Here is a 922,746-nt window from a genome sequence, read left to right as displayed (position 1 = left end):
CCCAATAATACTGGAAGGCTTTAATGACTTGATGTCAGATTTGCTGTTTTGTGCAAGCTGTCTTTTGGTGAGGCCCGTTCCTTCATAAGCGGGGGATGTCTGTGTTGTTTGTACAGGCTGATTCTGATGTGCGTCAAACTCCTCACCGCTGTTTGATACAGATGTCTGCGGGCTGCCCGCTGCTTCAGCTGAAACAGCAAATAATGAAACTGACAGTAAGAATGCGGTAAGGCTCAGCAATCGTTTTGAAACTGTCTTCATTTTATAAAACCCCTCCTTTTTTGTCTACCGGCTTTCGGTTTAACATTTAACATATTATGGAATTTATTTAGCGTTATGACCGCAAAAGGATGTTTTTTTCCGCAAAAAAAAGACCGGGTCATTCCCGGTCTCTTACGGTGTGTGTGTTATCGTCTGCCTGAAGCTCTCATGCGTTCTTGCGGGTGCGAATTAATTGAACCGTCCGCCCGTTTAGAAGCGTAGTCATCCTTTGCCCGCGGTTCGCCTTCAAACTTATTATTGTTCTGATTAGGAAATCCTTTTGCCTTGTTCCGGACCATTTGTTTTCCCCCTCGGCCAATATCAAAAGGTTGCGCCTTCTGGACTGAAGACGTAAAGTTAGTATATGCCTGTGACAAGCTGCGTAAAAGCAGCAGGTTTTCCCAAGGAAAGGAGACAGAGACATGAATACATATATCGACAAACTGACGAATTTGCTGCTTGAGAAAAATGACATGCTCAGCTATTTGCAAGCGCGAACTTGGGTTGAGCTTTTATGGGGAGATTTCGAAGCGACTTACGCAAAAGCCGGCCGCCCGTATCAAGGAGAGCAAATGACGGAACGCGTCGTCAAGGAATGGATCGAATCATACGGCAGTAAGCTCCATATGTTCCAGAGCGTTCGGGAAGACGTTTCTCATTATTTGGATCAAAGCAGGGGTCTCCTGCATTAACATAGCAGTGCACCCGCCGGATATCGTCCGGCGGTTTTTTCTTTTTATAAAAGAAATAGGAAAAATCATGTTTGGCGACCGGCGGAATGTGGAAATGTGTAATAACTTATAAAATAGCGGGGAGGAACCACAATGAACATGAAAAAGGGGTTAACCGCATTTATTCCGGCCGCAGGACTTTGCTTATTTTTAGCCGCAGGCACCGTTTTTTTCGATCCGGCAGCGAATGCCGCAGCAGTTCACCAGACAAAAATAGACACCGCAGCAGATACATATATCGTGAAAGCAGGAGAACTTAACGTCCGCAAAGAACCAAATAAACAAGGGTCGATTATCGGCACGCTTCGTTCAGAGGATTCCGTAAAGGTTAAACGGCTTCAAGGAGCAGATTGGGCTGAGATTGACTACAAAGGTCACAAAGCCTATATCTCCACACATTTTCTGATGAAGCAGCCGGTGAAGGCGGTGACGGCGAAACAAACCGCTTTTTATACGCCGACTTTGGAAACCGGCAAAAAAGGGTCCGTTAAAGCGGGTGAAACCGTCAATGTGCTCGGCTGGGGGTTCAGCCATGACGGAGGATTTGACCGTAAATGGGCGTACGTCACATACGGCGGGAAAGCAGGTTATGTGAAAACGGCCGACTTAACTCAAAAATAAAGATTCGGGCAGGCGAATGAGCCTGCTTTTTTTCTGAAACTTTTCGCCTTTCCTTTCGTAAAAGATGAAAAGGAGAGTGACAGATATGATAATGGTAATCGGCGGCCTTCTGATGGCTGCGGCCGGCATTTTAGTCACATTTTTTCCGCCGAAGTCGATCAACAGCCTGTACGGATATCGGACGAAGCGCTCTATGGCGGATGAGTCGCAGTGGAAAGAAGGCAATCGATTCAGTGCGCTTCTCATGATTTTGTTCGGCCTTATATCGGCGGCAGCTGGATTTGCGGGCAGCCTGCTTATCCGGCTGACTCAGCCGTTCGCCTTGATCGTTCAGGCCGTATTATTGATTGCGATCAGCGTACTGATCATCGTCTTAACAGAAAGAAGATTGAAACAAACGGGGAGGAGAATCGATGAATGACATTACGTTTCACATGATCGAAACAAACGGAGTGACGCTGCACACGGCTTCAGCCGGTCCGAAAGACGGTCCTTTGGCGGTGCTGCTGCACGGGTTTCCGGAATTCTGGTACGGCTGGAAGAGCCAGATCAAACCGCTGGCGGATGCCGGATACCATGTTGTCGTGCCTGATCAGCGCGGCTATAATCTCAGTGACAAACCGGAGGGCATTGAAAACTATACCATTGATACGCTCAGAGACGACATTATCGGGCTGATCACGCATTTTACAGATGACAAAGCCGTCGTCATCGGCCACGATTGGGGAGGAGCCGTGGCCTGGCATTTGGCATCCACGCGGCCGCAATACGTTGAAAAATTAATCACGGTCAATATCCCGCACCCGGCGGTTATGCGGAAGGTCACACCGTTCTACCCGCCGCAGTGGAAGAAAAGCTCTTATATCGCGTTCTTTCAGCTGCCGGAAAAGCCGGAACGGAGATTGTCTGAAGACAATTACCGCGTATTGGATCACGCGATCGGCTTATCCGAACGACCGGCGCTTTTTTCACGGGAAGATGTCGACAGCTACAAAGAAGCTTGGGGCAGAAAAGGAGCGCTCTCGGCGATGCTGAACTGGTACCGGGCGATCAGAGCCGGCGGTTTAGGCCCTGCCGTTCCGCTTAAAATGCCCGTTCCGTACCGATTAATATGGGGCGTCAATGACCAAGCGCTGAGCAAAAAGCTCGCCAAGGAAACAAAACGGATGATTCCAAACGGCGACTTAATCTTCATAGATGATGCCTCACATTGGGTCATTCACGAAAAACCGCGCATCGTCAGCCATTTGATTCATGAATACCTTCAGCAATAAAGTCTGTCCCGCGTACAGACTTTTTCTTTTTTTTCTCATATCTGCCGAAAAACATGACAAAATATAAACCATATGCAGAAAAGATTTTCTTTCCCTGTAACAAAAAAATGGTTTAAACGTCATTAAAAAAAGGAAAAGCCTTACTGAAGTTTTGCGGACAATTCCTTTAAGGCCGTCCTAAAAAAAGAATAATACAAAGAAGGTGCCTTCATGAAACAAAGGTTAATCTCAATTATTATTCCGTCTTACAATGAAGGGAACAACGTCAAGCTCATTCATGAATCTTTAAAAAAAGAGTTTCAGACGATTCATTATGACTATGAAATTTTCTACATCAATGACGGAAGCGCGGATGACACCCTTCAGCAGATTAAAGAACTGGCCGCCAGAAACCATCGCGTCAAATACATATCTTTTTCCCGCAACTTCGGGAAAGAAGCGGCCATTTTGGCAGGATTTGAACACGTGCAGGGCGAAGCGGTAATCGTGATGGACGCTGATCTGCAGCATCCGACCCATCTGCTGAAAGACTTCATTCAAGGTTATGAAGAAGGGTATGACCAAGTCATCGCGCAGCGCAACCGAAAAGGGGACAGCCCCGTGCGTTCCGTGCTTTCTTCCCTGTATTATAAATTTATCAACAAAGCCGTCGAAGTGGACCTGCGTGACGGGGTCGGAGATTTCCGCCTGCTGAGCCGGCAGGCCGTTGATGCCCTTTTGAAGCTGAGTGAAGGAAACCGTTTCTCGAAAGGGCTGTTCTGCTGGATCGGGTTTGACCAGAAAATCGTATTTTATGAAAATGTCGAAAGGAAGAACGGCACGTCCAAATGGTCATTGAGCAATCTGTTCAACTACGGAATGGACGGTGTCGTCTCCTTCAACAACAAGCCCCTTAGGGTATGCTTTTTCACCGGTATTCTGATATTGCTTCTGTCGATGGTTTATATTGTAACGACCTTTGTTCATATTCTGACACACGGCGTGTCCGTACCCGGATACTTCACCATTATTTCCGCCGTGCTGTTTTTAGGGGGCATCCAGCTTTTGAGTCTCGGCATCATCGGAGAATACATCGGCCGGATTTACTATGAAACAAAAAAACGCCCGCACTATTTAATTAAAGAAGCGAATATAACGTACGGAGAACAAAATGAAACGAATTATACAAAAAAGCGCAAGTGGAACCATTAAACAGCCGCCGCTGTGCGCAGGGTCTGGGGACGTTGTATGAAAAAAAATAAATGGATCTTGCCGGCAGCCTGTGTGCTGGCTGCGGCAGCCGCTCATATTTTTTTCTTAAAAGAGTGGTCGCAAGGCCGCTATATGACGGGGTCTGGAGACGGGATCGCGCAAATGGCGGTCTTCAAAAAGCTGCTGTTTGATCAATTTATGAACGGCAGGCTGTTTTACAGCTATTCGTTCGGACTGGGCGGGGGCGTGTACAGTCAGCTCGGCTATTATTTCTCTACTTCTTTTCTATTCCTGTTTATCTCCGCCGCTGTCCGCTTTTTGCAGCTTATTCAGCTGACGGGCGAGGCTGATGCGCTGTTTTGGGCGCAGGCTTCCGTTTTTATCAGCATCGCCAAGCAGAGTTTGATCATATTCACGGCGGCGTGTGTGTTCCGTTATTTCGTCAAACGGACGGTGCCTGCTTTTACGGGCGCCGTGTTGTACGGGGTCTCGATTATCTACTTCCGGCATGAGGTATATTGGGACTTTTTCACTGACAGTATGGTGTGGCTGCCGTTGCTTGTGTTGGGCGCGGAAAAAATCATCCGGGAAAAAAAGCCGGCGTGGTTTATCTTCGCCTGTGCGCTGACATTGATCAACAACTTTTATTTTGCGTATATTAATCTGATTTTCATCGGCATTTATATCTTATTCAGGTGGGTGATCCTCCTTGAAGGCAATGAGGCGAAAAAGCTCACTCAATGCAGGATATTTATTCTGTCGGGTCTTCTCGGGTTCGGCATAAGCGCAGTTTCCTTTATTCCTGTCGTATACGGATACCTTCATAATCTGCGGCCGCCGTATTCAGAGCATATTGCATGGCTTGATTTTTCCGACAACATTTTATTTTCTAGCCGGATTATCATCCTGCCGGCGGCTTTTTTGCTTTTTCTATTTACATTTTCTTTATACAAAAACCGCTTGTTCCGTCTGTTTGCGGGAATCAGTCTGCTGTATATTCTGTTTCACTTCAGTCCGTTTGCGGCAAGTGCCTTTAACGGTTTTTCAGCTCCGCAGAACAGGTTTGAATACGTCCTGTGCTTCACGATTGCCGGAACGGTTTCAGCCGGGCTTTCTAAGCTTTCAGACATCAGCATGAAGAGTATGCTGATGTCCGCCGTACTCGTCGTTCTGCTCTATTGGAGCCAGGTGAGGCGGTACAGTCTGGATATTTCTGATCACGCCAACCTGCCCGTCATCCTTCTTCTGGTGCTGAGCATAGCCGCTTTCTTTGCAGCAAAGACAAGACTGAAAGGCGCGGTGCCCGCCGTCTATGCCGTCATTTTGCTTACGGCTGTGCTTACGGCTAATACATATGAAAAATATGCTTTATCAGAAAGCGGGAAGATTTATACGGTATCGCATACCTTTATGACGGGTGCTGACTATAAAGGCAAAGAGCAATCAGAGCTCATTCAGCGTCTGAAAGAAAAAGACCCTGATCCGTTTGCCCGTTTAGATTGGATGAACGGTGTTTTCAATAACACCCCGATCATATACGGATTCAACGGATTCAGCGTATACTCAAGCATACTGAACCGCAATCTGCTGTCCTTTTACTGGAACGACCTCCAGATTGACATGGGCAGAGAAAGCGTCAGCCGCTATGCGACATTAGGAAACAGGGCTAATTTATACAGCCTGCTTTACGGAAAATATTATATGACGGAAAAAACAAACGAGGCCGGCGTGCCGTACGGGTTCAAAAAAATCATGGAATCAACCCATTATGCGGTTTATCAAAATCAATATATGCTTCCGTTCGTCCGGACAGCCGATCGCGTATATAACGAGGGCGGCCTGAAAAAAGCGCCCGCCCTTGCCAGGGAACGGGCAATGCTTGACGGGATCGTCACGGAATCAAGCACAACCAACACGAAAAAAGCGCCTGAGGCGAAAAATATGATCCGCCATGCAGAGGTAGCGGCCGAACATGGCGATTATCATAACGGCATCCTGACGGTAAACGAAGACGGCGGCGGCCTGATCATTACGCCGCAAGCCGCTAAGATGGACGGCGGCGATTATTACGTCAGCTTTTATTTGAAGAATAAAGCGAAGGACCAGGGCTTTACATTAAAAGTGAACGATTACACGACAACGAGAAAATCGAATCAATCCATTTACAAAACAGGTGTCAACGATCTTACTGTCAGAGTGCCGAAAACAAAAAACATCCAAATCCGTCTGCCGAAAGGATCGTATCAGCTTGACAGACTGGCGCTTTATGAAGAACGGTACGATACGCTGAAAAGCGCATACCGAAAAGCGGAAAAAGAACCGCGGGCCGATCTCAGCTGGCGCGGAAATACGCTTCATATCTCGTATGATAACAAAACCCGCGCGCCGTATATCATGCTTCCGATTCCTTATGAAAAAGGCTGGGAGCTGAAGATAAACGGCAGAAAAGAGCAGATTGAAAAAGCGGATTATTCCTTTATCGGATTTAAAGCGCAAAAAGGAAAAAACGATATTCAATTAACGTATTTCCCGCCGTTTTTTAAACCCGCGGCCGCTCTATCGGTGATCAGCCTCGTGTTTGCGGCTATATATGTGAGAAGACAAAAGAAGCCCGGCTCTTAAACAGAGCCGAGCTTTAATTTTTTCTGCAATTTTTCCTCGCTGAAAATCCAGCCCGTGTAAGAAGAGAGAAACTCTAAATCATGACTGAGGTGGACGATGGCGACAAAAGGATAGTGGCCTTTGCTCCGGTAGCGCAAATCAATAAAACGCACCTCATAATGATCTTTAAAGGTATCGACCTCCCACCTGTAAACGGGGGAAAATGAAAGAAAGGCTGCAATATTTTCGTCCTGTTTCGCGGCCTTCATCACATCGGTTTCCGGAACGGGCACGCGGTTGAATGTATCCAATATCACGACATGGCCGTCAAGGCTTCTGCCGACATAAAAGGCATGCGCCGTCGTCACGGCGATACGCCACTGCCTGAATTTCATCGTCGGCGAAATAATAATGGTTTCAATCTCCTCTTCAATCATTTCGCGCAGCCTTCGCTTTATCCGCAGCTGCATCAAAAACCGGACGGCGTAATATCCTGCGAGGATGATATAAAGCATCAGAAATGTCACGCCCGGATGACCTCCGATATACCACACGGCAATCGCGGCCAAATGGCTGACGAAAATAAACGGATCAAAGGTATTGATTAAACCGAGAGCGATCCATTTTCGCGAAAACGGGCGGATGGCCTGCGTGCCGTATGCGTTAAAAATGTCAACAAACACATGCAAAACGACAGCGAGAAGCGTCCACAGCCACAGGTGCAAAAAGTTCGCTTCCGGATAAAACATAAACAAAATACCCGGAATCAGAACGGACCAAAATAAAACGGCGGGAATGGAGTGCGTGAACCCTCTATGATTTCGAATATAAACGGCATTATTTTTCAGCTTTAATATGGTATCAATATCAGGTGCCTGAGAGCCGGCAAGAGCGGCGATCATAACTGCCTGAGACATGGGGGTGTGCATGCCGACGGCAGGATCAAGAGTTGCGATTCCGCCAAGCGCGATACCCATGACAACGTGAGTGCCAGTATCCATTGTTGACCTCCTAGCAGGCGTTAACAATCAGTCGCCCGCATATTTCGCATTATAAGATATTCCCCATTTTCTGTTTGCCCAATCATGGCGTTTATCCGCCGTTCTCATATGTTTCCGCTTTTTCTTTATCACTATTTAATGTAACATATTATCGTAACGTGCCCTAAGTTTACACCAAAATACGGTGTCAAGAAAAGCGGAACCCGAAACATCTGAGGAGAAGATATGAACGCACTTGAAGAAAAAATGAAACAAAAAGATATAGACAAATTTCGCGAGGACTTAATTACATGGTTCGAAAGAGAACAGAGAATTCTGCCGTGGAGAGAAAATCAGGACCCGTATCGGGTGTGGGTGTCAGAGGTGATGCTGCAGCAGACGCGCGTAGAAACCGTTATCCCTTATTTCCGGCGGTTTGTTGAGCAATTTCCGACCGTTTCGGCGCTCGCTGAAGCCGATGAGGAAAAAGTGCTCAAAGCCTGGGAAGGGCTGGGTTATTACTCCCGTGTAAGAAATCTGCAAAGTGCCGTAAAAGAAGTGCATGAGCGGTACGGGGGAGTCGTCCCTGCCGAGGAAAAGGAATTTGGCGGACTGAAAGGCGTCGGCCCTTATACAAAAGGCGCCGTGCTCAGCATCGCATACAACAAACCGATTCCCGCCGTAGACGGCAATGTGATGCGTGTCATGTCGAGAATTCTTTCCATATGGGACGATATCGCAAAACCTAAAACCAGAACCATTTTCGAACAGGCGGTATCCGCTTTCATTTCTCATGAAAAACCATCTGAATTCAATCAGGGTTTAATGGAGCTCGGCGCGATCATCTGCACCCCGAAATCGCCGTCCTGCCTGCTTTGCCCCGTACAAAAGCACTGTTCGGCATTTGCGGAAGGGACAGAGCGGGAGCTGCCCGTTAAAAGCAAAAAGAAAAAGCCCGGAATAAAAACAATGGCAGCCGTTGTGCTGACAGACGATCAAGGCGATGTCTATATTCATAAACGGCCGCCAAAAGGCTTGCTCGCCAACTTGTGGGAGTTTCCGAATACCGAAACTCAGAAAGGAATCAAAACCGAAAGAGAGCAGCTTGAAGCCTATTTAGAAAAAGAGATGGGAACAACCGCTGAAATCGGGGAGCTGGAAGGCATCGTAGAACATGTTTTCACCCATCTCGTCTGGAATATTTCGGTCTTTTTCGGTAAAGTAAAACAAGTGTCGGATACAACGGAATTTATACGGGTCACAAAAGAGGAGCTTGAGGAATACGCATTTCCCGTTTCCCATCAAAAGATATGGAAAATGGCGGAAGAAAGCGGCCGCCTGTAAAAAGCGTCAGTCATAGCTGACGCGAGTGCCGTGGCCATAATCCGCTTCATTCCGTTTCAGTCCGCCGCGGGCTTCGATTTCCTGAATCAGTTCCCGGTATTTGGACTGGCCTTCTTCGTTTAAATACGGCATAATTTGCTGGAAGGCATGATGGAAATAGGCGAGCTCTGAATCTCTCCAATCTTTTTTGGGCATCATGGCCAATTCGCCCATATCACGTCCGACATACATATAAAAGACCCCTTTCAACACATATTGCTTTTATTGTTTGTTGAATGAAAAGAACTATACACAGCAAGGAGCTGAGGAAAAATGGAACAAAATAAATGCGCACTGATCACGGGAAGCAGCCGCGGCGTCGGGAAAGCAGCCGCCATCAGACTCGCGGAAAAAGGATACAACATCGTCATCAATTACGCCCGCAGTAAGAAAGCGGCATTAGAAACCGCCGAAGAAATTGAAAAACTCGGCGTTAAAACGCTCGTCATTAAAGCCAATGTCGGCCAGCCGGCAAAAATCAAAGACATGTTCCGCCAGATTGACGAAACATTCGGCAGACTGGACGTGTTCGTCAATAATGCAGCTTCAGGCGTGCTGAGACCGGTCATGGAACTCGAAGAAACACACTGGGACTGGACGATGAATATCAATGCGAAAGCATTGCTTTTCTGCGCCCAGGAAGCGGCAAAGATGATGGAGAAAAACGGAGGCGGCCACATCGTCAGCATCAGCTCGCTCGGCAGCATCCGCTATCTTGAAAACTATACGACGGTCGGTGTCTCAAAAGCCGCTTTAGAATCGTTAACCCGTTATCTCGCGGTTGAGCTGTCTCCGAAAAATATCATCGTAAACGCGGTGTCAGGCGGAGCGATTGATACGGACGCGCTGAAGCATTTCCCTAACAGAGATGAACTGCTGGAAGATGCCCGCCAAAATACGCCGGCCGGCAGAATGGTCGAAATTAAAGATATGATCGATACGGTGGAGTTTTTAGTTTCTTCAAAAGCGGACATGATCCGCGGCCAGACCATCATTATTGACGGCGGACGCTCTCTGCTCGTATAAGTTTTAAAAAAAGATGAATAGCCTTATCATCTCCTGCGCATTCTAAAGTGCGTGGAGGTGATAACAATGGCAAACTCAAAATACAGCAAAACAGACGTTCAGCAGGTGAAAAGACAAAACCAGCAATCAGCTTCCGGTCAGGGTCAATACGGCACTGAATTCGGCAGTGAAACTGATGTGCAGCAGGTAAGAAAGCAAAACCAATCTGCTGAACAAAACAAACAGCAAAACAGCTAATCACTGAAACGAAAAAGCACTTCATCTTCGGATGGAAGTGCTTTTTTCTGTTATTAAAACGACAAAACTTGTGATTCCTCTACAGAATGAGTCAAAGGGTTTTCCGGCGTAAAATCGAAATGGTAAGGAGTATCAACCTAAAAGCCTAAGGAGGAACCCGATGTCAGAGTTTGAAAAGCTTGTAAGTGAACAGATGAAAATCATGGATCAGCTTCTCGAGCTGCAGTCAGAACTTGACCGCTGCCGGCAGGTGGAAGCGGAACTCATCAGTCTGGAAAGAGATGCAAAGCTGGACAATGTACAGGACGAAATTGCGACAAAGCGAAAAGACCTGGCCGGCATACAGGAGTTATTCCAAAGGCAGACAGAGCAAGTCATCCAGTCTTATCGCAGCACGGAAAAGCCGTCTTCCTATGTGCAGAAATGAATGTGCCATTCCGGAAGCGGAGTGGTTCTTTTATTTTCATTTTTTAATTCGTAACGTTATAATAGTGAAAAGACTTGTCGGAAAGCAATTGCGGCTGCATTGACTGCAGGGCTTTACAGAAAGTAGGGGAGAAATATGGGATATCCCAAGGAAGGAGAAACCATTCAAATTCACAGCTATAAGCATAACGGGCTGCTTCATCGAATTTGGAATGAAACGACGATTTTAAAAAGTACGGAATTGTGTATCATCGGAGCCAACGACCGGACAATGGTGACGGAATCCGACGGACGGACGTGGGTGACGAGAGAACCGGCGATCTGCTACTTTCATGCCCGTCAGTGGTTTAACGTCATCGGAATGCTGAGAGATGACGGGGTACACTATTATTGCAACATCAGCTCGCCGTTCGCTTATGACGGAGAGGCCATCAAATATATTGATTACGATTTGGATGTCAAGGTGTTTCCGGATATGACGTATAACATTCTTGACGAGGATGAATACGATGACCACCGCAAATCAATGAATTACCCTAAAGAGATCGACAGCATTCTGAAGGAGTATCTGAATACGCTGCTGCACTGGATTCATCAGCGGAAAGGACCGTTTGCTCCGGAATTTGTTGATATGTGGTATGAACGGTATCTGCGCTATACAAAATAAAGAATACAATAAAAAAACCTGTTGGGGTGTCAACAGGTTTTTCACATGGGCTCACACGCCTTAAAGAGAGAGGGGGATAAAGTGTGGGCGTAATCAGACGCTATATGCAATTTGTAAAACCTTATAAAAAACAAATTTTTATCACAGTGTTAATCGGCATCATAAAATTCTCCATCCCGCTGGCTCTCCCGCTGCTGTTAAAATACGTGGTCGATGACATTATTCAAGGGAGCGGAACGGCAAGCGCTAAAACATCATCGCTATTCACGATCATGGGTATCATGTTTGTGCTGTTTTTAATTCTGCGTCCCCCGGTAGAGTACTATCGGCAATACTTCGCGCAATGGACGGGCAGCCGGGTGCTCTATGATATCAGGGGAGTATTGTTTGATCATATTCAAAAATTGAGCCTGAGGTTTTATGCCAACACGAGAACGGGCGAAGTCATTTCCCGGGTGATAAATGATGTCGAACAGACAAAAGACTTTGTCATAACGGGACTGATGAATATCTGGCTTGATATGATGACGGTGCTGATCGTCATCTGCATTATGTTTACACTCGATGTCAAGCTGACATTGATATCTGTCATTTTGTTTCCGTTATACGGAATTTCAGTGAAATACTTTTACGGCCGCCTCCGAAAACTGACACGTGAGCGTTCTCAGGCACTCGCCCAAGTTCAGGGACATTTGCACGAACGAGTTCAGGGGATGCCCGTCATCAGAAGTTTTGCCATTGAAGATTATGAACAAGCCAATTTTGATGAAAAAAACGGACATTTTCTGGACAGAGCGATCCGTCATACGAATTGGAACGCAAAAACGTTTGCAGTCGTGAATACCATTACGGATTTGGCGCCGCTGCTCGTTATCGCGTTTGCGGGTTATTTTGTCATAAACGGTCCGCTGACGGTAGGGACGATGGTTGCGTTCGTCGGCTATATTGACAGAATGTACAATCCGGTCAGAAGATTGATCAACTCATCGACGACGCTGACCCAGTCGATCGCTTCAATGGACCGCATATTTGAATTTATCGACGAGCCGTATGAACTGACTGATAAACCGAATGCAGTAAAAGCTGACGGCATTAAGGGCGAAGTTGAATTCCGAAATGTCTCGTTCCGTTATGAGGAAGGAAAAGAAACGATTTTGCAGGACGTTTCCTTAAAGGTGACAAAAGGGGAAACCGTCGCGCTCGTCGGGATGAGCGGCGGCGGTAAATCGACGCTTGTCAGCCTCATACCGCGTTTTTATGATGTATCCGGCGGCAGCCTGCTGATTGACGGCACAGATATTCGCGATTATGAAGCGAGAAGCCTCCGCAATCAAGTCGGAATGGTGCTTCAGGATACGTTTCTGTTCAGTGAGACGATTCGTGAAAATATCGCCATCGGTAAACCGGGAGCGTCTCTGGATGAGGTGGTTGCGGCTGCGAAAGCGGCAAATGCCCATGAATTTATTATGAATTTCCCCGAAGGCTATGAAACCAAAGTCGGCGAACGGGGCGTCAAATTGTCAGGCGGGCAGAAACAGCGGATTTCCATCGCGCGTGTATTCTTAAAAAATCCGCCGCTGTTAATCTTGGATGAAGCGACATCGGCTCTTGATCTGGAAAGTGAACACTACATTCAGGAAGCGATGGAAAAGCTTGCGAAAAACAGGACGACATTTATCGTCGCCCACAGGCTGTCCACGATTACGCACGCGGATAAAATTGTCGTCATGGAAAACGGCGCCGTCGTCGAAACCGGCACGCACGAGGAATTAATGGCCCAAGGCGGCCAGTACAGACACTTATTTACGATTCAGAATTTGAACTGATACAAAAACGTATGCCGTCCGAATGGGCGGCATACGTTTTTTTAAATGCAAAAAAACCCGGTTATCTAGAGCACCGGGTTACTCATCTTCGTCTGTTTCTAATTCGCTGTCTTTCGGGTGGTATGTCTGGAAACTCGTAATCAGTGTATCAAGATGTTCCAGCTGCTCACGGTATTCCGCAACCGCAGCCATAATGCTGAGCATATTGTAATCAAGCAGTTCATCCTCGCAGTTCTGCTGATTTTTCAAGAAAGACTTCGTCAAAAGCTGTTTATATCTTATGCTTTCTTCAGCATCGTCATCATGCGGTTTGATCTTGCCGACCGTCCGCATCAGAATCCTTTCGTGCCAATGAAGCAGATAATCAATTTCTTCTGTCAGCGTCTCCTGAAATTCCTCCGGCATATGATAAATCTCGTTTTCATAGCGGTGCAGCTTTTTCAGCGTATCAAGCGCCCGATTCGCCGTAATAATCGCCTGTCTGAACAATACAAGCTTGCGCGACTTTACATACGTCGTTTTCTTAAAGTAGCTTCTCTCCTCTTTATAAAGAAGGTACGTATGATCAAGCTTCATCATCTTTTCCTTCAGCTTCTCAATATCCTCTTTCAATATCGAGTGTTCCGTGGACTGACGCATCGTCAGCCTGATCCATTTCATGATCTCATCGGTATATTCAACCGTATGATGAGTCAGCTTCGTTTCGTATTTCGGCGGAAGAAACACAAGGTTCACAATAAAAGAAGACAGCACGCCTAAAATAACGGTGCTTGTTCGTATCAGAGCGAACGTCAGGAAGCTGTTTCCCGGTGTTTCTAAAATTGCGATAACCGTCACGAGCGCAATCGAAATGGTGTGTTCAATTTTCAGTTTTAACATGATCGTGATGACAATCACTGCGGTCAATCCGATCATAATCGGACTCGGTCCGAAAATCAGTCCGAATGCCGTAGCGATGACAGCGCCGATGATATTTGCCTGAACCTGATCAATAATGATAAGAAAAGACCTGTAAATAGAGGGCTGTATGGCAAATATAGCTGCAATCCCGGCAAAGATCGGCGACGGAAGTCCGATCCATGATGCTAAGTAGAGCGCGAGCGTAATCGCAATCCCTGTTTTAAAAATGCGGGCACCAAGTTTCATTGGTTTGTGCGTGCATTCCTTTCTCTAATAAATTATGTGCCGAACGAACGGCTGACACTTACATTTCCCTGTCGGCTGATTTGCTAAACAATAAAGTAATATACAGGGATCATACCAATTATTCAAGGTCTTTTTTTGAAAAAACCATTATCTCACAAATCGGACAAAAAGAAAAAGCGGAAGCCCCGGGCTCCCGCTTGTTTCAGCAGTTATTTTTTCATATGTCTGAACGCATCTTCAACGGCTTGTAAAGTGGCGTCGATATCCTCTTCAGTATGTGCGGTTGTGATAAACCAAGCTTCATACTTCGATGGAGCGAGATTGATGCCGCGCTCAAGCATCAGCTTGAAGAACTTGGCGAATGCTTCTCCGTCCGTATTTTCCGCCTGCTCGTAATTGACGATCTTTTCATCAGTGAAGTAAACCGTGAGCGCGCCTTTTAAACGGTTGACGGTGATGGTAATGCCGTGTGTCTCCGCATGGGCGAGAATGCCTCGCTCAAGTCTGGCGCCGAGCTCATCAAGCCGCTCATAAACGCCTTCTTCCTTCAGCACTTCCAGGCAGGCGATGCCTGATAGGATAGATGCCGGGTTTCCGGCCATTGTGCCGGCTTGATATGCCGGGCCGAGCGGAGCAACCTGCTCCATGATCTCTTTTTTGCCTCCGTAAGCGCCGATCGGCAAGCCGCCCCCGATAATTTTACCGAGCGCCGTTAAATCAGGCTTCACTTGAAGAAGATCCTGCGCGCCTCCGTACATAAAACGGAACGCCGTGATCACTTCATCATAAATGACGAGCGCGCCCGCTTTATGGGTCAATTCATTTACCTGTTCTAAAAATCCTTCTTCAGGTTCAACGATGCCGAAGTTGCCGACGATCGGCTCGACGAGAACCGCTGCAATTTCCGAACCCCATTTATCCAGCGCGGCTTTGTAGCTTTCAATATCATTGAAAGGAACGGTAATCACCTCATTGGCGATGCTTTTCGGCACGCCGGCGGAATCAGGGGTGCCGAGCGTAGACGGGCCGGAACCCGCAGCGACAAGTACGAGATCAGAATGGCCGTGATAGCAGCCGGCGAATTTAATGATTTTTGTCCGGCCTGTATAAGCGCGTGCAACCCGGATCGTTGTCATTACCGCTTCAGTGCCTGAGTTTACGAATCGTACTTTATCAAGTGAAGGAATGGCCTCCTTCAGCATTTTGGCGAAAGTGACCTCATGTTTGGTCGGCGTCCCGTACAGCACGCCGTTTTCAGCCGCTGTTTTAATCGCTTCAGTTATATGCGGATGGGCATGTCCGGTAATAATCGGGCCGTAAGCCGCTAAATAATCGATATACTGATTCCCGTCTACATCCCAGAAATAAGCGCCGTTCGCTTTTTCCATCGCAACGGGTGAACCGCCGCCTACCGCTTTATAGGATCTGGACGGGCTGTTCACGCCTCCGACGATATGCTCTAACGCTTCCTTATGAAGTTCAACTGATTTTGTATACAAAAAATGACCCTCCTAATATCTCCTTACATCATGTTCTATTGTAGCATGCTTCATTGCGAGCACAACGGTTCATGCTTCCAGAAAAGAGCGGGGGGATAACGGTTGTAATCTTAACGTGAATTGGATACGCTTAATAAAAAACCCGGAGGTATAAGAAATGACGATTGAAATCGGACAAACAGCACCGGATATGAAATTAGTGAATGACAGCGGTGAAGAAGTAGCATTGACGGATTTTAAAGGGAAGTACGTCGTTCTCTATTTTTATCCGAAAGACATGACACCCGGATGCACGACGGAAGCATGTGATTTCCGTGATCAGCACGAAAGTTTCGCGGGACTTGATGCGGTTATCATCGGAGTAAGCCCTGACAGCCGTGATAAACATGAAAAATTTAAGCAAAAACACGATCTTCCTTTCCAGCTCCTCGTTGACGATGAGCACAAACTGGCGGAAGCTTTTGATGTGTGGAAGCTGAAGAAGAATTTTGGGAAAGAATATATGGGTATCGAGCGATCCACTTTTTTGTTAGATAAAGAAGGCCGTCTTGTGAAGGAGTGGAGAAAGGTAAAAGTGAAAGATCACGTTGCCGAGGCGCTTCGCGAATTGGAACAAATTGCGTCTAATTAATGGACAAATGCTGAACTCACGGGGTTTTCTTCAGATTACATTTGACAGGAGACCGGAAAAAGATGTACACTAATTATAAACATTATAAAGTAAGAATCTTTTTTAGAAGAGAGGTGCATGACGGATGGCTGCACATGAATTAAAAGAAGCCTTAGACACGTTGAAGGATACGGGAGTCCGGATTACTCCTCAACGTCATGCCATTCTGGAATATCTCGTGGATTCTATGGCACATCCGACAGCGGACGATATATATAAAGCCTTGGAAGGGAAATTCCCTAATATGAGTGTTGCGACAGTGTATAACAATTTGCGTGTATTCCGGGAAGCGGGGCTTGTAAAGGAACTGACGTACGGAGATGCGTCCAGCAGATTTGACTTTGTCACCTCTGACCATTATCACGCCATTTGTGAAAGCTGCGGAAAAATCGTAGACTTCCATTATCCCGGGCTTGACGAAGTGGAACAGCTTGCGGCTCACGTCACGGGGTTTAAGGTAAGCCACCACCGTTTGGAGATTTACGGCGTCTGCCAAGAATGTTCCAAAAAAGAAAACCACTAAACGAAGCTGACCGCTTTGATACGGTCAGCTTCGTTTATTTTACACTGTTTTTTCTGTTATAAGACTCATCGAACGCTTTGCCTTCCAATCCTTTATCCAATGTAAGCGGCTCTCTGCAATGCATGCACATATCCACTCTGCCCAGTATCTTCGTTTCTTTCTCGCAAGCGGGGCACATCACCCGGACCGCTTTTGTGGACAGCATGCCGATCCAAAAATAAACGGCGGTGCTGAGCCCGATCGACAGCAGGCCGAGAATCATAAACAAGCTGGCAAGCAAAACAGACTGCTTAAAGAACAGCCCGATGTACATAATGATAAACCCAACGAAAACCAAACTTAACGCAAACGTTCTGATCTTATTAATTTTGCTTGAGTATTTCGCCATGTCCATCCCCCTCCCGTTTAACTATAGCACAAAACAGATGGCATATTCTTCATGTTTTCGTAAGAAAAGGGAAGAATAAATATGGCACCTGAAAGGAAATTTGTTATAATAGTGCAATGTGTTTAGAAAAAAGGACTTTCATGTTTTATCATAGAAATGTAGAAACAATAGCTAGTGAAACAATCGCATTGGAGGAATCGTAATGGACAATCTTCTCCGTCCAATTTACCAAGAAAGAGCAAGTCATCCCGATACGCTGGCCGTCCTTATGATTGAGAGAAGGAGTAAAGCATCATCCATCACGGATAACTTTGATGCGGTCATGCTTGTCATTGTCAAACAGGCTGATGAACCTCTTTTTATAAAGCATTATGAATTCGAACACAAAACCGCTTCTTTACATATTGTAACGGATGCTCTGCTTCAGGAATGGATTCTGCTTGGGACCAATAGAAGAGTCATAGATTGGATCATCAACGGCAAAGTACTGTTTGACCGCAATGAATATATATCTGAACTCAATGACCGGCTCAGCACTTTTCCTTTCGCCGAGCGGAAATTAAAGATCGGAATGGAATACGGCAAGCTGATCAGAAGATTTGTAGAAGGAAAAGCGTTTTTTGAAGCTGATCATTTTCTGGATGCATATTATGCGGTAGTGCATGCTCTTCACCACTTGGCCCGCATTGAAGTGATTGACCGGGGATTTTATCCCGAAACGACAGTCTGGAACCAGGTCCGTCACATTGAGCCGCAGGTATATAAGCTATATTCCGAACTTGTCGAGAGTCACGAAAGTTTGGAGAAAAGGCTCGAATTATTATTCTTAGCAAATGATTTTCTCATCCATTCAAAAGCTGAAATCGGTTCTGCGCACCTTTTTCAAGTGATGAAAGAAAAAGGAATGTGGCAGTTTGGAGAATTGCTTCAGCACCCTGAACTGGTGCACTTCACCCAAGATCTCGGTGTCATGCTTGATTATCTGACGGAAAAAGGCTTTGTTGAAGTATCTCAAATAGAGACCAAAGGGCAGGAAGTATATCATCGAGGATATTCTTTCAAAAAAAGTGTTGACGCTGAATCATAGGCATGGTATATTATTAAACGTCGCTGATGCGCTTCAACAAAAAGCTCACAGCGGCGGAGAAATAAAAACAAAAAACATTTGACAGCAACTCGCTGAAATGTTATACTTAAAAAGTCGCCTCGAGATGAGGTTGAAATGATCTTTGAAAACTAAACAAGACAAAACGTACCTGTTAATTCAAAGTTTTAAATAAATCGCACAGTGATGTGCGTAGTCAGTCAAACTACTTTATCGGAGAGTTTGATCCTGGCTCAGGACGAACGCTGGCGGCGTGCCTAATACATGCAAGTCGAGCGGACAGATGGGAGCTTGCTCCCTGATGTTAGCGGCGGACGGGTGAGTAACACGTGGGTAACCTGCCTGTAAGACTGGGATAACTCCGGGAAACCGGGGCTAATACCGGATGGTTGTCTGAACCGCATGGTTCAGACATAAAAGGTGGCTTCGGCTACCACTTACAGATGGACCCGCGGCGCATTAGCTAGTTGGTGAGGTAACGGCTCACCAAGGCAACGATGCGTAGCCGACCTGAGAGGGTGATCGGCCACACTGGGACTGAGACACGGCCCAGACTCCTACGGGAGGCAGCAGTAGGGAATCTTCCGCAATGGACGAAAGTCTGACGGAGCAACGCCGCGTGAGTGATGAAGGTTTTCGGATCGTAAAGCTCTGTTGTTAGGGAAGAACAAGTGCCGTTCAAATAGGGCGGCACCTTGACGGTACCTAACCAGAAAGCCACGGCTAACTACGTGCCAGCAGCCGCGGTAATACGTAGGTGGCAAGCGTTGTCCGGAATTATTGGGCGTAAAGGGCTCGCAGGCGGTTTCTTAAGTCTGATGTGAAAGCCCCCGGCTCAACCGGGGAGGGTCATTGGAAACTGGGGAACTTGAGTGCAGAAGAGGAGAGTGGAATTCCACGTGTAGCGGTGAAATGCGTAGAGATGTGGAGGAACACCAGTGGCGAAGGCGACTCTCTGGTCTGTAACTGACGCTGAGGAGCGAAAGCGTGGGGAGCGAACAGGATTAGATACCCTGGTAGTCCACGCCGTAAACGATGAGTGCTAAGTGTTAGGGGGTTTCCGCCCCTTAGTGCTGCAGCTAACGCATTAAGCACTCCGCCTGGGGAGTACGGTCGCAAGACTGAAACTCAAAGGAATTGACGGGGGCCCGCACAAGCGGTGGAGCATGTGGTTTAATTCGAAGCAACGCGAAGAACCTTACCAGGTCTTGACATCCTCTGACAATCCTAGAGATAGGACGTCCCCTTCGGGGGCAGAGTGACAGGTGGTGCATGGTTGTCGTCAGCTCGTGTCGTGAGATGTTGGGTTAAGTCCCGCAACGAGCGCAACCCTTGATCTTAGTTGCCAGCATTCAGTTGGGCACTCTAAGGTGACTGCCGGTGACAAACCGGAGGAAGGTGGGGATGACGTCAAATCATCATGCCCCTTATGACCTGGGCTACACACGTGCTACAATGGACAGAACAAAGGGCAGCGAAACCGCGAGGTTAAGCCAATCCCACAAATCTGTTCTCAGTTCGGATCGCAGTCTGCAACTCGACTGCGTGAAGCTGGAATCGCTAGTAATCGCGGATCAGCATGCCGCGGTGAATACGTTCCCGGGCCTTGTACACACCGCCCGTCACACCACGAGAGTTTGTAACACCCGAAGTCGGTGAGGTAACCTTTATGGAGCCAGCCGCCGAAGGTGGGACAGATGATTGGGGTGAAGTCGTAACAAGGTAGCCGTATCGGAAGGTGCGGCTGGATCACCTCCTTTCTAAGGATTTTAACGGAGTATAAGACCATGGGTCTTATAAACAGAACGTTCCCTGTCTTGTTTAGTTTTGAAGGATCATTCCTTCAAAACATAGGAACACCTGCTAAATGCGCCACTTCCTGTGGCAACGCATGTGTTAGCATGTCCTATGCGTTGTTCTTTGAAAACTAGATAACAGAAGTAATTCACATTCAATTAGTAATGCAAGATATCACGTAGTGATTCTTTTTAACGGTTAAGTTAGAAAGGGCGCACGGTGGATGCCTTGGCACTAGGAGCCGATGAAGGACGGGACGAACACCGATATGCTTCGGGGAGCTGTAAGCAAGCTTTGATCCGGAGATTTCCGAATGGGGAAACCCACCACTCGTAATGGAGTGGTATCCATATCTGAATACATAGGATATGAGAAGGCAGACCCGGGGAACTGAAACATCTAAGTACCCGGAGGAAGAGAAAGCAAATGCGATTCCCTGAGTAGCGGCGAGCGAAACGGGACCAGCCCAAACCAAGAGGCTTGCCTCTTGGGGTTGTAGGACACTCTGTACGGAGTTACAAAGGAACGAGATAGATGAAGAGGTCTGGAAAGGCCCGCCATAGGAGGTAACAGCCCTGTAGTCAAAACTTCGTTCTCTCCTGAGTGGATCCTGAGTACGGCGGAACACGTGAAATTCCGTCGGAATCCGGGAGGACCATCTCCCAAGGCTAAATACTCCCTAGTGACCGATAGTGAACCAGTACCGTGAGGGAAAGGTGAAAAGCACCCCGGAAGGGGAGTGAAAGAGATCCTGAAACCGTGTGCCTACAAGTAGTCAGAGCCCGTTAACGGGTGATGGCGTGCCTTTTGTAGAATGAACCGGCGAGTTACGATCCCGTGCAAGGTTAAGCAGAAGATGCGGAGCCGCAGCGAAAGCGAGTCTGAATAGGGCGAATTGAGTACGTGGTCGTAGACCCGAAACCAGGTGATCTACCCATGTCCAGGGTGAAGTTCAGGTAACACTGAATGGAGGCCCGAACCCACGCACGTTGAAAAGTGCGGGGATGAGGTGTGGGTAGGGGTGAAATGCCAATCGAACCTGGAGATAGCTGGTTCTCTCCGAAATAGCTTTAGGGCTAGCCTCAAGGTAAGAGTCTCGGAGGTAGAGCACTGATTGGACTAGGGGCCCCTACCGGGTTACCGAATTCAGTCAAACTCCGAATGCCGATGACTTATCCTTGGGAGTCAGACTGCGAGTGATAAGATCCGTAGTCGAAAGGGAAACAGCCCAGACCGCCAGCTAAGGTCCCAAAGTATACGTTAAGTGGAAAAGGATGTGGAGTTGCTTAGACAACCAGGATGTTGGCTTAGAAGCAGCCACCATTTAAAGAGTGCGTAATAGCTCACTGGTCGAGTGACTCTGCGCCGAAAATGTACCGGGGCTAAACGTATCACCGAAGCTGCGGACTGTTCTTCGAACAGTGGTAGGAGAGCGTTCTAAGGGCTGTGAAGCAAGACCGGAAGGACTTGTGGAGCGCTTAGAAGTGAGAATGCCGGTATGAGTAGCGAAAGAGGGGTGAGAATCCCCTCCACCGAATGCCTAAGGTTTCCTGAGGAAGGCTCGTCCGCTCAGGGTTAGTCGGGACCTAAGCCGAGGCCGAAAGGCGTAGGCGATGGATAACAGGTTGATATTCCTGTACCACCTCCTCACCATTTGAGCAATGGGGGGACGCAGGAGGATAGGGTAAGCGCGGTATTGGATATCCGCGTCCAAGCAGTTAGGCTGGGAAATAGGCAAATCCGTTTCCCGTGAAGGCTGAGCTGTGATGGCGAGCGAATTATAGTAGCGAAGTTCCTGATTCCACACTGCCAAGAAAAGCCTCTAGCGAGGTGAGAGGTGCCCGTACCGCAAACCGACACAGGTAGGCGAGGAGAGAATCCTAAGGTGATCGAGAGAACTCTCGTTAAGGAACTCGGCAAAATGACCCCGTAACTTCGGGAGAAGGGGTGCTCTGTTAGGGTGCAAGCCCGAGAGAGCCGCAGTGAATAGGCCCAGGCGACTGTTTAGCAAAAACACAGGTCTCTGCGAAGCCGTAAGGCGAAGTATAGGGGCTGACGCCTGCCCGGTGCTGGAAGGTTAAGAGGAGCGCTTAGCGTAAGCGAAGGTGCGAATTGAAGCCCCAGTAAACGGCGGCCGTAACTATAACGGTCCTAAGGTAGCGAAATTCCTTGTCGGGTAAGTTCCGACCCGCACGAAAGGCGCAACGATCTGGGCACTGTCTCAACGAGAGACTCGGTGAAATTATAGTACCTGTGAAGATGCAGGTTACCCGCGACAGGACGGAAAGACCCCGTGGAGCTTTACTGCAGCCTGATATTGAATGTTGGTACAGCTTGTACAGGATAGGTAGGAGCCTTGGAAACCGGAGCGCCAGCTTCGGTGGAGGCATCGGTGGGATACTACCCTGGCTGTATTGACCTTCTAACCCGCCGCCCTTATCGGGCGGGGAGACAGTGTCAGGTGGGCAGTTTGACTGGGGCGGTCGCCTCCTAAAAGGTAACGGAGGCGCCCAAAGGTTCCCTCAGAATGGTTGGAAATCATTCGCAGAGTGTAAAGGCACAAGGGAGCTTGACTGCGAGACCTACAAGTCGAGCAGGGACGAAAGTCGGGCTTAGTGATCCGGTGGTTCCGCATGGAAGGGCCATCGCTCAACGGATAAAAGCTACCCCGGGGATAACAGGCTTATCTCCCCCAAGAGTCCACATCGACGGGGAGGTTTGGCACCTCGATGTCGGCTCATCGCATCCTGGGGCTGTAGTCGGTCCCAAGGGTTGGGCTGTTCGCCCATTAAAGCGGTACGCGAGCTGGGTTCAGAACGTCGTGAGACAGTTCGGTCCCTATCCGTCGCGGGCGCAGGAAATTTGAGAGGAGCTGTCCTTAGTACGAGAGGACCGGGATGGACGCACCGCTGGTGTACCAGTTGTTCTGCCAAGGGCATCGCTGGGTAGCTATGTGCGGACGGGATAAGTGCTGAAAGCATCTAAGCATGAAGCCCCCCTCAAGATGAGATTTCCCATTCCGCAAGGAAGTAAGATCCCTGAAAGATGATCAGGTTGATAGGTCTGAGGTGGAAGTGTGGCGACACATGGAGCTGACAGATACTAATCGATCGAGGACTTAACCAATTTGAATGTATGCTTACTGTTATCTAGTTTTGAGAGAATTTTTTAAAAAAACTCTTGCTTTTTCTGAAATACATAGTATAATAATACATGTCACTAAAACGTCTGGTGATGATGGCGAAGAGGTCACACCCGTTCCCATGCCGAACACGGAAGTTAAGCTCTTCAGCGCCGATGGTAGTCGGGGGTTTCCCCCTGTGAGAGTAGGACATCGCCAGGCAGACTTCATTCCGCAGTAGCTCAGTGGTAGAGCTATCGGCTGTTAACCGATCGGTCGTAGGTTCGAATCCTACCTGCGGAGCCATTTATGGAGAGCTGTCCGAGTGGCCGAAGGAGCACGATTGGAAATCGTGTAGGCGGTAACCCCGTCTCAAGGGTTCGAATCCCTTGCTCTCCGCCACTAATTATCAATACATAACAAACGAAAAAATACCAGGGCCCGTTGGTCAAGCGGTTAAGACACCGCCCTTTCACGGCGGTAACACGGGTTCGAATCCCGTACGGGTCACTTATATGATGGAGGATTAGCTCAGCTGGGAGAGCATCTGCCTTACAAGCAGAGGGTCGGCGGTTCGAGCCCGTCATCCTCCACCATTATCATCGCGGGGTGGAGCAGTTCGGTAGCTCGTCGGGCTCATAACCCGAAGGTCGCAGGTTCAAATCCTGCCCCCGCAACCAAAAAATGGTCCGGTAGTTCAGTTGGTTAGAATGCCTGCCTGTCACGCAGGAGGTCGCGGGTTCGAGTCCCGTCCGGACCGCCATTTATAAAAAGGCTCGGTAGCTCAGTTGGTAGAGCAACGGACTGAAAATCCGTGTGTCGGCGGTTCGATTCCGTCCCGAGCCACCATTTGCCGGTCTAGCTCAATTGGTAGAGCAACTGACTTGTAATCAGTAGGTTGGGGGTTCAAGTCCTCTGGCCGGCACTCTAAATGATGGAGGGGTAGCGAAGTGGCTAAACGCGGCGGACTGTAAATCCGCTCCCTCAGGGTTCGGCAGTTCGAATCTGCCCCCCTCCACCATTTTATAAATAGGGGCATAGTTTAACGGTAGAACAGAGGTCTCCAAAACCTCCGGTGTGGGTTCGATTCCTACTGCCCCTGCCACTATTTTATTTATTCATCTTCAGATTATGGCGGTTGTGGCGAAGTGGTTAACGCACCAGATTGTGGCTCTGGCACTCGTGGGTTCGATTCCCATCAATCGCCCCATTTTATCATTGGGCTATAGCCAAGCGGTAAGGCAACGGACTTTGACTCCGTCATGCGTTGGTTCGAATCCAGCTAGCCCAGTTGCATTTTTTTAAAAACAACAGCATAAGATGTATTAGGTTCTTTTACATGTTGCGGAAGTAGTTCAGTGGTAGAACATCACCTTGCCAAGGTGGGGGTCGCGGGTTCGAATCCCGTCTTCCGCTCCAAATTACGGCGGCATAGCCAAGTGGTAAGGCAGAGGTCTGCAAAACCTTTATCCCCGGTTCGAATCCGGGTGTCGCCTTTCTATTGCCGGGGTGGTGGAATTGGCAGACACACAGGACTTAAAATCCTGCGGTAGGTGACTACCGTGCCGGTTCAAGTCCGGCCCTCGGCACCAATTTAACTTTGAACGAACTATGTTAAATTGGTCATCAGTTTTCACATTATAAAACATATATGAGAGTGATTTGCATATTGCAGATCACTTTTTTTATATAATAAAAACGTAATGACTATCAATATAAGTTTCTTGCTTGTATCGTATATACTGCATTACCATTTAAAAAACTTTGCTAAAACCGTTGACGTTTTATGAAATACATGTTATATTTATATACGTCGGTTGAACACGACGAATTACATGCCGGTGTGGCGGAATTGGCAGACGCGCACGACTCAAAATCGTGTTCCTTCTGGAGTGCCGGTTCGACCCCGGCCACCGGTATAAAAAGGCTTCTACAATATGTAGAAGCCTTTTTTGTTGTGTGAAAATATCCTCCAAGGCTTGTGAAAACATGATACCTGCTGATTGTATAAATCCGCTTTTTTCAAAGATACTAACAAGAAGTTCTTTGAAAGAGGTGTTTTTTATGGAAGGGACTTGGGCTTGTCTTATCCCATTTATTCTGGTCATTCCCATTTCAATCATTACAAAGCAAGTGCAGTCCGGTCTGTTTGTCGGTTTGCTGGTCGGAAGCTATCTTTTGCATCCCAGCTTGCTTGGCGGGATTGAACATATGGTTCAATATGTCATCAGTAACATTGTCGTCACCAATAATATTAGAATCATTGTGTTTCTATATTCATTTGCCGGCCTTGTAGGGATTATAAAGCTGACCGGCGGGATAAAAGGATTCGTCCATTTGATCAGTAAAAAAGTTAAAACCAAAAAAGGTGCGATGCTGCTTGCATGGCTGTCGACATTTGGCACGTTCAGTGAACCGGACTTTCGCATCGTCACAATTGCACCGATCATGAAAGCTTTAAGCAAGCGTCTGAACCTGTCGAAACAGAAAATTGCGTATGCCATTGAGTTTACGGCAAACCCTGTCATTGCTTTGATTCCGATAGCAACGGCATTTGTCGGCTACATGGTTTCCATTATCGGACAGGCCCTTAAAACGTCAGGAATAGATCAGCCGGCTTACACGGTGTATGTGAAAAGTATTCCCTTCAATTTTTTCTCCATTGTGATTATAGTAGTCGGAATTTATTATTGCTTTTTTAAGAAACAAAAAGCGGACGAAAGCTTGGAAAAAACAGAAAAGAGCGGACAAACTTCTGCTCGCAAACATAACAAAAATACGGAACCGATTCCGCGGAACAGCGGTGTGTTGCTTTCAAAAGGCTCAGGTTCATTCAACATGGAAACAGGGACGATCTCAGATATTCACGATGGACATACGGGAATGTTCGAAAGTGATGATCATGCTGACCAGCAGGAGGAGCTGGATTCGGCGCACCGTGCTTATATTAAGGAAACACCGATTCGGCCGTGGAATTTAATCATTCCGATCGGGCTGTTTTTGCTATTAACACTCTTTCTCAGTTGGTGGGACGGCCATTCAAAAGCACAAGGGTTTTTGAATGCTTTTATCAAAAGCGATATGCTTGGCGTCATGTTAACCGCATTATTGGCAGCGGTTATTGCAGCATTTGCTCTTTTTATGTTTCAGAGTTTTCATGCAGGCGAGCTTGTTACCCATTTTATTAAGGGCGGAAACGAATTGGTCAACGTTATTATTATGTTATCGCTGATTTGGGCCGTAACAGCAGTATCTGAAGATCTGGGATTCTCGAAATATGTTACTTCTCATTTAACGTCATGGATCCCTCATATGTTTATTGCGCCGTCTCTTTTTATACTGGGGGCTGTTATATCCTATTTTATCGGGTCATTCTGGGGGGCTTGGGGGCTTTTAATGCCGCTCGGCGTAACGCTGGCGGTTCAGTCACATACCAGTTTATTATTAGCGATCGGGGCCGTGTTTGCGAGCGGAACATTTGGAGCATTTGCTTCTCCTCTCAGTGATAATACGGTGACAACCTGTACGGTGTTGGGGATCGATGTTGTGAAGTATGCCCGTTCGAAGCTTGTTCCGGCGCTTATCGCCGCGGGAATCTCCGTTGTGTTATACGGTGCGTTTTCATTTTTCAGATAACAAATACTTTTTAAAGGCGGTATCCGAAATGGGGATAACGCCTTTTTATGAGCTGTTATACTAGAGGAAAAAAGAGGTGATGACATTGAAGCAGATTATTGCAATGGGCGGCGGGGGCTTTTCCATGGAGCCGGATCATCTTGTGCTGGATCAGTATATTTTAGAGCAGTCGGCGCGGTCAAAGCCGAAAATTTGTTTTTTGCCGACGGCAAGCGGAGATTCGGAGAATTATATCGGCAGGTTTTATCAGGCCTTTCAAAAGCTGCGGTGTGAGCCGGATCACTTGTCGCTGTTTAAACCGCCGGGTTCTGATCTCAGATCCTTTCTCATGAAGAAAGATATTATATATGTCGGCGGCGGAAATACGCGCAATATGCTTGTCTTATGGAAAGAGTGGGGGCTTGACCTTATTCTTCGTGAGGCTTGGGAAAACGGCATCATGTTGGCGGGTCTCAGCGCCGGGGCGATTTGCTGGTATGAAGAAGGAGTGACGGATTCAGCTGGAGATTTGAGAGAGTTAAGAGCTTTAGGATTTTTGCGGGGAAGCTTTTGTCCGCACTATGACGGAGAAGCGGAGCGCCGGCCGGTGTATCACCGTCTGATTTCAGAAAAGAAACTCAGGGAGGGCTATGCCGCTGATGACGGCGCTGCGCTTCATTATAAAGACGGTCAGCTGTTCCGGGCTGTCTCCTCCCGGGAAACCGCAAAGGGTTATCGGGTTTTTAATACCGAAGAAGGCGTTCGGGAAACAGAGCTTATGACCTTACCGTTATCTGAATTTTGATAATATGCTTTTTTTTGTACACAACTTATGTTACGATGAGAGCGAAATCAATAGTTACTGGGGGTGCCCGTCTAAGCGGGCTGAGAGAGAAGCGGCGGCTTCTTAACCCTTTGGACCTGATCTGGTTCGTACCAGCGTGGGGAAGTAAAGGTTTTATTATTGTTGATGAAAACAATAATAGTTTCTTTCTGACTGCAAAACCGGGTTCTTCTTTGAACCCGGTTTTTTTGTGCTGGTGCTGAGCTTGGTTCTGTTATTCAAATGATAAAGGAGAGATTTGTATGCAAAATCAATCAGTACAGCAAGCGAACATTTCCATTATGTCGAGTTTTTCCGGCAGTAAAAAGGTTTATGCAGAAGGTTCTTCGCCCGATATACGAGTGCCGATGCGGGAAATCAGCCTGAGTGCGACTACGGGGGCATTCGGGGAAGAGGAGAATGCGCCGGTCCGTGTTTATGATACGAGCGGGCCGTATACAGACCCAGATGTACAGATTGATATTCATGAAGGGCTGGGGGCGCTCCGCACAAAGTGGATTACCGGGCGCGGAGATGTAGAAGAATATAACGGCCGGACCGTGAGACCTGAAGACAACGGCTATAAAAAAGAGGGCCGTGCCGCCGAATACCCCGGCCTACAGCGGAAACCGCTTCGGGCCAAGCCGGGGAAAAATGTAACACAATTGCATTATGCGAGAAAAGGCATCATTACGCCGGAAATGGAGTTTATCGCAATACGTGAGCATGTGTCTCCCGAATTTGTCAGGGAAGAGGTGGCGAGCGGCCGGGCGATTATTCCTTCTAACGTCAACCACCCGGAAAGCGAGCCGATGATTATCGGCCGGAATTTTCATGTGAAAATTAATGCAAATATCGGCAACTCGGCTGTTACATCTTCTATCGAAGAAGAAGTCGAAAAAATGACGTGGGCGATTCGCTGGGGCGCCGATACGATGATGGACTTATCCACGGGAAAAGACATTCATACGACGCGTGAATGGATTATCCGCAACTGCCCCGTGCCTGTGGGGACGGTGCCGATTTATCAGGCGCTTGAAAAAGTAAATGGCATTGCCGAGGATTTAACGTGGGACATTTATCGTGACACATTGATTGAGCAGGCGGAGCAGGGCGTGGATTATTTCACCATCCATGCCGGCGTACTGCTTCGTTACGTCCCGTTAACGGCTAAACGCACGACGGGAATCGTATCCCGCGGCGGGGCGATTATGGCGCAATGGTGCCTGGCCCATCATCAGGAAAGCTTTCTGTACACGCATTTTGAAGACATTTGTGAAATTATGAAGACCTATGATATCGCTTTTTCTCTTGGTGACGGGCTTCGCCCCGGTTCGATTGCGGATGCCAATGATGAAGCGCAGTTTGCGGAATTGGAAACTCTCGGAGAATTGACGGAGATTGCGTGGAAGCACGATGTGCAAGTGATGATCGAAGGACCGGGTCATGTGCCGATGCATAAAATTAAGGAAAACATGGACAAGCAGCTGGAAATTTGTAAAGAGGCGCCTTTTTACACGCTCGGACCATTAACGACGGATATCGCTCCGGGTTATGACCACATTACTTCAGCAATCGGCGCGGCGATGATCGGCTGGTACGGGACGGCGATGCTTTGCTATGTCACGCCGAAGGAGCATTTGGGGCTGCCGAATCGTGATGATGTAAGAGAAGGTGTCATCACGTACAAAATCGCGGCACATGCCGCAGACCTTGCTAAAGGGCATCCGGGTGCACAGATCCGTGACGATGCTCTGTCTAAGGCGCGGTTTGAATTCCGGTGGCGTGATCAATTTCATTTGTCGCTTGATCCTGAAAGAGCAATGGAATATCATGATGAAACGCTGCCGGCTGAAGGCGCAAAAACGGCTCACTTCTGTTCGATGTGCGGTCCGAAGTTCTGCAGTATGAGAATTTCTCAGGATATTCGTGATTATGCGAAGGAAAACGGACTTACTGAAGACGAGGCCGTCAACGAAGGGCTGAAAGAAAAAGCAAAAGAGTTTGCAGACAAGGGAAGCCGCTTATATCAATAAAAGAAAAGATGAAGATGGAGTTTGCCCATCTTCATCTTTTTTAGAAAAACGGTGAACGGCGAAGCGGCGGAATGCTCTGTTCAAAGCGGAATATATTTTCCGGATCGTATTTCGTTTTGACTTGACGGAGGCGGTGAACATTTTCTCCGTAATACGTTTGCAGCCAGTTTCTGATTTCTCTATCAGGCCAATTCACGTAATCTCCCATCGTTTCTCTTGATAGGGACGTTCTCAGTCCTTCGATCCAGCGGACATTTTGTCTTTCTTCTTCAGCAGATGTCCAAGTTGTAATATATTCTTGGGCAATGATTGCGTTGCGATAGTAGAATGCCGTTTGGTCAGGAGCGATCCGTCCGGCCGCCCCGCCGAGAGATTGCTGCCAGACACTGGCGTTTTCGTTCGGAGCATGCTCTAAATAGCGCTTTAAAGTGGAAATCGCGCGTGTTGATAATGGTTTTTCAATAAAGGATCCTGACCGCTTCATCTTTTGCGGCTGATTGCCTCCCGGGCTGTTAAAAAAGGCTGCCGCTTTAATAAATGGCACTGTCTTGACCATGCCGCTTGCCGGTTTTCCCGCTTTCATTAACGGAGCCAGCAGTTCTTTCAGCTCATCCTTTGTCCCGGTAAATTGACCGAGCGCTTCTATGCGGTTTACTTCCTTAGGCCAAAACTGAATTGATGAGGTAAGCCGGTTGTCTGTAAATGGAGCCCAGCGCTGCCATGTGTTAAATACTTCCTCAAAATCATCCCAGCCCCAAGTGACAGAAAAAACAGACACGCACGAGATCGGCACGGCTTTAAACATCATGGATGTGACAATGCCGAAGTTGCCTCCCCCTCCGCCCTGAGATGCCCAAAATAGATCAGAGTGCTTTGAGCGGTTGACTGTGATCAAGTCAGCACCCGCTTTTTCGTCCGCTATGATCATTTCGAGCTGGAGGAGACGATCGCAAGTAAGTCCGGCTGTCCTTGTTAAATATCCGATTCCTCCCCCGAGCGTCAGCCCTGTGATTCCCACATTCGCAATGGTTCCCGCAGGAAGGGTCAAGCCGTACCGCCAGAGTGTCCGGTAGACTTCCCCCAATTCGGCTCCCGCTTCAATCGAGACCAGCCGCTTATCCTCATTTACTCTTATTTTCTTCATTTCACTGAGATCAATGACTAGTCCGTCATTTAACAGGGAAAAATTTTCGTAGCTGTGTCTTCCGCCTCTGATACGGAAAGGCACATTGTTCTCACGTGCCCATCTCACCGCATTGAGGGCGTCATGTTTGTTTTGACAAAACACAATGATGTCTGGATATCTTTGCAGGCTTAAATTGATATTGGTTCTTGCAGCATTATAGTCCGGGTCATCTTTTTTGACGATGCGACCGGTCAATGTTGTCTTTTCCACACTCTCACTCACTTTCACTTGTACTCTGCTATGTTTTCTAGCATATGCGGAAAAATGAGAGAGTGTATGAGGAAAACCCCCGGAAGGAAACGATATTTTAAATTATAGTTGACAGGTAGGGATTGTATGAATTAACATAATCATTACATATTTCCAAACGATGGCTGATCGGATCACCGAAGGCTCTTATCTTTTAAACAGATAAGGGCCTTTTTTGCGTGAAAGTCATGAATGAAATGAAAAGCGGAGGGATAAAAGTGGCGTTAAAAAAGGTATCACATGTACGCAAAAAGAGCAAAAAACGAAAAAAGTACAGAAAATACACATTGAATTTCGAACTGCTTGTAGAGAAAAACAAACGGGAGATTATGAGAAATGAGGAACAGATGGAGCAGATTTATATAAAGATAGATGAAAAGCATGCGGGGGTTCGATAAAGATGAAGGAGAGAAAATGGAGGATAAAAACAACGGTACTCGCGCTGTCGGTATCCATCATGTTATCAGGGTGCGCGTTAGGGAGCGCCGGGGAAGAACCGTCATCTGCGGCGGATAAAAAGGAAGAAACACGTATTGCCCATGTCAAGACAAAGGAATTTAAAGCTTCTCATCCGGCGGCCATTCCCGCTAAATCGAAAGCCAGAACTGACACTTTTGTTGCTGGGATTTCCGCGCCGGGCGGTGTGTTTCTGCCGTACTTTTACGAAAACGGCTGGGATGGAAATGCGACAGATCCTATTTTTGAACCGTTAGTCAAACTGGATAAAACGGGGAAGCCTGCCCCGGCTCTTGCGGAAAGCTGGAAAATTTCCAAGGATCAGCTTACCTACACGTTCCGTTTAAGAAAAAATCTTGTTTTCAGCGACGGTTCACCGCTGACCGCAAAGGATGCCGCATTCACTTTAACACTGCTGCATGATCCTGCGTACGCGGGCTATGAAGATATCACCACGGCCTATATTAAAGGCGGCAAGGCTTACAAAGAAGGAAAGGCAAAGACGATAGAGGGCATTCGCGTCCTTGATGACAGAACCATTCAAATCACGACTGAGAAAGTCAGTGCGAAGTCGCTGCTTCTTTTAGGCGGGCAGGTGCTGTCAGAATCCTACTACGGAAAGAATTATCAATTCGGCAAACTGGACTATTTAAAAGAGCTTTATGCCAAACCGCTCGGAGCGGGACCTTATCAATTTACAGAATATCTTCCGGGACAGGAAATACGCTATCAGGCTAATGAACACTATTATGCAGGAAAACCAAAAACCGAAAAGCTGATTTATAAAATTATCGATCCGTCAACTTCCCTTCAGCTGTTTGAAACGGGTGACCTTGATTACGCTTCTTTTTCACCTGATGATGATACGGTTCAGCATTTAAAAAGTCTCGGTTTTGCCAATATAAGCGTATCTGTCGTGAATGATTACGGGCTTGTGTACGTCAATCACAAGCGTCCGCCTTTTCGAGATAAGAAAGTGTGCCAGGCGCTTATTTACGGACTTGACCGTCAAAAAATCGTCGATGTCCGCTTTAAACGCTACGGAGAAGTCGCGAATGTGCCGGTGTCTCCGGTTTCGTGGGCTTATGATGACAAAGATGTCAATCGGTACGCGTTTAACCCTGAAAAAGCCAAAAAGCTTCTCGATGAAGCAGGCTGGAAAACGGGCAAAGACGGTGTACGTGAAAAAAACGGCAAAAAGCTTGAAATCAGCTATTACACGTCTAAAGCGGATGATGATTTCATCCCGATCGCGAAAGAAAATTACGCGGACATCGGAATCTCATTAAAACCGGAAGTGATGGATTTTAATACAGAAGTAGCGAAAATAAATGACAAACAATATGACCTTGCCGCCGTTTCCACCTCGCAGATTCTTGATCCGAATGACACGGTGGAAAAGCTGGCTTCCGGCCATCCCAATAATGTAACGGGGTATTCCAATCCGAAAGCGGACCGGCTGATAGAGAAAGGAGCCGGCACGCTTGATATCAGCAAAAGAAAAGAGATTTATCACCAGCTGTACCGGGAGCTCGGGGAAAACCCGCCTTACATTCTGATTCATTACCGTCAGAGCGCAAGGGCGGTCAGCGGAAAAATAAAAGGGCTTGTGCCTGACAATTATTCTGGAATCAGTTCAAGTCTCTCAAATGTCTCAATTCAATAGAACGGTTGGGCAAAATACCCGGTGCATCCCGGGGATTTTGCCCTTTCAGCGGAAAGGAGGGGCTTTTTATGAAACGGTATGCCGCAGAACGATTCATTCAAATGCTTGTGATCTTATTCGGTACGTCCTTTATTATTTTTTTCTTATCCGCCATGCTGCCGGGCGACTATATTGATTCCAATGTAAACCTGACTCCTGAAAGAGCGAAGGAGTTAAAAGCGCTTTACGGGCTGGATCAGCCGATTTGGCAGCGCTATGTGACATGGCTCGGAAATGTGCTCAGCGGAGATTTTGGGTTTTCTTTGAAATATCAGGAGAACGTCCTGTCACTGCTTCGGAAATATGTCTGGAATTCGTTTTTTGTCGCGTTTTTGGCGTTGCTTGTCACATGGTCAGCCGCGATGATAACGGGTGTCATATCCGCTGTTAGGAAATACTCATGGTTTGACGGGATCGTGACGTTTCTTGTTTTTGCTTCCATGGCGTTCCCGTCTTTTTTTATCAGCCTTCTGTTTATTAAGTGGTTTGGGGTGGATTTGAAAATATTGCCCGTCGGCGGGATGATTGATACCGGAAGCACGAGTACAGGTTTTTCGTACGTGCTTGAAGCCGTCAGACATATGATTCTTCCGGTCGTGATTTTATCTATGCTCGGCATCGGCTCGCTGACAAGGTATTTCCGCTCCGGCATGCTGGACGTGATCAGACAGGATTATATCAGAACGGCGAGAGCGAAGGGATTGAAAGAGCGCACCGTCATCTGGAAACATGCGTTGAAAAACGCGCTCATTCCGGCCATCACCCTGCTTGCTTTTGAACTGCCGGGACTGTTTTCCGGAGCCATCATTATTGAACAGATTTTCGGGTGGCCGGGTGTCGGACGTATTCAGCTGGAATCTGTGCATTATCGTGATTATCCGGTTTTGATGGCGTTTACCTTGTTTTTGTCTTGTTTAACGATTGTGGGGAACTTCTTGGCGGATATCGCTTATGCCGCGGTTGATCCGCGGGTCAGGCTGAAATAGGGGGTGTTCGGAATGAAAAAACAAAAAGGGGCGCCGCCTTCTCTTTGGAAGCAGACGTACCGCCGCCTGCTGCAGCATAAGCTGACGGTCATCAGTCTTCTTTTCTTATGTTTTATGTTTTTATTGTGCTTTATCGGGCCGTCTTTTTCTCCGTACATAACAGATCGGACGGATATTTCAAATGCCAATCAGCAGCCGGGAATCCATCATTGGCTGGGAACTGACCAGTACGGGAGAGATGTGCTGACGAGGCTGATGCTGGCGGGGCAGATTTCTCTGACCGTGGGGCTTGCTTCAATGGTGCTGTCGCTTGTCATCGGTTCTTTACTCGGGGCTGCGGCCGGATTTTATCGGGGAGCCGCTGATATGATCATTATGCGCATCGCTGATATGCTCATGTCCATCCCGGGACTGCCGCTGCTTTTGATTTTGGCTGCGGTGATGTCGGAGTGGAAAGTGCCTTCTGAATACAGAATGTACCTGATTATGATGATGTTAAGCCTGATCGGATGGCCCGGTCTGGCGCGGCTTGTACGCGGACAGATTTTGTCGCTCAAGGAGCAGCCGTTTATGATGGCCGCGGAAGTTCTGGGGCTTAGTGATAAACGGAAAATCCTCTATCATTTGCTTCCCAATACATTGCCGTTATTACTGGTAGCGGCGACTTTGCATGTGGCGGGAGCGATGCTGAGTGAATCGGCGCTGAGTTTTCTCGGGCTTGGCGTTGCTCCGCCGACACCTTCTTGGGGAAACATGATGGAAGCGGCGAATCATTTTATGGATTTTACACTCCGTCCGTGGCTGTGGATTCCGCCGGGAACGGCCATTTTTCTGACCGTTGTGGCGATTCATCTGCTTGGAGACGGTTTAAGAGACGCTTTTGATCCTAAGGTAAAACGGCAGGTGAAAATGAAATGAAAAAACCGCTTTTAGAAGTGAGGCATTTGGAAACGGCTTTTTATACAGAGGAGGGGGCGGTAAAGGCCGTGGACGATGTCAGCTTTACGATACATGAGGAGGAAACGGTTTGTATTGTAGGGGAGTCCGGCTGCGGGAAAAGCATGGCGTCATTGTCCATTATGCAGCTTATTCCCGAGACGGGGAGAATCGAACGGGGAGCGGTGCATTTTTCCGGACGGAACCTGTTGGAATTGAAACCAAAAGACATGCAGAAAATCCGCGGCAGCGAAATCGGGATGATATTTCAGGAACCGATGACATCTTTGAATCCGGTGTTTACAATCGGTGAGCAGCTGGCTGAACCGATTCGCGAACATTTATTGCTGAGTAAGAAAGAAGCATGGCGGAGGGCCGTTGATCTGATCACGTTAGTGGAGATCCCGAATGCCGAGCAGGTTATGCACCAATATCCTCATGAACTGAGCGGCGGCATGCTGCAGCGCATCATGACGGCTGTCGCGCTAAGCTGCGAGCCGAAACTGATCATTGCCGACGAGCCGACGACAGCGCTTGACGTAACCATTCAGGCGCAGATATTGGATTTATTGCGGGATATGAAAAAGCAATTCCGCACGTCTATTTTATTCATTACACATGACCTTGGCGTGGTTGCTGAAATGGCTGATTATGTGATTGTCATGTATGCGGGAAAAATTGTGGAGGAAGGACCGGTTGCAAAGCTTTTTTCTGATCCGAAGCATCCGTATACGAAAGGACTGCTCGCGGCCAAGCCGGTTATCGGTCAAAGAAGGGAGATGTTGTACACCATTACGGGGCAGGTCCCCGAGCTTGCGGACCTGTCGGGATCGTCTTGTTATTTTGCGGAGCGATGTGAACACAGCATGGAAATATGCCGGAAATCGAGCCCGCATTTTACTGAATTCGGGAAGGGGCATCAGGCGGCGTGCTGGCTTTACAGAGAGGAGAAAGCAGATGAGTGATGTGTTGCTGGAGGTCAAGGGGCTGAAAAAATATTACGAGGAGCATGGGGGGATGAGAAAGACCCGCAAAAATCCCGTAAAAGCGGTCGACGGTGTCAGTTTTACGATAGGAAAGGGAGAAGTGTTCGGCTTAGCGGGAGAATCGGGCAGCGGAAAGTCATCAATCGGCAAGACCATTTTGAGGCTTCATGAAAAAACAGAGGGAGAGGTGTTTTTTCAGGGGCGTGATGTGTTTCGAATGAGCCGGCGCGAGCTCAAAACTTTCAGATCAGAAGCGCAGCTCATCTTTCAAGATCCGTTCAGTTCTTTAAATCCCCGGCGCCGGATCGGAGAAGCCATCGGTGAAGCGATGATCGAGCATCAATTGGCGGTGAAACGGAACGCGCGTGATAAAGCGGCGGAGGTTCTTGAAGCCTGCGGACTTTCTGCAAACTTTATCGACCGTTATCCGCATGAATTTTCCGGAGGGCAGCGGCAGCGGATTGTGATTGCAAGAGCGATGGCGCTCAAGCCGCAATTTATCATTATGGATGAACCCGTGGCGGCGTTAGATGTCTCCATCCAGGCGCAGATGATCAATTTGTTCAGCAGCCTTCAAAAACAGCACGGGCTGTCATATTTATTCATTTCTCATGATTTAAGCGTGGTGGAGCACTTATGTACGAAGGTCGCCATTATGTATTTAGGGACGATTGTGGAATACGCGTCAAAGGAGGAGCTCTTTTCACGGCCGCTTCACCCTTATACGAAAGCGCTGTTATCAGCCGTGCCTGTTCCTGATCCCGGAGCGAAAAGGGAGCGGATAATTTTAAAGGGTGATATACCGAGCCCCTCTGATCCGCCTTCAGGCTGTAAATTCCGAACGAGATGCCCGGCAGCCAAGAAGATATGTGCTGAGAAAAGTCCGGCGCTGTCAGAAAAAGGGCTTCATCATTTTGCGGCATGCCACTTCGTATAATTGAGAAAAAAACGGTTTTATTGATAATAAACAGGAAAAACCTGCCGGGCAGACCGGCAGGTTTTTTAATGTTATTTTGGTGATGGCAGTCCGAGTCCTTCGGCAACGCGTCTGCCGTATTCAGGATCAGCTTTATAGAAGTGGCCGATCTGGCGCAGCTTAATTTCTTCTTTGTCCACAGGTTTCATCGCACTGACGATATTGGCGACAAGGCGCGCGCGCTCTTCTTCGCTCATCAGGCGGTACAGGTCGCCGGCTTGTGTGTAATGATCATGATGATTATAGCTTACACTGTCTGCGAAACCTGATACAGGATATGCCGCCTGTTTATCTTCAGGTGACTCTTTCGGGCCTCCGAAGCTGTTAGGCTCGTAATAGACGGAGCGGCCGCCGTTATCATCAAAACGCATTTGTCCGTCACGCTGATAGTTTTTCACTTCATTGCGGGAACGGTTGATCGGCAGCGCCTGATGGTTCGCGCCGACACGGTAGCGATGCGCGTCATGGTATGCGAACAACCGGCCTTGAAGCATTTTGTCAGGTGAGACGTCGACGCCGGGGACTAATGTGCCGGGAGAGAACGTCGCCTGTTCTACTTCCGCAAAGTAATTTTCCGGATTGCGGTTCAGAACCATGCGGCCGACTTCAATGAGCGGATAGTCTTTTTGAGACCATACTTTTGTGACGTCAAACGGATCAAAGCGATATGTGTTTGCGTCTTCTAACGGCATGATTTGAACATATAATTTCCATGCGGGGAAATCGCCGTTTTCAATCGCATTGAACAAATCTTCCGTATGGTAATCGGGATTTTCGCCCGCGATTTTTGCGGCTGTATTAACATCAAGGTTTTTCACGCCTTGCTCTGTTTTAAAGTGATATTTGATCCAGACGCCTTCGCCTTTATCATTTGTCCATTTAAATGTATGGCTTCCGAATCCGTGCATATGGCGAAGAGTCGCCGGAATGCCCCGGTCTGACATCAGAATGGTGACCTGGTGCAGGGATTCCGGTGACAGAGACCAGAAATCCCAAACGGCCGTCGGGTTTTTCAGATGTGTTCTCGGATCTCTTTTTTGTGTATGGATAAAGTCAGGGAACTTGATGGCATCGCGGATGAAGAACACGGGTGTATTGTTTCCGACGATGTCGTAGTTTCCTTCTTCTGTATAAAACTTAACGGCAAATCCGCGCGGGTCGCGCACTGTGTCACTAGAGCCCAGTTCGCCCGCAACGGTTGAGAAACGGATGAAGAGCGGCGTGCGTTTACCGACTTCTGACAGAAATGCGGCTTTCGTATATTTTGTAACGTCATTTGTGACTTCAAAATAACCGTGTGCGCCCGCGCCTTTTGCGTGAACGACACGCTCGGGAACACGTTCTCTGTTAAAGTGCGCCAATTTCTCAAGCAGATGGACGTCTTGTATTAAAGCAGGACCGCGATCGCCGGCCGTCATTGAGTTTTGGTTATCTCCGACAGGAGCGCCCCAGCTGGTTGTCAATTTATTTGAACTCATGTGATCACCTCTTTAGATTTATAAAAACATAATATCACCTATCATTAAAAAGTCAATATTATTTTATAATGATTATAAAATAATTATTTTTATTATCGAAAAAAGGGTTTGGATTTGAAAGCCTACTTGACTGACAGGAATAATTGGTTTAAGGTGAGAAAAAATAGAAACCGCTGACTTGGACACAAGAGGCTCTTATTCTTCACTGGATAAGGGCCTTTTTTTATTGTCAGGCGGTAAGGGAGGCGGCGATTGTATGCTTTTCCGGCAGCATTTTAAACCTGTCGATATTCACGGTCATCTGCCGTACAGCCTTTATTTCGGCAAAAACGATAAGACATTTTCCGATTATAACCGGGAGCGGTCAGAAAGAATGAATCTGACTTGGGATTTTCCTGATCCGCATGATGTTGAGGGCGATGACGGCGAAATCGCTTTGATGACAAGATGGGAGAATGAATTAGATAAGTATGGCATTGACGTGCTGAATTTTTTAACAGCAGAGAGCAATGACCGGATGGCGGCGTTTATTCAAGCCAATCCCGCGAGATTTACCGGATTTGCATATCATCCTTTGGAGCGGGAGGATGCGTATGGAGAGCTGAAAAGAGCGGTAGAAGAGCTCGGTCTGAAAGGATATAAACTGTTCGGGCCGCTGACAGACATCGATTTTCATGATCCGTCGCTGAAAAAGCTGTGGACGTATTTAGCTGACAAAAGGCTGCCTGTATTAATTCACTTCGGGCTTTTAGGAAGAGCGGGGGGCATTGTCAGCCATCGCAACATCAACCCGCTCTCCATGTTCATCATTCCGCATTTCGGCGCCGGATATTATCAGGAACTGCTGCAGCTGTGCTGGAGCTGCCCGAATGTGTATATTGACACGTCCGGCTCAAATCAGTGGATGAGGTGGATGCCGTACCCGCTTGATTTGGAAATTCTGTTTCGGAAGACATCTGAATTAATCGGTGCTGAACGGATCATCTTCGGGACGGATTCGAACGGATTTCCGAGAGGATATGTATACAGATATCTTCAGGAGCAGGTGAGGACCTGCCGGGAAATCAATATGCGGGAAGAAGATATAGAGAACATTTTCGGCAACAACGCGCGGACATTATTGAAAATCGCCCGCCAAGAAAAGGAAGTAAATGCGTGATACAGCCGATGCGCTCTCTGGCAGGGTTATGCCGGAGGGCGTATTTTAATCCTTATAAAAAACAGTTGACAAGTCGGAATAATTTGAATTAACATGATATTCAAATTTAAAAACAAACGGGTTGCCGATCGGACCGCCGAAGGCTCCCATCTCTGCAAGCAATCGGAGATGGGGGCCTTTTTGTTTTTCGATCGCACGCGGCAGAAAGAGAGGGGAAGACAGATGGCTGTAACCATCAGCATACAAGAAAAAGCTTTTGAGCATGAAGGCCGGAAAACGCCGGTGCTGAATGATATTGAGCTGTCAATTGCATCGGGAGAATTTTTGACTGTCATCGGGCCGAGCGGATGCGGCAAAAGCACGCTTTTAAAATTGATTGCCGGTCTTGATACCGATTATAAAGGCTCTGTCAAAATAAACGGCCGCAATGTATCAGGACCGGGCATCCGGCAGGGATTTATCTTTCAGGAGCACCGGCTGTTTCCCTGGCTGACGGTAAAACAAAACATCGCTGCCGATCTCAATATGAACGACCCGGCCGTTCGGAAAAAAGTGGATGATCTGATTGAGGTTGTCAGGCTGCAGGGAGCGGAGAACGCTTATCCGCGCGAATTATCCGGCGGCATGTCGCAGCGGGTTGCCATCGCCAGAGCCCTTTTGCGCGAGCCGGAGGTGCTGCTTTTAGATGAACCGTTCGGGGCGCTTGACGCTTTTACGAGAAAACATTTGCAGGATGTGCTGCTTGATATATGGCGCGAGAAAAAAACGACGATGATTCTGGTCACGCATGATATTGATGAATCCGTCTATTTAGGCGATAAGCTGGCGATCCTCAGGGCAAAGCCCGGCCGGCTGCACAGCCTGATGCCGATTCAGCTTCCGCATCCGCGCAATCGGACCTCAGCGGATTTTCAGGCCGTCCGGCAGAAGGTGCTTTCTGAGTTTGAGAAAACGGAAGACCTCCGGTTTGCGGATGGGTCCGGGATATAGAAGGGACGAAGTGAAGTGAAAAAAATCATCATTCTTTTAGCCGCAGCAGTCATGATGTCAGCCGGATGCAGTGCAGACAGGACAGGGGGGAGCGGGAAAACGGTGAAAGAAATCCGGATCGGCATCCAGCAGAGTTTAAGCCCGCTTCTCATTGCCAAGGAAAAAGGCTGGTTTGAAGAGGCCTTCAAAAAAGACGGAATAAAAGTAAAATGGGTCGAATTCCAAAGCGGTCCTCCGCAATTTGAAGGTCTTGCCGCCGATAAGCTTGATTTTTCCCAGGTCGGCAATTCACCGGTCATTTCCGGTCAGGCGGCTGGAATTGATTTTAAAGAGATCGGGCTGTCTCAGGACGGGTTAAAGGCAAACGGCATTCTCGTAAACAAGGGCAGCGGGATTCAGAGCCTGAAAGAATTGAAAGGCAAAAAAATCGCTGTAGCCAAAGGCAGCAGCGGCTTTGATTTTCTCTATAAAGCTTTAGAGAAAGCGGGGCTTTCCGCCGATGACGTCACCATCATCCAGCTTCAGCCGGATGAGGCGGTTTCCGCTTTTGAAAACAAATCAGTTGACGCATGGTCCGTTTGGGAGCCGTATTTGTCGATTGAAACGCTGCAGCACGGGGCGGAAATATTGGCGAACGGAGAAAGCACAGATTTATATTCTCCCGGTTTCACGTTAGTCAGAACGGGATTTTCCAAAGAACACCCGGATGAGGTGGTCCGTTTTCTGAAAGTGTTCAATAAAGCAGTTACATGGCAAAAGGAACACAAAGATGAAGCTGTCTCCTTATATGCGAAAATCAAACATCTTGATCCGAAAGTCGTCAGAAACGTGCTTAACAATACTGAGCCTCTCAATGAACCGATCAATGATAATATTGTCAAAGCCCAGCAGGAAACCGCTGATTTTCAATATCAAACAAAAGCGATTCATAAGAAAATTCATGTAAAAGACGTTGTCGACAATTCATTTATTAAAAAAGCGCTTGAAACGGGGGGTGGCAAGTAATGAAAGCAGAAGCATCAACGGCTGCCGGCGCAATATGCCAATCAGAAAAGAAAGCTCTGGCAAGATCCCGGAAGTATTCATACCAATGGATGAAAGGGGTTGTACTCCCGGCTGCGGTTATCGCAGTATGGCAGGTTATCGCAAGTCTGGGCATCGTCTCGGCCACGGTGCTCCCGTCACCTGTCGTCATCTTGCAGACGTTTCAGGAACTTCTTCTTTCAGGTGAACTTTGGGGTCATTTAGAGATCAGCTTATACCGGGCGGCTGCCGGATTTCTGCTTGGCGCGGGCCTCGGACTTGTTTTCGGGCTGCTGGTCGGTTTCTCAAAGCGGACGGAAGCATATCTTGATCCGTCTCTGCAAATGCTCAGAACGGTTCCGCACTTGGCCGTGACTCCTCTGTTCATTTTGTGGTTCGGGTTTGATGAGACATCAAAAATTCTGCTGATCGCATTAGGGGCATTTTTCCCCGTGTACATTAATACGTTTCTCGGAATCCGCAGTGTGGACGCGAAGCTGTTTGACGTCGCGCGGGTGCTGGAATTTAACTGGTATCAGCAGATGACGAAATTAATTCTTCCGGCATCTCTGCCGAATATCCTGCTCGGCATCAGGCTCTCTCTAGGCATTGCGTGGCTCGGTCTCGTGGTGGCGGAACTGATGGGATCGAGCGAGGGCGTCGGTTATATGATTATGGATGCCAGACAATTTTCACAGACAAATAAGGTGTTTGTCGGCATTATCATTTTTGCGGCTGTCGGCAAGCTGACAGATGCATTGGTCAGAATGCTCGAACGGAAACTATTAAAATGGCGGAACAGTTATGAAGGGTAACCTATTAAAAAAGGAGAGATTCATATGGAGATTCTTTGGTTTATTCCGACGCATGGTGACGGCCGGTATTTAGGGACGCAAACGGGAGGGAGAACGGCGGATCATCTTTATTTTAAGCAAGTGGCACAGGCGGCGGACAGACTCGGTTATACGGGGGTTCTGCTGCCGACGGGGAGATCATGTGAAGACCCGTGGCTGACGGCTGCCGCTTTAGCGGGGGAAACGAGTGACTTGAAATTTTTAGTGGCGGTCCGTCCGGGACTGATGCAGCCGTCTGTCGCCGCGAGAATGGCGTCGACAATGGACCGGCTGTCAGACGGCCGTTTGCTCGTAAATGTCGTAGCGGGCGGAGATCCTTATGAACTGGCGGGAGACGGCATGTTTATCAGCCACGATGAACGTTATAAGGCGACTGAAGAATTTTTAACCGTCTGGCGCGGACTCATGCGGGGCGAAACGGTGACATATGAAGGGGACCATATCAAAGTGGAAAACAGCAATCTGCTGTTTCCGCCAAAGCAGTCTCCGCATCCGCCATTATATTTCGGCGGTTCATCACAGGCGGGAATTGAGGCTGCGGCGAAACATACAGATGTCTATTTAACATGGGGAGAGCCGCCGGAGCAGGTAAAAGAAAAGATTGAAACTGTTAAAAAACAGGCTGCCAAGGAAGGAAGGACGATGCGTTTTGGCATCAGACTTCACGTGATTGTCCGGGAGACTGAGGAAGAGGCATGGGAAGCGGCTGAACGATTAATCAGCCATTTAGACGAAGAGACGATTGCGAAAGCGCAGGCTTCGCTCCGGCGGGCTGATTCTTCGGGACAAAAACGGATGGCCGATCTCCATAACGGTGACCGCTCGAAGCTTGAGATCAGCCCGAATCTCTGGGCCGGCATCGGACTGGTCAGAGGCGGAGCGGGCACGGCGCTTGTCGGTGATCCGCAGACTGTCGCTGCTCGAATTTTAGAGTATCAGGCACTCGGCATTGAGACGTTTATCTTTTCAGGCTACCCGCATCTGGAAGAAGCTTATTATCTGGCTGAACTCGTGTTTCCGCTTCTGCCGTTTCAGAATGAACGGACTAAAAAGCTTGAGCGCAGACTGGGTGAAGCAATGGGCAACGACCATTTTGCAAGAGGAAATAAAGCGACAGTCTGATGACGTCGCAAGGCGGATAATTGACGGCGGGCGCTTTCTGCGGATTCATTTCCGGGGAAATGCCGGCAGTGAAGGCGGGTATTCACCCGCCTTTTTAAGCGCTTAGCTTGCACGATGCTCATATGGATGATATGATACAAAACGTAATTATTACGATTTGTTAGGAGTGCTGAAATGGCAAAAAAATCAAAAGTGATCAAAGAGCTCAAGCGGCAGAAGCTTGTTGAACAATATGCGGACATCCGAAGAGAATTAAAGACAAAAGGAGACTGGGAAGCGCTGGGCAAACTGCCGCGTGATTCTGCTCCGGCCAGGCTTCATAACCGCTGTACGTTGACGGGGCGGCCCCGCGGATATATGAGAAAATTTAAACTGTCCAGAATCGCATTCAGGGAGCTGGCCCATAAAGGCCGGATTCCCGGGGTGAAAAAAGCGAGCTGGTAACGTAAAAAACTCCGGATCTGTCATGAACCGGAGTTTTTGCCGTGCTTATGAAAAGTGAAAACATAAGCCAAATGCTGAATCATCATCAGAATGAAAATCAAAAGAATCGGAAAAAAGGGAAGATGCGGCTGAATAAGCGGATAAAACAAAAGCAGAACGGCTGCGGCCGGCAATGAGAAGTAAACGGCGATATACGAGGAACGGCAAGCTTTAGCCGTCATCATCCGTTCTCTTTCATCCTGTTCCTCAAATTCATCGGGCACAAGCCTGTGCTTTTTGCCGTTCCGTTTTTTCTTTTCAGTATAGATATATAATGCAGTACAAACGGTAAACAGCAGAAACGGCGTGATATTCAGCTCAAATGAACCGCTCCCCTCCGTTTGGAAAAACTGAGCGATCCGCGGCGCCGCTTCCATAAAGGAAATAAGCGTCCAGCAGGCCAATCCGTAGAGTGCAAGGTGAAAACACGCTTTTCTTTTCAAACTCATTTTTTCTCCTCCTCCAGCCAGAAAACTTCCTCCATCGGCAGGGAGAAAGCCCGGCAGATGTTAAGCGCCAATAAAAGTGAAGGCACATAATCTCCTTTTTCAATCGCTGCAATCGTCTGTCTGGTGGCTCCGGCTTCTTTTCCGAGCGTTTCCTGAGAATAGCCGAATCTGGCTCTCAGCTCTTTTACTTTATTTTTCATCATCAGGCGTACCTCAAGTTTTTTCTTTTTTATATTGTATGAGACTCTTAACAAAATGTAAACCCAACTTAACATGTGGACAAAAAAAGAATTTTTTTCGACAAATTTTTTAACATTCCCTTGACGAAAAAAAAATAAACATGTAATATTAGAAACATCAAATCGGTACTGACAAAAAATAATTTTGATGCGGGTGTAGTTTAGTGGTAAAACCTCAGCCTTCCAAGCTGATGTCGTGAGTTCGATTCTCATCACCCGCTCCATACATACGTTATTAACGCAGTGTTTCGTTTCTCTGATAAACGAAGTATTGCGTTTTTTTATGTGAAAAAAGACACGAAAGGCGTGTCTTTTTATGAAAGCCAAGAGACGGTATGCGTGCCTCCGTGAATTTGTTCAAACATTTTTGTTAAGGATGATAGCAGCTCATCCGCCGCGTCGGCATGAAATGAAGGCGGGAAAAAGATCAGCTGCAGCATTTTCTTTGTGCCGGGCGTGACAGGGCGTGTATTGATATGTCCGGTGAAGTCGCCGAAAACGCCGTCCGGGCCGGAGAAAGACAGTACGCTTTCTTTTTCTCCGATCGTAATTGAAATCGGTTCATCTATTTCTGCGGCATCATACGCCATGATAGGCAATGAATATTTCAAGGAGAAAAAAAGTATGGTATCATGGGCTGAATTCACACTTTCAATGAATCGTTCCCGGGAAATATCGCCGAGCATAAGCTCCATCGGCGTTTTTTGTCCTGAAAAGGCGGGACTGAGCTGTTCCATTATACGCGCCCACTCTTTTACAAAAGGCTGCTCATCTATACCGCCATCAGCATAATCAAAGTAAAGAGATTCTTGAAATAAACGGAGGCGGCCTTTCAGCATTTGCGGAGCAGGCCCGACTTCGATCTGTTCATATAAGACGGCTGCCGCTTTGATCCCCGGCACCCGTTCAGCAATAAGTCGATCTAAACTGATGTTCAAGTGTGTTCACTCCATTTCGGGATGATAAAACTCTATTATACCTGTGCGGGAGCCTGATCACAAAGAAAGGAGGCTGTGCAAAAAATGAATATTCATAAACTGAAAGAGGAATTAATCGAATACGCCAAAAGCATAGGAGTCGACAAAATCGGGTTTACGACGGCTGATACGTTCGACAGTCTGCGGGACCGGCTGATTCTTCAGGAATCACTCGGCTATTTATCCGGGTTTGAAGAGCCGGATATTGAAAAACGGGTTACTCCGTCTTTGCTTCTCCCGAAAGCCAAATCAATCGTCGCCATCGCCCTTGCTTATCCTTCCAAAATGAAAGATGCGCCGAGGAGCACGAGGGACGGGCGGCGCGGCATTTTTTGCAGAGCTTCCTGGGGGAAGGATTATCATGACGTGCTGAGGGAAAAGCTTGATCTGCTGGAGAATTTTCTCCAAAGCAAACATGAGGATATCCGCACAAAGTCAATGGTGGATACAGGGGAATTGTCCGACAGGGCCGTGGCTGAACGGGCGGGAATCGGCTTCAGCGCCAAAAACTGCATGATCACCACGCCTGAATACGGCTCTTACGTCTATCTGGCTGAAATGATCACCAATCTGCCCTTTGAACCGGATGTGCCGATTGAATATATGTGCGGTACGTGCACAAAATGTTTAGACGCGTGTCCGACCGGCGCGCTCGTCAATCCCGGACAGCTTAACGCCCAGCGCTGTATTTCGTTCCTGACCCAGACAAAGGGATTTCTGCCGGATGAGTTCCGCACGAAAATCGGAAACCGTCTGTATGGCTGTGACACGTGCCAGACGGTCTGTCCGATTAATAAGGGGAAAGATTTTCATCTTCATCCGCAGATGGAGCCTGATCCGGAAATCGCAAAGCCGCTGTTAAAGCCGCTTTTGACCATAAGCAACCGCGAATTCAAAGAAAAATTCGGACATGTATCGGGATCATGGCGCGGCAAGAAGCCGATACAGCGGAATGCGATTTTAGCTTTGGCTCATTTTAAAGATGCCTCGTCTCTTCCGGAATTAACGGCCTTGATGCACCAAGATCCGCGCCCCGTCATCAGGGGGACGGCCGCCTGGGCCATCGGGAAAATCGGTGATCCTGATTATGCGGGGGAATTAGAAAAAGCGCTTCAAAAGGAGCAGGATGAGGACGCCATACGGGAAATTGAAAAGGGACTGGAGCTGTTATCGGTTTCTGATAAGACTAAAACCGGCCGGTCCTGACATATGTATAGAGAAAAAGCACTTGGCGTGAGTTCAAGTGTTTTTTTCTTTATAAAACAGTATGGTGGGTGGAGCGCTTGAAGCATATTATTGAAGATTTAGCGGAGGCCCGGCTTCATTATTTAATCAACGGAACCGAGATGAGGCACAATGGGCAGCCCGGCGATCTTGAGGTCCTGACGAGAAAAAAAGAGCTGTTTGAAAAACGGAAAGTTGACATCGTGAAAGCGAAGGCAAAAGCCGTCATTGTCAAAAGCAGCCTTGAGGACGACGGCACGTTATGCGTCATGTACACGATTCATTTCGAATATTTGTGCAAGGAGCATGACGGACACCTTTACTTAGAAGAGCAGATTGAGGAACGGACTGCATTTCTCTATGATCAGCTTTTGATTAAAGACCGGGAAGTAAAGAAAAAACCGGCGGGATTTTCTGACGGAAACAGCGTAATTGAATATGAGCGGAGTGAACGGGAAGATTTCGGGCGGGCGTTTCAATACGACCGTCTGGCTGCCGTGCAGTACGCGGAGAAGTTTTGGAATAAACGAAATCCCGCTTATAAAAATTTCAGCGACAACTGCACCAATTTTATTTCCCAATGTTTACATGCCGGAAAAGCACCGATGCGGGGGCATCCGAACAGAGGCTCAGGCTGGTGGATGAAGGCAAGCTCGTGGAGCTACAGCTGGACGGTCGCGCATTCGATGAAGATGTATCTGGCCCAATCCAAGGCAGGGCTTCGCGCGGTGCAAGTATCAAGAGCCGAAGAACTGATGCCCGGAGATATCATTTGCTATGATTTTGAAGGGGACGGCCGTTTTAATCATACGGCGATCGTGGTCGCGAAAGATAAAAGCAATATGCCGCTTGTCAATGCCCAAACGTATGACAGCAGGATGAGATATTGGTCATATGAGGATTCAACGGCGTATACTCCTTCCATCAGATATGCGTTTTTTCATATTACGGATGATACGACAAAAGAGTAATTAATGATATAATGGTGGGCGGAATAAAAAACAGAGGTGAACATCGTGGCATTACATGTCGTTTTATATCAACCCGAAATCCCGGCTAATACGGGAAATATCGCACGTACTTGTGCGGCAACAGACACAACGCTTCATTTGATCCGCCCGCTCGGATTCTCGACCGATGATAAAATGCTGAAGCGCGCCGGACTCGATTATTGGGAGTTCGTCAACGTCGTATATCATGATTCATTGGAAGAGTTATTTGAGGCATATGAGAACGGAAAGTTTTTCTTCATTACAAAATTCGGCCAAAAGCCGCACACATCATTTGATTACTCAAATACGGAGGAAGACTTTTTCTTCGTATTCGGCAGAGAAACGAGCGGACTTCCGAAAGAATTGATCGAAAACAATATGGACCGCTGCCTGCGTCTGCCGATGACCGAGCATGTGAGATCATTAAACCTGTCCAATACGGCCGCGATTCTTGTATATGAAGCGCTGCGCCAGCAAAATTACAGAGATTTGACGTGAGAAAAAACGCCCGCATCCGGGCGTTTTTTTATTGAATAAAAAAGACGGACAGCAGCTGTTCACGGCATTTTTATAATTCCAGGCTTAACAACGTAACAGTGTTATGTTACAATACATTCATCGAAGGAGCTGGATTCATGGAGGAACAACTGATTTCTAAAAAAGAATTGCTGGAAGAAACATCAATTTCATACGGGCAGCTGTACCGCTGGAAACGGAAAAATTTAATTCCTGAAGAATGGTTTATCCGAAAATCAACATTTACAGGCCAGGAAACATTTTTTCCGAGAGCGGAAATATTAAAACGTATCTCAAAAATACAGAAAATGAAAGAAAATTTGTCTTTGGATGAAATGAGAGAAATGCTGTCTCCGCAAATGACTGATGTCAATATAACGTCTGCGGAACTGCTTCAAAAGGGACTGATTTCAAAAGCCGCGCTGCAAGTTTATGGCGAAGACGGTGTGACATTCACGTCCCGCGCGCTGCTGTCTTTATATGTGCTTGAAGGACTTTTGCAATCAGGCAATATCAGCCTTGAGGAAGGAAAATTGGCGGCAGGGGTGCTGAAAACGTATGAGGCTTCCGAACTGAAAGCGAATACGGAGCTTGTCATGCTCCGAAAGCTAGGCGTAACGACGTGCTTCATCGCAGACGCGGAACATATTTTATTTGAACCGACTGTCAAAGTGGTTGAACGGGTGGCGCTTGCTGCGGCATCGGAAGAATTAAAAACGAAATGGATGCAGGAGGACCATCAATGGAAGTAACAGATAAGTTAATCATCAACGGTTCAGGAAGTTCAAAAGGAGGCCGTTTTCATACAGTGGAGATCAACGGAAGCGGCACGGTGTCAGGTGATGTGGAGTGCGTGAGCCTTTTGTTTAACGGCAGCGGAAAAACAGACGGACATGTCAAGACGCAAACGCTGACGATCAGCGGTTCGGGGAAAATTTCCGGCAGTGCCGAAGCTGAATCCATCCGTATCAACGGAACGGGTGTCATTAAAGGTGATGTCAAAACGGAGCGGCTGAACGTAGCGGGATTTTCATCTTTCGGCGGCGGTGTGAAAGCTGATGATATTTTCGTATCCGGGAAAGCCGGGATTGAAGGCGATTGCGAGACAGAGACGTTCCGTTCGGAAGGTAAATGTAAGATCGGCGGCCTGCTGAATGCCGATGAAGTCAGTATTCAGCTGGCGGCGGGAGAAAGCCATGTGAAAGAAATCGGATGCCGCCATTTGAAAGTGATGAGCAGAAAGAGCGTGCTAACGCGTTTTAAGCTGATGCCGGCCCCGGTGCTGACAGCGGAGCTGATTGAAGGTGACATCATTGAATTGGCGGACACGAACGCGAAGACAGTCCGCGGAAATCATGTGCGGATCGGCGCAGGCTGCACCATTGGGACTGTGGAATACAGCGGCGATTTTACATGTGATCCTTCCGCTTTGGTTAACAAAGTCGTGAAACGATAGGAGGAACTGCGATGGAAACGACAAAAAAATTGAGTCATTTAAAAATGTACGGAGCCGGACACGCCTCCGGCGGCTCCTACCAAAATGTAAGCATTAAAGGGGAAGGAACTGTCGGCGAAGGACTTCAAAGCGAACGCTGCCGGATATTCGGTACGGGACTTTTTCTAGGAGATGCCGAGATCAACAGGCTGAAAATTTTCGGAGAGCATGAAGTTGCAGGAGATTTATCAGCACGTTCAGCAAATGTGATGGGCACATTGAAAGTCGGCGGCTCCATGCGTTTCGCCACGATGAGGCTGAAAGGACTTGCTGAAATTGGCGGCGGGGCCGCGGGAGAGCAGTGTCATATAAAAGGCAGTCTCACCGTCGGCGGCGATTGCGAGACGGAGCTGCTTCATGTAACAGGATGTATCAATGTGGCGGGATTGTTAAACGCGGGGGACGTAAACATCCATTTGCGTTATGACCGAAGCCGCGTGAAAGAAATCGGCGGCACATCGATCACCGTCAGACGGAAACCCGGTTTTCTTAAACGGAAAGCCGGCACGCTTTCTGCTGAATTGATCGAAGGAGATGCAATTTATCTCGAATACACGGAAGCGGACATCGTCAGAGGGAAACATGTGGAAATCGGCCCGGGCTGCAAAATCGGAAAAATCGAGTATCAAACAAGCTGCAAATCTCATGAAAAATCAACTGTCCAAGAACATATTCAAATATGAAACATTGTTATGTTGTACAGGAAAGGGTGCTCTTCATAAAGAGCACCCTTTTGCCGTTATTTGTTTTCAGGTTTGCTGTCGTAACCCGCCGTAAAAATGGATACTAAAAAAGTGAGAATGACCCCAAGTAAAATGATCGTTTTCATCATTTCTCCTCCTCTTTGCTTTTCCATTTGATGTCCGAGTCTGGATGAAACTGTATTTCTTTCATTATGAACGGTGCACCGGACCCTTGTCAATGACGGCCTTGTAACGTCTTTATTTTTAAGAAACGAAAAGCATGTATTATCACGTCACCGCATAGATTGTAACAAAGTACCTTATTTCTAGTGCATTAACCATGATAGAGGAGGTTCTTATGGATATATTAAAGAAAATTGAAAAGTACAGAGAGGAAGAGCAGCGTCTCAAATGGGAAGGGACGTTCGCTGATTATTTGGAGATCATAAAAGAAAATCCATTGGTCGCGCAGTCTGCTCATTCTCGCGTTTTTAATATGATAAAAGACAGCGGAATCGAGGAGGATGACGGTAAAAAGACATACAGCTTTTTCTCGCGGGAGCTGTTCGGCCTTGAGGAATCTCTGGAACGGCTCGTGGAGGAATACTTTCACCCGGCTGCCAAGCGGCTCGATGTAAGAAAACGGATTTTACTATTGATGGGACCCGTCAGCGGCGGAAAGTCAACTCTTGTCACCATGCTGAAAAAAGGGCTTGAAGCCTACTCATTGACAGACAACGGCGCTGTTTACGCCATTAAAGGCTGCCCGATGCATGAAGATCCTCTCCATCTCATTCCCCATCATCTGCGCGACGACTTCTACAGAGAATACGGCATCAGAATTGAGGGCAGCCTTTCTCCGCTTAATGTCATGCGGCTTGAAGAAGAATACGGCGGCAGAATTGAGGATGTAAAGGTTGAACGTATATTCTTCTCGGAGGATAAACGTACCGGAATCGGAACCTTCAGCCCGTCTGACCCGAAATCACAGGATATCGCCGACTTGACGGGGAGTATTGATTTTTCAACGATTGCCGAATACGGCTCAGAATCAGATCCGCGCGCTTATCGGTTTGACGGTGAATTAAATAAAGCGAACCGCGGAATGATGGAGTTTCAGGAAATGCTGAAATGCGATGAAAAATTTCTGTGGCACCTTCTGTCACTCACGCAGGAAGGGAATTTCAAAGCCGGACGGTTTGCGCTCATCTCAGCCGACGAATTGGTTGTTGCGCATACGAACGAAACGGAGTACCGCTCGTTTATTGCCAATAAGAAAAATGAAGCCCTTCACTCCAGGATCATCGTGATGCCTGTTCCTTATAATTTAAAGGTGTCAGAGGAAGAACGGATTTATGAAAAAATGATTTCTGAAAGTGATGTTTCTGACGTACACATCGCCCCCCATACATTAAAAGTGGCCGCGATGTTTTCTATTTTGACCCGGCTGAAGGAACCGAACCGCTCTGATATTGATCTCGTCAAAAAAATGAGGCTCTATGACGGAGAAAGCGTTGAAGGTTACAATTCCGTTGATCTTGAGGATATGAAGAAGGAATTCCATGATGAAGGAATGAGCGGAATTGACCCGCGCTATGTCATCAACCGCATTTCCTCAACAATTATCAGAAAAAATATGGAATCGATCAATTCGCTTGATGTGCTGCGTTCCTTAAAAGAAGGACTCGACCAGCATCCGTCCATCTCCGCCGAGGACAAAGAGCGGTATATGAATTTTATTTCCGCCGCCAGGAAAGAGTACGATGACATCGCTAAAAAAGAAGTGCAGAAGGCGTTCGTCTATTCATATGAAGAATCCGCGAAAACTCTCATGGACAATTATTTAGATAATGTGGAAGCGTACTGCAATAAAAATAAGCTCCGCGATCCGCTGACGGGTGAAGAAATGAATCCTGACGAAAAACTGATGAGATCCATTGAAGAGCAGATCGGCATTTCAGAAAACGCGAAAAAAGCGTTCCGCGAAGAAATCTTAATCCGCATATCCGCCTATGCAAGAAAAGGAAAACGCTTTGACTATAATTCGCACGAAAGACTCCGCGAAGCGATTCAGAAAAAGCTGTTCGCAGACTTAAAAGATGTGGTGAAAATTACGACCTCAACCAAAACGCCGGATGAGCAGCAGCTTAAAAAGGTCAATGAGGTAGTGGCAAGGTTAATAGATGAACACGGCTATAACTCGACTAGCGCTAATGAACTGCTGAAGTATGTCGGAAGCTTGTTAAACCGCTGATGTTTGATTTCATTGAGAGGCCCGTCTGTAAAAGGACGGGTTCTTTTGTCTGTTTTTCACAATTGTTTGTCAATTGGAGAGTCCGGCCGGCATAAGATAAAAATAAATCTTTTCGCCGGACTTGTTTCATAAACAGGACCAAGCCGGAATACACATGTAAAACGACCATAACGGTTAAGGAGGGGAATTCATGTCCCGTAATGACAGCGGAAATTTTTTGATTTCAGAGGAAGACTGGTCCCTCCATCGCAAAGGCTTTGACGACCAGCAGCGCCACCAAAAGAAAGTACAGGAAGCGATAAAAAACAACCTTCCGGACCTTGTTACTGAGGAAAGCATTATTATGTCCAACGGAAAAGATGTCGTGAAAATCCCGATTCGTTCGCTTGATGAATATAAAATCCGTTATAACTATGATAAAAATAAACATGTCGGCCAAGGCGACGGCGACAGCGAAGTCGGCGATGTCGTCGCAAGAGACGGCGCAGATAAAAAGCAGGGGGCCGGAAAAGGCCAGGGAGCCGGCGATCAGGCAGGCGAGGATTATTATGAAGCGGAAGTTTCATTGATGGATCTGGAAGAAGCGCTGTTTCAGGAATTAGAACTGCCGAATCTGCAGCAAAAGGAAAGGGACAATATCGTCCATACCGATATCGAGTTCAATGATATCCGGAAAACCGGGCTGACAGGGAATATCGATAAGAAAAGGACGATGCTGTCGGCCTATAAACGAAACGCCATGACAGGCAAGCCGTCGTTTTACCCTATTTATCCGGAAGATCTGAAATACAAAACATGGAATGATGTGACGAAGCCGGAATCGAAAGCTGTCGTTTTAGCGATGATGGATACAAGCGGTTCGATGGGCGTATGGGAAAAGTATATGGCGAGGAGCTTCTTTTTTTGGATGACACGATTTTTACGGACAAAGTATGAAACGGTTGATATCGAATTTATCGCCCACCATACGGAAGCGAAGGTTGTGTCAGAAGAAGATTTTTTCTCGAAAGGCGAGAGCGGGGGCACCATCTGTTCCTCCGTTTACCGGAAGTCTCTTGAATTAATTGATGAAAAATATGACCCCGCCCGCTACAACATCTATCCGTTTCATTTTTCAGACGGAGATAACCTGACTTCGGATAACGCCCGGTGCGTAAAGCTCGTCAATGACATCATGAAAAAATCGAACCTGTTCTGTTACGGTGAGGTCAATCAATATAACAGGCATTCCACCCTCATGTCCGCCTATAAAAATGTCAAAGATGATAAATTTAAATACTACATCCTGAAACAGAAATCAGACGTATTTCAAGCGCTGAAAAGCTTTTTTAAAAATGAGGAAGCCGGTGTAAGCAAAGCATCGTATGAAATATAAAGCCGAGTGAAGAATCGTGCGGCCGCGGTTCTTCACCCGGCTTTTTTAAATTAAAAATAAAGAGAAAAAACGGCATAAAAAAAATCCTTAAAAAATGAAACTTTTCTCTTTACAAACCTTCTTTCATTTATTAATATTTTATCTTGTGAACTATTATTAAGGGAATGAGGTGAAAATACGGTGATTGAATCAGAGCTCGCTTTGCTCAGTTTTGAACAACTGTTTGATACTTCCAGATCGATTTACAAAAAGCAGAAAATGATTCTGGAGACAGTTCTTGAACCTTTTGATATTACAGTGCTGCAGTATCTGCTGATGTTCAAAATACATAAGAGCAAAAGCACGCAGCTTTCAAGGCTGGCTTTGTCGCTTGATCTGAAACCGGCGTCTGTCACGAGAATGACCGATATTCTGTATAAGCGCCGCCTAATGGTTCGGAGCGACTATCACGACGACCGGCGTGTTGTTATGATTCAGTTAACCGAAGAGGGGGAAGAACTTCTAAAGAAAGCTGCTGTTCAATATGCCGAAAAAGCGGCGGTCTTATACCGGCAGCTCAATACCGCTGAACTGCAGTACCTGCGCAAGCTTGCGGAAAGTTTAACGAAGCTTGCAAACGGCTGTGCAGTGAAAAACGGAAAATAAAAAAATCCCCACATATTTTTATCATCATTCCACAAAATGATAGAGGAAGAAACGAAAGGAGAAAACAAAATGAACAGAGGACGTTTAATTCTGACCAACATTATCGGTTTGATTGTTGTTCTTGCAATTATAGGCGGAGGTGCTTACTACTATTATCAAAGCACACACTATGTAAAAACCGATGAAGCAAAAGTTGCCGGCGACATGGCTGCTATCACAGCTCCTGCTGCGGGTAAAGTAACTGACTGGAACCTTGATGAGGGGAAAGAAGTAAGCAAAAACGACGTTGTTGCAAAAATCAAAGGACAGCAAAATGCTGACGTAAAAGCCATCATGGATGGAACAATCGTGAAAAACGAAGTGAAAAACGGCCAAATGGTGCAAGCCGGTACGACAATTGCCCAGGAAATTGACATGAAACACCTTTACATCACTGCAAACATTAAAGAAACAGACATTAGAGACATTGAAGTAGGAAACAAAGTAGACGTAATTGTTGACGGCGACCCTAATACAACATTTGACGGAACAGTAGAAGAAATCGGTTATGCGACAAATTCAACATTTGATATGCTGCCTTCTTCAAACTCAAGCGGCAACTACACAAAAGTAACGCAAAAAGTTCCTGTTAAAATTTCACTCAGCAACCCATCTGACAAGGTGCTTCCTGGTATGAACGCATCTGTAAAAATCTCTGAATAATACAGATCAGTCATCAAACCATGAAGGGAGGTTGTCTTAGGTGGCTAAATCAGATAATCAAGTAAAAAGTCCTAAAACATTGCTTATTGTGCTTATGGCCGGGTTATTCCTGGCGATCTTGAACCAAACGCTTCTTAACGTGGCGATGCCGCACTTAATGACCGAGTTCGGTGTGAGTGCGACGACGATTCAGTGGCTTACGACCGGATACATGCTGGTCAACGGTGTTTTGATTCCGTTATCTGCGTTCTTAATTACCCGGTTCGGACAGAGAAGCCTCTTTCTCGTAGCCATGTTCTGTTTTACAGCGGGAACGTTAGTCTGCGGAATCGCGCCTAACTTCTCAACCATGCTGATCGGCCGGTTAATTCAGGCGGTCGGCGGCGGTATCCTGCAGCCGCTGGTCATGACAACCATTCTGCTTATCTTCCCGCCTGAAAGCAGGGGGAAAGGAATGGGGATTTTCGGTCTTGCGATGATGTTTGCTCCGGCGGTCGGACCGACTCTTTCCGGCTGGATCATCGAGCATTACACATGGCGCATTATGTTCTACGGCCTTGTTCCGATCGGGGCAATCGTTATTATCATAGCGTTCTTCCTCTTTAAGAACTTGGTGGAACCGCAAAAAATCAAACTCGACAGCTTGGGTGCGATTCTATCCATTGTCGGATTTGCCTCATTGCTTTACGGAGTCAGTGAAGCGGGCAGCGACGGCTGGGGAGATCCGATCGTGCTGTCTACCGTCATTGTCGGTGTCATCGCAATTGCCGCGTTTGTCATTCAGCAATTGCGCTCTGAAAAACCGATGCTCGACTTCCGGGTATTTAAATATGATATTTTCTCACTTTCCAGTGTGATTAACATCATTATTACCGTTGCGCTTTACACAGGAATGTTCCTGCTTCCGATTTATTTGCAGAACTTAGTCGGCTTTACAGCGCTGCAATCGGGCCTCTTGCTATTGCCGGGCGCGATTGTCATGCTGATCATGTCGCCGATTTCCGGTATTCTGTTTGACAAAATCGGTCCGAGACCGCTTGCGATTATCGGGCTGGTCATCACGGTCGCAACGACATTCCAGTACACAAAATTGACAATTGACACACCTTACACGCACATTATGCTTGTCTATGCCATCCGCGCATTCGGTATGTCACTGTTAATGATGCCTGTTATGACAGCCGGAATGAACCAGCTTCCGGCACGATTGAACAGCCACGGCACGGCGATGAGCAACACGCTCCGCCAGATCAGCGGTTCAATCGGAACAAGTTTGATCACAACGATTTATACGAACCGTACGACAATGCACTATTCGCAGATTGCGGATAAAACGAGCACGGCTGATCCAAGCTTCATGCAGTCGTTCCAAAGCGCGGTTTCGAATTTAATGGTCAACATGAACATGTCGCTTGATGCGGCGAAACAAACCGTTTATTCATATCTCTACAAAACAGCTTCACTTAATTCCAACGTTATGGGGATTAATGACGCGTTTATGTGGGCGACGATCTTTGCGGTTATCGGCGTAGTCCTGAGCCTGTTCTTGCGTGACGTACGGAAAGACAAACAGCGGGCGAAGAAAAAAGAGGAGCTGTCATTGCTTCCGGCCCCTAAAGAAGTGAAGGAATCTTAATCATCTGAATGGGAGGTTTCCTGAATGAAAATTTACGTAGTGTACGATAGTGAAGGCGAACATACAAAACACCTTGCTGAAGCCATTGCCGAAGGAGCACGAGAAAACGCTGAGGCTGAAGTCCTGATCGACCATGTCGATCAAGCAGACATCCGCAAGCTGAAAGACATGGATGCCATTATCTGGGGATGCCCAGGACACTTTGGCACCATCAGTTCAGGCTTAAAAGCGTGGATCGACAGACTCGGCTATCTGTGGGCTGAAGGCGAGCTGATTGATAAAGTCGGCGCCGTATTCTGTACGACGGCGACAACACATGGCGGATTAGAAATGACAATGCACAATCTGATCACTCCTATGTTTCACCAAGGCATGATTGTTGTCGGACTTCCCGGCAACGTTCCTGAAAACGCGCTGTACGGCTCTTACTACGGTGCGGGCGTCACATGCCCGGTTGACAGCGATGTGCTGATGACGGAAGAAGGCCTTCAATTAGGCCGTGCGCTTGGCAGACGTGTCAGCCAAGTCACAGGTAATCTAACTGCCGGACGACAGTAAGGAGAGGGTTATATGGCCATTATTATAGCGGTTATTGCTGCTGTCATTGTGATTGCACTTCTTATCACATTCAATGTCCGCAGCACTTCTGCAGGACAGGATGTCAAAGAAGAAAAGAGAGAAGCGATCGGCACTACAGCCGAACAGCCGGAAAAGCATGATCCGGCCGAGGAGCGCTCAGCCGAGCATGCTCCCGTCGTTGTAAAATCTGAATCTCCCCGTGAGAAAAAGAATACAATGGGCGATGATGTGTACCGTCAGGCGCTTCAGAAGTTTAAGACTTCTGAGACGGATCAGGAGCCAAACGATCCTGATAGCGGCGGCAAAATGCAGGATAGCAGCTATCGTGATGCGCTGCTCTCCTTAAAAAACAAAAAGAAGTAATTGGAAAGGCAAATCTGCGTAAGAGCGGATTTGTCTTTTTTTATTGAAGATATTGTAATACGTGATGATCTAGTGTACTATGTTACTCATACACTTGATCCGAATGGAGAGAGAAAGAATGACATCGTTTTTAGGTTTGCTGAAAAAAGATGCGAAAGTTTCATGGATTTGGCTCGCGGTGTGGCTTTGCGGCATGATTTGCTGGGCGTTTGCAGCCCACGTCATCGCTGCCCGTCAGAAAGAACCGCTCGTCATTTTCGGCTTTTTTACGGCAATGGGGTTTTTTCAATTTCTTGTAGCGCCGCTTTTTATGTACTATCACCTTCATAAAGAAGGAAAAAATCAGCTGTGGCTTTACAATCCGAATGGAGGATTTTATCTGCTGGCTTCCAAGCTGACGGCCTCACTGCTGTATCAGTTGATCGGGCAGCTGGCGCTGACCGGTTACGGCATTTGGATGTACCGGATGCTTTCTGCAAAAGGAGCGCTGGAACACACCATTCCCCTGGCCGGCACATTAACCGGACTGAATGCTTACCTGCTGATCAGTTCAGCGTATGTATCTGTGATCGTGGCCGTATTTTGGACTGTTTTTCACTCATTAAAACATGTTCCCGTCCTCCGGTGGGTGATCTGCATCGTGCTTGCGTTTGTCTGGACCTATATTGACGATAAAATCATTACGCCATTCACTTCATCTCAACATGATTTATGGCCGGTAAAAGTGTATGCGGATTTTGATTTTCATTATACAAAATTGACCGGCTGGACGGTGGAGCTGACGGCCGTCCACATCTCGCTTTTCAGCTTTCTGGCAGTGATCGTGCTTGCGGCGCTCTGTCTCGCGCTGGCCTCTATGCTGCTGAATCGAAAGGTTGAGGTGTAATGATGGAGAATGAATTTCAGTCATCCAAGCCGATTTATCTGCAGATTGCCGATCGTGTATATTACCGGCTGATCCGAAGTGAGCTTTCACCGGGGGACAAACTGCCGTCCGTAAGGGAGATGGCCGTACAGATGAAAGTGAATCCGAATACGATACAAAGAACGTACAGTGAAATGGAAAGGCTGGGGATCGTGGAGACGAGAAGAGGACAGGGAACCTTTATAGCGGAAAGGTCCGATCTGATAGCGGAGCTGAAAGACAGGCTGACTAAAGACGTTTTCAAACGCTTTATTCAGGAAATGGCGGAGCTGGGGTTATCTCCTGAGGAAATGATCGACGGGATCAAACAATATGCGGAGGAAGCAAACGATCGATGAATCTTGATTTTGAACGCGTAACAAAAAAATACGGCCGCAGGCTCGCGGTCAGCGATGTATCATTTTCATTGTCTCCGGGTAAAATCTACGGAATTTTAGGGCCGAACGGAAGCGGTAAATCAACAACGCTTAAAATGCTTGCCGGGCTTGCGTTCCCGACCTCGGGCGCCGTCCGGATCGGAGACTGCGCAGTAAGCAGGAACATGCTGTTTCGTACGGCTTATTTAACCGAACATGATATGTTTTTCGCCCGGACGACCGTCGGTGATATGCTCACATTTTATCATTCGCAATTCCCGGATTTTCAGCTGGAAAAAGCACATAACCTATTAACGGAAATGAATCTTTCAGCGAAGCAGAAGATAAAAGAGCTGTCCAAAGGCAGCCGGGGCAGGCTGAAAATCGTTTTGGCCCTGTCGAGAAAAGCATCCGTCATTCTGCTGGATGAGCCGTTTTCAGGTCTTGATCCGGCGGTCAGAGAGTCGATTGTCAACAGTCTCGTATCTTATATTGATTTTGACAGCCAGATCGTCGTCATCGCCACGCATGAGATCGGCGAGATTGAGACGCTGTTAGACGAAGTGATGGTTTTCATAAAAGGGAAAATCGCTGAACGGCGCGAGGTCGAAGAAATTCGGGAACAGGAAGGAATGTCCGTGCTTCAATGGTACAGAAGCGTCATGCAGGCGCACGAAATAGAAGGGGGATTCTAATTGGAAACGGTATTAGAACTGCAACAGGTAAAGAAAACGATAAAAGGACGAACGATTATTCATGATCTGAGCTTCTCCGTCCGGGCGGGCGAAGTGTTTGGATTTTTAGGGCCGAATGGAGCGGGGAAAACCACTACGATCAGAATGATGGTCGGATTAATGAAACTGTCTCAGGGAGACATCGTAATCTGCGGGGAATCCATTACGAAAAACTATGCAAAAGCGGTCAGGCACGTCGGAGCCATCGTGGAAAACCCGGAGCTGTACAAATTCCTGAGCGGTTATAAAAATTTACAGCAGTACGCAAGGATGGTAAAAGGCGTTACGAAAGAAAAAATAGATGAGGTCATCGAGCTCGTCGGGTTGCAGGACAGAATACATGACAAAGTAAAAACCTACTCTCTCGGAATGAGACAGCGTCTCGGCCTCGCCCAAAGCCTGCTGCATAATCCTAAGGTGCTGATTCTGGATGAACCGACAAACGGCCTTGATCCCGCGGGCATCAGGGAAATCAGGGACCATCTGAAAAAGCTGACACGTGAAAAAGGAATGGCTGTCATCGTCTCAAGCCATCTGCTGTCAGAAATGGAGTTAATGTGCGACCGAATCGGCATTCTGCAAAAAGGGGAGCTTGTCGATATTCAAAAAGTAAGGGATGAAGGAAAAGAGGATAAAGATACATACTTCTTCCATATTGAACAAAGAGAAGAGGCTCTGGCCGTTCTGAGTCAGTTTGACTGTATGAAGAAGACAAACGGCATTGAGATCAGGCTGTCAAAACAGGAAGTGCCTGATGTGATATCACTGCTCGTCCGTGAAAACATCCGCTTATATGAAGTGAAAATCATGACAAAATCTTTGGAAGACCGTTTCTTGGAGATTACCGGCGGGACGAAAGAGGAGGTTCAATATGTTTAAGCTGATCTATAATGAATGGATAAAAATTTTCAGCCGCGTCGGCACGTGGGCTATGATTGTAATTTTAGGCGTTTCGATGATCGGTTTTGCGCTTCTGTCAAACCATTTCACCTCGAGCGAAGCCAATCCGAATTGGAAACAGGAGCTCCAGGCCGAAAACAAAGAAATGAAACAGCAGATGAAGGAAACCGGAAATCAGACTGTCATTGATAGTCTGAAACAGAATATCGCGATAAATGAATACCGTATGGATCATAATATTCCTGAGGATACAGGGTACACAGTGTGGTCATACGTAGCTGATTCTTCGATGATGACGGTTTTGACCGGGCTGTTTACGATTATCATTGCCGCAGGCATCGTGGCGAATGAGTTCAACTGGGGCACGATCAAGCTGCTTGCCATCCGTCCGCTCAGCCGTTTTCAGATTTTGCTATCTAAATATATGACGGTGCTGCTGTTCGGACTGCTGATGCTTGTGATTTTATTTGCCGGCTCCGCTCTGCTGGGATTGGTCTTTTTCGGTACAGGGGGAGATACTGCGGCTGATGTTCATCTCGTATACAAAGACGGCCGTGTTTTTGAGCAAAATATCATCGCTTTCCTCGCTAAAACATATGTCTATGAATCTGTCTCCGCTTTTATGCTTGCGACGATGGCGTTTATGCTGTCTGCGGTATTCCGGAACAGCTCATTAGCGGTCGGATTTTCTATTTTTCTATTGGTTATGGGGAACACGGCGACTGTATTTCTTGCCACGAAATTTGAATGGACCAAATATATTTTATTCGCCAATACGGATTTATCGCAATATATGAACGGGACTCCTTTAGTAGAGGGGATGACGATGACATTTTCGGTTGTGATGCTTGTGATTTACTTCGTTATTTTTCTGGCGCTCGCATTCGGCGTCTTCTTAAAACGCGATATTGCCACCTGATATAAAAAAGCTGTTTTGCCTTTGCAAAACAGCTTTTCGTTTTAGATGAAAAAAACCCTGCCGGCGTACACCGGCAGGGTTTTTAAACAATTTATGCTTTTGTTACGTTAGCAGCTTGTGGTCCGCGGTTTCCTTCAACGATTTCGAAAGAAACAGATTGGCCTTCTTCTAAAGTTTTGAAGCCTTCGCCTTGAATAGCAGAGAAGTGAACGAATACATCGTCTTGACCTTCTACTTCGATGAATCCGAATCCTTTTTCAGAGTTGAACCATTTTACTTTACCTTCTAACATGAAATTTCCTCCTAAAGCGACATAACGCTTAAATTCACTATTCTTGCTCTAAAACAAACTTCCAAGACGAAAACTCTTACAAAACTTTCTTCTTAAAGATAGTTCGAACAAAAATAATTACCTTTACTCTACCAGTAATTCGAAGAAAAAACAACTGCTAAATGTAACTTTTTTCGAAATAACATGTTTTAAGAGGGGAACGCTCTGATACGGAAATCTGATTTGAGACTAGAACAGCCCATTTTCAGCTGATAAAAACCGCTTTACGGTCTCTTAAGGAAGCAATTGACAACCTTTTTTTTAATCGGTATTGTATGTAATCATGAGCCCGAATACCATGGTGCAGCCTCTGTACATAAAAATAGATAGGGAGTAGGTCAACTTGAACCTGCGGCTTATAAACAGTCTGTTTCTTTTCATTTTGATCATGTCACTTACTTCATGTCATTATCCTGACGGGAACCGGACAATTACTATCGGAATCAATGAATCTGATCAATCGATCTGGGAGTTTGTCGCGAAAAAAGCCGGTGAGGAAGGATTGCAGCTTTCTTTGGTAACGTTTTCGGATTATGCCGAGGCCGATTTGGCGCTTGCCGGTGGGGATCTCGACGCCAATGCGTTTCAATCCGTTTCTTATTTTCAATCTTTGCCGCCTCATATGAAAAAGAAGCTGGCTCCTTTAGGAACGACATATGCGGCATCGCTGGGGGTGTATTCCAAGCAACATAAACGGCTGAAGGATATACCGGACGGAGCGGTCATTGCCGTGCCTGGTGAAGCGGCGGCCTTCGGCAGGGCGCTTTTTCTCATGCAGGAGGCCGGACTGATGACATTGAAAAAGGGATTCACCGGTACGGGTTCAACTGATATGATCAAGGACAACCCGAAGCATCTGACCTTAAAAACGGAAACAAAAAAGAACGCCTATCAGGCGGCGGAACATGCTGACGCAGCAGTTCTCAGTCAAAGCGAGGCGAAAAGAGCAGGATTTCATGCGGAGAAGGACGCGCTGATCCGATCGGCGCAAATGAAGGAAGCATATATTCATCTGATCGCCGTCAGAGCTGAGAATAAAGATGATGAACGGATGCAAAAACTCCTGTCTTTGTATCAATCAGATGATACCGCGGCGTTTATTGAAAAAGAATATGAGGGCAGCCTGATTCCTTTTTCCTGAGGGGCGGTTTTCTCACTGAAAAGAAAGAATGATTTCCTCTTCGGGCGATCATTCTTTTTTTTCAGTGCTGCACACTTGATTGCGCCCTGATGTTTTCGCTTTGTACAGCATCCGGTCCGCGATCAGGGGCAATGTCTGAGGATCCGATGTATTTGTCGGATAATGCGCGATGCCGAGGGAAACGGTCACGGGAATTGTATCTCCGCTCGTCAGCAGAATCGGGTTCGCGTCAATCGTGTGCCTGATTTCTTCTGCGAGGTGAAGCCCTTTTGTATACGTGCAATTGGGCATAAGCACGGCAAATTCTTCCCCGCCGATGCGGGCTGACGGATCAGAACTGCTGAGTAAGAACCTCAGGCGCGCCCCCAGTTCCTTCAGCACTTGGTCCCCTTCATAATGGCCGTATTGGTCATTGATCTGCTTAAAGTGATCAATATCCAAATAAATAAGAGCGAGCTGAGACGAGGGGGATTGAGACGCCCGATCGTACAGAACGCGCGAGACTTCCTCGAATTTTCTCTTATTAAAAATCCCCGTCAGAAAATCATAATTCGCTTGAAACTTGTATTGCTTGAACAAAAGGCGGGCATCGGCTTCGTGTTTAATGATATACAGCGACAGCATTCCGCCCAAGGTAGAAATGAGCCAAAAATAAACGAGGGCCCCGGCAGGCTGTTCAGGCATAAGTAACAGCAGCGTCAGGGTGATAATAACATTTGAAAAGAGCAGCATAACGAACGCATTTTTGTGATTCGGCTTTTTTCCTCTGAATACGGCCACAGAAAGTATCGCAATCATGCCGACTGCGGCGATAGAATAAATGGCGCTGGCATTGAAATTGATCAGGATACGGCCTGCCACGATAATGATAAAGGCAGCTGCTGTAGACACCCAGCCTCCGTAAAGAGCGGCGATGATAATGGGGATATTTCTGAGATCAATGATGGAATCGGAGTAAGAAAAGCCGAAAGCAATCAGAAAAACCCCTAAAAGCCCGCAGACCGTCCCCTTCAGTAATTGAAACATCGGACGGTCTTCTTTATGTGAAAGCGACTCTTTAAAAAGAACGGTGAAGAGATAATTAAATGTGATTAAAATCGTCAAATTAAGAAACAGTTCCTTCAGCATAACAATCACCCTTATATAAGTTACTAAAGAAAGGATGGAAAGAAAAGAGAAAAATCAATAAAAATACATATATTGTCAATTCTTACTTGACCGATCGGAATTGATGTAATATAGTGTTTAAGGATAATGAGCAAGGGAGTGTTTACCTGTTTTGGAGAATTTATTTGTAATCTTACATGTTTTTATTTTGTTTTTGTTTATAGCAGGTCTGTTTGTGATGCAAAAAAAACACGTTTCCTTTTCTAAACGTGTCTTTACCGCACTCGGATTAGGCATTGTATTCGGTTTTGCACTGCAATTGATTTACGGGCCGGCCTCACATGTCGTGACACAAACGGCCGATTGGTTTAATATTGCCGGCGGCGGTTATGTCAAATTGCTTCAGATGATCGTCATGCCGCTAGTCTTTATTTCTATTCTCGGCGCATTTACGAAGCTTAAACTGACCCATAACATTGGGAAAATCAGCGGACTGATCATCGGAATTTTGATTGCTACGACAGCAATTGCCGCGGCAGTCGGAATTGTTTCGGCGCTTTCCTTTGATCTGAAAGCCGTTCATATCGACCAGGGGAGCACCGAGTTATCAAGGGGTCAGGAGCTGCAGCAAAAATCTGAGGATATGACGGCCAAAACGCTGCCTCAGCAAATCGTTGAGCTTCTGCCGGGGAATCCGTTTCTTGATTTCACGGGAGCCAGACCGACTTCCACCATCGGAGTCGTTATTTTCGCCGCTTTCCTCGGCATCGCTTTTCTGGGCGTGAAACGGAAACAGCCGGAGCACGCAGCGACATTCAGCGGAATTGTCGATGCGGTTTACGCGATTATTATGCGCGTCGTGACATTAATTTTAAGACTGACGCCTTACGGAGTATTGGCGATTATGACCAAAACGATCGCGACAAGCGACATCGACAGCATTGCGAAACTGGGGATGTTTGTGATCGCTTCATACGCCGCGCTTATCGCCATGTTTATCATTCACTTGCTGCTGATCACGTTCAGCGGTTTAAATCCGATCACATACGTGAAAAAAGCTTTTCCGGTTATGGTGTTTGCGTTTACGTCCCGTTCAAGCGCAGGGGCTTTGCCGCTTAATATTAAAACACAAAAAAGCATGGGCGTACCGGAAGGCATTGCGAACTTCGCCGGTTCATTCGGCTTATCAATCGGTCAAAACGGCTGTGCCGGCATTTATCCGGCGATGCTCGCGATGATGATTGCGCCGACAGTGGGGCAAAACCCGTTTGAACCGGGATTTATCATTTCCGTCATCGCCATCGTGGCAATCAGTTCATTCGGTGTAGCAGGCGTGGGAGGCGGCGCGACATTTGCGGCTCTGCTCGTCCTATCCGCTTTGAACATGCCTGTGGCGCTTGCCGGACTGCTCATTTCAATTGAGCCGTTAATTGACATGGGGCGCACCGCCTTAAATGTCAGCGGCAGTATGACCGCAGGGCTGTTAACAAGTAAAATGACGAAGGAAACCGATACCGCGGTGTACAATGATTCCACAATCGTCATTGAAACTGAAGAAGCTTAATAAAAAAGCAGATAGCACTAAAACGAAAAATCCTTCATCGTTGAACGAATGAAGGATTTTTTTCGTTTCTAATGATTTCCGGGTTCAATTTCTTCCAGCATATTCATCACGGTGCTGTCATTTAAAACATTTACCGCGCTTTCTTCGAAGTGAATCGGCTCGGTATAGTGAGGCTTCGGCGAAGTTTCTTTACTGCGGCTGCGGTCTGCCTGTCCGTCCGTATGGGATGAGCCGGAGTGATTGCGGGAAGTCTGCTCATGCTGCTGTCCGCCGGATTCGCCGCCGAAAGCCTGTTTAATCAGGTCGGCAGGCTGCAATGAGCCGGTTTGTGAATGCCGGGCTTTGTCCGTGTGCTGCTGTCCGCCGGATTCCCCGCTGAAAGCCTGTTGAATCAGGTCAGCAGGCTGCATGGAGTGTGTGCCATCTTTATGCTGCATTCTGCCTGAAACCATTCCGGAGATTTTCCGGCGGATTTCGGGTGATAAAGCTGCAATCAGAATCGATGATCCGATCAGCAGCGCTGTCGGGCTGATACCGCTTTTTTTTCTGAACAAGTTAAATCCCTCCTCATTCAATTGATTACGCTTACCTTTCCCTTTCCTTCTGATATTTATCCAAACCGCTCAGGATGCAAACGGCGTGCATAAATCCCGCCGAATAGAAAAACCTATACGTAAAGTGAGAAAGGAGGAATTCACATGATAAAAAAGCAAGCAGTTATCTCTGCCCTTCTTCTGCCGATGCTGATTACCGCAGGGTGCAGTATGGGGAACCAAGGAGAAGGAAAACGAAATGACAACCGCACCCAGAATGTAAATTACCGCAACACGCCTAACGACGGTGCGACAAATATGAATACAGTGAACCGTCATAACCAAAACACCGATCACAATGACAATCGTAACCTGAGAGTGGCTGATAAGGCCGCCGACAAGGTGACTGATTTAAAAGAGGTTAAAAATGCGACTGTGATCGTTGCCGGAAACAGCGCATATGTTGCCGTTGTTTTGACAAACGGGCAAAAAGGCGCCATCGCCAACCATTTGAAAAATAAGATTACCGATAAGGTAAAATCAGCCGATAAACATGTCCGGACTGTATATGTATCAGCGAACCCGGACTTCGTTGAACGCATGCAAGGCTACGGAAAACGAATCCAAAACGGACATCCTGTATCCGGTCTGTTTGATGAATTCGGTCAAATGGTGCAGCGTGTATTCCCAAACCCCAATAAATAAATGAATGGAAAAGCCGCATTTGCTGCGGCTTTTTTATTTTATCTGCCGTCACGACCCAGCGCTCCTGAGCATAAAGTAAAGAATGAGATGAAAATGAAAGGATCGGGGAGGGGAGCTTGTTTGCGTGACGGCATGGGGAAACGGGCGGCATTCACTCTGATCCTGTGCGGAGTCCTTGTCATATTGGCTGTCAGTTCAGCCGTTTCAGTAAGTATGATGTACGTCCTGTCAGGCCAAAACAGCCGCTCTGTTCCGACGAAGGAACAAGTGACTGAACACATGAATAAAGAAATTTACAAACATACAGCGATTTACTATACGGCGGATGAAAAGCCGCTCTTGGATCTGACCAAGCTTACGCTGGACCACGCAAAGCGTATCAATCAAATCATTGTCGGTTATAAAGGTGCAGCGCCGCTTGAACTCATTTTCTTTTCGGATGAAGATGAAATGGAGCAATATTCAGGATTGAAAAATGTAGTCGGTTTTTATTCAGAACAGGAGCAGATGATGGGGCTTTTGCCTGAAGAGAAAAAACAGCTTTTGAAAAAAGATGAGCTGGCCGTTTTCATGTATAAGCAATTGATTATACATGAATATACACACTATGCGTTTCATCAAAAAACGCGGCAATTGGGGACGGATACGTCTGTATTTCCGCTTTGGTTTCATGAGGGGCTGAGCGAGTGGGTCGCGCATTATGATGTAGTCATTGATCCGATTGCATTTTCCGTCGTGCCGTTTGATCAATTAACGACCGACCGAAAATGGCAGAAATCGCGTATGGAATATGAAACGGATGTCTATTTGCAAAGCTTCTATATGATAAAGGACTTAACCGACACATTCGGAGAAGGCATTATCTTAACCATTATCAACAAAACCGCCGAAACACAGGATTTTGAAAAAGGCTTTGAAGCGGCTACGAAAGAAAGCCTGAAACAATTTGAACATGATTTCATAAAAGCATATGAAAAAAAGAAAACGGCGTTGGAGAGTCAGGTTTCCAACGCCGTTTTTTAATCAATGGAGGTTTTGCTGCTGCTGTCCCATTTGTCCTTTAATCGGAGGCATTTGCGGCTGTCCCTGGGCCGGTGCAAATGAATTCAGCATGGTCTGCATATCTTGTGCATTGAGCTGAGGAACCTGATAATAACCGTGTTTGTTTTGGTATAAGAAGATTTCATACGCCATTTCGACATATTGCTGAATTTGGGCGGAGAGCACTCTTCTAGTGACGGGATTGGTCATTTCAAGCGAGCTCATCGTCAAGAGAGAAGCTTGAGCTTTAATCAGGCCGAGCATATGGCCGCTGATCCCGAGATCTTTGACATCATTTAATGATTGATTCGGTTTTTTCGGCTGTGTCGGTTTTATGCCGTACACGGCTTGGTTCTGTTCCTTCATCATATATGTCGAAGTTTCCTGAGAAGGCTTTTGGCCGGTCTTAAAGCATTCTGCCGTCAGATTATAAAGTCCGAGAATGAATTGGTATTGGCGGTCAAGAATATCCGCCAGCTGCTGATCCTGTATAAATTGTCTGAGCATCATAAATTGATCCAAAACGCCGACTGTTCCGGCCAGCACTTCATGCATATCGAAAAGCTCATGTCCTCCGTGATTCACTTGCGGTGAACCCGGCATCCCCTGATTTACTGACGGCTGCTGCTGATTCTGCTGCTGTTCCACTGATTGTTTTCCTCCTTCATGTCAAATCATCATTAAGATGTGAAAAAAGCCGATCCGTTATACATCAAGTCCTGTTTCGTTACGTGGGGATTATTTACTATTTTGCGCCGGCGAAGACAATCTTTACAAAAAAGTGATGTGATTGTTAAGAAAATAAGCTAACGTATTTCTTAGAAGACAGGGGGGAAATGAATGAAGAAAAAAAGGGGTATGCGTCTTTCGTGCTGTTTGCTGACGGTTTGTTTTTTGATGTTCAGCGTGAAAGATGCGGAAGCAATCGGACAAGCCGGATCACTGAATGAAGCCGGCACGGATAAAGCGTATAAAGAACAGCAGACAGAAGACTCCGGCCGTGTCCCGCTCAGAATCATCAGCATGAATGATCTGCACGGAAAAATTGATCAGCAATATGAGCTTGACCTTAACGGAGACGGTAAACCGGATGGCACGTTCGGGCGGATGGACTACGCCGCAGCGTACATTAAAAAGGCGAAAGCCGAGAAAGAACACGCCTTTGTCGTGCATGCGGGCGATATGATCGGGGGCAGCTCTCCCGTGTCAGCCCTTTTTCAGGATGAACCGACAGTAGAATTGATGGAAGACATCGGTTTTGATGTCGGAACTGTCGGCAATCACGAATTCGATGAAGGAACGAATGAGCTTAAACGGATCATCAATGGAGGAGATCATCCGGACGGTAAGGGGACAAGCGGTTATGACGGCCAAAATTTCCCGCTCGTCTGCGCCAACTGTAAATTGAAGTCAGGGGAGTCCTTTCTGCCGCCGTATGAAATTAAATACGTTTCCGGAATTCCGGTCGCATTTATCGGGGTTGTAACCAGATCGGCGGCAGGCATGGTCATCCCGGACGGAATTAAAAATATTACGTTTACGGATGAGGTAAAGGCCGTCAATGAAGCCGCCGCTGACCTGAAGAAAAAAGGAATTAAAGCAATCGCCGTGCTCGCCCATATGTCTGCTGAACAAAATGGCTCAGCCATCACGGGAGAATCCGCAAAGCTTGCAAGCGGAACAGACTCAGAGATTGATGTGATTTTCGCCGCGCACAATCATAAAGTCGTAAACGGAGAAATCGACGGCAAGCTGATCGTGCAGGCATTTGAATACGGAAAAGCAATCGGAATCGCGGATCTTGAACTTGATAAAGAGTCGAAGGATATCGTGAAAAAATCAGCGGAAATCCAATATATCGATCAAAGCAAAATCAAGCCTGACCCGGTTGCGGCAGGCATATTAAGCAAATACGAAGAGAAAGTGAAACCGATTATCAGCGAAGCGGTCGGGGAAGCGGCCCATGATATAACGGGCGGGTATTCAAATGACGGCGACACGGCGCTCGGAAATCTGATTGCCGACGGTATGAAAGCGAAGATGAAATCCGATTTTGCGCTTATGAATGGGGGAGGCATCCGGGACGGCATAAAAAAAGGGACGATTACATGGGGAGACCTTTATAATGTACAGCCGTTCGGCAATGTGCTGACGAAGCTTGAAATCAAAGGAAAAGATTTGCGGGAGATCATTAACGCGCAAATTTCTCCGGTGTACGGACCGGATTACAGCATCAGCGGATTTTCCTATACATGGAACCCGGAAACCGGACAAGCGGTTGATATGAAGATGGCGGACGGGACAGACATACAGCCCGAAAAAGGATATACAGTAACAGTCAATCAATTTATGGCGACGGCAGCGGGGGCAAAATACGGTCCGATCGGGAAACTCGGCAAGAATCCGGTGACGGGGCCTGAGGATTTGGAAGCGACAGTAGACTATGTCAAAAGCTTTTCCGCACCGATTTCTTATCAAACCGACGGCCGCATCCGCACGGCATCAGCCGCCGAAACACCTGATGACACCGGCAATCAGCCGGGAAGCGGGGAAACACCGGGCGGCACCAGGCCTGATAAAGGAGAAAAACCGCAAGCGGAAAAACCCGCTAAAAAACCGGATGCGGCAGAACAGCCTGATCAAACCAAAAAACCTGAACGTCCTGTCGTAAAAGAAACAGCATCTGATACAGTGCAGTCAATTCCCGAATCCCGTCCGGCGTCTGCCGCAAATTCGGAACAAAGCACAAAACAGACTGAAAGCGGCACACAAAAAGGCCGCCCATTGCCTGATACTTCAGCGGGCAGCCATCAGACGGCATTGGCCGGTCTGGTGATCACGAGTGCCGGCGTATATTGGCTTTTCAGAAAGAAAAGGGGAATCCGCACACGATGAACAAACTGAAACTTATTCCGCTTTTCGTCATCATCGCCGGTATCATCATCACATGTTACGGAAGCTGGAAGATCATTGATTCACATATGAAAACGAACCATTCGCTTGAAGAAGCAAAAAAAGCAACAGAACCTGTCTTGGAAAAGAACGAAACAAAAAGCGCTGTGCTGACACAGCGCAAAAAAGAATTTCACCCCGAAACGGGTGAGGCAAGCGGCATTTTAGAAATCCCTGAAATCGACGCTGAGCTCCCGATCGTGGAAGGGACTGACGCAGATGATTTAGCAAAAGGCGTCGGACATTATAAGGACAGCTATTATCCGGGCGATCACGGCCAAATTGTGTTATCCGGCCACAGGGACACGGTGTTCCGCCGGACCGGCGAATTGAAAAAAGGAGACAGACTGAACGTGATTTTGTCTTACGGCACGTTTTCTTATAAAATCAGCCGTACAAAAATTGTCAGCCGGGATGATACATCTGTCATCACCCTTCAGCACAAGCGGGAGGAACTGATTCTGACCACTTGCTATCCGTTTTCTTACATTGGAAATGCGCCGAAACGATATATTATATATGCCGACCCGGTTTAAGAAAAATACGTTTCGGTAAAATGAGCCAGATCAGCCGGCATCGGCGCCTCGGCAACGATTTCTTCTCCTGAGATCGGATGGACGACACTGACTTTTTTTGCGTGAAGCGCCTGCCTGTGAAACAGCGTCCTGCTTCCGCCGTACAGGTCATCGCCCGCCAACGGATGGCCGATGCTTGCCATATGCACCCTGATTTGATGTGTTCTCCCGGTTTCCAGTTCAAGCTCTGCCAATGTAAGCTGCGCACCGGGATGATAGCCTTTCACTTTGTAATGGGTGACGGCGGCTTGTCCGCCGGGTGAGACGCGCCGTCTGACGGAATGTGACCTGTCGCGGCCGATCGGCGAGTCAACCGTGCCTTTTTTCGGCGTGACTTTTCCTTCCGCCGCGGCGATATAGGTGCGTTTTAATGTTTTGGTTTCGAGCTGACGGTCAAGGATTGCATGGGCCAGGCGGTGTTTCGCGAAAACGACCGCGCCTGACGTGTCACGGTCAAGACGGTGAACGTGGCGCACTTTCGCCTGCTCGCCGTTGATTTGAAAATGGTAAGCGATCAGGTTGCTGAGGGTGCCGGTCTGACCCTCTTCATTTGGATGAGTCGGCATTCCCGCCGGCTTATTTGCAATCAGCATATGATTGTCCTCAAATAAAATGTCCGGCTCTCCGTATTCCGGAGTCACCGAAGAACCCGTTTTTTCTTGAAGATCAATGAATAAGCGATCTCCGCTTTTCAGTATGATGTTGTTTTTCGGGGATGTTCGATTCACCTGAATGCTTTCTTGGTTCATCCATTCCGTAATTACGGGTTTTGACGCCTGGAATTCAGATTTCAGGACTGAAAACAGCCATTGTCCGGCGTGCTTTTCCGTAATCAGGAGTTCCAGACCGCGGTCATTTTGTTTCATATCATAAAGCTCCTTTTCAAGCGGAAAGCGGCTGTTTCAATAGGAAACACTTACCTTAGCTTTCGCGTTTTTTTCTGTGCTATTCTTGATAAAGATTAAGGATATTCACATGGCAAGAAAGGTGATTGATGTGAGAATTGTGAACGCAGCGACTGACGGACAAGAAAGCGCGATACAAGAGCTTTCCTCTGAATTGTTGCAAAATGTCTTTCCTCTTTATTTCTCCGAACTGGAAATTCAGCGCTTTAAAAAAAGGGGCGTATTATCATTACAAAACCAACGTTACCAAGGAACTTTAAAAGAAGCGTTTCAAATTATGGCTTGTCTGCAAACGGTACATATCATGCTGTCAAAGCCGCACCCGGTATATGACGTCAAAGAGCGGGCGCTGTTTGATAAAAATTGCGCTTTGCTGAATGAATGCGGAATGAATTTTCCCTTTACCTATGATGATTTCGAGACAGGGGCCGGATCAGAAGCCTGCAGTCACAGAAGGCTGATCTGACGGGTATAAAGAGCCTTTTGACAGGCTCTTTTTTGCTTCCTTGACATGATACCACAATTTCTTTCCTCTAACTCCCTTTATAATGAGACAAATCCCCGAGCATAATAAATGTCGAAAGGGGTGCTTTACAATGAGTTCAATCAAACAATCAATGACTACCCACGTGGCTACCGTTTCTCCCAATCAAACGATTCAGGAAGCGGCTGCGCTGATGCACCAGCATAATGTCGGAGCAATTCCCGTCGTTGACGGAGGGGAATTAAAAGGAATGCTGACAGACCGTGATATCGCATTGAGAACAACGGCTCAAGGCCGCGACGGCCAAACACCTGTTTCACACGTGATGTCTTCTGCAGTTGTATCCGGAAACCCGGAAATGAGTCTTGAAGAGGCGTCACATCTGATGGCCCAACACCAAATCCGCCGCCTTCCCATTGTCGATCAAAATCATCTGGTCGGGATCGTTGCGCTTGGAGACTTAGCGGTCGATCAGCGTTCAAATGAGTCTGCGGGAGCAGCTCTTTCCAATATTTCCAGTCAAAACACACAGTAACGGATGAAGAGAGCTTGCACTCATGCAGGCTCTTCTTTCCGTGAGAATGTTACATTTTGAACGCGAAAGAAATTCACGGTATAGTGTATACATAGGTCAGTACGTTTAGCTAAAGGAGCTGTAACCATTGATAAAAGCATTAATCTTTGATTTTGACGGGTTAATTTTAGATACAGAAACCCATGAATATGAAGTGCTGCAGGAAATGTTTGAGGAACACGGTTCAACATTGCCTTTATCCGTCTGGGGAAAGGTGATCGGAACGGCCGCGGGGTTTAAGCCGTTCGCATATTTAGAGGAGCAGCTGGGAAGAAAGCTCGATCATGATGAACTGACGGCGATCAGGCGCGGGCGCTTCGAACAGCGGATGAAGACGGAAACGGCGCGTCCCGGGGTGGAGGCTTATTTAGCCGCGGCAAAAGAATTAGGATTGAAAGTGGGGCTCGCGTCCAGCTCAGATTTCAAATGGGTATCGGGCCATCTGAAGGAATTAGGCCTGTTTGATGAATTTGAAGTGATTCAGACGGCTGACGACGTAGAAGAAGTGAAGCCGAATCCGGAGCTCTATCTGAAAGCTGCGGAACATTTAGGCGTTGAACCATCTGAATGTCTGGCCTTTGAGGATTCGGTCAACGGCTCTATCGCAGCCAAACGGGCTGGCATGAAATGTGTCATCGTGCCGAATAAGGTAACAAGCGCCCTGTTATTTGAAGAATACGATCACAGACTGGAATCGATGGCGGAAATGGAACTTGAATTACTCTTACAGCGATTGAACGATCAAAACGAACCGGCAGGGGGAAGCAGCATTGTCTGAGAAACTTGATCTGACCCGTTTTGAAAAGAAAATGGTCATCCGAAATATGGAAGAGAAAGATATCAACAAAATTATTGAGCTGCAAAAGGATTGTTTTCCGGGGATGGAGCCGTGGGAGCCTGAGCATTTAATCAGCCATCTCGCGCACTTTCCGGAAGGTCAGTTTTGCGCCGAGTATGAAGGGGAAATTATCGGTTCATGCTCAAGCCTGATCATCAATTTCGATGAATATGATGACCGCCACACGTGGCAGGACATTACAGACGACGGTTATATCACGAACCACAACCCGGACGGATTGAATCTGTACGGGATTGAGGTAATGGTTCACCCGGAATACAGACGGATGAAGATCGGACACCGGCTGTATGAGGCGAGAAAAGACTTGGCGAGACGATTGAATCTGAAAAGCATCATTATCGGCGGGCGGATTCCGAATTATCATAAGTATGCGGAAGAAATGACGGCGAGAGCCTATGTCGAACAGGTGACGCGCCATCAGATTTATGATCCGGTGCTTTCTTTCCAGCTGATGAACGGATTTACGCTCATGCGGATCAATCCGAATTATCTCCCGGATGACACCGCGTCCATTAAATATGCGACATTAATGGAATGGAACAATGTCGATTACCTGCCGCAGTCGAAGCGCTATTACAAATCGGCATTTCCGGTGCGCATCTGCGTCATTCAATATGAAATGAAAAAGATTTACTCCTTCGAGGAATTTGCCAATCAGGTTGAATATTATGTCGATGTGGCTTCCGATGCGAGATCTGATTTCGCGGTGTTCCCGGAGATTTTCACGACGCAGCTGATGTCTTTCCTCGAGGAGCGTTCTCCGAGTCTGGCCATTCAGAGGATTACCGAATATACCGAGGACTATATCAGCCTCTTTACAGATCTCGCGGTGAAATATAATGTCAACATCATCGGCGGCTCCCACTTCGTTGAAGAAGAGGGGAAAATTTATAACATCGCGTACTTATTCAGACGTGACGGCACGATTGAAAAACAATATAAGCTTCACATTACGCCGAATGAGCGGAAATGGTGGGGCATCAGCGCCGGAGACAGGGTGCGCGTATTTGATACGGACTGCGGAAAGATCGCCATTCAGATCTGTTACGATATCGAATTTCCGGAGCTTGCGAGAATTGCCGCGGATCAAGGGGCGAAAATTATCTTTACGCCGTTCTGCACTGAAGACCGCCAAGGCTACTTGCGCGTAAGGTACTGCTCTCAGGCGAGAGCGGTTGAAAACCAAATTTACACCGTCATCTCAGGTACGGTCGGAAACCTGCCGCAAACAGAAAATATGGATATTCAATACGCGCAGTCAGCCATTTTTGCTCCGTCTGATTTTGAATTTGCCAGAGACGGAATCGTCGGTGAAACGAATCCGAATATCGAAATGGTCGTGATCGGGGACGTGGACCTTGAAATCTTAAGAAGGCAGCGTGAAAACGGAACCGTGCGCCAGCTGAAAGACCGGCGCAAAGATATTTACCGGATTACGCATCTGAAATAAAAAAACGCCCGCTCCGCTTAAGGGGACTGACCCCATAATATGAGACAAACAAAAAACACCTTCAAGTTTGAAAACGGATCGTTGTTATCCGAAATTAGACTTGGAGGTGTTTTTCTATGAGGGCAAGAGTGAGTTATCCGGTTGAAGTCAAACAGAAGGCTGTAGAAATGAGATTGGCGGGCGTGCCTGTGAAGGAGATCATGCAGGAATTGAATATAAAGAATAAGACGCAGGTGCAGACATGGGTCAGGTGGTATAAAGCTGGGGACACACATCGATTCGAACAACCTGTCGGAAAGCAATATTCTTATGGAAAAGGTCCAGAGTATTCTTCCGAATTAGAGAAACTGCAGGCAGAAAATCGTTATCTGAGACAACAGAATGAAGTGTTAAAAAAGTACAACGAATTGGAAAGGAAGCTGATAGCGAAACGCCAGTCGAGCTTGTAGAAGCATTGCGCGGCACAATGACCATACAGGATATCTGTATTCATTTAGGTATCTCACGAGCATCTTATTATCGTTGGAAGAAGAATCTGATGAAAGATAACCCTAAATACCATTTAGAAAAACAAATCGGCACGTTGTGCCGAGAACATAAGTATCGATATGGCTATCGGAAAATCACAGCCATATTAAAAAAGGGAATGCGTATTAATCATAAAACGGTTCAGCGCATTATGCAGAAAAACCAGTGGCAATGCCGGGTTAAGGTGAAAAAGCGCAAGAAGAATGGGCAGCCATATGCCGTGGCCGAGAATATATTAGATCGGAACTTTCAGTCTGATCGCCCTCTGGAAAAGCTAGTAACGGATATCACATATTTGCCTTATGGGCAGAAACAATTGTATCTTTCCAGTATATTGGATTTATACAATGGAGAAGTGATTGCTTTTACGATTGGCGATAGACAGGACACAGATTTTGTCTTACACACACTTGATCAGCTGCCCGTACTCCCAGAGAACTGCGTGTTACATAGTGACCAAGGTTCTGTTTATACATCTTATGAGTATCAGAAAGCTGTTAAAACAAAAGGCATTACCATGAGCATGTCCCGTAAAGGGACACCCGCTGATAATGCCTCCATCGAATCGTTTCATTCCTCACTAAAGTCTGAAACGTTCTACCTCGACAGGTTGGAAAGCACTACGACGACCATCGTAGAGCAAACTGTCGAAACCTATATATACTATTATAACAACATTCGTATTCAAACGAAACTAAACAACCAGCCGCCGGTCACATACCGACAGCTGGCTGCTTAAAGGTGTTTTGATCCCTGTCTCAAAAACGGGGGTCAGTCCCTAAGGGGCGGGTTTTTTTATAAAAACACTTGCACCGGCCCCGGTTTCGGGATATGCTCTTGTAGCCCTTTCGCTTTCTGGGAGAAAGCGTTTTTTTAATTGCCGCCGCTTTATTGACTCGCCCATGCCGCGCCTTTATATTCTTATTAAGAGGAAAACTTCACCAAGAGAATCGGCGTCAGAAGCCGGGCAGCTTTCGATACAGTGCAATGATATTGAAAGGGAGATGAGCGGTGTGGAACATGTACAAAAAAATCAGTCACTCAAACAAAAGGATAAAGAGCTGATTTGGCACGCGATGAAAGGGGCGGAGCCGGATGACAGCATAATCGTCCAAAAAGGGGAAGGCGCCTGGGTTACGGACATTGACGGCAGACGGTATTTGGACGGCATGTCAGGCCTGTGGTGCGTCAATATCGGATACGGGAGAAAGGAACTTGCCGATGCGGCTTACAGCCAATTGAAGGAGCTTCCTTATTATCCGCTGACCCAAAGCCATCAACCCGCGATTGAGCTTGCGGAAAAACTGAATGAATGGCTCGGCGGCGATTATGTAATCTTCTTTTCCAACAGCGGATCGGAAGCAAATGAAACCGCGTTCAAAATTGCCCGCCAATACCACATTGAAAACGGCGATCACAGCCGCTTCAAATTCATCTCCCGGTACAGAGGCTATCACGGCAATACGATGGGGGCGCTCGCCGCTACCGGCCAGGCGCAGAGAAAATATAAATATGAGCCGCTCTCACAAGGTTTTTTGCACGCGGCGCCGCCTGATCTCTATCGGAATCCCGGCGATGCCGTCACATTGGAAAGCGCGCATGACATCGACCGGATCATGACGTGGGAGTTAAGCGAAACGATTGCCGGCGTTATTATGGAACCGATTATTACAGGCGGAGGGATACTGATGCCCCCGGACGGGTATATGGCAAAGGTAGAGGACATTTGCCGCCGCCACGGCGCGCTTCTGATCAGTGATGAAGTTATTTGCGGTTTCGGCCGCACGGGAGAGCCGTTCGGATTTCAGCATTACGGCGTTTCACCGGACATCGTCACAATGGCAAAAGGCATTACGAGCGCTTATCTGCCGCTGTCGGCAACGGCAGTAAAACGGGAGATTTTTGAGGCGTATTCGGGCGGTGAGCCGTACGGCCGCTTCCGGCACGTGAATACATTCGGAGGCAATCCGGCAGCCTGCGCCCTGGCCTTGAAAAACCTGCAATTGATGGAGGACGAAAATTTGATCGCCCGCTCCCGGGAGCTTGGAGAAAGGCTGCTCCGTGAGCTTGAGCCGCTCAGAGAACATCCGGCGGTCGGAGATGTACGGGGCAAGGGCCTTCTTGCCGGCATTGAGCTCGTCAAGGACAAAGTCACGAAGGAACCCGCTGATGCCGCCCTTGTGCAGCACGTCATCACCGCGTGCAGAGAAAAAGGCCTGCTTGTCGGGAAAAATGGCGATACTGTAGCGGGATATAATAATGTCATTCAGCTGTCTCCGCCTTTTTGCCTGTCGGACGAGGAGCTCTCTTTCATCATTTCGACCGTCAAGGAAAGCGTGCTGAGCATTGATTTTTAATGTAAAGGAGTAAAACATGAGTTTTCACAACCAGCAGATTCTACCGGCAATCCGGAACATGAAGCAATTCGATGCATTTTTAGAAAGTCCGTTCTTATACGGCGTCATTTTAGATATCCACCTCGGTCAATTAAAAGGTGTCGTGAATGAAGCGAAAAAACACGGAAAACTTCTGATGGTTCACGTCGATTTAATCCACGGCATTAAGCATGATGAATACGGTGCGGAGTTCATTTGCCAGGATATCCGGCCCGCAGGCATCATTTCGACGAGATCATCAGTCATCGTCAAAGCGAAACAAAAGAAAATATACGCGATCCAGCGTCTGTTTCTCTTGGATACAAGCGCCATGGAGAAAAGCATGGAATTCGTCGGAAAGCATAAGCCTGACTTTATCGAGGTTCTCCCGGGCATCGTTCCGACTTTAATCAGAGAAATTAAAGAAATGACGGGGATTCCGATTTTTGCCGGAGGCTTCATCCGCACGGAGCAGGACGTTGAAAACGCCTTGCAGGCAGGAGCCACGGCCGTGACGACTTCAGACACCGAACTATGGGCTAAATATGAACATTCTATGACAAAAAAAGATTGACACCGCTTACACCCATTGTTACAATAGACCTAGGTTAATACTATGTGATGGAGACCCGGAGACCCACAACAGCTCTTTACGGAAGCAATAAAGCGTAAAGCGGTTTGTTGTGGGTTTTTTATTCTCTATAACTCTGTCAAACCTGCTATTATGTCATTTAGGAGGAATGATGATGACAGCATTTTGGGGAGAAGTAATCGGTACAATGCTGCTTGTTATTTTCGGCGGCGGCGTTTGTGCGGGAGTCAATTTAAAGAAATCGCTTTCATACCAATCCGGATGGATTGTTATTGTATTCGGCTGGGGATTGGGAGTAGCCATGGCGGCATATGCCGTCGGCAGCATCAGCGGCGCCCACTTGAATCCGGCTTTAACGATAGGCCTTGCGCTTGAAGGCAGCTTTCCTTGGAAAGAGGTACCTGTTTATATTGCGGGACAGATGATCGGAGCAATGATCGGTGCGGTTGTTGTGTACCTTCATTATCTGCCGCATTGGAAGGCGACGGATGATCCGGCCGCTAAACTGGGCGTTTTCTCGACCGGCCCGAGTATTCCTCATACATTTGGGAATATGATAAGTGAAGTCATTGGTACGTTTGTGCTTGTGCTCGGCATTTTGGCAATCGGAGCGAATGAATTTACAAAAGGGCTGAACCCGCTGATTGTCGGATTCCTCATCGTTGCCATCGGGATTTCTCTTGGAGGGACGACCGGATATGCGATCAACCCTGCGCGGGATTTGGGGCCGAGAATCGCTCACGCCTTTCTGCCGATCCCGAAAAAAGGGCCTTCAAATTGGAAATATGCCTGGATTCCCGTAATCGGTCCGATCATGGGCGGTGCGTTCGGCGGCGTATTTTACAATGCCGCGTTTAAAGGAAATGTGACACCTAGCTTTTGGTTTGTAAGCGTTATAATGGTTGTAGTGCTTTTCATACTCTATATTTATACCAAGAAATCTCAATCACGGAAAACATTATCAAATTCTGAATATATTTAAAAAGGAGAGCGGCATCATGGAGACCTATATTTTATCAATTGACCAAGGCACAACAAGTTCAAGAGCGATTCTTTTTAATAAAGAAGGAAAAATCGTGCATTCCGCTCAAAAGGAATTCACACAGCATTTCCCTCAGCCGGGCTGGGTGGAGCACAATGCGAACGAAATCTGGGGATCGGTGCTCGCCGTTATCGCGACTGTGATTTCCGAGTCCGGAATCAGCGCTGATCAAATTGCCGGCATCGGCATCACGAACCAAAGGGAAACGACGGTCGTATGGGATAAAGATACCGGAAAGCCGGTATACAATGCGATTGTCTGGCAATCGAGACAAACATCCGGCATTTGCGAAGAGCTTCGTGAAAAAGGATATAATGATACATTCAGAGAAAAAACGGGACTTTTGATCGACCCTTATTTCTCAGGAACGAAAGTCAAATGGATTCTTGACAATGTAGAAGGCGCGCGGGAAAAAGCGGAAAACGGAAGTCTTCTGTTCGGAACGATTGATTCATGGCTCATCTGGAAAATGTCCGGAGGGGCGGCGCACGTAACGGATTATTCCAACGCTTCAAGAACGCTGATGTTTAATATACATGAATTAAAATGGGATGACGAGCTGCTTGATATTTTAGGCGTGCCGAAATCAATGCTGCCGGAAGTGAAACCGTCTTCTCATGTGTACGCGAAAACGGTTGATTATCATTTCTTCGGTAAAAACATTCCGATTGCGGGAGCGGCCGGAGACCAGCAGTCTGCGCTGTTCGGTCAGGCGTGCTTTGAAGAAGGCATGGGGAAAAACACATACGGCACAGGCTGCTTTATGCTGATGAATACCGGAGAAAAAGCCATCACTTCTGATCACGGCCTTCTGACGACAATCGCCTGGGGATTAGACGGAAAAGTCGAGTATGCACTGGAAGGAAGCATCTTTGTCGCAGGTTCTGCCATCCAATGGCTGAGAGACGGCATGCGGATGTTCCAAGATTCAAAAGAAAGCGAGACATACGCAGAGCGTGTGGATTCCGCTGACGGTGTTTATGTCGTGCCCGCTTTCGTCGGATTAGGCACACCGTACTGGGACAGTGACGTGCGCGGCTCAGTTTTCGGCCTGACACGCGGAACGACGAAGGAGCATTTCATCCGGGCTACGCTTGAATCTCTCGCTTATCAGGCGAAAGATGTGCTTGATGCCATGGAGGCTGATTCAGGCATCTCTTTAAAAACATTGCGTGTAGACGGCGGAGCGGTAAAAAATAACTTCCTCATGCAATTCCAGAGCGACTTGCTTGATGTGCCGGTCGAACGTCCGGAAATTAATGAAACGACGGCGCTCGGTGCCGCGTATTTGGCCGGAATCGCTGTCGGCTACTGGAAGGACAGCACTGAAATCGCTGATCAATGGAACCTTGATAAGCAATTCAAACCGGAAATGGAAGATGAAAAACGCGATGAATTGTACGGCGGATGGAAAAAAGCAGTAAATGCAGCTATGGCTTTTAAATAAGATAAAAATGTGGTATACTGAAAACAAGTTAATAGGAACGGTCCTGAGATGAGGAGAGACCACAGCACCAAAGTGATAACTGCGCTTTGGCTGTTGTGGTCTCTTTTTCTATACCGTGACAACAAGGAGGAAACGTAATGATGAATCACCAATTTTCAAGTTTGGAACGGGATCATATGCTGGAAGACATGACTAAAAAGACATACGATCTGTTTATTATAGGGGGAGGTATTACGGGTGCCGGTACGGCGCTTGACGCTGCTTCAAGGGGAATGAAAGTCGCTTTGAGCGAAATGCAGGATTTCGCGGCCGGCACATCAAGCAGATCCACAAAGCTTGTCCACGGCGGTTTGCGTTATCTGAAGCAATTTGAAGTCAAAATGGTTGCAGAAGTCGGTAAGGAACGTGCCATCGTGTACGAAAACGGCCCGCACGTCACGACGCCGGAATGGATGCTGCTGCCGTTTCATAAAGGCGGCACGTTCGGTTCATTCTCTACTTCCATCGGCCTGCGTGTGTATGACTATTTAGCGGGAGTAAAAAAATCAGAGCGCAGAAGCATGCTGTCTGCTAAAGAAACGCTGCAAAAAGAGCCGCTCGTCAAAAAAGACGGCTTAAAAGGCGGAGGCTATTATGTAGAGTACCGGACGGACGATGCGAGACTGACGATTGAAGTCATGAAAGAAGCCGTTAAATTCGGTGCGGAGCCTGTCAACTATTCTAAAGTGAAAGAACTGCTTTATGAAAAAGGAAAAGTTGTCGGCGTTTTAATTGAAGATCTGCTGTCAGGCAAGGAATACAAAGTTTACGCCAAAAAAATCGTCAATGCGACAGGTCCGTGGGTCGACGAGCTGAGAGAAAAAGACCACAGCAAAAGCGGAAAACATCTTCAGCACACAAAAGGGGTCCATCTCGTATTCGACCAATCCGTATTCCCGCTTAAACAGGCGGTGTACTTTGATACGCCGGACGGCCGGATGGTGTTCGCCATTCCGCGTGAAGGAAAAACATACGTGGGTACGACCGATACGGTTTACAAACAAAAACTTGAGCACCCGCGCATGACGGTGCAGGATCGCGATTATGTCGTCAGCTCCATCAATTATATGTTCCCGGAACTGAACATTACGGCGGACGATATTGAATCAAGCTGGGCCGGCCTCAGACCGCTTATTCACGAAGAAGGGAAAGACCCGTCTGAGATCTCCCGTAAAGATGAAATCTGGACATCTCAATCAGGCCTGATTACGATCGCCGGAGGAAAACTGACGGGCTACCGTAAAATGGCTGAGCACATTGTCGATCTTGTCCGCGACCGCTTGAAAGAAGAGGGCGGCCAGGACTTCGGCGGCTGCAAGACGAAGACGATGCCGATTTCCGGCGGACATGTCGGCGGCTCTAAAAACTTCGAGTCATTTGTGGAAGCAAAGACAAAAGACGGCTTGAAAATCGGATTATCACAGGAAACCGCTAAGCAGTTAGCCATCAGATACGGCTCTAACGTTGAAAATGTATTCAGCCGGATTGAAGGTCTGAAAGACGAAGCGGAAAAACGCCAGATTCCGGTTCACATTTTGGCTGAAGCAGCTTACAGCATCGAAGAAGAAATGGCTGCGACACCTGCCGATTTCTTCGTCCGCAGAACGGGAAGACTGTTCTTCGACATCAAATGGGTGCAAACGTATAAAACAGCCGTGATTGATTACATGAGCGACCGATTCCAATGGAATGACGAAACGAAAGAAAAACACACTGAGTGGTTAAATACGCTGCTGCACGACGCGGTTGTTCCGCTCGAACAATAATAACCGGAGGGCTGTGCCGAAAAGGCATGAGCCCTTCTTTTATCTTTTTACATAAAGCATTTGGTTAAGTTATCAAGTGACACGGGCAGCCGCTTCATATTAAAATATGGTCATAAGCTGAAATTATAGGAGGACGAACATGAGTTGGAGTAAGAGTTACGAACGCTGGAATCAGGCCGAACAATTAGATTCAGAATTGAAAAAATTATTGGCGGACGCAGAAGGAAACGAGCAGCTGCTGGAAGATTTTTTCTACAAAAATCTTGAGTTCGGAACAGGAGGCATGAGGGGAGAAATCGGGCCGGGTACGAACAGGATGAATATTTACACGGTCCGCAAAGCATCCGCCGGACTTGCGGCGTATATCGCGAAACAGGGGGAAGACGCGAAAAAAAGAGGGGTTGCGATCGCATACGACTCCCGTCATAAATCTCCTGAGTTTGCGATGGAAGCTGCAAAAACCCTTGCTTCCCAAGGCATTCAAACATACGTATTTGATGAGCTCCGCCCGACGCCTGAGCTGTCTTTTGCGGTGAGAAAGCTGAACGCTTATGCCGGTATCGTCGTGACGGCCAGCCATAACCCGCCTGAATATAACGGATATAAAGTGTATGGCGATGACGGCGCACAGCTGCCGCCGAAAGAAGCGGACATCGTCATTGCGGAAGTGAATGCCATAGAAAATGAATTAACGATTCAAGTTGAAGATGAACAGTCGCTGAAAGAAAAAGGTTTGATTAAAATAATCGGTGAAGAAATTGATAAACCATATACTGAAGAACTGACTTCCATCTCCGTACATCCCGAACTTTCGGCTGAAGTGGATGTCAGCGTCGTGTTCACTCCGCTGCACGGCACGGCAAATAAACCGGTGCGCCGCGGTCTTGAAGCACTCGGTTACAAAAACGTCACCGTCGTAAAGGAGCAAGAGCTGCCGGACCCGGATTTTTCAACCGTCAAATCGCCGAATCCGGAAGAGCACGCGGCATTCGAATATGCCATTAAACTCGGAGAAGAACAAAACGCTGATATTCTCGTCGCTACGGACCCGGATGCCGACCGTCTCGGCATTGCCGTAAAAAACAGCGAAGGCAAGTACACAGTGCTGACGGGAAACCAGACAGGCGCGCTTTTATTGCATTACCTGCTTTCCGAGAAGAAAAAACAGGGCGCCCTTCCTGAAAACGGTGTCGTCATGAAAACGATTGTCACGAGCGAATTGGGCCGCGCCGTCGCTTCATCGTTCGGATTAGATACGGTTGACACGCTGACAGGCTTCAAATTTATCGGTGAAAAGATCAAAGAATATGAAAAATCAGGCCAATACACGTTCCAGTTCGGGTATGAAGAAAGCTACGGCTACTTAATCGGCGATTTCGCGCGTGACAAAGACGCGATCCAGGCTGCGCTGTTAGCCGTCGAGGTATGCGCCTTTTATAAAAAGCAGGGCATGTCGCTTTATGACGCGCTGCTGTCCATTTTTAAAGAATACGGATATTACCGTGAAGGCTTGAAGTCATTGACGTTAAAAGGAAAACAGGGAGCAGAGCAGATTTCCGCTATCCTGACTTCCTTCCGAAACGATCCGCCGAAGCAGATGGCCGGAAAACAAATCACGCAGGCTGAAGACTATTCAACGGGAAAACGGACTGTATTTGCCGATCATCATGAAGAAGATATTGATCTGCCGAAGTCAAATGTCCTGAAATATTTCCTTGAAGACGGCTCTTGGTTCTGCCTTCGTCCATCGGGAACGGAGCCGAAAGTGAAGTTCTATTTCGCCGTGAAGGGAACTTCTTTACAAGACAGCGAACAGCGTCTTGCCGCATTATCTGAAGCCGTCATGAAAACGGTGGATGGCATAGTGGAAAAAACGAAATAAACAACAAACCGCCGGAAGCGACTTCCGGCGGTTTTTTTATACGCCTCATCCGAAAGTATGAGGAAAATTCATGCTGAAAACAAAGGAATATACAGAAAAGAATTGATATAATATGGATAATTCTGATTGGCCGGAGTGAGGGAAATTGACGAAAACGACGGTAGAAACGTTAAAAACGTTAAAAGCGATTGCGGAAACCTTAAACCAAAGCCACGATTTAAAGGAAGCGCTTGATAAAGTGCTTCGCGAACTGCTCAGCCTGACCGGGCTGCAGACAGGGTGGATTTTTCTGATTGAGCCGGACGGGTCTTATACGCTCGCCGCATCCGCTTATTTACCGCCGGCTCTCGGTCAGCGGGAAAATGCACTGATGTGCAGCGGGGAATGCTATTGTCTGACCAAATTCAGCAATGGCGGATTGACAAAGGCCGTAAACATAATGAATTGTAAACGGATTGAATTTGCGGAACAGACGACGAACTGCCGCGATACGGAGGGCATTACCCATCATGCGACCGTACCGCTTGAGGACGGCGGCCGGAAGTTCGGTTTATTAAACGTCGCCGCAAGCGAAAAGACATTTTTCAACGAAGAAGAACTGCATCTGCTTGAAGCGGTTGCATTTCAAATCGGGACGGCGATTCAGCGGATGAAATTGGCCGAATTTGAGCAGCAGAACGCCCTGTTGATGGAACGAAGCAGACTTGCGCAAGAGCTGCATGATTCCGTCAATCAGATGCTGTTTTCTGTCAGCTTAACGGCAAAGCCGCAAAGAGCTTTACAGATGATGATCGGCTCCGGCAGATGATTACGTTTATTCAAGAGCTGTCTCATGATGCGCTAACAGAAATGAGGGCGCTTATTTGGCAGCTGAAGCCGGAAAGTTTGACGAAAGGGCTGTATGCGTCGATCAAAAGCTATGCCGCTCTTATCGGCCTGGAAGCCGTTTGTGAAATGGAGGATGAGCTGGAGCTTACGGATGAACAGGAACACGCGCTTTGGCGGATCGCCCAGGAAGCCTTGAATAACTGTAAAAAGCATGCGGGAACGGGCCGGGTTATCATTTCCGCCGTTAAAAAGCCGGATTGCGCAGAGCTTCACATTAGCGACCGTGGAGCGGGCTTCAGCGCTGATGCGCATACTGTGCTCCCATCGCTCGGCGTGGCCGGCATGAAAGCGCGGGCTGAAGCAATCGGCGGCCGCTTTACACTGCAATCCGAGCTTGGCGCCGGAACGATTGTCTCCGTTCGGCTTCCGTTTCAGGACAGGAGGTCTGATTGATGAAAATTGTGATTGCTGATGATCATCACGTTGTCCGCAAAGGACTGCGCTATTTCTTCGCCACTCAGGAAGACATTGAAGTTGTCGGTGAGGCGTCCACCGGTGCTGAAGCGCTTCAGCAAGCTGAAAAGACGGAGCCGGACATGATTTTGATGGATTTATCAATGCCTGATATGGACGGCATAGAAGCGGCAAAAATTGCGGCTGAACGATTTCCGGACATCAGTATCGTCGTTTTGACGAGCTATTCTGATCAGGAGCATGTCATTCCCGCCCTTAAAGCCGGCGCAAAAGCGTATCAGCTGAAAGACGCCCAGCCCGATGATTTAGTGAAAACGCTCTGGGAAGTGTATTCCGGACGTTACCGGCTGTCGGCGGATATTGTGCCTCACGTGCTGACCCATATGGTTCAGGACGATCAGGATAAGGAAAAATATGATCAGCTCACCCCCCGTGAAAAAGATGTTCTTCAAGAAATAGCCAAAGGGAAAAGCAATAAGGAAATTGCGGCGGCACTGTTTATTTCAGAAAAAACAGTGAAGACCCACGTGTCCAACCTGCTGTCAAAGCTGAATCTTTCCGATCGGACGCAGGCGGCATTGTATGCGGTAAAATATAATGTTTTTGGAAAGGCGGTAAAATGATGAGCATATTAGTGATCAGCGGCACACCGAGAAAAAACGGGCGGACTAGAATTGCCGCTTCTTATATAAGAGATCGGTTTCATACCGATTTTATTGATTTGAGCGAAAGTGAACTGCCGCTTTATAACGGTGAAGAAGAACAGAACGAGCTGCCTGCAGTGCAAGAGTTAAGGCGGCAGGTGAAAAAGTCGGCGGCCGTCGTCTTATTATCTCCCGAGTATCACAGCGGCATGAGCGGCGCTTTAAAAAACGCCATCGATTTTTTAAGCAGCGATCACTGGGCATACAAACCGGTGGCAATCATTGCCGCGGCGGGCGGAGGAAAAGGAGGCATGAACGCGCTGGCGAATATGCGGACGGTCATGCGGGGCGTTTATGCAAATGTCATCCCGAAACAGCTGGTCTTAGACCCGATTCACATTGACATGGAGCGCCGGACCGTATCTGAGGATATGGCGATCAGCCTGAAAGAGATGATCGAAGAGCTGAATATGTTCACAAATACAAGAAATCCCGGCGTCTGACGCCGGGATTGTTTTATGTCAGCATGGCTAATTGATCTTCATAAGCGAGCTCTGTCGCATGATCAATATACCCGAGAAGGGAATACAGCTCTTTTTCAAGCACCGCATGATCATATTCGAAATGATACGCGTGCAGAAAGTGCTCAATACGCTTTGATAATAAATCATCTTTTGTACGAACCATCAAAATTAACAAATTGTCCCATTGAGACCGGTGTGTGTAATATAAGGCTTTATCATAATCCGCATGATCCATCTTACGCTTCTCCTTTCAATGAGAAGTTCTCCGTTAGTTTATGCCGTCGAAGACCGATGCAACGGGGGAAAAGTTGGTGGCCTTATCACAGCGGCATAGCAATATGAGGGAGACATAAAATAAAACCGCATAACCGTCTCTTCTTTGGACACGCTAAGATTGACAAAAAACGACTCAGGAGAACATAAAGATGAAATCCCTTCCATTTGTGCTTGCCCTCTTGTTTTGCGGCATTCTCATTGCCTCGATCGCTGAAAAAGGGCATACAGAACACCTTGATCCGTCAGTTGAAAAATGGGAACAGCTCGCATGGAACCAGCTTGAACGTGAATACAAGGGGGCCGAGCTTACCGATTATTCGTACATGGGCCGTACAAAAGTGAACCGGGAACAGACGAAAGATGTGTTTCGCGTAACGGTGCAAACAGCAAAAGAAACGTTTTCATCCCGTGCTGAAGTGTATTTCCATCCCGTAACAAAACACGTGATCAGCATTAATATTTTCAGACTGTAAAAAAAGCTGCACAGCCTTATTGAGGCCGTACAGCTTGTCAGATATCAGAAGAAACGTTTTGCGCCGAGGTAACGCTGTTTCCAATAGGAATTGTTCATGCTGGAAATAACGACACCCGAATCGTTGGCATTAATAAACTGGCCGTTCCCGAGATAAATACCGACGTGGGAAGGTCCGGCTTTATAAGTTGAGAAAAAGACAAAGTCACCGACCGCCGGCTGGCTGACTGATGTCATCGTATTCCAGTAGCCTGCGGCTGAAAGTCTGGATACAGAAGTGACCTTATTGAGAACGTAATAAATGAAACCGCTGCAGTCAAAGCCTCTCGGCGTCGTCCCGCCCCATACATACGGTACGCCCAGCTGAGCTTTTGCGGCATCGATCATTACATTAATCTTCGCGCTTGTTGAACCTGTGCCGCCTGTGTTGCCGGACTGATTCGGAGTCGTGTTTGTCTGCTGCCCGGTAATCGTCAGCTTTTGTCCGATTTGAAGAACGTCTGTTTTCAGATTGTTTTTCTCGCGGATCTGCTGGGCGGTCACATTGAACTTTTGGGCGATCACCCATAAAGAATCCCCGCTTTTCACGGTATATGTAGTGGTTTTCCCTGTATTTCCGGACTGGTTCGGAGTTGACGGTGAAGTCGAAGAGCCGGAAGATGACGTTTTGGTCAGCTTAAGCACTTGTCCGACCCGCAGCATGTCTGACGTCAGTTTGTTGATGCTTCTGATTTGCTGAACCGTCATGTTGTATGCGTTTGCGATTTTCCAGAGTGAGTCTCCGCTTTTTACTGTATAGGAGGACGTTTGCGTCTGGTTTTTATTTTGGTTTGAATTGTCCTTTGACGGCGTGTTTCCCGAAGAAGACGTTCCTTTTGTTTTCAGGACTTGGTTTACGTAGATCGTATCCGTTTTTAAGTTGTTTAATACTTTGAGTTCCGCAATGGTCATATTGACGCTGTTTGCGATCTTCCATAGTGAATCGCCGAGTTTGACTTTATACGTCCCGGAAGATGATGACTGCTTTTTGCTGCTGTTTGAGCTGCTGCCAGGAGCGGTTTTTTTCTGATCGGTGCTTGAGGAAACTTTCCCCGTCACTTGCAGCTTCTGTCCCGCGCGGATTAAGTCGCTTGTCAGACCGTTCAATTTTTTCAGTTCCTGTACGGACATTTTAAAATCAGATGCGATCAGCCACAGCGAGTCGCCGCTTTTCACTGTATAAACGCTTTTAGTCGTGCCGCTGTTCTTTGAAGATGGCTTTTTGCTGCCGGAATCTGATTTGCCGTTAGGAATGTTGAGCGTCTGCCCGATAGAAAGAACGGTGGATTTTAGATGATTGGCTGATGTAATGGCATCCACGCTTGTATTGTAGTTTTGGGCAAGCTTCCATAATGAATCTCCGCTTTTAACCTTAATCGTTTGTGCTTCTGCCGGTGTTACAGCTAACGCAGACCCGACGATCGCAGATGCAGTCAAACCGACCGCTACCTTTTTTTTCATAATGAATCTCCCTTTTCCTGCGATGATTTTACTATCCCCATTCGTTGCAGCCGCAAGGTGAGGATATCAGTAATGATAATCTTTATATCGGCACTTGTCTGCAATCGTTTATCATATTAATAGAAATAGTCCTTTTTTCTTATGCCGGCATAAAAAAAGAAGGAATGCGGGCATTCCTTCAGCTTCTGAGCAGTCTCATAATCTCCTCTTTATTTTTGACCAGATCCCTTAACGTATATTTGTCTAAAACGGCCAGGTAAGCTTGCAGGGCTTCATTCAGAAGGTTCTTTAAGTTGCAGGCGGGAGATATGATACAGAGATTTTTTTTGGAGTCAAAGCATTCTACGATGTTAAAGTCGTCTTCTGTATTTCGAACGACTTCTCCAATGTTTATGTCTTCCGGTGTCATTCCTAAACGGATTCCGCCTCCCCGGCCCCGGATCGTTTCGACATATCCGAGCTGGCCGAGGCGGTAAATGACTTTCATAAGGTGGTTTTTAGAGATGGAATAAGTATCTGCGATTTCTTTTATGTTGGAAAGTTCATCGGAATGTCTGGAAGCCAAAAAAATCAAAACGCGTAAAGAATAATCGGTATAGTTCGTTAATTTCATAGAATGACCTCGAAAAAAGAGATTTTGCTTCTGTTACAGTCTATCATATATGAATCTAAAATGAAAAAAAAGGAATTTGCCCCCTTAACTCAAAAAAAAACGTGCGCTCCTTCTGAGCACACGTTTTTTTCGTTAAGACATCGGCGGCTTCCGATCGTCAGCCGATTGATGTTTTTCAATTTTGCGATCCAATTTTGCGAGATAACGAGAGGCGAAATCTTTTCCGCCAAGACCGAATGAAAGTCCGAAGGCAAGCGCGAAACCGCCCAGAATCAGAATAAACGCGGCATTTACGATCGTGTCGGCGACACCGAGCTGATCCAGCGCCATAAAGATTGAAAGAGTGATAATGGTATATTTCGCAAGCGGCGCCAGGAATCTGAATTCCTTTCCGCTCAGCATGCCGGCAAGCAGCCTGCTGACGAGCTGTCCGGCCAAAAGTCCGATTCCGAGAATAAATACAGCGGCCAGAACATTAGGCAGGTAAGCGATAATACCTGTTGCGATAACGACGAGAAATTCGAGATGAACAAGCTGCAGCGCCTCTGCCGTAAACAGCAGGACGATGATAATCTGAACAATCATGCCGACCGTCTGAGAAAGCGTCAGCTTCGGGGTACCCGTCTGTTCAAAACCCATTTTACCGAGAAGAGAGTCGAAACCGGCCCGGTGCAAGAGCCCGGATACAATGCTGTTGACCCATTTTCCGATCCAGATGCCGGCGATGATCAGCACGATACCGATGATGATATTAGGGAGCATTGTGAAGACCGTGTGCAGCATGGCTGACGCCGGTTCAGAAATACCCGCCACATCAAGCCGGTCAAGCGCAGAAATGATCACCGGAATGAAAATCATCACGTAGACAATCGTTCCGATGATTGCCGACAGGCTTGTATCCTTCAGGTATATAGAAAGCCCCATACGTGCGGCGAGCCTTTCCGTGCCGATACTCGCCAGAAAGTTTGTGACGATATCACGGACGAGGCGGGCAACAAGCCAGCCGATTAAAACAATCAGCGCCGCGGCGAATAATTTCGGTATAAAGGACAAAACGCTTTGGATCATATTTGTAAACGGCCCTGATACTCCGCTGATTTGGAGAGCGGCCAAGACGCCGGGCAGGAACAAGAGCAAGACGAAGTAAAAAACGATTCGTGAAGCGGCCGTAACGGATTTGCTCATCTCCGCTTCTTCAGACACCATTGTCCATTTTCTGAGCCGGCCGTTTTCAGCGAGTTTCATGCCCGCTTTTTTGACGAGATAGCTGAAAAGCGAAGCGGCCGCCCAGCCCAACAGCAGAATCAGGCCGGCTTTTAAAATGCTCGGCACAGCCGCCGTTATCGCTGACAGCATGCTGACAAAAGGCGAAGCCACGGTTGTCAGATGCAGAATGTTAAAGAATAGAATAAAAACGATGATTAATGCGATAAAATAAATGACTTTACTGATGACTTTTTCTGAGGAATAGCGCGCCGGCTTTGTTTCGGCGAACAGTCTGTCGTCGATTTTTGTTTTTTGCAGGCCTTTGTATACAGCTTTTTCAATGATTTTGGCAATGCCCCAGCCGATAAGCAGGACGAGCAGTGCAATGACCAGATTCGGGAGTTTGCTGAGATACGTCGTTAGCATGTCTGCTGTATTCAAGTAGAATCGCTCCTTTTCTTTTTGGGGTATGGTGTGTGTTTTACCCACTTACATATAAAGCAAACGGGGCAGGTGTGCCGAAAGTTTTCAGACGGAAACCGATCTGTTATTTCATCTTTTGAGAGGAGGGGTCATACATTATAAATAAGTCCAAGTAGGGGGGATTCGGTTGAACGCGGAGGAGACAAAAGGTTTACAGCGGGCAATTGAGGAAATAACCGACATTGCGAAGGGTTTCGGCCTTGATTTCTACCCGATGAGATATGAAATTTGTCCGGCTGAGATTATTTATACATTCGGCGCGTACGGCATGCCGACGAGATTCAGCCATTGGAGTTTCGGCAAACAATTTCACAAGATGAAACTCCATTATGATCTCGGTTTGAGCAAAATTTATGAACTTGTCATTAATTCCAACCCTTGCTACGCTTTTTTGCTGGACAGCAATTCGCTGATCCAAAATAAATTAATTGTAGCCCATGTTCTTGCCCATTGTGATTTTTTCAAACATAACTGCCGCTTTCAAAATACGAACCGGGACATGGTTGAGAGTATGGCGGCTGCGGCGGAGCGGATTAAGCATTATGAAAGAATTCACGGGATCAAAGAGGTGGAGTCCTTTTTAGATGCCATTCTGGCGGTTCAGGAGCATATCGATCCGTCGCTCGTCAGGCCGAAGCTGCTGTGGAGCGTCGATGACGAAGAGGAGGACGAAGAAGAAACCGCGCCATCGCCTTACGATGATTTATGGGGAATGGATAAGCCGAAGCAGCTGAAAAAGAAAAAAGGGAAAAAACCGTTTCCGCCCCGGCCGGAAAAAGATATTCTGCTGTTTATCGAGGAACATTCGCGGGAGCTTGAACCGTGGCAGCGTGACATTTTAACCATGATGAGAGAAGAAATGCTGTATTTCTGGCCTCAGCTGGAAACGAAAATCATGAACGAAGGCTGGGCATCCTATTGGCATCAGCGGATTATCCGCGAGCTTGACCTGACTTCAGATGAAGCCATCGAATTTGCGAAGCTGAACGCAGGCGTCGTTCAGCCGTCAAAAACGGGAATCAACCCGTATTATTTAGGGCTGAAAATTTTTGAAGACATCGAAGAGCGTTATGATAACCCGACAGATGAAATGAAAAAAACAGGGGTAAAGCCCGGTTCCGGACGCGAAAAAATGTTTGAGGTCAGGGAAATTGAATCGGATATATCATTTATCCGCAATTATTTGACGAAAGATCTCGTAATGCGTGAGGATTTGTATTTATTCCAAAAGCAGGGCAGGGACTATAAAGTGATCGACAAAGAATGGAAGGCCGTGCGCGACCAGCTCGTGAACATGAGGGTCAACGGGGGATTTCCTTATCTGACCGTCAATGACGGGGATTACCTGAAGAATAATGAGCTTTATATTAAACATTGGTATGAGGGAATTGAGCTTGATCTGAAATATTTGGAGAAAGTGCTGCCGTATCTGTACCAGCTGTGGGGCAGGAGCGTGCACATCGAATCTGTTCTTGAAGACAGAGAAGTGATGTTTTCGTATGACGGCAAAGGAGTGCACCGGAGATATCTGTAAAAGAAGAAAGGATGCGGGGAAACCCCCGCATCCTTTTTTATTTTCCGTGTTTCAGGATGTGAAAGATCTTTTTGGCCTGGTCCGTGTTGTTTAAAAGCCCCGTAAATGACTCTCTTCCCGGACCGTATGCGTAAACGGGAACTTCTTCGCCTGTATGATCGCCGGTTGTCCAGCCGCTGTTGGTTTTCGCATTAAAGAGCTTAATGATCGCTTTGTAGATGCTCTTGTCAGCATCCTGTTTTGCGGCCGTTTCGATCTGTTTGATTTCAGCTTTTGACCATTTCAGGTCTGTATAACGCGCAAGCACGGAAGATACGGATTTGCCCGCTTTGATTTGGTCAGCCATAAATGCCGGGGTTTTTTTTGCGGCAAGAATCGGTTCAACATGCCAGTTTTTATCGTCATTCGCGCCGATCGTCAATCCGCCGGTGGTATGATCTGCCGTGGCAACGACAAGCGTATGTTTGTCCTTTTTGGCAAATGCGATCGCTGCTTTATACGCTTTTTCAAAATCCTTCATTTCACTCATTGCGCCGACTATATCATTGTCATGTCCCGCCCAGTCAATTTGGCTGCCTTCGACCATTAAGAAAAACCCTTTTTTATTCTTGTTCAGCCTGTCGATCGCTGCCGTTGTCATGTCTTCTAATGAAGGGACGGCGTTTGATCGGTCGATTGCTTTGTCGAGTCCGCCATCGGCAAACAGGCCGAGAATCTTCTTGTTACGATCCTTTTTGAGCTCCTGTTTTGATGTCACGTAGCTGTATCCCGCTTTTTTGAAATCCTTTGTTACATTGCGGTCTTTACGGATAAAGTTTGACTTGCCGCCTCCGAGGAGCACATCGACTTTCTGTTTTCCGTTGATGCGGTCATCAAAGTAGCTGCTTGCGATGTCATCCATGTTCTTTCGGGATTTGTTATGGGCTCCGAATGCCGCAGGGGTGGCGTGGGCAATCTCCGAAGTTGCGACAAGTCCGGTGGATTTCCCTCTTTGTTTCGCTTCTTCGAGGACGGATTTTACCCGCTTTCCTTTTTTATTGACTCCGATCGCCGCGTTATACGTTTTCACGCCTGTGGCCATTGCCGTGCCAGCCGCCGCGGAATCGGTAATATTGGAATCAGGATCGTCAGGATAAGTCATCATCATACCGGCGAGATTGGGGTCGAATGCCGTCAGTTTCATACCATCCGAAGGCTTTCCTTTGTTAATGACCGAACGGTAGGCGTTCATATAGGGAGCGCCCATTCCGTCGCCGACCATGAAGATGACGTTTCTGATTTCGTTTTTGTCAGGCTGTTTTTTTGCCGCAGCCTGTTCGGAGTGCTGAAGCCCCGCGCCCGCAATCAGACCGGCTGTCAGCACGGATACGGCTGCCGCCGGCAGAAGTTTTGATCGAACCTGTTTAAATAGACTCATTCTCACTCGTCCTCCTTTAATCGTGTCTGCATGTCTAATGGTAGGGGGTGTTTGTAAAGAGCGCCTGTTCCTCCTGTAAATTTCAGGTGAAACATTGTTAGAAATGTAAATTCCGGTGTAACTTATGTTTTCAAGAAAGGATGAAAACCATTCACTTTTTTGAAAAAGTCGAGGATTTTTTTAACAAGGGGTTATTTGGAAAATAAACTGCTTTGTTTTTCCAAAATACGAGGATCACAGGAAAAAAACATGACAAATTGACTCGTTTTTCGTCACGTTTGAAATCAAATTGAAATATTTAATACCCTTAAAAACTTTTTTCTAAAACGAATTAGTAAGAAATTTGTCACGGGAAGTCAAGTCTATTTCTAGTGGAAATTGAACCTTATAATAGGAAACAGATAAAAACTTTAAAAAAGAGACACATAAAATAGATAGAATCATTCAGGGAGGAAAATATGAAAAAGCAACTTGTTACAGCAACAACGGCAGTGGTTTTGGGGACGACTTTGTTTGCGGGCGCGGCATCTGCGCAAACGATTAAGGTAAAAAAAGGCGATACATTATGGGGACTTTCAAATCGGTACGGAACGTCAATTAATTCCATTAAATCTGAGAACAAATTAAAATCGGATATCATTTACATCGGTCAGACGCTTTCGATCAACGGTAAATCATCCTCAGGTTCAAGCTCAAGCAGCAAGTCATCATCGTCTACATATAAAGTCGTAAAAGGCGACAGCCTTTGGAAAATTGCGAATAAATATAAAATGACGGTAAACCAATTAAAAAGTTTAAACGGTTTAAAAACGGACCTGATCCGCATCGGACAAGTTCTTAAAGTAAAGGGATCAACTTCCGGTTCAACGTCTTCGGGATCTTCGTCATCAAAGCAGCCTTCATCCAGCCATAATGTTGCACAGACGAGCCTGAATGTAAACAAGCTGATTTCTGATGCGCAATCTTTAACCGGGACGCCGTATGTATGGGGCGGAACAACGACTTCCGGCTTTGACTGCAGCGGATTTATCTGGTACCTGTTAAACAAACAGACGAGTGTCGGCAGAACGAGCACTGCGGGATACTGGAGCTCAATGAAGAGCGTGTCCAGCCCGTCAAGAGGAGACTTCGTCTTCTTTACAACATATCAGGCCGGCCCTTCACACATGGGTGTGTACATCGGAAACAACAAGTTCATCCATGCCGGTTCTGACGGCGTCACAACAAGTGATCTGAATAACAGCTACTGGAAACCGCGCTACCTGGGCGCGAAAAGATTCTAGCAGAGATAGAAACCCGTTCATCAGAACGGGTTTTTTATTTAGACGGGACAGAGCTCCATTTGTTTCACCTAAAAATGAAAATGTGATAAAAAATCTAAAAAGGTTTTCTTTTTTTCATTTTCATAGAGGGCGATGGCGTATGCGCCCGCGCTCGGCATCTGGGCGAATTCGCACGGAATTTCAATCATGCTGCCTGCGGCGAGTTCGGCCCGTACCGCTGACAGCGGCAGAAATGAGACACCCAGCCCCTCTTTAATAAATCGTTTCGTAATATGCGTCTGTGTCACCTTCATTGTCCTGACGAAAGGGAACTGTATTCTGACCTGGCGGAGCAAATCATCCCAATAGTCAGGATGGTTATGGGTCAAAAGCAGATATTGTCCGAACAGGTCTTTCACTTCATCCGCCTTCCCTGTTCCGGGTTTTCGGCCGGGCGGCGCGACGAGGACAACGGGGTCATTGTACAGGGGGCGGCAAGTGAGGGAAGATGATTGCACCTTTAAGCAGCTCAGTCCGATATCGGCTGAGCCGTTTCTGATTTGAGAGGCGATTTCTTCCGATTCGAAAATGGTGACCGTCATTTCGGTTTCTTTATTGTCCTCTGTATAACGCTTCATGACAGACGGGAGAACGGTGTCGGCGATAAGCGGCGAAACAGCGAGTGTCAGCGTGTGCGAGTAGCCCTGGCGCACCCTGTGCAGCTCCGCCATGCTGTTTTCATAGTCTTCCAAAAGCCTCATGGCAAACGGCACGTATGCTTTTCCTTCTTCCGTCAATTGTATTTTCCGGCCGCTCCGCTGAAACAGCTTGCAGCTGATTTCTTTCTCTAATAATTTTATATGAACGGTGACGGTCGGCTGAGATAAAAAAAGCGTTTCCGCCGTTTTTCTGAAATTCTCATATTTTGCTGCGGTGACGAAGGTGTGAAGCCATTTAAAATCCATAGATGCACTCCTCTGATTAAAAGTTTTAATTAATTCCCTTAAAAATATTCATTATTTTTTAAATATTATATTTACTATAATAACAGAAAGAGGATAAGGGGGAATGAAATTGATTTATCGTGGATTGAAAGGGATTACTTGTGCAGAAACGGCGATCAGCCACATTGACGGAGAAAAGGGGCATTTAATATATCGCGGCTATGACGCGAAGGATATCGCGCTGCAATCCAGTTTTGAAGAAGCGGCGTATCTCATTTTGAACGGGGCGCTTCCTGATGAGCGGCAATTGCTTGCGTTTCAGGAAGAACTTGCAGCCGAGCGCGGGCTTCCGAAACATTTGATCGACTTACTGGAAACGCTTCCGGATGAAATGGATGACATGGCGGTGCTGAGAACGGCTGTTTCAGGTTTGGGCACAGATTCATTTACATATCCGCCCAAGCCGGAAGAAGCGATTAAACTGATTGCCGTCACACCGACGATTATTGCGTACAGATATCGCCGTAAACAAGGGCAGGAAGCGTTGTCACCTGAGGCGCGATACGGACACGTTGAAAACTATTTGTATATGCTGACAGGCAGGCAGCCGTCCGCAGCCCAAAAGAAAGCGCTTGAGACGTATATGATCCTGGCGATGGAGCACGGGATGAATGCATCGACTTTTTCGGCGAGAGTCACCGTTTCGACTGAATCGGACTTAGTGTCTGCCGTCACTGCCGCACTGGGTACGATGAAAGGGCCGCTGCACGGAGGCGCGCCTTCAGGCGTCACGAAAATGCTTGAAGACATCGGGACAAAAGAAAATGCAGAAGCGTATTTGGCAGCGAAGCTTATGAGGGGAGAACGCCTGATGGGCTTCGGGCACAGGGTGTACAAAACAAAAGACCCGCGGGCGGAAGCGCTGCGCATAAAGGCTGAAGAAGTGGCGGGAAATGATCCGGCGCTTGACTTGGCGCTTTATGTGGAGAAGGAAGCCATCCGCCTGTTAGAGCAATATAAGCCCGGACGGAAGCTGTATACGAATGTGGAGTTTTACGCAGCGGCTGTGATGCAGGCCATTGATGTCGACAATGATTTGTTTACGCCGACCTTTTCAGCAAGCAGAATGGCAGGCTGGTGCGCACACGTGCTTGAACAGTCCGTTGACAACATGATTTACAGGCCGTCTGCGAAATACACCGGCGCTTTTCCCGAAACGGCTCAGCAGCTTTAATTACCGGCATATTTGTCCGTTTAACTCCCCGCACTGCGTGGTATCGTCTCAGTAATACCAATTGCAGGAGTGTGAGAATATGAATCCGATGGACAGACAGACGGAAGGACAAAAGCCGCAGGTGCAAAACCGCCAGCCCGGCATTGAGTCAGACATGGAGCCGAAACCGCTCTTGGAGGACCCGGATGTAAAAGGGTCGGGCAGATTAAAAGGAAAAGTCGCCGTCATCACGGGCGGAGACAGCGGCATCGGCGCAGCGGCTGCGATCGCTTATGCGAAGGAAGGGGCGGACCTTGCCATCCTGTACCTAGACGAACATGCCGATGCTGAGAGAACGAAAAAGCGTGCGGAAGAATACCAGGCCGAATGCCTGTTAATTCCGGGAGACGTCGGTGATGAGGCGCATTGTCAGAAGGCGGTCCGGCAAGTCTTAGATCGCTACGGAAAAATAGATATTCTCGTTAATAATGCGGCTGAGCAGCATCCGCAAAACGGGATTCTTGATATTACAGCTGAACAGCTGGAGAAGACATTCCGTACAAACATGTTTTCTATGTTTCATATGACAAAAGCCGTGCTGCCCCACCTGCAAAGAGGGAGCGCCATCATTAATACAACGTCTATTACCGCTTATCAGGGAGACACATCATTGATTGACTATTCGTGCACGAAAGGCGGCATCGTTTCCTTTACGCGTTCAATGGCGATGTCATTGGCCGATCAGGGGATCAGAGTTAATGCGGTGGCCCCTGGCCCGATCTGGACCGCCCTGATTCCGGCAACGTTTACTGAAGAAAAGGTGGAAAAGCACGGTCTGGACACTCCGATGGGAAGACCGGGACAGCCTGCGGAACACGCCGGAGCTTACGTGCTTCTGGCTTCAGACGAATCTTCCTATATGACGGGGCAAACCATTCACGTAAATGGCGGAAGATTTATTTCAACATAATACGCAAGTCTTATCCCGCGCTTTTAAAGAGTGCGGGATTTTTATTTGAACGTACATATGAATACGATTTTCAAAAAATGGACGTCGCCAGCTGAATCACTAATGTTAATATTTCACAGTGGAGAATCCGCTGAGTTCTGTTTTATGAAAACTAAAAATAATATATAGAATTTTCAAAAAAAGTTATTTTCATTTTTATATTTTTCGCTATAATATGACATAGGAGAAAGGGATGATGTGCTGAAACATTTCATGCGAAAAATAAGAATTTAGTCATTATCGCTATTGTTATCTGAATATTCTAACATATATTGATTTACAAGGAGTGAAGCAGATGAAGGGGAGCGTATTCAGAAAGAAAAGCATTCAGGACCTGCTTGCCGCAACGGGCGGGGAAAAGTCGCTGAAAAGAGAGTTAGGGGCCTTTGATCTGACCCTTCTGGGGATAGGGGCCATCATCGGAACGGGGATTTTTGTATTAACCGGAACAGGCGCTGTCACGGCGGGGCCGGGGCTGACCGTTTCATTTGTCATCGCCGCTCTTGCGTGTTTATTTGCGGCTCTGTCATATGCCGAATTTGCTTCAAGCGTCCCGGTTTCAGGTTCCGTCTACACGTTTACTTATGCGACACTGGGTGAACTTCTCGCGTTTATCATCGGATGGGATTTAATCTTGGAATATATGCTCGCCGTCAGCGCGGTTTCGGTCGGCTGGTCCGGCTATTTTCAATCATTCTTGGCGGGCTTCGGCATTCATCTTCCGACTGCATTAACGGCCGCGCCGGGATCCATTAAAGGCACGGTCACATTCTTTAATCTCCCCGCATTTGTTATCGTGCTTGCGATTACATTCCTCCTCTATTTAGGCATTAAGGAATCGAAGCGGGTCAATAATATTATGGTCATTTTGAAGGTTCTGGTTGTTCTATTGTTTATCGCCGTTGCGGCCGTATATGTCAAACCTCACAACTGGCAGCCGTTTATACCGATGGGGTTCGGCGGTGTTTTCAGTGCCGCGGCGCTCGTTTTCTTCTCTTTTATTGGTTTTGACGCCGTCTCTTCCGCCGCTGAAGAAACGAAAAATCCGGCGAAGGATCTGCCGAAAGGAATTATCTTTTCATTAATCGTCTGCACCGTGCTGTATGTGACCGTATCGGCGATTATGACGGGCGTCGTTCCGTTTGCCCGCTTTGAAGGCGTTGACCATCCCGTGTCTCTCGTCCTGCAGATGGCCGGACAGAATTGGGTGGCCGGGATTATTGATATCGGCGCAGTGTTGGGGATGACAACGGTGATGCTCGTCATGCTGTACGGCCAGACGAGGGTGATGTTTGCCATGTCCCGTGACGGTTTGGTGCCGGGGGCGCTTTCAAAAGTCCATCCGAAGCATAAAACGCCGCACGTGGTGACATGGGTGTTCGGCATCCTGTCGGCATTACTCGGCTCGCTTGTCCCGCTTGATGAACTGGCGAAGCTGGTGAACATCGGCACGCTTGCCGCATTTGTCCTGATTTCAGTGGCGGTTATCGTATTGAGAAAGAAACAGCCTGATCTGCCAAGGGCTTTTAAATGTCCGGGGGTTCCCTTTATTCCGATATTGTCCATTCTGTTCTGCGTGTTTTTGATTATTAACCTCGGCGCCACCACCATATTCCGTTTCTTTATCTGGCTGATCATCGGTCTGGTGATTTATTTCTTATATTCGAGAAAGCATTCGAAATTAAACGGGGATTTGTAAGGAGCGGCACCCGCCGCTCCTTTTTATTTTTCGGAATAATGAAACATATTGAAATGGGCTTAAGTTATCGCAGCGAATAAGGGATAATATAGGGCGGAAGGGAAGTGGAAAGTCGTGTCTGACCAAAAAAGGGTTCAATGGGCCTCAAAAATAGGATTTATTATGGCCGCTGCCGGTTCGGCGATCGGCCTGGGAGCCATTTGGAAGTTCCCTTACGTAGCGGGTACGAACGGGGGAGGCGCTTTTTTTCTTGTATTCGTCCTCTTTACCGTGCTTTTAGGCTATCCGCTTTTGCTCGGTGAATTTATTTTCGGAAGACGGAGCCAGACAAATGCGATTGATGCCTACAAACAAGCCGCGCCGAAGTCGGTATGGCACCTTACGGGTTATGTGGGTGTGGCGGCCTGTTTTTTAGTTTTGTCTTTTTACAGTGTTGTCGGCGGGTGGATTTTGCTTTATGTGTTAAAAGCCGTTACCGGTTCTTTATCCGGGCTCACTCAGGAGCAGTACGGCACGGTGTTCGGGACGGTCATTGAAAATCCGATCCAGACTCTCATTGCGCAGCTTGTATTTATGATCATGACGGTGGCGGTCGTCGCAAAAGGCGTGCAGAAAGGGATTGAACGGGTCAGTGCGGTGCTGATGCCGATTTTATTCGTGCTGTTTCTATTGCTTGTGCTGCGATCAGTCACGCTCGATCATGCCGTTGAGGGGATTAGATTTTTATTGGTTCCGCACTTTGAAGATTTGACGCCGGAATCCATCCTATATGCTTTAGGACAGGCGTTTTTTACATTAACGCTCGGTGTTTCGGTCATGGTGACATACAGTTCGTATCTGCCGAAAAGCCAAAATCTTCCGGGTTCGGCGGGTTCTATTGTTATGATGAATGTGCTCGTCACGCTGTTTGCGGGACTGGCCATTTTCCCGGCGGTTTTTTCGTTCGGCTTTAAACCGGATGAAGGGCCTACACTGCTGTTTACCGTGCTGCCGGCTGTTTTTGACCGGCTGCCGTTCGGCTCGCTGTTTTTTATCAGCTTTTTGGCGGTCTTTTTCTTCGCCGCGCTGACTTCGGCCTTTTCGATGGTGGAAATTATCGTGGCGACTGTCGGGAAAGGTGATGAAACGAAAAGAAAGAAGCTGTCGTGGACAAGCGGTCTGCTCATTTTCTTAGTCGGAATTCCGTCCTGTTTATCATACGGTGTTCTCGGTGATGTTCATTTGTTCGGAAAAACGTTTTTTGATCTTGCGGATTTCACCGTCAGCAATGTGCTGATTCCGCTCGGCGCTTTATTAATATCAATCTTCGTCCCGCTGAAAATACCGAAGCAGGAGCTGTTTGCCGAGATGAAAAGCGGTTCCGCCATCGGCTATCGTTTCTTTCAGCTGTGGTATTTCCTTCTGAAATATCTCGTGCCGCTGGCTATCATCGTCGTATTGCTGCATTTAATCGGCGTTCTTTCATTTTAAAAAAACAGGCCCCCGTAAAAGGGCCTGTTTTTACGTTTAAAAACCGAATTGCAGATTCGTATCAACCGCAACGATCGTATATACACAGACAATGACGAACAGATTGAGAATGACACCGAGCAGTCCCGGGCCCGTCCGTCCTTTTTTAATAAACAGCTCAATGATGCCGAACGGCACGGCGGCCATCGCAAACGGCAGCATCTGATAAGAATAGAAAGTCACATTGCTGATGATTGCCACGTTCAAAAGCAGCAGCGACAAAATCGCGGTACCGACTGATATCCAGCCGAAAACATTATGCTCTTTAAAAATTCTTACCAATTCCATAATTCCACCTCACCGATGTTTGCTGCTTTTACTGTTTTGTTTTTCAGCAGACGTTCGATTTCTTTTGTCGGCCCCGTCACGACAGAGCCGTATACGTTCATTCCGTGATGTTCAACATAGTCGATTCGGCTGCCCAGATTCATGTCTTTGCGTTTCGATATCGCATGCGCCCATTTTTTATGGCGGGACATAAATTCAAGGGCATTGATAAATTGTTCACGGTCTGTCTGTCCTTGCGTTTCGAAAGAGGACACCATCTTGGAATCTTTCCCGGGAAATCCTAACGGCTCGGCATAAGGACTGTCTTTCAGATTTTTCTCCGTTTCGACCGCGTTCCATAAAAACTTCACATCGTATTTTTTAAAAGTCGAATATACTTGAGAAGAAGGGTAGGCCCTGTCATAAGAAAGATAGACCTCCGCCACGCTTCCTTCAGGCAATTTTTTTAATGTCTGTCCGGCTTTTTCAATCGTGCGTTCCTTTAAGCCGGAAGGATGGGCGAAATAATGCTTTGCCTGTGCCGCGTCTAGATCATAGTAGTTAACGGCAGGCGATTTGACCGTATCTAAAAACATTTCAATCCGTTCTCCGCCGACGGATTTCGTTTTTGTGCCGATCTGCTTTTGCAGCGGAAATTCCGTATTCATTCCAAACAGCTTCACCTGGCTTTTCAGTCCGGAGGTATCGACGAGGACGTTCGGCATTGTGGTCGCCACCGTCACTGCCGCGGTCTCCATTAATTGATTGCCGGTGCTTTCTTTTCCTCCCAGACCGTAATAGAGGTAGCTTCCTAATGTGCAAAGCGGCAAAATCATCAAAGTGGAGATGACGGCGAGAACTGAAATCCGCAAATACGATTTGCGTTTTCCGTATGATAAAATGGCCTTCTGTTTTTCCGGGCTGATGCCGACGTCCCATTCCCGGTCGTCCTGCATTTCGCTTTCAATCAACTCCTGATAGACTTCCAGCTTTTCCAGCTCTTCTTCAAAGGCGGCCATTTCCCGGTCGCTCATTTCTCCATTTTTGTATTGGTAAAAACGCTTTTTAAATTCTTCATTCATCATTAACACCTCTATTATAAAGTGCTTTCAGCCGCTGTCTGGCACGAAATAAAACACTTTTAAAATTAGCCTCTGAAATATTCATAATATGGGATGCTTCTTTGTAATTCAGTTCTTTTAAATAATACAGTGTTAAGGCCTCCCGATAATTGTCGGGAAGTTCGGACATATACCCTGTCAGCACTTCCTTGATTTCAATCTGATGAGCCGGGCTTTGAACAGCCGTCTGAAAAAGGCTCCCAATTAAGTCATCGGAAATGGTCACTTCCTTTTTATGTTTTCTGACATAATCTATAAACGCATTTCTCGCCACTTGAAAAAGCCATGGCTTTACTTTGCTGTGGTCGTAGGAGTGAATGTGTATGTATGCCCTCATAAAGGTTTCCTGCAGCAAATCTTCAGCGAGATGCTTGTCTTTTGTCATGGAGAGCAGGAACCGGTAAACATCATTCATATACATTTGGTAAATTTCATCGATCGTCACTGCCTTTTCTCCCCTCTATGTTATACACGCATAAGAAAGGTTTAAAGTTGCACGTTCCATGCAAACGGCTTAAATTCATTTTCACCTCATCAAACACCATTTCTCTATAGTACCCAAAATCCGTCATAAAAGATAGAGATCGGCGGAGGAAAAATATAATTATTAGTACCAGGTAATAAAAAATATTGTTATAATAGAGAGAGAGAACACTTTTGATCATTACAACAAAGGAAGTGCGTTATGTATAAGTTTTGTGCAAATGCCATCAAATGCATTCTATCCCTGCGCGGAGGAGTGAAAGTGTACAATAAAGAGAATCTTCCGTCTGATAAAGGATTCGTTATCGCGTGCACGCATGCGGGCTGGGTGGATGTCCTCACGCTCGGTGTCGGGATATTGCCCCTTCAGATTCATTATATGGCGAAAAAAGAGCTGTTTCAGAAAAAGTGGATCGGACGTTTTTTGAAGAAGATTCACGCATTCCCGGTTGACCGTGAAAATCCGGGCCCAAGCAGCATTAAAACGCCGATTAAGCTTCTGAAGGAAGGAAAGATTGTCGGGATTTTTCCGAGCGGTACGAGAACATCAGAAGACGTCCCGCTGAAAAGAGGGGCCGTGACCATCGCCCAAATGGGAAAAGCGCCGCTCGTTCCGGCCGCATATAAAGGGCCGTCTACGGGAAAAGCGCTGTTTAAAAAGGGAAAAATGCGGCTTATCATCGGCGAGCCGATTTTTTTGGAGGACTTTTCCGATCTTGCGCCGAAGGAGAGGCTTGCGGCCATGACAGAAGAGCTGAATGCCAGAATTAAAGAGCTTGAGAAAAAACTTGAACAACTGTAAATGAAAAAAAGCTTGCCGTCTGTATCAGACGCGCAAGCTTTTTTGTTATGCTTCTTTTTGTTCGGCGGTTTCCAGCAGTTCATCAAACGCCAGTTTTTTCACTTCGATATATGCGACGTGGTGGCCGTCAATTTCATTAATGATAAATTCACAGCCTTCTTCGATAATCGAGTCGTATTGTTCGACGTCGTATTTCTGGGTAAGGAACCAGCCGCCGATAGTGTCGACCTCGTCATTTTCCAAATGGATGCCGAGGAGTTCGTTCACTTGATCAATCAGGACCTTGCCGTCAAGCATGTAATGGCCGTCGCCGAGTTTACGGATTTCGTTGATTTCATCGATATCAAATTCATCACGGATTTCCCCGACGATTTCTTCAATAATGTCTTCAACGGTGACAAGCCCCGCGGTTCCGCCGTATTCATCCGACAGAATCGCCATATGAACCCGTTCCTTCTGCATTTTTACAAGCAGATCGTGAATCGGTGCCGACTCAATCACATGGATGATCGGATTGACAAAATCGGTAATCGGCGAGTCGACTGATACTTCGCCGCTGATGCAGGCAGTCAGCACTTCTTTAATGTTAATAACGCCGATAATATTATCTTTGTCACCCTCTTCGACAGGGTACCGGGTATATTTTTCAATCTGAATGATGTCCATCATTTCAGAAATTTTGATATCATGCGGCAGACTGACGATTTCCGTACGCGGAATCATGATTTCTTTTGCAAGTCTGTCGTCAAATTCAAAGATTTTGTTCACGTATTTAAATTCAGACTGGTTGATTTCACCGCTTTTATAGCTTTCCGATAAAATGATGCGCAGCTCTTCTTCAGAGTGGGCAAGCTCATTTTCAGACACCGTCTCCAGACCGAACGTCTTCGTTAAAAGACGGGCGGAGTTGTTCAGAAGCCAGATAAACGGGAACATGATGCGGTAAAACCAAATGAGCGGTTTCGAAAACAGCATTGAAACGGCTTCCGCTTTCTGGATGGCGACTGTTTTCGGCGCCAACTCTCCCACGACCACGTGTAAGAATGTAATGATCGCATAGGCGAGAATAAATGAAATAATATGCGATAATGAGCTTGGTACGTTTATCTTTGTGAAAAGCGGATGAAGCAAGCGTTCAATCGTTGATTCGCCTAAGACACCAAGACCGATGGAAGTCAATGTTATGCCGAGCTGGCACGCCGATAAATACTCATCTAAATGCGTGGTCACTTTTTTGACACCGATTGCGGCTTTATTTCCTTCTGCTATAAGCTGGTCAACCCGTGAGCCTCTGATTCTGATTATCGCAAACTCAGATGCTACGAAAAATGCCGTCAGCGCGATTAAAACCGCGACTAAAATCAAATTCACAATGTCCAATTAGAACCTTCACTTCTTTTGGGAAGATGAAGGTAACACCTCCTGTTAGTAAGATAATGGTTTAACTTAACAGCAGCATAAATGATTGAAGCACTGCAAGCTTTTCAGGAGCCAGCCTTTTTTTCAGCTGGGCACGCTCCTCTGGTTCAAGCTTTTCAAACCGATTCAAGATCACGGAGATGTTTTGATTCATGTGATCAATTTCCGATGCCAGATTTCCAATATCGTCAGGCAGGGCTGAAGAGGGAAACTGGTTCTCCAGTCGATCTTTTATATCAGACAGGGCCAATCGCTGCTTTTTACAAGCGACTATAAACTTTAACCGATTAAGTGCAAGTGTATCGTAGTAACGATAGTTCGAACAAGACCTGTCAGGCTTTAAAAGCCCGAGGTTTGTGTAGTAATCCACCGTGCGTTTCGTTACACCGGCAAGCTCTGCTAATTCACTGATGCGATAAGTCTCAGCCCCATCTAAATCCCTCCCCAACCATCACGTTATAGTTATGAGAATAGTTTAATATATGAAGGGGAGTTTGCACAAGTTTATTGTTTTCCGTCTTTCTCCTGAAACGGCGCGGCGGGCTGTCTGAAAAAGCGTTGACTGCGCCATGTAAATCTTTCATAATCATTGTAAATAGAAACGGAAGAAAAAGACAGAAGGGACAGATGACAGTGGCCGGTTTATCACGGGAAGTGACACAGAATCTGGAGAAAGGGTCATGGATACGCAAACTATTTGATGAAGGCGCTCGGCTGAAAAAAGAGTTCGGCGCCGATAAGGTGTTTGACTTTTCAATAGGAAATCCGGTTGCGGAGCCGCCTGAAACATTTAAAAAGGCGCTTTGCGAAGCGGCTGAAACAGGGCGGCACGGATACATACAAAACCAGGGGCTTCCGGAGGCGAGAGAAAAGGTTGCGCGCTTTTTGTCAGAGCGGTTTCAGACAGAAATTTCCGCCAGGCATACAGTCATGACGGTCGGAGCCGGCGGGGCGCTGAATGTCGCGCTGAAAAGCATTTTAAACCCCGAGGAAGAAGTCATCCTTCTTTCGCCTTATTTTGCGGAATATAAAGCGTATGTTGAAAATTACCGCGGCAGACCCGTCATCTGCCCGCTGACTGACTCATTTGAGATTGATATTGAAGCGGTTAAAGGTGCGATCACCCCCCGTACGAAAGGACTGATCGTTAATACGCCGCATAATCCGACGGGGACTGTGCTCAGCCAGAAAAACCTTAACGAATTGGGCGCTTTATTAAAAGAAGCCGAAGAGCGGAACGGCCAAAGCATATTTATTTTATTTGATGAACCGTACAGCCAGCTGATCTACGGAGAAGAGCAGGCGAATCCGTTTCAGGCGTATCACCGCGTGATTTTAGTCAGTTCGTTCAGTAAAGATCTCGGCATTGCGGGGGAAAGGCTCGGGTATATCGCGGCAGACGCCCAAATGCCTGAGGGCGATCTTCTGACGGATGCGTTCGTTTTCTGCAACCGGACGCTCGGCTTTGTGAACGCTCCGGTCATGATGCAGCGCGCCGTGGCGAAAATGGATGATCTTTCGATTGACGCTGAACCTTACAGAAAGCGGAGAGACCTTATGGTGGACATCCTCACAGAAGCCGGTTTCGAATTTGAAATGCCGAAAGGAGGCTTTTTCGTCTTTCCGAAATCACCGATTGAAGACGAGGTGGCATTCTGCATGCATGCCGCACAGAAATACAAACTATTGATCGTACCCGGCAGCGGATTTGGAAAGAGCGGCTATTTCCGATTATCTTTCAGCGTGCCTTCAGAACAGATCAGACAGTCGCGCGATATTTTCAAAGCACTGTATCAAGATTTTTCTTCATAGCTTCCAATACATAAAGATGGGAGAACGGACAAATGTCGAGGAGAAATAATGGCACGTCAGACATCAGCATTACAGGAATCGGAGTCTTAACCGCGGTCGGACAAGGCAAGGAGGCGTTTCTCGATGCGCTCATGGAGGGGCGGCACGCCTTTGATGTGATGAAACGGCCCGGCCGGCAGAAAGGCAGTTCGTTTATCGGCGCGGAGCTTAGCGAATTAACGCCGCCTGACGTGCTGTCGAAGCGCTTGTACCGAAGGGCCGCGTTATCAGGAAAGACGGCGCTTATCGCTTTATATGAAGCGTGGCATGACGCTCAATTAGACGGCGCTGATCACAGCCGCACCGGTCTGATCATCGGCGGCTCGAATATGACGCAGCGCGAATTGCTGCAGGCCTTTGAGAAAAACGGTGAAACGCCGCAATTTGTAAATCCGACATACGGGCTTTCTTTTATGGATAGTGATTTGTCGGGGCTTTGTACGGAACAATTCGGGATAAAAGGGCCGGCCTTTACGGTCGGCGGCGCGTCGGCCAGCGGCCAGGCGGCGGTTATTCAGGCTGCTCAAGGAATCAAAGGCGGCCTGTTTGACCGGTGCATCGTGATCGGGGCGCTGGCCGATCTGTCGTACATGGAGTGTCATGCTCTCCGTTCTTTGGGAGCGATGGGCACTGATACATACGCTGAACGGCCTGAAGCCGCCTGCCGCCCGTTTGACCGGCATACGGACGGGTTTATATTCGGAGAGGCGTGCGGGGCGATTGTGCTGGAACGCGCTGAATCTGCCGAACAGAGGGGCGCACGATCGTGGGCCGGCTTAAAGGGCTGGGGGATGGCTTCTGATGCGAACCGCAACCCGAATCCTTCAGCAGAGGGCGAAATGACGGTGATCCGCCAGGCGCTGGAGCGGGCCGGTCTTTCAGCAAAAGAGATCGATTACATCAACCCGCACGGCACCGGTTCGCCGATCGGTGATAAGACTGAATGCCGGGCGCTTTCTGAAAGCGGCCTGTCGCACGCGCGGATTAATGCGACAAAATCGATTACCGGACACGGTCTGAGTGCGGCCGGAACGGTGGAAATCATTGCTGCTCTCTTGCAAATGCGGGAAAACAAACTTCATCCGATCCGAAACTTAACGGAGCCGATTGACGATTCATTTCAGTGGGTGACCGACGGGCCGAGCGCCCATACCGTACACCATGCGTTAAGCTTAAGCATGGGATTCGGGGGGATTAATACGGCGCTTTGTTTAGAAAATCATTTCCGGAGCAGATAACGGCAGCCTTCTTTTTGAAGGCTGTTTTTTATATGATAAAAATCTGAAAATGATGAAAGAATGGAGTTGTGATACAATAAACTATACAAATGACAATCATGCTTTGACTTAGGAGGTGGCAGGATGGGGCCCTCTGTGTAGTCAATCACCCATTTCGTTCCTCTCGCTTAAGAAAAAACGATGAAATCAGGAGGTGACGTCCTTATCCTTTAATTCGGGATAAGGTGAAATGGACGATATTGACAGTTTGATTTTAATCGGTGTGCTCATTGCGTTAACGGCATTTTTCGTGGCGAGTGAATTTGCGATCGTCAGAGTGAGAAGATCCAGAATCGATCAGCTCATTTCAGAAGGGAACAGACGGGCGGTGCTCGCAAAGCGTATCATTACGGATCTTGATGAGTATTTATCCGCGTCGCAGCTTGGCATTACACTCACATCCATCGGGCTCGGCGTACTGGGAGAGCCTGCATTTGAGCGGATGCTTCATCCTGTGTTTCAGGGTATGGGGCTGCCGGATTCTGCTGAGCATGTGATTTCTTTTGCTGCGGCGTACGGGCTGATTACGTTTCTGCATGTCGTCGTCGGTGAGCTTGCGCCTAAAACGGTTGCGATTCAAAAAGCTGAAAAGCTGACGTTATGGATTGCCGGACCGCTTCGGTTATTTTACGTGTTCATGTTCCCGTTTATTTGGGTGCTGAACGGCTCCGCGAGAATTCTGACCGGTTTGGCCGGATTAAAGCCGGCATCTGAGCATGAAGGCTCCCACTCTGAAGAAGAGCTGCGGATCCTGCTGTCAGAAAGTTTAAAAAACGGAGAAATCAATCCGTCTGAATATACATTTGTGAATAAAATTTTTGATTTTGATAATCGGATCGCCAAGGAAATCATGATCCCGAGAAAAGAAATCGCGGCTGTTTCCACTGATATGGACGTGCCGGAAATGCTTGATATGATGCTGAAAGACAAATATACGCGCTGGCCCGTAACGGACGGGGACAAAGACAATGTCATCGGCATGATCAATACGAAGCATCTCTTTTCAGATCTGCTGTTTATGACAGAAGATGAAAAAGCGGAAGTATCCATCACGTCTTACGTCCGCCCGGTGATTGAAGTCATCGAGACGATCCCGATACACGACCTGCTGATAAAAATGCAGAGAGAACGGATTCATTTGGCGATATTGTCTGATGAATACGGCGGAACGTCCGGTCTTGTGACGACCGAAGACATCCTTGAAGAAATCGTCGGCGATATCAGGGACGAATTTGATGAGGACGAACAGCCGCAGATTCAAAAGCTGTCCGAACGCCATTATGTGCTGGACGGAAAGGTTCGGATTGATCAGGTGAATCATCTTCTCGGCGCAGGGATTGAAGAGGAAGTCGACACGATCGGCGGACTTGTGCTGAAACGGAATATTGACATCTGTGCGGGTGAGTCGATACAAATCGGGGGATACACTGCCCTCATATTAGAAATGGACGGCCGGTTTATTAAACAGCTTGAACTCAAAGAAGAACAGGTCCGCCCGGGCGGTCAGGGAACAATAAACCGCCAGCTTCCCGTGCCTGAAACGGTCATGCTTCATAACGCAACCTTGAGCGAAAAATAAGCTCAAGGTTTTTTTAAATGGATATCATAACAAAGCCGCACCAGAACGCCAAAAGGCTTCCGGCTGCTGAAACAGCGATGTAGAGCAGGCTTTCCTTAATGCGGTTGTTCATCATCAGCTGCACGGCTTCAATACTGAACGTGGAAAAGGTCGTAAACGCACCGAAAAAGCCCGTCGCGATGATGATGCCGGCAGAAGGATTATCCAGGCCCAGGCCGGTGAACATGCCGAGGCCGAAGGAGCCGAGCAGGTTGACCGCAGCCATTCCAAGCGGCATCGGAAAACCTTTTGTTCTTTCTGAAATTGTTTTACCCAAAAGAGAACGTAATACCGCTCCGATACCCGCTGCGATAAGCATCAGGACAATCGTCATGGTGTATCATGCCCTCTTCCCGCTGCGTGAAGGGCAATCCGCCGTCCCAAAAAAATGCCGGCGTATGCAAGGGCAAGACCAGCGAATAAAGTCGCGGCAGCATAACAAAAAGCCGCTGCGGGAGACGATTGCAGCAGAAAAATGGTTTCTTTTGCGAAGGTTGACATCGTCGTGAAACCTCCGCAAAAACCGGTTCCTAAAAAGGCGGTCAAAAGAGGGCGTTTAGCCCGAATGATGAAATAACCCGTAATAAGACCGAGTAAAAGGCTTCCCGCCGCGTTTTCGAGGAAAGTGGCCGCCGGGAAAGAACCGCTGTGAATGTGCGCGCTCATTTCAAAGCGGAGCAATGCGCCAAGCGCGCCTCCGATAAAAATTGCGATATATTGTTTCATATCAGCCATCCTTAGAAATAAAATCCGGAAAATCAGTTACAATGCCGTCAACTGCCATCATTTGCAGTTTTTCGGCCGTCTTTTGATTTCTGACCGTCCAGGCAAATACTTTCAGGCCGTGTCTGTGAGCGGTGGAAATCAAGAACCGATTCAGGCGGGTATATTTAATATTGACATAATTTACGGCTGATTTGTAGGCGGCCAGCTGGCTTTTGGAAAACACCCCGAAGCTGGGTCTTGCAATTATTGCAGTCGGAACGGACGGATACATGTCGTGAAAGGTCTGAATTGACTTGAGGCTGAATGATTGAACGATAGGGCGGATGGAAAAGGAAAACCTGCTTAACAGCTGGCCGACTGCTTTTTCAAGACCGACTTGAGAAACGTGCCCTTTCAGTTCAATTAAAAAACCGATTTCAGAATGATAACGCTTCAAGACCTCTTCGAGCAGGGGAATCCGCTCCCCTTTAAACTCAGCCCCATACCAGCTGCCGGCGTCCAGAGACTGCAGCTTCTTCAGCGTAAAATCTTTTACAAAACCGGAGCCGTCCGTCGTCCGGTCGACTTTGTCATCATGGATGACGACAATCTGGCCGTCTTTTGTGAGCTGGACGTCAAGCTCAATGAAATCAGCGTTCATTTCGGCAGCGATATCAAATGCCGCAAATGTATTTTCGGGCGCGTAACCGGATGCGCCGCGATGAGCGATGGTATACAAGCTTGTCAGCTCCCCTCATGGGCATTTCTGTTATTATATCAGATTCGTATATGCACAGCGATTCAAACTGGTGAATGTGCGAAACAGTATTTTTTTGGAATAAAGATAGTGCTTTTTTCGGTTTACAATCCGCAGTGATGATTTATAATGGCAAAAAGGAGGCGAGATCATGGGAAAAGGGAGATTGAAAGTGGAAGAAAGAATTAAGGCCGAAACCGATGCTGAAATCCAAAAAGCGACTCTCCTGAAACAGACACAATCAAAGAAGAAATAGTGCCTGACCCTGTTGTATCTGGCTGAAAGATGAACGAATGTGTGAAAAACCCCGGCTGTGCTCTGATGCCGGGGTTTTTCAGGCTGCCTAAAGACATTAAAAGAAGCTGATGTCCGAATGTTTTAGTATAATAGATTTTCGACAAGACAAAGGAGCATATGCCATGATGACACAATTTCAGAGCTTTTTTACGCTTGACCATATTTTGCAGATCAGTATCAGCATCGGAATTTTAGCGGCTTTTCTCGTTTTGAGAAAACTGTTTGCCAAATACTTTTTTCAGCTCATTTACAAATTGGCAAACAAGCCGAAAACCGACATATTCAAACAGATTGCCGTAGCGTTTGACAAGCCGGCCAGGTGGTTTTTCGTGGCGCTGGGTCTGTTTTTGGCGATTGAGTATTCGCCGTTTTTAGACGGGCAGATGGACATTGTCAAAAAATTGTACCGCTCTCTGATCGTTGCGCTGATCGCCTGGGGGCTTTGCAATCTGACATCGGCGTCTTCGTTTTTATTTCATAAAGTCAATCAGCGCTTTGAGCTTGATATGGATGACATTTTGGCGCCGTTTTTATCCAAGGTGCTGCGCTTTGTCATTCTCGCGCTCAGCGTCAGTGTGATCGCGCAGGAATTCAATTATGATGTAAACGGGTTCGTGGCCGGACTCGGACTTGGCGGATTGGCCTTCGCGCTTGCGGCTAAAGATACGATCAGCAATTTTTTCGGCGGCATTATCATCATTACGGAAAAGCCGTTTACGATCGGCGACTGGGTCGAGACGTCATCTGTGACGGGGGGCGTTGAAGATATCACATTCCGAAGCACAAGGTTCCGCACGGCGCAGGGGGCGCTTGTTACCGTACCCAATTCAACGCTGTCCATGGAAGCCATCACAAACTGGACGAGGATGACGAAGCGCCAGGTCACGTTTTCCGTTCGTGTTTCTTATGCGACGCCGATTGATCGTTTAGAGCGGTGCATCACAAGGCTCAGAGAAATGCTTCGTGAACATGAAGGCGTGCATGATGATACGATTATGGTTAACTTTGACGTGTTTGCGGACAGCTATTATAATCTGTTTTTCAACTTTTACACAAAGACCATCGTCTGGGCGGAAAGCTTGGACGTGCGGCAGGATATCAACCGCCGGATTATTGATATTTTTGCTGAGGAAGGCGTGGAATTCGCCTATCCGGGCCAGAATGTATTCGTAAAACAGAAAAGCCACGATGATCCGGTTCATGTGAAGGATCATTCCGGAGAAAAAGAACGGGCATAACAGGCGCCGTTCTTTTTTCATGATATGATAAAAAGAAAAGGCGGTGGAAGAGTGGAAGCGTTTATAACATTGATCAATCAGGCGGAACGTATCGTGGTGCTGACGGGAGCGGGAATGAGCACGGAATCCGGCATTCCCGATTTTCGTTCGGCGGGCGGTATATGGACCGAAGACACCTCCAGAATGGAAGCGATGAGCAGGGAATCCTTTGAACGCCGTCCGCGTGAATTCTGGCCTAAATTCAAACAGCTCTTTCAGATGAAAATGAGCGGAAGCTATGAGCCGAATGCCGGCCATACGTATTTGGCGGATCTTGAAAGGCGGGGAAAGCAGGTAGACATTTTCACGCAGAATATTGACGGGCTGCATAAGAAAGCGGGAAGCAGCAGTGTCTATGAGCTTCACGGTTCAATTCAGACCGCCGCATGCCCCCGCTGCGGAGCGCGCTACGGGCTTTCTCATCTGCTGAAGGACGAAGTGCCGGAATGTACGGCGGAAATCGGTGATCATGCGGTATGCGGCACCGTATTAAAAACGGATGTCGTGCTGTTCGGCGATCTCGTTCAGCATTTTGAAACCCTTTATGAAAAGCTTGATAAAGCTGATCTTCTTCTTGTGATCGGCACTTCGCTTGAAGTGGCGCCGGCAAGGTTTGTCCCTGAGGATGCGGGACGGATTCCCGGTTTGAAGCAGGTGATCATTAACCTTGAGCCGACATATTGCGACCATTTATTTGATCTTGTCATCCATGAGAAGATCGGTGAATTTGCAAAACGGATCAGCGCCGCGACATAAAAAAAGCCGGATCATATACAGATCCGGCTTTTCTTATTCATGGACGGGAATCATTTGATCCGTCAGAACATCAAAGGAGTAGCCCTGGGCTTTCAGTTTTTGGATCAGGCTCGGCAAAGCGTGCACCGTCGCAGGCAGATCGTGCATTAAAATGACATGCGGCCTGCTCGTATGAACGCTTTCCAAATATGCGAGCTGATTCAATACTTCCGGCACGTACCGTGCGTTTTTGTACTTCCAGTCTTCACTGTCTATCGTCCAGTCCCAGTACACGAATCCGCCTTTTTCGAGATTCTTAATCTGGGCATCCGTCAATGACGGTTTACTGCCGTAAGGCGTGCGGACAAGATCCGTTTTTACTCCGGTGATTGCCTCGAGTGTATCGCGTCCCTGCTGCATTTCGTTCAGCGGAGATGTCGGTGTTTGATAAAACAGGTGATTATCGTGCGTCACGCCGTGCAGGCCGAGCGCGATTCCTTCCTGCTTCGCTCTTTGCACGGAATGCTTATAGGCCTTCATCCGCGGTTCAAGCATAAAAAAAGTGGCCTTTGCGCCATTTGCCTTCAATACATTCAACAGCTGTTCAGTATATGGAGACGGCCCGTCGTCGAAGGTTAAATATACCGTTTTTTTCCCTGGGTCACGCTCTCTCTGCAAATGTTTCATTAAGACGTCGGGAGAATCATTTTTCAGCCGCAGGCTTTCTGCTTCATCCCGAAGCTGCCCGTTTGCGGTCACGGTGACCTGTTTGTTTTTTGCGGCGGAAGCGGAATATCCCATTATGACGATTACCAGAAGCAGTCCGCACAAAACTGCTAAACTCGTAAGTTTAAAAGCCAATGAAAACAGAGAAGGGGAAGCACCTTCTTTTGTGTTGCGCATAACAATCTCTCCAGTAGCATAAGTTTCTGCATAATGCCGATAACAGCGGAGGCTTGCGAAGTGCCATAAGTTAACAGCATATGTATGTCGAATCAAGTATACAGGAACAAAACTGGAAAAGACATAGAAAAGATGTCGAATAATAAGATTTTAAGAAAAAAATAAACTCCGCAGCCTGCTCGTTCAGTATGATAGAATAGTTGACAATAACAGCTGAGAATGCACATCACGGCAGATAACGATGAGGAGGGTTTACATGAAGACATTAGTAAACGGCCAGTTGATTGATCGTGAAGAAGCGGCAGTTGATATTGAGGATCGCGGATATCAATTCGGTGACGGTGTGTATGAGGTCATCAGAGTGTATAACGGTGCCTTATTCGGTCTGCGTGAGCATATTGTCCGTCTTTTCAGAAGCGCCGCAGAAATCGGCATCACCCTGCCGTTCTCCGCAGAGGACATAGAATGGGATCTGCAAAAGCTCGTACAGGAAAACAAACTCATTGACGGCGGGGTCTATATACAGACGACGAGAGGGAAGGCGCCGCGGAAGCACCAGTATGACGAAGGATTGGAACCGCAGACGACGGCATACACCTTTTCAGTGAAAAAACCGGAAAATGAACAAAAAGCCGGAGCGCAGGCCATAACGGCGGAGGACAAACGCTGGCTGAGGTGTGACATTAAGAGTCTGAATTTACTGTATAATGTGATGATTAAACAAAAAGCCTATGAAGCAGGCGCTTATGAAGCGGTGCTGATAAGGGACGGAGCGGTCACGGAAGGAACCTCTTCCAATGTATACGCCGTCATAAACGGCACTGTCCGGACGCATCCTGCAAATGAGCTGATTTTAAACGGCATTACGCGGATGAAACTGTTAGAGCTGATGAAAGAAAACGGGATTGAGGTGCGGGAGAAGGCTCTTACCGAAGACGAACTCAGGGATGCGGATGAAATTTTCATCTCGTCAACGACGGCTGAATTAATCCCGATCGTAACCCTTGACGGAAAACCGGTCGGAAGCGGAGCGCCGGGACCTGTAGCCAAAACGATTCAGGAGGCATTTCAGTCGCACATTCAGCAGGAGCTCGGCGTTCAGTCATAAGCTGAAAAAAAGGCCGGAACACATCCGGCCTTTTTGCTTCAGTCAGATAAAAAGAGATTCGATATGCTGAACGAGCACACGGGAGATCTTCTCTTTTGAAAGACGATCAGGTTCAAGCATGGCATGCAGCGCCAACCCGTCGGCGATAGCGTACATTTTCTCCGCTTCGGTTTCTTTATCAAGATTCGGTTTCAGAAGCTTATTTTCATCCAGCCAGTCAATCAGGCCGCGGATATATGCCAAGATCCCGTCCTGCTGGGGTTGAAACTCTTCTCCCTTATGTCTGGCATAAGCTGTGAAAGCGAACCATACCTCCATTTCAGCCATCGTTTCTTCGTCTGTCGGGATAATTTCAAGCATCAGACGCACCGCTTTTTCTTTCGGCGGCAGATCTTTCATGGCAACTTCGTTAATTCTGGCGGCCGCTTTTTCTTTTACGAGTGTCATCGCATACCCTAAAAGCTCATCCTGGGTGGTGAAATAGTGCCTCAGCGCGCCTAAAGAAAGACCCGCTTCTTGGGCGATGTTTCTCACTGTCGCTCCTTCCATTCCCCGCTCCAAAATCGTCCGCCAAGTGGCTTCGGCTATTTGTTTTCTTCTTTTTTCATGATCGATTATTTTAGGCATGGTTCCAGTGTAACAGGAAATATTTTTTCTTGCAATTTTGTAATACAGTTGTATTAAATAAAAAGCAGTGATACAATGCATTTTAGAAAACGATAAGGGGGAACCGGATTGAACGCGATTGCTTGGTTGATTGTCATTTGTGAGGCTGCTTTTTGGGCGGCTGTCATCTTCGGATTGGCGGCGCGCTATATATTCAGGCGGCAAAAGCTCGGAATGTTTTTTTTCGCTCTCATTCCTATATTGGATGCCGTACTGTTTCTGGCGGCCGCAGCTGATTTATACAGAGGGGCGGCGGCGACTATGGCGCATGCAGTGGCGGCCGTTTATATCGGAGTGTCTGTCGCCTTCGGAAAAAGCATGATTCAATGGGCGGATGAGCGGTTCCGCTATTATGTGGTAAAGGAAGGGGCAAAACCGGTCAAGCGGTACGGACTGGATTATGCCAAACATTATGCAAAAGGATGGGGAAGACATGTTTTAGCATTTGTCATCGGCGGCGTTCTTTTAGCCGGAACGGTATTTCTCATTCAGGACGCTTCCCGCACCGAAGCGCTCAGCGGACTGTTAAAGGGCTGGTCTGTCGTATTGTGCATCGATTTTTTGATCATGGCGAGTTTTTTTGTGATGCCGAAAAAAAGAAAAAACAGACGGGAGCTGTAAAAAAAGCAGCTTTTGATTAAGCTGCTTTACAGAAAGAATTATTTTACGATCAGCACGGGAATATCGGATTTCGATGACAGTTTTTCACTGACGCTTCCGAATAAAAGTTTTTTCAGCCTGTTCTGGTCCCGGCTCCCCATGACGATCAAATCCGCCGATATACGGTCGGCATGCTCGATAATGGCATCAGCGGGATCACCTTCTAAAATGTCGATATCCCCGTCAATCTGGCTGTCGTTCATCAGCATTCTCGCTTCCGCAACGATTTCTTCCGTACGGTCTTCATAAATCATCGGATCAGGGGAGATTCTTTCCGCCTGGAGCGGGTCAGGAACGCTTGCAATCCCGCCGCCGATATACGTTGCCCCGGCTCCCGGCCTCGGGGGATCAACAATCGTCTGGGTATCTTTTGCATTGTGGGAATGTACGACCGTTAAATCCGCGTGAAACGTTTTTGAAAGGTCTATGGCTTTTTGGAGCGCTTTTTTACTATCATCACTTCCGTCAAAAGCTGCTATCAACCGGTCTGCGTGAAACATCAGCCTCATCCTTTCAGTAAAAAAGGTTTGTTTTACAATACCCGTGCAGCAGAAATGTAAAACCTGCATTGACAAAAAAAGGATTTGTTTATATGATGAAGGAACAATATAGGGAAAAAGGAGGTATGGATCATGTCAAAACTAAAGCTTGTCAACTCATCTTCAGCTGAATACCGGCGTGACTCCCATACAGCTTCCGTTTTCTGAACATTTGCTTAAAAACGGGGCAGTCGCGCATAAACGGCGGGTCTGTACCTTATTTATAATAATAAGAGGCATGGAGCTGAGGCTTCATGTCTTTTTTTATACAAAAAAATGAAAGAAAGACAGGTGTGATGCATGTGGCGGCATTAGCGAAAACAATGAAAAACAATCCGGAAAAGCTTGAGGGCGGCTGATTGATGAAAGGGGATGACGGTATTTGTTTACTGTATTAAAAAAGCTCGCGTGGTTTTTTAAAGCCTATTGGCTGCGCTATACGACAGCGATTGTTCTGTTATTGATTGTGAATGTCATTGAGATGTTTCCGCCTAAACTTCTCGGTAACGCGATAGACGATATGAAGGCGGGCGTGTTTACGAAAAGCGGGATGCTGTTTTACATATGTGTTTTTCTCGCATTAACGGCAGCCGTCTATTTACTGTCTTATTTTTGGATGTATCAGCTTTTCGGCGGGGCGAATGTCATGGAGAAGATTCTCCGGTCAAAACTGATGGGGAGGCTTCTTCAAATGTCACCGCCGTTTTACGAGAAATACAGAACGGGCGATTTAATGGCGCGGGGGACAAATGACCTGCAGGCCGTCAGTATGACGACGGGCTTCGGGGTCTTAACGCTCGTTGATTCGACGATGTATATGCTGACGATATTTTTGACAATGGGGCTTCTCATCAGCTGGAAGCTGACATTTGCTGCGATTATTCCGCTGCCGATAATGGCGGCTGCGGTCAGCCTGTACGGAAAAAAGATCCATGAGCGGTTTACGGAAGCGCAGGATGCTTTCGGATCATTAAATGACAAGGTGCTGGAGTCGGTATCCGGCGTCCGGGTCATCCGGGCTTTCGTACAGGAAAAAAATGATGTCAGCCGGTTCGGTGATATGACGGCGGATGTATATGAGAAAAATATGAAGGTGGCGTTTATCGATTCACTTTTTGAACCGACTGTGAAACTTCTCGTCGGCCTCAGCTATCTCATCGGTCTCGGCTACGGCGCTTATCTCGTTTTTCAAAACCGGCTGACGCTGGGAGAGCTGGTATCGTTTAACGTGTACCTCGGAATGATGATCTGGCCGATGTTTGCGATCGGAGAATTAATCAATATCATGCAGCGCGGAAATGCCTCCTTGGATCGTGTCAATGAGACGCTTTCCTATGAGCCTGACGTGATCGGGCCCAAGCGCCCCGCCGGCATCAAGGAGCCCGGGCGTCTTGTTTTTGAACAAGTGACTTTCACGTATCCGAGCGGAGCGGGACCGGCGGTTTCTGATGTATCTTTTTCCGTAGAAAAAGGGCAGACACTCGGCATTGTCGGGAAGACGGGAAGCGGAAAGACGACGATCATTAAGCAGCTGTTGCGTGAATATCCGCCCGGGGCGGGAGCAATCACGTTTACAGGCGTTCCGATTCAGGAGATCCCGCTTGAGGAGCTCCGCGGGTGGATCGGCTATGTGCCGCAGGATCATATTTTATTTTCTAAGACTGTAAAGGAGAATCTGCTTTACGGACGGCAGGATGCAAACGAAGAGGAAATCGGCGGCGCGCTGAAAGATGCGCATTTTGAAAACGATATCGGCATGCTTTCCGACGGGCTTGAGACGCTTGTCGGCGAGAAGGGCGTGGCGCTCTCGGGCGGACAAAAGCAGCGCATTTCAATTGCGAGAGCGCTTTTGACCGATCCTGACATTCTCATATTAGATGATTCGCTTTCTGCCGTAGACGCGAAAACGGAAGCCGCCATCATTGACAGCATCCGTAAAAAACGGCGGCATAAAACAACGATTATTACCACCCACCGGCTCTCGGCAGTTGAACACGCAGATCTCATTCTCGTCATGGATGAAGGCCGGGTGTCTGAAAGAGGCACGCACCGGGAGCTATTGGAGCAGAACGGCTGGTATCGAAAACAATATGAGAGGCAGCAGCTGTTCTCTCTTGAAGAAGGGGGGACGGGCGCATGAAGACCGGGAGAAGATTATGGAATTACGCGCTTCAATATAAGAAGCTGCTGATATGGGCGGTCGTCCTGCTCATTATTGCGGTCGGCACTGAGCTGACCGGCCCGTTTATCGGAAAAAAAATGATTGACGACCACATTCTCGGCATTGAAAAAACATGGGTTAAAGCCTCTGCGGACGATCCGGGCGCCGTCAGGTTCCGGGGGCATGATTATGTCAGGGAGGACCGGCTCAAACCGGGGGCGGATAAAACCGGAGAGGCGCACATTTATCAAGTCGGTGCGGGCTACTATTTTGTTGACCGTCCCGTCAGTTTTGACGGAAACCGTTCGGTGGCTGACGGCCGGCTGACAATATCAAACGGTAAAGAAAGCAGGTCATATCCCGCCATTACGTTATCAAGACAGGAGATTTTTGAATTTTACCGTCCGGAAATAAAAGGATTGCTGACGTTGACCGCCATTTACGCCGGACTGCTCATGTTTTCCGTATGTTTTCATTACGGTCAGCATTATCTGCTGCAGATGGGAGCGAACCGGATCATACAGCGCATGAGGCAGGATGTATTTTCACACATTCAGAAAATGCCGATCCGCTACTTTGATAATCTGCCTGCAGGAAAAGTCGTGGCTCGTATTACGAATGACACAGAAGCGGTCAGGGATTTATATGTAACGGTGCTGTCGACATTTATCACAAGCGGCGTTTATATGCTCGGTATCTTTACGGCGCTGTTTATGCTTGATGTCAGGCTGGCCGCCGTTTGTCTTCTGATTATTCCGATTTTAATGATCTGGTCGGTTGTGTACCGCAAATACGCATCCGTCTTCAACCAAAAAATCCGTTCCATTAACAGTGACATCAATGCGAAAATGAACGAGTCCATTCAAGGAATGCCGATTATTCAGGCGTTCCGCCGCGAGAAGGAAACGATGAAGGAATTTGAAGAATTGAATGAAGCTCATTTCCGATACAAAAACAAAATGCTGTCCTTAAATTCCCTCATGTCCCACAGTCTTGTCAATGTGTTGCGCAATCTGGCGTTTGTCGGGCTGATCTGGTATTTCGGAGGCGCGAGTCTGAGTGCGGCCGGAATTGTTTCGATCGGTGTTTTATATGCATTTGTTGATTATTTAAACCGTTTGTTCCAGCCGGTTACGGGGATTGTCAACCAATTTTCGAAGCTTGAATTGGCCCGTGTCTCTGCCGCCAGAGTATTCGAGCTTTTACAGGAGGAGGAAACGGAAGAAGAAGGCGCTCCCGCAGACAGAAAGGCGGAAGGGACAGTGGAATTCCGCGATGTTTCTTTTGGATATCGAAAGGGAGAAGAGGTGCTGAAACACATCAGCTTTACAGCTGAAAAAGGGGAGACGGTCGCCCTCGTCGGCCATACGGGGTCCGGCAAAAGCTCCATCCTGAATCTTCTGTTCCGTTTTTATGATGCCCAAAAAGGGGATATCCTGCTGGACGGAAAAAGCATATACGGCATGTCAAGACAGGAGCTGAGATCCCATATGGGGATCGTGCTTCAAGATCCGTATCTTTTCTCTGGAACGATCGGCTCCAATGTGACCCTCGATGATCAGCGTATTTCTTTGGAGCAGGCGGAAGAAGCGCTTCGCCAAGTCGGCGCCGCAAGTCTTCTGCAATCTTTGCCGAAGGGCATCAGAGAGCCCGTCACTGAAAAAGGCGGCACACTATCCTCAGGCCAGCGTCAGCTGATTTCTTTTGCAAGAGCGCTTGTGTTCGATCCGGCCATTTTAATTTTGGATGAGGCGACGGCGCACATTGACACCGAAACAGAAGCAGTCATTCAAAAAGCGCTGCAAGTCGTTCAAGAAGGGCGCACGACATTTATTATCGCCCATCGGCTTTCCACGATCAGACACGCAGACCAGATTCTCGTGCTGGAAAAGGGCCGCATCATTGAAAAGGGAAGCCATGACGAATTAATGGCGCAAAAGGGGCAGTACCATCAAATGTATGAATTACAGAAAGGAACGGCGAAATCCGCGGTGTAATCGGAAAGGGTGAATCAAAAAGATTCGCCCTTTTTTTCATTCAGTAAGCCAGTCCTACCCGTTTTCTGACAAACTGCGGGCTGATCAGCTCGCGGTACAGAAAATGCGCCGTGTCTCCGACTGTGATTTCGGCGCCGTCTTCAGGAAGGCGATCCTGTTCGAACCGGTAAACTCCGGCAGCGTCTCCGTCAGGAAGGTAGGTAGGGCAGATGATCGTCCAGTCAAGATCCTCTGCCAGCAGCATCTCGTATACGCGGGCGTGTTCCTTTGCGGCTCTTGTTGATTTTCGTTTTGATTCTGCCGATTCAAAACGGTATTGATCAGGCATAAGCCGTGATTGAAGGATACCCGCGGTGCCGATCGTAATCAGACGCTGAACATGATGCCGTTTCATGCCGTCTATTATATGAGTCATAGCGGCTGAAAGGGTATCGTCACCGTCCGTGCCGAGACAGCTCACGACTGTGTCCGCTTTGGAAATCAATCGGCTTACATCTTCCCGCCGCCTCGCATTCCCTGTTATGATCTGTTTTTCAGGAATGGGAAGGACTGTTCCGGCTGATCTGACAAGAGCGAATATCTCCATGTGTCCATGTTTCTGCGCTTCTTTTATAAAAGCCTGTCCGACTCTTCCCGTTGCTCCGAGTAAAGCGATGTTCATGTAAAAAACCTCCTCGCCGCTCATTATATCATTCAAAGCAGCGGGGAAAAGAATGCCTGTGAATAAACGGGAAATGGTGGGCAACATATTCATTGACCAAAGAAACACTTACGAACTGAAACAGCTCCCAATTGACTGAGGCAATGAATGACATGTTTTCCCTCCTTTTTTCCTAGGGTATGTGAAATAGGAAAAAAGGGTGACGGCATAAAAGAAGACGCGGTATCCCGCGCCTTCTGTAAGCCATTTATTGAGTTATTGTACGCCTTGGCCGCCCATGTTCTGCTGTGCGAAAGATACTAAACGTTTCGTGATTTCTCCTCCGACAGAACCGTTTGCACGAGAAGTTGTTTCTCCGCCAAGGTTTACGCCGAACTCAGAAGCAATTTCGTATTTCATTTGGTCGATTGCTTGAGCAGCGCCGGGTACTAATAGTTGGTTTGAAGAGTTGTTGTTTGCCATTTGTATGATCTCCTTTATTAAGTAGTATGGTTGGGTTTGCTGGATTTGCACCAGCCGATGATTTTCGGAATGAAAACCATTGCCAGCTCGGCTTCACCCAATGCTGTTTGCCGCTTTGTACTACGTATTATGGTGAATCAAACGGCATCTCATTCGGAAAACCGGGTGGTAAATAGCGGAAGGAAAAAGAAAAGCCCAGCCTGATGCGGCTGAGCTTTTAGCTTTCAGTCATATATGTGATAAAGCATTAATTCATGCAGCTCTTTTACGAGAGCCGGCTCTTCTTTTCCCGGATGTGTGTGTCCCCATTCAATGTCACCGGACTTATGGTAAATCCCTTCGTAATGCGTACCCTGCCAGTAAAATGAAATTCGCCATCCGGGCAGTTTCTCTTTTTTGAATAACGGTTTCCAGCTGAAGTGCGAAATCATGACGTTCACGCTCCTTGTGGGAAATGTTGATCTTGTTCATTGTAGCTCATCATTCTGTGCCTGTCCCGGGTAAACCAAAAAAAAGACAGCCTCACCGCCAAAGTTTTTCCGGGGCGGTGATGGACCGTTCTGATAAATAGGACGCGTATTCAAAATTTCTCCGTTTTGTCAGGTAATCGACCGATCTCAGCTTCGGATGGGAAAAAATGCTGCGCCCGGGGCGGGAATTGGCTTCAAACATCCAAACTTTCCCTGAATGATCGACGCCGAGGTCAAAACCGATTTCGCCGATAAAACCTTCAATGTGCTCATTTAACACGCGGCTGACCGCCAAGGCGGCTTTTGAAAGTTTCCGCATCATGCCGACTCTCTCTCGCGGATCGCCGTATAATTCAGCTAACGTCCTGACTTCTCCGCCGGTTGCCAGATGCGTCGTGATGCTGTTTTCACCGGAAATTTTTGCCGCGATGGCCGTCACTGTCCATTTTCCCTCGGCGTTTTTATTCGTGTGCACCCTGAAATCGACGGGGCGTCCATCCAGCCGGATCAGGTCAATGCCTTGCTGAATTAAAAATGCGGACGGGTCATTGTTTTCTTTAAATGATTTCATGAAGGATGCCGCATCTGAATACTCTGCCGTCACCACCGTTTTTTCCTCATTCGTGTGTTTGACAGATAAGCCGGCATCTATTTTTTCCACCTTGTAAATCCCCGTTCCGAGTGCGCCGTCTGCAGGTTTGATATAGACGGTGTCAAATGTGTTGCATAACGTCTCTAACGCTTCTGCATTCGGGTGCAGGACAGATTTTGGCAGAAGTGAAGCGGTGAGGCTGTTTTTTTCCAGAAGCTTATGAATGTCCCATTTATTAAAGAATTGCGGATTAAACCACGGAATCTGATAGTCATTCATCAGCCTCTGTTTTGTCTGCTGTAAAAGCGGAACTCCTTCCGTTTTTCGGCTCGGGAGCCTGTCATATACGACATTCGGAAGCGGGACGGCCGTCCGTTTCCAGCTGTTTTCTTTATAAATCAGCGCTTGGACGGTGCCTTCTTCCCAGTTGATCTGATGAGCCCCGAAAACGAAACAATATCCGTTTGCCTGTTCATGAAGTGAGAGCATCTTGGAAAAGAAGGCTGTACGGTCTCTTAACGGGCGGGACGGCGATGATGTGAACCCGGCTGTGAAAACGCCGATCAGCGGTCCGATGTGCACCGTCTGGCCGTGTATGAGAAAGTCAGCCCGGCTTTTATACGGTATCAACAGCTCCTCAAACAAATCTTCAGAAAGGAGCGCGCTTTTTTCAAGTGATTGAGAAAAGGCTACACGGCATTTAACAACCTTGGTCCCGAAGGCAGCGGATAAAAGCCCTTCCCGTTTCATGGAGGAGGGGAGAAACAGCGTATTTTTGCTTTTTTTATCGATGCCGACAATCATCCCTTTATGATTCACGCGGTAATACTCCTTTCCTGCTTTCCTGTGACTGAAGTTCGCGGAAGCGTCTCAGCGGACCCGTATACAAATCTTCTTTCGCCTCCGGAGCCACGCTTAAAATAGCTTTCCGTCCCGGCTTTGAATTGACATCCAAAAGCCAGATGCGTCCGTCTTTGGCATAACAAATATCGAGCCCCAGCTCAAACAGCGGTCCGAACCGTTCATCAAGGAAATAAGGGACGGATTGGGTGATCGAAAAGACATCATCCAATAAAACGGCCTGCTGCTTTCTCGGAATTTCCTCAAACCATGTGTCAAACTTAATCGGTTCTGATCCTCCGGGCAAATGAGATAAAAGACCGTTCTGATAACCCCTTCTGACCGCTTTTCCGACCGTTTCCCAAACGCCTGACTCCGTTTTGCGCATAAAAATGCGGATGTCGCACGGATGCCGTTCTTTATCCTGGATATTTAAGTAGGATTGAAGCAAATAGCGGTGCTGCAGCACTTTTTTGCACCAAGACTTAAAAGACACGTGATTGGAAAATGATTTTGTTTGTTTGTTTTTTCCGATATAGTAAGTGGCCGTAATTGATTTTTTGCCTGTTTCAAGCAGGATGATGCCTCTGCCTCCCGCGCCGAAAGCGGGCTTAAGTATACATGCTTTTTCCTTGGCTAAGTATGATTGCACCTGTTCATAGCGGCTGACTTCGGCCGTTTCAGGAATATAGGGACTGATCAGGTGATGCTTTTGGAGCGCATCCGTGACCGTCCATTTATCAGGAAGCCCCCGCCCGATAAATTCCGTTTTCGGATATTTTTTCAGCCATTCGACGATCGGTTTGGCTTTTTGCGCTTCAGCGGATTTTCCGTAAAAACAGCGGTCGTAAATATATTCGGGAATATCGATTTCCGTTTCGTTCCACTTTCTGCTTTGCGGGTGATAGACGAGCGCTTTCACGCGCAAAGAATCCGGAAATATATCAAACGGTGTAAAGCGGGCTAAGCGCACATTATATTGAGGCGCTCTTTCAGCCAATTCCCCGGCGTAATCTTCTTCGTGCCGGCGGGATACAGACATAAAACCGAGTGTTGTCATATTATTACTCCCCCTTTATTCAAAAAGCCGCTGATGGAACGGCCCTTCCATCCAATAAATATGCTAAGCGCATCATAAAAGATGATCTACTGTAAAGAGTACGAAACAGCATCTTGCCTTATTCCTCACAAACAACAATTCAGGTTCTTCATTTGCCCGCATGCCCGCCAGCCTCTATAATACGAATAGATATATCATCAAGAAAATAGAACATAAGATGGAGGCAGAAGAAAAGGAATGGGCATAGCAGGAACGTTTCTATTTATGATTGTGATCGGAGCCGCGATCGGCGCGGTGACGAATCATCTTGCCATTCAGATGTTATTTCGTCCGTACCGGCCGTATTACCTGTTCGGAAAACGGGTTCCGTTTACGCCGGGGCTGATCCCGAAAAGACGGGATGAATTGGCAAAACAAATGGGGCTCATGGTGACGAACCACCTTTTAACCCCGGAAGGAATAAAAAAGCGGCTTTTATCAGATACCGTTAAAAACCAGGCGCTTCTTTTCGCCGAACAATTCACGCAAAAAATGGCCGCTTCCGAGATGACGGTGCACGAAGCTTTGGCCGCCGCGGGCATCCGGAATCCGCAGGAAAAGACGGATGCCTGGATTGACCGTTTTACCGATGAAAAGCTTTCGGACCTGTACCGGAAATATGAGCACCGCGCCATAAAAGACTGGCTTCCTGATGAGCTGCAGGAAAAGCTGGATGAAAAAATCCCGCTGGCCGCAGATTATATCCTGAAGCGGAGCATTGATTATTTTGAGAGCGAAGAAGGGAAAGACAGGCTCGGAAATATGATTGACGACTTTTTGAATTCCCGGGGGATGCTCGGCGGCATGGTGCAGATGTTCCTCGGCAATTCAAGCTTGGCAGACCGTGTGCTGCCTGAGCTGTTAAAGTTTTTGCGCAATGAGGAAACGAAAAAGCTTCTGGCTGATCTGCTTTCTCAAGAATGGGGCAAGCTCAAATCTTATACACTTTATGAGGCCGATGAAAAGTGGAATGCGAAAGATCTGCTGTTCAGCATGAAAAAGCGGGCTTTGGCCGCACTTCAAACCGCGCCCTTTTTCGAATGCCGGATCGGTGACATCATCTCCCGTTATGAAGGGGAGATTACGGGGACGTACGCGCCGAAGCTGCTTGATGCGGCACTCGGCAGTATTGCCGCTCATTTGGAGGATGTGCTGAAACGGCTGCGTCTTGAGGAAGTGGTCAAAGAGCAGGTTGATCAGTTTCCCGTTGAACGGCTGGAAGAAATGGTGCTGTCGATTTCCAAGAGAGAATTTAAGATGATAACGTATTTAGGCGGTCTGCTCGGCGGGATAATCGGAGCAATTCAGGCTTTGTTTGTCATTCTTTTCTAAGGAAAACATACGCCGATGATGAAAGTCGCTCCGCAGTCTGTTATAGTGGAGTGGTATGTCCGAAAGGAAGAAAGGAGCGGTTACTATGGCAGTTCATTTTTATGATGCAGCATATGATCTTGAAAAAGCTTTGCGAAACAGTGATGAATACAGCCGTCTGAGAGGGCTTTATGATCAAGTAAACGCAGATGAATCCGCAAAACGCATGTTTGATAACTTCCGCAATGTACAGCTTCAGCTGCAGCAGAAACAGATGTCAGGTGAAGAAATCACTCAGGAAGAGGTAGAGCAGGCACAAAAAACCGTTGCTCTCGTACAGCAGCATGAATTGATTTCTCAGCTGATGGAAGCGGAACAGCGCATGAGCATGCTGATCGGCGAGTTAAACAAAATCATTATGAAACCTCTTGAAGAGCTTTACGGCAGCCCGCAATAAGCTTCACACCCCTCCATCTATGAAATGGAGGGGTTTTTTTATTCAACAGAAAAATCAAGAGAACCTTTTACTGTTCCGTTAATGATGACAGACAGAGTGTGAATTCCCCGATAATGCTTGCGGGTGGTTAAGTCTTTAAGGGAATGGTGTTTGCTGAAGGCTTTTACGTCTCCGTTATCCATGGCGGACTCCGACATCTTAAACACCTTGCGGCTGCGGTGCCCCCTTTTCTTTACAAAATCAATCGCGTATTCAACCCTGACTTTTTGCCGGGCGGATGAGCGGATCTGAAAAGAAAAATGTATGCTTGTTCCGATGGCGGCCGTTTCCGGATTCAGTGTAAAACGTTCCAATGAAATCCGGGAGGCGTCTTCAAACCCGAAAATCGCAAGCGCCTGTTTGTCTCCTCTTTTTAACAGTGTCCTGCAGGCGTGCTTCAAAATCCAATCCGTGTGCGGACAGCTTCCGAACCGCTCGGCTGCGATCTGTGCCAGAACATCCGGATGTGTTTTGGAGATGTCATTCAGGTTATTCGCCACGCTTTTTCTGACATATAACGAGTCATCCTGCATCAAGCGGTCCAGAACAGGGAGAATCGGAGAAGGATCTTCAAGAAGAGCCGGAATGGAGCTTCCCCACGGCAGTCGCGGTCTTGAGCCTTCGCTGGCAAGCCTTCAGACATGTTCGTCCGGATGCTCTGTCCAGGAAAGGAACTCTTTGAACATCCGCTCCCGGTCAAGCCTGATATACGGGCGGACCGCAAATTCGGAAGTGGAAAAACGAGTGAAAAACTGAAGCGCCTTCATTGATGCTTCCCAGTGATCCGTTCCGTACTGTTGGACATAATCGGGAAAAATAATCCCGGCGAGCCCTGTGAAATGGGGAGCTGTCTCATATAAGACGTCAAGGGCCCGTATGTAATCCTTCGGCAGTGTTTCATATAAAGAGTCTGTGATCCGTCGCATCCGCTGTTTTAACGTCAGTCCGGGCCAATCTTCCTGAAACATCAGCGCCCGGCACTTGTCCCGCTCAAAAGCCGGGTACGCCGATTTGATTCTGTTCAGAAGTGCTTCTGCAAATTCTTCGTTATAAATATCTTTTAATAGAGACATAACAGTCACCGCTTTTTTTCTCTTATTATATGCGAATATACGTTCCCTTTCAACTTTATCATACATTCAGCACAGATATTTCCCCTGATTTTTTTAGTTAAAAAAACCCTTGTTTTTTAACAATATTATTGAGATAATAACTCTGAAAGCGCCTACACTTACAGATGATCTAAGGATACGGTCGCCTATACTGCCTGGTATGTTAAGGGGTAGCAACAGAGAGTAAGTGAAACGAGCGCATCAACGGTCAAATAAGGGGTTCCTGATATATTTCGTAAATAGAAATGCACATTGGGGAGAAGGCAGCAAATCGATCGTATCCCAACAAAACGACAGTTCAAAGTCTGCTTGAGGCAGGCTTTTTTGCTGCGGAGAAAAGGTTGTTCTAAACAAAGAGACAGGGTCATATCCTAATGACAAGTACAGTCATCAAGGAGGGGGACTTCTCTGTGTCAAAACAAATGCTGGCGTTAAATATAGACGGAGCGCTTCTTCGCTCCAACGGCAAACTTCATCAGACGACAAAGGATGCCATCGAATACGTCAAGAAAAAAGGAATTTACGTCACACTGGTCACAAACCGCCATTTTCGCTCCGCTCAAAAAGTGGCGAAAATATTAAAGCTTGATGCAAAATTGATTACCCACAGCGGCGCATACATTTCTGAAAAAATAGATGAGCCGTTTTTTGAAAAGAAAATATCAGAAGATCACACGTTTAATATCGTTCAGGTGCTGGAAAGCTATCAATGCAATATCCGGCTTCTTCACGAAAAATATTCGATCGGAAACAAGAAGAAAGTGAACTCCAATCTGGTCGGGAAAACGATGATTCATCCGTCTGATCCGATTTTTTATCCGGTGCAGTTTGTCGAATCATTAAGTGACCTGCTCCTTGATGAGCCGGTTTCAGCGCCCGTCATTGAAGTGCATGCTGAAGATGGCCTGCAGGCTGATATAACGGATACGATAATGAAAGCATTCCCGGCCGTCGATGTGATCCGCGTCAACGGAGAAAAACTGAACATCGTGCCTAAAGGGGTTTCAAAAGAAAGCGGACTTTCGATGGTCGCCGCTGATCTCGGGCTTTCAATGGAAGAGGTTGTAGCTATCGGCCATCAGGAAGATGATCTGCCGATGATCGAGCTGGCCGGTCTCGGCGTCGCGATGGGGAATGCCTCAAATGAATTAAAAAGAAAAGCGGACTGGGTGACAAGGTCAAATGATGAACAGGGAGTCGCCTATATGATTAAGGAATATTTCCGCATGCAGCACCGCAAAGGCTTTCTCGATAAGTTCCATATGAAACGGCCGTAATCAAGAGCCGCAGACGCGAAACGCCGGTCTGCGGCTTTTTCGCGGATTGATTTTAGCCTGTTCTTTCTGTACACTAAAGAAAGTTTTGAATCTGAAAAATAAGGTGATCACATTGCAAATAAAAATAGACGGCATAACGGATGACAGGCTGCATCGTCCGCTGCAAAACATCGCGAATTTATTTTTTGAAGAGTGTGTTCTTGCGTACGGCGAAACGGAGGCATCCTCTGATCTCGTCATCTCACTTGCCATTTCTCAAGATGCAGACAGCGTGTCGGTATCCGGAGAAATCAAAGGAACCGGCGAAAAGGAACATCACACGAAACCGCTTCTTGCCGGATGGAGCGAAAAAGAAGTATTTAAACAGGTGAAAAACACGCTGTCATATGTCTACTTAAATCTTCTTCAATCACATACGGGCATGACACAAAAATGGGGAATCTTAACCGGCATCAGGCCTACTAAACTTCTTCATAAAAAGCTGCAGAGCGGCCTGACAAAAGAAGAGGCGCATGCCGATCTGAAAAAAGACTATCTGATCCATGATGAAAAAATCAATCTGATGCAGGAGATTGTCGACCGTCAGCTCGCTGCGGTTCCCGATCTGTACCGGGTCAAAGATGAAGTCAGCATATATATCGGCATCCCGTTCTGCCCGACAAAATGCGCCTACTGCACGTTTCCGGCTTATGCCATTCAAGGACAGGCGGGAAGAGTCGGCTCCTTTTTATGGGGGCTTCACTATGAAATGCAGAAAATCGGAGAATGGCTGAAGCGGCATGATATCAAAGTGACGACCATTTATTTCGGCGGCGGCACGCCGACAAGCATTACCGCTGAAGAAATGGATCTTTTATATGAAGAAATGGTCCGCTCTTTCCCGGATGTCGCAAATATCAGGGAGATTACCGTTGAAGCGGGCCGTCCCGACACGATTACGGAGGAAAAGCTGGCCGTTTTAAATAAGTATAAGATTGACAGAATCAGCATCAACCCGCAATCTTATGAAAACGAAACGCTAAAGGCAATCGGCAGACACCATACAGTTGAAGAAACCATCGAAAAATACCATCTTTCCCGCAAACACGGCATGAATAATATCAACATGGACCTGATCATCGGCCTGCCGGGAGAAGGGACGGCTGAGTTCAGGCACAGTCTTGAAGAAACGGAAAAGCTGATGCCTGAATCTTTGACCGTTCATACGCTTTCTTTTAAACGGGCGTCAGAAATGACGAGAAACAAGCATAAGTATAAAGTTGCCGACAGGCAGGAAGTATCCCGCATGATGGATGACGCCGTCCGCTGGACAAAAGAGCACGGCTATACGCCGTACTACTTGTACCGGCAGAAAAACATTCTCGGAAACCTAGAAAATGTCGGCTACTCCTTCCCGGGTCAGGAGAGCATCTACAACATTATGATTATGGAAGAAGTGCAGACGATTATCGGTATCGGCTGCGGCGCGGCAAGCAAATTCATTCATCCGGAAACCGGAAAAATCACGCACTTCGCCAATCCGAAAGACCCGAAATCATATAATGACCGATTCGAGCATTATACAGAAGAGAAAATCAAATACTTAGGTGAGATGTTCGTCAAATCTGCATTATAATATCAAAAACGGCACGGAATCAGCGTGCCGTTTTTTTATGTTTAACCGTCTGTAAAAACGGGAAAAGATCATCAGACTGTTATTCGCAAGAGGTGCATAATATGTATGATGTCATAGGAGCGGGAATCGGGCCGTTTAATTTAGGGCTTGCCGCATTGTTAGAGGATATACCCGGAACAGACGTTCTTTTTTTCGATAAAAAGAAAGAATTTGCGTGGCATCCCGGTCTTTTAATTAAAGGGACGGATTTACAGGTGGCGTTTCTGGCGGACCTGGTCACGCTCGCCGATCCGAAAAGCCGCTACACGTTTTTAAACTTTCTCCATGAACATGACCGGCTGTACCGGTTTTATACGTTTAATGAATTTGATATTCCGAGACGGGAATTTAACGACTATTTAAGCTGGGCGGCTTCAGAAATCAAATCATGCCGTTTCGGCTCAGAGGTAATCGGCGTGAAAAATGCCGGCGGACATTATGAAGTCAGCGTCAAAAACATTGAGGACGGAAGCATCAGTGTCTATCAGACGAAGCATTTCGTCATGGGGACGGGGTCTGAACCGCTTATTCCCGCAGAGATTGATGACGGAGCGCGTCAGGACACGATGGTCAGCACGGAATATTTGTTTCGGAAAGACGAGCTCGCCGGCGCCGAATCAATTACAGTGGTCGGCTCCGGACAGAGCGCCGCGGAGATCTTTTCTGACTTATTGCATGATGAACAATACCGCCGCAGCCGGCTGCAATGGGTGACACGCTCCGCCGGATTTCGAGAATTGGAAACCGCCAAGCTCGGGCAGGAAATGTTTACACCTGATTATGTGGAATATTTTAACCGCCTGCCTTTTAAAGAACGGCTGAACACACTCCCTGAGCTGGACGGACTGCGCCACGGCATTGATTCTGACACACTTGCCGCCATTTACGATGCCCTGTATCACAGATCGATCAGCGGAGGTTCGCCTGACGTGTATATTCAGCCGATGGCGGAGCTTGAAAAAATTGAAAAGCAAAACGGGGGCTGCGTACTGAGCTTTCATCAATGGCAGATGGATGAAACTTTTACGGCCGATTCAGAAAAAGTGATATTGGCGACCGGCTTTAAACCTCATATTCCGGAATGGTTTACGGCAATCGCCCCCGATATTGAATGGGAGGATGAGAAACGGTTTAAAGTGACGGCCGATTCCCGTCTTGTCTTTAAGGACGACAGGCGGCATCACTTTTTCACATTAACGAATCTTGATCATGCTCACGGAACGGGCGCTACGAATTTGAAGCTGTCTGTTTACAGAAACCAAAAAATCATCAATACCATTCTGGGAAAAGAGCATTTCTCCATTAATAAAAAAACGGCTTTTCAGCAATTTCTTCCCGCTCAAAAAAACTGACCTCTTATGAAGAGGTCAGCTTTTTTTTATGATTTCTGCGGCTTCTTTTCAGGCGTCTTCCATTTGAATACGCTGTTCAGCAGGAGATATATCCGCTTCGATTCTTTCGTGAGCAAAGGGCCGAAGATGGCCAGTATCAAAACATATAAGGCGGCGAAAGGTTTAAGTGAAGCGGACAGGCCGCCGGCGATGCCGAGATTTGCGACGATAATGGAGAATTCGCCGCGGGACACAATGGTCAGCCCGATATTGGACGATGCTTTATGAGAAAGCCCCGCCCGGCGCCCGGCGATCATGCCGGCGATAAAGTTTCCGGCAATCGTCAGCAGAACGGCGCCGAGGGCGAGCCATACCGCATCTCCGAGTGAAAACGGATCAATGCTGAGACCGAAGCTGAAGAAAAACATGGCCCCGAAAAAGTCACGGAACGGCACGACAAGATGCTCAATCCTGTCAGAATGGGCCGTCTCCGAAAACACGAGTCCGAGCAAGAGCGCGCCGATCGCTTCAGCGACATGAATCGTTTCGGAAAAGCCGGCAATGAAAAAGAGCGCGGCGAAAATGACGATGACAAATACCTCGTTTGAACGGATATCAAGCAGCTTGTTCAGCAGAGGCGGCAATTTTCGGGCGGCAATGAAAAACAGCAGCATATATCCGAAAGCGATCACGATTGACATCAGCGCGCCTCCGACAGACGTCGCGTCTCCCAGAACAAGCCCGGAAACGACGGATAGGTAAACCGCCAGAAAGATATCCTCAAACATAATGATGCCGAGAATCAGCTCCGTTTCCGGATTAGCCGTGCGCTTTAAGTCAACAAGCACCTTTGCGACAATGGCGCTTGATGATATCGTGATGACGCCCGCCAATACAAGCACTTCCAAAAAGGAAAAGCCCGTGATAAAGCCGTATATCAGCCCTAAACTGAAATTAATCAGAATATAGATCGTTCCGCCGGCGGCGATTGAACGTCCGGATTTGACTAATTTTCCGACCGAGAATTCAAGCCCGAGGTAAAAGAGGAGGAACAGGACGCCCATCCGTCCGAAAAATTCAATCACTTCCCGGCTTTCGATAAACGTCAGGTCAATGATGCCCGCTTGGGGTGCGTGCGGCCCGACAAGCATTCCTAAAATGATCAGGAAGGGGATGATCGAGAATTTAATTTTATTGGCGATGACACTCGCAATGGCTACAAGAACTAACGCCGTACCGACTTCAAATACGAGATGGTCCATAAACAGATCACACTCCGTCTCTGGAGAGGAAGTCTTGGATCAGCTTTTTCAGATGCTTTCTTTCACCTGAGAGGACGAGTGTATCGTTTGCTTCAAGGAGCGAATCAGCGCCCGGGTTTAAAAGCTTTTTCTGGTTATGCTTAATGATGGCGATGACCGTCACGTCATAGTTCTGCCGCACATCCAGTTCGCCGAGCGTCCGCCCTGCCGCTTTTGCCCCTTTTTCAACTTTAAACCATTCGATAATCAGATCGCTGAACGCCATTTCAATCGATTCAAGCGCCTGCGGTTTGTACACCATCCCGCCGATAATCGCGGCAATCTGTCTTGCTTCCGCATCATCAAGTGAAATGCTTGCCAGAAGCTCATCAGGGTCGCGGTCATCAAATCTGTAAATTTCCCGCCTGCCGTCATCATGAATGATGATCGTCATTTTTTCATGATTTCTCGTTTCGATTTCGAATTTTTTCCCGATGCCGGGCAGATCGTTTTCTTTAATATTCATAAAAAATCCCTCCGGAATATACTGTTTTTACATCGTAAATACAGATTGGCAATGAGAAATGGTCTGATGCCGGAGGTAATTTGACTGGTATTGTATCGGAATGGCGCATGTCCTTTCCATTGTGGAATCAATGAATTGATCAAGAGGTTTGACAGATAACAGGGAGATCATCCGGAATAACGCACCGTATCCTTTTGACAGGCCTTGCGGAGCGGTTTTGGTTTGAACCGGCGTCTTTGCCGACTCCGTTTCCTGCGGGTAAACCGAAATTTGTACATGGCTGTCTGTTTCTGTCACCAATTGGGAAGGAAGAGCGACATCCGAAGGGGGGAACAGCACCATAAAAAAGCTCAGTAACAAGCTGAGTATCACATATTTCATTATCGGTGTTTTCCCCCCTTTTGTTTTGTATATCAATTTCACTATATAAAAATGTATGTTCAGTTTCAAATGATATGCATTTTTCGGTATCTGTTGACCTTGAAAAATAAAGGAGTTTCGCTTCGGCGGAAGGAATATATCATTTGAACAAAATATGTAAGCGGATACAAGGAGGGTGTAAACATGCAGTATATTCGTTATGAAGAAAAGGGAAAGATCGCAGAGATTGTGCTGAACCGGCCTGACAGTTACAACGCGCTGAATGAACAAATGCTCCGGGAATTGGAAAATGCATGCGTTATGGCAGCCGACAGCGAAGCGCTTATCGTCCTCTTGCGGGGGGAAGGCAAGGGATTTTCCGCCGGCGGTGATATCCAGATGATGACGTCTGATCATGATTCGGGAGAATATGAACGGCTCATGAAAATGATTGAATCCATTACGCTGACGCTCTATGATATGAAAAAAATTGTGATAGCCGCCATCCACGGAGCCGCGGCGGGGCTCGGGCTGAGTTTCGCGCTGTGCGCCGATGTGGTGCTCGCTGAAGAAAACGCCCGCCTCGCGATGAATTTCATCGGCATCGGATTGGTTCCCGACGGTGGAGGCCATTATTTATTAATGAGACGCGTCGGTGAGATCGAAGCGAAAAAACTGATTTGGAGCGGTGAAAAATTGCCGGCTGAAAAAGCGGTGCGGCTCAAGCTTGCCGACGGGCTGTTCAGCGGCGGCCCTGCGGAGGGGGCACAACCGTATATCGACCGATTGCTGCATGCGCCGCTGTCAGCGATGATTGAAACGAAGGCTATTTATCAGAGCCTTCATATCAGCCGGTTAAAAGACGTTTTGTCTCTTGAACGAAAGGCCCAGGAAAATATGAGAAAAACGGATGATCATAAAGAGGGCATCCGCGCCTTTTTAGAAAAACGGACGCCTCAATTTAACCGGTAAAATACAGAAGCCGGAAAGCTTCTGTTATCTGTGGAATAAAATCAGCTTTCCGGCTTCATTTACCAAGCGGTGAGTACTGTTCTCAAGCTTTCTTTCCTTTAACAAAGCCTCTCCGGCGGCCTTCGCCTCCGCCTCATTATCTGCTTCGATCCGTTCATCCAGCATCGTTTCTCCCGACGCATGGAATGCGGTCAATACATATTGTCCCATCATGTCACCCCCTTTATAGAATGATATTCTGATAAAGAATTTAAAATCCTCCATTAATTTTTACCCATTATTAGTATATAATGGGTCAAGGAAGGAGTTGGATTCGTGCTTACAATTGAAAACGTAACGAAAACATTCGGCAGCTTTACCGCTGTTGACAATTTGAACCTGCAAATACCTGAAAGGGAAATGTTCGGGCTTCTCGGCGCAAACGGCGCGGGAAAAACGACGACCTTTCGGATGATTTTAGGTCTTTTAAGCCTGACTGACGGGCATATCACCTGGAAAGGGCAGCCGGTCAATTATTCCATCAGTGAAAAAATCGGCTATCTCCCGGAAGAGCGGGGGCTGTATCCGAAAGTGAAGGTGAGTGACCAGCTTGTCTATTTGGCGAGATTAAAAGGAATGGGCAAAAAAGAGGCGGAAAAAGAGCTCATGACATGGCTCGAGCGGTTCGGCATTACAGATTACAAGAATAAGAAAGTCGAAGAGCTGTCTAAAGGAAACCAGCAGAAAATCCAGTTCATTTCGGCCGTCCTGCATAAGCCTGAACTGCTGATTCTCGATGAACCTTTCAGCGGTCTTGATCCGGTGAATGTCGAGCTGCTGAAAGAAGCGGTTATTTCTTTGAAAAACAGCGGCGTTTCCATCGTTTTTTCAAGCCACCGAATGGAGCATGTGGAAGAACTTTGTGAGAATTTGTGCATTCTCCAGAAGGGAAAACCCGTCGTTCAAGGCAATCTGAAAGACATTAAGCGGTCTTTCGGCAAAAAAAATGTCACCGTTCATTCAGATGATGACCTCAGCTTTTTAAAAACGCATGAAGGTGTCGTGAAATGGAAGGAAACAAATGACGGGATCAGACTGCAGGTCGCGAATGAACCGGTTTCTCAGGATATTTTCCGGGCGCTGCAAGGGAAAGGTTTTATACGGAAGTTCGAATTGGAAGAGCCGTCACTGCATGATATTTTTATAGAAAAGGTGGGGGCCGTATATGAATAAATTTTGGATTATGCTGTTTCATACATATAAAAACAAAATCGCGACAAAGTCATTCATTATTTCGACCGCCATTACCGTTTTATTAGTATTAGCGGTGACCAACCTGCAATCGATTATATCCGTGTTTCAATCGGATGACGGCAAGCAGCAAATCGCGGTGATTGATGAAACGGGCGGGCTGTACCCGGCGTTTGCAAAACAGCTTAAAGCGGCGGATACAGACAATGATCTGCAGGCAATGGAGACGAAGGAGTCCGAAAAAGATGCCGTAAAGCGTGTCAAAGACGGTGAATGGGACGGACTGTTTATCATCAGACAAGATCAAAAAGGAACGATAACAGGAGCATACAAGGCGCTGACCATTTCCGATGAATCAGCGTATAAACTGCTCAAGCAGGCTTTAACCCAGACAAAAACCGCTGTCGAAACCGCCAAGCTCGGCATTTCGGCAGAAAAAGTCAGCAGCCTCTACACTCCGCCGGAAGTCAGCAAAAGCGCGCTGGAAAAAGGGGCGAAATCTGAGGAAGAGCTCGGTCAGGTAATGGGGCTTGTATACATCATGCTGTTTGTCATCTACTTCTCAGTTATCATGTACGCAAGCATGATTGCGATGGAAGTGGCGACGGAAAAATCGTCCCGCGTCATGGAAATTTTAATTTCAAGCATGCCGCCGATTCAGCAGATGTTTGCCAAACTGTTCGGTATCGCGCTCGTGGGGATCACACAGTTTGCGTTGCTGATTGCGGCGGGTTATCTCTCACTGAAGCTGAACCCTCAAAATGATGCGTCGTCGCCGATCAGTGCATTTCTCAATTTTACGGATGTTCCCGTCTCGACGATAGTCTATGCCGTCATTTTCTATTTGCTCGGCTATTTTCTTTACGCGACGCTTGCCGCGTTTCTCGGCAGTGTTGTCAGCCGGATAGAGGACGTACAGCAGACGATTCAGCCGATGGTTTTTTTAGTCGCGGCAGGTTTTTTTATCGCCATGTTCGGACTTGGCAATCCTGACGCGGGTTTTATTACCGTTACATCTTACATTCCGTTTTTCACGCCGATGATTATGTTTTTACGCGTCGGGATGCTCGATATCCCGTTTTGGCAGGCTGCGGCCGGAATCGCCCTGACACTGGTCACTATCGTGATCTTTGCGGCGGTCGGCGCGAAAATTTACAAAGGCGGCGTTTTGATTTACGGAAACGCCAGCGGATTCAAAGCGATCAAACAAGCGCTGCGCATCTCCAAAAAATAAGTGAAACAGCCCGGAACAGCCGGGCTGTTTTTTTATTTTGCAGAACGTGCATTCGTATAAAAACGGTGCTAAAATAAGGGTAATTCAATCTGCAGAAAGGGGAGGGCGAGATGGCTGATCTGACGTTTATTCATGCCGCTGACCTGCATCTGGACAGCCCGTTTTACGGTATTTCGAATCTGCCTGAACCGGTATATGCGCGTATTAAAGAAAGCACATTTCACAGCGTCCGCCGACTGACGGACGGGGCACTCCGGGAGCAGGCAGATTTCGTGCTGCTTTCGGGGGATCTGTTTGACGAAGCCAACAGAAGTTTAAAAGCCCAGCTGTTTTTGAGAAAACAGTTTACGAAATTACAGGAAGCGGATATCCAAGTGTTCGTCATATTCGGCAACCATGATCATTTGGGCGGTAAGTGGACGCCGATTGAATGGCCGGAAAATGTACATATCTTCACCTCGGATACACCGGAGGAAAAGTCTTTCTTTAAAAACGGAGAGCTTGCGGCAAGCATATACGGATGCAGCTATCAGGAAAGAAGCGTAACGGTCAATCAGGCGGCCCGTTACCGGAAAATGACCGGCGCGCCTTATCATATCGGCATGCTCCACGGCATGTTATCAGGAGCGGAAGGGCATGACCCGTACTGCCCGTTTACGAAAGAAGACCTTGAAAAAAGCGGCATGGATTACTGGGCGCTCGGACACATTCATAAACGGCAGGTTCTGTCCGCCCGGCATCCCGCCGCCATTTACCCCGGGAATATTCAAGCCCGGCATTTAAAAGAAACCGGGCCTAAGGGATATTATCTCGTCCGGGCGGCAAACGGTGAGATGTCTTGGGAATTCAAAGAAGCGCATGATGTGTTATGGGAGGAAATTGATCTTGATATCTCCGGAGCTGAACATATGACTTCACTTCTGAAAGCCGCATCGGATACATTCTCCGGCTTGCGCGCGGCGGGCCGCCCGGCATGTGTCAGGCTGGTGCTTCGCGGCGCGGCGCCCCGCTTTTGGACGGAGGCGCCCGCAGGCATCGCGGAGGAGCTTCTTTCCGCTTTACAGGAGGAAGAGGCCGAAGAGGAATGTTTCGTCTGGCCGCTTGCGCTTGAGGATCGGACGGATGAAACAGACACCGTGCCGCCCGATCCGTTTTTTAAAGGGCTGCTTCAGGACATAGAACAATGCGCGGACATGAGCGGTGTATTTGAAGCCCTTGAGCGTCATCCCGTATATCGGCGTCAGGTGGCTTCATTTACAGATGAAGAGATACTGGATATTAAGCGGCAGGCTCAAGCCGTTTTAAGACGCCAAATGAAGGAGCTTCAGCGATGAAAATAACGGCGATGCATATTTACCAATACGGAAAATTTTCCGACCGAAGTTTTCAGTTGTCAGATTCTCCCGTGCAAGTGATCTACGGGTTAAATGAAGCGGGTAAAACGACATTGATGTCCTTTATCAAAAGCGTGCTGTTCGGTTTTCCGAAATCAAAAAAATACGAACCGAAAAACGGCGGGGTTTACGGCGGCACTGTGGAATTGAAGCATGGCGATCACGGCGCTGTCAAAATCGAACGGACAAAAGGCGCTGCCGAAAAAGTCAGAGTGTATACGGCTTCAGGCGAAATCAAGGACGGAGAATGGCTCAAACAGCTTCTCTCCGATACAGACCGGGCGCTGTACGAAGCGATCTATTCGTTCGATGTATTCGGACTGCAGGAGATTCAAGCTTTTAACCGGGACAAAATCGGCGAGTTTCTCCTGTATTCGAGCTTATTCGGGTCAGAAGCGGCGGCAAAGCTTGACGGGCGGCTGGCAAAAGAACTTGACAGGATGTATAAGCCGAACGGGCGGAACCCCCGCTTAAATCAGGAGTTGGATACATTAAAGCGGCTCAGCGCCCAGCTGAAACAGGCGGAAGCTGCGGAAGCGGGCTATCACAGCCTTCTGGAAGAGAAAAAAAGCGCCGGCGGCCGTTTGCAGGATGCCGAAGCACGATTGAAAGACATAACTGAAGAAATCAAAACAGTAAAATCTGCGATAGAAGCAAAGCCGCTCGCAGACAAAAAAACAGCCTTGGAAAGCGAACTTTCTTCTTATCCGGAAGCATTGAAGCAATTCCCGAAGGATGGAATGCATCAGCTTGAAAAATACGAATCGCATCTCCATCCGAAAGCGGCCCGTCTTGAGGGGCTTCGGGCAAAAGCGGCTGAACTCAGGCGGCAGGCTGAGCTGCTCGCTCCAAATGAGGACTTGTTGCAAACAGAGCGGCAGCTGCAGGAGCTTTCCGGCGAGCAGCATATGTACGAATCGCGCGGCGAACAGCTTGCCGCCATCCAATCACAGATCCGGCAGACATCTGCCCGCGTTTCGTCAGGATTGCAGCAGCTCGGAAGACATGAGGAAGACGGCATTCTTTCACTGAACACCGATTATGAATATGAATGGCGGCTGCAGGAAGCCGTGCAGAGCGCCGGACAGGCAAGAGAAAGAAAGACACAGCTTGATGCGATTTTCGAACAAGCGCGGCTGGAGCTGGAAGAAGCCGAACGAAAACATGCCTTGACGGCGGAAAACATTTTGGACCCCGCTGTCAGGAAAGAAAAAGAAGCCGCTTTACAATCATATAAGCAAACAGCTGATACAGAAGGAAACGAATGGCAGGCACATATACAGCAGCTGGAAAAACAGCGCGCCAAACAAAAAAAGCTCTTTCTCGGTGCGGGCATTCTGTTCATTGCGATTTTCGCTATGTTAAAGGAATGGCTGCCCGCCGCCCTTTTTACCGGCGCTCTGCTGCTGTATATGCTGTCCGGCATGCAAAAACCGCTGCCGTCAGAAAGAGGAGGGGCCGATCACAAGAAAAAGAAGCCGACGATCTCCAAAGAAGCGGCTGATCTTCTGCAGGAAGAGCTTTGGCGTGACGGCCGGCACCGGCAGCAGCTGATTGCGGATCAAGCCGTGCTTGAACAGAAAGAAGCGGCATATGAAAGAGTCATCCGCCAATATGAAGAATGGGAGGCGGAAATGGCGCCGTCTGAAAAACAGGCGGAACTTTTTATGAAGGAACTGGGGTTTTCAGGAAGTCCTTCCCATCTTCTTGACGCATATCATGTGATGAAAGATGTCAAAAAAGAAATCCTTAACAAGCATGAGCTGACCATTGAAGCGGGCCGGCTGCAAAAGCTGCAAAGAGCATTTGAGGACCGGGTCAAAAAGCTGAGTCCTTCAGACGGAAGGGAGCTGTCCGTAAAAGAAAGACTGCGCGATTTGCTGGCGCAGGCGGAACGGGCCCGTGAGGAAGCAAAACGAAAGCAGGCGCTCGAAACGGATCTGCTGCATGCACAAGAGCAAATGCGTGAATTAAATGAAGAAGTTCATTACTACGAACAGCAGGTCAAACAGCTTTTCATGGCGGCAGGCGCAAAAAACCGCGAACACTTTTGTGAACTCGCCAGGCTGAATGAAAGCCGCCGGGAAACAGAGCGGCAGCTGCGCGAAATCAAAACGCACTTGTCCGGCATAGGCGGAAAACAGCTTGAGCCGTACATGAGCCGCACAGTGTCCGAACTTGAACATACAGTCGTTCAGAAGGAAACAGAGAAAAAAACGCTTGAGGAAAAAAGCGCGCAGCTTCGTGAGCAAACCGCTTTATTAACGGTGAAACAAGAGCAGCTGGAGTCCTCGGGGCTTGTATCCGATTTAAAACAGCAGACAGAAATGCAGAAGGAGCGCGTGAAAAAAACCGCTAAAGAGTGGGCCGCATTACAGACGGTCAGACACATCATCAGGGAAAAAATGGAGCGGCATAAAAAAGTGACGCTTCCCCGTCTGTTAGAAACCGCCGGTGCATTATACGAGCCGCTTACGGACGGACGCTACCACAAATTGTATTTCTCCGAGGCGGATGATTCCATTATGGTCATGCGGAAAGACGGAACGGTGTTTTCTGCTGGCGAACTCTCACAGGCGGCATGCGAGCAGCTTTATGCGACGATCCGTTTTGCCCTTGCGTCAGAGAGAGAATCTGCGGTATCATTGCCGTTTTTACTTGATGACAGTTTTGTCCATTTTGACAGGCAGCGGCTGCAGCGGCTGTTTGATGTGCTGAATCAGCTCTCAGAAGGCGGGCGGCAGATACTTTATTTCACCTGCCATGAGCATGTCAGCCGGTCTTTTCACAGCGGACAAGTCATGCGGCTCCTGTCATAAAAGAGTTTATTTTCAAAAAAGAGGTATGTGCTATACTGGTATTATGTAAGATATGGAGGGAGCTTTTAATAGAATGGCAAAAGGTATTATGCTGCACGAGGTCGGCGAGCAGGTCGATCAATACTTTCTGATTAAATCTTCGACTAAGGGAATCGCAAGCAACGGAAAACCATTCCTGACGTTAATGCTGCAGGACCAATCGGGAGATATCGAAGCGAAGCTGTGGGATGCCAAACCGACTGATGAAGTAACGTACGCGGCGCAGACGATCGTGAAGGTGATCGGAGATGTCCATCACTATCGCGGACGAAACCAGCTTAAGCTGAGAAACATCCGGCCGGCCGGCGAGAACGAAAATGTCAGTATTGATGATTTTCTGGAAACGGCGCCGATTCCGAAAAATGAAATGATGGAAACCGTCACTCAATACATTTTTGAAATGAAAAATCCAAACATCCAGCGGATCACAAGACATCTGGTCAAAAAATATGCGGCTGAGTTTATGGATTACCCGGCGGCGGCTAAAAACCACCATGAGTTCGTCTCCGGGCTCGCGTATCATGTAGTGTCCATGCTGAACCTGGCAAAAGCGATTGCCGATCTGTATCCGTCTCTTGACCGGGATTTACTGTATGCGGGAGTCATCCTGCATGACCTCGGCAAAGTAAAAGAGCTTTCAGGCCCTGTTTCCACAACATACACCGTGGAAGGGAATCTGCTCGGGCACATTTCGATCATGGTGACAGAGCTTTCAAAAGCGGCCGAAGAGCTTCAGATTGACGCTGAAGAAGTGCTGATTCTGAAGCATTTGATTTTAAGCCATCACGGAAAAGCGGAATGGGGAAGCCCGAAACCGCCGATGGTGAAAGAAGCGGAAATTCTGCACTACATTGACAATCTGGATGCAAAAATGATCATGATGGACAGAGCGCTGGAACGGGTGAAGCCGGGCGAATACACAGAGCGTGTATTTGCGCTTGAAAACCGTTCTTTCTACAAACCGACGTTCCATCAATAAGATAAAAAGGCCGATTCTCTATGATCGGTCTTTTTTACGTTCAGCTCTCATAACTTGTCTTTATCAAGCATAGCTTAGAATAAAGACTCTTGGTGAAAAAGGGAGGAAACCGACGTGCTATTTTTTCCTTGGTGGGTATACCTTTGCATTATCGGAATTATTTTCAGCGCCTATAAGCTTTTCACAACAGCTAAAGAAGAGGAAAAGCTTGACCAGTCGTTTATTGAAAAAGAAGGAAGGGTGTATATTGAACGGATGGAACAGGAACGCGAGCGCCGTATGGCGGCGCCCGTAAGTGAAAACGCGGATGCGGAAGAAAACTCCAATCATTCCATCGCATAAAAAAACTGTGCGGCTCGCCGAGAGCCCGCACAGTTTTTTTATTTAGATTCAGAAGAAGTTGAAGTGTTAAACGTGTCTTTTAAGTCTTTGTCTTCCACTTTTACGTCAGCTTTTTTCATGACTTTTTGAATTGCCGCCTGTACAGCTGAGTTGTCGTTTAATTTCTGTTTAAGAACTTCTTCTTTCAGTTCTTTTTTCATGTCATCATATTTGCCGCGTTCTTCTGTCTTTTTGATGATATGATAACCGAATTTTGTTTTGACCGGATCGCTGACTTGTCCGACTTTCAGACCGAATGCAGCTTTGCTGAATGTTTCATCCATTGACTTTTTATCGAACCAGCCAAGGTCGCCGCCGTTGTCTTTTGAGTTGTCAGTTGAATATTCTTTCGCAAGCGTTTCAAACTTCTCGCCTTTTTTCAGCTTTTTCTCCACTTCGTCAGCTGTCTTTTTGTCAGCGACAAGGATGTGGCTCGCACGGATTTTACCTTTTAAGCCGTCGTAATATTCTTTCGTATCAGCGTCAGTCACTTTGATGTTGTCTTTCGCCGCTTTTTGTGCAAGCAGTTCGTACTTCACCTGATCTTTCAGGTAATCTTCGCCGTACTGCTGTTTAAGGGCGCTGTACTGATCGCCGAGCTGCGTTTTGTACTCTTTCAGCTTGTTATCGATTTCTTTATCCGATACTTTGTATTTTTTTGCTAATACTTTTTCTTGTACGAGCTGTGTCAGCACACTTGCGCCCGCGGTTTTTTTCATATTCGTGTAGAGCTCGCCTTTTGTTACATTTCCGGCATCCGTCTTGGCAATCACGTCGTTGTCGCCGCTGCTGCAAGCGCTGAGAGCCAGGACGCTCGTTGCCGTAATAGCTGCTATCGCGATTTTCTTCATTCCTTTAAACACTCCTAATCATCCAAATTAAATTGCATATGCGTATCATAACATATTGTGGCTTTCTGTAAAAAGATTTTAAATAAAGGGCATTCGTCTAGTCAAACTTTTTCCTGATACATACAAATATATTGATCATGAAAAGGAGGTAATGAACCATGGGCGGAGGATATTCAAACGGTTTCGCACTGCTCGTAGTACTGTTCATATTGCTTATCATCGTAGGTGCAGCTTACATTTGTTAAGCGAAACGGATCGCTTTTTCTAAAAGCGGTCCGTTTTCTTACCCGGGCGCCTAATCGTTTCAGAAGTAAATTGCATATGATGTAATTGGAAAAATAAAACGTTTTGTAGGAGGTGCTTTTGGAGATGGGTGAAGTATTTGCAGGCGGTTTTGCATTATTGGTTGTTCTGTTCATCTTATTGATCATCATCGGCGCTTCTTGGCTTTATTAAGAAAAAAATATGGCTGTCGGGGGTCAGACCTCCGTCAGCCATATTTTTTTGCCTGTTTACACAGTAAAGGAGATCTCGACGAATGAAGAGATCAGTAAAATTAAAATAGATACATTAATAAAACGGAATACCTTATCCTGCCGGTCTTCAGGAATCTCTCTGACAAGGCATAATGTATTTGTGAGCCTGTTTATGAAATAAAGAATAAACAGGGCAGCCACGATAAAATAGAATAAAATGATGGGAGATTCCCCCTCTCTCTGAACTGCTCCCATATTACATTACCAAATATTTATTAAAAAAGATAGAATGTAACCTGAAAAATCAGCGGGATATCAAGACTCCGGCACTTTTTTTACTAATATATCAAAACCGTCGGATTCCTGGTCAATCAGACATGATTTGGGCGCTTTGACCAGGTGCAGCGCAAATAGAAGATCAGGCAGGCAATACCCCGCATGAATGCTCGAAATCATATAAAAGTAATGAGCGTGTCTCGGAAATGCCAGTCCGGCATAAAACAATAACGGCGTAATGAATAAAAACGGGCTGATCGTAGAAATCAGCATCGTCGTTTTCGGTATGCCTTTCCATGTCGGCATCCGCAAGAAGTACATTTTCATTTCCTTTTTTCTTTTTTTACAGATCATCGGCAGGACATGTATGACTTTATGTACAAATAAAGTAACAACGAGCAGAACACAAAAAGCAAACACGTGCCCGTCACTTAAACTGATATTCGGACGCAGCAGCCCGAATGCCAAGAAGTTGCATATAAAAAACAGGATCATAAAACCTACAGCAGTCAATAATAAACGAACCGCACCATAATCTTTGATCAGATTAATGGTTTTCCAGCAATTCATCTGAGTCATCCTTCCGTACAAAGATGGAATACAATCTCAAAATAATTTACTCTCTTCAGGAGAAAAAATCAATCCTTTTTTAAAGAAAAAAATAACCCCGGAAAGGGAAGAACAGAAGAGCTCGATGAAACATGGAAATGTACGGTTTAACCTTTCTTCTCTATTCATTATCAGCTAAAATAAGATTAAAGATAGAAAGAAGTGAAACGGATGGATTCAATGGATCAGCGTATCGGGCGTTTAGAATATTACATACAATTGCTGGTGAAAACGGTGGATATGGATAAGTACCCTTTTTATGCGATGATGATTGAAAAAGGGCTGACCGAAGAAGAAGGAGAAGAGGTCGGGCGGATCTGCCGCGAATTGGAGGACGAGCTGAAGTCGCAAAAAGCGCAAGGCTTTGTGACGTTTGACAAGCTCCTTGCGCTTTTTGCGGGACAGCTGAACGAAAAATTAGATGTTCATGAAACGATTTTTGCTCTGTATGAGCAGGGGCTTTATACAGCGCTGATGGAAGAATTTATTGAGATTATGAAGCACTTTGATTAACTGTTGATCGGTTCCAGCTCTTCAGCCGTTTCATGGACAGCCGATTCGTCCGTTTTTTTCTTCAGCCTTCCGTCTTCACTATCAAAATCATTGTTTATGTTTGTCAATGATTTCTCGAATATCTCCATAAAATCTTCGCCGTAAATGTGGCGGATGACACAGGTTAATTCTTCAACTTCCGGAAACTTCCCGAATAAGTGGTAGATCGGCTGTGAGCCTTTAAACACCGCGTTTCTCGACGGGTCAAACTCCTCAAGCAGGCTTTCGAATACATTTTCCCCTTCTTCTGTTAACTGAATGTACGTGTTCCGTTTATCATTCAGCCGCTTGGAAAATTTCAGATATCCCCGTTCTTCAAGCTTTTTTGAAAAGTTAAATGCAGTTGATACGTGCATAACGCCGAATTTGGCGATTTCTGAAATAGAAGCTCCTTTAAGCTGATAGGCAATCCATAATATATGATGCTCATTAATATTAAGGTCGTACGGCTTCAGCCAATTCTGCCAGTCTTTCTCGATAGATTTCCAGAGCGCTTTGGACAGCTGCGCCATTTTTTGGGTATAGATTAAAGCTTCTTTTAGATCGTAAGGCGGTTCAACACGATTCAATACAGATCACCTGCTTCACATTTTCTTTTCCTCTATTATGCCAATAAAATAAAGATTAATAAAGATGAAAATTTAAGAATTTTATAATAAATTCTTCATCCGTTGCTGGGAAAGGCTTTAAACCGCAAAAAAAAGTGCGGAACGCAATATGTCCGCACTTTTTTTGGTTGTATAGGATATTAGTTTTGTAAGGTTTTCTCCAGCTGTCTGATTTTCTCTTCAATATCAGCGATTTCCTTTTGGAGATCCTGCTGGTGCGGCTTGATTTCCTCCTGCCACCTTTTAATGCTGGTCTGAAGCTCTCCGCCTACGTCTTTAATGACTTCTGCGCTTTCTTTCGCCGTTTGGACAAGCTGGTCCTTAAGCGCCATTCCGTCTTTTTTTAACCGTTTGATTGTGTCCTCAATTGAATTGCAATTCGCTTTGATTTTGCCCCGCAGCTCTTTTCCGGATGAAGGAGCCGAAAGTAACACCGCTGCGCCTCCGATCAATCCGCCTACGAAAAGGCCTGTTAAAAGGGAACGTCCGTCAGCCATTTGAAATCACCCCGTTTTTTTTCTCATAACTTTTATCATTTTTGTTCAGAAGAATAAACTTCTATACATAGCTTGCTTTATTTTAGCATATTTTTTAAGGGAAAAGGAGGGAGAAGGTTGTCTGTCTTTATGATTGTTTTATCTTGTATGGCTCTTGTCTTTGCGGCGGGTGCCGTTTATTACCTGAAACTGCTCGGCCAGGCCGCTTCTTATCCGCCGAAGCGGGTCGTCCGCCAAAAGGCCATCGTCTGCTCAGCAGGAACCGCCCTCGCATTGTTCCTTATCTTTTTCACAAAACTTCTCGTATAAAACATGCTGAAACACATTAAAAAACCTCTTCCGGCCGGAAGAGGTTTCGGTATGCGGTTATTTCACCGTTTCAATCATATTGGACCGTTTTAAGATCGTCTGCACAATCGGATGCATAATGATAATGGCGATCGCATTCAGCGCAGCCGCCGGAAGGACGACCGCGAGCACCAAGGCGGTGAATCCGCCCGGCAGGCCGACAATCAGAAGGGCCAGCGCCAGAAAGAGCAAACCAGAGATGAAGGTGCCGGCTATTGTAATGACGGCGGCGGCCGCTGTTTTCACGCTCTTTTTCACCAAAAGCGCCAGCGCGAGAAACAGAAACGCCGTTACCGGTTTTTCAATGATATTCGGAAGCTGTCCGCCCGGAAAAGATGTCGTGAGTGCGGAAATGATTCCCGTTACAATCCCGATCATCAGCACGTTCTGCACACGGGGGAATAACAGAATACCCATAAACATCATCACAAGCATCATATCGGGTTTCATTCCGAATAATACCGGCGGCATAATGGAATGAAGCACCGCTCCGATTGCCGCAAACAGGGCCATAATGACTAATTCTTTTGTTTTCATACTAAGCTCTCCTCTGCTAAGCTTTTTCGCCATCCAATAATATGCTCGTCATTTATTGCGATGGCCGGAAAAATTGATATGCAAACAGTATATCAAAGGAACCGTTATGTTAGAAGAAATTTATTCGTTTTCCTGCTGGAACTTTTTCATAAACTGAGCCAGTTTTTCACAATCAGCCAGGCTGACGGCGTTGTAGATAGACGCCCTGCATCCTCCGACTGAGCGGTGGCCTCCGAGTCCGGTCATTTTAGCCGCTTTCGCTTCTTCAACGAATTTTTTCGTGAGGCTGCTGTCGCGGAGGGTGAACGTGACGTTCATATGAGAACGGCTGTCTTTTGCGGCATGCCCAGCGTAAAACCCGCCGCTTGCGTCGATTGTGCCGTACAGGACGTCGGCTTTTTCCTGATTGCGCCGTTCAGCCGCTTCGACACCGCCGTTTTCAGCCAGCCATTCAAGGACGAGGCTCAGCATATAAATCGCAAATGTAGGCGGCGTATTATACAGTGAATCGGCTTTTGTGTGAGTGGAGTATTTCAAAATTTTAGGGACGTTGGCGTTTTCGTTTTCAAGCCATGATTTTTTCATGATGACGACCGTGACGCCGGACGGACCGAGGTTTTTCTGGGCGCCGCCATAGATGACATCAAACGTTTTGACATCAATTTTTCTGCTCAGGATGTCGCTTGACATGTCGGCTACGAGCGGGATCGGTGAATTCGGGAACTCTTTCCACTGCGTTCCGAAAATCGTGTTGTTGGACGTAATATGCAGGTAGGCGCCGTCTTTGATTCCTGTGAGGTCCGCTTCCGGTATGTGGTTATGGTTTGAATCTGCGCTTGTTGCCGTGACGGATGTGTTTCCGAACAGTTTCGCCTCGGCGAGCGCTTTTTCAGACCATGCGCCCGTTACGATGAAGTGCGCCGTTTGCTCCGGCGTTAAAAAGTTCATCGGCAGCATGGAGAATTGAAGGCTTGCGCCGCCTTGAAGAAATAAAATATCATAATCGTCGGGAATATCCATCAGTTCTTTCAGAAGGCTTTTTGCTTTTTGATGCACCGCATCATATTCTTTGCTCCGGTGGGACAGCTCCATGACGGACATGCCGGTGTCATTGAAGTTGACAAATTCTTTTTGTGCTTTTTGCAGCACATCCAGTGGAAGGGCTGCGGGTCCTGCATTGAAATTCGTTGTACGTTCCATGTTTACGATCTCTCCCTGTTTTCCGCTTTAGTGTAAGAAATAATACAATTATCCTATCACAATTTTTTGATTTTTTTGATATGAAAAAATATAATTTTATGTTTTTTGTGTTTCCGGACGCAAAAAAACCTCATCTTTAAGATGAGGCAAGCCGTTTTCTGACGGTTGAAGCGATCTCCTGAAGATCGTCAGGCGTATAGTCTTCGGCGTGGGTCTTCCAGACAGCCCCGAAACCGTCGCCTTTTCCGTAACGCGGAATGATATGCATGTGAAAATGGAACACCGATTGGCCCGCTTTTTCACCGTTGTTATTGAGAATATTCAGCCCGATCGGCTCGAATTCATCGCGGATGGCGCGTGCGATTTTCGGCACCGCTTCAAAATATTCTTTAGAAAGCTCAGGCGTAAACTCGTACACGTTTTCGATATGTGTTTTCGGGATCACGAGCGTATGGCCTTTTGTGACCTGGCTGATATCAAGAAACGCCACAACATGTTCATTTTCGTATACTTTTGAAGACGGAATGTCACCGGCAATGATTTTGCAGAAAATACAATCGTCCGCTTTGTGCATAGATGGGTTTCCTCCCTGAAAAGAAATATATGTATATTCTCATCGTACCACAAAAACGGCCAAAACAAAAAACAGGATGAACGGCTGCGCGTTCACCCTGATGCAGAAGTACGAGCTTTATCACAGAAAATTAAATATGCCTTTTGTAAGCACCTCATTTGTTTTTAAAATGAAGACTTATGGGTCTGCTTAATCATTCCTGGGACAAACACCTCATTTGATTATTTCATCATGAATGAAGAACATCATCAAAGCAGTGTGTGAAGAAATTGTAAGCACAGGACATGTTGATTTTCATCCAACTGTTCTAAGACGTCTTTTATAAACACCTCATTTTCAGTTGATTAAAGCTGTTTCCTTCTACATACATTATGATGTCCGCCAAAACGATAACTATGCACGCTTTTCACGTGAGAAAAAAAGGGAATCGTTTCAAATCAGACTTTATTTTTGGTACTATGAAGAAAAACGAATCAGAAGGGGAGAAATTATGTCTCTGCTATCGGTAAAAGACTTAACCGGCGGTTATACGAGAAACCCGGTCTTAAAAAATGTTTCATTCACCCTTGAGCCGAACCAGATTGTCGGACTCATCGGATTAAACGGCGCGGGCAAAAGCACGACGATCCGGCATATTATCGGATTAATGGACCCGCATAAAGGCTCGATCGAGCTGAACGGCAAGACGTTTTCGGAGGATAAGGAAAGCTACCGCTCGCAATTTACGTACATCCCCGAAACGCCGGTGCTGTATGAAGAACTGACGCTCAAAGAGCATCTGGAGCTGACGGCCATGGCGTACGGCCTTTCCAAAGAAACGCTTGAAAAAAGGCTTCCTCCGCTTCTGAAAGAATTCAGAATGGAAAAAAGGCTGAAATGGTTTCCCGCTCACTTTTCCAAAGGGATGAAGCAGAAGGTCATGATCATGTGCGCGTTTCTCGCGGAGCCTTCGCTTTATATCATTGACGAGCCGTTCCTCGGCCTTGACCCGCTGGCGATCAATGCATTGCTGGAGCGGATGGACGCCGCGAAAAAAGCCGGATCAAGCGTGCTGATGTCAACCCATATCCTGGCTACGGCAGAGCGCTACTGTGATGCTTTCATTATTTTACATAACGGCGAAGTGCGGGCAAGCGGCACACTGGAAGAACTGAGAGAGCAGTTCGGCATGAAAGACGCAGCTCTTGATGACTTGTATATTGAACTGACGAAGGAAGACGCCGGCCATGAATAATATGTCTACTATTTGGCAGTCCCGGCTTGAAGAGCATATAAAGGAAACCAGAATGTATATGAAATATATGCTCAATGATCATCTCGTCATTGTGCTGATCTTTTTTATTGCCGGCGCGGCGAGCTGGTACAGCAAGTGGGTCAAAGACATTCCCGTTCATTTTCCCTCATTTTGGGTGATGGCGGTGCTCTTTTCATTTGTGCTGACCGGTTCATACGTCCGGACGCTGTTAAAGGAAGCGGACCTCGTGTTTCTGCTGCCGCTTGAACCGAAAATGGGGACATACTTTAAGCATTCATTTAAGTACAGCTATCTGTCACAGCTGTTTCCGCTTATTGCTCTGTCGCTTGTATGCATGCCTCTGTTTTTCGCTGTAAGTCCGGGGGCGTCGCTTGCGTCGTATGCCGCAGTATTTATTCAGATGCTGGCGGTAAAAGCGTGGAATCAGGCCATGGAGTGGCGGATGACGTTTATGAATGACAGAAGCATGAAAATGATGGATGCGGTCATACGCTTTATCTGCAATATGCTGCTTTTATACTTCGTCTTACAGTCGTTTTATGTGTACGCTGCCGCCGTCTACATTGTGATGGCCGGCCTTTATGTGTATTTCACATCGGCCGCAAAACATAAATCATTAAAATGGGAAGCTCATATTGAATATGAATTAAGAAGGAAGCAGCGGTTTTACAGAATCGCCAATCTGTTTACCGATGTGCCTCACCTGAAAAAACAGGCAAAACGCCGGGCGTATCTCGACTTTTTGCTCAGAATGATTCCGTTCGAACAGCGGAAAACGTTCTCCTATATGTATGCGCGGGCCTTTCTGCGTTCAAATGATTACCTCGGCATTCAGGTCAGGCTCACGATTATTTTTATCCTGATTATTATGCTCGTTTCCGCCAATCCGTGGATAACGGCGGCGTTAACCGTATTTACCGTCTTTATTACGGGAATACAGCTTCTGCCGCTGTTCGGGCATTTTCATCATCTGTCGTTACAGGAGCTTTACCCGGTCAATCAGAAAGTGAAGCTGCAAAGTTTCTTTTCGCTGATGAAATCGGCATTAACCGTGCAGGCGCTGCTGTTCTGTGCAGCGTCAGCCTATGCCGCGGGAGTCAGCGGGGCGCTGTATGCGGCTGTTGCTTCAGCCGTTCTGATTTTTGTGATCATGCCTTCGTATATGGGCGGAAGATTGAAAAAGTACGGCAAGCTGTAATCAATCGGGTTTTTGAAACCTCAATGAAAGAAGGAGACACAGATGACCGACGATCAGCAGCTGATACAGGAAGCACTGCAATGGAAAGTGCGTTTTTTGCGCAAAGATTCTATGCTTGAACGTTTTTCTAAAGGAATGCAGGCGAAAATAAATGAGCGGATTCCTGATAAAATTCATGCCGTCATCACAGAAAGCATTAAAAAAATGACCGAAGCAACAATGGCGGGTTCAAATCTGGTGAAAGGCAAGCGGGATACAAACGGTATGACGCTTGCTGAAAAAGATGCCCTCGCCAGACAAACCATCGCATCGTACCAAAAGGTCGCGGCAGCCGAAGGGATCGGTACGGGGGCCGGCGGAATTTTTTTAGGGATGGCTGATTTTCCTTTGCTGTTATCCATTAAAATGAAATGTCTGTTCGATCTTGCCTCTACTTACGGCTATGATGTGAAAGACAGGGATGAGCGATTGTTTTTGCTGTTTATTTTTCAGCTGGCTTTCTCAAGCGGTGAACAGCGGAAACGCATATACTCAATGATTGAACAGTGGGATTCGAAAAAGCATGATGTCGATTGGAGAGTTTTTCAGCAGGAATACCGCGATTATCTGGACGTGGTGAAATTGTTTCAGCTTTTGCCGGTCGTCGGAGCCGCCGTGGGCGGAGCGGCCAATTATAAACTGCTGTCACAGCTCGGTGAGACGGCAAGGCACGTTTTTCATTTAAGAATCACAGCAGCCGGTACGTAATGTACCGGCTGTTTTTTACGCCCTATCGGGGGTAGCTCACCGCGGCGCCGATAAGCACTTTGGCGGCCGTCAGCATCGCTTTTTCATTAAAATCAAATTTCGGATGATGATGAGGATAAATGGTTTCCGCGTTTTCTAAAGCGGCGCCCGTAAAGAAAAATGCGCCTTTTGTATGCTGCAGATAATAGGAAAAATCCTCTCCGGCCATCTGCGGCTCTCCTTCAATGACTTTCGTAACGCCGTCTGTTTCCGCTGCGGCGGCCGCCGCGTGCGCCGCTTCCTCGGGATGATTGACGACGGCGGGATAACCGCGCTTGAAACGATATTCATAGGAAGCGGAGTGCATGGAACAGATTCCTTTTACGACGGCTTCTATTTCTGCTTCGAGCAGGCTGCGCACACTTTCGTCAAACGAGCGGACGGTGCCTGATATGACTGCCTGATCGGCAATCGCATTAAACGGATTTTCAGCGGTGAACGAGCCGGCTGAGATGACGGCCGGCTGCACCGGATTTACCCGCCGGCTGACGATATGCTGAAGAGCCGTGACGATTTGTGAGCCGATTAAAACGGCGTCCTTCGTATCGTGAGGAATCGCGCCGTGGCCGCCTTTGCCGATGACTTTAATCGTAAAGCCGTCAGCGGCGGCCATTACTGCGCCCGGGCGGCATAAGACCGTCCCGACGGGTTCAGTCGCCCAAAGGTGAGTGCCGAAAATGGCATCGACATGCTCGAGGCAGCCATCCTCAATCATTGCTTTTGCTCCGCCGGGAGATAATTCCTCGGCGTGCTGGTGGATCATCACAAATGACCCTTTCAGTTTTTCACGGTTGCAGTACAGTACTTTTCCGACCGCGAGCAGAGCCGCCGTATGGCCGTCATGCCCGCAGGCGTGCATGACGCCGGGAATTTGTGAAGCATAGGGCACATCTTTTTCATCCTGTATCGGCAAAGCATCAAAATCAGCTCTGAGTGCCACGACCGGTCCCGGTTCACTCCCTTCAATATAGGCTGTGACACCGTTGCCCCCGACATTCGTCCGGATGGGAACGCCGAGCTTTTCATAAAATGAGGCGATGAACGCCGGTGTTTTTTTCTCCTTAAAGGATGGCTCGGGATTCATGTGAAGGTGACGCCTGATTTCAACCATTTCCTCATACAGCCCGTCAAGCTGAGCGTTTAAGCTTTTTTGAAGTGTCGTTAACGTCAAAAGCGATGCCCCCTCGTCTGCTTTTCCCATGATTGTATAGAAAATGTCAGAAGATTTCAATCCTTTTGCTACGGGAGAATGATGATGGCGGCGATCGTTGTGACGACTAGCCCGGCCGCAACCGGGATAAAGTTTTTTCTGGCAAGCTCAAACGGGTCAACTTTACAAATAGCCGCAGCGGGGATCAGTGCCCAAGGGACCAATGTTCCGCCTCCGACCCAGATCGCTGAAATCTGGCCCAGCGCCGTTAAAACGGCCGGGTCCGTATGAAGCGCGGCGGAAAACAGCTTTGCCATCGAGCCTGCAAGAGATATACCGGAAAACCCTGACCCGTCGAGTCCGGTAATCGCACCGACTGCGGTCAGGGCGATGCCGGCGAATTCTCCGGACATCGGAAAAGAATGGGACAGGGCCAATCCGAGGTCATTGACGATCCCCGCAGATCCTTTCGGCAGCGGGGTGTTCAAAATACTTTTAAACCCCGCGTCACCGAGATAAAAGAAGGCCGCGATCGGAATGACGGGGCCGAATACTTTAAAGCCGAATTGAAAACCGCCGATAAAATACTCGGTGATCTTTTCTAAATGCCGCTCTTTATATACAATGAAATGAATGATCAGGAGAATGCCGATCGCTGTTCCTCCGACGAGTGCCGTCGCATCGTTTCCTTGCAGACGGTATACGATCATGCAGATAATATCGGCGAGAAAAACAAGCGGAATGAAAACCGCCAGGATCACCCTGAGTTTTTTCGGCAGATACATACTTGTGTCCAATGAACCGGAGCTGTCCAAGGAGAGGGGGGCCTTCGTTTTTTTTCGATCCCGCATGATGAGGAAGAAAGCGGTGATTGTCGTCGTTAACCCCATGATCAAAACGAGCGGAATACTTGCCTGCATGACATCGCTCACGGGAATGCCCGCGGCATCGGCCGTTAATTTCGGGGCCGCCTGAATGACGTAATCCCCCGATAAAGCGAATCCGTGGCCGAACAGGTTCATCGCCATAGCCGCGGCGATCGGAGAAAGGCCCGCCCGGATCGCTGCGGGAAGCAGCACAGCGCCGATCAGCGCCACCCCTGGTGACGGCCAGAAAAAAAGAGAGATGGCAAACATCAGGCAGCCGATAACCCAATACGCGACAGCCGGCCCTTTCATCACCTTTGCAAACGGAGAAATCATCGCTTCATTAATACCGGTTTCGGTCAAGAGGCCGCTCATCGCCACGATAAAACAAATAATAAAAATCGTCGGCAGCAATTCTCCGGCGGCATACGTGAAGCTGTGAAACAGGCTGCTGACCGAAGCGGAGAATGAATGCGTCGTCCATAGCGCAATCACAAAAATGCCGGCGAGTGAAATAAAGGTTGTATCTTTCCTGAGGAGCATAAAAACGATAATGGCCGCGATAAAAGCAACATAAAGCAGATGTACCGAGTAGACGCCGATCCCCAATTGAACCACTCCGTTTATAAATAGGATTGCTACAGGTTATTCATAGGCGGGCGGAAGGTGCAAAGAAGGATGCGTAAAATCGGGACATTAAAAAAGCCGGAGAATCTCCGGCGGTTTTCAGTCTATTGCGTAATAAGCGGTTACATAAGACGGGCGGGAGAAAATAGACGTCGTGTCGATGCCGGCAGATGTTCCGCGTTTTTTATGGGCTTCCTGATAAGAGTTTGACTGCTGCCAGTCCTGAAAGGCTTTTTCCTCTTCCCACAGGGTCAAAATGACATACGTATCGCCTTCAAGCGGCCTTAATACGCGGATGGCTTGAAAACCGGGTTCATTTTCCACCTTGCCGGCGCGGTTTTTAAACCGGTTTTCAAACAGCGGACGGCCTTCCTGGGTAACGGCAATGTTGTTGAGGACGGCGTAGCCCGGCTTTTTGATTTCCCCGACGCTGTCGATGCTCTCATATGAATGGGGCGCCTGAAAAACGGTTTCTCCATTTGTTTCATGAATTAAGACCGCATTTTCCGCCCCTTGCATCAGCACCATATTCTCACTCGGGTGTTTCTTTACAATCGTCTTTAAAAAATCGGCTGTCCCGTATGTAATATAAACCTTCATATCAGCCACCTCCTGCTTGCTAGTATATCAAAAGAGTGGTATAAGTTTCTATTGGCGACTCATTCTGACATAATTCGAAACAATATTTCCCATACTACAAGTTAAGAAAGGCGAGGTGACTTATGCTGAAAAAGAAAAAAAGATTCTTTATTCCGGCTGTAATTGCGGCGGCAACCGCTTTTCTCGCGTTAATCGGATACATTATCATTATATTTCTCGGCCATTATGTCATCGACGAAAAGAAATTAATACTGCACGCATCTTCAAAAATCGTCGATCAAAACGGTGATGAAATCGCGAGCCTCTATACGGAAAATCGCGAGCCGGTATCCATTCAGCAGGTTCCGGAAGATGTGAGAGATGCCTTTATCGCCGTTGAAGATAAACGGTTTTACGAACATCACGGCATTGATGTGAAGTCTGTCGGCCGGGCGGTGTTCCGGGATGTTTTAGCAGGCGGCAAGGTGGAGGGCGGCAGCACGATCACCCAGCAGCTGGCGAAAAACATTTTTCTGACTCATGATAAAACATTTTTGCGCAAGACGAAGGAAGTCATTATCGCCATCAATCTTGAGCGTGATTACAGCAAGGACAAGCTGCTTGAAATGTACCTGAACCAGCTTTATTTCGGCCATGGCGTTTACGGCATTCAAGCCGCGTCCCACTACTACTTTAATAAAGAAGTAAAAGATTTAACCGTTGCAGAAGGCGCCGTTCTGGCAGCGATTCCGAAGGCGCCATCTCTTTATTCGCCGATTCAGCATCCGGATAAAAATAAAGAACGCCGCGATACGATTCTTGCAATGATGAACGACCAAGGCTATATCAGCGCCAAGGAAGCGGTCAGAGCCCAGGGCCGGACATTGGGGCTTCATGTCAAGAAAACATCAGAAACGCCTTGGTTTGACAGTTATATCGATCTTGTCATCAAGGAGGCGGAATCCCGTTATTCGATGTCGGGTGAACAGCTGCTTCAAGGCGGTTATACGATCCGGACGTCACTTGATTCCAAGCTGCAGAAAACGGCATACACCCTCATGAAGGAAAGCGGCTATTTTCCGGGGACGGATCAGGCGGCAGAGGGAAGCGCCGTCTTTATTGATAATAAAACCGGAGGCGTGCGCGCGGCGGTCGGCGGACGCGACTACGTGACAAAAGGATACAACAGGGTTACGGCGAAGCGGCAGCCGGGCTCAACGTTTAAGCCGATTGCCGTATACGGGCCCGCCATGCAGGAAGACAAGTTCAAACCGTATTCGCTTCTCCAAGACAAACTGACGTCCTACGACGGGTATGAACCGAAAAATTATGACGGACAGTACAAGGGGGAAGTGACGATGCAGGATGCGATCACTTACAGCATAAATGCGCCCGCTGTCTGGACATTGAAGCAGATCGGCGTGGATACGGGAAAATCGTATCTTGAGAAAAACGGCATGAACATTTCTGACAACGGACTCGCGATTGCGCTGGGCGGTCTGTCTGAAGGCGTCACTCCGCTTCAGCTTGCCGGAGCTTATCATACCTTTGCGGCAAACGGAATGTATACGAAGCCATTTTTTATAGAGAACATCACGGACGAAGACGGAGAAACGTTATCCGGGCCAAAAAACGGCAAAACGCGCGTCTTCAGCGGACAGACGGCATGGAATATGACGAGAATGCTACAGCAGGTCGTAAAAGAAGGAACCGCTTCACAAGGCAGCTATCAAGGCGACCTGGCGGGGAAAACCGGCACGACCACATTTACCGGCATCCCCGGCGCGACAAAGGACGCCTGGTTTGCGGGATACACTCCCGGACTGACGGGAGCCGTCTGGATGGGCTATGACAAAACGGATAAAACCCATTATCTGAAAGGCGGCAGCCAATACCCGGTCAGACTCTTTAAAGATATCGTCACAAAAGCGGGTGAAAACGGCCGGACATTCAAAAAGCCTGAAAATGTGAAGGAACTGGGCAGCCCGATTGAGCTGGAGGCGGTAAAATCCCTGTCGGCCCGTTATACATTTAAGGCGATGGGACTGATTACGGTTCAATTAAAATGGGATATTCAAAAGGATGATCGGGTTGTTTACCGAATATATGAGAAGAAAGACGGAAAAGACAAGCTTCTGGATTCGGTGAAAGGAAAAGGCAGCTTTGACATACCGTACGCCAATCTGTTTTCAGGGGCTTCATACAAAGTCGTTCCATATAATTCACAGACGAATCAAGAAGGAGAGGGAACGGAATACGTTCAGCCGAAGCTTTTTTCTTCTTAATCATGAATTCGGCGATTTTTTGAACATTAAGCCTCAATTCTATACCATTCAGAAAAAACAAGGTATAGTGTAATGGGCGAAGAACACGAACGTATGGTTGCAGGAGGAAAGGTGGAAATTCAGATGAGTAAACGAGAAGCGTTTAATGATACGTTTTTAAAAGCGGCACGGGGAGAAAAAACAAATCACGTCCCTGTCTGGTACATGAGACAGGCGGGGAGGTCTCAGCCGGAATACCGCAAGCTGAAAGAAAAATACGGCTTAGTCGAAATTACGCATCAGCCCGAGCTGTGCGCGTATGTGACGAGACTCCCGGTCGAGCAGTACGGAGTGGACGCTGCCATTTTATATAAAGATATTATGACGCCTCTTCCTTATATCGGAGTGGATGTTGAAATAAAAAACGGAATCGGCCCGGTGATCGATCAGCCGGTGCGCTCTGCTGCGGATATTGAAAAGCTCGGCGAACTGAATCCCGAACAGGATGTTCCTTACGTGCTGGAAACGATCCGATTACTCGTAAACGAACAGCTGAATGTTCCGCTCATCGGTTTTTCGGGAGCGCCTTTTACGCTGGCCAGTTATATGATTGAAGGCGGACCTTCTAAAAATTACAACAAAACAAAAGCGTTTATGCACAGTATGCCGCAAGCGTGGCAAATGCTGATGGACAAGCTGGCGGACATGATTATCGTTTATGTAAAAGCGCAGATTAATGCCGGCGCAAAAGCCATTCAGATTTTTGATTCATGGGTCGGCGCGCTGAACCGCGAAGATTACCGGCAGTTTATAAAACCGGTGATGGACAGAATATTCCGGGAGCTTTCAGCAGAGCAAGTTCCGCTGATCATGTTCGGTGTAGGCGCAAGCCACCTGGCCGGGGATTGGCATGACCTTCCTCTTGATGTCGTCGGTCTTGATTGGAGACTCGGCATAGATGACGCCAGAAAACAAGGCATTACAAAAACGGTTCAGGGCAATCTTGATCCGTCGCTTCTTCTTGCGCCTTGGGAAGTCATCGAGAAAAAAGCGAAAGCGATACTTGATCAAGGCATGAAAACGGACGGGTTTATTTTCAATTTAGGGCACGGCGTATTCCCTGATGTCAATCCGGCAACGCTGAAAAAGCTGACGGCGTTTGTACATGAATACTCCGCGGCCCAAAAAACGGAACAATCTTCCTGAGCAGATCGTTGGTTATAAGAAGATTTTCCTGTCAAAATCAAGGTAGACAGACCATCAAAAGAGGTGTTTAACTAAATGAGCAGCAAAAAGAAAATGGGACTTCTCGTCATGGCTTACGGAACGCCTTACAAAGAAGAAGACATAGAACGTTATTATACACATATCAGACGCGGAAGAAAGCCTGAGCCGCACATGCTTCAAGACTTAAAAGACAGATATGAAGCGATCGGAGGCATTTCGCCGCTGGCAAAAATCACGCAGGAGCAGGCGGAGAAGCTCGCACAGCGTTTAAATGAAATCCAGGACGACGTAACATTCAAAGTGTACATCGGATTAAAACATATTGAACCGTTTATTGAAGACGCGGTGGCGGACATGCATAAAGACGGCATTACAGAAGCTGTCAGCCTTGTGCTCGCTCCTCATTTTTCAACATTCAGCGTCCAGTCATACAACAAACGCGCGAAAGAAGAAGCAGAGAAGCTCGGCGGCTTGACCATCAAGTCTGTTGAAAGCTGGTATGATGAACCGAAATTCGTTGATTATTGGGTCGGCCAGGTGAAAAAAACGTATGAGTCAATGCCGAAAGAAGAACGGGATGACGCGATGCTGATCGTCTCAGCGCACAGCCTTCCTGAAAAAATTAAAGAATACGGCGATCCGTATCCTGACCAGCTGGAGGAATCCGCAAAACTGATTGCCGAAGGCGCCGGAATTACCGATTACGCAGTCGGCTGGCAAAGCGAAGGGAACACCCCTGATCCGTGGCTGGGGCCGGATGTGCAGGATCTCACGCGCGAGCTGTATCAAAAGCATCCTTATAAAGCATTTGTATACGTGCCCGCAGGCTTCGTTGCCGATCATTTAGAGGTGCTTTACGATAATGATTATGAATGCAAAGCTGTGACCGAAGAAGTCGGCGCAAGCTACTATCGTCCGGCCATGCCGAACGCACAGCCTGAATTTATCGACGCGCTTGCAGCGGTCGTGCTGAAAGAGCTGGACAAATAGAATTAAACGGTAAAGAAGGCGATAAAAATGAGTGGCGATAAAAAACATCTGGTCATCATCGGCGGCGGCATAACGGGATTAGCCGCCGCCTTCTACATGGAAAAAGAAATCAAGGAAAAACAGCTGCCGCTTGAGGTCACCCTGATCGAAGCGGGCCCGAGAGCGGGCGGCAAAATTCAGACGGCACATAAAGACGGCTACATCATTGAGCGGGGGCCGGATTCTTTTTTGGAAAGGAAAAAAAGCGCGCCGCAGCTCGTTAAGGATTTGGGGCTTGAGCATCTGCTCGTCAACAATGCGACCGGCCAGTCTTACGTGCTCGTCAATGAGACGCTTCATCCGATGCCGAAGGGCGCGGTGATGGGCATTCCGACCAAAATCGCTCCGTTCATCTCCACCGGTTTATTTTCTGTTCCCGGAAAAGCGCGGGCGGCACTTGACTTTGTCCTGCCTGCGAGCAAACCGAAGGAAGATCAGTCTCTCGGTGAATTTTTCCGCAGACGCGTCGGTGACGAAGTCGTTGAGAATTTAATAGAACCGCTATTATCAGGGATTTATGCCGGAGATATTGATAAGCTGAGCCTCATGTCCACGTTTCCGCAATTCTATCAGACTGAGCAAAAGCACAGAAGCCTGATTCTCGGTATGAAAAAATCACGTCCGCAGCCTTCGGGACAGCAGCTGACGGCCAAAAAGCAGGGCCAGTTTTTAACACTGACGACAGGGCTTCAAACGTTGGTGGAGGAGCTGGAAAAGCAGCTTACGCTGACAAAGGTGATGAAAGGAACGAAAGTCACCCATATCGGCCACGAGGAGAAAGGATATTCCGTGACGCTTGATAACGGCAAAGTGCTCTATGCGGAAGGATGCATAGTGACAGCACCGCATAAAGCCGCGGCGAAAATGCTTTCTGATCTGCCGGCGGTTTCATGTCTCAAAGACATGCATTCTACGTCCGTTGCCAACGTCGCCTTAGGTTTTCCTGAGGGAGCCGTCAAGATGGAGCATGAAGGTACGGGATTCGTTATCTCAAGAAACAGCGATTTCTCCATCACGGCCTGCACATGGACGAATAAAAAATGGCCGCACGCGGCGCCGGAGGGCAAAACGCTTCTCAGGGCGTACGTCGGAAAGGCCGGAGATGAATCCATCGTAGATCTTTCAGATAACGAGATCATTAAAATCGTAATGGAAGATTTGAAAAAAGTAATGAAAATAAATGGCGAACCGGAAATGACCTGTGTGACCCGCTGGAACGAAAGCATGCCGCAATACCATGTCGGCCATAAGGAGCGCATCAAAGAGTTCAGAGATGCGCTGAAAGCTTCCTATCCGGGCGTATACGCGACGGGCGCGTCTTTCGAAGGGGTGGGCATCCCCGACTGTATCGACCAGGGAAAAGCCGCCGTATATGATTCACTGGCATATTTATTTGAAACGTACCAGCCTCCGTTATCGTAAAACGGAGGTTTTTTTGCATGTTCCCGTTCTGTAAAGGGAACACCAATAAAGAGAAAAAACATTTGAATCTTCTCTGCGACTGTGATAAGTTATCTTATGTACAAAATGACTAAAACGTTCAAACGGTCAATTTAACGAGGTGGGAAACATGTCCGTCGATCGGAAAAAGCTCATTCTGGAAGCGGCAACGAAGTCTTTTACACAATTCGGCTACAAAGCAACGACAATGGATCTGGTGGCAAAGCTTGCAAATGTGGGGAAGGGAACCATCTACACGTTTTTCAAAAACAAAGAAGAACTGTTTGATGATATTTTCACCACTATTTTAAGAGAAATGAAGGAACACGCAGACGAAGCGATGAAACCGGAGCTTTCATTTCACGAAAATGTTCACCGGGCGCTTATCGCGATTTTGGAATTCAGAAAAACACACCAGCTGACTATTAAAATTTTTCAGGAGAACGCCGAGATTGGTACAATAGCCGTTCAGGATGTCATTGCGAAAATGGAGCGGGCCATTCTGTCATACATTAAAGAAAAGATAGAAACAGCCATTGAAAACGGAAGCATTAAACCGTGTGATCCGGAACTGACCGCTTTTGTGATGCTCAAGCTCTACATCGCGCTGATATTTGACTGGGAAAAAAACCATCCGCCTCTTGAAAAAGAGACGATCGCCGAATTGCTGGAAATGTATGTTGGTCAAGGATTATCTAAATAATAGATGATCCTTCACTTTTTAAGTGCCGTGACCGTTTTGTCAAATGAGTCAGTTTGCGGAAGGAGGCAACAGGGTTGAATACAATAAAAAGCCAGTGGAAAGACATTGTAACGAACAAGAAACTGTTAATCCCCATCATTGCCATATTATTCGTTCCGCTGATCTACAGCGGAGTGTTTTTGAAGGCGTACTGGGACCCGTACGGCACGGTGGATCAGCTGCCGGTTGTCGTTGTCAACCAGGATAAAGGGGCGGACTACGAAGGGAAACATCTTCAGATCGGTGACGATCTTGTGAAAGAGTTAAAGAAAAATGATAATTTTGATTGGCATTTTTCAAGCGATCTTGATCAATCGTTAAAGGACTTATTAAATGCTAAATATTATTTATTGGTCGAGATTCCTGAAGATTTTTCTAAAAACGCCAGCACGGTAATGGATAAAAATCCGAAGAAGCTGGATCTGAAATATCATACGAATGCCGGATCAAACTATGTCGGCGCGACAATCGGAGAAAAGGCGATCGACAAGCTGAAAGCCTCCGTGTCGAAAGAAGTGACGGAGCAATACGCAAAAGTCATTTTTGACAATTTTAAAGATATTGCCAAAGGACTCGGCAAAGCCAGCAGCGGCGCCAAGAAAATAGACGACGGCACGAAAAACGCGAAAGACGGCAGCGCCAAGCTGAAGGAAAATTTAGCGAAGCTTACTGAAAGCACCGCCACCATCGGCGATAAAACACAGCAGCTTGCAGACGGAGCGGCGAAAGTGACAAGCGGAATTCAAACGCTTGACAGCTCTATCGCAAAACTTCAGAGCGCAAGCGCCGAAATTCAAGATAAATCAGGACAGATTGCTTCAGGAGGAGGCCAAGTGGCCAGCGGGCTGAAAACGAGCCTTGACGCACAAAAGCAGCTCCAGCAAAAGCTTCCGGATTTAACGAATGGATTAAGCGCGTTAAACAGCAAGGCGCAGGAAGTGTCGCAAAAAGCGGCGGCATTTGAAGATGCGATCAATTCAGTCAACCTCTCAGATATTGAAAAAGCGGTTGGGGAGCTTGAGCAGACTGAAAAGGAATTGCAGCAGTTTAAGAAAAAGCTTTCTGATCTGAAAAACAGCCTGGATGCCCGGGATGACGCGGTCAAAAAGGTGATTAAGGACAGTGATTTCTTAACGGATGAGCAAAAAGCGAAACTTGTTCAGCTTCTGAATGAGAAGCTTCCGAAGGCCGACCTTCCGGATTTAGACAATATCGTCAGCCAGCTTCCGTCCGGCGGAGATATCCAGCTTCCGGATATGTCAGTCATAAAAAGCGCGCTGGCAGATGTAAAAGCGAAGGCTGATCAGCTGAAAGCACTGCCTCAGTCCACATCGAAACTGTATAACGGCGCGGCGGCGGTACAAGACGCGATTAACCAGCTGACGGCTGGAACTGATAAATTGTACAGCGGAGCGCAGACCGTCTTTGAAAGCCAAAACAAATTGACGGCCGGTATCGGCGAATACAACAGCAAGTTCGGACAGCTCAAATCAGGATCAGAAGCGTTAGTGTCAGGGAGCGGCCAAGTGTCAGGCGGCTTAACGAAACTGCTGGACGCGCAAAACAAAATCCATGACGGCTCGTCCAAAATTGAGCAGGGTCAAGCGTCTCTCGGCACCGGTTTAAGCAAACTTTTAGACGGCACCGGACAATTGTCCAGCCAGCTGAAAGATGCGGCTGATCAAACCGGGGACATTAAGACAGATGACAAAACGTACAGCATGTTTGCCGATCCGGTAAAAACGGACGATAACGCGATTCATTCCGTGCCTAACTATGGTACCGGACTGACGCCTTATATTCTCTCTATGGGCTTGTATGTCGGCGGATTGATGCTGACGGTCGTATTCCCTCTGAGTGAAGCTTCAGGGCGTCCGAGAAACGGTTTTGAATGGTTCCTCAGCAAATTCAGTGTTATTCTGCTTGTCGGACTGATTCAATCCGTTATTGTCGCCACGGTTCTGTTGAAAGGAATCGGGCTTGATGTGGAAAGCACGTGGAGATTCTATCTCTTTACGATGATTACCAGCATCGCGTTCCTGTCCATGATTCAATTATTGGCGACAACGATGGGGAATCCGGGACGCTTTATCGCTGTCATCATTCTGGTGCTCCAGCTCGGGGCAAGCGGAGGAACCTTCCCGCTTGAACTCCTGCCGGGATTCTATCAAGTGATTCACGGGGCACTGCCGATGACTTACAGCATCAACGGGTTCCGTGCCGTCATTTCAAATGGCGATTACGGCTATATGTGGCAGCAGGCATCCATTCTGTTGGGCATCGCCGTTGTCATGATCGCGCTGACCATCGTGTATTTTACGGTGCAAAGCAAAAAAGAACACAAAACGGAAGAAGAAATAACAGCATAAGAAAAAGAGGCTCTGAGCAGATGCTCGGGGCCTCTTTTTTTAGATTTCGATCGTCGTACTATTAAAATCCCCATCTCACCAACAGTCCGGTATACGTCAATCCGCCGCCGAATCCGAATAATACCAGCGTCTGGCCTTCCGACAGTTTTTTTGCTTTCACAGCTTCATCCAATGCGAGAATAATAGAAACCGATGAAGTGTTGCCGTAATATTCAACGCTTGTCAACGTCCGTTCAAGCGGGAAGGGCAGCTTTTCGCAGATGGATTCGATCATCCGCATGTTGGCGCTGTGAGGAACGAACCAATCCAGATCGTCTTTTGAAAAGCCGGCTTTTTCTAAAAGGGCATTGCATTCCTCAGGCACGGTTCTGGCCGCCCATTTATATACTTCGCGCCCGTTTTGCACCATGTTTCCTTCGCCTTTAAGCGGCTCGCCGTTTAATTCTGCGCTCAGTCCCGTGCGATACAGCACGTCCGCGCTTCCTCCCGCTGTTCCTTGCACGGCTGCCAAAAAGCCCGGCGCTGATTCATCGCGTTCCACCAATAGGGCGCCTGCAGCGTCTCCGAAAAGAACGCAGGTCGTCCGGTCAGTATAATCCGTTACCTTTGATAATGTTTCACCGGCAATGACAATCACTTTTTGATGGGAACCGGCGGTAATTAATGCGTCTGCGAGCTGAAGGCCGTAAGTGAGTCCGGCGCATGTGGCGTTAATATCAAGCGCCCCCGTGTGCGGCCAGCCGAAGTAAGCCTGCACGCGTGCCGCGGTGCTTGGAAACGCATAGTCCGCCGTCGTTGTGGCGACAAGGATCATATCGACATCATCAAGAGTTCCGCTGTATCGTTCTGCAAGGTTTTTCACCGCTTCCACACACAAATCCGATGTGAATTCACGTTCGCCGGCAATGCGTCTTTCCTTCATACCGGTGCGCTGGACGATCCATTCATCAGATGTATCGACGATGCGCTCCAAATCCGCGTTTGTTAATCGGCGTGCCGGAGCATATGTACCGATTGCTGTAATTTTAGATTTTGACATGAAAAAATCACTCCTTTATATCAGATTATAACACCTGATATTATTACTTGGTACTAATTTTAATAAAAAAACCCAAGCAGCATCCGCTGTTTGGGGAGCATGAGAAATCTATTTGTAAAACGGGCTTGTGTGAACGATTACCAATGACGGCAGCAGCGGCGGCATGAATGATGATGCTTCTTTTTTTCTTTCTTCTTTTTACAAGGGTCTTCTTTTTTCTTTTTACAGTGATCTTCTTCTTTTTTACAGCCCCAGAAGGCTGCACCAGACCAATCATCCTCAAACCAATCCTCAAACCAATCATTATGAAACCTTTTCCGCTTGTGCGGTTTACGGCTGATCATACATTTCCCTCCTATGCTCATGCTCCCTTCATTCTATGAAAAAAGAGAAGGAAAAGATTGGACGGGTTATGGATCAAAAGAGTATATTTTAAGAAGAATAAAATTGATAGGAGGAATGACCTGTGGAAAATATGAAACATACGATGGAACTGATTAAAGAATTGGTGTCGATTCCGAGTCCGACGGGCAATACATACGAGGTTATCGCCTATACAGAAAGTCTTTTAAAAGAATGGGGCGTCTCCTCTTACAGAAACCGCAAAGGCGGTCTTTTTGTCACAATTCCCGGCCGTGATGATAAGAAACACAGATTGCTGACGGCGCATGTCGATACGCTCGGCGCGATGGTAAAGGAGATAAAGGCGGACGGCCGGCTGAAGATTGACTTGATCGGCGGCTTCCGATATAACTCAATTGAAGGAGAATATTGCGAGATCCAAACTTCTTCCGGCAAAACCTATACAGGCACCATCTTAATGCATCAGACTTCAGTGCACGTCTACAAGGACGCCGGCAAGGCAGAGCGGAATCAGGAGAATATGGAAGTCCGCCTTGATGAGCTTGTCCGGACGAAGGAAGAGACGTCCGATCTCGGCATCAGGGTCGGCGATTTCATCTCATTTGACCCGCGCGTGCAGATTACGCCGAGCGGCTTTATTAAGTCCCGGCATCTTGATGACAAAGCGAGCGTGGCTCTGCTCTTGAATTTAATCCGCCGCATCACGGAAGAGAAAATCGAACTTCCGTATACGACGCATTTTCTGATTTCTAATAATGAAGAAATCGGCTACGGAGGCAATTCCAACATTCCTCCTGAGACCGTCGAATACTTGGCTGTTGATATGGGGGCGATCGGCGACGGCCAGTCTACGGATGAATATACCGTCTCCATTTGCGTGAAGGATGCGAGCGGCCCGTACCATTATCAGCTCAGAAAACATCTGGCCGGGCTTGCGGAGCGCTATGGCATTGATTATCAGCTTGATATTTATCCGTATTACGGTTCTGATGCCTCAGCAGCCATCCGTTCGGGCCATGACATCGTCCACGGGCTGATCGGCCCGGGAATTGACGCTTCACACGCTTTTGAACGCACGCATGAATTATCGCTTCTTAATACGGCGAAGCTTTTGCACCGGTACGTTCTATCGCCGATGGCATAAAAAACCCTGCGCGGAAATCATTCCGTGCAGGGTTTTCATTTTAACCTGAGATGGTTGTGTTTTGTTCTGTTTTGGCGAGGCTCATGACCTTCGCGCCTTTAACGGGATCATACTGGCCTTCCCATTTTGACATCACAACGGATGCCAGCGCGTTTCCGGTCAGATTGACGACCGTACGGGCCATGTCCATAATCCGGTCAACACCGGCGATGAATGCAAGGCCTTCTGCAGGAATGTTGAATGCGCCTAATGTCGCAAGCAGGACGACGAAAGAAGTCCCGGGCACGGCAGCCATTCCTTTGGAAGTGACCATCAAGACAAGCACAAGGGTAATCTGCTGCCAAATGGACAAGTCAATGTGGTATACCTGAGCGAGGAATAAAGCGGCGATAGATTGGTACAGCACAGATCCGTCTAAGTTAAAGGTATATCCGATCGGCACAACAAAGGAAACAATACCTTTCGGACAGCCGATTTTCTCCATTTTTTCCATAACGCGGGGGAGTACGGTTTCGGAGCTTGACGTACTGAACGCTAATAAAATTTCATCCTTCATATAGGCGAGGAATTTGAAAATGTTTACTCCGGCAAGCTTTCCGACGATTCCGAATACAACAATGAGAAAGAAAGCCAAAGCTACATATACTAAACCGACCAGTTTACCGAGTGAAAGCAGGGAACTGAGCCCAAATTTGGAAACGGTAACACCAATCAACGCAAAAACACCAAACGGCGCAACTTTCATGACGAGGTTCACAACATGGAACATCGCATGAGAAACACCTTCAAAGAAGGCCAATACGGGCTTTCCTTTTTCACCGATTGCCGAGATGCCGAGTGCAAACAGCACGGTAAAGCAGATGATGGCAAGCAGATCTCCTTCGGCTAATGATTGGAAGAAGTTTGTCGGTACGATATGCAGGAATGTGTCTGCGATAGATTTGTTATTTTGTTCTTTTTCTGTTTCAACATATTGACTGATATCTGTCTTTTGAGCTTCATGTATATTAACGCCTGTTCCCGGATGAAACAGATTCGCCAAAGCCAGCCCGAGAATAATGGCAAAAGTAGTAATGATCTCAAAATACAAAATCGTTTTGAAGCCTAATTTTCCGACTTGTTTTCCGCTTCCCGCGCCGGCAACGCCGATGATTAAGCTGGAGACGACAATTGGAATCACTATCATTTTGATTAAGCGTAAAAACAAATCGCCGATAGGCTGTAAATATGTTGGAATGGCGGGATTGCCGTACCAGATGACACCGACTACAACCCCTAGTATGAGTCCGACGAAAATTTGCGTCGCTAGTCCAAAGCGTAATTTTTTCATAGATTACCTCCCGAAGAAAAAAGTGCAATAAGTATCTAAAAAGATAGCTATTAGAACAAATTATAATAGAAAAGAAAACAATCCGTCTATAGAAAAATATAGATTGAATATACTGAATTTTTTAAAACGTACAGATAATTGCTAATAATGGTGAATAACGCCCTATTCAGAAAGTATGATGACGGCCGAAAAAACGGGCGCCGCACAACTTAGAATTGTGCGGCGCCCTATTGTCACATATCCTTAATTTTCAAGCAGTCATTGCACAGATTAATGTGACACTCATACTGCTCAACAATCTCATTTCCGCATTCTTCGCATTTCTTACCGGGTAAATTTCTGAAAAAATCCGACATCTTTTCCAACATACCCATCCCTCTTTCATTGTTTTGTCTCTACATTGTATTATAACAGTTTAAGAAAATCAACGGCTGTTTTGGCACAATGTTTAAAACATGCAATTTGTACGAAAAATAGGTATATTGGAGGAAAGGATCTTTTTATCATAAACATTCGGAGGATTATATGAAAGTTACAGTTATTGGATGCTGCGGCGGGTTTCCGGCCGCAAACGAAGCAACTTCAGGCTATCTGTTTCAGTCCGGCGGTTATTCTCTGCTCGTCGATTGCGGAAGCGCCGTATTATCAAAGCTGTTTGCCTATGTTCCGGCAGAAGAGCTTGATGCCGTCATTTTGTCCCATTATCACCATGATCATATCGCTGATATCGGGCCGCTTCAATTTGCCAAACAGGTCGGCTCCTTTCTCGGAAAAGGGACGCATGCACTGCCGATTTACGGGCATGATGCTGATATAGAACAGTTTGAGCGCCTTACATATAAAACGCATACAAAGGGAGTGGCCTATCAGCCGGACCGCCCGCTTTCTCTAGGTCCGTTCACCATTACCTTTCTGAAAACGGTGCATCCGGTCACTTGTTATGCGATGCGGATTACTGACGGTTCAGCTTCTGTTGTGTATACGGCTGATTCAAGCTACCAGGACGCGTTTATCCCGTTTGCGGAAAATGCCGATCTGCTGATCTGCGAGTGCAATTTTTACGCAGACCAGGACGGCACGTCAGCCGGCCATATGAACAGTTTGGAAGCCGGACGTATCGCGGAGGAGGCCGGAGCGGGGGAGCTGATTCTCACGCATCTGCCTCATTTCGGCGAGCACCGGAAGCTGAAAGAAGAAGCGGAATCCGTGTTCGGGGGCGAAGTGACAATCGCCGCTTCCGGATTGAAGTGGGAGAAATAAAGGAGGAGCACCATGTTATTTATCGACAACCAAAACATAACCGACCCGAGGATCAACCTCGCGATCGAGGAATATTGCGTGAAGCATCTCGACCCTGAACAGACATACCTGCTGTTTTATGTCAATCAGCCGTCGATTATCATTGGTAAGAACCAAAACACAATAGAAGAAATCAATACGAAATACGTAGAAGATAACGGAATCATCGTCGTCCGCAGGCTGTCAGGAGGCGGTGCGGTTTACCATGACCTCGGGAATCTGAATTTCAGTTTTATCACTAAGGATGACGGCGACAGCTTTCACAATTTTAAAAAATTCACCGAACCCGTTATTCAGGCGCTGCGCCAGCTCGGTGTGGAAGCTGAATTAAGCGGCCGAAACGACATCGTCGCGGACGGCAGAAAAATTTCCGGCAACGCTCAATTTTCGACGAAAGGGCGTATTTTCAGCCACGGAACATTAATGCTCGATTCCGCCATTGATCATGTTGTGTCAGCCTTGAAAGTGAAAAAAGACAAAATCGAATCAAAAGGCATTAAGTCGATCAGAAGCCGTGTCGCCAACATCAGCGAGTTTCTTGATGACAAAATGACGGCGGATGAATTCAAAAAGCACCTGCTTCACCATATTTTTAATACAAATGATCTTTCCGAAGTGCCGGAATATAAACTGACCGATGAAGACTGGAAAGCGATCCGGAAGATTTCCGAAGAGCGCTATCAAAACTGGGACTGGAATTTCGGAAGGTCGCCCGCATTTAATCTTCAGCATTCGAAACGTTATCCGGTCGGATCGATTGATCTGCGTCTTGAAGTGAAAAAAGGAATCATTCAGGACTGCAAAATTTTCGGTGATTTCTTCGGTGCGAAAGATGTGAGTGAAGTCGAACAGGCGCTGACCGGAAAACAGTATGACCGAACCGCTATCAAGGAGGCGCTGGCCGGAATCGATCTGAAACAGTATTTCGGCAAAATAGAGCTGGAAGATTTCCTCGAGCTGATTTATTAGAACATTTGCCGAACGCATGATTTGAATCAGCGCCCGTTTTTGTGAAATGATAGAACCATAATGAATGGGGAGGGATCATGATGAAAGTATTTCTCATCGGAGCAAACGGACAGATCGGACAGCGGCTGACCGGGCTGTTTCAAAAAGACGGCACGCATACGCTGCGGGCGATGGTCCGGAAACAAGAGCAGAAAGAAGCGCTTCAAGCCGCGGGAACAGAAGCCGTTCTTGCAGATTTGGAAGGAAGCCCGGAAGACATCGCGAAAGCCGCCGAAGGCTGTGACGCGATTGTGTTTACCGCCGGATCAGGAGGAAGCACCGGATACGATAAGACGCTTTTGATTGATCTTGACGGAGCCGCGAAAGCGATAGAAGCGGCAAAGATAGCAGGCATCAAGCGGTTCATTATGGTAAGCGCCCTTCAGGCTCATAACCGCGGCAATTGGAATGAAGCGCTGAAGCCGTATTACGCCGCAAAGCATTATGCGGATAAAATTCTTGAAGCGAGCGGTCTGACGTATACGATTATCCGGCCGGGCGGGTTATTAAATGATCCCGGCACAGGAAATATCAAAGCCGCGGCCGATTTGGAAAGAGGTTCCATTTCAAGAGACGATGTCGCCAAGACCGTTATCGCATCCCTTGATGAACCGAATACGTATGAAAAAGCGTTCGATCTGACAGCGGGCGGCACGCCGGTCAGTGAAGCGCTGAAACAATTATAGTTTCCGGTTTTACGGCACTCGGGGCTTTTTGCCCTTGAGTGTTTTTCTATATTTTTCTATAATAAAAGTGAACGTTTATTCCGGATAAATGAATGACTATTCATTCATTACAATTTTTAAAGGGGTGGGAAAATGAATCTGGTTTCCAAATTGGAAGAAACGGCATCGCAGAAACCGGAAAAACCAGCTTGTCTGTTTCAAGATCAGTACATGACGTATGAGGAGCTGGCAGGTAAAATCAAAGCATTTGCAAACGGCTTGGAGGACAGGGGACTGAAAAAAGGGGATCATCTCGCGCTGCTGCTCGGAAATACGCCTGATTTTGTCATTGCGTTTTTCGGCGCGTTAAAAGCGGGAATTGTCGTCATACCTGTTAATCCGGCATATACACCTTCAGAAATCGCATACATGCTGAAAAACGGCGATGTCAAAGCGATCGCCGGCATCGACCTTTTAATTCCCGTATTTGAAAGCCTGCACGGCTCGCTGCCGCTGCTGGAGCATATCATTATCAGCCAGACAGCAGAGAACGCTCCATCGACAGAAGACCCTCAATTGCGCTTAAAAATGACAACGTTTACAAAAATGCTTCGCCCGGCGGAGCGCAGCAGAACTTATCCGACATTGTCCAAAGATGATACTGCCGTCATTTTATACACCTCAGGGACGACCGGAAAACCGAAAGGCGCCATGCTCACCCATCAGAATCTTTTCTCCAATGCAAATGATGTCGCCGGATACTTAGGAATGAATGAGAAAGACAAAATTGTGGCGGCATTGCCGATGTTTCACGTTTTTTGTTTAACCGTTTGTATGAATGCGCCTCTGATGAGCGGAGCGTGTGTCTTAATCGAGCCGCAATTCAGCCCGGCTTCTGTGTTTAAACTGATTAAAAGCCGTCAGGCAACCATTTTTGCCGGCGTTCCGACGATGTATAACTATCTGTATCAATACGAGCACGGCAAGGCGGAGGATTTTGCGTCCGTCAGACTGTGCATTTCAGGCGGGGCCTCCATGCCTGTTGCTCTGTTGCAGACGTTTGAACAAACCTTTGACGTCACCATTCTGGAGGGGTACGGACTTTCTGAAGCGTCTCCGGTTACTTGTTTTAATCCGTTTGACCGGGGGAGAAAGCCCGGCTCAATCGGGACGAATATTTTACATGTCGAAAATAAAGTCGTCGATACGCTAGGACGCGAATTGCCCGACCATCAAGTGGGAGAATTGATCGTGAAAGGGCCGAATGTGATGAAAGGCTATTACAAGATGCCCGAGGAGACGGAGCACGCGCTGAAAGACGGCTGGCTGTACACGGGTGATTTGGCGAAGCGCGATGAAGACGGTTATTTTTATATCGTCGACAGAAAAAAAGATATGATTCTCGTCGGCGGATACAACGTCTATCCGCGCGAAGTAGAAGAAGTGCTCTACAGCCATGAGGGCATTAAAGAAGCCGTGGTCATCGGCGTTCCTGACGCCAAAACGGGGGAAGCGGTGCATGCTTATATAGTGCCGGGGGACGGTGAGCTGACAGAGCAGGCGGTTTTTGATTACTGTGAAACACATTTGGCAAAATATAAACGGCCGGCGGAAGTGGTTTTTCTTGATGAGATTCCGAAGAACGCGACCGGGAAGCTGCTGAGGCGGGCGGTCCGGGACATGCTTCCGAAATGACGGACGAAAAGCGAAGCCGGGGGGCTTCGCTTTTACATGCTGATCCGGTCAGCTCTGCGATTCTTCCTTAATGATGCTTTGCACAAGCTTCGTATCATGCCGGGTCAGTTTGTAATACGTGTTTTTATACTTGTACAGCATATAATTGCCGCCTTCGAGCCACATGCTGAATGAATCGAAACGGTCTTCATGGTATTTGACCGTTCCGTCGTAATCGGGAGATACACTTTTGGTCAGTTTGACTTGTTTTCCTTGGTTCAAGATATCGAGCATATCTTTTACATTCTGCCTGTCTTTAATTTTGATTTCTTTTTTTCCGTGCTCAGACAGAATAATCAGATCTGCGTTGCTTGATGGAAACACATCGCCGGTCCGGCTGTATACATAGAAGAAAGCAATAACCAAAAGGGCGATTACTACAATAAACGCGATTATTTTTTTCATATTCATCACTCCGTTTTTTAGTCTTTCCCGCTTCCTGTTGTTCCATTCTTTTCTGTTGTGAAAAGATTAACATCCGTTTCGGAGGCTTGGTTCTATTTATTTGCATTTATGCTTACAATAGGAGTAAGTCATAAGGCTAAGGAGGGAGACTTCCATGCGCAAATGGATAGCGGCAGCGGGACTTGCCTATGTGCTGTACGGCCTTTTTTTCTATTGGTATTTCTTTATGACAGGCGACTCCGCCGTCCCGGAGGCCGTAAAGGGAACGAAAGCCGATCCGTCCTCGTTTATGGACCCGGGCCGCCTGGAAGCCGCTGAAAACTTTTCAAATGTAAAGGATTTTTTATTTTTCATCGGTGCGCCGTTAGATTGGTTTTTATTTTTTCTGCTGCTCATTACGGGGCTTGCCAAAAAAATAAAGCATTGGCTGGAAGCAGCGGTGCGCTTTCGGGTGCTGCAAATCGGAAGCTTCGTATTTGTGATTTCACTCATCGTTACGGCGGCTTCGCTTCCGCTTGAATGGATCGGATATCGGGTTTCGCTTGCGTATCATATTTCGACGCAGACAACAGCAAGCTGGATAAGAGACCATGTCATTGATTTCTGGATCAGTTTTCCGCTGTTTGCCGTGTGTGTTCTTGTGTTTTACTGGCTGATCACGAAGCATACAAAAAAATGGTGGTTTTACGCTTGGTGTCTTACTGTGCCGTTTACCCTGTTTTTGTTTTTCCTGCAGCCGGTCGTGATTGATCCTTTATACAATGATTTCTATCCGCTGAAAGACAAGGAGCTGGAAAGCAAAATCTTGTCGCTTGCCGACAAGGCCGATATTCCGGCCAGCCATGTTTATGAAGTAAATATGTCGGAGAAAACGAATGCGCTGAATGCGTATGTGACGGGCATCGGTTCGAATAAGCGAATCGTTTTGTGGGATACGACGCTTAACAAACTGAAGGATCGGGAAATTTTGTTCATTATGGGGCATGAGATGGGGCACTATGTGATGAAGCACGTGTACATCGGACTGGCCGGGTATCTCCTGCTGTCATTAGCCGGGTTCTATATCATTGACAAGCTTTATAAGCGGCTGTCCAAATTCTTCGGCCGAATGCTTCATATAAAAGGGCCTGAAGATCTGGCCGCCCTCCCGCTGTTATTGCTGCTCATATCCGTTCTCAGTTTTGCTTCTGATCCGATTACGAATGCCGTCTCCCGGTATCAGGAAAACGCCGCCGACCGCTACGGCATTGAGCTGACCGGAAACCGGGAAGCGGCGATTGAGACGTTTCAGGACTTGGCCGATACGGGACTGAGCCGAGTCAACCCGCCGTTTCTCGTCAAAATTTTCAGAGGGAGCCACCCGTCGATCATGGAGCGTATTGAACATGCGGAGGAAGAAAAATAATAAAAAAACCGGCGGGGCCATGGCCGACGCCGGTTTTTTTATGTTTTACTGAGCTGCCGCCTGTACGTTGATCAGCCCTTTTCCGTAGTAGAAAGCATCACCAAGTTTTGTAGTGGTGTTTTCTAAACTGCTGCGGACTTGAGTGTTTGTCCAGTTCGGGTGCTTAGAAAGAATCAAAGCAGCCGCTCCGGCAACGTGCGGAGATGCCATTGACGTACCATTGTACGCGCCGTATTTGTTTCCAGGAAGCGTGCTTTGGATAGAGACGCCTGGTGCCATGACATCAAGCTCTGAACCTACGCTTGAGAAAGATGCTCTTTGGTTGCTGCTGTTAACAGCGCCTACCGCAATGACAGAAGGGTATTTACCAGGGTAGCCCACTGTGCTTGAGCCGCCGGAAGTGCCTTCGTTACCGGCTGCCGCTACGACTACGACGCCGGAAGCAACGGCTTTGTCAACTGCCGCTTTTAACGCCGCAGAACCAGAAGGTCCGCCGAGGCTCATGTTAATAACGTCCATATTGTTTGCGATCGCCCACTCAATTCCGTTAATGATCCAGCTGTACTGGCCGGAACCGTCAGCGCCGAGAACTTTAACAGCGTAAAGAGATGCGCTTGGCGCAACGCCTAATACACCGACTGAGTTATTAAGAGCCGCAACTGTACCGGCAACGTGAGTTCCGTGAGAGTTGTAGTCTTGGAAAGGATTTGTTTCAGAAGGAACCATGCTGGCTCCGCCTGCTACTTTTAAATCAGGATGAGAAGAATCGATACCGCTGTCGATAACCGCTACTTTCACATTTGATCCAGTGAAGCCTTGAGAGTGCAGAGCAGGGGCTTTAATTTGTGATACGCCGTAAGGCACGGACTGCGCGTACGCTTTTGCAACGTGATCTTCTTCAACGTAAGCGACGCTTGGGTCTTTTTTCAGCTCTTTTACAGCTTTTTCATTTAATGTAGCTGAAGCTGCGTCTACATATTTGAATTGCTTTTGCACTTTCCCGCCTTTTTCAGAAATGACATCTTTTTTCTTAGCGGCGCTCATCGTGCTCATTGTCTGTTTAAATCCGACAATGTATTTCTTTTCCCCGTTTGATTTCCCTGCCGCCTGGGCAGGAGACGTGCTGCCGAACGCCATCGTAAAGATTAACGCTAAAGCAAACAGCAAACTGATCCATACCTTTTTGCCTCTCACTCTTTATCCTCTCCTTTTTTTCATTTGCAGAACAACCAATAGACAGATTATTCTGTGGATTAATTGTATAGCATGGAATAATATTTTAGTAGACCCAATTTTTTTCAATTTGTTTTATTTCTATTTAGGTATATCATCTCTCTTTCGTTTAATAGGAACCCGAAATATTTAAATTTTAATGGAAAAAACCGATGGAAGGACATGAGTATTTGTACACAGCCGCAATCGCTCTCTTGTTTGCTGGGTCGAACGGTTTGATTCCATTTTCGGAAGCTGCGGCAAAAACAGGATAAATGTCACCTTTTGTTGAATGCAGAAGTCTGATGGAAACGAAAGCGGAATGAAATAAAGCGGCCGGCATGAATCAGTCTTCGGCTTTCTTGACGGAGAAAAGCTGTGAAACCATTTTATAAAAATAATGATAATGAATATCATTGATACTTATATTGTCAATGATATAATTGCGGAAAAACGAAAGAGGGGGAACAGATGAAACAAATTTTCAGTATGCTGATGATCTTATCCGTTCTCTTCATAACGGCATGCTCAGAACAGGAACATGAAACCGCCGTCAGGCACGATCTGGGGACGGCGCATGTGGCTGCGCACCCGCAGCGCGTTGCCGTGTTGAATCCGGGCTTTAATGATATTCTCCATGATCTCGGCATAAAGCCTGTGGCTGCGGCGGATAATCGGACAGAGCGAAACGACGGCAGTCCGTCCGGCGGGCCCCCGTCACATCCCGATTTGAAAAAGATCACTTCGTTAAAGCCCGATCTCATCATTGCAGACTCAAGCCTTCACAGGGGGATATACCGAAAACTGACAAAGATCGCTCCGACAATCGCTTTAAAAAATGAAGCTGCGGATTATCAGGATGCGGTTGACGCTGCCCTTACTATTGAAAAGGCGGTCGGTAAAGATGGCATCATAGAGAAACAATTGTCGGCTCAGGAAGAAAAGCTGAATGACATCAAAAGAAAGCTGGATGCAGAAGGCGGCACGATTTTATTAATTGACGCTGCAAATGACAGCATTTCCGTAAAGGATGATCAGTTTTTTACGTCCCGGCTTTTGACGCTCGCAGGGTTTACCTATGCGGTCCAGACGGATTCCGGCGGGAAATCAGACTCTATCAAGATGACGCCCGGGCAGCTTTTGCATATCGATCCTGATTACATCGTACTGTTGGACGGTGAGAAAGAACTCGAAAAAAATCGCCTCTGGAAACAGCTGACAGCTGTAAAAAACGGACACGTTTACCGCGCGGACAGGGCGGTATGGACGGAGCGCCGGAGCATTGACGGGGCGGACGCCATATTACATGATCTTCAGAAAAAAATGCTCGCCAAAAAGGCCCAAAACTGAATTCGGGCCTTTTTGTTATGATTCTGATAGGTGGCTGCTTACATTGTAATCTTTGACGCGCCATTTATTTTCAATTCGTTCGATATTGCTTAGGCACGCATTGACAAGCTTTGCGTTTTGGATGTCGGTATCACCGTCAGAAATGGCCGACAAGAGGGCGTGAATGGCTGCGCCGTGAGCGACGATCAGTACTTTTTGCTCAGGAAACCGCTCCTGAACTTTCACTAAACCGGCAAGCATTCTGTCTGTCAGCTCTTCTGCTGTCTCCATGTTCGGGTAGTTTTTATCCGGGTAGCGCTTCGACCGTTCCGGTAAAGACATTCCTTCCGCATCACCGTAGCTCCGTTCTCTGAAATCTTCCATGACCACAATGGGAAGATTCAAAAACCCGTTAATAATGTCAGCTGTTTTTCTGGCCCGTTTCATCGGGCTTGAGACGATGACATCCCATTCGGACCCCTTTAAGTACTCTCCTGTTTCTTTCGCCTGACGCTCTCCCGTCGCATTTAACGGAATATCCGATTTGCCTTGAAGCTTCTTTTGGGCATTCCAATCAGTCTCTCCATGTCTTACTAAACAAACGGCAGTCATAAAGTCTCCACTCCGATCATTTTTTATCGATATCATCTATTATACTGCCGTTACGTTAACACTTCAAAGAGAAGCGCCAGTCCGACTCCGCCTCCGCTGCCGATCGCTGCTGCTGCGTAGCGGGCATCCGGGCGTCTTTTTGCTTCATAAAAAAGCCGGGTGACAAGCGCAGCCCCGGAAGCCCCGTACGGATGCCCGACCGCCAGAGCGCCGCCCCGGACATTTATTTTAGAATACGGCACTCGAAGCTGCTGTGAAAAAACGCATATTTTGACGGCAAACGCCTCGTTGATTTCGTATATATCAATATCATCCGGTGACAGGTCCCGTTCCTTCAAAAGCTTTTTGACGGCATAAACCGGAGCTGCTGACGGATAATGCGGATGGACGCCGCTTACCGCGCTTCCGATAAAACGCAATCCCGGCTTTAAACCGAGAGACCGCGCTTTTTGTTCTTCCATCACACAAACTGCCGCCGCCCCGTCAGAAATTCCGCAGCTGTTGGCGGCGGTGACAGACCCTCCGGACTGAAAAACGGGCTTGGCGCGGGAAATGAGAGGCTCCATGTTCCGCTTTTTCAGCATGTTTTCGTCGGCGGCGAATCCGTGACAGGGAAGAATTTCCGGGCGGTACAAGCCGTCTTCGTGCGCTTTGACGCTCCGTTCATAGCTGAGAAGGGCATATTCGTCCTGCATCTTTCTCGTTACGCCGTAAGCCTGTGCCGTATACTCGGCCGCTATGCCCATATCAGGATCGCCGATGTGTTCAGGAGAAAAGCGCGCCCGGGATGAGAAAGGGGAACGGCTGCTGCTCTCCGCTCCTCCCGCGATGTATGTGCTCCCCGCGCCGGCTTTAACAAAGTGGCACGCGACCCTCACGGCGTCCAGTCCGGAGCCGCACTGCCTGTCGATGGTCGTACCGGACACACTCAAAGGAAGCCCGGCGGCCAAGGCTGACAGCCGGGCGAGATTCCCGCCGCGGCCCGTCGCGTTTCCGATCAGGACTTCATCAATGTCTTCGGGCATGTTCCGGCTCAAATGGCGGATCAGCGGAGCTGCCAAATCTTCTGGGAGACAGCCTTTTAACAGGCCGTTTTCCCGGGCGAAAATTGTCCGTTTCGCATCCGTAATTACAGCTTCCATTCCATCATGTCCTTTGCCTGCTTTTGTACGGCGGCACGGGCGATCTTTCCGCCGGCTGTCTCCGGTATTTCTGAAAACAGCCATTTTTTCGGGATTTTATATGCCGCCAGCTGCTCGCGGCACTGTTTCTTCAGTTCCTTTACATGTGCATCTCCGTCGATCACCGCAACGGCGATGCTGCCCCAATAATCATCAGGAATGCCGATGACGGCCGCTTTTCTGACGCCCGGACAGCGGTTGAGCACACGTTCTATCTCTTCCGGGAATACATTCAGGCCGCCTGATACGATCATCCCGTTTTCACGTCCTTCGATATAAAGATAGCCTTCACGATCGATATATCCCATATCATCAACCGTCATCCAGCCGGAATCATCAGGTTTTGCGCCGTTGATGTATCCGGAAAATTTCATCGGGCTGTTCACAAAAATCTTCCCCGTTTCGCCCGGCATGCAGCGTTCTCCGCCGGGCCGGCGGATTTCGATTGTAACATTTTCAAACGGGCGGCCCGCCGCGTCAGGCTTTCGGGCGCTGTCTTCAGGCGATAAGAACGCCACGAAACTCAGCTCAGACGTTCCGTAAAAATCGTACAACCGCAAATGGGGATAGCGCTCTGACAACGCTTGTTTAGACGAAGCGGGCCAGTCTGCACCGGAAGAAATCACCTTGAGCGGTGTATCCGGAAACGCCTCTAGTGAGAGCAGGGCGTCCGTCATTGTCGGAACGGTATATAGAACGTCAGCTTGTCTGAGCCGGTCTTTCATTCCGGCCGGATTGAATTTTCTTTGAAGGATGACGGTTCCGCCGATAAACAAAGTGCTGACGGCGCCGTATAAAAAGTGTGACGAGCGAAGCGTGCCCGGTACCAGCACTTTGTCATCAGGGGAAATGCCGAATTCACGTTTCGTACAAGAAAAGCTCTCCAGCCACGAACGGTGAGAGCGGGTGAAGGCTTTCGGCTTACCGGTCGATCCCGAGGTGAATCCGGTATAAAAGGGCAGGCCGTCGTTTTTGATAAAAGCGCCTTCCGTTTTTTCCGCCTCGATCAAAGGCCTGCATTCATCCCACAGAATGACAGGCGTTTTGACGCCGTCCAGTCTGCCCCTCAGCCGGCGGTCACAGATGACGAGGCCGGTTTTGCTGATGTGCAGCTGGTCCGCGAGTTCCGCCGCTGCCGAGCGGGGATCTAACGGAACCGCCGTGCAGCCGGCATGCGCCGCCCCTGCGAAAAGTTGTAAAAAAGGGATGCCGTTCGGCAGTAATATTGCAATGTTTTCCGGCTTACCTGAAAGGCTGCCAAGCCAGTTTGCGGTTTGGTTAACCAGCCTGTTCCAAGTTTGATAGGTGATCTGTTCTGTTTCTGTCTGAATTGCGATCTGTTCCGGCGCTTGTCCGGCTGTATCTGAATATGATGATGTAATCATGATGACTAAAATCAGCTTCCTTTCGTCGGCAAAAGCCGGCTTGCTTGAAGAGTTTTTCTGATTCTTACGGCTGCGAATGAGGCTGCGGCCGCTTTAAGCAGATCTCCGGGCACATAGATGAGGCTGAGCTTTACGGCAGTTAAGATATCAATGTGCATCATAAAAGCCTGAACGGGAATGCCGATGACATACAAAAACAGCACGCCGAACAAGAACTGTCTGATAAACAAATGGGGGACAGCAGCTGAGCGAAGGCCTTGGATGCTGAGGCTCAGCAGTAATGCCGCCAGCGGATATGCGATAAGATATCCGGCGCTCGGCCCGAAAAAAACCCCGAACCCGCCTCTGCCGCCTGAAAGGAGAGGCGCTCCGCATGCCACAATCAGCAAAAACAGCAATTGGCTTAAAAACGCCGCTTTCGGTTTTAGGATGCTGCCCGATAAGAGCACACCGATCGTTTGGAGTGTAATCGGAACCGGCGTAAAGGATAAGAAAAGCGGCGGGAGCAGCCCCAAAAGTCCCATAATGGCGGTAAACACGGCAATATGCATCATTTCTGTCAATTTCATTATGTATTCCTCCAGCTTATCAAAATATGTTTATACAATAAAGCGAGTCTTTATATATGTCAACTCTATTATATTTTAAGTTAACATTAAAAAGACCGGCCCTTTATGAAAAAGGCCGGTCGGTTTATCTTTATTCTTCTGTAAGGATAACAAGTGAATCAACGGATGATGCAACGTGGGAAACGGCACGGCTGACTTCTTGAAGGCCGCCGAGAAAGGCCTGCAAATCAACGTCGATTTTGCCTGTCTGGTCTTTGCTCGTTTTCATGCTTTGGACGATGTCATCAAACAAACGGTTGATCTGCGCCATTTTTTCTTTCGTTTCACTTACAAGTCCGTTTACATCTTTGATATGTTTGGACACGATGTTGATTTGTGTATTGGTATTGTTCACGAGCTCTGATACGGTGGAAACGGTTTTTTTCGTATCCTCTGAAAGCTTTCTTACCTCCGTCGCCACAACGGCGAACCCTTTGCCGTGCTCCCCGGCTCTCGCGGATTCTATTGAAGCGTTGAGTGACAGGAGATTCGTTTGCTCGGCGATCCCCGTCACGATGCCGAAGATTTTTTCGATCTGCTGTGCGATGTCATTCAGCTTGTCCATTTCTTCTTCAATCTGCAGAAGACTGGCGTCGATTTTATTCATCTGCTGCTGCTGGCTTTCAAGCTCTTTTTTCCCGCCGATTGATTTTTCTTCGACATGTACGGAAGTGACGGTGCCGGCTTTTGACGCCTCGGAAATGCCCTCAGATTTATCGACCAGCTCTTGCACGGCTCTGCTCGTTTCTGAAAACAAATCAGCGAGTGATCCGGATGTTTCCTGGATTTTTTGATGAAGACGGGCTTTCTTTTCCTCTTGTTCGTCACGCTGACAGTTATATTCAGTCTGGAATGCTTCAAGGACGAGCTGCTGTTCAAGATTCAATATTTTCGTCGTCGCTTTGATCGCTTTTAAAAGCTCATGCAAATCCGGAATGGTTGCTTCATATATGTTCATCATCGACAGAAGCAGATCCTGAAACGCTCCCATATACCATTTCGGTTCAAGGCCGATCCGCAAATGGATGGAAGCGATGCGCTGTCTTTTTTCAATGAATTCATCATCAATCGTGCCGGCAAACATCTCATGGATATGACGCCGTAATGTTTTTTTCAGGCGCTCGACCGTGCTGTGGTCGTTAATGATCGTCATTAATGATTTTTCGTGATCCAGGTTTCGGTAAAAGGAATCGACGATTGTTGAGATATGTTCTTTAATTAACGGCTGCAGCTCTTCAAGCACATGAAGTTCTTCGTTTCCGAGCCTGACCATTTTCAGCTGTTTTTGGACATCTGCATATTGATTTGAAAGCGCGATGCGTTTTTTTCCATCGGCTTCCGAAAAATAAGCTGTTTCTTTTTTGCGGTCTTTTTTAAATAACAATATAAGTTCCCCCAGATATTCTCTTTTTCTTTTTATCGGTATGGAAGGAACTTGAATGAAGGAATCTGATAAAAATATTTTAATGCGAAAAAAATAAAACCATTCGTACAGAATGGTTTAGTCAATCTTGGCTGAGACGTTTCAGCGGCTTGATGGCGGGACCTTCGGCAACCCCGCCGTCAGGTGTGAACCGGGACCCGTGACAAGGACAGTCCCACGTCCGTTCGCCGTCATTCCATTCGACCTCACAGCCCAAATGGGTGCATGTCGTATCGACAAGGTGCAGACACCCTTTTTCATCTTTATAGGCGCCGGCCCGTTTGCCGTTTACCGTTACGATTTTTCCCTCCCCGGGCCGAAGAGTCTTAGGTGAAGCGTCCGGCCTCTCAAGTTTGCCCGAGATAAGGTGTTTGGCCACGTCGGCATTATAGGAAATCAGTTTTTTCAGTCCCGGATCTGCGTGGAAGCGTGACGGAATAAACAGGCCGGAAAACGGGTTCTTTTTGTTTTGAATATGATCAGCCAAAAGCTTCGCCGCGAGCGCTGAGCTTGTCATGCCCCATTTTTTAAAGCCTGTCGCCGCCAAAATATGTTCTTCATCGCCCGAGATGGGACCGATGAACGGAATTTTGTCAATGGTGACAAGGTCTTGTGCAGACCAATGATATGGGATGCTTTCAACTCCGATTGTGTCTTCCGCAAATTGTTTCAGCGCTTCGTAATGCTCGGACATTTCTTTTCCCTGGCCTGTTTTGTGGCTTTCGCCGCCGACAAGCACCAGTTTTTCACCGTTCAAATCGGTGTATCGCAGTGATCTGGACGGCTTGTCTATGCTGAGATACATCCCGTCCGGATACGCTTGTTTCGGTTTTACCGCGAGTACGTAGGATCTGCTGGCATACATTCTGGCGGCGTAAAGCCCGCCCCCGTCATAAAAAGGAAAGTGGGAAGAGCAGACAATGTAGCTGCACTTGATGCCGTGTCTGTTTTTCGTGACCACTTCCGGCTGCGGTTCTTTTTTTATGTCGATCGCAGCCGTCTGTTCAAAAATCCGCGCCCCGTTTTTAACGATCTCTTTAACGAGCGCCGCACCATATAAAAGCGGATGGAATTGCGCCTGATTCTTCATGGCGAGACCGAGCCTGCAATCAACGGGGACGGGAAGTTCTTTCACAAGCTCGTGTTCAATACCGAGCTTGGTATAAGCTTCCTGCTCACTGCGGATTTTTTTGACGCCTGATTCTGTATTGGTGTAAAGATATGCGTCTTGTTCAATCAGTCTGCAGTCAATCGAAAGGTCCTTGATGATCTGCTTCATGTCTTCCATGGCGCGGAGATGGGCTTCGAAATACAGCCTTGCGCTGGTCAGGCCGATCTGCTGAATAAGATCGGCATAGATGAAATCATGCTGGGCGGTGATTTTTGCGGTCGTGCCCGCAGTCGTCCCGTTTAAAATCCGGTCTGCTTCAATGACAGCGACACGGAAACCTCTTTTCGTCAGTTCGTATGCCGTTGTCAGGCCCGTAATTCCTCCGCCGATAACCGCAACGTCACATTCCGTATCTTCAGTGAGGGCGGGAAAGGAAGGAATGTCAGCTGTTGCTTTCCAATAGGAAGCCGGTTCTTCGTTTGAAAAAGTAGTCAATTCAGATTTACCTCCTCTGTTGTATATTCTTAATTTTTCCAATAAGACTCTGTTCATACATGAAATTCGTATAAGATGCTCAAATTACTCATAATATAGAAATTAATGTAAAGGAGTGATCAAAATGGCTAATCAGAAGAAGAAAACCTTGCCGCCGCAGCATCAAAACCGGCAGCCGGGCTTTGAATATGTAATGGACCCGCGCCCCGTTTTTGACAAACCGAAAGCGGCGAAAAAACTTGAAGGGAAAACGGCGATCATCACGGGCGGAGACAGCGGAATCGGCCGCGCCGTATCCGTTTTATTCGCGAAGGAAGGCGCTAATGTGGTCATCGTTTACTTTGATGAGCATCAGGATGCCGAAGAGACGAAGCAATATGTAGAAAAAGAGGGGGCGAAGTGTCTGCTGATCGCAGGGGATGTCGGCGACGAAGCCTTTTGCAACGATGTCATCCGCCAGGCGGGCCAAGCCTTTCCTTCCATTGACATCCTGGTCAACAACGCGGGTGAGCAGCACGTGCAGCCGGGGATTGAGAAAATCACGAGCCACCAGCTCATCAGAACGTTTCAGACGAATATTTTTTCAATGTTTTACTTAACGAAAGCCGCGCTCCCTCACCTGAAAAAAGGAAGTTCAATCATTAATACGGCCTCCATTACCGCCTATAAAGGCCACAAAACATTGATTGACTATTCAGCGACAAAAGGGGCGATCGTCACGTTTACAAGATCTCTTTCCCAATCTCTTGTCACTCAGGGCATCAGGGTAAACGCAGTGGCGCCGGGGCCGATCTGGACGCCGCTGATCCCGGCGAGCTTCTCGGCGAAGGAAGTGGAAGTCTTCGGCTCAGACGTGCCGATGCAGCGTCCGGGAGAGCCTGTTGAAGTGGCGCCGAGCTATTTGTACTTAGCAAGCGATGATTCTTCCTATGTCACGGGACAGACGATTCATGTGAACGGCGGCACCATCGTAAACGGATAATGTAAAAAAAGCCAATCCATATGGATTGGCTTATTCACTCTGTTTGAGTGCGGCATATTCTTTTGAAAGCGTGAGGAACGCTTCTTTATTTTTATCATCAAGCGCCTTATTAATCTGCATGGTCAGCATGGCGATCCGGCGTTTATACAAGGATTCATCAAGCACCATTTGAATGTAAATATCGGCCATTGTCACATCGAATTCGTTTGCTTTTTGCGTGTTGCGGGACTTCATGAGCTCAGTGTACGACTTTTTCTCTTTCATAAAGAATCCCCCCAATGCCTTTTTTATAGTATATGGATAACGACCGGAAAAATCAATTAATTTTTATAATCTTTAGACAACTAATACTTGGAAATATATCGACATATCCTGCAAATTGACGAAAAAACGAAAATTAGCATTGTATAAATGAGGTGAAATGAAAAAGAAAAATAATATTTAAATAGTAATTTAAGACTAAATTACATCTTTAAAAGGTGATTTTTAGCTATATTCAAAAAAAACCTGTCGTTTTCCAATGACAGATGATAGATTATTAGTATAAATTTTCAAGAAAAGGATTGGAGGCTGCACATTATGTGCCAGAAAACACATGCACCCTTAGAAAGCTACGAAGTAAATCGTTCAACCATCGCTGTTTTGCCTGAGGAAATAGACGGTAAAATGGGGTCGAAGGTCATTGAAAAAGACTGCATTCTGTATGTCAGTATGAAGCCGATTCACATCATCGACAGAAGCTGCCGCTACTTTGGCTCCAGCTATGCCGGGAGAAAAGCGGGAACATATGAAGCGATTAAAATTTCTCACAAGCCGCCGATTATGGTGGACCCTTCAAATCACATCTTTTTATTCCCTACACTTTCTTCTGCAAGGCCTCAATGCGGCTGGATATCTCATGTGCACGTTAAAGATTTTCAACCGACGGCATTTGATGACACAGCGGTCACATTCTCAAACGGCAAAACGATGGAACTGGAAGTATCCTATCATTCTTTTGAAAATCAGGTTTACAGAACCGCCTATCTCAGAACCACTTTTCAGGACAGGATGGGCAGTCATGTCCCGAAGCGGCAGGAATTCATGCTGTATCCGAAAGAAGAGCGGACAAGAATGATCTACGACTTTATTTTGCGGGAGCTGGGGGAGAGATATTAGAGAAAGCTGTGATGTGAAGGGACGGGTCCTCTCCTTTGGGGAGGGCTTTTTTTGATTTACATGCCCGGGCAGAGTTGTATCGTGTCCGTCTGTTGGCTATGATGATGTAAAGAGTAATGATATTTCATTTTAGGAGAGATGGGCATGGATGTGTTTGCAAAATATGTATCAGGAATCGACAACCCGGATCACCGTCTCAAAGCAGAGGAAATTTTGTCGTGGACGGCTGGCCAATTTCCGAACTTAGAAGCGCAGATCAAGTGGAACAAACCGACATTTACCGATCACGGCACCTATATCATTATGTTTGCCGCGGCAAAAAATCATTTAAGCATTTTACCTGAAAAAGAGACGATGGAGCATTTTGCCGATGACATCGCTCAAGCCGGGTACAGCGCTTCTTCGCGCCTGTTCCGAATTCGATGGACTGATCCGGTGCACTATGATCTGCTTAAGAAGATCATCGAATTTAACATCAAGGAAAAAGCTGAAAATCCGGGGTTTTGGCGCTAGCGGACGTGATGTTGAAGGAGGAAGACATGGACGTTTTCAAAGACTATTTATCAAGTATCGACAGCCCTGATCATCGTCTGCGAATGGAGGAAATCCTCTCGTGGACGGCTGACCAATTTCCGAACTTAGAAGCGCAGATCAAGTGGAACACGCCAATGTTTACCGATCACGGCACCTTTATTATCGGCTTTGCGGCGGCAAAGCATCATGTAAGTGTTTCCCCCGAAGAAGCGGGAATTGCGCATTTTGCCGACGACATTGCCTGTGCCGGCTACAGCGCCACTTCCCGTTTGTTCAGAATTCAATGGACTGAACCGGTGCATTATGAGCTGCTTGAACGCATGATTCAATTCAATATTCAGGATAAGGCGGACTGCTCAGCATTTTGGCGGAAATAATGAAAGAAATGTTAAAAAAACAACCCTGAGGAGGGCTGTTTTTTTATTGGAAACACATGATCAGCCCATTTTAATCAAGAAGCAATGGATGACGTACTATAAAAAATAAGGAGTACGAAGCAGTGAATGAATTTTATAAGGCGTTAACACATGTAAATAAAATTTTTTATGAACCAAATCACTTAACGATACATGATATTCAAGAAGAAGCTCAAAACTCAGAGTATGGGGCCGGTAGGTTTCAACTGCATTCAAAATCAGTTCGATTCAGAGTCGCAAAAATAACGCCTAACAAGATAGGACAGTTTGTTGCTTTTTGGGAAAAAGATGGAGATGGTAAAAACCAAGCCTTTTCATATGAAAAAGCTGCTGATTTATTGGTTATCAATACTTTTGCCAGTAATCATCATTTTGGACAATTTGTTTTTCCAAAAGAAGTTCTTGTAAAGCAAAATATCCTTAAAACAGCCGCTACAAAAGGAAAAATGGCAATTAGAGTTTACCCTGAATGGGAAAATCCCACTAGCAAACAAGCTATCGAAACACAAAAATGGCAGTTGGCATATTTTGTTGAGGCGAACGATGCAGATCGTTTTCCAGCACAAGACCTGTTAAAGCTATATTCTAACTAAAATTGGACAGCCCTGAGCCGGCTGACAGTATGTGAAGTTAACCGGTGCGTGAGTTGGAGAATAACGGGGAACCTCAACAAATGAGGTTCCTCTAATTGTTATATAGAAATCGACATTTTGAATGTAACAGAGTTTGTTTATTAAACGTAATCCGAAAAATAAGGGATTTGCGTATCCGGCAGACCCTCACGAAACGCACGATGCAAGAAATCGTGCGTTCGGAATTCTTTATTTGACGACAGACATGCTGACGCTGCTGCCTGACACTGTCAATTTGGCAAAATCCTGTGTATCAATCACAGGTGTGACTGCTTTATTGTCAATCGTGATGTTCGTAAAGGCTGTTGAGAAGTTTGATTTGATGTAAGGGCGCTGATCCTCTGATGTGACCGCGACGGTGGCGAGCGCTTTCCATTTTGAGACAGAGCCTACATTTGTTTGGGCGAGTTCTGAGATGATGCGGCCGGTGTATCCGTCATTATTCGTGCCCCAGTATGTGGCGCGGGTATTGCCGTTCAGATTTTTGTAGATGGTCAGCTGTACGGTGCTGCCGGGCCGGAAGCCTTTCGTATAGGTGAATTGGCTTTCTCCTTCCAGATACCGGACCTGGCCTTGTCCCTTTGAACCGACTTTCATGATCGGTTTCCATACATGATAGGTGTCACTGTACTGAAGTCCGATATCAGCCTCTGTGCCTCCGGTAAATCCTGAGTAAATATAGGCTGTCCCATTTGACACCTGAATTGAGCTTGGAAGCTGAATTTTCGTGACGAGTACAGAACCCGTGCTATTCAGGTAGGCCCTTCCGCCGATTCCTTTGCTGAGCTGGGACGCCGCTTCCGCCGTATTGGGGCTGATCACCCCCGGAATTTCCGCCGTACATGTGCCGAATAGAACGGCTGTAGTGAGCACACCCGCAACAAGCCCTTTTTTCATCATCATTTCTCCTCCTATCATCATAGTCAGATAGCGCTATCAATTCATATTATAAAAGGTTTTGGGAAAAATTCCATAAAAGATATACGGGCGGACGTAAATTAAAACTATCTTCCTATTTCTCTTGTAAATGGAGATTATTTGAACTATGATATGTTCAGCAATACCGCATAACTTAGGAGAGGGGATAGGATAGAAATGAAAAAGACGGCAGCTGTGCTTTTGTCTTTCGGTCTGGTGTTCGGATGTTCATACGGAGCGGGGCAGACGGCAGAAGCGAAAACAAAGGTGAAAACGTATCAAAACTGCAAGGCGCTGAATAAGGTGTATAAGGGCGGCGTGGCCAAATCGTCGAAAGTGAAAAACAAGGGCGGCAGAACAAAGTACAAGCCGTATGTATCAAAAGCGCTTTACAATGCAAATAAAAGACTTGACCGAGATAAAGACTATATCGCATGTGAGAAATAAAAAAACAAGCCTCTTTAAAGAGGCTTGTTTTTTTAAATGGATTCGGCGGTGACGGCGGTTCCGTATCCGATTAATTCGGATGTGTTCTGTCCTGCGGTCAGTTCGAACCTCAGGCCGACGATGGCGTTCGCTCCGAGCTGCTCCGCCTCTCTGATCAGCCGCTCTTTCACCGCTTTTTTGGAGTCTTCCAGCATTTCAGTATAGCTTTTCAATTCACCGCCGACGACAGATTTTAAGCCTGCAAGCAAGTCTTTGCCGATGTGACGGGACTGGACGATACTGCTTGTCACCAAGCCTTTCACTTCCGTAATCTGTTTTCCGGCGACAGTTTCGGTCGTTGTCATGATCATGCGTTTTTCCCCTTTCGTGTATCTTACCGCTATCTTACCATTTAAGCCGCCTTTTCGGCTGCGCTGATTTGTTTTTTTCTGACTGCGGCGCTGACTGCAAACATGACGGCAATGTTCAGAACCAGTGCGATGATGCCTGTATTCATATCCTTAACGATCTGCGGAAGAAACGGAAAGAGGGTTCCGATGGTTGATTCGGTCAGCGTAATGAAGGCCACCGTTCCGACCCCGGCCGTTATGCCGGCAAAAGCGCCGTGGCTTGTGATAAAACGCCGCTTCGGCAGGCTGAATAAGAGGGCGGGGAAAAGCTGGGTGACAAGGCTGTAGCCCATTAAAAGCAAGGTGACGATGGTATTTCCGCCTTTCAGCGTAAAATATATGGATATCAGCGCGATGACGGGTACGGTGTATTTCGCGAGCCGTGAGACTTTTTCGTCAGTCGTGCCGGGCAGAATGGCTTTGTACACATTTTTGGCGAACAGCGTGCTTGAGGCCATTAATATCATTGAACCGGGTACAAGCGCCGTCAGAATGCCCGCCGATCCGATCAGTCCGACAAACCAGGGATCAAAGGTTTTCACAGACAGCTTTAATAAGGCGAGATCCGTGTCCGCCCCTTTTAAACCGGGCACCTGCAGAATCGCCGCAAATCCGGTAAAGATGACAAACAGCAGGACGAGCTGATAAAGAGGCATGATGATCGCGTTTTTCCGAAACACCCGCGGATGCTCCGCCGAATAGGAAGCGGCAAATGTATGGGGCCACATATAAAAGCCGAGGGCGGTCAGCAAAACCGTTGAGCTGAACCAGGAAACGCTCTGTCCGGTTTCCGGCAGCGTGAGAAAACCGGGTTTTGCGGCGTCAATTTGTTTGAACATCTCCGTAAATCCGCCATAGTAATGAATGGGCAGATAAATGCCTAAATACAGGACGATGCCTAAAATCATGATATCTTTAACGACTGATATCCACGCTGAACCGTGGATTCCTGATATCATCACATAAATCGTGATGGAGACAGCGCCGATCCAGACAGCGGCTGAGGGCGGAATCTGTCCGTATGACGTTGCTGAAACAATTAATCCGAGCCCTTTCAGCTGCAGGACGAGATAGGGGATGAGGGATGCGATGCCGACGAGCGATACGAGAATGCCGAGGAGCGGGCTGTTGTATTTTGAAATAAAAAAATCTGATTGCGACATCAGTTTGTGTTGTTTGGCGTAAGTCCACACGGCTGGCAGAAGCCAATATGACAAAATGTAGGCAAGGCAGCCGTACGCGATAATATAAAAGGCGGGGCCTCCTTTTCCGTAAGCCCATCCGCTTCCGCCGAGGAATGTAAAGGTCGTGTATATTTCTCCCGCCATTAATAAAAAGACAAACATCGTGCCGAAGCCGCGTCCGCCAACCGTCCATTGTTCAAGGTCCATATGTTTTCCTTTTCGGGCCCGGATTCCGAGATACACACAAAACAGGAGCACGGCGGCCATTACGGGAAATGCTGCGTTCATTCCGCCTCACCCGCCTTGTTTTCTTTGTCCAATTTGTAAACGGCGGCCATCAGAACGGAAGTCAGCACCGCCCAGATGACGACATACGCGAGAATGAAAGGCATTCCGAAAACATAGGGCGTCACCCGGTTGGCAAATGGAATGCCGGCGAGAATTCCGAAAAAGGGCAGGGCGGCGAGAACATGAATCAGTTTCATAACATTCCTCCTTTTCATTGAAAACAGCGTGTCCCGATTATAAAGAAAATCATGTCGAATGTATAGTGTGAATAGTCTGAAATTTATCAACTGAAAAGGAAAAGCAGTCCCGGCTGCTTTTTAAATGGTCGCAAGAGACAGGTAATATTCTAATAAGGCGGTTACCTGTTCCCGTATTCTCGGGTTGAAATAACGGTGTTTTTCTTCATAGCCGTTAATGGTGCATATATAAAGCGTAAATGCTTCGTCTCTTTCCGCTTCGTATATTTTAATTTTACGCTTTCTTAACTCTTTTCGAACATCACTCAAATCCTTTTGTGCTAATTTTAAAGAGCAGCTGATAAGCTGTTTATAGGGTTGTTTTAATTTGAACGGGCACGAATCAAGCGCTTCGAGGTCCCGGTTCAGGATGGCAGCCGCCATGGGCAGAAACAGCCCTTTTTCGATGAGATCGCGGGTGCCGCTCCGGATGTCAGGCATAAATACTCCTTCTTTCTTAAAAAAGAGAACGTTTGTTCTTATTTTATACTCGCTTACACGATATTTCAAGTCGGAAAATCTCGTAAACATTTTCGTTTTTTGGAGATAATGTGTAGAATAAGGATAGACAAACTCGTTAAGGAGTATAAACGTTGGAGCAATTTTTATCATATTTGACTGAGGAACAGCTGACGGAATGGTTCCAAAGCTATAGAGCTTTCGGCCCGGCGGCTGCGGTTGCACTGCCTTTTATTGAAGCGTTTCTTCCGTTTTTGCCGCTTGTTGTATTTGTGGTGGCGAATACGAATGCATTTGGGTTATGGGAAGGTTTTTTTCTGTCGTGGCTCGGATCTGCGGCAGGATCGATGCTGATGTTTTATGCCGTCCGCCGTTTCGGACAGAAAAGAGCTTTCGGTTTCATCCGCAGGCATCAGACCATAAGGCGGATGATGCTCTGGGTTGAGCGGCACGGTTTCGGTCCGCTGTTTATTTTACTTTGCTTCCCCTTTACGCCGTCCGCTGCGGTTCATATCGTTGCCGGCCTGTCACGGGTCGGGGCGCTGCAGTTTATATCAGCAGCCGCTATGGGGAAAATGGTCATGATTTTTATGATCAGCTTTATCGGATATGATCTACATGCACTCATGACACAGCCTTTCAGGATGGCGGGCGCCATAATGGTGATCGCGGTGCTGTGGTATGCCGGGAAGCATATCGAACGGCGTTTACAGATGAGAATCAGTCAGCATGAGAAAGACGGAGGGAGACAGGAATCTTGAAAAAACGATTTTGGTTTATAGCCGGCGTGCTTATCGTTGTTTTGGCCATACAATTAAAGAATGCCATTTTTATTGATTATAAAGTCGAAGGAATCAGCATGAATCCGACCTTTAAACAAGGAAATGAGCTGATGGTCAACAAGTTTTCCCATCGTTACAAAACGATCCGCCGTTTCGATATTGTCCTGTTCAAAGGCCCGCACCGCAAAGTGCTGATCAAACGTGTCATCGGGCTCCCCGGCGAGTCAATCGCATACAGGGAGGATCAGCTGTATGTGAATGGAAAACGGGTGGCGGAACCGTTTTTAAAACCGTTAAAGTCATCATTGTCCGCCGGGAGCCATGTGACCGGTGATTATACGCTGAAGGAAACGACCGGGCGCAAAAGCATACCGAAGGGACAATACTTTGTTATTGGCGACAACCGCATATACAGCCTCGACAGCCGTCATTTCGGTCCGATTAAGGATAAAGACATTGTCGGAGTCATCAGTGAATCAGACGCCAGGTAAACGGCGTCTTTTTTTTCGGAAATGATTGTAAAAAAGCAGAGGAAAGACTATAATGAAAATTGTTACGTGCGAAACAAAAAGGAGTCGTTTTATTTTTTTGGTGATTTTGTTACGTGTGTAACAAAAAATATGAAAGAGGGCTGATGAGATGAAAACACAGGCTGCCATTATCGGGGGAGGTCCGGTCGGGCTTATGCTTGCATCAGAACTGGCGCTGGCCGGAGTGAAAACGACTGTTATTGAACGATTGAAGAAGACGGTGCCATATTCCAAAGCGCTTATCATGCATCCGCGCACACTTGAGCTTTTTGCCATGAGAGGCATATTGGAACGCTTTTTGGAAAAAGGGACGAAGGTGTCTTCCGGCCATTTTTCCATGCTGGATACACGGCTGGATTTTTCTCGGCTGGATACGAAGCAGAATTATTCGTTAATGCTGCCTCAGGCAGAAACGGAGCGGATTTTGGAGGAGTATGCATCAAGTCTCGGCGCAGACATCATCCGCGGGGCGGAAGCGGTGGCTGTCACCCAGACGGATGACGGAGTGGAGACGGTGTTCCGGGACGAAAGCGGGATCCGCACTCTTCACAGTTTATATGCCGCGGGTACAGACGGAGCGGGGAGCATTGTCAGGAAACAGGCGGGCATCGCTTTTTCGGGCACTGATGCCGACTTAACAGGAACCCTCTGTGATGCCGCTTTGAAACATCCGCCCGAATCTTCCTTTTTGTCAACGTGCCGCCTGGAGGGATCGGTTGTGATTGTCCCTCTTACGGACGGACTTTTCCGCATCCTCATCGTTTCTCCGCACGCTCCGCAAAAGCGGAAGGAAGAGCCGGTCACTGAAAATGAGCTGAAAGAAGACCTGCGGCGGATATGCGGCACTGATTTCGGATTGAGTGATCCGGTATGGATGTCGCGGTTCGGCAATGCCGAGCGTCAGGCTGAGCAGTACCGCTCCGGCCGGGTTTTTGTGGCCGGGGATGCGGCGCACATTCATTTTCCCGCAGGCGGCCAAGGGCTGAACACGGGGCTTCAGGATGCCTTCAACCTCGGCTGGAAGCTGGCGGCGCAAATGAAGGGGAAAGCGGCGCCTTATCTTCTGGACAGCTATCATCAGGAAAGGCACAGCACAGGAAAAGAAGTGTTGCACAATATAAGAACCCAGATAAAGCTCATGGATTTTACCGAGTCGGGGATGGCATTAAGAGAAACGATGGCCGCTTTGCTGGATTTTCAGGAGTCCAACCGTTTATTGGCGGGAAAAGTATCCGCGCTTGATCTGCATTATGAACCGGATGCGGAGCTGCCGCCGCATATCCTGAACGGAAAACGCCTGCCGGATATCGAATTGACCCTTCATGACGGGCGGCCGGCCCGGCTGTATGATTTTCTTCATAAGGGCGCCTTTGTGCTTTTGTCATTAAGAGGGAGCCTTCCCGCCGGTATTGATACGGACAGCGTGGCAGCTGTCAGGGCGGAGCTTGCTGAAACACGTGCCGATTGGGATGACGTCCACACCGTTTTCATCCGGCCGGACGGCCACGCGGCATGGGCAGCCGGCGGCTCGGGACGTGAAGCGGAAGAAGCTGTTCTGGCCGGTTTGGAGAGATGGGGATTCATCTGATACCCTTTTATGCGCCTGTTTGATTGTTTCTTGTGTAACAAAACGTTATAGTAAAAGAAACAATCAATACGGAAGGGTGATTCAGCAGTTGGACAGAAGACAGCCAGACCATGCAAAACACATGATTCTTGAAGGGCTGACAGATATTTTTCACGAGCAGGAGAGGTGTCAGGAGGACATCAGGGCGTCGTTGGCCGGACGGATGGACGAACTCCGTGAAGAAAACGGAAAAAAATTACAGTTGACTTTGACGGAAATTCACATTTTGTCGTGTATCGGAGATCATGAACCGATCAATGTCACGTCAATAGCGGAAAAAATGAAGACGACAAAGCCGACCGTGTCGAGAAGCTGCGCGAAGTTTTTGGAAGCCGGCTTTCTGCGCAGGACCCGGCTGAGCGACAATAAAAAAGAAGTCTATTTCCGGCTGACTCCTGCCGGGAAAGAGCTGCATTCTCTTCATCATGAATATCATGAATTGATAAAAAAGCGGCTCTTGGCGTTTTTAGACCGCTATACAGATGAAGAACTGTTATTTGCTGAACGGCTGTTCCGTGATCTTTCAGCAAACTGGCGGTCTGTAAATGGCGGCGGAGAGCTGTTCAAATAAAAAACACGCATATGGATGCGTGTTTTTTTATTCGGATCATGTTCCTCTTTCTGCCCGGCCTCTTTCACCGTGTGCCCGTTTCAGCTGAGAAAGGTGGTGCAGCAGCCGATAGAAGGGCGGAAGCATGGCGATGACGAGAACGATCCGGATGACCTGAACCGCGACGACGAAAGTCGAGTCTTCGTGCAGGGTGATCGAAGTCGCCGCCATCTCGGCGATCCCGCCGGGAGAAAAGGCGAGAACAGATGTAATCATGGAGATGCCCGTTAATTTAGAAACCGCAATCGCGCTCAGAATCATGGCGGCGATTAATCCGACGGAAGAAATAAATCCGACGGTCAGCACTCTCGTCACGCCGGTGAACATGCTTTTGTACATTTTTGATCCGATTGTGGCGCCGAGAAAAATTTGTGACAGCTGGTTCGCTTCCGGCGGCCACCAGGCCAGCATGTCTTTGCCCGCTAAGGCGGACACGCCGATTTCCGCAGCAGCAACGCCGATCATGCTGCCGAGCAGCCAAGGGGCGGGAAATTTCAGCCGTTTTGCGCCTTTGCTTGCAAGCCAGGCAGCCAAAATAAATCCGGCCGTTAACAAGACGGGAGTAAGACCCGGATGTGAAGCTCCTGCTGAAACGGCTCCGGCTGATGTCTGAGCTGCACCGTTTTGTTTGGTAAATAAGAAAATGACAAGAAACGGTATTGTCATGACGACCAAAAGGACGCGCGTCAGCTGAATAAGGCTTACAATCGCGGTGTTTGCGCCGACTTCCTGGGCGATACCCGGCATGGCAGATAAACCGCCCGGCGCCGTGCCTACAAAGCTTGTCATCATGTCCGTCCGGCTGAACCGAAAGAGCACATATCCGGAAACAAGCGCCATCACGATAGAAAAAATCAGCATGAAGCCTACCGGAAGCCAATGCTCCCGTAAAACCGACAGAACGGACAGGTTCAGTTTCTGGCCGAGTTCGATGCCGAGGATCATTTGTCCCGCGGCAAGCCATCTGCGGTGAATCCCTCTTCTGTCAGGCGCCATGAACAGCCAGCGGGGCCTCGTCATGGAGAGGATGCAGCCGGCGGCCAGCGTTCCGAGCATCCAGGCGATCGACATCCCTGTAAGCGAAAGAAGAAACCCCCCTGCCGCACTGATGAGAATAAACCAGATATCCGTAAGGAGATGTTTGTCTTTCTTCAATGAAAACCCTTCTTCCTGAAACATTCATATTAAATTGTTAAGCTCGTTAACCTTACTATTACTATAGTATAGATTTTGAGATAAATAAATAATGAATTATTTCTCATAATCCATTCATTTTTCTTATCGTAAACGCAAAAAAAGCTCCGGAGATGGGGGAGTGCACCCTACTCCGAAACCTCGCCCGCTTTTCCTTTCCACACAAAGGTCAATCCCAGACCGAGAAATAAAACCACACCTGCGAACAGAAACGGGAAGTGAATATTCATATCAAATAAAATACCGCCCAGAGCCGGGCCGAAAATGGTGCCCAAACTCGTGTATGTTGAGTTCATACCGGCAACAAACCCCTGCTGATTTCCTGCGATTTTCGATAAATAAGTAGTCAGTGCCGGGCGCAGTAAATCAAACGCAAGGAAAATGATGCAGGTGACAGCGAGCACGGGCAAAAATCCTGACATCACCGTAGAAACGAAAGCCAGCACAGCGCCGATGATCAGACAAAGCTGAATGACTTTTTTCTCCCCGAGGAAGTTGACAAGTCTGCCGAACGCGAGTACTTGAATGAGGACCGCCACGATGGAGCTGAACGTAATAATAATGGCGATATCCTTTGGCGTGAAGCCGAATTTATGGTTTGTAAATAAGCTGAATACCGTTTCGTACGCCGACAGTCCGAATGCCAAAACAAAAACGATGATAAAGGCAATCAAGTAGTTTGGATGAATCGACTTTTTCAAATCTTTTAAGAAAGTTGATTCTTTGACGCTTTCCATCTGCTTTGCGCGTTCTTCTTTAGTTAACGGCTCTTTCAGCATAAAGACAGAGGAAATCACTGCGATAAATGCAATTCCCGCCGCAAAGAAAAACGGCATACGAACGCCGTGATCGGCAATAAATCCTCCTATGCCGGGCCCGATGATAAACCCTGTGCTGATGGCGGCAGATACATAGCCCATCGCCTTCGATCTTTCCTGCACCGTCGTAATATCTGCGACATACGCTGTAACAGCGGGCATGATAAAAGCGGCACTGATGCCCCCCAGCACCCTTGCGAAATATAAAATGGAGACATGTGTGCCCAATCCGAAGGTCAGTTCGGATAATGCGAACAAAAACAGTCCGGCGAGAATCATGATTTTTCTGCCGAAGCGGTCAACCCATCTCCCCGCAATGGGGGATGCAATTAATTGCGCAACGGCGAAGGCAGCGACAAGGTATCCCATTGTGCTGCCCGTCAAGTGCATCACATTCATAAACAGCGGCATAACGGGAATGATCAATCCGATGCCTAAAAACGCAATAAATATATTGCTTAATAAGATGATGAGTACAGCCTTTTGTTCTCTGATCGGTTTTTGCATGTTGTTTCTCCTTTGTCAGCTGTCATTCTGTTTATCAGCGCTGATCGACCCGTGAATAAACACGGAGATGGCTTCTTTTTGCAATTCGATTCTTTGCTGAATGGTATCGTTTTTATATAACACATCTAAACCGTAGAAGACGGATAGCAGGATTTTTACTTTTGATTCGACATGATGAATGGACCAGCTGCCGTCTTGATTTCCCTCTTCTAAGATCTCCCTCATCACATCGTCATATTCAATATCAATTTTGTTGAGCCGCTTTACGACCTCCTCTGACGTAAACGCACTCGCATAAAACTCTTCACTTGCTCTCATAAGCGGGTAATTGATGCTCATCCGGCTGAGCAGCTCCGCAAAGCCCGCCAGCTTTTCGGCAGCATCTTTCAGATCAGCTTCCATTTCCCTCCACGTCTCGATCATCACGCGGTGATCCTCTTCCATAATATGAAGAAACAGAAACTCTTTTCCTTTAAAATGGTGATATAGATTGCCTTTACTGATTTCGGCAGCCTCTAAAATATCCCGAATCGATGTTTCTGAATATCCTTTTTTTGCAAATAAGTCACGCGAAGCGGATACGAGCCTGTTCTTCGTCTTTTCGCTCTTTCCGGCACCGCCTTTTGTATTTGTCACTTCACACAGATCCTTTCCGCCAAATGAGGTTCGGCCCCTTAAAAACCGACCAGTTGGTTTATTTTATTATAAAGGGTTTTTTCTGATTATACAATGAAGAAGGTATCCATTGTTTAGAGGGAGTATAAAACGGCTCGAAAAGTAAACCCCATTCTCTCATGTTGAAAGAACGGGGTTTGTCAGCGGTCTGAAGACTCCCGGCGGGGGAGCGTGATCTGCCTGAACCGTTATTTGCCGTTATTTACCTCGGTGTAGCTTGTGTTCGGCGCGTTTGATACCGTTCCCCCTGTATGGTGGAAAGGAGAGTGGGCCATATCGTATAAAAACCAGACGGCATGACGCTGCTCGTCAAATGCCGTGCGGGCAAATAACCGCTTCGCTTCCGGATGCACCGCTCTATCGGATGCCTGCAAATAAAAATCATTCGTTTTCTGCTCATCATAAAACGCCGCCCTCAGTCCTTCTCTGTATGTGTGCGGACAATGCTCCGTCTGTTTCGGCGTCAACTGTTTTCCGGTAATTGACGTATACAGTGAAGAGAAAGCGTGCAGGTGGCGCACTTCTTCCTCTCTGATATGTTCGATTCGTCTTCTGATTTCTGCGGTCGGCGCTTTTTCGGCTAATATTGAGTAGCAAATCACAGCGCTGTATTCACCGTTTATGGATTTTACCAGATCCTTTATAAGCACAGAATCGTCACTGCAGATGGCTGTATAATGAAAAAAATTCTCGTGCATTGGACTCACCCCCGAATGTTTATAGGGTATTATACGGCGGCAGCCCGTGACATGTGCGGATGTCATTTTTATTCTTGATCCAGCGGCGATGTAATATGGTCGTCGTATGTGTCGACAAAAAGCCGGCCGTTGCTTCCGCGCACAGCGTATACGACGTCTTCCGGTTTGAGGTTTCTCTTGTCCAATTCTTCTCTCAGCCATTTTTCCGATACGTGGTTTTCTTCCAGATTATTCATCACCAGCCGGCCGTCCATAATCAGCTCAACGGCAAAGTTCTTTTCATGTCCGGCAAAGATGCCGAGATCCTTTCTTATAACGGGCGCAAATTCCGGTTTGACCTCCACTGACATGCTGCCGTTTGTTTCAATGATGGCAGTCTGAACCTGAGAAATGTCAAATACGTCATTTACACGCAGCTGCTGGTTCAAGTAGTCGATGGTATAACGCATCGTTTTCATATTATGCTCAAGTATTTTACCGTTTTGAATGATAATGGTCGGTTTTGCCTGCAAAGAAACCCCTAAGGGCCCTGTTTTTCATAGAAAGATATGCGACAAGGTAAATGATTGCCACGAAAATAATGTAGGCAATGACATGATAATGAATCGGCAGCTTTGTATTAAACGACAGATTTGCCGTGATGGCGCCGAGCGAGATGGCCGCAATGAAATCAAAAAGCGTCATCTGTGAAATGGTTTGTTTACCGAGTATCCGGGCGCCGATAAACAGAATGCTGAACGACAGAGCCGTCCGTACAATTACTTCGGGATATTCTGACATCATCATTAGTCCTTTTTTCTTTATTTTGGTCAAAAACGATATGTTTTAAAACAGTCATCCCGTTTTTACCAGCAGATGAGATTGGTCATTTTCGTCAACTTTCGATAAAATGTAGAAAGATAAAAAGAGAGGGGTCTTCTAATTGGGTGTTGAGTTTTTAGTAGGCAGATCGGGGAGTGGGAAAACGAGGCTGATTATCGACAGCATTCAAGATGAACTGCGCCGGGAGCCGTTCGGGAAACCGATCATTTTTCTAGTCCCGGATCAAATGACGTTTTTAATGGAATATGAGCTTGCTAAAACGCCGGATATCGGCGGCATGATACGCGCTCAAGTGTTCAGTTTTTCGCGTTTGGCGTGGCGCGTGCTTCAGCATACCGGGGGCATGAACCGCCCGTTTGTGACGACGACGGGTGTGCAGATGCTTTTAAGGAAACTGATTGAAGAACATAAGCACGAGTTTAAAGTGTATCAAAAAGCGAGTGACAAAACCGGGTTCACTGAGCAGGTGGAACGGATGCTGACAGAGTTTAAGCGGTACTGTATTGAGCCTGAAGACGTCCGCCGCATGGCGGAAAGCGGAACGGCGTCAGAATATCGCGGAGAGCGGATGCTGTCTGAAAAACTTCATGATTTAGGCATTTTATATCAGCAGATGGAAAGAAGCCTCGCCGGACACTATTTGCATTCAGAGGATTATTTGACGCTGCTCGCTCAGCAGATTCCTTTGGCGGACGTTGTAAAAGGCGCCCGTGTTTACGTCGACGGATTCTATCAATTTACGCCGCAGGAATTAAGGGTGCTGGAGCAGCTGATCATGCATGCTGAACATGTCACATTCTCGCTGACGGCGGACAGCCCTTCGGCGGAACAGGCACCGGATGAGCTCGATCTGTTCAGAATGACGGGAAGCACATACTATAAGCTTTATCAGACGGCAAAGGAATTGAATGCCGATATTTCCTGCAAGGAACTGCATGGCACGAAGCGGCATCAGCATGCGCCGGAGCTTGCCTGTATAGAGTCGCAGTACGATGTGCGTCCCGCCGCGGCGTATACCGGCGGACAGGAAGCTTTTACCGTCATGCAGGCGCAAAACAGAAGAGCTGAGCTTGAAGGTATTGCCCGGGAAATTCAATCACTTGTCCGGGACGGAGGATACCGGTACAAAGATATGGCGATTCTCATCCGTCAGCCGGAAGATTATAAAGATTTGCTGAAGGAAGTGTTTGCCGATTACGGGCTTCCTTATTTTATTGACGGAAAAGCTTCTATGCAGCATCACCCGCTTATTGAATTCATCCGTTCAAGCCTGGATGTCGTGAAGGGGAACTGGAGATATGAAGCGGTGTTCCGCTGTGCGAAAACCGAACTGTTATTCCCGCTTGATCAGCCGGAGCAGAAAATAAGAGAGCAGGTCGATCAGCTTGAAAATTACTGTATCGCCTACGGCATTAAAGGGGAGCGCTGGACGAGCGGCGAGCGGTTTGTATACAGGCGCTTCGTATCGCTCGATGAGGATTTCGCGCAGACGGATCAGGAAATAGAGATGGAACACATGCTGAATGAGACGAGAGAGTGGATAGCCGCGCCCCTTGTCCGGCTTCAAAACCGGATGAAAAAAGCGAAAACGGTTCAAAGCATGGCGGAGGCTCTTTATCTCTTTTTGGAAGATACCGATGTTCCCCTGAAGCTGGACCGGAAAAGGCAGCGGGCCGAAGAGACCGGAAACATGATCGAAGCGCAGCAGCACGGCCAGGCGTGGGATGCCGTTATCCAGCTTCTCGAGGAGTTTGCCGGCATGATGGGTGAAGATGAAATATCTTTGGCACTGTTCCAGCAAATGCTTGAAACGGGAACGGAATCGCTTCATTTTTCTTTAATTCCGCCTGCGCTTGACCAAGTATTTGTAGGGAATATGGATCTCTCAAGAATGTACGGCACGTCCTGCACATTCGTCATCGGGGTCAATGACGGCGTTCTTCCGGCGCGCCCGGATGAAAACGGCGTGCTGTCTGATGATGACCGGGAGTGGCTGAAAGCAGTCGGAGTGGAGCTGTCTTCCGCGGGGCGTGAGCGGCTGCTTGATGAGCATTTTCTCATCTATATGGCGCTGTCGAGTCCGTCTGACCGTCTTTATGTGTCATACCCGATTGCTGATGCGGAAGGAAAAACGCTCCTGCCGTCAATCGTTGTAAACCGGCTTGGCGAGCTGTTTCCCGATCATCAGGAAAAGCTGTCAGCGGCTGATCCCGAGCAGGTAAGCGAAGAAGAGCAGCTTCAGTATCTCGTCAATAAACAGGTGGCTCAGACATATACGGCAAGTCAGCTCAGGCTGTGGACAAGAGAGTACGAGATCAGTGACGTATGGTGGAGCGCATACAATGTGCTGATGAAAGAGCCTGATCACCGGCGTGCGAAAAAGCTGTTTTCAAGCTTGTTTTTCCGCAATGAGGCGAAGCGTCTTGAACGCCCTGTTTCGCGCCAGCTTTACGGCGAGCATATTAAAGGAAGCGTCTCCCGGATGGAGGCGTTTAATGCCTGCCAGTTCTCTCATTTTGCATCTCACGGGCTTCAATTAAAAGAGCGGCAGTTTTTCAAGCTGGACGCGCCGGATATCGGCCAGCTGTTTCACTCCAGCCTGAAGCTGATTTCAGACCGGCTTCGTGAGCAGAAGCTGGAATGGCGCGATCTGACGAAAGATCAGTGCCGGAATTTCTCCTATGAAGCGGTGGAACGGCTTGCGCCAAAGCTGCAAAAAGAGATTCTGCTCAGCTCAAACAGACACTTTTATGTGAAGGAAAAACTGCAGAAGATCGTCACGCGTGTTTCTGGCATATTAAGCGAGCATGCGAAGGCTAGCGGTTTCGTCCCGGTCGGTCTTGAACTCGGTTTCGGCGGAAGCGGGCCGCTGCCTCCGCTCACTTTCACGCTGAAAAACGGCTGTACGATGGAACTCGTCGGACGGATCGACCGCGTGGATAAAGCGGAAAGTTCAAAAGGCCTGCTGCTGAGAATCGTTGATTATAAATCAAGCGACAGGGGGCTTGATCTGGCTGAGGTGTATTACGGGCTCGCTCTGCAAATGCTCACATATCTTGACTTATCGATTACACATTCCGAAGATTGGCTCGGTATGAAAGCGACCCCGGCAGGCGTTTTGTATTTCCATATTCATGATCCGATGATTCAGGCCAGTCTGCCGATGGGGCTTGATGAAATCGAGCAGGAAATTTTTAAGAAATTTAAAATGAAAGGCCTTCTCCTCGGTGACCGGGAGGCGATCAGCCTGATGGACACGACTTTGGAGGAAGGGCGTTCAAATATCGTCAATGCCGGTTTGAAAAAGGACGGTTCTTTAAGATCCGACTCAGCCGCGGTCAGCGAACGGGACTTTCATCTGCTGACAGACCATGTGCGGCGGACATTTGAACAGGCGGGCGAAGCAATAACGGACGGACTTGTGTCCATTACCCCGTATAAGCTGAAAGATAAGACGCCTTGTACGTACTGTGCGTTTCAATCGGTGTGCCAGTTTGATGAGTCGCTTAAGGAAAATGAATACCGCAGCCTGAAAGCGGAAAAAGACGGCACCATACTGGATTGGCTGAAGAAGGAGGCGGATGATGATGCAAATTCCTAAACCGAAAGACAGCATATGGACGGATGACCAATGGAGCGCCATCGTTTCTTCCGGCCGCGATATTCTGGTCGCTGCCGCAGCCGGATCAGGTAAAACGGCCGTGCTCGTGGAACGGATGATCAGAAAGATAACCGCGGAGGAAGATCCGGTTGATGTTGACCGGCTCCTTGTGGTGACCTTTACAAACGCCTCAGCAGCGGAGATGAAGCATCGGATCGCGGAAGCATTAGAAAAAGAGCTCGCCAAAAATCCGGGATCTCTGCATATCAGACGGCAACTCTCTCTATTAAATCGGGCGAGCATTTCGACCCTTCACTCTTTCTGTCTGCAAGTGCTTAAAAAATATTATTATATGATTGATCTTGACCCCGGTTTTCGGATGGCTGACCAGACGGAAGGCGAATTGCTCGGAGACGAAGTGCTTGATGAGCTGTTTGAAGATGAATACGCAAAAGGGAATCAGGCGTTTTTTGAGCTTGCAGACAGATACACGACAGACAGGCATGATCTGGATCTTCAAGACCTTGTCAAACGGGTGTACGAGTATTCCCGGTCGCATCCTGACCCGGAAGCGTGGCTGCAAAGCTTTGTCCGCCTGTATGACGTGACGGAAGAAAGCAAAATGGAAGAGCTTCCGTTTTACCAATATGTGAGAGAAGATGCTGAAATGGCGCTCTTCGGGGCAAAACAAAAGCTTGAGAAGGCGCTTGAACTGACAAAAGCGCCCGGCGGGCCGGCCCCGCGCGCTGATAATTTTCTGGATGACCTTCAGCAGATAGAAGAGCTGATCAGCTGCCGGCATGACTTCGATGCGCTGTATGAACGGGTTCCCGCAGTCTCCTTTAAGCGGGCGAAGGCGGTAAAGGGCGATGAATTTGACAAAGCGCTTTTGGACGAAGCGACCGATTTGCGAAACGGCGCGAAGAAACTGATCGAAAAGGTAAAGACCGATTACTTTACAAGAAGTCCGCAAGATCACTTAAAGAGTTTAACAGATATGAAGCCTGTCATCGAAACGCTCGTTCAGCTCGTGATATCGTACGGAAAACGATTTGAAGCGGCGAAACAAGAAAAATCAATTATTGATTTCTCAGATTTGGAACATTACTGCCTGGCGATTTTAACTGCGGTTGATGAAGAAGGCCGGCGGGTGCCGAGCGAAGCGGCCGTTTATTATCAAGACCAGTTCCATGAAGTTCTGGTTGATGAATATCAAGATACGAATCTTGTGCAAGAGTCTATCCTGCAGCTTGTTAAAAGCGGGAATGAAGAGACGGGAAATCTGTTTATGGTAGGCGACGTTAAACAATCGATCTACCGTTTCAGACTTGCTGAGCCGCTGCTGTTTCTCGGGAAATATAAAAGGTTTACAGAAAGCGGGGAAGGCGCGGGGCAGAAAATTGACCTGAACCAAAATTTCCGCAGCCGCTCCGATATTTTGGACAGTACGAATTTCTTGTTTAAGCAGCTGATGGGCGGAAAAGTCGGCGAAGTGGATTACGATGAACAGGCGGCATTGAAGCTCGGCGCATCATATCCGGCGAATGACGCGGCAAAAACGGAACTGCTGCTCATTGACAGCGCTGATGGCGCAGACAGCTCCGAGGATGCCGAAGACTTTGAAACTGTGCATTGGGAAGCGAAAGCGATAGCCGGGGAGATCCGAAAGCTTGTCTCATCTCCGTTTAAGGTATATGACGGCAAAACAAAAACACACCGGAATATTCAGTACCGGGATATCGTGATTTTGCTGCGCTCCATGCCGTGGGCGCCGCAATTAATGGAAGAGCTGAAAAACCAGGGCATTCCGGTGTACGCCAATTTGACGTCGGGTTACTTTGAAGCCGTGGAGGTAGCTGCGGCGCTTTCAGTCTTGAAGGTGATTGATAATCCGTATCAGGATATTCCGCTTGCTTCCGTGCTGCGATCGCCCATCGTCGGCTGTGACGAAAATGAACTTGCGCTGATACGCCTTGAAAAGAAAAAAGCGCCGTTTTATGAAGCGCTGAAAGCATATATAGCGAACGCTGACAGGCATGATGACCTGTATCAAAAACTGAGAACCTTTTATGACAGTCTGCAAAAGTGGCGGTCATTTTCGACGAATCATTCGGTGTCTGAGCTGATTTGGGAAGTATACCGCGATACCGGATATTTTGACTATGCAGGCGGCATGCCTGGCGGAAAGCAGCGCCAGGCCAATCTGCGCGTCTTGTATGACCGGGCGCGCTCGTACGAAGCGACGGCGTTCCGCGGGTTATTCCGCTTTTTGCGGTTCATTGAACGGATGCAGGAGCGCGGCGATGATTTGGGGACGGCCCGGGCGCTCAGCGAGCAGGAGGATGTCGTTCGGCTGATGACGATCCACAGCAGCAAAGGACTTGAATTCCCCGTCGTTTTCACCGCCGGACTCGGCAGAAGTTTTAATATGATGGATCTCAACAAATCATACCTGCTTGATAAAGAGCTCGGTTTCGGCACGAAGTATATTCATCCGGAACTCAGAATCAGCTATCCGACTCTTCCGCTTGTGGCGATGAAGAAAAAGATGCGCAGAGAGCTCTTATCCGAAGAATTGCGCGTATTGTATGTGGCGCTGACCAGAGCGAAGGAAAAGCTGTTTCTCGTCGGTTCCTGCAAAAACCGGGAAAAACAGCTGGCCAAATGGCAGGCGCAAGCAGACCGGGCCGATTGGCTTCTTTCTGAATTCGACCGCTATCAGGCGTCATCTTATTTGGACTTTATCGGGCCGGCGCTCATCCGCCACCGTGACATGGAGGCGCACAGGACGCCGGGACTTTCCTCATCTGAGGATATCGCGCGCGACCCGTCGCGTTTTCACATCCGGATGCTGCAGCAAAGTGAATTGCTGGAAGAGAATCCGAAAGAACGTGCTGAAGAAAAGAGCAAACGTCTCAAAGCGATTCAGCAGGGCGAGCCGATTCCTGATTCGTTTTCATTTGATGATCAGGCGCGCCGTCTGCTTGAATGGGAATATCCGTACCGAGAGCTGACGGCTATCAGAACGAAGCAGTCAGTTTCTGAGCTGAAGAGAAAGCAAGAATACGAGGATGAATACAGCGGCCGCTCTCTCATCAAACCGTCAGGAGACACGCTTTTATACAGGCGTCCCGGTTTTATGATGAAAAAAGGGCTGACAGCCGCCGAAAAAGGGACGGCGATGCATACGGTGATGCAGCACATACCGCTGACGCACGTTCCGACTGCCGAAGAAGCGGAGCGGACGGTCCGGATGCTTTACGAAAAAGAGCTGCTGACAGAAGAACAGCAGGAAGCTATTGATATAGAAGAAATTGTCCAGTTTTTCGGAACTGAAATCGGGAAAGACCTTCTCGGGGCGCTGCGTATTGACCGGGAAGTGCCGTTCAGTATGGCGCTTCCGGCCGGCGAGGTGTACAAGGATGCCGAAACAGCCGGTGAACCGCTGCTCGTGCAGGGGATTATTGACTGCCTCTACGAAACTGCGGACGGTCTCTATTTGCTGGACTATAAAACAGATCGGATAGAGGGGAAATTCCGGAACGGATTTGAAGGCGCGGCTCCGATTCTGCAAAAAAGGTATGAGACACAAATCGAATTGTATACAAAAGCGGTTGAACAAATTACAAAAACGAAAGTGAAAGGGCGTGCGCTCTATTTCTTCGATGGAGGTCACGTTCTTACACTGTAACAAGATCCGAAGCTCCTTTTTGGAGCGGATCTTTTTTTCTATCAAAAAGTGAGGTGAATGCGGTATGCGCATTTTACATACAGCTGACTGGCACCTCGGCAAAACGCTGGAAGGCAGAAGCAGGCTGAGCGAGCAGGCCGAGGTATTGGAAGAGCTGAATACCATTGTCAAGGAAGAAAATATTGATGCGGTCATTATGGCGGGGGATGTATTTGATACGGTCAACCCGCCTGCGCTCGCTGAACAATTGTATTACGAAAGTCTTTCCGCGCTTTCTGACGGCGGAAAGCGCCCGGTTGTCGTCATTGCCGGAAACCATGACAATCCCGACAGGCTGGCGGCGGCTTCTCCGTTAACAAATGAGCGCGGCATTCATTTAATCGGCTATCCGCGGACAGAGCCCGTCCATATTGAGGTGCCGTCGGCGGACGAGCTGTTAGCCGTAGCCGCGCTGGCATATCCGTCAGAGGCGAGATTAAACGAAGTGCTTTCTGATACGTTTGAGGAAAAGCTTCTTCGCGATCATTACGATGTCAAAATCAGAGAGGCGTTTGCTCACATGTGCGGACTGTGCCGGGGCGATGCCGTGAAAATCGCGGCGAGCCACATTTATGTCGCGGGAGGAAATCAGACTGATTCAGAGCGTCCGATTGAAGTCGGGGGCGCTTACACAGTTGCCGCTGACAGCCTGCCGGCTGATGCGGCTTACGTGGCTCTCGGCCATCTCCACCGTCCGCAAACGATCAAGCGCGCCAAGACGGCTGCCCGTTATTCAGGCTCTCCGCTGGCATACAGCTTTTCGGAAGCCGGTTATGCCAAATCGGTGACGGTGGTAGAAGCGAAGCCCGGCGGAGAAGCGAAGTGGAAAGAGATTTTCCTGTCTTCCGGTAAACCGCTCGTCAAATGGAAAGCGCAGGGGCTGAGCGAGGTTCACGGCTGGCTCGATGAAGGGCGTGACCGGAATGCCTGGATCGATCTTGATATCCATCTGACGGATCAGCTTTCTCTCGAGGAAATTCATCGGCTGAGAAAGGCGCATCCCGGCTTTATCCATATCAGGCCGGTTTTTGAAGAAAAAGAGACCGAAAATGACCGGATTGAAGTGAAACACACATCAATTGAAGATCGATTTAAGAAGTTTTATGAAAAACAAACGGGCGGCGGCGTGCCGGATGAGGAGATGGTCAAGCTGTTTTTAGAGCTTGCGTCAGCAGATGATGAGGAGGATGCGACATGAAGCCGATTCTGTTAACGATAAAAGGGCTCCACAGCTTCAGGGAGGAACAGACCATTGATTTTGCCGGACTGTCAGGAGCCGGGGTGTTCGGGATTTTCGGGCCGACCGGAAGCGGAAAATCATCAATCCTTGATGCCATGACACTCGCTTTATACGGAAAAGTGGAGCGCGCCGCAAATAATACGCACGGCATCCTGAATCATGCCGAAGATCAGCTCGCCGTCTCATTTACATTCGCGCTTCAATCCGGCCACCGGGTTTCCTACAAGGTCGAGCGCGTTTTTAAGAGAACGGATGAAACGAAAGTAAAAACCGCCCTCTGCCGCTTGATTGAAATCAAAGACGAACAAACGGTGATGGCCGATAAAGCGAATGAAGTGAACAAAAAGGTGGAAGAGCTTCTTGGCCTGACCATTGACGACTTTACAAGAGCCGTCGTGCTGCCGCAAGGAAAGTTTGCCGAGTTTCTGTCACTTAAAGGCGCGGAAAGAAGACATATGCTCCAGCGCCTGTTTAATCTGGAACAGTACGGGGACAGGCTTGTCAAAAAATTGCGGCGGCGGGCACAGGAAGCGGCAGCGAAAAAAAATGAAATGCTGGCCGAACAATCCGGCCTCGGAGACGCAGGAGAAGATGCGCTGAAGCAGGCTGAACAGCAGTTTCACGAAGCGAACGAACGGCTTGAAGAAGCTGAGAAGAAACGGGTCCGGGCAAAAGAGCGCTTTGAGAATCACCAGGAAATTTGGAACCTGCAGACAGAAAGAGATGAATATGAGCGCCGGGAGAAAAAGCTTGAGGAAAGACGCCCGTACATCACGGATTTGACTGAGCGTCTTAAAGAGGCGGAAACAGCTCTCGCCCTTGAGCCGTACGCAGACCGTTACACAGAAGCCGTCCGCCGGAAGCAGCGCGCCGAACAGGAACACGAACTGGCCAAACGGAAATCAGAGGCGGAAACTGTTTCATTTACCCGGCAAAATGAAGCCTATGAAGCATGGCGGGCCCATAAGGCCGAACAGGAGCCGAAGCTTGTCAAGGAAGAAGAGTTGTATCAAAGACTTTCAGCCATTGAACAAAAACTGCTTGAAGCGAAAAAAGAAGCGGAAAAAACAAATGCGGAACACAGCAAAAAAGAGGAAGAATACGAAGCCGCCTCGAAACAGCTGGCCGGAGTGAAAGACCGCCTGACCCGCGGCCAAAACAGGCAGAATGAGCTGAAAGAAGAGCTGAAAGCAGTTCAAGTGACCGCCGATGAACGGAAAAAATGCCAGACCGCCGCACAGCTGGCGGCAGGCTTTCAGCAGACACAGGAACAAATCACGAAAGAACGGGCCAATCTGACAACGCAGCTGAAAAACGTGGAGAAGCTGAACGGAGAAAGCGAGTCGCTCACAGCGAAAGCGAAAACGGAAGAGGAAGATATTACGCACGCTTATCAAACGCTTCAAACCGTTTACCATATGGTCTGTGAAACGGAACGTTCACTGAAAGCCGCAGCCGAACGGGCTGACAAAACGCAAGCCGATCTCCGCAGGCGCTCAGAGGAAGCGAGAACGGCTGCATTAACAAAAGAATTATCGGAAAAACTAATCGAAGGAAAGCCTTGTCCTGTATGCGGCTCGACGCAGCATGACCGCCCGCGTTCCGCTCATGAAACATTCTCGCCTGATACGGCTGTACAGGAACAGCTGCAGCAGGTTGAAGCGCTGCTTTCTGAGGCGGCGGCTCTTTCTCAGGAAGTGCTGACAGCCAAGGTTGCATTAGAAGAACAGTCGGGGCGTTTTACCGAAGAATGTCCGTTTCTGCAAAGCGTCCGGGTTCCGGAGCTGGAAGCCGCTTCCTCCATCAGCGGACGCCCGCTTGATGAAGCGTTCAGCGCCGTCCGCTTGGAATGGAAACAAATGAAACAGGATATGCTGTCGGTAAAAGAGAAGGTCACAAGACTGATCAGCGCGCATCAGCAGACGGTGAAACAAGCTGAGCAGCTGGCCGAACGAATCCGCTACGAGGAAAAAGAAGCCGGCCGTCTCAGACATTCATTAGAAGAGCTTGAATCGCTGTCAGAAAGCCGATTGAATCAGTACAACGAAGTCTGCGGTGATATTCCGCCAAACCGGATTGACGCTTGGCAGGCTTCGATAGATGAGAAGGACAGGCAGGCAGAAGAATGTGAGAAGCGCATTGAAACAAGCATCGCATTCCTCAAGGAACATGAAGAGGAGAAAGAACGCCTGCAGGAGATGAAGCATCGGCTTGAACGGGAACGGCTCGAGCTTCACTATGCGTCTGAGCGCCTGCAGCAGGTGATTGACGGATATGAACAAGAGCTCGGAACAGCAGCTGAAGAAACATCAATTTCCGCAAAGCTTGAAGCGGTGCGGCAGGAATTACAGCTGTTAAAATCGAAAGAACAGTCCCTATTCGACGCGCTGAAGCAGGCGCAGCAATCACTGAATGACGCAAAAGGCCGGGAATCCGGGAGTCTCATGTCACTCAGGGATGCTGAGACCTCCCTTGAGAAAGCGCAAAACGACTGGCGCGTGAGGTCAAAAGACACCGGGTTTGCCGAGCCGGACCAAGTCAAAAAAAGTCTGCTTCCGCAAGGGCGTGCAGAGGAAATGAAAAAAGAAATAGATGAGTTCATGGACACCTCAAAACAGCTATCGGCAAATATCAGCCGTGTTACTGATAAATTAGCCGAGCGCCGGATATCGGAGGAAGAATGGACAGCATCCGTTTCTCTGCTGAAGCAGGCAGAGGCTGAGTCAGGCGCCGCCATGGAGGAAAAAGGAGCACAGGCAAAAGCCTTCGCGGTTATGCAAAAACAGCATAAGCGCTTTAAAGAGATTGAAGCCGAACTGAAAAGCTGGCAGACACAGATTGACAAGCTTGATAAGCTCCAGTCTGTATGTAAAGGCAATACATTCGTCGAATTTTTAGCGGAAGAACAGCTGGAAAGTGTGGCTCGGGACGCCTCTGCCCGTCTCGGAGCTTTGACAAGGCAGCGGTATGCCATATTAGTCGATTCAGAAGGCGGTTTCGTCATGCGTGATGACGCGAACGGAGGCGTCAAACGGCCCGTATCAAGCCTTTCTGGCGGAGAGACGTTTCTGACATCGCTGTCGCTTGCGCTTGCCTTGTCCGCCCAGATTCAGCTGCGGGGGCAATACCCGCTGCAATTCTTTTTCTTAGATGAAGGATTTGGAACTCTTGACCAAGGGCTCTTAGACACCGTTGTCACAGCGCTCGAAAAGCTGCAATCGGACAACTTATCCGTCGGAGTGATCAGCCATGTGCAGGAGCTGAGAGCGCGTCTGCCGAAAAAATTAATCGTTCATCCGTCCGAACCGGGCGGGAAAGGCACCCGGGTCACATTGGAGATCATGTAGAAAGGAGAAGGAATCATGGCCGATTCTGCCGAGGGCACATGTGAATTATGCGGCCGCCATCATGTGCGGCTGACGGAGCACCACTTAACGCCTAAGGAAGAAGGCGGGACATTCCTTCCGACCGCAATGCTCTGCATCCCTTGTCATAAACAGGTTCACGCGCTCTATACGAATCAGGAGCTTGCGGCAAGGCTCGCGGGAATAGATGAGCTGCGGCGTGACCCGAAACTCGCGCGGTTTGTGAAATGGATCAGAAAACAGCCGCCGGAAAAGCTTGTAAAAACAAAAAAAGCAAATGAACGAAAATAACGCTGAAACAAAAGCAGCCCTCTTCTGAAAGAGCGGCTGCTTTTTAGGCGTTTCCGACCACATTTTGATCGCTGACATCGGGGTCTATATAGTTTGTCGCATTGACAACGTTGTTTAATAACAGGAAATCTCCGGTATTGCCTGCTCCCGAACCGAGCGCAGATTTAGAAGAGCTTTTTGGAGAAAGGTAAAAGGAATCACCAAAGTTTACGACTCCGCCCGATATGGAATTGATAGCTATAGGTCCGGTAATTGCTGGCATAAACGACACCCTTTATAGAAGTCTCACCGTCATTATATGTCAGGGCTGCTGTGATTGTGAGCTTGGCGTGAAGATCTGCCTAATATGTTTCAGCCGCGAATCTCCCAGAACGATCGACGTCGATCCGATTTGAACCACGGACGCTGACGATACCCCTTGAACTTTCACATTCCTTACCCGAATTGAAGGGTTTTCATGGCAGAATGCGCTTTGGACTCCCGTTTCCGGTAACGGCATGACGGCCGGCTGCCGAAAAATCTGGTATTCTTTTTTGTTAAATGAGCCTTCATCATCTCTGTATACAGCAAGACTACGCTGATCGGCCAATACTTTGATCCGCATATTGATTTCATTCGTATCGCCTGCTTGAAAGACACTCGCAATCCCGACTGAATTGATTTTGGCGTTCCGGAGGCGTGAAATGCGCTTTAACATTATTCCGGCGCCAGCGGCACATAAGGCCCGATAATAAGAGATTCCGGAGGCGTGTCAAAGATGGAAGACAGATAGACGGAATCGGTGTCGCCGATTAATAATAAGGAAGAACTGGACACACCGGTAGACCGGATGTCGCCGACTTCAATATTCCGGTTAATCACTGTAAAAATCATGACGGATCATCACCTTTCATTTCACCAGGTATGTGCTTAATAAAGTGCTCGACGGCCCTGACAATATCACGCTTCACATGTTCGGCAATCTGCTCGGCATATTGCGCGGGCGCCGTATTTTCTTCTTTCGGGACATGGGACAGATAATAATGAATCCGGCTGTCCATCTGCTTTCTGATATCTTCAATAATATGATATTTGTTCGCTTCGTCCAGCCTGCTCTCATACTGAGTTTCGAGCTGTTCTAAAAGCGCGGGGATTTCTTCATTCAGGTACATATCGACGTTTTGGCGGATTTGCTGCATTTGCTGGCCCGCCTGTTCCTGCTGCATCATTCCGACCTGCGGAGATGTCTGGCCGACTTCGAAGTTTTGCACGGCATTCGGATCAGTCGGATTCAATCCGATATTCAGCGTTCCTTCCAGCCGTTCAATTTTCAGCTGATCAAATTTATACTCGAGCCGATCGATTCTTGTAGAAGGCTGCTGCTTCAGCGTTGAAATTTCATTTTGGAATTCTTTCAGCTGCCGTTCGAGCTCCTGAATCTGCTGCGCCTGCTGCTGGACGAAAGAATTTAAATTCTGCAGGTAGGATGAAACGGATTGATCATACATGACATTCACCTCGCGTCTCGTTTCCTTCATTAAAACTACCGGCTTGGCGGCTGGAGCGGTACAAATGATGAGGTGCCGGGACCTCCCCCTGTTGTTACAGTCTGCTGCCCCGCGGTGACAGGCGGCGCCGGCTCAACATAACTCCCTGTGTTGTACAGATTGGAAAGAGATTTAATTGAACCGGCGCTTCCGATTTGCAGTATGGAGGAATTGCTGACAGATTCTACACGCATGTAATTGATATGGATCGACTGATTGACGTAAAAATTCATACGGCGCCTCCTTTATGCGTTTCCTGCCATCGGCTGATCGATTACATCATTATCGTACACATTCGTTGAATTCCTGTAATTCGTCAGTGTGAGATTGTCTCCGGTATTGAAGCTGCCCGCTCCGGCAAATGTCTTAACCTCTGCTTTTGGAGAAATGGTGATGCAGTCGCCTATATGAACGACTCCGCTCGTACCGACGGCATTAATTTTAAACGCTCCGACAATTGCGGGCATACGAGCACATCCTTTTCGTGAAGATTTTCATGACTGCACTCCAGGAGCTTATCTGGGCTGCCTGCCTAAAATAGCTTATGACAAATGCACATTTTTGTGAGCGGAAAAAACTTTAGACGTAAAAACACCGGCGCTTTACGCATGCCGGGTCTTATACATAAATGATACAGATTTATATACATATCACGTTTATGAGAAAGCCTCTTTTTTTCCTGCGGTGCGGCCGTGCTCAATCTGTGCGGCCGGGTTCAGCCCGCTGTCTTTCGTTTGTTGGATGAGCCCGCCCCGGCACCCGTTTAAAAGGCTGTCCAGCTCCTGGCTGCACCTGATGGTCTCCGTTGCATTGATTCCGAATTTTTGCGCTGTCTCGAATAAAGTTAATCTTTTTTCTTCAATTTTGTTCATCGTGTGATCTCCAATTCTCGATTATTTTGGAAAACATAGGATGATAATAGTATAACCCATTTTGGCCAAGAAGGTTTTATTTCGTCAATATGACTAAAAAAGTGACAATTTTTGATACTCTTTTACACTTATTTTCAGCCTGTTTAAAAGAGGAATTTCCCGCCAGGAGGAAGAATACATAAAGGAATGCCAGATTTAAAAATGATGGGGGATTAACATGAAATTTGCGACAGGGGAACTGAACAGCCGAACATTTGTCGGTCTGATCATTGATGATGACAAAATCTTAGATCTGCAAAAGGCTGAAAAAAAATTGTTTGAACTTGAGACGATTCCGGGTTCGCTGATCGAGTGCATTCAAAAAGGAGATAAGTTTGTCGCGCATGCCGGACAGCTTGCGGAATGGGCGAAAAAACCGAATGATGAGTCGGGTTCATTTATGTATGCGCTGTCTGACGTAAAGCTTTGCGCGCCTATTCCGAGACCTTCAAAGAACGTGATCTGCATCGGGAAAAATTATCGTGATCATGCTGTTGAAATGGGGAGTGAGGCTGATATACCGGAGCATCCCATGGTTTTTACGAAAGCTCCCGCTGCCGTTACAGGACACGGAGAAACAGTGGACAGCCACTTGGACGTAACGGAGCAGCTTGATTATGAAGGGGAGCTTGCGGTCATCATATCAAAAAGCGGATCGCACATCTCCAAAGAACATGCGCTTGATCATATATTCGGCTATACAATTGTAAATGATATAACAGCGCGCGATCTGCAGAAGAAACATAAACAGTTTTTTATCGGCAAAAGCCTCGATACGACATGCCCGATGGGCCCGGTCATTGTACATAAGTCGGCCGTCAGTGATCCGCAAAGCCTGAAAGTTGAAACGCGGGTGAACGGAGAACTGCGCCAATCAGGATCAACGGGTGACATGATTTTTCCGATAGCTGAATTAATCGAAACGCTGTCAAAAGGAATGACGCTTGAAGCCGGTGACATTATAGCGACGGGGACGCCGTCCGGTGTCGGAAAAGGGTTTAAGCCGCCGAAATTTTTAAAGCCGGGGGACCGCATTGACATTACAATTGAACCGATCGGCACGCTGTGGAACCAAATCGGATAATTGTGTGTCTTTCGCACGATTGATAATGCTCCGAGCGGCTTGTTGTGGTACCATAAGTGAGGCAGATTGATCTGATAGGGGGAATTGAACATAATGACACATTGGCATATTACTTCATGGGTCGTTGCGCTTATCCTGGTATTTGTCAGCTACGGGCTGTACGGTTCCGGAAAAGCGAAGGGCGCAAAAGTTACACATATGATTCTGCGCTTATTCTACATTATTATTATTCTGACCGGAGCTGAGCTTTTTGTCCGTTTTGCGAATTGGAACGGAGAGTACGCCGGAAAAATGCTTCTCGGCATCATTACCATCGGACTGATGGAAATGCTCGTCATCCGTAAGAAAAAAGGCAAATCAACCGGCGGATTGTGGATCGGTTTTATTATCGTGCTCGTCCTGACGGTGCTGCTCGGCCTACACTTGCCGATCGGCTTTCACGTATTTTAATCAATCGCTTGAAAAACCCGGATGCATCCGGGTTTTTTTTAGTCGCGCAACTGTGCCGCTGAATGAGAAATGCCGTGGCAGGGGGATGTTGATGAGGCGAAGAAGATTTGCAGGATGCCAAAAGCGTCAATCACTCTCGTTACCGCAAAAGCTGCGGCTGTGAAGGGTAATAGCAAACGCCGGGCGTCAATCAGCGTGAAAAACAAAGCTAAATACATCAGGCGGCACCTATTTAAAAGGTGCCGCCTGTTTGTTACGCGGTGCCGTCTTGTTTTGCCGCTGAATACATAATGGAGCGCCGCCCGTCAGATGCCGTCCATTCAAATCTGTCGTGTTTACCCGAGCTGCCGCGGTGATGCTGCAGGGCGCATTGTGCGTCATCCGCCGAGAAGTGATAAAACGAAACGCCTTCACCGGAAAACAGCGCCTGATTGTAGGAAAATACGCAATCATATACAGACAGGCCGAACCCGTGAAGATGGCTGAGAAACAGCAGAAACGTTTCATCGTCCAGCGAATCGAGCAAGGTTAACAGCGGCCGTTTGACCGCCTTTTCATAACGGATTTCTTCCCCGCCGAGCAGGGGGATGGTGTCTGCGCCGATTTCGGCCGCACCGCCGCAAATCCGTGCCGGCTGCCATCTGCCCTCGCGTTTCATCAATACGTCTGCGTTACCTAGACTGTCTGCCAGCAGGATATCGCCTTCATCGTTTTCGACGAGGCAGATGCCGTCCTCTATCATCAGGGTGCCGCGCCCCCATTTGTTTTTTTCTGAGAAAAGCTGTTTTCGTTTCATAACCGTGCCGGTCTCCTTTGTTTGTTTCTTCTCTTCCGTTCTTTCCAAATCGGGCTTGTCTCATACAACTCTTAGTGGGACAAATCAACTATCTGCGTTTCTTTGCATAAACTGGGTAAAGTGCTGATAGAAACGAATTTGATACCGACAGAAACGGGATTGGAGCTGATATCACATGTGTGGAATTGCGGGTTGGGTCGATTTTCAAAAGCAGCTCGTCCAAGAGAAACATATTATGAACAATATGATAGACACTCTTTCAAAACGAGGGCCTGATGATTCAAACGTCTGGGGAGAACCCCATGTTTTATTCGGACATAAAAGACTTTCGGTCGTTGACATTGAAGGCGGCCGCCAGCCGATGGCCTGCACGCATCAAGAGGAAACGTACACCATCATTTATAATGGCGAGCTGTATAACACGGAGGAATTGCGGAAGGAGCTTCAGGCGAGGGGCCACCGTTTTGAGAGGACCTCTGATACAGAAGTGCTGCTGCACAGCTATATTGAGTGGCGGGAGGAGTGCGTGGACCGCTTGAACGGTATTTTCGCTTTTGCCATCTGGGATGAGAAGCGCAAGCGGCTGTTCGGGGCAAGAGACCGGCTCGGCGTCAAACCGTTTTTTTATAAAGAACACGGCTCTTCCTTTCTGTTTGGGTCGGAATTGAAAGCCATCCTTGCTCATCCTGATGTGAAAGCCCGCACAGACAGCGGCGGACTTGCGGAAGTATTCGGACTCGGACCATCCAGAACTCCGGGCTGCGGGGTGTTTAAAGGAATTCACGAGGTGCGTCCCGCCCATGCGTTCACTTTCTCAAAGGACGGTTTGTCCATATGGCGTTATTGGAATGTAAAGAGCGAAAAGCATACAGACAGCTTCGATGAAACCGCGGCTCACATTCGGTACTTATTTCAGGATGCAGTGACACGCCAGCTCGTATCTGACGTGCCGGTTTGCACGTTTTTATCAGGGGGGCTTGATTCGAGCGCGATAACCGCGATAGCCGCCGCTCATTTTGAGAAACAAGGCAGAGATCCCCTTCATACTTATTCCATTGATTATGAGGAGAACAGCAAATTTTTTAAAGCGAGCGCCTTTCAGCCGAATGATGACGGCCCGTGGATCGATAAAATGACAAATGCATTCGGCACACAGCATCATAAGTGCGTGATTACGCAGGATCAGCTGGTTGAACACCTGGAGGAATCCGTTCTCGTCAGAGATCTGCCGGGCATGGCTGATGTTGATTCCTCGCTATTATGGTTCTGCCGGGAAATTAAAAAAGATTTTGTCGTGAGCCTTTCCGGAGAATGCGCGGACGAAATTTTCGGCGGATATCCGTGGTTTCACACCGCGGCAGAAGAAGACGGATTTCCTTGGATGAGGTCGACTGAGGAGAGGATCACGCTCTTGGATGAAAAGTGGCAAAAACGGCTGAATCTTAGAGAATACGTGAATGCGAGATATGAAGAAACCATTGCGGAAACGCCGCTGTTAGACGGTGAGACGGGAACAGATAAAGCGAGACGGCAGCTGTTCTACTTAAATATGCTTTGGTTTATGACAAATCTGCTCGACCGCAAAGACCGAATGAGCATGGGCGCAAGTCTTGAAGTACGGGTGCCGTTCGCCGACCACAGACTTGTGGAATACGTTTGGAATATTCCTTGGGAAATGAAAATGCATGGCAGCCGGGAAAAAGGCATCTTGCGGAAAGCGCTTGAAGGACTGCTTCCTGAAGATATTTTGTACCGCAAAAAAAGCCCTTATCCGAAAACGCATCACCCGAAATACACGCAGGGGGTTACAGAATGGCTGAAAACGATTTTACAACAGAAAGATTCCGTGCTTCACATCCTGCTTGACAGAAAGAAGCTGGAAATGCTGCTGGAGACAGAAGGTTCATCTTTTCAGGTTCCGTGGTTCGGCCAGCTGATGAAAGGCCCGCAGCTGATCGCCCATCTTGCCCAGATCCATACATGGTTTGAGGCGTATCGTATCGATATAGAAGAATAACAGTGCCGCGACCGGTTTCCGCTGAAGGATATCGGTCTTTTTATTGTGAAACATATGGTACACTAAAAAACAGAGGAGTGATACCATGACCGAATACGAAACATGCGCCCAGCTTGCCGAGGCGCACTTTCCTTTATATAAACGGACTTTCTCATCCCTGCCGCCAAAAAACAGGCGGGCCGCATGGGCGGTGCTTGCTTTGTTTCACGAAGCTGACCGGCTTGATGTGCAGGAACTTGGAGGATTTGAACAGGCGGCACAAGACTTTCTGAACGGGTCCCGCGCCGACGGCTTTTTGTGGGAGGCGCTCACCGATGCGCGGCAGCAATTTGCGCTTGAAGAAGAGCCGTTACGTGAGTTTATCGCCGGCCAAATCTCTGACAGAGAAAAAGTAACGTATCAAGAGTTTGATGACCTGCTGATGTACGCGGGCCAAACAGGCGGAGCCCTCGGCCTGCTTCTGCTGCCGGTTTGCGCGCGCCGGAACCAAGAGAAACTCCGCCATGCAGCCGTTTCATTAGGAGCAGCCATTCAGCTGACCCGGGTGCTTCTGGAGGTCCATACGGACGAGCGGGCGAAAAAGCGTCTCCCGCGCCAGGTGATGAAGCAATTCGGCTATACGGAAGAAGAGCTGGAGAGCCATACCGTCAACAAAGCTTTTATGAATGTATGGGAGTACATCGCATTCGAGGCCGAGGCGTATTTCGAGGAGGCGTCTGAAGAGCTGGAGCTGTTTCCGTTATACTCAAGGCCCGCCGTTACCGGTTTAGCGGCACATTACCGGTCAGAGCTCGGTGACATGAGACAACGGCTTTCACAAGCATAAAAAAACGCCCGGCTTCATAACGAAGCTTCGGGCGTTTATGCAATCCCTTTTTGAATCCAAATCCGCGACCGCCATCTTCTGTACATAAGAATGCCTCTGACCCATTCATCCGCGATAAATGAAATCCAGATGCCCATAAGCCCCAATCCGAAATGGATGCCGAACAGATAAGCGAGCGGCAGTCCGATACCCCACATGGAAATCATTGCCATGTAGACGGGGAATTTTGCATCTCCGGCAGCCCGCAGCGAGTTGATGATAATGACATTGAATGAACGGCCGGGCTCAAGAATGATCGTCATGGCGATCAGCATGCTCGCCGTCGCAATAATGTCAGGGCTGCTTGTGAAAATTCCGATCAGCTGCTTTGAAAACAAGGTCATGATCACGGATGTCAAAGCGGCAATGCCAAGCGCCCAGTACAGACTTTTCATGCAGCGGTCATAAGCGTCGTCAAACCGTTTGGCGCCGATATATCTGCCGATCAAAATCTGTGTGCCCTGGCTGATCGCCGTTCCGAACAGCAGGATAAACATGGTGATGTTTTGTGTATAAACCTTTGTCGTAAGCGCCTGAGCGCCCATAATGGCGATAAAATAAGTGACAACCATTTGCGAAATGTTGTAAGACAGCTGTTCGCCGGCAGACGGAATCCCGATTTTCAGGAGTTTCCGCAAGTGCTCTTTATGGACGTGAAAAATCTTTTGCCATGTCAGACCGAGTCCGATGCGTTTTTTGACGATCACAATCATCGCGACCAGTCCGATGATCCGCGCGAAGGACGTTGACATCGCAACACCGGCGACGCCTAACACCGGAAGGCCGAGCGGCCCGAAAATGACAAGAAAGTTTCCGGCAATATTTAAAATATTCATCCCGATCGTAACGAACATCGTATCCTTCGTATGACCGTAGCTTTTTAAAATGGCGCTGAACGTCATAATCAAAGCCTGAATGAAGGACAGCCCGCCGACCACCTGCAAAAAGACTTTGGCATCCGGCATCAATTCATTGGAAAGACCCATCACATGAAGCAGCGGAACGGCCGCAAAAAATATGGCGGCGCTGATGGCGAGACTGATGACAAAGTTCGCTCCTATTGATACATAAGCCACTTCCTGCGCCTCTTTTTTCTGTTTAGAGCCTAAAAACTGTGAAATCACAATTGTCGTGCCCGTTGCGATAAAGCTGAACATCACGATAATTAAATTTAAAATCTGATTGCTGACACCCACGGCCGCCACACTGTTGTCAGAGTATTGGCTAAGCATAAGAGTGTCGGCGTTTCCCATAAACATATATAATGAAACCTCAATAAATATCGGCCAAGTCAGCGCGTATAATGAGAGTCTGTGATCAGAGGATTGTTTGAACGCAGCCCGTTTTAAAATCGCTTGTTTCATTTCTTTTAACCCCTTTCCTGACAAAATCAACGTTTAAAAGTGTACCTCCATTTTCTTATAATAAAAAGGGAGAGAAACGAAACTTCTTGCAAAAATCCGACTTAAAAAGGAGGGCCGAAAATATGTCCTTTCTCGAGTTCACAGTTCCTCCGTTCCCGGTCTTTATCGCTGCGGGAGAAGGAGTGTTCAAAAAAGGCGAAACCCATGTGAGACGGGTCTTCCCGGTGTTTGATCTGCTGTATGTGAAAGAAGGCGTCCTCTACATTACAGAAGACGAAAACGCCTTTTCCGTTGAAGCGGGAGAATATATTCTGCTTTCTCCCGGGCTTGAACATTACGGGACAAAAGGCAGTGAAGAAACGACATCCTATTCGTGGCTTCATTTTGAGGGAGCGGCTTATGAGGTGACGGAAACAACCGGGAACAACTGGTCGGAGCTGAGGCGAAAAAAAGGGAGCTTTGAAGAGCCGTCCCGCTACCGGCTGTCCCTGCCGCAAAAAGGGAAAGTGAGACGCCCGCAGTTTATGGCCGGGCAATTCAGTGTGCTGACAGATGACAGCGCCGAGAACTCCGATCTGCCGCTCAGAAAGCAGATTCTGTTTGAAGAGCTGCTGCTCCATCTTCAGAAAGAAGCGTTCCAAATCCCGTCCGCAAAGGAAAGAGTCGCATGGGAGGCCGCCCGGTACCTGCAGGAGCACTATCAGGAGAAAACAACCATCAAAGCGCTCTCTTCGGCTCTTCATTACAACCAAGACTACGTGACCCGCTGCATGCAGCAGGTGCTCGGCGTCACGCCCGGCCAGTATACGAACAAAGTCAGAATGACGGAGGCGAAACGTCTTTTGTCCGCAACCAATGACAAAATGGGGGCGATCGCGGACGCCATCGGTATGGAGGACCCAACCTATTTTTCCAAACTGTTTAAACAGATTGAAGGCATTTCGCCGCTTGAATACCGCAAATTCGTAAGCCGGAAAACGGACTGACCTAAAACCAGAGAACAAAAGAGGGATCAGTAAGCATGAAAATGACAATTTACGATGTGGCCGAAAAAGCGGGCGTCTCCAGCTATATCGGATTATGATAGATTCGAAGTAAAAAAGCAAAGGCCCGGGAGGCCTTTGCTTTTTTATGATTCGTATGAGAAAAAAATGTAGTCAGTCGGCACGCCTTTATAGCCCATTTGGTGAAGCATCGCGGTGATATTGCCGCGATGGTATGTGCCGTGATTCACAACATGCCGGATCACATCGGCATATGTCGTCTGAAGCGTCCCCAGGCGCGGATGAGAAATAGAGATCGGACCTTCCGGGTTCTCCATTTCTTTTAAAAATTCGCTGAATTCTTTGTCCAGTTCAGTCATTCTATGTTCAATCGCCTCAAAATCTCCGTCAAGCTTTTCAAATTGATCAAACTGCGAGACGATTTGTTCGAAAGTTTCTCCGTAAAGCACGTGAAGCCAAATGTAATCAGCCCGGTATATATGCACAAGCACGGCGTTCACAGTCGGAAAAACACTTTTCAGTTTCTGCTGTAAGCTGACCGCGGGCAGCGTCTTCAGATGCTGAATAACTTGCTCATTTGCCCATCTGTGGTAGTGATACAGCTTTAAAATGTCTGACATTCCAATTCCCCCTCTTCCTTCCGGTACATTCAACATGGCCTGGCCGAATTCCTTTTATCGAAACAAAAGCGCCGCAAAATAAAAAGCAGCACCCCACATCACCAATGCCGAGCATTTATTCAGGATGCCGAGGAGCCGGCCTCCTGTATCCGCCGTTTGAACGAGCCGTCCCGCGAATGCCAGTCCGGCGAACCATACCCAGGAGACCGCGATACAAGCACCGGCAAACAGCCATTTATCAATTCCCGGATAGGCGGCGGAGCTTGTGCCGATGACACTGACGGTATCCAAAATCGCATGCGGGTTCAAAAGGGATACCATGACGGCCGTGACCGCCTGTTTTTTTGCCGTGAAAACCGTTTTTCTCGCCTGTTCGGCCTGCGGTTTGCTTCTCCAAGTCTGCCAGCCTAAAAAACTGAGAAACAAAAAGCCGCCTATAAGCATGACGGTCTGAAAAACGGGAATCTCTGCAATAATCATTGACACGCCTGCGACCGCCGCGCTGATGAGAATCGTATCGCATACCGCGGCGGCAATCACTGCGGGAAACGCCTGCCACACATGTTTTTGCCAGGCTCCCTGCTGAAAAATAAACACGTTTTGCGCACCCAATGGCAAAATAAGGCCGAAAGCGAGCATCACTCCGTGAAGAATCGCATTCATTTCGTAAAACCCTCCAATCGTCAACTAAATCTCATTGTAGCCGCACTGTGTGCTGATGTCTCCGGCCATTTGGCTGGTACTTGAACCAGCCAAATGTATAATAAATAAAGAAGGAGGGATGACGTATGAACAGCTGGCGTCCGGATCGGGAGTCGCACATACCGCTTTATCTCCAGATCGAACAGCATATAAAAGAAAAAATACTTCATGGCGAATGGACCATCGGCACGAAAATTCCCTCACAAAGAAAGCTCGCCGAGGAGCTTCAGGTCAACCGAAGCACAGTGACGGCAGCAGTTGATGAGTTAATCGCCCAAGGTCTTCTGGAAGGAAAAAGAGGGGGAGGCACAAAGGTCGTCAACAATACGTGGAGCATCATGGCAGCGGCTAAGCCCCTTGATTGGAGCACATACGTTACATCGGGAAGTCATCAGCCGAATTCAGCCTTGGTTCAGGCCATTAATCAAAACGAGCCGCGTCCGGATCTGATCAGGCTGGGGACGGGTGAACTGAGTCAAGAGCTGCTGCCTGAGCAGGAGATGGCCGAACTGTTCCGTGAAGCGGGAACTAACATTTTTGCGCTCGGCTATGAAGAACCGAAGGGCAGCCTTCAGCTTCGGCAAAGCGTCGCGGAACATTTGAAAACAAAGGGGATTCACGCGTCCCCGGCATCCATCGTAATCGTCTCAGGCGCGCTGCAGGCGCTTCAGCTCATTTCAATCGGGCTGCTAAAACCAAACTCTGTCATGCTGACTGAAAACCCGTCGTATCTCCATTCCCTGCGTGTGTTTCAATCAGCGGGCGTCAGGCTTAAGGGAGTGCCGATGGATGGGAGCGGAATGAAAACGGATCATCTTCCCGCTTACCGGCGGCAATACGAAGCAGGGCTGCTGTACACCATTCCGTCATTCCATAATCCGACCGGAACGGTAATGTCACTTAAGCGGCGGAAGGAACTCATCGCGCTCGCAAGAAATCACCGTCTGCCTGTCATTGAAGATGACGCATACGGTGATTTATGGATCGATAAAGAACCGCCGCCTCCGTTAAAATCGATGGACAGTGAGGGGAATGTACTGTATATCGGCACGCTGTCAAAAACCGTAAGCCCGGGTCTGCGCATCGGATGGGTCGTCGCCCCTGAGCCGGTTGCAGACAGGCTCGCCGATATTAAAATGCAGACGGATTACGGCTCCAGTGCTTTATCTCAATGGGCGGCATGTCAATGGCTGTCAAGCGGCCGCTATGAAGCGCGCCTTTTGCGTCTCAGAAAGGAACTCAAAATCAGAAGAGATGCGGCATTGCGTTCTCTTGAAAGATACGCGGGAGATATTGCGGAGTGGCGTGTGCCGGAGGGGGGCTTTTATATTTGGGTCACTTTTCATCAAGCAATCGCCGTTCAGACGCTTTTCACCCGTGCCTTGGATGCCGGCGTGCTGATCAATCCGGGAGCTCTCTATCTTCCCGAAGACCGGCAAAGCCTGCGTCTTTCCTATTCATACGCATCCTTACCGGACTTGGAAAAAGGCATTCAAACGATAGCGGACATCGCCCGCCGTTTCGTTTAATAAAAGATCACGTCACAATGGCTCCGAGCGCTTCTGCGAATGTAACGGCATGCGCCGGAGAGATGCGGCATCCTTTCAGCTTCTCAAGTGAGACGTGCAGATGATCAAATGTGCACGTGCTGATATCCATATTAAAAAGAGACGTGCCGATAAAATTTGAGCCGTTCAAATCACAGGCGTCAAGATCTGTGTATTCAAGAACGGCATCATTCCACTCGCTTTCTGTAAGAGCGCACGTGTCAAACCGGACATGCTTCATATTGGAATAGCTGAAGGAGCTGTAATTTGCGAGGCAGTCTTCAAACCGTACATGACGCATGGCGGAATCCGCCAGATTCAAGCCGAGAAGTTTTGAATGCTGAAACGCCGTTCTATGGATGATGCTTCCGCTGAAATCAGCGTTTGAGACATCACATTTGTCAAACAGGACATCGGTACATTCCATATGTCTGAAAGAGACATCCGTAAAAACGGTGTTTCTGAAAATGACTTTTTCGGCGCGCAGGCCGTCCAGTTTGCTGTTTACGACGGCGTTTTCTATGACGACTTCTTTTATGAGGTCGTCCTGAAGCGCTTCTGTGAAAGAAAGCACCGGCAATTCTTTCGGGATTTTCGGTTTTTGGATCGTATTCATCTCATACTTCCTTTTCTGAATTAATAGCTGAAAACGGCAATTGACAGATATCGTTTTCTGCCTGCCATCCTTGCTGTTGCGTAATGTACAAAGGGTATTAAAAAAGCGGGAGGGCGTCAATAGTACCGCATATAAAAGCAGGCGTGACATTCAAGGTAATGCCCTTAGAGACATGTCCCCAAGGGCATTTGTCTGTTTCAGGCGAGTTCTTTATACATGATCACATGCGGGCCGATGCCGGGTATGTCAAAGGGGCTGCCCGTGCTTTTCCAGCCGAGCTTTTCGTAATATCCCTTTACGTGACATCTGGCGTTGCACCAGACAAGCGCCGCCCCCATATCTGCCAGTTTCCGTTCTGCATAGGCGATTAACGTGCTTCCCGCTTTTTGCGTCCGGTATTCCTCAAGCGTCGCCATGCCGCGCAGCTGATAGGCGGGCGCTGCCTGTAACGCCTGCTGGTTCTGCGGGTAGAAAGAAGCGATGCTGATCAATGTCCCGTCGTAAAAACCTCCGAGATGAAAGGCTCCTTTGACGCTGTCCTGATCATATTTACAATCCTCAATCGTCTGATGGGGGCGCAGCACGCTGTGTCTGATCGCGTATGTGTCTTCTGCGGTGATGGGTTTTACTTCAACCATGAAAAAATCCTCCTTTGCTTGATTCTTTTTCTGTATCGTACCATGAAAAAGCCGCCTGTCATATCAGGCGGCCTCTTCCGCGTCAATGCAAATATACATCAGCCCGCTTTTCATCCTTTTGCTTAATATAAGCTGCAAGCTCTGACGTCAAATCAGAACGGAGAAACGGGGTGATTAAATAAATTCCGTTAAACAGTTCGCACGCCGTGTCGAGAAGCGACTTGGCGATGGCGAGGCCTTCGGCTTTCTGCTTCCGCTTGTCTTCGCCGGCGAGCGCCATTTTTTCGCGGATGCTGTCTGACAGCTTAATGCCCGGGATTTCATGATGGATGAACTCTGCGTTGCGGCTGCTCGTTAACGGCATGATTCCGATATACACCGGTGTTTTGAGATGCTTCGTTTCATGATGAATGTCAATGAGCTGCTGCTCCGAGTAGACAGGCTGGGACACGAAGTAGTCAGCTCCGCACTCTATTTTTTTCTCCAGCCGTTTTACTGCTTTATCGAGATGGCGGACATTCGGATTAAATGCTCCGGCTACGGAAAAGTTCGTTTTCTTGCCGAGCGGTTTCCCTGATAAAGAAATGCCCTCGTTGAATTGTTTAATCAGCCTGATCAAGTCAAAGGACGTTAAATCATAGACGGAGGTAGCCCCCGGAAAGTCGCCGATTTTTGAAGGATCACCCGTGATGGCTAAAATGTCGGTGAGCCCGAGCGTATCCAGCCCCATTAAATGTGACTGAAGGCCGATGATGTTGCGGTCTCTGCATGTAATGTGAACGAGAGAACGGATATCAAGACGCTCTTTCAGCAATGAACCGCAGGCTGCATTGCTGATCCGCGGTGTCGCCAATGAATTGTCGGCGAGCGTCAGCGCTTCTATGCCGGTTTCTTTTAATTCAGCCGCCGCTTGCAGAAATTTGTCAAAATTCAATTTTTTCGGCGGATCAAGCTCTACGATAATTGACCGTTTTTGAGCGGCGATTTCGTTTAAACCCGGCTCGGTCCGTTCGTTGCGGACTGAGATGACTTCTTCTTCCCGTCTGATTTTCACTTCTTTCTCAGTGACAGGAGAAAGTCCTTGGACCGCTTCGGCCATGGCTCTGATATGGTTTGGCGTCGTACCGCAGCAGCCGCCGATAATGCGCGCGCCCTGAGTGCGGAACTGTACGGCGCTCTCCCGGAAATAGGCATCGTCCGTATCATAAACAAGCCGGCCTTCTTCTAAAGACGGAAGGCTGCTGTTCGGATAGACCGATAAATAAGCGTCACTGAAAATCGGCACTTCGGTGAGCGCTTCAATCATGTGGTACGGGCCGAGCCGGCAATTGATTCCCGTTATGTCAGCGCCGAGATCGGCAATTGACCTGAGGGCTTCCCGAAGCGGCGTTCCGTCCTGCAGCACGCCCTGTTCGTGCATGGATACGTTCAGCATAATCGGAAGTTCCGTTTCTTTTCTCGCGATCTTCAGCACTTCGCGCGCCTCTTCTAAATCATAGTATGTTTCCAGAAGCAGACCGTCCGGCTCTTCGTGCAGCAATAAATAAAGCTGCTCCCGAAAGCTGCGTTTAATCTCCTCCAGGCTGTAGGCGTTTTTGTTAAAGGTGCGGATGCCGCCCATCGTTCCCAATACATAAGCGCCGTCTGAGGAAGCGCGCGCGATTCTGACCGCCTCCTGATTGATTTTTTTCGTTTCATCCTCAAGTCCGTATCTTGAGAGCTTAATAAAATTCGCGCCGTACGTATTTGTCTGGATGATGTCTGCCCCGGCTTCCACGTAAGCCTTATGTATCCGCTTGATTTCTTCGGGCTTTGATACGTTCAGTTCCTCAAAACATCTGTCAATGCCGTAGGAATAGAGGAGAGTGCCCATCGCGCCGTCTCCGATTAAAATCCGTTCTTTTAAGTCTTGTAATAGTCCCATTGTTTGCCTCCTTCGTCACATTCAGCAAGGAAAAAAGAGAAATAAAAAAAGTCTTCTTAAGAAGAAGACTTTGTAATCATTTGTCTCTCTTCTTATCTTCCAAGCTGTTTTTAGCTTGCTGGATTTAGCACCTTGGTCATGGTTTGGGTAAACCACTACACCGGTTGCTGAAGCGTCGTCGGGCCAGTCCCTCGGCTTCTCTTGATAAGAACGTTCATGTAATTGTCATGGGTTTCCAAAACTTAACTGTGGAAATCCCTTTCTCCAAATTTACCGAAAATAGAGACAATAATCAATAGGAATCACATAATTTATCTAAAATTAATAAATTGAACGTCAATCGGCAGGTCTGCTCCGCGGACGGCTGCAATAATCTGCTGCAGATCATCTTTATTTTTTCCGGTGACGCGCACTTGGTCGTCCTGAATCTGCGACTTGACCTTCAAGCCGGAGTTTTTAATCACCGCGTTGATTTTTTTGGCGTTGTCTTTATCAATGCCCTGTACAAGCTTCGCGCGCTGGCGCACCGTGCCTCCCGAAGCATTTTCGATTTTGCCGTATTCAATGTTTTTCGTCGGCACGTCCCGTTTGATCAGCTTGCCGCTCAGCACATCTTTGAGCTGATTCAGTTTAAACTCGTCATCAGAAATCAGGACAAGCTCTTCCTTTTCTAAAGTTACATCGCTTTTCGATCCTTTAAAGTCATAGCGCGTGCCGATTTCTTTCAGCGTCATCTGAATCGCATTCTGCACTTCGGGAAATTCAACTTTGGATACAATATCAAAAGAACTTTCTTTTGCCATGAGAAAACCTCCTATAACATTTCACTTATGAGTTGATTATAGTAGAATAAAGAGAAATGTCCAACAGCATAAAGCATGAATTTATGCATGTTGGAAAAAATGAGAAAAACATCAGCCTCATACGGGCGAATCAGGAAGGACGATAACATGAGACCAGGGCAGCAGCTCACGCTTAGTATAGATCACCAAACCGATTTCGGTTATTTTTTAACCGACGGCGAGGATACGGTTCTTTTACATAACAGTGAAATCACAGAGGATATCGAAGACAGAGATGAAGTGGACGTATTTATTTACGTCGATCATCAGGAAAGACTCGCGGCGACGATGAAAAAGCCGCTCATCAGCTTTTATGACTACGGATGGGTGGAAGTGACGGACGCTGTGGAGGATATGGGCGTATTCGTCGACGTCGGTCTGTCAAAAGACGCGCTCGTCGCAACGGAGCACCTGCCTCCGTACAAATCCGTCTGGCCGCAAAAAGGCGACAGACTGTATTGCATGCTGAAGGTGACAAGCCGCGGACGCATGTTTGCCAAGCCGGCGCCTGAAGATATCATCAGTGAATTATTTACGGATGCAGAGGAAGACGTCATGAATAAAGACCTGACGGGCACGGTGTACAGACTGATTGCATCAGGCTCTTTTCTGATTACCGATGAAGGCATCCGCGCGTTTATTCACCCTTCAGAAAGAAAAGAAGAGCCGAGACTCGGCAGCCGCGTGACAGGGCGTGTCATCGAGGTGAAGGAAGACGGCTCCGTCAACATGTCACTGCTGCCGAGAAAGCAGGATGCGCTTTCGGTTGACGCGGAAGAAATTCTGACCTATCTGAGATCAAGAAACGGCGCGATGCCTTACGGAGACAAAAGCCATCCTGACGATATCCGCGAACGGTTTCATTTAAGCAAAGCCGCCTTTAAGCGGGCGCTCGGGCATCTGATGAAAAACGGCAAGGTCTATCAGGAAGACGGCTGGACATACGAAAAACAATAAATTTTCTGCAAAAACATCGGTGAACCAAAACCGATGTTTTTTATTTTCTCAAAAGCTCCTATGCCCTCATTTGTTTAACATCCTGCCGAACATACATATTTTATTGAAATAAAATATTCTGACATCCGAACCGATATATAACTATAGAAAAAAATAAAAGGAGAGTTTCAATGAGAAAAATGGCGATATTTGCGGCTGTACTGCTGATTGCGCTCAGCACGGCGGGATGTGCCGGCAAATCTGAGGAAACGGCGGCCGAAAAAACGAAAACAATCGGCATCATGCTGACAGACAACGGCCTCGGCGACCAATCATTTAATGATTCAGGCTTTCAAGGTTTGATGAAAGCGAGAGACGAGCTCGGCATCACATTTGATTATCGGGAAATAAAAGATACCGGTACATACGAAAAAGGACTGACCCAGCTTGTCCGGGAAGGCAATGATCTTGTTGTGGGGCTCGGTTACAGCATGCAGGCGGATTTAGAAAAGGTCGCCAAAAAATATCCGAAGCAGCGGTTTGTGCTGATTGATTCCGTATCAGACCTGGATAATGTCACTTCCGTCACGTTTAAAGAGGATGAAGGAAGCTTCTTAGCCGGAGCGCTGGCGGCCATGACGAGCAAAACCGGCACAATCGGATTTATCGGCGGTTCAGATGCCGACGTCATTAAACGGTTTAAAAAAGGCTATCTGAAAGGCGCGGAATCAGTCAAACCGAATATCCGCGTGCTGTCGGACATCAGCGGTACGTTTGACGATGATAAGCTCGGGAAGGGCATCGCCCAAAACATGATCCGAAAAAAAGCCGATGTCCTGTTTACGGCAGCCGGCTTCACGGGTGTCGGCGCACTGAAAGAAGCGGAGGCGCAAAAAGTATACGCCATCGGTGTTGACAGCGATCAATATTACACCGCCGAGCACGCCGTTATCTCTTCTATAGTGAAAAACGTCGACCATGTCATCTATGAATTGGCGAAAGATTTAAAAGACAACAAGGAGATCAAAAGCGGTGAGATCGTTTACGGACTGAAGGAAAACGGCATGGACTTAGCCAAGATCAGAGTTGTCAAAAACGCAGGCGGGCTGACGAAAAAGATCAAGGATATGAAAAACAGCCTGATTGAAAAAGGAGGCGATCTGAAGTGACATTACGGACAAGGCTGCTCGTTAACGCAGCCGTTACGATGATTTGCTTCGCCGCCGTCATCGGCTTTACCATCGTAAACATGATGAAGATTCAGGCTTCAAATGAAGATGAAGTGGACGCGCTGTTAAACGTCCAGGAAGCAAAAGCTGACCTTAATACGTTAAAAGAAAGCATCACCGGCTATTCCTATACGCTCGCAGACGCCCAGAAAGAAGATGTGCGAAGCTATATGAAAAGCAGCTCAGACAAACTGGCGGCGCTCAAAAAAACGATGACGGACGGTGCGGACAAAGCCGCTTATGACAAACTCGCCAAAAAATACGAATCATGGCAGGCGGAGGCGGACGCTGCTCTTGATTCGAAAAGCCCGGCTGAAGCGACAAGGACGGCGGCCCGCATCAACGGTCTTCTGAATGATATTTATATGCTGAATCTGAAAAGCCGGGATCACTATGAAGACATGCAGAAGCAGACGGCTGACCAGATTCAGTTTATCGTTTACAGCGCAGCCGTGCTGACCATCGTGATACTTGCCGTCACCGTCATATCTTCCATCAGGCTGACGAAGAGAATTGCAGGGCCGATCCGCCGCATGGCTGAAAATGCCCGTCGTATTGCAGGAGGGAACCTTGCTGTTGAAATGCTTGATTATAAAGGGAAGGACGAACTGAAAGAGCTGAATGACTCATTCGGAATGATGGCTGAACAGCTCCGCACCTTAATTCAGGCGATCGGAGAGGTCGGCCGTGAAGTCGAGACTTTCGCGGAAGGTTTGACGAAGGAAAACCAGACGCTGAAGGACATGACCGAGCAGGTGTCCGTGTCGACGGAAGAAATGGCGCAAGGCTCCCAAACCATTTCAGAAGATCTGCAGCATGCGGTGCAATTCATTGAACAAATGGATGAACATTCAAAGGAGAACGCCGAACGTTCAAAACAAACGACGAGAAGCAGCGAAGAGACGATTGCGGCGGTGGCTGCGGGGCGCGGTGCTTTAGCCGAGACCAAGCAAGCCATTGATAAAAGCAATGAGACATCAAAAGAGATTTCCGAATCCGCCGATCTCTTCATAGAGCATGCGGCAGGCATCAGTATGATGGCGCAGACCGTTTCTGACATTGCAGGCCAGACCAATCTGCTGTCATTAAACGCCGCAATCGAGGCGGCCAGAGCAGGCGAGGCCGGAAAAGGATTTGCCGTCGTTGCCGAGGAGATACGGAAGCTCGCAGACGGATCAGCCAAAGCGACCGCGCAGATTTTCGATATGGTAAAGCAAATTGAAGACGGCATCACATCTATTACCGGAGCTGTCACGACCGGCGTCGCTTTAGCGGACAGACAGCAGGAGCTGATGGAGAAAACGTCAGAATCATTCGTCCATATTGAACAAAAAGCCGCCCATATTAAAGCGGAGCTTACTCAATTGGACGGACGGATCATCGAATCGAAACAGCTTGGTGAGCAAGTGCTGCATCATGCCGAAAGCATCAGCGCCGTCGTTCAGGAAACGGCTGCGGGAAGCGAAGAGATTTCTGCCTCCGCGCTTGAGCAGCTGTCTTCTTTTCATAAAATGGCGGAAAGCGTCAATAATCTGGTGGGCCTGACAGAGCGGTTAAACGATCAGGTCCGCCGGTTTACTTTGTAACGGGCTATGCCCGCCCCCTGATTTTTGCAGCCTGACATGAGTAACTTCTGAATGAAACACAAATACTGAATATACTTGTGTTTATATTTATTCTTTTTCGTGAAAGGTGAAAAAAGATGGGAGGAATCGGGATGAATGAACAAATTCCGCATGATAAGGGTCTTGATAATAGTCTGGCTTTATTACGCGATGGATATGTATTTGTGAAAAACCGAGCGGAGAATTATCGCTCGGATGTGTTTCGCGCCCGTTTATTAGGGAAGACATTCATTTGTATGAGCGGAGCGGAAGCCGCAAAGCTTTTTTATGACACAGAACGATTTCAGCGGGAGCATGCCCTCCCCAAACGGGTGCAGAAAACGTTATTCGGAACAGGGGCAATCCAGTCAATGGACGGTGAACGGCATAAGCACAGGAAGCTTCTATTTATGTCGCTGTTGACGCCGCCCCGGCAAAAACGGCTTGCGGAAGCGGTGGCAAAACAGTGGAAAGCATCTGCGGAAATGTGGGAGGGTTCAAACCGAATTGTCCTTTTTGATGAAGCGAAGAAAGTGCTGTGCCGGGCTGCCTGTGAGTGGGCCGGCGTCCCGCTGAAAGACTCAGAAGTGAAAGAGCGGGCGCAGGATTTCACCGATATGGTAGACGCATTCGGCGCTGTCGGACCGCGTCATTGGAAAGGCAGAAGGGCGAGGCTGAAAACGGAGAAATGGATAGAGGAGGTCATTGAGGATGTGCGGTCCGGCAAGCTGCAACCGCCGGAGTGCTCAGCCTTGTATGAAATGGCTTTTCATACAGAACTTGACGGGAACAGACTTGATTCTCACATGGCTGCTGTTGAGCTTATTAATGTTCTGCGCCCGATTGCCGCCATTTCTTACTTCATTACGTTTTCAGCTCTTGCATTGCATGATTACCCTGAATATCGGTGCAAACTGAGATCGAGAAATGATCAGGAGGCCGAAAGATTTGCACATGAAGTTCGGCGGTATTACCCGTTTGCCCCGTTTTTAGGAGCCGTTGTGAAAAAAGATTTCGTATGGAAGAACTGTGAGTTTAAAAAGGGTGCATCCGTCATGCTTGACCTATATGGGACAAACCATGATTCCCGGCTTTGGGAGAATCCCAATGAATTTCGCCCGGAACGTTTTCAGGGGCGGGAGGAAAATAAATTTGATTTCATTCCCCAGGGCGGAGGTGATCCGGCTAACGGCCACCGCTGTCCGGGTGAGGGAATGACCGTGGAAGTCATGAAAACTTCCCTTGCGTTTCTTGCCAATGAAATAGAGTACGGTGTTCCGTCCCAAGATTTGAGTTTCAGCCTGTCCAGAATGCCGGCATTGCCTGAAAGCGGATTCGTGATAAGTGATGTTAGACGCATATAGAACAAAAAACAGCCCTCTATCTTCATACACAAGAGGGCTGTTTTGCTTTTACAGATGGTCCGGTTTTTTGGAATTCTGGTTTTTTCCCGCCTGCCGGTTTTTTTCGGCAAGCCGGTTCTTTTTCTGATTTACGGCGTTATTGTCCAACGGTTTTTTGTCATCATCTTTCATGCGGCAAAGCCTCCCTTCTGTCCGTTAGGATGCCCGCCCGCATTGAAATTATGGCTTCAGGAAAAAAATCGCGAGCGTGCCCGGCCCGGAGTGCGCGCCGATCGCAGAGCCGATTGAATGAAGAATGATCTCTTTCGGATGGAACGCTTCTTCAATCATTTCCTTCATCCGAAGCGCCGTCTCCTCGTTATCTGCATAGCTGATCCCCACGGTTTGATCCGCCCAATCGCCGCCTTCTTCCTTCATCATGTCTATAATCCGTTTAAACAGTTTCTTTTGTCCGCGTAATTTTTCGAGCGGCACGAGCCTGCCGTCATCCACATGCAGAATCGGTTTAATGTTCAAAAGCCCCCCGACAAAAGCGGACGTTTTTGAAATTCTGCCGCCCCGCGCGAGATAAGCGACATCATCGACCGTAAATATATGTTTCATCCGTGCGCAAAAGCTCTTTACAGACGTTTCGATTTCTTGTATTGTATTCCCGTTAACACAGAGTGTTTGCGCGTGCATCACAGCAAGGCCGCAGCCCAATGAAGCGCATTTGGAATCTACAATCCGTAAATCAAAATCGGGAAATTCCTCTTTTACTTCATTGGCGATCATTACGGCCGTCTGATAGGTGCCGGAAAGACCTGAGGAAAAGGCGATGTATATCGCCGGTTCTCCGAGTTCCGCGTATTGTAAAAATACTTTTTTTATCGTATCCGGTGATGCCTGGGATGTTTTCGGAACTTTCCCGTCCCGCATCGCTTGAAATATATGATCCGCCTGAATGGTGACCGCGTCCTCATATTCGTTTCCGTCAAGTGTTACGTGCAGCGGAATGAACCCGATCCGGTTTTCTTCAATATAAGATTTCGGCAGGTCAGAGGCGCTGTCAGCAATAAGGTGAACTGTCATCATAATTCCCTTCTTTCCGATTGGTGAGAGTGATGCCAACTATATCATATAAATGTGGCAAAATAGTGTTCAAAACTTTATTTTAAGGGAAAAGCTAATAATGAAAATGAGCGGAGGAGCAAGCCATGGTACTAGAACAAGCAAAAAAATTAGCAATCGTCGTCATCGGCGCGTTTCTGTATGCGGCGGGACTGAATTTATTCCTGATACCGGCGAATGTATATGCCAGCGGTTTTACCGGTGTCGCCCAGCTGCTGTCAAGCGTCGTTGATCAATACGCCCCCTTTTATATTTCGACAGGAGTTCTCATGTTCCTCTTAAACATTCCCATCGGTGTGTTAGGGTGGCTGAAAGTCGGCAGATCATTCACTGTATACAGCATATTAAGCGTAGCGCTGACGTCCGTCTTTATGGGAATTCTCCCGGAAATGAGACTGTCGCACGATATTCTTCTGAATACCGTATTCGGAGGAGTCATCTCAGCTATCGGCATCGGTTTAACGCTGAAATTCGGCGCTTCGACAGGCGGTCTTGATATCGTGTCGATGGTGCTGGCCAAATGGAAGGATAAGCCGGTCGGCACATATTTCTTCATTTTGAACGGGATTATCATTTTGACGGCAGGATTATTGCAAGGATGGGAGAAAGCATTATATACCCTTGTCGCTCTGTATGTCACAACAAGGGTGATTGACGCCATTCACACCCGCCACATGAAACTGACCGCCATGATCGTTACAAAAAAAGCCGATGAAATCAAAGAAGCGATTTACGGGAAAATGGTCCGCGGCATTACGACGGTGCCGGCAAAAGGCGCTTACACAAATGAACAGAAAGAAATGATGATCATCGTCATCACGCGGTACGAATTGTATGACCTTGAGAAAATCGTGAAAGAAGTCGACCCGAAAGCCTTCACAAACATCGTGCAAACGACGGGGATCTTTGGTTTCTTCAGAAAAGACTGATAGGAGCGGATAGAATGAAGTGGCTGTTTGGCCTGTTATTACCGGTCATTTTACTGATCGGATGCAGCAGTCAATCCGGGCAGAAGGAGCCCGCTGAGGAGGTATCCGGAGAGATGAATGAACAGCAAGCGGAATTAGCCGTAAACCCTGTGCAGACGGATCAGCAGATCGAATTTCAAATGTCTTTAAAAAACAAGAGCGGCAGCCCGATCGATTTCACATTCAGCTCAGGGCAGAAATTCGAATTGACCGTACATGACCAACATCACAAAGAACTGTACCGCTATTCAAAAGACAAAATGTTTACTCAGGCGTTTCAGACCGTGACCTTAATGCCGAATGAAACGTATGACTTTTCAGATGTGTGGAAGAACGTGCCCGGTCCGGGAACATACACGGTGACGGTGACGTTTTTAGGGAAGTCCGATCAGATCGGAAAAAGACTGAAAACGGTAAAAACATTTGAAGTGAAATAAAAAAGCGGCGCCCTCGTCTAAACGGGGCGCCTTTTTTTATTGCAATTTCTCCAGCTGATCCTGAAATTGGTGCAGCTGCTGACGTTCTGCATCCGTCGAATTGGCGTACGCGGAAGACACGGCGTTTTTGGCGCGTGAGACAGCTTTTTCCTGATCGCCGTCCTCGAAACCGTTAGCAATCATGACGGCCTGCTGGACAAATGACTTGGCTTGAGAAAACAGTTCGTTTCTCATTAAAAGTCAACCTGCCTTTCAGCCGAATCTTTTGCTGCGTCATGCTGTGCTTCCTCTAATGTAGACCGATATGGAAATCTTGCGTCATGAAGACTGACAGAGTCCTTGCCTTGCTGAATAAACCGTTTTGATTTGTTTCGTTTACCCATTGCAATGTCCCCCTTCCATATTTAGACGAGATGAGTCGTCTGTTTTAGTATGGGCGGAAGGCTTTGTGTTATGAGCGGCAAAACCTCACAGGGAGAAATAGGATTTTAAAAATTCGGCGATTCCGTCCGCTTCATTTGATCCCGTGACGCGGTCGGCGGCCTGTTTGACTTCATCCGTGCCGTTTCCCATCGCTACGCCGCACCCGGCAAACCGGAGCATTTCAAGATCGTTGTCTTCGTCGCCGAACGCGATGATCCGTTCTCTCGGCACTTGGTAATAGTCGCTGATTTTCTTCAGGCCGACCGCTTTATTCATCCCGTGTTTAATGATTTCAATCACATGCCACGGAGCCGCCCATCTTCTGTGGTCAATGACCTCGGCGTGCACATCGGATAAATGCGCGCGTATATCCGCGACGTCCTCTTCCTTTGCATGAATCAATACGGACGTTACATCCTCCTTGACCGTTTCACGCAGATCGCCGAATGTGACATTCGCCGTATTCATATGAAACGCCTCAATTAAATGCTCATCATGATAATGGAAGTACACATCATCAATGACCTCAGCGAGCACATTATGTATTTGATAGGTCTCTGTAAGTTCGGCAAGCTGTCTGACCACATCGACCGATAAAGACGTGTGGTAGCGTCCCCATGATTCGTCTTTCGGGTGGTGGACAAACGCCCCGTTAAAATTGACAATTGGCGTTGTCAGCCCAAGCTCGTCATAATACATCGAACTGGAACGGAACGGGCGCCCGGTTGAGATGCAGACATGATGGCCCGCTTCTTTCAGCTTCTGAATCGTCCGTGCCGTTTCAGGGGAAATGGTTTTATCGTCTTTTAATAAAGTTCCATCCAGATCTAAGGCGATGAGATAAGGTTTTGTCTCCATAAATAACTCCTTTTGTCATATAATTTGCTGTTTTTCACTTATGTACAGTGTAGCTTTTTACCATCTTTATTGTCTACATGTTACACTTATGATTATGGTTATCCTAAGGAGGGAGTCAACGTGATTCTTATTGATCATCAAACCGTATCAGGCATTCCGTTTTTACATATTGTAAAAGAAGAAAATCGGGACCGTCCCGCTCCCCTTGTTTTCTTTATTCACGGTTTTACAAGCGCGAAGGAGCATAATCTTCATTTCGCTTACCTGCTTGCTGAAAAGGGCTTCAGGGCGGTGCTGCCGGAAGCTCTTTACCACGGTGAACGCGCTGAACAGCTGTCAGCAGAAGAGCTCGCCGTCCATTTTTGGGACATTGTATTAAATGAAATCGAGGAGCTTGACGTGCTGAAAAAGGATTTTGAAGCGCGCGGTCTGATTGAAGACGGGCGGATCGGTCTTGCGGGCACGTCAATGGGCGGAATTACGACATTCGGCGCGATGGCCGCGTATGATTGGGTCAAAGCCGGCGTCAGTCTGATGGGAAGCCCGAACTATACGGCGTTTTTTCAGCAGCAGATTGACCACATTCAAAAGCAGGACATCGACATTGACGTCACAAAAGAACAGGTCGATGAACTGTTTGCGCGGCTCAAACCGTTCGATCTCAGTCTGGAACCGGAAAAACTCCGCAGCCGCCCGCTGCTGTTCTGGCACGGCGTTCAAGACAAAGTCGTTCCGTATGCACCGACCCGCGGCTTTTATGAAACGATTAAACCTCATTACAGCAGCCGGCCTGACCATCTTCAGTTTCTGAAAGACGAACGGGCTGATCATAAAGTCCCGAGATACGCCGTTTTAGAAACCGTCGCCTGGTTCGATAAGCATTTATAAAGCACAAAGGTGTTAACAAAACCCGCTTTTACGTTATACTGAGGAAAAAGGAGTGATGGAACGTGGAAGAAGCATTAAAAGAAAACATCATGGGCGCCTTGGAGCAGGTTGTTGACCCTGAGCTCGGCGTCGATATCGTCAATCTCGGCCTTGTATACGACGTTGATATGGATGACGACGGCCTGACGCACGTTACGATGACACTGACATCAATGGGGTGCCCGCTCGCTCCGATCATCGTCGACGAGGTGAAAAAAGCGCTCGCCGACATTCCGGATGTAAAAGAGACGGAGGTCCACATCGTCTGGAATCCGCCTTGGACAAGAGACAAAATGTCACGCTACGCAAAAATCGCATTAGGGATTCAGTAATAAGAAAATGCACCTCGGATTTTAGGTACATCCTAAAGTTTGGAGGTGCTTTTCTTTTGTCTGCATTTACAAGGAAAAAATCAACGCGGATAAGCGACAGTGAGGGTTTGTTTTGGATCGCAAACAAACCTTTAAATATAAAATTTCATATGAGGTTTATCTTTTTTGTAATAGGACAGTCTGTCTTGGAGTGTACCTGTGTGGAATTCAAATTTATGTCCATCGGGATCAGTAAAATAAATTGACTTATGATCTTGCTTATCCCTAGGACGCCCATTTAATATACTTACATTTAGATTTTTTAACCTTTGATGTATTGCATCAAAATCTTTTGGGTCAATTGTAAAGGCCATATGCGTATAAGATTTATGTATTTCATTTCTTGGTATATCCGCCTCTAAGTTAAGTGCAAGCCAAAGCCCGTTCAGATCAAAATATGCTGTTTTTTGCCCTTTAACCAGGAGTTGTGCATGAAATACTTTTTCATAAAATTCTATAGATTTTTCCAAATTTGAAACAGAAAAAAGAAGATGATTGATTCCTTTTATGTTTATTTTCCCCACCTCGTTTAACATGTTTGTTTGAAACAATCCCTCTGGTAATACATCTGCATATATATCGATTATATACTGACTAAAAAATCATTTTAAGGATTTCTGTGTAATTTTTATGCCCGGTGTTTTCCGGCTGACCGTTTCGAGCTGTACTAAACATGATTCTGTCGGGCGCCGTTCTGTCTGCTTTGCCGCTAGAGACCGGCGTGCGGAAAGAAGGGCAAGTCACTAAAAAAACCCGATTTTCCCACCATTCGGGATTTTTTGCGGTATCGGGTTAAAAAGGAAAAAAACGGACGTGAGGCATGATATAATAGACCGGCTGCATGCGAGGGAGGAACCCATGAAGAAAAAATTACTTCTCATTATCCTTAGCATTCTTGTTTATACGGCGCTTTTCGCTGTTTCCGCCTTTCACAAAGAGCCGGAGCGGCAGGCAGGGACAATGACGGATGTCAGCCGTCTCATGCCCGTGAAAATTAAGCAGACGGTCAAAGGAAAAGAGAAAGAAACATTGGTCGAAACGATTAAGGAAGCAAAGAGAAAGCATTTGAAGATCTCAATCGCAGGCGCCCAGCACTCAATGGGCGGCCAGACGTATTATGAAGACGGTATCGTTCTCGACATGACGGGCTACAACAAAATACTCGGTCTCGACCGAAAGAAAAAAATCATCAGAGTGCAGGCGGGAGCGACGTGGAATGATATTCAGCGCTATGTCAATCCGTACGGGCTCGCGGTAAAAGTCATGCAATCGCAAAACATTTTTACGATCGGCGGCTCACTGAGCGCCAACGCCCACGGCCGGGATATCCGGTACGGTTCGCTGATTGATACGGTCAAATCGTTTCATCTTTTAAAGGCGGACGGCAAAGTCATCACCGTTACTCCGAAAGATGACCTGTTTTCAGCCGTCATCGGCGGCTACGGCCTGTTCGGCGTCATCCTTGACGCGGATATTGAGCTGACGGATGATGAGCTTTATGAAATGAAAACGAAACGCATGAACGCTGATACATACAGTCAATATTTTACGCAGCATGTTCAGCGCAACCCCGCCGTGCGCATGCATCTCGCGCGGATCGCAACAGGGGATAAAGGCTTTTTGCACGATATGTATGTGACTGATTACACACTCTCAGACAACCAGAAAGAATTGAAACGGCACAATGAACTGAAAGAAGATGAGCATCCGGCGCTGACGAAATTCGCGCTCGGCCTCTCCCGCCGGTATGACTGGGGAAGAAATTGGTTCTGGTCAACCCAGCAGTCTTATTTTCTCAGCCAAAACGGCGTGAAAGTCTCCAGGAACAATGTCATGCGGTCAGAATCGAAATTTTTGGAATATGAAAACACGGACAACACCGATGTGCTGCAAGAATACTTCGTGCCCGTGGGCGAATTTGCGCCGTACATTCATGATTTACGCAAGACGCTGTCACATGAAGATCTCAATCTCGTAAATATTACGATCCGTTACGTGCAAAAAAATGAAAAAGCCGATCTGTCATACGCAAAGGAAGACATGTTTTCACTCGTTCTTTTAATCAATGAAGGGTTTTCAACAGACAGCCAGGCGAGTGCTGCGCGGATTGTCAGAAAAATGACGGATACGGCATTGCGCCACCGCGGCAGTTATTATCTCCCGTATATGCTGTATCAAACGAAAGAGCAGATGCGCGAGGCATATCCGAAAAGCGATATGTTCTTTCAGAAAAAATACAAATATGATCCGGATGACTTGTTTATGAATTATTTTTATCAGAGGTACAAATCATGAAACACAACCATTTAAAATGGCTGATCCTGTCTCAGAGCAGTGTCTTTTTTGCCGGCAGCCTGATCTTTCCGTTTTATATTTTATTTATTAAAAACATCGGTTCCAGCTACACGCAATTCGGTCTTTCATACGGCTTGTTCGGCCTGAGCGGCGCATTGATTCATCCGCTGCTCGGCCGGCTGTCGGCAAGACTGGATTCCCGCTGGTTCCTTATGGCAAATTCGTGGGGGATGGCGGTGCTTCTTCTGACGCTCCCGCACATTACCGGCGTGCACCAGGTTTATGTTGTGCAGGTGCTTTTGGGCCTGTTCGGCGCCATGCAAAAACACGGCGAGAAAATCATGATCGCCGATTACACCGACGGCGGGGAAAAAAAGTCGGCAGCTATCATTTCTGGACGGCCGTATTTTCAGCTGCCGCCATTATTCTCGGCGGGTTTCTCGCTGATTTCTTTACGGTTTATATTATTTTTTACGCCAGCTCCGTGCTGTTTTTTATAAGCGGGCTGATGATGCTGAAAAAAACAGGCTGATCGGAGCAGCCTGTTTTTCTTATGCCCCCCTCGATCGAGAGGGGGTTTTTTGTCAGCGAAAACAGATGGAAAATGAATGAAAAAATATTAAATATACAATTGAATTAATTTTTATTCATGTTATAATGTTAAATAATTTCACAAAAACCAAGAAGGTGAACCCGTTGAAAATAGGTATTATAGGCGCGACTGGTTATGGAGGCGCCGAACTTGTCAGGATTCTTAACCATCACCCTTATGCAGAAGATTGTATATTATATTCATCGAGCGACGAAGGAAAAGAATATGCCGCTTCATATCCGCATTTGAGGAATATAGCGTCACAATCACTTCAGCCGCTTCATATAGAAACGATCCGAAACGAAATTGATGTCATGTTCATAGCCGCGCCGCCCGGCGTTTCCGGAGAGTGGTCGCCCAAGCTGGCGGAGGCGGGCATCCCGGTCATTGATCTATCCGGCGATCTGCGGATTCAAAACCCGGCCGTGTATGAAAAGTGGTATAAGCGGAAGGCCGCTCCGAAAGGAACGATTCAAAGCGCGGTTTACGGTTTAGCTGAACTGCAAAAAGAAGAGATTCAGACTGCAAAGCTGATTGCCAATCCGGGATGTTTTCCGACGGCTGTGCTGCTCGGGCTCGCCCCGCTGGCGAAGAATAAGCTTTTACAAGATTCATTTCTGATTGTTGATGCGAAAACGGGCGTATCCGGCGCCGGCCGAAAAGCATCCATGGGCACTCATTATTCTGAGCTGAATGATAATTTCAAAATTTATAAGGTTAATGAGCATCAGCATACTCCGGAAATTGAACAGCAATTAGCGGCTTGGCAGCCCGGCACAGGCCCGATCACGTTTTCCGCTCATTTGGCGCCGATGACAAGGGGCATTATGGCGACGATGTATACCGACGCCCCTCCGGGAATGTCTGCTGCACAGGTAAGAGGATTGTATTCCGAATTCTACAAAGATTCATATTTTGTCAGAATCAGGCCGGAAGGTGAATTTCCGGCGACGAAAGAGGTATACGGCAGCAATTTTTGTGATATCAGTGTCACCGTGGATGAAAGAACAAACCGTGCCACCATCGTTTCTGTCATAGATAATCTGATGAAAGGCGCCGCAGGGCAGGCGGTTCAAAATTTAAATATCATGAATGGCTGGCAGGAAGAAACGGGACTTACGATGACGCCAGTCTATCCATAGAACGAAAGAGGGATTCAAAAATATGATTCAGCTGAGTGAGGAAATCACGAAAATAAAAGGCGGCGTATCCTCGCCGAAAGGGTTTGAGGCAAAGGGCGTGCATTGCGGTCTGCGCTATTCAAAAAAAGATCTCGGAGCGATTATCAGCGAAGCGCCTGCAGTCAGTGCAGCGGTATATACGCAGAGCCATTTTCAGGCAGCGCCGCTGAAAGTGACGCAAGCCAGCCTGAAAAAAGAGGGTGTGCTTCAGGCGGTTATCGTCAACAGCGCGATTGCCAACGCCTGTACGGGAGACCAAGGATTAAAGGACGCCTATGAAATGCGGGACGGCTTCGCGAGCCAGCTCGGCATTGAGCCGGAGCTTGTTGCGGTTTCGTCAACCGGGGTGATCGGTGAGCTTTTAGACATGAAAAAAATTCAAGCGGGCATTGAACAGCTCGGTCAAGCCCCGTCCGTGTCCGGAGCATTTGAAGAAGCCATTTTGACGACGGATACAGTGACGAAACAGACGTGTTATGAACTGGTGATCGGCGGAGACATCATCACGATCGGCGGAGCGGCGAAAGGCTCCGGCATGATCCACCCCAACATGGCGACAATGCTCGGCTTTGTCACAACGGACGCGGCCGTGGAAGAACAGGCGCTCAAAAACGCGCTCAGAGAGATTACGGATGTTTCATTTAACCAAATCACCGTTGACGGAGAAACATCGACGAATGACATGGTGCTTGTGATGGCAAACGGCTGCGCGGGGAATGATTGCCTGACGGAGCAGCACCCTGACTGGCCGGCTTTTAAAAAGGGATTAAAGCTTGTATGCGAAGACCTTGCCAAAGATATAGCCAGAGACGGTGAAGGAGCGACGAAATTAATTGAAGCCAGAGTCGAAGGCGCGAAAAACAACCTTGAGGCGAATATTATCGCCAAAAAAATCGTCGGCTCAAGCCTTGTGAAGACCGCCGTTTACGGCACAGACGCCAACTGGGGGCGCATCATCGGCGCAATCGGGCACAGTGCGGCAAGCGTAACGGCCGAACAAGTGGAAGTTTTCCTCGGCGGCCAGTGTCTGTTTAAACACAACGAACCTCAGCCGTTTTCGGAAACTGATGCCAAGGAGTACTTATCAGGTGATGAAATTACGATTGCAGTCCGCCTGCAGGAAGGCTCCGGCAGCGGCCGGGCATGGGGCTGTGACTTAACCTATGATTATATCAAAATCAATGCGAGCTATCGCACATAACAAAGGGGAGCGGCATGAAGAAAACGATCGTTTTTAAGTGCGGCGGAAGCGTAATCCGCGAGTTATCCGCCGATTTTTTTCAAAATGTAAAAGAGCTTATGCAATCGGGCTGGAACATTGCCGTCGTGCATGGAGGCGGTCCGGACATTTCAAGAATGCTGAAAACATTGCAGATTGAAACGGAATTTGTCGATGGACAGCGGAAAACGACCAAACCGGTGCTGGAAACAGCGGAAATGGTCTTGTCAGGGACGATCAATAAATTTTTCGTAACCGAACTCGCGAAAAACGGGCTGAAAGCCGCGGGAATATCAGGAAAGGACGGCGGTCTCCTTCAAGCATCCTATCTTAATCAAGACAAATACGGAGAAGTCGGCGAAATACAAAAAACCGATCCGTCAATCATTCACGCATTAATGAAAGAAGGCATCATTCCCGTTATCGCTCCGCTTTCCATGACAAGTGATTTCGAAACGCTGAACGTCAACGCAGACGCCGCGGCATCGGCCGTCGCTTCAGCCTTACACGCCGATAAACTTTTATTTGTCACGGATGTCGAAGGAATTATGGACGGAGAGAACAGGCTGAATACTTTGACGCCGCAAGAGATTCAGGCCCTCATAGATGACGGCGTGATTTCAGGAGGGATGATTCCGAAGGTAAACTCGGCATTATCGGCACTGAGTGAAGATGTCGAGGAAGTGATGATCGTAAACGGAAAAGGAGCGTTTTTTACCGATCAAGCCTTCCAAGGAACAAAAATCATCAAAGAAAAGGAGAGCGTGTCATGAGCAGTCTATTTCAAACCTACAGCCGCTGGCCCATTGATATCAAAAAAGCGAAAGGGACAATTGCAGAGGATGAAAACGGAAAAACGTATCTCGATTTTATTCAGGGCATCGCCGTTTCCAATCTCGGCCATTGTCATGATGAGGTCACAGAAGCGGTGAAAGAACAGCTTGACAGCGTATGGCACGTTTCCAATCTGTTTGAAAATGATCTTCAGGAAAAAGCCGCGGCAAAGCTTGCCGAACATAGCGCGGGGGAACTCGTTTTCTTCTGCAACAGCGGGGCCGAAGCGAATGAAGGCGCCATTAAGCTTGCCCGTAAAGCAACGGGAAAGACAAAAATCGTAACATTTCATCAATCCTTTCACGGACGGACCTATGCGGGGATGGCCGCCACCGGACAAGACAAAATCAAGACCGGTTTCGGACCGATGCTTCAAGGCTTTCACTATCTTCCGTTCAATGATCCGTCGGTATTCAGCACGCTTTCAAAAGAGGATGATATCGCCGCCGTCATGCTTGAGACGGTGCAGGGAGAAGGGGGAGTCAATCCCGCCGATCCGGAATTCATCGAAGCCTTACAGACATTTTGCAAAGACAAACAGGCGCTGCTTATCACAGACGAGATTCAAACCGGAATCGGCCGGACGGGCAAGGCATTCGGCTATGAGCATTTCGGCATCTCGCCGGACATCATCACTGCTGCGAAAGGGCTTGGAAACGGTTTTCCCGTCGGAGCCGTGATCGGCAAAAAGAAGCTTGGCGACGCCTTTACGCCGGGTACGCATGGTACGACTTTCGGCGGCAATAAGCTTGCCATGGCAGCTGTGAAAGCAACCTTGGATATTGTGTTTCAGCCGGACTTTCTCCAGGCGGCGGCAGACAAAGGATCATTTTTAAAAGCGCAGCTGAACCGTGAACTGACAGGGCCTTTTGTAAAAGAAATCCGCGGAAAAGGGTTATTAATCGGCATTGAATGCGCAGGTCCCGTGTCCGGCATCATCGGATATCTGCAGGAACGCGGGCTTCTCGTGCTTCCGGCCGGACCGAATGTCATCAGGCTGCTCCCGCCGCTTACGGTTTCTGAAGAAGAAATGCTGTCGGCCGTCAGTATGCTGAAAGCAGCGATCGAAGCGCATTCGGCAGTGAAACGGTAATTTTTTTTCGATATAAAAGTATAAAAATTCATATTTTTAATTAATTATTCATCAAGAGGTGGGCTTTAGATGAAAGGCTATTTAGTATTGGAAGACGGAACATCATTCGGCGGTGAACTTGAAAAAGAGGCCCGCTGTGTTGGCGAAGCTGTTTTTTTCACCGGAATGACGGGCTATCAGGAAGTGCTTACAGACCCGTCATATAAGGGCCAGATCGTCGTCTTTACGTATCCGCTGATCGGAAACTACGGAATTAATGAAAAAGACCTTGAAAGTAAGATTCCTCAAGTCAAGGCTGTTGCCGTCTATGAAGCGTGTGAACATTTTTCTCACCATGAAGCAGTCTCAAGCTTGAGAGAGTATTTAAATAAATGGAACATCCCGCTCTTAACCGAAGTGGACACACGGGCCGTCGTCAAAACCATCCGCTCCGGCGGCACGATGAACGCTGCCGTGTCAACAACAGGAGAAATTCCGGCAGCATCCGGAACGGAAAACCCGGCGGAGCTGGCGCAGTCTGAAGACATCACGTCAATGGGGAACGGAGACCGGCATATTGCGCTGATTGATTTCGGTTATAAAAAATCAATCGCCTCGTCACTTGTAAAGCGCGGCTGTAAAGTAACGGTCATTCCGTATCAGCAGATGAACGCTGTTTACGACATTCAGCCTGACGGAATCGTGCTCTCAAACGGCCCGGGCGACCCGAAAGCGATTGCGCCGTATATGAACCGGATTACATCATTACTCAGTGATTTCCCCGCACTCGGTATTTGCCTCGGGCATCAGCTGATTGCCCTGGCTTTCGGAGGAAATACGTATAAGCTGCCGTTCGGCCACAGGGGTGCCAACCATCCCGTCATTGACCGGAAAACGAAACGGGTGTTTATGACAAGCCAGAACCACAGCTATGTCGTTGATGAAGCATCAATTGACGAAAACGAGCTGTCGATCAGATTTCATCATGTCAATGACACATCGGTGGAAGGGCTCATTCATAAGCGCCTTCCCGTATTAAGCGTCCAGTTCCACCCTGAAGCTCATCCCGGACCGGCTGAGAGCGAGTGGATATTTGATGAATTTCTAGAGAAAGTGATACCAGCAAGGAGAGAAATCGCTCATGCCTAAAGATACAACCATTTCCAGCATATTAGTCATCGGCTCCGGCCCGATCATCATCGGCCAGGCGGCAGAATTTGATTATTCAGGAACGCAGGGCTGCATGGCTCTGAAAGAAGAAGGATACCGCGTTATTCTAGTTAACAACAACCCGGCAACGATTATGACGGATGAGGCGTTTGCCGATGAAATATATTTTGAACCGCTCACAACCGACAGCATCGAGGCCATTATTGAAAAAGAAAAACCGGACGGTCTGCTTGCCAATTTGGGCGGCCAGACGGCATTGAATTTAGCCGTTAAGCTTGAAGAAGCAGGCGTGCTGAAGAAGCATCACGTCAAGCTTTTGGGAACATCGGTGGAAACCATTCAAAAAGGCGAAGACCGGGAGCAGTTCCGCGCCCTGATGAAAGAGCTCGATCAGCCCGTTCCGGAAAGCGAAATCGTCGACAACGAAGAAGACGCCCTCCGTTTCGCCGAGTCTATCGGATTTCCGGTTATTCTGAGACCGGCGTATACGTTAGGCGGAAAGGGAGGCGGAATCGCGAAAACGAAAGAAGCGTTTCAGACGCTGATTAAACAGGCGCTGTTAGCAAGCCCGATCAGCCAATGCCTCGTCGAAAAAAGCATCGCCGGATTTAAAGAAATCGAATATGAGGTCATGCGTGACAGCAATCATACATGCATCACCGTCTGCAACATGGAAAACATCGATCCCGTCGGCGTGCATACAGGAGACTCCATCGTCGTCGCACCGTCCCAGACGTTAACGGATGAAGAATATCAGATGCTGCGTTCAGCAAGCCTGGCGATTATTTCGGCGCTGGATGTGGTCGGCGGCTGCAACATTCAATTTGCGCTGGATCCGTTCAGCAAACAGTACTATGTCATTGAAGTGAACCCGCGTGTCAGCCGCTCTTCAGCTCTCGCGTCAAAAGCGACCGGCTATCCGATTGCCAAAATGGCGGCGAAACTTGCCGTCGGCTATACGCTTGATGAACTGAAAAATCCGCTGACGGGCTCTACTTATGCAAGCTTTGAACCGGCGCTTGATTATGTCATCGTCAAATTCCCGCGCTGGCCGTTTGATAAATTTAAACATGCCGACCGCACGCTCGGAACGAAGATGAAAGCGACGGGAGAGGTCATGGCGATTGAAAGAAATATGGAAGCGGCCATTCAAAAAGCGGCGGCCTCCCTTGAGCTGAAAACGATCGGCACCCGCCTGCCTGAACTCGGCGGCTGTACGATCAATCAGCTGTGGGAATTAGCGGTAACGCCGGATGACCGGAGATTTTTCGTCGTCATGGAGCTGTTAAGCCGCGGTGAAACGATAGAAGACATCCATGCCAAAACGAAAATTGACCCGTTTTTTCTCCATGTATTCCGAAATATCATCACATTGGAAAACAAGCTGATGGAAGAAGGGGATCATCTGTCAATGCTGCTTTTAAAGCAGGCGAAGGTAAAAGGCTTCACGGATGTCATGATCGCATCTCTCACGGGAAAAACGGAAGAAGACATCCGTGCTCTCAGAAAGAAATCAGGCATCGTCCCGTCGTTTAAAATCGTAGATACATGCGCCGCTGAATTTGATGCCAAGACGAATTATTTCTACTCCACCTACCTCGGGGAAAGCGACGGAGATATCAGTCGGAAAGAGAAAAAACGCGCCCTCATCATCGGCTCAGGCCCGATCCGCATCGGTCAGGGAGTGGAATTTGATTACAGTGCCGTCCACGGCGTTCTGACCCTGCAAAAGCTGGGGTATGAAACGATTATGATCAATAACAATCCGGAAACAGTAAGCACGGATTATGAAATCGCTGACCGGCTTTATTTTGAACCGCTGACGACAGAACATATTTTGAACGTGGCGGAACATGAAAACATTGATTTTGCCATCGTCCAGTTTGGAGGGCAGACCGCGATCAATGCCGCTGAACCGCTGGAAAAAGCGGGCATTCCGCTGCTCGGAACATCCTTTGAAACCCTTGATGCGCTGGAGGATCGGGATCTGTTTTATCAGCTGCTTGATGACCTTGACCTGAAACATGCCAAAGGCGAAACCGCTTATTCAAAAGAAGAAGCAACGGAAAAAGCAAGCCGAATCGGCTACCCCGTGCTGATCCGTCCGTCTTATGTCATCGGTGGGATGGGCATGATCATCGTTGATTCAGAAGCGCAAATGTCAGAGCTGCTGGCAAATGAAGCGGGCATGCCGTATCCGATTTTGATCGATCAGTACATTACAGGAAAAGAATTGGAGATCGATCTGATTTCCGACGGACATGAAGTATTCGTGCCGACTTACACAGAGCACATTGAACGCGCCGGCGTCCATTCGGGCGACAGTTTTGCGATTCTTCCGGGTCCGTCTGTCACACCTGATATGCAGCGAAATATAAAAGAGGCCGCCGAAAAAATCGCGGTAAAACTGGCTTTTAAAGGCATCATGAACATTCAGTTTGTCATTGATGACAAAGGGAATATTCTCGTTCTTGAAGTGAATCCGCGGGCAAGCCGCACGGTTCCTGTCGTGTCTAAGGTGATGGGGGTGCCGATGATCCCGCTTGCCGCCAGATTGCTGGCCGGCGCTTCCCTTAAAGACATCAAGCCCGAGGTTCAAAATCAGCACGGAACGGCAGTGAAATTCCCGGTTTTTTCTTCGCACGCCATTCAGGATGTGGACGTAAAGCCCGGGCCGGAAATGAAGTCGACCGGAGAAGGCATGTGTGTCGCGTTTGACGCAGAAAGCGCCCTGAAAAAAATCTACGCGCACGTCTGGGAGAAAAAAGGCAGCATCTATCTGGAAGGCTGTGATGCGGAATTGGAACGTCAGGCTCAAGAGGCGGGATTTACGGTATGCAAAGATGCGTTCCCGGCATGGGCAGAGCGAAAGGATAAAGCGGTCCATATCAATTTCAATCACTCTGAAGAAGCGCGTAAACAACGGATTGAAGCCATGACGCACGGTGTGACGGTCTTTACTGAACCGGAAACCGTAAAGGCATTTTTAGCAAGCGGCTCCGGCAAACCTCAGCCTGTATCGCTCAAAGATCTTTATCAAAAGGAAGTGGCATCATGCACACAATAAAAGCGGAACACACATTAACCCATTTGTACGGCAAAGATTTTCTTTCCTTAAAAGATGTCAGCCCGTCAGACATCAATGCGCTTCTGACAGAAGCTTCATTATTAAAACAACATCCGATACAGCCGATTTTCCAAGGGAAAACATTGGCGATGATTTTTGAAAAATCTTCAACCCGCACACGTGTGTCTTTTGAAGCGGGAATGGCCCAGCTCGGGGGAACGGGACTATTTCTTTCAAGCAACGACCTGCAGCTTGGGCGGGGGGAGACAGTCGCGGATACGGCGAAGGTGCTGTCCGGCTTCGTTGATGCCATTATGATCCGCACCTTTGAGCATGAAAAAGTCGAAGAGCTTGCCGAGCATGCTGATATTCCCGTCATAAACGGGCTGACCGACCGGTATCACCCGTGTCAGGCACTCGCGGATCTGTTAACGATACAAGAAATAAAAGGAAAACTGAAAGGAGTAAAAGCCGCCTATATCGGTGACGGAAATAATGTGGCGCATTCACTTATGATCGGCTGCGCAAAAATGGGCTGTGACATTGCGATTGCTTCGCCCAAAGGCTATGAAGTAGAGGAAGAGGCGGTAAATGCCGCAAAAGAAGCGGCGGCTGTTTCCGGAGCGAAAATCACCCTTACCGAAAATCCGCAGGAAGCGGTGCGGGATGCAGACGTGATTTACTCCGACGTCTTCACGAGTATGGGCCAGGAGGAAGAGACGCAGCAGCGGCTGAATGTGTTTGCCCCGTATCAAGTCAACGCCTCACTCGTCAGTCTCGCCAAACCTGACTATACATTTTTGCATTGCCTGCCCGCGCATCGGGAAGAAGAGGTCACGTCCGAGATCATCGACGGTTCGAACTCTGCGGTATTTCAGCAGGCGGAAAACCGGCTTCACGCGCAAAAAGCGCTCCTGAAAGCTCTTCTTTACAAACAGGATGAACAAAAAAACCGCTGAATCTCATTCAGCGGTTTTTAATATTTCTCCGCATACAAGCGCATACTACATAAAAAAGAAAAAGGAGGAAATGACGTGGGACAGCAGCATCAATTCCGCCCGGGACAAAAAGCGCCGAATAACGGTGTGTACGTTGAAATCGGCGAAACGGGAAGCATGGTCAAAAACCCGCAAAAAATCAAGCTTACGGTGGGGGAAATGTTCCCTGAAACTTCAAACCACAACAGATTGTGGACGTATCAACGAAAACCGTGAACACAAAAAAAACCTGCTGAATAGCAGGTTTTTTTATTTAATGCTGGCTTGCATCCTGTTTGACAGGCATGATCTCCGCAAGAACAAAGACTAGCACCGCAATAACCACGGCAATAACGGATGATTGCTTGAAATTGTACGCCGCGCTGTTCATGGAGGCGACCAAATAACAGGCCATATGTGTTAAAAGGAACGTCCAAATAAAACCGATAATAAACCGCACGTTTCCACCTCGTCCTTCATTTTATTCTACGTTGTATCATACCATACATAAAGCGCGGGCGGAAGGTCATTTTCTCATCAAAAAGCGCGCCTGAAACTGACATGTGCCCGTCTGTCCGGCCGTCTGACGGAAAATTCGGTTCCTGTGCTCGGGATAATAGCCAAAACATAGCAGCAAATAGGAGTTTATCCGATCCGTTTTCATTCTTCTTACATATGATAGCCAATAGAGAGATTAGGAGTAAAAGGAGGCGGGCAGGCATGGGGATTACGGAAAGATTTTTCCAATTCGGATCTGAGCTGAACGTCATCCATCTGCCGTATCGGCCGAATGGCTTCTGTATCTTTATTCTGGGGGACAGAACCCACTTTGTCAGCCGGGACTCAAGCTTTTGGCTCGAACATGAAGGGAGAAACCAGCTGTTACATGTGCTGCTTGACAGAGGGTACACCATTATTAACAGCAATTTATACGGGCGGCATTGGGGTTCGGAAAAAGCCGTCCTTTACGCCAGACAGCTGATGCATTATGTGCTGAAACAAGAAACCCTCAATCCGAAAATACACTTGCTCGCAGAAGGCATGGGCGCCCTTATCGCCGATCAATTGCTGCAGTCTTCAGCGGAGCATATCCGTTCAGCCGCAATGTTAGATCCTTGTCTTGACCTTCAAGCCCATTTTGAATCAGAGAAAGAAAATAAGTTCTTTTATAAGCAGTTTCTGAGGGAAACGGCACAGAGCTTCGGTGTTTCTGAAAAAGAGGCAAGCTCACTGAGCTATCAGACCATTACCGGCTGCCGCACCCGGGCGCCGGTACATATATGGCAAAGAACGACCGGAGCGCCGTACCCGTACACCCTGCATGCGAACGCGTATAAAGAAGCCCGGGAAAAGACCGGAAGCAAGACTGATATCACGTATCACCTGCTTGAGAACCCTGCGCGTATTTACAGAGCCATCTGCCGGTTTTTCCGCAGTCATGAAAAAGACCTGTAATGAATAGAATACAACAGCCATCTCTTTTCAGAGGGCTGTTTGGCTTGTGTGTGAATGAAAAACCGGAAAGGCGGCAGATGTGATGAAAACAGCGCTGATCATTGGAGCAGATGAATTTCTCGGCCTTTCATTGTGCGAACGGTTGATGGATGAGGGTGTGCACGTTGATGTCATTTTGGCAGAACCGGAGGACAAAACGAGGCAGCTGTATTTAGAAGAACGTTTAATGTGGCTCGCGAGAAACGGGCTTTTTCAAATAATAGATGAAATCGGTGAAAAGGAATACGATCGTATCTGCGTTCAATACGGGAGCGGGTGTCTGCCTGAAGAAAGGGCTGAGCCCTTATATTGGATTGTTTACAGTGAGGATCACGGAGACTGGGAGAAAAACGCTCAGCGGGATACAGCCAAAGCGATTATCCTTCCTCCCCTTTACGGTCCGTGGACGGAAGAAAAAGAAGATGGCGAAAGCAGGATCTTTTTAGAAGACGCGGTCTGCGGGCTGATGAATCAGCTTGAAGCTGACGGCACAGAAGACGAAAATCAGATTATTACCCTGGAAATAAAAGAAAAAACGCAAAAAACGGAAGCGGAAGAAAAAATTAAAGAATGGAAAAGACAATTTTCATCAATATTCGACATTTTTTAAGAAATACCTTCCATGTTATGTGCATTACCGCTACAATAAACGTATATCAATTATACATGTTATGAGTTTGAAAAGGGGTTGAACATGGCTTGATCACCAGGCTTGTCATGATCTTTTCTGTCCTCCTTTTATTGAGCGGATGCGCACAAACTCCGTTTAAAGGAAAAATTGAGAAGGTCGGAATGCTTTTTCCCGATACCATCAGTGACTTGGTATGGGGCACAAAAGGTTACAAAGGTTTATTAGCGATACAATCTGAATTTAACGTTGACGTTTATTATAAAGAAAATATCAGATCCGATGAAGATATTTTAAAAGCGATAGATGATTTTCATAAAAAAGGAGTCAATCTTTTATACGGGCACGGAAATGAATACGAGGAAATCTTCAATATGATCAGCAAGGATTATCCCGACATGGAATTCGTCGTCGCAAACGGAACGGCGAAAAGCGATAATGTCACAAGCGTTCATCTTATGGGAGAAGCAATGGGTTTTTTCGGGGGAATGACAGCCGCCCATATGTCAAAAACCAATGAGGTCGGCGTCATCGCCTCCTTTTTGTGGCAGCCTGAAGTAGACGGCTTTATCAAAGGGGCGAAATATGAAAAGCCTGATATCACCGTCAATACTGAATTTACGGACCACTGGGATAACGGCAATGAAGCGCTGCATCTTTACGAGAAGTTAAAAGCGGAAGGCACGGATGTTGTATATCCGGCCGGAGACGGGTATAATGTTCCTGTCATTCAGCAAATCAAAAAAGACGGGCTTTACGCCATCGGCTATGTCGCCGAACAATCGAATCTCGGCAAAAACACGGTGCTGACAAGCACGGTGCAAAACGTAGATAAAGCCTATACATTAATTGCCGAGCAATATAATAAAGGTTCGCTCAAGAGCGGAGATCACAACTTTGATTTCAGGGAAGGAGTCGTTGAAATGGGGACGTTCAGCCCTCTGGTGGACAAAGCATTTCAAGACAAAATCTCAGACCTTGTCAAAACGTATAACCGAACAAATGAACTGCCGTCAAATGAATAGAGGTGGATACACATGCAGCATGAAAAGTCTCTTGAATTTATGCAGATCGCGATGAAATACCTGCCGGAAGCAAAGGCGGAGCTTGAGAAATCCGGCATAGATCTGTCTATGGAAATGATTCAGCCGTTTATGGACCTGTTTACATCGGTCATGGTGGAAGCGTATGAGCTTGGCAGATCTGATGCCGGGGAGCTGAATAAATAAAGAGAGCCACTTTTCATGAAGTGGCTTTTCACATGATTTTTTTCTTTATAGCGGACACCATCGGCGCAAAGTCTTTAAATACGGGCTTTAATTGATCCAGAGAGTTCATGATGGACCCCAGCTGATTCATCACGTGGTTGTAATCGATCTCTTCTTCGTTTTCAGCCTGAGGCTGCTCCGGGTTTTCTTCCGGTTCTTTATCCCGGTCTCTGGAATCGCCGAACATCATTTTGGAGAAAATATCCATAGTGAAGCCTCCTTTCGTCTTCCTTTTATTCTATGAGGAGCAGCGTCTGATAGTTTAGACGAATATATTGCCAACAGAAAAAAAATAGGGTAGAATTAGTACCTGATACTAATAATTGATCATAACTAATTAGTTTTAAATTCATTATAAAAAAGGAGTCTTTTCCAATGAAAGCTGGAATTCTTGGCGTCGGCCGTTACATCCCGGAAAAAGTGCTGACAAATCATGATCTTGAACAAATGGTAGATACATCGGACGAGTGGATTCGTACGAGAACAGGTATAGAAGAAAGAAGAATCGCCGCGGAAGATATGTATTCATCCGGCATGGCCGCTGAGGCTGCGCAAAAAGCGCTTGATCAGGCCGGCATTTCCGCTGAGGAGCTTGATATGATCCTAGTGGCGACGGTTACTCCTGACCAGTCTTTCCCCACCGTTTCCTGTATGATACAAGAGAAGCTCGGGGCCAAAAAAGCGTGCGCGATGGATATCAGCGCCGCATGTGCGGGTTTTATGTACGGTATCGTAACCGCCAAACAATTCATTGAATCGCAAACATACAAACATGTCCTCGTGGTCGGCGTGGAAAAGCTCTCAAGCATTACCGACTGGGACGACCGCAATACGGCTGTGCTGTTCGGAGACGGAGCCGGAGCGGCGGTCATCGGACCGGTCAGCGACGACAGAGGCATACTGTCATTTGAGCTCGGAGCAGACGGTACAGGCGGTCAGCACTTGTACTTAGATGAAAAAGGGCATACAATCATGCATGGAAGAGAAGTATTCAAATTCGCCGTCCGGCAAATGGGTGAATCGAGTGTAAATGTCATTGAAAAAGCCGGCCTCTCCAAAGAGGACGTAGACTTTTTGATTCCGCATCAGGCAAACATCCGCATCATGGAAGCGGCACGGGAACGTTTGGAGCTTCCGGTTGAAAAGATGTCTAAAACAGTCCATAAATATGGAAACACATCCGCAGCATCCATTCCGATTTCATTAGTAGAGGAACTGGAAGCAGGCAAAATTAAAGACGGCGACGTCATCGTCATGGTCGGTTTCGGCGGAGGATTGACATGGGGCGCCATAGCAATACGCTGGGGACGATAAAAAAAGGTGAGGTGCACACAAGATGAGTAAAAAAAGAGTAGTCGTTACAGGGCTTGGAGCCCTGTCTCCGCTTGGAAACGACGCCGAAACAAGCTGGAAAAATGCAATCGGCGGCGTATCCGGAATCGGACCGATCACACGTGTGGAATCGGACGAGTATCCGGCGAAAGTAGCTGCTGAACTGAAAGATTTCAATATTGAAAATCACATGGATAAAAAAGAAGCGCGAAAAATGGACCGCTTCACGCAATATGCTGTCGTAGCCGCGAAAATGGCCGTTCAAGATGCCGGTCTGAATATCACAGACGAGATCGCGCCGAGAGTCGGCGTTTGGGTCGGGTCCGGAATCGGCGGTCTTGAAACGCTTGAATCCCAATTCGAAATCTTCCTGACTAAAGGGCCGAGAAGGGTCAGCCCGTTCTTTGTTCCGATGATGATTCCGGATATGGCGACAGGCCAAATCTCAATCGCTCTCGGAGCAAAAGGAGTCAACTCCTGTACGGTGACGGCATGTGCGACGGGAACGAACTCTATCGGTGACGCGTTTAAAGTCATTCAGCGCGGCGATGCCGATGCGATGATTACGGGCGGAACGGAAGCGCCGCTGACAAGAATGTCATTTGCGGGCTTCAGCGCAAACAAAGCCCTTTCTACAAATCCTGATCCGAAAACGGCAAGCCGCCCGTTTGATAAAAACCGTGACGGCTTTGTCATGGGAGAAGGCGCGGGGATCATCGTGCTTGAAGAGCTTGAGCATGCCCTTGCCCGCGGTGCGAAAATCTACGGGGAAATTGTCGGCTACGGCTCAACGGGTGACGCCTACCACATTACCGCGCCTGCCCAAGACGGGGAAGGCGGTGCAAGAGCGATGCAGGAAGCAATCAAAGATGCGGGCATCAAGCCTGAAGAAATTGATTACATCAACGCTCACGGCACAAGCACGTACTACAATGATAAATACGAGACAAAAGCCATTAAGACCGTTTTCGGTGATCATGCGTACAAGCTTGCCGTCAGTTCGACAAAATCAATGACGGGTCATTTGTTAGGCGCTGCCGGAGGAATTGAAGCAATCTTCTCCGTCATGGCCATTAAAGACGGCATTATCCCGCCGACGATTAACATCGAAACACCTGATGAAGAGTGTGATTTAGATTATGTACCGGACAAAGCGCGCGAGCAGGATGTCAACATCGTTCTCAGCAACTCGCTCGGCTTCGGCGGACATAATGCCACTTTGATCTTTAAAAAATATCAATAATACAGTTTCTGACCGGCTGCCTGAAAAAGGTGGCCGGTTTTTTTGTGTGTGCATATGATAACAACAAGAGGAGGCGAACCGTATGAGCGTCAAGCAGACATATCAATGGATGGAAAAGGCGGCATCCGTAAATGATCTGGCTCCGCATCTTTTGCCGCTTTTTTCAGGGGCCGATAAGAAAGAGTGGAAGCCGATACTCGGGATGCTGCAAAACCACGGCATGTTCCGCCATTTGAAGGACGGCGTTAGGACCAGTAAACGGCTGAAAGAAAAAGGATGCTACAGCCATATTCAAAAGGAGGAAGCCTATTTAAAGGAGAAGTGGAACGGGCCGGACGTGCCGATCGTAGTTTTGCCCGTCGATGAACGAAACCGGAAAATCCGTCAGGAATTCGGATCAAAATCCGGTCTGGCCTTTCGGGACAAAATGTTCCTCTTTCTATCGTCGGATAGTTCCAATTCAGCTGTATCCGCCCTTATGACACATGAATATAATCACGTCTGCCGGTTAGAACATGTGACAAAGGACGAAAAAGACGAGACATTTCTTGATACAATCATGATGGAGGGGCTGGCAGAATATGCTGTATATGAGCGGTTCGGCTCAAGTCTTACGGCGGAATGGACGTCCTACTATACGCCTGAGCAGCTTGATTCTCTGTTTGAAAAAAGAGTCAAGCCGAACCTCCGCTTAACGAGAGACAGCAGAATGTTTTCCCAGCTGTTATACGGAAAAGGATACTTCCCCTCAATGCTCGGCTATGCCGTCGGATTCAATATAGTAAAAAAATATTTAACCGGCCATCAAAAAACAGTAAAAGAAGCATTGGCCATCCCCTCAAAAACCTTTCTGGAGGCAACGCTTTAATAGATTAAAAGAATGGAAATTATTTAAGGATATTACATTTATCCTAAAAAATTCTTGCTTTTGTAATAATGATGTAATAATATACAACTATAAAATTTTTCGACTATTCTATATTTTGTGATAGCGAAACGTATGTTTCCCTCTGCTTCAGCGGAATGAGAAAGGGGCGTATCATGAGCACACTATTAGAAGTGAATAATTTAAAGACCTATTTTTTCAGAAAGAAACAGCCGATCCCCGCAGTCGACGGGGTTGATTTTCACATTAACAAAGGCGAAACCGTCGCTCTTGTAGGAGAATCCGGCTCGGGCAAAAGCATCACCTCGCTTTCTATTATGGGACTTGTCCAAAGCTCGGGCGGAAAAATTATGGACGGCTCGATTAAGCTTGAAGGCAGGGACCTGGCCTCCTTCACCGAAAACGAATATTGCAAAATCCGCGGAAATGACGTCTCTATGATCTTTCAGGAGCCCATGACTTCCCTGAATCCGGTGCTGACCATCGGCGAACAAATTACCGAAGTGCTTGAATACCATAAAAAAATGAATAAAAGAGAAGCGTCCAAAAAAGCCGTTGAGCTTCTGGAACTCGTCGGATTCTCCAGAGCGGAACAAGTAATGAAAGAATATCCGCACCGTCTTTCCGGAGGGATGAGACAGAGGGTAATGATCGCCATTGCGCTCAGCTGCAATCCGAAGCTTCTGATCGCTGATGAGCCGACGACGGCGCTTGATGTGACGATACAAGCCCAAGTATTGGAGCTGATGAAAGACCTCTGCAAAAAATTTGATACTTCCATTCTGCTGATCACTCACGATTTAGGTGTGGTTTCCGAAGCCGCCGACAGGGTGATCGTGATGTACTGCGGACAAGTCGTAGAGAGCGCGAGTGTGGAGGACTTATTTTTAAACCCTCTTCATCCGTATACCGAAGGGCTGTTAAACTCCATACCGGTGATAGATGGAGAGATTGATACATTAAAAGCGATCAAAGGCAGTGTCCCGACACCGGATAATCTTCCGGAAGGCTGCCGATTTGCCCCGAGGTGTTCAAAAGCGATGGACAAATGCAAAACAGGGCAGCCGGAGCTGATAACGCATGAAAGCGGCCGTTCTGTAAGATGTTTTTTATATGAGGAAGAGGGTGCCCAATCAAAATGACAGCTGCAGGCCAAGAAACGATTTTAGAGCTGAAAGACGTAAAAAAATATTTCCCGATCCGCTCCGGTTTTTTTCAAAGGAAAGTCGGTGATATAAAGGCTGTTGACGGCGTTTCTTTTTCACTGAAGCGCGGGGAGACGCTCGGCATCGTCGGTGAATCAGGATGCGGCAAATCAACGGCGGGAAGGACGATGATCCGTTTATACAAGCCGACAGACGGCCGTATTCTTTTTAAGGGTCAGGATATCTCCGGCTTATCTGAAGAAAAGCTGAGAAAAAGCGTCCGCAAAAACATCCAGATGGTCTTCCAAGATCCCTTCGCATCCCTTAACCCGAGGAAAACGCTGCGTTCCATTATTAAAGAGCCGTTCCAGACTCACCATATGTACAGCATGAGCGAGCGGAACGAGCGAGTGGAGGAGCTGCTGGCGAAAGTCGGCCTTCACCCGAGCTTTGCAAACCGCTATCCGCACGAATTTTCCGGGGGACAGCGCCAGCGGATCGGGATTGCGCGGGCTCTGACGTTGAATCCCGAGCTGATTATTGCGGATGAACCCGTTTCCGCACTCGATGTCTCCATTCAGGCCCAGGTCATCAATCTGATGGAAGAACTGCAGGAAGAATTCAACCTGACCTATTTGTTTATTTCTCATGATTTGAGTGTTGTCCGCCATATCAGCGACAGAGTCGGCGTCATGTATCTGGGAAAAATGATGGAGCTGACCGATAAACACGAGCTGTACGGCAATCCGCTTCACCCTTATACGCAAGCGCTTTTGTCTTCAGTGCCCGTCACGAGAAAAAAAGACGCCGTCAAGCGGGACCGAATCATCCTGAAAGGAGAACTGCCAAGCCCGGCAAACCCGCCGAAAGGCTGCGTGTTCCACACGCGGTGCCCGATGGCCAAACCGATCTGCAAGGAACAAATCCCGGCATTTGAAGAAGCCGCTCCCGGCCATTACGTCGCCTGCCATTTATATGCCTGAAATGACAAGCATCGAGAGGGGGTATGCCGGATTACATAACCAGTTTGCTGCATATATATCACAAAGGGGGAATTGATATGAAATTACGTAAAAGCGCACTGATGATGCTAAGTGTTTTTATGGCGCTCGCCATCTTCCTGTCAGCCTGCTCCGGCTCAAAATCCACAAGCACCGAATCCAAACCGGCAGGAAAACCGCAAAAAGGCGGAGATTTGGTTGTCGGGTCAACCGGGGAACCCACACTTTTTAATCCACTTTATTCTACCGATGTTGCAAGTTCTGATATTGAAGGAATGCTTTACAGCACATTACTGGAAACTGATGAGAAATTAAACGTCAAGCCGTCGCTGGCTGAAAAAGTAACAGAAGCTGACGGGGGATTAACGTATGATGTAAAACTGAAAAAAGGCGTTAAATTCCATGATGGAAAAGAGCTGACGGCCGATGATGTTGTTTTCACCTACAGCATCCCTCTTAACAAAGATTACAACGGTGAGCGTGGCTCGGGTTTTGAGTCCCTTAAATCCGTAACGAAAAAAGGAAAATATGAAATTCAGTTTAAAATGAAGAAAAAAGATGCCTATTTCTATAATGTCGTTCTCGACAGTTACGGCATTTTGCCAAAACATATATTGGGTAAGGTCCCGGTTGCAGATCTGGGAGAGAATGAATTTAACCGTAAAAATCCAATCGGTTCCGGTCCGTTTAAGTTTGTTGAGTGGAAAAAGGGCGAGTATGTCAAACTGGAAGCAAATGATGATTACTTTGGCGGCAGACCTTACCTTGATACAGTGACAGTAAAAACAATACCTGATTCTAACGCGGCCGTGGCTCAGTTAAAAGCGGGGGATATTGATTTCTTCGTTGTGCCGGGCACAGATTTTGATACGGTTAAAACGTTTGGAAATGTGAAGGTCAAATCTGACCTTGGTTTAAACTACAGCTATATCGGCTGGAATGAGAAAAAAGAGATCTTTAAAGACAAAAAAGTGCGTCAGGCATTGACTTACGCTCTTGACAGGCAGGCAATGGTGGATCAAGTGCTGAACGGAGACGGTAAGGTAGCGGATGTTCCTGAGAGTCCGCTGTCATGGAATTATCCGAAGTCTAAAGTGCCGACATTTGATTATAATCCGAAAAAAGCAAAGCAGCTGCTAAAAGAAGCCGGATGGGAAGACCATGACGGTGACGGCTACCTTGATAAAGACGGAAAAAAATTCTCGTTTGAAATTAAAACGAATCAAGGCAATAAAATTCGTGAAGATTTAGCTGTTGTCGTTCAGCAGCAATTAAAAGAAGTGGGAATCGAGGCTAAACCGCGAATTGTTGAATTCAGTGCGTTAATCGAACAGACAAGTGCCCCTAATTGGGATTATGACGCTCTTCTTCTCGGATGGAGTCTTGCAACGTTCCCGGATCAGTTCTCTATCTTCCATTCAAGCCAATCGAAAAACGGGCTGAATAATATCTGGTATAAAAACCCGAAAGTCGATAAGCTGCTTGAAGAAGCGAAGACAATTACAGACAGAAAAGAATACCAAAAGAAGTATGAAGAGATATACAAATTGATTGCTGAAGATCAGCCGTACAGCTTCTTATTCTATTACAATTACCACAGAGCGATGCCGAATAATTTACAAGGCTATGTATTCCACCCTAAAAATGACTTGTACAATATTGAAAAATGGTGGCTGGATCAAAAATAGCAAAAGCCCTGGAGAGGGAAGGAGGTTCCTTTCCTCTCTTATCCTATTTAAAAAGGGGACAAGAACATGGTTACATATATTTTACGGCGAACATTAATGTCCTTGCCGATTCTCTTAGGCATTACAATTTTGTCGTTTGCCATCATGAAAGCAGCGCCGGGAGACCCGATGTCACTTATGATGGACCCTACAATCAGTCAAGCGGACAGGGCAAAATTCATTGAAAAATACGGGCTGAATGATCCGGAACCTGTTCAATATGTGAAATGGCTGGGGAATATGCTGCAAGGGGATTTCGGGACTTCTATCGTCAAGAAAGGCACTCCGGTTTCTGAACTTATCTTATCCCGCTTACCGAATACGATTGTGCTTATGCTTTTCTCAACCCTTGTCGCTCTTCTGATTTCTATTCCATTTGGTGTTCTGTCAGCGAAACGTCCTTATTCAAAATTGGATTACGGGATAACTGTTACTTCATTTTTAGGGCTTGCCATTCCGAATTTTTGGTTCGGTTTGATTTTAATCATGGTTTTATCTGTAAATCTGGGGTGGTTTCCCACTGGCGGAGTAAGCACTTTGAATGCTGACTTTAACATATTTGACCGATTGCATCACTTGATTCTGCCTGCTTTTGTGCTCGCCACGGCAGACATGGCAGGGATAACGAGATACACAAGATCCAGTATGCTTGATGTGTTAAAACAGGATTATATACGAACGGCGCGTGCGAAAGGATTCCGAGATAATAAAGTGATTTTTAAACACGGTTTGAGAAACGGACTTCTTCCTGTCATCACTATTTTTGGTCTGATGATACCGTCATTTATCGGGGGAGCGGTAGTGGTAGAACAGATTTTTACTTGGCCGGGTCTCGGCAAATTGTTTATTGATTCAGCCTTTTCGCGGGATTATCCGGTTATCATGGCCATGACGGTCATTTCAGCTGTTTTGGTTGTGGTGGGGAATTTAATTGCGGACATCTTATATGCCCTGGTTGATCCCCGCATTGAATATTAACAAAGAGAGGTGAGAGGTCAAATGTTACAGCCAAATACCGGCACACCCCCCAGCGAAGTAAAATTAAAGGAAAATATTCAATCCAAACCGGAAACAATGACGAAGATTTTTTTCGAAAAGTTCTTTCAAAATAAACTAGCTGTAATCGGAGCCGTTATATTAACCATCATCATCTTGTCAGCCTTATTCGCTTCGGTAATCGCTCCTTACTCTCCGGAGAGTCAATCTCTTATCAATCGTTTGAAGCCGCCGAGCTTAAAACATCTAATGGGAACTGATAAATTCGGAAGAGACATCTTTACGAGGGTTCTGTACGGGGCGCGCGTCTCCTTGCTTGTCGGATTCGCTTCTGTGATCGGCGCGATTACAATCGGGACAGTTGTCGGAGCCGTTGCCGGATATTTTAAAGGGATTGTCGATGCCGTTCTCATGAGAACCGTTGATATCGTATTATCCATACCTGATATATTTTTGCTTATTACACTTGTTACGATTTTTCAGCCCGGAATGGATAAATTAATTTTAATTTTCTCCCTTACAGGCTGGACAACAACGGCACGTCTTGTCCGAGGGGAGTTTTTATCGCTTCGTTCCAGGGAGTTTGTATTAGCTGCAAAGACGATCGGTACAAAAAATCATCACATCATCTTTTCTCATATATTGCCGAATGCGCTCGGACCGATTATTGTTTCAGCCACATTAAAGGTGGGAACGGTTATTTTGGCAGAATCTACATTAAGTTATCTCGGTTTCGGGATCCAGCCGCCGATCGCAAGCTGGGGCAATATGCTTCAGGATGCACAGAACTTTACGCTTATGATTCAGGCTTGGTGGTACCCGTTATTCCCGGGTTTGTTGATCCTTCTTACCGTATTGTGCTTTAACTTTGTCGGAGACGGGCTGCGTGATGCGCTTGATCCGAAAAATGTGAAATGATCTCCCGGACGGAACGGGAGATTTTTTTGTTGCGATGCAGTCGGAAATCCAGTTCCGTATTGCGGAAATCTCATATTGAAATGGAATAATTTATCTATCCCTTGCCTATACTGTGGACAACAGTTTTTATAAAGTGAGGGGTCGAATATGTTATTTCTTCATGATGTATGGGTCAATTGGTTTGAAGGGGAAGAAAACGGCTACAATGTATGCCATTTTCATGAATGGCGGAAGGAAGACACGGTTGAACTTTTGGATCAGACGCCGCTGCTCAGAGTGCCGTCGGTATTATTTCATTACATAGAAAACGACTTATCAGAGCTTCCGAAAGAACTGCTTGACCAAGTCCACCAAAAGTCATACGTGCGAAAAAATCATGAGCGGACAAAGCTGGAGTACTGTTTTGTCGTGACAGACGGGATCGGCATCATTGCCGTGGATACGATCGGGTATACCATTCCGGTCAGAAAGAGCCGCCTGATTCCGAGACAGGAGCAGCTTGTTTATGAAATGGTAAAGGATGTAGAACCGGAATCGTTTCAATTTGAGCCGGCGCAATTGGAGTCTTCAAAGGAATATCACATTTTGTCATTGGCGCCGGAGCACGTCAGAGGGCTGACGAGAAAAGAGCGGCAGATCAAGCAGCTGATGTTTATGGCGCTCGACCAGCTGAAAGGGTTGAAAAACCGTGCGGAAATTGTGTATTGGTACACTGAATGGAATCCGCATATGTACGAGCAGATCAAACGGATGAGCTTTGAAGAGATCTGGGACATGCTTTACAATGAAACAATTGAAGGCTGGTCAGATAAACATCTTGCGTTCTGTGAAAATTTGATTAAAGGGCAGCCATTTTTCGAAAAGCTTTGGGAAATGGAGCAGGAATCAAAAGTGAACTAAAAAAGAGGCGGGGATTCTCCCGCCTCTTTTCTTTATCTTCTTTTCCGTCCGAGACCCATGGCGTTTTCCATTTTCTTCACCATTTTGCCGGCCGTTTTGTTTGCGCGCGCCGCTCCTTCGTCGAGAATGCGGTCAAGTTCGTCGCTCTCAATTAATTCACGGTAGCGCTCTTGGATCGGTGTCAATGCGCCGATAACGACTTCGGCTAAATCGCTTTTGAATTCACCGTACCCTTTGCCTTCATATTTAGCTTCTAATTCTTCAATTGATGTGTTTCCTAAAATAGAATAGATCGTCAAAAGATTAGAAACGCCCGGTTTGTTTTCTTTATCATACTTTACAATGCCTTCAGAATCAGTCACGGCGCTCTTGATTTTCTTTTCGAGCTGCTTCGGCTCATCAAGCAGCGTGATGTATGCCTTTTGGTTCGGATCTGATTTGCTCATTTTTTTGAGCGGATCAGCCAGTGACATGATGCGCGCGCCTGATTCAGGAATTTTCACCTCAGGAATCGTGAAGATGTCATTGTATTTTTTATTGAAGCGTTCCGCCAGGTTGCGGGTCAGTTCAAGATGCTGTTTTTGATCTTCTCCGACCGGAACAAGATCCGTTCCGTACAGTAAAATATCGCCGGCCATCAGCGGCGGATAGGTTAACAGTCCTGACACGACGGCTTCTTTGCCCTTTGACTTATCTTTAAATTGCGTCATCCGCTCAAGCTCGCCGATATATGCGACGCATTGGAGCATCCACCCCGCCTGGGCATGAGCGGGAACCTCCGACTGGATAAAGAGGGTCGCTTTCTCGGGATCAAGTCCGACGGCCAGGTAAAGAGCCGCGAGGTTGCGGATGTTCTTCCGCAGCTCAAGCCGATTCTGCGGAACCGTAATCGCATGCTGATCGACAATACAGAAGTAGCCGTTGTAGTCATGCTGCAAATCGACAAATTGCTTCATTGCGCCGATGTAGTTGCCGAGGGTAACGGAACCGCTCGGCTGAATGCCTGAAAAAATCGTTTTCTTCATATTTTTTACCTCATTTCTTAAAACATAATAAAAAAAGCCCATTCTTCCCGTAGAAAAAAGGGACGAATGAACCGTGGTGCCACCCTGATTATTCCATTACAATGGAATCGCTCGAGACGTTGGTAACGGAGGCTGCTCCGGCTGGGCCTACTAACGTTCGGTCAGCTGCTCAGAAGTCCATTCCACATCGCCCGTTACCTGCTCCCAGCACCGCAGACTCTCTTCAAACGGATGAAAATGTGTACTACTCTTCATCATCGCAATCACAACAAATGTATTTGATTGATCTATTATAAATCAATTATAGCCAAATGTCATCAGAGGAATACAAGCTTATTTCCAGTTTGCTTAAGGGCTGGAAATCCTCAAAAAGAACTGAAAATGCTTAAATGATAACGTATATCAACATTTCGTATAACGAATATTATATGTAAAAAGCAATATGAACTGGAAATTGCAATAAAAAAATTTAGTTAGGTCATGCTTTAAACTATAGAAGTGTATCACCTTTTTGACAGAAAAACTGACCAAATTTAAATATTTTAAATTGAGAAAATAGTATTGCAATAAATTATTCATTTCATTATAATGAACTTGTTCACTCTATTGTTACAGCTTCTTTACATAAAATAATCAGAAAAGACGGAACACAATTAAAGTTTAGAAAAATATTAAGTTATTTTGTCTGATATTTCTGAGTATTTAGTAGTAAAGGCTGAAAAATTTGATTAGGGGGTTAGTGCATGAAAAAGCGTTGGTCTATTGTAGGTTTGATGCTTATCTTCTCGCTTGTATTAAGTGCGTGCGGCGGATTCAGCGGCGGATCAGGCGGCGGTAAAAAAGACACAAAAGGACAGACTTCACTTAATATCAATATTAAAACCGAGCCGTTCTCACTGCATCCTGGTTTAGCGAATGATTCCGTTTCAGGAGGCGTAATCCGCCAGACTTTTGAAGGATTGACACGCGTAAACTCCAAAGGTGAGCCTGAAGAAGGAATGGCATCTAAAATTGAAACAAGCAAAGACGGAAAGACCTATACATTTACGATTCGTGACGGTGCGAAATGGTCTAACGGCGACCCTGTGACGGCGCAGGATTTTGAATATGCGTGGAAATGGGCGCTTGACCCGAACAACGAATCACAATACGCTTATCAGCTCTACTACATCAAAGGCGCTGAAGCTGCCAATACAGGAAAAGGCAAGATTGATGATGTAGGCGTAAAAGCCGTAAATGACAAAACATTAAAGGTTGAACTGAATAACCCGACACCTTATTTCACGCAATTAACTTCATTCTATACGTATATGCCGATCAACAAGAAAATCGCCGAAAAACATAAAAACTGGAACACAAACGCGGGCGAAAATTATGTGTCAAACGGCCCGTTCAAAATGACGGCCTGGAAACACAGCGGTTCCATCGCGCTCGAAAAGAACGATCAATATTGGGATAAAGACGCTGTGAAATTGAAGAAAATCAACATGGTGATGATTAACAATAACAACACCGAACTGAAAAAATTCCAGGCCGGTGAGCTTGACTGGGCAGGAATGCCGCTCGGCCAGCTTCCGACTGAATCTCTGCCGACATTGAAAAAAGACGGATCTCTTCACGTTGAACCGATCGCAGGCGTGTATTGGTACAAATTCAACACAGAAGCGAAACCGCTGAACAATGTCAACATCCGTAAAGCCCTTGCTTATGCGATCGACCGCTCGTCCATCGTGAAAAATGTAACGCAGGGCGAACAGATCCCGGCCATGGCTGCGGTGCCGCCGTCAATGAAGGGATTCAAGGATAACACAAAAGGTTATTTCAAAGACAATGACGTCAAATCAGCTAAAGAATTCTTAAATAAAGGACTGAAGGAATTAGGCGTCAAGAATGCCTCTGACCTTCCGGCGATCAAACTGTCCTACAATACGGATGACGCGCATGCGAAAATTGCGCAGGCCGTACAGGAAATGTGGAAAAAGAACTTGGGCGTCAAAGTTGAGCTTGATAACTCCGAATGGAATGTTTACATCGACAAGCTGCACAGCCAGAACTACCAAATCGGGCGTATGGGCTGGCTCGGCGATTTCAACGATCCGATCAACTTCCTAGAATTGTTCCGTGATAAAGAAGGCGGAAACAATGATACCGGATGGGAAGATCCTGAGTTTAAAAAGCTGCTGAACCAATCTCAGCTTGAAACGGATCCGGATAAACGTATCGAAGAGCTGAAAAAAGCAGAAAAGATCTTTATTGACGCAATGCCGGTCGCGCCAGTTTATTTCTATACGGATCCTTGGGTGCAGGATAAAAACCTCAAAAATGTGATCTTGACAGGAACAGGCGAAGTTTACTTCAGAAATGCTTCTTTTGAATAAAAGACGGTTCTGAAAACAAAAGACCCAAGGTATATGGGGAGGATGTCCCCATATACCTTTCTTACTGATTACGTATAAAATTGTAAAAAACATGGAGGTGTTCACCTTGCTGAAATATATCGGTAAACGATTCATTTACATGATCATCACGCTGTTTGTGATTGTGACCGCCACATTCTTCTTAATGCAGGCAGCGCCGGGCGGACCATTTTCCGGCGAAAGAAAGCTGCCGCCTGAAATTGAGGCAAACTTAAACGAACACTATGGCTTGGACAAGCCTCTTTTCGTTCAATATGTCAGCTACTTAAAATCTGTGGCGATGTGGGACTTCGGACCTTCTTTTAAATATAAAGGCCAAAGTGTTAATGATTTAATCAATTCAGGCTTCCCCGTCTCATTCACTCTCGGTGCAGAAGCTATTCTCCTCGCTTTAGCGTTCGGTGTGCTTTTCGGGGTGCTTGCTGCCCTGTACCATAATAAATGGCAGGATTATACCATTGCGATTTTAACGATCTTTGGGATCTCAGTTCCGAGCTTTATATTGGCGACGATTTTGCAATATATTTTCTCAATTAAATTAGAACTGTTCCCGGTCGCAGGGTGGGAATCCTGGGCATACACCTTTCTGCCCTCTATTGCGCTCGCTTCCATGCCGATGGCGTTCATTGCCAGACTCTCCCGTTCAAGCATGATTGAAGTGTTAAACAGCGATTACATACGGACTGCAAAAGCTAAAGGACTTTCCCGTCCGTCAGTCACCGTGCGCCATGCGCTGCGAAACGCGCTTTTGCCGGTCGTGACATATATGGGGCCGATGGCGGCATCCATTTTAACGGGGAGTTTCATCATTGAATCCATTTTCGGAATTCCCGGTTTAGGCGCGCATTTTGTAAACAGCATTACAAACCGTGATTATACGGTCATTATGGGAGTTACCGTGTTCTTCAGCGTGCTCCTGCTTTTATGCGTATTAATTGTTGACGTGCTGTACGGATTAATCGATCCGAGAATCAAGCTTTCCAAAGCAAAGAAAGGAGCCTAGACCATGCAGAACATTCCTGAAAATATGTTTGAACCAGCTTCAGCTAATGCCGGCGATGCCGAAAAAATAAATAAAAAAAGCCTTTCCCTCTGGAAAGACGCCATGCTCCGCTTCCGCAGCAATAAGCTTGCGATGGTCGGATTCGTACTGATCGTTCTTATTATTCTGATGGCGATTTTTGCGCCTGTCTTTTCAAGGTATGATTATGCCACTACCAATCTATTAAATGCGGATAAAGCGCCGTCGAAAGATCATTGGTTCGGCACGGATGACCTTGGAAGGGATATATTCGTCCGGACATGGGTGGGCGCGCGGATTTCTATCTTTATCGGTGTCGCAGCTGCCGTGCTTGATTTATTAATCGGCGTAATCTGGGGCAGCATTTCCGGATTCCGCGGCGGACGCACAGATGAAGTGATGATGCGCATCGCCGACATTCTGTGGGCTGTTCCTTCATTATTAATGGTTATTTTGCTGATGGTTGTCCTGCCGAAAGGATTGCTGACCATTATCGTCGCCATGACGATCACGGGCTGGATCAATATGGCGAGGATCGTCCGCGGACAGGTGCTGCAATTAAAGAATCAGGAGTATGTGCTTGCTTCACAGACACTCGGCGCCAAAACCGGCCGGCTTTTGTTTAAGCATATCGTTCCGAACGCGATGGGCTCTATCCTCGTAACAATGACACTGACGGTTCCGACGGCGATTTTTACAGAAGCGTTTTTAAGTTATTTGGGCCTCGGCGTACCTGCGCCGCTTGCGAGCTGGGGAACGATGGCCTCAGACGGATTGCCTGCATTAACCTATTACCCTTGGCGTCTGTTCTTCCCTGCCGGCTTTATCTGCCTGGCGATGTTCGGCTTTAACGTTGTCGGCGACGGGTTAAGAGACGCGCTGGATCCTAAGTTACGCAAATAAGGAGTGATATGAGTGACACGTTTGCTAGAAGTAAAAGACTTAGCCATTTCATTTAAAACATACGGCGGAGAGGTACAGGCAATCCGCGGCGTGAATTTCCATTTGAATAAAGGAGAGACGCTGGCGATCGTGGGAGAGTCGGGTTCCGGAAAAAGTGTGACCTCCCAAGCGATTATGAAGCTGATCCCGATGCCGCCGGGCTACTTTAAAAGAGGACAGATTCTTTTTGACGGACGCGATATCGTGCCGATGTCTGAAAAAGAAATGCAGGCCATCAGAGGAAAGGACATCGGAATGATTTTCCAAGATCCGATGACCTCTCTGAACCCGACGATGAGAGTCGGCAAACAAATTACGGAAGTGCTTTTCAAACATGAAAAAATCTCAAGTGAAGCCGCGAAAAAGCGCGCCATAGAGCTGCTTGATCTCGTCGGGATTCCGATGCCCGAAAAACGGATCGGCCAATTCCCCCATGAATTTTCAGGCGGGATGAGACAGCGTGTCGTCATCGCGATGGCGCTTGCGGCAAATCCGAAACTGTTAATTGCCGATGAACCGACAACAGCTCTTGATGTGACGATTCAGGCACAAATCCTTGAGCTGATGAAAGATCTGCAAAAGAAAATTGATACGTCTATCATTTTTATCACGCATGATCTCGGCGTTGTCGCCAATGTCGCCGACCGGGTCGCTGTCATGTACGCGGGTCAGGTCGTCGAATCGGGCACGGTGGATGAAATCTTTTATGATCCGCGCCATCCGTATACGTGGGGGCTGCTTGCCTCAATGCCTAGCCTGGACAGCACCGATCAGGAAAAACTGACGGCTATCCCGGGCACGCCGCCTGATCTGACGAACCCTCCGAAAGGGGATGCATTTGCGCTCCGCAGCTCATATGCGATGAAAATTGACTTTGAACAGGAACCGCCGATGTATAAAGTGTCTGATACGCATTTTGTGAAATCGTGGCTTCTGCATCCTGATGCGCCTAAGGTCGAGCCGCCTGAAGCGGTGAAGGCTAAACTCCGTCAGCTTCCGAATACGTATCAGCATCCTGTTTTAATGAAGGAAGGTGAAAAAAATGACTGAGAAGCTTCTCGAAATCAAACACTTAAAACAGCATTTTTTCACGCAAAAAGGAACGGTAAAAGCCGTAGATGATTTGTCATTTGATATTTATAAAGGCGAAACGCTCGGCCTTGTCGGAGAATCGGGCTGCGGTAAATCAACGACGGGCCGCAGTATTATCCGGCTGTATGAGGCAACCGGCGGGGAAGTTCTCTTTAACGGGGAAAATGTCCACGGGAAAAAATCCCGAAAGAAACTGCTGGAGTTTAACCGGAAAATGCAGATGATTTTCCAGGATCCGTACGCATCTTTAAATCCGAGAATGACAGTCGCCGACATTATTGCCGAGGGAATAGATATTCACCGCCTGGCAAAAACGAAAAAAGAGCGGATGCAGCGGGTTCACGAACTGCTGGAAACGGTCGGTTTAAATAAAGAGCACGCCAACCGCTACCCGCATGAATTTTCGGGCGGACAGCGCCAGCGTATCGGAATCGCCAGAGCGCTGGCGGTTGATCCGGAGTTTATCATCGCGGACGAACCGATTTCGGCGCTTGATGTCTCGATTCAGGCGCAAGTCGTCAATTTAATGAAAGAATTGCAGAAAGAAAAAGGGCTCACTTACCTGTTTATCGCCCATGATTTATCAATGGTCAAATACATCAGCGACCGCATCGGCGTCATGTATTTCGGAAAATTGGTGGAGCTTGCGCCGGCGGATGAGCTTTACGAAAACCCGCTTCACCCATACACGAAATCATTGCTGTCCGCTATCCCGCTCCCTGATCCGGACTATGAAAGAAATCGCACGCGAAAGAAATACGATCCGTCCATTCATCAGCTGCAAGACGGAGAAAAGATGGAATTCAGAGAAGTGAAACCGGGACACTTTGTTATGTGCACTGAAGATGAATTTAAAACCTACCTATAAACGTATCATCCTCCAAGACTCAGTCTTGGAGGATTTTTTTTCGCACATTCAAGTTTATTAAGCCTGCTCCCGTTTTTCTATAATGGAAAAAAAGGGGGAGATCAGTATGAAAACCATTTTGTGCGCCATTTGTGCGGGACTGTTTATCAGTGCAGGTGCTTATCCGGCCCACGCCGCTGCGAAAGAGGAGCAGCCGCTTGTAAAAATAGCGCTGGCCGAAAAAGAACTGCCGAAATCAAATGCACGGTTCGCTTATCCGTCAGGGCTGCATTTTTCACATCCTGATAAGGTGCGGGGCATTTACGTCACAGGGCATTCAGCGGGAGGAAGCAAATTCGGGGAGCTGACAGACTTTGTGGACAAAACGGAGCTCAATACAATGGTGATTGATGTCAAGGATGACAACGGAAACCTCACCTTTAAGCCGGACGGCCATTCTGAGTATGCCAAAATCGCCAAGCCGTACATCAAAGACCCAAAAAAGATGATGAAAAAGCTGGAGGAAAAAAAGATCTATCCGATCGCGCGTATTGTCGTATTTAAAGACAGCGAACTCGCGAACAAAAAGCCGGAGTGGTCCTTTAAAGAAAAAAACGGAAGTGTCTGGAAAAACGGCCGCGGCGAATCGTTCGTCAATCCGTTTATGAAAGAAGTATGGGATTACAATGTAAAGATTGCAAAACAAGCCGTAAAGATGGGTTTTCAAGAAATTCAATTTGATTATGTCCGTTTTCCTGAAGGATTTGAAAAACGTGATGACGAACTGACATACGGACACGGCGATTACGGAAAAACAGCAGACAGCAATGTGCAAAAACGCGTTCACGCCGTCACCGATTTTGTCGGTTATGCGAAGAAAAAACTCAAGCCGTACGGCGCGGATGTGTCGGTTGATATTTTCGGCTATTCAGCCACGCTGCCGGAAGCGCCTGGGATCGGCCAGAATTTCAGCAAAATTTCAGAACAGGTCGATGTCATTTCATCCATGATTTATCCGAGCCATTGGACAAGCTATTTCGGCATTGATAAACCGGATCTTGAGCCTTACAAAGTCGTCAAAGAATACGCGAAGGTGGAACATAAAAAACTGTCTAAGCTGAAACACCCGCCTGTATCGCGTCCGTGGCTTCAGGACTTCACGGCATCATATCTCGGCAGCGGAAATTATCAAAAGTACGGAAAACGCCAGGTGGAAGACCAGGTTAAAGCGCTGCATGATGAAGGAATTGACGAATTTTTATTGTGGGACGCGGCAAACCGCTATACCAAAAACGTCGATTACACACCATTTTAAAAAAATTGAAACCATGTTAAAGGATCACACGTCTTAATAGATGTAAGATTGTTTAAACAATCGGAAATGGGGTATATCTAAAAGTGTGAAGACAACGAACCCATAAGGAGCAAATGAATGAACTGGTACGAAAAGCTGAGTGAATATTTTCCGATTGAAGAAATGAAATCAAAAGCGCATATGGAAGCTCTGTTAAAGGAGCAAAGCGATGTTTATCATAAAGAAGAGGGGCAGTACCACGTGCTGATGTATGCGGAATTTGACTCTTTCATCTTTATTGATTACCTGTTTGTGTCAAAGAAATCCAGAGGACAAGGCCTCGGAAGCAAGCTGATCGGCAGGCTGAAAAAGAAAAACAAGCCGATTCTGCTTGAGGTGGAGCCTGTTGACGAGGATGACACGGATACACAGAAACGCTTGCGTTTTTATCAAAGAGAGCATTTCAAGCACGCGCAGTCAATCGGGTATCGGCGCCGGTCATTGGCTACGAATGAAGTGAACAAAATGGAGATTCTGTACTGGTCACCTAAGACGGAATCAGAAGAAGAAATGTTCGAAGCGATGAAACAGACATATGAAAACATTCACACTTATAAAGATGAAAAATGGTACGGAGAATCATACGAAAAAACGGATGAAGTTCTCAAAGTCATTGATGAGAAAAAACGAAAAAACATTTTCGATCAGCTGAGCTAATTGAGAATGAGGAAACATCCGCCAGCCGTAAATTTGCCGGATTGACACATTTTTTTCTCAGGAGACTGTTCATACTTACTTTTTTATAGTATAATACCTATAAAGATTCCTTTTTTAAAGTTATTCCAATTTGAGAATACAACATGTTCATCCTACTAATTAGAGGAGTGAAGATTAATGGTTACATTATACACATCACCTAGCTGTACGTCATGCAGAAAAGCAAGAGCTTGGCTTGAAGAGCACGAGATTCCGTTTGTAGAGAGAAACATTTTCTCCGAGCCGTTATCAATTGATGAGATCAAGCAGATTCTGCGTATGACTGAAGACGGTACGGATGAAATTATCTCTACCCGTTCTAAAGTATTCCAGAAACTGAACGTAAATGTTGAATCTATGCCGCTTCAAGACTTATATACTTTGATCAATGAGCATCCGGGACTGCTCCGCCGTCCGATCATCATTGATGAAAAACGTCTGCAAGTCGGCTATAACGAAGATGAAATCAGACGATTCCTGCCAAGAAAAGTGCGTTCTTTCCAATTAAGAGAAGCACAGCGTCTTGCCAACTGATACAAGCTTACGATAAGCATGGAAAAAGCCCAAAACCATCGCGGTTTGGGCTTTTTGTTATTTTTCAGTCTGTTGGTAAATCATACTGGCGAGGATAACAAATACGACGGTCAAAATCGGCAGCGTCATTTGTATAATGCCGTGTTCTGCCATGAAAAATGACAGCTTGCTGTCTCCGGCAATCATTTCACCGCCGGTAAATGCGAGAAGACCGCTTCCGGCGTACATCAATAAAGGCATTTTGTCCATGGCGGCATGAACGAGCTTGCTGCCCCAAATGATAATCGGCACCGAGATGAAGAGACCGATCACTACAAGTGTCAGCTCACCGTGAGAAGCGCCGGCTACTGCGATGACATTGTCAAGCGACATAAAGATATCAGCCATAACGATTGTGCGGATGGCTTTCCAAAGAGAAGAACTGCTTTTCACATGCTGCGCATCTTTCTTCTCAATCAGAAGCTGATAGCCGAGATACAATAAAAATACCCCGCCTGCGCATTGTAAAAAAGGAACATTCAATAAATAGACCGCAGCGCTCGTCAGAACGATTCTCAAGACGACTGCGATAAACGTTCCGAAGATGATCGCTTGCTGTCTTTGTTTATGAGCCAGATTCCGGCTGGCCATCGCGATGACGACGGCATTGTCACCGCCGAGAATAAGGTCAATCCCGATAATAAGCAGAAGGGACAGCAGGTAATCGTGCGGCATGGTAACACCTCGCTTATAGATCGATTGCTTGTACAGCTAATATATGAGGCAGTGCGCTATTTATGATGGGAACCGGGAGAAAGCCTGTTTTTCGGTGTGAAAATGCTTTTTTATTTCTTTTATAACTGTTTTATCATAAAATAGAAATATAAAGAATTTGCGCTGTCCTCTATAAGGTTAAGATGTGGACGGAATGGGTAAAGTGTAGTAAAGTACTATTCATCGGGAGCTTAGATGTCCCTTCAACATCTTATAAAGAAGGGAAGGTTGGCAAAATGGAAATAGAAAGAATTAATGAGCATACTGTAAAATTTTATATGTCTTATGGTGATATTGAAGATCGCGGTTTTGACAGAGAAGAAATCTGGTACAATCGCGAGCGCAGTGAAGAACTGTTCTGGGAAGTCATGGATGAAGTGCATGATGAAGAGGAATTCGCTGTCGAGGGTCCTCTTTGGATTCAGGTTCAGGCATTGGACAAAGGACTGGAAATAATCGTAACAAAAGCCCAGCTTTCCAAGGACGGACAAAAACTCGAACTGCCGATCCCGGAAGATAAAAAACAAGAGCCGGCAGATGAAAATCTCGATGCTTTACTTGATGATTTCCAGAAAGAAGAGCAGGCCGAGAGCCGGGAAGATAAGGAGCAAAAGCTTCAGTTCACTTTGCGGTTCGATGATTTTGAGGATCTCATCTCGCTATCAAAATTGAATCTTAACGGAATCAAAACGACCCTGTATTCGTTTGAAGACCGATATTATTTATATGCAGATTTTTATGAGCAAACTGATGAAGAGGTTGAAAATCAGCTAAGCATCCTGTTGGAGTACGCGCACGAATCATCAGTCAGCATTCACCGTCTTGAAGAATACGGCAAATTGGTGATCGCTGATCATGCGTTATATACAATAAAAAAACACTTTGCATCATAACAAACCGATTTCTCTCAGCAGAAATCGGTTTTTTTTGTTCTGAATGACAGGATGAACGGCTGAAAACCGTATAACGGCTCTCATCCGCAAACAGGATTATATCTTCTTCCTGCTGAATACAACAAGATTCAGGAAAGGAGAAGATGCAACATGTTCAGTGCTGTGACTGCCGATGGACGGCTCATTCAGCTGACCGGAAGCTATTCAAAGGAAAAAGCGGCGGAGCTGAGAAAGAAACGCTGGTTCTGCCCCGTTTGCAAAAGTGAGCTTGATATCAAACTGGGGCGGGAGAAACTGCCGCACTTCGCTCATAAAAAAAGCAGGCTGTGTCCCGGGGAATCCGAACCTGAAAGCGAATACCATCTGGAGGGAAAAAGACAGCTTTTTCTCTGGCTGAAGACACAAGGGTGCAGCGTCAGCCTGGAACCGTATCTGACTTCCGCTGGACAGCGGCCTGACTTGACGGCGGAAAGCGGAGAAGAGAGGCTGGCTTTTGAATTTCAATGTGCGAACCTTTCGGCGGACTCTTTAAAGAGCCGGACGGCAGGCCTGAAAAACGCCGGGTACCGGCCGGTCTGGATCATCGGGGCAAAACGGTTAAAACGGATGGCCGCGCAATTTTTCCGGCTTTCTGCTTTTCACTGGCAGTTCTTTGAAGTCCATTCATTTTCCTCCTTACTGTTTTACTGCCCCGACGCCCGCTCCTTTTACAGGCTGCATTCCATCACTCCGTTTTACACCGGCTATTCTTATGCCGGCTTAACCACAATCCCTCTTCACAAAGCAAACCTGAAAGACATTTGTCATCCGGAAGGGCGGCACAGCGTCAGACTTCCCTCGTGGGGACGTGCCGTAGCCGGCTTCCGCAGCAAAAGCGGGCGGTTTTTATCTGAAGATGCCGGTCTTATCCGGCGTCTTTTTTACGAAAGACATCAGGTTGCATTTCCATTTCTCCCATCTGAAGTGTTTATTCCCGTTTCAGCGGGCTTTGTGTTTGCCAGTCCCGTTTTTGTGTGGCAGAGCCATTTATACTTGCGGCTTGCGGAACTTTCTAAAAAAGGCGCGCCGATCCGATTATCCGGCATGGTTCATGATTTGCGGCAAAAAATCAGGCGTAAGGAGATTCGGATGCGGTATGGTTCACAAGATAGCCTTATCAGAATGGCGGTAAAACAATATGCTGATTTCTTATGCTTGCAGGATTTTTTGAGGGAAATTGAGAATGAAGTATATATGCCCTCATCTCAACGGAAGCTCCCTCAAACGGCAGAAGAGCTGCGCCGGCGGGATCTGCTCTTTTTTTTGGGGAATGAGAATGCTTCATTTCGTTCACCCTAACGTCAAGGTGGTGGCGAATGTGAGGGGCGTACAAGCATTTTGTTTTCGTTTTTTCACTGTATTATTGGTATGCTCGGTCTTATATGCCGCATATGATTTGACAAAAGGCAGTGAAAAGCCGGAAGATAATCACAACACAAGTTTTTGGAGAAACAATCGTTTTTTCAATTGGCTTGAAGTAAAGAAAACGAGGGGGATCACCATGACTGAGGAAAATAAAGCAGCACAGCTGCCTGACAGAAGTGAAGTAAAGGCAGAGCATACATGGAGACTAGAGGATATTTTTCCTAGTGATGAGGCCTGGAATAAAGAATTTCAAGCAGTTAAAGAATTAATCCCGAATTTATCTTCTTTTAAAGGCACGCTTGCTCATTCGGCTGATAATTTATACGCGGCGCTTACGGCACAGGATGAAGTGACGAACCGTCTTGGCAAACTTTATGCATACGCGCATATGCGCTCAGACCAGGATACGGGAAATTCTTTCTACCAAGGGCTGAACGACAAAGCCGCAAGCCTGTATTCTCAGGCTGCCAGCGCGACTGCTTACATTGAACCGGAAATTCTGGCGATTCAGGAGGACAAGCTGCACCAGTTTATTCTGGAAAAAGAGGAGCTTAAACTTTACTCCCATGCAATTGAAGAAATTACAAAACAGCGTCCGCACGTGCTGAGCGAACAAGAAGAGGCCCTGCTTGCGGAAGCCTCAGAAGCGCTGTCGTCGCCTTCCAATACATTCAGTGTTTTAAATAACGCCGATATTACATTTCCGTCGATTAAAGATGAAAACGGCAAGGAAACTCAAATCACACACGGCAACTTTATTAATTTCCTGGAAAGCAGCAATCGTGAAGTCCGCAAAAACGCATTTGAAGCCGTATATAAAACATACGGACAGTATAAAAACACGATGGCGACTACACTCAGCGGCACTGTGAAAAAAGATAATTTTTACGCCCGTGTGAAAAAGTATAAATCAGCACGGGAAGCGGCTTTATCCAATAACAGCATCCCTGAAGAAGTTTACGATAACCTTATTAAAACGATCAATAAACATCTTCCGTTATTACACCGTTACATTGACCTGCGGAAAAAGGTTCTCGGCCTTGATGAAGTCCATATTTATGACCTTTACACACCGCTCGTAAAAGATTCGGGAATGAAGGTCACATATGAGGAAGCGAAAGATTATATGCTCAAAGGACTTGCTCCGCTGGGCGAGGAATACGCGTCTATTTTAAAAGAAGGACTTGAAAACCGCTGGGTCGATATATACGAAAATAAAGGAAAACGCAGCGGTGCTTATTCGTCCGGTACATACGGCACGAATCCGTACATCTTGATGAACTGGCATGACAATGTCAATAATCTGTTTACGCTCGTTCACGAGTTCGGCCATTCCGTGCACAGTTACTATACGAGAAAATATCAGCCGTATCCGTACGGTAACTACAGCATTTTTGTCGCTGAAGTCGCTTCAACGACTAATGAAGCGCTGCTCGGTGAATATATGCTGAACAGCTTAAAGGATGAAAAACAGCGTCTGTACCTGCTCAACCATATGCTTGAAGGATTCAGAGGCACAGTGTTCAGACAGACGATGTTCGCTGAATTTGAGCATCTGATTCATACGAAAGCACAGGAAGGCGAGCCGCTAACGCCTGAACTGCTGAACGAACTTTATTATGATCTGAATAAAAAGTATTTCGGTGACAACATGGTGATTGATAAAGAAATCAGTCTGGAATGGTCAAGAATTCCGCATTTCTATTACAATTATTATGTGTATCAATATGCGACAGGCTACAGTGCGGCCCAAGCGCTGAGCAGCCAGATCTTAAAAGAAGGCAAGCCTGCGGTGGAGCGCTATACCGAATTCTTAAAAGCGGGAAGCTCGGAATATCCGATCGACATACTGAAAAAAGCGGGAGTTGATATGACATCGCCTGAACCGATCGAGGCGGCCTGCAAAATGTTTGAAGAGAAACTGAACGAAATGGAAGAGCTTCTTTCGAAAGTGAACCCTTCGTAATTCAAAAAAGCCTGTGCATTAGATGCGCAGGCTTTTTCTAAAATCCCTTAAACGTTTTTCGGTGATTCAGCCGGTACAAGGCAAACAATATGGAAAGAAACAGCAGGGGAGATGTAATGTAAATCGGCAGCATGTGCATCATGGCCAGCAGATTTAAAAAGAAGAAAAACACAATCATTCCGATGATCAATACGGTGCGGAGCATTGATTTCCCTCCTTGTTTTTCATTGATATATTCTATGAAAACAAGCAGTCAGTTATGTTTTGTGACAAAAATATGAACATTAATCTTATGGCTTGTCAAAACTCGACAAGATTTGATATGATAAGGATGTGAAATTGATCACAAACAAACATTACCCCTTTGTTTGACCGTGAAAAATTTCTCCCATCCCCTTTGTTGTCGTTAAGACATATGAAACCGCGCTTATCCCGGCGCGGTTTCTTTATTTGCACAAAAAAAGCCGGCTCCGTAAGGAATCAGCTTTTTTTAATGATCACAACAGGTGACATCCTCCTGGGTGCCGGTCAGAGACTTCCAAAACAGACCGTGCTTTGCTTCCACTCTGGCGACCTTTTTGGCGAATGCCAGTTTTTTCATTTCTTTTTCAACTTCTTCTAGACTCAAATCATAAACGAGTGCGATTTCTTTCGATGCGACAAACCGGAAATATTCAATGAAACATTCCAAAGGCGGCGTTTCAGAAGGCTTCGGTTCATCCCCGAGCATTTCGAATAAGATCTCTTCGTATACGTCATAAGAATAGTTGCCGGGAACCTTCAGCCCTTCATCATCATGCAGGCTGTTAAAGAACGTCAATGTCGGGTTGACGGTGACGTCCATTTCCGCCGCGATTTTCATATCGCACTGAAGCGCTTTTACCGCGCTTTGCGAATGGAGGTCGCGCTTGAATTCTTCAACATCCAATTTCGTCTTTTCGGCAATTTCTAAAAGAACGTCTTCATCCGTAATATTCTGCTTGGAGACAAACAGGCTTTCCTGCATGCTGCGGAGAAACAGAATGCCCGCTTTTCTTCCCTGCAGTTCGGCCGCTTTTAAAGCGAGTGCGGCAAGGTAGGGCGATGAAAGAGGCTGATCCTGCTCAAGCCAAAGGCTTCCGTCACAGGGCATCCCGGAACGGTTCGCAATTTTTTCCCAAGCTTCGGCAAGAAGGTGTTTTTTCCGCTTTTGCTTATTCAGCGATGTAATGCTCGCGGAAACAATGATCCGCAGCGTAAAAAAACGTCCGTATTTGATTTTTAATTTTTTTATGGCGGGCTCCAGCGACCAGCATTCAGGACATAAAGGGTCGACAAACATGTAAATTTCGAGCGGTTTTTTTGGATGTCCGTGGCAATGGGCGAAGTATTGCTCATGCTGATAATTCGTCAATATGATCGATCCTCCGCTTCTGACTGGTTTACCATATGCCTGGCCGTCAGTTCCAGACGCCCGTACAGAAATTCACGAATATCGCCCTCCAGCCCGACCTGATCCATCGCTTTGCTCATACAGCTTAGCCACGCATCAGCCCTCTCGTCCGTAATCGGAAAGGGGAGATGCCTTGCCCTGAGCATGGGGTGTCCGTGCTCTTCAGTATAAAGAGGAGGTCCGCCCAAATACTGGGTTAAAAATTGCTTTTGTTTTCTGGCCGTTTCAGTCAAATCACTTGGAAATATCGGCTTCAGCAAGGGATGAGACGAGACACGCTCATAAAAAGTATCAACAAGTTGCGATAGAAGTTCCTCTCCAATCGCTTCATATGGTGCGTTAAACGATTGTCCCATGTTGACTACTCCTTTATATGGCTAATAGGAATCATAATTCCCATTGCGAATTTATCTTTCAGTTTTACTATCTTCAGTTACTGTATATTTTAGCAATAACATTTTATTTCTACAAACAAAGTGCCTTTCTGTCAGGCGCTTGTATTTCATATCATATCACATCGCCTTCATTCATGTGTAAGATTTCACTCCGCAAAAAAACCAGAGGGCGAAGGAAGCCTCTCTGGTTTACGCGTAATACTGTTTGGTTATGTTTTTGACATATTGCTGTGTTTCCTTAAACGGCGGAATGCCTCCGTACCGATCTACGTTGCCGGGGCCTGCGTTGTAGGCGGCTAACGCCAGAGATACATTTCCGTCGTATTTCGTGAGCATCTGCTTTAAGTACTTTGTGCCGCCCTCAGCGTTCTGGACGGGATCAAGCGGGTTTGACACCCCGAGTGATTCTGCCGTGGAAGGCATGAGCTGCATCAGTCCCATTGCCCCCGCACCGCTGACCGCTTTCGGATTAAAGCCTGATTCCTGTTTAATAACCGCGCGGATCAGCTTTTCGTCCACTCCGTATTTTTCGGCTGCTTTCTGAATGGCGCTGTCTATTGAAAAGTTTCCGGTGCTGATATCAGAAGCCGCATCCGCAGACTTTATGCCCGGGGAAGCGGTCTGTGAAGCAGCCGCGGAGCCGGATGAAACGGGAATTCTCGGTGAATATGAAGCGTGAGCGGTCCGCACACCGTTTAAAATTCCTGATTCCGGCTGCTGCCGGACGGCTGTGTCCGTATACTGGCTGAGAAGCGCGCTGAAATTGGCAAGCGGGCTTTCTGAAGATTGTCCGCCTGAAGCCGTGCTTGTATGAGAGATTGATTGCAGCGCCATTGATTGCAGCTGGAGAAGGGCCGCCCAATTCGTGATATTCACTGTGTCATTCCACCTTTTTTTGTTTCTGTTCATAAAAACGCTGGATTTTATTTTTCGTGATCCGCTCTGGGATGCCGAATTGCTTGAGCAATTGTTCAAACGCCCGTTTTCCTTCATCCCAGTCAGCAGCTTCGAATTCCAATTCAAAGTCTTCTTTCTCTAAATATCGGCTGTGATCTAAAATGATTAAGCCTTTTTCTGATTCTTTTTCCGCGCGTGCGGTCGACAGCGTTCCGAAATAGCAAATGTGTTCTGAGTTGATTCCGAGACCTTCCAGCTGACGTTTGACGGGGCCATCCGGAATCTTGAAGACGTCAAGATCAAATGCCGCAAGCTCTTGGTGCGTTTCCAGCAGACCGACCGCGGCAGGCTCTTTTAAAGTCAGAACGAACGCGCCGTCTTTTTCTCGGATGCGGAGTGCTGATTTTTTTTGTTTCAGGGAAAAATCTTTCGTGTCGAAATAATGATTGACCTGCTGTTTAAAATCATGTTCTTTCATGCAGAGTGCTTCACTCAGCTTCAGAAATTCTGATTTTGTCAGCAGGTTTTTGAATTCAATTTCTATTTCTTGGGTCATGACAGTCTTCCTTTCAGGACGAAAAATTGTATAATTCCCATTATCTCTTTAGAGGTTACGTTTATCAATATCGACCTTGATATGATAAAATAAATGCTGTACTTTGTTAAAAAAGGAGAACATTATGCAAAAGAGAATTGAAATCCAAAATGCATCATTAACAGAAGACGCGCTCCGCTTGAAGTGCGGAGAGGACTTAAGCGGAGCGGAACGCAAAGCCTCAGGTCAAATGCTTGTTGATTCCGATCACTTTGCTTTTGTATACATACTTGAATCAGCTGACTCTTTTGAATATGTCATTATAAAAGAACATATCTGGCCGGATCTGAAAGAAGCCTTAGACCAAAGAAAACCGGCGGTCCTTGAGGCCGGCGGAAAAACGGTTGAACTTTCAGGGCTGCATGAAGAACTCGATTATCTTCTTGAAAATATTAAAGATAATGCAAACTACGGAGATATGGAAGAAAAAGTGAAAAACGTATTTCTTTAGAACAGGTTCGGAATTGGGGGATGTACGATGGATGACAAACAATGGGAGCAATTTCTAGCGCCATACCGCCAGGCTGTTGAAGAATTAAAGGTGAAGCTGAAAGGCGTCAGAACCCTTTATGAGTATGAAGATGACCACTCACCGATTGAGTTTGTGACAGGCCGCGTGAAGCCGGTGGCGAGCATACTTGAAAAAGCGAGACGAAAAAGCATACCGCTTCATCAGATTGAAACGATGCAGGATATCGCGGGGCTGCGTATTATGTGCCAATTTGTAGATGATATCCAGATCGTCAAAAATATGCTGTTTGCCAGAAAAGATTTTACCGTTGTGGATAAGCGGGATTACATAGCAGAGCATAAGGAAAGCGGATATCGGTCTTACCACCTTGTCGTTTTATATCCTTTACAAACAACGTCCGGAGAAAAGCACGTTCTTGTGGAAATACAGATTCGGACGCTTGCCATGAACTTTTGGGCAACCATTGAGCATTCACTGAATTACAAATACAGCGGGAACATTCCCGAAAAAGTAAAGCTGAGGCTGCAGCGGGCCTCAGAAGCCGCATCCCGGCTCGATGAAGAAATGTCAGAAATCCGCGGAGAAATCCAGGAAGCCCAAGCGGCGTTCTCGCGAAAGAAAAAAGCGGGAGACCGCCAGTAGGAAAGGAGGGGAATGGCATGAAATTTGCCGTTTCTTCAAAAGGAGACGAGGTTTCAGATACACTGAAAAGCAAAATACAGGCGTATTTACTCGATTTTGATATGACCTTGGATGAAAAAGAGCCGGAAATCGTTATTTCCGTCGGCGGTGACGGAACGCTTCTTTACGCATTTCACAGGTACAGCGACCGTCTTGATAAAACGGCTTTTGTCGGAGTTCACACGGGGCATTTGGGTTTTTATGCCGATTGGGTTCCGCAGGAGATAGAAAAGCTCGTTCTGGCCATTGCCAAAACGCCGTATCATACCGTGGAGTATCCCCTTCTTGAGGTGATTGTCACTTATCATGATGAAGAGCGTGAGGAGCGGTATCTGGCTTTGAACGAATGTACGATCAAAAGCATAGAAGGCAGTCTCGTCGCTGACGTGGAAATTAAAGGCCAGCTGTTTGAAACGTTCAGGGGAGACGGTTTATGTCTGTCCACGCCTTCCGGAAGCACGGCTTATAATAAGGCGTTAGGCGGCGCGATCATCCACCCTTCCATCAGGGCGATTCAGCTTGCTGAAATGGCATCCATCAACAACAGAGTGTTCAGGACTGTCGGCTCGCCGCTTTTGCTTCCCGATCATCATAACTGTGTCATCAAACCGAGAAACGACGTCGACTTTCAAGTCACAATTGATCATTTAACCTTGCTGCATAAGGATGTCAAGTCCATTCTATGCCGTGTGGCAAATGAAAAAGTCAGATTTGCAAGATTCCGTCCTTTTCCGTTTTGGAAAAGGGTGCAGGACTCCTTTATCGGAAAAGGCGAATAGAAAGAGGAAACGGATTGGACAACTTTTTTATTCAAATGAACATGACTGCCCGGGAAGCCGGCATGACGGTAAAAGAATATACGGCGCAGCTCGGCATTTCAAAGCGGCTTCTCGCTGACATTAAATTCGGCGGGGGAGACCTGCTTGTGAACGGAGAGCATGTAACCGTCCGCGCCGTGTTAGCGGAAGGAGACGTGCTTAAGATTGAATTTCCGAAGGAGCATGTGAGTGAAACGCTTTTGCCTGAGCCGGTTCCTCTTGATATTCTTTATGAAGATGACCATGTGCTTGTGATCAATAAACAGCCGTATGTCTCCTCAATTCCATCAAGAGAACACCCGTCGGAGAGCATCGCTAACGGAGTGATCAGCCACTACCGAAAAAGCGGCGTGCAATCAACGGTTCATCTTGTCACCCGCCTTGACAGGGATACATCGGGGGCGATGCTGATCGCCAAACATCGGCTTTCCCATTCTCTTTTGTCGGCAGCGCAGAAAAAGGGGCTTGTCAGCAGGCGGTATCTCGCTGTCGTACACGGGATTATGCTGCAGAAGGAAGGAACGGTGGACGCGCCCATCGGAAGAAAACACGACAGTATTATTGAGCGGATGGTAACGCCGGAGGGACAACGAGCGGTGACGCATTTTCAAACGGAAAAAGCGGGACATGCGTTTACGCTTGCAGCCCTGCGGCTGGAAACGGGGCGGACGCATCAAATCCGGGTGCACATGAGCTACCTCGGCCACCCGTTAGTCGGTGATACACTGTACGGCGGAAAAAATGAGGGAATTGCGCGGCAGGCTCTTCACAGTGAGCGGCTTTCATTCGTACACCCCATGACCGGAAAAACGCTCGTTTTTCACGCTCCGGTGCCTGACGATATGAAAACATTAATTGAACACATGTAAAGCCCGAACCGTTTGCCGGTTTCGGGCTTTTTTTCATGCCTGCCTTCCGTGATCCTCGCGAAATCGTGAAGCATCATAGGGCATTGAGCTTTCCACAGAGACGGTTTCATGCTCCGGAAAGCGAAAGCCTGTCAGTTGATTGCCGAAGACGCATCCTGTATCAATGTTGATTGTACGGTTGACGATCCGGGGGCGTTTTACAGGGGTATGGCCGTAAACAATCCATGCCTTGCCTTCATAAGCGGCGGCCCAGTCTCTTCTGACGGGTCTGCCGTCGGGATACGTTTCACCCGTGATATCGCCGTACAGAACAAATTCTTTTACCTTACGCGAGTATTTACCGATATCGTCAGCTTTTATGCCGGCGTGAGCGACGACGAGATCGCCATTATGTAAAATGTCATAAAGCGGCGCTGACTCATATAAGCGGATAAATTGTCTGGAGACTTCCGTTCTGTCGGCGGGAGACAGCTCTTTCAGTTCGGCTGCCGTCGTTTCCAGTCCGTGCATCACTTTTACGGGGTTTCCTTTTAAGTAACGATACAGTTTGTTGCAATGATTTCCCGGGACATAACGGACGGCTCCTTTTTCATATGCTTTTGCCACAAAACGCATCACTTCTACGGATTTTGGGCCTCTGTCCGTTAAATCCCCCGCAAAGACAAGCGTCCTGCCTTCAGAATGGACGGGCGTTCCGTCTTTCACTTCATATCCGAGCTTTTGCATTAACGCGATCATTTCGTCATAACATCCGTGTATATCGCTGATGATGTCGTAAGCCATTCGTGTCAGCCTCCTTATTAACGGTTTTTTATTTATTATGGGGCTAATTCCTATACCTAATTACGCTGTTTTTGCACAAATTAAAAAAAGAATTGAAGAAATAAAGCCTTATCACTTTTTTTTCGCGTTCAGCCTTGTTAGAATATGCGTTATGTTTTTAAAAAAAAGTAAGGTTTCGCCCGCTTTAAGCGGGCTTTTATAACCCTTGTTTTAAGGAGGTATTTACGAATGGAACACACATCAGTCGCATCTTTAGTCGTCGTTCTGATCGTCGCTTTTTTGACGCCGCTCCTTTTACATCGGTTTAAGCTTAGCATCCCCGTCGTCGTCGCGGAGATCATCATGGGGCTTATTATCGGAAAAAGCGGCCTGAATCTTGTCGTTCAGGGAGACACGTGGCTGGAGACGCTGTCTGTTCTCGGCTTTATCTTTTTAATGTTTTTAAGCGGTTTGGAAATTGATTTTTCTTCATTTGAGAAAGGGAAGAAAAAACAATTCCTTCCGAACGGCAAGGAAGCGCCCAACACGTTTTCTGCCGCACTGATTATCTTTTTCGGCATCTTTATTTTATCATTGCTGCTGTCCTATGCCTTTGTATTAGCCGGTTTTATTCAAAACGCATTTTTAATGACGCTTATTATTTCGACGATATCACTCGGTGTGGTGGTCCCGACTTTAAAGGAAGAACGGATCATGAACTCCAATATCGGCCAGATCATCCTGCTTGTCGCCGTTATCGCGGACTTGGCTACGATGATTCTGCTCGCTTTCTTCTCTTCTCTTTACGGAGAAGACAGCGGAAATATGTGGCTTCTGTTGATTCTCTTTGCCGCGGGGGTCGTGCTGTATTTCTTCGGCAGGATCTTTAAACACCGTTCATTTGTGCAGTCGATGTCTAAAGGCACCGTGCAGATCGGCACGAGAGCCATTTTCACACTGATTATCGTGCTTGTCGCTTTATCGGAATCTCTCGGGGCGGAAAATATTCTCGGCGCGTTTTTGGCAGGCGTTCTGGTATCGCTTCTGTCTCCGAATAAAGAAATGGTGGAACAGCTGGATTCCTTCGGCTACGGGTTTTTAATTCCGATCTTTTTCGTCATGGTCGGGGTGAAATTGGACATTTGGACGCTCTTCCAAGATCCGAAAACATTAACGATGATTCCGCTGCTTCTGCTTGCGCTGTTTATCAGCAAAATGTTCCCGGTGTTTTATTTAAAGAAATGGTATGACAAAAGAACCGTGTTTGCTTCGGGCTTTTTGCTGACGTCCACGCTGTCGCTTGTTATCGCGGCGGCTACGATCGGAGAAAGGCTCCACATTATCAGCGCCAATATGTCCGGCGCGCTGACTTTAGTTGCGGTTATTGCCAGCATCATCACGCCGATCGGCTTTAAGAAATTATACAAACGGCAAAGTGCGCCGCAGGAAAAAAAGCGCATTACATTTATCGGTGCCAACCAAATGACGCTTCCGGTTACGCTGGAATTGCCTGAGGAGGAATATGAAGTACGGGTCGTCCATGTGTATCAGGAAAATGCCGGGGAAACGCTTGCGGAATCCGTTTTTTCGGTTGACACGATTTCTGATTACGAGCCCGGAACGCTTGAGTCGCACGGTATTTTCAAAACGGATATTCTTGTCGTGGCGACGGGAAATGAAGATGTGAACGCCGAAATCGCCTTAATAGCGAAAGAGAAAGGGACTGAGCGTATCATCGCAAGCGTCGGCTCGGTTGAGCATGAAACAAAACTGAAAGAAGAGGGCATCAGTATTTTTTCTATCCTTCTGTCTACAAAGACGCTCTTGCGCGCATTAATTGAGGCGCCGGGCGTGATGAGCCTCCTGACGAATGAGGAGTCTTCGTTATATCAGATCAATCTGGAAAACCCGGCGTATAACGGCATCATTCTGCGGGAATTTCCGCTGATGGGCGATGTGATTTTCGTCCGGATTTTCAGAGGTGTGGACAGCATCGTTCCGCACGGAGACACGCGGCTGAAAACAGGAGACCGTCTCATCGTCACGGGCTCGCGCAACTACGTGTCGGAACTGAGAAAAATCCTTGAAGCTTGACCAAATTGCAATTCGTGATAATATAGAAGGCATAACAAATAAATCATTAATCGTATGACCACTAGGGGTGTCCTTCATAAGGGCTGAGATAAAAGTGAGACTTTTAGACCCTCATAACTTGAACAGGTTCAGACCTGCGTAGGGAAGTGGAGCGGTATTTTTTTGGGGTTCCTTTTATCCATTTAAATTCCAAACCACTTTTCCGATGCGGGAAAGTGGTTTTTTTATTTTATCAGGGGGGAAGACATGATGACATTTTCTGAAGAATGCAGACAGGCGGCTGCCGAATGGTGGGACGGAAGTTTTGTTCATCCGTTTGTAACGGGAATCGGTGACGGAAGCCTGCCGATAGACCGTTTCAGCTATTACGTGCTGCAAGATTCCTACTATTTGACGCATTTTGCAAAAGTTCAGGCGTTCGGCGCCGCATATGCCGAAGACTTGTTTACGACGGGCAGGATGGCGGGCCACGCTCAAGGGACATATGAAGCGGAAATGGCGCTGCACCGCGAGTTTACGGAGCTTTTAGGGATTACGGAAGAAGAGCGTGCGGCATTTAAACCGGCACCGACCGCCTATTCTTATACGTCTCATATGTACAGATCGGTGATGAGCGGCAATTTTGGAGAAATATTAGCTGCGCTTCTGCCCTGTTATTGGCTTTATTATGAAGTCGGCGAACACTTAAAGGAGTGCAAACCGGAGCATCCGATTTATGAAAAATGGATCGGTACATACGGCGGAGACTGGTTCAGACAGCAGGTCGAAGAACAGATCAGCCGTTTTGACGAGATTGCTGAAAACAGCACAGAGGACATCCGCGCGAAAATGAAAGAGAATTTTGTGATTTCAAGCTATTATGAATATCAATTTTGGGGAATGGCCTATCAAAAAGAAGGCTGGTCCGAGAAGGGCGGAAAAGAGGTGGAATCTTTTGGAGCTGCACGCGGTAACTGATAATCGCAAACCCGTTGCCGAGCTGGCCGAGGATATTCTTTCGATTCAGCGCGAAGTAAGCTTTATCCATATCCGTGAGCGGGATAAAACAGCGGGAGAGATCATGCAGCTTTTGTCCCTTTTGAAAAAGGGCGGTGCGGATAAGGACAAATTGATCATCAATGACAGGGCGGATATCGCGCTTTTTGCCAATATACACCGTGTTCAGCTTCCGTCCCGCAGCTTTTCCGTAAAGCAGGTGCGAAGCAGATTTCCCCATCTTCATATCGGACGTTCGGTTCATTCGCTGGAAGAAGCCATCCAAGCTGAAAAGGAAGATGCGGATTATGTGGTGTTCGGCCATATATTTGAAACCGAATGTAAACAAGGACTTGAAGCAAGAGGCATCAGCCTGCTTTCAGAGATCAAACGCACGCTTTCCATCCCCGTTATCGCAATCGGCGGAATGACACTGCAGACGATCGGACACACAAAGCAGGCGAAGCCGGACGGAATTGCCGTCATGTCAGGCATTTTCTCAGCTGAAAATCCTGAGGAGGCGGCAAAACGGTATGCACGCGCGGTAAGGGAGGCCGATTATGAAGAAGCACTATGATACGGCGGTGATCGGCGGCGGAATTATCGGGTGCGCCATTTCTTATGAGCTGGCGAAGACGCAGCAGAACGTTGTCTTGTTTGAAGCCGGGGAAGTCGGCCGAAAAACGACAAGCGCTGCCGCGGGAATGCTGGGCGCTCATGCGGAATGTGAAAACCGGGATGCGTTTTTTGATTTTGCCATGCACAGTCAAAGGCTGTATGAAGCGGCGGGGCAAGAGCTTGAGGAAGCTTGCGGCATTGACATCAGGCGCCATAACGGCGGAATGCTTAAACTGGCGTATACCGAAGAAGATATCGCCCGTCTGCGGAAGATGGATGATCTGCCTTCCGTCACTTGGCTTTCAGCGGAAGATGCCCTTGAAAAAGAGCCTTACGCTTCAAAAGACATTCTCGGCGCAAGTTTTATAAAAGACGATGTCCATGTCGAGCCGTACTATGTCTGCAAAGCGTATGCAAAAGGAGCGCGGCGCTATGGCGCTGATATATATGAGCATACACAAGTCACCTCCGTAAAACGGGTGAACGGAGAATATTGCATCACAACATACGGCGGGGATGTTTATGCTGACAAAGTTGCAGTTGCAAGCGGTGTATGGAGCGGCCGGTTTTTCAGCCAGCTCGGCTTGGGACAGCCTTTTTTTCCTGTGAAAGGAGAATGCCTTTCCGTGTGGAATGACGATATCCCGCTGATCAAAACCCTTTATCATGATCATTGTTATGTCGTCCCGAGAAAAAGCGGCCGGCTTGTCATCGGCGCCACGATGAAACAGGGCGACTGGAGCGATACGCCTGACATCGGAGGAATTGAGGCCGTCATTGCAAAAGCGAAAACCATGCTTCCCGCCATCGAACATATGAAAATAGACCGGTTTTGGGCGGGGCTCAGGCCGGGAACAAGAGACGGAAAGCCGTTTATCGGGCGGCATCCTGAAGACAGCGGCATCATCTTCGCCGCCGGCCATTTTCGGAACGGCATCCTGTTGGCGCCGGCAACGGCTGAAATGGTGCGGGATATGATCCTGGAAAGACAGATTAAACAGGAATGGGAAGAAGCGTTTCGAATTGATCGCAAGGAGGCTGTTCATATATGATCCTTCAGCTGAACGGAAAACAAATTGATTGGAATCGAAATGAGGGGACGGTTCAGGATTTGCTTGAATCATACCAGCTTGATCAAAGAATCGTAGTTGTGGAGAGAAATAAAGAAATCATTGAAAAAAAGAATTATGAAAATACGAGTTTGTGTGACCGCGATGTCATAGAAATTGTCCATTTTGTAGGAGGCGGATGAGGATGTTAACAATAGGCGGAAAACAGTTTCAGTCAAGATTGCTGTTAGGAACGGGAAAATATCCGAGTTTTGAGATTCAGAAAGAGGCGGTGGCCGTCTCGGAATCAGATATTTTAACCTTTGCGGTGCGGAGGATGAACATCTTTGAAGAGTCTCAGCCTAACTTTCTCGAACAGCTTGATTTGTCTAAATACACGCTTCTGCCGAATACGGCCGGCGCCGCAACGGCTGAAGAGGCGGTCAGAATCGCAAGGCTTGCCAAAGCTTCAGGGCTTTGTGACATGATAAAAGTAGAAGTCATCGGATGCAGCCGGTCACTTTTGCCAGATCCGGTTGAAACGCTGAAAGCATCAGAACAGCTGCTCGAAGAGGGATTTATCGTGCTTCCGTATACGTCAGATGATGTCGTGCTCGCAAGACGTCTTGAGGAGCTCGGGGTGCATGCCATTATGCCGGGTGCTTCGCCGATCGGTTCCGGTCAGGGAATTTTAAATCCGCTGAATCTATCCTTTATCATTGAACAGGCGAAGGTGCCGGTCATTGTCGATGCCGGCGTCGGATCTTCAAAAGACGCCGCCTACGCGATGGAGCTCGGGGCTGACGGTGTGCTGTTAAATACCGCTGTGTCAGGCGCTGATGATCCGGTCAAGATGGCCCGGGCGATGAAGCTTGCCGTAGAAGCGGGCCGCCTTTCTTATGAAGCCGGGAGAATTCCGGTGAAAGATTACGGAACTGCAAGCAGTCCGCGAGACGGTCTTCCGGTATGACGGACAGATATTCCAGACAGGAGCTGTTTCAGCCGATCGGTCCCTCCGGCCAAGAGAAGCTCCGGTCGTCTCATGCCGTGATTATCGGCGCGGGTGCGCTTGGGACGGCAAGTGCGGAGATGCTTGTCAGAGCAGGGGTCGGGAAGGTAACGATCGCTGACAGAGATTATGTGGAGTGGAGTAATCTCCAGCGCCAGCAGCTTTATACCGAAGACGATGTCAGACAGGAAATGCCGAAAGCCGCGGCGGCTGAAAAACGGCTTCGATCCATAAATAGTGATGTAGAGGTCGAGGGATTTGTCATGGATGTCACTGCGGAAAACGCACCCGGATTGATTCGTGGCGCCTCCCTCATCGTGGATGCCGCCGACAACTTTGAAACAAGACTGATTGTGAATGATGCGGCTGTGCAGAAAGGGATTCCCTTTCTGTACGGCGCCTGTGTCGGCAGCTACGGGCTCTCTTTTACCGTCATTCCCGGTGTAACGCCGTGCCTTCATTGTCTGCTTGAGACATTGCCTTTAGGCGGTATGACATGCGATACGGCGGGAATCATCAGCCCGGCTGTATTGCAGACGGCCGTTTTTCAGGCAGCAGATGCGCTGAAGCTGTTAACGGGCGGATCTATCGAGCATGTTCTCCGTTCCTTTGATTTATGGAAAAATGAACGGTCAGAAATAAACGTCGCCCGTCTTAAGTCGGCTGATTGCCCAAGCTGCGGCACAAACGATTATCCGTTTTTATCCTATGAAAATCAGACAAAAGCGGCGGTTCTGTGCGGGCGGAACACGGTGCAGATCAGAGCGGGGATCTCTGAACAGTTTGATCTGCAAAAACTTGCGGGACAGCTCAGACGGACAGGGATTGATGTTTCAGCCAACCCGTATTTAATTTCGTTTTGCAAAGACAATTTCAAGATGGTACTGTTTCGTGACGGCAGAGCATTAATACACGGCACAAGTGATATCAGCAGAGCGAAATCCTTTTATCATAAATGGATCGGATAATGCGAAAGGAGAGAAAAACATCATGAGCATATGCAAAGCATTGACGATTGCCGGATCAGATTCAGGAGGCGGCGCCGGTATACAGGCGGATCTCAAAACCTTTCAGGAGCTCGGCGTTTTCGGGATGTCAGCCATTACAGCGGTCACCGCCCAGAACACTTTGGGCGTTCACGGCATTTATCCGCTCACCCGGGAAGCGCTGGGCAGCCAGATTGACGCGGTGGCGGAAGATTTGCGGCCTGACGCTGTAAAAACGGGAATGCTGTGGAGCGCGGAAATGATTGCGGAAATTGCGGAAAAAACGGATCAGTACGGGCTTGATCATGTCATCACCGACCCCGTCATGATTGCCAAAGGAGGCGCTTCCCTGCTGCGTGAGGAATCTCAGGCCGCGTTAAAAGAGCTGTTAATTCCGCGCAGCTATGCGGTGACGCCGAATGTTCCGGAAGCTGAGGTATTGACGGGAATGGAAATCCGCACGTTTGAGGACCGGAAAAAAGCGGCCGAACGCCTTTGCAAGCTTGGTGCAAAGCATGCCATCATAAAAGGCGGACACCAGCCTGAACAGGGGAGGATCGTTGATTTATTATTTGACGGTTCGTCTTTTACCCAAATCAGCCACGCTTATATTGACACCAAACACACCCACGGAACAGGCTGCACGTTCGCAGCCGCGCTGACGGCGGAAACGGCAAAGGGGAAAAACATTCAGACCGCGTTTGAGACAGCCGTCAATTTTGTGCGGGAAGCCGTGGAACATACGCTCGGCATTGGAGAGGGACACGGCCCGACCAATCATTTTGCCTTTAAAAAGAACAGTCTGCAGACGAGATAAAAAAGAGACCGCTTCAACATCCGCGGTCTTTTTCCCATGCTTTCAATCTGGACAAGGTTATGATATGATAAAAATTAAGATCAGGTACTAAAACTATGTCTTTAAGACGATTACAGGAGGCTTTATACATATGAATTTCTCACTTGAAGGCCGCAACATCGTTGTGATGGGCGTTGCCAATAAACGCAGTATCGCATGGGGAATCGCCCGTTCGCTGCATGAAGCCGGAGCGCGCCTCATTTTCACTTACGCGGGAGAGCGCTTGGAAAAATCAGTTCATGACCTTGCGGCTACATTAGAAAGAAATGATTCCATCATCCTTCCGTGTGATGTGACAAATGACGCTGAGATCGAAACTTGCTTTGCGAGCATTAAAGAGCAGGTCGGCGTGATTCACGGCATCGCGCACTGCATCGCGTTCGCAAACAAAGAAGAGCTTGTCGGCGAATATTTAAATACGAACCGCGAAGGATTCCTGCTTGCGCATAACATCAGTTCTTACTCTCTGACAGCGGTCGCAAAAGCGGCGCGTCCGATTATGACTGAAGGCGGAAGCATCGTTACACTCACTTACCTCGGCGGAGAGCGCGTCGTTTCAAACTATAACGTAATGGGTGTGGCAAAAGCGTCTCTTGATGCGAGCGTCAGATATTTAGCCGCTGACTTAGGAAAAGAAAACATCCGCGTCAACAGCATTTCAGCAGGACCGATCCGTACGCTGTCTGCAAAAGGAATCAGTGATTTCAACTCCATCCTGAAAGAAATTGAAGAGCGCGCGCCGCTGCGCCGCACGACAACACCTGAAGAAGTGGGCGACACGGCTGCATTCTTGTTCAGTGACCTGTCAAGAGGCATCACGGGCGAAAATCTTCACGTTGATTCAGGATTCCATATTACCGCACGTTAAATAACAAGCAGTCCCTTTCAGGGATTGCTTTTTTCTTTCTTCTGATTTTAATCATTCCGTCATATAAATAAAACATGACAGAATCGGAGGGATGAAGATGTCAAAACAAAACAGAAACGCGGAAAAAAAACCGCTCATGTATATTGTTCAGGCGGATTATTCAGACACGCAATCATCAATGCAGGACATATTAATCAAAAAAAGGAAAGCGCCTCAGCCGCCGGAAGAAGAGCCGATGCATGGAAAGCGGGAGGAAGAATGTCCAACTCAGCCTGAAGGAGCAGTGGCTGTCGAGCCAGAAAAGCAAGTACCTGAACAGCACAGCCGCGCAGAAGAAGCCGTTCAAGAAGTTCCGGCGCAAGCGGAGCAGGACACTGCCAAGCCCGACGCCGCTAAAAAAGAGCCTGATGCCGCTAAAAAAGAGCCTGAAGCGGTTCACAATGCCGCCCCAGAGGAAAAGGTTCCGCCAAAGCGCGTGAAAAAGCCGATGAGCAGAATGTCCATTCTTGAAAAAATTGATTTCTTAACGAAGCTGCCGCATAATATGCCGCGGACCCTTTGTCTGATAGAAGCCAACGGGAAAACCTACAGAGGCGTAATCGTCGGCAGAAAAAATAATGCGATCTTCCTGCGGACGACAAGCAACGGAGCGCCGGCAGAACTCGCAATAGACGATATTACCTCGCTGCATCCGCTTGGATTTTAACCATACAAAAAGCTGCCTGAATTCTTTCATCCGGCAGCTTATTTTTATGCTTTTTGATTTAAGAATGTGTGCGGTTGATCAGTCTCGGGTTCAGGCAATTGATGGCGCAGAAGCTATGGAGATCGACTTCAACGCAATAGTTCGTTTTTTCTAAACGGAATACATCGCAGAGAGAGTCTTTATCTGTAAAATCAAGAATGTGCTTATGCTCGTCAAAAGCAATAAGCAGGCTTAATGTGGCACAGCCGTCACAGACCCTTTCAACTCTGAAAAAAACGGTATTAAAGCACGGACCGTTATCCAGCTCGCCGACGTTTCCGAATGCGGTGAACGGTTTCGATTTTGAGGTGAAGATGGCGAACGGCACTGTATCGCCTAATGTATAAGCCGGAGATAAAAGTTTAGAATAACAGCCTGTCGGGCAATCTTCTTCAACCGCATTTTGCAGGTCTTCAATATTTTCTACCGCTTCACGCACACAGTATGTTGTATGCTTGCTCATAATATCCCTCCTGACTTCACGTTTTAAATGGTACCGGTTTAAACGATATCGGAGAGTCAGCCGCCCGGAAGTCCGGGCGGGCTGATGATTGCATCTGTAATAGAAGGTTGGAAGGGGATTCTTCTTTAGGAAAGATGCGAATCAATGACTATCCGTGATGCTTTTTCTCTTTGTGCGGCGCAGGCCGGTTAACAAGCTCGGGTGAAAGGCACTGAATGGCGCTGAAGCAGCTCAGATCAACTTCAATGCAAAATTCTGTTTTTTCTAAACCGAAGAAATCAGGATCACAAGGATGGCAGACGCTGAGGGTGTCGCCGTGCACATCTACGGGGCGCAATACTGAAAGCGTCGCGCAGCAATCGCATAGTCTTTCTACACGAAAGAAAATGGACTCAAAGCACTGGCTGTCATCCGCAAATCCTCCGACGTTCCCGAATGTGGAGAACAATCCGCCTTTTTTATCAAATACGAGAAACGGAATGGTGTCTTTACCTGCAATCGTCGGGCTCAAGAGATTCGTATAGCATCCAGTCGGGCATTGTTCTTCAACAGCCTCTTGTTCTGCTAAAATCTTCTCGACTGCATCGCATACACAACTTTCATCTCGGCCATGGTGTTTTCCGCAGCTCATGGATTTCAGCTCCTTCTTTTAGGGTATTTGACTTTTGTCTTTAACAACATATGTACGCGAGCCTCACTTGGTGTGGGTGAACGTCTATATATTCATCATATGCGGAGAAAATAAGAAAAAGCAGAGCATTTTTAGCTCTGCTTTTTCTTTTTAGAGGACAAGGGTGATGACTAAGACAGCAATCAGTAAATTTGTCGCTGTTGAGATCAAAACTGCGATATCGGCATCTACTGTTGTCACGTTTACGCCGCGGGAGTTTTCGATGAGCAGTTTTTGACGGTTGATTTGTTTGTTAGCTGTTAGCTGCAATAAGTCTTGTGCGACCAATTCAGCGATGACTCCGTCAGCGATTGAAGTGAGAGTGGCCGTTACGACTGCTGCATTAATCGCTGTCATGACTGAAGCGACTGCTTGAACGTCTGTTGACGTTACGTTGATATCACAAGAGTCTCTGATAATAATCGCTTCTTCAGAAACTTGTTTGTTGAGATTCGCTTGAGCAAGGTCTTGGTCAAGGAAGGCATTATCTTCGCCGAATCCGTTTCCGTTACAGCAAACACTGCATCTTCTGCCTTCTTTTTCTTCTTTTTCTTCTCGCGGATGTTCGCATTCAGGATCAAGTGCAACCCAAGAGTATGGTCTGCTTTCCATATCTATTCCTCCTTTTCTTTTACTAATATTAAATGAGCCGGCCCCTTACTTTGACTCAGGCATCTATCCTGATAAAAATCACTATTTTTTAGTTATTGACCGGGATTTTGGCGTCTTTGCCGGAGCTGTTCGATTAATTGTTCTCTGCGGGTTTGCGGATTGGTCTGCTGATCTTGCGCTTTTTCCTGCTCTTTTTTCTGTTTCTGGCTTTCAAGAAAAGCTTCTGTTTTTGCCTGCATGTCTTTGACTAATGCGATCAGCATTTCTTTTTCTTCATCAGGTATTTCCCGCATTTTATCTTTTGTCACGCCGTGTTTTTTGAAGACATTGCTGACAAGCACCTTTAAAAGCGGATCCACTTCTGGTAGATTTTCGAGTTCTTTTTTTAATTTTTCGTTATCTGCCATTTGTTCTCACCTCTGTTTAAATATTTGAAAAGAAAGGTTAAAGGATGTCTAGTTCAGCAAAAAGTATATTTAATAATTGAAACAAAATTTGTACAAAGGCCATAATATCGTCTGCAGTCAGTGTGATTTTAATATTGCGGCTGTTCAGGACTTGAATGACGGTCCTCTTTTTTATTTGGCAATCATCCAGGATCAGCAGTTCGGTTGCTATTTGGTCGGCTGTGTCTTCATCTGCGATCGCGAGCTGTGTCGCGAGGATAATCGCCGTAGTAACTGAGGCTTGTATAGAAAGAGCGGCCGTTATATGTGTTGTATCTATTGTGACATTTTCGCAATCAATCACTTCGATCGTCTGCTCGAATTCGTTGGATAATTGTTCGTATATTTGCGGTTGCAGTGTTTCGACTTTTTCTTCAAACGACATAACCTTCACTCCTTTCTCATTCATACTTTATATAATGCAAATGAAACGCCGAGCGGAATAAGAAAAACAACTAAACCGCACCTATTTTTTTACCGGACAAGGTGCGATTCATGAAGATCAGGGTTTTCGCATATGTATAAAGAGGTCAAGTTTTGAAAAGGAGTGAACAGGTGGTTATCAATTGGCTTTCATTTATTCTGTTATCGTTTGCCGTTTTCCGGCTGGCCAGGCTTTTCGTATTTGACACCATTATGGCGCCGCTTCGGAGCCTTTTTCACGAGGAAAAAACAGAAACCGCACCAGACGGCACGACAGAAACCTACATTGTCATAAAAGGAAAAGGCATCAGGGCATTTATCGGTGAACTTCTCAGCTGCTACTGGTGTACGGGCGTGTGGTGTGCCGCCTTTTTAATTGCGGCGCAGATTGTGGTACCCGGGGCCGCGCAATGGCTGATTTTGCTGTTAGCCATAGCCGGCGCGGCCGGAATCATTGAAGCTGCGGTTTCTCGTCTTCTGCAGGAATAAGGCGGTTCCACCAGCAACTTACCGTCACTTTCGGCATAAACTGGCATATATGACATAAGGAAAGGAAGGATCACCATGAGTCAATCAAGCAAACCTTCCCAACATTCTCCATACAAATCAACTGTGCATCAGCCTTACGAAAAAAAAATTAAGAAAAAAGGCTGCGGCTGCGGCCAAAAGAAAAAACCGAAATAGCCGTTTTCTAAAAAACCGGAGCTTCCGGTTTTTTTGTTTTTTGCCGAACGCCGGCCTCTGTTCGGCATAGATCATAGGAGGAGGGGATGTTATGAATATATTTGAATCATTCATAAACGGTAAATGCCGCCGGCACAATCAAAACCAGCGGGAGCATGACAAATATATCTTATCTATTGAAAAGCAGCTGTCTGAGTTTGATGAAGCGGGATCGCGCTTTGAGGAATGGATAGATGTGTTTGCCGCCGAAACAGAAGCAAAACTGAAGAAAAATGAGCATTCTCACTAAAATGAACGAAATCCGCACCGGCCCTATGCATTTATCCAAGCCAAACAAGTCGGCTCACATAGAGTATAGAGAGTAAAGGAGGTGCTTAGATATGGGATTCGGATATGGCGGATTCGGCGGCGGCTACGGCGGTTATGGCGGCTGCGGCGGATACGGAGGCGGCTATGTCGGAGGCGGATACGGCTCAACATTTGTTCTTGTTGTCGTATTGTTCATCCTTCTGATCATTGTCGGTGCATCCTTTTTTGGCTAAACCTTAGCAAGACCTTGGATAAGCGCGGGACCGTTCAGTCCCGTGCTTCCCTGATGTATGAAGGAGTATAGAGACGGGGCACTCAGAATTTTTTCCTTGTCTTACGGGCACATGTTCCGCTCTTTATTCATACAATATCGTATTACTCCACAAAAGGAGGCACACCATGGATAATCAATTTTTCAAAAATATTGAGAAGAAAACAGGCGTCAGCATGAAGGATGTCATGAACCTTGCAGGATCATTGCAAAATGCCAATTTCAAAGATGAAAACACGGTGAGAGGCGTCATTCAGAAGGTGTCCCAGCTGGCTAACAAGCGTGTTCCGAAAGAATTGGAAGACAAAATCGTTCAATCTATTACAAGCGGTAAAGAGAAACTTGATTTTGGCACCATTTCTAAAATGCTGAACAATAAATAGGCGTCAGCCGGCCTTGCTAAAAAGGCCTTTTTATGTGAGAAGAACCCGGCAGTGATCTGCCGGGTTCTTTATATCCTGAGTGCGCTCCGTCTGTCCGTCCGAAGAAGGGGCTCGAGAAATCTTGAGCTGCGCGCTGTTTTTCCCCGCCTGTACGCGGGACAAGATACATATAAATGCTGCATGGCCCTTGTCATTGCGACATACAGAAGCCGTCTTTCTTCTTCGAGCGGAGCGGGATCGCCCTGTCTCGCCGTCTCAAGCGCGAAGTCATGGGGGATCGAGCCGTCAGCCGCGCCTAAAATATAGACCGTATTGAATTCAAGACCTTTAGAGCGGTGAATGGTCAGCAGTTCGACGCCGTTTTCATCGGTTTTCAGATTCTCAGCGGCGCGCATATGATCGACATGCGCAAGAAAATCGGGAATGGTTTTGAATTTTTTGGCGGCCACTTTGACATCCCTGAGATCATCAGAGCCTTTTTCCAGTTTGTTTCCCTCATTGCCCCGTTTTTTTAAATACTCGGAAAAACCCATTTTGCTTTCTGCAAAGGTGATGGCTTCAACCGGCTTCATTGTCCGGATGCTTGCGAAAAACGGAACGATCTGCTTGATCTTCTCTATTTGAAAAGGCTTCAGGTCAGGCAGTTTCGTCAGTGCCTTAATCATCGTGCAATCTTCCGTAATTGACAGCGCCTTTAACGTTTGCAGGGCGGATTGCTTTAAAAATAAGGCGGGCAGCAGGTCTTTCACCGCATCCGGATCATCTTCATTCTGACTCGCATATAAGTAGGCGAGGATCTGGCGTACGATTCTGCGGCTGTAGAACGTCTGCACGCCCCGGTCGGCATGATAAGGAATCGATGATTGGTGCAGTCTTTCATAAATGGCCCGTCCGGCGCTGTTTGTCCGGTAAAGCACGGCAAAATCGTCAGGACTCGCCCCGTTTTGAATTTTCTCTTTCATATCCGAAACGATCATGGTCGCTTCTTCTTCTTCATCGTAAGGAAAAAACATCACGGGATTGTGAACGCCGTCTTTGACGGCAGAAAGTGTTTTTTCATACCGTTTTTTATTTTTCTTTACGACGGCATGAGCGCTTGAGACGATCGGATGCGGCGAGCGGTAATTTGCCGTTAAGTAAATGGTCTTTGCTGCCGGATAATCCTTTTGAAAGTCAAGAATGAAAGACGGGCTGCTGCCGCGGAACGCATAAATGGATTGGTCGTCATCACCCACGCAGCACAGGTTATTCTCTGGGCTTGCGATCATTTGCATAATGTTGTACTGGACAGGATTGATATCTTGAAATTCATCAATCAAAATATGAGAAAATCTGTTTTGGTACTGCGCGAGAATATCAGGCCGGCTTTGAAACAGTTCATAACAGCCTTGGGCCATGTCATCAAAATCAAATTGCCGTTTTTCCCGCTTCTGCCTTTCGTAATGTTCGTAGAGCCTGTACACTTTTTTCTCCCAGTCGTCCGCAAGCGGAATGGTCTCATGGGGGAGATACGTGTTTTTCCAGCAGCCGATAAGCTGAAGCGCCTGGTCGACGGGAAACTCTTTTTCATCCAAATGTTCTTCATAGAGCGCCTTTTTCACATATTGCTCTTTTTGCCACTCCATTTTTAAAAGCTGGCTGCCGTTCCATTTTGAAGAATCATAATGATAGAGTATTTTATAGAAAAAGCTGTGGAATGTTCCTGTCACGAGACGGGAGACTTTTCCGGCTGCCAGACCGTACTCATTTGCCATCCGCTCTTTCATTTCGGCGACGGCTTTTGTCGTAAAGGTCACAAGCAGCATATTCTCAGGTGAAATGCCGAGGTGTTCAATCATATGGGCGGCGCGTGCTGTCAGCACCCTTGTTTTTCCGCTTCCCGCTCCGGCAAGCACTAATAAAGGCCCGTCCGTTTCAGTAACTGCCTTCATCTGTTCACGGTTCAGGCCGATGCCGGGGAACAAAGATGTATCAGCCGCCTCGGATGTTGGTGAAAACGGTTCGGCCGCAGGCACTTTTTTCGGGCTTTTCCATTCTGAGACGATCGGTTTCGGATTCTCTGAAATCGCTTTTCCTTTCGGCAGGCGGAACATGCCGGCTTCCTTATACTCTTCTTTTTCTTTCTCCGCTAGTGGTTCCTCGGCCGCGCATGCTTTTTCACAGGCGGTGAAGTCTCCCTTTTGCCGGTGATAAAATGCCGGCTGCTCTAAAATCGAAAGCCGCATCAAGACGGGCTGCTCACAATGTGCGCAAAAAATATTTCCTTTCTGAGCTTCTTCAAAAAGGAATTGGTAATGTTCTCTAGAATATGTATGTAAATGTATCGTTCGGTTATTCAGTCGGGCGCATTTCAAAAAGGGGTCCTCCCATTAAAAGGTGTTCATCCATTTGATAGACAAAGAATATCATAACAAAAGAACAGCGTTTCAAAAAGTAAGATTAAGGGAAATGAAAAGCGGAGGGGAGGGGTACATATGATTTATGCAGGACGGATTCAAAACCAGCAGTATTCTCAATACGCAAACCGGGCAGCGGGTTATAAGCCTGATTATGCCGGCATTACGAAAGCGGCCGCCCTCGCCAATGACAGGGTGTACAGAGAGGTGGAGCGCCGCCAGGAAAACACCGCAGCCGCAGAAAAGAAAGTACATGAGGAAAAACGTAAGCGCTCTCTTTCCCGTCTGCCGCAAATCATGGGAAAAGGCCGGTTAATAAATCAATACGTGTGAAAAAGCCCGGATATATCCGGGTTTTTTTGAGTCGTATATATGAAAGATGCGGAAAGGAATGATTCAATTTGAGAAGGCTTTCATTATGAATTGCGGGGTTATTTCTATTCGGCCTCTTTACTGCCGGAATGAAACCGGCAGACGCTGCGGAGGGCTCCGCAGCAAAAGGTGTCACTCTCACACAGCTGGCGCCGCATGTCTGGATGCATACAAGCACCGGTACGGCAGACGGAAATCCCGTCCCTGCGAACGGATTGCTTCTTGAGACTTCCAAAGGAATCGTACTGATTGATACTCCGTGGAATGACAGTCTCACAGAGCAATTAATGACACAAATAAAAAAGCGGTTTCCCGGCAAAAGGATGACCGATGCCATTGTGACACACGCCCATGATGATCGTATCGGCGGTCTGAACACCCTGTACAAATACGGGGTAAAGGTGCACAGCACGAAACTGACCGCCGACTTCGCCCGACAGCAGGGATATGACCGGCCGCTCGGAGATTTGAAAAACGTGACAAAGCTGAAGTTTGGCGATATGAAAATTGAAACGTTTTATCCGGGAAAAGGGCATACGGAAGACAATATGACCGTCTGGCTGCCTGAGGATAAGCTCTTATTCGGCGGTTGCTTAATCAAAGCTTTAGAAACAAAGGAAATCGTACCAACTCCGGGCTTTTATCCGGATAAGTGGCCGCGCGCCGTCCGCAAAGTCATGAAAAGATATCAGGACATCAGCATTGTCGTTCCGGGCCATGGCAGTCCGGGGGATGATCGTCTGCTGCCGCATACGATAAGCCTTCTGAAAGAAACGTAAAAAAGAAGACCGGCGCTCCCATTACGGAGTGCCGGCTTTTTTTATCTCTTCCTGATTTTCATAAAACTGAGGAAAGCAAGTGCAAGCGCCAACACGGTATATCCCGCTATCGGCCAAATATGCTGATGAAAGGAAGAATAATCTCCGGTTATGACTTCCTGGGCCAGCTCGATCGAGTGAATAAACGGTAAGGCATAAGCGATATGTTTGAATGTGTCACCGAGCAGGCTCACCTCCATCCAAGCCCCGCCCAGAAATTGCACGAGTGTAATATAAATCGTTCCGATACCTGAAATTTGTTTGTCCGTAAACACAGCCCCTAAACATAAACCGAAGAAAACGGACATCATCGCAATCGGCAGCAAGACAGCGATACCTGAGAGAAGATTCATCCACTCGGCGGATAAACCGGCAGCAGCAGCTGCGATAAAACAAATGACGATTTGTAAAATGGCTAACGGCATCATCGGCATTGCATAACCGATGACATAATCGGCTGTTTTTAAAGGGGAAGCAAACAAACGGGTCAAAAGGGCGGTCTGTTTGTCTTTTGCGATCAGCAATGCAGAGAACATCGTAAGGAAAGCGAAACCGAAAACAATGAGTCCGGGTGCTAAGTGCTGAATTTTAAAGGTATCAAGCGGCGCATTTTTTTCAATCGCCGTAAACAGAAACAATAGAATAACAGGCAGTGCGATTCCAAGGATAATAGACAGGGGGTCACGAAAAATTTCTTTGCGGTTGCGAATGGCGAAATCAAGCATAAAGACCCGCCTCCCCGTCACAAATCGCTAAAAAGGCATCTTCAAATGTAGCTGAATGAGTTTGCTTTTTCAGAGTCTCCGCCGTACCCAGTGCTTTTAAAGTCCCATTTTCTAAAATGCAAATACGATCTGCCAGGGCTTCAGCCTCTTCTAAATAGTGTGTCGTTAAAATAATCGTCATGTCACCCTTTAATGCCTCAAGATTTTTCCACAACTCGCGGCGCGAACGGACGTCCAGCCCTAATGTCGGCTCATCTAAGAAATAAATATCCGGCTTGGTGATCATTCCCATTGCGATGCTGAGCCGGCGCTGCATTCCTCCTGATAATGTTTTGGTTTTTGCTCTTTCTTTCTCTTTTAATTGAAACAATTCGAGCATCTCATCTGTTCTTTTTTTTGCTTCTTTTTTCGGAATTCCGTAGACACCGGCTATAAACTCTAAGTTTTCCCGTACGGTTAGATGAGGAGCGATAGCTGTTTCCTGCGGGGACATATTCAATTTCGGTTTTATTTTATCTAAATCAGTCAAAATACTGTGTCCAAGCACTGATGCATCACCGTCATCCGGAGAAAGGAGTCCGCAAAGCATACTGATTAATGTCGTTTTTCCGGCTCCGTTCTCACCGAGTAAAGCGAAAAATTCCCCTTTCTCAACTGAGAACTCAAGACGGTCAACGGCGGCGGTTTCTTTATAATGTTTCGTTAATTGCTTCAGCTCAATCGCGTGCATTTACTCATCCTCGCTATCTTCATCGATTTGCTTAGCGTTTAAAATATCTTTTGCAAACTCGAAAAAGAGTTCTTGTTTAACAAGTGCGATACCTTGCTGGTCATCTCCGAGCATAAGCAGTGAATCCCCCGGATTTATATCGAAAACATCTCTTGCTTCTTTAGGAATGACAATCTGTCCTTTTGTACCCACTTTAACAGTCCCGAATATGTGTTTTCCTTTTGGTGCCGTCATGTTTATCCCTCCGAAATATGAATTGTACTTTTTGTATGAATTGTAATACTTCGCATACTAAACATACATTAACCTTCCATAAAATGCAATAAAATTCATGAAATAGTATTATTTTCATAAAAAAAGCACTCCTGCCATATCAACAGGAGTGCTTTTGATTTTATCGTTTGTGTTCCTTTATCATTTCCAGATGGGGGATGCCCGCATCGAGAAATTCTTCGCCGGATGTGACGCGGTATCCTTGTTTTTCGTAAAACGGAACCGCCTGCGTCTGCGCATGTAAGATAAAGCTGTCGGCGCCCTTGGCTGCCGCCGCTTTTTCAAGCGCCTGCATAATGATGGCTCCGACGCCTAAAGAACGATGGCTTTTCATCACGCAGATGCGCTCTAATTTTCCATGCCCGTCTTTCAAGCGCCATCTGCCGGCTCCGACCGGCCGGCCGCCGTCATATATGACTATATGCTCTGACGTGTCCTCGAATTGATCAATCTCTTCTTCTTCCGGAACGTGCTGTTCTTTAACGAAGACCTCTTTTCTGACGAAAAAAGCGTCGTTCAGCTGTTTTTCAGTTTTTGCGATGATGGATTCCAAGCAGTTATTCTCCTCCGCCTAATAAAAATGTTTCGTACACAGTCCATGAGCCGTTATCCAGCTGATAGAGCAAGTGAAAACGGTCGATGACTTCTTCGTGGGAAATGTCCAGCATTTTCAGCTGTCCGAGTACGTCGGAATGTTCATCTGACGACAGCTTCTGGCCGACCGTGACATGCGGAACGAAGCTGTATTCCGGCTCGCCGGATAATGCTCCTGAGTAGCATTTCTCACTCAGAGATTTTAATTCCTCCGTCGGCTCTGCTTTCATATATATCACATTATTCACAGGAGAAAACGAGCTGTATTTTGTGATTTTCAGAACGAGCGGATGCGACTCTTTCGCCGTCTGTCTCAGCTGTGATACGACCTGCTCGATTTCCTGTTCTGTCGCTTCAAACGGATCTCTTAGCGTCAGGTGCGGAGGAATGAGCGCGTAGCTCGGGTCGTAGCGTTTCCGGTACGAATTTGCGAGATCCTGTAATTTTTTTGATGGAAATAAAACAATACCGTATTTCATGAAAGTTCCCTCCTTAAATGAATGGTTACAGCATTTTTTTCAGCGCCGGCGTGATGAGCGGCTGCCAGTAGGTCCATTTATGATCCCCGTCGAAGGTTTCATACGTGTATTCAGACTGTTTGCTTTCCAGCAGCTGTTTGAGCTCTTCGTTCGGCGCGGTGAAATCAAGAACCTGGCCGTCTGTCGTGTGAACGCCGGTTTCTTTTTCTCCGATTTGATGATAAACGGAAATCTGTTTGAGATCCTCCGACTGCCGGACGGCATCCAGCACGTGCCCGTCAACATACGGAGACTGCATGATGACGTTTCCAAACATGTTCGGATAGTCAATCGCCGTCATAAGCGAAACGGTTCCGCCGAGGGAATCCCCGATCATGGTGCGGCCGTATCCGACTTGATATGTCGGGTATTCTTTGTCGATAAAAGGAACGAGCTCATTTGCGATAAACCGCTTATATGAGGCGAATTTAGAGCCTTCTGGATGGTATGTGTTTCTTCGCTCCCGCACATTTTTATAAGGGACGCCGATAATGATGCAGCGGTCAATTTCCCCTTTTGACATAAGCTCTTCCGCCTGCCGCCCGATTCTCCCTAATCTGAAATAATCATGGCCGTCCTGAGCGATGACCGTATGATATTTATACAGGGGGGAGAAGGTGGCGGGCAGGTAGACCAAAACGGTCATTTCCTCTTCAAGCTCATGGGAGAAAAGTTTTTTCTCATGAATGATTCCGTTTTTTGATGCCACTTTGCATTCCTCCAGGCCCTTCTTGTCTTGATGGTTTTTTCCTATTGTACCATGAATTATTAGAAATTTCTTTCTTCAGATGCACTTCTTGCGAGAGTTCAGATAAATAAAAAGTTATTGAAATTCATTTTATAGTGCGTTAATATAGAACAATCAGAAAATACAAAACAATATTCTTATCACGAGAGGTGGAGGGACTGGCCCTTTGAAACCTCAGCAACCGGTTTGCTTTGCCGCGGGAAGGCAAAGTGCCAAGGTGCTAAATCCAGCAAGCGATTCACATGCTTGGAAGATAAGAGGAAGAGAAAAGCTCCTTCTTCTTATGAAGAGGGGGCTTTTTTATTTTTGAAAAAGGATGGTGCTTACTGATGACGCAGCATGTTGATACAAAATTAGCCCAAATCGGAAATAGAAGCGAAGAAGCAACGGGAACGGTCAGTCCGCCGATTTATCTGTCCACCGCTTACCGACATAGAGGAATTGGAGAATCTACAGGTTTTGATTACGTGCGTACGAAAAACCCGACACGCCAGCTCGTTGAAGACGCTATCGCCGTGTTGGAAAACGGTGCGAGAGGCTTTGCTTTCAGCTCGGGAATGGCAGCCATTCAAACGATTATGGCTTTATTTAAAAGCGGGGATGAATTGATTGTATCCTCCGATTTATACGGAGGCACGTACCGTTTGTTTGAAAACGAATGGAGAAAATACGGCTTAAGCTTTATTTACGATGATTTCAGCGATGAAGACTGTTTACGCTCCAAAATAACGGAAAACACGAAAGCGGTATTTGTTGAAACACCGACAAACCCGTTAATGCAGGAGGCGGACATTGAAAAAATCGCCCGGATTACGAAAGAAGCCGGCCTGCTTTTGATTGTGGATAATACGTTTTATACCCCGGTGCTCCAGCGCCCGCTTGAACTGGGAGCGGACATCGTCATTCACAGCGCCACAAAATATTTAGGCGGGCACAATGATCTCCTTGCCGGTCTTGCTGTCGTAAAGGATGAAGAGCTCGGCGAGATCATGTTTAATCACCAAAATGCGATCGGTGCGGTTCTCCCGCCGTTTGATTCGTGGCTTTTAATGAGAGGGATGAAAACACTCGGACTCAGAATGCGCCGTCATGAAGAAAACGCCCGTGAACTTGCGGAATTTTTAGAACAGGAAGAAGAAATCGCCGACGTGTTATATCCCGGAAAAGGCGGGATGCTGTCTTTCCGGCTGCAAAAAGAGGAATGGGTCAATCCGTTTTTAAAGGCGCTGAAAACGATCTGTTTCGCCGAAAGTCTCGGCGGGGTGGAAAGCTTTATTACATACCCCGCGACACAGACGCACATGGATATTCCGGAAGACATCCGTATCGCAAACGGCGTCTGCAACCGTCTGCTGAGATTTTCAGTGGGCATTGAACATGCAGAAGATTTGAAGCGGGATGTAAAGCAGGCATTACAGCAAGTAAAAGAGGGGGCCGTGTCATATGAGTAATCACAATTGGACGCTGGAAACCCAGCTCGTGCACAATCCATTTAAAACAGACGGAGCCACCGGAGCCGTCAGCGTCCCGATCCAGCATGCTTCCACATTCCATCAGTCTTCATTTGAAGAATTCGGGACATATGACTACAGCCGCTCAGGCACACCGACAAGAACAGCGCTTGAAGAAACGATCGCAGGTCTTGAAGGCGGAACGAGAGGCTTTGCTTTCAGCTCGGGAATGGCGGCGATTTCGACGGCGTTTCTGCTCTTATCCCAAGGCGACCATGTCCTCGTCACGGAGGATGTGTACGGCGGAACATTCCGCATGGTGACTGAGGTTCTGTCCCGTTTCGGGATCGAACATACCTTTGTCGATATGACGGACACAGAAGCGGTCGCCCGCGCCATCCGCCCGAACACGAAAGCCATCTATATGGAAACACCGTCAAATCCGACGCTCGGCATCACGGATATTAAGGGCGTCGTCAAACTGGCAAAGGATCACGGCTGTCTGACATACCTTGACAATACTTTTATGACGCCTGCTCTGCAGCGTCCGCTTGATCTCGGCGTAGATATCGTGCTTCACAGCGCGACGAAATTTTTAAGCGGCCACAGTGACGTGCTGTCAGGCCTTGCCGCCGTAAAAGATGAAGAGCTCGGCAATCAGCTGTATAAGCTGCAAAACTCATTTGGAGCGGTGCTCGGCGTTCAGGACTGCTGGCTCGTATTGAGAGGCTTAAAAACATTGCAGGTCAGACTGGAAAAAGCGAGCCGGACGGCTGAGCGGCTGGCTGCCTATTTTGACGGGCATCCCGCCGTCAAAAACGTTTACTATCCCGGCCTTGCCGGGCACCCGGGAGCCGATACCCATAAACGTCAAGCGAGCGGAGCGGGCGCCGTCCTGTCCTTTGAATTGGAAAGCAAAGAAGCCGTCAAAAAGCTGGTCGAAAACGTATCGCTTCCGGTATTTGCCGTCAGCCTCGGCGCCGTCGAATCCATTCTCTCATACCCTGCAGCCATGTCGCATGCCGCCATGCCGAAAGCAGAGAGGGAGAAACGCGGCATCACAGACGGCCTTCTGCGCCTGAGCGTCGGAGTCGAAAACGCCGAAGATTTAGAGCGGGACTTCGAACAGGCATTGAAAAAAATAACCCCTGCCCAAGTGAGATCATAAACGAAAAGGGCGCCGTCAATTTTGTGACGCGCCCTTTTTTTATTTTAGATAAAAAAAGTGTTGACGAATGAGAAATCAGGATATATAATTGTAAATGTCAGAGAGACAACAACATACCCAGCAACACATACATATCATGATTCCGTAGCTCAGCTGGGAGAGCGCTACCTTGACAGGGTAGAGGTCGCTGGTTCGAGCCCAGTCGGAATCATAGACAAAACCCTTGCGTAGCAAGGGTTTTTTACTTTTATTGAAACGGCTCTAGAGGCTTACATTATTCCAGTAAGAAGGGCAAGGAAATGGCATTGATAGCTATTATGCACTGAAAACCAAAAATTCGTCAGACCGTTCCTTATGAGTTCTCCAGATAGTAACTGCGGATCGAAAACAAAGTGAAACTTGAAGCGGGATTAAGGTAATAAAAAGGTCCCTTGAATTTCAAGGGACCTAAAGTTTTAATCATCACTCTTATACCTTTGGGGGATCTTGTCTCTCCAGTCGAGTATAAGTTTTTTGAATTTTTCTGTCTCCATGGAGCTTCTATCGTTTTCATTTTCTGTATAAAGGTGTTCTATGACTGTTTGATCTTCTTTTATATATGCAATGGTTGTATTTAGTTGAATCAAATATTCTTCAGAAGAACCATCCAATACGTCTTGAATCATTTTCAAGTATTCATCAGCTTCATCTACCGAAACAATGTCTTCAATGAAATCAGAAAAGTATTCTAACTCTGCGGGGAGAACTACTCGTAAGTATCCTAAATGGTCTCTTTTACATTCAAATGAATATACCATAATAAAATCAATCATTCCCTTGGTTTTTTATATAAAGGATGTGCAGCAGCTATTGAGCCATCTTTATTAATATACATCTCTACATCTAATACAGCCGATATGGTTTAACGACTTTTTGTTCATCAGAGAGATGGCAAAAATCCCATAAAATAGGATTAGAAGAATATAAACTAAGAACCTTTATATAAACCTCTTGGATGAGAAGATATTAGTAGCATGTTAGCATAATTAAGTCCATTATTTGGGTTTTTTATATTACCCTCTTTTTCTGCAGTTTATACCACTTGAAATTACCTTTCATCAATAAATGCGGTCGAACGATTCAGTCCATGTATGGTTTGAAGACATACGGCATTTACGACCAAACATGAAAGCGAAGCTGGAAGTGAAATTGAAATTAATAAAAGAAGCCCTTCTTAAAAGAGGGCTCAGGCTGTCGAGAAAATCTCGACAGCCTTTGTTTTTTCTTAAAATATCCATTCTCCTGTAATAAAATAAAAGAAAGATTTCAAAAGGACGGTGTCTTTCTCATGTTCCACACAAGAAATTCTTCTCAAAACACAGCCGAATTTGTTCTGCTTGACCAACTCGTCGAAAAGGATCACCTGCTTCGAAAAATTGATCAGTACATAAACTTTTCTTTCATCATTGAAAAGGTCAAACCTTACTACAGCGAAAATAAAGGCCGCCCCTCACTTGATCCGCTGATTTTATTCAAAATGATGTTTATCGGATACCTCTACGGTATCCGTTCAGAAAGACAGCTGGAAAAAGAAATTTACTACAATATGGGGTACAGATGGTTTCTGGGATTAAACATCAATGATCCGGTTCCGCATCACTCCACCATCAGCTGGAACAGACGCACTCGCTTCAAAAATACAACCATCTTCCAAGACATTTTTGATGAGATCGTTCTTCAGGCCATCAATCATGATATGGTGGGCGGGCGTGTCTTATTCACTGATTCCACTCACCTAAAAGCCAATGCCAACAAGCACAAATACACAAGAAAAACGATTGAACAAGATACACAAAACTATATCAGGGATTTAAATGAAGCCATTCAAGAGGATCGGGAGGAACACGGAAAAAAGCCGTTAAAAGTCAAAGAGGAGGTGAAAGCTGAAAAAGAAATCCGACACAGCACAACCGACCCGGAAAGTGGATATCTGTATCGTGAAAATAAACCGGAGGGTTTCTTTTACTTAGATCACAGAACAACGGATATGAAATATAACATTATTACCGATGCCTATGTAACTCCGGGCAATGTCCATGATTCTATGCCTTATCTTGATCGATTAGATCACCAAATCGCCCGATTTGATTTTCAAGTAGAAGCCGTCGCTCTTGATTCCGGTTATTTAACAACTCCCATCTGTAAAGGCCTATTTGATCGCCGTATCTTTGGTGTCATCGCACATAGACGTTATCACCCTGTCAGGGGCTTGTTTCCAAAATGGAAATTTCATTATGACAGTGAACAAGACAGGTACATTTGTCCGAATCAGCAAACACTTACGTACTCAACAACTGACCGCAAAGGCTACCGGTCATATAAGTCAAATTCTGAAACATGTTCCTTATGCCCGCTGCTTGAGAAATGCACAAAATCAAAGAATCGTCAGAAAGTCATCACCCGGCATGTATGGGAAGACCACAAAGAAAAGGTCAGACAAAATCGCTTGTCTGTTTCAGGGAAAACCCTCTACAAAAAAAGAAAAGAAAAAATAGAGCGAAGCTTTGCAGATTCAAAACAGCTGCATGGGCTTCGCTATTGCAGGTTGAGGGGAAAACAAAATGTGAGCGAACAAGTTCTCCTCACAGCCGCATGTCAAAACATGAAGAAGATTGCCACATACCTAGCCAAGCAGGGCTAGGTATGCGGGAGCTCTTTTTCGGTTTCTAGAAACAGGTGAATTGGGTATGAAAATGCATAAAAAACAAAAAAGCTTGTAGAAAAAACATGGTTTTCTCTACAAGCTGAGCCCTTCTTAAAAGAGGGCTTTTTTTCTAACTATGTTGTTTAAGGTGCTTTTTAATTTGTTCAGTGACTTGCTTAAGCCATTCTAATGGAGTTATATCATCTTCAGGAAAGCATATGCCATCCGCTGCTTCCTCTATAAATTCATTCTTGTCTTCTTCTGAATAATCACTATTTACAAACTCAGTTAGTGCTATTAAATCTCTTTCTTTTAGTTTTTTTGATGCTTCATTTAAATATTCATCAAGTGCATTTTCCGGAGACTCTATATCTTGGTGGAAATGTCCACCGAGAAATCTAAATACAGGATCAGAAACTTTAATTTCAATCATTGCTAACCACCATCAAGAATCATTATCGTCAAATATAAGAGATGGTACGTATATTATTCTATATAACTTTCTGCTATATCAATATCATTTGTCATTTCTAGGTCAGGGTATTTTTCATCTAATTTTCTTAAACAATCAATAAGTTCTTTACTTTGCAAACTTTCAGCTAAATCTTTAAATACCTCACTGCCCCAATATAAATCTTCTTTATTACAATTTTCTAGATAGCTGATTGTATTTTCTTCGTTTTCTGAGAGTACTTCAATTATTTCATCCCAACTAGATTAAGTTTTTTTCTTTTAATTAATATATCTTTCATTTTTTTCTCTAAATTCATATTGATTCTCTTAACTAAGAAGGGCTAATATTTTCATATTGCTTTTCCTATTGTTACATCTCCATCATGGAAAAATTCAATAACATAACCAGATTCGCTGAACATGAAGGTATCTGAACCTACAGCAGTTACATCATCAATTACGTTTAAGGCGTTGTCTAAGCTGGTTTTTACACCTGGATAATCACCGTAAGCCCAAAGGAGAATAACAGTTTTATCATCTATTTTATTCTCAACTAACCATTCATCAATATCTTCAGCATAATCAATAGATCTGTGATAAGTTACTTCATCCCATTTAATTCTTCCCCATGATGTGAAGGGGAAACTTTCGCCAAGTTGTTCATGATATTTACGTGTCTCAGAAATAGTGAGGACTTCTTTGTTATCTCCAAGAGCTTCTAGACATTCTTCGTATAAGGTCATATTAACACTTCCTATTTATTTAAATGTTTTAAAAGGGATTTATAAGTATCTTCGTTTCCGTTAAAAGGTATATAATATTTCTTTGCCTTATCTCCTTTTCCATTTCTATAATCCTCAACATTTATATGGGGTCCCTTTTCGGGGTCATAATCTAATCTCCAAAGGACTTTATTATCTCCAGACATTCGGCCAGTAACTTTACCAAAGCCTGCGCTTTTAGATAAAGTACCTATAAAAGGTTTTGAATCTATTCCTAAATCACCAATTAGATTTAGCGCCTCATTTCTAGCTTGTTCATATGTGTCTACCTTTGGAAGCGCAACTTCTCTTGATTTTTTGGAAAGGCCTTTTTTAACTGTCTTGTTTTTTGATGACTTACCATTGATTGATTTAAAGAGTACACTATCTTTAGTGGAATCGGCTATTCTTTTTAGGAGTGGTGTATTCTTCACATTAATAGTATTCTCAGCATCTTGAAGGATTCCTTCTAATGCAGGAGTATACCGATTGACAGGAGATTTGTAAAACTGTTTTACAGACTTTCCGCCTTTCTTAATTGTGCCACCAGCTTTAGCAAGATCTTTAGAACCTGTTGAGACAGAGGACTTTCCGCCTTTCAATAACAGAAGACTTCCGCCCAAGTAAGTAACATAGTGCATTCGTGTATATGCATCCCCGTGAATCATCTTTTTATCCCAATCATCCTTCAATGTGTCAACCATACTTTGAAAGACACCTAGATAGTCGTATTCCAGAACAGTATCCAGAACTTTTTGAGGATCTTTGTTTAAGTTGTCAATTGTCCAACCGATATTCTGTCCGAGTTGAAGTGCTCCTTCACCGGTATCCTTGGCAAGATCGTATACACCAACAAGCAGACCTTTGGCGCCATCACCTATGATTTGCAATGCTTCTTTTCCGTTATCCATGAAAGCTTTACGCTGTTCCAGAAATGAAACAAATTCAAGCTGTTCAGGGGTGAGATTCTCATAGCCAACCTTCTTGGCGATTTCTAAGTATTCATCCGGGTCAGTTACACCATCAGCCAGCTTTTTCTTCAGATCCTTGATTTCACGCTCTTTCGCTTCTTCCTTTTTAATCGTCAAATAAGCATACGAATGTCTTGCGATCTCGCCTTTTTCTTTATGAATATCACTTTCACGGTACGCCTTGGCGTTATAGTGAAGCGGTGTTGCGTTTTTCCCCTTACCCGTGGCATTTTGAAGCTGCTGAAAGTCGGCTTGGATGAACTGTTCGTTTGCTTCGGTTTCTGCGTATTCTTTCGTTAGATCGTGATCAAGCTTGCCGAGCTTATGTATCGTTTCGCTTCTTTTTTTGTCAGCTGAAGAAAGCTTCTGATCCGTGCTTTCGGTTGAAAACAATTCGAGCGAGATGATGTCTTCGATCTCACCGAGGATGGAGCGCATGTCCTTTTTCTGCTCTTCCATAATCGCCTTTGATTTACTGAGAGCGTGGGTGAGCTCGTGCTCCAGAAATGATTCCTCCACATGCGAATTGGAAAGTCCGGCATCTTCGACCTTACCGGGAAGGCTTGTGAGAAATGCGATTTTCATATCGATCAGATCAAGCCAGCTGTCTGTGACGCCGGCGTGATCCTGGAAAAAGGCTTTGATGTTGTCAGCGCCCCGGCCTGAGAAATCATTGTCACCAAGATCAGCCATGCCTTGAAAGGCTTTTTTCAGGTTGACCATCTGACCGCGCAGTTTTTTATATTCACCCGCGCGCTGTTTGGCAGCGGCCAGCAGGCTGTTTGCTTCGAAAACTTTCATGACAATATCCTTTCATACGAAATACTTCAACAAGATTTTACCATGGGAAAATGAAGAAAAAGATCGCTGTACGATTCAAAAAGGGAAAATGAATAGTTTGGCCTGAGTCTTTTTGCTTATTTCTGAGCAGTTAAATATTTAAGTAATGAGGGTTATCAGCTGGTAGCTTGCTTGGAATCACCCGGCAGCGTTTAAGGCCCCCTTGTCACTCTTGGAATGCTCAAGCCGGTTAAAAAGGTTGGGACAGTCGCATTGTTTTTGCTCGGACATGTTCAAGCCCTTAAAAAAGAATGAGAAGCCGGCCGGAAGAAGTATCGTCCGTATAATGAATGAATCCCTTCTTATGACTAGAAGGGTTTTTTGTTTTTAAGTCAATATATGGCCTAACTGCTGACGGAGTATATGAACCTAAAACAAAAGCTGAACTGGAAGCACTATTAAAGTGAAAATAGAGTTCTGTCTTTATTTAATAGGGCGAACCTTTTTGATAAACAATTGATTTCCAAACGAATAAGGGAAGCGATTTTCTTATAATTCACTTATTTTCACCTAGAACCAACGTTGCGGACTCAAAATAAATGCTACAGGTTGTTGTATTAGCATTATAATAACTCTATAAAATTAAAGAGAACATTTACTTATTTTTACTAGGGTAATGCAGTGACAAAAATACCATTTAATGTATTTTATGAAAAATATGTATTTTAAGTAAAATTTTAATGTTATAATTTGTTTGGGCCAAATAACACTTGTAGATGCATCTACTAATAGGAGAAAATGATGCTAAAGAAAAAAGTTCTTGCTGGTTGCTTAGCCTTTACAATAATGCTTTCGGCTTCCCCACTAACCTCTTTTGCGGCAGAAAGAAGTTCTAATAAAGGTAATGAATTAACGTATGCCCAAGTTCAAAAAACTGAGTTGCAGACTATTGCTGAGTCTAAAAGCAAATCAGTTGGAAATACAAGCGGTGAATTTTCTACACAGGGATGGAAGAAAGATGCGCTTGTTCTTGCTCTTAGATACGGTGGTGATTTAGCAGGGGATTTACTAAGTCTGTTAAGCAAGAAAAATGCAAGTTATGTTAAAAAGTATTCCAAAGAGCTGGCTGATTTCCTTGACGAAGTTTCCAGTGACATTGAGAAAAAGTTGGTTGATTTTATGATTTTTGATTTGGAGCTGCCGCAATCAGCTGCTCGTACTATTGCATGGGCGATTATGCAAGTTATTGGATGACGATAAAGGAGTGACTCCATGAGTTTAGAAAAAGAAGTAGAGCTTCTCAAGTACCAAAATTATTTATTAAAAACAATTATAAATGGTGATGATTATCCATTTTTTATGTTTGCTTTAGATCACAACTTAAATGAGAAGCAAGTCGAAGCAACTGTAGAGATTTTAAGCATCTTTTCTAATCGTCTTAATGGCGAAAAAGAGTCTCTCAATTTAAGAAAAAACTCTGCGGGTAAGAAGTTTGATGCGTTTGGCATTGCGGTTGAAGAAGTCTTTAAAAACGACAAACCAACAAGAAAAGAATTTGAGAGTTATAAGGATAAAATCTTTTCTTCTGAAATTGAAACCAAATATTTATTAATGAGTCTTCAAAGACAGCATATTAAGCCAAATGTTTGTGAATTTTTACTGCAAGATAATTAATGAGAATTTTTGTCCCTCCGCAAATGCGGGGGGATTTTGCATTTGAAAAAGGATTGTCCCAATGATGAATGAAGCCCTTCTTATGACGAGAAGGGTTTTTTGTTTTTAAGTCCATGTATGGCCTGACTGCTGATGGTATTACGGGCCGAAGACAAAAGCGAAGATCGAAGCGCTTTTGAAATAATGAAAAATCCCCCTCTGATCATGAGGGGGATTTTTTAATTGCTACGCGAACTAATAACGGCCTTTCCCACCAATTCAATTAATACGTAAACCACGAAGAAAATGACGAGCCAGCCTAAAAAAATCAGCCCACACATTTTTTAAGTTCAAGACTCCGACATGTCTAATCCCGTTTGTATAAATATAGAAATCACAGTTGCAATCAATACATAAAGAAACCACAGTTTCATTTAATCACTCCCAGATGTCATCCTATGAATTTGCAAACATATTTCGTGACACTGTTATAGTTTTTCCATCTCTTACAGAACTCATATCTGCCCATATCCAATAACTTTTTAGCCGCCCATCCAAGGCCGGCCATTGCCAATACTCTTGCGGCCCATGCAATAATCGGTAAAATTTGCGGTTGGTTCTTCCCATCCTTTACTGCAGCCATCTACTGATCATGAATGTCTTTCGCTTGAGCTGGCGAAAGGGATTCAAGGTAATTCTTCATTTGGACAGCGTCACTTAAAGTAACCCCCGCTGCGATAGCTTTATCAACATCAAATGAATATCTGGCATTCTCGATGTCATAATTTGATGCTTCATAAAGGGCGATAGCAAGACGCTCAGCTTCTCTTTTGTCTTGGTACTTATCCTGCTGCGCAGCTTGAGCAGGCGGCGTTCCGAAAACAGACGCAAAACCTATAGCCAAAACTAATGCAAAGACAATAGACAACCTTTTTTCGAAGCTCCCTAATACGCTATTCATTTAGTTTCTTTGATTTCTATAAAATTACCATAAATAGTCAATAGGTGTGTGGAAGGCTTTTGAAAGGAGAGTCTTTAGTTTCAGGAATGCCAATAGGATTGTTATATCTGTCACAGAAAGCGGAAATGAAACACATAAAAAGCCTGTGTAATCAGTAGGGCTTTTTGAGCGCTGTGAAAAGGGTAAGCCCTTAAAAAAATTAAAAGCTGGCCGGAAACAATACCGACCGTATGGTGAATGAAGCCCTTCTCGAGATGAGGAGGGTTTTTAATTGTCATATGTTTGCCACTTATGGTGATAGGGTATTTCTATCGCAAGAAGAATATTGAGTGAGAGGGAAAATTTTGCTTTATTTAACACATTTGTTTATCTATAATAGGAGTACATATTCTAAGAGGTGATCGGACTATTATGGATCAAAGTGCATATAAGGCTTGTTTGCAAGATACAATAAATGAAGCGTCTACAAAGACATATTGCAGTAACATGCTAAAATCATTGGAACAATCTGGTCTTATTCATTATGAGGATCATTTGTTGGCAGAACAAGAGCAATCAGTTGATTTGACTGAATTTAAGACAGAATCAGAAGTTGTTCAACTTTGTAAGGCAATAGATAGGAGTGATAAAGTTATAAGAGCAATTGAAGAGAACGAGTTTACCTCAGCTTATAAATATTCAGCTCTCTTTGAAATCGACAGGTCACCAGAGGACTTAATTGAAAGTATGTATAAAAAGGGTGAAATACAAGACTTTCATTCAGAATCATTTACTTTCGATTTATTATTTGATGAAGCTTCAAATATAATAGTACCAACTAGATATAAAGTTGATGATAAAGTCACTATATATAAGTTCAACAGGCATTTAACCGGTTTTTTACCCATTGAAGGTAATAACAAAAGGGAAATAAAATATCCTATCCTTGCTGTATTTTTTAATGATCTAAATGTCGTGGAGATAAGAATAGGGAAAATTAAAAGCTTCTTAAGAGGAGACGAATACTTTTACGTTAGGCAATTTGACTTTGTAGTTGATTGGTTACAAACTAATTTGGCTTGTCAACTAAATCCTATTGATTTAACAAATGCTATTGACCATATTTCAAAGCTAGAGGAAACAAATGTGATTGTAAGTGGTCAGTTAATGAATCTTAGAAGTGGAGCTAAAGCTAAATTAGAAGTAGGAAACAATGATGATTATCTCCCATTACTAGGAGAACTAAAAGAATTAATTAAAACAAATGCAGAGTTATTTAACAATAGTCCAGAAATAAAAGAGATACTTGATACTTTTATTTTAGAGACCGAAGAAACGTCAGATTTACCATGGATTTCACTCACATGGACAAATGAAACAAAATCAAAAGCAACTAAAGTTAAATTCAGTTTTAATTATATGAACAGGCAATACAGTCTTCTCCAGTATTATTATAGCAGTAGCACAGAAATGGAGAGAATGAATAATGTCACCAGATATATTATTGAAAGTAAAAAACAAGTTGGCCAACAACTTCAAACTAACGGATAAACAAATTGCAGATTTTTTAGATCTATTCTCGAAATATAAAAAAGGACAATTGATTTATCCAGGAGCATTTATTAGAAAAACATACATGCAGATGAGTATAGTTTATAAAATTCTTGAAGACATATCATCCAGCGGGATTTTAGAGCGGAATTATGAAGTATATTGTCCATCTTGTTCTTGGTATACGGGCGTTTTATATAGTACTTTAAAAGATATTCCGGAAGAATTAGAATGTGATGAATGTGAGACAACATTGAATTTTTTGGATAACTCATTAGTTGTTTATAAAGTGGTGCTCGATTGATGAATAAAGGATTTTCGGCAAAAGACTATTTATTAAACGTATTAGAGAGTAAGGAAAAAATATTTAAGGCAATCACAGAATTTAAGGAAGAAGAAAAGCTTGCTTATCAGGAGAAGCTTAGTCAATTTAAAAATCTGCATCAACCCAAAGTCAAAGCTGATAAACGTGAAAAAGGAAAAGCATTGGAAGAACTTGTGACTTTTTTGTTTAACACTACATCTATTTTTAAGGTTTTAGAGAATATTCATACATCAACTAATGAAATAGATGTAATAATGACATTAAATAGTAAAGGACGATGCTTTTTATTAGAGGGTTTTTTAGACAACAAATTTGATATATTTTTAGCTGAATGCAAAAATTATAATAAGACTATTGGTGTTACTTGGGTAGGGAAATTCTGGTCCCTGCTAAATTCTTCGCCTACTAAATTAGGAATAATTTTTTCTTATTACGGGTTAAGTGGAAGAAAATGGGCGGACGGAATAGGTTTAACCAAAAAAATCTATATGTCTAAAGAGAGAATAGAAGATAAAATATATATTATAGATTTTAATATTAAAGACTTTGAACAAATTGCAGAGGGTCATAGTATATTAGATATAATTTCTTCAAAAATACAAGCATTAATGTTGGATGTTGATGACTATAAGAAATTTTTAACTAAGCATCCTTCACAAGAATAAAAAAGCTCGCTACATATTATTAATGTAGACGAGCTTTTTGCGGTGTAAATATCTATATACAATAACCAAATCTGCTTTTCTTTATCAAAAGGCATTTGATCATCTCACAGATTCATCATATCCAATGGATAAAAGAGAATCAAATGTAATTAACCATGTATCTCCTTTTAATTCCTTCACGTGTAGCTTCTGTTTACTTCATCTATGTAATGAACATGTCCTGTTACTTCTTCAATAAATCTGTCTCTGTATATACTGATGACCAGAACCGAGTTGAATTCCATCGCTTCGCAAATAGTGCGTGCCATCTCCTCCAGCTGGTATTCATCAAGAATGGGTTTTTCGATCTTCTGGACTTCTCTCTTCCTGTTTAACAGTGCAGCCCTTTGCTCGGACAAAATGAATTTTTCCCCATCTCTTGTCGTAAATTCCTTGACTCATTCCGATCATCTCCTAGAATAAGTCATATACGAATGAATGTTCTTTTGTTGATGGAGAAAATAACGGTAATCCTGTTTATTTAATACATTGATTTTAAATGGGAAATTGTTGACGAGTTGTTGCCCAAACCTGCCAACAATTAATATTTTTATTCAGAAGGGATCAGACATCTATTTTGAAATCCCTTGAAGGATAAGTATTTGTCAGGAATAAAAATAACAGTTCAGAATATAATCTCTACCTTGACAGGGTAGAGGTCGCTGGTTCGAGCCCAGTCGGAATCATAGCCAAAACCCTTGCGTAGCAAGGGTTTTTTACTTTTTATATTTATTGTTTTCTCCTCACTAATCCATTTTGGGACGAAACTTTTTTGAGCTGATTTTGAAGTGCATTCGCTGTATACTGCAAGGTTCTTTGTCGCCAGCCTGATACTGATGGGATCTACGGACTGAAGATAGTCTATCCTATTGAAAACATAAAGCGGGTCTCTGGGAAATTTGAATACCGGCTCAATAAAGGTTAAGAACCAAATTTCACCACGTAGAATATTAACCTTTAAATATCTCAGGAATTTTATTTCTCCATATTAATAACAGCTCTTTAAATTGGTCTGTTTCTATTGAGTTTTTATAAGGGTCGTCGATCAAAAAAGGGTTTTCAACATCGGTAACATCTTTTTTTATCAATACAATTATCCCATTTAAATCAATTTCAAAATCCTCATGTATCCCATTTAAAACATTTTGAATGTATTCTATATACTCATCAGTTTGTTCTATTGTTGTAATATTTTCAATGAAGTCAGAGAAAAGACTGATTTCTTCTGGTAAAATTATTTTTATATCACCAAATGGATCTTTATCAAACCTGTATGAATATTTCATGTGTCACGGTCACCTTTAAGATTATTTTTTATATAACGGATATGCAGTTGCTATTGTTCCGTCACTATTTAAATACATTTCAATTTTAATTCCTGTTGAAGTGATTCCCCTATACTTATTTGAACGTACTTGTTTTCTAGTATGATAAGCTTCGTCAATTGCTTTTAATACATCAGTGCGGTTCCATTCTCTTGGAAAGAAACTTGAGTCCGCTATCTTTTTTACAGACCCGACTTCAACTTTCGCCATATACACTCCATTTTTGTCAGGTTTCTTTTCTGTATCTGGTATAATCTTCCTTCCTATCATGCTTTTTGTTGTCGGCGCCCCGGCCTGAGAAATCATTGTCACCAAGATCAGCCATGCCTTGAAAGGCTTTTTTCAGGTTGACCATCTGACCGCGCAGTTTTTTATATTCACCCGCGCGCTGTTTGGCAGCGGCCAGCAGGCTGTTTGCTTCGAAAACTTTCATGACCATATCCAAACAAAATACTTCAACAAGATATTACCATGGAAGAATGAAGAAAAAGATCGCTGTACGATTCAAAAGGAGAAAATGAATAATTTGACCTGTGTCATCGTGCTTATTCTTGTGTAGTTAAGCATTTGAGAAGTGAGTTTGAAGATGATAAACCGGTAGAACTGGGAATTACTCGGCAGCGTTTAAATGAATTGAATTGGAAAGATTAAGCGGGTTAAAATGGTTGGAACAGTCACATTAAAGGTAAGATTAATTTGATAAGGAGAAATAATTATGAAACAATTTCATTGAAAAGTACAGTATTATTAGATAATGAATTGTAGTGTGTAAAAGATGAAAATGGTGTAATTCAGGATAAAGGTGAGTTATTAACCGGAATTGATATGTTAACGGAAAATAATGTATAATGTACCGGGCGGCTTTGAACTCATTGAAGGTGATGAAATTGAGTGTCATTGTTAAAAGAAAATAAATTTTCATTTTAGTCAAATAAAACACGTATTTTAAAGAAAGGTTATTAACATGAAGATAGTATAAATAATCCTGACTGAAGAGATCAAATTGCCTCAAAATTTGCATAAGTCTTTTTGTTCTGTTCTTTATTACTGATGCCCCTTTGACTTTGCTATAATACAACTCTAAGGCTGCAGATCACAAATGATCAAGCGCGGTGTATTAACGGGGGGAATGATTATGGTATACAAAATATTACGCAATATAAATAGAGCAACAATCTTCTTTGTCTTGGTTTTAGCATTTGATTTAACTGTTTTCTTAATGTCTCATGATGGTTATTACTTAAGCTTTGTAGTGGAAACAAATTATATTTTCCCTGTACTGCTTAATTTAGTCGCTTTTTTTGTGTTAGCTCGTAGGTATAAAATACGGAAATTATATGTAATTTATATAACAATTCCAGCAGTACTTATAGTTGCATTGTTGGCGGCAACTGGTGATTCATACGGTACCATTTCTTCGCCAGCTAAAAATGTAACAGTAACAATAGAACATAGAAACGCCACCTTAGGTGAAACGAATTACTTTTACAATTTTTATGTGCATGTTCCTAGTTTATACCCTGGTTTAATGAGAAAAACGAATAAGGACACCGTACGTATTATGATTCGAAATGCCGGGGGTGAAGATGACCTTGATGTGTTAGGAGTAAGTAATGCCGAATGGAAAGATAACAAAATCATTTTCCATCCAGCATATGAAAAGGCGATTGAGGTTGATTTATAGTTTTTATGATATCCATAAGTCATAATGAGTAAAGCGATACTCTCAAAACAGCCGGCTATACAAAGTTCTTAATCCAAGATACATATATGAGATATGAAGAAAGCAACTCAATTTATTGTCATTATTATTTTGAAGAAACTAAGTAAAATTCATCATAAGGAACTCTATCCTATATTTGGTTCTTGTTTAGGAGGAAGGTATGTCAATTTTAACAATAATTGAAATCGCGTTAGTGGCAACTGTATTAGGGTTATTTGCATGGACTTTTAAAAAAGAGAAAAATACTGATGAAAGTGTATTTAATTATGCTAGATATGTGATTTATTTGCTTATCGCTGAAGTTGCATTGTATGTCGTATTTCAAATTGTTTAAGTTTACTCTAGGCAAAGAGAGATGTGAATCATGATAGATGTCTTAACTAATATCTTAAAAAATGACAAACTGGATGAATACCCATTATTTAAAAAGTTTTGCTCTCTCAAAGAAAAAGGGTTACGTAAAGAATCCTTTAAAGCATTATCTTCGTTTATCGATGAAGCCAAGACGTGGGATAATCATGCACAACGGAATTTTGCTTGTTGGCTATTTGCTTTATTAGAAACATCAGATGATATTCACCATATACTTGTTCACCCTTTAGAAATGGATCTTTTAAAGCCTTTGCTTGAATCATGGATGAAGACTAACCCCGAAGATCCAAAACCATACAGGTGGTATGGTGTGTTTTTAAATACTGAAAACCGTATTGATTACTTAAATAATGCACTTAGACTGGGCGGCAGTAATGAACAATTATCTTTATTAACGTTAATCGATATTCATTTGAACGCCTTGTGGTATTCATTTCATCACATATCCGAAGATTTATATCTAGGCGATATTAAAGAAGATAAAGCACTTCTTACCAAGTCCCGGCAGTTGAACAACAAGATAGAATGTCAACAAACAAGAAAAAGCAATAACGAACAGCTTAACTATTATCAAGATTTGTTGAATGACTGGTTGTTGTTTAAAGAAGAACAATCAAAGGGATTTGTTGAATGGTGTGAAAATAAGGGCAGAAGCTATCCTTGGGTCAAATCTTATTATTACGAAAAATAGCAATTGCAAGCATGTTTGATTTTTAATCGTAAGGGGAGATAGATTTGATGGCAGTAAGATACGTAGCTGTCCTTATTTTGTCGGCCATATGCTCTACACTGGTATATGTGATCACCCTGCATCAAGCTGAATATGTTCCTTATCTTATAATTAGCGGGATCATGTTGACATGTTATTCAATTTTTTTATTGCCATTGCAGTTTATCTTAAACCGAAAACCTAGAATGTTCAATTTTAAATATCTCTTACTATACACAGTGTTTTCATTTATTGCATGGCTAATCATGTCGGTTCTCTTTGAACTTTATAACCCATTAGGGTCTATACTAGCGAGTTATGAGATATATTTATTCAGCGTATTATTTTCTCTGATCTTTTGGCTTTGGGACTCTATTCTTGTACAAAAAGTTGTGGTTAAGTAGCTGAGCTCTAAGTAAAAACACTTTCGGAAGGGTGAGTAACTTTGAAGTGAACGGATTTAGGATGGAGAGAAAAAAGCATTGTTGTGGAAGGCTGAGGTAAATGGGCATCAATCCTGGAAGACCTTTATCAGCAGCGGTTTAAGTATGTTGAATGGAAGCGGCTTGTTTAAATTCTAAACATTTATATGTTAGTACATAAATTGTGAGATTTACCTATATCAACACGGCATGATAAAGAAAAGGGTTGTTTATGTTGAATTGGAAAAGAAATGAAAAATTTATGTTTGCAGGAACTTTAATTGCAATTTTTTTGATTTTAATATTTAGCGTCATATTTATTAAAGGAGCGAGCCATACTCCCGGTAAGGATGATGTTGCTGTTTTTGGGAAATTTGCAATCAGCAGACCGCCGGTCAACTTTGATCTATATAATAAAGACAATTCCAAGACGGTTTTAGAAAACGTTACGGGTTACTATGAATCATCTGACTCCCGAGTTTATGTGCAAAATAATTCAGATTTTGTTGTGATTAATAAAGGAACATCATATGAGAAAAGATCGCTGAAGAGAGCTTCGAAAAATGATAGGAGAATGTTAAGCAGAATAAATAAATTTGAGGAAGAATAAAGAATTTAATCAAAAAAACATAAAATGTGATGTATTGAAATTATTTCTTAGAGGAGAAAATGGATTTACTTAATTGGATTTACATTATATCTACAATTATAGGAGCCGCTGGGTTCATAAGTTTATTGTGGTTCTCTCATCTTAATAACAAAAGTGAAAAATAAAGCAGAGCATTGGGTTAATTTGTATATTGATTATGATGATCAAAGTTAAAGAGTAAGGGGGATTAATGATGACAGAAGACTTTTATTGCGATGAAGTATTAAGTGGAAAAACAAAAGTAAATAAAGTTTTAGAAACCGAGAATGTATTGGCGTATCATCATACAAGACCTTTTTGGCCGGTGCATTTTGTAGTTATTCCTAAAAAACACATCTCTTCTTTAATCACTTTGGAAGAAGACGACAATGAACTTTTACTCGAGTTGCTGGGTGTGATTAAAAAGGTTGCGGCGAAGGTGACAAAAGAAAGTGGTTCTTGCAGGGTGCTTACAAACTTAGGAGATTATCAAGATTCAAAGCATCTGCATTGGCATATAGCTTCAGGAGATCCATTGAGATAAAGAATCCTTTTAAAAGTGAAAATTATAAAATTGACCTACAGGATTTATGAAATTCCAAAGAAACTCCAAGTAGCAGTTGATTCTAAATGGCCAAAAATTGGGGATATAAAGATGAAATTGTATAATGAATTTATAAATATAGCTAAAACTCTTAATAAAGAGTTAGACATTATTCCATTATTATATGGATCTTTAGGTCTTGAGAAGGTAACTGGGTTGAACTTTTCACCAGAAGATATTGATATCCTTATTCCTGTAATATTTTTAGAGGAAAAGTGGGAAAAGCTAAAAAAAAGTATGGAACTGCAAGGATATAAATTGGTTGATTTACATGAGCATGAATTTAGGAAAACGAATACTAAAATAGGCATTGCTTGCATTGAGGATTTAAAACCATTTGCAGACGTAGACTATAATAACCTAGGGGTTTTTGAAGATGACGGAGCCAAATATCATTTGCTGACTATTGATGATTACCTCAAGGTTTATAATAAGTCTTTATTAGATGGATATAGAAGAACAAAGAAGAGTAATAAAGATCAAAGTAAAATTAACATATTGAATAAACTAATACAGTATTAATTAAATATTTGTACATTAACATGGCGGCAAAATCATAAAACACTTTACTGCTCAACACCTCATCAATCCATTTTTGCACAATCTTCGTTTATTTCAGTTGTTATCCTTATACATGCTTAAAATATTCCAATCTAGAGAAAGTATATCTGCAGACGGTATTGGAATGCAGACATTTGAGTTCAATAAAGAAATATCGGCCGCATACTCAATAACCCCCTTACCATTAACTGTGAGGGGGTCTATTTTTATTTATCTTATTAATTTGGAAAATGCGTTGACTAACAATCCATATTCATAAAGATCAATTGCTTTTAAATTCACCGTTCTTTTTGTCGACAAAATCACTTTGTTTAAGTTGAACTGGTTGTTAGAACATCATGTGATGCACCTCCTTTAAAAAGCATACACACATATTAGAGGGCTGAAATTTACCCGTATGAATTGGGATATGGCTGCCTAAACGGCTTTTCGCATGGAGCCAACATGCGGCAACTGGTCAACAGCTTTAGAAACTTCATCATAACAGGGAAATCCGGCGAGCATTGGGAATATAAAGAAATATAGGCTTACAGCTATGCAGGATGTATGAATATCCGTCGGCGAAGGAAAGGCAATCTCCATGTGTCGTGACGGTTCGTATGCGGTTGGACCTTCCCATTCATCCGCTGTATGTCAGAGGGACGAAAAGACATGTTTTGAGGAGGAAGCGGAATGATTAAATTCACACGGCCATCGCCTATGAAGAAAACATGCTCGATGCACCCGGAAAAGAAATCTGTCAGAGCGGTTTCGTTTACTGATTTTAACGGCAATTCTGTAACAATAACACTTTGTGAAAAGTGTCTGGCTGATTTAAAAAAGAAAGCCGCAACTGAATACAGGAGCATGATCGAGGAGCGGGCCAAACAGAATCGTTTCAAGATTGGTGATCATGTGTTTTTAAAGCATTTGGGAGTAGTCGGCGAGGTGAAAAACATGGAAGGCGTTCAAGCGGCAAACAGGACAGACACAGACGAAATCCGAATGGCCACCCCTAAGGAAATCGCAGAATACAAAAAGCAGGAGAAGCAATAACAAGGAAATTCTATCAGCGGTATTACTAACGGGAGCGGCGGCCGTTGATCCGTCTGCTTCCGCGGCTTGGTCCGGCTGGCAAAATCAATCCGAATACAGCGGCCGCGACTTATACAAGAAGCACAGCAGGGCAGCTTTAAAACGGCAACGCCTCTGAAATTATTCAACGTGAAAACAATCCAGAATAAGACCGGAAAGGGAACCTATGCCATCCAGCTGGACTCCGGCAAGGGGAACTACATCGGAACATTTGAATCAGTCAATTGTCAAATCAAATAAAGGAGATTCGATGGCGCTAAGAATAGTTTTTCTGCTGATGGGGTTAGGATTCTGGTTTTATTTCCATTAGAGGGCGGCGCATTTTATCGGGCTCAGTAAATGAGTGCGGGCCTTGACCGCCTTCGAGGGGGCAGTAAACATTTCTGCTCGATTAATTGACTCTGGCTGTTTACGGTCAGAAGGTGTTTTTCAGCTGATTCCCTAACTGTCACGGAAAACATTTCACAGGAAAAATATTGACTGTTTTCCTGTTTGTGATGTTTATTAGAAGGAGTATACAAAATCATTATAATGAGGAGGTCTGGATGTGAAAAATAAAGCGGGAATCCAAGTTGGACTATGCATTGGACTTTTATGTTTAAGCTTTACCGGTTTCAACCCTTTATTCGGCTCAGCGCATGCTGAAGAGAAATCTATAGAGGACGCAAAAATGACAAGCTGTATAACGAATCAGAAATTTGTTCAGCTTGAGAAAAAATTTGATGCCAGGCTCGGCGTTTATGCGATTGATACAGGTTCAAACAAGACAATCGCCTATCGGCCGAATGAACGGTTTGCTTACGCATCAACCTATAAAGTTCTGGCTGCAGCTGCTGTTCTGAAGAAAAGCTCAAATGAAAAACTTAATGCTATCATCCGCTACAGCAAAGACGATTTGGTTACATATTCCCCAATCACAGAAAAACACCTGGATACAGGCATGAGCCTGAAAGAAATCTCAGAAGCCGCTGTCCGTTACAGCGATAATACCGCCGGGAACCTATTGCTGCAGCAGCTTGGCGGTCCCAAAGGTTTTGAAAAATCATTGAAACAGATCGGGGATCATGTAACGAAAGCTGATCGATTCGAGACGGATCTAAACTCTGCGATTCCCGGGGATCGTCGTGACACAAGCACCGCAAAAGCACTGGCAACTGACCTTAAGACTTTCGCTTTGGGTAACACTCTCACGGCTGACAAGCGCACGATTTTAACAGATTGGATGCGGGGCAACGCTACCGGCGACGAACTGATTCGGGCAGGCGCTCCTGCAGGATGGGAAGTCGGCGATAAATCCGGAGCCGGAAGCTACGGCACACGAAACGACATTGCGATCGTTTGGCCGCCTGACAGAGCCCCAATTGTTTTGGCAATCCTGTCAAACCGGTTTACGGAAGATGCCAATTATAATAATGCTCTTATCGCTGAGGCTGCAAAAGTCGCTCTTAATGCTCTTAAATAAACATTGCCGTTCATTTTTATGGACGGTTTTTTATATGTTGAGAATGCGGTAGGCGGTTTCGTTTTTCGATAAATGTTATAATGTAAAGCCATAAAAAGATGGGAAGAGGGGGAATTTCGATGCATTACATAACGGCATGCTTAAAAATCATCAGTGATAAAGACCTTAATGAAATAATGAAAGAGTTCAAAAAACTTGAGGAAGAAACGAACAAAGAAGAAGGCTGTATTCAGTTCCATGCTTATCCGCTCGAACCATCAGAACGCAAAATTATGCTTTGGGAGATTTGGGAAAACGAAGAAGCTGTTAAAGTCCATTTTACGAAAAAACATACAAAAGACGTTCAAAAACAAGAATTAACGGAAGTAGAATGGTTAATGAAAAGCAATGTGAATGAGTAAAAGGCTTTGTCTGTTGTTGGCTGCCTTTGCCGGCAACCATCATCAGTTTCATTCACTAAAACCCTTGCTGCGCAAGGGTTTTTTACTTTGAAAAGTTCTTTATATCGCAGTCTTTTTATGGGTAAGGAACAGACTTGGAATGAAGATGGCCGCAAGGATGATGACGGATACTAAGAATCCGGCATGGTAGCCTTTTAAACTGTTCGGAATCGTCGGCTGCAATTCTTGTATGACAGTTGCGGTAACGGTTGCGATCACAGCTGACCCAAAGCTGGAACCGAGGTTTTCAATCATATGAATACCGACACCCGCTTCCGGAAGCTGTTTGCTGTCAAGACCTGTATAAGCGTCACTCATCAATGGGAGCATAATTCCTCCAAAACTGGTGCCGCGGATAAATAATACGACGGAAATCCAAATCATACTTGTGTTATCGGTGATAAAAATAAGCGGGATAGATCCGATCAGCGAAAGAACAAGACTGACCGTAACCACGTATTTCGCACCGATCTTATCAATCATTTTTCCGATCAGCGGACGAGTCACGAGCATTCCGACTCCTTGAGGGATTAAAGCGAGTGCTGCTCCGGCTGCCGTGAACTGACGAATGTTTTGAAAAAACAGCGGAAGTATTAACATCGGCCCCATGATGGCAACATTCGCTAAGAACAACCCGATCGAAGATGCCAAGAAGCTCTTGTTTGCAAACAAATTCATAGGCAGCACGGTTTGGTTTTTCTTGATCTGATTATATACAAGATAAATAGCTGCTGAAACAAGACCGATGCCTGTCCATAAAATGGTGTCGCTATTGTTAAATGATGCATGATCCGCCGCTTTTGTAATACCGTACATCAATGCCGCGCTCATTAATGACAAATTGATAATCCCGAAAATATCGAGTTTACGATCTTTGTTGAATGGTTCAAAGTCTGGAATGGTTTTCATCATAAGCGGTGCAGCAATCAAAACGATGAACACGTTGATGTAAAAAATCCAATGCCATGAAGCGCCTTGGACGATGAAACCCCCAATGACAGGTCCTAAGATCGGGCCGAAGATCATAGGGGTGCTGACGATTGCCATCACTTTTCCCAGGTTTTCCGGACCTGCCGTTTTAACCAAGAGTGTTGACATAAGCGGAGTGATAATGCCGGCGCTGAATCCTTGAAGCAAACGGAAGAAGATGAAGCTGGAAACGTCACGGCTCATTCCCGTAAAAACAGAAATGACACCAAAGGCGATGACTGAGCCGATGAAGATTTTCTTACCGTTATATTTATTCATAAGCCAGCCGGATACGGGTACTGCAATCGCAAGTGCTAACATATAGCCTGTAACGGACCACTGAATGATATCCAATGTTGTGTTGAAGTCTTTGGTCAGTTTGCCGATGGCGATGTTTACCATCGTAGAGTCAAGCATTGGAGCGATTGCTCCCAGTGCAATAGCCCAGGCGGCTGTGAGAACTTCTTTTGGCACCCGAAGTTCCTTTCTTTTATGTGTTGACATATTACTCTCCTCTCAAAATTGCTGTCTTTGTTTCCTTGTCAACAAAATAATAGAGTGATTTTGTTTCTTTGTCAACAATAAGAGGGATATAAAAAGGCAGCCCGTTTTCATGGAGCAGGGCTGCCTCTGGTTTTATTCATATTTATTCCGATTTCACGTCTGCACCAAGTTTCTTTATTTCTGAATCCAAATGCCTGCTGTATGTTTCCACGAAGTTCAGCATCGTGTCAAATTGTTCATCAGTTACTTGTTCAAACACGATTTTGTCCCGTTCTTGAAACTCTTTGTGCAATTCCTCGTGAATTTTATAAATGACTTTTCCTTGCTCAGTAAGCCTGAAATAGATTTCTTTCTTGTTAAGCGGCTTCTGATAGCTTTCAATAAGGCCTTTATTGATAAGCTTCTTCGTTAATTTACTTATGGCGCCTCTTGTCATATAAAGGGACTCCGCAAGTTTAGTCACATTGGCGTCTTCAATTTTTTCGATGAATTCGATGCAATGCACTTCAGAAGGTTTATGCCCCTTAAGGCTTTCTTCCATCTTCAGCCTATTCAGCCACACCATCTTGTTAAAAAAGTCCCTGAAATCCGTGAGGAGCTGTTCTTTTTTGTCCATGTCCCGTCCTCCTGCTCGGTGGTGCTTACACAATATTATAAAATGTTTGTTTCTTTTTCAACAATCGTAAAGTTATGATTTAGGAACTGAGAGATAGTGCGCAGAAATAAGAAGGAGGGGGAAGAGAAGAAGTATTCTATTTAAAAAGCGGCTTTTTAACCGAAACGTGGGTCTTTGAGTATTTTTCTTTCCGTATTCGTTACTTGCTCTTTTTCATAACAGGCCAACACTACAGCCGTATAAAAAAGCAGGCTGCACAATGAGCCTGCTTGAGATTCGCATCAATCATTTTCCTGTTGCGGCATCATGAAAAGCGTCGATTGCGGTTGTGTATTTCAAGACGTTTTTAGACACTTTGGCGGTTGCGCCTAATGGATACGCGTCTGACAGAACGCTGGAGTGAGCTTCGGGTTCCCAGTAAAATACGCCGATTCCTTTGCCGTTCGGAACGGCTTTCACCAGTTTTATGGTGTCTTTTATGGTCCAGTAGGAATCTTTCGGGTTATTTTCATCTCCGCCCAGTTCAACCACCATGACTTCCTTGTTGTAGCGTGAGGCGATGTCATTCAAATTAGTTGATAAATGGCTGGTGAGCTCCCAGTACGGCTTGCCTTCCCAATAGGGATAGAATGAAACGCCGATGATGTCGGTTTTTCCTCCGTTTTTAAAGAATTGATCAAACCACCATCTGAATAGGCTGTTGTCCGTGCCGTGTGCCAAATGGCTGATGACCTTGGTGGCCGGGCTGACGGATTTCACGGCGTCATAGCCTTTGTTCAGTAAGCCGGTCAATTTGCTGAAATCGTTCGTGCTGCCGTCGGGCAGTAAAATTCCTGAATTCATTTCATTTCCTACTTGCACCCAATCAGGGGAGATGCCGTGATTTTTAAGTTCTTTCATGACATCGTACGTATGGTTATACACGGCTGCCTGCAGCTGGCTGTTTGAATAGCCGTTCCATTGGTTCGGCTTGATCTGGTGGCCTGGATCAGCGAACACATCACTGTAATGGAAGTCAACCATTACCTTCATTCCTAACGCTTTTGCCCTTTTTGCCGCCGCAAGTACGCCCGCTTTGTCACTATAGCCGAGCATGGTCCATGTTGTCCCGTCTTTCAGCCAATAATAGCTGCTTGGCGGATTCACAAACACTCTCAGTCTCACGGCATTTATTCCGTGATCTTTAAGAATCTGCAAGGCATCTTTCTGTTTTCCGCCGTCATCCAGCCAGCGCACACCTTCGTCCTCCATTTGTTTCAGCCAACCTATATCAGCGCCATAGGCAAACGGGGCATCCGCTTTTGCTTTAGGAAACTTCTCAAAGAATGTAAAAGCAGTGAAAATGAGAGAAAGACAGATTGCGTTTATAAATACACGTTTCAATCGGTTTTTGAACATCACAATACCTCCTGATAAAAAAGATTGTTGATTGATTTCACTCTGAATGTTTCAGCTGCCATTCTCCAATAACGTCGTGAAACGCTGAAACGCCTGAATTCCTTCGGGTGTCATTTTAAAAACGCCTGCATCGGTCAGCGCGCGTAAAAATACATTCGCGGTTTCTTTTTGTAAAACAGCGGCTGCATTCTCCGGTGTCACGTCTTTATCCGCTTTGATGTTTTCAGCCCACGGAAGATGAATGTCTTTGATGTCATGAGGTTCATTCAGTAAATACTTTTTCACTTCTGCCAGCTCATCTTTCAGGCGGGGAGGTAAAACGGCGAGTCCCATCACTTCAATCAGACCGATATTTTCTTTTTTGATGTGATGGACGTCTTGGTGCGGGTGAAAAATGCCATCCGGATAATCTTCGGAGGTGCGGTTGTTTCTGAGAGCGAGATCGATTTCAAAATCCGTTCCCCTGCGTCTGGCAATTGGAGTGACGGTATTATGGGGTTCATTCGTTTTTGCGATGATGCTGACGGTTTCGTCTGAATATTCCCGCCACTTTTCAAAAACATACGCAGCGGCATCTGTCAGCAAATCCGGATCTTTTGCGCGAAGGCGGATCACTGATACCGGCCACTTCACGGCATCGGCCTGAACGTCTGGAAAATGACGCATATGAAAAGGATAGAGGGAACCCGCTTTTGCCATCGGAAACTCATGGGCGCCGCCTTGATAATGATCGTGTGATAGAATGGAACCGCCTACGATCGGCAAGTCTGCGTTTGATCCCGCGAAATAATGCGGGAAGATTTCCGTAATGGCCAGAAGCCTTCTGAAGCTGTCGCGGCTGATGTTCATCGGCTTGTGCTCGCTTGATAGAAAGATGGCATGCTCGCTGTAATACGCATAAGGAGAGTATTGAAAACCCCATTGTTCTCCCGCTAAGTCAAGCCTGATGATGCGGTGATTTGAACGGGCGGGGTGGTGCGGTGTTCCGGCATACCCCTCGTTTTCCATACAGAGCAGACATGTCGGATACCGGTTTTCCGGACTGTTTTTTACCGCGGCGATGTCTTTAGGGTCTTTTTCGGGCTTTGATAAATTAATGGTGATGTCCAATTCTCCAAAAGGTGTTGATGAGCGGTACACGATATTTTTTCGAATGGCCCGCGTCTTAATATAGTCGTTGTTTTGACTCAGTCTATAAAAATAATCTGTTGCTTTTTTCGGGCAATCTGATAACAATTCGCTGAACGCGGCATTGATCAGAGAAGGGGCCGGTGTGATCACGTCCATGATTCTGCTTCCCAGCATGTGTCTTTCAGCCGGCGTATCGTTAATGATTGACCGTTTTACCGCGTCTTTCACCATTTCGTCCAAATAGTGAAGCCTGTTTTGTTTCTTGATATGTTTCGGTTCTGCATAATCCGGCAGTCCGAGCAGATCGAGAAGTCTGTTTCTTGTATAAATCACATCTGTTTCATTTATGTCGCCTAAGACAGTGCTTTCTTTCAGAAACCCTGCCACTGATTCAAAAACTTCAATGACCGCCGCCTCCATTTCATTTGTCCTTGTATCCGTTTGGATGTTGCCGATGCCAATTCCATGCTGACGCAATGATTTCCGATATGTCCGTTTGTTTCGGATTCCAGCCCAGAATGTTCCGCGCTTTATCGCTGGAAGCAATGAGGGTGCTTGGATCACCGGGTCTTCTTGCGGCCGCTCTTACTTTTATGTCTCTTTCGGTCACTTGCCGGGCCGCTTCCGCCATTTCTGATACGGAAAACCCGCTGCTTGATCCTAAATTGAAAATGCCGCTGTCTCCGCCGTTTTGCAAATATTCCAGAGCGAGAATATGGGCATCGATTAAATCGGAAACATGGACATAATCGCGGATGCACGTGCCGTCTTTTGTATCATAGTCAGTGCCGAATATCAAAACCTCCTCGCGCTGACCGAGCGCGGTTTGTAAAAGGATAGGGATAAGGTGGGTTTCCGGATGATGATCTTCTCCGATGGAACCGTCCGTTTTCGCGCCGGCAACGTTAAAATACCGAAGCGAGACATATTTTATGCCGCAGGCGGTTTCACACCACTTCAGCATTTTTTCTGCCATGAGTTTTGATTCGCCGTATGCGCTTTCCGGCTTTTCCGGCATGTCTTCTGTGATGGGCACTTTTTCAGGTTCGCCGTATACAGCGGCGGATGAAGAAAACACAATGTGTTTCACCCCGAATTCCTGCATGACCTCCAGCGTAATTTGCGTACCGTACACATTATTATTGAAATATGAAAGAGGGTCTTTCATTGATTCGCCGACAAGGGATTGAGCGGCAAAATGGAGAACGCCTGTTACGTTCTCCTTCGCAAACACAGAGCGAAGAAACGGTTTGTCACGGATATCTCCATGGTAAAAAACTGCTTTTTCATGAACAGCTTTCCGGTGGCCTGTCTGCAGATGATCCACAGCTATCGTTTTAAATCCTTTGTTTAATAATTGATCAACCGCATGAGAACCGATATAGCCGGCTCCGCCGAGAACGAGAATCGCCATGATTTATTTTTCCCTCCATTCAGCCGCGCCATCGCTTATATCCGCGATGTAGAAAGAAGCTTCAAGACCTGTCCTGCTGCGGTAGTGAGATGAAACGGCCCGGATAAAGCCGGCGGTTTCTTCACTTTCCACAATGGCTATGGCGCAGCCGCCGAACCCCGCGCCCGTCATCCGCGCTCCGAGTGCTCCTTCTTTCCAGGCTGCTTCAGCGAGTGCGTCTAATTCGTCACCGGTCACTTCATAATCATCGCGTAACGAACGGTGGGACGCATTCATCAGCTCGCCGAACGTTTTCAAATCATTCGATTTTAGAGCCTCCGCGGCTGAGAGGGTCCGCTCGTTTTCATTGACCGCGTGCCGGGCTCTTTTACGCAAAGTTTCACAGGAGAGAAGGGATTCGAGTTCGTTGAATTCTTCTGCCGTCAATTCCGCAAGTGATGCGATATTCCGATATTGCCGCAGTTCCGAGAGAGCTGCGTCGCATTCGCTGCGGCGTTCATTATATTTTGAAGCGGCCAGCTCCCGGCGCTTGTTCGTATTCATAATGACGATTTTATATCCGTTAAAAGCAGCCGGAATCATTTCGTGCTCAAGCTTATCGCAGTTTAACAGAATGGCCATGTTCTTTTTGCCTTTTTGCACTGCGAATTGATCCATAATGCCTGAATTCACGCCGATAAATTCATTTTCGACTCTTTTTCCGATAAGCGCCAGTTCAGTATCGGAAACATCCAGGCTGAATAACTTTCTTAAAATGGAACCGGTTAACATTTCAATAGAAGCGGAGGAGCTTAAACCGGCTCCGTTTGGAATCGTACCGTGAAAAAGAATATCCATTCCGCTGTCTATTTGGCCGCCGGCTTTAAGAAGGTAATGGATCATCCCCTTCGGATAATTGGCCCAGCCGTCTTCTTTTTTGTATGCTGTGGCGGAAAGATCAAGGCAGACAATGCCGCTGTCAGGAAAGTTTTCTGAGTATAACCAGATCTGGTGATCTCCGCGTTTTGCGCATACGGCATAAGTTCCGATCGTGATCGCGCAGGGAAGAACGTGGCCGCCTATATAATCCGTATGTTCCCCGATCAGGTTGATTCGGCCGGGTGCGAAAAACAGTTCTCCGTTACTTCTCTTGAAAATGTCTTCGAATCTTGATTTTAAAAGTTTGGCATCCATGATAAACCCCCGATTCTATTTTGAGGTATGCTCCAGTATGAACTGAATGGCTTTTTGTGAATTTCTGGTGAGGCTGATATATTCCGCTCCTTTCGTTGCGATGAGTTTCACATGCAGGCGGTCCGCATCTTCTTTAATGTCATCGTAATAAGAGCCGACCTGCGGAGCTAAAATGATCATATCGAAGTCTTTCATGATGTCGTAATGGGATCCGTAGGCGCCTGCTGAGGCGGTAATCGGCACGTTATATTCTTCGGCTCCTTCTGTCAGTGCGTTCGCAAGCATGGCGCTCGTTCCCGCTCCGGCGCACAGCACTAACACATTGGTGCCGTGTTCCAAGGCGGATGAGGATTCCTGAAGATTTGTGCTGATGACGGAGGCCGCGTCTTCTGAGGCGCCGGCCATGGCGGGCTGTAATGTTTGCGGCGCGGTTTCAGGCTCGGTGTGTTGGGCTTCTTTCGCCGCTAATACTTTGTCATAAGCTTTGCAGAATGGCAGGTATATCAGGAAATCGACAATGATTAATACAGCCGTCAGCACAAAAGCCGAGAGCCCCATGCCGGTTCCGAGAATCAAGCCGGCGGGCGCCGGGGTGGCCCACGGAAGAACATACATAAAACTGTTCATTCCGATGACATCCACGAAAAATTTAAACAGACAGACATTCACCATCGGCGTTACAACAAACGGAATGAAAAAATAAGGATTTAAAATGATCGGCGCAGCAAAGAGCAGAGGTTCGTTTACTGCGAAAGACACCGGAACCGCGGATGCTTTTCCGACTGCTTTCAATTGCTTGGATTTCGCGAAAAGAAGAAAGATGAACGGAACCACAAGGGTTGCGCCGGTTCCTCCCATTGTGCCGACGAAGTTCCCGAGTCCGACGGTCAGCACGTTGGACGCCTGCTCACCTGCATTATGAAGCTGAAGGTTCGCCTCCACATTTGCGTAAATAATAGCTGCGATGGCCGGTTCCACAATAGAAGGACCGTGAACGCCGACAAACCAGAACAGCGCCATCATTCCCCAAATGACACAAATCCCGAAATAACCGTCTGCGGCGGTAAAAAACGGCGATAAGAGAGAGGAGAGAGCCTCTGCAAAAGATACATTCAGCGTATTCCTGATCAATAAATCAACGATCACCATGGCCAAAACGGAAAAAGCGAACGGAAAAACATCTTTAAATGTTTGTGAAATGGTACCCGGTACTTCTTTAGGCATTTTAATCGTAATATTTTTCAGCACGCAGAATCTGTAAACGTTCACTGTTATGAAAGCGGATACAAAAGCAGCTAAAAGACCTTTTGTGCCGAGGTATTCCGTGGAGAATCCGCCGTCGATTTGAGTGACGCTTAAAATGAGAAACCCGACGACTGAAGCAAGCATCACTGAAACGGGGTTGATCCCTTTGTTTTTCGGCATTTTTCGGTTCATTGATTCACTCAGGCATTTCGCACTTGTTGCCGCAACGATCAGACCGAGGGCGCCCATTGAATAGTTATAAACTTTCCAAAGCCATTCAGAAACACTTTTAGGCCAAGTGAAACCCAACACTTCCGGCACAGCGGCGGTGAGGATGAAAATGCTGGCGAATAAAATAACAGGCATGGCCGTTAAGAAGCCGTCGCGGATCGCGCCTAAATAAATGTTTCTTGAGATTTTTTCAAAAAACGGTTTTCCCTTTTCGATTTGCTTGATGATACCGTTCATTTTTCCACTCCTTATCGGCGGCTTCGGTAGAGTTCTATAAAATCCTGAATAAGATCACGGAGCAAAAGGGTTGTCATCAAGTGGTCCTGACCGTGAACGAAAATAAATCCTAATTCCATGTCCTTGCCGTCAGCTTCTTCAGCTAACATTTTCGTTTGCGCATTGTGGGCGAGGGTTAAATTTTCATCGGCGCTTTTCAATGCTGCTTCCGTGTTTTCGAAGTTTCCGGCACGGACTTCTTTCAGGACTTTCAATAAAGTGCTTCTGGCGTCGCCGGCATAGGCGACGATTTCAAAACCGAGCATCTGCAATTCTTCCTTTGTCATGAAAAAAACCTCCTAAAGACGGCACACATGATGAAAAGAGACTCTTTTCACCATGTATGATCATTAAATGATTGTTTTTGTTTCACTTACAAGTTTGTACCAGTAGGCCGATTCTTTCGGGTACCGTTTTTGGGTGTCAAAGTCGACGTAAAAAAGACCGTAACGTTTGTTGTAGCCGTTGGTCCATGAAAATAAATCCATTAAGGACCATAAGAAGTACCCCTTTACATTGACTCCGTCGGTAATCGCTTTACTGACGGCTTCTAAATAGACTTTTAAATAGTCGATTCTTGCCTTATCCATAATGATGCCGTCTTCAAACTCATCTTTATAGCCCATGCCGTTTTCGGTAATGTACATTTTGTTATATTGCGGATAGTCCCGTTTGATGCGCATCAGCATGTCATACATGCCTTCAGGATAAATGAGCCAGTCCCAATCAGTCCGCTTCAGGCCTTCTTTGTAAATTCGTTCGCCGATTCCTTTTACTTTATAGACCGAAGTGCCCTTATCGCCCGTTCCGTTATGGTGAATAACGGTTTCTCCGTCGTACGCTTTGACGAAATGGCATTGATAATGATTGATGCCGAGATAATCATTGCGCGTTGAGGCTTTTTTCATCACGTCAAAGTCACTGTCTGAAAACTCGTATGAAGCGCCGTTTGCCTCACAGATTTCATCCAGAGCCCGCATGGTTTCCTCAGAATAATAGCCGAGGTAGGTGGCGTCGAGGAGGAATCTCACTGATAATGCGTCATCCAGAAAACAGGCGCGGCGGTCTTCTTCTGAGTCGCTGGCGGGATATTTTGTTTCCAATGAGTGGACGACACCGATTTCTCCCGGATAGCCGCCGTCTTTAAAAAGATTGACGGTCATCGCATGCGCTACCATCATGTGATGGAGGCATTGAATGACTTTTGTGATATCACTTTTAACAGATGGCGGGAAAACCCCGAGTAAATACTGGTTGGTGGCTGTGGGATAAATTTCGTTAAACGTGCTCCAATATCTGATTTCGCTGAATTCTTTAAAGCAAAACTCCGCATAGCTGACGAACGCTTCTATTGCAGCGCGGTTGAGGAAATCTCCCTGATCAAATAATCTTTTCGGTGTATCGAAATGATGCAGCGTGACAAAAGGGGTGACGTTGCGTTTATGGCATTCTGAGAAAATACGATGATAGTAATCAACACCTTCCTGATTGATTTTGCCCGTGCCGTCAGGGAAAATTCTCGTCCAGGCTATAGAAAGGCGGATGCCGTTTATTCCGAATTTTTCACATAGTTTAATATCTTCGGGAAACTGGCGGTAAAAATCACTTGCCGGATCAGGGCTGAATCTTCCCTGTTTTTCAAGAAATTCATCCCAGGCCACAGGCCCTTTGCCGCCTTCTTTTGTGGCGCCTTCCGCTTGATATGCCGCAGTCGCCCCGCCGAAAATAAAGTCATGAGGTAATTTGAGCATTACTGAATCCTCCTTCGCCAATGTGTGAATTGAAGTTTGTTAATGTTTATAATTGTTGTCTTTTGTTTAATAGTAAACGCATACATTTTTGTTGTCAATAGCTTCATAAAGAAATAACATCTGTATTCATAGGGATTATATAAGTTTTTCGTTGTTTTATATGTTGATTATGTTGTTTGTTAGTGTTTGTTTTTGTTGACCGGAGTGCCGCGGTGTGTTAGATTGTGTGTAAAGTTGAGGGGATGATTGAACATGTTAAAAAAAGAGCGTCTTTTAAAAATCATCGATATCGTAAACTCGCGGGGGTTTATTACGGTGAGTGATATTATCGATGAATTGGAAGTTTCTGATATGACAGTGAGAAGAGATCTGGACGAGCTGGATAAGGCCGGAAAAATCGTACGTATTCACGGAGGCGCACAGAGCATATCTTATTCCATTGATCACGAATTATCGCATAATGAAAAACTGGGTGTTCAAATGGAGGAGAAGGGGAGGATCGCGGAACTCGCAGCTTCATATGTAAATGACGGCGATACCGTTTTTTTAGGGCCCGGCACGACGATTGAACTTTTAGCCAAACACCTGCTGCATAAGCGAATCAGGATTATCACAAACAACTATCCCGTATTTGATATTTTAAAACATGGTGACACTGCGGATACCATCCTGATTGGCGGCGATTTCCGAAAAAATACCGGTGCCTTCGTCGGGCCCATCGTGAACGGCAATCTGCAGAAATTCAATTTTACGAAAGCCTTCATCAGCGCCAACGGCATACATAATGATGAGATTTCTTCTTACAGCATTGAAGAAGGGGAAGCTCATCAAATCGCGCTGAATAATTCGCGGACGAAATTTTTGCTGGCGGATAATAAAAAATTCAACCGGGAAGATTTTTACGTGTTCTATAACTTGCACGATATGGACTATCTGATTACGGATGATAAAGTGATGAAAGATGTTCAAATTCATTACGAGCAATATGTAGATGTCAAAATCGCAAAAAAATAAAAAAGGCGGGCGGTTCGATGAAAGGGGTTATTTTTGATTTCAACGGCACGATGTTTCAAGATTCGCATCTGCACGAAAAAGCATGGTTTTTCATGGTGAAAAAATACGCGCCGAAAACCATTTCTGATGAAGACATTTTCGTTAACATTCACGGGAGAACAAACAGTGAAATCCTGACGTATTTTATTTCCGGCGATTTAACAAATGAAGAAATCAAGAAGCTGTCTTTTGAAAAAGAAGCCTACTACAGAGAATTATGCCTTGAAAACAAAGATGAGTTAAAGCTGACGAAGGGACTGACCGGCGTATTGAACCATCTGAAAAAATCAGAAACGCCGATGACCATTGCCACGGCTACGGTAAAGGAAAATGTCGAGTTTTACTTTGACGTCTTTCAGTTGGATCGGTGGTTTGATTTTGACAAAGTCACGTTTGATGACGGGAGCTTCCCCGGAAAACCGGCGCCGGATATTTTTCTCATCGCATCGGAAAAGTTAGGCCTCAGACCTGAAGATTGCTTAGTCATTGAAGATGCCTTTTCGGGGCTCACAGCGGCGAAAAAAGCAGGTGCAGGCAAGATTATGGCCATTGATCCGCTCGGAAAAAACCGCGCGTTATTTGAAGAAAAACAGCTGGCGGGTGACGGGATACTGACAGACTTCACCTCGTTTTTTGAGGTGATTGCCGGACATTCTGTTTGAGAGATGCAGTTGGGAGGAACCACCAAATAAACAGCCCGCCAGTAATCGGGCAATTCTTCTTGTTACAATGACCACAGGTCTTGAGAAAGAATTTGATCTTTCAATGGAAGAGATTAAAGATTTTATCAGATGGTATGATCAAAAAAGTTCTGGAATAGGCTTATCTAGATATGTTATCGAGAAGCACTATAATAATATAGGGCCTTTTCAAAATAGAAGGGACCATATTGTTTTTGGGAACATTCTTACTTTTAATGTGAATGAATACACTTTAGATAAATAAATAATTACCTGTTTCCTTCTGCAGCCCTCTTTTTAAAAAGAGGGCTTTTTTTATGAGGTGCTTATTCTTTTTCAGTTGCGCTTTTGTTTTTGTATAATGATTTTCTCATTGAAGGCGGCATTTTTTGGATCAGAAAGGTGTTCGCCTTAATTGAGATATTGGCTGAATTTATAGATTCGCAGAGATAAAGGAAGTCGTAAAAGATATGCCGTTTGCGGATTTCAGCCTGTCTTTTGAGAAGGATCATTCTTCAATGACGCTTATTTCCCCCGTACCGAAAAAAAGTGAAACACGTTCTCCTCGCTTTTCATAGGTTTTGATAAGTCCTTCCTGCCCTATAAGTTTCCAGCCTTTTTCGGCTATTTCCAATTGGTATAAACCGCTCGGACCTTCTTCTTCTTTTGCGAAACGGTATGTATAGTTTGAAACGTATTTTCCTTTTTCATATTCCTTTGTTTTAGTGTGCATAGCGAATAATGGCACCGGGAAATCAGGGTGAGAAACAGATGCTTTATATCCTCCCAAAATAAATAAGCTAAATAACAATAATATAAAAAACCACAGAATATATTTCATAAAACCTCCTTATGTCAATTAGTCGGTGCATTTTAAAAAAAGATACACCGCATGATTGGGGTGAAAAAGCGGGTAAGAAGATAAGGAAAGGAGAGAGACGGATGGAACTTGATTTTGTGATTCGTCTGGCGGTTGCGGGTCTGCTTGGGGCTCTTATTGGATTGGAGAGAGAATTCAGGGCGAAGGAAGCCGGTTTGAGGACGCATTTTTTAGTGGCCGTCGGCAGCGCTTTGATGATGATCGTTTCCAAATACGGCTTTTTTGATTTGTTATCCAACAGCCATACGTCCTTTGATCCGAGCCGGGTGGCGGCGCAGGTCGTCAGCGGCGTCGGATTTTTAGGAGCCGGCACGATTATTTTGCAGCGGCATGTCGTGCGGGGGCTTACGACGGCCGCGGGGATTTGGGCTACGTCGGGCATCGGGCTGACGATCGGGGCAGGTATGTATGTCATCGGCATCAGCGGCACGATTTTGGCGTTAATCGGGCTTGAACTGTTAAATTTTCTGTTTAAACCGGCGGCGCATTCTTTGTCTGTCAGTTTCAGGATTGAGGAGAAAGCCGTCATGCATGATATTTTAACTTCTCTTGAGGAAAAAGGAATTCTTATTACGTCCTATGAATTGAATAAGGCGGTGCTTGAAGTGAAGGGAAGGGTGAAAAGCAAAAGCGGGAAAGCGGCGGTAATGGAAAAAGTTCAAGCCCTCCCGTATATCCTGTCGGTCAAAGTTGAATAGCAGACAGGGGAAGCCTCCTGTCTGCGGTCATTTCTTTTCAAACATTAATACCAAGGATAGAACGGGATATACGGCCGCGGATAGTATGGATATGGTCTGGGATAATAATAAGGCGGCCGCGGATAGTATGGATATGGTCTGGGGAAATAATAAGGCGGCCGCGGATAATGATATGGCACCCGTTCGTGGCTCTCGGCTGTGTATTCATGATAGAAAGGATCGTACAAGAGGAAAACCTCCTTTTCAAATGTTTGGTTCCGTTTACCTTATTCCTGTATGCCCGGTATGGTGTACGTACAACGGGCAAAAAAAAGACGCCGGTTATCATCCGGCATCTTTTTTTACACTTTCACATCAATTGAATGTCCGGCAGTCGGGTGCTGGGACGGCAGCATTTTCACTGTTTCTTCTGCCGCAGCCTGTGCATGCTGCATGACCGTTTTTGTTAAAGCGATATTTACATTCTGCGCCAGAGATGCCTGATGCATTGCGATTGATAACGCAGGGATATCCATAGCTTCCACCTCCTTATCCCTTCATATCGGCGGCATGCTCCGATTATGAAGGGGACTGGCGGTTTCTTTTTACGGCCCATTCTAAAAATGCGGCGGCGCATACCCCGAGGGTATAGGCGAAAATGTCACTCCAGACAAATTGCCAGCCGAGGATCAGCCCGCCGAGCGTGCTGCTTCTGATTGCGTCAATCCAAGGCGCGTGATACAGCTGGCTGCATTCAATCAGACAGCAAAACGAGAGGCTCAAAAATGCGGCTGTTTCCGTCCGGATGTTCCGAAACAGAAGCCCGAATCCTGTAAAAATCATTGCCGCCCACAAGGCATCTCCTAAATAAGCGTTTATGATGCCGGGCAATAGGGCGGTGATGTATGCGGTTCTGGACAGCAAACCGAGGGCGATGATAAAAACGGTACATATTCCGTATGTCAATGGATGTCTATTCACTTCACACTGTTCCCCTTTTTTTGTACTCCCATGTATTGTAAGGAACGACGGAAAAGCTGTCTATGAAAAAACGGCCCGGCAGGCCGCTTTTTTTGCGTTATCTGGCTTTTAGGTTGACGTGGTCTGCTTTTTGGTCACTGCCGATGACGAAGCGGAGCTCATACTGCCCCGTATGGTAGACGTAATCTGTTTCGCCCGTTTTTGGCACTGTCAGGATTTTGTCAGCGCTGCCGATTTGTTTGCTTAAGACGTCAGGTGTGACGCTGCCGAGGTTTAAGCGCCGCTCGACCCCTGTTCCGAAATAGCGTATTTCCGAGATTTTTCCGTTTTTATGATAGGAAAATCCATAACCGGGGTTTCCCATATTCCAGCTGTATAAATCAAATGGATTGCGGCTGTCTGCTTTTTGTTCCGGCTCGCCGATTTTATCGTAAACGTCCTGTCTTGTGCTTTGGTTGATTTTCAGGCCTTTCACATTTTGCGGCATTTCCCCTTTAAACGCCGATTGGTAAAGGCTGTTCACCAGTTCTTGTGCACGTTGGTTTTCCGTTTTTGAAGCGGCTGCGGCGTGGACGGGCTGTGTAACCGAAAATGCTTCTGCGCCGAATGCGCATCCCGTGAGCATCACTGCCGATAATCCCGTGGCGAGTGTTTTTTTCTTCAACATATGTGAACGCCTCCTTTTTACCGCTCATACCCGTATGTTTCCTGAGATAAACGAGATGTTTTAGTGAAAGGCCGGCTGGGAATCATAGAGGATGTATAGAGGGGTACAGAAAGGGGAAGAGAAAATGGCTGATACAAAGAAGGTTACAATCAATGGGGTTGAAATGGAAGCGCCGAACGGCCAAACCGTTTTGCAGCTTTTGAACAATAGTTCAATTGACGTGCCGCACGTGTGTTATCACCCGAGTCTCGGGCCGATTGAAACGTGCGATACCTGTATCGTCAATGTTAACGGGGAACTGGTGCGTTCGTGTTCCGCGCAAATAAAGGACGGAGATGTCATCGATACGCTTTCGTCCGATGTAAAAAAAGCGCAGATTATCGGCATGGACAACATTTTGCACAACCATGAATTGTACTGCACGGTCTGTGATTACAACAATGGGAGCTGCGAAGTACATAATACCGTAAAGGAAATGAAAATCAATCATCAAAGCATTCCGTTCGATCAAAAACCGTATCCTAAAGATGAATCAAATCCGTTTTACCGATATGATCCCGACCAGTGCATTTTGTGCGGACGCTGCGTCGAGGCCTGTCAGGACGTACAGGTAACTGAAACGTTAAGCATTGATTGGGAGCGGAAACGCCCGCGGGTCATTTGGGATCAGGATGTGCCGATCAATGAATCATCATGTGTTTCCTGCGGACATTGTTCGACGGTATGTCCGTGTAATGCCATGATGGAAAAAGGCATGGAAGGCGAAGCGGGGTATTTAACAGGCATTAACCAAGAGACGCTTCGGCCGATGATTGACATCACAAAAGGCGTCGAAACCGGATACGGATCGATTTTGGCCATATCGGACATGGAATCGGCCATGCGGGATGAAAGAATCAAAAAAACGAAAACCGTATGCACATACTGCGGTGTCGGCTGCAGTTTTGATATATGGACGAAAGGAAGAGACATTTTAAAGGTCGAGCCTCAGGCCGAGGCCCCAGCAAATGGCATTTCGACGTGTGTGAAAGGGAAATTCGGCTGGGATTTCGTCAATAGTGAAAAGCGCCTTACCAAACCGCTTATCCGGGAAGGAGACTCGTTTCGGGAGGCGGAATGGGATGAAGCGCTGCAGCTGATCGCTGATAAATTTACCGATATAAAAGAACATTTCGGCCCTGACGCACTTGCCTTTATCACATCTTCCAAATGCACGAATGAAGAATCATACGTGATGCAGAAGCTTGCAAGAGCCGTCATCGGCACAAATAATGTCGACAACTGCTCACGCTACTGCCAGTCTCCCGCCACGGCCGGATTGTTCAGAACGGTCGGATACGGCGGTGATTCAGGGTCGATTACAGATATAGAAAAAGCTGAGCTCGTGCTGATAATCGGTTCAAATACGTCTGAGTCTCACCCCGTTCTGTCCACACGCATTAAACGTTCTCATAAACTGCACGGACAGAAGCTCGTCGTCGCTGACTTGCGAAAACATGAAATGGCCGAGCGCTCCGATGTGTTTTTCCAGCCGCGTGCCGGATCAGATATTGTCTGGCTGAATGCCGTATCGAAATATCTGCTTGATCACGATTTGGCGGATACTGCATTTCTGAAGGAGAGAGTGAACGGATTAGATGAATTCGTGAAAAGCCTTGAACCTTATACAATGGAATATGCGGAAAAACATACCGGTGTGGACAAGGATACCTTAATCAAAGTGGCCCGGATGATTCATGAAGCCGGCAGCGTGTGCGCACTGTGGGCGATGGGTGTCACCCAGCATATCGGAGGAAGTGATACGAGCACGGCCATTTCCAATATGCTTCTTGTGACCGGAAATTACGGCAAGCCCGGCGCAGGCTCATATCCGCTTCGGGGCCATAATAACGTGCAGGGAGCCAGTGATTTCGGCAGTATGCCTGACAGCTTCCCCGGCTATGAAAAAGTAACGGATGAAAAAGCCCGTAAAAAGTATGAACAGGGGTGGGGAACAGACCTGCCGAAAGAAATCGGAATGACAAATCATGAAATGATCGAAGGCATCCACTCAGGAAAACTGAAGTCCATGTATGTAAAAGGAGAAGAAATGGGGCTTGTCGACTCCAATATTAACCATGTTCATGCCGCATTTGAAAAGCTTGATTTCTTCGTTGTGCAGGATATCTTTCTTTCGCGTACGGCCGAGTTCGCCGATGTCGTGCTTCCGGCAAGCCCGAGCCTTGAAAAAGAAGGGACGTTTACGAATACGGAACGGAGGGTGCAGCGCCTTTACAAAGTGTTTGAACCGCTGGGCGATTCAAAGCCTGATTGGCAGATCATTACGGACATCGCCAACCGTCTGGGCGCTGATTGGCACTATGAACATCCGGCAGACATTATGGAAGAAGCGGCAATGCTTTCGCCGCTCTACGCAGGCGTCACTTACGAACGTCTCGAAGGCTACAATTCACTGCAATGGCCGGTTGCAGCGGACGGAACCGATTCACCGCTTTTATTTACGGATAAGTTCCCGTTTTCAGACGGCAAAGCGATTCTATATCCCGTTCAGTGGACCGAGCCGAAAGAATTTGGTGAAGAATATGATATCCATGTGAATAACGGGCGGCTGCTCGAGCATTTTCACGAAGGGAATCTGACTTACCGGTCAAAAGGAATATCCGAAAAAACACCGAGTGTGTTCCTTGAGGTCTCGCCCGAACTCGCCGAAGAAAGAGGGCTGGAAGACGGAACGCTTGTCCGTCTGACATCACCGTACGGAAATGTGAAAGTCAAATGCGTCATCACAGACAGGGTAAAAGGCAAACAAGTCTATCTTCCGATGAACGATTCAAAAGACGCCGCCATTAACCTTTTGACAAGCAGCTATGCGGATAAGGATACCGATACACCGGCTTATAAAGAAACATCAGCGAAGATGGAGATTTTGAAAAAAGAAGGCGTTAATCCGCTTCCGAAAATCAATTTCCGTTACGGAAACCCGCAGCCGCAGATCGGTGTCCGGGTTGATCGGAAATGGGCGCGTAAAGATTATGTATTTCCGGGAGACGCCGTAAAAAGGGGGAAACAGCAAAATGGCTAAAGCAATCAGCGGCATCCGAAAACAGACCGTCACAGAAGAAGACAAACGAAAAAAGGACTTAGAAGAGATCGAGACGGCTCTTTTACGAAATAAAGACGCGATTTTGGAATCTCTGCACATTCTTCAGCACATGAACGAGCGCGGCGTTTTGGCGCTTCTGCGCGGGCTCTTCGGCCAGGGAGACAAAGTGATGGATATCCTCGTGAAGAAGGCGAATACTCCGGAAACGGCCAATATGCTGAAAAATCTCCTGCTGTTAAGCGGCGTTCTCGGCATGCTCGATGTAAAACAGCTTGAGCCGTTTATCGTTAAAATCAATGCGGGGGTCACAAAGGCCGTCGAGGAAAAAGACAGCGGCAGGAAGACCGGGTATTTTGATATCGTCCGCGCTTTAAAAGACCCGGAAATCAACAAGGCCGTCACTCTGCTGTTTTCTTTCCTGAAAGGCATGGGCGCTGATACGGACGATATGGAAAGGAATACGCAGCCTCCTGAAGACCAAAAGCAGCACCAGAAACCGCAGACGAATGAGTGAACATATCTCCCGAGCCTGGCCGAAGGCTCGGGTTTTTTGTGCGCCTCTGCTGTTTTCTTGGGAGAAATTTCACCTCCGGATTCATGACTTTTGTTGTGTTATGTTAATAGTTAAGGTTATGAATAGAAAAAAATTGAAAATATGTGCTAGGATAAAATTCAAGGTACGTCAACTATTCAAATATGAAACAATCAGGAGTGATGAAACATGAGTAAGCTGAGGAGCACGAGACAAGCCATCCAAAGAACCCTGATGAAAGGAAAAAACGGCCTGGACGTATACAACCCTTTTCCTTGGTACGAAAAAATGAGACGGGAAAGCCCTATACACTTTGATGAAGAAACGAAGGTTTGGAGTGTGTTTTTATACGATGATGTCAAAAAAGTCATCAGTGATAAAGAGACGTTCTCAAGCCTCATGACTGATGTGAAAAGCTCGATTGCAAAGTCCATGCTGAATATGGACCCGCCGAAGCATACCCAAATCAGATCCGCCGTCAATCGCGCTTTCACTCCCCGCGTCTTGAAGGAATGGGAGCCGAGAATTAAAGACATTACCGATCATCTCCTGAAACAGGCAAAGAACAAAGGGCGGATTGATATCGTTAAAGATCTCTCTTACCCTTTGCCGGTCATGGTGATTTCAGAATTATTAGGCGTTCCGTCCGAACGTATGGATCAGTTTAAAAAATGGTCGGACATTCTCGTCAGCATGCCGAAAGATGCGAGCCCTGAAGCGGCGGAGAAAAATCAGCAGGAACGTGACCAATGTGAGGCGGAGCTGGCGGCGTTTTTTGCGGAAATAATAGAAAGCAAACGAAAACAGCCCGGCCAAGACATTATTTCTATTTTGATAAAAGAGGAAGAAGAGGGAGAGAAGCTCACGGCAGAAGATCTGATCCCGTTTTGCAACCTGCTTTTAGTGGCGGGAAATGAAACAACGACTAATCTCATTTCAAATGCGGTTTACAGCATATTAGAGACGCCCGGCCTTTATGAAGAGCTGAGACAGGACCCTTCTCTCATCGCGCAAACGATGGAAGAAACGCTGCGTTTTCGCGCTCCCGCTCCGTTTGTCAGAAGGACGGTCCGGCACGACACTGAACTGCGCGGACGCCGCTTGAAGAGCGGGGAGATCGTTCTCTGCTACGTTGCATCTGCCAACCGTGATGAAAACAAATTTGAGAAGGCGGGCGTATTTGATATTCATCGCCAATCGAATCCGCACCTTTCCTTCGGATTCGGCGTACACTTCTGCTTAGGCGCTCCGCTTGCCAGACTTGAAGCGGAAGTCGCGCTGAAAGGAATTGTAAAAGCCTTTTCACACCTTGAGCCTGTTCGGATTGAGCCGATCCGAAACAGTGTCATGTACGGGCTGGAGTCTTTAGAAGCGGAGATAAACGAAAATAAGGGAGAAGAAAAAAGATGAGAAAAACACATATCGCCATTATTAATGTGGCCGCTCACGGTCATGTCAATCCCACGCTGCCCGTAGCCGAGGAACTTGTCAATCGCGGGTATAAAGTGACATTCGCTACGACTGAGGAATTCGAAGCTTCCGTTGCCAAAACGGGCGCCATTCCCGTTTTATACCGCACAAGCATAAAGGCGGACCCGGAGACGATAAAAGAACGGGTAAATAAAAATGACGCGTTTGTGATGTTTCTGGAAGAAGCGGTTGAAGTGCTTCCGCAGCTGGAAGAGCTGTACAAAGACGACCTTCCTGACATCGTCCTGTTTGATTTTTTAGCTCTTGCCGGAAGATTGTTTGCGGATAATGGCGGCATCCCGGCCGTGAAGTTCTGCCCGAGCTATGCAATGAATGAGTATTTTCAATTAGGAAGAGACGAAGAAACACTGGAAGCGGCCAAACAGGCGATAGAAGAATACCAGGAGCAGATTGAAAATGAACAATTGAAACGGATGACAATGGAAGAATTTTTTATGCCTGAAAAATTGAATATTGTCTTTATGCCAAGGGCCTTTCAGCCGAAACAGGAAACCTTTGATGAACGATTCTGTTTTGTGGGTCCGTCTCTTGGAGAACGCACAAATACGGGAAGTCTGGAAATTGATGCAGCCGATGACCGTCCGCTTATGCTCATCTCACTGGGAACGGCGTTTAACGCCTGGCCTGAATTTTACCGGATGTGTATTGACGCGTTTCGGGACTCGGACTGGCGGGTTATTATGTCAGTCGGCACAACAATTGATCCGGAAAGTTTTTCGGATGTCCCCGATCACTTTATCATCCGCCAGCACGTTCCTCAGCTTGATGTGCTGGAGAAAGCAAAGCTGTTCGTATCTCACGGCGGGATGAACAGTACAATGGAGGCGATGAATGCGGGTGTCCCGCTCGTTGTCGTTCCGCAAATGCACGAACAAGAGGTTACCGCAAAGCGTGTGGATGAATTGGGGCTTGGCGTGCATCTGCCGCCGAAAGAAGTCACTGTGGCCCGTTTGCAAAAAGACGTTCAAAACGTATACGGCGATAAAAACATCCTCAGCCGCGTGAAAAGCATGCAGCAGAAAATAGAAGAAACCGGCGGCCCCAAACAGGCTGTTTGCGCCATTGAAGAATTTTTGAAAACGGCGGCCGTCGAAAATTGATTGAGAAACAGGCAGCGCACCGGAAGACGGCTGCCTGTTTTGTTATATGTTTTTCTTCATGCCGCATCTCCGGCATTCCCTCAAAAATTTTCCGCCCTTCACTGAGCTTTTAAACAGCGTGTAGTCGCAATTGTCACATCGGCCGCTGTGAGCATCAGGATATTCATTGAACTCATAAATGACCGAAGTATCGTATCCTTTTGTCTCGAACTCTTTTTTTGTTTCCATGATTGAAAATCCCTCCGCGAATCAAATCGTTCTGCCCGGTTAATGATACAGCAACTGCACGGGGGATTCAACGGGAGCATAGCTTGATTTTCCCGGCTGATTGCGTAACAATAATAGAAATAAATGACGGCCTGCCATAGGGCGCCCGGCATCTGAAGGGAAGAAGAAAACAGCGATGGGAAAAGGATTGAACGGGAAACGGATTGCCATCGGCGGTTCGCGGAAAACAGAAGAGATCACAAGATTAATAGAAAAGCAGGGCGGAACGGCGGTCGTCCGTTCCCTCCAAGGAACCGTATACCTGGCGGAGGATCAAATTGAACCCGACGTAAGAACATTTGCCGGGCAAAAAGCCGACTGGGTGATATTCACCACAGGCATCGGTACGGAAACGTTATTGTCGGTATCGGAAAAAATCGGTCTGAAAGAAGAATTTTTAGCGGCCGTTCATGAAGCGAAAATCGGCTGCAGAGGCTATAAAACATATGCGGCCTTAAAAAAGCTCGGCATCACGCCGCATGCCTCAGATGAAGACGGTACAACAAGAGGGCTGATCCGCTCCTTGGAACGATTTGACTTTAAAGATAAAAAAGTCATGATACAGCTTCATGGCGAAAAAGCGCCGGTCTTAACGGAGTTCCTTGAGAAAAACGGAGCGGAGGTATTCCCTGTTCTGCCGTATCAGCATATTCCGCCTGAAAGGGAGACGGTCGATAAACTGCTGGGAGAGCTGTTAAACGGAGAGGTCGATGCCGTATGTTTTACGACAGCCATTCAAGTGCGTTCTCTCTTTGATTATGCAAAAGAAAAAGGGTTCACAAAAGAATTGCAGCAGGCATTCGAAAAACAAGTGCTTGCCGCCGCAGTCGGCAAAGTGACGGCTGAAGCGATCCGGGATGAAGGGGTAAAGAGGGTCCTTGCTCCGGACATTGAGCGGATGGGAGCGATGATTATTGAATTATCCCGTTACTATGAATCTCTGACCTTGTCATAAACCATCATTCAGCAGGGAAAAAAGCCTACGCTTCCCTGCTGAATTTTTTTAATTGCCAATGTTCCGTGAAAAGGGAAGGATATGTCAAGGCGCTGAGTATGATACATGTAAGAAGAGCGGAGGCCATCGTTGTAAAAACGATCAGCAGCTGAAAGCGCACCGCCTGTATCGGATCAGCCCCCGCTAAAATCTGCCCCGTCATCATGCCGGGAAGCTGAACGAGACCCAATGTTTTCTGGCTTTCAAGCGTCGGGATCATACTGAGCTTCATACTGGACGTCAATATCTGCCGGACGGCCTGCTTAGGCGTTCCTCCGAGAGAGAGAATCAGTTGGATCTCTTCTTTCCGCAGATCCGCTTCCGAACTGAGCTTGTTTAAAAACAGGCTTGAGAGCACCATGGAGTTTCCGATGACCATGCCGCTTATCGGAATGACATATCTTGAAGTGAACGGAATGATATGCAGGGTCAGTAAAAGTCCCTGCGTCACGGTTTCCGCGATCGCCAGTGTCAGAAAAACGCGCCAAAATGAGCCGATCCGCATTTTTTTCCGTTTGGAGACATTGTGCGAAGCGGCCGTGAGCATGAGAAGCACCATTAATATGATAAATATCGGGTGATCACCGCGAAAAATCAGCGACAGCACATAGCCGATGATGAGAAGCTGAATGACGGCCCTGACGGTTGCGACGATCATATCCTTTTCGACGCCGGCTTTAAAAGATTTAGACAGGAATAAAGCGATAATGACAAATATACTTGTCAATAACAGTGAAAGATCATCCATATCAGCACCCGCTCCCTTGTAAAAGCGCCCGGGCCTTTTCATGTTTCGGTTCCTTAAAGAACGTTTTCGTTTCCGCGGTCTCTAAAAGCCGTCCCTCAGCCATAAACCATACCGTATCGGATAACCGTTCGGCTTGTTCAAGGTTATGGGTGATCCACAGGACCGTCAGCTGTTTTTGCCGATGGAGTTTCGTAATCAGTTTCTCAATGATGAGAACAGATGACGGGTCCAGCGCCGATGTGATTTCATCCAGCAGCAGGATGGACGGCAGTCCGGCGAGAGTTCGCGCTAACGAGAGCTTCTGCCGCTGACCTCCGGATAATTCTTTTGCATTTCGATCCAGAAGCCCGCGCGGAAGGTCTGTAAAATCTGCGAGCTCTTCAGGCGTATAGTGCTGTGCTCCGTGGAGTTTTTCTGCGAGCAGAAGGTTGTCCCGCACCGTTCCCTTGAGGACGGGAGCTGATTGAAATGCAAGGCCCGCGGTTTTTCTGAGCTCTCTGATGTCCCAGCGCCTTATTTCTTTTCCGAATACAAGCACTTCCCCTTCATCAGGTGTATTCATCAGATTGCACAGCGACAGCAATGTGCTTTTTCCCGCGCCGGAAGGGCCTATCAACGCCGTGATAGAACCTTTTTGAATATGTCCGGTTACACGGCTTAGGACATCAAAGGACGTATTGTTTTGTTCAAAGCGTTTGCCAGCTGACAGAAAAGATATTGCCGGAATTTCTTCTTTCATACAGGAGGACACCTTTCGTAAAAAAATCAGGAACCGGTGAGATTGGCTGACGTTTGCTCAGCCGTTTTCTGGTCTGTCTGCCGGGAAGCGAATGTATGCATGACCATTCCCGCAATAATAATGAACAGTCCGGCAAATGAAAGAAGTGACGGAAACGCCGCGGATAAAAAGACGATTTCGCCGATCAGTGCAAAAAGAACCTCTCCGGACTGCGTCGCTTCAACAGCAGCGAGCTTCTGCGGCTCATTCCTCACCATATCGGTGGCGCGGAAAAATAATACTGTTGCGATAACGCCAGAGCTGAGTGCGACGATAAAGGATTGGAATGTCTGTCCCATTGACGGAAGCCCGTCTCTATGCCAGCCGAAAGCGGCGATCAAAAGCCAAAACGGAAGACTTGCGAGCGTCATGCCGAGCACCCGCTGAAACGTATCGAGTTTTCCGCCGTATTGTTCCAGCATTTTGCGGTTGCCGAGCGGATAGGCAAATGCGGCGATGACGACCGGCACCACGCTGAATAGTATCGTGCGGCCGGACAGAGAACCCGCATGCTGAAGCTGAATCAGACCGGCTCCGATCAGGATGATGGCGGAAGTAACCAGCGAAATGAGCGGGATCTTTTGTCTGGCGGAAACCGGGCCCGCCGGTGAATTTTTTGTTTCGTAGAAAAACGGCGACAGAAGCACACCCGCGACAATTGTAATCTGCCACGTGCCGGCGATCAGCCAGCCCGGCCCATATGCCGCCGCAAACGTAATCGGGGCATAAAAAAGCACGAACCCGGTAAAACTCCACTTCAGCCAAAAAAACGGTTTTTTTCGGATTTCATGCCAGAGCGGCGCCCATTTTCCTTTCACATAAACGATCAAAAATAAAAACGGAACCATAAAAAGAAAACGCAGGGAAGAGCTCCACATCCAGCTTCCGCCGGAAAGCTCCATCGCCCTGTTTAAAATAAATGTGACTGCAAAAAACAGAGATGCCAATATTCCGATCACGATGGCTTTCATTAAATCCCTCATTTTGACACATATTTTTTTATACTATACTATTCACCGACAGGCTTCGCAATGGAATATGAGAAAATAGCGTTTTAACAAATGATGAATGGGAAACAGACATATACGGAGGTGAAAACAATGCAGAAAGAGGATATTCAAGTGCTTTATTTTGAAGATGACGGCCGCATTCCGAATAACCCGAATCTTCCGCTTGTTATTTATAAAGCGGTATTTAATGAAGAAACGGTGCAGAAAGCAGAGTCCGTCCTCCGCCGGCACGATTGGTCGAACAGCTGGACGGGCGGAGTATTTCCGTATCACCATTTTCACAGCACCACGCACGAAGTTCTTGTCGCGGTAAAAGGAAACGCGGTTTTGAGGTTCGGCGGGGAACAAGGAGCGGATGCCGTTCTTCAAACGGGGGACGCAGCGGTCATTCCGGCCGGCACCGGACATAAAAAACTGTCGGGCAGTTCTGATTTTACCGTGATCGGGGCTTATCCGGGCGGCCGGCAGTACGATACAAAAACGGAGAAAAATGATAGAACTTCAGAAGAAATCAGCCGTGTCCCGCTCCCGGAATGCGACCCCTTTACGGGAAAAACGGGCCCGCTATTAAAATTGTGGGAAAAATGACAGGGGAAAAGCGGATGGTCTGTAAAAAAATAGCCTAAAAGAAACGTTATTACACCCCCACCATATAAATAATTTCATAAACGAAACAATTCACGTTCAAATTTTGTTCAAAAAGTGTTATTATATAAGAGTAAATCAAATTGGGGTTTTTTATGTTTGCTATTTTCAGAGAGGAAAAAGAAATTTTGACTTATTCAATTGTTTTTGTTGATATAAAAATAATACTGGATATGGCAAAGTGAAAAACTGGGTAGTAAACATTTATTTTTGTAAATGATTGTGCATGAATTCACAATCTTGCTTTTTCATGCTTTTCTGCATGAAGGGGGAAAGGCTACCCTTTCCAAAAAAATCAGCATACTGCTTATAGTAAAGGAGAATCGGATATGCCAGAAACAATCGATCAAACAAATGCATCTGTCAGCCAAGGCCAACGCGATCTTATTGATCAGCTGCTAAAACCTGAAGTTCAAGAATCACTGACTGTTTTAGTGGATCAGCTTCCAAAACTGACTGAGTTAGTAAATATTTTAACGAAGTCTTATGATTTTGCACAGTCTGTAGCGACAGACGAAGTATTGAAGAGCGATACAGTGGGTGCGCTTACAGAAATTCTTGAGCCGGTGAAAGAAACAGCGAAAGAAGTTGCGGCTACTGCGATCGAAGCAAAAGACCGCGCGGATGCAAGCAATGAAACGATCGGACTTTTCGGCCTGCTGCGCATGCTGAAAGATCCTCAAGCTCAAAAGCTGTTCCGTTTTGCTAACAGCTATCTTGAAATCATGAACGAAAAACAAAAATAATCTCAGATTCAAATTGATATAAAGGACGGAGGATATACGATGTCAAAACATATTGTCATTTTAGGCGCTGGTTACGGCGGAGTTCTTTCTGCTTTAACCGTTCGCAAACATTACAGTAAAGATGAAGCACGCGTAACCGTTGTGAACAAATACCCGACTCACCAAATCATCACGGAACTGCACCGCCTTGCAGCCGGCAACGTGTCTGAACAGGCTGTTGCTATGCCGCTTGAAAAACTTCTGAAAGGAAAAGACGTCGACATTAAAATCGCAGAAGTCAATTCTTTCTCAGTTGATAAGAAAGAAGTTGCCCTTTCTGACGGTTCTAAGCTGACTTATGACGCGCTTGTTGTCGGACTTGGTTCTGTTACGGCTTATTTCGGCATTCCTGGACTCGAAGAAAACAGCATGGTGCTGAAATCTGCTGCTGATGCCAACAAAGTATACAAACACGTGGAAGACCGTGTGCGTGAATACGCTAAAACGAAAAACGAAGCTGATGCAACAATCCTTATCGGCGGCGGCGGCTTAACAGGCGTCGAGCTTGTCGGTGAGCTTGCTGACATCATGCCGAACCTTACGAAAAAATACGGCGTAGATCCGAAAGAAATCAAACTGAAATTAGTAGAAGCAGGTCCGAAAATTCTTCCTGTTCTTCCTGATGATCTTATCGAACGCGCGACAAAAAGTCTTGAAAAACGCGGCGTTGAGTTCTTAACAGGTCTTCCTGTTACAAATGTTGAAGGTAACGTTATTGATCTGAAAGACGGTTCAAAAGTTGTTGCCAACACATTTGTATGGACAGGCGGCGTACAAGGCAACCCGTTAGTCGGCGAATCCGGCCTTGAAGTGAACCGCGGCCGTGCGACGGTTAACGATTTCTTACAATCTACTTCTCATGAAGATGTATTCGTTGTCGGAGACAGCGCAGTATACTTTGCGCCGGACGGCCGTCCGTACCCGCCGACAGCGCAAATCGCTTGGCAGATGGGTGAACTTGTCGGTTACAACCTGTTCGCTTACTTAGAAGGAAAAACGCTTGAAACATTCAAGCCTGTAAACTCTGGTACGCTTGCAAGCCTCGGACGTAAAGACGCGGTTGCCATCATCGGAGCGAACTCTACTCCGCTGAAAGGTCTTCCGGCATCTTTAATGAAAGAAGCAAGTAACGTACGTTATTTAACACATATCAAAGGATTATTCAGCCTCGCTTACTAATTCTTAAGATCACACAGAAGACATTGCCGGACTTTCTCGGCAGTGTCTTTTTTTAACGGATACAATTTTCTGAAAAATAAAATAAAATGATTGATATGTGAGAAAGAGGAAGCTAAAATAAAAAAGAACCATTTTGTTAACGTTAACATTTTTTAAGAGGGAGGATGAAAGTGTGAAAGCTTTTATGGGTGATGATTTTTTACTGGATAGTAAAACGGCCGTAAAGCTGTACAGGGAATACGCCGAAAACATGCCGATCATTGATTATCACTGTCACTTAAGCCCAAAGGAAATCTATGAAAATAAAACCTTCGCAACGATTACGGAGGCATGGCTTTACGGTGACCACTACAAGTGGCGGATCATGAGGGCCAACGGCATTGAAGAGCGCTGCATTACCGGAAACGCTTCAGATGAAGAGAAGTTTTTCGCCTGGGCAAAAACGGTGCCGATGGCGATAGGCAATCCGCTGTACAGCTGGACGCATTTAGAGCTGCAGCGCTGGTTCGGCATTTATGACGTATTGAATGAAAAAACGGCCGCGGCAATTTGGAAAAAAACGAATGAGCTCCTGCAGGGAGACGGGTTTGGCGCAAGGGATCTCATTCTGAAATCAAATGTCAAAGTCATTTGCACAACCGACGATCCTGCCGATGCGCTGACATACCACGAACTGTTGAAAGAAAGTGATTTTCCGGTTCAAGTGCTGCCCGGATTTCGGCCTGACAAAGGACTGGACATCAGCAGCCCGGGTTTTGCCGATTGGGTCCGTTCGCTGGAGAGCGCTTCCGGAATGGCTGTCACCACCTACCAATCGTATTTAGATGCGTTAGAATCCCGCGTCCGCTTTTTTCACAATGCCGGGGGAAGAGTGTCGGATCATGCGTTAGATCAAATGGTTTATGCCGAGACGACCGAAGAGGAAGCGGCCCGGATTTTTGCAGCCGGATTAAGCGGAGAGCATGTGTCTTTTGAAGATGAAAAGAAATTCAGAACACGGACGCTGCAATATCTTTGCGGTCTTTACGCCGAACTGGACTGGGCGATGCAGTTCCATATAAACGCGTTAAGAAATACCAATACAAATAAGTTCAGCAGCCTCGGTCCTGATACGGGATATGACTCAATTAATGATGAACGTATCGCAAAACCGCTTGCCCGGCTGTTAGATTCCGCCGAAAAAAAGCGGCAATTGCCTAAAACGATTTTGTATTCTTTAAATCCGAATGACAACTATATTATCGCCAGCATGATCAACAGCTTTCAGGATGGGAAAACACCGGGGAAAATTCAATTCGGCACAGCCTGGTGGTTCAATGACACGAAAGATGGAATGCTCCAACAAATGAAAGCGTTATCAAACATGGGCCTGTTCAGCCGTTTTATCGGGATGCTGACGGATTCAAGAAGTTTCCTGTCCTATCCCCGCCATGAATACTTCAGGCGGCTTGTCTGCACGCTGATCGGCGGCTGGGCGGAACAAGGCGAAGCGCCTTACGATATGGAGCTTTTAGGAAAGATTGTCGAGGGGATTTGTTACCGGAATGCTGAGGAATATTTCCGCTTTTAAAAAATGGAATGAAAGAGGTGGCCTATGAGTAATGTGCCTGTCGTGACAGCACCTGCCGCAAAAGTGAAGGAGCATAAGCTGAGTCTGAAAGAAAAAGTATCCTATGGTTTTGGAGATTTTGGGAACGGATTTATGTTTGATCTCGGGCAGATCTATTTGCTGAAGTTTTTCACAGATGTCGCAGGCATTCCGGCAGCGTTCGCCGGCAGTATTTTTTTGGTCAGCAAGCTGTTTGCGGCTGTGACTGATCCGATTGTCGGCTCGGCCATTGACTACAGAAAAAAGATCGGACCCCGGGGGAAATTCAGGCCGTACTTATTATTCGGAAGTATTATTCTTGCGGTCATGACCGTATTGATTTTTGTGTCACCGGACGTGAGCGTCACCTGGAAGCTTGTGTACGCCTATGCTTCTTACATGCTGTGGGGGATCGCTTATTCTTTCGTCAATATTCCGTACGGCTCCCTCGGCGCGGCCATTACACAGGATGCGGAGGACAGAACGGCGCTTTCCGCATTCCGCCAGATAGGCTCCCTCGGCGCGCTGCTCATTACAAGTGTCATCGTCATCCCGATTCTTGTTCATTTTGATAACGTTCACATCGGCTACCCGGCAGTCATGGGAATGATGGCCGTAATCGGAATCGCGGGATTTATGATCTGCTACCGAAACTGCAAAGAAAGAATTATCGTCCGTGAAGCGCCGAAAGAAAAGCTGTCCGTCATGTCGGTTTTCAAATGCTTTATCGGCAACAAACCGCTTCTGACCGTCGTTTTCATGACGATTTTCTCAATATCGGCATACAACATTAAATCCGCTATGCTTGTTTACTTCGCCCAGTACAATCTCAACAATGCGGAGCTGATGTCCTACATGAGTTTTATCATCATCGGTTCTTCATTTTTAGGTGTGTTGTTTATGCCGAAACTCGTCAAACGCTTCGGAAAAAAGCAAACGGTGATGATCGGTTTCGCCGTCAGCGCCGCGGCTGATGCGCTGAATTTCTGTCTGCCGTCAAACGTATTTATCTTTACGGCGTTAGCGAGCATTGCTTTTATCGGGATCAGCATACCAAACGGCATTACGTGGGCGCTTGTGTCGGACATTATTGATTACGGGGAATGGAAGACGGGTGAACGGAAGGAGGCGACGACATATTCGCTTTTCAACTTCTCCAGAAAACTCGCCCAATCTTTATCAGGTTTTCTTTCAGGCATCGGGCTGAGCGTTATCGGCTATATCCCGAATGCATCTCAGACAAAAGGCACGCTGATCGGGATTAAAGGGCTTCTGCTGCTGTACCCGGCTTTCGCTTTAGCGTGCGCCATGCTGATTATCGGTTTAATGTATAAACTGACGGACCGGCAGCATGCCGAGCTCGTTCAGGACTTACATCATGCAAAACCTTAACTTTAGTGATTTTATGGACTGTCCGTTAATGGTACAATAGAAATAAATGACAGCATACAGAAAGAAAGGAAAAACGATGGTAACCATAAAAGATATCGCAAAACTCGCCAACGTATCCCACACAACCGTATCCCGGGCACTTAACGGCAGCCCCTACATTAAAGAGCATACAAAACAGAAAATATTAGAGCTCGCTTCACAGCTGAATTACACACCGAATGTAAATGCAAAAAGCCTTGCCATGCAAAAGTCCCATACGATCGGGCTGTTTTTTACAAGCATCACAAACGGAACCTCACACAGCTTTTTTTCCGATACCATCAAAGGTGTAAACCGCACAATCAGTGAGGAATACAATTTGTTCGTCCGCGCGATTGACGACCTGAAAAGCTTTGAAACCATCACGCCCATGAGATATGACGGAATCATTTTAATGAGCCAAAGCGACAGTGATAATTCATTTATTTATCATATCCGCGAGAAAAACATCCCGCTTGTCGTGCTGAACAGGGACATTGATGACCGGAACATCACGAATATCCTGTCAAACGATAAAGAAGGCTCCAGACAGGCGGTCGACTGCCTGATCGCAAACGGACACAGAGATATCGCGATCATTGAGGGAAAGGAAGGATTCAGGTCAACTTCTCAGCGGAAAGAAGGCTATTTGACATCTTTAATTGATCATTCTATTCCGATTAAGCATGAATACAGTGTAAAAGGCCGCTATGATATGGAAAGCGGCAGTCAGGCGATGGAAAAACTCTTGGCGCTTCAATCACCGCCTACGGCTGTTTTTTGTTCAAACGATGATATGGCGATCGGGGCGATGAACGCCATTTTCGCCAAGGGCCTGAACGTTCCGGAAGATATATCCGTTATCGGGTTTGATGACATCGGCATTTCCCAATACATGACGCCGAGGCTTTCGACAGTAAAACGCCCGGTTGAAAACATCAGCATACTTGGCGCAGAGAAGATTTTGGCGCTAATCGCCGACCCGGATACGGCGGCGGAAAAAATATACGAAAACACCGAGGTGATGATAAGAGATTCCATTAAAAAACTCACATAACGGCCCGTCTGATTATCCGGGTTTTCACACGGAGAAATGTTAACGTGTGCATAAATACAGAAGGAGGCGGACAGCTTGCAGCAGCTGAATAAAAAGATGTGCGGCGAATACATTCAATATCCTGAAAAAGTCCTTCAGTTCGGTGAAGGCAACTTTTTGCGGGCTTTCGCTGACTGGCAGATCGATCAATTGAATCAATTGACGGATTTTAACGGAAGCGTTGTCGCCGTACAGCCGAGAGGCTCTGAGAAAATCAAACGTTTAAACGAGCAGGACGGTTTATTTACGCTTTTTTTGCAGGGGATAAAGGACGGAAAACCGGCTGAAGAACACATGATCGTCAAATCCATCAGCCGCGGCATTGATCTTTTTTCTGACTATGATTCCTTTAAACGGCTGGCAGCACAAGAGGATCTTCGTTTTATCATTTCCAATACGACGGAAGCGGGAATTACGTTTGAGAAAGGCGACCGGCTCGAGGATAGACCTCAAAAAACATTCCCCGGGAAATTAGCGGCGTTCCTTTATTTCCGCTATAAGGCATTTGCGGGTGACGCCGAGAAAGGGTGTATAGTGCTTCCATGTGAACTGGTCGAAGAAAACGGCCGGAAACTGAAGGCGGCCGTGCTTCAATATGCCGGGCTGTGGGAGCTGGAACCTGATTTTACTCAATGGATTCATGACGCGAACATCTTCTGCAATACCCTCGTGGATCGGATTGTTCCCGGATTTCCTGTTGATACCGCGGAAGAACTTACCGATTTTCTCGGATACGAAGACCGTCTGCTTGTGGTTGGTGAGCATTATTATTTGTGGGTGATAGAAGGGCCGGAACAGCTTCAGAATGAGCTTCCCTTTGCTGAGGCCGGGCTGAACGCAATGATCACATCTGACCTTACGTCTTACAGGACAAAAAAGGTGAGAATCTTAAACGGCGCTCACACGGCATTGGCGCCAGTGGCTTTACTATACGGACTGCAAACCGTCCGGGAAGCGGCTGAGCACGAGGTGACGGGCAGATTCATTGAAGAGCTGATCAATGAAGAAATCCTCCCTGTGCTGCAAATAGAGGGTGTCACCCAATACGCGGCAGACGTGTTACAGCGGTTTAAAAACCCTTATATCCACCATTATCTGCAAAGCATTACCCTTAACGCCGCCGCGAAATTCAAAACAAGAAACCTGCCGACGCTGAGGGCTTATATCGAACAGGAGGGCCGGCTGCCTGAGAAGCTGGTATTTTCGTTCAGCGCCATGATCTATTCATACTGGAACGGACCGAACAAACCGGCAGACGGCGAGCAGGTTCTTAACCGTTTTCAAATGGCGCGGTCCCGTTGCAAAGATGATATGTTTCAAGCGGCATCTGCCATATTAGGAGAAGAGCGATTGTGGGGGAAGAATCTGAATCATCTTCCGGGGCTGACTGAACGAACGGCTTTTTTTCTGTCTGTCATTCATAAGCGGGGTATGAAGCATGCGTTACATGAATGCTGCGGAAAAAAGGGGGAAGTGAAATGAAAGAGGTCATAAAAATCCATAAAAACGATAACGTGCTTCTCGCCATGCGCCATTTTAACAAAGGAGAGCGGCTGCATACAGACGGACTGACGATTGAAGTGAAGGACCCTGTCAAGCGGGGGCATAAAATCGCGCTGCAAACCATTGAAGAAAACGGCAGCATCATTAAATACGGTTTTTCGATTGGGCGTGCGACAAGGCGGATTTCGGCCGGCGAGCATATTCATACCCATAATCTGCAAACGAATTTATCCGATGTGCAAGAATACACGTATTCACCGCGCTTCGAGGACAATCCTTTTACAAATGAGAACCGGACATTTAAAGGCTACAGAAGAGAAAACGGTACATCCGGCGTCCGGAATGAACTGTGGATCGTGCCTACAGTCGGCTGCGTAAACGGCGTCGCTGAGAAAATCCTGCAGCGCTTCGTAAAAGAGACGAAAGACATCGCTCCCTTTGATAATGTGCTGGTTTTAAAGCATCAATACGGGTGCTCCCAGCTTGGCGATGATCATGAGAATACGAAACAAATGCTGATAAACGCCATCGGCCATCCAAATGCGGGCGGTGTGCTGGTTTTAGGGCTCGGCTGTGAAAATAATGAGCTGGCGGCGATTAGGGAAACCCTTTCTGAAGTGAACGGAGATCGTGTGAAATTTCTCGAATCACAAGCTGTTACAGATGAAATTGAAGCGGGGACTGCGCTTCTTAAAGAAATACACCTTGCGGCAAAGGGAGATAAACGTGAGGAGATTCCGCTGTCAGAATTGAGCATCGGATTGAAATGCGGCGGGTCGGACGGTTTTTCCGGCATCACCGCAAACCCTTTATTAGGGAGATTTTCAGATTACTTGATTGCACAGGGAGGGAGCACGGTCTTAACGGAGGTGCCTGAGATGTTCGGCGCTGAGACGATTCTCATGCAGCGTGCGGCGAGTGAAGAAGTGTTTCATAAAACAGTCCGATTGATCAATGATTTCAAGCAATATTTTATGAAGCACGAGCAGCCGATTTATGAAAACCCGTCACCAGGGAATAAGGAAGGCGGCATTTCAACGCTCGAAGACAAGTCGCTCGGCTGCACCCAAAAAGCCGGTCTTGCACCGGTTTCTGATGTGCTGACATACGGTGAAACACTGAAAACAAAGGGATTGACACTGCTCAGTGCGCCCGGCAATGATTTAATCGCTTCTTCAGCGCTCGCCGCGGCGGGCTGTCACATCGTTTTGTTTACAACCGGAAGAGGCACGCCGTTCGGCACATTTGTCCCGACTGTGAAAGTATCAACAAATACCGATTTATTTCAATCAAAGCCTCATTGGATTGATTACAACGCGGGGAGATTGGCGGAAGACCAAACAACAGAAGATCACATTATAAGAGATTTTATTCAATACATCATCAAAGTTGCAAGCGGAGAATTCGTCAATAACGAAAAAAACGATTTTCGGGAGCTTGCAATCTTTAAGTCCGGTGTGACATTATAAGGGAAAAGGCGATCTGACAACAGACCGCCTTTTCGCCGTTGACTTATCGTTTTGCCTCTTGATGAATTGTGAATATCTATAGTTATAATAAATGGAATGGTGCCTTACATAAAGGAGATTTTTATAATATATATCATTATTATGGAAGATTGATTTTCAGTCACATATTTCAGAGGGGGTCCTAATGAATAACATTTTATACATTGAAGATGATCAAGAAATTGGACAATTTGTAAAGGATGACTTAGAAGATCGGGGCTATATGATGATCTGGCTCACTTCTTCGTATAATTACGAAACATATATAGAAAAGGCAGATCTGATCGTGCTTGATATTATGATGCCCGGTTTAGATGGATTTACAATCGGTCAAAGGATGAAAAAAACACATCCGCAGATCCCGCTCTTGCTTTTAACAGCCAGAACGGGTCTGGAAGATAAGCTGAAAGGCTTAGGATTTGCGGATGATTACGTGACAAAGCCCTTTCATCCCGATGAACTGGCTGCTCGAATCGAAGTATTATTAAGAAGATTTGACAAGACTGCCATTCATGAATTGAAGCTAAAACACTTAAGTGTTCACTTGAAAGAAAAAAGAATTTTAAATCATCAAAGTCATGAGGAAATATTTTTAACTGATAAGCAGTTAAGGATTTTTTTGCTTTTGCTTAGACATCCCAATCAAATATTAACAAAGGAACAAATTTATGAAAATATTTGGGAACAGCCTTATATCGAAGGGGATAAGACGTTGATGGTACATATCCGGCATTTACGGCAAAAAATCGAGATCAATCCAAATGAGCCGGAAATTCTTGAAACAATCAGGGGGATTGGATACAGGATCAAACAATGAAATTATCAACCAAATACCTTATTAATATCGTTGCCTCAACTTTGTTTTTTCCGATAGCCTTTTTAGGCGTGAATTTTCTATACTATGTCACATTAACATACTTGATTGATCACCAAGGGCAAGTACACTATGAACCAAACAAGTTGGAAAGTGATTGGAAGTCTGATGTGGAAGATTTTTCAGGGAAATCCAATCGGGAAATTACGTCTGCTTTCCCGCACATGAAGCAATATAAACACTCTGATATTGTATGGATAAATGATAAGGGAAAGGTGATGTTTTCGAACTCAGAACGGTTGGCCAAAAAAGGTGAGGTCATTCACGTTAGCGAATTGATTAAAATGATAGAACAAAACCAAAAGAAATATTTATTGCTGAGTGCTTATGTAAATGGGAGTGAAGATAGCGGATATGCATTTTTAGAAACTCCGCGCTCAATTATAGGATCTCAATGGGAGGTTATGAGGGCTAAGTATTCCTATATATGGTTTATCGCCTTGATTTTTGTCTGTTCACTTTTTGTCATTAATTCATGGATGTTTTTTGCGAAAATACAGAAAAGGTTAATTTCTTTGGGGAATCATATGAAAAAACAAGATAATGACGGCATACCGGAATTTGTAACAGTTAAACAGAAGGATGAACTGGGCCAAGTGGAATATTCATTCAACCAGATGGTTGAGGAACTAAGGAACAGCAGACAAAAAGAGCGCGAAGAAGGTGAAATCCGCAAAAACTTGATTGCTGATTTATCTCATGATTTAAGGACCCCTCTTACGGTTATAAGAGGGCATACATTTACGTTAAAGAATGAAGTAAACAGTGAAAATGGAAAGCATTCTTTAGGCATCATAAACGATAAAATAACATTTATGGGGGAGTTGATTGACAATTTGTCATCATTTTCTCTTCTTGCCGCAGGTAAATTGCCGCTTCATAAAAAGAGTTGTGACATATTAAAGATTATACGTTCTTCGTTAACAGCTTGGTATCCGATTTTTGAGAAAGAGCACTTTACAATAGATATTGATCTGAAGGAAAACATCGTATGGGAAATAGACGAAACTTGGCTGAAAAGAATTTTGGATAACATTTTTCAAAATATTTTGCGCCATGCTCATTCAGGAAAATACGTTTTAGTACAAACAAAGCTAATTGAAAACAAACCCGTAATCATCATTGAGGATAGGGGCCCGGGAATGAATAATAAATCTGAAAGAAAAGGCGCCGGGATTGGCTTATCGATCATTAATATGATGCTTAAACAAATGGGGCTTGAACATAAAATAAAGAGCAATCAAAACGGAACGGTTTTTATAATTTATCCAAACAGCAGTGAATACGTGAAGCCGTAGAGGCTTCACGTATTTTTTATGTTGAGAAATTTAAACGCAAATTAACCTTGATTATATCTTCTTTTTAACCTCGTAAGTTTATATTATAAACAGAACAAGACGGAAAGGGATGATGAAAAGTGGGAAAGGCTGATCCAGCTTTAATATCCAAAGGTATCAATGTTTCTATAAAAAAGAAAGACATTTTACATGATATAAATTTAACATTGGAAAAAGGAAAAATATATGGTTTATTAGGTCCCAACGGTGCAGGAAAAACCACATTGCTTAAAGTTCTTTTAGGGATATTTCCTCCAACTTCAGTCCCGGCAAGCGATTAATAGCGACATTTTTTCTGCTGCTATGAACTTAGTAACGTTTCAATTCTAGTAATGAAAATGTTAGGTCGCAATAGTCTTATCTTTTTCCCAGACTAATAGGCATATTTGAAAAAATAAAATGTAAATAGAGGATGATTTGACATGGAACAGGTTATTTTTGTGATTTCAATGCTCGCTTTAGGAGTGACACTGATGACATTTTTCGGAATGATTTTGAATGACGGATTAAGAGGAGTATTAAACTTCTCAAGAAAACCCGTAAAATTTATGGCTGGATCATTTCTGGTATACATTGTTATGTTTGCTGTTTATATTTTAATAAGTGTAGGGTAATATTGAACTTTTATATAGGTGCTCATTGGGGGGATTTCCCAAATAAAAAAGCGATCCTGTAGGGACTGACCCCCGTTTTTGAGACAGGGATCAAAACACCTTCATACAGCCAATTGCCGATATTGTATCGGCGATTGGCTGTTTAGTTTTGTTTGAATACGAATATTGTTATAATAATGAATGTATTCTATGGCAGTGCGTTCTACGATGGCGGTCGTAGTTCGATCAATGCTGTTAAGATAGAACGTTTCAGACTTTAGTGAGGAATGAAACGATTCGATGGAGGCATTATCAGCGGGCGTCCCTTTGCGGGACATGCTCATGGTAATGCCTTTTGTTTTAACAGCTTTCTGATACTCATAAGATGTATAAACAGAACCTTGGTCACTATGTAACACGCAGTTTTCAGGAAGTGTTGGCAGCTGATCAAGTGTGTCTAAGACAAAGTCTGTGTCCTGCTTATCTCCAATCGTAAAAGCAATCACTTCTCCATTGTATAAATCCAATATACTGGAAATGTACAATTGTTTCTGTCCATAAGGCAAATATGTGATGTCCGTTACCAGTTTTTCAAGAGGGCGATCAGACTGAAAGTTCCGATCCAATATATTATCGACCACAGAATATGGCTGCCCACTTTTTTTACGCTTTTTCATCTTAACCCGACACTGCCATTGATTTTTCTGCATAATACGTTGAACAGATTTATGATTAATACTTATTCTCTTTTTTAGTATGGCTGTGATTTTTCGATATCCATATCGATACTTGTTTTCTCGGCACAACGTGCCGATTTGTTTCTCCAGTCGTATCTTAGGATTACTCTTAGTCAGATTCTTTCTCCATCTATAATATGAAGTGCGTGAAATATCTAAATGGACACAGATGTCCTGTACCGTCATCGTCTTGCGCAATTCTTCTACCAGTTTGATTGTCGTTTCCCTATCAGCTTCCTTTCCAATTCGTTGTACTTTTTTAACACTTCATTCTGTTGTCTCAGATAACGATTCTCTGCCTGGAGTTTCTCTAATTCAGAAGAATACTCCGGACCCTTTCCATAAGTATATTGCTTTCCAACAGGCTGTTCGAATCGGTGGGTATCCCCAACCTTATGCCATCTAACCCATGTCTGAACCTGAGTCTTATTTTTGATATTCAATTCCTGCATGATCTCTTTCATAGGCACGCCCGCCAATCTCATTCCTACAGCCTTCTGTTTGACTTCAACCGGATAACTCACTCTTGTCCCCATAGAAAAACACCTCCAAGTTTTATTTCGGATAACAACGGTCCGTTTTCAAACTTGAAGGTGTTTTTTGTTTGTCTCATATTATGGGGTCAGTTCCGTAAAGGACGCTTTTTTATATTAATTTGATTCCGCTGATTAAAATAATCGCCGCCATCACAAACTGCAGGGGGCGCGGTGAGAATTTCGGCGAAAAGAAGCTGCCGAGAAGCACACCCGGCACAGAGCCGATCAACAGATTCAATACAAGCAGGTAATCGACGCTTCCGAAGCTTGCGTTTAACAGACCGGCAGCAGTTACGAGCAGAAAGGCATGTGCGATATCCGTTCCCACCACTTCTGCCGTTTTCATTCTGAACAGGTATAACATGGCGATCGCAAATAATGAGCCGGATCCAATAGATGTCAGGCCGACGATGAAGCCGAAAATGACGCCGATCAGTATCATGAGTGTCCGCTTTTCTTCAAGCGTTTTTTGCTGCCAGCGGTTCGGCCGCAGTTTTTTATCGAAAAAAAGGCGGGCGATAATGGAAATGGCGACAAGGGTCAGTACGTAGCCGAGCGCCTGTTTGATAATCTGCTCCTGATGCTGGTGAAAAGCGGGAAACAAGTGAAGAACACCGATGGCGGCTGTTGCGCTGGGAATGCTTCCGAGCGCCAAGTAACCGACAAGTTTAAATTGAACGGTGCGCTGCTTCCAATGAGAAACGACACCGAACAGTTTGGTGATGGAGTTATATAAAAGGTCAGTGCCGACGGCGATTGAGGGGTTGATCCCCAAAACGATCAGTAAAGGAGTCAAGAGCGCTGCTCCTCCCACACCCGTCAATCCGACAAGCGTTCCGACAAAGAAACCCATAAACACAATGCTTACAGTCATCTGTGTGCCTCCTGAATAATCCTACTATTTTTATCAGATTATATATGATTAAGAGGCGGTAATCAATTAAATTTTCGGAAAATTTTATGCAGAACAAAAAATCCGCCAGCCTGCTGTTATGTCGCAGACCGGCGGATGGCCGGATTATGATTTTTGCTGATAAAACGGAAGTTCCGTGTGGCCCATTTCTCTGACATACACGAAAAGATTGCCTTTATGATGAATTTCATGCTCCATGGCAAGCTGAAGGAGAGCCGCGCCGGTCACTTTTCTGCCGAAAGAGGCGGTCAGGTCAATTTCGCGGTTCAGCTGCTCTTCTGTCAGCTGTGACAGGATGTTTGTCGTTTTTTCAGTACACGTTTCAGCCAGTTTGACGAGGTCTGTTTCTGCTTCTTCTTTCGGTTTGTTCTGGATGGCTGATGCGTTTCCGTCGTTAATGACGTTTGCAAACATAAGAAAAGAATAAACCATGTGTTTTACAAGTTCCTGAGCGGACATTGATGTCTCTGCCGGCTTGTAATCGTAATGTTCGCGACTGATTTTTTCCGCCAGCTCAATCGTTACGTTTCGATGTGACAGAAAGTGGCTGACCAACTGATTTTGTGCTGTCATGTGAAAACCCCCATTTGATACAGAATAAAAAGCTGCAAGGATATGCTATATCAACGGCACGGAAGAAACAAGCAATAAGCTTGTGACGGAGATAAATCGTTGCGGATATCCGAAATTCGACAATTGCGGTCTTTTTGCGTTCTTCTTTTTCTAGCAAATATGATAAAATATGACATATCTCGGTCATTCCAAAAGGGGGGATTTATTGAGGATGAAGCAGACTATTCCGTCCTCTTTTGTCGGGCTCAAAATTAATGAATGGTATACCCATATCCGGCAGTTTCACGTTCTTGAGGCGGAGCGCGTCAAACGTGAAGTAGAGAGAGAGATCGAGGATATGGAAGAAGATCAGGATCTGCTGCTGTATTATTCATTAATGGAATTCAGACACCGTGTCATGCTGGATTACATCAAGCCCTTAAAGGAGGACCCTTCTCAGCCTGAGTTTTCAGAATTATTGGAAGACATTGAAGGCAACCAGTATAAACTGACAGGACTGCTTGATTACTACTTTAATTTTTTTCGAGGAATGTACGAATTTAAACAGAAAATGTTCCTAAACGCCATGATGTATTACAAACGGGCTGAAAAAAACCTTGCACTCGTTTCTGATGACATCGAGAAAGCTGAGTTTGCTTTTAAAATGGCCGAGATATTTTACAACCTGAAACAAACCTACGTCTCCATGAGTTATGCCGTTCAAGCCCTTGAAACGTACCAATCGTATGAGACGTACAACGTCCGCAGAATCCAATGTGAATTCGTTATTGCAGGGAATTATGATGACATGCAGTATCCAGAAAGAGCATTGCCCCACTTAGAACTTGCTTTAGATCTTGCAAAACAAGAAGGCAATCCCCGTCTTATCAGTTCAGCCTTATATAATCTCGGAAACTGTTACGAAAAAATGGGAGACCTCTCTAAAGCAGCCGAATATTTTGAGACATCCGTTTCCATTTGCAGGTCAGAAAAGTTCGATAATCTTCCGCATTCTATTTACTCATTAACACAGGTTCTTTATAAACAGAACACTACAGCCGAAGCAGAGAAGCAATACCGCCTCGGGCTCAGTATCGCCCGCGAATACAATGATGAATTGTTTGTGAATCTGTTCCAATTTTTACATGCGTTATACGGCAAGGAAATGGATAACGCATCCGTCAGGCACACGTTTGATTTTCTGGAAGAACACATGCTGTATCCGTATGTAGAAGAATTGGCGCATGATGCTGCCAAATTTTACATGAAACACGGACAGCCTGAAAAAGCGCTCACGTTTTATGAAAAAATGGTGCACGCCCAAAAACAAATCCAGAGAGGAGATTGTCTATATGAAATCTAAACTGTTGTCAGGATTGCTGCTTGTTGCTGTCGGATTCAGCTTTACACAGGTGATCGGCCATGAAAGCCATTTGGAAAACCAAGCGGACGGCACATTCCATATTGCCGCGCGCAACCAAACATAACATAAAGACCCTTCTTTGGAAGGGTCTTATTTTTTGCATGCGTATCCATTCCATTTTTATCCGAATGCAGGGTCTATATGCTCAAGTTATCTGTCCTACGAATGCCACCTATTGATGAAAAAGGCATAAGGAGAGATGAAGAGTGGGGATTGAAGTGAAAAAACGGCTCGTATCGGCTGATAAATATGCGTTAAAATGTCCGAATCCGATGACGCCGGAGTATATTACCATTCATAACACGGCAAACGACGCATCCGCCGCTAATGAAATCAGCTATATGACGGGAAACAGTGAATCAACGAGCTATCATTTTGCGGTTGATGACAAAGAAGTGATCCAGGGAATTCCGTTGGACCGGAATGCCTGGCATTCGGGAGACGGCACGAACGGTACCGGAAACCGAAAGTCGATTGCTATAGAAATCTGTTACAGCAAGTCAGGCGGCGAACGGTACAGAGCCGCAGAAGAACTGGCGATTGCGTTCGCGGCGCAGCTTTTGAAAGAACGGGGCTGGGGGATTGACAGAATCAGAAAGCATCAGGACTGGAACGGAAAGTACTGCCCGCACCGCATTTTGTCTGAAGGCCGCTGGGATGAAGTGAAGGCGAAGATTGAAAAGAAATTAAGCGGGAGTATGCCGGCGAAAAAAGCCTCTATTGCTTCTTCCGCGTCTGAATACCATGTGAAAAAAGGCGACACCTTATCGGAAATCGCCGCATCGCACGGTGTCAGCGTAAAATCGCTGCAAAGCATCAACCATATCACCGATCCGAATCACATTACAGTCGGACAAGTGATCAAGCTCGCTCAGACGGGTTCTTCTTCAAAAAGTCAGGCTGTGTCTTCCTATCCGCTTCCATCCGGTGTGATCAAAGTGACGAAACCGCTGACGAAAGGGACAAACGTAAAACAAGTGCAAAACGCTTTATCCGCTCTTTATTTTTATCCCGATAAAGGAGCAAAAAATCATGGGGCGGACGGCGTTTACGGTCCGAAGACGGCAAATGCCGTAAAACGTTTTCAATCCGTCAGCGGATTAACGGCAGACGGAATTTACGGCCCGAAAACGAAGGCGAAAATTGAAGAAAAACTGTAATCAATAAAACGGAAGCTCTCCGGGCTTCCGTTTCTTCTTACATACAAACTGCTGCAAGGGCCTTTTGAATATCATAAATGCTTTCATCTTTTTTAAACTGCTTTGAGACAGCGGGAAGTTCCGCGCCTGAAATCCAAATTTTCAGCTCTGAATCAAGGTCAAAGCGGCCGGCGGTTTCTACGCTGAATCTGGAAATGCTCTTGTACGGAATGGATTGAATCTCCGTTTTCTTCCCTGTGAGTCCCTGTTTATCAACAAGAATAAGACGCTTATCCGTAAAGACAATGATATCCCGGACGAGCTTAAATGCGGCATTGACATTCTCACCTTCCAGCAGAATACGAGCCAGTTCTGCTTTTGCTTCAGCCGTCGATATTGTCGACGCATTGCCCAGCAATCCATTGATGAATCCCATGATATATCCCCCCCTGATACGTATTCTATCAAATCATACTATAAAAAGGTTTCCATTCCCAGATGAGTAGAGTAAACTGGTGCTGACTGGAAAAGGAGAGCATGCTACACATGAAAGATAGATATGACAATTTCGCAGCCCTTTCTGCTGCTGAATCGGAATACAGAATTATTTATGAAGAAAAAGAGGGAAGTAATTGTATCGTCCTCGCTCCCCACGGCGGCAGGATTGAGCCGGGAGTCAGTGAGCTGGTGCGGGCATTTTCTGACCAAAGCTCAATTTATTTATTTGAAGGAACGAAGCGGTGCGATAACCGTTCTCTCCATTTGACAAGCACACGCTTTGACGAACCCCTGGCTTTAGAAAAAGTGACCGCCCATCATTACGGATTGGCTTTTCATGGGTATCATGATCTGAAAAAGGCAAATACACTCGTCGGGGGCGCGGATCTGGAAAAAGCAAGACTGATTTGTGATCTGCTGCGTGAAGCGGGATTTGATGCCGAGCTGACAGAGAAGAATGATCGGCTGGCAGGTGTAAATCCCGGCAACATTGTCAATCGGACAAAAAGGAAAATGGGGCTGCAATTGGAAGTGAGCACGGCGCAGAGACACGCGCTGTTCAGCAATTTTGGGTGCCGGGGAGAAAAATATACGCCAACCGATCTGTTTTTTCGGTATGTAGAAGCCGTGAAGGCCGGTTTTTATGAGTGAAGAAACGGACTCGCACCGCCTGCCCATTCTTTCATACACTAAGATTGTTTGAAAGAATGGGGGAATGAGTATGTTTTATCATATTAAAGAGCTTCAATACCGCGCAAAGCCGTCTTGTCCTGATCCGGCTTACGCGAAAAAGCTTCAAGAAGTGCTTGGAGGGCAGTACGGTGAGATCAGCGTCATGATGCAATATTTGTTTCAAGGCTTTAACTGCCGTGCCGATGAAAAATATAGAGATTTGCTGCATGATGTCGGAACGGAAGAGATCGGGCATGTGGAAATGCTTGCGACGATGATTTCAAGGCTCTTGGACGATGCGCCGGCTGATGTGCAGGAAAACGCCTATAAAAGTGACCCGGCCGTCGCGGCTGTTATGGGGGGAATGAATCCGCAGCACGCCATTGTTGCAGGTTTAGGCGCAATGGCGGCTGACGCTGAAGGATACCCTTGGAATGCGAAATACATTATTTCCAGCGGGAATTTACTTGCAGATTTTCGGGCAAATTTAAATGCGGAATCCCAGGGACGTCTTCAGGTGACCCGGCTGTATGCGATGACTGACGATCCGGGTGTCAGGGATATGCTGTCCTTTTTAATTGCAAGAGATACGTATCATCAAAATATGTGGTATGCGGCGATAAAAGAGCTGGAAGAAAGAGAACGGGACATTGTTGTACCTGTGACGTTTCCGCGTGAACTCGAAAAGCAGGAAGTGTCGTATGACCTGTTTAACTTTTCCAGAGGAGATGAGAGTTCACAAGGAAGATGGGCCCGCGGTGAAGCCTTTGACGGACGGGGCGAGTTCAGATATATTTCGGCCCCGGTCGCGTTCGCATCTGCGCCTCATCTTAAACCAGCGCCAATGTGGCTTCACAATACTCTTCCTCCGATGTCAAAATGCTGACACTCTGCCGGCGGAGAATCGCTAATTTTCAATAAAATACGGCGTTTTTTCTTCAGCGGCATGCAAGTGTGTCTGTCCGCTTTCATAATACACATTCGGCCGCTTGTCGGATAACAGACAAGCGAGCCGCTTCTGAAATTGAATACCTGCTTTACGCCGTTCAAACAGCTCGAGTCTTTTTTCCGCAAATGATGCCGTCACCCGGAAAGCGGCTGCGATTAAAATAACGGCATGGCTTCTCCGTTGGGGAAGCTCCATGTTTAACAGCATAAAGGTCGGCACACAGAAGTGGTACATAAAATGGTTGGCCTGAAATTCCTGCAGTTCCCTGAACAGCTTGTTCATATGAAAATGGTTGCCGGTATGCTTCAGCACATGGCACAGTTCGTGCGCAAAATCCTGCCATTGCTCTTCGGGTGACTTTCTTTGATTCAGGACGATGCTGTACATGCCGTCCCGCTTCAGCATCATACTGTGCGTATCTTCAAAATGAATCCAAATGTCAAGCTCCTTGGCAATCATCTGCATATCAATATGGAGAGGGGCGGTCATTCCCATGCGGCAATATAAGTTTTTGACGTATTCCTCAAGATGTGTTAAAAAATCGCCCAATTGAATACACCCTTTCGAACTTATGTTCTTTTTCAAGCGAGAAAGAAAAGCCCTGATCGGACTTTGAATCAATTCCCTTTTCTTTTAAAAATAAACATTCAGCTTTTATATCGGCTGAACGTTAAGCAATTTAAAGGAAAAGAGCGGATTATTTATGTTTCGGCCTGCGGTTTTTCTCTTTTTCTTTTAAATAATTAATGAATTCAATGGCCTGCTGCTTGCTTTCCGGGGAAAAGTCCTGCATGTCCCGATATGCGATCTGCAGGTCGGGATCGGCAAACATGTCTTCATCTGAAGGTTCTTTTCCGGTTAACAAATAATCAGTCGACACTTTGAAATAATCCGCAAGCTTTTGCAGCGTGTCGTAATCGGGTTCAGATCGGCCGTTTTCATAATGAGAATATCTGGCGCGCGAGACACCGATATGATTTGCGACTTCTTCCTGTGTTTTCTTTCCTCTGAGACTCTTTAATCTTCCGCCTATCATCCGAATGACCTCTCTTTTTTCAACACCCTAAGTTACTTATGATTATAGATACAAAATGTATCAAAATAAAGAGATGATAAAAAAAGTATCAAAAAGGTCTTGATGATACGAAAAGTATCGTATATAATCAACATCATAAGGATACGAAATGTATCAAAATACGATAAGAAATTGATCAGGAGGGTGAGAGATGAAGCCGATAATCATCCGTTTCAGCAGCAATCCGGCTGACCAGAGATGTTTAGGAAAAGCAGGCGGTTCGATATCTTTTACCGCTTGCGGACTTCCGGTATTCCGATTTGATAACCGATTGCAGTATGAACGCTATATAGGTCTGAAGAAAAACGGAGACGTCCCTTATGAGTCGTAAAAGCTACCCGTTTTTCATCTATTCCGGATTATTGAATTCAGAACATTACGACAAAATAGGATCCGCCATTTGGCTGTTTTTATGGTTCATCAGCTCAACGACAAAGGAACACGTAAAAGACGGTGTAAAGTGGGGGATCGTCCTTGGTCATAAGCCCGTAAAAGCAAGAGAGATGGCCGATGTATTTGCCGTCAGCGAAAAAACCGTCAGACGGTGGCTTGAGGTTTTGGAACAGCATGAATATATCAAAACCGTACGCGCCCCTTACGGACTCATCGTCTCCGTAAAGCACTCGAAAAGATTCACGCCGAAAAAGACATTGACCCGCCCAGAAGCAACTGACCGGACAATATCGGCGGATCACCGGGACAAAAATGTCCGGAGAGAAATAGATATAACAAAAAATCATACTGCTGAAGAAGCGATTAACGACATTGCCGCCCATTTTATCAGATTAAGGTCTGTACAGGAGGGGCGGAGCGTATACCCGTCGCCCCGGGATTATCAGGCCATCGCCCGTATTGTTTCCCTCGGTGCGTCAGCACAAGAAGCAATCAAATGGCTCGGCGAATGCTTTACCGCTTTTGAACAGCGGCGTACATCTTCAGCTGAAACGATCAAGGCTTTCAGCTATTGCGCCAAGTATATGGAAGACCGCTTGAATGCACGAATTGCGGGAAGGACAATCACAACAAAAAAAGAGAGGAATACGATACATGACAAAACGAACGATCGAGCAGATACTGGCCGACCTGAAAAACGGAAAACGTCCATTACTGGCGGACAGACCGGAAGAATCAGACGAAAGCCGCTTTGACTGTCCGCTCTGTAAAGATCAGGGCGGTTATCTCAAAAACCAGCTGGGAATGGATGTGTGGGTTAAGTGCCGCTGCGCCGCCGAACGAAAAGCAGAGCGCATCCTCAGCGCAAGTGAGATTACAGGCGCCTTTCGGAAGCTGGACTTCAAAGGATTTATCACGCGGGGCAAGCCTCAGGCAGTCGTCGACGCATATGAGTGCGCCCTTGAATATGTTGAAAACTTCGACAAGATTAAAAACTGCCGGAAAAACAGCATTGCCCTTTTAGGGCGTCCGGGGTCGGGAAAAACCCATCTTTTGACCGCTCTCAGCAATTATGTCATGAGACAGATGCAGACACCCGTGCTGTATTTTCCTTTTGTGGAGGGCTTTACGGATTTAAAAAATGATTTTGATCTGCTTGATGAAAAGCTTGGCCGTATGAAACAGGCGGATGTGCTTTTTATTGACGATCTGTTCAAACCGCTGAACGGAAAACCCCGGGCGACCGATTGGCAGATTGAACAAATGTACGCCGTCGTAAATTACCGCTATTTAAATCATAAGCCGGTTCTTATCTCGAGCGAGCTGGCCTGTGACGGACTGGTGCAGGTTGATGAAGCCTTGGGCACAAGAATTTATGAGATGTGCAGCGATTATTTAGTCATCATTAATGGCAATTCATTTGACGTAAACCACAGATTAGAGGGGGCGAGATAATGTGTAAGCTGTGCGGGCCGAAGAAGGTCATTGTGACGGAAACGGGTTTCGGCGCTGTCTTTCACCCTTGCCCGAACTGCAAAACAGGCACTGATTTAACGCCGGTCATTAAACGTCTTGAGCGAATGGTTCAAGACGCAAAAGCGAGGCTTGATGCACGTGTATAAATATATTAAATGGCTTTTTTGCCTGCTGTTCAGGGCGAAACGGATAGAAAAGCAAATTGAAGCATGGCATGAGGCTGATGGAAAGTGAGGATAACCATTGCAAGAAAAACACAGCCCCGCTCCATGGCGGGCCGTACACAGCGGAAAAGAAAAACCCATTTACATTTATTCCGCTTACAGCGAAGCGGATAAAGAGAAGTTCCCTTATTCAAACGGAAGGCTCATCGCGGCCGTTTTCAACTTAAGTTCATACTCTCAGCAGATCAACGCGGCATTGATGGCAAAAGCCCCGGAACTTTTTGAGGCGGCCGAAACGGCTCTCCGCCTGCTCCGGGGAGAAAGTTCTGAAGAAAAAGAAGCGTTCATAAATGAGCTCGGAAGCCTCATACATGAAGTAAACATCCTGAAAAAAACGGAGGACGTAAAACATGAATCCTAAAAAACTGACTGACATTGAACATACAACATTACAAAGCCAGCTGGAAGAAGGCAAGGTTCGGGTGATTATTGTAGACGGACTGAAGAAGGAAGCATGGCTCGCCGAAGCGCCGGAGCACGGCAAAACGCTTGTCGAAACGAGAAAAGGAGATCTGGCCCGGGTCGAATATGAAATCGGCTTTAAATTGAATTAATCGAAAAAAACAGAATACGTCCAAGACGGAAAGCCTGCGGACACTGATCAATCGCGTATATGCTGCGCATTGGTTGGTGTCCTTTTTTTGTTCCGAAAAAGAGGAGGATCTGCATGGAAGACTTACTATTTGAATATAAACGCACGCTGAAAGAGACGAAAAAGTGGTACAAGCAGCTGGAGGAAGCCGATGAAACGGTGCTTACTTCAGAAGAACTGAAAGATAAAAAAATCATCAGAACGATCATTACAGATGTGGAATATGTCATCGAATGGCTTGAAAAAGGCCGGCAGCCCGGCATAAGAAGAGCGATAGACCGAAGAGACGCTTATCAGAGAATGCTGATTAAAGATCCGAGAATCATAGAAACCTATTCGCAGGCGCTGATGTTTGAACCGTCCGCAAATGTGACTGAAGAAGACAGAATCAGACTGCGGGACGCATTAGCCGTTTTAACGGATAGAGAAAAAGAAATGCTGCTGCTCCACAAAGCGGAATGCTTTTCATATGAACGGATCGCCGCCTTGCTGAACGTAAAGAAATCAACCGTACAGACGACGGTCAAACGGGCGCTTCTGAAAATTCAAAAACAGCAGGAACAAAGAAAAAGAAATCAATCGCCTGCTTCATAAGTTGTCATACGTTTGCCACCTAGAAGTGAACAGACGATCACAAAAAGCGGCCCGATTAGAAGCCGCTTTTTATTATAGACAATCATGTCGGAGGTGGCGGTGATGCCGTAGCATGAAAAACGCAAAAAGAAAACAGGCATTTACAATCTATCAGTCTCATAAAGGCCGCATCACAAATCGCGCCCTTGCCGGCAAATCAGGCGTATCCGCAAGAACGATCGGCAGATGGAAAAAAGAAGGGCGCTGGGACGAGGCGCTTCATAAGAATGCGGAAAGCGGCGAAAAAAACAACCCGGGCGAAGGTGATGAGTTAAACGAACGCCAGCGGCTGTTTTGTCTTTATTATGTGAAAAGCTTTAACGCCACCCAATCTGCGATAAAAGCCGGGTATTCACCGGAAAGCGCGCATGTGACGGGAAGCAGGCTGTTAAAAAACGAAAAAGTCGCCAAAGAAATCAGCCGCATGAAAAAGGAAATGGTCAATAAAGTGTTTGTCGAAGCGATGGACGTTCTTCAAGTCTATGTGAAAATCGCTTTCGCCGACATTACCGATTATGTAACCTTCGGAAAAAAAGAGGTTCAGGCCTTCGGAAAATCAGGGCCGCTCTTTGACGAAAATGATAAGCCGATTATGCAGGAAATCAGCTACGTTGACGTTAAAGATTCGCACCTTCTGGACGGAACCATCGTCACAGAAGCAAAACTCGGAAAAGAGGGCATTGCAATCAAGCTTGCCGACAAGATGAAAGCTCTTGAAAAGCTGTCCTTGTACTTTGACCTTTTCCCTGATCAATTTAAACAAAAAATCGAAAATGAAAAATTAAAGCTGGCACAGCAGAAGATGGAAAAAACAGAAGACAGCCAAAAGCCGATTGACATTGTCATTACGCGGAAAGAGGAACGGTCATGATTGAAAAAGCGGTGAACCCGCGCTTTGAAGATTATTTGTTCAATTGGAATGAAACGTACCAATTTCTCGTCGGAGGCTACGGCTCGTCAAAAAGCTATCATACCGCGCTGAAAATCATCCTGAAGCTGCTTCGTGAAAAGCGGACGGCGCTTGTCGTGCGGGAAGTTTTCGATACGCACAGAGATTCTACTTTTGCCTTGTTTGAAGATATTATCGGGGAGCTTGAGCTGGGACATGCCGTAAAGGCCGTGTCTTCACCGATGCAGCTGAGATTTTCAAACGGAAGCCGGATTATGTTTAAAGGGATGGACAACCCGGCCAAATTGAAATCCATTCATCATATTTCACTGATTTGGATTGAAGAATGCTCTGAAGTGAAGTATGAAGGCTTTAAGGAGCTGATCGGGCGTCTGCGCCATCCCGAGCTTTCGCTTCATATGATATGCACCACAAATCCCGTCGGCACCTCCAATTGGACGTACCGGCATTTTTTTCGTGATGAGCAAAAAAAACGCTTCGTATTGGATGATCAGACGCTGTATGAAAAAGGCACCGTCGTTAAGGGAGATACGTATTACCACCATTCCACAGCGTGCGATAATCTGTTTTTGCCGAAAAGCTATATTAAGCAGCTGGACAGTTTACGGCATTACGATCCCGATTTATACCGGATCGCCCGCAAAGGACAGTTCGGCGTCAATGGCATCCGCGTGTTTCCGCAGTTTCAGGTCATGGAGCACAACGAAGTAACGGAGCGGATTGCTTCCATCAGACGCCCCCTGTTTCGGACCGGCATGGATTTCGGATTTGAAGAGTCATACAATGCGGTCATCCGGCTTGCCGTCGATCCGGATCAAAAAGAGCTTTATATTTTCTGGGAGTATTACAAAAACAAAATGACCGATGATCAGACAGCTGAGGAGCTTCAGGAATTGGCGGAACAAAAAGAGCTGATCAAAGCGGATTCGGCTGAGCCGAAAAGCATCCAATATTTTCGCAGGCAGGGCTTTTGCATGGTTGCGGCCAAAAAGTTTCCGGGCTCAAGACTTCAGTATACAAAAAAACTGAAACGGTTCAAACACATCTATTGCTCAGACAGCTGTCAACATACGATCCGCGAATTGCAGAACTTAACGTACGCAAAAAACAAAAACGGCGTTCTGTCGGAAGATGAGTTTTCAATTGATCCCCACACACTTTCAGCCATTTGGTATGCGCTGGATGACTATGACGCGGCGGATTTGAAAGATGCATCACAAAAACGGAGACGTCCGAATCGGGAAAGGAGGAGGTAGGCGTTGCCGAACTATCAAAACGTTAGAGCCACCGTCTTTAAATCAAAAATGGCCGCGCCGCAGGCAAGGCAGATGAACGAAGATCAATTTGCCGATCTGTACGGCGAAGACATCATTTCACCGCCCTATAATCTCATTGAACTGAAAACAATCGCCGAATACTCGACGATTCTTCAGCAGTGCATTGACGCGTATCGGGTCAATATTACGGGTTTTGGGTTTGATGTGGAATATACCTTTGATGTAAATAGCCCGGATTGCTCCCCGTCAAAAAAGGCCCGGGCCGAAAAAAACTGGATGAAGCTGGAGAGCTTTTACAAATGTCTTCATTTTGATGAATCGGCCGAGACGATCCTCGGATATGCGATAGAAGACCGTGAAAAAACGGGCAACGGTTTTCTCGAAGTGCTTCGGGACGGGGCGGGAAAACCGGCGGGGATTGAATATCTGGATGTGAAACATATGCGCGTGTGCGGTGTGACTGATCCTGTTGAAGTCACATTTTCATATGAAGAAAACGGCGCATCCAAAACGATTAAAAGGCAAAAACGGTTCCGTAAATATGTTCAGATGCTGAACGGTCGGAAAGTGTTTTTTAAGGAATACGGCGACCCCCGCATGATGGACATGAGAACCGGCGAATACGTAAAGACCCTGTCTGAAGAATACCGGGCAAATGAAGCCATTCACTTAAAAATCGGCAGCGGCACTTACGGAATTCCGCGCTGGGTCGGCAATATCGTCAATCTGTACGGCGCCCGGAAAGCGGAAGAACTGAATTTTATGTATTTCAAGCAGGGCCGTCACGTGCCGGCCGCCATTACGGTTGAAAACGGCATGCTGTCAGAAGCATCGTACAAAGAGCTCCAGGATTATATGAATGACCTGGAAGGGGTGGAAAACGCCCACAAGTTTCTGCTGATTGAGGCGGAAGGCATTGCGAAGGAAAAAGACCTTCACGGAGGCGAAGATATTACGCCCGTGTCTGTGGAAATTAAATCACTTGCGGAAATTCTGCAGGATGATGCGCTGTTTCTTGAATATGACGACAAAAGCAGAAATAAACTCCGTTCCGCTTTCCGTCTCCCGCCGCTTTATACGGGCGAGGCGCAGGAATACAACAAAGCCACCGCCGATACGGCACGGAAAATAACGGAGGAGCAGGTGTTTCAGCCGGAGCGGAAAACGCTGATTAATAAGCTCAACACGTTATTTTTGCCTGAACTGGGTCTCCACGATGTACAGCTCACATTAAAAGGGCCTGATTTTCGCGATCCGCTTGAAATTGCGAAGGTGCTTACGCCATTTATTTCCGCCGGCGCGGTCTCTCCTAATGACCTCCGTGATCTGGCCGGAAGAGTGCTCGGCAAGACGCTTGAGGAATGGCCTGAAGAGTACTACAGCCGGCCGGTGCTGAAAGGGAAAAAGGAGCAATCCTGAAAGGGGGTGAAAACATCTCGTGCCGAGAGAATTGAGAAATGCCGTCATCAGTTTTGTGAGCTATGTCGATAAGGCGGCGAACCAAACGGAATTCTTTTTTACAAAATCAGCCGGAGGCCTTCCGTCATTTGAAAAAAAGGTGCAGGTGTTTACAAAAAACGAATCGGATGAGCAGAAGCTTGTTTACGGCATCGTTTACGAGCCGGATGTCCCGGATGCCCATGGTGATTATATGACGGCTGAAGAGATTGAAAAGGCCGCCCACGGTTTTTTGGCGGACGCCCGCAACATCGATACAAATCATAATTTTGAAGGCGGGACCGGCGAGGTGGTAGAGTCGTACGTCGCTCCGGATGACTTTGAAATCGGGAATGCTGTGATCCGGAAAGGATCTTGGGTGCTTGTCACCAAAGCTTCCGATGAAGTATGGGATCAGATTAAAGCCGGTATCATTACGGGCTACAGCATGGCGGGAACCGCTGACGTTTACGAAGAGCCGGCAGAAAAGCAAGCCGGCTTATTCGGCGCGGTCAAGCAATTTCTCGACCGTGACCGCAAATCAAGAAACCGCAAGGGAGAGGACTTGAACAAGATGAGAAAAGAAGACGTAAGAGAATCGATTGAACACGCGCTGCACCCGCTTTTAAAGCGGCTTGACAGCTTGGACCAAAACACGGAAGACAAAGACGGGGCGGCTGCGCCGTCTGATGAAGAAAAGCTGAAAACGCTTGTTGAGGACATGCTCGCCCCGATTATTAAACGCATTGAAGCGCTTGAAAAAGTAAGAGGCGCATCAAAGCAGCCGGAAGAAGAGACGGGCGGCCAAGAGCCTGTTAAAAAATCCATTTGGAGCGGACTGCTTTAAGCCCAGTCAGAAGGAGGAACTGTAGAGTGAGAAATCAAGATATCATCAGAAAGGCGGAAATGTCACTTTCCGCTTTAAAAAGCGGCGGTTTAATGAACCCCGCACAAGCTTCAGCATTTATCCGCATGGTGCAGAACACGCCGACTATTTTCAGCGAATCGCGTGTGATTCAAATGGAAAATGACTCGCAGAAATTTGAAAAAATCGGTTTCGGCCAGCGGATTCTGCGTGCCGCTGAGGAAGGAAAAGCCTTAACTGACGATCAGCTGACCGTCCCGGCAACAAGTACAGTGCAGCTGAATACGAAAGAAGTCATTGCGGAAATTAATATCACCTATGACACGCTTGAAAACAATATAGAAAAAGACGGCCTGCAGCAGACGATCATGCAGATTTTGGCGGAGCGGGCGGCAGTCGATATTGAGGAGCTTGTCGTAAACGGCGATACATCTTCTTCTGATCCGTACTTGGCACAGCTTGACGGAATCCGTAAGCAGACTGTATCTCATGTCATTGACGGAAACGGGGAAGAGCTGTCCAGAGCCACATTTAAAAAAGGCTTAAAAGCCATTCCGGCAAAATATTTGCGCCTGCCTCAGGAATTCAGATTTTACACATCTCAAGGCATGGAGATTGAATGGAAAGACCGTGTGGCTGACCGTCAGACCAACCTGGGGGATCTTGCGGTGCAGGGCGGTTTGTCTTCAGCATTCGGCGTTCCGGTCAAAGGAGTGTCCAATCTGCAGCCGTACTCGGTCGGAGAAGGTGACTCCCAATACGATGCGTCTGACATTATTTTGACTCACCCAAAAAATATCATTCTCGGTTTTTCACGGAATATCCGAATCGAAGTAGATAAAGATATTCGCAGCCGCAAATTTATTATCGTACTGACGGCTAAACTTGACAGCAAATTTGAAGAAGAAGATGCAAGCGCCAAAATCGTAAACGTTAAAGAATAAGACGGGGGTGGCAGTTATGTTAATTCAGCCGTCTGACGTTGTTTCATATTCAGTTTATGATCAAGTCAAAAACAGGCCGGAGCCGCTTCTTATACAGGACATTCTGGAGGCGGAGGCGGAAGCGGCAAGAATGGCGGGGCATTCGTTCACTGACCCTATTTACTCACCGCTTCCCGAAAAGATTAAGCTTGCGTTATTAAAGCTTTCTCAATATTTTGCGCTGATCAACCAGAATGAAGCAGCCGCTTCCGCCTATCAATCTGAAAAGATAGGCGACTACTCGTATACGGTGGCAGGTGAAGGCGGAATCCGAAAACCGGCGGTGCGCCATCTTCTCTGTGAATATATCACGCCGGGTTATTCCCCGGTTTCTGCAAACGCAAAGGTGAGACCTTTATGAGCTACGAACGGCTGCTCACTGACAGATGCGATATTTATCATGAGACGGTGTCAGTTCCGAAGGCCGGACGCTTCGGGATTCCCGCCGAAAAGCTCCAGCCTGTCTTTTCTTATCCGGAAGTGCCCGACGCTGAAGACGTGCCGTGTCTGTTTGTTGAAAAACAGAAGCAGCTTATTCAGCTTGCGCCTGATCATAAGGTATATCAGCGGTTTCTCGTTCATTTTCCGAAAGAGGCCGCTGTGCGTGTCAATGACAAAATCATTTGGGAAGGACAGGCGTATATTCTGCAAATGCCGAAGAAAGCAAGACAGCACCATTGGGAGGTTATCGCTGTGAGAGATGACAGACTATGAGCATAAAAAACCTTGAACAATGGAATCGGTCGCTGCAAAAGGCATCATCCGGAGAATTTGCCCGTCAGGCAGGCGGATGGCTGGAACAGTCAGGAGAGGATTTTCTCGACATGGTAAGGGAGGAGCTTATTCATTCGGGAGGAATTGAAACAGAAAACCTGCTGTCTTCTTTCCGAAAAGGAGCGCAGGATCATGTATGGATCATTGAAAACGGGGGACTGACCCTTGAAATCGGCACCAATGTAGAGTATGCCTCATTCATAAATGACGGACATTGGACTGTCTCAGATGAAAATGTCAGATGGGTGCCCGGATATTTTCAAGGCTCCCGGTTCATCTATGATCCGTCAGCTTCAACGGGAATGGCGCTCAAAAAACAGTGGATCAGCGGGAATGGGTATTGGGACAAAGCCCTTCTTTTGTATGAGACACTCTTCGCCGAATCGCTGGACAAGCGTTTCAATCAGTGGCTTAACACGTTGGGGGGAGATATCGGATGAATCGCGAAACCGGTTCAATCGCCGCTTTTTTGTATCAGCAGTGCGGCGTGCCCGTATATGAAAATGAACTGCCTGAACAATTTCAGGTGCCGTCACTATACATTCCGCCCCCATTTGTTTTTGACGAAAATGACACAGTCTCCACTTATAAGAAAACGTACAGTCTGAATGTGAAGCTGTTCCATGCCGACTCGGTGCAGGCGCTCTATGCAGCCGACCGGATCGCCGATGCGGTGAGAGAATCAAGACAGCTGATTCCGCTGCTTACGGAATCAGGGGAGGATACCGGTGATTTCGTCCGCATCAGCCGTATCGAAACAAGAGTCGGAGACAAAGGCGAGGCAGTGATCACAATCCGCTGGACGAGCCGCTACTACTATCAGAAACAAACATCTCCCGCACTGCGGGATGTGGACATTAACAGCGGGGTGAAAGAAAAGTGAAACAACATAAAAAGAAAAACGCCGCAGCGGCGGAACGAGCGGTTCTTTATGACACGGCGGATTTAACAAAGCACGCGAAGGAGCTTTTCGGCGTAAAACCTGAGATTCTCCAGGGGGCTTTATTCGGCGTGAAGCAAAAACAAATGACAAAAGCGCAAGCCAAGTCTTACATTGAAGCATTTTTAACCAAGGAGGTCATGCAATAATGAACGGCGGAACATTTACGCAAGGAAAAGAAAAAGAACGTGCCGGAATCTATTTTAACTTTAAAACAACCGCCCAGGAGCGGGTATCGATCGGTGAACGCGGGATTGTCGCCCTTCCCGTCGCATCCGGCTGGGGGGAAGCGAAAACATTCGTTTCCATTTCAAGCATTGAAGATTTGAATAAAAAAGTGGGGCTCAGTATTGAAGATCCGTCACTGATTCTGCTTCGTGAGGCGAAAAAGAAAGCAAAAACCGTTTTGATGTACCGTCTGACAGAGGGAATCAGAGCGAGTGCCGATCTTTCGCAAGGTGTTAAAGCAACCGCTTTGTACGGCGGTTCAAAAGGAAATGACATCATCATCCGCATCAGTGAAAACGTCCTTGATCAGACCGCTTTCGATGTGACCACTTACATGGATGAAGCGGAAGTTGACAAACAAACGGTGAAAAAAGCCGAAGAATTAAAAGCAAACGGCTATGTCACATTTACGGGAACGGGCGAACTGTCGGCTTCCATCCCGCTGACAGGCACTGAGGAAGAATCCGGGGAAACGTTAAACCCGCAGGCAGGCATCCGTCTCGCGGGCGGAACTGATAAAGCACCGGTCAACTCAGACTATACGGATTTTTTAGCTGCGGCTGAAACGGAGAATTTCGATGTCATCGCTCTTCCTGTCGCGGAAAACGATCAGCTGAAAGCGACATTTGCCGCATTCATTAAACGCCTTCGCGATGCGCAGGGACAGAAAGTGCAAGGGGTGACCGCCCATTACAGCGGCGATTATGAAGGCATTATCAATGTGACTGAAGGTGTGCTGCTGGAAGACGGAACCGAGATTAAAGCTGAAGATGCGACCGCCTGGGTGGCAGGCGCAAGTGCCAGCGCCGCATTTAATCAATCCTTAACATTCGTTGAATACGAAGGCGCCGTCGATGTGCTACACCGCCTGACTCATGATGAAGTGATCGAACGTCTTTCCAAAGGTGAATTCCTTTTCTCTTATGATGCCCGTGATAAGTCAGTCAGCGTTGAAAAAGATATCAACTCATTGGTGACATTTACGGCAGAGAAAAACAAAAAGTTCGCGAAAAACAAAATCGTCCGTGTGCTTGATGCGGTGAATAACGATTTGACACGTGAACTGAAAGCCTTAATTAAATCGAAAAAAGGCACGGGCAGCGATCTTCCTGCGACAAATGACGGCCTTCAATTCGTCAAAACGATGATCATTCAATATTTGACTACGCTTCAGGATGCGGGCGGCATCGCCAACTTTGATTCAGACAAAGACATTACAATCGGGCTGAATGAAGACCGCGACGGCTTTTTAATCGATCTCGCCGTACAGCCTGTGGATGCGGCAGAAAAATTCTACTTTAACGTGGAGGTAAACTAAGATGGCATTAAAAGCGCAAAACACGATTTCAGGAAAAGAAGGCCGTTTATTTCTCGACGGAGAAGAGATGGCGCATATTAAAACGTTTGAAGCAAACGTGGAAAAAAACAAATCAGAAGTAAACATCATGGGCCGCCGCATGACGGGACATAAAACAACAGGCGCCAACGGAACGGGCACGGCAACATTCTATAAGGTCACATCCAAATTCGCCGTCCTTATGATGGATTATGTCAAAAAAGGCAGCGACCCGTATTTTACGCTGCAAGCCGTTCTTGATGACAAATCATCGGGCCGCGGAACAGAACGCGTCACTCTGTATGACGTCAACTTTGATTCTGCAAAAATCGCCGGACTGGACGTAGACTCAGAAGCACTCGAAGAAGAAGTGCCGTTTACTTTTGAAGATTTCGATGTGCCGGAAAAGCTTTCTGAAACGTTTTAATTAAGATCGGTATGAGTGAAACAGGCCTTTTTACAGGTCTGTTTTTTATAAAAAAAAGAGTAAGGGAGTTTTCATCATGAGCGAAAAAAACGAACAAGTATATGATCTGTCATTCTTTATGCCGGGTAAAACAGTCGAGGCTGAGGAGATTCGGGTTCCGCTTTCAAAGCGTTTTGTCGATAAAAAAGGAAACATCGTGCCTTTTATTTTTAAAGCCATTACGACTGAGCGCATTGATGAACTGGAGAAGGAAAGCACGACATATAAAAATGTGAAGGGCAGAGGCCGAGTAAAAGACTTAGACAGCCAGCGCTTTTATGCGCGGATCGCGGTTGAATCTACGATTTACCCTGATTTCCGGTCTAAGGAGCTCCGCGACGCTTACAAAACGGCAGATCCGGTCGAGGTGGCAAAACGCGTGCTTTCAGTCGGCGGTGAGTATGCAAATTGGCTGAATAAAGCGATTGAGATCAACGGTTTTGAAGATGAATTAGAAGATCTGGAGCAAGAAGCAAAAAACTGATAAAAGATGGGAATAAGGAAGCCGTGTATCTCTATTACGCGATGCATGAGCTTCATTATTCTCCATCAGAACTGAAAGAGTTATATGAAGCACCGAGACATTTTAAGGCGCTGTTGTACGGTTTAATCGGTTACAAGCTGGACATTCTTGAAAAACAAGCGAAGAAAGGGGGAGCGACATCATGGCAAAGCTGACCGCCCGTTTTGAATTGGAAGATCGGGTTTCAAAGAAAATAAGGAAAATCCAAAATGGCTTCAGAGCGCTTGAGAAATACAGGAAAATGACAAAACGCCAAAGTGAAATTGATATACGCAAAGAGAGTAAATCTGTTTTAAGAACAATTGACCGCATCCAGCGCTCTATGAAAAGAAAGCTGGGCGCACAAATGATCTCTATTTCAGCTGAAGACGGAGCCAGTGCCGTCATTCAAAAGGTGCAAGCCCAATTAGCGGGTCTGCCTGCGTCTTTAACCATTAAAATAGGAGCAAAAGACAGCGCGACAGCGGCATTTGAGAGATTGCGGGATCTGACTGCCGGTTTTAAAGGATTTACCGTTTCACTGTATGCGTCAGACGAAGTGACCCCTGCCATGGAACGTATCAAACGCTATATGCAATCTGCGTTAAAGAACGGGTACTCTGTCACTATACGCGTCATAGATCACGTCATGAAAACAGTCGGCCGAATTTCAGCGGGCATTGATTCGCTGACGGGAAAAAACAATGTTATTCAATTATCGTTAAACGAAAAGGTGACAGCACAGCTGGCTGCAATGCAAAAGAATATGCCGGACGGCGGAAAAGCTTCTGCATCTGCTGCTCCTGCTTCGCCGAAAAACGATTTTTCAATGCTTGACTCCATTGCAGACACCTTCATGAAAAAAGTCAATGACATCGCATCCAAATTTTATCCGGAAACAATCATAGCGGAACTGGATAAATTCGCTGCAAGCTTTATGAAGAAAGCGGACGAAATCGCAAGCAAATTCAGCCCGGCAACGATTTTGGCAGAGCTGGACAAGTTCACAACATCATTCATGGGAAAAGTAGACGAAATCGCGAGCAAATTCAGCCCGGCAACGATTTTGGCAGAGCTGGATAAGTTCACAACGTCATTCATGGGAAAAGTGGACGAGATCGCGAGCAAATTCAGTCCGGCAACGATTTTAACCGAACTGGATAAGTTCACAACGTCATTTATGGGAAAAGTGGACGAGATCGCAAGCAAATTCAGCCCGGAGACGATTTTGGCAGAGCTGGATAAGTTCACAACGTCATTCATGGGAAAAGTGGACGAGATCGCAAGCAAATTCAGCCCGGAGACGATTTTAGCAGAGCTGGATAAGTTCACAACATCATTCATGGGAAAAGTAGACGAAATCGCGAGCAAATTCAGCCCGGCAACGATATTAACCGAACTGGATAAGTTCACAACGTCATTCATGGGAAAAGTGGACGAGATCGCAAGCAAATTCAGCCCGGAGACGATTTTAGCAGAGCTGGACAAGTTCACGACCTCATTCATGGGAAAAGTAGACGAAATCGCGAGCAAATTCAGTCCGGCAACGATATTAACCGAACTGGATAAGTTCACAACCTCATTCATGGGAAAAGTGGATGAGATCGCAAGCAAATTCAGCCCGGAGACCATATTGAAAGAGCTGGATCATTTTACTGATTCGTTTATGAAGAAAGTCGACGACGTTGTCGGCAAATTCAGTCCTGATAAGCTAATCGACCGCGCCGAACAATTTGTAAATGACACGATTGACCGAATTTCTGAGAAATTCGATTTTCTCAATCCGGATAAGATTTTGGAAAAAGTGGAGCAGTTTACATCCTCACTGTTCGGAGGCATTGATAAAAAGTTCGGCAAATTCAGTCCTGATGCGATCATCGAAAAAGCTGAGGCATTTGTTGATAAAATTGTCAGCAAGATTGCCAAGAAATTTGAGAAATTCAGCCCGGACAAAATCATCGAAAAAGCCGGGGAATTAATAGAAAAAATATTTTCAGGAATCGCTGAAAAATTAGGCAAACTCAATATCGGCGGATTATTAGGAGGCGGCACGAAAAAAGAAAAGAGTAAGGGCGGCCTTACTGCCGGCGGCTCCAACGGCCCAAAGCGTCCAGATCTGACAAAGGGTTCACAGCGCACGGTAACAGCGCCAAAATCTTCAGGAAAGTCAGCCAAAAAAACCGGCGGGGCTTTGGGGGGCTGCTGCTGTACCGGAGTGACGAGGGGCAAAAGCAGTAAAGTCGAAGGGCGAAATAAATCTTCAAAACGAGGTTCATCCGTAAAGGAAAGCAAACAGGCATCCGTAAACACGCCGAAAACAAAAGGGGCAGGTAAAGGCATCGGCGCGCTTTTGAAAGGCTTAGGAGATTCAAAGGCGCTAAAAGGCGGTATGAAAGGGTTAAAAGGTGCCGCTAAAGGAATTCCCGGCATAGGTGAATTGTTATCACTTACTGATTTAGCCGGCATCAATAAAGATAATGCAGGAGAGAAGGTCGGCTCAGCAGGCGGCGGTCTTGCCGGAGCCGCGGCCGGAGCGGCAATCGGCAGCGTTGTTCCCGGAGTGGGCACATTAATCGGCGGCGCGGTAGGCGGCATCGCCGGCAGTTTAGGCGGTTCCAGCTTGGGAGAGGCCTTTGATTCAGGAGCTTTGAAAGACACGTGGAATGATATTTCCAAAGCGGCGCAAAGTGCTTGGACAACAATACAAGATACTTGGGGAAGCGTTTCATCCTGGTTCATGGAAAATGTATGGACGCCGGTTTCATCGGCTGTCGTCGGAGTGGCGACAAGCATCTGGTCAAATATCGTGAATGCGTGGACGACGATTCAAGGGATTTTCAGCACGGTGTCATCCTGGTTCATGGAAAATGTATGGACGCCGGTTTCATCGGCTGTCGTCGGAGTGGCAACCAGCATCTGGTCAAATATCGTGAATGCGTGGACGACGATTCAAGGTGTCTTCAGCACAGTATCCGGCTGGTTTATGAGCACGGTATGGGGGCCCGTAAAATCGGCTGTCGTCGGAGTGGCGACGTCCATTTGGAGTAAAATCACAGGAGCTTGGGATAAAATTAAATCCGTTTTCAGTACGGTTTCCGGCTGGTTCATGGATACTGTCTGGAATCCGGTGAAAGACATGGTGAAAAATGTCGGTAAAGGAATATCAGATGCTTTCAAGACTGCTTTAGATACTGTAAAGAATATATGGAAAGGGTTAAGCGGCTGGTTTGAGAAACATATAAAAGAACCTCTTGTAAAAGTGGGAACGGCCATATCAGATGCTTTTTCTGCAGCATTCGACTGGGTGAAAAAGATTTGGGATAAAACCGGCGGCAAAATGATTTCAGGCATAATGAACTTTGTCACAGGAGGCGGCGGAGATAAAAAGAAGAAAACGGACAAAAACGCCACGGGCGGCTACATTACAAAGCCGACCATTTCCTGGATCGGTGAAGCCGGTAAAGAATTTGTCATTCCCGTTGACAACAATCGCGGACGCGGAAAGATGCTGCTTTCACAAGCTGCGTCTAAGCTCGGCATGCGTGTTGTCGATGATATGGGCGCGGCTTCGGCTCAGTCTTCTGCTGTTCCGGCGGGAGCGGGCGGTGTTTCTTCTTCTGCATCTGTATCGGCAGCAGCGTCTGTAGAGGCATCCGGACTTGGCGGGACGGCTTCATCACTCGGCAAACAGTTTACTGAAGGCTTTGACAGCGGAATCAGCAAAAAAGCGGTGGATATGGACGGCTGGAAGGAAAAAAACATCGGAACGCCGTTCAATGCCCTCATTTCGTCTTCATCCGGTTACGGAAAGCAAGTCGTTGCGGGCTATGCGAAAGGTCAGAATACTTCGCCGACGGGCACCGATTCATTTTTAAAAACAAAGGTGAAAACACCTTATCAATCGGCGGTTAATCAATCGTCATCATGGGGCGCCGCAACGGTGAAAGGATATTCGGCCGGACAGAATGCAAAAGATACGGGAACGTCGCAATACGTAAGCACACATATCAATAAACCGTTTGTGCAATCAAGAGATTCCGCGAACGGCTGGGGGTCAGGCCTGATCGGACACTTCGTATCAGGGATGACTGCAAAAGGAAGCGAAGTCAAACAGGCGGCCAAAGATATGGCGAAAAAAGTCGAGGACGCATTCAGAGAAGAGCTTGATATTCATTCTCCTTCCCGTGTCATGATGAGCCTCGGGCGCTTTGCTTCAGTCGGCGTCGTCAAAGGTCTCGGCTCAGTTGACGTAAAAAAATACGCCGAAAAACAGGCAGGCTCGCTTGCAGCAGCCTTTTCCGGCATGGGTGCAGCGGGAGGAAGCGTCAAAGAGTGGCTTTTGGCCGCAATGAAAGCAACCAATACGCCGATCAGCTGGCTTCCGGGATTAATGACGATCGCACAGCATGAGTCAGGCGGCAACCCTAATTCCATTAATCTATGGGACAGCAACGCCAAAGCCGGACACCCGTCACAGGGGCTTATGCAGACGATTCCGAGCACCTTTGAAGATCACAAAGCGCCGGGCATGAATGATATCAGAAATCCAATTCACAACGCCGCTGCCGCTATCGGCTATATTAAAAGCCGATACGGCTCGATCAGCAATGTCCCCGGGATTAAAAGTATGGCTCACGGAGGCCCTTACGTCGGTTATGCCAATGGGGGTCTGATTACCAAGGAGCAGATCGCCCGTGTCGGCGAAGGGAACAAACGGGAGTGGATCATCCCTGAAGAGCGGGGCATCCGCGGCCGTTATCTGCTGCAAAAAGCCGCTCAGGCGCTCGGCATGGAAGTGTCCGATCCGTCCCAGACGGAACCGGCGGCGCTTTCAGCCGGCACGGTTTCCGCAGCCGTTAAAGGCGGCGGACAAACCGTTCAAAAAACGGGAACAAAAGAAATTAAAATCGAATTCAGCGGCGATCAGCATTTCCATAACGGACAGGACGCCGACAGCCTCGCCTCCAAAATCAAACAGGCGCTGATTGATGAACTGCAAAAAGACATTTATACCGGAGCAAAGGGGGCCGTTGCTTTTGACTAAATCTGTTTACGAATTTTGGCTGTCTCAGGGGAAGGACAAGCTCCGGCTTCCCGTTCTCCCTGAAGCGATTGATATCGCAAACAGCGTGCAGAATGATTCCGTGAAAGTCACCGGACTTGGAGAGGTGACGTTTATCGAAGAACCGGGAGCGAAAGAAATTTCGTTCTCTTCTTTTTTTCCGAAACGGTACAGCCCGATTGCCGAATATCAAAGCATCCCTTCGCCGGAAAAAGCCATTTCAGCCATTGAAGCATGGATGAAAGCGAAAAAACCCGTTCAGTTTTTGATTACAGGAACAAAAATCAATGTCACATGCAGCATTGAAAGCTTTAATTACAGCGAAGGTGACAATGAAATCGGCGACCGGAATTTTGATATCGTACTAAAAGAATATAAAACCGCTTCGCCAAGAAAAATCAAACAAAAGAAAAAAACGAAAGCGAAGCGCCCGTCCAAAGCTTCACCCAAAACATATACCGTCAAAAAAGGGGATACGCTTTGGGACATCGCCGGCAAGTTTTACGGAAAACACACGGAGTGGCGGAAAATCTGGAACGCGAATAAAACCTCCATGATTAAGCGCAGCAAACGGAATATCCGGCAGCCGGGGCATTGGATCTTCCCGGGGCAGAAGCTGAAGATACCGCAATGAAACGGGTGAAAAGATGATTGAACTATTTGTCATAAAAGAAACGGAGTGGCTCGAGCTTGTCACAGAAAGCGTAACGCTGGAAGGACACAGATATCAGGCGCCCCGCTCCATCGAAGCGACGATTGTCGTAAAGCAGGGCAGCCAGACGTATTACGGCGTATCAGAAGGGGATACGGTTTTGTTCAAATGGAACGGAAAAGAGCTGTTCCGCGGCGTTGTTTTTGCAAGAACGCCCGATGAGCATACCGTCGCCTTCACCGCATACGATATGCTTCAATACCTTGTGAAAAACCAGGACGTTTACGTGTTTTCCAACAAGCGCGCCGATCAAATATTGAAAAGGATCGCCAGCGATTTTCAAATTCCCGTCACATCCATTGCCAACACAGGCCATACCATTAAATCACTCGTTTTTAAAAATGATACAAGCCTTTACGATATGATGCTAAAAGCGTTAAAGCAGACAAAAAGCCAGACGGGGCGCAATTATCAGCTCTATTCAGAAAAAGGCAGGCTCGGCTTGCGTGAATGGCCGGAGCCGTCTGACATATGGGTGCTGGAAACAGGAGTTAATATCACAGGGTATCAATACAGCACCTCAATTGATGACACCGCAACCCGTGTCGTCATGCGGCTGCAAAAAGACAATAAAACCGTGAAGGCTTCCGCGTCAGACAGCGCGGGCATGAAAACATTCGGCGTTTTGCAGTATACCGAAACGGTTTCTGACGACATTAACGAAGCCCAGCTGAAACAGCGCGCAAAAGTGAAGCAGGCTGAGAAAAAAGGCGTTAAGAAAGAGCTGAAAAATATACAGGCCATCGGTATCCCGGGGTTGGAAAGCGGATTGCCGGTCTATATCTCAATTCCGGAAATCGGGCTGAAGAAAACCTATTATGTAGATACGGACCGCCATGAATTCCAAGGAACAAAACATACCATGACGATTGACGTCACGGAGAAAAATTCACTTCCGGAGGGGACATCCTGATGAGATTAAGTGATGCCATTAAACATTTAGCCGTCGGAGCGGTTGACGCCGAAGCACCGGTAGAGCTGATGCCGGCCGAAGTGACCTCCGTTTCGCCGCTTGAGCTGAAACTGAAAGATCACGACAAACTGTTAATTCCGTCTGATGCACTCATTGTGCCGAAGCGGCTGAGATCCGGAGAAGATGATCAGCTCCAGGCGGGAGATCGGGTGATGACCGCCGCTTTAACAGGAGGGCAGTCTTTCTTTGTACTGGACAAAATTTAACCGGCGTTCGGACGGAAATGTAAGAGAATATCAGCCTATTAAAGCCGCTTCATCATCCGAAGAGGGCTTTTTTACATGATCAAATCTAAAAGGAGCGGGTGCAATGGCCCTGACACCGGAAATCGAATTTGAAGATTTGGAGGATGCGAGTGAGGCCATTGAAACTTCACAAACCTACCGAATTGATTTTGAAAACAACCGGATTACCAATGAACTGATAAACGGACTGGACGCAATCAGACAATTCGTCTATATCGCTCTTCACACAGAACGGTATTCATATTCGGTTTTCAGCCATGATATCGGAAACGAACTCCAGGAAGTGCTTTCAGATCAGAACACGACGGATGCTTATAAAAAAATGGAGATTCCAAGACTGATAGAAGAAGCCTTGCTGTATGATGACCGAATTTTGGCTGTTACCAATTTTGAGATTGAGAAAAAAGATGATGCCTTCACCGTCTCTTTTACCGTTGAAACTGATGAGGGCATGCTTGAGATAGAGGAGGTGCTGGGTGAGGATGTTTGAAGCTCAGACGTTTGACGACATTATGGACAGAATGCTGGCGCGCATTACGGCAGATATTGATACGAGAGAAGGCAGCGTCATTTACAATGCGCTCGCGCCTGCGGCCGCTGAGCTCGCAAAGTCTTATATTTGGCTTGATACCGTGCTGGAGCTCGTGTTTTCCGATACGGCTCAGGGAGAATTTCTGGACAGGCGGGCTGCTGAAGCGGGAATTGAACGAACACCTGCCACAAAAGCGGTCAGAGCCGGAGAATTCACAGCGGGCATCACCATTCCGCCAGGCTCTCGTTTCTTCGTTGATAACCTGTATTTTCAATATACGGGGGATGGAACGCTTGAATGTGAAACAGCCGGTGAAGCGGGCAATGCCGGCATTTCAGGGCAGAACCTGCTGCCGCTTGATACGATACCCGGGCTTGAGAAAGCAGTCGTGCGCGATATATTAATTCCCGGCCGTGAGGAAGAAGATGACAACAGCTTAAGGGCGCGCTATTTTACCCGTGTCCGCCGGGAAGCAGTCAGCGCAAATAAACAGCACTATAAACAATGGGCCGAAGAGGTTGACGGCGTCGGCAGGGCGAAAATCTTCCCGCTTTGGAACGGAGCCGGAACGGTGAAGGTTGTCATCACAAATGCGAATTTGGAACCGGCATCAGATATTCTGATCAAGAAAGTAAAGGATTATATTGATCCGGACGAAGGGCAGGGAGAAGGACAGGCGCCGATCGGAGCGGCAGTAACGGTGGAAAGCGCCGTATGGAAGGAAATCGAAATCTCCGCTTCCGTGCTGCCTGAGCTGAACAGCTCGATCGATGACGTGAAAGCGGAGATTGAAAAAGGCGTCCTGAATTTATTTAAGAAAATGGCCTTCGAAGAAAACACCGTCCGTTTATCACAAATTAACAACATCGTTTATAACTCGGCATCCGTCAGTGACTATGCCGATATCAAAATGAACGGTGCGGCGGAAAACCTCGTGCTCAGTGACGTGGAAATTCCTAAACTCAAAGAGGTGACAATCCTTGAGCAGACTCGATGAGATGACGGCGTACCTCCCGCCGTTTTTAACCCGATTAAAGGAGATGGCACAACTGCTTGAGGCGGAAGCTCCCGAGTTTGAGCGGCAGAATAACGATATTTTCGATTTGACAGATCAGCTCTTTATCACGACGGCGACGTGGGGGCTTGAACGCTGGGAAAAAATATTAAAAATACCGCGGGAATCAGGTGACACGGAGGATATGAGACGGCTCAGGCTGATTTCAAAGATGTCGAATATTCCGCCCATCACACATCAAGCGATCGAGCAGGCGCTAAACCGTTTTTTAAAACATCCGTCAGCTTACGTTCGGATGTTTCCGGGGCAGTATCGTTTTTATGCCGATATCGGGCTTGATGACCTGCAGCACATGAACGAGCTGATTGAAACGCTTGAAAAAATCAAACCCGCTCATTTGGCGTATACACTGAGAGCCGCATTAAACGAAACACTGGAAATCAAAGACCGTGTCATTCTCAACAATCGGAGATACCGAAAAGTCAGTGAACTGAAGGTCGGTTATTCCGTCACACTCAACAATAACGAGGTGGTCTTACCATGATATCAGCCGCTTACAGACAGCGTGCCGCAGCCGATCTGAAAAACAGGATCACAAAAGTGCTGTTAAACGGAAAAGAAACTCCGATTGCGGACATTTCCGTAAAAGAAGCCGCAGTCACCGTTCTCACACGCAGGGAAGAAGACGTCAAACACATTGAAACCGTGCAGATGCTTGACGAAACAGGAAGCGTCATTACAGAACGAAAAACAAATTTAGATCTCAGCAATAACAGAACGCTTGATTTAAGATTTACCTTTGAGGTGGTGTAACGATGGCTTACGAAGAAAAAACAGACTGGCTTCCGGACGATCCGATTAACGAAGATGACGTCAACCGCTGGGAAAAAGGCATAAATGACGCACACACGGATCTGGCGGCCCATAAAAACGACATGAACAACCCGCACAAAACGACAAAGGCGCAAATCGGCCTCGGAAACGTAGACAATGTCCAGCAGGCAGCAAAGAAAGATTTTGACCGGCACAATCAAGATCTGGACCGGCATGTGACGAAGGAAGAGCGCCAGAAGTGGAATAACGGGCAGTTAACAAAGCTGACGGATGATTCAGGGAAATATTTAATAAGTATACAAGATGGCTTGGATTTTCATCAAATTGTAGACCAGCTTAATCAATCTTTTTTCTTTTACACAAATAACACGGGAGTTCATACTCCTCCGCTTTCCACCAGAGGCTTATATATCGGATTCAAGTCTTATGGTGAGGCTCTGGCAATGGATTATGAAGGAGGCACATGGAGAAAAACCCTTAAAGCTTCCGGCTGGTCTGATTGGGTTCAGTTAGAAACTTCGGAAGGCGCCCAAAAAAAAGTCGATGCCCACACAAATCAGACTGATATCCATGTAACGAAAGCTGAAAAGGATACATGGAATGCAGGGCAGCTGTTTAAAATCACAGCTGATAACGGCACGCAAAAAATCAATTTAACTTCCGGCTCGTTTTATGACTCGTTAAAAGATGTTGGTTCTGTAACTTTTTACGGAACCAATGCAGTAACAGACAACCCGTCAAATACGAGTCTCCGAGGTATGCAGTTAGTGGGGCAGCCGGGAATAGGTAATGGTTATGCTGTAGACGTGAAGGGTAATGCATGGTGGTTTTATTATAACACTAATCAAACAGCAATCAATTGGTATCCAATTGAATCCATAGCTGGAGCGCAGTCAAAGGTCGATGCACATGCGATAGATTCATCAATTCATATAAGTCCTATCGAAAGAGACAAATGGAACGGCGGCCAGTTGGCGAAATTGACAAAGGATGATGGGAAACGGACACGCTTAGAAAGCGGATCAGACATACTGGCACTGAGCTCGGGGTTTTATTATGGAATGGGTGCTCAGCTGAAAAACAATCCGGTTGAAAATGATAATTCCTTGTTTAACTATGATGTGATTGAGAGTGAGTCAGGTAGAAAGTCGATTTTGGCTTGGAGAAGTTACGATAATAATGTATGGATCGCGACTGTTCATACAGACGGTGTTTTTAAGGGGTGGAAACGTCTATTTACTGAAGAAGAATTTAATAAAATGACCTGGTATGATTTAACACTAATTAATGGGCATAAGGCTGGCGCAAGAAATCCTCAGTATGCAGTGTGGGGCAACCAAGTATTCACACGTGGTGAAGTGGTTCCCCCAGATTTCGACAGCGTTTTTGCTGTACTTCCTTCTGAAGCTCATCCTTCAACACAGAAATCAATGGCTGCCCCACTCTTTGGAACAACCGGGATAACAAAATATTATGCCGAACCAACGGGAGAACTGAGAATTAACGGGAAATATGCCAAAATAGAGGGGAATATTACAGGGATTTCAATAGATAATAATTTCACTTTGTAATGGGGGATGAATATGCAAGTCTTTTTGTATGATGAGAATTTTTATTTTCAAAGGCCTGAAATCTTAGACAGTACATCAAGTATAATGCCGCAAAACTCAACAACCATAAAACCTCCGGACGGCTTATGGAGGCCGCAGTTTGATGAAGTAAATAAAATTTGGAACGAATCTGCTGATCAAGAATATAAGGAAAATCAAAAAAACAAGTATCAGGATGTGGGGGAGCCGGATCCCATTGTGGAACAGTTGAAAGAAATCGGACAGCAACTGGCAGATGAAAAACTAGCGAGAAAACAAGCAGAACAAGCTCAAAATGCTTTAGGTGTACAATTGTCTGCCGAAGTGGTAGCAAGGGAGAAAACAGAGATGTTGAATAAAACTTTAGGTGAACAAATAGCGTCTTTAAAACTGGAACTCTTAAACGTAAAAGGAGAATGAAAAAATGAAGAGACTTAACTTTTGGGTTTACGCTTTGTTTTATAAGTGGGCCACAATAGAAATGGTAAAACAGGCTATGGGCTATGATGACTGCTCTGCCGAAGATCTGGCTGAAGGTGTGGCCGCGAAGTATATCACGCCTGAGGAATTTCAAGAAATAACGGGTGAAACATACGAAAATTATAAAAATGCTGTGTCATAAGCCAAACGGCTTTTTTTATTTGTCGTTTTTAATAAATGAGAAAAGGAGGACGGCCAATGAAAAAGCATTCATTTGAATTTCCCGCCGATCAACTTGGCAGGCCCGGCGCCGTAAAAGCTTATCGCGGTAACAAAAACGATTATGTCACACCGGTTGCTGATTTGTCCGGAATGGCAGAGCTTCTTACCAATACGCCGCTAGAAGCGATTGAAGTTTACAGCCAATTCGGACAAGACCGTTTAGGAGCCGTCTTAATAGACAGAGCACATGGGTGGGCTTATTCGGACCGCAGCGGAACTCTTTTTATCGAAGAGAGCGAGGATAACAATTCGTGGACAGCTTCACATTCTGTCGCAGTAAAAGGCGGAGTGCTGACCGCTTCGGGTTGGGTCAGCCTGACAAAAAGATATTATCGGTTCCGTTTTGAAAATGGAAATCAAAAACAGTCCGAATTTGTTTTATACCAATCTGTCGGTTCGGGCGGTGATATGGCGTTTTCATATACAGATGTGATTTTTCATGAAAATGCAGCAGAGGCGGGCGAGGGAAGCATCTTCTCGGCGGGCGCTTGGAAAAAACTTCTCGTCGAAATCACCGGCACCGCTGAGTCGGGCCATGTCGCGTTTTGGGGGAGATCCATCTCGGGAAAAAACGTGCCGATCAGAGGAATCAGGTCTGATGACGGGACATCAGCCGCCGGTACGTCAGGCACAGAAGAAGTGTGGTCATTTGATATTGCCGGCTTTAAGGAAATCGTCATGGAAATCAAAAGCATTTCCGGCGGGAGCCTTTCTATCAAAGGCACGGCATTTTCGTAAGAATGAAGCTTCCGAAGGGAGGTGAGAACAATGTAAGAGGGGGGAGCTGAAGTGCTTCTGGATGAACAAGCGGTGCAAAAAGAATTCGCAGGCATCAAAGGTGAACAAAAGGTGCTTGAACAGCGGGTGGCCGTATTAGAGCGGGTATCCGACCGGCAGGATCAGCAAATCATGACGCTGAACGAAAAACTGAACAAAATTGACGAAAACACAACATGGATTAAGCGGACCATTACAGGAGCGATCGTGACAGCAATCTGCACGGGCGTCATTGGCGGAGCCATCGCCATCATGTACAATCTGCTGCAAAAGTAAGGGGGAAACCGATATGAAATTCGCGGACAAAGGCACGGTCGTCAGGACGGTGCTTCTTTTGCTTGCTTTATTGAATCAAACTTTGCTGATGTTCGGCAAATCGCCGCTGAATATTCAGGAGGACCAGGTCAGCCAGCTTGCAGATACGCTGTATGCCGCCGGGTCGGCCGTTTTTACAATCATAACGACTGCCGCCGCCTGGTTTAAAAACAATTACGTTACAGCAAAAGGGAAAAAACAGCAGGCTTTATTAAAAATAAACAATTTATCGAAATAGGAGAGATGAGAATATGGTAAAAATCACACAGGATTTTATCCCGGCAGGAAACAATAACCGCCCAGGCTATGCACTGACACCGATTTACATTACGGTGCACAATACCGCCAATACCGCAGTCGGAGCTAACGCCAAAAGTCACGCAAGCTATGTGAAAAATCCCGATACACCGACAAGCTGGCATTTCACAGTCGATGATACGGAAATTTATCAGCATCTTCCGCTGAACGAAAACGGCTGGCATGCCGGTGACGGAAACGGGGACGGCAACCGTAAATCCATCGGTATTGAAATTTGTGAAAACGTAGACGGCAACTTTTCACAGGCCGTGGCAAACGCCCAATGGCTCATCCGCACATTAATGACCTCGCACGGCATCCCGCTTGCAAATGTCGTTGCGCACAAGCATTGGTCAGGAAAGCTTTGTCCGAGAAGACTGTTGGATACATGGGATGAGTTTAAAGCGGGAATCGGTTCTGGGGAAAGACAGACGTATACCGTCCAAAAAGGAGATACGCTGTCGGCGATCGCGCGGAAATTCGGCGTCAGCGTGGCCGATCTGCAGAAATGGAATAACATCGCTGACCCGAACCTGATTAAAGTCGGACAAGTACTGATCGTCAGCCCGCCGGTTGAAGCACTGTATTCTCTTCCGGACGAGGTGATTCAGCTGACAGAGCCGTACACGTCCGGCGAGAAGGTATACCAGGTGCAAAACGCGCTCGCCGCGCTTTATTTCTATCCTGAAAAAGGAGCTGTCAATAACGGAATTGACGGTATCTACGGTCCGAAAACCGCAGATGCCGTGGCCCGCTTCCAATCTGTAAACGGACTGACGTCTGACGGCGTCTACGGCCCCGCTGTAAAAGCGAAAATTCTGATGCAGCTTTAACAAAAAAGGCTGAGTCCCGTTCACATTGCGGGATTCAGCCTTTTTTCTTTTTTAACCGGTTCAATAACCCGAGATTCCTCGCCCGCATCCTCAGCGAATAAGCGGAAAGCCCGAAGCGTCCGTAATCCACAAACTTTACGCGCCTGACAATTTTCTTCACATCATCACCTGTCGCATCTCTTTGTTGGTTTTATTATATGAAAGATATGGAAAAAAGGAATAAGGACAAGAGCCGTGTCTCCTGTCCTTAGTGTAATCAAGCTTTTTTTTGTTTATACTTGTCAATCAGCCGCTCGTTTTCTTTGAAAATTCTGGCGGTATGAGGGCTGACCTGGTAACTTGCGATACTTGTCATTGAACGTTTTTTAAACATTTTGAACGGTTTCGCTCTTTGTTCCGGCTGCCCGTTTTGAAATGCCTGCTCCATTTAACCGTCACCTTCCTCTTCTATTGGCAGCATTAAATCATAAATGCTCGTTAGCGATGTGAAAAGCAAATAATCGAATTCCGTCAACAGGTTTTCCGACGTGAGTTTGATCACGTAATGGCGGTTCTGGACTGTAAACGGAATAAGCACAAGCCTGCCTTTTTGATCATAGTAGACGTCTTTACGGTTAAGACGGGACTGAACGTCCGCCGCATCAGACATATGCTCCGTCAAGCGGTCCTTATCCGATTGTGCGGAATAGTCGCACAAGGAAGCCGTGACATTCATTTTTTCGGCATAAGCGGCCAGCAGTCTGGTGATGCCTTCCGCATAAGCTTCTGTACTTCCATAATATACATGGATCGGTTCATTTTTCAACAGATATTGATAGGTTTTCAGTTTTTCAAGATAGGAGTGAAGCATTTCGTTATTTTCTTCTAAAATTTCCCGCGTATCCGTCTCTAATTCATTGCCGGCGAGCTTTTTGATATACGCGCTCAAAAAGATAAACGCATCAATAAGGGCAAAGCAGACGGCAACAATCAAATATTGTCTCCATGCGGCAAAGAGCGATTCGGGATCATATGTCCAATAGACCATGGAGCCCAGTACAAATAGTAAATACCACGTTTTACGGATGGCAAACATTTTTTCTTTTACCTTTGCCTCATACCGCCAGGATGCGTACACATATAAAATGAGTGCGGCCGCCATCGTCCACACCATGATCTGAAAAAACAAAAGCATGAGCATCCCTCACAATTTGAAAAATGGTCTGCTATGTTCATTCTATGTCATGACATCATTTTCCTGTCACAAAAAAAACCGCTTCTGTAAAGAAGCGGATGTCATCAGAAAAAGAGATCTAGGATGAAAAAGGCGATGGCGCCGAGTGTACCTGCAATCGGCAGGGTGATGACCCATGTAATGAGCATCCGTTTAGCCGTTCCCCAGTTTACGCCTTTTACGCGGTGGGAAGCGCCCACACCGAGAATGGAAGACGAAATGACGTGCGTCGTGCTGACAGGGAGATGAATAAACGTGGCCCCGAAAATAATGGCTGCGCCGGTTAAGTCGGCAGATACGCCGTTTACCGGACGGATTTTCATAATTTTTCCGCCGACGGTTTTAATGATTTTCCAGCCGCCGATGGATGTGCCGAGACCCATTGCCAGGGCACAAGAGAGCTGCACCCAAAAAGGAATGGCATCACTTTTATGTAAATTGGCCGTCATAAGCGCCATCGTAATAATACCCATCGCTTTTTGCGCGTCGTTCGTTCCGTGTGTATAGGACTGAATGGCAGCCGTCAAAATCTGCACTCTGCGGAAGCGTTTATTTGTTTTCGCCAAATTGCTGTCTTTAAAAATCAGCTTCACGATCGAATATACGATAAAGCCGAGAACAAAGGCGATGATCGGTGATAAAATAAGTGCTTCGATAATTTTAATGAACCCTTTATAATTAAGCGTCGCAAAACCTGACGCTGCAATGGCCGCTCCGGCGATCGCTCCGATAATCGCATGTGAAGAGCTGCTCGGAATGCCGAAATACCATGTGATCAAGTTCCAGGCGATTGCGGCGAGTAGAGCCGCAAGAATGACAACTGACCCATTGTCTAATGTATAAGGATTCACAATGTCCTTTGTAATGGTTTTCGCCACACCGGTAAATGTCATTGCTCCGAGAAAGTTCATGATGGCGGCCATGACGATTGCGTGCCGCGGCTTCAGCGCTTTTGTCGAAACTGAGGTGGCGATTGCGTTTGCGGTATCGTGAAATCCGTTAATGAAGTCAAATACCAAAGCGCATATGACAATTAATATCGTTAAAAGTAATAGAGTATCCATTATAACCCCTCGTTACGCGTTTTTCATAATAATGGTTTCAAGGTTATTGGCAACGCTTTGGCAAGAGTCGGCAATTTCCTCAAGCGTTTCGTAAATTTCGCGGTACTGAATCACTTTAATCGGATCGGTTTCTGTGCCGAACAGATTTTTTAATGATTTACGGTGCAGGTTATCACAGCTGTGCTCGTATTCCTTAATTTTAATGGCGTGAGGGTGAATGTCCTTCAATCGGTTTTCTGCAAGCAGTTCAATCGTGATTAAAATTTCCTTCGCGCACTCTCTGATGTATCCGCTGAACTTATCGATATGCTCATCGGAAGAAGTGATCGAGAAAATCTCCATCATTGCTGAAAAATGTTCGATTCCGTCAAGCACGTCATCGAGGCTGTTTGTCAGCTCAAGGATGTCTTCACGTTCAATGGGAGTGATAAAAGCTTTGTTCAGCTCTTTAATCATGACATGAACATGATTATCTCCTTTTGTTTCAAACTCTTTTAACGTATCGGCAAATTCCTTTAAAGTCGTCTGGTTCGTCACTTTAAAGTTGACAAAATATTCTGCGGTTTCGTCTATGTTTTTTGCGATTTCTGTTAAAAGGAGTGAGAACTTATCTTTTTTTCTTTTTATCATTAAAAACCCTCCATTGTTTGAATGAGACAATGCACACATCAAATTATTATATAGCCTTTTGTCGAAAAAAAACAGATAAAGTCGAAAAAAACGCCTCTTGATTTTTTCGTAAAAACGTGTCTCATCCTGTTTTTCTTATGTTACCCACTTCGCCAAAAAAACGTAACATACTTCGAATTCAGACATCTTGCTTAAAAAGTATAACAAAAGATGTGAATTTGCTGTCAACTTTTGCACGTGATTTTGCCAGAAAAAAAACGGCTCCCGTAAAAGGAACCGTTTTTGTCAGTTTTTTCTGCCGTTTTTCAGCCAAAAATAGAGCGGCAGCCCGGCGAGGCCGATCAAGAGGGACAGCGCGCAGCTCAGTGTATCTGTAATGATCGTGCTGATCAGCACAAACAGTGAACCCGCGATGGCCAAAACAGGAATGATCGGATACAAAGGCACGCTGTAGGCGCGCGGTTTTCCGCCGCTTTTTTTTCTGAGGATAAACACGGCGAAAAAGGCCATGACGTAAAAAATATAAATCATGAAAATAGAGATTTCAGACAGCTTATCGGGATTGCTGGCGATCATAAAAATAATGGCCAGCGCGATCTGAAATGACACGGCAATCCACGGGGTGCGGAACGTCGGATGCACCCGCGAAATCTGCCCGGCAAACGGCAGCTGTTTCCGTTCCGCCATCGCAAACGAGACACGCGGAAAAGCGAGAATCTTTCCGTTTAAACAGCCGAAGATGCTGACGATGATTCCGACGCTGATCAATTTTCCTCCGATGTCGCCAAACAGCATTCCGGCAGCGGTGCCGGTCGCATTTTCACCGAGTTTGACGATGTCGGTCGCAGGAAGAATGTGCAGCAGCGCAAAGTTAATGAAAAGATAAATGGCGGTGACGACCAGCAGTCCGCCCGTCATCGCTCTCGGGAGCAGCTTTTCCGGATTTTTCATTTCGCCGCCGAGTGCCGCAAGCAGAATCCATCCGTCATAAGCAAACAAGGTGGCCAGTATGGCAGCGCCGAAATTCATGTCCGACATGCTGCTTGTGACGGCTGTGAAAATATGCTGATCGCCTTTCCAAAGGCCGAACACGATCATGCAGATAATCGGAATCAATTTGCCGACCGTCGTAATTCCCTGGACGATGCCGCCATATTTCGTTCCGATAATGTTAATGATGCTTAAAAACAAAACGGCTGAAATCCCGATCAATTTAGACCAGCCGGAATCCCAATTGAACAAGTGCGCCATCAAAGAGCCGAAATACAAGCCGATTGCTCCGATAATGGCGGGGCCGTAAATGATAATTTGAACCCATCCGCACAAAAAGCCCCAAAATTCGCCGTACACTTCTTCGAGATATGTATAAAGTCCGCCCGTTTTCGGAATCTGAGTGCCGATTTCCGCAACGGTCAAGCCGCCGGCAAGCGTCAAAATGCCTCCTAACAGCCACGCGATAAGCGCGGTTTTCGCATCACCGGAGTAGGCAAGCACGGCGCCTGGTTTCATAAATACGCCGGAACCGATGATGGTGCCGATAACAAGTGAGAGGGCGATGGTAAGGCCGATCTCTTTTTTAAGTCCGTTCTCTTCAATCTGCATATCCTATCCCTCCAGATGTAAAATCGTCATGCTGAAAAAACTATTTTCCATATTGTAAACCCTAATTGCTGAAACACGAATAAAATAAATTTTCTGATTTTGTTGTTTTCCCTAAAAGATAAAGGTTTCTGCTTTTGAGAAGGAAAAAATACCGTTTTAAAAGCGAACATTAATGGTTTTTTAATATTGAAGGTTCGTTATTTGGGGAGCGGCAGTCTGCAGACCGTCTGTGAAGCAGATGGGTTGACTTTGCGATCCGGATAACATAAATTGTATATATAAAATATCTCGAAATCGAGATAATTGACTGGAGGATAACATAATGAAAGTTAATGGAATACACCATGTATCAGCATTGACGGCTGATGCGCAGAAAAATTTAGATTTTTATCGGAACATCCTGGGACTGAAGCTTGTGAAAAAGTCCGTAAACCAGGATGAACCGACCATGTATCACTTATTTTACGGTGATGAAGCAGCCAATCCGGGATCGGAATTGACGTTTTTCGAAATTCCGCGGATTGCGCCGTTCCATGCGGGAACAAACAGTATTTCTTCAATCGGCCTGCGTGTCCCGGATGCACAAGCGCTGCAATATTGGAAAAAACGATTCGAAGAGCATCAGGTCGCTCATGGCGGCATCATGACAATAGCGGGCAGAGAGACACTCGCTTTTTGGGATCATGAAGGACAGCGGCTTGTGCTGACAGCTGACGAAAAAGGAAAAGACATCGGTGAAGCGGTGAAGCAAAGCGGCATACCGGAAGAATATTCTTTCCGCGGTCTTGGTCCCGTTGAATTGACCGTCCCGTATGCAGAACCGACGCTGCGTGTGTTAACCGATGTGCTGGGCTTCACTGAAATCGGGAAAGAAACGCATGAAGACCGGGGCACGGTTACGGTGCTCGAATCCGGAAACGGAGGCGCGCGTACAGAAGTCCATCTCATTGAAAGAAACGATCTTCCGCGCGAGCGTCCGGGAAAAGGCAGCGTGCACCATGTGGCCTTCCGCGTCCAGAATGAAGAGGAGCTTGCTTTATGGCACCGCATCATTACGAAAGAAGGTTTCAGCAACTCAGGCATTGTAGAGCGTTATTATTTCAAAGCGCTGTACTTCCGGGAGCCGAACGGAATTCTGTTTGAATTGTCAACGGACGGTCCGGGATTTATGGTTGATGAAAAACCTGAAGAGCTAGGCAAAACGGTTGCGCTCCCGCCTTATCTCGAACACCGTCGTTCTGAAATAGAAGCACGGCTGAAACCGATACAGTAAATCAGAAATCATGACAGATGCCTCCCGGCTTGACGGGGGCATCTTTTTTTGCTTTTTTACCCGTTTTGTCATTCTTTTTACCTATTTGTAAACGGCAAAATAATTGTCTTTGTTTATTAATAAATTTTTCACATTTGGTTGTTACACTTGTTCAAAGTTAAACAAAAGGAGTGAAAACACAGGTGAAAATGAAAAAACGCGAGATAGACGCAGTCTTCATTCTCATTTTACTCGCTTCCGCATTCTTGAATATGTACAACATCTGGAATGACGATACGGTGAATCCTTATTACACCGCAGCGGTAACGAGTATGCTTCAAAGCTTTCATAATTTCTTTTACGCTTCATTTGACGCAGCCGGGTTTATCACGGTAGATAAACCGCCTGTTACATACCAGATTCAAACGATCAGCGCGCTGATATTCGGTATGCACGGGTGGAGCGTTATCCTGCCTCAGGCATTGGCGGGTGTAGGTTCAGTTCTATTCATGTACTTATTAATAAAGCCGACGTTCGGAAAAACGGCGGCGCGCATCGCCTCATTTGTCATGGCGTGTACACCGATCGCAGTAGCGGTCGCGCGGACGAACAATGTCGATGCTTTACTGGTCTTTTTCCTCTTGTTCGCCACATGGCTTCTCTTTAAAGCGATCAGAAAAGGCAGACTGATCTGGCTTTTGGCGGCATTTTTTGTCGTCGGAGCAGGCTTTAACACAAAAATGCTTCAGGCTTATATGATTTTGCCGGCCTTCTTGCTGTTCTATATGATTGCGGCAAACACCACGATTAAGAAAAAAATCATTTCATTGGTAAGCGCGTTAGCCGTTTTAGCAGCCGTTTCATTGTCATGGCCGCTCATTGTTGACAATATTCCTGCCGGCAAACGGCCATATGTCGGAAGCAGCCAGACAAACTCCGTATTGGAATTGGCTTTCGGATATAACGGGATTCAGCGGCTGACAGGGCAAAGTTCCGGCGGCGGTCAGGGCGGACCGGACGGAAACGCATCGAAAGAGATGTCTTCTTCCGGCGGTTCTTCACAAATGCAAAAACCGCTTGGCCAGTCTTCAAGCAGCAGTTCAGCAAGCGGAGACAAACCACAAAACGGCAGTATGACGGCACCTCCATCTAACGGGAAAATGCCAAGCGGCGGTCAAGGAGGTCCTCCAAGCGGCGGAGGCGGTCCCGGCGGCGGAGGAAAAAGCGGTACAGGCACCGGCTCGAAAATGCAATCAGGTTCAGGAATGTTCGGAACGGGAACTCCTGGTCCGCTGCGCCTTTTCCAATCGGAATTATCTGATCAGATCAGCTGGCTCCTGCCGTTTGCGATTTTTGGAATGGCCGGTTTATTGATCGCCGGGGCGAGAGAAAGAAGACGATTATCAGCAGAACAGAAGGAAACGATCTTTTGGGCAGCGTGGCTTGTGCCGATTGCCGGATTCTTCAGTGTGGCGGAATTTTTCCACCATTATTATCTCATTATGCTGGCGCCTCCGATCGCGGCACTTGTCGGTGCGGGATGGGTCGCACTCGTTCATCTGTACCGCAAGCAGGCGGGATGGAAAACTTGGCTATTGCCGGCCGCTATTCTTGTGACAACCGGATTTGAGCTGTTTATCCTCAGAAACTACAATGATCAAATCGGCGTAGGCTGGAGCATCGGAGCAGGCGTTCTCGGCGCAGTGGCAGCAATCGCCCTGTTCGTATTCAAACAGCGCCAAAAACCGCTAAGTTATTATGTTTCACTTGCAGCCCTTCTCGTCTTGATGGTCATGCCGATTTATTGGGCGAGCACACCGCTTCTGTACGGAGGCAACAGCTCATTGCCTGAAACAGGCCCTCAGCTCGCTTCAACAAGCGGAAAAGGCATGGGAATGGATAACGCATCTGTCAATACAAAACTGATCAACTATTTAGAGAAACACAACGCCGGAGCGGACTATCTATTTGCTGCAACCGATTCCAACACGGCGGCGCCTTACATTATTAAAACGAAAAAAGCGGTCATGGCGATCGGCGGATTCAGCGGGTCTGACCCGGCCATTACGCTGACTCAATTTAAAAAGCTCGTAAAAGAAGGGAAAGTAAAATACTTCTTAACATCCGGAATGGGCAAAGGCGGAAATAACGATATTGTGCAGTGGGTTGAGAAAAACGGAAAGAAAGTATCTTCAGATAAATGGCAATCAAGCACAGATCAGAAAACGAAAAATAGTGATCCGGCTGATACAAAAAGCAGCAAGGCCGCGGGTAAAAACAGCCGAATGAGCGGCGGGCCGGGCGGAATGAATCAATCAGCTTCACTATACGAACTTCAATCTGATGAATAGGAGGAAAAAACATGAGCAGACATATTCAATATTCAATAGTCGTCCCGGTTTATAACGAGGAACCCGTCATTCAGACAACCTATCAGCGCCTGAAAGAAGTCATGGATCAAACAAAAGAGCATTATGAATTGATCTTTGTCAATGATGGAAGCAAAGACCGCAGTATTGAGATTTTAAGAGAGCAAAGTCTGATTGATCCGAGAGTGAAAATTATTGACTTTTCCAGAAACTTCGGACATCAGATCGCGATCACGGCGGGTATGGATTATGCAGAGGGGAATGCAATCGCCGTCATTGACGCCGATTTGCAGGACCCTCCTGAATTAATCCTTGATATGATTGAGCAGTGGAAAGAAGGCTACGATGTGGTGTACGCCGTCAGAACGAAACGAAAGGGAGAAACCTTTTTCAAGAAACAGACGGCCTCTATGTTTTACCGGCTGCTGCGGAGCGTGACTGATATTGATATTCCGCTCGACACCGGAGATTTCCGCCTGCTGGACAGAAAAGTCTGTGATGAGATGAAAAGATTAAAAGAAAAAAATCCTTTTGTCAGAGGACTCGTCAGCTGGGTCGGCTTTAAGCAGACTGCTGTAGAATATGAACGTGATGAGCGGCTTGCGGGGGAAACGAAATACCCGCTTAAAAAAATGCTGAAGCTTTCCATGGACGGGATCACAACGTTCTCTCATAAACCGCTCAAGGCGGCAAGCTATGCGGGAATGATCATGTCCGGAGCGGGTTTTCTCTATATGTTTATCGTTTTATACATGAAGCTGTTTACGAACAGCACCATTACGGGCTGGTCCTCTCTGATTGTGATACAGCTGTTATTCAGCGGCATCGTTCTATTAATGCTCGGAATGATCGGCGAATATATCGGAAGGATTTATGACGAAGCAAAAGACCGTCCGCTCTATATCGTGCAAAAAGCGTACGGCATGAAAAACGAAAAGATTTATCGGGACCAGCATATGTCTTAACCGAAACACCCTGTCCGGCCAGCGGACAGGGTGCTTTTATGTGAAATAAAAGCCGCGGGATGACAGAATGTCCCGCGGCTTTTTTCATTCATCTGCGGCCGGTCTGCGTGTGCAGAGAGCGCATGATCAGTCCGGTTCCCGAAAGTTCAGTAAAATGCTTGCACCCAGCGTCATACCTCAAGCAGCGTTTTGCTGAGGAAGCTGAATGCTCAGCTGCAGCAAGATCAGGCCTGTAACGACCAGCAAAAGTCCTGTTTGTTTCATGTGTAAGTATCCTCCTTTGTACACTAAGTCATACGGTTGATCCAGGCCTAAAGTTTCCGCTGTACATAAAAAATCCAAGGCGGCTGCCTTGGATTTTTGTTAAGAAGATGTTTCTTCTTTTTGAGTCAGTTTCATTTTTTTCGTCATTTCCTTGCCGTTTCTGATAATCTTCACGTCAACGGTGCTGCCGACTTTCGTATTTTTGTAGAGAATATTGCGGAGTTCGCTGCCCGTGCCGGTTTCTTTCCCTTTTAAGCTGATAATGATGTCTTCTGCTTTTAATCCGGCTTTGGCTGCAGGTGAGCCCTGCGCCACTTCGCGAATATAAACGCCTTTATTCAGCTGTTTGCCGAAAAGCCCGAGTGTGCCTTCCTGATAGTTTTGCGGCACTTGTTCCAAGTCGATCATGCTCACGCCGATATAAGGGCGCTCCACCTGTCCTTTCGTGAGAAGCTCTTCGGCGATCGGTTTTACATCGTTGCTCGGGATGGCAAAGCCGATGCCTTCTACATCACTTTCGCTTATTTTCATGCTGTTGATGCCGATGATTTTGCCGTCTGTATTCAAGAGCGGTCCGCCGCTGTTTCCGGGATTGATGGCGGCATCGGTTTGGATGACGTTGATGCTTGACTCACCGGCTGACGTAGAGATCGAGACGGTTCTGTTTAAGCCGCTCACGATGCCTTGTGTGACGGTGCGGGAAAGGTCTTTTCCGAGCGGATCACCGATGGCGATGACGGATTCACCCGTTCTGAGAGCGGATGAGCTGCCGAAACTTGCCGTTTTTGTCACGTGTTTATCACTGATTTCTAAAACGGCCAAGTCTGTCAGAGAGTCGCTGCCGACGAGTTTAGCTGTTACATCGGTGCCGTCATATAATGACACTTTAAGGGAAGAGGCGCCTTCGACCACGTGGTTATTCGTAATGATATACGCTTTGCCGTTTGCTTTCTTAAAAATAACGCCTGAACCCGATCCCGTTTCCGCATCTTCACCCGATGAATTTGAGTTTGAATCTGAGCTTGATCCGAATCCGAATAAATCGGAACTGCTTTGCTGCTTCTGCAGATTGGTGATCCCGACGATCGCCGGTGAAATGTCTTCCACCATATTCGAAATGCTGCTTGAATTTGCCGATGAGCTGTTTGCCGATTTGCCGCTGTCTGATTCAGAAGATGTCTGCTTGGCGGTTACCGATGACGTTTCCTGAGCGGGAGCCGGATTGGAAGTATCTTGAGTCTGATGGTCTCCAAGCGGCGTAAATGTATAGATGCCGAGGGCGAGCCCTCCGCCGATCACTCCGCCGAGAAGCGGTCTGAACCAGCCGAAGCTTCGTTTTTTCTTGTCCTCGTCCGGCGCGGAATATCCGGCCGTCTGCGGGTTTTCTTTTACTAAAAGGACTTCCTGTTCTTTTTGGTCTGTCCGATTTTCATCACGATAGTTATCCATCATGTTCACTCCGTTTCTCTATTTCATCATAGCATGATTTGCCTATTATTACTGACTCCATCTTAAACAAAAAGTGTGGGATAATAATGAAAAGATTGTGGGAAATTGTGAAAAAGATGAAATCGGACGGCGGCGCTTTATATTGACAATTTCCATCGGATTTGAAATAATAAATGAGATATTATGTTCAATCCTTCACATGAAAAGATATGAAAATTCTGTCAAGCTAATGGGGGAAATCTGTTAGCTTTTTCACTTTGTCAAATAGTCAGAAAGGAGCTGTCACATGAAAGAAAAACATCACTGGATCATTTCTCTGCTTGCTGTATTGGCGGTCGGGCCGGGGCTGATGTCGAATACCGCTCTTTCGGCTGTCCAAAGCCTTGTCCGGCAGACGGTCGGCGGGGAAAACTTTGACTCTTTTCATCCGATTATTATCGGTAATATGGCATTTGCCTTATTCGTGCCGGCGGGGCCGTATTTAAGAAAAAGATTCGGCTCCCGGCCTGTCTATATGATTTCGATGGCCGCGGGTGTCATCGGAGCGCTCCTTGCTGCTGTGACAAATGATATTTATCCGCTCGCCGCGGGCCGTTTTTTACAGGGAGCTGCGGCGGGCACTATGCTGATGATTATGATCCCGATGCTGGTGCTTTCGTTTCCGATTGAGCGCCGGAATTACGCATTATTTGTGTTGATCGGCGGATTTTACGGGTCCGTCATTATGGGAACCGTTTTAGGCACGGCGGCGGCAAGCGCCGGCCATTGGCATTGGCTGTTCGGCATTTTTGGCCTGCTGTCTTTTTTCGGCCTCATTTTCAGTTATATGTGGCTGCGGGATGACGCTCATAAAAATGCTGAAAAATCTCCATTTGACGGCATCGGTTTTCTGTTAGCGGGTGTATCAGCCGTGCTGACCGCCTATACATTTATTCATCTGCCGAAATGGGGCTTTTCATCATGGCAGACATTGGCGGGATTTGGAGGAAGCATCGTCATTCTTCTGATCTTGCTGATCATGCAGTACAGAAACGAACATGCGCTGATTTCGATTAAACTTATGCTGATTCCAAAGCCGATTCTGGGTGTTTTCATGATCGCTGCGGGCAGTATTTCCATAGCGGTCAGTCTTTCTGCATTTCACGGGGAGCTTCAGACCGCATATCATATGTCACAAACTCAACTGATATTCCTTTATGCGAGCCTTTTGGGAGGCGTGGCCATCGCCGCTGTCATCAGTGCATTAGCATATGATAAAGTCGGTCCGGGCATGCTCGGCATAACAGGCTCTGTTATACTGGTGTTCGTGAATTTCCAATGGATGACGGCGGATCATCATATACCGCTTATTCTATTTGCGGGGCTTTTCGTGATGCTGGCGGCCGGGACAGGGCTTATTGTGGCAGCCGGACTGATGGGAGCCGCGTTGGGCGGACCGCTTCCGGAACTGGTGAAACGCATGACGGCAGTTCAGTTTTTGAGGCTTTTCATTTATATGGGCGCACCTGTTTTAATAGGGTATTTTACGAAAAGAGATGCTTCCGGCACGCTTCGGGGCGCGCGCGGCACACAATCGCCGCATGACCTGCTGATGGGGACATACAGCGATTTGTTTCTTATTGCTTTCATCTTAAGCTTGCTTTTAGTGTGTTTATCATTTGTCATGAATGCGACCGGCATGGGACATAAGCTGGCGCATAAACCGCATGCCGTCCGTAAGCAGGCGGCTGAACAGCCTTCGCCGCAGGCTCCTGAACCGATCAGGCATCAGGTCATTCCCGATCATGAATACAGAAGTGCGGTCAGACAGTTTCAGCGTCATCATATAAGCAAAAACAGTATGTAACTATTTCTATCAGCAAACCCTTTTCCCGGTGAAAAGGGTTTGTTTTTTCCCATAATGGCAGAATGGTATATTGCATGTTTCATCCTTTTTTAATATAATTTGTTAGAATATTCATAATTTAATATCGAAATTTTAAGTAAAAAAGGAGGCATTACATGAAACTGTATCTATCTGTGGATATGGAAGGGATTTCCGGACTGCCTGATGAAACATTTGTCAATTCCCGCATGCACAATTATGAGCGCGGCAGGGTTCTGATGACCGAAGAAGCAAACTGGTGCATCGCAGAAGCGTTTAATAACGGATGCACGGAAGTGACCGTGAATGACAGCCACTCAAAGATGAATAATCTGCTCGCTGAAAAACTTCACCCTGAGGCAGAGCTGATTACGGGGGATGTCAAGCCGTTTTCCATGATGCAGGGGCTTGATGAATCGTATTCGGGCGTGATGTTTATCGGCTATCATGCGAGAGCGTCGATGCCGGGCGTTATGTCGCACAGCATGATATTCGGCGTCCGCCACTTTTACATAAATGATAAGCCGGTCGGTGAACTGGGGTTAAATGCCTATCTCGCGGGATTTTACGATGTCCCTGTCATTATGGCTGCCGGAGATGATTGCGCCGCAAAAGAGGCGGAGGAGCTGATCCCGAATGTGACGACTGCCGCCGTCAAACAAACCATTTCAAGAACCGCGGTCAAATGCCTGTCCCCTCAAAAAGCTGGACGGCTCCTGACGGAAAAAACAGCCTATGCGCTCAAAAATAAAGATAAGGTCAAACCGCTGACTCCGCCTGAAAGACCTGTATTAGGCATTGAATTTGCCAACTACGGACAGGCTGAATGGGCCCATTTAATGCCGGGCACAGAAATCATCCCGGGAACGACAATCGTTCAATTTCAGGCAAAAGACATGCCGGAAGCCTATCAGGCCATGCTCGTCATGACAGAACTCGCCATGAGAACAACATTCTGTTAAAGGGGTGAACGGCATTGCTGCGGTATTTTATCAAACGTTTTATCGCCATGATTATGACCGTCCTCGTCATCACCGCTCTGACATTTGTCATGATGAAAGTGATACCCGGCTCGCCTTTTAACGAAGAGCGGGGCACAAACGAAGCGGTCCAGCGAAATCTCGAATCCTACTACCATCTGAACGAACCTCTTATCACTCAATACGCCATCTATCTAAAATCCATTCTTACCTTTGATTTCGGTCCTTCAATTAAAAAACCGTCAGACAGTGTAAACGCTATGCTCGAACGCGGGTTTCCGGTCTCATTTGAGCTTGGGATAACGGCGATCATCATCGCTGTGATTTCCGGACTCGCGCTCGGCATAATGGCCGCTCTCAGGCGCGGCGGCTTTCTCGATTATGCGGCCATGAGCCTTGCGGTGCTCGGGATTTCCATTCCGAATTTTATTATGGCTACGCTGCTGATTCAGCAATTTGCGGTTCATCTGAAATGGTTTCCGGCAGCTACCTGGACGAGTCCCGTTCACATGGTCCTGCCGACTGTTGCGCTTGCCGTCGGTCCCATGGCCATTATCGCGAGGCTGACAAGATCAAGCATGGCCGAAGTGCTGACTCAGGATTACATCCGCACGGCAAAAGCAAAGGGGCTTTCTCCCGTCAAAATTGTGATCAAACACGCATTGAAAAATGCTCTTATGCCTGTTGTGACAGTACTCGGGACGCTTGCCGCAAGTATTTTAACGGGCAGTTTCGTCATCGAGAAAATTTTTGCCATACCGGGAATGGGCAAATATTTCGTAGAAAGCATCAATCAGCGAGATTACCCGGTCATCATGGGAACGACCGTATTTTACAGTGTGATTCTGATCGTCCTGCTGTTTCTGGTTGATTTGGCATACGGCCTGTTAGACCCGCGCATAAAACTTCATAAGAAAGGGTGATCCTGATGAATCTCCCGCAAGAAACGGTAAAACACACAGAAGTGCCTGATGACTGGTTTCAGCCGGGTGCGGAAAGAAAGGGTGAAACCGAGTCGGTCAAGCGTCCGAGCCTGTCTTACAGTCAGGATGCGTGGCGGCGGCTTAAAAAGAACAAATTGGCGATGGCCGGCCTTGTGATATTATGCTGCCTGTTTCTATCGGCTGTGTTCGGTCCGCTGATATCACCGCACAGCGTGACAAGGCAGACGCTCGCCGAGCAGAATCTTCCGCCGTCTTTTTCACACTGGTTCGGAACCGATGAACTTGGCCGGGACGTGTTTACAAGAACGTGGTACGGAGCGAGGATCTCTTTATTTGTCGGTGTGATGGCGGCGCTGATCGACTTTTTGATCGGTGTCATCTACGGAGGCGTCGCCGGTTACAAAGGGGGCCGGACAGACAGCGCCATGATGAGAATCATCGAGGTTCTCTACGGATTGCCGTATCTGCTCGTTGTCATTTTGTTAATGGTGCTGATGGGGCCAGGGCTCAGTTCCATTATCGTCGCTTTGACCGTGACGGGATGGGTCGGCATGGCGCGGATTGTCAGAGGGCAGGTGCTGAGGATGAAGCATGATGAACACGTATTGGCTTCGAAAACGTTTGGAGCGAAAACATTTCGGATCATTAAGAAAAATCTGCTGCCGAATACGATGGGAGCCATTATTGTCCAAATGACGCTTACGGTGCCGGCGGCGATTTTTGCGGAATCATTTTTAAGTTTTCTCGGACTCGGCATTCAGGCGCCGTTTGCAAGCTGGGGAGTCATGGCAAACGACGGGCTGCCGGCGATTTTATCAGGCCATTGGTGGCGGCTGTTTTTCCCCGCTTTTTTCATTTCCTTGACGATGTACGCGTTTAACGTACTTGGAGACGGCTTGCAGGATGCGTTAGACCCGAAACTGAGGAGGTAGGAAAAATGGCGCAGCAAGTTCTTTCCGTTCAAAATCTGCATGTTACTTTTTCAACATACGGAGGCACTGTAAAAGCCGTCAGAGGCGTCAGCTTCGATTTATATAAAGGTGAAACGTTTGCGATCGTCGGTGAATCGGGCTGCGGAAAAAGCGTGACGTCACAAGCCGTGATGGGTCTTCTTCCGAAACATTCGGCAAAGATTGAATCCGGAAGCATACAATTTAAACAGAAAGACCTTTGCCAAATGTCGGATCGGGAAATGCGGGGAATCCGGGGGCGCGATATTTCTATGATCTTTCAGGACCCGATGACGGCGCTCAATCCGACTTTGACCATAGGGGATCAGCTCTCAGAAGCGCTGTTGGAACACCGCGCCATGACAAGAAAACAAGCTGAATCCGAAGTTCTCGCCATGCTGGATCTGGTCGGTATCCCGGACTCGAAATCCCGCCTGAAGCAGTACCCCCACCAATTAAGCGGGGGCATGCGGCAGCGGATCGTGATCGCGATGGCTCTGATCTGCGAGCCGGAAATTATGATCGCCGATGAACCGACAACGGCTCTTGATGTGACGATTCAAGCACAAATCCTTGAATTATTTAAGAAGATTCAAAGAAAAACAGGCGTGTCTATTATTCTGATCACGCACGATCTCGGCGTCGTCGCTCAGACCGCCGACAGAGTCGCCGTCATGTATGCGGGGAAAATCGCCGAAATCGGCACGAGGCATGATATTTTTTACCGTCCGGCTCATCCATACACAAAGGGGCTGCTTCGTTCAGTGCCGCGGCTGGATATGGAGGATAGTGAGCTGTCGCCGATTGACGGGACGCCGCCTGATTTATTCGATCCGCCGCCGGGCTGCCCGTTTGCCGCCCGCTGCCCGGACAGGATGATCGTCTGTGAAAAGGTATACCCGGCAACAACCGTGAAATCCAAAAGCCATATCGTCAACTGCTGGCTTCAGGATCACCGTGCAGAGCGGCTGAAGCAGCAGCTGACGGCAGCAGAGGAAAAAGGGGGATTGAAATGAAAAAGAGATGGGCGATCGGTGTGATTGCTGTTGTTTCGTTTGCTCTGATGGGCTGTACAGCCAATGAACAGGCGGGGACAGAACCCGGCAAAGCAAAAGAACAGGGGGGTGAAACGGTGCTGCGGCTCAATAACGAAAATGAGCCGACCTCACTTGATCCGCCGATCGGATTTAATAATGTTTCCTGGCAGCCGCTGAATAACATCATGGAAGGATTGACGAGGCTCGGAAAAGATAATAAGCCCGAACCGGCCATGGCGGAAAGCTGGAAGGTGTCCGCTGATAAGCTGACATATACCTTCAATATCCGGGATAACGCCGAATGGACAAATGGCGATCCCGTTACGGCGGAAGATTTCGTGTACGCCTGGAAACGGATGCTCGATCCGAAAACGGGCGCATCTTCCGCTTTTCTCGGCTATATGATCAAAGGCGGGGAAGAATTTAACAGCGGAAAAGGCAAACAAGAAGACGTGAAAGTCACGGCAAAAGATAAAAAAACGCTTGTCGTCACATTGGCGGCACCGCAGGATTATTTTCTGAGCGTCGTGTCCAATCCGGCGTATTTCCCGATTAATGAGAAGGTCGCCAAGGCTGATCCGAAATGGTTTACTGAAGCAAAAACCTTTGTCGGCAACGGGCCGTTCAAACTGACGGAATGGAAGCATGACGATAGCATGACGATGGTCAAAAACGAGACGTATTGGGATAAAAAGACGGTGAAACTGGATAAAGTCACATGGGCGATGGTCAGTGACCGGAATACCGATTATCAGATGTTCCAGTCGGGGGATTTGGATACCGCCTTTGTGCCGGCAGAGCTGAGCGAGCAGCTGATGGGAGGAAAAAATGTCCGCACGTGGGATCAGGCCGGACTCTATTTCTATCGTTTTAACGTGAAAATGGAGCCGTTTCAAAATGAAAAGATCAGAAAAGCGTTCGCGGCAGCGATTGATCAGAAAGAAATCACGGATTATGTGACCAAAAACAGTGAAAAGCCGGCACATGCCTTTGTATCCCCGGGATTTACTCAGCCTGACGGGAAAGATTTCCGCGAAGCGGGCGGCAGTTTATTAAATCCGGATGATTCAGAAGCCAAAAAACTGCTGGAAAAAGGCATGGCAGAAGAGCATTATGACAAGCTGCCCGCCGTTACATTGACATACAGCACAAAACCGGAGCATAAGAAAATAGCGGAAGCGATTCAGCAGAAGCTCAAAAGTGTGCTCGGTATAGACGTTAAGCTCGCCAATATGGAATGGAACGTCTTTTTAGAAGAGCAGAAAGGACTGAAGTTCCAGTTCTCTCAAAGCTCATTTTTACCGGATTACGCAGATCCGATCAGTTTTCTAGAGGCTTTCCAGACGGATAATTCCATGAACCGCACCGGCTGGGGCAGCGCGGCATACGACGGCTACATCAAGCAGGCAAAACAGGAAGCCGATGCCAAAAAACGTTTTGCGCTCATGCATAAAGCGGAAAAACTGCTCATGAACGAGGCTCCGATCATTCCGATTTACTTTTACAATCAGGTGCATCTGCAGAACAGCGGCGTGAAGGGCATTGTCCGGCACCCCGTCGGTTACATTGATCTGAAGTGGGCGGAAAAGTCCTGATCTTACAGCGGAAACATACGCCGTTCTTTTGCCGTTAAAGGAGCGGCGTGTTTCACTTTTCAATCCGGAAAGGAGATTGAAAAAGTCATGAACCATAAACCGAAAGCACTGCAAAAAGGCGACACGGTCGGTGTGATTGCGCCCGCAAGCCCGCCTGAGAGCGGGACGCTGCAAACCGCGCTGCTGTTTTTAGAGAATGAGCTTGGCCTTCAAGTGAAACTCGGCCGGGCGCTGAAGACCCGTCACGGCTATTTGGCGGGAGAAGACCGGGCGCGTCTCGATGATCTCCATGACATGTTTAGTGATCAGAATGTCAAAGCGGTGATATGCGCGTGCGGAGGATTCGGCACTGGCCGTATTGCCGCCGACATCGATTTCGGATTAATCCGCCGCAATCCGAAAATTTTCTGGGGATACAGTGATATCACGTTTTTACATACCGCCATTCATCAAAATACGGGGCTCGTCACATTTCACGGTCCGATGCTGAGCACAGATGTCGGGCTTGAAAATGCTGATCCCCTGACAAAAGCGTCGTATCATCAGCTTTTTACAGAAACGGAATTTACCTATACGGAGGACATTTCTCCCTTAGAGGTGCTGACAGGCGGAAGGGCCGAGGGAGAGCTTGCAGGCGGCAACTTGTCGCTCATTACGTCCACACTCGGCACGCCGTTTGAAATTGATACAAAAGACAAATTGCTGTTTATCGAGGATATTGATGAGGAGCCGTATCAAATCGACAGAATGCTGAATCAATTAAAGATGGCCGGAAAACTGTCAGACGCAGCCGGAATCCTGGTCTGTGATTTTCACCAATGCGAACCGAAGCATAAAGAAAAGTCGCTTACTTTAGAGCAAGTGCTGAACGATTACATTGTCAAATCAGGGAAGCCCGCGCTCAAAGGCTTTAAAATCGGCCATTGTTCACCGAGCTTCGCCGTTCCGATCGGAGCCCGCGCGGTTATGGATACGGCGGCCAAAGCGGTAACGATTGAATCGGGGGTTTCCGGAAGGGAGTGATCAGGCGTGAGGATTACAGATATTCAAACGGGACGGATGTCCGTGCCGCTGAAAAAGCCGTTTAAGACCGCTTTGCGCACGGTTTACAATGCTGAATCGGTCATTGTGAAGCTCACTTTTGACAACGGTCTGACCGGCTGGGGCGAGGCGCCGCCGACGGTTGTCATTACAGGCGACAGCGCGGCCGGTATTGAAAGCGCCGTCCACGATGTGCTGAAGCCCGCTCTCTTGGGGCGGGGCCTTTCCGGCATGGAAGCCGTTTTGTTTGATATCAGCCGGCTGTTGGAAAGAAATCAAAGCGCAAAAGCCGCGGTGGATATGGCTGTATATGACGGATGGGCGCAAATGCACGGACAGCCGCTTTACCGGCTTCTCGGCGGCTATCGGAATACACTGGAAACAGATTTTACCGTCAGCGTCAATTCTCCTGAGGAGATGGCGGGGGATGCAGACCGTTATGTGAACAAAGGATTTCATATTTTAAAGGTAAAAGTCGGCATAGGTGACATATCGGACGATGTTGCGCGGATTCAGGCGATCAGATCACGTGTCGGCGGAAACGTCAAACTGAGATTGGACGCGAATCAAGGCTGGATGCCGAAAGAAGCCGTGACTGCGATCCGAAAGATGGAAGACGCAGGCCTCGGCATTGAGCTGGTCGAGCAGCCTGTTCACAAAGACGATATCGCCGGGCTGAAGCAGGTCACAGATGCCGTAGACACGCCGATTATGGCGGATGAGAGCGTCTTTACCCCCCGTCAGGCATTTCACGTGCTGCAGACGAGAAGCGCCGATTTAATTAATATTAAGCTGATGAAAGCGGGCGGCATAAAGCAGGCGGAAACAATCAATGCGATGGCGGAAACGTGCGGCGTGGAATGCATGGTCGGCAGCATGATTGAGACCAAGCTCGGCATCACCGCCGCGGCCCATTTTGCCGCGGGCAAACGGAATGTGACGAAGTTTGATTTTGATGCGCCGCTTATGCTGAAAGATGATTTGATTCAAGGCGGCATCACATACAGCGGCAGTCAGATTACGATTCCCGACGAACCGGGTCTCGGCATTACCGGTGTGTCGATACAAGAGGAGGCGAAAAGATGAGAGCAGCCGTTACAGCGGCGGCAGCCAACGTATGGACGCTGCCGTCATCTCCCCGTTCGGATGATGCGCCGATGCTCGAAAACCCGCCGCAGATCAGAAAATGGTTAGCGTCTATGGGATATGAAGAGCGGCTGCAATTATGCACAGACAACCTTGTCCAAACGCAAGCGCTTTTCGGGGAAGAAGTGATCATTCTCAAAGAGGAAGGGGAATGGGCTTTTGTCGCCGTTCCCGGCCAGCCTTCAAACAAGGATGTGCGCGGATATCCGGGGTGGATGAAAAAAAGCCAGCTTTCAAAAGACGGCTTCCATACATCTTCCCCCGCCGTATGGATTACCAAACCGACAGCTATTTTATATCACACAAACGGCGAACCGGACTTGGAAGTAAGTTTCTTAACGCGTCTTCCGGCATCAGGACGTGAGAAAGGCTTTTTCCGGGTGGTGACGCCGCTCGGAGAAAGGTTCGTAAATGAAGCTGACGCAGACGAGTGCCGGCATACGGAAGGACGGGCGGCCGATGTCATCGAAACGGGCATGATGTTTCTCGGGCTTCCGTATTTATGGGGAGGACTGAGCGGTTTCGGGTTTGACTGTTCCGGGTTTATGTATTCGATATTTAAAGCAAACGGCTATACCCTTCCCCGTGATGCAAAGGACCAAGCAAAAGCCGGATGCGGCGCGGCGGTAAACGATATCCTGCCGGCTGACCTTTTGTTTTTCGCCTATGAAGAAGGAAAAGGCGCGATCCACCATGTCGGTTTGGCGCTGGGAGACGGCCGAATGCTGCACTCCCCGAAAACGGGAAAAACAATCGAAGTGCTGTCTTTGGAAGGAACCGTCTATGAAAAAGAATTATGCACCGTACGCCGCTGTATAAGCGAAAAGGGGGAATAGAAAATGACGGCATCTCCGCTCCTTGAAGTCAGCGGGCTGAAAATGCATTTTGACGCAGGAAGAAAGAAAGCCGTAAAAGCAGTCGACGGTGTCAGCTTTCACATTAAAAGAGGGGAAACATTCGGACTTGTCGGAGAATCGGGATGCGGTAAATCGACGCTCGGAAGGGTTATTCTCCGTCTGTATGACCCGACGGCCGGTTCGGTATCATATGAAGGGACGGATATACACCGTGCCGCGGCAGAACAGCGGTCGGTCTTCTTCCGCAAGCTGCAGATGATTTTCCAAGACCCTTACGCCTCGTTAAATCCGCGCCTGACCGTAAGGGAAATTATTATGGAGCCGATGGAAATCCACAATCTTTACAATACAAGAAAAGCCCGTCTGATGATGGCGGATGAACTGCTTGAAGCTGTCGGGCTCCATCCGGATTTCGGCAGCCGGTATCCCCACGAATTCAGCGGCGGACAGAGGCAGAGAATCGGGATTGCCAGAGCGCTCTCTCTGCATCCCGAATTTATCGTGGCGGATGAGCCGATTTCCGCGCTGGATGTGTCGGTACAGGCTCAGGTCGTCAACCTTTTAAAAAGGCTTCAGAAAGAGAAAGGGCTGACATTTTTATTTATCGCTCACGATTTATCAATGGTCAAGCATATCAGCGACCGGATCGGCGTGATGTATTTGGGCCGCATGATGGAAATTACAGAAAGCGCTGCGCTTTACCGGGAACCGCTTCACCCTTATACGAAGGCGCTTTTATCCTCAATCCCGATTCCTGATCCGCTTCTTGAGGACAAGCGTGAACGGATTATTCTGAAAGGGGAGCTGCCGAGCCCCCTTAACCCGCCGAGCGGCTGTGTATTCAGGACGCGGTGTCCTGAAGCGATGGAGCTCTGCGGTAAGATAACGCCTGAGCTTGAAGAAGTGAAGGCGGGGCGTTTTGTCGCCTGCCATTTATACAAAAAAGAAAGCTGACAATATAAAGTCAGCTTTCTTTTTTAATTAAACCTGATGCAGAAATGACACGCAGACCGGATACGGAACCGGAATGTCAGATTGAAGCAGAGTCAATTTGCCCGTTTCCGGGTCGCGTTCAAATAAAACCAGATTTCCCGTTTCTTCGTTTGACGCGACAAGGAATGTCTCGGAAGGGTCAAACGCGAAATCACGCGGCCAGTTGCCTTCTGTCGGCACCCATTCAATAAGAGACAATTCGCCGGAATATTGGTTGATCTTATAGATGGCGATGCTGTCATGTCCGCGGTTGGCGGCATAAAGAAATCTGCCGTCTTTAGATATGCGGATCGCGCTGCCTTGCGATTTGTCCGTAAAGCCTTCAGGCAAAGCGGAAATGACCTGCAGCTCTCTGAATTCACCTAAGGTCGGGTTGTATTCAAGCGCGATGACTTCATTACTGATTTCCGTCATGACATAGGCGTATTTTTCCGCCGGATGGAAAACGATGTGGCGCGGCCCTGAACCCGGTGCGAAAGAGTGAGTTTTCACCTCTGTGAGCGAACCGTTTTTCATTTGGTAAGTATAAAGCGTATCCGTCCCTAAGTCGACGGCTGCAATGTAGTTATGCTCAGGTGTATAGCCTGCGAAATGGGTATGCGGTTTCTCTTGTCTTTCATGAGGACCTGTTCCCGTATGAGCGGCTTCGGCAGCCGGCTCCCGCAGACTTCCGTCTTCATTGACGGGAAAGGCGTGTACTTTTCCGCTGTGGTAATTAGCGGTTAACACATATTCATGTTTATCATCAATGCTGACGTGGCATGGAGACGGGCCTTCAATCAGCTGGTGATTCACAAAAGTTAATTCCCCGCTGTTCTGATGAATCTGATAGGCTGCGACGCCGCCTTTTCCGTCTGCCTTTTCAATGGAATACAGCATGCTGTTATCAGAATTCGGAGTGACGTATGTCGGGTTGCCGAGCTTTGCTGCCAGCTTCGGACGGCTGAGCCGTTTCGCTTCTGTATCAAGTTCAAAACAATAAATGCCTTCGCTTCCGCCTTTTGTATATGTTCCCGCGTATCCTATGTACTTAGCCATTCGGTTTCCCCCTTTAGAGTCTTGTCTTCTCTATATTAACGTATCTTGAAGGAAACTGCCTTGTAAATGTTTAAGATGTTCTGACAAGCGGCAAGGTGCAGCAGCGGAAGGAACCGCCTGATTTAATAATTTCGGAAAACTCGGTTTCAATGACTGTATAACCTCTTTTTCTGAGCTCGCGGTTCGTATGACGGTGCTGCGGCAGGCTGATAATTGTCTGATTGCCGAGTGACAGGATATTCGGACCGAGCGTGAATTGCTCTTCTTCAGGCACTTCTATCATCTCAAAACGTTCGGCGAGAAGATCAATTTCTTTCTGCCGCAAGCCATTTTTGCAGTATAGCGCCTCCGTTTCGGAGATCATATTAAATACACAGTCCAAATGTAAGAAATCCTCCTTGAGAGGAATCGGCACAACCGTCATCTCCGGCAGCGCCTCCCGCAGCTCCCGGACAGCCGCTTTATCCGTGCGCTCGCTCAGTCCGGCGTAAACGGTGCCGTCTGCGATCAAGATGTCGCCGCCTTCAATATTCGCTTTTTTCAGTCGCGTATAAGGGATTTTCTTATTGTCAAGCAAGTCTTGAAACACTTTTTCTTCTCCCTGCCGGACTGAAGCCGCCATGTTTGAAATAAACGCCGTCTCGCCTAATACAAATCCGATATCCCGGGTGAATACCTGCTCAGGCAATGCGGGATCGGCAGGCAGCAGGACGACTTCAATCTGATGAGATCTTAAAATGTCAATAAACTCACTATGCTGTTTGAGGGCAACGGATATGTTAATATTTTCTTGTTTGAAATGTTTCTGCGTTCCGTTAATAATATCCTTGATGGCCATGTGTTCCGGCCGGCATAAGATGACTGTCTGCAAAGCATCAAACTCACTGCGGCAAGCCGGTTTCCGCGTGGATTTGGGAATGGATACGTCCATGTGATATCCTCCTATCGGTATTCAATGTGCGTTTATTATTCCCGGATGTGATGAATAATAAAACATTTATGAGAGAATATCTAACCAACTTAATATTTAAAATTTTAGACAAAACGGTCAAAGTATTGTTTAATAGGGTACAGATGAATGAGTCAAAACGACCAGACACCAAAGGGGAGTTTAAATAATATGAAGTTGCCAGAATCAAGATTTTGCAAAGAAACAAGGGTTGTTAAAACAAGCAGGGTTTTTCCGCTTGATACGAATAATCACAATACGCTGTTTGGCGGAAAGCTGATGAGCTACATTGATGATATCGCTTCAATTTCCGCGGCACGCCACTGCCGGTGTGAAACAGTCACGGCCTCAATGGATTCTGTAGATTTTTTGCGCCCCATCGGCCAACAGGATTCCGTATGCCTTGAATCTTACGTCACATGGGTCGGCACATCGTCTATGGAGGTGTTTGTCAAAGTCATTAAAGAACATCTGATGACGGGCGAACGCGAGCTTGCGGCAACGTCGTTTCTGACCTTTGTCGCGCTTGATTCAAACGGGAAATCGGTACCCGTTCCGCGGATCGTGCCGGAAACTGAGGAAGAAATCATGCTTCACAATACGGCCGTTCAGCGCGCCGGAGAACGAAAAAACCGCTTAAAACACAGCAAGGCCCTGGCCGAGGCGCTCGGAACAAATAAACCTTGGTAATCGTCAAACCGCTTTTTTAAAAAGCGGTTTTTTTATGCTGAGAAAGGACTTTTCCTGCCGGATCCATAATCTATTACAGGGAAAGGAGACGTGGCGTGCATGATGAAACATAAGTCTTCCGGCACCATCCTGACAACCGGGCGTATCCGTCTGCGGACTATGCGGGATGACGATGAAGAAAATTTGTACGGGCTGTTTACCGACAGAGAGGTCATGAAATATTATCCTTCTCTTAAAAGCAGACGGGAAACGAAGGAATGGATTGCCTGGAACAAACGATTGGCCGCAGGATACGGCGTCAGTCTTTGGATCGCAGAGGATAAAGAGACGGGCGCATTTCTCGGTCAATGCGGAATCGTTCCGCAGACGGTAAACGGAAACACTTTGATGGAAATCGGCTATATGTTTGCCCGCCGCCGCTGGGGCTGCGGCTATGCGACAGAGGCGGCGAACGCCTGTCTGGACTACGGTTTTCATACGCAGCAATACGGACGCATAGCGGCGCTGATTGATCCGGAAAACGCTGCCTCCGTCCGTGTCGCGGAAAAAATCGGTATGGTGCCCGGTGAGACCGTTACCAAATGGGAGAGGCAGCTGACGGTTTTTGACATCACATCTGACGTTGAACGTTTCGGCGAAATGTAGTATGATACGAGCAGACATGTTTTCTAGGGTTCCGCATGTTCATACATGGCCTGGTCCGAGAGAAAACACATATGCGGACATATCCCGCATATGCACACGGAGGGAAAAAAGCCCGGGAGAGTCAATCTCATGTGAGACGACTATCCGGGCTTTTTTGTATTGTCCGGATACAGAAAGGGTGAAGAACATGAAATGGGGTTTAGTGGTCATAGCGGCCGTATTTGAAGTGGTATGGGTCACCGGCCTGAAACATGCTGATTCGGCACTGGCGTGGAGCGGCACGATTGTGGGAATCATCATCAGTTTTTATCTATTAATCAAGGCGACAGACAGCCTGCCCGTAGGAACGGTATATGCGGTCTTTACCGGACTCGGGACAGCGGGCACCGTGCTCAGTGAAATCCTGCTTTTCAAAGAGCAGGCCGATCCGGTGAAAATCGTGCTGATCGGCGTTTTGCTGATCGGTGTCATCGGATTAAAGCTGGTCACACAGGATAAGCCTGAGACGAAGGAGGAGAAGGCGTAATGCATTGGATCAGCCTGATAGCCGCGGGTCTTTGTGAAATGCTCGGGGTCATTTTAATGAATCAATTTCAAAAAGAAAAGAAAGTCAAATGGATTCTTTTCATTATCGCCGGATTTGCGGCTTCTTTTTCCCTGCTTTCTTATGCGATGGAGACGATCGCGATGGGCACGGCCTATGCGATCTGGACCGGTATCGGCACGGCGGGCGGCGCATTAGCCGGCATTCTTTTCTACGGCGAGCAGAAGGATGCGAAGCGCATCTTTTTCATTGCGCTTATTTTATGCGCTGCCGTAGGGCTGAAAATTCTTTCGTAAATTGATTTTTATCAAATTTTCAGTATAATCTATAATAAGTTACGAATTATGAAGATACGAGGGATTAAAACAGATGAATTCATATATGACACAGCGGCTGAAAGAATACCGCCGCGGGAATGAGGAAAAAGGGCGCCTGCTTGTCAGCTGCCCCGATCAGCCGGGAATTGTATCGGCTGTGTCCGCGTTTTTGTTTGAACATGGCGCAAACATTATTGAATCAAATCAATACACGACTGACCCTGAAGGCGGACGGTTTTTTCTTAGGATCGAATTCGACTGCAAGGGCATTCGTGAGAAAAAAGAGGACTTACAGCAGGCGTTCGCCTCAATCGCCCAGACATTCGGCATGACATGGAGCCTGTCTCTGGCAAGTGAGCTGAAGCGGGTGGCGATCTTTGTATCGAAGGAGCTGCACTGCCTTCATGAACTGATTTGGGAATGGCAAAGCGGCAATATGATGGCCGAAATTGCGGTCGTCATCAGCAACCACGAAGAGGCCAAAGAAGTGGTCGAACCGCTGAATATTCCGTTCCATTACATGAAAGCTAACAAAGACATCCGCGCCGAAGTGGAGCGGCGCCAGCTTGAGCTGCTGGAGCGGTATAAGATTGATGTGATCGTTCTTGCCCGCTACATGCAGATTTTGACGTCTGATTTTGTATCTGCCCATCCGAATCGGATTATTAACATCCACCATTCATTTCTGCCGGCCTTTATCGGCGCTAATCCGTATAAACGGGCTTATGAGCGCGGAGTGAAATTAATCGGCGCGACCTCTCACTATGTGACGGACGATCTTGACGAAGGGCCTATTATTGAACAGGATATTGAACGCGTCGATCACAGAGATCACGCAGAGGATCTGAAGAATATCGGCAGAACGATTGAGCGGAGCGTGTTGGCAAGAGCCGTAAAATGGCATCTGGAAGACCGCGTCATCGTTCACGGAAACAAAACGATCGTATTTAATTAATGACGGTCCGCCGGGGAGGCGGACTGTTTTTTATGGATGAAAATGTCTTGACAAGAACCTGTTTTCTTTGCATAATATAAAAAAATCATTGAGCGTTGAAGAGGATCAGTACGCAGAACTTTCTGTGACAGAGAGCAAAATGGCCCGCTGAAACATTTTGCCGCATGAAACCTGCCGAACCTGCCTTGGAGTCCTGAGGGGAAAACTCAGGCGCGATAACCTGGCGTTACAGGAAAGCGGGACGCGTGAAAAACGCGTTCAAACAAGGTGGTACCACGGAAAGCCCATTTCGTCCTTATTTTTCAGGACGGAATGGGCTTTTTTTATTGACGGGAGCCGGTTTGGATTGATTGCCACGGAGGAGAAACGATGAAAAAACAAAGAATTGTTGTGAAAATCGGGAGCAGCTCGCTCACCAACAGTAACGGAAGTATTGATGAAGCAAAAATCAAGGAACATACGGAAGCCATTTCTTTATTAAAAGAAAACGGGCATGAAGTGATCCTCATTACCTCAGGCGCGGTGGCAGCGGGTTTTTCCGCTCTCGGCTATCCGTCGCGACCTGTTACGATAAAAGGAAAGCAGGCAGCTGCCGCAGTCGGCCAGACGCTTTTAATGCAGCAATATATGGACCATTTAAAAAGATACGGTCTGACGCCGGCACAAATTTTATTAACAAGAAATGATTTCTCAAAAAGAGAGCGGTACAGAAACGCCTATGCCACTGTAATGGAACTGTTGGAGCGTGGAGTCGTGCCGATTATTAATGAGAATGATTCCACATCAGTCGAAGAGCTGACGTTCGGTGATAACGACATGCTGTCGGCGCTTGTAAGCGGTTTGATTCATGCAGACCAATTAATGATTCTCACAGACATTAACGGGCTGTACGATGCCAATCCGAATGAAAACCCGGACGCAAAGCGGTTCGACTATCTGAATGACATCACACCAGAATTGCTCGGATATGCCGGATCAGCAGGCTCAAAGGTCGGCACCGGAGGTATGAAGTCAAAACTTCTCGCCGCCCAGACCGCATTGTCGCTCGGGGTGAAGGTATTTATCGGAACCGGCTCCGGACGGGAAAAACTGATGGTGATTTTAGACGGAAAAGGCGACGGCACTTATATCGGCGATAAAGACCTGTCCTCAGTGAATAATACACGGCAATGGATCATGTTTCATTCTCCGATATCAGGGGAAATCATCATTGATGGGGGAGCGGAGCAGGCGATGATCCATAACGGGTCAAGTCTCCTCCCGGCCGGTGTCGCCGATGTCTGCGGCAGTTTTCCGAAAGGGGCCGTAGTGGAAGTCAAAGGGCCCGGCGGCATGATCGGCAAAGGGCAGACGCAGTACTCATCCGATGAAATTTTAGAAGCCAAAGGGAAGCGGAGCGACCAGCTTTCAGGAACGAAGCAGGTGGAAGTGATTCACAGAGATGATTGGGTGAATTTATTTGACGAGGGGGAACACAAATGAGTGAAGTATTGCAAAAAGCAGCCTTGGCAAAAGAAGCGGCTGCCGAAATGGTCATGAAAACGACGGCTGAAAAAAACGAAGCGCTCCAATGTATTGCAGACGGACTCAGAAATGAACGCCGGCTGATTTTAACAGAGAATCAGAAAGATATTGAAGCGGGACGGAACAGAGGACTGACACCTGACATTATTGACAGGCTGACTCTTGATGAAAAACGCCTGCTCGATATCGCGGACGCCGTGGAACTGCTGATCGGTCTTGAAGATCCCGTCGGTGAATCGCTGGAGACCATTCAAAAAGAGAATGGATTATCCATTGAAAAAATCCGCGTGCCCCTTGGAGTAGTGGGCATGATCTATGAGGCCAGACCGAACGTTACCGTAGACGCGGCCACACTCTGCCTGAAAACCGGAAACGCGGTTGTGCTCAGAGGAAGTTCTTCCGCCATCCACAGCAACATAGCGCTTGTCAGTGTGATGAAACGCGCTCTGGGGCTGTCAAAGCTTCCGATTGATGCCGTTCAGCTCATAGAAGATACAAGCAAAGAAACCGCCAAACAGCTCTTTACATTAAATGACGGGCTGGATGTATTGATCCCGCGCGGCGGTAAAAATTTAATTGATCTTGTGGTCAGGGAATCAACCGTACCCGTTTTAGAAACCGGAGCGGGCAATTGCCACGTGTACATAGATGAGTCAGCAGATCCTCAAATGGCAAGCGAGGTCGTCATCAATGCCAAAACACAGCGTCCTTCGGTCTGCAACGCGATTGAATCTCTTTTGATTCATGAAAAATGGGCCGAAGAACACGGACGAAAGCTGCTGAATCAGCTGACAGAAAAAGGGGTGGAGCTCCGAGGAGACCAGGTGATTTGCGGACTGGAGCCTCAAGCGAAACAAGCAGAAGAAGCCGATTGGGGAGCGGAGTACCTGGCGCCGATTCTCAGTGTGAAAACGGTGCAGGACGTACAGGAGGCGGTCCGCCACATTCAGCAGTACGGCACAAACCATTCAGAAGCCATTCTGACGGAGAACGCCGAGCATGCGGCTTACTTCCAGACCGCCGTTGACGCCGCCGCCGTGTATCATAATGCTTCAACCCGGTTTACGGACGGTTTTGAATTCGGATACGGAGCCGAAATCGGCATCAGCACGCAAAAGCTTCACGCGAGAGGGCCGATGGGGCTTCCGGCGTTAACATCTACAAAAATCATCATCAAAGGAAACGGACAAATCCGCGTATAATCTTTTAAGCTTATCCTTCAAAAAGGGTAGGCTTTTTTTATGCGGAAAGATTGACGGTCTCTATTATATTGTGTAAAATTAAATTGTACGCAATATAATAGAGGTGAATTCACATGACAAAACCATTATTTACTGCAACCGTATCAGCCGCCGGCGGACGTGAAGGGAAAGTCACGTCTTCTGACGGAGTGCTGAATCTTGATGTTGCCATGCCGGGAACGCCAAGAGCAAAAAAGCTCGAACATGCTACAAACCCTGAACAGCTGTTTGCCGCAGGATATTCAGCCTGCTTTGACAGCGCTCTTCAGCTCGTAGCGAGAAAAGAGCGTCTGAGTATTGAAACAGAGGTCACTGCGCATGTCAGTCTGCTGAAAGATGAAGCAGACCAAGGATATAAACTAGGCGTTACGCTTGAGGTCAAAGCATCCGGCATTGATAAACAGGAGCTTGAAGCCCTTATCCAAAAAGCGCACGGTGTCTGTCCGTATTCAAAAGCGACAGCGGGAAATATTGAAGTGAAGCTTCTGGCAGCAGAATAAAAATAAGGATGCCCATTCGGGGCATCCTTATTTTTTGCCGTGCAGCGTATTCAAAACCTCATAAAGCGACTGCTTTAACTGCTTTAATTCCTCTTTTGACCGTCCCGTCTGTTCCAGCATGGCAATGGGGATATCCGCCGCTGTTTTCTGCAAGGCCCGTCCTTCATCTGTGAGCCTGATCGTCACGGATCGCTCGTCTTCAGCCGACCGCTTTCTCATGATGATTCCGTGCTGCTCCATCCGTTTCAGCATCGGTGTCAGCGTTCCGGAATCCAGGTACAAAAGCTCACCCATCCGTTTCACATTCAGTTCTTCGTGCTCCCATAATAAAAGCAGCGCCAAATATTGGGGATAAGTTACGTTGAGCTTATCAAGCAGCGGTTTGTACCGTTTCGTCATTTCCCTTGAGCTTGCGTACAGCAAAAAACAAAGCTGATTCTCCAGTTTCATATGTTCAAAATCTTTTTCTGCCATTACTTCTTTCACCAACTCTTTGTTTGTTAACGTTACCCCTATTGTAGCCGAAAAACGGCCCATTTCCTATTCCAATCATGTTTAAAAATATGAGCAGGGGCAATATATACAGTAAGTACAATGAGGAGGCTGATAATAATGGCATTATTTACTGCAAAAGCGACCGCAGTCGGCGGACGAGCAGGACATATTAAATCCGAAGACGGGGTGCTGGATTTTGACATCATCATGCCGAATGCAAAAAAAGACGGAGAAACCGGCACAAACCCTGAACAGCTCTTTGCGGCAGGATATGCTGCCTGCTTCGGGGGAGCGCTTGAGCTCGCCGCCCAAAAACAAAAAATCGACATGACCTCTGAAATTGAAGGACAGGTCAGCCTTTTAAAAGATGAGAGTGACGGAGGTTACAAAATCGGCGTAACGCTCGTCATTGATACAAAAGATCTTGACAAAGAAACGGCGGAGAAGCTAGTGCACGCCGCTCACGAGTTCTGTCCGTATTCAAAAGCAACAAGAGGAAATGTAGACGTCAAACTTGAATTAAAATAATTCAACGAACGAATATCCCGGATTTTATATCCGGGATATTTTATTAACGAAAACATCAGTAATGATCTCTTCTCTCCCGGAATATGAATACGATATAGCACTTTTGCATAATGACACCAAGAGAAAAGAGGGAGAAATCGATGTCTCTTCCAAACATACCGAACATCACCCCCGACATTACACTCTCCAGATGTGAGACCCTGAACCTCCTTCTTTCATCCGTGGCTATGGAAGAAATCGGACTATCCCATATTCTGCAGGCGGAAGCGGAAAGGATTCAAATGTTTCTCGGCGCTTCCGGCGATCCCTCCTTGGAGGAATTGTCATCAATCAATAGAAGCACTGAACGGCTCCTGCGCACCGTCATGAAATCACAACTCCTTTTGCAGACGAAGCTTGAGGACATTATCTTCTTACAGGATTCTGAAGTCTGTATGGATCCGGACGACCCGAGCAATCCGAGTGATCCGGGCGATCCTGATGACCCGTGGAATCCGGACGACCCAAGTAATCCGAGTGATCCAGACGATCCTGATGACCCGTGGAATCCGGACGACCCAAGTAATCCGAGTGATCCGGGCGATCCTGATGACCCGTGGAATCCAGACGATCCCAGTGATCCGGAAGATCCGTGTGACGGCCTGTTTTACGGGCGCATTGGCTGCTGTGAGTGCGGGGATTGTGAGGACTGCGGTTGGAAGAAAAAAGGCGGGGATCGTTCATAAAAAAAGAGACGGGTGAAGCACATGCCGTATTCAAGCATCTCAAAAGCGAAACAGGCATCTTTTGAAGCCATGCATTGTCTCACGATTGCGCTGTTACATATATTATCTGTGACCGTGGATAAAAGAAGGGGTTCAAATTACAAAGAAGAAATCAGGCTGTTCTCCGCATTGTGCCGCTGGCAGATGGAAACAGGCGGCCGTCTGTTTTTAATGATCAGCCTGGAAGAAGAGCAGAAGCAGATGTATGAGCGGCACTTTCATGAGATGAAGACAGTGACGGAACGAACGAAAAAATTCATTTTTGAAAGCCCGCGCGAATTCCGGGCGCATCCCATTACGAAGCGGGCTGTCAGGCAGCTTCAGGAATGGAATACGGAAACTGCCGAACCTGCCGTCAGATGGGTGCGGCCTGTCATCATCACGATGAACGGCACTCCTGAACGGCCTTGGTTCAATCAACAACTCCAAAATCGGGAAAGGTGAGAAAATGAGCGGAAATGCTGAATGTAAACTGACTCTTTGCATGATTGTGAAAAACGAGGAGAGATACATCTCCCGTTGTTTATCAAGTGTACAAGACATCGTTGATGAGATCGTCATCGCAGACACCGGATCACAAGATAATACAAAAGATATATGCAAAAGCTTTCAGGCAAGAGTGTTTGATTTCGAATGGGAGAATGATTTCGCAAAGGCCAGAAATTACGCCCTGCAGCATGCCGAAGGAGATTGGATTTTAGTGCTTGACGCGGATGAAGAGCTCGATCAGGAGACGGGCCGTTTTTTAACTTCGCTGCTTCATGACGGATTACCGAGCCGGGGCCTTTTGAAAATCATCAATTATACGGGGAAGCAGCTCGATGAAAACGAAGCGTTTGAAAGCATGCAGCCGAGACTGTTCCGCAATCATAAAGGCCTTCTGTATCAAGGCAGAATTCACGAGAATATCTCGGCTTCCAATGAGGAAGAAAACAATGCTTTTTTCACGCTCCCATGTGTGATTCATCACTACGGCTACTTGGAGCAGGAAGAAAAGATCAAGCAAAAACATAAACGGAATATCAGCATTTTAAATGAAGAGCTTTCAGAGGAAAATCCTGATCCGTGGCTTGTCTATCATTTGGCAAGTGAATGCTACAGAATCAAAGACTATGAAAAAGCATTACATCTTGTCAACGGCTCAATTTTCCAATTTTTAAGCGAAAAACGAATGCCTCCGTCTCTCCTGTATTATTTGAAATATACAATATTGCTTGAGCTCAAACGGTATGAAGAAGCCGAACAAGGGATTGAAAAAGTGCTCAAGCTATATCCTGATTACAGCAATCTTCATTATTATAAAGGCCTTGTATTATATCATTTGGAAAAGTACAGAGCGGCAATCAAAGCATTTGATAACGGAACGCAGGTTGAAGGAGAAAACGCTGATCACTTCATTTTAAAAGGTGCCGCCGATTTCAGAGCCTTTTATTATATGGCGAAATGCCATGCTGCATTAAACCATGATATGACGGCCATCGCTTACGCCAAAAAATCGGTGAAGTTCAATCCTCAATTTAAACCCGCGAAAGAACTTCTGTCTCAATTAAAAAAGGATCAGCGGACAAACGCCTGATCCTTTTTTGCATGTTCCATTAAGATAATCGAATAATGTTTAAAGCTGCACCGACGCTTCCTCCAAGCAATGTGGCCGTACTCAATAATCCGAACAGCTGAAGCTGGATGGTGCTGCCTGCTGGCAAAGTCACAATAAAGGAGTTATTAAAGTTTGCCAAAGACGCGACCGGGGCGATAATCGAACTTGCAGGAGGAGTGCCGTTGATTAAAATACGCGAACTTACAAGCAAGCCGGCCGTTAAATTAATATGGTAGGAAATATAGTACCGTCCCGCCGGAGCAACGGTAAATATGGTATTTGCGGCATTAGCCGTAATATCTGCCGAAAGGTTTTGTTCATTCGGTAAGGAAATGGTCGTGCCGCCGACAATAACTGCGACAACACCGCCGCCCGTATTGCTCGCATAGCCGGAAGTTGCTGTCAGACTTGTTCCGGTGCTTCCGGTCGGTCCGGTGCCGCCAGTAGCGCCGGTACTCCCGGTCGGTCCGGTGCCGCCAGTAACGCCGGTGCTTCCGGTCGGCCCGGTACCGCCAGTAGCGCCGGTGCTTCCCGCCGCAGCTAAAAGTGTATAGTCAGCTGAGGCTCCAGGGGTTCCCGCCGGGCTGTTTACGTTTGCGACGTAAGAGCTTCCGTTATACAAGACAACCTGTCCGGTTGTGTAAGTGGGGGCAATCAGCGGATTAAAAGCAACAATCCCTTGAAGGCCCACACCGGTGACCCCCGTAGGTCCGATTGCTCCCGTCGGTCCCGTCGGCCCCGCCAGTGTAGGGATATTTGAGATACTGTCCAATTTTGAACCGAGAAGAAGCTCCTGTTTCATTAAGCTGTCAAGCGTATCCCGGACGCTCTCATTCAGGTTAAGAATATCCGCAAGACTTGACGGGGGCCCTGTTAATCCGGGAATCGCTCCGAGCGCGTATTGGATTTTTTCACCTTCCGCATTCAGAATATGTGCCATTCCCAGCTCTTCCATAGCAATTGACGAAAGAAGAAGGTTAATGGTATCGTCTCTGGAAAGTGTAACGACAGGGGTGATATTGGGCAAATTAGGCTGTGACACAATGTCCCTCCTTATGAGTTGGCTGAAAATCATTTTATTACGAACAAAGTTCCCCGAAATGAGCGTAAGCAGTACTGTATCAGTATATTCACGGATTCTGTCCAAGTTTCTGAATGGATTCCCTTTATAAACCAATTGAGCGGGTTATACCGCTGTTTTTGATTTCATGATATATGAAGGAAATACTTTAAATATAGAGAAAATACATCGCACAGCATTCGCAAATCGGTCAAAATGACAGCGGGACATGTGATCGTCTATAAAGCGATGGCTATATATCTTGTGCGTTTCCTGCAAAAACTCTCTTTTTCATTTCAAGTTTTCTGTATAAAAGGGCGAGAAGCATGGATGGGATCGTACAAACAATCATTCCGATAAAGGCATACCGGGGTTCAATTTCATATAAAAAACCTCCGAAAATAGTAAATACCGCAGTGCTCCAGCTGAGAGCAAGCGCTGAATATATGCCTTGGGCTTTCGGGATTTGCGCGGGTGAAATATTTTTAATTAAGTATTTCATAAATGCATAGTGTCCCATCGCGAATGAACAGGCATGCAGCGTCTGCGCAATACAGAAAATGATGACATGCGGAAAGGCAAATACGAGTATCCAGCGTACGGTAGCACCAAGCGCCGCCAACGCGAGCAAAGAGCCTGCCGTAAATTGATGAAAGTATCGGTCAGCGATTGCAAAGAAGATAATCTCCGCGATAACGGCGATGTTGATGATGATTCCGATGGCATATGCGGGGGCATCGATTTCCTGCAAAAAGAGATAACCGTAATTGTAATAAGACGCATGTGCCGCCTGCAGTAAGATAACGATTGCGAGCACCAGACCGAAATATTTGATGCGGAATAAGGCAAACATGCCCTCTTTTCTTGCGCTGTCTGTTTCCGGCCGTTTTGAAAGAACAGCTGGCGCATGCATAAAGCTGAGGCATGCGAATATCAGGGTGCCTAAAAGCAGTGCCCATAAAATCGCTTGATCTCCGAATATACCTGTAAAGACGGACAGGATGACGCCGGCTGAAACAAAACCCGCGGACCCCCACTGCCGGCTTGTCCCATAGGCCTTTAATTCGTTATGCTGTACAAGGACGCCGCAAGCGCTGTCTAAAGCAGGCATTAAAGCAGGATAAAACACATGCAGCACTAATGTGACAAGAAGCAGGCTTTGAAAAGAATCAGCGGGAATATAACATAAAAGTGCGAGAAACGTCCCGATTCTGGCGCCGTTTAATAAGGCTTTGCTGCTGAATTTTCCTGATAAATAAGGAAAGAAAAATAATGTGGAAATCCCTCTTGCCGCCAAGCCCAAGCTCATAATGAAACTGGCTTCGGATACGGAAACCCCTTTTATATGCACCATCCATCCCGTCCAATAGGGCAGAAAAACACCCCATGTCATAAAAAAACTAAAAAAATGCAGACTCATCCAGCGATATGCTTTCATTCCCGTTCCTCCTTTAATTGGCATGTTATCATGTAAAGACATAAAGACAATATGAGATATCTCATATTTTTGGGGTGGACGATGGAAATTTATAAAGGCGAGAAAAAGCGGCATCAGTTAAAAAAACACTCAATCGCGCATTTATTCTCTTTCCCCGCTGGAGAGTTTATGGAAGTGCGCGAATATGAGCGGGACGAATGGATTATTCAAGAGGGCAGGAGGCCTGACTTCCTGTTTTACGTGATTGAAGGAAAAGCGAAAATATATGTAACCCATCAAAACGGGAAAGTTTCTTTAATTAATTTTATCAACAAAAATGATTACATCGGAGAGATGGAACTATTACATGAAGTGTATTACACAAAAGGAATTCAAGCCTCAGCGAAGACTGTTTGTTTTGCTCTGCCTATTTACCGCTGCCGCGCGCAATTGCTGCAGGATGCGAAATTCCTGCGTGAGTTGGCTAAGTTTCTAAGTGCTAAGGCGACGCTTATGGCTTCGAAATATTCACAAAGTCTGGCGTTCCCGCTTGAATACCGGCTGGCTGATTTTATTTTGCAGACGGCTTATGAAGGGGTTTATAAAGAGAAGCACGTAACGGTCTGTGATTATTTGGGTGTATCTTACCGTCATCTCTTGCATGTGCTGACGCAATTCTGCCAAAAAGGGTATTTGCAAAAAGAAGGGCGGGGCTATCAAATTAAGTAGCATGATTCACTAAGTGAACTTGCGGAGGCGCTGAAGAATAAATAGCACGCCCAGAAAAAACAGCCACCCGCGATTTGCGGATGGCTGTTTTCATTATACAAGCTGAGCTTGTTTTTTTCGTGCCTGTTTCGCGGCGTCGACCATATTTTTTAAGGCCGCAACGGTTTCTTCCTGCTGTCTTGTTTTCAGTCCGCAGTCCGGGTTTACCCAGAAGCGGTCAGTCGGACACACTTCAAGCGCGTCATCAATAATTTGATAGATTTCTTCAGTTGCCGGCACACGCGGGCTGTGAATGTCGTAAACACCGAGTCCGAGGCCTTTCACGTAAGGATGTTCTTTCAAGTATTCTAAAAATCCTCCGTGGCTTCTGCTGTGTTCGATTGTAATGACATCCGCGTCAAGATCATTGATCGTATCTACGATATCTTCAAAGTTGCTGTAACACATATGCGTATGAATCTGCGTCTCATTTTGCACAGAAGACGTCGTTAACCGGAATGCTTCTGCGGCCCAAGTTAAATATTCATCCCAATCCTGCGTTTTTAACGGCAGTCCTTCGCGGAGCGCGGGTTCATCTACTTGGATAATCTGAATACCGGCATCTTCAAGCGCTTTTACTTCTTTTCTGAGGGCAAGCCCGATCTGGAAGGCGATTTCTTTTCTTGAAATATCCACACGCGGGAATGACCAGTTTAAGATGGTGACAGGTCCCGTCAGCATGCCTTTCATGTGTTTTTCCGTCAGCGATTGGGCGTAGACCGTATCTTTTACCGTCATCGGTTCGATAAATTCGACATCTCCGAAAATGACAGGCGGACGTACGCAGCGTGAACCGTAAGACTGCACCCATGCATATTTCGTAAAGGCGAATCCGGCCAGTTTTTCACCGAAGTATTCGACCATGTCCGTCCGCTCAAATTCTCCGTGAACGAGCACGTCTAAGCCGATTTCTTCCTGAATGTCAACCCAGCGCTTCGTTTCCGCATTAATAAAGGCTTGGTACTGTTCATCCGTCCAATCTTTTTTGCGCCATTTTTGCCGTGCGCTCCGCACCTCTGCAGATTGAGGGAAGCTTCCGATTGTCGTCGTCGGCAGAAGGGGAAGACCGAGTGATTCATTCTGCAGCGCCAATCGTTCTTCAAAGCTTGCCGGACGGGAGAAATCTTTTTCCGTCAGCTGATTCAGCTCTTCTTTTTGAGCTGAGTTCGCTCCTGTTGCGAATGCTTTTAAAGCCTTAAGTGCCGCTTTTGATTCTTCGATCTGCTCACTGACGGCCGCTTTGCCGGACAGAAGCCCTTCTTTTAAGACGCCGAGTTCCGCCAGTTTTTCTTTAGCGTATGACAGGCCGTTCAGCAAATCCTTTTCAAGATGCTCGTCAGGGTGTTTCGCCACCGGCACGTGCAGAAGGCTGCTTGAAGGCTGAATCCATAACTCCTCAACATCAGCGTGGCTGAGGATATCCAGAGCCGCGTCCAGGCGTTCTTCAACATCGATTTTCCAAATGTTGCGGCCGTCGACCACACCGGCTGCCAGCACTTTATCTTTCGGGAAGCCGTGCTTTTTCAGCTGCTCAAGGTTTCTGCCTTTATCATGCACGAAGTCAAGCCCGATTCCCTGTACGGGATAAGAAACGAGTTCTTCATATGCATCAACAGAATCGAAGTATGTCTGCAGGAGGACATTCAGTCCTGAAAGCTCTTTTGTGATCGCTTCATAGAGTTCTTTTGCGGCACGGACGTCTTCAGAAGAAGCTGTCACAAGGGCCGGCTCATCGATCTGAACCCATTTTACGCCTTCAGCTTCAAGTTCTTTCAGCAGCTGCACATAAAGAGGAACAAGGCGTTTTTGAATCGCTTTCGCTTCTGATTCTTCGTATCCTTTCGCAAGTGTGACGAATGTGTACGGACCGACGATGACAGGTTTTGTTTCCGCTCCGAATTCTTCTTTGATCCGGCGGTAGTCGTCAAGCTGTTTGTTTCTCGTCAGACGGAATTCAATGCTTTCGTCATATTCAGGGACGATGTAATGGTAGTTGGTATTAAACCATTTCGTCATTTCACTGGAAACGGCGTCTTTTACACCGCGGGCAATCGCAAAGTATGTATCAACGGGATCCGTGATGCTGCGGAATCTTTCCGGAATCCAGTTAAAGCTGACGGCGGTATCAAGCACATGGTCATAATGGGTGAAATCAGAGACCGGCACGATATCGACATGTTGGTCAAGCTGTGTTTTGACAGCTGATAAGAATAAACCGTCAAGCTCTTTAAGAAACGTTTCTTTATCAGTTTTACCTTTCCAATAAGCCTCAAGCGCTTTTTTCCATTCTCTGTTCAAGCCGATTCTCGGAAAACCGAGGTTCGAAGTTTTGATTGTTGTCATTAAGTTTCCTCCTTTAAGTGAGATGTAACAAAAAAGCCTCTTTCTCATGAGAGAAAGAGGCTTTAACTTCAAAATGCAAGCCTCTCTTATCTCTCAGATCACGTCTGATGGAATTAGCACCGTGCCTTATGAGACATTCGTCTCGGCGCAAAAATCACGCGCCCCATTTCACAATGGAATTACGGTCGGTTGCTGTTGGGGTCAAAAGGCCAATCCCTCGCCCAACTCTCGATAAGAGAAAATATTTCAATTTTTTTGAAAAGTTACATCATTTGTTGGTTATCTTATCAGCTTATTCAGATCACTGTCAATAGAAAATCTCACATTTTAAAAATTAGTGATGTGACAAGCTGATCAATCATTATATGAGAAAAATATCAGAAAGACAGCAGCTGTGCCTGTTCGGCTCTTTCCATCAGCACTTCAGGCGCGTCTAAATACAGGAATCCGTTCCCGGCCAATGTTTTGGCGATGTCCAAAGGAAGGGTCCGCCGCACGAGCTGGGCGTAGACTTCAGTCTCAGAAAGCGTCCGCTGAAACGCGTCCTGTTCAAGCCCTTTTATTAAGGCAAGCGCTCCGCTCACATGCGGGGCGGCCATTGAAGTGCCCGTCAGCTTCCCGTATTTATGGTTGGGAAGGGTGGAGAGAATATTTTCTCCCGGAGCCACCAGGTCAATCTCTTTGTTGGCGTTTGAAAATTCAGACGATTTACGGGCGATTGAGACTGATCCGACTGCGATCACTTCGTTGTAAGCGGCCGGATACGACAGTTCCTCTGTACGCTCGTCTCCGTCGCCTTCGTTTCCTGCCGCGCAAACGACCAGAACACCGCTTTTTACCGCATTTGCGACGGCTTCTTTCAATTCTGGCACATCGCTTGGCCCGCCGAGTGACATGGAAATGATATCGGCCTTTTGTTCAACGGCGTAGTTGATGCCGTTAATGATCCATTCGTATTTGCCGCTGCCGTTTTGACCGCCGAGAACTTTAACGATTAAAAGGCTTGCTTCCGGCGCGACACCCGAAATTCCGCCGTTTGAATCATTGGCGGCAATCGTTCCGGAAACGTGTGTCCCGTGTCCGTTATAATCGGAAATCGCGTCTTCTTTGCCTTCGTCATCATCGGTGAAGTTTTTCCCGCCGACAATCCGGTCTTTCAAATCAGGATGATTGATGTCGCAGCCTGTGTCAAGCACCGCGATTTTAATATCCTTGCCTTTAAACCCTTTTGCCCACAACTCTGGCGCCTTAATCACTTTAATACCCTCTGGAAGCTCGTTCACCTCCATGATCTGTTCATCCGTGACATAAGGAATCAAATGCATTTCACCATTCATAAAAAAGCCCTCCTTTTTTATGCTTGCGAGTGGATACAAGGGTGTTGCTACTATTTTATGGCAGAGCATGCCGGCCGGAAAGAGTCATTTGAAGCATTTTCATAAAAAAGGCGTAATCTATCGCACTAAAAAATTTCAAATAAATGGATAGTTTAACAGCTTTTATTTTCATTCATGATCCGCTGACGCTATAATTGGAAATGGGAAAGGAGAAGAGATATGAAGATAAGTGAAGCATTATACAGCTATTTTTCAGAACAAGTGGATCAAATTGCGAAAGAGTGGATCGAAACGATGGAAGATTCGGATCCGAATTCGATTTATTCTTTGACAAACCCCGTCATCACAGAAGAACTGACGGAGCAGGATAAAGAATTTTACCGGCATATTAATAAAATGTATATCATGCCGGAAAAAGAATTTTTAGAAGAGTTCGAGCGGTGGGTGATTGAGCTTGCGAAAGACCAGAAGCATCTGGATACTCCCGTCCAGTATGTGGTCCGTGAATTCATGAGAAACCGGAGACTATACGTCAGTTATTATAATGCGTTTGCCGATAAACATGAATCTTCGTTTGCACAGGGAGAAAGGAAGAAATGGGAGAATTTAATTGTACAAGTATTTGATTTTACGATTTATACGTTTGTCGATCATGCCGAGTATAACTCAAAAATGCAGCTGAATGCGCAAAGAGAAATGATTTTGGAGTTAAGCTCGCCGGTTATCACGCTGAGCAAACGGACGGCGCTGCTGCCGCTTGTCGGCGATATTGACACGGAGCGCGCCAAATTCATTCTTGAAAATACGCTGAGCACATGTGCAAAACGGCTGATTGAACATCTGCTAATTGACCTGTCGGGTGTAGTGGTTGTCGATACGATGGTGGCGCATCAGATTTTTAAATTAATTGAGGCGCTGAAATTGATCGGCGTCACGTCCACTTTATCCGGAATCAGACCGGAAATCGCTCAAACCGCCGTACAGCTCGGCATTAATTTCTCAGATATTACGGTCAAGTCCAATCTCGCTCAGGCTCTCAATTATCATCAATAACATACATAACAAAACAGGCTGCCGAATCACTCCGGCGGCCTGTTTTTATACAAACAACAATGAAATGAGCCAGCTTGCGCCGAATAACAGAAGCACGAGCAGGAAAAAGCACCAGTCGGCGCGGCGCACGGTAACAGTTCTGTAAAACGTGCGGTTTCGGCTCCCCGTAAAGCCTTTAGATTCCATCGCGATCGCCGTGCGTTCCGCCTTTCTGATTGCGCCTGCCAATAGCGGAATGGTGAAGCGCCTGAAGGCGGAGAGCTTTCCTTTCAGCCCGGAATCAGACCCCGCGCCCCTGATTCTGTGCGCCTGCCGGATGATCAGGATTTCATCTTTCAGAAGAGGGAGAAACCGGAACCCCGCGATAACGCCGTATGCAAGCTTGGGCGGCAGCTTACACTGCTGAATCAGACTGAGCATGAACAGAATCGGATCGGTTGTGAAAAGAAACATCATCGACAAAGCGGAAAAACATAAAATACGAAACGCGATAGAAATCCCGAGCGCCGCGTTATCACTGTTGACGGCAATCGGCCCGAGCTTAAACAGCAGATTGCTTCCGGTTGTCGGGACGTTTCCGAATACGGCGGCTGTCCATAAAGAACCGAAGGCCAGAATGACAAACGGAATCGTGAACAGCAGCCATTTTTTCAGCGGCACACGCCCCGCCGAGAGGACGCCTCCCGCAATGATGATATAAAACAAAGCAGGGGTGTACGGATTATAAATAAACGACAGCATAATGACGCATAACAATACAGCCGCCGCCTTTATTGACGGGTTAACAGCCTCCAGCCGCAAGTTCATTTCTCCGCCTCCTGTCGTGTTTCATCCATTCATACCGCAGCGGCAAAGCCAAATGCGCCTGCTCGGCGATCCCGGTGTTATCAGAAAATAAAGCGTCGGGAGTTCCCCGGAATACCAGTTTCGTGCCGCAGAGCACAAGGATCGTGTCGGCATAATCTGAGACGAGTTCCATATCGTGTGTCACCATCAAAACAGCCGTTCCTTCCTTTTGAATCTCACGGAGCATTTGCATACACTCCCGCGCCGTTTTGGCATCCTGTCCGAAAGTCGGTTCATCAAGCATCAAAACGTTCACATTGTGCATAAGCATCGTTGCGACGCTGAGCCGGCGTTTTTGTCCTTGGCTTAAAGAAAACGGATGCTGTGAGGCATGGCGTCTCAGGCCGAATCGGGTTAACAGCTGAAGAGCTTTCTCCTTTGCGGCTCTGCTGCTTTCAAAACCGAACATCAGCTCTTGAATGACGGAATCTGTGACAAACTGGTGTTCAGGATTTTGGAAAACATATCCGATCAGCCGCCGCAGCTCTTTTTCAGAATAGGAATCAATCGGTCTGCCGTCTATTTTGATGTCTCCGCCCAGCGGACGGATGAGCTTGGCCGCGGCAGAAAGGAGCGTGGATTTTCCTGTTCCGTTAGGGCCGGCAATCGCGGTGATTGAACCTTTTTTTACGGAAAAGCTCACATCCTGAAAAATGACGTCTGCCCCTCTTGAGAATGACAGCTCGTGAACGCTCAGCGCGTCTTCTGCCGAAAGCGCGGCGGGCCGGGGTTCGGGCAGAGACGGTACAGATTCTTGAAACAGCTTTTCTTTACACAATGTAAAAGGAATGCTGACGTGCTCCTGCAATGAGATCACACGCGGAATCGGAATGCCGAGCTCTATCAGCTCTTCAATCTTTGTTTCAAAGATAACGTCCGTCTCTCCGTCCATCACCTTCTGACCCGTTTCGTCAAGGACAATCGTCCTGTCCATCCACGGCGCCCAATGATCAAGCTGATGTTCGATAACGAGAAGGCCGAAGCCTTTTTTTGCTTGAAGATCTTTGATCAGCCGCACTAATTCACGTGCGGAATATGGATCAAGCTGTGCCGTCGGTTCGTCCAAAATAATGAGTTCCGGTTCCATCGCAATGATACAGGCAAGCGCCACTTTTTGTTTTGAACCGCCTGACAGCGAAGCGATCGTTCGCGTTTTCAGATGAGTGATCTCTAATTTTTCTAAAACGTCATCGATGATTGCGTCCATATCTTCTTTTGTATATTGCAAATTTTCCAGGCCGAAGGCGATTTCATCTTCAACCGTCAGCATGCAAAACTGCTGGTTCGGATCTTGAAACACGACGCCGATGGATCTGGCGGCGGGCTCTGTCAGATGTGAAAGAGGTGTTCCGTATAAAGAAACGGTTCCCGATTGAACCCCATCGCATGCTTCCGGGTACAGACCGTTTAAACAGAGAGCGAGCGAGCTTTTGCCGCATCCGCTCGGCCCGAGCAATAAAGCCCTCTCTCCTTTCCGGAGCTGAAAGGACACGTTTTGAAGAATCGGCTTTTCATCCTGATCATAAGAAAAGGTAAGACGGCCGGCCGATAGAAGGGGCTCAGATGCCTGCATCTTGGTTCACCTGTTTCTTTTTCTTCTTGAATTGTTTTCCGAGCGCCATGCCGTTCAGCACTCCTGTGTAAGCCAGCGCATCACTGATTGCTTTGCCGAGAAGGCCGGCAAGAAGCGCACCTGAGACCAGACGGATGAGAAGCATGACGGCTAATAAACCCGGATTCAAAACAGAGTATCCGGAAACGAACAAGTCATAAATGAAGCTCGTCACAGAAGACCCCATACCGGATAAAAGAAGCACGGGCAGGGTATACACCCGCCAGCGTGTCGCTAAAAAGACCGCTTCCGCACCGATTCCCTGTGCGATCCCGATCAGAATCACCATCGGTCCTGACGGATTTCCGAGTAAGCACTCCACAAACGCGGCGATGATTTCAGAAACGAGAGCCGCTCCCGGTTTTTGAATAATGTACGCGGCAATCACCGAGACGATAAACCAGATACCGTAAATCGGTTCGTAGCTCATCCGGCCGAAAAACCCTGCCGCTATATTGCTTGCATGAGTTGATACTAAATAAATGACAGCAAATACAACACTGATGACGGACATGACGACAATTTCTCTCATTTTCCAATTTTTCATTGTGATCTCCTGCTTTCTTATCGGATAGTGGTATGTATGAAAGAGATGATTTTACAGGCGGTTTATATTCAGTTTCATATTGCGGTGTCCTCCCCCGTTTTTTAATGAAAAATAAAAAACTGCATATCCGAGGGAATATGCAGCAGCAGAACGAAAACGCATGGGGAAAAAACCTGCGCTCCGGTCAATCTGCACTTCCCCACGCTGGTATTATCCAGATCGGGTTATAAGGGATCAAAACACGCCTGCCGCATGTTTTATCTCAGCCGATAACAGCACCCCTAGTGCGTTTCCTATACAGTTTTTTATGATGACATCATCATAGTTGATCATGTCTGATTTGTAAACAGCCTTTCTCCGAACAGAGTTTGGAATCGGACCGGATGATCATTCATAAAGATAAGAAGAGCCCTTTTGATCAAAAGGAAACGGAGGACATCTATGTTTGTTCATACAGTGCAGTCTGGTGACTCGTTATTTTCCATCAGCAGAAAGTACGGATTCCCTGTTGACAGCATCAGAAGTGTCAACGGGCTTGAGGAAACGAATATCGTTCCGGGGCAGGCGCTTTTAATCCCTCTTAATGAATATACGGTTCAGCCGAATGATACGTATGCCGTTATCGCAGGTAAGGCTTATGTGCCGCAGATGCAGCTGATGCAGGCAAACCCGGATATTCCGCCGAACCGGCTGCGGGCGGGTATGAAAGTGAAGATCCCTGATATCTCTAACTATCTTGCGGGAACCCTGCAATTTTATGTCATTCGGACGCCTGAAGCGGATAGAGAGCTAATTAATGATTTTGCGCCGTATTCTTCGGCGATTTCTTTGTTTGAATATCATTTTGGCCCGAATGGAGATATCATTAACGATTTAAACGACAGAACCGCAATAGAAACCACATGGCAGAACAGAGTGCGCCCGCTTGCCGTCATTACGAATCTGACAGAAGGGGGATTCAGTCCGGAATTAGCCCATCAAGTGCTGCAAAATCCGACGGCAAGAACGAATCTCGTCAACAATATCGTCTCCTTAACCGTAAGAAAGGGATACGGCGGTGTAAATATCGATTTTGAACGGATCAGAGAAGCTGACAGGGACCTCTTCACAGGATTTCTCCGGCAGTTAAAAACCCGGCTTTCGGAGCATCAGCTCGCGTTAACGATATCGGTTCCGGCAAAAACAAGTGATGCAGTGCCGTGGCTGAGGGGATATGATTACGGCGGAATCGGAGCCGTCGTCGATTATATGTTCATTATGGCGTACGACTGGCACCACGCCGGCAGTGAGCCGGGACCCGTGGCGCCTTTGACAGAGGTCAGGCAAACGATCAATTTTGCCATCAGCAGGGTGCCGAGAAGAAAAGTGATTCTCGGTGTTCCGCTGTACGGGTATGATTGGGTGATTCCGTACCGTCCGGGAACGATCGGATCCGCCATCTCCAATCAGCGCGCCATGGAAACGGCCATGAAGCATCAATCAGTGATCCGTTATTCCCAGCAGGAGCGTTCCCCTTACTTCCGGTATACTGATGAAAATGGAAGAACGCATGAAGTGTGGTTTGAGGATGTGCGGAGCATGAGTGAAAAAATGGTTCTCGTTCGGGAGTTCGGACTGCAGGCGATCGGCGCGTGGCAATTAACGCTCGGTTTCAAACCGGGCCCGTGGCTGCTTAGGAACTTTTTCACGATCCGAAAAATATAGCTGCTTGTCCCGCTCCGCAAGTGATTTTTTTCCTATGATAACGGGTCTTCTTTTGGACAATCTAAAATTGAACAGGAGGTCTGTCATATGAAGAAAAGGGAAGAGCAGTATATCAACGAGGCTGAGTATGTACCGCATCCGACAAAAGAAGGGGAGTACGCGCTCATGCTGCATGAATCCTATCATTTCCTTTCAGAAGAGGATGAAAGCGATTTGCCGGAATAAGGGCTTTATGCCTTTATTCCGTTTATTTTATAGGCATGTGCTGAAATCACAAATTTAAGGTTGACACATTCCTTTTTTTTCTGTAATCTCAGTGTGTCAATTCAAATAAGAACTTCGTTAGGTGAGGCTCCTGTATGGAGATACGCTGCTGCCCAAAAATGTCCAAAGACGCCAATGGGTCAACAGGAATCATCGACATAAGGTGATTCTTAACGCAGCTGGATGGCTGTCCTATGCCATACAGTGCTAAAGCTCTACGATTGGAGGCCCCGCACGTTTATTTGCCGTGCTTGTTTTCGCCTTCATATCAGAAGGTTTTTTTTATGCCTCAAAACGTACACGACTGAGCATGATAAGGAGGTGCGGAGTATGGATTCTCCCCATTCGAGTATGTCAGAAGAAGTACCCATATACAGCCAGATAACCAGTGACGACATGATGAGGAGACAAACCGCCGCACTTCCCTTGACGGACGGCGCGTCTCCGTAAAGGAGGTACGAGTCCCGATGGTCCAAAACATGACCTATGACGAACTCATATTACGCATTATCATTTTATTGCGGGACGGAAAAATAAAAGAATTCCGAAACATGATAGATGAGCTTCAGCCCTATGACATGGCATTTTTGTTTAAAGAAATGCCGGAAAAGCACCGGGCCCGCTATCTGTCATATATGACGGTTGATGACATCACCGACATGATCGGAGAGCTGGAGCGGGAATTTCAGCTTGCCGTTTTGCATAAAGTCGGTAAAACGAAAGCCACTCTCGCAATGAATAAAATGGATAACGACGATCTCGCCGCATTGCTGGAAGAGATGGATGAAGAACTGAAAGAACAGCTTTTATCCAGCATGGAGGCTGAGGAATCAAAAGCCGTACAGCTTTTGATGAACTATCCGCAAGAATCGGCGGGCCGGATGATGACGAACCGCTTCGTCTGGATTCCGCAGCATTATACAGTAAAAGATGCGGTCGTGAAGCTGAAAAGCTTTGCAGAAATCGCAGAATCAATAAATTATTTGTACGTGATTAATGACAGCAAGCAGCTTGTCGGAGTGCTCTCTTACAGAGATTTAATTCTTGGCGAGCCTGAGGATAAAGTGCAGGATCTCATGTTTACACGTGTCATCTCGGCCGGGGTGCTCCAAGACCAGGAAGAAGTCGCCCGGCTGATCCAGCGGTATGACTTTTTAGCCATTCCGGTCGTGGAAGAAAATCATGTGCTTGTCGGTATTGTCACTGTCGATGATATTATTGACGTCGTGATTAAAGAAGCCGATGAAGATTACGAAAAATTCGCAGCCTCCGGTAAGGCGATTACATTTGATACGAAAGCGTACGTTGCGGCGTACCGCCGTTTGCCGTGGCTCATTCTGCTTTTGTTTATCGGATTGATTTCCGGAAGCATTCTGAATTATTTTGAAGATACATTGCAAAAAGTCGTCGCCCTCGCGTTTTTCATGCCGATGATCGCGGGAACGACGGGTAATACAGGCACACAGTCACTCGCCGTCGTCATCAGAGGACTGGCTAAAGAAGAAATGAATAAAAAAACCATCTTTAAACTGATTTTCCGTGAATTAAGAACCGGTATCTATATCGGCATCGTCTGTGCGATCGCGATTACGATTGTCGCAACCGTCTGGCAGAAAGACTTAACGCTCGGTTTTGTCGTCGGTTCATCGCTGCTTGCAACGTTGATTATCGGTACGATGGCCGGAACGATCGTCCCTATTATTCTTCATAAATTGAACATTGACCCGGCGATTGCATCAGGTCCGCTGATTACGACGCTGAACGATATTTTGTCCTTATTAATTTATTTCGGCATTGCAACTGCATTTCTTCATGCTTTATAAAAAAAGTCCGTCTCACAGGAGGCGGACTTTTTTGATCAGCGGTTTTTATACTTAAAATGAGCATTAAGCTGGCCTTCCAGCATTTTTTTGCGGAGCTGCGGGTCGTTTTTGAGAGCCTGTTCTTTTTTTCGCATGTCTTTTAAAATCTCAGCCGTCTGCACGCCGTCTTCCCGCTTGTTGGCAATATCCATCAGCCGCTCAACGTCCGCGAAGGAATACTTTCTCGTTCCCCGTGATGAACGCTGCGGGTAGATTAATTTCCGTTCTTCATAGTATCTGATCTGTCTGACTGACAATCCGGTTAATTCGCTTACAATGCCGATCGAGATTACTTTTTTATCTTTGTAAGATTGTTCGTCTGTCGTCATTTTTCCACCCCTGGATGTCTTTTACTCATATTATATAAGAAAAAAAGAGAAAAAACCTGACGCTTGTCAGGTTTTCTGACGCGGAATAGAAAATTTTAGAAAAAAAGCGGCAGAAAAATTGACAAGGTTAATGCATGGTCCTGTGCCCCCGTTTTATGCTTACTATACAGACACAATGAGGAGGAAGGATAGGAATGGAGAAAGAAAAAGCGGTTTCGCTGGCAAAAGAAATCATTGAATTAGATATGAAACGCGACGAAATGCTGGAGGCGTTCATGCAGCTTGCCGGGGAACACGCTTTTCCGCTGCTCAGAGCCGTCCAGAACGGACTTTACCGAAAAACATCATAATCTACAGAAGTTTTACAATGGCTTTATACGTCTTTGATATAAAAGCGTTATTCTGATCATAGAATAACGGAAAACAAAGGAGGCCGCCATGAGTCGTTTGCTTCAAAATGCATTGGACAAAGAGAGAAACCATTATTCCAAAAAGCTTCTGCAGATCGGAGTCTATACGAAAGAAATACTCAATTCCATGACAATTACGGAGCTGAGAAAGGAATACGCGTATTTTTTTCGGAACATTCCCTATAAAGAACGGAACCCTTATACAAATTAAATGATGTATAAGGGTATTTTTTTATATAAAAAAGAAGGAATTCTGAAAAACGGCACGAATAGAATATAAAACAAAGATCGACTCTTATGAATTGTAAGGGTTTACATTATTTTTTTATAAAAATCTTAAATACGGGGTAGATATGATGAGATTATCATTTAACGAAGAAGAAGTGATGCGTTCGATGAATTTGTACAAAGTTTTTGCAAGGGCTTTCAAGAGTGTGTCTGAACACAGCATCCGCGACAGTAAAGAACACGGTTTTAATCCGACTGAATTTGCCGTTTTGGAGCTGCTCTATACGAGAGGACCGCAAAAGCTTCAGCAAATCGGGTCGCGTCTTTTGCTTGTCAGCGGGAATGTCACCTATGTCATCGACAAGCTTGAAAGAAACGGGTTTTTGGTCAGAGAACAAGACCCGAAGGACAAACGGTCTGTTTACGCCCATTTAACTGATAAAGGAAACGAGTATTTGGATAAAATTTATCCGATTCATTCATTGAGAATTGCGAGAGCGTTTTCAGGACTTATGCCTGAGGAACAGGAACAGCTGATAGCCTTACTGAAAAAAGCGGGAATTCACAGCCAGCATTTGCTTTTCCGTTAAAAGAAAGCGGATACAGACACTCTTCTTCACGAAGAGTGTTTTTTTTTCTGTTCCGGACAGTAGAGCCTGAAGCGGTTTTTGCATAAGCTGATACAGGTCGGCATCATTATTTACCAATCATAATGTGACACGCCCCATGCCAAAATATGAGGGTGCTTTGATTATAAAGAAGGTGAACATGTGAGAAGCTGTCTGCTGTCTATATGGTACTTACTTGATCCGCTTTATTTCTTCTTTACCCGGCTGACGCTGATTGATAAACGGCAATCGAATGTATTCCGCGTCCGTTTGACTAGATATAAAGGAAAAGATGTCATCCTGAGCGACGGAACCAGAATTAAAAAAAACGACGTGTTAGTTAAGATTCATCTTCATAATGTCAAACTCCTGAAAGAGCTGCAGCCTATTGAAAGCGCGGTCAGAAGGGGGATTATGCTATATCAGAAGGTATATCAATCCATGCCTCATTTAGCGGATTATATTAACCAGCATAAACGGAAAGACGAGATTAAGGGAGTCGTCGGCATTACAATGCTTCATAAAGGAGCTGCGAGACTCGGTTTTGATGTGATAAAACCGTCCAGCGGCTGTTACAGGCTGTTTAAGAAAGCGGCCCATATTCCCATTTTATACTTTACTGCAAAACAGCTCACCCTCAAAAACATTCCTTACTCCTGCTATTTATTTATTTCCAAAGAAAAATTGATGTGCACGTATCAGACTGAAAAGAGCTGACAAAAAGCGTCAGCTCTTTCTCTTGATTTGCTCAAGCACGATTGAAAGCGGGCCGTCCTGCGGATTCCGGTAAAAATCATAAAACGGATCTCCCTCTGTCCTGACGCGGTTCACTACTGTATCGATCGTATAATCATCAGGTGTTAAAGAGGAGTTTACTTCGCTCCAATAAAGGGGAGCCGCAACCGTTCCCAATTCGTTGCCCCGGGTCGAATAGGGGGCGATAATGGTTTTCCCTTCGGCATGCTGCAAATAATCTAGGTAGAGTCTGCCGTTTCGGTTTTTGATAAACCGCTCTGTCGTAAAAAGATCCGGCCGCGTCCTGACGCAATAATCGGCGATGAGCATTGTGAAAGCACGGGTTTCTTCATAGGTGAATGCTTCCGGTGAAAGCGGGATGTAGAGCTGAATGCCTTTATTTCCGGAGAGCTTCGGGAATGACGTAATGCTGAATGAGTCAAACAGCTGTTTCAGCACATGCGCAGCCTCCACTGCCATAGGAAAATCATTCCTTGACGGAGGATCAAGATCAATGACAATCTCTGCGGGCCTTTCAGAATGCACTGTCTGAAACGGAACGTGAAATTCAAGCGCCAGCTGATTAGCCAGCCATAAAAGTGACGGTATGCTGCTGCATACGATGTGCTCGTGGCTCCCGTCAAACACGCTTGAAACAAAGTCCGGCGTGTAGTCCGGTTTGTTTTTTTGAAAAAAAGATTCGCCAGGCGCGCCGTGCGGATAACGGATCACCGTGACGGCCCGATCTTTAAGAAAGGGCATCAGAAAATCGCTCATTTTCACCATATAACTAAGGAAATCTGCTTTCGTTTTTTCACGTTTTTTAAAAACAATCTTATCCAGACTTGTGAACTGCAGCTTCGGCGGCAGCGTTTTAGAGTGAAGGATAAGCTGTTGATACGTGCATTCCGTCCAATCCATTTCAAACTGAAAAGACACAAAAGATACTTCACGCAGCGTGTCCTGCAATATGGTTAAATACTGCACGGTCATGCAGATAGAAGGCTCAAGTGTATACTCGCCGCTTTTTTGTTTTTTTCCGTGGGTCTCCATAATAGTTCTGACGGCGTTTTTTTCTTCCGCCTGCATGCCGTGGGAAACGGAAGCGATCGGGACGGCGGTGCCGTCTTTTAAAACAGAGGCCGTTACATACCCGTTTTTCGGATTAAACCCGGTTAATAGCACATGTGCCGTTTTCATATGTTTATACTTTTGCCAGTCGGGGGAGCGTTTATTTTCCGCCCAGCCGCTGGAAGCCCTTTTTGCTACGATACCTTCTCCGTCATGGCGGACGACCTTGTCCCAAAGCGCATCAAAGTCAGTGTGTTCCGGAATGTATTGAATCGCTTCTTCCGCTAAGTGATGAGGGCAGGCTGGAAGATTTGCTTCTTTAAGCAGTTTGGAAAGGGCGCGTTTCCGTTTCACATACGGTAATGAAACGGTGCCCGCGCCTTCCAGAACGAGGAGATCAAATGCCAGAAAGCGGCACGGCCGTCTATCAGCGGTGCTTTCAATTGCTTCCGTCCGTTTTAAACGTCCGCGGATTTGAAGATGCTCAAAGTCCGCTCTGTACGGATTGATTAAATAGACAAGCTCTCCGTCAAGCGTAATGGGGAACCTGTCTTTCATGTGCTGAAAACACCGAGCCGCAAAAGCTGTGATTTCCGGAAATTGATTCGTCAGCGTCTGTCCGTTTCTGCTGGTTAATGTAACGCCGCTTTCGTCTATGCGGAGAAGACAGCGGAACCCGTCATACTTTACCTCATAGCGCCACTCACTGCCTTCAGGCGGTACAGAGGTCAAAATCGGCTGCATCGTCAGCACCATGATTAAGACGTTCCGGCTTTTTGTCTGGTCGTCTTCTGCTTTTTGCCTCCGCCGCCTGCTGACGCGGCGTCTTTTGGCCGCGCCGGTGCAGCCTGTTCGCGATCCGGCCGCTTCGTCCGGTCAATGCTTGCCTGAAGCGCGCTGACAAGATCGATGACATCTTCGCGCGGGCCGGCAGCAGCCGGTGTCACGCCCGCTTCTTCATGTTCGAGCTTATCGTTAATTTTAGCGAGAAGGGCTTTCCGGTATGTGTCTTCGTATTGTTCCGGGTCAAACTCGGTTGTCAGCTCATTAATTAACGTAATCGCCGTCTGCAGCTCTTTTTCATTAACGGCTGTCTGCTCGGGAACGCCCGGCACATGTCCGGCATTTCTGACTTCATCCGGATAATGAATGGATTCCATCACGATGCAGTTGTCATACACGCGAAGAATCGCAAGCTGCTGTTTAGAGCGGATCGTAATGGAGGCAATCCCGATTTTACCCGTCGTCCTCAGCGCTTCCCGCAGAAGTGTATAGGCTTTTGTGCCGTTATCTCCCGGCCCGACATAATATGACCGGTTAAAATAAATCGGATCAATTTCCTGCAGCTGGACAAAGTCAACAATCTCAACCGCTTTTTCTTCATGTTCCTGTTTTACGTCTTTCAAGTCTTCGTCTGTCATAATGACGTATTTCCCTTTTACATACTCATAGCCTTTCACGATTTCATCAGGTTCCAGACTTTTTTCACATCCGGTGCAGATTTTCTCGTATTTAATCGGCGCATGGTCTTCTTTATGAAGACTGCGGAATTTTATATCTTTATCTTCAGTGGCCGCAAAGAGCTTGACCGGGATATTGACGAGGCCGAAACTGATCGAACCCTTCCACATCGTGTGCATGAATAAAAACTCCTTTTTGTCTTTATTGTGGATAAACGGGTCCGTTCCATGTGTAGCAACTTATGGGTGTTGCGGCGCTTCATGGAGCGGCTGTTCCATTTCCTCAGGCGGAAATGGTCGGCTGAAAAGGAAATGAATTCTTTATTTACAATCAGTGAATCGGTAAGTTCTTTAAAGCGCTGAAGTCCCTGAAAATCATCAGCGGTAATCAAAAAGATTATACAAAATCATTCCCCGGGAAATGCCCACGCATTCCCATGTGGTGACTGAGAAAATTTCCCGCTCCCATATGAACTGAATCCGCGGTCAGCCGCCGCTTACTTTTCGGGAGATCTTAAGTGATGTAAACGCCGCCAGACAAGCAATCAGGAGACAGGCGGGACGTTGTATTGCGCATGTCATTCCCTCCCGCTATACCGATCTGAAACGACTCACATTTATAACGGGCATGTCTAAAAGATATTTCAGCCTCAAGGTTTTGTGTTAAAATCATTCTTAAGTTTCGGAATATAGACGTAAGCCGGGAGTGATAGATCATCGAAGATTTCATCATATCAATAATAGAGGCGTTTAAAAGCTTATCTTATGCCGGAATTTTTTTGGCGCTCAGTATAGAATTCATCCCGGCGGAAATTGTTCTTCCGCTTGCGGGCTATTGGGTCTCAAAAGGGGATATGACGCTTGCCGGGACCGTGTTTGCCGGTTCGCTCGGCGGTGTTTCAGGTCCGCTTGTCTTATATGGAATCGGCAGGCTGGGCGGTCGGCCGTTTTTGCTGAAATATGGAAAGTATATATGGATAAAACCCGAATCCCTGCAGAAATCAGATGATTTCTTTCAGAAGCACGGAGGTTTGGTCGCGTTCAGCGGCCGTTTTATACCGGGGGTCAGGACGCTGATTTCTTTGCCGTGCGGCATTGCGAAGATGAATGTCTGGGTCTTCTCTCTATATACATATGCAGCGATGCTGCCGATTACATTTGCTTACGTATACCTCGGAATGAAACTCGGGGAAAATTGGAAAAGCGTCGGTTCCATTCTCGATCAATATATGCTGCCGCTCGGTATATTCATTGTGTTGCTTCTCATTCTTTGGATGTTTTTAAAGAGAAGAAAACAGCGGGCCAAAACAGAAAAAATTTCTCAATTTGTTAAAAAAGTTAAGCGTTGACAAATGATGAAACAGGCTTTATCATGAGCGTATAAACAAATATTTCTTGAAATCCCAAAGGGGAGTAGCGTCCGGATATTCCGGAAACAAAGTCGTCAATTCATGGATCATATCCATCGGCTTTGTTGGCATGCCAATCATTCATGTCTAGCAAGACCTTTGCCTTATATCGGCAAAGGTCTTTTTTGCGTAAAAAACCGCCGGTATAAGCTCGGATGATAGAAAAAAGAAACGGAGGGAATGGATTGGACTTTGCATTATTATTGGAGTATGGATGGGTTCTTCTCGTTTTAACCGGGCTGGAAGGGATTTTGGCGGCGGATAACGCGCTGGTGATGGCTGTGATGGTGAAGCATCTTCCTGAAAAACAAAGGAAGAAGGCTTTATTTTACGGATTGGCGGGCGCATTTATTTTGCGTTTCGGGTCGCTGTTCGCCATTTCTTTTCTGGTGAATGTTTGGCAGGTCCAGGCCGTCGGCGCTTTATATCTGTTTTACATTGCGGTCAGCCATTTGCTGAAGCGGTATGTATTTAAAGATAACGCCGGTCAGAAAACGCAGAAAGAAAGCGGGTTTTGGCAGACTGTCTTGAAAGTGGAGCTCGCGGACATCGCTTTTGCCGTTGATTCCATTTTAGCGGCGGTCGCGCTTGCCGTAACGCTCCCGGGAACTCAGCTTCCTGCCATCGGCGGCTTGGACGGCGGTCAGTTTCTCGTTATTTTAGCCGGCGGCGTAATTGGTTTAATCATTATGCGTTTTGCGGCATCAATGTTCGTATCCTTACTGAAAACCAGGCCGGGCCTTGAAACGGCGGCATTTGTGATTGTCGGATGGGTAGGCGTGAAGCTCGCTCTTTATACATTGGCCCATGAGGAACTCGGTATAATTCCGGCAGATATCATCCATTCGGCGGCCTGGAAAATCATTTTCTGGGCGGTTCTGGCTGCCATTGCGGTTTGCGGATGGTTTATGTCAGGAGCAAAACAAATAGAGTCCGGCGCGGAATCGGAAAAAAGAGAACACGCGTAAAATGATCAAAAAGGGAGTCTGGCTTTTTAAAAAGCAGGTTCCCTTTTTTGTTTGAAACGCTTACATTTAAGACATATGATAACAATTTTATAACAGCATTGTTACAAAAAACACAGAGAAAACCCCCTTAATTCTGCATGGGGGCACGAAATCATGTATAGTACGTCTTATTGGCTTGTCATAATTGAGACAAATGAAATCGATTTCTCTTTTTCTTCCTTTGCGAATCCCTACTAAATTAGCTATGATTATGAGTAGTTATAGGGAGGAACTGAGGTGAAACCAGTGCTTAGCCTTTTGTTTAAATTGGGAAAAAAGAAGCAAACGCTTGAAACATCTGTTGAAAAAATACAAAAAGGCGACAAAGATCTGCAGAACGATTTAATACAGCAATATAAGCCTTTTATCGCGAAGACGGTTTCATCCGTTTGTAAACGATATATAGATGAAAAAGACGACGAATTCAGCATCGGGCTGATCGCGTTTAACGAAGCCATTGAAAAATATTCGGCTGAAAAAGGTAATTCGCTGCTTGCATTTGCAGAGCTGATTATAAAAAGAAAAGTGATAGATTATATCAGAAAAGAAGCAAGAACCGCTCAGCATATCAATATGGATGTGCAGGAAGGCGACGACCAGGAATCTTCGCAGAGCCTTATCGAAGCGGAGCTTTCCATTGATGAATACCGCAAACAGATAGAGCAGGAACAGCGCCGGGAAGAAATTCTTTTTTTTCAGAAGCAGCTGAAAGAATACGGCCTGTCTTTTAAAGAGCTGCTGGAACAATCGCCGAAGCATACAGATGCGAGGCAGAATGCGATTAAGGTAGCCTACACGCTTGTTGAAAATGAAGAGCTGGCGTCCATTTTGCACCAGAAAAAACAGCTTCCTGTCAAGCAGCTGGAGCAGCTCGTGTCGGTCAGCAGAAAAACGATCGAACGGAACCGAAAATATATCATCGCCATGAGTATTATTATTACCGGTGATTATATTTATTTAAAAGATTATCTTAAAGGGGTGTTGCACTCATGAGAAGAGGGATCATAGTAGAGAAAAATAAAAAATTCGTCACGTTGCTAACCCCTGACGGACAATTTTTAAAAACAAAAAATGATCACCGCACTTGTGAAATCGGAGAGGAAATTACGTTCGAAGGCGAAACGCGTATGGGAAGAAGGGCCAGCTTTTTTGATTTTCTGAAACTGCGCCCTTTTAAATTGGGAGTGTTTACGATGACTGCTATTATTTTGTTTATTTTAATTTTGCTCCCGGTTTTTTCTGATAACAAAGCTTACGCGTATATGACGCTTGACATTAATCCCAGCATTGAAATGGCTTTAAACAGCAAATATGAAGTCATTGAACTGACACCGCTGAACCATGACGCCAAACAGGTCATCAGTGACATCGGAGATTGGAAAAGCAGCGATTTTAAGGAAGTCATCAGTAATATTATTACCGATTGCAGCAAGCATGGATATGTAAAGGAATCAAAAGAGATTTTAATTTCCACGGTTTATGAAAATACAGATGACAATACATATAAAAAAGGCGTTAAAAAACAGCTGGCCGACATGACTGAAAAATATAAGGGCACCTACCAGGTCCAATCGCTTGAATCTGATATGGAAACAAGAGAAAAAGCAAAACAGGAAGGGATGTCAACAGGCAGCTACATAAGAAGAAACGAAAAGAAAACAGAAGAAAAACAGCCTGAAAAGCAAACCGACGGCAATGAAACAGATCAAAAAGATACCGAAACAGACGCTGATCAAAGCGAGCAGCCGGACACAGAAAAGCCGGCGGCTGATGAAAAGACAGCTCCTGATGAAGAAAAGGCAGCAGAGAAGCCGGGAAACAATGAAACAACGCCCGGTACGGAAGAAGCGAAGCCGGACAGTCAGGACGGCAATCAGCAAACCGAAAAAAATGCAGCTTCCGGATCAGAGGAAAACACACAGAAGGAACAAGATGGGGAAACAGAGCAGCCCCCAACACAAAATCCTCAGGAAAACGGAAATGACAAAGAGCCTAAGCAAAAGTATTACAATCATTACTGGAATCATGATCGCAATGAACATTGGGAATCCTATCGGCATCATGAAGATTCATCAGACCGAAGGAATCCGAACGGCTACCGGCACGGAAAGGAGAATGCCGATAAATATCAAAATTCGCCGAGAAGTCCCGGCGAATAAGCTGCATTATTGATGTTTCCCGTTTAATTGTGATTGAGCCTGCTGTACAAGACGTTTTGTCATTTCCCCGCCTACAGAGCCGTTTGCGCGTGCTGCTGTATCAGAGCTAAGGTTCACGCCGAATTCTTGAGCCACTTCGTATTTAAATTGGTCAAGTGCCTGCTCAGCCCCTGGAACTAAGAGTTTATTTCTGCTCGCCATCTTTTTCATCTCCTTTTCTCTGGCAAGATGTGTTTTCGCATTTTAGTTTCAAACGGAACGGTATTGATTATGCTGGCAATTGTTGTACAGCAAAAAAACCCCGGCGCAGACACCGGGGCGAAGAAGCGTTATGAATTATAATAAATGGCTGGTCATTTTGTAGGCTGAGGCTTGAATATGGAAAGTCAAAACGGAGAGCACCGTGACGGCGATTATGGATCTGATATTGTTCCATTGTCTGCCTCCGAGTTCTTTAAAGCAGCTTTTGAGCTTGTCCGTCTGCTCTTCGACGAGCTCCTGCAGGCTCGTTTCCTTCATCGGCGGGTTTGCCTTATGATGAAGATAATCAATCACTTGGGCGCAGCTTTCATAGTAGCTGATCGGGCTGATGACGTCGTCTGATCTGTCTGTGATCGTGTTAAAAGCGATTTTTAATATGCCGCGTATATGTTCGAAGTCATAAATTGATTTTAAATCACGTACAATGAGAAGGATGACAGCTTGTTCAATTGTATATTTTTTGCCGAGTAAGGGGTGGCCGATTAAATCTTTAATATCGCGCTTCACCCAGTTTTGGACGGCGGTTGATTTTAAAGACGTCAGCTCGCACAGATTTCCCAGCTCGACAATCTCGTTAGTTGAAAGCCCGTATTCCTTTTTCTCTTTTTTTCGTTCGAATCTCGTCAGAAATTCAGGGATATGCAGACGGCTTTCCGCTTCATCCAAGGTCATATCCGCTGATTGCAATAAGATTTGGAGAGGGGTTGCGTCTCCTTGGCCTTTTAGCGCGTAAAGAAGCCGGACCATATCAGTTCGGGTCAGTTTAAACGTGTTCATGGTTCACCTCTGATTGATTACGTGTTACTTTTTAATATCAATGGGAATTACATTAACATCATACGTCGAAATTGTTGCATTTTCAAACAGATCATTTATAATTTAAGTAAATAAGTTCTTTTGATCTTAAAAAAGACGGAGGTAATTATGGCGAAAAGAATATTTCTGTTTATTTTAACGAACCTTTTGGTCATTACGACAATCGGAATTGTGCTTACGATTATTACAAGCGTTACCGGTGTCGGCTCGTATATACAAAATGGCCGCATTGATCTGATGGCATTGCTCGTGTTCAGTCTTGTCGTCGGTTTTGTCGGTTCTTTTATTTCTCTCGGAATGTCCAGATGGATGGCCAAAACGATGATGGGCGTCCGGGTGTTAAATCCGAAGAAACAGTCGCTCAGCTATGAAGAACAGCAATTGGTTGACCGTGTGCACAGATTGTCCCGTGCCGCAGGGATGACGAAAATGCCTGAAGTCGGCATTTATCATTCCCCGGAGGTCAATGCTTTTGCGACCGGACCTTCTAAGCGCCGTTCGCTTGTCGCGGTTTCTTCAGGTTTATTGCAGCAGATGGATGATGCTGCGGTGGAAGGGGTCCTTGCCCATGAAGTCGCACACATCACAAACGGTGATATGGTCACGATGACGCTGCTGCAGGGAATCGTCAATACGTTCGTCGTATTCCTTTCCCGAATCGCGGCATGGGTTGCAAGCCGCTTTGTCAAAGAAGACCTCGCGCCGGTCGTTCATTTTATCGCGATGATCGTGTTTCAGATTATCTTTTCCATTCTCGGCAGTCTTGTCGTCTTCGCCTACTCGCGCCACAGAGAGTTTCACGCTGACCGCGGCGGTGCAGACCTTGCCGGCAAGGATAAAATGATTCACGCCCTGCGTACGCTGAAGTCTTATACAGGACATGTGAATGAAGAAGACCAGACGGCGGTGCAGACGTTAAAAATTAACGGCAAAAAGCATTCGTCACTGTTCTCCACACACCCTGATCTCGATGAGCGCATCCGCAGGCTGGAAGCAAAATAATCAACAAAACCTCTGACAATCGTGGGACTGACCCCATAATATGAGACAAACAAAAAACACCTTCAAGTTTGAAAACGGATCGTTGTTATCCGAAATTAGACTTGGAGGTGTTTTTCTATGAGGGCAAGAGTGAGTTATCCGGTTGAAGTCAAACAGAAGGCTGTAGAAATGAGATTGGCGGGCGTGCCTGTGAAGGAGATCATGCAGGAATTGAATATAAAGAATAAGACGCAGGTGCAGACATGGGTCAGGTGGTATAAAGCTGGGGACACACATCGATTCGAACAACCTGTCGGAAAGCAATATTCTTATGGAAAAGGTCCAGAGTATTCTTCCGAATTAGAGAAACTGCAGGCAGAAAATCGTTATCTGAGACAAAAGAATGAAGTGTTAAAAAAGTACAACGAATTGGAAAGGAAGCTGATAGCGAAACGCCAGTCGAGCTTGTAGAAGCATTGCGCGGCACAATGACCATACAGGATATCTGTATTCATTTAGGTATCTCACGAGCATCTTATTATCGTTGGAAGAAGAATCTGATGAAAGATAACCCTAAATACCATTTAGAAAAACAAATCGGCACGTTGTGCCGAGAACATAAGTATCGATATGGCTATCGGAAAATCACAGCCATATTAAAAAAGGGAATGCGTATTAATCATAAAACGGTTCAGCGCATTATGCAGAAAAACCAGTGGCAATGCCGGGTTAAGGTGAAAAAGCGCAAGAAGAATGGGCAGCCATATGCCGTGGCCGAGAATATATTAGATCGGAACTTTCAGTCTGATCGCCCTCTGGAAAAGCTAGTAACGGATATCACATATTTGCCTTATGGGCAGAAACAATTGTATCTTTCCAGTATATTGGATTTATACAATGGAGAAGTGATTGCTTTTACGATTGGCGATAGACAGGACACAGATTTTGTCTTACACACACTTGATCAGCTGCCCGTACTCCCAGAGAACTGCGTGTTACATAGTGACCAAGGTTCTGTTTATACATCTTATGAGTATCAGAAAGCTGTTAAAACAAAAGGCATTACCATGAGCATGTCCCGTAAAGGGACACCCGCTGATAATGCCTCCATCGAATCGTTTCATTCCTCACTAAAGTCTGAAACGTTCTACCTCGACAGGTTGGAAAGCACTACGACGACCATCGTAGAGCAAACTGTCGAAACCTATATATACTATTATAACAACATTCGTATTCAAACGAAACTAAACAACCAGCCGCCGGTCACATACCGACAGCTGGCTGCTTAAAGGTGTTTTGATCCCTGTCTCAAAAACGGGGGTCAGTCCCTCGTTTCAGAGGTTTTTTGTTTAAAGATCGGCAAATTACATAAGGTAATGAAAAATCTTTCTAAAAAGCCCTTTAAAAATACTCCCAATATCATTAGAATAATTACGTACTACATTTGAGAGGCAGAAGGAACTATCTTATGAAATTAACACTGAAGAAATTCATACAGATCTTGTCGCCTGCACAGCTGATTGCATTATATTATTTTCTTGCTGTGACGGTGGCATTTATTTTGCTAAGTCTGCCGGCCGCCCACAAACAAGGGGCCAGCTGGTCGTTTATAGACGCGCTGTTTACGGCTGTCAGCTCAGTCAGTGTCACCGGTTTAACGGTCGTCAACACGGCTGATACATTCAGCACGGCCGGGATTGTCATTTTGGCTTTCGTGCTTCAATTCGGCGGAATCGGCATCATGACGCTCGGAACATTCGTCTGGCTCATTATGGGCAAACGGATCGGTCTGCGGGAACGGAAGCTCATCATGGTGGATCAGAATCAATCGCAGTTTTCCGGTATCGTCAACCTGATGAAGCAAGTGCTGTTTTTGATTTTATTAATCGAGTTTTTAGGCGGCATCATCTTAGGAACATATTTTTTAACGTATTATGATTCGTTTGAACAGGCGTACTTGCACGGATTCTTTGCGAGCGTCAGCGCCACGACAAACGGCGGTTTTGATATTACGGGAAATTCACTCGTCCCGTTCAGACATGACTATTTCGTGCAGTTTATTACGATGCTTCTGATTATTTTCGGTGCGATCGGTTTTCCGGTGCTCGTAGAAGTAAAGGACTTTTTGTTTTCAAAACAGCGCAGATACTCATTCACGCTGTTTACGAAAATTACGACCGTTACGTTCGGAATGCTCGTTTTGTTCGGAGCCGTGGGCATTTACGCGCTTGAAGCAAGCCATGTCATGAAGGGGAAAAGCTGGCATGATGTTTTATTTTTATGTCTCTTTCAATCAACCGCTACGCGAAGCGGCGGGCTTGCGACAATTGATATCAGCCAGCTGTCGGCGCCGACATTATTTTTCATCTGCGCCCTCATGTTCATCGGCGCATCACCGAGCTCGGTCGGCGGCGGAATCCGTACGACGACGTTTGCGCTTAACCTTCTTGCCCTGTTTCATTTTGCCCGGGGAAATAAAGCGGTCAAGGTCTTTAAACGCGAGCTTCACCAGGCTGATGTCATGAAGTCGCTGGTCGTTACGATGATGGCGATTCTGCTCGTGTTCGGATCGACGCTGATTCTGGCCGTGACGGAGACAAATCAGACGCTGCTCGGACTGCTGTTTGAAGTGTGTTCCGCATTCGGAACGACCGGCCTGTCGCTTGGGATTACTCCGCATTTAAGCGACATCGGAAAATGCGTCATCATGATTGTCATGTTTATCGGCCGGATCGGCATTTTGACGTTCCTTTATCTGATCGGCCGAAAAGAAATCGAAGCAAATTATCACTATCCGAAGGAAAGAATGATTATCGGCTGACACCGCTTTTCAGAAAGCGGTGTTTTTTATTGCCGTAAAATGGATGAGTGGAAACAGTTTCTTTGGAGATTCTACTTGTAAAGAGGTGACGTCATTGTTTGCCGTATTTTGGAAGTCGGTAGTTATGATAGCGGTCGGTACCTTTTTATTGCGGATTGCCGGACGGAAATCAATCAGCCAGCTGTCGGTGACCCAGACAGTCATCATGATTTCGATCGGCTCGATTATTATTCAGCCGTTTATTGAACATAATTTATGGGAAACTATTTTCGCGGCGGCGATTTTTATTGCGGTATTAATCCTGATGGAATATTTAGAAATCAAATCAAGCTTTTTTGAGTTTTTATTTTCAGGAAAAACCGTCGCCGTTGTCAGAAACGGAAAAATCATCCCGGAAAACTTAAAAAAAATGCGTTTTACCGAAGCTCAGCTGTCAATGAGGATCAGGCAGGAAGGCCTCGGAAACATTCAAGATTTTAAATATGTGCTGCTTGAGCCGAACGGACAGATCGGCTATGAACTCATTGATGAGGCCAAAAACGTGACAGTGCGCGACTTGAAAAAAATGCTTGATGAATTCAAAACAGATTTGCTGACAGAAGGAGGAAATCAAATGAAACGCAAAGCAGCAAAGAATGAAGCTTTGACCAACAACAACACACCGACTGAGAGCATGGACAAAGATGCATACAAAACACAATATGACGGTGATCCCGGACTGAGAGGCGCAAACCGCAAATCAAAACACGGCAAACAAGGAGGCGAGTAACATGACGAAAAAAAACCGCCACAGCAAAGACATGCAAAACCATAAAAAGCCGATGGACCCTAAATTGCTTGAAGAAGAGTTTGCAAGCGAGCTCGGTGATTATAACGCCGGAAAATGGATTGAAACGCTTGAACAGACGAAGCCAAAGAAAAAAGAAGACGGCAAACAATAAAAAATACCTCTTAGGCGATAACGCTTAAGAGGTATTTTGCATTATTTCGAATAAGCACCGTTTCTTGTTCCTTTCACCGCTTCAAGCCAGCCGGTGATCCGCAGCTCAATAAACGGCTGTGCGGCCGTTTTCACCGCATTGCTGGAGAGAATGGACGTAAGAGCGGCCGTTAACATTAAGAGCATGACTAAATTCTGATAATCAGACAAGTGATCTTCAAGCCCGATCTGCCGCAGCGTTTTTATAATGAATCCATGCAGCAGATACACGTAAAACGTTCTCGTACCCCATTTCGTAAAGAAATAACGCTTTTGCGGAACGAGCGCCAAAAAGCTGAAAGTGGCGGCAAAGGCCAAAACATACCAGCCGATGCGCGACAGACCGCTCAACAGCGACACTGTGCCGAATGTAGAATAAGGCTCCGAACCGAACAGCCACGAGTAATCAAAATCAATACACCAGCATAAGAGGAAAACAATCCCCAGTACGCCCGCGGCAATCTGCCTGCCTCTTTTAGCCCGAAGCAAATCAAAGTGCTGTTTCTTTAAATAAAACCCGACAAGAAACATCGGTAGAAAAACAAACGTCCGTGAAAGACTCAGCGTGCTGCTGATAAAATCAAGATACCCGATCATGACGGCAAGCCCGCAGCTCGCCCCAAGCGCCCACATTTTCGGCAGCTTCGTAAAGGGGTAAAGCAGCAGATTCCAAAAGAATAAGCTGACTAAAAACCAGAGAGACCACTGCGGATCAATCGGATTGACGCTTGCCATGCTTTCATCCTGAATCAAATAGTAAAAAACTGAGTAAATGCCCTGAAAAATCAAGTACGGAATAATCAGCTTCACAGCCAGCTTCTTCACATAACCTTTCCGCTTAAAGTTTTTTGCGAAATAGCCGGAAACCAGGATAAAGGCCGGCATATGAAAAGTATAAATGAATTTGTAGAGATGAAGCATAAACTCATTTCCGTTAATAAATGACCGGAGGATATGGCCGAACACCACCAGAAAAATCAAGATAAACTTGGCGTTGTCAAAGTAACTGTCTCGCGATTTTGTCATAGCATCACCTTCTCTTCAAAAATCATCCACTGCATGATTATTTCCTGTTGGTGTTCATTTTAAAATAAAAAACAAAAAATTGAAGGAGGACAAAAGGGATTGTTAGGATGATGTAATGGGGAGGTAAGGATCGTAGAAAAAGACTTTAACTTGTCATATCATTGAAATTTTCTGAAATGTATAGGGCGAATGAAGGAAGATGAGGTATTTTGTAGAAATATTGAAGGATAGGTTTTTGAAGAAGGAGTGTACTGAATGGCTGAAACTCTGGATTTGCAAACAAAAGAGTCGCTGAAAGAGCAGCTGAAGCGGATGAAAGAGGAAAATGACCGCCTGAAGAGTGATTTGAACCGGTATCACGTGATTATGAATAACACGCTTGATGCCATTTTTATATGCCGTAAGGAAATGAAAATCGTCCAGGCGAACGAGGCTGCGGCCCGGATGATGCAGATTGAGGCAGAGAACCTCATTAACCGCTCCGTCCTGGATTTTTTATATTCCGTGCCTCAGGAAGAACTGAATAAGGCCGTGAAAAAGTTTTTAAAAAAAGGCCATCTGTGGAAAGAGGTGCCGATTAAGCTTGACAGCGGCGCGACGAAATACATTGAATTCCTCGCCAGAGACGGAATTGGGGAGGATTATTTTTTTGTGGTGATGAGGGATATCTCCTCTAAAAAAATATTAGAGCGCGAATTCTCCATGAACGAGCAGCTGTTTAAAGATTTGTTTGACAGGGCTGTCGACGGCATCGTGCTGTTTGATAAGGACGGCGGGTTTATTGATGCGAACCTCTCTTTTTGCAAAAGCTTTGAGATCGGCCAGAATGAATTGTCCCATCTGTCGCTCCGCCATTTTACCGACGGAGAAAACAAAAAGCATCTGAAAGAAATCTGGGAAACCCTCCGCAGAAAAGGAAACGCCAAAGGAGAACTGCCCGTCAAGCTTCGGTCGGGCGAAGAGAAGCTGTTTGAATTTACGATTACGTCCAACTTAATCAGCGGGTTCTACATGTCCATTATGAGGGACATAACAGAGAAACGGTTGATGGAATTGAAACTTTTTAAAAGCGAAGAGCGATTCCGCGAAATTTTTGAAAACGCCATGGACGCGATTGTCATTTGGTCTGATGACGGAAAGATTGCCAAAGCAAACGAATCGGCGTGCCGCATTTTCGAACTGCCGATGGATAAGCTGGTGGAGACGAATTTATGTACGTTTATCGTTGATCCGCAGAAAAAATATAAGCAGATTAAGAAAAAATATGAAAAATACGGGGAAATCCGTGAAGAAATGCTGTTTCAGATGGCAAACGGCCAATTTAAAGAGCTGGAATTCACATCAAAACGAACCATACTTGAAGGTCAGCATTTAACCATTTTAAGAAATGTCAGCGATCGTAAGCGGATGGAAAAAGAATTGCGGGAAAGCGAGCTGAAATTCAGAAAAGTATTCAACGGCTCAATGGACGGCAAGGTCTTATTTGACAACCAATTCCGCATTATTGACGCGAATCCTCTCGCAAGCCGTATACTCGGTATGCCGGATGAGGAGCTGAGAGCGTACACCGTTCCGGATATTCTTTCTTTATTTGATATTGAAAACGCGGGTGTTCCCGCCAGAAAGATTGATTTAGAAGGAATGGATAATGAAATCCCCTTCCTGTTAAGCAGCAGCGACAGCCGCAAACTGGAATTCTCCTTCAAAAGAAATATCATTCAAAATATGAATCTGGCCATCTTTAAAGATGTCACAGAGGCCAAAGAGCTTGAAGAGAGGCTGCGGAAATCCGATACTCTTCATGTTGTAGGGGAGCTGGCGGCGGGCATCGCCCACGAAATCAGAAACCCGATGACGGCGCTGAAAGGGTTCATTCAGCTTCTTCAAGGAAGCATTGAAGGCGAATATTCTCTGTACTTTAACGTCATTACCTCAGAATTAAAACGCATCGAGTCTATCATCACTGAATTTTTAATTTTAGCGAAACCCCAGGCGATATTATATGAAGAAAAAGACGTGACGCAGATTATGAAAGACACGGCTGATCTTCTGAATGCCCAGGCCAATCTTGTCAATGTGCAGATCCATCTGAACCTGACCGGAAACATCCCGCCGATTTACTGTGAACCGAATCAATTAAAACAGGTGTTTATCAATATTTTAAAAAACGCCATTGAAGTCATGCCGGGCGGCGGCAATATCTACGTGACCATTCAGTCTTCTGATCAAGACCACATTTTGATTTCTATTCAAGATGAAGGAACAGGCATTTCCGAAGACAAATTAAAACGTCTGGGTGAACCATTTTACACGACAAAAGACAGGGGAACGGGTCTCGGTCTCATGGTCAGCTATAAAATCATCGAAGAGCATCAGGGACGCATTCATGTGGAAAGTGAAGAAGGGAAGGGCACCGTTTTTCATTTGACGCTTCCGATCCGGCAGAATACCGAAGAAAGAAGGAGCGGGGAATGATCTGTTTTACAAGTGTGAGAGCGCCGTTTGGAACCGTCATCATAACAGAGGAAGAGAGCTTTATTACCGGCCTGTTTCTCACCGGGGAAGATTTTGAGGAATGGCGGAAAGACGCGCCCGGCGTAAAGCCGTGCGAAACCGCTTTGCTGTCGGAGGCGAAACAGCAGCTGGCATCATATTTTTCAGGAGAAAGAAAGCAATTCTCTCTGCCTCTGAGACAAAAAGGCACACCCTTTCAGGAAAGGGTATGGAACGCGCTGACGATGATTCCTTACGGGGAATCCCGAAGCTACGGCGATATGGCTGAAGCGATCGGAAAACCGAAAGCGGTGCGCGCCATCGGACAAGCCAATAAACGAAACCGGCTGCCGATTTTGATCCCTTGCCATCGGGTAATCGGCAAAAACAGCGCCTTAACGGGATACGCGGGCACGAAGACGGATGTAAAAGCGGTGCTGCTGAACATCGAACAAATATCCTATAATGAAAAATAAAGCGTATGGCACGTTCCGTTTTTTCACGTCCGACATATCATTTTATTAAGTGAAAAAAGTTGGTCTGATGAAAAAGGAGGACGAAGCCTGATGAAAATGAGCCGTCCGCAAAAGATAGCCGGTTATGCAGAGCTGTTTTTTAAAATGCATCTCATTACAGCCGTCCAAAAAGATAAAGTGATTACATTGTGCAGACAAAAAAACCGCTGACATTGCCTGAGGCAATATCATCAGCGGTTTTTCAGCTCAGCTGGCAGTCAGCGAATAATTGTTCAATTTCTTCCGTGTAAGAGCCGGTCACAATTCCTTTCTCGGTTATAATGCCGGAAATCAGGCTGCCCGGCGTGATGTCAAAGGCCGGATTGAAGACCGGCACATCTTCGGGAGCGGTGCGTATGCCGGAGATCTGTCTGACTTCATTCGGATCTCTCTCTTCAATCGGAATCTGATCGCCGTTTTCAATCTGCAAGTCAAATGTCGAAAGCGGTGCGGCCACAAAAAACGGAATTTGAAAGGCGTTTGCCAAAATAGCGAGGCCGTACGTTCCGATTTTGTTGGCCGTATCACCGTTTTTTGCAATTCTGTCAGCGCCGACAATGACCGCAGAAATATGTTTTTCCTTCATTGTATGGGCGGCCATGCTGTCCGTAATGAGCGTGACATCAATTCCGCCCTGCATCAGCTCCCACGCCGTCAGCCGTGATCCTTGGAGAACGGGTCTTGTTTCACATGCGTAGATATGAAGGCCGAGATCTTTTTGTTTCGCTAAGTAAAAGGGAGCAAGCGCCGTACCGTATCGGCTTGTGGCAATCGAGCCCGCATTGCAGATGGTCATGATCTGGTCGCCTTTTTTAAAAAGGTGCAGCGCATTCTGGCCGATCATTCGGCATGTTTCTTCATCCTCAATCTGAATTTGAATGGCTTCATGAACGAGCGTTGTCTTCGCTTCATTGATTGAGATCGCATCCCTGATGGAATCCGTCAGTCTGTCAAGCGCCCACGCGAGGTTGACGGCAGTGGGCCTTGAACTGTTTAAATACGCTTTGACATCCGCGAACTGACGTCGGAAATCTGAAAGGTCGCGGGCTTCAAACGACTTGGCGGAGAGCGCGAGTCCGAACGCCGCGGTTATACCGATGGCCGGGGCGCCCCTTACTTTCAGCGTGACAATCGCGTCGAATACATCTTCCTTTGTTTTAAGTTCCGCATATTCAGTGACGTCGGGAAGCTTTTGCTGATTTAAAATGCGGATGTAGGTTTCTTTCCATTCTACAGAACGGGGGATGGCAAATTCATTGGTCATGCTGCATCATTCCTTTACACGGAGCTTAAATTGGTCCAGAACCTCGGTGATATGCTTCAGTTTTTTTCTGTTTTCGATATAATAGGCGCCGATGTCAAGCGCCAGCTTCTTCCGTTCGATTCGTTTGTCAAACGGAGTGATTTCATCTAAGTCAGCCACATGGGCGAGTCCGATCGTGCGCCGGATCAATTCGCATCCCGCAAAACCGACCGCTTCCTCAAACGCGTTTTTCAGTGTGTCTTCCAGCAGGTGTCTGCGGGAAGGCAAGCAGTCTTTCTCCCATGCTTCACTGAATGTTTTCACAAATGTATCCCATACGGCGGCAGTATGATCATATAACGGCTGTCTGTCGTCACCGTCGCGGCTGAGGGCGTTTAACAGCAGATTGGCGATAAATTGGCCGATGTCAAACCCGATCGGTCCGAAGAAAGCAAACTCGGGATCAATCACCTTTGTTTCATGTTCATCGGCAAAGATGCTTCCCGTGTGCAGATCGCCGTGAACCAATGTTTCCGCGGAATTCAGAAAGATGGCTTTCAATTCGTCAGCGCCTTCTTTCAGCCGGGAATTGTTCCAAACTTTTTCTGCGTATGGGCGCAGCTCCTCTTCAAAATCGTTTGTCTCATGGTCGAGAAACGGTTCTGTAAACACAAGCCTTTCCGTAATATTGCAAAGCTCAGGATTTGTAAACTGCTTTGCGAGCTGCTGCTTTACTTTCGCATCAAGCGCATAATCAGATGAGTAAAACAGCGTTTTCCCTAAAAATTCACCGATATGAACCGATAAGTTCGGATAATGCTGCCCTTCCAGCAGCCCTTTTCTTGAAATCCGCAAATGGGAGAGGTCTTCCATTACCGTGACGGCCATTTCAGTATCGGAATAGTAAACGGCCGGAACGAGGTGCGGCACGTGTTCGCCCTGGCGGATGAGGGCGCTGCTTTCGATTCTCGCCCGGTCAATGGTAAGCGGCCAGCTTTCACCGACGACTTTCGCGTAAGGAATCGCCTGTTTGATAATCAGTCCTTTTTTGTTTTCTTTATCGTAAACATGAAAGACGTAATTTAAATTGCCGTCGCCGATTTCACGGCATGTCAGAGTGCTTTTGTTTTGGAATAAGCCGAGCTTGACGGCTAACGCGGCGGCGGAGCTTTCTGTTAATTGTTCATAAAGACTTGTTTTAGTTGCTGACATGGATTTACCCTCCAATTATGTAGTGGCAGTAAGAGATCGTGACGGAGAATACGCCCGAAAAAAAGCCTCCTTCTCTGAAAGAGAAGGAGGCTGAAACAGTGCAGTCCGCCTCTTATCTCTCAGATAACATCTGATGGAATTAGCACCGTGCCTTGTGAGACAATCGTCTCGGCGCAAAATGTACGCGCCCCATTTCACAATGGAATTACGGTCGGTTGCTGTTGGGGTCAAAAGGCCAATCCCTCGCCCAACTCTCGATAAGAGAAAAATATATTGATTTGTATCACAATTCGGATTAATCAGTTGATGAAAATATTAGCAGGTGCCGGATATTCTTGTCAACGTTTTTTTGAAAATTAATATAAATCACGCCGTAAGTCTTGGAAAACCGGAATGGTTCCGCGAACGGCCGCGCTTTCTGACACATCGATTTCCGCTCGGACTGCGCCTTCCGTCCGGTCTCCTTCGGCTAAAATCCGGCCCCACGGGTCAATAATCAGGCTGTGGCCGGCAAATTCATTATCGGGATTGGACCCCGTGCAGTTAGAGGCTGCGACAAAACATTGGTTTTCAATTGCTCTGGCGATAAGCAGGCTTCGCCAATGATCAAGGCGGGGCAGAGGCCATTCCGCAGAGATAAACAGGACATTCGCGCCCTGGGACGTATGCTTTCTGATCCATTCGGGGAAACGGATATCATAGCAGATCAGCCCGGCGCACTTGACACCGTCAAGCTCAAAGGAACCGTCGCTGTTTCCTGCTGACAAGTAAAGGTGTTCATCCATCAGCTGAAACAGATGGGCTTTCTGATACCGCTTCACGATCTGTCCGCTGTTATCGGCGATGTACATGGTGTTATAGACATTTTCGCCTTCTTTGACCGCAAAAGATCCGGCAACGAGGTGTACGTTGTATGTTTTTGCCGTTTCTTTAAGCCATTGTTCCGAAACTTTGCCGTTTTCATCCGCCAGCTGGTCTAGCCGTGTGAGATCATAGCCGGTCGTCCACAACTCAGGAAGCACGATTACATCCGCATGGCGGCTTTCTTGCTCAATCAAAGATTCTGCTTTTTTAAAGTTTTCTGAAGGATTTCCGTATGAAATATCAAATTGCAAACAGGAAACGGTCCATTTCATTTTTTAACACCTCAAGTTTCTCTTTACTTTTTTTATTTAACCATATATGATGATGGACTATCATTTCAAGACATTTTTAGAAGGTGAAAATATGAACTTTGAAATCTCAGATGTACTCAAACAGCTGCCGGAACAATTTTTCGCATCATTGGTGCAAAAAGTGAATCAAAAGCTGAAAGAAGGCAGAGACGTCATCAATTTAGGGCAGGGAAACCCTGATCAGCCGACGCCTCAGCATATCGTTGAAGAAATGAAGCGCGCCGTCGAAAGGCCGGAAAATCATAAATACTCATCATTCCGGGGCGCTTACAGCTTCAAAAAAGCAGCCGCTGCATTTTATGAAAGGGAGTATGGGGTCACGCTTGATCCGGAAACGGAAGTCGCCGTGCTGTTCGGAGGCAAGGCGGGACTTGTTGAGCTTCCGCAATGTCTTTTAAACCCGGGAGATACCATTCTGGTGCCTGATCCCGGATATCCTGATTACTGGTCAGGCGTCGCCCTTGCAAAAGCGAGAATGGAAATGATGCCGCTGACGGAAGAAAGAGGGTTTCTCCCTGATTACAGCGTAATTCCTGAAAAGGTGCGGAGCGAGGCGAAGCTGCTGTATCTCAATTATCCGAATAATCCGACCGGCGCTGTGGCGACAGAGGCGTTTTTCGAGGAGACGGTCGGTTTTGCGGAGCAAAACGGCATTTGTGTCGTTCATGATTTCGCGTACGGAGCCGTCGGCTTTGACGGGCATAAACCGCTGAGCTTTTTGCAGACCGAAGGCGCAAAAGAGACGGGAATCGAAATCTATACCTTGTCCAAAACGTATAATATGGCGGGCTGGCGGGTCGGCTTTGCCGTCGGAAACGCTTCTGTCATCGAAGCGATCAACCTTTATCAGGATCATATGTTTGTCAGCCTGTTTCCCGCGGCGCAGCAGGCGGCGACAGCCGCACTTTTAGCGGATCAGGCATGCGTCGCGGCGCAAAATGACAGATATGAATCGAGACGCAATGCATGGATTAAAGCCTGCCGCAATATCGGCTGGGATGTGACGGCTCCGGCGGGCTCCTTTTTTGCATGGCTCCCTGTGCCTGACGGTTATACGTCACAGTCGTTTTCAGACCTGCTGCTCGAGAAAGCGGATGTCGCGGTCGCTGCCGGAAACGGGTTCGGAAAATGGGGGGAAGGCTATATAAGGGTCGGTCTTCTGACAAGTGAAGAAAGACTTAAAGAAGCTGCGGAACGGATCGGGAAACTGAATCTTTTCACCCGAAAAAGCATTGACATATCTGGATAACAATGCGATAATTCAAAATACTTTATAAAATCATTATTCTTATCAAGAGCAGGCAGAGGGACGAGCCCGATGAAGCCCGGCAACCGACTGATAAAGCACGGTGCTAATTCTTGCAGCAGGAGCTGAGAGATAAGATTCGGACATAACACGAAGCCTCTTTCTGCTCATACGGAAGAGGTTTTTTTATGTTTTGCGAAAGAAAGAGAGGCGTTCACGCATGAGCGAAGTATTGGCAACATATCTTCTGACAGACACAACGGACAGTGAAAAGCGGGCGGAACAGATTGCGGCGGGGCTGACGGTAGGCTCCTGGACTGACCTGCCCCTGGTGAAGCAGGAACAGCTCAGAAAACATAAAGGGCGGGTCGTAAAAGTTGAGGAGAAAGAAGGAACCTCAGAAAACGAAACACAATCCGTCATCACCATCGCCTATCCCGAGGCGAACTTTTCAAGAGATATTCCGGCCGTCCTGACGACGGTATTCGGAAAGCTGTCACTGGACGGAAAAATAAAATTGACTGATCTTGAATTTTCCGAAGGGTTTAAACGCTCCCTTCCCGGGCCGAAATTCGGTATATACGGCATCCGCAAACTGCTGGGCGAATTTGAAAGACCGCTTCTGATGAGCATATTTAAAGGCGTGATCGGACGGGATCTCGCCGACATTAAAGAACAGCTCAGACAGCAGGCGCTCGGCGGCGTGGATCTGATTAAAGATGACGAAATTTTCTTTGAAAATGAACTGGCTCCGTTTGAAACCCGCATTATCGAAGGAAAACAAGTCCTGAAGGAAACCCGGGAGGAGACGGGGCATAAAACGCTGTATGCCGTAAACCTTACGGGAAGGACCGCTGAATTGCGGGATAAAGCGAGGCGCGCGGCAGAACTCGGGGCGGACGCGCTTTTATTGAATGTGTTCGCTTACGGTTTAGATGTGATGCAGAGCCTTGCTGAAGACAGGGAAATCCCGCTTCCGATCATGGCGCATCCGGCAGTCAGCGGCGCGTTCACATCATCTCCCGTTTACGGCTTGTCGCATGCGCTTTTGCTCGGCAAGCTGAACCGCTATTGCGGCGCTGATTTCAGTTTATTTCCGTCACCTTACGGATCCGTTGCTCTTCCGAAGGAGTCCGCGCTTGCAATCCATGATGAATGTGTAAAAGACGATGTCTTTCATCCGTCGTTTGCCGTCCCGTCAGCAGGCATTCACCCCGGTATGGTGCCATTGTTGATGCGCGATTTCGGCATCGATCACATCATCAATGCCGGCGGAGGCATTCACGGCCATCCGAAAGGAGCCGAGGGCGGGGGAAAAGCGTTCCGCGCCATCATTGATGCGGTGCTTGAAGCGCAGCCGATTGAAGAAAAAGCCGCGTCGTGCAAAGATCTTCAGCTCGCATTAGACAAATGGGGAAGGGTGGAAGCCGTATGACCCGCACACCGCTGATTATTTGTGATTTCGACGGAACGGTCACCATGAACGACAACATTGTCAGCATGATGAAACAATTCGCGCCTCCTGAGTGGCTTGAATTAAAAGACGGTGTTCTGTCTAAAAGCATATCAATCCAAGAAGGAGTCGGACGGATGTTCGGACTGCTGCCGAGCAGCTTAAAAGAAGAACTGACCGGCTTTATTCTGAAGGATGCGAAAATACGGGACGGCTTTTTGGATTTTGTCTCGTTTGTCCGGTCAAACGGCCTCCCGTTTTATATCGTAAGCGGGGGAATGGACTTTTTTGTGCATCCGCTTTTGGAAGGGATCGTAGAAAAGGAGCGGATTTTCTGCAATCATGCATCCTTTGACAATGAATATATTCATATAGACTGGCCGCACGCCTGTGACGGAGACTGTACCAATCAATGCGGCTGCTGCAAACCGTCAGTCATCCGTAAGCTATCCGATCAGCAGAAATTTCTCATTATGATCGGTGATTCGGTCACGGATGTCGAGGCTGCAAAGTTATCCGATATGTGCTTTGCGAGAGATTATCTTTTGACTGGATGCAAAGAACTCGGCCTCCGGCATCTGCCTTTTCAAGATTTTCATGAGGTGAAAACAGGCATTGAAAACATCGGGGAGGTGCAGGCATGGCTGCAAAAGAAGAACGCTGGCGCGAACTTGCCGAGGTAAAACGCGAGCTGGCCGAAAGAGACTGGTTCCCGGCAACGAGCGGGAATCTTTCCATCAAAGTATCCGACGGGCCGCTGACTTTTCTCGTTACGGCGAGCGGAAAAGACAAACGAAAAGAAACAGACGAAGATTTTCTCTTAATCAATGAGTACGGGAAGCCCGCTGAGACCGGCCATTCTTTAAAACCTTCAGCGGAAACGCTTCTCCATACTTACTTATACCAAAAGACAGACGCGGGCTGCTGTCTGCATGTCCATACCGTCAATAATAATGTCATCTCAGAGCTTTACGGGGATGAAAAACAAATCACTTTTCAGGGGCAGGAGATGATTAAGGCGCTCGGATTATGGGAGGAAAACGCGTCCGTGACCGTTCCGATCATTGACAATCCGGCGCACATCCCGGCATTGGCCGAAAACTTCGCGCACCATGCGGACGCCGGCTCAGGCGCGGTGTTAATCCGCAATCACGGCATTACGGCATGGGGGCGGACCGCATTTGAAGCGAAAAGGGTGCTGGAAGCCTATGAATTTTTATTCAGCTGTCACCTCAAGCTTCTGTCACTTCGTCCGCAGCTGGTAAAATAAAAGGAGGAATAGAAAATGGCGACCATCAAAATTCATGACGAAAAGAATACGCTCATTGAACATCAGGAAGAAGTAGCGCGCTTCTTAGACGAACAAGAGGTGATCTATGAGCAGTGGAACATTGAAAAACTTCCGTCTGAGCTTTCGGAAAAATACGATCTAACCGAAGATGAAAAAGAACGGATTCTCGCGGCGTTTGACACGGAGATTCAGGACATTTCAGCCCGGCGCGGATATCAGTCTCAGGATGTCATTTCTTTATCAGACACCACGCCGAATCTTGATGAATTATTAAAAAACTTCCAAAGAGAACATCACCACACGGATGATGAAGTCCGCTTTATCGTCAGCGGACACGGCATCTTCGTCATTCAAGGCAAAGACGGCACATTTTTCGACGTCCGTTTAAATCCGGGAGATTTGATTTCAGTTCCGGAGAACATCCGCCACTACTTTACGCTTCAGGAAGACCGCCGGGTCGTCGCAATCCGAATCTTCGTGACGACTGAGGGCTGGGTGCCGATTTACGAAAATGAAAGTGTGCAAAACTGATAGACGCCCGAACCTCTCATGCCCCGCCGGCATGAGAGGTTTTTTATTGTAATATAAAGTCAGCTGTGGCTGTTTTTTAAATCTTGAATATGCCGCATTCTGTTTATATCATTACCCGAATGGGTATTATTCTCGTATTCATGCTAAAGATTCCAATATGAAATGAAAAAATAAGTTATTTAGTAAAAAAATGTTTACAAATAAAGTATAATCTGTAATAATGCTCAATAACCCAATCAAACTTGTTTCCTATTCTTTTAGCGGTGAGGGGTGAAGTGAATGGGCAGTTATTCTGAACAAGAAAAATTGCTTGTATCTATTGATAAAAAAAGAAAAATGATGATAGATGCGGCTAACAGGCAAGGGTTTACAGGATATGACACGATCAGGCACAGCCAGGAACTGGACTGTCTGATGAACGCGTATCAGCAGCTGGTAAACCGTGATCGTACACATCACCAAGGAATACAGGGCCTTGTGAAGAAAATAGGCTTGTTCTCCCGCGGTGACGTCATGCCTGCATATGAAGCAAACAAATGATTGATGATAAAACAGATAACGAAGACTGAATGCGCTTCCTGATCAAGCGCCGCATCCGAAAGATGACCGCGTACAGTCAGCACATTTTTCCGCTGGCACGGCTCACGAAGCGCCTCGTACTATCTGCCGGCTATGATGCCGTTCCTCTGGTATATCCTCTTACACATACTCTTCTTTAAATAAAAAACACCCCGATCAGGGTGTTTTTTTCATCGAGAAGCGGCAGGAAGGGTAATGGTGACCTCTGTGCCCTTATCGACTTCGCTTTGAATGTCAATCGAACCGCCGTACATCAGCATGATTCGTTTACATACGACAAGGCCGAGGCCGGTGCCTTTTTCCTTTGACGTTACAAACGGAAGAAAAATGTGTTCAAGCATATCTTCAGAAATGCCCATTCCGTTGTCGGCCACCTTAATGACTGCTTTATGATCGCGGGCTTCTAAATAGATGGACAGCCGGCCGCCTTCCTGCATGGATTCCAGCGCGTTTTTCGCGACATTTAAAATCACCTGTTTAATATGGTCTTTCGTGCAGTTGACCTTGAGCGGCCGATTGACGAGTATCTCCACATTCACTTCCACATTGTATAGATTCCCTTCAGAATAAATAATCGGCATAATCTCATCAAGAATATCCTGCAGCGAGTTCACTTCCAACCGTTCGGCAGTGGGTTTTCCAAGCACTAAAAACTCACTGACAATCTGATTGATTCGTTTAATCTCCTGCTCAATAATTGAGAAATACAGCTGATCTTCCTCCGATTTGTATTTTTTCTGCAAAAGCTGAATGAAGCCGCTGATCCCTGTAAGCGGGTTGCGGATTTCATGGGCGGTGCTGGCGGCAAGCGTTCCGATCAGCTCCAATTTCTGCGCTTCATTTTGAGCGCGCTCCAGCTGGGTCTTGCGCTTAAGCAGATAATATTGAACGAGGATGAACAGAATATTCAGCAGCACGGCAATACTGGACATCGGCAGCAGCACGCTTTTGGTCAGCTCGTTCAGCTCAACCGGTTTCGGATAAACATTGATATTCCAATTAATATCATCCAGATAGCCGCTGACCGGTTTCACACCTTCTGATTGATCAGCCCGTCCGCTGGCAAATATCACTTTATTCTGATTGGTTGCCTTGACATAAACGTCAGGGCTCAGCATATTGATCATATTTCTCAAATAATCGACTTGTATGGCGGCTACTAAATAATCCGTGACTTCCCGTTTTGCGTCTAACACCGGCACGCAGATCGTGAAGATGCGCTGGCCTGTAATTCTGCTGGAGTAGTCATTTGTGATGACCGTTTTTTTCGTCTTTTTCGCCTTCGTAAAATACGGTCTGTCGGCCAAATTCACCTTTGATTTCAGATCAGTCGTGCTTGCGATGACATCACCTTTGGAATTCAGCATATACAGTCCGCTGAATCTGGGTTCATCCTCAAAAGCCTGATCGAGAATGTCAATGATCTTTTCTTCATTGACAGGCTTATCGACAGCGATCGCAAGTGTTGTCATCCGGGCTTTTGTTTCACCGATTAAATAATTGAGCTTATTGCGGTGAAGGTTGAGCATCATACTGGCTTCCTGTATGTGTTTATCGGCTATTTTCTGCTTTTCTTTTTCATAAATGAAAAAGCTGATAATAAGTGCCGGGATGATCACCAATATGAGATAAAGCTTGATCTTTCCCCGGGCACCTTTAAATGTATTCACTCTGCATCGCTCCAACATTACACTTGAATAGAGGTATTATATCATTTTTATACTTCTTTAATAAGAAAAAATAACCAAAATGATAGAAAAACAAATTATTTTATTAAGGTCTGACAAAAAGAAGAGAAATTTTGGAAACATTTTTGTTGACATTTTTCATTTTGTTTATTAATGTTTCTCTGTAACGGTTTCTTTTGTAAAAGGATGATTGAATGTATGACGGATAAAACAGAAAACTCATTGAAATTATTTATTGTACTGTCACGTGCGTACCGATCTATTAACGACCATATGAATAAACATATTCATAAGCACGGCCTGAACCCGACGGAATTTGCGGTGCTTGAGCTGCTGTACCACAAAGGCAAACAGCCGCTTCAGCAGATCGGCGACAAAATTTTATTAGCGAGCGGAAGTATTACATACGTTGTTGACAAATTAGAGAAAAAAGAACTTCTCATCAGAAAAGCCTCGCCGACTGACAGAAGAGTGACTTTCGCACAGATTTCCGAAAAGGGAATCCGTCTTTTGGACGATATTTTCCCTGATCATGCTGACGAAATTAAAGAAATGATCAGTGTGCTGAGTGATGAAGAGATAGAAATGTGTACGGAAATGCTGAAAAGAGTGGGGTTAAACGCTAAACATTTTCATCAGAAATAAAAAAGGAAGCCATTCTGAAAGGCTTCCTTTTTTATATTACTGATTTTGGTCGGTCGCGGCGTTTCTAGGCTGTATCAATACCTCGACGCGCCTGTTTTTGCTGCGCCCTTCGGCGGTTTTGTTCGACACGGCCGGTTTATACTCTCCGAAACCTTTGGCGCTGAATACTTTTGCGTCAAGTTTCGGGTTTTCTGTCAGAATAGCCATGAAGTTGACGGCCCGCATGACGCTTAAATGCCAGTTAGATTGATATTGTGAGTTTTTAATCGGTACATTGTCCGTATGTCCGCTGATGATAATGTTCCTTGGCGGATTCAGCACAAGGAGATTCGAGATTTCCTTGGCAAGCGGAATATCTTCCTGACGGATATCCGCCCGTCCGGAATCAAAAAAGATACTGTCTTTAATGGTAATTAAGAGTCCTTCTTTAGTCAGCTTTGTTTCCAGCTGAGTTTCAAGCTTTTTATTTTTTATAAATTGATTGACTTGCTTTTGCACGCCTTCAAGTTCTTCGCGGTCGGCTGCTTCTCTTTCTTTCTTTTTCTGTTCTTTATCTTTTTCCTTGTCTTTTTTTAACTGATCAACGCCGTCTTTTTCGTTTTCAGGAGGGGTAACGCTTGAATATTCAAGAACACCCGTGCCTCCGGTAAACACGGCGTTAAATGATTTAGACAGCATTTGGAATTTCGCCGCATCGACCGAGCTCATGGCGAACAATACAATGAACAGAGCCAAAAGAAGGGTGAGCAAATCCGCGTACGGGATCAGCCAAGACTCATCCACATGCTCGTCATCATGCTTCTTCTTCTTTTTTCTCGCCATTGTTTGCCTCTCCTTCTTGTTCAGCGACTTTTGCGCGTTCATTCGCAGGAAGATACATGAGAAGTTTTTGTTCGATCACTTTCGGGGCCTGTCCTTCAAGCACTGACAGAACGCCTTCGATCATGATTTCACGCAGTTTGACTTCCTGCTTTGATTTGCGTTTCAGTTTGTTGGCGAAGGGATGCCATAGTACATATCCTGTGAAAATCCCGAGAAGGGTGGCGACAAACGCCGCACTGATGGCATGTCCGAGCGCCTCGGTGTTGTTCATGTTGGAAAGAGCGGCGATAAGGCCGATGACCGCACCCAAAACGCCGAGTGTCGGCGCATATGTGCCGGCTTGTGTAAAGATGGCTGCGCCGGCCTGGTGTCTGTCTTCCATCGCTTCAACTTCCTCAGTCATAATATCTCTGATAAATTCTGCGCTTTGTCCGTCAACCGCCATGCTCAGGCCGTTTTTTAAAAATGCGTCATCCACGTCTTCAATGCTTGCTTCCAATGCGAGCAGACCTTCACGTCTGGCGATTTGCGCCCATTGAGAGAACATAGGAATTAATTGCGCAATTGTCAGCTGTTTATTTTCTTTAAACAGCACTTTAAAAAGGGCAGGCACTTTTTTGATTTCTTTTCCGGGGAATGCGATGATCACCGCAGAAATCGTACCGAACAAAATAATCAGAATAGCTGCCGGGTTAGCGAGTGCGCTTAAGCTGACCCCTTTCAGCACCATGCCCACGCTTAAAGCAATCAAGGCGAGGATGATACCGATAATCGATGTTTTATCCATAGTTTTCACCAAATCCTTTATACTAGCTTTCTATGGTTAATATCGGTGGCAGTGCATGGAACTTTAGGGTGATTGAGAAATTGTTCCCGAATTCTTCACAGTTTCTCCCTTCTGACATGGATAAAGAAACAAAAAAGCGGCTCCCCGCGAGGAGGGAACCGCTTTTTTCTTATTGTGCCCGGACTTTGATGCCGTCCTCTTCCATTACGACATGGAAGGCTTTTATTTCGTTGTTATCCAATAAGAGATCTGTCATTTCGTCCTCGATCAATTCTTGGATGGTTCTTCTGAGCGGGCGTGCTCCGAAAGCTGGGTGGTAGCCGATTTCAGCGATTTTTTCTTTCGCTTCGTCCGTTACGCTCAGGCTGATGCCGCGCTCTTTTAATGTGTCTTCAAGCTCTGTGAGAAGCAGGCTGACGATTTTCACGAGATGTTCTTTTTTCAGGGATTGGAATTCAATGATGCTGTCAAACCGGTTTAAAAACTCCGGTTTGAAGAACGCGCTCAGTGAATCAATCAGCGTTTGTTCTTCCAGGACGCTCTCTTCAGATTGGAATCCGACTTTCACCTGTTTTTCGCCGGTTCCAGCGTTGCTTGTCATAATCAAAACGGTATCTTTGAAGCTGACCGTTCTGCCCTGGCTGTCTGTCAGACGGCCGTCCTCCATAATCTGCAGAAACATATGCTGGACATCAGGGTGGGCTTTTTCAATCTCATCGAGCAGCACGATGCTGTACGGATTGCGGCGCACTTTTTCCGTTAATTGACCGGCTTCATCGTGTCCGACATATCCCGGCGGTGAACCGATGATTTTTGATACGGCGTGTTTTTCCATGTATTCACTCATATCGAGACGGATAATGGAATCTTTTGTACCGAACAGTTCATCTGCGAGTGTCTTTGATAACTCGGTTTTTCCGACTCCGGTCGGTCCGACAAAGAGGAAGGAGCCGACAGGTCTGTTTTTGGATTTTAAGCCGGCGCGGCTTCGTCTGACCGCTTTCGCCACTTTTTTCACGGCTTTTTCTTGACCGATGACGCGCTGATGAAGATGCTCTTCAAGTTCCTTCATTTTAACTTGTTCATCAGCCTGGAGTTTTCCGACCGGAATGCCTGTTTTCTGTTCAATAATGGCTTGAATATGCTCCGCCCCGATTTCAGGTGAAGAGGCCGGTGTTTCATGCGCCAGCTGCTTTTCCAACGCCGCTTCTTCATCACGCAGTTTCGCGGCAAGCTCATAATTTTCTTCATGAAGCGCTTTTGTTTTCTCCGCGTCAATTGCTTTGAGTCTCTCAGCCGCATCTTCTTCATTTACGGTATCAAGCTCCAGGTTCGCCTTAGAGCCGGCTTCATCTAATAAGTCGATCGCTTTATCCGGCAGGTGGCGGTCCTGAATGTAACGGGATGAAAGCGTAACACAGGCGTTTATCGCTTCATTGCTGAATGTGACGCCGTGGTATTTCTCATATTTATCTTTAATGCCTTCCAGAATGCTGATGGCTTGTTCTATTGTAGGCTCGTGAACCATGACAGGCTGGAAGCGTCTTTCAAGCGCCGCATCTTTTTCAATCTGGCGGTACTCTTTCAGTGTTGTCGCCCCGATGACCTGCAGCTCGCCTCTGGCAAGCGCCGGTTTCAGGATGTTCCCGGCATCCATTGATCCCTCGGCAGAGCCGGCGCCTACAAGAAGGTGAATCTCGTCAATGAACAAGATGACGTTTTTCCGTTCTTTTAATTCGTTCATTAATTGTTTCATTCTTTCTTCAAACTGGCCTCTGATCCCTGTATTGGCGACGAGAGAAGCGACGTCAAGCAGGAAAAGCTCTTTGTTTTTCAATTTGTTCGGCACATCGCCTTCAGCGATTTTAAGCGCGAGGCCTTCTGCAATAGCCGTTTTACCGACGCCCGGTTCACCGATCAGCACCGGATTGTTTTTATTCCGGCGGTTCAAAATTTCAATTACGCGCGCCACTTCATGATCGCGGCCGATCACAGGATCAATCAGACCTGCTTTTGCGCCGTTTGTGACGTTTTGAGCGAGCTCGTCGAGCAGGCCTTTTTCAGGGCCGGCCTGCTGTTTATTTTGATTGGGTGCGAAACCTTGCTCAAACGGGAATCCGAATGATTGCGGCCCCATGCTCATAGACGGTTTTCGGGTTAATTCTGTATAACATGTTTCACATAAAACGAATTGTTTTTGAATGGAATTGACTTGCATGTTCAGGCGAATCGTCGCCTCGTTTTTCTGACAATGTTGACAACGCATTTGCCAAAACCTCCTCGAAAAATGTTTGATCATCTTTGACCAAATGGATTAGAAAATAAGGTCTTAACTTTGACCTTCTTTGATTAATAGTATACTCTGACCTTCTTTGACTTTCAAGTGTTTTGTTTCAAACCCCGAAAAATAAATGTTTACAGCATGATAAGTGATATTTGTGAGATTTGATTATTTTTGACCAATATAGTCAGAAAGGAAATGAAATGCTTTGACCTTTCTTGATGAAGAGTATACTCTGGCCCTTTTTTTCTTTCAATATTTTTGCTTAGAGGAGAGAGGTGAATCTGTTTTCTCCGGGGAAGGACGATTTGTTCGTCTTTTCGGGCGACTTGTCTCATAAGCATATATAAAGGCCTGGACAAATCTGCGCTTAGCCGGAGGGTGAAATGGGACAAACAAAAGGTTCTGCAAGTCAGCTTGCATTTGTATACGTAGGCACGGTTGTAGGAGCCGGTTTTGCCACGGGACGGGAAATCGTTGAGTTTTTTCTGAAGTTTGGCTGGATCGGTCTGTTCGGTATCGTGGTAAGCGGTCTGATGTTTACATATTTAGGCGCCAAAATCATGATCATTTCCAAACGGATTCATGCAGCATCTTATCAGGAATTGAACACATATTTATTCGGCCAGTCCATCGGCCGCGCCGTGAACATGTTTATGATGTTTATATTGCTGGGAGTGACCTCTGTCATGCTGTCCGGAGCGGGAGCGCTGTTTCATGAACAGCTTGGCTGGTCCGCACAAGCGGGGATCCTTTTGACGATCGTACTGAGCTTTGCCGTCATGACAAGCGGCGTTAAAGGTGTGTTCGGCGTCAATATATTGGTTGTGCCGCTTTTAATTTCTTTCTCTTTTATCGTGACAGCAGATTCATTTGTATTTACAAGCACGAGAAACGCGGACGAATGGGTATGGCCTGACAAGTGGAATTGGCTTTTGTCCGCCGTCTCTTACGGCGCGTTAAATTTATCGCTCGCCCAAGCCGTGCTTGTGCCGCTTGCGAATGAAATGTCTTCAGAGAAGGTGATCAGAAGGGGGGCTTATTTTGGCGGCGTTCTGTTGACACTGGTGCTTGCCGCGAGCTTTTTATCATTATCGGTGCTGCCGGATGTGCTGGAGTTTGACATTCCGATGGCTCAAGTCGTCTATTCGTATTCGCGTTCGCTTCATATCATTTATTTGTTTATTATTTTCGGAGAAGTGTTTACGTCGGTCATCGGCAATTTATACGGATTGGAAAAACAATTAAACAGTTTTCTTCATATAAAAAGTACATATATTTACGGCGGCATTTTGGCGTTTGCTTTCATTATCAGCCAAATCGGCTACGGACAGCTGATTTCCACCGTTTATCCGGTGTTTGGGTATGTGAGCCTCGCTTTCATCGGCGCATTGATTTGCAAAAAAATCCCGAAAGAAAAATAAGGATATAAGGAAAATGTCTGTATTTTTTGGGAATTCCCCTTCTTTTTTCCTGACATTTCTGTATAATGAATTGGGAAATGATGGGGAGGAGTAAGAGATGAAAGCTCGACGTGTATTATTGGGATTTATTTTTATTTGTATCGGCATTGCGTTTTTTTTACAGAGGGCGGGAGTTATTCATCTATCCGCAGGTTCGGCGTGGCCGTTTCTTTTCATTATAATGTCCGCAGGGTTTCACGCCGGATTTATTTTTGCGAAAAAAACGCCTGACCAGGCGGGACTGCTCGTTCCGGGCGGTATGTTTTTTGTGCTGGGCTGCCTGTTTTGTTTTGAAACGGCAACGGGATGGACGTATTCAGGCGTGACGTGGCCTGTTTATATATGGGCGCCTGCTCTCGGTCTGTTTGAGCTGTGGTATTTCGGCGGGAGGAAGTTAGGTGTATTGATTCCTGCTTTCATCCTGACAGCCGTGGGAGCACTATGCTTTGCCGGTATGCTGATGACGGGGCTGTGGCCGCTTTTGATCATCGCAGCCGCGCTTTTGTTTCACGCCGCTGCCTTTATGCAGCCGAAAAAAAGATCGGGCCTTCTTATTCCGGGCGGCATTTTGCTTGTGACGGGTTGCTTGTTATGGTTTGAAACGCTGACGGATTGGACATACGCAAATGTGACATCGCCTGTCTACCTCTTTGCCGTTGCGTTCGGCCTGTTTGAAGCCTGGCTGTTCGGCAGAAGGCAAAGAGGGCTTTTGACTGCTGCGGCGGTTCTGTGCGCCGCGGGCATTTTCGGCATATTCACCAATGCAAATGAAGCCATCAGCGAACGCGGCTGGCCCGCTCTCATTCTTTTGCTGGGCGCCGCTTTTCACATTCCGATTTTCGGCCCGAAACCTGTCAAAAACGCGGGACTTCTCGTACCGGGCGGCATATTATTGATTACGGGGATCTTGTTTGTCTTTGAAACGGCAACCAATTGGTCCTACTCCGGTGTGACATGGCCTGTTTACCTGTTGGCAACGGCATTCGGTTTATTTGAGCTGTGGCTGTTCGGCGGGAAACAGAAGGCGCTGCTCATCCCGGTTGCGGTGCTGACCTTGACAGCACTTTGCTTTATGATGACGAATCAGCCGATCATTCCGGTTTCTGTTTTCTGGCCTGCTTTATTTGTTCTGATCGGGATTGCGCTGATGGTATTTCCGGGGAAAAAACGCGGGGCTTAAACCCGATTTTGCAGCCTGACACAGGGTTCAGGCTGTTTTTTTTATTGTCACGGGAAACAACATTATGGTATGATAGCAAAAGTGAAAAAAGAAGAAAATCCGTATTGATGCGGGAGAGGTTCTAGCTACACCCTCTATAAAAAACTAAGGACGAGCTGTATCCTTGGATACGGTTTTTTTATGTTTTTTAGGGCGCCTTTTCCGAAAAAGGCGCTTTTTTTATGGAATGATAGATAAGGGAGAGAAAGACATGAAAAAAGAAAAAGCAGTTGTGGTGTTCAGCGGAGGCCAAGACAGCACGACTTGTTTATTATGGGCTTTGCAAAACTTTGAAGAAGTGGAAACCGTTACATTCCATTATAATCAGCGTCACCAAGAAGAAATCGATGTGGCAAAATCGATTGCCGAAAAGCTCGGTGTCAAAAATCACTTGCTTGATATGTCTCTTTTAAATCAGCTCGCGCCGAATGCGCTGACAAGAGATGATATCGAAATTGAAGCGAAGGACGGGGAACTGCCGACAACCTTTGTGCCGGGACGCAACCTTGTATTTTTATCCTTTGCATCGATTCTTGCATATCAAATCGGCGCGCGCCACATTATCACCGGTGTTTGCGAGACTGATTTCAGCGGCTACCCGGACTGCCGTGACGAGTTTGTCAAATCCTGCAATGTCACCGTCAACCTGGCGATGGAAAAGCCGTTCGTCATTCATACGCCGCTTATGTGGCTGAACAAAGCGGAAACGTGGAAACTTGCGGATGAGCTCGGCGCGCTTGATTTTGTAAAGAATAACACACTGACTTGCTATAACGGCATCATTGCGGACGGATGCGGCGAATGCCCGGCATGCCTGCTCCGCAATAAAGGATATGATGAATATATGAAAATGAAAGGAGAGCGGAACTAATTGCTTTCTCAAATTTACCCGCAGGTTCAGCATCCTTATTCGTTTGAGTTGAATAAGGACATGCACATCTCAGCCGCGCACTTTATTCCCCGCGAAAGCGCCGGAGCGTGCAGCAGAGTCCACGGGCACACGTATACAGTAAATATTACAGTTGCGGGGGATGAACTGGACGATTCGGGCTTTCTCGTGAATTTCAGCGTGCTGAAGAAATTGGTGCACGGCGCTTATGACCATACATTGCTGAATGACCATGACGAGTTTTCTGCTGATGATGACAGATATTCACTGCCGACGACCGAGGTCGTGGCCAAAACGATTTACGATAAGGTGCAGTCCTACCTCGAAACACTGGAGAATCAGCCGGTCTGCGTGCAGATTTTTGTCAGGGAAACCCCGACAAGCTATTGCGTATACCGCCCGAAAAAAGGTGATAGGAATGGCTAAAGGAATTCCGGTATTAGAAATTTTCGGACCGACGATACAAGGGGAGGGCATGGTTATCGGCCAGAAAACCATGTTCGTCCGCACGGCGGGCTGCGACTACTCTTGCAGCTGGTGCGACTCCGCTTTTACATGGGACGGCTCTGCCAAAAAAGATATCCGCTGGATGACGGCGGAAGACATTTACCGCGAGCTGAGAGAAATCGGCGGAGACGCCTTTTCCCATGTCACCATCTCAGGAGGAAACCCGGCGCTGTTAAAGCAGCTTGACGCGCTGATTCTGCTGCTGAAAGAGAACGGGGTGCGCGCCGCTTTAGAAACACAGGGAACGGTCTATCAGGATTGGTTCACAATGATTAACGACCTGACGATTTCACCGAAGCCGCCAAGTTCGGGGATGACAACCGATTTTGCAAAGCTCGATCACATTGTGTCTTCGCTTGATGCGGCAGAAAGGCTTAACGCGGTCAGTTTAAAGGTCGTCATTTTTAATGATGAAGATCTGCAATTCGCGAAAACCGTGCACAAGCGGTATCCGAATATCCCGTTTTATCTTCAGGTCGGAAACGATAACGTCCATACGACGGACGACCGGGCATTGATCGCACATCTGCTCGGAAAATACGAAACACTCGTTGATAAGGTTTCAGCCGATTCGGATCTGAATCTCGTCAGAGTCCTGCCTCAGCTGCATACATTGCTTTGGGGCAATAAACGGGGAGTTTAATAGAAAGGGAGATTTATATGACAAGAAAAGAATCAGAATTAGAAGGAGTTACGCTCCTGGGGAATCAAGGGACAAACTATTTATTTGAATATGCGCCGGAGGTTTTGGAATCATTTCCGAATAAACACGTGAACCGTGATTATTTCGTTAAATTCAACTGCCCGGAATTTACGTCGCTTTGCCCGAAAACGGGACAGCCGGATTTTGCAACCATCTACATCAGCTATATTCCGGACGAAAAAATGGTGGAAAGCAAATCGCTGAAGCTGTATCTTTTCAGCTTCCGCAACCACGGAGATTTCCACGAGGACTGCATGAACATCATCATGAATGATTTGATCGAATTAATGGACCCCCGCTACATTGAAGTATGGGGCAAATTTACGCCAAGAGGCGGAATCTCGATTGACCCGTATACAAACTACGGCAGACCGGGAACAAAATATGAAAAAATGGCCGAACATCGGATGATGAATCATGATATGTACCCGGAGACGATTGATAATCGGTAATTATTCCGTTGTGTGATACGGAGTGTGACCCGCACTAAGCTCAATAAAAGTGTGACCTGAGGTGCAACCTGAACTGTGACTTTTATGCAGTGGAAAATTGATAGTACAGAAGCAGATTAAGGCGTACAATTTGTACGTCTTTTCTTTTTTATCCGAAAGAAAAAATGCCTATCTAAAGATCATAGGCATTAAATATTATTATCAATATTTTCATTTATTTTTTGGCTAAGTTTCTGAACCTTCTCTTTAACATTTGAAACAGCTCTTTTTTGAATTTCATCAAAGTTTTCCTGAATATAGTCCGTGACACTTCTTATTAGAACTTCACTTTCAAAATTGAATATCTCATTTATTTCTGACTGTTCTTCATCTGTTAGGTGATGGTATTGAAGTATTTACTTCAGCAGCTACATCAATCCTCACTTTAGTTGTTCTGGTTGTACAATTTCATATTCACCTTCTGCATACTCTTGCTCCGCATAATGGCTTCCCCATTGACAGAGCTCCTGCAAGATAGGTTTAAGAGATTCTCCAAGTTCAGTGGATGAATATTCAACCTTCGGCGGTACTTGATTATACATCTTTCTGCTCACAAGTCCACTGGCTTCAAGCTCTCTAAGTGTTTGAATCAGCATTTTCTGAGTTATATTTGGGATCATGCGCTTTAATTCACTCGTTCTCTTTGGTCCATTCATTAAAAAGTATAATACAAGTCCTTTCCATTTTCCGCCAATGACTTCCTTTGTCACTTCAAACCCACAGCTAAATTTTTTCATGTCTAAAGCTCTCCATTCCACATTTATTACTTTTTAGTTACTATATCACAAAAAAGTGGGTACTTCCGATAATGTGCTTACTGAAGGATACTATATCTTGTAAGTTGTTCTTCAAGTACTTAAAGGTACTAGACATAAAATAATATGAATTCTAAAGGAGTGTTAAGTATGGGTAAATTTGAAGGTAAAATAGCGCTTGTAACGGGTGGAACAAGTGGGATTGGTCTTGCTGCAGCACAAAAATTTGTAAACGAAGGTGCATATGTTTATATCACGGGACGCAGACAAAACGAACTTGATAAAGCTGTTAACCAAATTGGCAAGAACGTAACCGGTGTTCAAGGTGATATTTCTAAGCTTGAAGACTTAGACAAACTATATGACATGATAAAGCAGGAAAAAGGTAAGTTGGACATTCTTTTTGCTAATGCAGGCATCGGCAACTTCCTTCCATTAGGTGAAATTACTGAAGAGCAGGTTGATAGAACGTTCGACATTAACGTTAAAGGAACCATCTTTACTGTTCAAAAAGCGTTATCACTATTCCCGGACAAAGTAGGTTCTATTATTGTAACGGGCTCTACTGCTGGATCAATTGGCAACCCAGCGTTTAGTGTATATGGAGCTTCTAAAGCAGCATTAAGAGCACTGGTTCGCAACTGGATTCTTGACCTAAAAGGTACTGAAATCCGTGTAAATGTGGTGAGTCCAGGAGCTATTCTTACACCTGCATACGATGAGCTTTTTGGTGATGCACTTGAAGGAGCAATGGAAAATGCCAGAAATACTGTTCCAGCTGGAAAAGTTGGGACACCTGAAGAAGTAGCAAACGCTGTATCTTTCCTTGCTTCAGACGAAAGCAGTTACTTGACGGGTGTTGAATTGTTCGTAGATGGCGGGCTAGCACAGGTATAATTTCACTGCGCAGAGATTACAAATCGTCCCCAAAAAAGGTTAAAATCAATCGTTTGGTAAGGTGTGAAATTGGTGTGACTTCATGATTAATGCTAGAGCAAGTACTTATGGGACAAGACTTTGACCTGCCTTTTCTTCCACGAGGACTGCATGAACATCATCATGAATGATTTGATCGAATTAATGGACCCCCGTTACATTGAAGTATGGGACAAATTCACGCCTAGAGGCGGAATCTCCATTGACCCGTATACAAACTACGGCAGACCGGGAACAAAATATGAAAAATGGCCGAGTACCGCATGATGAATCATGATTTGTATCCGGAGACGATTGATAATCGTTAATCACTATAAAAGCGTGCCTATTATGACTTTTATGCAAATAAATTGCTATTGCAGAGGTAATGTAAGACGTACAAATGTGTACGTCTTTTTCTTTTAAGCACAAAAACAATTTATTAACGAAAGTATTTTGGCAGAAAGGCTAACAAAATCAAAGGCAAATATGTTGTAGATTGCTTTCTTTTTTTGTGGGGCATCCATATCCAATCACGTTATCTTGCACTTGAACATTTTTTATAGACTGGTACCGCGACAAATTATTTCTCTTCTACATACCAATAAAGTAGACATTAAAAAGTGAAAGAGAGGGCGAAAATGTGTGAAAATTCTTTTCCTCGAGAGTCATCCCATGTGGCTCTATGGTTTACCAAATGGGTTTAGGGAAGCAGGACATACCGTAATGATTTCCGGTCCTGTAAGTCGGGAAAATATCACTGAAATGATAGACGAATTTAAACCAGATCTAATAGTATCTATGGGATGGACACCAGAGCATTCAAGGGAAAAGCAGGCTTGGATTCGCAACGCTACTAAAAAGGTGAATATCCCTCTCGTTTATTGGGCAACTGAAGACCCGCTGCACACTCAAAACTTTACTATCCCGTTAATTAAAAAGGTGAAACCAGATTTTGTTTTCACGGTTACGCCTTCTCTGTGTAAAACTTATGAAAGCATGGGGATTAAAGCAGCTCACTTAGACTTTGCATTTCACGAAAGTATACATCACCAGATTAAACCATTAGCAAAATACAGTTGTGATATAGCAGTGGTGGCTAATGCTTACCCTAATTTTCTTGAAGAACATCCGGAAGTGTTCCGTTCGTCCTCTTTAAAAACGCTTATTCGTCCTCTTATACGGAAGGGTATTCGCATTGATTTTTGGGGGAGAAACTGGGAAAAAATGAGTAAATATATAGGAAGAGAAATTCCCCGCAATTGGATCCATGGATACCTTGATTATACTGAAGCATATAAAGTCTACAGTTCAGCAAAAGTCGTTATCGGTTTGCAAAACTGTGAAAGCCAACTTACGCAACGCACCTATGAGATTCTTGGTTCCGGGGGGGTTTTATTGACATCGGATACACCAGCAGTTCGCGGTAAATTCAAACCTGGCCGCGATCTCATCGTTTCTTCCTCCCCAAAAGACACATTGGAAAAGGTTAAATACTATTTGAATCATGATAGCGAGAGAAAAAAGATTCAGATAAACGGTAAAAAGGCTGTAAAGAATGATTCCTATCTGCATAGAGCCGAGAGAATGCTTGAGGTGCTAAAAAGCAGAGGAATCATAAGAAACTTAGGGGAAACCATTCATTATGTAGATGTTCTCAAAGAAAAATACGTGATCCATCATGTTACTCCAGGTGAAACATTATCAATAATTGCCAGGAAGTATAATGTTTCCCTGCAGCAGCTCATGGAGCTTAATCATTTCAAATCAGATCAAATATATGCTGGACAAATCATTAAGATTAGAGAGAAACGGTTTAGAAATATTGATAACAAATTTTTCTAAAGGAGAGTAATATGAATGAAGGGGAAAATACCTAAAATAAGAAATCAAGCGAATAAAGTAAAAAGAACGCCTCGTTATATGGAATTTCCCGTGACATACGAAGTATATCATGTGGAATCCGGCGATACATTATGGACGATTTCTAAATCCTTCAATATCCCGGTACAACAACTTATGAATCTTAATAAGCTTTCTTCAGATAGAATTTATCCTGGACAAATTATAAAGATAAGAGAAAGATAATCTTTGAGGTTTCGGAAACGAATCAAATTGAACTGACAATCCTCATTTTTTTATTTGTGGGGAACTTGATATTTTTGGGGATGAAGGGGTTATGAGATGTTTCAAATGAGCTATTTCTATTCTGGATTAGGATGGGATTTTATTCAACACGTTGATCAAACGAACGGAGTATTAAATGTTGTGTCTCCTGATTTTTTCTATATCAGAAAAGATGGATCATTACTTCTCCGTTCAGCTAATCCCGATGTGGTTAAAGCTCTTCATAGAAGAAAATTAAAAGTAGTTCCTTTTCTAAGCAATCATTGGGATCAGGATTTGGGACGATTTTCATTAATGAACCGAGTTCTTTTAGCTAAACAAATTTCTCATGCAATAGAAGAACTGGATTTGGACGGAGTTAATATCGATATAGAAAACCTTACAGAAAAAGATCGGAATTTATTTACAGATTTTGTTAGATTGGTAAGAGAAAGTATTCCTAGATATAAAGAAGTATCAGTTGCAGTGGCGGCAAATCCTTTTGGCTGGACGAAGGGCTGGCACGGATCATATGATTACGAGTATTTAGCTAAATATGCAGATTACCTTATGATTATGGCCTACGATGAAAGCCACCTTGCTGGACCTACTGCAAGTGTAGGATGGGTGGAAAAGTCCATTCAATATGCTCTGAACCAAAAAATCTCTCCTGAAAAACTAGTTTTAGGATTGCCATTCTATGGCCGCTGTTGGATGAAAGGCCAATCTGCCTCTCAAGCCATTCCCCTTTACCTTGTTGACTCATTAGTAAAAAGGCATAACGGGACAATTATTTTTGACACAAAGAGTCAATCTCCAAAAGCTATTTTTACTGTCAATCACGATAACAAGGGGCTGTTGCCTTCGGGAACATATACATTATGGTTTGAAAATGAACAGTCACTCAGAGCAAAAATAAAACTCGCTCAAAAATATAATCTGAAAGGTCTTGGCAGCTGGAGTCTTGGACAAGAGGATGCGTCAGTCTGGAATACAGTGTTTAAAAATATATAATGATTTATAGTTCAAAGCAAAATTCGAAGATAATTGCAATGAATCTCTATCCTTAATGGATGCTGGTTTATCTAAAAAACATGATGAGAATTGATTGACCACTCTCATTAAAAGATGGGGAAATTCAAGGCGCCAAGGTACGTGGAGAACCATGACTTGTTGATAATCGACCATATAGTTTCTCCTCAGAAATGAGGGGGTTTTACATAAAAAAGACGAGCGAATCCGGGGGGAATTCCACTCGCCGCTTTCTAATGAAAAGACGGGTGCTGGATGGCAGCTCGTCTGTTTCATTATAAAATAGGGAACATACGTTTGTAAAGGCCTGCGCAGTTTTTTCTCATTCGGAGCGGATCAATTGTAAAGGAATGGTCAGCATGATAGCATGTCCTGTAAAAAGAAGGAGTGTTCGTTATGGAGCCGTTAGAGTTAAACGGTGTAAGGCTGAAAATGTATGATTGTAAAGAAAGTGCGGGCAAAAACGGCCGCATGATTTCATTCGTATTGAAGGTGACATCTGAAACGTATCATGATATTGCCGTCCTTTTGTATGAAAAAATATTTGACATCAAGGCGCCCGAGCGCGGGCTTGAATTCCGCGGTAAAATAACCAACTACTATACATCCGTCACTAATCTTTACAATAAAGATGAGACAGGTGATTTTTTTGTAGAAATGACGGAGATCTGAATTCATTTGAAAAAGCTGCCGGGCGGCAGCTTTTGTGCGGGATATGTAAATGGTTCGGATTGTTCGGGGGGTTTAATAGGAGTCTCTGATGATTTTATAATTCTTATGGTTGACGACAGTGAGGGAATCTAATTCAAGGTCACGATAATTATCCATGATGGTTACATCAACGATGACGGAGTTTTCATTTACTTTTTCAACAATACCGGTTAATCCGTTTTTAAATTCAATGACGTTTCCAACCTTAGCAATTTTCACGAGCTTCCTCTCCTTTATCATAAATCCTGTTTGAAAATATTTTGCAGTATTTTCTTTAAGAAGTAAAGCGATATGGGTATCAGCCCGCTCAATCATTGTCCCGGCGGGGGAAAGATGGTATATTGATTTTCGGGAAAAAGCCGAGAAAAGGAGGCTGTGTTCGTTGCTGCCTGAGGAAATTTCAGAATGTATCAACCAAATGCGCACCGGTGAAATCAAAGAATTCAGGGTGCAGAAAGAACATTTTCTTGCATTTCGAGCAGTTTTATCGAAGCAGGAAGATTTTAAGCATTTCCGCGGTATTGCCCAGCAGGGCGGAGATGTTGTATTTCAGTATTTAGAACAGCCAAGAAGCTGACGGCTCCTCGCACTTGAGGAGTCTTTTTTTTGTTTTTTTGGTTTCTCATTTCATCTTGCTGTAACAGATGTAAACAAAATGTAAAATCCCTCCGATGGATACTTTTACTGCTATTTGGTTAATGTTGTGAAAATGACGGCTGTTTTCCTGCCAATAACAAGGCTGTTAACGAACTTCTTCCATCATAAAAGCTGATTGGGAGCACTGGAAAATCTTTAACCGTGAATTTGCGCACAGCTCTTGTTAAGGTAGTGAAGTATTTAAGGAGGAAATCGTATGACGACAAAATTTGCTGCCTTGGCTGTCTTTTTTCTATGTTTTATGCCTGCATCAAAAATTGAACATACAGAAGCTCTGTTTACTTTTGCGAAGAAGCCAAAGCAAGAACCCAGCACACTGGTTGCTGATTTAAATAAAAAAAGCTCGGTTCCGAAGCTTTCAAAAACGGATCATAAGCATTCTATCCAACCGATAAAGCTGTCATCTCACCAAGAGAAGAAGGCAAAACCGGAAGAGACGGCTTATCAGCCGCCGAAAAAAACGTATTCCCGCGCTGACAGACAACTTCTGTCACGTCTCGTTCACGCAGAAGCGAAAGGTGAATCTTATAAAGGGAAGGTTGCGGTAGCCAGCGTAGTGCTGAACCGTACTGAAAAAAACGGCTTCCCGGATACCATTCGGGGTGTGATCTATCAAAGGAATGCATTTGAACCGGTAGCAAACGGAAGCATTAATCAAAAGCCGGATAAGGATTCCATCGCCGCCGCAAATGAGGCGCTTGACCATCCGGGAAGAGAAACGGACGCGTTGTTTTTCTACAATCCGAAAACGGCATCTGACCACTGGATCCGTTCCCGAAAAATTATCGAACGGATCGGCAGACACGTATTTGCGATGTAAGCATAGCGGGATCAAAAATATCCCGGCTATGCTTTTTTCAATTTTGAGAAATCGAAAATATTTTCAGAACTTGTCTCATATGATGATGGAAGAACGAGAGACAAGGAGAGACACCATGAATCGATTTGTGAAAGGGATCATTCTTTTATCCATCGCCGCCTTTTTCGCGGAATGTCTGGAATTTGTCGTGAATATGATACTGGCGCGGGAGCTTGGCGAGCATGGGATGGGACTTTACATGAGCATTCTGCCCACCATTTTTTTGATTATCGTCATCGCCAGTCTGGAGCTTCCGATCTCCATTTCAAAATTCATCGCGGAATCCAATCAGAAGCTGCATGAAAGCATGCTCCGGCATGCCTTCAGAATGACCGCCGTTTTTACCGCGTTTTCAACCGCGGCCGCAAGCATCGCGCTGCCGTTCATTCCTGTATTCGATACGTATCACCCGTTTATTAAAGGGATTGTCATCGGGCTGATTCCAGTCGTCGCTTTTACATCCATCGCCAGAGGTTATTTTATGGGTGTGCAGCAAATGGGAAAAATCGCGGTTGCGAATGTCATGAAAAAAATCATTCAAGTGCTTTGTCTGTTTATCTTTTTTCAATGGTACTCTTTTGAAATTGATATGGCCGTGCTCATTTCATTATTTGTGCTGGTCGCAAGCGATGTCGTGGTGTTCGTTTACTTGTATACGCAGTTTATTTTGGCGAGGAGGGCGCTTTCCGGCCATCAGCACATTCATCTTCGCGGCAAGGACGTGCGGAAACGCCTCCTGGCCGTATCGATCCCGACAACGGGACTTCGTATATTTCATGCGGTGACGAATGCCATTGAACCCTTTTTAGTGAAAGGAGCGCTGCTGGCGTCCGGGGCAGCCGGGACAGCCGCGATTGATCAATACGGCATGCTTGCCGGTGTTGCGATGACAATCGGTTCGTTTCCCGCATTTATCGCCCATTCGCTGATGGTCGTCATGATTCCCAGCATTTCAGAAGCGTATGCGCTGTCCCAATATGATATTGTGCTGAAACGGCTGAGACAAGCGATTTTTATTACATTCGGCTACGGCATTCCGGCAGTCTGGGTCATGTTTCAGTTCGCGGGCCCGCTGACCCATTTGTTTTTTCAGTCTCCGGAAGCGCAGTATTATTTGCAGCTTTTGTGGCCGTTTTTTCTTTTTCATCTGTTTGTGATGCCGCTTCAGGCCTGTCTGATCGGTATCGGCCACGTGAAAACGGCGTTTTATCATAACGTATGGAGCAGCATTGTAGGGCTTTCGATGATGTATGTGCTCGGTTCTATGCCGGAATTGCAAATGCTCGGCATTATACTCGGCATGAATACCGGCATGATTCTTCTGACAAGTTTACATTACGCGACGATCTGCAAAGACCTCGGTGTCTCCGTGTTTTTGACGGGCGGCGGAAGAACAGCCCCCCGGATCGAAAGCTGAAAAGGCTGATACATTTCAATAAGGAAGGGCAAGCTATCCGAAACGCGTGAAAGGAAGATCATATGCATAAAAACCGCCTAATTGTATGTGCAGTCCTTTTGATAGCTGCCGCCGTCTGGATGCCTGAAGCAAAAGCCTCATCAGAAAAACAGGCAGTTCCCGCCGTGTTTCTGATGAAGACGATTGAAGGAGACGAGATATCGATTCCGAATAAAGGGCAGAAAACGATTTTGCATTTTTGGACATCGTGGTGTCCGCCGTGCAAAAAAGAACTGCCTCAGTTCCAAACGTATTATGAACAGCATCAGTCCGATGATGTAAGCCTTGTAACGGTAAATTTGATGAATGCCGAGCGAAACAAAAATACCGTTCAAAACTTTGTCAGTCAGCACCATCTCACTTTCCCGATTGTTCTTGACACGAAAGGTGAGCTTATGAAGGAATACGATGTCATGACGATTCCCACGTCATTTCTGCTGAATGAAAAAGGAGAAATCGAAAAAAAGATCGTCGGTCCGATGACCGCCTCACAATTAAAAGAATGGTCAGAGAAATAAAAAGGTGCTGGAGGAATTCCTCCAGCACCTTTTTTGCATATAATGAACAGCTGAAGAAATGCTAATGATAATTATTATCAAAAAGAAATTAAAACAATTATAATTGAAATCTTCCGCCGGCATGCTATAATAAAGAAAACACTGCGATAACACTGTGAAAATGCTGCCTGTCAGGCGGCTGTTTTGCTTTTATCGGGGAATTGAAGATGATTTGCGTTCTCAATTAGAGAGGAGAATTCATAATGAACGAACAAGTGATGACACAAACCCATTCACAACAGCACATACAAGAAGAGCGGGCCGGAAAAAAGTGGCTCCAGCATGCAGAACTCATTGCGGCGCTCGTATCCGGCGTCCTTATTCTTGCGGCCTGGTTTTTTACCGAAACAAAAGGCCTGTCCGTCACTTTGTATATCCTTGCCTTCCTGATCGGGGGATTTGCAAAAGCGAAAGAGGGAATTGAGGATACCATTGAGACGAAGGCGTTAAATGTGGAACTGCTGATGATTTTTGCGGCTGTCGGCTCCGCCCTGATCGGTTATTGGGCTGAAGGCGCTGTTCTTATCTTTATTTTTTCGTTAAGCGGCGCGCTCGAAACATATACGATGAATAAAAGCAGCCGTGATTTAACATCTTTAATGAAACTGGAACCGGAGGAAGCGACACTGCTTGCGGACGGACGGGAAAAGCGGGTGCCGGCTGCTGAACTTAAGATCGGTGACATGATCGTCATTAAGCCGGGCGAACGCGTAGCGGCAGACGGGATCATTGAGTCTGGCGTGACGAGCCTCGATGAATCGGCGCTTACGGGTGAAGCGATGCCGGCGGAAAAAACAGCCGGAGATTCTGTGTTTACAGGAACGGTAAACGGAAACGGCTCCTTAACGGTCCGTGTGACGAAAACAAATGAACAGTCTTTATTCAGAAAAATCATCCGGCTGGTTGAATCAGCCCAAAACAGCGTGTCACCGGCTCAGGCATTTATTGAGCGGTTCGAAAGTGTCTATGTCAAAGGCGTGCTGTTAGCCGTGGCTTTGCTTTTATTCATTCCTCATTTCGCTTTAGGCTGGAGCTGGAGTGAAACCTTTTACCGGGCGATGGTGTTTATGGTGGTCGCCTCCCCGTGCGCGCTTGTCGCTTCTATTATGCCCGCTGCGCTTTCCCTTATCTCAAATGGGGCCCGCAACGGATTATTGGTTAAAGGAAGTGTGTTTTTAGAGCAGCTGGGAAGCGTACGGATGATCGCATTTGACAAAACCGGCACGGTCACTAAGGGACAGCCGGCAGTCGCGGCATTTCAAGCTGCGGAACATGTGAGTGAAGATGAGATCATGCAGGCGGTGTATGCGATGGAAAAGCAATCAAGCCACCCGCTTGCAAAAGCGATAGCTGAATTTGCCGAAAGCCGGGGCGCCGCGCCCGCAGGACATCTATCGATTGACGAGACGTCCGGATTCGGTGTTCAGGCTGAAATAGAAGGCGTCAAATGGATGGTCGGAAAAGCGGGGTTTGCAGGTGAAGATGCGGCAGATGCTTTTTTGCAAACATCGGGAAAAGAATTAAAGGATAAAGGTTTTACACTGGTCTTTGTTAAAAAAGATGACCGGATTGCGGGCTGCTTTGCCTTAAAGGATCAAATCCGACCTGAAGCCAAAGCCGTGATGGCTGAGCTTGAATCACTGGGTATTAAAACAGCCATGCTCACCGGCGATCAGTCTGAAACTGCGGCTGCCATTGCAAAAGAGGCGGGCATGACGACGGTTGTTGCCGATTGTCTGCCGGACCAAAAGGCAAAAGAAGTGAAGAAGCTGAAAGAAACGTACGGCACAATCGCCATGGTGGGGGACGGCATTAATGACGCGCCCGCTCTGAAAACCGCTGACGTCGGTATTGCGATGGGCGGGGGAACGGACGTGGCCCTTGAAACGGCTGACTTAGTCCTTATGAAAAATGATCTTCACAAGCTTGTGAAAATGTGCAGACTCTCAAGGAAAATGAACCGGATTATTAAGCAGAATATTGTTTTCTCGCTCTCGGTCATCTGCCTTTTGATCTGCGCTAACTTTCTGCAGGTGATGGAACTGCCGTTTGGCGTGATCGGGCATGAGGGGAGCACGATTCTGGTCATTCTGAACGGACTGAGATTATTAAAATAAACATGACAGCCGCACATCGGGCGGCTGTTTTTTAAATGTTCGTTCACAGCATAAACGCCAGAAAACTGATAGAATGAATAAAGAGTCACTTTGGTAAGGAGGAAAAGCAAAAAATGAACAGATTAGAACGTGTTTCATCTTGGCTGAAAAAAGAAGGACATGATGCGGCGTTTATACATACAAAGGAAAACGTATTTTATTTAACTGATTTTTACACGGATCCGCATGAGCGGTTAATGGGATTGTTCCTGTTTCAGGAACAGGAGCCGTTTTTCGTTTGTCCGGGAATGGAAGCCGGACAAGCCCGCAACGCCGGGTGGGAGCATGATATTATCGGCTACGGCGATCACGAAGATCCGTGGGAGCTGATCAAAGCCGAGCTCACAAAACGAAATGTGCGGCTTGATTCCATCGCGGTTGAAAAGGATTCGATCTCTCTTTCCCGCTCAGAACAGCTCAAACAAGCTTCAGGGGGCGCGGCATTTGTTTCAGCAGAAGAAACGCTCAACCAATTTCGTCTCGTGAAAGATGAGAAGGAAATCAGCATTCTCAGGGAAGCGGCAAAGCTCGCGGATTACGGAGTTGAAGTCGGTGTTGCGGCGCTCAAAGAGGGTGTGAGTGAAACCGAAGTACTCGCGCAGATTGAGTTTGAGCTGAAGAAAAAAGGCGTGCAGGGCATGTCATTTTCAACGATGGTGCTGTTCGGGGAAAAATCAGGCCAGCCCCATGGGAATCCGGGTGCAGACCGGTTGAAAAAAGGCGATTTCGTTCTGTTTGATCTGGGCGTTATTCTTGACGGCTACTGTTCAGACATTACGAGAACATTCGCATACCAATCAATCAGCCCGAAACAGGAAGAGATTTACGAAACGGTGCTTAAAGCTGAACAGGCGGCGCTTCAATTAAGCAAACCAGGCGTCAGAATCGGCGATCTCGATTTAAAAGCCCGCGGCATTATTGAAAAAGCCGGATACGGAGACTATTTCCCGCACCGCCTCGGCCACGGACTCGGGATTTCGGTTCACGAATATCCATCAATGAGCAGCGCGAACGACACACTCCTCAAAGAAGGCATGGTATACACGATAGAACCGGGGATTTACGTGCCGGATGTCGGCGGCGTGCGCATTGAAGACGATGTGTTCGTCACAAAAGACGGCGCCGAAGCATTAACGCAGTATCCGAAAGGATTAACGATTCTGAAATAGAAAGCTTTGTGATAAAAAAGGACGGTTCTGGAACGCAGCGTCCTTTTTTATCACCTTTTAAATGAAAAAATCATCAAAATGCTGAAATGGTTTGATGTCATGCTTTTCATTCAGGGGCCGCATGGCAAGATAACTGCCGCCGACTATGGCGAGACACAAACCGATTAAGCAAAGAATCCCCATCGCTGTTCTTCTCCTTTCAAACGAATAGGCTGTTTCTGTTTCTAGCTTACTGTATGAAACGCATTCCAGATCAAGGGAAAAAAGAAAGGGGGACGCCATGGCTACGATCAGAGACATTGCCGGCGCTGCCGGGGTTTCCGTTACAACGGTTTCAAGAGTATTAAACGATCATCCTTATGTAAGTAAGGACAAAAGAGAAAGAGTGAAAAAAGCGATGCAATCGCTCGGATATACGCGCAACATTCATGCTGTACATTTATCCAAAGGTTTTTCCGATATGATCGGCGTTGTGCTTCCGTCGGTGAATCTGCCGTATTTTGCAGACCTTGTTGCAGGTATTGCCGAGGCTGCCGAAGCGTCAGGCGTGCATCTTTCTTTATACCAGACAGATTATCAGCAGCAAAAAGAACGTTTTGCCTTATCACAATTACAGGAGCGCCAAGTGGACGGCCTGATTATCTGCTCCAAAGCAATTCCTGATGAACATCTGCTTACCGTGAAAGAACCGCTCATCCTCTGCCAGTACACTGATGCGGCGGGGCTTTCCTCCATCAGTAATCCGCATCGGGAAGCATTTCGGCACGGTCTGGATTATCTGATAGAAAAGGGACACCGGAAAATAGCGATCAGCCTGGCCAGAAAAAAGGGAAAAAACAGTCAAGTACGCATTGCCGCATACAAAGAGGCGCTCAAGAAGATCGGGCAGCCTTACAGGGAAGAGCTGGTTGTGGAAAAGGCGCTGACGCTGCTTGACGGGAAAGCCCTTTTTCATAGATGGAAGAGCTGGGATGACAAACCGACTGCGCTGTTTGCGGCGAATGATCAAGTATCCGCAGGTCTTTACCTTGAAGCCAAGGCAAACGGGACGCGCATCCCGGAAGAGCTTGCGATTTTGAGCATCGACAATCATGATATCAGCAAGATGTTAGGTATTTCCACAATAGATATACAAACAAAAGAAATGGGAAAGCAGGCTTTTCACATGCTTGAGAACCGGATCAGCGGCGGGCCTCCGGCAAGGAAAGTTCTTGATTACCGCCTTATTGAACGATCAACCGTCTAAAAAAAGAATTGACGCGCTTTCCGTTCGTTTTGTACGATATGAGGTATTGAATGACAAAGGAGCTGAGGATCATGAAGGGGTCCTTTACAGTTGAAAAGGTATTAAATAACAATGTGCTCATCGCAACACATGATAGATACAGTGAGGTCGTCTTAATCGGAAAAGGGATCGGCTTTGGAAAAAAACAAGCGGATGTCATTGAAGATAAAGGGTATGACAAGATGTTCATCTTAAAGGATGAAAAAGAACAAAAACAATTTAAAAAGCTCCTCGGTTATGTGGACGAGACACTTGTCGACATCTCCAATGACGTCATTTATCATATCAAGAAGCGGACAAGCCAACCGTTAAATGAGCATATCCATATTGCGCTGACTGACCATATCGCCTTTGCGGTTAAGCGGCTGCAGCAGGGTTTTGACATTAAAAACCCGTTTCTCATGGAAACCGAAACGCTTTATCCGGAAGAATTCCAAATTGCCCGTGAAGTCGTCGGCATGATTAATGAAAAGACGGGAATCTGCCTTCCGGAAGGAGAGATCGGCTTTATCGCTCTGCATATCCACTCCGCCCTGACGAATCGGCCCCTTTCAGAGGTCAATCAGCATTCACAGCTGATGTCCCGGCTCGTTCAGGTGATTGAGGAATCTTTCCAGATGAAAGTGAATAAAGAAAGCGTCCACTATTTGCGGCTGATCCGGCATATCAGATTTACCATAGACAGGATTAATCGGGAAGAGCAGACAAAAGAACCAGAAAAGTTAATGTTATTATTGAAAAATGAATACCCGCTATGCTACAATACTGCTTGGAAACTGATAAAAATCTTGCAGCAAATACTGAAAAAACCAGTTCATGAGGCGGAAGCGGTTTATCTCACGCTTCATTTGTACCGATTAACCAATAAAATTTCATAATTTCAGTTGAAACCTTAAAAACGTGTCACTGATTCGATCAGGCATGAGTGATTGAGGGTAAAAAACGGGAAGAATGGTCCCGTTATTTTGCACACCCTTTTTACTCATGCCTTTTTTGTTGTGTAAAAGGGCAAATGTAAACGGTTAAACTGAAGACTTGCGCCAGTGAATTCGTTGTCATGAATTTTCGCTGTAAGGTCACACTAGCTAACAGAGGAGGTACATCTTTTATGTTTAAAGCATTATTCGGCGTTCTCCAGAAAATCGGCCGTGCTCTTATGCTTCCGGTTGCGATTTTACCGGCTGCGGGGATCTTGCTTGCGTTAGGGAATGCCATGCAGAACAAAGATATGATTCAAGTCATGCACTTCTTAAGCAATGATAACGTTCAGCTTGTGGCGAATGTCATGGAAAGCGCCGGTCAAATCGTATTTGACAACCTGCCGCTTCTTTTTGCAGTAGGGGTTGCGATCGGTCTTGCCAACGGAGACGGTGTTGCCGGAATCGCGGCTATTATCGGATACTTGGTCATGAACGTATCCATGAGCGCCGTGCTTATGGCAAACGGCAGTATTCCGTCTGACAAAATTGAACGGGCAAAGTTTTTTGCGGAAAACCATCCGGCCTATATTAACATGCTGGGGATACCCACTTTGGCGACGGGCGTGTTCGGCGGTATTATCGTCGGGGTTCTGGCCGCGTTATTGTTCAACAAGTTTTATAAAATTGAACTTCCGCAGTACCTCGGATTCTTTGCGGGTAAGCGCTTCGTCCCGATTATCACATCAATTTCCGCATTAATTCTCGGTCTTATTATGTTAGTGATCTGGCCTCCGATCCAGCACGGTCTGAATTCCTTCTCCACGGGTCTTGTGGAAGCGAATCCAACCTTGGCGGCCTTTATTTTCGGGATGATTGAGCGGTCATTGATTCCGTTCGGTCTTCATCACATTTTCTACTCGCCGTTCTGGTATGAATTTTTCAGCTATAAAGATGCGGCCGGAGACATCATCCGCGGAGATCAGCGGATTTTCATGGCTCAGATCAAAGACGGCGTACAGCTGACGGCGGGAACATTTATGACGGGGAAATATCCGTTTATGATGTTCGGTCTTCCGGCGGCAGCGCTTGCAATCTATCATGAAGCGAAGCCTGAAAAGAAAAAACTTGTAGCCGGAATCATGGGTTCTGCCGCTCTGACAAGTTTCTTAACGGGAATTACCGAGCCGCTTGAATTCTCATTCTTGTTTGTGGCTCCTATCCTGTTTGCGATTCACTGCGTATTCGCGGGGCTTTCCTTTATGGTTATGCAGCTGCTGCATGTAAAAATCGGTATGACCTTCTCAGGCGGTCTGATTGACTACTTCCTGTTCGGAATTCTGCCTAACCGGACGGCTTGGTGGCTTGTCATTCCGGTCGGCTTAGGATTAGCCGTCATTTACTACTTCGGTTTCCGGTTTGCGATCAGAAAGTTCAATCTGAAAACGCCGGGCCGTGAAGAAGAGGCTGCGGATGAAGGTGCGGGCGCCTCAGGCGAAGCCGGCGACCTTCCTTATGAAATCCTGCAGGCAATGGGTGATCAGGAAAACATTAAGCACCTTGACGCTTGTATCACGAGACTTCGCGTTACGGTCAACGACCAGAAGAAAGTGGATAAGGCCCGTCTGAAACAGCTTGGCGCCTCAGGCGTTCTTGAAGTCGGAAACAACATTCAGGCCATTTTCGGCCCGCGTTCTGACGGTTTAAAAACACAGATGCAGGATATTATCGCCGGACGCACGCCGCGCCCTGAACCGAAAGTATCCGCGCAAGAAGAAGTCAGCCAGCAGGTTGAAGAGGTTATCGCAGATCCGCTCCGAAACGAGCAGGGTGAAGAAGTGTTCGCTTCTCCGATCACCGGCGAAATCCATCCGATTACCGATGTGCCTGACCAGGTGTTCTCAGGAAAAATGATGGGTGACGGTTTTGCGATTCTTCCTGAAGAAGGAATCGTCGTATCGCCTGTCCGCGGAAAAGTGCTGAATGTTTTCCCGACAAAACATGCGATCGGCCTTCAGTCTGACGGCGGAAGAGAGATCCTGATTCATTTCGGAATCGACACAGTCAGTCTGAAAGGCGAAGGATTCACTTCTTTTGTTTCTGAGGGTGACCGGGTTGAACCGGGGCAAAAGCTGCTTGAAGTTGATCTTGAAGCGGTTAAACCTCATGTTCCTTCATTAATGACACCGATTGTCTTTACAAATCTTGCCGAGGGTGAAGCGATTTCGCTTTCGGCCGAAGGTACCGTAAAACGGGAACAAAAAGATATTGTGAAAATCGGAAAATAAGCATATAAATACGCCGTGCTTGTCAGATGACAAGTACGGCTGTATGATATAATATTGTGTAGTAAAATAGCTTTAATTTAAAGGAGAATGATAATCATGGCACAAAAAACATTTAAAGTAACAGCAGATTCCGGAATCCACGCTCGTCCTGCGACAGTTCTTGTACAGACTGCAAGCAAATACGATGCTGACGTAAACTTAGAATATAACGGCAAAACAGTAAACCTTAAGTCAATCATGGGCGTTATGTCTCTAGGTATTGCTAAAGGCGCTGAAATCACAATTTCCGCTTCAGGCGCTGACGAAAACGATGCTCTTAACGCTTTAGAAGAAACAATGAAAAGCGAAGGACTCGGCGAGTAATGCAAGAATTAAAAGGAATAGGCGCTTCAGCCGGAATTGCGATTGCGAAAGCATACCGGCTTGAAGAGCCGGACTTAACGGTTGAAAAGAAAAACATTGCTGATGCTGCGGCTGAAGTAAGCCGTTTTGATGAAGCGATTGTACGTTCTAAAGAAGAGCTTGAAAAAATTAAAGAGCATGCTTTAAAAGAACTGGGACAAGACAAAGCTGACATTTTCTCCGCGCACCTTTTAGTTCTGAGTGATCCTGAGCTGTTGAACCCGGTAAAGGAGAAAATCAGCACAGATTCAGTCAATGCTGAATTCGCTTTGAAAGAAACAGCTTCCATGTTCGTTACTATGTTTGAATCAATGGATAACGAATACATGAAAGAGCGTGCGGCGGATATCCGTGACGTAACAAAACGTGTGACGGGGCACCTGCTGGGCGTGGAAATTCCGAACCCGAGCATGATCTCAGAAGAGGTTGTTATCGTGGCTGAAGATTTGACACCGTCTGATACGGCGCAATTAAACCGCCAGTTTGTAAAAGGTTTTACAACTGATATCGGCGGACGCACTTCACACTCCGCGATCATGGCCCGTTCGCTTGAAATTCCGGCTGTTGTCGGCACAAAAGCGGCTACAGGGACAATTGAAAACGGTGTTACGGTAATCGTAGACGGCATCGATGGTGATGTGATCATCGATCCTTCCAGTGAAACGTTAAAGAAATATGAAGAAAAGCACAGTGCTTACCTGGCGCAAAAAGCTGAGTGGGCGAAGCTCGTCAATGAACCGACTGTTTCTAAAGACGGCCATCATGTAGAGCTTGCCGCAAATATCGGCACACCTGACGATGTAAAAGGCGTTCTTGAAAACGGAGGAGAAGCTGTAGGGCTTTACCGTACGGAATTCCTTTACATGGGACGCGACCAGCTTCCGACGGAAGACGAGCAGTTTGACGCTTATAAAACGGTTCTTGAGCGTATGGAAGGAAAATCAGTTGTCGTGCGGACATTGGATATCGGCGGCGACAAAGAGCTTCCTTACCTGCAGCTACCTAAAGAAATGAACCCGTTCTTAGGCTACAGAGCCATCCGCCTTTGCCTTGAAGAGCAAGAAATCTTCAGAACTCAGCTTCGTGCGCTGCTTCGTGCAAGTACATACGGAAACTTAAAAATCATGTTCCCGATGATTGCGACAGTAAACGAGTTTAAACAGGCGAAAGCGATTCTTCTCGAAGAAAAAGAAAAACTCGTCGAAGCCGGCGTAGCGGTTTCTGACGATATTGAAGTCGGTATGATGGTAGAGATTCCGTCTACAGCCGTGATCGCAGATCAGTTTGCCGCAGAAGTTGACTTCTTCAGTATCGGAACAAATGACTTGATCCAATACACGATGGCTGCTGACCGCATGAACGAGCGCGTAGCTTATCTGTATCAGCCATACAATCCGGCGATTCTCCGTCTGATCACCCTTGTTATTGAAGCCGCTCACAAAGAGGGCAAATGGGTCGGCATGTGCGGAGAAATGGCGGGAGACGAAATTGCGATTCCGATTCTTCTCGGCTTAGGCTTAGATGAGTTCTCGATGAGCGCTACATCCATCCTTCCGGCAAGAACGCAGATCAGCAAGCTTTCTAAAAAAGAAGCTGAATCATTCAAAGAAACAATCTTGTCTATGAGCACGACAGAAGAGGTTGTCGCATTCGTTAAAGAAACATTCAATAAGTAATACAAAAGCCAGACGGTGTAAGCCGTCTGGTTTTTTTCATATTCGGAAAAAAGGGGGGAACAATAACTTTCAACAGGAGGGATTATTATGACAAAATCATTTGCAGCGGGGGATACGGTCTATGTGATTTACCGCAATCCGCATGCGGCCAATGTTGCCCATATTAAAGAGGCGGAGATCGTCCATCATCCGTATCATGAGGGAGAACTGTCTCTGTTTTTATACGAAACCTATCATCCGCTGGCCGAAGATGACGCGGTCTTTTCGACATATGAGGAAGCGGAAGCGCTTTACAGCGAGCTTTTTGAAGAAGACCGGTATCATTGATCAAAGGAAATGTTTACAACGCATATTCACTCTCTTTTAAACGGAAAGTAACAACATGAGAATATGTAAAGGGAGTGTCTGTCTATGTTGAAGCCGTTTGTGCCCCAGCTTGTTTATATTGAACCGAGAGCGCTCGAATACCCGTTAGGAAAAGAGCTGAAGAATAAGTTTGAAAACATGGGGCTTGAGATCAGAGAAACGACATCGCATAATCAAGTCCGGAATATTCCGGGAAAAAATCATTTGCAGCAATACCGGAACGCGAAATCAACATTGGTAATCGGCGTCCGGAAAACACTGAAATTCGATTCTTCAAAGCCGTCCGCCGAATATGCCATTCCATTTGCGACGGGCTGTATGGGGCATTGCCACTATTGCTACCTGCAGACGACGATGGGGTCAAAGCCCTACATTCGGACATATGTCAATGTGGAAGAGATTCTGGATCAGGCTGATGAGTATATGAAAGAACGGGCGCCGGAATTTACAAGATTTGAAGCCTCTTGTACGTCTGATATCGTAGGAATCGATCATCTGACACATACATTAAAAAGAGCCATTGAACATTTCGGACAAAGCGAATTGGGACAGCTCAGATTCGTGACTAAATTTCACCACGTCGATCATTTGCTTGATGCAAAACATAACGGAAAGACTAGGTTCAGATTCAGCATCAATGCGGATTATGTCATTAAAAACTTTGAACCGGGAACTTCTCCGCTCGACAAACGGATAGAAGCCGCCGTCAAAGTCGCTAAAGCGGGCTATCCGCTCGGTTTCATCGTGGCGCCGATTTATATTCACGATGGCTGGGAGGAAGGCTATAAGGAACTGTTTGAGAAACTTGATGCGGCGCTTGATGAAGACGTTCGGCATGACATCACATTTGAACTGATCCAGCACCGTTTTACAAAACCGGCCAAGCGGGTGATTGAGAAGAACTATCCGAAAACAAAGCTTGAGCTTGATGAAGAAAAGCGCAGATACAAATGGGGACGCTACGGAATCGGCAAGTATATATACCAAAAGGACGAAGAACATGACTTAAGGGAAACACTCGAATCTTATATCGAAACCTATTTCCCGAAAGCGAAAATCGAATATTTTACGTAAGGCGGAGCTGTCGGTACGACAGCTCTTTTTTTGCTGCGCCAAATGGCGGAAATTTTTGATATTTATTTCAAGGTTTATTCATTTTCTTGGCCGAAAGACCGATATAACTCTCAGGAGGGGATGGTTATGTTTAAAAAAATGCACATCAAAATTGCTGTGTTTGTATCGGCAATGCTTATCGTAACGGTTGTTTTTTTAACGGTTTCTTCATATTTGACATTAAAGCCGATGATGACGGAGGAAGCAAAACGTACGACAGAGAATGTCACCAATTCACTCGGTCAGAACATTGAGCTTCAGCTGAAAAATGATGAGACCGTATTAATGAGATTAGCAGGCGGTGAATTGTCCCGGTCTTTTTTATCAGATGGGAACAAAGAAACCGCGCGGCTTTTTAATGATGAGTTAAAACAGATCGGACAGAATGACAAATATGTCGCGCTTGCGTATGTCGGAACCGCAAACAAACAAATGTTTACATATCCAAAGGCCGACTTTGCCAAAGACTATGATCCGACAAATAGAACGTGGTATAAGATGGCGGCCGAAAAACCCGATAAGGTTGTCTGGACTGACCCTTACAAAGATGCAGTGACGGGAGACATGATCGTGACGGCGTCAAAAGCCATTCAAAACAGCGGAACCGTCGTCGGAGTGGCGAGCTTAGATCTGAAGCTGTCCTCCATTCAGAGCATGGTCAACGAGCAAAAGGTACCGTATAAAGGATTTGCGTTTTTGGCGGATGAAAACGGCTCTCTTCTGGCGCATCCGGAAAAACAGGGAAAAAATATTTCGGAAGATCAGACGTTAAAAGACCTCACTGCGGATAAAGAAGGCATCAAAGAGCTGCAGGGGAACATGGTCGTCTACCAAACGGTAAAAGAAACAGGGTGGAAAGTCGGAACGCAGTTTGAAAAAGATCAGCTGATGGGAGTAGCCGATAAAATGAACACGGTGAGCATTTTTATGTCACTGATTGCTCTTGTGATTACGATCGGCCTCAGTTATTTCCTCGCAAAAACGATAACCGGGCCGATTCAGCAGCTGATTGCCAAAACAAATTCAGTCTCAGCGGGAGATTTAACCGTCCGCGCTCAGACGAAATCAAAAGATGAAGTAGGCGAGTTAACAAAAGACTTTAACCAAATGGTTGAAAATATGAAAGAGATGGTCGAACAGGTCAAGGCCTCCTCAGAAAATGTGTCTGATACATCTGACCAGCTAACCGTCATTTCACAAGAAACAAATGAAACGAGCGGACAAATCGCAAAAGCGATAGAGGAAGTCGCCGCCGGAGCGACAGAGCAAGCGTCAGAGGTTGAGACGATCAATGAAAAATCAGAAAATCTCTCGGTCAAAATAAAAGGAATCGCAGATCGCGCAGGCAGCATAAAACAACTCTCAAAATCTTCAGAGGATGCCAGCTACAAAGGATTGGACGCGCTCGGGCAGCTGCTGATGAAGTCAAACGAAGCCAATTCAGAAACGAAAAAAGTAGAGGCAATGCTGAATGACCTGGAAGAACAAACGAAAAACATAGAAGAAGTCGTGACGGCAATATCCGCCATTTCAGACCAGACGAACCTCTTGGCGCTGAATGCGAGCATTGAAGCCGCAAGAGCGGGAGAAAGCGGCCGGGGCTTTGCCGTCGTCGCGGAAGAAGTCCGCAAGCTTGCTGAACAATCAGCTCTTTCTTCCGGCCATATCAGTGAGACGGTCCGTCTGATTCAATCAGAGACAAAAGAAGCGTCACACGCGATGATTGAGGCAAGCAGAATGAATGATGAACAAAACAGCGCCATTCATGAAACGGGTGAGGTCCTCAATCTGATTACGACGGAAATGCAGTCTCTCGTTCAAGGTATAGATCATATTTACAATGACATTCAAAAAATGAGTGAAGAACAAGCCGCGATTCAAGAAGCGATTCAAAGCATCTCCGCCATTTCTCAAGAATCTGCGGCAGCGGCGGAAGAAGTGAATGCTTCTACTGATGAACAGCTCGTTACGCTTGAAAAAGTAAAGCAATCGACTGATATGTTAAAGAGCGCGAGCGAAGATCTGATCAGCGCCATTTCTAAATTCACCTTGTAACGCGGACTCTATCAGCCTATAATATGGTAATATAGACATGAAAGAGTGATATATGTATCGCATCAGGGGAGGGAAGCGCAGTGAACAAAACGGTCGGATTTATCGGTTTGGGCGTCATGGGAAACAGTATGGCATCGCACATTTTAGAAGCGGGCTATCCTGTTTTAGTCTACACGCGGACGAAACAAAAAGCGGAAGAGATTCTGAATAAGGGAGCGGTCTGGCAGGAGACGGTCAAAGACCTTTCAGAGAAAGCTGACATTATTATTACTATGGTCGGCTATCCGAGTGATGTCGAGGACATCTATCTCGGCGAAAACGGCATTCTCCGGCACGCAAAAGAAGGGGCGTTTGTCATTGATATGACGACATCAAAACCGTCTCTGGCGAAAAAGATTGCGGAGCAGGCCAAAGAAAAATCCATTCACGCTCTGGATGCACCCGTTTCCGGCGGAGACATCGGCGCGCGGAACGGAACGCTTGCCATTATGGCCGGAGGAGAAAAAGAAGCGTTTGAAGCATGCCTGCCGCTTTTCTCCGTTATGGGGGAAAACATTCAGTATCAAGGTCCGGCCGGCAGCGGCCAGCATACGAAAATGTGCAATCAGATCGCGATTGCAGCGGGAATGGTCGGAGTGGCTGAAGCGATGGCTTACGCTGAAAAATCCGGTCTGAACCCGGAACAAGTGCTGAAAAGCATTACAACCGGAGCGGCTGGCAGCTGGTCATTGTCAAATCTTGCTCCCCGTATGCTGAAAGGTGATTTTGCGCCCGGATTCTACGTGAAACACTTTATTAAAGACATGGGAATCGCCCTTGAAGAAGCGGAGCTCATGGGAGAAGAGATGCCCGGATTGGCGCTCGCCAAATCATTATACGACAAGCTTTCCGCGCAAGGTGAAGAAAACAGCGGAACTCAAAGCATTTATAAGCTTTGGGTGAAATAAAAAAGATTGCCCGCAGGGGCAATCTTTTTTATTATTTATTTTCCGATAAATTGCTGTGTCCAGATGTTTCCTGATTCTACGTAACCGACACCGATTTGAGTGAACTCAGGATTCATGATGTTCTTTCTGTGGCCTTCACTGTTCATCCAAGCTTTGACAACGGCTTCAGGAGTCGGCTGGCCTTTGGCGATATTTTCACCGGCGGTTTTATAAGTGATTCCGAAAGATTTCATCATATCGAAAGGTGAGCCGTAAGTCGGGCTTTGGTGATCGAAATAGTTTTTGTCTTTCATATCTTGTGATTTTGCGTGAGCTGATTTGCTTAGTTTATCATCAATCTGCAGAGGTTTTAAGCCTTGCTTTTGTCTCTCTGCATTTGTCAATTCAACGACTTTCTTTTCGTACGCACTGACAGATGAAGGAGTTTTCTCGCTGCTGTTGTTTGTGTTATTTGTCTGCTTTGCATTGTCAGCCGTCTGGTTTTGCTGGTTTTGATCGGCTTTCGGTTTTTCAGCAGCTGCCGGAGCCGTTTTTGCCGGTGTTTCTTTTTGAACGTCTTTAACTGTCATATCAGAATGCTTTGCGTGTTTTTGCAGCTGCTGTTTCAGTTCTTTCTCATTTTTAACGTTCAGCTTTTTCACGCTCGTTTTCATATGTAGTTTTTCAACAGCCTCTTGAAGAGTCAGATGCTGTACAGTGTTTCCTTTTTTCACGGTAACGACGTGCTGGCATGACAGCTCTTTGGCAGATGCCTGCTGAATGCCTCCGAATGTAATTAAACTGACTGCCGCGGCGGCAGATAAGAGAAATGCTTTTTTCATAAGTTTATAGCCTCCCAGAGAAGTTGTTTTTTTCTACATGAAAAATCTTATCACAGCTTTTTTGTCATAATGCAGGCAGCCATTTCCTTTGACAACAAACGTTTGTCATAATTGTAATTGAGCACAGAAAAATGGCTTTATATCAGGAAAAACGATCTGTATTTATTTTTTAAAATCCGTTACATCTCTTCAAATTATTTGAAGTGTTAGATATATTTTAAGATAATTTGATCTTGACAGTTTTTTTTTACCGTTTTTGCTGTAACAACTTTTACAAAAATGTTACAATTAAAATCTGTTTATGTAAATATATTCAATGATTTGAGAGGTGTAACAGAAAGTGGCTGAAGTCGCGCGCGAACCAAAGAAAAAAACGAAACGTTACAGAGCGCTGAGAATGAATCTCTATTTTTTGATTGTTTTTCTTCTCTTTACGGCACTGATTTTTAAACTCGGCATCGTCCAGATTGTCGAAGGGGATAAACACCGCCAGGATGCGGAGAAGGCAAATGCAAAAACCGCCTATTATCCGACACCGCGGGGAAAGATGTATGACAAGCGGAACAGAGTGGCGGTTGATAACCAGGCTGTGCCTGAAATTGTATACGTTTCTACCTCAAAAACCTCGGCAAAGGACAAATTGAAAACGGCAAAAAATCTCGCCGCACTGATTCATATTGATACTGAATTTATGAAGGATCGAAATATCATTGATTACTGGCTTGCCGCACATCCGAAGAAGGCGGAAAAGCTTATGAAGGATTCAGAAAACAGCCTGAAATCCCAAGAAGTGTACAAACGCCAGATTGAACGCGTCCCGAAGCAGGAGATTGATGCGATCAAACAAAATAAAAAAGAGCTGGAAATCGCGGCGATTTATACGCGTTTTTCAAGCGGCAACGCCTATCAGCCGCAAGTCGTTAAATCAATGGACCCGAATAAGCTGAACGGAAACGGAAACAGCGGTTCACTGCTTGACGAGCATGAAAACAACAAGCAAAAACCAAAAAGCGACCTGACATATGAAGAAGTTTCCGTCGTATCCGAGCACCTGAAAGAGCTCCCCGGCATTGACGTAATCAATGACTGGACGCGGAAATATCCGTACGATAAAACGCTGTACTCTCTGTTCGGCGGTGTGACGACACCGGAACAGGGATTGTTGGGCGAACGGAAAGATTATTATGTCACAAGAGGCTACTCACTGAATGACCGGGTGGGAAAAAGCTACATTGAATATCAGTATGAAGACTATTTAAACGCACATAAAGAAAAAGTAGAGTATGTGGAAAACAGCAAAGGTGAAGTCGTCAGCCAAAAGCCCGTCGATGAAGGCAGCAGAGGCTACGATCTGCAGCTCTCGCTCGATATGGAATTACAGTCGAAAGTCGAAAAAGTCATTGAAAAAGAGCTGAGAAGAAGCCGCGCTGCAGGCAACTATATGGTTGACAGAGGATTTGCCGTCATGATGGACCCGAACAACGGGGATATTCTCTCAATGGCGGGGAAACGCATCGATCTCGAAACAAATAAAACACAGGATTTTGCGATCGGAGCATTTACGACCCAATATGAGATGGGCTCTTCTGTTAAAGGAGCGACTGTTCTCGCGGGTTACCAAAGCGGCCTCCCGCATTATAAAACGTTTGTCGATGCACCGCTTAAGTTTAAAGACGGCACGGAAAAGCACTCGTGGACACAAATGGGGACCATTACTGAGCTGACCGCGCTGCAAAGAAGTTCAAACATATATATGTTTCATGTGGCCATGCATATAGCGGGCATCACCTACGTTCCGCACGGCACGCTGCCGGCCGGATTAGACGATATTAAAAAAATGCGCAACTATTACGCCCAATTTGGCTTGGGTGTGAAGACCGGGATTGATCTTCCGCAGGAATCAGCGGGCATGCAGTCAAATCCGCAAATGGTCGGGGGATTACTGCTTGACTTTGCGATCGGACAGTTTGATACGTATACGCCGCTTCAAATGGCTCAATATATTTCAGCCATCGCAAACGGCGGGTATCGCGTCCAGCCGCGGATCGTCACAAGCATTCATGAGCCGGACAGCAAAAACAAGATTGGAAAAGCGATTGAACAGCGAGATATTAAAATTTTGAACAAAGTAAATAACAGCCCAAGCGATTTTGACCAAGTTCATAAAGGAATGAAGTTGGTCACAAGCTCACCTCAAGGAACGGCTTATTCAACATTCCAAGGTTCCGGCGCTGATGTTTCCGGAAAAACGGGAACCGCGCAGACGCACTATTACGGCACGAACAAAAACTGGTGGGGGCAAGAGACGTATAACCTGACCTTTGTCGGCTATTATCCGTCAGAACATCCACGAGTGGCATTCAGCGTCGTCGTTCCGTCTGTTCGAGATGATAAAGATCATATCAGTAAAAACATTGCCAAGGGAGCAGTTGACGCTTACAAAGAGCTTGAAAAGAAATACAATAAAAAATAACAAATGAAAGGGCGGCCGAACATCTCGTGCGCCCTTTCTTTCATTCAGGAAAATTGACGTTCACAATAAGAATAGAAGGAGAATGCTCATTTTTTAGCGAATCAATCTAGTGGAATTTCTTTTTATATCAGTCCGTGTCCAGCCTGCAGTGCGAGTATAATGCAAAGGAGGGATTCTGTGGAACAGGATACTCAGCATGTCAAACAGTTTCAATCGAAAACCGATCTTCATGCCGTTTTGACGTCTAACGGGCGTATTATGTATATTTCTGCAAACTGCAAATCGTACTTCAGTTATTCTCAGGAAGAGATGATCGGGTCATTTCTCAAAACGTTCCTGCATGAAGAAGATCAATTTTTGGTTGAAAGTTACTTCTATAATGAGCATCATTTGATGCCTTGCACCTTTCGTCTTATTAAAAAAGATCATACCATCGTATGGCTTGAAGCGGGTGTGGAAATTGTCACACCGCAAATGGAGGGGACGGATCGGGAAATCATCCTCAAAATCAAGGTGCTTGAGGAGAAGACGCCCCGCCGGCCTTATATGTATGAACAAAAGAAGCAAAAGGCAGAACAACAGTCGGAAGATGCGGCTGGAAACGGCGAATTCGAGCGTCTTGTCGAAATGCTGCCGAATCCTTTATATGTCAGCATCAACGGCACAATCGCCTACGCCAACAACGCGATGCTTGCCATGCTGGGAGCCGAAAGCAAAGACGAGGTAATCGGCAGGCGCTCTTATGAGTTTATTGAAGAAGAGTATCACGACATTGTGAAAAACCGAATTGTGCGGATGCAAAAAGGAATGGAAGTCGGAATGATCGAACAGACGTGGAGAAGGCTCGACGGCACGCCCGTTCATTTAGAAGTAAAGGCGGCACCGACGACATATAAAAATCAGCGGGCGGAATTGCTGCTTCTGATTGATATTTCTTCACGGAAAAAATTCCAAACGATTCTGCAAAAAAGCAGAGAGCGTTATCAGCTCCTCATTCAGAATTCAATTGACACGATCGCCGTGATTCACAATGATAAATGGGTATTCATGAATGAGTCGGGCATTTCGCTGTTTGAGGCTGAAACCTATGAAGATTTAATCGGGAAAAACGTCTATGATCAGCTTCATCCCTGCGATCATGACGGCGTAAAACAGCGGATCCAAAATATTATCGACCGAAAGACCGAGTCAGAAATCATTAAGCAGTCGTGGTTTACCTTTAAAAACCGGCTGATCTACACGGAAATGGTCTGCATTCCGACGACGTTTTTCGGAGAAACGGCCGTGCAGGTCATTCTGCGTGACATTTCTGAGCGGAAGCAGACTGAGGAATTAATGCTGAAGTCGGAGAAGCTGTCTATCGCAGGGCAGCTGGCGGCGGGAATCGCTCACGAAATCCGCAATCCGCTGACGGCGATCAAAGGATTTTTACAGCTCATGAAGCCGACGATGGAGGAAAACGAACATTACTTTGAAATTGTGTTTTCTGAACTGAGCAGAATCGAATTGATTTTAAGTGAGCTTTTAATGCTTGCCAAACCTCAGCAAAACGCCGTGAAAGAGCGTGTAAACTTAAAGAAAATTATAAGTGAAGTGACCGCTCTTTTAGAGACACAGGCAAATCTTAAAGGGATTTTTATCAAAACGGATTACGAACATGACAGCATGTATATTAACGGTGATCAAAATCAGCTGAAACAGGTGTTTATCAATCTGATTAAAAATGCCGTTGAGTCGATGCCGGATGGGGGAACGGTTCACATCATCATGACAGAAGATGAGTATTCCGTTAATGTGACGGTGAAAGACGAGGGTGACGGGATACCGGAAAACGTGCTGAAACGAATAGGCGAACCGTTTTTGACAACGAAAGAAAAAGGAACCGGCCTGGGGCTGATGGTCACATTCAACCTTATTAAAAACCACCAGGGAGCTATCCAAGTAGACAGCAAACCGGATAGAGGCACGGCCTTTCATATTACATTCCCGAAACAATAAAAAACAACGGCGTTATGCCGTTGTTTAAATAGTCTGCATGGATTCTCTCGTTTTTAAAATAAATGCTTCCAGCCGGTCCAAGCCTTCTCTCAATGTATCCAGTGAATATGCGAATGACAGCCTCACATACCCTTCACCCAACTTTGAAAACGAGCTGCCGGGCACAAGAGCCACACCTGCATCCTCTAAAAGAGCCATACTAAAATCAAACGATGACATTCCGAATGACTTAATGGAAGGGAAGATATAAAATGCGCCTGACGGCTTTACGACGTCAAGCCCCATTGAAACAAGACGGTCATATACATAGTCAAGCCGCTTTTTATACTGTTCTCTCATAATAAGCGCATCATCAACACCGTTTGTCACCGCTTCAAGAGCCGCTTTCTGAGAGATTGAAGACGCGCATGTCACACTGTATTGGTGAACTTTTAAGATGTGCTTGGCAATTTCTTTCGGTGCGAAAATGAAACCGATTCTCCAGCCCGTCATGCTGTGTGATTTTGACAGGCCGTTGATGACGATCGTCTGGTCTCTCAAATAAGACGCGATCGAATAATGCGGTCTGTCATAGGTTAATTCGCTGTAAATCTCATCAGACAGGACAAAAACATTTCTGCCCTTCAGGACGGCTGCGATGTTTTGCAGCTCTTCCTCAGACAATGTCACTCCGGTCGGATTTGACGGATAAGGAAGAATGACGCATTTTGTTTTTGGTGTCAGCGATTCTTCAATGAGCCGCGCCGTCAGCTTAAATCCGTGTGTCGTCGTATCCACATGGACCGGAACGGCGCCCGACATGCGGATGATCGGTTCGTAGCCCGGATATATCGGTCCGGGGAGAATAACTTCATCGCCCGGAGATAAAATCGTCCGCAAAGACGCGTCAATCGCTTGGCTTGCCCCGGTTGTGACGATAATTTCAGTTTCAGCTTCATAATTCAAATCAGCTTTTTTCTTCATATAAAGCTGTACGGCCTGTCTCAGCTCAAGGCCGCCCGCATTCGGAGTATATGCCGTTGCGTTATCGTCGATTGCCTTTTTGGCAGCCGCTTTGACATGGTGCGGCGTGAAGAAATCCGGCTGACCGATCGTAAGCGAAATGACATTGTCGTGCTGAGCTACAAGATTTGAGAATTTGCGAATTCCTGAAATTTCAATTTCTTTTACATTCGGATTAAGCAAATGTTCCATAATTCATCACCTTATACTATATATTGAGTTTCTCCTATTTTACCACTAGCTGAGCATTTGTCATCTTTTTATTGAACTATCCCGAGTATATGTCCGATATGTGAAAACATACCTTCTTTCAGAAAAAAATAAGACAACCAGCTGAAATGATTGTCTTCATTGTATCATGATCTATCTATTGTGATATGTGGCGAATGTCATTAATACCCGTATTCAAAGCTGACGTCTTCCCGCCATAAGATGTATGGAGCGGGCTTGTCGGGACGCTCTTTCGCCTCTTTTTTCATTTGCAGGTAAGCCGTTTTGCTGATATCTTCTAACACCGTCATTTGATCTTGGTCGAATATGACTACTGTACCCATTTATTACACCCTTCTTCCTGAAAAATCCTTGACTATTTTACCACTCGATGTCAAAAAGTCAATGGGATATCAGAAAAAAGCATTTTTTTATAAAGAGTTCATGGCCAGTTGGACCGAATACATTCACTTTTTCCGTTTCCAGCCGATATATACAGTACAATACTGAATGCGGATAGCGAGGGATTGAATTGTCTTTACAACAATACGATATTTTATTGGATTCAGGCACAAACGAATTAGAAATCGTCAAATTTGAAGTAGGCGTCAATACATTTGGCATAAATGTGATGAAAGTCCGGGAAATCATTCAGCCGGTAGATGTCACATCTGTGCCTCAGTCTCATAAAGACGTAGAAGGGATGATTAAGCTGAGAGGCGAAATTCTTCCCGTCATCAGTCTGTATACCTTTTTCGGCGTTGATGCCGAAGGAGCAAAAGACGATAAATATATCGTAACGGAATTCAACAAGCGGAAAATCGTCTTTCACGTCGGTTCCGTTTCACAAATCCACAGGGTGTCCTGGGAGGCGATTGAAAAGCCGACTTCCTTGAACCAGGGCATGGAGCGGCATTTAACGGGAATCATCAAACTGGAAGAGACGATGATCTTTCTGCCTGATTATGAAAAGATCATTTACGATATTGAATCGGCATCCGGAGTTGAGACTTATCATGTCCATCAGGAAGGATTTGATGAAAGACGGGCGGGTAAAAAACTGATCATCGTTGAAGATTCTCCGCTTCTGATGCGTCTTTTGACGGATGAGCTGACTGAGGCGGGGTACAGTGAAATCGTTACGTTTGAAAACGGAAAAGAAGCGTATGATTACGTCGTGGAACTGACGGATAACGGAGCAAACCTGTCAGACCATATTGACATGATTATCAGTGACATTGAGATGCCGAAAATGGACGGGCATCGTTTGACGAAGCTCCTTAAGGATAACCCGCAAAGCTCTGATGTGCCGATTATGATTTTCTCGTCCCTGATTACGGACGACCTGCGCCACCGGGGCGAAGTCGTCGGAGCGGATGAACAGATCAGCAAGCCTGAAATCAGCGAGCTCATTAAAAAAGTGGATACGTACGTGATTGAATAGAAAAAAGCCGATGCATGACGCATCGGCTTTTTTGCGGCGGAATTAAAAATAACTCTCACCAAGTTTTTTAAATACGGGTTTATGATAAGCGGGCTGCTGCCTGTTGGCGGCAAGCGGTTTTTCCTTTAAGCCCACATATTTTTGCAATACGTTTTTCGCTTTTGTCAAAGACATTTGTGCTTTAGGATTGCGGTACGATTGATTTAACGTACCTAAATGCGGAAGATGCTGGAAGTCTTCTTTTGTTGGAGGCATGTGAAAATAGTAGTCTCCGATAGAGATAAGTACGTCTGACTGCTGTTGGCTAAACCTGGGATTATTTGAAAAGTGAAGCCCTATTTTTTTCCCTTTGCCTTCTTTCACAAGCTTTTGTAATGCCCGTTTTTTCAGCAGATAAAGGTATTTAGGGTTGGGGGCGGTTTTTGCATGGCGGTTCACAGTATAAACAGCTTTTGAAAGATTCTCGATGGTTGGCTGCAGCTCTTTCGAATAAGCGTGGTCGTCCATTATTTCTCTCCTTTGCATTGATCAAGTTCATATATAGATTATACTTTTTTAGCGTTGAAATGCAAATATTGATTATAAAAATACGCCTTTTTCTGATGAAAAGGGCGCATCTTTTTCCTTTATTAGACAGGCTTCGCATGTTTTTCAGAATCAGCCTTTAATGATTGCTGCACATCGATCTCTGCTGCCTCGGCGCTGTATTTCGGAAGAGCGATAAAATAGAACACAAATACCGCTAAAATCACGATTCCCATGCCGTAATAAAGGTAATCAATATTGGTAACGAATTTCGGAAACAACAGGGCGACCAGTCCGAGTGTAATTGATTGGGCAAACATCATAAAAGGATCCTGCCAGCCGCTGACCCGGCCCATTATTTTCGGATGAACGATTTTCGGCATCCAGCCGCCGATGGCGATATTGACAGGGCCGATGCACATGCCGAGGACGAAAGCCGCCGCATAATAAATCCACAGCTTATCCGTATAGCCGAGGACAAAAATGAGCAGTCCGGCTGCCAAAATAGGAATCGACATCAAATGATGCGGTTTGACTTTTTTTGCGATCATCGTTCCGATCACACTTCCTGCAAGCAGGCCGAAGCCGAGTGCGACGGTGAAGATGGAAGTATGTGATTCGTAATGATCAGGCGCAAGTCCGTATTTCATCGTAAACATCGGCAGTACGGCAAAGCCGCCGTTGACAAAACCAAAGATAAAAAAGCCGAAAATAAGGGAAGCAAGCAATTTGTTTTTAACAATATATACGATCCCTTCCTTAAAATCAGCGACCGAGTCTTTCAGAAACGAATCTCCCCATTTAAAAGGGCCGTTCGGCTGACGGGCTTCTTTCGGAATGCGGCACGCGCGGATCAGAAAGCCTGATACAATAAAGCTGACAAAATCAAGGATGATGGCTCCGTGAATACCGATCGTTTTATACATAAACGCGCCTATACCTACGCCGAATACCATGAAGATGCTGAACAGGATCTGGTTAAGTCCCGCCGCTTTCGCGTAATGCTCCTTAGGCAGAATAGCTTGTACAAGGCTGGCTTCCGCCGGGAAAAAGAACTTGGTCACGGCGCTTCTGATGAACAAAATACAGAACACGAGAGGGATGCTCCCGGTGTATAATGCGGCAAACAATACGATCGTCAGTCCGGCTCTGATCCAGTCACAATTCTCTGCGACTTTTTTTCTGTCAAGCCGGTCAGCTGCGACACCGACAATCAGAAATACGAAAACTGTCGGCAGTGAATACATCAGCTCAGCCAAAGTCGTGTATGCCGGCTGGTTTGAAAAATGGTCCAGCAAGTAAAAAGCGAAAGCCATATTACCTACAGTCGTTCCCATTTGAGAAGCGAGTGCTGCGAAAAAGAGACGGACAAAATTGCGATTTTTAAATATATCCATAAACACGCTCCTTACCCTAAAGGTCCCACTGTAATATATTATCATCAGCTCGTTCCATTAACAAATAAGATCTTTCTATCTTATAATAGTCACCCTTGTTCCATTAGGAACGGTAGCGGCAAGTTCAGTGACGTCCTGATTGTACATCCGGATGCATCCTTTTGATACCGCTTTGCCGATGGAGGAAGGATTATTTGTTCCGTGAATGCCGTAATGAATTTTAGAGAGGCTGAGCCAATAAGCGCCGAACGGGCCGCCGGGCTTAGGCTGGCGGTTCACGATGTAAAATTCTCCGGTCGGCGTGGTCGTCAATATTTTTCCGACTGCGATGGGGTACGTACGGATGAGCCTGCCAAGGCGGTATAACTCCAGTTTCTTCGCTCCGATATACACGATGATGGAGTAGGGAATGGTGGATGGGTCGGGAAGATTCGGTATGATAATATGCTGTCCCGCGTATATGACCGATTGGATTGAGGGATTTGCCTGAAGGAGAGCAGCAGTGCTTATTCTGAAGTCTTGCGCAATGCTTGAGATGGTTTCTCCTTGTTTCACTTGATATGTCAGCAGTTTCATCACCCTCCTTTTTGCTCTTTTCCATATACATATTACGGAGGGGGTGTCTGTGCATCAGGATAAAAGTCTTATTTTTGCTCGGTTTTCAATGTGAACAGCGTGATTTCCGGTCTGGCTAAAAATCGATACGGCAGTCTTGTCGTACCGAGCCCGCGATTGACGTAAACGGCTGTGTCATGCAGCGTATACATGCCGTCGGTATACGTTTTTCCGTAAGGAGGCGTAATGAGAGGGCCGAAAAACGGGAGCTGGACCTGGCCGCCGTGAGTGTGTCCCGACAGCTGGAGGTTTACGGGATATCCGCCTATCTTGAGAGCGGCATCAGGCTCGTGGACGATTAAAATGGAAAACGCATCTTCGGAAAGGCGTGACAGGGTGCCTTCATAATCGGGTTTTCCGAGCATTACATCATCCAAAAACCCGAGTTCAATCCGGCTTCCGTCTGTCAGCTGCACCTGACGATAGCCGTTTCGAAACACTTGAAAATCAGCCGCTTCCATCAGAGCCTTGTACGTGTTCGTACCGTAGCCTCCGTGGTCATGGTTTCCGTAAACACAAAGTTTGCCGAAGGGAGCTTCAAGATTTTGCAGCACGGCGAGTGCATGCTGGTGATCATTAAATAAATGCGGCTTATCAATTAAATCTCCCGTAAAGATGAGCAGATCGGGTTTCAGCTGATTGATCTTTTCCGCTGCTTTATTCAAGTCACCGGATGTAAACACATCACTGAGATGCGTATCGCTGAATTGAACGATTTTAAAATTGTCAAAACCGCGGGGGATCAGGCGGCTGGTGATTGTATGCCGGGTGATCTCAATCATGCGCGGTTCAATATACCGGGCATAGCCGTAACCTCCGCAAGCCATTGCGAGAGTTGCACCCAAAATGCCGAATCCTCTTTTTAAAAATGTTCTTCTGGTCATTTTCTCCATATGTAAAACCAACCTTTGTCAGAGTTGTTCTATTATATCATCAGCTTGGCTGAAAAATCCCTTCTCAGCATGTAATGACGCGGAAAGACATCTGTGATAAAATTATGAATGATTATTCATTCAATAATAAGGGGTGGGTTTGTTATGGATAAGAAATCGGTAATCATTACAGGCGGTTCAAGCGGCATGGGAAAAGCAATGGCGAAAAAACAGGCTGAATTAGGATGGCACGTCATGGTGACAGGGAGGAACCATGAAGCACTTGAGGAAACAAAAAAAGAAATTGAGACCTTTGAGGGGCAGGTCGCCTGTTTTCAAATGGATGTCCGTTCTGATTCCGCCGCTTCAGACATGATTACAGAAGCGAAAAAAGTCTTTGGCCGGCTCGATGCGCTGATTAACAATGCGGCCGGCAACTTTATTTGCCCGGCAGAGAAGCTGACGCCCAATGGATGGAAAGCTGTTATTGAGATTGTTTTAAACGGCACATTTTTCTGCAGCCAAGCAGCGGCAAGGCATTGGATCGAGCAGGAGCAGAAGGGCGTCATCTTAAATATGGCCGCTACATACGCATGGGGAGCGGGAGCGGGTGTCGTTCATTCCGCTGCAGCCAAAGCGGGGGTATTGTCACTGACAAGAACGCTGGCCGTTGAATGGGGGAGCAAATACGGCATCCGCACAAACGCGATAGCCCCAGGCCCGATTGAACGGACAGGCGGTGCGGAGAAGCTGTTTGAATCGGAAAAAGCGGTGTCCCGCACTATGAACAGTGTGCCGCTCGGCCGGCTGGGCACACCGGAAGAAATCGCCGCGTTGGCAGCGTTTTTGCTATCTGATGAAGCGTCCTATATAAACGGGGATTGTATCACAATGGACGGGGGTCAATGGCTGAATCCTTATCCGTTTTAATTTTTCATATATTGATTATTTTGCAAAACAAGCGAACGTTAAAGCCGCCGTTCGCTTGTTTTATTTTCTATTCAAAATTATGATATAATTTTGAAAGATTAAGGGGCGATTAATTGAAGAAATTATTAAAATGGTTCGTTGTACTATTTGTAAGCAGTTTCGTTATCATCTTTAATATTTGGTACTTTATTATTTGTGCTTTTACTCCGGAGTATTATCAAAATACCAATCTTACATCTGATGAAATAATCAGATTTGAAAAGCTATATCACATCGATTTTCCTGATGAAACGAAATTTATTAAAGCCAGGGAGTATTTGAGTGGGCTCGGAGGCGATACATCGGCTGTATTATATGTGTCTCTGCCAACTAAGCTGGCGGAAACAATTTTATCTGATTATACGTATATGCCAATACATCATACTGATCATGCGGGTTCAATGTATGGAGTTGACGTTTCCGAGAGTGTTGGCGGGTTAACAACTCTTACATTTGGCACTTTAGATAAAAAAGGAACTTTCTTTCAGTTGGAACATGAGGATGATTGGATATATAACAGAACTGATTGGAGCCATTATTTTTGGACAGCTGCCGGTTATAATGCTCTTATATTTATCCTTTTATTTGTGATTGTGAAACAAATGAATAACGTCCTTAATTAACCGGTCTGAAGAGTGATCTTAAAAATGTCCCCCTTTTATTTTAAGCTGCGGCCATACTGCCTCCTTTTCCCCTAATCTAAACATTTGTGGTGCTGATATAATTGTGTATAATCAGACAAAGATAGAGAAGCAGGTGATAACATGTTGGACCCACTTGATATACTGACGAATATTGATGATGTCATTCCGTATTACCAAGCGATTTTTAACGCTGAGGAACAAAGAGTCGTAGGCTACGAAGTGCTTGGGCGGATTTTGGCAGATGCGGAGATTGAGAGCCTCGGGCCGTTTTTCTTAGATTCCGGCATTCCGGAAGAATATAAGCTTGAGGTCGATGACAGAGTCATCAGGCAGGCGCTGGAGCGGTTTAAAGAAGCTGACCGTGATCTGTTGATTTTTATCAATCAGGATGCGAATGTATTGATGCTTGACCACGGCGAAAGCTTTCTTGAGCTTTTAAAAGAATACGAAGAGCAGGGCATTGAATTGAACCGTATTGTGCTTGAGATCACCGAGCACAATTTCGAAGGCGACATTGAACAGCTGTACCATATGCTTGCCTACTATCGTACATACGGCATTAAAATCGCGGTGGACAATATAGGTAAGGAGAGCAGCAACCTGGACAGAATCGCGCTCCTTTCACCGGACCTTCTGAAAATCGATTTGCAGGCGCTGAAGGTATCTCAGCCGTCACCATCATATGAGCATGTGCTGTACAGCATTTCATTGCTGGCGAGAAAAATCGGCGCCGCGCTGCTGTATGAAGATATAGAAGCTGATTTTCAGCTCCAGTACGCATGGAGAAACGGAGGCCGATTTTTTCAAGGCTATTATCTGCAGGCGCCGAGCGGGGATTTTATAGACCGGAGCCTGTTAAAAGCACGCTTGAAAACGGAGTTTCAGCAATTTATTACGAGAGAAAAAAAGAAGCTGGAAACGGTATATGAACACTCTGAGAATTTTTATAAGCGGGTCAATCAGGCAGTTTCCGAACTGAAGAAAACCCATCAGGCGGACGATGAGTTTATTAAAAAACTGGCGGAAAACCTGACCGACTGCTGCTTCAGAATTTATATGTGTGATGAAGAAGGCTATCAGCTGACGGGAAATGTGTTCAAGCAGTCCGGCGAATGGCTTTATCAGCCTGAATACATGGAGAAAAACTGGAGCTGGCGTCCGTACTTTTTAGAAAACATCATGAAGATGCGGAATTCAAGAAAAGGCTTTTTCAGTGACCTGTACAGTGATATTGAAACAGGTGAGATGATCAGAACCTTTTCATACCCGATGGATGACAATATGTATTTATTTATCGATCTGCCTTACTCTTATTTATATGAACAGGACGGGTTACTTTAAAGCGGCTGCTGTATGCCGCTTTTTTTTGTTCATTTGAAAAAAGTTTTAAAAAACGATTGACAATGATACTGATAATCATTATCATTTAGTTATAGAGAGAAGTTACTCTCTGTTCCCCAACCCCTCTATCAGATCAAGATCCGAAAAAACTTGGCGCTACCCCCGCCAAGTTTTTTTATGCCGTCTCGCATAAAAAGGCTTCTCCTTACATACATCTGATAATGGCGGCTCCAAAAGCGAAAAATTATTTTTGAAAGGTGTATGACATTCCGAAAAAAGCTTCAAACTATTCGAAAACACGGTTTTCCCGTTTATTTCTTTTTGAAAATCCAGCGGGAAAATGCCATCCCGGTCTACTTTATGGTATGATGCTCTGTAGAACTTGTATTATAATAAATACTTGTTGATTTGAAGTTGTTTTTTGAAAGGAGTCTTTTTTTAGAATGTCACAATTAATGGGTATCATCACGCGGCTGCAAAGTCTGCAAGAAACAGCGGAAGCGGCTAACGAGCCGATGCAGCGTTATTTTGAAGTTAACGGCGAAAAAATTTGCAGTGTTAAATATTTCGAAAAAAATCAAACGTTTGAACTGACGGTTTTCCAAAAAGGTGAAAAACCTAACACATATCCGTTTGATAACATTGACATGATTTCTATTGAAATTTTTGAGCTCCTTCAGTAATTTGATTTGATTTTTCAGGCTGACCAAGCTTCCGGTCTTCCGCAAGCGGAGCTTTATTAAATTATGCAAAGGAACGTGCTTGTTCGTTTGGTTGTAGACTCTGGAAAGAGGAGTGTCCGTACATGGCTGATTCTTTTCTGTTTTATAATCTTTCTGAGGCACAGATGACCTTTCAAGACGTGACGGAGCGGCTGAAACGCTTTGTCAATAAAGACCCCCGTTCAGCATACGTGCTGTCTGTAGGGACTGATTCACAAGTTTACCGCGACTTCACAAAGTTTATTACAGCTATACACTTGCACCGTACAGGCAAGGGAGCTTGGGGCTGTTTGAAAAATCATGATCTTGCAAGACCGATACATAGCCTTCGCGAAAAAATTTCGCTGGAAACCGCGTTCAGCCAGGAGATGGCTGCGCATATCCTCGACGGCCGTCTTATGGAACTGACAGATTTGCTCTTGCCTTTTACGGATGAAGGGGCGGATCTTTCATTTGAAGTGCATCTGGATATCGGTCAAAAAGGACTGACAAAAGAATTGATACAAGAAATGACCGGCCGCATTACCTCGATGGGCATTGAAGCGAAAATCAAGCCCGATTCCTGCACAGCATTCAGTTATGCCAATCGTTACACAAAATAATATTTCATACAGAATCCGCAAAATGTCGAATTATGCGGTTGACGATTTTTTTCTGTTTACTTATTCTAGCGGTAGAGCTGAAAGCAAATTTTACATTGCTTTCAGAGGTATTCAGTTAAAAATAGGGGGCCTGATTACGTATGAGTCTTATCAGTGAACGATTTACGGAAGAAGAACAGAAACTTCTGCTGAATATCCTGATCAATCAAGAATATGCCATTGAGCTTTTGACCAGCGAAATCAATGATATAGAAGCAGGGTCAAAAAGCGTTGATGGAACCACTTATAAAAAACTCGTAACGCTCTATGACCGTTTTCGGAACGAAAATTAATCAGCGGCCTATAAATTGATACTCGATTGCAAAGAGTATCTTTTTTATTGACGGAAACTTTTCGACAAAAAATGATAATGTTTATATTATTGCAATATAGGGAATACATGCTTTGATGAAAAATGTAAAGGGGTCGAAGTGACATGATTAGCTTACAATCAGATCAGCTTCTTGATGCAACAGTCGGACAATTTATGATCGAGGCGGATAAAGTGGCGCACGTTCAAGTCGGAAACAACCTTGAACATGCTCTATTAGTGCTGACGAAAACCGGCTATACCGCCATTCCCGTCCTCGACGCTTCGTACCGTCTGCACGGTTTGATCGGGACAAATATGATTATGAACAGCATTTTCGGACTTGAACGGATCGAGTTTGAGAAGCTGGACCAAATTACGGTTGAGGAAGTCATGCTGAAAGACATTCCCCGTCTCCACATCAATGATCCGATTATCAAAGGGTTCAGCATGGTCATTAACAACGGCTTTGTCTGCGTTGAAAATGATGAAGGCGTCTTTGAAGGCATTTTCACGAGAAGAGTCGTGTTAAAACAGTTGAGCAGTCATATCAGATCATTGAATAAGTAGGCTCGCACGATCAGCCTATTTGTTCTTTTGCATGCCGGAAAAAGAAAACGCATACATATGAGTGGCGCTTGCCTCGGCAGCCTTTATTTTATTAGAATGGTAGATAAGAAATACGAAAGGCATTGAAAAGGAGGACGACATGCAGCTTCAAGAGCTTCATATGCTCGTAGTTTTAGCTGAGGAATTAAACATGAGGAAGGCTGCCGAACGGTTATTCGTGTCACAGCCGGCTCTGTCCCAGCGATTGCAGACCATTGAAAAAGCCTGGGGAACAAAGATCTTTCTAAGATCTCAAAAAGGACTTACGGTAACGCCGGCAGGAGAAAAAATCATACAATTTGCAAATGACGTCACGGATCGGCAAGAAAGAATCAGAGAAAACATTGATGAACTTGAGGGTGAGATTCACGGCACATTAAAGCTTGCCGTCGCCTCCATTATCGGGCAGCACTGGCTTCCGAAAGTGTTAAAAACATATGTGGAGCGTTATCCGAATGCAAAGGTCTCTCTCATTACAGGGTGGAGCAGCGAAATGCTGAAAAGTCTGTATGAAGATCAGGTACATATCGGCATTATCCGGGGAAATCCTGAATGGAAAGGCCGGAAAGATTATTTAATGACCGATCATTTATATTTGGTTGATACGGAAATTTCCTGTATTGATGATATAGCCCATACCGATCGGCCGTTTATCCAATTCAAAAGTGACAGTACATATTTTCAGGAAATTCAGCATTGGTGGCATCAAAAATTCAAAACCTCGCCGAAACAGACCATCCTTGTCGATCAGATTGAAACGTGCAAGCAGATGGCGCTGCACGGGATCGGTTATGCCATTCTGCCGTCAGTCACCTTGGAAGAGGAAGACAAAGTAAATAAAATGCCCCTGCTTGATACAAAGGACCATCCGATCGGCCGTGACACATGGCTGCTCGGATATGAGCCGGCATTTGAATTAAAACAAGTGCAGGCTTTTGTTTCTGTCATTAAAGATATGCTGAAGCAGGAACGCCCATTTTAGAAAGACAGCAATCATGCTGTCTTTTTTTTATTTTTTATTGACAATGAAAATCATTATCATTTAAAGTGTTATATATGTTAATGAAAATCATTATCAATTACGAGGTGATCATATGCAGAAAGCATTAATGATATACGCAAGCATGTCGGGGAATACAGAGGATATTGCCGGCATTATAAAAGAAACACTGAGCGGGCATCAGATAGCAGTTGACTGTCTCGACATGGACGAAGCAGATGCGGATTCTCTCGAAGCGTATGATTATGTTTTTGTCGGCACGTACACATGGGGGGACGGTGATCTTCCTTACGAAGCGGAAGATTTTTACGAAGATATTCTGCACAGCCAGCTCAACGGACTGAAAACGGCCTGTTTCGGTTCAGGCGATCACGCCTACCCGAAGTTTTGCGAAGCGGTCACGCTGTTTTGCGATGCGTTTGAACAGGCCGGAGCCAATTTATATCCGGAAACGCTGAAAATTGAGCTGGCGCCCGAGACGGCTGAAGATCAAGAATGCTGCAAAGAATTTGTCCGCGGTTTTCTTGCATGGGCCGCTCACCACGGAGACCGGTGCCATGTTTCATAAAGGCGCGACGGCTGTCATGGCATCAGTATCTTCGGGATTTTTTGTCGCAGTGAAAGGCGAAGGTATTTTTCATTTTTCCGCAGAAGAAGGCTGGAAAAGACTGTTCCGAGTGAAAAGCAGAATTCATGTGCTGACTTACATAGGGCCCTACATATTCGCGGCTGGAGAAAAAGGCGCCGTCCTCAGATCAGCCGATCAGGGAAAGACTTGGACGGCCTCCCGGTTTCCGACCAGCGCCTCCGTATGGGCCGTTGCCGGGCGGAATGACGGGTTTGTCTGTGCGCACGGCACATACTGCCTCTACTTATCTGATGATTTCGGCGTCACTTGGCATGTGGCTAAGCCCTTTTCACAATTAAAGGAGCCGCCTGTCATCCGTTCGCTTTGTTTACACGGTCAGACGATTTATATCGGCACCCGGATTCATATGAATCATGGCGGCATTTGGGCGTATGATCTGACGGAAGACCGCATCCGGCGTATAAGCTGCGAAAGGCAGCGCATGACGGCTTCAATGATGATGTATCAGAATGACTGGCTCATTGCAGCAAAGGGCGCGGCAAAGGGAGAACGGGGCGAGGTTGCCGTCCGAAACGTACGGACGCAAGAGGAGTTTGCCATTACAGCCGGACCCGCCGTACGGGAAAAATCATTTCTCGACGTTTCTGAGGATAACGGGATTATTTATGTCACATCGACACAGGACGAAAACGGATTTTCGCGTATTTATCAAGCTGATCTCGCCGCCGGTGAATTAAAGTGGTTTGATACGATCCGCGGTCACGGATGGCGGGTGGCCAACCGGGAAGAAAACTTTTTTTGCGCGGGCCTTTACGAAAGTAAGTTTGTCAGACCGTATGAGGCGGTTCGACTCGCACATTAGTTTTTATGCATAAAGGAGAGACAAAGATGGGGAATGTATTGCTTGTTTACGCCACAATGTCAGGAAACACCGAGGCGATGGCGGATTTAATTGAAAAAGGGCTGATCGAAGCACAAGCATCCGTAGACAGATATGAAGCGATGGATATTCATGCCGAACTTTTTAATGATTACGAGTATATTTTATTAGGCACATATACGTGGGGAGACGGGGATCTTCCTGATGAAATGCTCGATATTGCTGAAGATATGGAAAACCTGGAGTTTACGGGAAAAACATTTGCTTTGTTCGGTTCCGGAGATACGTCCTATGAGTTTTTTTGCGGGGCGGTTGACGAATTGGAAAAAGTAATCACAGCCCGCGGCGGACGGGTGGTGCTGCCGTCGGTCAAAATTGAAAACAACCCTGAGGGCAGTGAGGAAGAAGAGCTCCGGGAATTCGGAAGACAGTTTGCCGCGCTGTGCAGCCAGCCGGCAGAATAAAGGCTTGTTCCTTTTTTTCTTGTCTTTGTATCCTTCCTTTGTTACAGTAATGAGGTAGAAAATCAGAGGAGGACAATACATATGAAAATGATGGATGCAAATGAAATTATTTCATTTATTCAAAATAGTACAAAATCAACGCCTGTAAAAGTGTATGTAAAAGGCGATCTTGAAGGAATCAGCTTTGGCGATTCCGCTAAAACATTCCTGAACGGCCAATCCGGCGTCGTTTTTGGCGAGTGGGCTGAAATTAAAAGCGCAATCGAAGAAAACAAAGACAAAATTGAGGATTACGTCATTGAAAATGACCGCCGCAACTCTGCGATCCCGATGCTTGATTTAAAAGATGTTAAAGCGAGAATCGAGCCCGGCGCTATTATCCGCGACCAAGTCGAAATCGGCGACAATGCCGTTATCATGATGGGTGCGTCTATTAATATCGGTTCAGTCATCGGCGAAGGTACGATGATTGATATGAACGTTGTTCTCGGCGGACGCGCGACTGTCGGCAAAAACTGCCACATCGGAGCGGGTTCTGTATTAGCGGGCGTTATTGAGCCGCCTAGCGCTAAGCCTGTAGTCGTGGAAGACGACGTTGTGATTGGCGCAAATGCGGTTGTGCTTGAAGGCGTAACAATCGGTAAAGGCGCGGTTGTCGCTGCCGGAGCCATCGTTGTAAATGACGTCGAGCCATATACCGTTGTAGCGGGAACACCTGCGAAAAAAATCAAAGATATCGATGAAAAAACAAAAGGCAAAACAGAAATCAAACAGGAATTACGCCAGCTGTAAGGAATGGTTTGATAGAATGGGCGTGGATGATAAAATCCACGCCTTATTCTTATCTCAAGGAGGAATACATATGGAAAAAGAGCGGCTCATTGCCATCCGAAGAGATCTGCACCGCATTCCGGAGATCGGCTTTCAGGAATATAAAACCCAACAGTACCTGCTGAATCTATTGAACCAATATCCGGAGGAAAGAATTGAAATCGAAACTTGGAGAACCGGCATCTTTGTCAAAGTCAACGGCACGGCTCCGGAAAAAATGCTCGCCTACAGAGCGGATATAGACGCTCTGTCGATTGAAGAGCAGACGGGGCTTCCGTTTGCATCTGAACACCCCGGTTTTATGCACGCATGCGGCCACGATATGCACATGACCATCGCGCTCGGCATTATTGATCATTTTGTCCATCATCCCGTCAAACATGATCTGCTCTTTTTATTCCAGCCGGCTGAAGAAGGACCGGGCGGAGCGGAACCGATGCTTGAAAGCGATGTGCTGAAAAAATGGACGCCGGATTTGATTACCGCTCTCCATATAGCACCTGAGCTTCCTGTAGGCACAATTTCCACCAAAAGCGGATTGCTGTTTGCCAATACGAGCGAACTCGTCATCGATCTTGAGGGGAAAGGCGGGCATGCGGCATATCCGCATACAGCAGACGACATGGTCGTCGCCGCGAGCACGCTTGTCACGCAGCTGCAAACGGTCATATCCAGAAATACGGATCCGCTTGACAGCGCTGTGATAACTGTCGGAACGATTACGGGGGGCACGGCGCAAAATATCATCGCAGAGCATGCTCATCTGGAGGGAACTATCCGGACGCTTTCCGAGGAATCAATGCGTATGGTGAAAAAGCGGATTGAAGAGCTTGTCAAAGGAATTGAAATCGGCTTCCGATGCAAAGGAAAAGTCACGTATCCGTCCGTTTATCATCAAGTTTATAATACAAGCGGCCTGACCGAAGAATTTATGCAATTTGTCAGCGATCATCAGCTTGCTGACGTGAGAACGGCGAAAGAAGCGATGACCGGAGAAGATTTCGGATATATGCTGAAAAAATATCCCGGCTTTATGTTCTGGCTGGGGGCCGATTCATCCCACGGGCTTCATCACGCCAAGCTGAACCCGGATGAAGATGCGATGGAAACCGCGGTAAATGTCATGGTCGGATATTTTTCGAAGTATGCCAATTAAATCCGAAAAGAAGAATAATCTAACAAAAATTGAGCATTCTACATAACGGAGGTGCTCAATATGACGAAAAAAATTGGAATTGAACAATCTTTATCGGATGTAGAACAGGCGTTAAAACAAAAGGGATATGACGTAGTGATGATGAAGACTCCTGAGGATGCGAAGAATTGTGACTGCTGTGTCGTAACCGGACTTGACAGCAATGTCCAAGGAATTGCCGATACGTCAACTCAGGCTCCCGTCATTACGGCTTCCGGAATGACCGCCGACGAAATCTGCAGCGAAGTGGAAAAAAAATTTCATTAAAAAGAAAAAACCGAAGCTTACGCTTCGGTCAGGCTGTCGAGAAAATCTCGACAGCCTTTGTTTTTTCTTAAAATATCCATTCTCCTGTAATAAAATAAAAGAAAGATTTCAAAAGGACGGTGTCTTTCTCATGTTCCACACAAGAAATTCTTCTCAAAACACAGCCGAATTTGTTCTGCTTGACCAACTCGTCGAAAAGGATCACCTGCTTCGAAAAATTGATCAGTACATAAACTTTTCTTTCATCATTGAAAAGGTCAAACCTTACTACAGCGAAAATAAAGGCCGCCCCTCACTTGATCCGCTGATTTTATTCAAAATGATGTTTATCGGATACCTCTACGGTATCCGTTCAGAAAGACAGCTGGAAAAAGAAATTTACTACAATATGGGGTACAGATGGTTTCTGGGATTAAACATCAATGATCCGGTTCCGCATCACTCCACCATCAGCTGGAACAGACGCACTCGCTTCAAAAATACAACCATCTTCCAAGACATTTTTGATGAGATCGTTCTTCAGGCCATCAATCATGATATGGTGGGCGGGCGTGTCTTATTCACTGATTCCACTCACCTAAAAGCCAATGCCAACAAGCACAAATACACAAGAAAAACGATTGAACAAGATACACAAAACTATATCAGGGATTTAAATGAAGCCATTCAAGAGGATCGGGAGGAACACGGAAAAAAGCCGTTAAAAGTCAAAGAGGAGGTGAAAGCTGAAAAAGAAATCCGACACAGCACAACCGACCCGGAAAGTGGATATCTGTATCGTGAAAATAAACCGGAGGGTTTCTTTTACTTAGATCACAGAACAACGGATATGAAATATAACATTATTACCGATGCCTATGTAACTCCGGGCAATGTCCATGATTCTATGCCTTATCTTGATCGATTAGATCACCAAATCGCCCGATTTGATTTTCAAGTAGAAGCCGTCGCTCTTGATTCCGGTTATTTAACAACTCCCATCTGTAAAGGCCTATTTGATCGCCGTATCTTTGGTGTCATCGCACATAGACGTTATCACCCTGTCAGGGGCTTGTTTCCAAAATGGAAATTTCATTATGACAGTGAACAAGACAGGTACATTTGTCCGAATCAGCAAACACTTACGTACTCAACAACTGACCGCAAAGGCTACCGGTCATATAAGTCAAATTCTGAAACATGTTCCTTATGCCCGCTGCTTGAGAAATGCACAAAATCAAAGAATCGTCAGAAAGTCATCACCCGGCATGTATGGGAAGACCACAAAGAAAAGGTCAGACAAAATCGCTTGTCTGTTTCAGGGAAAACCCTCTACAAAAAAAGAAAAGAAAAAATAGAGCGAAGCTTTGCAGATTCAAAACAGCTGCATGGGCTTCGCTATTGCAGGTTGAGGGGAAAACAAAATGTGAGCGAACAAGTTCTCCTCACAGCCGCATGTCAAAACATGAAGAAGATTGCCACATACCTAGCCAAGCAGGGCTAGGTATGCGGGAGCTCTTTTTCGGTTTCTAGAAACAGGTGAATTGGGTATGAAAATGCATAAAAAACAAAAAAGCTTGTAGAAAAAACATGGTTTTCTCTACAAGCTGACCGAAGCTTACGCTTCGGTTTTTCTATTCGGCGGAAGCGGCGTTTTTAAAACGGTCGAGCGCGATTTTCATTTCTCTCCGCAGTACGCGTTCAACCCGCCATTGCTCCATATTTTCTGTTTTGGCAATGATTCTGATCACCATTTCTGACGAGCTTAAATCCTGAACCCCGATGACGTCCGGCCCTTCCTTAATCTGCGGGAGCTCAGCGGCTGCTTTGTCACACGCGGTTTGCAGGATTTGAATGGTTTCATCAAGATTTTTTTCAAACGGCACTTTAATATCGACAAGCGCCTGCATCGTTCCGCGGGAATGGTTGCTCACATTCGTAATGCCCCGGTTGGGAAGATAGTGAAGCGTGCCGTCAAAGCTCCGGATTTGCGTCGTACGGAGACCGACCTGCTCGACAATGCCGCTGTAGCCGGCAACCGTAATATAATCGCCGACGTCGATCTGTTTTTCCAAAAGGATAAAAAATCCGGTGACGATGTCACTGACAAGCCCCTGAGCCCCAAAGCCGACTGCGAGACCGACCACACCGGCGCCGGCAATGAGAGCGCTCGGATTGTAGTGAAATAAATCCAAAATCATTACGATAAAAACGAAAATCAGGATGTATCCATATACATTAAGCGCGAGGCTTCGCAAAGTATAAGCGCGGCCTGTGGAGAGGTTGTTTTGTTGCTCGAATTTCTGAAACAGATGCTTGATCAGCTTTTTTCCTGCCGCCCGGAAAATAAAGTACGCTAAAATAATAAGAGCCAGCTTTATGATGAAAATCCCGGCAGATGTGAGAAGCCCGGCCCAGTCAAAGTGTTTTAAATCAATCATAGTGATGTCTTCCTTTCAAGTCTATTGCGGAAAAAGCTAAAAGTGATATACCCGTTTTTAAAATAAGATAAACCTTTTAATAGAAACCAGTTATTTCATTTATGATTTGTTCATATTGCCCGGTTTCAATATCATCATTTTTGTGAAGATATGAACTAAGGAATCGCCACACTCATTTTAACATGGTGATTCAGCCAAATCATAACCTTTGGAGGGAAAACAGGAGAACGTTGCCCGGCGGAACTGAAAGCCCCGGCAAAAAACCTTTTTCATAAGGAGGGAAATAAGATGAAATTACGTCAGCAAATGCCTGAATTGACAGGCGCTAAAGCATGGATTAACAGAGAAGTCACGAAGGAACAGCTGGTCGGCGGAAAGCCGGCACTGATTCACTTCTGGTCCGCCAGCTGCCGCATGTGTAAAGAAGCGATGCCTGAGATGAACGAATTTCGTGATAAATATAAAGATCAGCTGAATGTGGTGGCCGTTCACATGCCCCGTTCCGAAGACGATCTTGACCTTGAGAAAATCAAGGAAACAGCGGCTGAACACGATATCTCTCAGCCGATTTACGTCGACAGCGATCATACGCTGACTGAAGCATTTGAAAATGAATATGTGCCGGCTTATTACCTTTTCGATAAAACCGGACAGCTCCGCCATTTTCAAGCGGGAGGAGGCGGGATGAAAATGCTTGAAAAACGCGTCAGCCGAGTACTTTTAGAAACGGAGCAGGCTTCTGAGTAATCGGGACAATCTCCGCCGGACTATTGTCTCGGTTCTGCAAACCCTTTGCCGTTTAGGTAACAGGTTTTTTTTGTGCTTACTGGATAAAAAATTCCAATATGGCATGTGCGGCTTTAAAATAAGAGAAACAGCCGTAAACACGCTGTACCGCTTGTTTATCGATATCATTATCTTTTACATATTATAGTCGAAAATTGTAGATATCACGCTAATTTTCATTAAACAAGTAATTTCAAGTTATATTTTGAAATGGTTGAATAAATTGGAACTTTGTCCAGAATCCCCTATATGATAAGGGATTTTTGTATATAAAGTACCATTTTCAGAAAATAAGCAATTTTTCATAGAGTAAATAAAATAGTAAAATGATAAAATAATAGTTGATAAAATTACTTTTGTAATCTAATATCTTAATAAAAGCGTTTAAATTTTTGACAGGGGGTTTTACACATGTTTAATGAAAGAGAAGCGCTGCGCTTACGTTTAGAACAATTGAACGAAGCAGAGGTAAAAGTCATTCGTGAATATCAAATAGAACGTGATAAAATATATGCAAAACTGAGAGAATTAGACAATACAGGCAGCCTGTCCGATACAAAAAAAGAGTTTCGTCCGGAGAAAAAAAGTGACTCTCTCCCGGTGCTTGCAGAGCTTGCAGCACAGGAAATGAGAAGCTATCAAAAGCCGCAGGCACAGCCTCAATCCTCCCAGCCGCAGATGCAGTCTATTACGTCTCTTCCTGCCGGCATTCCAGACGGTTCTACAAGAAGAAGAAGAGGGACGGCGAGACCGGGATCAAAAGCGGCAAAACTGCGCGAAGCAGCGATTAAAACATTGAAACGCCACAATGCAGCGATTAAAAGTTCCGAACTGCAAAAGGAAATTGAAAAGGAAAGCGGCCTTGAAATTCCTAATATGACAACATTTATGCAAAGCTTAATTAAAATGTATCCGGAAGTGAAAAAACCATACCGCGGCCAATATATTCTTGAGGGAGAAATTTCTCAGGAAACAGCAGAAACGGCAAATGATACGGCAAATGATACGGCTGCTGAATAAAACAGTAAAAACTGCTTGCGTTACTCAAGCAGTTTTTTTGCGCTTTCCCGCTTATTCTGCGGAAGTGACGCATCTTTTCCAGGCTTTTTTTCAAGCTTGACGACATATTTTTGGAAAGGCTTTTCGCCGTCAGCACGTTCTTTCAACGCATCCAGTTTTTCATCAAACGACTGATCGCGGGACTCTGATTGTACAAATTGTTTTTGCAGGGAGATGACTTGTTCGGTAACGGCTTTAAGCAAGTCTTCTGCCTGAACAGTCTCTTTGGAAACAGAAGGGATTTCCAGAGCTTGTTCCGCCGGTTCCGCCGTGCGGCTGTCAATATCAGCAAAATGGCCGGCAATCCAAGCATCACTTTCGTCCAGCTGCCGTTTATACGAAAGAATGGTTTCTTGAAATAACTTTTCTTTCGTTTTTTCTATTTCTACAAGCCGTTCTTTTGTTTCTAGTATTCGATCTCTCATATGATTAATTTCTATTTTAATATGTTTAAGCTGGTATTCTTTTTCTATCATTTGTGTTTGGAGCCGGGTATTTTCGTCTGCAGCGGCATGATAACGCTGTTTCATATCTTCGTGAGATGTCCGTTCAGTTTGAATGGCGGTCTCAAGTGAGCGGATGCGGGTATGTAAGTTTTTATTTTCTTCTTCAAATTTTACATTTGTAAGATGCAGACGGTGCTTTTCTTCCATCTCATTTTTCCGCCGAAACGTTTCCTGCTGAAGCAGTTCTTGCAGAATGACGATTTTATCGAGCAGCCCGGCTCTGATATCATGCAAAGAACGTTCCGTGTCACTTGTCTGTTTGTGTTTTTGAGCCATGGCTTCCAATTCGTCAGAAAGCTTGTGAAGCCGCTCTTTAATATTGGCGTTTTCCTCCTGAAGCTTATTATTTTTTTGATGGAAGTAGCTTGCTTCAAATTCTGAAATTAATTTTCTGCATCTGGAAAGTTCGGATTTCAAGTAAAGGTTCTCTTGAGAAGTGTCGTGGAAAAACGGACCGGATATTTTCATAAGAACCATCTCCCTCATGATGTTAACACTACAATATGGGAAAGGATCAACGGCTATTCCTCTTAATTAAACAGACAAGCACCGTAATATTGTATTTCGGCTGAGGCGTTTGCTATGCTTTTATATAGAATGGGAGAGAGATGACATGAAACGGGTGAATGTAATATTAGCAGGGGGAGCTTCCCGAAGATTCGGAGAACCGAAAGCTTTTGCAAAGTGGAAGGGCGGCATGTTTTATGAACAGGCGAAAAAAGCCTTCGGCGGCGGAGAAACGGTAATTATCAGCCGCCCTGAGCATATAAAAAAGTTCTTATCAAACAGAGAGCGGCATGTTTTGGCCGATGAGCCGCGGTTTCGGGGAATGGGCCCGCTGGCCGGCATATATACGGCAATGAAACAAACGGAAGGCGAAACATATACGGTCATATCCTGTGACACGCCGCTCGTGACAAGAAAAACGATGGCGGCGCTTGAAATGAAGCTGACCGGAAACCTGGACGCTGTCATACCGGTTTGTAAAAACAGAGAGCAGCCCCTCTTGGCGGTTTACCATAAACGGGTGCAGGATGTGCTTTTTGATCAGCTGACACAAAACAAACTGAAAATGACAGACACGCTGAAACGGCTGTCTGTCTGTTATGTGCAGGCTGAAGACATCGGCGCCGGGCCGGAGGAGTTCGCTAATATCAACACACAGGATGATTACACCAGACTTTTGGCGCATGTCGAGTCTTCAAATCAGGACTGATCGGGAAGAAACATGGTATGATGGAAATAAAAATGCAAGGGGACAACACAGATGGAAGAGCGCTATTCGCGGCAGACAAGATTTAAGCCGATAGGGGAAAAAGGGCAGCAGGCGCTGGCTGACAGCAGTGTCCTGATTGTCGGAGCCGGAGCCCTCGGAACAGCCGCGGCAGAGGGTTTGGCAAGAGCCGGAGCGGGCCGTATGGCGATTATTGACCGGGATTATGTGGAATGGAGCAATTTACAAAGACAGCAGCTGTATACAGAAGAAGACGCGAGACAGCGCCTGCCGAAAGCAATGGCGGCCAAGGCGCGTCTTTTGGCGGTAAACAGTGATATACATATCGATGCTTACGCGGCGGAAGGTACGGCGGAAACGCTCGAACCGCTGATCGAACAAGCGGATTGCATCGTGGATGCGACAGATAATTTTGAAACGAGAATGGTCATCAATGATCTGGCGCTGAAAACGAAAACACCTTGGATTTACGGTGCCTGTGTCAGCAGTCAGGGAATGTGCATGACGATTATTCCGGGGGTTACGCCGTGTTTATCCTGCCTGTTTGAGCAAATGCCCGTGGGCGGAGCGACATGTGATACAGCAGGCATCATACCTCCGGCGGTTCATATCGTCTCCGCTTATCAGCAGGCTGAGGCGCTGAAATTGCTGACAGGAAATCATGCGGCGGTAAATCGGCGCTTTTTCACGTTTGACGTGTGGAATAACACCAATATGAGCATAAATGTGGATCAGATCAAACGGGATCATTGCCCTTCCTGCGGCGCGGAGCCCGTATATCCGTATCTGCAGCCTGAAAACAGGCCGAAAGCAAGCGTGCTGTGCGGAAGAGACACCGTTCAAATCAGATCGGAAGCCTTAAAGAGGCTGGATAAAGAAGAGCTTGTCAAACGTCTGAAGCAGATCGGTAAAGTGGAAGCAAATGAATTTCTGCTGCACATGGCGTATGAGCGCTTCAGAATCGTTATTTTTCAGGACGGACGGGCTTTGATTCACGGTACAAACGATATAAAAGAAGCAAATTCAGTTCTGGCCAGGGTGATCGGACTGTAGGAAGGGGAGATATTGCTATGCTTGAAAAAAGAACGCCGATTCAGGTGGACGAAGCAGTCCGCCGGGTGAGCCGGTATAAAAAACAGGGGGATACCGAATGGGTGGCGCTTGAGGACAGTCTCCACCGCTATTTGGCGGAGGATGTTAAGGCGGATCATGATGTGCCGGCCTTTAACCGTTCCCCGTATGACGGGTTTGCCATCAGGGCGAGCGATTCAAAAACGGCTTCCCGTGACAATGCCGTCACCTTTGAAGTCATTGACCATATCGGGGCCGGCGCCGTGTCAGAAAAAGAACTCGGGCCTTATGAAGCGGTCCGCATTATGACGGGGGCGCAGATTCCAAAAGGCGCGGATGCCGTAGTGATGCTTGAGCTGACAAAAACGTTTTCTGAAAACGGGACGAATTACATGTCAGTGAAACGCCCTTTCCATGCGGGCGATAATATTTCATATCAAGGAGAAGATGCGAAAAAGGGCAGCTCGCTATTAAAAAAAGGGACGAAAATCACGCCGGGCGTAACCGCTCTTTTAGCAACCTTCGGCTATGCTTCCGTTCCCGTGGTCAGAAAGCCGGTTGTCGGCATTATCGCAACGGGAACCGAGCTTCTTCATGTCAGCGATCCGCTTGAGCCGGGGAAAATCCGCAACAGCAACGCTGCGATGGTGTATGCCCAGGTCATTGAAGCGGGCGCGGTGCCGCTGAACTTAGGGAAAATTTCCGATGATTTTGATGACAGCTATGATGCGGTGAAGGAAGCTATGAAAAAAGTTGATTTTCTGATCACGACCGGCGGCGTGTCAGTCGGCGATTTTGATTTTCTTCCAGACATTTATAATAAGCTCGGAGCGGAAGTTCTTTTTAACAAAGTGGCGATGCGCCCGGGGAGCGTGACAACTGTCGCCCGGGCCGATGACATGCTGCTGTTCGGCCTTTCAGGCAATCCGTCCGCATGTTATGTCGGATTCACCCTGTTTGTCAAACCGATGATTCAGACGTGGCTTCTGAATGAAAAACCTCATTCCGGATGGGCGGAAGCCGTGTTAACAAACGACTTTCCGAAACCGAATCCGTTTACGAGATTTGTGAGGGCATTTGTTTATCATAAGGACGGAAAGATGATGGCGTCACCGGTCGGTCTCGACAAATCAAGCTCAGTCACATCTCTAGCCGAAGCAAACGCGTTTATCCTTCTGCCGGGAGGAACGAGGGGATATGAAGCGGGCCGGACGGTTCACGTGCTCCTCATCCGTGATGAGAATGGAAGTGAATGGCCGTGGTCAATTCTTTCCCGATCGTCCAGATCGTAGGTTTTCAAAACAGCGGTAAAACAACGTTTATTGAACGTGTGCTGAAAGCGGCGCCGAAAGAGTGCGATATTGGATGTTTAAAACATCACGGACACGGCGGAGAACCGGAACCTTTTTCTGACGGAAAAGACTCGGAGCGTTTTTCAAAAGCCGGGGCCGCGGTTACGGGAGTAGAAGGGGATGGCGTCCTGCAGCTTACGGCGCGAAAAAAATGGGATCTGGCGGGTTTGATCAGTCTGTATGAATGTCTGGGAATTGACGGTCTTCTCATAGAGGGATTTAAACATGCGCCGCATCCGAAAATCATTATGATCAAAGACAGCGAAGATTGGCAAAAGCTGAAGCATTTGGAGCGCGTGATCGCGGTTGTCAGCAGAAATACGGAGCATATGCCGGCAGATGCAGGCATGCCCGTATTCCATGCGGACGATCCGGCTGCCATGATGTTTGTGCTTTCGCAGCTGAAAGGGGAATCTGCATAAATGGAACGTTTTCAAATTACAAGGGAACCTATCATTGCGGAAAATATCGTAAAAAAAGTTGAAAAGCGTGAAGCCGGCGCCATCACAACGTTTATCGGCACGGTCAGAGAGTGGACTGCCGGACGGCGGACGGTGCGTCTCGAATATGAAGCGTATGAACCGATGGCTGTTCAAATGCTTTCTCAAATCGGCGATGAAATCAGCGCGAAATGGGAAGGAGCCGAAGCTGCAATCACTCACCGTGTCGGCGTCCTTGATATCGGAGAAGCAGCGGTCGTAATCGCCGTGTCTTCACCGCACAGAAAGGCGGCATATGAGGCGAATGAATATGCAATTGAACGGATAAAACAGATTGTGCCGATATGGAAAAAAGAAATCTGGGAAGACGGCGAAGAATGGATAGGCGATCAGCTGGAAACAACGCCCTATCCGAACGGAAAACCGGATTTGGATAAAGGGGAATCGCGATGATTAAAGTATTATTGTTTGCCGGGCTTGCGGAGCAGGCGGGAACACCGGTCATTGAACTTGACGAAAAAGAGACGGCGGCGTCTGCTGTAAAAACACTGTTAAAGGAACGGTACGGACTTCAGACGATTGACAATGCCATGATCGCAATCAATGAAACATATGTAAAAGACAACAGCATCGTAACAGAAGGTGATACCATTGCCTTTATCCCTCCTGTAAGCGGAGGGTGAAAGAGATCCGGATGTGCATCATTGCCATCCGGCTTTTTTGTATATAGGCGCTGAATTCCAGAGAATATTTAAATGGGATTTAAAGGGATTTGCGATTGAGCTGGTTTTGACTGCATGAATAGGCTGAAGACAGTGCCTTCACAAGGCTTTGAGCATCCCGTCGCACGGATCTGACAATGCTTTTTTTTACATAATTATGGAACGTAAAGCTGAGAATTTGTGTTACAATTTAGCATAAATACGCAAACGGCAAAAAAATTGAAACTTCTCTCAGCCTAAAGCGTACGTATAAACAGAATAATACATAGGAGGCATCAGCAATATGGAACCAAACCTGGAAAAAAGCAATACGGCAGTAACGGAAAAGCCGTCAATTTTCGGCGTCATTACAAGTCCTGTTGTGCAGTTTAAAAGATTAAAAGAAAAGCCGGTCATCGGCATTCCTCTCCTGATTGTCATCATTCTTATCGCGGCCGGCAGTATTTTGCGCGGGCTTGGGATGAATTATGAAGAAGTGCTGAACAGCTCATCTCTTGACGGTTTGACGGATGATCAGATTGAAATGACCAAAACCTTCGCTAAATTCGGCTCGATGTTCGGAGGAATCTTCGGGGGCATTATCGCTCTGTTTATCGTTCCGCTCATTTACTGGCTGTGCGTCAAAATTTCAGGCGGCGTGACAACTTACAAAAAAATGCTCTCACTCAGCCTGTTTACGGCATTTATTACCAATATCGGCTTAGTTATTAACGGTCTTGTCACTTATTTTACCGGTGCGGGCTCATTGTATGCCGTTACATCTTTGGCGAGTGTCATACCGGCCGGAGACGGCGTCGCGGTCTTTTTAAGCGCGTTCGACATTTTCAGCATCTGGAGCTATATTCTGCTCGCTTTGGGACTTCGCTATACAGGCGGCATTTCGAAAAAAGCGGCCTGGACTTCCGCGATTGTCCTGTTTGTTATTATGCTTTTAGTTTCGGCAGTCGGAGGACTGTTAAGTTCAGTGACAGCAGGTGTATAACATGAAAAAAATTTGGATCGGAATCGGCATCGCCGTAATTGTTGCAGTATTCATCGGTATCAATATTTATAAGTCTGCCGCTCCCGCGGGCGGCAGCGCCGGGAAAAAAATCGAAACCGGAACCATGGAAAACAGAGAAATCTCCTCTACGGTTATGGTTCCGGGAACACTTAAATTCTCTAAAGAACAGTATGTTTTTTATGAAGCGGATAAAGGAACTCTTGATAAAGTGAAAGTAAAAGAAGGCGACAAAGTAAAAAAAGGGTCGTCGTTAGTCACATATACAAATGAGCAGCTCAATCTTGATAAAGAACAAAATGAGTTGACAGAACAATCAAAACGGATGCAAATCGAACAAGTTGAAGAAAAACTCAGAGCATTAAACAGCAAGGAACAAGATCTGGCAAAACAAGTGGGAGAAGCGGAAGCCAAAAAACAAATTGAATCCGAACGGACTGATCTGCAGCTTCAGCAAAAAACGGCGGAAATCGAATTAAAGCAATCTGATTTGCAAAAGCAGTCTCTTGAAAATCAGGTGGCGAATCTCAATGTTAAGAGTGAGATGGACGGGACGGTAATCTCGGTAAATCAAGAAGCGGCTTCTAAAAAATCGGATATTCAAGAACCGGTTATACATATAGGAGACCCGGAACACCTGATCGTTGCCGGCAATTTGTCCGAATACGACACGCTGAAAGTGAAAAAGGGACAAAGCGTTACAATTACCTCAGACGCCATTCCAGGTAAAACGTGGAAAGGGAGAGTGGCGGCTGTCGGCCTCGTTCCTGATCAAAAGTCAAGCGCTGCTTCGGGGGAAAGCACGGAACAAGCCGTCCAGTATCCGTTTCAGGTTAAGCTGATCGGAAACCTTCCGGAAGGCAAACCGGGATTTAAATTAATTATGAACATTGAAACCGACAAACGGAAAGCCGATACGCTGCCGTCCTCCGCAGTCAAAAAAGACGGAGATGAGCACTGGGTCTTTACGGTAAAAGACGGGAAGGCCAAACGCGTGAAAGTTAAAGTCGGCGATACCGCAAATCAGCTTACGGAGATAAAAGAGGGGCTTTCAAAGGATGATAAAGTCATTCTGAATCCGGCTGACGGTTTGACTGACGGAACGGATGTGAAAGCATAGATGATTCAGCTTTCAAAGGTGAAAAAAAGCTATCAGATCGGCAAGGAGACGTTTGATGTTCTTCGTTCAATCGACTTGACGATTGAAGAAGGAGAATATGTGTCAATTATGGGACCGTCGGGATCGGGAAAATCTACGATCATGAATATCATCGGCTGTCTGGACAGACCGACGTCCGGCAGTTACAGGCTTGCGGGCGAAGATGTTTCTTCATGCACTGAAAAAGAGCTTGCGGCGGTCCGGAACAAATCAATCGGATTTGTCTTTCAGCAATTTCAGCTGCTGCCGCGATTGAATGCAAGAAAAAATGTCGAACTCCCCATGATCTACGCCGGTATCGGCAAAAAAGAGCGTGAGGAACGGGCTGAGCACGCGCTGGAAAAAGTCGGTTTGGCGGATCGGATGCGTCACATGCCGAATGAGCTGTCAGGCGGCCAGAAGCAGCGTGTCGCGATTGCAAGAGCCATTGTGAACGAACCGAAGCTCATTTTAGCTGATGAACCGACCGGCGCACTGGATACGAAAACAAGCATTTCCATTATGGAGCAGTTCACAGAGCTTAATGCAGAGGGCGTGACCGTGGTGCTCGTCACTCATGAGCCTGAAGTGGCGGACTGTACAAACAGAGTGATTTTCGTCCGTGACGGCATGATCGTTTCCCGCGATGCTGAGCAGAGGAGAGTGGGGGAATGAGCCTGTTAGAAAATCTCCGGATGGCCCTCAGTTCCGTAAGAGCTCACAAGCTGAGATCGATTCTGACAATGCTCGGAATCATTATCGGCGTCGGTTCAGTAATCGTTGTTGTGGCTGTCGGCCAGGGCGGAGAGCAAATGCTGAAGCAATCCATCAGCGGGCCGGGCAATACGATTGAATTGTTTTACATGCCCAGTGATGAAGAATTAACAGCCAATCCGAACGCCTTACAGGAAGCGAGTTTTACAGAAGAAGATATTAATGGATTAAAAGGAGTGGACGGCGTAAAGCAGGTTGTCGCTTCCGCGGTAAAATCCATGACGGCGCGTTACCATGAAGAAGACACGGATATTACGCTGAACGGCATTAACAGCGGCTACATGGACGTAAAAAAGCTGGACGTTCAAGATGGACGGACATTTACGGATAATGATTTTCTTTCCGGGAAAAGAGCAGGAATCATCTCGAAAAAAATGGCTGAAAAGCTGTTCGGGAAAACGTCTCCGGTCGGAAAAATCGTCTGGGCCGGCGGACAGCCCGTTGAAGTAATCGGCGTACTGAAAGAAGAGAGCGGCTTTTTATCGTTAGGACTCAGTGAAATGTATGTGCCGTTCAACATGCTGAAAACGTCTTTCGGTACTAACGACTACAGCAACGTTTCCGTTCAGACGGAGTCCGCTGATCAAATCAAATCAACAGGAAAAGAAGCGGCCCTTCTCTTAAATGACAATCACGATACAAAAGAGGCCTATCAAGTCATGAATATGGAAGAAATCGCGGCGGGAATCGGCCAGGTCACGACCGTCATGACGACGATCATCGGTTCGATCGCCGGTATTTCTCTCGTTGTCGGCGGGATCGGGGTCATGAATATTATGCTCGTATCAGTGACGGAACGGACAAGAGAAATCGGCATCCGCAAATCGCTCGGTGCCACGAGAGGACAGATTCTGACACAATTCTTAATTGAATCTGTTGTGCTTACATTAATCGGCGGCTTAATCGGAATCTGTCTCGGCTACGGGGGAGCATCACTCGTTTCCCTTATCGCAGGCTGGCCGTCGCTCGTTTCCTGGCAGGTGGTTTGTATCGGTGTGCTGTTCAGTATGCTGATCGGTGTCATTTTCGGCATGCTGCCCGCCAACAAAGCATCTCGCTTAGATCCGATTGAAGCGTTACGGTATGAATAATCGGCGCCCCATGCAGTCTGCATGGGGTTTTTTGTGTTTTAATGATTGAATGAATATAATAGACTTTTTTCATTTATGATAAAAAGAAAATGTCATACAATTGTCCCCCTTTTTGTCGAATTTACAGTTTACAAACCCTATGTACATACGTTAATATGAACAAATGTGAAAGATTTTGATAGTTATTGAATGAATTTGAGTGATTTTAGTTGCTAGAAGTAAAAAAAGCGTTTACAATTATCTTGCAGCCGAAATGAATACGTTTCCAAAGGAGGCGGAATATGCTCACTCCTGAAAGGTATCAGCTGATTATTGATCAGATTGAAAAGCGTGATGTGGTGAAGATTCAAGAGCTGATAAGCATGACAAATGCTTCTGAATCAACGATCAGAAGAGATTTATCAACACTCGAAGAGCGCGGATTTTTAAAGCGCGTTCACGGCGGGGCGTCTAAACTTTCCAACAGCAGGCAAGAACCCGATATGCTTGAAAAATCCTCCAAAAACCTTCAGGATAAACTGAAGATCGCAGAAGAAGCAGCATCTTTATTAGAGGAAGGTGACTGTATTTATCTTGATGCGGGAACAACTACATTGCACATGATTGATTTTATAGATCCATCTAAGGACATTGTGGTTGTCACAAACGGAGTTATGCATATCGACGCTTTAATAAGGAAAGGGATTCCCTTTTATCTTCTCGGAGGATATGTGAAGCATAGAACAGGTGCGATGATCGGCGGCGCCTCATTAACGGCGGTCAGCCAGTACCGTTTTGACAAAAGCTTCCTCGGGGTGAACGGCGTGCACATTGAAGCCGGCTTTACAACACCCGATCCGGATGAGGCTCTTCTGAAGACAAAGGCTGTGAGACAGGCGAAAAATGCGTATGTTTTAGCCGATCCTTCTAAATTCGGCGAGATTTCTTTCGCAGCGTTCGCGGCCTTGGGCGATGCCGCTATCATTACCACTGAAGCTGAAGAACTTGCATTCGATAATTACCAAGAAAAAACTGTCGTAAAGGTAGTGAAACCATGATTTACACTGTAACCCTCAATCCGTCTGTTGACTATATCGTTCACGTTGAAGATTTTGCCGTAGGCGGTTTAAACCGTTCCAGCTATGACACGAAGTATCCCGGCGGAAAAGGCATCAACGTTTCGAGATTACTGAAAAGACACCATGTGCCGTCAAAAGCATTGGGGTTTGTCGGCGGATTTACCGGAAATTATATCACGTCATTTTTGCAGCAGGAAGGTCTGGAAACGGCTTTTTCTGAGGTAGATGAAGACACGCGTATAAATGTAAAACTGAAAACGGGCGATGAAACGGAAATTAACGGACAGGGCCCGACGATTTCAGACGAAGTGTTCAATGCCTTTTTAGAACAGTTCTCCGCTCTGGAAGAGGGAGACATCGTCGTTTTAGCGGGAAGCATTCCTTCTTCCCTGCCGCATAACACGTATGAAAAAATTGCTGAGGCATGCAGAAAGCAGAATGCCCGGGTAGTGGTGGACATCTCCGGTGAAGCGCTGATGAAAGCGACAGAAATGAAACCGTTTTTGATGAAGCCGAATCATCATGAGCTTGGGGAAATGTTCAATACGGTCATTGATTCAGCCGAAGCTGCCGTTCCTTACGGTAAAAAATTGATTGAACAAGGCGCTGAACATGCGATTGTTTCGATGGCTGGCGACGGTGCGCTTTTATTTACGAAAGAGGCGGTTTTCCTCGCCAATGTTCCTAAAGGAAAGCTTGTCAATTCGGTAGGCGCGGGTGATTCCGTCGTCGCGGGATTCCTTGCGGGAATTTCAAAACAGCTGCCTTTGGAAGATGCGTTCCGTTTAGGAGTTGCTTCCGGAAGCGCGACGGCATTTTCTGAAGAACTCGGAACTGAAGAGTTTGTACAGCAGCTTCTTCCTGAAGTTAAAGTCACACGTCTATAGAGGAGGAAAGAAAAGTGAAGATAACTGAGCTGTTAACAAGAGATACAATTCATCTCAATATAGAAAGCAAAGAGAAAGAAAACGTTATCGATGAAATGGTGACAGTGCTTGACAAAGCCGGCAGATTAAATGACAGAGAGGCTTACAAAGCAGCCATTTTAAATCGTGAAAGCCAAAGCTCGACGGGAATCGGCGAAGGCATTGCCATTCCTCATGCGAAGACGGCGAGCGTCATTAACCCGGCCATCGCATTCGGCCGTTCAAAAGATGGTGTGGATTATGAATCATTAGACGGTCAGCCGGCACACCTGGTCTTTATGATTGCGGCAACCGAAGGAGCGAATAATACGCACCTTGAGGCATTATCAAGACTTTCAACGCTTCTCATGCGTGAGGAAATCCGCAAACAGCTTCTTGAAGCTGAATCAGAAGATGCGATCATTGACATCATCAATCAGCATGACAAAGATGACGATGAGGAAGAAGAAGAGCAGGAAGAACAGGCAGCGCCGTCAGGAAAAGGCAAAATCCTTGCCGTTACGGCATGTCCGACAGGTATCGCCCATACGTTCATGGCAGCTGACGCACTGAAGGAAAAAGCGAAAGAGCTCGGCGTTGACATTAAAGTCGAGACAAACGGCTCAAGCGGTATCAAACATAAGCTGACGGCTCAAGAAATTGAAGACGCGCCTGCGATTATCGTGGCGGCTGATAAACAGGTTGAAATGGAACGCTTTAAAGGCAAACATGTTCTTCAAGTGCCTGTAACGGCCGGTATCAGACGTCCTCAGGAACTGATTGAAAAAGCCGTTAACCAAGATGCGCCGATTTACGAGGGCAGCGACGGAGGATCTTCCGCTTCAAATGAAGACGGCCCGAAACAAAAATCAGGCACAAGCATCGGAAGTACTTTCTATAAACATTTAATGAGCGGTGTCAGCAACATGCTGCCATTTGTCGTCGGCGGCGGAATTCTCGTTGCGATTTCATTCTTCTGGGGAATTCATTCAGCTGATCCGAAAGACCCGACATACAACACGTTTGCTGCAGCACTGAACTTTATTGGTGACGGTAATGCGTTAAAGCTGATTGTGGCAGTTCTTGCCGGATTCATCGCAATGAGTATTGCGGACCGTCCGGGATTTGCGCCGGGTATGGTCGGCGGATTTATGGCTACGCAGGCGAATGCCGGATTTTTGGGCGGACTGATTGCCGGATTCTTAGCCGGTTATGTCGTAGTCCTTTTGAAAAAGCTGTTTGTCTTTATTCCTCAGACTCTTGACGGATTAAAACCTGTATTGATTTATCCGCTGCTCGGTATTTTTATCACAGGAGTTCTGATGCAATTTGTCATAAACACACCTGTCGCAGCGTTCATGAATTTCTTAACAAATTGGCTTGAAAGCCTTGGAACTGGAAACCTTGTCTTAATGGGTATTATTTTAGGCGGTATGATGGCTATCGACATGGGCGGCCCGCTCAATAAAGCGGCGTTCACTTTCGGAATTGCGATGATCGATGCCGGAAACTATGCGCCGCATGCGGCCATCATGGCGGGCGGAATGGCTCCGCCGCTTGGAATCGCACTGGCGACAACATTCTTTAAACACAAATTCTCTAAACGTGACCGTGAAGCCGGTATTACGTGCTACTTCATGGGAGCAGCTTTCGTTACAGAAGGCGCCATCCCGTTTGCAGCGGCTGATCCGCTTCGCGTCATCCCTGCAGCCGTTGTCGGTTCTGCGGTAGCGGGCGGGTTGACAGAGTTTTTCCGGGTAACGCTTCCTGCACCGCACGGAGGAATATTCGTTGCATTCATTACGAACCATCCGCTGCTTTACTTAATGAGCATCGTGATCGGAGCGATTGTAACGGCGGTTATCTTGGGAATCGTCAAAAAACCGGTTGCAGAGAAATAAGCAAAAAGCGTCCTTTACGGGCGCTTTTTTCAATCATGTACGCATAGAAGCGTTATGTATTTTATGATGAGTTATGATAAAGTAAAGATGGTACATGAACTGAAACAGTGATCGTCTAGGAGGAACCACGTTGACTGAAGAACAAAAACCTACTTCTGAAAAATCGGTAAAAAGAAAATCCAACACATATTGGGAATGGGGAAAGGCCATCATCATAGCAGTCGCACTTGCGCTGTTAATCCGCCATTTCCTGTTTGAACCGTACTTAGTGGAAGGATCATCAATGTACCCGACATTACATGACGGTGAAAGGCTGTTTGTCAACAAAAGCGTCAATTATATCGGAGAAATCGAGCGGGGGGACATCGTCATTATTAACGGCGATACATCGAAAGTCCATTATGTAAAGCGGCTCATCGGAAAACCGGGAGAAACGGTGGAAATGAAAAATGACACGCTTTATATAAACGGCAAAAAAATCGCAGAACCGTACCTCGCGAGCAATAAAAAAGAAGCGAAAAAACTGGGAGTCAACCTCACGGGAGATTTCGGCCCCGTAAAGGTTCCGAAAGGCAAATACTTCGTCATGGGCGACAATCGGCTGAACTCAATGGACAGCCGGAACGGACTCGGTTTAATTGCCGAAAACCGGATCGTCGGCACCTCGAAGTTTGTGTTCTTCCCGTTTCATGATATGCGTCAGACAAAATAAAAACGCCGCGCTGCCCGATTTGGACGGCCGGCGTTTTTATTTGGCAAACGAGGCGGCGACGGCGATGAACATTACCGTGGCCAGCACTGATCCGACAATGGCCAGAACGCTGAAAAAAAGATTCACCTGCTGCTTCTCTTTGCCGCGTTTTTCAAGCATCCGTTTTGAAAAGAGATGCGAAAACGTATAAATGAGGGAGATTCCGACGTACAAGCCGATGTCACGTGCCGTAAAGCCTGTGACGGCCAGAAAAACCCCGGTAAAGAAAATCATAAGACAATATTCTGTGAGTGTTAAAAGCTTCAACTTGTTCCTCCGTGATGAATATGTATATATATCTATTGTATCACAGGGCTCCGGGTTTGACGCCTGCATCTTTTCAAACCCGTATATTCGCAGGGAAACATTTCTCTTCCCCTTTATTCATGGTATACTTTTAATGATGATAGACACGATGGAGGATTCTAAATGATTGCTGTAAATAATGTGAGCTTGCGTTTTGCGGATCGCAAGTTATTTGAAGATGTCAATATTAAATTTACGCCGGGCAACTGCTACGGATTAATAGGCGCAAACGGTGCCGGAAAATCAACATTTTTGAAAATTTTATCCGGTGAGCTGGAGCCGCAGACCGGCGATGTCCATATGAGCCCGGGCGAACGTCTTGCCATTCTGAAGCAGAACCACTTTGAATATGAAGACTTCGAAGTGCTGAAAGTCGTCATTATGGGACATAAACGTTTATACGAAGTCATGCAGGAAAAAGACGCGATTTATATGAAGCCTGATTTTTCAGATGAAGACGGCATCCGCGCCGCTGAGCTTGAAGGAGAGTTTGCGGAATTAAACGGATGGGAAGCTGAAAGTGAAGCCGCTATTTTGTTAAAGGGCCTGGGCATCTCTGAAGACCTGCATACGAAGAAAATGGCGGACTTAGGCGGTTCAGAAAAGGTGAAAGTGCTTTTGGCACAGGCGCTGTTCGGCAAGCCGGACGTTCTGCTGCTTGATGAACCGACCAACCACTTGGATCTGAAAGCGATTCAGTGGCTGGAAGAGTTTTTAATCAACTTTGAGAACACAGTCATCGTCGTATCCCATGACCGTCACTTTTTAAATAAAGTGTGCACGCACATCGCCGATCTTGATTTTAATAAAATTCAAGTGTACGTCGGCAACTATGATTTCTGGTATGAATCCAGCCAGCTTGCTTTAAAGCTTTCTCAGGAAGCCAACAAGAAAAAAGAAGAGCAGATTAAACAGCTTCAGGAGTTCGTGGCCAGATTCAGCGCCAACGCCTCTAAATCAAAGCAGGCGACATCAAGAAAGAAACTCCTTGATAAAATCACGCTTGATGATATCAAACCGTCATCACGCCGTTATCCTTATGTCAATTTCACGCCGGAACGTGAGATCGGAAATGACGTGCTGCGGGTTGAAGGCTTAACAAAAACGATTGACGGGGTTAAGGTGCTTGATAACGTCAGCTTTATTATGAACAGAGAAGATAAAATCGCTTTTACGGGCCGCAACGAACTTGCCGTTACGACATTGTTTAAAATCATTTCCGGGGAAATGGAAGCAGACAGCGGTACATTTAAATGGGGCGTGACCACTTCTCAGGCGTACTTCCCTAAAGACAACAGCGAATATTTTGACGGCAGCGATGCGAACCTTGTTGACTGGCTCCGCCAGTACTCGCCGCATGACCAAAGCGAAAGCTTTCTGCGCGGTTTCTTAGGACGCATGCTGTTCTCAGGAGAAGAAGTCAACAAAAAATCAAACGTTCTTTCCGGAGGAGAAAAAGTGCGCTGCATGCTTTCAAAAGCGATGCTTTCCGGCGCGAATATTTTAATTCTGGATGAACCGACAAACCACTTAGATTTGGAATCCATTACGGCGCTTAACAACGGCTTAATCAGCTTTAAAGGCGCTATGCTGTTTTCATCTCATGACCATCAGTTTGTACAGACAATTGCCAACCGCATCATTGAATTAACGCCTAAAGGCATTGTTGACAAACAAATGTCTTATGACGAATTTCTTGAAAACGCGGATGTGCAGAAAAAGCTTGAAGAGCTATACGCGTAATAAAGAAGCAGGGGAGACTCTGCTTTTTTATTTATGAAAAAAGTTTTCAATCTTCTGACTTCCCGTTACAATAAATGAATACATAACTTGAAAAGAGACGGAGGAATGCATCATGAAGTTTTTAGTTGTCGGAGCTGGAGGAGTGGGCGGATATATCGGCGCGCGTCTTGCAGAAAAGGGAAATGACGTGACGTTTCTCGTCCGCAAGAAACGGGCGGAACAATTACAAGAAACGGGATTGACCGTCAAAAGTGAAAAAGGTGATGTTTCAATCAAGCCGAAATTAATCATGGCGGGCGAAGAAGGAGCATTTGACGCGGTTATCATCGCTTCAAAAGCGTATTCTTTGCAGGACGTCATTCGGGATGTCAAACCGTTTGTCAAACCTTCGTCGGTCATTATTCCTTTTTTAAACGGATACAGGCACTATAACCAGCTGTTTGAAGCTTTTTCAAAACGGCAGGTGCTGGGCGGCCTCTGCTTTATTGAGAGCGCCCTTAACGACAAAGGGGACATTCTTCATACGAGCGCTGCCCACCGCTTTGTTTTCGGTGAATGGAGCGGGGAACGCACAGAACGTATGAACGAGCTGGAAAACGCATTTTCAGGTGTGAAAGCGGATGTCATCATCAGCCGGGATATTGAAAAGGACATTTGGAAAAAATATATGTTTATTGCCGCGCAGGCGGGAGTGACCACTCTGTTTCAACAGCCGGTCGGACCGATTTTAGAAACAGAAGGCGGCCGCAACACGGCAAAGCGCCTCTTTGCTGAAATCGGAGCCATTTTCAAGGCTGCCGGCATCCCGAAAGATCCTGGTCTGGAAGAAGAGAGTTATCGCACATTGACAAGCATGTCTTACCATATGAAATCGTCGATGCTGAGAGATATGGAAAAGGGCAGGGTGACGGAAGGTGATCATTTACACGGATTTTTGCTTGAGAAAGCGAAAGGCTTGTCAGTTGATACACCCGTTTTGGAAACCGTCTGCGCCAACTTGCAAATGTATGAAGCGAAATAAAAAAAGGAGGCCTGATCGCCTCCTTTTTTTATTAAAATGCCCAGTTTCCGTTTCTGAAGATCGGTTCTCTTTTGCCGTCCGCAGTAATGCCGTCGATATTCATGTCTTTGGAACCGACCATAAAATCTACGTGTGTAATGCTTTCATTTAAGCCCTCTTTGACAAGCTCTTCCCGTGTCATTTGTTTGCCGCCCTCAATATTAAAGGCATACGCACTGCCGATCGCCAAGTGGTTAGAGGCGTTTTCATCGTACAGTGTGTTGTAAAATAGAATATTTGATTGTGAAATCGGTGAATCGTACGGCACTAAGGCCACTTCACCGAGATAGTGTGAGCCTTCATCGGTTTCGACGATGCCTTTTAAAATCTCCTCGCCTTTTTCAGCTTTCACATCGACAATGCGGCCGTTTTCAAAGGTAAGAGTGAAGTTATCAATAATGTTGCCGCCGTAGCTCAGCGGTTTCGTGCTGGAAACCGTGCCGTTCACCCCGTCACGCTGCGGGAGGGTGAAAACCTCTTCTGTCGGCATGTTGGCCATGAATTCGTGCCCGCTCTCATTCACGCTTCCCGCGCCTGCCCATACATGTTTTTTCGGCAGTTCAATGGTTAAGTCTGTTCCTTCAGCCTGATAATGCAGGGCGCTGTAATGTTTTTTGTTTAAGTGTTCCACTTTTTCATGAAGGTTTTGATCATGTTTTTTCCATGCTTCCACAGGGTTTTCTTCATTTACGCGGGTCGTTTTGAAAATTTCTTCCCATAAAAGCTGAACGGCTGTTTCTTCCGGCTGATCCGGGAACACTTTTTTCGCCCAGCCTGTTGAAGCCGCTCCGATCACCGTCCAGCTGACCTTATCTGATTGAATATATTGTCTGTATGTATGCAATGCTTTTCCGGCGGCTTTTTGGAACGCTGCAATCCGTTTGCCGTCAGTGCCTTTTAACAGGTCGGGGTCGGATGAGACGACAGAAATAAACGCAGCCCCTTTTTTCGCGAGCTCTTCTTTTCCTTTTGCTTCCCATTCAGGATACTCCTCAAACGCTTCAAAAGGTGCCATCTCGTATTTTAATCTGGACAGTTCATCGTCCTGCCAATTTACGGTGACGTTTTTAGCGCCTTTTTCATAAGAATGTTTGGCAAGCAGTCTGACAAGTTCCCGGACATCAGTTGAGGCATTGATTACGACATGCTGTCCTTTTTGGACATTGACGCCGACTTCTACCGCCAGCTGAGCATATGTATGTAACTTTTCAGTAAACGAACTCATCATTCATTCCTCCTCATCGGTTTTTCTCATCATATCAAATATCGCCTCATAAAGGAAAGAAAGGAGCACAAACGAAAAAGACACAGCTTTTGCTGCGTCTTTACGGGTGATTCAGTTTTACGGCGCCGCCGGCCGGAGAATGGGGCATATTGGCCAGTGATATGCTCATACCCCCCAAAATAATTCCGCTTAAAATGACGGCTACTGCTACGCGTCTTCCCACATCTCTAAGCATATGCTTCCTCCTTAATGTTTCTCCAGTTCTCACAATATGAGCCGGCCGGAGAAAAAAGAAGCACAATCTTATTATTTAATTGCTTTTTGCAGCTTATCGATGACGTCTAATGAACGTCCCGTGCCGATAGCCACTGATTCAAGCGGATTCGCCGCCAAATGAACGGGAACGACGATTTCATCTGTCAGCCATTCTTTCATCCCGTTTAAAAGGGAGCCTCCGCCGGTTAACACGACGCCGCGGTCAACGATATCACCGCTGAGCTCCGGCGGACAATCTTCAAGTGTCGCTCTGATCGCTTCAAGAATATGCAGGAGCGACTCACGCATCGCGTGCTGAATTTCATTAGACTGCAGTCTGATTGTCTTCGGCAGACCGGTTACAAGGTCACGCCCGCGGATTTCCATCGTTTCCGGCACATGTTCGATCAATGCAAATCCGATTTCCATTTTCACTTGTTCTGCCGTACGTTCCCCGATCAGCAGGTTGTATTTTTTTCTGACGAACGAGGCGATATCTTCATCAAGCTGGTCGCCGCCGATTCTGATCGAATGGCAGGATACGACGCCCCCGAATGAGATGATGGCGACTTCAGTCGTACCGCCGCCGATATCTACGACGACGTTTGCGACCGGCTCGTCAACAGGGAGGTCGGCCCCGATTGCAGCGGCTACGGGTTCTTCAATCAAGTGAACGTTTTTCGCTCCGCAGTTTTTGACAGCGTCACTGATGGCGCGTCGTTCAACGGCTGTTGAGCCTGAAGGCGTGCAGACGACGACATTCGGTTTGCGGAAAGTCATTCCGATTTTTTTTCCGGCTTTTTTCATAATGTGTTTTAATAAGTCAGTTGTCATATCATAATCAGCAATGACACCGTCTTTCATCGGCCGAACGGCGACGATTTTCCCCGGCGTCTTTCCGATCATGCTTTTGGCATCCGTTCCGATGGCAAGCACCGCTTTCGTTGTTGTATCTACAGCGACAACGGAAGGCTCGTTTAAAATAATTCCTTTATTTTTACTGTAAACAAGTATATTAGCGGTTCCTAAGTCGATTCCGATCTCAGTTGATTGAAACATGTTTTCACCCAATCCCTATCCTGATTTAATTGATTCTACATTTAAAGTTTCTGAGAAAAACCACGATTTTTGGGGGTTTCCGCCGGGAATGAAATGTTTTTGTAAAAAAGGAGGGAAAGTCTGTATCCCATATTTCAAAAGGATTTTCTTTTGTAAAAAAACATTCAGTTCCGGATGCTGAGAAACTTTTGCTCCGTTCCTTTCGTCTACGTTTATGAAGGATTTTCCTTGGACATAAAGAAGAGACATTAAAGGAAGTAGGGGATTTCTATGAAATCAATTGGTGTAGTAAGAAAAGTAGACGAACTCGGGCGTATTGTCATGCCGATTGAATTGAGAAGAGCATTGGATATCGCTATTAAAGATAGTATTGAATTTTTCGTTGACGGAGACAAAATTGTCTTGAAAAAATACAAGCCGCACGGCATTTGCTTAATGACGGGGGAAATTACTCCCGAAAATCAGGAGTACGGCAACGGCAAAATTATTTTAAGTCCTGAAGGAGCGAAAATGCTGCTTGAGGAAATCGAGGAAGCGTTAAAAGATAGATCATAATCAGCAAAAAGGGCGGAGCATCATTCCGTCCTTTTATTATGAACTTGTGCAAAAACTCACGGGAAAAGTAAGCGAACCTGCTCAATTAATTGGGAATAGTTATCATTTTTTAGTCAATAATGCAGTCAACAATGTTACAATATATGTAGAAATGCTAGCGGCAGGTGGGACTATGGGAAAATATCAAGCGCGTATCATTTCCTTAATCTTGGCAATGATTTTTATTATGTTTTGGGATTATTTATTTTATATGATTGAACGGAATCCGATTAACTGGCCAGTTGACATCACCTTTACCGCCGTCACATTAATCAGCGTCTGGCTGCTGGCTTATTATGTGGATAATAAAAAGCAGCTGCTGGCGGAGCTGAAGGACAGCGAGCAGAAAGCAAAGGCGCTTTCAGATGAGAAAAACCGGATCATGGACAATTTGCAGGAAATCGTTTTTCAGACGGATGCTCAAGGGAATATTACATATTTGAATCAGGCCTGGACGGCGATTACGGGCCACTCCATCAGCGAATGTATGGGCACGATGTATAATGATTATTTTATAAAAGAAAAACATATTATTGATTATATTATCTCCCAAATCAAGCAGCAGTCCCCGTCAGGAATGTTTACGGCCAAATATATTAAAAGAGACGGCTCGATCTTTTGGGGAGAAGTCCATTATAAGCTGTATTATGACCGCAGACAGAAATTTGTCGGAAGCCTGGGGACGATGTCTGATATCAGTGAACGGAAAAAAGCGGTCGACGAGCTTCTGGAAACGAACGAACGCCTTGCCATGCAATCTCAAAAGCTGGCCATTGCCGGGGAGCTTGCGGCAGGAATCGCCCATGAAGTAAGAAATCCTTTAACATCAGTCAGCGGCTTTCTCCAGCTGATGAAAGCCCAGTATCCGGAAAGAACGGATTATTTTGATATTATTTTTTCGGAGATTAAAAGGATTGACCTTGTGCTGGGGGAGCTCCTTCTGCTCGCCAAGCCGCAGACCGTGACGTTTACCGCTCATCATCTCAACCATATTTTACGGCAGGTGGCAACGCTTCTTGACACGAACGCGGTGCTGTCGAACACTGTGATTGAGAAGGATTTCAGGCAGACTGAGTCCTGTATGGTCAACGGTGACGAAAACCAGCTGAAACAGGTATTTATCAATATTATTAAAAATGCGATTGAAGCGATGCCTGACGGCGGGAATATTCATATTTATACAAAACGGGATGAAGAATACGCGGTGATCAGCATACAGGATGAAGGAAACGGCATGTCGAAAGAAAAGCTTGAAAACATCGGGAAACCGTTTTTCTCAACAAAAGATCAGGGAACGGGTCTCGGGCTTCCGATTTGTTTACGAATTCTGAAGGAGCATAATGGTAAACTTAACATTAAGAGCAAAAATGGAGAAGGCAGTACGTTTCAGGTGATTCTGCCGTTAGAAGCGGCTGCTGTCCAAAAGGAGGAAAAATAACTTGCTTCTTTTTGTATACGGTTTGTTACGGAAGCGTGAAGAAAACCATGAACTGCTGAAAGGCGCTCCGTGTGTGTGCGAGCAGGCTGCGATAAACGGCGTGCTGTACGAAACGGATAAAGGTCAGCCTGCGGCGTCTTTAGCAGAAACAGCTTTTGTGTACGGGGAATTGTATGAAACAGATCATCAGATGATCCGTAAGCTGGATGCGTATTATGCTGATTTTGATCGAAAAGAGGTTGCCGTGACGACGGATGCCGGGAATAAAACCGCCTTCGCATATGTCGTAAAGCCCGACCAGTGTGCCTCATTCAGCCGTATCAAAAGCGGAGACTGGAAAGAATACCGTTTTATGAAACGGGAGGATGACAGTCCGGTTTATTATTTCGCTTACGGCTCCTGTATGGACAATGCCCGGTTTAAACAGGCGGGGGTCGACCACTTTTTTGCCGAGCCGGTCGGAGGGGCGGTTGTTGAAGGGTATTCGACGAGATTCACATTAAGGCGTCCTGACGGTTCCAGAGCCGATCTTGTTGAAGACGGGGGACGAACTGAAGGCGTGCTGTACAAGCTCCCGTTTGAAGCGGCAACCTATCTGTACAAAAGAGAAGGTGTTGATAACCACACATACCGTCCCGCGTTCATAGAAGTGTGTGCCGGCGGCCGTGTATACAGAGGCGTCCTGACATTTCTCGTTCTTGATAAAGCTGAGGAAATTGCGCCTCCGGGTCACTATCAGGAAGAAATCGAACGCGGAGCGGACCTGTATTTATCGCCCGCCTTTTCAGAAAAGCTTAAACGCTATATGAACTCATTGCCGAAAATGTGATACTATTCCTATTAGAGATATTGTTTAAAGGAGTACTGTTATGAGAAAAGAGTTTGCCGTTATCGGTCTCGGACGCTTCGGCGGAAGTATTTGCAAAGCATTAAGTGAAGAAGGCCTTGAGGTCATGGCGATGGATATTGATGAAGATAAAGTTAATGAATACGCCAAAATCGCATCACACGCGGTCATCGGCGATTCAACCGATGAATCAGTGCTGAAAAACTTAGGGCTGCGCAACTTTGACCACGTCATTGTGGCAATCGGCGAAAATATACAGGCGAGCATTTTAACGACGCTGATCTTAAAGGAACTCGGCGTGAATACGATCACGGTTAAAGCGCAGAACGATTATCATGAGAAAGTGCTTGCGAAAATCGGGGCCGACCACATCGTCCACCCTGAACGTGACATGGCAAAACGCATCGCCCACAACATCGTATCAAATAATGTGCTTGATTATTTGGAGCTGTCCGACGAACACAGCATTGTGGAGATCGTGGCCAACAGCAGGCTTGCAGGCAACACACTGCTTGATCTGGACATCCGGGCGAAGTACGGCATTAATATCGTGGCCATCAAGAGAGAAAAAGAAGTGATCGTATCTCCGCTGGCGACTGAAATGATCCAAAAAGAAGATATTCTCATCGTTATCGGCTCTCTTACGGACATTTCCCGATTTGAAAAAAGAGTGCTTCACACAAAGTGAAAAGCCGTCTGTAAAAGGACGGTCTTTTATTATGTCAGAATAGAAAGACATTTATCGTGTAAGCGGTATTTTCTGCAATTTTTATTGACTATGATCAGGCGATCCGATAGCATATTGTACCATATAAAGAAAAAGAGGAGGCCTCATTTTGAACAAAGAAACACTGGCTGAACGGCTGAATGCATCAGCCGGCAGACAAAAAGCCGATACCGTCATTAAAAACGGAAACATCATGGATGTATTTAACCAGGAATGGATTTCTGCAGATATCGCCATTACGGGCGGAGTGATCGTCGGGCTGGGCGAATATGAAGGGGAAGAAGTCATTGATGCAGAAGGTCAAATGATCGTTCCGGGGTTTATTGACGGACATGTTCATATCGAGTCCTCTATGGTTACTCCGATTGAATTTGCTAAAGCCGTCCTCCCACACGGAGTGACTACTGTCATTACTGATCCTCACGAAATTGCGAACGTTTCCGGAGCAAAAGGCATTTCTTTTATGATAGAGCAGGCGAAAAAGGCGCCGCTGAACATCCGTTTCATGCTTCCTTCCTGTGTTCCCGCCGCTAGCTTTGAACGCTCAGGAGCCGTATTAAAAGCCGAGGATTTAAAGCCTTTTTATCAGGAGAAAGAGGTGCTCGGGCTTGCGGAAGTAATGGATTATGTATCTGTTGCGGAAGGTGAAGAGGATATGCTTCAGAAACTGCTTGATGCCAAGCGTCACGGAAAACGGATCGACGGGCATTTAGCCGGACTGTCTTCAGATATCATCAATATATACAGAACCGCAATGGTGTCAAATGATCATGAAGTGACGACAAAAGAAGAAGCGCTGGACAGAATCAGACGGGGAATGTACGTCATGCTGCGCGAAGGATCGGTGGCAAAAAATACGCTCAATGTGCTGCCGGCGGTGAATGAAAAAAACGCGCGGCGCTTTTTCTTTTGCACGGATGATAAGCATGTAGATGATCTGCTTTCAGAAGGAAGTGTGAACCACCAAGTCAAAATGGCGATAAAGGCGGGACTTGATCCATTCCTTGCGTATCAGCTCGCCAGTTTAAATGCGGCTGAGTGCTACGGTCTTGAAACAAAAGGGGCGGTAGCGCCGGGTTTTGACGCAGATCTGCTGTTTATTTCAGATGTACGGGAGGCTGTCGTCACGAAGACCATGGTCGCCGGCCGGACCGTTGCCGAGAACGGACGCACGGTTTATGAACAGTCTGCCGGTTCCTATACGCCGGACCAGGCGCTGTTGGATACAGTGCGGCTGAAAGCGCCGCTGACTGAATCGGATCTTCATATACCGATTCAAGAGGGCAAGAAAATGAATGTAATCGAAATGATACCGAATCATTTGGAGACGAGAAAAAAAGAAGTGCCTGCACCGTCTGCTGACGCGTTTTGTCCTGATACAGAAAATGATTTATTAAAAATCGCCGTCGCAGAGCGGCACAGCGGCGAAAAAATGATAGGACTCGGGATTGTACAAGGGTTCGGGTTAAAAGAAGGCGCCATCGCCACAACCATTTCTCACGATTCCCATAATATCATCGCCGTCGGTACAAACGATGCCGATTTGGCAAAAGCAATCAACAGGCTCCGTGACACCGGAGGAGGATTAACAGCCGTGAAAAACGGAGAATTGCTTCACTCCGTTCCGCTTCCGATCGCCGGGCTTTTGTCTGATAAGTCGGCGGAATGGGTCAATGACAGCTTGGGCGTGCTTCATGAAAAGCTTCCTCTGCTCGGATTCACCGGTGATTTCAATCCGTTTCTCACATTATCGTTTTTAGCGCTTCCGGTGATTCCGGATATTAAAATGACAGCAGCCGGTCTGTTTGATGTCAAAGCCTTTCAGCATATTCCGCTGCAATAAAAAAACTGCACTCATTACGAGTGCAGTTTTTTTTAGACCTCCATAATGATCGGAAGGATCATCGGGCGGCGTTTTGTTTTTTCGTATAGGAACGGAGCAAGTGTATCGGTAATTTCGTTTTTAATTTCGGACCACTGCGTTGTTTTCCGATCCATTACTTTCTCCAGATGGTTCGAAATCAGCTGCTGCGCGTCATTGATCAAATCACCGGATTCTCTCATGTATACAAAACCTCTTGAGATTAAATCAGGCCCCGCCGAAACCTTAAAGTCGTCCATATTGATGCTGACAACAACGATAACAAGGCCTTCTTCTGAAAGAATGCGGCGGTCGCGGAGCACGATATTGCCGATATCACCGATTCCGCTTCCGTCAATGTAAACGGAGCCGGACGGAATTTTGCCTGCCACAGCGGCTTCTTCGCCTTTGAGGGCCAGCACTTCGCCATTATCCATGATAAAGCAGTTTTCTTCGGGTATGCCGCAATCAGTCGCGAGTTTGACGTGCATTTTCTGCATTCTGTACTCACCGTGAATCGGCATAAAGAACTTCGGTTTGATCAGGCGGAGCATTAATTTCTGCTCTTCCTGTCCGCCGTGTCCGGATGTATGAATGTCATTCAATGAACCGTGAATGACTTCTGCGCCCGCACGGTACAGCTGGTTGATGGTGCGGCTTACGCTGATTGTGTTTCCGGGAATCGGAGAGGAAGAAAAGACGACCGTATCTCCGGGATTAATGGAAATCTGCCGGTGCGTCCCGTTAGCGATACGTGATAACGCCGCCATCGGTTCACCTTGGCTTCCCGTACATAAAATCGTTACCTTATTGGCAGGCATACGATTGATTTCGTTATGCTCAATAAACGTATTTTTAGGACAGGTAATGTAACCGAGATTTTGTCCGATTTCAATAGCCGATTCCATACTGCGTCCGAATACGGCAACTTTTCTGCCGTTTAAAACGGCTGCTTCAATCACCTGCTGAAGACGGTGTATATTCGAAGCGAATGTCGCAAATATAATTCTGCCGTCCACTTTCCGGAAAATATCGTGAATGCTTTCGCCTACGCGGCGTTCTGACATGGTGAAATCAGGAACCTCACTGTTTGTACTGTCAGAAAGCAGGCACAAAACGCCTTCTTTCCCGATTTCAGCCATCTTTGTCAAGTTTGCCGGTTCGCCTACCGGTGTGAAATCGAACTTAAAGTCCCCGGTATGTACGATATTGCCCGGCGGTGTTTTGACGACGATTCCGTATGAATCCGGAATGCTGTGTGTCGTTCTGAAGAAGGATACTGACGTCTTGCGGAACTTCACGATGTCGTCTTCACCGATGATATTTAATTTGGTCTGTCTTAACAGCCCGTGCTCTTCAAGTTTATTCCGAAGTAAGCCGATCGCGAGTTTACCGCCGTAAACGGGAATATTTACTTGTCTGAGCAGGTACGGAATACCGCCGATATGGTCTTCGTGACCGTGGGTGATAAACAGACCTTTAATTTTATCTTCATTTTTTACTAAATACGTGTAATCGGGGATTACGTAATCGATGCCGAGAAGTTCATCTTCCGGGAACTTGATTCCCGCATCAATCAGTACAATTTCATCCTGAAACTGCACCCCGTACGTATTTTTCCCGATCTCGCCCAATCCGCCGAGGGCGAAAACGGCAGTCTGGTCATTTTTTACAAATTTCATTCCGCTCATAACTCCAATACTTTAAAATTTTCGCTCTGCTTCTCATATTCTAAAAAAGCACCGTCCACAGGCTGAACAAATTCAATGTTGTATTTCTGATCTTTCAGTTTCGTTCTGACGTCCCGTTCTGAAACGCCCTCAATGTAAAGTGAATCTGTTTTTTCCCGAACAGGTACTTCGTCAGCCTTCTCTTGATAAAATACCTTATAAATCATCCAAATCTCTCCTTAAATGCCGTATGTTAGACTCGCTTATTCTATTATATTCGAAAACGGATTATAAGGAAAGTCTCGAGCAAAAAAGGGACTTTCAAAAAACGAAAGATCCCTTCTACGCGATGACTTTTTTCCGGAGCATTCCGCCCCACTGTCTTCTGAGTTTCTTCCGTAATCGGCGCAGCATCGTATACCTCCTTTAAAGCCCTTTATAGCAGTAGTATGCGGAAAAAATGAATTTGTTTTCGTGGGTAAAACTGGAATTTCATCAAGGCGGTTTTCCGGAAGAAAAACTTTCTGTATGATGATATTGAAAAAGACACGACTGATAAACGGGAAAAAGGAGAAATTGACATGAATCCAAAACTGATCTTTTTTGATATTGACGGCACGATCTATGACCATGATAAACATATTCCCGATAGCGCAAGAAACGCCGTGAAGGCGCTTAAAGAGGCTGGCCATCACGTTTTTATCGCCAGCGGAAGGTCCCCGTTTATGGTAAAACCGATTCTGGAAGAGCTTGAGATTGAATCATTTATTTCATACAACGGCCAGTATGTCGTATTTGAAGGTGAGGTCATTTATAAAAATCCGCTTCCTGAAGATGCGGTTGCGCGTTTATTAAAGCAGGCGGCAGAAGGGGAGCACCCCGTCGTATTTATGGCGGAAGACACGATGAAAACGACCGTCCCCGGACATCCGCACGTCTCGGAAGGAATCGGCAGTCTGAAAGCGCCTTATCCCGAAGTTGATGAAACATTTTATAAAGGAAAAGAAATTTATCAGCTGCTTTTATTCTGCCGCGGACATGAAGAAAAAGCATATGCCGCTTTTCCGGAGTTTGATTACGTCCGCTGGCATGAATTGTCAACGGATGTGCTTCCGAAAGGCGGTTCAAAAGCGGAAGGCATTAAAAGAGTGCTTGAGCGGCTTCCGTACGGCGTAAGTGACACTTATGCATTCGGCGACGGACTAAATGATCTTGAGATGATCCGTTTTGTCGGCACCGGGGTGGCGATGGGAAATGCGGTTCCGGAATTAAAAGCTGCCGCCGATTTCGTCACAAAGCCGGTGGATGAGGAAGGAATCAGCTGGGCCGTCAAAGAACTGAGCCTTTTGAAATAAAGAAAACCGGCACTTTGGGAAGTGCCGGTTATTTTTAACGGTCAATGGCAATGGCGTTTTCAGGTTCTTTGAACGGATTTTCTTTATCAATATGGTCGTAAAACATCACGCCGTTCAGATGATCGATTTCGTGCTGAAACACGATGGCCGGAAAACCTTTGAGGCGGATGTCAATCTGTTCTCCTTCAAGCGTCACCGCCTTTACGCGGATGCGGGCGTAGCGCGGCACATAGCCGGGAATGGGTTCGTCTACCGACAGGCAGCCTTCTCCGCTCGTCAAGTAGCTTTTTTCCACTGAGTGGCTGACGATCTTAGGGTTAAAAAGAGCATAGCTGTATAAAGTGCCTTTCGCATCTTCTGCATGGACGGCGATCATCCGTTTTTTTACGTCTGTTTGGGGAGCGGCAAGACCGACGCCCGGACGAAGCTTGTATTTCTCGGCTAATTCAGGATTTTGGCTGTTTTTCACAAACTCAATCATATCAGCAAGATGCTGTTTTTCTTCGTCAGAAGCGGGAAGCTGTACCTCTTCAGCGATCTCTCTGAGCGCGGGATGTCCGTCTCGCACAATATTTTCCATAGTAATCAAGAAACTTCACTCCTAAAGCTTAATATGTAAATTATAGCGAATTTCTTTATCGCGGCGCAACGAAACAATTGGCCGGCCATAGCAGGCCGGCCGATGTTCATGGTGTATAATGTCAGCAGCCGCAGCCTAAATAAGCGGCACCGACGATGATTAATAAGATAAACAATACGACGATTAATGCGAATGTGCGGCCGTATCCGCCGCCGCAGCCGTAACCGTAACCGCCGCCATAACCATATCCGCCGCCGCAACAACCGCCGCCAAATCCGCCGCCAAATCCATATCCGTACATAAAAAAACCTCCTCTTTTAATTACGCTGACCCTCTGTCAGCAGGGCCGGCGTCTACTATAAACTATGTAAAAGCCAAAAAGATGTATGGTCATCCGCCCTGTTTTCTCAATTTTTTACGCAAGTATTCTTTGAAAGCACCGTAAGCGTCTTTACACGGTCATACCAATTACAGCTCAGCTATTGTCAAAAAGCGTTCGGGCTTCTATAGTGGAAATTGTCAAGATTGGGGGATTTTAAGTGAATATGATTCAAAAAAAGGTATTAGCAGGAATCGGAGCGCTCGGCGCCGCAAGTATGCTTCTTGCCGGCTGCGGGGGAAAAGATCCGGTTGAATCGCTTCATGACTCGATGGAAAAAGCCGTTCAAGCGGAAAAACCGTTTCAAAAAGAGCAGAAAACATTAGAAAAATTGGAGAAAAAAGAGCATAAGCTATACGACAGCGCGGTTAAACTGAATATGGATGATTACCAGAAAATTGTCACACTGTCTGATCAGGCTCTGAGCAATGCAAATCAGCGAAAAAAACATCTGAAAGCAGAAAAAGACAGTATTGATGATTCAAAAAAAGCGTTTGAATCCGCAAAAAAAACTTCTCAAGAAATAAAGGATAAGAAAGTAAAAGAAAAAGCCGGGCATGCTGTCGCTTTAATGGAGAAAAGGTATGCATCTTATGATCTTTTGTACAAAAAGTACGAAAAAGCCATTTCACTTGATAAGGACCTTTATAAACTGATTAAAGATAAAAAGCTCACATTAGCGCAGCTGGAAGAGCAAATCAGCAAAGTAAACTCAGTTTACGAAAAGGTGCATAAACAAGCAGATGAGTTCAATCAATTTACTAAAGACTACAACAAAGAGAAAGAACTATTATTCCGCAAATAGTATAGTGAAGGCATATCGGCATGGGCTGATGAACTGATAACAACCGAGTTCAGCCGCCTGTAAAAAGGCGGCTGAAGAATTGGTATATACGTGTGTTTCCCATTGACAACAAGTAAATCATGGTATAGTATTTATTTAGGGAAATATTCACATAAAACCAATCGTTGTTTCGGCACGTTGGAATGTTTTTATTATATTGATATATATAAAACAGAATGAAAATGCGATTTTAATTATCAGAAAATTCTATCTATTTATATTTACGGCGATATGATATTTGTACATGCTTTTGCTTTTAAACCTTTATCCGGCATAAAGGTTTTTTTATTTTGCTTCGTAATGCTTATTAAGTAAGGGTGCTGAGAGTAAACGACAATTTTAAAATTGAAGTGAAAAACGTTAATCAAAATCGGAACGAAAAGAAACGGCAGAAATACGGAACAGGAGGAAAACAAATGCTTGCTTACGTCTTTCCCGGACAGGGAGCGCAGTTTAAAGGAATGGGCAGAGACTTATTCGATGAATTCAGTGAGCTCATTAAAAAGGCAGATCATATTTTAGGATACTCCATAAAGGATTTATGCCTTTCAGATGAAAAAGAAAGGCTGACTGATACGAAGTATACACAGCCTGCAATTTATACAGTGAGCGCACTGCAATATTTAAAGGGTTTAAAAGAAGGTCATACACGCCCTGATGCTGTTGCAGGACATAGTCTGGGTGAATATACTGCGCTTTTTGCGGCCGGCGTTTTTAATTTTGAAACAGGTCTCCGGCTGGTTGCTAAAAGAGGCGAGTTAATGAGTGAGGCTTCCGAGGGCGGAATGGCTGCCGTGATCGGACTGGATGAGCATCACATAAAAAAAATACTTCAAAAGTATGAACTCGGCCAGATAGATATCGCCAATTACAATACATCTTCACAAATTGTGATAGCAGGGGCTGCAGAAGAGATAAAGCGGGCAGCCTCTTTTTTTGAAAAAGAAGGGGCGAAAGCTTATATCGTATTGCAAGTCGGCGGAGCTTTTCATTCTCGTTTCATGGAAAGTGCACAGCGTGAATTTGCGGAATTTATCGAGGAGTTTCATTTTTCTGAATTGAATTTCCCGGTCATTTCTAACTATACGGCAAGACCTTATAAACAAGAAGATATCAAACGGAATTTAATTGAACAAATAACAAACTCGGTAAAATGGACTGAAAGCATTAGGTATCTAATGGGACAAGGCGTCACTCTGTTTGAAGAGATCGGTCCCGGAAACATTCTGACTAAATTAATTCAAACCATACAAAGAGATGAGGAACCGCTTACTATCAGTGCGCCGGAAGACAGTCTCTTTTTTTCTGAAGGGAACAAGGACAATTCGGAAAGCGGGAAAGAGCATAGCCTCTTGGCCGAAAATATAGAGAGCGGTGCAGCTTCACCGGTGTCCCGATTGGGTGATCAATCTTTCAAAGAAGATTACGGTTTGACATACGCGTATTTGGCAGGTGCGATGAATAGGGGGATTTCTTCCGCTGAAATGCTGATCCGCCTCGGGAAGAAAGGAATGCTGGGGTTCTTTGGCACAGCGGGTTTACCTATAAGGGAAATTGAACAGGCCCTTATTTCTATTAAGAAGACACTCAAAAATGGCCAGCCCTACGGAATGAATCTGCGATTTGAGCCGGATCATCAAGATAGAGAAAAGGAATTGATAGATTTATATATCAAGCATGACGTACGAGTAATAGAAGCGTCTTCGTATCTTTCCGTCAGCGCACCATTAATCTATTACAAAGCGCATCAGTTGAAGATAGACAAAAGCGGCAGGGTCATACCTCATAATCGGATCATTGCCAAAGTTTCACGGCCGGAAGTTGCGGCCGCATTTCTGAGTCCGCCTCCTCAAAGTATCGTAAAGAGAATGTGTCAGCACGGTATGCTGACGGAAGAGCAGGCGGAGTGGCTCAGCCGTATTCCGGCAGCAGACGATATCATTATTGAAGCAGATTGCGGAAGTAATACTGAACAGGGCTCATTGACAGCGATGCTGCCGTTTTTTGTTAACCTGCGGGATGAAATGATGGAAACACACAAATACGCAAGGAAGATAAGGGTCGGGGCTGCGGGAGGAATCGGAACTCCCGAGTCTGCCGCGTCTGCTTTTTTAATGGGCGCTGATTTTATTATGACGGGATCCATTAATCAATGTACAGTTGAAGCCGAAACAAGCGGTTTTGTTAAAGAAATGCTGAGTGAGACAGGAATATGCGATACTGCTTATGCGCCTTCGGAGACTCTGTTTGAGTTCGGAACAAAGGTTCAGGTGCTGAAAAAGGGCACGCTGTTTTCGGTCAGGGCAAATAAATTATTTCAAATCTACCAACAATATGAGTCGTTGAGTGAGATAGATGAAAAGACAAAGATTCAGCTCGAAAATGATTATTTTAACAAGACTTTTGATGAAATCTACGAAAGCATATTAGAAAAACAGCCGAACCTGGCCCAAAAAGCTGAGCGCAATCAAAAATATAAGATGCTGTTACTATTTAAGTGGTATTTGCAGAGAGGATGTCTGCTTGCTTTGGAAGGGCAGGAAGAACAAAAGGTGAATTTCCAAGTTCATTGCGGCCCGTCTTTAGGCGCTTTTAATCATTGGGTAAAGGGCACGGATTTGGAATCATGGAGAAACAGACATGTCGATGACATTGGTGAAAAATTGATGAATGAGACCGAAAGTCTGCTAAGGCGCAGATTGGATACGTTATTTCTACACTAAAGAAGGAGCGGGTGGAGGCCAATGGTTCATTTGAATAAACAGAGTGCGGATATCGCGATAATCGGGGTTGCTTGCAGATTCCCCGATGCAGATCATTATCATGAATTCTGGGAAAACATAAATAGCGGCAAAGATTCCATCCGGGAAGTGCCGATTGAACGGTGGGATCCCGATCTTTATTATTCAGCTGATATCAGTATACCGAACAAAACAATCAGCAAGTGGGGAGGTTTTATTCATAAAGCTGACCATTTCGACCATAAGTTTTTTAATATCTCTCCCCGGGAAGCGAAAAACATGGATCCTGAGCAAAGAATCCTTTTAGAAGAAACTTGGCGGTGCATCGAAGATTCCGGGGTTTCTTTGCAGGATCTCCAGCGTAAAACCACTTCTGTTTTTGCGGGTATTATGAATTCTGACTACCGGCAGACAGGTCATGCTGAATCGGAAATCGACAGTTATGCCTGTTTAGGAAGTTTCGAAGCTATGCTTTCCAACCGGCTTTCATACACATTCGGTTTGACCGGAAAAAGCATGTCTGTAAATGCCGCTTGTGCATCATCGCTTGTTGCTTTACATGAAGCGGTTAAGTCATTGCGGACAAAAGAAAGCGATTATGCAATCGCATCGGGAGTAAACTTGAATTTCCAACCCGGAAAATATATTTCTTTTTCCAAAGCCAGAATGCTGAGTCCTGACGGCAAATGTAAAACTTTTGACGCAGCGGCGAACGGGTACGTTCCCGGAGAAGGGGCAGGCGTTGTATTGCTGCAGCGCCTTGGTGATGCAGTAAAAGCCGGTCACCATATATACGGGATCATAAAAGGGACAGCTGTTAATCATGGCGGTAAAACCCGTTCCATAACCGCTCCCAGAGCAGAAGCGCAGTGCCGGGTCATCTCAGAAGCTTTACACAACGCTGCTGTCGATGCTGCGACGGTTTCTTATGTAGAAGCACATGGCACAGGTACATCTCTGGGCGATCCGATAGAAATAGAAGCATTGACAAAAGCGTATCGGCAATATACTGAGGATACTCAATATTGCAGGATCGGAAGTGTGAAAACAAATATCGGTCATACAGAAGCAGCGGCGGGAATGGCCGGATTGATAAAAGTTCTAATGATGATGAAACACCGGAGGGTGCCGAAAAGCCTGAATGTACATACGGTAAACCCAATTATACAGTTTGAAAAAACACCGTTTAGGCCGGCGCTTGATTCAAGTGATTGGAAGGCGGCAGACGGGGCTCCGCTCAGGGCGGGAATCAGCTCCTTCGGTTTTGGGGGTGTCAACTCTCACGTCATCATCGAAGAATTTATACATACAAAAGACGAATCTGACAGAAAAGGAAGGGTACCCTTCCTTTTTTCCGCTAAAAGTGAAGAAAGCATGAAACAAATGATACATCATTGGAGAACCTTTGCTGACGATTCTGAGGAATTTTGCAAAATATCAAATGAAGTGATCAGCAGCACCCTTTTAACAAGGACATCGTTTGATTACAGGGCTGGTTTATTGGCAGGCAGCAAGGAGGAATTTAAAAATCAGCTTAAAGAGGGATTAAGTTTTCGGAGGAAACAAGATTCTGAATGGGCGCTTGCCATCGGTGACTTCAAATGGGAAAGTTATAAACAATTTGCCGTTTTGAAACGGGTGTTCCCTGATTTAGAAAAGAACGTAAGGCCGGTGCTGAAGGGTATACCAACATTGCACAGTTCATTTAAAAGAAAATGGACGCCTGAGAAAATCCGCTTGTATTCTTTAGTTATCAATACGGAAATCATAAAAAGTATCCTGGCATCCGGTTTTAAGCCAAGCCTCATTACAGGCGCCGGAGACGGATATTACGTCGCTCTTGCAGCAGCGGATATCATCAAAATTGAAAAGGCCATTTCTGTCATCACAGGCGCTGAAAAACCTTCGCACATATCCTGTGAGCCGCCGTCCATGCAATTTGTCAATCCGTACACTTCAAAAACGTACCCGCCGGTTCGATTAAATGAAGAATATGTAAGGGTGCTGCTGAACGGTCTGAGCTTCCCGGCTGATTTTGCAGACCGCCTGTACGGGAAAACACGGCTGCTTCTTGAGCACCAATATACGTTTAAAGGGTTTTTAGAAGAGTGGGATAAAGCGGGGAAGACTCAGGAAATCGAGATTTTATCTTATATTGTGAATCGCACGGCGGATAAAAGAAACGCATTGCCGGCTGATGAGGAAGCAGCGATCATGGCTATCCTTGCCTCTATGAGAAGACTGTATAAGAGATGGGATTTAACAGATTATGATGGATTCTTTAATAATGATTATGTTCTGGAAATATTAAATTTACTGGATGAAGGAATCTTGTCTAAAGAACTTTTTCTGAGCATGTTATTGAAAAAGCAAGACGGAATTAAACAGGCTGTTGCTTGTATTAATGAGCAGCCGGCAGGTTTTTATGATAAAACTCGTTTTCCGTTGATGACAGAATACAATCAAATGGATGCCGTGTCTCAGGAGATAGCTGACCATATGCCGCTTCACACGGAAGAAAAGGGAACGGAGCCGAATGTGAATATTTCTGATTTTTCAGTTTTTCAATTCGGATCGCTCCCTCCATCAGCAAAACTAAACAAAGCGGCTGCTTTTGAAGCGGACAAACCAGCCGATGAGGCTCTATATCATTCATTTATGCAAATGTGGCTTTCAGGAGAAGAGATTGAATGGGCGAAACTAGGTGATGATCATAAAAGAAAAGCCCCGCTTCCGCCTTATCCGTTTGAGCGCTCTCAATTTTCTTTAAACCCTCAGCCGGTAAAATCAGACACGGCTTTTTCAGAAAAGAAGAATCAGGCACTTTATACGCCGGTATGGAAAGAAACCGCAATTGAGAATGAAGCGGGCAGCCGACAAGCTTGTACTATTTTGTTGTTCTCCGGGAATAAAGACTATTTTGAAGAGCTGAAAAAAAGAGAGAATACGTCCGCATATCTTATTATGCCCGGTGAGCGTTTAGAGCAGATAAGCGACAGTGTTTTCACGATCAACAGGCAGCGTCCCGAAGATTATCAAGGTGTCATTCGTCTGTTAAAGGAAAAAGGCGCAGTGCCTGATGCAATTTTGCATACGTGGTCTGAAAAACAGCCTGAACTGGAAGAAACACTCGAATCAGGAATTTATTCCGTGTTTTATCTGACTAAGGCTTTAATAAGCGAGAACCTTATAAATAAAGTAACGTTCATTTATACATTCAGCGCGAATCAAAAAGAAAAATTGCCGTATTTTGAAGGTATGAACGGTTTTTTAAATTCGGTAAAACAAGAATACCCGCAGCTTCATTGTAAGACGGTTTGCTTTGAACATGATTCTGCATCCGTTTCATTTTCAGAGAAGGCTGACATTCTTTATAAAGAAATAAACACAGCGCCTGATCGGCATCTTTATATCAAGTACAGAGGCTGCGTAAGATATGCACGGATGTTAGTGAAGCAGAGAGAAACAAACAGAAAGGCCATTCAATACCCTGAAAAAGATAAAGTGTATTTAATTACAGGGGGATTCGGGGGGATTGGCAGTAAAGTCGCTGAATATTGCGCGAAAACTGAAAGATCCACCATTATTCTATCGGGGCGATCTGCTTTAAACGGAGATAAGCAGAAACATTTAGAATACCTGAACAGCTTTAAAGCAAAGGTTTATTATATACAGGCGAATATATCCGATAAAGAAGCGGTAAAAAAAATGATTGACGGTATTACCGTTCAGCATGCAGGACTTCATGGCATCATTCATTGTGCAGGAGTTATCAGAGACTCGCTGCTTTTTCGAAAAACAAAGCAGGAACTTTCAGAGGTGATTGCTCCGAAAGTTCATGGTGCATTGAATCTTGATCATGCAACGAAGTCGCTGGAATTGGATTTTTTCGCCGTTTTTTCTTCAGTCGTCTCTATTGCAGGGAACGAAGGCCAGTGTGATTATGCATATGCAAACGGCTTTTTAGATCATTTTGCCGAATATCGGGAACAGAAACGGCAAAATTCTCTGCGCAGCGGCCGCACGCTGACAATCAATTGGCCTTTATGGCAAGACATCGGAATGGGGGCGAACCTGTCAGGTCAAGGGCGGACGTCTCTTTTTCATGGTTCCGGGCTCGAAGAACTTCCTGTTGAAGACGGAACGCAATGGTTTTCGCGGATTGTAACTTCGGGTCAGCTGCATAATATTGCAGTCTGCGGTGATCATGAGCGCTTTGAACAATTTATGCGGCAGAGATTTTTGACGGATGAAACAGAGACAGGCAGTGCCATTCCTTTGGCTCAAGGCGATATTTTGGATCAGACAGTTTTGTTTTTAACCAATATCATCTCCTCAGAGGTCGGTGCAGAACGGGAAGAGATCGATCAAGATGTGCATCTGGCTGAATATGGAATGGATTCGGTTATGATTCATCAATGCAACACAAAGCTGGAGCAGTCACTGGGAGCAATTTCGAAAACGCTTTTATTTGAATTTCATACAATCAGAGATTTAGCAGATCATCTTGTAAAGGAATATCCGGATCGGCTGGGGCGTTTATTTTCACGGGAGGAAAAAGGAAAACAGATTCAGAGCATTACCCCCGCCAGACCGGAACAAAACATCACTGCACCTGCGGCGGAGGAAAAAGAACATCTTGACGGGATAGCGGTAATCGGTATCAGCGGCCGTTATCCCGGGGCTGAAAATATCGAAGAATTGTGGGAGCTTCTATCAGAAGAGAGAACCGCAATCACAGAAATTCCGAAAGAACGATGGAATTATGAGACCTACTATGATCCAGACCCCGCTAAAGCGCATGAGGGGAAAATTTATTGCAAATGGGGCGGATTTTTAAAGAATGCTGAATCATTTGATTCTTTGTTTTTCCAAATATCGCCGAGAGAAGCAGAAGCGATGGATCCTCAGGAACGAATATTTCTCGAAACCGTGTGGAAAGCATTTGAAGATTCGGGATATACCATTGAAGGGTTGAGAAAGCAGACCGAAAAACATGTCGGTGTATTTGCGGGAGTGACGACCAATTCTTACAAGCTGCTCGGCGAAAGAATACCGACGGACAAAAACGATGTACTTCCAAATTCGTTCCCATGGTCTCTCGCGAACAGAGTGTCTTACACATTTGACTTTACAGGTCCCAGTGTCCCTGTAGATACGGCTTGTTCTTCATCCTTAACGGCAATTCACATGGCTTGCCAAAGTTTAACAAAGGGTGAGTGCTCGGTTGCGGTTGCGGGAGGAGTAAATTTGTATCTTCATCCTTCTGACTATTTATACCGATGTCAGATGGGAATGCTTTCAAAATCGGGAAAATGCAGAAGTTTTGGAGAAGGCGGCGACGGTTTCGTGCCCGGGGAAGGTGTAGGGGCCGTTATTCTTAAACCGCTTAAAGATGCCATACGTGATAAAGATACTGTGTACGCAGTCATTAAAGGAACGGCAATTAATCATGGCGGAAAGACAAATGGCTATACGGTGCCTAATCCTGCCGCACAGGCGGATTTAATTCAAGGAGCTCTTAAAGCGGCCGGTTGGAGCGCCAGAAGTGTCAGCTTTATTGAAGCCCACGGCACGGGAACGCCGCTGGGTGACCCGATTGAAGTCCGAGGCCTGACCAAGGCGTTTAGAGCTTATACCGAAGATGTTTCATATTGCTCTCTCGGATCGATTAAATCTAACATCGGACACCTGGAAGCGGCCGCGGGTATTGCCGGCCTGACAAAGATTATCTTACAAATGAAGTATAAAAAAATAGCCGCAACACTGCATGCTGAACGGGTGCATCCGGATCTTTATCTGGAAGAGACACCTTTTTGCCTCCAGCAGGAAACCGCCGACTGGATAAAACCCGTGAATGAAAAACATTCTGACAGCAAATATCCGCGGCGTGCGGGATTAAGTTCTTTCGGAGCGGGCGGGGCAAATGCTCATATCCTTGTGGAAGAGTATGAGTCTGCTGCTGACTGTCATACGAGGCGTGAGGAAAGTGAGGAACTTATCGTACTCTCAGCCAAGCATTCACTGAGTTTACGGGAATCAGCAAAACAGCTGGAGGAATATCTTCAAAAGGCCCGTCATAAGCAGGGCGAGTTTTTACAGCCGCCGGGAACAAACAAGCCGCTTCACCTTTCTGATATTGCGTATACCCTTCTTGAAGGGCGTGAAGCCATGCCGGAAAGGCTTGCTGTCATTTCAAATAATATCGATGATCTGATGTTGAAATTAAATCACTTTTATAATGGAATTGACGATCACGAAATATTTAGAGGGAAAAAACCGAATCATAAACGCGGACAGCGGCAATCGGATCTTCCGCTCAAATCCGGCAGCACCACATTAACCGAAATGGCTGAATTTTGGGTATCAGGAGGCAATTTAAGCTGGGAAGATTTCCGCACCGGCAGAAAACCGAGAAAAATTGCCCTGCCGACTTACCCTTTCTTAAAAAACAGACTGTGGGTGTCAAATAAGGCGCAAACAACATCAGCAGCCGGTACAGCTCCTTTATTTGATTTTTCAGCAGGTGAGTGCCGATTTTATAAAACGCTTTCAGATTCTGAATATTATGTAAAAGACCATGTTGTGCATGGGAAAGCGGTTCTGCCCGGAGCGGCAATCATCGAAGCGGCCAGAGAAGCGGGAGAGAGGCTGTACGGAAAATCAGTCATAAAACTGAGTCAGGTTGTATGGGCGGTTCCGATAACCGTTGAAAAAGAAAAGACGATAATGATAGATCTGCTGCCGAATCAAAAAGACGGCAGATTTGTGGTGAAAACCGATATGCAACCTGAAGCGGCAGTTCACTGCCAAGGAAACATTATCACATGCGGAGATCAAGATGCCTCTCAAACAGAGCGTTTTCAATTGGACAGCTGGTTAACCGGACAGAAAAGATTAATCAGCGGCACTGAGTGTTATAGGGATTTCCGGCAGAGCGGTTTGGACTATGGAACCAGTTTTCAGGTAATAAAACAGCTGTTTATCCATGAAAATGCTGTTCTTGCACGAATATCACTTCCTGAGAGCATTCATAAAAAATCCGGCACGCTGCTGGAACCGTGTTTATTGGATGGCATTTTTCAATCCACAACAGGGTTTACGTCCGGTCAGCAAGACGGTCACACCGCATATTTGCCTTTTGAATTAGGTGAGCTGGAGATTCTTCACGCACCTTCGGCAAACGGCTATGCTTACATTACAGCTGCCGATGAAAGACAACATGATGATGTCAAAAGGTTTCATATACTATTTATGGATGAAAACGGATCTGTAAGTCTTAAAATAAAAAACTTAGCGTTGAAGGCATTAAGGGCTGCACCGCAGACTCAGGATGAGCGGCATTCAGTTAAGTATTACACTGATACGTGGAAGCGGGTCCCTCTGCTTCATCAGCCTGAAGCCAGCGGTTTAAACAGCTGTCTTGTGATTTCGCTCCGTCGGGATATATCAGAACCGCTGATCCGCCAGGCATATAAAGATATCGGCCTGAATATGATCTTTGTCAGCCATGGCGGCAGTTTTCAAGAAAAAGAAGCTGATTCCTTTGAATTGAACAGCGTCAAACTTGACGGCTATCAGAAATTGCTGGCGATTCTTAAAGAAAGACAAGTGACAATTGACCGCGTCATTTTAATCGGGATGAGCCCTAAAACGGGAATTGAGCATAACATTCGTGAAAAGCTGGAAGAGGCTGTTTTGCCGGTTTTCAATGTAACGAAAGCTCTGTTAGCAACAATCCCAAGACATAAAATCCTGATATCACATGTATTTTTCACAAGGGAAAATCAAATCTTACCTTATCAGATGGCAATCAGCGGCTTTTTTAGGTCGCTTCATTTAGAACATCCTATGTTGTCCGGTAAAAATATTGAAATACACAGCGACGAAATTCAGTTACAGCTGAACGCCGGTCTGCCTGAATTAAAAAACCTTGTGAAAGAAACAATCATCAGCGATGAAACTTCAGAAATCAGATACAGAGATGGAATCAGGCAGGTGAAACACTCTGCAGAAATTGAAAGTGCCGAGCCCCCCGAAAAGATGGAAGTAAAAGAAGGGGGAGTTTACCTCATTACAGGAGGAACAGGCGGTCTGGGACTGATTTTCGCCAGACATCTTGTGCGAAAAGGGAGAATAAAACTTGTCCTTATCGGCAGGTCTGAGCTTTCTGAGGAAGCCGTAAGCAATGTAAAAGAGCTCGAAAAAAACGGATCAGAGGTTTTTTATGTAAGAACCGATATTTCTGATAAGGAAAATGTCAACAACCTGATACAACTCGTCAAAAACAAATTAGGTCCTGTTAAAGGAATTATTCACAGCGCCGGTGTGATAAAAGATTCATTACTCATCAATAAGCGTGAAGAGGATCTCGATTCAGTCTTGGCCAGCAAGGTTTACGGAACGATATGGCTTGACCGGTATACAGACAGTGAACCTCTGGACTTTTTTGTTATGTTTTCATCTATCAGCGCAATAATCGGGAATGCCGGACAAACTGATTATGCTTATGCAAACCGGTTTATGGATTATTTTGCGGAAATGAGAGCGGCGGAAAATAAACCTGGAAAAACAGTCTCGATTAATTGGCCTTTATGGAAAGAAGGCGGTATGCAAATTGATATTCATTCAGAGAAGTTCCTTTATGACCGTTTCGGAATGCTGCCTCTGGGAAAACGGGAAGGCCTTGCAGCATTTGATCAAGCAATGACAGGGTGTGAACATCAAATAATGGTATTTAGCGGTAATGAATTAAAGCTGGAACGAATGATAACGATTGACAGCGGAAAAAGTGATCCGGCAATCGCCGACGAAAATCACGAACCGAAAGAGCTGTCAATAACTGAATCTTTAAAAAGCACTTTGACACGCATCATCATCGGCGTATTAAAAATTGAAGAACGGGAATTTGATTTTGAACTGCCGATAAGTGAATACGGATTTGATTCAATTATGTTTACAATGCTGGGCAACGAATTAAACGAAACTTTAGGAATATCAATGATGCCGTCAGATTTTTTCGGTCTTACTGATTTTAATGAACTTCTTGAGTTTTTAAAGAGTGAGTATTCCGAGGAGCTTCATCTCTGCGGTTCTTTTTCTTCAGATGAATCTGCGGCGAAAGACCGGAGAGAAAATCTGATTGAGGGCATCGCAAAGATGATGTCAAGTATTTTGAAGATTGACAGAAAGGAAATAGAAGAAGAGACTTCATTCGGCGAGTACGGATTTGATTCTATTACGTTTACCAGACTCGGAAATGAAATCAATCAACAATATGGTACGGAATTATTGCCGTCCATTTTCTTTGAATGCAATTCACTGGCTGAAATAACTGATTATGTAATCGAGCAATACGGAGAAATTCTTTTTGCTGAGACAGAATCTTTTTCTGCAGCTGACGAAAAAACATTGTACAGCACGCCTCCGCCGGAAACCTATGAACATTCCCTTGAGCCTGAAAACAAAACCAGGCAAGAGGAAAGACATATGAATGAACCGGTTGCAATAGTGGGAATAAGCGGCCGTTTCCCCCAAACAGATTCGCTGGAAGACTTTTGGGAAGGAATTGAAAAAGGGCGGGATATGATTACAGACATTCCTGAAGATCGTTGGGACTGGAAAGAGTTTGACGGCGATCCGATCAGGGACGTCAATAGAACAAAAATAAAAAAAGGCGGATTTATCAAAGGCGCGGACAGTTTTGATCCGTTGTTTTTCGGGATTTCTCCCGCCGAAGCAGAATTAATGGATCCCCAGCAAAGAATTTTTATGGAGACTGTATGGAAAACAATAGAAGATGCGGGCTATAAGCCGTCTGATTTGGCAGGGACGAAAACCGCGGTGTTTGCAGGGGTCGCCACAACGGATTATGCTGAACGTCTGAATGAAAATGGCGTCTCTGTTCAGGCGCAGACCGCAACCGGTTTAAATCATTGTATATTGGCAAATCGTATTTCTTACCAGCTGAACCTGACGGGTCCGAGCGAACCGATTGACACTGCCTGTTCAAGTTCGTTAGTTGCACTCCATCGTGCGGCTGAGGGGATTCAAAGAGGCGATTTTGAAATGGCGATTGCAGGCGGAGTGCATATTATGACAAGCCCTACTCTGTTTATAGCTTTTGATAAAGCAGGTATGCTTTCCAAAGACGGAAAGTGCAAAACGTTCGATAAAAGCGCTGACGGCTATGTAAGGAGTGAAGGGGCGGCTGCAGTATTGCTTAAGCCGCTCAGCAAAGCACAGGCAGACGGTGATCATATATATGGTTTGATTAAAGGGTCAGCTGTAAATCACGGCGGCCGCGCCAATTCTTTGACTGCTCCGAATCCGAACGCACAGGCGGACTTATTAACCGAAGCTTGGCGGAAGGCGGGGGTCAGCCCTGCCACTGCGGGATATATAGAAGCGCATGGCACAGGGACAAGTCTTGGCGATCCGATTGAAGTAAACAGCATCATAAAGGCATTTAAAACGTTATATCTAGAATGGGACATTCCTTTTGCGAAACAGAAATGCTGCGGAATCGGGTCTGTGAAAACAAACATCGGCCATCTCGAAACCGCTGCCGGAATAGCCGGAGTGATGAAAGTGTTACTGGCATTTAAATATCGCAAACTTCCGGGACTCGCCCATTTTTCAGAACTCAATCCATACATCAAACTGGAAAATACGCCATTTTATATCACAGAAACCGCTCAAAAGTGGAATCCGATAAAAGATAAAGAGAACAACGATCTGCCGAGGAGAGCGGGTGTCAGCTCATTCGGATTCGGCGGTGTGAACGCGCATATTGTTTTAGAGGAATATAGGGAACCTCAAAAAGAAGTGCCGGAAAACAACGGTAACACACATATTTTTGTTTTATCTGCGAAAAACAAAGATCAATTACTTGAGTATATCCGGCATATGGTTCAGTACTTGGAGCGCATGATTGCCGGTGACATGACCGTTAATGCCAGTGACATGGAATTTACATTACAAAACGGCCGGGAAGCAATGAATGAAAGAATTGCCGTATGTGCAGCGAGTCTGACTGAGCTGAGAGATAAATACGTCAGCTTTCTTGATGACAGCAAGGTGCAAAAAGGCGTATTTATAAGTGAAAACACTGAAGAGCCCACAGCTGTTTCTGAATATATGATTAAGGAGGCTCTTCAAAGCGGAAAAGAGGAGCTGCTCGCACAATGGTGGGCCAATGGAGCCGAGTTTGAATGGAAGACAATCGGCAATAAGAAATTGAATAGAGTGCCGCTGCCAACTTATCCGTTTGCAAAAGAGAGTTATTGGTTCACCCCGAAAAAGAACAAAAGCGAGGTTAATAGCAAAAGTCTTCACCCATTAATCAGCGAGAATGTCTCAACATTAAAGAAACAAGCATTTAAAACTGTTATTTCCGGAACTGAATTTTTCGTCACTGATCATCTTGTTTCAGGAGACTATGTGCTGCCGGGAGCCGCTTCGCTTGAAATGGCTCTTGTTTGTGCGGAAATAAGCGGAGAAAGTAAAGTATATAAAATAAAAGACGTGATGTGGAACAGACCTATATTATATAAAGGAAAAACGCTGCACATTTATACCGACTTGGAAATGAAACAAGATAAGTTGAACGTAACGATATGTAAAGAGGGTCCGGATGGCGTGCAGCAAATCTGCACACAAAGTGAAACAGTATTCGGGGACATAAACAGCAATGCTGAGTATGTCGATATTGATAAGTTCAAACGCAGCAGTAAGGCTGTCATAAGCCGGGAAGAGTGTTATCACCGCTTCAGTCGTATGGGCCTGACATATCATAGCAGTTTTCAAACGTTGAAAGCCGTATATCGCGGTGATATGGAGTTAATGGCAGAATTGGAGCTTCCGGCTCATTTAGCGAACGGGTTTTCACATTTTACACTCCATCCTTCATTAATTGACGGCGGTTTTCAAGCGGCGGCATTTTTGTTAAGAGATAATGAGAAAGACGGCTTATTTGTTCCATATTCACTTAGAGAGCTTCACATTAAGAGGGCGCTTACTGCCCGATGCCATGTCTCGGTGAGAGAAACCGGTTTTTATACGTATAACATTGATTTTATTAACGAGAGCGGCGAAATAGCCGTGAGCATGAAAGACTTTTCTGTCAGAAAAGTGACCGGGGGAGAATTAACCGCAGGACGTAAAAATGAAGATCAGGAAATTCTCTTCTTATTAGAACAATTGAAAAACGGTGAACTTTCTGCTGACCAAGTTTATCAGCTGCTGGAGGGAAAATAGTGCAGATCAAACAAATACTTTCCTTAATTGAAGAACAGCAAATGTCTCCTGATGCAGGACTGGAGCTAATTCGCACTTACAGAAAAGAACAAATGGAAAAAAAGGCGGAGCCGGAATCACAAGCTCCGTCCCCAACCATTTTCTTTAAGAACGATTGGGTAAGAACAAACAACATTGATATGCCGAATCAGCAGGCACCGGGGAATATGCTGATTTTTGATCAGGATAACCGTCTTTTTCAGCATGCCGAGATGATGAATGGAGATCATAACCGTGTCATTCTCGTAACGCCCGATTCTGATTATAGAATTGAACGGAATAGATGCACAATCAATCCTTCTGATGAAAATCATGTCGAAATGCTGCTGTCTGATTTGGCTGAAAACGGATTTACACCTGATGTCGTGCTTTATTTATGGAACGGAGAAATCAGAGAATTCACTGAAAAATCCGTTAATGAAACTCTTCGCAGAGGGATCAACTCGCTCTTTTTATTATCAAAAGCTTTAATGCGGAGAAACGAACCTGTTACGTTATTGCATATTTATTGGACAAGCGGTCTGAATCAGCCGTTTCATGAAGCTGTCGGAGGGTTCATGAAAACGGTAAACATGGAAAGCTCTAAGCTTAAAGCGAAAACCATACAGATACGCCATGAGGATTCTGACAAAAATCCTCCGGTTTCCGAGATGTGGGATGCTGCAATCAGTGAAATACAGCGCTTTCAAACGGATGAATGTGAGATTTTAATAGACTCATATACCCGTTATGTGAAAGAGCTGCAGCATATTGATATTCCTGAACACGATAACGGATCTGTAACGTATCAAAAAGGCGGCATATATATCATTACCGGAGGAGCGGGAAAACTCGGGCTGCTGTTTGCGGAACACATCGCTAAAGAAAACCAAGCCGTGATTATACTTACAGGCCGTTCTTTTTTAACCGCTGATCAAAAAGAACGGATCAGTAAGCTTAATGAGAGCGGCTCTATTGTTGAATATCAGCGGACGGACATCACAGATCGAACAGAGGCAGAGCGATTCATTTTCGGCGTTAAACAGCGGTACGGCAGCATAAACGGGATCATTCATGCTGCCGGCATCCTTCGTGACTCATTTCTTGTAAATAAAAGTCTCAGTGATTTTACGGACGTACTGAAACCGAAAGTTTACGGGACAATCTGGCTGGATGAGCTGACAAAAGACGAAGACCTTGATTTTTTTGTTCTCTTTTCTTCTTTTTCCGCTTACGGAAATGCCGGCCAAAGTGACTATGCGTACGCAAATCATTTTATGGACAGTTTTGCAGTGCTTCGATCTCAGCTCTCCCGAAACGGAAAAACCCTTTCAATCAATTGGCCGTTATTGAAAGATGGCGGGATGAGTCTCGACAGCAATGGAATCAACCAAATAAAAGAAAAATACGGAATGACTCCGATGCGAACTTCCTCTGTTTTGGAAGCGTTTCTGAAAATGCTGCGGTCTTCATTTACCAGCTTAATGCCTGCAGAAGGAAAGCGGGATAAAATGATAAAAGCGCTTTCGATTCAAAGAAATACAGTTGTAGCAGATCAAGATACACTCACGGCGGAACACGATGAAGAAGAGGAATATGCTGCGAAAGAAAAAGTCAATGACTATTTAATCAAGATCATCAGCGGTGTCTTGAAAATCCAAGCTCATAAAATAAATGTGAAGGACTCTTTTGAGAAATTCGGAATCAACTCACTTATGATCATGTCACTTATTTCAAAGCTTGAAGATACTTTCGGGGATCTTCCAAAAACAATCTTTTTTGAATATCAGAACATTGAAGAGCTTTCTAACTTCTTCCTAACATCTTTTAAAGAAAAAGTGCTTAAGGCCGCAGGGGCAGCTCCGGTAACAAGAGTGCCGAAGAAAAGAGAAAATCTGAGTAAAAAACAGCACCGGCAGCAGAGGGTTGCATCTGCACCGAGCAAGGTTCAGCCGGGTGAGGATATTGCCATTATCGGTGTGAGCGGAAGATATCCGAATTCGGATACTCTTGAGGAGTTCTGGGAAAACATTGCCGGAGGGAAAAACTGTATTATTGAAATCCCCGAGGAACGTTGGGATTTCAGATCGAATTACAGTCCTGACAAAATGGAGAAGGGAAAAATCAACAGTAAGTGGGGCGGTTTTATCAGCGGTGTTGATCAATTCGATCCGCTGTTTTTCCACATTTCTCATAAAGAAGCTGAGCTGATGGACCCTCAGGAGCGAATTTTTCTCGAAACCTCCTGGCATACGTTTGAAGATTCTGGATATACAAAAGAGAAGCTTGACGGTATGAAAGCCGGTGTGTTTGTCGGAGCCATGTACGGACAATATCAATTATTCGGCGCAGAAGAAACTGCGCGGGGCAATCCGATTGCGCTCAGTTCCTTCTTTTCATCTATTGCGAACAGGGTTTCATACTTTTTTAATCTCTCCGGTCCGAGCATTGCACTGGATACGATGTGTTCATCATCGCTGACGGCCATTCACTTGGCATGTGAGAGCATTAAAAGAGGGGAAAGTGAAATTGCGCTTGCGGGCGGCGTTAATGTGTCCATACACCCCAGCAAATACCTTTGGCTGAGTCAAGGTAATTTTGTTTCCACCGAAGGATTGTGCAGAAGTTTCGGAGAGGGCGGAGACGGCTATGTCCCGGGAGAAGGTTCGGGCGCCGTTCTTTTGAAACCTTTGGAAAAAGCAATTGCTGATCAGGACCATATATACGGAGTGATTAAAGGAACATCTGTAAATCATGGCGGAAAAACCAATGGATTTACGGTTCCGAATCCGAATGCACAAGCTGAGCTGATTGCTGAAAATTTTAAGAAATCGGGCATCAGTCCGCGATCCGTCAGCTACTTGGAAGCACACGGAACGGGTACCTCGCTCGGAGATCCGATTGAGATTGCAGGATTGACAAAAGCGTTTGAGAAATTTACGGACGATAAACAATTTTGTGCCATAGGCTCAGTGAAGTCTAACATCGGACATTTGGAGTCTGCCGCAGGTATAGCAGCCCTTACAAAAGTTCTTTTACAATTTAAGCATCAGAAATTGGCGCCATCCATTCACTCGGAACAGCTGAACCAAAATATCCGATTTGAAAAGACGCCTTTTTACGTTCAGCAGAAAGAAGAAGAGTGGCGGAAAGAATCAGGCGCCTCCCGCAGGAGAGCAGCAATCAGTTCGTTCGGAGCGGGCGGAGCAAATGCCCATGTCATTGTGGAAGAATATCAAAACCATGCGGACACACAAACAATAAGCGGTCCGTTTGCCGCAGTTCTCTCTGCTAAAAATGAAGACAGACTGAAAGAATACGCCCGGCGCCTTCTGCAATTCACAGAGCGGGAGACAAAGGTCTCGGCAGCTGATATCGCTTTTACATTGCAGACATGCAGGGAACCGATGGAAGACAGACTTGCTGTTGTAGCTTCCGATTTGCCGGAACTTAAGGAGAAGCTGAGAACTTTCTGTACTGAAGGAACAATTGGAGAGGGCGTATACAAAGGGAATGTTACGAAAGATTTTGATAAAGTCTTTATCTTTCATGATCAAAAGAGGAAAGATAAATTCCTCGAGGTGATGATGGAGACAAAGGACTTGAATCTTCTTGCAAAATTATGGTCTTTCGGGGCTGATATTCAATGGAGAGAGTTATATGAAGAATATACCCCGCAAAAGGTCAAGCTTCCTTTATATCCATTTGCTGAGGAGTCTTACTGGGTGCCTCGTAACCAAAGTGCAACATTTACGGAAATATTGCCGCGGCAGTCTTCACTGCACCCGCTTCTGGATTCGAATGAATCTACTCTGGAACAGCAGTTTTTTAAAACGACATTAAGAGAAAAAGAGATTTGGTTAAAAGACCACATCGTAAAAAACAAGAGCATTCTCCCGGCAGCTGCTTTTCTTGAAATGGCATGCGCAGCGGGAACGCGGTCATATCGAAAGAAAAAGGTCACTCGTTTAAAAAACGTGATATTTGCCAGACCGGCCATGCTTTTGCAAGAGAGCCTGACCATTTACACTCACATTTCCGTAAAAGACGGCAGCATATTATTTAACATGTCACCTGACGAGGATGCTGCTGTAAGGACTGGATTTGTGACGGGGGAATTAGATTATGATCATCATTACAGTGATGATGATATAGAGAACATCGACAGACAAGAGATGATAAACAGAAGTGCTTTTGTCCGTGAACAAGATGAATGTTACGAGTATTTTCGGGAAAACGGGTTCCTGTATGGGCGCGCTTTTCAGCCGATTCAACGTTTATGGGGCGGAAAAACAGAAGCGGTTGCACACTTATTGCTGCCAAAAGAAGCCGCATATGCTCTTGAACATTATACATTGCATCCGTCTTTAATTGATGGGGCTCTGCAATCTTTGTTCGGAATTACGGACGGAAGAGAAGAGGCATCTGTTTATGTTCCTTTTTCAATAGGAGAGGTTACGGTTCGGAAAAAGGTTTCAGCAGAATGCTGGGCTTATGCGCGTAAAACAGGCCAAAAAGGTCAATCCGAGCTTATTTACGATATTCAGCTGCTTAATGAACAAGGAGAAAGACTTGCAGGTTTGAAGGATGTAACTATTCGTAAAAAAGAAACGTTTTCCGCGGAGGCACAGACTCGTGCAACAGCGGATTCCAATGGAAAGAACGAGAGAGTAAAAGAGCTCCTCAGACAATTAAAAGCGGGCGAACTGACTGCGGAGGAAGCAGATTATGCGCTGGAGCGTATGCAGGATTAGTTTATCATTTTGCGGCAGTGCCATTTGTAAAGGGGATGAAGATTTTTATGATAGAAGCCCGTCATATTAGAAAAAAAGTACTTTCTGACATAGAAAGCGGCATCATTTCTTTGGAAGAAGGAGTAAAGCGGATACAGCAGCTTGGTTCTCATTCCGCAGGGGGTAACGGACAGGCGATATATTATCAGACGGTCTGGCAGCGGACAGATCTCAGCATTCATGTAAAAGGCGGCCGACATGAGGGCAGCCTTTTATTATTTGATAAAAATGAAGATGTGAGTAAAGAACTTGCTGCATTGCATGATACAAGGGTTATCTTGGTTAAGCCGGGGAAAGAGTTTCGAAAAACCGGGGACGGTGTATTTGAAATCGACCCCCGCTCTGAAAGAGATTACATAAACCTGTTAGGATGGCTTATAGAAGAAGAGAAGTCAGATATACGGGAAGCGGTGCATTTATGGTCAGACATGCCGTTTGAAAAGACAGAGAGAGCGATTCGTGAACAATGCGACAGCGGAGTCTATTCTTTGTTTTTACTACAACAGGCGCTCTTCAAAAATAACTGCCGCAAACCGATCAAACTGTTATATGGATATTTTTCGCATCTTTCTGGAGAACAGCCTCTTTACGCGGCGGCAAGCGGATTTTTGCGGACATTGCAGCTGGAAAATCCGTTAATCTCAGCAAAAAGCATTGAGATGGAGCAGTCAATAGCAGCTGTTCACGCAGCTGATATCATACGCAATGAGCTGAGTGATTTCCAGCCTTCAGATGTAGAGATTCGTTATAAAGACATGCAGCGTTATGTCAAACAGCTCAAAACGTATGAACCCGAAAAAAATTCCCGAAGCGGAGTTGTGCCGCTGAGAGAAAATGGAGTATATATTATCGCAGGAGGCGCGGGCGGATTAGGATTTACCTTTGCGGAATATTTGGCTTTTCAAACAAAATGCTGCCTTGTTTTAACGGGGAGATCTCCGCTTTCAGATCATATAAGAAAACAGCTGAGACGATTAGAGGATGCCGGTTCGTCAGCTGTTTATGTTCAGGCTGATATTACCAATAAGGAAGAAGCCGAATATGTAGTCAAAACAGCCAAAACTTCTTATGGAAAAGTAAACGGGGTCATTCAGGGCGCGGGAATCATCCGTGACTCTTTCCTTCTTAACAAGTCACGAGAGGAATTCGATCAGGTAATCAGACCGAAAGTATTGGGTACGATGTGGCTGAATGATGCTGTTGAGAAAGAAAATCCTGACTTTTTCATTTGCTTCTCCTCTACTTCCGCAGTGTTGGGAAATATCGGGCAATCTGATTACGCGTTCGGAAACAGTTATATGGATCATTTCATGAATATGCGTTCTGCCCAGGATTCTGATACGATTTCTCTCTCTCTGAACTGGCCGCTGTGGAAAGAAGTCGGCATGCAAGTGGATGAGCGAACGGTAGAGACAATGAAAAAGGCGGGTTTTTATCCTTTAGAAAAAGAAGAAGGTAAAGAAGCGTTTGCAGTCGCATTGTCCTCCGGTTTTTCGCAATTTACTGTATTTTACGGAGATGAGCAAATTGACAATCATGTTCAGCAATTATATGAACGAAAAGACAATATTCAGGCAGATGAAGGAACAGGGAGAAATATCGAATCATTTGATTCAGAGAAACTGAAAGCTGAAACATCTGATTTCATCATAAAAGTGATTGCTGCAGAATTCAGGATGCCTGCGGACAAAATAGATGCAGAAGAGGCATTGGAAAAATACGGACTTGATTCCGTTATGATTATCAATATGACGAATGAGCTTGAAAAACATTTCGGCGCGCTCTCAAAAACGCTGTTATTCGAATATCAGACTGCAGAAGAATTGTCACAGTATTTCGTTGAGGAGCACAGGGATACTCTTCTTCATAAACTCCGGTTAGGAGAAAACGGGAGCAGCACCCCATCTCAGAAGAAAAAAGATCATGAACAGACAGCCGAAGTTAACGGGAAACAGAAAATCCAGATGAAAAATCAGGTGCAGCAGGAGAAGTATCATGACAATGATATCGCGATTATCGGTATCAGCGGACGTTACCCGATGGCAAATGATCTTGATACTCTGTGGGAAAACTTATTGAACGGTAAAGACTGTATAACTGAGATACCTGAGGATCGGTGGGATTCGGGGCTGCACTATCAGCCTGCGGCGGGCGACGAAGTAAAAAACCAAAGCAAATGGGGGGGATTTATTGACGATGTGTATCATTTTGATCCGTTGTTCTTTAATATTTCTCCTGCCGAAGCTGAATTAATTGATCCGCAGGAGAGACTGTTTTTAGAGACGGTTTGGCACACCATAGAAGATGCGGGGTACGCAAAGAAAACGCTTGAACGAAAAAACGTCGGTGTTTTTGCAGGGGTTATGTACGGCCACTATCAGCTGTACAGCGTTGGTCACGAAGCGGCCGTTTCTTCCTCATATGCATCAATCGCCAACCGGGTATCGTACTTCTTTAATTTCAGCGGACCAAGTATTGCTTTGGACACGATGTGTTCCTCATCATTAACGGCTGTTCATTTTGCCTGTGAAAGTTTAATCAGGAATGAATGTGAAATTGCAATTGCAGGAGGCGTCAATTTATCCATTCATCCTCATAAATATGAACTCCTGACTCAAGGCGGATTTTTATCCAGTGATGGCCGGTGCAGAAGCTTCGGTTCCGGAGGAGACGGCTATGTGCCGGGAGAAGGGACAGGTGCCGTGCTGCTGAAACCTGTAAAAAAGGCTATTGCGGACGGTGATCAGATTTATTCAGTTATTAAGGCAACAGCCATCAACCACGGTGCTAAGACGAATGGATATACCGTGCCGAATCCCAAAGCTCAAAGTGAGGTCATTACGAGAGCCTTAAAAAAAGGATTTATTGATCCAAAAAGCATCAGCTATATAGAAGCTCACGGAACAGGCACCGCCTTAGGAGATCCGATTGAAATCACCGGTCTGACCAGAGCATTTTCAGATGCCGAACGCGATCAGAAAACATGCGCGATCGGATCGATTAAATCAAATATCGGACATCTTGAGGCTGCTGCAGGCATAGCGGGCATTACGAAAGTTATTCTTCAAATGAAACATAAAACGATTGTTCCGTCACTGACTCATTCTGCTGAATTGAATGAAAATATACCGTTTCAAAAAACACCTTTTTATGTACCGGACAGTGCCGAAAAATGGGAGTCATCCGTTCCCAGGCGTGCCGGAATCAGTTCTTTCGGGGCAGGAGGAGCTAATGCCCATGTTATTTTAGAAGAATTTGCGGATGAAGCTATCTCTCCTCTCGCGGCTGAAGAACCTGAACAGCTTTTATTTGTTTTTTCTGCAAAAAATGCCGACAGGCTGGCAGAATATGCAAAATGCGCAAAAGAACATATAGCAGCCAGAGATTATCCATTAGAAACACTTAGAAATACAGCATTTACTTTACAAACCGGCAGAGAAGAAATGCCGCACAGATTGGCTGTTATCGCCTCCACAAGAGATGAATTGCTTAAAAGACTGAAAGACTACATTCTCGGAAACGCGACGGATCATATTTTTACAAGCGGCAAAGACACAACAGAAGCTCAAAGGATGAATAAAGTTGAAATTGAAGAAGCAGCCGCAAACAGGGATCTTGTGAAGATTGCTGAATACTGGGTTGGCGGTAACGGGATAGATTGGCCGTCACTTTATAAAGATGCCACTCTGAGACGGGTATCAGCACCCGGATATCCATTTGCCAAAGAGCTGTGCAGAATAGATGCGCAAAATATGGTTAGCCGCCGGATGAACGTTAATAACGATCTGCACCCTTACATTTCATGCAATATATCTGATTTTAAAGCACAGAAGTTTCTTATCAATGTAAGCGATACCGGTTTGTATATAAAAACAAAGTATCAAGACAAGGAAATGTTTCCGTTTCTCAGCCAGATTGAAATGGCGAGAGCTGCCGGAGCGATGGCTTCAGGGAATCCGATTATTAAATTAACAGAGCTCTCCTTTAGAGAACCGATGTTACAAAGCGGAAGCAATGAGCAGATCCGGATTGTATTAACCCCGGATAATCAGGGTGCATCGTATTCTATAGAAAAACAGAGCGACTCATCCATTTATTCCTCAGGGCGGCTCGAAGTAGAAGGCGGGGCGTACGAGAACGGAAATATTCGTCTTGAGCCGTTTCTGTCTCAGCGCGCAGACCGCATACCGTACGAAGCGTTTTATCAGCGGCTTGCCGAATTCGGATACAGCTGCAGTGACAGTCTGAAAGCGGCAGAGCAATGCGTCAGCAGGAACGGACAGGTGCTTTTAAAGATAAAAGCAAAGGCCGGGCCGAAAGGGTGCATAATCAAACCGGAAGTGATTGAGAGCGTATATCAAGCCGTCATATACCTTGCGGGGGAAAATGCCGGAGAGCTCCCGGAAAACATTAAAGAATGTACGATTTTTGATCATGAGACTGAACCCGTTTATGTATATGCAGAACAAACTGGAGAAAGCGATTCGGCTTATGATGTGTATGTATTAGACAATGCCGGCGGGATTTTGATGGAACTGAGCGGGCTGGTTTTTGGCAAAAAGCCTAATAAAAATGTACGTTTTTATGAGCATAAGTGGGATCAAAAAAACCCTCTGATTGAAATCAAAGATAGGGAGCCAAAAACAATTCTGGTCTTTGCAAAAGATGAAGCATTGGCTGGGGCTCTGAAAAATCAATCAGACAGCCGTGTCATTCTCGTCACGCCGGATCAGCGGCAGATCGATCAAAATCTGCTGACATTCTGTGTAAACCCGGAAGTGACGTCAGATTACATTCGTTTATTCGAAGAATTAGAGAAAAAGGGGTTTTCTCCTGATGTCATCTTGCACACGGGAGAAACATTTTACGCGGGTGACCGCCTTCTCAGCGGCCTGGAATCAATTTTTTATTTATTAAAAGCCCTGAGCGCTCGCAGTGACGCCTCTCTTTATCTTCATTCTCTGCTTCTTGTTCACTCTTTTAAAGAAGGCGTGAATGATCCGTATACGGGCGCTCTTGCAGGCTGTTTAAAAACGGCGAATATGTTGGTGCCATCCGCAGAGAATGTGAAGTCAATCGGTTTTTCAAAACGTATATCAATTGAAAAAATGGCTGAATTTTGTCTTAACGAAATGGTTTCAGGCGTGGAATGGCAGGCGGAAGAAGTTAAATATATTAATGACAAGAGGTATGTTAAGACATTAAAGGACTATGTATTCAATCATACAGAGCACTCTCATCAGCTGAAACAGGAAGGGATTTACCTCATAACGGGCGGTTTGGGCGGTCTGGGCCTGATTTTCGCAAAATATTTAGCTTCTCAGTATCAAGCAAAATTAGTATTGACGGGAAGGTCACCGTTAACTGCTGATAAACGCCATAACATTGACCGGCTGCAGGCACTTGGAGGAGATGCGGTATATTATCAAGCTGATGCCGCAGATCAAAAGACGATGGGACGGGTCATAGAAGAAACGAAACGGACTTGGGGCTCCATTCAAGGCGTTATTCATTCAGCTGGTCATGCCGATGATCGGTTATTTACAGAGATGAATCTGGATGATTTTTCAGATGGCATGACTGCTAAAATTGAAGGCACGGTATGTTTAGATGAATTAACGAAAGATGAGCCGCTTGATTTCTTTATCGTATTTTCTTCTATTTCTTCGGTCTTCGGAGATTTTGGACAGGTTAACTATGCGTTGGGCAATTATTTTCAAGATCAATATATAAATTGGAGATCCGAACAGAGCCGCCGGCAAGAGAGACAAGGCAAGAGCATTTCGATTAACTGGCCGTTGTGGCGTAAAGGCGGAATGCATTTAAACAAAGAAGCTGAAGAAGCATATCTTTCCGCATCCGGGTTTGATTATTTGGAAACGGAAGAAGGGATAGCGGCTTTTGAGACGATTTTGGCAAGTGACTGCCCGCAAATTTCGGTTGTTACCGGGGATGCCGAAACGACACCAGCAAGAAAAGATCTGCCGCATCAAAAAGTAAATACGCTTCCGGTTCGTCAAGAGGAAATTTCTTATACAGCACCGGCTTATACAGACAATGTCCTGGAAGAACTGAAGCAAATGGTGTCGGAATTATTGAAAATTAACATTGAACAGCTGGATACGGCAGAGAATTTCGGCAATCTCGGCTTTGATTCTATCAGTTTGAAAACATTAGCTGTCCGACTGAATAAAAAATACAAACTAAAGCTGACACCTGCCGTTTTCTTTACTTACAGCCATATTAAGTCTCTTTCAGAATTTCTAAACAGTGAACTGCGTACTGTTGCAAAAGGAAATACAGATGCAGAAAAAAACATTTCTGAAAAAAGGAAAGTAGTGCACGCTGGGAAAACCACCGGGAAAACCGTGAAGCCGCCGCGAAGTTTTCCGTTTGAAAAAAAGACAACAAGACAGGCTGACCATCATCCAGAGAAGCAGCCGGTTGCCATTATCGGGATGAGTTGTGTTTTTCCGGGATCAAAAAATGCAGATGAGTTTTGGATCAATTTAATCAATGAAAAAGATTTGATTCAGGAAATTCCCCCGGATCGCTGGGATTGGAAAAAATACGCCGAAGGCAAAGGAAACAGCGAAGTACATTCGAAATGGGGCGGCTTTATCACAGATGCCGATAAATTCGATGAGGCGTTTTTCAATATTAATCCGCGGGAAGCAGAACTCATGGATCCTCAGCACAGAATTTATTTGCAGGAAACCTGGAAAGCGATAGAAGATGCGGGTTACAAAGCTTCAAAGCTGTCTGGCAAAAATATCGGGGTGTTTACGGGCATTCAATTTAATGATTACCGCCAGCTGCTGATGAGGCATTCGGATGGGGCGCATGCGTTTGCGGGAACCGGAAACAGCCAGGCGCTCATCAGCAATCGTGTATCCCACTATTTTAATTTCAGAGGTCCGAGTGAGTCCATTGATACAGCCTGCTCAAGCAGTCTTGTAGCAATCCACAGAGCTGTGCGCTCGATTCAAAATGGTGAAAGTGAGCTGGCGGTAGCAGGCGGGGTTTCGCTGCTTTTAGATCCAGTCACGCATATGTATACTGATAAACTCGGTATTTTGTCTAGAGACGGCCGGTGTAAGACATTTGATAAACTTGCCGACGGTTATGTCCGCGGTGAAGGTGCAGCTGTTCTGTTATTGAAACCATTGCAAGCGGCAATGAATGACAGAGACAATATTTACGGAGTTCTGAGAGGAACCGGAGCAAATCACGGAGGAAGATCTGCTTCATTGACCGCTCCGAACCCGGAAGCTCAGGCTGAACTGTTAACGTCTGTTTACAAAAATGCCGATATTCCTGTTGATACGATATCTTACATTGAAGCACACGGAACCGGGACAGAACTGGGAGATCCGATTGAGATTGAAGGCTTGAAAAAAGCGTTTGGATCTTTTGAGCCGCATCCAGGAAAGAATCATGATCAATATTGCGGCATCGGTTCAGTAAAAACGAATATCGGTCATTTAGAGCCCGCCTCTGGAATGCCGGGGCTGATTAAAGTATTACTATCCATGAAGTATAAAACACTGCCTGCCACACTTCATGTCAAGGAACTGAACCCTTACATTCAATTAAGCGGAACACCGTTTCATATTGTCAATAAAACTATGAAGTGGGCCAGATTAATAGATCGAAAAGGAAATGAAATTCCGCGCCGTGCCGGAGTCAGTTCCTTTGGATTCGGCGGGGCAAATGCTCATGTCATCGTGGAAGAATTCGAATACGGACAAGATAAAGCAGTAACTGGCGAGCGGGAACAAATCATTGTTCTATCGGCCAAAACAAAGGAAAGACTGATGGTTAAAGCCAAAGAGTTAACAACGTTTTTACATGAAGAACTATCAGTTCAATTCAGTCAGCAAGAGGTGCAGGAACGTGATTTGCAAGAGGCGGTTCGGGAAGCGGCAGCGGGTATCCTGCGTTTAGATACCGCAGATATAGATGCAAAGACACCTCTTTCGGAATTCGGATTTGATCCGTTGGCTTATTCCGAATTAATCTCTTTTATAAACCAAATGTACGGCACAGAAATATCACTTGACATATTTCAGGAATTAAAGACACTGAGCGAGCTGTGCCGCTATATCAGCAGCATCCGGAATCGATCAGCTGATAAACCGTATAACGGCAATTTTAGAGAAAAGTCCGGAATCGGTCTTGAAGAAATAGCATATACGCTGCAAACCGGAAGGGAACCATTTGAATGCCGCCTTGCGATCACTTGCTCGAATATCGGAGATCTTCTTGAAAAATTAAACGGTTACATTCAGGGGAGCAGGCTGCAAGGTGTTTATGAAGGAAATGTAACGGATTTTGATAGTCTGTACGCTCCTTTATTCGGCGGCCCCGAAGGTCATGCATATGTTCTATCACTGATTCAGCAAAACAAGCCGGCCAAACTGGCTCAGTTGTGGACGATCGGTTGTGAAATCAGCTGGGAAGACTTGTATGAGGAGGAGCTCAAACCGGTTAAACTGTCTCTTCCTCTTTATCCTTTCAGCAAGAACAGACATTGGATTCATCTAAATAAAGATGAAGCGCAGAAGGCTGAGGCTTTCTCGAACACTGAGCTTCACAACTCAAATAAAGATACAGCGGATGGAGAAATCATGTCGCTTCTTGAAAAAGCACAAACAGGTGAGATGAATACGAAAGAGACGTCAGAGCTGATAGAGGAGTTGCTTTTCCATGAATGAAAAAACGATGCAAATTGAGCAAATCGTGAAAAAGGTGAAAGAATGCAGCCTGACGCCTGAAGAAGGGCTGGAATTAATTAAGAGCTTGGGGAAAACCCATCTATATGAAATGGTATGGGATAGACATGCATTTAAAGGCAGTAAAAAATTCCCGCATACGAAAGAGCCAATTTTATTTTTTTGCGAAGACGACAGCATGTATACCGTAATGAAGAAACAGCTTGAAGGTTATGAGGCGCCTTTCATTTACGTGACTTCCGGCGAGCGTTTCGAAGATTGCCGGAACGGCCGTTTTACAATGAACTTTGCAAAAGATGAGGATTATGATGCGTTATGCGGGGTTCTGCGTTCTCAAAATATAAGACCCCGCCATATTATTCATTTTTTAGCTGCCGGGCTCTTCAAAAATACGGAAGATGCAATGAGAAAGCAGCTCAATAAAAGTCTGTATTCCTTGTTTCAAATGTTTCAGGCCTTCATGGCGAACAAACTTTGTCCGAAAGCAGAAATTTTGTATCTGTATGAAAATGCCGAGGGCGAGGTTCAGCCGATTTATAACGCGGTTGAAAGTTTTCTTAAGACCGTACAGGCCGAAAATCCGAATTTCACATGTAAGGCTGCAGAGCTGAAATCAATGTTTGACGAGCCGTTTACAAAGCAGCATATTGCAGATGTCATCTCTTTTGAATGGAACAATCAATGTAAGACGGACCACTTTACCTGCTATGAGCCGAGGCATTATTATAAAAGGCAGCTTCAAAGAGTAAAAAAAGAAGATGGGGAGAAACATAGTTTCAGTGTAAAAAAGAACGGTGTGTATTTAATTACAGGAGGAGCCGGCGGTCTCGGGTATCTGTTTGCTGAATATCTGGCGAAACAGGCAGAAGTCAAGCTGATATTAACCGGGCGTTCCCCGGCCTCCCGTGAAACGGCGCAAAAATTGAGCGCTCTTGAAAATCTCGGCGCTGAGGCCTTATATGTCCCGGCAGATATTTCAAAGGAAAAAGAGACGGACGCTTTGATTAAGCACATTAAGCAGACATTCGGAGAATTAAACGGAATTTTGCACAGTGCCGGACTTGTTAAGGATGCATTTATCATAAAAAAAACGAAAGAAAGCATAGAAGAAGTTATAGCGCCTAAAGTATTCGGAACCGTTTGGCTGGATAAAGCAGCTGAAGAAGAGCCTCTAGATTTCTTCGTTATGTTTTCATCCCTTTCGGCCGTTCTGCCTAATGCGGGTCAAAGCGACTACGCCTTCGCTAACGGATGTATGGACGGATTCACCCAGTATCGAAGCATTAAGGGACGTCCCGGGAAAACACTTTCTATTAATTGGCCGTTATGGGATGCGGGCAATATGACAGTCGGGCCGGGAGAGCTGCAGGCTTTAAGACATGCAGGGCTGGAACTTTTATCGGCCCAAGCAGGGCTTGCCGCTTTTCAGGACAGTATGAGCCGCTCTGCTTCTCAGCTGGCTGTTATCAGCGGAGACAAAGATAGAATAAGTGAATTACTCTCAACTGATCATAAAGAAATAGAGACTGTGCCTGAAAACAACAGTAACCTGCCGCAATTACATGAAAAAGATCTGAAAAAGCAAACGGTCCGTCTTTTAACAGAGATCGTCGGAGCGGAAACGGGAAGACCGGCGGACAGTATTTTACCCGAGGATACGTTTGACCGTTACGGAATTGATTCTCTAACGATTTTAGGTCTTAACTCCCGTCTGGAAAAATATTTTGGAAGAGTGTCTAAGACTCTTTTCTTTGAATACAGCAGTGTTGAAGAGCTGTCAGAGTATTTTCTTGAACACTATCAGCATGAGTTGCAGAAGGCGTTTTTACCGGCAGCCGAACAGCGAATTGATCATTCGGCGCCGGCGAAACGGGAGAAGCTTTCCGTTTCCCGCACACCATCCGCACCTTCCGAGGAAGATATTGCGATTATCGGTATAGCCGGCCGCTACCCGATGGCGAAAGATGTGGAACAGTTTTGGGAAAATATTTCTTCCGGAAAAGATTGTATAACGGAAATACCGAAAGAGCGCTGGGATTTTCGGAAATATTATCACACAGGTGACAATGCCCGTCATGACAGCAAATGGGGAGGTTTTATAAAAGACGCTGATAAATTCGATCCGCTGTTCTTCTCAATTTCGCCCCGTGATGCCGAGTTAATTGATCCTCAGGAACGGTTATTTTTAGAGACAGCATGGCACACGTTTGAAGATGCGGGTTACACAAAGAAAAAGTTGAAACGGCATAAGACAGGTGTATTTGTCGGTGTCACCTACAGCCACTATCAGTTATTTGCAGCCGGTGCTTCAGATGATGAGGAACGTCAGGCGCTCTTGTCTTCTTATTCGTCTATCGCAAACCGGGTGTCATATTTCTTTGACCTGCACGGGCCCAGCCTTGCAATTGATACAATGTGTTCTTCTTCACTTTCTGCTGTTCATTTTGCATGTGAAAGTATAAAAAGGGGAGAATCCACCCTCGCTGTTGCCGGAGGAGTGAATTTATCCTTACACCCGGATAAATATACTTTACTTTCACAAAATCATTTTGTTTCAAGCGATGGGCGCTGCAGAAGCTTTGGAGCGGGAGGAGACGGATATGTGCCGGGAGAAGGAGTCGGGGCCGTTCTTTTGAAATCGCTTTCTGCCGCGAAGGCTGACGGGGACAGGATTTACGGTGTGATTAAGGGAACATCTGTAAATCACGGCGGAAAAACAAACGGATACACTGTGCCAAATCCGGGCGAGCAGGCAAACGTCATCAGTGAAACTCTTGATAAGGCGGGGATTGATGCAGACAGCATAAGTTATATTGAAGCGCATGGCACCGGGACATCTTTGGGAGACCCGATTGAAATTTCAGGTTTAACCAAAGCTTTGCACAGCTCGAAAAGCGATTATCGTTGTGCAATTGGTTCGGTTAAGTCAAATATCGGACACCTAGAGGCTGCGGCGGGAATTGCTTCTATCACAAAAGTGCTGATGCAAATGAAGTATAAACAGCTTGCTCCTTCCCTTCATTCCGATAACTTAAATCCTAATATTGATTTTGAGGAAACACCGTTTTACGTGCAGTCTGAACTGACTGATTGGGAGACGCCGCAAAATCAAGCCAGAAGGTCAGGCATCAGTTCGTTCGGCGCTGGAGGATCTAATGCCCACATTATCATCGAAGAGTATAAGAATGAAGAAAAGATGGAAACGGTAAAGAGCAACAATACGCAAATTATTCTGCTTTCTGCCAAAAATGAAGAACGGCTCAGACTCTTGATTGATGCATATATAAATGAACTGGAGCCAAAAACGTCACTAGCTGATGCTGCATACACCTCGCAGACCGGGAGAAACGCTATGGAAGAGCGGCTCGCTGTTGAGGTTAGCAGCATTGACGACCTTCGCAATAAGCTGACGATGTATTTGCGGTCAGATCATAAGGTAAACGGTTTATATAGGGGAAAGTCCCGCCGAGGCGCTGGTCAAAAGAATGCCCTGTCAGCCGCCCACTTTAAAAGTGCAAGAGAAATGGCCATTCACTGGGTGAACGGAGGAGACGTTCAATGGGAAGAGATGTACACTGCGGAATTACCGAAGCTTGTCTCTCTTCCTGCTTATCCTTTTGAACGGAACAGATATTGGGTGCCTGTTGCAAAAGCTGCACAGAAACAGAAAAAAACAGGTGTACCGCAAAGTCTGCCCCATGCACCGATTGACTTATCATTTGATGTATTAAAAAAATCGTGGAAAAAACAAAAGGCTGCGCCTTCCGCTTTTACGAAAGGACAGGTGATGATCCTGGCTAATAGTGAAAGTGAGCGGCTTGCATTCGAATTGTTTGATTCAGATCCTCTGATTGAATCCGCTGTCATTTGTGCAGATAACTGGGATCATTCGGATGGGGAAGCCAAAAAAACGGCTCTAGCGGTCATAGAAGAAAATCCGGAAATCATCGGCATGATTGACCTGTCAGATTTGCGGAGTGATCAAAACGGGGCACGCACCGGCACAATCGGGAAGCTGACACTGCTGCAGGAAATCATAAAGACACGTAAACAGCTTTTCGTTTTACATGTGACCAGAGGGCTGCAGACATTTCTGAATGACAAGCCGTCGTTAGCCGGAGCCGAAACAGCCGGACTATATAAAATGCTGAGCGCGGAGTATCAAAAGATAAAATCAAAAACAATAGATGTAGACGGGCATGTAGGGACTGCGGCGGAATTGAGACAGGTAATCACAGATGAAGCTTGCGCTGACGGGCTGTATAGTGAAATCTGCTACCGGAACGGTGAACGTTATATTCCATACGTCGAGAAATTACATGCAGCGGAAATAGACCGGAAACTATCCGGTCTGCCAGTATGCCGTACGGATCAAACCCTGGTTATTACAGGGGGAACAAGAGGGATCGGAGCAGAACTTGCCAGACATTATGCCGGCAAGGGAGTCAAAAAACTTGTGTTGATGGGAGTAACCGACCTTCCGGAATCTGATAAAATAGCCGGCATGTTAGAAGACACCGATGAAAAGTCACCTCTTTATTCGAAATTACAACTGCTGCATGAGTTGGATCAAAAGGGAGTTCAGGTGGAAGTGTATTCCGGGCCGCTCACGGAAAAAGAAACATTACATCGCTTCTTTTCAGAGGTGAGGATGAAGTTCGGCAAAATCGGCGGGGTGATTCATTGCGCTGGTGCAGCCAATCATTCGAATCCGGCTTTTATTCATAAATCTGATCAAGAAATAAGAGAAGTATTTGAGCCAAAGGTACAGGGGATGCAGGTACTTCATGACATTTTTATTGATGACGAACTTGATTTCTTCATTTTGTTTTCATCTGTTGCGAGCGCCTTTCCTTTATTAGGCGCCGGAACAAGTGACTATGCCGCGGCGAACGCTTTTATGGATTACTTTGCGGCGTATCAGCATGCAGCCGGCAGAACATATTATCAATCAATTAACTGGCCGAGCTGGAAGGACATTGGGATGGGCGAGGTGACAAGTCCATCATATCAGGCACTTGGTTTACTTTCACACTCAACAGAAACAGGTATTGCCATGCTGGAAGAAATGATGACGATAAACGGATACCCATGCCTTATACCGGCAAAGACACATCCGGAGAAATTCATGCTGCAGCAGCTGCTTCAGACAAGAATTCAAGCTGCTAAAAATAACCCGGATGCTGAGGAAAAAGTGATTTCTGGTCAGGGAGACAATGAGGCTATAATCAGGAAGTTAATGGAGATTTTTTCCGCGGAGCTGAAAATACCTTACGGGAATTTAGATCAGGATACGTCTTTTGCGGATTACGGAGTTGATTCAATCTTACTTGTTCAGCTTGTCAAAAAAGCGGAAGATGCATTTCAAATAAAAATTGAACCATCAGCTTTTCTGGAGTATCCGAGTTTTTCACAACTAGGCGTCTATTTAAACGAATTATTTGCAAGTGAGGGGATCAGTCCTCAAATTGACTCAGAAAACATTGAGGTTCGGAAAAAAGAGCAACATATAAATCAAAATGCTTCCGAAGTACGGGACAGCGGATCTCAAATACAACAAACCAGTCTGAACCAAATCGCTATTATCGGAATGGGCTGTGAGTTTCCGGATGCTCCGGACACAGAAACGTTCTGGACAAATTTGAAGAAAGGAAAAAATAGTGTCCGCGAAGTTCCGGCGTCGCGATGGGATATTTCTTCATACTACTCTGACACCTATGAAAAGGGAAAAAGTATCAGTAAGTGGGGCGGATTTCTTCAAGATATTGAGTCTTTCGATCCCGCGTTTTTTAATATGAACAAAAGTGAGGCATCAGAGCTTGATCCGTTAATCAAAAAATGCCTTGAGGTCAGCGTCCAGACATTGAGAGACGGCGGCTATACAAAAGAAGAAGTATCAAACAAAGAAGTCGGCGTCTTCATCGGTTCGCGGACCGGGACGTTTATGTCCAAAATAGGTTCCCCTTCAAAAAATACGATCGTGGGTATAGGACAAAATTTCATAGGCGCGCATATCTCACACTTTTTTAATCTGAAAGGACCGAATCTGGTTGTAGACACGGCTTGTTCTTCTTCATTGGTCAGCGTCCATCTCGCTTGTCAAAGCCTGATGTCAAAAGAGTCAGATATGGCGATTGCGGGCGGAGTTGACATTTTGCTGGATCAAAAGCCTTACGTCATGCTGAGTGAGGCTCGGGCGCTTTCACCTGAAGGAAAATGTCATACATTTGATGAGAAGGCAGATGGATTTGTACCGGGAGAGGGATGCGGCGCAGTCCTTTTGAAAAGACTTGATGACGCCCTTGCCGAAGGTGACAGAATTTACGCGGTAATTGACTCATCCGCGGTTAATAATGACGGACAGACAATGGGAATGACAACACCTAATCCGAAAGCGCAAAGCGCAGTGATAAAAAAAGCCCTGAAAAAAGGCGGAATTGATGCAGATTCTCTCAGTTATGTCGAGACGCATGGCACCGGCACGATGATAGGAGATCCGATTGAATTAAAAGCGCTGACTGAAGTGTTCCGGGAGGTTACGGAAGAAACGCAATTTTGCGGAGTAGGCAGCGTAAAAACGAATTTCGGACATTTAATGAGCGCAGCGGGGATAGCGAGTATTATAAAGGTTGCCTTATCCATAAAAAATCAGATGCTCCCGCCGACATTACATTGTAAAACGCCAAATCCGCGTTTTAAATTTGATCAATCGCCATTCTTTCCGAACACGTCTTTAAAAGAATGGCGTCCCAGAAAAGGGGTTTTGAGAGCCGGAATCAGTTCTTTTGGATTCGGGGGCACGAACGCACATATGATATTGAGCGACAGCCATCTCACATTAGGATATGGAGAGACAAAAAGACACCCGCTTTCTCCGGTTATATTCAATAAGGAGCAATGCTGGATTGACAATGGAGAAACTCCAGAAAAGGAAGAGTCAGAATTGCTGATTCCTTTACTTGATTTCAAAGAATTATAAAGAAAAGAAAAGGAATGAGACAGGTGGCCAGTAATCAAAACTATCAGTTCACATTAACAATTAAACATACGGACTATATTGTCAGGGATCACCGGGTGCATGGCACCCGGATTATACCCGGTGTCACATTTTTAGATATGATATACCGTATGGCGCTGAGCAAAGGTTTGCCTATTGAAGAACTCGAGTGTCAGAATATTTTGTATTTGGAACCTGTAGCAACATCGGATACCTTTGACAGAGAAATCCGCATCCGTTTTCAGGGATTGGAACAGGGATGGGAAATTCAGGCGAAGAGCAGAAAGGTAAAAGATGACCGCATCCTGGATGAAAGCTGGGATGAGAATATGACCTGCAGGCTCATGCAGAAATTCCCGGAAAGCATGAGTTCAATTCATATCGATGAAATCAAACATGCCTCCGTCCGTGAAGCCGATATGGAGATATGTTATGACTATTTAAAAAAGGTTGATATAGAGCATTTTGAATTTATGAAGAGTCCGGGGAAGGTTTATGCGTCTGATCATTCTGTACTTGCAGAGTTGTCGCTCAGCCAAATTGCCAATCAATATACCGGCTATTTTCAATTGCATCCCACTTTTCTTGATGCGTCTACCATCATATCGATCCTTTATCAGGCATGTCCCGAATATTTTACACAAGGATCTCCGGCAAGCCGGATGAAAACGTATATTCCCATTCATATTGAATCTTTCCGTATGACGAAGCGCCTGGAAGACAGGTGTTATGTGTACATAGAGAAGCAAGACCAAAATCATGATTCAGGGGATGTCATCCAAGTAAGCTACGGTTTGTACGATGCATACGGGGAGATGATCGCTTATTTTACGCGGCTGTCTGTGAAACATATTCGCTCAAAAGATTTAATTGAAAACCTGAAGCAGACTCGTTTGGAAACTGAAGCGGCTTCTCAGCCAAAAGACAGCCTGATCAGAAAAGATTCAATCATAAATCAAAGCGAAAGCATCGAGACACACCTTAAAGAATTAATATCCGGGGTTTCAAATATAGATCTGCGTGACATAAGGACAGACATTGGTTTTTATGAACAGGGCCTGGATTCAGCTTCTTTGCTTGCCATTGTTAAAGAACTTGAAAACAAAACAGGGGAACAGCTGTATCCTACACTCCTGTTTGAGCAGAAAACGATCCGGGAACTCGCCGCGTATATTAAAGAAAATCAAAGAATGTCCAGTTATTTCTTAACGCGAAATCAACCGGCTGAAAAGCCTGACATGAAAGAAAGTATGAACGAAAATCTTTCCGCTCTTATAACAGAAGGAGACATTCAGCAGCTGATCGCAGATATCAAAGGGACTGCCCCTGAAACACTCTCTGTTGTAAAAGGTTTTTATGAACAAGGCCTCGATTCCGTAACACTTATGCAAGCCGTAAAGGCATTGGAAGAGAAAACAGGCAGGGAACTGTACCCTACTTTATTGTTTGAGTATCCGACGATTCAAAAACTTGCAAACTATTTTGCAGAGAGCGGCGAAAAAACTTCCGTTGAAAAAGACCTCCCTCTTCATCATGGAGAGAATCATTCGGCTCTGACCTATTTAACGCCGCATTGGAGACAAAAGGCTGCCGCTTGGGACCCGAATTGCGGAAATAAAAAGAAAAGAACATGCCTGCTGTTTCAATATGACAGAGAGCTTTTTCATTTTATGCGGGAAAATGCTGAAAATGGATTCGAAAATACACAGATCATTCTCGTTTTATCAGGGAATCGTTTCTCCTATCACGGAGACGGTGTTTATGAGATAGATCACAGGGAGGAAGCTCACTTTGACAGGCTTGCAGCTGATCTGAAAAAAAGGGGGCAAATGCCCGACACCGTGGTTTACGGGTGGCCGGAAGGGTCATTTGCCGGCCCGGAAAAAATAAGTGAACAGCTTTCTAAGGGGGCTTACCCGCTATTCTTTTTCAGCCGGGCATTGATGCGCAGCAAGACGGAAAAAAAGGTTGTATCGCTTTTCCTTTATCCGGCGGATCATAAAAATGATCAGCCGCTTTACGCTTCAGTCCATGGCGCAGGGCAGTCTATTGTGCTTGAGAACCCGAAACTGGCCCTTAAGACAATCGGGATATCAGTTTCAGACAAGTCATCGTTGCCGGAACTTACAGCTGAAATCATCAGAGTCGAATCTACGGAAGCGCATCCGGGAGAAACCGATCTTTATTATGAAGGAAATGTGCGCTGGGTCCGTGCCTTACGGGAAGCAGAACCGGCTCCAAACTCAGATTTCTCCTTTAAAGAAAACGGAGTATACATGATTACAGGAGGGGCCGGCGGCTTAGGCCTTATATTTGCAGAACATATCGCAGCCCAAACGAAAGCCAATATTATTTTAGCGGGCCGTTCTGAGCTTACGGAAGACAAAAAGAACAAAATCAGCCGAATGAAAGCAGGCGGTTCTTCGGTTCAATATATAAGAGGTGATTTTTCAGATAGCCGTGATGCAGAGCGAATCATAAAAACCATTAAAAGGCAATTTGGAGAAATCAACGGTGTGATACACAGTGCCGGTGTGACGCACGACGCTTTATTGATTCAAAAATCAAAAGATGAAATTCAGGAAGTAATCGCTCCGAAAATAAATGGGACGGTCTTATTGGACAGCTTGCTGCAAACCGAACCTTTGGACTTCTTTGTGATGTTTTCATCAAGCACCTCGATGTACGGGAATATCGGACAGACGGATTACGCATTGGCCAACCGGTTCATCGATCTTTTCGCTGAGTGGCGTGAAGGAATGAGGCGGAAAAAAGAACGCTCCGGCGTCTCAGTAGCCATCGGCTGGCCGCTATGGGAAGACGGCGGCATGAAAGTGGATAAACAAACTGAAAAATGGATGAAACAAAAAATCGGTATGGTTCCTCTTAGTAAAACCAACGGGATCAAAGCTTTTCAAGATTCACTCTCTCTGAACGCATCACAGCTGATCGTGTTTGAAGGTGACAAAGAAAAATTGGAATCTGCACTTCAAGATACCTTCATAGAGGATGAAAGCCGTGAGATCCAAATAAATGAAACAGCTGATACAAGGCATGAGGACATTGCCATTATCGGATTAAGCGGAAAGTATCCGATGGCTGAAGACTTACCTGAATTTTGGGAGAATTTAAAGAGCGGAAAAGATTGTATTACAGAAATCCCGCCTGACCGCTGGAATATGGATGATTTCTTCAGCGAAGACAGAGATATGAAAGGGAAGTCTTACAGCAAGTGGGGAGGTTTTATCAGCGGAGCCGATCAATTTGATCCGCTTTTCTTTCATATTTCCCCAAGGGAAGCAGAACTTATGGATCCCCAGGAAAGGCTCTTTTTAGAAACGGCCAAACATTGTTTTGAAGACTCAGGGTACCCGAGAAACATGCTGGAAAAGATGAAAGTCGGTGTATTTGTCGGTGCAATGTGGGGCCAATATCAACTATTTGAAGGAGAAGAAAATGGAGTGGCTTTCTCGCCGGCGTCCGTCTATTCTTCAATTGCCAATCGGGTGTCTTATTATTTTCATTTAAAAGGTCCGAGTTTGGCTCTGGATACAATGTGCTCTTCATCACTGACCTCTATTCATTACGCATGCCAAAGCATACATTGCGGAGAGAGCGATATGGCATTAGCCGGCGGAGTGAATTTGTCAATACATCCGAATAAATATAAGTTCCTCAGCATGGGACAGTTTCTATCAAGTGACGGCAGATGCCGGAGTTTTGGAAAAGATGGAAGCGGTTATGTTCCCGGAGAGGGAGTCGGGGCCGTATTGTTAAAACCATTGAAAAAAGCAATAGACGATCAAGATCAAATATACGGTGTGATTAAGGGAAGCGCCGTTAACCATGGAGGAAAGACGAGCGGGTATTCCATACCGAATCCGGATGCGCAGGCGGAGGTCATTTCAGAAGCGCTTCGTAAAGCTGACATTGATCCGAATACCGTCAATTATATTGAAGCGCATGGAACGGGTACGTCATTAGGCGATCCGATTGAAATTCAAGGACTGAAAGATTCCTATCAATTGAACCATCCTTGCGCCATCGGTTCGGTTAAATCAAATATCGGACATTTAGAATCTGCGGCAGGAATCGCTGCGGTAACGAAAGTGCTTCTCCAAATGAAGAATAAGCAGCTTGTTCCTTCTCTGCATTCCGATATTGTTAATCCGTTTATAGATTTTGATCAGGTTCCTTTTCAAGTGCAGCGGAAAGCGGCTGAATGGAATATTCCGCAAAACAGCAATGCTGTTCATCCTTTGAGAGCCGGGGTAAGCGCTTTTGGGGCAGGAGGAACAAACGCGCATCTTATATTGGAAGCGTATGAGCCGCCAAAAGCTTTTGATCATCAAAGCGGCCGAGTGATCTTTGTTTTATCGGCTCAAGACAAGCAACGGCTGATAAAATATGCGAAGGTTATGGCTGATTTTCTATCAGAAAATGAATCGAAGGATAACAATCATAAACTGCGTCTTCAGGATATTGCCTATACACTTCAGACGGGACGCGATCATATGGAAGAACGGCTGGCGATAGTGGCAGATTCCGGGCGGGTCATTGCTGAAGAGCTTTCAGCTTATACCAGGGGTGAAAAAAGCAGCTTAAGCTATACCGGTAATACATTCGAATCAGAAGTTCACAATGAAATGCCTCACGTTTGTTCAGATTACGCCGAAGCAGCATCCAAATGGGTAAATGGAAGAAAGATAGATTGGGAGACTTTTGAGGTGAATCGGAATGCTCGCAGGATTTCTATTCCGGGACAACCGCTGATCAAACAGCGGTATTGGATAGCGGAAAAAGGGGAAGCACTTGTTTCAGCGGATATGAGTAAGCCGGGTCACCCTTTCTTGGGGAGTAACACGTCCGATTTTAATCAGTTCAGTTTCACGAAAAAAATCACCCGTAATCATCCGTTCGCACTAAGTCTGTCTGAAGGAAACGTGTCCTTTTTCCCTTATGCATCTTTGGCTGAAATGGCTATTGTCAATGCAGCGGCGGCATTTGGACAACCAGTTCATACATTGACTGATTTATTGTGGACCGAAAGCATGAACGGAATGACTGATATACGGGAACTGATGATTACGCTGACGCCTGAGCGCGACTTTGCGCGGTTTGACATATATGCAAACACAAAAAATGAGAATAAAGTACGTCTTGCCAGGGGAAATGCGCATATTGTTAAGCCTGAAAGCGGTATGCTTCCTGAAGCGCTTGATATTGCTGAAGTAAAATCAAAAATGACTGAACATCCGGCTGAAGCGCCTTTTGTCATTGAATCAGCGAAAAACAGTGACGGAATGCTGTCGCTTCATTCATTGCCGGATGAGCTTTATGCAAAAAGAGAGAATTTTACGATCTCTCCTGAAGCGCTTGAGTCCGCGATTCAAGCCAGTGCGTTTTTTGTCAGTGGAGAAACCTTCCCGGAATTGATCGGAATGGGAGCGGCGGATGTCTATCACCCTCTCGCTCAAAATTTTTATGTCTATACTCAAAAAGAGAACCGGCAGAACAGCCGTGATGTAACGTGTCATATGACATTTACAGATGGAAACGGAAGCATTCTGGCAGAGTGCAGAGATGTGAGATTCAGATATGGTCATGAAAAAGACACTGTTCAGACGGACGACGAACTCATTCGTCTCCTGCGTCAATTGGAAACCAATGATATTGATCAGAAGGCTGTATTGAAACAATTAATGGGGGAAGAATGATGAACGGAAAACGTGAACAACTCAGCGATATTCTTGATCTGATTCAAACAGGACAAATGTCGGCTGACGAAGGCTATGCCCGTGTGACATCCATTCAGAATCAAAAATCACGGGCATCGAACCATCCGCTTTTATATTACAAGCCGGAATGGACTGAATCTTTCATTCCAAGTAAGAAGAGCGTACCCTTGACGGGATTGCTCCTGATTTTTGCAGAAAATGAACGGCAAATACAAGAATTGAGCGGTTTGTTTAAGGACTGTACTCTCTTGTTTGTTATCCGCGGAAAAGAATTTGCTGTTTTACATGATGATACGATTTGTATGAACCACGTGAAAAAAGACGATTATCTAAAGCTGTTCCGATACATTCATGATCATTTTCAGCTGCCCGAAAAGATTCTTCACTTGTGGTCTGATTCTCAGGCTGACATGAGGAAGGAAGGTATACAGAAACAATTGGAAAACGGATTGTTTTCTCTTCTGTATATTACACAGGCGCTGATTGAACTAAAATGGAAAAAGATAATAAAGCTGACGCATATTTTTCAAACAGAGAATAAAGAACAACTGCCGCTGCATCATGCTCTCGGCGGATTGGTGAAAACTGTTCACCAAGAACACCCCAATTTTCACTATCAGATTATCAATATCACGCAATCAGAGGGTGCGGGAGCCGCTCTTCCAGCAATAGCGGATATATATCAGAGAGAGTGTGACGAAAAACGGGATATCCATTTTGAAGTGCGCTATGAAAACAGCAGACGTTTTACGAAAAGCTATAATAAAGCCGGCTCATTCGATTTAACCCAGCCGCTGAAACATCATGGGAATTATCTGATTACAGGAGGCCTGGGCGGTCTCGGTTATATTCTGGCAAAACATCTGTCGGAAAAATGGAAAGCGAATCTCATATTGACGGGGCGCTCTGATTTAACTGAAGAGCAGGAGAAAAAGATCGAATATTTAAGAAGTTCAGGTTCAACAGTTGAATATATCCGATCTGATGTTTCAAAACAAAGTGATGCTGAACGGATGTTTGCTTTTGCAAAAGAGCAGTTCGGCACCTTACATGGAGTATTTCACAGTGCCGGCGTACTCCGTGACTCTTTTATCTTAAGAAAGACAAAAGAAGAAATTGATCAAGTCACAGGTTCGAAAGTTTATGGCACGCTGTGGCTGGCGGAAGAAATCAAAAAAATGAAAGTTGAATTACTTGTCTTGTTTTCATCCACATCGGCAGTCTTCGGCTCAGCCGGCCAATGTGACTATGCTTTCGCCAATGCCTGTTTGGATCAGTATGCAGCAGTTATGACCGCAAAAGAGTCTGCCGAAAGGATAGTGTCAGTCAATTGGCCGCTATGGACTTCCGGCGGGATGAATATTGACGATGAAGGAATATCCTACATGAAACAGGAACTCGGTCTTGACCCGTTAGATGACGGTGACGGAATACAGGCTCTGGAGAACAGCTTGTGTCAATCATCTGAACAGCTGATTGCCCTGAAAGGCCGTAAAGAAAAGATTGAGGATGTGCTGAAGCGTGCCGGCACAATCAGCTTACATTCAGACCAGCAGGAAGATGCCGATTTGCAAAACGATGAATTAAGACAAAATATCATCAGTTATCTGAAAAATATAATGTCAGAGGAATTGAAATTACCGGTCTCACTCATAGATGAAAAACAATACCTGGAGAAATACGGCATTGATTCAGTTATGATCATGCGTCTGACCAAAAAGCTGGAGCAAAGTATCGGCAGATTGTCGAAAACATTATTTTTTGAATATCATTCAATATCGCAGTTAGCCGAATATTTCCTGAGTCATCACAGCGAACGAATGATGAAACTGCTGAAACCGGCCGGAACATCTGAACTTGTCTCATATCAAAAAAAGCAAAAAAGAAAACCAGTGGAAACAAAAGCGCCGGTACGCTCTGAAGGAGAAGGTTCAAAAGAGCACATTGCGGCCGATCCCCTTTCTGCTGATATAGCCATTATCGGTGTCAGCGGCAGGTATCCGGGCGCGGAAAACATCAGGGAGTTCCAGAATGTGCTGATGAATGGACGGGATTGCGTAAGCGAAATTCCTGATGACCGGAAGGAAATGCTGGAGGGAAGCTGCTATAAGTGGGGAGGTTTTCTGAAAAATCCAGACCGGTTTGATCCTTTATTTTTCCGGATATCACCGAAAGAAGCGGCTTTTCTTGATCCTCAGGAACGTCTCTTTTTAGAGACAGTGTACAATACCATAGAGGATGCGGGTTATAAACCTTCAGATCTGACCCGCAAAAAGGTCGGAGTATTTGCAGGCGTCACATATGGAAGCTATCAATTTTTCGGCGTTGAAGAATCACTTAAAGGAAATGAACTGGCCGTCGGGTCTCCATTTTCTGCAATAGCAAACAGAATATCATATTTCTTTAACTTTAAGGGGCCGAGTATGGCGGTTGATACAATGTGTTCATCCTCTCTTAACGCCATTCACTTAGCCTGTGAAAGTATACGAAGAGGAGAAAGCACACTTGCTGTTGCCGGCGGGGTCAATCTTACGCTTCATCCGAATAAATATACATTATTAAATCAAAGCCGCTTCTTTGCAAGTGATGGCCGATGCCGTACATTCGGCGAGGGCGGTGACGGTTATGTACCGGGAGAAGGAGTGGGTTCCGTACTTTTAAAGCCGGCGGCGGAAGCGGTAAGGGATGGAGATCATATTTATGCGCTGATTAAAGCGACAGCGGTCAATCACGGAGGGAGAACAAACGGTTTTACGGTTCCTAATCCAAATGGTCAGTCTGAACTGATACAGGAAGCGCTTCAGAAAGCTTGTATTGACCCTCGTACAATTAGTTATATTGAAGCTCACGGAACGGGAACTTCTCTTGGAGACCCGATTGAGATCACCGGGTTAACAAAAGCGTTTCGGGAATTTACGGAGCACACTCAATATTGTTCCATCGGTTCTGTCAAATCAAATATCGGCCATCTTGAGGCCGCAGCGGGAATTGCCGGTTTGACAAAGGTTCTTTTGCAAATGAAACTGAAAAAACTGTTTCCTTCCATCCATGCGGAGACGTTGAATCCAAATATCGATTTTAAAGCATCTCCCTTTTATGTACAGCGGTCATTGCAAGATTGGAAGAAACCAAAACTGCAGGAAAACGGAAAAACAGTAACTGTTCCGAGAAGAGCGGGGATCAGCTCATTCGGAGCGGGAGGAACGAACGTTCATATCATTATAGAAGAATATGAAGAAACAAACGTCTCAACAGAACATGTTGAGAACGAACCGCATATTGTCCTGTTATCTGCCAAAGACAATGAACGTCTTCTTGAGTATGCCGAAAACATGAGAGATTTTATCCAACGTTCACTAAGTCCTGAAGTAAAGGATAAGCAGCCTGATATGAGAGAAAAGGTGTATGAAGTACTCAAACCGTTTGTTTCGGAATTGCTTCATATCCATCCGGAAGAAATTAATATTGCTGATCACCTGAGTGAATTTGGCGTAGGGCCTTTGGAATTAAGTCGGATGGCGGATTTTATTAACGAAATGTTTCATATTGAACTCACGATGTATGAATTAACTGATTGCCCCTCCATTCAAGCGGTTACTGAATACTTATTGAAGGAATATGCCGGAGCGATAAGAAACCTGTTCCCGAATGAAGTGATGGAAGGCAGCCAATCGGAAAGCGTCGTTTTACGGGATCTGGCATACACTACACAATCGGGCAGAGAAGCGATGGAGGCCAGAGCGGCGATTACCGGTACGTCTCTTAAAGAAATGAAAGATAAATTATTTGAGTTTTGCCGCGGTGACAAGCAAGTTCCAGGCGTATATGTTCATCAGCAATCAGCAGATGCATTTGCTGAAAAAATGAAGGTGTTAACGGAAGGCACAGCAGGTGAATTGTTTGTAAAGACTATTATTGAGAACGGTGATGCGGAAAAGCTGGCTCAATTATGGGTTTGGGGGGCGGATGTCGACTGGAAATCCGTTCATCAACATTTACAGCAGCCGGGTAAACGGATCTCAATTCCGACTTATCCGTTTGCAAAAGAACGTTATTGGGTTCCGTCCAGGACTGAGAAGACAGAGATCCCTCAGCATTCTTTTCAACATCACTTGCAAAAAAAATGGAGGGAGAATCCGTTTGTAAATCCATCCGAAACAAAAGAGTACGGACTGACAGTAGCATTTGTAAATCAAGACACAGAATCAATTGCCCGCTCTATTTGTTCGGATATAGATCAGGAGAATCTGATTGTCATAAAACATCACTCTTCATTTATAAAACACTCTGATCAAATGTTTGAGTGTTCTTTATTAGATGAAAACCACGCATACCACGTTATCCGTGAGATCTTCTCGGGCGGTGAGCGGCAGGTACAAAATATATTTGATTTGTCAGATATCGGAAACCAGAGTGACAATCAGAACGGCATCCCATATGGTAAATTCTTATTTATACAAGAAATAATTAAGCGGAGTAAAAAGGAAACACCATTATCCATTTTACAAATCACCAATGGCTTGCAGGTATTTAAAGCGGAAAAACCAAAGCTGACGGGGGCAGAATCAGCGGCTTTTCTGAAAGCCCTTTCTGCGGAATACGGCTTTGTTCATGTGAAAACAATAGATATAGACAGCATGAAAGAAACGCATGAGCTGAAACAAATCTTTGAGAATGAAAGGCAATGTACCGGAGAAAATGAAGTATGCTACCGCAGCGGCGTCAGATATGTTCCGTATTTTGAAGAAGAAAGAATCCATACCGGCGGGCCTGTTTCATTTCCTGCGGATAAAGCCATCGTGATTACCGGCGGGACAGGGGGCATTGGCAGAGCAATAGCTGAAGATTTGGTGAAACGGGGAGTGAAAAAACTCGTGCTGACGGGTACGCGTCCATTACCTTTGCGAAGTGAATGGGATCATTTGCTGAAAGAGGGCAGACAGGACGAAAAGACAGTCAGCAATATAAAACTGTTTCAAAGTTTTGAAGAGAAAGGTGTCAACTATATGTATTACAGCGGTTCTCTCACAAATGAAGAGAAGCTGCGTTCATTCTTTCACCAAGTAAGCCTTGAATTTAAAGATATAAGCGGTGTCATACACTGTGCCGGACTGCACAGCGGCGGCAATCCGGCATTTATTCATAAAAGAATGAGTGAATTTAAGACGGTGTACGGGCCGAAAGTCACTGGACTTCAGAATTTGGAGCGGATTTTTAATAATAGGCCGCTGGATTTCTTTATTCTATTTTCATCAATTGCAGCACAGTCACCCAAACTGTCGAAAGGAATGACTGATTACGCGTCTGCAAACGCATATATGGACTATTTCGCGGCTTATCATTTTCAAAAGGGGAGAACGTATTTCACGTCAATCAATTGGCCGAGCTGGAAAGAAGTCGGAATGGGTACTGTGACGAGTCCTTTATATGATGAATTGGGACTGAACTCTCTATCCACACGGGAAGGACTGGCGATTTTGTATCATGCACTAGAGAGAAAATCGGCCAATATCATTCCTATCGTGAAAAAAGGAACAGTGTTTCATGCAGAAAGTCTCCTGAACATCAATAAAACCGGCGGAGCTTCGGTTCCAGTCCGAAGACAGGAGACTCCCGACACTTTTGATCATTCAGAAGGGCTTGTCAGTGAACTTTCTGCCGTATTTGCCGAGGAATTGAGCATTCCCCTTGAAAAGCTTAACCCAAATACGGATTTTCAGGAATACGGTGTGGATTCTATACTTCTTGTCAGCATTATACATCGAATAGAAGCAATGATTCAGAAAAAAATTGACCCTACTGTGCTTCTTGAACACAACACGATTCATGGTCTTGCGGAATATATCGGTAAGACGGCGCCGCCGTTGAAGAAACAAATCGAACAGACTGATTCTCAAAGCAGCAATCAGCAAGATATGCAGTCTGTGACGAGCCGAAATACAGAACCGCAGACGGCTTCCTCTGCAAAGATAGCTGTTATCGGAATCGGATGTAAGTTCCCTGGAGCGGCTGATAAAGAGGAATTTTGGGACAATCTGAGAAAAGGGAAGAATCATATTAAAGAAGTACCTGATTCCCGGTGGAATATAGAAGAAAATTACTCTCCGGTGCAGCAAAAGGGAAAAAGCATCAGCAAATGGGGAGGATTTATCAATGGAATCGGCAGCTTCGATCCGGAGTATTTCCGCATGGAAGAGGAGAAAGCCATCCAAACGGACCCGCTGATAAGACATTTCTTAGAAACGAGTGTACAGACTGTACGGGATGCCGGTTATGAAGAAACGGAATTATCGGGAAAAAAAGTCGGCGTATTTGTCGGTTCCAGAATGGGCGGCTACGGTCACAAACTGCCGAAAGAAAGCAGCAGCCACATCGTCGGGCTTAGTCAAAACTTTATTGCTTCACATGTGTCGCATTTCTTTAATTTTCACGGTCCAAGCATGGTTTCTGATACCGCTTGTTCTTCTTCATTAGTCAGCATTCATTTAGCCTGCCAAAGCATAAAAAACGGTGATTCAGAGATGGCGCTGGCAGGAGGGGCGGATCTGCTTTTGGATGAAATTCCTTACCTGATGTTAACAGAAGGAGGAGCTCTTTCGCCGGACGGTCAGTGTTTTACTTTTGATGAAAGGGCAAACGGTTTTGTACCCGGAGAGGGTTTTGGCGCTGTTCTGTTAAAACCGCTGGAGAAAGCGAAAGCTGACGGAGATCGGATATACGGTATCATTGAAGCATCAGCTATTAATAATGACGGTGCGACAATGGGAATTACGACCCCGAATCCTAAGCTTCAAGAGCAGGTTATTCAAGATGCATTTGAAAAAGCCGATATCACTCCCGGATCAGTCAGCTACGTCGAAACTCACGGCACAGGCACGATGATTGGAGATCCGATCGAGCTTCAGGCTCTGACAAAAGTATTCCGAAGAGACACAAACAAAACGCAATTTTGCGGAGTAGGAAGTGTGAAAACCAATATCGGACACTTATTAAGCGCTGCCGGAGCGGCAAGTTTCATTAAAGTGATTTTATCAATATGGCATAAGGAAATTCCGCCTACATTGAATTGTGAAACGCCAAATCCCCGCTTTGAATTTGAAAAGTCGCCTTTTTATCCGAATACAGAGCTGAGAAGCTGGAAGGATGGAAAACGGAGGGCGGGCATCAGCGCTTTCGGTTTTGGCGGAACAAACGCCCACCTTTTGGTAAGCGGCCTGGATGATTCATATCATTCCGTCAGAACTCCGCTGCCTCCTGCCGAGTTTGTCAGAAAAGAGTACTGGCCGGATTCAAATCGGAAAAAACAAATCAAACAGAATAAAAAACGGCTTCTTGAAATTATTGATGAAACAGAGTAGCACCTGCTCTGTTTCTTTACTTTGTAAAAGAAGAAAGGTTGTCGAGTTGCATGAGGTTCAGCGTATTAGTCAAACATGACGATTATATTGTTTCAGACCATGTCCTTCATCAAGTGCGTACGATACCCGGCGTAACGTATCTGGATTTAATAACACGATTTTTAGCTGAGAAAGGGATATCACCCAGAAGTTTTGAAATCAAACATGTTTTATTCCGTGAACCTGTTGCGACGTCAGTCCATTTTGATAAAAAAGTCACCTTCCAGTTTACGGAACAAGAAAACGGCTGGCTTGTTGAAACAACAAGCAGGAAATGGGTCGCTGAAAAAGCGGAAGGTGAAGCGTCAGTCAACTTGCAGGCGGAAATCATAAGAAAAAATGCGATAAACGAAAAGACAATTTCAATCGAAGAATTAAAGAAAGGGGCCGTCCGGACTTCGGATGCTGAATCCGCCTATCGTAATTTGCGCAGGGGCGGCCTGATTCATAAAGATTTTATGAAATTGGAAGGTACGGTATATGAAGGTGAAAATTATATTCTGGGAGAGGTCAGTTTAAGCGGACTTTCAAAAGAATATACAGATGACTTTTACATGCATCCCGCATTTTTGGATGGGTCTCTCAGCTTGTTGGGAATCCTTACATCAGACTTGCCGGATGAAGGAACAAATGCGTTTATCCCTATATATATTGAGACATTCCGGGCACTGCATAAAACAACTGGGTCTTGTTTTGTGTATATTAATAAAACCAGTATAACGCAGCCGCCTTCTAAAGACATTTTATATGCGGACATAGAAGTATACAGGCCTGATGGAGAGCTTGCTTTTTATTATGAGCGATTCGGTGTGAAAAGAGTCAGAAATGAAAAATCAATACAAAGGCTGGAGCATTCCCAAAAAGCTAAAGAGGTCGGCAGCGCAACGAAAAATAAAGAAATAATCAGAAATAATTTGATCCAAGAGATAGCCGGCATGATTGAAAAACCTGCTGAAACAGTGAAGAATGATATTTCCTTTTATGAGATGGGCTTGGATTCTAAACAATTATTAGACTTATCCAAAAAGTTAGAACTGATGTTAGGTTCAAAGCTGTACCCGACTTTATTATTTGATTACTCCACAATCGGTGAATTGACGGAATATCTGCAGGAGAAATACGGAGCCGACATGACAGACTCTATCTCTGATACAGTTCAGCACCAAGACAGTCATAAAACATTAACAGATGAGCTGTCATCCATTATTGGAGAGGTTACAAACACACCGCCAAATAAAGCGGACAAACACCAATCTTTTTACGAACTGGGTCTTGACTCAAAACAGCTGCTGCATATATCGAAAATGCTCGAGGAAAGATTGGATACACAATTGTATCCGACATTGCTTTTTGATTATAACAATATTCATGATTTAGCGGCTTATTTAGAAGAAAAATATGATGTGCGTAATACGCCGGCCGCAGCTTTTAAAGAAAAAACGCAAACGAAAGAGCCGTCTGAAAAGCCGGTGCTTGATTCCTTGTATTTACAAAAAGAATGGATAGAATCGCCATTAAAGTCCGGAGAAGTACCTAAGGAAAATACACTGATTTTCGATTTCGACAGTTCATTGAGTGATGAAATCCGAAAGTACATCGGCAGTGAAAATGTTATTTATGCGGAAGCCGCCGCTGAATATGAAATGGTAAATGAAAAGCATTATAAATTTAATCCGGAGCAGTCTGCTCATTACACCAGACTGTTAGAAGATCTTAAAAAGTCCGGAGCGTTTCCGGCGTCAATCATTCATTACCTGTCAAAAAAAGTTTATACTGAGGCAGCGTTAGATTTGACTCACAGCTTTTATTCAATCCTTTATTTAAGCAAAGCGTTGATCCGTCAAAAAACAAAAGAAAACATCAACATTTTGTACGTGCATGACAAGGGTCAATATACAAACCCGGTTTACGCCGCGATTGGAGGCTTTTTTAAAACGCTGAATGCGGAGCAGCCGAATATAAAGTGTAAAACGGTTGAGATTTCTTCAAGACAAACCATTGAAAAAGCACCTTTGCTTCTCAATGAATTAAGTGCCGGACATCATCAGGCTGTGAAATATGACAGCGATCAAAAAAGGAGGGTGACAGCATATAAAGACGCTTCGCCGCAAACAGGACAAAAGGCCGCCAAGTTTGCAAAAAACGGGGTGTATCTCATCATCGGAGGATTAAGCGGCATCGGCTGGATTATTTCAGCGTTTCTTTATGCAAATCACGGAGCCAGCGTTATCATTGCCGGGCGATCGAAAATGACAGCAGACATGGAAGAAAAATTAGACAGCATCCGATATGACGGGGCAAGCATTTCTTATATCCAGGCTGACATGTCAGATAAGCAGCAGGTCATCAAGTTAGCGGAAAAAATTCATGCTGATTATTCCGAAATCAACGGGGTCATTTACAGTGCAGGCGTGTTAAAAGACTCTCTCATTATGAATAAAACAGACGCGGAAGCTCAAGCGGTGCTGCAATCAAAGGTCAATGGTGTGATTCATTTGGATGAAGCGCTCAGAGGTATGCCTTTAGACTTTTTTGTTTTGTTTTCTTCCATCTCCTCAGAAATCGGAAGTCTGGGTCAAGCCGATTACGCCTACGCCAATCGTTTTCTGGAGCATTTTGCCGAGTGGAGGGAAAGTATGAGAAAGGCGGGGGGAAGATCAGGAAAAACCATCGCTGTAAATTGGCCTTTCTGGAAAGACGGAGGCATGTCAGTTGATCCCGGCATTCAAGATATTATGAAAATGGAGTACGGACTTCACCCATTAGAAAATACTGCCGGAATCAAAGCTTTGGAACACTCGCTTCTCGGCCGAGGCCACCAGCTGATCGTGTTATACGGAGAAAAAGAAAAAATACAAAACGATTTCAAGCCGTTATCCGCCCGTTCAGCACCGCCTCTGGTAAGAGATTCAGCGATTGCAGCCGATTTTGATGCTTCGTCAATCGTTACGGAAGAAGCTGAAAGTCCTTTCCGAATACTCGGCACAGCTTCCAATCGTCATCTCGACGATTATTTGCATTATTGGAGCAGACTGAAGAAAGGAGCCCTTCAGCACAATCAAAGCGATGCCGCAAAAAAACTCATCGCTTTTTACCAGACAGAAGAAACGGAAACCGTTCATTTTCTGGCAAACACAGAAAATGCCCGGCATATGGAAATATTGATGAGCGGTAAGGGTGAAACAATTTTACTGATTTGCGGTTTTGCTACCACTGCTTACATGTGGAAAGAACAAATGAAGGAGTGGGCAGATCAATTTAATGTAATTGTCATACACACACCGGGTTACGGGCTGAGTGAGGGGAGCGCCGATTTTACACTGAGCGGGCTGGCTCAGACTTTTATCGAAGTGCTGAACGAGATAGGGGTTGCTTGGCCGATCCACATTGCGGCAGCTTCTTGGGGAGGCATGATAGGGCAGAGGATTGCCTATGAATACCCTGAAAAAGTAAAAACGCTCATTCTTTCCGGAAGTTACACCGAATACGAAGAAGACCCTGAAAGCAGTGTCGAGGAAAAACTGAAAAATGATTTTATAGCTATAGGAAAATCACATGAATATGAAAGTTTATACAGTAATCAATTCCTAAATGCTTCTATTGAACGTTTTATGAAGATACATCAACAAGAAGGCTATTCTACGATCGGCTTTTTAAAAGACATTCATACAAGAACGCTTATCCTTACGGGTGAGAAGGAAAGCGTAGTTGATCAGAAAGAAACAAAAAGGCTGCAGAAACTGCTGAGCAATGCAGAATTAAAGAAAATTAAGGGAGCGGGGCATCTTCCGAACATTACACATCCTGAAGAATTCAATAAAACGGTGTCAGAATTCATCAAGAAATCAGTAAGTAAGGGATGAAAACGATACATACAGTACAGGGGGAGAAAACAATGAAACAAACAATAAGCAATCCGGCATTTGATATGAAACAAATTAACGCTCTTAACGGCCATTATCAGACGATGATAGACAATGGAGATCTGCAATGTGCGAGTTATATGATGTCAAGAGGAGGTGAGGTTTTTGCAGCTGAGTCGTTAGGGGAATTTACCGGCGGACAAAAAGAAAAGCAAACATTTCAGCTTGATACAATCAGAGAAATCGGTTCTTTGACAAAAGTGTTTACCGCTGTAGCCGTCATGCAGCTCGTCGAAAAAGGTTTGCTCGATCTGAAAATGCCGGTCAAGCTCATTTTGCCAGCGTTTGATAAACCGGGTTTCGGAGAAATTAAAATTTTGCACCTTTTGACTCATACGGCGGGATTAAGTTTTGAGCTGGATATTCAAAAGGCTGAAGGCATTGACTTAACGAATGAGGAAGAATGGATAAACTATCTGGTCAGTACGCCTTTGGAGTACGGAGCGGATGAAGCATGGAACTATTCCAGAACCGGCTTTGTTATACTTGGCATCATTATTTCAAAAGTAACAGGCGTATCCTACGAACAGTATGTAACAAAGCATATTATTGAAGCGCTCGGATTAGAAAGAACGTATTTTTATGTGCCTGATGCTTTAAAAGAAGAAGTTTGTGTGATCAATGAGCACGAGTGCGTACAGCTGGAAAAAAGTCATCACCCGTATTTTCCGAATAAAGCGACAAGCGGTCTGTACTCTTCGTTGCGAGATATTTGGAAGTTAGCTGAAATGTTTAGAAATAAAGGCAGATTGAAAGATAAGAAGCTACTTGGAAGAAAAACAGTCGAAGCGATGCTGAGAAATCAAATAAAGCCCGGTCTTCCTTTTTACTTCTTCGGAGCGCCCAGAGAGGAAGGCGGCTTTGGTTTAGGCATTAATTTGTGGCCGGCCGGTGACCATTATTTCATGACAGAAGGCACCTTCTCACATCTTGGAATGGGGTGGTGCGGCATGTTTTCTGATCCAGCCGAAGATTTTACGTATGTATTTTTCACTCCGATTTCCGAGTTTCATCCTCATGCCGTGCTGACGCCGCTGAATATCGTGTGGGCGGGTATTGAATAATTGTCAAAAGCGTCGTCCCGTCTGTCCGGCAGGCGGGACGATTGCTAACTGCCCGTTTTTATCCCGCGGCATCTTTTCAAAGCCTGACCCGAAGTTAAATAACTTAATTTACTCTTTGTAATTTTTTTTAATTATAGTACAGTAGAGCATTTTTATAATACAGTTTAAAGTCTTTTATAGTACAGTTTGGCGCAATATGATCTTATGTTTTATAAGCGGTTTCAAAATGAGGTTATAAATAATTGACGGCTTTGTTTAATTACTGTAAACTATGGTTGTTGATCATATTGTACTAATAAAAAATCTTTTTTTATTAGTACAGTTTAAACGTCATTATCTTTGCTTAAGCGCTATGTGAATTTCTGAATGATTAATTTTAGAATTGCAGAGCATGATAAGACTGTTTTTAATACGGATGGCTAAACGGTATCCTAACCCTGTTAAATCAAAAGAAGAGGTGGTTTAAAAAATGGCTGCAAAGACAAAAACTTCAATTGTTGATAGCAAAAAACAATTTGATGCTATTAATAAGCAGTTTGAAACGTTCCAAATTTTAAATGCTGAAGGAGAAGTCGTAAATAAAGACGCAATGCCTGATCTTTCAGATGATCAGTTAAAGGAATTAATGAGAAGAATGGTGTATATCCGCATTTTAGACCAGCGTTCAATTTCTCTTTCCCGTCAAGGACGTTTAGGTTTCTATGCACCGACAGCGGGCCAGGAAGCTTCTCAAATTGCATCACACTTCGCGCTTGAACAGGACGACTTTATCCTTCCGGGTTATCGTGACGTTCCTCAGCTGATTTGGCACGGTCTTCCTTTACACCAGGCATTCCTGTTCTCAAGAGGCCATTTTAAAGGTAATCAGATGCCTGAGGGAGTAAATGCTTTATCACCTCAAATTATTATTGGTGCTCAAATTATCCAAACCGCAGGTGTAGCTTTAGGTCTTAAAAAGCGCGGTAAAAAAGCGGTAGCTATTACTTACACTGGTGACGGCGGAGCTTCTCAAGGTGACTTCTATGAAGGAATGAACTTTGCCGGAGCATTTAAAGCGCCAGCGATCTTCGTTGTTCAGAATAACCGCTATGCGATTTCAACTCCTGTAGAAAAGCAATCATCCGCACAGACAATTGCCCAAAAAGCAGTTGCCGTCGGTATTACAGGTGTTCAAGTAGACGGAATGGATGCACTTGCCGTTTACGCTGCAACCGCAGAAGCACGCCAGCGCGCAATTAACGGTGAAGGTCCGACTCTGATTGAAACTCTTACATTCCGTTACGGACCTCATACAATGTCCGGTGACGATCCGACTAAATATCGTACGAAAGAAATAGAAAATGAATGGGAGCAAAAAGACCCGCTCGTACGTTTCCGCAAGTTCTTGGAAAACAAAGGACTATGGTCTGAAGAAGAAGAGAACAAAGTGATTGAACAGGCCAAAGAAGAAATCAAACAAGCTATCAAAAAGGCTGACGGCGAATCAAAACCGAAAGTAACAGAGCTGATTGAGAATATGTTTGAAGAGCCGACGTTCAACTTGAAAGAACAACTTGAAATTTACAAAGCGAAGGAGTCGAAGTAAGCCATGGCGCAAATGACAATGATTCAAGCGATCACTGATGCGTTACGCACAGAACTGAAAAACAATGAAAACGTTCTGCTTTTCGGGGAAGATGTAGGCGTTGCCGGAGGCGTATTCCGTGCAACTGAAGGCCTTCAAAAAGAATTCGGTGAGGACCGCGTATTTGACACGCCGCTTGCTGAATCCGGTATCGGCGGTCTCGCTCTCGGTTTAGGCCTGCAAGATTACCGTCCTGTTATGGAAATCCAATTCTTCGGATTCGTATATGAAGTAATGGATTCAATTTCAGGACAAATGGCTCGTCTCCGCTACCGTTCCGGCGGACGCTGGACTTCTCCGGTGACAATCCGTTCTCCATTCGGCGGAGGGGTTCATACACCTGAACTTCACGCTGACAGTTTGGAAGGCCTTATCGCTCAGCAGCCGGGTATTAAAGTTGTTATCCCATCCACTCCTTACGATGCAAAAGGACTGTTGATTGCCTCTATCAGAGACAATGATCCGGTTGTTTTCTTAGAGCATATGAAACTTTACCGTTCTTTCCGTCAGGAAGTTCCTGAGGAGGAATACACAATTGAGCTTGGCAAAGCTGATGTGAAACGCGAAGGTACTGACCTTTCTATCATCACATACGGCGCGATGGTTCATGAGTCGCTTAAGGCTGCTGAAGAGCTTGAAAAAGAAGGCGTTTCTGCTGAAGTTATCGACCTTCGCACTGTAAGTCCGCTTGATATTGATACGATTATTGCTTCTGTTGAAAAAACAGGCCGCGCAATTGTCGTGCAAGAAGCTCAAAAACAAGCCGGCATCGCTGCCAACGTTGTAGCTGAAATCAATGACCGCGCGATTCTGAGCCTGGAAGCTCCGGTTCTGCGTGTTGCGGCGCCTGATACAGTATTTCCTTTCTCGCTTGCTGAGAGCGTATGGCTTCCAAACCATAAAGACGTTCTTGAAACTGCGAAAAAAGTTCTTGAATTTTAATCAGGCATCATAAAAGACGGTAAAGAGAGTCCTTTTCTCTTATATGAAGGAGTCTGTTTACTAGGTTCAATGCTTGCGTATGCATAACTAAAATTTGCTTAATCAACTAGGAGGTCGAAAACTGTGGCATTTGAATTTAAACTTCCGGATATCGGGGAAGGTATCCACGAAGGCGAAATCGTAAAATGGTTTGTTAAGCCGAACGACGAGGTAGAAGAAGACGATGTTCTGGCTGAAGTGCAAAATGATAAAGCAGTGGTAGAAATTCCTTCACCTGTTAAAGGAAAAGTATTAGAATTAAAAGTTGAAGAGGGAACAGTTGCAACTGTTGGACAAACGATTATTACGTTTGACGCACCTGGTTACGAAGATCTTCAATTTAAAGGAAGCCATGATTCAGGAGAGGCGAAAACTGAGGCTCAAGTTCAGTCGTCTGCTGAAGCAGGGCAGGATATCTCTAAAGAAGAGACTCCTAAAGAGCCTGCAAAAGAAACCGGCGCAGGACAGCAGGACCAAGTGGAAGCTGATCCGAACAAACGCGTGATCGCCATGCCTTCCGTACGCAAATATGCCCGTGAAAAAGGCGTGGATATCCGTAAAGTAACAGGTTCAGGCAATAACGGACGTGTTGTAAAAGAAGATATCGACAGCTTTGCAAATGGAGGAGCGGCTCAAGAAGCGGCACCGCAAGAAACAGCTGCACCTCAGGAAACAGCTAAACCTGCAGCGGCTCAGGCTCCTGAAGGCGAATTCCCTGAAACACGCGAAAAAATGAGCGGTATCCGTAAAGCGATCGCGAAAGCAATGGTGAACTCTAAGCATACTGCACCGCACGTAACTCTTATGGATGAAGTTGACGTAACAAATCTTGTTGCTCACCGCAAACAGTTCAAACAAGTTGCTGCTGATCAGGGCATCAAGCTGACTTATCTGCCTTACGTCGTCAAAGCATTAACATCCGCTTTGAAAAAATTCCCTGTTTTAAACACATCTATTGATGATAAAACAGATGAAGTGATCCAAAAACATTACTTCAACATCGGAATTGCAGCGGATACCGAAAAAGGCCTGCTTGTGCCGGTAGTGAAAAATGCCGACCGTAAAGCCGTTTTCGAAATCTCTGATGAAATCAACAGCCTTGCTACAAAAGCGCGTGAAGGCAAGCTTGCACCTGCGGAAATGAAAGGCGCTTCTTGCACGATCACAAATATCGGTTCTGCCGGAGGCCAATGGTTCACACCGGTTATCAACCATCCAGAGGTTGCGATTCTCGGTATCGGCCGCATCGCTGAAAAAGCGATCGTCCGTGACGGTGAAATTGTAGCTGCTCCTGTCTTAGCTCTTTCTCTCAGCTTTGACCACCGTATGATTGACGGAGCAACTGCACAAAATGCGTTAAACCACATCAAGCGTTTACTGAACGATCCACAACTTATTTTAATGGAGGCGTAATGTTATGGTAGTAGGAGATTTCCCTATTGAAACAGATACTCTTGTGATTGGTGCGGGACCCGGCGGCTATGTAGCTGCCATCCGCGCTGCTCAGCTTGGACAAAAAGTAACAGTCGTTGAAAAAGCAACTCTTGGAGGCGTTTGTCTGAACGTCGGCTGTATTCCTTCAAAAGCGCTCATCAATGCAGGCCATCGTTACGAGAATGCAAAACATTCAGATGACATGGGAATCACTGCTGAGAACGTAACGGTTGACTTTACAAAAGTCCAAGAATGGAAAGCTTCTGTTGTAAATAAGCTTACCGGCGGTGTTGCAGGTCTTTTAAAAGGAAATAAAGTGGACGTTGTAAAAGGGGAAGCTTATTTCGTAGACAGCAACTCTGTCCGCGTAATGGATGAGAACTCTGCGCAAACATACACGTTTAAAAACGCAATCATTGCTACCGGTTCTCGCCCTATCGAATTGCCAAACTTCAAATATAGCGAACGCGTTCTGAACTCTACAGGCGCACTTGCGCTTAAAGAAATTCCGAAAAAGCTCGTTGTTATCGGCGGCGGATATATCGGTACTGAGCTTGGAACAGCGTATGCGAACTTCGGAACTGAACTGGTTATTTTAGAAGGCGGAGATGAAATTCTTCCTGGCTTCGAAAAACAAATGAGTTCTCTCGTTACCCGCAGACTGAAGAAAAAAGGCAACGTTGAAATCCATACAAGCGCCATGGCTAAAGGCGTTGAGGAAAGACCTGACGGCGTAACAGTTACATTCGAAGTAAAAGGCGAAGAAAAAACGGTTGATGCTGATTACGTATTAATCACTGTCGGACGCCGTCCGAACACTGATGAGCTCGGCCTTGAGCAAGTCGGTATCGAAATGACTGACCGCGGTGTCATTAAAACAGACAAGCAGTGCCGCACAAACGTACCGAACATTTACGCAATCGGTGACATCATTGACGGACCTCCGTTGGCTCACAAAGCGTCTTACGAAGGTAAAATCGCTGCCGAAGCTATTTCAGGAGAGCCGGCTGAAATCGATTACCTCGGTATTCCGGCGGTTGTATTCTCTGAGCCTGAACTGGCTTCTGTCGGTTACACTGAAGCACAGGCGAAAGAAGAAGGCATTGAAGTCGTTGCAGCTAAGTTCCCGTTTGCAGCAAACGGACGTGCGCTGTCTCTTAACGAAACTGACGGCTTCATGAAGCTGATCACTCGTAAAGAAGACGGTCTTGTAATCGGTGCGCAAATTGCCGGCGCAAGCGCTTCTGACATGATTTCTGAATTGAGCCTGGCGATCGAAGGCGGAATGACTGCTGAAGATATCGCAATGACAATTCACGCTCACCCGACATTGGGCGAAATCACTATGGAAGCTGCCGAAGTAGCAATCGGAAGCCCGATCCATATCGTGAAATAATAATGTAACAAAGAAACAGCCCCCGTTTGTAAAAGCGGGGGCTGTTTTTATTGTGCAAGCACATGCTGCATAGGTTTGATGATATCCTCTTTTTTCTTTACGGATCCCTCAATCTTCATGACCACATGCCGATGATTGATCACCATCAGCGCAGGGAACGTGTTGATTTCCTCTTCCCATCCCTTTCTGTTGTCATAAACCTTCATTTGATCGACATGATGGGGATATTTCTTTTCTAAATCAAGAATCGCATCGTAATAAGGCACTTCTTTATCTATATGATTTTCATCGGAAAAAAACAAGATTTGAGTGTGATGAATGCTGTCGATCCGGTTTTTTGTGAATGGACTGACAGTAGAAACCGAACAGCTTGACAGAACGAACAGCATCAAAAAAAAGGGAATCACCGTACGGTAGCGCATCTATCTTACTCCTCTGTTTTATATAATATATGGGTTCATCCATTTATAAGGACTGTATCAAGTGTATCACGAGAGGTGAAAAACCTAAGGCTTGTTACTGAATTGTTATATAATTGAAACCGTTTTTAATGAAGAAATAATACGTGTGACAACTTGCGCAGCCGATGTGTAAAAAAGGCACATTGTTTTTCGTGAGAGCGCTGTTTTTTCGTTATACTGGGAGCAAAACCATATCAGGAGGGATTGTCATGTATAAAGCCGCTGCAGCTGTCATATGTATGTGCTTACTCGCCGGCTGCCAATCAAATGAAAAGATGCAAACAAACAAACCCCATTCTCAAGCCGCGGCCAATCATGCCAAACGGGAAAACCACCATACAAAAGAGGAAAAACAGAAAAAACAGAAGGCGGAGCCCCGTTACTATATCAATCCGAAAAGCTTTTCTGTGGAAAAAATGGATGAACAGAAAGAGAAAAAACCGATCGCATTGGTAACGATCGATGACGCGCCTGATCAGCATGCTGCTGAGATTGCGGACAAACTGCACGATCTCAATGCGTCAGCGATCTTTTTTGTAAACGGACATTTTTTGAAAAAAGATGAAAATAAGAAAGCGCTTAAGCATATTCATGAGTTAGGTTTTATGATCGGTAATCATACAATGACTCATCAAAACTTAAAAGATCTTTCCGAACAAAAACAACGGGAAGAAATCATTGGCGTCAATAAAGCGGTTGAAAAGGTAATAGGAGAGAAACCCGCATTTTTCAGGGCGCCTTTCGGAAGCAATACGGACTACAGTGACAGACTTATAAAAAAAGAAGGTATGGTGAAAATGAACTGGACCTTCGGGTATGATTGGGATCAGAAATATCAATCCAAAAAAGCGCTTACCGATATCACACTGAACAGTCCTTATCTGCGGGACGGGGCCAACATATTGATGCATGACCGGAAATGGACGGCGGAAGCCATGCCGGACATTGTAAAAGGATTGCGTCATAAAGGATATACTGTGATTGACCCTCGAGCTATAAAAAGACCGTAAAAAATAAATGTGTTATACAATTTATCAGTTGACATATTAAATGTGACATAATAATATAATAACAACAAGTGAAAATTAAGCGTTTTCAAATTCTGAGAAATGGGGAATGACAGATGGGTACAATTGTTTGCCAAGACTGTAACGAAGCGATTCATTACTTTGAGGATGAGAAGGTCACGACGTTATACGGAACATGCTGCGGACAATGCCAGTGTCATCTTGAAGAAGAGTAAAAAGCGTAAAAAGGCCCGAAACGATTTCGTTTCGGGCTTCTTTATGTTTATTGGATGGCTTTTTGCTCTTTGATGACTCTGATCATTTCAAGCGTTGCATCTTCGGGACCCTGCACAGGAAGGCCGGCGTCCAAGTTTTTAAAAATGTAGCTGATATTTTCTTCAGTAATGATCTCGCCCGGAATAAAGATCGGAATTCCCGGCGGGTACACCATGACAAACTCTGCGATGATCCGTCCCGCGGATTCTTTTAACGGAATGACTTCCGTATTTGCGTAAAACGCGTCTCTTGGCGTCATCGCTAACAGAGGAATTTCAGGAAGCAGAACCTCGGTTTGCTGATGAGCATAGTCATTGGCGGAAGCCTGCTTTGAAATGTCTGTAAGCGCGCTTACAAGACGGTCGGCATCTCCTGCTCTGTCTCCGGGGGTGAAAATACATAAAATATTATACAAATCGGACAGCTCGACTTCGATATTATATGATTCGCGGAGCCATTTTTCAACGTCATGACCCGTCAGGCCGAGGTTTTTGACCGAAATGATTAATTTAGTCGGATCATAACTGAAGGCAGCTTTAGACCCTGTGATTTCTTCACCGACACAGCGGATGCCTTCAATTTGATTGAGGCGTTCCCGTGTCTGATCCGCCAGCAGAATCGTATCTTCTAGAAGATCGCGGCCTTCTGTAGCGAGGCGTTTTCTTGCGACATCAAGTGAAGCGAGAAGCAGATAGGATGTTGACGTTGTCGTCAGCATGCTTAAAATCGACTGTACTCTTTCTTTGGAAACAAGACCTTCTCTCACATTTAAAATGGAGCTCTGCGTCAGGGAGCCTCCCAATTTGTGCACGCTTGTGGCTGCCATATCAGCGCCCGCCTGCATGGCGGACAGAGGAAGCTTATCATGAAAATGAATATGCACGCCGTGCGCTTCATCGACAAGCACAGGCACATCGAAAGAATGCGCGAGCTTTACAATGCTGCTTAAGTCAGCTGCCACACCGAAGTACGTCGGATTTATGACAAGCAGGCCTTTTGCGTCAGGGTGCTCCGTCAAAGCCCGCTCGGCGGACTCAAGCGTAATGCCGTGAGAAATTCCGAGCTCATCGTCAATTTCCGGGTGTATAAAAATCGGCACCGCTCCGGAAAATACAATGGCCGACATAATGGATTTATGAACGTTTCTCGGGATGATGATTTTATCTCCGGGTCCGCATACGGCCATGACCATCGTCATAATGGCGCCGCTCGTCCCTTGTACGGAAAAGAAGGTATGGTCTGCGCCGAATGCTTCCGCGGCCAGATCCTGGGCTTCTTTAATGATGCCCTTTGGCGCATGTAAATCATCCAGAGGTTCGATATTAATTAAATCTATGCTTAACGCGTTTTCTCCGATAAATTGTCTGAATTCCGGATCCATTCCCGCGCCTTTTTTATGGCCCGGAATGTGGAATTGGACAGGCTGTCTGTCCGCGTGCTTTTTCAGTCCGCTGTACAGGGGTGTTTCATGTTGCGGCAATTGTTTTCCCACCTTTATCATAATACCTACGGATTAGTTTGTATTACATTCAGTTTTATTACCCGTTTTTTAAACGTAAAACAAATGAATTATATTATGAACTTGAAAGAAAGTAAAGAACAATTTATGATCTATGGAAGATGCTTATTTTGAGCATGATGATAAAGGAGTGAAGACATTTGGAATATCAATATCCGATGAATGAGGACTGGACGACAGAGGAGGCCGTGGATGTTATTGCTTTTTTTCAGCAGGTGGAAAACGCCTATGAAAAAGGAGCTGACCGAGACAGGCTTCTGAATGCGTACCGCCGCTTTAAAGAAATCGTTCCCGGGAAAGCGGAAGAAAAGAAAATCTGCAGCCAATTTGAAGCTGACAGCACCTATTCCCCTTATCGGACTGTGAAACAGGCGAAACAATCAGATCAAGCGATTATCAAAATGTAGACAAAGCGAGCCGGCAATCGGCCCGCTTTTTATGTTATGAGACTTTCTGAGTCAGTGTGTATAAAAAGGAAAGCTTCCTAAAAGCATCTTCAATGGTTTGCAGGAATTCATTGTTGTTCATGTTGATCACGTCTTCTTTTTGCAGCTGAATGCCGCACAAAAGCTCTGCTTTTTTCACTGTCTGCAGGCGTTCAAATAATGTTTTCAGCTGCTCCTGATCCATGTCGGACTGCTTGTACGCCCCTGGCTTCGTATGATCCGGCGACCATACAAAATGACCGGGAATCTGTTTTGTGATGTCCTCCTGCTTCGCTTCCAGCAATCTCCCGTATTCCTCTTTTATCGGAGATTCATAAATGATGGCAAACCATACAAACATATGGGTGTCCCATAAACCGATCTGAAAGTGAGGGAGTTTCTTATACCCGCGTTTGCTGTTGGCAAAGGCAACCCAGCTGTCAGCCGGCGGGTTGACAGATCTTCTCGCGTGCTTGGCGACATGCGGGAACATTTCATCGCCTGTCAATGCTGACAATGTCGGTGCGAAATGCTCTCCTAACAAGGTCAGCTTCGGGCGGACTTGTTCTTTTAACACCTCCATGCGCGGATCTAAACCTTCTATTGTAAATGTATCGAAGTCTTCTTTTGTAAAACGCATCTGAGTCATCTTTTTCCTCCTTATCGTAAGTATTCATATTTTACCACAGCCGCCGCCGGCCGCAAAAACATTGAGAACGTTTGAACCGAGAGGATTGGTGGTAAAAAACGAATAGGTAAACACACAATTTTAAGAATGTTGTTACAGCCGAATATAAGTTTCCATACGATATAAGAAGTATCATTAATAAATTGGAAAAATGGGATGCTTTCTTAACAAATGATCTCTGGAAGGGGCGAAAGACAATGAGGCAAGTGGTGAAGGAAGGATTCAGGGAGGAAAAAAATAACCGTGTAGCTGTCTGGAGACTAGAGGTTGATTATGAATTGGCAACCCTGTATGAGGCCATGCAAAAAGAGAATGAAGATCAAATCGATCTCAGCAAAAGAAAACTGGAACGTCTCAGAAAAGAATGGATTCGGCTTAACGGATAAAGAATAGTAAAAACGAACCGCAGGAAATGGTTCGTTTTTACGTGAGAAGGCATTTTTTTCATTTTCCTTGCTTTTTCATCGCCTTTATCAGTATGCTATAGAATAAGCTATACATAGAAAAGAGGTACACGGTATGACAAATTGGACGGAAATTGATGATATCGCAAAACAATGGGTAAAAGAAGCCGGAACGAGAATCAGGCAATCCATGCAGGAAAGCTTGACGATTGAAACAAAATCAAATCCGAATGATTTAGTCACAAATATTGATAAAGAGACGGAACGCTTTTTCATTGACCGTATACAGGGAACTTTTCCCGGACACCGGATTCTCGGAGAAGAAGGGCAGGGAGATAAGCTCCGCTCCCTTGACGGAATCGTCTGGATCATTGATCCGATTGACGGGACGATGAATTTTGTCCATCAAAAGCGGCATTTCGCGATCTCCATCGGCATCTTTGAAGACGGAAAAGGCAAAATCGGCTTAATTTATGATGTGATGCAGGACGAACTGTATCACGCATTCAGCGGAAAAGGAGCTTATCTGAACGACACGCCGCTTGCTCCTTTAAAAGAAGCTTCCATTGAAGAAGCCATTATTGCAATCAATGCCACATGGGTGACGGAAAACAGAAGGATTGACCCGAGTATTTTGGCGCCGCTCGTAAAACGGGTCAGAGGAACGCGGTCCTACGGATCAGCGGCACTTGAGCTGGCCAGTGTTGCGGCCGGCCGCATTGACGCATACATTACGATGAGGCTCGCGCCGTGGGATTACGCTGCCGGCTGCGTGCTGCTGAACGAAGTCGGGGGCATTTACACGACCACAGACGGCGAACCGTTTACGTTTTTAGACAACCACAGCGTGCTTGCGGGCAATCCGGCAATACATAAAATTATCTTTGACGACTATTTACATGCTGACAGGTAGAGATTTTGAAGAAGAAGATCTCGGGTTTCTGGAGCAGCTGGCGGCTGCACACCCGGTGTGGAAAAACGAAGAGTTCGGAACAAAAAATGCGGCGGAGTTTATGCTTGCATACTCCATGTACAATGGAACGTGGCTCGTATGGGAGATTGACGGCGCTCCTGCCGCCGTCAGTTTTCATTTGGAATGGGCGCCTTCAAACGGAAAACCGTGGCTCGGAACGGTGGCCGTCGCTCCGGAGGCAAAAGAGAAAGGAATCGGACGCGCGGTCATTGAAAAGATTGCGGGCCGGCTGAGAGGGGAGCATAAAGCGATGTTTTCAGCCGTTCCCCTGGACAGGCAGGAATGGGTTTTGTTTTTAAGCCAATGCGGCTTTGAACAGCTTAAGCTTGAAAAAGACGATCGGGAAAAGACATATATGATCATGGTGAAGCCATTGTGAAATGTTTCAGATATAAAAAAGAGACCGGATTTCTCCGGTCTCTTTTTTTGTTTACAAGCCGACCGCATTCCAGGCCGCTTCTACGCTTGCAGCGTCTTGAGAGCCGTAAAGGTCCCGCGCTGATTGAATCAAAGCTGCTTTTGCATCTTTAAAGTTTGATGACGGAGTGAGATATACCGTCAGTGCGCGATAGTAAATCTGCTCCGCTTTTTTTACGCCGATTTTTGTAATCGTGTTGTAAGCGGCTTTGTTCGGAATTCCGCTGTTTGTATGCACGCCGCCGTAGTCGCCGGCATCAGTGTTCGGAAGGTTTTGATAATTTTTGTAATGATCGGGCTGTCCGTATTTTGTCGGAGTGGATAAACTGCGGAGAGCCGGCTGGCTGACCGTAATATCTTCACCGATATCCCAGTCCTCAGTATCGTTGAAGTATCCGAATACATCAGAGAAGGATTCGTTTAAAGCGCCCGGCTGATTTTCATAGTTCAGGTTGGCTGTTTCCTGTGTAACACCGTGTGTCATTTCATGGGCCGTTACGTCCATTGAACCGGAAAGAGGCGAGAAGAATGAGCCGTCACCGTCACCGTAAATCATTTGGTCGCCGATCCAGGCCGCGTTATTGTATTTGCTGCCGTAATGAACGGAAGATACGATTTTGCCGCCTTTATTGTCGTAACTGTTGCGTTTAAACGTCTGATAGAAATAATCGTACACTTTGCCGAGATTGTAATGCGCATCAACGGCAGCGCGCTGAGAAGAAGTTGTGAACTGGTTGGTAGTGCTTGATACGAGCGTGCCCGGCAGGTTATACTGTCGGTTTTGCAGATCGTACGTAATAATTTGCGTTCCGGTAGGTTTAGAAAGATCACGCATTACATATTTGCCGCTTTCAGAAGAAATATTTAATGAGACCGTTTTTCCTTTAAGGGTCGTACCTGTTCCGGTTGCAGCGGCATGCTCCACTTTATTTTGCTTTTTCAGGACTTTCCCTGTCTCCGCATCAACGGTTACTTCCCAGTTAGCTGGTTCCGGTTCGATGTAGCGGATGGTTACATCATAGGCGAGGCGGTATTTACCGTCTTTTGTGGCCGCTGCTTTCAGCTCGGCTTTGTTTTTGTTTGCAACGTTGCCGTTAGAGACGGCTTCAGGTGATTTGCCGATTGCTTTAAAAGCATGATCCAGCGCCTGATTTGCAGATAATTTTTTGCTGTTAGCCGTTGTGGCAGAAGCATCGTTGTTTAATTCACCGTTAATCGCATAGACATTGTTGGATTTATCGACGTGAATAATGACTTGCGAGTCTTTCACAGGCACACCGTTAACGACAGGCACATAACGGAAGTGCTTGTAGCCGAGATCATCGGTCGTGTGGTCAATCAGCTTCAGTCTCTCAGAAGGGTTGCCTTTGAAGACTTTGCCGTTTTGTTTCAAGTATTGCTTGATTGCTTTGTCACTGACTGAAGGCAACTCAGACTGCACCAAAGAATGCTTCGGCACAAAGTTCGTCAGGTTTTCTTTAAGCTGAGGATTCTCAGCGGCCTGAACACCCGGAAGACTGATAGTTAAACTCATAAAGGAAGCGGCGACAGCTACAGACAATTTCTTACCTAAACCCACAATAAATCCCCCTTTTTGAAAATAATGAAAACTTATATTGTTATAATAAACCAGCATTCTCTCATTCTGCAATATAAAACTAGACTCCGCTGATGAATTGATAGAATCGTCCCGGAAAGGCTTCCGGCGGCCAGCATCGGGGGATAAGCCGAGAGGCACGTGTTGAATCAGACATGAGTCGAATGATGCGATTTATTCTGAAAAAAATGACAAATGAAGTCGGGAAAAATGATAGGGGAAAAATGTTCCGATCTGTAAAACTTTTTTTATAGCCGTTTGTCTAAACGGGTGAGGCCTTAATAAACGAAAAGGATTGTTTCAGATGTCAGAGATTTTCAGTCATTTTATTCAGCATTTCGACAGGTATTTCATTTTAAGCAGACAGAGCGTGTTGATCATTCAGTGGTCAGCCGTCTGCCTTGCTGTTTTATACGCGCTGACTTTTCATCCGAAAATCAGCCGTGAGAGAGTTTGGTTTTATTCAGGAATTCTGCTCAGGGCCGTATTATTAGCGGGCATAACAGTTGAATTGGTTCATCAGGTGCAGAGTACTTACTTTAGCGCGCACTATTTGATATCGGAAGAAAGAGAGCTTCTTCCGATCGTTCATCTCTTAATGTATGGGTATGTGCTGCTCACCGCGTTTCACTATATGCTCATGACGCGGGAGCAGAGGGGAAAGGGCATGTTTTATACGTTTGATCTCACTGTGGTGGCACTGCCCGTCATTCAGCTGATCTTCAGCTTTTTCGCTTTCTGGAATATCAGTCCCGATGTGATGGCGGGGGAGGATATAGTTTCGATGCTATGTTTTATTACGGTTGTTTTACTTCTGCTGATTTCTATGAATGTTTTATTCTTTAAAATGTATTGGAAACCGAGACCTGTTTTTATCGGAGTGTTTTATGCCGGAGTCATCGGGCTGTTGGTGTGGGTGCTCGCTGCGCCCTCGGCAGGTGTAACAAAAGATTACGGCAGACTTCTCCCATTTACGGTGTATTTAACGATGGCCGGTTTTCTGATGACCCATCATTTATTTCATCGGTCAGACAGGATCAGACAGCGGACGAAAAGCTTTCTTGCGGCGGCAACGGCCGCTGGTTTTATTGTCTTTTTGAATCCGGTATACAATGCGGGCGATGCAGCTTTTGCGGTTTCAAAGCCGATAGCTGAAGATTCTGTTGATAATGTGGGTGAACATATCACTTCAGACCAAGCGGAACGGATCCTTACATCATTTTTTCCGGCAGAGAATCCGATTTATTTAACAGAAACCAATCAGGACCTCCATTACTTTTACCGTTTTAAAACGGAAGATTACGAAGCGGAAGTGGACGAGGTTTCCCGATTGATTACAAATTATCAATATCTTAAAAAACCGGAAGGCCGCACTTTTACAGAAGAGGAATACCGGAAAAAGTCGCTGGATTTCTTGTCGGCACACGGCCGAAAAATAAAAACAAAAGGCATTCAGACAACAGTGAGAAAAGAAAACGGACAGTTTGTCGTGGAGATTGCGCCGAAAACACAAGGGACGAAACACGAAAATTCGGGCACAGTATTTTACTGGGAAAAAGACACCATTATGGGTTTTTCAGAAGACCCGTCTATTTATCAGCTTGAGTCACTGCCGCAGGTGCATATGACGGAAAAAGACATAGTGAAAGCATCAAAAGCCGCCTTTCGTACGCTTCAAATGCCTGATCAGACATTTGAAATCACAAATACGGATATAAACAGCCTGATCGGCAGCAGTTTGACCGTGACTGCGAATAACGGAACGGAGCTGATATTTGATGCAGTATCCGGACGTCTTATGAAAATCAGAGTCTCACCTGACAGCACCGTTTTAACAAAAACAGAACTTCAGAAGAAGCTTTTTTCATTGCTGGACGCGGATACTTCAAAGCTTAGACAAATTGATAAATCGGAAGGCAATCTCGTTTTTGAAAACTCTGAAGGCACATTCGTTTATACGCTCCGGAATGAAGAAGGCATGAAAGAGGCCTCATTCTACGGACAGGTAAGTGCCAAAACATTCCCGCATACATACAGAGACGGACAAACAGCATTCAAAAAAGTGGCGGCAGCTTATAACGGCATCATTTACAAAAAGCGGGTCAAGCCTGTCATAGCGGTGAAAGACGGCGTAACATATAACGCATGGCTCGTCATTATTCAGCCGTTCGGTTCAAACCGTCATGACGCATATGCAGTGAACGCGGATACTTACGAGGCGGTGAACCTTTATGAACAATAAAGAAAAAAAGGCTGTCTTCTTCGATTTATACGACCTATATAAGGAGGGGGAACTCGAAGGCGGCACGCTCCAGTGGATGAAAGAACATGAGCTTTTATTCGGAGCTGAGGCGGAAAACAGAGAAGGGCAGTATGAACATGGTTTGAATGCGCCGTCCGGCGATATCCGTCAGATTAAATATATGAAATGCCTGACGTATGGATTGTACGGATTCTTCATTGTGCTCTCAATCTGGATGACAGTGTGGTTTTACTTTTAAATGAAAAACAAGATGTCAATTGAACAGCTGTACCGTGAACATTATCAAGATATTATGTATTACCTTTACAGACGCACACAACATGCTGAGACCGCTAAAGACCTCGCTCAGGATACATTTATGAAAGCATTTAACGGGCTTGAGTCGTTTAAGGGCCATTCGTCTATCAGAACGTGGCTCTATGCAATTGCCCATCATACCTTCATCAATTGGTACAGACGTGATAGAAAATATCAATTTTCAGATATCACCCTGAATGAAGGGCTTCAGCAAACAACATATGAACTGCCGGAGCATTACGTCGCCCGGACAGACACTCAGAATGCGCTGACCGGGCAGATTCAGCGTCTGAAAAGCGATCAGCAGACCGTTTTAATTTTAAGGGAATTTCAAGAGCTGTCTTACGAAGAGATTGCTGATGTTTTGGACTGGAGTCTTTCGAAGGTGAAGAGCACCCTGTACAGGGCGAGAATGCAGCTGAAACAGCACTTGGGGGAAAAAAGGAAGGACGGACAGATATGACTTGCTGTTTAGTGAGAGATTTACTCCCTTTATATATTGAAGGCGATTGTGAAACAGAAACGGAGCGGTTTATTTCCCGCCATCTTGAATCATGCGGTAAGTGCGGGAGTTTATATCATATGATGAAGGAGCCGCTTGACCTCGGCAGCCCTGAGATGAAGGCGCCATCCTGTTATGCAGAAGAAGAAAGGCGGTTTAAGGAACGGTATTACGGAAAGCTGCTGATAAAAGCAGCCTGTTTGTTCGGCGCTGTTTTCTTTATCATGCTGGTCCTTAAACTGCTGATTTAAAAAAACGCCCGGCTGAATGACCGGGCGTTTTAATCCGTTTACTCAGCCGGATGAAAGGCTGTATAAATGCCTTCAAGCAATTCCTGGGGCAGTGAATTAAAGAATCCCGCACACAGCTTTGCTTCTTTTTTTCCTGCTCCTGCTTTTTCAGCAAGTTCCTGATCAAATGTATACACACCGTCTTCTTCAATCAGCGCAGATTGAAGGATATGAAGACTTTGGGAAAAAGCGGTGAACAGCTGATCAACGATAAGGGCCTCTTTTTCCGTAAAGCCGAGCTCCACCGCTTTTTCTTTATTAAATGTATATTCGCCGTCCGTTTTCTCAATACATTGAGAAAGAACGGTTAAAAATTCGGTTGAACTGTCCCACAGCTTTTGAATGATCTGGGCTTGTTCTTGATCTAATCCCAATTCAACCGCTTTTTCGCCATCAAAATAATAGACACCGTCTTTTTCGTAAATCGATTGGCTGATGATGTCAATGAGTTTTGCCGCGTCTTCCGGTGTTTTCTCTGCGGAAGCCTGCAGGACATGCGGTTCATTTGCCTGAATCGTTTTTGCGCCGGCAGAATCAAGCGGACTGAATGCAAGCAAGGCGGCTGAGGCGGTTGCAGCAGCAGTTACAGCGGTTTTCTTCAAAAAAGATGTTTTCATTTCATTCTCTCCTTGTCATGTGTATTTGCTTACAGCCACAAGTATAAAAAGACAATGATGGAATTGAAATAGGAGGTATGGTATTTTCTGCATAACGGTGCCGGACTATTTCTGACTTCATTTTCTGAGGGAATCTGCTGATGTAACTAGAGTGGGAGCTGTCATTTCCGGCTTCCTGACTAGGCGGCGGGGGAGATAAGCCTTACATCTGGAGCCTGTTTTGAGGATATAAAAAAGCCTGAATCTTTGATTCAGGCTTCATAAGATATTGTCTTTCCATGTTTACGGAATTTTGCAAAGGGTCATGCTTTTAATCAAGCAGTCCCTGTTCGCGCATTTTTTTCTTTACGGTGAAACCGCTTCCCATCATGGCGATAACGAGAACAATGCTTCCGATGATGCCCCATGCGCTTTTCTCAGCGATTGATACGCCGATCAGCATCATGCTGAAGACTGCTGCGAATGCAAATAATAATAAGAGCCAATTCAATTTTTTCATATTTCCATCCCCTTTAACGTCATACTTTCAGTTTACAGAAAAACGTAACGCTTTTAAAGAGGATGTGTGGTATAATATGAAAGTTATCTAATTTTTTTAGGAGATGAAAATGTGAAACTTCGAAACGATCTTCGCAACATCGCGATTATTGCCCACGTTGACCATGGGAAAACGACTTTGGTAGACCAATTGCTTCACCAAGCCGGAACATTCCGTGCCAACGAAAATATTGCCGAACGCGCAATGGATTCAAACGATCTTGAACGTGAACGCGGTATTACAATTCTTGCGAAAAATACTGCGATTAACTATAAAGATACACGCATTAATATTTTGGACACTCCGGGACACGCCGACTTCGGCGGAGAGGTAGAACGGATTATGAAAATGGTTGACGGCGTTCTGTTAGTCGTTGACGCATATGAAGGCTGCATGCCGCAAACCCGTTTCGTACTGAAAAAAGCCCTTGAGCAGAACTTAAATCCGGTTGTCGTCGTAAACAAAATCGATCGTGATTTCGCCCGCCCGGAAGAAGTCATTGATGAAGTGCTTGATTTGTTCATCGAGCTTGACGCAAACGAACAACAGCTTGAGTTCCCTGTCGTCTACGCTTCTGCGATTAACGGAACGGCAAGTCTGGATCCGAAAAAGCAGGACGAAAATATGGAATCACTGTATGAAACGATTCTAGAACATGTCCCTGCCCCGGTAGATAACGCCGAAGAGCCTCTTCAATTCCAAGTGGCGCTGCTTGATTACAATGATTATGTCGGCCGTATCGGTATCGGACGCGTTTTCCGCGGCACGATGAAAGTGGGTCAGCAGGTTTCATTGATGAAACTTGACGGAACGGTAAAATCATTCCGTGTAACGAAAATCTTCGGTTTCCAAGGATTGAAACGCGTGGAAATTGAAGAAGCGAGAGCGGGAGACCTCGTTGCCGTTTCGGGCATGGAAGACATCAACGTCGGTGAAACGGTTTGTCCGGCTGACCACCATGAGCCGCTGCCGGTTCTGCGCATTGATGAGCCTACGCTCCAAATGACATTTGTCGTAAACAACAGCCCGTTTGCAGGCCGTGAAGGCAAATATGTCACAGCCCGCAAAATTGAAGAGCGTCTGAACGCGCAGCTTCAAACAGACGTCAGTCTTCGTGTCGAACCGACCGCATCACCTGACGCATGGGTTGTTTCAGGACGCGGTGAGCTTCACCTGTCCATTTTAATTGAAAACATGCGCCGTGAAGGCTATGAGCTTCAAGTGTCTAAACCTGAAGTTATCATTAAGGAAATCGACGGCGTAAGCTGCGAGCCTGTTGAGCGCGTGCAGATTGATGTGCCTGAAGAGCATACCGGTTCTGTTATGGAATCAATGGGTGCGAGAAAAGGCGAAATGCTTGATATGATTAATAACGGAAACGGCCAGGTCCGCCTGATCTTTACCGTACCTTCACGCGGACTCATCGGCTATTCTACTGAGTTTCTGTCACTGACACGCGGTTTCGGTATCCTGAACCACACGTTTGACAGCTATCAGCCGATGCAAAAAGGCCAAGTCGGAGGCCGACGTCAGGGTGTGCTCGTTTCCATGGAAAACGGAAAAGCGACATCTTACGGAATTCAAGGTATTGAAGACCGCGGCGTCATCTTCGTTGAGCCCGGAACAGAAGTATATGAAGGCATGATTGTCGGCGAACATAACCGTGACAATGACCTTGTCGTCAATGTAAGCAAAATGAAACAGCAGACAAACGTCCGTTCCGCTACGAAGGATCAAACGACTACGATTAAGAAAGCGCGCATTATGTCGCTTGAAGAATCACTCGAGTACTTAAACGAAGATGAATACTGTGAAGTAACGCCGGAATCCATCCGTTTAAGAAAGAAAATCCTGAATAAAAACGAACGTGAAAAAGCGGCGAAAAAGAAAAAAACAGCAGGAATGTCTTAATCACTTGCAGAATTTGAAAAGGTAGAACCCGAACGGAAAAGGGGAGGGGGATCCTTTTGAATGAAGTAAGTGAACGGCTGTCATTCTTTGCGGCTCTTTACCAAGTGGATGAGCATCCGCTGACGGGAATGTGGCTGTTATACGGAACGATCGTCGTGCTTTCGGTAATTGTATTTAAACTCGGCTTTGCCAAACGGCTGCCGGTGTTGAAGGCTGCGGCAGTTTATCTCTTCCTCGTGCTCGGCTGCACCGTGCTGACTTTTTTCGGTGTGTTTCTGCCGGTCGGAGAAGGGCTTGTTGTCGCCGCCTTGATTTTGATCATTTACAAAATCCGTCTGCACCAGTCCAAAAAAAGCCAGTCAGCTAAACCGCAATAAAAAAATGACCTTGCCTTCCGGCGGGTCATTTTTTATTCGGTTTATTTTTTCAGTTTATCTTTTTTCGCTTTTTGTCCGGGATGAAAGGAAAAGTGTCCGGTATTCAGCCGCGCCTCCGTTTTGACTTTGATTCGGTCATGGCATTCCCGGCACATATATGTATGAATCGGACGATTGCGGAGGCGTTTGGCTGTCAGTGTTTCATCATCAATTTGTTCGATTTTGTCGCAAATGGAACATTTTACTCTCATTGATTTTTCACCTCTTTCACTATGACAAGCATTATATCATGGATGCCCCTCCTGCCAAAGGGAAAGAAAGCAGCGCCCTTCCTTTGGAGCGGGCGCTGCTTTTTACCGGCGGTTTTTCATATGATGATCCGATTGATCGTTCTGTTCGTTTTGCAGCTTGTTCTGGTCTCTTTGGTTCAGCTGATCATCATTCGATTGAGTCGGTGATTCTTTTTCATTGTCGGTCACATCATTAGGGACTTCCGGCATGACACGGCCGACGATGGCGGCAAGTTCGTCCAAAATGCCTGAAACGGGGCGGCCGGCCTTAATGTCGCTGCCCATGCCTCTCAGACGGGAAACCGTATCAGGATCAGCCACGACAACGGCATTGGCACCGTAAGGATCGTTTTTTAACGCCTGGGCAACCGTGTATTTAATGCTCTCCACTTTGCTTCTTTCTAAATTGTCATCCACATCGATACCGACAACGGAGTATCTTCCGAGTACAACCGCGGTGGCATCTGAAATGCCGGGGATTTTTTCGGTTACCTCGACGAGATGCTTAGCGATGTCTGTCCGGCCGGGATTTTCAGCTGTCTCAGGAGCCGTATTTTTCACATGGATCGGTTTTGCATCGCGCTGATCGGCTGATTCGTTCTGAATATTGCGGCCGCGGCCGTCCTGTACAGCAGTGCAGCCGGTAAGGATAAACAAGGCTTGTATGATAATGAAAAGAATTCGCACGTCAGATTTCCTCCTTGAATGCTTTCATTTATTTTATTGTTGAATTAACCTTCTATCTTTATTCACCAAATCATATATTTTAGCAGGCATCCCCGTTTTTCGCGGAAAGAGAAGCACACGATGGGCTTTGATCCTTATTTCAGGAGGCTGAGACTTGAGTAAAATTTATGTGTTAGATACGAATGTACTTTTGCAGGATCCTAACGCCATTTTTTCCTTTGAAGAAAACGAAGTTGTCATCCCCGCCGTCGTGCTGGAAGAGGTCGATTCAAAAAAGCGGTATATGGACGAGGTCGGGAGAAATGCGAGGCACGTATCTAAGCTGATAGACGGGCTCAGGGAGAAAGGAAGGCTGCACGAGAAAGTTCCGCTTGAAAGCGGAGGAACGCTCAGAATTGAACTGAACCACCGGTCATTTCACCAGCTCCAAGAAATTTTTATCGAAAAAACGAATGATAACCGCATTTTGGCGGTGGCAAAAAATTTAAGCCTTGAGGAGGAAACGAAAGAAAACGGCCGCCTCGTCATCCTGGTCAGCAAAGATGTGCTTGTCAGGGTAAAGGCGGATGCCATCGGGCTTTTGGCGGAGGACTTTTTAAACGACAGAGTCGTTGACCATGATGAAATATATAGCGGGTACAAAGATATATTTATGAATAAAGAGCGGTTTGCCTCGTTTTATAAAGACAAACAAATTTCAGTCAAGGAGCTTCAGCAGCATCAGGTTTATCCGAATCAATTTGTGCTGATGAAAGATGAATTAGGAGGATCTTCGTCTGCGGTCGGCATGACAGATAAGAAAGGCGAGACCGTAAAAAGACTCGTTTTCGATGATGAGCACGTATGGGGTATCAGGCCGAAGAACGTCCAGCAGACAATGGCGCTTGAACTCCTGCTGAGGGAAGATATCCCGCTTGTCACCCTGATCGGAAAAGCGGGAACGGGAAAAACCTTGCTTGCTCTCGCGGCAGGGCTTCTGCAGACGGAGGATCTCGGTATTTATAAAAAGCTGATCGTCGCGCGTCCCATCGTCCCAGTGGGAAAGGATATCGGATATTTGCCGGGCGAAAAAGAGGAAAAGCTCAAGCCGTGGATGCAGCCGATCTTTGATAATCTTGAATTTTTATTCAATGCGAAAAAGCCGGGTGAACTTGAAGCGATTTTGGCAGGAATCGGATCGATTCAGGTGGAGGCGCTGACATACATTCGGGGAAGAAGCATTCCGGATCAGTTTATTATTATTGATGAGGCTCAGAATCTGACGAGGCACGAGGTCAAAACGCTTTTGACTCGGGTGGGAGAGGGCAGCAAAATTGTCCTGATGGGCGATCCGGAGCAAATAGATCACCCATACTTAGACAGTTTAAACAACGGACTTGCTTATGTTGTAGAACGGTTTAAAGAACAAACCGTCTCCGGCAGCGTGAAGCTTGTGAAAGGTGAAAGATCCGGCCTTGCACAGCTTGCAGCCGATTTGTTATAAAACTTCGATTTCTGTGACGCCCGTTATCGGTTTTTCTAAGTCTCCGTCCACGTAAAAATGGACCGGGCCGCCGTCTTGAAGGGGTTTCCCCGCATCGCTGAAATGCGCGATTGCGTCCATCGCCTTTTCAAGCGCCACTTCGGTTCTTTCTGATTTTGAAATAAATGCGCACAGGACAGCGCTTTCTTTCGGCTCGGCATTTGCTAAAACAGCGCCGAGCTTCATGGCGAAGCTGCCGTCCATCAGTCTTTCTTTTTCATAACGTTTTTCGCTTTTTAAAGTCGGCGGCGAAATGCGCCCTTCTCTGATCACCCGTTCCGGATCAAGCGTATGCTCCTGGGTTTCTGCAGAGCCGTCCGGATGAACGGGCTGATTTTTTTCAAACGGAAACTTACGGTCATCGAAAATCCAGACACTCGGATCAATTGTAATCGGGTATGTAACATTGCCTTTTACTTGAATAACGCTCATGGTGAAGCCCCCCTTTACTTAAAGTATAAAAGTTTTCGCATGAATTGTCACTTTGCGTCGCAAATTAGATGTATACAACGGCAGCGAAGTGAGGATGATCGACATGGTATGCCGGCATTACCAAGAGCTGGACGCATTAGTTCAAGAAGCGAAAAAAAGGACCGAAGAAGGCAAAGTGGCAGACTATATTCCGGCTCTGGCTGAATCTGAACAAGACAGCCTTTCGGTCACAATTTATCATGCGGAAAATACATGTCTGACGGCAGGAGACGCCGACCGGACATTTACGCTGCAGAGCATTTCGAAAGTGCTTTCTCTGGCGCTCGTACTGATGGATTACGGAAAGGAAAAGGTGTTCAGCTGCGTGGGTCAGGAGCCGACCGGCGACCCGTTTAATTCCATGATTAAGCTTGAAACAGTGAATCCGGGCAAGCCTTTAAATCCGATGATTAATGCGGGCGCTCTCGTCGTTACGGGTTTCATTAAAGGGCATTCGCCGAAAGACCGCCTGGATTACCTGCTCGGATTCATCAGAAGACTTGCGAATAATCAGGACATTACATATTGCAGACATGTCGCGGAATCGGAATTCAGTTCATCCATGATTAATCGGGCCATGTGTTATTACATGAAGCAGTATGACATTTTTAAAGGCGATGTTGAAGAGGTCATGGATTTGTATACAAAACAGTGCGCAATTAAGATGAGCAGTCTGGATTTAGCCAAAATCGGCTGCGTATTCGCCCTTGACGGCAAGCATCCGGAAACCGGGGAGCAGGTCATTAAAAAAGATGTGGCGAGAATCTGCAAGACGTTTATGGTGACATGCGGCATGTACAATGCGAGCGGGGAATTCGCGATTAAGGTCGGCATTCCCGCTAAAAGCGGCGTTTCGGGAGGGATCATGGGCATTTCGCCGTACAACTTCGGAATCGGTATATTCGGCCCGGCGCTTGATGAAAAAGGCAACAGCATCGCGGGTGTGAAGCTTTTGGAAATCATGTCTGAGAAATACAGGCTGAGTATTTTTTGAAACATTTTTTATCATAACATCTGCTTAAATCCTCTTGCAATTTCATCTGATACCCTTTATGATAAATAGAAGAATTAGGTACTCGCCTGGGGAACGGAGGGATACTTTTGGCTTCAGAGATTATAGTTGACCATCAGCAGAAAGCATTCGAGCTGTTGAAGTTAGATGCTGAGAAGATTTTGAAGCTGATCCGAGTACAAATGGATAACTTAACGATGCCTCAATGTCCTCTGTATGAAGAGGTCTTGGATACTCAGATGTTCGGACTGTCGAGGGAAATCGATTTTGCTGTCCGCCTGGGATTAGTTGACGAAAACGACGGCAAAGAGCTGCTGGACAGACTTGAAAGAGAACTGTCTGCTTTGCATGACGCGTTTACAGGAAAATAAATGATCAAACTCAAACTATTCAACGGTTTGGGTTTTTTTATAACCGTAAACCGTTTTTTTTGCATCTTCTTTTCGTAAGACGGTCTCTTAATCTGCATTTCATCCGAAAAACTATAAAGAAACTGCGTAAAATGTTTATGAATTATAGTAAAATATAATACGCAATAGGTATTAAACGTAAGCTTTAAGCAGGAAAGAGGATGTTATGTTTAAAAGAATGTTAAAATCTTACGATTATTCATTGATATGCGCTATCATTCTGCTGTGCAGTTTCGGATTGGTAATGGTATACAGCTCAAGCATGATTACCGCCGTTATGCGTTACGGCGTGAGCAGCGACTATTTCTTTAAACGGCAGCTGTTCGCCGTCATCGCGGGGTTTGTGCTGTTTATCATCGCGGCCGTTTTTCCGTACAAAGTGTTCGCCCATCAAAAGATTCAGAAATTCATACTGCTTGCGTCAGTGGCTGCGCTTTGCGCGCTGTTTGTTTTCGGACATGTTGCCGGAAACGCGCAAAGCTGGTTTAAAATCGGCGGAATGGCCATTCAGCCGGGGGAATTTGTCAAGCTGTCCCTGATACTGTACCTTGCCGCGGTATACGCAAAGAAACAAAGCTATATCGATCAGCTTTTGACGGGGGTTGCGCCGCCGGTGATCGTCACCGTAGTCATTTGTGCGCTTATCGCCATTCAGCCTGACTTCGGAACGGCGATGATTATCGGCCTGATCGCGTTTTGCGTCATTATGTGTTCGGGATTCAGCGGAAGGACCCTGCTCAGGCTGGTTCTCATGGCGGGAATCGTATTGCTCCTAGTCAGCCCGATCATCTACCTGAAATGGGACGATATTTTGACACCCGGGCGTATGAGCCGGTTTGAAAGCCTTGAAAATCCATTTAAATACGCCAGCACATCAGGCCTGCAGATTATAAATTCGTATTATGCGATCGGCTCAGGCGGTTTTTTCGGTCTCGGTCTTGGAGAAAGCATTCAAAAATACGGTTATCTGCCAGAATCGCATACAGACTTTATTATGGCGGTTATTTCAGAGGAGCTCGGCATTTTCGGCGTCCTGTTTGTCATTGTGCTGCTGGCTTTTGTCGTGTTAAAAGGTTTTTATATTGCGAGAAAATGTGAAGATCCGTTCGGGAGCCTTTTGGCAATCGGGATATCCAGCATGATTGCGATTCAGACCTTTATCAATCTCGGCGGTGTCAGCGGTTTAATTCCGATCACAGGTGTTCCGCTGCCGTTTATCAGCTACGGGGGATCATCAATGTTTTTGTTATTAACGAGCGCCGGTATATTGGTGAATGTCAGCATGCATGTCAAATACTCAGAAAAGAAGAAAAAGAGGGAGCCCGTTCCGTCTAAGGGGGTAAAAAGACGGCAGACGGAAAAATCTGTGTATCTCTAAAAAACAAGTGTATACACAGGACGGATATTCCTTTATTATAAACTACATATTTATTAGGCCAAGGGGGAGAAAAGTTTGTCACAACAATCCATCCAAAAAGTGTTAGTAGCAAACAGGGGAGAAATTGCGATCCGGATTTTCCGGGCGTGCACAGAATTGAACATCAGAACGGTAGCCGTTTATTCAAAAGAAGATTCGGGCTCCTATCATCGCTATAAAGCGGATGAAGCTTATCTAGTGGGAGAAGGCAAAAAACCGATTGACGCGTATCTTGATATTGAAGGGATTATTGAGATCGCAAAAAGAAACGGCGTAGATGCCATTCATCCGGGCTACGGATTTCTCTCTGAAAATATCCAATTTGCGAGACGCTGTGAAGAAGAGGGCATCGTATTTATCGGACCGACGTCAGCGCATTTGGATATGTTCGGAGATAAGGTAAAGGCGAGGGAGCAGGCAGAAAAAGCCGGCATCCCTGTTATTCCGGGGAGTGACGGACCGGCTGAAACATTAAAAGATGTCGAACAATTCGCAAAAGTCCACGGATTTCCGTTTATTATTAAAGCATCGCTCGGAGGCGGAGGGCGCGGAATGAGAATCGTCCGAAGCGAAAGCGAATTGAAAGAATCGTTTGAGCGGGCCAAATCAGAAGCGAAAGCCGCATTCGGAAACGATGAAGTGTATGTTGAAAAACTGATCGAAAATCCTAAGCATATTGAAGTTCAGGTGATCGGAGATAATGAAGGCAATGTCGTCCATCTGTATGAGCGGGACTGTTCCGTTCAGAGACGCCATCAAAAAGTCATTGAGGTGGCGCCGAGTGTATCTTTGCAGCCTGAATTAAGGGACGAAATCTGTCAAGCGGCTGTGGCGCTTGCGAAAAATGTCGGCTATATCAACGCGGGGACCGTGGAATTTCTCGTAGCGGGCGGTGAATTTTACTTTATTGAAGTGAACCCGCGCGTGCAAGTGGAGCATACGATTACGGAAATGATAACGGGGGTTGATATCGTTCAGACGCAAATCCTCGTCGCGCAGGGCCACGGACTGCACAGCCGTGCCGTCAATATCCCTGAGCAGAAAGACATTTTTACAAACGGGTATGCGATACAATCACGTGTGACCACTGAAGATCCGCTGAATGACTTTATGCCTGACACGGGTAAAATTATGGCTTACCGCTCAGGCGGCGGCTTCGGCGTCCGCCTTGATACGGGAAACAGCTTCCAGGGCGCCGTCATCACGCCTTATTATGATTCACTGCTCGTCAAGCTGTCGACATGGGCGCTGACGTTTGAACAAGCATCAGCGAAAATGGTCCGCAACCTGCAGGAATTCAGGATCAGGGGCATTAAGACCAATATTCCGTTTCTTGAAAACGTGGCAAAGCATGAAAAATTCCTGACGGGCCAATATGACACATCGTTTATCGACACAACGCCTGAGCTGTTTGTTTTCCCAAAACAGAAGGACCGCGGAACAAAAATGCTTTCCTATATCGGCAATGTCACGGTGAACGGTTTTCCGGGAATCGGGAAAAAAGAAAAACCTGCATTTGATAAGCCTCAGACCGTTACGTTAGGTATCGGGGAAAAGCCGGCAAGCGGTACGAAACAGATCCTTGATGAAAGAGGCGCTGAGGGGCTTGCAGACTGGGTGAAAGAGCAAAAATCCGTGCTCCTGACCGATACAACGTTCAGGGATGCCCATCAGTCCCTGCTTGCAACCCGGATCAGATCCAATGATTTGAAAAAAATCGCGAATCCGACGGCTGCCCTGTGGCCTGAACTGTTCAGCCTTGAAATGTGGGGAGGCGCGACATTTGATGTAGCGTACCGTTTCTTAAAAGAAGACCCTTGGAAACGCCTTGAAGATCTTCGCAAGGAAGTGCCGAACACATTGTTCCAGATGCTGCTTCGTTCATCAAATGCCGTCGGTTATACAAACTATCCGGACAATGTCATCCAAAAATTTGTCCGGCAGTCAGCGGAGTCAGGTATTGACGTATTCCGGATCTTTGACAGCCTGAACTGGGTAAAAGGGATGACGCTGGCCATCGATGCCGTCCGTGAAACCGGAAAAGTGGCGGAGGCTGCGATTTGTTACACGGGAGATATTCTTGATAAGACCCGGACGAAATATGATTTGAAATATTATCTTTCTATGGCGAAAGAGCTTGAGGCGTCTGGCGCGCACATTCTCGGTATTAAAGACATGGCCGGTCTTTTGAAACCTCAAGCCGCATACGAACTTATCTCAGCGCTGAAGGAAACGATTGATATTCCCGTTCATCTTCACACGCATGATACGAGCGGCAATGGCGTCTTTCTCTATGCCAAAGCTGTTGAAGCGGGTGTGGACATCGTGGATGTCGCCGTCAGCTCAATGGCGGGTCTGACTTCACAGCCGAGTGCAAGCGGATTTTATCATGCGCTTGAAGGAAACAGCCGCCGTCCTGAAATGGATGTCCGGCAGGTGGAAAGACTGTCGCAATACTGGGAATCCGTCCGTCAATATTACAGTGAATTTGAAAGCGGGATGAAGTCTCCGCATACTGAGATTTATAATCATGAAATGCCGGGCGGCCAGTACAGCAATCTGCAGCAGCAGGCAAAAGGAGTCGGCCTCGGTGATCGCTGGAATGAGGTGAAAGACATGTACAGCGTCGTCAACCGCATGTTCGGCGACGTCGTGAAAGTAACACCTTCTTCCAAAGTCGTCGGAGATATGGCGCTTTACATGGTGCAAAACAATTTAACAGAACAAGATGTTTATGATAAAGGCGAAACGCTTGATTTTCCGGATTCAGTCGTAGAGCTCTTTAAAGGACAGATCGGCCAGCCGCACGGCGGATTTCCGGAAAAACTGCAAAAGCTCGTTCTGAAAGGACAGACGCCGATCACGGTAAGACCGGGTGAGCTGCTTGAACCGGTATCTTTTGAAGGGATTAAAGAAGAATGGAAAGAAACACATCAGATGGAATTGAGTGATCAGGACGCAATCGCGTATGCTCTTTATCCGAAGGTGTTTACTGAATATGTTAAAACGGCGGAACGCTTCGGTGATATTTCCGTATTGGACACACCGACTTTCTTCTACGGCATGACACTCGGTGAAGAAATCGAAGTGGAAATCGAGCGCGGAAAAACGCTGATTGTGAAGCTTGTATCTATCGGTGAACCGCAGCCAGATGCGACACGTGTCGTTTATTTCGAATTGAACGGCCAGCCGCGCGAGGTGGTCATTAAAGATGAAAGCATTAAATCGTCCGTACAGGAAAAATTAAAAGCTGATCGGACAAACCCAAGCCACATTGCGGCATCCATGCCGGGAACCGTCATTAAATTGTTAACGGAAACCGGGGCAAAGGTGAATAAAGGCGATCATCTGATGATTAATGAAGCGATGAAAATGGAGACGACGGTACAGGCGCCGTTCTCCGGGACGATACAGCAGATTCATGTGAAAAACGGTGAACCGATTCAGACAGGCGATTTACTGATCGAAATTGAAAAAGCGTAAAAAATGAACATGAAAAAACCTGATCCTCCCCCGTGTGCGATCAGGTTTTTTATATGTAAAAAGGCCGAAGCTCTGATGCTTCGGCCTTTTCATGTGCCTCAGATGTTCCGCTGTTTTGATTCATAGCGGAAGCGGGCGATTAATAATAAGAAATAGCATAAGACGCCGAACAGGCCGGCAATAAAGAGCGAATGGGCAAGTGCAAAGCCGGTGGCCATTTCTGAATAAACAACCATGATTCCGGAGAACGCCTGTAATACAACAAAGGCAAGAGCCGCTATCCAGCCCCCAAGAATCTGTTTTTGGTCTTTGTAGGAGCGCACCGCATGTGCAAAAGCGACAAGAATCCATACGAACAGAAGCAGCGCTGCCGTTCTGTGGCCCATCTGCACCCATTCCTGAAAATGGGACGGAAGCCCGTGATTCAGCCTGCTGCAAAGCGGAACGTCAGGGCAGGCAAGGCTTGATTTCGTATGGCGCACATAAGCCCCCGTATAAACGACGATATACGTGTAAATCGAAAGGCCGATCATATGAAACTGCATTTTTCTGCCGATTCTGAGCGGCTTGACGAGCTTTTTGTCTGATTTATCAGCTTCAAATATGAGCAGCGTCAAAATCAGAACAGAAGCGAAAGAAATCAGCGATATGCCGAAATGAAGCGCCATAACGAGCGCATTTGATCCGAAAACAACCGCTAATGCGCCGAGAAGCGCCTGTAAAAATAAAAAGATAATGGACATAATGGCGAGAAAGGTTGTTTCACGGAAAACAGGCGTGATTTTTCTCCATGCCCAAAAAGCGAGACTCAGCACGAGAACGATTGAGACACCGCTTGCGAGTCTGTGGCTCCATTCAATGATAGAAGCGGCGTTAAGCTCCGGGAAAAACCGGCCGTGGCAAAGCGGCCACTGCCTTCCGCATCCGAGACCCGATCCTGTCTTTGTGACAAGAGCGCCGCCGATCAGCACGACGAGCATAACGAATGTCGTCAGCACGCCGAGCACTTTCAAAGCTTTATTCATTTTACATTCACCTTCTTAACAAACTGGACAAAATGATATACGTACCAAGTGTAAGCGAATATGTGTTTTGTGGCAATTCTCAATTCTGTTTGTTCACAAAAATATAATAGAATCAGGACTTCTTAGATAATGGGGTTGATTATTCCAGATGGGTCTGATAGAAATAAAGTAACCGCTTTATTATGAAACCGGCGGATTTGGTAAAATTCATAAAAAGTTCACAAATAAATTCCTGTTTCTCGTTTAATATTTAAGAGGATGTTTTTTTACAGGTCATTATCTTGTATGATAGAGTTGCAGGTCTTAAAAAACCTGCTTTAGGTTTGTAAGGGAGGTTTACGTTATGGCTAATTCCAGAATTTTAAACGATACAGCTATAGACGGACAGATTGAAGAGACGACGGCATGGAAGGATTTCCTTTCGCTTATCAAAATAGGAATCGTCAATTCGAATTTAATTACGACTTTTACCGGCATGTGGCTTGCGTTACATATATCCGGTCTGAGTTTTTTAGGCAATTTAAACACCGTGCTTCTTACATTAATAGGATCTTCTTTGATCATCGCCGGTTCTTGTGCGGTTAACAACTATTACGACCGTGATATCGATCATTTAATGGAACGCACGAAAGTAAGGCCGACGGTAACCGGAAAGATTCAGCCGAATCAAGCGCTGTGGTCAGGAATTTTACTCATTGCTTTAGGACTTATCATGCTTTTGATGACCACCGTGATGGCAGCAGTCATCGGTTTTATCGGCGTGTTTACGTACGTTGTTCTTTATACAATGTGGACGAAACGCCGTTATACGATTAATACGGTTGTCGGAAGTGTATCAGGCGCCGTGCCGCCGTTAATCGGCTGGACAGCGGTTGAAGGGCACATCGGTGTTGTCGCGTGGGTTTTATTCATGATTTTATTCATCTGGCAGATTCCGCACTTTTTAGCGCTTGCGATTAAGAAGACGGAAGATTACAGAGCAGCGAATATTCCGATGCTTCCGGTAGTGCACGGCTTTGAAGTGACGAAAAGACAGATTATCGTCTGGGTCGCATGCCTGCTGCCGCTTCCGTTTTTCCTCGGCAGTCTCGGTCTTCCGATCGTCATTCTCGGCACTTTGCTGAATGTCGGATGGCTTGTTCTCGGACTGATGGGATTCCGTATGAAAAACATCATGAAGTGGGCAACTCTTATGTTTGTCTATTCGCTTAATTACATGACCATTTATTTTGTAGCGATGGTGGTCTTTACGCTGTTTTAATTGAATAATGAGCTTGTTTGATCGCCAAAACAAACAATGACAACTAGTAAACGCCGCCTTGACCTTTTGTTTAATCAGGCGGCTTTGCTTTTATACATAGATGGAATTTTAAGTAAAAAATCTCATATTTTAAGAAATGAGGAAAAGAAGTATTTCGGCTGGAAGCAGATTTACTGCTTGTGCATCTCGTACTGATTCAAAAAAGGGGTTGGGTGAAATGTTAAAGCGTTGGCGTCTTTTATCATTATTAGCCTTAGTGCCGCTTTTATTGAGCGGCTGTGGAAAACCGTTTCTGTCCACACTCAAGCCTGCCGGCGAAGTGGCTGATAAACAATATGATCTGACGGTGCTCAGCACACTTATCATGGTTGTCGTCGTTGCGGTCGTAGCAGTTATTTTCTTTTACGTCATTGTGAGATTCAGACGGTCGCGTATAGGGGAAGACACGATACCGAAACAGGTGGAGGGGAACCGTTTTTTAGAAATCACTTGGACCGTTATTCCGATCTTGCTTCTGATTATTCTTGTCATTCCGGTTGTCATCGACACATTGGCGCTGGCGGATACGTCGCCGATGGATAAGAAAAACCGTAAAGCAGAGGATGCGCTCGTGATTAATGTAAGGGCGAATTTATACTGGTGGGAATTCGAGTATCCTGATTACGGGTTTGTGACAAGTCAGGAGCTGATTGTTCCCACAGATGAACGCGTCTATTTCAAGCTGAAGTCCTCAGATGTGAAACACTCTTTCTGGATTCCGTCAGCCGGGGGGAAAATCGATACGAATACGGATAATGATAATACTTTCTTTCTGACCTTCGATTCTAAACGCAGCAAAGAAGCGGGAGAATATTTCTTCGGGAAATGCGCAGAGCTGTGCGGACCTTCACATGCGCTGATGGATTTCAAAGTGAAGCCGCTGCCGTCAAAAGAATTTAAACAATGGACGAAAGCGATGAAAAATTATAAGCATACAACAGATTCCGGTTTAGCCGCGCAAGGAGAAGAGCTGTTTAAGGAAAAAAACTGCCTGAGCTGTCATGCGGTTGAGCCCAATGATAAACGGGCTGAAGCGGCAAGAACGGCTCCGAACCTCGCTACCTTCGGTGAACGGGTCAAAGTGGCCGGCATTAAGGATGCGAATAAAGAGAATATAAAAGCCTGGCTGAAAAATCCGGACAGCATTAAACCGGGCAATAAAATGACAGGCACTTATCCGAAGCTCTCGGACGCTGAAACGGATGCGCTGTATGAATATTTAAAAGGGCTGAAAGCGGAGAACAAGTGAGGACAGGGAGATATCAGGGGGGAGGTCGTAAATGATGAATACGCTTACAGGACAGCAAAGAAAAAGCTCTTTGCTTTGGGATTATTTGACGACGGTTGACCATAAGAAAATCGCGATTTTATATATGATCGCCGGGGGATTTTTCTTCGTCGTCGGCGGACTTGAGGCCATGCTTATCAGGATTCAGCTCTTGAGGCCGGGGAACGATTTTATGGGTGCTCAGCAGTTTAATGAAATTATGACGATGCACGGCACGACAATGATCTTCCTGGCGGCGATGCCGCTGTTATTCGGGCTGATGAACGCGGTTGTGCCGCTGCAGATCGGGGCGCGTGACGTTTCATTCCCATTTTTGAATGCGCTCGGATTTTGGCTGTTTTTCTTCGGAGGCATCTTTTTGAATCTGAGCTGGTTTTTAGGAGGCGCTCCTGATGCAGGATGGACGTCGTACGCGTCGCTTGCGCTGAATTCGAAAGGGCACGGCATAGACTTTTTCGTGCTCGGCCTGCAAATATCAGGCTTAGGTACGCTCATTGCGGGGATCAACTTTCTCGCCACGATTATTAATATGAGGGCGCCGGGTTTGACGTATATGAGACTGCCGCTGTTTACGTGGACGACATTTGTGGCGTCGGCACTCATTTTATTCGCATTTCCTCCGCTCACTGTCGGTTTGGCGCTGATGATGCTGGATCGTTTGTTCGGAACGAATTTCTTTAATCCTGAATTGGGCGGCAATACGATAATCTGGGAGCATCTGTTTTGGATTTTCGGGCATCCGGAAGTATACATTTTAATTCTTCCAGCCTTTGGGATTTTTTCAGAAATCATTCCCGTATTTGCGAGGAAACGTCTGTTCGGTTATTCGTCTATGGTCTTTGCGATCGTGCTGATCGGCTTTCTTGGGTTCATGGTTTGGGTTCACCATATGTTTACGACGGGACTCGGACCGATCGCTAATGCGATATTTGCGGTTGCGACGATGGCGATCGCGGTGCCTACCGGCATTAAAATTTTCAACTGGCTTTTGACCATCTGGGGAGGAAACGTCAAATTCACGACGCCTATGCTGTATGCCGTCGCCTTTATTCCTTCTTTCGTACTCGGAGGAGTCACGGGTGTCATGCTGGCGGCCGCAGCGGCAGATTATCAGTTCCACGATACGTATTTTGTCGTAGCGCATTTCCACTATGTCATTATCGGCGGCGTTGTGTTCGGCATCCTGGCGGGCGTGCATTTCTGGTGGCCGAAAATGTTCGGGAAGGTGCTTCATGAAACGATGGGGAAAATTTCGTTCGTCTTATTTTTTATCGGGTTTCATCTTACCTTCTTCATTCAGCATTTCCTCGGTTTGATGGGAATGCCGCGGCGCGTTTACACATATCTGCCCGGCCAGGGGCTTGATACCGGCAACCTGATCAGTTCAATCGGCGCGTTTTTCATGGCAGGCGCGGCTGCTTTACTCGTCGTCAATATTATTTATACCTCAATAAAGGGGAAATACGTCGGGAACGACCCGTGGCTGGACGGTCGTACGCTTGAATGGGCGGTCTCTTCGCCGCCGCCGGAATATAATTTTAAACAGCTTCCGTTTGTCCGGGGACTTGACCCGCTGTGGATTGAAAAGCAGGCCGGAAATGAAGGGATGGCGCCTGCAGAGCCTGTAGAGGACATTCATATGCCGAACGGCTCCATCATGCCGTTTATCATATCTTTCGGGCTGTTTGTCGCAGCGTTCGGGTTTTTATACCACTCCGATTATTCATGGGGGCTTCCGGTTATCTTCATAGGGCTCGGCATCACATTCTTTACCATGCTGCTTCGCTCTGTGGTCGATGATTACGGCTATCATATTCACAAAGAAGATCTGCCGAATGATGATAAAGGGGTGAAGGCGTAATGCAGCTGCAGGAAAAAATGACGGCTGAAACCTTTCCGGCTTCTCCTGAAAAAGCAACGCTGGAGGGGAAAAATAAGTTTTTGGGATTTTGGCTGTTTCTCGGCGGGGAAACGGTTCTGTTCGCCTCGCTATTTGCAACATTCCTTGCTTTACGGGAATCTAAAGCCGGAGGGCCGTCAACGGCTGAGATGTTTGAGCTGCCAATCGTATTTATCGCGACGATGCTTCTTTTAACGAGCAGCTTAACGAGTGTGTATGCGATGTATCATATGAAAAATTTCTCCTTTAAAAAAATGCAGGTGTGGCTTTTGGTTACCGTTTTATTGGGAGCAGGATTTTTAGGGGTGGAAATCTATGAATTTATGCATTACACTCACGAATTCGGCTTTACCATTACAAGCTCTGCGCTCGGCTCAGCGTTTTACACGCTCGTCGGCACACACGGAGCACACGTGGCGTTCGGGCTGTTGTGGATCAGCGCGCTGATGATCCGGAATGCAAAAAGAGGGCTCAGCCTTTATAATGCGCCGAAATATTATGTGGCCAGCTTATATTGGCATTTTATCGATGTCGTGTGGGTCTTTATCTTTACCGTTGTATATTTGATGGGGATGGTGGGATAACGATGGACGATAACAAAAACAGAGGGACTGTCAGTACGGATCTCGAATATCGAAAAAAGAAAAATGCCGAGGAGATGAAATATCAGGTCATATCCTTCGGTTTGATGATCGGCCTTACGCTTGTCGCGTTTTTGACGGTGGCTGCTGACGGCATTGCCGGATGGTTTACGATGCCGTTTCTGATCCTGCTTGCGGTCATCCAGGTCATCTTTCAGCTGTTTTACTTTATGCATATGAGCCAGAAGGGGCATGAAGCGCCGTCATTATTTCTGTATTCGGGAATATTTGTCGCGTTTATCACCGTGCTTGCATTTGTCACGATTATTTGGTGGTAATCGGGGCGGCGGGGAGTGAGAGATTTGATTAATTTGGAAATGTTCGGGTTTCGCGCAATGTGGAGCCCGTATCTGTTTTGTATAACTGCCGTGATAACAGGTGTTTACTTTTACTGGTGCAGCCGGCATAAAGGACGTGTGGCCGCTAAGGAGAAGGTGCTGTTTGTGCTTTCCGCGCTGTTTTTTTACGCGGCTGCGGGAAGTCCGGTTGATTTATTGGGCCATGTGATGTTCAGCGCCCATATGGCGCAGATGGCGGTTCTGTTTTTAGTCGTACCGCCGCTGTTGATTTCCGGAATTCCCGGCTGGGCATGGAAAAAACTGATCTTCCGTCCTGTCGTAAAGCCGCTGTTTTCGTTCTTTTCAATGCCGCTTATCGCATTAGTGCTGTTTAACGGTATTTTTTCACTGTATCACATCCCGTTTATATTTGATTTCGTCAAAACGGATTCGCTGTATCACACGCTGATGAACGGACTCATCTTTGTAACGGCGTTTTTTATGTGGTGGCCGCTTGTGCATAAGGTGGACGGTCTGCCCCGTCTCAGCGGTTTAATGAAGCTGGGGTATATTATGGCAGACGGGATTCTGTTAACGCCGGCCTGCGCGCTCATTATGTTCAGCGGGGCGCCCATGTATGCCACGTATACAGATCCGGCGGCTTGGGCTGAAGCAATGAAGCTTTGCGTTCCTTTAGATTTGCTGGAGGAGATCCCTTTATCCGGGCCGGAGATGTTTAACACGCTGCCTCCTTTGGAAGATCAGCAGCTTGGGGCAGTACTGATGAAAATCATTCAAGAAGCGGTCTACGGAACATATTTGGCTGTCATCTTTTTTCAGTGGGTCAGAACGGAACGGGAAAAAGATACGCTGTCAGAGCCGCCGTATATCGAGCATACCGTCTCATGAAAAAAAGTACAGCAGAATATGCTGTACTTTTTTATTACATTTGCACTGTTTTTAATGACTCTTCCAATTCAAGCAGTAAAGCTTTGCTTTCAGCGACGACATGTTCCGGAAATTCTTCAGCGCTGCCGTATTCTACGCCGTGCGGATAATAATGCTTTCCTAAAAGAGGGGCCTTCAGCTGAATCACGGCCCGGCTGCCGCCGACATCGCCCTCTTTTGCCGTTCCTTGAATCCGCAGATAAAATGTCCCCTCAGGTACTGAAAACTTTTTGTCGTAAGTCACTCTTTCATAATCCCATTGTCCAGCCAGAATGAGCCCTTTACCTTCCATCAGATCATTCAAGCGGCTGAGCTCCGCTGTTACCCCTTCAAGACCGCTGTTTTCAAACTTCAAACCTTCCCCCTCCTTTTAAAAATGCCCTTTCCTGACAATCATAGTATGAAAGCGTTACACTTTCAATGATTCATACGGTGAAAGTATGCAAAAAGAAAAATTTGACGACAATAGTAGCAGAAAAAAGGAGGAATTCCGCAATGACAAAGATCAATAAGCTCATGACGTCAGACTTGCAATATTGTACAGTATTAGATAATGTATATGAAGCTGCGGTGAAGATGAAAGACGCAGATGTCGGCGCCATTCCGATAGTGGATGAAGACGGCGCCACACTTGTCGGGATCGTGACAGACAGAGATCTCGTATTACGGGGAATTGCTTCAAAAAAGCCGAACTCTCAAAAAATAACCGACGCAATGACAGAGCGGGTTATCAGTGCAGAAGAAGACGCCTCTGTGGAGGAGGTGCTCCATTTGATGGCTGAACATCAGCTCAGAAGAATTCCCGTCACAAAGGATAAAAAACTGGTCGGCATTGTTACGCTCGGCGATCTTTCGTTGGCCGAGCAATCAAATGAGCAAGCAGGCCGAGTGCTGTCTGACATTTCTGAAGACGGCGGTCCGGAGGGGTTTATCCATTAAACATAAATCACGGACGATGCAAATAGGCTGTACTGTATAAGAGTAAACAAAAACAGAACGGTTTGAACATATGGGGGTGAGAGGTTGAAAAATATCGCAAGGGCTCTCGTTATCCTTTTGCTTATTTACGGAGCGTATGTTCTGTTTATACAATATGGATCGGCTCCTCAGAAAAAGACGGATCAGGAGGAGCCTCAGGTTTCCAATGAAGAAGAGAGCGGAAAACGGCTGAAAATGCCGTCATCCGGACTGCTTTCTCTCATGGGGAAATCTGCCGCCGATGTGAAAAAGAAACTTGGGGAACCGTCCCGGAAAGATCCTTCTGCCTACGATTACGAGTGGTGGGTGTACAACCAGGGGAAAGACCAATACGTACAAGTCGGTATTTTGAATGATAAAGCCGTGACTTTATACGCTTCGGGAAGCGGCATCAACGCAAAACCGTTTAAGATCGGCGAATCGACGGGCGAAGTTTTTAAAACGACGCAGGTTTCTCCTTTTGTCAATGTGACTGATAAGGGAAACACGTATCGGTTCGAATTTTCTGAAGAAGATATCAATACCCGTCCCACCGTTAAGATAGGCGGAATGTATGTTCAGCTGTACATGGACAAATTTGACGGGAATCTGTCAAGCATCAGGGCATTTGATGCGGAAACACTTGTGAAACAAAGGCCGTATGAAGTCATGTACAGAGGAAAGCTGACAGAACCCGAGCCTGTTTCTGATAAAAAATGGAACGATATTGAACGAGCGAGTGAACAGCAGATTCTCGATATTACAAATGTCATCCGCGTGAAACACGGACTTGCAAGGCTGAAATGGGACGAAGGCGCCGCAAAAGTGGCATTCGGTCACAGCAAGGACATGAAGGATAACAAGTATTTCTCTCACGTCTCAAAGAAATACGGGACTCTGAAGGACCGCTTGGAAAAAGGCGATGTGAAATACCGGGAGGCCGGTGAAAATATTGCCTACAACTATGTGGACGGTCCTGCAGCCGTGGAGGGCTGGCTGAACAGCGAAGGCCACAGAAAGGCGCTGTTAAGCCCGGATTATACGCACCTCGGTGTCGGCGTTGATCAGAAGTATTATACGCAAAACTTCATTAAGCCTTGGCAGTAAAAAACCGCAGAGGGGCGCGTCCCCCGCGGTTTTTTTATGTTTTTTCGCGAGCGGCGCTCCTGTTGAAAAAAATATACCTGCTTTTTTTCGCAATTTAGGCGAACATTAAGGCGCATGAACCGATACATTATAGCAGGCAAAACTTTTCGGAGGGGGTGAGAATTGTGGCGAATCAGCAATCACGGCAATCAATCGATGATTTTAAACAATTCGTAAAAAAGCATCCCAAACTGATCCAAAATGTTCGCAAGGAACAAAGAAGCTGGCAGGAAGTCTATGAAAACTGGGTTCTTCTGGGCGAGGATGATCCGATATGGGACCCTTTTAAAGACGAGGCCGTTCAGCCTTCTTCCGACGCGGAAACCAAACAGGAACCAGCTGAAAAAAACGATTTCGTTTCAAAAATGGTCACTGCCGTCAAAAAGATGGATATCAACCAAATGAATGAGCAGATCAATAAAATGAGCCAATCCATTTCATCATTGCAAAGCCTTTTAAGCCAATTTTCGGGGAGCAGCACGAAGCAGCCCCGGCAAGGCTCCGGACAACATCCTTTTTCGTTCAGAAAGGATTAAAGAAGGGGATCGTGTATGCGAAAAGAGGTTCAGGAATTCATATCCGCAGATGAGGAACGGAAACGGTTTATACGGCAGCGCCCCGTCTGGTACCGCAGACTTGCGAGAAAACCGGACGATCTCAATTCCTTTCAGCTTGACATGATGAATTTTTATGAAAAGACGATACCTCATCGGGTAAGCCAATTCTCAAACGGGATTCAAATGGCGCAGATGATGATGCAGATGGTTCACGCCATGCGTTCACAGGATTAAAAAGCGTTTAAACGCCGCATTTTCCAATTGGGTGGTTTCATGGTAAACTAGCAACTGGAGGTGCGTATTTATGTATGCAACAATTGAGTCCGTCAAGCTTCAAAGTGAAGCGGAGCAGCTTGCCGGCATGATTCTGCAGTCTGAGACGGCTGAAAATTACCGCGATTGTTACAAGCGTCTCCGTGAAGATGAAGAGGCAGGGCGGATCATTCGTTCTTTTATGAGCGTTAAAGAGCAGTATGAGGATGTGCAGCGCTTTGGCAAATACCATCCTGATTATAGAGAGATTTCCCGCAAAATGAGAGAAATGAAGCGGGAACTGGATTTAAACGATAAGGTGGCCGAATTTAAAAAAGCGGAGACTGAGCTTCAGTCGCTGCTTGACGAGATCAGCATTGAACTCGGAACGGCCGTCTCGGAGCATGTAAAAGTGCCGACGGGGAATCCTTATTTTGACGGCCTGTCATCCTGCGGCGGCGGGTGCGGTTCCGGCGGCGGCTGCGGATGCAAAGTTTCCTGACGAGACGGCCGTCTCGTCTTTTACATAAAATGAACAGAAAGTCAGGCGGGTGATCATGATGGAAAATAAGCGCCAAGGCATAATCGTATATCTGCATTCCTTAAAACACAGCAAAATGCTGAGAAAATTCGGCAACGTTCATTATGTTTCCAAGCGGCTGAAATACGTTGTGCTGTATTGCGATATGGACCTAATCGAAAAAACAATGGAAAAGATTTCTTCTTATTCTTATGTGAAGAAGGTAGAGCCTTCTTATAAACCTTTTTTAAAGCTGGAATTTGAATCAAAGCTTGATAAGGCGAAAGAGTACGATTATAAAGTCGGCATATAAAAAAATCCCCGCAGATACCTGCGGGGTCCTTCTATTCCTTAACAAGTTAAGGAGAAGGAAAAGGGAGAGGAGAAACCGGAGGAAGAACTTATGGGGAAACGTAAGTCTTCTCCGCGGTTGGCAACAACATCATTCATTGATGCTGTTACACGTAGTCTTGACAGGAATGTGAATATGTATACACGATTTCACGTTCATTGTTTGAAAGAATGCTTTATGATAAGATAGGGATTGTTTTGATACATAACGGCTCAGCCGATGAGTAACATCAAAGTTTTCAGAAAAAGTGGTGTGAATAATGAGAGTAATTTCCGGTTCAAGAAAAGGACGAGCCTTAAAGGCTGTGCCGGGCACATCAACAAGGCCGACGACGGATAAAGTAAAAGAGTCTATTTTTAATATGATCGGCCCGTATTTTGACGGAGGAACGGGGCTGGATTTGTTTGCGGGGAGCGGCGGTCTCGGGATTGAAGCGCTGTCGCGCGGATTTGACCGCTGTATCTTTGTGGATCGTGATTTCAAAGCCATCCAAACGGTAAAAGCGAATATCAAAGCGCTTGATCTGCTGTCTTCAGCGGAAGTATACCGCAATGATGCAGAGCGGGCCCTCTATGCCGCGGCGAAACGGGAAAAAGGTTTTGACGGAATTTTCTTAGATCCTCCGTATAAGGAACAAAAGCTGAAAGCGCTTATCGAAATGATTGATGAGCAGAACATGCTGAATGAAGACGGTTTTGTCGTAGCCGAGCATGATAAAGCCGTTGCGCTTCCTGAAGCCGTCGGCGCGCTTTCTGTAACAAGAAGGGAAATTTACGGGCTTACAGGAGTGACGATATACCGAAATAGGGGGTAATGATGTGGCAAGTATAGCTGTATGTCCCGGAAGTTTTGATCCCGTTACCTACGGACATCTGGACATTATCAGACGGGGGGCAAATGTGTTTGAGCAGGTGTACGTATGCGTGCTCAATAATTCTTCTAAGCAGCCGCTGTTTACAGTTGAGGAACGATGTGAGCTGTTAAGAGAAGTGACAAAAGACATACCGAATGTTACGGTCGAGACGTCACAGGGACTGTTAATCGACTATGCGAAAAAAAAGCGGGCGAAGGCGATTATCAGGGGGCTCAGAGCTGTTTCTGACTTCGAATATGAGATGCAGGGGACATCCGTCAACCGCGTGCTCGACGAATCAATAGAAACTTTTTTTATGATGACGAACAATCAGTACTCTTTTTTAAGTTCAAGCATCGTAAAAGAAGTCGCAAAATATAACGGGCCTGTTTCAGAGTTTGTTCCTCCGGAAGTTGAACAGGCGCTGATGCAGAAATTTAAAGGATGAGAAGCGCTGATTGGCGTCTCATCCTTTTTTTGTCCGTGCTGACAGCCTGTAACAATAAATCAATGCGTATACGGCGAGAGCTGTCAGCGTGATGGCGGGACCGGTTTCAACAAGTGTATTCCATCCGCTGACGGCAGCAGATACCGCTTCCTGATCGCGGAAAGGGAGGAATACGGACTGGTAAGGTTCGTCCAATGCAAGGTAAAGCGGCTTCCACAGTAAGAGAATAAAGAGTGCGGCATAAATGCCCTGAAGGATACGCGCCGCGAAAAACGGTTTAAAGCGGATATCTGTTTCCGATAAAATGCCGGCTACCTGGGCCTGTACGGAAAGGCCGCTGAACCCGAGAATAAAACTCACAATCATGGCTTTCGGCAGCAAGGCGGCATCAGCTTCACTGGCCAGCTTGCTCCCAAGTGTAATTTCAAACATTCCGCTGATAAGAGGGATGTCCAGATTTGCCGGAAGATGAAAAAGCGAAAGCAGCGCGTTTGTAAATACAGAAAGCACATCCATGACTTGTACGATTGATAATAACCGGCTGAAAACCGAAAACAATATAATAAAACCGCCCACCATCAGCAAGGTTTGTACAGAAGAGGTGACGGCGTCGCCCAAAATTTTTCCGAGCGGCCGCTTTTCCGAAAGCCGCGCCTTGTGGAGGGCCAGAAATGCTTCCTTCAGAGAAGGGAGAGCGATCGTCTTTTTACCGGTATACGCCGCTTCTTCTTTCCGTCCGTATGAACGCATCGTCAGGCCGACGGCGATGTTTCCGAGATAGTGAGCCGATGCCAGCAGAATGCCGAGAGACGCGTTATGAAAAAAGCCGACTGCCACAGCCGCAAATATAAATAACGGATTGGATGAATTGGTAAAAGAGACGAGGCGTTCAGCCTCTACTCTGGAGATTTGTTTATCCTGGCGCAGCCGTGCAGTCAGCTTCGCGCCGGCCGGATTGCCTGAAGCCATGCCCATAGCCAGTACAAATCCGCCGACCCCCGGCACTCTGAAAATGGGACGCATAAAGGGTTCGAGTAAAAGGCCGACAAATTTGACAATGCCGAATCCGATTAAAAGCTCAGATAGAATAAAAAACGGAAGCAATGAAGGAAAAACGACCTCCCACCACATGGAAAGACCGGTTTTGGAGGCTTCGAATGAGGCCTGAGGGTGTGAAATAACCGTCGCCGTCAAAAAAATGAAAAACAATGAAATCAAAAATGTATGAAACTTAGACAAATTCATTCTTACCTCCCCGATGCTAAAATTGCACACTGACATTTATATCATGATAAAATATAGAACAGACCTTAAAGGCGGCCGGGCAAGTACCTATTTGTCATCCTGTACTAATATACGAGCATAGGGGTTCAATTTAGACCATAGAATTCATGTATAGGATGTCTATTAGGGGGTTCGTCGCGTTGGCCAAACCTACAATCGGGTTAGCGTTAGGTTCGGGAGGGGCAAGAGGCATCGCTCATCTCGGAGTGTTATCCAGTTTACATAAGCATCAGATTCCAATTGATATGATTGCCGGCAGCAGCATGGGAGCGTTAGTCGGGAGCTTTTATGCGGCCGGGCATGACGTGGCCACGATGAAAAAAGTCGCTAAAGCATTTAAGCGGCGGCTGTACGCGGATTATACGATGCCGAAGCTCGGATTTTTAAAAGGAGACCGCATCAGGCAGCTCGTTCATGCCTATACGTACGGCAAGCCGATAGAAGAACTGCGGATCCCGCTCGGCATCGTGGCCTGCGACCTTCAGACCGGCGAAAAACTCGTTTTTACGAAAGGTTCAGTGTCCGAAGCCGTCCGCGCGAGCATCAGCATACCGGGCGTTTTCGTCCCGCAAAAAATGAACGGACGTATGTTAGTCGACGGCGCGGTGGTCGACAGAATCCCGGTTTCCGCCGTAAAAGATATGGGTGCTGATATCGTCATCGCCTCTGACGTATCCCGGGTGAAAAAAACGGAAAAGGCGGCACATATTTTTGATGTAATCATGCAAAGTATGGATATACTGCAAAATGAATTGGTCCGTCACCAGACCATTGCCGCAGACGTCATGATCCGCCCTTCTCTTGAATCATTCAGCTCAAGTTCTTTTGCCAACATTGATCATATGATCACAGCGGGCGAAGAAGCCGCAGACCGGATGATCGGCCGGATTAAACAAGAAATAGAGAACTGGGAGGGCTAACTCATATGAAAGCAAAACATTTTCGCTGGGTGTTTATCATCCTGATCTTATTAATCGCTGTTACATTTATTAAGCTTCCGTATTACATCACACAGCCGGGAGAAGCATCAGAGCTGAGACCGCTGATTAAGGTGGACGGAGGCTATCCTGAAAAAGGAAGCCTTTCCTTGATGACTGTCAAAGTAGGCCCCGCCAATCCGTATACATATCTTTGGGCGAAAGTGCATCCTTACGAAGAAATCGTCCCTGATGAAAGCATAAAAGAAGAGGGCGAATCGGACTCGGATTATATGAAGCGCCAGCTGCAAATGATGAAAAGCTCCCAAGAAAACGCGGTCATTGCCGCTTATCAAAAAGCCGGGAAACAGGTAAAATACTCATTTAACGGCATTTATGCCAGTTCAGTCGTCTCTGACATGCCGGCAAAAGGAAAAATAGAGGTCGGTGATAAAATTATCAGCGCGGACGGGAAAACATACGAATCCGCTGAAAAGCTGATTGATTATATCAGCAGCAAAAAAGCGGGGGAAAAAGTAACGTTTCACATTGAACGGGACACGAAAGAAAAGACCGTTGACATTGTGCTGAAATCATTCCCGGACGACCCGAAAAGAGCGGGAATCGGTGTCGCATTATATACGGACCGGAACGTGAAAGTGAAGCCGGATCTTCATTTCAGCATTGAAAACATCGGCGGGCCTTCTGCGGGTCTCATGATGTCTTTAGAAATTTATAACCAGCTGACAAAACCTGACGAAACAAAAGGCTATAATATAGCCGGGACGGGGACAATCGACGTGGACGGCAAAGTCGGACCGATCGGCGGAATCGATCAGAAAGTCGTCGCCGCAGACAAAGCGGGAAAAGATATTTTCTTTGCGCCGAATCAAAACGGAGCTGAAAATTCTGATTACAAAAATGCGGTAAAAACGGCGAAAGCAATCAAGTCCGATATGAAGATCGTCCCTGTCGACACCATGCAGGACGCACTTGACTATTTGGATCAGCTGAAAGTAAAAAGCACCTGATACAGACAGGTGCTTTTTTTACGCATTCAAAAAACGCTTTTCGTCTTCATCATAGCGGATCGGCGCTTGTGAAAATTCCTGTTTCTCAAACAATGTGCGTTCAGGTTCGTTTATCGGCAGGCTGTAAACCCGTCCCGCCAGTATGTCCAGATCCAGAGCGGGATGAGAGAAAGAAGAGAGCTTGCTGACGAGAGGTGCGGTAAGCTCTTTTTTCTTTGCCGACAGGTACGCCTGTCCTTTTTTCGTCATTCCGAGAAGACGGATATAAGGAGCGCTTGAAGGCTTTAAGAGACGATGCATGTCTTCTTTTTTCGTCCGTGTCAGAATGTGCGTGTTCATCCGCTGCAGCCTCGTCCACGTGTATCGTTTTGTTTTCAATCGTTCCATCATTTCGCGATAGGATCGGGCTTGTCTGATGGTGCGCAGAATTCTGTGCTCAAGGCCTTCTTCCACTTCATAGATTCGGCTCAATTCTTCAGCGGAAAGAGTGCTGAGGCTGTATTTTACATATGAAAAATAGTCTTCCGTGCTGTGCCATATGCCGTATGAATTTCTGTATGCCTCCAGCTCACGCGCAGACGCTTCCGGGAGAAAGTTCCTTGCGGCCGCCGTTCCTTTTTCTATCAGCGCTTTCCGGATGCTTGTTGCGCTGGCTATCCGGCTGTTATCTCCGGGAAGCTCGGCGTCATGATACTGGGAAGCGATTCTGGCTGTCGTATAAGGCTTCATAGCGGAACAGGAGGCGTGTATCGCTCTAACGTAGTGAAAACCGAGAATATTGTTCGGCTTGGACAAATCGAGCATGTCCCGCCCTTTGAATATGTGTGAAAAAGCTTTTGAGGCGGCGGCCGGATAGCTGAGACCCTTTTTCAGCTCCTCTTTCAGAATCAGGCTGCAGTCATCTTCCTTTCGGCTGAACGCTTCAGACGCTTCAATAAAGGGTTCGATCCGCCCGTTTTCGCTGCCGAAAAACAAGCTGCTGCATCCTAAATGATGAAGAAGCGAAACGCTGCCGCGCGCGAATAATTCCGCTTTTTGTACGGCATATATATAAGGGAGCTCAATGACGATATCCACGCCGTTCTCCAGCGCCATTTTTGTCCGGCCCCACTTTGAGACGGCGGCCGGTTCCCCGCGCTGCAAAAAAGGGCCGCTCATCACCGCCGCCGCGACGCTGCTGTCCGTTTTGATTTTTGCTTGTTCCGCATGATAGCGGTGTCCGTTATGAAAGGGATTATATTCAACAACCAGGCCGACTGCTTTCATATTTGTCCCGCCTTTCTTGCTATGTTTTGCTTCGTGTGGTACATTTGCAAATGAAGTGCATATTTTAGTCCGTTTCGTTTAGTGTATGCATAGCCTATCCGGCTGTCAACGATTGCATGACGGCGGCATTATGCTGTAAAGAAAAAATATTGACAAAAACATTCTGAAAAGCTATAATCATGTTTGTTGCTTTCCTGAGGTGATACAAATGAAATGGACGATTTATCAGCTTCATCAAATGGCGAAAAAGAGCTTTGAATTAGATGAAACAGTTGAGTTAAATGAGCTGACAAAATTGAATTCTGACATCCGCCGCATTTCTCCCGTCCGGGTGAAGGGCCGCGCGGAGATTGAATCCAAGCAAGTTTCGTTTGACTTTACGATTTCAGGCGAAATGGTTTTGCCGTGCTCAAGAACTTTAGTTGATGTGCCGTATCCATTTACAATCGCGACAAAAGAACTGTTTAGATTTCATAAGTCGGATGATATAGAAGATGAGGACGTTCATTTTGCTGAAGACGATACCGTCGACTTAACTCCGATCATAAAAGAAGAGATTCTTTTAGAAATTCCTATGCAAGTCTTTTGTGAAACTGAACAAAAAGAAGGAGCCGCTCCCCAAGTGGGGAAGGATTGGCAAGTGATTTCTGAGGAAGACAAGAAAAATCAAATCGACCCCAGACTTGCGGATCTGAAAAAGCTCTTAACACAAGATGATGAATCTTAACTCTTTAAGGAGGTGGGAATAATGGCTGTACCTTTTAGAAGAACTTCTAAAATGAAAAAAAGATTGCGCCGTACACATTTCAAACTAAATGTACCTGGTATGACAGAATGCCCGTCATGCGGAGAGATGAAATTGTCTCACCGTGTATGTAAAGCATGCGGATCATACAACGGCAAAGACATAAATGTTAAAAGCAATTAATGTATGAAGAAAAGCGCGGGAATCTCGGTTCCTGCGCTTTTCTTTTTTTTGCCCCTCCGGCCTGCTTCCACCGAAAAAATTGTAAGCCCCAGTAGTCTATCTAATCTATCAGCGGCATATGTATGAGGTAAATGAGCAAATATGGAGGGAGATACGATTGACGATAACGAGACAAGACGCGTGGACGCAAGATGAAGATTTGCTGCTGGCCGAAGTGGTGCTCAGGCATATTCGGGAAGGCGGGACCCAGCTTTCCGCTTTTGAAGAAGTCGGCAGAGCGCTGACGAGAACGGCTGCCGCCTGCGGGTTCAGATGGAATTCTTATGTCAGAAAACAATATCAGTCAGGGATAGAACTGGCGAAAAAACAGCGGAAGGAATTAAGAAAGCAGATCGGGGTGCATTCCGCCAATCTGCCGGGAACCGTTAAACAGCCTCCGATCCGCAGGGCGGAAGGAGAAAAAGAGCTGTCCATTGATGATGTCATTTTGTTTCTGCAGCAATTTAAAGAGTCGCCAGCCGCAGCGGATGTGCTTCATGAAAAAGAAAAACTCACAGAACAGCTGACCGCGCTGCAAAAAGAAGTCGAGGATCTGCGTGAGGAAAATGAAAGCTTGAGAAACAAGCTGGAGATGACGGAAGAAGATTATAAAGCGTTAATTGACATTATGGACAGAGCGAGAAGGATGGTCAATTCAAAAGAAGACGACAGAAAATCGGCGCAGAGCCTGTAAAATGAACCGGCCTGGGGGCGGCGGCCCGGCCGGTTTTTTATTATGCCGTTTCTCCGGATGTCATTTCACCGTCCATATCGGGATGCCAGATATAAGGATTTTCTCCTTTATCACGCGCCATATCATATTTAACGGGCTCAAAATTCATCTTATCCCAGAAATCTGCTGATTTCATGCGTGAATTTGTCCTGATCGGCATTCTGAAGGATTTTGCAAAATCAACAAGCGCTTTTCCGTATCCGTTGTTTTGATAGCCCGGAAGAACCTCAAGCTTCCAAAGTTCCAAAAAGTCCTGACGCTGATCAAAATACGGATTCGCGCCTCCGTTTACCTGATATAAACTCATTCTCGCCACTAGTTTATCTCCGAAGTAAATCCCGTAAAAAGGCGAGGTGCTGTCATTTTCAATGATATTATCCTGAAGATCTTCAAGCATCGACAGCTCCTGCATCCCGTATTCCTTAAACCTTTTAAATTCTTCGAGTGTCTTAAAGTTGATGAGCAGTCGCTCTATTTTCAACACAAACTCCCCCTTTGTTGTGTTCTACCATTATTGTAAACGCTTTAATTGAAAATTCCAACTATAATATGCTTGCCAGTCTTTTTGCTCAAAACGAAATTGAAGTAATTTGCGGCGGCTTCTGCTATGATAATATGGAAAAATGCAGATATAGGGTGTGACAGTGTGAAAATCGGAATTATCGGCGGCGGAGCGGTAGGCCTTTTATGTGCTTACTACTTATCGTCCCGCCATCAGGTAACGGTCATTACGCGGCGGACGGAGCAGGCTGATGCGATTAACTCAGGCGGTATACGGCTTTTGAAAGACGGAATAGAATGTACGGCGGCATGCAGAGCGCAAACCGGCCTCACTTCCGGATTCGACCTCTTAATCGCAGCCGTTAAACAGCACCAGCTAAGTGCTGTGTTGCGGGATCTTGAGACGATAAAAGGGACGAATGTGCTGTTTTTGCAAAACGGCATGGGACACATACACGACATTAAAGATTGGCATACGGATCATTCGCTTTATGTCGGCACTGTTGAGCACGGAGCAAAAAAGATATCAGATCATGCCGTTGAACATACGGGAGCGGGAGCCGTAAGATGGAGTGTATTCAGCGCATCCCGGCCGGAAACGCTCAAAAGCATCTTTTCCGGCATGCACCGGGATTTTCCTGTATATGATGAAAACGACTGGTATCGGCTGTTAACGGGAAAACTGATCATAAATGTATGCATCAACCCGTTAACTGCATTGCTGCGCGTGAAAAACGGAGAGCTGTTAAGAAATGACGCTTACAAAAAATATATGAGAAACGTGTTTGAAGAAGCGGAGACAATACTTGGCCTCGCCGATAGAGAAAAAGCGTGGAACAAAGTTTGCGAAGTTTGCAGACTGACGGAAAAAAATCATTCTTCCATGCTCGTCGATATCATGGCAGGCAGGCGGACAGAGGCCGATGCGATTATCGGCTACCTTGTAAAAGAAGCGGAAAGCCGCGGATTGCCGGCCGTTCATCTCCCGTTTTTACACCGCAGCATAAAAGCGTTAGAAAGAAACTGAAACAAAGTCTTTTGAGGTTTTCCGGTAACATGCTATACTCATTTCGGAAACCTAACTATTTATTGGAGAAAGGAAGTTCCAGACAGATGCAGCTAACTGAACTTTCCATCAAAAGTCAAAATAAGTTTGTGCAGCACTATATAGATGGAGAAAACATGTCTTCATTTTTTGATTATGATATTCATTCAGAGGACGTATGGCAAAAGCGGCTTCATGACCTGTCTTCGCAGCCGTTTGCCAGAGAAGAATTAGCGGATTATTTATCCTCCTATCACGAAAAATTTCACTCCGCCGCCATGCAGGCCTCCATCGAAAAACTGAGAGATCCAAAAAGCGCAGCGGTAGTAGGCGGCCAGCAGGCCGGTCTTTTAACGGGGCCTCTTTACACCATACATAAAATTATTTCCATTATCGTACTTGCCAGACAGCAGGAAGAGGCGTTGCAGATTCCTGTCGTTCCGATTTTCTGGGTGGCGGGTGAAGATCACGATCTGGAAGAAATCAATTTTGTGCATACGTCAACAGAGAATAAAGGTCCGGTGAAACAGAAACTGCCGCAGTCGTACTGGAAAAAAACATCGGCGGCTAAAACCGAGCTTGATCAGGAAAAATGCGCGGCTTGGATTGATGAAGTGTTCGCTGCTTTTGAGGAGACGGATCACACAAACACACTCCTTCAAAACGTGAAGCGATGTTTACGCTCATCAGAGACATTCACAGACTTTTTTGAACTGTTGATCGCCGACTTGTTTCAAGAAGAAGGCCTTATTCTGATGAATTCGGGAGATCCGGGGATTAAAAAGCTGGAAACGGGTATGTTTCAGCAGATTTTAAAACACAATCATGAGCTTGCCAAAGCCGTGTCAGACCAGCAGCGTCTTATGCGGGAAGCCGGTTATCACCCGATTATTGAATCGGACAAAGATCAGGCCAATCTGTTTTACGAACATGAGGGAGAGCGTTTCTTAATTGAAAAAGAAAACGGCGTTTTTGTCATTAAGGAGCTTGACCTGAAATGGACGAACGACGAGCTTCATACGCATATGGAAGAAAAACCGGATTGTTTCAGCAATAACGTTGTGACAAGGCCGCTCATGCAGGAGTTTCTCATCCCGACTCTGGCGTTTATCGCGGGACCGGGGGAGATCAATTATTGGGGTGAGCTGAAGCGGGCTTTCTCATTAATGGGCTTTCGCATGACGCCGGTAGTGCCGAGACTGAACATTACGTTTCTTGAGCGCCATATTGAAAAGAAGCTTTCAGAACGGAATATCCCGCTTCAGGAAGCGATCGAACACGGCACCGGACACCTGAAAGACACTTATTTTGAAGAGCAGATTCCGGAAGAGTTTTCTTCTGTAATGGAACAGGCGAAGTCGCAGATTGAAGCTGTCCATAAACGCGCAAGGGACGAAGCGCTGAAGGTCGATTCAAGCCTTGAGCCGCTCTTACAGAAGAATGCCGCCTTCATTCAAGATCAGCTCTTGTTTTTAGAACGGACGGTAACGAAAAGAATTGAAGAAAAAGAAGGTTTTGTGCTGCGTGACTATGAAAGAATCCAAAACAGCATCAGACCGCTCGGCGCTCCGCAGGAACGGATTTGGAATGTGATGTATTATCTGAACCGCTACGGTCCAAAATTCTTCACAACCTTCAAACATCTGCCATTTTCTTTTCAAAACCAACATCAGATTGTCAAACTTTGAAATAAAGTTTTAAAGAACCCTGAATAGTTCAGGGTTTTTTTTTATGTGTAAACAGTGTAAAATGAGGTTGTGGAGAGAAGTGGCGGATAGTGGTGAGTTTAGGGGAGAAAGTGGGGGTCCTTATCATGTTTATGGGTGAATACCGGCATACTGTTGATGCAAAGGGCCGCATGATCGTACCCGCAAAATTCAGAGAAGGCCTCGGTGAGCAGTTTGTGCTGACCAGAGGACTGGACCAATGCCTTTTCGGCTATCCGATGAATGAATGGAAGCTGATTGAAGAAAAGCTGAAGGCTCTGCCGCTCACCAAAAAAGACGCCCGCGCATTTACCCGATTCTTTTTTTCCGGTGCGACCGAATGCGAACTGGACAAGCAGGGAAGGGTTAATATTGCGTCATCTCTTCTGAATTACGCAAAACTGGAAAAAGAATGTGTTGTCATCGGGGTTTCCAATCGAATTGAATTGTGGAGTAAGGTAATATGGGAACAATACACAGAAGAGCAAGAAGATTCATTCGCTGAAATTGCTGAAAACATGATTGGATTTGATATATAATGGATCTTCGTGCATCACAGCAACAACTGACAATTCAATTCATTCCTGATAAAGGTGGGACCGACACAAATGTTTCAGCATAAGACAGTACTTCTTCGTGAAACCGTCGACGGTTTAAATATCAAACCGGACGGAACCTATGTGGACTGCACCCTTGGCGGCGCCGGGCACAGTACATATTTATTGCAGCAATTATCGGAAAAAGGACGCTTGATCGCCTTTGACCAAGATGACACAGCACTTGAAAACGCAAAGAAAACATTGTCCGAATACAAAGGACAGCTTATTCTGGTGAAAAGCAACTTTCGTTATTTAAAAGAGTGTTTACATGAACACGGCATTACGAGTGTCGACGGAATTCTATTTGATTTAGGAGTATCCTCTCCGCAGCTTGATACACCGGAACGGGGATTCAGCTATCATCATGACGCACCGCTGGACATGAGGATGGACCAGTCGGCCGCCCTTACGGCGAAAGAAGTCGTAAATGAATGGCGGTATGAGGACCTTGTGAGGATTTTCTTTAAATACGGAGAAGAAAAATTCAGCAAGCAGATCGCCCGAAAAATTGAAGAGGCAAGAGAAAAATCGTCTATTCAAACAACCGGCCAACTGGTCGATCTAATAAAGGACGCGATACCGGCTCCGGCAAGAAGAAGCGGAGGTCATCCGGCCAAACGTGTATTCCAAGCCATTCGAATCGCCGTAAACGACGAGCTTCAAGTATTTGAAGAGGCCCTCTTGCAAGCGATAGAGGTGCTGAAGCCGGGCGGAAGGGTGTCTGTGATCACTTTTCACTCGCTGGAAGACAGAATGTGCAAGACGACATTCAAGGAAAAATCATCACTTCCCGAACTGCCTCCGGGTCTTCCCGTGATACCGGAAGAATTTGAACCGGAATTAAAGCTGATTACGAGAAAGCCCATTACGGCATCAAAAGAGGAGCTTGAAGAAAATAACCGCGCCCGGTCAGCGAAGCTCCGCATTGCGGAGAAACGAAAATAACGGGCAGCAAATGACAACATTAAAGGAGGTCATCAGCCTATGAGCAACTTAGCTTACCAGCAGGAAAAACAACAACGGCCAGTGATAAGTCCCGAAAAAAAGGTGATTGTCAAAAAGAGGGCTTCCATTACACTCGGGGAAAAGGTGCTGCTCGTCCTGTTTGCCATTGCCGTTCTCTCCACATCAATGTTTATCGTATCAAAGGCATACGCGGCGTACCAATCCAATATTGAGGTGCAAAAACTGGAGGAGAAAGTATCTGAGAAGAATAAGCAGATCGGTGATCTCGAAAAGACGGCTGCTGACTTAAGCCAGCCGCAGCGCCTGATGGATATCGCCAAAAAGCACGGTTTGAATCTGAAAGATAAAAAAGTGAAAAACATACAGGAATGATAACCCATGCCGAAAAAAAATAAGTTTATGAACAGAGGAGCAGCGATACTCAGTATTTGTTTCGCTCTCTTTTTCTTTGTCATTCTCGGGAGAATGGCGTACATTCAATTAACCGGTAAAGCAAACGGTGTAGAACTTGCAACAAAAGCGACCGAGCAGCACGAAAAAAAGCGGACGATAGAAGCGAGCCGCGGCTCTATTCTTGACCGGAACGGCAAAGTGCTTGCAGAGGACACGGCGACATATAAACTCATTGCCGTGCTTGATAAAAAGATGACGACCGACAAGAAGCATCCTCAGCATGTCAAAGACAAAGAGAAAACGGCGGAAAAACTGGCGACCGTTATCAATCTTGATAAAAGCAAGATTCTGGACATCTTAAACAGGGATGGCGCGAAGCAGGTGGAATTCGGTTCAGCCGGCCGCGATATCTCTTATGCGAAAAAACAAAAGATCGAAAAAATGAATCTTCCGGGTATTTCTTTCTTAAGAGATACGAAGCGCTACTATCCGAACGGTGTATTTTTGTCAAATGTTCTCGGCTATGCCGATGTGAATGAAAAAACAAACGAGATACAAGGCTCTTTAGGGCTTGAAAAAATACTGAACAACTATCTGACGGAACGCGACGGATCCGTCACTTACGAAAGTGATAAATCCGGCTGGAAACTTCCGAACAGCAAAGAAAAAATCACCGCACCTAAAAACGGTGACAATGTATATTTAACCATTGATCAGAAAATTCAAACCTTTTTAGAAGACAGCATGACGAAAGTAGCGGAAAAATATAAACCGAAAAAAATTATGGCGGCTGTCGTAGAACCGAAAACAGGCAAAGTGCTTGCGATGGGGCAGCGTCCGAGTTTTGACCCGAATATCAGAAACGTCACCAATTATTACAACGACTTAGTGTCGTACGCGTATGAACCGGGATCAACGATGAAGATCTTTACGCTTGCCGCGGCGATTCAGGAAAATGTGTTTGCCGCAAACGAGAAATATAAATCAGGAACATATAAAGTGGGAGGCGGACCTGTTAAAGATTGGAACGATGGCGCCGGTTGGGGTATGACAAGCTTCCATGACGGCCTCATGAGGTCATCGAATGTTGCTTTCGCCAAACTGGCCAACGAAAAACTGGGGTTTGACCGGTTTAATGAGTACCTGCACAAATTCGGGCTCTATCAAAAAACAGGGATTGATCTGCCCGGTGAAGTATCAAGTAAAATTAACTACAAATATGATTTTGACAAAGCGTCTACTGCTTACGGCCAAGCATCGGCGATAACGCCGATCCAGCAGCTTCAGGCCGTCACGGCGATTGCCAATAACGGCAAAATGATGAAACCTTACGTCATTGATCATATTGTCGACCCCGATACGAAAAAAGTCGTCAAGCAGACAAAACCTGAGCAGGCAGGCACGCCGATTTCAGCAGATACGGCTAAAAAAGTCCGGAATCTGCTCGGAGAAGTCGTGACGTCAGACATCGGAACGGGAAAACCTTATAAAATTGAAGGATTTGACGTCGCGGGTAAAACGGGAACCGCACAAATTGCCGGGACGGGCGGATATTTAAGAGGAACGAGCAACTATGTGTTTTCATTCATGGGCATGGCGCCGAAAAATGATCCTAAGCTCGTCATCTATGTAGCCGTGCAGCAGCCGCAATTAAAAGCGGGGCAAAGCAGCTCTGATCCTGTCGCGGAAATCTTTAACCCGACGATGAAAAACAGCCTTCACTACATGAATATCGAACCGACGGAAAAAACAGATTCCGGTCAGGAAGAAACGAAAAGCCAAAAGATGCCTGACCTGACAGATAAGACGGTCAAGAGCGCTGAGAAGGAAGCGAAAAATGAACATCTCACACCGATTGTCATCGGCAGCGATGTTGCCGTAAAAGAGCAGTATCCGACAGCCGGAGAAGATGTGATCACCAATCAGAAAATCTTCTTAAAAACAGACGGAAAGATGACGATGCCGGATATGTCCGGATGGTCGAGACGGGAAGTGCTTCAATTCAGCAAAGTATCAGGCATTCACATCGATGTGAGCGGTGAAGGTTACGCTTCAAGCCAAAGTGTGAAAAAAGGCAAAGAACTGAAAGAAAATACCGTGATCAAGGTGAAATTTAAAAATCCTGATTAACGGGACAGAGAAGTCCGCGGATGCCCGCGGGCTTCTTTTTTATGCGCCGCCGTTCTATGTGTCCAAGCTGAGGCATAAATTGAAACAAGCCTAAATAAGGAGTGGACGGTCCCTTGCGCGTTTCAAATGTAACGGTTCGAAAACGTTTATTACTGGTTTTGCTTTTTGGCGTAATCATTTTTTTGATCATTGACAGCAGATTAGGCTATGTCCAATTTGTGATGGGAGAAAAGCTGACTTCATTGGCTAAGGATTCCTGGAGCCGGAATTTGCCGTTTGAGCCTGAGCGGGGAGAGATTCTTGACCGAAACGGCGTGAAGCTGGCTACTAATAAAAGCGCGCCGACCGTCTTTGTCGTACCGCGCCAGATCCAAAATCCCATCAAAACGGGCAAGCTTCTCGCGTCAGTTTTAAATATGTCGGAAGAGAAGGTCTACAAACACATTACTAAGAAAACCTCCATAGAAAAAATCTCACCCGAGGGGCGGAAAATTTCCAATAAAAAAGCGAAAGAAATCAAAGCGCTCGACTTAAAAGGGGTTTATGTGGCTGAAGACAGCATCCGCCATTATCCGTACGGAAGCTTTTTGTCCCATGTTCTCGGTTTTGCCGGTATTGATAACCAAGGCCTTCTCGGATTGGAGGCTTATTATGATGATGACTTAAAAGGTGTCAAGGGATCCGTAAAATTTTATACGGATGCCAAGGGGAAGAAAATGCCTGATGAAGCGGATGATTACACCCCTCCGAAAGACGGACTTGATATGAAACTGACGATTGACGCCAAGGTTCAGACGATTATAGAAAGAGAGCTCGACAATGCAGCGGCGAAATATAACCCGGACGGAATGATTGCGGTCGCAATGAATCCGAAAAACGGGGAAGTGCTCGGCATGTCAAGCCGTCCTGATTTTGATCCGGCTGACTATCAATCGGTGGATCCGTCCGTTTATAACCGGAACCTGCCGGTATGGAGCACATATGAACCGGGTTCGACCTTTAAGATTATTACGCTTGCGGCGGCTCTTCAAGAGCAAAAAGTAAACTTGCAAAGAGACCACTTTTATGACAAAGGGTTTGCCGAGGTCGACGGCGCCCGCCTCCGATGCTGGAAAAAGGGCGGCCACGGTTCGCAATCTTATCTTGAAGTCGTTCAAAATTCCTGCAACCCCGGGTTTGTACAGCTGGGGGAACGGCTCGGAAAACAAAAGCTGTTTCAATATATTAAGGACTTCGGCTTTGGAAAGAAAACAGGCATTGATCTGCAAGGGGAAGGAACGGGGATCTTATTTCCGCTTGACAGAGTCGGCCCGGTTGAACAGGCGACAACCGCTTTCGGACAAGGGGTTTCCGTCACGCCGATTCAGCAGGTGGCAGCCGTTTCCGCAGCAATAAACGGCGGAACGCTTTATACTCCGTTTATCGCCAAAGAGTGGGTTGATCCCGTTACGAAAAAAACCGTTAAGAAACAATCGCCGATTGCGAAAAGGCAAGTTATTTCCCAGGAAACGTCAAAGCAGATCAGATATGCTTTAGAAAGCGTCGTCGCTCAGGGAACGGGGCGGAATGCCTTCGTGGAAGGATATCGCGTCGGCGGAAAAACAGGTACCGCACAAAAGGTCAAAGACGGCAAATATCTCGAAAATAACCATATCGTCTCTTTTATCGGTTTTGCGCCGGCTGATGACCCGAGCCTTGTCGTGTATGTCGCGGTTGATAATCCGAAAGGTACGATTCAATTCGGGGGAACCGTCGCCGCGCCGATTGTCGGAAATATGATGAGAGACAGTCTGCCTGAGCTCGGCGTGAAACCGCGAAAAAATCAAATCGAGAAAAAATATCAATGGAACGACACAAAAACAATAGAGGTTCCGAATGTTGTAGGGATGTCTGTCTCTGATCTTGAGTCGCTGCTTGTCAATTTGAATATTGACTCCTCAGGAAAAGGAAGCAAAATTGTGAAACAATCACCTGCAGCCGGAACGAAAGTAAAAGAAGGCTCAAAGATCCGTGTTTACTTGAGTGAAGAATGAGTCTTTTTGAGGCAGCCGATTGTTTTCGGCTGCCTCTTATCATAAAGAGAAAAAAAGAAGATAACTTTTAAGATTAACTGGATGTATCCTTTTATTTACGCTAAAATATGAACTGTATGTTTAAAAGCCATTCTGACTTTTAAAACGGTTATCATGATAAAAGAATGAATAGAATTTCTGAGAGGTTTGATACAATGAAACTTACAAAGCTGCTTACATATTTAATGGCCGAACCTGTTCAAAATGACTTTCATGACCCTGACATAACTTCAATTGAGATGGACTCCAGGGAAGTGAGAAAAGGGAGTCTTTTTGTGTGTATAAAAGGGTATACGGTAGACGGACATGATTTTGCCCAAAAAGCCGCAGAAAACGGCGCAGCGGCCATCGTTGCCGAGAAAGAGCTTGACGTCGATGTTCCTGTCATTATTGTCCGCCGGTCACAGCGGGCGCTCAGCGTTCTTTCTGACGTGTTTTACGGGCAGCCGACAAAGCAGCTTCAGCTTATCGGCATCACCGGCACAAACGGCAAAACATCAACGACGCACATGGTTGATGAGATTTTCAAAAAAGCGGGAAGACAGACCGGTTTAATCGGAACGATGTACATTAAAATCGGAGATGAGACATTCCCGGTCAAAAATACAACGCCCGAAAGCGTCACACTGCAAAAAACGTTCAAGAAAATGAATAATGAGCATGTTGACACAGCTATTATGGAAGTGTCGTCTCACGCTCTGTCACTCGGCAGGGTTCACGGCTGCGATTATGATATCGCCGTATTCACGAACCTGACGCAGGACCATTTAGATTATCACAAGACGATGGAAGACTACAGACAGGCTAAAAGCCTCCTGTTTTCCCAGCTGGGCGGCTCCTTTAATCACGAAAAGCCGAAGCGGGCCGTTTTAAACGCAGATGACAAGGCCAGTGCTTATTTTGAAAAAGTGACGGCGGCGCACATCCTTACATACGGAATCGAGAATGATGCCGATGTCATGGCGAAACAAATCGAGATCTCTGCGCAAGGCACAAGCTTTGAACTCGTTACGCCAAAAGGAACAAAGCAGATCACGGTTTCACTCGTCGGCCGCTTCAACGTGTATAACGTACTGGCTGCAGCGGCGACAGCGATCGCAGCGGGTCTGCCGTTTGATACGATCACAAGCGCTCTTGAAGAGCTGCAAGGTGTCAGAGGCCGGTTTGAACTGGTGAATCACAATCAGCCGTTTCCTGTGGTCGTCGATTACGCGCACACGCCTGACAGTCTGGAAAACGTCCTGAATACATGCAAAGATATGACAGAGGGCAAGCTTTTCGTCGTCGTCGGCTGCGGCGGAGACCGGGACAAAACGAAACGCCCGAAAATGGCGGAAATTGCGGTGCGGATTGCCGACGAACCGATTTTCACTTCAGATAACCCGAGAAGCGAGGACCCGCTGGCCATATTAAGAGATATGGAAAGAGGGGTAGAAGGCACTTACTATCACAGTATCGCAAATCGCGAGCAGGCTATCTTTTTTGCCATTGCCAACGCGAAAAAGGGAGATGTGGTTCTGATTGCCGGGAAAGGGCATGAAACCTATCAGCAGATCGGCAATGAAACATTCGACTTTGATGACGCCGAAGTAGCGGGAAGAGCTATTGTTGAGCTGAATAAAAAGTAAAACAGGAAAGAGTGTTAGAATGAGGGAAATGAAAAGAATTACGGGGACACAATGTGAATATGATAAATACGTATGTCGTTTGAACGAAACGGGAGGAGAAAAGAGCAATGCTTGAGCAAGTGATTTTATTTACAATAATAATGGGATTTTTAATCAGTGTTCTGATATCTCCGATTCTTATCCCGTTTTTAAGACGTTTAAAATTCGGCCAAAGTATCAGGGAAGAGGGGCCGAAATCACATATGAAAAAATCAGGGACGCCGACGATGGGCGGGGTCATGATTATTGTATCCATCGCCATTACGGCGATTGTCATGACGCAGAAATTTTCGCATCTGAGCGCGGAAATGTTTCTTCTGCTGTTTGTCACGATCGGATACGGCCTGCTCGGCTTTCTGGATGACTATATTAAAGTAGTAATGAAACGGAATCTCGGATTGACGTCGAAGCAGAAATTGATCGGCCAGATCATTATTGCCATTGTATTTTACGGAGTATATCATTATTGCCATTTTTCAACCGGCATCAGGGTGCCGGGCACACATCTGTCAATCGATCTCGGCTGGGGATACTTTATCCTCGTTCTCTTTATGCTTGTCGGAGGTTCAAATGCCGTCAACCTGACAGACGGTCTGGACGGTCTCTTGTCCGGTACCGCGGCTATCGCATTCGGCGCTTTCGCCATCCTTGCGTGGAACCAGTCACAATATGACGTTGCGATTTTCTCGGTTGCCGTTGTCGGCGCCGTTCTCGGTTTTCTTGTATTCAACGCCCATCCCGCCAAGGTATTTATGGGGGATACCGGTTCGCTTGCGCTCGGAGGAGCGATCGTGACCGTTGCCATTCTGACGAAGCTTGAAATTCTGCTCGTCATTATCGGCGGAGTATTTGTTATTGAGACCTTATCTGTTATCTTACAAGTCATCAGCTTTAAAACGACAGGAAAACGAATCTTTAAGATGAGTCCGCTTCACCACCATTACGAATTGGTCGGATGGTCTGAATGGAGAGTTGTCGTCACATTCTGGACTGCGGGACTGCTGCTTGCCGTTTTAGGAATTTACATCGAGGTGTGGTTATAAGTGGAAAACGAACTTTTTTTGCAAAAACAAAACTTTCTGGTCCTCGGACTGGCGAAAAGCGGATATGCGGCTGCGTCGATTCTTCATGAAAAAGGCATTAACGTCGTCGTGAATGATCAAAAAGCCTTTGAAGAAAACGAACCTGCCCAAAGGCTTGCAGAAAGAGGAATTGAAGTCATCTGCGGTGAGCATCCGACGTCACTTTTTGATCAGCATCACATTACCATTCTGATCAAAAATCCCGGAATCCCGTATGAAAATATCATGGTGGAGGAAGCGCAAAGAAGAGGCATCCCGGTCTGGACGGAAATCGAGCTTGCGTATTATATCACCAATGCAAAATTCATCGGCATTACAGGTTCAAACGGGAAAACAACAACGACGACCCTGATTTATGAAATGCTGAAAGCTGACTCGATAAAGGCGCTGATCGCAGGGAATATCGGCACTGTCGCCAGTGAAGTGGCTTATCATGCTGATGGTGATGAATGGATCGTCACAGAGCTTTCTTCGTTCCAGCTTATGGGGACTCATGCGTTCAGACCTGAAATCGGCCTGATTTTAAATGTGTTCGACGCTCATTTGGATTACCATCACAGCCGTGAAAACTATGAAAAAGCCAAGCAGAACGTGTATCTTCATCAGCTTGAGAGTGATACGGCCATCGTGAATCAAAGCGATGAAACAGTCGTGCGGCTTGCCGAAAGCGGAAAAGCCGGCACCGTTCCGTTTTCAGTTCACCAGGAACTGTCAAGCGGCGCATTCATTAAAGACGGTATGCTGATGTTCGGCGATGAAGCGATTCTGCCTGTTGATGACATCGTACTGCCGGGCGCGCACAATTTAGAAAATATTTTAGCCGCTGTAGCCGCGGCAAAAACGGCGGGCGCGTCTAATAAAGCGATTCAGAAGGTGCTGACAAGCTTTACCGGTGTCAAACACCGTCTGCAGTATGTAACTGCGATCCAGAATCGTAGATTTTATAATGACAGCAAAGCGACGAATATTTTGGCCACAAGCAAAGCGCTCTCCGCGTTCAAAGCACCGGTTATTCTGCTTGCAGGCGGACTGGACCGCGGCAACGGTTTTGACGACCTGAAACCGTATATGGACAATGTCAAAGCGGTCCTGACGTTCGGACAGACAGCGCCGAAGATAGAAAAACTGGGCAATGAGCTGGGAATACAACATGTCAAACGTGTCGATAATGTTGAACAAGCAGTATCTGCGGCGTTTGCGCTCTCAAATGAAGGAGACGTCATCCTCTTGTCACCCGCGTGTGCAAGCTGGGATCAGTTCAAAACATTTGAAGAACGCGGTGACATGTTTATAGATGCCGTGCATATGCTTAAGTAAGGGCTTGTCTCTGTTCATCGGCAGCCCTAAATGACTTATGCTTGGGGTGTCGATTGCTTTGACTACTAAAAAAACAGCGCCTGATTTGTTATTAGTTATCATTACGTTATTGCTTTTAACAATAGGATTAATTATGGTCTACAGTGCAAGTGCGGTATGGGCGGATTATAAATTTGACGACTCGTTTTTCTTCGCGAAAAGGCAGCTGCTGTTTGCGGGGATCGGCGTCATTGCCATGTTTTTCATAATGAATGTGGATTATTGGACATGGCGCACATGGTCGAAGCTGCTTCTGATCATTTGTTTTTTTCTGCTTGTACTTGTGCTGATTCCGGGAGTCGGAATGGTGCGGAACGGTTCAAGAAGCTGGATCGGAGTGGGAGCGTTCAGCATTCAGCCTTCGGAGTTTATGAAACTCGCGATGATTGCGTTTCTGGCTAAATTTCTTTCTGAAAAACAGAAGAATATTACGTCATTCAGACGCGGATTCGTTCCCGCGCTCGGAATCGTGTTTTCTGCATTTATTATTATTATGTGCCAGCCAGACCTGGGAACGGGGACGGTAATGGTGGGCACGTGCATCGTGATGATTTTTGTTTCCGGTGCGCGAATCGCTCATTTTGTGTTCCTCGGACTCATCGGTTTAAGCGGATTTGCGGCACTAGTTCTGTCCGCTCCTTATCGGATTAAACGGATTACCTCTTACTTAAACCCATGGGAGGATCCGCTTGGAAGCGGATTTCAGATCATTCAGTCGCTCTATGCCGTAGGTCCGGGCGGTCTGTTCGGGATGGGGCTCGGCCAAAGCCGGCAAAAGTTTTTTTACCTGCCGGAGCCGCAAACCGATTTCATTTTTGCTATTTTATCTGAGGAACTCGGCTTTATCGGCGGTTCGCTCATATTGCTGCTGTTCAGTATTTTATTATGGCGGGGCGTCAGGATTGCTCTCGGCGCGCCGGATTTATACGGAAGCTTTGTCGCCATCGGTATTATTTCTATGATAGCTATTCAAGTCATGATTAATATCGGCGTTGTGACGGGGCTGATCCCGGTAACAGGAATTACGCTGCCGTTTTTAAGCTACGGAGGCTCATCACTGACGCTGATGCTCGCAGCGGTCGGCGTGCTTTTAAATGTCAGCCGGTACTCGAGGTATTGATCTGTATCTTGCCTCATCACTCATGATTTATTCGTTATCTATAAAAAAACAGACAACATCAATAACCCTGTCCTAAAAAACAGGGTTATCGCTATGTGATTAAGGGGGACATACGAATGCGTATTGCAGTAAGCGGAGGCGGAACCGGAGGACATATTTATCCGGCCCTGGCCTTTATTAAAGAAGTTCAGCGCCGGCATCCGGATGTGGAATTTTTGTATATCGGAACAGAGAACGGTCTTGAGAAAAAAATTGTTGAACGGGAAAATATCCCGTTTCGCGCCATTGAAATTACAGGTTTCAAACGAAAACTTTCTTTTGAAAATGTAAAAACCGTCATGCGTTTCTTAAAAGGCGTGAAGAAAAGCAAATCATATTTAAAAGAGTTTAAACCGGATGCCGTTATCGGTACAGGCGGCTATGTATGCGGTCCGGTCGTATACGCGGCGGCAAAAATGGGAATTCCGACGATCATTCATGAGCAAAACAGCCTGCCCGGCATCACAAATAAGTTTCTCTCGAAATATGTTAATAAGGTGGCAATTTGCTTTGAAGAGGCAAAATCGCATTTTCCTGCTGAAAAAGTTGTGTTTACGGGAAACCCGAGAGCCTCTGAAGTCGTCTCAATTAAGACAGGCCGCTCGTTAACTGAGTTCGGGCTGAAAGACAATCAAAAAACGGTGCTCATTTTCGGCGGAAGCAGAGGCGCGGCTCCCATTAACCGTGCCGTTATAGATATGCAGGAAGAATTGAAAACGAGACCTTACCAAGTGCTTTATATTACCGGGGAAGTGCATTACGAGAAGGTAACGGCTGAGCTGAAAGGCGGAAAAGCCGCTGATAATATGGTGACAAAACCGTTTTTGCACCAAATGCCGGAGTACTTACAATCAATTGATGTCATTGTGGCCAGAGCCGGAGCGACGACGATTGCGGAAATCACCGCTCTCGGCATTCCGAGCGTGCTTATTCCGAGCCCGTATGTGACAGCCAATCACCAGGAAGTCAATGCGAAGGCGCTCAGCCAGCATGACGCTGCAATCGTACTGAAGGAAACCGAGCTCACCGGAGAAAAACTGATCGCTGCGCTGGACAAAATCGTCATGAATGAAGAAACCTTAAAAGACATGAGTGAGCGGACAAAATCACTCGGTGTTCCGGATGCGGCAGCCAGACTGTACAGTATCATGGAAGACATAAAAAAATAGAGCAAATGGAATGCGGAGGTTTATGATGGAGAACGTAATTCAGGAATTAAGAGACCGCGAAGTCGGCAAAGTGCTGGAACAAGAACCGCTCGCGAACCATACAACGATGAAAATCGGCGGTCCGGCGGACATTTTGATCATCCCCAACCGTGTGGAAGCGGTCAAAGATATTATGGATATTGTGAAGAAACATGATCTGCCATGGACGGTTATCGGACGGGGTTCAAATCTGCTCGTGCTTGATGAAGGCATAAGAGGAGTTGTCATCAAGCTGGGAGCGGGTCTGGATCATTTGGAGATTGACGGTGATCAGGTGACAGTCGGAGGCGGCTATTCGGTCGTCCGGCTTGCGACTTCCATGAGTAAAAAAGGAATGTCCGGTCTCGAATTTGCAGCGGGCATTCCCGGATCAATCGGCGGAGCCGTCTATATGAATGCCGGGGCGCACGGATCTGATATGAGTGAGATTCTTGTGAAAGCCCGTATCTTATTTGAAGACGGCACAATCGAATGGCTCACGAACGAAGAGATGGATTTCAGCTACAGAACGTCTGTTTTGCAGAAAAAACGCCCCGGCGTCTGTCTCGAGGCAGTTCTTCAGCTTGAGCAAAAGGAACGGGAAGCCATTACGGCGCAAATGCAGCAGAACAAAGATTACAGAAAAAATACGCAGCCGTATTCGAGCCCATGCGCCGGAAGCATATTCAGAAATCCGCTGCCGGATCATGCCGGAAACCTCGTTGAAAAAGCGGGATTAAAAGGACATCAGATCGGCGGAGCAAAAGTGTCCGAAATGCACGGGAATTTTATCGTCAATGCCGGCGGAGCGACTGCCAAGGACGTTCTTGATCTGATTGAATATGTGAAAAAGACAATCCGTGAGCAGTATGATGTTGACATGCATACAGAAGTTGAAATCATCGGAGGGAATCGTTAAAAGGTTCTCTGATTACATGAGCTCATGTGATATACTTTTAACAAATGTCAAACGGCATCACAGCATGCCGTTTGTTTTTCAATCAGACGAATGTCAAGCTGTTTCATTCTTAGTGAGGTGGACAGGCAGTGAACCCAAATCATGAAAGAGAAAAAATCGTAAATATTGAAGAGCGGATTCCGAAAATCAAAGAGCAGCGGAAGCAAAAAGCAAACCGCCGGCTGATTTCATTCATTGTGCTCTTTTTTATGATGGTGCTGATCATCGTGTACTTGCAGATGCCGATCAGCAAAGTGTCTTCTGTCACCGTTTCCGGAAACGAAAACGTGTCTGTAAAAGAGATCAACGCGCTTTCTGATATACATAACGGACAAACCGAGTTCTGGAGTCTGAACAAGAAACAAACAGAAGAAAAGATTGAGCAGAATAAGCTGGTGAAAAAGGCGGAACTTTCAAAAGTATTTCCTAACAAAGTCAGCATTCACATTGAAGAATATAAGACGATCGCGTATCTGCAGCGACATGATGTGTATTATGAAGTGCTCGAAAACGGCACTGTGCTGCCGAACGAAGTCACGCCGGATGACGCGGGCCCGATTTTGGTTGACTGGACAAACGCGAAAAAGCGGATCAAAATGGCGGAGCAGCTTGATAAGCTTTCCGGTTCGCTTAAGCAGTCGATTTCTGAAATCTATTATACACCGGTAAAAATGGATCAGGACCGGATCAAGCTGTATATGAACGACGGGTATGTAGTTACCGCTTCTATTAAAACGTTTGCCGGCCGGATGAAGACCTATCCTTCTATCGTTTCCCAGCTGGACGGCGGGAAAAAGGGGATTATCCACTTAGAAGTCGCTACATATTTTGAAGAATTTAACAAAGGTAAATCCGGCAAGAAAAAAGAAAATGATTAATAGTTCTAAAGAACTAATTTAAAGGTGATTCAAAAGAATCTATTACAATCAGCGGGGCAGCCGATATAACCGATAGCGGAATCATTATGACTATGTTTGTTTTTGCCCGGGATATGGCTGCCGGACAAGCGGAAAATTCTCAATGCAATGGGCGTGTCTTCTGCAATGAGCATTGCATTTGGAATTTTCCTCCTGTTTCTTCTTTTTTCGGATGTTTCTGGCAATATCTATAGCTTTTCTGGAGGTTCATCTTAGTGTAGACTAATGGAAAGCGGGTATATTTGCATCTGGTTTGCACAGTATGGCACCGTGACAAGAAATCTTACGGTAAGGTGGGCCTTCTCTAAAAAAAATAAAAAAAATACGATATAAAAGAGGATATACATAGAATATAACGAATAGTTTCATTAAACATAAATTGTGAGAAATCAGATAAGAATTTGTTGATGCTGTTGTTTTTGTTACACACTTGTAAAGCCACATTCATTGTATTGTTGTTCCGCAAATAATAGAATAGAATTTGATCGAAATGTGAGGAGGTGCCATAGAATGAACAACAATGAACTTTACGTCAGTCTTGACATCGGTACGTCCAATACAAAAGTGATCGTCGGAGAAATGACAGATGATTCCCTTAACATTATCGGAGTGGGAAATGTACCGTCTGAAGGGTTGAAAAAAGGCTCAATCGTTGATATAGATGAAACCGTTCATTCTATAAGAAAAGCGTTTGACCAAGCTGAAAGAATGGTAGGTTTTCCGCTGAAAAAAGCCATTGTCGGCGTTAATGGAAATTATATTCATATTCAAGATACGAACGGCGTTGTCGCTGTTTCCAGTGAAAACAAAGAAATTCACGTTGAAGACGTCCGCAGGGTAATGGAAGCGGCACAGGTCGTGTCAGTTCCGCATGAGCAGCTGATCGTAGACGTCGTTCCGAAACAGTTTATCGTTGACGGAAGAGACGAAATTACCGATCCGAAAAAAATGCTCGGCGTGCGCCTGGAAGTAGAAGGCACGCTGATTACCGGCTCCAAAACGATCTTACATAATTTACTTCGCTGTGTGGAGAGAGCGGGCGTTGAAATTACTGATATTTGCCTGCAGCCGCTTGCGGCCGGTTCGGCGGCTTTGTCAAAAGACGAAAAAAACCTCGGAGTCGCCATGATTGATATCGGCGGCGGCTCGACGACGGTGGCGGTATTTGAACAGGGGCACCTGAAGGAGACAGCCGTCATTCCGCTCGGAGGCGAAAACATCACGAAAGATGTATCGATCGGATTGCGCACTTCCACCGAAGAGGCTGAAAGAGTAAAAAAACAATTCGGACATGCATTCTACGATGAGGCTTCAGAAGATGAAGTATTTGAAGTCACCGTCATAGGAACGAATCAAAAGCAATCTTTTACACAGCAGGAAATTGCTAATATTATTGAAGCAAGAGTGGAAGAGATTCTTGAGATTGCCGCAGCCGAAATTGAGCATATGGGAATTACAGATCTGCCCGGCGGCTTTGTGCTGACCGGCGGACAGGCCGCAATGCCCGGAGTGCTTTCATTGGCACAGGAAGTGCTGAGGCACAATGTAAGGGTCGCAAGCCCGAATTATATCGGTGTAAGAGACCCTCAGTATATGACGGGTGTCGGCTTGATACAATTTGCCTGCCGAAATGCCAGAATTCAGGGAAGAAAAATAGGCTTTCATATGCCGGAAGAAGCCGTGCAGGAAATCGCGGTCTCTCACGAAGAAGAACATCATCAGCGGCCAGAGGCGCAGCAGCGTCCAAAAGCAAAACAAAAAACACAAGCCGAACACAACAAACCGAGCAAAATGAAAAAACTATTAAGCATGTTTTGGGAATAGATTGATAGTCATTCGGCAGATTAGGAGGATTTAGCATGTTGGATTTCGAAACAAACATAGACGGCTTAGCATCAATTAAAGTAATCGGAGTAGGAGGCGGCGGTAATAACGCGGTCAACCGAATGATTGAAAATGAAGTGCAGGGTGTAGAGTACATTGCGGTAAACACGGACGCGCAAGCTCTTAACCTGTCAAAAGCGGAAGTGAAAATGCAGATTGGGGAAAAGCTGACCCGCGGTCTCGGAGCGGGAGCGAATCCGGAAGTCGGCAAAAAAGCCGCTGAAGAAAGTAAGGAACAAATCGAAGAAGCGCTAAAAGGTGCTGACATGGTGTTCGTTACAGCCGGAATGGGAGGCGGTACCGGAACGGGAGCCGCACCGGTTATCGCGCAAATCGCAAAGGACTTAGGCGCTTTGACTGTCGGTGTCGTAACAAGACCGTTTACATTTGAAGGAAGAAAACGTCAGCTGCAGGCTGCAGGCGGTATCACGGCAATGAAAGAAGCCGTTGACACACTGATCGTTATTCCGAATGACCGCATTCTTGAAATCGTCGATAAAAACACACCGATGCTTGAAGCATTCCGTGAAGCTGATAACGTGCTTCGCCAAGGGGTGCAAGGTATCTCTGACCTCATCGCGACGCCTGGTTTAATCAACTTGGACTTTGCCGATGTCAAAACGATCATGTCCAACAAAGGTTCAGCATTGATGGGTATCGGGATCGCTACGGGCGAAAGCCGTGCTGCTGAAGCCGCCAAAAAGGCGATCTCCAGTCCGTTACTGGAAGCGGCAATCGACGGAGCGCAAGGTGTTTTGATGAACATTACGGGAGGTACAAACCTGAGCCTCTACGAAGTGCAGGAAGCAGCCGATATCGTCGCTTCTGCATCCGACCCTGATGTCAACATGATTTTCGGTTCAGTTATCAATGAAAATCTGAAAGATGAAATCGTCGTCACCGTTATTGCGACCGGTTTTATCGAACAGGAAAAAGATGACTCAAAACCGCAGCGTCCGACTTTAAACCAAGGATTGAAGTCTCAAAGCCAAAACGCTGCGAAACGTGAGCCGAAACGAGAAGAAACTCAGCATCAAAACACGGTGAACCGCCATACATCACAGCCGGCGGATGATGCCCTCGACATTCCTACATTTTTAAGAAACCGCAACAAACGCGGCTGATGTAAAAAAGGACAAGACCACATGGTTTTGTCCTTTTTCTTTTGTGCACAGTCTTCCTTCCTATCCCCATGATCTATACAGTGAAAAAAGAAACTTTATACCTATGACGAATTGATTGTTTTTTAGTTTCATACGGCTTTCTACAGAATGCGACAATATCTGGATGGAAGATTGTCTACATTTAACGTACAGCATCGAAATGACAAACGATTCCAATTATGAAGGAGGGATACACATTTTATAGGCGTTACCAAATAAGGGGGGATACGATTGAAGAAAAAAACAAGAAACAGATGGACAGGCTCCGTTTTAAGCGCGATTGTCGTCAGTTCCCTGTTGTTTCCGGGTGCAGCCGGAGCGAACAGCACACCGGGGGCAGTTTCTTTCACCAAAGATCTTTCTTCCTCTAAGAGCATTCAGCATAAGATTTCCGATTCAGTCAAGAAGCGTTTTGAAAAAAATGATAAAGTCACGTTTCTTATCAAATTTAAAGAGAAAGCCAATACGAAAAAAGCGGTCAAAGAAGCAGAAAAAAACGCCAAGTCTCAATCGCTTTCCGCAGCAAAAACCGAATATCAAAAGCGGTCAGCCGTCGTTTCTTCTTTAAAACTGGCGGCTCATGATGCGCAGCAGAATCTGAAAACATATTTGGAAAAACAAAAAAAGAAAGGCAAGGCTGATCACATCCATTCCTATTATATTGTCAACGGAATGGCAGTCACTGCTTCGAAAGAGGTAATGGAAAAAGCCGCCTCATTTCCTGAAGTAGAAAAAGTTCTTCCGAATGAAAAACGTCAGCTTACTCAACGACAATCAAAAGCTCCTTTTCAAATGAAGAAAAAACAAAAAGAGATCAAAGCAAAGGAAGGCATCGAATGGAATATCAGCCAAATTGATGCGCCGCAGGCCTGGGCTTCAGGATACGACGGAACCGGCACGGTTGTCGCCTCCATTGATACGGGAGTTCAGTGGGATCATCCGGCGCTTAAAGAAAAATACCGGGGTTACGATCCTGAAAATCCCGCAGCGCCGAATCATGAAATGAACTGGTATGATGCCGTGTCCCATAAAGACGCTCCCTACGATGATCTTGAACACGGCACTCATGTAACAGGGACCATGACGGGTTCAGAACCTGACGGCTCAAATCAAATCGGTGTGGCTCCGGGGGCGAAATGGATCGCAGTAAAAGCATTTTCAGATGACGGAGGAACCGATGCCGATATTTTGGATGCCGGGGAATGGGTGCTCGCGCCTAAAGATAAAAACGGCACACCCCATCCCGAGATGGCGCCGGATGTTGTTAATAATTCCTGGGCAGGCGGTTCGGGAATGGACGAGTGGTACCGCGATATGGTGAATGCGTGGAGAGCGGCAGGGATTTTTCCGGAATTCTCTGCGGGAAATGAAGACTTATTTACACCGGGAGGACCTGGGTCAATCGCAAATCCGGCCAATTATCCTGAAGCATTTGCGACAGGTGCGACTGACATCGACAAGAAACTCGCTGATTTCTCACTTCAAGGCCCCTCACCGTATCATGAAACAAAACCGGACATTTCGGCTCCGGGAGTGAATATCCGTTCTTCGATTCCTGGAGGAACATACGAAGGCGGCTGGGACGGAACTTCAATGGCCGGGCCGCATGTGGCGGCGACGGCGGCTTTGTTAAGGCAGGCGAACGCCTCTATTACGGTCGATGAAATGGAAGACGTTTTGACGCGCACCGCCGAAAAGCTGACAGATTCCGTTTTTCCGGAATCACCGAATAACGGTTACGGCCACGGTCTCGTTAACGCTTTTGATGCCGTTTCTGCCGTAACGGACGGAATCGGAAGCGTAGAAGGCAAGGTCTCTTCTGCGGGCGAAGATCACAATCCGCCCAGCTTTCACCATGAACCGGTCTCAGCGGCTTACAAAGGGGCAAACCTTCCGTTGACGGTTACAGCAGAAGACGATGTAAGCGTAACTGAAGTCATCCTTTCCTATCAGTTTGATGAAGGAAAGTGGAAAACGACAGCCGCCGTTCAAAAAAGCGGTGATGAAAAAAAGGGAACATACCAGGCGGAGATTCCGGATGTAACGGGAAGCAAGGTAAGTTATAAATGGACCATAAAAGATTTCGGAGGTCATTCTGTAGAATCTGATACGTACAGGGCTGACGTGAAACCGAGCATTACGGCGGGATACAAAGAGGATTTTGAATCACAGCCGGCGGGCTGGTCCAGTTACGGGACACATGACCAATGGGAATGGGGTATCCCGGGTTCAGGGCCCGGCACTGCATTTTCCGGAGATAAAGTGTATGCGACGAATCTGTCCGGCCCTTATGCCGATTCAGCCAACATGAATTTGGTGATGCCTCCGATTCAAGTTCCGGAAACAGGACGGCTGTTTTTGCAATTTAAAAGCTGGCACAAGCTCGAAGAATTTTTTGATTACGGGTATGTGTTCGTTCTTCCGGAAGGAAAATCAAATTGGGAGCAGGCGGCCGTTTACAATGGTGACTCCGCAGGATGGAACGATGAAGAGGCGGATTTATCTGCGTATAAAGGCCAAAACATAAAGCTCATGTTTAATATGCAGTCTGACGAAGTACTCAATGAAGACGGATGGTATATCGATGATGTCCGGCTTTCAAGCAGCCCTCTCGGCAAGGCGGCTAAAAAAAGTAAACACAATAGACAAACACCTCCCGGCCACCTGAAGAAAAAAGCCGTCAGTCCGAAACAGGCCAAACCGGCAGTGAAATCACCCGGAAAAAGAGTGAAACGTGAAACAAACCTCCTCCCTCTCAGAGCGCAAATCAGTGTCGCCGAGACGGGGAAATCCGTATATTCCGACCCTGCAAGCGGAAGCTACAGCCTGTCACATAAGGCGGGAAGCTATACGCTGAAAGCCGAGGCTTACGGATTTAAGTCCGCTTCGAAACAAGTTTCTATTCAATCGGACAAAACCGCACAGGCAGACTTTACACTGGAGCAAATGCCGTCCGGCACGCTAAAAGGAACCATCACCAATCAGTCAACAGGCGAACCGGTAAAAGGGGCTGCGCTTTATGTGGCTGAGGATGCCGCAATTGAACCGGCGGTGACAAACGATAAAGGGGAATATTCGCTTAAGGCGTACGAAGGCTCCTACACAATCAAAGTAGCGGCAAAAGGCTTTTACAATAGCGAATTTTCCGTTGACATCAAAGGAGATGCTGAAAAAAACGTCAAGCTTAAGCCGTATATCGGTTATGAAGGGGAAATTGCCTATGATAACGGAACGGAAGAAGCCGCGCTGTCATATTTTAAAGCCGGCAGCAAATCTGCCGTTAAGATGACGCTCAAAGACGGAAAAGAACACGGGATGCTGACGGGAGGCCTTTTTAAATTTTGGGGCGCCGACTGGCCTGATCCGGGCGGTACCGAATTTCAAGCAGAAGTATATGATGCATCCGGCCCTGATGGAGCTCCGGGCAGCAAAATTGCCGGCCCGTTCCAAGCTGAAGCGCTTCGAAACGGCGAATGGACCAGAGTGGATCTCAGCTCAAAAGGAATCGCGGTCGGAAAGGATTTTTATCTTGTGTTCCGCCAGACGAAACCCGATCCTTATACACCTGCCCTGTCATCTGATGACGGCAGTCCGTACTCGAACAGAAACTGGCAATACCTCGACGGCCGCTGGTCTAAAACCGATAAATCAGACGGAAACTTTATGATCAGGGCTTTGGTCGACTACGAAGCTTCTGTGCCTGACATAACGTCGCCTAAAGACCGGTCATTTACAAACAAGAAGTCAGTCACGGTGAAAGGAACGGCTTCACCAAAAACCGCTGTCCGTCTTACCAATAACGGTAAAACCGCCGCAGAAACGAAAGCAGATGCAGACGGCAATTTCCAGGCCGGCGTCACACTCACTGAAGATGCCAATCGGCTGACGGCGGCATCTGTGACAGACAGCGGGTCAACCGATGAGTCACGCCCTGTCACGGTCATACTGGATGAGGATAAGCCGGATGTGACGATTGACAGTCCGGCAAACGGTGATAAAACAAATAAAGAAGCAGTGACCGTAAAAGGAAAAGTGCACGACGCCCATTTAAAATGGGTAAAGGTGAACGGAAAAAAAGCTGAAGTTAATAACGGTTCTTATCAAGCGAGAACCCTTCTGGAAAACGGCAGCAATGAGATCAAGGTCACGGCCTCAGATGAAGCGGGTAACAAAACAACGAAAAAGACGGTGATCGATGTCAATTACAATGCTCCCGTCATTTCCGGATTGGTTCCCGGAGCGGATAAGGAATTAAAAGCCGGAGAATCAGTGAAAATCGCTTTTTCAAGCGGAAAGAAATTAGACGCTTCCTTCGTTATCCGTCTGCCTCTGACAAACGCCCGGGCAGGGAGCCAAAACGCAACAGAGCTTCCGCTGAGAGAAATTTCTCCGGGACGATATGAGGGTTACTGGACGGCGACTTCTTCCATCAAAGCAAGCGGAGCAAAAATTGACGTTATCGCTAGAGATGACTACGGAAATGAAACGAGACAGACGGCTAAAGGAAAACTTTATATCAATGAGTAAGACAGAGCGCTGCCAGATCACGGCAGCGCTTTTTTAGTTGAAGCGGACAATAGGAAAGCAACCCTTTCGGCCCTCGACAAATAAAACGGTTATCCCTTAAAAATTGTACTTTACCCTCAACATTAATTGACAGACTTTCCCACAGAGCTTGCTTTATACTTATGAAACAAGAGAGAGAAACAGATAAGTAAGACAAAAGAGGAAAGGGGTCAGATGTGAAAATCTATCTGGATGTCATTTGGCTGTTGAACTTTTGTTTTGATTCTCTTTTGCTTTTATTGACCGCCTTTATTTTAAAACGCCAGGTAAAAAAAAGAAGAGTGGCCGCCGGCGGTTTCATCGGGTCAGCCATTGTGCTTCTGATGTTTACGCCTGTTTCTCCCTTTGTGGAGCATCCGGCGGGAAAAATGGCGTTTTCAGTAGTCATCGTGCTTGCGGCTTTTGGCTTTAAACGGTTCCGATACTTTTTTCAAAATTTGTTCGCCTTTTATTTCGCGACTTTTCTCGTCGGCGGGGGAATGATCGGCGTACATTCCCTGCTGCAGACAGAATCAATTGTGCAGCAAGGCGTAATGGTCACAAGCCAGACCGGATTCGGCGACCCGATCAGCTGGATGTTTGTAGTTATCGGATTTCCGGCCATATGGTTTTTTTCGAAAAAGAGAATTGAAGACATCGAGACGAAGTCCATTCAGTACGATGAACTTGTCATGGTGCAGGCGGAATTCAGCGGACAGACAATCCGCGCGAAAGGATTGGTGGATTCCGGGAATCAGCTGTATGATCCGCTGACGAAAACGCCGGTCATGATCCTTCACATTGACAAATTCGCTCCGATTCTCAGCGAAAAGGAAACGGACCTCATAAAATCCGCCGGTCCGCTTGAAGTGATAGAGCAGCTTGATGATTCGTTCCGCCATGCGGATAAGCTGAGGCTGATTCCATACAGGGGCGTCGGCCAGGACAATCAATTTTTACTCTGTTTAAAGCCGGATTACGTCACGATTTTAACAAAAGACGAAATGATCGCTTGTGAAAAATGCCTGATCGGCATCAGCACAAAACCATTATCCGCGGACGGTGAATTTGACGGAATCGTTCATCCGAAGATGCTGACAGGGAAGGCTGTAAAACATGTTTCCTGACGAAAAGTCTGTTATTCATCATACTCAAAACGCGTTGTATTTAGAAGGGGGAGGAAGATGAAAAAACTTAAGCTGCGTCTGACATATTTGTGGTATAAATGGCTGATGAAACTCGGACTGAAAAGCGATGAAGTGTATTACATAGGAGGAAGCGAGGCGCTGCCGCCGCCTTTGTCTAAAGAAGAGGAGCAGGTGCTCTTATTAAAGCTGCCGAGCGGGGATCAGGCGGCGCGGGCCATTCTGATTGAGAGAAACTTACGTCTTGTCGTTTACATTGCCCGCAAATTCGAAAATACCGGCATCAATATCGAGGACTTAATCAGCATCGGTACCATCGGTTTGATCAAAGCGGTAAACACTTTTAATCCGGAAAAGAAAATCAAACTCGCCACCTACGCGTCGCGATGTATCGAAAACGAAATTTTAATGTACTTGCGCCGAAACAATAAAATCCGTTCAGAGGTGTCCTTTGATGAACCGCTGAATATTGATTGGGACGGAAACGAGCTGCTGCTTTCGGATGTGCTCGGCACAGATGATGATATTATTACAAAAGACATTGAAGCCAATGTGGATAAAAAACTTTTGAAAAAAGCGCTTGAGCAATTAAACGAAAGAGAAAAGCAGATTATGGAACTGCGTTTCGGGCTTGTCGGAGAAGAAGAAAAAACACAAAAAGATGTAGCCGACATGATGGGGATTTCACAATCTTATATCTCCCGGCTCGAAAAGCGGATTATCAAAAGACTGAGAAAAGAGTTTAACAAAATGGTGTAAAATTTTTTCCATCTGACAGCCCTTACTGCTGCAAGGATTGCCGCAGCCGGATGTTTATTTCTGTAAAATGGCGGTGCATATTTTTCCCACCCGAGGAGATACTTAACGTTGTACAGCAGCTCCTAGTGGGAGGGAAAAACGTGTCAAGAAATAAAGTCGAAATTTGCGGGGTGGATACCTCCAAATTACCGGTGCTCAAGAATGAAGAGATGAGAAAGCTGTTTAGGCAATTACAGGATGAGGGCGATGATTCAGCGAGGGAAAAGCTTGTAAACGGCAATCTGCGCCTTGTCTTAAGCGTCATTCAGAGGTTTAACAACAGAGGAGAGTATGTTGATGACTTATTTCAGGTCGGCTGCATCGGACTAATGAAATCCATTGATAATTTTGACCTAAGCCATAATGTTAAGTTTTCAACATACGCTGTACCGATGATCATCGGAGAAATCCGCAGATATTTGCGGGATAACAATCCGATCCGCGTCTCGAGGTCGCTTCGCGATATCGCATATAAAGCGCTTCAAGTAAGAGAGCGGTTAATCAGTGAGACAAGCAGGGAGCCGACAGCAGAGGAAATCGCCAAAGTTCTTGAAGTGCCCCATGAAGAAATTGTGTTTGCCCTTGACGCCATCCAGGATCCGGTTTCACTGTTTGAGCCGATTTATAATGACGGCGGCGATCCGATTTACGTGATGGACCAGATCAGCGATGAGCGCAATAAGGATACACAATGGATTGAGGAGCTGGCTCTGAAAGAAGGCATGAGAAGACTGAACGAACGGGAAAAAATGATTTTGCGAAAGCGCTTTTTCCAAGGGAAAACCCAAATGGAAGTCGCTGAAGAAATCGGCATATCCCAAGCTCAGGTCTCAAGGCTTGAAAAGGCAGCCATTAAACAAATGAATAAGAATATCCATCAATAACGGAAAAAGCCTTTAAACCTTGTTTAAAGGCTTTTTTCATGCGATGGTTTACGTTTGCAAAAAAGTGATGTATTCTAATGTGTAAAAGTTTTTGGAAAATTTAAATAAAGTAAACGGGGGAAACTGCAATGATTTTACAGCTGGACAGTGTGTCATTAAAAAGAAACGGGAAATGGATTTTGAAAGATATCAACTGGCGCGTCGAGAAAAACGAGAATTGGGTGCTGTACGGATTAAACGGAGCCGGAAAAACGGCTTTGCTGAATATGTTATGCTCTTATTACTTCCCCACTTCAGGAGAGATGCAGGTGCTCGGCCATCAATTCGGCAAAACAGAGCTCGGTGACAGGCTCAGAAGGAAAATCGGCCTTGTTTCGGCAGGTCTTCAGCACAAATTATATGCCGCGGACTCCGCTTTTGAAATCGCCCTCAGCGGCGCGTACGCCTCAATCGGGCTGTACGAAACTCCGAGTGAGCAGGTAAGGGAAAAAGCGATCGGTCTTCTGAAGGATTTGGGCGCCATCGGTTACGCCGACAGACGGTATGAAACATTATCACAAGGGGAAAGACAAAGAGCGCTGATTGCGCGGGCGCTTATGGCTGATCCGGAACTGCTGATTTTGGACGAACCCGTGACGGGTCTTGATTTTATGGCAAGGGAGCAGCTGCTGGACACGATTACGTCGATCGCCGAAAAAGAAAATGCGCCGTCCATCCTTTATGTCACCCATCACGCTGAAGAAATTCTGCCGGTATTTGATCAGGCGCTGCTTTTAAAACAGGGCGAGGTGTTCGCCTCCGGGAAAATCAGGGACATGCTTTCTGACGAGCGGCTTACAGCGTTTTTCGATATGCCTGTCAATGTCTTATGGAACAATGGCCGCCCGTTTTTAACACGTGCAAAAGAGGCATCATCCGTAAAATAACATAAATTCACCCTGGGGGTGCTGCCATGCGGCTGAGAGAGACGTTGTCTCAACCCTTAAAGGACCTGATCCGGATCATGCCGGCGGAGGGAAGCGGTGAAAAAAGCGGAGGAAGATCCGTTTTTTACCCGTTTCATTTCATGAATGAAACGGTTTTTTTGATACAGCCAAAGGGGAGATTTCTAATGCATCAGATTGATATGCTGTTACACCAGGCGGAAAAACGGCGGAATGACTTCATACATATTGCTGAAAGGTTGATAGCCTTTCCGACTCCGGCCCCGCCAGCAAGAAATACGGCAGAAGCCCAAAAGTGGGTGGCCGGCTTTTTAAAAGAAACGGGCTTCTCGGTCGATATGTGGGATGTGTATCCGGAAGATCCGAATGTAGTCGGTGTTTTAAAAGGGACAGATTCAAGCAGGCATCAAAGCCTGATTTTAAACGGACACATTGATGTGGCAGAAGCCGGGGGCGAAGACTGGCACTCTGACCCGTTTCAGCCGATCGTAAAAGACGGCATGCTGATCGGAAGGGGCGCCGCTGATATGAAAGGGGGTTTGGCGTGTGTTCTTTTCTCTCTGAAGCTGATCCATGATGCCGGCATTGAGCTTCCGGGCGACCTCATTGTACAGTCTGTAATCGGAGAAGAAGTCGGTGAGGCGGGGACGCTGGAATGCTGCAACCGCGGCTATCACGCGGATTTTGCGGTTGTTGCGGATACGAGCAGCCTGCATATTCAAGGGCAGGGCGGTGTCATCACCGGCTGGATAGAATTGAAAAGCAAACAAACATTTCATGACGGCATGAGGCGCAATATGATTCATGCGGGCGGAGGCACATTCGGAGCGAGCGCCATCGAAAAAATGGCAAAAATCATCACTGCCTTGGGAGAGCTGGAGCGCCACTGGGCGGTAACGAAAAGCTATCCCGGCTTTGCGCCCGGCACCAATACGATCAACCCCGCCGTCATTGAAGGCGGAAGACACGCAGCGTTTGTCGCCGATGAATGCCGGTTATGGATCACCGTCCACTTTTATCCGAACGAAACGCACGAACAAGCAGCCGCAGAAATCGAAGACTATATTAATCGTGTCGCTGACAGTGATCTGTGGCTCAAAGAAAACAGGCCGGTGTTCAAATGGGGCGGATCTTCGATGATTGAAGACAGAGGAGAGGTGTTCCCGGCGCTGGAAATCGACCCGGATCATCCGGCAGTTTCTGTCTTGGCTGCATCACACTCAGCCGTCAGAAAACAGGAGCCCGTCATTGATGTTTCCCAAACCGTAACTGACGGAGGGTGGCTTTATCATGCCGGGATTCCGAGCGTCATATACGGTCCCGGCGATTTAAAAAACGCCCACTCCGTAAACGAGGAAGTGTCCGTTGATGAGCTTATGGACTATACGAAAATTATGCTGAGATTTATCCTCGGCTGGTGCAGCCGCAAAAAAGATTGCCCGAGGTGACAAGGTTCAGCCAGGCCGTTCATATAATAGGAAAAAGAACGGGCAAAGGGCGTGATACGGATGATCAGCATATCTGAATTTCAAATAAAAGATGTGGTAAACGTGTCGAACGGAAAAAAACTCGGAAGCATCGGTGATATTGATATTAACGTGACAACGGGAAAAATTCAGGCGATTATTTTAGGCGGCAGCGGAAAAGTTCTCGGTTTTTTCGGAAAAGAAGAGGAAATGATCATTCCTTGGCGAAATATAGTTAAAATTGGGGAAGATGTCATCTTAGTGCGTGTAAACGAACCAAAGGGGGGAGAGTAATCCTCCCTTTACTTGTAAAAAGCCGGAAATCTCAATGTTTCCGGCACATTTATTTATCTCATTTTTCAATCAGCCGCTAAACGTATGCTTAAAATTGTGTTAAAATGAGTGGGAAATTACGCTTTTTTAATGTTTGTCGAAAGGTTGGATCTCCATGAATACATATCACCCGTTTAGTCTTACCACCCCCTCGGCACTCATGATAGAAGACTGGAACTGTGTGAATCAGCTTAACACAAAGGTCATCGCCGGATTCACAACGAAAAACGGCGGTGTCAGCAATCCTCCGTATGAGTCATTAAATACCGGATTGCACGTCCGGGACGAAGCTCATGATGTTGTGACAAACCGTGAAGTCATAGCGTCCTTATGCGGTACTGATCTGGATTCCTGGGTGTTCGCCGACCAGACACATGAAAACCGCGTCCGGCGCGTAACAGCCGGGGATAAAGGAAAAGGAGCGAGAGACTATTCTTCCGCATTCCGCGGGACGGACGGGCTCTACACGAAAGATGCGAATCTTTTTTTGGCCCTTTGTTTTGCGGACTGTGTGCCCTTGTATTTTTATGACCCGGTGAAATCCATTATCGGCGCTGCCCATGCCGGATGGAAGGGGACGGTCAAACAAATCGGACGCATCATGACGGAACGCTGGGTAAACGAAGAAGGCTCCCGTTTAACAGATATTCAGGCTGTCATCGGTCCGTCCATCAGCGCGGGAAGCTATACAGTCGACGACCGCGTCATCAATGAAGTGCGGGCGCTGCCTTTTACGGCTGAATCCGCCATATGCGAGACGGAAAAAGGCCAGTATCAGCTTGATTTAAAAGAGGTCAACCGTCTTCTTCTGATACATTGCGGCATTCCGGAAGAAAACATTTCAGTCAGCGGTTTATGCACCGAACGAGAGCGTGAACTATTCTTTTCACACCGCCGCGACAAAGGAAAAACGGGACGCATGATGTCCTTTATCGGAATGAAGGAGGCGTAAGATCTTGCGTGTTGCTGATCAATTACGACATATAAACGAAAGAATAAACGAAGCATGTAACAGATCGGGCCGAAGCCCCGAAGATGTTACCGTCATCGCGGTTACAAAATACGTATCAGCCGAAAGGGCTCAAGAGGCCGTTGATGCCGGTATTACAAGTCTGGGAGAAAACCGGGATGCCGAGCTTATCCATAAGCAGGAAGTCATCAAAGGCAGCCCGGAGTGGCACTTTATCGGCAGTCTTCAGTCCAGAAAGGTGAAGGCCGTCGTTGACCGTGTATCTTATATACATTCCTTAGACAGACTGTCATTGGCAAAAGAGATTGAAAAACGGGCGCAGCATGCGGTTCGCTGTTTTGTGCAGGTGAATACTTCGCTTGAGCCGTCTAAGCACGGTTTGAAAACAGAGGAGGTCATCCCCTTTATCAGAGAGCTTTCTGAGTTTAGAAACATTTCTGTAGAGGGCCTGATGACGATGGCTCCCCTGACAGACGATACAGAAACGATCAGAGCCTGCTTCCGGCAATTGCGTGATCTGAGGGATCAGGTGCAAAAACTGAATCAGACAAACGCCCCGTGCAGGGAACTGTCAATGGGCATGTCAAATGATTATGAAATCGCTGTTGAAGAGGGCGCAACTTTTATCAGAATCGGCTCTTCATTAGTCGGAAATGAACCGGGGGGTGTAAACAAATGAGCATGAAAAATAAACTGAAAAACTTTTTCTCAATGGATGAGGAGGAGTACGAGTACGAATACATTGAAACGGAGCAGGATCATCCGGAAGAGCATGAACAGCAGAAAGAGAAACAGCCTGCTTACGCTCAGAAGCCGCAGGGCAAGCAGAACGTAGTAAGCTTGCAAAGTGTTCAGAAATCCTCTAAAGTGGTGTTGAGTGAACCGCGTGTATATGCGGAAGCGCAGGAAATCGCCGATCATTTAAAGAACAGGCGGGCGGTTGTCGTCAATCTGCAGCGCATCCAGCATGATCAGGCGAAAAGAATCGTCGACTTTTTAAGCGGTACCGTCTACGCCATCGGCGGCGACATTCAGAGAATCGGTTCAGATATTTTTCTGTGCACGCCTGATAATGTCGACGTTTCCGGCACGATTTCGGAGCTTATAAATGAAGACGAACATCAGAGGTGGTAAAGCAGGATGATTCTTTATCAAATTTTTTCCGTTCTGAGTTATTTAATTTACATCTACTCGTTTGCCCTGATCATCTATATCTTTATGTCATGGGTGCCGAGTACGAGAGAAACGGCGGTCGGACGGTTTCTCGCAGCGATTTGCGAACCGTATTTAGAGCCGTTCAGAAGGATCATTCCGCCCATTGCCATGCTGGATATATCCCCGATTGTAGCGATTATCGTGCTTCGGTTTGCCACGACGGGACTTTGGGGCCTATACCGCATGATCGCAATGTATACTTGAATGCGACAGTTTGATACGGGCTTGGCACCAGCCAAGCCTCTTTACATAGAAAGGAAAGAACATGAGCGATATTTACCAGCACTTCAGACAAGACGAGCGGCCTTTTATTGATCAGGCGCTTGAATGGAAACAGATTGTCCTGGACCAGTATCGGATGAAGCTGACTGATTTCTTAGATCCCAGAGAACAGGTCATTGTAAAAGCCGTTATCGGCGACGCCTGCGGTCTTGCGTTTTTCGGAGGATATGACAGAGCTGAGCGCAAACGCGCGATTTTATACCCTGAATATATGGAACCTGAACAGGATGATTTTGAGCTTCGGGCTTTTGACGTTCAATACGCTGAAAAATTCGTCAGCATTGACCACCGCTCTCTTCTCGGATCATTAATGGGGATCGGCTTAAAGCGGCAGAAATACGGCGATCTGATTTTCTCAGAGGAAGCCGTGCAGCTGATCGTCTCCGGTGAAATCGCCGATTTTGTCAGCACTCAGCTGACCAAGGCGGGCAAAGCGCCGGTAAAGCTTGAGAAAATCGAGCTTTCCGCTCTTCACATTCCCGCTTCAGATGTCGAAATAAGGGATGACACGGTTTCTTCATTGCGTCTCGACGCCGTCTGCGCTTCAATGAGCAGGCAATCCCGGCAGAAAGCGCAGGCGCTTGTGAAAAACGGGCTCGTTAAGGTGAATTGGAAAGCCATTGAAGATCCGTCTTATCAGGTTGCTGAAGGGGACATGCTCTCGATTCGCGGCTTCGGACGATGCAGTTTGGCAAAAGTTGACGGAAAAACGAAAAAAGACAAATGGAAAGTTACATTTGAACGGCAAAAATGAGTCGTTTTTTCAGTTTTTTTCTCCATCTGTGCCGTATTTGTTTTATAATGTGAACTAGATAACCGTACTGAAATGTAAAAATGGAGGTGGCAATATGCCATTAACGCCGAATGATATCCATAACAAAACGTTTACAAAAGGTTTTCGCGGATATGATGAAGATGAAGTAAATGAATTTTTAATGCAGGTCAGAAAAGATTACGAAATCGCACTCCGTAAAAAAACGGAGCTTGAGGCGAAAGTGAACGAGCTGGACGAAAAAATCGGCCACTTTGCCAATATCGAAGAAACGCTGAATAAATCAATTCTCGTAGCCCAGGAAGCCGCAGAAGACGTAAAGCGCAACTCGCAAAAGGAAGCGAAGCTGATCGTCCGTGAAGCAGAAAAAAATGCTGATCGCATCATCAATGAGTCGCTTTCCAAATCAAGAAAAATCGCAATGGAAATCGAAGAGCTGAAAAAACAGTCTAAAGTCTTCAGAACACGTTTCCAAATGCTGATTGAAGCGCAGCTCGACCTGCTGAAGAACGATGATTGGGATCATCTGCTGGAATACGAAGTCGACGCGGTATTTGAGGAAAAAGAATAATTTTCTGATTTTCTTGACATTCTCCGGCCCGTTCGAATATAATACGTTCATAAATTCAGATGAAAAGACGATTGAAAGGGACCGGTATGACTCAAAACAGGCTATAAAGCGACCCGGGGAAGGTGAAAGCCCGGGATGGCCGGAATCATGCAGATCAGCCCTTTAGTTTCCTTTCTGAACCGAGAGTAGGAAAGGACGTTCCATCACGTTACGATGTTCGAGAGGAAAAGACGGATGATCCGTTTTTTCTAAAAGGGTGGTACCGCGAGATAAGCTTTCTCGTCCCTTATGGGATGAGAGGGCTTTTTTTATTTTCTGAAAAATGTTGTGGAGGAATGAAAATGGATTACAAAGATACGCTGTTAATGCCGAAAACAGATTTTCCGATGCGCGGAAATCTGCCGAATCGTGAGCCGGACATGCAAAAAGACTGGGAGGAGCAGGACATTTACCGTCTTGTTCAAGAACGGACGAAAGACCGCCCGAAATTCGTATTGCATGACGGACCTCCTTATGCAAACGGAGACATCCACATGGGCCATGCCCTGAACAAAATCCTGAAAGACTTCATCGTCCGCTATAAGTCAATGAGCGGCTACAACGCACCGTACGTGCCGGGCTGGGATACGCACGGACTGCCGATTGAAACGGCGCTGACGAAAAACAAAAAAGTAAACCGGAAAGAAATGTCCGTCGCTGATTTCCGCAAACTATGTGAAGAGTACGCTTGGAAGCAAATCGAGGGACAGCGTGAGCAATTCAAACGTCTTGGTGTCCGCGGTGACTGGGAAAACCCATACGTGACATTAAAACCGGAATACGAAGCGCAGCAAATCCGCGTATTTGGTGAAATGGCAAAACGAGGCTACATTTACAAAGGCCTTAAACCGGTTAACTGGTCACCTTCAAGTGAGTCTGCTCTGGCTGAAGCCGAGATCGAATATCAAGACAAACGTTCAGCATCTATTTACGTCGCTTTTGGTGTAAAAGACGGAAAAGGCGTTCTTGAAAACGGCGAGCGCATCATCATTTGGACAACAACGCCTTGGACAATTCCGGCGAACCTCGGAATTTCAGTGCACCCTGATCTTGAGTACAGCGTGATTGCAGTAGGTGAAGACCGCTTTGTCGTAGCAAGTGCCTTAGTCGAAAGTGTTGCATCAGCATGCGGATTTGATCAGTATGAAGTGACAAGAACGGTCAAAGGAAAAGACCTTGAGAACATTATCGCTGAACACCCGCTATATGGCAGAGACTCTCTCGTTATGCTTGGTGAACACGTAACAACTGATGCCGGAACAGGCTGTGTTCATACAGCGCCAGGACATGGGGAAGATGACTTTATCATTGGCCAAAAATACGGTTTAGATGTGCTTTGCCCGGTCGATGAAAAAGGTGTAATGACAAGCGAAGCTCCTGGGTTTGAAGGCATGTTCTATGATGATGCAAACAAAGCGATCACACAGCAGCTCGATGAAAAAGGCGCACTTGTGAAGCTTGAATTCATTACTCACTCTTATCCGCATGATTGGAGAACAAAAAAACCAACCATTTTCAGAGCGACAGCGCAATGGTTTGCGTCTATTAAAGATTTCAGATCAGACCTGCTGGATGCCATTAAAGAAACCAAATGGGTTCCTGAATGGGGTGAGCAGCGTTTGCACAACATGGTTCGGGACCGCGGAGACTGGTGTATTTCCAGACAGCGTGCGTGGGGTGTGCCGATTCCGGTATTTTACGCTGAAAACGGAGAACCGATTATTACAGATGAAACCATTGAACATGTTTCTGAATTGTTCAGACAGCACGGATCAAACATCTGGTTTGAAAAAGAAGCAAAGGATCTTCTTCCGGAAGGCTTTACGCATCCTGGCAGCCCGAACGGCACATTTACAAAAGAACAGGATATCATGGATGTTTGGTTTGATTCAGGCTCTTCACATCAAGCAGTGCTTGAAGAACGTGATGACCTCGTTCGCCCGGCTGATTTATACCTAGAGGGATCTGACCAATATCGCGGCTGGTTTAACTCTTCTCTTTCTACAGCAGTAGCCGTAACAGGAAAAGCGCCGTATAAAGGTGTGCTCAGCCATGGGTTCGCACTGGATGGAGAAGGACGCAAGATGAGTAAATCAATCGGTAACGTTGTTGTTCCGGCTAAAGTCATGAAACAGCTTGGTGCCGACATCTTAAGATTATGGGTATCGTCAGTGGATTATCAGGCGGACGTTCGCGTGTCTGACGCCATTCTGAAGCAGGTCGCGGAAGTATACCGGAAAGTCCGCAACACGTTCCGCTTCCTTCACGGCAACCTGTTCGATTTCAATCCAAGTGTCAATGCCGTTGATGTAAAAGATCTCCGCGAAGTGGATCAATATATGCTGATCAAGCTGAATAAGCTGATCGATAAGGTGAAAAAAGCGTACGATGAATATGAATTTGCGGTTGTTTATCACAGCATTCACAATTTCTGTACGATCGAGCTCAGCTCTTTCTATCTTGATTTTGCAAAAGATGTTGTGTACATCGAGCATGCGGATCATCCGGACCGCCGCAGCATGCAGACCGTCTTCTATGAAACGCTGCTGGCGTTAGTGAAGCTGACGGCGCCGATTCTCCCGCATACGGCGGATGAAATGTGGTCTCACTTATCATTTGTTGAAGAAGCGAGCGTGCAGCTGACAGATATGCCGGAAACCATTGCTGTTCCGGACAGTCAAGCGACAGAAGAAAAGTTCGACCGCTTCATGGAGCTTCGAAACGACGTGCTGAAAGCTTTGGAAACAGCCCGTAACGAAAAAATTATCGGAAGATCATTGGAAGCGAGCCTGACTTTGTATCCGAACAAAGAAAACCGCGACCTCTTGTCATCCATTAAAGAAAATATCGCGCAGCTGTTTATCGTCTCAGAACTGACAGTAAGAGACGAAAGTGAAGCGCCTGAAAACGCGCAAAGCTTCACAACAGGAAAAATGACCGTAGAAAAAGCGGAAGGCCAGATGTGTGAACGTTCCCGCGTAATTTCTAAAGATGTCGGAGCCAATCCGAAATATCCGACATTATCACTGCGCAATGCGGAAATCGTTGAAAAATATTATCAAAAATAATGAATGAGAAAGCGCCCGGTGACAGCCGGGCGCTTTTTTTACATGCCACTAATGTCATCGATTAGAACGACAGGAAAAATCTTATGGGCTTCAAATGGCGCCCTGGGGGCAACAATAAAGCTATAACATCAAGAGCAGGAGTTGTGATGAATGAATGATCAACTGACCGCAATCCACACGGAGCTTCTCATGATGAAAGAAGAACTTCAATCAAGATTATTCGAATATTCTTGCTTTCAAATGTCAGCATCTGTTGAACCTTCAATGAACGACCAAGAAGCAACTCTGATCTATCATATAAAAGAAGAACTTCAGGACGTTCTTCTTGCCCTGTCTAAGTTTGAAAACAATACGTACGGTTATTGTGAAAAAACAGGCGACCCCATTCCGATTGAAAAACTTGCGGTGCTGCCGACGGCCAGAACCGCTGATGATTTCTATTATCCCGCTCAATTTGAAAAGAAAACCCTTCCATATTGGGAACCCGGAGATTATGCATATGATCAGGCGCTGTATGAGTGACAGCGTCTGTTTGCATGCGCTTATGATCTGCCTTTACTCTGGCACCTTTTACTGATAAAATTCATAAAGGATAAAAGTAACTGTATACTGGAGGAACGTGTGTGCTTTATTATCTTATCGCTCTTTTTATTATTATTGCCGACCAATTGACCAAATGGCTTGTCGTCAGCCATATGGAATTGGGACAAAGCATACCTGTCATCGACCAGGTGCTTTATATCACATCTCATCGCAACACGGGAGCGGCGTGGGGGATTTTAGCCGGCCAAATGTGGTTTTTCTACGTCATTACCATCGCCGTGATTATCGGAATCGTTTATTACATACAGCGTTATGCAAAAGGGCAGATGTTACTCGGAAGTTCTCTCGGCTTAATGCTGGGCGGTGCGGCCGGAAACTTTATTGACCGGGCGGCGCGCCAGGAAGTGGTGGATTTTATTCATGTCATCATCGTGGATTATCACTATCCGATTTTTAATATCGCGGACTCCTCACTGTGCGTCGGTGTAATACTTTTATTTATTCATATGCTGTTTGACAGCGGGAAAAAGAAGGAGCAATAACATGAATCAATTTGAGATAACCGTTCAGCCTGAACAAAAGAGCGAACGGATTGATAAATTTTTGGCTTCAACGGGAGAAAACTGGTCACGCACTCAAGTGCAGCAATGGGTAAAAGAGGGACTGGTATCCGTTAACGGCAAATCCGTAAAAGCGAATTATAAAATGCAGCCCGGCGATCAGGTAAACGTCACCATTCCTGAACCGGAAGAATTGGACGTGCTTGCAGAACCGATGGATTTGGACATTTACTATGAGGATCAGGACGTCTTGGTTGTGAACAAACCGCGGGGCATGGTTGTACACCCGGCGCCCGGCCATGTGACAGGGACGCTTGTAAACGGACTGATGGCTCACTGCAACGACCTTTCCGGCATTAACGGCGTCATGCGTCCGGGAATCGTCCACCGGATTGATAAAGATACTTCCGGTCTGTTAATGGTCGCTAAAAACGATATGGCGCATGAATCACTCGTTAATCAGCTCGTCAATAAAACCGTGACCAGAAAGTACACAGCGGTTGTCCACGGGGTGATTTCACATGATGACGGAACGATTGACGCTCCGATCGGGAGAGATAAAAAAGACCGTCAAAGCATGACCGTAACAAGAGAAAGCAGCAAAAACGCCGTCACGCACTTCCACGTGCTTGAGCGTTTTCAAGATTTCACGCTCGTAGAGTGCCGGCTTGAGACCGGAAGAACGCATCAGATCCGTGTTCATATGAAATATATCGGGTTTCCTTTGGCGGGCGACCCGAAGTACGGACCGAGAAAAACCATTGATTTCAATGGTCAGGCGCTTCATGCCGGAATATTAGGTTTTGATCATCCGCGGACGGGCGAATACATTGAGTTTGAAGCGCCCCTTCCTGAAGATATGAAAAAACTCATTGAAGATTTAAGAAATAGCCATTGACAGCGACTTTCTTTTCTGAAATAATAAAAACAAGCTGAATAGATTCTTTAACACAGTCCAGAGAGGCTGAGAAGGATAACGGATAGGACAGAAGAGATACGCATGTGTCTTCGTCCTGGAAAGGAACCCCTCTATGCTCTGGCAGGAGGGGTTTTTTCTTCTTATATACGAATGGAGAGGTGTCACGAGTGAATCAAAAAGCTGTTATTCTCGACGAACAGGCGATCAGGCGGGCGCTGACAAGGATAGCCCATGAAATGATCGAACGGAATAAAGGAATGAATGACTGCATTCTTGTAGGGATTAAAACAAGAGGCATTTATTTAGCGAAGCGGCTGGCCGAGCGGATCGAACAGATTGAAGGGAATCCGGTCACCGTCGGGGAAATCGATATCACCCTTTACCGTGACGACCTCACGAAAAAAACGAGCAATGAAGAGCCGCTTGTAAAAGGCGCGGACATTCCGGCCGATATTACAGACCAAAAGGTCATTGTGGTTGATGATGTGCTTTATACCGGCCGGACGGTGAGAGCGGCGATGGATGCCCTCGTTGATGTCGGACGGCCGTCATCGATACAGCTTGCCGTGCTTGTCGACAGAGGGCACCGGGAGCTGCCGATCAGAGCGGACTATATCGGGAAAAACATTCCGACCTCAAAAGCTGAAAAAGTGATGGTTCAGCTGAGCGAAGTTGATCAGACTGATATGGTCGCCATTTACGAAAATGAATAATCACCTTTTTAAATGCATTCCAGAGAGTTTGCAAAGAGGATTTTAAAACACAAAGCCGGGCGGATCGACGCGGCCGGGTTTTGTATGCCTCTTTGCGCAAAAAGCAAAGAGGTTTTTTTATACCATTTGAAAGTCAACCGGGAGGAAAACGCCATGAGTAAGAAAAAAGTAAACCTGGGAGTCAGGGACGTCCCCAATCCATTGTCCTGGCTGTCATTCAGCCTGCAGCATTTATTCGCCATGTTCGGTTCAACCATACTCGTGCCGAAACTGGTCGGAATGAGCCCGGCAGTGGCGCTTGTCACGAGCGGAATCGGGACACTCGCCTATCTCTTGGTGACAAAAGGCCAGATTCCCGCTTATCTCGGCTCATCATTCGCCTTTATATCACCGATTATCTTGGTGAAGGCGACGGGAGGGCCGGGGGCTGCCATGGTCGGTGCTTTCCTGGCGGGAATTGTGTACGGCCTGATCGCATTGCTCATCAGGCAGCTTGGAACGGGGTGGCTGATGAAGCTGCTGCCCCCGGTGGTCGTCGGGCCGGTCATCATCGTCATCGGCCTCGGACTGGCAAGCACAGCCGTCAATATGGCAATGTATGCCGATCCGAATGCAAAGGAACTCGTCTACAGCTTGAAACATTTCAGTGTAGCCGGCGTCACTTTGGCCATCACCATTATCTGCGCCATCTTTTTACGGGGATTTTTAAGCCTGATTCCGGTATTGATCGGCATTATAGGCGGCTATCTGTTTGCGCTGACACAGGGCATCGTCAATTTCCAGCCGGTCATTGATGCAAAATGGTTCGCCGTTCCTGAATTTATCATCCCTTTCAAAGACTATACGCCGTCAGTGACATTGGGCATTGCGGCTGCGATGGTGCCGGTCGCTTTCGTGACGATGTCAGAACATATCGGCCATCAAATGGTGCTGAGTAAAGTCGTCGGACAGGATTTCATTAAAAAGCCGGGACTGCACCGCTCCATAATGGGGGACAGTGTTGCGACGATCATTGCTTCGTTAATCGGCGGCCCGCCCACGACAACATATGGCGAAAACATCGGTGTACTGGCAATTACGAGAGTTTTCAGCGTCTTTGTCATCGGCGGCGCGGGAGTGATTGCGCTGTGCTTCGGATTTATCGGAAAAGTTTCGGCGCTGATCAGCTCTGTTCCGTCCGCGGTTATGGGAGGCGTTTCCTTCCTGCTCTTCGGAATTATCGCCTCCAGCGGCTTAAGAATGCTGATTGACAACAACATTGATTATGAAAACAAGAGAAATTTGATTATCACATCCGTCATCCTCGTGATCGGCGTCGGAGGGGCTTTTATTCAAGTATCAAAAGGCGGATTCCAAATATCCGGCATGGCGCTTGCGGCAATCGTCGGAGTCATCCTGAACCTTATCCTGCCGCATGCAAATGAAGAAGACGCGATGGCATCAGAAAAACAAAATCATATGTAAAACCTTTTAAAGAAAGTCCAGAGAGGCTTGGAAGGGTTATAACGGGAAGAAGCTGTACGCTGCTTCTCTCTTTAACCGCACCCCGAGTCTATAGACCGGGGTGTTTTTTTACGGCCTTCAAGCGGAAACGGAGGAGAAAAACATGAATCATTTAACGGCGATGTCTGAACTGAGCACGGCTGAAATTACAGAACTGCTGCGTGAGGCAAAAGCAATAAAAGAGGGAACAGTCCGCCCTGATCTCGCGGGAAAATTTGTTGCGAATCTGTTTTTTGAACCGAGCACGAGAACGCGGTTCAGCTTTGAAGTGGCGGAAAAGAAACTCGGAATGAACGTGCTCAGCTTAGACGATACGAGCACAAGCGTTCAAAAAGGCGAGTCCTTATATGACACGGTCAAAACACTGGAATCAATCGGAGCGGACGCCTGCGTCATCAGGCACAGCACGGATGAATATTACAAAGATCTGACCGGCAGAGTCAATATTCCGATCTTAAACGCCGGCGACGGCTGCGGCCAGCACCCGACTCAGTCATTACTCGATTTAATGACGATTCAAGAGGAATTTGAGACCTTTCAGGGCCTGACGGTTTCCATTCATGGCGATATCAAACACAGCAGGGTGGCAAGGTCAAATGCCGAGGTGCTGACAAGGCTCGGCGCACGCGTGCTGTTTTCAGGGCCGCCGCAATGGCAGGATGAGAAAAACGCCTTCGGCACTTGTGTACAGACGGATGAAGCCATACAAGCTTCAGATGTCGTCATGCTGCTCCGCATCCAAAATGAAAGGCATCAGACAGAAGCCGACCAAAAAGGCTACCTGGAAGCATACGGGCTGACCGCAAAGCGGGCGGAGAGCATGAAGCGGGATGCCATCATCATGCATCCCGCACCGGTGAACAGAGGAGTCGAAATTGACACAACATTAGTGGAATGCGGAAAATCAAGAATCTTTAAACAAATGGAAAATGGCGTGTATATCAGAATGGCAGTCTTAAAAAGAGCACTGCAAACCAATGTAAAAAGGGGAGAAGCGGCTTATGTCTTATCTCATTAAAAACGGCTGGATGTTAAATGAACAGGGAGAAAAAGTGGCACAGGATATCCGGGTAACGGGTGAATTCATTTCGGAAACCGGGCTTCTGACAGTGAAAGACGGAGAAACGGTGATCGACGCTGGGGGACTGTTCGTTTCACCTGGACTCGTAGACCTTCATGTCCACTTCAGAGAACCGGGCGGCGAGAAAAAAGAAACCATTGAGACGGGCTCTAAAGCCGCGGCGCGGGGCGGCTTTACCACAGTCGCAGCCATGCCGAATACAAGACCGGTGCCGGATACGAAAGAGCAGATGGAATGGCTGCAAAACCGGATCAAAGAAACCTCATCTGTCAGGGTCCTTCCTTACGCATCCATTACGATCAGACAAACCGGCGAAGAAATGACAGATTTTAAGGCGCTTCATGAAGCCGGAGCATTCGCCTTTACCGATGACGGCGTCGGCGTTCAGACGGCCGGAATGATGTATGAAGCCATGAAATGGGCGGCTTCAATGAATAAAGCGATTGTCGCTCATTGTGAGGATAACTCGCTTATTTACGGAGGGAGTGTGCATGAAGGTTCTTTTTCAAAAGCGAACGGCCTGAACGGCATACCTTCCATTTGTGAAGCGGTACATATCGCCCGTGACGTCCTGCTGGCGGAAGCGGCGGGCTGCCATTACCACGTGTGTCATATCAGCACGAAAGAATCCGTCAGAGCCGTAAGAGACGCAAAAAAAGCGGGAATCCGCGTGACGGCGGAAGTATCGCCGCACCACCTGCTGCTTTGTGACGAAGATATCCCGGGACTTGATACCAATTTTAAAATGAATCCGCCCCTTCGCAGCAAAGAGGACAGAGAGGCGCTGATTGAAGGGCTTTTAGACGGCACGATTGATTTCATCGCCACTGACCATGCGCCGCATACAGAAGAAGAGAAAAACACGGACATGAAGCTTGCGCCTTTCGGTATCGTCGGTTTAGAAACAGCCTTTCCGCTTCTGTACACACATTTTGTGAAAAACGGGGCGTGGACGCTGAAGCAGCTGGTTGATTTCATGACGGCAAAACCTTGCGAGGCATTTGATCTTCCGTACGGAACGCTTGCACCGGGGGCGCCGGCTGACATCACCCTGATTGATCTGGAAAAAGAAGCAGCCATTGACAAAGATACATTTTTATCTAAAGGAAAAAATACGCCATTCAACAAGATGAAGTGCTTCGGCTGGCCTGTTGCAACGATGGCTGCCGGTAAGCTTGCATACGAAGAAGGGAGACTCGTCAAATGAAAAGAAGACTAGTGCTGGAAAATGGAGCGGTATTTGAGGGTGAAGCATTCGGGAGCCTGGAGCATACCGCGGGTGAAGTCGTATTCAACACGGGAATGACCGGTTATCAGGAAATTTTATCAGACCCTTCTTACTGCGGGCAGATCGTGACGCTGACGTATCCTCTGATCGGCAACTACGGAATTAACAGAGATGACTTTGAATCCATCACTCCTTTTGTAAAAGGGCTGATCGTAAAAGAACTGTGCGAGCTGCCTTCCAACTGGCGTTCGGCTTACACGCTTGACGAGTATTTGAAAATGAAAAATATTCCCGGCTTACAAGGGATTGACACGAGAAAGCTCACAAGAATGATCCGCACGGCCGGCGCATTAAAGGGAACGTTTGCTTCAAGTGAGGAGAATGTCGGAGAGGTTCTTGCAAGGCTGAAAGAAACGGAACTGCCGAGAAATCAAGTCGCTCAAGTATCTGCGAAAACGGCATATCCGAGTCCGGGCCGCGGCAAACGCATCGTACTCGTCGATTTCGGTATGAAGCACGGCATTTTAAGAGAGTTAAACAAAAGAAAATGCGATGTCATCGTTGTGCCGTACAATGTAACGGCGGAAGAAGTGCTTCAGCTCAAGCCGGACGGCATCATGCTTTCTAACGGACCCGGAGATCCGAAAGATGTGCCGGAAGCCATTGAAATGATAAAAGGAATACTCGGGAAGGTGCCGTTATTCGGAATCTGCCTCGGCCACCAATTATTTGCGCTGGCATCCGGAGCGGAAACGGAAAAAATGAAATTCGGACACAGGGGTTCCAATCATCCGGTTAAAGAGCTTGCGACAGGGAAAGTCGCTTTAACCGCCCAAAACCACGGATATACAGTTTCTTCAATAGATGAGACAGAGCTTGAAGTGACGCACATTGCGATCAATGATCAAACGATCGAAGGACTCAAGCATAAAACATTGCCGGCATTTACGGTTCAGTACCACCCTGAAGCTTCACCGGGGCCGGAAGACGCCAATCATTTATTTGACAGATTCATTGACTTGATCGAAACAACTGAGAAAGAAGGGGAAGCGGTATGCCAAAACGCGTAGATATTAAAAAGATTTTAGTGATCGGATCAGGCCCGATTATTATCGGACAGGCGGCGGAATTTGATTATGCGGGCACACAGGCGTGTCTCGCTTTGAAGGAAGAAGGCTATGAAGTCATTCTCGTCAACTCGAATCCGGCAACGATTATGACGGATACGGAAATGGCTGATCGGGTATACATAGAGCCGCTGACGCCGGAGTTTCTCACGCGTATTATCAGAAAAGAACGGCCGGACGCCATCCTGCCGACTCTGGGAGGACAGACCGGACTGAATCTTGCCGTCGAGCTGTCTGAACTCGGGGTTCTTGAGGAATGCGGAGTGGAAGTGCTCGGGACAAAGCTGTCCGCCATCCAGCAGGCGGAAGACCGCGACTTATTCCGTGCGCTGATGAATGAGCTGAATGAACCGGTGCCGGAAAGTGAGATCATCCGCACTTTACAGGAAGCCGAGGAATTTGTCGGCCGGATCGGGTTTCCGGTTATCGTGCGCCCCGCTTACACATTAGGCGGAACGGGCGGCGGCATCTGCTCGAATGAAGCAGAACTGAAAGAGATCGTCGAAAACGGATTAAAACTCAGCCCCGTCCATCAGTGCCTTCTTGAAAAAAGCATTGCCGGTTACAAAGAGATCGAATATGAAGTCATGAGAGACAGCAGAGATCACGCGATCGTCGTCTGCAACATGGAAAATATCGATCCGGTCGGCATCCATACGGGCGACAGCATCGTCGTTGCCCCGAGCCAGACTTTGAGCGACCGGGAATACCAGCTTTTGCGCAATGTTTCATTAAAGCTGATCCGCGCGCTCGGCATTGAAGGCGGCTGTAATGTTCAGCTCGCGCTCGATCCCGACAGCTTCCAATATTACATTATCGAAGTGAATCCGCGGGTGAGCCGCTCATCTGCCCTCGCCTCAAAAGCGACGGGTTACCCGATCGCAAAGCTTGCGGCGAAAATCGCAGTCGGGCTTTCTCTTGATGAAATGATGAATCCCGTAACGGGAAAAACATATGCGGCTTTTGAGCCCGCGCTTGACTATGTCGTTTCTAAAATCCCGCGCTGGCCGTTCGACAAATTTGAGTCGGCAAACCGCAGGCTCGGGACGCAAATGAAAGCCACCGGAGAGGTCATGGCCATCGGACGCACCCTTGAAGAATCGCTGTTAAAGGCGGTCCGCTCATTGGAAGCTGATGTCTATCACCTGGAACTGAAGGATGCGGAAGAGATTTCTGACGGGCTTTTGGAAAAACGGATCAGAAAGGCCGGGGATGAACGCTTGTTTTATCTTGCTGAAGCGTTCAGAAGAGGCTATACAGTCGAGCAGCTTCATGAGTTTTCTGCAATTGACGTATTCTTTTTGCACAAGCTCTGTAAGCTGGTCGCTTTTGAAACAGAGCTGAAAGCGGAAAAAGGCAGCCTTACCGTCCTGCAGACAGCGAAGGAACTCGGTTTCTCCGACAAATATATCAGCCGGGAATGGAACATGCCGGAACAAGAGCTGTATCAAATGCGAAAAGAAGCAGACATCAAGCCTGTATATAAAATGGTGGATACATGCGCGGCGGAATTTGAATCAGAAACCCCGTACTTTTACAGCACATATGAGGAAGAAAATGAGTCTGAGGTTACTTCAAGAAAAAGCGTCGTCGTCCTCGGTTCCGGGCCGATCCGTATCGGACAGGGCGTCGAATTTGACTATGCGACCGTTCATTCTGTCTGGGCGATCAAGCAGGCAGGCTATGAAGCGATTATTATCAACAACAATCCTGAGACGGTGTCCACTGATTTCAGCATATCAGACAAACTGTATTTTGAACCGCTGACGGTAGAAGATGTCATGCACATCATCGATTTGGAACAGCCGGAAGGCGTTGTCGTCCAATTCGGCGGCCAGACGGCGATCAATCTTGCGGAAGAATTGAGCGCCCGCGGCGTCAAAATCCTCGGCACATCACTTGAAGATTTAGACCGTGCGGAAGACCGGGATAAGTTTGAGCAGGCGCTTGAGGCGCTGAATGTGCCGCAGCCGCTCGGAAAAACCGCCGTGTCGGTGAACGAAGCGGTCAAAATTGCCGCATCCATCGGCTATCCGGTACTTGTCCGCCCTTCGTATGTGCTCGGCGGCCGGGCGATGGAAATCGTCTATCACGAAGAAGAGCTGCTTCACTATATGAAAAATGCGGTCAAAATCAACCCGCAGCATCCGGTGTTAATCGACCGTTATCTGACGGGGAAAGAAATCGAAGTCGATGCCGTATCTGACGGCGAAACAGTCGTTATTCCGGGAATTATGGAGCATATCGAGCGGGCCGGCGTCCATTCAGGGGATTCAATCGCCGTCTATCCGCCTCAGTCTTTAAGCGAAGACATTAAGAAAAAAATCGAACAATACACTGTAGCCTTGGCAAAAGGCCTTAACATCATCGGGTTGCTGAACATCCAGTTCGTACTGTCGCAAGGTGAAGTGTATGTGCTTGAGGTAAATCCGCGGTCAAGCAGAACCGTGCCGTTCTTAAGCAAAATCACAAAGATTCCGATGGCGAATCTGGCGACAAAGGTCATTCTCGGCCAAAAGCTTGCTGATTTCGGATATCAAGAGGGGCTGCAGCCTGAACAGCAGGGGGTATTCGTGAAAGCGCCTGTCTTCTCATTCGCGAAGCTGAGAAGAGTGGATATTACGTTAGGCCCTGAAATGAAGTCGACGGGAGAGGTCATGGGCAAAGATTCAACCCTGGAAAAAGCGCTCTATAAAGCGCTGATTGCTTCTGGCATTCAAATCCCGAACTACGGCTCAGTGCTGTTGACTGTTGCCGATAAAGATAAAGAAGAAGGACTGCTGATCGCGAAGCGGTTCCACGCCATCGGCTATAAAATCTTGGCGACGGAAGGAACGGCGGCTTATTTAAAAGACGCTCAGATTCCGGCTCAAGTCGTCGGAAAAATCGGCGAAGAAGGGAAAAATCTGCTCGATGTGATCAGAAACGGCGAAGCGCAATTTGTCATCAATACGCTGACAAAGGGCAAACAGCCGGCCAGAGACGGCTTCAGAATCCGCCGCGAATCCGTTGAGAACGGAGTCGCCTGCCTGACATCTTTAGATACGGCCGAAGCCATTTTGCGGGTACTGGAAAGCATGACATTCCGGGCGGATCATATGCCTGCATCCGAAACCAATCAAAAGGCGGCAGTCACGATATGATGAAAGTGCATTTGACTGTTCAATCCAACTTAGAAATTGCCGACCGGATTTATAAGATGGTGCTGAAAGGAGAGCTTGTCCGGCACCTTACCGAGCCGGGTCAATTTCTACATCTGAAGGTGAGTGACGCGGTCACGCCGCTATTAAGAAGACCGCTCAGCATTGCGGACGTCGATTTCGCTGCGGATGAAGTATCCGTTATCTACAGAGCTGACGGTGAGGGAACGCGTCTTTTGTCCGAGAAAAAAGAGGGCGGCAGGATAGACGTTCTCGGCCCTCTCGGCAACGGATTCCCCATCCGGCGGATTGAACCCGGCAAAACCGCGCTGTTAGTCGGAGGCGGAGTGGGGGTTCCGCCTTTGCAGGAACTGTCAAAGCGCCTGACGGAAAAAGGCGTAAACGTCATTCATGTGCTTGGATTTCAATCAGCAAAGGATGTTTTTTACGAACAGGAATGTCGTGCGTACGGAGACACCTATGTGGCGACGGCTGACGGAACATATGGAGAGAAAGGGTTTGTCACCGATGTCATCCGTGAAAAGCAGCTCGAATTCGATGTCCTGCTAAGCTGCGGACCGACACCGATGCTGAAAGCTCTGAAGCAGCAGTACGGCCATAAAGAGGTTTATCTTTCGATGGAAGAGCGGATGGGCTGCGGCATCGGAGCCTGCTTCGCCTGCGTGTGCCGCACGGGTGAAAGCGATACATCCTATGTAAAGGTCTGCCTTGACGGGCCGGTATTTAAAGCTGAGGAGGTGGCGCTGTAATGTTAGAGGTGAATCTGCCGGGTCTCCAATTGAAAAATCCGATCATCCCCGCTTCCGGATGTTTCGGTTTCGGGAAAGAATATGCCGGATTTTACGATTTATCATGCCTCGGAGGCATTATGATTAAAGCAACGACGAACGAAGCCCGCTTCGGAAATCCGACGCCGAGAGTGGCGGAGACAAGCGCGGGCATGCTGAATGCCATCGGTCTGCAAAATCCCGGCCTTGAGCATGTGCTCAATCATGAGCTGCCTTGGCTCGAACAATTTGACACGCCGATTATCGCAAATGTCGCCGGTTCTCAGGTGGACGACTATAAAGAAGTGGCCGAGCACATCAGCCAAGCGCCGAATGTGCATGCGCTTGAGCTTAACATTTCATGTCCGAATGTCAAAACGGGGGGGATTGCTTTTGGTACTGATCCCGTCATGGCGGCCGAACTGACAAAAGCGGTGAAAGAAGTTTCCGCAGTGCCTGTGTATGTGAAGCTTTCGCCTAATGTCGCAAACATAACCGAAATTGCTAAAGCGATTGAAGCGGCCGGTGCTGACGGTCTGACGATGATTAATACACTCATCGGGATGAGGCTCGATCTCAAGACGGGACGGCCGATCTTAGCAAATAAAACGGGCGGACTGTCAGGCCCGGCGATCAAACCGGTCGCCATCCGGATGGTATACGAAGTCAGCCAGGCCGTTCAAATCCCGATTATCGGGATGGGCGGCGTTCAGACCGCAGAGGATGCATTAGAATTTCTTCTTGCGGGAGCGAGTGCGGTTGCCGTCGGCACGGCAAACTTCGTCAATCCGTTCGTCTGCCCGGAAATCATAGAACAGCTCCCCCGTGTGCTGCGCCAGCACGGCTTTCAATCTGTAAGTGAATGCATCGGAAGGAGCTGGAAACATGAAAAACAACCTGCCCATCATCGCGCTTGATTTTGCATCAGGGGAAGAGACTTTAACGTTTTTAGACTTGTTTGAAAAGGAAAGGCTTTTTGTCAAAACGGGGATGGAACTTTTTTATCAGGAAGGCCCCGCCATCATTCACCAATTAAAAGAACGAAATTGTGATATATTTTTAGATTTAAAGCTTCATGATATCCCGACTACGGTCAATAAAGCGATGAAGCGGCTGGCCGGCCTCGGCGTTGATCTCGTCAATGTGCATGCGGCAGGGGGCGCACGCATGATGCGCGCGGCCCTTGAGGGGCTTGAAGAAGGCACGCCGGCAGGCAGAAAACGCCCGTCTTTAATCGCAGTGACTCAGCTGACCAGCACTTCAGAGCAGGTGGCGAAGGAAGAGCTTCTGCTGCATAAGCCGCTGTTAGAAACGGTTGTGCATTACGGCAAAATGGCGGAAGAGTGCGGGCTGGACGGAGTGGTATGTTCGGTACATGAAACAAAAGCCATTTATGAAGCGGTCCGGCCTTCATTTCTGACAGTCACACCGGGCATCCGCACGGCCAGTGACACAGCTGACGATCAAGTCCGGACGGCGACTCCGTCATTTGCGAAAGAAAACGGTTCGTCAGCCATCGTCGTGGGCCGCTCAATTACAAAAGCGGAAAACCCCGTTGAAGCATATGAAGCAATTAAACTGGAATGGGAGGGCGTTCGCCGATGAAACAGGCTATCGCAAAACATCTATTACACATTGAAGCTGTCTTTTTACGCCCGAATGAGCCGTTTACGTGGGCGAGCGGCATTTTATCACCGATCTATTGTGACAACCGTCTGACATTGTCGTATCCAAAAGTGAGAAATGATGTGGCGGACGGGCTCGGCAAACTGCTGAAAGAGCATTTTCCCGAGGCTGAGATGATCGCGGGCACTGCAACGGCGGGCATTCCGCATGCTGCGCTTCTCGCAGACCGTACAGGCGCGCCGATGTGCTACGTCAGAAGCAAACCGAAAGCGCACGGCAAAGGAAATCAAATAGAAGGCGCCATTAAGAAAGGACAAAAAACAGTCGTGATTGAAGACTTGATTTCTACCGGAGGCAGCGTGCTTGAAGCTGCGGCGGCCCTTCAAAGAGAGGGCGCGGAAGTCCTCGGCGTCATTTCCATTTTTACATACGGACTGCCGAAAGCAAAAGAAGCCTTTAAAAAAGCGGGTCTTCCTTATTACTCGTTAACGGATTATGACACGCTGATTGAAGTCGCGCTTGAAAACGGAACGATTCATTCAGATGACATTGAGAAACTGAAATCATGGAAACAGAATCCCGAGTCAGAAGATTGGTTTAAAAAATAATGACAATAAAAACAGGCCTCAGGGCCTGTTTTATTATTCCTATCAAAAAACTCGGGTTGACTTCTGTTAGAATTGTGCTAAAATTTAGTACAAATCTAAAAAGCTTATCAAGAGCGGCTGAGGGACTGGACCGATGACGCCCGGCAACCTGCGTGTCATGCAAGGTGCCGCATCCAGAAAAATGCACAGCATTTTGAAGATAAGGGCTATACCGGGTCACTGTCTTTCATTCCGCTGGATTGAAAGTTTTTTATATGAAAAAAAGATTGAGGGATAAGACAACCGGCAGAAAACAACAGCTGTTTGATTGTCTCCGGGAGGAGGAAAGGAAAAATGCTAACGTATGACACATGGGAAGAGCCGGCGATTACATTTCCGGAAGACGATTCCTATAAAGGCGCGCTGTCCGTTTTAAAATGGGCATACGGCCACTACGGAGACCAGCTTGTTTACGCGTGCAGCTTCGGGATTGAGGGCATCGTCCTGATCGATTTAATTTCTAAAGTAAAGAAAGACGCGGAAATCGTGTTTCTCGATACGGGTCTTCACTTTAAAGAAACATATGAAACGATCGAAAAAGTGAAAGAGCGTTACCCGGGACTGAACATTATCCTGAAAAAGCCAAGCCTTACTCTTGAAGAACAGGCCGAGGCTCACGGAGATAAACTGTGGGAAAGAGAACCGAACCAGTGCTGCTACATCAGAAAAATTCTGCCGTTAAGAGAAGCGCTCGCAGGGCATCCGGCATGGCTGTCCGGCCTTCGCCGGGATCAAGGGCCGAGCCGGGCGAATACGAATTTCCTGAATAAAGACGACAAGTTTCAATCGATTAAAGTATGCCCGCTGATCCATTGGACATGGAAAGACATCTGGAGATATACTTCCAAGCATGAGCTGGATTACAATATCCTTCATGATCAGGGGTATCCGAGCATCGGCTGTGAACCGTGCACTTCACCTGCGTTTACCGCGGAAGATTTGCGGAGCGGCAGATGGAACGGCATGGCGAAAACAGAATGCGGACTGCATGAATAAAGGAGCTCCACGATGGAATTAGCCGCTATTTTATTCTGCCTGTTTTTTGCCATGAATATCGGAGCCAGCGGAGCCGCGGCTTCAATGGGAGTCGCTTACGGGTCCGGCGCAGTTAAAAAGAAAACGTATGCGCTGATCATCTGCGCGGCCGGAGTCCTGTCAGGGGCGGTTATCGGCGGCGGAGAAGTCGTTAAGACGATCAGCGGCGGAATCATTCCCGAACAAACCATTACGCTCACCATTGTCTGCATTATTATCGGATCGGCGGCGCTATCATTATTCACGGCGAATGTGCTCGGCATTCCGCTGTCGACGAGTGAGGTCACTGTCGGGGCGATTGTCGGTGTCGGCGTCGCGTACAAAGTATTGTTTTTACAGCATCTTTTAGTCATCGTCAGTTTTTGGGTGCTCGTACCGTTCGTCGCGTTCTGTTTCACGTTTCTCGTCTCGAAGGTATTCAGTTCTCTGAATATTCGAGTCATTTCGAATCGGAAACAGAAGATTTTGGGGATTGTGCTGCTGATTGCGGGGTTTTGGGAAGCTTTTTCAGCCGGAATGAACAATGTCGCAAATGCGGTGGGCCCTTTGGTTGCTGCGGGCGTGCTCAGCGTGTCCAAAGGAACGCTGTACGGAGGCATCTTTGTCGCTCTCGGCGCTCTGCTTTTAGGACGTAAAGTGCTTGAAACCAACGGGAAAAAGATTACGAGATTTTCAGCCGGAGAAGGCATACTGCTTTCAGGAACCGGCGCGGGGCTTGTCATTATCAGTTCCGTCTTCGGTCTGCCGGTCCCATTGGCGCAAGTCACATCATCATCAATTATCGGTATCGGAATGGCCAAAAACGGGCCGAACGTTTTTCATAAAGAAGTCGTGAAAACGATGCTCAAAGTATGGGTCGTTTCGCCGTTTTTGTCACTGTCGATTTCGTATTTGCTTGTCTCCCTGCTGTTAAAAGGAGATTACTATTCCATCTTTATGATGGCCAGCGTGCTTTTGGCAGCTGGCGGAGCCGCCAGTCTGATGAAAGCCATCCGAAAAGAGAAACGCTCTGTCCATGAACAAGGCGGAGGCATTTAACTATTAATCTGAGTTTATTTATCTGTTAACTGGGAGGAATCATGTATTATGAGTTTAGCACCGCACGGAGGAACATTAATTAATCGGGTAAATGAGCAGTATGATCTTACATCCGTCCAAAAAGAAATTGAGCTTGATTTGATTTCGTTCGCTGATTTAGAGCTGATCGGGATCGGGGGGTACAGCCCGATTGAAGGATTTTTCACAGAAAAAGATTACGTGTCAGTCGTTGAAAATATGCGTCTGGCATCCGGGGTTGTCTGGTCCCTGCCGATCACGCTTCCGGTCGATTCAGAAAAAGCGGCTGAGCTTGCCGTCGGCGACACGGTGAAACTGACTTACGGCGGAGAAACATACGGTGTAGTCGACATCGAAGATATTTATACGCCGGATAAACAAAAAGAAGCCGTTCACGTATATAAAACCGATGATGCCGCGCATCCGGGCGTGAAAAAATTATTTTCACGCGGCGATACGTATGTCGGCGGGCCGATCACATTAGTTAAAAAAGCGTCAAAGCAGTTTCCCGAGTTTACATTTGAACCTGCCGATACAAGACGAAGCTTCGAAGAAAAGGGCTGGAAAACCATCGTCGGTTTCCAAACGAGAAATCCGGTCCACCGCGCCCACGAATATATCCAAAAAACCGCGCTTGAGACGGTTGACGGCCTGTTTTTGAACCCGCTCGTCGGTGAAACAAAGTCAGATGACATTCCGGCGGATGTCAGAATGGAAAGCTACCAGGTGCTGCTCGATCATTATTATCCGAAAGACCGCGTGTTCCTCGGCGTGTTTTTGGCGGCTATGCGGTATGCGGGGCCGAGAGAAGCCATTTTCCACGCGCTTGTCCGCAAAAACTACGGCTGCACGCATTTTATCGTCGGCCGCGATCATGCCGGCGTCGGTGATTACTACGGCACATATGAAGCGCAAGAGCTGTTTGATCAATTTACAGCGGATGAACTCGGGATTACACCGATGAAATTCGAGCACAGCTTCTTCTGCCAGAAATGCGGCAACATGGGAACGGCCAAAACATGCCCGCATGACAGAGAAGACCACGTCATTCTTTCAGGAACAAAGGTCAGAGAAATGCTGCGAAGCGGCGTCATGCCGCCGGCGGAATTCAGCCGTCCTGAAGTTGTCGAGGTGTTGATTAAAGGGCTGAAAACGAAAGAAGAAGCAGGCGTTTCTTAAGGAGGAAAATAGAGTGACAAATCGTGATATCGTGTGGCATGAAGCCTCAATAACGAAAGAAGAATACCAGCAGAAAAACAAGCATAAAAGCTCTATCCTCTGGCTGACGGGCTTAAGCGGTTCAGGGAAATCCACGATTGCAAACGCCGCAGCGCGTGAGCTGTTTGAACAAGGCTATCAAGTCATCGTGCTTGATGGTGATAACATCCGCCACGGCTTAAACAAGGACTTAGGTTTTTCCGATGATGACCGCAAGGAAAATATACGCCGCATCGGGGAAGTGGCGAAGCTTTTCGTTCAGCAGGGAACCATCGTCATCACGGCTTTTATTTCTCCGTTCCGTGAGGACAGAGATCAGGTGAGAGAGCTTGTGGCAGAGGGCGAATTTAATGAAATCTACGTGAAATGCGATCTCGATATATGTGAAAAGCGCGATCCGAAAGGTTTATATAAAAAAGCAAGAAATGGTGAAATTCCGTTCTTTACGGGGATCGACTCACCGTATGAAGAGCCGAAAGCGCCTGAGCTCGTACTTGATTCAGGCAAATGTGAACGCGAAGAATGCACCGGAAGACTGGTTGACTTTGTGAAAAACAGCTTAGCATAATAGGTCCAAAAAGGCCGCGCAATCAGCCGGATATCCCCCGCAATGGCGGGATATGGTAAAATAGCTGAAGTGCGGCCTCGCGGCTGTTCTGGGAAGATTTCAAAACGGATCGGGGAGACATGCTATGGGGAAAGTATTTATCGTTGGAGCCGGTCCGGGAGATCCGGACTTATTAACGGTGAAGGCAATGAAAGCCATACAGAAAGCGGACGTTATATTATATGACAGATTGGTTAGCAAAGAGATTTTACAATATGCCGGAGAAGAAGCGGATCTGATTTACTGCGGAAAGCTCCCGGATTTTCACATTATGAAACAGGATACGATCAACCGTTTCCTTGTGAAGTATGCGAAAAAGGGGAAAACCGTTGTAAGGCTCAAGGGGGGCGACCCGTTTGTTTTCGGCCGCGGAGGCGAAGAAGCGGAAGCTCTCGCACAAAACGCCATTCCGTTTGAGATCGTTCCCGGCATTACATCAGGAATCGCGGCTGCTGCTTATGCCGGCATTCCCGTGACGCACAGAGAGGCGAGCTCCAATGTCGCATTCGTTACGGGACATTATAAACAAGAAGACGACTTTGAAGAAAAATGGAAAGCGCTGGCGACAGGTATTGATACGCTGGTGATTTATATGGGAATTAAAAATATCCGGCAGATTGAAAGAATGCTGCTGGAAAACGGCAGAAACGCCGGCACCCCGGCAGCCTTTATTCATTGGGGAACGACGGACAGGCAAAAAACAGTCGTCTGCACCGTCGGCACGCTTTCAGACACAGTGATAAAAGAAGAAATCAAAAACCCGAGCTTAATTGTTATCGGCGATGTCGTCAATTATCACTGCAAACTGGACTGGTATGCATCTGATCAGAAAAATCTGGATTTGAGCGAGGCGTTGTAAATGAAGCAGGCGATTTTATACATCGGGCACGGAAGCAGGCTGAAAAAAGCGCAGACAGAGTCGGCGGCGTTTTTAAAAGGGTGCATGCCGCACGCTGACGCTCCCATTCAGGAAATTTGTTTTTTAGAACTGCAGGAACCGTCTATTGAAGCGGGATTTGAAGCATGTGTCAGACAAGGCGCCACTCATATTGCGGCCGTGCCTTTACTGCTGTTGACCGCTGCCCACGCAAAACATGACATTCCGGCTGAAATCGCCCGTGCGGCGGCCCTGCATCCCGATATAAAAGTGACATATGGTGTTCCGATCGGAGTGGACGATGAAGTCGTAAAAGCGGTGCATCATCGCATTGAAGATACCGGAGTGCCCATTGAGCAGGCGAAAGTGGTGCTGATCGGAAGAGGAAGCACAGATCCGGCAGTTAAAAACGCAGTCAGTGAGATTGCCGGAAAACTTGAGGCGATTACACCTGTTAAAGAAGTCATCCCTTGTTTTTTAACAGCATGTGACCCGCACTATAAAGAAGTGTTTGCCGGCCTTGAAGAGGATGACGGAGCACCCGTTTTTATCGTTCCATATCTTCTGTTTACCGGGCTTTTAATGACTGAGATTGAACGGGAAGTTCAAAAGCTTCAAACGATCAATCAAAATGTTCATCTCGCTTCATACTTAGGTTTTCACCCGCATATTAAGCAGGCGTTTTTGAACCGTGTGTCAGAAGCTGTTCGAAACCCCGGCGGTCAGTTTGATTTTAAGGGGGGACAGTATGCTGCCTCTGCACATTAATTTAAGCGGAAAAAGAATTATCATCGCGGGCGGAGGCAATGTTGCCTTAAGAAGGCTAAAAACGGTGCTTCCGGAAGGCGCGGATATTACTGTAATCAGTCCCGATGCCCTGCCCGAAATTAAACAGCTGGCGGATGAAGGACGTATCCGCTGGGTTTCCCGTAAAATTGAAATGAAGGATCTCGCGCCCGCTTTCTTCATCATTGCCGCGACAAATGACCGCAGCGTAAATCAGGAGATAGCCGCGAGCGCTTCTGAAACGCAGCTGGTCAATTGTGTAAGCGATGCTGAACAGGGCAGCGTGTATATGCCGAAGATCATCCGCAAAGGGCGCATTCAAGTATCCGTATCAACAAGCGGCGCAAGCCCGGCACATACGAAAAGACTGGCTGAGGACATAGAGCCTCTCATTACTGCTGATTTGGCTGAAGAAGTGGATCGATTATTTGAGAAAAGAAGAAGACCATAAAAAACACCTTGTCAGTCCCTCCCCATGCCGCCTGGACTCCGCCCGCATACAAAGGAACGGTCAGAGACCCCGGCATGATTATATTGACTGCCCGGATGTGTTCAGGTGCGGCGAGGGAAGGTGACAGTATCCGCCGCCAAATCAGGTGTGACCGCTTTAATCAGAGACGGCCCCGGCGGATCAGGCAGACATGATGGGAAACTGATCAGATATTGTAAAGATCGGTTCTGACGGCTGGGAGAGTGTCATCTCCGTTTATACGTAATAAAAAACACCTCCAAGCTGAGTGTGGGTTTCAGCTTGGAGGTGCGTTTATTTTTTCAGCCGTATGACAAGGTCGGCATCAGGTGTGACAAATACGGTATGCTGGCTGTCATAGGTGACAAATCCGGGCTTTGCGCCGTTTGGCTTTTTCACGTGTCTGATTTTTGTATAATCAACGGGAACGGAGCCGGAATCTTTCGCCTTGGAAAAATAAGCGGCGATCGCAGCCGCCTCCAGTATGGATTGTTCATCTGGATCGCTGCTTTTAATCACAACGTGGGAACCCGGAATGTCTTTCGTGTGGAACCATAAATCATCCCTTGCGGCAGCTTTTGTCGTTAAGTATTCATTTTGTTTATTGTTTTTGCCGACAAGAATCGTCAATCCCCGTGAAGATTCATATTGCTCCAAAACAGGAACGTGCTGCTTCTGTTTTTTCTGTCCTCTCTGCTGTTTCGGTCGCAGATATTTGCCTTCCACAAGCTCTTCCCTTATTTCGTGAATATCCTTTGTGGAGGCGGAGGAGAGCTGCTGGATCAGCTGATCGAAATAAGCGATTTCCTCCTCGGCCAGACGGATCTGCTCTTTTACCACCTCGACGGAATTCTTCGCCTTTTGATACTTTGTAAAATACATCTGCGCGTTTTCTGAAGGTGTTTTGTTCGGATTTAAAGGGATGGTCACCGTCTTACTTTCTTCATCATAATAATTGATGACTTCCGCTTCTTTGTCACCTTTTTTCAGCATATACAAATTTGCCGTCAGCAGTTCGCCGTATAGCTGGAATTCCTTCGCATTTTCTGAGTAGTCGAGCGTCTTTTCCAGCTTTTTTATCTTATTGGCGTTCTTTTTCCGTTCGTTTGCGACAAACCGCTCGAGATCCTGAGCCTGCTGTTTGACGCGGTCGCGTTCCGCCTTGCCGAAATAAAACCGGTCCAACAGCTCACTCAGTGAGTGAAAGGTGCGCTCTTCTCCGTTTACATGTGTGAGAGACAGGAGATAAAAGTATTCCTTTCCGCCGGCTGTCGTAATGTTCGGTGTAAACCTGCAATCTTTCACGGCATGGAACATTTCAATCAGCGTCTTCGGCAGCGTTATTTTGTTAGCGAGGCCCGCTCTGTGCACGGCTTCTTTTGCAAACAGCGGAGAAACACCGGAGAAATGTCTGACGATCTGCTGGTCAAGCCGTCCTTCCTGAAAACTGAGATAACGCAAAACGTCCTCTTCATCCGCGGCAAGCGGCGAAATTTTTTCCTGAGCGGGAGGAAGCTTGTAATCATAGCCCGGCAGAACGGTCCGGTAGCTGTTCATCGACGGAGATAAATGCTTCAGTCCGTCGATGATGGCTCCTTCTCCGTCAGTCAGGATAATATTGCTGTGCCGTCCCATAATTTCCACATACAGCGTTCTGACGGTTTCGTCGCCGATTTCATTTCTGCTTTTTATCCGGAATATCATAATCCGGTCTAATCCGGCCTGTTCTATTTTCTCAATAAATCCGCCTTCTATATGCTTTCTGAGCAGCATACAAAACATCGGCGGCTCGCTCGGATTTTCATAGGCCTGGTTTGTCATGTGCACCCGTGAATAGCTCGGATGCGCCGATAATAATAATTTATGGTTTTTTCCGTTAGCGCGGATATGAAATATCACATCGTGCTTAAAAGGCTGATGGACTCTCGTAATCCGGCCTCCGGCGATCCGGCTGTTTAATTCATGTGTCATTCCGTATGTAAACATGCCATCAAAAGACATATAAAACACCCTTTCCTTCTTCCTGCATTCGATAATTATAGCATGAAAAGGGACGAGTCAGAATAAGCTTGTTTACAGAGTGACATCTCTAAAGCGAGGCAGGGGAGTGGACGAGAAGAATGAAGTTTCATGAAATGGGACAAACCGATTTGCTGAAAGCAACAAATACGTCCATTAAACAGGGGTTGACCGAAAAAGAGGTGAAAAAACGCCTTGAAAAGCACGGGCCGAACGAGCTTCAGGAGGGCAAGAGGACACCGGCGATCGCCGTGTTTTTCGCCCAATTTAAAGATTTTATGGTGTTAGTGCTGCTGGCGGCAACCTTAATATCCGGGTTTTTAGGCGAATATGTAGATGCCGTAGCGATTATGGCGATTGTATTTGTCAATGGGGTTCTCGGTTTTTTTCAAGAGCGGCGGGCGGAAAAGTCCTTACACGCATTAAAAGAGCTGTCAACGCCGTATGTGTCAGCGTTGCGGGACGGGAGCTGGAAGAAAATTCAGTCCAAGGAGCTCGTTCCCGGCGATATCATGAAATTTTCAAGCGGCGACCGGATTGGCGCGGATGTGCGGATCGTTGAAGCGAAAAGCCTTGAAATTGAGGAATCGGCGCTGACCGGGGAATCAATTCCGGTGGTTAAACAAGCTGATAAACTGAGAAAGCCGGATGTTTCGTTAGGCGACATCAGCAATATGGCGTTTATGGGTACGATCGTAACGCGCGGCAGCGGTGTCGGCGTCGTCGTCGGTACAGGAATGAATACGGCAATGGGGAAAATCGCCGATATGCTGGAATCCGCCGGCAGCCTTTCAACACCGCTGCAGCGAAGACTTGAAGAGCTCGGCAAAATTTTAATTATCGTCGCGCTCCTTTTAACGGTATTGGTCGTTGCAGTCGGCGTCTTACAGGGACATGATCTTTACAGCATGTTTTTGGCCGGGGTGTCATTGGCCGTCGCCGCGATTCCGGAAGGGCTTCCCGCCATTGTTACGGTGGCATTATCAATCGGCGTCCAGCGCATGATCAAACAAAAATCAATTGTCAGAAAGCTCCCGGCGGTTGAAACATTGGGCTGCGCCTCTGTCATTTGTTCTGATAAAACCGGCACGCTGACACAAAACAAAATGACCGTCACCCATATGTGGTCAGGGGGAAAAACATTTAAAGTGTCAGGCATCGGCTATGAGCCGGAGGGCGTTTTCACCCGAGATGAGCGGGAAATCAAGCCGAAAGATGAGAAGATTCTTGAACAGATGCTGGTTTTCGGCGCGTTGTGCAACACATCCGAAATCGCACTGAAAGACGGCCATTATGTACTCGACGGCGATCCGACAGAAGGAGCGCTGCTGACGGCTGCAAGAAAGGGCGGCTATTCAAACGATTGGCTCAGCGGGCACTACCGCGTGGTTGCCGAGTTTCCGTTTGACTCCGTCCGCAAAATGATGACCGTCATTGTAGAGGATCAGGAAAAAAAGCAGTTCGTCATCACTAAAGGAGCGCCCGATGTGCTGATTGACCGCTCGTCACATCTGATGCACGGCGCAAGAAGTACGCCTTTTTCAGAAGAAAAGAAAGCAGAAACGGAAGCGGTTCTGAAAGAGCTGGCGTCGCAAGCTTTGCGTACGATCGCGATTGCTTATAAACCGCTTAAGCCCGGAGAAAAGCCGACAATGGAGCAGGCGGAAAAAAATCTGACGATGCTCGGCTTGTCAGGCATAATTGATCCGCCCCGTCCGGAGGTCAGACAGGCGATTAAAGAATGCCGTGAAGCCGGCATTAAAACGGTTATGATCACAGGGGATCACGTCGAAACGGCAAAGGCCATTGCAAAAGATTTGCGTCTTCTTCCGAAAAAGGGGCGTGTGATGGACGGGAAGACGCTGAATGAGCTTACGGACAAAGAACTTATCGAAACGGTCGATGATGTCTACGTCTTCGCACGCGTGTCGCCTGAACATAAATTGAAAATCGTCAAAGCGTTCCAGGAAAACGGACACGTCGTCGCCATGACGGGAGACGGGGTTAATGACGCGCCGGCCATAAAGCAGGCAGATATCGGTGTTGCCATGGGCGTGACGGGAACGGATGTGGCAAAGGAAGCCTCTTCTCTCATTCTGGTAGATGATAACTTTGCTACGATTAAATCAGCCATAAAAGAGGGACGGAATATCTATGAAAATATAAGAAAATTCGTCCGGTATTTGCTCGCCTCCAACGTCGGTGAAATTTTAGTGATGCTGTTTGCGATGCTTCTCGCTCTGCCGCTGCCGCTCGTTCCGATTCAGATATTGTGGGTGAACTTAGTCACTGACGGGCTGCCGGCGATGGCCCTCGGTATGGATCAGCCGGAAGGAGACCTGATGAGGCGGAAGCCGCGGCATCCGAAAGAAGGAGTGTTTGCGAGAAAACTGGGCTGGAAAGTCGTATCAAGAGGGTTTTTAATCGGAGCTGCAACCATTTTAGCGTTTATCATCGTCTATCACCGCAATCCTGAAAATCTGCCCTACGCACAGACCGTTGCATTCGCGACTCTTGTCCTGGCTCAGCTTATACACGTGTTTGACTGCCGGAGCGAAACGTCTGTTTTCTCCCGGAATCCGTTTGAAAATATCTATCTGCTCGGGGCCATCATTTCTTCTATCTTCCTGATGGTCATCGTCATCTATTATCCGCCGCTGCAGCCGATTTTCAAAACAGTGCCGATTACGCCGGGCGATTGGATGCTGATTATCGGTATGTCGGGCATACCTACTTTTTTGCTGGCGGGTTCACTTTTGACAAGAAAAAAATAATTCCATATGATATAATCTTAGGGGTAATAGCATGTCTATTGCCCTTTTATTTTGATAACGGGAAAGAATTGGGTGTTTCATATGATACGGAGTATGACAGGCTTCGGCAGCGCAAGCAGCACAAAAGGCGATCTCTCGGCAACCGTTGAATTGAAATCCGTCAATTACCGGTTCAAAGAAGTGAACGCCCGCCTGCCACGGCCTTTGCTATATGTAGAGGATAAGCTGAAACAAACGATATTGCAGCATATACAGCGCGGAAGAGTAGAGCTGTTTCTCACTGTAAACAGTGACGCGCTCATAAAAAGAAGCCTGAACATCGATTGGGAGCTCCTTGATGAATATGTGAGCGCCGCACGCGTCATGAAAGAGCGCTACAGCCTGGCCGCAGAACCCGATGCAATGGAGTTCTTTAAATTTGAACATATTGCGCAGATACACGAAGAACAGGTGCGTGATGACAAGCTTGAAGAAGTCATCAGGGAAGCCGCTGAGCTGGCTGTAAAGGAACTTTGTGACATGAGGGAAAAAGAAGGACGGCTTTTGGCGGAAGACTGCTTTCTGCACATTGAGCGGCTTGAGACGCTGTCCGAACAGGTAAAAGAGCGCGCTTCGGCCGTTGTTATTCAATATCGCGAGCGTCTTTACGCCCGAATGAAGGAATGGACGGAGGATGCGCTCGACGAAAGCAGGCTGATCACGGAATGCGCCATTTTCGCCGATCGTTCTGATATAACGGAAGAAATTACCAGATTGAAGAGCCATTTTGTTCAATTCCGTGATATATTAAAAGAAGGCGGGGCAGTCGGCCGCAAACTTGATTTCCTTGTTCAGGAGCTTAACCGAGAAGCGAACACGATCGGCTCAAAAGCCAATGATCATCAAATCACAAAGCTTGTCGTTGAAATGAAAAGTTCTATTGAAAAATTGAAGGAACAAGTGCAAAATATAGAATAGCGACTGTGCGTATTGTTTACAGACGGCCTCTTCAGGTTACACTAGAGACGTCTATTTTACAGGGGGAACGTAGAAGATGACGATTAAACTGATTAATATCGGATTTGGCAATATCATCTCCGCCAATCGGATGATTTCGATTGTCAGCCCGGAGTCTGCGCCAATAAAGCGAATGATCCAGGATGCAAGAGACCGCGGAATGCTAATAGACGCTACATACGGACGAAGAACCCGTGCAGTTGTCGTCATGGATAGTGATCACATTATCTTATCTGCCGTCCAGCCTGAGACAGTTGCACACAGACTTTCTGTGAAAGAAGAAATTATGGATGAAGGGCAGGGGTAATTGCCGCATGAAAGAAAGAGGGTTATTAATCGTTCTCTCAGGTCCCTCCGGAGTTGGAAAAGGAACGGTTCGGCAAGCAATATTTTCACAACAGGACACGAAATTTGAATACTCAATTTCAGTCACGACGAGAAACCCGAGAGAGGGCGAGGTCGACGGCGTCGATTATTTCTTTAAATCCAGAGATGAATTCGAACGCATGATTGAAAACAACAAACTGCTTGAGTGGGCAGAATATGTCGGCAACTATTACGGAACGCCCGTTGATTATGTCGAACAGACGCTTCAAGAAGGAAAAGACGTCTTCTTAGAGATTGAAGTGCAGGGCGCGCTCCAAGTGCGGAATGCATTTCCGGAAGGCCTGTTTATCTTCTTAGCGCCGCCGAGTCTTTCTGAGCTGAAAAACAGAATCGTGACAAGAGGGACTGAAACCGACGATTTAATCGAAAACAGAATGAATGCCGCAAAAGCTGAAATCGAAATGATGGACGCGTATGATTATGTCGTTGAAAACGACGATATCCAAACGGCTTGTGATAAGATTAACGCAATCGTTCTCGCCGAGCACTTAAAACGTGAACGCGTCGCTCCGAGATATAAGAAAATGCTGGAGGTAGAATAACTTATGTTAGATCCGTCAATTGACTCTTTAATGAATAAATTAGATTCTAAATATACGCTGGTGACCGTGTCTGCAAGACGCGCGCGTGAAATGCAGATCAAAAAAGACCAGCAGATTGAACATACCATTTCTCACAAATATGTAGGCAAAGCTTTAGAAGAAATTGACGCGGGCCTGCTTTCGTTTGAAAGAGAAGACAGCGAATAACAAGCACACGTAGCAACCTATCTCTACATAGGTTGTTATTTTTTTCCGTTTGGGATTTGTCCAATGCTTTCATAAAGGGGAGAAGACTTCATGAAAAACCGAAACATTTTGCTATGCGTAAGCGGAGGAATTGCCGTTTATAAAGCTTCCGCACTCACGAGCAAGCTGGTTCAGGCCGGCGCAAACGTCAAAGTGATTATGACTGAGTCCGCGCGTGAGTTTGTTTCTCCGCTGACATTTCAGGCGCTGAGCCGGAATGAAGTGTATACAGATACATTTAATGAACAAAATCCGAAGGTGATTTCTCATATTGATGCCGCTGACTGGGCGGATTTAATTATTGTCGCGCCCGCTACGGCAAATATCATCGGAAAGCTTGCCAACGGAATTGCTGACGATATGCTCACAACGACGGTGCTGGCGGCTGAGGCCCCGGTCTGGGTGGCGCCTGCGATGAATGTCCATATGTATGATCATCCGGCGGTGAAACGGAACATCTCTGTGCTTTATCAGGACGGGGTCCGCTTTATCGAGCCGAGTGAAGGCTATTTGGCATGCGGATATGTCGGCAAAGGAAGGCTGGAGGAGCCGGAGCTTATTGTTGAGCGTGTCAGAGAGCATTTTAAGGAGCCTGAAGACGATGCACCGCTGAAAGGAAAACATATTGTCATTACGGCCGGTCCGACGCGCGAAGCCGTGGACCCTGTCCGCTTCTTCACAAATAAATCCACCGGCAAAATGGGCTACGCCGCTGCTGAAGCCGCCGTCCGTCTCGGGGCGCGGGTGACGCTGATTTCAGGCCCGGTGTCAATAGAGCCGCCAGTCGGGCTGTATCAGTTTCTTCCTGTGCAATCGGCAGCCGATATGAGAGAAGCCGTGCTTTCTGTGTTTGATTCATGCGACATGGTGATTAAGACGGCGGCCGTGGCCGATTTTACGCCGGCGGCTGTTTCTGATCACAAAATGAAGAAGAAAGACGGTTCGCTCGTGATCGAATTCAACCGTACGGCAGACATACTGAAAGAACTCGGCGAACGGAAAACACACCAGCTGCTGGTCGGTTTTGCGGCTGAAACGCAAGACGTCGAACGCTATGCGCGCAGAAAACTCGAACAGAAAAACCTTGATATGATCGTTGCGAATGATGTGAAAGCAGAAGGGGCCGGATTTGGCACGGATACGAATGTCGTCACCTTCTATTTCCGGGACGGAAGAAAACGGGAGCTTGCGCTTATGTCTAAACTTGACGTTTCCTTTGAAATGCTGAAGGAAATGACCGCTTTGAAAGCCGAGGACCGAAAACCCGTATGAATGTAGCAGAAGTTATTGTCGATGTCAGCTCCAAAAACATTGACAGACCCTTTGATTACAAAATTCCCGATCATTTAAAAGGGATGATCGAAGTCGGCATGCGGGTGATTGTCCCGTTTGGCCCGCGCAAGCTTCAAGGATTTGTGACCGGTTTGAAAGATTCGTCTGAATTAAACGGCGGCTCAATGAAGGAAGTCGAGAAGCTTCTTGATTTGACGCCCGTTCTGACTGAGGAACTGATGCAGCTGTCTTCATGGCTTTCTGACAAAACGCTGTCGTTTAAAATCACGGCGCTTCAGGCAATGCTGCCCGCCGCACTGAAGGCGAAGTACGAGAAAGAGCTGAAAGTCGTTGACGAAGAAGCGCTGACACCGGACATCAAACAGCTTTTCAGGAATCAAAAAAGTCTTCTGTACTCGGATATTACCGATGAAAGCATTCTTTCGTCACTTCAAAAATTCGTGCGCAAAGGAAGCATTGATGTCACATATAAAGTCGCCCAAAAAACGAATAAAAAAATGATCCGCATGATCGAAGCGGGGGCGGACAAAGAAGAACTCGCCCGGCACGCAGATTCATTGACAAAGCAGGCTTCTAAACAGCTCGCCGTGCTTACTTATTTTATCGGCGGGGGAGCAAAGATTTCCGCGGCCGAGCTTTGCAAAAAGACCGATTCCAGTTCCGCGACGCTGAAAACGCTTCTTAAAAAGGGGCTTCTTACGGAAAGCTTTGAGGAGGTTTACCGCGATCCTTATCAGGACAGAATGTTCAAAAAAACAGAGCCGCTCTCTCTTACAGAAGAGCAGCAGGCCGCTTTTGAGCCGATTAAACAAGCTGTAGCCGATCATGTCCATCACGTCTTTCTGCTTCACGGCGTCACAGGAAGCGGCAAAACGGAAATTTACCTGCAATCCATTGAAAAAGTGCTGGCAAAAGGACAAGAAGCCATCGTGCTCGTTCCGGAAATCTCGTTGACACCGCAAATGGTCAACCGTTTTAAAGGCCGCTTCGGCTCACAGGTTGCGGTCATGCACAGCGGATTATCCACAGGTGAAAAATACGATGAATGGCGGAAGATTCAGCGCAAGGAAGTCCGGCTTGTCGTCGGAGCCAGATCGGCCATCTTTGCCCCGTTTGAAAATCTCGGCATGATCATTATTGATGAAGAGCACGAATCTTCCTATAAGCAGGAGGAAATGCCGCGGTATCATGCAAAGGACGTAGCCATCCGCCGGGCCGCGCATCACAGCTGTCCGGTCGTCCTCGGGAGCGCCACGCCGACATTGGAATCATTTGCGCGGGCGAAAAAAGGCGTTTATGAGCTGCTTCCGTTAAAACATCGCGTAAATCGCCAGCTCATGCCTGACGTTTCTCTCGTTGATATGAGAGAAGAACTGAGAAACGGCAACAGATCAATGTTTTCAAGAGAGCTGATGGAACAGCTGGAAGAGAAGCTTGCAAAAAAAGAGCAGGCCGTCCTTTTTCTGAATAAACGGGGGTATTCCTCGTTTGTGATGTGCCGGGACTGCGGTTATGTGCCGCAATGTCCGCATTGCGACATTTCAATGACTTATCACCGCTACGGACAAAGGCTGAAATGCCATTACTGCGGCCATGAGGAACCTGTCCCGGGAACATGCCCGGAATGCGGCAGCGAACATATCCGCTTTTTTGGCACAGGCACGCAGCGTGTGGAGGAGGAGCTTACCAAAGTGCTGCCTCAGGCGCGCGTGATCAGGATGGATGTGGACACCACTTCAAGAAAAGGCGCCCATGAAAAACTGTTGTCAGCGTTCGGTGAAGGGAAGGCGGATATCCTGCTCGGTACGCAAATGATCGCAAAAGGGCTTGATTTTCCGAACGTGACGCTCGTCGGAGTATTAAGCGCAGATACGACGCTTCACATCCCTGATTTCAGGGCCGCGGAGAAGACATTCCAGCTGCTGACGCAGGTAAGCGGACGGGCCGGGCGGCATGAAAAGCCGGGAACGGTGGTCATTCAAACGTATACACCGTCTCATTACAGCATTCAGCTGACGAAAACGCACGACTATGAAACTTTTTTTCAGCAGGAAATGGCGCACAGAAGGGCCCAGTCATACCCGCCTTATTATTACGTGGCGCTGGTGACCGTTTCTCATGAAGAAGCGGCAAAAGCCGCGGTCACCGCAGAAAAGATTACAAACTATTTAAGAGCGGGATGCGGGCCTGATACGAAAATTCTCGGGCCGGCGGCTTCCCCGATCGCCAGGATCAAAGATAGATATCGCTATCAATGCGTGATAAAATACAGACAGGAAAACGAGTTGCAGATTCAGTTGAAAAAGATACTGGAGCACTATAAACGCGACATTGCGCAAAAGCATGTCATGATTTCAATCGATATGAATCCGTACATGCTGATGTAACATTAGTTTTTGGAGGGCAAAATTTTGGCTGTAAAAAAAATCGTCACACACCCGGCGGAGGTTCTGGAAACACCTGCCGATGAAGTGACAGTGTTTGATAAAAAATTAAAAAAACTGCTTGACGATATGTACGATACGATGCTCGAAATGGATGGCGTCGGCCTCGCCGCGCCGCAAATCGGCATTTTAAAAAGAGCGGCCGTCGTGGACATCGGTGAAGAAAGCGGCCGGATCGACCTTGTAAATCCGGTTATTCTTGAAAAGAGCGGTGAACAGACCGGAGTCGAGGGCTGCTTAAGCTTTCCAGGGGTCTACGGCGATGTCACCCGCCCGGATTACGTAAAGGTAAAAGCCTATGACCGTAAAGGAAAACCGTTTGTTTTAGAAGCGGAGGGTTTTTTGGCCAGAGCCGTTCAGCATGAAATAGATCATTTAGACGGCATTTTATTCACATCAAAAATTACGGCTTACTACACTGAAGAAGAACTGGCAGAAATGGAAGGATGATTGGATGACAAGGATCGTTTTTATGGGAACGCCCGACTTTTCAGTTCCCGTCCTGCGCACGCTTATTGAAGACGGATATGAAGTGGTTGGTGTCGTTACGCAGCCTGACCGCCCGAAAGGCAGAAAAAAAATCATGACGCCCCCTCCTGTAAAGGCTGAAGCTGAACGTCACGGCATTCCCGTTCTTCAGCCCGAAAAAGTAAGGCTCGAAGAAGAAATAGAAAAAGTGCTCAGCCTGAAGCCGGACCTGATTGTTACGGCGGCATTCGGACAGATCCTGCCCAAGCAGCTGCTGGACGGCCCGAAATACGGCTGTATCAACGTACACGCGTCACTATTGCCTGAATTAAGAGGCGGAGCGCCGATACATTATTCGATTCTCCAAGGCAAGAAGAAAACGGGCGTGACAATCATGTATATGGTTGAAAAGCTTGATGCGGGCGATATGATTTCGAAAATCGAAGTGGAAATTGATGAAACGGATAACGTCGGCACGCTTCACGACAAATTAAGCATAGCGGGGGCAAAGCTTTTGTCAGAGACCGTCCCGAACGTCATTTCCGGAAATATTAAACCGATCAAACAGGACGAATCAAAAGCGACTTACGCGCCTAACATTAAGCGTGAGCAGGAGCGGATTGATTGGGCAAAGCCCGGAGAAGAGATTTACAACCAGATCAGAGGTTTAAACCCTTGGCCTGTCGCCTATACAACTTTGAACGGTCAAAATATGAAAGTATGGGCTTCTGAAAAAGTTGCGGCAAAAACTGAAGCTGCGCCCGGAACAGTCATCCGCACGGAGCAAAACGGCATTGTCGTCGCATCAGGAAACAGCACCGCCCTTTTAATCACTGAGCTGCAGCCGGCGGGAAAAAAACGGATGAAGGGCGAAGATTTTGTAAGAGGCAAAAATGTGCAGCCCGGTGACGTATTAGGAGAAGCAAATGAAGATTAATGTCCGGGAGCTCGCCCTTGAAGCGCTTGAGAAGCTTGAGCAAAATCAGGCATACAGCAACCTGCTTCTTACATCGGTTATCAAAACGAACACGCTCAGCGATCAGGACAGAGGACTGCTGACAGAGCTTGTCTACGGAACGCTGCAAAATAAAATCGCCTTAGACTACATGCTGAAGCCTTTTATCCGCAAGCCGAATAAGGTGAAGCCATGGGTGATTCAGTTGCTTCGTCTGTCCGCGTATCAAATGGAGTATTTAGAAAAAATTCCGGATCGCGCCGCCATTCATGAAGCGGTTGAAATCGCCAAAAAACGCGGGCATAAGGGCATTGCGTCCTTTGTCAACGGCATCCTCCGCTCCCTGCAGCGTGAAGGGGCGCCGTCATTCGCTGAAATTGAAGACCCGGTTCTCCGTCTTTCCACAGAGACAAGCCATCCCGAGTGGCTCGTAAAAGAGTGGGTCGAGGCGTACGGCTTTGAGGCGGCTGAAAAAATCTGCCGGATTCATCTCATTCCGCCGAAGCAGACGCTCCGTGTCAATCACATAAAGAGCGACAGGGACACGGTGCTGAATGAGATGGAGAATGCCGGTCTTGAAGCTGAAGCCGGAGACCTTTCTCCTGATGCGATTAAGCTTTTAAAAGGAAGCATCGCGAACACGGCATTTTTCCAAAACGGCCGGGTATCCATACAGGATGAAAGCTCAATGCTTGTCGCGCGGGCGCTGGACCCGAAGCCGGGCGAAACCGTTTTAGACGCATGCGCCGCACCGGGCGGAAAGTCGGCTCACATTGCGGAACTGATGGAGAACGAGGGGAGCCTCACATCGCTTGATCTTCACCGCCATAAAGTGAAGCTGATTAAAGAGGGCGCAGAACGGCTCGGGCTTACGATCATCGACGCGCAAACGATGGATGCGCGAAAAGCGGGAGAGGCCTTTGGCGCAGAACGGTTTGACCGTGTTCTCGTTGATGCCCCTTGCTCAGGTTTCGGCGTCATCAGAAGAAAACCCGATATGAAATATACGAAGACGCCGGAGGACAGCAGACGGCTGGCAGAAATCCAGCTCGGCATTTTAAGGGAAATCGCCCCATTAGTAAAAAAAGGTGGCACACTCGTATACAGTACGTGTACAATGGACCGGACAGAAAATGAAGAAGTTATGCATGCGTTTATACAAGAACACCCTGAGTTTGAACCCGATTTGTCTCTTGAAAAGCGGCTGCCTGAAAAGGCGAGACCCTTTGTTCAGGATGGAAGCCTTCAAATTCTTCCGCATTATTTCGGAACAGACGGTTTCTTTATTAGCAGCATGAGAAAGAAGGGATAAAAAATGACACAATTAAAAAAGACAAGCGTACGGAAAGAGCTGCGGACTGAGCAGCCGTCCATTTACTCTTTTGAATTAGATGAAATCAAACAATGGCTGACCGAGAATGGCGAAAAGCCGTTCCGCGCAGCACAGATTTTTGAATGGCTTTATGAGAAGCGGGTTTCTTCATTTGATGAAATGACAAACCTCTCAAAAAGTCTGCGTGAAAAACTCGAGAGCAATTTTGTGCTGACAACGCTGAAAACGGCTGTAAAACAGACATCTCAAGACGGCACGATGAAATTTTTATTTGAGCTTCATGACGGTTATACGATCGAAACGGTTTTAATGAGACACGAGTATGGTAATTCTGTATGTGTAACGACACAGGTCGGCTGCCGGATCGGCTGCACATTTTGCGCGTCAACGCTCGGCGGACTGAAACGGAATCTTGAAGCGGGAGAAATCGTCGCTCAAGTCGTGAAAGTGCAAAAGGCGCTTGATGAAACGGATGAACGCGTCAGCTCAGTCGTCATCATGGGAATCGGAGAGCCGTTTGATAATTTCAATGAAATGCTCGCTTTCTTAAAAATCATTAACCACGATAAAGGGCTGAACATCGGAGCGCGTCATATCACAGTTTCCACCAGCGGAATCATTCCGAAGATTTACGATTTCGCCGATCAAAAAATGCAGATCAATTTCGCGATTTCTCTGCATGCTCCGAATACGGAAATCAGAAGCCGTCTGATGCCGATTAACAAAGCCTATAAGCTTCCTGACCTTATGGAGGCCGTCATATATTACATCGAGAAAACAGGCAGACGGATCAGCTTTGAATACGGGCTGTTCGGCGGCGTAAATGATCAGGTCGAACATGCAGAAGAGCTTGCAGAACTGTTAAAAGACGTGAAATGCCATGTCAATTTAATTCCGGTAAACTATGTGCCTGAACGGGATTACGTCCGCACACCGAGAGATCAGATTTTCGCATTCGAAAAAACGTTAAAATCCCGCGGTGTAAATGTCACGATCAGAAGAGAGCAAGGCCATGACATTGACGCGGCCTGCGGTCAGCTTCGCGCGAAGGAGCGTCAAGACGAGACGAGGTGAAGAGGTTGATTACAGCCTTGAAAACAGATACAGGTAAAGTCCGCCGGCATAATGAAGATGCGGCAGGCATTTTCACAAAAGAAGACGCGGTGCTTGCGGTTGTCGCCGACGGCATGGGCGGTCATCTTGCCGGAGATGTAGCGAGCAGGATGGCGGTTGCGGCGATGGAAGAGCAGTGGAACCGGACCGAAACGGTTCCTTCTCTGCCGTCTGCTTGCGAGGATTGGCTGAAAGACCGGATTCATGAGGCGAATGTCAAAGTACATGACCACGCTAAAGCGAATGAAGAATGCCGGGGAATGGGAACCACCGTTGTTTGCGCCTTATTCACCGGGAAGTTTGTCACTGTGGCTCATATCGGTGACAGCCGGTGCTACCTGCTTCAAGAGGGGGAATTCACTCAGCTGACTGAGGACCATTCGCTTGTGAATGAGCTGGTCAAGACGGGGGAAATTTCGAAAGAGGACGCCGAGCACCATCCGCGGAAAAATGTATTGACGAGAGCGCTGGGGACAGATGAAACCATCAGTCCCGACGCCCGTTCTTTTGAACTGTCTGACGGCGATCAGCTGCTTTTATGCTCTGACGGACTGTCAAATAAAATAGAAGATCACGAAATCAAACAAATGCTTCAAGCCGAATCTGATCCTCAGGAAAAAGTAGACCTTCTCATCAGCAAAGCGAATCAAAACGGCGGCGAAGATAACATCACGGCTGTGTTGATTGAGTTTTCCGCAGATGCAAAAGAGGGTGAAGACAAGTGCTAACCGGCAAGCGGATCAGCGGGCGTTATCATATCCTCCGGCCCATTGGCGGCGGCGGAATGGCAAACGTTTTTTTAGCTGAGGACATCATTCTCGAACGTGAAGTCGCAATTAAAATTCTGCGGTTTGACTTTGTGAATGACATTGATTTTATCAGGCGTTTCAGAAGAGAAGCACAGTCGGCATCAAGCCTCGATCATCCGAATATCGTCAGTATTTACGATATCGGGGAGGAAGGCGATATTTATTACATTGTCATGGAATATGTGGAAGGCATGACATTAAAGGAATACATAAACGCACACGGACCGCTTCATCCGAAAGAAGCGCTGTCCGTTATGGAGCAGATCGTCTCGGCCATCGCCCATGCCCATCAAAACCATATCGTGCACCGGGATATTAAACCGCACAATATATTGATAGATCATTTAGGGCATATCAAGGTGACGGATTTCGGCATCGCCACAGCGCTTACGTCTACGACAATCACACATACGAATTCTGTGCTGGGCTCGGTTCATTATTTGTCTCCGGAGCAGGCGAGAGGCGGTCTGGCAACGAAAAAATCAGATATTTACGCGCTCGGCATCGTGCTGTTTGAGCTTTTAACAGGTAAAATTCCTTTTGACGGAGAATCAGCCGTCAGCATAGCGCTAAAGCATCTGCAAACAGAAACGCCTTCTGCCAGAAAGTGGAACCCTTCCATTCCGCAGAGCGTCGAAAACATTATTTTAAAGGCAACCGCTAAAGACCCGTTTCACCGCTATGAAAGCGCCGAGGACATGGAAGCGGACATCAGAACGGCTTTTGACGCCGGCAGGCTGAATGAACAAAAATTTTCCGTGCAGGATGATGAGGAAATGACAAAAGCCATTCCCGTCATTACTGACGGCGCAAAAGCCGCGCCTCAGGCGGAAACGCCGGGGGAGACAGATGATAAGGAACAGCAGCCCGCCAAAAAGAAAAAACGGAAATGGCCGTGGGTTTTGCTGGCCGTCTGTTTCATTTTCATTATGGCGGCTGTTCTTGCGGTCACCGTGTTCCCGTCTTTGTTTATGCCTAAAGATGTAAGCGTCCCCGACGTACGAGGCATGAAGTACGAAAAAGCGGAAGCCCTGCTTGAAAAGAACGGGCTCCGGGCGGATCCTGATATAACGGACATTGAAGATGAAAAAATAGAAGAGGAATTAATGGTCAAAACGGACCCAAAAGCGGGGTCTACCGTTAAAGAAGGCTCTTCTGTAAAACTGTACAAAAGCATCGGAAAACCGAAAACCCAGCTGATCGACGTGAAAGGACGGCAGATCGGCGACGCAAAAAAAGCGCTGAAGGAAAAAGGCTTCAAACATGTCAATGTCAAAGAAGAGAACGATGACAGTGAGGCCGGCACCGTAATTGATCAGAACCCGTCAGCCGGCACCGACATGGTCGCAAGCGACGATGAAGTCAATCTAACGGTCAGCCTCGGCCCGGCGGACGTTACGCTGAGGGACTTAAAGACTTACAGCAAAGAAGCGGCTTCAGGGTATCTTGAAGATAACGGCCTGCAGCTTGTTGAAAAACAAGCCCATTCAGATGACGTGCCAAAAGGACAAGTCATGAAACAAGAGCCGTCAGCCGGCACTGCGGTTAAGCCGGGAAGTAATGTTGAAGTGACGTTCTCGCTCGGACCTGAAGAAAAACCGGCGAAAACGGTAAAAGAAAAAATCAGCATTCCTTACGAACCCGAACATGAAGGGGACGAGCTTGAAGTGCAAATCGCCATCGATGATAAGGACCACAGCATCTCTGATACGTATGACTCATTTAAAATAAAAGAGCCGACTGAAAAAACAATTGAACTGAAGATTGATCAGGGACAGAAGGGGTATTATCAAGTGATGGTCGATCATAAAGTCGTCAGCTACAAAACGATTGAATACCCGAAAGATAATGACTGACAAGGAGGGACCCTATGCCTGAGGGCAAAATTATAAAAGCGTTAAGCGGATTCTATTATGTCTTGGATGAATCACAGGACAAGATCATTCAATGCAGGGGCCGGGGCATTTTCAGAAAAAATAAAATAACGCCCCTGGTCGGCGATTATGCCGTTTATCAGGCTGAAAATGATAAAGAAGGCTACCTGCTGGAAATCAAAGAACGAACAAACGAGCTGATCAGGCCGCCAATTTCAAATGTCGATCAGGCCGTTCTTGTCTTTTCTGCCGTTCAGCCGGCGTTCAGCACGTCTTTATTGGACCGTTTTCTCGTCCTTGTGGAAGCCAACGGCATTCACCCGATCATCTGCATAACCAAAATGGACTTAGCTGCAGACGGGGAATCGAAAGAGGCGATACTTTCTTACGTGCAAGACTATCAGGCGATCGGTTATGACGTATATGTGACGTCATCAAAAGAAAACAGCGGCTTAACAGGCATTGTGAAACACTTCGAGAACAAAACGACGGTGTTTGCCGGTCAGTCCGGAGTCGGAAAATCTTCGCTTTTAAATGCGATCAGCCCGGAGCTTGAGCTGAAAACAAATGAGATTTCCGCGCATTTGGGACGCGGAAAACATACGACGCGCCATGTGGAGCTCATTCATACATCAGGCGGTCTGGTGGCGGATACTCCGGGGTTCAGTTCGCTTGAATTTACCGGCATTGAGGAAGAAGAGCTGGGCAGCACGTTCCCTGAGATCAGAGAAATAAGCGCCTCTTGCAAATTCAGAGGCTGTCTGCATCTTAAAGAGCCGAAATGCGCGGTAAAGCAAGCGGTGGAAGAAGGAGAGATTCAGCCGTACCGCTATGAGCATTACAAAGAATTTATGCAGGAAATAAAAGAGAGAAAGCCGAGGTATTAATATGATTAAGGTTGCGCCATCAATTCTTTCCGCCGATTTTGCTTCACTGGGCGAGGAAATTAAAGACGTGGAAAAAGGAGGGGCGGACTATATCCATATTGATGTCATGGATGGCCATTTCGTCCCTAACATTACAATCGGGCCGCTTATCGTTGAAGCCGTCCGTCCGGTGACTGATCTGCCGCTGGATGTCCATCTTATGATTGAAAACCCGGACCGCTACATCCCGGCATTCGCAAAAGCCGGTGCGGACATCCTTTCCGTTCATGCTGAGGCGTGTCCGCATCTTCACCGGACCATTCAATTGATAAAAGAGCAGGGAGTAAAAGCGGGAGTTGTGCTCAATCCGCATACGCCCGTCCACATGATTGAACATGTGATCGAGGAGCTTGACCTTGTGCTGTTAATGACGGTTAACCCCGGTTTTGGCGGACAGCGCTTCATTCATTCGGTTCTGCCGAAAATCCGTCAGGTGAAACAGCTGGCTGAGGAGAAAGGCCTGTCTGAGCTTTTAATCGAGGTGGACGGAGGCGTTAATAAAGAAACAGCCCCTTTATGCGCTGAAGCGGGCGCCAATCTGCTTGTTGCCGGGTCTGCCGTATATAATCAGCCGGATCGGAAAAAAGCCATCGCTGACATCCGAAACGCATCATAAACATGCTGAAAAAGAGCCCGGTGAAAGCCGCCGGCTCTTTTCGCGTCTAAGAGAGAGGATAACATATGAAGATAATCAATATCGTTGCGGGCGGCCCGCGGGAGCTTATTCCCGATCTATCCGAATACACTGACGGAGATACGACGTGGATCGGAGTCGATAAAGGGACGGTTGCTCTTTTGGAAGCCGGAATCATTCCGCAGGAAGCTTTCGGTGATTTTGACAGCATTACGGAAGAGGAGCTCATGCAGATTCAAAAAGCGGCGCCGGCCCTCCATGTGTATCAGGCGGAAAAAGATTATACCGATCTTGAACTCGCCCTTGACTGGGCTTTACAAAAAGAACCGGAAACCATTCGGATATTCGGTGTGACGGGCGGAAGAGCCGATCACTTTTTAGGGAACATCCAGCTGCTGTATAAAGCCTTACATAAGAATACCGATGTCGAGCTGATCGACCGGCAGAATGACATTCAGATGTTCGGGCCCGGCCGTTATACAATTGAAGAAAAAGCGAGCAGACGCTATATTTCTTTCATTCCGTTTACGGAAGCGGCAGACGGCCTGACACTCGACGGTTTTAAATATCCCCTTGATAATTGTCATATTCCTCTGGGTTCCACACTATGTATTAGTAACGAACTCATTCATTCACGAGGTACTTTTTCGTTTGCAAAAGGCATATTAATAATGGTAAGGAGCGCGGATTAGAAAAGCGGCTTCTGCCATATGCGGAAAAAACCATGAATCCTAAAGTGATGAACGCAGCGGATACGGGACTTATAGGAGGGGACAAAATGAAATTTTATACCATTAAATTGCCGAAGTTTTTAGGAGGAATTGTCCGGGCGATGCTGGGCTCATTTAGAAAAGAGTAAGCCCAAGAAGCTGAAATTGCCCTCTTTGAACGCATAAAAAACGCCTGCCGCATAAAAGGGCAGGCGTTCATTTTTGCTTATACACGCTCAACTTTACCGGATTTTAAAGCCCGGGCAGATACATATACTTTTTTAGGTTTGCCGTCAACGAGGATGCGGACCTTTTGAAGGTTGGCGCCCCAAGTACGCTTAGAAGCGTTCATTGCGTGAGAACGGTTGTTTCCGGCTTTTGTTTTTTTACCTGTAATAAAACATTTACGTGCCATTTGTTTCCCTCCTAACTGCGCGAAACATCTTTTCAAACATAGTGTCTCAGATGCTTTCGTTATACAATACTTTAAATAATTTACCACAGCTAAAAACCGTTTGCAACTATTGTTTCCCTTACTTTCAAGAAAAATCACTTGACATGTAAAACCAATCACATTTCCGCGCTGAAGGCCGCTGTCTGTATCTTTTCTTTTCATAATGGGATACATATAGTAGAATAATGATAACTCTATGCACCTGAAGGAGGAACCTGTGTGTCCATTGAAATGAAGACAAAATACGGACAGATTGATATATCCAACGAAGTCATCGCAATGGTTGCCGGAGGCGCTGCCATTGACTGTTACGGAATAGTGGGGATGGCCTCAAAAAACCAGATTAAAGACGGTTTGTCTGAAATCCTCCGGAGAGAGAACTTCGCAAAAGGCGTACATGTCCGTCAGGAAGCCGAACAAATACATATCGACATGTACATTATTGTCAGCTACGGCACTAAAATATCCGAAGTAGCCCACAATGTTCAGACGAAGGTAAAATACACAGTAAATCAAACAATCGGACTTGCAGTTGATTCTGTAAATATTTATGTCCAAGGCGTACGAGTAACGAACCCGTAGTGAGGAGGATGAGTATTGTCTAGACGAAACTTAGATGGGAGAGCTTTTGCGGCAATGATTCTGGCGGGGGCTGAGACATTGTCTCAAAACGCATCCGCGGTGGATGCGCTGAACGTGTTTCCCGTGCCTGACGGCGATACCGGAACAAATATGAATTTATCGATGTCATCCGGTGCAAGAGAGGTAGAGCACATTGACTCACCCGACATCGGCAAAGTCGGCATCGCCCTGTCAAAAGGCCTGCTTATGGGGGCGAGAGGAAACTCAGGGGTGATCTTGTCCCAATTATTCAGAGGTTTCACAAAGAGCATTGAAAACAAAAACCAAATAGACGCCAAAGAATTTGCCGCAGCACTCCAAGCGGGAGTGGATATGGCATATAAGGCGGTCATGAAACCGGTTGAAGGTACGATTTTAACCGTGGCCAAGGATGCGGCTAAAAAAGCGGTCGCCTCGGCTAAAGAAGAAACCGATATCATTGCTCTCATGGAGGCCGTTATTGAAGAAGCGGAAGCGTCGCTGAACCGCACGCCGGATCTGCTTCCTGTTTTAAAGGACGTCGGTGTCGTTGACAGCGGCGGAAAAGGTCTGCTTTGTGTATATGAAGGCTTTTTGGCTGCTTTAAAAGGAGAGGCCGTACCGAAAAAAGCGGTTCTTCCGGCACTCGATGATATGGTGAATGCCGAGCATCATAAAAGCGCGCAGAGCATGCTGAGTACAGAAGACATTGAATTCGGATTTTGTACGGAAGTGATGGTAAGGCTGGATCAAGATAAACGGACGTTCAAGGAAGAGACGTTCAGAAACGAACTGAGCCGTTTCGGCGATTCATTGCTGGTCGTGGCTGATGATACGCTTGCGAAAGTTCATATTCATGCCGAAGAACCAGGGAACGTACTCAATCTCGCACAGCGTTACGGCGATTTGATTAAAATTAAAATTGAAAACATGAGGGAACAGCATACTTCAATCATCAGCCAAGAACATGATGAAAAAAAGCCGGCCGGCGTTATGAAAGAAGCCCGCAAGCCTTTTGGCATCGTGACTGTGGCAATGGGAGAGGGCATTTCTGAATTGTTTACGAGCATCGGCGCTTCACACGTAATCGAAGGCGGCCAGACAATGAATCCGAGCACGGAAGATATTGTTGAAGCCGTTCAGTCTGTCAATGCGGAGACGGTTTTCATTCTTCCGAACAATTCCAATATTGTGATGGCTGCCAATCAGGCGGCGAGCGTGGCTGAAGAAAATGTCATTGTCATTCCGGCAAAAACGGTCCCTCAAGGCATGACCGCCCTGCTTGCGTTTAACCCTGACCAGCCGGCTGACGTAAATGAAGCCAATATGCTTGAGGCCATCCGGAATGTGAAAAGCGGACAGGTGACATATTCAGTCAGAGACACCCATATCGACGGCAAGGATATTAAAAAAGGTGATTTTATCGGCATTTTAAACAGTTCAATTATCGGCAGCGCCGAAGATCGGATAAGTGCGGCGAAATTGCTGCTGGATGAAATGATCGGGGAAGAAGATGAAATCGTCACCATCCTGTACGGAGAGGACGCGCCGGAAGAAGAAGCTGAGAAACTCGCTGAGTATATTGCTAGCGTCTGTGAAGATATCGAGGTTGAAATCCATAACGGCAGACAGCCTCTGTATCCATATATATTTGCGGCAGAATAGAAGGGCTTATCAGGCCCTTCTATTCTTATGCCTTTATTTACCTGCGGCAGTGCGGCAGTGTGCCTGCTTGCCAATTGAGAAATGTTCAATTAGTCTAAAGAAAAGCGCTGAATGAAGTGATGTTAAGGAGGAGCAAACCAGCATGAAGTATAGAAGCGTTTTTGATATTATCGGCCCGGTAATGATCGGTCCGTCCAGTTCACATACCGCAGGCGCCGCCCGGATCGGCAGAGTGGCCAGAAGCTTATTCAGGCGGGAGCCCCGCCGGATCGTTGTGTCTTTTTACGGATCATTTGCGGAGACGTATAAGGGTCACGGCACTGATGTCGCGATTATCGGCGGCCTGCTTGATTTTGATACATTTGATGAACGGATTAAAACAGCGATTCAAATTGCGGAAGAGAAGGGCATATATGTAGAGTTCCGTACAGAGGATGCCGTGCCCGTTCATCCGAATACAGCGCGCATCGTCATTTCTGATGATGAGGGAGAGCTTGCCCTTACCGGTATTTCCATCGGAGGCGGAAAAATAGAAATCACGGAGCTCAACGGCTTTGAGCTGCGTTTGTCCGGAAACCATCCGGCTATTTTAGTCGTTCACAATGATAAATTCGGCACGATTGCAGGTGTTGCCAATGTGCTTGCGAAATTCTCCATCAACGTCGGACATATGGAAGTGGCGCGTAAGGACGTCGGCCAGCTTGCGCTGATGACGATTGAGGTCGATCAGAATATTGAAGAAGAAGTGCTTGACGAGCTTTCAACACTTCCTAATATTATACAGGTTACTAAGATAGCTGACTAAAAAGTCAGGAGGAAAATGACATGTTTCGTAATGTAAAAGAATTAATAGAAATCACTCAAGAAAAACAAATTCCGATTTCGGAAGTGATGATCACCCAAGAGATGGAAGTGACGCAAAAAACGCGGGAAGAAATCTTTCAAGGAATGGAGCGCAATCTCTCCGTCATGGAAGCAGCTGTTGAAAAAGGGCTGAAGGGCGTCACGAGTCAGACCGGTTTAACAGGCGGAGATGCCGTGAAACTTCAGGCATATATCCAATCGGGAAGAAGCCTGTCGGGCAATCTGATTTTAGACGCCGTTTCTAAAGCTGTGGCGACAAATGAAGTCAATGCGGCGATGGGAACGATCTGCGCTACACCGACCGCCGGCTCTGCCGGGGTCGTGCCGGGAACGTTATTCGCCGTAAAGCATAAGCTGCACCCTACGACAGAACAAATGATCCGTTTTCTGTTTACAGCCGGCGCGTTCGGTTTTGTCGTAGCAAATAATGCGAGTATTTCAGGAGCGGCAGGAGGCTGTCAGGCGGAAGTCGGGTCAGCATCAGGCATGGCAGCGGCTGCGATTGTGGAAATGGCGGGCGGAACGCCTCAGCAATCAGCGGAAGCAATGGCGATTACACTGAAAAATATGCTCGGTCTCGTATGTGACCCGGTCGCCGGATTGGTAGAAGTGCCGTGTGTCAAACGAAACGCAATGGGAGCATCCAACGCAATGATCGCGGCGGATATGGCGCTGGCCGGGATTACAAGCCGCATACCTTGCGATGAGGTGATTGACGCGATGTACAAAATCGGCCAGACGATGCCGACAGCACTGCGTGAAACGGGACAAGGCGGTTTAGCCGCGACACCGACGGGAAGAGAATTAGAGAAAAAAATTTTCGGAGGAGCGCTGAAATCAAGTGACACACCATCAGCAAACTAGTATAGCGGAAATTAAGGGCATTGGGCCGGAAACAGAAAAAACATTGCACGAACTTGGTATCTATGACATTTCTGATCTTCTGAATTATTTCCCTTACCGTTATGACGACTATGAGCTGAGGGATTTAGAAGAAGTAAAACATGAAGAAAGAGTGACGGTAGAAGGGAAGGTTCATTCAGAACCTTCTCTTACCTATTACGGCAAAAAACGAAACAGGCTGACATTCAGGGTGCTTGTCGGCAATTATTTAATTACCGCGGTCTGCTTTAACCGTCCCTACTTAAAAAAGAAACTGACGTTAGGTTCTGTCGTCACGATATCCGGGAAATGGGATAAACACAGACAGACCGTTTCCGTGCAGGAATTAAAAAACGGTCCTCATCAAGAAGATAAAAGCATTGAGCCTGTTTATTCCGTTAAAGAAAACGTCACCGTAAAAATGATGAGACGGTTTATTAAGGAAGCGCTGCAGCATCATTTGGACAGTGCGGCCGATCCGCTTCCTGAAAAATTGAGAATCCGCTACAAGCTTCCTGACTACAAACATGCCCTGCAGACGATGCATCAGCCTGAAACGCGGGAATCGTTACAGCAGGCAAGACGCCGGTTTGTTTACGAGGAATTCTTATTATTTCAGCTGAAAATGCAGGCGTTCCGTAAAGCGGAAAGGGAACAGTCAAAAGGCATCAGCCATGTGTTTCCTGCTGAAAAGCTCACCGCTTTCACAGACAGCCTGCCGTTTTCGCTCACAACCGCACAGACGCGTGTGCTTCGGGAAATTACCGCTGATATGACATCCCCTTACCGAATGAACCGTCTGCTGCAAGGTGATGTCGGTTCAGGGAAAACGGCCGTCGCCGCCATCGCTTTGTACGCTGCGATTTTGTCGGGGTATCAGGGGGCATTAATGGTGCCGACTGAAATTCTGGCCGAACAGCATGCAGATTCTCTCGTATCGTTGTTTGCAAATGAAGATGTAAATATCGCGCTTTTGACGAGTTCTGTCAAAGGAAAGCGGCGCAGGGAGCTTTTGGAGCGGCTTGCTCTCGGAGAGATTGATATTTTAGTAGGGACCCATGCTTTAATCCAGGATGAAGTGGAATTCAAAGCGCTGAGCCTTGTTATTACGGACGAGCAGCACCGGTTCGGGGTCGAACAGCGCAAAAAACTCAAGAATAAAGGTCAGGATCCGGATGTGCTGTTTATGACAGCCACCCCGATTCCGAGAACGCTGGCCATTACCGTCTTCGGAGAAATGGATGTTTCCGTAATAGATGAAATGCCCGCGGGGCGAAAACAAATCGAAACGTATTGGGTGAAACACGACATGCTGGAGCGGATTTTGGCTTTTATAGAAAAAGAGCTGAAGCAGGGAAGGCAAGCCTATATTATCTGCCCGCTCATTGAAGAGTCGGATAAACTGGATGTACAGAATGCGATTGACGTATATAACATGCTGTCTGACGTTTACCGCGGTAAATGGAATGTCGGCCTGATGCACGGGAAGCTCCATTCTGATGAAAAAGATCAGGTGATGAGAGAATTCAGCGCCAATCAATGTCAGGTACTTGTGTCAACAACCGTCGTAGAAGTCGGGGTGAACGTGCCGAATGCGACGATTATGGTCATCTATGACGCCGACCGTTTCGGGTTATCTCAGCTCCATCAGCTCCGCGGCCGGGTCGGGCGGGGAGACCACCAATCTTTCTGCATCTTGATGGCAGATCCGAAATCCGAAACCGGGAAGGAACGGATGAGAATCATGTCGGAGACAAACGACGGCTTCGAGCTGTCTGAAAAGGACCTTGAACTGCGCGGCCCCGGTGATTTCTTCGGAAAAAAACAGAGCGGTATGCCCGAGTTCAAGGTGGCGGATATGGTTCATGACTACAGAGCTTTGGAAACGGCCCGCCAGGATGCGGCCAATCTGGTGTCTTCAGAGGCGTTTTGGAAAGATGACGAATACCGCATGCTGCGCGGTCAATTACTTTCAAGCGGCGTCCTGGAAGGGGAGAAATTAAGCTGATTCTGCAAAATTCGGCGGCTTTCAAAAAACAATCATTGCATTCCAATCTATGAGATTATATACTACTATTAGTACCTAGTCTTAATTGTCCGGATGGTGTTTACAGATGAGAAGAAGCAAGAAAGAACGCCAAAAATTATTGCAGCAGACGATCAAATCGACACCCTTCATCACAGATGAAGAATTAGCGGGGAAATTCGGCGTCAGCATTCAGACGATCCGTTTAGACCGCTTAGAGCTCTCAATACCGGAGCTGAGGGAAAGAATTAAAAACGTGGCAGAACAAACGCTTGATGATGAAGTGAAATCACTGTCTTTAGACGAAGTGATCGGTGAAATTATTGATCTGGAGCTTGACGGCCAGGCCATTTCCATATTAGAAGTAAGACGCGAGCATGTCTTCAGCCGCAATCAAATTGCGCGGGGGCATCATTTGTTTGCGCAGGCGAACTCACTCGCCGTAGCCGTCATTGATGATGAGCTGGCGCTGACCGCAAGCGCAAATATCCGCTTTACAAGACAGGTGAAAGAAGGCGAGCGCGTCGTTGCGAAAGCCAAAGTGACGGCAGTCGAAAAAGAAAAAGGCAGAACGGTAGTTGAAGTCAACAGCTATGTGGGAGAAGAAGTCGTGTTCTCCGGCAGCTTTGACATGTACCGTTCAAAACAATCATAAAGGTGGAGCATGCATGAGAATAGCTGTAGATGCAATGGGGGGCGACAACGCACCCAAAGCTGTTATTGACGGAGTAATGAAGAGTATTGAGGCATTTGACGATCTTCATATTACGCTGGTCGGTGACAAGACAACGATAGAATCACACTTGCCAACAACATCAGACCGCATCACTGTGTTGCACGCCGATGAAGTGATTGAACCGACGGATGAACCGGTCCGCGCCGTACGCAGAAAGAAAAACTCTTCTATGGTGCTGATGGCGCAGGAAGTGGCTGAAAACAGAGCGGACGCCTGCATCTCAGCGGGGAATACGGGCGCACTCATGACAGCGGGACTGTTTATCGTCGGCAGAATTAAAGGAATCGACCGGCCTGCGCTTGCGCCGACGCTTCCGACCGTTTCAGGCGAGGGTTTCCTTCTTTTGGACGTGGGAGCCAATGTCGATGCCAAACCGGAGCATCTCGTCCAGTACGGAATTATGGGATCTGTATATGCCCGGCAGGTTCTCGGTATCAGCTCGCCCCGCGTCGGATTGTTAAATGTCGGCACGGAAGAAAAGAAAGGAAACGACCTGACAAAAAAGACGTTTGAATTATTAAAAGAAACAAACGTGAATTTTGTCGGAAACGTTGAGGCGAGAGACTTGCTCGAAGGCGCTGCTGACGTCATTGTCACAGACGGCTTTACGGGCAACGTCACGTTGAAAACATTGGAAGGTTCAGCGTTATCGATTTTCAAAATGCTGAAAGATACACTGACTTCAAGTTTTGTTTCTAAGCTCGCAGCGGGAGTGCTGAAGCCGAAGCTGATGGAAATGAAACTGAAAATGGACTATTCTGAGTACGGCGGGGCGAGTCTTTTCGGTTTGAAAGCGCCCGTCGTTAAAGCGCATGGCTCTTCTGACGCACGCGCTGTTTACCATGCGCTGCGCCAGGCGAGAGAAATGGTCAGCCAAAACGTGGCCGCATTTATAGAAGAAGAAGTAAAAGAAGAAAAAACAGATGAGTAGTCTGGAGGTTACCGCATCATGAGTAAGATTGCATTTTTATTTCCCGGACAGGGATCACAATATATCGGTATGGGAAAAGACCTGTACGAACGCGAAGAAGCGTCAAAACGTATTTTTGATGAAGCGGATGAAACGCTTGAAACAAAGCTGAGCTCGCTCATTTTTGAAGGCGACGCCGAAGAATTAACCCTTACATACAATGCGCAGCCTGCGCTGTTGACAACGAGCATCGCCGTATTGGAAAAGTTTAAAGAATCCGGCATCACGCCTGATTTCACCGCCGGCCACAGCCTCGGAGAATATTCGGCGCTTGTTGCGGCGGGAGCGATGACATTTAAGGATGCCGTTTACACGGTAAGAAAACGGGGAGAATTCATGAATGAAGCCGTGCCGGCCGGAGAAGGCGCCATGGCCGCTATTCTCGGCATGGATGCGGAGTCCTTGAAAAAGGTAACGGATCAAGTGACGGAAAACGGTCATCTCGTACAGCTTGCAAACTTGAACTGCCCCGGCCAGATCGTCATTTCCGGAACGGCAAAAGGCGTGGAGCTGGCTTCAGAAGAAGCGAAAAACAACGGAGCAAAACGGGCAATCCCATTAGAAGTAAGCGGACCGTTCCATTCTGAATTAATGAAGCCGGCAGCGCAAAAACTCGAGGAGGTGCTCAGCGCCTGTGAGTTAAAAAATGCGGCTGTTCCCGTGATTTCAAACGTTTCGGCTGACGTTATGACAGAAAAAGACGATATCAAGAAAAAACTGATCGAACAGCTGTATTCACCTGTTCGCTTTGAAGAAACCATTAACAAACTGATTGACGAAGGTGTCACGACGTTTGTTGAAATCGGGCCGGGAAAAGTGCTTTCAGGCCTTGTGAAAAAAGTGAACCGCCGCCTTAAAACAATCGCGGTTTCTGACCATGAAACCATCGAACTGGCGATTCAAACGCTGAAGGAGGAGAATCAGGATGCTTAATGAAAAAACAGCAGTGGTAACGGGAGCGTCCCGCGGAATCGGGCGGGCGATCGCGCTTGATCTTGCGAAAAACGGCTGTAACGTAGTAGTCAACTACTCCGGGAATGAAGCGAAAGCGAACGAAGTCGTAGATGAAATCAAATCTTTGGGCCGAAACGCGATCGCGGTAAAAGCCGATGTATCAAATTCCGAAGAAGTACAAAACATGATGAAAGAGGCTGTCGCTGCATTTTCTTCAATCGACATTCTCGTGAACAATGCGGGGATCACAAAAGACAATCTTCTGATGAGAATGAAAGAAAATGAATGGGATGACGTCATTAACATTAACTTAAAAGGTGTATTCAACTGCACGAAAGCCGTGACAAGACAGATGATGAAACAGCGCTCCGGCCGGATTATCAACGTATCATCAATCGTCGGCGTCAGCGGAAACCCCGGCCAGGCGAACTATGTGGCGGCAAAAGCCGGTGTAATCGGCTTAACGAAGTCATCAGCCAAAGAGCTTGCGAGCCGAAATATTACGGTCAATGCCATTGCTCCGGGCTTTATTTCCACAGATATGACGGACAAGCTTTCTAAAGAAGTCCAAGATGAAATGCTGAAGCAGATTCCGCTCGCGCGTTTCGGTGATCCTTCCGATATCAGCAGCGTTGTTACGTTCCTTGCTTCTGAAGGATCGCGTTATATGACGGGCCAAACCCTTCATATTGACGGCGGAATGGTGATGTAAAGATTTGTTTTTAAAATTTCATCCTAGTTTCTCTAGTTTTTTAAAAACGAATCCTCTATAATACTTGAGGGGAGGTGAATTGCTATGGCAGATACATTAGAGCGTGTAACGAAAATCATCGTAGACCGCCTTGGCGTTGATGAAGCTGACGTCAAACTTGAAGCTTCTTTCAAGGAAGACTTAGGTGCTGATTCCCTAGATGTAGTTGAGCTTGTTATGGAACTTGAAGACGAGTTTGATATGGAGATTTCTGACGAAGATGCTGAAAAGATTGCAACAGTCGGCGACGCTGTGAACTACATACAAAACCAGCAATAAGCTGATGCTAAAAGTCCCGCCTGACAGCGGGGCTTTAGCCCTTTAATCGTTCGGTTACCGGCGTCTGACGCTGTACGCGCTGCCGATTCCGTTTACGGCGGGGAGCGCGGTGAACCTGATGTGCCTATGGAGGTTACTATGTCAAAACACTCACATTTTAAAGATAAAAAAAAGTTCTATAAAAAAATAGAGCAATTTAAAGAGTTCCAAGAACGGATTTCGGTTCATTTTCAAAACGAGAAACTTTTGTATCAAGCATTTACACATTCATCTTATGTGAATGAGCATCGGAAAAAGCCGTATGAAGACAATGAAAGGCTTGAATTTTTAGGTGACGCTGTTTTGGAACTGACGATCTCCCAATTCTTATTTGCCAAATACCCGGCCATGAGTGAAGGAGATTTGACGAAGCTGAGAGCCGCTATCGTATGCGAGCCGTCACTCGTCTCACTTGCCCATGAATTGTCATTCGGCGATCTTGTTCTCTTGGGAAAAGGAGAAGAAATGACGGGCGGCAGAAAGCGTCCTGCGCTTTTAGCGGATGTGTTTGAAGCGTTTATCGGCGCACTGTATCTGGATCAGGGCCTTGACCCGGTTCAGCAATTCCTGAAAGTGTACGTGTTCCCTAAAATAAACGATGGTGCTTTTTCTCATGTGATGGATTTCAAAAGCCAGCTTCAAGAATTTGTACAGCGGGACGGAAAAGGATCGCTTGAGTACAAAATTCTCAATGAAAAAGGGCCTGCCCACAACCGGGAATTCGAGGCGCTAGTCTCTCTTAAAGGTGAGGCGCTCGGTATCGGGAACGGACGTTCCAAAAAAGAAGCCGAGCAGCATGCGGCACAGGAAGCTCTTGCAAAATTGCAAAAACATCATACGAAACAATAAAATCCCCCTGTATCCCTAGGGGGATTTCAGTATGTCTGCGCCTGATATAAGCGGGTGATTATGATAATATTGAGATACTTATACGATAAGGAGGATCTGGGATGTTCCTCAAACGTTTAGACGTTATAGGATTTAAATCATTTGCAGAACGGATATCCGTTGACTTTGTAAAAGGCGTCACGGCCGTTGTCGGTCCGAACGGCAGCGGAAAGAGCAACATTACCGAAGCCATCCGCTGGGTGCTCGGCGAACAATCAGCCCGCTCGCTTCGGGGCGGAAAAATGGAAGATATCATTTTTGCGGGAAGTGATTCGCGCAAGCGGCTGAACCTTGCCGAAGTCACGTTAACGCTTGATAATGAAGATCATTTTCTCCCGATCGATTACCACGAAGTCAGCGTGACGAGACGGGTGTACCGCTCCGGAGAGAGTGAATTTCTCATCAACAATCAGCAGTGCCGTTTGAAAGACATCATTGACTTATTTATGGACTCCGGGCTCGGAAAAGAAGCATTCTCTATTATCAGCCAGGGGAAAGTCGAAGAGATTCTCAGCAGCAAAGCGGAAGACCGCCGCAGTATTTTTGAAGAAGCGGCCGGCGTGCTGAAATATAAAACAAGAAAGAAAAAAGCGGAAAACAAACTGTTTGAGACGCAGGATAACTTAAACAGGGTGGAAGATATTCTCCACGAGCTTGAAGATCAGGTCGAACCGCTGAAAATCCAAGCATCAATCGCCAAAGACTACTTAGAAAAAAAGAAAGAGCTTGAGCATGTCGAAATTGCCCTTACCGCCTTTGACATCGAACAACTGCATGGCAGATGGTCGGGTTTAAAAGACAAGGTGCAGGCTGCTAAAGAAGAAGAATTGGCGGAATCATCGGCTCTATCCGCAAAAGAAGCGATGATAGAAGAGACGAGAGATAAAATCCACGCGCTTGATGAATCCGTCAACGAGCTGCAGCAGGTTCTGCTCGTGACAAGTGAAGAGCTGGAAAAGCTGGAAGGCCGGAAAGAAGTGCTGAAAGAGCGCAAAAAAAACGCCGCGCAAAACCGGGAACAGCTTGAGGAATCCGTTACACATTACACGAACAAAGAAGCCGAACTGAAAGCGGACATTGCAAAACAGTCTGCCGTCTATGATAAACTTCGTGCGGAAGTGAAGCGGTTAAACGCCCAAGTGAAAGAAAAGCAGCAGGCTCTCAGTCTGCATAATGAAAATGTAGATGAGAAAATTGAACAATTAAAAAGCGATTACTTTGAATTGTTAAACAGCCAGGCGTCGATTCGCAACGAGCTGCAGCTTTTAGATGACCAGATGTCCCAATCCGCGGTCCAGCAGGCGAGACTGACAGCAAACAATGAAAAATATCTTGAAGAACGTAACGATATTGCAGTCCGCAAAGCGGCGTGCGAAGAAGAATTGGCTGCCGTTGAAGAGGATATTCACAATCAGGTCGTCCGCTTTCGCGAAGTCCAGACAGCATATGAACAGAAAAAACGCCAATATGAAAAGAAAGAATCAGCGCTGTATCAGGCATATCAATTCGTCCAGCAGGCCAGATCCAAAAAAGATATGCTTGAAACGATGCAAGGCGATTTTTCAGGATTTTACCAAGGCGTAAAAGAAGTGCTGAAGCAGAAAGAGCAGCTCGGCGGCATCCGCGGCGCCGTTCTCGAACTGATTGCCACCGAACAAAAATATGAAACGGCGATCGAGATTGCACTCGGCGCAGCGGCGCAGCACGTTGTCACAGACGATGAGCAGGCGGCGCGGAAAGCGATTCAATATTTAAAACAGAATTCCTTCGGCCGCGCGACGTTCCTGCCGCTTACGGTTATGAAACCGCGCCAGCTCCAAACCCGTGATGAACAGACGGCTCAGAAGCATCCGTCTTTCCTCGGCACAGCGAGCGGGCTTGTCACATATGATGCCGCGTATCGGAATGTCATTCAAAACCTTCTCGGCACCGTGCTGATCACTGAAGATTTAAAAGGCGCGAATGAACTGGCCAAGCTTCTCGGGCACCGCTACCGCATCGTGACGCTTGAGGGTGATGTCGTCAATCCAGGCGGATCAATGACAGGCGGCGCGGTCAAAAAGAAAAACAATTCTCTGCTCGGCAGAAGTCGTGAGCTTGAGACGGTGACTGCGCGGCTTGCCGAAATGGAAGAAAAAACAGCTCTGCTCGAAAAAGAGGTCAAAACGCTGAAGCAGGCCATTCAAGAGCTTGAACATACGCTGAGCGGTCTCCGTGAAGACGGTGAATCTTACAGAACAAAGCAGCAGGATGTAAAAGGCAGGCTGTATGAACTCGAAGTCGCTGAAAAGAACATCAATACCCATCTGGAGCTTTACGATCAGGAGAAAGCATCACTGACGGAAAGCAGCCGGGAAAAAGAGACGCGCAAATCAGCTCTGGAAGAACAGCTGAGTGAGGCATCCGGCCAGCTGAAAGAGCTTGAGGAAGAGATGGAAAGGCTGACAAAACAAAAGCAGACCCTATCCTCAACAAAAGAAACGCTCTCTCATGAACTGACGGAATGTAAAGTGGCTGCTGCGAAAAAAGAACAGGCTTGTTCGAGTGAAGAAGACAACCTCAAACGGCTGAAAAAAGAGCTTGAAGAAACGCAGCTCGCTCTGAAAGAAACACGGGAAGATTTAAGCCTCCTGACCTCAGAAATGACGTCCAGCACAAGCGGTGAGGAGCAGCTTGAAGAAGCAGCCCATCACAAGCTTCACGATAAAACGAGAACGATCGAATTGATCGCCAGCCGGCGCGACCAGCGTGTGAAGCTCCAGCGGGCTCTTGATACGAACGAGCTTGAACTGAAAGAGATGAAGCGTCTGTATAAGCAAAAAACAGACATTCTGAAAGATGAAGAGGTAAAACTCGGCCGGATGGAAGTTGAGCTTGATAATCTCTTGCAGTATTTACGCGAGGAGTACAGCTTATCCTTTGAAGGAGCAAAAGAACAATATCAGCTCGAACTCGAGCCTGAAGAGGCGAGAAAACGGGTCAAACTGATCAAGCTTTCAATTGAAGAGCTCGGAACGGTCAATCTCGGCAGCATCGATGAATTTGAAAGAGTAAACGAACGGTATCAGTTTTTAACAGAGCAGAAAAATGACCTGACGGAAGCGAAAAACACACTGTTTCAAGTCATTGAAGAAATGGATTCTGAAATGACGAAGCGATTCCATGAAACGTTTATCCAGATCCGTTCTCAATTCAACGACGTGTTCCGTTCTTTATTCGGAGGAGGACGGGCTGAACTGAAGCTGACTGATCCGAATGATCTTCTTAATTCCGGGGTGGACATTATCGCGCAGCCTCCGGGCAAAAAACTGCAAAACTTAAATCTTTTGTCAGGGGGAGAACGGGCGCTGACTGCCATTGCCCTTTTATTCTCCATTCTGAAAGTAAGGCCCGTGCCGTTCTGCGTCCTTGATGAAGTGGAAGCTGCGCTTGATGAAGCCAATGTATTCAGGTTTGCGCAATATTTAAAAAAATACAGCGGCGACAGCCAGTTTATCGTCATCACCCACAGAAAAGGCACCATGGAAGAAGCGGATGTCCTCTACGGTGTTACGATGCAGGAATCCGGCGTTTCCCGAATGGTTTCGGTCAAACTGGAAGAAACAAAAGAATTCGTTCAGTAACGAGGAAAGAGGTTGAAAGATGAGCTTTTTTAAAAAATTAAAAGAGAAAATCACGAAACAGACAGACTCCGTCTCTGAAAAATTTAAAGATGGTCTTGAAAAAACAAGAAATTCCTTCTCAAATAAAGTGAACGAACTCGTCTCCCGCTACCGGAAAGTCGACGAGGATTTCTTCGAGGAGCTTGAGGAAGTGCTGATTGGCGCTGACGTAGGTTTTACAACCGTTATGGAGCTGATTGATGAGCTCAAAAAAGAAGTGAAGCTGAAAAACATCCAGGATCCTCAGGAAGTGCAGTCCGTCATTTCTGAAAAGCTTGTCGACATTTATAACAGCGGCGACGAACAGATTTCTGAATTAAATATTCAGGATGGGCGCCTGAACGTTATTCTGCTTGTCGGGGTAAACGGCGTCGGAAAAACGACAACGATCGGAAAACTTGCCCATAAGCTGAAGAATGAAGGCAAATCCGTTGTGCTCGCTGCCGGAGACACCTTCAGAGCCGGGGCGATTGAACAGCTTGAAGTGTGGGGGGAGCGTACAGGCGTGCCTGTCATTAAACAGGCTGCCGGAAGCGACCCTGCTGCGGTTATTTATGATGCCGTACACGCGGCTAAAGCAAGAGGAGCGGATGTGCTGATTTGTGATACGGCCGGCCGCCTTCAGAATAAAGTAAACTTAATGAAAGAGCTTGAAAAAGTCAAACGCGTCATCGAACGCGAAGTGCCTGAGGCTCCGCATGAGGTTCTCCTTGCGCTGGACGCGACGACAGGCCAAAATGCGATGGCGCAGGCGAAAGAATTCTCCAAAGCGACGAATGTGACGGGTATCGCGTTAACGAAGCTTGACGGCACCGCTAAAGGCGGTATCGTCCTGGCGATCCGCAATGAGCTTCACATCCCCGTGAAACTGGTCGGCCTCGGAGAAAAGGTTGACGATCTCCAGCGGTTTGATGCAGAATCTTACGTATACGGTCTCTTTTCTGATTTAGTTGAAAAAGCCGAGGATTAATGAATAAAAAACGAGTATAAAATGGACGGTTTTATACTCGTTTTTTTATACGCATTGATAGATCGGAATGGAGGGGGGCAATTGTTGGACAAATGGCTGAAAGCTGAATTGGAAAGTAAGATCGGCGCGATAAACCATATGTCGCTGTTGGATGAACAGGGAGGCACTTCAACCGTTCGAAAAATAGTGGCCGGCCAAGACGCATTTCTGCTGAAAAGTTCTTTTCAACAGAAGTATCGGGAATGGTTAATGAGAGAAGCCTTCGTTTTACAAAAACTGACGGAAACTCGTCGTCTGCCTGTTCCTATTTATTATGGGATGATACAGGAACAGCATGCCAGCCATATCATCATGTCATTTGAGGATGGAATCACCCTGACTTCGGCTTTAAGAAAAGCAAAAGGGGATACTGAAAAGAAAAAGCTGATCAAAAGTTTCGGCCGGTTTCTGCAACGTCTGCATGAAACCGAAATGGTCCCTGGTTTACAGCCGGAATCAGACTGGCTCGATCTGCAAATCAAACGAGCCGGGGAATATGTCAAAAAAGGACAGGCTGAAGGAAGTGCAGAGCTTTTGAAGGAATTGGACAGGTACAGGCCTGTTCCTGTTCAGCAGACAATGATTCACGGTGACTGCACGACTGATAATGTGCTGGTGAAAGACGGAGAGGTCTATCTGTTTATCGATGCTGCGGGAATATCGGCGGGAGATCCGCGATATGATGAATCATTAGCGATCAGTCATTTTGTCACAAATGAAGCATGCCTCAATGCTTTTTACGAAGGCTATTGCCGCTATCGTGTATCAAAACAAGAATTCGAGTATTTTAACGACGGTCTATATGAATTTTTTTTAAAAAACTTATTATGTAAAAAGAGCATCCTGCTTTGACAAGATAAAAACTTGACACACGCTCTGAAACCATGTAAACTAAGTTTTTGTAAAGGGATTTGACTTAACAAAGGGGAGAGCTCAAATGTCGCTCGAAAAAACGACGAGAATGAACTATTTATTTGACTTCTATCAGTCGTTGCTGACGTCAAAACAAAAGAGCTATATGTCGCTTTATTATCTGGACGATTTCTCCCTTGGTGAAATAGCCGAAGAGTATGACGTTTCAAGGCAAGCCGTTTACGATAACATCAAACGGACTGAAGCGATGCTTGAACAATATGAAGAAAAACTGCTCCTTTTTAAAAAGTTTCAGGAGCGTAAAGAAATGTTTACAAAGCTGAAAGAGCTTGCTTCCGGTTTGCAGGAAGAGGAAAAAATGACGGCTCTGATTGAAGCGCTTGAGAAATTAGATTAGGAGGCGGCAAACAATGGCATTTGAAGGATTAGCCGACCGACTGCAAAAGACGATTTCAAAAATCCGCGGAAAAGGAAAAGTCAGCGAACAAGACGTAAAAGAGATGATGCGTGAAGTTCGTCTTGCGCTTCTTGAGGCTGACGTTAACTTTAAAGTCGTAAAGGATTTTGTGAAAAAAGTAAGTGAACGGGCTGTCGGACAGGACGTTATGCAGAGTCTGACACCCGGTCAGCAGGTTATTAAAGTCGTAAAAGAAGAGCTTACCGAGCTGATGGGCGGCGAAGAAAGCAAAATTGCCGTCGCCAAACGCCCGCCGACCGTTATTATGATGGTCGGGCTCCAAGGTGCCGGTAAAACGACAACCACGGGGAAGCTTGCCAACCTGCTGCGCAAAAAACATAACCGCAAACCGTTGCTCGTGGCTGCGGATATTTACCGACCCGCCGCGATTAAACAGCTGGAAACACTGGGGAAACAGCTTGATATGCCGGTCTTTTCGCTTGGCGATCAGGTCAGCCCGCTGGAAATCGCCAGACAGGCGATTGAAAAAGCGAAGGAAGAGCATCATGATTATGTGATTTTAGATACCGCCGGACGGCTGCACATCGATCATGAACTGATGGATGAGCTCTCCGGCGTAAAGGAAGTCGCAAATCCTGAGGAAATTTTCCTTGTCGTCGACTCAATGACCGGTCAGGATGCGGTGAACGTCGCCAAAAGCTTTAATGACCAGCTCGGTTTAACGGGCGTCATTTTAACAAAGCTTGACGGGGATACCCGCGGAGGTGCGGCGCTTTCTATCCGCGCGGTCACCGAAACGCCGATTAAATTCGCCGGAATGGGAGAAAAGCTCGATGCTCTTGAAGCGTTCCATCCTGAACGGATGGCATCCCGGATTCTCGGAATGGGTGACGTGCTGACCTTGATTGAAAAAGCTCAGGCGACCGTTGATGAAGACAAAGCCAAAGAGCTTGAGCAGAAAATGAGAACGATGAGCTTCACATTGGATGATTTTCTGGAGCAGCTCGGCCAGGTCCGAAACATGGGTCCTCTTGACGAACTGCTGCAAATGATGCCCGGCGCAGGCAAAATGAAAGGCTTAAAAAACATCCAAGTCGATGAAAAACAGCTGAATCATGTGGAAGCGATCATTAAATCAATGACTGTTCTTGAAAAAGAACAGCCGGATATTATTAACGCCAGCCGGCGGAAGCGGATTGCCAAAGGAAGCGGAACATCCGTTCAGGAAGTCAACCGTCTTTTAAAGCAGTTTGAGGAAATGAAAAAAATGATGAAGCAGATGACCAACATGTCAAAAGGGAAGAAAAAAGGCTTTAAATTACCTTTTATGTAATCGGTTATACATGATAAAACCGTTGTTAAGAAAAAACACTTTACAAACACTTTTATCATTGTTAATATACTATCTTGTTGAAATATTTTCGGAGGTGCTAGTAAAATGGCAGTAAAAATTCGTTTAAAACGTATGGGAGCAAAAAAATCTCCTTTCTATCGTATTGTTGTAGCAGATTCTCGTTCACCGCGTGACGGCCGTTTCATCGAAACAGTCGGCACATACAACCCGGTTGCAAAGCCGGCTGAAGTGAAAATCAACGAAGAGCTTGCTCTTAAATGGCTTCAAACAGGAGCTAAACCTTCTGATACAGTCCGCAACTTGTTCTCAAGCCAAGGAATTATGGAAAAATTCCACAACGCTAAACAAGGCAAGTAATGACTGATCAGAACTTGGAAGATTTGATTGTCAGCATTGTGGCTCCGCTTGTCGACCATCCGGAAGACATAACGGTCACAAAGGAAGAGACTGATCAAAAGATTGCGCTGCGCTTATCTGTCAATAAGTCAGATACCGGTAAGATTATCGGAAAGCAAGGCCGGACTGCAAGAGCGATTCGAACCGTCGTTTTTGCAGCTGGCGCACAGTCTTCTAAGAAAGTTCAATTTGAAATATTTGACTGAAAAAGGGAGAGGGCCGGCACCTCCCCTTTTTTTACACGTAAAAAAGGCAAATGAACAGAAATATGTTGGAAGAGTGGGGAGTCTGGTCCTATGCAGATTATTCACAGGGTAACCGTTATGCAGGTTCTGACCGAGCAAAGCAAGGAAAAGCTTTTGGCCTCTTTTGCAGAAAAAAAGCAAACGCTTGAACGAGAATGCAGCCAGCTCTATTTTCAGCTTAGAAAACATGAAAAAGATCAGCAGAATCCCGATGTAGCGGAATCTTTTAAAAAAGCCATTGAGAAAAGACAAGACAAAATCAAAATGATCGATTTCCAAATAAGCCAGACAGAGTCGCTCCCGCTTGGAAGCGAAGTGAAGGAAAAGGAGATCGATGCGCTGCTTTCAATCAATGTCGGTGATAACTGGCATGAAAAAACAGCGGCAAATACCATCGTCATAAAAGACGGGGTAGTAATTGAAATCCGCCCGAGGTGATAATATGACAAACAGATGGTTTAATGTAGGCAAAATTGTAAATACCCACGGCATTAAAGGCGAAGTGCGGGTCATTTCTAAAACGGACTTTGCCGAAGAACGGTACAAGCCCGGCAATACGCTCTATTTGTTTGCGGAAGGGGCTGCGGAGCCAATCAAAGTAACGGTAAGCGCCCACAGGCTTCACAAGCAGTTTCACCTGCTGCAATTCAAAGAAATGCCGAGTCTCAATGAAGTCGAACACCTAAGAAACATGGTGATCAAAGTCCCTGAAGAAGACTTGGGAGAGCTTGAAGAAGATGAATTTTATTTTCATGAAATCATCGGCTGCGAGGTTGTGTCAGAAGACGGGGAACTGATCGGCACAGTGAAGGAAATCTTGACGCCCGGGGCTAATGACGTATGGGTGGTTGCAAGAAAAGGCAAAAAAGATGCGCTCATTCCGTATATTGCTTCTGTGGTAAAGGATATTAATATAAATGAGAAGAAAATTAAGATTCATGTAATGGAAGGGTTAATAGACGAATGAAAATCGACTTTTTAACACTGTTTCCCGAAATGTTTCAAGGGGTGCTCGGCTCCTCCATTCTGCAAAAAGCACAGGAAAAAGAGGCTGTCCGTTTTGACGTCATCAATTTCCGGGCTTTTTCGGATAATAAACACCAAACGGTTGATGATTACCCGTACGGCGGGGGAGCCGGAATGGTGTTAAAGCCGCAGCCTGTATTTGATGCGGTTGAAAAGCTGACAGCCGGTACGGACGCCAAGCCGCGCATTATTCTCGTCTGCCCGCAAGGTGAGCGTTATACGCAGAAGAAAGCCGAGGAGCTGGCACAAGAGGAACATCTCATGTTTATTTGCGGACATTATGAAGGGTATGATGAACGGATCCGGGAACATCTTGTCACTGATGAAATCTCCATCGGGGATTTTGTGCTGACCGGGGGAGAGCTCCCTGCCATGATGATCGCCGACAGCGTTGTCAGGCTTTTGCCGGGCGTCCTCGGAAAAGAAGCATCCCACGTGGAGGATTCCTTCAGCACGGGGCTTTTAGAGCATCCGCACTATACGAGGCCTGCAGATTATAGAGGCTTAAAAGTGCCTGAGACCCTTTTGTCGGGCAACCATGCCAAAATACAAGAATGGCGAAATAAAGAATCAATCAGAAGAACCTTTTTAAGACGTCCGGATCTTCTTGAAAACTATCCTCTCACTGATGAGCAAAGAAAATGGATTTCCGAGTGGGAAAACGAATAGATTCTATTGCGCAGGTGATGAAGATATGATAAGATACTACTTGTGGCTTAAGGAGGCTTATCCTTCAGAAGCTTGAAAACGATGTTCCGCTGTGCCTTGCAGTTGTGGCCAAGAGCATCTGTTGGAAGGAGTTGAAAACGATGCAAAAACTAATTCAAGATATCACAAAAGAACAGCTTCGCACTGATCTTCCTGCGTTCCGTCCTGGTGACACTTTACGTGTACACGTAAAAGTTGTTGAGGGTAACCGTGAGCGTATCCAGATCTTCGAAGGTGTTGTGATCAAGCGTCGTGGTGGTGGAATCAGCGAAACGTTCACAGTTCGTAAGATTTCTTACGGTGTTGGCGTTGAACGTACATTCCCTGTACACACACCAAAAATCGCGAAAATCGAAGTTGTACGTTACGGTAAAGTACGTCGCGCTAAGCTTTACTACCTGCGTGAACTTCGCGGAAAAGCGGCTCGTATTAAAGAAATCAGACGATAATGATAACGAACGAAAAGAGCTTGTTACCCGTAACAGGCTCTTTTTTTATATGAAATTTGTAAAAGCGGAACAAGCAACGTAAAATACATAAGAGATCATCGGAACATCCGGTTCCGGTAAATAAGGCAGGTGTCGAAGTCACATGACCATTCAATGGTTCCCAGGCCATATGGCTAAAGCGAGACGGGAAGTAACAGAAAAACTGAAATTAATTGATATCGTATATGAATTGGTGGATGCGAGAATCCCGATGTCATCGAGAAATCCGATGATTGAGGAGATTTTAAAAAATAAGCCGCGCATTATGCTTTTAAATAAAGCCGATAAGGCGGATGCGGCTGTGACTGCTCAGTGGAAGGACCACTTTCAGGAACAAGGCATTCCCTCTCTTTCAATAAACTCCGTTAACGGGCAGGGACTGCATCAAATCGTGCCGTCATCGAAAGAGCTGCTGAAAGATAAGTTCGATAAAATGAAAGCAAAAGGTGTCAGGCCAAGAGCAATCCGCGCATTAATCATCGGCATTCCGAATGTCGGCAAGTCTACGCTCATTAACCGGCTGGCCAAAAAAAACATTGCCAAGACGGGAGACAGGCCCGGCATTACCACTTCACAGCAGTGGGTAAAGGTAGGCAAGGAATTAGAGCTGCTCGATACACCGGGAATTTTATGGCCTAAATTTGAAGATGAGCTTGTCGGCTTGCGCCTGGCGATCACCGGGGCGATTAAAGATACGATTATCAACCTGCAGGATGTGGCCGTCTTCGGGCTGCGCTTTCTGGAAGAGCATTATCCCGACCGCTTGAAGGAGCGCTACGGACTTCAGGAAATCCCTGAGGATATCGCCGCTCTTTTCGACGCGATCGGTGAAAAACGCGGCTGTTTGATGGGCGGCGGAATGGTTGACTATGATAAAACAACGGAAGTCATCATTCGGGACATCCGGACGGAAAAATTCGGCAGACTTTCATTTGAAACACCATCAGAATAAAGACGCGCAGCGATGCGGGTCTTTATTTTTTCCGCAGAATACCGATATACATAATGTAAGGGAGAAGAGAACGTGAATACATTAACCGTAAAAAGCGTAAAAGAACGCCTGCAAGAGGTCAGGGACGAAAGCGACCCCTTCCTTGCCCAATGTGAGAAAGACCCGAGAAAAAGCGTACAGACGCTTTTAGAGCAATGGCTGAAAAAGCACGCGAAGGAAAAAGCTCTTAAAGAGCAATGGCTGAACATGACGGCATACGAAAGACTGTCATCCAAAAAGGGCTTCCGCCTGATTGCGGGTGTTGACGAAGCCGGAAGAGGGCCGCTTGCCGGACCGGTTGTCGCCGGCGCCGTCATTTTGCCGGCAGAATGCGAGATTCTCGGTCTCACGGACTCGAAGAAATTGTCGGAAAAGAAGCTCGAGGAGTATTACAGCCGGATCACGGAAGAAGCGGCGGCTGTAGGAGTCGGCATTGTCCATGCGGACGTCATTGACCGGATCAACATTTATGAGGCGGCGAGACTGGCGATGGTAAAAGCCGTCAATGCTTTAATGGAAACACCTGATTATCTGCTTGTTGATGCCATGACCCTTCCGCTTGACATTCCGCAGTCATCAGTTATAAAAGGGGATGCCAAAAGCGTGTCAATTGCCGCCGGAGCCTGCATAGCAAAAGTAACGCGGGACCGTCTCATGGCTGAGTACGCCAAAACCTACCCCATGTACGGCTTTGAAAAAAATAAAGGCTACGGAACGAAAGAACATCTTGAAGCTCTTCAGGCATACGGACCGACAACTATTCACCGAAAAACGTTCGCTCCCGTTCAATCTTATTGTTAGAAAAGAGGCTTAAGACATGAACATTAGCGGCGAAATCCAAGCGGCTTTCAGACAGCTGACGGCGGAAATCCCTCCGGACCGGCAAGACGGCGGTAAAGACAGCGGCGCTCAAAGGCTGCTGTTAGGGAAGGTTCTCCGTTTGCTGGACGATCAAAGCGCTCTTATCCAAATCGGCGGCCGGACGATGCAGGGAAAACTTGAAACCGCCCTTCGTCCGCAGGCGTATTACTGGTTTTCTTATGACAAACAGCCGGCGGAAAAAACGGGCCGGCTTCATGTCATTGACCAATTCGAAGGAAGCCCGAAAACCGTTCAGGAAGCGGCGGGAAGACTGTTAAACGCTCTTTCTGTCAAACCGGGCCCTGTGTCTCTGCAGATTGCCGAAACGTTTATGCAGCAGAAGCTGCCGATGACGGAAAACAGCCTCAAAGCTTGCATCCGCTGGGCTGAATCGCTTCCGGCCGCCGAATTGAAAAAAGCGGCGGAAACAATCGTATTTGCGCTGAAACGGGAACTGCCCGCACATCCGGAAGTCTTGTCAGCCATTCATGCCGTTAAATATCCGGTTCCGACCCGGCGCCTCCTCTCAGGACTGCTTCAGGCAATCAATCAGGCTCCGCAATCGGCAAAAGAGCTGTCTGTGCTCAAAGAGGCGGTTTCTGACGTGTTAAACGCGGAAACGGATCTTCATGCAGAACGTCTCCTGAAGAAGCTTGCCGAGACTGCACGCATGCCGCTCTCAGAAACCGGGCTGATGGATGAAGGAGAACGGACGGAATCAAAACAATCACCATTTGTCCGAGAGACTCGTGAAAACGGAAAGGCAGTCTCAAGCCAGCCTTCTCCTCCGAGTGCACGGGCAAATCCGGAACTTCCTGAAAAAACGGCAAAACAGATTATAGAGAAATTAATGACATCGGCAGAAAAAACTGAAAATCGTCCTGTAAAAGTAACGGCGGAGATCATTAAGGCTTTCATTTCTCAAGAAAAAACATTTAAAACAGCACCTGTTCTTCAAAACGCACATCTGACAGAACAGGAGGCGGCTGTTTTTGAAAAAGCCGCTCAGCTCACCGAATTGAAATATGCAGAAAAACATGATGTATTAAGCCTTTTGCAGAAAATCAAAAAAGGACTGGGCACACGTGATGAATTATCATTCATTACAGCGCTTGAAAAAGGCGTGTCTCCGCAGCCGGAGAAACAAGCGCTGAAAACAGCCCTCCAAGCCGTCCGGACGCTTCAAGAAGCGCCCCAATCCGTTAAACAAGAGGCGGAACCGCTTATTCATAAATTAAACGGCCAGCTGTTTATTGAGCAGCATAACCCTTCTTTTACGCAGATGGTGCTGTCATTTCCGCTGGGAGCGTCCGCGTATGAGAATGACATCACAGTTCTCTTTAAAGGACGGAAGAAGCCGGACGGAAAACTCGATCCGTCACATTGCAGGCTCCTGTTTTTGCTGCACCTTGAAACACTGCAAGAAACCGTTGTGGACTGCATGATTCAGCAAAATGTAATGACCATTACGGTTGAGACTGATTTTGAGCTTCAGGCGGCCATCGACCCTCTCGTACCGGCTTTAAAAGAAGCCGTAAAAGAAACGGGCTTCAGCCTGTCAGGCGTCACGGCTAAAAAACGGCGCCCGAAAGACCAGAGCGCTCTTGTGGAAGAGTTTATAGAAAAAGACGGCGGAAGAAAAGTGGATGTGAAAATATGAAAGAGCAAACGCCGTTAAGAAGAGCTGTCGCCCTGCATTACGACCGGCAGAAAGACCAAGCCCCGAAGGTTGTCGCAACAGGCAGGGGGCACGTGGCGGAAAATATTATAAAAGAAGCTGAGAAGGCGGGGGTTCCCATTCAGGAAGACAGAACCCTTGTCGAATTAATGCGCCATTTGACGGTTGACGATCAGATACCGGAGGCGCTCTATGAAACCGTTGCCGAAATTTTTTCATTTGTTTACAGACTGGACGAAACCCTGAAAAACGAAAAATAAGGACCATTCATTTCCCGGACTCCATTTAAATTTATATTTTCAATAAAATAAAAGTTAGAATGTTTGGAAGGATATAAAGATTTTGTTTTGAACCCTAGACAATTCTTCCAGTATTATATAGAATGAAAGCGCAGTCTATTTTTAGTTTTGCTACATAAGTTAGGAGGATGGGAAATGAATATCCATGAGTACCAGGGAAAAGAAGTCCTCAGAAAATACGGGGTGTCTGTTCCTGAAGGTAAAGTGGCTTTTACAGCAGAGGAAGCAGTTGAAAAAGCAGAGAGCCTGTCAAGCTCGGTTTATGTCGTAAAGGCGCAAATCCATGCTGGCGGCCGCGGCAAAGCTGGTGGGGTAAAGATTGCAAAAACAAAAGATGAAGTGAAAGAGTATGCCGAAGAACTGTTAGGCAAGACGCTCGTCACACATCAAACGGGTCCGGACGGACAAGTAATAAAACGCTTACTTATTGAAGAAGGCTGCGATATTAAAAAGGAATACTATGTCGGGCTTGTACTTGACCGCGCTACTTCAAGAATCGTTTTAATGGCGTCTGAAGAAGGCGGAACGGAGATTGAAGAAGTAGCGGAAAAAACACCTGAAAAAATTAAAAAAGCGGTAATTGATCCGGCTGTCGGCCTTCAGGGCTATCAGGCAAGGGAAATTGCATTCGCAATTAACATCCCGAAAGAGCTTGTCGGCAAAGCCGCTAAATTTATGCTCGGTTTATACAAAGCATTTGTTGAGAAGGACTGCTCCATCGCCGAGATCAACCCTCTCGTCGTTACGGGGGACGGAAACGTCATGGCGCTGGATGCTAAGCTGAACTTCGACAGCAATGCGTTATACAGACAAAAAGACATTATGGAATACAGAGATTTAGATGAAGAAGATCCGAAAGAAATCGAAGCGTCAAAATACGATTTAAGCTACATTTCCCTTGATGGAAATATCGGCTGTATGGTAAACGGCGCGGGTCTTGCAATGTCTACTATGGATATCATTAAACACTACGGCGGAGAACCTGCAAACTTCCTTGATGTCGGGGGCGGCGCAACCGCAGAAAAAGTTACGGAAGCTTTTAAAATCATTCTTTCCGATCAAAACGTAAAAGGAATTTTCGTCAATATTTTCGGAGGCATCATGAAGTGTGATGTCATCGCCGAGGGCGTTGTTGAAGCGACGAGACAAGTCGGATTGACATTGCCGCTGGTCGTGCGCCTTGAAGGGACAAACGTAGATTTAGGAAAGAAAATCCTGAATGAATCAGGCTTAAACATCACATCTGCGGAATCAATGGCAGACGGCGCACAGAAAATCGTATCCTTAGTTTAGGAAAGAATGAAAGGCAGGGGACCAGATAATGAGTGTTTTTATCAATAAAGATACAAGAGTTATTGTACAGGGGATTACAGGTTCTACCGCTTTATTTCATACAAAGCAGATGCTGGAATACGGCACGAATATCGTTGGCGGTGTAACACCTGGAAAAGGCGGAACGGAAGCGGAAGGCGTACCGGTATTCAATACGGTCGCAGAAGCGGTTCATACAACGGGCGCAGATGCGTCAGTTATTTACGTGCCGGCTCCGTTTGCGGCGGACGCAATTATGGAAGCGGTTGACGCGGAAATTGACCTTGTCATTTGTATCACTGAGCACATTCCGGTTTTGGACATGGTGAAAGTGAAGCGTTTTATGGAAGGCAAGAAAACGAGATTAATAGGGCCGAACTGCCCTGGTGTTATTACACCTGAAGAATGCAAGATCGGCATTATGCCGGGATACATTCATAAAAAGGGTCATGTAGGCGTTGTGTCCCGTTCAGGAACATTGACATACGAGGCCGTCCATCAGCTTTCAGAAGCCGGCGTAGGCCAATCTACCGCTGTAGGGATCGGCGGCGACCCGGTCAACGGCACGAACTTTATTGACGTGTTAAAAGCGTTCAACGAAGATCCTGAAACACATGCAGTCATCATGATCGGAGAAATCGGCGGCACAGCTGAAGAAGAAGCGGCTGAGTGGGTGAAAGCGAACATGACGAAGCCTGTTGTCGGCTTTATCGGCGGTAAAACCGCGCCTCCGGGAAAACGCATGGGCCATGCGGGCGCCATCATCTCCGGAGGAAAAGGCACGGCAGAAGAAAAAGTCAAAACGATGAACGCCTGCGGAATTGAAGTCGCGGAAACCCCTTCTGTAATGGGTGAAACGCTGATTAAGGTGTTAAAAGAAAAAGGCTTATTTGAAACGTGCAAAACGCACTGATCGAAGCAGGGGCAGCCGTAACGGCTGTTCCTGTTTTTGCTGAAAAAAAGAGGAGGTTTCCAGATTTGGATCAAGCATCGCGCTGTTTAATGGTCTGCAGTATTAATCAAATCATTTCCCCGTCTCTTCTATTAAAATGGTGGAAAGCTGATCATTCTCTGTCTTTTTTACCGGATCCGCATCCATTAACTGTTTTATCAGAAGGGAAAACAGCCCCGGAAGCAATTTTTCGGGAAATAGAGCGCAAGGATCCGGAACTTGATGAAGTTCTGTCCGATTACCGCCGAGAAGGCATTACTGTCATTCCGATTTCATCAAGCCGCTATCCAACATGGCTTAAAGCGATTTATGATCCGCCGGCTGTCTTGTATGCAAAAGGGAACACGCTGCTTCTTGAAAAAGGCAGAAAAATCGGGATTGTAGGAACGCGGAAACCGACGGAAGACGGAATAAAAGCGGTTGGGCATCTTTCCGCCGAACTCTCAAAAAAAGGCTGGGTCATTGTAAGCGGGCTTGCATCCGGTATAGACGGATTGTCTCATAAGGCGAGCATCAGGGCAAAAGGGCTTACGATCGGCGTGATAGCCGGCGGATTCCATCACATCTATCCCCGGAAAAATCTCCTGTTAGCAGAATACATGGCTGAACACCATCTCCTACTCTCAGAACATCCTCCTGAAACAAAGCCGAAAAAATGGCACTTTCCGATGAGAAACCGCATAATCAGCGGACTAAGTGAAGGAATTGTGGTCGTGCAGGGAAAAGAAAAAAGCGGTTCATTAATCACAGCTTACCAGGCTCTCGATCAAGGCAGAGAGGTATTTGCCGTTCCGGGTTCCATATTTAATCCATATTCCGGAGGACCTATAAAACTCATTCAAGAAGGGGCGAAAGCTGTATTATGCGCAGAGGATATTGACGGAGAGCTGACCGCCCGATGCGTTCAGTATACGGAACCCTTTTGAAATATCGTTTGACAAACGGTATTGTAATATTTAATAATAGTGAGGATTTAAAGTTGCTCATTATTTTCATGTATAAAATGACGTTCATCATAAAGAATGAAATGTTGAAAGCCATAAAAAGGCAGCTCTAAAATGAATTGATACTTGAAAAGAGAGAGAACACCTCTTGAGGGGGATGAAAATGTCTGATTATCTAGTCATCGTGGAATCGCCGGCAAAGGCGAAAACGATTGAACGTTATTTAGGGAAGAAATATAAAGTCAAAGCTTCAATGGGACATGTCCGGGATCTTCCGAAAAGTCAAATGGGAGTTGACATCGAACAGAACTTTGAACCGAAATATATTACGATCCGCGGAAAAGGCCCTGTTTTAAAAGAATTAAAAACAGCGGCAAAGAAAGCAAAAAAAGTCTATCTCGCGGCCGACCCCGACAGAGAAGGGGAAGCGATTGCATGGCATCTCGCACACAGTCTTGATCTGGATCTCAGCTCGGACTGCCGGGTCGTCTTTAATGAAATAACGAAAGACGCCATTAAAGAATCATTTAAACATCCGCGCATGATTAATATGGATCTTGTCGATGCGCAGCAGGCGCGCCGCATACTAGACAGACTCGTCGGATACAAAATCAGCCCGATTCTTTGGAAAAAAGTAAAAAAAGGCCTCAGTGCGGGCCGTGTGCAATCCGTTGCGCTCCGGCTGATCATCGACCGGGAAAAGGAAATCAACGACTTTAAACCTGAAGAGTACTGGACGATTACCGGCTCATTTTTAAAAGGAAAAGAGACGTTTGAAGCCGGATTTTTCGGGGAAAACGGCAAAAAGCTTCCTTTAAAAAGCGAAGAAGACGTAAAAGCCATCCTTGCTCAGCTGAAAGGCAATAAGTATACAGTTGACAAGGTTACGAAAAAAGAGCGCAAACGAAATCCCGCTCTGCCGTTTACAACATCCACTCTGCAGCAGGAGGCTGCCAGGAAGCTGAATTTCAGAGCGAAGAAAACGATGATGATCGCTCAGCAATTATATGAAGGAATTGATCTCGGCAAAGAAGGGACAGTCGGGCTCATCACGTATATGAGAACGGACTCAACGCGGATTTCCAATACAGCCGTTGAAGAAGCGTCAGCTTTTATTGATCAGGCGTACGGAAAAGAGTACTTAGCGGGAAAACGGAAACCGGCAAAGAAAAATGAAAACGCTCAAGATGCCCACGAAGCGATCCGCCCGACTTCGGTGCTCAGAAAACCTGCCGACTTAAAAGCGGTGCTTGGAAGAGACCAGCTCAGATTATACAAGCTGATTTGGGAGCGCTTTGTTGCAAGCCAGATGGCGCCTGCCGTCCTTGATACGATGAGCGTCGATCTCAGCAATAACGGATTGACATTCCGGGCAAACGGAAGTAAAGTCAAATTCGCCGGCTTCATGAAAGTCTATGTAGAGGGTAAAGACGATCAGCTGGAAGAAAAAGACCGCATGCTTCCGGACCTTAAAGAGGGAGACACGGTTTTATCGAAAGATATTGAGCCTGAGCAGCACTTTACTCAGCCGCCTCCGCGTTATACAGAGGCGCGCCTGGTTAAAACGCTTGAAGAACTGGGGATCGGCCGTCCTTCGACATATGCGCCGACTCTTGACACCATCCAGCGCCGCGGTTACGTGGGATTAGACAATAAACGGTTTGTGCCGACTGAGCTTGGGCAGATCGTGCTGGATCTTATCATGGAGTTTTTCCCGGAAATCATTAACGTTGAATTCACGGCTAAAATGGAAAGAGATCTTGACCATGTTGAAGATGGCCAGACAGAATGGGTTCAAATCATTGACAGCTTCTATACTGATTTCGAAAAACGCGTGAAAAAAGCGGAAGCCGAAATGAAAGAAGTGGAAATTGAACCTGAATACGCCGATGAAGATTGTGAGTTATGCGGCTCCCGGATGGTTTATAAAATGGGCCGATACGGCAAATTTATGGCGTGCTCCAATTTCCCTGACTGCCGGAATACAAAACCGATTGTCAAACAAATCGGCGTAAAATGCCCTAAGTGCCATGAAGGAAACATTGTCGAACGAAAATCAAAAAAGAAACGCATCTTTTACGGCTGTGACCGTTATCCTGAATGCGACTTCGTATCTTGGGACAAACCGATTGAACGAAAATGCCCGAAATGTGAAAATATGCTCGTAGAGAAAAAGCTTAAAAAAGGCATACAAGTCCAATGCGTCGAATGCGATTATAAGGAAGAACCACAGAAGTAGCGGTGAGCAGTGCCTTGCTCACCTTCTTTGTGTGGAAGGGACAAACAACAGGAGATGAAAAGAAATGAACCAGCAAACAGTTAATGTAATCGGAGCAGGCCTTGCCGGAAGTGAAGCGGCATGGCAGCTTGCAAAACGAGGAATTCAAGTAAAACTATACGAAATGCGGCCCGTCAGGCAGACGGCAGCCCATCATACTGATAAATTCGCCGAACTGGTATGCAGCAACTCCCTCCGTTCAAATACACTCGCCAATGCGGTAGGCGTATTAAAAGAAGAAATGCGGGCCCTTGACTCGGCAATCATTCAATCTGCTGATAAATGCTCGGTTCCGGCCGGGGGAGCGCTTGCCGTTGACCGTCATGAATTTGCGCAAAGCGTGACGGATCTCGTGAAAAACCATCCGAACGTAACGGTTCTTACTGAGGAAGTAACAGAGATTCCGGAAGGCCCGACTGTTATCGCCACCGGACCGCTTACCTCAGAATCGCTTTCACAGCAGCTGAAAGAGCTCACCGGAGAAGAGTATCTGTATTTTTATGACGCGGCGGCGCCGATTGTCGAAAAAGACAGCCTCGATATGGAGAAAGTGTACTTAAAATCCCGTTATGACAAGGGAGAAGCGGCGTACTTAAACTGCCCGATGACAGAGGAAGAATTCGACCGTTTCTATGAAGCATTGACGACGGCTGAGACGGTTCCTTTAAAAGAATTCGAGAAAGAAATCTTCTTTGAAGGCTGCATGCCGATTGAAGTCATGGCGAAAAGAGGCAAGAAAACAATGCTGTTCGGACCGATGAAACCGGTCGGACTGGAAGATCCGAAAACAGGCAAGCGCCCTTATGCAGTCGTTCAGCTCAGACAGGATGATGCGGCGGGAACGCTTTATAATATTGTAGGTTTTCAGACACATTTAAAATGGGGAGACCAAAAAGAAGTGCTTAAACTGATCCCCGGCCTTGAAAATGTTGATATCGTCAGATACGGCGTCATGCACAGAAACACATTTATCAACTCGCCGAGCCTTTTGAACCCGACATATCAATTTAAACAGCGGAACGATCTGTTTTTCGCGGGCCAAATGACCGGTGTAGAGGGTTATGTTGAATCTGCCGCTTCAGGTCTTGTAGCGGGAATCAATGCCGCCAAACTTGTGCTCGGTCAGGATCTTGTGACATTCCCGCAGGAGACGGCGATCGGAAGCATGGCTCACTACATTACGACGACAAATCAGAAGAACTTCCAGCCGATGAATGCAAACTTCGGCCTCTTAAAAGAATTGCCTGTAAAAATTAAAAACAAAAAAGAACGAAATGAAGAATACGCTAAACGCGCAATTGAGACTATTCAAACTATTTCGAAAACGATATAGCTTTTCATTGCAACTTCGATGCATTATATGATACCATTTAAAAGCCCTTCGGAGAGGGAGGTCTTCATAATGACTGAGAATGTTAACTTTTTTTTAAAGTTATTCGTTGAATATTTACAAATTGAAAAAAATTATTCACAATATACTATTGTGAATTATGTTAATTCGATTGAAGAATTTGGGATGTTTCTGCATGCTCAAAATATAAATGGAATGAAAGAAGCTGCATATCATGATGTGAGAATATTTTTGACAGAGGCTTATGAAAAAGGCCTGTCAAGAAAAACAATCAGCAAGAAAATTTCAGCTTTGAGAAGCTTCTATAAATTTTTAATGAGGGAAAAGCTTGTTGAAGAGAATCCGTTTCAGCTTGTTCATCTGCCGAAACAAGAGAAACGGATTCCGAAGTTTCTTTATGAAAAAGAACTTGAGGAACTATTCGCTGTTTCAGACAGAAGTCAGCCGTCAGGGATGCGCAATCAGGCCCTGCTTGAGCTTCTTTATGCGACCGGAATGAGGGTCAGTGAGTGCTGTACGCTCACTGTCGGCGATCTTGACCTGTTCATGGATACGGTGCTCGTTCACGGGAAAGGCAAGAAGCAGCGCTATATCCCGTTCGGCTCATATGCCCGTGATGCGCTGGAGCTGTATATCAACAGCGGAAGGCAGTGCCTGCTTGAAAAAGCAAAAGAGCCTCATGATGTGCTGTTTGTCAATCAAAGAGGCGGCCCGCTGACCGCCAGAGGAATCCGGTATATTTTAAGCGGGCTTGTAAAAAAAGCATCCGGCACTTTACATATACACCCGCATATGCTTCGGCACACGTTTGCGACTCATCTGCTGAATGAAGGGGCTGATTTAAGAAGCGTCCAGGAGCTTTTGGGCCATTCCAATCTGTCTTCTACGCAGATATACACGCATGTATCGAAGGAAATGCTGAGAAACACATATATGTCCCACCACCCGAGAGCTTTTAAAGAAAATTAAAAGGAGGCCCTTCTCATGTCATCTTTTCATGCGACAACGATTTTTGCCGTCCAGCATAACGGGAAAAGCGCTATGTCAGGAGACGGCCAGGTCACATTCGGTCAGGCTGTAGTCATGAAACATACTGCAAGAAAAGTGAGAAAGCTGTTTAACGGAAAGGTTCTGGCCGGATTTGCGGGATCTGTTGCAGACGCTTTCACACTTTTTGAAATGTTTGAGGCGAAGCTTGAAGAATACAACGGCAATTTAAAACGTGCGTCGGTTGAGCTTGCGAAAGAATGGCGCAGCGATAAAGTGCTGCGCAAGCTGGAAGCCATGCTGATTGTCATGAACCAGGATACCTTGCTTCTCGTATCGGGAACAGGTGAAGTGATTGAGCCGGATGACGGCATTTTGGCAATCGGCTCCGGCGGAAACTACGCCCTGTCAGCAGGAAGAGCGCTGAAAACCTATGCCGGAGAGAATCTGTCCGCCAAAGATATTGCAAAAGCCGCTTTGAAAATCGCGGGCGAGATTTGTGTGTACACAAACGATCAGATCATTTTGGAAGAACTTGAATAGAAAGGACTTGAGGCGCATGGAAAACAAACCGTTAACACCGAGACAAATCGTAGATCGGTTGGATCAATACATTGTAGGACAGCAGGATGCGAAAAAAGCTGTCGCCGTGGCATTAAGAAACCGCTATCGCAGAAGTCTTCTTGATGAAAAACTGAGAGACGAGATCGTTCCCAAAAACATCCTGATGATGGGCCCGACCGGGGTGGGGAAAACAGAGATCGCCAGACGGATCGCCAAGCTTACCGGTGCGCCATTTATAAAAATTGAAGCGACAAAATTTACAGAAGTCGGCTATGTAGGCAGAGATGTCGAATCAATGGTCAGAGACCTCGTTGAGACATCCGTGCGGCTCATTAAAGAAGAAAAAATCAGCGAAGTGAAAGAACAGGCTGAAGAAAATGCAAACAAACGTATAGTGCGGCTTCTCGTTCCGGGAAAGAAAAAACAAGCGGGTGTGAAAAATCCGTTTGAAATGCTTTTCGGAGGAAGCCAGGCGGCAAATGATGATGAAGCCGACCAGCAGGAAGAAGCAAGCCTTGAAGAGAAAAGAAAGCGCATGGCGCATCAGCTCGCATTGGGAGAGCTCGAAGACCATTACGTCTCCGTAGAGGTGGAAGAGCAGCAGCCGTCGATGTTTGACATGCTGCAAGGCTCCGGGATGGAGCAGATGGGCATGAATATGCAGGATGCGCTGAGCAATCTGGTGCCAAAAAAGAAAAAACGCCGCAAAATGACGGTCAGAGAAGCAAGGAAGGTTCTGACCAATGAAGAGGCAGGCAAATTAATCGATATGGATGAAGTCGGCCAAGAGGCCGTGTTAAGAGCTGAAGAGGGCGGCATTATCTTTATTGACGAAATAGATAAAATCGCAAAAAACGGAGGGGCTTCTTCCTCAGCAGATGTATCGAGAGAAGGCGTTCAAAGAGATATCCTTCCGATTGTCGAAGGATCTACCGTCGTCACGAAATACGGCTCCGTCAAAACAGATCACGTGCTGTTTATCGCAGCCGGGGCATTCCATATGGCCAAACCGTCTGATCTGATTCCGGAGCTGCAGGGCCGCTTTCCGATTCGTGTAGAATTGAGCAAGCTGACGGTAGATGATTTTGTGAAGATTCTCGTCGAACCCGATAACGCGCTGTTAAAACAATATCAGGCTTTATTGCAGACAGAAGGTATATCTCTTGAATTTTCTGACGAAGCTATTCGTAAGATCGCCGAAGTGGCTTATCATGTGAATCAGGATACGGACAACATCGGAGCGAGAAGGCTTCACACGATATTGGAACGTCTCTTGGAAGACCTGTCGTTTGAAGCGCCGGACGTGACGATGGAAAAAGTCGCCATCACGCCGCAATACGTTGAAGAAAAGCTCGGAACGATTGCAAACAACAAAGATCTAAGTCAATTTATATTGTGAAAATTTAATAAGAGGAATTCTAGGAGGATTATTTATCATGGCTTTACTACAAAAAACACGAATTATTAACAGCATGCTGCAGGCTGCGGCAGGCAAACCCGTAAACTTTAAAGAAATGGCTGAAACGCTTCGTGACGTCATTGATTCTAATATTTTCGTCGTCAGCCGCAGAGGAAAGCTTTTGGGCTACTCTATTAATCAGCAGATTGAAAATGACCGCATGAAAAAAATGCTTGAAGACCGCCAGTTCCCGGAAGAGTACACGAGAAATCTGTTCAATGTTCCGGAGACGTCTTCAAACCTTGATATCAACAGCGAATACACGGCGTTTCCTGTGGAAAACAGAGACCTGTTCCAAGCGGGCTTAACAACGATCGTGCCGATCATCGGCGGAGGAGAGAGACTGGGCACGCTCATTCTGTCCCGTCTGCAGGATCAATTTGAAGATGATGATCTCATTCTTGCTGAATACGGAGCAACCGTTGTAGGAATGGAGATTTTAAGAGAAAAAGCGGAAGAAATCGAAGAAGAGGCGCGAAGCAAAGCGGTTGTTCAAATGGCGATCAGTTCTCTGTCTTACAGTGAACTTGAAGCGATTGAGCATATCTTTGAAGAGCTTGACGGAAACGAAGGCTTGCTTGTGGCAAGTAAGATTGCGGACCGTGTCGGCATTACGCGTTCAGTAATCGTTAACGCGCTGAGAAAGCTGGAAAGCGCAGGCGTCATTGAATCCAGATCACTGGGAATGAAGGGGACGTACATTAAAGTTCTGAACAACAAATTCCTTATTGAATTGGAAAACCTTAAATCTCATTAAGACAAAAGCAGGATCCCTGAAAATGGGGGTTCTGCTTTTTTTATGGACAATAGGTGAAAAGTTGCAGTTTAAAGTTGCTTATTGGAATCTGATCTGAGATAATCCATCTTGCTGTGTGAAAAAAGGAGGAAGAAACAGAAATTGGGCTATTTTCAGTCTTATATTAAACAAATCCTTGTAGTACAAATATTCTAGGACTTAATACCTACATGCAAAATAGATATAATTGAGCACTTTTTTTTAGCCTAACTTCATAGACTTTAAGCCTGTTATTTCTTACAATAAGCATATGGTTTTACAATTCTCGACAAGGATTTTTAGGAGAAAAATATCTGAAATGGAGGTAAGTGGATTTGGACTTATTTTCTGGAACTATACAAAATCTTGAGAATGCCTTGGGGAGAGCGGACATTAAGCAAAAAGTCTTAACTAATAATATCGCCAATATAGATACACCGAACTATAAGGCAAAAAAAGTCTCTTTCCGAAATTTGTTAGATCAGGAAACATCCAATCTTGAGGCTGTAAAAACCGACTATCGGCACGTTGACTTTACGGGTTCGGGGGACGATTATTCTATCGTGTCCAGCAGTGATACATCGTACCAGCAAAACGGAAACAATGTCGATATCGACAAAGAAATGACAGATTTAGCCGAAAACCAAATTAATTATCAGGCTTTGGTTGAAAGAATGAGCGGCAAATTCAATTCTCTGAAAACCGTCTTGACAGGAGGAAAATAATGAGTGGCTTTCAAAGCTTAAATATTTCGGGTTCCGCTTTAACTGCGCAGCGTGTCCGGATGGACGTCGTATCGTCCAACCTGGCCAATATGGATACAACGAGAGCGAAGCAGGTAAATGGCGAATGGGTGCCTTACAGAAGAAAGCTGGTATCTCTCCAATCCGGAGGCGAATCATTTTCGTCCCTTTTACATTCCAAGATGAACGGAACAGGAAGCGCGGGAAGTGGCGTAAAGGTATCTGGTGTTACGGAAGACCCGTCCGCTTTTAATCTCGTTTATGATCCGGAGAATCCTGATGCGAATAAAGACGGATATGTACAAAAACCAAATGTAGATCCATTAAAGGAAATGGTGGATCTTGTCAGCAGCTCGAGATCATACGAAGCAAACGTAACTGCATTAAACGCTTCCAAAGGCATGCTTTTGAAGGCGTTAGAAATCGGAAAGTAAGGTGATGTAAGTGGTTAACGCTATTACTCCTTTTCAGCTTCAACAAACCCAAAACACTCAAAACGTAACGAATCAATTAAACCAAACTCAAAAAACTGATTCTTCAAACCAAACAAGCTTTTCGGAGCTTTTAAAAAACTCTATTGATTCGTTAAATGAGTCACAAGTAAAATCTGACCAAATAACGAACGAACTGGCTGCAGGAAAGGATGTAAACCTTGACGAGGTCATGATCGCTGCCCAAAAAGCAAATATTTCTCTGACGGCCGCTACCGAATTCCGCAATAAAGCCGTGGAAGCCTATCAGGAAATCATGAGAATGCAGATGTAGTGGTCAGATTAAAGAGAATGACTGGAATGACCGGGGGTTAACATGAATCGTACTCTAATGCAAATGAAAACCAAAACGGCAGCGTTTTGGAACAACAGATCAAAAACACAGAAGATACTCATGGTAAGCGGCTTGGCCGCATTCATTATTTTACTCATCGTCGTTATTATTTTTACTTCGTCTGAAAAGATGGTGCCTCTTTATAAAGATTTGTCCGCGGAAGAAGCGGGGAAGATTAAAGAAGAGCTCGATACGAAAAAGGTGTCTTCTGAACTTGCTGACGGCGGCACGGTCATTAAGGTTCCTGAGAGCCAAGTGGATTCGCTTAAAGTCCAGCTTGCCGCGGAAGGCCTGCCGAAAACGGGATCAATTGATTATTCGTTTTTCGGACAAAATGCGGGCTTCGGCCTGACGGATAATGAGTTTGACGTTTTAAAGGTTGAGGCGACTCAGACCGAATTGTCAAACCTGATAAATGAAATGGACGGTATTAAAAGCTCGAAGGTCATGATCAATATGCCGAAAGAAGCCGTGTTCGTCGGTGAAGATCAGCCGGCAGCGTCCGCATCAATCGTTTTGCAGATGAAACCGGGCTACTCGCTTGATCAAAACCAGATCAACGGGCTGTACCACCTCGTTTCTAAAAGTGTTCCGAACTTAAAAGAAGATAATATCGTCATAATGGATCAAAATTCTACATATTATGACAAAAGTGACAGCGGTGCAGGGTCCGTTTCTGACAGTTATGCTTCTCAGCAAGGTATTAAGTCGCAGGTCGAAAAGGACATTCAAAAACATGTTCAGTCACTGCTCGGCACAATGATGGGGCAGGATAAGGTCGTTGTTTCCGTGACGGCGGATGTTGACTTCACGAAGGAAAAACGCACTGAAGACACTGTCGAACCTGTCGATAAAGATAACATGGAAGGCATAGCGGTAAGCGCCGAAAAAGTTGCGGAAACGTATAAAGGCGACGGCGCGGCCAACGGCGGCACGGCCGGAACGGGAAGCAATGACACCGCGAACTATGCCGAGACAAACGGCGGTTCAAACAGCGGGGACTACGAAAAAAGCAGCAATAAAATCAACTATGAAGTCAACCGCATTCATAAAGAAATCGCTGAAAGCCCGTATAAAGTGCGTGATTTAGGCATTCAGGTCATGGTGGAGCCGCCTAATCCGAAAAATGCCGCTTCCTTATCAGCACAGAGACAGGCTGATATACAGAAGATTTTAGGAACGGTCGTCAGAACGTCTCTTGATAAAAACGAAACGCAAAATCAAAACCTGACAGACAATGATATCAATAATAAAATCGTTGTATCCGTTCAGCCGTTTGACGGAAAAACAAGCCTGAACACAGATTCGGCACAATCTTCAGGTCTTCCGATCTGGGTATACATTACAGGCGGCGTACTGCTTGCGGCCATTATTCTGCTTATTATTCTCCTCATCAGAAAGAAACGCTCACAAGAGGATGAATACGAAGAATATGAATATGAAACACCGCCCGAGCCGGTTCGATTGCCTGATATCAACGAAGAGAAAATTGAAACGGAAGAAACAGTCAGACGAAAACAGCTTGAAAAAATGGCTAAAGAAAAACCGGAAGACTTTGCTAAATTGCTTCGAAGCTGGCTGGACGAGGATTAGGGGGAATGGAAAATGGCGAAACGTGATCAGAACAAGCTTACAGGAAAACAAAAAGCAGCCATCCTCATGATTTCCTTAGGCCTTGATGTATCAGCTTCTGTGTACAAGCATTTGTCTGAAGAAGAAATTGAAAGATTGACACTCGAGATTTCGGGAGTCAGAAGCGTCGATCATCAAAGAAAAGATGAAATCATTGAAGAATTTCATAACATCGCAATCGCTCAGGACTATATTTCACAAGGCGGTTTAAATTACGCCCGCCAAGTGCTTGAAAAAGCGCTAGGTGAAGATAAAGCGGTAAGCATTTTAAACAGGCTCACCTCTTCTTTGCAGGTAAAGCCGTTTGATTTCGCGAGAAAAGCGGAGCCCGAACAGATTTTAAATTTCATTCAGCAGGAACATCCGCAAACGATGGCGCTGATTTTATCCTACCTTGACCCGGTGCAGGCCGGACAGATTTTGTCTGAGCTGAACCCGGACGTTCAGGCTGAGGTGGCAAGAAGGATTGCGGTTATGGACAGAACGTCTCCTGAAATCATAAATGAAGTGGAGCGGGTCCTTGAACAAAAGCTGTCCTCCTCCTTTACGCAGGATTATACGCAGACCGGCGGCATAGAAGCCGTTGTTGAAGTGTTAAACGGCGTAGACAGAGGAACGGAAAAAACGATCCTTGATTCATTAGAAATCCAAGATCCTGAGTTGGCGGATGAAATCAAAAAACGGATGTTTGTCTTTGAAGATATTGTCACCCTTGATAACCGTGCGATTCAGCGCGTGATCAGAGACGTTGAAAACGACGACCTCCTGCTTTCATTGAAGGTTGCGAGCGAGGAAGTCAAAGAAATCGTCTTCAGCAATATGTCACAGCGTATGGTTGAAACGTTTAAAGAGGAAATGGAAATTATGGGGCCTGTGCGTTTGCGTGATGTGGAAGAGGCGCAATCAAGAATCGTGGGCGTTGTCCGCAAGCTGGAAGAAGCCGGAGAAATTGTAATCGCGCGAGGCGGAGGAGACGATATTATTGTCTAATATCATTAAACAGCAATCATCATTTTCTCCTGAACAAAAACGGCGCAAGCTTTCCTTGCAGGAAGTCAGGAAAACACATTCCCATCCAGACCGGGAGGAACCCGAAAATCCGGAGGCTCTCATGGCTTTTGCCAAAGCAGAAGCCGACAGGGTGTCTGAAGAAGCGAAAAATCAATTAGAGCACACTCTTCTGCAGATTGAAGAAGCGAAAAACCGCTGGGCGGAAGAAAAACAAAGATTGATAGAAGAAGCAAAGGCAGAAGGATATGAAGAAGGCATGGCATTGGGAAAAGCCGAGGCTCAAGCTGAATACGCCAATCTCATCAGCCGGGCCAATGCCGTTATGGAAATGGCGAGACAGTCAGTCGAGGAAAAACTGGAAAGCGCTGAGGAAGAAATCATTGAGCTTTCCGTTGCGCTCGCTAAAAAAGTATGGCGGCAAAAAAGTGATGATAAAGAGGCTTTCCTTCTGCTGGTCAAACAGGTAGTAGCCGAAGTGAAAGATTATGATGACATCTCCATCTATGTGGACCCTGAATATTATGAGACGGTTCATCAGCATATGGACGAAATTCAGCAGCTGTTATACAAAGAATGCAGATTAAGCTTATATGCCGATGAAAAAGCCGCGAAGGGAACGTGCTCGATAGAAACTCCGTTCGGACGTGTTGATGCAGGCATAGACACCCAGCTGATGCAATTAAAGCAAAAGCTTTTAACGGCGCTTGAGGCGGGAGCGGAGCAATGAAGACACAGTATTTAATAGACTCAATTGAAACAGCGGATCCGTACAAGCGCTACGGCAAGGTTAAACGGGTCATCGGGCTGATGATTGAATCAAAAGGGCCCGAAAGCTCAATCGGAGATGTTTGTCTCATTTATCCGAAAGGCCATGCGAAAAAAGCGATTAAAGCTGAGGTTGTAGGCTTCCAAGATGAAAACATTCTGTTAATGCCTTATCTGGAAGCGGCCAGCATCGCGCCGGGCAGCATTGTGGAGGCCACTGGGGAGTCGCTCCGCATCAAAGTAGGCGCGGGTTTAATCGGACAAGTTGTCGACGCGTTCGGCGAACCTCTTGACGGCCGGGCGCTCCCGAAAGGTTTGTCCCCCGTTTCGACGGAACAGCCGCCGCCAAACCCGATGAAACGCCCGCCGATACGGGAAAAGATGGGTGTCGGCGTCAGATCGATTGACAGTCTGCTGACGGTAGGAAAAGGGCAGAGAATCGGGATTTTTGCCGGAAGCGGAGTCGGAAAAAGCACCCTGATGGGAATGATCGCGAAGCAGACTGAAGCTGATTTAAACATTATCGCACTCGTCGGGGAACGGGGGCGCGAGGTGCGTGAATTCATCGAGAAGGATTTAGGCGAAGAAGGCCTGAAACGCTCGATAGTCGTAGTCGCGACCTCTGATCAGCCTGCCTTAATGCGTTTGAAAGCGGCGTATACGGCCACCGCCATTGCAGAGTACTTCCGCGATAAAGGCCGGAATGTGATGTTCATGATGGACTCTGTCACGAGGGTCGCGATGGCTCAGCGGGAAATCGGCCTGGCAGCGGGAGAACCGCCGACAACAAAAGGATATACACCTTCTGTGTTCGCTATTTTGCCCCGTTTGCTGGAAAGAACGGGCGCGAATGAACAAGGAACGATAACCGCTTTTTATACGGTTCTCGTAGACGGAGATGACATGAACGAACCGATTGCCGATACGGTGCGCGGAATATTAGACGGGCATATCGTTCTCGATCGGGCGCTTGCCAACAAAGGGCAGTTCCCGGCCGTGAACATCCTGAAAAGCATCAGCAGGGTCATGTCTAATATTTCAGACACAGCGCACAAAGAGGCGGCCAACAAATTCCGCGATCTTCTGTCAACTTATCAAAACTCTGAAGATCTCATTAATATCGGAGCTTACAAAAGAGGATCATCAAGAGAAATTGATGAAGCGATTCAGTTTTATCCGCAGCTTATTCAATTTTTAAAACAAGGAACGGAAGAACCTGCTCAATTGGAAGACAGCATTGCGGCATTGACGAGTCTGACAGGAAAAGAGGAATAAACATCGTGGCATACCAATTCAGATTTCAAAAGCTGCTGGAATTAAAAGAAAATGAAAAAGACCAAACATTGACTGAATACAGACAATCGGTTTCTGAATTTGAGACAGTGGCTGAAAAACTATATGAAAATATGAGCAAAAAAGAATTGCTCGAAAAAGACAAAGAATCAAAGCTGAAATGCGGGATGAGCGTTCAGGAAATGAGACATTATCAGCACTTCGTTTCCAATCTTGAGAACACCATCTATCATTATCAAAAGCTTGTCATCATGAAACGAAATGAAATGAATGAGAAGCAGGAACAGCTCACCGAAAAAAACATTGAAGTAAAGAAATTTGAAAAAATGCGGGAAAAACAATTTAATATGTTCGCACTTGAAGACAAAGCTGCAGAGATGAGGGAAATGGACGACATTTCAATCAAGCAGTTTATGATTCAGGGGCATTAGGAGCGAATGAAATGGCCGATAAAGAAAAGAGATCTGGAAAGTTCGGTTCAATCCTGCTTTTTATCATGATCCCGCTGATTTTTCTGATCATCGTCGCAAGCATCATCCTTTGGGCTGCCGGCGTTGATGTGATGAAGCCGATTCAGGAAACAGCCGCTAAAACGCCTGTTTTAAAAGAATTGGTTCCCGAAACGAAAGAAATGAAAAGCGCGGCGGAAAAGCAGAAGGCAGACAGAACGGCTTCTCTTGAAAAGACCATAAAGGAACAAAAAAGTGAAATTAACATTTTGAATAAAGATTTAGACACAAGCAAGTCCGAAATCGATAATCTGAATCAGAAAATCCGTTCACTGAAACAGGAAGCTGAACAGCAGCAGAAAACGAAGACGGATGAAACGAAAAAAGACGCTGCGGATTCAGCCGGAAAAGATAAAATGATCAACATCTATAAAAGTATGGACAGCGGTAAAGCGGCAAGCATTATCGTAAAGCTGAAAGAAAAAGAAGCCCTCGATATTTTAAACGGATTAAGTAAAAAGCAGCTTGCTGAAATCTTGACGAAAATGACTCCTGAACAAGCGGCTAAATATACAGAAAAACTATCCGCTGACGGAAATAAGGAGTGATGTAAGTTGAAGCTGCTTGAATTAACGGGTAATCGTACGCAGACTGTGCAAAACAGCAATGTGAAGATGAATGTAAACAGCTTAGGTCTATTTCAGAACTGGCTCCTGTCGGAAATCACTTCTCCCCGGCAGCCCGGAGATGAAACAAAAACAAGTGACGCAGAGCTGAATGATGCCTTATCGAAAATCGGTGATTGGCTGAAAGCCGGCCCGGAAGATAAAGAATTGCAGCTAAAACAGCTGCTTGAGGCGGTAAAAGCTCTTGAAGGAAAGCAGACGGCTGAAACAGCTCTTCCTTTATTGAAACAGCTTGCCGAATCTGTTGAAGACATGTTAGCGGGAAAACAGCATGGAGCGAAGCCTGAAACGGATGAGCCGGATTCTTACGCAAAAGACGGGGATTCCGTCAAGGATGCGCTTGAGAAGGGGCTGCTTTTCATTCAAGAAGCTGTATCCCAGCTCTTCACATCTCAGCAGGAACTGCCGGACAGCGCGCAGGCAAAGGCGGTTTACCAGGAAGGCGCCCGTTTATTAGAGGCATTGAAAAAACAAGGTGTCCCAGACCGCGTGATTCAAGACCTGCGGCAGACATTTTTTCCGAAAAACGAATCTGCATCTAAACTTTACTCCATGACAGCCGCTGAGCTGAAGAGCTTTCAAAGCGTCGCGGAGCAGCTTGCGGGCCTTTCTCAAAAGGGAACAAAGGAATGGGATATGGCTGAAACTGAGCTGAAAGCTTTTGTGTTATCTCAATCATCTGAATCATCCCAAGAGTCAGCCGGGAAAACAGAACAGCAAAACGGCGGCACGGTTTCTCACGCAAAGGCGTCTGACAGCAAATTGTCTGCACATATACTGTTGTCGGGAACGAGAAGCCTTGCCGGCATTCAGCAAACGTCCGCAGGAGCTGAACAGCAGCCGGCAGAAAATAAACCGTTAACGGATCAGGTCATAAGCGGCTGGAAACAGATGAAATACACGCCTTTCGGGAAAACAACCGGAAGCTTTACGATTCGTCTTAATCCCGAAAACCTCGGATTTGTCACAATTAAGGTGACAAACGAAAACGGGATGTTTCAAAGCAAAATAATCGCATCCAGCCAGTCCGCGAAAGAGCTGCTGGAACAGCATCTTCCTCAGCTGAAACAGTCGCTTCCGAATATGGCGGTCCAGGTCGACCGTTTTACAGTCCCGCTTCAAAGCGGGGATCAGCAGCCTGTTTACGGGCAGACGGCCGATCACAATAAACAGCAGCATCAGGGACAGAGAGAGCAGAAGAACCAGCAGCAGTCAGGCGATTTCGGAGATATGCTGGAGGAGCTTTCTCTCAATGAAATGGAGGAAGAATAGTTGACATCAGTAAACTCGGATTATGCCGCGGCGGGCGCTTCAACCACTTCAAGCGCGAAGAGCACCGCCGCAGTAAACAGCAGCACGAATTTAGGGAAAGACGAATTTCTGAAGATCTTAATGACACAGGTTCAAAACCAGGACCCGCTCAATCCGGTTGATGACAAAGAATTCATCAGCCAGATGGCGACATTTTCTTCATTGGAGCAAATGATGAATATGAATACGACGATGACTAAATTTGTAGAAAATCAAGATCCGTTTACGATGTATGTGAACTGGATCGGCAAAAATGTCACATTCAGCGACAGCGACGGGAAGGATCAGACAAGCCCGGTCAATTCAGTCAAGCATTCAAACGGCAATTACGTGCTCGTGCTTGAAAACGGCAAAGAGGTCAGTCCGTGGAATGTCACGGCCGTCAGCGAAACATCTAAATAATAAGAAACTCAGGGGGAATTTAACATGTTACGTTCATTATATTCCGGTATCAGCGGCATGAAAAACTTTCAGACAAAACTAGATGTAATCGGCAATAACATCGCCAACGTCAACACAGTGGGATTTAAGAAAAGCCGCGTTACATTTAAAGATATGATCAGCCAGACAGTCGCCGGCGGTTCAAACGTGACCAATTCAAAACAAATCGGCTTGGGTGCCGCGACTTCTTCCATTGATGTTGTTCATTCAACCGGCGCCCCGCAGGCTACACAGAATAAAACCGACCTAGCCATTGACGGAGACGGCTACTTTCAGATTAATACAGGTGCGGGGATTGTTTACACACGTGCGGGGAATTTCGGAAAGGACAATCAAGGGAACCTTGTTACGACTGACGGGTACTATCTTGAAAAAATCGGCGGCGGCAAAATCAATATTCCGACTGATGCGAAAGATTACAGCATCGGTGCAGACGGAACCGTTACATACACTGATGCAGGGGATGAGGTTCATGATGCCGGACAAATCGGTCTGGTCACGTTCCCTAACAGCGCCGGTCTGGAAAAAATCGGAGGCAACCTTTACAGAGAATCATTAAGTTCAGGAGCTGCAAGCGCAGTCACCACTCCGGGCGAAAACGGAACGGGTAAGCTTTTGGCAGGCTATCTTGAAATGTCAAACGTAGATCTGACAGATGAATTTACCGAAATGATCGTTGCTCAGCGCGGTTTCCAATCAAACTCAAAAATCATTACGACTTCAGATGAAATCCTTCAGGAGCTGGTTAATCTGAAACGGTAAGGAGGGAGGAGAGGCGGTTAGGCCGCTTCTCCGGATTGCATGATTCAAGTCACCCGTTTAAACGGCCAGCCTTTTACGCTGAACGCGCTGTTTATCGAACAGATTGAGTGCTTCCCCGACACGACGATTACACTGTCCAACGGCAAAAAGTTCGTAGTGAAAGAACCGGAAGAAGCAGTTCTCAAAAAAGTCATATCGTTTTACCATAGCATACAAATATTTTCACTGGATCAGGGAATAGAGGAAGAAGAATGAAGAAAAAATTAGTCATCATTTTGCTGATTATTTTAATTGTCATTGCCGGCCTCGGAACGGCAGCTTATTTTGTCGTCAGCGGAAATTCCGGCAAAGATAAAAAGCCGACAATTGACGAAGTCGTTGCAGCCACTGTGTCTGTCGACGATATCACGACAAACTTAAAGTCTGACAGCATCATCCGTATCGGCATCAAGCTTGAAACCGACTCGGCTAAAGCGAAGGAAGAACTTGAAAAACGCGATTTTCAGGTGAAAGACAACATCATTTCCATTTTAGCTGACACAAGCGCCGGAGAGATTGAGGGAGATAAAGGAAGAGAAGCGTTTAAACAATCATTAAAAGAGAAAGTAAACAGCTATCTCCAAGAAGGAAAAGTTCAGAAAGTGTACATTACCTCCTTTAATCTGCAATAAAAACAAATTTGACAGAATACGGAGGTGAAGAAAATGTCAGGAGAAGTTCTCTCCCAAAATGAAATAGACGCACTGCTTTCCGCCATTTCCACGGGTGAGGCGGATGCGGAAGAGCTGAAAAAGGAAGTTAAAGAGAAAAAAGTAAAGGTATATGATTTTAAACGGGCTCTCAGATTCTCGAAAGATCAGATACGCAGTTTAACCCGGATACATGATAACTTTGCGAGGCTTCTCACAACACACTTTTCCGCCAAGCTCAGAACGTATATTCATATATCCGTCAGCTCAGTTGACCAGGTGCCGTATGAAGAATTTATCCGATCCATACCGAACATGACGATTTTAAATTTATTCGATGTTCATCCGATGGAAGGCAGAATCATGATGGAGGTTAATCCCACCATCGCATACGCAATGCTTGACCGCGTCATGGGAGGCATCGGCATCACTCATAACAAAGCTGACAGCCTTACGGAAATTGAAACGAATATTATTTCTAACTTATTTGAAAATGCACTGGGCAACTACAAAGAAGCGTGGCAATCGATTGCTGATATTGACCCTGAAATGACTGAATTTGAAGTGAATCCTCAGTTTGTACAGATGGTTTCCCCAAATGAAACAGTCGTTGTCATTTCTCTCAATACGCAGATAGGTGAAATCAGCGGTGTCATTAATCTTTGTATTCCCCATGTCGTACTTGAGCCGATTATCCCTAAGCTTTCCGTACATTATTGGATGCAATCAGACCGGAATGAAGCGAAGCCCGAAGAAACGAAGTTGCTTGAAAAGCGCATCATGACGGCTCAAATTCCCGTTGTGGCTCTCTTGGGCGCTTCTGAACTGACAATAGAAGAATTTTTAAGTTTGGAAGTCGGGGACTGTATAACTCTGGACAAATCAGTGACTGATCCTCTTACTGTATTGGTCGGAAACAAACCGAAGTTTTTAGGGCAGGCCGGCCGGGTGAATCGAAGACAGGCAGTGCAAATTTTAGATCACGACATAAGAGGTGAACAAGATGAACAATAGATTATCTCAAGATGAAATCGATGCTCTTCTTAACGGCACAAGCAGTCAGTCAGAGGATACAGAACAGCCTCAAGGGGCGAACTTGTCTGAACTTGAGCGCGATGCGATCGGAGAAATCGGGAATATTTCGTTCGGCAGCTCGGCTACGGCGCTGTCCACTCTTTTAAATCAAAAAGTGGACATTACGACACCGAGTGTGACCGTCATTTCAAAAAGCAAAATCAGTGATGAATTTCCTCATCCGTATGTTGCCATTGAAGTGAACTACACAGAAGGCTTTGACGGCAGCAATTTGCTCGTCGTCGAACAAAGCGACGCGGCCATCATCGCGGATTTGATGATCGGCGGGGACGGCCGGGGCGCCGATCCGTCACTCGGTGAAATCCACCTGAGCGCCGTGCAGGAAGCAATGAATCAAATGATGGGCTCGGCTGCTACGTCAATGTCGACCGTGTTCAGTAAAAAGATTGACATTTCTCCGCCAAGGGTTGAACTTCTGGATGTGACGGAAGAAAAAGGGACCGACAGAATACCTGAGGATGACCTGCTCGTAAAAGTGTCATTCCGTCTGAAAGTCGGCGAATTAATCGATTCGAGCATCATGCAGCTTTATCCGATTACGTTTGCGAAAGATCTGATCGCAGACCTGATGACTGCAGACCAGCATGAGTCAGAGGCCGCAGAAACTGTATCAGAACCTCAGCAAACATACGAAACGCCGCAGCCGGAACCTGCCATGCAGCCGGAGCCGCAGGCAAAACCCGAGCCTCCGAAGAGACAGGGAACCGCAAAAAAAGCTGCTCCTGTTCAAGTCGCTCCGGTAGAATTCCAGGCGTTTGATCATAACGAAGCGGCGCAAGGATCAAGGAATAACCTTGATATGCTGATGGATATTCCGCTTTCCGTTACGGTTGAGCTCGGCAGAACGAAGAGAAGCGTCAAAGAAATCCTTGAACTTTCTGCGGGAAGCATTATTGAGCTTGACAAGCTGGCTGGTGAACCTGTTGACATTCTGGTCAACCAGCGGATCGTGGCAAAGGGCGAGGTCGTTGTCATAGAAGAAAACTTCGGCGTGAGAGTCACTGATATTTTAAGTCAGGCAGACCGCCTTAACAATTTAAAATAAGCGAACATAGAGGAGAGAAACAGATTATGGCACACAGAATTTTAATTGTAGACGATGCAGCATTTATGAGAATGATGATCAAAGATATTTTAGTGAAGAACGGTTTTGACGTTGTAGCTGAAGCTTCAGACGGAGCGCAGGCAGTCGAAAAATTCAAAGAGCATTCCCCCGACCTTGTGACAATGGATATTACAATGCCTGAAATGGACGGGATTACAGCTTTAAAGGAAATTAAACAAATCGATCCGCAGGCGAAAATCATCATGTGTTCGGCTATGGGCCAGCAGTCAATGGTTATTGACGCGATTCAAGCCGGCGCAAAAGACTTTATCGTGAAACCGTTCCAAGCGGACCGCGTGCTTGAAGCTATTAATAAAACATTAAGCTAAAGGGTGTACGACTGTTGAAAAAGAGTCATGGTTTACTAGCTTTGATTTGTTGTTTCGTTTTACTCAATGTACATCCGTTCCCTGCTTTTGCGGCGGAGTCTGACAATTCCACCGTCAACGAATGGTTTGACAAACAATCAACAAACAAAACAGAGAAAAAAAGCGATACATCGAAACAAACGGCTGATCAAGAGATAGGGGATGCTTCTGCATCTTCTGTCTCCGCTTTTGATTTTGTAAAGATGATTGGGGCGTTATTATTCGTCATTCTGCTGATCTATGGATTTGTCAAACTGATGAATAGAAGAAACCGTCTGCTGAAGCCGTTTCAATATGTAGAAAATATCGGCGGAACGTCAGTCGGCCAAAACCGTTCCGTGCAGCTGATTAAAGTGGGAAACAGTGTTCTCGTAGTCGGTGTGGGCGAAACGATACAGCTTTTAAAAGAAATTGAAGATGAAAAAGAGCGCGAGGCGATTCTGAGCCAATACGAAGAGTCGATGTCTTCAAAAGTGGAATGGACCAAGCTCGTAAATCGGCGTAAGGATGGAGAAAAAAAGCCGCAAACGATGCTTCCGTCGTTTTCAAAAGCGCTGAAAGAACAGCTGAACGAGCTGAAACAAAGCCGTTCTGAAGGAAAGAAGAAAGGCCCTTATCATCATGAATGAATTTATTAATCTTTTTAATTCAAGCAGTCCGACCGAAGTCAGCTCCACTGTTAAATTACTGCTGCTTTTGACTGTCTTTTCAGTGGCGCCGGGGATTCTGATTTTGATGACCTGCTTTACGAGAATCGTCATCGTCCTGTCTTTTGTGAGAACCTCACTGGCGACGCAGAACATGCCTCCCAACCAGGTTTTAATCGGCCTTGCGCTGTTTTTGACGTTTTTTATTATGGCGCCGACTTTTTCAGAGATTAATAAGGAAGCCTTAACGCCGCTGATGGACAATAAAATCAGTCTCGATGAAGCATATACAAAAGCCGAGAAGCCGATTAAAGAGTATATGAGCAAGCATACAAGGCAGAAGGATCTGGCGCTGTTTATGAACTATGCCAAAATGAAAAAACCTGAATCGATTCAGGATATTCCTTTGACGACGATGGTGCCCGCTTATGCGATATCAGAACTCAAAACCGCTTTTCAAATGGGCTTTATGATTTTTATTCCGTTTTTAATTATCGATATGGTCGTGGCGAGCGTCTTAATGTCAATGGGAATGATGATGCTACCGCCGGTTATGATCTCTCTGCCCTTTAAAATATTGCTTTTCGTTTTGGTCGATGGATGGTATTTAATCGTGAAATCTTTGCTTGACAGCTTTTAGGGTAGGTGCTAATTGTGAGTTCAGAATTTGTAATTTCCATGGCGGAAAAAGCCGTATATGTAACACTAATGATCAGCGGGCCGCTGCTTGCGATCGCGCTGATTGTCGGTTTGCTCGTCAGTATCTTTCAAGCGACAACTCAAATCCAGGAACAGACGCTTGCGTTCATTCCGAAAATCGTGGCGGTGATGCTTGGACTGATCTTTTTCGGTCCTTGGATGCTGTCGACGATTCTTTCGTTCACAACTGATCTGTTTTCTCATCTGAACCGATTTGCAGGGTAGAATCAAATGAATTCCATCATTGATTTATTTCCCGCTTTTTTATTGGTCTTTATCAGAATCTCTGCTTTTTTTGTAACGGTGCCGGTGTTCGGACATCGGAATCTGCCGGCGGTTCACCGAATCGGCTTTGCTTTTTTTCTTTCGGTGATCTGCTTCAGCACGCTGAAACATGCGCCGGAAATAGAAATAGGGGAACAGTATATGCTGCTTGTCATAAAAGAGGCCGTTGTGGGCTTGAGCCTCGGGCTGATCGCTTTCATGATGATGACAGCCATTCAGATAGCAGGTTCCTTTATTGATTTTCAGATGGGCTTTTCCATCGCCAATGTCATTGATCCGCAATCAGGAACGCAAAGCCCGCTGATCGGACAATTCGTTTATACGCTGGCGCTGTTATTTATGCTCAGCATAAACGCCCATTATCTTTTATTGGACGGGATTTATTACAGCTTTCAGTATATCCCGCTTGATCAGGCATTTCCGTCGTTTGGAAATGATCACTTTGGACTTTTTATCGCAAAAAGCTTCAATGCCATGTTTATTATCGCTTTTCAAATGTCTGCGCCGGTTGTGGCCAGTCTGTTTTTAGTTGATTTGGCGCTCGGTATCGTGGCGAGAACGGTGCCGCAGCTGAATGTTTTCGTTGTCGGGCTTCCTCTGAAAATAGCCGTGAGCTTTATTATGCTGATCGTTTGTATGGCGGTGATGTTTGTCGTTGTCCGCAACATCTTCAGCCTTACCGTTGAAACCATGCGGAATCTATTGGCATTGGTCGGTGTGACATGATGAGGCTCAGACTGAATCTGCAATTCTTTGCCGGTGAAAAAACGGAGAAAGCCACGCCGAAAAAACGGAAGGATACAAGAAAGAAAGGACAGGTCGCGAAAAGTACGGATGTGAATACAGCCGTTTCTTTACTGATTATCTTTCTTTCGCTGATCGCGCTCGGTCCTTATATGCGGGACAGGCTGCTGTCCTTTATTAAAACGTTTTATACGAAATCGATATCTTTACATCTGTCAGCATCTGCCGTGCATGAACTGTTCGTGGATACGGTGAAAGATATCAGCCTGATTCTCGCGCCGATTATGCTGGTCGCGCTTGTGGCGGGTGTCGTGAGCAATTACATGCAGGTGGGTTTTCTGTTTTCTGCGGAAGTCCTCAAGCCTGACTTGAATAAGCTCAGCCCGCTGAAAGGATTTAAGCGGATTTACAGCATGAGGGCGATTGTTGAACTGGTCAAATCCATTTTGAAGATTACTGTGGTCGGTTTTGCCGCCTTTATGGTGCTCTGGCTGCATTATGGCGATATTCTCCGCCTTCCGCTTTTGACTCCTGCGGAAGTGCTCACTTTCGTTTCCAAGCTCACTCTTTGGATGGGGCTTGCGGGATCAGGGGCTTTAATGCTGCTGGCCGGGCTTGATTACTTATATCAGCGTTTTGATTATGAGAAAAATATCAGAATGTCAAAACAGGATATAAAAGATGAATACAAAAAATCGGAGGGTGATCCGATTATCAAGTCCAAGATTAAGCAGAAGCAACGGGAAATGGCGATGAGGCGGATGATGCAGGAAGTACCGAAAGCGGATGTCATCATTACCAACCCGACCCATTATGCGATAGCTTTAAAATATGATGAAAAGAAAATGGACGCTCCTTACATTGTTGCCAAAGGGGTCGACCATCTCGCATTAAAAATCAGGCAGATCGCCAAAGAACACGATGTCATGACGATTGAAAACAGGCCGCTCGCGCGTGCGTTATATGATCAGGTTGACATTGACCAGGCCGTGCCGGAAGAGTTTTTCAAAGTCATTGCGGAAATTTTGGCTTATGTATATAAAACGAAACAAAAAGTATAGTGAATTTCAGATTCAAAAGGAGAGAAAAACAGCATGTCAACAAGAGATTTATCGGTTTTAATAAGTGTTGTCCTCATTGTGGCAATGCTGGTGATTCCATTCCCTCCATGGTTGTTAAGTATTTTGATCATCATTAATATCTCTCTTGCGTTGATCGTGCTTCTCACCACAATGAATATGCAAGAACCGCTGCAATTCTCGATATTCCCGTCATTGCTGCTGTTATTGACGCTGTTTCGGCTTTCGCTCAATGTGTCGACGACACGTTCGATTCTTTCTCACGGAGAAGGGGGAAAGGTTGTTGAGACATTCGGGAATTTCGTTGTCGGCGGAAATGTGCTGGTAGGGCTTGTTGTCTTCATTATCTTGATTATTATTCAGTTTATCGTCATTACAAAAGGCGCCGAGCGGGTATCGGAAGTGGCGGCGAGATTTACGCTCGATGCGATGCCCGGAAAGCAAATGAGTATTGACGCGGATTTAAATGCCGGCATGATTACGGAGCAGGATGCAAAGCACAGACGTGAAAAAGTCGCCCGGGAAGCGGATTTTTACGGCGCCATGGACGGTGCGAGCAAATTCGTCAAAGGGGATGCCATCGCGGGTATCATCATCGTGATGATCAATATTATTTTCGGAATCGTAATCGGAATGCTGCAGCAGGGGATGAGCATACAAGAAGCTGCGTCTCACTTTACAATGCTGACGGTCGGTGACGGTATCGTTTCTCAAATGCCGGCCTTGCTCATTTCAACGGCTACGGGGATCGTCGTGACGAGAGCGGCATCTGAAGGAAACCTCGGTCATGATATTACAGGCCAGCTGTTTGCTTATCCGAAGCTCTTGTATGTAGCTGCGGGAACTGTACTTTTGCTCGGTCTTCTTACACCGATCGGCATTCTGCTGACGGGGCCGATCGCCGGTCTGCTTGCATTCGGCGCTTATATGCTGTCCAAAGCGGATAAGCCGAGCGAAGAAGAGGAAGAAATTCTTGAAGAAGAGGCTCAGGCGGATGAACTGAAAAGCCCGGAAAGCGTTGTGCAGCTTTTACATATTGATCCGATTGAATTTGAGTTCGGATACGGACTCGTACCGCTTGCAGACGCGGGGCAGGGCGGTGATCTTCTTGACCGCATCGTCATGATCAGACGTCAGCTTGCGCTTGAATTGGGACTTGTCATTCCGGTTGTGCGCATCAGAGATAACATCGCGCTCCAGCCGAATGAATACAGATTGAAAATTAAAGGCAATGAAGTCGCTAAAGGAGAGCTCCTGCTGGATCATTACTTAGCGATGTCACCGACGCCTGAAGATGACGTCATTGAAGGAATTGAAACGATTGAACCGTCGTTCGGACTTCCCGCAAAATGGATCAGTGAAGCTGCGAAAGATGAAGCGGACATGCTGGGGTATACAGTTGTTGATCCGGCGTCAGTCGTATCTACGCATATTACAGAAAAAATTAAGCAGCACGCCCATGAACTGGTCGGCAGACAGGAAACCAAGCAGCTGATCGATCATCTGAAGGAAAATTATCCTGTGCTTGTTGAGGAAGTCACGCCAAACCCTCTTTCTGTCGGCGATATTCAAAAGGTGCTTGCCAAATTGCTGAGAGAAAAAGTTTCAATCAGAAACTTGGTGACCATTTTTGAAACTCTTGCCGATTACGGAAGATTAACGACAGATTCAGATCTTTTGACAGAATACGCGAGACAGTCGCTTGCCAAACAAATCACGGCACAATATGCGAGAGAGCATGAAACGCTGAAGGTCATCACATGCTCAGGCCGGGTGGAAAAAGCGATTGCAGACGGGGTACAGCAGACTGAACAGGGCAATTACCTGTCACTCGACCCTGAGGTTTCAGACAGCATCATCCGTTCTGTCGCTAAAGAGGCCGAGCAGCTTTCCATCCGCCAGGAGTCGGCGATTCTGCTTTGCTCGCCTGCTGTCAGAATGTATGTAAAACAGCTGTTAGAACGGTATTTCCCTGATCTTCCGGTTCTTTCTTATAATGAGCTGGAAGCAAATGTTGAAGTACAGAGCATTGGAGTGGTGGATATTTAATGAAAATAAAAAAATTTACAGCCGCTTCAATGCAGGATGCCGCGAAGCAAATCAAAAAGGAACTCGGCAATGATGCCGTTATTTTACATTCCAAACAAGTAAAGAAACGAAAATGGCTGGGGCTGCGGTCGCAGCAGGCCGTCGAAGTGATAGCGGTTTTAGATCGTGACGTCAGGGAAGCGAGAAAAACGCCGCCGGCTGCCGCTGAAGAATTGAAAAAGACGAAAACGGCGGAGAAAGCTGAGCCTGTTCAGCCGCCGCGTCTTCCGGATCAAAGTATTTCCGGCGAACTGGCGCATTTTAAAGAAGTGCTCCCTGAACCATTAAAAAAAGCCGAGAGACTATTGAAGCAAGCCGGGCTTCCTGATCATACGCAAAACGCCGTACTCAGTGAATTGCTCCGTTCTTCAATTGTTTCCGGAGATTTAACTGAAGATAATGTCAGCTCAAAACTGCAGGATTTGTTAGTGAAAAAGCTCCCTTCGGCAGACAGGTGGCAGGAAGGGATTCAATCAAAATACGTCGTGCTTTTCGGTTCAACCGGGGCCGGCAAAACGACTACACTTGCGAAACTCGCGGCCTCATCAATGCTGACAGAGCATAAAAAAATTGCCTTTATGACGACGGATACTTACCGGATTGCCGCGGTCGAGCAGCTGAAGACATATGCGGAGCTGCTTCAGGCTCCTCTTGAAGTATGCTATTCAAAGGAAGAATGTCTGAAGGCACTGGAAAAATTCGCTGAATATGACCATGTTTTCATTGATACAGCCGGTAGAAACTTTAAAGAAGAGCAGTATATTACGGAATTACAAGAGATGATTCCGTTTGAATCAGGCTTACAATCCTTTCTCGTATTATCCGCATCTGCAAAATATGAAGATATGAAACAGGTGCTGAAACAGTTTTCAGGTGTGCCGGTCAATCAATTCATTTTCACGAAAACGGATGAAACCGCCTCACTCGGCTCCGTGTTTCAAGTGCTGTCGGAATCAAGAATCGGCGCCGCCTATTTGACAAATGGACAGGATGTGCCTGAAGACATCCTATCGGCTTCACCAAAAGAGTTTGTAAGGATGCTTTTGACATGAAACCCGATCAGGCAGAGTCATTAAGAAGGAAAATGAGAGAGCGGCAAATGATCAAGCCGGAGCTTTATGAGAAAAAAGCGAAGACATTAGCCGTCATCAGCGGTAAAGGCGGCGTCGGAAAATCTAATTTAACATTAAACATGGCAGTTGCCCTGCAGGAAAAAGGAAAAAAAGCACTCATCATTGATCTTGACATCGGAATGGGCAACATTGATGTGCTGATCGGCGCTGCTTCTTCCCGCACCATTATTGATGTGATGGAGAATCGGCACGCATTGGCGCAATCACTGTCCTCCGGTCCGAAAGGCCTTCGCTACATATCCGGAGGAACGGGGCTTGAGGCGATCTATCAAGCAGACGGAGAGAAGTGGGAGGCTTTTATGAATGGTCTTTCCGCTGTATTAAGCGATTTTGATTACGTTCTGTTTGATATGGGAGCGGGACTTTCAAAAGAACAGCTGCCGTTTATTTTATCGGCGGAAGACATTCTCGCTGTGACAACGCCTGAGCCGACGGCCATTATGGATGCCTACAGCGCGATCAAACATCTCTTGCTCGCGGATGAACGGCTGACCGTAAACATTGCCGTCAATCGCGCCCGCGCCCAAAAACAGGCGCTGGACACGTACAACCGCCTTTCTCATGCGATTCACACGTTTTTAGGCGCGGAGGTGCGTTTCGCCGGCTCCATACCCGATGACCCGTTAGTAAGTCAAGCCGTCATTGACCAGGTGCCTTTTTTAATAAAAAGTCCTCAAGCAAAAGCCAGCAGGTCCGTCCGTCTTCTGACGGATGTCTTGTTTCAAACGGAAGAAAACAAACCAAGAGAAGAGAAACCGGCATTTATTGAGAGATTATCTTCTTTTTTATTGAGGAGGACTTTACAGTGATTCGTGTGCTTGTCGTTGATGACTCAGCTTTTATGAGAAAGATGATTACCGATTTTCTGGCTGCGGAAGTGCAGATAGAAGTCATCGGGACAGCCAGAAACGGGGAAGAGGCGCTGAAGAAAATAGAGCTTCTCAAACCGGATGTTGTCACGCTTGATATTGAAATGCCGGTCATGAACGGAACGGATACATTGCGGAAGATCATCAGCATATATAAACTTCCCGTCATCATGGTATCGAGCCAGACACAGCAAGGGAAGGACCGAACGATCAACTGCCTGGAAATGGGCGCTTTTGATTTTATCACCAAGCCTTCCGGAGCGATTTCACTTGATCTTTATAAAATTAAAGAGCAGCTGATTGAGAGGGTGATTGCAGCCGGGCTGTCCCGCGCACAAAAACCTGAGGCGGCAGTGAAAGAGTCTTCTATCCCGGAACGTCCGGCTTTGGCGGGATTTGAAAGACCGAAAGCAAAATCCGCCAAGCAGGCCGTATTCATCGCGACCTCTACAGGCGGACCGCGGGCTCTGCAAAAGGTGATTCCGAAACTGCCGAAGGATTTAAAGGCGCCTGTATTTGTCGTTCAGCACATGCCTGAAGGCTTCACCGCTTCACTTGCAGACAGACTCAACCATTTGTCAGATATTCAGGTCAAAGAAGCGGAAAACGGTGAAGAAGCGAAAGACGGATGGGTGTACATCGCGCCCGGCGGAAAAAATATGACGGTTGCAGAGGAAGGCGGAAGGCTCCGCATCATTCTTGACGTTCATGATACGGAAAGCCGGCATAAACCGTCAGCCGATTATTTGTTTCGGTCGGCAAGCCGCTTATCCGATTACGAAAAGGTAGCCGTCATTATGACAGGCATGGGCAGCGACGGAACCGAGGGCGTAAAAGAAATGCTCAGAACAGGCAGCGTTAAAACGATTGCGGAATCGGACGAATCCTGTGTTGTGTTCGGAATGCCGAAGTCAGCGATAAAGGCGGGCCTCATTCATGAGATTAAACATGTGGAAGATATCGCGGCATCCATCACCGGATGTGTGAAAAAAGAGAGGGTGTGAATCAATTGGATATGAATCAATATTTAGATGTCTTTATTGATGAAAGTAAAGAGCACTTACAGACATGTAACGAAAAGCTGCTGCTGTTGGAAAAAGATCCGGCAGACCTTCAGCTTGTGCATGACATCTTCAGAGCTGCCCATACGCTGAAAGGCATGAGCGCAACGATGGGATATACAGATCTGGCGCATTTAACCCACCTGATGGAAAATGTGCTGGACGCTATCCGCAACGGAGAAATGCCCGTTACATCAGATTGGCTGGATGTGCTGTTTGAAGCGCTTGATCATCTTGAAGAGATGGTGCAGTCCATTATTGACGGAGGAGACGGCAAACGTGATATTTCTGAAGTGAGTGCGAAGCTCGACGTAAATGCGGTGCATGAGACTGCGGCTTCAGCCGAAACAGCAGAACCGCCGGCTTCAAAACAACAGGCTTCAACTGAATGGGATTATGACGAGTTCGAACGGACTGTTATTGAAGAGGCGGAAGAGCAAGGATTCAGCCGCTATGAAATAACGGTTTCCCTGAATGAAAGCTGCATGCTCAAAGCCGTGCGCGTGTACATGATATTTGAAAAGCTGAATGAAGCCGGGGAAGTCGCAAAAACAATACCCGCCGCGGAAGTGCTTGAGACGGAAGATTTCGGAACGGATTTTCAAGTGTGTTTCTTGACAAAGCAGCCTGCTGAAGAAATTAAAGAACTCATCAGCGGCATTTCAGAAGTGGAGAATGTCGAAATTTCTGCCGGTGCGCCGTTAAAAACGGCCGAAAAACCGCAAGCGGCTGAACCGGTGAAGGAAGCTCCGGTTAAAAAGGCTGAGAAACAGCCTAAGCCGCAAGCGAAAACGGAAGAACAGCCGAAGCATCACAGCGGCTCGAAAACGATTCGCGTCAACATTGAAAGACTGGATTCTTCAATGAACCTTTTTGAAGAACTTGTCATTGACCGCGGACGTCTTGAGCAGATCGCCAAAGAGCTTGACCACAATGAGCTGACTGAAACCGTTGAACGCCTGACCAGAATCTCGGGCGACCTTCAGTCTATTATTCTTAATATGCGGATGGTGCCGGTAGAAACCGTCTTTAACCGTTTCCCGAGAATGATCCGCCAGCTTCAAAAAGAATTAAACAAGAAAATCGAATTGTCCATCATCGGAGCTGAAACGGAGCTGGACCGCACGGTGATTGATGAAATCGGCGATCCGCTTGTTCATTTAATCAGAAACAGCATCGATCACGGCATTGAATCGCCTGAAGTGCGGGTGAATAAAGGAAAACCGGAATCAGGTCATGTCGTGCTTAAGGCATATCACAGCGGCAACCACGTCTTTATTGAGGTTGAAGATGACGGGGCCGGCCTGAACAGAAAGAAAATTCTTGAAAAAGCGCTCGAGCGGAGTGTAATCACCGAACGTGATGCTGAAACGCTTGAAGATAATGAGATTTACGAGCTTATTTTTGCTCCGGGCTTCTCGACTGCCGATCAAATTTCTGACATTTCAGGGCGGGGCGTCGGCCTGGATGTCGTAAAAAATAAACTCGAATCACTCGGCGGCTCTGTCAGTGTCAAATCCGCGGAAGGTCAAGGTTCTCTTTTCAGTATCCAGCTTCCGCTGACACTTTCAATTATATCCGTTCTTCTCATTAAACTGGAAGAAGAGACGTTTGCGATACCGATTTCTTCTATTATAGAGACGGCTGTTATTGATAAGAAAGATATCCTGCAGACGCATGACAGAGAAGTGATTGATTTCAGAGGCCAAATCGTTCCGATCGTCTATCTGAAAAAAGAATTCGGCATTACGGATTCAAAACAGGATGCCGATCAGTTCCATGTCATCGTCGTGAAAAAGGGCGATAAATCCACTGCTTTTGTCGTGGATTCTTTTATCGGACAGCAGGAAGTCGTACTGAAATCACTCGGCGACTATTTGACGAACGTCTTTGCGATTTCCGGCGCTACGATTCTCGGAAACGGAGAAGTGGCGCTGATTATTGATTGCAATGCGCTGATCTACTAAAACGACACGAGGAGGTGCCCGAATGACTGCTGAAATCAAAACAGGTGAAAAAATGATTGTGTTTATGATAAACGGGAAAGAATACGCTATCTCAGTTTCCCAGGTGAAATCAATTGAAAAGTGGCAAAAACCGACGAGGGTCCCGGGTGTGGAATCTTATATCCGCGGCGTTATCAATCTGCGCGGAGTGATTACCCCGGTTCTTGATTTAAGAAAACGTCTGAATCAGCCTGAACAGGACATCACAGAAGAGACTCGGATTATCATCATTTCTTACCGTGACGCTGATGTCGGATGGGTCGTGGATGAGGCCAATGACGTCATCACCGTGCATGAAAATGAAATCGAATCCGCGCCTGAAAGCCAGACAAAGGAAACGGATGTGTGGATTAAACAGATCGTCAAGCAAGATAACAGGCTCCTCAATATTATCGATGCGCATGCGGTACTGGATAAAGGTGCTTCGGCATCTGCGTCCGGAGAGCCTAATGCTTAAAGGGGAAAAGACAACATGAGTAAGTTTGAAGCGATCAAAGAAGAGCAGATGGATATTTTGCGGGAAGTCGGAAATATCGGGGCGGGTCACTCGGCTTCTGCAATGGCTCAGCTGCTGAACAGAAAGATAGACATGGAAGTGCCGTTTGCGACTTTATTGACATTTGATGAGCTCGCTGATTTTTTCGGCGGGGCTGAAACGCCGGTCGCCAGTATCTTTTTAAGAATGGAAGGCGACATGACCGGCTCTATCTTTCTCATCATGCCTTTCCATCAGGCGGAACAGTTTATCAGAGAGCTGATCGGAAATCCGGATTTTGATATTGACCAGTTGGGTGAAGATCATTTGAGTTCTTCTGCTTTACATGAGTTCGGCAATATTTTAGCAGGTTCCTATTTAACGGCATTGGCTGATTTGACAAAGCTTGAGATTTACCCGAGCGTGCCGGAAATCTCACTTGATATGTTCGGCGCGGTTATCAGTGAAGGGCTGATGGAACTCAGCCAAGTCGGAGAGCATGCCATTGTCGTGGATACTTCTATTTTTGACCAGGGCAGCCGGCAGGAGCTCAAAGCCCACATGTTTATGCTCCCGGACTATGATTCTTTTGAAAAGCTCTTCGTCTCATTGGGTGCGGCTTTATGAGCCGTGCGGAAGCCGCAGTCGTTAAAGTGGGGATTGCGGATGTTCAAGTCGCGCGTTACCCGGATAAAATCCGGACCTCGGGACTCGGTTCATGCGTAGGGCTGGTTTTATACGATAAAGACAAACAAACGGCAGGACTCGTTCACGTCATGCTGCCGGACTCCGGTTTATCAAAAACGGCGGAGCTCAACCGTGCAAAATACGCGGACACCGCCGTTAAGATGACGATTGATATGCTTTTGAAAGCCGGCTGCCGCAAGTTTGCCCTGAAGGCAAAACTCGCCGGGGGAGCGGAGATGTTTAAGTTTAAAATGACAAACGACCTGATGAAAATCGGTCCGAGGAATGTAGCGGCCATCAAAGAGCAGCTTTCATTGTATAACATTCCGGTCATCAGTGAAGATACGGGCGGCTCAAGCGGCCGGACGATTGAATTTGAGCCAAAGTCCTGCATGCTGCACATTCGAACTGTTAAACAAGGTGAAACAACGATTTAATAAAGGTATGAGGTAGGGGGATAACAATGCAATCCTTGAATTATGAAGATCAGGTGCTTTGGTCGCGCTGGAAAGAGTGGAAAGATCCTAAAGCCGGTGATGATTTAATGCGCCGTTACATGCCGCTGGTCACATATCATGTCGGCAGAATTTCCGTCGGACTGCCGAAATCGGTGCATAAAGACGATCTAATGAGCCTTGGTATGCTTGGTTTATATGATGCCCTGGAAAAATTTGACCCCGGCCGGGATTTAAAATTTGATACCTATGCCTCGTTTAGAATTCGCGGTGCAATCATCGACGGGCTGCGTAAAGAAGATTGGCTGCCCAGAACTTCACGGGAGAAGACAAAAAAAGTCGAAGCGGCGATCGAAAAACTTGAACAGCGCTACCTTCGGAATGTGACGCCTTCAGAGATCGCAGAAGAGCTGGGGATGACGGAGCAGGACGTAGTATCAACGATGAATGAAGGGTTTTTTGCCAATCTCTTATCAATTGATGAAAAGCTTCACGACCAGGATGACGGTGAGAATATTCAAGTGATGATCAGAGATGACAAAAATGTGCCGCCGGAAGAAAAAATCATGAAGGACGAGCTGATCGCTCAGCTTGCGGGCAAAATTCACGAGCTCTCTGAAAAAGAGCAGCTTGTCGTCAGTTTATTCTATAAAGAAGAACTGACTTTGACCGAGATCGGACAAGTCCTGAACCTTTCGACGTCGCGGATTTCACAGATTCATTCAAAGGCGCTGTTTAAATTAAAGCATCTGCTTGAAAAAGTAATTCAATAATGAACTCATGGTTAGCGAGTGAAAAACATGTCAACACTATTATGGCTTTTAAGCTTTGTGCTTCACGGCGTACTGCTTTATGCCGTCATTATTCTGTACACGAGGTTTTCAGCCCTCAAGGAGACGGAGCGCCAGCAGAAGAAGATTCTTGAAGAGACGGAAAACACCCTTGCAGCGTTTCTGCTTGAGCTGAAAGAAGAAAATGAAAGACTCGAAGACGCAAAAAGCCGTCAAGCGCCGGACGCAGAAGATGCCGAACCCCGGCCGGAACCGAAAGAAGAGCCTGATATTCCGGACCACATGGAAAAGCTCATCAGTGCAACGGAACGGGCTGAAAGTGATGAAAACAACGGTGCGCATTCGTTTGAAGAACGTGTTTCAGAATTATATGAACAAGGGCTCACCCCCGCGGAAATCGCCAAACGGATGCAGAGCGGAAAGACAGAAATCGAGCTGTTTTTAAAATTTCGCGGCAAAGCTGTAAAGGATTCTTGATTGTCGCATAAAGCTGTGTTATATTATGTCTTGGTGTTAAATACACACGCTTAACGATTTATGCAGAGGGTGCTGCAAACGGCAGTTCTGCACAAAAATGACCTAAGCGGAGGAAAAAAACCATTTTATTAGGAGGAAATCACATGTCAGTTATTTCTATGAAACAATTGCTTGAAGCTGGTGTTCACTTCGGCCACCAAACACGCCGCTGGAACCCAAAAATGAAGCGTTACATTTTCACGGAGCGTAACGGAATCTACATCATTGACCTTCAAAAAACAGTGAAAAAAGTAGAGGAAGCTTACAACTTCACGAAAAACCTTGCTGCTGAAGGCGGAAAAATCCTTTTCGTCGGCACAAAAAAACAAGCTCAGGATTCTGTTAAAGAAGAAGCTGTACGCTCTGGCATGTACTATGTCAACCAACGCTGGTTGGGCGGTACACTGACAAACTTCGAAACAATCCAAAAACGCATTAAGCGTCTGAAAGACATCGAGAAAATGCAAGAAAACGGTACATTTGAAGTACTTCCGAAAAAAGAAGTTGTTCAATTGAAAAAAGAATTAGAGCGTCTTGAAAAATTCCTCGGCGGAATTAAAGACATGAAGGATCTTCCTGATGCATTATTCATCATCGATCCTCGCAAAGAGCGCATCGCTGTTGCGGAAGCTCGCAAATTGAACATTCCTATCATCGGAATCGTAGATACAAACTGTGATCCTGATGAAATTGATGTCGTAATCCCTGCAAACGATGACGCAATCCGCGCTGTCAAACTTCTTACTTCTAAAATGGCAGATGCTATCTTAGAAGCGAAGCAAGGCGAAGAAGAAGCGGAAGCTGCTGAAGAGACTGCACCTGAAACAGAAACGACAACTGCGTAACCTAATCAAAAGGTGATAAGAGGGACTGCCTTTTATCACCTTTTTTCAAGAAAAATGTATCTATACATATCTTGTTTACACATATAAGGAGGAATTCAAATGGCTATTACTGCACAGCAGGTAAAAGAACTGCGTCAAAAAACAGGCGCTGGTATGATGGACTGTAAAAAAGCATTGACTGAAACTGACGGAGATATGGACAAAGCAATCGACCTTCTGAGAGAAAAAGGAATTGCGAAAGCGGCTAAAAAAGCTGACCGTATCGCTGCTGAAGGTTCTACTCTTATTAAAACTGACGGCAACAAAGGCGTTATCTTAGAAGTAAACTCTGAAACTGATTTCGTTGCGAAAAACGAAGGCTTCAAAGAGCTTCTGAACACGCTTGCTGACCACCTTCTTGCAAACGCTCCTGCTGATCTTGAAGAAGCAATGGGTCAAAAGATGGAAAACGGATCTACTGTTGAAGAATACATCACAAGCAACGTTGCTAAAATCGGAGAGAAAATCACTCTTCGCCGTTTTGCTGTTATTTCAAAAGAAGACAGCGAAGCGTTCGGTGCTTACCTTCACATGGGAGGCCGCATCGGCGTATTATCCGTTCTTAGCGGAACAACTGACGAAGATCTTGCAAAAGACATCGCGATGCATGTTGCAGCGGTAAATCCTCGTTACATTTCCCGCGACCAAGTGTCTGAAGAAGAAGCAAACCATGAGCGTCAGATTCTGACTCAGCAAGCTCTTCAAGAAGGCAAACCGGAAAACATCGTAGCTAAAATGGTTGAAGGCCGTCTGAACAAATTCTTCGAAGAAATTTGCTTATTAGACCAAGCTTTCGTTAAAAACCCAGACGAAAAAGTGAAACAAGTTGTGGCTGCAAAAAACGCATCTGTTAAAACTTACGTCCGCTACGAAGTTGGAGAAGGTATTGAAAAACGCCAAGAAAACTTTGCTGAAGAAGTTATGAACCAAGTGAAAAAATAATGGCGGAAAGCCTTGGCGAATCTTTCGCGGCTTTTCAGGCAGTATAGGGGACACTACTTGTGTTCCCTATTTTTAAAACTATATTTACAAACCTTTTTTTCTCTTGCATAATAGGAAACGGCAATGTTTACACTTGGAGGTTATTATGGAAAAACCAAAATACAATCGTATCGTTTTAAAGCTTAGCGGAGAAGCATTGGCAGGAGAGCAGGGAAACGGCATTAATCCGACTGTCATCCAATCCATCGCTAAACAGGTAAAAGAAATCGCTGAGCTTGACGTCGAAGTGGCCGTAGTCGTAGGCGGCGGCAACTTATGGCGCGGAAAAACGGGCAGTGACTTAGGAATGGACCGTGCGACGGCCGATTATATGGGCATGCTTGCTACTGTCATGAACTCACTTGCCCTGCAGGACAGCCTGGAAACGCTCGGAATTCAGTCCAGAGTGCAGACATCAATTGAAATGCGTCAGGTCGCTGAGCCTTACATCAGAAGAAAAGCCATCCGCCACCTGGAGAAAAAACGCGTTGTTATTTTTGCCGCGGGAACAGGAAACCCTTATTTCTCTACGGACACAACCGCAGCGCTTCGTGCCGCTGAAATCGAAGCGGACGTGATCTTAATGGCGAAAAATAATGTCGACGGTGTGTATAATGCTGATCCGAGAAAAGATGAGTCAGCCGTTAAATACGAAAAATTATCTTATCTCGATGTGTTAAAAGACGGGCTGGAAGTCATGGATTCTACGGCTTCTTCACTATGTATGGATAATGATATTCCGCTGATCGTCTTTTCTATTATGGAAGAAGGAAATATTAAGCGTGCCGTAATCGGCGAATCAATCGGAACGATCGTAAGGGGGAAATAACGTTGTCAAACGAAGTATTAACACAAACAAAAGAACGCATGGAAAAAGCGGTTGCCGCTTATTCACGTGAATTGGCGTCAGTCCGCGCAGGACGTGCCAACCCATCTCTATTGGATAAAGTGACAGTAGAATACTACGGTGCCCAAACACCTTTAAACCAGCTGTCTTCCATCAATGTGCCTGAAGCGCGTATGCTTGTTGTCACACCGTATGACAAAACGGCAATCGGCGATATTGAAAAAGCGATTCTGAAAGCTGATCTTGGCGTAACGCCGACAAGTGACGGCACAATTATCCGCATCGCGATCCCGGCTCTGACGGAAGAAAGACGTAAAGAACTTGTCAAAGTTGTGAAAAAATACGCGGAAGAAGCGAAAGTAGCAGTCCGTAATGTCCGCCGTGACAGCAACGATGACCTCAAAAAACTTGAGAAAAACGGAGACATTACAGAAGACGAGCTTCGTGCTTCCAGTGAAGACGTTCAAAAGCTGACAGATGAATATGTGTCAAAAATTGACAGCGTCACAAAGGACAAAGAAAAAGAAATCATGGAAGTTTAATGAAAAACTATGTACAATAGATAATGTGAAAAGACCCTCTCATGTTTACAGGGGGTTTTTTTGTTAATACTGTTGATTACATTGATCATCAGCAACGCAACCTTTTTGGGTGACGGAGGAATCTCATGCTCAACATACTCAAAAATTGGAAGAATCAGCAGAATGCGGCTTCCAACTTAGAACGGTATACAAAAGAAGACATACTGAAGGGTGAAATTCCCGCACACATTGCCATTATTATGGACGGAAACGGACGCTGGGCGAAGAAGCGTTCACTCCCTCGGATTGCAGGACATCATGAAGGAATGAAAGTGGTAAAAAGGGTGACAAAGCTCGCAAGTCAGCTCGGCGTTAAAGTTCTGACTCTTTATGCGTTTTCAACGGAGAACTGGAAGCGCCCGAAGATGGAAGTCGACTTTTTGATGAAGCTTCCGGAAGAGTTCCTGAATACGTATCTTCCTGAATTAATAGAGGAAAATGTACAGGTGAAAATTATCGGAGATGAATCCGCGCTCCCTTCTCATACGTACAGGGCGATTGAGAAGGCCGTAAAAGATACAGAACAAAATGACGGGCTGATTCTCAATTTCGCTTTGAACTACGGCGGACGCACGGAAATCGTCAATGCGGCAAAAGCACTGGCTGAACAGGTGAAAAGCGGCACGCTGAATATCGAAGACATTGATGAAGCGCTCTTTTCCGGGCATTTAATGACAGAATCAATCCAGGACCCGGAGCTGCTCATCAGAACGAGCGGAGAAATCAGATTGAGCAACTTTATGCTTTGGCAGGTGGCTTACAGTGAATTTGTTTTTACAGATGTCCTGTGGCCCGATTTTAAAGAAGATCACTTTCTGCAGGCAGTGGGAGAATTTCAGCAGCGGGGCCGGAGGTTTGGCGGAATTTAGAGGATGGTGGAAATGAAACAAAGATTGTTAACAGGTGTTCTGGCAGCGGCATTATTTTTATTTTTGGTTATTTTCGGAGGATTGCCGTTCACCGTATTTGTTTACGTGATGGGAAGTATAGCGCTTTTTGAGCTTTTGCGGATGAAAAAGCTCAGATTTTTTTCTTTTCCGGGTCTGATCAGCCTCTTGTTGTTATGGCTGTATATGATGCCGGACAAGTATCATTTTTTCGATGCGAAAATGGAAGTAACGATTTTCGCTGTATTGATTCTGCTCAGCTATACGGTGCTCGTGAAAAACACCTTTACGTTTGACGAAGTCGGGTTTATCGTTCTCGCGACGGTATATATCGGACTGTGTTTTCATTATTTTATTGAAATCAGAAACATTGAAACAAACGGGCTTTTGTATATCTTTTATGCCTGCGTTGTCATATGGTCAACGGACTCAGGCGCATATTTCGTCGGAAAGTCGCTCGGGAAGCGGAAGCTGTGGCCCGAAATCAGTCCCAACAAAACGGTGGAAGGGTTTCTCGGCGGTATTGTCATCGCCCTTATTTTTACGGCTGTTTTTCAGCTGTTTGCGCACCTTCCGATTTCATACCCGGTTCTTTTGGTCATCACGCTTGTTCTGTCTGTATTCGGACAGATCGGGGATTTGGTTGAATCAGCGCTTAAGCGGCACTATGATGTGAAGGATTCGGGAAAAATCCTTCCCGGGCACGGCGGCATTTTAGATCGATTTGACAGCTTTATGTTTGTCATGCCGTTCTTATACTTTCTGCTTGCGCTTTTTTCATGAGAAAGGCTAATATGAAAATAAGACCGATCTGGACGCATAGAATGGGAGTGGCATTTTGAAAAATATTTGTCTTTTAGGAGCAACAGGATCAATAGGGGAGCAGACGTTAGACGTATTGCGCATGCATCAAGATCAGTTCCGTCTCGTCTCGATGACTTTCGGTAAAAACGCCGAGAAAGCGATCCCGTTGATCAGAACGTTTCAGCCGAAATATGTAGCAGTCGGCGACATGGATACATACCAAAAAGTGAAAGAAGCGTCTTTTTCTCATGAATGTCAAATCGGCATCGGAGAAGAAGGCCTGATTGAAGCGGCAGTCATGGACGAAGTGGATATCGTGGTCAATGCGCTGCTTGGAAGCGTCGGTTTAATCCCGACTTTGAAAGCGATTGAACAGAAAAAAACAATTGCGCTTGCAAATAAGGAAACTCTCGTCACTGCCGGGCATATAGTGAAAGGACACGCAAAACGATACGGTGTTCCTCTTCTTCCGGTCGACAGCGAACATTCCGCTATTTTTCAAGCCCTGCAAGGCGAACAGAGCAAAAATATCGAGCGCCTGATCATTACGGCATCCGGCGGCAGTTTCAGAGATAAAACGCGGCAGGAGCTTGAGTCTGTAACGATTGCCGACGCCCTTAACCACCCGAACTGGTCGATGGGCGCAAAAATTACGATTGACTCGGCTACAATGATGAATAAAGGACTTGAAGTCATTGAGGCGCATTGGCTGTTTGACATTCCGTATGAACAGATTGACGTTGTATTACATAAGGAGAGCATCATTCATTCGATGGTTGAATTTCACGACAGAAGCGTCATCGCCCAGCTCGGAAATCCGGACATGAGGGTGCCGATTCAATATGCGCTGACATATCCGGACCGTCTGCCTCTGCCTGAAACAAAAAGGCTTGAATTATGGGAGATCGGAAGCCTCCATTTTGCGAAAGCTGACTTTGAAAGGTTCCGCTGCTTACAATTTGCCTTTGAATCAGGTAAAATAGGGGGAACGATGCCGACGGTTTTAAATGCGGCCAACGAAGAAGCCGTTGCCGCTTTTCTTGCCGGACGGATTTCATTCTTATCGATTGAGGACCTGATTGAACAAGCATTGGACCGCCACAGCGTAATTCAGGATCCGAGTCTTGCGGATATCCAAGAAGTGGACAAAGACACCCGGGGATACGTTAATTCAATACTCACATAAGGTGGTATGTTCGTGAATACAGTTATCGCGTTTATTATTATTTTCGGAACGCTCGTTTTTTTCCATGAGCTCGGGCATTTATTGCTCGCCCAAAGAGCGGGAATCCTTTGCCGTGAATTTGCGATCGGCTTCGGCCCTAAAATCTTTTCATTTAAAAAGAATGAAACCGTGTATACGATCAGACTCCTTCCGGTCGGCGGGTTCGTCCGCATGGCCGGTGAAGACCCGGAGATGATCGAAGTCAAACCCGGTTATACCGTCGGGCTTCTTTTTAATAAAGATGACGAAGTGGAAAAAGTCATCATTAATCAAAAGGAAAAATATCCCGACGCTTTAATTATCGAGGTGGAGACGGCTGATCTTGAGCACGAAATGAAGATTACCGGGTACGAGCAGGGGAAAGAAGATGAACTGGCGGGCTTTACTGTCAGTCAGACCTCTTTTTTTATCGTAGACGGAGAAGAAGTGCAGATTGCGCCTTACAATCGACAATTCGGGTCTAAACCCGTATGGAAGCGGATTAAGGCGATTGCTGCCGGTCCGATAATGAACTTCATCTTAGCGTATGTCATTCTCGTCATGCTTGGATTCATTCAAGGCGTGCCTTCGAATCAGCCTGAGCTCGGGAAGCTGACAGACAATGGACGCGCAGCGGCTGCCGGTTTAAAAGAAGGCGACTATATCCAGAGCATTAACGGTGAAAAAATGAGGTCATGGACCGACATCGTGACAGCGGTAAAAGAAAATCCCGGAAAAAAAATCGATGTCGCCGTCAAACGGGACGGCAAATCGTTTCATATCTCGGTTACACCTGAAGCTGTAAAAGATGAAAATAAAAAAACAATCGGCCGCTTCGGCTCTTATGCGCCGACTGAAAAAGGCGCGCTTGCAGCGATTGCCTACGGCGCGACATCTACCGTTGATGTCACAAAAGCGATCCTGACCAATCTGAGCAAACTTGTGACAGGCCAGTTTAAGCTTGATATGCTTTCGGGTCCTGTCGGCATTTATGATATGACGGATCAAGTTGCAAAAACCGGTATTATCAACCTATTCCAGTTTGCGGCGTTTTTAAGCATCAACCTGGGAATCGTCAACCTGCTGCCGATACCGGCGCTTGACGGCGGGCGGCTGCTGTTTTTATTCATTGAAGCAATCCGCGGCAAGCCGATAAACCGTGACAAGGAAGCATTTGTTGTATTTATCGGCGTAGCTTTCTTAATGCTTCTTATGCTGGTTGTCACATGGAACGATATCCAGCGTTTATTCTTATAATTGACTAGTAAAAAATCAGAGGTGCGAAGACATGAGACAAAGTTTGACGCTTATTCCGACCCTGAGAGAAGTGCCGGCTGATGCTGAAGCAAAAAGCCATAAGCTTCTGCTGAGAGCGGGATTTATCAGACAAAATACGAGCGGGGTTTACAGCTACATGCCCCTGGCTTACAGGGTCATTCAAAACATTCAGAAGATCGTGCGTGAAGAAATGGAAAAAATCAACGCGGTGGAAATGCTGATGCCGGCCCTTCAGCAGGCTGAAACATGGCAGGAATCAGGCAGGTGGTATACGTACGGGCCTGAATTAATGCGTCTGAAAGACCGCCACGGCCGTGAATTTGCTTTAGGCGCGACACATGAAGAAGTCATTACTTCTCTCGTGCGCGATGAGGTGAAATCTTATAAGCGTCTGCCGCTCACTCTTTACCAGATCCAGTCTAAATTCAGAGATGAAAAACGTCCGCGTTTCGGGTTATTGCGCGGACGCGAATTCATCATGAAAGATGCGTATTCTTTCCATGCTTCTGAAGAAAGTCTGGAGGAAACATACCAAAACATGTACGGCGCATACAGCAGCATTTTCGCACGCTGTGAATTAAACGTCCGTCCCGTTATTGCCGACTCGGGCGCGATGGGCGGAAAAGACACGCATGAATTTATGGCTCTTTCTGAAATAGGGGAAGATACCATCGCTTATTCTGATGGATCCTCTTACGCAGCCAATACGGAAATGGCGGAAGTTGTCATGAACAGCGAGCCGTCAGATGAAACACCCGAGGCATTGGAGAAAATTGATACACCGAATGTCAAAAGCATTGAAGAGCTCGCTTCGTTCTTGCAGATTGAGCCGAGCGCCTGCATCAAATCAATGCTGTTTAAAGCGGATGACCGATTTGTTCTCGTGTTAGTAAGAGGCGATCATGAGGTCAATGACGTGAAAGTGAAAAACCTTCTGAACGCGGAAGTGGTTGAGCTTGCGTCTCATGAAGAAGTAGCCGAGAAACTTGGCACGGAGCCGGGATTTGCGGGGCCGATCGGCGCTGCCGGCGACATTGAGATTTATGCCGACCAAGCCGTGAAAGTAATGGTAAACGCCGTTAGCGGCGCGAATGAAAAAGACCGTCATTACCGAAACGTAAACATCGAACGTGACGCGTCAGTAAAAGCATATGCCGATCTTCGAATCATTCAGGAAGGCGATCCGTCACCTGACGGAAAAGGCACGATCCGTTTCGCTGAAGGGATTGAGGTCGGACAAGTCTTTAAACTCGGCACGCGTTACTCTGAAGCGATGAATGCGACATACCTTGATGAAAACGGGCGTGCGCAGCCGATGCTGATGGGATGTTACGGAATCGGCGTGTCCAGAACGCTTTCAGCCATCGCTGAACAGCATCACGACGAAAAAGGCTTGATCTGGCCGAAAAGCGTTGCTCCGTATGATCTTCATATTTTGGCGCTGAATATGAAAAACGAAGCGCAAAAAGAGCTTGCTGAACAGCTTTACGGCAAATTCCAGGCGGAAGGTTATGAGGTATTATACGATGACCGTGCTGAACGCGCAGGCGTGAAGTTTGCTGATTCTGATCTGATCGGCCTTCCGATCCGCATCACTGTCGGAAAACGTGCCGACGAAGGCATCGTAGAAGTGAAAATCCGCAAAACCGGTGAATCTGCCGAAGTTTCAGTGGATGAGCTTTCTGAATTTATCAAGACGAAGTAATCACCATAACGAATCATACAAAATCATGTTAAAATAGAGAAAAAAGAAGGTACCTCATCACCTGCGGAGGTACCTTCACTTATGATGTTTTAAGGGAGGGATACTGTCTGAATGGAACAGTTATCAGTAAACAGAAGACAGTTTCAGATTCTTCTGCAGCAGCTTAATATGACAGATGATACCTTCATGACATACTTTGAAGACGGAGAGATTGATAAACTGACAATCCATAAAGCAGAAAAAGCCTGGCATTTCCAATTTCGCTTTAAGGCTCTTTTGCCGTATCAAATATATGATTCATTCATGATGAGGTTAACACAATCGTTTGCTCACATCGCCCGTGTCACATCGTCTGTTCAGGTCATCGACCCTACAGTGACAGAGGAGCTTGTACAGGATTATTGGACACGCTGTATTGAAGAGCTTGAAGGAACCTCGCCGCCGATGGTGGCTCTTTTGAATCAGCAGAAGCCGAAGCTCAAGGGAAACAAACTGATCGTGAAAACAAAAACAGATACAGAAGCATCTGCGCTCAAAAATAAATACTTCGCGCTGATTCAGCACAGCTACCGCCAATTCGGCTTTCCGGAACTGCAGCTGGATACCGAAATTTTCGTATCTGACCAAGAAGTCCAGAAATTCCGCGAGCAAAAGCTTGCTGAAGATCAGGAGCGGGCGATGCAGGCGCTTATCGAGATGGAGAAGAAGGAAAAAGAGGGCGATGAGGATCAGGCACCGTCCGGACCGCTTGTCATCGGCTATCAAATTAAAGAGAACGAAGAAATCCGGACGCTTGACAGCATCATGGATGAAGAAAGAAGAATTACGGTGCAGGGGTTTGTGTTTGATGCTGAAACACGCGAGCTGAAAAGCGGACGCACGCTCTGCATTTTCAAAATCACGGACTATACAAACAGCATTTTAGTAAAAATGTTCGCCAGAGAAAAAGAAGACGCCGCTTTGATGAAAACGCTGAAAAAAGGCATGTGGGTGAAGGCGCGGGGAAGCATTCAAAACGATACATTCGTCAGAGACCTCGTCATGATTGCAAATGACGTGAATGAAATAAAAGCCAAAACCCGTGAAGACACCGCTCCTGAAGGCGAAAAACGGGTTGAGCTTCATCTGCATTCTCCGATGAGCCAAATGGATGCTGTAACGGGCGTCGGAAAGCTTGTCGAACAGGCGAAAAAATGGGGACATGAAGCGATTGCGTTAACTGATCATGCCGTTGTGCAGTCTTTCCCGGATGCCTATTCCGCCGCGAAAAAACACGGCATTAAAATGATTTACGGAATGGAAGCCAATATCGTAGATGACGGTGTTCCGATCGCATACAATCCAGCTCACCGTCTCCTGGAAGAAGACACATACGTTGTCTTTGACGTTGAAACGACAGGTCTGTCCGCAGTGTATGACACCATCATTGAGCTTGCCGCAGTCAAAATAAGAGGCGGAGAAATTATCGATAAATTCGAAGCGTTCGCCAATCCGCACCATCCGCTGTCAGCAACGACGATAGAGCTTACCGGGATTACGGACGACATGGTCCGCGACGCTCCCGATGTCGTTGACGTCGTCCGGGATTTTAAAGAATGGATCGGCGATGACGTGCTTGTGGCTCATAACGCCAGCTTTGATATGGGATTTTTAAATGTGGCGTACAAGCGACTTTTGAAAACGGAAAAAGCGAAAAATCCGGTCATTGATACGCTGGAACTCGCGCGTTTCCTGTATCCTGAGTTTAAAAATCACCGCTTAAATACGTTATGTAAGAAGTTTGATATCGAATTAACCCAGCATCACCGAGCGGTTTTTGACGCTGAAGCAACGGGCTACCTGCTGTTGAAAATGCTCAAAGATGCCGCTGAAAAAGACATTTTTTATCATGATCAGCTGAATGAGAATATGGGACAATCCAATGCTTATCAGAGATCAAGACCTTATCACGCTACATTGCTTGCCGTAAATGAGACCGGCCTTAAAAATCTGTTTAAGCTCGTGTCCATTTCTCATATTCAATATTTCTACCGAGTGCCGCGCATTCCGAGGTCGCAGCTTAATAAATACAGAGAAGGTCTGTTAATCGGCTCTGCCTGTGACAGGGGTGAGGTCTTTGAAGGCATGATGCAAAAATCTCCTGAAGAGGTTGAAGATATCGCATCCTTCTATGATTATCTTGAAGTGCAGCCGCCGGAAGTATACAGACACCTTCTGCAGCTTGAGCTCGTCCGGGATGAAAAAGCGCTGAAAGAAATCATCGCCAACATTACGAAGCTCGGAGAAAAATTGAATAAGCCGGTCGTGGCTACGGGAAATGTCCACTATTTAAACGATGAGGATAAAATTTACCGGAAGATCTTAATATCTTCCCAAGGCGGCGCCAACCCGTTAAACAGACACGAACTGCCTAAAGTGCACTTCAGAACGACAGATGAAATGCTGGAGGCTTTCTCCTTCCTCGGTGCGGAAAAAGCGAAAGAAATCGTGGTTGACAATACGCAGAAAGTCGCTTCGATGATCGATGAGATCAAACCGATCAAAGACGATCTGTACACGCCGAAAATTGACGGGGCTGATGAAGAAATCCGTGAAATGAGCTATCAGCGCGCCAGAAGCATTTACGGTGAAGAGCTTCCCGAAATTGTAGAAGCGAGAATAGAAAAAGAATTAAAAAGTATCATCGGTCATGGGTTCGCCGTTATTTATCTCATCTCTCATAAGCTTGTAAAACGGTCTCTGGATGACGGTTATCTCGTCGGCTCCCGGGGGTCCGTCGGTTCATCGCTTGTGGCGACCTTAACGGAAATCACTGAAGTGAACCCGCTCGCTCCGCACTACGTGTGCCCGAGCTGCCGATATTCCGAATTCTTTAATGACGGATCAGTCGGTTCCGGTTTTGACCTGCCGGATAAAAGCTGCCCGTCTTGCGGCACACCTTTGAAAAAGGACGGGCATGATATCCCGTTTGAAACGTTCTTAGGCTTTAAAGGTGACAAAGTACCCGATATCGACTTGAACTTCTCAGGTGAGTATCAGCCGCATGCCCATAACTACACGAAAGTATTGTTCGGTGAAGATAACGTGTATCGCGCTGGAACGATCGGCACCGTCGCGGAAAAGACGGCTTACGGATATGTGAAAGGCTATGCGGGCGACCACAACCTGCACATGCGCGGCGCGGAGATCGACCGTCTGGTGCAAGGCTGCACCGGGGTTAAGAGAACGACCGGCCAGCACCCGGGGGGGATTATCGTTGTCCCGGATTACATGGATATTTACGATTTTTCACCGATACAATTCCCGGCAGATGCGACGGGGTCTGAATGGAAAACGACTCATTTTGACTTCCACTCCATTCATGACAACCTGCTGAAGCTTGATATATTAGGGCACGATGATCCGACCGTCATCCGGATGCTCCAGGATTTAAGCGGAATTGATCCGAAGACGATTCCGACAGATGATCCGGAAGTTATGAAGATTTTCCAAGGTACAGAATCGCTCGGCGTTACTGAAGAGCAGATCGGCTGTAAAACGGGGACGCTCGGCATTCCTGAATTCGGGACGCGATTTGTGCGGCAGATGCTTGAGGATACGAAGCCGACTACGTTCTCCGAGCTTGTCCAGATTTCCGGGCTTTCTCACGGAACGGACGTATGGCTCGGCAATGCGCAGGAACTGATACACAACAATACGTGTGAACTGAGCGAAGTGATCGGCTGCCGTGATGACATTATGGTTTACTTGATCTATCAGGGCCTTGAGCCTTCACTGGCTTTTAAAATCATGGAATTCGTCCGTAAAGGCAAAGGCCTGACGCCGGAATGGGAAGAAGAAATGAAAAAGAACAATGTGCCGAACTGGTATATTGATTCATGTAAAAAAATCAAATACATGTTCCCGAAAGCCCACGCCGCCGCATACGTGCTGATGGCGGTGCGGATTGCCTATTTTAAAGTACATCACGCGCTTTTATATTATGCTGCGTATTTTACCGTCCGCGCAGATGACTTTGACATTGATACAATGATTAAAGGCTCGACCGCCATCAGAGCGGTGATGGATGATATCAGCTCTAAAGGGCTTGATGCTTCGCCGAAGGAGAAAAACCTCCTTACCGTGTTAGAGCTTGCGCTTGAAATGTGTGAGCGCGGCTATTCCTTCCAGAAGGTCGATCTATACCGTTCGAGCGCTTCGGAATTTATCATTGACGGCAACAGTCTCATCCCGCCGTTCAACTCAATTCCGGGACTCGGAACCAACGCCGCTCTCAATATTGTGAAAGCGCGGAAAGAAGGGGAGTTCCTTTCAAAAGAGGATCTTCAAAAACGAGGAAAAGTGTCAAAAACCATTTTAGAGTATTTAGACCGTCACGGCTGTCTTGAGTCGCTTCCGGACCAAAATCAGCTGTCTCTGTTTTAAGCTTTGTGCACAGCCTCCGAGCGGAGTTTGATTTGCATTAAATATATGGTTATGGTATAGTTTTATTGGAAATGCTAACGATTACCGAGGCAAAGAGTGGGGAAACCCGCTCTTTTGTATTGAACAGGCAATTTTGCCTCGACATGTCCATCGTTTTCTCAATGCCCCTGCTCTTTTGAAGCAGGGTTTTTATGCAGAGGAACGGCTGATATGATATCGACAGCACAAGGAGGAAAAACATGAGCAAAAAAGTGACTGATACCGTTCAAGAAATGGCTCAGCCCATACTGGATGACCTTCAGCTTGAACTCGTAGACATTGAATTTGTCAAAGAGGGTCAAAACTGGTTCCTTCGCGTGTTTATTGATTCCGAGAACGGTGTTGATATTGAGGAGTGCGCCAAAGTCAGCGAAGCGTTAAGCGAAAAGCTGGATGAGGCCGATCCGATCACCCAGAACTACTTTCTTGAAGTATCTTCTCCTGGAGCCGAGCGTCCATTAAAGAAAAAAGCCGACTTCGAAAAATCACTGGGCAAAAATGTGTACATGAAAACGTACGAACCGATTGACGGTTTAAAAGTGTTTGAAGGCAAATTGGCTGAATTCGATGGACAAACTGTTACAATAGAGATGACGGTCAAAACAAGAAAGAAACGGGTCAATATTCCGTATGAAAAAATAGCTAACGCAAGATTAGCTGTAACATTTTAATGAATGAAGTATTAGTGTTTAAGGGGGGAGACCGCTAACATGAGCAGTGAACTATTAGATGCTCTCACTATTCTTGAAAAAGAAAAAGGCATCAGTAAAGACATTATCATCGAAGCAATTGAAGCTGCCTTAATTTCCGCGTATAAGCGAAATTTTAACCAGGCGCAAAACGTACGGGTCGATCTGAACCGTGAGACGGGCACGATCCGCGTGTTCGCAAGAAAGGATGTCGTAGACGAGGTATACGATTCAAGACTTGAAATCTCGCTTGACGACGCCCAGCACATCCATCCGAACTACCTTGTCGGAGATGTCGTTGAAATAGAAGTAACGCCGAAAGACTTCGGCCGTATTGCTGCGCAGACGGCGAAACAAGTGGTGACGCAGCGTGTCCGTGAAGCTGAGCGCGGCGTGATTTACTCAGAATTTATCGATCGTGAAGAAGACATCATGACGGGAATTGTACAGCGCTTAGACAGCAAGTTTATTTACGTGTCTCTCGGCAAGATTGAAGCGCTGCTGCCCGTCAATGAACAAATGCCGAATGAGAGCTATAAACCGCACGATCGGATTAAAGTATTTATCACAAAGGTCGAAAAAACGACAAAAGGGCCTCAGATCTATGTATCAAGAACGCATCCTGGTCTGTTGAAGCGTCTTTTTGAAATCGAAGTGCCGGAAATTTATGACGGAACGGTCGAACTGAAATCCGTTGCCAGAGAAGCGGGCGACCGCTCTAAAATCTCCGTCCGCACTGATGATCCTGACGTTGATCCGGTCGGTTCATGCGTCGGTCCTAAAGGCCAGCGCGTGCAGGCGATCGTCAATGAACTGAAAGGCGAAAAAATTGATATCGTCAACTGGTCTGACGATCCGGTTGAATTTGTTGCCAATGCGCTCAGCCCGTCTAAAGTGCTGGATGTCATCGTCAGCGAAGAAGAAAAAGCCACGACTGTCATCGTTCCTGATTACCAGCTTTCTCTGGCAATCGGAAAAAGAGGGCAAAACGCCCGCTTAGCTGCGAAACTGACAGGCTGGAAAATCGATATCAAAAGTGAAACGGATGCAAGAGACCTTGGCATCTATCCGAGAGAGCATGAAGAAGATGACGATTTAGAGCCGCTCTTTATGGAGCCTGAAACAGCCGAATCGGATGAATAAGAGGTGACTTTAGGTGAATAAGCGAAAAAAAATTCCTCTGCGCAAATGCGTGGTAACGGGGGAAATGAAGCCTAAAAAGGAACTGATCCGAATTGTCCGTTCTAAAGAAGGAGAGATTTCAGTCGATCCGACCGGAAAGAAGAACGGGCGGGGTGCCTATATCACCCTTGAGAAAGAATGCATCTTAGCTGCGAAAAAGAAAAACACATTGCAAAATCAATTTCAATCACAAATCGATGACCAGATTTTCGAAGAATTGCTGGAACTGGCGGAAAAGGTGAAAAAATAACATGTCTGGAATGGAATGGTTTCCCTTGCTGGGTCTGGCCAATCGAGCTCGTAAGGTCGTGTCGGGCGAGGACTTGGTTATAAAAGAAATTAGAAATGCGCGTGCAAAACTTGTTCTGCTGACAGAAGATGCATCTGCGAATACTGCAAAAAAAGTATCCGATAAATGCAATTATTATAAAGTGCCTTATAAAAAAGTCGAAAGCCGCGCTGATCTCGGCCGCTCTATCGGCAAGGAATCACGTGTCGTTGTCGCCGTCACTGACCAAGGTTTTGCGAATAAGCTGATCAGCTTGCTCGATTAATATTTTTGGGGGTGAACGAATGGCTAAAATGAGAGTTTACGAATATGCAAAAGCCATCAATGTTTCAAGCAAGGAAATTTTGACTGCGCTGAAAAACATGGATATAGTAGTAAATAACCATATGGCAATGCTTGAAGAAAAGACCATTAAGCAGCTTGATGCGAAATTTAAAAAAGGCGGCGCCGGCGTTACATCTCAGAAGCCTGCGGAAACGAACAAAAACAAGCCGCAAGGGATTAATCAGCAGCCTGCTGGGAATCAACCAAACAAAATTCGAGACGGAAAGAAGAATGACGTGCAGAATAATCAATTTAACAAAAACAAGAAGAATAACAACAACAAAAACAAAAACAAACGCAATCATAACAACAAAAATCAGTATCAGCAAAAACCGCTGAAGCCGAAAAAAGAGCTTCCTGAGAAAATTACGTTTTCCGGCTCTTTAACAGTCGGAGCTTTAGCCGAGGAACTGGGCAAAGAGCCGTCTGAACTCATTAAAAAACTGATGCTTCTGGGCGTAATGGCTACCATTAACCAGGAGCTTGACAAAGACACAATCGAACTGATCGCATCTGAATACGGTGTAGAAACAGAAGAAGTGATTGTGCTTGAAGAAACTGAGCTTGAAAAATATGAAGAGGCTGACAAAGAAGAAGATCTTCAAATCCGTCCGCCTGTCGTGACGATCATGGGCCACGTTGACCACGGGAAAACGACCCTCCTTGACAGCATCAGAAAAACAAAAGTTGTTGAAGGTGAAGCCGGCGGAATCACCCAGCATATCGGGGCTTACCAGATCGAAGAAAACGGCAAAAAAATCACGTTCTTAGATACTCCGGGACACGCGGCGTTCACAACAATGCGTGCGCGCGGTGCGGAAGTAACTGATATTACCATTTTAGTCGTAGCGGCTGATGACGGCGTTATGCCGCAGACAGTCGAAGCCATCAACCATGCGAAAGCGGCTGAGGTTCCGATTATCGTTGCCGTGAATAAAGTGGATAAAGAAAGCGCGAACCCTGACCGTGTCATGCAGGAGCTGACTGAATACGGACTCGTTCCTGAAGCATGGGGAGGAGAAACGATTTTCGTTCCTCTGTCCGCTCTTACAGGCAAGGGAATTGACGAGCTTGTCGAAATGATTCTGCTTGTCAGTGAAGTGGAAGAGCTGAAAGCCAATCCGAACCGTCAGGCAAAAGGAACGGTTATTGAAGCTGAGCTCGATAAAGGAAGAGGATCTGTCGCGACACTTCTCGTTCAAACGGGAACATTGAATGTCGGAGATCCGATCGTTGTCGGAAATACATTCGGCCGCGTGCGGGCCATGGTCAATGATCTCGGCCGCCGCGTGAAAACAGCCGGACCGTCCACACCTGTAGAAATTACTGGCTTAAACGACGTACCGCAGGCTGGCGATCAATTCCTCGTCTTTAAAGACGAAAAAACAGCCCGTTCTGTCGGTGAAGCACGCGCTTCCAAGCAACTGGAAGAACAGCGCAGCGACAAAGCGAAGCTGAGCCTCGATGATCTGTTTGAACAAATTAAACAAGGCGATGTCAAAGACATCAATTTAATCGTAAAAGCTGACGTTCAAGGTTCAGCCGAAGCGTTAACAGCCGCTCTTCAAAAAATTGAAGTAGAAGGCGTAAAAGTGAAAATCATTCACACAGGCGTCGGTGCGATTACGGAATCAGACATCATTCTCGCATCTGCTTCAAATGCAATCGTTATCGGGTTTAATGTGCGCCCAGACGGAAATGCTAAGAGCACGGCTGAAGCTGAAAATGTAGATATCCGTCTTCACCGTATCATTTACAAAGTCATCGAAGAAATTGAAGCGGCGATGAAAGGAATGCTTGATCCTGAATACGAAGAAAAAGTCATCGGCCAGGTTGAAGTGCGCCAAACATTCAAAGTGTCGAAAATCGGTACGATTGCCGGCGGATATGTAACAGACGGCCACATTACACGTGACAGCGGACTCCGCCTGATCCGTGACGGCGTGGTCATCTTCGAAGGGGAAGTAGACGTTCTGAAACGCTTCAAAGATGATGTGAAAGAAGTTTCACAAGGATATGAATGTGGTATTACAATTAAGAAATACAATGACATTCGCGAAGGCGACATCATTGAAGCGTATGTCATGCAGGAAATCGAAAGAAAGTGATCGGATTTGCGGAATGTGAATGCATCATTTATGATGCGGGATCATTAAAGGAGAAACGAGCCGTTCTGAAGCGGATTATAACGAGGGTTCAGAATAAGTTCAACGTGTCGGCCGCAGAAATCGGCTATCAGGACACTTGGCAGCGGACCAGCTTCGGAATCGCCGTCGTCTCCTCCTCTCACGTTCAGGCGGAAAAGGAGATCCAGCGCGTACTCGCGTTTATTGACTCCTTTCCCGAAATAGAACGGACGATCACTAGAACAGAGTGGTTTTAACTTAGAGGTGATTGAATTGAGTATGAGAGCAAACCGTGTCGGCGAGCAGATGAAAAAAGAGCTCGGGGATATTATCAGCCGAAAGCTGAAAGACCCGAGAATCGGATTTCTCACTGTAACAGACGTACGTGTTTCAGGTGATTTACAAATAGCGAAGGTGTATATCTCCGTTCTCGGCGGAGAGAAAAAGAAAGAAGAGGCGCTGAAAGGGCTTGAGAAAGCGAAAGGATTTATCCGTTCCGAAATCGGCAGCCGAATCAGACTCCGCAAAACGCCTGAGCTTGAATTTGAATTTGATGAATCAATTGAGTACGGCAACCGTATTGAAACATTGATTCACGAACTGCATTCAGATAAACCGTCTGAATAACAAGGAAAGAGGATGGGCGAGTGTCGTCTGTCCTCTTTTCTGCGTTTTACGGGATACAATTGATAACAAAGGAGCGAAAGACATATGGTTAACGGAGTTCTCCTTTTACATAAACCGGTCGGCATGACTTCTCACGACTGTGTAATGAAAATAAGAAAACTGTTAAAAACAAAGAAAGTCGGACATACGGGAACGCTTGATCCGGAAGTGTCAGGCGTACTGCCGATCTGTGTCGGACGGGCCACAAAGATTGTTGAGTACGTCACCGACAAGTCAAAAACGTACGATGCTGAGATCACTCTCGGTTTCTCCACATCGACCGAAGACCAGACGGGAGAAACGGTCAGCGTAAAACCTGTCAAGGAGCCGCTGAAAGAAGCGGATATCAAAGCCGTTTTAGACGAACTGAAGGGACCGCAGGAGCAAGTGCCGCCGATGTATTCCGCTGTAAAGGTTAACGGGAAAAAGCTCTATGAATACGCCAGAGCCGGTATTGAAGTGGAGCGGCCGAAGCGGAATATCACGATTGAAGATATCGCGCTCACTTCCCCTGTCACTTATAAAGAAGACACAGCATCATTCCGCTTTACAGTCACGTGCTCAAAGGGCACTTACGTGAGAACATTGGCGGTGACAATCGGTGAAAAACTCGGCTATCCCGCGCATATGTCGCATCTCATCCGCACCGCTTCCGGCGATTTCAGCCTTGATGAGTGTTTCACATTTGAGGAACTTGAACAGCAGGTTTCAGACGGAACGGTTGCAGAGCATGCCGTGCCGATCGATAGAGCGCTCAATCATTTGCCGAAATGGGTCATAAGTGATACATTAGCTAAGAAAGCTGAAAACGGGTCAGTGTTTGACATCCCGGCGGAATTTTCTGCAATGACAGCTGACGCCCGTATAGCGGTCTGTACTGAAGACGGAGAATGTGTGGCCATTTATATGCCGCATCCTTCAAAAAAAGGACTGCTGAAACCGGCTAAAGTGCTCATGCAAAAAAGCGAACAATAAGAAAAAAGGTGACCGTTCTGTGAAGACGATACATATTTCTCATCCGCATCATTTACAAAAAGAAGAGCAGCCGGCGTCTGTCATGGCACTCGGCTACTTTGACGGCGTTCATTTGGGACACCGGAAAGTAATCGGAACAGCCAGACAAATAGCCGAAGAAAAAGGCCTGTCGCTGGCCGTTATGACGTTTCATCCCCACCCTTCCCATGTGTTGGGCAGGGACAAAGAGCCAAAGGATCTGATTACGCCGCTTGAAGATAAAATCAGCCAGATCGGGCGTTTAGGCGCTGATGTGCTGTATGTCGTAAAGTTTGATGAGGCGTTTGCGTCGCTGTCTCCAAAACAATTTGCCGAGGAGTATATTTTAGGGTTAAACGCGCGGCACGCTGTGGGAGGCTTCGATTTTACGTACGGAAAATACGGAAAAGGCACGATGGAGACGCTGCCGGACGATTTAAACGGCAAGGCCGGATGCACGACTGTCGAGAAACAGACCGAGCAGGACAGAAAGATCAGCTCCACTTATATCCGGTCAGCGCTGCAGGATGGTGACGTTGAACTTGCGCACACTCTTCTCGGCCAGCCGTATTTTATCCGGGGCACTGTGATTCACGGAGATAAAAGAGGCCGCACCATCGGTTTTCCGACCGCGAATGTCGGTCTGCACAACAGTTATATCGTGCCGCCGACAGGCGTGTATGCAGTGAAAGCCGAAATAAAAGGCGAGGTGTATGAAGGCGTCTGCAACATCGGCTACAAACCGACCTTTTATGAAAAGCGTCCCGATCAGCCGTCAATTGAAGTTCATTTGTTTAATTTTCAACAGGATGTATACGGAGAAGACGTTAAAATCGAGTGGTACAAACGAATCCGAAGCGAACGGAAGTTTAACGGCATCGATGAACTGACGGCTCAGATCGGGAAAGACAAACAAGAAGCGATCCGTTTTTTCAGCAAATAACGGAAAAAACATCAAAAGTACACAAATTTTCTTCTAAAAGATTTGCATATGGGCGCGATTTTTAGTATCATATGTTTCGTAGTCTTAAAACCATTGCTTGGCAATCCGAAGTCACCGACGGTTGCTAGGTAACTGGGGCTAATTATGATATGGAGGTGAAACAGGATGGCAATTACTCAAGAGCGTAAAAATCAACTCATCAGCGAGTTCAAAACACACGAATCTGATACTGGATCTCCAGAAGTTCAGATCGCTATCCTAACAGACTCAATTAACAACTTGAACGAGCATTTGCGTACTCACAAGAAAGATCACCACTCACGTCGCGGTCTTCTTAAAATGGTAGGTAAACGTCGTAATCTTCTTACGTATCTGCGTAATAAAGACGTAACTCGTTACCGTGAGTTAATTAACAAACTAGGCTTACGTCGATAATCGTAAAAAGCGGGAGGATTCCCGCTTTTTTATCGTATTAAAGCGAAAAAAATAATAATAAAAAAACAATGAAATCCTTTTACATACTACTTTGACATTGATATGTTCAATTCATTTCGTTCATAATAGGAGTAATTGATTATTTCACACATTAAGAGAGGAGCTCGTAATCGAATGGGACAAGAGAAACATGTCTTTACCATAGATTGGGCCGGCAGACAGCTTACAGTAGAAGCCGGCCAGCTTGCCAAACAGGCAAACGGCGCTGTCATGGTCCGCTACGGCGATACTGCAGTGCTCAGCACAGCAACCGCATCAAAAGAACCGAAACCGCTAGATTTTTTCCCGCTTACCGTTAACTATGAAGAAAGATTATACGCAGTAGGTAAAATTCCGGGCGGTTTTATTAAAAGAGAAGGCCGTCCAAGTGAAAAGGCCGTTTTAGCCAGCCGTCTGATCGACCGTCCGATCCGCCCGCTTTTCGCAGACGGATTCCGTAACGAAGTACAGGTCATCAGCATTGTCATGAGTGTTGATCAGGACTGCTCATCTGAAATGGCTGCAATGTTCGGTTCATCACTCGCTCTTTGCGTTTCCGATATCCCGTTTGAAGGCCCGATCGCAGGTGTGACGGTAGGCCGCATTGACGGGAAATTCGTCATCAATCCGACGGTTGACCAGCTTGAAAAAAGTGATATCAACCTCATCGTTGCAGGCACAAAAGACGCCATCAACATGGTGGAAGCCGGAGCGGATGAAGTTCCTGAAGAAATCATGCTTGAGGCGATTATGTTCGGTCACGAAGAAATTAAGCGCCTGATCGCATTCCAAGAAGAAATCGTCGCAGCAGTCGGCAAAGAAAAAACAGAAATCGAACTGTATGAAATTGACGAAGAGCTCAGCGAAAAAGTAAAAAGCCTTGCGGAGCCGGATCTTCTCAGCGCCATTCAGGTTCACGAAAAACATGCTCGCGAAGACGCGATCAATGAAGTGAAAAATGCAGTTGTCGCGAAATTCGAAGAAGAAGAGCATGATGAAGATACGATTAAAAAAGTGAAACAGACACTGTCTAAACTCGTGAAAAACGAAGTGCGCCGTTTGATCACAGAAGAAAAAGTCCGTCCGGACGGCCGCGGCGTTGATCAGATCCGCCCGCTTTCTTCAGAAGTCGGCCTTCTGCCGAGAACGCATGGCTCCGGGCTGTTTACGCGAGGACAGACGCAGGCGCTCAGCGTTTGTACATTAGGCGCCCTTGGGGACGTTCAGATTCTTGACGGTTTAGGCGTGGAAGAATCAAAACGCTTTATGCATCATTATAACTTCCCGCAGTTCAGCGTAGGGGAGACAGGCCCGATGCGCGGACCGGGACGCCGTGAGATCGGTCACGGTGCTCTTGGAGAGCGTGCGCTTGAGCCGGTCATTCCGAATGAAAAAGACTTCCCGTATACGGTCCGCCTCGTATCCGAAGTGCTTGAATCAAACGGTTCCACTTCACAGGCCAGCATTTGCGCGAGCACGCTTGCCATGATGGACGCAGGTGTTCCGATTAAAGCCCCTGTTGCGGGTATCGCGATGGGACTTGTGAAATCAGGCGAGTACTATACGGTATTAACGGATATTCAAGGGATGGAAGACGCCCTCGGTGACATGGACTTTAAAGTAGCCGGCACGGAAAAAGGCGTGACAGCGCTGCAAATGGACATTAAAATTGAAGGCCTTTCAAGAGAAATTCTTGAAGAAGCGCTTCAGCAGGCGAAAAAAGGAAGAATGGAAATCTTGAACAGCATGCTCAGCACGCTTGGTGAATCAAGAAAAGAACTTTCTCAATATGCGCCGAAAATTTTAACGATGAACATTAATCCGGATAAAATCCGTGACGTTATCGGACCGAGCGGTAAACAAATCAACAAAATCATTGAAGATACCGGTGTGAAAATTGACATTGAACAAGACGGCACCATCTTTATTTCTTCTACTGATGAAAGCAGCAACCAAAAAGCGAAAAAAATCATCGAAGATCTTGTCAGAGAAGTCGAAGTCGGCCAGCTTTACCTCGGTAAAGTCAAACGGATTGAGAAATTCGGCGCTTTCGTTGAAATCTTCAGCGGAAAAGACGGTCTCGTTCACATCTCTGAACTAGCGCTCGAACGGGTCGGCAAGGTTGAGGATGTTGTGAAAATCGGTGACGAAATCCTTGTGAAGGTAACTGAAATTGACAAACAGGGACGAGTGAATCTGTCGCGTAAAGCAGTGCTGCGCGAAGAGAAAGAAAAAGAACAGGAACAACAACAATCTTAAATGAAAACCTAACAAGGAGCCTGGGAGACCCGGCTTCTTTATTTTGAGAAAGACAACAGACGGGTTCTACCTTGTCCTCCTCATACATAATGTGTGGTGAGGGGGGAAGGACATGTTGAAAAAATTCGTGCCGTTTGCCGTTTTTTTATTTCTTTTTTTTGTTTCGTTTGAAATGTTAAAAAATCCGTATACAGTTGATTACATAGACGCAATGAAAAAAGACGCTGTAACTGTGTCAGCATCAAAAGATCCGCTCTATGAAGAATTACTGCAAAAAGCGTCAGAGTATGAAGTGAAGCCGCAAGACGCGCGGATTGATAAAATATGGAAGAGTATACCGGGATATAACGGTTTAAAAGTCAATGTGGAAAAATCCTATAAACAAATGAAAAAGGACGGAGAATTTCACGAAGACGGCCTTGTCTATGAGCAGGTAAAACCGAAAGTCCATCTTGATTCTCTCGCGCCCGAACCCATTTATAAAGGAAATCCCGACAAACCGATGGTCGCTTTCCTGATAAATGTCGCCTGGGGAAATGAATACGTGGAGCAAATGCTGCCTATTCTGAAGCAGCACCAGGTCAAAGCAACTTTCTTTCTTGAAGGGAAATGGCTGAAAAACAATCAGGAACTGGGGAAAAAAATAGCGGCAGACGGACATGAAATCGGAAATCATTCATACAATCACCCTGATATGAGCAAACTGACTTCAGGAAGCATTTCCGAACAGCTTGACAAAACCAATGCACAAATCAGCGAGACGCTCGGCATGAAGCCGAAATGGTTTGCGCCGCCAAGCGGCAGCTTCAGAAAAGCCGTGGTCGACCTTGCGGCGGAAAAAGGAATGGGCACCATCATGTGGACCGTTGACACCATTGACTGGCAAAAACCGTCTCCCGCTGTTTTACAAACAAGGGTGTTGAGCAAAATACATAACGGAGCCATGATTTTAATGCATCCGACTGATCCGACTGCGAAAAGCCTGGATACACTGATTGCAAAAATCAAAGAAAAAGGCTACGCGCTCGGCTCAGTGTCTGACTTAATGGATGAAAACAGGCTGATGAAGTAGCAGGCGGCAGTTGCCTGTCTTTGAATAGGAGGAACAGACTTGATAAAACGCTATACATGCCAAAACGGTGTAAGAGTTGTGCTTGAAAATAATCCAACGGTGCGGTCTGTGGCAATCGGCGTCTGGATCGGGACGGGGTCACGTCATGAAACGCCGGATACAAACGGTATTTCGCACTTTCTTGAGCATATGTTTTTTAAAGGAACAAATACCAGGTCCGCACGTGAAATCGCAGAATCCTTCGATCGGATAGGCGGCCAAGTGAATGCCTTCACTTCAAAAGAATATACGTGCTATTACGCCAAAGTGCTGGATGAGCATGCAAACTACGCACTTGATGTGCTGGCTGATATGTTCTTTCATTCTGCTTTTGACGAAGATGAGCTCAAAAAAGAAAAGAACGTCGTATATGAAGAAATCAAAATGTATGAAGACGCGCCGGATGACATTGTCCACGATCTGCTGAGCAAAGCGACATACGGCAATCATTCGCTCGGCTACCCGATTCTCGGGACGGAGGAAACGCTTTCGTCATTTAACGGCGATTCTCTCAGACAGCATATGGATGACTTTTACACGCCGGACCGCGTCGTCATTTCTGTCGCCGGAAATGTAACGGAACAATTCATTAAAGACGTGGAGAAATGGTTCGGTACATACGAAGCGAAGGGCAAAGCAAGCGGCATTAGCGAGCCTGAGTTTCATTATGAAAAGCTGACCAGAAAAAAAGACACCGAACAGGCGCATCTCTGTCTCGGTTTCAAAGGCCTGAAAGTCGGAGATCCGGACATTTACGATTTGATCGTCTTAAACAACGTGCTGGGCGGAAGCATGAGCAGCCGTCTTTTCCAGGATGTGCGTGAAGATAAAGGACTGGCCTATTCTGTATACAGCTATCACAGTTCCTATGAAGACAGCGGTATGCTGACGATTTACGGAGGCACCGGCGCGAATCAGCTCGGACTTCTGTCTGAAACCATTCAGGAAACGTTATCGGTTCTAAAACGTGACGGTATCACCCCGAAAGAGCTGGAAAACAGCAAAGAGCAAATGAAGGGGAGCTTAATGCTCAGCTTAGAGAGCACAAACAGCAAAATGAGCCGGAACGGGAAAAACGAACTCCTGCTCGGAAAGCATAAGACCATGGATGAAATTATCACTGAATTAAATGCGGTCAGCCTGGAAAGCGTCAACGGCCTCAGCCGCCGCTTATTTACGGATGATTACGCACTATCGCTCATCAGCCCGACCGGCAATATGCCGGCCTCGTCTTAAGCGGAAAAGCAGTCTGCCTCTATACGGGGCAGGCATTTTTTTTTGCTCCGGGTCATATAGTACAAGGGGGTGGCTATCATGAGGCTCAGTGAACTGTCAGGTAAAGAAATAGTGGACATTAAACGGGCAGAGCGGCTCGGCGTGCTCGGCCAGACCGATTTGGAAATTAATGAACAGGACGGACAAATTACCGCGCTGTTGATACCGACGGTAAAATGGTTCGGATTGCGAAAACAAGGCCACGACATCCGCGTCCCCTGGAACCATATCCAAAAAATCGGGTCAGACATGATCATTTTAGACGTTCCGGGGGAGATCACGCCTCCCGAAGAGTAGATCTTATTCATTTTTTGCAAGCACCGGCTCATACAGCCGGTGCTTTTTTTATGAAAAAGACGCTGTACATTCACCGCCCTTTCTCTTCGCACATACGATGAAGAGGAGGATGACACTTAAAAGATCCAGTAACTGTAAAGAAGGTGAACGTTTCAGATGTTAACCGGATTGACAATTGCGATCATTGGCGGTGACGCAAGACAGCTTGAGATTATAAGAAAGCTGACAGAACAGCATGCCGATATTTATCTTGCAGGGTTTGACCAATTGGATGACGGTTTTACAGGAACCGTCAAATGCAAAATCGATGAGATTCCCTTTCAAAAAATAGACAGTATCATCCTGCCTGTATCGGCAACGACCGGAGAAGGCGTTGTTTCCACGGTTTTTTCAAATGAAGAAGTGGTATTAAAGCAGAGCTATCTTGAGCGGACACCGGAGCATTGCGTCATTTATTCAGGCATCTCCAACGCGTATCTTGAGGGGATCGCCAGCGAAGCGGGCCGCAAGCTTGTGAAATTATTTGAGCGGGACGATATCGCGATATTCAACTCGATTCCCACTGTTGAAGGAACAATCATGATGGCGATTCAGCATACGGATTATACCATTCACGGATCAAATGTCGCCGTTCTCGGCATGGGGCGCACCGGTATGACGATCGCCCGGACGTTTGCGGCGTTAGGGGCGAAGGTAAAAGTGGGCGCGCGGAGTTCGGCTCATTTGGCCCGTATAACGGAAATGGGGCTTTCTCCTTTTCAACTTGAAGAGCTTACTGAACATGTAAATGATATTGATATCTGCATTAACACCGTACCGAGCTTGATTCTGAATCAAAGCGTTTTATCGCGCATGACGCCGAAGACCTTGATTTTGGATTTAGCATCCCGTCCGGGCGGAACGGATTTCAAATATGCTGAAAAACAAGGCATTAAAGCGCTGCTTGCTCCGGGTCTTCCGGGAATTGTGGCCCCGAAAACAGCCGGACAGATTATTGCGAACGTATTGAGCAAGCTTTTGGCAGACTTAAAGAAAGAGGGGGAATAACCATGTCTCTGAAAGGGAAAAGAATCGGATTCGGATTAACCGGATCGCACTGCACATATGAGGAAGTTTTTCCGCAAATAGAGGCGCTTATCAGTCAAGGAGCTGAAGTCCGGCCGGTCGTGACGTCAACCGTTCAATCGACCGATACCCGCTTTGGGGAGGGGGGAGATTGGGTCAGAAAAATTGAAGAAGCAACAGGCTTTGAGGCGATTGATTCCATCGTAAAAGCGGAGCCTCTCGGGCCGAAACTTCCGCTCGACTGCATGGTCATCGCCCCCTTAACCGGAAATTCAATGAGCAAACTCGCGAATGCGATGACTGACAGCCCCGTCCTTATGGCTGCGAAAGCCACGATCCGCAACGGCCGCCCGGTCGTGCTCGGAATTTCGACAAACGACGGACTCGGTTTAAACGGAACGAATTTAATGAGGCTGATGTCTGCAAAAAACATATATTTCATCCCGTTCGGCCAGGACGACCACGTGAAAAAACCGACATCGCTCGTCGCCAGAATGGATCTCCTTCCGATTACGGTAGAAAAAGCTCTTTTGCACCAGCAGGTTCAGCCGGTGCTCGTACACCACCATGAATAAAAAATCATGATGACAGAAAATCATTCCCGAATAAAAAAATTCGGTCAATCCGTGACTATTCTATGGTAAAATAAAACGTAAAATGCAAAGTCAATTCAACAAATGATGCTTAATTGGCGGAAGGAGTTTTACAGATGGGAAGAGGATTACACGTAGCAGTTGTCGGAGCGACGGGAGCCGTAGGACAGCAAATGCTGAAAACACTGGAAGACAGAAACTTTGAAATCGAAACACTCACACTACTATCCTCAAAGCGTTCTGCTGGTACGAAAGTAACGTTTAAAGGCGAAGAATATACAGTGCAGGAAGCTGTTCCTGAAAGCTTCGAAGGCGTTCATATCGCGTTATTCAGCGCCGGCGGAAGCGTATCACAAAGCTTGGCGCCTGAGGCTGTAAAACGGGGAGCCATTGTGATTGACAATACCAGCGCATTCCGTATGGACGAAAATACACCGCTCGTGGTGCCTGAGGTGAACGAAGGTGATCTGCACAAACATAACGGCATTATCGCCAACCCTAACTGTTCAACGATTCAGATGGTGGCTGCGCTTGAACCGATCCGCAAAGCGTACGGATTGAAAAAAGTCATTGTATCTACTTACCAAGCTGTGTCCGGGGCCGGCAATGAAGCGGCGAAGGAATTGTACAGCCAGACAAAGGCGATTTTAAACAATGAACCCGCAGAACCGTCCATTATGCCGGTTAAAGGCGACAAAAAGCATTATCAAATCGCATTTAACGCCATTCCGCAAATTGATAAATTCCAAGATAACGGCTATACGTTTGAGGAAATGAAAATGATTAATGAAACGAAAAAAATCATGCATATGCCGAATCTGGAAGTGGCTGCGACATGTGTCAGACTGCCGATTGAAACAGGGCACTCAGAATCTGTTTACATTGAGCTTGACCGTGATGACGCAACCGTTGAAGATATTAAACAGCTTTTAAAAGAAGCTCCGGGTGTTACGCTTCAGGATGATCCGGCGGAGCAGCTTTACCCGATGCCTGCTGATTGCGTCGGCAAACGCGATGTATTTGTAGGAAGAATCCGTAAAGATTTGGACAGAGCAAACGGTTTTCATTTGTGGGTTGTTTCTGATAACCTGTTAAAAGGCGCTGCTTGGAACTCAGTCCAAATCGCGGAAAGCCTGCAAAAACTGAACCTCGTATAAACAAACGTATTTTCTATAGGCGAACAGAAGAGAGTAAGGCTCTGCCTGCTCTCTTCTGTTACGTCAGACTAATTTGGAGTGAAAATAGTGAAGATCATTGTTCAAAAATTCGGCGGAACATCCGTAAAAGATGACAAAGGCCGCAAGCTTGCGCTAGCACACATTAAAGATGCCATCAGTGAAGGTTATAAAGTTGTTGTTGTTGTATCGGCGATGGGAAGAAAAGGAGACCCGTACGCGACAGATTCTTTAATCGGGCTCCTTTACGGCAGCCAGTCCGACATTTCTCCGAGAGAGCAGGATATGCTTCTGTCTTGCGGAGAAACGATTTCGTCCGTTGTTTTTTCCAGCATGCTGAAGGAAAACGGCATAAAAGCCGCAGCTTTAACAGGAGCCCAGGCCGGCTTTTTAACCAATGCCCAGCATACTGACGCCAAAATTATAGAAATGAAAACAGAGCGGCTTTTCGCTGCACTTGCCAGCCATGACGCTGTCGTTGTCGCGGGATTTCAGGGAGCGACTGAAAAAGGCGACACGACGACGATCGGCAGAGGAGGAAGCGATACTTCAGCAGCGGCGCTCGGCGCGGCGGTAGATGCTGAGTTTATCGACATTTTTACGGACGTGGAAGGCGTTATGACAGCCGATCCGAGAATCGTGGAAAATGCTAAGCCGCTTCCGAACGTCACATATACGGAAATCTGCAACCTTGCCTATCAAGGCGCGAAAGTCATTCATCCGCGCGCGGTGGAAATCGCCATGCAGGCAAAGGTGCCGATCCGCGTGCGCTCCACTTATTCAAAAGACAAAGGCACTTTGGTGACGTCCCATCATTCGTCTAACATCGGCAGCGATGTATTCGAACGGCTGATCACGGGGATCGCCCATGTGAAAGATGTGACGCAATTTAAGGTTCCCGCCAAAATGGGGCAATACAACGTTCAGACTGAAGTCTTTAAAGCAATGGCAAATGCCGGAATCAGCGTAGATTTCTTTAACATTACGCCGAGTGAAATCGTATATACCGTAGCCGGCAGTAAAACGGAAGCCGCGCGCAGCATTTTGGCTGAATTAGGATATGAGCCGACAGTGACGGAGAGCTGTGCGAAAGTGTCAGCGGTCGGCGCCGGGATAATGGGTGTTCCGGGTGTCACGTCAAAAATCGTCTCCGCACTTTCTGATAAAGGCATTCCGATTCTGCAATCTGCCGACAGCCATACGACGATATGGGTGCTCGTTCATGAAAAAGATATGGTAACGGCCGTAAATGCGCTGCATGAAGTGTTTGAACTTTCAAAGTAAATGTGATTGAATCATGATGAGGTGAAAAAAATGAATGTCGGAAATATATCTACAGCGATGATTACCCCCTTTGACAGTAAAGGGAATGTAGACTTTCAAAAACTGTCTACATTAATCGACTATTTGTTGAAAAACGGCACGGATTCTTTAGTTGTCGCAGGCACGACCGGCGAATCTCCGACACTTTCAACGGAAGAAAAAATTGCACTCTTTGAATTTACAGTCAAAGAAGTGAACGGACGCGTGCCTGTTATTGCGGGTACGGGAAGCAACAATACGAAAGACTCCATTAAACTGACAAAAAAAGCTGAAGAAGCCGGCGTCGATTGCGTTATGCTTGTCACGCCGTATTATAATAAGCCTTCCCAAGAGGGGATGTACCGTCATTTTAAAGCCATAGCTGAAGAAACGTCTCTTCCTGTGATGCTTTACAACGTGCCGGGCAGAACGGTCGCTTCGCTTGCGCCGGAAACGGCCATCAGACTTGCGGAGATACCGAATATCTCTGCGATTAAAGAAGCGAGCGGCGATCTTGATGCCATTACGAAAATCATTGCCGAAACACCGGAAGATTTTTACGTCTATTCAGGTGATGACGGGTTAACGCTTCCTATTCTCGCAGTCGGCGGAAGAGGAGTCGTGTCAGTGGCCAGCCATATCGTAGGTTCTGACATGCAGCAGATGATTAAAAACTATACGAACGGGCAGACGGCAACCGCGGCACTGATTCATCAGAAGCTTCTGCCGATCATGAAGGAGCTCTTTAAAGCGCCTAATCCGGCTCCGGTCAAAACGGCGTTACAGCTGAAAGGCCTTGATGTCGGATCTGTGCGTCTTCCTCTTATCCCGCTGAATGAAGATGAACGTCTGAGCCTGAGCAGCGTCATCAGCGAACTGTAAGAAAAAATTTATACAGTTAAAATACGCGGTCATTCTCATTTTTATCGTGAGTTTGACCGTTTTGTATACATATTGGTTTTCCCTAAACCTTCCGCTTCTTCTTGTTTTCTAAAATTGATATCAGTTATAATAGGAACAAGTGATGATGGACGGGTATGAGACTAGGAGGATACAGATTTTGAAAAAGAAAAATACAGAAAACGTCAGAATTATCGCCCTTGGCGGCGTCGGAGAAATTGGGAAGAACCTATATGTCATTGAAATTGACTCAGACATATTTGTAGTGGATGCAGGGCTGATGCACCCTGAAAATGAAATGCTCGGTATTGATGTCGTCATTCCGGATATTTCCTACTTAGTAGAACGGGCTGACCGCGTGAAGGCCATCTTTCTGACACACGGGCACGATGAAAACATCGGGGGCGTCTTTTATTTATTGAATAAGCTGTCGGTGCCGGTATACGGAACGAAGCTTACGCTTGCATTACTGAGAGAAAAACTCAAGCAGTACGGGCATAATCGAAAAGCTGATTTGCGTGAAGTTCACTCTAAATCAGTCATTACATTTGAATCAACGAAAGTATCGTTCTTTAAAACGATTCACAGTATTCCGGATTCAGTGGGAGTCAGCTTCAAAACATCACTTGGCTCTATTGTGTGCACGGGAGACTTCAAATTTGACCAGACGCCTGCTTATCACCAATCATGTGATATTGGCGAAATTGCCAAAATCGGAAACAGCGGCGTGCTCGCCCTGCTTTCTGACAGCGCCAATGCGGAGCGCCCGGGGTATACTCCGTCAGAAGCATATGTAAGCGGTGAAATTTCCGATGCGATGAACAATTCAGAAAACCGTGTCATCATTGCTGTATTCGCGTCTAATATCAACCGGATCCAGCAAGTGATACAGGCTGCCGTCCAGAACGGCCGCAAACTTGCAATCGCCGGAAAAAATCTGCAAAACGTGCTTCAGCTTGGGCGCAAGCTCGGCTATATTGAAGCCGAAGATGAAATGTTTATTCCTGTGCAGGATGTGAAAAAATATCCGAAGCGGGAAGTGGCAATTGTTACAGCCGGAAGCCATGGTGAGCCGCTGGCCGCTCTTACGCGGATGGCCAAGCAGGCGCACAAGCAGCTTAACATTGAAGAAGGAGACACCGTTGTCATTGCATCAACACCGATTCCGGGGCATGAATTGATATATTCCAAAACCGTCAACCTGCTTGCCCGAGCCGGCGCTCAAGTCATTTTCGCCCAAAAGCGCGTGCATGTGTCCGGTCACGGTTCGCAGGAAGAATTGAAACTCATGCTTAATTTGCTGAAACCGAAATATTTAATTCCGGTTAACGGTGAATTCAGAATGCAAAAAGCGCATTCCAAAATCGCAGAAGAGATCGGCATGAAACGCAGCGACATTTTCTTGATTGAAAAAGGTGACGTCGTTGAATTCCGCGGCCAGAATGTGAAAATCGGGGATAAAGTCACGTACGGAAACGTTCTGATTGACGGCCTCGGAGTCGGCGACATCGGCAACATCGTGCTGAGAGACCGCCGCTTATTGTCACAAGACGGCATTCTCATCGTCGTGATTTCACTCGATAAGCAGAAAAAGAACCTCGTATCAGGTCCTGAGATCATTACGCGCGGTTTCGTGTATGTCAGAGAATCAGAGGGTCTAATTGTACAAGCTACTGAGCTCGTCCGCTCTATCGTGACTGAAGCGACGGAAACATCTGCCGTAGAATGGTCCACGCTGAAACAAGCAATGCGTGATGCGCTGAATCAATTCCTTTATGAAAAAACAAAACGCAAGCCGATGATCATTCCGATCATTATGGAAGTATAATGTATACAAAGCCGGAGCGCATGATGCTCCGGCTTTGTTTTTGTTCATGTCCCGGATGGAAATCATCATCTTTGTTCATAATACAAAGAGACATTCGGAAAGGGTGAAAGATAAAATGGATCATCGTATGGAAAACACCGAAGAACAGCAGCCCGAAAAATCAGATGCGAAAGACAGCATTATGAGCAAAATTCAGCAGCTGGGAGAGACATCTCTGCCGCAAATGTCCCAAGATAGCAATATTCACTGCCTGACGATCATCGGCCAAATTGAGGGGCACGTCCAGCTCCCGCCGCAAAATAAAACAACCAAATATGAACACGTCATTCCGCAAATCGTCGCCATTGAGCAAAATCCGAAAATCGAAGGACTTCTGATCATCTTAAACACCGTCGGAGGCGATGTGGAAGCGGGGCTTGCGATTGCGGAAATGCTCGCATCCTTATCAAAACCGACCGTCTCAATCGTACTCGGCGGGGGACACTCGATAGGTGTGCCGATCGCCGTGTCATGTGATCATAGTTTTATCGCGGAAACAGCGACTATGACCATTCACCCCGTTCGGCTTACAGGTCTGGTTATCGGGGTTCCGCAAACATTTGAATACTTGGACAAAATGCAGGAGCGGGTCGTCAACTTTGTGACCCATCATTCAAATATTTCCGAAGAAAAATTCAAAGAGCTGATGTTTTCAAAAGGAAACTTAACCAGGGACATCGGGACGAACGTAGTCGGGAAAGATGCGGCTGATTACGGATTAATTGATGCCGTGGGCGGCGTCGGACAGGCGATAAAAAAGCTGAATCAGCTGATTGAGGAACGAAAGGGCGAGGAAGGAAGGATGATTCAATGATCCTTTATACCGTCATGCCCCAAGAAGTCGTTTACGGTCAGGAAATAGAGCAAAGCGTGCATGAACAGGTAGATTACGCCGGCGTGCCGCTGCTAGTTGAGATGAAGGGAAATGAAGCTGAAGTCGTACAGATTTTAAGTACGAACCCGATGGATTTTCTGAATCCGGACATCGCTCCTGGACAAAAAATCAAGCTGAAAATCTAACCGGCATTCAGTCCGTTTCTCGGGGGCAAAATATGCTATAATAGGGGAATCCTACAGAAAAATGCAGCCGGCAAAAGGCTGCTTTTCTTCATGATGTATGATTTTACATTTTTTAACGCAGTAAGGTGATGAGTGTGGCAAAGAAAAAACGGAAATCTAAAAAGAAACAAGAGAGTAAGCTCAATCTAAAATACGAACTAAGCGGACTGCTCTGTGTTGCAATCTCAATTATTGCTGTTTTGCAGCTCGGCGTTGTGGGACAGACATTTGTGTACTTGTTCCGTTTTTTTGCCGGAGAGTGGTTTATTTTATGCTTAATTGCGCTCTTCCTTCTCGGAATTTCGCTGTTTTGGAAAAAGAAGAGTCCAAGCCTTTTAACGAGAAGAAAGGCAGGGCTGTACTGTATTATCGCCAGTATATTGCTGCTGTCTCACGTGCAGCTCTTTAAAAATCTGTCTCATCACGGGTCGATTCGGTCGGCAAGTGTCATCGGCAACACGTGGGAGCTGTTTATGATTGACATGAAACAGCAGGCTGCTTCCCCTGATTTGGGCGGCGGCATGATCGGCGCGGTACTGTTTGCAGCTTCCCACTTTTTATTTGCATCAACGGGTTCACAGATCATGGCGATCGTGCTGATCTTAATGGGGCTGATTCTTGTAACGGGCCGTTCACTGCAGGAAACGCTCAAAAAGTGGACGAGCCCCGTCGGCCGGTTTATCCGCGGTCAATGGCAGGCATTTCTTGAGGATATGAAGACGGTCAGAACGAATATGTCTTCGCCGAAAACAAAAACAAAATCGGGCAAAAAACAAAAACGGGTTCAAAAGAAAAAAGAAGAGCCTGAACCGGAGGAAGAGGATGAGGAAATCATTTCGCCGATCATCCATTCAGAGCCGATTATTTCAAGCTTTTCAGACCGTCAGGAAGAGCCCGCCGAACCGCTGATTCCGGAAAAAACGCAGGAGGCTGCACAAGCGGCAAAAGATGAGCCTTCCGGCGGCGCTCAAGACAGTGGCGAAACGGCTGCGGCTCCGCCGATGACGTTTACAGAGCTTGAAAATAAAGATTATCAAATGCCTTCATTGGACATACTGGCTGACCCGAAACATACCGGCCAGCAGACCGATAAGAAAAACATTTACGAGAATGCAAGAAAACTCGAACGGACTTTTCAAAGCTTTGGCGTAAAGGCGAAAGTGACGCAGGTTCATCTCGGTCCGGCGGTCACAAAATATGAGGTGTATCCGGACGTCGGGGTCAAAGTCAGTAAAATCGTGAATCTGAGCGATGACCTCGCGCTCGCGCTTGCCGCGAAGGATATCCGGATCGAAGCGCCGATTCCGGGTAAATCGGCAATCGGCATCGAGGTGCCCAATGCTGAAGTTGCGATGGTTTCGTTAAAAGAAGTGCTTGAATCCAAGCTCAATGACAAGCCGGACGCAAAGCTTCTGATCGGCTTGGGACGAAATATTTCCGGGGAAGCCGTGCTTGCCGAACTGAACAAAATGCCCCACCTGCTCGTAGCGGGGGCAACGGGAAGCGGAAAAAGCGTCTGTGTCAACGGTATTATTACGAGCATTCTGATGAGGGCCAAACCGCATGAAGTGAAGATGATGATGATTGACCCGAAAATGGTTGAGCTGAATGTGTATAACGGCATTCCTCATCTGCTTGCGCCGGTCGTGACAGATCCGAAAAAGGCCTCGCAGGCTTTGAAAAAGGTCGTCAATGAGATGGAGCGCCGCTATGAGCTGTTCTCCCATACGGGTACGAGAAATATAGAAGGCTATAACGATCATATTAAGCGGTCAAATGCCGAAGAAGAAGTCAAGCAGCCTGAGCTGCCGTACATCGTCGTCATCGTTGACGAGCTTGCCGATCTGATGATGGTCGCTTCTTCCGACGTGGAAGATTCAATTACGAGACTTTCACAGATGGCGCGGGCGGCGGGAATTCATTTGATTATCGCGACACAGCGGCCTTCAGTCGACGTTATTACCGGTGTTATTAAAGCCAACATCCCGTCAAGAATCGCCTTCAGTGTCTCATCTCAGACCGATTCACGGACAATTTTAGACATGGGCGGCGCTGAAAAGCTTCTGGGGCGCGGAGACATGCTGTTTCTGCCTGTAGGCGCAAATAAGCCGGTGCGTGTGCAAGGGGCATTCTTATCCGATGAAGAGGTTGAGCATGTCGTTGATCATGTCATTACGCAGCAAAAAGCGCAGTACCAAGAAGAGATGATTCCGGAAGAAGTTTCGGAAACACACAGTGAAGTAACGGATGATCTCTATGACGAAGCGGTCGATTTGATTATCGGCATGCAGACGGCATCAGTCTCCATGCTTCAAAGGCGGTTCAGAATCGGATATACGAGAGCTGCCCGTCTGATTGACGCAATGGAGGAACGGGGCGTCGTCGGGCCGTATGAAGGAAGCAAACCGAGGGAAGTACTATTATCTAAGGAACAATATGATGAGCTCTCTTCTTAAAAAGGAGAGAGTTTTCACTGAAAATGATATCACCAAAATCATTCCTATTTATTTTTTTATCAAAACATGATATAGTTGTCCCAATTGTTCAATAATTTATGAAAGTGGTTTACGGAGGGGAAACATGTCTACAAAAGCTGACAATCGTCACTTGTATCTAAAAGTGATTGAGCGAATCAAAGAGGATATACAAAACGGAATTTACACCGAAAAGGAAAAGCTTCCTTCTGAATTTGAGCTTTCAAAATCAATGGGTGTCAGCCGGGCAACTCTGCGTGAAGCTTTGCGTATCCTTGAAGAGGAGCATGTGATTATCAGAAGGCACGGTGTGGGCACTTTCGTCCATACAAAACCGCTGTTTCTTTCAGGTATTGAACAGCTCAACAGCGTGACGAAAACGATTCAGCAGGCGAACATGGTGCCGGGTACGATTTTTTTGTCGTCTCAGGTCATCACCCCGTCTGATGAAGATATCGCTAGATTCCGGCTTGAGCCTGAGCAGGAGCTTTTTTATTTGGAACGCGTGAGAACGGCAAGCGGCACTCCGGTCGTTTACTGTTTAGATACGATTCCGATGCACATTCTGCCGAATTCTTTCTGTCATGAACAGGAATCTATTTTTGATCTTTTGGAAAAAAACTCCGGATCTGTGATCAGCTATGCCGTTGCTGATATCGAACCGATCGGATATCACGATACGATTTCACCGGTTTTGGAATGCGAGCCGGAGACGGCGCTTTTATTGCTGAAGCAAACCCACTATAATCAGAATGATGAACCTGTGCTGTATTCATTAAATTATTTCCGGGCTGATAAGTTCAGTTTTCATGTTGTAAGAAAACGTTTTTAAGACAGACGCGTCATGTGTCTGTTTTTTTATTTGCCGTTTCAGTACATACTTTGTTTTCTGCAAGGCACAATAAAACAGGAAACAACCAAGTATAGTGAATGGGTGAATAAGTTGAGTAAGAAGAAAAATGGAACGAAAAATATCATTGCTCTGGCTTCTGTACCGCTCGTGATGACACTCGGGAATTCCATGCTGATTCCTGTGCTTCCGATGATTGAAAAGAAGCTGTCCATATCGTCTTTTCAAGTATCGTTAATTATAACGGTCTATTCGATTGTGGCGATTATTTGTATTCCGATTGCCGGATATCTGTCCGATAAATTCGGAAGAAAAAAGGTTCTTCTGCCTTGTCTTCTCATAGCCGGTGCGGGCGGAGCGCTTGCCGCGATAGCTTCCACCGCGTTCAAGCATCCTTATCCCATTATCTTGGCGGGGCGGGTGCTGCAGGGAATCGGTTCGGCAGGGGCGGCTCCTGTAGTGATGCCGTTTATCGGTGATTTATTCAAAGGGGATGATGAGCGGATTACCGCGGGGCTCGGCGATATTGAGACGTCTAACACTGCCGGGAAAGTAATAAGCCCGATTCTCGGTTCGCTCTTGGCTGCATGGTTTTGGTTTATGCCATTTTGGTTCATTCCGTTTTTTTCGCTCATCAGTTTTTTTCTCGTATTGTTTCTGGTGGCAAAGCCGGAGGAACAAAAAGAAGCGCCTTCTATTTCCGAATTTGTGAAAAATGTCGGCCGCATATTTAAGCGTGACGGACGCTGGCTCTTTACGGTTTTTATCATCGGCTGCGTGATTATGTTTTTGCTATTCGGGGTTCTTTTTTATTTATCAGACTCACTGGAGAAGAAATACGGCATTGACGGTGTGGCTAAAGGAGCGCTTTTGGCAATCCCGCTTTTATTTCTATCCGTCAGTTCATATATAGCAGGCAGGAAAATCGGAAAAGACCAAGGCAAAATGAAGTTTTGCATCGTTTTCGGAATGAGTGCCGTGACACTGTCGTTTATCGGCCTATGGTGGAATCACAGTTTTTATTTATTATTTATCTTTTTGTGTGTCAGCGGTATCGGTATCGGAATGGCATTGCCGGCTTTAGACGCTGTCATCACAGAAGGCGTAGACAACGAGGAATCGGGAACCATCACCTCATTTTATAACAGCATGCGGTTTATCGGAGTAGCGGCGGGACCGCCGATCTTTGCTGCCCTGATGTCAAATGCGGGCTGGCTGATTTTTATTTTATCCGCTTTTTGCGGCATTGTGTCTGTATTTTTAGCGCTGTTAAATATCTCATCACAAGCAAAAGAAAAAAAGGAATCATTAAAGACGGTGTAATCTGCACTGTCTTTTTTTATTTTATTTTGAAGATTGACATGATACCGTCAAGTCGTTATCCTTTTTAATAGTTAAACATATTAACTATCGGAAGGAGGGGGAAAAAGTGCATGAAGAAAAAGTAAAGCAGCTGATTCAGCGTTATTCCGATGTATACTTGCACGTCTTAAAAAAAATTGACAGCATTATCGCTGAAAAAGTGAACAAAGAACTGACATTGGATCAATATTACATCCTCCGCTATATTATGCTCAATCCCGATTGCAAATCAATTGAACTGGCCGCGGTGTGCCACGTCAATAAAAGCGCCATTACATCTATGACGAACCGCCTGTATGAAAAAGGCTACATCAATAGAGCACGCAGCCAAAGCGACCGCCGGAGCATACTTTTAAATGTCACGGAAAAGGGGACGGAAGTATTTCACCGTGTGGAGCGGCGGATTGAGGAACTCGTCCGTTCATATATTATGTATTTTGATGAAGACGAGGCGGAGATGTTCGTGAATACATATGAAAAATTATATCGATTGATGATGACTGAGGAGGATCAGCAGACATAATGAAAAACATTATCCGAGCCCGCTGGATCATCGCCGCGGTGTGGGTCGCCGCAACGGTGATATTTATGCTTACAGCGCCTGATATGGCTGAATTGACACGGGAGAAAGGGCAGATTTCCGTACCGGACGGATATTCCTCTTCTTACGCCCATGAATTGCTTGATGAAATGTCTGATTCCGATGCACCGTCTTCTTCTGCCGTCATCGTATTTCACGAAAAAGGCTTAATGACAGACAAAAAAGATCGTCTGGAAGAAGCCGTCAGCACTTTGTCTGAACATAAAAAAGCGCTTCAGATAAAAACGGTGACTTCATACTTCGGGGAGAAAAATGACGACATTAAAAAACAGCTGCTCTCAAAAGACAGACAAACGATGCTCGTTCAGCTGCAGCTTGATACATCCAAAAACGATATCATCGAAATAAAAAATAAAATTGATAAAGAGCTGAAACCGTACGGCGTATCATACGGCATTACAGGCCAATCGCTGATCGACGAAGATGTGTTAAAAAGCTCACAGGACGGCTTGAAAAAGACTGAATATATAACGGTCGCTTTTATCCTGATCGTGCTGATCCTTGTATTTCGGTCAGTGGTCGCTCCGTTCGTGCCGCTTTTATCAGTATTGATATCTTATTTAGTCAGCCAGTCGATTGTCGCATTTTTAGTCGATCAGCTGAATTTTCCGCTCTCAACTTTTACTCAGATTTTTATGGTTGCGATTATGTTCGGGATCGGCACAGACTACTGCATTCTGCTTCTCAGCAGATTTAAAGAAGAACTGTCGCATGGCGCTGATATAAGAGAAGCGATCGTCGTCACCTACAAAACGGCCGGAAAGACGGTTTTGTACAGCGGCGGTGCGGTGCTGATCGGATTTGCCTGCATCGGATTTGCGACATTTAAGCTGTATCAGTCGGCAGCGGCCGTTGCGGTCGGTGTCGCGGTGCTGCTGCTTGCGCTCATGACGATCGTGCCGTTTTTTATGGCTGTTTTAGGAAAAAGCCTGTTTTGGCCTGTTAAGGGCGATATTTCGCATCCTCAAAGCAAAGCATGGGAATCGTCAGGGCGGTTTTCATTTAAAAGGCCGCTCATCAGTCTTGCAATCGTTGCGGTATTCACCGTCCCGCCTATCCTTCTTTACAAAGGGTCGCTGTCTTACAACAGTCTTGACGAAATCGGGGATAAATATGAATCCGTCCGCGCGTTTAATACGATTTCAGACGCATTCGGCCCGGGAGAACTTCTTCCGGCCACAGTCGTCATCAAAAATGATGAGACATTAAATACCGAAAAACACCTGATTGATATCGAAAAAATCAGCAGAGAACTTGAAAAAACAGAGGGTGTAAAAACGGTCAGAAGCGCCACGCGCCCCGCTGGAAACGGATTGAATCAATTATTTGTCACAAATCAGGCAAAGCAGCTTCAAGAAGGGCTTGATAAAGGCAATACAGGACTTGAAAAAATCACGGACGGATTAGGGCATGCCGCAAAGTCGTTAGCTGATTCACAGCCGCAGATCGAAGAGTCGGGCAAAAGCGTCAATCAGCTTATTGACGGAACATTGTCTCTGAAATCCGGGCTTTCTGATATAGGAGAAAACCTGAATAAACTGCAGGCTGCCGTGAACGAGAATAAAGCCGGCGTCGCCCAGATGAGAAAGCGGATTGAAGAGCAAAAACAAATGCTGACTTCACAGCTCAAACAAAACAGCGGTCTCGCTTCAGAAACGCAAAACGCTTTAAAATTGGTAAAAACCGTCCTGCCGATGAAAGATGAAGCCAGCAGACAGCTTGCCGATTTGAACAAGCAGCTTGCCCGGCTGCCGTTTGCAAAATTGGAAGCGTCAATACCGTCAGTCAAAACCGATCCCTCTTACCAAGAAATCAAATCGGCCTTTACGGGTGTACAGTCAGCCGTTTCCAAGGCAAACGCGGATGCAGAAGCTTTTTCTAAACAGGTCGACAGTCAAAAGGCTCATCTGCAGCAAGCGGAAAAACAATTTGCCCGACTGGCAGCCGCTCAGAAGAAGATTGACACTCAAATTAACGCAATGATCAATGGTCTGACCAGTATTGAAAACGGTCTGCAGCAAGTGTCAGACGGACAGGGGGCTCTCGCAGGACAAATGCCGCGCCTTGAATCGGCGGCAGGACAGCTCGCCGAGGGCCAGAAAAAAATGAAGAGCGGTCTCGGTGATTTTTCTTCCCGGCTCAGCGAACTTTCTTCCGGCCTTAACGACAGTGTAAAAGGGCTTAAGAAAGTATCAAGCGGCATGATGGGGGCGAATGATTACCTGGGTGAGCTTCACAAGGCGTCAGACAAAGAAATGACAGGCTGGTTTGTGCCGAAAGACGCGTTGACAAACAGTGATTTCACAAGCGTGTTTAATACGTACATGTCAGATGACAGAAAAACGACAGAATTGACCGTCGTTCTTGATCACAATCCTTACTCAAATACGGCCATTCAAGATGTTCAAGCGATCAAAGCGAGCGTAAAAAGGGCCATTCCGAACACGGATCTGAAGAGTGCTTCCTTCGGCGTTTCGGGAGTCTCCAGCATGAATGCCGATCTGAAGGAAGTATCGGATTCAGACTTCAAACGGACGGCCATGTTTATGCTGGCGGGAATTTTTCTGATTCTCATCGTGATGCTGCGCTCCCTCATTATGCCTGTTTATTTAGTGGCGTCGCTCGTACTGACGTATTTCGCATCCATCGGCGTGACGGAATACATCTTTACACACTTCTTCGGGTATCCGGGCGTAAACTGGGCCGTGCCGTTCTTCGGCTTTGTCATTTTGATGGCTCTTGGCGTGGATTATTCCATCTTTTTAATGGACCGCTTTAATGAGCTGAAAAAAGAAGGAACGGAACCCGCAATGATCAGCAGTATGAAAAATATGGGTTCCGTCATCATTTCTGCGGCCATTATTTTAGCGGGAACCTTTGCGGCCATGCTGCCGTCAGGCGTTCTTTCCTTATTACAGATTGCAACCGTGGTATTAACAGGCCTTCTCATGTACGCAATTGTCGTCCTTCCGTTTTTTGTACCGGTCATGGTGAAAATATTCGGAAGAGCCAACTGGTGGCCTTTCAATTTGAAAAAATAACGTTCAATGCCTCTGCCTGTTTTCGGGCAGAGGTTTTTTGTTTCCTTATAAATCCTCCAGTTGATATAATTACATCTGCGCACTCTTTTTTGCGAATGCTGAAATTTGGTCATAATACATACTATGAAAGAATGAACGAAGGAGGTTTCACATGACTTACGTAAATGAAATGAAGTCAAAGCACGGCGGGATCACCGCCCACATCGTAAAGACCGAGAAATTTAAAACCGTTTCGCTGACGTTTAAAATGCTGGCTCCTTTAACGAAAGAGCTCGTAACAAAAAGGGCGCTGTTTCCGCATGTGCTTCTGCGCGGAACAGAAAGCCGCCCGAAAACCGCTGATCTGCGGTCTTATTTTGATGAGCTGTACGGCACATCCGTTTCAGCTGATCTGACAAAAAAGGGAGAACGTCATGTCATTACGTTCAGACTTGAGATTCCTAATGAAAAGTATCTGAAGGACCGCACACCGTTATTGGAAAAAGGCCTTCAGCTTTTATCAGAGCTTGTCTTTTCGCCCGCTTTGGAAAACGGCGCCTTCCTGCCCCTTTATGTCACGCAGGAAAAACGGACGCTGAAACAGCGGATTCAAGCCGTATATGATGATAAGATGAGATATTCTAATCTGCGTCTCGTTCAGGAAATGTGCAAAAGCGAACCGTATGCGCTTCACGTCAACGGCGAGTTCGATGATGTTGAACACATTACACCGCAAAATTTGTATGAAGCCTATCAAAAAGCCATACGCGAAGACCAGCTGGACCTGTACGTCATCGGCGATGTTGATACAGATCAGGTGAAAACGGCCGTTGATACGTATTTTAAAACGGAAGAACGGGAGCTGCAGCCTTTTGAAAGAAGCGCGGCGAATGAACAGCCCGATCCGAAGGAAGTCATTGATGAAGAGGACGTCAAGCAGGGCAAGCTGAATATCGGATTCCGGACCAATACGACATATACAGATCCGGATTATCCTGCATTGCAGGTGTTTAACGGGCTGTTCGGGGGTTTCTCTCATTCAAAGCTGTTTATAAATGTCCGTGAAAAAGCGAGCCTCGCCTATTATGCAGCCTCAAGGGTGGAAAGCTTCAAAGGGCTTTTGATGGTCATGTCGGGCATTGAGGTGAAAAATTACAAGCAGGCCGTCACCATCATTGAAGAACAGTTTCAGGCTATGCAAAACGGTGACTTTTCAGAAGATGATATCGCCCAAACGAAAGCCGTTATTAAAAATCAAGTATTAGAAACCATTGATACGGCATACGGCTTAGCGGAATTTCTGTATCAGCAGGCCTCAGCCCAAGTAGAGATACCGATCGAAAAATTCCTTGACAATATCGAGAAAGTGACAAAAGAGGACATTATCAATGTCGGAAAGAACATTAAGCTGGATACGACTTATTTCTTAAAAGGGACGGGGGGAGCATCTTGACTAAAACGATAAACTTCGAACAGCTTCAGGAAACGCTGTATCATGAAAATATGGCAAACGGCCTTGATGTCTATGTGCTGCCGAAACAGGGCTTTAATAAAACATACGCTGTGTTTACGACAAAGTACGGTTCCATTGACAATCAATTCGTTCCTTTAAATAAGGAAGAAATGGTACACGTCCCTGACGGAATCGCGCATTTTCTGGAGCATAAACTGTTTGAAAAAGCGGACGGCGACGTGTTTCAGGACTTCAGTAAGCAGGGGGCGTCGGCAAATGCCTTTACATCATTTACACGAACCGCTTATCTGTTCTCCAGCACTTCTAATGTGGAGAAAAACCTGGAAACACTCATAGATTTTGTTCAGGACCCGTATTTCACGGAAAAATCAGTTGAAAAAGAAAAAGGCATCATCGGCCAGGAAATCAATATGTATGATGATAATCCGGATTGGCGGCTGTTTTTCGGCTTTATCGAAAATATGTATAAAGACCACCCCGTGAAAATTGACATTGCCGGGACGGTGGAGAGCATCTCTCATATTACGAAAGATCTGCTGTATGAGTGCTATGAAACGTTTTATCACCCGAGCAATATGCTGCTCTTTATCGTCGGTCCCGTAGATCCTGAAGCGGTCATCAGCCAGGTGCGGGAAAACCAGGAGAAAAAGCCGTTTACAGACCAGCCCGAAATCAAACGTGAAGAAGTTCAGGAGCAGGAAGCGGTTTTCCGCCGGGAGCAGGAATTAAAAATGAACGTGCAAGGCTCAAAATGTCTTGTCGGTTTAAAGGCGAAAGACCCTTATAAAACGGGGCGGGAGCTGTTAAAGCACGAGCTCAGCATGAACCTCATGCTTGAATGTCTCTTCGGAAAAAGCTCACCGCATTACGGTGACTTGTACGACAAAGGCTACATTGATGAGACCTTCAGCTTCGATTACACGGCTGAATACGGATTCGGTTTTGCCTCTGTCGGAGGAGATACACCGGAGCCGGATAAGCTCGCTGACAAATTAAAACACATGCTGCTTGATGCAGAATCAGCCGTGACTGCGGAAAAACTTGATCTTGCGAGAAAAAAGAAGATCGGGTCATTCTTAAAAGCGCTCAATTCGCCTGAATATATCGCCAACCAATTCACACGCTACGCCTTTTTAGATATGAGTCTGTTTGATGTCGTAACCGTACTGGAGCAGATTACGCTGGATGACGTAAAGCGGGTCATTGAAGAAGAAATATCAGAAGACAGGCTGACAGTCTGCAAAGTCGTGCCAAAATCATAACAAAAACATCCCTCACGCCCCGAGGGATGTTTTTCTGGGGAAAGAAGGAGTATTGATTGATGAAACAGACAGCGCTCGTAACCGGAGCAAGCGGCGGAATCGGACAAAGTATAAGTGAAGTCCTCGCAAAAAACGGATATGACGTCCTCTTGCATTATCATTCTAATAAGGAAGCCGCACACAGGCTTGCGGAAAGGCTGAGCGCATCATTCGGCGTAAAAGCCTCCGTTATTCAGGCGGATTTGTCCTCACCGGATGGCGCGGAGACACTCAGCCGTTCTGTTAAGCAGCCTGTGGATGCTCTGGTATTAAACAGCGGCAAAAGTCATTTCGGCCTGATTACGGACGTTACGGATGACACGGCGCGGGAGATGGTGCAGCTGCATGTAACGAGTCCGTTTCTTTTGGCGCGTAATCTGATGCCCGGCATGATCCGGAAAAAAAGCGGGGGCATCGTCGCGATCGGTTCCGTCTGGGGAGAAACAGGCGCATCGTGCGAGGTATTATACAGCATGGTCAAGGGAGCGCAGCATTCGTTCGTCAAAGCGCTTGCCAAAGAGCTTGCTCCGAGCGGCGTCCGCGTGAATGCAGTCTCGCCGGGTGCCGTTGACACAAATATGCTTGATCAGTTCACGTATGATGAAAAAGAAGCGTTGGCAGAGGAAATTCCCGCGGGCCGGCTGGCAAAGCCGGAGGAAATCGCCGAAGCGGCGGCCTTTTTATTATCGGACAAGGCTTCCTATATCACGGGGCATATATTATCCGTAAACGGCGGCTGGCACTGCTGAAAAAATGTGTGTATAGTTTGCATCTGTACGGACAAAATAATTTTGTAACAACAGATGAAATGGAGGAACCCAACATGTCAGTATTAGAAAACTGGGATAATTGGAAGAATTTCCTTGGCGACAGATTGAACTATGCGCAGGAAAAAGGGATGAGTGATGAAACGATCACTGACCTCGCTACAGAAATCGGCGGTTACCTTGCGAACGAAGTCGACTCGAAAAACCATCAGGAAAAAGTGCTTGCTGATCTTTGGAGCGTTGCTTCTGAAGATGAACAGCGCGCCATCGCAAATATGATGGTGAAGCTTGTTGAAAATAACAGCACTCATTAAGAGGGGGGATTTCCCTCTCTTTTTTTATGTTTTCCTCTATAGAGCAACATTCTTCTTTCTAATTAGAGAAAAATGTTTTATGATAAAGGAAGGTAAAAATTTGCCACAATGGAGGGGGTATATCATTTGGCAAAGCTCGAATGGTATTTTGAATATGAAATTCAAGTGAACCGCCCCGGCCTGCTCGGGGATATTTCATCTCTTCTCGGGATGCTGTCAATTAATATTGTCACAATTAACGGTGTCGACCTTTCCAGAAGGGGAATGCTGCTCAGATGCCGGCATATAGATCAAATTAAACGATTGGAATCAATTTTAAAAACAATGGAGACCATTAAAGTAACGAAGCTGAGAGAACCGAGGCTTCGCGACCGTCTCGCAGTCCGCCACGGAAGATACATTCAGCGTGATGCCGATGACAAAAAAACCTTCCGTTTTGAAAGAGACGAGCTCGGTCTTCTGGTTGACTTTATGGCCGAGCTGTTTAAAAAAGAAGGGCACAAACTGATCGGAATCCGGGGAATGCCGAGGGTCGGAAAAACGGAGTCCATCGTTGCGTCAAGCGTTTGTGCCAGCAAAAGATGGCTTTTCGTATCATCAACGCTGCTAAAACAAACGATCCGGAGCCAGCTGGTTGCCGATGAATACAGCACGGAAAACGTGTTTATCCTCGACGGCATCGTTTCGACAAGACGGGGATCTGAGCGCCATCTTCAGCTCGTCAGTGAAATTATGCGGCTTCCGGCGACAAAGGTCGTGGAGCACCCCGATATTTTTGTTCAAAATTCGGAGTATACGCTCGATGATTTCGATTATATTATCGAACTCAGAAATGATCCTGACGAAGTTATTACATATGAACATGCAGAAGAACCGCAAATATTTGATCAGACCGGTTTTTCAAGCTTTGATTTTTAATATTGGAAGGTGTTTGTTGTGACAGAATTAGCAATCCGGCTTAAAGAAGCCAGAGAGGAAAAAGGGATGTCATTGGATGAACTCCAGGCGGCGACGAAAATTCAGAAAAGATACTTAACCGCTCTGGAAGAAGGCAATTATGACGTCATTCCCGGCAATTTTTATGTGCGGGCGTTTATCAAGCAATACGCTGAAGCTGTCGGGCTTGATTCAGATCAGTTATTTGAAGAATATAAAAAAGACATCCCTAACACGTACCATGACGATGTGTCGGAAAAAATCTCCGGTCTCGCCATGCAAAGGGAGCTTCCTAAGTCCGCTTCAAAGGCGGCGGAATGGCTTCCGACCGTCCTTGTCGTCATCGGTGTCATTATCGTCATCGCGATCATTTATGCGATTATTCAGCTCGGAATGAGCAAATCCGGGCAGACAGACGGAGATAAGGCCGTCACCCAAAGTGAGAGCAAGTATGAGATTCCTAAGGATTCTGCGCTGAAAAACGACGGCAATACAAATGACGAAGCGCAATCTGACAGCAAGAAAGACAAAAAGGACACAAAAGCGTCAGAGCAGAAAAAGAAAGAAAAAAGCAGTGAAAAGACGGAGATCAAAGCGGCCGGAACGGAAGGCTCGGCTTCTTCATACAACGTCTCCGGGGCAGATAAGTATAAGCTTGAACTGATTGCTTCTGACAGCGCATGGATCCGCGTCCGTGATGACAGCGGCGGTTCTTTAAAAGAAGGAACGCTGCAAAAAGGCGAAACCTTTAAAAAAGACGTCACGGATCAAAAGCAGATTGAAATCCGCACGGGCTATGCCCCTAACCTGAAAATTAAAATCAACGGAGAGGTTCTGTCCTATGAACTCAATCCGCATGATGTGATGGCGCAGACCATCACAATCAAGATGAAAAAATAAAAGGGGAAAAGTCATCTGAACGATTAAGATGACTTTTTCTTCACGTCCGAGTACATATATTGGAGGGGCTTTATGTTTAACTTACCGAATAAAATCACACTGGCAAGAATCGCTTTAATTCCTGTATTTATGATTATCATGCTTGTTCCTTTTCAGTGGGGCAGCGTTCATATAGGGGATGAATCGATTCCGGTCGCGCATCTTACGGGAGCTGTTTTGTTCATTATCGCATCAACGACTGACTGGGTGGATGGCTACTATGCCAGAAAACTGAACCTCGTGACAAACTTCGGGAAATTTTTAGATCCGCTGGCTGACAAACTGCTGGTGTCCGCGGCATTAATTACGCTTGTGCAGTTTGACCTTGCGCCGGCGTGGATGGTCATCATCATCATCAGCCGCGAATTTGCCGTAACGGGATTAAGACTTGTGCTGGCGGGAACGGGGGAAGTTGTAGCCGCCAATATGCTGGGGAAAATTAAAACATGGGCTCAGATCATCGCTGTTGCCGCGCTTTTGCTGCATAATCTTCCGTTTGAGCTCGTTTCTTTCCCGTTCGGCGATATCGCTTTATGGGTGGCCGTGCTCTTCACAGTCATTTCCGGCTGGGATTATTTTGCGAAGAACTGGGATGCGTTAAAAACATCTAACTAAGAAAGAAGGACTTAAAGATGGAAATAGCAAAAAAAGCAGAAATCATTGCAGTCGGCTCGGAGCTTCTGCTCGGCCAGATCGCCAATACGAACGCGCAGTTTATCAGTAAAGAGCTGGCGCAAATCGGTGTGAACGTGTTTTATCATACCGCTGTCGGTGACAATCCGGAGCGGCTTAAGCAAGTCATCCGCATTGCCGAAGAGCGCTCAGACCTGATTATTTTTTCAGGCGGCCTCGGACCGACCAAGGACGATTTGACGAAAGAAACCATTGCAAACACACTGGGGCGTCCGCTCGTTCTGAATGACGAAGCATTCCGGTCGATCGAAGAATATTTCGCGAAAACAAAACGGACCATGTCGCCGAATAACCGCAAACAGGCGCTCGTCATTGAGGGCTCAGACGTTTTGGCGAATCATTTCGGCATGGCGCCGGGAATGCTTGCAGAGCACGGCTCAAGGCTTTATATGCTGCTTCCCGGGCCGCCGAGCGAGCTGCGTCCGATGTTTGAAAATGAAGCGAAGCCGCTGCTTCTTAAAAAGCTCGGTTCTAATGAGAAAATCGTTTCAACCGTGCTGCGGTTTTTCGGAATCGGTGAATCCCAGCTTGAAGCTGATTTAGAAGATATTATTGATGCGCAGACGAACCCGACGATTGCGCCGCTTGCTGCTGACGGAGAGGTCACGCTGCGTTTAACGGCGAAACATGCCGACGAAAAAGAAACAGAACGGCTTTTAAAAGAAACGGAAGCCGCCATTTTAGAACGTGTCGGTGAATTTTTCTACGGATATGATGATACGTCTCTGGTGAAGGAGCTTTCAAAAGCATGCAGACAAAACGGAATTACGATTTCCTCTGCCGAAAGCTTTACAGGCGGCCTGTTTTCAGAGTGGGTGACTGATTTAAGCGGTGCGTCTCAACTATTTGCAGGGGGCGTTGTCTGTTATTCCGACAGCGTGAAACAGCATGTGCTCGGCGTGAAAGCTGAGACGCTCGCAGAAAGCGGAGCGGTCAGCAAAGAGTGTGCGAAAGAGCTTGCAGCCGGTGTGAGAAAGCTGACCGGAAGCGATATCGGCATCAGCTTTACCGGGGTGGCGGGTCCCGACCCGCAGGAAGGGCATGCGCCGGGCCGCGTCTTTATCGGCATTGCGGCGGAAGGAAAAGAAGAGGTGCACGAATTTAACTTTGCCGGCTCAAGAACCGGAATCAGAAAGCGCGCCGCTAAATACGGCTGCCATCTCATTTTGAAAATGCTGGATCAAAAATAAAGTTTTAAAGAGGCGTTTTCTCTGATTTTTAAGTTTTACAAGGGAAATTATGCTCTTTTGCAGAAAAGCGAACGCGGAAAAAATCCGAATATGCGTTCGCTTTTTTCTTGGCAAATGCCAGTAAACAAGGTATAGTATATGTAGTGGCAAGATAAAGGAGGAAAAAATAAATGAGTGATCGTCAGGCAGCCTTAGATATGGCTCTTAAGCAAATAGAAAAACAATTCGGCAAAGGTTCCATCATGAAGCTCGGAGAAAAAACGGATACAAGAATTTCAACGGTGCCAAGCGGTTCCCTTGCACTTGATACCGCTCTCGGAATAGGCGGATACCCGCGCGGACGGATTATTGAAGTATACGGACCTGAAAGCTCAGGTAAAACGACTGTAGCGCTTCACGCAATCGCTGAGGTTCAGGAAAAAGGCGGACAGGCAGCATTTATTGATGCTGAGCATGCTCTTGATCCTGTTTACGCGCAAAAGCTCGGTGTCAATATCGAAGAGCTTCTGCTTTCTCAGCCGGATACGGGAGAGCAGGCGCTAGAGATTGCTGAAGCGCTGGTGCGAAGCGGCGCTGTTGACATCGTAGTCGTTGACTCTGTTGCGGCGCTTGTTCCAAAAGCTGAAATTGAAGGTGACATGGGTGATTCACACGTCGGTTTACAGGCGCGTCTCATGTCTCAGGCGCTCCGTAAGCTTTCCGGCGCCATCAATAAATCTAAAACAATCGCAATCTTTATTAACCAGATTCGTGAAAAAGTCGGCGTTATGTTCGGAAATCCGGAGACGACACCGGGCGGCCGCGCGCTGAAATTCTATTCTTCCGTGCGCCTTGAAGTGCGCCGTGCCGAGCAATTAAAGCAGGGCAACGACGTGATGGGGAATAAAACGAGAATTAAAGTCGTAAAAAACAAAGTCGCTCCTCCGTTCCGTACGGCTGAAGTGGACATTATGTACGGTGAAGGAATCTCCAAAGAAGGGGAAATCATCGACCTTGGAACTGAACTGGATATCGTGCAAAAAAGCGGTTCGTGGTATTCTTATGAAGAAGAACGCCTCGGTCAGGGCCGTGAAAACGCCAAGCAGTTCTTAAAAGAAAATAAAGACATCATGCTGATGATTCAGGAACAAATCCGTGAACATTACGGTTTAGACAATAACGGTGTAACGGACAAAGCGGAAGAAGTTCAGGAAGAGATGGAATTAGAAGAATAAAAACACGATCAAAAGAGCGGAATAAGCAATTTCCGCTCTTTTTTTGTGTGTTTCAAAAAAACACTGGCTGTTTCGGAAAATTTTATCTGGAATGTTACAACTTTTTTCACCCTTCACTCGTCTAACATCATGGCGAAAGTTGAAATTATATCTGAGGAGGAAAAAAGATGACGAGCCCCCGCCGCACAAGAATTAACAAAAAAAGAAAGAAGAAGCTGATGAAAACGGGAGGGCTGTTTCTTTTTCTGCTGCTTGTCACTGTTTTTATTATGATCTGGACCGTCACAGCGCATCACCGGGAGAAGGAATCCGTTAAAAACGCTCCCGCCGCTCAATCTGATACTTCAAAAGACCAGACTCAACAGAAAAAAGAAAAGACGCAAAAAGAGAAAACACCTAAATCAATCGATCACAATAAACAGATCAGCAATTACTTGCAACAGATCGGGTTCAGCGGCACGGCAATGATCGTAAAAGATGGAAAAGTTGTGCTGAAAAAAGGCTTTGGCTATGCGGACCGAAAACAAAAAATTAAAAACAATCCGGAGACATCATATTATATCGGTTCTTCACAAAAAGCGTTAATCGCGACGGCTGTCCTGCAGCTTGAAGAAAAAGGGCTGCTGCAGACGAGTGACCCCGTCAGTACATACTTGCCGAATTTTCCTAACGGCACGCGCATCACATTGAAAAACCTGCTCAATCATACGTCCGGCATAAACGGGCATATTGAGGGACAGGGACCGATTTCTCCAATTGATTTAATCAAGGATATAGAATACCGCGGTATTAAACGGCAGCCCGGGGTTTGGGATTACAGGGATTCCAACTATTCAGTGCTTGCTTATATCGTATCTCAAGTCAGCGGGGAGTCTTATGAACAATATATAAAAGAACACGTGTTCAAACCGGCCGGAATGAAGCATGCCGGATTTTACAAAACATTTGCCAAAGCCAAATATCCTGCCGTCGGCTACAAAGTCGATGAGAGCGGCAGTCTTGTAACGCCGCACCTTCTGGACTTATCGCAGCTGTACGGGGCGGGCGACATGTATATGAGCGCTGAAGATCTCTATAAATTTGATAAAGCGATCGTAAATGGCACGCTCCTTTCAAAAGAAAGCTTCACAAAAATGTTTACAGCAGGAAGCAGTGCCGCTTACGGCATGGGGTTTTACATTGATCCGGGAAGCTATTCCAATCACGGTGTTATGCCCGGTTACAACATTTTGAACAGCTTCAGCCATTCGGCAAGCAAATATGTCATATTACTGTCAAACATTCAGAATAACGCCAAATTAGGACAGGTAAACAATAGAATTTACCAATTGCTTAACCAGGCGGACTAACAGAGCCGTCATTCACGAAAAGCGGATGAAGGTATGGTATGATATATACATGGGCGAAGATCCGAGCTGAAGGCGAATCGTTAAGCTGGCAAGCTTGACAAGTATTTCCGACACAATTACAATGAAGTTGTAACATTTGTTTTTTTAACATGATTGTTAAACCATTTAAACTTGACAAGGGCATGAGAGACTCATTCCCTGTGAAGGTTCTGTATGTTGAGAAAATCAGACAATGTACATGCCGGCACTTATTTAAGCAAAAACCAAGTTCATAGCAAGAGGAGGTGAAAGTATGACCCCAATGACGGTTCTCATCTCCATTTTGCTGACTCTGCTCGGTTTAGTTGTTGGCTACTATGTTCGTAAAACCATTGCCGAAGCAAAGATTGCGGGCGCACGCGGTGCTGCCGAGCAAATCCTTGAAGATGCAAAGCGTGATGCTGAAGCACTGAAAAAAGAAGCTCTGCTTGAAGCAAAGGACGAAATCCATACACTTCGAATAGATGCTGAACAGGAAGTTCGTGAAAGACGAAATGAGCTTCAAAAACAAGAAAACCGTTTACTTCAAAAAGAAGAAAATCTTGACCGTAAACATGAAGGAATTGATAAACGGGAAGCGATGTTGGAGAAGAAAGATCATTCTCTGAATGAACGACAACAACATATTGAAGAGATGGAAAGCAAAGTGGATGAGATGATTCGTATGCAGCAGTCAGAACTCGAACGCATTTCGAGCCTGACACGGGATGAAGCGAAACAAATCATTCTTGACCGGGTTGAAAATGAGCTTTCACATGACATCGCCATCATGACAAAAGAAACCGAAAACCGTGCGAAAGAAGAGGCAGATAAAAAGGCGAAAAACATTCTGTCGCTTGCTTTGCAGCGCTGTGCAGCAGATCATGTTGCCGAAACGACGGTATCGGTCGTCAATCTTCCGAATGATGAGATGAAAGGACGTATCATCGGCCGTGAAGGGCGTAACATTCGTACGCTTGAAACGCTTACAGGTATTGACCTGATTATTGATGACACACCTGAAGCAGTCATTCTTTCCGGATTTGATCCGATCAGACGGGAGACGGCAAGAATCGCTCTTGATAAACTCGTTCAGGATGGCCGTATTCACCCGGCGCGCATTGAAGAAATGGTTGAAAAATCCCGCCGTGAGGTAGATGACTATATCCGGGAAATGGGTGAGCAGACGACGTTTGAAGTCGGCGTTCACGGACTCCACCCGGATCTGATCAAGATCCTCGGCCGGTTGAAATTCCGTACAAGCTACGGGCAGAACGTACTGAAACATTCAATGGAAGTTGCGTTTTTAGCAGGTTTAATGGCTTCCGAGCTTGGAGAAGATGCAAAGCTTGCCAAGCGGGCCGGTCTTCTGCATGACATCGGAAAAGCAATTGACCATGAAGTGGAAGGAAGCCACGTGGAAATCGGAGTGGAGCTTGCGACCAAATATAAAGAGCATCCAGTCGTCATTAACAGTATTGCGTCACACCACGGAGACGAAGAGCCGACTTCCATTATCGCCGTTCTGGTCGCTGCCGCTGATGCACTGTCAGCCGCAAGACCGGGCGCGAGAAGTGAAACGCTCGAAAACTATATCCGCAGACTTGAAAAGCTTGAAGAAATCTCCGAGTCTTACGAAGGTGTTGAAAAATCATTTGCGATTCAGGCCGGCCGTGAAGTTCGCATCATGGTGAAGCCGGACTCCATTAATGATTTAGAAGCCCATCGTTTGGCACGTGATATCCGTAAACGAATTGAGGACGAGCTTGATTATCCGGGCCACATTAAAGTGACCGTAATCAGAGAAACTCGAGCCGTAGAGTATGCAAAATAAAGTGATGCTTAGCGCATCACTTTATTTTTTTGAGTCCCTGAAAAGGAAGGAATGGAATGTATGAGAATTTTATTTATCGGAGATGTTGTCGGTTCCCCGGGCCGCGACATGGTAAAAGAATATGTCCCGAAACTGAAAGCGAAACATAAACCGCATTTTACAATTATTAACGGAGAAAATGCAGCACATGGAAAAGGACTGACAGAAAAGATCTACCACAGCCTGATGGAAGCGGGAGCAGATGCCATTACAATGGGAAACCATACGTGGGATAAAAGAGAGATCTTCGACTTTATTGATGATGTGCCGCATCTTGTCCGGCCGGCGAATTTCCCGGAAGGTACGCCGGGCAAAGGGATTACTTATATTAAATCGAACGGAAAAGAGCTTGCCGTCATTAATTTACAGGGGCGGACGTTTCTTCCGCCGCTTGATGATCCGTTTGCTAAAGCGGATGAATTAATAGAAGAAGCGAAAAAGCGCACGCCGTACATTTTTATTGATTTTCACGCCGAAGCGACAAGCGAAAAAATTGCGATCGGCTGGTACACAGACGGAAGAGCCTCTGCCGTGGTAGGCACCCATACACACGTGCAAACGGCAGATAACCGCATTTTGCCGAAAGGAACGGCATATATTACTGATGTAGGCATGACGGGTCCGTACGACGGAATTCTCGGTATGGACAGAGAAACGGTCATCAAGCGGTTTAAAACCAATCTTCCCGTCCGGTTTACGGTGGCGGAAGGTAAAACTACGCTGAGCGGAGTGCTCATTGACATCGACGATCAAACGAAAAAGGCCGTAAATATCGAACGGATATTAATCAATGATGACCATATGTTCTTTGAATAGGTGATCATGTGTTTATTTTATAAAAATATTAAAAGGAAAAGCAGGAATATAGCAACTTCTTAGTGAATATAGTAGAAATGGAAGGTAGCCCGCTATTTTTGAAAAGCATTGTGGGGATGGCTTTTTGGATAGCAACATCTAATAATGATTGTTCTAATGAACACTCACTTATCCATTGTAAAACTAAGGGGGAGCAGAAATGGAAATCTTAAAAGTTTCAGCAAAATCAAGTCCAAATTCAGTAGCAGGCGCGCTTGCCGGTGTATTGAGGGAACGCGGAGCCGCCGAAATTCAAGCAATTGGGGCGGGCGCCTTAAACCAGGCTGTTAAAGCGGTTGCGATTGCCAGAGGCTTTGTCGCGCCAAGCGGCGTAGATTTGATTTGTATTCCGGCTTTTACAGATATACAGATTGACGGAGAAGAAAGAACGGCGATTAAGTTAATCGTCGAACCCCGTTAAAAACAAAAACATGACATTCTCAACCTGCTTGCGTAAGGCGAGCGGGTTGTTTTTATTGTTGTCATATTTTCTCACAATATTATATTGATAGTACGAAGAGATGATAAATGGCTTTATTCATATAATATTCAAAAAAAATCCCGCCCATTTTTTCGGACGGAAGCAGTTGTTTTCTCGGAGTGGACACTGGTGTTTACCTCCTTTTTATCTCATGTTACAATCCAGTTATTACAGTGTTTTTTCGAGGAGGAGTGTACATGTTGGGAGGAAAGATGAAAGCTATCGTCAAAAATGAAAACGCTTTCGGAGCAACTCTGAAAGAAATTCCCATACCTTCCATTAATGAGAATGAAGTTCTCATTAAAGTACAGGCCGCATCTATATGCGGTACAGATGTGCATATTTATAATTGGGATCAATGGGCGCAGAAACGAATCAAAACACCTCAAGTATTCGGACATGAATTCAGCGGTATCATAGCGGAAACGGGCAAGCACGTCACAAATGTCAAAATAGGTGACTACGTTTCGGCTGAAACCCACTTCGTCTGCGGTACTTGTGTCCCTTGTTTAACAGGAAAACATCATGTGTGCACCCATACAAAGATCCTCGGCGTAGATACAGCCGGTTCCTTCGCTGAATATGTCAAAGTGCCGGCTCGAAATGTTTGGGAAAATCCCGCTGATATGGACCCCGCCGTCGCTTCTGTTCAAGAGCCGCTTGGCAACGCGGTGCATACGGTGCTGGAAAGCAGCCAGCTTGCGGGCGGTTCCGCTGCAATTATCGGCTGCGGACCGATCGGGCTGATGGCGGTGGCGGTGGCTAAAGCGGCCGGTGCATCCCGTATTGCGGCGATTGATAAAAATGATTACAGGCTGGCTCTTGCGAAGAAATTGGGAGCTGCGATCACCATTTCAGCTGATAAGGAAGATCCGCTTGAGGTGATCGACACCTTAACAGGCGGAGAAGGGATCGACCTTGTCTGCGAAATGTCAGGCCACCCGGCAGCTATCGCACAAGGATTAAAGATGGCGGCCAACGGGGGAAGGTTCCATATGCTGAGTCTGCCGGAACGTCCGGTGACGGTTGACCTGACAAATGACGTGGTGTTTAAAGGACTTACCGTCCAAGGCATCACAGGCAGAAAAATGTTTGAAACATGGCGGCAGGTATCGCACATGCTTGAATTCGGCCTTGTTGATCTGACGCCGGTGATCACGCATCAGTTTCCGCTTGAAGACTTTGAAAAAGGGTTTGACCTGATGAGAAAGGGCCAGTGCGGCAAAGTCATTTTGATTCCATAAGGGGAGGGTTCTATAATGAAAGAATTTGAATTTCTAAAAGCAGAGCTTGATAAAATGAAAGAAAATAAAACGTGGCAGCAAATGAAACAAATTGAAACGAAGCAGGGTCCGTCGGTGGAAGTCAAAGGGCAAAACGTGATACAGCTTTCATCGAACAATTATCTCGGTTTGACGTCGCATCCAAGGCTTGTCGAAGCGGCCAAACGCGCCGCGGAAGAGTTCGGAGCGGGTACGGGGTCCGTCCGGACAATCGCCGGAACATTCACCATGCACAATGAGCTGGAGAAAAAATTGGCAAACTTTAAAAAAACAGAAGCGGCACTTGTTTTTCAATCGGGGTTCACAACGAATCAGGGCGTCTTATCAAGCATTCTTACAAAAGAGGATATCGTGATCTCTGACGAACTGAACCATGCTTCCATTATTGACGGGATCAGGCTGACGAAAGCAGATAAAAAGGTGTACCGCCATGTTGATATGGACGATTTGGAAAGGGTGCTGAAAAAATCAATGAATTACCGCATGCGCCTGATCGTCACCGACGGCGTATTCTCAATGGACGGCAACATCGCTCCTTTGCCTGACATCGTCAAACTTGCAGAGGCGTACGATGCCTTTGTGATGGTCGACGACGCGCATGCTTCCGGCGTACTCGGAATAAACGGAAGGGGAACGGTTAATCACTTCGGGCTTGACGGAAGAGTCCACATACAGGTGGGCACATTAAGCAAAGCCATCGGAGTGCTTGGCGGTTACGCCGCAGGGTCGCAGGTTCTGATCGATTACCTGCGCCATAAAGGGCGTCCTTTCTTATTCAGCACTTCTCATCCGCCTGCGGTAACGGCCGCATGCATAGAAGCCATTGACGTCCTGCTGGAAGAGCCTGAGCATATGGAAAAGCTATGGGAGAACACGGCGTATTTCAAAGACAAACTGGTTCAAATGGGGCTGACCCTCACAAAAAGCGAAACACCGATCGTGCCGATATTAATAGGGGAGGAAGAAAAAGCCCAGGCATTATCAGACCTTTTATTGACCCGCGGCGTCTTTGCACAAAGCATCGTGTATCCGACGGTCGCCCAAGGAAAAGCGAGAATCCGCACCATTATTACGGCGGAGCATACAAAAGAGGAGCTTGACCGGGCCCTGGAAGTAATCCGTTCAGCCGCAAAAGAGCTGCAGCTTGTGTAAGGGGGAAATGATTCCCTCTTTTTTATTTCTTATTGATTCTTATTCTCAATAAGGTGTACAATAATAGGCTGGCGGTTGTGCCAAACGCTTTTAACCAGTATACTTGAGGGTGGAAGTTTCGGTTGAAAGGAGACATTCGAACATGAATGAAAAGCAAAAGCAGGAAAGCGGACAAGTGAATCCGGCGGACAAAACATCCGAAAAGGATTACAGCAAGTATTTTGAAGCCGTATATATTCCGCCTTCTTTAAAAGATGCGAAAAAACGGGGCAAAGAATCCGTTCAATATCATAACGATTTTAAAATCTCAGAAGAATTTAAAGGCCTCGGTGAAGGCAGGAAATTTTATATCCGCACGTACGGATGCCAAATGAACGAGCATGATACGGAAGTCATGGCGGGTATTTTTATGGCGCTCGGTTATGAAGCGACAAATTCGGTTGATGACGCGAACGTTATTTTATTAAACACTTGCGCTATCCGGGAAAATGCTGAAAACAAAGTGTTCGGCGAGCTCGGCCATTTAAAGGCGCTCAAAAAAAATAACCCGGACTTGATTCTCGGCGTCTGCGGCTGCATGTCACAGGAAGAATCAGTCGTAAACCGCATCCTTAAGAAGCACCCGTTTGTCGATATGATTTTCGGCACGCACAACATTCACCGTCTGCCGGAACTGTTATCAGAGGCATATTTATCAAAAGAGATGGTCATTGAAGTGTGGTCGAAGGAAGGGGATGTCATTGAAAACCTTCCGAAAGTCCGCAACGGAAAAATTAAAGGCTGGGTCAACATTATGTACGGCTGTGACAAGTTCTGCACATACTGCATCGTACCGTATACCCGCGGAAAAGAACGAAGCCGCCGTCCTGAGGAAATTATCCAGGAAGTCAGAAGACTTGCAAGCGAAGGCTATAAAGAAATCACGCTGCTCGGTCAAAACGTGAATGCGTACGGAAAAGATTTTGAGGATATGACGTACGGTCTCGGTGATTTAATGGACGAACTGCGTAAAATTGATATTCCGAGAATCCGATTCACGACGAGTCATCCGCGTGACTTTGATGATCATCTGATCGAAGTGCTCGCCAAAGGCGGCAACCTTCTTGACCATATCCATCTTCCGGTTCAATCAGGAAGCTCAGCGATGTTAAAAATGATGGCGCGCAAATATGACAGAGAACGCTATCTGGAGCTTGTCGGAAAAATTAAAGCGGCGATGCCGAACGCTTCACTGACGACCGATATTATTGTCGGTTTTCCGAATGAAACCGATGAACAATTTGAAGAAACGCTTTCGTTATATCGCGAAGTGGAATTTGACAGCGCATATACGTTTATTTACTCTCCTCGTGAAGGCACGCCGGCAGCGAAGATGAAAGACAATGTTCCGATGAGGGTCAAGAAAGAACGTCTTCAGCGCCTCAATGATTTGGTGAAAGAAATTTCAGCCAAAAAAATGAAGGAATATGAAGGCAGGACTGTCGAAGTATTAGTTGAGGGAGAAAGCAAAAATAACCCTGACATTCTTGCCGGCTATACGGAAAAAAGCAAGCTCGTCAACTTCAAAGGGCCGAAAGACGCCATCGGCAAGATTGTACGCGTCAAAATCGAACAGGCGAAAACATGGTCGCTTGACGGTGTGATGGCAGGAGAAGCAATCGAGGTGAAATAATAATGACGCTTTACTCTAAGAAAGACATTGTACAGCAGGCTAGGAACCTTGCGAAAATGATTTCTGAAACAGAAGAAGTTGATTTTTTCAAACGCGCCGAGGCGCAGATTAACGAAAATGAAAAAGTCTCTGCGATTATTAATCAGATTAAAACTCTGCAAAAGCAAGCCGTTAACCTGAAGCACTACGAAAAGCTTGAAGCGCTGAAACAAGTGGAAAGTAAAATTGACGCCCTGCAGGAAGAGCTTGAAGGGATTCCGATCATTCAGGAATTCAGAGATTCCCAGATTGAGGTCAATGACCTTCTTCAGCTTGTCGCACATACGATCTCAAATCAGGTGACAAACGAAATCATTACATCTACCGGAGGCAACCTGCTGACGGGAGAAACCGGTTCAAAAGTAAAACATTCGAATAACAGCTGTTCTATTTAAACACGGGGCCTTCATCGGCCCGTGTTTTTTTTTGTTATTTGAGAACTAATTGTAATATGTACTAAATTTTCATTAACTCACCGTTTTGTCCCATTTTACTGGGAAGTTTTATCATACTTAAAAGTAAAGTTTCTGGGCAGGGCTGCATACAATGAAACAGAAACTTTGTATTTTTATATTTTTATTATAAAAATGCACATGAGACAAATGCCCAGCATAAGATAACACGAAGAAGAACAAGGAGGCCTGCCGGAATGTCTGAATACAGGGAAATTATTACGAAAGCGGTAGTTGCGAAAGGAAGAAAATTCACCCAATGCACCAACACGATCTCACCTGGAGAAAAACCGTCAAGTATATTGGGCGGCTGGATTATCAACCACAAGTACGATGCCGAAAAGATCGGGAAGACTGTAGAAATTGAAGGGTATTATGATATAAACGTCTGGTACTCTTACGCCGATAATACAAAAACGGAAGTTGTAACCGAGAGAGTAAAGTATGTCGATGTGATTAAACTCAGATACAGAGACACAAATTACTTAGATGACGAACACGAAGTCATTGCCAAAGTGCTGCAGCAGCCGAATTGTCTTGAAGTCACCATTTCTCCTAACGGAAATAAAATCGTGGTTCAGGCAGAGAGAGAATTTTTAGCAGAAGTGGTCGGTGAAACGAAAGTCGTCGTCGAAGTCAATCCTGACTGGGAAGAAGACGATGATGATGATTGGGAAGACGATCTTGATGAAGAATTAGAGGACATTAACCCTGAATTTTTAGTCGGAGATCCTGAAGAATAAGTTGAGGCTAGGGGAGTTTAACACCCCAAGTCTCTTTTTTATATATAAAGATATCACTCTTTTGTTTATGTTATAATGGGATTCGGATAAGAGAAGATACATAGTGAGGGATTAAATGATGGCTAGTTACACGCCTATGATACAGCAATACTTGAAGATAAAGGCAGAGCACCAAGATGCCTTTTTATTTTTTCGGCTTGGTGACTTTTATGAAATGTTTTTTGAAGATGCAAAAAAAGCGTCACAAGAGCTTGAAATTACACTGACAAGCAGAGACGGAGGTTCGGCTGATAAAATTCCGATGTGCGGCGTGCCGTATCATTCCGCGGCGGCTTATATTGAACAGCTGATTAAAAAGGGCTATAAAGTGGCGATCTGTGAACAGACGGAAGATCCGAAGGCGGCTAAAGGCGTTGTAAAAAGAGAAGTCGTCCAGCTGATCACACCGGGAACCGTGATGGATGGAAAAGGCATCCACGAGTCGGAAAACAACTTTATCGCTTCCGTTTCCGAATTTCGTGACGGATACGGTCTCGCTTTATCGGACTTAACGACCGGAGAAAACCTGGCCGTATTTATTGAGCGGATTGAAGATGTCATGTCAGAAATTTACTCAGTCGGCGCAAAGGAAATTGTCGTATCGAGCAAGTTTAACGAACATACAGCTGCTCAGCTGAAAGAACGGTGCGGCGCCACGATTTCCATCGAAGACGGGGAAATAACAGAACGCATTGAAATCGCAAAGCACTTGCCGGGCGAAGAGCTGACAGAGACGTTTATGCGTTTATATACGTATTTGCAGAAAACGCAAAAACGGAGCCTGGATCACCTGCAGCCGGTTCAAGTATATGAATTGGAAGAAGCGATGAAAATTGACCTGTATTCAAAACGGAATCTTGAGCTGACGGAAACGATCCGTTCGAAAAGCAAAAAAGGGTCATTGCTTTGGCTTTTAGACGAGACGAAAACAGCGATGGGCGGCCGGCTTCTCAAACAATGGATTGACCGCCCGCTGATCAGGGCATCCCAAATCGAAGAACGCCAGGAAATGGTCGAGACGCTGATCAATCATCTGTTTGAGCGTGAAGATCTGCGAGAGCGCCTGAAGGAAGTATACGATTTAGAACGTCTGGCGGGCCGGGTCGCATTCGGAAACGTCAACGCAAGGGATTTAATCCAGCTGAAAGAATCTTTAAAACAAGTGCCGAGCATCAAAGAGCTTGTAGGGTCTCTTAACCATAAAAAAGCAAAAGAACGCGCCGGCTTGATTGATCCGTGCGGAGATTTGCTTGACCTGTTAGAAGAAGCCCTTCATGAAAACCCGCCGTTATCGTTAAAAGAAGGCAATTTAATTAAAGACGGCTATCATCAGAAGCTCGATGAGTACCGTGACGCCAGCAAAAACGGTAAAGACTGGATTGCCAGACTGGAGCAGCAGGAACGCGCTTATACGGGCATCCGTTCATTAAAGGTCGGCTTCAATAAAGTGTTCGGCTATTATATTGAAGTCACAAAAGCAAACCTTCATCTGCTTGAGGACGGACGGTATGAGCGGAAGCAGACCCTCACAAACGCCGAACGGTACATTACGCCGGAATTGAAGGAAAAAGAAGCGCTTATTTTAGAAGCGGAAAACAACATCTGCGAGCTGGAATATGAGCTTTTTGCCGGACTGCGTGAAAAGGTGAAACAATTTATTCCGCGTCTGCAGCGTCTTGCCAAACAAATGAGTGAGCTGGACGCACTGCAATGCTTTGCTACGATCAGTGAAAACAGGCATTACACAAAGCCCGTCTTTTCTGATAATGAAGTAAAAGTCATTGAAGGGAGACACCCCGTCGTTGAAAAGGTGATGGACAGTCAAGAATACGTCCCGAACAACTGCCTGATGGGCGATTCGCGGGAAATGCTCCTGATTACGGGTCCGAATATGTCAGGTAAAAGCACGTACATGAGACAGATCGCACTTCTATCGATCATGGCCCAGATCGGCTGTTTTGTGCCCGCGAAAGAAGCGGTTCTGCCGATTTTTGATCAAATCTTCACGAGAATCGGGGCAGCGGATGATTTGATTTCCGGACAAAGCACCTTTATGGTGGAAATGCTGGAAGCGAAAAACGCGATTGTGAACGCCACAAAAGACAGCCTGATCCTGTTTGATGAAATCGGCCGCGGGACATCAACGTACGACGGAATGGCGCTGGCACAGGCGATTATTGAATATGTCCATGATCATATCGGCGCTAAAACACTGTTCAGCACGCATTATCATGAGCTGACGGTGCTTGAAGATAAGCTTCCTCAGCTGAAAAACGTTCATGTGCGCGCAGAGGAATATAACGGAACGGTCGTGTTTCTCCATCAAATCAAAGAAGGAGCCGCGGATAAAAGTTACGGCATTCATGTCGCCCAGCTTGCCGAGCTCCCGGACGATCTGATCAGCCGCGCGCAGGAGATTTTGAAACAGCTTGAGCAGACGGGAGATAAACCGGAGCTTCCGGCGGTATCTGAGAAAAAGTCCGCCGTCAGAGAAGAACCGGCACAGCTGTCCTTTTTTGCTGACGGTGAAAAAGAACAGAAGGCACCGGCTGTTTCTAATAAAGAAAAACAAGTGCTTGAAGCTTTTAAGTCAATCAATATTCTCGATATGACGCCGCTTGAGGCGATGAATGAAATGTACAAGCTGCAAAAAAAATTAAAATAGAAAGAGGTGACGGACTTGGCAAAAGTCATCCAGCTCTCAGATGAACTCTCGAATAAAATAGCGGCCGGCGAGGTGGTCGAACGGCCTGCCTCAGTCGTTAAAGAATTGGTGGAAAACGCCATCGACGCAAACAGCACAGTCATTGAAATCGACATAGAGGAAGCGGGGCTTTCGTCGATTCGGGTGCTCGATAACGGCGAAGGGATGGAAACCGATGATTGCAAGCGGGCTTTCCGCCGCCACGCGACCAGTAAAATCAAAGATGAAAACGACCTGTTCCGGGTGAGAACACTCGGTTTCCGCGGAGAAGCTTTGCCAAGTATCGCGTCTGTTTCTCATCTGGAAATCAAAACGAGCATCGGCGAGGGAGCGGGAACCCATCTCATTCTTCAGGGCGGGAATATCATTTCTGAGCAGAAATCCTCCAGCAGAAAAGGAACGGAGATTATCGTTACCAACCTGTTTTTCAATACACCCGCCAGATTGAAATATATGAAAACCGTGCATACGGAGCTCGGCAATATTACGGATGTTGTCAACCGGATCGCTCTTGCGCATCCGGAAGTATCCATCCGTCTCCGCCATCAGGGGAAAAATCTGCTGCAGACAAACGGTAACGGGGACGTGCGCCATGTGCTGGCCGCAATTTACGGGACGGCGGTTGCGAAAAAAATGATACCGATCCATGTCAGCTCGCTTGATTTTGAAGTCAAGGGCTACATTGCGCTTCCGGAAATCACGCGTGCATCCAGAAACTACATGTCATCTGTCATTAACGGAAGATACATTAAGAATTTCCCGCTTGTAAAAGCAGTGCATGAGGGCTATCACACACTTCTGCCGATCGGCCGCCATCCGATTACATTTATCGAAATTACGATGGACCCGATTTTGGTCGATGTCAATGTCCATCCGTCGAAGCTTGAAGTCCGCCTCAGCAAAGAGACGGAGCTGCATGAGCTGATCCGTGACGGGATAAAGGAAGTGTTTCAAAAGCAGCGGCTTATTCCGAGCGCCCAGCTCCCGAAAAAATCAGCGCCGGCACCGGCCAAAAACGAACAGCAATTTATGACATTCGAGGAAAGCGCGCCTGAGCGGAAACTTCCTGAAAAAACGCCGGAGCCGTCTTACTCACCAATGAAGCTGAGTTCGGTCGTAAAAGAGCCTGAGCCGGTAATAATAGAAGAAGAGATCCTCCCGAATGAAGCGGATCACGATGTGCCGCCGGAGATCGGCATGCCGGAACCGGAAGCGCCTGTTTCCGATACTCCGGAACCGGAAGCTGTCGCTGAAGAAATACGGGAAGAAAGAGTTCCGGTGATGTATCCGATCGGCCAAATGCACGGGACATATATTTTAGCCCAAAACGAAAACGGCTTGTATATCATTGACCAGCATGCTGCACAAGAACGGATTAAATACGAATATTTCCGGGAGAAAGTCGGGCAGGTCGAGCCTGAAGTACAGGATATGATCGTGCCGCTCACCTTTCATTATGCGGCAAATGAGGCGCTGATCATTGACCAGCATCAGCATGAGCTTGAAAGCGTCGGAGTATTTTTAGAAGCATTCGGCACGAACAGCTACATCGTTCGCTGCCATCCGGCCTGGTTTCCAAAAGGGGAAGAAGCTGAACTGATTGAAGAAATCATTCAGCAGGTGCTTGACGCCAAACAGATCGATATTAAGAAACTGCGGGAGGAAGCGGCCATTATGATGAGCTGCAAAGGCTCAATCAAAGCGAACCGCCATTTGCGAAACGACGAAATCAAAGCGCTCTTGGATGACCTGCGCCGAACGACAGACCCGTTCACATGCCCGCACGGCCGTCCGATCATAATTCACCACAGCACGTATGAGATGGAGAAGATGTTTAAGCGTGTGATGTAGCAGGGTTCTATCCCTCGTACCCACATTTTGCCCACGGATTTTAGCTGTTTAGGTATTCATCAAACCGGTTAATGCTTTTTTGATTGTGGCTTTGCGTGATATGGATATAGACATCAGCGGTCATTTTCACATCGGTATGACCGAGTCGTTCTTACAAAATTTGATATCTGAACGAAAGCAAAAGCATTTTACCGGCTGGCCTTTGCACTTCGCGCGGAAGTCTATAAGGACGGGGGCGCGCCGGACCCGGAATGCTTTTTCTATATCAAACGGTTTCTAAAAGAACAGAGCGAGCGGAATCACATGCTATTTGTTACCGGGATAAACTCAGGCCTTCGCATATCAGATATACTGGAACTGAGGGTAAGAGACGCCAAGCGTTCGTATTTCAATCTTATAGAGAAGAAAACCAAAAAGAGAAAGAGAATTGACATGACGCCGGAACTTCAAAGAGAATTAAAGGCGTATATCGAGGGGAAAGAAGATCACGAATATCTTTTCAAAAGCCGCGAAGGGATCAACAAGCCCATTTCCCGGTTTTCAAAGCAAACAAAAGATTTGGCTATGCTGCAGAAGATTTTCAACCACTCTGACCAGCGGACAACCCTTCGATACATTGGAATCAATCAGGATGCCATGAACAACGCCATGAAGAAATTCAAGATATAAACAGGCTCATCTCATAAACAAGATGAGTCTTTTTTCTGCATATTTTTATTGATTCCCTTCAAAAAGCAAACGTGGAATTCATTTTAGGGATATCGCTTGAAAACAAGGGTGGAAAGGGCTGACGGTACTTCGGGCAGTTGCACAGTATATAACATATGGGTAATTCGTGGATTTTGTGGATAAATGGAAAATTTGGGTGTTTTTTATGGTATCATCGTGTTACAGGAGGTGAGCGGCATGACTGTGGCAGAGCAAAAAGGAATGTACTAAAAAGATTTTGGCAGAAAGATGGCACGATAACTGCACACCATTTTGTTTTAGATAAGGTATTATGGTAATAGGTAATAAACAGGTAGGGCCATTCCTACAATTCCAAACAAGAATGTCTGTGAAGTAAGAGCTATTGAAATGAATAAGAATAAAAAATACTCTGCGTGGTATAGAGGTGGATACATAATTTATGGATTCAAAAGAAAAACAATTATTTTATTACTATTACGAAAAGTTTAGGAATTCCACATTTGAAGAATATGATGTTTATGCTTTTTTAATTTTAATAAGGCGACATTGCCCTGATAATAGAAGTATAAGCGAACTTGCAGATTTTATAGCTCATAGAGATAAAAGTAGAGGATATATAAAAGAGTATTTGGAAGAATTAAAAGACAAATTTAATAAAATATATAATAATTCCGTTGAAAAACAGATGAAAATTAAAGTTGAAGAAGTGTTTACTTTCAAAGAAATAAAAAATGGTTTGAATTCTGTTTTTAAAAAATTCAATTTAGAGGAATTAAACATAGATATTATTAATGACTTTTTGCTATGCCTTCTTTCCATTCTGCAAGACATCAAAATTTATCACAAGAAAAAAGAAATAGGTAAGTTGAGTTTAGGTATTACTAGTAAGAAAATAGTATTAGTAGGTTCGGTTAAAGTTTCGAAAGAACAAAAAGAAATTATTGATGTGGTATTCCCTGTCCTTAGCTGTAAAAATAATTATAAAAGAATAAAAAAGTTGGATAAATTTGATAGTCCTTATACATTTCCAAAAATAATATGTGTTAAAAGAATAAATGGAAAGCTTGAAATTGAGTAACTATAGGATATATTGTTATGCGCCTTTTTAAAAGGGCGTTTTTATTTTGTGAATTATGAACGGAGGTGAAATAGCTTGACGCCAAAGCCACTAAAGGAATGCGCTTCCGTGGTTGCCGTGCTCTTTACCCGGGATAGGTACTGTGAAGCACACAAGACACAACAACAAGAAGAAACAAAACATTACAACAAAAATTCAAGAAACAAAACAACAACAAGTTTTTACAAATCAACTGCATGGAAAAGAACAATACAACTTGCTTTGATAAGAGGCAATTATCTCTGTCAGCATTGTTTGAAAGATCACTGCTTCACTCCGGCTGATATGGTGCATCATATTGTGGAAGTAAAGCAAGATTGGTCAAAACGATTAGACATAAAGAACCTTGAAAGCTTGTGTAACGCCTGTCACAACAAGGCTCACGGCAGCAAGGGCAAGTGACCCTCCCGCTAACAAATCTTTGAAAGGGAAACGAACGGAGAACGGCGATCCCCCTTCTGCAAACAAACACCGCTTTTCAAAGTTCCGGAAACAGCAGAAAGCCCCCTCAGCAAATTTGCCGAGAGGGCTTGGTACGACTGGTTTTGTTGTTGATTTCATCGTAACACGAAGGAATGAAATCCTCCCTTAATGGAACTGACCCCATAATATGAGACAAACAAAAAACACCTTCAAGTTTGAAAACGGACCGTTGTTATCCGAAATAAAACTTGGAGGTGTTTTTCTATGGGGACAAGAGTGAGTTATCCGGTTGAAGTCAAACAGAAGGCTGTAGGAATGAGATTGGCGGGCGTGCCTATGAAAGAGATCATGCAGGAATTGAATATCAAAAATAAGACTCAGGTTCAGACATGGGTTAGATGGCATAAGGCTGGGGATACCCACCGATTCGAACAGCCTGTTGGAAAGCAATATACTTATGGAAAGGGTCCGGAGTATTCTTCTGAATTAGAGAAACTCCAGGCAGAGAATCGTTATCTGAGACAACAGAATGAAGTGTTAAAAAAGTACAACGAATTGGAAAGGAAGCTGATAGGGAAACGACAATCAAACTGGTAGAAGAATTGCGCAAGACGATGACGGTACAGGACATCTGTGTCCATTTAGATATTTCACGCACTTCATATTATAGATGGAGAAAGAATCTGACTAAGAGTAATCCTAAGATACGACTGGAGAAACAAATCGGCACGTTGTGCCGAGAACACAAGTATCGATATGGATATCGAAAAATCACAGCCATACTAAAAAAGAGAATAAGTATTAATCATAAATCTGTTCAACGTATTATGCAGAAAAATCAATGGCAGTGTCGGGTTAAGATGAAAAAGCGTAAAAAAAGTGGGCAGCCATATTCTGTGGTCGATAATATATTGGATCGGAACTTTCAGTCTGATCGCCCTCTTGAAAAACTGGTAACGGACATCACATATTTGCCTTATGGACAGAAACAATTGTACCTTTCCAGTATATTGGATTTATACAATGGAGAAGTGATTGCTTTTACGATTGGCGATAGACAGGACACAGACTTTGTCTTACACACACTTGATCAGCTGCCCGCACTGCCAGAGAACTGCCTGTTACATAGTGACCAAGGTTCTGTTTATACATCTTATGAGTATCAGAAAGCTGTTAAAACAAAAGGCATTACCATGAGCATGTCCCGCAAAGGGACGCCCGCTGATAATGCCTCCATCGAATCGTTTCATTCCTCACTAAAGTCTGAAACGTTCTATCTTAACATTGATCGAACTACGACGGCCATCGTAGAACGCACTGCCATAGAATACATTCATTATTATAACAATATTCGTATTCAAACGAAACTAAACAGCCAATCGCCGATACAATATCGGCAATTGGCTGTATGAAGGTGTTTTGATCCCTGGCTCAAAAACGGGGGTCAGTCCCTAATGAGAGGGCTTTTTTCATTTAAATTGATTAATAACTTAAAGGTTGAGAATAGTTTCTCGCACTGACCTTCATCTTTTCACCGGATCTTTTGTAAGAGACTTTTGCTAGGGTTTCGTTTTCGTCTATGTATGGAGCTTTCCAAAATACAGAGATTTCACTAACGCTTTTGTCTTCTAGTGCTGTGCGAGCAGCTAAATCATCACTATATAATTCAATCATTTTCTTAGTTCTTGCTAATGAATTTTTTAAATCAAAGGACAAGTGAACCAGTGCAATGTTTTGACCGTTTTCTTTAGTTCCAAGATCCTGATTGACTTCAATATCTTCGACAGAAACGTTATGTAGGTGTTCATTTACTAATTCTTTAATTTTATTTTCGGGGTTTTCCGTTACATCCACATACGGTGAGTCATCTAATTCTGATTGATCACTTTTAGTAATTAACCCATATTCACTTTTGACACTTAACTTATCATCAACAAAATGAAGAGATACCGTTGCATCATTTTCCAAGCCGTCCTCTCCATCAAAATCATAATCTGGTGATGAATATTTATTAATTTTATATTCAGATTTCGCTTTCCCGCCAACAATTTTTTTGACTTCATCATAAGTCATATCTTCTCTTATTTTTTTATATTCGCCTGGCGTAATGGTCGCAATAGGTTCATCTTCATATTTAAGAAAATGCTTATTAATGAACCCTATTGAAAGTAATATAACGATACATGTAAGAGACAGCCGAAGTCCAGTTCTTCTTGTTTTTCCCGGAACCAGCAATATTACCCCAATAAATGCCCCTATAACCATGAAACCACCAAACAATGCAATAAATAAAGCCATAATGATCTCCTCTCCTATCTGCGAACATAAACATTTTAAAACAAAAGAGGAAGGATTTCCATACTTGCAAGAGTTTGCTGTCACTGAAGATGAACCTGGAAGCACAATAAAAAAAGCAAGGGGTCTTTTTGTATGGTCCCGAATTTTTCATTGAATATTACTTGTGAAAAATCTCTTAAAGAGCAAGATGATTCTCATGGGAAGAGATGGGAGAAGAATTTAAATAAAATTGGAATTTGGTAAGATGACAATGTGCAAGTCAAAGGGGACTAGTAATTAGCCCCCCTTACATTTAGTTCTTCCTGCGTTTTTTTCTGTTTTTGATTAAACTGAAAACCACTAAGAGAACCACACCGACAGCAACAATATAAAATGAAATTTCTGCTGCTGCGGTATTAATATTCTTAAGAACAAGGATAAGCCCTATTAAAACTATAGGAATGATGTAAGTTAGAATTCTTATAGCTTTTGGGCTCGGTTCAGCGTTTCTTTTATTTTCCATAATTACCTCCCGTCTAAGCTTAACACAGGTTAAATTTGATAATCACCAACAATAGTCCCGTTTAAAGGGAAAACATAAGGGGTTAAGTAATCCGCCAAGCGGCGTACGGCCGTTTGGTCCAGAAGATGCTTTATCTCTAGCATAAAAGAATACTCAGGAGAGAATGCTCCGGCTGTTCCAAGTTTTGGACTGTATTCTGGCAAAAGAAAGTGAACAAACAACATCTTTTGTGTGAATTACGTCGTATTTTTTCTAATTCGAATTGTGTGTTAGTGCCAACTCATAAGCATAACATTGTTATTCGGTGTAAGGAGCTAAGGTATTCTGATATATTTTGGGGAAGCCGCCGTATGGTTTTAGTTTAGCTTGAAGAAAAGGATTGAAATAAGAATCAAGATTGAGAGTCATTTAAAGACTGAGTATCCTCTCAGGCTACTTCGACAATTCTTTTCAAAATAAAAACTCGATTTGTTTTTCTTTCTTTTTATTCGAAAATTATACCTTCTTCATTTTCTGAATAAAATCTCCTAAAGTATTCATGTAAATGAATATTCTTATTTCCTTATATATTACGATAACAAATTTTAAAAACTTCGGCTGGTTCTTTTGGTTGATTTGAACAGTTTTTTATCTTTACCGGAAAATCCATGGAAAAACGTGGTGTCATCTGGTAAAGTGGTTACAGTCGGCTGGGCGGCGGCAGCAGTCTGCCCGGATCTTTTAAATGGGAATGGTGACAATGGATCATACATATGAAGTGCATCAAATCAAAACTTATCACCAGATGTGGTCCAACTATTGTTATATTATCGCAGACCGCTCAAAAAAATCTGCGATAGCGGTGGACCCGTCCTGGGAAATCGATAAAATAACCGATAAACTGCATGAATTGGATGTTGATTTATCAGCTATTTTATTAACACATTCGCATTATGACCATGTAAACTTGGCGGAGCCGCTTCAGCAAATCTATCATTCTGATATATACATATCGTCGGCGGAAATCGATTTCTATCAATTCCGGTGCAGAAACTTAATAGCGCTTGAAGACGGCCAAACCTTTGCGGCCGGAGGGTTTATCATCAGAAGTATACTGACCCCGGGACATACGGCCGGGGGAATGTGCTATTTGCTATCTGATCATCTTTTTACCGGTGACACCGTGTTTACAGAAGGGTGCGGTATATGTGAGGACAGGGGCAGCTCAGCTGAAGATATGTTTCACAGTATACAGAGGATCAAAGCCTCCATTCCGCCGCATGTGCGTGTGTATCCGGGGCACTCCTTCGGGGAGAAGCCGGGTCAAAAAATGGAGAGTCTTTTGAAAAACAATATTTACTTTCAGATTGAAAAAAAAGAACATTTTGTGAATTTCCGCAACAGAAAAAATCAAAAAGGGCTGTTTCATTTTAAGTAATGTGTGATTTAGTTCTTTCTAACTAGCTTTTCTTTTGAGGCAAAGAAGTTCTGAAATGGAATGGTAGTTATTACTAGATTTCTGGTGATGAATGGCTGAGTAACGGGAGTTTGCGGAAGAGAACGCCGGGCAGGCCGGATGGGACATTCTGCTTACGCCTGTTCCGAAAGCCCTGAGCCCGCCTTTCGACAGGGAAAAATAGGCATTATTCAGGAGTTCGCATAGGATAAATTAACTTGACATGGTATTTTTGTGAAGTTACTATCAACTTGAACATGCTTCTTATCTGAATCCGAGAAAGGATGGCTGAGAAAATGATCACATACTTATTCCCCGGACAAGGTTCTCAAAAGCAGGGAATGGGGAGCTCATTGTTTGATGAATTTAAAGACTTAACGGAGCAGGCTGATGAAACACTCGGATATTCCATGAAACGGCTTTGTCTTGAGAATCCGTATTCCAACCTTCACAAGACGCAGTTCACCCAGCCTGCTTTATATGTTGTAAACGCGTTAAGCTATTTGAAAAAAATCCAAGACAATGACATAAAGCCGGATTATGTGGCCGGCCACAGTTTGGGAGAATATAATGCGCTGTTTGCAGCAGGTGCGTTTGATTTTATTACCGGCCTGCAGCTTGTCCGTAAAAGAGGCGAATTAATGAGTATGGCCACTGACGGAAAAATGGCCGCTGTTATGGGGTTAACTGCAGCTCAAGTGTCAGACGCCCTTCAAACGCACGGATTACATACGATTGATATTGCCAATATGAATTCTCCTCACCAAGTTGTCATATCCGGACGCAAAGAAGACATTGAAAGAGCCAAAAGCGTATTCGAAGGATTAAAAGACGTTACGATGTTTCATCCGTTAAACGTAAGCGGCGCTTTTCACTCGAGGTATATGAGTGAAGCAAAACAAGAGTTCGAAAAATTTTTACAGTCATTTCATTTTTCTGCTATATCAATTCCTGTCATTTCTAATGTGCATGCCAGACCTTATGAGCAAGACGGAATCCACTCCGTTCTGGCCGATCAGATCGACCATTCAGTGCGATGGAACGACAGCATCCGCTATCTGCTGGACAAAGGGCGGATGGAATTTGAAGAAGTCGGCCCGGGCCATGTGCTGACAGGACTTATTCACCGCATCAAAAAAGAAACTGAAGCTTCACCCGCCATGTAGCGGAACGCAAGTCAAAATTCTTATCTCACACAATAGTGCCAGCCATACAGCATCACGACCACTTCACCTGCACACGACATCACGAAAAACTCATAAATCAATATTTTGAAAAAATAAAGAGCAAAAAGGAGAACTAATGAACCAGCCAATTGTTTTCATGTTTTCTGGACAGGGTTCCCAATACTATCAAATGGGGAAAGAGCTGTTTGCACATAACGCCGCTTTTCGGCAGAAAATGCTTGACTTGGACGATTTTGCAGTCAGCCGTTTCGGTTACTCTGTCCTTAAAGAGATGTATCATACAGGCAATCGTCTGTCTGATCCATTTGACCGCCTTCTTTTCAGCCATCCTGCCATTTTTATGGCTGAGTACGCACTTGCATATGCTTTGGAGCAAAGAGGCATACGTCCCGATTATGTGATCGGAGCAAGCCTCGGAGAGTATGCAGCGGCCGCTGTGTCGGGCGTGCTGAGCGCCGAGGATGCTTTAGATTGCGTGCTGGAACAGGCCCGAATCGTTACGGAAACTTGCCGTAACGGCAGCATGCTTGCGATACTGGGTGATCCGGCTTTATATCAAGATGATCCGCTGCTCGGCGAACATAGTGAATTGGCATCTGTAAACTATCATTCTCACTTTGTCATCTCGGGAGAGCGGGAACATATCAAAAAGATCATGGACGATCTGAGAGAAAAGCAGATTCCTCATCAGCTATTGCCGGTATCTTACGGGTTTCACTCAGCGCTGGTTGATCAGGCGGAACAGCCGTACAAGCGCTTTTTAGCTCAGAAATCAATCCGGACTCCGTTTATACCGTACATCTCCAGTGCGACCGGAGAGGCTGAGACCGATATACAAGCGGACTTTTTCTGGGATATCGTAAGAAAGCCGATTCGATTCCGCGAAGCGCTTCAATTCGCAGACAGCCGCCAAAAAGGATTGTATATCGATGCCGGGCCTTCCGGAACATTGGCCGCATTTGCCAAACAGATTCTTCCCGCAGGATCGGCTGAACGCATCCGTGCCATTATGACGCCGTTTCATAAAGAACAAACACATTTGCAGCAAATAGAAGACAGCATTTTATCACCGCCCGGAAGGAGACTGTAAGATGATCAGCTTTGTTTTTCCAGGCCAAGGCTCGCAAAGAATAGGGATGGGGGAAGACCTGTTCGGCCGCTATCCTGAATTAACCGCAAAGGCCGATCACATTCTCGGATATTCCATTCAGGAGCTGTGCCGGGACGGAGAACGTCTCAATCAGACTCAATTCACTCAGCCGGCGCTCTATGTCGTCAATGCCCTCAGTTATTTGAAAAAAACAGAAGAAACCGGCTTGAAACCGGATTTTACCGCCGGACACAGTTTGGGCGAATATAACGCGTTATACGCTTCGGGCGCCTTTGATTTTGAAGAAGGCTTACAGCTGGTCAAAAAAAGGGGCGAACTGATGAGCCGCGCAAAAGGAGGCGGCATGGCAGCGGTGATCGGCCTGACTCATGAGCAGGTGACGGATGTTTTAAGAGAAAATCACTTGGATATGATTGATATCGCCAACATGAACACACCGCAGCAAATTGTCATTTCCGGATATAAAGAAGATATTGAAAAAGCAGCATCCGTTTTTGAAGCCGTAACCGGCGTGAAAATGGTTCACCGCTTAAATGTCAGCGGCGCCTTTCATTCCAGATACATGCTGGAAGCGAAGCAAGAGTTTTCACGGTTTATTGAATCTTTCCATTTTAAGCCGCTGTCCATCCCGGTCATTTCAAATGTGACGGCAAGACCCTATGAGCAGAGAGAGCTGAAAGAGACACTCACCGGACAAATAACGGGATCGGTGAACTGGACAGACAGCATCCGTTTCTTAATGGGAAGAAAGAACATGAGCTTTGAGGAAATCGGTCCCGGAAAAGTGCTGACGGGGCTGATACAAAGAATTACGGCTGAAGCGGAGCCGATAACAGATGAAATCAAAGTCCCGGCTGAGGCTGGAAAAAGCTCAATTACGGCGGCGTCTTTAGGAAATGAAGAGTTTAAGCGCGATTATCAATTGAAATACGCCTACTTGGCCGGCGGCATGTACCGGGGAATTTCTTCGAAGGAAATGGTCGTCAAACTGGCCGAAAAAGGAATGATGGGCTTTTTCGGAACGGGCGGTTTGAACATCGCGCACGTTGAGGACGTCATTTTGTCAATTCAGCATGAGCTTCGTGACGGCGGTTCCTTCGGCATAAATGTTGTACATAACATGAAGCATACAGATTCAGAAGAAAAAATGATTGATCTTTTACTGAAGCATGGGATTCAGAACTTGGAAGCATCAGCGTTTTTAACGGTTACTCCCGCTTTAGTAAGGTTTCGCGCTAAGGGGTTAAAACGCGGTGCCGGCGGACAAATAATAGCGCGTCAGCGGATTATCGCCAAGCTGTCCCGTCCGGAAGTAGCGGAAGCGTTTCTCAGCCCGGCGCCTGATCACATTCTGCAGAAACTTGCAGCCGAAAACAAAATTACCGCTGAAGAAGCAAGTCTGATGAGAGAAATACCCGTTGCGCATGACATCTGCGTAGAGGCTGATTCAGGCGGCCACACTGACGGCGGAGTTGCTTACAGTCTCATGCCGGCGATCATCCGTTTACGAGATGACATGATGAAAAAATACCGATACGGCAAAACCGTCCGCATCGGAGCCGCAGGGGGAATCGGAACGCCCGAGGCTGCCATGGCCGCATTTATGCTCGGCGCTGATTTTATTGTGACCGGATCTATTAACCAATGCACCGTTGAGGCAGCGACGAGCGGCCTCGTAAAGGACCTCCTGCAGCAGATGAATGTACAGGACACGGCCTACGCGCCGGCCGGCGATATGTTTGAATCAGGCAGCAAGGTGCAGGTATTAAAGAAAGGGCTGTTCTTTCCGACCCGCGCCTCTAAGCTGCATGAACTGTATCAGCGTCACCGCTCAATTGAAGAAATTGATGAAAAGACACTCAGACAAATAGAAGAGAAGTATTTTAAGGCAAGTGTAAGCAGTATTTATGACAAAGTGAAGGCTCATTATTCAAATGAAGACATTTCAAAAGCCGAACGGAATCCGAAACAGAAAATGGCGCTCATATTCAAATGGTATTTCAGGCAAAGTTCTGCTTCGGCGATTAAAGGTGACCCGGATGCCAAGGTAGACTTCCAGATTCATTGCGGCCCGGCATTAGGCGCCTTCAATCAATGGGTGAAAGGTACGGAGCTGGAGTCCTGGAAAAACCGCCATGCCGATGGTATCGGCCTGCGGCTTATGGAAGAGACGGCCTCGCTTTTGAATCAGAAGTTAGGTTCATTTTTGCAAACGTGTTGACAAGACGAAATGATAGATTGAAAACATGGAATATTCATAAAAGATGAAACAGGGAGGAACTGACAATGAGTAAAGAAAGAATCTTTGAATTGCTGCAGAACACAATCTACGAGGTTTTACCTGATTTAGAAGGCGAACAGCTTTCGCAGGAAGACCGGTTAGTTGATCTGGGGGCGGATTCAGTGGACCGCGCCGAAATTATCACGATGATGCTTGAAGAATTATCACTGCAGATCCCGCGTGTTGAGCTGACGGGAGTGTCAAACATCGGCGAATTGGCGGCAAAGCTTTATGAAAAGGTACAGGCTGTCTGATAAAACGGTGAAATAATCGGAAACTCAAAATTCATATTGGAGGCGAAGTTCATGGCGGCTGCCGGAATAGAAGCGATAAATGTGTTTGGCGGGACAGCATACCTTGATGTCATGCAGCTGGCGGAGTACAGAAACTTAGACCCTGCCAGATTTGAGAATTTACTGATGAAAGAAAAAGCGGTGGCGCTTCCGTACGAAGACCCCGTTACATTCGGCGTTAACGCGGCAAAGCCGATTATCGACCGATTGACAGAGGCTGAAAAAGACAGAATCGAGCTGCTGATTACCTGCTCGGAGTCCGGCATCGACTTCGGAAAATCACTCAGTACATATATTCATGATTACTTAGGCCTCAACCGGAACTGCCGTTTATTTGAACTGAAACAAGCCTGTTATTCAGGAACGGCGGGTTTGCAGATGGCGCTTAACTTTATTTTGTCGCAGACATCCCCCGGAGCGAAGGCGCTTGTCGTCGCGACGGATATTTCCCGGTTTTTAATTGCCGAAGGCGGTGATGCGTTAAGTGAGGATTGGTCTTACGCCGAACCCAGCGCCGGAGCGGGTGCCGTCGCCTTATTGATCGGTGAAAATCCAATTGTATTTCAGGCGGATGCGGGCGCTAACGGCTACTACGGCTATGAGGTGATGGATACATGCCGTCCGATCCCGGACAGTGAAGCCGGTGACGCCGATTTGTCATTGATGTCTTACCTCGATTGCTGTGAACAGACATTTCGCGAGTACAAAAACCGTGTGCCGGGCGCTGACTACAAAGAGACGTTTCACTATCTAGCCTTCCATACACCGTTTGGCGGCATGGTCAAAGGGGCCCACCGGACGATGATGCGCAAGCTTGCAAAAGCGAAAAACGCTGAAATCGAACAGGATTTTCAAACCAGAGTAGAGCCGGGGCTCCGCTACTGCCAAAGAGTCGGAAACATTATGGGAGCAGCCTCTTTACTGGCTCTTGCAAGCACGATTGACCAAGGGGCATTTGACACTTCTAAGCGGATCGGCTGTTTCTCCTACGGCTCCGGATGCTGTTCAGAATTTTACAGCGGCGTTGTGACGCCTGAAGGGCAAGCGCGGCAGCATTCTTTCAAAATAGAAGAGCATCTGAACAACAGATACAGGCTGTCCATGGAAGAGTATGAAGAACTGTTTAAAGGCAGCGGTCTGGTGAAGTTCGGAACCCGAAATGTCAAATTGGATATGAATATGATTCCGAACATTTTAGACCATCATGCCGGGAGCCCTCGTTTATATTTGGAAGAAATCACGGAATTTCATCGGAAATACAGGTGGATATCGTGACCTATGAAACGATAAACGTCCGTTTTCAGCAAAATGTCTGCTTCATCACCTTTGATCGGCCTGAAGCCAACAATACGATTAATGAGCGTTTAGTGGAGGAATGCCTGCATGTTCTTTCTGAATGTGAAGACTCCGTGACCTCCGTAGTGCTTGAAGGGCAGCCGGAGGTATTTTGTTTCGGGGCGGATTTTGATGAGATGTACCGGAAAATGAGGCAGGGAATGCAGCATGCGGAATCGCAGGAGCCGCTTTACCGTTTGTGGCTGGCATTAAAATCCGGGCCGTACATCACAATCGCCCGTGTCCGCGGAAAAGTAAATGCGGGAGGTGTCGGTTTTGCCGCCGCGTGCGATATCGTCATAGCAGAGGAGAATGCTTCGTTCAGTTTATCTGAACTGTTATTCGGACTTTATCCAGCCTGCGTTCTGCCGTTTTTAATTCAAAGAATCGGATGTCAAAAGGCGCATTATATGACGATCATGACAAAGCCCGTGCCGGCACGCCAGGCGCTTGAATGGGGACTTTGTGACGTATGCGTCCCGGACTCAGCAACAGAGCTGAGAAAGCATTTGCTGCGCCTCCGCCCGCTGTCGAAAAAAGCAGTCATCCGCTATAAACAATACATGGATTCCTTAAACGACCTTGTTCATCGTTCGAAATCCATTGCTCTAGCCGAAAATCAAGCGATGTTTTCAGATCCGGATAACCAATCAGCCATCACCCGTTATGCAGAAACGGGGCGGCTTCCTTGGGAAACGGAGAACAGTTAGGAGGATATCATGCCGAACGCCGCAGTTGAACTGCTCGAAATTGAACCGGATATTATCCAAGTGACAATGCAGGATAAAGCCCATAAAAACGCCTTCTCCAAAGAACTGACGGATGGATTGATGGAAGCATTCACCCGTATAAAAAAATCGTCAGTCTATAAAGCTGTGATTTTAACAGGATACGGCCATTACTTTGCTTCCGGAGGCACACAGGAAGGCCTGCTCAGGATTCAGCAGGGCATCACGAAGTTTACGGAAGACCGCATGTACTCTTTGGCGCTGGAATGTGATATCCCCGTCATTTCCGCCATGCAGGGACACGGAATCGGAGGCGGGTTTGTCATGGGGCTTTTCAGTGATTTTGTCATTTTAAGCAAAGAAAGCGTGTATACCGCAAACTTTATGAAATACGGTTTCACCCCCGGAATGGGCGCTACCTTTATCGTTCCGGAGAAGCTTGGGGCAAGCCTCGGCCATGAAATGCTGTTAAACGGCGGCCACTACCGCGGCGGTGACCTGGAGAAAAGAGGGGTGCCTTTTCCGGTGCTTCCTCGGCAGGAAGTACTAGACTATGCGCAGGAATTGGCCCGTGAGCTTGCGGAAAAACCGAGAAACTCTTTAATTACATTGAAAAGGCACTTGGTGACGCCGTTTCGCGAGCAGCTTCCGGCCGTCATTGAGAAGGAGTTAATCATGCACGATGAGACGTTTCATGATGATGAAGTGAAAAAACGAATCACGACGATGTACGGAGTATAAGACATACATCTTACATACAGATGAAATGGAGGCAGCTCTATGAAAAGTGATATGAAGGCAAGCGGGTTACTCAAGCCATCTGTCAGCTATGGAAAATCATTGCGGCTTTCAGCGGACCAGCCGATGACGATTCCTGAAGTCCTGCACAAAACCGCCGCGGCAGCGGGAGATCAAAAGGGCATCACATATATACAGCCTGACGGAACCAAAGTGTACCAGACTTACAGCGGCCTGAAAAAGATCGCTCTTTCGATTGTGAAAGGGCTCCGCCAATCAGGAGTGAAGGCTCAGGATGAAGTCATATTACAGCTCAGTGACAATTCCCAGCTGATTCCTGCTTTTTGGGGCTGTGTTTTTTTAGGAGCGATCCCGGTTCCGCTTGCGGCCGCTCCGGCTTATACAGAAATGAACAGCGGGACGCAAAAACTGAAAGACGCCTGGATGCTTTTGAATCGGCCGTATGTCATCACAAGCCGTGACGTGCTGCCGGAGATGACTGAATGGGCGGAGGAGCAGGAGCTTTCCGGGTTTTGCGCTTTGGCGGCAGAAGATCTCAGTGCGCATGAAATGGATACGGACTGTCATCATCCCCGTCCGGAAGATTTGGCGATGCTGCTTTTGACCTCGGGAAGCACGGGCACGCCGAAAGCCGTGATGCTCAGCCATGAAAACATCGTCTGCATGGTCAAAGGAAATATTCAGATGCAGGGCTATACAAGTGAGGATGTCACGTTTAACTGGATGCCTTTTGACCATGTCGGCGGCATCGGAATGCTTCATCTGCGTGATGTTTATCTCGGATGTGAGGAAATCAACATACCGAGCGAATCCATTTTGATGGACCCTTTAAAATGGCTCGACCTGATTGATCATTACCGCGCTTCGGTCACGTGGGCCCCAAATTTTGCCTTTGGGCTGCTTGCTGATTTTGCAGAAGAGATTCAAACGCGGAAATGGGACTTATCTTCCATGCGTTACATGCTGAACGGCGGGGAGGCCGCGGTTGCGAAAGTCGGACGCAGAATTATGGAGCTTTTAGAGCCGCACGGTCTGCCGGCTAATGCCATCCGTCCCGCATGGGGAATGTCCGAAACGTCTTCGGGCGTTATTTTCTCAGATGAGTTTACACTGGAAAACACGAATGACGACGATCGTTTCGTCGAGATCGGTCTGCCGATCCCGGGATTTAATATGAGAATTACGGATGACCGCAATCAAGTGGTGGAAGAAGGAGAAATCGGCCGCTTCCAAGTGTCGGGTCTGACTGTAACGAGCGGATATTATGAGCGCCCGGACTTAAACGAGAGTGTCTTTACAGAAGACGGCTGGTTTGAAACGGGAGATCTCGGATTTCTGCGTGAAGGCCGCCTGACGATAACGGGGCGCACGAAAGATGCCATCATTATCAACGGTGTGAATTATTACAGCCATGCCATTGAATCAGCCGTTGAGGAATTGCCGGAAATTGAAACGTCATATACAGCGGCATGCGCCGTCCGGCCGAATCAAAGCACGACAGATGAGCTGGCGATTTTCTTTGTGACATCTGTTCCGTTGGATGAGAACCGTATGACGAAGCTTCTTCATCACATTCACCAGCACGTGACACAGAGAATCGGCGTTACCCCTGATTATCTGCTTCCGGTCGCAAAAGAAGACATTCCTAAGACGGCGATCGGGAAAATCCAGCGCACTCAGCTGAAACATTCATTTGAACAAGGGCAATTTGATTCATTACATAATAACAGACAAGAAGGCGGCAATTCAGACACGGCTTCTGCAGAGAAAGAAATTGAACGGGATTTTATCCGTTTTCTGAAAGAGGAACTTTCCATCGCGGATGAGCTCGTTGATCCAAATACACCGTTTCAAAGTCTTGGCGTCAATTCCATCAAGATGATGAAACTCGCCAGATCAATTGAAAAAACGTATCACATCCGGCTGACGGCAAGAGAGCTGCACAAAAACCCGACGATTGGCGCTTTAGCGGCTTATACTGCTGAAAAAGCGGCAAACATGTCAGCGGACCATCATCCCCAAAAAGCCGAACCGCCGGCAGAACGGGAGAGACGGCAAACGGCGCCAGCGCTTTCAGAAGTCCAAAAAGGGCTGTGGACATTGCAGAAAATGTCGCCTGAAACGACTGCATACCATGTCCCGCTCTGTTTCCGATTCACATCCGGAATCGACAAAGAGAAACTGAAACAGGCGTTTCAGCTCGTATTAAAGCAGCATCCGATGCTCAAAAGCGCCGTGAATGAAACAGACGGCGGGTTTTATTTCATAGAAGCGGCAGATCCTTTTGTATTCTCGGAAGAAGATATTTCTGACGTCAATGAATCACAAATATCCGCTCTGATACGGAAAAAAGTGAAAGAGCCGTTTGTCAAAGAAGGCGGGCCTTTGCTGCGCGTGCAGCTGCTTTCAAAATCCGCCGAGGAACATTATCTTTTGACGGTCATTCACCACATCGTGTTTGACGGCATTTCATCCATTACATTTATTCACAATCTGCTGGATCATTATCAGGCGCTGCTGGAGGGAAAAGAAGAGTTTACAGCTGCCGCTCCCGGTATTCATCCCGATTTCGCGGCTTGGGAAAAGCGGTATTTAGCGGGTGAAGAAAGCAAAGCTGCCCGCGCTTACTGGATGAAACAGCTTGAGGGCGATCTGCCTGACCTTCAGCTTCCGCCGATGCGCACGGAAAGCAGTGTTCCGGAGTTTACAGAAGATACGCTGACACGCCGTCTTCCCGAACGGCTGCTGAATAATATAACGGCGTTTGCCGCATCCCGTTCGATTCATTTGTCTACCGTCATGCTGAGCTGCTATATGGTGCTTTTAAGCAAATATACGGATAAGGAAGATATTGTGACAGGCATGCCTGCAATGGTCAGACCCGAAGAACGCTTTGACGGAGTGGTCGGCCATTTCCTCAACATGCTTCCCATACGGAGCAGAGCCGGACGAAAAGAAACATTTGCTGACTTTGTTCAAAAGGTGCAGGATGCCGTTCTGGACGGACTGGATCACTCCTTTTATCCGTTTCCGAAAATGGTGCGTGATGTGCATGCAAAACCCCTGCAGAACGGTTCGCCTGTTTTCAGCAATGCCTTTTTCTATCAGAACTTTCTGCAGCATTCGAGCTATCAATCGATGCTTGATGAATACAAGGAATTCTCCTGTGAGTTTGTAAAAGACATTCATCAGGAGGGGGAATATGATCTTGTATTTGAAATGTGGGAAGAAGCATCAGGCATGGATCTTACGATTAAATACAGCACCGAATTATTCGACGAAGCAGGGGCGGCCAGACTTTTCAGCCAATTTGTACAGGCTGCTGAAGCTTTGACGGCGAATCCGGATACGCCGCTTGAGAACGTTTCTCTCATGACAAAAAGAGAGGAGCACATGATTCTTAATACTTGGAATGAGACAAGCCGTGAATATCCGGATGCCTGCTTCCATGAATTATTCGAACGTCAGGCGGCAGAAACGCCGGACGCTTGTGCGGTTGTGTATGAAGAGCAAAAGCTGACGTACCGTGAGCTTAATGAAAAAAGCACGAAGCTGGCGCTCTATTTGCAGGCGCACGGTGCAGGCCCTGATGATCTCATCGGCATTTATACAAACCGTTCATTGCACATGGCTGTCGGCCTTCTCGGCATTTTAAAAGCAGGGGGAGCGTATGTGCCGCTTGATCCTTCTTATCCCGCTGACAGATTGGAATATATGATCGCCGACAGCAGGATTTCAATGTGCCTGACGACAGCTGATTTAGAGCACTCTTTGAACTGGGGAGGCGTGCAGACAACTGCCATTGACCGCGATTGGTCTCATATTGAAAGTACAGCCGCGGAAAGAACGTCGCTGAAGCGGTTAGTGACACCTGACGATCTGGCGTATGTCATTTACACGTCGGGCAGTACGGGCAAACCGAAAGGCGTGATGATTCCGCACCGGGCGCTGACCAATTTCTTACTCTCGATGGCGAATGAACCGGGGCTTTCGTCCGAAGACAAACTGCTTGCCGTCACGACATATTGCTTTGACATCGCGGCACTGGAGCTTTACCTTCCTTTAATCAAAGGAGCGGAGTGCAACATCTGTAAGACAGAAGTCACAAAAGACGCACGGAAGCTGAAAGAGCTGATTCAAGAGTACAAACCGACGATCATGCAGGCGACCCCGTTTACGTGGAAAATGCTCTTTCATTCCGGATGGTCAAATGAAGAAAATGTGAAAATCCTTTGCGGCGGAGAGGCGCTTAGCGAACAATTGAAGCAGCAGTTTCTCGATACGAAAAGTGAGGCTTGGAATATGTTCGGGCCGACAGAGACGACAATCTGGTCCGCGGTGCAGCGGATAACGGAGAATGAGAGCGCGCTTACGATCGGACGCCCGATCGCCAATACCCGCGTGTATATTATGGATTCCGGTCTCAACCCTGTTTTAGAAGGGGTGCCGGGAGAACTTTGTATTGCGGGAGACGGATTGGCAAGAGGGTATTTCAACAAGCCTGAGCTGACAGATAAAGCTTTCGTCAGCCACCGGCTCGAACCGGGATCAAAGCTTTATAAAACAGGCGATATGGCGCGTTTTCTTCCCGGCGGCCGCATTGAATACATGGGACGGATGGACACCCAAGTCAAAATCCGCGGCTACCGGATTGAACCCGGAGATATTGAGAGCAGGCTGAATGCCCATCCGGCCGTACAGGAAAGCGTAGTGGTTGTGAACAATCACTCCGGAAATGAGAAGCTTTGCGCGTTTTATATCCGGAAAAACGGAGAGCCGCTTCCGTCTGCAAAGGAATTGCGCAATCATTTGAAACAAGCGCTGCCGGCCTATATGACGCCAGCTTCGTTTATCCGTCTTGAAGAGCTGCCGCTCACACCGAACGGAAAAGTGGACCGCAAGCTTCTTGCTGCCCGCGATCTGACGGAAAAGCAGCCGGACACACAAACATTTTCATCATCTCATATCCAGCAGGCGGTGCTGGCGATTTGGCAGGATGTATTGAAAAGCAAAGATATAGAGCTTGATGACCGCTTTTTTGATGCGGGGGGAGATTCGCTTCTTGCCGTGACTGTCACTGACCGGATGACGCAGGAACTGGATTGTGAATTCAGTGTAACGGAGCTGTTTGAATACGCGACGGTAAAAGACATCAGCCGGTACATCACAGAACAAAAACCGAAAGAAACCGTTTTGGCTCCTGTGCCGCAAAAGAAAGTGAATACAGAAGATCGGGAACACCCGGCGGGAGAATTTCCCGATTATTACGAGGACAGCCTTGCGGTTATCGGTATATCCTGTGAGTTTCCGGGAGCGAAAGATCATTACGAATTTTGGAATAACATCAAAGAAGGCAAAGAAAGCATCACCTTCTTTTCAAAAGAAGAGCTCCGCCGATTCGGTATTTCTGAAGAACTGGCTGATCATCCCGGCTTCGTTCCGGCTAAATCAGTTTTAGAGGGGAAAGAAATGTTTGATCCCGGTTTCTTCGGCTTTTCACCGAAAGATGCGGAATATATGGACCCTCAGCTGAGAATGCTTTTGCTCCATTCATGGAAGGCAATCGAGGATGCGGGATATATCTCCAAAGAAATTCCGGAAACAAGCGTGTATATGTCTGCCAGCACAAACTCTTACCGCAGCCTGCTGCCGGAGGGGACGACAGCACAGCTGGAAACGCCGGATGGCTACGTGTCATGGGTGCTTGCCCAAAGCGGTACGATTCCGACGATGATTTCTCATAAACTCGGGTTGAAAGGGCCGAGCTATTTTGTCCATGCCAACTGTTCATCTTCGTTAATCGGCCTGCATTCGGCTTTTCAAAGCCTGCAGTCCGGCGAAGCCAAGTATGCCCTTGTCGGCGGTGCGACCCTTCATACGGAATCAAGCGCCGGGTATGTTCATCAGCCGGGGCTGAATTTTTCGAGCGACGGGCATATTAAAGCGTTTGACGCGGACGCTGACGGAATGATCGGCGGTGAAGGGGCCGGCGCCGTGCTCTTGAAAAAAGCGTCTGATGCGGTTAAGGACGGCGACCATATTTATGCGCTGCTGCGCGGAATCGGCGTCAATAACGACGGAGCGGATAAGGTCGGATTTTATGCGCCGAGCGTCAAAGGACAAGCTGAGGTCATTCAGAAGGTCATTGATCAGACGGGCATACATCCCGAAACGATCGCGTACGTCGAAGCTCACGGCACGGGAACAAAACTCGGCGATCCGATCGAACTGTCCGCACTTCAATCGGTGTACGGCCGATATACAGATAAAAAACAATACTGCGGCATCGGTTCAGTCAAAACAAATCTCGGGCATTTGGATACAGCGGCCGGAATGGCGGGCTGCATCAAGGTTGTCATGAGCTTATATCATCAGGAAATCGCGCCGAGCATCAATTACAAAGAGCCGAATCCGAATCTTCATTTAGAAGACTCTCCGTTTTACGTAGCGGAAGAAAAGAAAGAGTTAACCCGTGAGAACAGAGCGCACCGCATGGCTTTAAGCTCTTTCGGTCTTGGCGGAACAAACACACACGCGATTTTTGAACAATATCCGGATGCATCCGAAGCAGCAGACGCTGCGGGTCCGTTCATCATTCCGTTGTCTGCCAGAAAAAAAGACCGTCTGAAGGAGTACGCAAAACAGCTGCTGGCTTTTCTGGAAAGAAAAACGGACACAGACCTCGCTGATCTTGCCTACACGTTCCAAGTCGGAAGGGAAGCGATGGAAGAGCGCGCGGCCTTTATCACAAGCGGCATTGCGGAGCTGAAGCGGCAGCTTGCCGATTTTATCAATGATAAGCCGGCAGTAACAGGCTGCTTCAGAGGAGAAAAACAGCAGGCGAAAGATATTGCCTGGCTTTCTGATGATGATGACAGCGCTGAACTCATTGAGAAATGGCTTGCGAAAGGAAAAGGACCGAAGCTCTGTGAAATGTGGAGTAAAGGCGTCGCCATTAATTGGCACAAGCTTTACAAAGACAAGCATCCGAAACGAATCAGCGTGCCGGTCTACCCGTTTGCAAAGGAGCCGTACTGGCCGAAAAAAGCAGAAAAGAACACATCTGCCGCACACACCGGAGTCTCAGTTTTACACCCGCTCGTGCAGCAAAACACGTCAGATTTGGCCGTTCAGCGGTTCAGCTCACGGTTTACAGGCTCAGAATTTTTCCTGAAGGATCATGTGGTCAGGGAAAAAGCGGTGCTGCCGGGAGCGGCATATTTGGAAATGTCTTATGAAGCGGTAAAACGGGCGCTTGGCGGCTTATTAAAGGATCGAGACAGAATAACGCTCCATCATACGGTCTGGATGAAACCGATCGTCGTTCACGAACAAGAGTGCCAAGTCCAAATTGCGCTGTTCCCTGAAGAGGACGGCATCATCTCATATGACATTTACAGCGTAAACGCTGACGGCGAAGAAGTGCTGCACAGCCAAGGACGGGCCGAGATCATAAAGGCTGAACGAGAGCCTGAGGCCGACCTTTCTGCCATACAAAACAGGTGCACAGCGGACATTCTTGATCCGGCGGCCTTTTATCGGGAAGGCCGGAGCAGGGGGATGTTCCACGGAAAAGCCTTCCAAGGCATTAAGTCCGCCTTTATCGGCGAGAAAGAAGTGCTTTCGGACATACAGCTTCCGGATTCTGTTTCTCACACGAACGGAAAATTTACGCTTCATCCGAGCATCATTGATTCAGCTATTCAGACGGCGACGATCTGCATTATGCAGGAGTTTTCCGGACAAAAACTGATTCTGCCGTTTGCGCTGGAATATCTTGAAGTCATCAAAGCATGCACACCGGCTATGCGGGCGCATGCACGCTTCAGTGAAGGATATCAAACCGGTGATTCCGTGCAGAAAGCCGACATTGACCTGTTCGACGAAACAGGAGCGCTTTGCGTGAAGGTGAGAGGATTCTCTACGAGAGTGCTTGAAGGCGATGCAGAATCGGCTCAGCGGCTATCAGGCTCGGAAAAGGTCTTGTTTGCACCGGTCTGGAAAGAAGCCGCCGCATCCGAGAAAGCTTCTGTCCATGCTGATGAGCATTTGATCATACTTTGTGAAGATGCCTGCCGTATAAAAGATGAAGCGGCATCCGGCCTGAAAGACGCCGAACTGCTGATTGCAGAAGGTGAGGGTGAAACAGCCGCTGAACGCTTCCAAAGCTATGCGCAGACAGTCGCCGAGCACATCCGGCGGATCATCAGCGAAAAAAGGCAGGGCCGCATTCTGATTCAGACCGTTATTTCAGCAGACGGCAGCCAGCAATTGTTTGCGGGGTTAACAGGTTTGTTAAAAACAGCCGAGCTGGAATACGGAAAACTTGACTGTCAGCTCATCGAAATGGAATCAATCGGCGAAATGCCGGCTGTCGCTCAAAAACTGAAAAACGACAGTCATCGGCCGCAGGATAAACATATCCGTTATAAAGGAGAAAAACGGTATGTGAAGGCTTGGGAAGAAATGCATCCCGCAGGGGGCGGCATCGTCTGGAAGGACGAAGGCGTATATCTGATTACCGGAGGCGCAGGAAGCCTGGGCTTGATGTTCGCAAAAGAAATCGCAGGTCGCGTAAAACACCCGAAAATCATTCTGACGGGCCGCTCAAATCTGGCAGAAGCCAAACAGCGTGAGCTTGCTATGCTTCAGCACTCAGGCGCAAATGTCGTCTACAAAAAACTGAATGCGGCGGACCGGCGGGAAAATGAAGCGCTGATCAAAGAGATTACGGCGGAATTCGGAAAGCTTAACGGAATTATTCACGCTGCGGGAGTGATACAAGACCGCTTCCTGCTGCAAAAAACGAAGGAAGAGTTCAGAGAAGTGCTTGACCCGAAAGTGATCGGAACCGCTTATTTAGATGAAGCCAGCAAAGACTGCAATCTTGACTTTTTCGTATTGTTCTCCAGTGTTTCCGGCGTTCTCGGCAACGTCGGGCAGGCTGATTATGCCGCCGGCAACGCGTTTATGGATGCATACGCCGCTTACAGGCAATCCCTTACGGAGAATGGCCTGCGGCACGGAAAAACGGTCGCCTTTAACTGGACGCTGTGGAAAGATGGCGGTATGCAGGCGGGAGACGAGACAGAGAGAATGATGAAAAAAGCTTTCGGCATGGTTCCGCTTCAAAAGGCGTCAGGCCTGGCTGCATTTTATGAAGGAATGGCTCAGGAAAAGCCGCAGCTTTTAGCAGCTGAAGGACAAGCTGCAAAATTAAAACAGTCGTTCCTATCCGTTTCTGAAACTGAAAAGCCGCAGGTGGAGAAAATAGAGCCTGTATCCGCCGTTTCGGGAGACAAATGGCACGGTGCGCTTATCCGAATGGTCAGTTCAATTTTAAAAGTCGGCCAAGACGAGATTGATATTGATACGGAACTGAGTGAATACGGTTTTGATTCCGTATCGTTTACCGTCTTTACGAATCAATTAAATGAAGCGTATCAGCTGGAGCTGGCGCCGACGATCTTCTTCGAACACGGGACGATCCGCAGTTTAGCAGAGTATTTGACGGATGAGGCAGAAGCCGGCCTTCCTTCTCAGCCGGAAGAAAAACACGATGCAGAAGAATCTCTTCAAACGCTTCACACCGCTTTGAAAGCCATGGTAAGCGGCATTTTAAAAGTTGACCGTGAGGACATTGAGACAGATACGGAATTGAGTGAATACGGTTTTGATTCCGTATCGTTTACCGTCTTTACGAATCAATTAAATGAAGCGTATCAGCTGGAGCTGGCGCCGACGATTTTCTTTGAGTACGGAACGATCAGCGGTCTCGCCGGATATTTGGCAAAAGAGCATCCGGGCCGTTTCGGCGAAAAGAAGAAAGAGTCTCGGAAAAAAGAGCAGCCAAAAGCCCAAAAACCGAAAATGCAGCGGAAAAAGCGCTTCGCAACGGTAATGAACGCTGCGGCAGCGGCACAAGAGCCGCGCCGCTTTGACCCGGTTGCCATTGTCGGAATCAGCGGCCGATTCCCGGGTGCAAAGGATATAGAGGAATTTTGGCGCAATTTGAAAGAAGGAAAGGATTCGATCACAACCATTCCGAAAGAACGCTGGGATTGGCAAGCGTTTGATGGCGACCCGAATCTTGAAGGGAATAAAACGAATATCAAGTGGGGCGGCTTTATCGACGGAATAGCTGAATTTGATCCGCTGTTCTTTGGGATTTCACCGCGGGAAGCCCAATATTTAGATCCGCAGCAGCGGCTGTTATTGACTTATGCATGGCGGGCGATAGAAGATGCGGGCTGTAAGCCGGAAAGCCTTTCCGGTACAAATACGGGCGTCTTTATCGGCACCGGAAATACCGGTTATAAAGATTTGTTCACAAGGGCAGGTCTTGCGCCGGAAGGACATGCGGCGACAGGCAGCATGATTCCTTCCATTGGTCCGAACCGTTTGAGCTATTTGTTAAATCTTCACGGGCCGAGCGAGCCGATTGAAACGGCATGCTCAAGCTCGCTTGTGGCGATTCACCGGGCGGTATCCGCTATAGAAAACGGAGAATGCGACATGGCGATTGCCGGGGGAATCAACACGATTCTGACGGAAGAAGCGCATATCAGCTACAGCAAAGCAGGCATGCTCAGCAAAGACGGAAAATGCAAAACCTTCTCCAAAGATGCTAACGGGTATGTCAGAGGAGAAGGCGCGGGAATTCTGATGCTGAAGAAACTGACAGATGCAGAACGTGACGGCAATCCGATTTACGGCGTGATCCGCGGTACGGCTGAAAACCACGGCGGCCGGGCGAATACGTTAACCTCGCCGAATCCGAAACTGCAGGCTGATTTATTGGTGAAAGCATATCGGAAAGCGGGAGTGGATCCGAGCACCGTCACGTATATTGAAGCGCACGGTACAGGAACGGAATTGGGCGACCCGATTGAAATAAACGGTCTGAAAGCGGCGTTTCACGACCTGGCGAAAACAAATCAAGAGCCTGAAGTCTCCGGTCACCGCTGCGGCATCGGTTCGGTCAAAAGCAATATCGGCCATTTAGAGCTTGCCGCGGGAGTATCAGGCGTCATGAAAGTGCTTTTGCAAATGAAACATAAAACGCTGGTGAAAAGCCTGCATTGCGAGACGATCAATCCGTACATTCAGCTCGATGACAGTCCTTTCTACATCGTGCGGGAAAATCAGGAATGGACGGCAGGAAAAGATAGAAACGGAAATGCCATTCCGCGCCGGGCCGGGGTCAGCTCATTTGGCATCGGCGGGGTCAACGCCCATATCATCATTGAAGAGTATGTCCCGAAAGCAGCCGCTCAGCCTGAGCACAGCCCGGAAAATCCGGCAATCATCCTTTTGTCCGCCAAATCAAAAGAAAAACTGTTTGAACAGGCGCAGCAGCTGCAAAAAGCGATCCGTCAAACGCCGTATACAGATCAAGACTTGGCGGGCGTCGCTTATACGCTGCAAACCGGAAGGGACGAAATGGAAGAGCGCTTGGCCATTCTTGCAGCGACGATGGCGGAATTGGAAACAAAGCTGGAAGCATTTACGAAAAATGAGAAAAACATCGCCGGGCTGTATACCGGCCAGTCTCACCGCAATAAAGATACGTTTGCCTTGTTCACGGCAGATGAAGATATGGACATCGTCATTGACGCCTGGATCAGAAAAGGCAAATTCGCCAAGCTGGCAGAGGTATGGGTGAAAGGCGGTGTGTTGAATTGGAACCGGCTGTATGAAAAGGGTACGCCGCGTTTACTCAGTCTTCCGTCTTATCCGTTCGCAAAAGACACGTATTGGGTGCCTGAGAATCCTGACAAAAAGAAGGTCCATGCAGAGGAACGGATGAAACGTATTCTGAGGAAACAATGGGAACTGAGCCCAATCGAACTGGGTGAACCGTGCGCACGTTCCGTTGCGATTTTGACAGGCGGGGACACGATCAATCTCGCTGAAGAGATCGCAGCGCACATGCCGAATCACCGTATCATCACCGCATCAGACCTTATCGGTGAATATGACTGGCAGGCGTTTGACGGAGTTATCGACCTCCTCGGCGCAGCGAAAGAAGATTCTCAAGACATGGCCGGAATCAAATGGCTTCAGCAATTGATTGAGCATGGGCATAAAGAAGGGATGACACTGCTTTGTGTCACGAAAGACCTTGAGTCATTAAATAAAGAGGCCAATCAAACAACAGGAGCAAAACGGGCCGGTCTGTACAGAATGCTGGCATGCGAGTACGGTCACCTGTCTTCAAGGCATCTCGACCTTGAAGGAGCGCTTTCGGATGACAAACTGGCGAAGCAGATTGCCGATGAGTTTCATGCCCGCACTGATGACGCGGAAGTTTGCCGGAGGGACGGCTTGCGTTACCGCGCTGTATTAAGCGGCTCAGAAAATATGAATATGCAAGGCGAGAGAATTGATTTTCCGGACAACCATGTGCTTCTGATCACCGGAGGGACGAGGGGGATCGGTCTTTTATGCGCACGCCATTTTGCCGAACATTACGGAGTGAAAAAACTGGTGCTTACAGGCCGCGAGACCCTTCCGCCGCGAAGTGAGTGGACGGGCGGACTGAATGGGGTGACGGCTTCTGTAAAAGCGAAAATTGAAGCTGTTCTCGACTTGGAATCCAAAGGTGTACAAGTGAAGGTTTTGTCAGTCCCGTTAGCTGATGAAGCCAGGCTGAGACAGGAACTGAGTCAGATAAAACAGACGCTCGGACCTATCGGCGGCGTGATTCACTGCGCGGGTGTGACGGATAAAGAGACGCTCGCATTCATCAGAAAAACCGATGAAGACATACAGCGCGTGCTCGAGCCGAAAGTAGACGGGCTTCAGGCGTTATACAGTGTGCTCAGCGAAGAGCCGCTGAAGTTTTTCGTCTTGTTCTCTTCCGTGTCAGCTGCGATACCGGCGCTTTCGGCAGGACAGGCCGACTATGCCATGGCCAATGCGTATATGGACTATTTTGCAAACTCATACAAAGAGCAGCTGCCGATCGTAAGCATTCAGTGGCCGAACTGGAAAGAAACCGGAATGGGCGAGGTAACGAACAAAGCTTATAAAGAGAGCGGGCTATACAGCATCACGAATGCAGAAGGACTACAGCTCCTTGACGGCATACTTCTTGAATCAGCAAGGGGCCCGGTGCTGCCGGCCGTTCTGAATCCTAAACTGTGGAAGCCGGAGCGATTCCTGCGGCGGAGCAGGCAGGATCAGCCAATGAGTCCGGCTATGGTAAAACCGGCGGAAAAAGCCGCTTATACTGCCGCAGACAACGCTCAATTAACAAGGAAAACAGAAGAATGGCTGAAAGAATTATTTTCTGAAGAGCTGCGGATTGACCAGGATCAGCTTGAGACAGACGTATTATTCCAAGATTACGGAGTGGATTCCATTATTCTTGCTCAGCTTCTGCAGCGGATCAATCGGAATCTCTCGGCATCGCTTGACCCGTCCATTCTGTATGAATATCCGACGATTCAATCTTTCGCAAAATGGCTTCTTGAAGGATATACAGAAGTTTTGTCTGAACGTTTTGATTTGGCGGCGGCGGAGCCTGTTATGAAGAAGCCGGCTGAGCCGTTGATTGAAACACAAGCCGTTAAGGTGCAAGAAGAGCCGGCCGGAAAACAGATTCACCGGGAAGATATCGCGGTCGTCGGCATGTCCTGCCGGTTTCCGGGAGCGGCTTCTTTAGAGGCGTACTGGTCGCTTTTGGCTGAAGGCCGTTCGGCTATCCGTCCTGTTCCGGCTGAACGATGGGGGTTGAAGACGCCTTATTACGCGGGAATGCTTGATGGAATTCATCAATTTGATCCGGACTTCTTTTTACTGGCTGAAGAAGATGTAAAGGCAATGGACCCTCAAGCTTTGGCCGCTCTGGAAGAATGCCTTAACCTGTGGCATCACGCGGGCTATACGCCGGATGAGATAAAGGGAGAAGCGATAGGTGTGTATCTTGGCGGACGCAGCCGTCACAGACCGGGTGAAGAGAAACTGCTGGACGCGAAAAACCCGATCGTCGCGCTAGGCCAGAATTATTTGGCCGCCAATCTCTCTCAATACTTTGATATGCGCGGCCCGAGCGTTGTCCTCGATACGGCTTGTTCTTCTGCTTTAGTCGGAATGAATATGGCCGTGCAGGCTCTTGTAACAGGAGAAATAAAAGCGGCCGTCGTCGGCGGCGTGAGCCTGTTTGAATCAGAAGAAACCCATAAATTATTTGAACAGCGCGGCATATTAAGTAAAGCGCAGTCGTTCCATGTATTTGACGAACGCGCCGATGGAGTCGTGCTGGGCGAGGGTGTCGGAATGGTTCTATTAAAAACCGTGTCTCAGGCCATTGAAGACGGAGATTCTATCTATGCCGTAGTGAAGGCGGCATCCGTCAATAATGACGGAAGAACGGCAGGCCCGGCTACGCCGAGTCTGGAAGCGCAAAAATCCGTCATGAAGACGGCTCTTGAAAAAAGCGGAAAACAGCCGGAAGACATTACTCATATTGAAGCGAACGGTTCAGGCACGGTTGTGACGGATCTGTTAGAACTGAAGGCCATTCAATCCGTCTACCGTTCAAAAGACGCCGGCCCGCTCGGAATCGGATCTGTGAAACCGAACATCGGGCACCCGCTTTGCGCCGAAGGAATTGCAAGTTTCATAAAGGTTGTTCTCATGCTGAAAGAAAAAAGCTTTATCCCGTTTTTATCAGGTGAGCATGAAAACACACATTTTGATAGAGAAAAGGCCAATATTCAGTTCAGCCGCACTCTGGCAGACTGGCCGTCACCAATGCCGGCGGCAGGAATTAACTGCTTTGCCGACGGCGGAACAAACGCTCACGTCATTGTGGAAGCGTGGCAGGAAGACGAAGGGCGCCGAATCAAGCGCCATCCTTTAACACCGCCTGCATTAAATAAGCGGCTGATTTCGCCGGACAGCAAAGAAGAAACGAACGAAAAAGCTGCGGCAAACATCTGGGATACCTATGAAGTGGAGGTTTAACGTGAAGAACTTCAATAAGCAAATCACTTTATCGCTGAAAAATCCGTTTATTTTACATCATGACGTTTACGGACAAAAAGTCCTTCCGGGATTGGCTTATATTGATATGTTTTATCAGATTTTCAAAGAGCGCGGCTATTCATACGACGGGCTTCAGCTGCGCCATTTATCCATATATCAGCCGCTTATTGCGAAAGAAGACAGCGCCGTCAAGCTTACGGTTGAATGTACAAAGGTAAAAGAAGGGCGCTGGAAACTTACCGCAAAAGGGGCTGAGGTCAGCGGCGGACGAGTACAGCCGGAAGAACGTATTTACGTCAAAGCGGAAATGCACGAGACGGCACCCGCAATTTTCAGTGACACGCTTGATCTTGACTCTGTCAAACGCGAGGCGGAACGCACCATCGATTTAAATGAGCTGTATGCACAATGCAGAAGCCAGGAATTGGTTCACAGCGGATATATGAAAGCAGAAGGAGAAGTGTTTGAGGAGCGGGACGGCGTCATCTTTGATGTATCGCTTGGAAAAGACGCGATGGGACAGGCCGGGGGGTTTTTGTTCCATCCGACTCTTCTTGACGGAAGCGGCGTCGGCGCAAACCTACTGATCTCATCACTGTTAAATGGGGAAAAGAGGCTGTTTCTGCCTCTTTTCTACGAATCTTTTACAGCTTCCGAACCTTTGCAGAGCGGCTGTATCACGAGAATCAAACGTTCGTCGCTTCGGCAGGAAAAGGAGCTCATTTACATTACACTGGAGTTTTTTAACGCATCCGGCCGGAAAGTAGCCGAGCTTAAAGATTTCACAAGCAAGCTCGTGCGGGATGCCGAGCTGATCAATACAGAACGAAAGACTGCTGAGAAGTCTCCGGAAAAAGCCGGTTTACCGGAAGTTGCGGCATCGCTTGAAGGCGGACACCCGCATGAGGAAGCGGAACGGTATGTCATGAATTTGATGGCTGAAAAAATCGGCAAGCCGCTTGAACAGATTGATTCTCAAGTCGGCTACTATGAAATGGGGCTGACATCGTCCGGACTGCTTGACGTCGTCGAAACGATCAGCGAAAAAATCGGCGAAACCCTTTCTCCGACTTTGCTGTTTGAATATACGACGGCAGCAGAGCTGGCAGCTTTCCTGACTGAGCAGTACGGGAGCCATTTCAGCGCGTCTCCGGCAAAGATGGAGAAGCCGGTTGAGCCGCAAACAGAAAACAGGCGGAAAAGCAGTGTGCCGCTAGATGAAGATATCGCAATTATCGGCATGGCCGGCCGCTATCCGCAGGCCGAAAATATTCATGAATTCTGGGAAAACCTGAAAGAAGGAAAAAACTGTGTCACCGAAATTCCGGAGTCTCGCTGGGACTGGCGCCGGTTTGAAAATGTAAAGTCGCCTTCCGGAAAGAGCATTTCAAAATGGGGCGGATTTATTGATGATCCCGATTGTTTTGATCCCCAATTTTTCCGGATTACGCCGCGGGAAGCTGAAACAATGGACCCTCAGGAACGGCTGTTTTTACAAACATGCTGGGAAACGATTGAGGATGCCGGATATACGCCGAAGTCGCTCGCAGAGGCGCGCGGACGGAATAAGAGACAGCGCGTCGGCGTCTTCGCAGGGGTGATGCATAAGGATTATACGTTGGTCGGGGCTGAAGCTTCTTCTGAAGATCATGTATTCCCGCTTTCTCTTAATTATGCGCAAATCGCAAACAGAGTTTCATATTTTTGCAATTTTCACGGGCCGAGCATGGCGGTCGATACGGTCTGTTCATCTTCGCTGACTGCGGTTCACCTTGCTGCGGAAAGCATTCGGCGCGGGGAATGTGAATCGGCGGTTGCCGGAGGGGTCAATTTGTCGCTGCATCCGAATAAATATCTGACATACGGTTTATGGGACATGTTTTCAACAGACGGGGTTTGTCATACATTCGGGAAAGACGGAGACGGCTATGTACCGGCTGAAGGAATCGGTGCCGTTTTATTAAAACCGCTGCGAGAGGCGGTAAAAGACGGAGACCGGATTTATGCGGTGATAAAGGGCAGTGCCGTCAACCACGTGGGGACAGTGAGCGGAATTTCCGTGCCGAGTCCTGTCGCGCAGGCCGATTTGATTGAAGAATGCCTGGACAAAGCGGGCATCGACCCGCGCACGGTCAGTTATATTGAAGCGCACGGGACGGGAACTTCTCTCGGCGATCCGATCGAGGTTCAAGGCCTTGTCAAGGCGTTCCGCCAGTACACACAGGACAAACAGTTCTGTTCGATCGGATCAGTGAAGTCCAATATCGGCCATGCGGAATCGGCTGCGGGCATCAGCGGCTTAAGCAAGGTTGCCCTGCAGCTTCACCATAAAACTTTGGTGCCGTCTCTTCATTCGGAGGAGCTGAATCCGTATTTAGATTTTGAACAATCACCGTTTTACGTCCAGCATCATACCGAAGCATGGCAGCAGCCATCAGTGACGGAAAACGGAAACGAAACCGTATATCCCCGGCGTGCGGGCATCAGCTCTTTCGGGGCGACAGGTTCAAACGTGCATCTCATTCTGGAGGAATTTATCCCTGAAGAATCACACGGAACAAATGCTGAACCGGCAGAAGAACAGACATTCATTTTCCCGGTTTCAGCCCGGAATGAAGAACGGCTAAAAGAGTACGTTGCGAAGCTGTCTGCATTTATTCATCCCGGCCTGCCGCTTGAGGATGCGGCGTATACACTTCAGATCGGCCGTGAACAGATGGAGGAGCGGGTTGCGTTCACCGCTCAGGATATGACACAGCTCAAAGAGCGGCTGGAAGGCTTTCTGGCGGGTAAAACGGTCAGCGGGTGCTGGCGGAACCGAGCCGATAAAAGCAAACAGGCAGAGCTTGCTCCGGACTTGATACATAAATGGCTTTCTTCCGGGAGACTGGAGATGATTGCCGAAAAGTGGGCCGGCGGAGGAACGATGGATTGGAATCTCTTGTACGGTGAAAACAAACCGAATCGGATCAGCCTGCCGACATATCCGTTTGAAAAAATCCAGTATTGGGTGCCGAAGGCGGAGAAAAGAGAATCGCTGCCGCAAAAAAATGCAGGCATGCTGCATCCGCTCCTGCATGAAAATGTATCAAACATGTCAGGCGTCCGTTTTCGGTCCTCGTTTAGCGGCGGAGAATTCTTCCTGAAAGATCACGTCATCAAAAACGAGCGGACGTTACCGGGCGCGGCTTATCTGGAAATGGTCCGGGCGGCCGTTGAACACGCGGCAGAAACGAAGGAAGAAGGAACAGTCCGGCTGAAACATGTCGTATGGATACGTCCGTTTACAGCGGCGGATGAGTCCGCAGAACTGTATCTCCGTCTTTATGACGAAGAAAATGGGGAGATGGGATTTACGGTTTACAGTGAATCGGCTTCCTCGGAACAAGAGCCCGTTCTCTATGCGCAAGGAAGCGCGGCGTTTGCCCGAACGGGCGAACCGGCCAAAATCGAGATTGACAAATTAAGAGAGTCACGCCGTCTGATCACACCTGACGCTTGCTATCAGGCATACAAACAGATGGGGATTGAATACGGGGATGCTCACAAAGCGGTCACGGAAATCTATGCAAACGACAGCAAAGTGCTCGCAAAGCTTTCACTCCCGTCATCTATTTCTCATACAAAAGATCAATTTGTCCTCCATCCGAGCCTTTTGGATGCGGCCTTCCACGCGACAATCGGGTTAATGCTTGACAGAGACGGGACTGACATAAGGCCGATGCTGCCGTTTGCTCTCGAACAGGTTGATGTGTTGAAAAGCTGTAAAAGCAATATGTGGGTTTCCATTGCGTACAGCAGCGAAAGCAAGCCTGAAGATGCCGTTCAGAAGCTGGATATTGATGTATGTGACGAACAAGGCAATGTATGTGTGAAAATGACTGGTTATTCCGCACGGGAAATTGAAACGGATAAAACAGATACACTATATTTTGAACACGTATGGGAAGAGAAGACCGCTGTACATGAAGAAGCGCCGATCCATTTCAAAGCCCGTCACGTGATGATATCTGACCGGTTTACGGATCAAATGAACAACATACAGACAGACTTCAGCTGTCATGTGCTCCGTGATCAGCATAAGAGTGAAGACGAACGGTTTGAAGCTTGTGCGCTTCAGGCGTTCGAAGAAGTGAAGAAAATCCTCGCTTCAAATTCCGGCGGGCGCGAACTCATTCAGATTGTCGTGCCTCAAGAAGCGGATACGCAGCTCCTTTGCGGCTTAACGGGGCTTTTGAAAACAGCGGCGCTTGAAAACCCGAACCTGACCGGCCAGCTGATTGAATTGGAGCCGGACGTCAAGGCAGACACGCTGTCCCGATATGTAAAAGAATGCAGCGCTCATCCTGATGACAAGCATATTCGCTATGAAAACGGCAGGCGCTATACGGCACAATGGCAGGAAACAGGGCTTGAACAGTTCGGCGCCGAAAAGCCGTGGAAGGATAAAGGTGTTTATCTGATCACAGGCGGTGCGGGCGGACTCGGATTTTTATTCGCCAAAGAAATCGCCCGGCATGCAAAAGACGCCGTTCTTATTTTAACGGGGCGTTCTCTGTTGGATAACCGTAAAAAAGCCCAGCTTCAAGAACTGTCCGATCTCGGCGCGCAAGCCGTGTACAAACAAACGGACATAACGGAAAAACAAGAAGTTCAATCGCTCACAGCGGACATCTGTCGGCAGTACGGCGGATTAAACGGTATCATACACAGCGCCGGAACGATAAAAGACAACTATATTCTGAAAAAACACAAAGATGAAATCCGTGATGTACTGGCGCCGAAAGTCTCCGGACTGGTTCATCTTGACGAAGCGGCAAAGGACATTGAGCTTGATTTTCTGATTCTTTTCTCTTCCGGAGCCGGAAGCGCCGGAAGCGCGGGCCAGGCTGATTATGCGATGGCCAATGCGTTTATGAACGCCTTCAGTGAAAAAAGAAACCGTAAAAAAGCCCGAAATGAACGCTATGGACACACCCTTTCAATCTGCTGGCCGCTTTGGAAAGACGGCGGCATGACGGTTGATGCTGAAACGGAAGCCATGCTGACAAAAGAAAGCGGCATGGTCCCTATGCAAACAGAAAACGGCATTCAGGCTTTATACCGCGGGTGGGCGGCAAACACATCCCAAGTCATGGTGACGGAAGGCTACGCCGCAAAAATCCGGGCGTTTCTGAAAAAATCAGCGGATGATCAGCCGGATAAGGGCAGCGAAACGGAAGAAACGGCAGGTCTTACAGCAGGCGGAGAGAACATGCTTGCAGAAAAAACGGAGCATTTCTTGAAACAAGTGCTTTCGGAAGTGACCAAACTTCCTGTCGGCAAAATTGATGCCAAGGCGCCTATGGAAGATTACGGAATTGATTCGATTATGATTATGCATTTGACGGGCCGGCTGGAAAAGAGCTTCGGCTCATTATCAAAAACATTGTTTTTCGAGTACCAGAATATCGAATCGCTGGCACAGTATTTTATGAAAGCACACCGGGACACGCTGCTGGAAGTGACCGGGATGAAAACAGAAGAAACCCCTGCAGCCAAACCTGCGCTGTCTGAGAAAGCGAAAGTAAAGCCCGTTTTCAAACGGAATGAAGGCAAAAAAGGCTTTGCGCAAGTCCGTCCGGAAACGCGGGAAAATCAGCAGCTGACAGAGCGTGAAGATATCGCGATTATCGGTATATCAGGACGATATCCGCAGGCCGAAAATCTTCAGGAATTTTGGAAGAATTTGAGTGAAGGCACTGACTGCATAACCGAAATTCCAAACGATCGCTGGGATCACAGTCTTTATTACGACGCTGATAAAGATAAAGAAGGCAAGACGTACGGAAAATGGGGAGGATTTTTGAAAGACGTGGACAAATTTGATCCGCAATTCTTCTCTATTTCGCCCCGGGATGCAAAATTGATGGACCCGCAGGAGCGGTTATTCCTGCAATGTGTCTACGAAACGATGGAAGATGCCGGTTACACGCGCAAAAAGCTCACGGAAAAATCGGGTGATTTGCTTGGCGCCAATGTCGGTGTTTACGTCGGCGTCATGTACGAGGAATATCAGCTTTACGGAGCCGAAGAACAGGCGCGCGGAAAATCGCTTGCGCTGACCGGAAATCCGTCATCAATTGCGAACAGGGCTTCCTATGTATTCGGTTTTAACGGCCCGAGCATGGCTCTGGATACGATGTGCTCTTCTTCTTTAACAGCCATTCATCTGGCATGCCAAAGCTTGCGGAACGGGGAATGCGAAGCAGCATTTGCCGGGGGCGTCAATGTATCCGTTCATCCGAATAAATATTTGATGCTCGGCCAGAACAGATTTTTATCAAGCAAAGGCAGATGTGAAAGTTTCGGAGAAGGCGGAGACGGTTATGTGCCCGGTGAAGGAGTGGGCGCCGTACTCCTTAAGCCGCTTTCTAAAGCGAAAGCGGACGGTGATCATATTTACGGCCTGATCAAAGGAACGGCCGTGAACCATGATGGAAAAACAAACGGGTATTCCGTACCGAATCCGAACGCCCAAGCCGCGGTGATCAAACAGGCGTTAAAAGACGCGGGAACCGATCCGAGGGCGGTCAGCTACATCGAAGCCCACGGCACCGGGACTTCACTCGGCGATCCGATTGAAATCACGGGTCTGACAAAAGCCTTTTCAGAACAAACACAAGATAAACAGTTTTGTGCCATCGGCTCAGCGAAATCCAATATCGGCCACTGTGAAAGCGCGGCGGGCATCGCCGGGCTGACGAAGGTGCTCCTGCAAATGAAACATAAGCAGCTAGCACCGTCACTGCATTCCCGGACGCTTAATCCGAATATTGATTTTCTCGCTACGCCGTTTAAAGTGCAGCAGACGCTTGAAGAGTGGAAAAGACCGGTCATAAATGATAAGGAACTGCCGAGAACCGCGGGACTTTCCTCATTCGGAGCCGGCGGCGTCAACGCTCATATCGTCATCGAAGAATATTCCGCTGATGAGGATAAGGAGACGGCTTTTGCCGCGCCTCATCCGTCGATGATCGTCCTTTCCGCGAAAAATGAGAAACGGCTTCAAAAACGGGCGAAACGTCTTCTTGATGCACTGCGGAGCGGGCGTTACCGGGAAGCGGATCTGAGCCGGATCGCATATATGCTTCAAATCGGCCGTGAACCGATGGAAGAGCGTCTCGGAATGATTGTCAGCAATTTGCGCGAGCTTGAAGAGAAGCTTGACGAATTTACGGGCGGCAAGGAGTCAATTGACCAGCTCTACCGGGGACAAGTAAAACAGAATAAAGACACGATGGCGCTGTTTGCGGCTGATGAGGACATGGAAAAAACCATTGAGGCGTGGCTTGAAAAAGGCAAAGCCGCAAAGGTATTAGAGCTTTGGGTGAAGGGCCTTCCGCTGAATTGGGATAAGCTGTATCAAATGGGCAGACCGCAAAAAATCAGTCTTCCGGCCTACCCGTTTGCAAAAGACAGTTATTGGATCGACATATCAGCAGATGCAGCTGTCAAAAGACCGGCCGAAACACAGTCTGCGCCGATCGCACCGGCGGCCGCCCCGGAACCGATCATTGAAGTAACAACTCTTCACGAGGAGACTGTCAAAGAAAAACCGTCAAACATTACACTGCAGTCTTTGAGCGGCGCGAAACCGAAAAGAACCGTACAGCCCGCTTCCCGTCCGGCGGTTTCCGCTGAAAAAGTAAGTGCCGTATTGACCGAAAGTTTGGCAGACGTTTTATATATGGATGCCGACGATATCGACGCAGACGACACATTTATTGATATCGGCATGGATTCAATTACAGGTCTTGAATGGATAAAGTCTGTTAATAAAGCATACGGCACGTCCCTTACGGTGACGAAAGTATATGATTATCCGACAATCCGCCAGTTTGCGGCCTTCTTGCAAAAAGAGCTCGGGACAGAACCGATCCTTGAGGAAGCAACCGAACCGCAGAAAACAGAAGCCGTGAAAAAACCGTCAAACATCATGCTGCAGCCTTTAAACGCTCATAAGCAGCATGTGATCCAAGCAGAAGCGGATATTCTGGAGGCGATGTCAGAAACGGCAGCTTCCGCCGAACCGGAAGAACCGATTGAAGCGGTGCATGATGAGTTATCAAAAGCACTGGCTGATGTATTGTACATGGAGCGGCATGAAGTAGATATTGATGAGGCCTTTATTGACTTGGGTATGGATTCGATTACCGGTCTTGAATGGATAAAGGCCGTCAATAAACGGTACGGCACGGACTGTAACGTAACGAAAGTGTATGATTATCCGACAATCCGTCAATTTGCCGATTTTCTGCGTACGCAGCCGTCTGTCCGCGGAAGAAAAAAACAGACGGTTCCCGTACGTCCAAAGCCGCTTACGCAGCAACATGCCCCGCAGGAAAAAACACCTGCCGAGCCGGAGAGATTAACGGTTCAAAAGGAACCTGAACCGGTGCAGGCCAAACGGGAGCCTAAAGACGAGATAGCGGACGCGATAGCCATCGTCGGCATGTCGGGCAAGTACCCGGATGCGCCGGACCTAAAGACGTATTGGGACAACTTAGCCCGTGCGAAAAACGCCATTCGCGACATCCCGCTTTCCCGCTGGGATGTAAACAAATACTATGATCCGGCCTTAAACAAGAAGGGCAAAGTATACTGCAGATCAATCGGTATGCTTGACGGCATTGAAGAGTTTGATCCGCTGTTCTTTAATATATCTCCGTCTGAAGCGGAACTTATGGACCCGCAGCACCGGATATTTTTACAGGAAGGTTTTAAAGCCTTTGAAGATGCGGGTTACAGCTCAAAAGAATTAAACGGGAAAAATTGCGGCGTTTATTTGGGGATTATGAACAATGAATACGGCATGATGTTAAACAAACATCAGACAGGAGGAAGCGCGACGGGCAACAGTTTCAGCATCGCGGCGGCCCGCCTGCCTTATTATCTCAATTTGAAAGGGCCGGCCATTCCGATCGATACGGCATGCTCTTCATCTCTCGTCGGGACTCATTTGGCGCGTCAGGCGCTGTTGAATCATGAAATTGACATGGCGCTTGTCGGCGGTGTGACCTTGTATTTAACGCCTGAATCATACATCAGCATGTGTGAAGCCGGAATGCTGTCTCCTGACGGCCAATGTAAAGCATTTGATAACAGTGCGAACGGATTTGTGCCTGGCGAAGGCGCGGGGGCGCTCGTTTTGAAGAGGCTGAAAGATGCGGAAGCCGATCAAGACCATATTTACGGAGTCATTATCGGATCTGGAATTAACCAGGACGGAAAAACCAACGGCATTACCGCACCAAGCGCGAAAAGCCAAATGGATTTAGAGCGCCAAGTGTATGAAGTGCACAACATCCACCCTGAGAGCATCACCTATGCGGAAATGCACGGCACCGGCACAAAGCAGGGGGATCCGATTGAATTAGAAGCCCTGTCTTCTGTATTTAAGGAAAAAACGGATCGCAAACAATTTTGCGCCATCGGTTCGGTTAAATCGAATATTGGGCATACGTCGGCGGCGGCAGGCGTAGCAAGCGTCCAGAAGGTTCTGCTGTCGATGAAGCATCAGCAGCTTGTGCCGACCCTTCATTTCAGCACGCCGAATGAACATTTTGATTTCGATGACTCGCCTTTATTTGTCAATACCGAACTCAAACCTTG

General features: G+C 46.4%; 869 protein-coding genes, 18 tRNA genes, 3 rRNA genes, 15 pseudogenes, 13 riboswitches and 3 other annotated features (2 of these 921 running past the window's edge). Of the genes and pseudogenes, 679 read left to right on the top strand and 226 right to left on the bottom strand.

Translation table 11 applies throughout. The features are described 5' to 3' along the window. Together BZ167_RS05340 and BZ167_RS05335 are read right to left on the bottom strand one after the other, a co-directional pair. Positions 1-261: the 5' portion of a trypsin-like serine peptidase gene (locus BZ167_RS05340; RefSeq protein ID WP_015417062.1), read on the bottom strand. The gene continues 651 nt to the left of window position 1, outside the view; only the first 261 of its 912 coding nucleotides appear in the window; its start codon is at positions 259-261; its stop codon lies off the left edge, out of view. A 146-nt stretch (positions 262-407) separates the two neighbouring features. Then, a complete protein-coding gene (locus BZ167_RS05335) occupies positions 408-560 on the bottom strand; it encodes a small, acid-soluble spore protein K (protein WP_003155495.1) in 153 nt (50 codons plus the stop codon). A 123-nt stretch (positions 561-683) separates the two neighbouring features. On the opposite strand from BZ167_RS05335, the gene BZ167_RS05330 reads away from it, so the two are divergent. The 6 genes from BZ167_RS05330 to BZ167_RS05305 all read left to right on the top strand — a co-directional run bounded on the left by BZ167_RS05330 (position 684) and on the right by BZ167_RS05305 (position 6,700). Then, positions 684-953, top strand: coding sequence for a YfhJ family protein (locus tag BZ167_RS05330; protein WP_003155492.1), 270 nt, complete (start codon positions 684-686; stop codon positions 951-953). 132 nt (positions 954-1,085) lie between these two features. Next, positions 1,086-1,613 carry an SH3 domain-containing protein gene (locus BZ167_RS05325; protein ID WP_015417063.1) on the top strand — a complete coding sequence of 176 codons (528 nt, stop codon included), beginning with the start codon at positions 1,086-1,088 and terminating at the stop codon, positions 1,611-1,613. Between the two features lie 85 nt (positions 1,614-1,698). Continuing rightward, complete coding sequence (locus BZ167_RS05320) at positions 1,699-2,034, top strand: SdpI family protein (protein ID WP_007408558.1); 336 nt, start codon at positions 1,699-1,701, stop codon at positions 2,032-2,034. Further along, the gene (locus BZ167_RS05315) at positions 2,027-2,887 is read left to right on the top strand and encodes an alpha/beta fold hydrolase (protein ID WP_077391959.1); all 861 of its coding nucleotides are present in this window, start codon (positions 2,027-2,029) and stop codon (positions 2,885-2,887) included. The genes BZ167_RS05320 and BZ167_RS05315 overlap by 8 nt, the downstream gene beginning before the upstream one ends. A 210-nt stretch (positions 2,888-3,097) precedes the next feature. Further along, positions 3,098-4,078 (top strand): glycosyltransferase family 2 protein, encoded by a 981-nt coding sequence (locus BZ167_RS05310; RefSeq protein WP_077391958.1) that lies wholly within the window; start codon positions 3,098-3,100, stop codon positions 4,076-4,078. Between the two features lie 36 nt (positions 4,079-4,114). Beyond that, positions 4,115-6,700 carry a YfhO family protein gene (locus tag BZ167_RS05305; protein ID WP_064107417.1) on the top strand — a complete coding sequence of 862 codons (2,586 nt, stop codon included), beginning with the start codon at positions 4,115-4,117 and terminating at the stop codon, positions 6,698-6,700. Here BZ167_RS05305 and BZ167_RS05300 read toward each other — a convergent pair. Then, entirely contained in the window at positions 6,697-7,680 is a 984-nt protein-coding gene (locus tag BZ167_RS05300; protein WP_031378907.1) for a metal-dependent hydrolase, read from the bottom strand. The two genes, BZ167_RS05305 and BZ167_RS05300, sit on opposite strands and share 4 nt — an antisense overlap. A 225-nt stretch (positions 7,681-7,905) precedes the next feature. Between BZ167_RS05300 and mutY the strand changes: the two genes are divergently transcribed. Continuing rightward, the gene (gene mutY, locus BZ167_RS05295) at positions 7,906-9,003 is read left to right on the top strand and encodes an A/G-specific adenine glycosylase (RefSeq protein WP_012117124.1); all 1,098 of its coding nucleotides are present in this window, start codon (positions 7,906-7,908) and stop codon (positions 9,001-9,003) included. 6 nt (positions 9,004-9,009) lie between these two features. Here mutY and BZ167_RS05290 read toward each other — a convergent pair whose 3' ends face one another. Further along, on the bottom strand, positions 9,010-9,234 hold the full coding sequence (locus BZ167_RS05290) for a hypothetical protein (RefSeq protein WP_007408563.1): 225 nt from the start codon (positions 9,232-9,234) through the stop codon (positions 9,010-9,012). 81 nt (positions 9,235-9,315) lie between these two features. On the opposite strand from BZ167_RS05290, the gene fabL reads away from it, so the two are divergent. The 5 genes and pseudogenes from fabL (at position 9,316) to BZ167_RS05265 (ending at position 13,224) form a co-directional block, all read left to right on the top strand. After that, complete coding sequence (fabL, locus tag BZ167_RS05285) at positions 9,316-10,068, top strand: enoyl-[acyl-carrier-protein] reductase FabL (protein ID WP_003155478.1); 753 nt, start codon at positions 9,316-9,318, stop codon at positions 10,066-10,068. 84 nt (positions 10,069-10,152) lie between these two features. Further along, a pseudogene (locus BZ167_RS05280) lies at positions 10,153-10,305 on the top strand (gamma-type small acid-soluble spore protein); the annotation flags it as partial. A gap of 160 nt (positions 10,306-10,465) precedes the next feature. Then, complete coding sequence (locus BZ167_RS05275; RefSeq protein WP_003155476.1) at positions 10,466-10,732, top strand: YgaB family protein; 267 nt, start codon at positions 10,466-10,468, stop codon at positions 10,730-10,732. Between the two features lie 135 nt (positions 10,733-10,867). Beyond that, positions 10,868-11,398, top strand: a complete 531-nt coding sequence (gene ntdP / locus BZ167_RS05270; protein WP_003155475.1) for a nucleoside tri-diphosphate phosphatase — start codon at positions 10,868-10,870, stop codon at positions 11,396-11,398. A gap of 83 nt (positions 11,399-11,481) precedes the next feature. Further along, positions 11,482-13,224, top strand: coding sequence for an ABC transporter ATP-binding protein (locus BZ167_RS05265; RefSeq protein WP_014417243.1), 1,743 nt, complete (start codon positions 11,482-11,484; stop codon positions 13,222-13,224). A 78-nt stretch (positions 13,225-13,302) separates the two neighbouring features. On the opposite strand, the gene BZ167_RS05260 is transcribed toward BZ167_RS05265, so the two are convergent. Continuing rightward, positions 13,303-14,370, bottom strand: a complete 1,068-nt coding sequence (locus BZ167_RS05260) for an aromatic acid exporter family protein (RefSeq protein ID WP_061861287.1) — start codon at positions 14,368-14,370, stop codon at positions 13,303-13,305. Between the two features lie 209 nt (positions 14,371-14,579). Next, complete coding sequence (locus BZ167_RS05255; RefSeq protein WP_077391957.1) at positions 14,580-15,869, bottom strand: glutamate-1-semialdehyde 2,1-aminomutase; 1,290 nt, start codon at positions 15,867-15,869, stop codon at positions 14,580-14,582. A gap of 157 nt (positions 15,870-16,026) precedes the next feature. On the opposite strand from BZ167_RS05255, the gene bcp reads away from it, so the two are divergent. Next, a complete protein-coding gene (gene bcp, locus BZ167_RS05250) occupies positions 16,027-16,500 on the top strand; it encodes a thioredoxin-dependent thiol peroxidase (RefSeq protein WP_003155466.1) in 474 nt (157 codons plus the stop codon). Positions 16,501-16,624: 124 nt separating this feature from the next. Further along, positions 16,625-17,062 (top strand): peroxide-responsive transcriptional repressor PerR, encoded by a 438-nt coding sequence (gene perR, locus BZ167_RS05245; RefSeq protein WP_003155465.1) that lies wholly within the window; start codon positions 16,625-16,627, stop codon positions 17,060-17,062. A gap of 34 nt (positions 17,063-17,096) precedes the next feature. Here perR and BZ167_RS05240 read toward each other — a convergent pair whose 3' ends face one another. Continuing rightward, positions 17,097-17,450 (bottom strand): YgzB family protein, encoded by a 354-nt coding sequence (locus tag BZ167_RS05240; RefSeq protein ID WP_007408568.1) that lies wholly within the window; start codon positions 17,448-17,450, stop codon positions 17,097-17,099. Positions 17,451-17,652: 202 nt separating this feature from the next. Between BZ167_RS05240 and BZ167_RS05235 the strand changes: the two genes are divergently transcribed. The 23 genes from BZ167_RS05235 (at position 17,653) to thiC (ending at position 29,947) form a co-directional block, all read left to right on the top strand. Beyond that, on the top strand, positions 17,653-18,537 hold the full coding sequence (locus tag BZ167_RS05235) for a nucleotidyltransferase-like protein (RefSeq protein WP_061861289.1): 885 nt from the start codon (positions 17,653-17,655) through the stop codon (positions 18,535-18,537). A 228-nt stretch (positions 18,538-18,765) separates the two neighbouring features. Next, positions 18,766-20,315, top strand: a 16S ribosomal RNA gene (locus tag BZ167_RS05230). Positions 20,316-20,548: 233 nt separating this feature from the next. Then, positions 20,549-23,478 (top strand): 23S ribosomal RNA (locus BZ167_RS05225). 101 nt (positions 23,479-23,579) lie between these two features. After that, a 5S ribosomal RNA gene (gene rrf / locus BZ167_RS05220) occupies positions 23,580-23,695 on the top strand. Together the 16S, 23S and 5S rRNA genes with 16 tRNA genes alongside form the textbook arrangement of a ribosomal RNA operon. A gap of 9 nt (positions 23,696-23,704) precedes the next feature. Further along, positions 23,705-23,779, top strand: a tRNA-Asn gene (locus BZ167_RS05215). A gap of 5 nt (positions 23,780-23,784) precedes the next feature. Continuing rightward, a tRNA-Ser gene (locus tag BZ167_RS05210) sits at positions 23,785-23,875 on the top strand. Positions 23,876-23,911: 36 nt separating this feature from the next. Beyond that, positions 23,912-23,983 (top strand) — tRNA-Glu (locus BZ167_RS05205). A 10-nt stretch (positions 23,984-23,993) separates the two neighbouring features. Next, positions 23,994-24,069, top strand: a tRNA-Val gene (locus BZ167_RS05200). Positions 24,070-24,076: 7 nt separating this feature from the next. Then, positions 24,077-24,153: transfer RNA gene (locus BZ167_RS05195), tRNA-Met, on the top strand. A 6-nt stretch (positions 24,154-24,159) separates the two neighbouring features. After that, positions 24,160-24,236, top strand: a tRNA-Asp gene (locus BZ167_RS05190). A gap of 10 nt (positions 24,237-24,246) precedes the next feature. After that, positions 24,247-24,322: transfer RNA gene (locus tag BZ167_RS05185), tRNA-Phe, on the top strand. Between the two features lie 3 nt (positions 24,323-24,325). Beyond that, positions 24,326-24,398: transfer RNA gene (locus BZ167_RS05180), tRNA-Thr, on the top strand. An 11-nt stretch (positions 24,399-24,409) separates the two neighbouring features. Then, a tRNA-Tyr gene (locus BZ167_RS05175) sits at positions 24,410-24,494 on the top strand. 10 nt (positions 24,495-24,504) lie between these two features. After that, positions 24,505-24,578: transfer RNA gene (locus BZ167_RS05170), tRNA-Trp, on the top strand. 29 nt (positions 24,579-24,607) lie between these two features. Then, positions 24,608-24,683 (top strand) — tRNA-His (locus tag BZ167_RS05165). A 9-nt stretch (positions 24,684-24,692) separates the two neighbouring features. Beyond that, positions 24,693-24,764: transfer RNA gene (locus tag BZ167_RS05160), tRNA-Gln, on the top strand. Positions 24,765-24,817: 53 nt separating this feature from the next. Continuing rightward, a tRNA-Gly gene (locus BZ167_RS05155) sits at positions 24,818-24,892 on the top strand. A gap of 6 nt (positions 24,893-24,898) precedes the next feature. After that, positions 24,899-24,969, top strand: a tRNA-Cys gene (locus BZ167_RS05150). Between the two features lie 7 nt (positions 24,970-24,976). Then, positions 24,977-25,065 (top strand) — tRNA-Leu (locus tag BZ167_RS05145). 245 nt (positions 25,066-25,310) lie between these two features. Further along, positions 25,311-25,392, top strand: a tRNA-Leu gene (locus BZ167_RS05140). A 145-nt stretch (positions 25,393-25,537) separates the two neighbouring features. After that, positions 25,538-27,109, top strand: a complete 1,572-nt coding sequence (locus BZ167_RS05135) for a Na+/H+ antiporter NhaC family protein (RefSeq protein ID WP_187954912.1) — start codon at positions 25,538-25,540, stop codon at positions 27,107-27,109. Positions 27,110-27,194: 85 nt separating this feature from the next. Further along, entirely contained in the window at positions 27,195-27,893 is a 699-nt protein-coding gene (locus BZ167_RS05130; RefSeq protein ID WP_031378414.1) for a Type 1 glutamine amidotransferase-like domain-containing protein, read from the top strand. Between the two features lie 49 nt (positions 27,894-27,942). Beyond that, a riboswitch (TPP riboswitch) is annotated at positions 27,943-28,053 on the top strand. A 121-nt stretch (positions 28,054-28,174) separates the two neighbouring features. Then, a complete protein-coding gene (gene thiC / locus BZ167_RS05125) occupies positions 28,175-29,947 on the top strand; it encodes a phosphomethylpyrimidine synthase ThiC (RefSeq protein WP_077391955.1) in 1,773 nt (590 codons plus the stop codon). A 40-nt stretch (positions 29,948-29,987) separates the two neighbouring features. Here thiC and BZ167_RS05120 read toward each other — a convergent pair whose 3' ends face one another. Next, a complete protein-coding gene (locus tag BZ167_RS05120; RefSeq protein WP_025284453.1) occupies positions 29,988-31,343 on the bottom strand; it encodes an FAD-binding oxidoreductase in 1,356 nt (451 codons plus the stop codon). Positions 31,344-31,600: 257 nt separating this feature from the next. Between BZ167_RS05120 and BZ167_RS05115 the strand changes: the two genes are divergently transcribed. From BZ167_RS05115 to BZ167_RS05090, 6 genes are all read left to right on the top strand, one after another. Next, a complete protein-coding gene (locus BZ167_RS05115) occupies positions 31,601-31,780 on the top strand; it encodes an FbpB family small basic protein (RefSeq protein ID WP_015417079.1) in 180 nt (59 codons plus the stop codon). A 2-nt stretch (positions 31,781-31,782) separates the two neighbouring features. Continuing rightward, positions 31,783-33,504, top strand: a complete 1,722-nt coding sequence (locus BZ167_RS05110; RefSeq protein WP_077391954.1) for an ABC transporter substrate-binding protein — start codon at positions 31,783-31,785, stop codon at positions 33,502-33,504. Between the two features lie 68 nt (positions 33,505-33,572). Beyond that, on the top strand, positions 33,573-34,529 hold the full coding sequence (locus BZ167_RS05105; RefSeq protein WP_077391953.1) for an ABC transporter permease: 957 nt from the start codon (positions 33,573-33,575) through the stop codon (positions 34,527-34,529). A 12-nt stretch (positions 34,530-34,541) separates the two neighbouring features. Continuing rightward, entirely contained in the window at positions 34,542-35,447 is a 906-nt protein-coding gene (opp4C, locus tag BZ167_RS05100) for an oligopeptide ABC transporter permease (protein WP_033574444.1), read from the top strand. Beyond that, complete coding sequence (locus tag BZ167_RS05095) at positions 35,444-36,430, top strand: ABC transporter ATP-binding protein (protein ID WP_077391952.1); 987 nt, start codon at positions 35,444-35,446, stop codon at positions 36,428-36,430. The genes opp4C (BZ167_RS05100) and BZ167_RS05095 overlap by 4 nt, the downstream gene beginning before the upstream one ends. Further along, entirely contained in the window at positions 36,423-37,388 is a 966-nt protein-coding gene (locus BZ167_RS05090) for an ABC transporter ATP-binding protein (RefSeq protein ID WP_015417084.1), read from the top strand. The genes BZ167_RS05095 and BZ167_RS05090 overlap by 8 nt, the downstream gene beginning before the upstream one ends. Positions 37,389-37,459: 71 nt before the next feature. On the opposite strand, the gene katA is transcribed toward BZ167_RS05090, so the two are convergent. Next, entirely contained in the window at positions 37,460-38,905 is a 1,446-nt protein-coding gene (gene katA / locus BZ167_RS05085; RefSeq protein ID WP_077391951.1) for a catalase KatA, read from the bottom strand. Between the two features lie 256 nt (positions 38,906-39,161). On the opposite strand from katA, the gene BZ167_RS05080 reads away from it, so the two are divergent. From BZ167_RS05080 to rpsN, 6 genes are all read left to right on the top strand, one after another. Further along, on the top strand, positions 39,162-40,064 hold the full coding sequence (locus tag BZ167_RS05080; protein WP_077391950.1) for an amidohydrolase family protein: 903 nt from the start codon (positions 39,162-39,164) through the stop codon (positions 40,062-40,064). Between the two features lie 222 nt (positions 40,065-40,286). Further along, complete coding sequence (locus BZ167_RS05070) at positions 40,287-41,054, top strand: ABC transporter ATP-binding protein (protein WP_060674919.1); 768 nt, start codon at positions 40,287-40,289, stop codon at positions 41,052-41,054. Between the two features lie 15 nt (positions 41,055-41,069). Further along, positions 41,070-42,059, top strand: coding sequence for an aliphatic sulfonate ABC transporter substrate-binding protein (locus BZ167_RS05065; RefSeq protein WP_077391949.1), 990 nt, complete (start codon positions 41,070-41,072; stop codon positions 42,057-42,059). After that, positions 42,059-42,892, top strand: a complete 834-nt coding sequence (locus BZ167_RS05060) for an ABC transporter permease (protein ID WP_060674922.1) — start codon at positions 42,059-42,061, stop codon at positions 42,890-42,892. Before BZ167_RS05065 ends, BZ167_RS05060 begins: the two co-directional genes overlap by 1 nt. Before the next feature lie 24 nt (positions 42,893-42,916). Further along, positions 42,917-44,053, top strand: coding sequence for an FMNH2-dependent alkanesulfonate monooxygenase (ssuD, locus tag BZ167_RS05055; RefSeq protein ID WP_060674924.1), 1,137 nt, complete (start codon positions 42,917-42,919; stop codon positions 44,051-44,053). A 174-nt stretch (positions 44,054-44,227) separates the two neighbouring features. After that, positions 44,228-44,497 carry a 30S ribosomal protein S14 gene (gene rpsN, locus BZ167_RS05050; RefSeq protein WP_060674926.1) on the top strand — a complete coding sequence of 90 codons (270 nt, stop codon included), beginning with the start codon at positions 44,228-44,230 and terminating at the stop codon, positions 44,495-44,497. A 20-nt stretch (positions 44,498-44,517) separates the two neighbouring features. Here the strand turns inward: rpsN and BZ167_RS05045 are convergent, their stop codons facing one another. Both BZ167_RS05045 and BZ167_RS05040 read right to left on the bottom strand, forming a co-directional pair. Further along, positions 44,518-44,985: a hypothetical protein gene (locus BZ167_RS05045; RefSeq protein WP_015417091.1), complete on the bottom strand. Its 468-nt coding sequence runs from the start codon at positions 44,983-44,985 to the stop codon at positions 44,518-44,520. After that, entirely contained in the window at positions 44,982-45,185 is a 204-nt protein-coding gene (locus BZ167_RS05040; RefSeq protein ID WP_003155407.1) for a helix-turn-helix transcriptional regulator, read from the bottom strand. Before BZ167_RS05040 ends, BZ167_RS05045 begins: the two co-directional genes overlap by 4 nt. A 189-nt stretch (positions 45,186-45,374) precedes the next feature. Here BZ167_RS05040 and BZ167_RS05035 point away from each other — a divergent pair. Next, positions 45,375-45,448: transfer RNA gene (locus BZ167_RS05035), tRNA-Gly, on the top strand. A 90-nt stretch (positions 45,449-45,538) separates the two neighbouring features. On the opposite strand, the gene BZ167_RS05030 is transcribed toward BZ167_RS05035, so the two are convergent. Continuing rightward, the gene (locus BZ167_RS05030; protein WP_060674928.1) at positions 45,539-46,162 is read right to left on the bottom strand and encodes a hypothetical protein; all 624 of its coding nucleotides are present in this window, start codon (positions 46,160-46,162) and stop codon (positions 45,539-45,541) included. A gap of 84 nt (positions 46,163-46,246) precedes the next feature. Here BZ167_RS05030 and queG point away from each other — a divergent pair, with 84 nt between their 5' ends. From queG to BZ167_RS04935, 18 genes are all read left to right on the top strand, one after another. Continuing rightward, positions 46,247-47,407, top strand: a complete 1,161-nt coding sequence (gene queG, locus BZ167_RS05025; RefSeq protein WP_060674930.1) for a tRNA epoxyqueuosine(34) reductase QueG — start codon at positions 46,247-46,249, stop codon at positions 47,405-47,407. 77 nt (positions 47,408-47,484) lie between these two features. After that, a complete protein-coding gene (locus BZ167_RS05020; protein WP_012117141.1) occupies positions 47,485-48,396 on the top strand; it encodes an amidase domain-containing protein in 912 nt (303 codons plus the stop codon). A gap of 36 nt (positions 48,397-48,432) precedes the next feature. Next, on the top strand, positions 48,433-48,915 hold the full coding sequence (gene trmL, locus BZ167_RS05015) for a tRNA (uridine(34)/cytosine(34)/5-carboxymethylaminomethyluridine(34)-2'-O)-methyltransferase TrmL (RefSeq protein ID WP_007610253.1): 483 nt from the start codon (positions 48,433-48,435) through the stop codon (positions 48,913-48,915). Between the two features lie 137 nt (positions 48,916-49,052). Continuing rightward, the gene (locus BZ167_RS05010) at positions 49,053-49,685 is read left to right on the top strand and encodes a YhbD family protein (protein ID WP_015417094.1); all 633 of its coding nucleotides are present in this window, start codon (positions 49,053-49,055) and stop codon (positions 49,683-49,685) included. Further along, entirely contained in the window at positions 49,676-50,389 is a 714-nt protein-coding gene (locus BZ167_RS05005) for a bactofilin family protein (RefSeq protein WP_060674932.1), read from the top strand. Before BZ167_RS05010 ends, BZ167_RS05005 begins: the two co-directional genes overlap by 10 nt. Before the next feature lie 11 nt (positions 50,390-50,400). Further along, positions 50,401-51,111 (top strand): hypothetical protein, encoded by a 711-nt coding sequence (locus BZ167_RS05000; protein WP_031378424.1) that lies wholly within the window; start codon positions 50,401-50,403, stop codon positions 51,109-51,111. Between the two features lie 358 nt (positions 51,112-51,469). Next, complete coding sequence (gene prkA, locus BZ167_RS04995; protein ID WP_003155391.1) at positions 51,470-53,365, top strand: serine/threonine protein kinase PrkA; 1,896 nt, start codon at positions 51,470-51,472, stop codon at positions 53,363-53,365. Between the two features lie 190 nt (positions 53,366-53,555). Next, positions 53,556-54,740, top strand: coding sequence for a sporulation protein YhbH (gene yhbH, locus BZ167_RS04985; RefSeq protein ID WP_007408433.1), 1,185 nt, complete (start codon positions 53,556-53,558; stop codon positions 54,738-54,740). A gap of 180 nt (positions 54,741-54,920) precedes the next feature. Continuing rightward, positions 54,921-55,385, top strand: a complete 465-nt coding sequence (locus tag BZ167_RS04980) for a MarR family transcriptional regulator (RefSeq protein WP_003155389.1) — start codon at positions 54,921-54,923, stop codon at positions 55,383-55,385. 36 nt (positions 55,386-55,421) lie between these two features. After that, positions 55,422-56,087, top strand: coding sequence for an HlyD family secretion protein (locus BZ167_RS04975; RefSeq protein ID WP_007610259.1), 666 nt, complete (start codon positions 55,422-55,424; stop codon positions 56,085-56,087). 94 nt (positions 56,088-56,181) lie between these two features. After that, positions 56,182-57,723, top strand: a complete 1,542-nt coding sequence (locus tag BZ167_RS04970; protein ID WP_087920790.1) for a DHA2 family efflux MFS transporter permease subunit — start codon at positions 56,182-56,184, stop codon at positions 57,721-57,723. Between the two features lie 24 nt (positions 57,724-57,747). After that, positions 57,748-58,281, top strand: a complete 534-nt coding sequence (locus BZ167_RS04965) for an NAD(P)H-dependent oxidoreductase (protein WP_003155386.1) — start codon at positions 57,748-57,750, stop codon at positions 58,279-58,281. Positions 58,282-58,293: 12 nt separating this feature from the next. After that, complete coding sequence (locus tag BZ167_RS04960) at positions 58,294-58,665, top strand: hypothetical protein (protein ID WP_003155385.1); 372 nt, start codon at positions 58,294-58,296, stop codon at positions 58,663-58,665. A 118-nt stretch (positions 58,666-58,783) separates the two neighbouring features. Continuing rightward, entirely contained in the window at positions 58,784-59,551 is a 768-nt protein-coding gene (locus BZ167_RS04955) for a hypothetical protein (protein ID WP_060674936.1), read from the top strand. A 2-nt stretch (positions 59,552-59,553) separates the two neighbouring features. After that, positions 59,554-59,928 carry a GntR family transcriptional regulator gene (locus BZ167_RS04950; RefSeq protein ID WP_060675175.1) on the top strand — a complete coding sequence of 125 codons (375 nt, stop codon included), beginning with the start codon at positions 59,554-59,556 and terminating at the stop codon, positions 59,926-59,928. Beyond that, positions 59,925-60,641: an ATP-binding cassette domain-containing protein gene (locus BZ167_RS04945; RefSeq protein WP_025284469.1), complete on the top strand. Its 717-nt coding sequence runs from the start codon at positions 59,925-59,927 to the stop codon at positions 60,639-60,641. Before BZ167_RS04950 ends, BZ167_RS04945 begins: the two co-directional genes overlap by 4 nt. After that, a complete protein-coding gene (locus BZ167_RS04940) occupies positions 60,642-61,559 on the top strand; it encodes an ABC transporter ATP-binding protein (RefSeq protein WP_031378427.1) in 918 nt (305 codons plus the stop codon). It begins immediately after the preceding gene. After that, complete coding sequence (locus tag BZ167_RS04935) at positions 61,552-62,499, top strand: ABC transporter permease (protein WP_060674938.1); 948 nt, start codon at positions 61,552-61,554, stop codon at positions 62,497-62,499. Before BZ167_RS04940 ends, BZ167_RS04935 begins: the two co-directional genes overlap by 8 nt. A gap of 91 nt (positions 62,500-62,590) precedes the next feature. Here BZ167_RS04935 and cspB read toward each other — a convergent pair whose 3' ends face one another. Beyond that, positions 62,591-62,791, bottom strand: a complete 201-nt coding sequence (cspB, locus tag BZ167_RS04930) for a cold shock-like protein CspB (RefSeq protein WP_003155376.1) — start codon at positions 62,789-62,791, stop codon at positions 62,591-62,593. Positions 62,792-63,218: 427 nt separating this feature from the next. Between cspB and BZ167_RS04920 the strand changes: the two genes are divergently transcribed. Further along, a complete protein-coding gene (locus BZ167_RS04920) occupies positions 63,219-63,971 on the top strand; it encodes a MetQ/NlpA family ABC transporter substrate-binding protein (RefSeq protein WP_050515814.1) in 753 nt (250 codons plus the stop codon). A gap of 48 nt (positions 63,972-64,019) precedes the next feature. Here BZ167_RS04920 and BZ167_RS04915 read toward each other — a convergent pair whose 3' ends face one another. Continuing rightward, complete coding sequence (locus tag BZ167_RS04915; RefSeq protein WP_015239460.1) at positions 64,020-65,099, bottom strand: GGDEF domain-containing protein; 1,080 nt, start codon at positions 65,097-65,099, stop codon at positions 64,020-64,022. A 151-nt stretch (positions 65,100-65,250) separates the two neighbouring features. Between BZ167_RS04915 and BZ167_RS04910 the strand changes: the two genes are divergently transcribed. Further along, positions 65,251-66,642: an L-cystine transporter gene (locus BZ167_RS04910; RefSeq protein WP_015239461.1), complete on the top strand. Its 1,392-nt coding sequence runs from the start codon at positions 65,251-65,253 to the stop codon at positions 66,640-66,642. A gap of 68 nt (positions 66,643-66,710) precedes the next feature. Here the strand turns inward: BZ167_RS04910 and BZ167_RS04905 are convergent, their stop codons facing one another. After that, positions 66,711-67,196, bottom strand: a complete 486-nt coding sequence (locus tag BZ167_RS04905; protein ID WP_015417103.1) for a hypothetical protein — start codon at positions 67,194-67,196, stop codon at positions 66,711-66,713. Positions 67,197-67,340: 144 nt separating this feature from the next. On the opposite strand from BZ167_RS04905, the gene BZ167_RS04900 reads away from it, so the two are divergent. After that, a complete protein-coding gene (locus tag BZ167_RS04900) occupies positions 67,341-67,880 on the top strand; it encodes a YhcN/YlaJ family sporulation lipoprotein (RefSeq protein WP_003155362.1) in 540 nt (179 codons plus the stop codon). Between the two features lie 120 nt (positions 67,881-68,000). After that, entirely contained in the window at positions 68,001-68,903 is a 903-nt protein-coding gene (locus BZ167_RS04895; RefSeq protein ID WP_015417104.1) for a hypothetical protein, read from the top strand. Here the strand turns inward: BZ167_RS04895 and BZ167_RS04890 are convergent, their stop codons facing one another. Next, a complete protein-coding gene (locus tag BZ167_RS04890; protein ID WP_033574455.1) occupies positions 68,904-69,569 on the bottom strand; it encodes a spore coat protein in 666 nt (221 codons plus the stop codon). Between the two features lie 192 nt (positions 69,570-69,761). Here BZ167_RS04890 and BZ167_RS04885 point away from each other — a divergent pair, with 192 nt between their 5' ends. Together BZ167_RS04885 and BZ167_RS04880 are read left to right on the top strand one after the other, a co-directional pair. After that, complete coding sequence (locus BZ167_RS04885; RefSeq protein ID WP_033574456.1) at positions 69,762-71,816, top strand: bifunctional metallophosphatase/5'-nucleotidase; 2,055 nt, start codon at positions 69,762-69,764, stop codon at positions 71,814-71,816. Continuing rightward, positions 71,813-72,409, top strand: coding sequence for a class D sortase (locus tag BZ167_RS04880; RefSeq protein ID WP_031378431.1), 597 nt, complete (start codon positions 71,813-71,815; stop codon positions 72,407-72,409). Before BZ167_RS04885 ends, BZ167_RS04880 begins: the two co-directional genes overlap by 4 nt. Here the strand turns inward: BZ167_RS04880 and BZ167_RS04875 are convergent. Next, the gene (locus BZ167_RS04875) at positions 72,406-73,314 is read right to left on the bottom strand and encodes an RluA family pseudouridine synthase (protein WP_031378432.1); all 909 of its coding nucleotides are present in this window, start codon (positions 73,312-73,314) and stop codon (positions 72,406-72,408) included. The two genes, BZ167_RS04880 and BZ167_RS04875, sit on opposite strands and share 4 nt — an antisense overlap. Before the next feature lie 109 nt (positions 73,315-73,423). On the opposite strand from BZ167_RS04875, the gene BZ167_RS04870 reads away from it, so the two are divergent. From BZ167_RS04870 to BZ167_RS04805, 14 genes and pseudogenes are all read left to right on the top strand, one after another. Continuing rightward, positions 73,424-73,819, top strand: coding sequence for a DUF5365 family protein (locus BZ167_RS04870; protein WP_033574457.1), 396 nt, complete (start codon positions 73,424-73,426; stop codon positions 73,817-73,819). Positions 73,820-73,949: 130 nt separating this feature from the next. Beyond that, positions 73,950-74,372, top strand: coding sequence for a CBS domain-containing protein (locus BZ167_RS04865; RefSeq protein WP_007408449.1), 423 nt, complete (start codon positions 73,950-73,952; stop codon positions 74,370-74,372). Between the two features lie 127 nt (positions 74,373-74,499). Beyond that, positions 74,500-75,189, top strand: a complete 690-nt coding sequence (locus tag BZ167_RS04860) for an HAD family hydrolase (protein ID WP_003155347.1) — start codon at positions 74,500-74,502, stop codon at positions 75,187-75,189. Further along, positions 75,182-76,720, top strand: coding sequence for a bifunctional GNAT family N-acetyltransferase/carbon-nitrogen hydrolase family protein (locus BZ167_RS04855; RefSeq protein ID WP_003155346.1), 1,539 nt, complete (start codon positions 75,182-75,184; stop codon positions 76,718-76,720). Before BZ167_RS04860 ends, BZ167_RS04855 begins: the two co-directional genes overlap by 8 nt. Positions 76,721-76,836: 116 nt before the next feature. Then, a protein-coding gene (locus BZ167_RS04850; protein WP_095352997.1) for an IS3 family transposase occupies positions 76,837-77,987 on the top strand; the annotation gives its coding sequence in 2 pieces (ribosomal slippage) (positions 76,837-77,110 and positions 77,110-77,987; 1,152 coding nt in all). A 265-nt stretch (positions 77,988-78,252) separates the two neighbouring features. Beyond that, complete coding sequence (locus BZ167_RS04845; protein ID WP_061861304.1) at positions 78,253-79,605, top strand: aspartate aminotransferase family protein; 1,353 nt, start codon at positions 78,253-78,255, stop codon at positions 79,603-79,605. Between the two features lie 16 nt (positions 79,606-79,621). Continuing rightward, positions 79,622-80,197, top strand: a complete 576-nt coding sequence (locus BZ167_RS04840) for a glycerol-3-phosphate responsive antiterminator (RefSeq protein ID WP_007610287.1) — start codon at positions 79,622-79,624, stop codon at positions 80,195-80,197. A gap of 172 nt (positions 80,198-80,369) precedes the next feature. After that, on the top strand, positions 80,370-81,197 hold the full coding sequence (locus BZ167_RS04835; protein ID WP_015417110.1) for an MIP/aquaporin family protein: 828 nt from the start codon (positions 80,370-80,372) through the stop codon (positions 81,195-81,197). A gap of 16 nt (positions 81,198-81,213) precedes the next feature. Beyond that, positions 81,214-82,704 carry a glycerol kinase GlpK gene (gene glpK / locus BZ167_RS04830; protein WP_007409284.1) on the top strand — a complete coding sequence of 497 codons (1,491 nt, stop codon included), beginning with the start codon at positions 81,214-81,216 and terminating at the stop codon, positions 82,702-82,704. 137 nt (positions 82,705-82,841) lie between these two features. Continuing rightward, entirely contained in the window at positions 82,842-84,509 is a 1,668-nt protein-coding gene (gene glpD / locus BZ167_RS04825; RefSeq protein WP_003155341.1) for a glycerol-3-phosphate dehydrogenase, read from the top strand. A 139-nt stretch (positions 84,510-84,648) separates the two neighbouring features. Continuing rightward, positions 84,649-86,391, top strand: a complete 1,743-nt coding sequence (locus BZ167_RS04820; protein ID WP_012117166.1) for a phospho-sugar mutase — start codon at positions 84,649-84,651, stop codon at positions 86,389-86,391. A 145-nt stretch (positions 86,392-86,536) separates the two neighbouring features. Further along, positions 86,537-87,672 (top strand): annotated as a pseudogene (locus BZ167_RS04815) (GAF domain-containing sensor histidine kinase). Further along, on the top strand, positions 87,672-88,316 hold the full coding sequence (locus tag BZ167_RS04810) for a response regulator (protein WP_015417113.1): 645 nt from the start codon (positions 87,672-87,674) through the stop codon (positions 88,314-88,316). The pseudogene BZ167_RS04815 and the gene BZ167_RS04810 overlap by 1 nt, the downstream one beginning before the upstream one ends. Further along, positions 88,316-88,840: an NADPH-dependent FMN reductase gene (locus BZ167_RS04805; RefSeq protein WP_060674951.1), complete on the top strand. Its 525-nt coding sequence runs from the start codon at positions 88,316-88,318 to the stop codon at positions 88,838-88,840. Before BZ167_RS04810 ends, BZ167_RS04805 begins: the two co-directional genes overlap by 1 nt. A gap of 13 nt (positions 88,841-88,853) precedes the next feature. Here BZ167_RS04805 and BZ167_RS04800 read toward each other — a convergent pair whose 3' ends face one another. Further along, the gene (locus BZ167_RS04800; RefSeq protein WP_003155335.1) at positions 88,854-89,096 is read right to left on the bottom strand and encodes a YhdB family protein; all 243 of its coding nucleotides are present in this window, start codon (positions 89,094-89,096) and stop codon (positions 88,854-88,856) included. 190 nt (positions 89,097-89,286) lie between these two features. On the opposite strand from BZ167_RS04800, the gene BZ167_RS04795 reads away from it, so the two are divergent. Then, positions 89,287-89,610 (top strand): DUF3889 domain-containing protein, encoded by a 324-nt coding sequence (locus BZ167_RS04795; RefSeq protein WP_031378436.1) that lies wholly within the window; start codon positions 89,287-89,289, stop codon positions 89,608-89,610. Positions 89,611-89,654: 44 nt separating this feature from the next. On the opposite strand, the gene BZ167_RS04790 is transcribed toward BZ167_RS04795, so the two are convergent. The 3 genes from BZ167_RS04790 to BZ167_RS04775 all read right to left on the bottom strand — a co-directional run bounded on the left by BZ167_RS04790 (position 89,655) and on the right by BZ167_RS04775 (position 93,369). Next, complete coding sequence (locus BZ167_RS04790) at positions 89,655-91,109, bottom strand: peptidoglycan endopeptidase LytF (protein ID WP_039252199.1); 1,455 nt, start codon at positions 91,107-91,109, stop codon at positions 89,655-89,657. Positions 91,110-91,287: 178 nt separating this feature from the next. After that, positions 91,288-91,722, bottom strand: a complete 435-nt coding sequence (gene nsrR, locus BZ167_RS04785) for a nitric oxide-sensing transcriptional repressor NsrR (protein ID WP_007610306.1) — start codon at positions 91,720-91,722, stop codon at positions 91,288-91,290. A gap of 132 nt (positions 91,723-91,854) precedes the next feature. After that, on the bottom strand, positions 91,855-93,369 hold the full coding sequence (locus BZ167_RS04775) for a mechanosensitive ion channel (protein ID WP_015417116.1): 1,515 nt from the start codon (positions 93,367-93,369) through the stop codon (positions 91,855-91,857). 169 nt (positions 93,370-93,538) lie between these two features. Between BZ167_RS04775 and BZ167_RS04770 the strand changes: the two genes are divergently transcribed. Beyond that, on the top strand, positions 93,539-94,945 hold the full coding sequence (locus BZ167_RS04770; RefSeq protein ID WP_033574462.1) for a SpoVR family protein: 1,407 nt from the start codon (positions 93,539-93,541) through the stop codon (positions 94,943-94,945). A gap of 37 nt (positions 94,946-94,982) precedes the next feature. Here BZ167_RS04770 and BZ167_RS04765 read toward each other — a convergent pair whose 3' ends face one another. Then, on the bottom strand, positions 94,983-96,362 hold the full coding sequence (locus tag BZ167_RS04765; protein ID WP_077391948.1) for an alkaline phosphatase PhoA: 1,380 nt from the start codon (positions 96,360-96,362) through the stop codon (positions 94,983-94,985). Between the two features lie 458 nt (positions 96,363-96,820). On the opposite strand from BZ167_RS04765, the gene BZ167_RS04760 reads away from it, so the two are divergent. Next, positions 96,821-97,645 (top strand): C40 family peptidase, encoded by an 825-nt coding sequence (locus BZ167_RS04760; protein WP_015417118.1) that lies wholly within the window; start codon positions 96,821-96,823, stop codon positions 97,643-97,645. 68 nt (positions 97,646-97,713) lie between these two features. Here the strand turns inward: BZ167_RS04760 and BZ167_RS04755 are convergent, their stop codons facing one another. After that, the gene (locus BZ167_RS04755; protein WP_007409271.1) at positions 97,714-98,589 is read right to left on the bottom strand and encodes a transcriptional regulator CitR; all 876 of its coding nucleotides are present in this window, start codon (positions 98,587-98,589) and stop codon (positions 97,714-97,716) included. A gap of 109 nt (positions 98,590-98,698) precedes the next feature. Between BZ167_RS04755 and BZ167_RS04750 the strand changes: the two genes are divergently transcribed. From BZ167_RS04750 to BZ167_RS04735, 4 genes are all read left to right on the top strand, one after another. Further along, positions 98,699-99,802 carry a citrate synthase/methylcitrate synthase gene (locus BZ167_RS04750; protein ID WP_060675177.1) on the top strand — a complete coding sequence of 368 codons (1,104 nt, stop codon included), beginning with the start codon at positions 98,699-98,701 and terminating at the stop codon, positions 99,800-99,802. A gap of 79 nt (positions 99,803-99,881) precedes the next feature. Beyond that, positions 99,882-100,751, top strand: a complete 870-nt coding sequence (locus BZ167_RS04745) for an SDR family oxidoreductase (protein WP_060674952.1) — start codon at positions 99,882-99,884, stop codon at positions 100,749-100,751. Positions 100,752-101,085: 334 nt separating this feature from the next. Beyond that, positions 101,086-102,489 carry a branched-chain amino acid transporter BcaP gene (locus tag BZ167_RS04740; protein ID WP_007409268.1) on the top strand — a complete coding sequence of 468 codons (1,404 nt, stop codon included), beginning with the start codon at positions 101,086-101,088 and terminating at the stop codon, positions 102,487-102,489. A 114-nt stretch (positions 102,490-102,603) separates the two neighbouring features. Further along, entirely contained in the window at positions 102,604-103,959 is a 1,356-nt protein-coding gene (locus tag BZ167_RS04735; protein WP_061890513.1) for a sodium-dependent transporter, read from the top strand. Positions 103,960-103,995: 36 nt separating this feature from the next. Here the strand turns inward: BZ167_RS04735 and BZ167_RS04730 are convergent, their stop codons facing one another. From BZ167_RS04730 to sigM, 3 genes are read right to left on the bottom strand one after another with little or no spacing between them, the layout of a single operon-like run. Beyond that, complete coding sequence (locus BZ167_RS04730; protein WP_003155315.1) at positions 103,996-104,286, bottom strand: anti-sigma-M factor; 291 nt, start codon at positions 104,284-104,286, stop codon at positions 103,996-103,998. After that, positions 104,274-105,350, bottom strand: coding sequence for an anti-sigma factor (locus BZ167_RS04725; protein ID WP_087920756.1), 1,077 nt, complete (start codon positions 105,348-105,350; stop codon positions 104,274-104,276). Before BZ167_RS04725 ends, BZ167_RS04730 begins: the two co-directional genes overlap by 13 nt. Next, positions 105,340-105,831: an RNA polymerase sigma factor SigM gene (gene sigM / locus BZ167_RS04720; protein WP_003155312.1), complete on the bottom strand. Its 492-nt coding sequence runs from the start codon at positions 105,829-105,831 to the stop codon at positions 105,340-105,342. The genes BZ167_RS04725 and sigM overlap by 11 nt, the downstream gene beginning before the upstream one ends. A 240-nt stretch (positions 105,832-106,071) precedes the next feature. On the opposite strand from sigM, the gene BZ167_RS04715 reads away from it, so the two are divergent. Beyond that, the gene (locus BZ167_RS04715; RefSeq protein ID WP_015417124.1) at positions 106,072-106,671 is read left to right on the top strand and encodes a lysophospholipid acyltransferase family protein; all 600 of its coding nucleotides are present in this window, start codon (positions 106,072-106,074) and stop codon (positions 106,669-106,671) included. 45 nt (positions 106,672-106,716) lie between these two features. On the opposite strand, the gene BZ167_RS04710 is transcribed toward BZ167_RS04715, so the two are convergent. Both BZ167_RS04710 and BZ167_RS04705 read right to left on the bottom strand, forming a co-directional pair. Further along, complete coding sequence (locus BZ167_RS04710; protein WP_003155308.1) at positions 106,717-108,051, bottom strand: hemolysin family protein; 1,335 nt, start codon at positions 108,049-108,051, stop codon at positions 106,717-106,719. A 61-nt stretch (positions 108,052-108,112) separates the two neighbouring features. Beyond that, positions 108,113-108,538 carry a Cu(I)-responsive transcriptional regulator gene (locus tag BZ167_RS04705; protein ID WP_007409263.1) on the bottom strand — a complete coding sequence of 142 codons (426 nt, stop codon included), beginning with the start codon at positions 108,536-108,538 and terminating at the stop codon, positions 108,113-108,115. Between the two features lie 179 nt (positions 108,539-108,717). Between BZ167_RS04705 and BZ167_RS04700 the strand changes: the two genes are divergently transcribed. The 3 genes from BZ167_RS04700 to BZ167_RS04690 all read left to right on the top strand — a co-directional run bounded on the left by BZ167_RS04700 (position 108,718) and on the right by BZ167_RS04690 (position 112,797). Continuing rightward, complete coding sequence (locus BZ167_RS04700; RefSeq protein ID WP_015417125.1) at positions 108,718-109,902, top strand: pyridoxal phosphate-dependent aminotransferase; 1,185 nt, start codon at positions 108,718-108,720, stop codon at positions 109,900-109,902. 32 nt (positions 109,903-109,934) lie between these two features. Then, positions 109,935-111,179 carry a beta-ketoacyl synthase N-terminal-like domain-containing protein gene (locus BZ167_RS04695; RefSeq protein ID WP_033574466.1) on the top strand — a complete coding sequence of 415 codons (1,245 nt, stop codon included), beginning with the start codon at positions 109,935-109,937 and terminating at the stop codon, positions 111,177-111,179. 229 nt (positions 111,180-111,408) lie between these two features. Then, positions 111,409-112,797: a hemolysin family protein gene (locus BZ167_RS04690; protein ID WP_015417127.1), complete on the top strand. Its 1,389-nt coding sequence runs from the start codon at positions 111,409-111,411 to the stop codon at positions 112,795-112,797. Positions 112,798-112,810: 13 nt separating this feature from the next. Here the strand turns inward: BZ167_RS04690 and crcB are convergent, their stop codons facing one another. From crcB to BZ167_RS04675, 3 genes are read right to left on the bottom strand one after another with little or no spacing between them, the layout of a single operon-like run. Next, a complete protein-coding gene (gene crcB / locus BZ167_RS04685) occupies positions 112,811-113,170 on the bottom strand; it encodes a fluoride efflux transporter CrcB (protein ID WP_012117180.1) in 360 nt (119 codons plus the stop codon). Beyond that, positions 113,167-113,562: a fluoride efflux transporter FluC gene (locus BZ167_RS04680; protein ID WP_029325977.1), complete on the bottom strand. Its 396-nt coding sequence runs from the start codon at positions 113,560-113,562 to the stop codon at positions 113,167-113,169. Before BZ167_RS04680 ends, crcB begins: the two co-directional genes overlap by 4 nt. 1 nt (position 113,563) lies before the next feature. After that, complete coding sequence (locus BZ167_RS04675; protein ID WP_033574467.1) at positions 113,564-114,280, bottom strand: glycerophosphodiester phosphodiesterase; 717 nt, start codon at positions 114,278-114,280, stop codon at positions 113,564-113,566. A 169-nt stretch (positions 114,281-114,449) separates the two neighbouring features. Here BZ167_RS04675 and BZ167_RS20095 point away from each other — a divergent pair, with 169 nt between their 5' ends. From BZ167_RS20095 to BZ167_RS04665, 3 genes are all read left to right on the top strand, one after another. Beyond that, positions 114,450-114,554 (top strand): YhdX family protein, encoded by a 105-nt coding sequence (locus BZ167_RS20095; RefSeq protein ID WP_003155299.1) that lies wholly within the window; start codon positions 114,450-114,452, stop codon positions 114,552-114,554. Positions 114,555-114,717: 163 nt separating this feature from the next. Further along, a complete protein-coding gene (locus BZ167_RS04670; protein ID WP_015417129.1) occupies positions 114,718-115,833 on the top strand; it encodes a mechanosensitive ion channel family protein in 1,116 nt (371 codons plus the stop codon). 24 nt (positions 115,834-115,857) lie between these two features. After that, positions 115,858-116,628 (top strand): NAD-dependent protein deacylase, encoded by a 771-nt coding sequence (locus tag BZ167_RS04665; RefSeq protein WP_202631677.1) that lies wholly within the window; start codon positions 115,858-115,860, stop codon positions 116,626-116,628. 33 nt (positions 116,629-116,661) lie between these two features. On the opposite strand, the gene BZ167_RS04660 is transcribed toward BZ167_RS04665, so the two are convergent. After that, entirely contained in the window at positions 116,662-117,510 is an 849-nt protein-coding gene (locus tag BZ167_RS04660) for a polysaccharide deacetylase family protein (RefSeq protein WP_007409254.1), read from the bottom strand. A gap of 256 nt (positions 117,511-117,766) precedes the next feature. Between BZ167_RS04660 and dat the strand changes: the two genes are divergently transcribed. Beyond that, positions 117,767-118,618 carry a D-amino-acid transaminase gene (gene dat / locus BZ167_RS04655; protein ID WP_014417308.1) on the top strand — a complete coding sequence of 284 codons (852 nt, stop codon included), beginning with the start codon at positions 117,767-117,769 and terminating at the stop codon, positions 118,616-118,618. Between the two features lie 42 nt (positions 118,619-118,660). Here the strand turns inward: dat and BZ167_RS04650 are convergent, their stop codons facing one another. Next, positions 118,661-119,245, bottom strand: coding sequence for a TetR/AcrR family transcriptional regulator (locus tag BZ167_RS04650; RefSeq protein ID WP_015388489.1), 585 nt, complete (start codon positions 119,243-119,245; stop codon positions 118,661-118,663). A 108-nt stretch (positions 119,246-119,353) separates the two neighbouring features. On the opposite strand from BZ167_RS04650, the gene BZ167_RS04645 reads away from it, so the two are divergent. Continuing rightward, on the top strand, positions 119,354-119,905 hold the full coding sequence (locus tag BZ167_RS04645; RefSeq protein WP_033574468.1) for a hypothetical protein: 552 nt from the start codon (positions 119,354-119,356) through the stop codon (positions 119,903-119,905). A 38-nt stretch (positions 119,906-119,943) separates the two neighbouring features. On the opposite strand, the gene BZ167_RS04640 is transcribed toward BZ167_RS04645, so the two are convergent. Then, complete coding sequence (locus tag BZ167_RS04640; protein ID WP_003155289.1) at positions 119,944-120,444, bottom strand: universal stress protein; 501 nt, start codon at positions 120,442-120,444, stop codon at positions 119,944-119,946. Positions 120,445-120,865: 421 nt separating this feature from the next. Between BZ167_RS04640 and BZ167_RS04635 the strand changes: the two genes are divergently transcribed. Together BZ167_RS04635 and BZ167_RS04630 are read left to right on the top strand one after the other, a co-directional pair. After that, positions 120,866-122,623 (top strand): multidrug ABC transporter ATP-binding protein BmrC, encoded by a 1,758-nt coding sequence (locus BZ167_RS04635; RefSeq protein ID WP_071392047.1) that lies wholly within the window; start codon positions 120,866-120,868, stop codon positions 122,621-122,623. Then, a complete protein-coding gene (locus BZ167_RS04630) occupies positions 122,620-124,641 on the top strand; it encodes a multidrug resistance ABC transporter ATP-binding protein/permease BmrD (protein WP_033574469.1) in 2,022 nt (673 codons plus the stop codon). Before BZ167_RS04635 ends, BZ167_RS04630 begins: the two co-directional genes overlap by 4 nt. A 40-nt stretch (positions 124,642-124,681) precedes the next feature. Here BZ167_RS04630 and BZ167_RS04625 read toward each other — a convergent pair whose 3' ends face one another. The 6 genes from BZ167_RS04625 to BZ167_RS04600 form a co-directional block, all read right to left on the bottom strand. After that, positions 124,682-125,302: an NAD(P)-dependent oxidoreductase gene (locus tag BZ167_RS04625; RefSeq protein WP_003155285.1), complete on the bottom strand. Its 621-nt coding sequence runs from the start codon at positions 125,300-125,302 to the stop codon at positions 124,682-124,684. A gap of 28 nt (positions 125,303-125,330) precedes the next feature. After that, on the bottom strand, positions 125,331-125,456 hold the full coding sequence (locus BZ167_RS20450; RefSeq protein ID WP_003155283.1) for a hypothetical protein: 126 nt from the start codon (positions 125,454-125,456) through the stop codon (positions 125,331-125,333). Positions 125,457-125,557: 101 nt separating this feature from the next. Next, positions 125,558-125,764 carry an alpha/beta-type small acid-soluble spore protein gene (locus BZ167_RS04620; RefSeq protein WP_003155280.1) on the bottom strand — a complete coding sequence of 69 codons (207 nt, stop codon included), beginning with the start codon at positions 125,762-125,764 and terminating at the stop codon, positions 125,558-125,560. A gap of 224 nt (positions 125,765-125,988) precedes the next feature. Continuing rightward, entirely contained in the window at positions 125,989-126,204 is a 216-nt protein-coding gene (locus BZ167_RS04610; protein WP_012117190.1) for a YheE family protein, read from the bottom strand. Positions 126,205-126,286: 82 nt separating this feature from the next. Next, positions 126,287-127,645: a YheC/YheD family endospore coat-associated protein gene (locus BZ167_RS04605; RefSeq protein WP_033574470.1), complete on the bottom strand. Its 1,359-nt coding sequence runs from the start codon at positions 127,643-127,645 to the stop codon at positions 126,287-126,289. Then, positions 127,635-128,726 (bottom strand): YheC/YheD family endospore coat-associated protein, encoded by a 1,092-nt coding sequence (locus BZ167_RS04600; RefSeq protein ID WP_033574471.1) that lies wholly within the window; start codon positions 128,724-128,726, stop codon positions 127,635-127,637. Before BZ167_RS04600 ends, BZ167_RS04605 begins: the two co-directional genes overlap by 11 nt. A 237-nt stretch (positions 128,727-128,963) precedes the next feature. Between BZ167_RS04600 and BZ167_RS04595 the strand changes: the two genes are divergently transcribed. Together BZ167_RS04595 and BZ167_RS04590 are read left to right on the top strand one after the other, a co-directional pair. Then, positions 128,964-130,097, top strand: coding sequence for a DUF445 domain-containing protein (locus tag BZ167_RS04595; protein WP_033574472.1), 1,134 nt, complete (start codon positions 128,964-128,966; stop codon positions 130,095-130,097). Positions 130,098-130,182: 85 nt separating this feature from the next. Next, positions 130,183-130,533: a YlbF/YmcA family competence regulator gene (locus BZ167_RS04590; RefSeq protein ID WP_007409239.1), complete on the top strand. Its 351-nt coding sequence runs from the start codon at positions 130,183-130,185 to the stop codon at positions 130,531-130,533. Between the two features lie 38 nt (positions 130,534-130,571). Here the strand turns inward: BZ167_RS04590 and BZ167_RS04585 are convergent. Beyond that, a pseudogene (locus tag BZ167_RS04585) lies at positions 130,572-131,711 on the bottom strand (hypothetical protein). 383 nt (positions 131,712-132,094) lie between these two features. Here BZ167_RS04585 and BZ167_RS04580 point away from each other — a divergent pair. The 3 genes from BZ167_RS04580 to BZ167_RS04570 all read left to right on the top strand — a co-directional run bounded on the left by BZ167_RS04580 (position 132,095) and on the right by BZ167_RS04570 (position 135,967). Next, a complete protein-coding gene (locus tag BZ167_RS04580; protein ID WP_031378450.1) occupies positions 132,095-132,961 on the top strand; it encodes a Cof-type HAD-IIB family hydrolase in 867 nt (288 codons plus the stop codon). A gap of 112 nt (positions 132,962-133,073) precedes the next feature. Next, positions 133,074-134,576: a coproporphyrinogen III oxidase gene (locus BZ167_RS04575; RefSeq protein WP_033574473.1), complete on the top strand. Its 1,503-nt coding sequence runs from the start codon at positions 133,074-133,076 to the stop codon at positions 134,574-134,576. 101 nt (positions 134,577-134,677) lie between these two features. Then, positions 134,678-135,967 (top strand): lysine N(6)-hydroxylase/L-ornithine N(5)-oxygenase family protein, encoded by a 1,290-nt coding sequence (locus BZ167_RS04570; RefSeq protein WP_033574474.1) that lies wholly within the window; start codon positions 134,678-134,680, stop codon positions 135,965-135,967. 26 nt (positions 135,968-135,993) lie between these two features. Here BZ167_RS04570 and BZ167_RS04565 read toward each other — a convergent pair whose 3' ends face one another. From BZ167_RS04565 to BZ167_RS04555, 3 genes are read right to left on the bottom strand one after another with little or no spacing between them, the layout of a single operon-like run. Continuing rightward, positions 135,994-137,208 (bottom strand): cation:proton antiporter, encoded by a 1,215-nt coding sequence (locus BZ167_RS04565; RefSeq protein ID WP_003155266.1) that lies wholly within the window; start codon positions 137,206-137,208, stop codon positions 135,994-135,996. A 7-nt stretch (positions 137,209-137,215) separates the two neighbouring features. Next, positions 137,216-137,713 (bottom strand): cation:proton antiporter regulatory subunit, encoded by a 498-nt coding sequence (locus BZ167_RS04560; RefSeq protein ID WP_033574475.1) that lies wholly within the window; start codon positions 137,711-137,713, stop codon positions 137,216-137,218. 27 nt (positions 137,714-137,740) lie between these two features. After that, positions 137,741-138,094, bottom strand: coding sequence for a hypothetical protein (locus BZ167_RS04555; RefSeq protein ID WP_033574476.1), 354 nt, complete (start codon positions 138,092-138,094; stop codon positions 137,741-137,743). Positions 138,095-138,277: 183 nt separating this feature from the next. Between BZ167_RS04555 and BZ167_RS04550 the strand changes: the two genes are divergently transcribed. Next, complete coding sequence (locus tag BZ167_RS04550; protein WP_033574477.1) at positions 138,278-139,045, top strand: enoyl-CoA hydratase; 768 nt, start codon at positions 138,278-138,280, stop codon at positions 139,043-139,045. A gap of 24 nt (positions 139,046-139,069) precedes the next feature. Here the strand turns inward: BZ167_RS04550 and BZ167_RS04545 are convergent, their stop codons facing one another. After that, complete coding sequence (locus tag BZ167_RS04545; protein ID WP_033574478.1) at positions 139,070-139,255, bottom strand: YhzD family protein; 186 nt, start codon at positions 139,253-139,255, stop codon at positions 139,070-139,072. Between the two features lie 105 nt (positions 139,256-139,360). Between BZ167_RS04545 and BZ167_RS04540 the strand changes: the two genes are divergently transcribed. The 6 genes from BZ167_RS04540 to BZ167_RS04515 all read left to right on the top strand — a co-directional run bounded on the left by BZ167_RS04540 (position 139,361) and on the right by BZ167_RS04515 (position 147,082). After that, positions 139,361-140,257, top strand: a complete 897-nt coding sequence (locus BZ167_RS04540; RefSeq protein ID WP_007409231.1) for an ABC transporter ATP-binding protein — start codon at positions 139,361-139,363, stop codon at positions 140,255-140,257. After that, complete coding sequence (locus BZ167_RS04535; RefSeq protein WP_031378454.1) at positions 140,250-141,509, top strand: ABC transporter permease; 1,260 nt, start codon at positions 140,250-140,252, stop codon at positions 141,507-141,509. The genes BZ167_RS04540 and BZ167_RS04535 overlap by 8 nt, the downstream gene beginning before the upstream one ends. Before the next feature lie 110 nt (positions 141,510-141,619). After that, positions 141,620-142,843: a metallophosphoesterase family protein gene (locus tag BZ167_RS04530; RefSeq protein WP_033574479.1), complete on the top strand. Its 1,224-nt coding sequence runs from the start codon at positions 141,620-141,622 to the stop codon at positions 142,841-142,843. Further along, entirely contained in the window at positions 142,840-145,722 is a 2,883-nt protein-coding gene (locus BZ167_RS04525) for an ATP-binding protein (RefSeq protein WP_033574480.1), read from the top strand. The genes BZ167_RS04530 and BZ167_RS04525 overlap by 4 nt, the downstream gene beginning before the upstream one ends. Positions 145,723-145,795: 73 nt before the next feature. Further along, positions 145,796-146,740, top strand: a complete 945-nt coding sequence (gene yhaM / locus BZ167_RS04520; protein ID WP_003155251.1) for a 3'-5' exoribonuclease YhaM — start codon at positions 145,796-145,798, stop codon at positions 146,738-146,740. 114 nt (positions 146,741-146,854) lie between these two features. After that, a complete protein-coding gene (locus BZ167_RS04515) occupies positions 146,855-147,082 on the top strand; it encodes a sporulation YhaL family protein (RefSeq protein WP_025649547.1) in 228 nt (75 codons plus the stop codon). A gap of 38 nt (positions 147,083-147,120) precedes the next feature. Here the strand turns inward: BZ167_RS04515 and BZ167_RS04510 are convergent, their stop codons facing one another. Next, a complete protein-coding gene (locus BZ167_RS04510; RefSeq protein WP_003155249.1) occupies positions 147,121-147,972 on the bottom strand; it encodes a peptidylprolyl isomerase PrsA in 852 nt (283 codons plus the stop codon). A 158-nt stretch (positions 147,973-148,130) separates the two neighbouring features. On the opposite strand from BZ167_RS04510, the gene yhzE1 reads away from it, so the two are divergent. Next, the gene (yhzE1, locus tag BZ167_RS04505; RefSeq protein WP_017417375.1) at positions 148,131-148,217 is read left to right on the top strand and encodes a sporulation protein YhzE1; all 87 of its coding nucleotides are present in this window, start codon (positions 148,131-148,133) and stop codon (positions 148,215-148,217) included. Positions 148,218-148,341: 124 nt separating this feature from the next. Beyond that, positions 148,342-148,428, top strand: coding sequence for a sporulation protein YhzE2 (yhzE2, locus tag BZ167_RS04500; protein WP_003155248.1), 87 nt, complete (start codon positions 148,342-148,344; stop codon positions 148,426-148,428). Positions 148,429-148,484: 56 nt separating this feature from the next. On the opposite strand, the gene BZ167_RS04495 is transcribed toward yhzE2, so the two are convergent. After that, the gene (locus tag BZ167_RS04495; protein ID WP_003155245.1) at positions 148,485-148,703 is read right to left on the bottom strand and encodes a hypothetical protein; all 219 of its coding nucleotides are present in this window, start codon (positions 148,701-148,703) and stop codon (positions 148,485-148,487) included. 60 nt (positions 148,704-148,763) lie between these two features. Further along, on the bottom strand, positions 148,764-149,294 hold the full coding sequence (locus BZ167_RS04490) for a DUF3267 domain-containing protein (RefSeq protein WP_007409225.1): 531 nt from the start codon (positions 149,292-149,294) through the stop codon (positions 148,764-148,766). 210 nt (positions 149,295-149,504) lie between these two features. On the opposite strand from BZ167_RS04490, the gene BZ167_RS04480 reads away from it, so the two are divergent. After that, a complete protein-coding gene (locus tag BZ167_RS04480; RefSeq protein WP_015388481.1) occupies positions 149,505-149,846 on the top strand; it encodes a YhaI family protein in 342 nt (113 codons plus the stop codon). Here the strand turns inward: BZ167_RS04480 and BZ167_RS04475 are convergent. Both BZ167_RS04475 and BZ167_RS04470 read right to left on the bottom strand, forming a co-directional pair. Further along, positions 149,843-150,454, bottom strand: a complete 612-nt coding sequence (locus BZ167_RS04475) for an HTH-type transcriptional regulator Hpr (protein WP_003155240.1) — start codon at positions 150,452-150,454, stop codon at positions 149,843-149,845. The genes BZ167_RS04480 and BZ167_RS04475 overlap by 4 nt on opposite strands. A gap of 179 nt (positions 150,455-150,633) precedes the next feature. Further along, complete coding sequence (locus BZ167_RS04470; RefSeq protein WP_007409224.1) at positions 150,634-150,990, bottom strand: YtxH domain-containing protein; 357 nt, start codon at positions 150,988-150,990, stop codon at positions 150,634-150,636. Between the two features lie 117 nt (positions 150,991-151,107). On the opposite strand from BZ167_RS04470, the gene BZ167_RS04465 reads away from it, so the two are divergent. Beyond that, positions 151,108-151,299, top strand: coding sequence for a membrane protein YhzF (locus tag BZ167_RS04465; protein WP_007409223.1), 192 nt, complete (start codon positions 151,108-151,110; stop codon positions 151,297-151,299). A 57-nt stretch (positions 151,300-151,356) separates the two neighbouring features. Here the strand turns inward: BZ167_RS04465 and BZ167_RS04460 are convergent, their stop codons facing one another. The 3 genes from BZ167_RS04460 to BZ167_RS04450 form a co-directional block, all read right to left on the bottom strand. Next, complete coding sequence (locus BZ167_RS04460; protein WP_003155234.1) at positions 151,357-151,875, bottom strand: tryptophan transporter; 519 nt, start codon at positions 151,873-151,875, stop codon at positions 151,357-151,359. Positions 151,876-151,995: 120 nt separating this feature from the next. Then, positions 151,996-153,075, bottom strand: a complete 1,080-nt coding sequence (gene serC / locus BZ167_RS04455) for a 3-phosphoserine/phosphohydroxythreonine transaminase (RefSeq protein ID WP_033574481.1) — start codon at positions 153,073-153,075, stop codon at positions 151,996-151,998. Positions 153,076-153,211: 136 nt separating this feature from the next. Further along, on the bottom strand, positions 153,212-153,649 hold the full coding sequence (locus tag BZ167_RS04450) for an HIT family protein (protein WP_007409220.1): 438 nt from the start codon (positions 153,647-153,649) through the stop codon (positions 153,212-153,214). 490 nt (positions 153,650-154,139) lie between these two features. Between BZ167_RS04450 and ecsA the strand changes: the two genes are divergently transcribed. The 3 genes from ecsA to BZ167_RS04435 are packed head-to-tail and all read left to right on the top strand — an operon-like array spanning position 154,140 to position 156,849. Next, positions 154,140-154,883 (top strand): ABC transporter ATP-binding protein EcsA, encoded by a 744-nt coding sequence (ecsA, locus tag BZ167_RS04445; protein WP_003155231.1) that lies wholly within the window; start codon positions 154,140-154,142, stop codon positions 154,881-154,883. Further along, the gene (locus tag BZ167_RS04440) at positions 154,876-156,102 is read left to right on the top strand and encodes an ABC transporter permease (RefSeq protein WP_060674974.1); all 1,227 of its coding nucleotides are present in this window, start codon (positions 154,876-154,878) and stop codon (positions 156,100-156,102) included. Before ecsA ends, BZ167_RS04440 begins: the two co-directional genes overlap by 8 nt. 42 nt (positions 156,103-156,144) lie before the next feature. Next, the gene (locus BZ167_RS04435) at positions 156,145-156,849 is read left to right on the top strand and encodes an EcsC family protein (protein WP_060674976.1); all 705 of its coding nucleotides are present in this window, start codon (positions 156,145-156,147) and stop codon (positions 156,847-156,849) included. A gap of 22 nt (positions 156,850-156,871) precedes the next feature. Here BZ167_RS04435 and BZ167_RS04430 read toward each other — a convergent pair whose 3' ends face one another. The 3 genes from BZ167_RS04430 to hmoB all read right to left on the bottom strand — a co-directional run bounded on the left by BZ167_RS04430 (position 156,872) and on the right by hmoB (position 160,131). Then, entirely contained in the window at positions 156,872-158,059 is a 1,188-nt protein-coding gene (locus BZ167_RS04430; RefSeq protein ID WP_061046923.1) for a M20 family metallopeptidase, read from the bottom strand. A 68-nt stretch (positions 158,060-158,127) separates the two neighbouring features. Continuing rightward, complete coding sequence (locus tag BZ167_RS04425) at positions 158,128-159,513, bottom strand: hypothetical protein (RefSeq protein WP_060674978.1); 1,386 nt, start codon at positions 159,511-159,513, stop codon at positions 158,128-158,130. Positions 159,514-159,630: 117 nt separating this feature from the next. Beyond that, entirely contained in the window at positions 159,631-160,131 is a 501-nt protein-coding gene (gene hmoB, locus BZ167_RS04420; protein WP_061890522.1) for a heme-degrading oxygenase HmoB, read from the bottom strand. A 122-nt stretch (positions 160,132-160,253) separates the two neighbouring features. Here hmoB and BZ167_RS04415 point away from each other — a divergent pair, with 122 nt between their 5' ends. The 6 genes from BZ167_RS04415 to BZ167_RS04390 all read left to right on the top strand — a co-directional run bounded on the left by BZ167_RS04415 (position 160,254) and on the right by BZ167_RS04390 (position 169,181). Beyond that, positions 160,254-162,395, top strand: coding sequence for a transglycosylase domain-containing protein (locus tag BZ167_RS04415; protein WP_077391946.1), 2,142 nt, complete (start codon positions 160,254-160,256; stop codon positions 162,393-162,395). A 123-nt stretch (positions 162,396-162,518) separates the two neighbouring features. Further along, positions 162,519-163,580 (top strand): uroporphyrinogen decarboxylase, encoded by a 1,062-nt coding sequence (gene hemE, locus BZ167_RS04410; RefSeq protein WP_032875175.1) that lies wholly within the window; start codon positions 162,519-162,521, stop codon positions 163,578-163,580. A gap of 75 nt (positions 163,581-163,655) precedes the next feature. Next, a complete protein-coding gene (gene hemH, locus BZ167_RS04405) occupies positions 163,656-164,591 on the top strand; it encodes a ferrochelatase (RefSeq protein WP_003155221.1) in 936 nt (311 codons plus the stop codon). 27 nt (positions 164,592-164,618) lie between these two features. Further along, on the top strand, positions 164,619-166,052 hold the full coding sequence (gene hemY / locus BZ167_RS04400) for a protoporphyrinogen oxidase (RefSeq protein ID WP_033574486.1): 1,434 nt from the start codon (positions 164,619-164,621) through the stop codon (positions 166,050-166,052). A 148-nt stretch (positions 166,053-166,200) separates the two neighbouring features. Continuing rightward, positions 166,201-166,773 carry a TetR/AcrR family transcriptional regulator gene (locus BZ167_RS04395; RefSeq protein WP_032874350.1) on the top strand — a complete coding sequence of 191 codons (573 nt, stop codon included), beginning with the start codon at positions 166,201-166,203 and terminating at the stop codon, positions 166,771-166,773. 74 nt (positions 166,774-166,847) lie between these two features. Further along, positions 166,848-169,181 carry a YhgE/Pip domain-containing protein gene (locus BZ167_RS04390; RefSeq protein ID WP_033574487.1) on the top strand — a complete coding sequence of 778 codons (2,334 nt, stop codon included), beginning with the start codon at positions 166,848-166,850 and terminating at the stop codon, positions 169,179-169,181. A gap of 61 nt (positions 169,182-169,242) precedes the next feature. Here BZ167_RS04390 and fabHB read toward each other — a convergent pair whose 3' ends face one another. Both fabHB and BZ167_RS20715 read right to left on the bottom strand, forming a co-directional pair. Beyond that, the gene (gene fabHB / locus BZ167_RS04385) at positions 169,243-170,220 is read right to left on the bottom strand and encodes a beta-ketoacyl-ACP synthase III FabHB (protein ID WP_033574488.1); all 978 of its coding nucleotides are present in this window, start codon (positions 170,218-170,220) and stop codon (positions 169,243-169,245) included. A 137-nt stretch (positions 170,221-170,357) separates the two neighbouring features. Then, entirely contained in the window at positions 170,358-170,564 is a 207-nt protein-coding gene (locus BZ167_RS20715; protein WP_015239516.1) for a hypothetical protein, read from the bottom strand. A 131-nt stretch (positions 170,565-170,695) separates the two neighbouring features. On the opposite strand from BZ167_RS20715, the gene BZ167_RS04375 reads away from it, so the two are divergent. Beyond that, positions 170,696-171,727, top strand: coding sequence for a M42 family metallopeptidase (locus BZ167_RS04375; protein ID WP_395097070.1), 1,032 nt, complete (start codon positions 170,696-170,698; stop codon positions 171,725-171,727). 40 nt (positions 171,728-171,767) lie between these two features. Here BZ167_RS04375 and BZ167_RS04370 read toward each other — a convergent pair whose 3' ends face one another. Both BZ167_RS04370 and yhfH read right to left on the bottom strand, forming a co-directional pair. Then, complete coding sequence (locus BZ167_RS04370) at positions 171,768-173,057, bottom strand: glutamate/proton symporter GltT (protein WP_003155211.1); 1,290 nt, start codon at positions 173,055-173,057, stop codon at positions 171,768-171,770. A gap of 233 nt (positions 173,058-173,290) precedes the next feature. Next, positions 173,291-173,413, bottom strand: coding sequence for a protein YhfH (gene yhfH, locus BZ167_RS04365; RefSeq protein ID WP_370465857.1), 123 nt, complete (start codon positions 173,411-173,413; stop codon positions 173,291-173,293). A 169-nt stretch (positions 173,414-173,582) separates the two neighbouring features. Here yhfH and BZ167_RS04360 point away from each other — a divergent pair, with 169 nt between their 5' ends. The 4 genes from BZ167_RS04360 (at position 173,583) to BZ167_RS04345 (ending at position 177,724) form a co-directional block, all read left to right on the top strand. Continuing rightward, on the top strand, positions 173,583-174,317 hold the full coding sequence (locus tag BZ167_RS04360; protein WP_015417162.1) for an MBL fold metallo-hydrolase: 735 nt from the start codon (positions 173,583-173,585) through the stop codon (positions 174,315-174,317). A gap of 12 nt (positions 174,318-174,329) precedes the next feature. Beyond that, a complete protein-coding gene (gene lplJ, locus BZ167_RS04355) occupies positions 174,330-175,325 on the top strand; it encodes a lipoate--protein ligase (RefSeq protein WP_007409204.1) in 996 nt (331 codons plus the stop codon). Positions 175,326-175,405: 80 nt separating this feature from the next. Continuing rightward, positions 175,406-176,050, top strand: a complete 645-nt coding sequence (locus BZ167_RS04350) for an SDR family oxidoreductase (protein ID WP_007409203.1) — start codon at positions 175,406-175,408, stop codon at positions 176,048-176,050. A 132-nt stretch (positions 176,051-176,182) separates the two neighbouring features. Next, the gene (locus BZ167_RS04345) at positions 176,183-177,724 is read left to right on the top strand and encodes a fatty acid--CoA ligase family protein (RefSeq protein WP_007409202.1); all 1,542 of its coding nucleotides are present in this window, start codon (positions 176,183-176,185) and stop codon (positions 177,722-177,724) included. Between the two features lie 48 nt (positions 177,725-177,772). On the opposite strand, the gene BZ167_RS04340 is transcribed toward BZ167_RS04345, so the two are convergent. Further along, the gene (locus BZ167_RS04340) at positions 177,773-178,168 is read right to left on the bottom strand and encodes a YhfM domain-containing protein (RefSeq protein WP_012117225.1); all 396 of its coding nucleotides are present in this window, start codon (positions 178,166-178,168) and stop codon (positions 177,773-177,775) included. Between the two features lie 154 nt (positions 178,169-178,322). Between BZ167_RS04340 and BZ167_RS04335 the strand changes: the two genes are divergently transcribed. After that, the gene (locus BZ167_RS04335) at positions 178,323-179,573 is read left to right on the top strand and encodes a M48 family metallopeptidase (RefSeq protein WP_012117226.1); all 1,251 of its coding nucleotides are present in this window, start codon (positions 178,323-178,325) and stop codon (positions 179,571-179,573) included. Between the two features lie 45 nt (positions 179,574-179,618). Here BZ167_RS04335 and BZ167_RS04330 read toward each other — a convergent pair whose 3' ends face one another. Continuing rightward, on the bottom strand, positions 179,619-180,767 hold the full coding sequence (locus tag BZ167_RS04330) for a S8 family peptidase (RefSeq protein WP_007409199.1): 1,149 nt from the start codon (positions 180,765-180,767) through the stop codon (positions 179,619-179,621). Between the two features lie 489 nt (positions 180,768-181,256). Between BZ167_RS04330 and BZ167_RS04320 the strand changes: the two genes are divergently transcribed. Beyond that, a complete protein-coding gene (locus BZ167_RS04320; RefSeq protein WP_015417163.1) occupies positions 181,257-182,135 on the top strand; it encodes an ABC transporter substrate-binding protein in 879 nt (292 codons plus the stop codon). A 15-nt stretch (positions 182,136-182,150) separates the two neighbouring features. Here the strand turns inward: BZ167_RS04320 and BZ167_RS04315 are convergent, their stop codons facing one another. From BZ167_RS04315 to BZ167_RS04290, 7 genes and pseudogenes are all read right to left on the bottom strand, one after another. Further along, positions 182,151-182,726 carry a histidine phosphatase family protein gene (locus tag BZ167_RS04315; RefSeq protein ID WP_007610462.1) on the bottom strand — a complete coding sequence of 192 codons (576 nt, stop codon included), beginning with the start codon at positions 182,724-182,726 and terminating at the stop codon, positions 182,151-182,153. A gap of 50 nt (positions 182,727-182,776) precedes the next feature. Then, a complete protein-coding gene (locus BZ167_RS04310; RefSeq protein WP_007409195.1) occupies positions 182,777-183,868 on the bottom strand; it encodes an acetyl-CoA C-acyltransferase in 1,092 nt (363 codons plus the stop codon). Then, positions 183,856-185,292 (bottom strand): acyl-CoA synthetase, encoded by a 1,437-nt coding sequence (locus tag BZ167_RS04305; RefSeq protein WP_033574490.1) that lies wholly within the window; start codon positions 185,290-185,292, stop codon positions 183,856-183,858. The genes BZ167_RS04310 and BZ167_RS04305 overlap by 13 nt, the downstream gene beginning before the upstream one ends. Positions 185,293-185,303: 11 nt before the next feature. Continuing rightward, positions 185,304-185,861 carry a biotin transporter BioY gene (locus BZ167_RS04300; protein WP_003155185.1) on the bottom strand — a complete coding sequence of 186 codons (558 nt, stop codon included), beginning with the start codon at positions 185,859-185,861 and terminating at the stop codon, positions 185,304-185,306. 130 nt (positions 185,862-185,991) lie between these two features. Then, positions 185,992-186,789 carry a methyl-accepting chemotaxis protein gene (locus BZ167_RS20710; protein ID WP_371833775.1) on the bottom strand — a complete coding sequence of 266 codons (798 nt, stop codon included), beginning with the start codon at positions 186,787-186,789 and terminating at the stop codon, positions 185,992-185,994. A gap of 9 nt (positions 186,790-186,798) precedes the next feature. Further along, a pseudogene (locus BZ167_RS20705) lies at positions 186,799-187,173 on the bottom strand (protoglobin domain-containing protein); the annotation flags it as partial. 232 nt (positions 187,174-187,405) lie between these two features. Beyond that, a complete protein-coding gene (locus tag BZ167_RS04290; protein ID WP_061890527.1) occupies positions 187,406-188,929 on the bottom strand; it encodes an FAD-dependent oxidoreductase in 1,524 nt (507 codons plus the stop codon). Between the two features lie 124 nt (positions 188,930-189,053). Between BZ167_RS04290 and BZ167_RS04285 the strand changes: the two genes are divergently transcribed. Further along, on the top strand, positions 189,054-189,911 hold the full coding sequence (locus BZ167_RS04285) for an SDR family oxidoreductase (protein ID WP_007610477.1): 858 nt from the start codon (positions 189,054-189,056) through the stop codon (positions 189,909-189,911). 30 nt (positions 189,912-189,941) lie between these two features. Here BZ167_RS04285 and BZ167_RS04280 read toward each other — a convergent pair whose 3' ends face one another. Next, positions 189,942-190,175: an IDEAL domain-containing protein gene (locus BZ167_RS04280; RefSeq protein WP_007610478.1), complete on the bottom strand. Its 234-nt coding sequence runs from the start codon at positions 190,173-190,175 to the stop codon at positions 189,942-189,944. 315 nt (positions 190,176-190,490) lie between these two features. Between BZ167_RS04280 and BZ167_RS04275 the strand changes: the two genes are divergently transcribed. From BZ167_RS04275 to BZ167_RS04260, 4 genes are all read left to right on the top strand, one after another. Continuing rightward, positions 190,491-191,069, top strand: a complete 579-nt coding sequence (locus tag BZ167_RS04275; protein ID WP_012117234.1) for a competence transcription factor ComK — start codon at positions 190,491-190,493, stop codon at positions 191,067-191,069. 144 nt (positions 191,070-191,213) lie between these two features. Then, positions 191,214-191,582, top strand: coding sequence for an iron chaperone (locus BZ167_RS04270; protein ID WP_012117235.1), 369 nt, complete (start codon positions 191,214-191,216; stop codon positions 191,580-191,582). A gap of 26 nt (positions 191,583-191,608) precedes the next feature. Then, complete coding sequence (locus tag BZ167_RS04265) at positions 191,609-191,980, top strand: iron chaperone (protein WP_040238319.1); 372 nt, start codon at positions 191,609-191,611, stop codon at positions 191,978-191,980. 122 nt (positions 191,981-192,102) lie between these two features. After that, the gene (locus tag BZ167_RS04260; protein ID WP_015417169.1) at positions 192,103-192,612 is read left to right on the top strand and encodes a MepB family protein; all 510 of its coding nucleotides are present in this window, start codon (positions 192,103-192,105) and stop codon (positions 192,610-192,612) included. A 228-nt stretch (positions 192,613-192,840) separates the two neighbouring features. Here the strand turns inward: BZ167_RS04260 and BZ167_RS04255 are convergent, their stop codons facing one another. Then, a complete protein-coding gene (locus BZ167_RS04255; protein ID WP_053573542.1) occupies positions 192,841-193,551 on the bottom strand; it encodes a YrpD family protein in 711 nt (236 codons plus the stop codon). A 195-nt stretch (positions 193,552-193,746) separates the two neighbouring features. Here BZ167_RS04255 and BZ167_RS04250 point away from each other — a divergent pair, with 195 nt between their 5' ends. Further along, positions 193,747-194,016 carry an excalibur calcium-binding domain-containing protein gene (locus BZ167_RS04250; RefSeq protein WP_003155168.1) on the top strand — a complete coding sequence of 90 codons (270 nt, stop codon included), beginning with the start codon at positions 193,747-193,749 and terminating at the stop codon, positions 194,014-194,016. Positions 194,017-194,048: 32 nt separating this feature from the next. On the opposite strand, the gene BZ167_RS04245 is transcribed toward BZ167_RS04250, so the two are convergent. The 4 genes from BZ167_RS04245 to BZ167_RS04230 form a co-directional block, all read right to left on the bottom strand. Then, positions 194,049-194,366 (bottom strand): YbjQ family protein, encoded by a 318-nt coding sequence (locus tag BZ167_RS04245; protein ID WP_003155166.1) that lies wholly within the window; start codon positions 194,364-194,366, stop codon positions 194,049-194,051. Positions 194,367-194,407: 41 nt separating this feature from the next. Beyond that, a complete protein-coding gene (locus BZ167_RS04240; RefSeq protein WP_061861328.1) occupies positions 194,408-195,877 on the bottom strand; it encodes a sodium:solute symporter family protein in 1,470 nt (489 codons plus the stop codon). After that, the gene (locus BZ167_RS04235) at positions 195,874-196,074 is read right to left on the bottom strand and encodes a DUF3311 domain-containing protein (protein ID WP_007409181.1); all 201 of its coding nucleotides are present in this window, start codon (positions 196,072-196,074) and stop codon (positions 195,874-195,876) included. Before BZ167_RS04235 ends, BZ167_RS04240 begins: the two co-directional genes overlap by 4 nt. 120 nt (positions 196,075-196,194) lie before the next feature. Continuing rightward, positions 196,195-196,554 (bottom strand): YhjD family protein, encoded by a 360-nt coding sequence (locus BZ167_RS04230; RefSeq protein ID WP_012117241.1) that lies wholly within the window; start codon positions 196,552-196,554, stop codon positions 196,195-196,197. Between the two features lie 152 nt (positions 196,555-196,706). Here BZ167_RS04230 and BZ167_RS04225 point away from each other — a divergent pair, with 152 nt between their 5' ends. The 4 genes from BZ167_RS04225 to BZ167_RS04210 all read left to right on the top strand — a co-directional run bounded on the left by BZ167_RS04225 (position 196,707) and on the right by BZ167_RS04210 (position 200,082). Next, positions 196,707-197,333, top strand: a complete 627-nt coding sequence (locus BZ167_RS04225) for a TVP38/TMEM64 family protein (protein WP_031378467.1) — start codon at positions 196,707-196,709, stop codon at positions 197,331-197,333. Continuing rightward, positions 197,330-197,845, top strand: coding sequence for a signal peptidase I (gene lepB, locus BZ167_RS04220; RefSeq protein WP_015417172.1), 516 nt, complete (start codon positions 197,330-197,332; stop codon positions 197,843-197,845). Before BZ167_RS04225 ends, lepB begins: the two co-directional genes overlap by 4 nt. A 148-nt stretch (positions 197,846-197,993) precedes the next feature. After that, the gene (locus BZ167_RS04215) at positions 197,994-199,472 is read left to right on the top strand and encodes a monooxygenase (RefSeq protein ID WP_053573544.1); all 1,479 of its coding nucleotides are present in this window, start codon (positions 197,994-197,996) and stop codon (positions 199,470-199,472) included. 88 nt (positions 199,473-199,560) lie between these two features. Continuing rightward, positions 199,561-200,082 carry a MarR family transcriptional regulator gene (locus tag BZ167_RS04210; protein ID WP_012117244.1) on the top strand — a complete coding sequence of 174 codons (522 nt, stop codon included), beginning with the start codon at positions 199,561-199,563 and terminating at the stop codon, positions 200,080-200,082. Positions 200,083-200,118: 36 nt separating this feature from the next. Here BZ167_RS04210 and BZ167_RS04205 read toward each other — a convergent pair whose 3' ends face one another. From BZ167_RS04205 to BZ167_RS04185, 5 genes and pseudogenes are all read right to left on the bottom strand, one after another. After that, the gene (locus BZ167_RS04205) at positions 200,119-201,276 is read right to left on the bottom strand and encodes an AbrB family transcriptional regulator (RefSeq protein ID WP_033574498.1); all 1,158 of its coding nucleotides are present in this window, start codon (positions 201,274-201,276) and stop codon (positions 200,119-200,121) included. A gap of 167 nt (positions 201,277-201,443) precedes the next feature. Continuing rightward, positions 201,444-202,640, bottom strand: a complete 1,197-nt coding sequence (locus tag BZ167_RS04200; RefSeq protein WP_012117246.1) for an MFS transporter — start codon at positions 202,638-202,640, stop codon at positions 201,444-201,446. Between the two features lie 15 nt (positions 202,641-202,655). Then, positions 202,656-203,276, bottom strand: coding sequence for a TetR/AcrR family transcriptional regulator (locus BZ167_RS04195; RefSeq protein WP_012117247.1), 621 nt, complete (start codon positions 203,274-203,276; stop codon positions 202,656-202,658). A 227-nt stretch (positions 203,277-203,503) separates the two neighbouring features. Further along, positions 203,504-204,013: a ferritin-like domain-containing protein gene (locus tag BZ167_RS04190; protein ID WP_015417176.1), complete on the bottom strand. Its 510-nt coding sequence runs from the start codon at positions 204,011-204,013 to the stop codon at positions 203,504-203,506. 68 nt (positions 204,014-204,081) lie between these two features. Further along, positions 204,082-204,796, bottom strand: a pseudogene (locus BZ167_RS04185) (DUF421 domain-containing protein). A 139-nt stretch (positions 204,797-204,935) separates the two neighbouring features. Here BZ167_RS04185 and addB point away from each other — a divergent pair. From addB to BZ167_RS04160, 5 genes are all read left to right on the top strand, one after another. Further along, complete coding sequence (gene addB / locus BZ167_RS04180; RefSeq protein ID WP_061890528.1) at positions 204,936-208,436, top strand: helicase-exonuclease AddAB subunit AddB; 3,501 nt, start codon at positions 204,936-204,938, stop codon at positions 208,434-208,436. Continuing rightward, entirely contained in the window at positions 208,423-212,127 is a 3,705-nt protein-coding gene (gene addA / locus BZ167_RS04175) for a helicase-exonuclease AddAB subunit AddA (protein WP_061890946.1), read from the top strand. Before addB ends, addA begins: the two co-directional genes overlap by 14 nt. A gap of 64 nt (positions 212,128-212,191) precedes the next feature. Beyond that, positions 212,192-213,364, top strand: a complete 1,173-nt coding sequence (gene sbcD / locus BZ167_RS04170) for an exonuclease subunit SbcD (protein ID WP_061861331.1) — start codon at positions 212,192-212,194, stop codon at positions 213,362-213,364. Further along, the gene (gene sbcC / locus BZ167_RS04165; protein ID WP_061861332.1) at positions 213,361-216,753 is read left to right on the top strand and encodes an exonuclease subunit SbcC; all 3,393 of its coding nucleotides are present in this window, start codon (positions 213,361-213,363) and stop codon (positions 216,751-216,753) included. Before sbcD ends, sbcC begins: the two co-directional genes overlap by 4 nt. Positions 216,754-216,768: 15 nt before the next feature. Beyond that, positions 216,769-217,062 carry an HNH nuclease-like protein HlpB gene (locus BZ167_RS04160; RefSeq protein WP_060562128.1) on the top strand — a complete coding sequence of 98 codons (294 nt, stop codon included), beginning with the start codon at positions 216,769-216,771 and terminating at the stop codon, positions 217,060-217,062. Between the two features lie 43 nt (positions 217,063-217,105). Here BZ167_RS04160 and BZ167_RS04155 read toward each other — a convergent pair whose 3' ends face one another. The 7 genes from BZ167_RS04155 to BZ167_RS04125 all read right to left on the bottom strand — a co-directional run bounded on the left by BZ167_RS04155 (position 217,106) and on the right by BZ167_RS04125 (position 219,460). Then, positions 217,106-217,324: a spore germination protein gene (locus BZ167_RS04155; RefSeq protein WP_003155143.1), complete on the bottom strand. Its 219-nt coding sequence runs from the start codon at positions 217,322-217,324 to the stop codon at positions 217,106-217,108. A gap of 39 nt (positions 217,325-217,363) precedes the next feature. Then, positions 217,364-217,759, bottom strand: a complete 396-nt coding sequence (locus BZ167_RS04150; protein WP_007409166.1) for a spore germination protein GerPE — start codon at positions 217,757-217,759, stop codon at positions 217,364-217,366. Further along, positions 217,759-217,935, bottom strand: coding sequence for a hypothetical protein (locus BZ167_RS04145; protein WP_003155141.1), 177 nt, complete (start codon positions 217,933-217,935; stop codon positions 217,759-217,761). Before BZ167_RS04145 ends, BZ167_RS04150 begins: the two co-directional genes overlap by 1 nt. After that, positions 217,932-218,549 carry a spore germination protein GerPC gene (locus BZ167_RS04140; protein WP_061861333.1) on the bottom strand — a complete coding sequence of 206 codons (618 nt, stop codon included), beginning with the start codon at positions 218,547-218,549 and terminating at the stop codon, positions 217,932-217,934. Before BZ167_RS04140 ends, BZ167_RS04145 begins: the two co-directional genes overlap by 4 nt. 35 nt (positions 218,550-218,584) lie before the next feature. After that, positions 218,585-218,821 carry a spore germination protein GerPB gene (locus BZ167_RS04135; RefSeq protein WP_007409164.1) on the bottom strand — a complete coding sequence of 79 codons (237 nt, stop codon included), beginning with the start codon at positions 218,819-218,821 and terminating at the stop codon, positions 218,585-218,587. Between the two features lie 12 nt (positions 218,822-218,833). Then, entirely contained in the window at positions 218,834-219,055 is a 222-nt protein-coding gene (locus BZ167_RS04130) for a spore germination protein (RefSeq protein ID WP_003155135.1), read from the bottom strand. A 189-nt stretch (positions 219,056-219,244) separates the two neighbouring features. Then, positions 219,245-219,460, bottom strand: coding sequence for an aspartyl-phosphate phosphatase Spo0E family protein (locus tag BZ167_RS04125; protein WP_007409163.1), 216 nt, complete (start codon positions 219,458-219,460; stop codon positions 219,245-219,247). A 217-nt stretch (positions 219,461-219,677) separates the two neighbouring features. Between BZ167_RS04125 and BZ167_RS04120 the strand changes: the two genes are divergently transcribed. Both BZ167_RS04120 and BZ167_RS04115 read left to right on the top strand, forming a co-directional pair. Further along, a complete protein-coding gene (locus BZ167_RS04120; RefSeq protein WP_015417183.1) occupies positions 219,678-220,583 on the top strand; it encodes a fumarylacetoacetate hydrolase family protein in 906 nt (301 codons plus the stop codon). A gap of 93 nt (positions 220,584-220,676) precedes the next feature. Continuing rightward, a complete protein-coding gene (locus BZ167_RS04115; RefSeq protein ID WP_015417184.1) occupies positions 220,677-221,033 on the top strand; it encodes a YisL family protein in 357 nt (118 codons plus the stop codon). Between the two features lie 38 nt (positions 221,034-221,071). Here BZ167_RS04115 and BZ167_RS20085 read toward each other — a convergent pair whose 3' ends face one another. Together BZ167_RS20085 and BZ167_RS04110 are read right to left on the bottom strand one after the other, a co-directional pair. Then, positions 221,072-221,251 (bottom strand): hypothetical protein, encoded by a 180-nt coding sequence (locus tag BZ167_RS20085; RefSeq protein WP_226998544.1) that lies wholly within the window; start codon positions 221,249-221,251, stop codon positions 221,072-221,074. 35 nt (positions 221,252-221,286) lie between these two features. Then, positions 221,287-221,829, bottom strand: coding sequence for a DUF2777 family protein (locus BZ167_RS04110; protein WP_061861516.1), 543 nt, complete (start codon positions 221,827-221,829; stop codon positions 221,287-221,289). A 175-nt stretch (positions 221,830-222,004) separates the two neighbouring features. On the opposite strand from BZ167_RS04110, the gene asnB reads away from it, so the two are divergent. Together asnB and BZ167_RS04100 are read left to right on the top strand one after the other, a co-directional pair. Continuing rightward, complete coding sequence (asnB, locus tag BZ167_RS04105; RefSeq protein WP_061861334.1) at positions 222,005-223,846, top strand: asparagine synthase (glutamine-hydrolyzing); 1,842 nt, start codon at positions 222,005-222,007, stop codon at positions 223,844-223,846. 85 nt (positions 223,847-223,931) lie between these two features. After that, complete coding sequence (locus BZ167_RS04100; protein WP_033574503.1) at positions 223,932-224,672, top strand: squalene/phytoene synthase family protein; 741 nt, start codon at positions 223,932-223,934, stop codon at positions 224,670-224,672. A gap of 35 nt (positions 224,673-224,707) precedes the next feature. Here the strand turns inward: BZ167_RS04100 and BZ167_RS04095 are convergent, their stop codons facing one another. Continuing rightward, entirely contained in the window at positions 224,708-226,075 is a 1,368-nt protein-coding gene (locus BZ167_RS04095; protein ID WP_061861335.1) for an MATE family efflux transporter, read from the bottom strand. 122 nt (positions 226,076-226,197) lie between these two features. Between BZ167_RS04095 and BZ167_RS04090 the strand changes: the two genes are divergently transcribed. Continuing rightward, entirely contained in the window at positions 226,198-227,061 is an 864-nt protein-coding gene (locus tag BZ167_RS04090) for an AraC family transcriptional regulator (RefSeq protein WP_007409155.1), read from the top strand. A gap of 143 nt (positions 227,062-227,204) precedes the next feature. Here the strand turns inward: BZ167_RS04090 and BZ167_RS04085 are convergent, their stop codons facing one another. Beyond that, positions 227,205-227,699 (bottom strand): DinB family protein, encoded by a 495-nt coding sequence (locus tag BZ167_RS04085; RefSeq protein WP_015239546.1) that lies wholly within the window; start codon positions 227,697-227,699, stop codon positions 227,205-227,207. Positions 227,700-227,753: 54 nt separating this feature from the next. Next, positions 227,754-228,362 (bottom strand): LysE/ArgO family amino acid transporter, encoded by a 609-nt coding sequence (locus BZ167_RS04080; protein ID WP_025284538.1) that lies wholly within the window; start codon positions 228,360-228,362, stop codon positions 227,754-227,756. 125 nt (positions 228,363-228,487) lie between these two features. Between BZ167_RS04080 and pdxR the strand changes: the two genes are divergently transcribed. Next, the gene (gene pdxR / locus BZ167_RS04075; RefSeq protein WP_060675027.1) at positions 228,488-229,930 is read left to right on the top strand and encodes a MocR-like pyridoxine biosynthesis transcription factor PdxR; all 1,443 of its coding nucleotides are present in this window, start codon (positions 228,488-228,490) and stop codon (positions 229,928-229,930) included. Between the two features lie 7 nt (positions 229,931-229,937). Here the strand turns inward: pdxR and BZ167_RS04070 are convergent, their stop codons facing one another. From BZ167_RS04070 to BZ167_RS04055, 4 genes are all read right to left on the bottom strand, one after another. Further along, positions 229,938-230,564, bottom strand: a complete 627-nt coding sequence (locus BZ167_RS04070) for a pentapeptide repeat-containing protein (protein ID WP_031378479.1) — start codon at positions 230,562-230,564, stop codon at positions 229,938-229,940. Positions 230,565-230,761: 197 nt separating this feature from the next. After that, the gene (locus tag BZ167_RS04065; protein ID WP_007409151.1) at positions 230,762-231,202 is read right to left on the bottom strand and encodes a GNAT family N-acetyltransferase; all 441 of its coding nucleotides are present in this window, start codon (positions 231,200-231,202) and stop codon (positions 230,762-230,764) included. A gap of 82 nt (positions 231,203-231,284) precedes the next feature. Next, a complete protein-coding gene (locus tag BZ167_RS04060; protein ID WP_060675029.1) occupies positions 231,285-233,126 on the bottom strand; it encodes a bifunctional homocysteine S-methyltransferase/methylenetetrahydrofolate reductase in 1,842 nt (613 codons plus the stop codon). Positions 233,127-233,215: 89 nt separating this feature from the next. After that, positions 233,216-233,337: riboswitch (SAM riboswitch) on the bottom strand. Between the two features lie 100 nt (positions 233,338-233,437). Then, complete coding sequence (locus BZ167_RS04055; RefSeq protein WP_012117263.1) at positions 233,438-233,929, bottom strand: YajQ family cyclic di-GMP-binding protein; 492 nt, start codon at positions 233,927-233,929, stop codon at positions 233,438-233,440. 99 nt (positions 233,930-234,028) lie between these two features. On the opposite strand from BZ167_RS04055, the gene BZ167_RS04050 reads away from it, so the two are divergent. From BZ167_RS04050 to BZ167_RS04035, 4 genes are all read left to right on the top strand, one after another. Then, the gene (locus BZ167_RS04050; protein WP_170936341.1) at positions 234,029-234,925 is read left to right on the top strand and encodes a CvfB family protein; all 897 of its coding nucleotides are present in this window, start codon (positions 234,029-234,031) and stop codon (positions 234,923-234,925) included. Between the two features lie 170 nt (positions 234,926-235,095). Beyond that, entirely contained in the window at positions 235,096-236,073 is a 978-nt protein-coding gene (locus BZ167_RS04045; protein ID WP_061861337.1) for a BMP family lipoprotein, read from the top strand. After that, positions 236,070-237,719, top strand: coding sequence for a methyl-accepting chemotaxis protein (locus BZ167_RS04040; protein WP_061861338.1), 1,650 nt, complete (start codon positions 236,070-236,072; stop codon positions 237,717-237,719). Before BZ167_RS04045 ends, BZ167_RS04040 begins: the two co-directional genes overlap by 4 nt. Positions 237,720-237,850: 131 nt before the next feature. Continuing rightward, the gene (locus BZ167_RS04035) at positions 237,851-239,101 is read left to right on the top strand and encodes a CYP152 family fatty-acid peroxygenase CypC (protein ID WP_061861517.1); all 1,251 of its coding nucleotides are present in this window, start codon (positions 237,851-237,853) and stop codon (positions 239,099-239,101) included. Positions 239,102-239,149: 48 nt separating this feature from the next. On the opposite strand, the gene BZ167_RS20080 is transcribed toward BZ167_RS04035, so the two are convergent. Continuing rightward, positions 239,150-239,272 (bottom strand): DUF3941 domain-containing protein, encoded by a 123-nt coding sequence (locus BZ167_RS20080; protein WP_003155105.1) that lies wholly within the window; start codon positions 239,270-239,272, stop codon positions 239,150-239,152. 48 nt (positions 239,273-239,320) lie between these two features. Continuing rightward, positions 239,321-240,172, bottom strand: coding sequence for a DegV family protein (locus BZ167_RS04030; RefSeq protein ID WP_015417195.1), 852 nt, complete (start codon positions 240,170-240,172; stop codon positions 239,321-239,323). 125 nt (positions 240,173-240,297) lie between these two features. Here BZ167_RS04030 and BZ167_RS04025 point away from each other — a divergent pair, with 125 nt between their 5' ends. Both BZ167_RS04025 and BZ167_RS04020 read left to right on the top strand, forming a co-directional pair. Then, a complete protein-coding gene (locus BZ167_RS04025) occupies positions 240,298-241,140 on the top strand; it encodes a YitT family protein (RefSeq protein WP_007409143.1) in 843 nt (280 codons plus the stop codon). 14 nt (positions 241,141-241,154) lie between these two features. Beyond that, positions 241,155-241,616, top strand: coding sequence for a BsuPI-related putative proteinase inhibitor (locus BZ167_RS04020; protein WP_007409142.1), 462 nt, complete (start codon positions 241,155-241,157; stop codon positions 241,614-241,616). Between the two features lie 36 nt (positions 241,617-241,652). Here the strand turns inward: BZ167_RS04020 and BZ167_RS04015 are convergent, their stop codons facing one another. The 3 genes from BZ167_RS04015 to BZ167_RS04010 form a co-directional block, all read right to left on the bottom strand. Then, a complete protein-coding gene (locus BZ167_RS04015; RefSeq protein ID WP_003155097.1) occupies positions 241,653-241,850 on the bottom strand; it encodes a DUF3813 domain-containing protein in 198 nt (65 codons plus the stop codon). Continuing rightward, a complete protein-coding gene (locus tag BZ167_RS20305; protein ID WP_003155094.1) occupies positions 241,850-241,999 on the bottom strand; it encodes a hypothetical protein in 150 nt (49 codons plus the stop codon). The genes BZ167_RS04015 and BZ167_RS20305 overlap by 1 nt, the downstream gene beginning before the upstream one ends. Before the next feature lie 85 nt (positions 242,000-242,084). Next, complete coding sequence (locus tag BZ167_RS04010; RefSeq protein WP_007409141.1) at positions 242,085-242,897, bottom strand: Cof-type HAD-IIB family hydrolase; 813 nt, start codon at positions 242,895-242,897, stop codon at positions 242,085-242,087. 120 nt (positions 242,898-243,017) lie between these two features. On the opposite strand from BZ167_RS04010, the gene BZ167_RS04005 reads away from it, so the two are divergent. Together BZ167_RS04005 and BZ167_RS04000 are read left to right on the top strand one after the other, a co-directional pair. Beyond that, a complete protein-coding gene (locus tag BZ167_RS04005; RefSeq protein WP_007409140.1) occupies positions 243,018-243,785 on the top strand; it encodes a prolyl oligopeptidase family serine peptidase in 768 nt (255 codons plus the stop codon). A 62-nt stretch (positions 243,786-243,847) separates the two neighbouring features. Then, complete coding sequence (locus BZ167_RS04000; protein WP_003155088.1) at positions 243,848-244,156, top strand: metal-sulfur cluster assembly factor; 309 nt, start codon at positions 243,848-243,850, stop codon at positions 244,154-244,156. 131 nt (positions 244,157-244,287) lie between these two features. Here the strand turns inward: BZ167_RS04000 and fosM are convergent, their stop codons facing one another. Next, positions 244,288-244,731 carry a FosM family fosfomycin resistance protein gene (gene fosM / locus BZ167_RS03995; RefSeq protein ID WP_032866153.1) on the bottom strand — a complete coding sequence of 148 codons (444 nt, stop codon included), beginning with the start codon at positions 244,729-244,731 and terminating at the stop codon, positions 244,288-244,290. 322 nt (positions 244,732-245,053) lie between these two features. Here fosM and BZ167_RS03990 point away from each other — a divergent pair, with 322 nt between their 5' ends. The 10 genes and pseudogenes from BZ167_RS03990 (at position 245,054) to BZ167_RS03945 (ending at position 256,839) form a co-directional block, all read left to right on the top strand. Continuing rightward, positions 245,054-246,490 carry an FAD-binding oxidoreductase gene (locus tag BZ167_RS03990; protein WP_033574511.1) on the top strand — a complete coding sequence of 479 codons (1,437 nt, stop codon included), beginning with the start codon at positions 245,054-245,056 and terminating at the stop codon, positions 246,488-246,490. Beyond that, a pseudogene (locus BZ167_RS03985) lies at positions 246,487-247,022 on the top strand (MFS transporter). Before BZ167_RS03990 ends, BZ167_RS03985 begins: the two are co-directional and overlap by 4 nt. A gap of 164 nt (positions 247,023-247,186) precedes the next feature. After that, positions 247,187-248,224, top strand: a complete 1,038-nt coding sequence (gene argC / locus BZ167_RS03980; RefSeq protein WP_015417198.1) for an N-acetyl-gamma-glutamyl-phosphate reductase — start codon at positions 247,187-247,189, stop codon at positions 248,222-248,224. 22 nt (positions 248,225-248,246) lie between these two features. Further along, on the top strand, positions 248,247-249,464 hold the full coding sequence (argJ, locus tag BZ167_RS03975) for a bifunctional ornithine acetyltransferase/N-acetylglutamate synthase (protein ID WP_007409135.1): 1,218 nt from the start codon (positions 248,247-248,249) through the stop codon (positions 249,462-249,464). A 14-nt stretch (positions 249,465-249,478) separates the two neighbouring features. After that, positions 249,479-250,255, top strand: a complete 777-nt coding sequence (gene argB / locus BZ167_RS03970; protein WP_061861344.1) for an acetylglutamate kinase — start codon at positions 249,479-249,481, stop codon at positions 250,253-250,255. Further along, entirely contained in the window at positions 250,252-251,409 is a 1,158-nt protein-coding gene (locus BZ167_RS03965) for an acetylornithine transaminase (RefSeq protein ID WP_061861345.1), read from the top strand. Before argB ends, BZ167_RS03965 begins: the two co-directional genes overlap by 4 nt. A 69-nt stretch (positions 251,410-251,478) precedes the next feature. Then, entirely contained in the window at positions 251,479-252,537 is a 1,059-nt protein-coding gene (locus tag BZ167_RS03960) for a carbamoyl phosphate synthase small subunit (RefSeq protein WP_007409132.1), read from the top strand. Continuing rightward, on the top strand, positions 252,530-255,625 hold the full coding sequence (locus tag BZ167_RS03955) for a carbamoyl-phosphate synthase (glutamine-hydrolyzing) large subunit (protein ID WP_061861346.1): 3,096 nt from the start codon (positions 252,530-252,532) through the stop codon (positions 255,623-255,625). Before BZ167_RS03960 ends, BZ167_RS03955 begins: the two co-directional genes overlap by 8 nt. Continuing rightward, entirely contained in the window at positions 255,613-256,584 is a 972-nt protein-coding gene (gene argF / locus BZ167_RS03950; protein WP_031378491.1) for an ornithine carbamoyltransferase, read from the top strand. Before BZ167_RS03955 ends, argF begins: the two co-directional genes overlap by 13 nt. 75 nt (positions 256,585-256,659) lie before the next feature. Next, on the top strand, positions 256,660-256,839 hold the full coding sequence (locus tag BZ167_RS03945; RefSeq protein WP_003155070.1) for a YjzC family protein: 180 nt from the start codon (positions 256,660-256,662) through the stop codon (positions 256,837-256,839). Between the two features lie 37 nt (positions 256,840-256,876). Here BZ167_RS03945 and BZ167_RS03940 read toward each other — a convergent pair whose 3' ends face one another. Beyond that, positions 256,877-257,062 (bottom strand): YjzD family protein, encoded by a 186-nt coding sequence (locus BZ167_RS03940; protein WP_007409129.1) that lies wholly within the window; start codon positions 257,060-257,062, stop codon positions 256,877-256,879. 260 nt (positions 257,063-257,322) lie between these two features. On the opposite strand from BZ167_RS03940, the gene BZ167_RS03930 reads away from it, so the two are divergent. The 4 genes from BZ167_RS03930 to BZ167_RS03915 all read left to right on the top strand — a co-directional run bounded on the left by BZ167_RS03930 (position 257,323) and on the right by BZ167_RS03915 (position 259,953). Next, positions 257,323-258,057 (top strand): lipase family protein, encoded by a 735-nt coding sequence (locus BZ167_RS03930; protein ID WP_015417203.1) that lies wholly within the window; start codon positions 257,323-257,325, stop codon positions 258,055-258,057. Between the two features lie 82 nt (positions 258,058-258,139). Further along, the gene (locus tag BZ167_RS03925; protein WP_015417204.1) at positions 258,140-258,706 is read left to right on the top strand and encodes a Rossmann-fold NAD(P)-binding domain-containing protein; all 567 of its coding nucleotides are present in this window, start codon (positions 258,140-258,142) and stop codon (positions 258,704-258,706) included. An 89-nt stretch (positions 258,707-258,795) separates the two neighbouring features. Beyond that, positions 258,796-259,749: a BMP family ABC transporter substrate-binding protein gene (locus BZ167_RS03920; RefSeq protein WP_015417205.1), complete on the top strand. Its 954-nt coding sequence runs from the start codon at positions 258,796-258,798 to the stop codon at positions 259,747-259,749. 12 nt (positions 259,750-259,761) lie between these two features. Next, complete coding sequence (locus tag BZ167_RS03915; RefSeq protein WP_061861349.1) at positions 259,762-259,953, top strand: ComZ family protein; 192 nt, start codon at positions 259,762-259,764, stop codon at positions 259,951-259,953. 28 nt (positions 259,954-259,981) lie between these two features. On the opposite strand, the gene BZ167_RS03910 is transcribed toward BZ167_RS03915, so the two are convergent. Then, the gene (locus BZ167_RS03910; protein ID WP_007409123.1) at positions 259,982-260,200 is read right to left on the bottom strand and encodes a hypothetical protein; all 219 of its coding nucleotides are present in this window, start codon (positions 260,198-260,200) and stop codon (positions 259,982-259,984) included. 167 nt (positions 260,201-260,367) lie between these two features. On the opposite strand from BZ167_RS03910, the gene BZ167_RS03905 reads away from it, so the two are divergent. From BZ167_RS03905 to BZ167_RS03865, 9 genes are all read left to right on the top strand, one after another. Further along, a complete protein-coding gene (locus tag BZ167_RS03905) occupies positions 260,368-261,306 on the top strand; it encodes a beta-ketoacyl-ACP synthase III (protein ID WP_007409122.1) in 939 nt (312 codons plus the stop codon). 22 nt (positions 261,307-261,328) lie between these two features. Continuing rightward, complete coding sequence (gene fabF / locus BZ167_RS03900; protein ID WP_015417206.1) at positions 261,329-262,567, top strand: beta-ketoacyl-ACP synthase II; 1,239 nt, start codon at positions 261,329-261,331, stop codon at positions 262,565-262,567. An 82-nt stretch (positions 262,568-262,649) separates the two neighbouring features. Next, positions 262,650-263,435 carry a DUF2268 domain-containing putative Zn-dependent protease gene (locus tag BZ167_RS03895; RefSeq protein WP_061890534.1) on the top strand — a complete coding sequence of 262 codons (786 nt, stop codon included), beginning with the start codon at positions 262,650-262,652 and terminating at the stop codon, positions 263,433-263,435. Positions 263,436-263,608: 173 nt separating this feature from the next. Continuing rightward, positions 263,609-264,595: an ABC transporter ATP-binding protein gene (locus tag BZ167_RS03890; protein ID WP_012117279.1), complete on the top strand. Its 987-nt coding sequence runs from the start codon at positions 263,609-263,611 to the stop codon at positions 264,593-264,595. Then, on the top strand, positions 264,592-265,581 hold the full coding sequence (locus BZ167_RS03885) for an ABC transporter ATP-binding protein (protein ID WP_015417207.1): 990 nt from the start codon (positions 264,592-264,594) through the stop codon (positions 265,579-265,581). Before BZ167_RS03890 ends, BZ167_RS03885 begins: the two co-directional genes overlap by 4 nt. A 77-nt stretch (positions 265,582-265,658) precedes the next feature. Next, the gene (locus BZ167_RS03880; protein ID WP_015417208.1) at positions 265,659-267,287 is read left to right on the top strand and encodes a peptide-binding protein; all 1,629 of its coding nucleotides are present in this window, start codon (positions 265,659-265,661) and stop codon (positions 267,285-267,287) included. 66 nt (positions 267,288-267,353) lie between these two features. Beyond that, positions 267,354-268,304, top strand: coding sequence for an ABC transporter permease (locus BZ167_RS03875; RefSeq protein ID WP_003155051.1), 951 nt, complete (start codon positions 267,354-267,356; stop codon positions 268,302-268,304). A 21-nt stretch (positions 268,305-268,325) separates the two neighbouring features. Beyond that, complete coding sequence (opp4C, locus tag BZ167_RS03870) at positions 268,326-269,240, top strand: oligopeptide ABC transporter permease (protein ID WP_007409117.1); 915 nt, start codon at positions 268,326-268,328, stop codon at positions 269,238-269,240. Between the two features lie 147 nt (positions 269,241-269,387). Then, entirely contained in the window at positions 269,388-270,140 is a 753-nt protein-coding gene (locus BZ167_RS03865; protein ID WP_007409116.1) for a YjbA family protein, read from the top strand. Positions 270,141-270,172: 32 nt separating this feature from the next. Here BZ167_RS03865 and trpS read toward each other — a convergent pair whose 3' ends face one another. Further along, positions 270,173-271,165, bottom strand: coding sequence for a tryptophan--tRNA ligase (trpS, locus tag BZ167_RS03860; protein ID WP_033574568.1), 993 nt, complete (start codon positions 271,163-271,165; stop codon positions 270,173-270,175). A 55-nt stretch (positions 271,166-271,220) separates the two neighbouring features. After that, positions 271,221-271,432: a binding site (T-box leader), on the bottom strand. Positions 271,433-271,908: 476 nt separating this feature from the next. Here trpS and BZ167_RS03855 point away from each other — a divergent pair. The 8 genes from BZ167_RS03855 (at position 271,909) to spx (ending at position 280,068) form a co-directional block, all read left to right on the top strand. Beyond that, positions 271,909-273,543 carry a peptide ABC transporter substrate-binding protein gene (locus BZ167_RS03855; RefSeq protein WP_015417210.1) on the top strand — a complete coding sequence of 545 codons (1,635 nt, stop codon included), beginning with the start codon at positions 271,909-271,911 and terminating at the stop codon, positions 273,541-273,543. A gap of 106 nt (positions 273,544-273,649) precedes the next feature. Further along, positions 273,650-274,585 (top strand): ABC transporter permease, encoded by a 936-nt coding sequence (locus BZ167_RS03850; RefSeq protein ID WP_003155043.1) that lies wholly within the window; start codon positions 273,650-273,652, stop codon positions 274,583-274,585. A gap of 3 nt (positions 274,586-274,588) precedes the next feature. Further along, positions 274,589-275,506 (top strand): oligopeptide ABC transporter permease OppC, encoded by a 918-nt coding sequence (gene oppC, locus BZ167_RS03845; protein WP_033574516.1) that lies wholly within the window; start codon positions 274,589-274,591, stop codon positions 275,504-275,506. Positions 275,507-275,518: 12 nt separating this feature from the next. After that, complete coding sequence (locus BZ167_RS03840) at positions 275,519-276,595, top strand: ABC transporter ATP-binding protein (RefSeq protein WP_015417211.1); 1,077 nt, start codon at positions 275,519-275,521, stop codon at positions 276,593-276,595. Further along, positions 276,588-277,505 carry an oligopeptide ABC transporter ATP-binding protein OppF gene (oppF, locus tag BZ167_RS03835; RefSeq protein ID WP_012117283.1) on the top strand — a complete coding sequence of 306 codons (918 nt, stop codon included), beginning with the start codon at positions 276,588-276,590 and terminating at the stop codon, positions 277,503-277,505. Before BZ167_RS03840 ends, oppF begins: the two co-directional genes overlap by 8 nt. Before the next feature lie 106 nt (positions 277,506-277,611). After that, positions 277,612-278,799: a putative glycoside hydrolase gene (locus BZ167_RS03830; protein WP_076982893.1), complete on the top strand. Its 1,188-nt coding sequence runs from the start codon at positions 277,612-277,614 to the stop codon at positions 278,797-278,799. Between the two features lie 117 nt (positions 278,800-278,916). Next, positions 278,917-279,495, top strand: a complete 579-nt coding sequence (locus BZ167_RS03825) for a GNAT family N-acetyltransferase (RefSeq protein WP_007409110.1) — start codon at positions 278,917-278,919, stop codon at positions 279,493-279,495. A gap of 177 nt (positions 279,496-279,672) precedes the next feature. Continuing rightward, positions 279,673-280,068 carry a transcriptional regulator Spx gene (gene spx, locus BZ167_RS03820; protein WP_003155034.1) on the top strand — a complete coding sequence of 132 codons (396 nt, stop codon included), beginning with the start codon at positions 279,673-279,675 and terminating at the stop codon, positions 280,066-280,068. A gap of 57 nt (positions 280,069-280,125) precedes the next feature. Here spx and BZ167_RS03815 read toward each other — a convergent pair whose 3' ends face one another. Continuing rightward, the gene (locus BZ167_RS03815) at positions 280,126-280,782 is read right to left on the bottom strand and encodes a TerC family protein (protein ID WP_007409109.1); all 657 of its coding nucleotides are present in this window, start codon (positions 280,780-280,782) and stop codon (positions 280,126-280,128) included. Positions 280,783-281,057: 275 nt separating this feature from the next. Here BZ167_RS03815 and mecA point away from each other — a divergent pair, with 275 nt between their 5' ends. The 3 genes from mecA (at position 281,058) to pepF (ending at position 285,084) form a co-directional block, all read left to right on the top strand. Then, positions 281,058-281,714 (top strand): adaptor protein MecA, encoded by a 657-nt coding sequence (mecA, locus tag BZ167_RS03810; protein WP_003155032.1) that lies wholly within the window; start codon positions 281,058-281,060, stop codon positions 281,712-281,714. A 150-nt stretch (positions 281,715-281,864) separates the two neighbouring features. Then, on the top strand, positions 281,865-283,052 hold the full coding sequence (locus tag BZ167_RS03805; RefSeq protein ID WP_015417214.1) for a competence protein CoiA family protein: 1,188 nt from the start codon (positions 281,865-281,867) through the stop codon (positions 283,050-283,052). Positions 283,053-283,254: 202 nt separating this feature from the next. Beyond that, positions 283,255-285,084 (top strand): oligoendopeptidase F, encoded by a 1,830-nt coding sequence (gene pepF, locus BZ167_RS03800; RefSeq protein WP_007409107.1) that lies wholly within the window; start codon positions 283,255-283,257, stop codon positions 285,082-285,084. A gap of 37 nt (positions 285,085-285,121) precedes the next feature. On the opposite strand, the gene BZ167_RS20300 is transcribed toward pepF, so the two are convergent. The 5 genes from BZ167_RS20300 to BZ167_RS03780 form a co-directional block, all read right to left on the bottom strand. Continuing rightward, positions 285,122-285,289: a hypothetical protein gene (locus tag BZ167_RS20300; protein WP_003155026.1), complete on the bottom strand. Its 168-nt coding sequence runs from the start codon at positions 285,287-285,289 to the stop codon at positions 285,122-285,124. A gap of 285 nt (positions 285,290-285,574) precedes the next feature. Next, positions 285,575-286,477 (bottom strand): protease adaptor protein SpxH, encoded by a 903-nt coding sequence (spxH, locus tag BZ167_RS03795; protein WP_039251990.1) that lies wholly within the window; start codon positions 286,475-286,477, stop codon positions 285,575-285,577. Further along, a complete protein-coding gene (locus tag BZ167_RS03790) occupies positions 286,474-286,872 on the bottom strand; it encodes a globin domain-containing protein (RefSeq protein WP_003155023.1) in 399 nt (132 codons plus the stop codon). Before BZ167_RS03790 ends, spxH begins: the two co-directional genes overlap by 4 nt. 228 nt (positions 286,873-287,100) lie before the next feature. Continuing rightward, positions 287,101-287,787 (bottom strand): lytic transglycosylase domain-containing protein, encoded by a 687-nt coding sequence (locus BZ167_RS03785; protein WP_061861355.1) that lies wholly within the window; start codon positions 287,785-287,787, stop codon positions 287,101-287,103. Positions 287,788-287,791: 4 nt separating this feature from the next. Beyond that, positions 287,792-288,364, bottom strand: a complete 573-nt coding sequence (locus BZ167_RS03780) for a CYTH domain-containing protein (protein WP_007409104.1) — start codon at positions 288,362-288,364, stop codon at positions 287,792-287,794. Positions 288,365-288,488: 124 nt separating this feature from the next. Here BZ167_RS03780 and BZ167_RS03775 point away from each other — a divergent pair, with 124 nt between their 5' ends. The 4 genes from BZ167_RS03775 to BZ167_RS03760 are packed head-to-tail and all read left to right on the top strand — an operon-like array spanning position 288,489 to position 291,243. Next, positions 288,489-288,854 carry a UPF0738 family protein gene (locus BZ167_RS03775; RefSeq protein ID WP_012117290.1) on the top strand — a complete coding sequence of 122 codons (366 nt, stop codon included), beginning with the start codon at positions 288,489-288,491 and terminating at the stop codon, positions 288,852-288,854. A 27-nt stretch (positions 288,855-288,881) separates the two neighbouring features. Further along, entirely contained in the window at positions 288,882-289,517 is a 636-nt protein-coding gene (yjbM, locus tag BZ167_RS03770) for a GTP diphosphokinase (protein ID WP_003155019.1), read from the top strand. 17 nt (positions 289,518-289,534) lie between these two features. Further along, positions 289,535-290,335: an NAD kinase gene (locus tag BZ167_RS03765; protein WP_003155018.1), complete on the top strand. Its 801-nt coding sequence runs from the start codon at positions 289,535-289,537 to the stop codon at positions 290,333-290,335. 14 nt (positions 290,336-290,349) lie between these two features. Further along, on the top strand, positions 290,350-291,243 hold the full coding sequence (locus BZ167_RS03760; RefSeq protein ID WP_060675054.1) for an RluA family pseudouridine synthase: 894 nt from the start codon (positions 290,350-290,352) through the stop codon (positions 291,241-291,243). 33 nt (positions 291,244-291,276) lie between these two features. On the opposite strand, the gene prpE is transcribed toward BZ167_RS03760, so the two are convergent. Next, positions 291,277-292,026, bottom strand: coding sequence for a bis(5'-nucleosyl)-tetraphosphatase PrpE (prpE, locus tag BZ167_RS03755; protein WP_007409101.1), 750 nt, complete (start codon positions 292,024-292,026; stop codon positions 291,277-291,279). Between the two features lie 228 nt (positions 292,027-292,254). On the opposite strand from prpE, the gene BZ167_RS03745 reads away from it, so the two are divergent. The 10 genes from BZ167_RS03745 to BZ167_RS03700 all read left to right on the top strand — a co-directional run bounded on the left by BZ167_RS03745 (position 292,255) and on the right by BZ167_RS03700 (position 301,166). After that, complete coding sequence (locus tag BZ167_RS03745) at positions 292,255-294,099, top strand: monovalent cation:proton antiporter family protein (protein WP_007610641.1); 1,845 nt, start codon at positions 292,255-292,257, stop codon at positions 294,097-294,099. A gap of 53 nt (positions 294,100-294,152) precedes the next feature. Beyond that, a riboswitch (TPP riboswitch) is annotated at positions 294,153-294,261 on the top strand. A gap of 87 nt (positions 294,262-294,348) precedes the next feature. Then, on the top strand, positions 294,349-295,056 hold the full coding sequence (tenA, locus tag BZ167_RS03740; protein WP_015417218.1) for a thiaminase II: 708 nt from the start codon (positions 294,349-294,351) through the stop codon (positions 295,054-295,056). Further along, positions 295,034-295,651 (top strand): thiazole tautomerase TenI, encoded by a 618-nt coding sequence (gene tenI / locus BZ167_RS03735; protein ID WP_003155010.1) that lies wholly within the window; start codon positions 295,034-295,036, stop codon positions 295,649-295,651. The genes tenA and tenI overlap by 23 nt, the downstream gene beginning before the upstream one ends. Continuing rightward, the gene (gene thiO, locus BZ167_RS03730) at positions 295,635-296,744 is read left to right on the top strand and encodes a glycine oxidase ThiO (RefSeq protein WP_060675056.1); all 1,110 of its coding nucleotides are present in this window, start codon (positions 295,635-295,637) and stop codon (positions 296,742-296,744) included. The genes tenI and thiO overlap by 17 nt, the downstream gene beginning before the upstream one ends. Beyond that, entirely contained in the window at positions 296,741-296,944 is a 204-nt protein-coding gene (gene thiS, locus BZ167_RS03725) for a sulfur carrier protein ThiS (protein WP_007409096.1), read from the top strand. The genes thiO and thiS overlap by 4 nt, the downstream gene beginning before the upstream one ends. Next, positions 296,941-297,711 (top strand): thiazole synthase, encoded by a 771-nt coding sequence (gene thiG, locus BZ167_RS03720; protein WP_007610655.1) that lies wholly within the window; start codon positions 296,941-296,943, stop codon positions 297,709-297,711. Before thiS ends, thiG begins: the two co-directional genes overlap by 4 nt. Then, positions 297,708-298,718 carry a thiazole biosynthesis adenylyltransferase ThiF gene (gene thiF / locus BZ167_RS03715; protein ID WP_060675058.1) on the top strand — a complete coding sequence of 337 codons (1,011 nt, stop codon included), beginning with the start codon at positions 297,708-297,710 and terminating at the stop codon, positions 298,716-298,718. The genes thiG and thiF overlap by 4 nt, the downstream gene beginning before the upstream one ends. Before the next feature lie 22 nt (positions 298,719-298,740). Then, complete coding sequence (gene thiD / locus BZ167_RS03710; protein ID WP_061861359.1) at positions 298,741-299,553, top strand: bifunctional hydroxymethylpyrimidine kinase/phosphomethylpyrimidine kinase; 813 nt, start codon at positions 298,741-298,743, stop codon at positions 299,551-299,553. Positions 299,554-299,683: 130 nt separating this feature from the next. Beyond that, positions 299,684-300,460 (top strand): enoyl-ACP reductase FabI, encoded by a 777-nt coding sequence (gene fabI, locus BZ167_RS03705; protein WP_003155001.1) that lies wholly within the window; start codon positions 299,684-299,686, stop codon positions 300,458-300,460. A 97-nt stretch (positions 300,461-300,557) separates the two neighbouring features. Next, the gene (locus BZ167_RS03700) at positions 300,558-301,166 is read left to right on the top strand and encodes a CotO family spore coat protein (RefSeq protein WP_061861360.1); all 609 of its coding nucleotides are present in this window, start codon (positions 300,558-300,560) and stop codon (positions 301,164-301,166) included. A gap of 58 nt (positions 301,167-301,224) precedes the next feature. On the opposite strand, the gene cotZ is transcribed toward BZ167_RS03700, so the two are convergent. The 5 genes from cotZ to BZ167_RS03675 form a co-directional block, all read right to left on the bottom strand. After that, entirely contained in the window at positions 301,225-301,668 is a 444-nt protein-coding gene (gene cotZ / locus BZ167_RS03695; protein ID WP_015417224.1) for a spore coat protein CotZ, read from the bottom strand. Between the two features lie 148 nt (positions 301,669-301,816). Continuing rightward, positions 301,817-302,299: a spore coat protein CotY gene (gene cotY, locus BZ167_RS03690; protein WP_007409090.1), complete on the bottom strand. Its 483-nt coding sequence runs from the start codon at positions 302,297-302,299 to the stop codon at positions 301,817-301,819. Between the two features lie 150 nt (positions 302,300-302,449). Continuing rightward, complete coding sequence (locus tag BZ167_RS03685; protein ID WP_020955644.1) at positions 302,450-302,950, bottom strand: spore coat protein; 501 nt, start codon at positions 302,948-302,950, stop codon at positions 302,450-302,452. A 92-nt stretch (positions 302,951-303,042) separates the two neighbouring features. Continuing rightward, positions 303,043-303,357 carry a hypothetical protein gene (locus BZ167_RS03680; protein ID WP_015239584.1) on the bottom strand — a complete coding sequence of 105 codons (315 nt, stop codon included), beginning with the start codon at positions 303,355-303,357 and terminating at the stop codon, positions 303,043-303,045. 37 nt (positions 303,358-303,394) lie between these two features. Next, positions 303,395-303,781 (bottom strand): spore coat protein, encoded by a 387-nt coding sequence (locus BZ167_RS03675; protein ID WP_003154992.1) that lies wholly within the window; start codon positions 303,779-303,781, stop codon positions 303,395-303,397. Positions 303,782-303,951: 170 nt separating this feature from the next. On the opposite strand from BZ167_RS03675, the gene BZ167_RS03670 reads away from it, so the two are divergent. The 4 genes from BZ167_RS03670 (at position 303,952) to BZ167_RS03655 (ending at position 305,466) form a co-directional block, all read left to right on the top strand. Then, positions 303,952-304,308 carry a DUF1360 domain-containing protein gene (locus BZ167_RS03670; RefSeq protein ID WP_061861361.1) on the top strand — a complete coding sequence of 119 codons (357 nt, stop codon included), beginning with the start codon at positions 303,952-303,954 and terminating at the stop codon, positions 304,306-304,308. Positions 304,309-304,594: 286 nt separating this feature from the next. After that, a complete protein-coding gene (locus BZ167_RS03665; RefSeq protein WP_061861362.1) occupies positions 304,595-304,792 on the top strand; it encodes a hypothetical protein in 198 nt (65 codons plus the stop codon). A 91-nt stretch (positions 304,793-304,883) separates the two neighbouring features. Further along, a complete protein-coding gene (locus tag BZ167_RS03660; protein ID WP_007610678.1) occupies positions 304,884-305,045 on the top strand; it encodes a YjcZ family sporulation protein in 162 nt (53 codons plus the stop codon). Positions 305,046-305,211: 166 nt separating this feature from the next. After that, on the top strand, positions 305,212-305,466 hold the full coding sequence (locus BZ167_RS03655) for a sporulation-specific transcription regulator SpoVIF (RefSeq protein ID WP_003154986.1): 255 nt from the start codon (positions 305,212-305,214) through the stop codon (positions 305,464-305,466). A 68-nt stretch (positions 305,467-305,534) separates the two neighbouring features. Here the strand turns inward: BZ167_RS03655 and BZ167_RS03650 are convergent, their stop codons facing one another. After that, the gene (locus BZ167_RS03650) at positions 305,535-307,820 is read right to left on the bottom strand and encodes an ATP-dependent helicase (protein ID WP_061890541.1); all 2,286 of its coding nucleotides are present in this window, start codon (positions 307,818-307,820) and stop codon (positions 305,535-305,537) included. Between the two features lie 120 nt (positions 307,821-307,940). Between BZ167_RS03650 and BZ167_RS03645 the strand changes: the two genes are divergently transcribed. Further along, positions 307,941-308,195, top strand: coding sequence for a hypothetical protein (locus BZ167_RS03645; protein WP_020955647.1), 255 nt, complete (start codon positions 307,941-307,943; stop codon positions 308,193-308,195). 128 nt (positions 308,196-308,323) lie between these two features. Beyond that, positions 308,324-309,013, top strand: coding sequence for a subclass B1 metallo-beta-lactamase (bla, locus tag BZ167_RS03640; protein ID WP_061861364.1), 690 nt, complete (start codon positions 308,324-308,326; stop codon positions 309,011-309,013). Positions 309,014-309,054: 41 nt separating this feature from the next. Here the strand turns inward: bla (BZ167_RS03640) and BZ167_RS03635 are convergent, their stop codons facing one another. The 6 genes from BZ167_RS03635 to BZ167_RS03610 all read right to left on the bottom strand — a co-directional run bounded on the left by BZ167_RS03635 (position 309,055) and on the right by BZ167_RS03610 (position 312,601). Next, complete coding sequence (locus BZ167_RS03635; protein ID WP_061861365.1) at positions 309,055-309,777, bottom strand: ABC transporter permease; 723 nt, start codon at positions 309,775-309,777, stop codon at positions 309,055-309,057. After that, positions 309,770-310,507 (bottom strand): ABC transporter ATP-binding protein, encoded by a 738-nt coding sequence (locus tag BZ167_RS03630; protein ID WP_061861366.1) that lies wholly within the window; start codon positions 310,505-310,507, stop codon positions 309,770-309,772. The genes BZ167_RS03635 and BZ167_RS03630 overlap by 8 nt, the downstream gene beginning before the upstream one ends. Beyond that, on the bottom strand, positions 310,508-310,741 hold the full coding sequence (locus BZ167_RS03625; protein ID WP_007409078.1) for an AbrB/MazE/SpoVT family DNA-binding domain-containing protein: 234 nt from the start codon (positions 310,739-310,741) through the stop codon (positions 310,508-310,510). Between the two features lie 160 nt (positions 310,742-310,901). Continuing rightward, positions 310,902-311,333, bottom strand: a complete 432-nt coding sequence (locus BZ167_RS03620) for a GNAT family N-acetyltransferase (RefSeq protein WP_061861367.1) — start codon at positions 311,331-311,333, stop codon at positions 310,902-310,904. 4 nt (positions 311,334-311,337) lie between these two features. Then, complete coding sequence (locus BZ167_RS03615; RefSeq protein ID WP_007409076.1) at positions 311,338-311,853, bottom strand: YjcG family protein; 516 nt, start codon at positions 311,851-311,853, stop codon at positions 311,338-311,340. A gap of 25 nt (positions 311,854-311,878) precedes the next feature. Continuing rightward, positions 311,879-312,601 carry an esterase family protein gene (locus BZ167_RS03610; RefSeq protein ID WP_007409075.1) on the bottom strand — a complete coding sequence of 241 codons (723 nt, stop codon included), beginning with the start codon at positions 312,599-312,601 and terminating at the stop codon, positions 311,879-311,881. Between the two features lie 173 nt (positions 312,602-312,774). Next, positions 312,775-312,900, top strand: a riboswitch (SAM riboswitch). 69 nt (positions 312,901-312,969) lie between these two features. Here BZ167_RS03610 and BZ167_RS03605 point away from each other — a divergent pair. From BZ167_RS03605 to BZ167_RS03595, 3 genes are all read left to right on the top strand, one after another. Beyond that, positions 312,970-314,091 (top strand): methionine biosynthesis PLP-dependent protein, encoded by a 1,122-nt coding sequence (locus BZ167_RS03605; RefSeq protein WP_012117314.1) that lies wholly within the window; start codon positions 312,970-312,972, stop codon positions 314,089-314,091. Beyond that, entirely contained in the window at positions 314,084-315,259 is a 1,176-nt protein-coding gene (gene metC / locus BZ167_RS03600) for a cystathionine beta-lyase (protein WP_052827270.1), read from the top strand. The genes BZ167_RS03605 and metC overlap by 8 nt, the downstream gene beginning before the upstream one ends. Before the next feature lie 138 nt (positions 315,260-315,397). Further along, positions 315,398-315,470, top strand: a tRNA-Val gene (locus BZ167_RS03595). A gap of 244 nt (positions 315,471-315,714) precedes the next feature. Here the strand turns inward: BZ167_RS03595 and BZ167_RS03590 are convergent. After that, positions 315,715-316,071, bottom strand: a complete 357-nt coding sequence (locus BZ167_RS03590) for a hypothetical protein (RefSeq protein ID WP_061861368.1) — start codon at positions 316,069-316,071, stop codon at positions 315,715-315,717. Between the two features lie 515 nt (positions 316,072-316,586). Here BZ167_RS03590 and BZ167_RS03585 point away from each other — a divergent pair. After that, positions 316,587-317,939, top strand: coding sequence for an IS1182 family transposase (locus BZ167_RS03585; RefSeq protein WP_060675290.1), 1,353 nt, complete (start codon positions 316,587-316,589; stop codon positions 317,937-317,939). A 133-nt stretch (positions 317,940-318,072) separates the two neighbouring features. Here the strand turns inward: BZ167_RS03585 and BZ167_RS03580 are convergent, their stop codons facing one another. The 4 genes and pseudogenes from BZ167_RS03580 to BZ167_RS03565 form a co-directional block, all read right to left on the bottom strand. Next, on the bottom strand, positions 318,073-318,375 hold the full coding sequence (locus BZ167_RS03580; protein WP_062623317.1) for a contact-dependent growth inhibition system immunity protein: 303 nt from the start codon (positions 318,373-318,375) through the stop codon (positions 318,073-318,075). Positions 318,376-318,428: 53 nt separating this feature from the next. Then, positions 318,429-318,712 (bottom strand): annotated as a pseudogene (locus BZ167_RS20445) (hypothetical protein). 33 nt (positions 318,713-318,745) lie between these two features. Beyond that, the gene (locus BZ167_RS03570) at positions 318,746-319,138 is read right to left on the bottom strand and encodes a CDI toxin immunity protein (protein WP_061861370.1); all 393 of its coding nucleotides are present in this window, start codon (positions 319,136-319,138) and stop codon (positions 318,746-318,748) included. 11 nt (positions 319,139-319,149) lie between these two features. Beyond that, positions 319,150-320,928, bottom strand: coding sequence for a T7SS effector LXG polymorphic toxin (locus BZ167_RS03565; protein WP_062623318.1), 1,779 nt, complete (start codon positions 320,926-320,928; stop codon positions 319,150-319,152). 780 nt (positions 320,929-321,708) lie between these two features. On the opposite strand from BZ167_RS03565, the gene BZ167_RS03555 reads away from it, so the two are divergent. The 3 genes and pseudogenes from BZ167_RS03555 to BZ167_RS20700 all read left to right on the top strand — a co-directional run. Next, positions 321,709-322,161 (top strand): hypothetical protein, encoded by a 453-nt coding sequence (locus tag BZ167_RS03555; RefSeq protein ID WP_061861371.1) that lies wholly within the window; start codon positions 321,709-321,711, stop codon positions 322,159-322,161. Positions 322,162-322,179: 18 nt separating this feature from the next. After that, on the top strand, positions 322,180-322,581 hold the full coding sequence (locus BZ167_RS03550; protein WP_042635102.1) for a DUF1878 family protein: 402 nt from the start codon (positions 322,180-322,182) through the stop codon (positions 322,579-322,581). Between the two features lie 104 nt (positions 322,582-322,685). Further along, positions 322,686-322,765 (top strand): annotated as a pseudogene (locus tag BZ167_RS20700) (N-acetylmuramoyl-L-alanine amidase); the annotation flags it as partial. Between the two features lie 438 nt (positions 322,766-323,203). On the opposite strand, the gene BZ167_RS03540 reads toward BZ167_RS20700, so the two are convergent. Further along, a complete protein-coding gene (locus BZ167_RS03540) occupies positions 323,204-323,521 on the bottom strand; it encodes a hypothetical protein (RefSeq protein ID WP_061861373.1) in 318 nt (105 codons plus the stop codon). A gap of 411 nt (positions 323,522-323,932) precedes the next feature. On the opposite strand from BZ167_RS03540, the gene BZ167_RS03535 reads away from it, so the two are divergent. Genes BZ167_RS03535 through BZ167_RS03525 form a run of 3 tightly spaced genes read left to right on the top strand, consistent with a single transcriptional unit; the run spans position 323,933 to position 326,041 of the window. Next, positions 323,933-325,051 (top strand): hypothetical protein, encoded by a 1,119-nt coding sequence (locus BZ167_RS03535; RefSeq protein ID WP_061861374.1) that lies wholly within the window; start codon positions 323,933-323,935, stop codon positions 325,049-325,051. Beyond that, complete coding sequence (locus BZ167_RS20070) at positions 324,987-325,355, top strand: hypothetical protein (RefSeq protein ID WP_142302788.1); 369 nt, start codon at positions 324,987-324,989, stop codon at positions 325,353-325,355. The genes BZ167_RS03535 and BZ167_RS20070 overlap by 65 nt, the downstream gene beginning before the upstream one ends. Continuing rightward, positions 325,355-326,041: a hypothetical protein gene (locus BZ167_RS03525; RefSeq protein WP_064323385.1), complete on the top strand. Its 687-nt coding sequence runs from the start codon at positions 325,355-325,357 to the stop codon at positions 326,039-326,041. Before BZ167_RS20070 ends, BZ167_RS03525 begins: the two co-directional genes overlap by 1 nt. A gap of 99 nt (positions 326,042-326,140) precedes the next feature. Here the strand turns inward: BZ167_RS03525 and BZ167_RS03520 are convergent. The 4 genes and pseudogenes from BZ167_RS03520 to BZ167_RS03505 all read right to left on the bottom strand — a co-directional run. Then, positions 326,141-326,482 (bottom strand): annotated as a pseudogene (locus tag BZ167_RS03520) (YolD-like family protein). 548 nt (positions 326,483-327,030) lie between these two features. After that, the gene (locus tag BZ167_RS03515; protein WP_060675140.1) at positions 327,031-327,366 is read right to left on the bottom strand and encodes a hypothetical protein; all 336 of its coding nucleotides are present in this window, start codon (positions 327,364-327,366) and stop codon (positions 327,031-327,033) included. Positions 327,367-327,387: 21 nt separating this feature from the next. Next, a complete protein-coding gene (locus BZ167_RS03510) occupies positions 327,388-327,615 on the bottom strand; it encodes an EndoU domain-containing protein (RefSeq protein ID WP_060675141.1) in 228 nt (75 codons plus the stop codon). Between the two features lie 61 nt (positions 327,616-327,676). Beyond that, positions 327,677-327,838, bottom strand: a pseudogene (locus tag BZ167_RS03505) (T7SS effector LXG polymorphic toxin); the annotation flags it as partial. Between the two features lie 702 nt (positions 327,839-328,540). Here BZ167_RS03505 and BZ167_RS03500 point away from each other — a divergent pair. From BZ167_RS03500 to BZ167_RS03455, 11 genes and pseudogenes are all read left to right on the top strand, one after another. Continuing rightward, entirely contained in the window at positions 328,541-329,089 is a 549-nt protein-coding gene (locus BZ167_RS03500; protein ID WP_060675146.1) for a hypothetical protein, read from the top strand. A 199-nt stretch (positions 329,090-329,288) separates the two neighbouring features. After that, positions 329,289-329,462 carry a hypothetical protein gene (locus BZ167_RS20295; RefSeq protein WP_172798703.1) on the top strand — a complete coding sequence of 58 codons (174 nt, stop codon included), beginning with the start codon at positions 329,289-329,291 and terminating at the stop codon, positions 329,460-329,462. 30 nt (positions 329,463-329,492) lie between these two features. Continuing rightward, the gene (locus BZ167_RS03495) at positions 329,493-330,191 is read left to right on the top strand and encodes a hypothetical protein (RefSeq protein ID WP_060675148.1); all 699 of its coding nucleotides are present in this window, start codon (positions 329,493-329,495) and stop codon (positions 330,189-330,191) included. 47 nt (positions 330,192-330,238) lie between these two features. Then, positions 330,239-330,613: a UPF0715 family protein gene (locus BZ167_RS03490; protein WP_060675150.1), complete on the top strand. Its 375-nt coding sequence runs from the start codon at positions 330,239-330,241 to the stop codon at positions 330,611-330,613. Positions 330,614-330,866: 253 nt separating this feature from the next. Beyond that, positions 330,867-331,241, top strand: a complete 375-nt coding sequence (locus BZ167_RS03485; RefSeq protein ID WP_148660082.1) for a hypothetical protein — start codon at positions 330,867-330,869, stop codon at positions 331,239-331,241. Between the two features lie 229 nt (positions 331,242-331,470). After that, on the top strand, positions 331,471-331,803 hold the full coding sequence (locus BZ167_RS03480; RefSeq protein WP_077391943.1) for an HIT domain-containing protein: 333 nt from the start codon (positions 331,471-331,473) through the stop codon (positions 331,801-331,803). A 111-nt stretch (positions 331,804-331,914) separates the two neighbouring features. After that, the gene (locus BZ167_RS03475; protein WP_049628822.1) at positions 331,915-332,385 is read left to right on the top strand and encodes a hypothetical protein; all 471 of its coding nucleotides are present in this window, start codon (positions 331,915-331,917) and stop codon (positions 332,383-332,385) included. A 423-nt stretch (positions 332,386-332,808) separates the two neighbouring features. Next, a pseudogene (locus BZ167_RS20655) lies at positions 332,809-332,946 on the top strand (hypothetical protein); the annotation flags it as partial. A gap of 150 nt (positions 332,947-333,096) precedes the next feature. Then, a complete protein-coding gene (locus BZ167_RS03470; protein WP_060675156.1) occupies positions 333,097-333,459 on the top strand; it encodes a hypothetical protein in 363 nt (120 codons plus the stop codon). 580 nt (positions 333,460-334,039) lie between these two features. Next, positions 334,040-334,960: a class A beta-lactamase gene (gene bla, locus BZ167_RS03460; RefSeq protein ID WP_148660083.1), complete on the top strand. Its 921-nt coding sequence runs from the start codon at positions 334,040-334,042 to the stop codon at positions 334,958-334,960. A gap of 119 nt (positions 334,961-335,079) precedes the next feature. Next, positions 335,080-335,361: a putative quinol monooxygenase gene (locus BZ167_RS03455; protein ID WP_007407331.1), complete on the top strand. Its 282-nt coding sequence runs from the start codon at positions 335,080-335,082 to the stop codon at positions 335,359-335,361. 99 nt (positions 335,362-335,460) lie between these two features. Here the strand turns inward: BZ167_RS03455 and BZ167_RS03450 are convergent, their stop codons facing one another. The 9 genes from BZ167_RS03450 to lacG form a co-directional block, all read right to left on the bottom strand. Next, positions 335,461-336,873, bottom strand: coding sequence for an MDR family MFS transporter (locus BZ167_RS03450; protein ID WP_060675159.1), 1,413 nt, complete (start codon positions 336,871-336,873; stop codon positions 335,461-335,463). A gap of 142 nt (positions 336,874-337,015) precedes the next feature. After that, positions 337,016-337,489, bottom strand: a complete 474-nt coding sequence (locus tag BZ167_RS03445) for a MarR family transcriptional regulator (RefSeq protein WP_060675160.1) — start codon at positions 337,487-337,489, stop codon at positions 337,016-337,018. A gap of 285 nt (positions 337,490-337,774) precedes the next feature. After that, complete coding sequence (locus BZ167_RS03440) at positions 337,775-338,887, bottom strand: glycoside hydrolase family 53 protein (protein ID WP_060675161.1); 1,113 nt, start codon at positions 338,885-338,887, stop codon at positions 337,775-337,777. A gap of 51 nt (positions 338,888-338,938) precedes the next feature. Continuing rightward, positions 338,939-340,438 (bottom strand): UDP-glucose--hexose-1-phosphate uridylyltransferase, encoded by a 1,500-nt coding sequence (gene galT / locus BZ167_RS03435; RefSeq protein WP_060675162.1) that lies wholly within the window; start codon positions 340,436-340,438, stop codon positions 338,939-338,941. Between the two features lies 1 nt (position 340,439). Continuing rightward, positions 340,440-341,432, bottom strand: coding sequence for a UDP-glucose 4-epimerase GalE (galE, locus tag BZ167_RS03430; protein WP_012117333.1), 993 nt, complete (start codon positions 341,430-341,432; stop codon positions 340,440-340,442). Between the two features lie 3 nt (positions 341,433-341,435). Next, positions 341,436-342,605, bottom strand: a complete 1,170-nt coding sequence (locus BZ167_RS03425) for a galactokinase (protein ID WP_077391942.1) — start codon at positions 342,603-342,605, stop codon at positions 341,436-341,438. A 15-nt stretch (positions 342,606-342,620) separates the two neighbouring features. Continuing rightward, positions 342,621-344,318 (bottom strand): PTS lactose transporter subunit IIBC, encoded by a 1,698-nt coding sequence (locus BZ167_RS03420; RefSeq protein WP_077391941.1) that lies wholly within the window; start codon positions 344,316-344,318, stop codon positions 342,621-342,623. Between the two features lie 11 nt (positions 344,319-344,329). Next, the gene (locus BZ167_RS03415) at positions 344,330-344,644 is read right to left on the bottom strand and encodes a PTS sugar transporter subunit IIA (RefSeq protein ID WP_007407323.1); all 315 of its coding nucleotides are present in this window, start codon (positions 344,642-344,644) and stop codon (positions 344,330-344,332) included. A 63-nt stretch (positions 344,645-344,707) separates the two neighbouring features. Then, the gene (gene lacG, locus BZ167_RS03410) at positions 344,708-346,108 is read right to left on the bottom strand and encodes a 6-phospho-beta-galactosidase (RefSeq protein WP_077391940.1); all 1,401 of its coding nucleotides are present in this window, start codon (positions 346,106-346,108) and stop codon (positions 344,708-344,710) included. A gap of 252 nt (positions 346,109-346,360) precedes the next feature. Here lacG and BZ167_RS03405 point away from each other — a divergent pair, with 252 nt between their 5' ends. After that, positions 346,361-347,122, top strand: a complete 762-nt coding sequence (locus tag BZ167_RS03405) for a DeoR/GlpR family DNA-binding transcription regulator (RefSeq protein ID WP_015417258.1) — start codon at positions 346,361-346,363, stop codon at positions 347,120-347,122. A 17-nt stretch (positions 347,123-347,139) separates the two neighbouring features. Then, entirely contained in the window at positions 347,140-347,823 is a 684-nt protein-coding gene (locus BZ167_RS03400) for an HAD family hydrolase (protein WP_060675165.1), read from the top strand. Positions 347,824-348,349: 526 nt separating this feature from the next. On the opposite strand, the gene BZ167_RS03385 is transcribed toward BZ167_RS03400, so the two are convergent. Then, positions 348,350-348,682 carry a hypothetical protein gene (locus tag BZ167_RS03385; RefSeq protein WP_015417261.1) on the bottom strand — a complete coding sequence of 111 codons (333 nt, stop codon included), beginning with the start codon at positions 348,680-348,682 and terminating at the stop codon, positions 348,350-348,352. A gap of 101 nt (positions 348,683-348,783) precedes the next feature. Between BZ167_RS03385 and BZ167_RS20695 the strand changes: the two are divergent. After that, positions 348,784-349,180: pseudogene (locus tag BZ167_RS20695) on the top strand (MgtC/SapB family protein); the annotation flags it as partial. A gap of 283 nt (positions 349,181-349,463) precedes the next feature. Here the strand turns inward: BZ167_RS20695 and BZ167_RS03375 are convergent. From BZ167_RS03375 to BZ167_RS03360, 4 genes are all read right to left on the bottom strand, one after another. After that, a complete protein-coding gene (locus BZ167_RS03375) occupies positions 349,464-349,646 on the bottom strand; it encodes a hypothetical protein (protein ID WP_076851211.1) in 183 nt (60 codons plus the stop codon). Positions 349,647-349,760: 114 nt separating this feature from the next. Further along, complete coding sequence (locus BZ167_RS03370; protein WP_012117340.1) at positions 349,761-349,934, bottom strand: YjfB family protein; 174 nt, start codon at positions 349,932-349,934, stop codon at positions 349,761-349,763. 43 nt (positions 349,935-349,977) lie between these two features. Continuing rightward, positions 349,978-350,379: a ribosomal maturation YjgA family protein gene (locus tag BZ167_RS03365; RefSeq protein ID WP_020955665.1), complete on the bottom strand. Its 402-nt coding sequence runs from the start codon at positions 350,377-350,379 to the stop codon at positions 349,978-349,980. A gap of 97 nt (positions 350,380-350,476) precedes the next feature. Continuing rightward, positions 350,477-351,046 (bottom strand): YjgB family protein, encoded by a 570-nt coding sequence (locus BZ167_RS03360; protein ID WP_015417262.1) that lies wholly within the window; start codon positions 351,044-351,046, stop codon positions 350,477-350,479. Positions 351,047-351,170: 124 nt separating this feature from the next. On the opposite strand from BZ167_RS03360, the gene fdhF reads away from it, so the two are divergent. The 4 genes from fdhF (at position 351,171) to BZ167_RS03340 (ending at position 357,272) form a co-directional block, all read left to right on the top strand. Further along, positions 351,171-354,128: a formate dehydrogenase subunit alpha gene (fdhF, locus tag BZ167_RS03355; RefSeq protein ID WP_077391939.1), complete on the top strand. Its 2,958-nt coding sequence runs from the start codon at positions 351,171-351,173 to the stop codon at positions 354,126-354,128. Continuing rightward, positions 354,121-354,663: a helical membrane plugin domain-containing protein gene (locus tag BZ167_RS03350; protein WP_012117344.1), complete on the top strand. Its 543-nt coding sequence runs from the start codon at positions 354,121-354,123 to the stop codon at positions 354,661-354,663. Before fdhF ends, BZ167_RS03350 begins: the two co-directional genes overlap by 8 nt. A gap of 207 nt (positions 354,664-354,870) precedes the next feature. Further along, the gene (locus BZ167_RS03345; protein ID WP_077391938.1) at positions 354,871-356,091 is read left to right on the top strand and encodes a cytochrome P450; all 1,221 of its coding nucleotides are present in this window, start codon (positions 354,871-354,873) and stop codon (positions 356,089-356,091) included. Then, positions 356,088-357,272 (top strand): macrolide family glycosyltransferase, encoded by a 1,185-nt coding sequence (locus BZ167_RS03340; RefSeq protein ID WP_061861387.1) that lies wholly within the window; start codon positions 356,088-356,090, stop codon positions 357,270-357,272. Before BZ167_RS03345 ends, BZ167_RS03340 begins: the two co-directional genes overlap by 4 nt. 42 nt (positions 357,273-357,314) lie before the next feature. Here BZ167_RS03340 and BZ167_RS03335 read toward each other — a convergent pair whose 3' ends face one another. Beyond that, positions 357,315-357,500 (bottom strand): DUF8096 family protein, encoded by a 186-nt coding sequence (locus BZ167_RS03335; protein ID WP_053573476.1) that lies wholly within the window; start codon positions 357,498-357,500, stop codon positions 357,315-357,317. 175 nt (positions 357,501-357,675) lie between these two features. Between BZ167_RS03335 and BZ167_RS03330 the strand changes: the two genes are divergently transcribed. Next, complete coding sequence (locus BZ167_RS03330; RefSeq protein ID WP_015417266.1) at positions 357,676-358,494, top strand: uroporphyrinogen-III synthase; 819 nt, start codon at positions 357,676-357,678, stop codon at positions 358,492-358,494. Between the two features lie 25 nt (positions 358,495-358,519). Here the strand turns inward: BZ167_RS03330 and BZ167_RS03325 are convergent, their stop codons facing one another. From BZ167_RS03325 to BZ167_RS03315, 3 genes are read right to left on the bottom strand one after another with little or no spacing between them, the layout of a single operon-like run. Continuing rightward, a complete protein-coding gene (locus BZ167_RS03325) occupies positions 358,520-359,281 on the bottom strand; it encodes an ABC transporter permease (RefSeq protein ID WP_061861388.1) in 762 nt (253 codons plus the stop codon). Position 359,282: 1 nt separating this feature from the next. Further along, positions 359,283-360,020, bottom strand: coding sequence for an ABC transporter ATP-binding protein (locus BZ167_RS03320; protein ID WP_039251831.1), 738 nt, complete (start codon positions 360,018-360,020; stop codon positions 359,283-359,285). A gap of 26 nt (positions 360,021-360,046) precedes the next feature. Beyond that, positions 360,047-361,030 (bottom strand): DMT family transporter, encoded by a 984-nt coding sequence (locus BZ167_RS03315; protein ID WP_077391937.1) that lies wholly within the window; start codon positions 361,028-361,030, stop codon positions 360,047-360,049. A gap of 129 nt (positions 361,031-361,159) precedes the next feature. Between BZ167_RS03315 and BZ167_RS03310 the strand changes: the two genes are divergently transcribed. From BZ167_RS03310 to BZ167_RS03255, 12 genes and pseudogenes are all read left to right on the top strand, one after another. Beyond that, the gene (locus BZ167_RS03310) at positions 361,160-361,657 is read left to right on the top strand and encodes a cupin domain-containing protein (protein ID WP_015417270.1); all 498 of its coding nucleotides are present in this window, start codon (positions 361,160-361,162) and stop codon (positions 361,655-361,657) included. 386 nt (positions 361,658-362,043) lie between these two features. Then, positions 362,044-362,460 carry a DUF1641 domain-containing protein gene (locus BZ167_RS03305; RefSeq protein ID WP_003154908.1) on the top strand — a complete coding sequence of 139 codons (417 nt, stop codon included), beginning with the start codon at positions 362,044-362,046 and terminating at the stop codon, positions 362,458-362,460. 39 nt (positions 362,461-362,499) lie between these two features. Then, positions 362,500-363,678, top strand: a complete 1,179-nt coding sequence (locus BZ167_RS03300; protein ID WP_014417508.1) for an NAD(P)/FAD-dependent oxidoreductase — start codon at positions 362,500-362,502, stop codon at positions 363,676-363,678. Between the two features lie 172 nt (positions 363,679-363,850). Then, the gene (gene uxaC / locus BZ167_RS03295) at positions 363,851-365,248 is read left to right on the top strand and encodes a glucuronate isomerase (protein WP_099686864.1); all 1,398 of its coding nucleotides are present in this window, start codon (positions 363,851-363,853) and stop codon (positions 365,246-365,248) included. Positions 365,249-365,272: 24 nt separating this feature from the next. After that, positions 365,273-366,658 (top strand): MFS transporter, encoded by a 1,386-nt coding sequence (locus tag BZ167_RS03290; protein WP_053573479.1) that lies wholly within the window; start codon positions 365,273-365,275, stop codon positions 366,656-366,658. Positions 366,659-366,734: 76 nt separating this feature from the next. After that, positions 366,735-367,733, top strand: coding sequence for a LacI family DNA-binding transcriptional regulator (locus BZ167_RS03285; RefSeq protein WP_061861392.1), 999 nt, complete (start codon positions 366,735-366,737; stop codon positions 367,731-367,733). 75 nt (positions 367,734-367,808) lie between these two features. Continuing rightward, positions 367,809-369,254, top strand: a complete 1,446-nt coding sequence (locus BZ167_RS03280; protein WP_061861393.1) for a tagaturonate reductase — start codon at positions 367,809-367,811, stop codon at positions 369,252-369,254. Then, on the top strand, positions 369,251-370,744 hold the full coding sequence (locus BZ167_RS03275) for a UxaA family hydrolase (RefSeq protein WP_060675172.1): 1,494 nt from the start codon (positions 369,251-369,253) through the stop codon (positions 370,742-370,744). The genes BZ167_RS03280 and BZ167_RS03275 overlap by 4 nt, the downstream gene beginning before the upstream one ends. 184 nt (positions 370,745-370,928) lie before the next feature. Continuing rightward, positions 370,929-371,600, top strand: a complete 672-nt coding sequence (locus tag BZ167_RS03270; protein WP_060561818.1) for a response regulator transcription factor — start codon at positions 370,929-370,931, stop codon at positions 371,598-371,600. Then, entirely contained in the window at positions 371,597-372,955 is a 1,359-nt protein-coding gene (locus BZ167_RS03265; protein WP_060675173.1) for a HAMP domain-containing sensor histidine kinase, read from the top strand. The genes BZ167_RS03270 and BZ167_RS03265 overlap by 4 nt, the downstream gene beginning before the upstream one ends. Before the next feature lie 119 nt (positions 372,956-373,074). Further along, a pseudogene (locus tag BZ167_RS20065) lies at positions 373,075-373,257 on the top strand (ATP-binding cassette domain-containing protein); the annotation flags it as partial. 159 nt (positions 373,258-373,416) lie between these two features. After that, the gene (locus BZ167_RS03255) at positions 373,417-373,608 is read left to right on the top strand and encodes a hypothetical protein (protein ID WP_015417277.1); all 192 of its coding nucleotides are present in this window, start codon (positions 373,417-373,419) and stop codon (positions 373,606-373,608) included. 101 nt (positions 373,609-373,709) lie between these two features. On the opposite strand, the gene BZ167_RS03250 is transcribed toward BZ167_RS03255, so the two are convergent. The 3 genes from BZ167_RS03250 to BZ167_RS03240 form a co-directional block, all read right to left on the bottom strand. Beyond that, a protein-coding gene (locus tag BZ167_RS03250; RefSeq protein ID WP_148660084.1) for an IS3 family transposase occupies positions 373,710-374,860 on the bottom strand; the annotation gives its coding sequence in 2 pieces (ribosomal slippage) (positions 373,710-374,587 and positions 374,587-374,860; 1,152 coding nt in all). A 109-nt stretch (positions 374,861-374,969) separates the two neighbouring features. Then, a complete protein-coding gene (locus tag BZ167_RS03245) occupies positions 374,970-375,734 on the bottom strand; it encodes a sulfite exporter TauE/SafE family protein (RefSeq protein ID WP_007610763.1) in 765 nt (254 codons plus the stop codon). Positions 375,735-375,878: 144 nt separating this feature from the next. Beyond that, on the bottom strand, positions 375,879-376,346 hold the full coding sequence (locus BZ167_RS03240) for a DinB family protein (protein WP_015417279.1): 468 nt from the start codon (positions 376,344-376,346) through the stop codon (positions 375,879-375,881). A 205-nt stretch (positions 376,347-376,551) separates the two neighbouring features. Here BZ167_RS03240 and BZ167_RS03235 point away from each other — a divergent pair, with 205 nt between their 5' ends. The 3 genes from BZ167_RS03235 to BZ167_RS03230 all read left to right on the top strand — a co-directional run bounded on the left by BZ167_RS03235 (position 376,552) and on the right by BZ167_RS03230 (position 378,908). Next, entirely contained in the window at positions 376,552-377,688 is a 1,137-nt protein-coding gene (locus tag BZ167_RS03235) for a Rap family tetratricopeptide repeat protein (RefSeq protein ID WP_087920760.1), read from the top strand. Beyond that, positions 377,678-377,812, top strand: coding sequence for a PhrA family phosphatase inhibitor (locus BZ167_RS20060; protein ID WP_003154881.1), 135 nt, complete (start codon positions 377,678-377,680; stop codon positions 377,810-377,812). Before BZ167_RS03235 ends, BZ167_RS20060 begins: the two co-directional genes overlap by 11 nt. A gap of 142 nt (positions 377,813-377,954) precedes the next feature. Beyond that, on the top strand, positions 377,955-378,908 hold the full coding sequence (locus BZ167_RS03230; protein ID WP_015417280.1) for an N-acetylmuramoyl-L-alanine amidase: 954 nt from the start codon (positions 377,955-377,957) through the stop codon (positions 378,906-378,908). Positions 378,909-378,945: 37 nt separating this feature from the next. Here the strand turns inward: BZ167_RS03230 and BZ167_RS03225 are convergent, their stop codons facing one another. Next, positions 378,946-379,323, bottom strand: a complete 378-nt coding sequence (locus tag BZ167_RS03225) for a PH domain-containing protein (protein ID WP_007610770.1) — start codon at positions 379,321-379,323, stop codon at positions 378,946-378,948. A 110-nt stretch (positions 379,324-379,433) separates the two neighbouring features. On the opposite strand from BZ167_RS03225, the gene BZ167_RS03220 reads away from it, so the two are divergent. Both BZ167_RS03220 and BZ167_RS03215 read left to right on the top strand, forming a co-directional pair. Next, positions 379,434-380,036, top strand: coding sequence for a poly-gamma-glutamate hydrolase family protein (locus BZ167_RS03220; protein ID WP_060674872.1), 603 nt, complete (start codon positions 379,434-379,436; stop codon positions 380,034-380,036). A gap of 70 nt (positions 380,037-380,106) precedes the next feature. Further along, on the top strand, positions 380,107-380,943 hold the full coding sequence (locus BZ167_RS03215) for a manganese catalase (RefSeq protein ID WP_015417282.1): 837 nt from the start codon (positions 380,107-380,109) through the stop codon (positions 380,941-380,943). 21 nt (positions 380,944-380,964) lie between these two features. Here BZ167_RS03215 and BZ167_RS03210 read toward each other — a convergent pair whose 3' ends face one another. Together BZ167_RS03210 and xre are read right to left on the bottom strand one after the other, a co-directional pair. Further along, positions 380,965-381,555 (bottom strand): ImmA/IrrE family metallo-endopeptidase, encoded by a 591-nt coding sequence (locus tag BZ167_RS03210; protein WP_007407286.1) that lies wholly within the window; start codon positions 381,553-381,555, stop codon positions 380,965-380,967. Positions 381,556-381,703: 148 nt separating this feature from the next. After that, positions 381,704-382,042, bottom strand: a complete 339-nt coding sequence (gene xre, locus BZ167_RS03200) for an HTH-type transcriptional regulator Xre (RefSeq protein ID WP_003154871.1) — start codon at positions 382,040-382,042, stop codon at positions 381,704-381,706. A 190-nt stretch (positions 382,043-382,232) separates the two neighbouring features. Here xre and BZ167_RS03195 point away from each other — a divergent pair, with 190 nt between their 5' ends. From BZ167_RS03195 to BZ167_RS03030, 36 genes are all read left to right on the top strand, one after another. Continuing rightward, positions 382,233-382,412 carry a hypothetical protein gene (locus BZ167_RS03195; protein ID WP_031378816.1) on the top strand — a complete coding sequence of 60 codons (180 nt, stop codon included), beginning with the start codon at positions 382,233-382,235 and terminating at the stop codon, positions 382,410-382,412. After that, the gene (locus tag BZ167_RS03190) at positions 382,402-383,229 is read left to right on the top strand and encodes a hypothetical protein (protein ID WP_040238252.1); all 828 of its coding nucleotides are present in this window, start codon (positions 382,402-382,404) and stop codon (positions 383,227-383,229) included. Before BZ167_RS03195 ends, BZ167_RS03190 begins: the two co-directional genes overlap by 11 nt. Beyond that, on the top strand, positions 383,129-383,929 hold the full coding sequence (locus BZ167_RS03185; protein ID WP_060674874.1) for an ATP-binding protein: 801 nt from the start codon (positions 383,129-383,131) through the stop codon (positions 383,927-383,929). The genes BZ167_RS03190 and BZ167_RS03185 overlap by 101 nt, the downstream gene beginning before the upstream one ends. After that, positions 383,929-384,096: a hypothetical protein gene (locus BZ167_RS20290; protein WP_003154863.1), complete on the top strand. Its 168-nt coding sequence runs from the start codon at positions 383,929-383,931 to the stop codon at positions 384,094-384,096. Before BZ167_RS03185 ends, BZ167_RS20290 begins: the two co-directional genes overlap by 1 nt. A 97-nt stretch (positions 384,097-384,193) precedes the next feature. Further along, entirely contained in the window at positions 384,194-384,535 is a 342-nt protein-coding gene (locus BZ167_RS03180; protein WP_007407281.1) for an XkdD/Y8K6 family phage-associated protein, read from the top strand. Continuing rightward, positions 384,525-384,728 (top strand): XtrA/YqaO family protein, encoded by a 204-nt coding sequence (locus BZ167_RS03175; RefSeq protein WP_007407280.1) that lies wholly within the window; start codon positions 384,525-384,527, stop codon positions 384,726-384,728. Before BZ167_RS03180 ends, BZ167_RS03175 begins: the two co-directional genes overlap by 11 nt. Before the next feature lie 113 nt (positions 384,729-384,841). Further along, positions 384,842-385,360, top strand: a complete 519-nt coding sequence (locus BZ167_RS03170) for a sigma-70 family RNA polymerase sigma factor (protein ID WP_061890554.1) — start codon at positions 384,842-384,844, stop codon at positions 385,358-385,360. A 112-nt stretch (positions 385,361-385,472) separates the two neighbouring features. Further along, positions 385,473-386,270, top strand: a complete 798-nt coding sequence (locus BZ167_RS03165) for a terminase small subunit (RefSeq protein ID WP_061890555.1) — start codon at positions 385,473-385,475, stop codon at positions 386,268-386,270. Then, positions 386,267-387,565, top strand: coding sequence for a PBSX family phage terminase large subunit (locus BZ167_RS03160; protein ID WP_061890556.1), 1,299 nt, complete (start codon positions 386,267-386,269; stop codon positions 387,563-387,565). Before BZ167_RS03165 ends, BZ167_RS03160 begins: the two co-directional genes overlap by 4 nt. A 48-nt stretch (positions 387,566-387,613) precedes the next feature. Continuing rightward, positions 387,614-389,005: a phage portal protein gene (locus BZ167_RS03155; RefSeq protein WP_094031916.1), complete on the top strand. Its 1,392-nt coding sequence runs from the start codon at positions 387,614-387,616 to the stop codon at positions 389,003-389,005. A 19-nt stretch (positions 389,006-389,024) separates the two neighbouring features. Next, positions 389,025-389,870, top strand: a complete 846-nt coding sequence (locus BZ167_RS03150; RefSeq protein WP_015417286.1) for an XkdF-like putative serine protease domain-containing protein — start codon at positions 389,025-389,027, stop codon at positions 389,868-389,870. Positions 389,871-389,896: 26 nt separating this feature from the next. Next, positions 389,897-390,832 (top strand): phage major capsid protein, encoded by a 936-nt coding sequence (locus tag BZ167_RS03145; RefSeq protein WP_007407274.1) that lies wholly within the window; start codon positions 389,897-389,899, stop codon positions 390,830-390,832. Between the two features lie 16 nt (positions 390,833-390,848). Next, positions 390,849-391,232: a protein YqbG gene (gene yqbG / locus BZ167_RS03140; protein ID WP_015417287.1), complete on the top strand. Its 384-nt coding sequence runs from the start codon at positions 390,849-390,851 to the stop codon at positions 391,230-391,232. Then, positions 391,229-391,585, top strand: a complete 357-nt coding sequence (locus BZ167_RS03135) for a DUF3599 family protein (protein WP_077391936.1) — start codon at positions 391,229-391,231, stop codon at positions 391,583-391,585. Before yqbG ends, BZ167_RS03135 begins: the two co-directional genes overlap by 4 nt. Further along, positions 391,582-392,085 (top strand): HK97 gp10 family phage protein, encoded by a 504-nt coding sequence (locus BZ167_RS03130; RefSeq protein ID WP_033574561.1) that lies wholly within the window; start codon positions 391,582-391,584, stop codon positions 392,083-392,085. Before BZ167_RS03135 ends, BZ167_RS03130 begins: the two co-directional genes overlap by 4 nt. Next, on the top strand, positions 392,082-392,528 hold the full coding sequence (locus BZ167_RS03125) for a hypothetical protein (RefSeq protein WP_015417289.1): 447 nt from the start codon (positions 392,082-392,084) through the stop codon (positions 392,526-392,528). The genes BZ167_RS03130 and BZ167_RS03125 overlap by 4 nt, the downstream gene beginning before the upstream one ends. Next, complete coding sequence (locus tag BZ167_RS03120) at positions 392,525-392,734, top strand: YqzN/YkzM domain-containing protein (RefSeq protein WP_007610809.1); 210 nt, start codon at positions 392,525-392,527, stop codon at positions 392,732-392,734. The genes BZ167_RS03125 and BZ167_RS03120 overlap by 4 nt, the downstream gene beginning before the upstream one ends. Continuing rightward, positions 392,734-394,131, top strand: a complete 1,398-nt coding sequence (locus tag BZ167_RS03115) for a phage tail sheath family protein (protein ID WP_007610810.1) — start codon at positions 392,734-392,736, stop codon at positions 394,129-394,131. The genes BZ167_RS03120 and BZ167_RS03115 overlap by 1 nt, the downstream gene beginning before the upstream one ends. Before the next feature lies 1 nt (position 394,132). Further along, on the top strand, positions 394,133-394,576 hold the full coding sequence (locus BZ167_RS03110) for a phage tail tube protein (RefSeq protein WP_003154837.1): 444 nt from the start codon (positions 394,133-394,135) through the stop codon (positions 394,574-394,576). Between the two features lie 76 nt (positions 394,577-394,652). Continuing rightward, positions 394,653-395,099: a phage tail assembly chaperone gene (locus BZ167_RS03105; protein WP_003154836.1), complete on the top strand. Its 447-nt coding sequence runs from the start codon at positions 394,653-394,655 to the stop codon at positions 395,097-395,099. Between the two features lie 41 nt (positions 395,100-395,140). Next, positions 395,141-395,293 carry a hypothetical protein gene (locus BZ167_RS20055; RefSeq protein ID WP_015239684.1) on the top strand — a complete coding sequence of 51 codons (153 nt, stop codon included), beginning with the start codon at positions 395,141-395,143 and terminating at the stop codon, positions 395,291-395,293. Next, entirely contained in the window at positions 395,281-400,161 is a 4,881-nt protein-coding gene (locus BZ167_RS03100; protein WP_077391935.1) for a transglycosylase SLT domain-containing protein, read from the top strand. The genes BZ167_RS20055 and BZ167_RS03100 overlap by 13 nt, the downstream gene beginning before the upstream one ends. Next, entirely contained in the window at positions 400,154-400,813 is a 660-nt protein-coding gene (locus tag BZ167_RS03095; protein ID WP_040238238.1) for a LysM peptidoglycan-binding domain-containing protein, read from the top strand. The genes BZ167_RS03100 and BZ167_RS03095 overlap by 8 nt, the downstream gene beginning before the upstream one ends. Positions 400,814-400,826: 13 nt before the next feature. After that, positions 400,827-401,804 (top strand): XkdQ/YqbQ family protein, encoded by a 978-nt coding sequence (locus tag BZ167_RS03090; RefSeq protein WP_015417291.1) that lies wholly within the window; start codon positions 400,827-400,829, stop codon positions 401,802-401,804. Then, the gene (locus BZ167_RS03085) at positions 401,804-402,070 is read left to right on the top strand and encodes a DUF2577 family protein (protein WP_007610818.1); all 267 of its coding nucleotides are present in this window, start codon (positions 401,804-401,806) and stop codon (positions 402,068-402,070) included. Before BZ167_RS03090 ends, BZ167_RS03085 begins: the two co-directional genes overlap by 1 nt. A 103-nt stretch (positions 402,071-402,173) precedes the next feature. Continuing rightward, the gene (locus tag BZ167_RS03080) at positions 402,174-402,599 is read left to right on the top strand and encodes a DUF2634 domain-containing protein (protein ID WP_015417292.1); all 426 of its coding nucleotides are present in this window, start codon (positions 402,174-402,176) and stop codon (positions 402,597-402,599) included. Then, positions 402,592-403,638, top strand: coding sequence for a baseplate J/gp47 family protein (locus tag BZ167_RS03075; protein ID WP_060561805.1), 1,047 nt, complete (start codon positions 402,592-402,594; stop codon positions 403,636-403,638). Before BZ167_RS03080 ends, BZ167_RS03075 begins: the two co-directional genes overlap by 8 nt. Then, positions 403,622-404,200 (top strand): YmfQ family protein, encoded by a 579-nt coding sequence (locus BZ167_RS03070; protein WP_015239689.1) that lies wholly within the window; start codon positions 403,622-403,624, stop codon positions 404,198-404,200. Before BZ167_RS03075 ends, BZ167_RS03070 begins: the two co-directional genes overlap by 17 nt. Beyond that, positions 404,197-404,469: a hypothetical protein gene (locus BZ167_RS03065; protein WP_060674884.1), complete on the top strand. Its 273-nt coding sequence runs from the start codon at positions 404,197-404,199 to the stop codon at positions 404,467-404,469. The genes BZ167_RS03070 and BZ167_RS03065 overlap by 4 nt, the downstream gene beginning before the upstream one ends. Before the next feature lie 2 nt (positions 404,470-404,471). After that, positions 404,472-406,061 carry a hypothetical protein gene (locus tag BZ167_RS03060; RefSeq protein ID WP_053573489.1) on the top strand — a complete coding sequence of 530 codons (1,590 nt, stop codon included), beginning with the start codon at positions 404,472-404,474 and terminating at the stop codon, positions 406,059-406,061. A 12-nt stretch (positions 406,062-406,073) separates the two neighbouring features. Next, positions 406,074-406,499 (top strand): YomQ N-terminal domain-containing protein, encoded by a 426-nt coding sequence (locus BZ167_RS03055; protein ID WP_053573490.1) that lies wholly within the window; start codon positions 406,074-406,076, stop codon positions 406,497-406,499. A 4-nt stretch (positions 406,500-406,503) separates the two neighbouring features. Next, on the top strand, positions 406,504-406,701 hold the full coding sequence (locus BZ167_RS03050) for an XkdX family protein (RefSeq protein WP_012117366.1): 198 nt from the start codon (positions 406,504-406,506) through the stop codon (positions 406,699-406,701). A 56-nt stretch (positions 406,702-406,757) separates the two neighbouring features. Next, positions 406,758-407,519 carry a hypothetical protein gene (locus BZ167_RS03045; protein WP_060674886.1) on the top strand — a complete coding sequence of 254 codons (762 nt, stop codon included), beginning with the start codon at positions 406,758-406,760 and terminating at the stop codon, positions 407,517-407,519. Between the two features lie 51 nt (positions 407,520-407,570). Continuing rightward, complete coding sequence (locus BZ167_RS03040) at positions 407,571-407,834, top strand: hemolysin XhlA family protein (RefSeq protein ID WP_031378810.1); 264 nt, start codon at positions 407,571-407,573, stop codon at positions 407,832-407,834. Positions 407,835-407,847: 13 nt separating this feature from the next. Further along, positions 407,848-408,111: a phage holin gene (locus tag BZ167_RS03035; protein ID WP_003154813.1), complete on the top strand. Its 264-nt coding sequence runs from the start codon at positions 407,848-407,850 to the stop codon at positions 408,109-408,111. A 13-nt stretch (positions 408,112-408,124) separates the two neighbouring features. Beyond that, positions 408,125-409,003: an N-acetylmuramoyl-L-alanine amidase gene (locus BZ167_RS03030; protein WP_060674888.1), complete on the top strand. Its 879-nt coding sequence runs from the start codon at positions 408,125-408,127 to the stop codon at positions 409,001-409,003. Between the two features lie 34 nt (positions 409,004-409,037). Here BZ167_RS03030 and BZ167_RS20435 read toward each other — a convergent pair whose 3' ends face one another. The 6 genes from BZ167_RS20435 to BZ167_RS03005 form a co-directional block, all read right to left on the bottom strand. Further along, positions 409,038-409,163 carry a hypothetical protein gene (locus tag BZ167_RS20435; protein ID WP_003154809.1) on the bottom strand — a complete coding sequence of 42 codons (126 nt, stop codon included), beginning with the start codon at positions 409,161-409,163 and terminating at the stop codon, positions 409,038-409,040. 96 nt (positions 409,164-409,259) lie between these two features. Continuing rightward, positions 409,260-409,430, bottom strand: coding sequence for a type II toxin-antitoxin system SpoIISB family antitoxin (locus BZ167_RS03025; RefSeq protein WP_003154807.1), 171 nt, complete (start codon positions 409,428-409,430; stop codon positions 409,260-409,262). Further along, the gene (locus BZ167_RS03020) at positions 409,431-410,177 is read right to left on the bottom strand and encodes a type II toxin-antitoxin system SpoIISA family toxin (RefSeq protein ID WP_060674890.1); all 747 of its coding nucleotides are present in this window, start codon (positions 410,175-410,177) and stop codon (positions 409,431-409,433) included. Between the two features lie 104 nt (positions 410,178-410,281). Further along, positions 410,282-411,280 (bottom strand): inorganic phosphate transporter, encoded by a 999-nt coding sequence (locus tag BZ167_RS03015; protein ID WP_003154805.1) that lies wholly within the window; start codon positions 411,278-411,280, stop codon positions 410,282-410,284. A 12-nt stretch (positions 411,281-411,292) separates the two neighbouring features. Next, positions 411,293-411,910, bottom strand: coding sequence for a DUF47 domain-containing protein (locus BZ167_RS03010; protein ID WP_003154804.1), 618 nt, complete (start codon positions 411,908-411,910; stop codon positions 411,293-411,295). A 285-nt stretch (positions 411,911-412,195) separates the two neighbouring features. Continuing rightward, positions 412,196-413,512, bottom strand: coding sequence for an APC family permease (locus BZ167_RS03005; protein WP_007610842.1), 1,317 nt, complete (start codon positions 413,510-413,512; stop codon positions 412,196-412,198). A 322-nt stretch (positions 413,513-413,834) separates the two neighbouring features. Here BZ167_RS03005 and BZ167_RS03000 point away from each other — a divergent pair, with 322 nt between their 5' ends. The 3 genes from BZ167_RS03000 (at position 413,835) to BZ167_RS02990 (ending at position 418,098) form a co-directional block, all read left to right on the top strand. Then, entirely contained in the window at positions 413,835-414,785 is a 951-nt protein-coding gene (locus BZ167_RS03000; protein WP_031378808.1) for a ring-cleaving dioxygenase, read from the top strand. Positions 414,786-414,967: 182 nt separating this feature from the next. Beyond that, complete coding sequence (locus tag BZ167_RS02995; protein WP_077391934.1) at positions 414,968-417,115, top strand: glycosyltransferase family 39 protein; 2,148 nt, start codon at positions 414,968-414,970, stop codon at positions 417,113-417,115. An 11-nt stretch (positions 417,116-417,126) separates the two neighbouring features. After that, complete coding sequence (locus tag BZ167_RS02990; RefSeq protein ID WP_007407251.1) at positions 417,127-418,098, top strand: glycosyltransferase family 2 protein; 972 nt, start codon at positions 417,127-417,129, stop codon at positions 418,096-418,098. 363 nt (positions 418,099-418,461) lie between these two features. Here the strand turns inward: BZ167_RS02990 and htrA are convergent, their stop codons facing one another. Continuing rightward, positions 418,462-419,811, bottom strand: coding sequence for a serine protease HtrA (htrA, locus tag BZ167_RS02985; protein ID WP_007407250.1), 1,350 nt, complete (start codon positions 419,809-419,811; stop codon positions 418,462-418,464). Positions 419,812-420,097: 286 nt separating this feature from the next. On the opposite strand from htrA, the gene BZ167_RS02980 reads away from it, so the two are divergent. The 10 genes from BZ167_RS02980 (at position 420,098) to BZ167_RS02935 (ending at position 431,179) form a co-directional block, all read left to right on the top strand. Then, positions 420,098-421,657, top strand: a complete 1,560-nt coding sequence (locus BZ167_RS02980; RefSeq protein ID WP_077391933.1) for an MFS transporter — start codon at positions 420,098-420,100, stop codon at positions 421,655-421,657. Between the two features lie 155 nt (positions 421,658-421,812). Continuing rightward, the gene (locus tag BZ167_RS02975) at positions 421,813-422,637 is read left to right on the top strand and encodes a M55 family metallopeptidase (RefSeq protein WP_007407248.1); all 825 of its coding nucleotides are present in this window, start codon (positions 421,813-421,815) and stop codon (positions 422,635-422,637) included. Between the two features lie 14 nt (positions 422,638-422,651). After that, positions 422,652-423,578, top strand: coding sequence for an ABC transporter permease (locus tag BZ167_RS02970; RefSeq protein WP_060675391.1), 927 nt, complete (start codon positions 422,652-422,654; stop codon positions 423,576-423,578). Between the two features lie 5 nt (positions 423,579-423,583). Further along, a complete protein-coding gene (locus tag BZ167_RS02965; protein WP_003154782.1) occupies positions 423,584-424,531 on the top strand; it encodes an ABC transporter permease in 948 nt (315 codons plus the stop codon). A gap of 5 nt (positions 424,532-424,536) precedes the next feature. Then, positions 424,537-425,565: an ABC transporter ATP-binding protein gene (locus BZ167_RS02960; protein ID WP_021493815.1), complete on the top strand. Its 1,029-nt coding sequence runs from the start codon at positions 424,537-424,539 to the stop codon at positions 425,563-425,565. Then, positions 425,562-427,181, top strand: a complete 1,620-nt coding sequence (locus BZ167_RS02955) for a peptide ABC transporter substrate-binding protein (protein ID WP_031378803.1) — start codon at positions 425,562-425,564, stop codon at positions 427,179-427,181. Before BZ167_RS02960 ends, BZ167_RS02955 begins: the two co-directional genes overlap by 4 nt. A gap of 87 nt (positions 427,182-427,268) precedes the next feature. Continuing rightward, positions 427,269-428,204 (top strand): S66 peptidase family protein, encoded by a 936-nt coding sequence (locus BZ167_RS02950; RefSeq protein ID WP_015417307.1) that lies wholly within the window; start codon positions 427,269-427,271, stop codon positions 428,202-428,204. 36 nt (positions 428,205-428,240) lie between these two features. Further along, positions 428,241-429,308 carry a dipeptide epimerase gene (locus tag BZ167_RS02945; RefSeq protein ID WP_302931753.1) on the top strand — a complete coding sequence of 356 codons (1,068 nt, stop codon included), beginning with the start codon at positions 428,241-428,243 and terminating at the stop codon, positions 429,306-429,308. Continuing rightward, positions 429,305-430,204 carry a C40 family peptidase gene (locus BZ167_RS02940; protein WP_015417309.1) on the top strand — a complete coding sequence of 300 codons (900 nt, stop codon included), beginning with the start codon at positions 429,305-429,307 and terminating at the stop codon, positions 430,202-430,204. Before BZ167_RS02945 ends, BZ167_RS02940 begins: the two co-directional genes overlap by 4 nt. 3 nt (positions 430,205-430,207) lie before the next feature. Beyond that, positions 430,208-431,179, top strand: coding sequence for an ABC transporter ATP-binding protein (locus tag BZ167_RS02935; protein WP_007610864.1), 972 nt, complete (start codon positions 430,208-430,210; stop codon positions 431,177-431,179). A gap of 27 nt (positions 431,180-431,206) precedes the next feature. Here BZ167_RS02935 and BZ167_RS02930 read toward each other — a convergent pair whose 3' ends face one another. Further along, positions 431,207-432,256: a lactonase family protein gene (locus tag BZ167_RS02930; RefSeq protein WP_012117380.1), complete on the bottom strand. Its 1,050-nt coding sequence runs from the start codon at positions 432,254-432,256 to the stop codon at positions 431,207-431,209. Positions 432,257-432,326: 70 nt separating this feature from the next. Continuing rightward, complete coding sequence (locus BZ167_RS02925; protein ID WP_015417310.1) at positions 432,327-433,187, bottom strand: dimethylarginine dimethylaminohydrolase family protein; 861 nt, start codon at positions 433,185-433,187, stop codon at positions 432,327-432,329. A gap of 189 nt (positions 433,188-433,376) precedes the next feature. On the opposite strand from BZ167_RS02925, the gene BZ167_RS02920 reads away from it, so the two are divergent. The 8 genes from BZ167_RS02920 to BZ167_RS02885 all read left to right on the top strand — a co-directional run bounded on the left by BZ167_RS02920 (position 433,377) and on the right by BZ167_RS02885 (position 439,621). Next, complete coding sequence (locus tag BZ167_RS02920) at positions 433,377-433,895, top strand: acyl-CoA thioesterase (protein WP_007407238.1); 519 nt, start codon at positions 433,377-433,379, stop codon at positions 433,893-433,895. 99 nt (positions 433,896-433,994) lie between these two features. Further along, the gene (locus tag BZ167_RS02915; RefSeq protein WP_007407237.1) at positions 433,995-434,540 is read left to right on the top strand and encodes a GNAT family N-acetyltransferase; all 546 of its coding nucleotides are present in this window, start codon (positions 433,995-433,997) and stop codon (positions 434,538-434,540) included. 12 nt (positions 434,541-434,552) lie between these two features. Beyond that, positions 434,553-434,661, top strand: a riboswitch (guanidine-I (ykkC/yxkD leader). Between the two features lie 66 nt (positions 434,662-434,727). Continuing rightward, entirely contained in the window at positions 434,728-435,066 is a 339-nt protein-coding gene (locus BZ167_RS02910) for a DMT family transporter (RefSeq protein ID WP_015239709.1), read from the top strand. Continuing rightward, the gene (locus tag BZ167_RS02905) at positions 435,066-435,380 is read left to right on the top strand and encodes a DMT family transporter (RefSeq protein ID WP_007407235.1); all 315 of its coding nucleotides are present in this window, start codon (positions 435,066-435,068) and stop codon (positions 435,378-435,380) included. The genes BZ167_RS02910 and BZ167_RS02905 overlap by 1 nt, the downstream gene beginning before the upstream one ends. A gap of 73 nt (positions 435,381-435,453) precedes the next feature. Then, positions 435,454-436,356 (top strand): formyltetrahydrofolate deformylase, encoded by a 903-nt coding sequence (gene purU / locus BZ167_RS02900; RefSeq protein ID WP_007407234.1) that lies wholly within the window; start codon positions 435,454-435,456, stop codon positions 436,354-436,356. An 86-nt stretch (positions 436,357-436,442) separates the two neighbouring features. After that, positions 436,443-436,656: a binding site (T-box leader), on the top strand. 69 nt (positions 436,657-436,725) lie between these two features. Next, positions 436,726-437,838: a glutamate 5-kinase gene (gene proB, locus BZ167_RS02895; RefSeq protein ID WP_015417312.1), complete on the top strand. Its 1,113-nt coding sequence runs from the start codon at positions 436,726-436,728 to the stop codon at positions 437,836-437,838. Then, positions 437,835-439,082 (top strand): glutamate-5-semialdehyde dehydrogenase, encoded by a 1,248-nt coding sequence (gene proA, locus BZ167_RS02890; RefSeq protein WP_015417313.1) that lies wholly within the window; start codon positions 437,835-437,837, stop codon positions 439,080-439,082. The genes proB and proA overlap by 4 nt, the downstream gene beginning before the upstream one ends. 113 nt (positions 439,083-439,195) lie before the next feature. Then, positions 439,196-439,621 carry an organic hydroperoxide resistance protein gene (locus BZ167_RS02885; protein WP_007610880.1) on the top strand — a complete coding sequence of 142 codons (426 nt, stop codon included), beginning with the start codon at positions 439,196-439,198 and terminating at the stop codon, positions 439,619-439,621. Between the two features lie 27 nt (positions 439,622-439,648). On the opposite strand, the gene BZ167_RS02880 is transcribed toward BZ167_RS02885, so the two are convergent. Continuing rightward, positions 439,649-440,158, bottom strand: a complete 510-nt coding sequence (locus tag BZ167_RS02880) for a MarR family winged helix-turn-helix transcriptional regulator (RefSeq protein WP_015417314.1) — start codon at positions 440,156-440,158, stop codon at positions 439,649-439,651. 75 nt (positions 440,159-440,233) lie between these two features. Between BZ167_RS02880 and BZ167_RS02875 the strand changes: the two genes are divergently transcribed. The 4 genes from BZ167_RS02875 to BZ167_RS02860 all read left to right on the top strand — a co-directional run bounded on the left by BZ167_RS02875 (position 440,234) and on the right by BZ167_RS02860 (position 442,984). After that, the gene (locus BZ167_RS02875; RefSeq protein WP_015417315.1) at positions 440,234-440,644 is read left to right on the top strand and encodes an organic hydroperoxide resistance protein OhrB; all 411 of its coding nucleotides are present in this window, start codon (positions 440,234-440,236) and stop codon (positions 440,642-440,644) included. A gap of 140 nt (positions 440,645-440,784) precedes the next feature. Continuing rightward, the gene (locus BZ167_RS20430; RefSeq protein WP_031378796.1) at positions 440,785-441,369 is read left to right on the top strand and encodes an alpha-helical endospore appendage domain-containing protein; all 585 of its coding nucleotides are present in this window, start codon (positions 440,785-440,787) and stop codon (positions 441,367-441,369) included. A 21-nt stretch (positions 441,370-441,390) separates the two neighbouring features. Further along, positions 441,391-441,852 (top strand): hypothetical protein, encoded by a 462-nt coding sequence (locus BZ167_RS02865; RefSeq protein WP_031378795.1) that lies wholly within the window; start codon positions 441,391-441,393, stop codon positions 441,850-441,852. 4 nt (positions 441,853-441,856) lie between these two features. Beyond that, positions 441,857-442,984, top strand: coding sequence for a glycosyltransferase (locus BZ167_RS02860; RefSeq protein ID WP_015417318.1), 1,128 nt, complete (start codon positions 441,857-441,859; stop codon positions 442,982-442,984). Between the two features lie 19 nt (positions 442,985-443,003). On the opposite strand, the gene BZ167_RS02855 is transcribed toward BZ167_RS02860, so the two are convergent. Together BZ167_RS02855 and BZ167_RS02850 are read right to left on the bottom strand one after the other, a co-directional pair. Continuing rightward, positions 443,004-444,047 carry a BclA C-terminal domain-containing protein gene (locus tag BZ167_RS02855; protein WP_033574643.1) on the bottom strand — a complete coding sequence of 348 codons (1,044 nt, stop codon included), beginning with the start codon at positions 444,045-444,047 and terminating at the stop codon, positions 443,004-443,006. 271 nt (positions 444,048-444,318) lie between these two features. Then, positions 444,319-445,503: an MFS transporter gene (locus BZ167_RS02850; protein WP_015417320.1), complete on the bottom strand. Its 1,185-nt coding sequence runs from the start codon at positions 445,501-445,503 to the stop codon at positions 444,319-444,321. A gap of 81 nt (positions 445,504-445,584) precedes the next feature. On the opposite strand from BZ167_RS02850, the gene yeiL reads away from it, so the two are divergent. After that, a complete protein-coding gene (yeiL, locus tag BZ167_RS02845) occupies positions 445,585-446,211 on the top strand; it encodes a transcriptional regulator YeiL (protein ID WP_050515818.1) in 627 nt (208 codons plus the stop codon). A gap of 93 nt (positions 446,212-446,304) precedes the next feature. On the opposite strand, the gene metE is transcribed toward yeiL, so the two are convergent. Together metE and BZ167_RS02835 are read right to left on the bottom strand one after the other, a co-directional pair. Next, complete coding sequence (gene metE / locus BZ167_RS02840) at positions 446,305-448,593, bottom strand: 5-methyltetrahydropteroyltriglutamate--homocysteine S-methyltransferase (RefSeq protein WP_033574642.1); 2,289 nt, start codon at positions 448,591-448,593, stop codon at positions 446,305-446,307. A gap of 83 nt (positions 448,594-448,676) precedes the next feature. Next, positions 448,677-448,831: riboswitch (SAM riboswitch) on the bottom strand. 139 nt (positions 448,832-448,970) lie between these two features. Then, the gene (locus BZ167_RS02835) at positions 448,971-449,930 is read right to left on the bottom strand and encodes a S8 family peptidase (protein ID WP_015417323.1); all 960 of its coding nucleotides are present in this window, start codon (positions 449,928-449,930) and stop codon (positions 448,971-448,973) included. Positions 449,931-450,149: 219 nt separating this feature from the next. Here BZ167_RS02835 and BZ167_RS02830 point away from each other — a divergent pair, with 219 nt between their 5' ends. Beyond that, positions 450,150-450,983: an STAS domain-containing protein gene (locus tag BZ167_RS02830; RefSeq protein ID WP_033574641.1), complete on the top strand. Its 834-nt coding sequence runs from the start codon at positions 450,150-450,152 to the stop codon at positions 450,981-450,983. A 45-nt stretch (positions 450,984-451,028) separates the two neighbouring features. Here BZ167_RS02830 and BZ167_RS02825 read toward each other — a convergent pair whose 3' ends face one another. The 3 genes from BZ167_RS02825 to BZ167_RS02815 are packed head-to-tail and all read right to left on the bottom strand — an operon-like array spanning position 451,029 to position 453,988. Then, positions 451,029-451,790 carry an HMP/thiamine ABC transporter permease ThiX gene (locus BZ167_RS02825; protein ID WP_007407220.1) on the bottom strand — a complete coding sequence of 254 codons (762 nt, stop codon included), beginning with the start codon at positions 451,788-451,790 and terminating at the stop codon, positions 451,029-451,031. Further along, complete coding sequence (locus BZ167_RS02820; RefSeq protein ID WP_033574640.1) at positions 451,765-453,402, bottom strand: ABC transporter ATP-binding protein; 1,638 nt, start codon at positions 453,400-453,402, stop codon at positions 451,765-451,767. Before BZ167_RS02820 ends, BZ167_RS02825 begins: the two co-directional genes overlap by 26 nt. Further along, complete coding sequence (locus BZ167_RS02815) at positions 453,389-453,988, bottom strand: ECF transporter S component (protein ID WP_003154744.1); 600 nt, start codon at positions 453,986-453,988, stop codon at positions 453,389-453,391. The genes BZ167_RS02820 and BZ167_RS02815 overlap by 14 nt, the downstream gene beginning before the upstream one ends. Positions 453,989-454,167: 179 nt before the next feature. Beyond that, positions 454,168-454,281: riboswitch (TPP riboswitch) on the bottom strand. 148 nt (positions 454,282-454,429) lie between these two features. Between BZ167_RS02815 and BZ167_RS02810 the strand changes: the two genes are divergently transcribed. The 3 genes from BZ167_RS02810 (at position 454,430) to mgtE (ending at position 457,779) form a co-directional block, all read left to right on the top strand. Further along, entirely contained in the window at positions 454,430-455,692 is a 1,263-nt protein-coding gene (locus BZ167_RS02810; RefSeq protein WP_033574638.1) for a glycoside hydrolase family 18 protein, read from the top strand. Between the two features lie 87 nt (positions 455,693-455,779). Next, positions 455,780-455,917: a transcriptional regulator SplA domain-containing protein gene (locus BZ167_RS20045; RefSeq protein WP_003154740.1), complete on the top strand. Its 138-nt coding sequence runs from the start codon at positions 455,780-455,782 to the stop codon at positions 455,915-455,917. 106 nt (positions 455,918-456,023) lie between these two features. Then, a riboswitch (M-box (ykoK) riboswitch) is annotated at positions 456,024-456,189 on the top strand. Positions 456,190-456,423: 234 nt separating this feature from the next. Further along, positions 456,424-457,779: a magnesium transporter gene (gene mgtE / locus BZ167_RS02795; protein ID WP_033574637.1), complete on the top strand. Its 1,356-nt coding sequence runs from the start codon at positions 456,424-456,426 to the stop codon at positions 457,777-457,779. Positions 457,780-457,814: 35 nt separating this feature from the next. Here mgtE and tnrA read toward each other — a convergent pair whose 3' ends face one another. Next, positions 457,815-458,147 carry a MerR family transcriptional regulator gene (tnrA, locus tag BZ167_RS02790; RefSeq protein ID WP_003154734.1) on the bottom strand — a complete coding sequence of 111 codons (333 nt, stop codon included), beginning with the start codon at positions 458,145-458,147 and terminating at the stop codon, positions 457,815-457,817. Between the two features lie 194 nt (positions 458,148-458,341). Between tnrA and BZ167_RS20040 the strand changes: the two genes are divergently transcribed. The 4 genes from BZ167_RS20040 (at position 458,342) to BZ167_RS02775 (ending at position 460,110) form a co-directional block, all read left to right on the top strand. Beyond that, positions 458,342-458,497 (top strand): hypothetical protein, encoded by a 156-nt coding sequence (locus BZ167_RS20040; RefSeq protein ID WP_003154733.1) that lies wholly within the window; start codon positions 458,342-458,344, stop codon positions 458,495-458,497. An 88-nt stretch (positions 458,498-458,585) separates the two neighbouring features. Next, positions 458,586-458,768: a Fur-regulated basic protein FbpA gene (locus tag BZ167_RS02785; protein ID WP_003154731.1), complete on the top strand. Its 183-nt coding sequence runs from the start codon at positions 458,586-458,588 to the stop codon at positions 458,766-458,768. Positions 458,769-458,910: 142 nt separating this feature from the next. Next, positions 458,911-459,375 carry a MarR family winged helix-turn-helix transcriptional regulator gene (locus BZ167_RS02780; protein ID WP_007610911.1) on the top strand — a complete coding sequence of 155 codons (465 nt, stop codon included), beginning with the start codon at positions 458,911-458,913 and terminating at the stop codon, positions 459,373-459,375. A gap of 180 nt (positions 459,376-459,555) precedes the next feature. Further along, a complete protein-coding gene (locus BZ167_RS02775; protein WP_015417328.1) occupies positions 459,556-460,110 on the top strand; it encodes a YkoP family protein in 555 nt (184 codons plus the stop codon). 9 nt (positions 460,111-460,119) lie between these two features. Here the strand turns inward: BZ167_RS02775 and BZ167_RS02770 are convergent, their stop codons facing one another. Continuing rightward, entirely contained in the window at positions 460,120-461,955 is a 1,836-nt protein-coding gene (locus tag BZ167_RS02770) for a DNA ligase D (protein WP_039062973.1), read from the bottom strand. A 2-nt stretch (positions 461,956-461,957) separates the two neighbouring features. Further along, positions 461,958-462,839 (bottom strand): non-homologous end joining protein Ku, encoded by an 882-nt coding sequence (gene ku, locus BZ167_RS02765; RefSeq protein ID WP_015239724.1) that lies wholly within the window; start codon positions 462,837-462,839, stop codon positions 461,958-461,960. 533 nt (positions 462,840-463,372) lie between these two features. Between ku and BZ167_RS02760 the strand changes: the two genes are divergently transcribed. From BZ167_RS02760 to BZ167_RS02745, 4 genes are all read left to right on the top strand, one after another. Then, the gene (locus BZ167_RS02760; protein WP_369878818.1) at positions 463,373-464,008 is read left to right on the top strand and encodes a DedA family protein; all 636 of its coding nucleotides are present in this window, start codon (positions 463,373-463,375) and stop codon (positions 464,006-464,008) included. 245 nt (positions 464,009-464,253) lie between these two features. Beyond that, entirely contained in the window at positions 464,254-465,036 is a 783-nt protein-coding gene (locus BZ167_RS02755) for a TerC family protein (protein WP_077391932.1), read from the top strand. A gap of 276 nt (positions 465,037-465,312) precedes the next feature. Further along, a complete protein-coding gene (gene sigI, locus BZ167_RS02750) occupies positions 465,313-466,068 on the top strand; it encodes an RNA polymerase sigma factor SigI (RefSeq protein ID WP_003154719.1) in 756 nt (251 codons plus the stop codon). Beyond that, positions 466,065-467,234 carry an anti-sigma factor domain-containing protein gene (locus tag BZ167_RS02745; RefSeq protein ID WP_007407209.1) on the top strand — a complete coding sequence of 390 codons (1,170 nt, stop codon included), beginning with the start codon at positions 466,065-466,067 and terminating at the stop codon, positions 467,232-467,234. The genes sigI and BZ167_RS02745 overlap by 4 nt, the downstream gene beginning before the upstream one ends. 6 nt (positions 467,235-467,240) lie before the next feature. On the opposite strand, the gene BZ167_RS02740 is transcribed toward BZ167_RS02745, so the two are convergent. Next, positions 467,241-467,435, bottom strand: coding sequence for an alpha/beta-type small acid-soluble spore protein (locus BZ167_RS02740; RefSeq protein WP_039251672.1), 195 nt, complete (start codon positions 467,433-467,435; stop codon positions 467,241-467,243). Positions 467,436-467,570: 135 nt separating this feature from the next. Next, positions 467,571-468,272 (bottom strand): DUF1836 domain-containing protein, encoded by a 702-nt coding sequence (locus BZ167_RS02735; RefSeq protein WP_015417331.1) that lies wholly within the window; start codon positions 468,270-468,272, stop codon positions 467,571-467,573. A gap of 147 nt (positions 468,273-468,419) precedes the next feature. Between BZ167_RS02735 and htpX the strand changes: the two genes are divergently transcribed. From htpX to BZ167_RS20035, 5 genes are all read left to right on the top strand, one after another. Beyond that, complete coding sequence (htpX, locus tag BZ167_RS02730) at positions 468,420-469,313, top strand: protease HtpX (RefSeq protein WP_007407207.1); 894 nt, start codon at positions 468,420-468,422, stop codon at positions 469,311-469,313. Positions 469,314-469,430: 117 nt separating this feature from the next. Next, positions 469,431-470,581, top strand: a protein-coding gene (locus tag BZ167_RS02725) for an IS3 family transposase (RefSeq protein WP_148660071.1) whose coding sequence is annotated in 2 segments (ribosomal slippage) — positions 469,431-469,704 and positions 469,704-470,581 — 1,152 coding nt in all. Because the reading frame shifts where the segments join, the coding sequence is not laid out codon by codon here. Positions 470,582-470,760: 179 nt separating this feature from the next. Beyond that, positions 470,761-472,113 (top strand): TrkH family potassium uptake protein, encoded by a 1,353-nt coding sequence (locus tag BZ167_RS02720; RefSeq protein WP_060675376.1) that lies wholly within the window; start codon positions 470,761-470,763, stop codon positions 472,111-472,113. Between the two features lie 94 nt (positions 472,114-472,207). Further along, positions 472,208-472,882 (top strand): DUF421 domain-containing protein, encoded by a 675-nt coding sequence (locus tag BZ167_RS02715; protein ID WP_015417333.1) that lies wholly within the window; start codon positions 472,208-472,210, stop codon positions 472,880-472,882. Position 472,883: 1 nt separating this feature from the next. Further along, entirely contained in the window at positions 472,884-473,054 is a 171-nt protein-coding gene (locus BZ167_RS20035) for a hypothetical protein (protein ID WP_007610936.1), read from the top strand. A gap of 41 nt (positions 473,055-473,095) precedes the next feature. Here BZ167_RS20035 and BZ167_RS02710 read toward each other — a convergent pair whose 3' ends face one another. Beyond that, positions 473,096-474,118 carry an acyltransferase family protein gene (locus BZ167_RS02710; protein WP_020955723.1) on the bottom strand — a complete coding sequence of 341 codons (1,023 nt, stop codon included), beginning with the start codon at positions 474,116-474,118 and terminating at the stop codon, positions 473,096-473,098. Positions 474,119-474,373: 255 nt separating this feature from the next. Between BZ167_RS02710 and BZ167_RS02705 the strand changes: the two genes are divergently transcribed. Together BZ167_RS02705 and BZ167_RS02700 are read left to right on the top strand one after the other, a co-directional pair. Next, entirely contained in the window at positions 474,374-476,593 is a 2,220-nt protein-coding gene (locus BZ167_RS02705; RefSeq protein WP_015417334.1) for a PAS domain-containing sensor histidine kinase, read from the top strand. Then, complete coding sequence (locus tag BZ167_RS02700; protein ID WP_015417335.1) at positions 476,590-477,087, top strand: methylated-DNA--[protein]-cysteine S-methyltransferase; 498 nt, start codon at positions 476,590-476,592, stop codon at positions 477,085-477,087. Before BZ167_RS02705 ends, BZ167_RS02700 begins: the two co-directional genes overlap by 4 nt. 241 nt (positions 477,088-477,328) lie before the next feature. Here the strand turns inward: BZ167_RS02700 and mtnA are convergent, their stop codons facing one another. The 3 genes from mtnA to BZ167_RS02685 all read right to left on the bottom strand — a co-directional run bounded on the left by mtnA (position 477,329) and on the right by BZ167_RS02685 (position 480,717). After that, positions 477,329-478,390, bottom strand: coding sequence for an S-methyl-5-thioribose-1-phosphate isomerase (mtnA, locus tag BZ167_RS02695; RefSeq protein ID WP_015417336.1), 1,062 nt, complete (start codon positions 478,388-478,390; stop codon positions 477,329-477,331). A 6-nt stretch (positions 478,391-478,396) separates the two neighbouring features. Next, positions 478,397-479,581: an S-methyl-5-thioribose kinase gene (mtnK, locus tag BZ167_RS02690; protein WP_077391931.1), complete on the bottom strand. Its 1,185-nt coding sequence runs from the start codon at positions 479,579-479,581 to the stop codon at positions 478,397-478,399. Between the two features lie 109 nt (positions 479,582-479,690). After that, positions 479,691-479,845, bottom strand: a riboswitch (SAM riboswitch). Between the two features lie 92 nt (positions 479,846-479,937). Then, positions 479,938-480,717, bottom strand: a complete 780-nt coding sequence (locus BZ167_RS02685; RefSeq protein ID WP_003154702.1) for a carbon-nitrogen family hydrolase — start codon at positions 480,715-480,717, stop codon at positions 479,938-479,940. 91 nt (positions 480,718-480,808) lie between these two features. On the opposite strand from BZ167_RS02685, the gene BZ167_RS02680 reads away from it, so the two are divergent. From BZ167_RS02680 to BZ167_RS02655, 6 genes are all read left to right on the top strand, one after another. Further along, positions 480,809-482,005, top strand: coding sequence for a pyridoxal phosphate-dependent aminotransferase (locus BZ167_RS02680; protein WP_077391930.1), 1,197 nt, complete (start codon positions 480,809-480,811; stop codon positions 482,003-482,005). 36 nt (positions 482,006-482,041) lie between these two features. Continuing rightward, positions 482,042-482,141, top strand: a riboswitch (SAM riboswitch). 81 nt (positions 482,142-482,222) lie between these two features. Then, the gene (gene mtnW, locus BZ167_RS02675; RefSeq protein WP_015239734.1) at positions 482,223-483,437 is read left to right on the top strand and encodes a 2,3-diketo-5-methylthiopentyl-1-phosphate enolase; all 1,215 of its coding nucleotides are present in this window, start codon (positions 482,223-482,225) and stop codon (positions 483,435-483,437) included. Beyond that, positions 483,434-484,138, top strand: coding sequence for a 2-hydroxy-3-keto-5-methylthiopentenyl-1-phosphate phosphatase (gene mtnX, locus BZ167_RS02670; RefSeq protein ID WP_077391929.1), 705 nt, complete (start codon positions 483,434-483,436; stop codon positions 484,136-484,138). The genes mtnW and mtnX overlap by 4 nt, the downstream gene beginning before the upstream one ends. Beyond that, positions 484,096-484,725 carry a methylthioribulose 1-phosphate dehydratase gene (locus BZ167_RS02665; protein ID WP_077391928.1) on the top strand — a complete coding sequence of 210 codons (630 nt, stop codon included), beginning with the start codon at positions 484,096-484,098 and terminating at the stop codon, positions 484,723-484,725. The genes mtnX and BZ167_RS02665 overlap by 43 nt, the downstream gene beginning before the upstream one ends. 15 nt (positions 484,726-484,740) lie before the next feature. Beyond that, entirely contained in the window at positions 484,741-485,277 is a 537-nt protein-coding gene (locus BZ167_RS02660) for a 1,2-dihydroxy-3-keto-5-methylthiopentene dioxygenase (RefSeq protein WP_077391927.1), read from the top strand. Between the two features lie 279 nt (positions 485,278-485,556). Next, positions 485,557-485,817: an aspartyl-phosphate phosphatase Spo0E gene (locus BZ167_RS02655; protein ID WP_003154690.1), complete on the top strand. Its 261-nt coding sequence runs from the start codon at positions 485,557-485,559 to the stop codon at positions 485,815-485,817. A gap of 209 nt (positions 485,818-486,026) precedes the next feature. Here BZ167_RS02655 and BZ167_RS02650 read toward each other — a convergent pair whose 3' ends face one another. Then, a complete protein-coding gene (locus BZ167_RS02650) occupies positions 486,027-487,544 on the bottom strand; it encodes a sporulation kinase KinD (protein ID WP_046559543.1) in 1,518 nt (505 codons plus the stop codon). Between the two features lie 198 nt (positions 487,545-487,742). Here BZ167_RS02650 and BZ167_RS02645 point away from each other — a divergent pair, with 198 nt between their 5' ends. Next, positions 487,743-488,189, top strand: coding sequence for a MarR family transcriptional regulator MhqR (locus BZ167_RS02645; protein WP_015417342.1), 447 nt, complete (start codon positions 487,743-487,745; stop codon positions 488,187-488,189). A 36-nt stretch (positions 488,190-488,225) separates the two neighbouring features. Here BZ167_RS02645 and motB read toward each other — a convergent pair whose 3' ends face one another. The 3 genes from motB to clpE form a co-directional block, all read right to left on the bottom strand. After that, positions 488,226-489,011 (bottom strand): flagellar motor protein MotB, encoded by a 786-nt coding sequence (motB, locus tag BZ167_RS02640; RefSeq protein WP_003154685.1) that lies wholly within the window; start codon positions 489,009-489,011, stop codon positions 488,226-488,228. After that, a complete protein-coding gene (gene motA, locus BZ167_RS02635) occupies positions 488,983-489,798 on the bottom strand; it encodes a flagellar motor stator protein MotA (RefSeq protein WP_007408461.1) in 816 nt (271 codons plus the stop codon). The genes motB and motA overlap by 29 nt, the downstream gene beginning before the upstream one ends. Positions 489,799-489,967: 169 nt before the next feature. Next, positions 489,968-492,064, bottom strand: a complete 2,097-nt coding sequence (gene clpE, locus BZ167_RS02630; protein WP_061890563.1) for an ATP-dependent protease ATP-binding subunit ClpE — start codon at positions 492,062-492,064, stop codon at positions 489,968-489,970. A 401-nt stretch (positions 492,065-492,465) separates the two neighbouring features. On the opposite strand from clpE, the gene BZ167_RS02620 reads away from it, so the two are divergent. From BZ167_RS02620 to queF, 6 genes are all read left to right on the top strand, one after another. Next, positions 492,466-493,503: a YkvI family membrane protein gene (locus BZ167_RS02620; protein WP_020953988.1), complete on the top strand. Its 1,038-nt coding sequence runs from the start codon at positions 492,466-492,468 to the stop codon at positions 493,501-493,503. 97 nt (positions 493,504-493,600) lie between these two features. Beyond that, positions 493,601-494,722 (top strand): hypothetical protein, encoded by a 1,122-nt coding sequence (locus BZ167_RS02615; protein WP_061861418.1) that lies wholly within the window; start codon positions 493,601-493,603, stop codon positions 494,720-494,722. Positions 494,723-494,831: 109 nt separating this feature from the next. Continuing rightward, positions 494,832-494,876, top strand: a riboswitch (PreQ1 riboswitch). A gap of 96 nt (positions 494,877-494,972) precedes the next feature. Continuing rightward, a complete protein-coding gene (gene queC / locus BZ167_RS02610) occupies positions 494,973-495,632 on the top strand; it encodes a 7-cyano-7-deazaguanine synthase QueC (RefSeq protein ID WP_003154679.1) in 660 nt (219 codons plus the stop codon). A gap of 60 nt (positions 495,633-495,692) precedes the next feature. After that, the gene (gene queD, locus BZ167_RS02605) at positions 495,693-496,076 is read left to right on the top strand and encodes a 6-carboxytetrahydropterin synthase QueD (protein WP_229024199.1); all 384 of its coding nucleotides are present in this window, start codon (positions 495,693-495,695) and stop codon (positions 496,074-496,076) included. After that, entirely contained in the window at positions 496,069-496,800 is a 732-nt protein-coding gene (queE, locus tag BZ167_RS02600) for a 7-carboxy-7-deazaguanine synthase QueE (protein ID WP_015239741.1), read from the top strand. The genes queD and queE overlap by 8 nt, the downstream gene beginning before the upstream one ends. 17 nt (positions 496,801-496,817) lie before the next feature. Beyond that, positions 496,818-497,312 carry a preQ(1) synthase gene (gene queF / locus BZ167_RS02595; protein ID WP_003154673.1) on the top strand — a complete coding sequence of 165 codons (495 nt, stop codon included), beginning with the start codon at positions 496,818-496,820 and terminating at the stop codon, positions 497,310-497,312. A 419-nt stretch (positions 497,313-497,731) separates the two neighbouring features. On the opposite strand, the gene BZ167_RS02590 is transcribed toward queF, so the two are convergent. Beyond that, positions 497,732-498,088 carry a winged helix-turn-helix transcriptional regulator gene (locus BZ167_RS02590; protein ID WP_015417346.1) on the bottom strand — a complete coding sequence of 119 codons (357 nt, stop codon included), beginning with the start codon at positions 498,086-498,088 and terminating at the stop codon, positions 497,732-497,734. A gap of 168 nt (positions 498,089-498,256) precedes the next feature. Between BZ167_RS02590 and BZ167_RS02585 the strand changes: the two genes are divergently transcribed. From BZ167_RS02585 to BZ167_RS02560, 6 genes and pseudogenes are all read left to right on the top strand, one after another. Next, positions 498,257-499,003 carry an SDR family NAD(P)-dependent oxidoreductase gene (locus BZ167_RS02585; RefSeq protein ID WP_015417347.1) on the top strand — a complete coding sequence of 249 codons (747 nt, stop codon included), beginning with the start codon at positions 498,257-498,259 and terminating at the stop codon, positions 499,001-499,003. Between the two features lie 135 nt (positions 499,004-499,138). After that, positions 499,139-499,350: pseudogene (locus tag BZ167_RS02580) on the top strand (preQ(1) synthase); the annotation flags it as partial. 316 nt (positions 499,351-499,666) lie between these two features. Then, the gene (ykvP, locus tag BZ167_RS02575; RefSeq protein ID WP_060675368.1) at positions 499,667-500,866 is read left to right on the top strand and encodes a spore protein YkvP; all 1,200 of its coding nucleotides are present in this window, start codon (positions 499,667-499,669) and stop codon (positions 500,864-500,866) included. 15 nt (positions 500,867-500,881) lie between these two features. Further along, positions 500,882-501,109, top strand: a complete 228-nt coding sequence (locus tag BZ167_RS02570; RefSeq protein ID WP_039062980.1) for a LysM peptidoglycan-binding domain-containing protein — start codon at positions 500,882-500,884, stop codon at positions 501,107-501,109. Positions 501,110-501,205: 96 nt separating this feature from the next. After that, positions 501,206-502,141 carry a glycosyl hydrolase family 18 protein gene (locus tag BZ167_RS02565; RefSeq protein ID WP_060675367.1) on the top strand — a complete coding sequence of 312 codons (936 nt, stop codon included), beginning with the start codon at positions 501,206-501,208 and terminating at the stop codon, positions 502,139-502,141. Positions 502,142-502,555: 414 nt separating this feature from the next. Further along, complete coding sequence (locus BZ167_RS02560) at positions 502,556-502,831, top strand: DUF3219 family protein (protein WP_061890565.1); 276 nt, start codon at positions 502,556-502,558, stop codon at positions 502,829-502,831. 72 nt (positions 502,832-502,903) lie between these two features. On the opposite strand, the gene BZ167_RS02555 is transcribed toward BZ167_RS02560, so the two are convergent. Further along, a complete protein-coding gene (locus BZ167_RS02555; protein ID WP_003154669.1) occupies positions 502,904-503,089 on the bottom strand; it encodes a YkvS family protein in 186 nt (61 codons plus the stop codon). 163 nt (positions 503,090-503,252) lie between these two features. Here BZ167_RS02555 and BZ167_RS02550 point away from each other — a divergent pair, with 163 nt between their 5' ends. The 6 genes from BZ167_RS02550 (at position 503,253) to BZ167_RS02525 (ending at position 509,724) form a co-directional block, all read left to right on the top strand. Further along, a complete protein-coding gene (locus tag BZ167_RS02550) occupies positions 503,253-503,447 on the top strand; it encodes a hypothetical protein (protein ID WP_007409591.1) in 195 nt (64 codons plus the stop codon). 276 nt (positions 503,448-503,723) lie between these two features. Continuing rightward, positions 503,724-504,347, top strand: a complete 624-nt coding sequence (locus BZ167_RS02545; protein WP_015417352.1) for a cell wall hydrolase — start codon at positions 503,724-503,726, stop codon at positions 504,345-504,347. Positions 504,348-504,462: 115 nt separating this feature from the next. After that, entirely contained in the window at positions 504,463-505,803 is a 1,341-nt protein-coding gene (locus BZ167_RS02540; RefSeq protein WP_007409593.1) for a polysaccharide biosynthesis protein, read from the top strand. Between the two features lie 62 nt (positions 505,804-505,865). Next, positions 505,866-506,360 carry an endospore biogenesis thiol-disulfide oxidoreductase StoA gene (gene stoA, locus BZ167_RS02535; protein WP_007409594.1) on the top strand — a complete coding sequence of 165 codons (495 nt, stop codon included), beginning with the start codon at positions 505,866-505,868 and terminating at the stop codon, positions 506,358-506,360. A 242-nt stretch (positions 506,361-506,602) separates the two neighbouring features. Then, the gene (locus BZ167_RS02530) at positions 506,603-508,516 is read left to right on the top strand and encodes a heavy metal translocating P-type ATPase (RefSeq protein WP_007409595.1); all 1,914 of its coding nucleotides are present in this window, start codon (positions 506,603-506,605) and stop codon (positions 508,514-508,516) included. Positions 508,517-508,629: 113 nt separating this feature from the next. Beyond that, the gene (locus BZ167_RS02525; RefSeq protein WP_060675364.1) at positions 508,630-509,724 is read left to right on the top strand and encodes a M24 family metallopeptidase; all 1,095 of its coding nucleotides are present in this window, start codon (positions 508,630-508,632) and stop codon (positions 509,722-509,724) included. A gap of 57 nt (positions 509,725-509,781) precedes the next feature. On the opposite strand, the gene BZ167_RS20580 is transcribed toward BZ167_RS02525, so the two are convergent. Beyond that, a complete protein-coding gene (locus BZ167_RS20580) occupies positions 509,782-509,907 on the bottom strand; it encodes a hypothetical protein (RefSeq protein WP_014721086.1) in 126 nt (41 codons plus the stop codon). A 97-nt stretch (positions 509,908-510,004) separates the two neighbouring features. Between BZ167_RS20580 and BZ167_RS02520 the strand changes: the two genes are divergently transcribed. The 9 genes from BZ167_RS02520 (at position 510,005) to BZ167_RS02480 (ending at position 520,773) form a co-directional block, all read left to right on the top strand. After that, complete coding sequence (locus BZ167_RS02520; RefSeq protein ID WP_015417354.1) at positions 510,005-510,970, top strand: LacI family DNA-binding transcriptional regulator; 966 nt, start codon at positions 510,005-510,007, stop codon at positions 510,968-510,970. 50 nt (positions 510,971-511,020) lie between these two features. After that, complete coding sequence (gene glcT, locus BZ167_RS02515; protein ID WP_012117426.1) at positions 511,021-511,887, top strand: glucose PTS transporter transcription antiterminator GlcT; 867 nt, start codon at positions 511,021-511,023, stop codon at positions 511,885-511,887. Between the two features lie 230 nt (positions 511,888-512,117). Next, the gene (ptsG, locus tag BZ167_RS02510; RefSeq protein ID WP_007409599.1) at positions 512,118-514,214 is read left to right on the top strand and encodes a glucose-specific PTS transporter subunit IIBC; all 2,097 of its coding nucleotides are present in this window, start codon (positions 512,118-512,120) and stop codon (positions 514,212-514,214) included. 96 nt (positions 514,215-514,310) lie between these two features. Next, positions 514,311-514,577 (top strand): phosphocarrier protein HPr, encoded by a 267-nt coding sequence (locus BZ167_RS02505; RefSeq protein ID WP_003154654.1) that lies wholly within the window; start codon positions 514,311-514,313, stop codon positions 514,575-514,577. Beyond that, positions 514,577-516,292 carry a phosphoenolpyruvate--protein phosphotransferase gene (gene ptsP / locus BZ167_RS02500; protein ID WP_015417356.1) on the top strand — a complete coding sequence of 572 codons (1,716 nt, stop codon included), beginning with the start codon at positions 514,577-514,579 and terminating at the stop codon, positions 516,290-516,292. Before BZ167_RS02505 ends, ptsP begins: the two co-directional genes overlap by 1 nt. Positions 516,293-516,379: 87 nt before the next feature. Continuing rightward, positions 516,380-516,619 carry a splAB operon transcriptional regulator SplA gene (locus BZ167_RS02495; RefSeq protein ID WP_003154646.1) on the top strand — a complete coding sequence of 80 codons (240 nt, stop codon included), beginning with the start codon at positions 516,380-516,382 and terminating at the stop codon, positions 516,617-516,619. 84 nt (positions 516,620-516,703) lie between these two features. Beyond that, complete coding sequence (gene splB, locus BZ167_RS02490; protein ID WP_015417358.1) at positions 516,704-517,732, top strand: spore photoproduct lyase; 1,029 nt, start codon at positions 516,704-516,706, stop codon at positions 517,730-517,732. A gap of 126 nt (positions 517,733-517,858) precedes the next feature. Next, the gene (locus BZ167_RS02485; RefSeq protein ID WP_060675363.1) at positions 517,859-519,826 is read left to right on the top strand and encodes a methyl-accepting chemotaxis protein; all 1,968 of its coding nucleotides are present in this window, start codon (positions 517,859-517,861) and stop codon (positions 519,824-519,826) included. A gap of 80 nt (positions 519,827-519,906) precedes the next feature. After that, on the top strand, positions 519,907-520,773 hold the full coding sequence (locus BZ167_RS02480) for an NAD(P)-dependent oxidoreductase (RefSeq protein WP_025284653.1): 867 nt from the start codon (positions 519,907-519,909) through the stop codon (positions 520,771-520,773). A 35-nt stretch (positions 520,774-520,808) separates the two neighbouring features. Here BZ167_RS02480 and BZ167_RS02475 read toward each other — a convergent pair whose 3' ends face one another. Then, positions 520,809-521,594 carry a CAP domain-containing protein gene (locus BZ167_RS02475; protein ID WP_015417361.1) on the bottom strand — a complete coding sequence of 262 codons (786 nt, stop codon included), beginning with the start codon at positions 521,592-521,594 and terminating at the stop codon, positions 520,809-520,811. 340 nt (positions 521,595-521,934) lie between these two features. Here BZ167_RS02475 and BZ167_RS02470 point away from each other — a divergent pair, with 340 nt between their 5' ends. Both BZ167_RS02470 and BZ167_RS02465 read left to right on the top strand, forming a co-directional pair. After that, positions 521,935-524,067: a peptidoglycan D,D-transpeptidase FtsI family protein gene (locus BZ167_RS02470; protein WP_061890566.1), complete on the top strand. Its 2,133-nt coding sequence runs from the start codon at positions 521,935-521,937 to the stop codon at positions 524,065-524,067. A gap of 177 nt (positions 524,068-524,244) precedes the next feature. Beyond that, positions 524,245-526,065: a PAS domain-containing protein gene (locus BZ167_RS02465; protein WP_015417363.1), complete on the top strand. Its 1,821-nt coding sequence runs from the start codon at positions 524,245-524,247 to the stop codon at positions 526,063-526,065. Here the strand turns inward: BZ167_RS02465 and BZ167_RS02460 are convergent. Continuing rightward, positions 526,046-527,259, bottom strand: a pseudogene (locus tag BZ167_RS02460) (aminotransferase A). The gene BZ167_RS02465 and the pseudogene BZ167_RS02460 overlap by 20 nt on opposite strands. Before the next feature lie 200 nt (positions 527,260-527,459). After that, positions 527,460-527,621: a hypothetical protein gene (locus BZ167_RS20280; protein WP_007409608.1), complete on the bottom strand. Its 162-nt coding sequence runs from the start codon at positions 527,619-527,621 to the stop codon at positions 527,460-527,462. A 188-nt stretch (positions 527,622-527,809) separates the two neighbouring features. Here BZ167_RS20280 and cheV point away from each other — a divergent pair, with 188 nt between their 5' ends. Continuing rightward, a complete protein-coding gene (gene cheV, locus BZ167_RS02450; protein ID WP_039251615.1) occupies positions 527,810-528,721 on the top strand; it encodes a chemotaxis protein CheV in 912 nt (303 codons plus the stop codon). Between the two features lie 42 nt (positions 528,722-528,763). Here cheV and BZ167_RS02445 read toward each other — a convergent pair whose 3' ends face one another. The 4 genes from BZ167_RS02445 to BZ167_RS02430 all read right to left on the bottom strand — a co-directional run bounded on the left by BZ167_RS02445 (position 528,764) and on the right by BZ167_RS02430 (position 532,151). Next, entirely contained in the window at positions 528,764-529,228 is a 465-nt protein-coding gene (locus BZ167_RS02445; RefSeq protein WP_003154622.1) for a YkyB family protein, read from the bottom strand. Between the two features lie 122 nt (positions 529,229-529,350). Continuing rightward, positions 529,351-530,643 (bottom strand): MFS transporter, encoded by a 1,293-nt coding sequence (locus tag BZ167_RS02440; RefSeq protein WP_015239757.1) that lies wholly within the window; start codon positions 530,641-530,643, stop codon positions 529,351-529,353. A gap of 75 nt (positions 530,644-530,718) precedes the next feature. After that, positions 530,719-531,213 (bottom strand): L,D-transpeptidase family protein, encoded by a 495-nt coding sequence (locus BZ167_RS02435; protein WP_088462390.1) that lies wholly within the window; start codon positions 531,211-531,213, stop codon positions 530,719-530,721. Between the two features lie 74 nt (positions 531,214-531,287). Then, positions 531,288-532,151 carry a metallophosphoesterase gene (locus tag BZ167_RS02430; RefSeq protein WP_060675295.1) on the bottom strand — a complete coding sequence of 288 codons (864 nt, stop codon included), beginning with the start codon at positions 532,149-532,151 and terminating at the stop codon, positions 531,288-531,290. Between the two features lie 144 nt (positions 532,152-532,295). Between BZ167_RS02430 and fadH the strand changes: the two genes are divergently transcribed. The 15 genes from fadH (at position 532,296) to BZ167_RS02355 (ending at position 544,075) form a co-directional block, all read left to right on the top strand. Beyond that, positions 532,296-533,060, top strand: a complete 765-nt coding sequence (gene fadH / locus BZ167_RS02425) for a 2,4-dienoyl-CoA reductase (protein ID WP_061861423.1) — start codon at positions 532,296-532,298, stop codon at positions 533,058-533,060. Positions 533,061-533,173: 113 nt separating this feature from the next. Beyond that, positions 533,174-533,722 (top strand): hypothetical protein, encoded by a 549-nt coding sequence (locus BZ167_RS02420; protein WP_031378778.1) that lies wholly within the window; start codon positions 533,174-533,176, stop codon positions 533,720-533,722. A 141-nt stretch (positions 533,723-533,863) separates the two neighbouring features. Next, the gene (locus tag BZ167_RS02415; RefSeq protein ID WP_007409615.1) at positions 533,864-535,084 is read left to right on the top strand and encodes an EAL domain-containing protein; all 1,221 of its coding nucleotides are present in this window, start codon (positions 533,864-533,866) and stop codon (positions 535,082-535,084) included. Between the two features lie 443 nt (positions 535,085-535,527). Then, a complete protein-coding gene (locus BZ167_RS02410; RefSeq protein ID WP_003154613.1) occupies positions 535,528-535,767 on the top strand; it encodes a YkuJ family protein in 240 nt (79 codons plus the stop codon). Positions 535,768-535,889: 122 nt separating this feature from the next. Beyond that, positions 535,890-536,408: a ribonuclease H-like YkuK family protein gene (locus BZ167_RS02405; protein ID WP_007409617.1), complete on the top strand. Its 519-nt coding sequence runs from the start codon at positions 535,890-535,892 to the stop codon at positions 536,406-536,408. A gap of 140 nt (positions 536,409-536,548) precedes the next feature. Next, positions 536,549-536,740, top strand: a complete 192-nt coding sequence (abbA, locus tag BZ167_RS02400) for an antirepressor AbbA (protein WP_003154609.1) — start codon at positions 536,549-536,551, stop codon at positions 536,738-536,740. 143 nt (positions 536,741-536,883) lie between these two features. Continuing rightward, the gene (gene cbpB / locus BZ167_RS02395) at positions 536,884-537,327 is read left to right on the top strand and encodes a cyclic-di-AMP-binding protein CbpB (protein ID WP_003154608.1); all 444 of its coding nucleotides are present in this window, start codon (positions 536,884-536,886) and stop codon (positions 537,325-537,327) included. 139 nt (positions 537,328-537,466) lie between these two features. Further along, positions 537,467-538,348: a transcriptional regulator CcpC gene (ccpC, locus tag BZ167_RS02390; protein WP_007611101.1), complete on the top strand. Its 882-nt coding sequence runs from the start codon at positions 537,467-537,469 to the stop codon at positions 538,346-538,348. Between the two features lie 112 nt (positions 538,349-538,460). Further along, entirely contained in the window at positions 538,461-538,934 is a 474-nt protein-coding gene (locus BZ167_RS02385) for a flavodoxin (RefSeq protein ID WP_012117440.1), read from the top strand. Then, positions 538,924-539,817, top strand: a complete 894-nt coding sequence (locus tag BZ167_RS02380) for a WD40/YVTN/BNR-like repeat-containing protein (RefSeq protein WP_061861424.1) — start codon at positions 538,924-538,926, stop codon at positions 539,815-539,817. Before BZ167_RS02385 ends, BZ167_RS02380 begins: the two co-directional genes overlap by 11 nt. Positions 539,818-539,843: 26 nt before the next feature. Then, positions 539,844-540,299 (top strand): flavodoxin, encoded by a 456-nt coding sequence (locus BZ167_RS02375; RefSeq protein WP_007409622.1) that lies wholly within the window; start codon positions 539,844-539,846, stop codon positions 540,297-540,299. Positions 540,300-540,380: 81 nt separating this feature from the next. Beyond that, the gene (dapD, locus tag BZ167_RS02370; RefSeq protein ID WP_007409623.1) at positions 540,381-541,091 is read left to right on the top strand and encodes a 2,3,4,5-tetrahydropyridine-2,6-dicarboxylate N-acetyltransferase; all 711 of its coding nucleotides are present in this window, start codon (positions 540,381-540,383) and stop codon (positions 541,089-541,091) included. Positions 541,092-541,161: 70 nt separating this feature from the next. Further along, the gene (locus BZ167_RS02365; RefSeq protein ID WP_012117444.1) at positions 541,162-542,286 is read left to right on the top strand and encodes an N-acetyldiaminopimelate deacetylase; all 1,125 of its coding nucleotides are present in this window, start codon (positions 541,162-541,164) and stop codon (positions 542,284-542,286) included. A gap of 60 nt (positions 542,287-542,346) precedes the next feature. Beyond that, the gene (locus tag BZ167_RS02360) at positions 542,347-542,592 is read left to right on the top strand and encodes a YkuS family protein (protein WP_003154596.1); all 246 of its coding nucleotides are present in this window, start codon (positions 542,347-542,349) and stop codon (positions 542,590-542,592) included. Between the two features lie 130 nt (positions 542,593-542,722). Continuing rightward, entirely contained in the window at positions 542,723-544,075 is a 1,353-nt protein-coding gene (locus BZ167_RS02355; RefSeq protein ID WP_060675290.1) for an IS1182 family transposase, read from the top strand. Between the two features lie 130 nt (positions 544,076-544,205). Here the strand turns inward: BZ167_RS02355 and BZ167_RS02350 are convergent, their stop codons facing one another. Then, the gene (locus BZ167_RS02350) at positions 544,206-545,012 is read right to left on the bottom strand and encodes a mechanosensitive ion channel family protein (RefSeq protein ID WP_060675394.1); all 807 of its coding nucleotides are present in this window, start codon (positions 545,010-545,012) and stop codon (positions 544,206-544,208) included. Positions 545,013-545,300: 288 nt separating this feature from the next. Here BZ167_RS02350 and BZ167_RS02345 point away from each other — a divergent pair, with 288 nt between their 5' ends. Together BZ167_RS02345 and rok are read left to right on the top strand one after the other, a co-directional pair. Then, positions 545,301-545,759, top strand: a complete 459-nt coding sequence (locus BZ167_RS02345) for a TlpA disulfide reductase family protein (RefSeq protein WP_060675395.1) — start codon at positions 545,301-545,303, stop codon at positions 545,757-545,759. 450 nt (positions 545,760-546,209) lie between these two features. Next, positions 546,210-546,818 (top strand): transcriptional regulator Rok, encoded by a 609-nt coding sequence (gene rok, locus BZ167_RS02340; RefSeq protein ID WP_060675396.1) that lies wholly within the window; start codon positions 546,210-546,212, stop codon positions 546,816-546,818. 20 nt (positions 546,819-546,838) lie between these two features. On the opposite strand, the gene BZ167_RS02335 is transcribed toward rok, so the two are convergent. Then, positions 546,839-547,831, bottom strand: coding sequence for a coiled-coil domain-containing protein (locus BZ167_RS02335; RefSeq protein WP_060675397.1), 993 nt, complete (start codon positions 547,829-547,831; stop codon positions 546,839-546,841). A 145-nt stretch (positions 547,832-547,976) separates the two neighbouring features. Between BZ167_RS02335 and BZ167_RS02330 the strand changes: the two genes are divergently transcribed. The 14 genes from BZ167_RS02330 to sipT all read left to right on the top strand — a co-directional run bounded on the left by BZ167_RS02330 (position 547,977) and on the right by sipT (position 560,761). Next, complete coding sequence (locus BZ167_RS02330; protein WP_039251605.1) at positions 547,977-548,579, top strand: molybdenum cofactor guanylyltransferase; 603 nt, start codon at positions 547,977-547,979, stop codon at positions 548,577-548,579. 51 nt (positions 548,580-548,630) lie between these two features. Beyond that, positions 548,631-549,650 (top strand): molybdopterin-synthase adenylyltransferase MoeB, encoded by a 1,020-nt coding sequence (locus BZ167_RS02325; RefSeq protein WP_007611113.1) that lies wholly within the window; start codon positions 548,631-548,633, stop codon positions 549,648-549,650. Positions 549,651-549,667: 17 nt separating this feature from the next. Beyond that, the gene (locus tag BZ167_RS02320) at positions 549,668-550,960 is read left to right on the top strand and encodes a molybdopterin molybdotransferase MoeA (protein WP_077391926.1); all 1,293 of its coding nucleotides are present in this window, start codon (positions 549,668-549,670) and stop codon (positions 550,958-550,960) included. After that, positions 550,921-551,442 carry a molybdopterin-guanine dinucleotide biosynthesis protein B gene (gene mobB / locus BZ167_RS02315; protein WP_039063003.1) on the top strand — a complete coding sequence of 174 codons (522 nt, stop codon included), beginning with the start codon at positions 550,921-550,923 and terminating at the stop codon, positions 551,440-551,442. Before BZ167_RS02320 ends, mobB begins: the two co-directional genes overlap by 40 nt. After that, positions 551,443-551,913 (top strand): molybdenum cofactor biosynthesis protein MoaE, encoded by a 471-nt coding sequence (locus BZ167_RS02310; protein ID WP_007611116.1) that lies wholly within the window; start codon positions 551,443-551,445, stop codon positions 551,911-551,913. Continuing rightward, positions 551,910-552,143, top strand: coding sequence for a molybdopterin converting factor subunit 1 (moaD, locus tag BZ167_RS02305; protein ID WP_007409633.1), 234 nt, complete (start codon positions 551,910-551,912; stop codon positions 552,141-552,143). The genes BZ167_RS02310 and moaD overlap by 4 nt, the downstream gene beginning before the upstream one ends. Before the next feature lie 322 nt (positions 552,144-552,465). After that, positions 552,466-553,164 (top strand): YknW family membrane protein, encoded by a 699-nt coding sequence (locus BZ167_RS02300; protein WP_015417378.1) that lies wholly within the window; start codon positions 552,466-552,468, stop codon positions 553,162-553,164. Position 553,165: 1 nt separating this feature from the next. Then, entirely contained in the window at positions 553,166-554,302 is a 1,137-nt protein-coding gene (locus tag BZ167_RS02295) for an efflux RND transporter periplasmic adaptor subunit (protein WP_012117453.1), read from the top strand. Beyond that, positions 554,303-554,995 (top strand): ABC transporter ATP-binding protein, encoded by a 693-nt coding sequence (locus tag BZ167_RS02290; protein ID WP_007409637.1) that lies wholly within the window; start codon positions 554,303-554,305, stop codon positions 554,993-554,995. Then, entirely contained in the window at positions 554,992-556,185 is a 1,194-nt protein-coding gene (locus tag BZ167_RS02285) for an ABC transporter permease (RefSeq protein ID WP_062623325.1), read from the top strand. Before BZ167_RS02290 ends, BZ167_RS02285 begins: the two co-directional genes overlap by 4 nt. 281 nt (positions 556,186-556,466) lie before the next feature. Continuing rightward, the gene (locus BZ167_RS02280; RefSeq protein WP_032868156.1) at positions 556,467-557,222 is read left to right on the top strand and encodes a DeoR/GlpR family DNA-binding transcription regulator; all 756 of its coding nucleotides are present in this window, start codon (positions 556,467-556,469) and stop codon (positions 557,220-557,222) included. Continuing rightward, positions 557,219-558,130 carry a 1-phosphofructokinase gene (gene pfkB / locus BZ167_RS02275; RefSeq protein ID WP_003154572.1) on the top strand — a complete coding sequence of 304 codons (912 nt, stop codon included), beginning with the start codon at positions 557,219-557,221 and terminating at the stop codon, positions 558,128-558,130. Before BZ167_RS02280 ends, pfkB begins: the two co-directional genes overlap by 4 nt. 14 nt (positions 558,131-558,144) lie before the next feature. Beyond that, a complete protein-coding gene (locus tag BZ167_RS02270; protein WP_062623326.1) occupies positions 558,145-560,049 on the top strand; it encodes a PTS fructose transporter subunit IIABC in 1,905 nt (634 codons plus the stop codon). A 130-nt stretch (positions 560,050-560,179) separates the two neighbouring features. After that, complete coding sequence (gene sipT / locus BZ167_RS02265; protein WP_003154568.1) at positions 560,180-560,761, top strand: signal peptidase I sipT; 582 nt, start codon at positions 560,180-560,182, stop codon at positions 560,759-560,761. A gap of 36 nt (positions 560,762-560,797) precedes the next feature. Here the strand turns inward: sipT and BZ167_RS02260 are convergent, their stop codons facing one another. Continuing rightward, positions 560,798-561,067 (bottom strand): hypothetical protein, encoded by a 270-nt coding sequence (locus tag BZ167_RS02260; RefSeq protein WP_062623327.1) that lies wholly within the window; start codon positions 561,065-561,067, stop codon positions 560,798-560,800. Between the two features lie 162 nt (positions 561,068-561,229). Here BZ167_RS02260 and BZ167_RS02255 point away from each other — a divergent pair, with 162 nt between their 5' ends. Next, a complete protein-coding gene (locus BZ167_RS02255; RefSeq protein ID WP_007409642.1) occupies positions 561,230-562,849 on the top strand; it encodes an ABC-F family ATP-binding cassette domain-containing protein in 1,620 nt (539 codons plus the stop codon). Positions 562,850-562,961: 112 nt separating this feature from the next. Further along, entirely contained in the window at positions 562,962-563,870 is a 909-nt protein-coding gene (locus tag BZ167_RS02250; protein WP_033574611.1) for a ketopantoate reductase family protein, read from the top strand. Between the two features lie 31 nt (positions 563,871-563,901). Here the strand turns inward: BZ167_RS02250 and BZ167_RS02245 are convergent, their stop codons facing one another. The 3 genes from BZ167_RS02245 to mreBH all read right to left on the bottom strand — a co-directional run bounded on the left by BZ167_RS02245 (position 563,902) and on the right by mreBH (position 566,448). Next, positions 563,902-565,134: an aminopeptidase gene (locus tag BZ167_RS02245; protein WP_007409644.1), complete on the bottom strand. Its 1,233-nt coding sequence runs from the start codon at positions 565,132-565,134 to the stop codon at positions 563,902-563,904. A 100-nt stretch (positions 565,135-565,234) separates the two neighbouring features. Continuing rightward, positions 565,235-565,369, bottom strand: coding sequence for a protein YkpC (locus BZ167_RS20030; protein WP_003154559.1), 135 nt, complete (start codon positions 565,367-565,369; stop codon positions 565,235-565,237). A gap of 71 nt (positions 565,370-565,440) precedes the next feature. Beyond that, positions 565,441-566,448: a cell shape-determining protein MreBH gene (mreBH, locus tag BZ167_RS02240; protein WP_003154558.1), complete on the bottom strand. Its 1,008-nt coding sequence runs from the start codon at positions 566,446-566,448 to the stop codon at positions 565,441-565,443. Between the two features lie 270 nt (positions 566,449-566,718). Here mreBH and BZ167_RS02230 point away from each other — a divergent pair, with 270 nt between their 5' ends. The 5 genes from BZ167_RS02230 (at position 566,719) to ade (ending at position 571,897) form a co-directional block, all read left to right on the top strand. Continuing rightward, a complete protein-coding gene (locus BZ167_RS02230; RefSeq protein WP_003154557.1) occupies positions 566,719-567,003 on the top strand; it encodes a transcriptional regulator AbhA in 285 nt (94 codons plus the stop codon). 172 nt (positions 567,004-567,175) lie between these two features. Next, the gene (locus tag BZ167_RS02225; protein ID WP_007409646.1) at positions 567,176-568,480 is read left to right on the top strand and encodes an ATP-binding protein; all 1,305 of its coding nucleotides are present in this window, start codon (positions 567,176-567,178) and stop codon (positions 568,478-568,480) included. Position 568,481: 1 nt separating this feature from the next. Continuing rightward, the gene (locus BZ167_RS02220) at positions 568,482-569,309 is read left to right on the top strand and encodes a gamma-glutamylcyclotransferase family protein (protein ID WP_015239773.1); all 828 of its coding nucleotides are present in this window, start codon (positions 568,482-568,484) and stop codon (positions 569,307-569,309) included. Between the two features lie 40 nt (positions 569,310-569,349). Continuing rightward, complete coding sequence (gene ktrC / locus BZ167_RS02215) at positions 569,350-570,015, top strand: Ktr system potassium transporter KtrC (RefSeq protein WP_003154554.1); 666 nt, start codon at positions 569,350-569,352, stop codon at positions 570,013-570,015. Between the two features lie 148 nt (positions 570,016-570,163). After that, on the top strand, positions 570,164-571,897 hold the full coding sequence (ade, locus tag BZ167_RS02210) for an adenine deaminase (protein ID WP_033574609.1): 1,734 nt from the start codon (positions 570,164-570,166) through the stop codon (positions 571,895-571,897). 32 nt (positions 571,898-571,929) lie between these two features. Here the strand turns inward: ade and rnjA are convergent, their stop codons facing one another. Both rnjA and BZ167_RS02200 read right to left on the bottom strand, forming a co-directional pair. After that, positions 571,930-573,597: a ribonuclease J1 gene (rnjA, locus tag BZ167_RS02205; protein ID WP_003154550.1), complete on the bottom strand. Its 1,668-nt coding sequence runs from the start codon at positions 573,595-573,597 to the stop codon at positions 571,930-571,932. Positions 573,598-573,602: 5 nt separating this feature from the next. Continuing rightward, positions 573,603-573,812, bottom strand: coding sequence for a DNA-dependent RNA polymerase subunit epsilon (locus tag BZ167_RS02200; RefSeq protein ID WP_003154548.1), 210 nt, complete (start codon positions 573,810-573,812; stop codon positions 573,603-573,605). Positions 573,813-574,166: 354 nt separating this feature from the next. Between BZ167_RS02200 and BZ167_RS02190 the strand changes: the two genes are divergently transcribed. Continuing rightward, positions 574,167-574,940: a Cof-type HAD-IIB family hydrolase gene (locus BZ167_RS02190; RefSeq protein WP_033574608.1), complete on the top strand. Its 774-nt coding sequence runs from the start codon at positions 574,167-574,169 to the stop codon at positions 574,938-574,940. A gap of 34 nt (positions 574,941-574,974) precedes the next feature. Here BZ167_RS02190 and def (BZ167_RS02185) read toward each other — a convergent pair whose 3' ends face one another. Further along, positions 574,975-575,529 carry a peptide deformylase gene (gene def / locus BZ167_RS02185; RefSeq protein WP_003154544.1) on the bottom strand — a complete coding sequence of 185 codons (555 nt, stop codon included), beginning with the start codon at positions 575,527-575,529 and terminating at the stop codon, positions 574,975-574,977. Positions 575,530-575,641: 112 nt separating this feature from the next. Next, entirely contained in the window at positions 575,642-575,821 is a 180-nt protein-coding gene (locus BZ167_RS02180; RefSeq protein ID WP_007409651.1) for a YjcZ family sporulation protein, read from the bottom strand. A gap of 244 nt (positions 575,822-576,065) precedes the next feature. Here BZ167_RS02180 and BZ167_RS02175 point away from each other — a divergent pair, with 244 nt between their 5' ends. The 14 genes from BZ167_RS02175 (at position 576,066) to lpdA (ending at position 635,842) form a co-directional block, all read left to right on the top strand. Continuing rightward, on the top strand, positions 576,066-576,704 hold the full coding sequence (locus tag BZ167_RS02175) for a YkyA family protein (RefSeq protein WP_032865273.1): 639 nt from the start codon (positions 576,066-576,068) through the stop codon (positions 576,702-576,704). A gap of 455 nt (positions 576,705-577,159) precedes the next feature. Then, a complete protein-coding gene (gene fabD, locus BZ167_RS02165; RefSeq protein WP_015417388.1) occupies positions 577,160-579,466 on the top strand; it encodes an ACP S-malonyltransferase in 2,307 nt (768 codons plus the stop codon). A 21-nt stretch (positions 579,467-579,487) separates the two neighbouring features. Next, entirely contained in the window at positions 579,488-591,742 is a 12,255-nt protein-coding gene (locus tag BZ167_RS02160) for an SDR family NAD(P)-dependent oxidoreductase (RefSeq protein WP_077391925.1), read from the top strand. After that, entirely contained in the window at positions 591,742-596,514 is a 4,773-nt protein-coding gene (locus BZ167_RS02155; RefSeq protein WP_077391924.1) for a type I polyketide synthase, read from the top strand. The genes BZ167_RS02160 and BZ167_RS02155 overlap by 1 nt, the downstream gene beginning before the upstream one ends. Before the next feature lie 47 nt (positions 596,515-596,561). Next, on the top strand, positions 596,562-605,270 hold the full coding sequence (locus BZ167_RS02150) for a type I polyketide synthase (RefSeq protein WP_077391923.1): 8,709 nt from the start codon (positions 596,562-596,564) through the stop codon (positions 605,268-605,270). Continuing rightward, a complete protein-coding gene (locus BZ167_RS02145) occupies positions 605,263-612,267 on the top strand; it encodes an SDR family NAD(P)-dependent oxidoreductase (RefSeq protein WP_077391922.1) in 7,005 nt (2,334 codons plus the stop codon). The genes BZ167_RS02150 and BZ167_RS02145 overlap by 8 nt, the downstream gene beginning before the upstream one ends. Positions 612,268-612,290: 23 nt before the next feature. Continuing rightward, positions 612,291-618,002 carry a type I polyketide synthase gene (locus BZ167_RS02140; protein WP_077391921.1) on the top strand — a complete coding sequence of 1,904 codons (5,712 nt, stop codon included), beginning with the start codon at positions 612,291-612,293 and terminating at the stop codon, positions 618,000-618,002. Next, the gene (locus BZ167_RS02135; protein WP_077391920.1) at positions 618,002-625,381 is read left to right on the top strand and encodes a type I polyketide synthase; all 7,380 of its coding nucleotides are present in this window, start codon (positions 618,002-618,004) and stop codon (positions 625,379-625,381) included. Before BZ167_RS02140 ends, BZ167_RS02135 begins: the two co-directional genes overlap by 1 nt. Before the next feature lie 50 nt (positions 625,382-625,431). Next, entirely contained in the window at positions 625,432-629,283 is a 3,852-nt protein-coding gene (locus BZ167_RS02130; protein WP_062623331.1) for an alpha/beta fold hydrolase, read from the top strand. A 32-nt stretch (positions 629,284-629,315) separates the two neighbouring features. After that, positions 629,316-630,407: a serine hydrolase domain-containing protein gene (locus BZ167_RS02125; protein ID WP_015417396.1), complete on the top strand. Its 1,092-nt coding sequence runs from the start codon at positions 629,316-629,318 to the stop codon at positions 630,405-630,407. 469 nt (positions 630,408-630,876) lie between these two features. After that, positions 630,877-631,992 carry a pyruvate dehydrogenase (acetyl-transferring) E1 component subunit alpha gene (gene pdhA, locus BZ167_RS02120; RefSeq protein ID WP_003154530.1) on the top strand — a complete coding sequence of 372 codons (1,116 nt, stop codon included), beginning with the start codon at positions 630,877-630,879 and terminating at the stop codon, positions 631,990-631,992. A 3-nt stretch (positions 631,993-631,995) separates the two neighbouring features. Beyond that, complete coding sequence (gene pdhB, locus BZ167_RS02115) at positions 631,996-632,973, top strand: pyruvate dehydrogenase complex E1 component subunit beta (RefSeq protein WP_003154528.1); 978 nt, start codon at positions 631,996-631,998, stop codon at positions 632,971-632,973. Between the two features lie 123 nt (positions 632,974-633,096). Then, positions 633,097-634,425: a pyruvate dehydrogenase complex dihydrolipoyllysine-residue acetyltransferase gene (gene pdhC / locus BZ167_RS02110; RefSeq protein ID WP_015417397.1), complete on the top strand. Its 1,329-nt coding sequence runs from the start codon at positions 633,097-633,099 to the stop codon at positions 634,423-634,425. A 4-nt stretch (positions 634,426-634,429) separates the two neighbouring features. Next, positions 634,430-635,842: a dihydrolipoyl dehydrogenase gene (lpdA, locus tag BZ167_RS02105; RefSeq protein ID WP_033574600.1), complete on the top strand. Its 1,413-nt coding sequence runs from the start codon at positions 634,430-634,432 to the stop codon at positions 635,840-635,842. 47 nt (positions 635,843-635,889) lie between these two features. Here the strand turns inward: lpdA and BZ167_RS02100 are convergent, their stop codons facing one another. Beyond that, positions 635,890-636,264 (bottom strand): hypothetical protein, encoded by a 375-nt coding sequence (locus BZ167_RS02100; RefSeq protein WP_007409664.1) that lies wholly within the window; start codon positions 636,262-636,264, stop codon positions 635,890-635,892. 248 nt (positions 636,265-636,512) lie between these two features. Here BZ167_RS02100 and BZ167_RS02095 point away from each other — a divergent pair, with 248 nt between their 5' ends. Together BZ167_RS02095 and BZ167_RS02090 are read left to right on the top strand one after the other, a co-directional pair. Further along, complete coding sequence (locus BZ167_RS02095) at positions 636,513-637,313, top strand: polysaccharide deacetylase family protein (protein ID WP_007409665.1); 801 nt, start codon at positions 636,513-636,515, stop codon at positions 637,311-637,313. A gap of 113 nt (positions 637,314-637,426) precedes the next feature. Beyond that, complete coding sequence (locus BZ167_RS02090; RefSeq protein WP_003154518.1) at positions 637,427-637,546, top strand: GapA-binding peptide SR1P; 120 nt, start codon at positions 637,427-637,429, stop codon at positions 637,544-637,546. Between the two features lie 47 nt (positions 637,547-637,593). On the opposite strand, the gene BZ167_RS02085 is transcribed toward BZ167_RS02090, so the two are convergent. Further along, positions 637,594-639,066: an aminotransferase class I/II-fold pyridoxal phosphate-dependent enzyme gene (locus BZ167_RS02085; protein WP_061861433.1), complete on the bottom strand. Its 1,473-nt coding sequence runs from the start codon at positions 639,064-639,066 to the stop codon at positions 637,594-637,596. 179 nt (positions 639,067-639,245) lie between these two features. Between BZ167_RS02085 and BZ167_RS02080 the strand changes: the two genes are divergently transcribed. After that, complete coding sequence (locus BZ167_RS02080; RefSeq protein ID WP_007409667.1) at positions 639,246-639,512, top strand: UPF0223 family protein; 267 nt, start codon at positions 639,246-639,248, stop codon at positions 639,510-639,512. A 34-nt stretch (positions 639,513-639,546) separates the two neighbouring features. Here BZ167_RS02080 and BZ167_RS02075 read toward each other — a convergent pair whose 3' ends face one another. After that, positions 639,547-640,179: a DUF1054 domain-containing protein gene (locus tag BZ167_RS02075; protein WP_007409668.1), complete on the bottom strand. Its 633-nt coding sequence runs from the start codon at positions 640,177-640,179 to the stop codon at positions 639,547-639,549. A gap of 236 nt (positions 640,180-640,415) precedes the next feature. On the opposite strand from BZ167_RS02075, the gene BZ167_RS02070 reads away from it, so the two are divergent. From BZ167_RS02070 to BZ167_RS02055, 3 genes are all read left to right on the top strand, one after another. After that, complete coding sequence (locus BZ167_RS02070; protein WP_003154513.1) at positions 640,416-640,604, top strand: hypothetical protein; 189 nt, start codon at positions 640,416-640,418, stop codon at positions 640,602-640,604. Between the two features lie 133 nt (positions 640,605-640,737). After that, positions 640,738-641,535, top strand: coding sequence for an inositol-1-monophosphatase (suhB, locus tag BZ167_RS02060; protein ID WP_007409670.1), 798 nt, complete (start codon positions 640,738-640,740; stop codon positions 641,533-641,535). Then, the gene (locus BZ167_RS02055; RefSeq protein ID WP_007409671.1) at positions 641,522-641,974 is read left to right on the top strand and encodes a GNAT family N-acetyltransferase; all 453 of its coding nucleotides are present in this window, start codon (positions 641,522-641,524) and stop codon (positions 641,972-641,974) included. Before suhB ends, BZ167_RS02055 begins: the two co-directional genes overlap by 14 nt. A 51-nt stretch (positions 641,975-642,025) precedes the next feature. On the opposite strand, the gene BZ167_RS02050 is transcribed toward BZ167_RS02055, so the two are convergent. After that, on the bottom strand, positions 642,026-643,591 hold the full coding sequence (locus BZ167_RS02050) for a M4 family metallopeptidase (RefSeq protein ID WP_062623332.1): 1,566 nt from the start codon (positions 643,589-643,591) through the stop codon (positions 642,026-642,028). A 322-nt stretch (positions 643,592-643,913) separates the two neighbouring features. Between BZ167_RS02050 and BZ167_RS02045 the strand changes: the two genes are divergently transcribed. From BZ167_RS02045 to BZ167_RS02030, 4 genes are read left to right on the top strand one after another with little or no spacing between them, the layout of a single operon-like run. After that, complete coding sequence (locus tag BZ167_RS02045; RefSeq protein ID WP_062623333.1) at positions 643,914-645,851, top strand: hypothetical protein; 1,938 nt, start codon at positions 643,914-643,916, stop codon at positions 645,849-645,851. Next, positions 645,841-646,110, top strand: a complete 270-nt coding sequence (locus tag BZ167_RS02040; RefSeq protein WP_062623334.1) for a hypothetical protein — start codon at positions 645,841-645,843, stop codon at positions 646,108-646,110. Before BZ167_RS02045 ends, BZ167_RS02040 begins: the two co-directional genes overlap by 11 nt. Next, the gene (locus BZ167_RS02035) at positions 646,111-646,632 is read left to right on the top strand and encodes a sigma-70 family RNA polymerase sigma factor (RefSeq protein ID WP_062623335.1); all 522 of its coding nucleotides are present in this window, start codon (positions 646,111-646,113) and stop codon (positions 646,630-646,632) included. Then, on the top strand, positions 646,629-646,922 hold the full coding sequence (locus tag BZ167_RS02030) for an anti-sigma factor family protein (protein ID WP_053573408.1): 294 nt from the start codon (positions 646,629-646,631) through the stop codon (positions 646,920-646,922). The genes BZ167_RS02035 and BZ167_RS02030 overlap by 4 nt, the downstream gene beginning before the upstream one ends. Before the next feature lie 38 nt (positions 646,923-646,960). Here BZ167_RS02030 and BZ167_RS02025 read toward each other — a convergent pair whose 3' ends face one another. Together BZ167_RS02025 and BZ167_RS02020 are read right to left on the bottom strand one after the other, a co-directional pair. Further along, complete coding sequence (locus BZ167_RS02025) at positions 646,961-647,578, bottom strand: hypothetical protein (protein WP_020955772.1); 618 nt, start codon at positions 647,576-647,578, stop codon at positions 646,961-646,963. A gap of 310 nt (positions 647,579-647,888) precedes the next feature. Further along, entirely contained in the window at positions 647,889-648,077 is a 189-nt protein-coding gene (locus BZ167_RS02020; RefSeq protein WP_003154504.1) for a YlaF family protein, read from the bottom strand. 111 nt (positions 648,078-648,188) lie between these two features. Here BZ167_RS02020 and typA point away from each other — a divergent pair, with 111 nt between their 5' ends. Further along, positions 648,189-650,027, top strand: a complete 1,839-nt coding sequence (gene typA / locus BZ167_RS02015) for a translational GTPase TypA (RefSeq protein ID WP_007409675.1) — start codon at positions 648,189-648,191, stop codon at positions 650,025-650,027. Between the two features lie 56 nt (positions 650,028-650,083). After that, positions 650,084-650,404: a YlaH-like family protein gene (locus BZ167_RS02010; protein ID WP_015239793.1), complete on the top strand. Its 321-nt coding sequence runs from the start codon at positions 650,084-650,086 to the stop codon at positions 650,402-650,404. Between the two features lie 41 nt (positions 650,405-650,445). Here the strand turns inward: BZ167_RS02010 and BZ167_RS02005 are convergent, their stop codons facing one another. Further along, the gene (locus BZ167_RS02005) at positions 650,446-650,655 is read right to left on the bottom strand and encodes a YlaI family protein (RefSeq protein WP_007409677.1); all 210 of its coding nucleotides are present in this window, start codon (positions 650,653-650,655) and stop codon (positions 650,446-650,448) included. A 102-nt stretch (positions 650,656-650,757) separates the two neighbouring features. After that, positions 650,758-651,381, bottom strand: a complete 624-nt coding sequence (locus BZ167_RS02000) for a YhcN/YlaJ family sporulation lipoprotein (RefSeq protein ID WP_012117484.1) — start codon at positions 651,379-651,381, stop codon at positions 650,758-650,760. 154 nt (positions 651,382-651,535) lie between these two features. Between BZ167_RS02000 and BZ167_RS01995 the strand changes: the two genes are divergently transcribed. Beyond that, a complete protein-coding gene (locus tag BZ167_RS01995) occupies positions 651,536-652,864 on the top strand; it encodes a PhoH family protein (protein ID WP_015417407.1) in 1,329 nt (442 codons plus the stop codon). On the opposite strand, the gene BZ167_RS01990 is transcribed toward BZ167_RS01995, so the two are convergent. Beyond that, complete coding sequence (locus BZ167_RS01990) at positions 652,859-653,335, bottom strand: hypothetical protein (RefSeq protein WP_062623336.1); 477 nt, start codon at positions 653,333-653,335, stop codon at positions 652,859-652,861. The genes BZ167_RS01995 and BZ167_RS01990 overlap by 6 nt on opposite strands. 103 nt (positions 653,336-653,438) lie before the next feature. On the opposite strand from BZ167_RS01990, the gene glsA reads away from it, so the two are divergent. The 4 genes from glsA to pyc all read left to right on the top strand — a co-directional run bounded on the left by glsA (position 653,439) and on the right by pyc (position 659,696). Then, positions 653,439-654,368, top strand: a complete 930-nt coding sequence (gene glsA / locus BZ167_RS01985) for a glutaminase A (RefSeq protein WP_007409681.1) — start codon at positions 653,439-653,441, stop codon at positions 654,366-654,368. A 107-nt stretch (positions 654,369-654,475) separates the two neighbouring features. Next, on the top strand, positions 654,476-654,757 hold the full coding sequence (locus tag BZ167_RS01980) for an Fpa/YlaN family protein (protein ID WP_003154494.1): 282 nt from the start codon (positions 654,476-654,478) through the stop codon (positions 654,755-654,757). Positions 654,758-654,962: 205 nt separating this feature from the next. Then, positions 654,963-656,174 (top strand): FtsW/RodA/SpoVE family cell cycle protein, encoded by a 1,212-nt coding sequence (locus tag BZ167_RS01975; protein WP_015417409.1) that lies wholly within the window; start codon positions 654,963-654,965, stop codon positions 656,172-656,174. 75 nt (positions 656,175-656,249) lie between these two features. Next, complete coding sequence (pyc, locus tag BZ167_RS01970; RefSeq protein WP_061861435.1) at positions 656,250-659,696, top strand: pyruvate carboxylase; 3,447 nt, start codon at positions 656,250-656,252, stop codon at positions 659,694-659,696. Between the two features lie 98 nt (positions 659,697-659,794). Here pyc and ctaA read toward each other — a convergent pair whose 3' ends face one another. Next, the gene (ctaA, locus tag BZ167_RS01965; RefSeq protein WP_060675420.1) at positions 659,795-660,721 is read right to left on the bottom strand and encodes a heme A synthase CtaA; all 927 of its coding nucleotides are present in this window, start codon (positions 660,719-660,721) and stop codon (positions 659,795-659,797) included. 343 nt (positions 660,722-661,064) lie between these two features. On the opposite strand from ctaA, the gene cyoE reads away from it, so the two are divergent. The 6 genes from cyoE (at position 661,065) to ctaG (ending at position 667,037) form a co-directional block, all read left to right on the top strand. Further along, a complete protein-coding gene (cyoE, locus tag BZ167_RS01960; RefSeq protein WP_003154486.1) occupies positions 661,065-661,982 on the top strand; it encodes a heme o synthase in 918 nt (305 codons plus the stop codon). Between the two features lie 217 nt (positions 661,983-662,199). Then, positions 662,200-663,270 (top strand): cytochrome c oxidase subunit II, encoded by a 1,071-nt coding sequence (coxB, locus tag BZ167_RS01955; protein WP_003154484.1) that lies wholly within the window; start codon positions 662,200-662,202, stop codon positions 663,268-663,270. A 31-nt stretch (positions 663,271-663,301) separates the two neighbouring features. Then, positions 663,302-665,170: a cytochrome c oxidase subunit I gene (gene ctaD / locus BZ167_RS01950; protein ID WP_007611227.1), complete on the top strand. Its 1,869-nt coding sequence runs from the start codon at positions 663,302-663,304 to the stop codon at positions 665,168-665,170. Then, complete coding sequence (gene ctaE, locus BZ167_RS01945; RefSeq protein ID WP_003154482.1) at positions 665,170-665,793, top strand: cytochrome c oxidase subunit III; 624 nt, start codon at positions 665,170-665,172, stop codon at positions 665,791-665,793. Before ctaD ends, ctaE begins: the two co-directional genes overlap by 1 nt. Positions 665,794-665,795: 2 nt before the next feature. Then, complete coding sequence (gene ctaF / locus BZ167_RS01940) at positions 665,796-666,128, top strand: cytochrome c oxidase subunit IVB (protein ID WP_007409686.1); 333 nt, start codon at positions 665,796-665,798, stop codon at positions 666,126-666,128. Between the two features lie 24 nt (positions 666,129-666,152). Continuing rightward, positions 666,153-667,037 (top strand): cytochrome c oxidase assembly factor CtaG, encoded by an 885-nt coding sequence (gene ctaG, locus BZ167_RS01935; protein ID WP_021493723.1) that lies wholly within the window; start codon positions 666,153-666,155, stop codon positions 667,035-667,037. 34 nt (positions 667,038-667,071) lie between these two features. On the opposite strand, the gene BZ167_RS01930 is transcribed toward ctaG, so the two are convergent. Next, positions 667,072-667,431: a YugN family protein gene (locus BZ167_RS01930; RefSeq protein ID WP_007409688.1), complete on the bottom strand. Its 360-nt coding sequence runs from the start codon at positions 667,429-667,431 to the stop codon at positions 667,072-667,074. 140 nt (positions 667,432-667,571) lie between these two features. Between BZ167_RS01930 and BZ167_RS01925 the strand changes: the two genes are divergently transcribed. The 8 genes from BZ167_RS01925 (at position 667,572) to coaD (ending at position 672,161) form a co-directional block, all read left to right on the top strand. Beyond that, complete coding sequence (locus BZ167_RS01925) at positions 667,572-668,015, top strand: CBS domain-containing protein (protein WP_017417724.1); 444 nt, start codon at positions 667,572-667,574, stop codon at positions 668,013-668,015. A gap of 84 nt (positions 668,016-668,099) precedes the next feature. Continuing rightward, a complete protein-coding gene (locus BZ167_RS01920) occupies positions 668,100-669,140 on the top strand; it encodes a CAP domain-containing protein (protein ID WP_007409690.1) in 1,041 nt (346 codons plus the stop codon). Positions 669,141-669,304: 164 nt separating this feature from the next. Continuing rightward, the gene (locus BZ167_RS01915; RefSeq protein ID WP_007409691.1) at positions 669,305-669,715 is read left to right on the top strand and encodes a YlbD family protein; all 411 of its coding nucleotides are present in this window, start codon (positions 669,305-669,307) and stop codon (positions 669,713-669,715) included. A gap of 15 nt (positions 669,716-669,730) precedes the next feature. Further along, complete coding sequence (locus BZ167_RS01910) at positions 669,731-669,970, top strand: YlbE-like family protein (RefSeq protein ID WP_003154475.1); 240 nt, start codon at positions 669,731-669,733, stop codon at positions 669,968-669,970. Between the two features lie 70 nt (positions 669,971-670,040). Further along, positions 670,041-670,490 carry a regulatory iron-sulfur-containing complex subunit RicF gene (locus BZ167_RS01905; RefSeq protein WP_003154472.1) on the top strand — a complete coding sequence of 150 codons (450 nt, stop codon included), beginning with the start codon at positions 670,041-670,043 and terminating at the stop codon, positions 670,488-670,490. Positions 670,491-670,548: 58 nt separating this feature from the next. Next, on the top strand, positions 670,549-670,821 hold the full coding sequence (locus BZ167_RS01900; protein WP_003154470.1) for a YlbG family protein: 273 nt from the start codon (positions 670,549-670,551) through the stop codon (positions 670,819-670,821). Positions 670,822-671,119: 298 nt separating this feature from the next. Beyond that, positions 671,120-671,674 (top strand): 16S rRNA (guanine(966)-N(2))-methyltransferase RsmD, encoded by a 555-nt coding sequence (gene rsmD, locus BZ167_RS01895; RefSeq protein WP_007409693.1) that lies wholly within the window; start codon positions 671,120-671,122, stop codon positions 671,672-671,674. A gap of 4 nt (positions 671,675-671,678) precedes the next feature. Next, positions 671,679-672,161, top strand: coding sequence for a pantetheine-phosphate adenylyltransferase (gene coaD, locus BZ167_RS01890; protein ID WP_007409694.1), 483 nt, complete (start codon positions 671,679-671,681; stop codon positions 672,159-672,161). A gap of 18 nt (positions 672,162-672,179) precedes the next feature. Here the strand turns inward: coaD and ylbJ are convergent, their stop codons facing one another. Beyond that, positions 672,180-673,406: a sporulation integral membrane protein YlbJ gene (gene ylbJ / locus BZ167_RS01885; protein WP_015417416.1), complete on the bottom strand. Its 1,227-nt coding sequence runs from the start codon at positions 673,404-673,406 to the stop codon at positions 672,180-672,182. 179 nt (positions 673,407-673,585) lie between these two features. On the opposite strand from ylbJ, the gene BZ167_RS01880 reads away from it, so the two are divergent. Both BZ167_RS01880 and BZ167_RS01875 read left to right on the top strand, forming a co-directional pair. After that, positions 673,586-674,365, top strand: coding sequence for a patatin family protein (locus tag BZ167_RS01880; RefSeq protein ID WP_007409696.1), 780 nt, complete (start codon positions 673,586-673,588; stop codon positions 674,363-674,365). 5 nt (positions 674,366-674,370) lie between these two features. After that, on the top strand, positions 674,371-675,393 hold the full coding sequence (locus BZ167_RS01875) for a SepM family pheromone-processing serine protease (RefSeq protein WP_007409697.1): 1,023 nt from the start codon (positions 674,371-674,373) through the stop codon (positions 675,391-675,393). Between the two features lie 18 nt (positions 675,394-675,411). Here BZ167_RS01875 and BZ167_RS01870 read toward each other — a convergent pair whose 3' ends face one another. Continuing rightward, the gene (locus tag BZ167_RS01870) at positions 675,412-676,659 is read right to left on the bottom strand and encodes a nucleotidyltransferase (protein ID WP_015417417.1); all 1,248 of its coding nucleotides are present in this window, start codon (positions 676,657-676,659) and stop codon (positions 675,412-675,414) included. A 208-nt stretch (positions 676,660-676,867) separates the two neighbouring features. Here BZ167_RS01870 and BZ167_RS01865 point away from each other — a divergent pair, with 208 nt between their 5' ends. The 3 genes from BZ167_RS01865 (at position 676,868) to gerR (ending at position 678,320) form a co-directional block, all read left to right on the top strand. Further along, positions 676,868-677,386 carry a YceD family protein gene (locus BZ167_RS01865; RefSeq protein ID WP_077391919.1) on the top strand — a complete coding sequence of 173 codons (519 nt, stop codon included), beginning with the start codon at positions 676,868-676,870 and terminating at the stop codon, positions 677,384-677,386. 21 nt (positions 677,387-677,407) lie between these two features. Continuing rightward, complete coding sequence (gene rpmF, locus BZ167_RS01860; protein WP_003154457.1) at positions 677,408-677,587, top strand: 50S ribosomal protein L32; 180 nt, start codon at positions 677,408-677,410, stop codon at positions 677,585-677,587. 157 nt (positions 677,588-677,744) lie between these two features. After that, positions 677,745-678,320, top strand: coding sequence for a sporulation-specific transcriptional regulator GerR (gerR, locus tag BZ167_RS01855; RefSeq protein ID WP_039063041.1), 576 nt, complete (start codon positions 677,745-677,747; stop codon positions 678,318-678,320). Positions 678,321-678,360: 40 nt separating this feature from the next. Here gerR and BZ167_RS01850 read toward each other — a convergent pair whose 3' ends face one another. Continuing rightward, positions 678,361-678,843 (bottom strand): N-acetyltransferase, encoded by a 483-nt coding sequence (locus BZ167_RS01850; RefSeq protein WP_007611262.1) that lies wholly within the window; start codon positions 678,841-678,843, stop codon positions 678,361-678,363. A 162-nt stretch (positions 678,844-679,005) separates the two neighbouring features. Between BZ167_RS01850 and BZ167_RS01845 the strand changes: the two genes are divergently transcribed. The 50 genes from BZ167_RS01845 (at position 679,006) to BZ167_RS01595 (ending at position 736,081) form a co-directional block, all read left to right on the top strand. Beyond that, the gene (locus BZ167_RS01845; RefSeq protein WP_053104352.1) at positions 679,006-679,887 is read left to right on the top strand and encodes a 2-dehydropantoate 2-reductase; all 882 of its coding nucleotides are present in this window, start codon (positions 679,006-679,008) and stop codon (positions 679,885-679,887) included. Positions 679,888-679,973: 86 nt separating this feature from the next. Continuing rightward, a complete protein-coding gene (gene bshC / locus BZ167_RS01840) occupies positions 679,974-681,593 on the top strand; it encodes a bacillithiol biosynthesis cysteine-adding enzyme BshC (RefSeq protein ID WP_077391917.1) in 1,620 nt (539 codons plus the stop codon). A gap of 125 nt (positions 681,594-681,718) precedes the next feature. Then, positions 681,719-682,150: a division/cell wall cluster transcriptional repressor MraZ gene (gene mraZ, locus BZ167_RS01835; protein ID WP_007409703.1), complete on the top strand. Its 432-nt coding sequence runs from the start codon at positions 681,719-681,721 to the stop codon at positions 682,148-682,150. Between the two features lie 69 nt (positions 682,151-682,219). Continuing rightward, positions 682,220-683,155 carry a 16S rRNA (cytosine(1402)-N(4))-methyltransferase RsmH gene (gene rsmH / locus BZ167_RS01830; protein WP_077391916.1) on the top strand — a complete coding sequence of 312 codons (936 nt, stop codon included), beginning with the start codon at positions 682,220-682,222 and terminating at the stop codon, positions 683,153-683,155. 39 nt (positions 683,156-683,194) lie between these two features. Then, on the top strand, positions 683,195-683,548 hold the full coding sequence (gene ftsL, locus BZ167_RS01825) for a cell division protein FtsL (RefSeq protein ID WP_003154442.1): 354 nt from the start codon (positions 683,195-683,197) through the stop codon (positions 683,546-683,548). Positions 683,549-683,554: 6 nt separating this feature from the next. Further along, positions 683,555-685,699, top strand: a complete 2,145-nt coding sequence (gene pbpB, locus BZ167_RS01820; protein WP_015417420.1) for a penicillin-binding protein 2B — start codon at positions 683,555-683,557, stop codon at positions 685,697-685,699. 113 nt (positions 685,700-685,812) lie between these two features. Beyond that, positions 685,813-687,732, top strand: coding sequence for a stage V sporulation protein D (locus BZ167_RS01815; protein ID WP_003154438.1), 1,920 nt, complete (start codon positions 685,813-685,815; stop codon positions 687,730-687,732). Between the two features lie 194 nt (positions 687,733-687,926). Continuing rightward, the gene (locus BZ167_RS01810; RefSeq protein WP_033574594.1) at positions 687,927-689,399 is read left to right on the top strand and encodes a UDP-N-acetylmuramoyl-L-alanyl-D-glutamate--2,6-diaminopimelate ligase; all 1,473 of its coding nucleotides are present in this window, start codon (positions 687,927-687,929) and stop codon (positions 689,397-689,399) included. Positions 689,400-689,506: 107 nt separating this feature from the next. Further along, positions 689,507-690,481, top strand: a complete 975-nt coding sequence (gene mraY / locus BZ167_RS01805) for a phospho-N-acetylmuramoyl-pentapeptide-transferase (protein WP_007409707.1) — start codon at positions 689,507-689,509, stop codon at positions 690,479-690,481. After that, positions 690,482-691,837, top strand: coding sequence for a UDP-N-acetylmuramoyl-L-alanine--D-glutamate ligase (murD, locus tag BZ167_RS01800; RefSeq protein WP_015417422.1), 1,356 nt, complete (start codon positions 690,482-690,484; stop codon positions 691,835-691,837). A gap of 58 nt (positions 691,838-691,895) precedes the next feature. Continuing rightward, a complete protein-coding gene (gene spoVE, locus BZ167_RS01795) occupies positions 691,896-692,996 on the top strand; it encodes a stage V sporulation protein E (RefSeq protein ID WP_033574593.1) in 1,101 nt (366 codons plus the stop codon). A 116-nt stretch (positions 692,997-693,112) separates the two neighbouring features. After that, positions 693,113-694,204 (top strand): undecaprenyldiphospho-muramoylpentapeptide beta-N-acetylglucosaminyltransferase, encoded by a 1,092-nt coding sequence (gene murG, locus BZ167_RS01790; protein ID WP_015417423.1) that lies wholly within the window; start codon positions 693,113-693,115, stop codon positions 694,202-694,204. Between the two features lie 25 nt (positions 694,205-694,229). Next, positions 694,230-695,141 carry a UDP-N-acetylmuramate dehydrogenase gene (gene murB, locus BZ167_RS01785; protein ID WP_007409709.1) on the top strand — a complete coding sequence of 304 codons (912 nt, stop codon included), beginning with the start codon at positions 694,230-694,232 and terminating at the stop codon, positions 695,139-695,141. 128 nt (positions 695,142-695,269) lie between these two features. Then, complete coding sequence (locus tag BZ167_RS01780; protein WP_015417424.1) at positions 695,270-696,058, top strand: cell division protein FtsQ/DivIB; 789 nt, start codon at positions 695,270-695,272, stop codon at positions 696,056-696,058. Positions 696,059-696,607: 549 nt separating this feature from the next. Then, the gene (gene ftsA / locus BZ167_RS01775) at positions 696,608-697,921 is read left to right on the top strand and encodes a cell division protein FtsA (RefSeq protein WP_003154425.1); all 1,314 of its coding nucleotides are present in this window, start codon (positions 696,608-696,610) and stop codon (positions 697,919-697,921) included. A 35-nt stretch (positions 697,922-697,956) separates the two neighbouring features. After that, a complete protein-coding gene (gene ftsZ, locus BZ167_RS01770; RefSeq protein WP_003154424.1) occupies positions 697,957-699,105 on the top strand; it encodes a cell division protein FtsZ in 1,149 nt (382 codons plus the stop codon). A 270-nt stretch (positions 699,106-699,375) separates the two neighbouring features. After that, a complete protein-coding gene (locus tag BZ167_RS01765) occupies positions 699,376-703,671 on the top strand; it encodes a S8 family peptidase (RefSeq protein ID WP_039251560.1) in 4,296 nt (1,431 codons plus the stop codon). 215 nt (positions 703,672-703,886) lie between these two features. Then, complete coding sequence (gene spoIIGA, locus BZ167_RS01760; RefSeq protein ID WP_061890585.1) at positions 703,887-704,816, top strand: sigma-E processing peptidase SpoIIGA; 930 nt, start codon at positions 703,887-703,889, stop codon at positions 704,814-704,816. A 57-nt stretch (positions 704,817-704,873) separates the two neighbouring features. Beyond that, a complete protein-coding gene (gene sigE, locus BZ167_RS01755; RefSeq protein ID WP_007409714.1) occupies positions 704,874-705,593 on the top strand; it encodes an RNA polymerase sporulation sigma factor SigE in 720 nt (239 codons plus the stop codon). Positions 705,594-705,733: 140 nt separating this feature from the next. Continuing rightward, positions 705,734-706,516 (top strand): RNA polymerase sporulation sigma factor SigG, encoded by a 783-nt coding sequence (gene sigG, locus BZ167_RS01750; RefSeq protein WP_003154420.1) that lies wholly within the window; start codon positions 705,734-705,736, stop codon positions 706,514-706,516. A gap of 128 nt (positions 706,517-706,644) precedes the next feature. Next, positions 706,645-707,442, top strand: coding sequence for an ABC transporter ATP-binding protein (locus BZ167_RS01745; protein ID WP_007611292.1), 798 nt, complete (start codon positions 706,645-706,647; stop codon positions 707,440-707,442). 4 nt (positions 707,443-707,446) lie between these two features. Then, positions 707,447-707,551, top strand: a riboswitch (TPP riboswitch). Between the two features lie 76 nt (positions 707,552-707,627). After that, complete coding sequence (locus BZ167_RS01740; protein ID WP_077392203.1) at positions 707,628-708,908, top strand: acetylornithine deacetylase; 1,281 nt, start codon at positions 707,628-707,630, stop codon at positions 708,906-708,908. A 60-nt stretch (positions 708,909-708,968) separates the two neighbouring features. Beyond that, positions 708,969-709,220 carry a YlmC/YmxH family sporulation protein gene (locus BZ167_RS01735; protein WP_015417429.1) on the top strand — a complete coding sequence of 84 codons (252 nt, stop codon included), beginning with the start codon at positions 708,969-708,971 and terminating at the stop codon, positions 709,218-709,220. A 154-nt stretch (positions 709,221-709,374) separates the two neighbouring features. After that, positions 709,375-710,211 (top strand): peptidoglycan editing factor PgeF, encoded by an 837-nt coding sequence (gene pgeF, locus BZ167_RS01730; RefSeq protein ID WP_014304972.1) that lies wholly within the window; start codon positions 709,375-709,377, stop codon positions 710,209-710,211. A 4-nt stretch (positions 710,212-710,215) separates the two neighbouring features. After that, positions 710,216-710,908, top strand: coding sequence for a YggS family pyridoxal phosphate-dependent enzyme (locus tag BZ167_RS01725; protein WP_012117511.1), 693 nt, complete (start codon positions 710,216-710,218; stop codon positions 710,906-710,908). Beyond that, positions 710,905-711,363 carry a cell division protein SepF gene (gene sepF, locus BZ167_RS01720; RefSeq protein ID WP_033574590.1) on the top strand — a complete coding sequence of 153 codons (459 nt, stop codon included), beginning with the start codon at positions 710,905-710,907 and terminating at the stop codon, positions 711,361-711,363. The genes BZ167_RS01725 and sepF overlap by 4 nt, the downstream gene beginning before the upstream one ends. A gap of 6 nt (positions 711,364-711,369) precedes the next feature. Continuing rightward, positions 711,370-711,648: a YggT family protein gene (locus tag BZ167_RS01715; protein ID WP_003154408.1), complete on the top strand. Its 279-nt coding sequence runs from the start codon at positions 711,370-711,372 to the stop codon at positions 711,646-711,648. Positions 711,649-711,709: 61 nt separating this feature from the next. Then, a complete protein-coding gene (locus BZ167_RS01710; protein WP_007409722.1) occupies positions 711,710-712,480 on the top strand; it encodes a YlmH family RNA-binding protein in 771 nt (256 codons plus the stop codon). 94 nt (positions 712,481-712,574) lie between these two features. Beyond that, complete coding sequence (divIVA, locus tag BZ167_RS01705) at positions 712,575-713,069, top strand: septum site-determining protein DivIVA (protein WP_003154406.1); 495 nt, start codon at positions 712,575-712,577, stop codon at positions 713,067-713,069. Between the two features lie 61 nt (positions 713,070-713,130). After that, positions 713,131-713,359 (top strand) — a binding site (T-box leader). Between the two features lie 51 nt (positions 713,360-713,410). Further along, complete coding sequence (ileS, locus tag BZ167_RS01695) at positions 713,411-716,176, top strand: isoleucine--tRNA ligase (RefSeq protein WP_062623339.1); 2,766 nt, start codon at positions 713,411-713,413, stop codon at positions 716,174-716,176. A 150-nt stretch (positions 716,177-716,326) separates the two neighbouring features. Further along, positions 716,327-716,698, top strand: a complete 372-nt coding sequence (locus tag BZ167_RS01690) for a TraR/DksA family transcriptional regulator (RefSeq protein ID WP_007409725.1) — start codon at positions 716,327-716,329, stop codon at positions 716,696-716,698. Positions 716,699-716,799: 101 nt separating this feature from the next. Next, positions 716,800-717,261: a signal peptidase II gene (gene lspA / locus BZ167_RS01685; protein ID WP_053573420.1), complete on the top strand. Its 462-nt coding sequence runs from the start codon at positions 716,800-716,802 to the stop codon at positions 717,259-717,261. Position 717,262: 1 nt separating this feature from the next. Continuing rightward, the gene (locus tag BZ167_RS01680; RefSeq protein ID WP_007611300.1) at positions 717,263-718,177 is read left to right on the top strand and encodes an RluA family pseudouridine synthase; all 915 of its coding nucleotides are present in this window, start codon (positions 717,263-717,265) and stop codon (positions 718,175-718,177) included. Positions 718,178-718,365: 188 nt separating this feature from the next. Beyond that, positions 718,366-718,911 (top strand): bifunctional pyrimidine operon transcriptional regulator/uracil phosphoribosyltransferase, encoded by a 546-nt coding sequence (gene pyrR, locus BZ167_RS01675; RefSeq protein WP_003154392.1) that lies wholly within the window; start codon positions 718,366-718,368, stop codon positions 718,909-718,911. 153 nt (positions 718,912-719,064) lie between these two features. Further along, positions 719,065-720,375 carry a uracil permease PyrP gene (gene pyrP / locus BZ167_RS01670; RefSeq protein WP_025284702.1) on the top strand — a complete coding sequence of 437 codons (1,311 nt, stop codon included), beginning with the start codon at positions 719,065-719,067 and terminating at the stop codon, positions 720,373-720,375. Positions 720,376-720,517: 142 nt separating this feature from the next. Next, positions 720,518-721,432, top strand: coding sequence for an aspartate carbamoyltransferase catalytic subunit (locus tag BZ167_RS01665; RefSeq protein ID WP_062623340.1), 915 nt, complete (start codon positions 720,518-720,520; stop codon positions 721,430-721,432). Then, positions 721,416-722,702 (top strand): dihydroorotase, encoded by a 1,287-nt coding sequence (locus BZ167_RS01660; protein ID WP_060675452.1) that lies wholly within the window; start codon positions 721,416-721,418, stop codon positions 722,700-722,702. Before BZ167_RS01665 ends, BZ167_RS01660 begins: the two co-directional genes overlap by 17 nt. Then, a complete protein-coding gene (locus BZ167_RS01655) occupies positions 722,699-723,793 on the top strand; it encodes a carbamoyl phosphate synthase small subunit (protein WP_007409730.1) in 1,095 nt (364 codons plus the stop codon). Before BZ167_RS01660 ends, BZ167_RS01655 begins: the two co-directional genes overlap by 4 nt. Next, a complete protein-coding gene (carB, locus tag BZ167_RS01650; protein WP_062623341.1) occupies positions 723,778-726,993 on the top strand; it encodes a carbamoyl-phosphate synthase (glutamine-hydrolyzing) large subunit in 3,216 nt (1,071 codons plus the stop codon). The genes BZ167_RS01655 and carB overlap by 16 nt, the downstream gene beginning before the upstream one ends. Continuing rightward, positions 726,990-727,760 (top strand): dihydroorotate dehydrogenase electron transfer subunit, encoded by a 771-nt coding sequence (locus tag BZ167_RS01645; protein ID WP_060675454.1) that lies wholly within the window; start codon positions 726,990-726,992, stop codon positions 727,758-727,760. The genes carB and BZ167_RS01645 overlap by 4 nt, the downstream gene beginning before the upstream one ends. Further along, entirely contained in the window at positions 727,760-728,695 is a 936-nt protein-coding gene (locus BZ167_RS01640; protein ID WP_003154377.1) for a dihydroorotate dehydrogenase, read from the top strand. Before BZ167_RS01645 ends, BZ167_RS01640 begins: the two co-directional genes overlap by 1 nt. Then, positions 728,664-729,383: an orotidine-5'-phosphate decarboxylase gene (gene pyrF / locus BZ167_RS01635; RefSeq protein ID WP_015417439.1), complete on the top strand. Its 720-nt coding sequence runs from the start codon at positions 728,664-728,666 to the stop codon at positions 729,381-729,383. The genes BZ167_RS01640 and pyrF overlap by 32 nt, the downstream gene beginning before the upstream one ends. Further along, the gene (gene pyrE / locus BZ167_RS01630; protein WP_061861443.1) at positions 729,380-730,012 is read left to right on the top strand and encodes an orotate phosphoribosyltransferase; all 633 of its coding nucleotides are present in this window, start codon (positions 729,380-729,382) and stop codon (positions 730,010-730,012) included. The genes pyrF and pyrE overlap by 4 nt, the downstream gene beginning before the upstream one ends. 101 nt (positions 730,013-730,113) lie before the next feature. Beyond that, positions 730,114-730,218: riboswitch (SAM riboswitch) on the top strand. Between the two features lie 127 nt (positions 730,219-730,345). Then, positions 730,346-731,047 carry a phosphoadenylyl-sulfate reductase gene (locus BZ167_RS01625; protein WP_003154369.1) on the top strand — a complete coding sequence of 234 codons (702 nt, stop codon included), beginning with the start codon at positions 730,346-730,348 and terminating at the stop codon, positions 731,045-731,047. Positions 731,048-731,059: 12 nt separating this feature from the next. Then, positions 731,060-732,124, top strand: coding sequence for a sulfate permease (locus BZ167_RS01620; protein ID WP_012117522.1), 1,065 nt, complete (start codon positions 731,060-731,062; stop codon positions 732,122-732,124). 48 nt (positions 732,125-732,172) lie between these two features. Continuing rightward, complete coding sequence (sat, locus tag BZ167_RS01615; RefSeq protein ID WP_007409738.1) at positions 732,173-733,321, top strand: sulfate adenylyltransferase; 1,149 nt, start codon at positions 732,173-732,175, stop codon at positions 733,319-733,321. A 13-nt stretch (positions 733,322-733,334) separates the two neighbouring features. Then, on the top strand, positions 733,335-733,928 hold the full coding sequence (cysC, locus tag BZ167_RS01610; protein WP_007611313.1) for an adenylyl-sulfate kinase: 594 nt from the start codon (positions 733,335-733,337) through the stop codon (positions 733,926-733,928). 124 nt (positions 733,929-734,052) lie between these two features. Further along, a complete protein-coding gene (cobA, locus tag BZ167_RS01605) occupies positions 734,053-734,826 on the top strand; it encodes a uroporphyrinogen-III C-methyltransferase (RefSeq protein ID WP_062623342.1) in 774 nt (257 codons plus the stop codon). Further along, entirely contained in the window at positions 734,827-735,612 is a 786-nt protein-coding gene (locus BZ167_RS01600; RefSeq protein WP_020955802.1) for a sirohydrochlorin chelatase, read from the top strand. Further along, entirely contained in the window at positions 735,593-736,081 is a 489-nt protein-coding gene (locus BZ167_RS01595) for a precorrin-2 dehydrogenase/sirohydrochlorin ferrochelatase family protein (protein ID WP_015239834.1), read from the top strand. The genes BZ167_RS01600 and BZ167_RS01595 overlap by 20 nt, the downstream gene beginning before the upstream one ends. Positions 736,082-736,393: 312 nt before the next feature. Here BZ167_RS01595 and BZ167_RS01585 read toward each other — a convergent pair whose 3' ends face one another. Next, a complete protein-coding gene (locus BZ167_RS01585; RefSeq protein ID WP_031378752.1) occupies positions 736,394-738,100 on the bottom strand; it encodes an Rqc2 family fibronectin-binding protein in 1,707 nt (568 codons plus the stop codon). Between the two features lie 119 nt (positions 738,101-738,219). Between BZ167_RS01585 and BZ167_RS01580 the strand changes: the two genes are divergently transcribed. The 17 genes from BZ167_RS01580 (at position 738,220) to spoVM (ending at position 755,771) form a co-directional block, all read left to right on the top strand. Then, positions 738,220-740,892: a calcium-translocating P-type ATPase, SERCA-type gene (locus tag BZ167_RS01580; protein WP_060675455.1), complete on the top strand. Its 2,673-nt coding sequence runs from the start codon at positions 738,220-738,222 to the stop codon at positions 740,890-740,892. Between the two features lie 81 nt (positions 740,893-740,973). Beyond that, positions 740,974-741,849: a YicC/YloC family endoribonuclease gene (locus BZ167_RS01575; protein WP_061890949.1), complete on the top strand. Its 876-nt coding sequence runs from the start codon at positions 740,974-740,976 to the stop codon at positions 741,847-741,849. A 76-nt stretch (positions 741,850-741,925) separates the two neighbouring features. Beyond that, complete coding sequence (gene remA, locus BZ167_RS01570) at positions 741,926-742,195, top strand: extracellular matrix/biofilm regulator RemA (RefSeq protein ID WP_003154355.1); 270 nt, start codon at positions 741,926-741,928, stop codon at positions 742,193-742,195. A gap of 7 nt (positions 742,196-742,202) precedes the next feature. After that, positions 742,203-742,817, top strand: a complete 615-nt coding sequence (gene gmk / locus BZ167_RS01565) for a guanylate kinase (RefSeq protein ID WP_003154347.1) — start codon at positions 742,203-742,205, stop codon at positions 742,815-742,817. Between the two features lie 3 nt (positions 742,818-742,820). Further along, a complete protein-coding gene (rpoZ, locus tag BZ167_RS01560; protein ID WP_003154346.1) occupies positions 742,821-743,024 on the top strand; it encodes a DNA-directed RNA polymerase subunit omega in 204 nt (67 codons plus the stop codon). Between the two features lie 90 nt (positions 743,025-743,114). Beyond that, on the top strand, positions 743,115-744,335 hold the full coding sequence (gene coaBC, locus BZ167_RS01555) for a bifunctional phosphopantothenoylcysteine decarboxylase/phosphopantothenate--cysteine ligase CoaBC (RefSeq protein ID WP_003154345.1): 1,221 nt from the start codon (positions 743,115-743,117) through the stop codon (positions 744,333-744,335). After that, complete coding sequence (gene priA / locus BZ167_RS01550; RefSeq protein WP_033574586.1) at positions 744,332-746,743, top strand: primosomal protein N'; 2,412 nt, start codon at positions 744,332-744,334, stop codon at positions 746,741-746,743. Before coaBC ends, priA begins: the two co-directional genes overlap by 4 nt. 24 nt (positions 746,744-746,767) lie before the next feature. Beyond that, positions 746,768-747,250, top strand: a complete 483-nt coding sequence (gene def, locus BZ167_RS01545; RefSeq protein ID WP_033574585.1) for a peptide deformylase — start codon at positions 746,768-746,770, stop codon at positions 747,248-747,250. Positions 747,251-747,254: 4 nt separating this feature from the next. Beyond that, positions 747,255-748,205, top strand: a complete 951-nt coding sequence (fmt, locus tag BZ167_RS01540) for a methionyl-tRNA formyltransferase (RefSeq protein ID WP_033574584.1) — start codon at positions 747,255-747,257, stop codon at positions 748,203-748,205. Then, complete coding sequence (gene rsmB, locus BZ167_RS01535; RefSeq protein ID WP_015417450.1) at positions 748,195-749,535, top strand: 16S rRNA (cytosine(967)-C(5))-methyltransferase RsmB; 1,341 nt, start codon at positions 748,195-748,197, stop codon at positions 749,533-749,535. Before fmt ends, rsmB begins: the two co-directional genes overlap by 11 nt. A 3-nt stretch (positions 749,536-749,538) precedes the next feature. Beyond that, positions 749,539-750,630 carry a dual-specificity RNA methyltransferase RlmN gene (rlmN, locus tag BZ167_RS01530; RefSeq protein WP_062623347.1) on the top strand — a complete coding sequence of 364 codons (1,092 nt, stop codon included), beginning with the start codon at positions 749,539-749,541 and terminating at the stop codon, positions 750,628-750,630. Positions 750,631-750,635: 5 nt separating this feature from the next. After that, complete coding sequence (locus tag BZ167_RS01525; RefSeq protein ID WP_007409750.1) at positions 750,636-751,397, top strand: Stp1/IreP family PP2C-type Ser/Thr phosphatase; 762 nt, start codon at positions 750,636-750,638, stop codon at positions 751,395-751,397. Next, entirely contained in the window at positions 751,391-753,334 is a 1,944-nt protein-coding gene (pknB, locus tag BZ167_RS01520; protein ID WP_062623348.1) for a Stk1 family PASTA domain-containing Ser/Thr kinase, read from the top strand. The genes BZ167_RS01525 and pknB overlap by 7 nt, the downstream gene beginning before the upstream one ends. A gap of 14 nt (positions 753,335-753,348) precedes the next feature. Further along, on the top strand, positions 753,349-754,239 hold the full coding sequence (gene rsgA / locus BZ167_RS01515; RefSeq protein WP_033574582.1) for a ribosome small subunit-dependent GTPase A: 891 nt from the start codon (positions 753,349-753,351) through the stop codon (positions 754,237-754,239). 1 nt (position 754,240) lies between these two features. Continuing rightward, entirely contained in the window at positions 754,241-754,894 is a 654-nt protein-coding gene (rpe, locus tag BZ167_RS01510; protein ID WP_062623349.1) for a ribulose-phosphate 3-epimerase, read from the top strand. Positions 754,895-754,959: 65 nt separating this feature from the next. After that, a complete protein-coding gene (locus BZ167_RS01505; RefSeq protein ID WP_062623350.1) occupies positions 754,960-755,604 on the top strand; it encodes a thiamine diphosphokinase in 645 nt (214 codons plus the stop codon). Between the two features lie 86 nt (positions 755,605-755,690). Further along, positions 755,691-755,771, top strand: a complete 81-nt coding sequence (gene spoVM, locus BZ167_RS01500; protein ID WP_003154329.1) for a stage V sporulation protein SpoVM — start codon at positions 755,691-755,693, stop codon at positions 755,769-755,771. Between the two features lie 77 nt (positions 755,772-755,848). On the opposite strand, the gene rpmB is transcribed toward spoVM, so the two are convergent. Continuing rightward, entirely contained in the window at positions 755,849-756,037 is a 189-nt protein-coding gene (gene rpmB, locus BZ167_RS01495) for a 50S ribosomal protein L28 (RefSeq protein ID WP_003154328.1), read from the bottom strand. Between the two features lie 258 nt (positions 756,038-756,295). On the opposite strand from rpmB, the gene BZ167_RS01490 reads away from it, so the two are divergent. The 128 genes from BZ167_RS01490 to BZ167_RS00855 all read left to right on the top strand — a co-directional run bounded on the left by BZ167_RS01490 (position 756,296) and on the right by BZ167_RS00855 (position 887,581). Next, on the top strand, positions 756,296-756,658 hold the full coding sequence (locus BZ167_RS01490) for an Asp23/Gls24 family envelope stress response protein (RefSeq protein WP_003154327.1): 363 nt from the start codon (positions 756,296-756,298) through the stop codon (positions 756,656-756,658). Positions 756,659-756,673: 15 nt separating this feature from the next. Continuing rightward, positions 756,674-758,341 (top strand): DAK2 domain-containing protein, encoded by a 1,668-nt coding sequence (locus BZ167_RS01485; protein WP_060675459.1) that lies wholly within the window; start codon positions 756,674-756,676, stop codon positions 758,339-758,341. A gap of 142 nt (positions 758,342-758,483) precedes the next feature. Continuing rightward, a complete protein-coding gene (gene sdaAB / locus BZ167_RS01480) occupies positions 758,484-759,146 on the top strand; it encodes an L-serine ammonia-lyase, iron-sulfur-dependent subunit beta (RefSeq protein ID WP_003154325.1) in 663 nt (220 codons plus the stop codon). 20 nt (positions 759,147-759,166) lie between these two features. Then, positions 759,167-760,069, top strand: coding sequence for an L-serine ammonia-lyase, iron-sulfur-dependent, subunit alpha (gene sdaAA / locus BZ167_RS01475; RefSeq protein WP_012117539.1), 903 nt, complete (start codon positions 759,167-759,169; stop codon positions 760,067-760,069). Further along, positions 760,047-762,095, top strand: coding sequence for an ATP-dependent DNA helicase RecG (recG, locus tag BZ167_RS01470; RefSeq protein ID WP_031378747.1), 2,049 nt, complete (start codon positions 760,047-760,049; stop codon positions 762,093-762,095). The genes sdaAA and recG overlap by 23 nt, the downstream gene beginning before the upstream one ends. A gap of 106 nt (positions 762,096-762,201) precedes the next feature. After that, entirely contained in the window at positions 762,202-762,768 is a 567-nt protein-coding gene (gene fapR, locus BZ167_RS01465) for a transcription factor FapR (RefSeq protein ID WP_003154320.1), read from the top strand. Between the two features lie 13 nt (positions 762,769-762,781). Then, positions 762,782-763,780, top strand: a complete 999-nt coding sequence (gene plsX, locus BZ167_RS01460; RefSeq protein ID WP_053573432.1) for a phosphate acyltransferase PlsX — start codon at positions 762,782-762,784, stop codon at positions 763,778-763,780. A gap of 18 nt (positions 763,781-763,798) precedes the next feature. Further along, positions 763,799-764,752 (top strand): ACP S-malonyltransferase, encoded by a 954-nt coding sequence (fabD, locus tag BZ167_RS01455; protein ID WP_007409759.1) that lies wholly within the window; start codon positions 763,799-763,801, stop codon positions 764,750-764,752. Continuing rightward, entirely contained in the window at positions 764,745-765,485 is a 741-nt protein-coding gene (gene fabG, locus BZ167_RS01450; RefSeq protein WP_003154312.1) for a 3-oxoacyl-[acyl-carrier-protein] reductase, read from the top strand. The genes fabD (BZ167_RS01455) and fabG overlap by 8 nt, the downstream gene beginning before the upstream one ends. Before the next feature lie 84 nt (positions 765,486-765,569). Further along, on the top strand, positions 765,570-765,803 hold the full coding sequence (gene acpP, locus BZ167_RS01445) for an acyl carrier protein (RefSeq protein WP_003154310.1): 234 nt from the start codon (positions 765,570-765,572) through the stop codon (positions 765,801-765,803). A gap of 138 nt (positions 765,804-765,941) precedes the next feature. Then, positions 765,942-766,691 (top strand): ribonuclease III, encoded by a 750-nt coding sequence (gene rncS / locus BZ167_RS01440; protein ID WP_007409760.1) that lies wholly within the window; start codon positions 765,942-765,944, stop codon positions 766,689-766,691. A 101-nt stretch (positions 766,692-766,792) separates the two neighbouring features. Continuing rightward, on the top strand, positions 766,793-770,353 hold the full coding sequence (gene smc / locus BZ167_RS01435) for a chromosome segregation protein SMC (protein ID WP_053573433.1): 3,561 nt from the start codon (positions 766,793-766,795) through the stop codon (positions 770,351-770,353). A 19-nt stretch (positions 770,354-770,372) separates the two neighbouring features. Further along, a complete protein-coding gene (gene ftsY / locus BZ167_RS01430) occupies positions 770,373-771,362 on the top strand; it encodes a signal recognition particle-docking protein FtsY (RefSeq protein ID WP_003154301.1) in 990 nt (329 codons plus the stop codon). An 84-nt stretch (positions 771,363-771,446) separates the two neighbouring features. Then, the gene (locus BZ167_RS01425) at positions 771,447-772,253 is read left to right on the top strand and encodes a phosphotransferase family protein (protein WP_061861453.1); all 807 of its coding nucleotides are present in this window, start codon (positions 771,447-771,449) and stop codon (positions 772,251-772,253) included. Between the two features lie 85 nt (positions 772,254-772,338). Further along, positions 772,339-772,671, top strand: coding sequence for a putative DNA-binding protein (locus BZ167_RS01420; protein ID WP_003154299.1), 333 nt, complete (start codon positions 772,339-772,341; stop codon positions 772,669-772,671). 13 nt (positions 772,672-772,684) lie between these two features. Beyond that, positions 772,685-774,025 (top strand): signal recognition particle protein, encoded by a 1,341-nt coding sequence (gene ffh / locus BZ167_RS01415; RefSeq protein ID WP_061861454.1) that lies wholly within the window; start codon positions 772,685-772,687, stop codon positions 774,023-774,025. A gap of 105 nt (positions 774,026-774,130) precedes the next feature. Then, complete coding sequence (rpsP, locus tag BZ167_RS01410; RefSeq protein ID WP_003154296.1) at positions 774,131-774,403, top strand: 30S ribosomal protein S16; 273 nt, start codon at positions 774,131-774,133, stop codon at positions 774,401-774,403. Then, positions 774,403-774,648 carry a KH domain-containing protein gene (locus BZ167_RS01405; protein WP_007611392.1) on the top strand — a complete coding sequence of 82 codons (246 nt, stop codon included), beginning with the start codon at positions 774,403-774,405 and terminating at the stop codon, positions 774,646-774,648. The genes rpsP and BZ167_RS01405 overlap by 1 nt, the downstream gene beginning before the upstream one ends. A 90-nt stretch (positions 774,649-774,738) precedes the next feature. Beyond that, positions 774,739-775,125 carry a YlqD family protein gene (locus BZ167_RS01400; protein WP_003154291.1) on the top strand — a complete coding sequence of 129 codons (387 nt, stop codon included), beginning with the start codon at positions 774,739-774,741 and terminating at the stop codon, positions 775,123-775,125. A 4-nt stretch (positions 775,126-775,129) separates the two neighbouring features. Beyond that, positions 775,130-775,654, top strand: coding sequence for a ribosome maturation factor RimM (gene rimM / locus BZ167_RS01395; protein ID WP_003154290.1), 525 nt, complete (start codon positions 775,130-775,132; stop codon positions 775,652-775,654). Continuing rightward, positions 775,651-776,382, top strand: a complete 732-nt coding sequence (trmD, locus tag BZ167_RS01390; RefSeq protein ID WP_060675461.1) for a tRNA (guanosine(37)-N1)-methyltransferase TrmD — start codon at positions 775,651-775,653, stop codon at positions 776,380-776,382. The genes rimM and trmD overlap by 4 nt, the downstream gene beginning before the upstream one ends. A 140-nt stretch (positions 776,383-776,522) precedes the next feature. Then, complete coding sequence (gene rplS, locus BZ167_RS01385) at positions 776,523-776,870, top strand: 50S ribosomal protein L19 (protein WP_003154288.1); 348 nt, start codon at positions 776,523-776,525, stop codon at positions 776,868-776,870. Positions 776,871-777,012: 142 nt separating this feature from the next. After that, positions 777,013-777,861 (top strand): ribosome biogenesis GTPase YlqF, encoded by an 849-nt coding sequence (gene ylqF / locus BZ167_RS01380; protein ID WP_007409766.1) that lies wholly within the window; start codon positions 777,013-777,015, stop codon positions 777,859-777,861. Between the two features lie 72 nt (positions 777,862-777,933). After that, complete coding sequence (locus BZ167_RS01375; RefSeq protein WP_060675462.1) at positions 777,934-778,701, top strand: ribonuclease HII; 768 nt, start codon at positions 777,934-777,936, stop codon at positions 778,699-778,701. 16 nt (positions 778,702-778,717) lie between these two features. Further along, positions 778,718-780,421: a hypothetical protein gene (locus tag BZ167_RS01370; protein WP_060675463.1), complete on the top strand. Its 1,704-nt coding sequence runs from the start codon at positions 778,718-778,720 to the stop codon at positions 780,419-780,421. Beyond that, positions 780,418-780,699, top strand: a complete 282-nt coding sequence (locus tag BZ167_RS01365) for a FlhB-like flagellar biosynthesis protein (protein WP_007409769.1) — start codon at positions 780,418-780,420, stop codon at positions 780,697-780,699. The genes BZ167_RS01370 and BZ167_RS01365 overlap by 4 nt, the downstream gene beginning before the upstream one ends. A gap of 174 nt (positions 780,700-780,873) precedes the next feature. Next, positions 780,874-782,031, top strand: a complete 1,158-nt coding sequence (sucC, locus tag BZ167_RS01360) for an ADP-forming succinate--CoA ligase subunit beta (protein ID WP_003154283.1) — start codon at positions 780,874-780,876, stop codon at positions 782,029-782,031. Positions 782,032-782,059: 28 nt separating this feature from the next. Continuing rightward, a complete protein-coding gene (gene sucD, locus BZ167_RS01355; protein WP_003154281.1) occupies positions 782,060-782,962 on the top strand; it encodes a succinate--CoA ligase subunit alpha in 903 nt (300 codons plus the stop codon). 65 nt (positions 782,963-783,027) lie between these two features. Then, positions 783,028-783,927, top strand: a complete 900-nt coding sequence (gene dprA / locus BZ167_RS01350) for a DNA-processing protein DprA (RefSeq protein WP_060675464.1) — start codon at positions 783,028-783,030, stop codon at positions 783,925-783,927. 181 nt (positions 783,928-784,108) lie between these two features. Next, positions 784,109-786,184 (top strand): type I DNA topoisomerase, encoded by a 2,076-nt coding sequence (gene topA, locus BZ167_RS01345; protein WP_060675465.1) that lies wholly within the window; start codon positions 784,109-784,111, stop codon positions 786,182-786,184. Positions 786,185-786,248: 64 nt separating this feature from the next. After that, a complete protein-coding gene (gene trmFO, locus BZ167_RS01340) occupies positions 786,249-787,556 on the top strand; it encodes an FADH(2)-oxidizing methylenetetrahydrofolate--tRNA-(uracil(54)-C(5))-methyltransferase TrmFO (protein WP_012117550.1) in 1,308 nt (435 codons plus the stop codon). Between the two features lie 69 nt (positions 787,557-787,625). Continuing rightward, positions 787,626-788,543, top strand: coding sequence for a tyrosine recombinase XerC (gene xerC, locus BZ167_RS01335; protein ID WP_039251511.1), 918 nt, complete (start codon positions 787,626-787,628; stop codon positions 788,541-788,543). 15 nt (positions 788,544-788,558) lie between these two features. Then, complete coding sequence (gene hslV / locus BZ167_RS01330; protein WP_003154267.1) at positions 788,559-789,104, top strand: ATP-dependent protease subunit HslV; 546 nt, start codon at positions 788,559-788,561, stop codon at positions 789,102-789,104. A 16-nt stretch (positions 789,105-789,120) separates the two neighbouring features. Then, complete coding sequence (hslU, locus tag BZ167_RS01325) at positions 789,121-790,524, top strand: ATP-dependent protease ATPase subunit HslU (protein ID WP_007611413.1); 1,404 nt, start codon at positions 789,121-789,123, stop codon at positions 790,522-790,524. 37 nt (positions 790,525-790,561) lie between these two features. Further along, positions 790,562-791,341, top strand: coding sequence for a GTP-sensing pleiotropic transcriptional regulator CodY (gene codY / locus BZ167_RS01320; RefSeq protein WP_003154263.1), 780 nt, complete (start codon positions 790,562-790,564; stop codon positions 791,339-791,341). 353 nt (positions 791,342-791,694) lie between these two features. Next, complete coding sequence (gene flgB, locus BZ167_RS01315) at positions 791,695-792,084, top strand: flagellar basal body rod protein FlgB (protein WP_003154260.1); 390 nt, start codon at positions 791,695-791,697, stop codon at positions 792,082-792,084. Continuing rightward, complete coding sequence (gene flgC / locus BZ167_RS01310) at positions 792,084-792,536, top strand: flagellar basal body rod protein FlgC (RefSeq protein ID WP_007409776.1); 453 nt, start codon at positions 792,084-792,086, stop codon at positions 792,534-792,536. Before flgB ends, flgC begins: the two co-directional genes overlap by 1 nt. A 10-nt stretch (positions 792,537-792,546) precedes the next feature. Next, positions 792,547-792,867, top strand: coding sequence for a flagellar hook-basal body complex protein FliE (gene fliE / locus BZ167_RS01305; protein ID WP_007409777.1), 321 nt, complete (start codon positions 792,547-792,549; stop codon positions 792,865-792,867). Between the two features lie 42 nt (positions 792,868-792,909). After that, on the top strand, positions 792,910-794,520 hold the full coding sequence (gene fliF / locus BZ167_RS01300) for a flagellar basal-body MS-ring/collar protein FliF (RefSeq protein WP_012117551.1): 1,611 nt from the start codon (positions 792,910-792,912) through the stop codon (positions 794,518-794,520). Between the two features lie 12 nt (positions 794,521-794,532). Continuing rightward, the gene (gene fliG, locus BZ167_RS01295) at positions 794,533-795,549 is read left to right on the top strand and encodes a flagellar motor switch protein FliG (RefSeq protein WP_003154256.1); all 1,017 of its coding nucleotides are present in this window, start codon (positions 794,533-794,535) and stop codon (positions 795,547-795,549) included. Next, a complete protein-coding gene (fliH, locus tag BZ167_RS01290; RefSeq protein ID WP_060675466.1) occupies positions 795,542-796,297 on the top strand; it encodes a flagellar assembly protein FliH in 756 nt (251 codons plus the stop codon). Before fliG ends, fliH begins: the two co-directional genes overlap by 8 nt. Further along, the gene (gene fliI / locus BZ167_RS01285; RefSeq protein ID WP_015417467.1) at positions 796,294-797,610 is read left to right on the top strand and encodes a flagellar protein export ATPase FliI; all 1,317 of its coding nucleotides are present in this window, start codon (positions 796,294-796,296) and stop codon (positions 797,608-797,610) included. The genes fliH and fliI overlap by 4 nt, the downstream gene beginning before the upstream one ends. 5 nt (positions 797,611-797,615) lie before the next feature. Further along, entirely contained in the window at positions 797,616-798,059 is a 444-nt protein-coding gene (gene fliJ, locus BZ167_RS01280; RefSeq protein WP_032874893.1) for a flagellar export protein FliJ, read from the top strand. An 11-nt stretch (positions 798,060-798,070) separates the two neighbouring features. Further along, positions 798,071-798,685, top strand: coding sequence for a MotE family protein (locus tag BZ167_RS01275; RefSeq protein WP_015417468.1), 615 nt, complete (start codon positions 798,071-798,073; stop codon positions 798,683-798,685). A gap of 6 nt (positions 798,686-798,691) precedes the next feature. Then, positions 798,692-800,035, top strand: coding sequence for a flagellar hook-length control protein FliK (locus BZ167_RS01270; RefSeq protein ID WP_061861458.1), 1,344 nt, complete (start codon positions 798,692-798,694; stop codon positions 800,033-800,035). After that, positions 800,036-800,476, top strand: a complete 441-nt coding sequence (gene flgD, locus BZ167_RS01265) for a flagellar hook assembly protein FlgD (RefSeq protein ID WP_015239855.1) — start codon at positions 800,036-800,038, stop codon at positions 800,474-800,476. It abuts the gene before it with no gap. Positions 800,477-800,500: 24 nt separating this feature from the next. Beyond that, positions 800,501-801,277 (top strand): flagellar basal body rod protein FlgG, encoded by a 777-nt coding sequence (flgG, locus tag BZ167_RS01260; protein ID WP_007409783.1) that lies wholly within the window; start codon positions 800,501-800,503, stop codon positions 801,275-801,277. Between the two features lie 39 nt (positions 801,278-801,316). Beyond that, positions 801,317-801,532, top strand: a complete 216-nt coding sequence (locus BZ167_RS01255; RefSeq protein ID WP_003154243.1) for a swarming motility protein SwrD — start codon at positions 801,317-801,319, stop codon at positions 801,530-801,532. Next, complete coding sequence (gene fliL, locus BZ167_RS01250) at positions 801,529-801,948, top strand: flagellar basal body-associated protein FliL (RefSeq protein WP_014417773.1); 420 nt, start codon at positions 801,529-801,531, stop codon at positions 801,946-801,948. The genes BZ167_RS01255 and fliL overlap by 4 nt, the downstream gene beginning before the upstream one ends. 33 nt (positions 801,949-801,981) lie before the next feature. Further along, positions 801,982-802,980 carry a flagellar motor switch protein FliM gene (fliM, locus tag BZ167_RS01245; RefSeq protein ID WP_003154240.1) on the top strand — a complete coding sequence of 333 codons (999 nt, stop codon included), beginning with the start codon at positions 801,982-801,984 and terminating at the stop codon, positions 802,978-802,980. After that, positions 802,970-804,106 (top strand): flagellar motor switch phosphatase FliY, encoded by a 1,137-nt coding sequence (gene fliY / locus BZ167_RS01240; protein WP_060675467.1) that lies wholly within the window; start codon positions 802,970-802,972, stop codon positions 804,104-804,106. Before fliM ends, fliY begins: the two co-directional genes overlap by 11 nt. A 26-nt stretch (positions 804,107-804,132) precedes the next feature. Continuing rightward, a complete protein-coding gene (cheY, locus tag BZ167_RS01235; RefSeq protein ID WP_003154238.1) occupies positions 804,133-804,495 on the top strand; it encodes a chemotaxis protein CheY in 363 nt (120 codons plus the stop codon). Positions 804,496-804,509: 14 nt separating this feature from the next. Further along, the gene (gene fliZ / locus BZ167_RS01230) at positions 804,510-805,163 is read left to right on the top strand and encodes a flagella biosynthesis regulatory protein FliZ (RefSeq protein WP_020955822.1); all 654 of its coding nucleotides are present in this window, start codon (positions 804,510-804,512) and stop codon (positions 805,161-805,163) included. After that, a complete protein-coding gene (gene fliP, locus BZ167_RS01225) occupies positions 805,156-805,821 on the top strand; it encodes a flagellar type III secretion system pore protein FliP (RefSeq protein ID WP_007409786.1) in 666 nt (221 codons plus the stop codon). The genes fliZ and fliP overlap by 8 nt, the downstream gene beginning before the upstream one ends. A 14-nt stretch (positions 805,822-805,835) precedes the next feature. Further along, positions 805,836-806,105, top strand: a complete 270-nt coding sequence (gene fliQ / locus BZ167_RS01220; protein WP_003154234.1) for a flagellar biosynthesis protein FliQ — start codon at positions 805,836-805,838, stop codon at positions 806,103-806,105. A 6-nt stretch (positions 806,106-806,111) separates the two neighbouring features. After that, the gene (fliR, locus tag BZ167_RS01215) at positions 806,112-806,891 is read left to right on the top strand and encodes a flagellar biosynthetic protein FliR (protein ID WP_012117557.1); all 780 of its coding nucleotides are present in this window, start codon (positions 806,112-806,114) and stop codon (positions 806,889-806,891) included. Continuing rightward, positions 806,891-807,970, top strand: coding sequence for a flagellar biosynthesis protein FlhB (gene flhB, locus BZ167_RS01210; RefSeq protein ID WP_007409787.1), 1,080 nt, complete (start codon positions 806,891-806,893; stop codon positions 807,968-807,970). Before fliR ends, flhB begins: the two co-directional genes overlap by 1 nt. A gap of 33 nt (positions 807,971-808,003) precedes the next feature. Continuing rightward, positions 808,004-810,037: a flagellar biosynthesis protein FlhA gene (gene flhA, locus BZ167_RS01205; protein WP_007409788.1), complete on the top strand. Its 2,034-nt coding sequence runs from the start codon at positions 808,004-808,006 to the stop codon at positions 810,035-810,037. Next, on the top strand, positions 810,037-811,128 hold the full coding sequence (gene flhF, locus BZ167_RS01200) for a flagellar biosynthesis GTPase FlhF (RefSeq protein WP_053573439.1): 1,092 nt from the start codon (positions 810,037-810,039) through the stop codon (positions 811,126-811,128). Before flhA ends, flhF begins: the two co-directional genes overlap by 1 nt. Beyond that, complete coding sequence (locus tag BZ167_RS01195) at positions 811,125-812,018, top strand: MinD/ParA family protein (RefSeq protein WP_060675468.1); 894 nt, start codon at positions 811,125-811,127, stop codon at positions 812,016-812,018. Before flhF ends, BZ167_RS01195 begins: the two co-directional genes overlap by 4 nt. Beyond that, positions 812,015-813,082 (top strand): protein-glutamate methylesterase/protein-glutamine glutaminase, encoded by a 1,068-nt coding sequence (locus BZ167_RS01190; protein WP_015417477.1) that lies wholly within the window; start codon positions 812,015-812,017, stop codon positions 813,080-813,082. The genes BZ167_RS01195 and BZ167_RS01190 overlap by 4 nt, the downstream gene beginning before the upstream one ends. A 5-nt stretch (positions 813,083-813,087) precedes the next feature. Beyond that, positions 813,088-815,106, top strand: coding sequence for a chemotaxis protein CheA (gene cheA / locus BZ167_RS01185; protein WP_047935717.1), 2,019 nt, complete (start codon positions 813,088-813,090; stop codon positions 815,104-815,106). 22 nt (positions 815,107-815,128) lie between these two features. Further along, complete coding sequence (gene cheW, locus BZ167_RS01180) at positions 815,129-815,602, top strand: chemotaxis protein CheW (protein WP_003154225.1); 474 nt, start codon at positions 815,129-815,131, stop codon at positions 815,600-815,602. A gap of 15 nt (positions 815,603-815,617) precedes the next feature. After that, entirely contained in the window at positions 815,618-816,247 is a 630-nt protein-coding gene (gene cheC, locus BZ167_RS01175) for a CheY-P phosphatase CheC (protein WP_003154222.1), read from the top strand. Continuing rightward, complete coding sequence (cheD, locus tag BZ167_RS01170) at positions 816,244-816,744, top strand: chemoreceptor glutamine deamidase CheD (protein WP_003154219.1); 501 nt, start codon at positions 816,244-816,246, stop codon at positions 816,742-816,744. The genes cheC and cheD overlap by 4 nt, the downstream gene beginning before the upstream one ends. A 26-nt stretch (positions 816,745-816,770) precedes the next feature. Next, the gene (gene sigD / locus BZ167_RS01165; RefSeq protein WP_003154217.1) at positions 816,771-817,535 is read left to right on the top strand and encodes an RNA polymerase sigma-28 factor SigD; all 765 of its coding nucleotides are present in this window, start codon (positions 816,771-816,773) and stop codon (positions 817,533-817,535) included. Between the two features lie 27 nt (positions 817,536-817,562). Further along, entirely contained in the window at positions 817,563-818,030 is a 468-nt protein-coding gene (locus BZ167_RS01160) for a DUF6115 domain-containing protein (protein WP_015417479.1), read from the top strand. A 143-nt stretch (positions 818,031-818,173) separates the two neighbouring features. Next, positions 818,174-818,914, top strand: a complete 741-nt coding sequence (rpsB, locus tag BZ167_RS01155; RefSeq protein ID WP_003154215.1) for a 30S ribosomal protein S2 — start codon at positions 818,174-818,176, stop codon at positions 818,912-818,914. A 99-nt stretch (positions 818,915-819,013) separates the two neighbouring features. Continuing rightward, positions 819,014-819,895: a translation elongation factor Ts gene (gene tsf / locus BZ167_RS01150; protein WP_007611455.1), complete on the top strand. Its 882-nt coding sequence runs from the start codon at positions 819,014-819,016 to the stop codon at positions 819,893-819,895. 145 nt (positions 819,896-820,040) lie between these two features. Next, positions 820,041-820,763, top strand: coding sequence for a UMP kinase (gene pyrH, locus BZ167_RS01145; protein WP_003154213.1), 723 nt, complete (start codon positions 820,041-820,043; stop codon positions 820,761-820,763). A gap of 2 nt (positions 820,764-820,765) precedes the next feature. Further along, complete coding sequence (gene frr / locus BZ167_RS01140) at positions 820,766-821,323, top strand: ribosome recycling factor (RefSeq protein ID WP_003154212.1); 558 nt, start codon at positions 820,766-820,768, stop codon at positions 821,321-821,323. Positions 821,324-821,448: 125 nt separating this feature from the next. After that, complete coding sequence (locus BZ167_RS01135; protein WP_007611457.1) at positions 821,449-822,231, top strand: undecaprenyl pyrophosphate synthase; 783 nt, start codon at positions 821,449-821,451, stop codon at positions 822,229-822,231. Positions 822,232-822,234: 3 nt separating this feature from the next. Continuing rightward, a complete protein-coding gene (locus tag BZ167_RS01130) occupies positions 822,235-823,032 on the top strand; it encodes a phosphatidate cytidylyltransferase (protein WP_015417480.1) in 798 nt (265 codons plus the stop codon). A 55-nt stretch (positions 823,033-823,087) separates the two neighbouring features. Next, entirely contained in the window at positions 823,088-824,239 is a 1,152-nt protein-coding gene (gene dxr / locus BZ167_RS01125; RefSeq protein ID WP_015417481.1) for a 1-deoxy-D-xylulose-5-phosphate reductoisomerase, read from the top strand. Positions 824,240-824,245: 6 nt separating this feature from the next. After that, positions 824,246-825,514, top strand: a complete 1,269-nt coding sequence (rseP, locus tag BZ167_RS01120) for an RIP metalloprotease RseP (protein WP_007611459.1) — start codon at positions 824,246-824,248, stop codon at positions 825,512-825,514. A gap of 31 nt (positions 825,515-825,545) precedes the next feature. Then, complete coding sequence (proS, locus tag BZ167_RS01115) at positions 825,546-827,240, top strand: proline--tRNA ligase (RefSeq protein ID WP_007611460.1); 1,695 nt, start codon at positions 825,546-825,548, stop codon at positions 827,238-827,240. A 111-nt stretch (positions 827,241-827,351) separates the two neighbouring features. Continuing rightward, a complete protein-coding gene (locus BZ167_RS01110; protein WP_061861464.1) occupies positions 827,352-831,665 on the top strand; it encodes a PolC-type DNA polymerase III in 4,314 nt (1,437 codons plus the stop codon). 239 nt (positions 831,666-831,904) lie between these two features. Then, entirely contained in the window at positions 831,905-832,375 is a 471-nt protein-coding gene (rimP, locus tag BZ167_RS01105; RefSeq protein ID WP_007409801.1) for a ribosome maturation factor RimP, read from the top strand. 39 nt (positions 832,376-832,414) lie between these two features. After that, positions 832,415-833,536 (top strand): transcription termination factor NusA, encoded by a 1,122-nt coding sequence (gene nusA / locus BZ167_RS01100; RefSeq protein WP_003154195.1) that lies wholly within the window; start codon positions 832,415-832,417, stop codon positions 833,534-833,536. 13 nt (positions 833,537-833,549) lie between these two features. Continuing rightward, complete coding sequence (gene rulR, locus BZ167_RS01095; RefSeq protein WP_003154193.1) at positions 833,550-833,825, top strand: RNase P modulator RnpM; 276 nt, start codon at positions 833,550-833,552, stop codon at positions 833,823-833,825. A gap of 1 nt (position 833,826) precedes the next feature. Next, positions 833,827-834,129: a YlxQ family RNA-binding protein gene (locus BZ167_RS01090; protein WP_003154192.1), complete on the top strand. Its 303-nt coding sequence runs from the start codon at positions 833,827-833,829 to the stop codon at positions 834,127-834,129. 19 nt (positions 834,130-834,148) lie between these two features. Next, positions 834,149-836,296: a translation initiation factor IF-2 gene (infB, locus tag BZ167_RS01085; RefSeq protein ID WP_053573443.1), complete on the top strand. Its 2,148-nt coding sequence runs from the start codon at positions 834,149-834,151 to the stop codon at positions 836,294-836,296. Beyond that, positions 836,293-836,571, top strand: a complete 279-nt coding sequence (locus BZ167_RS01080; RefSeq protein WP_003154188.1) for a DUF503 domain-containing protein — start codon at positions 836,293-836,295, stop codon at positions 836,569-836,571. Before infB ends, BZ167_RS01080 begins: the two co-directional genes overlap by 4 nt. 16 nt (positions 836,572-836,587) lie before the next feature. Further along, positions 836,588-836,941 (top strand): 30S ribosome-binding factor RbfA, encoded by a 354-nt coding sequence (gene rbfA / locus BZ167_RS01075; RefSeq protein WP_003154185.1) that lies wholly within the window; start codon positions 836,588-836,590, stop codon positions 836,939-836,941. Positions 836,942-837,025: 84 nt separating this feature from the next. Continuing rightward, positions 837,026-837,955 carry a tRNA pseudouridine(55) synthase TruB gene (gene truB / locus BZ167_RS01070; RefSeq protein WP_042635200.1) on the top strand — a complete coding sequence of 310 codons (930 nt, stop codon included), beginning with the start codon at positions 837,026-837,028 and terminating at the stop codon, positions 837,953-837,955. Positions 837,956-837,974: 19 nt separating this feature from the next. Beyond that, on the top strand, positions 837,975-838,916 hold the full coding sequence (ribF, locus tag BZ167_RS01065) for a bifunctional riboflavin kinase/FAD synthetase (protein ID WP_007611467.1): 942 nt from the start codon (positions 837,975-837,977) through the stop codon (positions 838,914-838,916). Between the two features lie 165 nt (positions 838,917-839,081). Continuing rightward, complete coding sequence (rpsO, locus tag BZ167_RS01060) at positions 839,082-839,351, top strand: 30S ribosomal protein S15 (protein WP_003154182.1); 270 nt, start codon at positions 839,082-839,084, stop codon at positions 839,349-839,351. Between the two features lie 174 nt (positions 839,352-839,525). After that, positions 839,526-841,649 carry a polyribonucleotide nucleotidyltransferase gene (pnp, locus tag BZ167_RS01055; protein WP_007611468.1) on the top strand — a complete coding sequence of 708 codons (2,124 nt, stop codon included), beginning with the start codon at positions 839,526-839,528 and terminating at the stop codon, positions 841,647-841,649. Between the two features lie 112 nt (positions 841,650-841,761). Beyond that, on the top strand, positions 841,762-842,721 hold the full coding sequence (locus BZ167_RS01050) for a polysaccharide deacetylase family protein (protein ID WP_015417486.1): 960 nt from the start codon (positions 841,762-841,764) through the stop codon (positions 842,719-842,721). Between the two features lie 39 nt (positions 842,722-842,760). Further along, positions 842,761-843,996, top strand: coding sequence for a M16 family metallopeptidase (locus tag BZ167_RS01045; RefSeq protein WP_012117570.1), 1,236 nt, complete (start codon positions 842,761-842,763; stop codon positions 843,994-843,996). Between the two features lie 78 nt (positions 843,997-844,074). Then, the gene (locus tag BZ167_RS01040; RefSeq protein WP_003154176.1) at positions 844,075-844,332 is read left to right on the top strand and encodes a YlmC/YmxH family sporulation protein; all 258 of its coding nucleotides are present in this window, start codon (positions 844,075-844,077) and stop codon (positions 844,330-844,332) included. 156 nt (positions 844,333-844,488) lie between these two features. After that, positions 844,489-845,379, top strand: coding sequence for a dipicolinic acid synthetase subunit A (dpaA, locus tag BZ167_RS01035; RefSeq protein ID WP_015417487.1), 891 nt, complete (start codon positions 844,489-844,491; stop codon positions 845,377-845,379). A 2-nt stretch (positions 845,380-845,381) separates the two neighbouring features. Beyond that, positions 845,382-845,972 carry a dipicolinate synthase subunit B gene (gene dpaB, locus BZ167_RS01030; RefSeq protein ID WP_007409809.1) on the top strand — a complete coding sequence of 197 codons (591 nt, stop codon included), beginning with the start codon at positions 845,382-845,384 and terminating at the stop codon, positions 845,970-845,972. A 134-nt stretch (positions 845,973-846,106) separates the two neighbouring features. Next, positions 846,107-847,147, top strand: a complete 1,041-nt coding sequence (gene asd / locus BZ167_RS01025; RefSeq protein WP_007409810.1) for an aspartate-semialdehyde dehydrogenase — start codon at positions 846,107-846,109, stop codon at positions 847,145-847,147. An 87-nt stretch (positions 847,148-847,234) separates the two neighbouring features. Continuing rightward, on the top strand, positions 847,235-848,449 hold the full coding sequence (gene dapG / locus BZ167_RS01020; protein ID WP_003154168.1) for an aspartate kinase: 1,215 nt from the start codon (positions 847,235-847,237) through the stop codon (positions 848,447-848,449). A gap of 30 nt (positions 848,450-848,479) precedes the next feature. Next, positions 848,480-849,349: a 4-hydroxy-tetrahydrodipicolinate synthase gene (gene dapA, locus BZ167_RS01015; protein WP_003154166.1), complete on the top strand. Its 870-nt coding sequence runs from the start codon at positions 848,480-848,482 to the stop codon at positions 849,347-849,349. Between the two features lie 178 nt (positions 849,350-849,527). Then, complete coding sequence (gene rnjB / locus BZ167_RS01010; RefSeq protein ID WP_007409811.1) at positions 849,528-851,195, top strand: ribonuclease J2; 1,668 nt, start codon at positions 849,528-849,530, stop codon at positions 851,193-851,195. Positions 851,196-851,310: 115 nt separating this feature from the next. Next, a complete protein-coding gene (locus BZ167_RS01005) occupies positions 851,311-852,048 on the top strand; it encodes a ClpP family protease (protein ID WP_040238970.1) in 738 nt (245 codons plus the stop codon). After that, on the top strand, positions 852,045-852,254 hold the full coding sequence (locus tag BZ167_RS01000) for a YlzJ-like family protein (RefSeq protein WP_061861465.1): 210 nt from the start codon (positions 852,045-852,047) through the stop codon (positions 852,252-852,254). The genes BZ167_RS01005 and BZ167_RS01000 overlap by 4 nt, the downstream gene beginning before the upstream one ends. A gap of 134 nt (positions 852,255-852,388) precedes the next feature. Further along, positions 852,389-854,749 (top strand): FtsK/SpoIIIE family DNA translocase, encoded by a 2,361-nt coding sequence (locus BZ167_RS00995; RefSeq protein ID WP_061861466.1) that lies wholly within the window; start codon positions 852,389-852,391, stop codon positions 854,747-854,749. 124 nt (positions 854,750-854,873) lie between these two features. Further along, on the top strand, positions 854,874-855,599 hold the full coding sequence (locus tag BZ167_RS00990) for a GntR family transcriptional regulator (protein WP_007409813.1): 726 nt from the start codon (positions 854,874-854,876) through the stop codon (positions 855,597-855,599). A 171-nt stretch (positions 855,600-855,770) separates the two neighbouring features. Beyond that, positions 855,771-856,940 carry a bacillibactin exporter BcbE gene (locus BZ167_RS00985; RefSeq protein WP_311379459.1) on the top strand — a complete coding sequence of 390 codons (1,170 nt, stop codon included), beginning with the start codon at positions 855,771-855,773 and terminating at the stop codon, positions 856,938-856,940. Between the two features lie 106 nt (positions 856,941-857,046). After that, positions 857,047-857,502, top strand: a complete 456-nt coding sequence (locus BZ167_RS00980) for a MarR family winged helix-turn-helix transcriptional regulator (protein ID WP_012117576.1) — start codon at positions 857,047-857,049, stop codon at positions 857,500-857,502. Next, complete coding sequence (locus BZ167_RS00975; protein WP_077391915.1) at positions 857,502-860,621, top strand: MMPL family transporter; 3,120 nt, start codon at positions 857,502-857,504, stop codon at positions 860,619-860,621. The genes BZ167_RS00980 and BZ167_RS00975 overlap by 1 nt, the downstream gene beginning before the upstream one ends. 151 nt (positions 860,622-860,772) lie before the next feature. Then, positions 860,773-862,053 (top strand): EF-P 5-aminopentanol modification-associated protein YfmF, encoded by a 1,281-nt coding sequence (gene yfmF, locus BZ167_RS00970; protein WP_061861468.1) that lies wholly within the window; start codon positions 860,773-860,775, stop codon positions 862,051-862,053. Positions 862,054-862,103: 50 nt separating this feature from the next. Further along, entirely contained in the window at positions 862,104-863,336 is a 1,233-nt protein-coding gene (gene yfmH, locus BZ167_RS00965) for an EF-P 5-aminopentanol modification-associated protein YfmH (RefSeq protein ID WP_442856725.1), read from the top strand. Between the two features lie 59 nt (positions 863,337-863,395). Next, positions 863,396-864,124 (top strand): elongation factor P 5-aminopentanone reductase, encoded by a 729-nt coding sequence (gene ymfI / locus BZ167_RS00960; protein ID WP_061861470.1) that lies wholly within the window; start codon positions 863,396-863,398, stop codon positions 864,122-864,124. Positions 864,125-864,198: 74 nt separating this feature from the next. Then, positions 864,199-864,456: a DUF3243 domain-containing protein gene (locus tag BZ167_RS00955; protein WP_003154150.1), complete on the top strand. Its 258-nt coding sequence runs from the start codon at positions 864,199-864,201 to the stop codon at positions 864,454-864,456. 126 nt (positions 864,457-864,582) lie between these two features. Beyond that, the gene (locus BZ167_RS00950; protein WP_007409819.1) at positions 864,583-865,374 is read left to right on the top strand and encodes a DUF3388 domain-containing protein; all 792 of its coding nucleotides are present in this window, start codon (positions 864,583-864,585) and stop codon (positions 865,372-865,374) included. 18 nt (positions 865,375-865,392) lie between these two features. Next, positions 865,393-866,292 carry a helix-turn-helix domain-containing protein gene (locus BZ167_RS00945; protein ID WP_014417801.1) on the top strand — a complete coding sequence of 300 codons (900 nt, stop codon included), beginning with the start codon at positions 865,393-865,395 and terminating at the stop codon, positions 866,290-866,292. A 72-nt stretch (positions 866,293-866,364) separates the two neighbouring features. After that, positions 866,365-866,946: a CDP-diacylglycerol--glycerol-3-phosphate 3-phosphatidyltransferase gene (pgsA, locus tag BZ167_RS00940; RefSeq protein WP_007409821.1), complete on the top strand. Its 582-nt coding sequence runs from the start codon at positions 866,365-866,367 to the stop codon at positions 866,944-866,946. Between the two features lie 17 nt (positions 866,947-866,963). Then, entirely contained in the window at positions 866,964-868,214 is a 1,251-nt protein-coding gene (locus BZ167_RS00935) for a competence/damage-inducible protein A (RefSeq protein WP_060675475.1), read from the top strand. A gap of 170 nt (positions 868,215-868,384) precedes the next feature. After that, positions 868,385-869,428: a recombinase RecA gene (gene recA, locus BZ167_RS00930; protein ID WP_060675476.1), complete on the top strand. Its 1,044-nt coding sequence runs from the start codon at positions 868,385-868,387 to the stop codon at positions 869,426-869,428. 167 nt (positions 869,429-869,595) lie between these two features. Further along, the gene (locus BZ167_RS00925; protein WP_012117582.1) at positions 869,596-870,777 is read left to right on the top strand and encodes a serine hydrolase domain-containing protein; all 1,182 of its coding nucleotides are present in this window, start codon (positions 869,596-869,598) and stop codon (positions 870,775-870,777) included. A 292-nt stretch (positions 870,778-871,069) separates the two neighbouring features. Continuing rightward, on the top strand, positions 871,070-872,629 hold the full coding sequence (rny, locus tag BZ167_RS00920; RefSeq protein WP_003154140.1) for a ribonuclease Y: 1,560 nt from the start codon (positions 871,070-871,072) through the stop codon (positions 872,627-872,629). 60 nt (positions 872,630-872,689) lie between these two features. After that, on the top strand, positions 872,690-873,484 hold the full coding sequence (locus BZ167_RS00915) for a TIGR00282 family metallophosphoesterase (RefSeq protein ID WP_003154137.1): 795 nt from the start codon (positions 872,690-872,692) through the stop codon (positions 873,482-873,484). A 199-nt stretch (positions 873,485-873,683) separates the two neighbouring features. Further along, complete coding sequence (gene spoVS, locus BZ167_RS00910; protein ID WP_003154135.1) at positions 873,684-873,944, top strand: stage V sporulation protein SpoVS; 261 nt, start codon at positions 873,684-873,686, stop codon at positions 873,942-873,944. Between the two features lie 257 nt (positions 873,945-874,201). Next, positions 874,202-875,248 carry an L-threonine 3-dehydrogenase gene (tdh, locus tag BZ167_RS00905; protein WP_039251466.1) on the top strand — a complete coding sequence of 349 codons (1,047 nt, stop codon included), beginning with the start codon at positions 874,202-874,204 and terminating at the stop codon, positions 875,246-875,248. 12 nt (positions 875,249-875,260) lie between these two features. Beyond that, positions 875,261-876,439, top strand: coding sequence for a glycine C-acetyltransferase (locus BZ167_RS00900; RefSeq protein ID WP_094032442.1), 1,179 nt, complete (start codon positions 875,261-875,263; stop codon positions 876,437-876,439). Positions 876,440-876,581: 142 nt separating this feature from the next. Further along, complete coding sequence (gene miaB / locus BZ167_RS00895; RefSeq protein WP_012117585.1) at positions 876,582-878,111, top strand: tRNA (N6-isopentenyl adenosine(37)-C2)-methylthiotransferase MiaB; 1,530 nt, start codon at positions 876,582-876,584, stop codon at positions 878,109-878,111. A gap of 2 nt (positions 878,112-878,113) precedes the next feature. Next, positions 878,114-878,545 (top strand): regulatory iron-sulfur-containing complex subunit RicA, encoded by a 432-nt coding sequence (locus BZ167_RS00890; protein ID WP_003154113.1) that lies wholly within the window; start codon positions 878,114-878,116, stop codon positions 878,543-878,545. A 254-nt stretch (positions 878,546-878,799) separates the two neighbouring features. After that, positions 878,800-879,345: an outer spore coat protein CotE gene (gene cotE, locus BZ167_RS00885; RefSeq protein WP_003154111.1), complete on the top strand. Its 546-nt coding sequence runs from the start codon at positions 878,800-878,802 to the stop codon at positions 879,343-879,345. 118 nt (positions 879,346-879,463) lie between these two features. Further along, entirely contained in the window at positions 879,464-882,049 is a 2,586-nt protein-coding gene (gene mutS, locus BZ167_RS00880) for a DNA mismatch repair protein MutS (protein WP_007409829.1), read from the top strand. A 15-nt stretch (positions 882,050-882,064) separates the two neighbouring features. Beyond that, positions 882,065-883,939, top strand: a complete 1,875-nt coding sequence (mutL, locus tag BZ167_RS00875) for a DNA mismatch repair endonuclease MutL (RefSeq protein ID WP_060675478.1) — start codon at positions 882,065-882,067, stop codon at positions 883,937-883,939. Between the two features lie 195 nt (positions 883,940-884,134). Next, positions 884,135-884,608: a tyrosine-type recombinase/integrase gene (locus BZ167_RS00870; RefSeq protein WP_060675479.1), complete on the top strand. Its 474-nt coding sequence runs from the start codon at positions 884,135-884,137 to the stop codon at positions 884,606-884,608. 460 nt (positions 884,609-885,068) lie between these two features. Beyond that, positions 885,069-885,707: a hypothetical protein gene (locus BZ167_RS00865; protein WP_060675480.1), complete on the top strand. Its 639-nt coding sequence runs from the start codon at positions 885,069-885,071 to the stop codon at positions 885,705-885,707. A 75-nt stretch (positions 885,708-885,782) separates the two neighbouring features. Further along, entirely contained in the window at positions 885,783-886,148 is a 366-nt protein-coding gene (locus tag BZ167_RS00860) for an HNH endonuclease (RefSeq protein ID WP_060675481.1), read from the top strand. A 285-nt stretch (positions 886,149-886,433) separates the two neighbouring features. Continuing rightward, positions 886,434-887,581 (top strand): IS3 family transposase gene (locus BZ167_RS00855; protein WP_155721238.1). Its coding sequence is split into 2 segments (ribosomal slippage): positions 886,434-886,707 and positions 886,707-887,581, totalling 1,149 coding nucleotides; the frame shifts between segments, so codons are not numbered across the junction. Positions 887,582-887,651: 70 nt separating this feature from the next. Here BZ167_RS00855 and BZ167_RS00850 read toward each other — a convergent pair. Continuing rightward, positions 887,652-888,467 (bottom strand): hypothetical protein, encoded by an 816-nt coding sequence (locus tag BZ167_RS00850; RefSeq protein WP_060674177.1) that lies wholly within the window; start codon positions 888,465-888,467, stop codon positions 887,652-887,654. A gap of 292 nt (positions 888,468-888,759) precedes the next feature. Then, on the bottom strand, positions 888,760-888,969 hold the full coding sequence (locus tag BZ167_RS00845) for a hypothetical protein (RefSeq protein ID WP_060674180.1): 210 nt from the start codon (positions 888,967-888,969) through the stop codon (positions 888,760-888,762). A 739-nt stretch (positions 888,970-889,708) separates the two neighbouring features. Here BZ167_RS00845 and BZ167_RS00840 point away from each other — a divergent pair. The 10 genes from BZ167_RS00840 to BZ167_RS00795 form a co-directional block, all read left to right on the top strand. Beyond that, complete coding sequence (locus tag BZ167_RS00840; protein WP_041482114.1) at positions 889,709-890,386, top strand: MBL fold metallo-hydrolase; 678 nt, start codon at positions 889,709-889,711, stop codon at positions 890,384-890,386. A gap of 314 nt (positions 890,387-890,700) precedes the next feature. Next, a complete protein-coding gene (fabD, locus tag BZ167_RS00835; RefSeq protein ID WP_015417505.1) occupies positions 890,701-891,570 on the top strand; it encodes an ACP S-malonyltransferase in 870 nt (289 codons plus the stop codon). Between the two features lie 136 nt (positions 891,571-891,706). Next, positions 891,707-892,681, top strand: coding sequence for an acyltransferase domain-containing protein (locus tag BZ167_RS00830; RefSeq protein ID WP_012117590.1), 975 nt, complete (start codon positions 891,707-891,709; stop codon positions 892,679-892,681). Between the two features lies 1 nt (position 892,682). Then, on the top strand, positions 892,683-894,923 hold the full coding sequence (gene fabD / locus BZ167_RS00825; RefSeq protein ID WP_077391913.1) for an ACP S-malonyltransferase: 2,241 nt from the start codon (positions 892,683-892,685) through the stop codon (positions 894,921-894,923). Positions 894,924-894,988: 65 nt separating this feature from the next. After that, positions 894,989-895,237 (top strand): acyl carrier protein, encoded by a 249-nt coding sequence (locus BZ167_RS00820; protein ID WP_007409841.1) that lies wholly within the window; start codon positions 894,989-894,991, stop codon positions 895,235-895,237. A 51-nt stretch (positions 895,238-895,288) separates the two neighbouring features. Continuing rightward, on the top strand, positions 895,289-896,551 hold the full coding sequence (locus BZ167_RS00815; protein WP_031379105.1) for a hydroxymethylglutaryl-CoA synthase family protein: 1,263 nt from the start codon (positions 895,289-895,291) through the stop codon (positions 896,549-896,551). Beyond that, positions 896,548-897,321 carry an enoyl-CoA hydratase/isomerase gene (locus BZ167_RS00810; RefSeq protein WP_061861475.1) on the top strand — a complete coding sequence of 258 codons (774 nt, stop codon included), beginning with the start codon at positions 896,548-896,550 and terminating at the stop codon, positions 897,319-897,321. Before BZ167_RS00815 ends, BZ167_RS00810 begins: the two co-directional genes overlap by 4 nt. A 9-nt stretch (positions 897,322-897,330) precedes the next feature. After that, positions 897,331-898,080: a polyketide synthase gene (locus BZ167_RS00805; protein ID WP_003154094.1), complete on the top strand. Its 750-nt coding sequence runs from the start codon at positions 897,331-897,333 to the stop codon at positions 898,078-898,080. Positions 898,081-898,119: 39 nt separating this feature from the next. Further along, entirely contained in the window at positions 898,120-913,071 is a 14,952-nt protein-coding gene (locus BZ167_RS00800) for a non-ribosomal peptide synthetase (RefSeq protein ID WP_077391912.1), read from the top strand. A 1-nt stretch (position 913,072) separates the two neighbouring features. After that, positions 913,073-922,746 carry the 5' portion of a type I polyketide synthase gene (locus tag BZ167_RS00795; protein WP_077391911.1) on the top strand. Its footprint extends 3,733 nt past the window's final position, so the window shows 9,674 of its 13,407 coding nt (coding positions 1-9,674); it begins with the start codon at positions 913,073-913,075; its stop codon lies off the right edge, out of view.

This window comes from Bacillus sp. 275 (assembly GCF_001999205.1).
Lineage (GTDB): Bacteria > Bacillota > Bacilli > Bacillales > Bacillaceae > Bacillus > Bacillus velezensis.
Note: the sequence above shows the minus strand (reverse complement) of the source record. Positions and strands in the feature narration are given on the sequence as shown.

Excerpts from the sequence above, each read along its gene's own strand:
- BZ167_RS05335 (WP_003155495.1), bottom strand. The coding sequence starts at position 560 with ATGGTCCGGAACAAGGCAAAAGGATTTCCTAATCAGAACAATAATAAG.
- BZ167_RS05330 (WP_003155492.1), top strand. The coding sequence starts at position 684 with ATGAATACATATATCGACAAACTGACGAATTTGCTGCTTGAGAAAAAT.
- BZ167_RS05325 (WP_015417063.1), top strand. The coding sequence starts at position 1,086 with ATGAACATGAAAAAGGGGTTAACCGCATTTATTCCGGCCGCAGGACTT.
- BZ167_RS05320 (WP_007408558.1), top strand. The coding sequence starts at position 1,699 with ATGATAATGGTAATCGGCGGCCTTCTGATGGCTGCGGCCGGCATTTTA.
- BZ167_RS05315 (WP_077391959.1), top strand. The coding sequence starts at position 2,027 with ATGAATGACATTACGTTTCACATGATCGAAACAAACGGAGTGACGCTG.
- BZ167_RS05310 (WP_077391958.1), top strand. The coding sequence starts at position 3,098 with ATGAAACAAAGGTTAATCTCAATTATTATTCCGTCTTACAATGAAGGG.
- BZ167_RS05305 (WP_064107417.1), top strand. The coding sequence starts at position 4,115 with ATGAAAAAAAATAAATGGATCTTGCCGGCAGCCTGTGTGCTGGCTGCG.
- BZ167_RS05300 (WP_031378907.1), bottom strand. The coding sequence starts at position 7,680 with ATGGATACTGGCACTCACGTTGTCATGGGTATCGCGCTTGGCGGAATC.
- mutY (WP_012117124.1), top strand. The coding sequence starts at position 7,906 with ATGAACGCACTTGAAGAAAAAATGAAACAAAAAGATATAGACAAATTT.
- BZ167_RS05290 (WP_007408563.1), bottom strand. The coding sequence starts at position 9,234 with ATGTATGTCGGACGTGATATGGGCGAATTGGCCATGATGCCCAAAAAA.
- fabL (WP_003155478.1), top strand. The coding sequence starts at position 9,316 with ATGGAACAAAATAAATGCGCACTGATCACGGGAAGCAGCCGCGGCGTC.
- BZ167_RS05275 (WP_003155476.1), top strand. The coding sequence starts at position 10,466 with ATGTCAGAGTTTGAAAAGCTTGTAAGTGAACAGATGAAAATCATGGAT.
- ntdP (WP_003155475.1), top strand. The coding sequence starts at position 10,868 with ATGGGATATCCCAAGGAAGGAGAAACCATTCAAATTCACAGCTATAAG.
- BZ167_RS05260 (WP_061861287.1), bottom strand. The coding sequence starts at position 14,370 with ATGAAACTTGGTGCCCGCATTTTTAAAACAGGGATTGCGATTACGCTC.
- bcp (WP_003155466.1), top strand. The coding sequence starts at position 16,027 with ATGACGATTGAAATCGGACAAACAGCACCGGATATGAAATTAGTGAAT.
- perR (WP_003155465.1), top strand. The coding sequence starts at position 16,625 with ATGGCTGCACATGAATTAAAAGAAGCCTTAGACACGTTGAAGGATACG.
- BZ167_RS05240 (WP_007408568.1), bottom strand. The coding sequence starts at position 17,450 with ATGGCGAAATACTCAAGCAAAATTAATAAGATCAGAACGTTTGCGTTA.
- BZ167_RS05235 (WP_061861289.1), top strand. The coding sequence starts at position 17,653 with ATGGACAATCTTCTCCGTCCAATTTACCAAGAAAGAGCAAGTCATCCC.
- BZ167_RS05135 (WP_187954912.1), top strand. The coding sequence starts at position 25,538 with ATGGAAGGGACTTGGGCTTGTCTTATCCCATTTATTCTGGTCATTCCC.
- thiC (WP_077391955.1), top strand. The coding sequence starts at position 28,175 with ATGCAAAATCAATCAGTACAGCAAGCGAACATTTCCATTATGTCGAGT.
- BZ167_RS05110 (WP_077391954.1), top strand. The coding sequence starts at position 31,783 with ATGAAGGAGAGAAAATGGAGGATAAAAACAACGGTACTCGCGCTGTCG.
- BZ167_RS05105 (WP_077391953.1), top strand. The coding sequence starts at position 33,573 with ATGAAACGGTATGCCGCAGAACGATTCATTCAAATGCTTGTGATCTTA.
- opp4C (WP_033574444.1), top strand. The coding sequence starts at position 34,542 with ATGAAAAAACAAAAAGGGGCGCCGCCTTCTCTTTGGAAGCAGACGTAC.
- BZ167_RS05095 (WP_077391952.1), top strand. The coding sequence starts at position 35,444 with ATGAAAAAACCGCTTTTAGAAGTGAGGCATTTGGAAACGGCTTTTTAT.
- BZ167_RS05090 (WP_015417084.1), top strand. The coding sequence starts at position 36,423 with ATGAGTGATGTGTTGCTGGAGGTCAAGGGGCTGAAAAAATATTACGAG.
- katA (WP_077391951.1), bottom strand. The coding sequence starts at position 38,905 with ATGAGTTCAAATAAATTGACAACCAGCTGGGGCGCTCCTGTCGGAGAT.
- BZ167_RS05080 (WP_077391950.1), top strand. The coding sequence starts at position 39,162 with ATGCTTTTCCGGCAGCATTTTAAACCTGTCGATATTCACGGTCATCTG.
- BZ167_RS05070 (WP_060674919.1), top strand. The coding sequence starts at position 40,287 with ATGGCTGTAACCATCAGCATACAAGAAAAAGCTTTTGAGCATGAAGGC.
- BZ167_RS05060 (WP_060674922.1), top strand. The coding sequence starts at position 42,059 with ATGAAAGCAGAAGCATCAACGGCTGCCGGCGCAATATGCCAATCAGAA.
- ssuD (WP_060674924.1), top strand. The coding sequence starts at position 42,917 with ATGGAGATTCTTTGGTTTATTCCGACGCATGGTGACGGCCGGTATTTA.
- rpsN (WP_060674926.1), top strand. The coding sequence starts at position 44,228 with ATGGCAAAAAAATCAAAAGTGATCAAAGAGCTCAAGCGGCAGAAGCTT.
- BZ167_RS05045 (WP_015417091.1), bottom strand. The coding sequence starts at position 44,985 with ATGAGTTTGAAAAGAAAAGCGTGTTTTCACCTTGCACTCTACGGATTG.
- BZ167_RS05040 (WP_003155407.1), bottom strand. The coding sequence starts at position 45,185 with ATGAAAAATAAAGTAAAAGAGCTGAGAGCCAGATTCGGCTATTCTCAG.
- queG (WP_060674930.1), top strand. The coding sequence starts at position 46,247 with ATGAATATTCATAAACTGAAAGAGGAATTAATCGAATACGCCAAAAGC.
- BZ167_RS05010 (WP_015417094.1), top strand. The coding sequence starts at position 49,053 with ATGGAGGAACAACTGATTTCTAAAAAAGAATTGCTGGAAGAAACATCA.
- BZ167_RS05005 (WP_060674932.1), top strand. The coding sequence starts at position 49,676 with ATGGAAGTAACAGATAAGTTAATCATCAACGGTTCAGGAAGTTCAAAA.
- BZ167_RS05000 (WP_031378424.1), top strand. The coding sequence starts at position 50,401 with ATGGAAACGACAAAAAAATTGAGTCATTTAAAAATGTACGGAGCCGGA.
- prkA (WP_003155391.1), top strand. The coding sequence starts at position 51,470 with ATGGATATATTAAAGAAAATTGAAAAGTACAGAGAGGAAGAGCAGCGT.
- yhbH (WP_007408433.1), top strand. The coding sequence starts at position 53,556 with ATGTCCCGTAATGACAGCGGAAATTTTTTGATTTCAGAGGAAGACTGG.
- BZ167_RS04975 (WP_007610259.1), top strand. The coding sequence starts at position 55,422 with ATGATAGAGGAAGAAACGAAAGGAGAAAACAAAATGAACAGAGGACGT.
- BZ167_RS04970 (WP_087920790.1), top strand. The coding sequence starts at position 56,182 with ATGGCCGGGTTATTCCTGGCGATCTTGAACCAAACGCTTCTTAACGTG.
- BZ167_RS04965 (WP_003155386.1), top strand. The coding sequence starts at position 57,748 with ATGAAAATTTACGTAGTGTACGATAGTGAAGGCGAACATACAAAACAC.
- BZ167_RS04960 (WP_003155385.1), top strand. The coding sequence starts at position 58,294 with ATGGCCATTATTATAGCGGTTATTGCTGCTGTCATTGTGATTGCACTT.
- BZ167_RS04955 (WP_060674936.1), top strand. The coding sequence starts at position 58,784 with ATGACATCGTTTTTAGGTTTGCTGAAAAAAGATGCGAAAGTTTCATGG.
- BZ167_RS04950 (WP_060675175.1), top strand. The coding sequence starts at position 59,554 with ATGGAGAATGAATTTCAGTCATCCAAGCCGATTTATCTGCAGATTGCC.
- BZ167_RS04945 (WP_025284469.1), top strand. The coding sequence starts at position 59,925 with ATGAATCTTGATTTTGAACGCGTAACAAAAAAATACGGCCGCAGGCTC.
- BZ167_RS04935 (WP_060674938.1), top strand. The coding sequence starts at position 61,552 with ATGTTTAAGCTGATCTATAATGAATGGATAAAAATTTTCAGCCGCGTC.
- cspB (WP_003155376.1), bottom strand. The coding sequence starts at position 62,791 with ATGTTAGAAGGTAAAGTAAAATGGTTCAACTCTGAAAAAGGATTCGGA.
- BZ167_RS04920 (WP_050515814.1), top strand. The coding sequence starts at position 63,219 with ATGTCACTTACTTCATGTCATTATCCTGACGGGAACCGGACAATTACT.
- BZ167_RS04915 (WP_015239460.1), bottom strand. The coding sequence starts at position 65,099 with ATGCTGAAGGAACTGTTTCTTAATTTGACGATTTTAATCACATTTAAT.
- BZ167_RS04900 (WP_003155362.1), top strand. The coding sequence starts at position 67,341 with ATGATAAAAAAGCAAGCAGTTATCTCTGCCCTTCTTCTGCCGATGCTG.
- BZ167_RS04885 (WP_033574456.1), top strand. The coding sequence starts at position 69,762 with ATGAAGAAAAAAAGGGGTATGCGTCTTTCGTGCTGTTTGCTGACGGTT.
- BZ167_RS04880 (WP_031378431.1), top strand. The coding sequence starts at position 71,813 with ATGAACAAACTGAAACTTATTCCGCTTTTCGTCATCATCGCCGGTATC.
- BZ167_RS04875 (WP_031378432.1), bottom strand. The coding sequence starts at position 73,314 with ATGAAACAAAATGACCGCGGTCTGGAACTCCTGATTACGGAAAAGCAC.
- BZ167_RS04870 (WP_033574457.1), top strand. The coding sequence starts at position 73,424 with ATGGCAAGAAAGGTGATTGATGTGAGAATTGTGAACGCAGCGACTGAC.
- BZ167_RS04865 (WP_007408449.1), top strand. The coding sequence starts at position 73,950 with ATGAGTTCAATCAAACAATCAATGACTACCCACGTGGCTACCGTTTCT.
- BZ167_RS04845 (WP_061861304.1), top strand. The coding sequence starts at position 78,253 with ATGAGCGGTGTGGAACATGTACAAAAAAATCAGTCACTCAAACAAAAG.
- BZ167_RS04840 (WP_007610287.1), top strand. The coding sequence starts at position 79,622 with ATGAGTTTTCACAACCAGCAGATTCTACCGGCAATCCGGAACATGAAG.
- BZ167_RS04835 (WP_015417110.1), top strand. The coding sequence starts at position 80,370 with ATGACAGCATTTTGGGGAGAAGTAATCGGTACAATGCTGCTTGTTATT.
- glpK (WP_007409284.1), top strand. The coding sequence starts at position 81,214 with ATGGAGACCTATATTTTATCAATTGACCAAGGCACAACAAGTTCAAGA.
- glpD (WP_003155341.1), top strand. The coding sequence starts at position 82,842 with ATGATGAATCACCAATTTTCAAGTTTGGAACGGGATCATATGCTGGAA.
- BZ167_RS04820 (WP_012117166.1), top strand. The coding sequence starts at position 84,649 with ATGAGTTGGAGTAAGAGTTACGAACGCTGGAATCAGGCCGAACAATTA.
- BZ167_RS04810 (WP_015417113.1), top strand. The coding sequence starts at position 87,672 with ATGAAAATTGTGATTGCTGATGATCATCACGTTGTCCGCAAAGGACTG.
- BZ167_RS04805 (WP_060674951.1), top strand. The coding sequence starts at position 88,316 with ATGAGCATATTAGTGATCAGCGGCACACCGAGAAAAAACGGGCGGACT.
- BZ167_RS04800 (WP_003155335.1), bottom strand. The coding sequence starts at position 89,096 with ATGGATCATGCGGATTATGATAAAGCCTTATATTACACACACCGGTCT.
- BZ167_RS04795 (WP_031378436.1), top strand. The coding sequence starts at position 89,287 with ATGAAATCCCTTCCATTTGTGCTTGCCCTCTTGTTTTGCGGCATTCTC.
- BZ167_RS04790 (WP_039252199.1), bottom strand. The coding sequence starts at position 91,109 with ATGAAAAAAAAGGTAGCGGTCGGTTTGACTGCATCTGCGATCGTCGGG.
- nsrR (WP_007610306.1), bottom strand. The coding sequence starts at position 91,722 with ATGAAATTAACGAACTATACCGATTATTCTTTACGCGTTTTGATTTTT.
- BZ167_RS04765 (WP_077391948.1), bottom strand. The coding sequence starts at position 96,362 with ATGAGTCTATTTAAACAGGTTCGATCAAAACTTCTGCCGGCGGCAGCC.
- BZ167_RS04760 (WP_015417118.1), top strand. The coding sequence starts at position 96,821 with ATGAAAAAGCAACTTGTTACAGCAACAACGGCAGTGGTTTTGGGGACG.
- BZ167_RS04755 (WP_007409271.1), bottom strand. The coding sequence starts at position 98,589 with ATGGATTTTAAATGGCTTCACACCTTCGTCACCGCAGCAAAATATGAG.
- BZ167_RS04745 (WP_060674952.1), top strand. The coding sequence starts at position 99,882 with ATGAATCCGATGGACAGACAGACGGAAGGACAAAAGCCGCAGGTGCAA.
- BZ167_RS04740 (WP_007409268.1), top strand. The coding sequence starts at position 101,086 with ATGAAGGGGAGCGTATTCAGAAAGAAAAGCATTCAGGACCTGCTTGCC.
- BZ167_RS04730 (WP_003155315.1), bottom strand. The coding sequence starts at position 104,286 with ATGGAATTGGTAAGAATTTTTAAAGAGCATAATGTTTTCGGCTGGATA.
- BZ167_RS04725 (WP_087920756.1), bottom strand. The coding sequence starts at position 105,350 with ATGATGAATGAAGAATTTAAAAAGCGTTTTTACCAATACAAAAATGGA.
- BZ167_RS04715 (WP_015417124.1), top strand. The coding sequence starts at position 106,072 with ATGTATAAGTTTTGTGCAAATGCCATCAAATGCATTCTATCCCTGCGC.
- BZ167_RS04700 (WP_015417125.1), top strand. The coding sequence starts at position 108,718 with ATGACAGTGGCCGGTTTATCACGGGAAGTGACACAGAATCTGGAGAAA.
- BZ167_RS04695 (WP_033574466.1), top strand. The coding sequence starts at position 109,935 with ATGTCGAGGAGAAATAATGGCACGTCAGACATCAGCATTACAGGAATC.
- BZ167_RS04690 (WP_015417127.1), top strand. The coding sequence starts at position 111,409 with ATGGACGATATTGACAGTTTGATTTTAATCGGTGTGCTCATTGCGTTA.
- crcB (WP_012117180.1), bottom strand. The coding sequence starts at position 113,170 with ATGACGATTGTCCTGATGCTTATCGCAGCGGGTATCGGAGCGGTATTA.
- BZ167_RS04680 (WP_029325977.1), bottom strand. The coding sequence starts at position 113,562 with ATGAAACAATATATCGCAATTTTTATCGGAGGCGCGCTTGGCGCATTG.
- BZ167_RS20095 (WP_003155299.1), top strand. The coding sequence starts at position 114,450 with ATGGGAAAAGGGAGATTGAAAGTGGAAGAAAGAATTAAGGCCGAAACC.
- BZ167_RS04670 (WP_015417129.1), top strand. The coding sequence starts at position 114,718 with ATGATGACACAATTTCAGAGCTTTTTTACGCTTGACCATATTTTGCAG.
- BZ167_RS04665 (WP_202631677.1), top strand. The coding sequence starts at position 115,858 with ATGATAAAAAGAAAAGGCGGTGGAAGAGTGGAAGCGTTTATAACATTG.
- BZ167_RS04660 (WP_007409254.1), bottom strand. The coding sequence starts at position 117,510 with ATGCGCAACACAAAAGAAGGTGCTTCCCCTTCTCTGTTTTCATTGGCT.
- dat (WP_014417308.1), top strand. The coding sequence starts at position 117,767 with ATGAAGACATTAGTAAACGGCCAGTTGATTGATCGTGAAGAAGCGGCA.
- BZ167_RS04650 (WP_015388489.1), bottom strand. The coding sequence starts at position 119,245 with ATGCCTAAAATAATCGATCATGAAAAAAGAAGAAAACAAATAGCCGAA.
- BZ167_RS04640 (WP_003155289.1), bottom strand. The coding sequence starts at position 120,444 with ATGTTTCACGCAGACCGGTTGATAGCAGCTTTTGACGGAAGTGATGAT.
- BZ167_RS04630 (WP_033574469.1), top strand. The coding sequence starts at position 122,620 with ATGAAGACCGGGAGAAGATTATGGAATTACGCGCTTCAATATAAGAAG.
- BZ167_RS04625 (WP_003155285.1), bottom strand. The coding sequence starts at position 125,302 with ATGAACATCGCTTTACTCGGAGCAACGGGAAGAGTCGGACAGGCTTTT.
- BZ167_RS20450 (WP_003155283.1), bottom strand. The coding sequence starts at position 125,456 with ATGTCATTCATTGCCTCAGTCAATTGGGAGCTGTTTCAGTTCGTAAGT.
- BZ167_RS04620 (WP_003155280.1), bottom strand. The coding sequence starts at position 125,764 with ATGGCAAACAACAACTCTTCAAACCAACTATTAGTACCCGGCGCTGCT.
- BZ167_RS04600 (WP_033574471.1), bottom strand. The coding sequence starts at position 128,726 with ATGACAACACTCGGTTTTATGTCTGTATCCCGCCGGCACGAAGAAGAT.
- BZ167_RS04595 (WP_033574472.1), top strand. The coding sequence starts at position 128,964 with ATGGGCATAGCAGGAACGTTTCTATTTATGATTGTGATCGGAGCCGCG.
- BZ167_RS04590 (WP_007409239.1), top strand. The coding sequence starts at position 130,183 with ATGGCAGTTCATTTTTATGATGCAGCATATGATCTTGAAAAAGCTTTG.
- BZ167_RS04570 (WP_033574474.1), top strand. The coding sequence starts at position 134,678 with ATGTATGATGTCATAGGAGCGGGAATCGGGCCGTTTAATTTAGGGCTT.
- BZ167_RS04565 (WP_003155266.1), bottom strand. The coding sequence starts at position 137,208 with ATGGACCATCTCGTATTTGAAGTCGGTACGGCGTTAGTTCTTGTAGCC.
- BZ167_RS04560 (WP_033574475.1), bottom strand. The coding sequence starts at position 137,713 with ATGAATATTAAAGAAAACGATCTGCCCGGCATCGGGAAAAAATTCGAA.
- BZ167_RS04555 (WP_033574476.1), bottom strand. The coding sequence starts at position 138,094 with ATGAAATATGTGATACTCAGCTTGTTACTGAGCTTTTTTATGGTGCTG.
- BZ167_RS04550 (WP_033574477.1), top strand. The coding sequence starts at position 138,278 with ATGCAGTATATTCGTTATGAAGAAAAGGGAAAGATCGCAGAGATTGTG.
- BZ167_RS04545 (WP_033574478.1), bottom strand. The coding sequence starts at position 139,255 with ATGGGACAATATGTATTGACCGCATTCCATGCGTCGGGAGAAACGATG.
- BZ167_RS04535 (WP_031378454.1), top strand. The coding sequence starts at position 140,250 with ATGAATAAATTTTGGATTATGCTGTTTCATACATATAAAAACAAAATC.
- BZ167_RS04530 (WP_033574479.1), top strand. The coding sequence starts at position 141,620 with ATGGCTGATCTGACGTTTATTCATGCCGCTGACCTGCATCTGGACAGC.
- BZ167_RS04525 (WP_033574480.1), top strand. The coding sequence starts at position 142,840 with ATGAAAATAACGGCGATGCATATTTACCAATACGGAAAATTTTCCGAC.
- yhaM (WP_003155251.1), top strand. The coding sequence starts at position 145,796 with ATGGCAAAAGGTATTATGCTGCACGAGGTCGGCGAGCAGGTCGATCAA.
- BZ167_RS04510 (WP_003155249.1), bottom strand. The coding sequence starts at position 147,972 with ATGAAGAAAATCGCGATAGCAGCTATTACGGCAACGAGCGTCCTGGCT.
- yhzE1 (WP_017417375.1), top strand. The coding sequence starts at position 148,131 with ATGGGCGGAGGATATTCAAACGGTTTCGCACTGCTCGTAGTACTGTTC.
- yhzE2 (WP_003155248.1), top strand. The coding sequence starts at position 148,342 with ATGGGTGAAGTATTTGCAGGCGGTTTTGCATTATTGGTTGTTCTGTTC.
- BZ167_RS04495 (WP_003155245.1), bottom strand. The coding sequence starts at position 148,703 with ATGGGAGCAGTTCAGAGAGAGGGGGAATCTCCCATCATTTTATTCTAT.
- BZ167_RS04490 (WP_007409225.1), bottom strand. The coding sequence starts at position 149,294 with ATGAATTGCTGGAAAACCATTAATCTGATCAAAGATTATGGTGCGGTT.
- BZ167_RS04480 (WP_015388481.1), top strand. The coding sequence starts at position 149,505 with ATGGATTCAATGGATCAGCGTATCGGGCGTTTAGAATATTACATACAA.
- BZ167_RS04470 (WP_007409224.1), bottom strand. The coding sequence starts at position 150,990 with ATGGCTGACGGACGTTCCCTTTTAACAGGCCTTTTCGTAGGCGGATTG.
- BZ167_RS04460 (WP_003155234.1), bottom strand. The coding sequence starts at position 151,875 with ATGAAAACAAAAGAATTAGTCATTATGGCCCTGTTTGCGGCAATCGGA.
- serC (WP_033574481.1), bottom strand. The coding sequence starts at position 153,075 with ATGGAACGTACAACGAATTTCAATGCAGGACCCGCAGCCCTTCCACTG.
- BZ167_RS04450 (WP_007409220.1), bottom strand. The coding sequence starts at position 153,649 with ATGCACAAAGCGGACGATTGTATTTTCTGCAAAATCATTGCCGGTGAC.
- ecsA (WP_003155231.1), top strand. The coding sequence starts at position 154,140 with ATGTCTCTGCTATCGGTAAAAGACTTAACCGGCGGTTATACGAGAAAC.
- BZ167_RS04440 (WP_060674974.1), top strand. The coding sequence starts at position 154,876 with ATGAATAATATGTCTACTATTTGGCAGTCCCGGCTTGAAGAGCATATA.
- BZ167_RS04435 (WP_060674976.1), top strand. The coding sequence starts at position 156,145 with ATGACCGACGATCAGCAGCTGATACAGGAAGCACTGCAATGGAAAGTG.
- hmoB (WP_061890522.1), bottom strand. The coding sequence starts at position 160,131 with ATGAAGGTTTATATTACATACGGGACAGCCGATTTTTTAAAGACGATT.
- BZ167_RS04415 (WP_077391946.1), top strand. The coding sequence starts at position 160,254 with ATGCTGAAAAAGAAAAAAAGATTCTTTATTCCGGCTGTAATTGCGGCG.
- hemE (WP_032875175.1), top strand. The coding sequence starts at position 162,519 with ATGAGTAAACGAGAAGCGTTTAATGATACGTTTTTAAAAGCGGCACGG.
- hemH (WP_003155221.1), top strand. The coding sequence starts at position 163,656 with ATGAGCAGCAAAAAGAAAATGGGACTTCTCGTCATGGCTTACGGAACG.
- hemY (WP_033574486.1), top strand. The coding sequence starts at position 164,619 with ATGAGTGGCGATAAAAAACATCTGGTCATCATCGGCGGCGGCATAACG.
- BZ167_RS04395 (WP_032874350.1), top strand. The coding sequence starts at position 166,201 with ATGTCCGTCGATCGGAAAAAGCTCATTCTGGAAGCGGCAACGAAGTCT.
- fabHB (WP_033574488.1), bottom strand. The coding sequence starts at position 170,220 with ATGTCAAAATCTAAAATTACAGCAATCGGTACATATGCTCCGGCACGC.
- BZ167_RS20715 (WP_015239516.1), bottom strand. The coding sequence starts at position 170,564 with ATGATCAGCCGTAAACCGCACAAGCGGAAAAGGTTTCATAATGATTGG.
- BZ167_RS04375 (WP_395097070.1), top strand. The coding sequence starts at position 170,696 with ATGAAACATACGATGGAACTGATTAAAGAATTGGTGTCGATTCCGAGT.
- BZ167_RS04370 (WP_003155211.1), bottom strand. The coding sequence starts at position 173,057 with ATGAAAAAATTACGCTTTGGACTAGCGACGCAAATTTTCGTCGGACTC.
- yhfH (WP_370465857.1), bottom strand. The coding sequence starts at position 173,413 with ATGTCGGATTTTTTCAGAAATTTACCCGGTAAGAAATGCGAAGAATGC.
- BZ167_RS04360 (WP_015417162.1), top strand. The coding sequence starts at position 173,583 with ATGAAAGTTACAGTTATTGGATGCTGCGGCGGGTTTCCGGCCGCAAAC.
- lplJ (WP_007409204.1), top strand. The coding sequence starts at position 174,330 with ATGTTATTTATCGACAACCAAAACATAACCGACCCGAGGATCAACCTC.
- BZ167_RS04350 (WP_007409203.1), top strand. The coding sequence starts at position 175,406 with ATGAAAGTATTTCTCATCGGAGCAAACGGACAGATCGGACAGCGGCTG.
- BZ167_RS04345 (WP_007409202.1), top strand. The coding sequence starts at position 176,183 with ATGAATCTGGTTTCCAAATTGGAAGAAACGGCATCGCAGAAACCGGAA.
- BZ167_RS04340 (WP_012117225.1), bottom strand. The coding sequence starts at position 178,168 with ATGAAAAAAATAATCGCGTTTATTGTAGTAATCGCCCTTTTGGTTATT.
- BZ167_RS04335 (WP_012117226.1), top strand. The coding sequence starts at position 178,323 with ATGCGCAAATGGATAGCGGCAGCGGGACTTGCCTATGTGCTGTACGGC.
- BZ167_RS04320 (WP_015417163.1), top strand. The coding sequence starts at position 181,257 with ATGAAACAAATTTTCAGTATGCTGATGATCTTATCCGTTCTCTTCATA.
- BZ167_RS04315 (WP_007610462.1), bottom strand. The coding sequence starts at position 182,726 with ATGACTGCCGTTTGTTTAGTAAGACATGGAGAGACTGATTGGAATGCC.
- BZ167_RS04310 (WP_007409195.1), bottom strand. The coding sequence starts at position 183,868 with ATGGAAGCTGTAATTACGGATGCGAAACGGACAATTTTCGCCCGGGAA.
- BZ167_RS04305 (WP_033574490.1), bottom strand. The coding sequence starts at position 185,292 with ATGATTACATCATCATATTCAGATACAGCCGGACAAGCGCCGGAACAG.
- BZ167_RS04300 (WP_003155185.1), bottom strand. The coding sequence starts at position 185,861 with ATGAAATTGACAGAAATGATGCATATTGCCGTGTTTACCGCCATTATG.
- BZ167_RS04285 (WP_007610477.1), top strand. The coding sequence starts at position 189,054 with ATGGCTAATCAGAAGAAGAAAACCTTGCCGCCGCAGCATCAAAACCGG.
- BZ167_RS04280 (WP_007610478.1), bottom strand. The coding sequence starts at position 190,175 with ATGAAAGAGAAAAAGTCGTACACTGAGCTCATGAAGTCCCGCAACACG.
- BZ167_RS04275 (WP_012117234.1), top strand. The coding sequence starts at position 190,491 with ATGTGCCAGAAAACACATGCACCCTTAGAAAGCTACGAAGTAAATCGT.
- BZ167_RS04270 (WP_012117235.1), top strand. The coding sequence starts at position 191,214 with ATGGATGTGTTTGCAAAATATGTATCAGGAATCGACAACCCGGATCAC.
- BZ167_RS04265 (WP_040238319.1), top strand. The coding sequence starts at position 191,609 with ATGGACGTTTTCAAAGACTATTTATCAAGTATCGACAGCCCTGATCAT.
- BZ167_RS04255 (WP_053573542.1), bottom strand. The coding sequence starts at position 193,551 with ATGATGAAAAAAGGGCTTGTTGCGGGTGTGCTCACTACAGCCGTTCTA.
- BZ167_RS04250 (WP_003155168.1), top strand. The coding sequence starts at position 193,747 with ATGAAAAAGACGGCAGCTGTGCTTTTGTCTTTCGGTCTGGTGTTCGGA.
- BZ167_RS04245 (WP_003155166.1), bottom strand. The coding sequence starts at position 194,366 with ATGATCATGACAACGACCGAAACTGTCGCCGGAAAACAGATTACGGAA.
- BZ167_RS04240 (WP_061861328.1), bottom strand. The coding sequence starts at position 195,877 with ATGAACGCAGCATTTCCCGTAATGGCCGCCGTGCTCCTGTTTTGTGTG.
- BZ167_RS04235 (WP_007409181.1), bottom strand. The coding sequence starts at position 196,074 with ATGAAACTGATTCATGTTCTCGCCGCCCTGCCCTTTTTCGGAATTCTC.
- BZ167_RS04230 (WP_012117241.1), bottom strand. The coding sequence starts at position 196,554 with ATGCCTGACATCCGGAGCGGCACCCGCGATCTCATCGAAAAAGGGCTG.
- BZ167_RS04215 (WP_053573544.1), top strand. The coding sequence starts at position 197,994 with ATGAAAACACAGGCTGCCATTATCGGGGGAGGTCCGGTCGGGCTTATG.
- BZ167_RS04200 (WP_012117246.1), bottom strand. The coding sequence starts at position 202,640 with ATGCAAAAACCGATCAGAGAACAAAAGGCTGTACTCATCATCTTATTA.
- BZ167_RS04190 (WP_015417176.1), bottom strand. The coding sequence starts at position 204,013 with ATGCACGAGAATTTTTTTCATTATACAGCCATCTGCAGTGACGATTCT.
- addA (WP_061890946.1), top strand. The coding sequence starts at position 208,423 with ATGCAAATTCCTAAACCGAAAGACAGCATATGGACGGATGACCAATGG.
- sbcD (WP_061861331.1), top strand. The coding sequence starts at position 212,192 with ATGCGCATTTTACATACAGCTGACTGGCACCTCGGCAAAACGCTGGAA.
- sbcC (WP_061861332.1), top strand. The coding sequence starts at position 213,361 with ATGAAGCCGATTCTGTTAACGATAAAAGGGCTCCACAGCTTCAGGGAG.
- BZ167_RS04160 (WP_060562128.1), top strand. The coding sequence starts at position 216,769 with ATGGCCGATTCTGCCGAGGGCACATGTGAATTATGCGGCCGCCATCAT.
- BZ167_RS04155 (WP_003155143.1), bottom strand. The coding sequence starts at position 217,324 with ATGCCAGCAATTACCGGACCTATAGCTATCAATTCCATATCGGGCGGA.
- BZ167_RS04150 (WP_007409166.1), bottom strand. The coding sequence starts at position 217,759 with ATGTTAAAGCGCATTTCACGCCTCCGGAACGCCAAAATCAATTCAGTC.
- BZ167_RS04145 (WP_003155141.1), bottom strand. The coding sequence starts at position 217,935 with ATGATTTTTACAGTGATTAACCGGAATATTGAAGTCGGCGACATCCGG.
- BZ167_RS04140 (WP_061861333.1), bottom strand. The coding sequence starts at position 218,549 with ATGTATGATCAATCCGTTTCATCCTACCTGCAGAATTTAAATTCTTTC.
- BZ167_RS04135 (WP_007409164.1), bottom strand. The coding sequence starts at position 218,821 with ATGAATTTTTACGTCAATCAGTCGATCCATATCAATTACATGCGTGTA.
- BZ167_RS04130 (WP_003155135.1), bottom strand. The coding sequence starts at position 219,055 with ATGCCCGCAATTGTCGGAGCGTTTAAAATTAATGCCGTCGGTACGAGC.
- BZ167_RS04125 (WP_007409163.1), bottom strand. The coding sequence starts at position 219,460 with ATGAACAAAATTGAAGAAAAAAGATTAACTTTATTCGAGACAGCGCAA.
- BZ167_RS04120 (WP_015417183.1), top strand. The coding sequence starts at position 219,678 with ATGAAATTTGCGACAGGGGAACTGAACAGCCGAACATTTGTCGGTCTG.
- BZ167_RS04115 (WP_015417184.1), top strand. The coding sequence starts at position 220,677 with ATGACACATTGGCATATTACTTCATGGGTCGTTGCGCTTATCCTGGTA.
- BZ167_RS20085 (WP_226998544.1), bottom strand. The coding sequence starts at position 221,251 with ATGTATTTAGCTTTGTTTTTCACGCTGATTGACGCCCGGCGTTTGCTA.
- BZ167_RS04110 (WP_061861516.1), bottom strand. The coding sequence starts at position 221,829 with ATGAAACGAAAACAGCTTTTCTCAGAAAAAAACAAATGGGGGCGCGGC.
- asnB (WP_061861334.1), top strand. The coding sequence starts at position 222,005 with ATGTGTGGAATTGCGGGTTGGGTCGATTTTCAAAAGCAGCTCGTCCAA.
- BZ167_RS04100 (WP_033574503.1), top strand. The coding sequence starts at position 223,932 with ATGACCGAATACGAAACATGCGCCCAGCTTGCCGAGGCGCACTTTCCT.
- BZ167_RS04095 (WP_061861335.1), bottom strand. The coding sequence starts at position 226,075 with ATGAAACAAGCGATTTTAAAACGGGCTGCGTTCAAACAATCCTCTGAT.
- BZ167_RS04090 (WP_007409155.1), top strand. The coding sequence starts at position 226,198 with ATGTCCTTTCTCGAGTTCACAGTTCCTCCGTTCCCGGTCTTTATCGCT.
- BZ167_RS04085 (WP_015239546.1), bottom strand. The coding sequence starts at position 227,699 with ATGTCAGACATTTTAAAGCTGTATCACTACCACAGATGGGCAAATGAG.
- BZ167_RS04080 (WP_025284538.1), bottom strand. The coding sequence starts at position 228,362 with ATGAATGCGATTCTTCACGGAGTGATGCTCGCTTTCGGCCTTATTTTG.
- pdxR (WP_060675027.1), top strand. The coding sequence starts at position 228,488 with ATGAACAGCTGGCGTCCGGATCGGGAGTCGCACATACCGCTTTATCTC.
- BZ167_RS04070 (WP_031378479.1), bottom strand. The coding sequence starts at position 230,564 with ATGAATACGATCCAAAAACCGAAAATCCCGAAAGAATTGCCGGTGCTT.
- BZ167_RS04065 (WP_007409151.1), bottom strand. The coding sequence starts at position 231,202 with ATGGTTGAAGTAAAACCCATCACCGCAGAAGACACATACGCGATCAGA.
- BZ167_RS04060 (WP_060675029.1), bottom strand. The coding sequence starts at position 233,126 with ATGGGACTATTACAAGACTTAAAAGAACGGATTTTAATCGGAGACGGC.
- BZ167_RS04055 (WP_012117263.1), bottom strand. The coding sequence starts at position 233,929 with ATGGCAAAAGAAAGTTCTTTTGATATTGTATCCAAAGTTGAATTTCCC.
- BZ167_RS04050 (WP_170936341.1), top strand. The coding sequence starts at position 234,029 with ATGAGAAAAACATCAGCCTCATACGGGCGAATCAGGAAGGACGATAAC.
- BZ167_RS04045 (WP_061861337.1), top strand. The coding sequence starts at position 235,096 with ATGAGAAAAATGGCGATATTTGCGGCTGTACTGCTGATTGCGCTCAGC.
- BZ167_RS04035 (WP_061861517.1), top strand. The coding sequence starts at position 237,851 with ATGAATGAACAAATTCCGCATGATAAGGGTCTTGATAATAGTCTGGCT.
- BZ167_RS20080 (WP_003155105.1), bottom strand. The coding sequence starts at position 239,272 with ATGAAAGATGATGACAAAAAACCGTTGGACAATAACGCCGTAAATCAG.
- BZ167_RS04030 (WP_015417195.1), bottom strand. The coding sequence starts at position 240,172 with ATGACAGTTCACCTTATTGCTGACAGCGCCTCTGACCTGCCGAAATCT.
- BZ167_RS04025 (WP_007409143.1), top strand. The coding sequence starts at position 240,298 with ATGGTACTAGAACAAGCAAAAAAATTAGCAATCGTCGTCATCGGCGCG.
- BZ167_RS04020 (WP_007409142.1), top strand. The coding sequence starts at position 241,155 with ATGAAGTGGCTGTTTGGCCTGTTATTACCGGTCATTTTACTGATCGGA.
- BZ167_RS04015 (WP_003155097.1), bottom strand. The coding sequence starts at position 241,850 with ATGAGAAACGAACTGTTTTCTCAAGCCAAGTCATTTGTCCAGCAGGCC.
- BZ167_RS20305 (WP_003155094.1), bottom strand. The coding sequence starts at position 241,999 with ATGGGTAAACGAAACAAATCAAAACGGTTTATTCAGCAAGGCAAGGAC.
- BZ167_RS04010 (WP_007409141.1), bottom strand. The coding sequence starts at position 242,897 with ATGGAGACAAAACCTTATCTCATCGCCTTAGATCTGGATGGAACTTTA.
- fosM (WP_032866153.1), bottom strand. The coding sequence starts at position 244,731 with ATGTTAAACGAGGTGGGGAAAATAAACATAAAAGGAATCAATCATCTT.
- BZ167_RS03990 (WP_033574511.1), top strand. The coding sequence starts at position 245,054 with ATGAAGAAAAAATTACTTCTCATTATCCTTAGCATTCTTGTTTATACG.
- argJ (WP_007409135.1), top strand. The coding sequence starts at position 248,247 with ATGATTCAGCTGAGTGAGGAAATCACGAAAATAAAAGGCGGCGTATCC.
- argB (WP_061861344.1), top strand. The coding sequence starts at position 249,479 with ATGAAGAAAACGATCGTTTTTAAGTGCGGCGGAAGCGTAATCCGCGAG.
- BZ167_RS03965 (WP_061861345.1), top strand. The coding sequence starts at position 250,252 with ATGAGCAGTCTATTTCAAACCTACAGCCGCTGGCCCATTGATATCAAA.
- BZ167_RS03960 (WP_007409132.1), top strand. The coding sequence starts at position 251,479 with ATGAAAGGCTATTTAGTATTGGAAGACGGAACATCATTCGGCGGTGAA.
- BZ167_RS03955 (WP_061861346.1), top strand. The coding sequence starts at position 252,530 with ATGCCTAAAGATACAACCATTTCCAGCATATTAGTCATCGGCTCCGGC.
- argF (WP_031378491.1), top strand. The coding sequence starts at position 255,613 with ATGCACACAATAAAAGCGGAACACACATTAACCCATTTGTACGGCAAA.
- BZ167_RS03930 (WP_015417203.1), top strand. The coding sequence starts at position 257,323 with ATGGGGATTACGGAAAGATTTTTCCAATTCGGATCTGAGCTGAACGTC.
- BZ167_RS03925 (WP_015417204.1), top strand. The coding sequence starts at position 258,140 with ATGAAAACAGCGCTGATCATTGGAGCAGATGAATTTCTCGGCCTTTCA.
- BZ167_RS03915 (WP_061861349.1), top strand. The coding sequence starts at position 259,762 with ATGCAGCATGAAAAGTCTCTTGAATTTATGCAGATCGCGATGAAATAC.
- BZ167_RS03910 (WP_007409123.1), bottom strand. The coding sequence starts at position 260,200 with ATGGATATTTTCTCCAAAATGATGTTCGGCGATTCCAGAGACCGGGAT.
- BZ167_RS03905 (WP_007409122.1), top strand. The coding sequence starts at position 260,368 with ATGAAAGCTGGAATTCTTGGCGTCGGCCGTTACATCCCGGAAAAAGTG.
- fabF (WP_015417206.1), top strand. The coding sequence starts at position 261,329 with ATGAGTAAAAAAAGAGTAGTCGTTACAGGGCTTGGAGCCCTGTCTCCG.
- BZ167_RS03895 (WP_061890534.1), top strand. The coding sequence starts at position 262,650 with ATGAGCGTCAAGCAGACATATCAATGGATGGAAAAGGCGGCATCCGTA.
- BZ167_RS03890 (WP_012117279.1), top strand. The coding sequence starts at position 263,609 with ATGAGCACACTATTAGAAGTGAATAATTTAAAGACCTATTTTTTCAGA.
- BZ167_RS03885 (WP_015417207.1), top strand. The coding sequence starts at position 264,592 with ATGACAGCTGCAGGCCAAGAAACGATTTTAGAGCTGAAAGACGTAAAA.
- BZ167_RS03880 (WP_015417208.1), top strand. The coding sequence starts at position 265,659 with ATGAAATTACGTAAAAGCGCACTGATGATGCTAAGTGTTTTTATGGCG.
- BZ167_RS03875 (WP_003155051.1), top strand. The coding sequence starts at position 267,354 with ATGGTTACATATATTTTACGGCGAACATTAATGTCCTTGCCGATTCTC.
- opp4C (WP_007409117.1), top strand. The coding sequence starts at position 268,326 with ATGTTACAGCCAAATACCGGCACACCCCCCAGCGAAGTAAAATTAAAG.
- BZ167_RS03865 (WP_007409116.1), top strand. The coding sequence starts at position 269,388 with ATGTTATTTCTTCATGATGTATGGGTCAATTGGTTTGAAGGGGAAGAA.
- trpS (WP_033574568.1), bottom strand. The coding sequence starts at position 271,165 with ATGAAGAAAACGATTTTTTCAGGCATTCAGCCGAGCGGTTCCGTTACC.
- BZ167_RS03855 (WP_015417210.1), top strand. The coding sequence starts at position 271,909 with ATGAAAAAGCGTTGGTCTATTGTAGGTTTGATGCTTATCTTCTCGCTT.
- oppC (WP_033574516.1), top strand. The coding sequence starts at position 274,589 with ATGCAGAACATTCCTGAAAATATGTTTGAACCAGCTTCAGCTAATGCC.
- oppF (WP_012117283.1), top strand. The coding sequence starts at position 276,588 with ATGACTGAGAAGCTTCTCGAAATCAAACACTTAAAACAGCATTTTTTC.
- BZ167_RS03830 (WP_076982893.1), top strand. The coding sequence starts at position 277,612 with ATGAAAACCATTTTGTGCGCCATTTGTGCGGGACTGTTTATCAGTGCA.
- BZ167_RS03825 (WP_007409110.1), top strand. The coding sequence starts at position 278,917 with ATGAACTGGTACGAAAAGCTGAGTGAATATTTTCCGATTGAAGAAATG.
- spx (WP_003155034.1), top strand. The coding sequence starts at position 279,673 with ATGGTTACATTATACACATCACCTAGCTGTACGTCATGCAGAAAAGCA.
- BZ167_RS03815 (WP_007409109.1), bottom strand. The coding sequence starts at position 280,782 with ATGCCGCACGATTACCTGCTGTCCCTTCTGCTTATTATCGGGATTGAC.
- mecA (WP_003155032.1), top strand. The coding sequence starts at position 281,058 with ATGGAAATAGAAAGAATTAATGAGCATACTGTAAAATTTTATATGTCT.
- BZ167_RS03805 (WP_015417214.1), top strand. The coding sequence starts at position 281,865 with ATGTTCAGTGCTGTGACTGCCGATGGACGGCTCATTCAGCTGACCGGA.
- pepF (WP_007409107.1), top strand. The coding sequence starts at position 283,255 with ATGACTGAGGAAAATAAAGCAGCACAGCTGCCTGACAGAAGTGAAGTA.
- BZ167_RS20300 (WP_003155026.1), bottom strand. The coding sequence starts at position 285,289 with ATGCTCCGCACCGTATTGATCATCGGAATGATTGTGTTTTTCTTCTTT.
- BZ167_RS03790 (WP_003155023.1), bottom strand. The coding sequence starts at position 286,872 with ATGGGACAATCGTTTAACGCACCATATGAAGCGATTGGAGAGGAACTT.
- BZ167_RS03780 (WP_007409104.1), bottom strand. The coding sequence starts at position 288,364 with ATGACCCAAGAAATAGAAATTGAATTCAAAAACCTGCTGACAAAATCA.
- BZ167_RS03775 (WP_012117290.1), top strand. The coding sequence starts at position 288,489 with ATGCAAAAGAGAATTGAAATCCAAAATGCATCATTAACAGAAGACGCG.
- yjbM (WP_003155019.1), top strand. The coding sequence starts at position 288,882 with ATGGATGACAAACAATGGGAGCAATTTCTAGCGCCATACCGCCAGGCT.
- BZ167_RS03765 (WP_003155018.1), top strand. The coding sequence starts at position 289,535 with ATGAAATTTGCCGTTTCTTCAAAAGGAGACGAGGTTTCAGATACACTG.
- prpE (WP_007409101.1), bottom strand. The coding sequence starts at position 292,026 with ATGGCTTACGACATCATCAGCGATATACACGGATGTTATGACGAAATG.
- BZ167_RS03745 (WP_007610641.1), top strand. The coding sequence starts at position 292,255 with ATGGAACACACATCAGTCGCATCTTTAGTCGTCGTTCTGATCGTCGCT.
- tenA (WP_015417218.1), top strand. The coding sequence starts at position 294,349 with ATGACATTTTCTGAAGAATGCAGACAGGCGGCTGCCGAATGGTGGGAC.
- thiO (WP_060675056.1), top strand. The coding sequence starts at position 295,635 with ATGAAGAAGCACTATGATACGGCGGTGATCGGCGGCGGAATTATCGGG.
- thiS (WP_007409096.1), top strand. The coding sequence starts at position 296,741 with ATGATCCTTCAGCTGAACGGAAAACAAATTGATTGGAATCGAAATGAG.
- thiG (WP_007610655.1), top strand. The coding sequence starts at position 296,941 with ATGAGGATGTTAACAATAGGCGGAAAACAGTTTCAGTCAAGATTGCTG.
- thiF (WP_060675058.1), top strand. The coding sequence starts at position 297,708 with ATGACGGACAGATATTCCAGACAGGAGCTGTTTCAGCCGATCGGTCCC.
- thiD (WP_061861359.1), top strand. The coding sequence starts at position 298,741 with ATGAGCATATGCAAAGCATTGACGATTGCCGGATCAGATTCAGGAGGC.
- fabI (WP_003155001.1), top strand. The coding sequence starts at position 299,684 with ATGAATTTCTCACTTGAAGGCCGCAACATCGTTGTGATGGGCGTTGCC.
- BZ167_RS03700 (WP_061861360.1), top strand. The coding sequence starts at position 300,558 with ATGTCAAAACAAAACAGAAACGCGGAAAAAAAACCGCTCATGTATATT.
- cotZ (WP_015417224.1), bottom strand. The coding sequence starts at position 301,668 with ATGAGCAAGCATACAACATACTGTGTGCGTGAAGCGGTAGAAAATATT.
- cotY (WP_007409090.1), bottom strand. The coding sequence starts at position 302,299 with ATGAGCTGCGGAAAACACCATGGCCGAGATGAAAGTTGTGTATGCGAT.
- BZ167_RS03685 (WP_020955644.1), bottom strand. The coding sequence starts at position 302,950 with ATGGAAAGCAGACCATACTCTTGGGTTGCACTTGATCCTGAATGCGAA.
- BZ167_RS03680 (WP_015239584.1), bottom strand. The coding sequence starts at position 303,357 with ATGGCAGATAACGAAAAATTAAAAAAAGAACTCGAAAATCTACCAGAA.
- BZ167_RS03675 (WP_003154992.1), bottom strand. The coding sequence starts at position 303,781 with ATGTCGTTTGAAGAAAAAGTCGAAACACTGCAACCGCAAATATACGAA.
- BZ167_RS03665 (WP_061861362.1), top strand. The coding sequence starts at position 304,595 with ATGAATATATTTGAATCATTCATAAACGGTAAATGCCGCCGGCACAAT.
- BZ167_RS03660 (WP_007610678.1), top strand. The coding sequence starts at position 304,884 with ATGGGATTCGGATATGGCGGATTCGGCGGCGGCTACGGCGGTTATGGC.
- BZ167_RS03655 (WP_003154986.1), top strand. The coding sequence starts at position 305,212 with ATGGATAATCAATTTTTCAAAAATATTGAGAAGAAAACAGGCGTCAGC.
- BZ167_RS03645 (WP_020955647.1), top strand. The coding sequence starts at position 307,941 with ATGATTTATGCAGGACGGATTCAAAACCAGCAGTATTCTCAATACGCA.
- bla (WP_061861364.1), top strand. The coding sequence starts at position 308,324 with ATGAAACCGGCAGACGCTGCGGAGGGCTCCGCAGCAAAAGGTGTCACT.
- BZ167_RS03635 (WP_061861365.1), bottom strand. The coding sequence starts at position 309,777 with ATGCTTGATTTCGCCATTCGCAACCGCAAAGAAATTTTTCGTGACCCC.
- BZ167_RS03630 (WP_061861366.1), bottom strand. The coding sequence starts at position 310,507 with ATGCACGCGATTGAGCTGAAGCAATTAACGAAACATTATAAAGAAACC.
- BZ167_RS03625 (WP_007409078.1), bottom strand. The coding sequence starts at position 310,741 with ATGACGGCACCAAAAGGAAAACACATATTCGGGACTGTTAAAGTGGGT.
- BZ167_RS03615 (WP_007409076.1), bottom strand. The coding sequence starts at position 311,853 with ATGAAATACGGTATTGTTTTATTTCCATCAAAAAAATTACAGGATCTC.
- BZ167_RS03605 (WP_012117314.1), top strand. The coding sequence starts at position 312,970 with ATGACGCAGCATGTTGATACAAAATTAGCCCAAATCGGAAATAGAAGC.
- metC (WP_052827270.1), top strand. The coding sequence starts at position 314,084 with ATGAGTAATCACAATTGGACGCTGGAAACCCAGCTCGTGCACAATCCA.
- BZ167_RS03590 (WP_061861368.1), bottom strand. The coding sequence starts at position 316,071 with ATGATTGATTTTATTATGGTATATTCATTTGAATGTAAAAGAGACCAT.
- BZ167_RS03585 (WP_060675290.1), top strand. The coding sequence starts at position 316,587 with ATGTTCCACACAAGAAATTCTTCTCAAAACACAGCCGAATTTGTTCTG.
- BZ167_RS03580 (WP_062623317.1), bottom strand. The coding sequence starts at position 318,375 with ATGATTGAAATTAAAGTTTCTGATCCTGTATTTAGATTTCTCGGTGGA.
- BZ167_RS03570 (WP_061861370.1), bottom strand. The coding sequence starts at position 319,138 with ATGACCTTATACGAAGAATGTCTAGAAGCTCTTGGAGATAACAAAGAA.
- BZ167_RS03565 (WP_062623318.1), bottom strand. The coding sequence starts at position 320,928 with ATGAAAGTTTTCGAAGCAAACAGCCTGCTGGCCGCTGCCAAACAGCGC.
- BZ167_RS03555 (WP_061861371.1), top strand. The coding sequence starts at position 321,709 with ATGCTAAAGAAAAAAGTTCTTGCTGGTTGCTTAGCCTTTACAATAATG.
- BZ167_RS03550 (WP_042635102.1), top strand. The coding sequence starts at position 322,180 with ATGAGTTTAGAAAAAGAAGTAGAGCTTCTCAAGTACCAAAATTATTTA.
- BZ167_RS03540 (WP_061861373.1), bottom strand. The coding sequence starts at position 323,521 with ATGAATAGCGTATTAGGGAGCTTCGAAAAAAGGTTGTCTATTGTCTTT.
- BZ167_RS03535 (WP_061861374.1), top strand. The coding sequence starts at position 323,933 with ATGGATCAAAGTGCATATAAGGCTTGTTTGCAAGATACAATAAATGAA.
- BZ167_RS20070 (WP_142302788.1), top strand. The coding sequence starts at position 324,987 with ATGTCACCAGATATATTATTGAAAGTAAAAAACAAGTTGGCCAACAAC.
- BZ167_RS03525 (WP_064323385.1), top strand. The coding sequence starts at position 325,355 with ATGAATAAAGGATTTTCGGCAAAAGACTATTTATTAAACGTATTAGAG.
- BZ167_RS03515 (WP_060675140.1), bottom strand. The coding sequence starts at position 327,366 with ATGAAATATTCATACAGGTTTGATAAAGATCCATTTGGTGATATAAAA.
- BZ167_RS03510 (WP_060675141.1), bottom strand. The coding sequence starts at position 327,615 with ATGGCGAAAGTTGAAGTCGGGTCTGTAAAAAAGATAGCGGACTCAAGT.
- BZ167_RS03500 (WP_060675146.1), top strand. The coding sequence starts at position 328,541 with ATGGTATACAAAATATTACGCAATATAAATAGAGCAACAATCTTCTTT.
- BZ167_RS20295 (WP_172798703.1), top strand. The coding sequence starts at position 329,289 with ATGTCAATTTTAACAATAATTGAAATCGCGTTAGTGGCAACTGTATTA.
- BZ167_RS03495 (WP_060675148.1), top strand. The coding sequence starts at position 329,493 with ATGATAGATGTCTTAACTAATATCTTAAAAAATGACAAACTGGATGAA.
- BZ167_RS03490 (WP_060675150.1), top strand. The coding sequence starts at position 330,239 with ATGGCAGTAAGATACGTAGCTGTCCTTATTTTGTCGGCCATATGCTCT.
- BZ167_RS03480 (WP_077391943.1), top strand. The coding sequence starts at position 331,471 with ATGATGACAGAAGACTTTTATTGCGATGAAGTATTAAGTGGAAAAACA.
- BZ167_RS03475 (WP_049628822.1), top strand. The coding sequence starts at position 331,915 with ATGAAATTGTATAATGAATTTATAAATATAGCTAAAACTCTTAATAAA.
- BZ167_RS03470 (WP_060675156.1), top strand. The coding sequence starts at position 333,097 with ATGATTAAATTCACACGGCCATCGCCTATGAAGAAAACATGCTCGATG.
- BZ167_RS03455 (WP_007407331.1), top strand. The coding sequence starts at position 335,080 with ATGCATTACATAACGGCATGCTTAAAAATCATCAGTGATAAAGACCTT.
- BZ167_RS03450 (WP_060675159.1), bottom strand. The coding sequence starts at position 336,873 with ATGTCAACACATAAAAGAAAGGAACTTCGGGTGCCAAAAGAAGTTCTC.
- BZ167_RS03445 (WP_060675160.1), bottom strand. The coding sequence starts at position 337,489 with ATGGACAAAAAAGAACAGCTCCTCACGGATTTCAGGGACTTTTTTAAC.
- BZ167_RS03440 (WP_060675161.1), bottom strand. The coding sequence starts at position 338,887 with ATGTTCAAAAACCGATTGAAACGTGTATTTATAAACGCAATCTGTCTT.
- galT (WP_060675162.1), bottom strand. The coding sequence starts at position 340,438 with ATGGAGGCGGCGGTCATTGAAGTTTTTGAATCAGTGGCAGGGTTTCTG.
- galE (WP_012117333.1), bottom strand. The coding sequence starts at position 341,432 with ATGGCGATTCTCGTTCTCGGCGGAGCCGGCTATATCGGTTCTCATGCG.
- BZ167_RS03425 (WP_077391942.1), bottom strand. The coding sequence starts at position 342,605 with ATGGATGCCAAACTTTTAAAATCAAGATTCGAAGACATTTTCAAGAGA.
- BZ167_RS03420 (WP_077391941.1), bottom strand. The coding sequence starts at position 344,318 with ATGAACGGTATCATCAAGCAAATCGAAAAGGGAAAACCGTTTTTTGAA.
- BZ167_RS03415 (WP_007407323.1), bottom strand. The coding sequence starts at position 344,644 with ATGACAAAGGAAGAATTGCAGATGCTCGGTTTTGAAATCGTCGCCTAT.
- lacG (WP_077391940.1), bottom strand. The coding sequence starts at position 346,108 with ATGCTCAAATTACCTCATGACTTTATTTTCGGCGGGGCGACTGCGGCA.
- BZ167_RS03405 (WP_015417258.1), top strand. The coding sequence starts at position 346,361 with ATGTTAAAAAAAGAGCGTCTTTTAAAAATCATCGATATCGTAAACTCG.
- BZ167_RS03400 (WP_060675165.1), top strand. The coding sequence starts at position 347,140 with ATGAAAGGGGTTATTTTTGATTTCAACGGCACGATGTTTCAAGATTCG.
- BZ167_RS03385 (WP_015417261.1), bottom strand. The coding sequence starts at position 348,682 with ATGAAATATATTCTGTGGTTTTTTATATTATTGTTATTTAGCTTATTT.
- BZ167_RS03370 (WP_012117340.1), bottom strand. The coding sequence starts at position 349,934 with ATGGATATCCCTGCGTTATCAATCGCAATGCATCAGGCATCTCTGGCG.
- BZ167_RS03360 (WP_015417262.1), bottom strand. The coding sequence starts at position 351,046 with ATGTTGAAGAAAAAAACACTCGCCACGGGATTATCGGCAGTGATGCTC.
- fdhF (WP_077391939.1), top strand. The coding sequence starts at position 351,171 with ATGGCTGATACAAAGAAGGTTACAATCAATGGGGTTGAAATGGAAGCG.
- BZ167_RS03350 (WP_012117344.1), top strand. The coding sequence starts at position 354,121 with ATGGCTAAAGCAATCAGCGGCATCCGAAAACAGACCGTCACAGAAGAA.
- BZ167_RS03345 (WP_077391938.1), top strand. The coding sequence starts at position 354,871 with ATGAGTAAGCTGAGGAGCACGAGACAAGCCATCCAAAGAACCCTGATG.
- BZ167_RS03340 (WP_061861387.1), top strand. The coding sequence starts at position 356,088 with ATGAGAAAAACACATATCGCCATTATTAATGTGGCCGCTCACGGTCAT.
- BZ167_RS03335 (WP_053573476.1), bottom strand. The coding sequence starts at position 357,500 with ATGGAAACAAAAAAAGAGTTCGAGACAAAAGGATACGATACTTCGGTC.
- BZ167_RS03330 (WP_015417266.1), top strand. The coding sequence starts at position 357,676 with ATGGGAAAAGGATTGAACGGGAAACGGATTGCCATCGGCGGTTCGCGG.
- BZ167_RS03325 (WP_061861388.1), bottom strand. The coding sequence starts at position 359,281 with ATGGATGATCTTTCACTGTTATTGACAAGTATATTTGTCATTATCGCT.
- BZ167_RS03320 (WP_039251831.1), bottom strand. The coding sequence starts at position 360,020 with ATGAAAGAAGAAATTCCGGCAATATCTTTTCTGTCAGCTGGCAAACGC.
- BZ167_RS03315 (WP_077391937.1), bottom strand. The coding sequence starts at position 361,030 with ATGAAAGCCATCGTGATCGGAATATTGGCATCTCTGTTTTTTGCAGTC.
- BZ167_RS03310 (WP_015417270.1), top strand. The coding sequence starts at position 361,160 with ATGCAGAAAGAGGATATTCAAGTGCTTTATTTTGAAGATGACGGCCGC.
- BZ167_RS03305 (WP_003154908.1), top strand. The coding sequence starts at position 362,044 with ATGCCAGAAACAATCGATCAAACAAATGCATCTGTCAGCCAAGGCCAA.
- BZ167_RS03300 (WP_014417508.1), top strand. The coding sequence starts at position 362,500 with ATGTCAAAACATATTGTCATTTTAGGCGCTGGTTACGGCGGAGTTCTT.
- BZ167_RS03290 (WP_053573479.1), top strand. The coding sequence starts at position 365,273 with ATGAGTAATGTGCCTGTCGTGACAGCACCTGCCGCAAAAGTGAAGGAG.
- BZ167_RS03285 (WP_061861392.1), top strand. The coding sequence starts at position 366,735 with ATGGTAACCATAAAAGATATCGCAAAACTCGCCAACGTATCCCACACA.
- BZ167_RS03275 (WP_060675172.1), top strand. The coding sequence starts at position 369,251 with ATGAAAGAGGTCATAAAAATCCATAAAAACGATAACGTGCTTCTCGCC.
- BZ167_RS03270 (WP_060561818.1), top strand. The coding sequence starts at position 370,929 with ATGAATAACATTTTATACATTGAAGATGATCAAGAAATTGGACAATTT.
- BZ167_RS03265 (WP_060675173.1), top strand. The coding sequence starts at position 371,597 with ATGAAATTATCAACCAAATACCTTATTAATATCGTTGCCTCAACTTTG.
- BZ167_RS03255 (WP_015417277.1), top strand. The coding sequence starts at position 373,417 with ATGGAACAGGTTATTTTTGTGATTTCAATGCTCGCTTTAGGAGTGACA.
- BZ167_RS03245 (WP_007610763.1), bottom strand. The coding sequence starts at position 375,734 with ATGACTGTAAGCATTGTGTTTATGGGTTTCTTTGTCGGAACGCTTGTC.
- BZ167_RS03240 (WP_015417279.1), bottom strand. The coding sequence starts at position 376,346 with ATGACAGCACAAAATCAGTTGGTCAGCCACTTTCTGTCACATCGAAAC.
- BZ167_RS20060 (WP_003154881.1), top strand. The coding sequence starts at position 377,678 with ATGAAATCTAAACTGTTGTCAGGATTGCTGCTTGTTGCTGTCGGATTC.
- BZ167_RS03225 (WP_007610770.1), bottom strand. The coding sequence starts at position 379,323 with ATGGGATTCATCAATGGATTGCTGGGCAATGCGTCGACAATATCGACG.
- BZ167_RS03220 (WP_060674872.1), top strand. The coding sequence starts at position 379,434 with ATGAAAGATAGATATGACAATTTCGCAGCCCTTTCTGCTGCTGAATCG.
- BZ167_RS03215 (WP_015417282.1), top strand. The coding sequence starts at position 380,107 with ATGTTTTATCATATTAAAGAGCTTCAATACCGCGCAAAGCCGTCTTGT.
- xre (WP_003154871.1), bottom strand. The coding sequence starts at position 382,042 with ATGATAGGCGGAAGATTAAAGAGTCTCAGAGGAAAGAAAACACAGGAA.
- BZ167_RS03195 (WP_031378816.1), top strand. The coding sequence starts at position 382,233 with ATGAAGCCGATAATCATCCGTTTCAGCAGCAATCCGGCTGACCAGAGA.
- BZ167_RS03190 (WP_040238252.1), top strand. The coding sequence starts at position 382,402 with ATGAGTCGTAAAAGCTACCCGTTTTTCATCTATTCCGGATTATTGAAT.
- BZ167_RS03185 (WP_060674874.1), top strand. The coding sequence starts at position 383,129 with ATGACAAAACGAACGATCGAGCAGATACTGGCCGACCTGAAAAACGGA.
- BZ167_RS20290 (WP_003154863.1), top strand. The coding sequence starts at position 383,929 with ATGTGTAAGCTGTGCGGGCCGAAGAAGGTCATTGTGACGGAAACGGGT.
- BZ167_RS03175 (WP_007407280.1), top strand. The coding sequence starts at position 384,525 with ATGAATCCTAAAAAACTGACTGACATTGAACATACAACATTACAAAGC.
- BZ167_RS03170 (WP_061890554.1), top strand. The coding sequence starts at position 384,842 with ATGGAAGACTTACTATTTGAATATAAACGCACGCTGAAAGAGACGAAA.
- BZ167_RS03165 (WP_061890555.1), top strand. The coding sequence starts at position 385,473 with ATGAAAAACGCAAAAAGAAAACAGGCATTTACAATCTATCAGTCTCAT.
- BZ167_RS03160 (WP_061890556.1), top strand. The coding sequence starts at position 386,267 with ATGATTGAAAAAGCGGTGAACCCGCGCTTTGAAGATTATTTGTTCAAT.
- BZ167_RS03155 (WP_094031916.1), top strand. The coding sequence starts at position 387,614 with ATGGCCGCGCCGCAGGCAAGGCAGATGAACGAAGATCAATTTGCCGAT.
- yqbG (WP_015417287.1), top strand. The coding sequence starts at position 390,849 with ATGTTAATTCAGCCGTCTGACGTTGTTTCATATTCAGTTTATGATCAA.
- BZ167_RS03135 (WP_077391936.1), top strand. The coding sequence starts at position 391,229 with ATGAGCTACGAACGGCTGCTCACTGACAGATGCGATATTTATCATGAG.
- BZ167_RS03130 (WP_033574561.1), top strand. The coding sequence starts at position 391,582 with ATGAGCATAAAAAACCTTGAACAATGGAATCGGTCGCTGCAAAAGGCA.
- BZ167_RS03125 (WP_015417289.1), top strand. The coding sequence starts at position 392,082 with ATGAATCGCGAAACCGGTTCAATCGCCGCTTTTTTGTATCAGCAGTGC.
- BZ167_RS03115 (WP_007610810.1), top strand. The coding sequence starts at position 392,734 with ATGAACGGCGGAACATTTACGCAAGGAAAAGAAAAAGAACGTGCCGGA.
- BZ167_RS03110 (WP_003154837.1), top strand. The coding sequence starts at position 394,133 with ATGGCATTAAAAGCGCAAAACACGATTTCAGGAAAAGAAGGCCGTTTA.
- BZ167_RS03105 (WP_003154836.1), top strand. The coding sequence starts at position 394,653 with ATGAGCGAAAAAAACGAACAAGTATATGATCTGTCATTCTTTATGCCG.
- BZ167_RS20055 (WP_015239684.1), top strand. The coding sequence starts at position 395,141 with ATGCATGAGCTTCATTATTCTCCATCAGAACTGAAAGAGTTATATGAA.
- BZ167_RS03100 (WP_077391935.1), top strand. The coding sequence starts at position 395,281 with ATGGCAAAGCTGACCGCCCGTTTTGAATTGGAAGATCGGGTTTCAAAG.
- BZ167_RS03090 (WP_015417291.1), top strand. The coding sequence starts at position 400,827 with ATGATTGAACTATTTGTCATAAAAGAAACGGAGTGGCTCGAGCTTGTC.
- BZ167_RS03085 (WP_007610818.1), top strand. The coding sequence starts at position 401,804 with ATGAGATTAAGTGATGCCATTAAACATTTAGCCGTCGGAGCGGTTGAC.
- BZ167_RS03080 (WP_015417292.1), top strand. The coding sequence starts at position 402,174 with ATGGCCCTGACACCGGAAATCGAATTTGAAGATTTGGAGGATGCGAGT.
- BZ167_RS03075 (WP_060561805.1), top strand. The coding sequence starts at position 402,592 with ATGTTTGAAGCTCAGACGTTTGACGACATTATGGACAGAATGCTGGCG.
- BZ167_RS03065 (WP_060674884.1), top strand. The coding sequence starts at position 404,197 with ATGATATCAGCCGCTTACAGACAGCGTGCCGCAGCCGATCTGAAAAAC.
- BZ167_RS03060 (WP_053573489.1), top strand. The coding sequence starts at position 404,472 with ATGGCTTACGAAGAAAAAACAGACTGGCTTCCGGACGATCCGATTAAC.
- BZ167_RS03055 (WP_053573490.1), top strand. The coding sequence starts at position 406,074 with ATGCAAGTCTTTTTGTATGATGAGAATTTTTATTTTCAAAGGCCTGAA.
- BZ167_RS03050 (WP_012117366.1), top strand. The coding sequence starts at position 406,504 with ATGAAGAGACTTAACTTTTGGGTTTACGCTTTGTTTTATAAGTGGGCC.
- BZ167_RS03045 (WP_060674886.1), top strand. The coding sequence starts at position 406,758 with ATGAAAAAGCATTCATTTGAATTTCCCGCCGATCAACTTGGCAGGCCC.
- BZ167_RS03035 (WP_003154813.1), top strand. The coding sequence starts at position 407,848 with ATGAAATTCGCGGACAAAGGCACGGTCGTCAGGACGGTGCTTCTTTTG.
- BZ167_RS03030 (WP_060674888.1), top strand. The coding sequence starts at position 408,125 with ATGGTAAAAATCACACAGGATTTTATCCCGGCAGGAAACAATAACCGC.
- BZ167_RS03025 (WP_003154807.1), bottom strand. The coding sequence starts at position 409,430 with ATGGAGCAGGCATTTCAAAACGGGCAGCCGGAACAAAGAGCGAAACCG.
- BZ167_RS03020 (WP_060674890.1), bottom strand. The coding sequence starts at position 410,177 with ATGCTTTTGTTTTTTCAGATCATGGTGTGGACGATGGCGGCCGCACTC.
- BZ167_RS03015 (WP_003154805.1), bottom strand. The coding sequence starts at position 411,280 with ATGGATACTCTATTACTTTTAACGATATTAATTGTCATATGCGCTTTG.
- BZ167_RS03010 (WP_003154804.1), bottom strand. The coding sequence starts at position 411,910 with ATGATAAAAAGAAAAAAAGATAAGTTCTCACTCCTTTTAACAGAAATC.
- BZ167_RS03005 (WP_007610842.1), bottom strand. The coding sequence starts at position 413,512 with ATGCAGATTGAAGAGAACGGACTTAAAAAAGAGATCGGCCTTACCATC.
- BZ167_RS03000 (WP_031378808.1), top strand. The coding sequence starts at position 413,835 with ATGAAAGTTAATGGAATACACCATGTATCAGCATTGACGGCTGATGCG.
- BZ167_RS02990 (WP_007407251.1), top strand. The coding sequence starts at position 417,127 with ATGAGCAGACATATTCAATATTCAATAGTCGTCCCGGTTTATAACGAG.
- htrA (WP_007407250.1), bottom strand. The coding sequence starts at position 419,811 with ATGGATAACTATCGTGATGAAAATCGGACAGACCAAAAAGAACAGGAA.
- BZ167_RS02980 (WP_077391933.1), top strand. The coding sequence starts at position 420,098 with ATGAAAGAAAAACATCACTGGATCATTTCTCTGCTTGCTGTATTGGCG.
- BZ167_RS02975 (WP_007407248.1), top strand. The coding sequence starts at position 421,813 with ATGAAACTGTATCTATCTGTGGATATGGAAGGGATTTCCGGACTGCCT.
- BZ167_RS02965 (WP_003154782.1), top strand. The coding sequence starts at position 423,584 with ATGAATCTCCCGCAAGAAACGGTAAAACACACAGAAGTGCCTGATGAC.
- BZ167_RS02960 (WP_021493815.1), top strand. The coding sequence starts at position 424,537 with ATGGCGCAGCAAGTTCTTTCCGTTCAAAATCTGCATGTTACTTTTTCA.
- BZ167_RS02955 (WP_031378803.1), top strand. The coding sequence starts at position 425,562 with ATGAAAAAGAGATGGGCGATCGGTGTGATTGCTGTTGTTTCGTTTGCT.
- BZ167_RS02950 (WP_015417307.1), top strand. The coding sequence starts at position 427,269 with ATGAACCATAAACCGAAAGCACTGCAAAAAGGCGACACGGTCGGTGTG.
- BZ167_RS02945 (WP_302931753.1), top strand. The coding sequence starts at position 428,241 with ATGTCCGTGCCGCTGAAAAAGCCGTTTAAGACCGCTTTGCGCACGGTT.
- BZ167_RS02940 (WP_015417309.1), top strand. The coding sequence starts at position 429,305 with ATGAGAGCAGCCGTTACAGCGGCGGCAGCCAACGTATGGACGCTGCCG.
- BZ167_RS02935 (WP_007610864.1), top strand. The coding sequence starts at position 430,208 with ATGACGGCATCTCCGCTCCTTGAAGTCAGCGGGCTGAAAATGCATTTT.
- BZ167_RS02930 (WP_012117380.1), bottom strand. The coding sequence starts at position 432,256 with ATGGCTAAGTACATAGGATACGCGGGAACATATACAAAAGGCGGAAGC.
- BZ167_RS02925 (WP_015417310.1), bottom strand. The coding sequence starts at position 433,187 with ATGGACGTATCCATTCCCAAATCCACGCGGAAACCGGCTTGCCGCAGT.
- BZ167_RS02920 (WP_007407238.1), top strand. The coding sequence starts at position 433,377 with ATGAAGTTGCCAGAATCAAGATTTTGCAAAGAAACAAGGGTTGTTAAA.
- BZ167_RS02915 (WP_007407237.1), top strand. The coding sequence starts at position 433,995 with ATGATGAAACATAAGTCTTCCGGCACCATCCTGACAACCGGGCGTATC.
- BZ167_RS02910 (WP_015239709.1), top strand. The coding sequence starts at position 434,728 with ATGAAATGGGGTTTAGTGGTCATAGCGGCCGTATTTGAAGTGGTATGG.
- BZ167_RS02905 (WP_007407235.1), top strand. The coding sequence starts at position 435,066 with ATGCATTGGATCAGCCTGATAGCCGCGGGTCTTTGTGAAATGCTCGGG.
- purU (WP_007407234.1), top strand. The coding sequence starts at position 435,454 with ATGAATTCATATATGACACAGCGGCTGAAAGAATACCGCCGCGGGAAT.
- proB (WP_015417312.1), top strand. The coding sequence starts at position 436,726 with ATGAAAAAACAAAGAATTGTTGTGAAAATCGGGAGCAGCTCGCTCACC.
- proA (WP_015417313.1), top strand. The coding sequence starts at position 437,835 with ATGAGTGAAGTATTGCAAAAAGCAGCCTTGGCAAAAGAAGCGGCTGCC.
- BZ167_RS02885 (WP_007610880.1), top strand. The coding sequence starts at position 439,196 with ATGACAAAACCATTATTTACTGCAACCGTATCAGCCGCCGGCGGACGT.
- BZ167_RS02880 (WP_015417314.1), bottom strand. The coding sequence starts at position 440,158 with ATGGGCCGTTTTTCGGCTACAATAGGGGTAACGTTAACAAACAAAGAG.
- BZ167_RS02875 (WP_015417315.1), top strand. The coding sequence starts at position 440,234 with ATGGCATTATTTACTGCAAAAGCGACCGCAGTCGGCGGACGAGCAGGA.
- BZ167_RS20430 (WP_031378796.1), top strand. The coding sequence starts at position 440,785 with ATGTCTCTTCCAAACATACCGAACATCACCCCCGACATTACACTCTCC.
- BZ167_RS02865 (WP_031378795.1), top strand. The coding sequence starts at position 441,391 with ATGCCGTATTCAAGCATCTCAAAAGCGAAACAGGCATCTTTTGAAGCC.
- BZ167_RS02860 (WP_015417318.1), top strand. The coding sequence starts at position 441,857 with ATGAGCGGAAATGCTGAATGTAAACTGACTCTTTGCATGATTGTGAAA.
- BZ167_RS02850 (WP_015417320.1), bottom strand. The coding sequence starts at position 445,503 with ATGAAAGCATATCGCTGGATGAGTCTGCATTTTTTTAGTTTTTTTATG.
- yeiL (WP_050515818.1), top strand. The coding sequence starts at position 445,585 with ATGGAAATTTATAAAGGCGAGAAAAAGCGGCATCAGTTAAAAAAACAC.
- metE (WP_033574642.1), bottom strand. The coding sequence starts at position 448,593 with ATGACAACAATCAAAACTTCGAACCTCGGTTTTCCGAGAATCGGCTTG.
- BZ167_RS02835 (WP_015417323.1), bottom strand. The coding sequence starts at position 449,930 with ATGAATGGTGAAATGCATTTGATTCCTTATGTCACGGATGAACAGATC.
- BZ167_RS02830 (WP_033574641.1), top strand. The coding sequence starts at position 450,150 with ATGAAGATAAGTGAAGCATTATACAGCTATTTTTCAGAACAAGTGGAT.
- BZ167_RS02825 (WP_007407220.1), bottom strand. The coding sequence starts at position 451,790 with ATGAACTTGCGGCTGGAGGCTGTTAACCCGTCAATAAAGGCGGCGGCT.
- BZ167_RS02820 (WP_033574640.1), bottom strand. The coding sequence starts at position 453,402 with ATGCAGGCATCTGAGCCCCTTCTATCGGCCGGCCGTCTTACCTTTTCT.
- BZ167_RS02815 (WP_003154744.1), bottom strand. The coding sequence starts at position 453,988 with ATGAAAAATTGGAAAATGAGAGAAATTGTCGTCATGTCCGTCATCAGT.
- BZ167_RS02810 (WP_033574638.1), top strand. The coding sequence starts at position 454,430 with ATGTTTGTTCATACAGTGCAGTCTGGTGACTCGTTATTTTCCATCAGC.
- BZ167_RS20045 (WP_003154740.1), top strand. The coding sequence starts at position 455,780 with ATGAAGAAAAGGGAAGAGCAGTATATCAACGAGGCTGAGTATGTACCG.
- mgtE (WP_033574637.1), top strand. The coding sequence starts at position 456,424 with ATGGTCCAAAACATGACCTATGACGAACTCATATTACGCATTATCATT.
- tnrA (WP_003154734.1), bottom strand. The coding sequence starts at position 458,147 with ATGACGACAGACGAACAATCTTACAAAGATAAAAAAGTAATCTCGATC.
- BZ167_RS20040 (WP_003154733.1), top strand. The coding sequence starts at position 458,342 with ATGGAGAAAGAAAAAGCGGTTTCGCTGGCAAAAGAAATCATTGAATTA.
- BZ167_RS02785 (WP_003154731.1), top strand. The coding sequence starts at position 458,586 with ATGAGTCGTTTGCTTCAAAATGCATTGGACAAAGAGAGAAACCATTAT.
- BZ167_RS02780 (WP_007610911.1), top strand. The coding sequence starts at position 458,911 with ATGATGAGATTATCATTTAACGAAGAAGAAGTGATGCGTTCGATGAAT.
- BZ167_RS02770 (WP_039062973.1), bottom strand. The coding sequence starts at position 461,955 with ATGGTGCTGACGATGCAGCCGATTTTGACCTCTGTACCGCCTGAAGGC.
- ku (WP_015239724.1), bottom strand. The coding sequence starts at position 462,839 with ATGCACACGATGTGGAAGGGTTCGATCAGTTTCGGCCTCGTCAATATC.
- BZ167_RS02745 (WP_007407209.1), top strand. The coding sequence starts at position 466,065 with ATGAGAAGAGGGATCATAGTAGAGAAAAATAAAAAATTCGTCACGTTG.
- BZ167_RS02740 (WP_039251672.1), bottom strand. The coding sequence starts at position 467,435 with ATGGCGAGCAGAAATAAACTCTTAGTTCCAGGGGCTGAGCAGGCACTT.
- BZ167_RS02735 (WP_015417331.1), bottom strand. The coding sequence starts at position 468,272 with ATGAACACGTTTAAACTGACCCGAACTGATATGGTCCGGCTTCTTTAC.
- htpX (WP_007407207.1), top strand. The coding sequence starts at position 468,420 with ATGGCGAAAAGAATATTTCTGTTTATTTTAACGAACCTTTTGGTCATT.
- BZ167_RS02720 (WP_060675376.1), top strand. The coding sequence starts at position 470,761 with ATGAAATTAACACTGAAGAAATTCATACAGATCTTGTCGCCTGCACAG.
- BZ167_RS20035 (WP_007610936.1), top strand. The coding sequence starts at position 472,884 with ATGACGAAAAAAAACCGCCACAGCAAAGACATGCAAAACCATAAAAAG.
- BZ167_RS02710 (WP_020955723.1), bottom strand. The coding sequence starts at position 474,118 with ATGACAAAATCGCGAGACAGTTACTTTGACAACGCCAAGTTTATCTTG.
- BZ167_RS02705 (WP_015417334.1), top strand. The coding sequence starts at position 474,374 with ATGGCTGAAACTCTGGATTTGCAAACAAAAGAGTCGCTGAAAGAGCAG.
- BZ167_RS02700 (WP_015417335.1), top strand. The coding sequence starts at position 476,590 with ATGATCTGTTTTACAAGTGTGAGAGCGCCGTTTGGAACCGTCATCATA.
- mtnA (WP_015417336.1), bottom strand. The coding sequence starts at position 478,390 with ATGACCAATGAATTTGCCATCCCCCGTTCTGTAGAATGGAAAGAAACC.
- mtnK (WP_077391931.1), bottom strand. The coding sequence starts at position 479,581 with ATGTCAGCAACTAAAACAAGTCTTTATGAACAATTAACAGAAAGCTCC.
- BZ167_RS02685 (WP_003154702.1), bottom strand. The coding sequence starts at position 480,717 with ATGAAATGGACCGTTTCCTGTTTGCAATTTGATATTTCATACGGAAAT.
- BZ167_RS02680 (WP_077391930.1), top strand. The coding sequence starts at position 480,809 with ATGAACTTTGAAATCTCAGATGTACTCAAACAGCTGCCGGAACAATTT.
- mtnW (WP_015239734.1), top strand. The coding sequence starts at position 482,223 with ATGAGCGAAGTATTGGCAACATATCTTCTGACAGACACAACGGACAGT.
- mtnX (WP_077391929.1), top strand. The coding sequence starts at position 483,434 with ATGACCCGCACACCGCTGATTATTTGTGATTTCGACGGAACGGTCACC.
- BZ167_RS02665 (WP_077391928.1), top strand. The coding sequence starts at position 484,096 with ATGGCTGCAAAAGAAGAACGCTGGCGCGAACTTGCCGAGGTAAAACGC.
- BZ167_RS02660 (WP_077391927.1), top strand. The coding sequence starts at position 484,741 with ATGGCGACCATCAAAATTCATGACGAAAAGAATACGCTCATTGAACAT.
- BZ167_RS02655 (WP_003154690.1), top strand. The coding sequence starts at position 485,557 with ATGGGCAGTTATTCTGAACAAGAAAAATTGCTTGTATCTATTGATAAA.
- BZ167_RS02650 (WP_046559543.1), bottom strand. The coding sequence starts at position 487,544 with ATGTTGGAGCGATGCAGAGTGAATACATTTAAAGGTGCCCGGGGAAAG.
- BZ167_RS02645 (WP_015417342.1), top strand. The coding sequence starts at position 487,743 with ATGACGGATAAAACAGAAAACTCATTGAAATTATTTATTGTACTGTCA.
- motB (WP_003154685.1), bottom strand. The coding sequence starts at position 489,011 with ATGGCGAGAAAAAAGAAGAAGAAGCATGATGACGAGCATGTGGATGAG.
- motA (WP_007408461.1), bottom strand. The coding sequence starts at position 489,798 with ATGGATAAAACATCGATTATCGGTATCATCCTCGCCTTGATTGCTTTA.
- clpE (WP_061890563.1), bottom strand. The coding sequence starts at position 492,064 with ATGCGTTGTCAACATTGTCAGAAAAACGAGGCGACGATTCGCCTGAAC.
- BZ167_RS02620 (WP_020953988.1), top strand. The coding sequence starts at position 492,466 with ATGGGACAAACAAAAGGTTCTGCAAGTCAGCTTGCATTTGTATACGTA.
- BZ167_RS02615 (WP_061861418.1), top strand. The coding sequence starts at position 493,601 with ATGAAAGCTCGACGTGTATTATTGGGATTTATTTTTATTTGTATCGGC.
- queC (WP_003154679.1), top strand. The coding sequence starts at position 494,973 with ATGAAAAAAGAAAAAGCAGTTGTGGTGTTCAGCGGAGGCCAAGACAGC.
- queD (WP_229024199.1), top strand. The coding sequence starts at position 495,693 with ATGCACATCTCAGCCGCGCACTTTATTCCCCGCGAAAGCGCCGGAGCG.
- queE (WP_015239741.1), top strand. The coding sequence starts at position 496,069 with ATGGCTAAAGGAATTCCGGTATTAGAAATTTTCGGACCGACGATACAA.
- queF (WP_003154673.1), top strand. The coding sequence starts at position 496,818 with ATGACAAGAAAAGAATCAGAATTAGAAGGAGTTACGCTCCTGGGGAAT.
- BZ167_RS02590 (WP_015417346.1), bottom strand. The coding sequence starts at position 498,088 with ATGAAAAAATTTAGCTGTGGGTTTGAAGTGACAAAGGAAGTCATTGGC.
- BZ167_RS02585 (WP_015417347.1), top strand. The coding sequence starts at position 498,257 with ATGGGTAAATTTGAAGGTAAAATAGCGCTTGTAACGGGTGGAACAAGT.
- BZ167_RS02570 (WP_039062980.1), top strand. The coding sequence starts at position 500,882 with ATGAAGGGGAAAATACCTAAAATAAGAAATCAAGCGAATAAAGTAAAA.
- BZ167_RS02565 (WP_060675367.1), top strand. The coding sequence starts at position 501,206 with ATGTTTCAAATGAGCTATTTCTATTCTGGATTAGGATGGGATTTTATT.
- BZ167_RS02560 (WP_061890565.1), top strand. The coding sequence starts at position 502,556 with ATGGAGCCGTTAGAGTTAAACGGTGTAAGGCTGAAAATGTATGATTGT.
- BZ167_RS02545 (WP_015417352.1), top strand. The coding sequence starts at position 503,724 with ATGACGACAAAATTTGCTGCCTTGGCTGTCTTTTTTCTATGTTTTATG.
- BZ167_RS02540 (WP_007409593.1), top strand. The coding sequence starts at position 504,463 with ATGAATCGATTTGTGAAAGGGATCATTCTTTTATCCATCGCCGCCTTT.
- stoA (WP_007409594.1), top strand. The coding sequence starts at position 505,866 with ATGCATAAAAACCGCCTAATTGTATGTGCAGTCCTTTTGATAGCTGCC.
- BZ167_RS02530 (WP_007409595.1), top strand. The coding sequence starts at position 506,603 with ATGAACGAACAAGTGATGACACAAACCCATTCACAACAGCACATACAA.
- BZ167_RS02525 (WP_060675364.1), top strand. The coding sequence starts at position 508,630 with ATGAACAGATTAGAACGTGTTTCATCTTGGCTGAAAAAAGAAGGACAT.
- BZ167_RS20580 (WP_014721086.1), bottom strand. The coding sequence starts at position 509,907 with ATGGGGATTCTTTGCTTAATCGGTTTGTGTCTCGCCATAGTCGGCGGC.
- BZ167_RS02520 (WP_015417354.1), top strand. The coding sequence starts at position 510,005 with ATGGCTACGATCAGAGACATTGCCGGCGCTGCCGGGGTTTCCGTTACA.
- glcT (WP_012117426.1), top strand. The coding sequence starts at position 511,021 with ATGACAAAGGAGCTGAGGATCATGAAGGGGTCCTTTACAGTTGAAAAG.
- ptsG (WP_007409599.1), top strand. The coding sequence starts at position 512,118 with ATGTTTAAAGCATTATTCGGCGTTCTCCAGAAAATCGGCCGTGCTCTT.
- BZ167_RS02505 (WP_003154654.1), top strand. The coding sequence starts at position 514,311 with ATGGCACAAAAAACATTTAAAGTAACAGCAGATTCCGGAATCCACGCT.
- ptsP (WP_015417356.1), top strand. The coding sequence starts at position 514,577 with ATGCAAGAATTAAAAGGAATAGGCGCTTCAGCCGGAATTGCGATTGCG.
- BZ167_RS02495 (WP_003154646.1), top strand. The coding sequence starts at position 516,380 with ATGACAAAATCATTTGCAGCGGGGGATACGGTCTATGTGATTTACCGC.
- splB (WP_015417358.1), top strand. The coding sequence starts at position 516,704 with ATGTTGAAGCCGTTTGTGCCCCAGCTTGTTTATATTGAACCGAGAGCG.
- BZ167_RS02485 (WP_060675363.1), top strand. The coding sequence starts at position 517,859 with ATGTTTAAAAAAATGCACATCAAAATTGCTGTGTTTGTATCGGCAATG.
- BZ167_RS02475 (WP_015417361.1), bottom strand. The coding sequence starts at position 521,594 with ATGAAAAAAGCATTTCTCTTATCTGCCGCCGCGGCAGTCAGTTTAATT.
- BZ167_RS20280 (WP_007409608.1), bottom strand. The coding sequence starts at position 527,621 with ATGGGTACAGTAGTCATATTCGACCAAGATCAAATGACGGTGTTAGAA.
- BZ167_RS02445 (WP_003154622.1), bottom strand. The coding sequence starts at position 529,228 with ATGGACGACCACGCTTATTCGAAAGAGCTGCAGCCAACCATCGAGAAT.
- BZ167_RS02440 (WP_015239757.1), bottom strand. The coding sequence starts at position 530,643 with ATGGATATATTTAAAAATCGCAATTTTGTCCGTCTCTTTTTCGCAGCA.
- BZ167_RS02430 (WP_060675295.1), bottom strand. The coding sequence starts at position 532,151 with ATGGAGAAAATGACCAGAAGAACATTTTTAAAAAGAGGATTCGGCATT.
- fadH (WP_061861423.1), top strand. The coding sequence starts at position 532,296 with ATGGATAAGAAATCGGTAATCATTACAGGCGGTTCAAGCGGCATGGGA.
- BZ167_RS02415 (WP_007409615.1), top strand. The coding sequence starts at position 533,864 with ATGTTGGACCCACTTGATATACTGACGAATATTGATGATGTCATTCCG.
- BZ167_RS02410 (WP_003154613.1), top strand. The coding sequence starts at position 535,528 with ATGTCACAATTAATGGGTATCATCACGCGGCTGCAAAGTCTGCAAGAA.
- BZ167_RS02405 (WP_007409617.1), top strand. The coding sequence starts at position 535,890 with ATGGCTGATTCTTTTCTGTTTTATAATCTTTCTGAGGCACAGATGACC.
- abbA (WP_003154609.1), top strand. The coding sequence starts at position 536,549 with ATGAGTCTTATCAGTGAACGATTTACGGAAGAAGAACAGAAACTTCTG.
- cbpB (WP_003154608.1), top strand. The coding sequence starts at position 536,884 with ATGATTAGCTTACAATCAGATCAGCTTCTTGATGCAACAGTCGGACAA.
- ccpC (WP_007611101.1), top strand. The coding sequence starts at position 537,467 with ATGCAGCTTCAAGAGCTTCATATGCTCGTAGTTTTAGCTGAGGAATTA.
- BZ167_RS02385 (WP_012117440.1), top strand. The coding sequence starts at position 538,461 with ATGCAGAAAGCATTAATGATATACGCAAGCATGTCGGGGAATACAGAG.
- BZ167_RS02380 (WP_061861424.1), top strand. The coding sequence starts at position 538,924 with ATGTTTCATAAAGGCGCGACGGCTGTCATGGCATCAGTATCTTCGGGA.
- BZ167_RS02375 (WP_007409622.1), top strand. The coding sequence starts at position 539,844 with ATGGGGAATGTATTGCTTGTTTACGCCACAATGTCAGGAAACACCGAG.
- dapD (WP_007409623.1), top strand. The coding sequence starts at position 540,381 with ATGAAAATGATGGATGCAAATGAAATTATTTCATTTATTCAAAATAGT.
- BZ167_RS02365 (WP_012117444.1), top strand. The coding sequence starts at position 541,162 with ATGGAAAAAGAGCGGCTCATTGCCATCCGAAGAGATCTGCACCGCATT.
- BZ167_RS02360 (WP_003154596.1), top strand. The coding sequence starts at position 542,347 with ATGACGAAAAAAATTGGAATTGAACAATCTTTATCGGATGTAGAACAG.
- BZ167_RS02355 (WP_060675290.1), top strand. The coding sequence starts at position 542,723 with ATGTTCCACACAAGAAATTCTTCTCAAAACACAGCCGAATTTGTTCTG.
- BZ167_RS02350 (WP_060675394.1), bottom strand. The coding sequence starts at position 545,012 with ATGATTGATTTAAAACACTTTGACTGGGCCGGGCTTCTCACATCTGCC.
- BZ167_RS02345 (WP_060675395.1), top strand. The coding sequence starts at position 545,301 with ATGAAATTACGTCAGCAAATGCCTGAATTGACAGGCGCTAAAGCATGG.
- rok (WP_060675396.1), top strand. The coding sequence starts at position 546,210 with ATGTTTAATGAAAGAGAAGCGCTGCGCTTACGTTTAGAACAATTGAAC.
- BZ167_RS02335 (WP_060675397.1), bottom strand. The coding sequence starts at position 547,831 with ATGAAAATATCCGGTCCGTTTTTCCACGACACTTCTCAAGAGAACCTT.
- BZ167_RS02330 (WP_039251605.1), top strand. The coding sequence starts at position 547,977 with ATGAAACGGGTGAATGTAATATTAGCAGGGGGAGCTTCCCGAAGATTC.
- BZ167_RS02325 (WP_007611113.1), top strand. The coding sequence starts at position 548,631 with ATGGAAGAGCGCTATTCGCGGCAGACAAGATTTAAGCCGATAGGGGAA.
- BZ167_RS02320 (WP_077391926.1), top strand. The coding sequence starts at position 549,668 with ATGCTTGAAAAAAGAACGCCGATTCAGGTGGACGAAGCAGTCCGCCGG.
- mobB (WP_039063003.1), top strand. The coding sequence starts at position 550,921 with ATGGCCGTGGTCAATTCTTTCCCGATCGTCCAGATCGTAGGTTTTCAA.
- BZ167_RS02310 (WP_007611116.1), top strand. The coding sequence starts at position 551,443 with ATGGAACGTTTTCAAATTACAAGGGAACCTATCATTGCGGAAAATATC.
- moaD (WP_007409633.1), top strand. The coding sequence starts at position 551,910 with ATGATTAAAGTATTATTGTTTGCCGGGCTTGCGGAGCAGGCGGGAACA.
- BZ167_RS02300 (WP_015417378.1), top strand. The coding sequence starts at position 552,466 with ATGGAACCAAACCTGGAAAAAAGCAATACGGCAGTAACGGAAAAGCCG.
- BZ167_RS02295 (WP_012117453.1), top strand. The coding sequence starts at position 553,166 with ATGAAAAAAATTTGGATCGGAATCGGCATCGCCGTAATTGTTGCAGTA.
- BZ167_RS02290 (WP_007409637.1), top strand. The coding sequence starts at position 554,303 with ATGATTCAGCTTTCAAAGGTGAAAAAAAGCTATCAGATCGGCAAGGAG.
- BZ167_RS02285 (WP_062623325.1), top strand. The coding sequence starts at position 554,992 with ATGAGCCTGTTAGAAAATCTCCGGATGGCCCTCAGTTCCGTAAGAGCT.
- BZ167_RS02280 (WP_032868156.1), top strand. The coding sequence starts at position 556,467 with ATGCTCACTCCTGAAAGGTATCAGCTGATTATTGATCAGATTGAAAAG.
- pfkB (WP_003154572.1), top strand. The coding sequence starts at position 557,219 with ATGATTTACACTGTAACCCTCAATCCGTCTGTTGACTATATCGTTCAC.
- BZ167_RS02255 (WP_007409642.1), top strand. The coding sequence starts at position 561,230 with ATGATTGCTGTAAATAATGTGAGCTTGCGTTTTGCGGATCGCAAGTTA.
- BZ167_RS02250 (WP_033574611.1), top strand. The coding sequence starts at position 562,962 with ATGAAGTTTTTAGTTGTCGGAGCTGGAGGAGTGGGCGGATATATCGGC.
- BZ167_RS02245 (WP_007409644.1), bottom strand. The coding sequence starts at position 565,134 with ATGAGTTCGTTTACTGAAAAGTTACATACATATGCTCAGCTGGCGGTA.
- BZ167_RS20030 (WP_003154559.1), bottom strand. The coding sequence starts at position 565,369 with ATGCTTAGAGATGTGGGAAGACGCGTAGCAGTAGCCGTCATTTTAAGC.
- mreBH (WP_003154558.1), bottom strand. The coding sequence starts at position 566,448 with ATGTTTCAATCAACTGAGATCGGAATCGACTTAGGAACCGCTAATATA.
- BZ167_RS02230 (WP_003154557.1), top strand. The coding sequence starts at position 566,719 with ATGAAATCAATTGGTGTAGTAAGAAAAGTAGACGAACTCGGGCGTATT.
- BZ167_RS02225 (WP_007409646.1), top strand. The coding sequence starts at position 567,176 with ATGGGAAAATATCAAGCGCGTATCATTTCCTTAATCTTGGCAATGATT.
- ktrC (WP_003154554.1), top strand. The coding sequence starts at position 569,350 with ATGAGAAAAGAGTTTGCCGTTATCGGTCTCGGACGCTTCGGCGGAAGT.
- rnjA (WP_003154550.1), bottom strand. The coding sequence starts at position 573,597 with ATGAAATTTGTAAAAAATGACCAGACTGCCGTTTTCGCCCTCGGCGGA.
- BZ167_RS02200 (WP_003154548.1), bottom strand. The coding sequence starts at position 573,812 with ATGATTTATAAGGTATTTTATCAAGAGAAGGCTGACGAAGTACCTGTT.
- BZ167_RS02190 (WP_033574608.1), top strand. The coding sequence starts at position 574,167 with ATGAATCCAAAACTGATCTTTTTTGATATTGACGGCACGATCTATGAC.
- BZ167_RS02180 (WP_007409651.1), bottom strand. The coding sequence starts at position 575,821 with ATGTACGGATATGGATTTGGCGGCGGATTTGGCGGCGGTTGTTGCGGC.
- BZ167_RS02175 (WP_032865273.1), top strand. The coding sequence starts at position 576,066 with ATGATTCAAAAAAAGGTATTAGCAGGAATCGGAGCGCTCGGCGCCGCA.
- fabD (WP_015417388.1), top strand. The coding sequence starts at position 577,160 with ATGCTTGCTTACGTCTTTCCCGGACAGGGAGCGCAGTTTAAAGGAATG.
- BZ167_RS02160 (WP_077391925.1), top strand. The coding sequence starts at position 579,488 with ATGGTTCATTTGAATAAACAGAGTGCGGATATCGCGATAATCGGGGTT.
- BZ167_RS02150 (WP_077391923.1), top strand. The coding sequence starts at position 596,562 with ATGATAGAAGCCCGTCATATTAGAAAAAAAGTACTTTCTGACATAGAA.
- BZ167_RS02145 (WP_077391922.1), top strand. The coding sequence starts at position 605,263 with ATGAATGAAAAAACGATGCAAATTGAGCAAATCGTGAAAAAGGTGAAA.
- BZ167_RS02135 (WP_077391920.1), top strand. The coding sequence starts at position 618,002 with ATGAACGGAAAACGTGAACAACTCAGCGATATTCTTGATCTGATTCAA.
- BZ167_RS02130 (WP_062623331.1), top strand. The coding sequence starts at position 625,432 with ATGAGGTTCAGCGTATTAGTCAAACATGACGATTATATTGTTTCAGAC.
- BZ167_RS02125 (WP_015417396.1), top strand. The coding sequence starts at position 629,316 with ATGAAACAAACAATAAGCAATCCGGCATTTGATATGAAACAAATTAAC.
- pdhA (WP_003154530.1), top strand. The coding sequence starts at position 630,877 with ATGGCTGCAAAGACAAAAACTTCAATTGTTGATAGCAAAAAACAATTT.
- pdhB (WP_003154528.1), top strand. The coding sequence starts at position 631,996 with ATGGCGCAAATGACAATGATTCAAGCGATCACTGATGCGTTACGCACA.
- lpdA (WP_033574600.1), top strand. The coding sequence starts at position 634,430 with ATGGTAGTAGGAGATTTCCCTATTGAAACAGATACTCTTGTGATTGGT.
- BZ167_RS02100 (WP_007409664.1), bottom strand. The coding sequence starts at position 636,264 with ATGCGCTACCGTACGGTGATTCCCTTTTTTTTGATGCTGTTCGTTCTG.
- BZ167_RS02095 (WP_007409665.1), top strand. The coding sequence starts at position 636,513 with ATGTATAAAGCCGCTGCAGCTGTCATATGTATGTGCTTACTCGCCGGC.
- BZ167_RS02090 (WP_003154518.1), top strand. The coding sequence starts at position 637,427 with ATGGGTACAATTGTTTGCCAAGACTGTAACGAAGCGATTCATTACTTT.
- BZ167_RS02075 (WP_007409668.1), bottom strand. The coding sequence starts at position 640,179 with ATGACTCAGATGCGTTTTACAAAAGAAGACTTCGATACATTTACAATA.
- BZ167_RS02070 (WP_003154513.1), top strand. The coding sequence starts at position 640,416 with ATGAGGCAAGTGGTGAAGGAAGGATTCAGGGAGGAAAAAAATAACCGT.
- suhB (WP_007409670.1), top strand. The coding sequence starts at position 640,738 with ATGACAAATTGGACGGAAATTGATGATATCGCAAAACAATGGGTAAAA.
- BZ167_RS02055 (WP_007409671.1), top strand. The coding sequence starts at position 641,522 with ATGCTGACAGGTAGAGATTTTGAAGAAGAAGATCTCGGGTTTCTGGAG.
- BZ167_RS02045 (WP_062623333.1), top strand. The coding sequence starts at position 643,914 with ATGTCAGAGATTTTCAGTCATTTTATTCAGCATTTCGACAGGTATTTC.
- BZ167_RS02040 (WP_062623334.1), top strand. The coding sequence starts at position 645,841 with ATGAACAATAAAGAAAAAAAGGCTGTCTTCTTCGATTTATACGACCTA.
- BZ167_RS02035 (WP_062623335.1), top strand. The coding sequence starts at position 646,111 with ATGAAAAACAAGATGTCAATTGAACAGCTGTACCGTGAACATTATCAA.
- BZ167_RS02030 (WP_053573408.1), top strand. The coding sequence starts at position 646,629 with ATGACTTGCTGTTTAGTGAGAGATTTACTCCCTTTATATATTGAAGGC.
- BZ167_RS02025 (WP_020955772.1), bottom strand. The coding sequence starts at position 647,578 with ATGAAAACATCTTTTTTGAAGAAAACCGCTGTAACTGCTGCTGCAACC.
- BZ167_RS02020 (WP_003154504.1), bottom strand. The coding sequence starts at position 648,077 with ATGAAAAAATTGAATTGGCTCTTATTATTATTTGCATTCGCAGCAGTC.
- BZ167_RS02005 (WP_007409677.1), bottom strand. The coding sequence starts at position 650,655 with ATGAGAGTAAAATGTTCCATTTGCGACAAAATCGAACAAATTGATGAT.
- BZ167_RS01990 (WP_062623336.1), bottom strand. The coding sequence starts at position 653,335 with ATGAGCGTTATTCAAGTAAAAGGCAATGTTACATACCCGATTACAATT.
- glsA (WP_007409681.1), top strand. The coding sequence starts at position 653,439 with ATGGTATGCCGGCATTACCAAGAGCTGGACGCATTAGTTCAAGAAGCG.
- BZ167_RS01975 (WP_015417409.1), top strand. The coding sequence starts at position 654,963 with ATGTTTAAAAGAATGTTAAAATCTTACGATTATTCATTGATATGCGCT.
- ctaA (WP_060675420.1), bottom strand. The coding sequence starts at position 660,721 with ATGAATAAAGCTTTGAAAGTGCTCGGCGTGCTGACGACATTCGTTATG.
- cyoE (WP_003154486.1), top strand. The coding sequence starts at position 661,065 with ATGGCTAATTCCAGAATTTTAAACGATACAGCTATAGACGGACAGATT.
- coxB (WP_003154484.1), top strand. The coding sequence starts at position 662,200 with ATGTTAAAGCGTTGGCGTCTTTTATCATTATTAGCCTTAGTGCCGCTT.
- ctaD (WP_007611227.1), top strand. The coding sequence starts at position 663,302 with ATGATGAATACGCTTACAGGACAGCAAAGAAAAAGCTCTTTGCTTTGG.
- ctaE (WP_003154482.1), top strand. The coding sequence starts at position 665,170 with ATGCAGCTGCAGGAAAAAATGACGGCTGAAACCTTTCCGGCTTCTCCT.
- ctaF (WP_007409686.1), top strand. The coding sequence starts at position 665,796 with ATGGACGATAACAAAAACAGAGGGACTGTCAGTACGGATCTCGAATAT.
- BZ167_RS01925 (WP_017417724.1), top strand. The coding sequence starts at position 667,572 with ATGACAAAGATCAATAAGCTCATGACGTCAGACTTGCAATATTGTACA.
- BZ167_RS01910 (WP_003154475.1), top strand. The coding sequence starts at position 669,731 with ATGCGAAAAGAGGTTCAGGAATTCATATCCGCAGATGAGGAACGGAAA.
- BZ167_RS01905 (WP_003154472.1), top strand. The coding sequence starts at position 670,041 with ATGTATGCAACAATTGAGTCCGTCAAGCTTCAAAGTGAAGCGGAGCAG.
- BZ167_RS01900 (WP_003154470.1), top strand. The coding sequence starts at position 670,549 with ATGGAAAATAAGCGCCAAGGCATAATCGTATATCTGCATTCCTTAAAA.
- rsmD (WP_007409693.1), top strand. The coding sequence starts at position 671,120 with ATGAGAGTAATTTCCGGTTCAAGAAAAGGACGAGCCTTAAAGGCTGTG.
- ylbJ (WP_015417416.1), bottom strand. The coding sequence starts at position 673,406 with ATGAATTTGTCTAAGTTTCATACATTTTTGATTTCATTGTTTTTCATT.
- BZ167_RS01875 (WP_007409697.1), top strand. The coding sequence starts at position 674,371 with ATGAAAGCAAAACATTTTCGCTGGGTGTTTATCATCCTGATCTTATTA.
- BZ167_RS01870 (WP_015417417.1), bottom strand. The coding sequence starts at position 676,659 with ATGAAAGCAGTCGGCCTGGTTGTTGAATATAATCCCTTTCATAACGGA.
- BZ167_RS01865 (WP_077391919.1), top strand. The coding sequence starts at position 676,868 with ATGAAATGGACGATTTATCAGCTTCATCAAATGGCGAAAAAGAGCTTT.
- rpmF (WP_003154457.1), top strand. The coding sequence starts at position 677,408 with ATGGCTGTACCTTTTAGAAGAACTTCTAAAATGAAAAAAAGATTGCGC.
- bshC (WP_077391917.1), top strand. The coding sequence starts at position 679,974 with ATGCAGCTAACTGAACTTTCCATCAAAAGTCAAAATAAGTTTGTGCAG.
- mraZ (WP_007409703.1), top strand. The coding sequence starts at position 681,719 with ATGTTTATGGGTGAATACCGGCATACTGTTGATGCAAAGGGCCGCATG.
- rsmH (WP_077391916.1), top strand. The coding sequence starts at position 682,220 with ATGTTTCAGCATAAGACAGTACTTCTTCGTGAAACCGTCGACGGTTTA.
- ftsL (WP_003154442.1), top strand. The coding sequence starts at position 683,195 with ATGAGCAACTTAGCTTACCAGCAGGAAAAACAACAACGGCCAGTGATA.
- pbpB (WP_015417420.1), top strand. The coding sequence starts at position 683,555 with ATGCCGAAAAAAAATAAGTTTATGAACAGAGGAGCAGCGATACTCAGT.
- BZ167_RS01810 (WP_033574594.1), top strand. The coding sequence starts at position 687,927 with ATGAAACTTACAAAGCTGCTTACATATTTAATGGCCGAACCTGTTCAA.
- mraY (WP_007409707.1), top strand. The coding sequence starts at position 689,507 with ATGCTTGAGCAAGTGATTTTATTTACAATAATAATGGGATTTTTAATC.
- murG (WP_015417423.1), top strand. The coding sequence starts at position 693,113 with ATGCGTATTGCAGTAAGCGGAGGCGGAACCGGAGGACATATTTATCCG.
- murB (WP_007409709.1), top strand. The coding sequence starts at position 694,230 with ATGGAGAACGTAATTCAGGAATTAAGAGACCGCGAAGTCGGCAAAGTG.
- ftsA (WP_003154425.1), top strand. The coding sequence starts at position 696,608 with ATGAACAACAATGAACTTTACGTCAGTCTTGACATCGGTACGTCCAAT.
- ftsZ (WP_003154424.1), top strand. The coding sequence starts at position 697,957 with ATGTTGGATTTCGAAACAAACATAGACGGCTTAGCATCAATTAAAGTA.
- sigE (WP_007409714.1), top strand. The coding sequence starts at position 704,874 with ATGAAAAAACTTAAGCTGCGTCTGACATATTTGTGGTATAAATGGCTG.
- BZ167_RS01745 (WP_007611292.1), top strand. The coding sequence starts at position 706,645 with ATGATTTTACAGCTGGACAGTGTGTCATTAAAAAGAAACGGGAAATGG.
- BZ167_RS01740 (WP_077392203.1), top strand. The coding sequence starts at position 707,628 with ATGCATCAGATTGATATGCTGTTACACCAGGCGGAAAAACGGCGGAAT.
- BZ167_RS01735 (WP_015417429.1), top strand. The coding sequence starts at position 708,969 with ATGATCAGCATATCTGAATTTCAAATAAAAGATGTGGTAAACGTGTCG.
- pgeF (WP_014304972.1), top strand. The coding sequence starts at position 709,375 with ATGAATACATATCACCCGTTTAGTCTTACCACCCCCTCGGCACTCATG.
- sepF (WP_033574590.1), top strand. The coding sequence starts at position 710,905 with ATGAGCATGAAAAATAAACTGAAAAACTTTTTCTCAATGGATGAGGAG.
- BZ167_RS01715 (WP_003154408.1), top strand. The coding sequence starts at position 711,370 with ATGATTCTTTATCAAATTTTTTCCGTTCTGAGTTATTTAATTTACATC.
- BZ167_RS01710 (WP_007409722.1), top strand. The coding sequence starts at position 711,710 with ATGAGCGATATTTACCAGCACTTCAGACAAGACGAGCGGCCTTTTATT.
- divIVA (WP_003154406.1), top strand. The coding sequence starts at position 712,575 with ATGCCATTAACGCCGAATGATATCCATAACAAAACGTTTACAAAAGGT.
- ileS (WP_062623339.1), top strand. The coding sequence starts at position 713,411 with ATGGATTACAAAGATACGCTGTTAATGCCGAAAACAGATTTTCCGATG.
- BZ167_RS01690 (WP_007409725.1), top strand. The coding sequence starts at position 716,327 with ATGAATGATCAACTGACCGCAATCCACACGGAGCTTCTCATGATGAAA.
- BZ167_RS01680 (WP_007611300.1), top strand. The coding sequence starts at position 717,263 with ATGAATCAATTTGAGATAACCGTTCAGCCTGAACAAAAGAGCGAACGG.
- pyrP (WP_025284702.1), top strand. The coding sequence starts at position 719,065 with ATGAGTAAGAAAAAAGTAAACCTGGGAGTCAGGGACGTCCCCAATCCA.
- BZ167_RS01665 (WP_062623340.1), top strand. The coding sequence starts at position 720,518 with ATGAATCATTTAACGGCGATGTCTGAACTGAGCACGGCTGAAATTACA.
- BZ167_RS01660 (WP_060675452.1), top strand. The coding sequence starts at position 721,416 with ATGTCTTATCTCATTAAAAACGGCTGGATGTTAAATGAACAGGGAGAA.
- BZ167_RS01655 (WP_007409730.1), top strand. The coding sequence starts at position 722,699 with ATGAAAAGAAGACTAGTGCTGGAAAATGGAGCGGTATTTGAGGGTGAA.
- carB (WP_062623341.1), top strand. The coding sequence starts at position 723,778 with ATGCCAAAACGCGTAGATATTAAAAAGATTTTAGTGATCGGATCAGGC.
- BZ167_RS01645 (WP_060675454.1), top strand. The coding sequence starts at position 726,990 with ATGATGAAAGTGCATTTGACTGTTCAATCCAACTTAGAAATTGCCGAC.
- BZ167_RS01640 (WP_003154377.1), top strand. The coding sequence starts at position 727,760 with ATGTTAGAGGTGAATCTGCCGGGTCTCCAATTGAAAAATCCGATCATC.
- pyrF (WP_015417439.1), top strand. The coding sequence starts at position 728,664 with ATGAAAAACAACCTGCCCATCATCGCGCTTGATTTTGCATCAGGGGAA.
- pyrE (WP_061861443.1), top strand. The coding sequence starts at position 729,380 with ATGAAACAGGCTATCGCAAAACATCTATTACACATTGAAGCTGTCTTT.
- BZ167_RS01625 (WP_003154369.1), top strand. The coding sequence starts at position 730,346 with ATGCTAACGTATGACACATGGGAAGAGCCGGCGATTACATTTCCGGAA.
- BZ167_RS01620 (WP_012117522.1), top strand. The coding sequence starts at position 731,060 with ATGGAATTAGCCGCTATTTTATTCTGCCTGTTTTTTGCCATGAATATC.
- sat (WP_007409738.1), top strand. The coding sequence starts at position 732,173 with ATGAGTTTAGCACCGCACGGAGGAACATTAATTAATCGGGTAAATGAG.
- cobA (WP_062623342.1), top strand. The coding sequence starts at position 734,053 with ATGGGGAAAGTATTTATCGTTGGAGCCGGTCCGGGAGATCCGGACTTA.
- BZ167_RS01600 (WP_020955802.1), top strand. The coding sequence starts at position 734,827 with ATGAAGCAGGCGATTTTATACATCGGGCACGGAAGCAGGCTGAAAAAA.
- BZ167_RS01595 (WP_015239834.1), top strand. The coding sequence starts at position 735,593 with ATGCTGCCTCTGCACATTAATTTAAGCGGAAAAAGAATTATCATCGCG.
- BZ167_RS01585 (WP_031378752.1), bottom strand. The coding sequence starts at position 738,100 with ATGTCTTTTGATGGCATGTTTACATACGGAATGACACATGAATTAAAC.
- BZ167_RS01580 (WP_060675455.1), top strand. The coding sequence starts at position 738,220 with ATGAAGTTTCATGAAATGGGACAAACCGATTTGCTGAAAGCAACAAAT.
- BZ167_RS01575 (WP_061890949.1), top strand. The coding sequence starts at position 740,974 with ATGATACGGAGTATGACAGGCTTCGGCAGCGCAAGCAGCACAAAAGGC.
- remA (WP_003154355.1), top strand. The coding sequence starts at position 741,926 with ATGACGATTAAACTGATTAATATCGGATTTGGCAATATCATCTCCGCC.
- gmk (WP_003154347.1), top strand. The coding sequence starts at position 742,203 with ATGAAAGAAAGAGGGTTATTAATCGTTCTCTCAGGTCCCTCCGGAGTT.
- rpoZ (WP_003154346.1), top strand. The coding sequence starts at position 742,821 with ATGTTAGATCCGTCAATTGACTCTTTAATGAATAAATTAGATTCTAAA.
- coaBC (WP_003154345.1), top strand. The coding sequence starts at position 743,115 with ATGAAAAACCGAAACATTTTGCTATGCGTAAGCGGAGGAATTGCCGTT.
- priA (WP_033574586.1), top strand. The coding sequence starts at position 744,332 with ATGAATGTAGCAGAAGTTATTGTCGATGTCAGCTCCAAAAACATTGAC.
- fmt (WP_033574584.1), top strand. The coding sequence starts at position 747,255 with ATGACAAGGATCGTTTTTATGGGAACGCCCGACTTTTCAGTTCCCGTC.
- rsmB (WP_015417450.1), top strand. The coding sequence starts at position 748,195 with ATGAAGATTAATGTCCGGGAGCTCGCCCTTGAAGCGCTTGAGAAGCTT.
- rlmN (WP_062623347.1), top strand. The coding sequence starts at position 749,539 with ATGACACAATTAAAAAAGACAAGCGTACGGAAAGAGCTGCGGACTGAG.
- rsgA (WP_033574582.1), top strand. The coding sequence starts at position 753,349 with ATGCCTGAGGGCAAAATTATAAAAGCGTTAAGCGGATTCTATTATGTC.
- rpe (WP_062623349.1), top strand. The coding sequence starts at position 754,241 with ATGATTAAGGTTGCGCCATCAATTCTTTCCGCCGATTTTGCTTCACTG.
- BZ167_RS01505 (WP_062623350.1), top strand. The coding sequence starts at position 754,960 with ATGAAGATAATCAATATCGTTGCGGGCGGCCCGCGGGAGCTTATTCCC.
- spoVM (WP_003154329.1), top strand. The coding sequence starts at position 755,691 with ATGAAATTTTATACCATTAAATTGCCGAAGTTTTTAGGAGGAATTGTC.
- rpmB (WP_003154328.1), bottom strand. The coding sequence starts at position 756,037 with ATGGCACGTAAATGTTTTATTACAGGTAAAAAAACAAAAGCCGGAAAC.
- sdaAB (WP_003154325.1), top strand. The coding sequence starts at position 758,484 with ATGAAGTATAGAAGCGTTTTTGATATTATCGGCCCGGTAATGATCGGT.
- sdaAA (WP_012117539.1), top strand. The coding sequence starts at position 759,167 with ATGTTTCGTAATGTAAAAGAATTAATAGAAATCACTCAAGAAAAACAA.
- fapR (WP_003154320.1), top strand. The coding sequence starts at position 762,202 with ATGAGAAGAAGCAAGAAAGAACGCCAAAAATTATTGCAGCAGACGATC.
- plsX (WP_053573432.1), top strand. The coding sequence starts at position 762,782 with ATGAGAATAGCTGTAGATGCAATGGGGGGCGACAACGCACCCAAAGCT.
- fabD (WP_007409759.1), top strand. The coding sequence starts at position 763,799 with ATGAGTAAGATTGCATTTTTATTTCCCGGACAGGGATCACAATATATC.
- fabG (WP_003154312.1), top strand. The coding sequence starts at position 764,745 with ATGCTTAATGAAAAAACAGCAGTGGTAACGGGAGCGTCCCGCGGAATC.
- acpP (WP_003154310.1), top strand. The coding sequence starts at position 765,570 with ATGGCAGATACATTAGAGCGTGTAACGAAAATCATCGTAGACCGCCTT.
- rncS (WP_007409760.1), top strand. The coding sequence starts at position 765,942 with ATGTCAAAACACTCACATTTTAAAGATAAAAAAAAGTTCTATAAAAAA.
- smc (WP_053573433.1), top strand. The coding sequence starts at position 766,793 with ATGTTCCTCAAACGTTTAGACGTTATAGGATTTAAATCATTTGCAGAA.
- ftsY (WP_003154301.1), top strand. The coding sequence starts at position 770,373 with ATGAGCTTTTTTAAAAAATTAAAAGAGAAAATCACGAAACAGACAGAC.
- BZ167_RS01420 (WP_003154299.1), top strand. The coding sequence starts at position 772,339 with ATGTCGCTCGAAAAAACGACGAGAATGAACTATTTATTTGACTTCTAT.
- ffh (WP_061861454.1), top strand. The coding sequence starts at position 772,685 with ATGGCATTTGAAGGATTAGCCGACCGACTGCAAAAGACGATTTCAAAA.
- rpsP (WP_003154296.1), top strand. The coding sequence starts at position 774,131 with ATGGCAGTAAAAATTCGTTTAAAACGTATGGGAGCAAAAAAATCTCCT.
- BZ167_RS01405 (WP_007611392.1), top strand. The coding sequence starts at position 774,403 with ATGACTGATCAGAACTTGGAAGATTTGATTGTCAGCATTGTGGCTCCG.
- BZ167_RS01400 (WP_003154291.1), top strand. The coding sequence starts at position 774,739 with ATGCAGATTATTCACAGGGTAACCGTTATGCAGGTTCTGACCGAGCAA.
- rimM (WP_003154290.1), top strand. The coding sequence starts at position 775,130 with ATGACAAACAGATGGTTTAATGTAGGCAAAATTGTAAATACCCACGGC.
- trmD (WP_060675461.1), top strand. The coding sequence starts at position 775,651 with ATGAAAATCGACTTTTTAACACTGTTTCCCGAAATGTTTCAAGGGGTG.
- rplS (WP_003154288.1), top strand. The coding sequence starts at position 776,523 with ATGCAAAAACTAATTCAAGATATCACAAAAGAACAGCTTCGCACTGAT.
- ylqF (WP_007409766.1), top strand. The coding sequence starts at position 777,013 with ATGACCATTCAATGGTTCCCAGGCCATATGGCTAAAGCGAGACGGGAA.
- BZ167_RS01370 (WP_060675463.1), top strand. The coding sequence starts at position 778,718 with ATGAACATTAGCGGCGAAATCCAAGCGGCTTTCAGACAGCTGACGGCG.
- BZ167_RS01365 (WP_007409769.1), top strand. The coding sequence starts at position 780,418 with ATGAAAGAGCAAACGCCGTTAAGAAGAGCTGTCGCCCTGCATTACGAC.
- sucC (WP_003154283.1), top strand. The coding sequence starts at position 780,874 with ATGAATATCCATGAGTACCAGGGAAAAGAAGTCCTCAGAAAATACGGG.
- sucD (WP_003154281.1), top strand. The coding sequence starts at position 782,060 with ATGAGTGTTTTTATCAATAAAGATACAAGAGTTATTGTACAGGGGATT.
- topA (WP_060675465.1), top strand. The coding sequence starts at position 784,109 with ATGTCTGATTATCTAGTCATCGTGGAATCGCCGGCAAAGGCGAAAACG.
- trmFO (WP_012117550.1), top strand. The coding sequence starts at position 786,249 with ATGAACCAGCAAACAGTTAATGTAATCGGAGCAGGCCTTGCCGGAAGT.
- xerC (WP_039251511.1), top strand. The coding sequence starts at position 787,626 with ATGACTGAGAATGTTAACTTTTTTTTAAAGTTATTCGTTGAATATTTA.
- hslV (WP_003154267.1), top strand. The coding sequence starts at position 788,559 with ATGTCATCTTTTCATGCGACAACGATTTTTGCCGTCCAGCATAACGGG.
- hslU (WP_007611413.1), top strand. The coding sequence starts at position 789,121 with ATGGAAAACAAACCGTTAACACCGAGACAAATCGTAGATCGGTTGGAT.
- codY (WP_003154263.1), top strand. The coding sequence starts at position 790,562 with ATGGCTTTACTACAAAAAACACGAATTATTAACAGCATGCTGCAGGCT.
- flgC (WP_007409776.1), top strand. The coding sequence starts at position 792,084 with ATGAGTGGCTTTCAAAGCTTAAATATTTCGGGTTCCGCTTTAACTGCG.
- fliF (WP_012117551.1), top strand. The coding sequence starts at position 792,910 with ATGAATCGTACTCTAATGCAAATGAAAACCAAAACGGCAGCGTTTTGG.
- fliG (WP_003154256.1), top strand. The coding sequence starts at position 794,533 with ATGGCGAAACGTGATCAGAACAAGCTTACAGGAAAACAAAAAGCAGCC.
- fliI (WP_015417467.1), top strand. The coding sequence starts at position 796,294 with ATGAAGACACAGTATTTAATAGACTCAATTGAAACAGCGGATCCGTAC.
- BZ167_RS01275 (WP_015417468.1), top strand. The coding sequence starts at position 798,071 with ATGGCCGATAAAGAAAAGAGATCTGGAAAGTTCGGTTCAATCCTGCTT.
- flgG (WP_007409783.1), top strand. The coding sequence starts at position 800,501 with ATGTTACGTTCATTATATTCCGGTATCAGCGGCATGAAAAACTTTCAG.
- BZ167_RS01255 (WP_003154243.1), top strand. The coding sequence starts at position 801,317 with ATGATTCAAGTCACCCGTTTAAACGGCCAGCCTTTTACGCTGAACGCG.
- fliL (WP_014417773.1), top strand. The coding sequence starts at position 801,529 with ATGAAGAAAAAATTAGTCATCATTTTGCTGATTATTTTAATTGTCATT.
- fliM (WP_003154240.1), top strand. The coding sequence starts at position 801,982 with ATGTCAGGAGAAGTTCTCTCCCAAAATGAAATAGACGCACTGCTTTCC.
- fliY (WP_060675467.1), top strand. The coding sequence starts at position 802,970 with ATGAACAATAGATTATCTCAAGATGAAATCGATGCTCTTCTTAACGGC.
- cheY (WP_003154238.1), top strand. The coding sequence starts at position 804,133 with ATGGCACACAGAATTTTAATTGTAGACGATGCAGCATTTATGAGAATG.
- fliP (WP_007409786.1), top strand. The coding sequence starts at position 805,156 with ATGAATGAATTTATTAATCTTTTTAATTCAAGCAGTCCGACCGAAGTC.
- fliR (WP_012117557.1), top strand. The coding sequence starts at position 806,112 with ATGAATTCCATCATTGATTTATTTCCCGCTTTTTTATTGGTCTTTATC.
- flhB (WP_007409787.1), top strand. The coding sequence starts at position 806,891 with ATGAGGCTCAGACTGAATCTGCAATTCTTTGCCGGTGAAAAAACGGAG.
- flhA (WP_007409788.1), top strand. The coding sequence starts at position 808,004 with ATGTCAACAAGAGATTTATCGGTTTTAATAAGTGTTGTCCTCATTGTG.
- flhF (WP_053573439.1), top strand. The coding sequence starts at position 810,037 with ATGAAAATAAAAAAATTTACAGCCGCTTCAATGCAGGATGCCGCGAAG.
- BZ167_RS01195 (WP_060675468.1), top strand. The coding sequence starts at position 811,125 with ATGAAACCCGATCAGGCAGAGTCATTAAGAAGGAAAATGAGAGAGCGG.
- cheW (WP_003154225.1), top strand. The coding sequence starts at position 815,129 with ATGACTGCTGAAATCAAAACAGGTGAAAAAATGATTGTGTTTATGATA.
- cheC (WP_003154222.1), top strand. The coding sequence starts at position 815,618 with ATGAGTAAGTTTGAAGCGATCAAAGAAGAGCAGATGGATATTTTGCGG.
- cheD (WP_003154219.1), top strand. The coding sequence starts at position 816,244 with ATGAGCCGTGCGGAAGCCGCAGTCGTTAAAGTGGGGATTGCGGATGTT.
- sigD (WP_003154217.1), top strand. The coding sequence starts at position 816,771 with ATGCAATCCTTGAATTATGAAGATCAGGTGCTTTGGTCGCGCTGGAAA.
- BZ167_RS01160 (WP_015417479.1), top strand. The coding sequence starts at position 817,563 with ATGTCAACACTATTATGGCTTTTAAGCTTTGTGCTTCACGGCGTACTG.
- rpsB (WP_003154215.1), top strand. The coding sequence starts at position 818,174 with ATGTCAGTTATTTCTATGAAACAATTGCTTGAAGCTGGTGTTCACTTC.
- tsf (WP_007611455.1), top strand. The coding sequence starts at position 819,014 with ATGGCTATTACTGCACAGCAGGTAAAAGAACTGCGTCAAAAAACAGGC.
- pyrH (WP_003154213.1), top strand. The coding sequence starts at position 820,041 with ATGGAAAAACCAAAATACAATCGTATCGTTTTAAAGCTTAGCGGAGAA.
- BZ167_RS01135 (WP_007611457.1), top strand. The coding sequence starts at position 821,449 with ATGCTCAACATACTCAAAAATTGGAAGAATCAGCAGAATGCGGCTTCC.
- BZ167_RS01130 (WP_015417480.1), top strand. The coding sequence starts at position 822,235 with ATGGTGGAAATGAAACAAAGATTGTTAACAGGTGTTCTGGCAGCGGCA.
- rseP (WP_007611459.1), top strand. The coding sequence starts at position 824,246 with ATGTTCGTGAATACAGTTATCGCGTTTATTATTATTTTCGGAACGCTC.
- proS (WP_007611460.1), top strand. The coding sequence starts at position 825,546 with ATGAGACAAAGTTTGACGCTTATTCCGACCCTGAGAGAAGTGCCGGCT.
- BZ167_RS01110 (WP_061861464.1), top strand. The coding sequence starts at position 827,352 with ATGGAACAGTTATCAGTAAACAGAAGACAGTTTCAGATTCTTCTGCAG.
- rimP (WP_007409801.1), top strand. The coding sequence starts at position 831,905 with ATGAGCAAAAAAGTGACTGATACCGTTCAAGAAATGGCTCAGCCCATA.
- nusA (WP_003154195.1), top strand. The coding sequence starts at position 832,415 with ATGAGCAGTGAACTATTAGATGCTCTCACTATTCTTGAAAAAGAAAAA.
- BZ167_RS01090 (WP_003154192.1), top strand. The coding sequence starts at position 833,827 with ATGTCTGGAATGGAATGGTTTCCCTTGCTGGGTCTGGCCAATCGAGCT.
- infB (WP_053573443.1), top strand. The coding sequence starts at position 834,149 with ATGGCTAAAATGAGAGTTTACGAATATGCAAAAGCCATCAATGTTTCA.
- truB (WP_042635200.1), top strand. The coding sequence starts at position 837,026 with ATGGTTAACGGAGTTCTCCTTTTACATAAACCGGTCGGCATGACTTCT.
- rpsO (WP_003154182.1), top strand. The coding sequence starts at position 839,082 with ATGGCAATTACTCAAGAGCGTAAAAATCAACTCATCAGCGAGTTCAAA.
- pnp (WP_007611468.1), top strand. The coding sequence starts at position 839,526 with ATGGGACAAGAGAAACATGTCTTTACCATAGATTGGGCCGGCAGACAG.
- BZ167_RS01050 (WP_015417486.1), top strand. The coding sequence starts at position 841,762 with ATGTTGAAAAAATTCGTGCCGTTTGCCGTTTTTTTATTTCTTTTTTTT.
- BZ167_RS01040 (WP_003154176.1), top strand. The coding sequence starts at position 844,075 with ATGAGGCTCAGTGAACTGTCAGGTAAAGAAATAGTGGACATTAAACGG.
- dpaA (WP_015417487.1), top strand. The coding sequence starts at position 844,489 with ATGTTAACCGGATTGACAATTGCGATCATTGGCGGTGACGCAAGACAG.
- dpaB (WP_007409809.1), top strand. The coding sequence starts at position 845,382 with ATGTCTCTGAAAGGGAAAAGAATCGGATTCGGATTAACCGGATCGCAC.
- asd (WP_007409810.1), top strand. The coding sequence starts at position 846,107 with ATGGGAAGAGGATTACACGTAGCAGTTGTCGGAGCGACGGGAGCCGTA.
- dapA (WP_003154166.1), top strand. The coding sequence starts at position 848,480 with ATGAATGTCGGAAATATATCTACAGCGATGATTACCCCCTTTGACAGT.
- BZ167_RS01005 (WP_040238970.1), top strand. The coding sequence starts at position 851,311 with ATGGATCATCGTATGGAAAACACCGAAGAACAGCAGCCCGAAAAATCA.
- BZ167_RS01000 (WP_061861465.1), top strand. The coding sequence starts at position 852,045 with ATGATCCTTTATACCGTCATGCCCCAAGAAGTCGTTTACGGTCAGGAA.
- BZ167_RS00990 (WP_007409813.1), top strand. The coding sequence starts at position 854,874 with ATGTCTACAAAAGCTGACAATCGTCACTTGTATCTAAAAGTGATTGAG.
- BZ167_RS00985 (WP_311379459.1), top strand. The coding sequence starts at position 855,771 with ATGACACTCGGGAATTCCATGCTGATTCCTGTGCTTCCGATGATTGAA.
- BZ167_RS00975 (WP_077391915.1), top strand. The coding sequence starts at position 857,502 with ATGAAAAACATTATCCGAGCCCGCTGGATCATCGCCGCGGTGTGGGTC.
- yfmF (WP_061861468.1), top strand. The coding sequence starts at position 860,773 with ATGACTTACGTAAATGAAATGAAGTCAAAGCACGGCGGGATCACCGCC.
- yfmH (WP_442856725.1), top strand. The coding sequence starts at position 862,104 with ATGGCAAACGGCCTTGATGTCTATGTGCTGCCGAAACAGGGCTTTAAT.
- ymfI (WP_061861470.1), top strand. The coding sequence starts at position 863,396 with ATGAAACAGACAGCGCTCGTAACCGGAGCAAGCGGCGGAATCGGACAA.
- BZ167_RS00955 (WP_003154150.1), top strand. The coding sequence starts at position 864,199 with ATGTCAGTATTAGAAAACTGGGATAATTGGAAGAATTTCCTTGGCGAC.
- pgsA (WP_007409821.1), top strand. The coding sequence starts at position 866,365 with ATGTTTAACTTACCGAATAAAATCACACTGGCAAGAATCGCTTTAATT.
- BZ167_RS00935 (WP_060675475.1), top strand. The coding sequence starts at position 866,964 with ATGGAAATAGCAAAAAAAGCAGAAATCATTGCAGTCGGCTCGGAGCTT.
- recA (WP_060675476.1), top strand. The coding sequence starts at position 868,385 with ATGAGTGATCGTCAGGCAGCCTTAGATATGGCTCTTAAGCAAATAGAA.
- BZ167_RS00925 (WP_012117582.1), top strand. The coding sequence starts at position 869,596 with ATGACGAGCCCCCGCCGCACAAGAATTAACAAAAAAAGAAAGAAGAAG.
- rny (WP_003154140.1), top strand. The coding sequence starts at position 871,070 with ATGACCCCAATGACGGTTCTCATCTCCATTTTGCTGACTCTGCTCGGT.
- BZ167_RS00915 (WP_003154137.1), top strand. The coding sequence starts at position 872,690 with ATGAGAATTTTATTTATCGGAGATGTTGTCGGTTCCCCGGGCCGCGAC.
- spoVS (WP_003154135.1), top strand. The coding sequence starts at position 873,684 with ATGGAAATCTTAAAAGTTTCAGCAAAATCAAGTCCAAATTCAGTAGCA.
- tdh (WP_039251466.1), top strand. The coding sequence starts at position 874,202 with ATGTTGGGAGGAAAGATGAAAGCTATCGTCAAAAATGAAAACGCTTTC.
- miaB (WP_012117585.1), top strand. The coding sequence starts at position 876,582 with ATGAATGAAAAGCAAAAGCAGGAAAGCGGACAAGTGAATCCGGCGGAC.
- BZ167_RS00890 (WP_003154113.1), top strand. The coding sequence starts at position 878,114 with ATGACGCTTTACTCTAAGAAAGACATTGTACAGCAGGCTAGGAACCTT.
- cotE (WP_003154111.1), top strand. The coding sequence starts at position 878,800 with ATGTCTGAATACAGGGAAATTATTACGAAAGCGGTAGTTGCGAAAGGA.
- mutS (WP_007409829.1), top strand. The coding sequence starts at position 879,464 with ATGGCTAGTTACACGCCTATGATACAGCAATACTTGAAGATAAAGGCA.
- BZ167_RS00865 (WP_060675480.1), top strand. The coding sequence starts at position 885,069 with ATGGATTCAAAAGAAAAACAATTATTTTATTACTATTACGAAAAGTTT.
- BZ167_RS00850 (WP_060674177.1), bottom strand. The coding sequence starts at position 888,467 with ATGGCTTTATTTATTGCATTGTTTGGTGGTTTCATGGTTATAGGGGCA.
- BZ167_RS00845 (WP_060674180.1), bottom strand. The coding sequence starts at position 888,969 with ATGGAAAATAAAAGAAACGCTGAACCGAGCCCAAAAGCTATAAGAATT.
- BZ167_RS00840 (WP_041482114.1), top strand. The coding sequence starts at position 889,709 with ATGGATCATACATATGAAGTGCATCAAATCAAAACTTATCACCAGATG.
- fabD (WP_015417505.1), top strand. The coding sequence starts at position 890,701 with ATGATCACATACTTATTCCCCGGACAAGGTTCTCAAAAGCAGGGAATG.
- BZ167_RS00830 (WP_012117590.1), top strand. The coding sequence starts at position 891,707 with ATGAACCAGCCAATTGTTTTCATGTTTTCTGGACAGGGTTCCCAATAC.
- fabD (WP_077391913.1), top strand. The coding sequence starts at position 892,683 with ATGATCAGCTTTGTTTTTCCAGGCCAAGGCTCGCAAAGAATAGGGATG.
- BZ167_RS00820 (WP_007409841.1), top strand. The coding sequence starts at position 894,989 with ATGAGTAAAGAAAGAATCTTTGAATTGCTGCAGAACACAATCTACGAG.
- BZ167_RS00815 (WP_031379105.1), top strand. The coding sequence starts at position 895,289 with ATGGCGGCTGCCGGAATAGAAGCGATAAATGTGTTTGGCGGGACAGCA.
- BZ167_RS00805 (WP_003154094.1), top strand. The coding sequence starts at position 897,331 with ATGCCGAACGCCGCAGTTGAACTGCTCGAAATTGAACCGGATATTATC.
- BZ167_RS00800 (WP_077391912.1), top strand. The coding sequence starts at position 898,120 with ATGAAAAGTGATATGAAGGCAAGCGGGTTACTCAAGCCATCTGTCAGC.